This window comes from Pseudidiomarina terrestris (genome assembly GCF_030466375.1).
Taxonomy (GTDB): Bacteria; Pseudomonadota; Gammaproteobacteria; order Enterobacterales; family Alteromonadaceae; genus Pseudidiomarina; species Pseudidiomarina terrestris.
The window spans coordinates 172394-1095139 of sequence record NZ_JAGGJE010000001.1 but is presented as its reverse complement, the minus strand read 5'-3'; the positions used below and the strand labels follow the sequence as shown (position 1 = coordinate 1095139).

Sequence of the window (922746 nt, the reverse complement as noted above, 5' to 3'; positions counted from 1 at the left end):
ATACCGCCCTAGCCGCTCAATAACATAATTGGACCGTTGCGGTACGATACGGGCGGTTTTCAAAATAATAATGATGACCGCAACTGCGAAGCCAAGCGCGAGGACCGTACCGACGTTCAATTCAAACATAATCAATCATCCTATGTGTTGTGTTCTTGCTGAGTCGGCTTATCGCGGGCAACCGTCAACTGAATACCTTCGTTGGCAAGTACCCAGGCCGTTTCACCTGCTTTTAATTCATCTTCAGAAAACGCATCCCACTGCACACCATTTAAGACCACCCGGCCCGCGCCATGATTGAAGTCCCGAATCACTTTAACGCGAGCGCCAATATCGCGTTGAAAATTGGGCTTGGCCTCGTCTTCATCTGTGGTGTACCCCATAAACCAGCGTTTAAACTGACCACGGGCAACAAGTAAAAGCGCTAAACTAACCACCCCGAAAACCGCAAACTGAGTTGCGCTTTCCGCAATTATGTTCCAGTGCAAAAGTAGCCCGGTAACTATGGCTCCGATGCCAAGAAACACTGCAATCACGCTGGTTAGCAGTAATTCGGAGAGGATCAATAAAATCCCTATCACGATCCAGATTAAGGCTATCGACATAGCTATTCCTCTGCTACAGGTTAAGACAACTAGCAGCGACTATAGCACGCGTGCAAAAGCAAGCGACAAGACAATTGTTTCAATTTGCTACGCTTTCGAAGGTGAGGCTTAACGACTCCGCGCCAGTTTCAGCTGGCCTGATTAACGGAATGGTGAGGCGCCAAAGCATCCGCGGCTCTGTGCATGCGCCAAGGTATAAAGTTGTCTGCCAGTCTCCTGTATCGTTTTCTTTCCAAAGCAAAGGCACACTTCCCATGTACATGGATACCCCCTCCACCTGTGACAGACCAGGCTTTACAAGGGGCGGAAGGCTTAACTCAATGACCATGACCTGTTCAACAGGCACAGGTCCCGCTGGCATGGTAAGTGTCGCGGAGCTGTTGGCAAAGCTGTGGGTCGTGGTTTCTAAAGGTACAGTTTCTTGGGGCGTGCAGCCAAGCGCGATCCACGTGCAGCCCACTAGAATAAAGACCTTAATCAAAGTGTGGTTAATTACCTGAAGCATAAAACCTTCTTTTCCATCAAACCGCGGTGTTCGATTTTTCTCCAGACGACCGCAAGGCTTGATATTTTAACGGTTTGTTACTGTATTTTTGTGCCTAAACATCATAAAATGTGCGTGTTTGTCAAAGTATCCGACAAGCGATCATCAATGTCACGTTACTCTGTTACGAAAACGGTTACGACGTTGTTACGAAAACGATTACGACGTCATCGCTTTTGAATCCAGAGCATCAACGCGGAAAACAAAAATGAGTCAAACAAATCCACAGCAAATCGAATACAACCTCAAAGTCGTCAGACAGTTTACTGTTATGACGGTCGTCTGGGGTATCATCGGTATGGCATTAGGCGTTTGGATCGCCGCTCAGCTAATCTGGCCTGAGCTAAATTTCGACACGCCATGGCTTACCTACTCCCGTCTACGTCCACTGCACACCAATGCGGTTATTTTCGCATTTGGTACATCAGCACTGATGGGAACCTCGTTTTATATTGTGCAAAAAACTTGTCGCACTGCTTTGTTTTCAGACAAGCTGGCGGCGTTCGTGTTCTGGTCCTGGCAGACCGTTATTGTACTTGCAGTAATTACTCTGCCCCTCGGTCTTACTTCTTCTAAAGAGTACGGCGAGCTTGAGTGGCCAATTGATATTCTGATCGCATTGTCGTGGATCGCGTACATTATTGTGTTCTTCGGAACCTTAGTTAAACGCAACACGTCTCACATTTATGTCGCTAACTGGTTCTATGGTGGTTTCATCATTACCGTCGCAGTGCTGCACATTGTTAACAGCATGGCGATGCCGGTATCCTTCACCAAATCCTACAGCATTTATGCTGGTGCCGTAGATGCCATGATTCAGTGGTGGTATGGCCACAACGCCGTAGGCTTCCTGCTGACAGCAGGCTTTTTGGGGATGATGTACTACTTCGTACCTAAGCAAGCCGAGCGCCCGGTGTACTCCTACCGTCTGTCGGTCGTACACTTCTGGGCCCTGATTTCACTGTATATCTGGGCAGGTCCGCATCACCTTCATTATACTGCTTTGCCTGACTGGACTCAGTCACTGGGTATGGTGATGTCTGTTATCTTATTTGTGCCATCATGGGGCGGTATGATTAACGGTATCATGACCCTGTCTGGCGCCTGGCATAAACTGAAAACGGATCCAATCCTGCGCTTCCTGATCGTTTCCCTGTCGTTCTACGGCATGTCAACGTTCGAGGGGCCTATGATGTCGATCAAGTCAGTCAATGCGCTCTCCCATTACACGGACTGGACCATCGGTCACGTTCACTCTGGTGCACTGGGTTGGGTTGCAATGATCACCATCGGCTCAATGTACTATCTGATTCCGCGTTTATGGGGCCAGACCCAAATGCACAGCGTACGTTGGATCAACGTCCACTTCTGGTTGCATACCATAGGAACGGTTCTGTACATCGTTGCACTATGGATATCGGGTGTTATGCAGGGCCTGATGTGGCGTGCTGTTAATGCGGAAGACGGTACTCTGACCTATAGTTTTGTTGAGAGTGTCGAAGCTTCTTACCCGTTCTGGTTCATCCGCTTTGTAGGTGGTTTGTTCATCGTCGCCGGTATGTTGCTAATGGCGTGGAATATGTACCGCACCATCAAAGCTGGTAAGCCGACCACTGAAACCATCGATGTTGCTCCGCGTGAAGCAGCAACGCCGTCAGCTTAAGGAGTCCTGGCAATGAGTAAGAAGATTACGCATGATTTCGTTGAAAAGCGCGTCGGTTGGCTAGCTATTTTTGCCATCATCGCGATTTCAATCGGTGGTCTGGTGGAAATTACTCCCTTGCTTTTCCAAAACCAGACGAACGAGCCAGTAGTTGGCCTGGAACCTTATACTCCGCTTGAGCTTGAAGGTCGGGATATTTATATCCGTGAAGGCTGTAATAACTGCCACAGCCAGATGATTCGTCCTTTCCGCGCCGAAACTGAGCGCTACGGACATTATTCATTGGCGGGTGAGCACGTTTGGGAGCGCCCTTTCCTTTGGGGCTCAAAACGTACCGGACCTGATCTCGCTCGGGTTGGTGGCCGTTATAGTGACGAATGGCACTATGTTCATATGATGAATCCACGTGATGTGGTTCCAGAGTCGAACATGCCAGGGTTCCCATGGTTAGCGGAAAATAAACTGGACGGTGAATTAACAGCGAAGAAAATGGAAGTTTTTCAATTCTATGGTGTGCCTTACACTGATGAAGAGATTGCCGGTGCTAAAGCCGCTGTCGCAGGAAAAACCGAAATGGAAGCGTTAATCGCCTACCTACAATCGCTAGGTACGGCTTTGCAACAACAGGCCAACTAATATGGATTACATCACCTGGCGTAGTTTTTACACAGTTTTAGTTTTCGTATTGTTCATTGGCGTTGTGTTCTGGGCTTACAGCAAAGGTCGCAAAAAGAAGTTTGATGAGGCCGCCAAGTCAATCTTCGAAGAAGATGAGCTGAAAGAGACAAAACAAGACAATACTAAACAGGAGTCTAAGGATAATGAGTAGCTTCTGGAGTGCATGGATTATTGTTTTAACCCTGGGGTTCTTGGTCGGTATTATCTGGCTGTTACGCTGGACCATGACCAACTTCACCGGGATTAAAGAAGGCGAACTCATGGATCATGAGTTCGACGGTATCGTTGAAATTAACAACCCGCTGCCGCGTTGGTGGATGATTCTGTTCTGGGTCACGATTGTATGGGGCCTGATTTACCTGGCGCTGTACCCCGGACTGGGTAACTTCCAGGGCTTATTAGGCTGGAAGAGCTCAAACCAGAACGTGCAGTCCCTTGAGGAATCCCGTGAGGCCACTGAAGCTCATCGTGAAGCTGGTTTGATTGTGCAATATGATCGCGAGATGCAGGCTGCGGAAGAGCGCTTCGGCCCAATCTTTGAAGCCTATGCGCAACAACCCATCAAGGAACTTGCAAAAGATCCTGAAGCGACTGAAATTGGCCAGCGTTTGTTCCTGCAAAACTGTGCTCAGTGTCACGGCTCTAATGCAATGGGCGGCAAAGGCTTCCCAAATCTGACCGATGATGCCTGGCTCTATGGTGGCTCACCAGAAGACATCAAAACCAGCTTGCTACAAGGTCGCGTGGGTCAAATGCCTGCTTTCAGTTCGCAGTTCAATGAACAGCAGATTACTGAACTGGCGACCTATGTCCTGAGCTTGAGCGGTCGTAAAGTCGATCCTGAGCTGGCTGCGGCAGGTAAACAGAACTTTGCGGTCTGTTCTGCGTGTCATGGTCAGGATGGTAAGGGTAACCAACAACTGGGCGCCCCTAACCTGACAGATAACATCTGGTTGTATGGTGGTTCTCAACAAGCCATCGAAGAAACTCTGATGAATGGCCGTAATGGCGTAATGCCGGCGTGGAAGGATATCCTCGGTGAGGATAAAATACACGTCATCAGTGCCTACGTGTACGGGCTTTCAAACGACTAAACTGAAAACCCCGCACTAGCGGGGTTTTTTATAGCAGTATTTATTTTGAGGACATTGGAAATGGTGAAACCGTGGTACAAACAAGTGTGGCCCTGGGTGTTGATGTCGATCCCGTTTTCTGTGGTGATCGCCATGGCCATTACACTCACCGTGGCTTCGCGTTACGATAATCCAATGGTCATTGACGATTATTATAAACAGGGCCGTGGTATTAATACCCAGGTGGGCAAGGTCCAGGAAGCGCAGGCGCGCGGCATTACCTTCAGCTTCAGTCATGAAGGTACGAATCTGGTCTTGAGCTATGCATCCGGCCAGCCTGACGAGCTTACCGCTTTGCGGATAAACTTTTATCACACCACCCTGGCCGACAAAGACTTCAGCCTTAGACTGACCGCAGATGCTGAAGGTCGTTTTCGTGGCCAGTTACCTGCGGATGTTGCCACTGAAAGAGGCAAATGGACGGTTACGGTTACGCCTTTTGATGGTAGCTGGCGTCTGAGTCAACAGGTGTTTTTGCCAAGCCCTCGTGAAATTACCCTTGAACCCCTGACGTACGGCGTTTAACCATGGCCACAGAGCTGCCGCCTGCTCCCGACGGGCATTGCTTTCACTGTCTGCAGCCCCTCCCTGACGATGGTGGTTACGATGTGATTGTTGCCGGTCAGTCCCGCGCGGTGTGCTGTTACGGCTGTCAGGCGGTGGCACAAACTATCAACGATCAGAACCTGCTGCACTTCTACCAGTTTCGGGATACCAGCAACCCCCTGCAGATCCCGTTACTACCGGAAGAGCTGCAGCAACTCGAAGCCTACGATCAGGACGAATTGCAGGACCAGTTCACACAAACCAGTGACAGCGGCCTTAAATCCACTACGTTGTCGGTTGAAGGCATGACCTGCGCTGCCTGTGCCTGGTTGATTGAACAACAGTTGCAACGCCAGCCAGGTGTGCAAAAAGCGCAGGTCAATGCTACCACTGAACGGGTGCTGATCAGTTGGTTACCAGAACAGATCAAACTCAGTAGCCTGCTGCAACACATCGCTGGTCTGGGGTACCGTGCTTTACCCTTTCAGGCCGCGACTCAGGAGCAAGATTTTAAACGGCGCCGGCGCTACTTCATCCGGCGTATCGGTATTGCCGGACTGGCCACCATGCAGGTGATGATGATTGCCATCGCCCTCTATTTCGGTATGGTCGACGAACTCGATCAAAGCATGCGCCAATTCTTCTGGTGGATCAGTCTCCTCTTTGCGACCCCGGTGCTGCTCTATAGTGCCCAACCCTTTTACATGTCGGCATTACGAAGTCTGCAGGCACGGCAGCTGAATATGGATGTGCCGGTGAGCCTGGCTCTGCTCAGCGCTTATGGGGCCAGTGCTTATGCGACCTTTACCAATCACGGCGAAGTCTATTTTGAATCCGTCAGCATGTTTACCTTCTTGCTGCTGGTCGGCCGCTACCTTGAGTTACTCGCCAGACAACGTGCGGTCGCCACCGCCGCTAACCTGGTAAAACTGTTACCGGCAACGGCACAACGTGAAGGCCCGAACGGCGAGCTTGAAGCCGTTGCAGTCCATAAGTTACAGCCTGGAGATATTGTCCGGGTGTTACCTGGTCAGACCCTGCCAGCTGATGGCGAGCTCGTCTCCGAGCAAGCGGAAATCAATGAGAGTATGCTAACTGGCGAAAGCGTACCGGTCAGCCGACAGCAAAATGAAACTGTGTATGCCGGCACCCTAAATCAAACTCAGCCCATTCGCATTGCAGTGCAAGCAACTCAGCAAAACACGGTGATGGCAAAGATTGCAGCGATGCAGGATCAGGCGCTGGCTAACAAGCCTAAACTGGCGGTTCAGGCCGAGCGGCTGGCCAGCCAGTTCGTAAAACAGTTGCTCTTTCTTGCCGCTGCTACTTTCCTGGTGTGGAGTTTTATCGACCCAGAAGAAGCGTTTTGGGTGACCTTGGCTGTGCTGGTCGCAACCTGTCCCTGCGCCCTCGCTCTGGCGGCGCCGACGGCCGTTACAGGTGTGATACACCAGCTCAATAAGCAGGGCATCCTGCTGCGCAATACCGATGCGATTGAAGCGCTCCGTGATTGCCGTACGTTAATCGTTGATAAAACCGGCACCCTGACTAGCGGTAAATTTAGCTTTGCCAGCCAGACCTATTTAAGTGAAGGTTATTCAAAAGCTGGCATTAATGCCCTTGCCAGCGCGCTCGAGAAACATTCCGAACACCCGTTAGCGGAGCCCTTCAAAAGCCTGTCAAGCGCTAATGAGAAGGCGCCCGAGCGAGTGTTGCTTGATAACGTTCAGGTCAAAATGGGAGCCGGTATTGAAGCGATCTGGACTGCAGGCACCAGCCAACAGCCCGTACGTATCGGCCATCCTCGCTACATCGCAGAGTGGCATCCAGAAGCTGTTACTCTGGCTCCTGCTAACGTGATTCTGGCCACTGCTGACGAAGTGCTGGCCTGCTTCCAGGTGACCGATACTTTGCGTGACGATGTTCCCGCCACGCTCGCGACGCTACGCACCTGGAATTATGAGATTATTATGCTGACCGGTGACAGTCAGGCCAACGCTGAACGCGTTGCGCAACAACTGCAGATCAGCAACTTTAAGGCGCAGTGTCTACCAGAAGACAAGCTGGCTTTTGTAAAGGCGCAGCAACAACATGGTCCCGTATTTATGGTAGGTGATGGCATCAATGACGGGCCGGTACTTGCCCAGGCCGATGTTTCCATGACCTTCGGCCAGGCTGCGGATCTCGCTCGGCAAGCCGCCGATAGCGTCGCCATGCGCAATGACTTCGCGGCAATAACGACCTTTATCGCCAGCACGCGCAAAAGCCGCCGTATTCTCAAACAAAATATCAGCTGGGCGCTGTTGTACAATATTGGCATCATTCCGATTGCCGTGCTGGGTCTGGTTACGCCTTACATTGCCGCAATCGGAATGTCGTTAAGTTCATTGTTAGTTTTAGCGAACTCCCTTAGACTTTACCGCAGTGACTCTTCAGCAACAGATTCGAGGTAGCTTTGGAAAGTCTTTATATTCTGATACCTATTGCTGTTTTATTCGTGATCATCGCCGTCGCCATATTCTTCTGGGCGGTGCGTAGTGATCAGTTTGAGGATCTGGAACGCCAGGGAATGAACGTATTGCTTGATGACGACGATCCTAAACAGTCGAAGACCACGCCTGAAGAAAAGCAAAAGCGCGATGAATCTTGATGTTTTCGCCGCTTTTCTGATGGGACTCGCCGGTGCCGGCCACTGTCTGATGATGTGTGGTGGCTTAGCCGGCGCCTTGGGTGCCAAGCCTCCCCTTCGCGATTTACTCAGTTATAACTTTGGCCGGCTGACCTCTTATGCCATTGCCGGCGCTTTGGTGGGCTTATTCAGTCAGCTTTTGATTAGCAGCTTCTCACCCATGCTCATTGGTCTAAGGTTCCTTGCCGCTTTCTTTCTGATTGCGCTGGGTTGCTATTTTGGCGGCTGGTGGTTGGGCCTGCGTAAACTTGAAGCTCTGGGTCGTCCGTTATGGCGCAAAATTGCGCCCAAAGCCGCACAGCTCACCCAGTACCATCGCGGCAAGGGGGCATTAGTGAGCCGCTTCAGTGCTGGCATGCTCTGGGGCTGGCTTCCCTGCGGCCTGGTCTACAGTGCGCTCAGCTGGGCAGCACTCAGTGGTTCTGCCAGCTCCGGTGCGCTTTATATGCTCGTCTTTGGCCTCGGTACCCTGCCGGCGATGCTCGCCTTTGGCTGGTTTAGCGGAGCCATTCAAAGTGTTTTAAAAGCCAAAGGATTTCGCCAGGCTATGGGCGTAGTCATGATCCTTTATGGCTGTTGGGTCGCTGTCATTGCGTTGCGTCAAACTTTGCTCATGGGATAATTCGCAAGCCTCTCAATTTAGAGCTAGACTCAAATAATAAGAAAGATGTTTCAACGAGGTAGCCCATGTCTTGCGTTAATAATATCCTGGTCGTTCTGGATTCCGATAAACAGCAACAAAAAGCGTTGAACCGTGCCCTGCACCTCGCTCGTATCAGCCAGGCGTCGGTCACTTTAATGCTCTCGATCTATGACTTTTCCTATGAAATGACCACTATGCTCGCAGCTGATGAACGTAACAGTATGCGCGACAGTCTGATTAACGATCGCAAGGTGTGGATCGAAGACCTGCTCGAAGATTACAACACGCGGGAATTGGATATATCCATAAAGGTGCTCTGGCACAACCGTCCCTACGAAGCCATCATCGAGACCGCCATCACTGGCGAACACGATATTATCGTCAAGGCCACCCACGCTCATGAAGGTCTTGCCCACTTAATATTCACACCAACGGACTGGCACCTGCTGCGCAAAGCGCCCTGCCACGTGCTACTGGTAAAAGAACATGAATGGCCCGAAAACGGCAAGGTCCTGGCCGCAATTCATACCACTGGTGACAATGATCATCATGACAGCCTGAACTATCGCATTACCGAATCAGCGCAGCGCTTCGCCAATTGCTTGCATAGCGAAGTTCACTTAGTCAATGCCTATCCTGGCGCGCCAGTTACCATTGCTGCTGAAATACCGGAGTTTGATACCGGCAACTACCGTGAAGTTATTGCCGAAAACCATCAACAGGCACTGGCGAAACATGCGCAACGCTTCTCCATTCCCGAGAGCCGGCAGCATGTTCGTGAAGGTTTACCAGAGCAAGTGATCCCTGAGCTCGCTGAAGAACTCGATGCCGAGCTTGTGGTGCTGGGTACCATCGGCCGGACAGGTCTTAGTGCGGCTTTATTGGGTAATACCGCGGAGCACGTGATCGAACAAATCAATTGTGACTTGCTGGCGGTAAAACCAGCGGGATTTGAGTCACCAGTTAAGGTATAATCCGGCCGTTTTCAGGCAACCTTAATTTCGAACAAGTGAGTTTCATGAGTTTAGTGACCCATACCCCAGCGCCAAACAGCCCTTTGACTGACGAGCAGGAAAAGAAACAACGCTATGATTTCAACAAGTTAGAAAAGCGCTTACGTCGTCACGTCGGTCGTGCTATCGAAGATTTCAATATGATAGAAGATGGCGATAAGGTCATGGTGTGCCTATCCGGCGGCAAAGACAGTTATACCCTACTGGCTATTCTTCGCTTTTTGCAGAAGATTGCCCCGATTAAGTTTTCCCTTATTGCTGTGAATCTCGACCAAAAACAACCAGGTTTCCCAGAGCATGTACTGCCTGAATACCTGCGCCAGGAAGGTGTGGATTTCAGGATCATTGAGGAAGACACCTATAGCATCGTAAAAGAAAAAATTCCCGCGGGTAAAACCACCTGTTCGCTTTGCTCGCGCTTGCGGCGCGGTATTCTCTATCGGGTAGCAAAAGAGCTTGGCGCGACAAAAATCGCTTTGGGCCATCACCGCGACGATATGCTCGAAACGCTGATGCTGAATATGTTCTACGGTGGCAAAATAAAGTCAATGCCGCCAAAACTGGTAAGCGATAACGGCGAGCATGTTGTTATTCGTCCCTTAGCTTACGTGCGCGAAAAAGATATCGAAAAATACTCTGCGCTGGCCAAATTTCCGATCATTCCCTGTAATTTGTGTGGTTCACAAGAGAATCTGCAGCGTCAGGTGATTAAAGATCTACTGCGCGGTTGGGACAGGAATTATCCAGGGCGACTGGAGAGCATGTTTACAGCAATGCAGAATGTTGTGCCTTCGCATCTGGCAGATGCGGAACTGTTTGGTTTTAAAAGCATTGCGGCCGATGGACAGAGCAATGAGCTTGGCGATACTGCTTTTGATCATAGTGTGCCGACCGCATTTGCGAACTATCAGGATGACAGCGAAGATGATGCGACCGACGCGGCAGGCGCCGATCGCTCAGGAGTTATTCAGGTGCGGAATCTGAGCTAGGCGTAAAGCCTGGCTCTGCAACGGGTTTGTCATCGTCCATCGCATCCATGATGATGGGACGATTGACGCGAATCATCGCATTCAGTTCTTCCACGTAGGCCTCACCTCGTTCCGAGTAACTCAGCAATCCAGGAGTTAAATCCAACGCCCTGATGGTCTGATTTTGCTCACGCTGCTCGGCGCGCAGTTGCCGCATTTCATAGTAAGCAGGATGGGTATTCAGGTTACGCAAGTAGCTACGCACGGAAGCATTTACCGAATCGAATTTCTGCACCTCGTGGGTCGCTTCAGCCCCGCGAGCACCCGGTACCAGGCCACAACCTTCGCGAAAACACCACTGACCGAATAAATTGAGCGCCTGCTGAGCAAAGCGCGACGTGCCCCACGCAGACTCATTGGCGGCCTGCACCAATACTAACGTCTCCGGGATCACATCCACGCGGCGTTTTAACAGAGCAAAACCCTGCTCTGCTTCGGTCTCAGAAGTAAAACTAAACTCGACGCGATAACGTTTCGCGAGATATTCAAGCCAGCTGACTTGCTCATTCGACAGGGAGTCAGGATTGAGTTGCCATTTGGTATACAGCGCATGCAAGCCGGCCCGCTGTTCTTCAATCACAGCGTTCTCAGCCGCGACTAAGGGCCCCAGGAAAGAGAAGAATGCCTGTTTCTTCTCGTCGGTTTGCTGATAACGGGAAAAATCCGGCAATTCTGTTACCGTCGGCGCAGCCACGGCAATAGTATGCGCCGGGACAACCCCATCGTATAAACGGTAAGGATGAGCCAAATGCAACACATTTGGGGCGATGGCCGCTGCCACCGCAGCAATAATACCTAGCATGATAGTCAGCTTACGTAACATCAATTCTCCTCAATAGCCTCAGGGTCCGTTGGTGTAGTTCTTTCTGGTACGCCAATGAGACGATTATAGATGACACCGATCACGTTAAAACTCATGGGGATGGTGAAGATTAAACCTAAAAACAGCGGCAAGGCACTGATAATCACAATGATTGTAAAGATCGCATAGATCGCAACCAGTGGTGCCATCTTTTTATTTAAAATCAGTACAGAAGCGAAAATCGCCCGCGACACCGTCAAATGACGATCTAGAATAAGTGGCGTCACTAAGGTAAAGCTTAGCTGTAAATAGATCGCTATTAGAATGAATAACGCGAAAAAGGTCCCGGTAGCACCAAAAATGAAATAGAGAATAATGCCGGGAACGGCCATCGCTGCCATTAAAATCGCTGCAACCGCAATCATTTGCGGCGCGAATCGCAGGGCTTCACTGATCAAACCGAGCGTAGGCTTTTCATCGCGCGCATTACGCAGCCCCATTAACACCAGAATCGCAGTAAATGGTGCGATGAGCAGACCACTCAAGACCGATTGTCCGAACATATTGAAGAAGTTAACATTCTCTTCATCAACCGGGAAAAGCTGCGCGGAAACCGTCGAAAGCACAAGGTTTACCAGCATTAAAATGACCAGACCCAGTAACATTATTGGTAGCGCTCTCAGCGTGATGTCCCAGCTGCGTTGAATGACATCACCAACCTGTAGCGGGACTTCGCCACGTAATGCAGCAGCAAAGTTATCCTTAGTCGTTGCCAGAGTTTGTGAATCTTTCGGGTTTGAGTCCTGCATCGCTAGCTTTTCCTTTATACTATTGTTTTTTAATGGCTGACGTTCAAAGCAAAGATGATTCTAACATTAATCCTATGCCGGACGGTACTCGTCAAGATCAACAGGAGCCAGATGTGAAACGACCTTATCAAAAACGCCGGCAGTCCCAGCCTCGTCCTGCCAACCCGAAACTGGTGTTGTTCAACAAGCCTTACGGCGTGCTCACCCAGTTCTCAGGTGAAACGGGGGATTTGACCTTAAAGCCTTACATTCCCTTCAACGATATCTACCCGGCGGGTCGCCTTGATAAAGACAGCGAGGGTTTATTGCTGTTAACTAACGACGGCAGTCTGCAGCATAAAATAAGTCACCCGAAACACAAACTGCCGAAAACCTACTGGGTTCAGGTTGAAGGCAGTCCAGATGAAGCAGCGCTGCAGCAATTACGGGACGGGGTTGAACTCAATGATGGTAAAACCCTGCCAGCCGAAGCCTTTGTCATGCCTGAACCGGATAACCTCTGGCAGCGGGAGCCACCGGTCAGAGAACGCAAATCAGTGCCAGACACCTGGATCTGCCTGGTGATTCGTGAAGGTAAAAACCGCCAGGTTCGCCGCATGACCGCTGCGGTTGGCTTTCCGACCTTGCGTCTTATCCGGGCGGCAATTGGGCCCTGGCGTCTGGCAGGAATGCAGCCAGGTCAGTGGCGTGAAGTCCCTCCTGTGTGGTAGAATTCGCGCGCTTAAAAGTCATCACGAAGGTTGTCATGTCCACTACTGAAAACGCGAACGCAAACACAAAAGTTATCGTCGGCATGTCCGGCGGCGTTGACTCGTCCGTATCTGCCTACTTATTGCTCGAGCAGGGCTATAAGGTGGAAGGTTTGTTCATGAAGAACTGGGAAGAAGACGATACCGACGAATACTGTGCAGCGGCGACGGATCTTGCTGATGCCGAGGCGGTTTGCGCTAAACTCGGTATCCCTCTGCACACAGTGAACTTTGCTGCTGAATATTGGGACAATGTGTTCGAATACTTTCTTGACGAATATCGCGCGGGTCGTACGCCGAATCCGGACATCATGTGCAACAAAGAAATCAAGTTCAAAGCTTTTCTTGAATTTGCCGCAGCGGCACTCGAGGCTGACTATATCGCCACCGGACATTACGTGCGCCGGCGTGAGCAGGATGGCAAATTCCAGCTGTTGCGAGGCCTGGATGACAACAAAGATCAAAGTTACTTCCTTTATACCCTGTCGCACGAGCATGTAGCCCAGACCTTATTCCCGGTAGGCGAACTTGAAAAACCGGAAGTGCGCCGGATTGCCGAAGAACAAGACCTGGTAACCGCCGATAAGAAAGATTCGACCGGTATTTGCTTTATTGGCGAGCGCAAATTCAAGGATTTCCTACAAACCTATCTGCCGGCTCGCCCCGGAACCATTGAGAGCGTGGACGGCGATGTCTTAGGTGAACACGAGGGCTTGATGTACCACACCTTGGGTCAGCGTAAAGGATTGCATATTGGTGGCCTGGCCAATGCTGGCGACGAGCCCTGGTATGTGGTCGATAAAGACGTTGAACGCAACGTTCTGATTGTCGCACAGGGAAAAAACCACCCGCGGCTCTATTCCAAAGGGCTGATTGCGGGACAATTGCACTGGGTCGACCGCGAGGGCCCGCAACAGCCGTTGCAATGTACCCTGAAGACACGCTACCGGCAGCAGGATATTCCCTGCACAGTCACTCCGCAAGCCGATGGTACGGTAGCCGTTGCGTTCACTGCTCCGGTTGCCGCAGTCACGCCGGGCCAATCCGCAGTGTTTTATCTGAACGAAGTCTGTCTGGGCGGCGGCATCATCGAGCAGCGTCTGGCTGATCATGAGGTCTTACTGTGAATGAGTGGCAACAACGAGTCATAGCGCTGGCGGCGATTGCGCAGTCGGCGGCCGCAGTGAAAAACCTGGCGCGTCAGGGCAAGCTCGATCCAAGTTTTCAGCGCAATGCGCTGCTGGACAGTGTGCTGGTACAAAACCCTGACGCCTTCGCCGCCATCTACGGTGATGTTAAAAACCTTCGGGTCGGTTTGCGGGTCCTGTTGGATCAGCTCGGCGCTACGCGCAACAAAGACATCGAAACCACCCGCTATATGGTCGGTGTACTGGCGTTAGCCCGACGAATTCAACGTCAGCCGGCAGCCTTTGCTAAACTCGGTGAGCGCATTGAACAGCTACACCGCCAGCACACTCAGTTCCAGTTCGACAAAGAAACCATTTACACTGGCATGGCAAGTGTCTACAGCGACTGTATTTCACCGCTAGGCAGGCCTCTGCAGATACACGGAAAACCCGATTATTTGCAGCAACAGCCGGTTCAGAATCAGATCCGCGCCCTACTCCTGGCTGCTATTCGCAGCGCTGTGCTGTGGCGCCAGGTCGGCGGTAAGCGTCGCCACTTTATTTTTTCGCGGCAGCGCATGATCGCCACCGCTCATGACCTTTTACGTGTATTAAGTTCACAATCGGAGTCCTCAGAATGACCACATTATCCGCTCTTACCGCACTTTCACCTGTCGATGGCCGTTACGGCTCTAAAGCTGAAGCCCTGCGCCCCATGTTCAGTGAATACGGTCTGATCCGCAATCGCGTTATCGTTGAAGTCAGGTGGTTGCAGCAGCTTGCGGCAACAGCGGAAATCAGTGAGGTTCCAGCATTTTCAGATGACGCGAATGCATTTCTCGACAGCCTGATCGAGAATTTCAGTGAGACTGACGCTGAGCGCGTCAAAGCCATCGAAGCGACCACCAATCATGACGTAAAAGCAGTCGAATACTTCCTCAAAGAGCGCGTTGCTGAACAGGCCGAACTGCATGCCGTCAGTGAATTCATTCACTTTGCCTGTACCTCTGAAGACATCAACAACTTGTCGCATGCGTTAATGCTGCGCGAAGCCCTGACTGAAGTGATGCTGCCTTCCATGGAGCAACTTACCGCTGCGATCAAGCAACTTGCCATTGAACACAAAGCTGTTCCTATGATGGCTCGCACCCATGGACAACCGGCCACGCCGAGCACTATGGGTAAAGAGATGGCAAACGTCTATGTGCGCTTGCAACGCCAGCTTGAGCAACTTAACGCCGTGCCTCTAATGGGTAAAATTAACGGTGCCGTAGGTAACTACAATGCCCACCAGGTGGCATATCCGAATGTCGACTGGCACAAGGTTTCCGAGCAGTTTGTGACGGGTCTTGGGCTGACCTGGAATGCCTACACCACGCAGATTGAACCCCATGATTACATCGCCGAGCTGTTTGATGCGGTCGCCCGTTTCAACACCATCGTGATTGATTTCAACCGCGACGTATGGGGTTATATTGCGCTCAACCATTTCAAACAACGCACGGTTGCAGGCGAAGTGGGCTCCTCGACCATGCCGCACAAAGTGAATCCAATTGATTTTGAAAACTCAGAAGGCAATCTGGGCATCGCCAACGCCATGATGCAACATCTGGCAAGTAAACTGCCGATCAGTCGCTGGCAGCGTGACCTGACCGACTCCACCGTATTGCGTAACCTTGGCGTCGGCTTTGCCTATGCTCTAATTGCCTATCAGGCGACTCTCAAAGGTGTAAGCAAACTAGAGGTCAACGCCGATAACCTGCTACGCGAACTGGATCAGAACTGGGAGCTGTTAGCTGAGCCTATTCAAACCGTCATGCGTCGCTATGGCATCGAAAAGCCTTATGAAAAACTGAAAGAACTGACCCGCGGCAAACGCGTCAACCAAGCGGCCATGGCTGATTTTATTGATTCTCTTGAACTGCCAGAAACCGTCAAAGCAGAGCTTAAATTGCTGACCCCTGCTTCGTATATCGGCCGTGCCGTACAATTCGTTGATGAGTTGCACTGATGTCCTTTGAACTGCGGATCGATCGCGACGCCTTTTTGCGTGATTACTGGCAGCAACGGCCACTATTGATGCGCGCCGCGCTGGCAGACTTTGATGATCCTATTGCACCAGAGTTGCTCGCCGGCTTAGCGATGGAAGAAGGCGTTGATGCCAGAGTAATCGCCCAGCAGGACGCTACCTGGGATGTTGAACACGGCCCTTTTACAGACTATGAACGGTTTGGCGAAGAAGGTTGGACGCTGCTGGTGCAAGCGGTCAACGAGTGGTTTCCGGATGTGCAGAACTTGCTCTTGCCATTCCGCTTCCTGCCCGATTGGCGGCTTGATGATGTCATGGTGAGCTTTGCCACTGAGCATGGTAGCGTCGGCGCCCACCTCGATCAGTACGATGTCTTTATTATTCAGGGTGCAGGTCAGCGTCACTGGCGCGTGGGTGAGCGCGATGCCGGTGCGGAAGAGTTTTGCCCGCATCCCGACTTAAAGCAAATTCGCAATACTGATTTTACCGCCTGCATCGATGCTGTGCTGCAACCTGGTGATGTGCTTTATATTCCAGCTGGCTGCCCGCACCATGGCGTGGCGCTGGAGCCCAGCCTGAACTATTCGATTGGTTTTCGTGCCCCGAATACCGCTGAGTGGCTGGCCCAACTCGCTGATCAATTGCTGGCAAGTGAGGAAAAATTCCCCCGTTACCAGGATCCGAAACTGGACCAAAACAAAGCCCCGTATGAAATTGCTGAGCGGGAGATTGAAAACGTCCAGCAACTCTTGCTCGAACAGCTGAAATCAGCCTCTGGGGTACATGCAATCCAGCAAGTGATGTCGCAGTCGAAACGACCACTGCCACAGCCTGAGCGTGAAATTACCCTGGTTGAATTAGCCAGCTATGCCAGCACTGACATGTTGGTTTGCCGCACGCCCGGCGCGCGGCTATTACTGGGCTGTGACGGTAAGTTGTATGCCAATGGCGATTGCGTTGCCGAGCCCGACAGCTTAAGCGCAGGCTTTACAGCGTTACTGGAGCTGGACCAGGAAGTGGCATTAGCAGAGTGCGACGCGATACTCGCCGACTCAGCAGCGCTCAACTGTTTAGCTGAACTGCTGAATCAGGGCGTATTCCATTTAATTCAGGAACTTGAAGACGAGGCAACAGATTAACTGTTGCCCTGCTCTGCTGGCGCCTGCCATAACTCTTCAGTACCGACCACGTCATACAGTGCTTCGGCACGATCAATCAAATATTGGGCATAGCGCTGTTGTTCAGGATCAGCGCTGCTCTTAGGATCACCTAAGATTCCTTGCGCTTTCATTTGCCACTGGAACGAAAAGTAGCGTAAGGCGTCGCGCGCATTGTCTGCGGCTTTATTGCCGGCGACGTCCGTCGGCACATCACCGTTGACCAACCACAATTCTTTTTTGTCCTGTGTGCTAAACTTCCAAATTGCGACATAAGGCGCTAAATAGCGCGAGTCTTTGGTTAAGACCCGATCGCTGATGATGCCGTTTTCAGCCAGGTACTTGTTCGCCGCCTGAAAGTGTTCACGGACCCATGCGGACATCTCTTCCTGGGTCATTTGAGGCTGTTCGGTTGCCATAATCTGTTTACATCCTTCTCGATTTTAGTTCGTCTGAAACTGCTTTGAAGCATAGCTACATACTACCGTGAAAGGCCTTTAGGGCAAAGCAGGAAATCGTGTAAACTTTGCTTGCTAAAGTTTACGTTAACGTAAACGTTTTATTTTTCGCATTCACTAGCGCGGGCAAAATGAAAATGCTAATGTGCGCGCAATTTTGGGATGAACGAGGAAATATCAGTCATGTCTCTATTTGAGCATCAAGAGTTCGACCAGCACGAGCAAGTCGTGTTCTGTCATGACAAGGAAACTGGATTAAAGGCGATTATTGCCATCCACGATACCACTTTAGGTCCATCGTTAGGCGGTACCCGTCTGTGGAACTACGCTTCGTCAGCTGAGGCCCTTACGGACGTATTGCGCCTGTCGCGCGGTATGACCTATAAGAGCGCACTTGCTGGCTTACCGCTTGGTGGTGGTAAAGCCGTCATCATCGGTGATGCAAAAACCATTAAGTCGGCGGAACTGTTTCGTGCCTACGGTCGTTTCATCAACTCACTGAGCGGCCGTTATATTACTGCCGAAGACGTCAATATTCGTACCAGTGATATCGCCATCGTGGCCGAAGAAACCGACTATGTTGCCGGTACTGAAGCCAAAGCCGGTGATCCTTCACCACATACAGCGTTAGGGACTTATCTTGGTCTGAAAGCGGCGGCAAAGCATAAGCTTGGTTCTGAAGATCTCGCCGGTGTGACCATCGCCATCCAGGGCCTTGGTGCCGTGGGCTATGACTTTGCTGCCTACTGTGCAAAAGAAGGCGCTAAACTTTTTGTCACCGACATCAATGAAGAAGCCTGTCAGCGCGCAGCTCAGGAATTAGGTGCGACAGTAGTAGGACTGGATGACATTTACGGTCTGGATGTTGATGTCTACGCCCCCTGTGCATTAGGTGCGACCATCAACGATGACACCCTGCCGCAACTAAAAGCGAAGATTATTGCCGGTAGCGCCAATAATCAGCTGGCGACGCCAGCACACGATAAGAAAGTGATGGAAAAAGGCATTCTTTATGCGCCTGACTATGTTATCAACGCCGGCGGCGTGATCCACGTCTGCAGTGAAGCCGCGAACATGAGCCGCGAAGAAACAGACAAACGCGTTCGTGATATTTACGGCACACTGGACACCATCTTTACCCGTTCTACAGCGGAGCAACGCCCAACAGGCGAGATCGCTGATGAACTGGCGCGTGAAGTTATCGCTAAAGCAAAAGCTGCTAAGCAATAAGCTTCAACGCAGTAGTTTTGCCAAAAGCTGCACCGGGTGCTCAACCTGTTGCAGCTTTTTTGTTTCCATAGAAGCAAAACGGTGGCTCTGGCAGCGACATGAAAACCCCGTCACCAGCGGCTTTTCGCTGACTGCGAGCGCGTCTTTCCAGCTCATTTCAAATAACTTTTCGCTGTTTTCCTGTTGCTCTTTTTCGTGCCCATAGGTACCTGCCATGCCGCAACAGCCAGTGGCAACAACAGCTACCTGCGCGCCGACAGTGCTAAACAGCTGTTGCCAGATTTTACCAGTGGTGGGTAAGGCAGTTTGCTCGGTGCAATGCACGAACAGTTGCGCTGCTATGGCAGACTGCGTCGTCGCTGCCGCCAATCGCTGCTGCTGTTCGGCCAACCATTCCTGTGGCAATGCTACCGTAAAACGAACCTCTTCTGCTGCATATTCATGGTATTCGTCACGCATACAGAGCACGGTCGAAGCATCCATGCCGACCAGCGAAAAGCCCGCATCGGCCAGCTGGTTTAATTGCTGAGTGACCCGGGTTGCGGTGCGCTTAAACTGGCGCAAAAAGCCCTTCACGTGTTGTCCCTTACCGTTACCAATAAAGTTCAGCAATACCGGTTCGTAGCCTAAGCTGGCAATCACCTGCCCCATAGCTTCGACGACATCGGCCTGGTAAAAACTGGTGAAAGGATCCTGAACCACGACCACCTGACGCGCTGCTGCGCCCGGCTCCTGTGCAAGCAGTTCGCTGACACCCGCACGACGCCAATGCTGCTGTGTCCAGCGTTTATTTAAACTCGGTGCAGACAAACGCGGGGTATCGACGTAACCAAGCACGCGATCGAACAGCCATTGGCTGACAGCATTGTGCGTGAGTGCATTACTTAAGCGTGGCAGTTTCGCCATCAGGGGGGCGGTATCTTCGATACTTGCCACCAGATGATCACGTAACGGCCGGCGGTACAGTTGGTAATACCACTGCAAGAATTTAGCCCGGAAAGATGGCACATCAACCTTTACCGGGCACTGGCTGGCACAGGCTTTACATGCCAGACAGGCATCCATCGAGGCTTTCACCTGGTGATTGAAGTCACGCTGATTGCCGCTGTTTTTTCTGTCGCGCAACAGCCATGAGCTGCGTTGGGGTGGCTGACTGACATCAAGGCCTGCATTTGCATTCAGTCGTAACCATTCCCGAATTAAGGTCGCACGCCCTTTTGGCGAATAACGCCGATCACCGCTGACCTTGTAAGACGGACACATAGGTGAGTCCTTGGCATAGTTAAAGCACAAACCATTACCATTACAGTTCATTGCGGCTGCATAATTCTCACGTACCGCCTGCGACAGCTGCCGATCGTAATAGCCACGCTTACGCGCATCCACCGACACCAGCTCTGCTGTTGGGTGTCCGAACGGCGTCGCTAGCTTACCCGGGTTCAGACGGTTGTCGGGATCAAAAGCCGCTTTAATTTTCTGGATTTCCGGATAGAGTTCAGGGCCGAAAAACGTCGGCGCATATTCAGAGCGATAGCCTTTACCATGCTCACCCCACATCAGACCACCAAACTTAGCCGTTAATTGTGCCACCTGATCGCTAATTTTGCGCAGCAAGCGTTCATCAGCAGGGTCTTTCATATCAAGCGCTGGTCGCACGTGGAGTACACCCGCATCAACATGGCCGAACATGCCATAGCTTAATTGGTAGCCATCCAGCAGCTGGCGAAACTCGCTGATAAAATCCGCCAGTGATTCTGGCGGCACCGCAGTGTCTTCGGCAAAGGCGATGGGTTTTCGCTCGCCTTTTACTGCACCCAGGAGGCCAACGGATTTTTTCCGCATGGCGTAAATCATCTGAATACTCTGTGCGTCGCGACAAACCTTATAACCTACCACGCCATGGCGATGATCGCCTGCAGCCAGTTCAGCATCCAGCGATGCCAGAAGATGTTGCAGTTTCGCTTCAATTTCAGCTTCATCAACAGCGGTAAATTCCACCATGTTGATGCCATCCATGGGCTGATCCACCTGCCCTTCAGACAAATGTTCCTGCACGCTATGCCAGATGATGTCATTTCGCGCGAGATCAAGCACAGTGCTGTCGATGGTTTCCACCGAGGTCGCATTCGCCTTGATCATGACCGGCGCATGGCGCAGCGCAGCATCAAAGTTACGGTAGCTGATATTCACCAGCACTTTGTGGCGGGGAATTCGGGTTAAATTAAGCGTTGCTTCGGTAATAAACGCCAGTGTTCCTTCGGATCCGGCCAACAGCCGCGACAGGTCCAGAGTGTTACTTTCCGGATGGTAGCAATGCTTCAGGTCATAGCCGGTAAGGAAGCGATTCAATGCCGGGAACTTAGCTTCAACGGCACTGCGCTTATCAACGCAGCTGGCCAATGCCTGCCGATACAGAGCAGCTTCCATGCCCTCGCCAGCCGCTTTAGCCTGAGCTTCAACAAGCGGTACTGGCCCGGTTTCAATGACTTCGCCGTTTACCAACACCGCTTCTAAACCGAGAATGTGATCACTGGTTTTACCGTAAACCAGAGAGCCCTGCCCCGAGGCATCGGTATTTATCATGCCACCTAGAGTCGCGCGGTTACTGGTCGACAAATCAGGGGAAAAAAACCAGCCTCCGTGACGCACGGCATCGTTAAGTTCGTCTTTGATCATGCCGCTTTGGCAGCGCACCCAACCCTCGTTCAGGTCGCTGTCGAGCAGACCTTTGAAGTAACGACTGAGATCGATAATGACGCCCTGGCTAAGGCTTTGACCGTTGGTACCAGTACCGCCGCCGCGGGGGCTGAATTGCAGGCTCAGAAAGGCATCTTGCTGGCCCACTCGCAAGGCTAACTGCAGATCTGCCGTCGTACGCGGGTAAAGTACGGCTTGTGGGAGTTGCTGGTAAACACTGTTATCAGTGGCCGCAATCAGTCGGCCACCGTAACTTTCATCAATATCACCTGTAAAACCAGCTTGTTCTAACGCACCAAGATAACGTCGATAAACAGGCTCAGGTGCTGCATAGTCATCGCGTACCGATAGCACCTGTGCTGCTGTGTTTGCCAAGTGAAACTCCTCGCCGTAGCCTTAAATGTTAGTGTGCCTGTTTGGCAAGATACAACCAGGTATCCACCACAGTATCTGGATTCAGTGATACGGAGTCGATGCCCTGTTCGACCAGCCACTGGGCAAAATCAGCGTGATCTGAAGGTCCCTGACCACAAATACCAACGTATTTACCTTTCTTCTTCGCCGCCTGAATCGCCATCGCCAGCATCGCCTTCACCGCTTCATTGCGCTCATCGAAAAGGTGTGCAATCACGCCCGAATCACGGTCAAGGCCCAGCGTCAGCTGCGTCAGGTCATTCGAACCGATGGAGAAGCCATCGAAAATATCCAGGAACTGTTCTGCTAACAACGCATTGGAAGGCAGTTCACACATCATAATGACGCGCAATCCATCCTCGCCCTGTACCAGACCTTCTGCGGCAAGCAGCTCAATGACCTTGCGTCCTTCTGCCAATGTTCTGACGAAAGGAATCATGATTTCGACATTGCGTAAGCCCATATCGTTACGGACCCGCTTGATCGCTTCACACTCCATCGCAAAACAATCACGGAACTCTTCCGAAATGTAACGCGAGGCGCCACGGAAACCGAGCATAGGGTTTTCTTCATGAGGCTCGTATTGACGGCCACCTACCAGGTTGGCGTATTCGTTGGATTTAAAATCTGACATACGCACAATCACCCGCTCCGGTGAGAACGCTGCGCCGAGGGTGGCAATACCTTCCACCAGTTTCGCAACGTAATATTCGCGTGGTGACGAGTAGCCGGCCATAAATTCGCTGATCTGAGCTTGCAGTTCCGGCGTTTGCTGATCGAAATTCAACAAGGCTTTGGGGTGCACGCCAATCATGCGATTAATAATAAATTCAAGCCGAGCCAAGCCGACACCAGCGTGTGGCAGGCCAGCGAAATCAAAGGCCCGATCCGGATTCCCCACATTCATCATGATTTTCAGGGGCAAGTCTGGCATATCGCCAATGTCCGAACGGTTCACCTCATAATCAAGTTTGCCGTCATAGATAAAACCGGTATCGCCTTCAGCACAAGACACCGTTACTGCCTGTCCGTCTTTCACCAGGTCGGTGGCATCGCCGCACCCGACAACTGCCGGGATACCCAGCTCGCGGGCGATAATGGCGGCATGGCAGGTGCGGCCACCACGATTGGTGATGATTGCCGCAGCGCGCTTCATGATCGGCTCCCAGTCAGGATCCGTCATGTCCGTGACCAGCACGTCGCCCGGCTGTACCTGGTCCATTTCAGCGATAGAATTCAGCACCCGCGCAACACCGCTACCAATCCGCTGACCGATCGCGCGACCCGTAGCAATCACATCACTTTTCTGAGCCAGGCTAAAACGTTCTACCGCTTGGCTGTTCTTGTTGGACTGCACCGTTTCCGGGCGTGCCTGAACAATATAAAGCTTGCCGTCAATACCATCTTTGGCCCATTCAATATCCATTGGCCGACCATAATGCTCTTCAATAATGACCGCCTGACGCGCTAAATCTTCAGTTTCCTCATCGCTAATGGAAAACTGCCGGGACTGCTCGACCGGAATATCGACGATGTCGGTTTGCTTACCGTGCTCATCGCTCTCTGAGTAGATCATCTGGATCTTTTTACTGCCCAGGTTACGGCGCAATACCGCTGGGCGCTTGGCTTTCAGAGTCGGCTTGTGAACATAAAATTCATCTGGGTTTACCGCGCCCTGCACGACCATTTCGCCCAGTCCGAATGATGAAGTGATGAAGACCACATCATCAAAACCTGATTCAGTGTCGATAGTGAACATCACACCTGAGGCCGCAATATCGCTGCGAACCATGCGCTGGATGCCGGCAGAAAGCGCGACGCCGCGGTGGTCATAGCCCTGATGGACGCGATAGGAAATCGCACGATCATTAAACAGTGAGGCAAAAACGTGCTTGATCGCTTCCATAATCTGATCGATACCGCGCACGTTTAAAAAGGTTTCCTGCTGACCGGCAAAGGATGCATCGGGCATATCTTCGGCGGTCGCGGAGCTGCGCACAGCGAAACTGACTTCTTCATTGCCACCGCTCAGTTCCTGATAAGCGGCACGAATCGCTTTATCCAGCTCAGGCTGAAATGGCGTGTCGATGACCCACTGGCGAATGCGGCTGCCCGCCTCACTCAACGCTTTTACGTCGTTGGTATCCAGATCGTCAAGCAGAGCGTGAATACGATCGTTCACACCCGATTGCTCAAGGAATTCATTAAAGGCTTCTGCGGTGGTCGCATAGCCATTGGGGACGACAACACCGGCGCCGGCCAGGTTACTGATCATTTCACCGAGCGACGCGTTTTTACCACCTACGCGGCCTACATCGTTCATCCCTAATTGATCATACCAAAGTACGTAGTCGGTTACGTTTTGTTGCACGTGTCATTCCTCGTCATTGGAGAGCCTCGCCGTTCAGGCGTCAGATGGCATAACATTTTACACGTTAGCGACGAAAAGGTTAAGATTCATCAAGCATTTCTAGTCAGAGAACCCATTCATGAGAACTATTTTCTATATCTCCGACGGCACCGCATTGACCGCTGAAGCATTTGGCCGGGCGATGTTGTCGATGTTTCCGCTAAAAGTCGAACATAAAACGCTGGCGTTCGTTGATTCGATCACCAAAGCCGAACAAGCGGTCAGCAAAATAAATGCAGCCTACGAGGCGTCCGGGGAACGACCTATTATTTTCCATACCTTCGTCAGTCTGGATCTGAAACGCGTCATTACCTCCTCAAAAGGCAGTAACTATGACTTCCTGGATTATTTTGTGGCGCCATTGAGTGCAGAGCTGGAAATGGAAGCGCGCCCCAAAACCCACCGTACCCACGGCATTCAGGAAAACGGCGTGCGCGATAGTTACGACAGCCGCATCGAAGCAGTGAATTACTCTCTGGCTAATGACGACGGCAGCAACATCTCCGACTATGATCAAGCGGATATTATTCTGCTGGGTGTGTCGCGCACCGGAAAAACCCCTACCAGTCTGTATCTGGCTCTTCATTACGGCATTAAGGCTGCGAACTACCCATTAACTGAAGATGACAATATGGAAAGTCTGCAGTTGCCCAAGCCGCTGCGTCCGCATCGTCACAAGATCTTTGGTTTGACTCTGGAAGCTCAACGCCTGCATGAGATCCGCAGTAAGCGTCGCGAGGGGTCACGCTACGCATCAATGCAGCAGTGCCGGTTTGAATTGCAGGAAGTAGAAAAAATGTACCGCCGCGAAGCAATCCCTTTTCTGGATTCAACGCGCTTTTCAGTAGAAGAGATTGCCGCCAAGATCCTCGCCGAGACGAATCTTGAACGGCATCACTATTGACGGGTCAGCGTTATTCCGCTGTAGCGCGTGCGTCAGTGCTCTCAAAGATCTTGTCAGCTGAAGCAGCGACGAAGCCGGTGTAAAGTTTGTTGGGCGCTACTTCGTAGCGTTTAGCAAACTCATAGAAACAGCTTGGGATAACTTTTTCCATGTCGCTGAAGCGCACTGCAGTCTGATCTGCCATGGTCGATGACTGCTCCAGGTAAACATCTGGCGAGCCTTTAATTTCGCCACCTGAGCTATTCAGACGAAAGCCTGCAGTTTTCAGGGTCTGATTGACCTGCTCTAAGGATTCAAAATCGGGTAACTCATTCACATTAACAGTGAAGTGATTGGCCCGGAAGCCAAAGGCAGCCATCCACGCGGCATACTCACTTTCTTCCAGCAAACGCTCGTAATCGCCGCTGCTGATCTGCCAGTGCTTACCAGAATATAAGAATTCCGGTTTTGCAACTGCGTCAGCATCAATTTGAGCGACCAGCTGCTTCACAATATCCTGCAACTCAGGTGAAAATTCTTCCACCAGCAGTTCACTAATAAAGATCTTAGGCAACTGTGGGTCATCATGCTCAAAGTGCTTTGCCACCAAACGTTTAGCTTCAAACTTATAGTCACCACAGGCTTTATAGCCCATAGCTTCAAAGTGCTTCGCTAAAGTTTCGAGACGCACTGGCGCTAAGTTAAAGGTACGAAACGCAACATGGTCGTTGATAATTTCGCGGCCCTGGCCCAGTACCTGATGTACTTTTGCTGCCGAAGGCGTGAGTTTGATGTAATCGTTCCAAAGGTCATCGAAAAACTGCTCAACCTGTTGTGACATATACTGCTTAAACCTCGAAAATGTCGTTTAGCCGCGGCCTTGACGTGCCTCACGGAGAGAATCTGCCACCAAAAATGCAAGTTCCAGCACCTGGTCGGCATTCAAACGCGGATCGCACTGGGTACGATAGCGTTGCGTCAAATCTTGTTCACTAATCTGATAGGCACCACCGGTGCATTCAGTTACGTCTTCGCCGGTCATCTCAAGATGGACCCCACCTGGGTAGGTTCCCTCGGCCTGATGAACCGCAAAGAACTGGCGTAATTCCTGATGTATGGCGTCAAAGTTCCGGGTTTTCAAGCCGTTTTCAGCTTTGACGGTGTTGCCATGCATAGGATCGCTCGACCACACAACGTTGCGGCCTTCAGCTTTTACGCGTCGCACTAAGGCAGGTAATGCATCGGCCAGGTTTCCAGCACCCATGCGCGTAATGAGCGTCATCCGGCCCGGTTCGTTGTCTGGATTCAGTGCATCAAGCAACTGAATCACATCATCCGGCTTAGTGGTCGGACCTATTTTAACACCAATTGGGTTATGAATGCCACGCATGAACTCCACGTGCGCATGATCCAACTGCCGTGTGCGCTCACCAATCCACACCATGTGGGCTGAGCAGTCGTAAGGCAAACCGGTTAGGGTGTCGGTGCGGGTTAAAGCTTCTTCATACGGCAGCAACAAGGCTTCGTGCGAAGTGAACAACTGTGTTTCGTGAATGGTTGCGTTCGTTTCAGCGGTAATGCCCATGACTTCCATGAACTTCAACGCCGACTGAATCTGCTCCGCCACTTTCAGGTATTGATCCTTCAGCGGATTCGCAGCAACAAAACTCATGTTCCATTTGTGAACCTTATGCAGATCAGCCAAACCACCCTGAGCAAAGGCACGCAATAAGTTCAGGGTCGCCGCGGAGTGATGATAAGCCTGTACCATGCGTTGCGGATCAGGTTGTCGCGCCGCTGCCATAAATTCAGAACCATTGATAATGTCGCCGCGGTAACTTGGCAACTCAGTACCATCGATGCTTTCCAGATCACTCGACCGGGGCTTGGCATACTGGCCGGCCATACGCGCGACCTTAGTTACCGGACACGAGCCGGCAAAGGTCAGCACCACGGCCATCTGCAGGATGACTTTAAAGGTGTCACGAATCTTTGGCGCATTGAAGTCAGCAAAAGACTCGGCACAGTCACCGCCTTGCAAAAGGAAGCCCTGCCCTTGACTGACACGCCCTAATTGCTTACGCAACGCCCTGATCTCTTCAGCAAAGACTAACGGTGGATAGGTTTTGAGTTGATGTTCGACCGTTCTTAGTTGCTCAAGATCCGTGTAATTTGGTTGTTGTTGGATCGCTTTTTCGCGCCAACTCCGCGAACTCCAATTCGTCATGATGATCCTTTCTTACTGCTTAGCGTGTCATGTGTTCCAGTGCGGCGATCCGTTTTGCCAACGGCGGATGGCTCATAAAAAGTTCACTGAATCTGCGTTTACTCTGAATACCAAAGGCATGCATGCTGCCGTCGAGTTGTGATTCCTGTGCATTCTGCAGCCGGTGTAACGCGGCAATCATTTTATGCCGGCCACAAAGTTGCGCTGAGCCAGCGTCCGCGCGATATTCGCGCTGCCGTGAGAACCACATTACGATAATACTTGCCAGAATACCGAATACAACCTCTAACACCATGACAATTGCAAAATAAGCAAGGCCGCCGAGACCTTGGCCACTCTGCGAATTACTGCGCGTAGCGTTATCGATAATTGATGCGATGACGCGGGCAAAGAAAATCACAAAGGTGTTCACCACGCCCTGAATCAAGGTCAGTGTTACCATGTCACCGTTGGCGATATGGCTGATTTCGTGTGCCAGTACCGCCTCCACTTCATCCTGGCTCATTTGTCGTAACAAGCCGGTGCTGACCGCTACCAGCGAGCTCTTTTTACTGGCTCCGGTGGCAAAAGCATTGGGCTCCGGCGAATCATAGACTGCCACCTCAGGCATCGGAATGCCCGCCTGCTGCGCCTGTCGTGCCACGGTTTGCAGCAACCAGCGTTCGGTTTCATTGCGCGGTGTTTCAATGGTTTGCGCCCCGACACTGCGTTTCGCCAACCATTTAGATAACGCCAGAGAAATAAAGGCACCACCAAAACCGAACGCGGCGGCGAAGATAAAGAGACCTGTATAACCAGAAGGATCCATGCCCATGGCCGGCAGGACCAAATTCATGACGACGCCTAAAACGACTAAAATAGCTAAGTTTGTCGCCAAAAAGAGAACGATACGCTGCATGCTGAAAAAACCTCGTTATTTAACAACATTACTACCCGGAATAGGGTGTTAATAGTACCCCATTTCAATCGCTTGGTGACCAACTTTTTGCTAGCATACAGGCACTTTTTAGCGCTTTTTAGGAAAACACATGAACCAACGTAAGATCCTGCTCTGTTCCAGTTCAAAGGTTGCCGACAGCGACTATCTGGAACCAGTCATTCCGCAGCTGCTACGCCACCTGCATGAGCAACTCGACGCTCAGCAAAGTTGTGATGTTTTGTTTGTGCCCTTTGCCGGCGTAGGTATGAGCTACGATGACTACACCGCAAAGGTCGCTGCACAGCTTGAACCCCACGGCCTGCGGGTGCAGGGGTTACATCAGGTCGCCGAGCCAGCGGCAGCCATAAGTTCTGCCACAGCCATTCTTGTCGGCGGCGGCAATACCTTTCATCTGCTCGCCGAGTTACAACAACAACAGCTCGTCACGCCCCTGCAGGACGCAGTAGCAGCCGGCGTGCCTTATATTGGCTGGAGTGCAGGCTCCAACATCGCTGGTCTGTCGATCCGCACTACCAACGACATGCCCATTGTGGAGCCCGCATCGTTTAACGCGTTAGCGCTGGTGCCATTCCAGCTCAACCCTCATTATACGGACTACCAGCCGCCGGGCTTTCATGGTGAAACTCGTGACCAGCGTTTGGCAGAATTCATGGTTGTTGCACCAGAGACACCTATACTAGCGATCCGCGAAGGGACTGCCTTGCAGATCATCGAGGATCAGATGACCCTGCTTGGCAGTGAAGATGGCTTTGTTTTTCAGGGCGGGCATAAAGCTCAGCTGCCCTGTAATACCGACATCAGTTCCTGGCTGGCGGGCAAATAATCGACCGCCGAGGCCGGCCTGTCCGCCTCGGCAGTTTTCTCTAAAAAGGGGATGGAGCCCAGCAATGGTATCTGCAGCCGTCGTTTCAACCAAGCCACATTTTCTGTCTGTAACGCCATAGCTTCCGGCTGCGCCTGATTTGCAACCCACCCCAGCACCTCAATACCCCGATGCTGTAAATCAGCAATCGTCAGTAAAGTATGATTCAGGCAACCCAGCTTTAGTCCTACCACCAACACGACTTTAGCACCAATAGCTTCGACAAAATCCGCCAGCGATTCCTCGTCGTTTAACGGGACCTGCCAGCCACCGGCGCCCTCGACTAACATCAGATCGTGCGCATATGCCGCCCGCAAAGATTTAAAATGCTCGGTTAAGTCCCTTACAGTGAGTCGCTGGTTCACCTGTTCAGCAGCTAAATGTGGTGCCACCGGTGGCGCAAGGCACACAGGGTTAAGCTCGGAGTACTCCACCCCAGTCACATTCATCGCTGCTCTAAGCTGCAGGGCATCGTCATTGCGCAGCCCGTGTTCGGTAAGGGCAGCGCCAGCAGCGACGGGTTTCATCGCCAGCGTACGGTAGCCCCCCTGAGCGAGCCGCAATAGCAATGCGCTGCTGACCAGAGTTTTGCCGACATCGGTATCAGTTCCTGTTACAAAAATGCAAGTCATATTAATATTTACTCAATTTATTTGGCGCTGTGGATCAGCCCGATCTGCCAATGTAACTCAAGCTCACCGGCGGCTGTGCGGTACTGTTCCATCGCCGCTTCCAGTTGCTTGAAGCGTTCTCGCGGATAAAGTCCGCCGGCATTGCGCACGGTATAATTTGCGCCTATCCCTTTCAGCTCACGAAGCATGGCCAGGACCGAAGGGTAGCGCACGACAAAACACTGCTCCGTTAGCGCCAGCCGGCCAGCAAACTGAGCCAGCTCTGTCCGCACCTGTTGCGCGCTGTACCACTGATTGTGATGGGGCTTGCCATCGAGCTGGGCGAAACAGTCCCCCAGCGGCCACATGGAGCCGGCAAGTACGGTCGAAGCCAGAATCTGGCCTTCGGGTTGCACCACCCGCAACCATTCGTTTAATAAGCCCGCAAGGTCATTGCCCCACTGCATCGCCAGATTCGAAAAAATCGTCGTCACCGCGTTGTCACTAAGTGGTAGCTGTTCCATGTCCGCCAGCAACCACTGCCCGGCAGGAAATAAAGTCTTCGCTTGCGCCAGCATGTCCGGCGCAATATCCACACCCATATAACGCTCTGAATAACCTGCCAGAGTTGGGGCATGATGGGCCGGGCCGCAGCCAATATCGAGTAGCAGCCCCGAATGCGGACGCAACCGCTGCAGCAGTTCAGCGGCGACAAGACGCTGCAGGCGATCATGCGCTGTATAGGTTTGCGCCGCGCGACCGAATTGCTTTGCCACCCGCGTTTTATCGTACTGGCTGATCTGCTGGTGAGGATCTGAAACCACGGTGGTAGCCTTCATGCTTGCTCCCGCACCACTGCCAGTGCCTGAATCAGTTCGTTTATTTGCGCATGGGAGTGCGCTGCGGTAAGTGTGATGCGCAAACGCGCGCTGCCTTCAGGAACCGTCGGTGGCCGTATAGCGCTGCACCAGATCCCTGCGGCACGAAGTCGTTCGCTGTACTTAACGGCAGCTTCATCACTGCCAACAAGCAAAGTTTGGATAGCATGATCAGAGGGGCTAACAGGCAATTGCAATGCTGCGCAACCCTCCTGAAACTGGGCGATGGACTCGCGTAGCCGGGAGCGTAATTGTTCCCCTTCGGCACTTTGCATGACATTAATTGCGGCCTGAATGGCACGGGCCTGAGACGCCGGCATCGCCGTGGAGTAGATAAACTCCGGACAAAAGTTAATCAGATAGTCAGCAACATCCTCAGACACAGCGAGCGCTCCACCCGCGACCCCTGTTGCTTTGCCAAACGCCAGACTAACCAAAGGTAATGTGGTCTGCGAATAGACTGCGCAACAGCCAAGGCCAGCTTCACCGGTAACACCGAAGCCGTGCGCGTCATCAATGTAACCGTCGACCTGAGGCGCAGCGATCATCTGCCTGAAACCAGCATGGTCAAGTTCGTCGCCATCCATGCTGTACACGGATTCGACCACCACCAGCTGTGCTGATGATGATTTCAGGTGACGGTCCTGCAGTTGCTTGAAATTCTGATGGGGGAAGCGCCGCGTCGCCGTACCACTTTGCCGGGCGCCACTGATGAGCGAAGCATGGGACAGACGGTCCAGCCAGAGCGCGTCATAATAACCTCCCAGAGTTGCCAGAGCACCGGTATTCGCCGCGAATGCCGAGCTAAATAACAACACCCGATCGCGCTGCAGATCATGACTCAGTTGCGCTGCCAGATCAGCATGTGCCGCACTATAACCCGTCACTAATGGCGACGCTTTACTGCCCGCAAGCTCAGCATTGCGCAATGCGTCCAGCACCTGCGGGTGATGACTAAGGCCGAGGTAATCGTTGCTGGAGAAGCTAAGGTAACGTTGGCCCTGAAACAGGATCTCGGTCGCGTTCAGGGCCGTCATCGTGGTCAGCTGACGGCAACGCTGTTGCGCCCGTCGCTGCGCCAGCGCTGCTTGCAATTGTTGCTTTATCGCGGTTTGCACCGGAAACTCTCGCTAGCTGACTTCGTAGTACAGTGGGGGTTGCTCTTCTTCGGCAACCGCATCGGCAATCACCGCCTCGTGCACATCATCACTGTAACCTTCCATTTGCAGGGGTGATAAACCTAAGCGTTGGAACAGCTGTTGGTCTTTATCAGCTTCAGGATTCGCCGTTGTCAGCAATCGTTCGCCATAAAAGATCGAGTTCGCCCCGGCCATAAAACATAACGCCTGTAATTCATCGCTCATGGTTTCGCGACCCGCCGACAACCGCACAAAGGATCCCGGCATCAAAATACGGGCAATGGCGATGGTACGCACAAATTCAAACGGATCTAAATCGTCCAGGTTCGCAAAGGGCGTGCCCTCAACTTTTACCAGCATGTTCACCGGGACACTTTCCGGGTGTTTTGGCAAATTCGCCAGCTGTTGCAACAGTCCCGCCCGATCCGAGCGCGCTTCGCCCATACCGACAATACCTCCGGCACAAACTTTCATACCAGCGTCACGCACGTTGCTCAGCGTTTCTAAGCGATCGTGATACGTACGAGTGGTAATAATTTCGCCGTAAAACTCTGGCGAGGTATCCAGGTTATGGTTGTAATAGTCCAGACCAGCCTGCTCCAGCATCTTTGCCTGCTCTGCCGACAACATGCCCAGCGTCATACAGGTCTCTAACCCCAGCGCTTTGACCCCCTTCACCATTTCCAGCACATAAGGCATATCGCGAGCTTTCGGATTACGCCAGGCGGCGCCCATGCAGAACCGACTTGCGCCCTGCTCTTTGGCAGCACGTGCCTCGGCCAACACTTTGTCGACGGCGATCAGCCGCTCACGATCAACATCAGTGCGGTAGTGAGCGCTTTGCGGGCAGTACTTGCAGTCTTCCGGACAAGCACCGGTTTTAATGGAAAGTAAGGTGCTGACCTGGACTTTGTTTGGATCAAAGTTTGCCCGGTGAATTTGTTGCGCCTGAAACAGTAGGTCGTTGAAAGGAAGCTCAAATAAAGCTTCAATTTCGCTGCGCTGCCAGTCGTGGCGAACTGCTGCTGTAGAGGTCATAGGAATGCGTCCCTGGTTCTTATAAAAGTTATTTTTGTCTATTCTAAAATCTGCTCGAAGAGCATACCTTTTATCGGTACACTGTCAACATTTACACCCCTCAAAACATAACGACTGGTTACTTTTTATGCAATCTTGCGATTTACTCTTTGACCGTGAACATATCTGGCATCCCTATACCTCGCTACAGGACCCCTTGCCGGTGTTTCCAGTTCAACGCGCACAAGGCTGCGAAATCGAACTCACCGATGGCCGCCGGCTGGTGGACGGCATGTCGTCCTGGTGGGCGGCGATTCACGGTTACAATCACCCTCACCTGAATGCCGCCGCACAGGCACAACTTAATGACATGAGCCATGTGATGTTCGGTGGTCTGACCCATCAGCCTGCCGTCGATCTTTGCCGGCGCCTGGTGCGACACTCTCCTGATGGCCTCGAACGGGTGTTTCTGGCTGACTCTGGCTCGGTTTCGGTGGAAGTCGCCATAAAAATGGCCGTGCAGTACTGGTATGCCAAAGATTTACCGGGTAAAAACCGCCTCGCAACCTTACGTGGTGGTTACCACGGCGATACGTTCGCTGCGATGTCGGTCTGTGACCCCGTCAACGGCATGCATAGTCTGTTTCGTGGCAGTCTGCGCGAGCAACTGTTCGCACCGGTGCCAGAACTTACCCCCGCAGATGAGTGGAATGATGCTGCACTAGCTCCCCTGGAACAGTTGCTAAGGGAGCATCAGCACGAACTGGCAGCGCTTATCCTTGAACCGGTCGTGCAAGGCGCCGGCGGCATGCGCTTTTATCACCCCAATTACCTCAAACACGCAGCCGCTTTATGTGAGCGTTACCAGGTTCTTCTGATTGCTGATGAGATTGCCACGGGATTTGGCCGCACAGGACGCTGGTTTGCCTGTGAGCACGCCGGCATTACGCCAGATATCATGTGTGTCGGCAAAGCATTGACCGGGGGCTACATGACACAGGCGGCGGTACTTTGCACCGACGACGTCGGCAACACCATCAGTCAGGGCCCGGCCGCAGGAACCTTTATGCACGGCCCAACCTTTATGGGGAACCCGCTGGCCTGTGCAGTTGCCAATGCCAGCCTGGAACTGCTCGAAGCCGATCACTGGCGCGGACAGGTGGCCGCCATCGAAGCGCAGCTGGTTGCGGAGCTCAGCCCATTGAAACAACTGCAAAGCGTGGCTGACGTACGTTGTTTTGGAGCAATTGGGGTGGTGGAAATGGTAAGCCCGGTGAACGTTGCCGCAGTGCAGCAGCAGTTTGTCGAGGCCGGCGTGTGGATCCGTCCCTTTGGTAAATTGGTCTATCTGATGCCGCCCTTTGTGATCACCTCAGAGCAGCTGTCAAAACTCACCCATGCCATTGGCGAACTTGCCCGTAACGGGTGATTTTCCCTTGAGTCTTGGGCAAAGCAAGGTAACATAGACGTTCTTTTTTCATTTTACGGTTAATCACCTTGTACACGGAGTTTTAAGACGTATGTCCTTCGCAACAGTTGTCGATGTTTTAGCGGGTAAAGTCGCTGTTGGTGAGCAGGTTACTGTACGTGGTTGGGTTAGGACCCGCCGCGACTCGAAAGCAGGTATCTCGTTCATTAACATTCATGATGGTTCATGCTTTGATCCTATTCAGGCAGTGGTGCCGAATGAACTCGATAATTACGAAAGTGAAGTTTTAAAACTGACCACCGGCGCCAGTGTCGCCATTACCGGAACCGTCGCGGAATCAGCAGGTAAGGGACAGGCGTACGAACTGCAAGCCACTAAGGTTGAGGTATATGGGCTGGTCGAAGACCCTGACACCTATCCGATGTCGCCGAAACCGCACTCGATGGAATACCTGCGTGAGTACGCCCATTTACGCCCCCGCACCAATGTCACTGGTGCCGTCATGCGCGTGCGCAACTGTCTGGCCCAGGCCGTCCACCGGTTTTTCCACGAGCGCGGCTACATGTGGGTCTCCACACCTATCCTGACCGCTTCCGATGCCGAAGGCGCGGGTGAAATGTTCCGTGTCTCGACGCTGGATATGATGAACCTGCCACTTACTGAGCAAGGTGCGGTTGATTACAGCAAGGATTTCTTTGGCAAAGAGTCGTTCTTAACCGTCTCCGGGCAGTTGAACGTCGAAACCTTTGCTTGCGCGCTGTCCAAAGTCTATACCTTTGGTCCGACCTTCCGTGCGGAGAACTCCAACACCAGCCGTCATTTGGCAGAGTTCTGGATGGTTGAGCCTGAGCTTGCCTTTGCCGATCTGAATGATATCGCCGATCTGGCCGAAGATATGCTCAAATACTGCATCAACGCAGTTCTCGAAGAACGCGCCGATGATATGGCATTCTTTCAGCAGCGCATCGATAAAACTGTGCTGGATCGCCTTCAGCACATCGTTTCAAACAAATTTGTGCACATGGATTACAGCGAAGCCGTTGAGATCCTGCAAAACTGCGGCAAGAAATTTGACTACGCCGTTGAATGGGGCACGGATCTGCAATCTGAACATGAACGTTACCTGGCTGAAGAGCATGTCGGCGCCCCTATCGTGCTGAAGAACTATCCGAAAGATATTAAAGCTTTCTATATGCGTCAGAACGACGATGGTAAAACTGTGGCAGCGATGGATATTCTCGCCCCTGGCATTGGCGAAATCATTGGCGGTAGTGCGCGTGAAGAGCGTCTGGACCGGCTTGATGCGCGTATGCAAGAAATGGGGCTGCCCATGGAACACTACAGCTGGTACCGTGACTTACGCCGCTACGGTACCGTGCCACACGCCGGTTTTGGTCTTGGCTTTGAGCGCCTGGTGACCTACGTCACGGGAATGACCAACATTCGTGACGTCATCCCCTTCCCGCGCGCTCCGAAAAACCTCGAGTTTTAAGGCGGCCTTTACTTTATCAACGCTTAGCCATCGCTGAATTTGTCGGCGATGGCTTTGTCTGGCTTGATTGGCGTTGGTACCGCTGGCGTTCCTACATAAAGAAAACCAACGATCGCATCATCGGCTTTTGCCCCCAGCGCTTGTGCTACCTGCTTATCTTCGGCAAACCAACCGGTGCGCCAGATCGCCCCTAAATTCTGCGCAAATGCCGCCTGCTGCATCAATAAAGTGGCGCAAGCAGCACTTGCAAACTGCTCATCGCGCGGCACTTTGTCATGCACCTGATAGTCCAGCAGACAGGCAATCACCATAGGCGCGCGCAGCGGCAACTGGCTGGCCTGCACACAAGCTTCTTCAGGCAAGCCCCGGGCTTCGGCAGCAGCGCGATAGATAGCCCCAAGACGTTGCCGCGCGGCGCCCGTATAGACAATAAACCGATACGGCGTTAGCGCCATATGATCTGGCGCACGCCCCGCGGCGCGCTGCATCAGCTCAAACTGTTGCGGCGCCGGGCCCGGTTCGATCAACCGGGGCATAGAGGAACGTGTAGTGAGTAACTCAATGGCCTGCATAGTACTTCCTCGAATCAGGGGAATTTTAATGCCGCCTAGCTTAGCAAAGGATCACGCTCTGTTACATTGTGTTACTGGTGAATTCATCAAATCTTCAGTATTCTGCACCCTGACCACAAAGTATTTATCAAAAAGGACGCCTAAAAAATGAGCGGAATTGCGAACGTATTCAAGAAACTATTCGGCTTGATCAACGGGATCCGTAAGATCCTTTTGAACGTCATCTTCTTCTTCCTGCTCGGCATTCTCATTGTTGTCATGTTTGCCGGTGACGAACCTATTCTGGTTCCTGAGAATGGCGTCCTCGTGGTGCAATTACGCGGTAATCTGGTGGAGGAGAAAACCTGGGTTGATCCTATGGATTCTTTCTTCAGTGAAGCTTTTGGTAGCGACAGCACCCCGCTTGAAACCCTGTTAAGCGATGTTGTTGAGAGTATCGATAAAGCCAAAGATGACCCGCGTATCAGTGGCATTCATCTTGATCTGGCCAGCTTCACCGGCGGCGGAATGAATAAAATGAAACAAGTTGGCGAAGCCCTGACTCGGTTTCGTGAGTCCGGTAAGCCCATCTACAGTTATGGTGATTACTACTCACAGTCTCAGTACTTCCTGGCCGCCCATGGTGATAACCTCTACCTCAATCCATTAGGTTCAATGATGTTTGAAGGGGTTGGTGGCTACCAGCTGTATTTCAAAGACCTGTTAAATAAACTCAAAGTCAGCACCCACGTCTTCAAAGTAGGTGCTTATAAGTCTGCGGTCGAGCCCTACACTCGTAATGATATGTCTGAACAGGCGCGTGAAGCTTCTGCCGAACTTTATGATGCGCTGTGGACCGATTATCTGAATTCATTAAAACAACTGCGTGAGATTGACCCGCGGCTGTTGTCTGGCAGCATTGAAGACTTCAAAGCCATGTTGGCTGACAGTAACGAAGATATGGCACAGATGACCATCAACGGTGGTCTGGTCGATGAGCTGTTAACGCGCGAAGAATTTCGCAGCCAGATGATCAACCTGACTGGCCTTGACGAAGATGAGAAAAGCTGGCGTAAGATTAGCCATACCCATTATCTGGACGCACAGCTGCCGCCGCTGACTGACACCAAAGCGAAAAATGAAATTGCCATCGTTGTTGCTCGTGGCGTGATTGTCGATGGCTACCAGAAAGCTGGCTCCATTGGCGGCGACAGCACTGCTGCATTGCTGCGTAAAGCACGTCTAAACGACGCCACTAAAGCGGTAGTGTTACGCATCGATAGTCCAGGCGGTAGCGGTTTCGCCTCTGAAGTCATTCGCCAGGAAGTGCTGGAGCTGCAAAAAGCTGGTATCCCGGTTATTGCGTCGATGTCCTCAGTGGCAGCCTCAGGCGGCTACTGGATTGCTGCTCATGCAGACCAAATTTGGGCGGCACCGACCACCGTTACCGGTTCTATCGGCGTCTTCGGCATGTTCTTCACCATCGAAGATTCACTTGCGCATGTCGGTATTTACAGCGATGGCTATAAAACGACCGAAATGCCAGCAATGGACATTACCCGCCCCCTTTCCGAAGGCGCGGCGGACATCGTGCAAAGCTCAATTGATAAGTTCTATCGTGATTTTGTCAGCATGGTCGCAGAAGGTCGTGATATGAGCTATGACGAAGTTCACGAGGTTGCGCAGGGGCGCGTCTGGACTGGCGCAAAAGCTCAGGAATTAGGCTTGGTGGACCGCCTCGGTGATTTAGATGAAGCCATTGCTGCAGCCGCGGAACTTGCCAATATCAGTGACTATAAAACAGTGACCGTGCAACCTGAGCTCAATGCCCGCGAGCGCTTCTTGCGCGATCTGTTTGGCGAAGCGCAAGTTTTCTTGCCTGTCGGCGAGTCTCAACGTACCATCGACCCCATGAAACAACAGTTAATGGGCGTATGGCGCGAGCTGCAGTTGACTTCGAAGTTCAATGACCCTAACGGTGTCTATCTGCTTTGTGAAGTTTGCCCGATACCGTAACTGTTGCCTTAACCGACGACAGTAGGGTTGTTTAGTGCATGACTGAAAATCGTAAACGCATTTATGTCGCTTATACAGGCGGCACCATTGGTATGCAAAAATCGGCGCAGGGCTATGTCCCTGCGCCCGGCTTTTTGACTGAGTGTGTAAGTAAGATGCCCGAATTTTTCCGGGCGGAGATGCCACTGTTCGATGTCCAGGAATACTCCCCTTTAATGGACTCGTCGGACATGTCGCCCGCGGACTGGCAGCGGATCGCGGATGACATTCAGAATCACTATGCCGATTACGATGGTTTCGTTATTTTGCATGGCACTGACACCATGGCCTATACCGCATCTGCCCTGTCTTTTATGTTTGAAAATCTGGGTAAACCGGTGATCATTACAGGCTCTCAGATCCCCCTGGCAGAATTACGTTCAGACGGGCAAACGAACTTATTAAACGCGCTCTATATCGCTGCCAACTACCCGGTTCACGAAGTTGGATTGTTTTTTAATAATCAGCTGTACCGTGGTAACCGCACAACCAAAGCTGACGCCAACGGCTTCAATGCTTTTGACTCACCTAACTTTCGCCCGTTACTTGAAGCAGGGATCCAGATCACCGTCAAAGCCGGCCGGGTCAAAGCTCTGGATCAAACACCGTTAAAGGTACGTCAGGTTACGCCTCAGCATATCGGTGTCATTACCCTCTACCCTGGTATTTCGCCGGTTTTGTTCGATCATCTGTTACAACAACCGGTGCGCGCACTTATTATGCAAAGTTATGGTGTCGGCAATGCTCCGCAAAATGAGCAATTACTGGCAAGTCTGGCCCGCGGCGTTGAGAATGGCGTGACCATTCTCAATTGTACCCAATGCTTTAAAGGTAAAGTAAATATGGGCGGCTACGCCACCGGCAATGCTTTAGCGGAAATCGGCGTCATCAGCGGCTTTGATATGACCATTGAAGCAGCGTTAACCAAGCTGCATTATTTACTTTCTCAGGATCTTTCCCAGGCTGAGCTTGAGCGCTGCCTGCAAACTGATCTTCGGGGCGAACTTTCGCCGTAACTCATACACTCAACGCATAACAATTAAAAGAATCAACTTATGGCTTCCTCTTCACCAGCATTTTCATCGCGTATTGGCTTCATCCTCGCTGCAGCAGGTTCTGCTGTGGGCGTCGGCAATATCTGGGGATTTCCAACCCAGGCCGCAAGCAACGGCGGTGGCGCATTCTTACTTGTCTATCTGTTTATGATCCTGGCGCTGGCTTATCCGATGCTCGTGGCCGAGCTAACCATAGGCAGAATGCGTCAACAAAACCCCGTTGAAGCACTGCGTGCGCTCGGAGAAAAGCGTTTCTGGCGTGGCTTTGGTGCATTTACCGGGGTGGTAGCTCTTATTGTTCTGTCGCTGATTCTGAGCTTCTATGCCATTGTTTCCGGATGGTTACTGGGCTTTATGCTTGCGCCTCTGGCCGAGTTAGCCGGATACTATGCCGCTGCCGACTGGCTCACGGCCTTCAGTGTTGAACGCAACCTGATTATGATGGCACTGTTTCTGCTGCTCACCATCCACGTGGTGCGCTCAGGCGTAACTGAAGGTATCGAGCGTTGGTCAACCCGGCTCATGCCCCTCTTGTTCGTTTTGCTTATCGCCATGGTGATTTATATCCTGACTCTACCAGGCGCCACTGACGGCCTGAAAATGTATCTGACTCCTGATTTCAGCCGGGTATTTGATCCAAACCTCATTATCCGGGCCATGGGGCAGGCGTTTTTCTCACTTTCCATCGGGGCGGCGTGCATGATGACTTACGGCGCCTACCTGTCAAAGCAAGAGAACCTGCCGCGCACCGCAGGCTGGGTTGCAGGTTTAGATACCACAGTCGCCTTCCTGGCTGGACTGCTGATTTTGCCGGCAATGTTTGCAGCGCAGGAACTGGGCGTCATTATCTATGACGATGCTGGTGTTCTGCTGTCTGCAGATACCCTGGTGTTTACGGTTCTACCTGCCATGTTTGATTCTATGGGTAGTGCTGGCTTGTGGGTGGCCTTTGCGTTTTTCGCACTGATGGTGATCGCCGCAATCACTTCCTCTATTTCGATGCTGGAGGCACCGGTCAATGCCTTGCGTGAAGAGACCGGTCAACCACGTTCGCAAATGGCCTGGGTAGTGGGCTTGAGCATCGGTTTGGTGTCAGCGGTGATCATCTATAATTTTGCAAGCCTGTTCGGGCTGGTTATCACCATCACTACGGTCTATATGCAGCCGCTTTTAGGGCTCACTTTCGGGGTGCTGCTGACCTGGATTCTACGCCAGCATTTCCTGTTAAAAGCATTGCAGGAAGGCGCGCCAGAAATCCAGACGTCGCTGTTCTGGAAAATCTGGCCCTGGTACGTAAAGTTTGTTTGCCCCGTACTTATCCTGCTGGTGATCTGGCGCAGTTAAATCGTTAACCACGCCATCATTTCATGCACCGGCGTTTGCAGAAAACGCTGGTGCTGACCACAACGTTCAAGTAGGTCTGCAACACGATGTTGCGGGAATCGGGTCGCCAGATTGCTGGCGAATTTCTCTTCCAGTACTGGCAGTCCTTCCTCGCGGCGCTGGCGATGACCTATCGGGTAATGCACCTCTACCCGTTCAGTAAATGACCCATCTTTAAAGAACACCTGCAATGCATTAGCAATGGAGCGTTTATCCGGATCCAGGTAATCGCGACTATAATCAGGTTCCTCTTCCACTTTCATCTTACTGCGCAAGGTATCAATTTCCGGATGCGCGCGATGGAAACTGTCTTCATAATGATCCGCATCCAGCGCACCAAAAATAAGCGGAACAGCCACCATGTACTGTAAACAATGGTCGCGATCGGCAGGGTTCGCCAGCTGCCCTTCTTTGGCAATTATGCGGATAGCGGATTCATGGGTGGTAATCACAATTTTCTCAATCTCATCCAGTCGATGAGCGACGGATTCGTGTAGCTGCATGGCTGCTTCGCACGCCGTCTGAGCGTGGAACTCTGCGGGAAAAGACAGTTTGAACAGAATGTTTTCCATAACATAACTGCCATAGTCTTGCGGCCGCTTAAAAGGCTTATTAAAGCTGACATCGTAAAAGCCCCACTCTTTCGCAGTGAGTGCGCCCGGAACTCCCATTTCGCCGCTCATCGCTATGCCCGCCAGGCGCACAGCGCGGCTGGTCGCATCTCCGGCAGCCCAGGATTTGCGTGAGCCTGCATTGGGCGCATGGCGGTAGGTACGCAGCGACTGTCCATCGACCCAGGCGTGGGAAAGTGCCGCCAGGATCTGCTCGCGCGAACCGCCGAGTAACCAGGTCGCCACTGCTGTGGAGGCCACTTTAACCAGCACAACGTGGTCAAGACCGACGCGATTAAAACTGTTCTCTAATGCCAAAACCCCCTGAATTTCATGGGCCTTAATCATAGCCTCCAGCACAGTCTCCATGGTGAGCGGCGCGTCGCCGCGAGCGACACGTTGCTGGGAAAGATGGTCACAAAGCGCGAGGATGGCGCCCAGATTATCCGAAGGATGGCCCCACTCCGCAGCAAGCCAGGTATCGTTATAATCCAGCCACCTGACACAACAGCCAATATCCCAGGCGGCTTTAACCGGATCCAAGCGATAGGATGTGCCCGGTACCCGAGCGCCGTATGGCACTGTAGTGCCTTCAACTAAAGGTCCCAGATGTTTGATACATTCAGGGTATCGCAAAGCCAGCAGGCCGCAGCCAAGGCTATCCATAAAGCAATAGCGGGCAGTTTGCCAGGCCAGATCATTGGTGATTTCGGTGTCCAGTACGTAATCGGCTATGACTTGTAACTCGGTATCGTACTCGGGGCGATCATGCGGCGATCCTGTCGCAGTTCCCATGGCTTTACCTCCTCACTTTTGACCCCTTGCTAAACGGTCGGTAGATAAAAAAATGCTCGGGACCAATGGGATCAGTCCCGAGCTTAGGGGAATGGCTCAAGGGATTGAGCCGTGCGCTAACTCGATAAATTTCGAAAGTAAAATTTAGTTTAGCCAACAAAAATTATTTTGCTAAATTTTTTACTCAACTTTTTGAAATTTATCCGGCGACGGGCTCAACCCGGTTAAATAAGCGGAAAAAGTTTGCGGTCGTGGCTGCTGCGACTTCAGCCAGAGTCAGGCCTTTAATATCCGCCACACACTTGGCGACGTCGGCCACGTAAGCCGGCTGGTTTTGCTTTCCGCGATGCGGAACAGGCGCCAACCAGGGGCTATCGGTTTCAATTAAAAGTTTATCCAGTGGTAACCGTTTCACCACATCGCGTAGCTCTGTGGCATTGCGAAAACTGGCGATGCCGGAAATTGAAATATAAAAATCCAGATCGTCGATGGCTTGTTTTGCCATTTCATAGGATTCAGTAAAACAATGGAGCACCCCGCCACAGCGCTCAGCATGACCATCACGTAAGAGTCCAAGCGTATCTTCTCGTGCATCACGGGTATGAATGATTAAGGGCTTTTTGAACTCATTGGCAAGTTCGATGTGGTAAGCGAAGCTCGTCTGTTGCGTTTGTTTGCTCTCGCTATCATAAAAGTAATCCAGTCCGGTTTCCCCTACGGCAACAACCTCGTCCATCGCGACAAACTCGCGCAACTGCTGTTGTTCCAGCGGATGTTTGGCAATGTAAAGCGGATGTACGCCACAGGACATTGCAACTTCGGGGAAGTCTTTAACCAGCTCGCGCATCACCGGGAAATCATCGAGCGTCACGCCGATACATAGCATTTGCTGCACGCCAGCTTGCTTCGCTTGTTCGATAACTTTGGCAATCGAACCGTCGAACTCGTCGAGTTTTAATTTATCGAGATGGCAATGTGAATCGATATACACAGCGACTCCTTAACGTTGTGCGGAATAGAATCTATGAAATCTGTTAGCGGCTACATGGTCGCTGTTGGCGCGTTGGATTCACCCAGGTGACCAAGCAGTGTTTCGATGCGATTACGCAAGTGTGACTTGTCTTCCAGAAACTGCACCCCTACTCCGCGCATTTCAGCGCGCCCGGGGCGCGCAGGTGCCAACCAGACGACTTTGCCTTTCACGAGAGTTTCCTCTTTGTCTCCGGGAAGTTGCACTAGCAGCGCTAATTCATCGCCAATACTATAGGGGTCATCGGTCGCTACAAATAGCGCGCCACCTCTGATAAACGGCATAAATAACCGGCGTAATTGTTCTTCTGATTTTAAGTGAATACGCTTCGCTGCCATGCTTAGTGCAACCTCATCCAGATCTCTTGGAGTAATAGCGGGCCGTTAAGACCGCTTTGTTCTGCTAATTTTCTACGCATACCATAACATGATTTTAACCAATGATTTAAATCTGTCACCTTATAATTTTTTTCAGTTAACCAGCGCTGCAGCCTTAGCTGTTCGCCAGCGAGCTGCAAATGGTCACTGCCCAGGTTCTGCTGGACGCGAACTAACTCGCCAAGCAACTGTTCAGTTGCACTGAGCCACCCCTGGCAGCTTGCTTTATCCACTGCTGGCCATGTCGCATCACCCAGTAGTGCAGCGCTGAGCTGCTGCAACTGATTAACGGGCGCATTATCACTTTGCAGCCAGCCTAATAAGGCCAGCGGGCGTTGATGGTAACGTTTACACAGGTCGTGTTCTTTTGCGCTCAGCACCCTTTTTAACTGTTGGGCAAGCCATTGCTCAACCTGTTGTTCACTAGGCACATTAAACCGGTGTAACTGCATGCGACTGCGCAAGGTCGGTAACAAGCGACTGGTGCGCTCTGGGCTAACCACAAAGTAGGTCGCCTGCGTCGGTTCCTCCAACGTCTTAAGTAATGCATTTGCCGCAGTTACCGACATGCGTTCGGCATCTCGTAACCACACCACCTTAACGCCAGCCTGATTCGGTGTCTGTTGTAATTTACCGGTTAACTCACGAATTTGATCAACACTGATGCCTTTACCATCAATACTACCGACTTCGTAATAATCTGGATGGTTACCCGCCTTATGCAGCAAGCAACTCTTGCAAACGCCGCAAGCTTTGCGCTGAGGCTGTGTGCACAGCAGCAACTTTAGCCACTCCCGGATAAAAGCTTCGGCGCCAAGATCGGGCTGCCAGGGCACGCAGTGCGCATGACTAAGCTTACCACTGCCGTGTTCACTAACTAATTGCAACCAATTTTCGCGTAACCAAGGTAGACTCACTGTGTCATCCTCGCGCACCAAACAATGCTGATTCCAAAGCATTGATCAAAGCCTGATGCACCGCACCCATAGGTTGCTCCGCATTAATCACCTCAATACTTCGTTCCTGGGCCGCAATCTCCAGATAGCGGGCTCGGGTGCGCTCAAAAAAGGCTAATGTTTCTTGTTCAATACGGTCCAGCTCACCGCGAGCACGCGCTCGCTCGAGCCCAATCTCCGGATCGAGATCTAACAACAAGGTTAAATCTGGCGCGAAATCGCCCAGCACAAGCTTTTTCAGCGTCTGCAGCTTAGCGTCCCCTAGTTCACGGCCTCCGCCCTGATAAGCGCGGGACGATAAGTCGTGGCGATCGGCGATAACCCACTTTCCTGCTCGCAACGCAGGTTTAATCACATTCTCTACCAGCTGCACACGGCTGGCATACATCAACAGTAATTCGGTTTCAGCACTTACCTTTTCCTGCCAGTTTTGCTTGACCAAATCGCGTAAGGCTTCGGCCAATGGCGTACCTCCAGGTTCGCGTACCGTCAATGTCGCAATACTTTTGGCCTGCAGGTGACTGACCAGACTTGCGATTGCTGAACTCTTACCGGCCCCTTCCAGGCCTTCGACTACGATAAACTTTCCCTGCATGATTTTAATTCTTTCCTCTCTGATACCGGTTGACTGCCCGATTGTGCTCAGCCAATGTCTCGGAAAAGACATGACCGCCGGAACCATCAGCAACAAAATAGTAATAGTTTGAGGTCGCTGGTTCCGCTGCCGCGTGCAAACTGGCACGGCCCGGCATAGCTATAGGTGTCGGCGGCAGGCCATCAATACGGTAAGTATTGTAGGCAGTCGTGGCGCGCAAGTGAGCACGGGTCAGATTGCCGTCAAAATCCGTGATGCCGTAGATCGTTGTTGGGTCCGACTGCAAACGCATACCCTTTCGCAAGCGGTTCACGAACACCGAACTTACCAGATCGCGTTCGTTACCCAAGCCTGTTTCTTTCTCGATAATAGACGCCATAATAAGTAACTCATAGGAGTCTGTATAGGGTAAATCTTCAGCGCGCTGCTGCCAGGCCTCAGCGAGCCGCAATTGCTGGGTTTGATAAGCTTTACGAAGCAACTCGATCGCCTCTGTGCCCGCATAAAAATGATAGGTATCGGGCGCCAGGAAACCTTCCAGCGAACTCAGCGCCTGACTCCCCGTCACCGCTTCAATAAGCGCCGGAGAGTCTGCCGAAGTAGCGACCAGATCGGTATCGATATAGGTGTGCTGCAGCAGGACCTGCAACCATTGCGCCAACGTCTGCCCTTCAATGAGGGTGACCGTAAATTGATGCTGCTCGCCTGCGCGAAGCTGCTGCCAGAAGTCCTGCAAGGACTGGCCGTTGTGAATTTGATAAACACCGGCCTGTAGCCCCTCAGGTGCACTCCATAAGCGACTTGCCAGATAATTTAGCCGGATATCAGGCTGTTCCAGCCAACCACGCTCGGCCAACTGAGTTAAAATCGATCGTGCGTGAGCGCCTCGTTGCACTTCGAACAGCGCACTATCATCAACTGTTCGCAGAGGTTGCTGAACCAGCGCATAGCTCCAGTAGAGCGCCCCAGCGGCGGCAATCAGCAGAGCTAGAAAACAGATTAATAGGATACGTCGGATGCGTGCCACCAGTTTTTCAGAGCCTCGGGTAAGGTCGGATCAGAAACTCTATGTTCGCCTATTTGCGCAATAGGACGCAAGCCTAAAACACTATTTGTAAGAAGCACCTGCTCTGCAGCCAGAAGTTGCTCCGGCCTAACACCGGTTTGCACTTTTAGAGCGAGCGGCTGCTGCTCCAGCAGCTGACCACGCACGACCCCAGCGATTCCCGCTTGGCCCAGGTCGGGGGTATACCACTGGTTCCCTTCGCGCCAGATGATATTACTGGAGATGGCTTCCACCACCTCGCCGGCAGTGTCGAGGGCAATGAGTTCATCGAGTTGCCGTTGCGCCCGTTCCTGACTCAAGAGCACCTGCTCCAGCCGGTTTAAGGATTTCAGGCCCGCCAGTTGCACCGACCGGCTGAGTTGAAGCTGGGCAAAGTCGACGCGTAAAGGTGCCGCCGAACGCGACATTAAGAGATTGCAGGTCAGATACCAGTTGGCTTCTGACTGCGGCTGGAAACCATACCCGCGATCACCAATACCACGGGTGATAATAATCTTGATCACCAGGTCTTGCCGGGGCTGCGCCTTAATCAGTTGGGCGATGCAGTCCAGCAGCTCATGTTCGGGAGGAAGTAACATCTGCAGGCGTTCACTCGCCTGCTGCAGGCGTTGCCAGTGCAGCGGCCACCAGCGCGGTGAGCCATTTTCTACGGTGAGCGTAGTGAAGTGACCGTCGCCAAATTGGAGACCGCGGTCAAGGGCTTGGTCGGGGTATTGCTGTCCATTGTGCCACATAGAAAAAAGGCGGAATTTTCATTCCGCCCTTTTCAGCAAGCTTTTGGCTTAGTCGTTTGCGTGATTAGTCACGTAATCGATAGCGGCTTGAACAGTTTTGATCTTCTCAGCTTCTTCGTCTGGAATCTCAGTCTCGAATTCTTCTTCGAGTGCCATAACCAACTCAACTGTATCAAGTGAGTCAGCGCCAAGGTCGTTTTCAAAAGAAGCTTCGTGCTTTACTTCTTCTTCTTTAACGCCCAACTGTTCAATGATGATTTTCTTTACGCGTTCTTCAATAGTACTCATTGTTTCAATGTCCCTTCTTAGGTATCGAGTTCGAAATTGCGCTTAGTGTAGTGAAAGCGGCGGCATTAATAAAGGAAAAATTCGCGAATTCCCGAGAGGTCATACCCCTTGCCGATCATTTCCCTTACACCATCGCCAGACCACCATTCACATGAATGGTTTCACCAGTAATATAGGCCGCGCCAGGTGATGCTAAGAACACCACGGCAGCAGCCACTTCTTCAGGATTGCCCAAGCGCGCTGCCGGGATATTTGCAAAAATCGCCTGCTTTTGGTCGTCAGTCAGCGATTTGGTCATATCGGTATCAATAAAACCTGGTGATACACAGTTGACCGTTATACCGCGCGCAGCAATTTCCTGGGCCAGGGCTTTAGTAAAGCCAACTAAACCAGCCTTAGCTGCACAATAGTTGGTCTGACCTGGGTTACCTGTGGTGCCAACCACAGAGGAAATATTGATAATACGGCCATGGCGGCGCTTCATCATCCCACGCATCACTGCTTTACAGATACGGTAAACGGATTTCAAATTGGTGTCGAGCACAGCATCCCAGTCATCGTCTTTCAGACGCATCAGCAGATTGTCTTTAGTAATGCCCGCATTATTGACCAGAATATCCAGCTGGCCGTACTTTTCATCAATGCTCGAAAGTACCTTTGCCACACTGTCGGCGTCCGTCACATTCAGCTGCATCCCTTCACCATCAGCACCTAAATAGTCTGAAATGGCCGCTGCCCCTTTATCACTGGTGGCAGTTCCGACTACTTTTACGCCTTGTGCTACCAGTTGCTCGGCAATCGCTTTACCAATACCGCGACTGGCACCAGTGACCAGCGCAACTTGACCTTGCATTGTCGTCGTCATGATTTAAATCCTTGCTTTGATGGCATCAACGCTATTCACTGCATCACCCTGCAATGATTTGTCGATACGCTTGTTAAGTCCAGTTAAAACCTTGCCTGGCCCAATTTCATAAATTTCGGTGACGCCCTGGTCAGCCAGGTAGCGCACAGTCTCCGTCCAGCGTACTGGAGAATACAACTGACGAATTAAAGCATGGCGAATGGCATCTGCCTCACGCTCAACTTCAACATCAACATTGTTGACCACCGGAATATTCGGCGTTGTCAGGGTGACTTTGCCCAGTGCCACCGCCAGCTGATCCGCTGCCGGACGCATGAGGGCGCAGTGGGAGGGTACGCTGACGGGCAATGGCAGCACGCGCTTGGCGCCACGTTCTTTACAGGCTTCGCCTGCGCGCTCAACGGCTTCAGCGTGGCCAGCGATAACTACTTGTCCAGGTGAGTTGTAGTTCACAGCACTTACCACCTGGTCATCGGCGGCTGCGGCACAAGCCTCTTCCACCAGGCCATCCTCCAGGCCGATCACAGCAGCCATTGCGCCGACGCCACTGGGTACTGCGTTTTGCATAAATTCACCACGTTTGGCTACCAATGCAACAGCCTCTTTAAAATCAAGACAGCCACTGCAAACGAGCGCCGAATATTCGCCCAGACTATGCCCTGCTAACCAGCGCGGTGGCGTCACGCCCGCCTGCTCTAGCGCGCGGTAGAGGGCCACGCTGGCAGTCAGCAGCGCTGGCTGGGTACGTTGGGTCTCATTCAAGCGCTCCGCCGGGCCTTCCTGCACCAGCTGCCAAAGGTCATAACCAAGCACTTCGCTGGCTTCTTTAAAGGTTTCGCCAACAGCTGAGTACTCCGCTGCAACATCGGCCAACATGCCTACGGATTGCGATCCTTGTCCTGGAAAAACATATGCGCGCATGGTCCCTTCCTTTTCGTTTGAATTAATAAGTGACAAGTGCTGAACCCCAGGCGAAACCGCCGCCAAAGGCTTCGAGTAATAAGCGCTGACCGCGCTTTATGCGGCCATCGCGAATCGCGACATCAAGTGCGATAGGCACCGATGCAGCCGAAGTATTGCCTGTGTCTGCCAGGGTAGTAATCACTTGTGACATAGGCATTTTCAATTTTTTCGCGGTCGCCTTAATGATCCGCAAATTCGCTTGATGCGGTACTAACCAGTCTAGCGCATCTGGCGTCAGGTTATTGGCCACCAGCGTTTCGTTCACCAGTTCACTGAGTTTACTCACCGCGACTTTAAACACTTCATTGCCTTTCATGTACATCCAGGCTTCGCTAAGTTCTTCTGCCGGAGCTTCACTACCTCGTGGCGGATGATTCACCCCCAACAGATCAGCAAATTCACCGGCACTATGCAAGTGCGTTGATTCAATCCCAGGCGTGTCGCTGGCTTGCAAAACGGCAGCTCCAGCACCATCGCCAAAGAGGATGATGGTATTACGGTCATCTGGTCGGCACAGCCGTGACAACACGTCGGTGCCTATGATCAAAACATTACGATAGGTACCACTGCGAATGTACTGATCGGCCACGCTCATGGCAAACAGAAAACCGGAACAGGCGGCCGCAACATCGAAAGCTGGAATATTGTGTTCCGTCAGTGCCGCCTGAATTTCACAAGCGACGCTCGGGAAAGCGCGGTCGCCAGAAGTCGTGGCCACCACAATCAAATCAATATCAGAAGTTTCGAGATCAGCAGCTGCTAATGCATTTCGTGCTGCTGCGACCCCCATGGTGACGGCATTTTCACCATTACTGGCGATATGACGTTGGTGAATACCGGTGCGTTCAACGATCCAGTCATGGGTTGTATCGACGCGTTGTTCAAGCATGGCATTCGTCAAACACTGCTCTGGCAAATAATGCCCAGTGCCTGCGATTCTAGAAAACATAAGAACCTTTATTCCTGCTCTAGGAGTACTTTTTCCACCTGATCACGGATACGTGTCGGGAGGTCCTGTTGCGTCTCCGAAACGGCCTGCTCAATCGCACTTAAAAAAGCTTTTGCGTTGGCATCACCGTGACTTTTAATCACGACGCCCCGCAATCCTATCAGACTTGCACCGTTGTAGTGGTCGGGCTTCAACCAATCCCAAGAACGTTGCAAGCGACTATAGAAAAGTTTGACGAACCAACGTGTTACCCAGTGGGCATGGATATTGGCACGAATATTGTTCAGCAGAAGTTCTGCCAGGCCTTCACAGCTTTTCAGGGCTACGTTGCCGACAAAGCCATCACAAACAATTACATCCGCCCGGTCGGCGAACAGATCATCACCTTCAATGAAGCCAATGTAGTTAAGACTCTTGGACTGTTGAAACAGTTGCGCGGTGGACTTCACCACATCGTTGCCTTTGATATCTTCTTCGCCCATGTTGAGCAAGGCAATGCGTGGGTTTTCTTTTTGCAGTACTTCGCGTGCGGCGACTGAGCCCATTATGCCAAACTGGAATAAGGTGTCGCTGTCGCAAACGGGATTAGCTCCCAAATCCAGCAGAAAGGCGCTGCCGCCCGAGGCTTGCGGAATCGCAGACATCAACGCCGGCCGCAATACACCAGGTAATGTTTTTAGAGAGAAATAGGCTTTGGTCATCAACGCGCCGGTGTTACCGGCACTTACACAGGCCGCGGCCTCACCATTGGCGACCAGCTCCAAAGCAACGCGCATGGAGGAATCTGGTTTCGCGCGCAGAGAATACCCTGGCTTGTCCGTCATCGCCACGGTTTGACTTGCATGCTTAAGAGTTACACGGGGGTGTTGGTCGAGCTGGCACGCTGTTAGTAGCGGTTCAAGCTCAGTCTCATCGCCAACGACGATGAAATGGTGTTGGGGATAGGTTGTTAACGCATCAACGAGTGCGTCAATAACAATTGAGGGGCCATTATCGCCCCCCATTGCATCAAGTGCCAGTGTCAGTGCGGCCATAGCCTCACTTCCTGTCGCTGGTTACTTGTTAATTACTTTACGGCCTTTATAAAAACCGTCAGCTGTTACATGGTGACGACGATGCGTTTCACCAGAGGTAGAATCAACCGACAGTGTAGGGCCGCTCAGTGCATCGTGAGAACGACGCATGTCGCGCTTCGAACGAGTTTTCCGATTCTTTTGTACAGCCATTTACGCTATCTCCTAAGTTTATTTACGCTTTAGTGCTTGCAATACTGCGAAAGGATTATCCTCATCGCTGGTGGCGTCTTCAATTTTGCCCCATTGCATTGCATTACTATCTACCCGACATTCGCGCTCGTCATGTTTAACAACAACAGGCATTGCTAATATCAGCTCATCTTCAATAATTCGATGCAATTGGATTTCGCCAAGCTCATCCACTTCAATAGCTTCGTACTCATCTGGCATATCGGCGGCCGTTTGGCGTTTGGTTACTGGTGCATAAACAAAGTCACTTACCAGCTCAACTGCCATGGGGTCTCCACAGCGCTCGCAAGCGACTGTGACTTTGACCTCGGCATGCCCTCTTACGTGCTTAATGTTTTGCGCGTCTACTGCAAAGTCGAGATCGGCATCAACATCAGCACAAGGGACAACCAAAAGCTCTTGTAAACGAGTTAGCGAGGTACCAGGCACAACACCGTGGTAGCTCAACTGTTTACCGGCACTTTTAACCGGATCGACCGAAATGGGTATACGAACCTTCTGCATAGGGCGCGAATATTAAAGGATTCAGGCCCTGAAAACAAGTGGTTTTCAGCTTTTTATCGGCTTCTCTGCCGGCTGCTCTGCAAGTAAGGGATTGACCTGCCAATGCCGCAGCATAGCTAGCAGTCGAATCAGTGGCAAACCAATTAAAGTATTCGGATCATCGCCGCGCAGCGACTCAAATAAACTAATGCCTAACCCTTCGCTTTTAAAGCTTCCCGCGCAGTTAAAAGGCTGTTCCAGCGCGACATAGCCCTTAATCTCAGCAGCGCTAAGGTCCCGGAAGCTAACCTGAAAAGGTTCGACACAAGCGAGTAACTCTTGCTGGCCGCTATGATAAACCGCCAGGCCTGTATAAAAGGTTACCGTTTTCCCGCTGGCGGCACTGAGTTGCTCAATTGCCTTCGCTTCATCACCGGGTTTGCCTAAAATAGCCCCCTCCACTACCGCAACCTGGTCGGAGCCAATCAGCAGGTGATCGGAATAGGTCGTTGCCAGCGCTTGTGCTTTGGCGATTGCCAGCCGCTTGACCAAGTCTTCCGCCTGCTCCCCAGGGAGTGCGGTTTCGTCGACCTGCGGTGCTGCGCAGGTAAACTCCGGTAGGACTTTTTCCAGCAACATGCGGCGATAAGGTGATGTGGACGCGAGTACAATAGCAGTCATGTGAATGCCCTCCTGTTAGCGTTCGGCGTCTAATAAAGATGGAAATTGCTGCCAGTTCGAGAGCACCGCGAGGGGCGAATAGACGGATAACTGTTGTGCCGAGTGCACACCAAAATCGACGCCCACCCGGTCCATACCCGCAGCTTCAGCCATACGCAGATCATGAATGGAGTCGCCAATCATCAATGCTTTACTAAGATCGCAATTGGCCTCTTCGAGCAGCTCGTGCAGCATCTTAGGATCAGGCTTTGAAGCGGACTCATCGGCACAACGCGATAATTGGAAAAACTGTGCGGTGTCGGTTTCCTGCCAGACGCGATTTAAACCTCGCCGCGCTTTTCCCGTTGCCACCGCAAGTTGATAGCCTTGTTGACGGAGATCGGCCAGCATTTCTGGCACACCAGCAAACAACGGCGTCGGCGTCGGATCAAGTTCGACATATTGATCACGGTAACGCGCCAGAAATGTCGCGTGCTGCTGTCCGTCCAGACGCCCGAATAAGCGCTCAATCGCTGGTTCGAGACTTAAGCCGATAATATCGCGCACCTGGGTATCGGTCGGTACCGGCAATGCCAGATGAGTTGCTGTTGCCTGCATGGACGAGACAATGCGACCTATCGAATCCATCAAGGTGCCATCCCAGTCGAAAATCAACAGTTGATACTTCATGCTGGTAAACGCTTCAAGGCCTGACTTAAGGCTTTATCCAATGGCGCGTCTACGGTAATCGTCTTGCCGCTTTGCGGGTGCTTAAAGCTCAGCCGGTGCGCATGCAGGAATAAGCGGTTTAAGCCAATCTCCTGCATGGCCGCATCAAACACCTGATCGCCATACTTAGGATCACAGGCAATCGGATGTCCTGCATGGAGTGCGTGCACCCGAATCTGATGGGTACGGCCGGTAATGGGTGAGGCTTCAACCAAAGTGCAATTGGCAAATTGTTGCTGTACCCGAAAGCGCGTTTCTGAAGGCTTGCCCGCAGCATCGACGCGTACGACCCGTTCGCCCGATTTCAACGTATTTTTCAGCAGCGGCGCCGCAATAAATTTCACATGTGCCTGCCAATGGCCCCGGACCAGAGCCAGGTATTGCTTATCCATGGTCTTCTCGCGCAGTTGCTCGTGCAATGCGCGCAGCGCAGAACGGCGCTTAGAAATCAGAATACAGCCGCTGGTTTCGCGGTCCAGTCGGTGAACCAGTTCCAGATGCTTGGCGTCAGGTCGCAACGCACGCAAACTCTCAATCAGGCCAAACTGCAAGCCGGAGCCACCGTGCACGGCAAGCCCCGCCGGTTTGTTCAGCACCAACAGTAAATCATCCTCGTACAGTATTTGCTGATTAAGCGCCTGTACTTGATCTAGGTTCGCGGACGGTAACGGATTACTCTCGGCCACCCGCACGGGCGGGATGCGCACCAGATCGCCCGCCTGCAATTTATAATCAGGCTTGCAACGCTTTTTATTGATCCGCACTTCTCCTTTACGCACGATGCGGTACACCAGGGATTTGGGTACGCCTTTCAACTGCGCAAGGAGAAAATTGTCGATACGCTGACCGGCATAATCGGCTTCGATTGTGACCCAGCGTACTTGGGATTGTTGATTTTCGCTCATGCCGGCAAGTTTATCATTTTCCATTTTTTCTGACTGCATTTTTGTTGCTTTATTTTATCTTGTACTGACTACCCTGTTCATGGGATACTAAGCATCCGGAAAAAACCGCACCGGACAGTTTGAGAGCGGTACGAGCGAAAAATAGTAATAGTGGCCTGGCGCATCGAAAGCGATTGCAACACAGCCTCCACCTCAGGGTACAACTACGCACACAGCGTTATTGAGATCCTGATGGCACGGAACATGCACAACATGCAGAAGACCGGTCCACTAATTTTGTCAAAGCATCTTGCGACGACACGGTACGAATACAAGCGTATTTCGGCTTGGTAACCAATTGCGTACCTCACGTTGGTGTTAAGTAGCACAACGGGAGGTGTCATCATACGCTGAGATAGCGCGATGGCAGTCTACAATTCAATCTCGAAATAGCGATGGCGAAGACGCCTTCGTACTGTGTTGTGGCACATAAAGAAAGAGTCACAACTATGAAAAGAATGTTGATCAATGCAACACAGCAAGAAGAGCTGCGCGTTGCTTTGGTGGACGGACAACGATTATACGATTTAGATATCGAAAGTCCCGGCCACGAACAAAAAAAAGCAAATATCTACAAGGGTAAAATTACCCGCATCGAACCTAGCCTTGAAGCAGCCTTTGTTGATTACGGCGCTGAACGTCACGGCTTCCTCCCCCTGAAAGAAATTGCCAAAACCTACTTCCCGAAAGGCTATACCTTCTCCGGCCGTCCGAATATCAAGGACGTCATTAAAGAAGGCCAGGAAGTCATTGTCCAGATTGATAAAGAAGAACGTGGCCAGAAAGGCGCAGCACTGACTACTTTTATCTCGCTGGCCGGCAGTTACCTGGTGCTGATGCCAAACAACCCACGTGCCGGCGGTATTTCTCGTCGCATTGAAGGTGATGAACGCACTGAGCTTAAAGAAGCGATGCGCGATCTAAAACTGCCTGATGGTATGGGACTGATTGTCCGTACTGCAGGTGTTGGCAAATCAGCAGAAGAACTCGACTGGGACCTCAATGTCCTGATTCATCACTGGCAGGCCATTGAAAAAGCATCTGAGCAACGCCCTGCTCCGTTCCTGATCCACCAGGAAAGTAATGTTGTCTTCCGCGCTATCCGTGACTATCTGCGTCGCGATATCGGTGAGGTTTTGATCGATAACCCGAAAGTCTTTGAACAGGTTCGTGATCACGTTACTCTGATTCGTCCGGACTTCGTCAATCGTGTAAAAACCTACGAAGGCGATATCCCTTTATTCAATCATTATCAGATTGAGAGCCAAATCGAATCGGCGTTCCAACGTCAGGTCCGCTTACCCTCAGGTGGCTCAATCGTTATTGACCCAACTGAAGCTCTAACCTCAATCGACATCAACTCGGCACGCGCCACCAAAGGCGGCGATATCGAAGAGACCGCATTTCAGACCAACTTAGAAGCCGCAGAAGAAATCGCACGCCAGTTACGCCTGCGTGATGTCGGCGGTCTGGTCGTTATCGACTTTATCGATATGACCCCGATGAAACATCAGCGCGAAGTTGAAAACCGCCTTCGTGACAGCCTCAAACAAGACCGTGCCCGGATTCAGGTCGCACGCATCTCACGTTTTGGTTTGCTGGAGATGTCTCGTCAGCGCCTGCGTCCGTCGCTAGGCGAATCAGCCAATCACGTCTGCCCTCGTTGTGATGGTCATGGCACCATCCGCTCAGCAGAGTCACTGGCGCTTTCGATCTTGCGCTTGATTGAGGAAGAAGCCTTAAAAGATAACACTATTCAGGTTCAGGCTCAGGTCCCGGTGACTGTCGCCACCTATTTGCTGAATGAGAAACGCAAAGCCATTGCCGAAGTTGAAAAACGTCACTCGGTATCGGTTCTGGTGATTCCAAATACCAACCTTGAAACACCGCATTTCGACGTCAAGCGTCTGCGCAATGACGAGATGGACGAGGCCAACAGCTTTACGCTCATCGACAAGCCTGAAGACACCAGCACGGAAGTTGTCCTTAACAAGGATAAGCCAAGCTTCGAAGAGCCAGCCCTCAAGGGCCTGCAGGCACCAGCTGCGCCGGCTCCAACACCTGCCCCGCAAGTGCCAGAAAAAGCAAAAGCTGTGGCAAAAGCTACCGGTACCTCGTTGTTACAACGGCTTGGTAAATGGCTGAGTGGAATCTTCGGTAGTGAAGAAGACGAACAGCAAAAACGCCAGCAAGAAAAACGTGATGACAACCGTAATCGAGGCGGTAATAACCGTCGCGGTGGTCAGGGTCGTAACCAGCGTGGTGGCCAACGTCGTCGTAATACTTCCCGTTCACGTCCGCGCGACGATGAGCAGAAAGGTACTACGGATAAGCCAGAGGCTAGCAAAGACAAAGCTGCAGAGACGAAAGACAGCGGTAAAAACGAGCGTGGTCAACGTCGTGGTGGCAGAAACCGTAATCGTCAGCAAGCGGATGCAACGCAAAAGCCAAAAGCAGACGCGGTTGAGAGTAAAACTGAGTCAAAACCAGCAGCAGAAGCCAAACCTAAGCCGCGTCGTCAACGTCGCAAACTGGATAAGTCCGTTCGCGTAGGCAAAGAAGAACAAAGCACTGCTCCTGAGCAGGTTCCGGATCTGTCGCTGGACGAGTCGAAACAAGACCAGCAAGAAAGCGCCGCAGCAGCGACGCAAGCGGCGACGGAGTCCACCGAGCAAACACAGGATGCAACTGTTGAGCAAAGTGGCGAGAAACGTGAGGGTCGTAATCGTTCACGCCGTAGTCCGCGTCATCAGCGGGCCGCAGGTCAGCGTCGTAAAGCAGAAGGTCCGCAAGAACAAACCTCTGACGAGAGCGCTACCGACTCGGCCACAGCGCAACAACCTGAAGTTGCCGAAACAACGGCGCCGAAAAGCACGACTGAAACCGAAGCCAGTGCCGAGCAAACCAGCGAAAAACCAGCGAAAGGCCGTGGCTCCGATGACGCTAAGCCAAGAAAACGTTCAGCACGCATGACCCAGGCGGCCAAAGAAGTTGCTGCTGAGAAGAAAGCTGCTGAAGCTGCCAAAGCTGACGCTGGTGATGCGCAAGTTGAGTTGAAGCTTGATGAGAGTACTGACGCCGGAACCGATAGCAAGGCAAAAGCTGAGCACAGCCAGGTTGCTGCGAGCGAGGATTCCGCTCAGGCAGAAGCTCAAACGCCAAAACCAGCACCTGCAGCTGAGCCATCGCAAGAACAGCCAGAGGTGCAGGACAAAGCGCCAGGTGACGTTGAGCCAGAAGCTGAACCTAAGCCAGCAACCAAGGCTGCGGTGAAGCCTGAAGCTCAGGAGAACAAGCCAGAGCCGAAGGAAGAAGCTAAAGCAGCGGCAACAGACCAGGCTGAAGAAACGGCGAAGGAAGCGAAAGCGGAATCTAAGCCTGCAACCAAGCCAGCTGCGCAAGCAGCAGAACCTGTTGCCAGCAACAAGCCAGCAAAAGCAATTGGCCGTCGGGTCAGCGCACCTATGGCGAAAGCCAGCGCCCAACCGCGTGACGATAGCTTTGCCCCACTGCAGGTTGCTGATGAAAGTCAGCGTGCCGATTTCAGCAGAGCCAGTACTGTAGCGAGTCTCAGCCAGGCGCGCGCTCGCGCTCACGCTGAAATGGCCAAGTGTGAAAGCTCTGGCGCTTAACGCCGGGCTTTCTTAACTGCCCTATAAAAAAGGCCGAAATCTGAAGATTTCGGCCTTTTTCTTATCTATTACTTAATTATCTACTTCAGGTTTTCTTCAAACAACTCATAGATTCGACGGTACTCGTCCAGCCAGCTCGATGGCTGCCGGAAGCCATGCGGCTCGACCGGGAATATGGCAGTTTCAAAATCCTCTTTCTCGTGCTCGATCAAGCGCTGCACCAAACGCACACTGTCCTGGAAAAAGACATTGTCGTCTACCATCGGTGAGTTGATCAATAACGCATCTTGCAGGCCCTCAGTAAAGTAGATTGGCGAGCTACGGCGATAGGCAATAGGATCGTCATCCGGCAAGTTGAGGATGTTAGAAGTGTAGCCGGTGTTGTAATGTGCCCAGTCTGATACTGGCCGTAAGGCAGCACCCGCTTTGAACAAGCCCGGCTCATTGAATAACGCCATAAAGGTCAGGAAGCCACCGTAGGAGCCACCGTAAGTACCCATGCGGTCGGTGTCAACGTTGGTATTCTCTCCGGCCCACTGCACCACATCCACCAGATCTTCGACTTCAGGCCAGCCCATATTCCGGTAAATCGCTGTGCGCCAATCCCGGCCATATCCTTTCGAGCCACGGTAATCGAGATCCAGAACCACATAGCCCTGACGGTTCAGGAAGGTATGGAACATAAACTCGCGTTGGTAGTTGGACCAGCCCGCGTGTGCATTCTGCAGGTAACCTGCACCATGAATAAATACCACTGCAGGATACTTCTCGGCACGGTTCGGATCATAGTCATCCGGATAGTAGACACGCGTATAAATCGGCTCGTCCACATTGCTCGATGGCACCGGTACGATCTCCGGCACGCTCCAGTCGAAACTATTGAATTGTTCAGTCGCTGTATGAGTTAAGCGTTTAGCCGATGCTGATGACAGTAACGATTGGACATAGAGCTCAGACGGCTGCAAGGCACTGGAGTAGCTAAACACGACTTGATCGCCACCAGGGCTGAGCTCAAAGGACTCCACCATGCCATCGAGATCGGTCAGTTGTTCCGTTTCACCGCTTTCATAATTTACCCGATACAATTCGTAAACCCCCGGATGAGAAGCATTCGCGGTGAAATAAATCGACTGCGTCTGGGCATCAACTGCCGGGCTTTCAGTGACAAATTTGCCTGAGGTCAGCTGTTGCTGGTTGCCACCTAGGCGCTGGGTGTAAAGATGCGCATAACCGTCTTCTTCACTCTGATACCAGATACGATCGTCAGAATTGGGTAAAAAGCCAAATTCATTGTGGGTGTAGTTAATCCAGGCATCATCGTGCAGACGATGCTGGTTCACCAGCTGTTTGCCGGCAAAATCAACCGAGGCTATCCAGCGATCTTTATTGTCCCAGGCTTCCAGCATAACAATGGCGTTTTCACCCGTAGCTGACCAGCGAATCGCGCCGCTCTCCCAGCCCCAGTCCTGCATCAGGGTAATAGGTCGTGGTGCTTGCTCCGATTCATAGTCTTTACCCTGTGCGGCATAATTTTCGGCCTTCACTTCAGCAAGCACGTCTTCGTTCCAGCCCGGCAAGGTGTTGTAGGTAAACGGGGTCTGCTCCCCAGTTTCCAGATCAAGCAGCAGCAACTGGTGGTCTACGGGCTTAGCGTCAGCCACCCTGCGGCGCACCGACTCGGCTTCTACGCGACCGGACTCAGCAACGTAATTTGGCATAATATCGCCGTCGTCACGCCAGCTTTGTGGATCAGTGATGGCAACAATGAGTTTATCTCCTGCAGGCGATAAACTCGCGGCGACAATTTGCTTGTTCTCGCCAAGGTAAAATGACTGCGGAGCTAAAGAAGGATTTTCATTTGTTAACTCGGCGCGGTAATCGGCTCGCTCCTGACGATCGCGGCGCTCTTTTTGTACAAACTCAATGAGTTCAACCTGCTCGCGGGCAACAAAGTCTTTCGGCTCAGCAACGGCTTCGGGTTTATTGCGGGTAGCTAAGCTGGCCACTTGTGCAGTGAGGCCGCTTTGCGGATCAACCACAAAAAAGTCATTGCCCTGACGGTAGCTCAGACGGCCGTCATTGAGAAAGGTTAACTGGGATTGACGCGCTTCATCGCGGGTCAGCTGGCGTACATCACCGCTTTCCAAATCACGCACGAACACGTTGCCTTCAAAACTGTAGGCTAACAGTGAACGGCCATCATTATACACCCCATCGCTGTAGGCGTAGTTGTGTAAACGATCGACAGGTACCTTATGTGCGTTTTCTTTATCTAACGGCAAATGAAACCAGTCACTGATCACGCTATTCTCGCGTTTTTGTTGGTAAAGCACACCGGTGCCGTCGAGCAGCCAGTAGGCTGAACTCGGTGAACGTGCCACCCAGTCCTGATCCGACATGATTTGCTTGATGGTGAGTTCACCGGTTTCCACCGCCGAGCTGGTATTGCCGTCCGCCAGACTTAGGGTCTCCGGGGCGGTGGTAGTGGCACTGCTGCCACTCGTACCCGCGACGTCAGTTGCCGCGCAGGAGGCAGCAATAAATGCAGCGAGTATTGAAACAGTAAATTTTGTTTTCATTCTTATGTTTCCCTTTCCTATGAGATAGAGCCATTAAAGCAAAATGCCCAGCAAGTTACGAGCTGGGCATTTGTCTATTGCGGTGAACTTATAGTTTCCTGCGTTCAGGATTCGGCATCGGGCTGTTTGTCAGGATGCGCCTCGGCAACCCAGGGCAATTCCTGTAAGCGTCCATAAATACTTTGCAGTAATGGGTAAGCATCTAAGTCGATACCAAACCGTTGCGCACTATAGACCTGCGGTACCAGACAGACATCCGCAAGAGAAAATTCGTCGCCGACGCAGTACTCGCCAGAAACTTCGTTGAGACTGTGCTCGAACGCAGTAAAGCTCTCAGTAAACCAATGATCGAGCCACGCTTGTTTTTGCTCGTCGCTTACTTCCAGTTGCTGTTTCAAATACTGCTGCACCCGCAGGTTGATAAGAGGTTGCAATTCACTGCAAAGATCCAGTGCCAGCGCCCGAATGGCACCACGTTGCCGCGGGCTGCCAGGCAGCAGGCTCGGGCGCGGATACTTCTCTTCCAGATATTCGATAATGGCCAGCGACTGATGCAGGATCACCTGACCGTGGACCAGAGTGGGTACCAGACCATTTGGATTGAGCTGTCGGTACGCCTGTTGATGTTGCTGACCACCATCTTTGAGAAGATGCACTGGCAGGTAATTGTAGTCACACTTTTTGAAGTTTAGGGCAATACGTGCCCGATAACTGGCGCTTGAGCGCCAGTAACCGTAGAGTTCCATAGGATCGACCCCATTAATGAGTTAGTCTTCTGGCTGATACTGTAGGACCTTTTGGTCGATACTGCCAAAAATACTTTTGCCATCGGCGTCATTCATTTCAATCTTAATGGTATCACCGAACTGCATAAACCCAGTGCTTGGTTTGCCATCACGAATGGTTTCAATCATGCGTACTTCAGCGATACAGCTGTAACCCACCCCGCCTTCTGCAATAGCACTACCATGGTCGGTGCCTTGCTTGTTCGATACGGTACCTGAACCTATGATAGCGCCGGCACTGAGATGTCGAGTCTTCGCCGCATGCGCGACCAGCTGGGCAAAATCAAAGGTCATATCTTCACCAGCGTTCGGCTTGCCGAACGGCTGACCGTTGTATTCGCTCAATAACGGCAGGTGGACCTTGTTATCTCGCCAGGCATCGCCTAACTCGTCCGGAGTTACAGCGACAGGTGAAAACGCTGACGATGGTTTGGACTGAAAGAACCCAAAACCTTTACCCAACTCATTTGGAATCAAGCCGCGCAGCGATACATCATTGACCAACATCAACAGGCGAATGTACTGCCCTGCTTTACTTGCCTCCACACCCATAGGGACATCGTCGGTAATAATGGCCACTTCACCTTCAAAGTCGATCCCCCAGGCGGTATCCCCCATTTCGATAACATCTTTGGGACCGAGGAAGTCATCAGACCCGCCCTGATACATCAGCGGATCTGTCCAGAAACTTGGCGGCATTTCCGCATTACGGGCACGGCGTACCAGCTCGACGTGGTTCACATAGGCACTGCCGTCGGCCCACTGATAAGCGCGCGGTAACGGTGATTCACAGAGACTTTCATCAAAAGCCACAGCGTCATCAAGCTCACCATTATTTAAGGCGCTGTAGACATTCTCCAGCTCCGGCGCAATGCCATCCCAGTCATCAAGAACTTCCTGTAAGGTTTCAGCAAGGGCTGGAACCGCAACAGCTTTCGTTAGATCGCGACTGACGACCATCAGCTGGCCGTCGCGTGTACCGTTTCGATAGGTTGCAAATTTCATAGATTATTTAGCCTTTTCATCTTTTGCTTGCCAGCTATACACATAGTCTGGGTTTTCCACTTGCGCACACACATCGCCCATTTCCAGGGCATTACGTGTATCGAGCATGACTGCCACTTCATCGGTAAATTTCTTGCGATACTCGCGCCCGGCCTGGAAAGCTTTCGGATGCGGTCCGTGAGTAAAGCCAGCAGGATGGAAAGTCACCATCCCTTTGTCGATGTTATCGCGGCTAAAGAAGTCACCCTCATGGTAAAACAATACTTCATCATAATCGTCGTTGTTATGATAAAACGGCACTTTCAATGCGCCCGGGTCCGATTCAATCGGTCGTGGCACAAAGGTGCAAACGACAAACCCATCAGCGACAAAAGTGGTATGTGCCGACGGCGGCAGATGGTATCGATGACTCATCAATGGCCGTATATCGCGCCAATTGATTCGCACAGGCGCCAAATCACCATGCCAACCCACCGCATCAAGCGGGTTATAGGGATAAGTAATACGCGAGATTTTATCGTGCCGTTTCACTTCGATCTGCCACTGTTCTTCGCTGTATTGAGCTTTAAAGTCAGCATCAATATCCGGCGTATCCAGACACGCAGGGTCGAAAATAGCGTGGTTGCCGACCAGACCTTTCTCTGGCAACTGGTACGCACTGTTGGTCGCCTCGATCATGACAATATGCATAGGCTCGAGGGGTTCAATACGCCAGTTCGTAGACCTTGGAATAGCGAAATAGTCGCCTTTTTCAAGGGTGATATGACCGTAGTCACAATACAGCTCACCACGCCCTTCATGGATAAATAACAGCTCATCACCATCAGCATTACGCACTAAAAAAGGCATCTTCTCATGGCAATGCCAGATGCGAAATTTACACTGTGCGTTGTGCAACAACAATGGCACCTGCCACGGGGAGTCCGTGGCCAGGTTATCCAGTTTATTAAAATCAAAATTACGGGGGCGTAACTCACCTTCCCACTCACTCCAACCGGTTGGAGCATGGCGGTGATGAAAATGCGTTGCCGGCCCAAAAAAGCCACTGCGGCCAACTTCACGTTCATAGATCGCCTGCTCCGGGAAGTCTGCGTGAGCCTGTTTAGAGCTCACGCCAACTTGTTTCGGAAAGCTAATCCATTTACGCATCGTCTAACACTCCACGACGAATTTGGTCTTCTTCGATAGATTCGAACAAGGCTTTAAAGTTACCTTCGCCGAAGCCTTCGTTACCTTTACGCTGGATGATTTCAAAGAACACCGGACCAATAACAGTTTTGGTGAAAATCTGCAGTAAGATACCGTCTTTCATCGGCGCGCCGTCAATGAGGATTTGCAAGTCACGCAAGTCATCAAGATTTTCGTCATGCCCTTCTACACGCTCATTTACTTTTTCGTAATAGGTGTCCGGCGTCGGCATAAAGTCCATGCCGATTTCACGCAGATCACGTACTGTTTTGTAGATATTGTCCGAGGTCAGCGCAATGTGCTGAATCCCCTCGCCTTTGTATTCGCGTAGATACTCTTCGATCTGAGACTTATCATCGTGGGATTCGTTGATCGGGATACGGATTTTGCCGCAAGGTGCGGTCATCGCGCGACTTAGCAAACCCGTCAACTTGCCTTCGATATCAAAGTAACGGATCTCGCGGAAGTTACCGATGCGCTCGTAAAAACCTGCCCAGGTATCCATGTTGCCACGGAACACGTTGTGGGTCAGGTGATCCACTTCATACAGACCAGCAGCGTGGTCTTTCATTTTCGCTTGCCAGTCATCGTAAAAGTCGAAGTCGTCGGCGTACACGCCCATACCATCGTACTTATCAATGAAGTAGAGAACACTTTCGCCGATCCCGTACACCGCTGGGAAATCAGCTTGGCTCTCACCCACATCACGCTGGAAAGGTTTCGCACCGTTGGCTACGGCGTGTTCGAAGGCATGCTGGGCATCCTTCACGCGCCAGGCCATACCGCAGACGCTTGGACCGTGCTCTTTTGCAAAGGCTTCAGCCTGACCGCCAGTTTCAGCATTGACGATAAAGTTAATGTCATTTTGCTTGTACAGCCAGACTTCTTTGCTTTTGTGTTTGGCCACTTCGGTGAAACCCAGTTTCACAAACAAGTCTTTCAGTGCAGCAATACCTTTTGCATCAGGAGCGGCATACTCAACGAACTCGAATCCGTTGGTCTGTAATGGATTATAATTTATGTCAGTCATTCTGTAGTCCTCATTCGTACGTCAGGCTTTTAGTAGTGGCCTATGTTCTACTATGCTCATCAGGCAACTACCAGAGGCGAGGCTGAAACTCCGCGTGCGGCTTCAGCGCGTACTTTTGTAAAGATGTTGATACAGATCAACTTTAGCTGACAATCAGCGACTTCTATGTACGGTTTTCCATACAACAGCCTCAATTTTCGTAAACAAAGCTTTACTATCAGGATTTTGCAACCGGCTTACGCCGCTGTTTGCCAATCCCGTACTCACGAAGTTTGTTCGCCACAGCAGTGTGCGAAAGCCCTAATTTTTTGGCCAGTTGCCGGGTACTGGGGTAACTCGGATACAAGCGTCGCAGGATGGTGCTTTCGAACTTTTTAACCGCTTCATCCAGGCTGCCCTCTTCCAGATCGACTGCAACATTTTCATGCAGCCCGTCGGCCTCAGGCAAATAAACATCGGCAGCTTCCAGCCGATCACCTTCCAGCATGGATAATGAACGAAAGAGTACGTTTTCCAGCTGACGAACGTTGCCCGGCCATTGATAACGTTGCAACAACTCGCGGCAATCACGGGTCAGCAATACCAGACTACGTCCCAAACGTTGGCACGCCTGCAGGCTGAAATGTTCGGCTAAAAGGGGGATGTCAGATTTACGCTCGCGTAGCGGTGGTAACTGCAACGTGAGCACATTCAGACGGTAAAACAAATCTTCGCGGAAGGAGCCTGCCTCGACGCGGTCCTGCAGATCATCGCGGGCTGAACAAATAATACGAACGTCTACGGCGACCTCTTGCTCCTCCCCGATACGGCGGAATTTACCGTCCTGAATAAAGCGCAGCAGCTTTGCCTGCAAGCCATTCGACATCTCGCCAACCGCATCGAGCAACACGGTACCGCCGTTCGCCTGTTCAAAGATCCCTTTTTTCGCTTCGGTATGAGGCCCTAAACTACCTTTGCCGTGGCCAAACAGTTCACTCTCCGCGACATTATCCGGCAGTGCTGCACAATTGACCGCCAAAAAGGGTTGCTCCGCGCGATGACTGGCCTGATGGCAGGCCCGCGCCAGCAACTCTTTGCCGACCCCGGTTTCCCCCTGAACCAAAAGGGGAACATTCAACTCAGCCATGCGCCGCGCTTCTTTGAGCAAACGTTTCATGCTGGCATGTTCGCCGAGCAACTGATGAAACGCATCATGCTGACCGGTGCGCTGCCACTGACTGCTCAGAGGTTGCGGCTTACAGGTCAGCACTGCGCCAGCGAAGCTGGTTTTATCATGCTCATCGGCCACCCAAATCGGCATCAGTTCAGCGAAATACTTTGCCCCATTAATGGTCACCTGACTCAGCTGCGGCTCGGTGGGTTGGCGCTCCAGCCAGCGGCTGATATTAAAGCCGCTGAGCCATTGCGTAATCGAAGTGCCCGGTAAGTGTTCACGCGTATCCGATAGCAGTAAACCGGCAGCATCATTGGCGATATCAATGATGCCTCTGGCATCAATCGAGAGAACAGGATCCGGGAGTTTATTCAGGAGCAGACTAAACTCAAAATGCTCTCGCTCTGAGGGCATAAAAGCTACGGTTTTTACGTCTTTAACGTTAGGAATGCGCCGGATCTCAGGCATCAGGTGCTGGAAATCTTTAAATTCAAGCTCAGGGAAATTCAGGAAGATCTTGCCTTTGGGGTCAACTTCGATACCACGAAGATCAATTTCACGGTCACGTAGAATCTGCAGTACATCTTGGCAAAGACCCAGGCGGTCATCGCAGGTGATTTCGAGACGCATCGGCACAACTTATCGGTTGATTAAAATGTAAACATAAGTATACATAAAAAAGCCTCTACCCGTCACTAGGCTAGAGGCTTTTTGTCGATAGCTTTGCGCCGATCAGCGCAATCTCAATTATTCTTCATCATTCAGCGCTGCGTCAGTACGCGCCGCCATGATAAAATCATTTTTGTGCAGACCGTTGATGGCATGTGTCCACCAGGTCACCGTCACCTTGCCCCACTCGGTTACCAGCGTCGGGTGGTGGAATTCATCTTCAGCAATTTCCCCCACGCGGTTGGTGAATGCTAACGCCTGCTTGAAGTTTTTAAACTTAAACTCGCGTTCCAGCTGCATCACGCCATCGCGTGACACTGGCGTCCAGTTTGGGATTTCCCGCATAAGTTCTGCCAGTTCCTCATCGCTCACCTTGGGTGCGTCAGCATTACAGGCTTCACATTTTTGTTCTTTTAAGTCAGTCATAGTTACTCCGTTTTTACAGTCCGTTAAGCGGCATTTTTGGGTGGAAACTTAGGTTCAAACAAACCAAGCTCCATCGCTTCATGTACCAGAGCCATGATATCCAGGTCCGCGATTTCAAATAGCTTCTCGGTGCTCTCGATGGTGTAGTAGATGGGCTGCATAATATCAATCCGATACGGTGTACGCAGCGCATCAAGAGGCACCAGTGGTTTACGTTCGGGTTTATCACTATGGATCGCATATTCAGTTTCGCCCGGCGACGATAAGATCCCCCCCCCGTATATACGTAAGCCATCTTCGGTGTTCAATAAACCGAACTCCACTGTAAACCAGTATAGCCGAGCCAGATAAACGCGCTCTTTTGGCGTCGCGTTCAAACCTAACTTACCGTATTGATGGGTAAAGTGGGCAAACGCTGGATTCGTTAACAGTGGGCAGTGGCCGAAGATTTCATGAAATATATCAGGCTCTTGCAAGTAATCAAACTCTTCTCGCGTACGAATGAAGGTCGCTACTGGAAACTGCTTGTTCGCCAGCAGGCGAAAAAATTCGTCAAACGGGATCAGAGCCGGTACTTGTGCGACCTGCCACCCCGTCGTCGCTTCCAGTACTTTATTGACCTCATGCAGTTGTGGCAGACGATCATGCGGCAAGTCCAGTAACTCGAGTCCATGCATGTACTCATCACAGGCTTTACCTGGAATGTGTTTTAACTGGCGAGCAACCAAATCGCGCCATACCGCGTTCTCTTCGTCACTCCAGTCGATAATACCGTTTTCGTCTGGCTGGCGTGAAACGTATTGGCTTTGTTTACCCATAAGTCAAAGGTTCCCCTTGTTGCTGTGCTGTTTGCGGTGTTGTTGTTTTAAAAGTTTTGGCAAACGCTTGTTCTAAATCCTGAATAATATCATCAACGGCTTCCAGCCCGACTGCGATACGGATCAGTGTATCGCTGATCCCCGCGCGAGCTCGCGCTTCTGGCGTGTATGGCGAATGCGTCATCGACGCCGGATGTTGAATCAGAGTTTCGGCATCGCCGAGGCTGACCGCTATGGTAATTAATTCTAGTCCATCCAGCAGTTGTTGCGCATCCTCCCTGTCGCCATGCAATTCAAATGCGATGACAGCTCCACTGCCATGCATCTGCGTGCCCATCAACCGTTGCGCGGGATGATCGGGCAGGCCCGGGAAATAAACAGTTCGCACGGACGGATGCTTAACTAAGTAGTCAGCTACTTTGACTGCATTCTTACAATGTCGTTCCATACGCACATCAAGGGTCTTCAGACCACGCAAAATCAACCAGGCATCGTGTGGACTCATGGTTGCGCCCATGTCTTTCAGGGTCGTTGCCTTAATTAACTCAATGTCATCCTCGGTACCACAGATCAGGCCCGCGACCACATCGCCATGTCCATTAAGAAATTTGGTCGCACTATGCACCACAAGATCAGCACCTTGTTGACGCGGCTGCTGCAGCAAAGGTGTCATAAAGGTATTGTCGACAATCACCCGCGCCTGATAGTCATGAGCAATACTGGCGACAGCGGCAATGTCGATAATTTTCAGGTGAGGATTGGCCGGCGTTTCTATAAACACCAGCTTGGTGGTTTCGCGCATGGCGGCACGCACGTTTCCGGCGTCGGTCATATCGACGAAGTCGACTTCGATGCCAAACTTTTTGAACAGATGGGAGAACAACGCAAAGCTGCACCCGTAGATCGCATCGGCCACTACAACGTGGTCACCATGCTCAAGAAACGCGAGCATGGCCGCAGAGATAGCCCCCATGCCTGTTGCGCATGCTGCACCCGCAGGAAAGCCTTCGAGGTGCGCAATCCGCGCTTCCAGTTCATGCGTAGTTGGATTACCAAGACGCGAGTAAATGTAGCCATTTGCTTCACCAGCAAAGCGAGCTGAGCCCTCGGCAGTGGTATGAAATGCGAAAGTGGCAGTCTGATAAAGCGGTGCAACCAATGCACCATGCGGATCCGGCTGTTTACCGCCATGGATCGTCATGGTCGCTGGCTGCCATTGCGATTTATGTTTATCGTTGTTGCGCATTGGCAGTACGTCCTCCTGTTGTCGACATCAAAGAGTGCATCCTGCCTTTGCGCAACGCAACTTGTCTGGGTGACAGAGTTACGGTTCAGGTGTAACGCTAGTTTTCCACCTGAAGGCTTTTCAGTGGTTCAATTACAGTTTTTTCAACTCACGGTCGACCTGATACGCATTCGAAGTGATGTACCGCTCCATTTGCTGTAACCGGTCTTCCAGTTCACGAAACTCTTCATCAATCTCTTTGTAAGCGCGGCGCGGAGGTTCGCCAGCACCATACACTTTGGTTTTCAAACCTATCGGCTGATGATCGCCATTTTTTTCAGGCGCTGACTTCTCGTCGAGAATCATCCAGGCCGCAATATAAAGAATAAGTACAAAGCCGTGGCCAAAAATTACCGCTGTGACCACAATAATACGTACCAGCCAGGCTTCGATATTGAAATAGTTCGCGATTCCGGCACAAACTCCGCCTACTTTCGCGTTCTTTTTATCTCGCAGTAACTGCTTCCGTGGTTTGTAATCATCGGAGTAACTCATTTGCGTTCCCTCCAGGTTGGCGCATCTGCATCAAGAATAGATTCGAGCGTCTTGATACGTTCACGCATGTGTTCAGCTTGACGTGCCAGTTGCTGTAAGTCCTGCAGTTCGGTTTCGGAAAGCCCCTGGCTGAGCTTACGCTTACTGCGGTAGTGCATGATGACCCAGATTGGCGCCACAAAAATCATAAAAAGAATCAGTGGCACAGCAATCATCGGTACAAGTATGTCTGCCATTGTAAAGGTTCCCTATGTCGTTCTGGCCTTGGCGTGCACCCGCAAGCGCGGGTGAAGCCAGAGTTTCAAGTCAATTAGTCAGCTTTTTTGTCTTTTTTAACGCGTGCTTTCAATGCTTCCAGTTCGTCGTTGATTTTGTCTTCGCCCTCAAGCTCAGCAAACTCATCGCGCAAGGTTTTCTTACCCATGTCGTAAGCTTCAACTTGTGACTCCAGATCATCAATCTTAGACTCATAACGTTCAAAACGGAGCATGGCGTCGTCAATTTTTCCGCTATCAATGCGTTTTTTCACTTCCAGGCGGCTGCTCGCAGCACGTTGGCGCATGATAATCGTCTTCTGACGCGCTTTAGCATCGGCGAGTTTTTCCTGTAGCTGTCCAACTTCTTCGTTAAGACGGTTCAGGTGCTCATTAATGCGATCAATATCAACATTCAGGCTGGCAACGGCGTCGTCAGCTTTACGTTTCTCAACCAAAGCTAAGCGTGCTAAATCATCACGATCTTTGCTTAACGCTAACTCGGCCTTCTTTTCCCATTCCGCTACATCATTTTCATAACGGCTCATTTGACGCTCGGTATCTTTCTTTTCCGCAATCAGACGCGCTGATGTTGAGCGGACTTCTACCAAAGTGTCTTCCATTTCTTGAATAATCAGGCGCACCATTTTTTCTGGATCTTCTGCTTTATCCAGTAATGCGTTGATGTTCGAATTTACGATATCTGAAAATCGTGAAAAGATACCCATGTTCGTGTCCTCATAATTGATTCGAAACTGTTACTTTACGGTCACGAATTACAATGCAGGTACTGTGCCAACTTTTAAAATACCAGTTAATTTGCTGATATTCCGGTATTTTCCCGATAATATCAATTTTTTATTTGACCCTGACTAGTTATCAAATACACTAACTATTAGCCAAATTAACCACACATAAGGTTACTGACCGGGGTCATTCCAATGCCTCCTGGGTCCCCCGGATTCGGGTCCCCTGATAAAGGTCAGCAGAAAGAGCACTCTTACTATAAAGTAGTTTTACTACAGTAACAGCAGAACAATAATAAAGAGGCCTGTCATGAGTCCCCCACGTGAAGCGGATAATCTCATCGGCGAAGCAAATAGTTTTCTTGCGGTACTGGAGCAAGTATCGCAGATCGCACCGCTGGCGAAACCAGTACTTATCATAGGTGAACGGGGCACCGGCAAGGAGCTTATCGCCTCCCGCCTGCACTTCCTGTCACAGCGTTGGCAACAAAGCTACGTTAAACTCAATTGCGCAGCACTGAGTGAGAGCCTGCTCGAGAGTGAGTTATTCGGCCATGAAGCGGGTGCCTTTACGGGGGCACAAAAACGCCACGAGGGCCGCTTTGAGCGCGCTGACCAGGGCACCCTGTTCCTCGATGAACTCGCCAATACTTCGGCACTGGTGCAGGAAAAAATCTTGCGAGTCATTGAGTACGGAGAATTTGAACGCGTTGGCGGCAGTAAAACTGTCACCACAGACGTGCGTCTGATTGCCGCCACGAACGAAGATTTGCCGGAACTTGCTGAACAGGGTAAGTTTCGCGCAGATTTATTAGACCGTCTGGCGTTCGATGTCATCACCCTGCCGCCACTGCGCGAGCGCCGCGATGATATTCTTATTCTGGCGGAACACTTCGCGGTGCACATGGCACGAGAACTAGGCCATGGCATTTTTAATGGCTTTACCCAACGCGCCCGGCAAACCTTGTTAGAGTATTCCTGGCCCGGTAATATTCGCGAGTTAAAAAACGTGGTTGAGCGTTCTGTCTATCGGCTCGCCAACGAGACCGTCGCCTTAGACGATATTGTCATCGACCCTTTCGCCAGCCCCTGGCGGCCCAAGCCTGCCGCACACCGGCAAACCGCCACTAACGCACAGCCTGAAGCCGCCACCGGTACCAGTACCAGTACCAGCGACGAGACAGCAACACCAGCACTGGTGGCAACGGCTTCAGCCATTGACTTTAATTGCGGCGCCATTGATTTCAAAGAAGTGACTGCCAATTACGAGACCGAAGTTTTACAACAGGCGCTGCGCCATGCACAATTTAACCAAAAGAAAACAGCAGAACTTCTGGGTCTCACCTATCATCAGTTAAGAGGCTACTTGAAAAAGTATCAATTACTCGACGGATCAACGAATTAAATGAGCATTTGGCGACTGTGGTTACTTACCCCGATCATAACGTTGGCGGCCTGTTCGCCGAATCCGGACGATGTCCCCCCGCTACGTAATGGGATCGTCTATTGTTCTGAGGGTAACCCCGAGAGTTTCAACCCCCAGTTGGGTACGTCGGGCACGACCATTGATGCGACCTCTGCTCAGCTTTATGACCGTCTGCTCGACTACGATGACGCACAACAGAAATTCAGGCCTGCGTTGGCCGAATCCTGGCAAGCACTGGATCAGGGCAAACGTTATCGCTTCATGTTACGCCCGAATGTTAACTTCCACAGTGCGCCCTGGTTCACACCCAGCCGCCACTTTAATGCCGATGATGTGGTGTTTAGTTTTAAGCGGTGGCTGGAGGAAAGCCATCCTTACCACGAAGTGAATGGCGGTAACTATCCGTTTTTCACCGCCAGCGGCTTAAATCGTCTGATTACTGATGTTGTTGCGGTGAATGCCACCACTGTGGATTTCTATTTAAAACGCAGTGACAGTTCTTTTCTGGCGAACTTAGCCACGGATTTTGCCATTATCCTGTCTGCCGAGTACGGCGCTGAGCTGCTCGCCCGGGGCGAACCTGACCTTATCGACAAGCAACCGATAGGCACAGGACCTTTTGTTTTTGAAGAGTTCCGCAAAGATCTTATTATCCGTTACCACCGCCACGACGACTATTGGCGTGACCCTGCCCGCATCGAACAACTGGTGTACTCCATCACTCAGAACGCCAATAAACGCATGCTTAAATTGATCACTGGCGAATGCGATGTCATTCCCTACCCTTTGGTGGAAGAGCTCGCCGAGCTTGATACCGGTGATGAAATTCAGATTTCCAGCACCGTTAATCCCAATATCGCGTTCTGGGCCTTCAATACCGACCACCCCCCCTTTGATAACGTCCTGGTGAGGCGGGCGCTGGCCAGTGCAGTCAATCGAGAGGCCATTATCCAAACCATCTACAATGGTAACGCGCGACTTGCGACGGGGGTCTTGCCCGAAACCTCCTGGGCATACAGCCCAGTCGATCAAACCTATGGTTATGATCCCGAACGCGCCCAGGCGTTACTCGCCGCGGCAGGCTTTGAAGAAGGTTTCGAATTCGATATCTGGGCCATGCCGGTACAACGGGCTTACAATCCAAACGCCCAGAAAATGGCGGAGCTGATCCAGTCTGACCTCGCCCAAATTGGGGTACGGGCCAATATAGTCAGCTACGAGTGGAATGCCTTCCGTCGCCGCCTGGCCCGCGATGAGCATGACAGCGTACTCATCGGTTGGATCGCTGATAATGCCGATCCCGATAATTTTTTTCGTCCGTTACTGAGCTGCGCAGCGCTGAATGTCGGTACCAATCGTGCCAACTGGTGCGAACCCGAATTTGATCAGCTGTTGATGCAAGCAATCAGCGAGCCGGAAACCGACAGCCGTAAAAAACTTTATCAGGAAATTGAAAACTGGATTTACCGTGAGGCGCCGTTAGTGCCGATCGCCAACTCCATGCGCTTTCAGGCGCATCGTAGTGATATTCATGGTGTTGAAGTGCCCGCCTACGGTGGCGTAAACTTCCGTCATGCCTACCGGGCCAGTTCAACAGACACCGGGGAGCAGCCATGATTCGCTACACCTTGCGCCGTCTCACCTTGCTTATCGTTACGCTATGGCTGCTGACGGTGTTCCTGTTCAGCTTGAATTATTTTTTCCCCGGCGATGCGCTTACCAATATGACCGGTATTCGTGCCAGCGATACCCTTGCTTACCAACAGGCCTTCGCTGCCCGTGATTTTGACGCGTCTATCTTCAGCCAGTACCTGAACTTCTTAGGTCACTTTACCCAGGGAGACTGGGGCCAGTCGTTAACCAATCAACGTAACGTATTTGGCGAATTATTGCCGCTGTTAGGCGGTACTTTAGAGCTTGCTCTGTTAGCTATGATTTTCGCCATGGCGCTCGGCGCGCCAATGGGCGTGTATGCTGCCGGACAGCAACGGGGCAGCATGGACCGTCTGATCATGGGAATCAGTCTGAGTGCCTACTCGATTCCGGTATTCTGGCTTGCGCAGTTACTCATTTTGCTATTTGCCGTCAAGCTCGGCTGGACTCCGATCTCAGGCCAGATCAATCCCTTGTTTGATGTCGAGGTGAACAGCGGCTCCATCATTCTTGATATTCTCGTCAGTGACAACCCCTACAAAACCGCTGCGCTACTTGATGCCATTAACCACTTATGGTTACCCGTTATTGTGCTTGCCATCATGCCGGCAACCATGCTGATGCGGACCACCCGCAATAGTATGCTAGAAGTACTGCAGCAGAACTACATCCGAGCTGCGCGAGCCCGTGGCCTCTCCGAATCCCGGATCTTACTCCGCCATGTGTTGCCCAATACCATGCAACCCGTGGTTCGCCAGCTTGGTCTGATGTTCAGCGTACTGATGAGTAATATTATCGTGACCGAGGTTATATTTAACTGGCCCGGTCTGGGCAGCTGGCTGGTGAAAAGTATTTATGAGCGCGACTACCCAGTGATGCAAGGTGGTTTATTCGCTTTTGCGACACTGATACTGTTGGTCAATGTTTGCGTAGAGCTGTTTCATGCTTGGCGCTACCCTCAGGTACGCAAGGAATTGTATGCAGAACGCTAATATCTATTTCCAACAACGAGAGCCATCGCCATTACGGCAGATCTGGTTGCACATGAATGCCAACCCCTTTGCAGTGGTTGCTTTTTATATTCTTGCGCTGTCATTAGCGATGATGCTGCTGTCACCGTTGATCACGCCATTTAATCCGGATGCGCAATTCTCGGATGCCATTCTGCAACCACCGAGCTGGTCCGATCAAGGCGAGATTCGATTCTTATTCGGTACTGACGACCTGGGTCGCGATATGCTCTCTCGCATCATTGCCGGTTCCGTTTACAGTCTTGGCTACCCACTCATTGCCGTGCTGGTTGCGGCCATCGTCGGTGTCACTATTGGCGCCTGGGCCGGTATGTCGCGTGGCGTGCAATCCTCTGCTCTAAACCATATGCTGGATGTGATTTTGTCCATCCCGTCACTGTTGCTAGCGCTGGTGATTATTGCCATCCTCGGGCCATCACTGATCAACGTCATGTTTGCCATTACCCTGGTGTTGATACCGCAGTTCATTCATGTCGTACATAACGCCATCTACGACGAGCGCTATAAAGAGTATGTGACGGCCTCACGTTTAAATGGTGTCAATCGCTGGTACATGCTCACCCGGGTTATTTTTCCCAACATCACCAGCGTGCTGGTCATGCAAACCACCTTCGCCCTATCGACAGCGATTCTTGATATCGCAGCGCTTGGCTTTTTAGGCTTGGGAGTACAAGCACCAGCTCCGGAATGGGGCACCATGTTAGCGCGCAGTCTTGACCAGGTGTATGTTTCACCGTGGATGATGATATTGCCTGGCCTGGCGCTGTTCCTGACCATCCTTTCGATTAATGTGCTCGGTGATAGCATCCGTGCTGCCATCGCTGAACGGGTTCGTAACTCATGAGTATTTTGGATATCCGTAACCTCACCATCGAACTGGAAACAGAAAATGGCCCGGTACGGGTCCTTGACCGTTTTAATCTGCAACTCGCCGAAGGTGAAATTCATACCTTGGTGGGTGAGTCTGGTTCCGGCAAAAGCTTGCTAGCCAAAGCCATTTTAGGTTTCATCAATCCGCGCTGGAAAATTACCGCGGACAGGCTTTGGTGGCGCCATTACGACCTGCTCGCTCTCAATAATGCGCAACGGCGCATCGTCACCGGTCGCGACATGGCGATGATTTTCCAGGACCCCAGTACTTATCTGGATCCCAATGATAAAGTTGGCGCCCAACTTCGCGAAACGATCCCCGTCGGCGACCTCACGGGCATTTATTTAAAACGCCGTGCGGATCGCCAGACTCGTGCAGAACGCCTGCTACACAGGGTCGGAATCAAAGATACTAAAGAGGTCATGGAAAGCTATCCCCATGAACTCTCGGAAGGGCTGGCGCAGAAAATCAGTATCGCCATGGCAATCGCCCATAATCCCAAGCTGCTTATTGCCGATGAGCCAACCACGGCGATGGAGCCCAATACCCGTTCACAGATTTATCGTTTGCTGGCGAAATTAAGCGGCGGTCAGGGTATGTCGATTTTGATGATCACTCAGGATCTCACTGCAGTGGTGCCAGAAAGTCAGCACATCAGTCTAATTTATTGCGGCCAGCTGATGGAGAGCGGCCCCACTGAACAGGTGATGCAGTCTCCTTTGCACCCGTACACCGAAGCTATGCTGAGTATGAGCTTATTCAGTCAGAATAAAGCACCGCAAACGCGTTTGCCGACGCTTTCGGGCGCTATTCCAACCTTGCAGCACATGCCTATCGGTTGTCGTCTGGGTCCGCGCTGTCCCTATGCACGCAGCGCCTGCGTGGTGAAACCTGAACTTGCCCGAAAACAACAACAAGACTATTCCTGTCACTACCCATTGTGGGAGGATCCCGAGCATGACTAAGCTTCTTGAGGTACGGGATATCAGCAAATATTACGTGCACAAAACCGGCTGGACGCCCGGTAAACGGATCTGCGCGCTGGAACCGGTGAACTTTTCTCTTGAGCGTGGTGAAACGCTGGCCATTATGGGAGAAACAGGCTCGGGTAAGTCGACCATCGCCAAGATTATTGCCGGCGCTGAACGGCCGACGACTGGCGAGCTGTTTCTCAATGGGCAGGCGCTGAGTAGCATGACCGATCAACAGCGCTGCCGGTATGTGCGCATGATATTTCAAGACAGCTTGCGTTCCCTGAATCCGCAAATCACCGTTGGCCAGCAGTTGACTGAAGCTTTGATTTTTAACACCGACTGGACTCCGGGACAGCAGAAGCAACACGTTTACGATACGCTTCATAAAGTGGGGTTGTTACCCGATCACTTTGGCTTTTATCCACATATGCTTTCCAGTGGCCAGCAACAGCGTGTTTGTATCGCTCGCGCCATCGTGCTGGAGCCGCAGATCGTTGTTGCCGATGAAGCCTTTGTTGCGCTGGATCCATCGATTAGAGCTCAAATCATTAATCTTATCCTGGATCTCCAGCAAGATATGGGTATTTCCTTCATTTTCGTCTCGCATTCGGCGGAGATCGTGAAACATCTTTCAGACAAGATCTTAATAATGCATCGTGGTAAAATGATTGAGTTTGGAACGACGCAGGCACTGATCAATCACCCTGAGGAGCAATTAACAAAAACACTGTTGCACTCAGAACATAATTACAAGGTGCCGTTACATACAACAATAAAGGAGTAAAGCTTTGGAAACAGGTACGCTTTTATCATTAGCGCTCTATTTCATAGCAATGCTGGGGATTGGACTGTACGCTTATAAAAAATCTACCGACGATATATCTGGCTACATGCTGGGCGGACGTGGATTAGGTCCAGGAGTTACCGCGCTTTCTGCCGGTGCATCAGACATGAGCGGCTGGATGCTCATGGGACTACCAGGCGCGATTTACGTTTCTGGTGTTTCGCAACTGTGGATTGCCGTCGGCTTGGTTGTCGGTGCGTATCTCAACTACATTATTGTTGCTCCACGTCTACGCATGTACACCGAAGTAGCGAATGACTCCATCACAATTCCCGACTACTTCGCTAACCGTTTTAACGATAAAGCACGGTTATTGCGGGTGTTTTCCTCTTTAGTCATTATCATCTTCTTCACCCTCTACACCTCCGCAAGTCTGGTTGCCGGTGGCAAGCTATTCGCCAGTTCTGCTTTTGGCCTTGAGTACAGCCTTGGTCTTTGGGTCACTGCCGGGGTGGTCTGTGCCTATACACTATTTGGTGGCTTCTTAGCGGTGAGTATGACCGACTTCGTGCAAGGTTGTATCATGTTTGTCGCGTTGGTTTTGGTGCCTATCGTTGCGATCTTCGATTTAGGTGGCATGACTTCAGTAACAGATCAAGTGCGTACGATTAACCCTGATTTCCTGGATTTCTTCCGCGACGGTGCAATAGCCGACCCGATGCTGAACCAGTTGTCGTTCCTCGGGATCATTTCCTTACTTGCGTGGGGTCTTGGTTATTTTGGTCAGCCACATATTATTGTGCGCTTTATGGCCATTCGCTCGGTGAAAGATATTCCGGCCGCACGCCGTATTGGTATCACCTGGATGACGGTTTCCATCATTGGTGCCATGGTAACGGGTTTCGTTGGTATCGCTTATGTGGTGGAAACCAAGATGGTGTTAAAAGATGCTGAAACCATCTTTATCATCTTCTCACAATTCCTGTTCCATCCACTTATCGCTGGCTTCTTGTTAGCTGCCATTCTGGCAGCCATTATGAGTACCATTTCATCGCAGTTGCTGGTGACGTCTAGCTCGCTGACCGAGGATTTTTACAAGGCGTTCTTGCGCCGTGGTGCCAGCCAGAAAGAACTGGTTCTGGTGGGTCGCATCTCGGTCTTGATTGTTTCTCTGGTGGCCATCGCCCTGGCCTGGAATCCGGAAAACACCATTTTGAGCCTGGTTGCGAACGCCTGGGCAGGCTTCGGTGCTGCTTTCGGTCCGGTGATTATTCTCAGCCTGTTCTGGAAACGTATGAACCGTCATGGTGCCTTAGCAGGTATGCTGGTGGGTGCTGCGACAGTACTGTTCTGCATCTACGTTCCAGTGATTGATGGTCAGACCTTAAGTAGCTTTGTCTACGAAATCATCCCTGGCTTCATTCTTTGTACTATTGCCGTTATTGTGGCCAGCCTCGCAACTGCTGAGCCTGAGCAAAACATACGCAGTACCTTCGAAGAGATGGAACGCGAGATGGAAAAATACTAATCTGACAGATTGGTATTCGCCAATAAAAAACCGCAGCTCAGGCTGCGGTTTTTTTATTGGTGAAACACAACTATTACCCGCGGCGCTCTGCGTAAAGCTCCAATTCGCTCAGGATGTAATCTTTCATCCGCATGGTGGTCTCATAACCTAAATCGATAGCTTCGTTGCCGCGTTCAAACTCTAACAGGCCAATATGCCCAAGCTTCGGCTGAATCAGGATATCCGGTGGATCACCAGCAATCCGACCTTTGGTAATACGTTCCTGCATAATATCGATAGCGCCTGCCATAACACCAAACATGCCCGGAGCTTTATGTGCGGGCCCACTAAATTTATTGACCACGGTGTCCCAATATTGACCACTGGCAGTTAGGAAGTTTTTGAAAAAGCCCTCATTGCCTTCTGCTTCTTCCTGTTTCACCAGCTCGGAGACCTCGTCCTGCTCACCTGATTCGACCGCTGTGGTGCGTACCTTAGGCATTGCATGGATGTCTGCCTGAGGTTCTGGTGCAGGAGGACTATGTTTACCGCGCGCTTCGATGGCGGCATTGTTTAACTGTGAATTCAAGTGGACGGCAATCACAAAGTCCGCGCCCAAAGCCCGGCAAAGCGAAACCGGGACGGGATTCACCAAACCACCATCGACCAGCCAGCGGCCATTATGTGCGGCCGGGGCAAGCAAACCTGGCATCGAACAAGATGCCCGTGCGGCATGGTAGATGTCACCTTTACGTAACCAGACTTCACGACCTGTGTACAGGTCGGTAGCGACCGCGCCATAGACCACATCGAGGTCTTCAATTTCAACGCTTCCGAAGCGTTCCCGGGCGTGACTAAAGACTTTTTCACCTTGAATAATGCCGCCATGGCTAAAGCCAAAATCAAGCAGATTAAACACCTGCCAACGGCCCATATCACGCACCCATTCCTCAAGCTCGTTCAGTCTTCCAGAAGCAAAACCGGCCCCCACAAGGGAGCCGATTGATGTTCCTGCAACCATGTTCACTTCGATCCCCATATCGTTGAGCGCCTTTATAACGCCAATATGAGACCAGCCACGTGCTGCACCAGAGCCAAGTGCGAGAGCAACTTTCACATAACTCATCGCTTAACTGTCCTTATTCATCAAATCAAATCATCATCCGCCACTTCAGCATCAGGTTTCGCTGCAGCTTTTTTCTCAGCTTTCACAGGTTTTGCTAATAATTGTTCACGGATACGTTTTTCAATATCGGCTGCGATTTTCGGATTCTCAATCAGAAACTTCATCGCGTTGGCCTTACCTTGACCTATCTTATCACCATTATAGCTATACCATGCACCGGCTTTATCGACAATCTTCTGCTTGACGCCCAAGTCAATCAGCTCGCCTTCTTTTGAAATACCAGCCCCGTACATGATCTGGAATTCAGCCTGTTTAAACGGCGGCGCAACTTTATTTTTGACAACTTTGACGCGAGTTTCGTTACCTACGACTTCATCGCCCTCTTTCACAGCACCGGTACGGCGGATATCCAGGCGTACTGACGAATAGAATTTTAAGGCGTTACCACCTGTTGTGGTTTCCGGGTTACCGAACATCACACCAATTTTCATCCGGATCTGGTTAATGAAGATACACAGGCTGTTCGACTTTTTGATATTAGCCGTGAGTTTACGTAATGCCTGAGACATCAAGCGGGCTTGCAGACCCACATGGCTGTCGCCCATTTCGCCTTCGATTTCGGCTTTCGGAGTCAGCGCAGCGACCGAGTCGACAATAACCACATCAACTGCCGCTGAACGCACTAGCATGTCACAGATTTCAAGCGCCTGCTCACCGGTGTCTGGCTGAGAAACCAGGAGTTCATCTACATTTACACCCAGCTTTGCAGCATAAACCGGATCCAGCGCATGCTCAGCATCAACAAAGGCACAGGTTTTGCCCGCTTTTTGCGCTTCTGCAATCACCTGCAGCGTTAACGTGGTTTTACCACTTGATTCAGGACCATAGATTTCAACGACCCGGCCAAACGGTAAGCCACCTATTCCAAGCGCGATATCTAAGCTCAATGACCCTGTTGAGACCGAGTCAATATCCAATGCATGGTTGTCCCCCAGGCGCATAATGGAGCCTTTACCAAATTGACGTTCGATCTGGCTCAATGCTGCGTCGAGTGCTTTCTGTTTGTCGTTGGTCATGATAATGTCCGTTCTATTGAATGCGATAAAATTGAGTATACTGTATTTTTATACAGTATCAAGAGATTTTTTCAAAACACCTTAAGGCCTCGGCAATAGTGCCATTGCGGACCGCCTCGCGGTCACCGTCAAAGGTTATCGCCCAACTGCGTGTTCCCGTTGGCCAGGCTAAACCAAACCAGACCAGCCCCACCGGCTTAGCAACACTGCCACCACCAGGTCCGGCTAATCCGGTGACAGCAATGGCAAGTTCAGTCCCAGCGGCTTGCCGGGCTCCCTGCGCCATGGCTTCTGCCGTTTCCGCCGAGACTGCACCAAACTCGTTCAAAGTCGCCTCAGGTACGCCTAGCAAATCCTGCTTTAGCCGGTTGCTGTAAGTGATAAAACCGCCCTCGAACCAGGCTGAGCTGCCTGGCACTGAAGTTAAAGCATAACCGATTCCACCGCCGGTGCAGGATTCAGCGGTGGTGATTTGCCAGTTTTTTGTTGTTAACCAACGACCGATTTCTTGTGCCAGATCATAATGAGATTGTGTTACCATTTTGCTTCCAGGCTCCCATAAAAACTTACTCTAAACGGATAATAACAGGCATGCCGAAAGCGACAACCGCCAGCGCAGATTTTTCCGCTCATACGCCCATGATGCAACAATACTTACGCATCAAAGGGGAACATGCAGACACCCTTTTATTCTATCGTATGGGCGACTTTTACGAACTCTTCTTTGACGATGCGCGTAAAGCTGCTGAATTACTGGACATTTCACTTACCCAACGTGGCGCCAGTAACGGTAAACCTATTCCTATGGCCGGTGTGCCTTACCATGCCGCGGAAAATTATCTTGCCCGGCTCTTACAGCTCGGTGAATCAGTGGCTATCTGTGAACAAGTCGGCGACCCAGCCACCAGTAAGGGTCCGGTTGAGCGTAAGGTTATCCGGGTACTAACTCCGGGCACAGTCACCGATGAAGCATTATTAAGCGAAGCCACCGAGAATCTGTTGGTGGCGGTGACCTATGATAAAACCTTTGGCGTGGCCTGTCTTGATTTAGCCAGCGGTCGTTTTAGCGTTTTAGAATGTGACAACGAAGCGCAGCTGCAAGCTGAGCTGCAACGCCTGCAGCCTGCTGAATTACTGCATCCTGATACCATGAGCTGGCAAGGGAAATGGTACCAGCGTGGTTCGATCCGCCCACGCCCTGACTGGGAGTTTGCCAGCGACAGTGGCAGTGCACTGCTGTGTCGGCAGTTTCAGGTGCAACATCTCGATGGTTTTGGTATCGCGCAACTCACCAGGGCCGTAGGCGCGGCTGGAGCTATTCTGAATTACGTTAAGTTGACGCAACGCTCGGCCTTGCCCCACATTCAGAGTATTCGCGCAGAACAAGGTGATGATGCCATCCAGATGGACGCTGCAAGTCAACGCAATCTGGAGCTGGTAAGCTCCCTCAGTGGCACTGCCACCTCACTTTTTTCAACTTTAAATACCACCGCTACCGCCATGGGCGGCCGCCTGCTAAGGCGTTGGCTGCAACGTCCGTTACGCGACCATGAGCTGTTGCAACAGCGCTACGATGCTGTTGCTGAGTTGCAAGCGCTCGAACTCGATGAGCTGCGTAAACTCCTGAGAAGCATAGGTGATCTGGAACGGATCCTGTCCCGCATCGGTCTGCGCAGTGCACGTCCGCGCGATTTAACCCGATTACGCAGTGCCTTACAAAGTCTGCCGGAACTTCGACGCCATTTACAGGATGCTCGAGCCCTGCAGCCGTGGAGCCAGAACCTGCAGGACTTTCCCGAGTTGCTCGAGATGCTCGAGCAGGCCTTAGTGGAAGCGCCACCCATGCTGATTCGTGATGGCGGCGTTATCGCCGACGGTTTTGATGAAGAACTTGATGAACAGCGCCAGTTAGCGGCCGGCGCTACCGACTTCCTGCATCAGATCGAAACGCGTGAGCGCCAACGCACTGGAATTGCGACCCTTAAAGTTGGCTACAACAAAGTTCATGGTTACTACCTGGAAGCAAGTCGCGCCAGTTCGGCGCATATCCCAGCAGAGTATCAACGCCGCCAGACCCTGAAAAATGCTGAGCGTTATATTATCCCGGAACTAAAAACCTACGAAGACAAGGTACTACAGGCGCAATCCCGCGCGTTAGTGCGCGAAAAATGGCTATACGAAGCGCTTCTGCACGAGGTCGCCGAGAGCTTAACGCCGCTGCAGCAGACGGCTCAGGCTTTGGCGGAGCTTGATGTATTGCGCAGCTTTGCCGCACAAGCACTGACGCAGAACTACTGTCGACCTCAGTTACAGGACAGCAGCGGCATTGAACTGCAGAACGCCCGTCACCCGGTCATTGAGCAACAACTCGACGAGCCCTTTATTGCTAATGATTTGAGCATGGACAGTCAACAACGGATGTTACTTGTGACCGGCCCGAACATGGGCGGTAAATCGACCTACATGCGACAGGCCGCGCTACTGGTGATTATGGCGCACTGCGGCAGTTTTGTTCCGGCGCAAGCCGCCCGCTTCGGCCCCATCGATCGTATTTTTACCCGTATCGGTGCATCCGACGATCTGGCTTCCGGGCGTTCAACCTTTATGGTGGAGATGACCGAGGCTGCCACCATTTTGCACAATGCGACGGCACATAGTTTAGTGTTAATGGATGAAATTGGCCGCGGCACCTCAACCTACGATGGTCTGGCACTCGCCTGGGCCTGTGCTGAAGCTTTGCTGGAACAGAACCAGTCCCTGACCCTCTTCGCCACCCACTACTTTGAACTTACCGAGAGTATTGGTGAGCGTGAGGGTTGCGTCAATGTGCACGTTGAAGCGAGTGAGCACAACGACAGTATCGTGTTTGAACATCGGGTGAGCGCCGGTGCGGCCAATCGCAGCTTCGGGGTTCAGGTGGCCCAGCTAGCCGGTTTGCCACGGCCAGTTTTGCAACGGGCAAAACAAGTTCTGGTGGAGTTAGAGCAGCAGCCGCAACGGGCGGCACTATCAGTTGACGCTGCTCCGCCAAGCGCACCAGCGTCAAACTTAGAGCAGGCAAGCCAAGACGCTATCGAAGCGCTGCAAGCACTGGATCTGAATGCTATGACGCCACTGCAAGCGCTACAATGGCTTGCGCAATGGCAACAACGCGTCAAAGCTGACGACTAATCCCACGCAGGGATTAGCTGTCAGCCTGAAATAATGAGTCCAGACTCAGTCCTTGCTGGCGCAGCATATCGCGTAACCGCCGCAGTGCTTCAACCTGGATCTGACGAACCCGTTCACGCGTTAAACCGATCTCGCGTCCAACATCTTCCAATGTGGCAGGTTCATAACCCATTAAACCAAAGCGACGCGCCAGCACTTCGCGCTGCTTTACGTTTAAACTGGCCAGCCATTCAACAATGTGTTCTTTCAGGTCATCGTCCTGCATGACACCTTCAGGACCGTGATCGTTTTCGTCGGTCAACAAATCCACCAGCGATTTGTCATTGTCACCGCCTAAGGGCGTATCGACAGATGCGATCCGTTCATTGAGACGTAACATGCGACTGACGTCGGCAACCGACACATCCAAATGCTCGGAAATGTCTTCTGCGGTAGGCTCATGGTCCAGTTTGTGGGCAAGCTCACGTGAGGCACGCAGATAGCTGTTGAGCTCTTTCACCACGTGAATGGGCAGACGAATGGTGCGGGTTTGATTCATGATCGCGCGTTCGATGGTTTGCCGAATCCACCAGGTTGCGTAGGTAGAGAAACGGAAACCGCGTTCGGGATCAAACTTTTCGACGGCGCGAATAAGGCCTAAATTCCCCTCTTCGACCAGGTCAAGTAATGGCAAACCGCGATTCGTGTATCGCCGGGCGATTTTAACGACCAGGCGCAAATTGCTCTCAATCATCCGGCTCCGCGCGGCTTCGTCACCTTTAAGAGCAAGCCTTGAAAAATGGACTTCTTCTTCCGCTGAGAGTAACGGCGAATAACCTATCTCACTAAGATACAGCTGGGTAGCATCCATCTTTTTCTGATACTTCGCTCGGTTAGCGATGATTTCGTCAAAATCGGAATCATCTTTATTGGCACCCGCATCAGCTGGACTTTCCATTTCTGACACAACGTCTTGCTCATCAATGTCATCCGTGTCGTTTTGTCGACTCATTGTGACCCCCGTGGTAAATAGTGCCGTGGATTAACAGACTTACCTCTGAATCGGATTTCAAAATGTAACTTCACCCGATCCGCGTCTGTATTCCCCATTTCGGCAATCTTATCGCCTGCGCTGACCCACTGCTGCTCTTTGATGAGCAATCTATCGTTATGGGCGTACGCAGTTATATAATCATCGTTATGTTTCAGAATAATTAAATTACCATACCCTTTCAACGCATTACCAGAATAAACAACTTTTCCTGCGGCGGCGGCATAAACCGGTGTTCCTTTGGTGCCACCAAAATCTAAGCCCTTGTTGCCCGCTGCTGCGGTCGAGAAGTCACGAATCACCTGGTTTGTCGTTGGCCATTGCCACGCTAACGCATTGCTTTCAGGGAAGCGTTCAACAGGACGCTTCGGCACTTGTGGTTGGACTACAGGCGCTGGTTTCTCGGCAACTTCAGGCTCCACTCTGGTAACTTTTTGTTTACGTTTCTTTTCAACATACTCTTTGTTTTCAACAGAAGCAACATCTTGTCTAGGTTTTGGCGAGGTTGCCGAAGATACCGATTGCACTGACTTTGTTCGCAGTCGTAACTCCTGCCCCGGGAAGATTGTATAGGGCTCATCAAGGTTATTGTAGCTGGCGAGTGTCCGCACATCGAGATTGGCACGAAAGGCTATGGAATAGAGGGTATCCCCCGGGGCGACGTGGTACACATCGCCAACCAGTGAATTAGCCTCAAAGTCGTGAATACTGGGGCCCTGATACACACGGGTCACGGGCGCAGGTGCCTGCCGCTGAGCGCAGGCGGTAAGCGCCAGCGCTAACAAGCAGAGTAAAGTTGTCCTAAAAACGTGTCCATACATAGGCAATTACCGCAAGGATAACCAAGGTCCACCCTATTCGGTCGACATAAGTTCGAAGTTTTACGGCCATTTTCGGGCCGCCTGTTCGTAATAACCATGCTACCAAGTAAAAACGCAGTCCGCGACTGATTAACGACCCTAGCACAAAAGGCACAAAGAAGACCTGCAGCATCCCGCCCGTGACGGTAAATAATTTGTAAGGTAATGGCGAAAACCCAGCAATAAAAATAATCCAGAAGCCATAGTCCTGGAACCAACCCGTCACTGTGGCTAATTTATCCTGATACCCCGCCCATTCTATTAGCGGTAATACGAAGGGTTCAAAGGCAAAATAACCCAGCCAGTAACCCGTGATACCGCCAAGTACTGAAGCAATGGTAGTAATAAATGCAAACCACCAGGCACGCTTAGGCTGGGTCATTGCCATAGGGGCTAACATCACATCAGGCGGGATCGGGAAAATAACCGACTCAGTGAAGCTGATAATGCCTAAAATCGCTGGCGCGCGACGGTGCTGTGACCATTGCAGTACGCGGTCATACAAGCTGCTGAATAACTTCATGCCAGACTCCCCGGAACCAGAGGCACAAATTTCACGTCACCGAGTTGTTTGTGTTCGTAATCGTCACCGAAGCGGCGAATCACCACCAGACGTTGTTTAACCGAGCCGACCGGAATAATCATCACGCCACCGTCGGCCAGTTGTTCCATCAGCGCATGAGGAATATCACTGGCTGCGGCAGTTACGATAATGCCATCAAACGGCGCCTTCGATTGCCAGCCCTGCCAACCGTCGCCATGACGCATACTGATATTGTGCAGGTCCAGTTTTTTCAACCGCCGCTTAGCCTGATACTGCAACTCAGCAATGCGCTCAACGGAATACACACGATCCACCAGTTGCGCCAGAATAGCTGTTTGATAGCCACTGCCGGTACCGATCTCGAGCACTGAATGGCAGTGATGCTGCATTAGCAACTGGGTCATCGAAGCCACCATCAGCGGCTGCGAAATGGTCTGTCCTTTACCGATCGGCAAGGCAGTATTCTCATACGCCTTATGGGCAAGTGATTCCGGCATGAACTGATGTCTGGGCGTGGTGGCAATCACCTCTAGTACCTGCTCATTGGTAATACCCTGACTGCGAAGCTGAGCGACCAGGCGCCTGGCCATTCCCTGAAAATTTTGAATCATGGCTTTAGTGTTCTTATTTTTCGTTTAACCAACTTGCTAACGTATCCTGATGACTGCGAGCGGTCATATCCAGACTAATCGGGGTAATGGACACATAGCCCTCGCGAATTGCGTAGAAATCCGTGTCCTCAGCATCGTCCTGATGCCCGCCAATAGGACCGTACCAGTAGATTTTGCGACCAAAGGGATCAGCCGATTCCACCATGGTATCAGCGCGATGGCGACGCCCCAGGCGAGTGACTTTAATACCTTTTAAGTCTTCATAAGGCATTGCCGGTACGTTAATGTTCAAAATGGTATCCAGGCGCAGTGGATTTTCTGCCATTTTGTTGACCACATCGGCGACGACCCGTGCAGCGACGTCATAGTAATCTTCACTACGTGAGCCCATGGAAACAGCAATCGCCGGGAAGCCCATGTAACGCCCTTCCATTGCCGCGGCAACGGTACCTGAATAGAGCACATCATCACCCATATTAGGCCCATCATTAATGCCCGACACGACTAAGTCGACATCATCCGCCAACGGCGAGTTAGTGCCCAGGTGAACACAGTCTGTGGGGGTGCCGTTGAGCGAGTAAAAGCCGTTACTCAGACGCTGCACGCGCAGTGGATTGTGCAGCGTCAGTGAGTTACTTGCCCCACTGCAATTGCGATCAGGAGCAATCACACGTACCTGTGCAATCTCATTTAATGCTTTATGCAGTGCCACAATCCCCGGTGCGTGCACGCCGTCGTCATTACTCACTAATAACTTCATCATAATGGTAAACCTTTTCGTTCTTGTTTTAGGTTGTCGCGTCAGTGTTCAGCAACTCACGCAAAAGACTCGTGGCAAAGCTGCCGGTCGGTAAGGTAAAACGCAGCTCGGCATTACGCTCATCCAGCTCCTCCATGCTCGCCGCCGCAGGCTTGAGAAGAATAGCACGGCGCGCCAGATCAACGCGTTGTGCTTTGAGGCCAGCCACTAACTCAGCATCTTCCTGCAGTAACGCAAACTCAAAATCTGTTAAATATGAGCTGCGTGGCTCGGGCCAGCTTCCCGCCAACGGAGCGGAGAGGAGAATATCTCCTGTGCGCCAGCGCGTCAGCAATTCCTCGTCCAAAGCGTCAATCTGGAAGAACGAACGACTGCCACTCAGTATCATGAAGTCGCCCTGCTCCGGTGTCATTCGGTCCGCCGCAATGCGCGCACTAACGATGTTATTAAACAGGTAACTGCGTGCCGTTGATAGCAGCATGCCCTGTTGTTGACGGCTCCATTTGCGCACTTGCTTACGGCTGAGCTCACCGGTTAACCAGGCACGGGCTTTAGCGAGGTTTTGTCCGTCATGACCAAAGCGCTGTTCGCCAAAGTAATTGGGAACGCCAAGCTCAACCACTTGCTGCCAACGTTCGCGCAGCTGCGCCATATCGCTGACATCGCGGACCCGCAACACAAAGGTATTGCCCGAATGATAACCTTGTTTGAGCTTTTTCGTTTGCCGCACGGCACGTTCAACACGAAACTCAGGATGCTCCAGTTGTGACCAATCCAGTAACTCCTGCCCCGGCAACTGCACTGAAAACCACTGCCAGGTTTCCGCATGGCGATCCTTGAGTCCAGAATAACTGACCTGGCGCTCAGAAACTCCGGCGAAATCCGCCAACTGGCGCGCAACAAAATTGGTATTGGCACCGTTTTTGTAGACCCAGAGCCACTGATGCTCGCCGGGTTCATCGGCGCCGACCTCCAACTGTTCGATCACTTGAAAGTCTTCATGGGATTGCCGGTACTTCCCGGTCGTCTGGGGTTGGCCATGCCAGTAAGCTAACTCCGTAAGTGCATTACTGGTCATGAGTTGTCTCTTTCATCAGTACCACGGCGTGACAGGCAATGCCCTCTTTGCGGCCGACAAACCCCAGCTTTTCCGTGGTTGTCGCTTTCACATTGATACAGTTCTGCGCCACACTGAACAGCTTCGCAATGCGCTCTTGCATCGCCGGGATATGCTCAGCAAGCCGCGGAGCCTGGGCCACAACGGTGACATCCAGGTTGCCGAGGCGGTAGCCCATCAGGTTCGCTTTTTCGACCACCTGGCTCAGCAATCCAGCACTGTCAGCACCGGCAAAGGCTTCGTCGGTATCTGGAAAATGGTGGCCGATATCACCCAGCGCAAGGGCGCCAAGTACGGCATCCGTTACCGCGTGCAAAACCACGTCGCCGTCTGAGTGAGCCAGTACTCCTTGCTCGTAAGGCACGTGAATGCCACCCAGGATCAGGGGCTTGTCACTGCCAAATTTATGCACGTCATAGCCGTGGCCAATCCGCATAACTACTCCTTTTACTACGAATCATCGAATAACAGCAATCGCGCGATAGCGTCATCGCCCGGTTGCGTGATTTTAATATTACTGCGTCGGCCAGGCACCAGTTGCGGTTGCAGCCCTAACGCTTCCAGAACCGAAGCTTCGTCCGTCAGCTGCGGGTGATCGGTACCCAGCTGTTGCCAGCCGCGCTGGAGATCAGCGGCGCGAAACACTTGTGGAGTCTGTGCCTGCCACAAGTGTTCCCGAGCCACGCTTCCTTCACTGCGGCGAGTCTTGGAACTGCGCTTCAGGGTATCGGCCACCGGCAGTGCCAGCAACGCGCCCACCTCATCGGCGAGAGCGGTGGTCACCACCTGCTCCAGTTCAGCGGCAGTCAGACAGGGTCGTGCTGCGTCATGCACCGCGACCCAGGTAAAACCGTCCGCTACCGCCCTTTCCACTCCCGCGGCAACGGAAGCAGCGCGAGTCGCACCACCCTCAACGGCTACGATGGGGCATGCACTAGCAAAGTGTTGTTGCTGAAAATAAGGATCGTCAGGACTGATAGCGATGTAGATAGCGCGGATCCGTGGATCCTGGCTTATCGCCCGCACCGTCCACTCGAGAACGCTGCGTCCACCGAGTTTTAAGTACTGCTTGGGCAGCTCAGATTGCATCCGCTGGCCGATACCGGCTGCAGGGATCACTGCAGCAACCTGCTCACTCTTCGTCATAGGTCTTTGGCTTCACCGGAATTAAGCGGAAAAATGTTTCATCTTGTTTGATGAGTCCAAGTTCATTACGCGCACGTTCTTCAAGCGCCACCTCACCTTCACGCAAATCCTCAATGTCCGCGATCAGCACTTGATTACGCTGCCGCAGCTTCTGATTGGTTTGCTCTTGTCGTGCTACGTCTTCTTGCAGGTGCCAATACTCAGGCAGGCTGTTTTTACCGAACCAGAGTCGGTATTGCAGCACCACCAGTAGCACGAACAAGAAAAGTTTTAGCAGGCGCATCGTTTCACTCGCATGGTATGATGTCCTAAGTATACCTTTCTTTTGTTATGAACCAAGTAATTCAAGGCTAACATGGAATACTACCTTATCGCATTGATCATGTTTGCGGGGGCATCTTTACAGGGAATTACCGGATTTGGCTCAGGTCTGGTGGCTGTTCCCCTGCTGAGCTTGCTTATTCCCTTACCGCAACTTACCCCTTTACTGTCCATTATCAATGTCTTGATGGCGCTCTATTTATGCTGGCTTTTACGGCATTACTTCAGCCTCAAGCGCTGGCGTTGGCTGCTGCTCGCAGGTGTTGGCGGTACCTTAGTCGGTAATGCTGCACTGGCGTATCTGCCGGTCACTATCTTGCAACAGGGTATGGCTATTTTTGTCATCGCCGCCGGTTTGCTGTTCTGGTTTGGAGTGCAGTTCCAGGCCCGGGCGACCGCGTTGCAACAAAGTTACACCGGGTTGCTCGCTGGCTTTGCCAATGGAGCGCTGACCTTGGGCGGCCCACCCGTGGTCCTGTTTTTAACTGCTACGCGGCTGAATCGCAGCCAGTTCCGTGCAACCTTAGCCCTCTTTTTTCTGGTACTGGGCCTGACCAATGTGATCTCGTTCACCCTGCAGGGGCGCTACACGGTGACCGGTACAGCGCCAGTATTCGCCCTCGTATTTGGAGCCATCAGCGGAGCCTATCTTGGTCACCGCGTCAGTCATTTGTTACCTGAGCAGCTGTTTCGCAAGCTTACGCTGGGGGTTGTCATTGGGGCAGGTGTGATGGTGCTTCTGACTAGCTAGCGGGGCATTTAAGACCAGTCGATGGCCGTCGCCAGCAGCAGCTCACGTAAGGATAAGGTGCGTGGATCTGTACGGCCCTTATGGGACCACTGATGGCCGCTTACTGCCGCTTTAAGCAGGTTTTTTTCCGGTTTTGCCAGGAACAAATGGTCGCCATCTGCTGCCGTGCTTTCGCCAGTAAACAAAAACCAGCCAAATTCATTACAGTGCACTCGGCCCGTGTCGCGATCGATACGATCAATTGAGTCAAGCCGGACTTGCTGCAGACGTGGATCAAGATTCAGAACAGGGACTGTAGTACCAAGCTGTACCTTGCCGGTCGTGAGCCATTTTTCTAACTTCGCGGAACGATTTGCGGTCGCCTTTAATTGGCGTTTCTGTGGCGTTTGCCAACTGGCATTTTGCACGTCCAGTTCACAGGGACATTGACTGCTCAACATGGCCCGTGCGGCATTCTGGATGTAGTAGCTGAGACTCTTAAGACGACGCTGTAAGCCTCTTGCTGATTGTACCTGCAGCCCTGCAAGAAATATAAGTTCGCGTTCGTAAAGTGCAGTGCAAAGTTCAGGAAAAGCAGCCGGGTCATAGCCCGGCTGCCGCTCAACAACTTCGAAGATATCGCGTTGTTCGCTCACCTAAACCTCACTTGGGCTCAGTTCGCTGCGCGAACTTCACCGCGGCCCCGATACGGTGCGTTACCATTGAGCTCTTGCTCAATCCGTAACAGCTGGTTGTATTTAGCAACCCGATCAGAGCGACACAGCGAGCCAGTTTTTATTTGGCCAGCTGCAGTACCCACCGCCAGATCAGCGATGGTGGCATCTTCGGTTTCACCAGAACGGTGTGAAATCACGGCGGTAAAGCCCGCTTCATTGGCCATACGAATAGCGGCCAGAGTCTCACTTAAACTACCGATCTGATTGAACTTGATAAGAATCGAGTTACCGATAGCTTCGTCAATGCCGCGCTTGAGGATCTTGGTATTCGTCACAAACAGGTCGTCACCGACCAGCTGCACTGTGTCACCCAGACGCTCAGTCAGCACTTTCCAGCCGTCCCAGTCGCTCTCGTCCAAACCATCTTCAATAGAGATAATCGGATAGCGCTCACAAAGGCCCGCCAGATATTCGGCAAATTCCGCAGCAGTAAAAGATTTACCTTCACCGCTCAACTGATACTTGCCATCACGGTAAAATTCAGACGCGGCACAGTCCAGCGCCAGAGTAATGTCATCGCCCATGCGATAACCGGCTTTTTCGACCGCTTCAACGATAACCGTCAATGCCTCTTCGTTAGAGCTCAGGTTGGGGGCAAAACCACCCTCGTCACCTACCGCAGTACTTAAGCCGCGCTCTTGCAGGACTTTCTTCAGAGCATGAAAAACTTCAGCGCCCATGCGCAGCCCTTCACGGAAGTTCGCTGCACCCACGGGTTGAATCATGAATTCCTGAATGTCGACGTTATTGTCGGCATGCTCACCACCGTTGAGGATATTCATCATCGGCAGCGGCATGCTGTAATGACCGCTGGTGCCATTTAAATTCGCGATATGTGCGTATAACGGAATACCTGCACTGGCTGCCGCAGCTTTTGCAGCCGCAAGAGAGACCGCCAGAATCGCATTCGCGCCAAGCTTTTCTTTATTTTCCGTACCATCAAGGTCCAGCATACGCTGATCCAATTGCTGCTGGTCAGCAGCATCAAGGCCCTTCAGCTCAGCTGCAATACTGTCATTCACATTGGCAACGGCAGTTAATACCCCCTTGCCAAGATAGCGCGCTTTATCACCATCACGCAGTTCCAGTGCTTCGCGCGAGCCAGTCGAGGCTCCGCTAGGCGCTGCTGCGCGGCCCCAGTGGCCATCGTCAAGATGGACATCGACTTCGATGGTGGGGTTGCCGCGGGAATCCATGATCTCGCGAGCCACAATAGATTGAATTGTTGCCATGCTAATAGTCTCTTCCTCTTTGCAACGTTAGTTAACCGCGTTGCTGCTTCTGATACTTACCTGCAGCTTCAATAAAGCCGCGGAACAAAGGATGCCCATCACGAGGCGTCGAGGTAAATTCCGGATGAAATTGCGCAGCGACGAACCAGGGATGCTCAGGTATCTCGACAATTTCGACCAGGCGATTGTCGTGAGACCAGCCGGAAATCTTCAGGCCGGCAGCTTCCAGACGCTCAACGTAATGTTCGTTCACTTCGTAACGATGACGGTGACGTTCACGAATGACATCTTCACCGTAAAGATCGCGCGCACGACTACCCGCAACCAGATTGCACGGCTGCGCGCCCAGGCGCATCGTACCGCCGAGATCTGAATGTTGGTCACGCAATTCTTTCTGACCTTTTGCATCCATCCACTCGGTGATCAGTCCGACCACGGGATGTTCTGTTTTGTCATCAAATTCGGTACTGTTCGCTGCCGTTAAACCGGCCACATTACGAGCGTATTCAATCAGCGCGATTTGCATGCCCAGACAGATACCAAGGTAGGGGATTTTATGCTCACGGGCATATTGCGCGGCCATGATTTTACCGCGGATACCGCGCTCACCGAAGCCACCCGGAACGATGATGGCATCAACATCGGCAAGTTTTGCAACACCTTTGGTCTCAACATCCTGAGCATCGATATAGCGAATATTAACCGTTAAGCGATTTTTTAACCCCGCATGGGCCAAAGCCTCGTTAACTGATTTATAGGCATCAGGCAGTTCAATGTACTTACCGACAAAGCCTACGGTTACTTCACCGCTTGGATTAGACTCCTGATACAGTACTTGCTCCCACTCGGCCAAGTCTGCTTCCGGACGATCGAGTCGGAAACGATTGACCACAAGTTCGTCAAGTCCCTGCGATTTCAGAATAGCGGGGATTTTATAGATGCTGTCGACATCCTTTAAGCCAATGACTGCACGCTCTTCAACGTTAGTAAACAGCGCAATCTTGGCGCGTTCGTTGGCCGGTAAGGCACGGTCTGAACGACAGACAAGAATGTCCGGTTGAATGCCGATAGAGCGTAACTCTTTCACTGAGTGCTGCGTCGGCTTGGTTTTAACTTCGCCCGCCGCGCCAAGAAACGGCACCAGCGTTAAGTGCATAAACAAAGTGTGATCGCGCGTGACTTCAGTGCCGAGCTGGCGGATCGCTTCAAGAAAAGGTTGCGACTCGATGTCGCCCACGGTACCGCCGATCTCAATGATGGCAATATCGTAACCCTTACCACCTTCAACAATACGGCGCTTAATTTCATTGGTAATGTGTGGAATCACCTGAATGGTGGCACCCAGAAACTCACCACGACGTTCGCGACGAATAATATCTTCGTATACACGGCCGGCAGTAAAGTTGTTCTTCTTGGTCATACGGGTGCGGATAAAGCGCTCGTAATGGCCTAAGTCGAGATCGGTTTCCGCACCATCTTCGGTGACAAAAACTTCACCATGCTGAATCGGGCTCATTGTGCCCGGATCCACATTGATGTACGGATCAAGTTTGAGGATTGTGACCTGTAAGCCACGTGCTTCGAGAATTGCCGCCAGTGAAGCTGCAGCAATACCTTTGCCCAGCGAAGATACTACACCGCCGGTGACGAAAATATAATTAGTTGTCATGCGAAACCTAAGTCGTCAGGTTAAATAAGGGAATTGCTTCAAGACGGGAAAACAGTATACCTTAAGCACTGAATTCCGACAATTTAAAATTCATCGGATTGCAATCGGCGCTTTACCTGTTGCCACTCGTCTTCTAATTCCGCCAGGCTCAGCTGCTCCGCACTACGGCCCTGTTCGGCCAGTCGGCGCTCGATTGCCTGGAAACGTTGTTTAAACTTTAAATTCGTGCGCCGCAGCGCATGCTCTGGATTCACCTGAGCATGCCGCGCCAGATTGACCACCGCGAACAGGACATCACCGATCTCATCTGCCAGTGCTTGCTGATCCAGTTGTGCGGCATTGAGTTCAGCTTCGACTTCAGCGATCTCTTCTTGTATTTTGTCCAGTACCGGCGTCACGCTGGGCCAGTCAAACCCTACATTCGCGGCGCGTTTCTGTAATTTTTGCGCCAGCAGAATACTTGGCAAATTATCGGGTATACCGGCAAAAACGGAAGCGTCAGCGCCTTGGTCCGCGCGCTCTTGTTGCTTAATTTGCTCCCACTGCGCTTTGATCTCCGCATCGCTTTGCGCCTGCGTCTCACCAAAGACGTGTGGATGACGGCGAATCAGCTTATCGGCTGTCTGTTGCGCTACCTCATCAAAGCTGAACTTGCCCTGCTCCTGCGTCAATTGGGTGTAAAACACGACCTGAAAGAGCAAATCGCCAAGCTCATCTTTAATCGCATCATCGTCGCCTTCAGTGATCGCTGCAGCTACTTCGTACGCTTCTTCGATAGTGTAGGGAATTAAACTGCTCAAGCTTTGCTTTAAATCCCAGGGGCAACCCGTTTCTGGATCTCGTAAGCGCCGCATCACTGCAAGTAACGCATCGACACCAGAGTAATTGTCTTGTTGTTCTGACTTAACTGTTTCCACTACGTTCTACCTTATGAATTCCTTTCACCTGCAACAGCCGCGCGATGATCCGTTGCAAGCTGGTTTGATTCTCAATAAACAGGCCCAGCGAAATACGTGCCTGATGGGTCGCATCATCTGACTGCGAGTCCAATTGCGCAACACTGGTTTTTTCATTGGCAAGGATCGCGGTAATATCATGCAGTAAACCATTCCTATCATCAGCGTCTAGCTGCAGGTTGGCGCGATAGCGGCCATGATCCGTGCGGCTCCAGCTAACTTGCAAGCCACGCTCCGGATGCACCTCCAACAAGTGTTTCAGTTGCTCACAGGCGCGATGATGCACGGAAACCCCGCGTCCCTGAGTAACAAAGCCCATGATTGGCTCGCCAGGGAGAGGCTGACAGCACTTGGCAAACTGCACCATCAGATTACCAATCCCCTGCACACTGACATCGCTTTGCTTGCCGGCTTTACGCTGGGATTTTCGTTGCAGCCGCTCCAACCGCTCGCTGGTGGTATCCGCAGCAGGTTTGAGCTGATTGACCACCTGATTCAAACGCACATCACCGGCACCAATCGCGGCGAGCAGGTCATCCAGTTGGTTAAAATTGAAACGATCAAGAACGGTGCTGGCCTGACTTAAAGGGATCTCAAATTTGTTCAGTTCAGCTTCCAGCAACTCGCGTCCCGCTTTCAGGTTTTTATCCCGGTCCAGCTTTTTGAAATAGGTCACGACTTTACTGCGCGCTCGCGAGGTACGTAGGTAACCCAATGCAGGATTAAGCCAGTCACGGCGAGGTTTTACCGCCTTTTGCGTGAGGATCTCAACGCGTTGGCCATTTTTCAGGGTGTAAGTAAAAGGCACGATATGCCCATCTACCTTCGCGCCAACGCAACGGTGACCGACCTGGGAATGGATGTAGTACGCAAAGTCCAGCGGCGTTGCCCCTTGCGGCAAGTCAATGACCTCCCCTTTGGGGGTAAAGACATAGACACGATCTTCAAACACCTGCGAACGGATCTCTGCGACCAGCTCATCATTCTCGGCCATGTCTTCATGCCAGGCCAGTAACTTACGCAGCCACGCGATTTTCTCTTCGAAGCCACCTGTTTTACTGGCGGCCCCCTCTTTGTAAAGCCAGTGCGCAGCCACGCCAAGTTCAGCGTCATCATGCATGGCCTGAGTACGGATCTGGATCTCCACATGCTTTTCTTCCGGTCCAATCACGACCGTATGAATCGACTGGTAACCGTTGGCCTTGGGTGTGGCAATATAATCGTCAAATTCAGACTGAATATGCCGACATTGGCTGTGTACAACACCCAACGCCGCATAACAGTCTTTTAGGGATTGCGTAATGATTCGCACCGCACGGATATCGTAGAGCTGCTCGAAGCTGAGATGCTTCTTCTGCATTTTTCGCCAAATCGAGTAAATATGCTTTGGTCGCCCGTAAACATCCGCCGCTACGCCCTCATGGGCCAACTCCTGCCCCAGATTCGCGACAAAATGTTCAATATACTCTTCACGATCCAAGCGTCGTTCATGCAGCTGACTGGCGATACTCTTGTAGGTCTGCGGATGCAGGTAACGAAACGCCAGATCCTCTAACTCCCACTTCAGCTGGCCAATACCCAGCCGGTTCGCTAACGGCGCGTAGATGTCCTGACACTCCTTGGCCACCAGCACCCGGGTTTCTTCGTCATCGTTTTTGACTTCCCGCAAGCGGCAAATCCGCTCTGCTAGTTTTATCAGTACCGCCCGAACATCGGCCACCATCGACAGTAGCATGCGTCTGACATTATCAATCTGTTCAACGTTTGGCTTGCCGTGCTGGAAATGTTGCAGGTCGCTGATCATCTGCATTTGTTGCACAGCATCCAGCAGTTGCACCAGTTCCGTCAGCTCGGGATGCTGGTGTTGCAGTTGCTCGGCGGTGATGCAATTGGCCTGGTAGGCAGGACTGTACAGTGCGGCCAGTAATGAGTCAGGATCAAGGTTGAGCGCGGCCAGAATTTCCACCATCTCCTGCCCTTTTACCAGCAGTTCAGGATGGTCTTGTAGCCGCTTGAGTAGTAGCTGATGATGGGCCGTCAGTTGTGCTTTGAGTTCGCTTGCAGCGACATGCTGCAACCAATCACCGTGTTGCTCAGGCTTATCAACATGGGTACTGCGCACATGGACCACAGCTATGTCTCCCGTTCAAACCAAGTCAGGCATTCAATGTGATGGGTTTGCGGAAACATGTCAACGATTTGCGCGCGTTTGAGCCGATAACCGGCGGCGAATAAATGCCGGGCATCGCGAGCCAGTGTATCCGCAGCGCAGGAGACGTAGACCACACGTTCGGGCTGGCGTTGCGCAACTTCGCTAATAGCATGCGCAGCACCTGCCCGGGCAGGGTCTAAAAAGACTTTATTAAACTCTATAGTGCCCCAGTCATAATGCTGCCAGGGTTGCTCAAGATCAGCGTGTTGGGCAGCAATAGACAAGTTGGCGCGACTGGCATTTGCAGTTAAACGCTCCACCATCGACGGCACCCCTTCTATCGCGGTGACTCGCGCGCCGCTGCGGGCAATCGGCAGACTGAAGTTACCGCTGCCAGCGTAAAGTTCTAACACATGATCTCCCGGTCCCGGCGCTAACCAGGCTAATGCCTGTTCCACCATCAGCGGGCTAAGCTCACCGTGGGCCTGTAAGAAGTCTCCTGGCTGAAACGACACTTCGGTCTGCCAGCTGGCATACCGGGGCAACTCTTGCCCGGCGAGTAACGGCTGAGGGGCAGTCTCACCACAGTGCAGCCAGACGTCGACACCATGATTCTGAGAGAACTCAAGCAGTTGCCTGTGATCTTTTGCAGATACCGGATTTTTTAAACGCAGTAGCAAGCAACAGCTGTTGGTCGTCATCAACTCCACGTGGCCAAGTTGGGCAATCAGGTCCAGTTGCGGCAAGAATTTGCGTAACGGTTGCAGTAAGCGGGTCAGTGCAGTGTCACTGATCAGGCAGTCACTGATTTCGACGATGGCCTTGCTGTTGGCCTGACGCAGGCCTAATTTGAAGTTCCGGCGTTTGCTGTCCCAGTGACAGGCCAGACGCAGCCGCCGCCGGTAGCGCCAGTCAGCGCCAGTTAAGGGAGCTTGCCAACAGTCAATGTCATGCCCGGCAAATTTAGCAAAGAGCTCACTGACCACTTGCTGCTTGTGCTGCCGTTGTCTGCTGAGTGCCAGGTGCTGTAAATCACAGCCACCGCACTGCTCATAATAAGGACAATCTGGCGTGACCCGAGCCGGCGCGGGCTGCTTCACCTGAATCAGTTTGCCCTGCCATTTGCCCTGCGGCTGAAAGTCGATAAGCTCATCGGTAAGCGCTCCGGCAATAAAGCGGACCCCCTTACTCTCGCGCACAATGCCGCGCCCCTGATGATCAAGGCCACTGACACTGGCATTCCGCTTTATGGGTTGCTCGGCAGGCTTGCTGCGGCCGCGCTGGGGACGATAAAACTGCGCCACCTCAGCTTTTCACACTCAGCGCTCGAGCACCAAGCATAAGCGTTTTCATATCCCGTACGGCCTGATCCAGACCTACCAATACCGCTCGGGCAATAATCGCATGGCCAATGTTTAATTCTTCCAGCTCGGGTAGCGCCGCTACTGAAGCAGTATTGTGATAATTCAGCCCGTGCCCGGCATTCACCCGAAAGCCGGCAGCTTGCGCATATTTTGCTGCGTCATGCAGCAATACCAGACTCCGATGTTGCTCAGCAAGTTGCGTCTGCTCCGCATAATGGCCGGTATGCAATTCAACCAGCTTCGCTCCGGTCTTAAGGGCTGCATCCAATTGTTTTTTATCAGGATCAATAAATAAGGAAGTCTCAATTCCTTCTTCGGCCAAGCGCTCCACAGCGGCTTTAATTTTATCCTGCTGTTTAATCACATCTAAGCCACCTTCGGTGGTCAGCTCCTCACGTTTCTCGGGCACCAGACAGACATAGGTTGGCTTAATCCGACAAGCGATATCCAGCATTTCATCGGTCACGGCCATTTCTAAATTCATGCGCGTCTGCAAGGTTTCTGCCAGCATCTCAACGTCACGATCAGTAATGTGGCGACGGTCTTCACGCAAGTGGATGGTAATACCGTCTGCACCAGCTTGCTCAGCTAGCGCGGCGGCGGTCACCGGATCCGGATAGGCCACGCCGCGGGCATTGCGCACTGTCGCCACGTGGTCAATATTTACGCCAAGTAAAATCGTCTTGCCTGGAGCTGCTAAATGCATCGTCGATTCCTTACTATTTTGTCTGTTGTGAGAGCTGCGAAAGCTGCGTAAAAAGCTGCCGGCTTTTCAGTGGTTGCTCGCCGAGATAAGGACGCAGCGCCTGACGCATGATGATTTTCATTAAGTTTAGCAGGCTTGGATCGCTGAGCTCAAATGTCGCCAGTTGCTGGATCCGGGCACCGATAAGAGCGCCGCTGCGCTCTTGCTCCACCCGCATAAACCCCTGTTCTGCGGCGAATCGATAATACCCCCCGGCAGCAATAGCCATACCCTGCTCATCGTGAAACCAGTCAAAGCCGTGCCCCAGGTGACATAGCAATCGCCATTCAAACTCACGTAAAGCAGGCTCGACCTGAGTCGACGTCGCCAGCTGCCTTAACGCCTGTTGATAGTCCTCAAACAAGCCTTCGACAGGCTCATAATTAGAGGTTAACCGTTGCACCAGTTCGTTCAGGTAAAAGCCGCTATAAAGTCCTGTGCCGCGAAGGGGAAAGCTTTCGGCCGTAGCTTCGGCATGGGTCAGAGTCTGTAACTCATGGCGCCCTCTGGCGCTAATCAATAAAGGCGTGAAGGGCTGAAGAATCGCCCGCCACTGACTTTTCGGACGGCGAGCGCCTTTGGCAACGACCCGAAACCGGCCTTGCTCACGACTAAACACCTCAACAATTAAACTTGAGTCCTGATAGGGCCAGCGATGCAATACAAAAGCTGGTTCCACCGGCGTTAATCCTCGTTGTAACCCAGGCTACGCAAGGCGCGTTCGTCATCGGCCCAGCCAGACTTCACTTTGGCCCAAAGCTCTAAGTGAACTTTGCCACCAATTAATTTTTCGATATCACGACGGGCTTCGCTGCCGACTGTTTTCAGCTTGCTGCCACCCGCGCCAATGACCATGCGCTTCTGCCCTTCACGCTCAACCAGGATGAGCGCATTGATATGGGTGGTACCTGAGGGTGCCGTTTGAAAGCGTTCAATCTCTACTGTGGTGCTGTAGGGCAATTCATCACCGGTGAAGCGCATCAGCTTCTCACGGATGATTTCCGCTGCCATAAAGCGCAGCGAGCGGTCGGTAACGTAATCTTCAGGGTAATGATGAGCGCCCGGTTTCGCATAGTTGTGGACCAGTTGCCGCAAAGCTTCCACCTGGTCGCCAGTTTTTGCGGACAAGGGGATAATTTCGGCAAATTGATGACGACCCGCCAGCTTCTGTAACAAGGGTAACAAGGCCCCTTTGTCTTTAATCTGATCAATCTTATTGACGACCAGAATAATCGGGCGCGACGTTTTCGCCAGCTTTGCCAGCACCAGATCATCATCCTCGGTCCAGCGCTCTGCTTCAACCACAAATAACACCGCTTCAACGCCGCTCATGGAACTGCTGGCGGCACGGTTCATCATCCGGTTAATCGCTTTCTTCTCGTCTTTATGTAACCCCGGTGTGTCTACGTACACGATTTGACGGTCACCCTCAGTTTCGATGCCAAGAATGCGATGCCGCGTGGTTTGCGGTTTACTCGAAGTGATGCTTATTTTTTGCCCAAGGATCCGGTTCAATAAAGTTGATTTGCCAACATTCGGCCGGCCCACGATGGCGACGAACGCAGAGGCAGATGCGGATTCTGGGATTTCATTGCTCATTAGTTACCTTGCTCCTGCGTTTGCAGTAGTTCTAAAGTTTGTGCCGCGGCCTGTTGTTCGGCTTTACGGCGGCTAGTGCCGCTGCCCAGGACCGGCTCAGCAAGCAGTTCCGTGGTGCAACTCACCGTGAATCTTTGATTATGCGCCTGGCCTTGAATAGTGACCACATCATACAGCGGCAATGGCAATTGCTTACCTTGCAGGTACTCCTGCAGCCGGGTTTTTGGATCTTTATGCCCGGCGCCGGGCTTAATGTGATTAAGCTGTTCTTTATACCAGTTTAAGACCACTTTACGACAGGTGGCCAGGTCACTTTCCAGGTACATGGCCCCCAACAAAGCTTCCACAGCATCGGCCAGAATAGACTCACGGCGATGGCCGCCGCTTTTCATTTCACCGGGGCCCAACCACAAATGCCGGCCCAGTTGAAACTTTTGCGCCAGTTTCGCCAGCGAGCGACCACAGACCAGCGTCGCCCGCATCCGGCTCAGATCGCCCTCGTCGATCTGCGGAAAGCGCTCAAATAGCGCTTCACTGATAATGATGCCCAGTACTGAATCGCCCAGAAACTCAAGACGTTCGTTATGTTGAGCATTCGCACTACGGTGCGTCAACGCTTGCTGAAAGCGTTCACGATTCTGAAAAGTATAGCCAAAGGCTTGTTCTAACTCACTCAATGGTGGCTTTGGTAAGCTCACTGTTACTCTACCCCGCCTAAGCGTTGCCAGCGAATACCGCTTGGAATCCACGTCGGTAGCCAGCTTGACGCGGGCCTATCCATCTCAAAACTCATCCAGATAAATTCTGCACGACCGACCAGGTTTTCTTCCGGAACAAAGCCCCAGTAGCGACTGTCCTCGGAATTATCGCGGTTATCGCCCATAACAAAATAGGCACCTTCGGGCACGAGCCATTCATCCCGGGCAGTACCTTGCTGTTGAAAATAATAACGCTCGCGTCCGCCCACCGTTGGGTCGACCAAGGTCGCATGACTGGTCGCGCCAAGCTTCTCTTCGAAACGTTGTAGCGGCGTAGCACCGTTAAAGTAAAACGCATCAGAACGCGTCATATTACGCTCAATAACCTGCAACGGCGGACACTCGTTCTGCACCTCAGTCTCGCAAGAGGGTTCAATATAGAGGGTCTTGTTCCGGTATATAATACGGTCGCCTGGCAAGCCGACCACACGCTTTATGAAGTCAAGGCTAGGCTCTGGCGGATACTTAAATACGGCGATGTCACCACGCTCTGGCTCGGCCAGTTCCAGCAATTCATGGCGCCAAATTGGATCGCGCAGGCTGTAGCTGAATTTCTCCACCAGAATAAAATCCCCTTCCAGTAACGTCGGCATCATCGACGCCGACGGAATTCGGAAGGGTTCGTAGAAGAACGAGCGCAGGATCAGAATGACAAACAAAATCGGGAACACCGACTGGGCAAATTCTGCCACGTTGCCTTGGGGTGCCAGGCGTTGTCTGGCATCTTCATCGAGCGTTTGTTGCAAGCGACGCTCTTCATCACCGATACGCTGTTGCCGTTTAGGCTTTAAGAACCTGGCATCAACCAGCCAGATGAGTCCCGCGAAAATTGTGACGACCGTAAGCAGTACCGAATAAAAGTTTGCCATGCTAAGCCTTGTTGTTATTTCCCTACTTTGAGCACCGCGAGGAATGCCTCTTGCGGTACTTCAACATTCCCCAACTGTTTCATCCGCTTTTTACCTTCTTTCTGCTTCTGTAACAGTTTCTTCTTCCGACTCACGTCACCGCCATAGCATTTGGCAGTCACATTCTTACGTAACTGTTTGACCGTTGAACGGGCAATGACGTGATTACCAATGGTAGCCTGAATGGCGATATCAAACATCTGCCGCGGGATCAGTTCACGCATTTTTTCAACCAGCTCACGTCCACGTCCCTGCGAGTTGTCGCGGTGCGTAATCATCGCCAGTGCATCGACGCGATCGCCATTGATAAGTACATCAACCCGCACCATATCTGCTTCCTGGAACCGCTTGAACTGGTAATCCAGAGAGGCATAACCGCGTGAGGTTGACTTCAGACGGTCGAAAAAGTCCATGACCACTTCTGCCATGGGCAATTCGTAGGTCACCGCAACCTGTTTACCGTGGTAAGCCATTTTTGTTTGCACACCACGTTTATCAACACAAAGCGTGATGACATTGCCCAGGTATTCCTGCGGCACCAGAATATTGGCTTCGACAATAGGTTCGTAAATGGTTTCAATATCATTCACTGCTGGCAAATTGGTCGGATTATCGACGCTGACTTCTGAGCCGTCGGTTTTGACAACTTTATAAACCACGGTCGGCGCCGTGGTGATCAAATCAATATCGTATTCCCGCTCCAGCCGTTCCTGAATGATTTCCATGTGCAACATGCCCAGGAAACCACAACGGAAACCAAAGCCGAGTGCCGAGGAGTTCTCCGGCTCATAAAACAGCGAGGCATCATTTAACGAAAGTTTGCCCAGTGCATCCCGGAAGTTTTCGTAGTCGTCCGACGAGATTGGGAACATGCCCGCATAAACTTGCGGTTTGACCTTTTTGAAACCAGGCAATGGCTTTTCTGCTGGAGTCTTCGCCAGTGTCAGGGTATCGCCGACGGGCGCACCGAGGATATCCTTGATACCGGCAATCACAAAACCTACTTCGCCACAGCGCAAAATACCTGTTTCCGTAGGTTTAGGGGAAAAGAAGCCGACTTTATCAATTTGATGGCTCTGTCCGGTCGACATGACTTTCATCTTGTCGCCTGCACGTAAAGTCCCGTTTTTCACCCGTACCAGTGACACAACGCCCTGATAGTTATCAAACCAGGAATCGATAATCAACGCTTGCACAGGTGCTGTCGGATCGCCCTGAGGGGGTGGGATCTGACGTACCAGACGCTCCAGCACTTCGTTAATACCTACACCAGTCTTTGCCGAGCACTGCACAGCATCAATAGCTTCAATACCAACAATATCTTCAATTTCTTCTGCCACACGCATAGGGTCAGCCTGCGGCAAGTCAATTTTGTTCAGCACCGGGACCACTTCGAGGTCCATTTCGATTGCGGTATAACAATTTGCCAGAGTCTGAGCTTCGACCCCCTGCGCGGCATCAACTACCAGCAACGCACCTTCACAACCAGCTAAGCTGCGCGAGACTTCATAAGAGAAGTCCACGTGTCCAGGGGTATCAATGAAGTTCAGCTGATAGGTTTCGCCGTCTTGGGCGGTATAATGTAAGGTGACACTTTGTGCTTTGATGGTAATGCCACGTTCACGCTCAAGATCCATTGAGTCAAGCACCTGTGATGCCATCTCGCGATCGGTTAACCCGCCGCAGTCCTGAATCAGTCGGTCAGAAAGTGTGGATTTACCATGATCAATATGCGCAATAATCGAAAAATTTCGAATGTTTTCTTGCTTAAACGCCCGTTCTGGCATTCATGCCCCCGCAACTACAAAATGAAATACGTGAATAACCGACGATCATACTGATAATACGGCTCAGAACAAAGGATTTTCGGGGATTTCAGTGCATTTGTTGCACTTGTAGCAACTGACTCACCTTGACATCCCGCATCTGGAACCAGCGTTTTAATCCCCAGAACGAACCGGCAAAGCCAACTAACGACAATAGAATGGCGCTACCCTCGCTCATGCCCAGCAGCAGTTGTGCAATCAGCGCAGTGCCCAGCAGGGCCAGCAAAGGAACGCCGTAGATCAGTAGCGAGGCTCTGGTCAGCATTTGTTCCGGTAACAATAATTCGATTTGTTCACCAGGTTTAAACTGCATACCGGCCGGTTTTGCCACACGAAATTCCGCGCGCCGATCAGAAAATGCTTTGGAGATAATACCTGCCCCACAATTCGACTGCTGTGCGCAGCCCGAACAGCCCGATTTTAACTCGGTCGTAACCAGCAAGCTGTCGGCTTCGATGGCTTGGACGATGGCAATTTCTCTAATCATTGAGGCTATCCATTAAATTAGTTCGCCGTTTGCATGCTTTCCGCAATGCGTTGCAGCGTGCCGACAGGCAGTTTGCCAACCACGGTGATGGCAAAATCCCCTTTATTAAGATTAAACAATGACTCCGGACCCTGTAAGGCCAGTTCCGGCAGTGCTTGTTGTTGGCTGTTGCTGACGTAAACTGAAACTTCTGTCAGGCCATCGGTGTACAGAAAATAATCTGTGGGTAGACGGGTCTCGGCCACCCGCCGGTGACTCGAACGCAACAGCTCGAAACCAGCCGGCATCCACGTGGGTTCCAGCGTAAATTGCGGTGGTTCTTGATTACGTATCTCATGCAGACGTGGTGGCCGTGGCACACCACGTAAATCGCTTAAGCTGATCGGCATGGACTCACGTTCGGTAAAGGTGGTGAGCTGAATTTGTTCCAGCACTTCGCCCTGCGGAGTCGTCATCTGCATCTTCAGCAACATGCCGCTTTTCCGATCGATCCACAAACCATAGTGATAACGATCATTATCACGGCTTAAAATCCGTAGAAAGTAGGTGGCCCGGCCCGTCACTCGCATACCACGATCAACCAGCACCTGATAGTGCGGTTGCAGCTGCTCAAATGGCTGGTAGAAGGCTGCGGGAAGTAAGCCGTAGGTGACATCGCTATGCAGAGTATAGGAACTGTCGCTCGGCTGGGAATAATAGGACGTATCATCGCCAATCCGCACACTGCGAACATCGGCGCCATTTAAACGCACCACCAGTTCAACTTCCAGGCCGTCCTCATAGACACCATGCAACCAGGTCATCGGTTCCAGACGAGCACCGCTACTTTTCACCAGGGTGGCTTCAAAATTGAGTTCGCGCAAGGCCGTCGACATCTGATTAAACCAGTATTCGGCGGAAGACGCTGGAGCTTGAACGGCAGGAGTTTGTGCAACAACCTGTAGAGGGGTTATAGAGCCAAGCATGAGCAGCCCGGCAAGGCTGCCCCGCCAAATCTTATTGGTCATTCCCGGTGGCTGGGTTGTCTGCGTCCGGTTGGCTATCCGCTTGTGCTTTAGAATTTGTTTCAAGATTCTCATTTAACTGCTGCGCCTGCAATGAAAGCTGAAGTTGCTGTTGATGATCCAACATATAGGATTGCAGCAAACGGCTTTGCTGCGCAAGCTCTGCTTGCGTGGGTTCGTTGGATTGCAGCACAGTATTGTAACTGACTGGGTTACGGCCACCAATAGGTGCGGTCGCAAATGCCGGCTGCACAGTTTCTTCCGGTGCTACCGGATTGGCTTGCTGCACGGACAACACGGCAACTAGAGCGACACTCGCCGCAATGGCAACACTACCCGCCGGTGCGAACCAGCGTTGCATGGTTTTCTTGCCAAACCGACCTTGCACAACCTTGGCAGGTTTTGCTTCAGCGCTTACCTGAGCGGCTACAGCGGCGCTGATATCAAGCGGTTGATGCGTTTCCGCATCTCCTTTCATCACTCGACCTATCAGCGCATAACGCCCCCACACTTGCTGTGCTTCGGTGTCGCTTAACAATGTATCCAGCTCTTGCTCCTGTTCGCGCGACGTTTCACTCGCGTTGTCCAGCAGTGCTGATAATTGTTCGTAGCTACGGTTTGTCATAGGGTTTCCTTTAATAATTTAGCGCTCTAATAAGGGTTTTAACTGCGCGTCGATTGCTTCTCGAGCCCGGAAGATGCGCGAACGCACAGTACCAATCGGGCAATCCATCTCGATTGCAATTTCTTCGTACCCTAGCCCCTCAATTTCACGTAATGTAATTGCTCTGCGAAGGTCATCCGGTAATGCATCTATCGTACGCATTACCACATCGCGAATTTCATCCGTCAGCAGTAAACTCTCTGGTGATGCCCCATCACGTAATGCACCCGCTCCCTCGTAATAGTCTGCATCTTCTGCATCGACATCCGAAGCAGGCGGCTTACGCCCCTGGGACACCAAATAATTCTTCGCAGTATTCACGGCAATGCGATACAACCATGTGTAGAACGCACTATCACCGCGAAAGTTCCCTATTGCACGATAAGCTTTGATAAATGCTTCCTGCGCGACATCCGGAACATCTGCTGCCTGTTTAACGTAACGTGAAATCAGGCTCATTACTTTGTGCTGATATTTTTTCACCAGCAGGTCAAATGCTTGCTGGTCCCCCTGCTGCACACGCAGTACCAGGGCTTTATCAGTATCTTGTTCGCTCATCTGAGCCTGTTCTCCTCAACCCATATCTTGTACTGCGAACCAGGCCCAAGCTCTTTAATTTTACATCGTGCAAATTCAGACCTAAGCATTCGTAAAAAGTTCGCAAAAAAATTCTAAACGAGTAAAATCGTTCGCATTCCGTCGGCAAAACAGCGCTTTGCGCTCTACAAGCTCCCTACTTTATGGAACAAGTTATCAATTATCAATGCGACGTTCTTATCATCGGCAGCGGCGCTGCTGGTCTCACCCTGGCGTTACACCTCGCTGATCATGCTCAGGTTTTGGTGCTTTCAAAAGGCCCGCTAACTGAGGGCTCAACCTATTATGCGCAAGGTGGTATCGCTGCCGTCTTTGATGAAGATGATAGCATTGAAAGCCACATCCAGGATACGTTGGTCGCCGGCGCCGGGCTTTGCGACGCCGATGCAGTTGCGTTTACCACCTCAAACGCACGTAAAAGTTTACAGTGGTTAATTGATCTCGGGGTTGGCTTCGACCGCGTTGATGCCGCAGATAGTGAATCCAAATTTCATCTCAATCAAGAGGGTGGCCACAGCCATCGGCGTATTTTACATGCCGCCGACGCTACAGGTAAAGCGGTGCAGACCACCCTGGTTGGCCAGGTGAAGGCGCATCCGAACATCCGCATTCTGGAGCGCTACAATGCTGTTGATCTGATCACCAACCGCCAGACCCATAAACAGCAGCAGGTGTATGGTGCTTACATCTGGAATCGTAAAGCCGAGCAGGTAGAGACGGTTGCCGCTAAATTCGTCGCACTGGCGACCGGTGGCGCCAGTAAAGTCTATCAGTACACCTCGAATCCTGATGTTGCCAGTGGCGACGGCATTGCCATGGCATGGCGTGCCGGCTGCCGCGTTGCCAATATGGAATTTAATCAGTTTCACCCGACCTGTCTGTTCCATCCGAACGCACACTCGTTTTTGCTCACTGAAGCACTACGCGGTGAAGGTGCTGTACTGAAACGACCTGATGGTTCGCGCTTTATGCCGGACTTCCATGAGGCAGCTGAACTGGCACCGCGGGACGTCGTCGCGCGAGCCATCGATTATGAAATGAAACGTCTGGGTGCCGACTGCATGTATCTGGATATCTCCCATCAGTCAGCGAATTTTATCCAGGAGCATTTCCCGACCATCTACGATAAGTGTCTGAGTCTTGGCATCGATATTACCCGCCAGCCCATGCCAGTCGTCCCCGCCGCGCACTATACCTGCGGTGGCGTAATGACCGACCTCGACGCACATACGGATCTCCCGCACCTGTATGCCATCGGTGAAGTCGCATACACCGGCTTACACGGCGCCAACCGCATGGCCAGCAACTCCCTACTTGAGTGCCTGGTGTTTGCCCAGGCGGCCGCCGCAGATATCCTTAAACGCTTGCCCGAGGCACGCTTACATCTTGACCTACCCGGCTGGGATGAGAGTAAAGTCACCGATTCAGACGAAGAAGTCATCATCCAGCATAACTGGCATGAGCTGCGGTTATTTATGTGGGACTATGTTGGTATTGTGCGCACCAATAAACGTCTGGAACGCGCTTTACGCCGCATCGAACTGCTGCAGCAAGAAATCCATGAGTACTACAGCAATTTCCGCGTCAGTAATAATTTGCTGGAACTGCGGAACCTGGTGCAAGTGGCGGAATTGATCGTTCGCTCAGCAATGAGTAGAAAGGAAAGCCGCGGCTTACATTACAACCTGGATTACCGGGAAACGTCGGATTCCGCTTCGCCTTCAGTGCTCACGCCAGGCGAGAAATAGCCGTCGACATCGGGCAAACGCCTGCCCGTCGGTCCAGAACACACAACAGCACCACCAACGTGGTGCAACTTTGCTGTTACCAAAATGAACACGCTCAAAGCGCGCGAAAACCAGCCATGGCGTCAGGAAAATAAAGCTCGGTTGTGCCAGCTGCAAGGGCGTAAAACTGTCCAGCCGCAACAGCTTTTTCTGCTCTGGGTCGACTCCCCAAACCGAGCTTGGCAGACCACACCAGCGCCAGGGCATCTGGCAGCATAACCACACTTCAGACTTTAACCCGGCTTAAAATGTAATCGACCATCCCTTTCAGTTCGGGGTCTTCACAGGCCTGATGGCCCATAAACCAGGCAAACAAATCCGGGTCATCACAGGTTAACAAACGGCGAAACGCTTCCTGCTGCTGCTCATCCAAATCATCATAGGCCTCTTCCACAAAAGGCATAAAGAGCACGTCGAGTTCCAGCATGCCACGCCGGCAGGCCCAGCGTAATCGGTTCTTGTTGCGTAAAGTTTCAGCATTTTGTTGTAACTTTTGCATAGGATTTTATTGCGCCCCTTGTATCTCAAAAATCCGTCCCCACCTATCTGACATAGACGCCAAACAGTGAGGTTGATTGTGTTAACGACAGAGTTTACCAAAGCTCCTCCCGAATACGTAACTGTTTCCGTGGATGATCACGGGATAATTCAAGTTTCGGGACCTGATACAGAAAGCTTTTTACAAGGTCAGTTCACCTGTGATCTGGCTCAGCTATCTGAAAACGATTGGCTTTTTGGTGCGCACTGCGACAACAAAGGCAAAGCCTTAAGTGTATTTCGGATCCTTCGGTATCGCGATGGCGTACTGATTGTGACGTCAAAACCTTCACTTGAAGCATCCTTAAACCAGTTGCAGAAGTATGGCGTCTTTAACAAGGTTGAGATCCGGGACGCAACCGCTGATTTCCAGCTGGTGGGTGTATTTGGCACCGCCGCCCCTGCCCGCCTGGCAGAACTGCTGGACACGCCGCTTCGCACTCCTGACAGCAACAGTGTCAGTCATTGCGAGGACGCCGAGGTGCTGAGCCTTGGCACCCATCCGGATCAATACCTGTGTCTGAATCGTGGCGAATCATTGCCGACCAATTCCGATTTGCGCTATTGGCAAGCGCTGGAAATCGAACGTGGCCGGCCGACCCTGTTTTCAGGTACAATACAAGAGTTCGTACCCCAAATGCTTAACGTTCAGGCACTGAACGGCATTAGTTTTAGTAAGGGGTGTTATATCGGCCAGGAGACGGTGGCCCGAATGAAATATTTGGGCAAGCAAAAGCGTGCACTCTTTCGTCTTAGTGGACACGGTAAGCAAGTTTCAACAGGTGCTACTGTTGAGCAACAGCTTGGTGAAAACTGGCGACGTGCAGGCACGGTAATAAATGCAGTGAACCGTGCTGACCAACATCTTGATGTGTTAGCCGTACTTCCGAGTGATATCGAAAGTACGACACCATTACGTATCAAAGATGATGACGCGAGTCTCCTGGAAATTTACCCACTGCCTTATCAATTGGATGAATCATGACTCAAACCATTAGCCAAGACAAAGTTGTCGGCATTCACTACACCGTGAAAACTGCCGAAGGACAAACGTTAGACCAGTCAAAAGAAGGTCAACCGTTGCAGTTTATCTTTGGTCGCGGCATGTTAATTAAAGGTCTCGAAGACGCGCTTGCAGGTAAATCCGAGGGCGATAAATTCACTGCGGACATCGACCCTGAAAATGCTTACGGCGAGCGTCACGACGGTCTGATCCAGACTGTACCGCGCAACCTGTTTGGCGACAACCCTGTTGAGCCAGGTATGCAATTCCGTGCCAGCACGGATCACGGCGAGCAGTCTGTTATCATCGTAGAAGTTAACGATGATCAGGTCACTGTCGACGGTAACCACCCATTAGCAGGCGCTGCGCTAAACTTTGACGTTGAAGTTGTCGAAGTTCGTGATGCAGATCCAAGCGAACTGGAACATGGTCACGTGCACACTGACGGCGACCACGATCACGCGTAAGCCACCCGGCTTTTGCTGATTGCGAGAAAGCGCATCCGCGGATGCGCTTTTTTTGTATCTGCAGCCTTGCCATTAAATCTTCGCCGGGTGCTTTTCAATACCCGTCCGATTCTATACTCTAACGACTATCTTCAGCCTATTCGTTGCTTACGAGAGTCTTTATGCCCGGTAACTCTAAATCTGATCAGAACTACCCCTATTCCGCCGCAACAGCCCTGGCTCAATCTCTGGGCAACATCGATGAGAAGACCCAGGCCGTAGTGCCACCTGTGCATGTCGCCACGACCTATATCCGTGGCGCCGATAACACTTACCCGACAGGTTTGGTCTACTCGCGCGATAATAATCCGACCTATAAGCCTGTGGAAGCCTTGCTATGCCAACTTGAGCAAGGGCAGGATGCTATAGTCTTCAGTTCAGGCATGGCAGCAGCGACTGCAGTTTTTCAGGGCCTGCGTCCGGGCGACCATGTGCTGGCGCCGAAAGTGATGTATTGGGCTTTACGCAACTGGTTGCTCAATTTCGCCACCGACTGGGGCCTGCAAATTGAGTTCATTGATATGACCGACGTCGCAGCAGTGCAACAGCATCTGCAGCCCCAACGAACCAAACTAGTGTGGTTGGAAACGCCTGGTAATCCACTCTGGTGCATCAGCGACATAGCGGCTATTGCGGAGTGTGCTCATGCCGCCGGCGCTCAAGTCGCGGTCGACTCCACCTGCGCCACGCCGCTGCTGAGCCAGCCCTTGCGCTTAGGTGCAGATATCGTCATGCATTCGGCAACCAAATACCTCAACGGCCACTCAGACGTGATTGCCGGCGCTTTGATTGCAGCCCGTGATGATGCTTTCTGGCAGCGTATTCGCCAGGTGCGCGCGCAAGGCGGTGCCGTGCCAAGCCCGCATGATGCTTCACAGCTACTGCGCGGTATGCGCACCATGCATTTACGGGTACGCGAATCCTGTACCAATGCGCAGTATATTGCCGAACAGCTCGAGCGGCACGACGCCGTCGCCGAAGTCCTTTACCCAGGGCTGCCCTCGTTCGCCGGACACGAGATTGCCAAACAACAAATGCAGGGCGGCTTTGGTGGAATGCTGTCAGTACGTCTCAAAGGTGGTGCAGAAGCCGCCATTCATGTCGCAGCGCACACCAAGCTCTGGAAACGTGCGACGTCATTGGGCGGCGTCGAAAGCCTCATTGAACATCGTGCCAGCGTTGAAGGTCCAGGTACCCCCTGCCCGGACGACTTACTGCGGATGTCGTGCGGTATCGAAGATCGAGAAGAACTGCTGAACGATTTCTTACAGGCTTTAAGCAACTAAAAAAGGCCCTTGATGGGCCTTTTTTTCAATTCAAACTAGCTCAAACCTTAGTCTTTGCGTACACGCATGTGCGGGAATAACAGAACATCCCGGATAGAAGGCGAGTCTGTCAGCAGCATGACCAGGCGGTCAATACCAATGCCCTCGCCCGCCGTCGGCGGTAAGCCGTGCTCCAGGGCGGTGATGTAGTCTTCATCGAAGAACATAGCTTCGTCATCACCTGCTTCTTTTTGCTCAACCTGGTGCTGAAAACGTTCGGCTTGATCTTCGGCATCATTGAGCTCCGAGAAACCGTTCGCCAGTTCACGCCCACCGACGAAGAACTCAAAACGGTCGGTGATGTGCGGGTCGTCGTCGTTGCGACGCGCTAAGGGCGAAACTTCTGCCGGGTATGCAGTGATAAAGGTCGGTTGAATCAACTTGTGTTCGGCAACAGCCTCAAAGATCTCAATCTGAACTTTACCCAGTCCCCAGTTCTTTTTCACTGTGATTCCGAGTTCTTCAGCCAGTGCTGTCGCCGCCTCAAGAGTGGCCAGCTGTTCAGCTTTTGCGCTAGGCAAATGCTCTAAAATCGCCTCGTTCACTGTCATACGGGTAAAGGGTTGGCTGAAATCGTACTCAACGCCTTCACTGGTAAACTGGTGAGAGCCTAAAATCTCTTTGGTCATGCCACGCAGCATGCTTTCGGTCAGGTCCATCAGATCATTAAAGTCTGCATAGGCCCAGTAAAACTCAAGCATGGTGAATTCAGGGTTGTGGCGGGTCGACAGACCTTCGTTGCGGAAGTTGCGGTTAATCTCAAAGACCTTCTCAAAGCCACCCACTACCAGGCGCTTCAAATACAACTCGGGTGCGATACGCAGGTACAGTTCCATATCCAGAGCGTTGTGATGCGTCACGAACGGACGTGCGGCAGCGCCACCAGGAATGGTTTGCATCATCGGCGTTTCCACTTCCAGGAACTGCTGCTCAGTTAAGAAACGGCGGATATAATCCACCACCTTCGAGCGCACAATGAAGGTACGCCGGGATGTGTCATTGGTGATCAGATCCAGATAACGCTGGCGATAACGGATCTCCTGATCGGCCAGGCCATGAAACTTATCAGGTAAAGGACGCAGGGCTTTCGTTAACAGACGGATATCATCCACCTGCACGCTCAGCTCACCCGTTCCGGTGATAAACAAGGTACCGGTGGCACCGACAATATCACCCAGATCCCACTTTTTGAATTCCTGGTTGTAAAACCCTTCTTGCAGATTATCGCGCGCCACGTACAACTGGATTTGACCGGACATATCTTTGATGGTCGCAAAGCTGGCTTTGCCCATAATACGGCGGGTCATCATACGGCCGGCAACTGCCACCCGGATCCCTTTAGTTGCCAGTTCTTCTTTTTCTACATCATCAAATTCAGCATGCAGTTCAGCAGCAAGATGCTCACGACGAAAATCGTTAGGAAACGCCACACCGCGCTCACGCAAAGCTTTTAATTTCGCCTTTCGTTGGGCAATCTGTTCGTTAACATCAACAACTTCATTGCCTTGCGTTTTATCTGTCATGGTCAAAATCCTGTAGTTTCTTAGGTTTGCAGTAATCTTAATGTTCAGTAAAGAACCGGGATTAGAGTCCCGACTTCAAGCTTGCTTCGATAAATGGATCCAGTGCACCATCAAGCACAGCCTGAGTGTTGCGATTTTCAATACCGGTCCGTAAATCTTTAATGCGCGCATCATCCAGCACGTACGAGCGGATCTGGCTGCCCCAGCCGATATCCGACTTACTATCTTCCAGCGCCTGCTTTTCCGCCAGCTGTTTTTGCAGCTCAAACTCATAGAGTTTGGCGCGCAACTGCTTCATGGCCGCATCCCGGTTCTTGTGTTGTGACCGATCGCTCTGGCACTGCACCACAATACCTGTCGGCTCGTGCGTAATACGGATGGCGGAGTCCGTTCGGTTGACGTGCTGACCACCGGCACCTGAGGCACGGTAGGTATCAACCCGCAGATCTGACGGATTGATTTCGATCTCAATCGAGTCGTCAATTTCCGGATAAACGAAAACCGATGCAAACGAGGTGTGCCGGCGGTTACCTGAGTCAAACGGCGACTTTCTTACCAGCCGATGAACGCCGGTTTCCGTGCGTAGCCAACCGTAGGCATAGTCACCCTGCACGCGAACCGTCGCCGATTTGATACCGGCCACATCACCCTCAGAAAGTTCTGTTAGCTCAGCCTTAAAGTCATGACTTTCGGCCCAGCGCAGATACATCCGCAACAACATATTGGCCCAGTCCTGAGCCTCTGTGCCACCGGAGCCGGCCTGAATATCCAGGTAACAGTCCGCGGCATCCTGTTCGCCTGAAAACATTCGGCGAAACTCAAGTTTGCCCAGCTGCTGATCTAACTGTTCAAGTTCTGCAACAGCTTCGTTGTAGGTCTCTTCATCTTCCGCTTCAACGGCAAGATCCACCAGGCCTTCGACATCGTCCAGCCCCTGAGCGAGCTGGTTTAAAGTTTCTACCACTTCGTCCAGCGCCGCGCGCTCTTTCCCCAGCGCTTGCGCACGTTCTTGATTTTCCCACACTGACGGGTCTTCCAGTTCTCGGGTAACCTCTTCTAATCGCTCAACTTTTTGAGCGTAGTCAAAGATACCCCCGAAGCGCTTCACTGCGCTCACGCATCTCTTTTATGGCAACGTAGGTGGCATTGGTTTCAAACATAGTGAGTCTCAGCTCGTCCATTGATGAATGCAAAGGGCGGCATTTTACCGTAAAGGCTGTAAATGCTCCACCAACAGTTGCACATTGGTACGACCGCGGAAGTGATTTAATTGCAATTTATACACCAGATGGGCTTCGCGTATGGCCAAATCTGGCCACACCTGAGTATCTACATTAAAAGCAATAGCATCAATGGTGATACCGTCGGCGGAGCGCAGCACCAACTTCAGATGCTTCTGACCGACAATACGCTGTTGCACCAGTTCAAAAGTTGCGTCAAAACTGGGTTCCGGAAAACCCTGACCCCAGGGTCCCAGATGATTAAGTTGCTCGACAAAAGGCACGCTGAAACAGGAGCCATCAAGTTCACCATCACTCCAGATCTGCCGTTGCAAGTCCTGCTCATCCAGCCATTCAGTGGCAACGCGTTCAGCACAGTCCCGAAACCGCTCCAGGTGCTCTGGTGGTAAGGATAAACCTGCTGCCATCGCATGCCCGCCAAAGCGCGTGATCAAGTCCGGTTCCAGGCTGTGTACCCGCTCCAGCAGGTCACGCATGTGCAGACCCGGCAGCGATCTTGCGGAACCGCGCAACAGTCCATCATCCCCTTTGGCAAAGGTAATGGTCGGCCGGTGGAACTGCTCCTTTACCCGACCCGCGACAATACCAATGACGCCCTGATGCCAGTCTTCCTGATGCAAAACTAGCAACACGGGTAATTCGGTACTATCGAGTTGCAACTGAGTCACATAGTGGGCCGCGCTTTCGCGCATCTCGGTTTCGATTTCACGGCGCTGACCATTGAGCTCGTTCAACTGTGCCGCCAGCGCTTCGGCCTGACTGTAATTCTGACACAGCAAACACTCAATACCGACTCCCATATCATCCAGCCGCCCGGCGGCGTTAATGCGTGGCGCTAAGGCAAAGCCTAAATCGCTCGCCTGCAAGCGACTGGGATCACGCTGGGTTACCGCCAGCAAGGCCTGAATGCCGGGCCGACAATGCCCGCTACGAATCCGTTGCAGCCCTTGTTGCACCAAAATGCGGTTAATGCCATCCAGCTTCACGACATCGGCAACGGTGCCCAGCGCCACCAGATCAAGCCACTCAGCCAGGTTCACCTTTGCGGCGCGATGACCGCGCTCGCGTGCCGCTGCACGCACCGCAAGCAACACGTAAAAGGCAACACCCACACCAGCGATGGCTTTGCCCGGAAAGGGGCAGTCTGGTTGATTAGGATTAACGATGGCATAGGCCGGCGGCAGGGTTGCGCCCGCAAGGTGATGATCCGTTACGATCACATCGAGTCCTGCAGCATTCGCAGCCTCGACGCCCGCATGACAGGATATGCCACTATCGACGGTAATCAGCAGCTGGGCACCCTGTTGCTCGGCTGCACGCACCAGGTTCGGTGACAAGCCGTAGCCGTCGGTAAAGCGATTGGGCACACAATAGCTGACTTTACCGGCGCCCATCGCACTTAACACCGATACCATCAGCGCTGTTGAAGTTGCCCCATCAGCGTCAAAGTCGCCACAAATGCAAATGGCCTGATCGTTGAGTATCGCCTCCAAAATCCGGGCGGCGGCCTTCTCACAGTCCTGCAATTGCTTAAAATGGGGCAAGTGCTGAACGCGTAAGTCCAGTTGCTGCAACTCAGTAACGCCCCTGCGCGCCAGAATTTGCCGGAGTATTGCGGGCATCTCCTGCGGCAAGGCGTCGCTTGCGACATCGGGTCTGCGTTTTATCTCGACAGCTGAATCAACCACAATGCAGCAACATTATTGACCGTTTTGCATCATACTCAGCAGTCGCTCTGCTGGCACCAGGCCGGGTAACATTTCACCCGATGGCAACACAATCGCTGGAGTGCCGCGCACACCAAACTTATTGCCCAGGGCAAAGTGTTCATCAACGGGGTCATCACAACTGGCGGCTGGTAAGCGCTTATCGTTTTTCGCTGCATCCAGTGCTGCCTGTTGATCCTCTGAGCACCAAACGGTCTTTAATTGCTGATAGGCGCTGCCTTGCAAACCGCTTCGTGGCCACGCCAGATAACGCACAGAAATTCCAAGCTTATGGTATTGCTCAAGATTGGTATGTAATTGGCGACAGTAGCCACAGGTGGGATCGGTGAAGACGGTGATCATGTATTTTTCGTTTTCGGCAGGATAAAGAATGGCCTCATCGCTGACTTTGGCAATATCACTGCGGCGCATTTCGCGAATTGAAGCTTCACTTAAGTTCTGCGGTTCACTGCCGGTAATATCATAAAGGCGACCGCCAATAAGGGTCTCGCCATCGGCGGTGACATACACCAGACCTTGATCGGTAATCACTTCATAAACGCCATCAATAACTGAATCATTCACCGATTCAATGACAAAGCCCATGCGCTCAAGATGCTGCCGCTTGAAGCTCGATGAATCGTTTTGTGCGACCCCTTGTGGACTGCACGCCAATAAGCCAATAACACTGGCTACCACTAGCAATTGTTTCATAATTTTCCTAATTGTTTTGCTGCCATTTTCTGCCGTCAGTCTACCGCGAAATAGCTCCAGCTGCAGCACTTTTAAGCACGTGGATGGTGAGCTGCGTGAAGTTGTTGCAGACGTTCACGAGCCACGTGGGTATAGATTTGCGTCGTCGATAAATCACTATGGCCAAGCAGCATCTGTAGCACCCTTAAATCAGCTCCGTGATTGAGTAGGTGGGTGGCGAAGGCATGCCGGAGAGTATGGGGCGACAAATGCGAACGGATATCCGCGCGCTGCGCGTAGAGTTTGATGCGATGCCAGAACGCCTGTCGGGTCAGCGGCCCGCCGCGACGCGTGATAAACACAAACTCGCTGGATTGCGAGCTCAGCGCCGGACGCCCGTCCCGCTGATAGCGTTGCAGCCACTCTAAGGCGGTTTCACCTAAGGGCACCAAGCGTTCCTTATTGCCTTTACCCACCACTCGTACCAGCTCCTGTTGCATGGAAACTTGGGCAAAGGTTAAGTGCACCAGCTCGGTCACCCGCAGGCCCGTTGCATAAAGAACTTCCAACATGGCGCGATCACGCAGCTGCACCGGGTCAGCTAACTCAGGCGCCTCAAGTAGTGCTTCAACTTCAGTTTCAGCAAGACTATGCGGGATCGCCTGCGGCTGTTTCGGCTGCCGTAACCGTGTTGTGGGGTCAGCGCCCCGCAAACGCTCAGTGACCGCATAGTTATAGAACTTTTTCAGCGCGCTTAACGCACGAGCTGTACTGCGCGGCGATAAGCCCTGCTGTCGCCGCCACAGCATGTAACTTTCGATAACTTCGGTTTCCGCACTCAGCAGGTCAGCATGCTCGCCCTCAAAGTCGAGTAAAAACTGATAAAACTTTTTCAAATCGGTGCCATAAGCCGACGCGGTATGTTTGCTTATCCCCTGCTTGAGCCACAGGCGCTCAAGAAAGGTGTTGATTAATTCAGCAGTTGATGTCGACAAAATAGGCAGCCTGTTGTTGTGGGGCAATTTATACTCAGACTTTTATGATAGCGGGGTTTACAGCTACCCTCAATCTGCTATGATGCGGCGTCTTCGTGGAGGGGTTCCCGAGTGGCCAAAGGGATCAGACTGTAAATCTGACGGCTCAGCCTTCGCAGGTTCGAATCCTGCCCCCTCCACCATTTTTTACCAGGCCAGTACCAGTTTTCCTTTCGTCTTATTCTCAGAAATTTGCTGCAATGCCGTATCCAGTTCGGCGATGGCATAAACCTTTTCAATACGTGCCTGACAGGTGCCACTCGTCAACAGTGGCCAGACCTGCTGTTCCAGAGCGCGCATTAAACGACCTTTCACCGTTAACGACTGATTACGCAGGGTGCTGCCCTGAATGCGTTGCCGCTTCATCAGCAAGCGCCCGGCATCAAGCTCGGCCATGCGTCCGCCCATCAGGCCCAGCACGACAATACGTCCGTCGAGATTGAGCACCTGCTGATCCGCGGCTAAGTAGTCGCCCGCCACAGGGTCAATGATCACATCAGCACCGCCCCACGCCTTGACGGCTTCAACAAAGGAGCCCTGCTGGCGATTCCAGCCGCCGCCAGCACCGAGATTCCGACACAGGTCAATTTTCTCGTCACTGCCCGCAGTCACAAAGACCGGGTTACCGGACGCTACGGCGAGCTGCAAAGCGGCCAAGCCGACAGTACTGGCACCCGCGTGCAACAACAGCTTCTCATTCGCTCGCAAAGCGGCAATCTCGTACAGGTTGTACCAGGCTGTAGTGAAGGCTTCACAGATTGCTGCGCCCTGCTCCAGGCTGATATTTTTGGGTAACTTATTCACCTGCTGCTCACTGACCACAACATGGCTGGCGTACCCCCCTGCTGCCAACAAGGCACAGACTTCGTCGCCCACTTTTAAACGGCTCACGGACGGCCCAACGGCGACCACCCGCCCACTTGCCTCCAGACCCAGTATGTCTGAGGCTCCGGCAGGTGGCGGATAATGTCCCGCCAGTTGCATCAAATCCGCACGGTTAACACCACTGTGGGAGATTTCAATGACAACCTCATCAGTGACCGGCGTGGCCAGCTCGAACTCAGTTTGACGGGGGCGTCCTCCCTCAGCAATGAAGCCTGTTGCTACTCTTGGCATAGTGGATCCTTGTGGCAGTTAAATAAGCACCTCAGGCAGTCAGTTTCCCGCTTTGGTAATCGCGAATCGCCTGTTCAATTTCAGCCTGATGATTCATGACGAACGGCCCATATTGAGCAACAGGTTCGCCAATCGGTTGTCCAGCTAGCAGCAGCATGCCAGCCGCATCCTCTGAACGCAACGTCAGTTCGGCATCGGCATCCAGTCGCACCAGTTCACCGCGACTGACATCTTGCCCGTTAACCCTGACCTGTCCCTGATAGACATAACCCAGCCGTGTCCGTTGTCCAGCTCCCGTGTACTGCCAACTCCCAGCCTGTGAAAAGCGAACGTCCAGCATTTGAAAGCTCTGCTCCGGTTGTTGCACCGGACCTTTCAGCGTACCCTCGGCCGTCTTTAGCTCACCAGCGACCACCCGCACAGTGATGGCATCAGCCTCAAACTGAGGGATCTTCGCAGCTGGGTAGTCGGCCCACTCGGCTGCTGACATTTTGTCTTTTGCAGGCAAGTTGATCCACAGCTGAAAGCCCCACATCAACCCATCTTCCTGTTTTGGCATTTCTGCATGAATAATGCCGCGAGCCGCTTTCATCCATTGCGCACCACCGGCGCTTACCATGCCGGTATTACCGACCGAATCTTTATGCTCCATTTGCCCGGCAAGCATATAGGTCAGGGTGACAAAGCCCCGATGTGGGTGCGGCGGAAATCCGGCAATATAATCATTCGGATCATCCGAGCGAAATTCGTCCAGCATCAGAAAAGGATCCTGATAGCCTAATCCGGGTTGATTCACGATGCGGGTCAGTTTTACCCCTGCGCCATCCTGCGCAGGCATGCCACGATGGCGGCTTAAGATCGCATTAGCTGACGCTTTCATAAGACCTCTCCGCGCCCATGTGGCGCATTAAAATCAAGCCGCGGGCCACGCGGAACAATTTGCGTGGGGTTAATCATCGTATGGCTGGCGTAATAATGGGTTTTAATATGGTCCATCACCACGGTCTCAGCAACACCAGGAACCTGATACAGGGCTTTAACGTAATCCCATATCGCCGGATAATCCAGAATGCGTTGCTGATTGGTTTTAAAGTGACTGTAGTAGACTGAGTCAAAGCGCACCAGCGTCGTAAACAACCGCCAATCCGCTTCAGTTACCTGATCACCCACCAGAAAACGCTGCGAGCTAAGCCGCTCTTCAATGTCATCAAGGCTCGCGAAAAGTTCATCATAGGCATCATTATACGCCTTCTGCCGGGTTGCGAAGCCACATTTATACACGCCGTTATTGATGGTGTCGTAGACCTTGTCATTAATACTGTCGATGTTGTTTCGTAAAGCTTGCGGGTAAAAGTCCAGGGTATTGCCCGTGATACTGTCAAAGGCACTATTAAACATGCGGATAATATCCGCCGATTCGTTACTGACAATGGTCTGCTTCTTTTTATCCCATAACACCGGCACTGTGACCCGGCCGCTATAATTATCATCGGCACGTAGGTACAACTGATACAGGTAGTCTTGCTGGTACAAGGGATCAGCGAGAATGTCATCGCCAAACTCCCAGCCATTCTCCAGCATCAGTGGGTGTACGGCAGACATTGAAACATGTTCTTCGAGGCCCTTCAGTTTTCTGAAGATCAGCGTCCGATGTGCCCAGGGACAGGCGTAACACACGTACAGATGATACCGTCCGGATTCTGCAGGAAACTCAGCGTCAGGATCAGCACTTAACCAGTTGCGAAACTGCGACTCGCTGCGTTCAAAGCGGCCGTCGTTTTCCTCGGTGTCGTACCATTTGTCCTGCCATTTTCCATCAACTAATAAGCCCATTGTTCACCTCTTTTATCTGTGAACCCTAAGTATAGCTGGTGACAAATGGAATGATTAGTGCGAAATAATGGGGTTTACGTTCGATTAATTCGAACTTTGAGAGGATTGCGCCAGTTCCAGAGCGACCCTTGCGCTGACTGCATCAGCATCACGCTGCAGGTCGGTATGAAGCTTGGTAAAGGTATGCAATAGTTGGCCATGGTCGGCGGCGTCCAGTTGCTTTTCCAATGCCTGTACAATGCTGTCTGGATTGACATCACTTTGCAGTAACTCAGGTACCAGTTCACGCCCGGCCAGCAGATTAGGCAGGCTGAAAAAAGCGGCTTTAAACATACGGCGCATGATCTGGAAGGTTAACCAGCTGAAGCGGTAGGCGACCACCATCGGCCGTTTAATCAACATCGCTTCCAGGGTCACCGTGCCTGAGGTCAGCACGAGTCCATCGGCAGCAGCCATGGCCTTGCGCGACTGTCCGTCCAGCAATTGCAGGGGTAGCTCAGGTGCTAGTTGTTGTTGCATGGCACGGAACTGCTCAGCACGAGCTGAAGAGATCATTGGGCTTATGAACAGGGTGTCGGGATGGCGTTGTAAATACAGCTGCGCAGCTTGCAAAAATACCGGACCTAAGCGGGCAATTTCACCGCCACGACTACCCGGCAGCAGTGCAATCACATGTTTTTTCTCATTCAGTTTAAGCGCGAGCTCCTGCTGCGCCTGCTGCCGATCCCAGTGCATGGGGATGCTATCAGCAAGTGGGTGACCTACAAAGGTAGCAGCTAAACGGTGTTTGTCGTAAAACTCTTTCTCGAAAGGCAGTAAGCATAGAACGTGATCGACACTGGCTTTAATTCCCTTAATTCGCCCCTGTCGCCAGGCCCAGACACTGGGACTGACGTAATGCATTGTGGCAATACCGTGTGCCTTCAGACGCCTGGCGATAGGTAAGTTAAAATCAGGCGCATCGATGCCGATGAAAACATCCGGAGCTTGTTCCAGAAAAGTAGCCACTAAGCGCTTACGGTGATTGAGCAGGGTCCGCAGCCGGCCAAGCACCTCGACCAGGCCCATCACAGCAAGGTCCTCCATGGGGATAAGGCTTTGCAAGCCTTCAGCTTCCATTAAAGGACCACCGACGCCGATAAAGCGCACGCCCGGATGCTGCTGCTTAAGCTCGCGCAGCAATCCCGCACCAAGCAGATCGCCCGAATGCTCTCCGGCAATCACCGCGATCAGTAAAGGTGTGTTTTTGCCCATAGTTTAACGAATAATACCGCGTGAGCTTTGCTGGACGAAACGGATGAAGTCATCGAGCTCGCTGGCCTGCCAACTTTGCATTTCCTGCACCGCCTCGTCGACCGTCAGACCTTGTCGGTAAAGGGTTTTATAAGCACGCTTTATGGTCATCACTTGTTCTTTAGTGAAGCCCCGGCGCTTCAGGCCTTCGCTATTGATCGTGCGTGGCACGGCGTTGTGCCCCTGGGCCATCACGTAGGGAGGAATATCCTGCACCACCACAGAGTTGACTGCAGTGAAGGCATGCTCACCGATGTGACAGAACTGATGAACGCCGGTAAAACCACCCAGAATCGCCCAGTCCCCCACATGCACATGGCCGGCGAGTGTGGTGTTATTGGCAAGAATCACGTTATCACCGACCATACAGTCGTGCGCCACATGCACATAAGCCATCAACAGGTTATTGCTGCCGATTCGCGTCAGACTCTGATCTTGTATGGTGCCCCGGTGAATCGTGACCGACTCCCGGATAACATTGTTATCGCCAATCTCTAACCGGGTGGGCTCGCCATTGTATTTTTTGTCCTGGCAATCTTCGCCCACAGAAGCGAACTGAAAAATGCGGTTGCCTTTGCCCAGAACCGTTGGTCCTTTCAACACAACATGAGGACCAATCCAACAGTCATCGCCAATCACAACATCGGCCCCGATAATGCTGTAGGGACCGATTTCAACGTTATTGCCAATACTCGCTTTACTATCAATAATCGCTGTAGGATGAATCACTTAAGTTTCTCTTCTCGCGCAAATGATATCGGCACTGCAAGCCAGTTCGCCGTCGACTTCGGCGCGTCCTTTGAACACCCAGATACCGCGTCGTTCTTTCTCAAACGTGACGTGTAAATGCAGTGCATCACCCGGTAAAACCTGACGTTTAAACCGTGCGTTATCAACGCCTGCAAACAAGTATAGGTCATTCGCGCCCGGCTTGCTTTCGGTGATTTTAAAGCCAAGCAAACCTGCTGCCTGAGCTAAAGCTTCCAGAATCAAGACCCCGGGGAAAATAGGATTTCCCGGAAAATGCCCGGTAAACAGGTTTTCATTTACAGTGATATTTTTCACTGCATGAATTTTAGTCTGCGCATCACAACTGACCACCTTATCCACTAATAAGAAAGGATAACGATGCGGCAATAAGCGCATGACTTCTTGAATATTAAAAGCTGAGTCAGAGACAGACAAAATTGGATCTCCAATTATAAAGTTCAATCGGTGAGTTTTTTCTCGATTTTTTTCACGCGCTGGAACAGATCATCAAGCTGGCGGAACCGCGCACCATTACGGCGCCATTCGCGATGCGGCGCAGCCGGAATCCCGGACGCGTAAACACCAGGTTCAGTGATAGCTTTAATCACCATAGAAAACCCGCTAATTTGCACATCGTCGCAGATTTCAATGTGACCGTTGATCGCTGTCGCACCACCAATCAGGCAACGTTTACCGATGCGGCAACTACCCGCCAATACGGTGCAGCCCGCAATTGCGGTATCTTCATCAATAAAGACGTTATGCGCGATCTGGCATTGGTTATCGATGATACAGCCACTGCTGATAATGGTATCGTCCAGAGCGCCGCGATCAATAGTGGTATTGGCACCAATATCGACACGATCATGGATAATAACGCGCCCCAGTTGTGGAATTTTCACCCATTTCCCGGCTTCGTTCGCCCAACCAAAACCATCAGCGCCAATCACTACGCCACTATGCACCAGACAGTTTGCGCCAATTTCACAGTCATGATAGATCACAACTTGCTGCCAGATTTTAGTGTTTGCCTGAATTTTTACGCCAGGACCGATGTAGCAGCCTGCTCCGATTTGCACGTTATCACCAATCTCGGCATGGTCGGAGATGATGGTCAACGGCCCGACCGCAACTTGCGTTCCAAGTTGTGCCGTTGTCGCAATTTGCGCGGAAGGATCAATACCTTCTGAGGCAGCTCTTGGCGTGGTATCAAGCTGTTGTGCAATCTTAGCGAAACCCGCATAAGGATTTTTGGTGACCAAAGCAGATAACCCTGCAGGAAGCTCAACATTGGGCGCGACGATCACTGCGCTGGCTTTTGTTGATTCAAGCTGGGCACGGTACTTTTCATTGGCCAAAAATGCAATTTGCCCCGACTGAGCCGAGGCAAGAGTTGCAACGCCGGTGATGAGCTGTTGCTCATCGCCGACAACGTCGGCATCAATGACGGATGCCAATTGTTGCAGTGTTTGTTGCTGCATTGCTCTTAGTTTCCGGCCGTCATTTTTTGCAGCACAGCATTGGTCAGGTCTAAGGCTTCAGTTGCATAAAGCACTGAACCATCGTTCAAGACCATGTCATACCCTTGCGCTTGAGCAAGTGCTTGTGCTTCGCGAACGATATCGCGCATCAGTTTGTTACGCTCTTCCTGCTGACGGCGCTCGCTGTCTTCACGCAAAGCTTTGTACTTCAGCTGACGGCGAGTTTCCAGCAGTTCAATTTCACGGCTCAGTTGCAGACGCTCGGTCGGTGACATGATTTGTGCGTCACGCTCAGCTTTTTCCTGCAGGCCTTGAAGTTCGGTCGTCATTTTTTCTAATTCGGCGAAATCACTGGCAAATTCTTCTTGCAGACGCGCAGAGATTTGCTGAGTTTGTGGCAGCTGTTGCAAAACATTTTGCATGCTTACTACGCCAATTTTTTGCTGTGCTTCAGCAGCGTTGGCAAAAAATGCCGTTGATAAGATTGCTGCAGCAACTGTCGTTTTCATTAATACTTTCACGTGAATACTCCTGTCATTCAAAATGTAATAGCCCGACTCGTTTATGCTTCTTAGAAAGTCGTGCCAAAGTTGAAACTAAAGCTTTGCGTACGGTCGCCATCATAGGTTTTGATCGGACGCCCCAGAGCAAAGGTCAAAGGTCCCATAGGTGATAGCCATTGTACGGCGATACCTGCAGACGCCCGATATAAACTCGGTGAACTAAAGTCGTACAACCGGAAGTTAGTGTTACCTGTTCGCTGTAACTGGCTGAACTCTTCGTATTGGAATTCAGTATCCCAGACACTACCTACGTCAACGTAGATACTGGTACGAACTGAGTTTTTCGTCTCTTCACCGACCAAAGGCGTTGGTACGATTAATTCAATACCACCAGTGTACATGGCGTTGCCGCCCACTGAGTATTGGCTTACCGCTAAAGTATCAGCACCAGGACCGACTGGCAAATCCGTGGGCACACCATAATAGTTCGGTGGACCTGTGATTGTGTCAGGGTAGCGGTAAACCGCACGCGGACCTACGGTGTTGGCTTCAAAGCCACGTAAGCTGTCATTACCACCGATGCGGAAGTTCTCATAGAATGGGAAAATGTAATCATTGCCCTTATCATCTGAGCCATAACCGTTACCGTAGCCAACGTTCAGGCGCGTTAAGAGCACAAAACTGTGGTCTTTGGTAATAGGTAAGTAATGTTTGAAATCATAGCTGACCCGGAAGTAACGGATATCACTGCCTGGTACTGTGACTTCGGCATTAATTCTGTTTGAGGTCCCGGCCGTCGGATAAGTTCCGCGGTTCAGAGTAACGCGCTGCCAGCCCGCTTCCAGCGAGAACATGTCAAAGGCCACACCCGAATTTGGATCCTGAGTATCCAGGTACGGTTGATAGAAGCGTTTCACCTGTTCATAACCTTCGACGTTGGTCACTTCTTCACGACGTGCCATCGCGCCGAAACTTAGACTCGAAACCTCGTTGATTGGGAAACTCAGATTGCCACCAACACCTAAGCGTTTCGTGTTGTAGCGAATCAGGTTCTCCTGGCGTCCGGCATCAAACTCACTCAAAAACATCTGGCCGGATAAATTCACGCCATCTTTGGTGAAATAACGGTCCATGTAGGACAAGCTAACGGATTTATTAAAACGGTTGGTGTTGACGTTAATTGCCGCCCGGTTACCTGTGCCCAGAAAGTTATCCTGCGACACGCCAACGCCAAGTTGCAGTCCTGAGTAATCGCCATAACCCAGCATGAAGTTAAACGAGCCAGAGGGTTGTTCTTTGACCAGGTACTCGATATCAACAAGGTCCTGCCGGCCGCTTACACGGTTGGTTGAACTTTCGACAGTTTCAAAGAAGCCCAGACGCTCTAAGCGCACTTTACCTTGCTCAACAAGTTCGTCATTCAGCGGAGAACCTTCAAACTGACGCATTTCGCGACGCAGAACTTCATCTTCGGTAACGCTGTTGCCGCGGAACTTGATACGGTTTACGTAAACGCGTTTACCCGGGTTAATTGAGAAGATCAAATCAACTTCTTTGGTCTCTCTGTCGAGCTCTGGAATGGCCCGGACTTCCGGGTAGGCATAGCCATAACGGCCATAAACTTTAGCTACCAGCTCTTCAAGATAAGTCACCTGGGCCGCACTGTAGCGCGTGCCTGGTTCAATTTTGGTCAAGCGTTTAACGACTTCGTCCTGGCCACGGAGATCACCCATCACGCGCGTCTCACGCACATTGAAGATCTCGCCTTCGTCGATATTCAGGGTGATATAAACACCAGAACGATCCGGAGTCATGCTCACCTGTACAGACTCGAGCTGGAAGGTCAGGTAACCACGGTCTTTATAAAACGACTCTAAGGTTTCCAAATCGCCGCTAAGCTGTTGTTTCTGATACTGACGCACACCGAGGAAATTCCACCACGGCAACCGGTCTTTAAGCTCCAGGTTAGCTAAGAGTTCTTCATCGCTAAATACACTGTTACCAACAATGTTAATTTGTTGGATTTCCGCAGACTCACCTTCGTCGAAATCAATTTCCAGGCGCACGCGGTTACGTGGCAGTTTGATGATATTAACGTTGACTTCGGCGCTGTATTTTCCGATCGAATGGTAAAAGTCTTCTAACCCCGTTTCGATGCTGGAAATAGTAGTCAAATCAAGCGGTTCACCTTCGATGATGCCCTGATCCGTCAAACTTTGGACCAGCTGTTCATCTTTGATGTCTTTGTTACCGTCAAACTCAATGGCGCTGATTGTAGGACGCTCAGTGACCTCAAAAATCAGTGTGTCGCCAACCCGACGAACCACAATGTCATTGAAGTGAGTCGACGAATACAACGAGCGAACTGATGTCTGAATATTCTCACTGTCGATACTATCGCCTACGCGAATTGGAATGTAGGTTAAAGCTGCGCCTAAAGCCACACGCTGTAAACCGCGAACCCGAATATCTTCTACGACAAATTCGTCAGCACTGTAGGCTGGTAATGCGGCGCCCGCTACAAGGGCGCTTAAAAATAGCTTTTTCAACGTCATTCTGTGCTACTTATTTGTTTATTGTAAATTTATTCTCACCGAAGCAATCGTAAAACATCATTGCTAATCGCAATTGCCATCAGTGCAAAAATCAGTGCGCCACCAATTCGGTAGCTAATCTCCTGGACTCGCTCTGAGACCTCTTTCTTGCGCACACTTTCAATCGCGAGGAACATTAAGTGCCCGCCATCAAGCATCGGCAATGGTACCAGATTAATGATACCGAGATTAACACTGATTAGCGCGAGAAACCCTAAAAAGTAAACCAATCCGTAGCTCGCAGATACACCGGCTCCTTCTGCGATAGCTACCGGGCCACTTAAGTTCGTGACCGATACTGTTCCGGTTATTAATTTGCCAATCATCTTCACACTGAGAACCATTAATTCCCAGGTGCGTTCAGCGCCTTTCACTAGGCCGTCCACTATACCGTATTGTTGCACAAATCGATATGCTTCCGGGTAAGCTTCACGACGCGGCTCCACTCCTAGATAACCATAAGTTTGCCCATTGACTTCACGTTCGCCGATGGTGACCTGAATCGTCTGTTCCACCTGCTGGCGTTCAACTGTCATCTCCACTTCAGCGCCAGGTACCGCCAGAATTGCGTCTCGTATTTGAGACCAATCACTCATGAGAGTTCCGTCAAAGGCGACAATTTTATCACCTTCCTGCAGTCCTGCCTCTGCAGCGGGTGAATTCTCCTGAACATAGTCTAACTCTGTAAAGACTTCAGGCTGGTAGGGTTGCAAGCCAAGCGCCATAAAAGTCGGCATCTGTTCATTGCCCAGTCGCCATGAGCTGATATCCAGAGTTAAGGTACGCGTACGCTGTTGCTCATCGCGCACGGTGACGGTTGCTTTGTCTTCACCTAAGGCCGACGCAAAGGCCAGATTCACCTGTTGCCAGTCTTCCGTTTCCGAGCCATTCACTGAGATAATTTCAGCAGGTGTTGGCCAGTCAGCCTGGGCGGCGATTGAGTTCGGCGTAACACTGCCCAGCATAGGTTTGACCGATGGCACGCCAATGACAAACATGCCCCAGAGCACAACCACCGCGAGAAGAAAGTTCGCTGCCGGTCCCGCGGCTATAATAGCTGCACGTTGCCCGACGGACTTTGAATTAAAGCTTTTGTCGCGATCTGCTGGTTTAACGTCATCAACGCGCTCGTCGAGCATACGTACATAGCCACCCAAGGGGATACGACTCAGCTGATACACAGTGCCGTCTTTGCCCGTCCGCTGCCAGAACGCTTTACCGAAGCCTACTGAGAATGTCAGTACCTTAACACCGCACTTGCGGGCAACCCAGAAATGACCAAACTCATGAAAGGTCACCAGTACCCCTAGAGTGACAACGAATGCCCCTAGCGACCAAATAATATCTAGCATGCTTCAACCTGTTTAATTCGTTCACGCGCAATGGCACGTGCTTGCTCATCTAAGGACAAGATTGCGGCAATGGAGTTCAACGCAACCGCATTATTACCTTGCTGGATCTGTTCCAGCGCCGCGCGACATACACTGGCAATGCCAGTAAATTTGATCTGTCCAGCTAAGTAGGCTGCAACGGCAACTTCGTTGGCGGCATTGAGTGTGGTTGTTGCCCACTGACCTTGCCAACAGGCTTGCATAGCCAGCTCCAAACACGGATAACGCGCGCTATCGGCGGCCGCAAAATTCAACTGGCCTATACTCAGAAAATCAAGGGGTGCTACACCGCTCTCGATGCGCTCAGGGAAACTCAGGCAGTGCGCGATAGGCGTACGCATGTCCGGCTGGCCCATTTGCGCCAACACCGAGCCATCTTTGTAGCTCACCATAGAATGGATCACGCTTTGCGGATGCAGTACGACATCCAGCTGCGCTTCATTACAGTTGAATAACCAGCGGGCCTCAATGTACTCGAGCCCCTTGTTCATCATGGTTGCTGAATCAACCGAGATCTTTTGTCCCATGTCCCAGTTCGGATGCGCACAGGCTGCGGCCGGCGTTTGTGCAGCCAGCTCTGCCAGGGGCAGCTCACGAAAAGGACCGCCGGAGCCGGTCAGCAGGATCTTATGGATCCCCGCTGCGCTCAGATCGCAATGGCCAAGTTGTTGTTGCACCTCAGCCGGTAAGCACTGGAAAATAGCATTGTGTTCACTGTCAACGGGAAGGATTTGTGCGCCGCTACTCGCCGCCGCATCAATAAAGAGTTGCCCGGACATGACCAGTGCTTCTTTGTTTGCCAGTAATACGCGCTTACCCGCGGTTACTGCTGCAAAGGTAGGTACCAGACCAGCACCGCCAACAATGGCCGCCATCACAGTGTCACTGTTACTCGCTGCAGCAACATCGGCGACCGCTTGCGCGCCACTTAAAACCTGCGTAGCACGACCTTTAAGTACCTCAGCCAGATCCCGTGCGGCCTGTTCATCCACCATGACCGCAACCTCAGGCTGAAATTCCTCGCAAATAGTGCGCATCTGTTCAACATTGCGGTGGGCAGTGACTGCGGTTAACTGAAAGCGGTCCGGTTGTTCGCGTAAAACAGCCAGTGTACTTGTTCCAATCGAGCCCGTGGCACCGAGCAAACACAGCTTGTGCATCATACTAACAACCACAAATAGGCAAGCGTAAAGACAGGTAATGCCGCGGTCAGGCTATCGATACGATCAAGTATACCGCCATGGCCTGGTAGCAAAGAGCCACTATCTTTCACCCCGGCATAACGCTTGAACATACTTTCGGTTAAATCCCCAAACACCGATACCACCACCGTTAGCAGTCCGGTGAAATAAAAGCCGCTGTATTGAGATGCTGGTACCTGTACCCATTGTGCGACCACCATCATGACCACAAACGCTAACGCAATACCGCCGCATAGGCCTTCCATGGTTTTACCGGGACTCACCGCTGGCATCAGCTTATTGCGGCCATAACGCACACCAGCAAAATAAGCGCCGACGTCAGCCGCCCATACCAGTAACAGAATAAATAACAGCACAAAGCCACCGAATAAAGGCTCAGTCTGATAATTCAATGAACGTACGGCAAACATGCCAGCTGCAGCAGGGATCAAGGTAAGGTAGCCAAACACGCCAACAATAGAGCGTGTTCTTGACCATAAACGACGACTGTTTGGGTAGTTCAGAACTAACAAGGTAGCAACCGCCCACCACAGTCCACCCGCGACCATCAGCCAGAAATAAACTGGATGCAGCTGTTGGTTTTGCCAGATCTGTGAAAGCGGCAGCCAGTATTGCAAAGCGGCAAGTGCCACCACCACCGACAGCGTATAGCCAATACGGCTTACCGGGCGCTTAAGCCCCATAATAGGTGACCATTCCCACGCAGCAGCTGCCATCACCAGGGTGATGACCACTGCAAACCACTCAAGTGCAAGACCAAAGACACAGTACAATGCAAGGGGCAGAAGAATGAGAGCTGTTATTAGACGTTGTTTTAACACGCTTACTCCCCAGAAGTTACGTCAGTATCGAGAATCGCTTGCTGCACTTGCTCGCTGGTAAGACCAAAGCGTCGTTCGCGACAGCTAAAATCGGCGATTGCGCGAGCAAAAGCTTGCTCATCAAAGTCAGGCCAAAGTACATCAGCGAAGTAGAACTCAGCGTAGGCGAGTTGCCATAATAAAAAGTTACTCACCCGATGTTCGCCGCCAGTTCGGATCAGCAGATCCGGAGCCGGCTGCTCCGCCAGACAGAGTTCATTAGCGAGCATCTCTTCGGTAATAGCCTCACTGCTTAGCTTACCCGCTTGTACAGCTGCCGCCAACTGCTTTGCAGCCTGAGTAATATCCCAGCGCCCGCCGTAGTTAGCAGCGATATTGAGAGTTAAGGCAGTATTGGCGGCAGTCAGTTGTTCAGCATCATTGATGCGCTGCTGCAATTTCTCCGAGAAGCCTTGCTTATCGCCGATAATGCGTAAGCGGACATTGTGCTTATGGAGCTTTTTTACTTCGCGCTTCAGTACGGTAAAGAACAAGTCCATGAGCACCGACACTTCCTGTGGCGGCCGCTTCCAGTTCTCACTGCTGAAGGCAAACAGAGTCAGTGACTCGATACCCTTTTGTCGGGCAAAGGTGACTGCACGACGCACGGCATCAGCACCTGCTTTATGCCCAAAGGTGCGATGTTTTCCGCGCAGCTGCGCCCATCTGCCATTACCATCCATAATAATAGCGACATGTTTGGGTAGTCTAATTTGTTCGAAGTCAATGTTATCCATTCGCGCTGCCGTAAAAATAAAAACGCCGTGCGAGTGTAACCGAACACGGCGCCTGGAACCAATGAGATGTAAAGCGGTAACTTAGACTTCCATCAAGTCCTTTTCTTTATTCGCTAACAATTCATCGACTTTAGCTACGTAGGTATCAGTCAGCTTCTGGATTTCATCATTGCCACGACGCTCGTCATCTTCAGTGATTTCTTTCTCTTTCAACAGTTCTTTCAGATCACTGTTGGCATCACGGCGAATGTTACGAATGGCGACGCGGCCTTGTTCTGCTTCTGCCCGCACGATTTTCACCAGATCACGGCGACGTTCTTCTGTCAGAGCTGGTAATGGGATACGAATCACAGCTCCTGCTGAAGCAGGATTCAAACCTAGATCCGAGGTCATGATCGCTTTTTCAACTGCAGCGCTGGAGCCCTTATCGAAAACGGTCAAAGCGAGCGTACGCGAATCTTCGATAGTAATATTAGCAAGCTGTTTCAACGGTGTTTCAGTACCGTAATAATTCACCGTTATGCTATCCAGAATACTTGGGTGTGCACGCCCTGTACGGACTTTTGAGATTTGTGAGCGCAACGCTTCCACGGTTTTTTCCATACGTTGCTTGGCATCTTGTTTAATTTCGTTAATCACAGTGCTTTCCCTTTTTTAAATTCTTGATGACAACCGTTCCAGCATTTCGTCGCTGGCAATCAAGGTCCCTTCTTCGGAGCCCATAATCACTGCGCGCAGAGCGCCTGGCTTGTTCATATTGAAAACGCGGATCGGCAATTTATGATCGCGTGCCAGAGTAAATGCTGCAAGGTCCATCACTTTTAACTGTTGTTGCAGTACATCATTATAACTGATTTGCGGATAGAGTTGTGCATTGCTGTCGGTATTTGGATCAGCAGAATAGACGCCATCAACTTTGGTACCTTTTAAAACCAGCTCCGCCTCGATTTCGATACCGCGCAAACAAGCTGCAGAATCAGTTGTAAAAAATGGGTTTCCAGTACCGGCGCAGAAGATCACTACGCGACCAGACTTCAATAAACTTATCGCATCCGCCCAGTTGTAGCTGTCGCAGACGCCATTCAATTCGATCGCAGACATTAACCGCGCATTGACGAACGCCCGATGCAGCGCATCACGCATGGCCAGACCATTCATGACGGTTGCCAGCATACCCATATGGTCGCCAACAACCCGGTTCATGCCCGCTTTGGCTAAGCCTTCACCGCGGAACAAATTGCCACCACCGATGACTAAACCGACCTGCACACCAAGTTCCACTAACTCTTTGATTTCGTGGGCCATCCTGTCAAGGACCTTGGCATCAATGCCGAAGGGTTCATCGCCCATTAATGCTTCGCCACTTAGCTTAAGTAAAATGCGTCGGTAGGCAGGTTTTGTCGTTGCGGTCATATGGTTGCTCCCTGTGCAGCATAAACGATGAAATTGGATTGCATTAAATGCATAGTCTCACTCTACGCGAAAAAAAACCGCATCCCAACAAGTAGGATGCGGTTTCTTTAGCTCTAACTCTGCGTCGTCGATAGCGACATGGGCATTACGCCTTTTTCGCAGCAGCCATTTGAGCTTGTACTTCAGCAGCGAAATCTTCCGATTTCTTCTCGATACCTTCACCAACTTCGAAACGTACGAAGGTCAGTACATCAGCATTTTTCTGCTTCAGCAAATCGCCAACAGTCATGGAAGGGTCTTTCACGAATGCTTGACCAGTCAGGCTGATCTCGCCAGTGAACTTACGCATACGACCTTCAACCATTTTCTCAGCGATTTCCTGTGGCTTGCCGCTTTGCATAGCGATATCCAGCTGGATTTTACGCTCTTGCTCAACAACTTCAGCATCAACGTTTTCTGGCTTCACAAACTGTGGAGCGCTTGCCGCTACGTGCATTGCCAAGTCTTTGGCCAGCTCTTTGTCACCACCAGTGATGGCAACCAATACGCCGATACGACCGCCGTGAACATAAGCTTCGACCAGGTCACCACCTTCAACAGTGATCACGCGGCGAACATTCATGTTCTCACCGATTTTAGCAACCAGTCGCTCACGAACTTCTTCAACAGTACCGTCGCCGATATCGGTCGCTTTCAGCTTCTCAACATCAGTTTCTTTGTTCGCAAACGCTGCTTCGATAACCTTCTCACCAAATGACAGGAAGTTCTCGTCACGGGCAACAAAGTCAGTTTCGCAGTTCAATTCAACCAAAGTACCGACATTACCTTCGGCTTTAGTCAAAATGACACCTTCAGCAGCAACGCGACCAGCTTTCTTAGCTGCTTTCGCTTGACCGCTCTTACGCATGTTCTCGATGGCAGCTTCGATGTCACCGTTGGTTTCTTCCAAAGCTTTTTTGCAATCCATCATGCCAGCGCCTGTGCGCTCGCGCAGTTCTTTTACCAGAGCTGCTGTAATAGCCATGTGTAAATTTCCTCTATTCGGATGGTTTATTCAGTTTCTTCCGCTTCAACGAAGTCGTCAGCTTTACCTTCAACTACAGCACCACGTGCTTCGTTGACAGCAGCTGCAGCAGCGTTCAAGTACAATTGTACTGCGCGGATCGCATCGTCGTTACCAGGGATAACGTAATCTACGCCATCTGGATTGGAGTTGGTATCAACGACTGAGATAACTGGAATCCCAAGGTTGTTCGCTTCTTTGATCGCGATGTGTTCGTGATCAGCATCGATAACGAATAGTACATCTGGCAAGCCTGCCATATCTTTGATGCCGCCCAAGCTCTTTTCAAGCTTTTCCATTTCGCGGGTGTTTACCAAGGCTTCTTTCTTGGTCAACTTCTCAAAGGTACCGTCCTGGCTCATTGTTTCGAGCTCTTTCAGGCGTTTGATCGACTGACGAACAGTTTTCCAGTTGGTCAACATACCACCTAACCAGCGGTGGTTGACGAAGAACTGGTTACAGTTGGTCGCGGCTTCTTTTACCGATTCAGCTGCGGCACGCTTAGTACCAACAAACAAGATTTTACCTTTGTTTGCAGCAACGTGTTGCAGTGAGTTCAACGCGTCGTTGAACATCGGTACGGTTTTTTCCAGATTGATGATATGAATTTTGTTACGAGCGCCGAAAATATAAGGCTTCATTTTCGGGTTCCAAAAGCGGGTTTGGTGGCCAAAGTGCACACCAGCTTTGAGCATATCACGCATTGATACGTTAGCCATTTCTCTTTCCTTATTAGGGGTTATGCCTCCATACATCCCATAGTTCGACCCGTAGCTTTCGCCTTGAGCACCCCGACCTATGTGTCGATGTATGTGTGTGGTTTAAATTAGTTAATTACTAGTGCAATCGAAATTGCGGGCGCTTTATACCATGAAAAGGCCTCGCGGCGCAAGCTTTATTGGCGTTGTAAGAGCTTCCCCGTGCGCCTGGCAAATGCTACTATAGGCGCCATTAAACAAGGTTTCAGCATGATATAGGACGAGGCATGAGTATTACCATCAAAACGCCGGACGAAATTGAAAAAATGCGCGCCGCGGGCAAACTTGCCGCATCAGTATTAGAAATGATTGGGCCGCACATTAAAGCGGGTGTCACTACAGAAGAAATCGATAAGATCTGTCATGACTACATTGTCGCCCACGATGCCTACCCTGCGCCTCTGAACTACCATGGCTTCCCTAAGTCGGTATGTACCTCATTGAACCACGTGGTTTGTCACGGCATCCCGAACGAAAAACCGCTAAAAGATGGCGATATTCTCAACCTGGATGTCACCGTCAAGCTCGACGGTTACCACGGCGATACCTCGAAAATGTTTGTCGTTGGCAAACCCAGTATCCTTGCTGAGCGCTTAATTCGTGTCACTCAGGAATCGCTTTATAAAGCCATTGAGATGGTTCGCCCTGGCCTACCCATTGGCGACTTCGCCGCGGTGATTCAGAAGCACGCCGAGCAACATGGTTACTCTATCGTTCGTGAATACTGTGGGCACGGCATTGGCGCTGTCTTTCATGAAGAACCGCAAATTCTGCATTACGGGAGTCCGGGAACGGGCGAAGTCCTGAAAGAAGGAATGTGTTTTACTATCGAGCCTATGGTGAATGCCGGCAAACGTCACACCAAATTGTTACGTGACGGCTGGACCGTATTGACCAAAGATCGCAGCTTAAGCGCTCAGTGGGAGCACACCCTGCTGGTTACTGCAACTGGCGTTGAAGTCTTAACCTTGCGCAGCGATGAAGATTTCCCGCGGGTGATTGAGCACTCGGAAGCCTCGTAATGACGACTTCTGTGGCGGACATTGAATGGCCGAAGCCAATTACCATAAGCGCTGGTCGCGACTGTTTAGAGCGTTACCAGCGCTGGTCCGCCGAAGCCTTTATTACTGCCGATATCGAGAGCCTGCTGACCGACCGCAGTGCCTTTATTGATAACCTGCTACGGCAACTCTGGCAACAGCTCGGTCTGGATGAAACTGAGTTAGCCTTGATTGCAGTCGGCGGTTATGGCCGCGGTACCTTGCACCCCCACTCCGATATCGACTTATTGTTTTTGCATAGCTCTGCGCTGTGCAATAAAGCCCAGCAGGCGATTACCAGTCTCGTGCAAATGCTTTGGGATCTGCGCCTGGATGTCGGCCACAGTGTACGAACGCTGAACGATTGCCAGCGCGAAGCTGCGGCGGATACCAGTGTCGCTACCAGCCTGCTGGAACAGCGCTTTATCAGTGGTAACGCCGACCTCGAACAGGCCCTTCGGCAACTGATCCATACTGACTTCCCCTGGACCAGTGATCAGTTTTATCACGCCAAGCTCGATGAGCAAAACGAGCGCCACCAGCAATTCCATGGTACCTCGTACAACCTCGAGCCCAATATTAAAAGCAGTCCGGGGGGCTTGCGCGACATCCAGACTATCGGCTGGATCGCTAAACGCCACTTTCATACTCAAAGCGATGAAAGCCTGGTTCAGTACAATTATATCAGTGCCGCTGAACTGCTCGAATTGCGGGAGTGCCAGGAATTTTTATGGCGCATTCGCTTTGCTCTCCATCTGGAAGCCGGGAAGAAAGAAGATCGCCTGCTGTTCGATCATCAACCCGCTGTCGCGGCGCGTATGGGCTATGAAGGCCGCGGCAAGGCAGCCGTCGAAGCCATGATGAAAGATTATTTCAACGCGGTAGTGGATGTCAGCGAACTCAATGATATGTTGCTGCAGTTCTTCGCCCAGACCATTCTTAGTAGTGCCAAAGATCTTACCAGCTTCACCATTGACCGTAATTTTAAAGTCTTGGGTGAAAGTATTGCGGCGCAAAGTGACGATGTTTTTGCCGAACCCGAGCACCTGCTGGAGTTATTCCTGGCAATCGCGGAACACCCTGAAATCCGCTACATCCGGGCCCACACTATCCGGCTGCTGCGCAATGCGCGCCGTGAACTCAACCACCCGTTAAGCGACGTCGCCGCCTGTCGTGAGCTATTTATGCGCTTATTACGACACCCGCGCGGCTGTGGGCTTGCGTTTGAGCTGATGCACCGACACAAAATAATGGCGCACTACCTGCCACAATGGGCACAAATTGTCGGCCAGATGCAGTTTGACTTGTTTCATGCCTACACCGTCGACGAGCACACCTTCCGGCTGGTGCGTAATCTGTACCGCTATACTACCGCCAGTGGTGAAGAAGAATTTCCTCTTTGCGCCAGCATCGTGGCCGCCATGGACAAGCCAGAATTGCTGTATTTAGCCGGGGTCTTCCATGACATTGCCAAAGGCCGTGGCGGTGATCATTCCGAACTGGGTGAGCTCGACGCCCGTAATTTTGGCCTGCAACATGGTCTTGATGAACAGGATACTGACCTGGTCGCGTGGCTGGTGCGCCAGCATTTATACATGTCCGTGACTGCGCAAAAGCGCGATATTCATGACCCTGAAGTGATCGAGGAATTCGCCCGCCAGGTCGATACTCCGCAACGTCTGGATTACTTGTACTGCCTGACAGTGGCCGATATCCGGGCCACCAACAACAGCTTGTGGAATAACTGGAAAGCGACCCTGCTGGAAAACCTCTATCAGGCCACCAGGAATTATTTACTGCAGCAAAAACCTTCCCCGCAGCGGGAAATGCGGCAACGCATTCACGAGCATCAGGCTCATGCCATGGCACTGCTATTAAGCGCCGGCTTCCCCGTGCAGCAGGTGCAGGAACTCTGGTCCCGGTTTACCGCGGATTATTTTCTCCGCCACCAGCCTGAGCAAATTGCCTGGCATTCGCAATACATTATGGCAGTAAGTGACGATGAGCTGTTGCCGCTGATTCTGGTGGGTGATGAAAATCGCCAGGGCACCACTGAGCTGTTCATCTATCACCTCGAACACGAGCACTTATTTGCCGAAGTCGCCGCGGTCCTCGATCACCAGAATCTGAGTATCCATGATGCGCAGATCCTGGCGACTCGCGATGGCTTCGTTATGGATACCTTCGTGGTGCTGCAGGATGACGGCGAGCCACTGACCAATCCGCGTCATATTGAACGGTTAAAGCAGGAGTTACACGATGTGCTGCGCGCCCGCCGCCCTGCGCCCAGCACGCAGCGCCGCTTACCGCGCCGCTTACGCAGTTTCAAAGTGCCGACCAAGGTTGAATTTGTGCCTTCGCGCAACGCCCGCCGGACCGCCTTTGAATTAACCGCTCTGGACCGCCCGGGACTGGTTGCTCAGGTGGCGCGCGTACTGCAACAACTCGACTTAAATATTCTGACTGCTAAAATCTCCACCGTCGGCGAACAAGCAGAAGATTTGTTCATCGTCGCAACCGAGGCCAATACCGCATTGGCGCCGGAGCAATGCGATGCCTTACGGGAACAAATCATGCTCACACTTGATGACAACTAGCCTGTAGTTATTTTGTAAAGGACCCCCTAATGATTGAATTACAACAACGCATCGAAGCAGCATTCGAGCAACGCGCAGAGTTATCACCGAAACAGGTTCCGGCGCAGTTGCGCCAGGATTTGGAGCAGGTCATTGCCCAAATAGACAACGGCAGTTTACGCGTTGCGGAAAAACAGGAAGGCAGCTGGGTCGTCAATGAATGGTTAAAGAAAGCGGTGCTGTTATCGTTCCGCATTAACGATAATCACTTGATGAACGGCGGCGAAACCCGCTTCTTTGACAAGGTCGACAGCAAGTTCATCGGTTATGACGATGCACGTTTCCGTGCTGAGGGCATGCGCGTTGTACCTCCAGCTATGGTTCGCAAAGGTGCGTATATTGGTCGCAATGTTGTGCTCATGCCCTCCTACGTCAATATCGGCGCTTACGTCGGTGAAGGCAGCATGGTCGACACCTGGGCCACCGTTGGCTCCTGTGCTCAAATCGGTCGCAACGTTCATCTGTCTGGTGGCGTAGGTATCGGTGGTGTTTTAGAGCCGTTACAGGCCAATCCAACCATTATTGAAGACAACTGCTTTATCGGCGCGCGTTCGGAAATTGTCGAAGGCGTTATTGTTGAGGAAGGTGCAGTGATCTCTATGGGGGTCTACATCGGTCAGAGCACACGGATTTTTGACCGGGAAACGGGTGAAATCCATTACGGCCGTGTTCCCGCAGGCGCCGTGGTCGTGCCAGGTACGCTGCCAGGCAAAGACGGCAACTACAGCTTGTACGCTGCCATTATTGTCAAAAAGGTTGATGCAAAAACCCGCGCCAAAGTCGGTATTAACGAGTTGTTGCGCTCTGCCGATTAAGGTAGCGACGGAAAGGCTCGCGTCAATTCATCCGGTATAGGCAGTTGCAGCTCAACTGCCTGGCCGCTATGTGGATGCGCAAACGCCAGCGAAGTTGCCGCCAGCAACAGGCGATGGCAATCAAACTGTTCCCGGAAAAACCTGTTATGGCGACCATCACCGTGGTTGGTGTCGCCAATAATGGGATGACGTAAATGGGACATGTGCCGGCGCAACTGATGCTTGCGTCCGGTTTTGGGCTGCAAATGCATCAGCGAATAACGCGAGGTGCTGTGTTTTTTGCTGACACTGAATGGCAGTTCAACCTGCGCCAGACATTGATAATCGGTGACCGCTGGCTGCGGTTCTTTATCTTGATCCGCGTGTTTGTCAGCGATTTTATCGAGCTCTTCCCGCAGTGGATAATCCAGAGAGCCATCGCCCAGATAGCCTCTGACCACCGCATGATAGCCTTTGTGAACCTGACGTTCGGTAAAGGCCTGGGTGAGCAGGCGTGCAGTGTCGGCATCTTTAGCGAACAACAGAATGCCCGAGGTCGGGCGGTCCAGCCGATGCACCGGGTAAACCCGTTGACCAATTTGATCCCGCACCCTTTGCAGGGCAAATTCTGTCGCTTCTTTTGCCAACCAGCTACGGTGCACTAACAAGCCACTTGGCTTATCAATAGCTATCAGAGAGGCATCGTCGTAAACGACGTCAAGCTCAGACATCTTCCGCTAACGGGTCAGTTCCACTAAGGACAGTATCGAATTCGCGCAGAATAACGATCAAACCCTCGTGATTTTCCAACTTATTACGGTAGACATGTGCAGCCATTGGACTGACTGCAATGTTCTGCGGCAATGGGTGCTCACCGTCGATGAGATCCCACATACGCGGCAGCATAATAAATTGTAGCCACTGATGAAAATCGAGTTTATCGATCGCAAAAGGCTCACTACTTTGTAACTCATGTGGCGCCGGGTACTCACTTTGCCACAATCCAAGACCATTGAGTTCAGCTTCAAGGCGCTCAAGTAAACGGGCAGCGCGTTGTCGTTGGTCCATTACTACCTCCACGACTATTAAAACGTTATAATGCCGCACATCTTTCAGCAAAATGACGTGCGATGCAAGTTTAATGAGTCTATCTACCCTAACGCAGTTACTTCAGGAAGGACAAAGCAGCTATCTTTGTTACGACCTCGGCCGGCTGGTGCAGCCGCTCAGCAACACCGACTTTGCCGCGATCGAAAACCAGACGATGCCCTACCCTTACCCGGTGCAGGGACACGCCTGTTTCGCTTTAGTCTTTTGGCCGCAGCTCGCCGCTAGCGCCCAGGATCCGTTTTTGTGGTTTCTCAAGTTTCCTATCGATGAACGTGGCTTGCTTGAACAAGGCCGGGTCCATGAATTTATCACTCAGGTCATTACCTTACTGGGTCAGCAGGTGACCCATGCGTTGACTGAGGAACAAGAACAGCAACTGCAACAAAGCCCTTACTTATTTACCCCAACTGAGGAAAAGCGCGCGGCGCTGCATGCCAAGCTCAGTTTACGCTGGCAACGTCCGCCCTCGGTGCATTTTGAGCTGGCCGAGAGTACCCTTGCAGATCCTCAGCATTGGCAGCAAGTGGGCGTACAGGGATTACATGATGTCAGCGCACGTCTGACACAGCTTGAGACCACACAAGCGGCAATTTGCGGCAATTTTTTGCGGTATCCGGAAGCCCTTCGCCAGGCGCTGGCCGTCGCCCTGGAGCACCAGACGGTGCCCAATGCGATGGCGACCGAACTGGCCAGCCTGCTAGCGCAGCAACCGGCCGGTGCAGAGGGTCGCGCCGATCTACTCCGGAGTCTGGCCAGCCAGGAACCTGACCCGGCCATCATCACTGCGGTCACTCACGTACTCCAGCAGCCTTCGGTGGACGAAGTGGTGATCTGCTGTGCCCGCCTGTGGCCGCTGTTCGATCCCATGAGCGACTGCCCGGTGCCTCTTGCCTCTTTACTGGATGCCTTAGCGCAACAAGAACCGGGCATTTTCGCTGCATTAATTACCGATCTACTCCGCCTACCAGGTTTACGCCCTCACCTGTTAGTCACCTTACAGCGCGACGATCTGCCACAGCAGGTTCGCCAGGCGTGGCAAGCCTTTACGGGAGCCCACTAGTGGTCTTACTTGATGCAATTTTACTGATCGGAATTGGCTTTATCGGACTGCTTTTCTGGCAAGGCCGGCGTCAGGCAGAACTGGCACGGGTGCATGCCAAACGTTACTGCGAACAGCATCAGCTACAGTTTCTTGACATTGCCTGGGAAGGTGGGCGTCTGGCCCGTCATGGTCGTCATATGGGCTGGCTCAGCCGCTATCAGTTTGCCTTCAGTAGCGACCGCGAAAGTCGCTACGAAGGTGAGTTACAGATGCTCAATTTGCGTTTGCTACGCATTGAGACCCCTGTCTACCGGCTACCCGACTGATCTTTAGTGCCGCTTAAGCTGCGTTTTAAAAATTCAGCGTACATGACCCAGTCAGCTAACAACGAGTACCAGGGGTGCTTAAAGGTGGCGGGTCGGTTGTGCTCGAACAGAAAGTGCCCGAGCCAGGCAAAGCCATAACCCACCACTGGAATGGCCAGCAGCCACAACCACTGCTGGGTGATAAACGCATACGCCAATAACGCCAGCACCAAAGTACTGCCAATGTAATGCATAGCCCGGCAGCGCGGATTGGAGTGTTCTTTCAGGTAATAAGGGTAAAACTCTTTAAAAGAGCCGAACTGCTTTGTGGTGTCCTTAGCCATGAGCGGCTTCCTCCTCAGTTTCAGTCTGGCTGGCCTGACTGCGGCAAAAATAAAGCTCGCCGGCAATGTCGCCAATCATTAGGTCGGTGACCTGCTGATAACCGTGCTGCACAAACAGGGATTTGTGATGCGGCTGGGTGATCAGCACAGCGATCCCCTGCGAACTGGGTTCATCTTGCAGTGCCTGCTGCGCGGCTTGTACCAGCACATCCCCCCAGCCCTGATGCTGGTAACGTGGGTTGACGGCGATAAACGCCAGCATGTGGTAATGATCAAGACCCAGCTCTTTGGTCATGGCAGCCTGAATACGTTCTTCCTTGTCGACCAGTTGCTTGGTGCTGACATAACCCGCCGTGAGCAGCATTTTCAGGCGCCAGTGCCAGTAACGCCCCGGACCGAAACTTTTGCCCGGCTCAGTTAAGCAGGCAACCCCCAGTAGGCTGTCACCGATAAATACCCCTATCATTGGCTGCTGCGCTTCCCAAAATGCAGCCAGCTCTTCACGGATAGCCGCCCGCAGACGCTTCTCATAATCGACTTTTTCAGCCTGGAACAGTGCCATCAACAGCGGATCATCGTGGTACGCCTGATACAACAGTGAGGCGGCTAGCTTGAGTTCCTCTGCGACTAAATAGCGGATTTCACTGGTGTTCGTTGTTGTCATTTTTACCCCTGAATCGCTCGTGCGTTGCAGAAATTTGCAACCTTCTATGCATACAAACTAGCCGATTGCCTCATCGTTTGCTACTACTCTTGGGGTACTTTTTCGCAAAAACTCTTCCAGGGATGGTGCCAGTATTTCATGCTGTTGCTGACCAACGAACTCGAGCCCCACCGCGCCATTCTCGTTATCCAGAGTGATAAGCAAGTCGTCAGATTCTTCCGCTAAGCCTAAGAACAGGGTAATGGGCTGCTTTAAACGACGTTTCATCAGTACATGGCCAGCCTGATTCGCCAGCATCCGTTCGGCATCATCATCACCATGCAGGTGCAGTAACCATAACGGGTGGGATTCCCAGTCAACTGCGAGATCGGCACTGAACCAGCGGGAAAAGTAAGCAACAAAATCTGGATGAAAAGGCTCTTCGAGGGCATTCATTAAATCACTGAAATCCAGTGCCCGCTGCTGCCGCACCGGCTGCCAGGTCACGGTGTCCTCTGAGCCTACCGCGGCGGTATAAATGGGCGCCTGCCAGGCATCGTTAGCCTCGGTCACTAAGGGCACTGCAGCGGCCTGATATGCAGCTAAATAACGGTCAATTAAATCATCTAAAGCGGCGGTGATCGTCATCACTATCTCTCACGTAGTTGGTGGGCGCTGATGGAGCTAGCCTGCAAGTGATCTCGCACCTGCACAAACTAGCATCTCGGTTAGAGCAGCGGTACAATAACCGACTGGCTAGGAAAACCCCAGACATCCCTAAGTGTAACAAGGTAATGAGAGGCAATGAAGCAACCCCCTGCAGAACATCCACTGGCACATCTTAATTTAGGCCAGGCGACGCAGTATCCAGAGCACTATGATGCAGGTTTATTGCAAGCTGTCCCACGCCAATTAAATCGCACGCCGATCGGCATTAGCGCGGACGCTGCTTTACCCTTTCATGGCCAGGATTACTGGACCGGCTATGAAATTTCCTGGCTGTTACCCAATGGTTTACCGCAAGTCGCCATTGGCTATTTTATTGTGCCCTGCACCAGCCCGAATCTGGTGGAATCAAAATCATTCAAGCTCTACCTGAACAGCTTTAATGCTTCCCCCTGGCAGAGCCGTGCCGAGGTCGAAGCGCGCATGCATCGTGACCTTAGTGATTGTGCCGGAGCTCCGGTTCAGGTAAAACTAGTTCCGTTAGAGGATGCTCAACACGCCGTAGGCACCTGGCAGGCCGAGTCCATTGATTCGGCTACGGTGGCGATAACCAGTTATGATTATCAGCCAGAGCTGTTGCAACATGGCGGTGACCAGCGCGTCACTGAGCAGCTAAGTACACATTTGCTGAAATCAAACTGTTTGATCACCAACCAGCCGGACTGGGGCTCACTTTACATTCACTACCAGGGACGCGTGATCGATCGCAGCGCACTATTGCGCTATATCGTTTCGTTCCGCAACCACAACGAGTTTCATGAACAGTGCGTGGAGCGCATCTTTATGGACTTAACTCAGCGCCTCGACATCGAAAAGTTAACGGTGTACGCGCGCTATACCCGACGCGGAGGGCTTGATATCAACCCGTTCCGCTCGAATTTTGAAACGGCTCCGACACTGACTCGATTGAGCCGTCAGTAAGTAAAAGAATAAAAAGGACAAAGAATGAGAATTACTATTTCTCCACGTGGCAGCATGAGCTTGCTGTCTCAGTTGGAAATTGACCGTTTACAAGAATCAAGTGATGAAGAACTGTATCGTTTATTTCGTAATTGCTGCCTTGCCGTTCTGAACGCCGGTAGCAACACTGACAGCAGCGAAGAAATTTTCGAAAAATACAAAGACTTCGACGTTAATGTCATTAAATGCGAACGCGGCGTAAAGCTGGAACTCGTCAACCCACCAGCAGAGGCCTTCGTCGATGGCAAGCTCATCGTCGGTATGCAGGAGTTGGTCGAGGCCGTGCTCCGGGATATCCTTTTCACTGGCGAGCGCTACAACGCGCAAACGCTCGATTCAGCAGATACTCATACCCTCACCCACGTGGTGTTCGACATTCTGCGCAACGCGCAGGTGGTACAGCCGAATCTGGAGCCAAACATAGTGGTCTGCTGGGGCGGACATTCGATTAATGAAATCGAGTACAAGTACACCAAAGAAGTTGGCTACCATCTTGGCCTGCGGGCATTAAATATCTGCACTGGATGTGGACCTGGCGCGATGAAAGGGCCCATGAAAGGTGCTGCCATTGGTCACGCCAAACAACGGATCCCAGATGGCCGTTACCTGGGCTTTACCGAGCCAGGCATTATTGCTGCCGAGCCGCCGAATCCAATTGTTAACGAACTGGTGATCTTGCCGGATATCGAAAAACGTCTGGAAGCCTTCGTTCGCTGTGCGCACGGTATCGTGATCTTCCCGGGTGGCGCAGGTACTGCCGAAGAGTTGCTGTACATTCTCGGCATCCTCATGCACCCGGCCAACGAGCGCCAGGTGTTCCCAATAGTACTTACCGGTCCAGCCAGCAGCAAAGGCTATTTCGACGCCATTGATGACTTCATTGTTGCCACATTAGGCGAAGAAGCTCGTAAGCTGTATACCATTATCATCAATGATCCGGTCAAAGTCGCACGCCATATGTGCAAAGCCACCGACGATGTCAAAGAGTATCGCCGTGAAACCGGTGACTCTTATTGCTTTAACTGGACTCTGCACATCGACGAACCTTTTCAGCGGCCGTTCAGCCCGACCCACGAAAATGTTGCCGGGCTAAATTTGCATCGCGAGCAGGAACCGCAGTTGCTCGCCGCAGATCTGCGTCGCGCGTTCTCTGCGATTGTCGCGGGTAACGTTAAAGACGAAGGGATCCGGGCAATTCGCGCGAAAGGTGTGTTCGAAATCCATGGTGAACGTGAAATGATGCGGAAGCTCGACGTATTGTTACAGGCATTCGTCGAACAAGGCCGGATGAAACTCCCCGGTTCAGTGTATTATCCCTGTTACCGGGTCGTTACCGACTAATCCGCAGTTAAGCGAGGCGCTGTTATGTCAAAAATGATGAAAATAATACTGATTGGCTTTGTCATTTATTTGGCGGCAACAGCGCTTATTCTGGCGGTCTATCAGGCTGATCCAGATAATATGAGCTGGCAGGAACGGGAAACCTTTAACCTTAAACAAATTGGTCGTCTGGACCTGGGGATCCCCAAAGAGGATGTCATCCGCCTGCTCGGTTCGCCGGATATCAGCGAAGCCAAGTCGACCGCAACGGGTGAAGAGGTGTTGGTGCTGTTCTACCGTACCCACCATGTCAAATCGGACGGCATCACCACGCGCGACGAATGCACGCCGTTACTCTTTAAAAACGGCTCCCTGATTGCCTGGGGAGCCGATGCTTATCAAGATTATCAAGACTTTTAAGGTCGCAGCAGCTTAAAGCCAACGCATGTGCACGGTGATTTCTTCGCGGTCATGATAAAGCTGCTTGGCCTGTATCTCAAAGCGTCCGCGCCCCTCTTCCATCAACTTTTGCTTAATCTGCTCAAGGTATTCGGCAACCGCCGCATAGCGGCGCTTCATCGGTAACTTGAGGTTGAAGATGGCTTCTTTGCAGTCTTCCGCTAACAACCAGTCGGTCATCAACTCACCTACGCGAGCGGGCTTCTCGACCATATCGCAGACCAGCCAGGTCACATTTTTCTTTTTCGGACGGTATTTAAAACCATCCTCACGAATATGCTTGACCTGCCCAGTTTCCATCAGACTTTCAGCCATAGGACCATTATCGACCGCTTGCACCATCATGCCGCGACGTACCAGCTGATAGGTCCAGCCACCCGGTGCTGCACCGAGGTCAACAGCATTCATTCCTGAGCTGATACGTTCCTCGCGCTCATGGGCGGGAACAAACACCTGAAAGGCCTCATCCAGCTTCAGAGTCGAGCGACTTGGCGCGTCACTTGGACTGCGCAGACGCGGAATCCCCATCAACCAGGGCGACTGATTAAAGCTAAAGGAAAAGCCAATGACCACATGCGTGCTGGAGATAAAAAACGCATGTAAGGTAGGTCGGCGGTCACTTTCCTTGACGGTCATCCAGCCAGCCTTACGCAGGCCTTGCCGCAGCGGCACAGTGAATTTACGACAGAATTTTGACAATTCCTTACCGTCATTGGTATCTGGCGTTTCCACCCGCAACTCGCCCGCCGGTTTGATGGCACTAAAGACCTCTTGTAAGCCCTCATCAAGCAGGGCTAACTGAATCGCTGACACCCGATCGTCGCTGGATAAGTCGTCGACTTCAGCAAGAATAGCAATAAACTGGCGGGTAAAAATCAATTCATTGAGAATCAATTTTTTCGCTAAATGCTCGGCTTCTTCGGCGGCGCAACGGTAAACCACATAGCCCTGTTGTGCTTTGGTCTGGCAATAGCCGTAGCTGCCAAGTAATGCAGTTTTTTCCTGCAACTCAGCCGCACAATCACTTTCAAAGCCCGGCCTGCAATAGGCCAATAATCCACTCATGTTCTCTCCGTTATAAAACCACGCACCGTATCCACGGCTTCCTGCCACAACGTACGGCGCTCAAGGCCACTGCGTTTGGTAGGTTCAAAGCTATGATCGCCATAGCTGAGCCAATGCATCGCGATAGTGTCTGGCAACTGGTAACTCGCCACTTCTTCAGGTTTACCAAAGCCGTCCCGTTCGCCCTGAATAATGAGGTTTTTGGGACATTGATTGACCAGGTCATCGAGCCTGAGCTTGTCCGGCTTCCCTATCGGATGAAACGGAAAGCCAAGCGCGATGGCTGCCTCAGCTTTGGCTTCATCTGCGAGCCGGAATGCCACCCGCGCGCCCATAGATTTACCCATGAGAAACAACGGTTTGTCATCATCAAACTGTTCAATAACCGTGCGCATGCAATGCTCCAGCTGGGGCATTGGATTCGGCGGACGTCGAACCCCGGTGTCCATAAACTTTTGCCAATAGGGGAAATTAAAACGCACCACATCAACATCATTCATGGCCAGCGCCAGCGCGAAATATTGCATGAAGTCACTTTGTAATCCAGCACCGGCACCATGGGCAAAAATCACCCGGACCGCGCCTTCGGGATTGTCGCGATGCACCGCTACGCGTTGCGAATCACTCATAAGCGTCTTCTTCCTCTTCCACGACTTGTAGCAGCCAGTTGCGAAAGGTGGCGATTTTACCGATTTCTGACTGAGAGTCACGACATACTAAGTAAAATGATTTCTCACGGGGCAAGGCTTCCGGGAAGATTTGGATCAAATGCCCGGCATCAATCTCCGGCTTTACCAGAACATTATTCGCCAAAGCAATGCCTTGCCCGTGCACTGCAGCTTTTAAGGCAAGATTTGAGTGACTGAAAATGGGCCCATTATCACCTTTATTTTTATCGATCCCGACCAGCTTAAACCAGTCTTTCCAGGCATTACGGGTTTCGTCGTGCAACAAGGTGTGATCGAGTAAGTCTTTTGGCTCGCGCAATGGTTTTGAGCCATTGAGCAGCAGCGGAGAACAGACCGGCAGCAGAAATTCATTATGCAGCTTGTAGGCTTTCAGCCCGGGCCACTTGCCCGAACCGTAATAAATCGCCACATCGACATCATCGGTTAACGAGCCATCGACTTCATCCACGGCACGGATCCTGACATCAATTTCGGGACAAGCTTCGCGAAAACGACTTAAGCGCGGGACAAACCAAAGAATAGCAAAACTCGGGGGCAAGCTGATGGTCAAAGAGCCCCGCTCCGAGGCACTTTTCAGACGCTCAGTCGCTTGCACCAGATGGTCAAAGATTTCCTTGAGCTCGAGGTAGTAGGTCTGCCCTTCGGGGGTCAGCAGCAACGATCGGTTGCGGCGGATAAACAATTTTACCCCCAAAAAATCCTCTAACGCCTTCACCTGATGGCTCACCGCAGCCTGCGTGACAAAAAGTTCGTCGGCTGCGCGCGTGAAACTCAAATGACGGGCCGCAGCCTCAAAAGCTTTCAGCGCATTTAATGGGGGTAATTTTCGCATGTTTACTCGGTTATAGTCGGACGCCTCCGTCTATTTCTAACACACGTCCGCTGAAAAAGTCATTTTCAATGATGTAACGCGCACTGTGCGCAATTTCGTCTGGCTGTCCCCAGCGGCGTAAAGGTACCATGCTTAACGCCCGCTCAATAGCTTCAGGTTTCATCTGAGCGGTCATCGGAGTTTCGATGAAGCCAGGTGCAATGGCGCCACAGCGGATACCGAATCGTCCGAGTTCACGCGCCCAGGTGACCGTCATTGCCACCACGCCCGCTTTGGTTGCAGCATAGTTGGTCTGGCCCATGTTGCCCGCGCGTGCCACGCTGGAGATATTGATAATGACACCGCCATTGCCCGCTTTCGCCATGTGTGCCGCAGCTTCACGACCGCACAAAAAGCTACCGGTAAGATTCACATCCAACACTGACTGGAACTGCTGCAGCGGCATTTTCTGAGTAATTTCACCGTCTTTGCATTTGATCAGCAAGCCATCGCGCAAAATACCAGCATTGTTAATCAGCACATTGATACCACCGAAGTCGTTTTGAATGGTCGTGAAGACCTCTTCAACTGCGCCTTCGTCGGTCACGTTAGCGACATAGCCTTGCACTTTCTTTGCACCTTTTTCGGCACAAATCTGCTCCGCTTCGTTCAGGGTGTCCTGATTCATGTCGATTAACGCCAGTGACGCACCAGCCTCAGCAAAGTGTTCTGCCATGGCACGGCCTAAGCCTTGCGCTCCGCCGGTAATAACAATTGTACTCGATGCAATATCCATTCGTTGCTCCTACTTCTTAGTTTGCGGCGTAACATACTTGAAAATGCTCGAGAAGTCTTCCCGACCGTGACCAAGTTGCGCCCAGCTGCGATACAAATTCAGGGTTAACGAGCCCATTGGCGTACTGGCACCACTGCGTAATGCTGCCTGTTGTGCCAGCCCCAAATCTTTTGCCATCAGGTCAACCAGGAAGCCACCCTGATAATCATTGCTCGAAGGTACGCCTTCCATCACATCCGGACACGGATTATAAACTTCCAGCGTCCAGTTTCGACCTGAACTCTGCAGCATGATTTCCGATAAGACTTTGGGGTCCAGTCCATGCGCAATACCCAGCTGCAACGCCTCAGAAGTACCCGCCATCAGCACCGATAACAGCATGTTGTTGCAGATTTTAGCCACCTGCCCGGCACCAGCATCGCCAGCACGGAAAACGTTTTTACCCATGTCGTTAAGGACAGTGCGGGCGCGCTCAACGGCACTCTCGGCGCCACCACAGATGAACGTCAGGGTACCTGCTTTAGCGCCACCGACACCGCCGGAGACCGGCGCATCGATAAACTCGATACCGCTTTGTTGAAGTTCTGCGCCAAGTTTGCGTGCGGTTTCCGCACTGATGGTGCTGCAGTCGATGACCAGGGTCGTTTTAGACAGGGTTTTATGCAGTCCTTTATCACCCAGGTACACGCCTTCCACATGGTGGTCAGCAGGCAGCATGGAAATCACAAAATCAGCGCCCTGAGTGACCTCGGAAACCTCTCCGGCTACGCTACAGCCAGCAGCACGTGCCTGCTCCAGCGCTGCTTCAGAAAGATCGAATACGGTAACCTTGTGGCCGCCTTTGACCAGATTGGCGGCCATTGGCCCGCCCATATTACCTAAACCAATAAATCCTACTGTTGCCATAAGATTGTCCTTTTTAATGTCCTAAGTCGGCAAGTGGATGCTCATCTTCAGCCCAGGGTGAGGTAAAGAATTCGTCGACTTCTTCTGCCTCCACATCAGCCACTGAGTCATGCTGCCACTTCGGTTGTTTATCTTTGTCGATCAGCAACGCCCGAATTCCCTCAGCAAAGTCGCCACGGGTGGCACATTTCACTGATAAGGTCAGCTCCAGTCGGAAGCAATCGGCAAGGTTCAAGTCTTTGCCAAGATGCAACTGATTCCAGACAATATGAGCGGTCATCGGACAGCCATTAGCAAGGGTTTTGCTGGCGCGACTCAGCCACTTGTCATCCGTATCAAGACTGGTTATCGCATCGACCACAGGCACCAGTTCATCACCCGCTGTCAGCTCTTTAATAAGGTTATGATTGGGCTCTACCTGGCCGGCAGGACGGTGTTTGCTGTCTGCTTCAGAGCATTTCGCCAACACATCGGACACTTTTTGCTGATTTAAGCTGGGCGTTTCGCCCCACTGGATATCGGCGAGTGCATCGAGGATCTTGTCGCGGCTTGAGCTGGCGATAAAATGATCCGCAAGTTTCAGGAACAAAGCATCGCAGGCGTTAATCTGCGCGCCAGTCAGACCCAGGAACAGACCACAGCCCTCGGGCATCTGATTGAGAAAGTGGGTCGCCCCAACATCGGGATAAAGACCTATAGTGATTTCCGGCATGGCCAGTAGTGAACGTTCCGTCACAATACGATGACTACCACCATTCATCAGGCCCATACCACCGCCCATGACAATCCCATCGCCCCAGATAACCAAAGGCTTGGGGTAACAGTGAATGCAATGATCTAAGCGGTACTCCTGACTGAAGAAGTCAGCAACTTCGTCAACCAGAACGCCGGGTTGGTCACGCATCGCCTTGTACATGGCAACGATATCACCGCCGGCACAAAAGGCTTTCTCGCCGGCGCCTTCCAGCCAGACACAGGCGATCTCCGGATCACCTGCCCACTCGTCAAGTTGCGGCTGTAACTGCTGAATCATGGCCAGACTCAACGCATTCAACGATTTCTCTGAATCAAGACGGGCAATACCAAGGCGTTTTCCACAGGCGGTTTGCCGTTCTTCGAACTGAACCACTGTACTCATGATAGTTCCTTGTTAGTTGCGAACTTAAAGAATGGCGCGGTCAATGTCAGCCAAAATCCGGCGACCAATGATGACCCGCATAATTTCATTTGTGCCTTCCAGGATCTGGTGCACACGAACATCACGCACATGACGCTCTAATGGGTATTCTTTAATGTAGCCGTAACCACCGTGGATCTGTAAAGCCTCATTACACACCTGGAAGCCCACATCTGTGGCAAAGCGTTTTGCCATCGCACAGTAGGTGGTTTTGTCAGCATCATTGCTGTCGACTTTAAAGGCTGCCAGCCGCACCATTTGCCGCGCGGCGACCAGTTCCGTCGCCATATCGGCAAGCTTAAACTGCAGCGCCTGGAAATGGCCCAGCTCTTTGCCAAATTGCGTCCGCTCCAGCATGTAGTTGCGGGCCGTGTCTAATGCCGCCTGCGCGGTACCTACCGAACATACGGCGATGTTAATGCGGCCGCCGTCCAGGCCCATCATGGCGAATTTAAAGCCTTCACCTTCAGCGCCAAGCAGATTTTTCGCCGGAATACGCACGTCTTCGAAGGTTACCAAACGTGTGGGCTGAGCGTTCCAGCCCATCTTCGCTTCTTTTTTGCCGTAGCTCACGCCTTCAGCGTCAGCGGGAACCACAAATGCCGAAATTCCTTTTGGACCGGCTTCACCGGTGCGAGCCATCACTACCAAAACATCGGTACTGCCAGCGCCGGAGATAAACATTTTTGAACCATTGATCACGTACTCATCGCCGTCTTTCTTGGCAGAAGTACGTAAGCTTGCCGCGTCAGAGCCGGCGCCTGGTTCCGTCAAACAATAGGACCCCAGCTTCTCGCCGGTGACCAGCTCAGGTACCCACTCCTCGATAACCTCTGGTGTAGCGAAAGAGCCAATCATCCACGACACCATATTGTGGATCGTCATCATCGCTGTCGTCGTGGTACAGCCCATCGACAACTGCTCAAAGATCAGCGCTGCATCCAGTCGGTTCATACCGAAGCCGCCCGCTTCTTCAGGCGTGTACATGCCCATAAAGCCCATTTCGCCGGCTTTACGGAACACTTCTACCGGAAAGTGGGAGGTTTCGTCCCACTCGGCAGCATAAGGCGCCAGTTCTTTGTCAGCAAAGGCCTTCGCCGTATCGACAAAGGCTTGTTGGTCGTCTGTTAAATTAAAATCCATGGCGCACCTCGTTACTTCAAGTCAATGGTCATGTTCGGACCGTTTACGTCGGCAATGTCACTTTCAAACCAACGGACTGTGATGGTTTTGGTTTCACTATAGAAACGCACCCCTTGCTTACCGTAGGCATGCAGATCGCCAAAGAACGAGCCTTTCCAACCTGTAAACGAGAAGAATGGCAGCGGTACCGGAATTGGGATGTTAATACCGACCTGGCCGACTTCAACTTCATGCTGGTATTTACGCGCGGCGGCACCGCTGGCGGTAAACATCGAGGTACCATTGCCGTATGGGTTCGCATTCACCAGCGCAATGGCTTCTTCGAGCGTATCGGTGCTGGTTGCACACAACACTGGACCAAAGATTTCGTTTTTGTAGATTTCCATGTCCGTGGTCACATCACTGAACATGGTAGGCCCTACCCAGTTGCCGTCCGGGAAGTCTTTCACTTCACAATTACGACCGTCAACTAGCAGGGTTGCGCCTTCTTCCTGGCCTTGCTTAATAAAGTTTTCCACGCGCTGCTTCGCCTGTGGACTAATCAAAGGTCCAAACGCGGCAGCTTTATCGTTCCAGGCTCCCGGACGAACTTTTTTCAGCTCTTCCGCAATTTCAGGGATCCAGTCTTTCGCCGCACCGACAAACACGGCCACGGAAATCGCCATACAACGTTGACCAGCAGCACCTACTGAAGCACCGACCAGATTACTGATCACCTGGCTCTTATTGGCATCAGGCATGATCACACAGTGGTTCTTAGCGCCGGCAAAGGCTTGCACGCGCTTCATGTTCTCAGTACCACGACGGTAGATGTACTGACCGACAGGCACGGAACCAACGAAGGAAATCGCACGAATAGCAGGTTCATCCAGAATAAAGTCGACCTGGTCTTTCGCGCCGTGAATCACTTGCAATACGCCTTTTGGCGCGCCAGCTTGCTCGAACAGTTCAACCAGACGGGTTGGAGTGAGCGGATCCTGTTCAGACGGCTTCAGGATGAAAGTGTTACCGCAGGCAATTGCCAGGGGGAACATCCACAGCGGAATCATTGCCGGGAAGTTAAAGGGTGTAATTCCCGCACACACGCCCAGGGGTTGGGTGTAGCTGTAGGTATCGATACCACGGGCTACGTTCTCCACGGTTTCACCCATCAGCAACGAAGGGATGTTGGCGGCATGCTCAACCACCTCGATACCACGCCAGACATCACCTTTGGCATCATCGAAGGTCTTACCTGTTTCGCTGGCCAGGATCTCTGCGATTTCATCGTGGTGCTCTTTGAGCAACGCCTGGTAGCGCATCATCACCCGCGCGCGCTCGGAAACCGGAGTTTCTTTCCAGGTTAAAAACGCTTCTTTTGCGCTGGCAACGGCTGCGGCCATTTCTTCCTGGGTAGCACATGGCGTCTTCGCGATGACTTCCTGGGTGGCTGGATTGGTCACATCAATCCATTGACTGGTTTTCGATTCGACGAATTCGCCATTAATATAAAGTGGTACTTGCTTAGTCATATGAATTACCTCGTTGTGCTGACTAATGATTTTTATGGCTCGTATTTAAGCATTGAACCGGATTCTTTAACATTAACGATATTGCCCCTATAATGGACAAAATTGTTATTTGAGATTCTTTTATGAGCCAACCATCAAGCTGGCCCCTTCCTGCTGGCAGTTCACGCATCGTATTGCCGCTGGAACTGATCGAGCATCTGGCCCGGCATCCGCTGAGCAAACACTTTTACCCGGTGGCCTACGGCCATTATCTGGCGGCCCGTGGGCACCGCGTTGAGCGTGAGGCACATACCGATCATTTGCTCATATTTTGCCATCGCGGCTGCGGCCATTATCGTGTCCATACCGACCAGGGCGTGCAAAGCGGCAGCCTTCACACTGGCCAGTTACTACTCTTGCCGGCGGGTCTCGCGCATGCCTATCAGGCCGACCAAGACACCCCCTGGAGCATTTACTGGACCCACTTCAGTGGTCTGGAAGCATCACACAGCATGGACATACTTGGTCTGCAACCGGGCCAGTTCGTGCTCAAGTTAGAGAACTGGCAGAGCCTGCTGCCCAGTGTCACTGACTTACTCAACCTGCAGCATCAGCGCTGGCAACGGCAACGGGCTGTACGCGCCGCCACCCTGTTCCAAAATCTTATGGCGCAACTACCGGACCTTGCCAGTCAAGCCCAGCATACTCAGGATTTTGACCTGCTTGCGCTGGAACGGTTCATGCAAGACAATAGTCACCGCAATCTGGACCTGGCAGATATAGCCCAGGTGGCCGGGCTGTCGCGCTTTCACTTTGCGAAAAAATTTAAAGCTGTCACCGGTACCTCACCGATGCGTTACTTTAATGAACTCAAAATTAAATTAGCCTGTCAGCAGCTCGACAGCAGTACCGATTCCGTGCGCACCATTGCACAAAGTCTGGGGTTCGATGACCCCTACTACTTTTCGCGATTGTTTAAGAAAGTTATGGGAATTGCGCCCAGTACGTATCGCGATAGTCACCAACAGCATCTTTAGGAGCTTTACATGTGGATTCTTTGGGCCGTCACTGCACTCTGGGCCGCGAGCTTTTCTCTGATTGGTGAGTTTCTCGCTGGCCAGGTGGATGGCTACATTGCTGTTTTTATCCGCATGGCGTTAGCTTTGCTGTTGTTTCTGCCTTTCTGGCGGCCAGGCCGCTTAGCCCTGCCCAAACAATTGGCATTGGCTGGTATTGGCGCCATACAAATTGGCGTCATGTATCTGCTGCTGTACCACGCCTTTTTGTATTTAAACGTCGCCGAGGTACTGCTGTTTACTATTTTCACGCCTTTGTACGTCACACTCATCGATGAGGTCGTCTTTCAGCGTAAACATCTGCCCTGGTCCTGGTGGAGCGCCGCGGCACTCGCGGTGATTGGTGCAGCAGTGATTCGCTTCAATCCACTGAGCGATGACTTTTTAACAGGCTTTTTCTTAATTCAGGGCGCCAACCTTTGTTTCGCCGCCGGACAGGTCTTCTATAAACGTTTGCCGCTTGGCGATGAGCGCAATCAGATCCACGTGTTCGCGCTGTTTTTTATCGGTGCCACCCTGACCACAGGTCTGGCGATGGCAGCCTTCGCTAACTTTAGCATGCAACCCGCCACGGCCCTGCAGTGGGGCATTTTGCTATGGCTCGGTCTAGCCGCTTCCGGCGTCGGCTATTTAGCCTGGAACCTTGCCAGTAAGCGCGTCAATACTGCCCAGCTGGCGACCATGAATAATATGCTGATCCCCGCCGGGCTATTGGTTAACTTCCTGTTCTGGGGCGATCAGGTTGACTGGTTGCGACTCGCCATTGGCGCTGCCATCCTTGCCAGCGCCGTCTATCTGGCGTCCTTGAAACGCCGCTTAAATTAACTCAACAGCGACCGCGACGGCTTCACCGCCACCGATGCACAGGGACGTCACGCCGCGCTGCTTACCATGACGACGCAAGGCGTGCAGCAAGGTCACCAATAAGCGGGCGCCACTGGCACCAATCGGGTGACCTAAGGCACAAGCGCCACCGTGGACGTTGACCTTGGCGTGGTCCAGTTTCATTTCCTGCATGGCCAACATAGTTACCATGGCGAAAGCTTCATTAATTTCCCACAGGTCGACCTCGTCTTTTTGCCAGCCGACCCGCTCCAGCAGCTTGTTCATCGCGCCAATCGGCGCCACGGTAAACTCGGCCGGCGCCTGCGAATGGGTCGCATGGCCGATAACGCGCGCCAGCGGCGTCAGGCCACGGGCCTTGGCATCACTTTCACGCATCAGCACCAGGGCTGCCGCACCATCGGAAATTGAGCTGGAATTGGCGGCGGTAATGGTGCCATCTTTAGCAAATGCCGGGCGCAGCGAAGGAATTTTCTCTGGCATGGCTTTACCTGGCTGCTCATCAATATTCACTGTGACATCGCCCTTGCGGGTGCTATAGGTCACGTCGATCACTTCATTGGCAAAGGCACCGTCTTCGATCGCGGCCTGCGCGCGGCGTAAAGATTCCAGCGCAAACGCGTCCATGTCTTCACGGCCTAATTTGTATTCATCTGCGGTACCCTGGGCATAACCGCCCATGGCCTTGCCTTCGTACGCATCTTCCAGGCCATCCAGCATCATATGATCATAGATGGCGTCGTGCCCCATGCGGAAACCTGAGCGCGCTTTTTTCAGTAAGTACGGTGCATTGGTCATACTCTCCATACCACCGGCGACCACAACATCGGCAGAACCCACGTGCAGCAGATCATGCGCAAACATGACAGCCTTGAGACCTGAGCCACAAACTTTATTGATGGTGGTTGCACCTGCACTTTTCGGCAGTCCGGCATAAAGGCTAGCCTGACGCGCCGGAGCCTGGCCAATACCCGCCGGCAAAACGTTGCCCATGATCACTTCACTGACATCGTCCGGGCTGAGGCCACTTTCAGCAACCGCTGCTTTGATTGCAGCCGCACCCAGATTGGGGGCATCCACTGCGCTTAAACTACCCTGAAAGCCACCCATAGGGGTGCGCTTTGCGGCAACAATAACTACTGCATCAGACATAAAATCTCCTTAATGAAAATAAACAGGTTAAGAACACCGCCTTGGTCACAAGCCAGGCCAAAACCTCGCGTTTATCTTCTTACCTTTACGTTAACGTCAACTTGATTTAAGCTTAACGCTCTATCAAGCCAGAATGCAAGTAAAATGAACGATATCACGACCTACAGCATCGGCGAACTGGCACGGGAATTTGACATTACCACCCGCAGCATTCGCTTCTATGAAGACCAGGGCCTGCTCGCTCCCACGCGGCAGGGTCAAACACGCCTGTACACCAACAAAGACCGGGTCCGGCTTAAACTCATACTACGCGGTAAGCGCTTAGGGTTCTCCCTGGCCGAGACCAAACGTTTGTTTGATCTCTATGACATGGAAAATAGTAGTGCTCGTCAGTTACTTACGGTTTTGGAGTTGATTGATGACAAGCGTGCATCGCTGCATCAGCAACTGGAAGATATTAAGGTTTTATTGGTCGAGCTCGGCAACCTGGAAGAACGGTGCCGGGACGAACTTAACGATTTGCAGCCATCCGGCGAAGCACAGCAATAAATGACGCAGGAGAAGTTATGATTAGCCAATTTAGCAGTTTAAATTTTGGTTTGGGCGAAACCGCCAACATGATTCGGGAAACGGTAAACGCCTTTGCGCGGGAAGAAATTGCGCCACGCGCAGCAGAAATCGACGAAAAAAATGAGTTCCCAGCGGATTTATGGCAAAAATTTGGCGAACTTGGCCTGCTGGGCATGACTGTGCCTGAAGAATATGGGGGGTCTGGTCTTGGCTACCTCGAACACGTGATCGCCATGGAAGAAATCAGTCGCGCGTCAGCGTCCGTGGGCTTGAGCTACGGCGCTCACTCTAACCTTTGTGTGAATCAGATTGCTCGCAATGGTAACGAAGCGCAAAAACAGAAATACCTGCCGAAGCTCTGCTCTGGCGAACACGTCGGTGCGCTGGCGATGAGCGAACCTAATGCTGGCTCTGATGTAGTCAGCATGAAGCTACGCGCGGACCTGCAGGGCGACCACTACATCCTTAACGGCAACAAAATGTGGATCACCAATGGTCCCGAGGCCGATGTGCTGGTGGTTTATGCGAAAACCAGCCCTGATAAGAACTCGCGCGGCATCACCGCCTTTATTATCGAACAAGATTACCCGGGCTTCCGCACCGCACAGAAACTCGACAAACTGGGCATGCGCGGATCCAATACCTGCGAACTCGTCTTTGAGGACTGCAAAGTTCCGGTAGAAAACGTTCTGGGCGAAGTCGACGGTGGCGTCGAAGTACTGATGAGCGGACTCGATTATGAGCGCGCAGTACTGGCTTCAGGTCCTTTAGGCATTATGCAGGCCTGTCTTGATGTGGTCGTTCCTTATTTACATGACCGCAAGCAATTCGGTCAAAGCATCGGTCAATTCCAGTTGGTACAGGGTAAAGTCGCCGACATGTACACCCGGACCAATGCAGCCCGTGCCTACGTTTATGCCGTCGCGCAAAGCTGTGACCGCGGCGAAACCACGCGTAAAGATGCGGCCGGTGCCATTTTGTATGCTGCGGAACTGGCAACCCAGTTGGCGCTTGATGCCATTCAACTCCTCGGTGGTAACGGCTATATTAATGAGTACCCGACCGGACGCCTGTTACGCGATGCCAAACTGTATGAAATCGGTGCCGGAACTTCGGAAATTCGTCGCATGCTGATCGGTCGCGAACTGTTCAGTGAATCAGCTTAAGCGAAAGGAGCGTAATTGTGACGGTTCTATCCAGCTCAGTGAACACTAAGGACGAAACCTTCCTGGCGAATGTGAAGTCCATGCAAGCGGTCGTCGACGATCTGTTTAAAAATGTCGAAAAAATTAAACAAGGTGGCGGCCCTAAGTATCAGGAACGCCACCTGTCGCGCGGTAAGTTACTGGCGCGGCAACGGATCGAAAAGCTGCTCGACAGCGGCTCGCCTTTCCTTGAGATTGGCCAGTTTGCCGCCTGGGAATGTTACGAAGACGAGGTCCCGGCAGCAGGCGTGGTCGCCGGAATCGGACAGGTTGAAGGCGTGCAATGCATGATCGTCGCCAATGATGCCACGGTAAAAGGCGGTACTTACTACCCATTGACCGTGAAGAAACATCTACGCGCGCAAGAGATTGCCGAACGCTGTCACCTGCCCTGCATCTATCTGGTCGACTCCGGTGGTGCATTCCTGCCGCGGCAGGATGAAGTGTTCCCTGACCGCGATCATTTTGGCCGGATCTTTTTTAATCAGGCCACTATGTCCGCCAAAGGTATTCCGCAAATCGCAGTGGTGATGGGTCTTTGTACCGCAGGTGGTGCTTATGTGCCGGCCATGGCCGACGAAAGCATCATCGTCAAAGAACAAGGCACCATCTTCCTGGCAGGCCCGCCGCTGGTGAAAGCGGCGACCGGTGAAGAAGTCAGTGCCGAGGAACTGGGCGGCGCCGATGTGCATACCCGTATTTCCGGTGTTGCTGATCACTTTGCCATGAACGATGAACATGCCCTTGCTCTGGCTCGTCGGTCTGTCGCGCGGCTCAATTATCAGGCGGCAACGCCAAACACCCCGACACCCGTCAAGCCACCGCGCTATGACAGCAAAGAACTGTACGGCATTGTCGGCACCGACTTACGCAAGCCCTATGATGTGCATGAGGTCATCGCCCGCATCGTGGATGACTCCGACTTTGATGAATTTAAACAAAACTACGGCAACACCCTGGTAACCGGCTTTGCCCGTATCCACGGCTACCCTGTCGGTATTGTTGCTAACAATGGTATTTTGTTCTCCGAGTCGGCGCAAAAAGGCGCGCACTTTATTGAGCTGTGTGCACAACGCAAAATCCCGCTGGTATTTTTACAGAACATTACCGGATTCATGGTCGGTAAAAAGTACGAGGCCGAAGGCATCGCCAAGCACGGCGCCAAGATGGTGACAGCGGTTAGTTGCGCCCAGGTGCCTAAGTTTACCGTCCTCATTGGCGGCAGTTATGGTGCCGGTAATTACGGCATGTGCGGTCGCGCTTATGATCCGACGCTGATGTTCATGTGGCCAAATGCGCGCATTTCAGTGATGGGTGGCGAACAAGCTGCTGGCGTTATGGCTCAGGTCACCAAAGACAACCTGGCCCGTAAAGGTGAAACCATGTCGGCTGAGGAAGAGCAGAAGCTCAAACAGCCGATCATCGAGAAGTATGAGCAACAAGGCCACCCTTACTACGCATCGGCACGACTGTGGGACGATGGCATTATTGACCCGGCCCAGACCCGCACCGTATTAGGCCTGAGCCTTGCTGCTGCCAACAATGCCCCGATTGCCGACACTAAGTTCGGCGTGTTCCGGATGTAACAGGAGTTGCCATGAGTTATCGCTATATTACGCTCAACGTCGCTGATCAGGTTGCGACCTTGACGCTAAATCGTCCTGAGGTACATAACGCCTTTGACGATGTCATGATCGGCGAGCTACTGGACGCCTTTGACACCATCGAGCAGCATCAGGATTGCCGCATGGTTGTGCTTGCCTCAACGGGCCGCAATTTTTCTGCCGGTGCCGATTTGGGCTGGATGCGCTCCATGGCGGACAAAAATTACGATGAAAATATTGCCGATGCCAAACAACTGGCACAGTTAATGGAACGCCTGGATCAACTGAGTAAACCAACGCTTGCTCTGGTGCAAGGCGCAGCCTTTGGCGGCGCTGTTGGCCTGGCCGCATGCTGTGACATTGTGCTGGCGGAAGAACGCACCAGTTTTTGCCTGAGCGAAGTCAAAATTGGCTTGATTCCGGCGGTCATTAGTCCCTACGTGATGCGCGCCATCGGAACTCGTCAGGCCCGCCGCTACATGCTTACAGCAGAGCGTTTTGCGGCACCGGAAGCATTACAAATGGGCTTGGTCCACGAAATCGTCAGCGATTTTGACTCTGCCCTCGAACGCTATCGCGATACACTACTGAGCAACAGCCCGGCGGCGGTCACAGCAGCCAAGCAGCTCATCGCCGATCTCGACCAACAGCCTATCGATGCTCCCCATCAGCGCCTCACTATTGAGCGTATTGCTGAAATACGTGTTTCAAGTGAAGGCCAGGAAGGATTATCCGCGTTTTTAGAAAAGCGCAGCCCTAATTGGAAAAAGGATTCGCAATGATCAACAAGTTGCTAATTGCTAACCGCGGCGAAATTGCCTGTCGCATCATGCGTACGGCGCGTGAACTCGGTGTTGCTACTGTCGCCGTCTACTCGCAAGCCGACCGGCACGCGCAACACGTGCTGATGGCCGATGAAAGTGTCTTTATTGGCCCCGCACCAAGTGCCGAGAGCTATCTGGTCATTGACAAAATTATTGCCGCAGCAAAACAAACCGGGGCCGATGCCATTCACCCGGGCTATGGCTTTTTGTCTGAAAATGAAGGTTTTGCCGATGCCTGTGCGGATGCCGGTATCATCTTTGTCGGACCGCCCACCAGTGCGATTGCCGCGATGGGCTCAAAAAGTGCGGCCAAGTCGATCATGAGTGAAGCTGAAGTGCCACTGGTGCCTGGCTATCATGGCAACGAACAGAGTCTGCAAAAGCTTGCTGAAGAAGCCGATAAAATCGGCTATCCGGTGCTGTTGAAAGCAGCTTACGGTGGTGGTGGTAAAGGCATGCGGGTGGTCGAAAAGGCCAGCGAGTTTAAAGCCGCATTTGACTCAGCCAAACGTGAAGCACAGGCTTCCTTTGGTAACGACAAAATGCTGGTTGAAAAATTCATCACTCAGCCGCGCCATGTCGAAATTCAGGTCTTCTGCGATCAACACGGCAATGCAGTCTATTTAGCTGAGCGTGACTGTTCGGTGCAACGTCGCCATCAGAAAGTCATTGAAGAAGCTCCTGCTCCGGCACTAAGTGAGCGCACCCGCGAAGCCATGGGCGAAGCCGCGATACGCGCCGCTCAGGCCATTGATTACGTTGGCGCCGGTACCGTCGAGTTCCTGCTCGATATCGATAATAGCTTCTACTTCATGGAAATGAACACACGCCTGCAAGTTGAGCACCCCGTCACGGAAATGGTGACCGGCCAGGACTTAGTCGCGTGGCAATTGTTAGTCGCAAGTGGTGATACCCTGCCACTGAGTCAGGATCAGCTACAGCTGTCAGGACATGCCTTTGAGGCGCGGATTTATGCCGAAGATCCCGCCAACGATTTTCTCCCTAGCACCGGAATACTGCACCATTTGCGTACGCCGGAAACTTCCGCAGTGGTGCGCATCGACAGTGGCGTTATCGAAGGCGACGAAGTGAGCGCCTATTACGATCCTATGATCGCCAAGCTGGTGGTCTGGGGTGAAAACCGTACCATTGCCCTGCGCCGCTTAATTCGTGCGCTTGATGATTATCGTATTGCCGGCGTTCGCACTAACATCGATTTCTTGCGCAGTATTGCCCGGCATCCGGATTTTCAACGCGCGGAATTGACCACGCGCTTTATCGAGCATCATCATGATGCCCTCTTTAGCAGCACCGCCGATCGCGCTATCGAAGACTACGCGGTGCTCGCCGCGCTTGCCGAAAACCTGTATGAACAGCAACAGGCATCAGCTTCGGTCTGGCAGCAGCTGCGCGGCTTCCGCGTCAATCAGAACGATCAGTTCGGGCTCGAGTTAAAACATGACGACACGGAACTGGCTGTACAGCTTCGTCAACGCGATGGCGATTGGTACAGCAATTTCGACGACAGTGCCTGGCAAGCAAAACTGGTCGGCGACCGTTTGCAAGTAACCCGCGACGGCCATCAGTTCTTCGTCTATGTTATGCCAACGGCACATGATATTACGGTATTCTCTGCCGAACGAAGTGTACGTTTCGCCCGCCACTTGGTGGCCGATACGCTCATCCAGGAAGCTGGCGAAGGCTCAATGACGGCACCGATGAACGGCACTATTGTTGAGGTGCTGGTGAAACCCGGCGACCGCGTAGAAGCCGATCAACCCTTGCTGATTATGGAAGCTATGAAAATGGAATACACCATTCGTGCGGCCTACGCAGGGGAAGTCGAACAGGTCTTTTTCGCCGCCGGTGATCTGGTGAGCGACGGCGCTGAACTGTTGAGCATTGCCGCAGCTGAGGAGTAACTATGAGTGACAGACAGATAAAACTGGTCGAAGTCGGTCCCCGCGACGGCTTACAGAATGAGCAGGCAATTCCTGTCAGTGCCAAAATTCAACTGGTCAATGATCTCACCGCTGCCGGCGTGAGTTACATCGAGACGGGCTCCTTTGTCAGCCCTAAGTGGGTGCCGCAGATGGCCGATAGCGGTGATGTTTTCGCCGCTATCGAGCGCAAAAAAGGCGTCACCTACGCAGCCTTAACACCGAATCTGAAAGGCTTTGAAGCCGCGCGTGCAGCGGCCGCGGATGAAGTTGCTATTTTTGGCGCTGCATCAGAAAGCTTCAGCCAGAAAAACATCAACTGCTCCATTGCTGAGAGCCTGGCTCGCTTTGAGCCGGTGCTGGAAGCGGCCAAAGCGGCCAACCTGAAGGTGCGTGGCTATGTCAGCTGCGTACTCGGTTGCCCGTATGAAGGCGACATTGCCCCTGAACAGGTCGCCTGGGTGGCGGAAAAGCTTTTCGCTATGGGCTGCTACGAAGTGTCACTTGGCGACACCATTGGCGTCGGTACACCGCTTAAAGCACAACGAATGCTGGCGACGGTGGCTGAGAAAGTACCGATGCAGCACCTCGCCTTACACTTTCATAATACCTACGGACAGGCCCTTGCCAATATCGCCAGTTGCTTACCGCTGGGCGTCCGTACTCTTGATAGCGCAGTCGCCGGGTTAGGCGGTTGTCCCTACGCCAAAGGCGCCAGTGGCAATGTTGCCAGTGAAGATGTCGTCTACATGCTGGAAGGCATGGGCTATGAAACTGGCATTCACCTGCCGCACCTGATCAGCGCCGGACAACGCATCTGCGCGAGCTTAGGTCAGCAGCCGCGCTCACAGGTTGCCCTGGCTGAAATAGCAAAACAATCGAACCACTAATTTAAAGGGAGCCCGAAAATGAATAACAAAATGATGTGGCAACCCTCCGCCGACCGTGTTGCAGACGCACGCATGACGGATTTCCTGCAACATGTGAACAGCAAATTTGGCCTGGCCCTTAGCGACTACCATGAACTGCATAGCTGGTCGGTCGCACAAAGCGCCGACTTCTGGCGCTACCTTTGGGACTACCTGGAGGTTATCGGCGAACCGGGCAGCATGACCGTCAAAGATCCTGAGCAAATGCCAGGCGCCAGCTGGTTTCCGCAAGCACAGCTTAATTTTGCCGAGAACCTGTTGCGTTACAAAGATAGCCGCGATGCCTTGGTTTTCCGGGGCGAAGACGGCAGTCGCCAGGCCATCAGCTATAACGAATTGCACCGCCAGGTTGCAGCCGTTGCCCATCAACTGCGACAACAGGGGGTGGGCAAAGGCGATCGGGTCGCGGCGATGATGCCCAATTGCATCGAAACGATCGTTGCTATGCTGGCCACCACCAGCCTTGGCGCTATCTGGTCATCCTGCTCTCCGGACTTCGGTGTGCAAGGTGTGCTGGACCGCTTTGGTCAGATCGAGCCGAAGGTTTTCCTTTCCGTTGATGGTTATTTTTATAATGGCAAATGCCTTGATATCAGCAGCAAAACCGAAGCTATACGGGCCCAGCTGACCAGTGTCGAGGTGTTCGTGCTGGTGAAGTTTGCTGATGTTGAGCAGGCCAGCCAGCAAGATAACCTGTGGTGGCACGATTGGGTCGACCGCAGCGCGCCCACCGCGCCTCTGCAGTTCACCCCAACCGCGTTCAACGACCCGCTTTATATTATGTTCAGCTCAGGCACCACAGGTGTACCCAAATGCATCGTCCACGGTGCCGGCGGCACCCTGCTGCAGCATTTGAAAGAACAAGCGCTACATACCAATTTAAGTTCTGACGACGTGTTCTTTTATTTTACAACCTGCGGTTGGATGATGTGGAACTGGCTGGTGTCAGGACTCGCGCAAGGCGCAACACTGGTATTATTTGACGGCTCGCCGTTTGCACCTGCGCCTGAAATTCTGTGGGATATCGCTGAACAGGAAAAAATCAGCGTATTTGGTACCAGTGCAAAATACCTCTCAGCCCTTGAAAAAGCAGAGTGCAAGCCTGGCCAAAGTCACGATTTGAGTGCCCTGCGCACTATTTTGACCACAGGTTCGGTACTGGCACCTGAAAGCTTTGATTATGTTTATCGTGATATCAAAGCTGATCTCTGTTTGTCCTCCATATCCGGCGGCACCGACATCGTCTCATGTTTCGCGCTGGGCTGTCCGACGCTGCCAGTCTATCGTGGCGAATTACAGTGCCGGGGGCTCGGGCTGGACGTGCAGGTTTTCAATGATAAGGGGCAACCGGTCCAGGGTGAAAAAGGCGAGCTGGTTTGCCGTAACAGCTTCCCATGCATGCCTATCGGCTTCTGGAACGATGACGACGGTCAACGCTACTTTAATGCCTACTTCGCACGCTTTGATAATATCTGGGCGCATGGAGACTACGCCGAACTCACTGAACACGATGGTGTCATTATTTACGGCCGTTCTGATGCAGTACTGAATCCAGGTGGCGTGCGCATCGGTACTGCAGAAATTTATCGACAGGTAGAGAAAGTGGATGCGGTGCTTGAGAGCATCGCCGTCGGCCAGCAGTGGCAGGACGATGAGCGGGTCGTGTTATTCGTGCGACTGCGCGATGGCGTAACACTTGATGCCGAGCTGGAACAAGAGATCCGTCGCACCATCCGTGCCAATGCCACTCCGCGTCACGTGCCGGCGGTCATTGCGCAAGTGCAAGATATTCCGCGCACCATTAGTGGCAAAATCGTAGAACTTGCTGTGCGTCAGGTCATTCATGGCGAGGAAGTCAAAAATACCGACGCTCTGGCAAATCCTGAAGCCTTAATTGAGTTCGCTAACCGTAGTGAGCTTAACGCATGATTCGTGGACGATGGCTGCTGCTGCGCAAACTGCTGCTGATCGCCGTAACAGGCATCGTCCTCACAATCCTGGCCGCGCAAGTGGTATTGCATTCAGAGAACAAGGCCATTGCTGCCCGCTTAAGCGAAGATACCCGGCAACTGGAAGAACAGTTCCGCCAGGTCTTGCTTACCTATGCGTTTGCCACTGAGTGGACTGCGCGTAGCCTCGCCCGGGAACCAGAGCAGCAGTTGCAGACATTAGCGGATGAAGCGAATGCGCTGTTTCTTTACTATCCATCGTTACAGCGCATTCTGGTGCTCAATCATCGCTTTGAGCCGGTCTTTTCCCGGGCTGCCAAAGGTCAGCCGGTGCTGGGCGCTACCGAATTTAGTGACACGCCAATCGCCAGTAAACTTGCGCAGCAGCCGCTGCGGCCACATGCGCAAAGCGCTCTGGCAGGTTCGCTAGCTGAGGCACCTGAAGATATCGTGTTAGCAGCCGGTTACAGCAATACTGATGAGGCCAACTTTTTAACCTTAGTGGTTGATATTCACCGGCTATTCGATGATCTGGTTCGCAGTGAAATTACCGAGGGCTACCAGGTTGAAATCAGCATGGATAGCCAAGCCATCTATCGTTTTGCCGGGACCGATGAATTACGCGCGGAATGGGCCGTTGAACGCCCGCTCAAATTTGCCTCGAACGAATGGCAACTGCACCTTTGGCCCACGCGCGAGCGCCTTGACGCCATGTATTCAGCCAGTGTGTTGCTGGTGCTGTTTGGTGGCGTTCTGCTCAGCCTTGGCGGACTTTTTCTGGGCTGGCGTTCCCATCTGCTGCAGCAGCGACTGCATGCCCGTCAGCAACTGGTGAAACATGCCACGCAGCAATTAAGACATATGCATGACACCGAGGACCGCCTGCTGTTTTTATCGGATCATGATGCCTTAACCGAATTACCCAATCGTAACGGCCTGCTGCGTTATCTGGAACAGCAGCTGGCTGAGGCGCAACAACAGTCATCGCCACTTGCCGTCATGGTGATCAGTATTGATTCATTTCGCGAATTAAATCACGCTCTTGGACACCTCATCGGCGACGAAATCATCAAGCGAATCGCGTTACGTATTCAAAAAGCACTCCCGGTTGGGGCTTTTATTGCCCGTACCAGCACGGAAAGCTTTGTGGTCGTTACCAGCAGCGCCGATGACAACACCAATCTGGCGCTCGCTGAGTCGATCCGGCACTCTGTTACGCCACAGCTTTTTATCGAACAACATGAGATTTACTGTTCGGCCTCGATCGGTATCGCCTATGCCAGTGACGCCGACTATGAGACCGACAGCATCCTCTACAATGCCGACAGCGCACTCTACAGTGCACGTCAGCAAGGTTATTTTGGTATCGAGTTCTATCACAGTGAACAGCAGCTCGAACTGAAACAACGGCGGCAGCGGCTGCAAGCGCTACGCCTTGCCTTAGAGTCTGAGCAACTGGAACTGTATTACCAGCCGGTGGTGCAACTGCGACAGTCCAGCATTGTTGGCGTTGAAGTCTTATTGCGCTGGCGTACCCCCAACGGTGAGCTGATCGAACCCCGTGCCTTTCTTGAGCTTATGGAACAAACAGGGCTGATTTTTTCAATTACTGACTTTATTTTCAAAACCGCCTGTCAGCAATTGGCACTCTGGCAAAAAGAGCAACAGCGCAGTTTAACGATAAGTATTAATCTATCCTTACGGCAACTGACCATGCCAGAGTTACCTGAACTGGTGACCCACTACCGTAAACGTGCACAGCTAAGCGCTGAAAGCATCCAGCTGGAATTCGATGAGTCGGTTTATCTGCAACTCTGCCGCAGCCACAAAGTGACCGTGGAACAGCTAAAGCAACTCGGAATGCGCGTATGTGTTAACGTTACAGGTGTCAGTAATTCATTACTTGAAGCCATTCGTTACTGCCCTCCCCACGTGTTAAAAATTGCGCCGGAGCTCATTGCAGAGATGCCTAACCAGGCAGTACCGACTGAATTGGTTGAAAGTATTATCCGACTTGCTCACAATCTTCGTTTGCAAGTCATCGCGGTGGCCGTCGAAGAACAGCAGCAGGTAGATTTCCTCTTGCAACGAAATTGCGTGCTCGCCCAAGGTCATTATTTAGCCCCGGCATTGCCGGTAGACAAGTTAACGGCTCTGTTGCAACAGCCCTTTACCGTGCAGCAGCAACGCCCATCAGTGTTATAACAGGAGTCCATTATGCAACGCGAAAGTATGGAATTTGATGTCGTGATTGTCGGCGCGGGTCCAGCAGGCCTGGCCACCGCATGCCGACTGGCACAGTTAGCCCAGGAACAAGACCAGGAACTTATGATCTGTGTCGTTGAGAAAGGTTCAGAGGTCGGTGCCCATATCCTTTCCGGTGCCGTGTTCGAGACTCGCGCTCTGGATGAATTATTCCCTGACTGGAAAACCCTCGGCGCGCCACTAAACACAGCCGTAAAAGACGATCAGATCTTTTACTTTAAGAATGCTGAGTCGGCGACCCGCCTGCCCAACTTCATGGTTCCCAAAACCTTTCACAATAAAGGCAACTATATTACCAGTATCGGTAACTTAAGCCGTTGGCTGGCCGAGCAGGCCGAGGGCATGGGTGTTGAGATTTTCCCTGGCTTCCCGGCGGCCGATGTCATCATTGAAGATGGTAAAGTGGCCGGTGTTATCACCGGGGACATGGGCATCGACGCGCAAGGTGAGAAAAAAGATGGCTATGAGCCAGGTATGGAGCTGCGCGCTAAGTACACCGTCTTTGCCGAAGGCTGTCGCGGGCATTTGGGCAAACGCTTACAAGCCGAGTTTAACCTTGCCGAAGACGCCTCGCCGCAGCATTACGCGATCGGTTTCAAAGAGATCTGGGATGTTCCTGCAGAGCAGCACGATGAAGGCATGGTGGTACACAGTACTGGCTGGCCGCTCAGCAAAGATGCCACCGGCGGTGGCTACCTGTATCACGCCGAAGACGGCCAGGTGTACGTGGGGCTGATTGTGGACTTGAATTACGCCAACCCTTACCTGAATCCGTTTCAGGAGTTCCAGCGCTTTAAAACCCATCCGGAAATCGCCAAAGTACTTAGCAAAGGTAAACGCGTGACCTATGGGGCACGGGCAATCACCAAAGGTGGCTTCTATTCACTACCGAAAATGACCATGCCTGGCGGCGTCTTAGTCGGCTGTAATGCCGGCACGCTGAATTTTGCCAAAATCAAAGGCAACCACACCGCAATGAAATCCGGTATGTTAGCCGCTGAGTCCCTGTTTGAAGCACTGTCTGCCGGGGAATCGCAGACCGAACTGACGCAGTTCACCGAACATTTCAAAGCATCCTGGCTCTATGAGGAACTGTACCGGTCGCGGAACTTTGGCCCTGCGGTACATAAATTCGGGACCTGGTTGGGCGGCGCTTATAACACCCTTGACCAGAACTGGTTCGGCGGTAAATTACCGTTCACCATCAAAGACGAAACGGCAGATTATAAATGCACCGGAAAGGCTGTCAGTTACGAGCCTATTGATTATCCCAAGCCTGATAACAAATTAACGTTTGACCGGTTATCGTCGGTGTATTTATCTAATACCAACCATGCCGAAGATCAGCCCTGTCATTTGAAATTAGAAGACGCTGATATTCCTCTTGACGTGAATCTCCCCGAATACGCTGAACCCGCTCAACGCTATTGTCCGGCAGGCGTTTATGAAGTGGTTGAGGAAGAAGGTAAGGCCGTATTTAAAATAAACGCTCAGAACTGTATTCACTGTAAAACTTGCGATATTAAAGATCCGAGCCAAAATATAACTTGGGTAACGCCAGAAGGGACAGGAGGTCCTAATTACCCAAATATGTAAGCTATTGCAGACGGCAAATTAAGATTGCCGTCTGCTATTATTTTCGATTTAATAAACCTTCTTCAATAAATAACTGGAAAACATCATGAGTGACTTTTTAGATATTCTGACACACGGACGTCGTCTGAAAGCTGCTGTAAAGGAATTATCTATCGCTGAATTAGAATCTGTAGAAAAAAAATTGGCTAAAGTCATTGAGGATCGCCGTGAAGAGGAAGCGGAGCTAAAGCAACAAGAAGCTGAAAAGCAACGTAAAATACAGGAATTACGCAAAGCCATGGACGATGCCGGTATAGGTCTCAATGATCTGGTTGATGGCCCTTTACCAAGCGCAAAGAAAAAACAAAAACGTGCGCCCAAGCCACCGAAATATGCCATTATCGGTGCCAACGGCGAACGGGTCACCTGGACCGGCCAGGGCCGTATGCCAAATGCGCTGAAAGATGCTTTAGCCCAAGGTGATAATTTAGATAAGTACTTAATTAAATAACCGCAATAGCCATTATTGGTATTAAAAAAGCCTCAGCGTTTGCTGGGGCTTTATTCTTATGCGTTCGCTTGTATCCCCGCCACCTGAAAACTTAATAGTTTGAAAAATAGCCTCATCTTTCCTACGCTTTTAAAGCTGGTTCATATTTATTTAACTCTGCGTGGATAACAAGGAGGACTATCTATGAATACCTTTAAGTGGGCAACAATTGCCTCAAGTTTATTACTTACAGCACCTGCATTGAGCCAAAGCCCTTATCTGCAACCTGACGATACCTGGATTCAAATTAGTGGTACCGTGCAATCTGTTTCAGCGGATAGCTTTGTACTCGATTATGGTGATGGCACTGTCACTGTAGAAATGGATGATGGTGACCGCGATGCCGATGCCTACAAACTGTTACCCGATGATAACGTCACTGTCTCAGGTCTCATTGATGACGACTTCTTCGAAACCACAACCATCGAAGCAAGTAGCGTTTATGTCGAATCCATCGGCACTTACTTTTATGCAAGTAGCATCGATGAAGAAGAGCGAGTCTATACCTTCACGGTACCATTAGTTATTTCTGAAACAACTCTGCGCGGCACAGTCGCAGAGGTTGATGCCATGGCCGGCGAATTCCAGCTCAACACTGGCCAGCGCATGGTGACCGTAGAAGTCGACGAGATGGCCTACAATCCTATTGATGACGAAGGTTATCAGCAGGTCGGACTGAACGATGTGGTCAGCGTCACCGGTCACATCGACACTGATCTCTTTGAAGGTAGAGTCTTTGAAGCCGATTACGTAACGACGTTAATTGATAATTAATAGTGGTTCTCTGGTAACTGCTATAAATAGCAAAAAGGCGCCTGCAGGCGCCTTTTTTATTGCAGCGGGGTACGGTACTGCCGTTATTGAATTTCAACCCGTATTTCACCGATACCAACATCAATATTCACACGGGCATCCCCTTGCCCGCGAGCTTTTCCTGACGCGCTGATAAAGTGGCGCTCGTTCGAAGTGCTGTCGCCGCCGGCGATCTTAACTTCACCGATACCTACGTCTGTTTTAACATCCGCGATCGCGCCAACCAAAACCAGATCAACTTCGCCCACACCCAAATCAAGGTTCATATCTGCAGCATCGAGCGTGCCACTTATTTCCCCGACGCCAAGATCCAGTTCGACCGAGGCGATCTGTGGTAAGCGGATGACCCAGTCGATTTTGATATTTTCCTGTTCAGGCACCCGTAAATCGAGCCTCGTGCCTTTTTGTTCGGCGACCAACTCCGCCCGCTCCAGCTCCGCTTCACCAAAAAACTTACCGTCGGTTTCTTCAATAGTGAGTTCCACTTCTAAATCTGAACCGCTACTACGTTCAAACTTTACGGTACCCACACCGAACTCAATACTGAGTTCCGTCGCGTCAGAAACACTGTAAGAAGCTTCAATTTTCTTTTCATGTGCATTCGCTACACTCGCCAGTGGTAAACTTAATGCCGTTACTGAGGCAATTAAAAATAAAGCTGAAAACCAAACCGTTTGTTGACGTGTCATGTTAAATCTCCCACATTTCTTAGTTAATTATTAATCGGTCGTTCAAGTCGTCTATTGAAACTATGAAGATGTATATGCAGATAACGTGCCAAAACTAGGTTTTTGTTATTTATTAGCAACTTACAAACAACAGCGGCCACCGCAAGCAATTCTAAGTTCGCCAATTCCGCAATTTTATGTTGAAATTCGCCAATCAGACCAAGCAAGCAGAGCCATGACCTACTCACTCGAACCCATCGGCGAGATTCGCTCGCCCTACACGGAAAAGTTTGCGGTGCCCCGTCAGCCAGGCCTGGTTACTGCGGCCACCGCGACCATCGTGCTTAACGGTGACTACGCAGTGCCGGAAACCACCCGCGGGCTCGACGGTTTTAGTCATATCTGGGTGTTATTCCTGTTCCACCAGAACCTCGCTCAAGGCTGGCAACCGCTGGTGCGCCCGCCGCGACTTGGTGGCAATCAGAAGATCGGCGTGTTTGCCACGCGCTCGACCTTCCGACCCAATGGCATCGGCATGTCGGTGGTCAAGCTGCTCGGCATTGAACAACAGCATCAGCAGACACTCTTGCATGTTGAAGGCGGTGATTGGGTGCAGGGAACACCGGTTATCGACATCAAACCTTACGTGCCCTACGCCGATGCCTTACCTGAGGCGCAAGCAGGCTTTGCGCAACATGCACCTGCTGCGGCGATGAATGTCCGGTTTTCCAGCGCAGCAAAGTGCAGTATCGAACAGCTTGCCGACAGCTATCCACAGCTCGAGCAACTGATCACCCAGGTGCTACAACAAGATCCGCGACCCGCTTACCACCAGCAAAAAGCAACAGATAAGGTCTACGGTGTCCGTCTGTATGATCTCAATGTGCAGTGGCAGGTCGAAAATAACGAAAATCACGTGATAAACATCAGTAAAGCCTTTTGACTAGGTGCTGCTGCTGATAGAATTTCACTCTATCTATTCATTCGCACAAGGACTATCGGGAATCATGCGTACCAGTCATTATTTATTAGGTACTTTGAAAGAAACGCCCGCTGATGCAGAAGTCATCAGCCATCAACTCATGCTGCGCGCGGGTATGATCCGGAAAGTTGCGGCGGGATTGTATACCTGGACGCCAACCGGATTGCGGGTGTTACGCAAAGTCGAAGCTGTGGTTCGGGAAGAAATGGAAAATGCGGGTGCCTTAGAAGTCCTGATGCCAATGGTGCAGCCGGCAGATTTATGGGAAGAGTCAGGGCGCTGGGAAGACTATGGCCCGGAGCTACTGCGTTTGCATGACCGTAACCAACGTGATTTCGTGCTTGGTCCGACCCATGAAGAAGTTATCTCAGAATTAGTCCGTAAAGAAATTAACAGCTACAAGCAGTTGCCGCTGAACTTGTTCCAAATCCAGACGAAGTTCCGCGATGAGATCCGCCCGCGCTTTGGTGTCATGCGTGCGCGCGAGTTTATTATGAAAGATGCCTACTCTTTCCACCTGGATCAGGCCAGCTTGCAAGAAACCTATGACGCTATGCATAAAGCCTACTGTCGTATTTTTGAACGCCTCGGATTAGACTTCCGTCCGGTGATTGCCGACACCGGTTCTATTGGTGGTAGCTCCTCCCACGAATTCCACGTTCTGGCTGAGTCTGGCGAAGATGACATTGCTTTCTCTGACAGCTCTGATTACGCCGCAAACGTTGAGTTAGCCGAAGCTGTTGCACCGGCGCAAGAACGCCCTGCTGGACAAGCTGAGATGGAAAAAATCGCCACACCTAACGCTAAAACCATCGATGCTTTAACCGAGCAATTCAAACTGCCGGTTACCCAAACTGTAAAAACCCTGATTGTGCATGGCGGTGAAGAAGGCCAGCTGGTGGCTCTGATGATCCGCGGTGACCACAATCTGAACGAAATTAAAGCGGCGAAATTGCCACAAGTTGCAAGTCCTTTAGTTTTCGCAAGCGAAGAAGAAATTCGCGCAGCAATAGGCGCAGGGCCAGGCTCTTTAGGTCCTGTGGATCTGCCACTGGAGCTGGTTATTGATCGCAGCGTTTCGGTCATGGCAGATTTTGCCGCAGGCGCCAACGAAGATGGCTATCATTTCTTCGGTATCAACTGGGAGCGTGACGTCGCATTGCCAGCAGTCGCTGATTTACGGAACGTGGTAGAAGGCGATCCAAGCCCGTGTGGTCAGGGTACCCTGCAAATTAAGCGGGGAATTGAAGTCGGCCATATTTTCCAATTGGGCACCAAGTATTCAGAAGCGATGAAAGTGGGTGTGCTGACCGACACCGGTAAACACGAGATGTTAACCATGGGCTGCTATGGTATTGGCGTTTCCCGTATTGTCGCCTCTGCTATCGAGCAGAACCACGACAAATTTGGCATCACCTGGCCTGACGCCTTAGCGCCTTTCCAGGTCGCTATCGTGCCAATGAATATGCACAAATCCGTGCGCGTACAAGAGACAGCAGAGCAACTCTATGCTGAGCTGAAAACCGCCGGAATCGACGTGTTATTTGATGATCGCAAAGAGCGTCCGGGCGTCATGTTTGCCGACATGGAATTGATCGGAATACCGCATCAAATCGTGATTGGCGAGCGCAATCTTGACGAGCAAGCTGTCGAATACAAAAACCGCCGTAGCGGCGAGAAAACGAAAGTCGCTATTGCCGAAGCTTTGCAGACCCTCCAAAAGGCTTTGCACGACTAATCGCTGTCATATCAACATAAAACATCCGAGCAAAATTGAAGCGCCCCCCAGCGTTGGACATTCCAGCGACTGGGGCTGACCTCTCCCACAAACCTACAACTCTAACTTATTCAATAAAGGTTCCTCTTTACATTCCACTTCTAGTTTAGTTCTAAAACAACTCCTAAAATTTGTCAGAAAATCCCGAGTAATACTCGAGTCCTTAGCATGCATTTTTACAAATATATCCGACTTAGGAATTCGCTTTGTGATTGGTTCTACAAGGATACGTTGTTGAAATGGAGTAGTTTTTATAGCAGAAACCGAATAGCCGTTGACTGATATTTTTGATATATAAGCACTTCTATAGTCAAAGAGCTTTGGGTGACGTCCTTCATATATTTGAATTGAATCACCATTTCTTAGAGTTATAGTGTACATAGTAAAATCTACCTCCGCTCGTGCGGAGTATGAATCACCGTCTTTAATACCAAAGCACAAATTAGCCAAGAATACATTGCAATATGTATATTCCTTTGACGAAGCCGGTTTAATTCCAATAATACTAAATGAGAAAAGAAACAAAATAAAAACTAACCGATTCATAATTTAGCTTCCTCTAAGAGAGTCATTGCTGTCTGTGGTAGTTCACTTTACTTTTTATAATATTCTGAATATTACGACTATCTGGAGTCCCAGATTTGTTTCCCATAATATTATTTTGGTGACCAGGAAGAGGCGTCCCACCTATATATTTGTCATCAAGACCCATTAAATGACCAGCTTCATGCGCCGTGGTTCCATCTGAGATATTATGACCGTCGGTTCTCCATTCGCCTTTATTTGAGCCATCCACAAATGAATTTCCATCTGAATAAACATCTGATGTAGGCCCATCGGTCAATGTAATGTTATTCGTTGGACCAACTGAGCTAGGTTCTGTCACCTCAACTGACACCTGAGTATCTTTACCATCAATCTCATAACTACCTGACCAAGTGTCAGAAATCGCTTTGCTGATTTTAGAAATATTAGCGGCGGTTGCACCATCGCCACTAAATTCTACGGGTATTTCAATCCGAATATCGCCATTTTTGGTAGTGGTAATGATTGCTTCATTTCCAGTTGGGTCTGCCTTATTAACCGGGTCATTCCCGACATAAGCATACCAGTTCATGCCATCTTTGTAGCCGATGGGGTCGGTTTGCATAAACCGGCCCAGCCGTGGATGGTAAACCCGTGCTTTGTAGTAGTACAGCTCGGTGCCGGGAATGAGGATCTGCCCGGTAAAACGAAAGCGTGCGTCGCTGCTGTGCTTCGGGTTGCCGTAGGCATCGTACTGATGCGCTTGCAGCAGGGCACCGGAGCTTGTCATTTCGGCGATGATGCTGCCGCGCTCATCGGCCAGCAGATAACGGCGGGCGTTTACGCCAGCACCTTCATAACGAATGACCGGGTCATCGTTACCAAGGCCATGAATAAAGCGCCGCAACAGCGTGCCTGAGCTGCTGTACTCCGCCACCAGTTCATCACCGTCGTACAGATAATCAATGACTTCGCCGTTGTGTACCGTGCGCGTTAAGCGACCGGTAGCATCGTAGCTAAGGGTGACCGTATCGTCAGGACCGCTCGCTGCAACTGACTGCCCGGATTATAGCTGTAACTGCTGTAGTTGAATCCCTGATGGTCGAAATCAAGCACGCGGCCCATGTCGTCGTAGCTGACCTTCCTTCGACCTATCTCTTCACAAGAGTCTTGCGTTTATTATCTGAATTCAGGATACAACAAAATAATCGTCCTTTGGTCAAGATAATTTACTTGGAGGAACCCAATGAAAATAAACTTCGCACTGTGGTTCAACAACCGATCTTTCTATTTCCTTTAAAAGTAGGCCGATACTTGAAAAATCTTCAAGATCGAGAAAATCATCACCATACCAAAACCAATATTCCAGATTCATTGAAGCTAGCTTTGTCACTAGCCCATAAAGTTCAGTTTCTTGAAATTCGTGGTTCCCATTGAGTTGCTTTTGAGCCTCACAGCACAATGTATCGACATTCTTACCTTTATAAAAAATGTTCCATACTTGGCTTCCCTTAGCGATTTGTTTTTTAGCCTTAGAAAAAACGTCCTGTTCTATCTTGTTAAAAACAACTCCATGCATTTCAGAAGGACATTCGTCACTTTTCACCATGCAGAACTGGGTCACTGGTTTCCTCCTTTGTCTTGTCTATTCGCTCGCAATCTCATTTCTCCACTCTTCAATGCTTCATCAGCCTTGTCTAAATCGGCTCCAGATGTGACTGATATTTCACGAGTTGTGTTTTGATTGTGAACTTTTGGCGAATGCGTATGTGGTGTTGTATCTACTTTTGCGTCAGTATGCGTATTGTGAATTTGCATCCAGTCACCTCCTTTATTTGTAGGCGTTTGAGTATCAACCAAATTAAAGTCCTGGTTTGTTGGCATCGCCGTACCGCTAGGGGAAACAATAAAATCTGCTCCCTGCCTTGCTCCGGTAATTGCCATACTTGCGCCACCTGGTATAACTGGAAGAGCTAACGCCGCACCGTCGGCAATTACACCGAGGGCATCCAGCCCCGCGGCTCCCCAATTACCTGCAGATATATTTTTAGCTAGGGAACTTAGACCCACACTTAGGCTGGCAGCATCCCATAATGACTCGAGATACATACCAGTCGGATCAAGCAAATTGATTGGGTCATTCCCCACATAAGCATACCAGTTCATGCCATCTTTGTAGCCGATGGGGTCGGTTTGCATAAACCGCCCCAGCCGTGGATGGTAAACCCGTGCTTTGTAGTAGTACAGCTCGGTGCCGGGGATGAGGATTTGTCCGGTAAAACGAAAGCGTGCGTCGCTGCTGTGCTTCGGGTTGCCGTAGGCATCGTACTGATGCGCTTGCAGCAGGGCACCGGAGCTTGTCATTTCGGCGATGGTGCTGCCACGCTCATCGGCCAGCAGATAACGGCGGGCGTTGACCCCAGCACCTTCATAACGAATGACCGGGTCATCGTTGCCAAGTCCATGAATAAAGCGGCGTAACAGCGTGCCGTTGCTGTGATACTCCGCCACCAGCTCATCGCCGTCGTACAGATAATCGATGACTTCGCCGTTGTGTACTGTGCGCGTTAAGCGACCCGTAGCATCGTAGCTAAGCGCTACCGTATCGTCAGGGCCGTTCGCTGCCACCAGGCGATTATGGGCATCGTAAACATAACTCCACCCATCAAAACCAGCCAGATTGCCCGCACTGGTGTAGTTCGCGTACTCTGGCAGGCCATCGACCGTAACTTGCGTATACTGGTTGAGGTTATTCACGCTGTAAAATTCAGTGCTAAGCGTCGGCACCTGAATTTGATAATCCGCGTTGCTGACCGTTTTGCTCTGCAACTGACTGGCCGGATTATAGCTGTAACTGCTGTCGTTGAATCCCTGATGGTCGAAATCAAGCACCCGGCCCATGCCGTCGTAGCTGGCATAGAATTCTGAATACTACCGGGTTATTAATATATTAAGATTTGTCAGTCTTCATTCCTTTTAAAGTTGCTAATCAAGTTATATAACAGAACTTCAAATGCATAGGAAATAAGACTTAGAAAAACAACTAATGCAGTTGCTCCAAGTGCACCAAACTCCTTCAACTCTTCCTCGTGAGGCAGGAGGAGTTTAGCCGCTATAATGAAAACTACAAAAGCGATTGCTATCAGAGCGTTTATTCGCCGATTTAACTCCTTCTTTTTAATTTTCACGCAACTTCTCCTCAGTTACCGATTGCGTTCCACCGGCTGCCCCACCGACGACTACGCCAATAACACCTTGTTTAGCTTTATCACTAGCAATTGTCCCCGGGTGTTCTGTCATTCTTTGAGTCCGTCCCGGAGCAACGCTCGGCTCTTTGACTGATGGCATATTCTTGACAGGGGTGAGTTTTGCAACACCAGAACCTACCCCGGTTGAACCAGAAGCCACGGCACCTGCTTCGAGGCTTTCAACAACATCTATATCGGATATGCCCTTTCCTTCAACAACAACTTGAGAAGTGGCGTCAGCGGCGGTGCCGACAACGAATGATTTCATCATATTCCGAGCAATTCCCGCTGGAGATAAAGATAGCGCAGCACTACTCCCACCTATAAAACCAGATTTCAAAGTCGCTCCAATGTCCCCTCCGCTACTATTATATGTTTGGTAGCCACTAATTGCGGCTCCCACTGCAAAAGCTACCGCATGAACAATCCATTTCCCGCTCGGGTCGGTCGCATTCAGCGGGTCATTCCCCACATAAGCATACCAGTTCATGCCATCTTTGTAGCCGATGGGGTCGGTTTGCATAAACCGGCCCAGTCGCGGATGGTAAACCCGTGCTTTGTAGTAGTACAGCTCGGTGCCGGGGATGAGGATTTGCCCGGTAAAACGAAAGCGTGCATCGCTGCTGTGCTTCGGATTGCCGTAGGCATCGTACTGATGCGCTTGCAGCAGGGCACCGGAGCTTGTCATCTCGGCGATGATGCTGCCACGCTCATCGGCCAGCAGATAACGGCGGGCATTCACCCCAGCACCTTCATAACGAATGACCGGGTCATCGTTGCCAAGTCCATGAATAAAGCGGCGTAACAGCGTGCCTGAGCTGCTGTACTCCGCCACCAGCTCGTCGCCGTCGTACAGATAATCGATGCTTTCGCCGTTGTGTACCGTGCGCGATAAGCGACCGGTAGCATCGTAGCTAAGCGCTACCGTATCGTCAGGGCCGTTCGCTGCCACCAGGCGATTATGGGCATCGTAAACATAACTCCACCCATCAAAACCAGCCAGATTGCCCGCACTGGTGTAGTTCGCGTACTCTGGCAGGCCATCGACCGTAACTTGCGTATACTGGTTGAGGTTATTCACGCTGTAAAATTCAGTGCTAAGCGTCGGCACCTGAATTTGATAATCCGCGTTGCTGACCGTTTTGCTCTGCAACTGACTGGCCGGATTATAGCTGTAACTGCGGTCGTTAAATCCCCTGGTAGTCGCAATCAAGCAACCGGATCATGTCGTCGTAGCTGACATAGAATCTTGAATACCCTCTTCGATGCAGCTTATTGCGGCTGAAACAATTCGTCAGAAATTTCTTTTTCAACAATATTAACGGAGGTGTAGGTGACCTTCCAAGTGTCGTGAATTCGCTCATGCTGAAGATAAGGTGACTTGGCAATTTCCCAATACCTTGAAATACTTCCATCTTCATAAGCTATCTCAATTAACTTCGTATTGCGCCCGAGAACTTTGAGTTCCGCGTCCTTAACCGTCAAATGCTTTAAGACCCGTTTTTCCTCTGATGCATCAAAAACTTCTATTTCAGCGTTAGGTTTCGTCTTAATATATTGTTTGTTTTCGTCCGCTCGGTAAATTTCCCAGTTACCGACAGTGCTGTTAGTTTCTATCCTGAAATGACCACCCTTTCCGTAGTAAATTGTTTGCGAGTTACCATAGGTTGAATCCAGAAGTTCTTGTGGTATTTCCGGTATTAACGCTTTGCTTTGGATCTTGTATTCGATAACGCCTTCGAAAGAGTCATTAGCACAAACATCAGCACTCAAATACACCATCAACATTGCCAAAATGGTTGCAGCTTTACTCATTCTCTTTCCTTATTTTTTTCAGTAGTGCCTTCACCGGCTCATCACCGTCGTACAACTACTCGAAATCAAGCAGCCGGTGCTTAGTGACCTAAGAGTGAATCGATTACCGATTTTCTGAAAAGCTCAATCGTCCCGTATAAATCGGATTGACGAAAAGCTCTTTGGTGCTGGGGCACCTTGTTAGCTCATTCATTGGATTCGCTTCCCACGCCTCATCGTATTGCGGATCACTTACCCAGAAGCCGCGATTCAAGGCAACTGCTGCGTTTTTTATTTCCGGCGTGGCAAACTCTTCTTCCATCATGGTTTTATGGGCGAAAAATAGGTTTAAGGCTTCTCTGTCTCCTTCAAACATCCTTCCGTGAAACAAAACATCGTGAGCCCAAACATCGAAAGCTAAACAGGGCGCTTTTTCACCCTTATTATTTGAGGACACCCCTAATTCCCAGTAACGTGACACGCGAGCATCGGTTACCGCAAATAAATCTGCATCATAATCCTTAGGATAGACGATTCCCGATTCATCGATGACACAATAGCAATCGTTTTCATTTGGGTAGAACTTAACAGCGTAGCAAATATAATGCTTACCTTTAGATAAGGCGACATCGCTGTCCGATTTTCCACAATACTTTACTATCATTTGTTACCTCTGCTACGAGCATTCGTGTCATCTTTAATTTTGAGATCCTCTCGCTCACCTGTCGCCCTATCAATATCATAATGAACTTCTGTAGATGTGCCATCACCATGTTTATGATGATGCGTCTTTTTGTCCTTTGTACCCGTTTCAGGGTGATATTTAGGGTCACCAAGCTTGCCTTTCCAATCCATACCCGCGCCTCCTTTGCCTTCTTCTAAGGTAAGCTGCTCTTCTAAATCCTTGGGCTCTGATCTTGAACCACTGCTCCAAGTTTCTGGCACGTCAGAGTCATTTAGATCACTATTTGTAGCAGGTGTGGGAGTTGGAGCGATGATCCCATTATCTCGCAGGAATCTTTTTGCATCTCGATACCCTTGCTTAACTGACCACCAAGGGTTCTTAAGGAGTCGAAATAGTGGACGCCTAATACTCCCGCCCGGATCCGTCGCATTCAGCGGGTCATTCCCCACATAAGCATACCAGTTCATGCCATCTTTGTAGCCGATGGGGTCGGTTTGCATAAACCGGCCCAGACGCGGATGGTAAACCCGTGCTTTGTAGTAGTACAGCTCGGTGCCGGGGATGAGAATTTGTCCGGTAAAACGAAAGCGTGCATCGCTGCTGTGCTTCGGGTTGCCGTAGGCATCGTACTGATGCGCTTGCAGCAGGCCGCCATTGGCGGTCATCTCGGCGATGATGCTGCCGCGCTCATCGGTCAGCAGATAACGGCGGGCATTTACGCCAGCACCTTCGTAACGAATGACCGGGTCATCGTTACCAAGGCCATGAATAAAGCGCCGTAACAGCGTGCCGTTGCTGTGATACTCCGCCACCAGCTCATCACCGTCGTACAGATAATCAATGACTTCGCCATTGTGTACTGTGCGCGTTAAGCGACCGGTGGCATCGTAGCTAAGCGCTACCGTATCGTCAGGACCGTTCGCTGCCACCAGGCGATTATGGGCATCGTAAACATAACTCCACCCATCAAAGCCGGCCAGGTTCCCGGCACTGGTGTAGCTCGCGTACTCCGGCAGGCCATCTTAGTGGATACACGATATTGAGCCCCATCTTTTTAACGATTCTTTTGCAAGCTAAATCCATATGACTATAACGCCACCTATCCCAGTTAAAGCTGTAATGTAAAACGCATACTTACTGTCGTCAGCCTTAACATTTCGTTTTAGAAATCGCCGCCTACATTTCTTAGAGAATAGTCCTAAAAATCCAAACCCTCCTAAGAAAAGGAACGCAGGGGACCACATAAATGGAAGCCAATACTTAGCTACAAATGCACCCAATACGGCTGGCCCCACGGCTAACATCGTGTATCCAATAACCAGAAACTGAATCGTTTCGTATCTAAAGCCGCCCCAAACAAAATCACCGCCTGTTATTCTTATAAAATAATTTAAATACCTGCTTTGGAGACTCATTGCGTTTAATACCTTTAATCTTTAAAAAACCGTTTCACTTTTTCATAAGCGTTAGTCGGACTAAAAGTGGCGGTTCCTTTAAATGAGGGACCCGTACTTATTCCACCCCTAAGCTGTAAACCGATCTGAGGCTCCAATTCGCCTCCCACAAGGTCATCAAACCCGCCCTCAAAACCGTTACTTGCTGAACTAATATCGCCAGTATCATCCAAAAGGTCTTTCGAGGTCGATATGGGCCCAAGTCCTGCGCTAACATCAACAGTAGTGCTGCTTGCTGTTTTAATAACCTCATCAATTGCCGTTGAACTTTCTTCAACAGACAATGGGACACCCAACCCCGCCTCAACCCCTAGTCTTGGGCCTCCATATATCTCTGTTGAAATATCTCCATTGTCAAAGTCTACGGAAATGCTTGCTCCAATTCTTGCTCCGCCAATAACGACTAGTGTAGCCTCAACGCCTACTTTTAATTTTGCTTCACCCGTCGGATCCGTTGCATTCAGCGGGTCATTGCCCACATAAGCATACCAGTTCATGCCATCTTTGTAGCCGATGGGGTCGGTTTGCATAAACCGGCCCAGACGCGGATGGTAAACCCGTGCTTTGTAGTAGTACAGCTCGGTGCCGGGGATGAGGATTTGCCCGGTAAAACGAAAGCGTGCATCGCTGCTGTTCTTTGGGTTGCCGTAGGCATCGTACTGATGCGCTTGCAGCAGGCCGCCATTGCCGGTCATCTCGGCGATGATGCTGCCACGCTCATCGGCCAGCAGATAACGGCGGGCGTTTACGCCAGCACCTTCGTAGCGAATGACCGGGTCATCGTTGCCAAGGCCATGAATAAAGCGTCGCAACAGCGTGCCTGAGCTGCTGTACTCCGCCACCAGCTCATCGCCGTCGTACAGATAATCAATGACTTCGCCATTGTGTACTGTGCGCGTTAAGCGACCCGTGGCATCGTAGCTAAGCGCTATCGTATCGTCAGGACCGTTCGCTGCCACCAGGCGATTATGGGCATCGTAAACATAGCTCCAACCGTCAAAACCAGCAAGATTGCCCGCACTGGTGTAGTTCGCGTACTCTGGCAGGCCATCGACCGTAACTTGCGTATACTGGTTGAGGTTATTCACGCTGTAAAATTCAGTGCTTAGCGTCGGCACCTGAATTTGATAATCCGCGTTGCTGACCGTTTTGCTCTGCAACTGACTGGCCGGATTATAGCTGTAACTGCTGTCGTTGAATCCCTGGTGATCGAAATCAAGCACCCGGCCCATGCCGTCGTAGTTGAACGTGGTGATGGTGCTGCCGAGTACGCGTACCTAATAACTATTCCGGTTTTCTGGGGAGATTACAGTGGGCTGAACGACCTTGCCATATTGAAAAAGCCAACGTAAACACACCGAATAAAAGTAACAACATAGTATTATTTGATGTTCGCTCTATCACTGAAAATCTCTCGCTTAACCATGCTGGAAAGAAAATAGCAAAAGGTATTTCTATCAAGATAAATACAAAGAAAAACATGTAGCTTAAAAGGGTTAATGGAAGTGAGTCCTTGTAGCTTTTCAATTTATTTTGACAATAAAAATAAGCTCGAACTGCGGCAATGCATACCAACATATACCCAGCAATTAAAATTAAATACAGCGTCATTTCATTAAACCTTTAATTTTACCCTCAATAATCGGAGCAGCTTTTTCGGCTCCGCCTATTATCGCCCCTTCCACGACTGCACCGGCTGTTGTTCCACCAACAGTAGGCGCACCCGCTCGACTCAGGGTTTGACCGACAACGGGTTTCATAGTCAAGTTCGCAACTCCTTTGGCAACAACGCCTCCAGCTCCAGCTCCCACACCCCCTGCAACTACAGTAGCAGCATCAATTATTACATCATCAAGACTTATATTCTCAATGCCCTTATCCATCGCTGCTGTTGTCGTGGAGCCTAGTGTTTGACCTGCTGCACTTGCCGTCATGCCGGCAACTGCCATGCCTGCTAAATGAGATGTTTGCGGAGCAATAAATCCAACAGCCCCACCCGCCACAGCTCCGGATAGAGTTCCTACGATTTTATTTTTGATTCCATCACCAGACGATACAAAACCGCCGACTGCACCAGATATAGCACCATACACAGCTCCCAAAACGCCCCATTTACCAGTTGGGTCTGCCTTATTAACCGGATCATTTCCAACATAAGCGTACCAGTTCATGCCATCTTTGTAGCCGATGGGGTCGGTTTGCATAAACCGGCCCAGCCGCGGATGGTAAACCCGTGCTTTGTAGTAGTACAGCTCGGTGCCGGGGATGAGGATTTGTCCGGTAAAACGAAAGCGTGCATCGCTGCTGTGCTTCGGGTTGCCGTAGGCATCGTACTGATGCGCTTGCAGCAGGGCACCGGAGCTTGTCATCTCGGCGATGATGCTGCCGCGCTCATCGGCCAGCAGCACTTAATTTAGAGGTTGCTAAATAATGTACGGGTTTGATCTACTACTGCAGCTGCGTGCTATTTTTTATTGATATCAGCTAGATATTTAACCACCTAAATATTCGGTTTATTATGGCTAGGGTTCCCCATACTACTAATCCAACTATTGGAAGCATCGTTATAAATACTAATAAAACCTTTGAAAGATCAACATCTCGAATCTTTGTTTGAAGCTCGAACCCATAAAAATTTACAACTAAAGTGCCGATAAAATAAATAACCAAACTAGCGATTAAAAGACTACCAAATGCAATAATAGCTCGTCTTTTCTTCGCTTTATGTGAATCTCCACCAGAAACATCTATATTTTTCATACCATCTCTCAGCAGGATTTATTTTGGCACTGTGAATCGCCATTGATTGCCTATATGCTATATCCGCTATCAACTACCAGTGATATACATCTACCGCTGGTAGCCTGAAGAGTTCAACACCAGGCTCTCCTTCTCGTATTGCTTTGGCTTCTCGAGTAGTCGTCACGAAGTTGGCTACTGTTTTTTCATGATAAAGAGGAACGCCTTTAAGAACATCATGAAGTTGATCTGTATAGGCAAATTTGTTCTTTTTGTATGATGCAGGGTTCCTCACCAAATCCTTACTTACCCAGTAATTTTCAACAGTTCCTGATTCTTTCGTCGCGGTATACTTAACCGTGTCATATCCCAAGATACTTCTTTTCTGCTTTGTTTTTACTGTTTGTTCAATTCCAAGTTCCGAAAAGCCTTCAGGCTCAGCTGTATCGGTTACAAAGAATTTAAGCACGCCATTCTTAAAGAATGTATATTCCTCATTGGTGTCAGAAAAATACCAAATTCTATCGACCTGCTCTCCGTTTTTATAGATGTGAAGCCAATCACCATTTGCATTAAAACAGTCCGTTCGATGAGCGCCATTAGACTTTAGGAGCTCAGCTATAGCAAACTCGGCCTTTTCTCTTTGCTCAATATTATCAGTAGGCACTGCTAAGTACGTAATAGTGTAATCAATGCACCCCACAAACACATCAGCATCCAATTCATTCGAAGTTTCAGGAGCTTCTTCCGCTGCGTGGCTGTGTTGAAATATGTATGTCTCCTGAGAGAACACAGAAGATGAGCTTAGCCCGATAACCAGAAAGATTAGCCAATTTTTGTACTGCGCCATATTAATCCTTTTAAATAATCCCATGTGTCTATGCTGTCAGTAATTCAAAGTCGCTAAATACTATAACCTACGAAAGCAAAAATAATGACTCAAAATTAGAAACCTCAGAATTAATCGCCTGCAGCTGCAATGCACAAAGATCAGATAAAAAAAAGCCCGCAACAGCGGGCGTTAAATCTCTTAATTAGTGACAGATAATCAATGGGCTACTTAATTAACTTTCCTGCCCGGCCAGCGGCTCGACGTAGTGTAGGTGCATGTCCCACGGGAAGTGGATCCAGGTTTCCTGCTCGAGATCGGCGACATAATCATCGACTAAGTCCATACCAGCTGGCTTCGCATACACGGTGATGAATTTAGCTTTGGGTAAGCGTTGACGCAAAAATTTCAGGGTATTGCCGGTATCGACCAGGTCATCGATGACCAAGAAGCCTTCGCCGTCTTCGGTGCAACTGACGTCTTTTAACAGGGTCACGCTATCGCGCTGGCTGTCATGATCGTACGAGCTCACACAAACGCTTTCGACCACCCGCAGATTCAATTCCCGCGCGACGATTGCCGCAGGTACCAAGCCACCGCGACTGACTGCGATGACACCCTGCCATTGCTCGGCTGGCAATTGTCGACGCGCGAGCTCTTTAGTCGCGCGATGCAGTTCTTCCCAAGATACGAAAAATTCGCGATTTTCATGCCATCCCATGATGAATTACCCCAACCAGATAAATTTTGCGATGAATAAAGCAGCCAGTATAGCGACGCTCCAGTTAAGATCGTGGTAACGCCCGCCCAGGGCTTTCACCACCACATAACTAATAAAGCCTAACGCGATACCGTCAGCAATTGAATACGTCAAAGGTGTCATTAACAATACCACCGCAACAGGTGCGGCCTCGGTGACATCGTCCCAGTCTACCGAGCGTAACGTAAATAACATTAACACCGATACATAAATAATTGCGCCAGCCGTAGCGTAGGCTGGCACCATGCCCGCCAGCGGGGCAAAAAAGATAGCTAATATGAACAACACGCCGACAATAACGGCGGTCAGTCCTGTTTTACCACCGGAGGCGACACCTGATGCTGACTCAATATAACTCGTAGTCGTTGAGGTACCCAGCATAGAACCTGCAACAGAGGCAGTGCTATCCGCCATCAACGCTTTCTCTAAGCGGGGTAGATTTCCCTTCGCATCAGTCATCCCCGCCCGCTGCGCGACAGCCATCAGGGTGCCCGAGGTATCGAACAAGTCAACGAATAAAAACGCGAAAATAACGCTTAGCATCGCTACATCAAAGGCCCCGGCAATATCAAGTTGCATAAAGGTCGGCGCCAGACTCGGCGGCATTGCGACAATCCCCTGATAGGTAACATCGCCCAACAGCCAACCCAACAGGGTGATAAACAAAATACTGATCAGTGCTGCGCCCTGAACTTTGCGGGCAACTAAGCCGATGATTAAGAAAAATCCTAGGCCAGCCAATAGCACCGGAATTTGATGTAGGTCACCTAAAGTCACCAGAGTGGCATCATGCCCGACAATGATATTGGCGTTTTGCAGACCGATGAGCGCCAGAAAGGCGCCAATGCCCGCGGCTATTGCAAGCCGCAGCGTCACCGGAATTGAATTGATGATCCAGGCGCGGATCTTTAGTGCCGACAACACGAAAAACAGAATACCTGAAAAGAACACGGCCCCTAATGCCGCCTGCCACTCATAGCCCATGCCGAGCACAACACTGTAAGTGAAAAACGCATTCAAGCCCATTCCAGGCGCAAGTGCAACCGGGTAGTTCGCCCATAACCCCATGATCAAACAACCCATTGCTGCTGCCAGACAGGTAGCGACAAAAACCGCGCCATAATCCATGCCCGCCTGACTGAGAATCGATGGGTTGACGAAAATGATGTAGGCCATGGTCAGGAAAGTGGTGATACCGCCGATCACCTCAGCTTTTACCGAACTTCCCTGCGCTTTTATTTGAAAAAGTTTTTCTAACACTGCCTGCATTCGCGTTCCGACTCCCGGTTCATAGCTGCTAAGTTGCAGTTAAAAATCACGCCATTTTACCTGAATTAGCGCGCAATTGCCTAACCTACCTATGCTAGAATATCTGATTAAACGAGATTCATTTCGACCGCTCTGCACGAGCTGTAATTAAGGAGTTAAAGGATGCCGAAAGCGATTTTTATCGATAAAGATGGTGGTCAGTATGAGGCCGACATACCCGTAGGACAAAGCCTTATGGAAGGTGCTGTCGATAATATGATTGACGGTATTCTTGGTGAATGTGGTGGCGTGATGTCATGTGCCACCTGCCACTGTTATGTCGCAAAAGAGTGGGAAGATAAACTTCCGCCGGCCTCCGAGCGTGAAGAAGATATGCTCGATATGGCAATTGAGCCGCAGGACAACAGCCGCTTAAGTTGTCAGATTGAAATGACTGAAGAACTCGACGGCATCACTGTTTACTTGCCACCGTCACAGTTTTAAGTCGCCCAGACTTAGGGCGCGGCAATTTGCATAAAGACTTCATCATGATAACCGGTGGTCACACGGATCACGCCAGCTAAAGCATCATCAACCTGATGATCGCCGGTATCAACTAACAAGGGTCTGCCGTCCAATTGCTGCAGTTTACGCTTACTGGCAACGACCCGAATCGCTTCATTGCCCAAATGAGCTAGTAACTTAGCGCTTAACTGCTGGTTACCACGTCCGAACAAGTGCCCTTGCCCGCCAATGACGGTGACCACGATAACGGCCGGTTGCTGCTCTGTAATAACCCATTGCTCCAATTGCCGTGCCGTGACGTCCTGCGCCAGTAACTCACCATTTTTTACGACATCTACGCCGAGCAAGGTATTAGGCAACTGCAAGTCTTCCATTATGGCCGCCACCGTTGAGCCCGAGCCCATAATGTACAGCACATCGTCTTCCATACTTTCAATGAAATCAGCGGCAATATCCGCAAGCACCAGTTCATCACTTTCCCTGCCGCCCATTTTTACCGCTTGCACATAGCGCAGCTCGGCCGGCACCAATAGTTCGCCAAACCGCTTCGCCCGCACTGTGCCCTGACGAAACGCAGTTTCATCAATGTCCATAACATCGGCGTGAGTCACTGTAGTTAATTCACCACGGACCATTTGCGCCATGACTTTGCCAGCTGCGCGTGGGCTCACCGCATACACACCCGAATGAATTTTAACTCCGGCAGGAATACCCAACACCGGTTGCTCTGCCGGACATATCGCGTGGATATCACGGGCTGTGCCGTCACCGCCGGCAAACACCAGCAGATCAACTTTGGCGTCCTCAATCAGCCGTCGCGCCAGCTCCTTGCTATCCGTTGCGGTAGAGGGATCTGCGCCCTGATAAATAACCTCGCACTGCAGTCCGGCAAGCTGGCAACTCTGTTCACCTAACAGGCCGGCCCCGGTTGAAATCTTAATCTGTGCGGCAACGTCCAGAAGCTGCTCAAGCGCCTGTGCCGCCCGCTGCGGAGCTTTCGCTTCAGCACCGAGTTGCTGCGCTAATGCAGCGGTATCAGCACCGTCACTGCCCTTTAAGGCCACGCTGCCACCCAGACCCGCCAATGGATTAACGACTAAGCCAATATGAAACCTGTTCATGCAACACCTTGATAGTTGAGCAACTGCCGGGCGCTTGGCCAGGGTTGTTGATAGGTTTGGGCCAATGCCCGGGCGAAACGCTCGGCACGAGGCGGCAGCCCGTCAGTCAGATAGGTCACCAGCTGTTGCTGCACGGCAGCGGTGAAAGCCTGGCGATCCACTGCTGCACCGTTTAAGTTATCGACACTCACCTGAAAAGGCACGCCAGCGCACAATGAGAACAGCCATTCCAGCGCCTGAGGCTTACGCTCGACCTGCTCAAACTGAGCTTGTTGAGCGGCGTCACGGCCATCAGGCTCGTACCAGTAACCGTAATCTTCAAGCTGGCGGCGCGCCGCACCAGCAATACACCAGTGGGCAATCTCATGCAGCGCCGAGGCGAAGAAGCCGTGCGCGAAAACAATCTCGTGGTCCGCATCGGGCGTACTTGCGGCGCGATACAAAGGTTCATCGTCACCGGCCACCAGGCGCGTGCGATAATCTGCATAAAAACAGTCGTCAAATAGTTTGATGAGTGTCTGATAATCTGCGTGCGACATGAGTTATTTCTGTGGATCTGGATTCTGTCCGCGCTGTCTTAGCCAGTGATCGACGATCACCAAAGCGGCCATAGCTTCAACAATGGGCACACCACGAATACCAACACAAGGGTCATGCCGCCCGCGAGTGACGACTGTTTGTTGCTGGCCGAAGCGATCAATGGTCTGGCCGGGCTTGGTAATGCTCGAAGTCGGTTTAAAGGCGACTTCTGCAATCACCGTCTGACCACTACTGATGCCCCCCAGCACGCCACCGGCATGATTACTGAGGAAGCCATCAGTGGCACTGATTTCATCGCGGTGTTCGCTACCTAACTGTGCGGCAACAGCAAAGCCATCGCCAATGCTGACGGCTTTCACTGCGTTGATGCTCATCAGTGCTTTGGCTAAATCAGCATCAAAACGATCAAAAACTGGCTCGCCAAGACCTACCGGTACCCCTGTGACTTCCAGACGTACCCGCGCCCCCACCGAGTCGCCCTGCTTAAGCAGATCGCGCAGGTACTCGCCAGCTTTTTCAGCCATCCCAGCATCGGGGCAGAATAACGGATTTTCCCGCACCTGTTGCCAGTCAAAGGAAGCTTGATCCGGTGCCGTCTGATGAGGACCTATTTGCACCACCCCAGCGTTAAAGGCGACGCCAAACTGCTGGGCCAGAAGTTTTTTGGCAATGGCTCCAGCGGCAACCCGCATTGCGGTTTCCCGTGCTGAGGAACGACCGCCACCGCGGTAGTCACGCACGCCGTACTTGTGATGGTACGTGTAATCCGCATGCCCCGGACGAAACAGGTCTTTAATGTCTGAATAGTCTTTACTGCGCTGATCGGTATTTTCGATCAGTAAACCTATCGGCGTGCCAGTGGTGACACCTTCAAACACGCCCGACAGAATCTTCACCTCGTCGGCTTCGCGCCGCGCTGTGGTATAACGATTCTGGCCCGGTTTACGGCGATCGAGTTCGTGTTGTAAATCCGCTTCACTAAGCTGTAAACCCGCCGGGCAGCCATCGACAATAGCACCGATCGCAGGACCATGGCTTTCGCCAAAGGTGGTCACCCGAAATAACTCTCCAAAACTATTGCCCGGCATAGTGGTTCCTAAAATTTGCTCTGGTGTTCAAGCAGTTCATGTCGTGTCAGTAAGAATACGCCATCGCCGCCGCGTTCGAAAGAGAGCCAGGTAAATGGCACATCAGGGTACAGCTCAGCCAGATGCACCATGGAATTGCCCACTTCACAGATAAGAATGCCCTGCTCGGTTAAATGGTCCGGCGCTTCGCGCAGTATGGTGCGCACCAAATCAAGACCATCGTCGCCTGCTGCCAGACCCAACTCGGGTTCGTGGTGGAACTCAGCCGGCAGGTCAGCCATGTCTTCGGCATCAACATAAGGCGGATTCGTCACGATTAAATCGTACCGCTGACCGGCAACTGCGCTGTAGAGATCCGACTGCATCGGGAAAACCCGGTGTTCAAGCTGGTGAAAGGCAATATTTTCTTCGGCCACGGCCAACGCATCCGTTGAGATATCCAGCGCATCGACTTCAGCTTCCGGAAATGCATAAGCACAGGCAATGGCGATACAGGCACTACCGGTACATAAATCGAGAATATGCTGCGGTGCTTCGGCCAACCAGGGTTGAAACTCTTGTTCAATAAGTTCAGCGATGGGTGAGCGCGGTACCAGTACCCGCTCATCAACTTTAAAGGGTAATCCCGCAAACCAGGCTTCACCGGTTAAATAAGCGGCAGGCTTGCGTTCTTTAATACGTTGTTGCAACAAATCAACAAATTGCTTTTGCTCGCCCGAGGTCATTTTCGCGCCGCGAAACTCGTTGACCTGAGTAAGATCCAGATGCAACACATGGGCAAGCAGAACCAAGGTTTCACTGGTCGCGTTATCGGTGCCATGACCGAAAAACACTTCGGCTTGCTGGAGCGAGCTGACGCCCCAGCGCCAGTAGTCTTCTACGGTGCTTAGCTCTTGCAAAGGTTCTTGTAAGGATGATTCCACATCAAACTCCACGATTAATCGGGCTCAGCCACTGCCATCCGGATAAATTTGCCGCGCCACTGGTCAGGTTCCAGAACAAATTCAGCGACACCGGCCGTCGGAAATAAAATAGGTTCCATGGTTTTATCCAGCTCCGCAACTAAATAGCTGACAAACGGCATATGCGACACGATAGCGACATGCTTAATTTTGGATCCCCGATGTTGCAGTTCGGCAAAGAGCCAGTCACAGACTTGCTGCGCCTGCCCATCGGGAGTAATCGCGTCATTCACTTGCTCACTATGCGCAGGGATGTGCCGCTGTAGGATCGAAGCCGTCTGCCGGGCGCGTATATAGGGACTGACGATCAGCCAGTCGAGGGCGTCCGCGCCCTGCTCCGCCAGGTACTGCGCTAACCAGCGTCCACTGATGACAACTTCCTGCTCACCGTAAGCGCTCAAAGGACGAATGGCATCCCCCTGCAACGCTTGCGCGGGCAATGCTTCGCCATGGCGAATAATATAGAGCTTAACTGCTTTGCTCACGCCGCCGACCTCCCGTGACCTTGTCTGCGCGACCGTCATCTTTGGCGCGCTCAGCGCGTTGACGCCGAATCGCTTTCGGATCGGCAATAAGTGGCCGGTAAATCTCGATCCGATCACCGTCACGCGGTTGCTGATCAAGTTTTACTGCTTTACTCCAGATACCTACTTTCTGCTGCTCAAGATCAATTTCAGGGAAGTAGCGGGTAATCTTGGACTGCTCAATGCACTCCGCCACGGTCGTACCTTTAGTGACCCGAATAGGAATAATTTGTTGCCGTTCTGGCGTCGCGTAGGCAACCTCAATTTGAATATGCTCTAAGGTCATCTACTCGCTTCCATAAACTTGCTCTGCGCGCTTTACAAAAGCATCGACCATGCGACTTTGCAACTCATTGAAAATGTTACCAAAGGCGAAGCCCAGTAAGCGGTTCGCAAATTCGAACTCTAACTTGAGAATAATTTTACAGGCATGATCGTTCAATGGCTCAAAATACCAGCCACCGCGTAAATAGCGGAATGGGCCATCCACCAGTTCCATCCCAATCCGTCCGGGCGGCTCCAGATGGTTACGGGTGGTAAATGATTTGCCGACGCCAGCTTTGCTGATATCCAGACGCGCAACCTTGCTTGTGCCCTCTTGCTCAACGACTTGCGCAGAGCGACAGCCTGGCACAAACTCCGGGTAACTTTCGATATCGTTCACTAATGCAAACATCTGCGCATCGCTATACGGTACTAACGCGCTTCGCTCAATGCTTGGCATAATGGGTTCCTTGGCCGTTAAAAATGCTGGCATGATAGCGCACTTTGACACTTGAATCACCCATTCTGAAGATTGCCAGATAAACAAATTTTCTTTTTAAATCGGATGCGTATAATAGCCGCCATGAGTAAAACAAAAGCACACAACAATTCAGGAACCATCGCGCTTAACAAGAAAGCGCGACATGAGTATTTTCTCGAAGATAAGTTCGAGGCTGGTATCGCTTTGCAAGGCTGGGAGGTGAAAAGCATCCGCGCCGGTAAAGTCAATATCGCTGATACTTATGTGATCATCCGTGACGGCGAAGCCTACCTGCTTGGCGCCCAGATCCAGCCCATGTTATCGGCATCCTCCCACGTGGTGTGTGATGCTGAGCGCACGCGCAAACTGTTACTGAAACAGCGTGAGTTAGACAAGCTAATCGGCGCCAGTGAGCGTGAGGGGTATTCGATCGTTGCCACGGCCATGTATTGGAAACGCCACCTGGTAAAGCTGGAAATTTACCTGGCGAAAGGCAAGAAGTCCCATGACAAACGCGACACGATCAAAGAACGCGACTGGCAGCGACAGAAGTCGCGCATCATGAAACACAGCACACGTTAACGACAGCTCAGGAAAAAGCTGTTGACAGCGTCATTCGGCATCGGTTAATTTAACCACTTGCGACTTATACAACTTCTCTTTTTGAGATGTTTTAAAGATTTAATGAGATTAGTGATGATAAAAAATTACGTACAAAAATCAGCACAGTGGTGGTGGCATTTCCCGAGATAGCGGGCGATGCATCTGTGCGTATTTTACACGTAATTTGATGGAAACCCGCGAACTCAGCGGGTTTTTTTATGCCCGCTATCGTAGCAAATCAACGCGAACAACAACGATAACTGATGAAGGGCAAGCACGTGCAATTTGAAGAACAACCCGGCTATTATCATTCCTTACATATGCGGTTGCCTTATACAGGCGACACCCAACGACTGTACCAACGTTTGTGCGGTGACGTTCCCAATACCCTGCTGCTTGACTCTGCGGAGATTCAGTCACGTAAGCATCTGAAAAGCTTGATTATGGTTAAGGCTTCGTTACAGTTCACCTGTAACGGTAGTCAGGTCAGCATTCGCGCGCTTACAGCCAATGGCGCACAACTGCTACCCTACCTGCAACAAAAACTCGATGACGTTGCTGAAATCAACGCCGATGGCGACCAGCTGATCTGCGACTTTCGGACCGCCAGCACCGCTCTGAGTGGACTTGACGAAGCACAGCGATTGCGGCATCGCAGTACTGAGCAGCCGTTGCGTATTGTGCAACAGCAGCTTCGCGCGCTGGCCGGAAGTGCAGATCATGATTTCTCAGTGTTTATCGGTGGCGTGTTTGGCTACGACTACATCGCCAGTATGGAGCAACTTCCTGATGTTCCCGAGGGCGATAACATCTGTCCGGATTACCAGTTCTATCTGGCAGAAAGCCTGCTGGTGGTTGACCATCAGCAGCAAACCACTGAGTTACTGGCGACCTTACTAAGCGGTCCTGACTCTGCCAGTTACTATGGCACCCTGGCCCAGCAACTTGGTGAGATCATCGCCCATTGCCAGTTACCGGTAACCGCAGCTGCTGCTGAGACGCCAGCGCCGCAGCAAGCTGTCCATCCGGAAGTGGTCGCTACCCCCAGTCGTGACGTTTATGCTACCTGGGTCAATGAGCTGCAGGAACATATTGCCGATGGCGATATCTTTCAGGTGGTTCCGTCCCGCCAGTTCGCTTTGGCGTGCCCGGATAGCCTGGCCGCGTACGCCCAACTGAAAGCCGCCAACCCCTCACCTTATATGTTTTACTTACAAACCGAGGCATTTGTGTTGTTCGGTGCATCGCCTGAATCAGCGCTGAAGTATACCGCCGCCAGCAATCAAGTTGAGCTGTATCCGATTGCTGGTACCCGCCCGCGCGGCAAACATGCCGACGGTCGCATTAATCCAGATCTGGACAGCCGGCTTGAACTCGAGCTGCGCTGCGACCAGAAGGAACTTGCTGAGCACCTGATGCTGGTTGATCTTGCCCGTAACGATTTGGCGCGTATCGCCGTTCCCGGAAGCCGCTATGTTGCAGACTTACTGCATGTTGATCGCTATTCACACGTGATGCACTTAGTGTCCCGCGTGGTCGCCCAACTGGCCGACGATCTCGACGCACTGCATGCGTACCGGGCCTGCATGAATATGGGCACCTTGGTTGGAGCTCCAAAAGTTTCTGCGGCGCGCCTGATCCGACAGTACGAACAGCAGCGGCGTGGCAGTTACGGTGGCGCAGTGGGCTATCTGTCCGGGCGCGGCGATATGGACACCTGTATTGTGATTCGCTCAGCGCTGGTGCGTGATGGTCAGGCCTTTGTGCAAGCCGGAGCTGGAGTTGTCGCTGACTCTTCAGCTGCAGCAGAAGTCGCCGAAACAGAAGGCAAGGCGCAAGCCGTCATCGGGGCAATACAAGCCACCTACGCAACGCAGGAGCAGCAAGCATGACACCGGCCCGTATTATCTTAATCGATAACATCGACTCCTTTAGTTACAACCTGGTCGATGAGCTGCGCCAGCTTGGCTATCCGCTGCTGGTGTACCGCAATACCGTTGCCTTAAGCACTCTGAAAGAAACGCTGGAGAACTACGCTGGCCCGCAGGTGATATGCCTCTCGCCCGGACCTGGCCATCCCCAGCGGGCGGGCAATCTCATGCAAGTGATTGACTATGCCAAGGGCCGCTACCCTATGCTCGGCATCTGCCTTGGCTTTCAGGCGCTGCTGGAAGCCAACGGTGCCAAAGTTCGCCGCTGCGGTGAAACCGTGCATGGCAAGAGCAGCGCCATCAGCTGTGCTGAGCACCCGGTTTTTGCAGACTTACCGCGCCAGTTACCCGTCGCTCGCTACCACAGCCTGGCGGGTTATGAGTTACCCGCAGACATCGAGGTATTGGCAGATTATCAAAGCGACCGCGAGCGTATACCTATGGCCGCCTATTTCAATCAGCATCGCGCGATTGGATTCCAGTTTCATCCTGAATCAATTCTCACGGGGCGCGGTACGCAACTACTGGCCCAGACCATTGAATTCCTATTCCGTACGGAGCAGCAGTAATGGACGCTATCAAACAACTTCTATCCGGCAACAGTTTATCCATGGCCGCCAGCGAACGCTTGTTCGATCACCTGGTCAAGGGCGAACTCAACGAAATACAGATCACCGCCCTGCTTATTAGTATGAAAATGCGTGGCGAAGAACCTGCGGAAATGGCGGGTGCGGCTCTGGCATTGCGCCGTGCTGCAAAGCCTTTCAAACGGCCCGATCGGCTGGTAGTCGACAGTTGCGGTACCGGTGGCGATGGCAGTAATACCATCAATATCTCGACCACTGCGGCGTTGATTGCGGCAAGTATGGGACTGACCGTAGCGAAGCACGGTAATCGCAGTGTATCGTCGCGCTCTGGCTCGGCTGATGTGCTGGAAAGCCTCGGTTTGTCGGTGACCCAAGACCCGCAAGTTGCTGCACAGCAGCTTGATGCATTTAATTTTTGCTTCCTGTTTGCCCCTCACTATCACCCTGGCATTCGCTATGCCATGCCGGTACGGCAAACTCTGAAAACCCGTACGCTGTTTAATTTGTTAGGTCCGTTGGTCAATCCTGCGCGTCCTGACGTACAACAATTAGGAGTTTACGATCCAGCATGGTGCCGCCCACTGGCGGAAACGCTAAAATTACTGGGTTGTAAACGCGCTATGGTGGTCCACGGCTCAGGACTGGACGAAATTGCTTTACATGGTCCAACCCAGGTGGTCGAATTGCGCGACGGTGAACTGCACGACTATGAATTGCAGCCCAAAGATTTTGGTGTTCAGCAATCCCCCGTCAGCGCTTTACGCGGCGGCGACGCCGATTTCAATGCGGTCGCCTTACAACGGATACTTGAAGGCAAGGCACCCGATGCGCACGCTAATGCGGTCGCCATCAGCACTGCCGGCTTACTTTATCTCGCCGGCAAGTATGATGACCTGCAGCAGGCAACCAGCGCGGTACTCGAACATCTGGCCAGTGGCCAGGCCATGACACACTTGCAGCAGTTACAGGAGTTTAATCGTGGCTGATACGATTTTACAAAGCATCGTCAACACCCGGCGTCAGCGCCTGGTGGAGCTTGCCCGCGAGTATCCGGTCGATGCCTTGAAGCAGGACTTGAAGCTCAGTCAACGCAGTCTGGCGAAAGCCCTGGCGACACCCGCCAGCAGTTTTATTCTGGAGTGCAAAAAAGCGTCCCCGTCCAAAGGCATGATCCGTGATGACTTTCATCCGGTGCGCATTGCGCAAACCTACAGCCGTTATGCGGCGGCGATTTCAGTACTCACTGAGCCCGATTACTTCCAGGGGGATTTTGCCTATTTAGCTGCGGTCAGCAGCGCCGTTGACTTACCTATTCTGTGCAAAGACTTCATTGTTGATCCGTTGCAGGTCCTGTTAGCCCGTCACTTTGGTGCTGACGCCATTCTGCTTATGCTGTCTATTCTCTCCGATGAAGACTACCGGGAGCTGGCCCAGCTGGCGGCAGATTACAATCTGGATGTGCTCACTGAAGTCAGTACCGAAGAAGAGATGTTACGCGCCAAAGCCCTTGGCGCGAACATCATCGGCATTAATAACCGCAACCTGCACGATCTAAGTATTGATCCTAAACGTAGTCAGGAACTTAGTAAGCTGGCACCTGCTGGTGTATTGCTGGTTGCTGAGTCCGGCTACAGCGAACATCAGCATGTGCGCGAAACTGCGCCTTTCGTCGATGGCTTTCTGGTGGGCAGCGCGCTCACTGCGCAAGCGAACATTGATCAAGCTTGCCGGGAACTGATTTATGGTAAACACAAAGTCTGTGGCCTGAATCAGGTAAGCGATGCGCATGTGGTGCGCGCTGCAGGAGCAGCTTATGGCGGCTTGATTTTTGTGCAACATTCACCCCGCGCTGTGACTGCGGCGCAAGCCCGGCAGTTGGTCACAGCAGAGCCGGATCTAAGCTGGGTTGGCGTGTTTGCCGATCATCCGCTGGCCGAGGTAGTTAAGATTGCCAGCGAACTTAGTCTGGCCGCAGTGCAGTTACACGGTCATGAGGATGCAGACTATATAGCCCAGCTCAAGCAGGCGCTGCCCAGCGGCACAGAAGTATGGCAAGTACACCGCGTTGAAGCACCGCTGCTGCTGCCGCAAACGGACGCAGACGCTATACTACTCGACAATCTGCAGGGCGGCAGCGGCAAAACCTTTGCCTGGGAACTGCTGCAAGACTTAACTCCGGCAGAGCGCGAGCATTGTATTCTTGCTGGTGGCCTCGGCCGCCACAACCTAAGTGAAGCCCAACAGACCGGGCTGCAACGATTTGATTTTAATTCAGCTGTAGAGCGCACCAAAGGTGTTAAAGACGCCGGTAAAATTGTGCAACTCTTTCAACAAATTCGTCAGTATGGGAAACAAGATCATGAGTAATTACCCAGCGTATTTTGGAGAATTTGGTGGCCAGTTTGTGCCAGAAATTCTGTTACCCGCGTTAGACCAACTTGAACAGGCCTTTGTCGATGCTCAGCAGGACCCTGAGTTTCAGAAAGAATTTAAAGATTTGCTCAAGAACTATCTGGGCCGGCCGACGCCCTTATCCTTATGCCGTAACTTGCCGGTCGACAGTCCCAATGGCACAAAAATTTACCTGAAACGGGAAGATCTGCTGCATGGCGGCGCCCACAAAACCAATCAGGTGCTGGGTCAGGCGTTGCTTGCCAAACGTATGGGTAAACACCGTATTATTGCGGAAACCGGCGCCGGTCAACATGGCACAGCGACTGCCTTAGCCTGTGCCCTGCTCGACCTTGAGTGCATTATTTATATGGGCAAAAAAGACGTCGAACGGCAACAGCCGAATGTGTTTCGCATGGAGCTGATGGGAGCCAAAGTGGTTGCCGTTGATACCGGCAGCGGCACACTCAAAGATGCCGTCAACGAGGCCCTGCGCGACTGGACTGCGAGTTATCACGATACCCATTACTTACTCGGCACAGCAGCGGGTCCGCACCCGTTCCCGACCATTGTACGAGAGTTCCACCGCATGATCGGTGCCGAAGCCAAAGCCCAGATCGTGGAGCGCGCCGGGCGTCTTCCTGACGAGGTCATCGCCTGTGTTGGTGGCGGCTCAAATGCCATTGGTATGTTCGCAGAGTTTATTGACGAAGACGGGGTTGAACTGGTCGGGGTCGAGCCCGCCGGTAAAGGTCTTACCACGACCCAGCATGGCGCCACGCTCAGCGCCGGCCACCCGGGAATTTTGCACGGTTGTAAGTCGTTTCTGATGCAAACTGACGAAGGTCAGATTGAAGAAAGCTATTCAGTTTCGGCAGGACTTGATTACCCTGGAGTCGGTCCGCAGCACGCGTATTTGCAGAGTATCGGTCGCGCTCGCTACGAGTCGGTAACCGACGATGAAGCTCTGGAGGCATTCAAAATTCTTGCTGAGAAAGAAGGCATCATCCCGGCACTGGAATCGGCCCATGCGCTGGCCTACGCCCTGAAGCGTGCGGCACAAGCGGATGCTCCTGAAATTTTGTTGATCAATTTATCCGGCCGGGGCGATAAAGATATCGACCATGTGCGTCGTATTTTTCAACAACAGGAGGACGCCAAATGAGCCGCTATCAAGCCATGTTTGAACGACTTGACGCTGCCGATGAAGGCGCCTTTGTGCCCTTCGTAACGCTGGGCGATCCCAATCCTGAACAAAGCCTAGAGGTCATCGACGCTTTAATCGCGGGTGGCGCGGACGCGCTGGAACTTGGTTTTCCCTTCTCTGATCCCGTCGCCGACGGTCCGACGATTCAAAAAGCGGCCATTCGTGCTTTGCAGGCGGGCACTAGGATCACTGACTGCTTTGCGATCCTCAGCAAAGTGCGTGAGCGCCACCCTGAAATACCTATGGGTCTGTTGGTGTACGCCAACCTTGTTGCCAGTGCCGGCTTAGATAAATTCTATCAGCGCTGCGCTGATGCGGGGGTCGATTCAGTGTTGATTGCTGATGTGCCGGAGCGTGAAAGCACACCCTTTATTGAAGCGGCAAAAGCGCATGGTATTGCACCCATCTTTATCGCTCCGCCTGATGCCACCAGCGAACGTCTGCAGAGCATTGCCGCGCGCAGCGAGGGCTACGTGTATCTGTTGAGTCGCGCTGGCGTGACCGGCACTGAGAGTACGATGCAAAAGCCTGCAACCGCCGTCATTCAATCCCTGAAAGACGCCCAGAGTGCGCCCCCGCTACTGGGCTTTGGTATCGCTCGACCGGAGCACGTCGAGGCCGCATTAGCTGCTGGTGCAGCCGGTGCGATTAGCGGCTCAGCGGTGGTCAACATCATTGCGAACCACCATGACGATCGGCAACGTCTCAGCGACGAGCTTACGAGTTTTGTGAAGACGATGAAGAAGGCAACAGGCAATCGCGCAGCGCTTCTTCAGCAGAACCAAACTTAAATTCAAAGCCCGCTTTCTGCAACCGTGCCGGCATTACCCGCTGGCCGGTGAGCAGCATCTGCGACATCTCGCCTAAGAGCAACTTTAACACCCAGGCCGGGACCCGCATGAAGTGGGACTTGCGTAAGACTTTCGCAATAGTCTCGCTGAACTCGGCCTGCGGTAAAGGTTGTGGTGCTGTGGCGTTGTAAACGCCCTGGCAATCGTCGTTTTCGAGCAGAAATATAATCGCCCGCGCGATATCGTGCAGATGAATCCAGGAAAAATACTGTTTGCCGTCGCCAAGTGGCCCGCCGAGGCCAAGTAAATAAGGCGGTAACATCTTCTGCAGGGCACTGTCATCAGAGGCCAGCACCACCCCGGTGCGGATCACGCAAACGCGGGTTTGCTCTGATTGTGCGGCAAGCGCCAAGTCTTCCCACTTCGCACAGAGTTTGTGAGCAAAATCATCCGGCAGATTAACGCTTTTATCTTCCGTCATGATTTTGTCACCCTGGGCACCGTAATAGCCAATGGCAGAACCACTAATCATGACTTTCGGTGGATTGTCACAGGCCTGAATACGTTTTCGTAGCTCATCGGTAACATCCCAGCGGCTGTCCTGCAGGCGTTCTTTCTGCTTCGCGGTCCAGCGTTTATCGGCAATCCCCTCGCCCTGCAAATTAATGATTCCGTGAAAGTCGCCCAACTGATTGATCTCAGCAAGTCCATCATAAGCCTGCACGCCTTCGCCAAACCGCTCCATGGCCTGTTTAGGTTCGCGACTTAAAATGGTGATCTCGTACTTATCGCGCAATCGTCTGATTAGCTCAGAGCCAATCAAACCTGTTCCTCCGGTGATCAATAATTTCATTATTCGACTCCTCGTTGTAGCTGCGCTACCTTTAAGTTTAGTCATTGTTAGTGGTCGACAACAAACTTTTCTGGCAAACTCCTGTTATCGCGTTTTTTTGGATTACATCATGTTGTTTGTGCTCGAATACTTACCTATTGCGCTATTTTTTATATTCTACCTGCTGGGCGATATCTTTCTGGCGACCGGCGTACTGATGCTGGGTACTGTCCTGCAGCTGATGGCGCTGAAATTCATGCGTGAGGTCATCACGCCCCGCCACTGGATCATTCTGTGCGTGGTGTTAATTTTCGGCACCGTCACCCTGTTACTACGTGACGAATGGTTCATAAAGCTCAAAGTTTCTGTCATTTATGTTGCCATTGCGCTACTCCTGCTGATTGGACTCTGGTGGAAAAAACGCAGCCCGCTGCAGCACTTTCTGGGCGAAGAGATCAATCTGCCTGATTTTGCCTGGCGCCGCCTGACCTATGCCTGGGTCATCTTTTCACTCGCTCTGGCCGCAGTGAACCTCTATATCGCCGAATACTGGAGTCTCGATGCCTGGGTCAATTTCAAGGTGTTCGGAACCTTAGGTGCGACTCTGGTCTTTACCATTTTCACTGGCGCTTATATGTTTAAACATCATACGGACCGTGAAAAAGATGCCGAAGAACTTGAGTAAACGGACGCCGCTTGAGAGTGCTCCCGGCCGCACCATTTACCTCCATCACTACGCGGCCGATAATCCGGATAAAGTCGTCATTATGGCGCCTGCAATGGCGGTGCCGCATAGTTATTACGCAGATTTTTGCGCCTGGCTAGCCACTCAGGGTTTCCATGTCATCGGGTTCGATTATTACGGCATCGGTCTTGCGCAGGAGCAATCGCTGCGCCACTTCGACAGCTCTGTCACAGAGTGGGCCACCCTCGACGCCCAAGCGGTATTGGATCAATGCTTACAGGACTTTCCAAAGCTTCCGGTAGTGTGGTTCGCACATAGTATTGGCGGGCAGTTGTTCGGCATGCTGCAACATACAGAGCAAGTGGAGCGTATGGTTACCGTCGCAACCGGCACCGGTTACTGGCGTGATATGCAACCTGGTTTGAAGTACAAATCGTGGTTTTTATGGCGGGCGATCGTGCCCTGGCTGTTGCCTGTTGTAGGGTATTTTCCCGGTGCACGGCTCGGTATCGTCGGGAATGTGCCAAAATCAGCTATGGCACAGTGGCGCCGCTGGTGTCTGAATTCAGACTATTTAGTCGGCGCGGAAGACCTTTATCACAACTACGCTCAGGTCGAAACGCCCATCATCAGTCTGGCCTTCAGCGATGACGAAATGCTGACCTACCGCAATATTGATAGCATGCATAATTTCTATAAAAATGCTCCGCAACGGCGCCTACGCTTTGCACCAGAGGATTTTTATCTGGACAGTATCGGCCATTTTGCAATTTTCCGCCCACGTTACCAAAAACTGTGGGCGGAACTCTTGTTACCGCAACTATCTGCTGAGCGACCAAAGGAACCAGCTAACCCAGGCGTCGAATAAGTTGTGCGGTATTGCGCCGTATCAGCCGCGCGCAGGCTAACCGCCCCATACTGCCGACGATAACAGCACCAGCTATCGGCCCGATCAACCAGAACCGCCAATGGAAAGTAGCTGCCAGTTCGAACACCTGAGTTTGCAGAATATACAAGGATAACTCCATAGCCAGCGTTGCAATCAAGCCGCTAATGGCGCCCAGGACCACAAACTCGTACGTCACACTTCGACTCAACAGCTTCGCTGGTGCCCCTAGCGTACGCAGAATCACCAGTTCTTTCTGGCGTTCTTCCATCGAAGCCTGCACCTGGGCCAGCAATACTAGAACACCTGCCACAATAACCAGGATCAGTACAAATAAGATGGCAATACTGACCTGCTCGATGACCTCACGCAACTGCTCCATGATGGCATCCAGATCAATAAGCGACACCTGCGGGAAAGGCTTAAACAGCTCGTAGAGCTCGCTTTTGCGATCTTCCGGCAAATTAAAGCTCGAAATATAGGTCGCCGGGAAATCCGCTAAGGTGGCAGTATTGAAAATCATATAGAAGTTGGGCTGCAACGAGCCCCAGTTGACCTCGCGGACACTGGTGACAGGCACCGTAAACACCTGCCCGCCAATATTAAAGGTTAACTCATCGCCAACGCCGAGGCGCATGCGCTCGGCCACCTCACTTTCAATCGACACCTGCGGTTGCGGATCATCCCCCCACCACTCGCCAGCCACGACGGTATTGTTAGGCGGCAAGGTATCCCGCCAGGTCAACGACAGTTCCCGCCCGAATCCCTCGCGTTGCTCCGCTGCAGGCGCAGTCTCGCCTTCAGCTTGCTCTTTCGAGACTTCATCCACCACAGCCACATCGTTGACCGCAGTCATGCGGCCGGGGACGATAGGATACATCTCGTTTATTTCAAGATCCCGCTGCTCAAAGCGCGCTTTTAAGGGCGCAACGTTCTCCTGAGCTACGTTGACCAAAAAGAAGTTTGGCGCATCATCTGGCAATTGCTCCTGCCAGTCCGCTAACAGCTCATGCCGCAGCGCGAGCACCAGCAGCAGCAGCATGATGGCGGTGGAGAAACTCAGCATCTGCACGCTGTTTGCCTGCGCACGACGCTGCAAGCCCGCCATAGCCAGGCGCCAGGCACTACCCGCCTGCATCCCTGCCTGCCGACTGGCACGAATAAAGAAGCGACTGACGAACAGCAGCACCACAGCCGCCAGTGCCCCACCGGCAAATAATGCCGTCGACAACAGCCACTGCTGACTGTAAAGCCAGAGCAACAGATAAATGGTACCGCCCGACGCCACCCAATGTAACCAGCGCCATCGATCGGTGCCTGTCATTTCGCGATTAAGTACCCGCAGCGGCGGTATTTCGATAAGCCGTAATAAGGGGTACAACGTGAACATCACCGCACTGACAAGACCCGTGCCGGCCGCTAACAGGTAACCGCGGCCACTGCCCGCTGGCAGGTTGACGTCAAAATAGCGGGCGACCAGATCCACCACTTGCCCCTGAATCAACCAGCCGAGCAGCAAGCCCGTGGCGATGCTGAAACCGGTTAACAGCAACAAATGCAGAATAAAGATCTTTTGGATCTGTCGGCGTTGCCCGCCAAGCGTCTTAAAAATAGCGACAACGTCGTAATTTCGTTGGCAATAACGTTGCGCAGCAACCGCTACCGCCGTAGCGGCCAGCACCACGCCAAGCAGGCTGGCGAGCAACATAAAACGCTCGGCACGGCGCAAGCTACGGGCCAATGGTGAATCCCCGTCCTCGATGCTACGCCAATTGTGAGTGTCGTCATTGAGTTGCGGTTTGAGCCACTCCTCATAGCGCATTAAATCATCATTTTCTCCGGCAAAAAGAACATTGAACCGCACCCTGCTGCCGGGTTGGATCAAGCCTGTCGCCTCGAGTTCGCTGTAGTTGATGAGCACGTTGGGGCTGTCAGTAAACACTGAGAAACCAACATCCGGCTCATAAGTGAGCACCCGTGTCACTTCAAATTCACTGTTACCGATCTCTAAGGTATCGCCAACACTTAAATTCAGCTCCTGAAACAACGCCGCAGCGACCCAGGCTTCGCCACCGGCAGGTAAATCGTCAGCGACCTGATCCGCAGCAAAAGGCTGTTGTGCAGTGCGCAGCTCGCCGCGCAACGGATAACCCTCACTCACGGCTTTGACATCAACCAGAGCAAGCTCATCGTTGGCAAATGCCATGGAATTAAAGACCACCCGGTCGGCAGTCTGTAATCCCTCATCCTGCGCACGAGACAGCCAGTCCTCGGGGATATCCCGGCGTGAGCTCAGCACTCGGTCTGCCGCCAGAAACTCCGCACTGCGTTCGGTCAAGCCGGCTTGCAGTCGCTCGGTAAATAACGCCAACGATAACACTGCCGTCACAGACAACACGATGGCGGCCGCCATGATGGTCAGTTCACCCCGGCGCAACTCCTGCTTTAATAGTCGCCAGGAAATTTTATGCCACATCGCGGGTCACCTCAGTCAGCTTACCAGCTTCCATACGCAGCACCCGTTGGCAGCGCTCCGCCAACTCACTGTCATGCGTAACCATCACCAGCGTTGTGCCCGAATCCTGATTCATCTGAAACAACAGGTCTTCAACTTTATGACCTGTGGTCGCATCCAGGTTACCGGTCGGCTCATCGGCAAATAAGATTTTCGGTGTGCCCACAAACGCCCTGGCAATCGCCACGCGCTGCTGCTCGCCACCGGACAGTTGATTCGGATAATGAGTCAGGCGATCACCCAGTCCCACCTTACTCAGTAGCTCACGCGCCTGAGCCTCGGCCTGTTTATGGCCCGCTAACTCCGCCGGCAACATCACATTCTCTAAAGCGGTCAGGCTTGGTATCAACAGAAAGGACTGAAAAATAAAGCCAACCTTGTCGGCGCGAATTTTTGCCCGTTGCTCCTCATCCAAATCGCCCAAATTTACGTTATCTATGGAAACATCTCCGGCACTCGCGAGGTCTAAACCTGCGAGTAAGCTTAACAACGTCGACTTACCGGAACCTGAAGCACCAACAATGGCGACAGTTTCGCCAGCTTCAATTTTTAGGTCCGTAGGTTTTAAAATGTGTAGAATACCTTCACTGGTTTCTACGTCTTTTCTTAATTGAGCGGTTTGAATAAGCATTTATGAAAAATTTCCTAATAAAATTTGGATTTATCGTCGCATTATTAGTACTTGTACGTCCAGTTTACGGAAATGTCTCACTGGTCGTTTTAGGCGATAGCCTAAGTGCCGGTTACGGCATGTCGCAACAACAGTCGTGGGTCGGCGTGTTGCAGCAACGCTGGCAACAAACGCACCCGTCGATCGAGCTCATCAACGCCAGCATTAGCGGTGACACCACTCAGGGCGCCTTAAACCGTCTCGAGGGGATTATCAAAACCCATCAGCCCGATGCTGTGTTCGTTGAACTCGGTGGTAATGATGGTCTACGTGGCTTCACGCCAACTACGATCAAATCTAATTTGTTACAAATCATCAATCGGTTGCAAGAGGAGAATATTAAAGTTGCGGTGAGTCAGATCATAATTCCGCCGAATTACGGCCGGCGCTACAGTGATATGTTTGCGGATATCTTTCCGGAATTGGCGACATCGACAGATACCCTGTTGATCCCCTTCTTTATGGAGCAAATCGCCACCAAGCCAGAATTGATGCAAAACGATGGCATTCATCCGAATGAAGACGCACAGGACGATATCGCAGACATCATGGAGCCGCATCTGCTCAAGCTTCTTAGCAGGTAGCGTATTCAACAGAGAGAAAGGTAAAGCAGATAAGAAATGGCGTCCCCTAGGGGATTCGAACCCCTGTTACCGCCGTGAAAGGGCGGTGTCCTAGGCCTCTAGACGAAGGGGACCCCGGACTGGTCTTACTCGATTACTTTAAATGGCGTCCCCTAGGGGATTCGAACCCCTGTTACCGCCGTGAAAGGGCGGTGTCCTAGGCCTCTAGACGAAGGGGACCCCGGACTTGCAATCGGCTGGTTGCGTTGAGTAAGTTGGCGTCCCCTAGGGGATTCGAACCCCTGTTACCGCCGTGAAAGGGCGGTGTCCTAGGCCTCTAGACGAAGGGGACGCGTATCTTACTTTGCAACAAAAGTGCTGAAGTGAATTGGTGGAGCTAAGCGGGATCGAACCGCTGACCTCTTGCATGCCATGCAAGCGCTCTCCCAGCTGAGCTATAGCCCCAGTACTTCAGTACCCTGACAGCGGGGCGAATTCTATGGTAATTCGCTGCTAACCGTCAACCTTTTTTTTGGCAAAATGAAGCGTTTGCTCCATTTTTAGGCAGTTCGCGCAAAAGCTCACCAAAACACGCCAAAATTAGCCAATAGGAATCGTCATGCCGGTCAATGCCGGTCACGCTGACTAATCCTCAAAATGATAGATCCGCTCCAGTGAAGCACGGTCACGCACGGTTACGTCCATGTCCCGCACCAGGCCATCTTCCAGGCTGTAAACCCAACCATGAATCGCCAGTTCCTGTCCTCTATCCCAGGCGCTTTGGATAATGGTGGTCTTAGCCAGGTTACGCACCTGCTCAATCACGTTCAACTCGCATAAGCGATTTACCCGTGCTGTCTCATCCAGTGCTTCAAGCTCGTCATGATGCTCACGGTAAATATCTTTAATCGGATACAGCCAGTGATCGACCAAACCGTGGGAACAGCTCTCTGTGGCCGCGCGTACACCGCCACAGCCGTAATGCCCTACTACCAGAATGTGTTGCACCTTTAACGCATCCACGGCGTACTGAACGACCGACAGACAGTTAAAATCAGTCTGAATAACCTGGTTGGCGACGTTACGATGGACAAATAACTCGCCCGGAGCTAAATCGACCACCTGATTCGCAGGTACCCGGCTATCCGAACAGCCAATCCACAAGTAGTCTGGTGTCTGCTGATTGACCAGATTTGCGAAAAATTCAGGGTCGAGATTCAGCTGACGCTCCGCCCAACCCTTATTATTCGCAAGTAACTGTCGAATTTTCGGCATTCAGTTGTTGTCCTTATTGTTGCGCTTGTTCACGCTCACTTATAAAGGTAATCGCGCGAGCAATACGGGCCACAACTTGCTCCTGCTCGATTAACTCAAGCGTCACATCAAGTGAAGGTGAGTTGCCGGAGCCGGTCGCTGCCACTCGCAATGGCATACCGACTTTACCCATGCCAACCCCTAAATCATCAGCGGTCGCTTGAATAGCAGCTTGAATCGATGCGGCATTCCACTCGGTCAGGCTCGCCAGTCGATCTTGCACAGCTTCGAGGGCTTCGCGGGCAACAGGCCGCAAGTGCTTTTTCGCCGCAGCTTCATCAAAGCTCTCATAATCTTCGTAGAAATACCGCGCTGAGGTGGCCATTTCCTTCAATGTTTTCACGCGATCAGCCAACAACGGAATGATTTTCTCTAACGCAGGGCCTTTGGTGACATCAATCGCCTGGTCACTGAAGTGCCATTGCAAGTGCTCAGCCACTTCACCAACTGGCAGGGCTTTCATGTAATGTTGGTTAAGCCAGTTTAACTTCTCGGTGTTAAACGCTGACGCGGCTTTGTTGACGTCATCCAGACGGAAATACTCAATCATCTCATCGACGCTGAAGATTTCCTGATCGCCATGCGACCAACCCAGTCGCACCAGGTAGTTCATCACCGCTTCCGGCAAGTAGCCATCATCGCGGTATTGCATCACGCTGACCGCTCCGTGACGTTTCGACAGTTTCTTACCATCATCGCCAAGAATCATTGAGACATGAGCATATTCAGGCACTGGCGCACCGAGCGCTTGCAGAATATTAATCTGGCGCGGCGTATTATTAATGTGATCTTCCCCACGCACCACGTGGGTGATATTCATTTCCCAATCGTCAATTACGACACAGAAGTTATAGGTGGGGGTGCCATCGCTGCGCGAGATGATCAAATCATCAAGTTCGGTGTTAGCAAATTCGATTGGCCCACGGATATGGTCGTTAAACTTCACCGAACCCGTTTGTGGGTTGCGAAAACGCACCACATAACGATCGCCACTGACATTGGGGTTATCACGACAATGACCGTCGTAACGCGGCTTTTCGCCCTTCTCCATTTGCTCTTCACGCATTTTTTCCAGGCGCTCAGTCGAGCAATAGCATTTATAGGCTTTGTCTTCTTCTAACAGCTTGTCGATAAAGTGCGTGTAGCGATCAAAGCGTTTGGTTTGGTAGTGTGGACCTTCGTCCCAGTTTAATCCTAACCATTCCATGCCTTCCAGGATGGCGTCGATTGCCGGCTGAGTAGAACGTTCGCGATCTGTGTCTTCAATACGCAGTACGAATTTCCCACCGGCTGCTTTGGCAACCAGCCAGGAATAAAGTGCCGTGCGCGCGCCGCCGACATGTAAATATCCAGTTGGACTAGGGGCAAATCGGGTGACTACCGTCATAATAGTTGCATTCTCCGCATCAGTCGGGTTATTTTGCAGCGTAGTTTACCAATAACCGCGCGACCTCGCATCACTGGTTTTGGTGAATCCTTTGTTATTCGTCAATCAATCTTTGCCGAATTGGGCAAAAAGACAGCAGTCAGAACATAAGGGTGATATTTTTTATTGACAGGGCAGCGTAGCTCCCTATAATACCGCCCCGCAACGCAGAGAAAACGGATGGTTAGCTCAGTTGGGAGAGCATCGCCCTTACAAGGCGAGGGTCACTGGTTCGAGCCCAGTACCATCCACCACTCTACGCCTTTGTGAAACGTTGCAAGCACTACCCAGATGGATGGTTAGCTCAGCTGGGAGAGCACCGCCCTTACAAGGCGGGGGTCACTGGTTCGAGCCCAGTACCATCCACCACTTCTCAGGTATTACTTCGCCCACAGCCTGTGGGAAAAGCTCTCAGCGCACCTTCGTGTCAGTCACTTGCAGCAACAAGTTCGAAAAACCGTTTCAAATGACGCGAATACAGCAGTAACCAGAGCGCGATCAGCCACGCAAAAATAATAAACGCTTTCACAAAAGCAAAATGCGGCCAGTTGGCAATCACTAAGCTACCAATCAGCACACCATCGGCAAGCCAGCTGAGCCACAATAATGCAGGCGCAATACGAGCAAACTTCGGCACCCAAGCGGGCATCTCGGCTTTCACCTGGGTCAACATCACCACCACCGCCAGCGCCGGCAGGCCGACACTTAGGGTCAAAACAAACTGTTCGGTATTCGAATAGAAAAACTGCAGCAAGCGGGAACGATCTTCACTAAAGGTGAGCGATATAATCCACGCCAGATAGCCACGCAAAAACAATCCCAACACAAAAATCAGTGCCAAAGGTGTACGTAGCTGACCGTCAGCTGTTAAATAATGTTCATCGCCCCGTTGCAGCTGCATGCTTAACCCAACAGTTTCAAGCGTTCACGCAGCGCACCAACGTCATCTCGAAGCTGCGCCGCTTTCTCGAATTCAAGGTCTTTCGCGGCCTGGTACATTTCTTTTTCGGTACGCTCCAGCACTTTCATCAACGCGACCGGATCGTTCAGATTGACATCGTACTTCGCTTCCGCCTCGGCCACAGCTCGACGCTCATCATAGCTCTTACGCCGTTTTCTCGCGCCGCCTAAATCCATCACGTCAGTCACACCTTTGGTCAGCCCTTTCGGCGTAATACCATGTTCCAGGTTGTACGCCACCTGCTTCTCGCGGCGGCGATCCGTTTCATCAATCGCACGCTGCATCGAGCCGGTAATTTTGTCGCCATAAAGAATGGCTTTACCGTTGACGTTCCGCGCCGCCCGACCAATGGTCTGGATCAAGGCACGATCAGAGCGCAAGAAGCCTTCTTTGTCAGCGTCGAGAATCGCCACCAGACTAACTTCCGGCATGTCCAGACCTTCCCGCAGCAAGTTAATCCCGACCAGCACATCGAATTCACCCAAGCGCAAATCACGAATGATCTCCATACGCTCAACGGTGTCGATATCCGAATGCAGATAGCGAACTTTAATGCCATGCTCGTCCAGATAGTCGCTAAGGTCTTCCGCCATTTTCTTCGTTAGCGTGGTCGCTAATACGCGCTCTTTGCGCTCCACGCGCAGTCGTACTTCCGACATCAGATCATCAACCTGGGTGCCAACCGGACGCACTTCGATAACAGGGTCAATAAGCCCAGTCGGCCTTACCACTTGCTCGATAACCTCACCTGCGGATTTTTCAATCTCGTATTTGCCAGGGGTCGCTGAGACATAAATGGTTTGCGGTGCGATGGCTTCGAATTCGTTAAATTTCAACGGCCTGTTATCCAGTGCCGATGGCAAGCGGAAACCGTAATTCACCAGATTTTCTTTACGCGAGCGGTCGCCTTTGTACATGGCGCCCACTTGCGACACTGACACATGCGACTCATCGATGATCAGCAAGGCATCATCGGGCAGATAATCCAGTAAGGTCGGTGGCGGCTCGCCTGGCGCCCGCCCGGACAGATAGCGGGAATAGTTTTCGATACCCGAGCAATAGCCCAGCTCCAGCATCATTTCAATATCGTACTGAGTACGCTGGGAAATGCGCTGCTCTTCGATCAGCTTGTTAGCGTCCAGCAGTTCCTGCTTGCGGTCTTTAAGCTCTTCTTTGATTTGCTCAATGGCCTGCAAAATGGTTTCCCGCGGCGTCACGTAATGGGTCTTGGGGTAAATGGTCGCGCGGGCAACGTCAGCCTGTGTCACCTGCCCTGTCAGCGGCTCAAAAAAACTGATACGGTCGATTTCATCGTCGAACAGCTCAAGGCGCACGGCCATTTCTTCCGACTCCGCCGGGAAAATATCAATCACTTCGCCACGTACCCGGTAGGTGCCGCGTTCAAAGGCCGCGTCATTACGCTTGTATTGTAACTGCGCCAGGCGGCGCAGCACGTCGCGCTGGTCAATGATGTCACCGCGGCGCAGGTGCAGCATCATTTTCATGTAGGATTCAGGGTCACCCAAACCGTAAATACAGGACACCGACGCCACCAATACCACATCGCGGCGCTCCATCAGGGCTTTAGTCGCTGACAAGCGCATCTGCTCAATATGGTCATTAATCGAGGCGTCTTTCTCGATGAAGGTATCCGTGGTCGGCACATAAGCTTCGGGCTGATAATAATCGTAATACGAAACAAAATACTCTACCGCGTTGTTGGGAAAGAACTCTTTCATTTCCCCGTACAACTGCGCGGCCAATGTTTTATTGTGGGCCAGGATCAGCGTTGGCCGTTGCACCTGCTGAATGACATTGGCCATGGTGAAGGTTTTACCTGAGCCGGTCACCCCAAGTAAGGTTTGATGCGCAAGACCCGCTTCAAGATTATCGACCAGGCTTTCGATGGCCTTGGGCTGATCGCCTGCAGGTTGATATTCAGAGACTAATTCAAACGCACGTGCCATCAGGCAACCTCCTCGTTTCGTTGTTTCCGCAGTCCGGCCTGGAACCAGCGCCAGGCAATACCAGCAGTCAGCACATTGGCGACCACTCCACCGATGAACAGTCCGGGAATATCAGCAATCAGCGAGCCGATGTAACTCAGTGGTACGAACATAACGAATAACCGCACAATACTTAACGCCAGCGCCGACATCGGCTCGTGCATGGCGTTAAAACTGGAGTTCGTCAAAATAATGATGCCTTGCATACCGTAGCCCAAGGGCATGATGTAAAGAAATAACCGAATTAAGCGAGCCACTTCCGGGTCGTCGGTAAAAATTTGTGCGATATAAGGTGCGCCAACCGCCAGCACAACGTAAATCAGTAATTGCACCACAATGACACTGCGTAAGGCTGTGTTATAGGCATCGCGCACCCGCTCAAACTGCATAGCACCCAGATTCTGGCTAATCAGCGGCGGCAGACTCATCGACAGCGCCAGAATGATCACGCTGGCCAAGGATTCCAGCCGTGTTCCCACGCCAAAAGCCGCCACCGCAGGTGCGCCATAGGCTGCGATAATTGCGGTCATCACTGCCATCGCCAGTGGCGTCAGCATGTTCGCACCGGCCGCTGGCAGGCCAATGTTTAAAATCTGTTTGGCGGATTTCACCGGGTGCGCGTGTTCAGGTACCTTGAAACTGATTAAACCTTTGTAGTGCAGGTACCACAGCACTAACACCGTGCCAATAGACCAGCTCAGGACACTGGCCAGCGCCGCGCCCTGCACACCCATGGCGGGTATGGGGCCGAAGCCGAAAATTAAGATGGGGTCAAAAATAGCATTGAGCAAGCCGCCGGAGGCCATAATGATCGAAGGTGTGCGAGTATCCCCCGACGCCCGCAGCACCGCATTGCCGACCATAGGGATCACTAAAAAGGTCGCGCCCGCGAACCACAGGATCATGTACTCGTGGATCAGTGGCAATAACCGTTCTTGCGCTTGTAAGGCAGCGAAGATCGGATCCATAAGCAAGAAACCGAACAAGGATAAGCCAGCAACAAGGAGAGCGGAAACCGCCAGCGCAATCACGCCGTCGAAACGCGCATGAGCTTCATTGCCGGCACCGCGCTTACGTGCCAAAACCGCCGAAGTACCGACGCCTAAACCAATCGCCAGACTTACGACACTAAAGGTGACCGGAAAGGTAAAGCTCACTGCAGCCAGCGGATCTGTGCCAAGCATGCCGACGAAGAAGGTGTCGACCACGTTAAAACTGATCAGGGTCAGCACCCCAATCACCACAGGCCAGGTCATCTGCCAGAGCGTTGCCGGAATTGGATCATTTGTCAGTGATTTTGCCGATACTGCTGAGGCCATTCAGAGTTCCATTTAAACCAGTGGTTGCGCGTTCATTTTCAGTCGCACGGTCAGACGTATACGAAGTCAGCTAGTGTAACGGATTTCCCTGATTGACGCTATGTGGGGCAAAAAAGAATGGCCTGACCTCAGCGCCGATCATGGACATAAAAAGCGAAGGATCATATAGTAATGACCTTCATTTTGATCCACAGGAACGTGCCGTGAACTACCCATTATCCGATCGCATCAACGCAATACAACCTTCTCCAACACTCGCTGTGTCGCAAAAAGCCGCCGAGTTAAAAGCTGCGGGCCATGATGTTATTGGCCTTGGCGTTGGCGAGCCGGACTTCGATACCCCGGAGTTTATTAAAGACGCAGCCAAAGCTGCTATCGATGCAGGTCATACCAAGTACACGGCTGTGGATGGTATCACCGAGCTCAAGCAGGCGGTGATTGACAAGTTCAAGCGTGATAACGAGCTCACCTACAAGTTATCCGAGATCCTGATTTCTGCCGGCGGTAAGCACAGTATCTTTAACCTGTTAAGCGCCTGGCTGAATCCTGGCGATGAAGTGCTGGTTCCAGCTCCTTATTGGGTCTCGTATCCAGACATGGCAAAACTGGTCGGTGCTGAACCCAAGTTCATTCAGGCAGGTATTGAACAGCGCTATAAAATTACCCCGGAACAACTTGCTGCTGCGATTACACCGAAAACACGCCTGCTGTTTCTTAACAGCCCGTCTAACCCGACCGGCACCGCCTACACCAAAGAGGAACTGGCGGCGCTGGCCGAAGTGCTGCGTGAGCATCCGCAAATTCTTATCGCCAGTGACGATATGTACGAGCACATTCTGTGGGCTGACTTCCCGTTTGCCAATATCGCCATGGCAGCGCCAGATTTGCAGGACCGCATTATCCTGCTCTCAGGCGTATCTAAAGCTTATGCCATGACCGGTTGGCGTATCGGCTACGCAGCAGGACCGGCACCTATCATTGCGGCGATGAAGAAAATGCAATCGCAGAGTACTTCGAATCCTGCCAGCATCAGTCAGCATGCAGCACTGGCTGCCCTCACTGGCGATCAAAGCTGTATTACCGAAATGGTCCGCGCGTTTAAGCTGCGCCACGACTATCTGGTAAATGCCCTGAACGCAATTCCGGGCATGCGCTGCATTGAAGGCGACGGTACCTTCTACACCTTCGCCAATATTGAAGTAATGATGGCCGATAAAGGTTTGGCCGATGATGTTGAATGGTGCGAAGCGCTGTTGAAAGAAAATAAAGTGGCATTGGTGCCAGGTTCAGCATTCGGTGCGCCTGGACATTGCCGACTCTCGTTTGCGACGGATTTAGCGACACTCGAAGAGGCTGTTGCACGTATTACGGAATTCGCTAACAAGTAGAAGCCTTGTTCTACTTAGAATTTATTAGTTTAAAGGCCCGCAACCGGTTCGGTTTGCGGGCCTTTTTTGAGCCAAAAATTCACCACATGAATGAAGAAATGCACAACCCTTGTCGATTCAGTGTACAGCTAAAAATAAATAAAAAAATAATTTAGGGGTAGATCCGCAGTTTATCTCAACCTACTGTTTATAAAGAACTTATTTTTATAAACTCAAATTTTAATCAGCTCCGCAATCGCTCGCTACACAGCGTGATTTAAGGCTTCTCACATATCTGCCCACAAGGTTATCCACAGATTTAGTGGATAAGATCTGCTAGCCCATGACTGGCGTGACTTTGCCCTCACTGTGGATAACCGACAGCGATTGCGCATTATGCGTTATGTTATAGTGACCGTCATTTCGGTGGCTTGACAAAAAGTAATTTTTGCAGCCGTGAACAGAAAACGCGCAAACGCGCATTTTTACTATTGACAGGCCGCGCAGGCACCTTTAACATTCGCTCCCGTTGTTAGATGAGTTCGATGAGTTCCCCAGTAGCTCAGTTGGTTAGAGCGGTGGACTGTTAATCCATGTGTCGTTGGTTCGAATCCAACCTGGGGAGCCAACTCTCATCCTCACTAACACTATCCATACCCTTGCGATTCCCCAGTAGCTCAGTTGGTTAGAGCGGTGGACTGTTAATCCATGTGTCGTTGGTTCGAATCCAACCTGGGGAGCCAAAACTAGCTTCTCTGTAAACGCAAATCACTCCGTAATAGATCACGATAATCACTTTGATCCGCCTGCCGCCATAAGCGCCGGCTCAACTCCGCTACCGACTGTTCTGCACCACCAGCAAGCCAGGCCGCAATTTCACTGGCGACATCAGGCCAAAAGCACTGCTTCCGTTCCGTAAGGGCGAACCAGTCCGTTAAGCCTTGCGGTGTCAGTTCATTCATTTGCGTTGCTAAGCCAAGTTCGGCCAAACAGCGGGCATTAGCAAGTTGCTCAAACTGACCGCCCAGCGGCCGCACCAGCAGCTTTTTACCGTACGCGAGAGCTTCACAGCTGGTTTCGAAGCCAGCATTGCTAATGACTCCTCCAGCTTTGACAAATTGTTCGGCGAAGCGCTGCCGTGATGGTGGGTAGTAATCAATGCCCGCAATCTTCTGCCGCTTCGCATCTGGATGAAACACACTAAAGCGGTAGTGTGGGAATTTTGCTAACAGCCGATGCACACTGACCAACGACTCAAACGGTAAGTACACCAAGTAATGGTCTTCCTCTACCTGCCCTGTCAGAGCCCGGTGATGCACGATAGGTGGCAAAATATGATTGCCATCTGCAACCCAGTGCATGCCGACCACATCTGTTGCCGGTGCGAACCAGCGGATCAGCTGTTGATACAACCAGGGCAAACGCAGGCTTTGCGTACGTTTGTAGAACGCATATTGCCGGCCCATGCCTATGCACCGCTTGTTTTGCCGGCGCGCGGCCCAGGCGACCACCGGCTCGTAGTCAGTAACCACCAGATCATACGGACTCAGGTCGAGTTCAGTGACATCGCGCCAGAATTGTTTCCAGTCGTTTTGCGATAGGGTTTTGCGCACGTCAATCTGGCCTTTTTGTACCGCAAAGGACAGCCCTTTGCGCCACTGCCAGTTTGGAAATGCCTCCATGTCGAAGAAATGCTCAGGAGCGCGCCCGGAAACCAGATAGTCAACCTCGACCGAGGGGTGCTGCTGCAATGCTTCTGCAAGCGCCGTACAACGACTTAAATGGCCATTTCCAGTGCCTTGGATACCCAGTAATATCTTCATCAGTAAAGCTCCAGTTAATTCGTGAACAGCAATGCCAGGTAGGCTAAGGTGGTGCCTAAGATGGCACCGGCGCCAATATCTCCCGGATAATGAACACCCAGTAAAACGCGTGAAATCCCAACCATGCTCGCCCAGATGATCCAGATCGGTGTCCAGGCGGGATAGAAACTGCTGGCAATGCCAGCGAATAAAAATGCGGCGGTGGTATGGCCCGAGGGAAAACTAAATTGGTCGTGAGCCTGTATCACCGAAGTGATGGAAAGTGTCTGATAGGGCCGTGGACGCTTTAAGCAGCGTTTGATCGCGATAAATAAGGGAATTTCAATACTGAAACCGATCGCGAGAGCCAGGGAAAATGATCCGCCCGACTCTGGCGCCGTAGCACTTAGCAAGAAGGCGATAAGCGCGTAACAGTAGCCGTCCCCTGAACGCGACACTAAGCGTATCCAGCTCTGCCGCTGAAAGCGCTGCGACCGTGCGCAACACCAGCAGAACCAGAGTTGGTCGTAACGACTCAACGTAGCTAACCAGCGAACCATAACAGGCTCCTTCGTTCCTGTTGTTGCCGCTAATTTACGCCGACAAAATGGCAGATTTGCTACACCACCATGAAGATTCGGTGACAAACTCAAATAACACTACAGTCTATCGGTTGTTTCAAAGCGCTAAACATTCGATAATACGCAAGATTTAATAGCAAACTTGGGCGATTCAAATGGGTGAGTATTTGCTACTTCTGGTAGCGACAGTACTGGTCAATAATTTTGTCTTGGTGAAATTCCTCGGTTTATGCCCTTTCATGGGGGTCTCAAACAAGCTGGAAACCGCCATTGGTATGTCCGCGGCAACCACCTTTGTGCTGACGCTGGCATCGGTGTGCAGCTACCTGGTCAATCATTATTTACTGGCGCCTTTTGACTTGCTTGCTTTGCAGACCCTGAGTTTCATTCTGGTAATTGCCGTAGTGGTGCAATTCACCGAAATGGTCGTGCATAAAACCAGCCCGACGCTGTACCGGTTACTGGGCATTTTCTTACCCTTGATCACCACCAACTGTGCGGTGCTGGGTGTGGCGTTACTAAATATTAATGAACAGCATAACTTTATTGAGTCCATTGTTTATGGATTTGGTGCGGCCATCGGTTTTTCTCTGGTTCTTATTTTGTTCTCTGCCTTACGCGAGCGTCTGGCCGCAGCTGATGTCCCTCTGCCCTTTAAAGGCGCAGCGGTGGGCATGATCACTGCGGGACTGATGTCGTTAGCGTTTATGGGCTTTAGTGGATTGGTGACCTTGTCATGAGCATTGTTACTGCGCTGATCGCAATTGGCGTACTGGCGCTGATCTTTGGTTTGGTGCTCGGCTTTGCCGCGGTGCGGTTCCGGGTGGAAAGCGATCCCATCGTTGACCAGATCGATTCCATATTACCGCAAACCCAGTGTGGCCAGTGCGGCTATCCGGGCTGTCGGCCTTATGCGGAGGCAATTGCCAACGGTGATGACATTAATAAATGTCCTCCAGGCGGTGAAGCCACCATCAAAGCCCTGGCTGACTTGTTAGGTGTTGAGGCTAAACCTCTCGATGCTGCGCACGGTGTCGAAGACGTCAAAAAGGTTGCGGTGATTCGCGAAGACGAATGCATTGGTTGCACCAAGTGCATCCAGGCCTGCCCGGTGGATGCCATACTGGGCTCTGCCAAGCACATGCACACGGTCATTGCCCACGAATGCACAGGCTGTGACCTTTGTGTCGAGCCCTGCCCTGTCGATTGTATCGACATGGTGGCCCTGCCCACCCGTCCGGAAAACTGGCAGTGGGATATGCAACAAATTCCTGTGCAAATTGTGGAGGCGAAGTCCTGATGTCCGCAGCTTCTAAAAAAGCTATCGAAGCAGGTCAAATCTGGTCCTTTCCGGGCGGCATTCATCCGCCGGAGCGCAAAGAGCTATCCAACCAGTCCCCCATTCGCCAGATGCCGCTGGCGGCAAGTTATATGGTGCCGATCAAACAGCACATAGGTGCGCCCGGTGAGATCTGCGTTGCCGTTGGCGACACTGTCTTGCGCGGACAGCCACTGACACAGTCGCAAACCGGTCAAGGCTTACCGGTGCATGCCCCCACCTCTGGCACCGTCACAGCCATTGGTCCCGGTCGTATTGCGCACCCGTCCGGGATGGCAGATGTAGTCATCCGTATTCGCGCCGACGGCAGAGATGATGCCATGCCGGCTCAGGGGCTGACCGACTACACTCAGGTTTCTCCGGCTGAACTGCTCGATACCATTCGCCTGGCAGGCGTGGCTGGCTTAGGTGGCGCAGGCTTCCCGACGGCGCAAAAGCTGGCCCTACAACGCCCTATTGATTACCTGATTATTAATGGCGTGGAATGTGAACCCTACATCAGCGCCGACGACCGACTGATGCGCGAGCATGCCGAAACCATCATTGATGGCTCTGAGATACTGCTGCATCTGGCGGGGTGTGACAAAGGCCTGATTGCCATTGAAGACAACAAGCCCGAAGCCATCGCGGTCATGAAAGAAGCCCTCGCCGACCACCCGCATTTTAGTTTGCGCGTAGTCCCAACCAAATACCCTTCAGGTGGCGAGAAACAACTGATCCAGATGCTCACCGGGCGCCAGGTGCCGAGCCGTGGACTGCCGATTGATATTGGTCTGATCATGCAAAACGTCGGCACAGCTTACGCGGTCAGCCGCGCTGTTCGTCACGGCGAAGCCCTGACGGAACGGGTGGTGACGGTGACTGGCGAGGCTGTTGCTAAGCCGGGCAACTACTGGGTTCGTATCGGCACACCGGTTGCCCATGTATTGCACCAGGCAGGCTTTCAGGCCACTGGCGAAGAACAACGGGTGATCATGGGCGGGCCGATGATGGGCTTTACCCTGCCCGATGTGGACGTGCCGGTGGTCAAAATCACCAACTGCCTGCTGATCCCAAGTGTTACCGAACTGGCTCCAGCGCAACAGGAAATGGCCTGTATCCGTTGTGGTGCCTGCTCCGATGTCTGTCCTGCAGAACTGCTGCCACAGCAATTGCAGTGGCTGGCCAAAGCCAAAGACCATGACGGCCTTGAGCAACAAAACCTGTTCGACTGTATTGAATGCGGTGCCTGCGCCTATGTCTGCCCCAGCGAGATACCCTTGGTGCATTATTACCGCAAGGCCAAGGCCGAAATCCGCAACATCGCCCGTGAAAAAGCCAAAGCTGAGATTGCGCGCGAGCGTTTCGAGGCACGTAATGAGCGGCTTGAGCGGGAAAAAGAAGAACGCTTAGAGCGCCATCGTAAAGCTGCTGAAGCGCGTAAACAAGCTCAGGCCGAGCAAGTCAAAGCCGGCGGCGAGAATCCGCAGGACGCAGTACAGGCGGCAATTGCCCGTGCCAAAGCTCGCAAAGCAGCGCAGCAGAAAGCCGCTGCTGAGAATCAGTCATCGAACGAGGACAACTCATGACCTTCAAACTCGCTGCGTCGCCGCACAGCCATCAACGCCGCACCACGCAACAGGTCATGCGTTGGGTTTACCTGGCCTTGATTCCCGGCGTAATGACGCTAATTTACTTCTTTGGCTGGGGCGTGATCTGGCAGCTGTTACTGGCCATTGCCACGGCCTGGACTGCTGAAGCTCTGTGTATGATGCTGCGCGGCCGTCCGGTTGAATCGGCCTGGCGCGACCATACCGCGTTGGTGACAGCGGTGTTGCTGGCGATCAGTATTCCCGGCTTTGCGCCCTGGTGGATTATCGTCATAGGTACCGCTTTCTCAATTATTATCGTCAAGCATGTTTATGGCGGCGTGGGTCAGAACATTTTCAATCCTGCCATGGCCGGTTACGTAGTGCTGCTGATAAGCTTCCCCGTGCAAATGACCAGCTGGCCGTTACCGGTGCAGCTCAGTCAGGTTGATCTCAGCTTTCTTGATAGCGCGGTACTGATTTTCACCGGCTACACACCAAGCGGCTACGATATTGAACAGCTGCGCATGGGTGCTGACGGCATGACCATGGCCACGCCCCTGGACAGCCTGCGTACCGCACTCAATCATCAGCTCACCATTGACGAAGCACTGCAGCAACCCATCTTTGGTAGCTTTGCCGGCCTCGGCTGGCAGTGGGTCAATGCCGCCTTTTTGCTCGGCGGACTCGTGTTACTAAAAGTACGGGTGATCAGCTGGCACATCCCGGTCGGTATGCTGTTGGGTCTTGCGGTTCCCGCCGCGCTGGCCTGGCTGTTCAGCCCTGACCAAAGTGTGTCGCCGGTGTTGCATCTGTTTAGCGGCGCGACCATGCTCGGCGCCTTCTTTATCGCGACGGATCCCGTCACTGCGGCAACGTCGAAGCGCGGGCGTCTGTATTTTGGCCTGCTAATCGGCTTTTTAGTCTTTGCGATTCGCACCTGGGGCGGCTACCCCGATGCGGTAGCCTTCGCGGTCCTGCTCGCCAATATGACCGTGCCGATCATCGATAAATACACGCAGCCAGTGGTATATGGCCATGGAGGACGCACATGATTGCTCGTAGTATGCAACGCAACGGACTCATTCTGGCCGCTTTCGCTGTAGTGGCGACTCTGCTGGTGATGCTGACGGCACGGCTGACTGCCGAGCCGATCGCCCGCGAGCAGCAACGCGAACTGCTACAGGTCTTGAATCAACTGATCCCGGCGCAGGCGCACGACAACGATTTGTACGCCAGTTGCCGTTTAATCGAGGCGCCGGAGCTGGCCACTGGGCCAACGCCTATGTATCTGGCTACTCAAGACGGCCAACCTGCCGCAGCTGCTATTGAAGTGGTGGCGCAGAATGGCTATTCCGGTGGCATTCGTTTGCTGGTGGCCATGAACTGGGATAACACTGTGGCCGGCGTACGCGTGCTGCAGCATCAGGAAACGCCTGGTTTAGGTGATAAAATTGAACGCCGTAAAAGTGACTGGATCACCAGCTTCGAAGGCATGACAGTGACAGGTCCGGATGACCAGCGCTGGGCCGTACAACGCGACGGCGGTGTCTTTGATCAGTTTACCGGTGCTACTATTACCCCAAGGGCAGTAGTTCAGGCAGTAGCACGTACAGTGACTGCTTTTAAACGCAACAAAGACCAATGGCGCCAACAAACCCTTGAGTGTGGAGGCCAATCGTCATGAATTATAAAGAAATTACCTGGCAAGGACTCTGGGAAAATAACCCGGCACTGGTACAGCTACTCGGCTTGTGCCCGTTGCTGGCCGTAACCGCGACCGTTACCAACGCCTTAGGCTTAGGATTAGCGACTTTACTGGTGCTGATCGGCTCCAACATCACCGTGTCTCTGGTCCGCGAGTGGGTGCCAAAGGAAATCCGTATTCCGGTGTTTGTAATGGTCATTGCCACCTTTGTCACCGTCATCCAGTTACTGATGAACGCCTATGTGTATGGCTTGTACCAGTCACTGGGTATTTTTATTCCACTGATTGTTACCAACTGTGCCATTATCGGTCGCGCGGAAGCCTTTGCCTCGAAGAATCCATGGCGCCGCTCCGCCTATGACGGCTTAATGATGGGGCTTGGTTTTACGCTGGTGCTGGTGGTTCTCGGTGGCATCCGCGAAGTACTCGGCAACGGCACCTTATTTGATGGTGCCGAATTATTATTGGGCGATTGGGCCGCTGCTCTACGTATTGAGCTGTTTGCTGTAGATTACCCCTTACTGCTGGCGATCTTGCCACCGGGCGCATTTATCGCCATGGGCTTTATTATCGCCATCAAAAATGCCATTGACCATTACCGCGAACAGCGCGCCACCAAGCCGGCGAAAGAAGTCACGCGGGTGCGAGTCACGGCTCAATAAGCGTTAAGCAAAACTATGAATAAACAAAAACGTATAGAGATACTAAAACGCCTGCGGGAGAACAATCCAAACCCCACTACGGAGCTTGAATTCGATTCAAGCTTTGAGCTGTTGATTGCGGTCATGCTCTCAGCGCAGGCCACCGATGTCGGTGTCAACAAAGCCACGCGTAAGCTTTTCCCTGCCGCCAACACTCCTGCAGCTATGTTGGAGCTTGGTGTCGATGGCGTTAAAGACTACATTAAAACCATTGGCTTATTTAATGCCAAAGCCGAAAATGTCATCAAAACCTGTAAGATTCTGGTCGACAAACACGACGGCGAAGTGCCCGAAGACCGTGCCGCCTTAGAAGCTCTGCCGGGCGTTGGCCGTAAGACCGCCAACGTGGTGCTCAATACCGCCTTCGGTTGGCCGACCATTGCCGTGGATACCCATATCTTTCGCGTTTCCAACCGTACCAAATTTGCCACGGGTAAAACCGTACGGGCGGTAGAAGATAAGCTGGAAAAAGTGATCCCCGCCGAATTTAAGGTGGATGCGCATCACTGGTTTATTCTGCACGGCCGGTACACCTGTATCGCCCGTAAACCACGATGCGGCAGCTGTATTATTGAAGACTTATGCGAGTATAAAGATAAAACGTCGGACGACTAAGTTCCGACACTGAATTCAGATAAGTAAGGAGTACGCTATGCGAATGCTACACACCATGTTACGTGTCGGCGACCTGGACCGCTCCATCAAGTTTTACACTGAACTGATGGGTATGAAACTGCTGCGCCAGAAAGACAACGAAGAGTACACTTACACCCTGGCGTTCGTCGGTTATGGCGATGAAAAAGACCACACGGTGCTTGAGCTGACCTACAACTGGGACCAAAGCGAATACGATCTCGGCGAAGGTTTTGGCCACATCGCCATTGGTGTCGACGACATTTATGCCTTATGCGAAGACTTAGAAGACAAAGGTGCTGACGTGTACCGCAAGCCTGGTCCAGTCAAAGGTGGTAAAACCGTGATCGCCTTCGTCCGCGATCCGGACGGCTACGCCATTGAGCTAATTGAACGTAAAGAAAGCGACGATTTATGAGCGAGCCCGGACCGAGCTTAATGAAGCAGCGTTTCCGTGGCTACCTGCCCGTGGTCATCGATGTTGAAACCGCAGGGTTTAACGCCAATACGGATGCGCTGCTGGAAATTGCCGCCGTCACCCTGGAGTTCGATGAAGAGGGCTGGCTGCACCCGGCCGAACGTATTCATTACCACGTCGCCCCCTTTGACGGCGCCAACATCGAGCAGGCCGCGATCGACTTTAACGGTATCGACCCCCACTCGCCGCTGCGCGGTGCTGTGCCGGAAGACGAAGCCTTAAAGGAAATGTTTAAACCGATCCGCAAAGCACAAAAAGAAGCGGGCTGTCAGCGCTGCGTGCTGGTCGGTCATAATGCGACCTTCGATTTAGGCTTCCTCATGGCTGCCGCCGAGCGTAGCGCGCTAAAACGTAATCCGTTTCATCCGTTTGTCACCTTCGATACCGCTGCGCTGGCAGCGCTCACGCTGGGTCAGACGGTACTCATTAAAGCTTGTCAGGAAGCCGGTATCGCTTTCGATAGTAAACAAGCACACTCGGCCTTGTACGATACCGAGCGCACCGCAGAGCTGTTCTGCTGGATGGTTAACCGCTACAAAAACGTGGGTGGCTGGCCGCTAAACCCGCAGCCTTCTAAGGACTAAAACAATGACCACATCAGGCAATTCCTGGCAGTACCGAATCCCACATTTTCTCGCTGTCATTATTATTGCCACCATGGTGTGGTCCTACATTAACCCGGCGGATGTTACTGTCTGGTGGGCAGAAATGGTGCCGATCATCGCCATATTTGCAGGATTATTGGCAACTTTCGGCAAGTTTCGCTTCAGTAATACCAGTTATCTGTTAATGAGCGTGCTGCTCATTCTGCATACCATTGGCGCCCATTACACTTTTGCTAATGTTCCTTTTGACTGGATCACCGACTTCTTCGGCTTCGAGCGCAATCACTACGATCGCATCGCCCACTTTAGTGTCGGTTTTTATGCCTACCCGGCAGCTGAGTTACTGGTTCGCAAACAGTGGGCACGACCGGTCACAGCCGTGTTCTTCGGCCTGTTTTTCATTATGGCCGTGGCTGCTGCTTATGAAATTATCGAATGGCAGTTTGCCGTCATCGAAGGCGGCAACGCCGGCATCGAATTCCTCGGTTCTCAGGGTGACGTCTGGGATGCCCAGAAAGACATGCTGGCCGACACCTTAGGTGCGATTTTAGCCTTGGTACTGTTCGGCTTTTCTCGCTGGGTTAAACCGCGCTGAAGTCGATAGGCTGGACGTTTTCGAGTTGTGTCTTACGAGCAGCATGCCAGAGATCATAGGTGTGCTGCATTGCCAGCCAGCTCTCTGGGCTTCGCCCTACCGCTTTTGAAAGTCGCAATGCCATTTCCGGACTCACGCCGCTTTGGCACTTCAAAATACGATTGAGCGTCGAAGGTGCGACGTTTAGTTTACCCGCTAAATACCGACAACTCAGGTTATACGGCACCATATACGTCGCAGAAATAAACTCCCCCGGATGAGCAGGGTTATGCATGACCATTAATGATAATCCTCGTAATTCAGCAAATAAACATTGCCGGCTCGAAACTCGAACGTTAATCGCCAATTGCCGCTAACCTTGATAGACCACCTATGTGAACTTTCGCCTTTCAGACGGTGTAAACGATAACCAGGTAACTGTAGATCAGTGATGAATAAAGCTGTATCCAGAGCAACAAGCTGCATTCGTAATCTGGCGGCATGTTTATATTGAATTCCTGCGGTGCTACCTGTTCGATAGAACTCCGCTAAACCTTTGTGCTTTATTGTGAGGATCATAGTTTAATGTTGCGCGTTGCGCAACACAACAATGCTATATTGATGCAGCTGCGCTGATCTAAGGTAATTAAATCTTAACTAAATCAAGCAACTCTAAATATGGGGTGAACATTTATATAGAAGTAATTTATTCCCAAAGCTAGCCGTGGGATATCGGCGCGGTAAACCCGCGCCTATCGTCTACTTCTGTTTGGCTTCCAGCGCCTGAATTTTCTTCCACAGTTCATCCGCTTCCTGGCTGATATCCGAACTACCGCGGATATCGCCATTGCGTTGCATTTCCATGGCTTTTTGCTGAAGTTGCTGCAGCTGTTTACGCATTTTCTTGGTTGGGTTCGACTTAAATAATCCAAACATCATGATTTCCCCTTAAGAGTTTGGATTAGTTACGCTAAAACCCTCGCAATAGTTCGCTAGCTGCAACACTATTCGCCGATATCTTCAAACCAAAGTTCGGGCTTGTCGTTGATAAATGTTGTCATCAGCTCGATACAGGTTGGGTCCTGCAACACTTCAACTTTGACGCCAGCTGCGCGCAGGCGCTCTTCAGCGCCCATAAAGGTCTGGTTTTCACCCACCACGACGTGCGGGATGCCGTACAACTCAATGGCACCTGAACACATACAGCAAGGTGAGAGCGTGGTATAAATCACGCACTCTTTATAGACAGAAGCGGGCTGCCGTCCAGCATCAGCAAAGGCATCCATTTCGCCATGCAGAATAGGGCTGCCGCTTTGCACACGACGATTATGCCCGCGACCAATAATCTTACCCTGATGCACAAGGACCGAGCCAATCGGCACACCGCCCTCTTCCAGTCCTTTTTTCGCCTCGTCGATGGCGGCTTGCATGAAATTGTCCATTTGCGGTGCTTTCTCCTTTAATTCATTTTGATAAGAATACTGTGCAAAATCATAGCCCAACATAGCGCGACACTTAAAATAGATCGAGCAGTATATTGCCAACGCTGATTTACGTTAATGCGACAGGCTCATGAATTATAGGTATCATCGAACAAAACCAACAAGGAGCTTCACCCATGCCTGTTTACGCACTTAATCTTTTTGATATTGCGAACAAAGACGAATACCTCGCCTATGCACGTCGTTCTGCGAAAGAAGTTGAAACCCACGGCGGCAAAGTGATCTCACTCGGCAAGTTCAGAGAAGCCGCACAAGGCGACATCACCCCGCGCACCGTGCTAATCCTGGTTGAGTGGGAGTCAAAAGAAGCCTTCGAGAGTTACTGCGATGATCCTGCGCTTGCCGACCTGCACCCGCATCGCGAGAACGGCACCAGTAACTACATCTGGCACCTGTTTGATAAGCTGGATGATTTGCGGCCATTGTTGAAAGTTAGCGATGAATGAAAGATAGCGATAAATGACAGCAGCGAGCGAGCATCACGACTCACCTTTATTGTCCTCTTGCTCAATGCTCGCCGTCTCCAGCGGCTCCCCTTCTTCATCCTGAAGCTGATAGTCAAAGGCCGCTTGAAGGCCGGTCTCATCTTCAGGTATACCCGTCTCCTCTTCACTATGGCCAGGATAAAATGGCGATATCAGCGCGATAACAATTCCCACCGCTGCAAAGATAGAGAAACTTTCGGCATAACCAAGCTCACCGACGAGCACGCCGACAAGAGGCGCCCCTGCTGCCTGGCCTAAGGCACACGCCAAAAAGGGCAACACAGGTCCCATCGACACACGTCCCGGCAATAAGCGAATACCCGTCATTAAGTAAAGTCCGGTTAAACTCATATAGGACAAGCCAAAGATAAAGGCCGAAAAAACAGCAAGATAGACTTGACTTGGGCTGGCGGCCAACAAAGTTAAACTGGTGGTTAACATCATCAGCATAAGTGCGTGCGTAATAGCAGGATTATTTCTGTCTGCGAGGTCACTGACAATTGCTCCGCCTAAGCCTGCAATACCTAATGCCAACCATAACCAACCACTTTGGCTGGATGATAATGAGCCCAAATTGGTGGCTAAATCCGGCGCAAACGTCCAGTAAGCTGAAGCAATAAAGCCCATGGCGAAAGCAAACAAGGCTAGCTTTAACAGACGCCACCACTGCCTAACGGTAATTTTGGGGGGCGGCGCTGCATTTGCGGGAGTGAGCCTGGAAATCGAGGGAATCAAATACCAGGCAAGAACAACACCAAGAATGGCTATTAGCGTGAATGATAAATAGGCATAGCGCCATGCACCGACTAAAAATAGGACAGCCGGCACAGAGAGCACGACACCAACGCTAGTCCCCGCATTCATGACTGAGCTGACGCGCCCATGGATAGAACGATCGACCAACGCCTGCATAGCCGAGGTTAACGCTGGCATCATTAATCCGGTACAGATCCCACAGGCGAAGACTCCTATGCCGAGACTAATCGGGCCAGTGGCCTGACTAATGAGAGCCAGACCGAGAACACTAAACGAAGCCGATAAAACGGTGGTGTTACGCGCACCAAAGTATTTGGTGACTAAGGGGGCAACCAAACTGACGATGACGAAACTGATCAAAGGAAGCGCGGCGATAACACCGATGGTATTAGCGCTTATGCCAAGGTCATCGCGTATTTGCGGTATAAACAAACCAAACGCAAAGCGAGCTAAACCAAAGCTTATGGCAATGAGGATAGCGCCGATCAGCGCAAAGCGCATGCCTGAGATTTGTGCCATCCTCCCCTCCTAAGTTGTTCCTCGGAAGTGGCAGTGTTCGTTGAGTTCATAGTGACGCGCTCTCATCACGAAGGGCTTGCACTAGTTATAGTTTGCGACTCACAACACTGCAATGTCTCAATCCAAGTTACCTCCATCACCTCGGGAGCTTACAGGTGACCTAACACCTCGATTTGCTGTTTCGCATGCTCGGTTGCAGAAGCCGGAAACTGTTGAACGATGTACTCGTAGAGCTTTATCGCTTGTGCTGCGCGGCCGCGTTGTTCGTCAGCCAAATAATCAGCAGTCTTGGTCAGCTCGCGAAGTTCATTAGAGAAATCATAGGTCGCGCGCTCGTTGCTGGAGATATCGGCATACCACTGCATGGCGTTTTCATAGCCATCATAGAAGATGCGGGTCCGAAGATTCATGTAGATAGAGGCTAGCGGAACGCTATATTCATTGCCTCGCAAAATGGCATCGATAGCGTTGGTCAAACTTCCAACATTGAAGTTCTTATTATTGGTCAGCAATAGCACCGTAAACTGCTCACCAGGGTTGTGATACAACGAGGATTCAAAATTATAGCTGGAGCCATGATGATAATGGTAAACCAAGGTTTCGCCATCAAAAAGACTATGCCCTAGTGGCGTTTGCTCACCGTTGTAGCCAGCGAATAGCTCATACAGCGAGTCTTTACTGATCAACTGGTACGAGTGCAGGCCCTCCACCCAACGATATAAGTCTTTGGCTGTCAGTTGCACCCAGCCTGACATATAAGGGGTGTAGTCGTCTTCGATGAACCTGTTATTAAATGCTTTGGCGAACTTTTCAGCGTCAGCCGCCAGATCGATGTCAGCGGAATCCATCGCAAGTGGCGCGAGCATGTACTGTTCAACGAATTCGTTAAACGATGTACCTGAGACTTTTTCGACAATGCGTTTACGCAAAAACACGTTGTGGTTGTTATAGCCGTATGCTGTTCCTGGCTCAAAGTCGAGTTGTTCCAATGTCTGCAGAAACTGCCACACGTCATCATCCAGCGGTTCTGTTGGATAATCTGGCGCAGGCAACCCGCTGGTGTATTGGATAAGGTTGCGGATGCTCACACGCTCAGACCATGGCGGCAGTTCAGGGAAGTAATCAGAAACTTTGTCGTCCAGTGACAGCTTGCCTTGCTCTTTGAGCATCATCAGAGCAACACCGTCGAACTCTTTTGCCATGGAGCCAATGTTGAAACGTAAATCCATTTTCAACGTTTGCTTTTGACTGCCGTCGGCAAAACCTATGGCGTTTTCGTAAACGACAGTACCCTTCTCGGCCACCAGTACATTACCGTTAAAAATACCACGCGCATGCGCTTCATTCATGAGTGCATGTATTTTCTCAGCTTTGCTTTGCGCGAGCGCACTGCCGCTTGCAAGAAGACACGCAATCAGCGCGATGAATAGACTTTTCATTATTTTTGTTGCCTGATTTGATAAAAAATTGTGACCACTCTACCAGAAAAGTCTACAGCAACTGGTAAGGCCTGACCCCCAACGTGAGTGACCACACCCTCGGAGGCATTTCGCCCAAACAATTAACGCGAGCGGTTCATTAACTCTGCGAATAACTGCTGCTTAAAATGGGGGGATTACAGGCGCAACTGTCCCCTAGTTTGCCAGCAGGCCATCTTGGGAAGTTTCGTTGCGTATCCTTCCTGAAATTACGGGGTGCTGCTCACGTATTCCATTTAGTCTAGGTTTTCAATATCTATCGCAGCCTCTTTACTAGCGATTAATCTCTATTTTTTCGCCACGGACAAGTTCCGGCAAACTCTTGTGGGTGAAAAAGCTTTTGAGTTTGTGGATTTGTCCGCCTAATAACTTCTCGACCATTAATATTTGAAACCTTCACTCGTTGGGCAAAAGTATTACCAAACTCATCTTCGGTCTTTACTTCGACCTCAAATACTTTATCCGACCACTCTTGCTCTATAACGTCATCTGCATAAAAACCAATAAAACCTTCATTCAGCGCTAAATCAGCTGACTCTTGCCTAGAAATATGAAAAAGCTCGGTGTGATTGTGTTCATCAGAGTCAATTACGCCCCAAGAATAAGGCTTAGAATCAAGTTGTTGTCCGTTCAAAAAGTAAAGCTCTTCATTCCATTTAGGATACTTTCTGATTCTCGTTTCGAGCTCGCCAATCACGAAGTAGTTTTGGTCGGCTAATGGAACTATACTTTTTTTAACTTTGCTAACACTACGCACATCGCAACCATGATTCCAGAGCGCTACTTTGTAAATTAACGCGCTTATATTTCCAAACCCGAACCATATGCCGGTTCCGTCAAGCCAAACCCCTTTTCCTCCAACTATTTGCAATTGCCCTTGTTCCGGTTTTTTTGTTTGCGAAGAGTCTAAATAGATCGCACAATCTCCGTGCGTAAAATCTCCTTCAATCTCAACATCAATCGCCTTTGAATAGTCGATAGCACTTTGTCTTACAATAAGACGTTCCTGATTAACAATGATATGAAACGGCGGAACATGCATGTTTAATCGGTTGATTTTTAAAGTGGAGTTTTCCTCATTCTTAATAGCATCAAATACCACATTGCGAAGCCCGCTCTTAATAACCAAACGCCTACCTTCTTGCTCAACGTCCCAAATGTCAGTGGAGCCAATCCACTCATTGTCTATTATTTCGAATAACTTACTTCCCTTCTGGTCGAAAAAGATCCCCGTCACTAAGTAGCGCCCAGTAAATTTATCTTTCCTGTATGAAAGTACGTCAGCCCCGTCGATATTTATTATTGATTGATGTTCGATGAATCGGCTCGCACCTATCTTAACCTGAAGGTTTTGATAATGATTTACAAAATACTCTGTATCACGAGGAGGAGCAGTACGTTCCTCTCTCTGAATTTGCTCATACTTCCGCTGAACAACTTCTTTTGGTATTCGCCCTTTGGTGACGTTTGTGTGACAAGTTGGACAAAGCAACGCTATGCGATCAGCGCTATGTTCTTTTGCATCCTTGAACTCAGGTAAGATATGTTCATATTGATAAATAGCGTTTCGACATACCACACAGCCGAACTTTGAGCGTTGACGAACTTCCCGCTTTACCTTCGCAGGAATCTGCCGTTTGAGTCCAAATTGATTCTTCTCTGATGCCATAAAGCTACCTAAATCACCTCGGCGCGACGGTTTCCAGTTAAGAGTTGCTGCGTCAAAGCTCTTTTCTCATACTTTAACGCACTGAATTTTAACCTTAACGCTTCCGCCTCCTGGTAAGGCCTAATTTTTCTAAACACCTTCTAAACGCCTATTATACTAGCGCTCACAACAGCGGTTCGAAAAGATAGAGATTCCCATGCTGACATAGCAAGAACTGCTTCTCTTGTTAGCTAGATTCACTCCCTCCACTTATGGCTCTTGAAATCTCAATAATTTTGAGAGGAGATTCTGAACCTGCTTCAGAGTCGATGTAACCAGATGCACTTGATGCAAAAATCGAACGCGTAGTTTCGGTCAGCACTGCATTGCGAGTATCATCATCACTTGCAGCTGCTGAAAACGCTTGAAAAGTTTGCAATGAAAGAGCTCTATGGCGATTTGTAACTGCTTGATGCATGAGAGCTTTGTATATGCGGCCGCACCATAAAGTAGCCGTAAATAAAACAACTAATATGATGATTCGCGCGCCAAATTTCTGCGCAGCTTGCCAGGGACTATCAGTCGGTTCAGATATCCACCATAACAAAACTGCGAATCCAATTGTCGCCAAAGCTAGTACCGCTGTTACAATCAACCAATTCTCGGCACTACTTTTTAATGTTGAAGACTCACCATCAAAATCTTTCGTAAACACAGCTGCCCCAGCGGAAGCGGAAGCTTCTCTTGCTTTTACAACGATCTCGTTAATTTCATTATGTTTGGATTCGATATCGCTTTTGGCAGATTCGACTAGGTCATTGGCTTCTCGAACAGACGAAGTCAAGACCGAGATATTTTGTGCCACATCGCCTTTTTGATAAGCCAGAAATGGAATCCAAGGTGTAGCAATCGTATAAAAGTTGTCAGCCTGATTGTGGATCTCGTGAACTAATTGGTCTCTAATTTGGACTGGTGTGCCCTGATCCAATGAAAAGTTATTGAGATTTTTCAGTACCTCATTAACTTGATTTAACGCCTGATGAATTTGCTTTACAGCTTGATCTGTCAGGTACTCTAAAGGAAGAATATCCAAGTGTTTGATGATGGCAAAGATTCTATCTAAATCCTCTCTGGCGTCTTCAAAGTTAATTGAGCCCCAGTCATTTCTCGTCACTAGCTCGTCAGTTTTAAACTCTAGAGTTCTTTGAATGGTCTCGTTTAATGGAGCTACAGTCTCTTCTTTTGCCATCTTAAAGTCCTCTTAGAGTTTCTAAGGCTAACTAACATTTGTATATTGTGAGTGGAAACTATGCTGCTCGAACAATTTAAATTTTTAGACATTAGTTTGCCGAAAATAGTAAAAAGTTTATTCCCTGACACTCTCTAAATAAAAAAGGATTGGATATGCTTAGCTCGCGCTAAGGCGCACTATTCTAATTTATTTTTTCTGTGTTTTTAACACTAAACGACTTAAACAAACAGGACAATAACAAAATTCAAAATGTTGTTGAGTGAAGCGCGCCGGAGATCGTTGGCGTGACACAATACTAATAACAAGATGGCTGGTCACTAGTTAAAGCAAGTCGAAAGTTGAAGGTTTGCTCTTCGCTCAGCCCCGCCATTACCGCCGGGCCTGCCGTGACTCAATCTCCACGACTTTACTGCCGGAGAAGAGGACTGTGACGTAATGCTCACCGCCGATATCGCCGCGAACGATGTAGGACCAAGCTTCGGCTGAAACTCCACCACGACCGTTTCCGCTATTGACGCCGAGGGATTGCCAATTGCGCCTGTCGGGGTTACCAATTTTGTCCACGACCTCAATTTTGGTCATACCACAACGGATCAGATCGCCACCCTTGATACGAAATGAACAACTTTCTGCGGGGGTTGAATAAAAAGCTAAGATGCTAGCGAGAACAATTAAGGAACGCTGCACGACAAACTCTCCATGTAAGCCTTAAAAACAGAACTTTAACTTTTTAATTACATGGTTGCAATTATACAAAGCTCATAATTCTTAACTGACACCAGAAGTGGTCAGAAGCGTACGTTAACGTCCTTGTTTCAGGCTGACTTCGAGTGCCGTGGGGAAATCAAACCGAAAATACACGCCTCCTCACGGGCTCTTAGCTGAGGTTCGACATCAACTGGCGAACCTCGTCAGCGCGCAGTGGCCTCACCACACGATCCACTTCCTTGCCGTCGCGCAGGAGTATCAGTGTCGGCCAAAGCTTGACCTTGAACGCCCGGCCAAGTCGTTTGCCCTTGCCGTCATAGATTTTAATGTGGCGCAGCTCTGGGTGTTCAGAGACAACTTCTGTTATTGCAGGGGCTGCAGCCTTACAGTGTCCACACCAGGGGGCTCCGAATTCAAGTAAAACGTCGCCGGACAACTCGCTGACTTCTGCAAATGTGAATGTTTCTTCTGCGTAATCAGAATTTGAACTTATGTCGTTGATGCTCATGCTAGTTATGCCCCGCTATGTTTGAACGATTCCTCAATGAGCTAAATCGTAACTTGCTGAGATAGTTTACTGAGAAAGTTTAGCCGTCGATGGTAAAAATAATACTGTGTTCCACTCTAGACCAGGATAAAACATTGATTTTTATTTTATTAATCCAAGCAAGAATAACCCTTCATTTAACGTGGTTTTATGGCTGCTTGCCGAAAACAAATCGCCACCGTCAGAGATCTTGTATATGTTAATAAAATTAATTTAGAAAAAACTAATCCTTTTACGGAACCAACTTCGTATCAATAAAGCTTAGGAAATTAAGCGGATTAGTGGAGCTGGAAGAGCGCATTACTTGCGGTTAAAGAAGTCTCCAGTCCAACTCAGTTGGAAAAGAGAATTTTTATGCAGCAATATTCGTATACCTTCAAGGATGAGGAAGCGTTTAAAAACTTTATTAATGACAACGCTTTGCGCGAACATAGCGGACTATTGCAGATCCTTTCAAGCCGTCGACGGCATGAGGTGAAGCCATTTCTTCGTTTGCTCAAAGAGTATCTGCCAGGTTTCTCACTATTTGGTGCGTCCACCGCCGGTGAGATCATTCAGGGTCAGATCGCCGAACAAACTTTGCTACTGAATTTCCTGGTATTCGAACAAGGAACAACGGCCAGCCTCGTCCGTTTAGAGGACCATTCACCTGCTCAATTATCGGTACTAAAAGATAAGTTAGACGGCGTACGACCAGACGTGATGATTATGTTTGCCAATCCCCTGGCGGACTGTCCGGAGAAGTTTGTCACAGAGCTCAAACAGCGCCTCCCCTCAACCATTATTGCCGGCGGTAATGCCGCGGATAATTTTGAGTTTAACGAGACCTACACCATATTGGGCGAACAGATCTTCACCAGCGGCTCCGTTATGGCTATCTTGTCTGGTGATAACTTGATGGCAAGGCAAGAATCGATAACAGGTTGGAGTGGCGTTGGTCCTCAGTTCACCGTCACCAAAGCTGAAGATAACGTGCTGTATGAACTGGATGATGAGCCTATCTCTCAGATTTACGAAAACTATCTGGGCAAACTTACCTTAGACAACTTACCCATTAGTGTGATGGAGTTTCCTTTCCTGGTTCAGCGACCCAAAATGAGTGTTCTTCGCTCAGCTATTGGCCGGATTGATGATGGTATTGCCTTTGGCGGTAAATTTGAGGTCGGCGACAAAGTTATGCTGTCTTTTGCCGATCCACAGGAGCTGATAAATCAAACACCGGCATATGAAGCCGCAGCCGACGTCGCCACACTGATATTCTCTTGTGCTGCCAGAAAGTCGTATCTTGATAGCGATGTCAGTCTTGAAATGTCTAAGGTGGGCCGCGACCTCAAGGCAAGCGGGGGCTTCTTTTTCGGTGAATATTATACCGCGGACAGTGACTTCCACATGCTCAACCTGAGCACGACCCTGCTGTTTTTATCGGAAGGTCAGGAGTTACCTGAAGCGACAACTGACACCACTCAAAAACGCCTTGAACCCAGCGCTTTAAAATCACTAGCGCACCTGTCCAGAACAACGGCCCGCGAGCTGCAAGACACCATTAACTTTCTCGAGCAACAACAAAAAGCGCTTAATTATAATTCCATCGTCTCTATTACAGATACGCAAGGCAAAATCACCTATGTGAACGAAAAATTCGAGGAGGTCAGTGGCTATAGCCGAGATGAGTTAATTGGCAACACTCATGCGCTGGTACGCCATCCTGACACCCCTGATAAGGTGTTCGCTAACTTATGGCGTTCCATTAACAGTGGCAAGCCCTGGAAAGGCCTGATAAAGAACAGACGCAAGAATGGGCGCTCTTATTATGTGCAAACCGCCATTGTCCCCATTATCGGCGAAAACAACCTGATCCAGGAGTTTCTAAGCATCAGAAATGATGTCTCCAATATCGTCGAAGCGCGGCGCACCATCCAGGAACAAAGCCACGACCCGCTGACCGGGCTACCTAATCGGGTGAAACTACTGATGGACCTGCAAAAACAGGAGACCAGTAAAGTCGGCGTTTTTGACGTACGTAATTTGAAAATTATCAATGAATACTGGGGCATAAGCCATGGCGATAAACTGATCAAAAGCATTGCCACTGCCCTGCATAAAGCCGCCAAAAAGTATGACCTCAATGTTTATCATCTCTCTGGTGCATCGTTCAGTATCAGAATGAACGCTGGATGCGATGAATCGCAATTTAATAAAATCTGCGAGGATCTAAAAAACGAGCTGGAAGAAATTGTCTATCAGGTCGATGACGATATACACGAAGTCTTTTTCTGCGTCGGTATAGGCGAGTCTTATGCCAAATCAATGATCCTGGCAGAGAGTGCCTTGGATGAGGCGAAACACTGCGACTACGGCTCACAGATTGTGGCAAAGACGGAGCAAAACGATGTCAAAGCTTCTTACTTTTGGATTGAAGAGGTCAAATCGGCATTAAAAGAGGACCGCTTGGTTCCATTTTTTCAGGAAATCAGAGCCGTAAATTGTTCTGAACATAGTCGTAAATTTGAAGCTTTGGCACGGGTAAAAATGCCAAACGGTGAATTTCTGGTTCCCGGGTTATTTCTCGACTCATTAAAAAAAACGCCCTACTACGGCGTACTCACACGTACCATGTTCAGTAAATCAATGGCAACGCTGGCCCTTCATAACTGTAAAATATCTATCAATCTGTCGATACGGGATATCCTTAATGAAGCCACCACCGAATTCATATTAAGGGAGCTCCACCGCAGTGGTGGCGAGCGGGTGATTTTTGAAATTACGGAAAGTGAAGCCATTCAGGAATTTGCCGCAGTGAAAGACTTCTTTGGTAGTCTTCGCGCGGCTGGGGCCGCCATTGCGATTGATGATTTTGGCAGTGGCTACTCGAACTTTGCCTATCTGGTGGAACTTAAGCCTGAGTTTATAAAAATCGACGGCTCAATCATCAAAAAGATTGCTGAGGATGACAGCAGCCGCAAGATAACCAAGAGCATTATCGACATGGCGCATAGCCTTGGTATTAAAACCATCGCCGAGTTCGTTAGCGACGCAGAAATCTATCAAATCCTGGAGTGGCTCAACATCGATTTCGTGCAAGGCTATTACATTTCCAAGCCCAAAGAGAGCCTGGAAGAGATCTAGGATAGTTTCTACCAGCCTGATTTAATGATGCCTGAAGTGCTTCAGCGCACTTCAGGCACAATTTCTAAGCTTAATCACCCTTGCGAGGATTGTTTCTGCGGCTGGCATCACGGCCTCTGTTGCCGTTGCCACCCGAACGCTTGTTGCCGCCACTACCCTGCGGTTTACGCGGTGCGCGCGGGGCACGTTGACCCTGCTTTGGCGGCGGCGTTTTGCCGGTCAGTTGAACGTCGGCAAAACCTTCCAGTTTGTGCCGTTCTATCGGCTGGCCGATCAGCTTCTCAATGGCTTTTAAGGTTTTAAATTCTTCATCCATCACCAATGAAATCGCATGACCAACCTGCCCTGCTCGGCCGGTACGGCCAATGCGGTGCACGTAGTCTTCAGGGACTTGCGGTAGATCGTAATTGATCACGTACGGCAGCTTTTCGATATCGAGTCCACGCGCGGCAATATCGGTCGCGACCAGTACGTTAACCTTGCCTGATTTGAAGTCCGCTAATGCTTTGGTGCGCGCGCCCTGACTTTTGTTGCCGTGAATCGCGGCGGCCAGGAAACCATCGGCGTCGAGCTGCTTCACCAAGCGGTTGGCACCATGCTTGGTACGTGAAAACACCAGCACTTGCGGTAGATTAAGATTACGCAGCAATTGCATCAGCATGCGCGGTTTTTCGCTCTTCGCAGCCGCGTACATGATCTGATCGATACGCTCTGCGGTCGAGTTTGGCGGCGCTACTGAGATCTCTACCGGGTTGTTAACCAGGCTCTTCGCCAGTGTACGGATATCATTGGAGAAGGTCGCCGAGAACATCAGCGTCTGGCGCTTGGCCGGCAACAACTTAATAATTTTCTTAATGTCGTGGATGAAGCCCATGTCGAGCATGCGATCAGCTTCATCAAGCACTAACACGTCTAATTTCGGGAAACGCACGGCGTTCTGCTGGTACAGGTCCATCAAACGACCTGGTGTGGCGACGAGGATGTCCACGCCTTTGCGCAGCTTCATCATCTGCGGATTAATTTTCACACCGCCAAAGACGACCGCGTAGTTTAACGAGAGGCCAGCACCGTAGGTTGCAACACTCTCACCCACCTGCGCCGCAAGTTCGCGCGTCGGCGTAAGGATCAATACCCGCGCCGTGTTGGGTTTGGCGCGCTCGCCATCTTTGAGCTTTTCTAAAATCGGTAAGGTAAAGCCTGCGGTTTTACCCGTTCCTGTTTGTGCCGCAGCCATCACGTCATTACCAGCGAGTACCGCTGGAATCGCTTGCGCTTGGATAGGAGTTGGTTCTGTATAACCTTGACGTGTAAGGGCGGTAAGAATTTCAGGGCAAAGTCCGAGTTCAGAAAAAGTCATGTATAAATGTGCATCCCATTAGTGATAAGAATGCACATTCTACCTTAGTGAGGCGCGCGCTGCAGTTTATTTCATTCGTTGGTGTGCTATCGCGCTGCAAGCAGCACTCTGCTCGGCCCTGTGTCCGCTTTCTTTTCTTTCTCATGGCCGGTTGCTGCCAGCAGCGCCACGCTTATCTCTATAATATTATTGGTTTTTTGCTCTTTTCTTGTCTAATGTTAAGTCAGTGATAGGAAATTAGAGCTGTCGTTAGTAGACAAATTTAATTATCGATCTTTATTTGGAGGTGGGTATGAGTAACGAAGAGAATGTACCAACGCAATTTGGTATTTTTTATCCAACGGGTTATATCGTCGTGGCGTTTCCGGAAAAGGACGATGCCTGCAAGGTACAAGAAGATCTAATGACCGGCGGATACGAAGAAGCTGAGTGCAAGCTTTACGAAGCCGATAAAATTGCCTCCATAGCGAAAAGCCATCTTGAAGACGCTGGCCCCCTAGCGAAGTTAGGAGCCAGTGATGATTATGAGAAAAAGCACTTAAAAGCCGCAAAAGACGGTTGTACGTTCTTAGTCATCCACGCACCTAATGATGTTGACGCAGACCGTGTCATGCGAGTCGTTCGTCGGGTATCGTTTGAATTAGCTCACCGCTACCGACACCTGGCAATTCAAGATCTAAAGTGATCACTTTAGATTAAGCAAAATGGTCATTACAAAACTGCGCACGGAAATGTGGGGTTCAGAGGTCTGCTCTTCTCCGAGAGTGACCTTTCCCCTCAAGTAACACCAGCTTTGATTAAGGCTATTATCCACAGACACACTAAAAATCACTGACCCTAATTTAGGGGGACACGTCAGTACCGATACCTTTATTGGCGCTATTTCCGTTAAGAGCCTTAAATGGTAATTAAGTTTCTTGATGTTCCACAAGAGCTGTAATTATTTAGTTTGCTGAAGGTAGATCTTTTTTCAATGCGAGAACCATCAAGAAAATCAAACCAATTGGAGGCATCAAAGCGGAGAATAAAGCAAGAATAGACACTAAAATAGGCGTTTCAGTTTTTCGTTTACCTAAGTAGAATCCTGCAATTGCAAAAATAACCGCTAGAATAATTATTGTTTGCCCAACTAATGTTGCATTTATGTCCATGGGTATTCCTTATCACTCATTAGCGCATTGATGCACTAGAATATTTATTGTTATGAAATTTTTAAATTACCACACCAGTTAGAATGAAGTAACCAATTATATGGTAGAGCCTGATACTAATGAGCACGTTTTCCTGCCGAAAGAATAAAGGCCAGAGTTGTAACTTAGTATTTGGGCTGGGTAGAGCAAACACAAGGTCCGCTAATCGCTCGCTTCGGACCTTCGTCATGCCTGCAGAGTGCCAATTACCGACGTTAACCCTTCATCATTCTTGTAATTATTTACCTTCTGCAGTCGAAGTGCCTTATTGACCATGCTCCACCGCTATCAAGACAGGAGTCGATGAGAAGCTGTTCCTTCGCATAGGGATATAGTCCGCCCAGGATTACAATTATCGTTACCAGTTTGGCTATCCAATTCGAACGTAAGCTTTGCCATCTGAACTGGAAAAATATACTCAAAACTAATAATGCTAGGCCACGCCAACCCCAAATAAGACCGTTTTGATACCAAGCGTTTGCAACATCATTCTGTGGACCGCCTGCAACCCAGAACGAAAACAGGCTTTGGTTTAGGCATAAGAGTCCAGCGATAATAAATATCAAGGTAAAGGTACCTCTAAAAATTCTTTCTCGAAGGTTCAAATGACTTTCCTTAGATTCGGCAAAGGCTAAAATTAGTCGGGTTAATCGCCCGCGACAACCTACCCGAATACCCTACAACTTTGCGATAGCAAGGGGAAACAGAATTGAACAAATTAACTTCCGTTCCTCGCTCTGAGCAGACGTTGTGATACTACTTCTCGAGCTTTTGCATCAATGACAAAAGCTCACTAATGACCAACTCAGGCTCATCCAATTGTACAAAGTGACCGCTTTTTTCAGTTAAAACAGATTTACCTTGAGGAAACGCGGTCGTCCAATTCTGCCAAAGCTCACCCCACATTTTTCTTCCTTGATCAGTGAAGAATAAGTTCGGTGGGTTCTCCATTTTCTTTACCGAAGTAATGACGGTTACTGGCATATCTTTAATTTGTGGGTAATCGGGTAACGGCCGCTTACTCCAAAAGTCCAAATATTGATTGGACATGCCACCTTCCATATCGGCGAGTTTGATTTGAGCAATTTCTTCGTTGCCCTTTTCTAAGTCGATAGCGCGTAAAATATCAACATCATGCTCGGACGAGGGATCTAACATCATCAGCGCTTTTATCTGCTCGGGGTAAGCTGCCGCAAAATCTCGTGCAACACTTCCCCCATAGGAGTGAGCGACTAATATGACAGGTTGTTGAATACCTAGTTCGGTTAGCAGAGCGCTAGCTTGTTCAGCGTAGTCTTGCGAAGTAAAGTGCTGCTTGATTGCAGTAGAGTTACCATTACCGACTCGAGAATAGCGAATGACTTTTGCGTGCTCTGATAGTCTTTCAAAAACAGGTTCCCAGTCAGACATGCCTGCGCTGCCGCCAGCCTCCAAAAGAATAACTTCACTACCACTTCCTGCAATCTCATATTCGAGGTCATATCCCTTAACTTTCACAAAGTCGGGATTAGCAAAAGCAACCACCGGAAATAAGAGACCAAAAAACAGCCAACCAAATTTCATTATTTTTTCCTTAAAAATCTGCTCCCTTAATGAAGGGCAGTTATTGCAGTTAGGCCGACTGTGTTTAGAGCGCAATTCGCTGTCAGCCAACAGCCGGCGTAGCCTCCGACGCGAACAATTCAGAACAACACTCAGTTACTTGAGCATCCAGTAAAATCACCCTTTCCCACGCTCACTTCCACCACCCTCTCAGCCTAGCCGCAACATAAGGCGAAAGAGTTGTTACCAGAAGAACCACAAGCCAGATATTGCCGTCTTTAAATGAATAAGCCTCAAGCAACTCAGGCCACGACTTGCCTTGCCATAGCCCGAATGAAAATTCAAAAACAAGCGTCAGCGCGAGCCAGCTTATCCCAACTATAAAAAGCTGAGCGTTGCTTTTAAGCTGCAGCCAGGGAAGCGACAAATAAGCGACGACAAGGATCAAGCCTGAGAGTATCAATCCGCTTAGTACGAGTGCGGCAGGAGTACCGAATGTGGGGAGAAGTACAGACTCGCGCAGTAATCCGTTGGCAATAGCCAGGACAAGGATCCCCGCCCAAACCAATAAAACTTTTAAAGCGACTCGCATAGTCATCGCTTGCTCCTGAACGCTTAGTATTTTTAAAGTCTGCGTAACCCAAACCGGAAAATAGATGAGCAGCCGATAGAAGAAAACATGCTCTCACTTATCACTATCAGGCCTGCTCGTTTTTTAAAAGGTCTGACACAACCGAAAGTCTGCGTATTGACCTCGGTTTGCCACCCACTAACGTCGCGCGCATAGCTTCCCGCACGGATAAATCCTCGTCAGACCAATGTTGCTCACTTTCGTACACCTCTACGCTGGGCCACTGAGCATAAGCTACGTAAAGGCCATCTTCTTCGCGGTGCAACCTAGAACCCAGACTGCCAAAATTGCGATAAATAATTTCTGTGGTTTCGTCCCAGGCTTTTAAAAATTTGTCTTCAAAGCCCTTCTTAACTTCGAACTCCAAAAGAATACCAATCATTATTACTCCCGCAAATCCTGAACAAAATCATCGACGATCAAAAATCAGTATACCCAAAAATTAACTACTTAGACTTCCGATATGTGCTCTGCCATAAGCTTATGCCCCGCAGCGATAAACGACCATTGCCATCATAACTGTGATTATATACAGTATCGATTTTTATCGAAGGGGAAAACCGATGAGCATTATTGCTGAAGTCTGTTGGCGAAGTGAGGAATTAAACAGCACTGAAAACTTCCGATTAATTCGTCAACAAGCTCATTGGCTCTTGGAAGGCGATGTAACCATCACCGAATCAAGTCGTTCAGCTCAGTGGCTCTATCAAATTACTTGCGACCCTAATTGGCAAACGAAGGAGGTTCGCATTCAACACTCCCGAATGGCACCGTTAACCTTCTCACGAGACAACGAAGGCAAATGGTACCAGAATCGGGTTTATCTACCGGATCTTAATGGGGCCGACGACATCGATCTCGGATTTACTCCAGCCACCAATACACTGCCCATTCGACGCCTGCAGCCTGAGATAAATGAAACCATAATTTGTCATGCAGCCTGGTCTCGGCCAAATGACTGCAGCATCGTTCCAGTCGAGCAATATTACACTCGCCTCGGAGCTAATTTATATGAATACCATAACCCTTCCAGCGGCTTTCGGACTCAACTTGATGTCGACCAGCATGGTCTTGTGAAAACGTATGGTGATATCTGGTTCGCAGACTAAGGAGGGCTAACGAGAATGCCGTTCATGTCATGGCGTTTAAGGGAAACTCAGCATTCCAACAAAAGCACCGCCATCGACTCTGTAACTAGAATAGCAAAGGCCTCTTAGCCCGGCTAAAACTCCCATTCATGTCGCTTCGCGATAAAGAAGTCTAAGAATGCACGAATTTTAGCCTGGATCGGTCTGGACGGGTGGTAGTAAACGTAGACCTCAGCTCCCTCCCACCAATCATCCTGAAGGACTGGGCACAACCGTCCCTGCTTGATTATTTCCTGCATTGCCGCTGTATTAACTGGCAGGTTAATTAAACCGAGTCCGGCTTCTGCTAACTCTAAATGCCCGGCTACGGTTTTAATCTGACAGTTTGGCGTAACATACTGGGGCTGGCCATCGACGCCCCTTGCAATAAGCACATTACTGGGTTGGTTATGCAAATAGCCGATCACCTTATGTCGCTCGAGATCGGCAACGGTTTTAGGCGTGCCCATTTTCTTTAGGTAATCAGGCGAGGCAAATATTCCATAGGTCGACGCCCATAATGCCTTGCGCTTCAAACCTGGATACCGTTGTCCAAGATAATCGCCAACAGCCCAGAATACGTCGTAGTCATCATCAATAATGTCGATGACGGACTCTTTGACATCTAAAGCAATGCCAAGCTCCGGATACTTTGCAGTGAACTCAGCCATCCAGGGTACCAGCGTCTCGTTGACGATATCGTTCGCCTGACAGACGACACGCAATTCACCGGTGACCGAGCTCTCGCTAGTTTCTCGCCAATGAACCAGTTCCTTGTAATGTTCCAGGAAAGCCTCAGATTTCTTTTTAAACTTGGCGCCGAATTCAGTGAGAACCAGTTTGCGGCGGGTTCGTATAAACAGCGCTTGATTGAGTTCGCTTTCCAGCCGCGCGATCTGTTTGCTGATCGCCATCACCGTCTTTGACTCGGCTTCCGCAACTCTGGACATATTGCCGGTCTCTGCAACCTGACAAAACACGCTTAGATCTCTTGGGTGTAACACGTGTAAACCTTTAGTTTAGTTTTTCTATACTATTAATACATTTATTTATGAACCGCAAGTGATTAATCTTTCTGCATCAACAAAGAATGCAAAATGAGGAAATGTCATGCAAATACAAGCGGCTGAATGGTTCATGCTGTTACTCGTCGTAGCGATGCCGGTATACAGTCTTTGGGAGTCCGACAAAGTCAAAGTTGCCATCATCGAGGGCAGGAAAACAAAACTCCGCGCCTATAAGGAAGCTATTATTTTTCTGTGGATACCAACGTCGGTGCTGCTGGCGTTATTATTTAGCGGCCGACTATCGCCATCTGAGCTTGGGTTAGTATGGCAAGGTAACTTATCGAACTGGATCGGTGCTGGCCTGGTTCTCGCCGTTTCTGCTTATTTCTTTTACTCTATCTATGCCCTGCTGAGTCATCCTGAGAAACTGGACGAGTTTCGTGATGCCGCGCAAAATAGCGACTGGATGGTACCTGCCACCAGTAAAGAGCTGCGCTGGTTCACGCTGGGCCTATCGGTCTCCGCTGGAGTCTGCGAAGAGTTGTTGTTCAGAGGCTTCATCATTGGCGTGCTGGGCAACGTATTCGGCGTAATTCTCAGCTTAGTTGTCGGAAGTCTGCTATTTGGTCTTTGCCACTTGTATCAAGGCTGGGGCAACGTCTTGCGTACCGCGATCATAGGCTTAGTTCTTGGCATCATCTATATCCTAACCGAATCGCTCTGGGTGGCCATCGCGCTGCACATACTGATAGACGTCTACGGCGGATTTATCGGCTATGCCTTACATAAAACCAAACCTGTTGCGTCTGAACCTAAAGAGGCTGTGTCGTAAGCCGGCAGCCTCACTGAAGCAGCGCTTAGCTACTGCGATTTAATATAGTCAAGCGCTTGGTCAAGGCTATTGATATCTTGGTCAGGAACCACGCCTGATGGTTCGGTATCACCATTAGGGCGAACGATTAAAGCTTTGGGATACGCCACCTGAATACCTGTATTTTTAAGTGTGAAATGCTCGATTGAGGCATAAGTCGTCGCTAAATCAGCAGTTTCCTGCCCTAAAACCAGGCCAAACTCATAATCCTGAATAATAGCAGCGACAGAAACCGCATTGCTGTATGAGGTTTTATCGATGAGTGCGTATATCGCCACTGGAAGATGAGCGATATTTCTTTCCCGACGGTTGGGTGGAGTTTCAGTAAGTGGAAATGAGACAATTTCCCCATTTTTGTAAGTCCCGTAAAATCTGTCGAGTTGCCCATTAATATCGCTTGGATTCGCGCTGTTTTCCAGGCGCTCAGTATTGGCTTGTCGGGATAATTCAGAAACTTTAATTTTAAAGTCCGAGGCAAACTTGAAGGGGCGTTCTGCAAACCAGGCAATCATCAAATCACTAAAGCTATTTGAGCCGCCCGGATTATTACGTAGGTCTATCAGAATATTGTCCACGCCTTCTCTTACAAAGTGGCTAAAGGCATCGTCTATAAATTTCTCAAAAAACTGAGTGTTCCATGTGTCATCGCCAGAGCCTTCTTCAATGTTGTAAAAGGGGCCGGGTTTTAAGTAACCAACACCATCAATAATTTTATACTCACGGGCTGGACCAGAGGAACCTTCATGAGGTTGTCTGATCCCGTCTGAATGTTGCTCAAAAGCAAGCGTGGGCTGTTTCAGGGAATAGATTTCACCAGTATTTTTTCGACGCAGCCTCAAGCTATATTCAGCTTGCTCGCCATGATGCAACCAGACCAATGGCGCAAAGCTTTGCTCAGTAACACCATCACGCAGATAGTCATTATCAGCAGCAACATAGTGTTGTAGTTCTGCTATCCAGACAGCGGCATCAACACCATTGACCGTCAGAATTTCATCACCCGCCGACACGCTATCCGAGGTGCCGTAATAGTCATCGACATAGACTGCATGGCCACGTATCGAGACCGAAAGAGGTAATAATTTACCGCCACTCGATAAATACTCTCTAAGCGCCTGAATTGGGAAGTCGATTTTAGTATGGGCGATTTGAGCCAACGCTGTGAAACGCATAAAAAGTTTATGTGCTTCGAGCGTGGTGAGCGGCTTATCAAGCTTCTCAAGTTCTGCATCAAAGTAGCTTTGAAATGTGGCCTTGGGTGTATGTGCATAGAGGTCATAGCTCGCGTTCTCCAGCTTTTCGTAGAGCTGGCGAAAGTCCTCTTTTAGTTCATCTGGTGAATGTAGGTTGCTGGCGTCAGCCGAGGCAAACCCAGCTAAAAGTAAAAGTGTGAATAGACAATAGTTAATGGTGTGCATAAGGAGGTTACCGATCATGAGTCAGGCAACGAGTTTACAAAACCACGGCGCGAACATCCTGACAAACCTCTCTTTTTATTCGGACAAAACCCTGACAATGCCGTCACACTCATGGCTTGTCTTTAATTTTTGATTAAGGTTACGACATAGCGCCAGAGCCTGCTCGCTATCATTAGCTGCGGCAGCAAGGCGCGCCAAACCCAGTGTGCTGTCTTCGTGCAATGGTGTGTAATGAAGTGCCTGGCGATACCAGTACTCGGCTTGCGCATAATTGGCTTGCTGAAGATAGAGGCTACCGATAAGCTCAGCGACGTCGCTTATCCAGGGTCTTATTTGAACTTCGTTGTCGGTGTAAGCAACCATCATTGCGTTAAAGGCGCTCTTGTAATGTTCCCTGGCACTCTCTGTATCACCTTGTGCACTGGCTAATTCGCCAAGGTTAAGCAATACAGACCAAGCCTGCGGCGATACTGCTAAAGCTTGTTCGTAAAAGGTGATAGCGAGCTCGAACCGCCCTTGCGCCGATAACACAAAGCCTTTAGCTTTCAACGCAGCGGCATTCTCTGGCTCCAACTCCATTGCCCGTTGCGCGTACGCGCCCGCACGTCTCACTGCCTCTTGTGCTGCGGGCTCAGCTAAAACGCCATCCTCCAGACTTTTGGTAAGAGAAATGAAGGCTTTATCTTCGCCTGACCAGCGCATAACACGTTGCACTATCGCGTTAGCCAAGCCTGCGTAAGCTCTGGCTGAATCGGGCTGTAACGCGAGATGTTGCTGATAGAGCGTCATTGCCATTTCATTATCAGCGAGTCGCATTTGATGGTAGAAATCATCTGCTTGCTGCAACCGGTCAGCGCCCCGCTCGTCCTTTTCAGTTTGAGGCAGGAGCCAAATCAAGAGCACGACTGCAGCAAGGCAGCAAAGAAGAGTGATGACGGTCAGCTTTCGCTTGCCAACCGCGCCAGATGAGGCTAATTCCGGACGAGTATCATGCTGAACAGTTTTTACCGGAGCGACCAGCCGGTATCCTCTCTTTGGTACGGTTTCGATGTACCTGGGAGCCTTGGCTTTATCCCCTAGCGCAGCACGTAACCTTGAGACAGTCCGAGTAATAGTATCGCCACTGGCATAAGTTCCGCTCCAGACACGTTCGATTAACGTGTCTTTTGTCACCACCTGCCCAGCACTCTCCACTAATACAGAAAGCACCAAGCAAGCCTTAGGCTCCAGCCGAATATTATCTGCTTCCGAATGAGATACATGCGCATGCTGACACCGACCACTCGAAAGCTCGATAATCCACTCACCAAGTTGTATTGAGTTAAGTTCTTTTACCATGGCGCTAACGTTGTGTTATGACTGCTAAAGAATACACATTTCATCGTTCCCCAACCATCCTTTTATAATACCCAATAGTGCCTCCGCTCTCGATTTCCGCTCACACCTGTTTACAAATTCAGCTTGATTCTGTAACAGCCTGTGGGTCTAATAAACAAAAAACCGAGAAAAATCATGACCCTTAATAGTATTCGCGTTGGCCTCTTGGCCTCGGCACTCCTTTTAATCGGCTGTAATGAGCCTGGCTATCCGGAGCATTTGCAGGTGCAACGTATTGACCAAAGCGATCTTCAGGCACTGTTAATTGCGCCGAAAGAGAGCGCAGGTGCGATGCCAACGGTGATCGTGCTAGGCGGCTCAGATGGCGGATTAGGTGGCGCGCAAGCGACCGCACAAGCTCTCGCTGAAGAAGGCATTGCGGCGCTGGCCGTCGGCTATTTTGGCCTGCCAAATTTGCAAGAAACGCTTAACAGTATTCCACTTGAGTATTTTGATGCGGCGCTTAACTATATCGATACCTCAACGCAGCTAAGTCGTAATCAGTGTCAGCAAGTGCCGGTTATGGGGAGTTCGCGCGGTGCAGAACTCGCTTTACTGCTCGGCGCGAACTCCAGCGACTATGGCCCGGTGATGGCTATTGCGCCCAGTTCTCACGTATGGGGAGCTGTGGGCGATACTCAAGCATCAGCCTGGACCCTTAACGGCCAGCCACTCACCTTTGTGCCGCGCCACTCCAACCCTGACTATTCCGCGCAACGCTTTATTGGCCGAGGCTATTTTCAACAGGATTTACAACATGCTGATGCCGTGGCGGCTCGCATTGATGTGAATTCGATTCAGGGTGAAGTTTTGTTGTTTGCCGGCGCGGATGACCAGCTCTGGCCTGCCGACGAAATGGCTCAGGCCATACAAGCGCAGCTTGCGACCGTCGGACCGGCAGCGCGGGTGACATCCATCATTTATCCAGCTGCAGGTCATGCCATCGCGCCCGGGCTGCCGAAGAATCTGACCGAAGTCACACTTGGTAACTCGCAGACGATCGTCCTGGGCGGACGCCCAGAGGACAATGCTGCGGCCCAACAGGATATTCTGCGCCGTGCAGTTGCCGCAATTAAGAATCCAATATGTTATGACAGCAAGGCATCCTTTAATGCCCATAAGCTCGACGAGCTAGAGCAGTTTCTGCAAACCTCGGGAACCTCGTCAATGGTCCTTATGCGGGCCGGTGAAGTCGTGTTTGAGTATGGCGACATCCATGAAAAACACACCATTCACTCCATTCGCAAGGCCATGCTGAACTCGCTTTACGGCATTTACGTCGAACGCGGGGTAATCAACCTCGATACTACTTTGGCTGAACTGGGCATTGATGATTCAACACCATTGACCGAGGCCGAGAAGACCGCGACCATACGTCAGTTGCTGCAATCGCGCTCGGGCATCTACTTACCCTCTGCCGCAACCTCAGAAGGAATGCTCGCAGCCATGCCTCCACGCGGTAAGTTCAAGCCCGGTGAGCAATACATCTATAACAATTGGGACTTTAATGTCGCCGGAGCCGTTTTTGAAAAATTGACCGGCGAATCGATCTACACTGCCTTCTACCGGGAAATTGCTAAGCCATTAGGTATGCAAGATTTTAAAGGCAGCTACACAACCATTGATGAAGACACCGACATTAGTCAGCTAGAAGTGGATGGTTTTTATCAATATGAACCTGAGCTATCTAAATTCCCAGCGTACCATTTCCGTATGTCTGCATATGATATGGCACTTTACGGGCAGCTCTACGAAAACTTCGGCGTATGGAATGGCCAGCGCATCTTGTCACGTGAATGGATAGAACAAAGCACCACGTCCTACTCCTTAACCAATCGCTACATGGACTTTGGTTATGGCATGCTTTGGAATGTCATCAACCCCAACGAGCAACGCCCCGAACCTGCGTTTTTTCATACTGGCATCGGCATCCACATGCTCGGTGTTTACCCTAGCTCTGATCTTGTCTTCGTTCATCGCGTGCACACGGAAACCGATTATCAATTTGATCAGCAAAACCTTTATAGCATCATCGGCCAAGTGTTCGGCGCGCTTGAAACGCGCCACAGTAATGAACCAGCAGACACCGATAAGTGACCGGATGGCACTAAATAGTGTCAGGATCACTTTCCTCGACTACATTAAATGCTTCTTGACTCGCTTAGGCGAACAACTCTGAGGAGCAACGCAGATGAGCATTGAACGGGATTACTTTCAATTACGGCCAGAGGTCGAAAAGGCTTATGGTTACACGCATGCCGTCAAAATCGGCGATGAAATTAAGATCTCCGGCGCAGTAAGCATGGATGATCAGGGCGCGCCCACGGCTGTTGATGACATCGAGCAACAAATGAAAAATGTCTATGCTGATCTGAAAAAGGTCTTAGCGCATTATGGCTGCACCTTCGACCATGTCATTGTTGAGAATGTCTTCACCACGGATATGGCCGCCTTTCTGGCGGTGTCCGAGTATCGCAGTCAGCTCTATACCAAGCACTTTCCCACCGGTTCCTGGCTGGAAGTGAAAGGTCTCGCGTTGCCGGAATTTATGGTCGAGATTGAGCTCGAGGCGCGGGTTTGAACACTGTCTGAAAAAGATGACAAAACGCTTCAATAAGATCGCGGGGAGCTGAGAGTCTGTTATACTATTGCGCTAATTTTAAGCGTCATGTGCCTCGCGACGCGCCCTCCGAATAAGTGAACCAGAACTATGTCAGAATCAAACCCTGCAAACTCGCCAGAAACGACACCAGCCGTGCGCCGTTTCAACGAACTCAAGCTCTCCGATGCGCTCTTAAGTAGCTTGCAGGATGCCGGGTTCGAACAAATGACTGACGTACAGGCCTATAGTCTGCCGAAGATCCTCCGCGCTGAAGATGTTGTGGTGCAGGCGGAAACCGGCTCTGGTAAAACCGTGGCCTTTGCGCTGGGTGTGTTGTCGAAGTTGGACACCAGCTCCTTTGCACCGCAAGCACTGGTGCTCTGCCCCACCCGTGAGCTCGCTGAGCAGGTCGCTGAAGCGATTCGCGCGTTGGCAAAGGCCATGGGCAACGTCAAGGTCTTAACCCTCTGTGGTGGTGTTCCTGCGCGCTCACAGGCCGCATCCTTAGAGCACGGTGCACATATTCTGGTGGGCACGCCCGGCCGTATCCTTGATCACCTGCAACAGGAGCGGATTGATTTCGCCAGCCTGCAAAGCCTGGTGCTTGATGAAGCCGACCGCATGCTCGAAATGGGCTTTGAAGACGAATTAAAAGGTATTGTCGCCAAGCTACCAGCTGCCCGACAGACCCTGCTATTCAGCGCGACATACCCGCAGGGGATCCGCCAGTTGACCAAGCAAATGACTCGCGATGCTGACATCATCAAAGTCGCCGCGACGCAAACTCAGACCACCATTCGTCAACGTTTCTATCAGCAACTTGACACGCCTGCGGCCGAAGCGGTGGAGCGCGTATTGCTCGAACTGCAGCCTGGCAACTGTATGGTGTTCTGCACCACCAAAGTCGAAACCCAGAACCTGGCTGACACCCTGGCTGCGCGCGGTCACAGCGCCATTGCCCTGCACGGTGACATGGAGCAAAAAGATCGCGATCAGGCCATGGTGCGCTTCAGTAATGGCAGCGCCCGCATTCTGGTGGCGACCGACGTGGCCTCGCGCGGCTTAGACGTTGCCGAACTTGATCTGGTGATCAGCGTGCATCTGGCCCACGACATCGCCACCCATACCCATCGTATTGGCCGTACCGGCCGTGCTGGTGCCGAAGGTCTGGCGGTGACTGTGGTGGGCATCAAAGACGACTACCGATTGCGTCTGCTGGAGGATACCCTCTCTGCGCCAATTCAGCTGCAGCCTTTACCCGAGCGCAAATCAGATGCGAAGCCGCTGGTGGCTGCTTATGTCACCGTGCAGCTTAACGGTGGCAAGAAAGATAAGCTGCGGCCCGGCGACATTGTTGGTGCCTTGACCCGCGACCAGCAGCTGAGCATGGACGACATTGGCAAAATCAAAGTGCAGGCACAGTGGGCCTATGTCGCGGTGAAAACCAACAAAGCCAAGCACGCACTGGCATTGCTCAACAACGACAAGATTAAAAACAAGCGCTTCCGCGCCCGGACCTTACTTGAAAGCTGACGTTATTGACTATACTTGATCTGGAACACCGGCTTATCGTTCACCGTGGTTGAATCGCCACGAAACAAAGCAGAGGAAAACTATGAGCAAAGAAATTATCAATTACGTTGAGTTTCCCGTTCGCGATATGGAAGGCACCAAACGCTTCTTCAGCCAGGCCTTTGGCTGGGAGTATTACGACCACGGTGATGACTATGCTGCGATTCAAAAAGCAGGCCTGCACGGTGGCTTCTTTCGCTCGGATCTTGTTGCTCACACGGAAAACGGCAGTGCTTTAGTGGTGCTGTTCAGTGAAGATTTAGAGGACAGTCTGGAGCGTGTTAAACAGGCGGGCGGTAAGATCTCGAAATCAGTTTTCGACTTCCCCGGCGGTCGCCGCTTTCAGTTTACTTGTCCCAGCGGTAACGAATACGCGGTCTGGTCTGAGTCTTAATTCCTGATTTTCCTTGCGTGCGTCAGGGCGATTTCCTGCCCTGACGCCTATTCTTTTCTACCTAGCGGCGCCGATCAAAACTCGGCTTAGTGAAAGGCTTACGCGCCGACTTGGGCTGTGGCTTACGCCGGCGATGACCCGCAGGAGCTTCTGAGGACGAATGCTCGATTGATTTCATCAATTCCGCCAGTTCATCTTCAGTAAGATTCCGCCACTGACCAACCTGCAGTCTACCTAACCTGACATTCATAATGCGCACCCGTTCCAGCTTGCGCACGTCGTAACCGAAGTGCTCGCACATGCGGCGAATCTGGCGGTTCATGCCCTCAATCAAGGTCATGCGAAAACTGAACTGGGACTCCTGGCGCACTTTACACTTTTTTGTCATTGTTCCCAGAATCGGCACACCGCTAGCCATGCCTCGAATAAAGTCGGGAGTTATGGGGCGATCAACAGTTACCACGTACTCTTTTTCATGTTTGTTTCCGGCCCGCAGGATCTTATTCACCAGATCGCCATTGCTGGTCAGAAAAATCAGGCCCTGTGAGTCTTTATCGAGCCGCCCGATTGGAAAAATACGGGTTTTATGACCGACAAAATCCACCATATTCTTGGGCTCAGCGGAATCTGTGGTACTGACAATTCCGACAGGCTTGTTCAGCGCAATAAACACGAATTTTTCTTTATCGGTGGCCTGAATCTTCTGTCCGTTGACCGTGACCTCATCGCCAGGTGCGACTTGCTGGCCCAGCTCAGCAGGCTTGCCGTTAATTTTTACCGCGCCCTGATCAATAAAGCGGTCCGCTTCCCGACGCGAGCAAAAACCGCTCTCGCTGATAAATTTATTTAACCGTTTTGATGCCGACTCAGGCATAAACCCTCTGCTTGCGCTGCTTAAAATAAGAATTCGCGGCTATACTCGATCCAAAAGCTCACCTAAGCAAGGAATATAACCAATGGCTAGTGTATCAATTAATTACATTGAACTACCAGCAAGCGACATCGAAGGTACAAAAAAATTCTTTACGGAGGCGTTTGGATGGAGTTTTGTCGATTACGGCCCCGATTACGCCTCGATTCAAGGTGCAGGCTTAGATGGCGGCTTTTATCGCTCAAAACTCACTGCAACTACCGCCCAGGGTAGCGCTTTGGTTGTGCTTTACAGCAGCGCATTAGAGCAAGCCCAACACCAGGTTGAGAAAGCTGGCGGCACCATCGTTAAGCCCATCTTTGAGTTCCCTGGTGGCCGCCGCTTTCATTTCACCTGCCCCAGCAGCAACGAATACGCGATCTGGTCGGAATAATATTACTGCTGGACGCGCCATTCAGGACGCAACAAACTGAGCGTATACCACCCCAGGTAATCACCGTCTTTCTTTATGGTGTCGCGTGCTAAACCTTCGACTTTAAAACCGAAAGCTTCCTGGTAAAACTTCAGGGCGCGAGGATTGGATTCGAACACGTTCAAATCGATACGGTGAAAGTTCAGTTCGGCAAAACCTTTGCGTAAGATTGCGGCAAACATCGCACGGCCATAGCCACCAGAGCGAGCCGCCGGATCCACCGCAGCCACCCCAATATGACCAAAATCATTTTGTCGATCGATACGAGTAAAATGCACCATGCCAACAGCCCGCTCGTCGACGCAGTATTTAAAACACAAACGCACGTCAGGGTCGCCAGCACTTGCGACAAAGAAAGCATCGAAAACTTCGCGTTTCAGCGGATAACTAAAGGCGTTGCCGCACACTTTAAAATGATCTTCAGGGTCTGCCAGCCAGCTGGACACCAGCTCAAAATCGTCTTTTTGGATGGGTACTAACACAGCATTCTCCTACACCTACTTCTACCCACTGCTACCAGCAACAAAAAAGGCCGCACAATGGCGGCCTTCTAACACTGTTAACGCTTGTGGCCTGTTACAGCTTACCTGCGTTTTTCGAAAGGTAGTCAGCTACGCCTTTAGCGTCAGCTTTCATACCTTCGTCGCCTTCTTTCCAGCCAGCTGGGCATACATCGCCGTGTTCCTGGTGGAAGTTCAGAGCGTCTACCAAACGAATCATCTCGTCGATGTTACGGCCCAATGGCAGGTCGTTTACGATTTGGTGACGAACAGTGCCTTCTTCGTCGATCAGGAATGACGCGCGGAAGGCTACACCAGCTTCTGGGTGCTCAACATCATAGGCTTTACAGATGTTGTGCTTCACGTCAGCAACCAACGGGTATTTAACTTCACCAATACCACCATTTTCTTCACTGGTGTTACGCCATGCGTTGTGGGTGAATTGTGAGTCGATAGACACACCAATCACTTCTACGCCACGCTTTTTGAATTCTTCTAAACGGTGATCAAAAGCGATCAGTTCAGAAGGACATACAAAGGTGAAATCCAGAGGATAGAAGAATACGACTGCTTTTTTGCCTTTAATTTGCGAATGCAGGTTAAAGTCGTCAACAATCTCACCTGTTCCCAATACTGCTGATGCAGTGAAATTAGGAGCTTTACGGCCTACTAATACACCCATTTTTTTTCTCCGTAATGTTGTTGTACTGAATGAAACTTAATCTTCCGAAGGCGCAGGATGACGCTCTGCCACTTCGTTAATTAATTCTTGTAGTTCGCCTTTTTGGAACATTTCCAAAATAATATCACAACCACCGACGAGCTCACCCTCTACCCACAACTGTGGAAAGGTCGGCCAGTCGGCATAATTTGGTAATTCTGCACGAATGTCAGGATTCTGTAGGATATCAACATACGCGAATGGCTGACCACAGCTCATCAACGCTTGCGAGGCCTGTGAAGAAAAACCACAGCTCGGTAATTTTGGCGAACCTTTCATGTAAAGCAGAATCGGATTTTCGCTGATTTGCTGCTTAATTTTCTCTACAGTTTCCATGCCTTCGTCCTTACTTCTTTAAGCGAGTTAATGGCGGCAAGTTTATCACATCAAGCACAAAGATTGCAGTACAGCAGGCCAGCAAAGGCGCCATCTACTGACAATTTAAAATTTGCTTACTACACTTGAAATAAACTTTTCTGCCTATATCTAGGTATATTGAGACTTGAAGATTCGTTTTCAATACTAAAATAAGAACGAATCGAATAAATTCACAAAAGCAAGAATGGAGAGTCTATATGGCATTCGAACTACCAGCATTACCTTATGAAAAAAATGCTCTTGAGCCGCACATCTCTGCGGAAACTTTGGAATACCATTACGGCAAGCACCACGCTGCTTACGTAAGCAAGCTGAACGATGCTGTCAAAGGCACTGACATGGAAAATAAGTCACTTGAAGATATCATTAAATCTTCCTCTGGTGGCGTATTCAACAATGCAGCGCAGGTCTGGAATCACACCTTCTACTGGCATTGCTTAAGCCCAAATGGCGGCGGTGAGCCAAGCGGTGAACTTGCCGATGCAATCAACTCTGCATTCGGTTCTTTCGACAAATTTAAAGAAGAGTTCAAAGCGCAAGCAGCAGGTAACTTTGGTTCAGGCTGGACTTGGTTAGTGAAAAAAGCTGACGGCTCAGTCGCTATTGTCAACACAGACGATGCCGATACCCCTATCACCAACAGCGCGGTTACCCCACTGATGACTGTTGATGTGTGGGAACACGCTTACTACATCGATTACCGTAATGCGCGTCCAAACTACTTAGACGCATTCTGGAACATCGTGAACTGGGACTTCGTAGCGAAAAACTACGGTTAATCCCCGCTCCAGAGCGTAAGTTTTTACGAAAAAAGCCCCGCACTGCGGGGCTTTTTATTGCTACAGCAAAAGTGCTCTTACTCAATCAGGTTCGCTGGAATATCACCACGTAAGTTATGCCAGATACGGCCTGAGGCATAACCATAATCGCGGACCAGCAGCGCCGCTTCGTCGCGTTTCTCTTCAGTCGCTACTTTCTTTAAATCTGCGTAGTACTTGCGGGCCAGTTTGCGCGCGTCATCATTGGAGAAATAGAAGTTACCAATGCGCGAGTACAATCCTTTAAAGCCATTAAGTACCAAGACGTAAATTGGATTGCCTGATGCCATTGCCAGATCGTGGTTTAAACGATAGTCGTATTCGCTAAAGGCGTCGGCGGTATCTTCCAGCCCTTCAGCTTCAGCCAGTAGTTCAGCGACCCGTTCCGGTGCATTGCGCACGGCCGCACGAATATAAATCGCGCTAATGTTGGTGCGCGCCGACAGCAACTGATCCACCAGTTCCGGCATGCCCTCTTCGTCAAGCCGCGCCAAAGTCTCCAGAATATTCAGACCAGAGGTTTCCCAGAAATTATTTACCCGGGTCGGCTTACCGTGTTGAATCGTTAACCAGCCATCACGCGCCAGGCGTTGTAACACCTCACGTAAGGTCGTTCGGGTCACGCCAATCAATTCTGAAAGCTCACGTTCGGCAGGGAGAATCGTACCCGGCGCGAAGTGCCCATTCCAAATGGACTTCACTATATATTCTTCTGCAAACCCCGCAGGGCTCTGTGCCTTGATAATCATGAAGTGGCCTATTTGCTGTGAATCAAACCGGTAAGGGCTAGATTAGTATTAATGTTATGACCGTTGATTTTATCAGGCTTTCCAATGGTCGGACAAGTTTTGTCGTCATTGCTTTTCAGAAATCTGTCGACATCATCCGCGGGCTTCGCTATCTTTTCCGCAAAACCTATAACAAGAGATGTCTTCATGATGCGCTTTTTCGCCCAACTTCCCGAGCGCCGCGGCGCCTGGGCCTTGCTCGCTGCCTCGGCATTTGCACTTTTTGCGACAGCCCTTTACATGCAGTACCAGATGGATCTTGCCCCCTGTGTGAAATGTATTTATCAGCGTGTCGCTGTACTGGGCGTGGGCTTAGCCGCCTTAGTTCCAGCCATTGCACCGAAGTTTATGTTAGCACGACTGGTCGGCTATGCCGGCTGGCTGACTGCGGCCATCTGGGGCTTCATCATCGCCAATAATCATGTTGCTGCGCAGCAGGCCAAGAATTCCTTTTTCGCAGTCTGCGATACCTTTCCCCAGTTTCCTGACTGGATGCCGCTGCACGAGTGGCTACCTGGTATGTTCGGCGCCACCGGCTTATGTGGAGATATTAACTGGTCATTCCTGGATATGAGCATGCCGGAATGGCTGCGCATCATCTTTGCCTTCTACGCGGTACTTGGCGGGCTGGTCCTGGTGCTGCGGCTGCTGGGCGCGCGCAAATTCTAGTCGGCCTTAGTTGCGGTCTCTTAGCGGCCAGGTCACAATTCTTAATTCGAGGTCCTCATGGACCTCGTTTTCGTTCTGGACTCGCCCAGCGGCACTCATTCCTGCTGCTATCATCGCTTTGCGAGAATCATCATTGCGCAGCGGATGCCAGCTCGGTAAGCCACGACCCTCAGCCAGGCGCCGGTAGGCACATGAGGTCGGCATAAAATCCAGTTCGTAGACGTTCTGCGGGGTGATCACCACACAATCTGGCACAAACTGCGTGCGTTCTGCGTAGTTACTGCAGCGCGCAGTGTCGGTTTTCAGCAACACACAGGAGACGTCGGTGTAATGCACGGTGTCGTCTTCATCGTCACTGTCGATCAATTTGTGCAGGCAGCATTTACCGCAGCCATCACACAGGGATTCCCACTCCGCGTGGGTCATCTGGGCAAAACTCTTGCGCTGCCAGAACGGAATCTCACTCATCTGCTATGACCTTGCCCTGCCAGTGGCCGCGCGTTGCACCGAACTGCAGGTGCAGATCGAGTTGCTGACCAACGTGTAAGGGACCTACCCCTGCAGGCGTACCTGTCAGCACCACGTCCCCTGGCTCCAGAGTAAAGGTATGACTGATGTGCGCGATCAGCTCAGCGATGGGCATCAGCATCTGCGTCGCTTCACCTTGTTGTTGCAGGTGCTCATCACAGAAGAGCTTGAAGCTGGCTTGCTGCAACTGTGCCGGGTCATCGACCACTAACCACTCCGCCAGTACACAGGCACCGTCAAAGGCTTTAGCACGCTCCCAGGGCTGCCCTTGCTGCTTTAGTTTGTCTTGCAGCTCGCGTAAGGTCAGATCCAGTGCCAAAGTGACCTGGCCGATGGCGGCGCTGGCCTGCTCCGGAGTTGCCCGACGTAAGCGCTGCTGCACCTGAACCGCCAGCTCCAGCTCGTGATGACAGGCGCCGCGATCCGTTGGAATACGTACCTCGGGTAACTTTGCGAGACTGCTGGGCGGCTTGATGAAGAGCAAAGGTTCGGCAGGAATGGGATTATTCAATTCAGCTGCATGGGCCGCAAAATTGCGACCCACACAGACAATTTTCGAAGGCTTCAACATAGCACTGGTTCGGGATCAGCGCGGAAAGCGAATACGGTCAGACAGGTAGCCGACTGCCGCCACAAAGTAATGCGAACGATTCCAGCGCATCAGCGCATCGTAGTTGGCATAGGCCAGATAAACCCGACCTTCTTTGTCGTCCGGAATGACCACAGCGGCTTCAATGTCACCGCGCTGCGGCAGATCGCTGCCATCCATGCGACGCACACCCAATGCCTGCCATTCAGCCAGGCTCTTTTTGTTTTTCAGCTCCGCAATGGAAACATCGAAATCCGCAGGCAGTTGCACTTGCCGACCCCAGGTCACATCGTCACGCCAGCCTGCATTTTTCAGGTAATTTGCCGCCGATGCGAAAACGTCGCCCATGGAGTTCCAGATATCCTTACGGCCGTCACCATCATAGTCGACCGCATAGGCCATAAAGGAGCTTGGCATAAACTGCGTCTGGCCCATGGCACCGGCCCAGGAGCCTTTCATCTGGTCCACGTCAATGTGACCGTCCTGGATGATGGTCAACGCCTGCCAGAGCTGCTTCTTAAAGAATTCTTCACGACGGCCTTCGTAGGCCATGGTGGTCAGCGCTGAAACGACATCAAAACCGCCGGTATAAGAGCCGAAATTGGTCTCGATGCCCCATAACGCCACAATAAAGCGCGGTTGCACGCCATAGGCTTTGCCGACTTCTTCGAGCAGTTCTTTATGTTCGTTGTATTTCTCCAGTGCCTGTTTAGCTTTCCATTCCGGCACAGCTCGTGGCAGATAGGTGTCCAAGGTCAGTTTAAACTCTGGCTGGTTCTTGTCGGCACTGACTGAGCGCTGGTAAAATTTTGCGTTGGCAAAAGCTTTTTCCAGAGTTTCACTGCTGTAGCCCTGCTCCAGCGCTTCGACCTTAATCTTTTCAACGTAGTCTGCAAATCCGGCTTCATCCTGGGCAATGGCATGCTTAGGGGTCAGCATCAAAGCAGTGGCAACCAGTGCCATCGACATCAATTTTTTCATTTTGCCAATTCCTTCTTTAATAAATTCTCTGGCGGTGGCGGGATCTGCAAATAATAGCCGGGATCCTGTAAATGTTCTTTCAGTTCAGCGACCGATAGCCGGGCCAGCTTTCGCTCATCCGTCAGGGCTATCGTCATCACGTGCTTAGGTTCCCCGAAACTTTTCGCTAACGGCTCCGGTAACACAGAGAAATCGGCAGGATGCGCGATATAGAGGTAGGTATCCACCCGTTTCGGGCTTCGATAGACAGCACACAACATAGATTGCTACCACTCACTTCAATAATTGTTCGATCGGTTGCTTCAGCTTAGCCCCTCGCCAACTTGTGAACAAGTCCGGCAGCGGCAACTGGTCTTGCGCATGCGACGGAATCTGCCAGCACCAGTGCAGCACGTCATTAATCTGACGGCGGGAGGCTATCAGTGCCACATTGATACCCAGCTCGTCAGCGGTCTGTTGCGCCAGTTTTTTAATCGCATTGAACATGGTTTTGTAGTTCGGTAGATCGGTCAGGCGCAGCAGCGGAATATCCAAGGGTCCATTGTCACGACCTTTGGCAATAGCGCCCAACAGGGCGTCGCCGGCGTACTTGATGGTCACTGGCGAGAGTTCTTTAAAGTAACGCAATTTGTTCTTGCTGTCGGGCATCTGCCGCGCAAGGTCCAGCAAGGTATGATCTTTGGCGATAAAGCCCAGTGGCAAATCGGAGCTGCGCGCACGCTGATAGCGCCAGGCCACTAACTCACGCAGCACACTCAGCTGCTCGGGGTCGCATTGCCAGGCGTTACCAAAATACAGGAACTGCCACTCATCCGGGATCGTTTGCGCCCGTTTGTGCGCCTGCCAGGCACTTTCCTGCAGGATCAGCTCAAGCTTGCCCTGTGTTTGCGCCAGTTCATATAACTCTGGATACAACTGCTGCAAATAAAATACATCCGCCGCGGCATAATCGAGCTGCTCCGGCGCCAGCGGCCGCTTCATCCAATCGGTGCGTGACTGCGACTTATCGATGGCAACACCAAGCCGTTGCTCAACCAGCGCCGCGTAGCCTAAAGCATCGCCATCACCAAGCATGGCGCTGGCGATCTGGGTGTCAAAAATGGCGTTCGGAAGTTGCCCCATGTGCTGGTGCAGGATTTCATAGTCTTCGCCACCGGCATGAATCACCAGCGTGGTCTGCGGATCAGCCAGTAACTGCCAAAGCGGCAACAGCGCCTGGCCATCATCTTCTGCAGCCAGCGCGACCGGATCAATCAGTGCGGTGCGCTCGCCGGCCTGGATCTGCACCAGTCCGAGCCGCGCAAAGTAAGTGCGAGTGCGCACGAACTCGGTATCGACCGCGATAAACTCCGCACCCTGCGCATGTTCACAGAATTCACCCAACGCAGCTGCGCTGGTTATCAATTGAAAGGCTATGGTCACGAGTCGTTTTTCGCCTTAGCTTCTTCTTCGTCACGAAGTTCACGACGCAGGATTTTACCAACATTGGTTTTCGGCAGTTCGTCACGAAACTCGACAAACTTAGGCACTTTGTAACCGGTCATGTTTTCGCGGGCATAATCAATCATCTCTTTTTCCGTGAGTGATGGATCTTTACGCACCACGAACACCTTCACTGCTTCGCCCGACGAGTCATGCGGCACGCCGACAGCGGCAACTTCCAGCACTTTCGGGTGTTCCGCAATGACATCTTCAATTTCGTTCGGGTAGACATTAAAGCCCGACACCAAAATCATATCTTTCTTACGATCAACAATTTTGAAAAAGCCGTTTTCTTCCATGCGGCCGATATCACCGGTCAGGAACCAGCCATCTTTCATTACTTTGTCGGTTTCTTCAGGTTGGTTCAGATACCCCACCATGACCTGCGGACCGCGCACCTGCAGTTCGCCTTCTTCACCCTGGCCCAGTACTTCACCGGTTTCCGTGTCGACGACACGAACGTCCGTTGAAGGTAAAGGAATACCAATGGTGCCGTTGTAATGCTCGATGTCCGTTGGGTTCACTGTGACTACTGGCGAACATTCTGTTAAGCCATAGCCTTCCAACAGGCGTTGCTTGGTCACCCGCTCCCAGTGTTCAGCCACAGAACGTTGCACCGCCATGCCGCCGCCCAGCGCTATTTTCAGGTGCGAGAAATCAAGTTCCTTGAAGCCTTCAGTATTAAGCAGGCCGTTAAACAAGGTATTCACGCCGGAGATAATCGAGAACTTATGCTTGCTGAGCTCTTTGATAAAGCCCGGCATGTCGCGCGGGTTGGTGATAAGAATATTCTTGCCACCATGCTTCATAAAGGTCAGGCAGTTCGCCGTTAACGCGAAGATATGATAAAGCGGTAAAGCGGTAATAATGGTCTCTTCGCCATCATTCACCAAAGGCGCCACAATGGCAGACACCTGTTCCAGATTCGCGACCATATTGCGATGCGACAGCATTGCACCTTTGGCCAGCCCAGTAGTACCGCCCGTGTATTGCAGGAACGCCAGATCATCGCCGCTCACTTCAGGGCGCTGGTAGGTCGCTTTGGCACCTTTAGCCAGGACGTCACGGAAAGTCACCGTGCCCGCCAGCTTGTAGCTGGGCACCATACGCTTAACGTGCTTCACTACAAAGTTCACGATCCAACGCTTAGGGCTTGGCAGTAGATCGCCAATTCCGGTCAAAATCACATGGTCCAGATCCAGATCACCGATCACTTTTTCCAGTGTATGACCGAAATTATCCAGGATCACGATGCCTTTACATTGTGCGTCGCTAAGCTGGTGCTTCAACTCGCGCGGCGTGTAAAGCGGATTCACATTGACCACGGTCATGCCCGCGCGAAGAATGCCAAATAACGCCACCGGGTATTGCAATAAGTTCGGCATCATTATGGCAATCGCATCACCCTTTTTCAGGCCTTTGCTCTGCAGGTACGCTGCGAACTTTTTCGTTTCTTCATCCAGCTCATGAAACGACATTTCATGATCCATATTCACATAGGCGGTCTTGTCGCCATAGGCTTCGACACTTTGCTCGAAAATGTCGACCAGTGAATTAAAGTGATCAGGGTCGATGGTTTCTGGGACCCCTGCCGGATAGCGTTGTAACCAAGTTTTTTCCACGCGTTGGTGCTCCTGACTCATTATTTTTTGCCAATCTTCGCATATCCGACCAGTTTAAACTAGCCGTGAACTCATGCCAACATCGCAGTAAATTCGCGCCACACCGCATCTGGCTGCTCCATGTGCACGTGGTGCCCACCCGTGGCCTCGACAATTTCCAGCTGTGGCACGGCATCTTGCCATTGTTGCAGCGCCTGTTCGATGCGTTCACGGTGGCCGTGACTACCCAACACCAGCTTTATCGGACACTCGATCGCTGCCAAAATGGAGCGTATTTGCAGTGGCGTCAGCCGTAACACGGATTTTGTCCGCAACTGGCCGTCTGCCCGAAATCGAAAATCATCTTCAGCCAGCTGTTCTAAACCACGCTCCACCAGTAACTGAGCCACCTCGTTATCAAAATCACCGGCCTGCTGACGCGCCAGCACCGCCGCTTCAAAATTCGGGTAATGTGGACGGCGTTTGCCCTGTTGTTGCAGTCGGCTGCGAAATCCCTGACGGATATCATCAAGAATAGCAGTCTCCGGACTACTTAAGAGGCCAAAAGCTTCAATCGCTAACAGATGACGGACCCGCTGAGGCTCAATACCGGCCCATAAATTGCCGACAAAGGCGCCCATCGAATGAGCGACCACCTCAACCTGCTGCCAGTTTTGCTGTTCACACAACTGCACCAGATCGTAGACATAGTCGAGAAAGGGGTAATAATTACCGGCAGGACGGTGCTGCGACAGTCCGTGCCCGGGCCAGTCGATAGCCAGCAACTGATGGCTCTTCGCCAGATCCGAGGTCAGAAATTGCTGCGCCAGCGGCAAAAAACTGTGGCCGTTATCGAGCCAGCCATGCAATGCCAGTATAGGTTTGCCGTTGGCATTCCCCCAACGCAAGCCAGCCACGCTGCCCCAGTTCAGCTGAAAAGACACAGGCTCAGCATGCTGCCGAGCCTGTGTATAGGTGTTGGTCATAGGTTTAGTTGTTCTTGTTATCGTCCTGATTACCGCCATTGGTTCTCACCGGCACTGGATAGTAAACCCGGTACGGCGGTGAATACCAGTGATGACGATACCAGAGTGAGCTGTAATCCACTTCCATCGGGCTCTTATCGATTTCTTTCCAAAGGTATTTGCCGGTCACGTCCAGGGTCGGGAACAGGTAACGAAACTCATCGATCTTCCCTTCCTCTGGCGCTTGCACGATACCGGTGAAGGTAATGCTACGGCCTTTTTTATAAACCATAGGATCGACAAAACCGTCGAGTTTGGCCCGAAAACGACCGTCGCTGTTATCCGAAACTGCCGGGCGGCCATACGAATTCAAGTCATAATTGACCACTTCAACGATGGTACCGGAATCGGTATTGCGTACTTCAGCGATAACGCCACCCCAGCGGGCCGGTTTATTCTGCGCTTGCTCCGGAGACTCCAGGGCTACTGTGTAGGGCGTTAAGTTCGTGCCTTCAGCAACGGCAAGCTCATCCGGAACCGTCGAACATGCACTTAGAGTCAAAGCCCCCAGTGCTGTCAGCCAGTATTTCAACATGTTCGTACTCCTCATTCGATTGGAATGCTCTGCCCCGTTGCGCGATTAACGCCCGGGTAACTTTTTCCACGTCACTTCATTACGCACATATAAAGGTTCGAGTTCTTCTGCCGCCACAGGTTCACTTTGTTTTGCCAGAGTGAGCATATCCTGCGCTAGCGGTAAGGTCACAGCATCCAGCACCTGCACCTGCGTGTCAGGGTCAAGCTGACTGCCGTAGGCTTGCCAGCCGGTACCTGCACCGCTTACAACTGCAGCGCGCGCGCTGATATCCGCCCACCAACTCTGTTCCTTTAGGGGCGCTAAGGGCGCCATTTGTGCTGCACTGACAGGCTGTGCCAGGCCGTTGTCATTGACGTAGCTTGCCACATAGACTTCCTGCATGCGCGCATCGATGGCGCTGATCACAGCCTTGGCATCGTGACAACGTATCGCCTGTTGCGCCAAAGCTGCTAATGTAGAGACGCGATAAACCGGTAAATTGTGACTGAATGCGAGTCCCTGACTGATGGCAACACCGATGCGCACGCCGGTAAAACTGCCCGGACCATAACCACAGACAATGCCGTCCACCTCGGCCAGGGTGATACCAGCTTCACCTAACACCTCTTCGACAAACCCCAGTACCCGCTGGGAATGCTCACGCGGGGTCACAGCGGCGCGCTGAAAACATTGATCGCCGTAGCTTAACGCGACAGAACATTGTTCGGTCGCTGTATCAATTGCAAGTAATACCGCGCTCATTCCGATACATCTCCATTAATTTCTGCTAAAAACTCCAATGCCTGAGGCAAGTCTCGGGTGCGGCGTAAGGGGGGTAAGCTGGCCAAAAACAGTTGCCCGTAAGGTTTGCTCACCAAACGCTGATCGCAAACGATCAGTACGCCGCGGTCACTGCTATCACGGATCAGGCGTCCGGCGCCCTGTTTCAGCGCGATCACCGCAGGCGGTAATTGTACCTGAGTGAAAGGTTCAGCTCCACGTAATCGACAGTCCTCAATGCGTGCCTGCAGCAGCGGATCATCAGGCGAGCCAAACGGCAGCTTATCGATGATCACACAGGTCAACGCCTGCCCGCGCACATCCACCCCTTCCCAGAATGACGAGGTTCCCAGCAGCACGCCGTTACCGGCTTTGATAAAGTCTGCCAGCAATTCGCGCTTGTTGGTACTGCCCTGCACAAACAACGGTCGGTCGGTCAGCGTGGCCAGTCGTTCGGCCACTCGCTGCAACATCCGGTGACTGGTAAAAAGCACAAAAGTGCCGCCCTGTTGATTCACGTCCAGCACCTGCGTGGTGATCTGCACCAGATGATCCAGCATCTCATGCTGATGAGGCTGCGGCAGGTAACGCGGGACACACAAGATGCCTTGCTCAGCGAAGGCAAACGGACTTGGCAGGCACAGTGTCCGCGCTTGCTCCAGGCCCAACAGGCGGGTGAAATGGGTAAAATCGTCGCCAATAGCCAGGGTTGCTGAGGTAAAGACCCAGCTGGCATCAGAGTTGCCGACATAACTGCCGAATTTATCCGCCACCTGCAACGGCGTCTGATGCAGAGTGACTTGCCTTGGTGTGGTTTCAAACCAGAAGCTGAAACCGGTACGCTGGGTATCCTGCAACAGCTCCCAGGTATGCAAAAACTGTACGCAGCGCTCGTAAATGCTGTCCAGGTCCTGGTTACGGCCCAGCGCCCCCTTGGCGACATTAGCAAAAAACTGCAGGTTTTCGCTGAGTTGCATAACGGCGGCCTGCACCTGCGGTTGCTGCTGTGCCTGGCGCCAGTTGCCGCGCTGCGGATCCACCGGAAACGCCAGTCGCCAGTCGCGCAGACTACCGATGAGTTTGTCGGCAGCTTTGTCCAGCTGGCGTAGATCTTTCAGCTCGGTCAGATAAAGCACCTTAGCTTCCTGTGCCAGCTCCTGTAACTGCCGGCTGCCGACCGCCTCACCAAAATACTGACTGGCAATATCCGGTAACTGGTGGGCTTCATCAAAGATCAGTGCATCGGCATGCGGAATCAGCTCGCCAAAGCCAATATCTTTGAGTGCCATATCGGCAAAAAATAAATGGTGATTAACCACTACGATATCCGCTTCCAGCGCATTTTTGCGTGCTTTAACCAGGTAGCAATCATCGTAGTCGGGACAATCACGGCCAAGGCAATTATCGACGGTGCTGGTCACATGCGGCAGTACCTCGGCGTCCTCAGGCAAACTGCTGAGTCCGCCAACATCGCCATCTTCTGTGCGCGCCGCCCAGCGTTTTACCTCAACCACTTGTTTTTGCACCGTCATCGAGAGCTCGCTGGCATGCGCCTGACTTTGCGCCAGACGGTGCAGACACAGGTAGTTACTGCGACCTTTAAGCAGACTGACCTGTTTTTGTGGTGCGATCGCATCCCGCAGAGCAGGTAAATCACGGTGATACAGCTGCTCCTGCAGGGCTTTGGTGCCCGTCGAAATGATTGCAGAGCCTTTGCTTTTCAGAATGGGAACCAGATAGGCGTAGGTTTTCCCCGTCCCCGTTTCCGCTTCCACCACAAGCTGAGACTTATCTTTTAAAACCTGCGCAATAGCGGTCGCCATTTCCGTCTGCGCGGGGCGTGGTGAAAAGCCAGGTAAAGCCGAGGCGAGTGCACTGTCAGGTTGAAAATATTGGGCTACGGATGTCATCGCTCGGCGCGGTCTTTCGTTGGGGGTGATCGGTAGTCGCTAGGTTAGCGTAACTTACTCTGAATGGCTACGCTCATCAGCAAAGCTGAGTCCAAACCAAATGTTATACAACTTGCCATACAAGAAATCTTGGCAAGCTGATTACAAAGGGTTGAATCGATATTTTGAAATCTATACAATTCACCCATTGCAAATTTCAAGGACCACAAATGCGTTACAACAACTGGCATCATCATCATATCCAACGACGACGTTAGCCTCGTATTGTACGCGGAAGGCTGACACATTGGTGGTTGCCTTCACCCATTACGAACCCCGAAAGGCAACCTTTTGGGGTTTTTTTATAGGAGTTATAAAACATGGTTGTCGATACAAATTCAGCACGCTTAACTATCGCAATTCAAAAATCGGGTCGTCTCAGTAAAGAGTCGATGAAACTGCTGGAAGCCTGTGGCGTGAAGTTTAGCCTGCATGAGGCGCGCTTGTTGGCGCACAGCAGCAATCAGCCGATTGATCTGTTGCGCGTGCGGGATGATGACATCCCTGGTCTGGTCATGGACGGCGTTGTTGATCTGGGTCTGGTGGGCGAGAACGTACTTGAAGAAGCCCGGCTGGAGCGCGTCGCGACAAAATTACCTGCTGAAATTAAGCGCTTGCGTCCCCTCGACTTTGGCGGCTGCCGCCTGTCGATTGCGGTACCTAAAGAGGACAACTACAACGGCCTGAAGGATTTAGCCGGCAAGCGCATTGCGACCACCTACCCTTACCTGTTACAGGATTACCTGCAACGCCAAGGCATCAGTGCCAGCACCGCCGTGCTCACCGGTAGTGTTGAGGTTGCACCGCGCGCCGGGCTGGCAGATGCGGTTTGCGATCTGGTCTCCACCGGCGCCACCCTGGAAGCCAACGGCCTGGTCGAAAAAGAAGTGATTTTCACCAGTCAGGCGCAGCTGATCCAGCGCCCTGAGCCACTCAATGCCGCCAAGCAGGCGCTGATCGATCAATTATTGCCGCGCCTTGATGGCGTGCAGATGGCTCGCGAGAGCAAGTACATCATGCTGCACGCACCGCGCGCCGCCTTAGATAAAGTCGCCGCGCTGTTACCCGGCGCTGAAGATCCAACCATACTGCCTCTGAGCCACACCGACGAGCTGGTGGCAGTGCACGTGGTCAGCACCGAAACCTTATTCTGGGAAACCATGGAAGAGCTGAAAGCGGTAGGCTGTAGCTCCATTCTCGTGCTGCCAATTGAAAAAATGATGGGGTAATCGACATGGCCGATGCACGTCTTGATTTAAGCACCCGCCAGTTTTGCTGGTCGCAGCTCTCAAGCGAGGATCAAAAAGACCTGTTGCAGCGTCCGACCCAGCGGGTCTCGACCGAATTAACGGCAACGGTCAATGCGATTCTTGCTGCCGTGCGCACCGAGGGCGATGCGGCAGTGCTGCGTTACACCCGACAATTTGATTGCGAGAGCCTGACAGAGCTGCGCTATCCAGCCGCAGCCATTGCCCGGCAACTGGCCAAGCTGCCGGTTGCCACTAAGGCAGCGATTGATACTGCTTATGGCACTATTCGTAAATTTCACGAAGCGCAACGCCCGCAAGGCATTAAAATTGAAACCGCCCCCGGTATCGAGTGTGAACTGCGTTACGCGCCAATGGCAGCGGTCGGACTCTATGTGCCCGGAGGCACTGCGGTATTGCCCTCCACGGCCTTAATGCTGGGAGTACCAGCGCAGCTGGCAGAATGTCCGCGCGTGGTCTTGGTCAGCCCACCCGATGCTGATGGTGAGTTGGCCCCGGCGCTGCTTTACGCCGCGCAGTGCTGCGGCATTACTGAAATTTATCGCTGTGGTGGCGCGCAGGCGATTGCTGCCCTCGCATATGGCACTGAGTCGATCGGCAAAGTGAATAAGATTTTTGGCCCTGGCAACAGTTTTGTCACCGCCGCAAAGCAGGCGGTCTCACAGGACCCGTCAGGCGCGGCCATTGATATGCCGGCAGGCCCTTCTGAGTTACTGGTGATCGCTGATGACCAGGCAAACCCGGCCTATGTCGCCGCGGATCTGTTATCCCAGGCTGAACACGGCGCGGATTCGCAAGTGGTGCTGCTGAGCGACAGTGCTGCGCTCATTGCTGCCGTTCGCGAGCAGCTGGATACGCAGCTGCAGCAGCTTTCACGTGCCACCACGGCGCGCCAGGCATTGGCCAATAGTGCCTTGATTGAAGTTGCCGATCTGGATGAAGCGGTTGCCATTAGCCAAAGCTACGCGCCTGAGCACTTGTCGGTACAAACCGCCGCGGCTGAAGAACTGGCAGAACGTCTTACCCACGTCGGTTCGCTGTTTATCGGGCCTTATACGCCAGAGTCCGGCGGTGACTATGCCACCGGTACCAACCACGTGTTACCGACGTATGGTTTTGCCAGCACCGCCAGTAGTCTCGGTTTGCTTGATTTCTACCGCCGCTACACCAGTCAAAAAGCTACCCGTGCAGGGCTGGCAGGACTGGCAAGTGCCATTGTTGAACTGGCGCAAACTGAAGGCTTAGATGCCCACGCGCGTGCCGTCACTGTGCGTCTGGAGGAGTCCTCATGAGCGACTTTATTGCCGCGTTACAGCGGCCGCACCTGGCCGCTATTACCCCCTATCAGTCGGCCCGGCGCAGCATGTCCGGCGGCTCCGTCTGGCTAAACGCCAACGAAGCGCCAGCAACACCGGCCTTTCCTGAGCAGGAACAGTGGCATCGCTATCCGAGTTTTCAAAGTGACGCGCTGAATCAGGCTTACGCAAGTTACGCCGGGGTGTCCCGCGAGCAGGTGTTAAGTTGCCGCGGCAGCGATGAAGCCATCGAGCTGCTGATCCGCAGTTTTTGCGAGCCAGTCAGTGACGCGGTCATGATCACCACACCCACCTACGGTATGTATGCTATCAGTGCCGCGACCCACGGTGCCGCTGTGGTCGATTGCCCACTGCAACAAGCTGCCAGTGGCGATCTGCAACTGGATGTTGCCGCCATGTTGGCCCGTCTGAACGATCAATCCGCCGCGCCGGTAAAACTTATTTTTGTCTGCAGCCCGTCTAATCCGCTGGGCAACGAAGTGGATGCCGCGGCGCTGCGTGAATTGCTCGATGGTGTTGGCGAACGTGCCCTGGTGGTGCTGGACCAGGCCTATATCGAGTTTGTCGATCCGGGTTCAAGCCAGCGCGACTGCGCAACCTGGTTGGCCGATTATCCGCAGCTGGTGATCCTGCGTACCCTTTCTAAAGCCTTTGGTCTGGCTGCTCTGCGCTGCGGTTTTGCCATCGGCCAGCCAGCCTTGATTGAGGTGCTGCGTAAAGTCATTGCCCCTTACCCGTTGCCGGCACCAACGATTGCAGGCGCCGAGCAGGCGCTAAGCGCGACCGGCCTCAATGCGATGCAAGCGCAGCTGGCGGACATTAAAGTACAGCGTCAACAGCTGCTTGACGATCTGCGCAGCCGCAGTTGGGCGCAACGTATCTGGCCCACGGTGACCAATTTTGTCTTAATTTCCGTTGCCGACGCGCAGGCTTTGGTCGCACACTGTCAGGCACAGGGCGTGCTCATCCGCAATCAGTCGAGCCAACGCGGACTGGGCGAATGCGTTCGTATCAGTATCGGTAGCAAAGAAGAAATGAATCAATTACTGGAGGTTCTGCCACAATGAGCCAGCAAAAACTACTTTTTATCGACCGTGACGGCACCCTGGTGCAGGAACCCCCGGTCGACAAACAACTCGACAGCATTGCCAAACTCGAATTTGAACCGCAGGTGATCCCTGCGCTACTGGCCTTACAAAACGCTGGCTACCGGTTGGTGATGGTGTCCAATCAGGACGGTCTCGGCAGCGACAGTTTCCCTCAGGCTGATTTTGATGCCCCACACGACCTGATGATGGCAATCTTCTCTTCTCAGGGCGTACGCTTTGATGATGTGCTGATTTGCCCGCACTTTGCCGAAGACAACTGCAGCTGCCGTAAGCCGAATCTGGGACTGGTGAAAGACTATCTGCAGCAAGGCCGGATTAATTTTGCCGAGTCCTATGTGATCGGCGATCGCGAGACCGACCTGCAACTGGCCGAGAATATGGGCATCCGTGGCCTGCGTTACGATCGCGACAGCCTTAACTGGGCGGCCATCCAGCACCAGCTGCTGGACCGTCCGCGCACGGCCAGTGTTCGTCGTGTCACTAAAGAAACTGAGATTTCTATCGCGGTTGATCTGGACGCCCAGGCACCGATTGAAATTGCCACCGGCATTGGCTTTTTTGACCACATGCTGGAACAAATTGCCACTCACGCCGGTATCTCCCTGCGTGCTCAGGTTAAAGGCGATCTGCACATCGATGAGCACCACACCGTAGAAGATACCGCACTGGCATTAGGACAGGCGCTGCGGCAAGCTTTGGGCGATAAACGCGGCATTGCGCGGTTTGGCTTTGCCTTGCCCATGGACGAATGCCGGGCTGAGTGCCTGATTGACCTCTCCGGTCGCCCGTACCTGCAACTGCAAGCTGAATTCAGCCGTGCCGATGTCGGTGGCATGGCAACCGAGATGGTGGGACACTTTTACCGTTCACTCAGCGATGCCATGGCCATTTCGTTGCACCTGAGTACCACTGAAGGTAACTGTCACCACCAGGTCGAGAGTCTCTTTAAAGTGTTTGGTCGCGCCCTGCGCCAGGCGGTGCAGCGCACCAGTGATGGTGCCTTGCCATCAAGCAAAGGGATGCTGGCATGAGTTTAGTGATTGTCGATACATCGTGCGCGAACTTGTCTTCGGTCAAGTTTGCCTTTGAGCGCTTAGGCGTAAATCCAGTGATCAGTGCCGATGCGAGTGTGATTCGCAGCGCTGATCGCGTCATTCTCCCTGGGGTTGGCACGGCCAAAGCAGCGATGCGCAACCTGCATCAGCTTGGCCTTGTCGACACCCTTCGTCAGTTGCAGCAGCCAGTGCTGGGCATCTGTCTGGGAATGCAGTTGTTGACGGAGTCCTCAGCTGAGGGCAACGTCGACTGCCTGGGCGTGATCCCAACCCGTACCAAGGCGATGCAGCAGGGCCTGGAATCTGCGCAGTTTCCGCTGCCACATATGGGCTGGAACACTGTTGTCGCAAGTACTGACAACCCACTGCTTAAGGGGTTGGATAGTTCGGCCTACTGCTACTTTGTGCACAGCTTTGCTGTTGCCACTGATGCTTATACGCTGGCCACGACCCAGTATGGCAACACCAGATTCGCCTCGATGATCGGCCACGGCAATTTCTTTGGCGCGCAATTCCACCCCGAGCGTTCGGGCAAGGTAGGCGCGACCATTTTGAAAAATTTTATGGAGTTAACTGATGCTGATTCCCGCACTTGATTTGATTAACGGCGAAGTGGTTCGCTTGCAGCAGGGTGACTTTAAGCGCCAGACAACTTTTGCCAGTGATCCGTTACCGCTCGCGCAAGCTTACGCTGCAGCGGGCGCCGAGTGGTTGCATGTGGTCGACCTGGACGGTGCGCGCGACCCCGCCAAGCGCCAGATCGCCACCTTACAGCGACTGGCTGAAGCCTTGCCAATGGCGCTACAGGTCGGCGGTGGCATCCGTCAGCAGGCAGATCTTGACGAGCTGTTCCAGTGCGGGGTGCAGCGGGCAGTGATTGGCTCCCTGGCAGTGCAAAACCCACAACTGGTGTCGAGCTGGTTCGATGATTATGGCAGCGACGCTATCGTGTTGTCACTGGATGTCAGTATTGCCGAAGATGGCCAGGCGTTTGTCGCCACTCATGGCTGGCAACAGACCTCTGAGCTGACCCTGCAACAGGTTATTGAACGCTTTTTGCCTGCAGGACTGCGCCACGTGCTCTGCACGGATATCTCTCGTGACGGCATGTTAGGCGGTTACAATACCGAGCTTTATCAGCAGCTGAAAACGCAGTATCCGGAGTTGGTGATTCAGGCCTCCGGTGGCGCTGCCAAATTAGAGGATCTGCGTCAGTTACGGGCGATCAACTGCGACAGCGCCATTCTCGGTAAAGCTTTGCTGACCGGACAGTTCACTCTAGAGGAGGCGTTGGCATGCTGGCAAAACGCATAATCCCCTGCCTGGATGTTCGTGATGGCGAGGTGGTCAAAGGTGTACAGTTTCGCAACCATGAAATCATTGGCGCTATTGAGCCTTTAGCCGCGCGTTATGCGGCTGCCGGTGCTGATGAACTGGTCTTTTACGATATTACCGCGTCTTCGGACGCGCGGGTGGTCGACAAATCCTGGGTCGAGCGGATCGCGCGCCAGATTGATATTCCTTTCACTGTCGCCGGCGGAATTAGCTCCATCGACCAGGCGCGTGAGCTACTGGCGATGGGCGCGGATAAAATCTCCATCAATTCACCGGCGCTGCGCAATCCGGACCTTATCAACACGCTGGTCGACGAATTCGGCCAGCAGTGCATTGTCATCGGTATCGACAGTTTCTATGATGCTGAAACCGATCGCTATCTGGTGTATCAATTTACCGGCGATGAAAGCAAGAGTCAGCAAACCCGCTGGCAAACTGCTGAGTGGCTGCAGGAGGTGGTCTCCCGTGGCGCCGGTGAGGTGGTACTGAATTGTATGAATCAGGACGGTGTGCGTCAGGGGTATGATATTAAACAACTTAAACAGCTGCGCGCGCTCTGCCCGGTGCCCTTGATTGCCTCAGGTGGTGCCGGTTGTATTGAGCATTTCACCGATGTTTTCACCGCTGCCGAGGTCGATGGTGCACTCGCTGCTTCTGTGTTCCATAAGAACACCGTGGTGATTGCAGAATTAAAACAAGCCTTGATAGATGCCGGAATTGCCATCCGGCCGCTGGAACAAACACAATAGGAAAGCTTCATGCGTATTGATGAAAGCAATCAACAGCAGATAGATTTTGATAAACAGCAAGGGCTGGTGCCTGCCATCGTCCAACACGCGCTGACCGGCACAGTACTGATGCAGGGCTATATGAATGCTGAGGCGGTGCAAGCTACTCTGGACGAGCAGCGGGTGACCTTTTTTAGTCGCAGCAAGCAGCGCTTGTGGTGCAAAGGCGAAAGTTCAGGCCATCACCTGCAACTGGTAAGCCTGCACACAGACTGCGATCAGGATAGCTTGCTGGCCCTTGCGCTGCCCCAGGGACCGACCTGTCATCTGGGTACAGAGAGCTGTTTCAGCGCGACTGACTTCAGTGAGCAACCTCTGTTAAATCAGCTGATGCGCATTGTCCAAAGCCGCTCCGCTAACCCTGAGGGCAGCAGCTACACCGAACGGCTATTGGCGGAAGGCAGCAAACGTGCGGCGCAGAAAGTAGGTGAAGAAGGCGTTGAAACAGCACTGGCTGCGGTTGCCGACGATCGCGAAGAGCTACTCAATGAAAGCGCTGACTTGCTCTACCATCTGTTGGTGCTGCTGCGCAGTAAAGACCTTGAGCTTAGTGATGTGCTGACGATTCTGCATCAGCGTCGGCGTTAATCTGTACCTGGTGTGTGTGCGCGTAGCGACGGCTCACTACGCGCAGACGCCAGGTCAGCAGTACTGCCGCACAGCTCAAACCGACAATAAACCCAATCCACATACCGGCAGCGCCTAAAGCTGGCACAATGACATCGGTCAGCGACAGTAAGATGCCCACTGTCAGACCCAGTGGCCAGTACGACAGGAAGGTAATAAACATCACCACTTTGGTGTCTTTGTAGCCACGCAAGGTGCCCATAGCAATGGCCTGGAAAGTATCCGACAGGGTAAAAATAGCCGCCAGCCCCATCAGCGTTGCCGCCAGCTGAATGACCGCCTGATCACTGGTGTATAGACTGGCCAGCCAGGCGCCGCCTAAATACATAATCAAACCATTCACGCCGGCAAAGGTCATCCCGTACAAGGTGGCAAGCTTATGACTTAACATGGCATTGGACGGATTTCCTGCCCCCAGGGCAAACCCCACCCGCAACGTGACCGCCATGGACAAACTCAGCGGCACCATATACACCAGCGAGGATATGTTCAGCGCAATCTGATGCCCGGCCACCACAGTGGCTCCAAGTGGCGCAATTACCAGCGCGGCAGCAGCAAACAGGCTGACCTCGAAAAACATTGACGTGGCGATAGGAAAACCCAGACGAATAATGTACCAGACGTCATCCCAATCGGGCCGGTGCCACTGGCTGAATAATCGCAAGGCTTTGAAGCGCTTGGCACAGAGCACGTACACCAGCAATCCCAGCGCCATCACCCATAAGACGATTGCCGTCGCCACACCACAGCCTGCACCGCCCAGAGCCGGCGCACCAAATTTACCGTAGATCAGGATATAGTTGGCCGGGATATTGACCAGCAAGCCCAATACCCCAATCACCAGCGAGGGCATGGTGTGCGACAAACCCTCGCAAAAATTGCGCAGCACCATGTAAATCACCAGGGCGGGAATAGCCCAAAGCAAATAAAACAGGTAATCCAGGGTGATCACGCGGAAGGCGTCTTCGACATTCATGGCATTCAGGATCAATGGCGCCGACAAAATCACTGCCACACAAAGCAAGCTGCCAATCAGTGCCGCATAGAAGCCCTGCTGAACCATGTTGGCTATTTTTTGTTGTTTCTTGGCGCCGTCGAAGTGCGAAATAATAGGGGCCAATGCCAATGCCAGGCCGAATACCAGCAGTGTTGAGGGTAACCAGATACTGCCGCCCACGGATACCGCGGCAAGATCGACAGCACTGACACGTCCGGCCATGACGGTATCGACTACGCTCATGAGCATTTGAGTCAGCTGCGCGATCAGAATCGGCCCAGTTAACTTGGCGAGTTTTTTGGACTCAGTCCACCAGTGGTCGGCTGCACGGGGCATGACATCTTCTCTTCGTTTAGTTAGGCGTCAGCAAAGAGCTGATAGGCTTGATCCAGGGCAGCGAGCAGACGCTCACAATCGGCGCGCGTAGTATAGGCTGCTAAAGACACTCTGACTACCGCTTCATGCTGCCAATGTTGCAATAAAGGTTGCGCACAATGACTACCGGCACGCACCGCAATGCCCTGCTCTGCCAGAAAACTGGCAAGGTCATAGGCGTGTACTTCAGGGCTGAAAAAACTGAGCACCGGTAATGCGGGCGCCTGGCGCGGCAACAACTGAATCCAGCTACGTTGACCTAATTCATCAACAAGCCACCGGGTCAGCCCATCCAGGTAATCACTAAGCCCTTTTTGGCGTTGCTCTGTCAGCCATTCGGCGGCTTCAGCACAGGCCACAATTGCCGCGGTATTGGGCGTGCCTGCTTCGTATTTATGCACGCCGGTTAACCACTGACTTTGCGCTTCGCTGACCTGCGCCACCATACCACCGCCCAGCAAAGCCGGCTGCAACTGCTGCTGTAAGCGATCCGAGAGGTACAAGACGCCGCAGCCGGTAACGCCATACATTTTGTGCGCAGAGAACGTCAGCGCGTCACACTGCAGCGCCGCCACATCCAAAGTTACTGAGCTCACCGCCTGGGCCGCGTCGATAATACTGACCGCACCCTGTGCCGCAGCCTGTCGACACAGCTCCGCCACCGGGAAGATCTGGCCGGTGACATTACTGGCCATGGTCACAGCCAACAGCTTACAGCGCGGACCGATAAGCTCAGGCCAGGTCGCGGGTAAGCCGCCCGTGAGCGGATCGAGATCGAGCCAGCGCAACTTCAGCTGATGGCGCTCCGCCAGCCGCTGCCAGGGCAAAAAGTTGGCGTGATGCTCGGCCCGGCTGACCACAATCTCATCGCCGGCCTGCCAGTCGATGGTAAGGCCTGTGGCTAACAAATTCAGACTGTGCGTTGCGCCTGCGGTAAATACCAGGTGCTCAGCGTCGGTCCCGATCCAGTGCGCTAAGCGCTCGCGTGACTGCTCCAGCAACTGCGTCGCCTGCTGTGCCAGCGGGTAGCCACCACGATGCACATTGGCATGCTGGCGGCGGTAATACTGCAAATAACGTTGCAGCACAGGTTCAGGAACCTGACAGCTTGCTGCACTATCCAGATAAACCAGCTCCGGCTGCTCCTGCCATAACCCGAAGGCATCGCGTGGCGGTTGATAGCCTGTTGCGCGTGCTTCAGGCACCACTTGGCTCCGTTACCTGCTGCAGGAAGTTCACCAGTAAGGGATTCACCAGTTGCGGGTGCGTCAGTGGTCCCATGTGGCCGCATGCAAGCTGCTCAACTTCAACCTGAGGCAGTACCTGTTGCAGTTGCTCTGCGACACGTCTGGCACTGGCCTGGGTACGCGCACCTGTCAGTAACAACACCGGCACTTCGACCCGCCGATAATCCACCAGTTTATGAGGCTCGCCCATCAGTGCGGCGAAATCCATCGCGACTTTGTCGGCCTGACTGGCCATTTGCTGCTGCAACTTTTCAGGTAAAGCCGCGAAGTAACCCGGTACGTTCCAGTAGTCAACAAAGGCCTGGGTCGCTGCCCATTTATCATCCTGATCCATTTGGTTGGCGATGGCTTCAACTTCCTGACGTGCCGGATCATTGGCATCCAGCACATGAAAAGCGACCGGTTCAAACAGCGCCAGGGCACGCACCGGCAGCAGGTTCTCCAGCGCCAGTTTAAGCGCCACCGCAGCTCCATAAGAGTGCCCTACCAAAATCACCGGCTGACCTTGGGTCAGTTGCTCCACCGCCGCCACTATGCGCGGGACCTCGTCGGTAAAGCGAAACGCTTCGGTCGCGTCGACCTCTGGCGCCGGTGCTTTGCCGTAGCCGAGCAGATCGATACCAATCAGATGGTAATCTGCTTGTAAGCGTTTTATCAGGTCTCGCCACTGGCCGGTATTGCTTTGCGAACTGTGCAGCAATACCACAGCAGGCCCGGCGGCGTCGCCGCTGACATGGATGCCGGCAGGTAATGCGTCGGTCACGCCAGCATACCCATGGCGTAGCCGAGCATGTAGCCGGCTTGTACCAGCAGTACAATAAAGGTACCCAGAACACCCACAGTGCGCGCCCAAGATGGTCCAATGCTCATTCGCAGACCAATGGCGTGGCAAACCCGGGCGACAAACAACAGACCACCTACGGTATGCAGCAGCATGCCGCTGGCACCGCTTAATTCCATCAGTACTAAGAGTAACAGCAGAAAAGGTACGTACTCGGCGAAGTTACCGTGAATGCGCACCGCAACTTCAAGATCTTTGGACTCACCAGTGCCAATCCCGACCCGATCGCGCCAGCGCAGACGGATCACAAGTGCCGCCAGCACAAAATAAAGTAACGCCAGTAACCCGGCGTACAGCATGCTAATAGGTAGTTCGACTGTCATGGGTATTCTCCTTGTTATTATTTATAAAAAAAGCCCACGCAAGGTGGGCTTCTGTCGAACAACGAAAACTTGGCGCAACGCTTTGCTGCGGGCTTAGCCCAACAGTTCACCAAGTTCTTTACTGATCGTTTCAACATTACGGGTTCCATCGACTTTATGGAACACGGTCTGGCCTTGCTCGGCTAGTTTACGATAATACGCGACCAATGGCTCAGTTTGTTCATGATAAATTGCCAGACGCTTACGCACGGTTTCTTCCTTGTCATCGTCACGGATGATGAGGTCTTCGCCGGTCACGTCGTCTTTACCTTCAGTCTTCGGCGGATTGTGCTGCACGTGATAAACCCGGCCCGAGCCCGGATGCACACGGCGACCGCTCATGCGATCGACAATCACATCGTCAGGTACGGCGAATTCAAGTACCACATCCACGTCGATACCGGCTTCTTGCATAGCATCAGCTTGTGGAATGGTCCGTGGAAAACCGTCCAACAGGAAGCCATTCTGGCAGTCGGGTTGCGCAATGCGCTCTTTGACAAGACCAATCATGATATCGTCGGACACCAGCTTGCCGTCATCCATTACCGCTTTCGCTTGTTGCCCTAATTCGGTACCGGCTTTGATTGCAGCTCGTAACATATCTCCGGTTGAGATCTGCGGGATCCCAAACGTCTTCATGATGAACTGCGCCTGGGTACCTTTCCCTGCGCCTGGCGCGCCTAAAAGGATAATGCGCATTTACAACCTCTTCCTAGTTTTTGGTTTGCATTCGATTTAGGTCGAACTTTACCGCCTAGAGACGAGCTTTACAAGTCCGAGCAATGCCGACTTTCGTCGGTACTGCCCGGATTTGTCGTCACCAACCCCATCTTCGTTAAGAGGCGTCGGTCAGCTCCATCATCAGCCGGTTCAGACGGGTCACAAATTGCGCCGGATCTTTCAGGCTGCCCCGTTCAGCCAGGGTCGCCTGATCCAGTAGCAGTTGCGCCCACTCGGCGAATCTGGCTTCATCTTCAACGGCAGTGACCCGTTGCACCAGTGCATGTTCAGGGTTGACCTCGAAAATGTACTTGGTTTCCGGAACCGGTTGCCCGGCAGCTTCCATCAGCTTCGCCATCTGAGTGCTCATGTCGTTATCATCGGTCACGATACAGGCTGGCGAACTGGTCAGGCGGTGGGTGACGCGCACACTCTTCACCTTCTCACCCAAAGCTGTTGCAAACCGCTTCACTTGCTCTTCAAAGGTTTTCTCCAGCTCTTCCTGTTGCTGCTTAGCTTCCTCGTCTTCCAGATCACCAAGATCCAGGTCACCACGGGTGACGCTTTGGAAGGCATGCTCTTTGTACTCGCTCAGATGGCTCATCAGCCACTCATCGATACGCTCAGACAACAACAGCACTTCAATGCCTTTCTTGCGGAAGATCTCCAGCGCAGGATTATCACGTGCGGCTTCATAGCTGTCGGCCACAATGTAATAAATCTTGTCCTGCTGCTCAGACATGCGCCCGATGTAGTCATCCAGACTGAAGGTGGCTTCTGGCTTGTCTTCTTGAGTCGAGGCAAAGCGTAACAGACCAGCGATTTTCTCCTGGTTCGCGTGGTCTTCCGCAGGACCTTCTTTAAGTACGCTACCGAAGGTATTCCAGAAGCCCTGATAGGCTTCAGGATCGTCCTTGGCCAACTTACTCAACATGCCGAGCACTTTCTTGGTGCTGCCGCTACGCATCGCGCGAGTGATCTTGTTGTCCTGTAAAATTTCCCGGGAAACATTCAGTGGCAGATCATTGGAGTCCATCAAACCGCGCACAAAACGCAGATAGGTTGGCATGAGCTGCTGGGCGTCGTCCATGATGAAGACGCGTTTCACGTAAAGCTTGATCCCGTGTTGCTGTTCCCGGTTCCATAGGTCCCAGGGCGCGCGTTTCGGGATGTACAACAAGCTGGTGTACTCCTGCGTACCTTCGACTTTGTTATGGCTCCACAGCAATGGGTCCTCAAAGTCATGGGCAATGGTCTTATAAAATTCCTGATACTCTTCGTCGCTGATCTCGCTCTTCTCGCGGGTCCACAGCGCCTGGCCAGAGTTGACGGCTTGCCATTCAGTGGTCTTACCGTCGTCATCACGCTCTGGCATCTGCACCGGTATACTCAGATGGTCCGAGTACTTGGTAATGATGCCGCGTAAGCGCGACTCGTCGAGGAAATCCTGGGCGTCGTCGCGGACGTGCAAAATGATATCGGTACCACGTTGCGCTTTCTCGATGTCGCGCAGGTCGAACTCGCCCTCGCCTTTTGAGGTCCATTCCACCCCTTCACTGCTGTCAGTGCCGGCGGCGCGGGTGCGCACGGTAACACTGTCGGCAACGATAAAGGCAGAATAGAAGCCAACGCCGAACTGTCCGATTAAACGGCTGTCCTTGGCGTCGTCACCAGAAAGCTTGCTGAAAAATTCTGAGGTGCCTGATTTGGCGATGGTGCCCAGGTTACTCATCACTTCTTCGCGGGTCATGCCGACACCGTTATCACTGATAGTGATGGTGCCTGCGTCTTTATCGACACTGACGCGGACACGCAACTCGGCATCGTCGGCAATCAGTTTACTGTCGCTTAACGCCTTAAAACGCAACTTATCGGCCGCGTCAGACGCATTCGATACCAGTTCGCGTAAAAAGATTTCCTTGTTGGAATAAAGCGAATGAATCATCAAATGAAGCAATTGCTTCACTTCAGTCTGAAACCCATGGGTTTCGGCTTGACGGGTCTCCGCCATAGTGGAATCTCCTGCACTATTGTTGATGAACACTAGAGCAGAGATGGGGACGTAATTACTTAATTCAAGAGTTAAAACAGATCAAAGTCGATACGTTTACGGCCGCTGAAGGCATGACCAAGGGTCGCCTGGTCAACGTATTCAAGCTCGCCACCGACAGGAACGCCGTGGGCGATACGTGAGGTATTGATAGTATGCTGGCGTGCCAACTCCGCAATGTAATGCGCTGTGGCCTCACCTTCAATGGTCGGATTGGTAGCTAAAATGATTTCCGAGATGGGCTCCTGAGCCAGCCGCTCGGCCAGGGTGTCCAGGCCAATGTCTTCCGGCCCGATACCATCGAGCGGCGACAAATGTCCCATCAAGACAAAATAACAGCCCTGATACTGGCCCGTTTGTTCGATGGCCAGAACATCTGCCGGCGTCTCTACAATACACAGCAGGCCAGCTTCGCGCCGATTCTGATTGGCACAAAGCTCACAGATCTCGCTTTCCGTTAAGGTCCGGCAGACACTGCAATGACCGACCCGCTCAATCGCTTCCGCCAACGCCTTAGACAGCTGCAGGCCGGCATCGCGTTGCCGCTCCAGGATCTGGAACGCCATGCGTTGGGCGGACTTTGGGCCCACCCCGGGCAAGGTACGTAAAGCACGCATCAATTCAGTAATCGCCGGACTTAACCGCATCGCTAACAGCCTTTAGAAAGGGAGTTTCATGCCTGGTGGCAAGTTCATGCCGCCCGTGACTTCTGCCATGCGTTCTTTGGTCGTCTGCTCTACCCGACGCACGGCGTCGTTGATAGCCGCGGCGATCAGATCTTCCAGCATTTCCTGATCGTCGTCTTCTAACAAACTTGGGTCAACGTGCACGCGGCGCACGTTATGGTTACCCAGCATGGTGACTTTGACCATACCTGCACCTGCTTCACCGGTCACTTCCAGATTAGCGATTTCTTCCTGGGCTTGTTGCATGCGCTCCTGCATCTGTTGCGCCTGCTTCATCATATTTCCCATTCCACCTTTAAACATAACTTACCTCTACTATTTGTTCGTTAAAGTGGTTTCACTGAGTCGTCTTGCAACTCAGCACCAAATTGTTGCTGTAACCCCTGCACCAGCGGGTCTGCAGCTAAACTTTGTTTTGCCTGAGCTAAGCGCTCAGCATCGATCTGCTGTTGGATTTCAAATGGCGTCGCCTGTTCCGTGGTGGCCAGCACAATATCCTGCAGATCTAAATCCAGGCCCTCTTTTAAGGCGGTACGGATTGCCTCACATGCACCGTCGCTCAGCAAATGCTGCCACGCCTCGCGCACCTGCATAATGTAACCTTCTGCGGTGTGCTCCAGCACACTATTGCGTGCCAGTTGTCGCGCCAGACCTTCCAGCTCGACAGTATCAATGAGTGCCGCCCAACGATCAATCTCGGCGGCACTGCGAACGCCCGCTAGGATTTCAGGATTTTTTTTTTGCTGCAATAGCTCGCGGGTTTCCAGCAGTGCTGCCAAACCATCCGCCGCTTCAGTTGTCTGCTGTGACGTTGTTTGCGGTTGCGGAGTTTGCTCTGGCTCAGGCTCCGGCATAGGTTCCGGTTCAGGCGCTGGTGCTGGCTCTGGCATCGGTGCTGGCTCTGGCATCGGTGCCGGTTCTGGCATCGGTGCCGGTTCTGGCATTGGTGCTGGCTCTGGCATCGGCGCCGGTTCTGGCATTGGTGCCGGTTCTGGCATTGGTGCTGGCTCTGGCATCGGCGCCGGTTCTGGCATTGGTGCCGGTTCTGGCATTGGTGCCGGCTCTGGCTCTGGCGCTGCGCTCAGTCGTGATTCAGGCAAGGGGGTACTGGCTTCGTCCGTTGCAGCCTGGCGCGCTGAGGAATGCGTTTCCACCTGAGTGACTTCGTCCGCTGAGCGTTCCACGATAGAAAGCTTCTGTGGCCTGAATGCCATCAACCTTAATAAAGTCATCTCCACACCGCTGCGAACATCTGCTGCATAGTCCAGATCGCGACGGCCCTGCACCAGAATGTCATAATAAACTTGCAACAACTCAGCCGGCAGATGCTGGGCCAGATGCTGATCTTCAGTGCTCAGCCCAAGGGTCTCGGCAGTTTCGGGCACCGCCTGAAACAACGCCAGCTGATGCACAAAATTCTGTAATTCGGCCAGTAGATTGCTCAAGTCCGGCACCTGCCCGGCAACCCGGGCCAGGGTGGTCAGGACGTCACCGCCCTTGCCTGCCAAGACCTGCTCTAACAGCCGCGCCAGTTCAAAGCTCGGTACTGCACCCAGCATTTGCTGTACACCGGCCATGGTGACCTGCTGTTCGCTTTGCGCAATCGCTTGATCGGTAAGGCTTAAAGCATCACGCATACTGCCCCGGGCAGCGCGCGCAATGGCAGTCAGCGCGGCTTCTTCAAACGGGATAGCTTCTTGTTGCAGGACATAGGCCAGATGACTGGCGATTTCCTGTCGATCCAACGCCTTGAGGTTAAACTGCAGGCAGCGGGATAATACCGTGATCGGCAGTTTCTGCGGATCCGTGGTCGCCAGTAAAAATTTGACGTGTTCGGGGGGCTCTTCCAGAGTTTTCAGCAGCGCATTAAAGCTGTGCCGCGATAACATATGGACTTCATCAATCAGGTAGACTTTATAACGTCCCTGAGTCGGACGGTACTGAACGTTATCCAGCAGCTCTCGCGTGTCTTCAACTTTGGTGCGCGAGGCGGCGTCAATCTCAAGCAGATCAACAAAACGTCCCTCGTCGATGGCAACACAGGCAGCACAGGTGCCGCAGGGTTCAGCAGTCACGCCATTTTCGCAATTCAGACTTTTTGCCAGGATGCGGGCAATCGTGGTTTTGCCCACGCCTCGAGTTCCGGTAAGTAACCAGGCATGATGTAACCGACCTGATTGCAACGCATTCATCACGGGCTTCAGCACGTGTTGCTGACCCACTACTTCTGCGAATTTATGCGGTCGCCATTTACGGGCGAGCACCTGATAACTCATGCTAGCTTCCTTGTTGAAGTACGCTAAGTTGAACGACGCTAATCACTGCCAATGACTGACAAGAGAATGTCCTTACGTTACCTCAAAATTCGCACAGGGTATAGTAAGGAATCGCTGCATCGTTAAGACGCTGAACGCCTGGTAAGTCGTTTAAAGTGATAATGAATGCGCACTCATGCAGTTGCGCGGCGGCTTGTTCAACCAGCGCTACCCCTGCGAGTACTGTGCCGCCCGTGGCCAGCAAATCATCAATAATAAGCACTTTATCCGTGGCGGTTAAAGCATCCGCGTGCAGTTCCAGGGCATCATCGCCGTACTCGAGCTGATACTTTTGTTGCAGGGTTTTGCCGGGAAGTTTGCCGGGCTTACGCAAAGGGACAAAGCCGATACCCAGAGCATAGGCTAAAGCGGTCGCGAAAATGAACCCGCGTGCTTCGATTCCCACTACTTTGGTGATACCTGCCTCGCGATAACGCTCAACCAGGTGATCTATGGTTTGCTGAAATGCCGGCCCATCAGCCAGCAACGGCGTAATGTCGCGGAACACGATACCCGCTTTCGGGTAGTCGTGAATGGCACGAATGTGCTGGGTAATTACCGGTTTCATGAGGCCGCAGATTGCTTTGGAATTTGCATGGTCTGCCACAGATCCGCCAACAACTCGAGCAAACGGTCAGCCGCGATTGGCTTTGCCAGACTCAGATTCGCACCTGCCCGACGACCGCTTTCCTCGATGTGTTTGACATCTTGGGTCGACATCAGGATCAGCGGGGTTTGCTGGTAAGCGCGCATGCCTCGTAAGTTGCGCAGTAACGTTAAACCATCCATCAGCGGCATTTTATGATCAACCAGGATCACATCAAATGACGTTGCTTTCGCCTGGTTCAGGCCGTCCAGTCCATCCGTTGCACAGCTCACCACAAACGGGGTTGCTGCAAGAATCTCAAGAAGGCTCGCTCGCGTGGAAGGGTTGTCCTCCACCAGCAATAGCTTGGTTGACATAGTTTGCCTTTTGGTTTGACGTCTCTCGGGATTTACCGAATCGTTATGCGCTGAAGTGCTTAAACCACTGCAGAATAGCCGGTAATAGGGGCATAGCGACAACTAACACAACTGCAATCCAACCCAATAGCGGGCCTGATGGGTCACGGAAATTTTGATCATTTGCCATTTTGATTACCTCTTTACTTTGGTAGCCACAATTGATTGCGTCGCTACAGCAAGAATTTTGCGGTGCGGATCATACTCGATTATGGCTTGTCTAACAACACGAACCGTTCAGCAAAATCCACCGCCACCGACGCGAAGCCCTGCTGCAACTGCTGCTCAGTGAAATCTGGCAGCTGTGTCGCCAGCGCCTCGCTAAGTTGCATAAGGTTACGAGGTTTTTGTTGCAGTAAGTCGATCGCCAATGCCGTTAATGAGTTCAGTTCCAGGAATTGGACTCTTCCTTCCGGGCTTTGATAAACCAGCACAAAATAAGGGACATCCAGAGCTGCCGTGGGCCTGAAATCGGCGTTAATCTGTGCCACCGGGTAGTCGAAAATACCTACCTGCGCGGTCGGATTAACATGCAACGTCGTGCCTTCATCAATCTCATTAAGGGGCTGAAAGCCATCGTTCAGATGGGCGAATTGGACATCCACTTCCATCCGTTCATAGCGAGCAAGATCAAATAACCACTGCGGGTAATCTGCATCAGCCAGCTTGCCGCTTGCCAAAAACGCGACAAACTCTGTGCCGATATCTGAGAAAAGTGGTGAATCCGAGCGATGCTGCGCAACAAAACTGGCCAGCAGGTTACGCCATTGTTCCTGCGTCAGGAGTTGATGGAGCACAGGAAAACCGGTGGCGACGAACTGCTTAATATTGGCATGGATCAGGCGCCGATAGATCGCCAGTCGCCGCTGCTCTATATCAGCGAACTTCTCATCAGCTGCGTTTGGCGAGCGTAACCATCGGGCAAACTCAAGCTGGGTCTGTTGAAACTGCTTCGACACGTTGCTCCTGCTCATAATTGTGCTGACAGTTTGCGACCTTGGCTGCTTCTTGTAACAGCTCAGGTAACGGGGGAATATTGAAATCGCGCTCCAGTACCGTGGGGAAGAGCCCGTGACACTGATAGGCATAGTCTAACAAACGCCAGACATCCGGCTTCACATCGGCGCCGTGGGTATCGACAAAGAGATCATCGTATTCTTCTGAGTGCCCGGCGATATGCCCGTACACGATGCGTTCACTCGGCATAGACCGAATGAATTCGCGTGGATCATAGCGATGGTTGACACTATTCACAAAAACATTGTTTACATCAAGGAGCAACCGGCAGTCAGCTTCTTCGAGAACCTGACAAATGAACTCCTGTTCAGTGAGTTCACCACCAAAGTTGGCGTAATAGGAAACGTTTTCCAGCACCAACGGTCGCTCAATAATGTCCTGCACCTGCCGCACCCGTTCAGCAACGTAAGACGCCGCCTCAGTGGTGAATGGCATAGGTAACAGGTCATATAAGTGCCCTTCAGCGGAACAATAGCTGAGGTGTTCACTGTAGATCTTGATATCGAAACGATCGAGAAATCGTTTCACTTGTTTGACGAATTCAACGTCAATAGGATCCGGGCTGCCGATAGATAACGACAGACCATGACTGGTCAGTGGCGCCTGCTCACGCACACGATCAAGCGTACGTTGCGCATGCGCGCCACGTGGAAACCAGTTCTCTGGCGCAAGCTCCCAAAAACCAACGGCGGGAGCCTGTTCCAGTACATCAGCGAGAAACTCGCGACGGAGTCCGAGTCCTACTGTCCGCCGCACTTCCCTTCACCACATTTACCTTCGCCACATTTGCCTTCTTTGGCTTTTTCGGCTTTGTCAGACATTTTGGCTTTCATTTCTTCGCCACACTTGCCTTCGCCGCACTTGCCTTCAATTCCTTTCTCGGCGTGCTCGGCAGCGTGTTCAGCCATTTTGGCTTTGTGCTCTTCGCCACACTTGCCTTCGCCACACTTGCCTTCGCCACATTTGGCTTCCTTGGCTTTTTCGTGCATTTTAGCTTTCTTGTCTTCGCCGCATTTGCCTTCACCACACTTGGCTTCACGCTCTTTGCTCTGCTCTTGCTGATAACCGCTGCCCAGGTCAGAGTAGCTAAATGGATTAGCACTGGCTGCCTGAACCGACATACCGCCTGCAAGAAGTGCGCCTACGGTGACTGCTACTGATTTCTTCATGTTGTTCATTGTTCAACCCTCTTTATCTCTGTAGGTGAATTCACTAGTAACTATAGCGCAAATTGCAAAAAAAAACCCCGCTTTGCATGCGGGGTTTTACGTGTAATTTACGAAAACTATGCAATTACAGTGAGATACCGAGATTGCTAGCCTTGCTGCGAATGTAAGATTCCCAGCTACGCGCGTTACGACGTTGATCTGAGTATTCCTGTGCTTCGAGCACATACTTGAGCGCCTGATTAAACTTGTTTTGATAGAAATAAGCTTCTGTCAAAGACATGTAAATCTTACCAGGTTCTTCGTAACCCAAATCAATGGCTTTCAGATACGCATCTGCTGCTTGCTGATACTCTTCTGCTCGCAAGTGAGCAGTACCTTTACGGCGATAGTAATCAGCGCGAGTTGATACGTTATCTTCCAGCTGCGCAGCAAATTCATACATATCTGCTGCCAAAGCGTACTCACGGGCCATTTCGTAGTTACTTGCTGCACTGTAGTAATGACGTGCAGTTTTCTCTACATCTCCGGCTTCAAGATGCTTCACCATCAACCTTGCGGCGTCGTAAGGAATACCATTGTTTCCGTACAACTGAATGACAGCTTTGATTTGGCTTTCTTTGTCCAGGTAACCGGCTAAGTAAGCAATCTCAAGCGTTTGCAGTGCTTTGTCGATCTTTTCCTCGAGCATATACATCATGCCCAACTGGCTCCACCACACCGATTCGGTAGGCAGTTGCTCAAGACCGGTCTCTAGCACATCAATCGCATCAGAGTACATTTTACGTTCGTAATATGAGGCAATCTTCAAAACGTAAGGGTTTTTGTTGGTTTCCTCATAATGCTGGATAGCTAAGTCCGCAGGACGGATAATTTTATCGAATTGCTTAAGCTCGTAAAAAGCGTTAGCAATACGCAAAAATACGTCCGGATCCGGTTCCCCGGTGAACTGTAGCCATCTATCGTAATATTTTAACGCATCACGATAGTTTTCCAGCTGCAAACTAATGTCAGCTGCCAGTTTCAGCGCGGCCGCCTGATCGTTCCAACCCAACACATTGGCTTCCGCCGCTGCGCTGGTTCTCTGCATTGCTGCTTCGATTTGGTTGTTGGCTGCGTACAGGTTACCCAGGAAACGATCCACGTAGGCCTTATCATATTCATCACGAGGAGAGAGCTCTTCGAGCACTGCAATAGCGCCCTGGATGTCCTCTTCTTCGCTGTAAAGCTCGAAAGCTTCCATGATACGGCGACCGAATCGTTCTGAAACCGTGCGGTTACTGCGACTCGCTTTACGCTGTTCGACCACTTCTGGAGAAGGCAAGTTGTAATTGACGTCTTGCGCTGAAGCGGCAGGTGAACCTGCCACTAAAGCACCACACAATACACTCGCACTAATCAGCATAGTGAGTTTTTTGTGCATCATCATTAATTACTCCTGATCCAGGTTGAAGTCGAGCTGGACAGTTTGTCCGGGCTGGCGAACGGGCTTGCCGTCTACCATCTTCGGCTTGTACTTCCAACGCAACAGCGCACGACGGGCTTCCTGATCGAATACACGGCGTGGCTCTGAGTCGATAACTTCAACATCAGTTACACCACCGGCTTCATCAATGGTAAAGCGCAGAAGCACCCAACCTTGAATACCGTCACGAGCAGCAGCTGGCGGATAACGCGGATTGATACGAACGATTGGCGTAGCTTCGCCATCTCGCATCATCGCACCACTAGCGTCAAAGCCGGTGTCGGTGCCACCTACATCAACGTCAAATCCTAAGTCCATGTTCATACCGTCAGAGTCAGAAGCATCTGGCTCATTCGGTGGCGTCTCAGGCGGTTGCGCTGGCGGCGGAGGCGGCGGTGGTGGCGTCCGACGACGCTGATCCACATCCGAATCCGGCGGCTGCGTAACAATCTCAATGACTGACGAAGGCGGCGGCGGTGCATTACGCCCCTCGCCCCCGCTGATCAAGAATGCCATGAACGCGAACAGGAGGAACGTAGCTGCAGCACCTAATAGTATTGATACTATAAAGCGCACCATATTAATCGTCCTCTGCGGCTATGGATATCTTGTCAATACCCGCTTCCTTGATTTGATCCATGACTTCAACGACAACACCATGTTTGGCTTCTTTGTCCGCCTGAATCACTACGATATCAGTTGGCTGTTCTGCCAATAGACGTTCGATGTTTGCACCTACGCGCTCAACATCAACCATACGCTTGTCCATCCACACTTCACCATTCGCACGAATAGCGATGAAGATGTTGGCAGAAGGTTTCTTCTGCGCCTGACTTGCTTCTGGCTTGTTAACGTCGATACCAGCTTCTTTTACGAAAGAGGTGGTTACGATAAAGAAGATCAACATGATGAAAACGATGTCGAGCATCGGCGTCATATCGATCGCAGCATCTTCCTCTTCACGAATACGTTTACGTGCCATAATTCTTCTCTCTTAATGATGTGGCAAACTATCGATCAACTTGTCCCGTGCGCGTTTTACCCGAGACTCTAAGCGAGTCGAGAAAAACATGCCGGACAGAGCGGCAACCATGCCAGCCATAGTAGGTATCGTCGCCATAGAGATACCATCGGCCATCAGGCGTGGATTACCAGTGCCCTGTGTCGCCATGGTCTCGAATACGGCAATCATACCTGTCACCGTACCCAAGAGTCCGATTAACGGACACATAGCGATCGTCGTCTTAACCAACAACATACGTGCGTTAAGTTTATCAGATGCCTCAGAAATCCATGCTTCACGGATCTTATGAGCATACCAAGAAGTAGTATCCTGCCGAGCTTCCCATTTAGCGATGATTTCCTTTTTCATCTTTGGATAAGCTGTTGTCAGGAACCAGAAGCGCTCAATCATGAGAACCCACATGAGAAAGAGCGCTCCCATGACGAAGTACAAGACATCGCCACCGGTACTCAGAAAATCCCTGATAGATTCCCAAAGCTCCATCAGGTAAAGCATAGGATTACTCCTTCTCCGAGTGCGCGGCTACAATGCCCGCCGCTTGCTCGTCCAATGTGTGAACGATCTTCTTAGCACGACCCGCAACAACTGCGTGGATCAGAATTAATGGTAATGCTGCGATCAGACCCATAGCGGTGGTTACCAACGCCATTGAGATGTCGCCTGCCATGATTTTCGGATCACCTGTACCGTACAAGGTAATAGATTGGAAGGTACCGATCATACCGATTACCGTACCCAATAGACCAAGTAGTGGTGCGATTGCCGCGAAAATCTTGATGATGTTAACGCCAGCGTCAATACGTGGAGTTTCACGCATGATAGCTTCGTCAAGTTTCAACTCAAGGTTCTCAACGTCGTCAGTCTTGTTGTCATGGTAGACTTTCAAGATACGACCCAGAGAGTTTTTCTGAGAAGGGTTACCAGTGTTCTTCAATTGAGCACGGATCTTCGCACCTTCTGAACCCAGAGTAATGATTTTCCAGATTGCAATCAGGATACCGATGATCAGCACAACTGTGATCACGTAACCAACTGTACCACCTTGGTGATACTGCTCTTCAAGCGTCGCTTTTTGCGTTGCCAGGTTGAGGATTTGGCCTCGCGCCGGGTCAACAAATACGCCTTCGTAACCTGATTCAGTATTCAGGAACTCTTGCGCAGCTGAAAGGATGTAACCTTCAGGCTGACGACCTAGTGGCTGAATCTCTTCCGCCTGGTCGTTGTATACGAAGTACTCACCGCCTGATAACAGGTTGAAGGTACCGATACGAGTAACATCACGTTGCTCAGAAGTACCGTCAAGCAGAGTTACCTCTGACGGGAAAGTGACAACTTTGCCTGATTCTTTCATCTCAGTTAACCAAGCTAACCAAAGCTCTTCAAGCTCCTGGATAGTAGGTACTTCGCGAGCTTCAGCAATACTTTCCAGTACGTCTTCACGACCTGGGTACTGCGCACTCACGATTGAGGTTGCGATACGACCGATGGTTTCGCTGGCAGCACCACGTGCTACACCAACGATCTCACCCAAAGTACCTAGTTGGTTTTGCAACTCGGTTTCTTTGTTGGCAAGGGCAATTTCGTTTTCAGAGAATTGCGTTTGCAACCGCTGGCCACGAGCTTGCTCATCAGCAAGTTGTTTTTTCGCTTGATTCAAAAGTGCTTGCTTGTCAGCACGCTCAGAGGTGAATTCAGCTTCACGTTGAGCATTGATGCGCTGTGACGCAGCACGGTTCTCTTTGACCAGCTCAAGAAGCTGTTCAAGTGACTTCGCTTCTGAAGCTGTTTGTTCTTGCGCAAATGCAGAGCTTGCGCCGATCGAAAGAGAGAATGCTGTCGCTACCAGCAAGGATTTCACTAGTTTGTTCATTCTGCACGCTCCGCTGCATAAATTGGCAATTTAAGGAGATCTGGGGCGGTTTGTTTACGCGCCATACGGATAGCTTTCGTCAATGCACTCAGGTAGGCGTCGTCTAAGACTTCCCACTCGTTAGTGTCATCGTTGAAAATCCAGCCGTTTTTCAGATCCAGCGATTGCGCCATCAGCGCCGCGCGACCCAGGTGGAAGAAGTCAACTGAGATTTCTTCACCGCCGAATTCCAATTTGCCTTCATAGGCAATCAAACCAGAACCGTAATCCATTTCAGCTTGATAAGCTTCTGTGATTTGACGGAACTGCTCAGAGGTCGTTACGTTCGCATTTGACATGATGTCGCGCAGACGCTCGACACGTGCCAGACGCGAGTCACGATGGATCGGAATATCCAGCTTAACAAACTGCTCCAAAGCGTCGATCATTTTGTACATCAACGGAACAACACCTTGTTTGGTGTCTTCAACGCTGTCGATCTGACGCTGTAGAGAAGCCAGTTGTGCATTCTGATCGTCAACCAAACGTTGTACGTGGTCGTTGTAGACTTTGAGCTGTTCATACTCATCTACAATACCGCGATATTCATACAACAGTTCTTGTGACTGCTCGAACAACGAGTTGATTTTCTCTTGTGAACGAACATCAGCTTCGTGGATTTTCGCTTCTTCGTTTTGCAACGTAGAAATAGATTGTGCAGCAGCTGTAGCGCTACCTGCTATCGCTAAAGCGCCCACTAGGGCCGCTGCGATTTTGCTTTTATTGATTACTTTGGTCATAGTTCCCAACCAATTTGACTTAACTTTTCTGCTGACAACGACATGCCGCCAGCTTCCCAGTTATTTGAGTGACGAATAGAGTTTAATCAACACTTGCAGCTATTGCTTAAATAATTCTAAGCAATAATCTGCTCAATACTCCCACGTTCTGCAGAACCCTGTCAACCACCGATCATAGATTATTACTAGGCTAAAAGCGCATAATAATGCATATACAGAGTGTTAACATGAGGCCTAAATGCGACACAAAGGACACTTAGTTTGATGCGCTTCAACAAATAAAGTTCCCCGTCTCATAAATTGGTGATTAAGCGTGATTTTATTGACAAATTGAGAAACGCGGCTCTATCCAAGAATAATTTATTCCGCTACGCTAAGAGGTCAGAAAAAGTTGATGCTCTGCATCTTAATCACTACCGATAAGCCTCAATCAGGTGCCTTAACCATGCCGCAGGAATTGCAAAATGCCACGCTTCGTTTACGCCAGCAGCTCAAAGTGATGCGCGGCCAAATCGATGCACTTTCAGTATCAGAAGAAGAGTTTAAGGACTGGTTTGATCAACAGTTATTTAAAGTCACCCATAGCCAGCCAGGTGACTATATAACTGAGATAGAAGGAAATATCCGACAACTGGAGCGTACCAGCAACGTTGAAAATCAACGTTGGCTGGCAGAGCGTATTGAACAGCAAATGCTGGCGTTACAGCGTGCGCTAAGGTGTTTCGCGCGAAAACCCTAGGGCCTTACGCACACTCGGGGGCAACTCAGGCAGTGCGCTTTTCGGTAACAGGTAGGTCGCCATCGCAAAAAAGTCTTTAAAAACCCGGTTTTGTTCAGTGGTACGGCGTAAATAATCATGCCCGGAGCTACCGCCGGTACCAATCTTAGTGCCTAGCATGCGCTGCACCATCATGGCATGTTTGTAACGCCAGATGGTCAGCTTCTCATCCATCTCAGCCAGCGATGTAATCACCTGCCAGGCCAGATTAAACGCTGGTTCCTCGCGATACTGAGTAATAAATAGCGCACTGAGCATCGCTTTTTGCGAAAGTTTTACACGACCTTCCTGTTGTAGCTCGCGATACCGTTCGTCGTCGAAAAGCGCTGCGAAGTTGTCGCGATTGGCCTGAATACCCGCCAGCTCAGTCTCCAGCTGCTGTGCGTCGCTGGCCGTTTCCCGGACAATAGTTTCATCGTGATCCAGCGCCTCGTTAACCGCTTGCTGATACATTTCCCAGAACTTAAAGTTCTTAAATTCCAGAAACGGCATACGCGCCAGCCAGGCATCGACGCGATCAAATAATGTGGGCTGCTCTTCAAGGTCTTCCAGATAAGCACGATCTTGATCGTTTAAGCGGTTGTAAAACGACTGCTGGTCAAAGGCAATTCGCGTCGCACGCGTCAAACCTAAGCGGATCTCCAGTTCTTTAAACTGGATGCTCTGAAAGCCAGATGCGGGTACCAGGTAATCGCGAAACTCCAGAAACTCCTGCGGAGTCATGGTTTCGATGACGCCGACCTGATCGTTCATTAAGTCTTGAATGGTGAGCACCCGGCGCAGGCGATGGGCGACCAGATAAAGTCCTTTGTCATCGAGCTCAGGCGCTGAAAATTCCCCGTGGATCGAACGCAACTCATGTAAAACTTGCTTAAACCACAGCTCATAGACCTGATGCACAATGATAAACAGCATTTCGTCATGGGCTTCCGCGCCATAACGCACGCTATGTGGCGCTTGCGCATCGAGTAATTTGTCTAGTTTCAGGTAGTCGCTGTAATAAACCGGCTCAACATTCTTTGGCATAGTGATTCTTCTTTGCTGGCGTTAGTGTCGTTCAGCTTAAAGGAAGGCAGGCAGAGGTACAACTAGATGCTGTTTTAGATTGGGTGGCGGCCTTACCAGCCACACCCCGGCACACACATCCCTGACTACGGCTGCTCCCTTCCGGGCCTGACCGGGTTCACCAGTTCGTGTTGCGGGGGGACCAATAAGGCCACCATAACGCCGCGCATTATCTATCATCCACGCCCTGCTCGCAAGGGAACTCGGCGCAGATGCTTAGTAAATAAACGATTTAGCTGGAATTAATTCTTTTTATGTAGTTTTTGCGCGATGGCTTCACGCGCAGCATCAGAATGAAGCGCCTTGATAAAGACCTGCGCTTCTCGTGAAATACGATCAGCAACGGCTTCGGTCGGCTGTTTCAGCAGATTTTTGGTCGCCCGCAATCCACTCACAGGTTTGCTCGCCAGTGACGCCGCAAGCTCAGCTGTCGCCTCAGCCAGTTGCTCACTGGCCACGACTTTATTGACCAGACCGTAGCTCAGTGCCGTAGTGGCATCGATGCTGTCACCGAGCAGCAGTAACTCCGCTGCACGTAAATGGCCACATAAGAGTGGTAGTAACTGACTGGAGGCTGCTTCTGGCACTAAGCCTAAGTGAATAAAAGGCAGTGCCAGTTTGGCGCCATTGCCCGCCAGCACTAGATCACAGTGCAACAGTATGGTGGTGCCTATGCCAATTGCGGGACCGTCAACGCTCGCCACCACCGGCACACTCAAACGGCTCAGGGTGTACAAGAATTCGAACGGCGGTGAATTTTCGTTGAGCTCATCGGCCTGCAGGAAATCGTGCAAATCATTGCCTGCGGTAAAACAGCCATGACTACCTTGCAATACAATGGCGGCAACTGAGCTGTCGCGTTCTGCGTCTTCCAAAGCAGCGGTCAAGTCACGGTACATTTGTTGAGTAATGGCATTCTTTTTTTGCGGACGATTGAAGGTCACCCAAACAATGCCGTCGCGCTTTTCAGTAACGATGCAATCACTCATGGCCACGTTGCTTCCATGCTTCCTTGGTACGCTCGTGCATCGGCAGAATTAAATCCAGTGCGGTTTGCCCGTCACTCGGTAATTCCTCGTTGTTCGGACGAATAGGAGTAACCCGCTGGCCCCATTTAATAATACCGGCTCCACAGGTCAGGCCACCGCCAAATACAGCCGAGACAATGGTGTCTCCGGGCTTCACAATGCCCTGCTCGACCGCTTCACAGAAAGCGATAGGCAAAGTTGCAGAAGAGGTGTTGCCATACTTCTGAATGTTAATGACGGTCTTTTCCTCAGGCACCTTACACATCTTCGCCAGATAATCGATGAGGCGCTTGTTGGCCTGATGAGGAATTAAAGAATCAATGTCGTCGGTGGTTAAACCGGTTTCAGCAAAGACTTTTTCGACCGCGGTATTCATGCCCTTGACGGCGCGTTTGAATATTTCCTGGCCGACAAAGTTAAAAGGCATAATGCCATCAAAATTAAACCGGTCGAAACTCATGCCGAACTCGAGGGCTAAGACATCACGTGCATCTGCATCGCAGGTCACATGTGAAGCTAGCAAGCCACTTTCGGTTTCGCTCGCCTCAAGCACCATAGCGCCGGCGCCGTCACCAAACAGCACCGCACTTTCGCGCTGGGTCCAGTCCAAAATGCGCGTCAGGCGCTCGGCACCAATAATCAGTACCTTCTTGTGGACGCCCGTGCGGATGGCCTGAGTCGCATAATGCATGCCGTACAGGAAGCTGCTGCAAGCGGCGTTCAAATCAAACGCTGCAGCAAATTTACAGCCGAGATCACGCTGCACTGCTGATGCGACGTTCGGTATGATTTCGTCAGGAGTACAGGTACCGACCAGAATTAAGTCGATGTCATTAGCGTCCACGCCAGCTGCCGCGAGCGCGTTGCGCCCGGCTACAGTTGCCAGTTTTGACGTTCCTACCGCACTCACCCGGCGCTCTTCAATTCCTGTACGAGTACGAATCCACTCGTCCGAGGTCTCTAAGAAGGTCGCCAAATCATCATTGGTCATGATCGCTGGCGGTAAGCATTTTCCCCAACCGGTAATCTCTGCGTATATTTTCACTGTTTAAAACCTATAGTCACTGCACGTTTTTCGTTATCATAGCACGAATGTTACGAAGAGAAATGTCCGGGTTATGGAAAAATCAAGGGAAAACTCACGGGGAAACTCAAACAAAAACGCAAGGGTGAAATCCTTCCACGCCGCCTCTGCGCCAACTTTGTTTCAAACCGCTGCCGGTCGCTGGCAGCTCCACCGCTACCCAGCTCGCAGTAACGAGACACTGCAGGCATGGGACGCTGCCGATGAGTTACTGCATGAGGCTTTCATCGAGCACGAGCGCCAAGGCCAAATGGCTGCGCAGCCACTACTGGTCAACGATGCTTTTGGTGCACTCTTTATGGCGGTCGCGCCACGCACCGTGGTCACCTGCAACGACTCTTACGTCAGCCAACTGGCTCAGCGCGCCAACCTGGAACTCAATCAGCTGGAGTGCGATTTAACCCAACTATCTCCATTAGATGACCTGCCGCCATCCTGCGATCTGGTGCTAATGAAGTTGCCTAAAAGTCAGAGCCTGCTGGAATTCCAACTGGCGCAACTAAGCGGCAGTCTGAAGCCTGGCACAACCGTGCTGGTGGCAGCTAAAAGCAAGCTGTTCACGCCCGCAACCCGGGCGATCTTTAGCCAGTTCTGTGATGACGTGGATATTTCCCTGATCCAACGCAAGTGCCGGATGCTGCGTGCAAAAGTTCGCGCGGTCGCGACGCCGATAACACAATTCTTGAACACCTGGCAGCAGCCTGAGCTTAACCTTGAACTGACCCACCATGCCGGCGTATTCGCCCGCAACCAACTGGATATTGGTGCACGCCTGCTACTTGAACATTTGCCCGCAGCCGGAGCGCAACAGGTCATCGATTTGGGTTGCGGTAACGGTGTTCTGGGCCTCGCCTACGCCCGGCAATCGCCACAAAGTGCGGTGACATGGGTGGATGAGTCCTATCTGGCGATTGCTTCATGCCAGCGCAACATTGCGCTTAACCTGGGCACCGCAGAACGCTACCAGGCATACGTTGACGATTGTTTAAGCCAGCAAAGCAGCAATTCTGCCGACCTGGTGCTTTGTAACCCACCCTTTCATCAGGAACACGCCATTACTGAACATATTGCCCGGCAGATGTTTAAGGATGCCCGGCGGGTTCTGCGTAAAGGCGGTGAAATGCGGCTGGTCGCCAACCGACATCTCCCGTATTATCAATCCCTCAAACGTTTATTTGGTCAGGTAGATTGCGAAGCCAGTAACGCTAAATTCGTGGTCTACCGCTGCCAAGCTTAAGTCAGCCAAAGGTGAATTATGAAAAGCATTGCCTCTGCCCTGGTTATGGGCCTGTTCCTTTTACTGCCAACCTCAGTGGCGCAGGAGATCCAACCGGATAATCCTTTTCCCCGGGTCAAGTTTGTCACCTCACACGGTGAAATCGTCATTGAGCTAAACCGCCATCGCGCGCCGCTGACGGTAAAAAACTTTCTCAAATACGTTGATATCGGTAGTTACAACAACACTATTTTTCATCGTATCGTGCCTGGATTTGTCGTTCAGGGTGGCGGCTACGATGAAGAGCTCGGTGCCAAAACCATTGGTGCACCGATTCCCAACGAATCGGGCAATGGGCTGACCAACAAGTACGGAACCATCGCCATGGCGCGGGAGAACGATCCGCATACCGCAACTCGTCAGTTTTTCTTTAACGTTAAGGATAACCCCTCGCTGGATCCTGATGGTGGCTGGGGCTATGCCGTGTTCGGCGTGATCGCAAGTGGCTATGAGACCCTCGACAAACTCGCCGAAGTGGAGTCGCTTCCCTACCACGCCGAAACAGGCTGGCGTGATTTTCCAGCTGAACCACCGGTCCTGATTAGCGCCGAAGTTCTTCCACAACAATAAGGCGTCCCGATATGCCAGCACTTGAGTCGACGCGACCCTGGTACAAAGACTTTAATGTTTATCTGGAACCCCGGATCTGGGTGATTTTCCTGTTTGGTATGATGAGTGGGTTCCCCTGGGTTCTGATCGGCTCAATGCTGTCCGCCTGGCTCCAGGAAAGCGGCGTATCACGCAGTGAAATCGGGCTGTTTGGCATGGTCTTCGTGGCCTACTCGGTGAATGCCTTATGGTCTCCTTTTGTCGATCGGGTCAAGCTTCCTGTTCTACACCGCTGGCTCGGGCAGCGACGCAGCTGGTTAGCTTTGTGTCTGGTCGTCTTAATGGCAGCAACTCTGGCGCTGAGTAGCTTAAATCTTGCTGAACACGCGTTCTGGGTCGCCTTTGGCGCCTTACTTATCGCCATAGCGTCAGCCACTCAGGATATTGCGATCGATGCTTTTCGGATTGAAACCTTCGGCCAGCATGAGAGTAACCTGCAATCGGCAGGGGCGGCCATGGCCACCGCCGGCTGGTGGACAGGTTACAGTGGTCTGGGCGCCTTACCCTTCTTCTTAGTCGATGGCACCGCCTGGGACTGGCAGGCCGCGTACAAAGTCATGGCGGTGGTATTGGCCGTACAGTTCTTAGCGGTTATCTGCATCCGTGAATCGAAGCGTTACCGGGCCGAGTTAAAGTCGTTTAGCCGTTGGCAGGACTGGTTCCGAACCACGCTTTATGATCCCATCGCAGAGTTTTTTATGCGCGCCGGCTGGAAGCTTGCCGTCGCCATCCTCAGCTTTATTTTTCTGTTCAAGATTGGCGAAGCCTTTCTGGGCCGGATGAGCATCGTCTTCTACAAAGAAGTCGGCTTCACCAATGACGATATCGCCATTTATTCAAAAATGGTCACCTGGTGGGTCACCATCGTCTTTGCCATTATCGGCAGTATGGTGAACGTTCGCTTAGGTACCATGCGCGGCCTGCTGATTGGCGGTATCGCCATGGCCGCAAGTAATCTGATGTTTGCCTGGATTGCGGTGGTCGGCCCCGACACTAATCTGTTGCTTGCCGCAGTTGTCATCGATGGCTTTACGGGAGCCTGGTCGACGGTCGCCTTTGTCGCCTTTATCAGCTTACTCTGCAACCGGGCGTTTACCGCAACCCAATACGCCCTGCTCGCCTCGCTGGGGAATCTCGGCCGAACTCTGCTGTCATCCTACAGTGGCTTCGTCGTCGACTGGCTCAATGGCGACTGGTCGTTGTTCTTTATTCTGACCGCGGTCATGGTGACGCCGGGCTTACTGCTGCTGATTCTGCTGCGTAAAGCGCTGCACCGGATCCAGGCGCCGACCGCAGACAACAGTGCCGAGCAGGTGAGCAATGAGTAACGCACTGCCCTGGCTGGTCATTGGGCAAGGTGCTATCGGCAGCTTGATGGCGATACGGCTGGCAGAGCAAGGCTTGCCAGTACAATTGAAACTACGTCAGGAAGCCCCGGCAAAGACCAGCACCACGCTTACCTGTGGCGACAATTCAGTGCGTTTGCCAACCACCAGATCAGTCACACAGGCCTGCTGGATCTTTGCTGCGGTCAAGGCGTATGACGTCGCACCGCTGCTGCGCGAGCTGCACCAATCGCCAGCGTTTCGTTCATCTACGCTGGTGCTGAGTTACAACGGCATGTTAAACGACGAAGCAACTTTGTTGCGGCCCCATGACTTGCATTGGGTCACCACCCATGGTGCCTACCGCGAGCTTGATCGGGTCGTGCACGCCGGCCATGGGCAAAGTTGGCTGGGGACCCAGCAAGCGGGTCTGGCGCAGCCACAAGAGCTCTGCAAACAGCTCGCTCAGGCTCTGCCGCCATTGACCTGGGACGCCAACATCGCCACCCGGCGCTGGCATAAACTGGCGGTAAATTGTTTGATCAATCCTTTTACGGTGGTGCATCACTGTCGTAACGGCGAGCTTTTACAGCAGGTCAGCGCTGCGCAATGGCAGCAGGTTGCGGAGGAAATTGTCGCCTTAGCCGCCGTGCGGGGCATCGAGCTTGAAGCAGCCAGGCTGATCGACCATGCCCGGCAGGTTGCTAGCGCAACTGCAGCCAACCGCTCGTCCATGTTGCAGGATTACCGGCTGGGACGAACGACGGAAATTAGTTATCTGAACGGTTTTATCGCCTCAGCGAGCGCTGAGGCGGGACTTACGGCACCCGCAAACGCTGCCTTAGCGCAGCAGGTGCTGGAGCTTAGTCGTGATCGGGATCTTCGATAAAGTCGACCACTTCCAGACCAAAGCCTGACAGTGCCGAGTAACGTTTTGGCGAACTCATCAGATGCATCTGATGCACCCCTAAATCTGCCAGTATCTGCGAGCCAATGCCGACATTGCGCGACGCGTTGGAAGCGGCCGCACTGGGTTTACTCTCACCGCGATCCTCTGCCGCAAAACTTTGCACCTGAGCAAGAATATCATCGGTGGTCTGAGCGCGACCAATGACCACCAAAACACCGCCCTTCTCACCAATAAATTCCATCGCATGGGCAAGCGGCCAGCTGCGCTGACTGGCGCGATCCGTCGAAAACAGATCGTTAAAGGTATCCTGCAGGTGCACCCGCACATTGACTGCATCAGCATCGCTGATGTCACCTTTAATCAAAGCATAATGAACCTGCTTATCGATGGTGTCCTGATAGGTAACCAGGTCGAAATCACCGAATCGGGTCGGCAGCCGGCATTCAGCTTTACGCTCCACGGTTTTTTCAGTCAGTGAACGGTACTCGATCAAATCGGCAATGGTGCCCATCTTCAAGTCATGTTCTGCGGCAAATTTTTCTAAATCAGGGCGACGCGCCATCGTACCGTCTTCATTCAGCACTTCGACGATAACAGCCGCGGGCTCGAAACCCGCCAAACGGGCCAGGTCGCAGCCAGCTTCAGTGTGCCCGGCACGGTTAAGCACGCCACCGGATTTCGCTTTAAGCGGGAAGATGTGCCCGGGCATCACCAGATCGCTGGGCTTGGCGTCAGCAGCGACAGCCGCCTGCACGGTGCGAGCTCGGTCGGCCGCTGAGATACCAGTAGTGACACCTTCAGCCGCCTCAATTGAGACGGTAAAGTTGGTCGCATAAGGAGCATTATTCTGATTAACCATCAGCGGCAACTGCAACTGCTGGCAGCGCTCTTCGGTCAGGGTTAAACAAATCAAGCCGCGCCCGAAACGTGCCATAAAGTTAATTGCTGAAGGCGTTACGCACTCGGCAGCAATAATCAGATCGCCTTCATTCTCACGATCTTCATCATCCATCAAAATAACCATTTTACCCTGACGGATATCTTCAATAATCTCGGCAGCACTGTTTAAGGTCGTCACGACTGTACTTCTCCTCTGTCGGCACCGGCGCTCCCATGAAGCGGCCGTGCACAAATTTTTAAATCATCACCCACCTGGGTAAAGCTGTGGTAGCGAAGTTGAGGCGCCTGCGCCAGATCCTGCAGTTGCGGCAATTGCAACACCCCGCGGCTGGTATCCCCGAGCAATTTTGGCGCCACGTAAATAATCCATTCATCAACCAACTCAGCAGCGACCAGCGCACCGGCTAATTCTGCCCCGCATTCGGTCCACACATCATTAATTTCTAATTCAGCCAGTTGACTAAACAAGGCCCGTAAAGGCAGTCGCCCCGTGTTCGCTGGTAACACCAAGGTGCTGACGTGCGCAGGCCATACCTGATCGTCAGACTCGCCGTCGACGACCCGCAACACTGGATCGGGGATTGCGAAAAACTCATGCTCCGCGGGCAACTGCTGCTGTCGATCCAACACTACCCGTAAGGGTTGCCGTTCAGCCTTAGGGTGGCGTGCAGTCATCCGTGCCTGGTCCATCATTACGGTGCGGGCGCTGGTTAAGATCGCCCCAGCCTGAGCCCGATAAGCATGCACATCGAGGCGCGCTTCCGGCCCGGTAATCCATTGACTCTGGCCATTTGCCAGTGCCGTACGGCCATCCAGGCTCATCGCCATTTTCAACCGCAACCACGGCCGTTGTCGTTCCATGCGCGAGACGAAACCACAGTTCAGTTGCCGTGCGGCAGCCTCAAGCACACCACTGGTCACCTCAATACCGGCCTCGCGCAACCGTTGTATGCCCTGTCCTGCTACCAGAGGATTGGGATCCTGCATAGCGATGACCACCCGCGCCAGTCCGGCAGCTATCAATGCGTCAGCGCAAGGTGGCGTGCGGCCATGATGGCTGCAGGGTTCGAGGGTTACGTAGGCGGTCGCACCGCGGGTGAGCTCGCCCGCTTCACGTAAGGCATAGACTTCAGCATGGGGTTCACCGGGACGTTCGTGCCAGCCCTGGCCAACGACTTCGCCAGCACGCACGACCACACAACCCACCAGGGGGTTGGGGGCAACCGAAAAGGCTCCGCGCTGAGCCAGTTCAAGCGCTTGCTGCATGTACTGCGCATCATTCTGCTGCATGCCTGAGCCTCTGCTTAGTCGTTGAGGCGAGCGATTTCTTCACCAAACTCGCGAATGTCGTCAAAAGCACGGTAAACAGAAGCAAAGCGAATGTAGGCGACTTTATCAATGGCTTTCAGATTCTCCATCACCAGCCCACCAATGACCTGACTGGTAATTTCCCGCTCACCCGTTGCCCGCAGCGCCGACTTCACATTTTGAATGGCCTGCTCCATGGCTTCCAGACTCACCGGACGTTTTTCCAGGGCGCGCAGCAAACCATTGCGTAACTTGTCTTCATTAAAGGGCTCGCGCGAGCCGTCGGACTTTATCACACGCGGCATGATCAGTTCTGCGGTTTCAAAAGTGGTAAAGCGCTCTTTGCACTCACTGCATTCGCGCCGACGACGCACCGAAGCGCCATCAGCGACCAGCCGTGAATCAATCACTTTAGTATCTTGTGTACCGCAGAACGGACAATGCATAGCTGTTCCTTAGTCCTGAGAGTGCGTAGTGCTCAAACTTAACCGTAGACCGGGAAGCGTTTGCACAAGGCTTTTACCTGCTCACGCACTTCGCTGATTTTGTCTTCGTTTTCGATATTATCGAGCACATCACAAATCCAGTGACCGACCTGCTCCGCTTCAGCTTGTTTGAAACCGCGGCGGGTGATCGCTGGCGTACCTAATCGCAGACCTGAGGTCACAAATGGTGAGCGCGGGTCATTCGGTACTGAGTTTTTGTTAACGGTGATAAAGGCACGACCAAGAGCTGCATCAGCATCTTTACCGGTGATGTCTTTATCGATAAGGTCAACCAGGAATAAATGGTTCTGGGTGCCACCGGAGACGATCTTGTAGCCGCGCTCCTGCAGCACTTTGACCATGGCATTGGCATTGGTCAGCACTTGTTGCTGATACGCCTTAAATTCCGGCTCCATCGCTTCTTTAAATGCCACTGCTTTGGCCGCGATGACATGACACAGCGGTCCACCCTGACTGCCCGGAAACACGCCACTGTTCAGTTTCTTGTGTAGTGCTTCATCGTCTTTACCAGACAAAATCAAGCCGCTACGCGGACCGGCCAGCGTTTTGTGCGTGGTCGTGGTAACAACATCCGCATAAGGTACCGGGTTGGGATACAAACCGGCAGCGACCAGCCCCGCAACGTGCGCCATATCAACCAGCAAATAAGCACCCACCTCGTCCGCAATCTCGCGGAACTTCGCCCAGTCGATCACGCCTGAATAGGCAGAAAAACCTGCGACGATAAGCTTGGGTTGGTGTTCTTTCGCTAACGCACGTACTTCAGCGTAATCGATTTCGCCGGTGCTCTCGTCCAGGCCGTACTGGACAGCATTGTAAAGTTTACCCGAGAAGTTGACGCCCGACCCGTGGGTCAGATGGCCACCGTGAGCCAGGCTCATACCCAGCACTGTATCGCCGGCTTGCAATAACGCCAGGAAAACAGCTGAGTTTGCCTGGGAACCGGCATGCGGCTGCACGTTTGCGTATTTTGCACCAAACAATTGTTTGGCCCGTTCGATGGCCAGGTCCTCGACCATGTCGACATATTCACAGCCGCCGTAATAACGCTTGTGAGGGTAACCTTCAGCGTATTTATTGGTCAGCTGGGAGCCCTGTGCCTGCAGCACGCGTGGACTGGTATAGTTTTCTGAAGCAATAAGTTCAATATGTTCTTCCTGGCGCTCAACCTCGCCAGTCATTGCTTGCCAGAGTTCAGCATCATAATCGGCAATGTTCATGTCATTTTTTAACATCGGGGCTCCTGACTTCAAACGGGACATCATTTGCGCCGTAGTTTACCAATATACTTGGGTTCACGCCAACTTAAGGGTTAAAATAGCGGCCTTATTCAAGTCGAACGAAGGAATTGTTGCTGCTATGGCACAGTATATCTACTCAATGACACGGGTGAGTAAAGTTGTCCCGCCCAAAAAGACCATCCTAAAAGATATTTCGCTGTCGTTTTTCCCAGGCGCTAAAATTGGCGTGTTAGGTCTAAACGGTGCGGGTAAATCTACCCTGTTGCGCATTATGGCAGGCGTCGATAAGGAATTCGAAGGTGAAGCGCGCCCCTTAGCCGGTATTGAGATTGGTTACCTGCCGCAGGAACCGCAACTCGATGAATCGAAAACCGTTCGCGAGACCGTCGAAGAAGCCGTTGCTGAAGTTAAAAATGCATTAACGGAGCTTGATGAAGTTTATGCTGCCTATGCCGATGAGAATGCTGACTTTGATGCTCTGGCAAAACGTCAGGGCGAGCTGGAAGCTATCATTCAAGCCAAAGACGGTCATAATCTGGACAATATTCTTGAGCGTGCTGCTGACTCACTGCGCCTGCCGCCATGGGACAGCAAAATCAGTGTCCTCTCTGGTGGTGAACGCCGGCGCGTAGCTATCTGCCGCTTGTTGCTCAGCAAGCCGGACATGCTGTTACTCGATGAACCGACCAACCACCTTGATGCTGAGTCCGTAGCCTGGCTGGAAACCTTCTTGCACGAATACGATGGTACTGTCGTTGCCATTACCCACGATCGCTATTTCCTCGACAACGTCGCCGGCTGGATCCTGGAGCTTGACCGGGGCTACGGCATTCCGTGGGAAGGCAACTACTCCTCCTGGCTGGAACAAAAAGAAAAACGTCTGGAGCAGGAAGAGAAAAGCGAAAAAGCCCGTCAGCGCAGCATCAAGCAGGAGCTGGAATGGGTGCGTCAGAATCCGAAAGGCCGGCAGGCGAAGAGTAAAGCCCGGATGTCGCGCTTTGAAGAACTGCAAAGTGGCGATTATCAGAAGCGTAACGAAACCAACGAGCTGTTTATTCCGCCGGGTCCACGCCTGGGTGACAAGGTGCTTGAGGTTGAACACTTGCAGAAAGCTTACGATGGTCGCGTGTTGATTGATGATTTGAGCTTCAGTGTGCCAAAAGGTGCCATTGTCGGCATTATCGGTCCCAACGGTGCGGGTAAATCAACGCTGTTCCGTATGATCACCGGCAAAGAGCAGCCGGACGGCGGTACGGTTGAACTTGGCGAAACTGTGCAGCTCGCCAGTGTCGACCAATTCCGCGACAACATGAATGACAAAAATACCGTCTGGCAGGAAATTTCCGACGGTCAGGACATCCTCCGCATTGGTAACTTTGAAATCAACAGTCGCGCTTATGTCGGTCGTTTCAACTTCCGTGGTAACGACCAGCAGAAGCGCATTGGTGAGTTGTCGGGCGGTGAGCGTAATCGGGTGCACCTGGCAGCGTTGTTAAAAGCTGGCGGCAACCTGTTGCTGCTCGATGAGCCAACCAACGACCTTGATGTAGAAACCCTGCGGGCACTGGAAGAAGCCTTACTCGAATTCCCGGGCTCAGCAATGGTGATTTCGCACGACCGTTGGTTCCTCGACCGCGTCGCGACGCACATCCTGGATTACCGTGACGAAGGCCAGATTAACTTCTATGAAGGTAACTACACGGATTACGAAGCTTATATGAAACAGAGCCTCGGTGAGCAAGCGATGCAACCGCACCGCATGCGTTATAAACCGATTGGCTAACGGTCATCCCTGACCCGAAAAGAACGTTCGCTACTTAGCGAACGTTCTCTTTTCCAGGGTCCCTGGTGCGAACTGATCCACGGCAATCGCCGCAATCCGCAGTTTCTCTACCTGCTTGAGACTCTTCGCCTCGTCGGCACTTAAAATGTCCGCTTTCCGCGCCGCTTTCACCAGCTCGTCGCCGGCCAGATTAGGCGCAATCTCGCCACGTTTCTCAGCTTTCTGCAAGCGTTTGTAGACACTCTCGTGTGCTTTCATAGCGGTAAATGCCAGTTCCATATGACCGGTCATATCTTTAGGATCATCTTTCCAGTAACACAGAAAGGTATGGCGGTCACGGGTGACGCCCGGCTCCATCATGCTGTCGGCAATGCCTTGCAACAGCTCATCCGCAGGAGCGTTGTAATGAATCCCTAACGGGAAAATTGCCACGCGTAAGCCCCAGGCAATCACGCGGTTGGGGAAGTTTGCGAAGAATCCGTCGAAGGCTTCACCGATGGCGTGCAGGTGATGTTGCAATGCATAATTCACGTAAACCAGATCACCACTTTGACGACCGTCGTCTTCGTAACGCTTGAGTACCGCAGAAGCCATGTACAGGTGGCTGAGGACATCTCCCAGCCGCGCTGACAGCATTTCTTTGCGCTTCAGGTCACCGCCCAGTATCAGCATTGCTGCGTCTGCAGTCAGCGCCAGAGCGCGGCTCATGCGTGTCAGCTGTTGATAGTAACGAGCAGTAGGACCACTGATTGGACTGGAATTAAAGCGCGCTCCAGTCAGCCCCATCCAGAAGCTACCAAAGAAGTTACTGGCGGCGAAACCAATGTGTTTCAGCAGCAGCTCATCGAAATCTCTTAAGCCTTGCTCTTCATCAGGGTTGGCGGCCGCGTCCATTTCTTTGAGCACGTAGGGATGGCAACGCGTCGCGCCCTGGCCAAAAATCATCAGGTTACGCGTCAGTATATTCGCGCCTTCAACGGTAATGGATACCGGGGTAGCCATGTAACCATGACCAAGGTAGTTTTTCGGACCCAGCTGAATGCCCTTACCAGCATGCACATCCATGGCCGCTTCAATGACCTCACGGCCCATTTCCGTCATATGGTATTTCGTCATCGCCGTGATCACTGACGGGCTCTTGCCTTCACACAACGCAGCTACGGTGAGTCGCCGCATGGATTCGATGGTGTAATTGGTCCCACCGATACGCCCCATAGCTTCCTGGACCCCTTCAAACTTGCCAATCGGCAAGCCGAACTGCTGTCTTACATAAGCGTAGGCACCGGTCATACGTTGCGCCATGTGTCCGGTCGCCGTGGCCAGCGCCGGTAAAGAAATACCGCGGCCTGCCGACAAGCATTCCATCAGCATGCGCCAGCCCTTACCTGCGTAGTCCTTACCACCAATAATCCAATCCAGTGGGATGAAAACATCTTGCCCTGACGTGGTACCGTTCATAAAGGCCTGATTCAGTGGCAAGTGACGATCACCGGTCGTAACACCCTCATGGTTTGCAGGGATCAGTGCACAGGTGATCCCAATATCTTCTTTGTCACCAATTAAACCTTCAGGATCGTGCAGCTTGAACGCCAGCCCTACGACCGTAGCGACCGGTGCCAGCGTGATGTAGCGTTTGTCCCAGTTCAGCCGGATACCTAAAACTTCTTTACCTTCGTGCTCACCTTTACAGATGATACCGGTATCCGGGATTGCCCCGGCATCCGAGCCAGCTTCCGGGCCGGTGAGCGCAAAACAAGGAATATCCGTGCCATCTGCCAGGCGTGGCAGCCAATACTTTTTCTGCTCGTCCGTACCGTAATGGGTCAGGAGTTCGCCTGGACCCAGTGAGTTGGGCACCATCACCGATACCGCAGCACTGATGGAACGCGTGGCAATGCGGGAGACGATGTGCGAGTTCGCCGCCGGAGAGAAATCCAGGCCGCCAAACTCTTTACCGATGATCATCGCGAAAAATTTCTCTTTGCGAATGTAATCCCATACTTTTTTGGGCATATCGCAATCTTGCTGAACGATCTTGAAGTCATCCAGCATCGCCAGCAAGGTTTCCAGTTCGTTATCAATAAAAGCCTGTTCAGCTTCGGTAAACTTTGGCGGCGCCGCCTGCTGGAATTTGTGCCAGTCCGGCCGCCCACTGAAAAGCTCTGCATCCCACCACACGTCACCTGCGGTCATAGCCTCACGCTCGGTGTCAGACAACGGCGGCAGGACGCGTTTAAAGAAGCCAAACATCGGCCGGCTGATCAGGCTACGGCGGATCTCTTTTACTGCAAAAAGCAGTACTACAGCGACGACTAAAAGAATCAGAATTTCCATAACCTACCCTCGTACTTAGTACTTTGAATGCTACTCAGCGGTGGTGGCGTCAACGCCACCAGCTAAAAATGGAATCAATCGATCAATCACCTGATCGGCGGCCACGGCTTCACCGAAGTCGGCTGCAGCGATTTCCCGCAACGCCGGACCGGAAACCTGAGCAAAAACGGTCGCGCCCAACACAAAGTGTAGACGCCAGAACATATCTACGGGACTTAATTTTGGATTCGCCTGATGCAAGGTATCCAGTAACAGCGCCATCACATCACCAAAGTGTTCCATGGTGTAACGCCGCAGATGTCCCTGAATTTCCGCATAGGCAAAGCCCAGCAAGCTCAGGAACAGAGTCGGACCATGCTTGCGCACCTGCCGCAATTCGCTCAGCGGCGTACGGAAACAATCAAAAACGTCGCGCGTAGTGAAGCTGCCCTTGGCGCCGAGGTCTTCTAGTTGCGTCCGTAACGCAGGCATAAAGACTTCCAGATAGCGCGCCATCACCGCCTGAATCAGCGCTTTCTTGGAACCGAAATGATAATTCACTGAAGCTAAATTGACCGCTGCTTCGGTTGTGATTTGACGTAAGGAGGTTTGCTCGAAGCCCTGCTCTGCGAACAAGGCCTCGGCAGCATTTAGAATTTTTTCTTGGGTTGTGATGCGCTTAGCCATCTTCACCGCCGTTTGGAACATCCATTTTAAACATGCGTTTTAATTTATAGCATGTCAGGCAACGGTGCAAGGATCTGACCAGCTTCTTTGTTAACTCGTCGAGGTATCGAGCTCGGCGAAATTTTTGACTAACTCGTCCACTGCCTGCATCTGTTGCAGGTAGGGTTCAAGTTTACTGAGCGGCAGAGCGCAGGGTCCGTCACATTTTGCCTGATCTGGATCCGGATGAGCTTCAATAAACAGCCCCGCTAACCCCAGCGCCATTCCCGAACGCGCCAGCACTGCTGCTTGCGCCCGGCGGCCATCAGCTGAGTCAGCGCGGCCACCTGGTCGCTGCAATGCATGCGTTGCATCGAACATTACCGGTGCCATCTGGCGCATCTCATCCATACCCAGCATATCCACGACTAAATTGTTGTAACCAAAGGAACTGCCGCGCTCGCACAAAATAACCTTGCGATTCTCAGCTTCGGCAAATTTTTTCAAAATATGCCGCATTTCCTGAGGTGCAAGAAACTGTGGTTTCTTCACATTAATCACTGCACCGGTTTCCGCCATCGCCACGACCAGATCCGTCTGCCGTGCTAAGAACGCCGGAAGTTGCAAAATATCAGCGACTTCGGCGACCGGCTTGGCCTGATAGGGTTCATGCACGTCGGTAATAATCGGTACGTTAAAGGTCTGTTTGATCTCAGCAAAGATCTCCAATCCTTTTTCCATTCCAGGTCCGCGATAGGAGTGGATGGAAGAACGATTGGCTTTATCAAAAGATGCTTTGAAAACAAAAGGAATACCAAGGCGTTGGGTGACTTCAACATAATGTTCAGCCACTTGCATTGCCAGATCTCTTGATTCAAGGACATTCATGCCGCCGAAGAGCACAAACGGCAAGTGGTTTCCCACTTGCACGTCACCGATTTTGATAACTTGCGTATTGATCACAATAATTCCTTAGCCGGTGGCAATGACACGAAGGATTTGCCCACAAATATAGGCCATATAAGTACCTAGTGCATAACCCAGCACCGCTAATAATACCCCTACCGGAGCCAATGATGGGTGAAAAGCAGACGCCACCACAGGAGCTGATGCGGCACCGCCGACATTCGCCTGGCTGCCAACCGCCATGTAAAACACCGGGGCTTTCAATAAGCGTGCCACCAACAACATCAGGCCAGCATGAATCAGCATCCAGATCGCACCAATCAGGAAGTACTTAGGAACTTCAACAATGGCGCTGACATCCATGTGCAAACCTATAGTAGCGACCAGGATATAAACAAAGAGCGAACCAATTTTCGACGCGCCTACCCCTTCAAGTTTGCGTGCTGGAGTGAAGGACAAAGCTACGCCAAGGGTGGTCGCAATCACGATCAGCCAGAAGAATTTTTTATCCAGACTGAAATCAACCAGTGCCGGAACGTTATCAGCAATATAAGGTGCGATGATATCAGCACCTAAGTGACCAATGCCGGCGACACCGAAACCTACGGCCAGAATAAACACGTAATCAGGTAGTTTTGCTTCGCGACGGTGCTCAGCTTCGAAGGTTTCCACGCGCTCTTTGATGGCTTCGATGGCACTGGTATCAGCGCCGATGCGGGTGTCAATGGTTTTACTGTTGGCAGCCATGTAGAGTAAAACCGCCATCCACAGGTTGGCAACGATAATATCAACGGTCACCATCGCCGAGAAAATCTCACCGCCGACTTCGTAAACTTCTTTCATTGCGGCTTGGTTGGCACCACCGCCAATCCAGCTGCCGGCAATGGTCGTCATGCCGCGCCAGACCGCATCAGGACCTGCTCCGCCCAGCATTTCAGGGAATAGGATGGAAACCAGCAGTAAGGCAATCGGGCCACCGATCACGATACCAACGGTACCGGTGAGGAATAATATAATCAGCTTTGGTCCAAGCCGGGCAATGGCTTTCAGGTCCAGGCTTAGGGTTAACAGCACCAAAGTGGCGGGCAGCAGATAGCTCATGACCAGCGGATAGATGCCGGTTTCACTACCATTAACGACACCAAAGGTATTCAGTAGCGAGGGCACGAAATAGCACAATAACAGTGCCGGAACCCATTTATAAAATTTCTGCCAGAACGAGTGACCGCTCTGCTGGGTATAGAAAATTGCCCCCAGGATAACGGCCAGTAGGCCGAAAATCACACCATCATTGGTAATTAAAGGAGTTGCTTCCACGACTACCTCTTATTCTTATTTTTGTGGATGTTAAGACGCACGGGATTAGTGCAAAACCGTTTGCGGCGTGGTCCAGTTTTCTAGTTGTAAGCGCAATAATTGAGCACTGGGATCATCAGGGCATTGTTCGACAAAGTACTGGTAGTCGTCAACCGCCACGTGGTTACAGTCGAGTTCTTCAAGAATGTAGCCGCGATCCCGGATTTCGTAAGGGTCATCGGGTAACACCGCAAGCAGCATATGCACCGTTGTCAGGGCATCAGCAAAACGGCGGTCAGTGATGAACGCATGCTTAAGCTCCGATAAATAGCGAACCACAATGACTTTCTGCTCGGCAGTTTCCAGCATTTCCCAACTGAAGTCCTCTTCATCGTCCTCTTCTTCAACAGCATCTTCAAATCGTTGCTGCACCTGCTGGTCCAGCAACATTTCGCCATTGACAGGGTCAACAAAGTAGCTGCACTGGTCATGATCAAAACGCAGCAGCGGATACCCCGGAAAATCGATGAGCTCGAGCACCAGACCATGATAAGACGCGGCCTCCTGCAGCAGCAGCGCCAGCGTCAAAGGCTCACCAGTACGTAATCTGATAGCCCGATCGAGCAACACACGTTTGCTGCTCAACAGCGGTTCTGGCGCCTTACTAAAGCCCAGTTGTAAATAAAATTGCTTACACAGTTCCCGTAACCGTTCACTGCCCTCTTTATCCGCCAGCTCAGGACTCTCCTTTAAGGCGCTGAGTTGCTGATAAAAAGAACTGACATAGTGATCACTGTCAGTATGGAAGACACGACTCACTTCCCACAGAATTTCTATGGTGGGGAGTAACTCATGGTCGACATGTTCAAGGTACGAAAACTGCATAGAATCCTATTTTTTAACCTATAAGAGCTTGTTTTGAAAAGGCCACGTGAAACAGGAAGCCAATCCAACCCAAAGCGATGATAAAACCACCGTAACGGAAAGTTGGGGTGGTTGCCTTCATGGCCACTAAGCCAAATACGATATAGCCGAACAAGCCTAATGTTTTGTTCGCTAACCAGGCGGTTTGCCATGGCCATTGCTGCCAATGCAGCAACATACCAATGATGGTCAGCAGCAACAGAGTATCGATAACGTGCGGGACAATCTTGACCCACTTCTGCTGCGCGACCCTGGCATCAATACACCGCCAGAAAAAACGCAGCACGAATAATAACACACTTAGCACTACAAAAGTGACGTGCAGATGCTTCAAAGCTTCAAATGGAATCACGGGTTGTCCTCTTCTTGCTGTTGTTGTTGGACCGCTTGCCAGGCTTGCGGATAATTGTGTTTGAGTAGGTCATTCATCTTATCTAAGCGTCGCTGGAGTCGTTGCCGTTGGCGCTCGACCTGCATAATGTCACGATACGAACGCAATGCCGACATGACGCTGGTAAATAATTTTTGTGAGGTCAGTTCAGTCTTGGCTTTGTAGTCATTGATATCATAATTCATGACCACTGCGCGCTCTGGTGCCTGACCGGGCTGGCCAGTGCGCAAAATAATTCGTGTGCTACGGTTATTGCAGTCGTGGCGGATGTAGTTAGCAACCTGTAAACCGGCGTCATCAGTCTCCATGACCACATCCAGTAGCGCGATGGCCAGATCTGGGTGCTGCGCGATTTGCTGCTTGGCCTCGGCCAGTGAGTGAGCACTGATGAACTCCAACCCTGCATCTTCGAAGACCACATCCATAAGCGCCAGCCGTGTCACTGCATGCACTTCTTTTTCATCATCAACGATGAGCAGTTTCCATTTTGTCCTGGAGCTTGGCTTATCTTCTTTCGCAGGTTCCAGCGGTTCGTTGGCGAAAATAAAATCACTCGACATCATCAACTGCCTCCCTTTTCACTTGTGACCTTGCTGGCGTCACACCACTGTCCGAAACTCATCCGTTCCAGATTAGCATAGTCCCTGCCGCTGGCGACAGCTTCATAGCCGGCCGCCTGCAGCAGTTCGCGGCATCCCGCCGCTTGTTGCCAGCCGTGCTCAAGCACCAGCCAGCCGCCAGCTTTTAAATAGCGCCGCGCGGCCGTAATAATATGCTGCAAATCGGCAAAGCCGTTGTCACTGGCGACCAGCGCAGTGGCAGGCTCAAACCGCACATCGCCCTGCTGCAAATGCGGATCATCCGCTGCAATGTAAGGCGGATTGGCGACAATACAGTCAAAATCCGCGGCTGGAGTGGCGGTCAAGGCACTGAACCAGTCACTCTGCAGAATTTCACACTCGAGCTGCAAGCGTTCGGCGTTGGTTTTAGCAAGCTCTACCGCAGCTGCTGACTGATCCACAGCCGTCAGCTGCCAATCCGGATGTTCGGATTTCAGCGCCAGTGCGATCGCGCCAGTACCCGTGCCAAGGTCCAGCACCCGGGCACCTTCTGGTAACCCCAGTTGCAGTATTTTTTCCACCAGCACTTCAGTATCAGGTCGGGGGATCAGGGTACTGTCGTTCACCAGCAACTCAAGGGACCAGAATTCACGACTGCCCAGCAAATGGGCAATCGGAGTACCCGCCGCGCGCGCGCGCGTGAGTTCGAGAAAATGAGCGTGCTCAGCACTGCTCAGCGTGCGCTCAGGCCAGGTGTGCAGATAGGTTCGCGATTGTTGCAGGACGTGCGCAAGCAGCACTTCTGCATCTAAAGCTGGTGACGCGCTGGCATCCAGCTGCGCGCGCGCCCAAACTAACGCCGCCCGCACTGACTGCACCGGATGCGCTGTCGTCATTAGCCCTGCGACTCAGCCAGCGCTGCCAGCTGGTCAGCCTGATGTTCCTGCACAATAGCGTCAAGAATCAGATCCAAGCTACCGTTTAAGACCTCTTCCAGGCGGTATAAGGTCAAATTGATACGGTGGTCGCTGACCCGGCCCTGCGGATAGTTATAAGTGCGAATGCGCTCAGAGCGATCGCCACTACCGACCAGACTCCGGCGGGTGGACTGTTCTTCCTGCCGACGCTTGTCATCGGCGTACTGTTGCAACCGGGCCTGCAGCACTGACATCGCTTTGGCGCGGTTTTTATGTTGTGAACGTTCATCCTGACATTCAACCACAAAGCCTGATGGTAAGTGGGTAATACGGATCGCAGAATCGGTACGGTTAACGTGCTGACCACCGGCACCTGAGGCGCGGAAAGTATCAACGCGTAAATCCGCCGGGTTGATCTCGATGGCTTCGGCTTCCGGCACTTCCGGTAACACCGCAACCGTACAGGCGGAGGTATGCACACGTCCCTGGGATTCGGTTTCCGGAACCCGCTGCACGCGATGGCCGCCAGATTCAAATTTCATACGACCGTAGGCCCCATCACCGGAAATGTGAGCAATCACCTCTTTGTAGCCGCCGTGTTCACCTTCATTAGCGTTAACAATGCTGACTTTCCAGCCATGCTGTTCAGCGTAACGGCTGTACATGCGAAACAAATCACCCGCGAAAATCGCTGCTTCATCACCGCCGGCACCGGCACGAATTTCCAGATAACACGGGCGGTCATCGTTGGGATCGCGGGGCAGCAACAGGATCTGTAGCTCCTGCTCCAGTTGCTCTTGCCGGGCTTTGGCCGTTTCAAGTTCGGCCTGCCCCATCTCGCGCATCTCTGCGTCATCTTCGGCCAGCATCTCTTCCGCTGCCTGCCCGTCTTCCTGGGCTTGTTGATAATCGCGAAAACATTTTACCAATTCTTCTAACTGTGAGTATTCCCGCGATAAGCCGCGAAACCGATCTTGATCGGCAATTACGCCCGCATCACTCAGTAAGTGCTGAACTTCTTCATAGCGTTCCAGCAAAGCTTCAAGTTTGCGGGTAATGGAAGGATTCATCATTGCGCAGAAACCTTAGTCGTTATCGTCATTATAGATTTGTTGAAATAAGGCCAAAGTCTGGTAGTCACCTTTTGCCCCGGCCTCACGCATCATCCGCGTGGGTGCGTGTAAAAACTGATTGGTCAGACGCTGGGTCAACTCTGCTAACACCTCGTCCGCTGGCTTCCCGGCGGCCAACTGATTCGACGCCCGCTGCATTTGCTCTTGCGCCAGACGCTCGGTCTGTTGACGAAAGTCGCGCAATACATCGACATGATCCAGCGTCCGCAACCAGCTCATAAAATTTTGTGTCTGCTCGGCGATCATTGTCTGCGCCTGGCTTGCCGCCTCTTCCCGGTTGCGCAGATTTTCCTGAATAATGCCCTGTAAATCGTCAACACTGTACAGATACGCATCATTCAGATCATTCACTTGTGCTTCAATATCACGCGGCACAGCTAAATCAATCAACAGCATCGGGCGGCGCCGCCGTTGTTTGAGGGCACTTTCGATCAAGCCCTTACCGATAATCGGCAAGGTGCTGGCCGTGGAACTGATGACGATATCCGCCTGCGGCAACAGCTCCGGCAGTTCACCCAGGGTATGGGCGTGACCACCAAATTTAGTGGCAACGGTTTCGGCGCGCATCAGCGTTCGGTTCGCGACAGAGAGGCGTTTCACTCCTATCTCAGTCAGATGTTGCGCCACCAGCTCGGCGGTGTCACCGGCACCGACCAGCAGCACCGAGGCCTGTTGCAGCTCGGCAAAAATATGCCGCGCCAGATTGACCGCAGCAAAAGCTACGGAAACGGCATTTTCACCCACGGCCGTCTCACTGCGCACCCGCTTGGCAATATGAAAAGTCTGTTGAAACAAACGCTCCAGAATCCCGCCCACACTGGCTTGGTTCTTGGCGAACTGGTACGCCTGTTTGACCTGACCGAGGATCTGCGGCTCGCCTAAGATCAACGAGTCCAGTCCACTGGCCACCCGCATTAAGTGCTCAATAGCTTCCGCGTCGGTATGACAATAACTGTGTTCCTGCAACTGGGTTGCGGACACCCCGTGATAACCTGCTAACCAGCCCAGCAGTAAATCTACCGAAGGACCATCAACACTGTCGGCATGACAGTAGATCTCGGTGCGATTACAGGTCGAAACAATGACGGCTTCGCGCACGCCAGTCTGCGCACGCAAAGCGGGTAGCGCCTGATGCAGCTGCTCGGGAGAGAAGGCCACTTGCTCGCGCAAATCGACCGAAGCGGTTTTATGGTTAACACCGAGTGCAAAAATAGTCATAATGAAAAGTAAGCGAGCCTCTGGCACTGCAAAACGCCGCTAATTGTACGTTAAAGGCCCGATGATGAAAAGCACACCAACAGTGGGAAACCTTCATGAAAGTACGTCTACTGCTAATCGTTGCCCTACTGCTGAGTGGCTGCGCGGCAGCACCTCCGGAAATTCCGCTGAGTGCAATCGATCGAAATGCCGCTGAACGCCATCAGCAGGCTATCGCCAGCCTGACAGACTGGAGCATCAGCGGACAGCTCGCGCTGTTTAATCGTGTTGAAGATGACCGTGACGCGGTTTACCTTGAGTGGCAGCACACCCCTGGCGAAATGCGTCTGCGCTTTTATCATCCATTGAAAGGCACCCTGGCGCGCCTTGAGGAAGATCTCACCGGTGCCACCTTCTTCGATGAAGAAGGGCAGCCCTATTACGGTGTTACTGCCGAGCAACTGATTGCCCGCATCTTCAATTTTCAGCTGCCCCTGCAGCTGCTCAGCGAGGTCATCACCGGCCGGCGTCCTGATGGCGCAGTGCAGCTGAGCTATCAACTGCATGATCTTGACGGTAAGCCCTACGCCACACTGAATCGGTATCTGGTGACAACGACCAGCGAGAAGTGGCAGGTTGAACTAAGCAACTACCAGGCTGAGCAATCCTATCTTATGCCTCATCAACTGGAACTTGTCAGCCCTGAGTGGCGCATTAAATTAAAGGTCAGTCAGTGGAAACTTTAGTCTTACCCGCACCGGCAAAACTCAATCTGTTTTTGCATATCACCGGCCGTCGCAGCGATGGCTACCATGAGTTACAGACAGTATTCCAGTTCCTCGACCGGCACGACAGTTTGAGCTTTACCCGCTTAGCGACCGCCAAGCTCGACTTTCAATGCTCTGACCCAGAGCTCGAGAATGATGACAACCTGGTGGTGCGGGCAGCCCGCGCCTTGCAGGACTGGGCGGTAGCCAATAACCAGCCCGCACAAGGCGCCCGCATTATTCTTGATAAGCGGCTTCCCTACGGCGGCGGACTCGGCGGCGGTTCATCGGATGCGGCCACCACATTGCTGGCCTTACGCCAACTCTGGCAACTGTCGCTGAGCACTGAGCAACTGGCTCAGCTGGGGCTGCAACTCGGCGCCGATGTCCCGGTGTTTATCCACGGCCATGCGGCGTTCGCTGAAGGCGTAGGTGAACGCCTGACGCCGGTGGCTCCAGCCAGCCCCTGGTATTTGGTGGTGGACCCTAAAGTACATATTCGCACCGCTACTATTTTTCGGCATCCCGAGCTGCGCCGCGACTGCGCTCCGATCAATAGCTGGGATTGGAGTACCCAACACACCGAAAATGTATTCGAGCCTTTGGTACGTCGTTTGCACCCCGAAGTTGCCAACGCCCTCGACTGGTTGGTAGAATACGCGCCAACTCGGCTTACGGGTACCGGAGCATGCCTTTTCGGATCATTTGAAAGCCAAGAGATGGCCCGCGCTGCCCTGGCAAGGATGCCTGCACAATGGACAGGATTTGTCGCGCGAGGCCTGAATGAATCCCCGGTCTGCCAGCAACTGCGGCAGGCTTCAACTGACAACCTGACCAACCATGATTGAGGTTTAGTGTGCCTGACATGAAGCTATTCGCTGGCAACGCCACGCCAGAACTCGCCCAGAAAATTGCTGACCGACTCTTTATCAAACTCGGTGATGCCGAAGTTGGCCGTTTTAGTGACGGTGAGATCAGCGTAATGATCAACGAAAATGTCCGCGGTTCTGACGTTTTTATCCTCCAGTCCACCTGTGCTCCAACCAACGACAACCTGATGGAACTGATTGTCATGGTCGACGCCTTGCGTCGTGCATCGGCAGGTCGTATCACCGCGGTGATGCCCTACTTTGGCTACGCCCGTCAGGATCGTCGCGTACGTTCGGCCCGGGTACCTATCACCTCCAAAGTTATCGCCGACTTTCTCTCCAGCGTGGGTGTGGACCGGGTATTAACCGTTGACCTTCATGCAGAGCAAATCCAGGGCTTCTTTGATGTTCCTGTTGATAACGTCTTTGCCAGTCCGGTATTACTCGAACACCTGCGTCAGCAAGATTTTGATAATCCTGTTGTGGTTTCCCCTGATATCGGTGGTGTAGTAAGAGCACGAGCCATTGCCAAACTGCTGAACGATATCGATCTCGCAATCATCGATAAACGTCGCCCCCGTGCCAACGAGTCACAAGTCATGCACATTATTGGTGACGTGCAAGGCCGCGACTGCATAATCGTAGACGACATGATCGATACCGGCGGTACCTTGTGTAAAGCTGCAGATGCGCTCAAAGAACATGGTGCACGCCGCGTCTTTGCTTATGCCACGCATCCGGTATTCTCAGGCAATGCGGTAGGTAATATCCGCGACTCGAATATTGATCAGGTGGTTGTGACTGACAGTATTCCTCTGAGTGCAGAAATGAAAGCACTGGACAAAGTTCATCAACTGACCCTCAGCGGCATGCTTTCCGAAGCCCTGCGCCGTGTCAGCAATGAAGAGTCTATCTCGGCAATGTTCGAGTATTGATTGAATTCCGGGGGCGCGAGTGGTACTATTCCGCGCCCTCGAAATTGACCTAAAGAATTTCAGGAAAGTGTCGGATATTTGGTCGCGAATAACCGACTTATTTTTATTTAACGGAGACACTCCATTATGTCGACTATAGATTTTACTATTCAAGCAGAGCTGCGTAAGGATACAGGGAAAGGTGCGAGCCGCCGCCTGCGTCGCGCAGACAAAGTGCCTGCAATCTTGTACGGTGCGAACAAAGAAGCCGTTTCGTTAACGCTGGATCACAACAAAGTGAACAACATGGCGGACTACGAAGCCTTCTATTCGCACATTTTGACGCTGGTCATCGACGGCAAGAAACACCAGGCCATCTTGAAAGACGTACAACGTCACCCTTACAAGCCAAAACTTACTCACCTTGACTTCCAACGCGTAGAGAAAGGTCAGAAGCTACATACTCACGTTCCATTGCATTTCTTGAACGAAGAAACTGCTAAAGGCGTGAAAGATGAAGGTGGCGTTGTTGTTCACCATGTGAATGACGTTGAGATCAACTGCTTGCCAAAAGACTTACCAGAATATCTGGAAGTTGACGTGGCCGGTCTTGAAATGGGTCAAACCTTGCACTTAACCGACCTGCAACTGCCAAACGGCGTTGAACTGGTTGAGTTAACCAAAGGTGAAGATCACGACCAGGCGGTTGTATCTATCATTGCTCCACGCATTGAGAAAGAACCAGAACCAGAAGCTGAAGAAATTTCTGCGGAAGTTCCAACGGCTAAAGAAAGCGAAGAAGAAGACAAGAAAGACGAAGAATAAGCTCGTCATGTCTGCAATTCGTTTAATCGTGGGCCTGGGTAATCCAGGCCCCGAATATTTGCAAACCCGCCATAACGCTGGCTTTTGGTTGGTCGATGAGTTCGCTCGCCGACACGGACAAAGCTTGCAACCTGAAACGAAGTTTTTCGGCCACACCGCACGCATTCAAAAAGGTAGTTGGGACGTACGTTTACTCCAACCCATGACCTTTATGAACAAAAGCGGCAAAGCAGTGGCGGCATTAGCAAACTTTTTTAAGATCCAGCCTGATGAAATACTCGTCGCGTACGACGAGCTCGACTTACCTCCCGGTGTGGCAAAGTTCAAAACCGGCGGCGGTAGTGGTGGTCATAATGGTATTAAAGACATCACTGCAGCATTGGGTAGCCCTGATTTTCATCGCTTACGTATTGGTATCGGTCATCCCGGTCATAAAAGTAAAGTCACCGGGTATGTGTTAGGCAAGGCGCCAGCAACTGACCAGCATCTGATGGACGATACCATTACGCAAGCCTGCGCCAGCATCGAGTTAGTGATCGCTGGTGATATGCGCGCTGCCCAGCAGCAATTACATAGTTTCAAAGCACAGAGCGAGAATTAAGATGGGATTCAAATGCGGTATTGTCGGCTTACCTAATGTGGGTAAATCGACCTTGTTCAACGCCTTAACTAAAGCCGGAATCGAGGCAGCCAACTTCCCTTTCTGTACTATCGAGCCAAACACTGGTGTGGTCGCAGTTCCCGACCCACGGCTGGATCAACTCGCTGCTATCGTCAATCCACAGCGGGTACTGCCAACAACGATGGAATTCGTTGATATCGCAGGCCTGGTCAAAGGCGCCTCCAAAGGCGAAGGTCTGGGTAACCAGTTCCTCGCCAACATTCGTGAAACCGATGCGATCGGGCATGTGGTGCGTTGCTTTGAGAACGACAATATTGTTCACGTCGCCGGCAAAGTGGATCCACAATCGGATATAGAAGTGATCAACACCGAACTGGCCCTGGCCGATCTGGATAGCGTTGAAAAGGCTATTCATCGCCAGTCGAAGAAAGCTAAAGGCGGCGATAAGCAAGCCGCTGCGGAAATTCAGGTGTTGGAGAAACTGCTGCCAGCTCTGGAAAACGGCGAAATGGCTCGCTCGGTAAGCCTGACCAAAGACGAGCGCGCTACCATTCGCTCCTACAACCTGCTGACTCTGAAGCCGACCATGTACATCGCCAACGTCAACGATGACGGTTTCGAGAATAACCCATATCTGGATAAGGTTCGTGAGATCGCTTCCAAAGAAGACGCTATCGTGGTGCCGGTATGTGCTGAAATCGAATCAGAGATCGCTGAACTTGACGATGAAGAGAAAGTTGAGTTTATGAACGACCTGGGGATTGAAGAGCCAGGCCTCAATCGCGTCATTCGTGGTGGCTATGAACTGCTCAATTTACAGACCTATTTTACCGCGGGTCCGAAAGAAGTTCGTGCCTGGACCATCCCTATCGGTGCAACGGCGCCACAGGCGGCCGGTAAGATTCACACTGACTTTGAGAAAGGTTTTATCCGCGCGGTGGTCGTCGGTTTTGACGATTACGTCACTCACAAAGGTGAGCAAGGCGCGAAAGAAGCTGGTAAACGTCGTGAAGAAGGCAAAGAGTACATTGTTAAAGATGGCGATGTGATTCTGTTCCGCTTTAACGTATAAACCTGTAGTGAACACAAATACATAGGCAAAGGCCGCTCAGATGAGCGGCCTTTTTTATAGGTCTTAACACAACGCTAAGCAGCTAGCGTGCAACAATCTCACCATGCAACTCAGCTAGCCGTGCCAGCAATTTATTCTGAGTTGCTGTTGGCACACCTTCCGCTTCCATGGCAGCAATCAAGTCTTCAACGACAGCATTAAACTCAGCGCGAGTAATTGCCATGCCGCGGTGGACTTCCACCATATCGGCACCGGTATAGGTGCAGGGACCGCCCGTCAGTTCGCAAAGATGTAAACTCAACATGCGATGAAAGCGGTCAATGTCGACATTCTCGAAATGATGAATCACGCGTTCATCCTCTGCGATCTCGAGTACAAAGGTCGTCATCAAATCGCTAATTCCCTGCTGGGCGCCAAGTTCCTGATACAAAGTGTCAGATTTGGCCTGTGCCAGCGACGGCGCAATACTCACAGCGCAGAGAACTAGCAGCGCAACTAAATGTTTCATGATGGTACCTTAAAAACTAATCTGTAAAGAAGCGTAAGCGCCGGTTTGATCGGGAAGCCCTGCGATCGATTTCAGATCAACATAAGCGACTACCAAGGCCACGGATTTGTTCGGAAACCAGCCGACAAAGATATCGCGCCAGTCGTACTCCTTGGCAAAGCCGAGATTATCGGGCTTTTGTCGATACTCAGCCCCGATTAACCAATGTCGATTTACAAACATGCCCAGACTGGCTTCCGCCATGGCTTCGTAGTCGTCATTTTTATCGCCGCCAAAACCTAACAAGCCGAGTTGATTGGCTTTGGTGGCGCGAAGCGTAAGATTGGCCACCCAGGTCCGTTCAAAAGGTCCGGCTAACCATGCTTTTGCAGCACTTAGATAAATATCAGTGCCGCTATCGTCGGCGGCTCCAACCGCCTGGGGCAATGCAAAAGTGGTGTTACGTTTGTGCTGCAGGCCCAAGCTGATTTGCGGCAAATCTCCGTACACCAGGTCTCCGCTTAGTCGCACCTTGAGGCCATAGATTTGCTGCTGAAGATCACCACCGATGGTATTGAGACCCAGGCGTTGCTGAGCATAACTCATTTCAATGCGGTTACCATAAGTGACGTTGAGACTCTGCACGCCGAGCTGAAAGTCGTCAACGTCGGCAAAATTGCCGTTGACTGTAAAGCCCCACTCGCCTTTTTCAGCGTAGCTGGCCGTCGTCGCCCATGGCACGATACCGCCGCCACCGGCTCCTTCAATAGAAGTGACTGCTCCCGTAGCTAAGAGTTTGCCGTCGCCGGCATAGGCCTGCGAGCCAGTCAGTAAAGCCGCCATGAACAACCAGCTGCGCCAGGTTCTAGGATAAAGTTTGATCATGTTGTGCTTGGTCATCTTGCCCTTGCTGTATGAATTGCCCTGACTCATTCATTAACCATTGTTCAAATTCCGCCGCCGCCAGAGGACGGCTAAAATAATACCCCTGTAACGTGTCGCAGCCCATATCTTGCAGCACCCGCCAGGCAGATTCTTCTTCGACCCCTTCGGCGACGGTCGACAATTGTAACTGATGCGCCAGACGCAGGGTTGAGTGTACGATGATGCGATCTTTGTTGTCTGCTTGCAGAACGCGGATAAAGCTCTGATCCAGTTTTAGTTCATCTACCGGCAGGTGCTTCAACTGTGCCAGCGATGCATAGCCCGTACCGTAGTCATCCAAAGCAATTTTTATACCCAGAGCCCGTAATTCAGTCAGCCGCTTCTGAGCTTGCTCCAGATCCGCCATAACGGCGCTTTCTGTGACCTCCAGCGTGAGGTTCTGCGCCGACAGTCGGCGTTGCGCTAGCTGCTGTTGAATAAAATCTACTAAGCTCGCATCCTGTAAGTCAATCGCCGATAAATTCACGGCCACTTGTAGTTGATGTCCCTGCTCGAGCCAATACTGTTGTTGATTGAGTGCGGTTTCGCAGACCCAGCGAGTGACACGCAAAATGTCACCGGACTGTTCAGCCAGCGGGATAAATTCATCGGGGCGAATCACACCCAGCTGCGGGTGGTGCCAACGGACCAGGGCTTCAGCACCTAACACTTCGCCACTGTTACAGCTCAGCTTCGGCTGATAATGCAACTCCAGTTTACCCCCGGCAATGGCCTCCGGCAGTGCCTGCAGCACTTGCAACCGGCGCATGTAATTCTCGTCACTGCCTTGCTGATATTCAGCCAGTAACTGCTTATCCTGCTGGGCCAGGCGCGCAGCGAGTTGGGCCCGTCTTAACAAGGCGTCTACTTCATTTCCTTGCTCGGGATAACGCACCAGCCCGGCACGAAATTCCAGCCGATAAGAGGTATCCGCCACCTGCCATTTTTGCTGCACCAGCTTTAACAGTCGCTGTCTCAACTCATCCGGCTGCAGCTGTTCATTACAAGCCAGGACAAATTCGTCGCCGGCCAGACGCGCCAAAAAACAGTCTTTGGCAAATTCCTGCTGCAGACGACGTGCAACCAACTTTAAAATCTCATCGCCAAAACGCTGTCCAAGTCGATCGTTTAACTCCCGAAAGCGCTGGATATTCAGGGTGAGTGCGTAACCACTGCGGCCCTGTGCAAGTAACTGCTGCAGATACCGATGCAGTGACTTACGATTAGGTAAGCCAGTAAGCAGATCATGCTCAAGCTGATAAACAATCTTTTGTTCACGCTCGGCGATGGCGCCACGCATGGTATTGAAGGTTTCGCCAAGCTTGCCAAATTCATCGTTACGGTCCAGCTCGACAGGCTCACCGTAGTCCCCCTGGCGCAGCGCTTCAGCGGCTGCCGTCAGGCGCTGAAGCGGCTTATTAAACTGCCGCGCTGTGGCCATGGCCAGCAACAGCGCCACCAGTAACGACGCCAGACCAAAGCCAAAGTACTGGGTGCGCAATGCGCGGTATTCCTGGGTAGCTTCCATGCGCGAGGTACTGACCAGCAAATTTACCGAGTTGACCGTAGATAGATGCCCGGCCATTTCTGTTTGCGCCAGCCATTCTTTTACGGCGTCGGGCTGGACATCTGCGAGCAGCGCCTGTTGCTGCGAAAGTGGTAAACTGGAGGCAAAAATCTGCTGCCGTTCGCCGTCAAAAAAGGTGATATCGGCATTGGTCAATTGCTTCAGAGATTGGGCCAGCGCATCGTCGACCAGAAATCCTAAGGTTGCGTAGGCTATAATATCAGGCGCCCGCACGGGCACAGTGACCAGTTGAAACAATTCATCATCGACCTGCCGGATACCGCGGAGATCGGCACCTGAGCGCACCTGAGCCAGGTCATGGGTCGCAGCTAACTCGGTACCGTCCGGGCGATAAAGAGCCATCAACTGGGTACCGATACGCTCACCATGGTTGACCATGGCTGAGATCAGTGTGGCCTCATCACCACTGGCCACCGCTTCACGAAAACCAAAATCACCGGCCAGCACTTGCGCAGCTTGTAAGAGCTGCTCGCCGCGAATACTGAGAAGCTCGCCCAGCACGCGTTCGCTCACGGCCAGTTCACGCTCAACCGTACGCTCAGCCTGGTTTTGCGTTGCAACGGTGACAGCGATCAGCGTGGCGATTAGCACGCCGCCAGCGATACCAACGAAAAGTAGTAACAGGCGCGTGCGAAAACTAGTTAACATTGTCTTTCAATCGGTTAAAACGTTGCTGTAAAGACGATACTGGCGGTGGTGTTTGCTGCTGTCTCAGTACCGGTAATTGCACCACCAGCTGCTGCTGTTCAGCAGCGACCGTCACTTCCTGCGCAGCGGTGGGTTCAGCGCCGAGCCCAGGGTACCAGAGCACAATATCACTGGCGCCCGCTGCAACTTCGAGAACTGCTCTACCGTCCTCATCGGTGGTGACGGACTGCGGATAGGGACTGACATAAATGTAAGCCCGCATATGGTCATGAATGTTGCAGCCAAGTACCACCACTCCCGCCGCTGGGAAGGTCATCTGCGGCGCCTCCCTGTTACTGTACAAAGGCAGTTCAAAAGGCTTAGCGGGCGAGAACGAATAGACCTGATGACGAATGTTGTCGCTGTTGGGAAACTTGACTGTAGCACCGGGCTGAATGGTCAGAATAAAAGGTGCAAACAAACGCTCGACCTGATCCATAACGGCAATTGTAGATGAGGATTGCGGCACAGAGTGCTGGCTCGAGACGACCACTTTAGGTAAAGGGGCACCGTCACTGTCTGTCACCCGCACCTGAAGTTCACGTGCCTCACCGGTGATAGAAATCATGCCTGCAAGAACAAAAATCAGCCCCAGCATTTGAAAGTTACGCATCTTCACCCCATGCTTATAGGTAGTATCGGTCATTAAGTCTGTGAATCACTGGGATTATCCCGTCACACCAGATCAATGAGGAAGCAACTATGTCGAGTCAATTTCGTACTGAAAAAGATAGCATGGGAGAGATAGACGTACCAGCAGATGCTTTATGGCGAGCGCAAACCGAACGCGCCAGACAAAACTTTGGTCTGAGCACGCTGCGCTTCCCGCTGCGGTTTATTCATAGTCTGGCACAAATCAAAGCGGCGGCAGCGCGAGCTAACGGTGCACTTGATTTACTTGAGCCGGACCAGGTTACCGCTATTGTGGCGGCCGCCGACCGGGTTCTGGCAGAAACCAACACCGACCATTTCCCGCTGGATATTTTCCAGACCGGCTCAGGCACCAGCACCAATATGAATATGAACGAAGTCCTGGCAGAATCCGTGCAGCGCGCCAATGGCCCTAACGTTCATCCTAACGACCACGTCAACTGTAGCCAAAGTAGTAATGACGTGATTCCCACCTGCATTCAGGTCAGCTGCGTGCTGGCATTAACCGAGCATTGGCTGCCGGCCATTGTCCAGTTACAGCGTACCATTGAAAGCAAAGCCCAGGAGCTGGAAGAGGTGGTCAAGACTGGCCGCACCCATTTGATGGACGCGATGCCCATTACCATGGCCCAGGAGCTGCGGGCCTGGGGAACTCAGCTACATCATTGTCAGGCCAACGTTAATGAAGTGATTGAACGCTTACGTGCCCTGCCTCAGGGGGGCACAGCCGTAGGCTCAGGCATTAATGCTCCACAGCAGTTTCGCCGACTGTTCTGTGAACAGCTCAGTGAGCGTACCGACCACAAGTTCCGGCCCGCCGATAACCCCTTTGCCGGAATTGCCGGACAGGAGCTCAGCTTGCAGCTGGCCGGTGCACTGAATAGCTGCGGCGCCGTACTCATGAAGATCAGTAATGACTTGCGTTGGATGAATAGCGGTCCGCTGGCAGGGCTGGGCGAAATCGAGCTGCGCGCATTGCAACCCGGCAGTAGTATCATGCCCGGTAAAGTCAATCCGGTGATTCCGGAAGCCGTCGCCATGGTAGCGGCCCATATTGCCGGTAGCTACCAGACCGTGGCGGTTGCGGCGCAGCAAGGTAATTTCCAGCTAAACGTGATGCTGCCGGTCATTGCCTATCACTTACTGGAATCGATTGAAATCAGCGGCAATGCCATGAGCGCGCTGGCCGAGCAAGCCATAAAGGATTTCACTGTCAAGCACGAGCGGCTCGAACAAGCCCTGGCGCGTAACCCTATTCTGGTTACGGCTCTGAACTCAGTGATTGGCTACAATCAGGCAGCTGCCATCGCCAAACAGGCTTATAAAGAGCAGCGTCCGATCATTGATGTGGCGGATGAAATGACAGATTTATCACGGGACGAGCTGGAGCAACTGCTCGATCCTAAACAACTTACCCACGGGGGAATCCCCGGAACTTCCGAGTAAAAGGAGCAATTATGAGTGCCAAGCATGTGGTCATTACTGGCGCCAATCGCGGTATTGGTCTTGCCCTCGCCCGCCAATTTCATGAACGTGGTGACGAGGTTACCGCAGTCTGTCGGCAGCCTTCGCCAGAGCTAGAGCGGCTCGGTGTGGCTATCATCGACGGCATTGATGTCACCGATACCGACGCCCGGAACTTGTTGGCCGAACGCCTGGAAAATGAAACCATCGATATGCTGGTGAACAACGCCGGTATTTTAGAGGGCGATGATTTCGATAGCTTTGCCGAAGACAGTATTCTGCGCCAGGTGGAAGTGAACGCGGTCGCACCGCTAGCGCTCACGCGGGCGTTAAGTTCGCAGTTAAAGCAAGGCAGCAAAGTGATCATGATCACCTCGCGAATGGGCTCCATGGCAGATAATGGCTCAGGTGGCCAATACGGTTACCGCATGAGTAAAGCGGCGTTAAATGCGGCCGGTGTGTCGCTGGCCAATGATTTTAAAGATGCAGGTATCGCCGTTGCTATGTTGCATCCAGGCTATGTGCAGACGGATATGGTCGGTAACCGTGGCGATATTTCCGCTACCGAAGCTGCAACCCGTCTGGTGCAACGAATGGACGAGGTCGAGCTCAGCAACACGGGATCATTTCGCCACAGTAATGGCGAAACTTTGCCCTGGTAAGCCCCTAACGACGATTAAATAACCAAACTATCGGTTTTTTAATCAATCGCACCGTTAAACGCGTATTTTTGCGAAAAAGAGGTTGACGCTAGAGCCCCTGATTTGCATAATACGCGCCGCACTCACCGAGCGCAGTTTTAAAAATATTTGGTATGGCTACGTAGCTCAGCTGGTTAGAGCACAGCACTCATAATGCTGGGGTCGCAAGTTCGAATCTCGCCGTAGCCACCAACCAAATAAAATTGCATGGGCGGACGTGGTGGAATTGGTAGACACGCTGGATTTAGGTTCCAGTGCCTCACGGCGTGAGAGTTCAAGTCTCTCCGTCCGCACCAACCCTCTTCGGTCGAGCGCAAAGTTTTTAAGCCTAAGTTGGGGTATAGCCAAGCGGTAAGGCAGCGGGTTTTGATCCCGCCATTCCCAGGTTCAAATCCTGGTACCCCAGCCACTTAAAAGCTGTTTTCTGAGAGTTGGGGTATAGCCAAGCGGTAAGGCAGCGGGTTTTGATCCCGCCATTCCCAGGTTCAAATCCTGGTACCCCAGCCACTCTCACCTGCTTGTTGCGGTGGTGGCGGAATTGGTAGACGCGCTAGCTTCAGGTGCTAGTGTCCGAAAGGACGTGGGGGTTCAAGTCCCCCCCTCCGCACCATCTTTAAGCAGATGGTGTTCGCAACAAAGCTAAGAAACCGCCAGCTGGCGGTTTTTTTATGTCCGTTATTTCTTCCAGCCCATAGCTGCTTTTATAATCTGCTGTTTCAGCGGCTTGACTTGTGCCACGGCACCAAGCCCTACAGCAATGGCAGCACGTGGCAACAGATGCTCACTACGAAAGCCCCAATGAATGGCGTCCATGGCGCGCATCATCTGTTGATTCACACGCATCTGCTGCCGTTCATAGGCACGCAGTGCCTGACTCAGCGGCTGCTCAGCAAGCTTTGTCAGGAGCACCTGCACGTCGACAAAGCCCAGATTCACGCCCTGCCCTGCTAATGGATGAATGCTGTGTGCTGCGTCGCCGATCAGTGCCACGCCACGTTCATCATGGTAGCGTAATGCCCGTTGGCGACGGAGTGGGAAGCTGGCTTGCTTATGCAGCTTAAATGCACCTATGTGGGGGATAAAGGTTTCTCGTAAGGCCTGTTCAACCTGCTCCGTTGTTACCGCACGCCAGCTTGCCTCGGCCCGATAATCAATTAAACACGCCAGTTGCTCACCCAGAGGTAGTAACGCATAAGGCCCCTGCTCGCGGAACACTTCCCAGGTCGCTGGGGCAAGCGCCTTTTCGGTTTCGACAATGGCCAGTAAACAGCGCATATCGTAGTCCCAGCCGCGCATCCCAATAGCGGCCGCACGCGCCACCGCAGAGTTGCCGCCGTCAGCGCCAAGCAGCAGGTCGTAGGGAAGCGTGTCACCGTCTTGCAACACCAGCTTGCGCGCGGCTAAATCAAACGACCGGACCTGTGTATCGGCGCGTAAATCCACCTGACTCTGTTCACTGAGCCACGACCACATCGCCCGTAACAGGGCATTATTTTCCACCATCACGCCCAGCTGCGGCTGATTCACTTCGGCAGCATGAAAGTCCACGCACTGGCCGTCGCGACTGGTAACACTCAGCCCCTCATAAGCCAAATATTTGGTCTCATCGACCCGGGCCCAGATCCCCAGTTGCTTAAGCCATTCAACATTATTCTGGTGCACCGATGAAATGCGCAGGTCCCAGCCAGGCTCTGCGTCTCCTGCAAGTGGTGAGCGCCCACGTTCAAGTAAGGTGACCGGATAACCTGCTTGCCGTGCGGCCACGGCCGCAGCAGCCCCCACCAGTCCACCTCCAACAATCATCACCTGCATGCTCTTTACCTCAATCGGTTCACTTACCGGCTATCATAAAAAATACTGGCCGTAGAATACAGTAGAGAATACCCCGGAGAGTGCCGCAAAGCATGTTAAACTATCGCCCCTAAAGTCATTTCCCTTTAAGGCTGTGATGGACACTCCACAACGTACCGTCGTAATAGCTTCCCTGCTGGTGCTTGGCGCAGAGCTATGCTTTGCCGGTGTCAGCGCGTTGGTTAAATACCTGAGCACTGCCGTGCCATCAGAGCAACTGGTGTTCTTTCGTAGCCTGATGGCATTGGTCGTACTGCTGCCCTGGATCTGGCGTAAAGGCCCGGCAGCGTTTAAGACCCAAGCCTGGGGTCTGCACCTGAGTCGTGGCGTCGCGGGTCTTGCAGCGATGTATCTGTTTTTTTACGCCATCGCCAATATCCCGCTGGCGCAAGCAACCCTGGTGCTCTTGCTGTCGCCTTTTCTGATCCCGGTGATTGGTCGCGTGTGGCTGGCAGAACAGGTGTTACCGCAAACCTGGCTGGCTATTGCCATCGGCTTTGTCGGCGTTTTCATTTTCCTTAATCCGGTCGCTGCTGAGCTCTCGCCGATCGTGGGTATCGCCTTTATTGCCGCCTGTCTGGCTGCCTTTACCAAAACCCTGATCCGGCAGATGTCGGCCACTGAATCCTCGAGCAAGATTGTGTTCTACTTTTCCGCCCTGTCAACCCTGCTTTCCGGTATTCCGCTGCTGTGGCTGGGCGCGCCGATCGCGATGGAACACTGGCTCGGCATTATCGCCATGGGCGCCCTGGCGGTTGCTGGTCAACTGGGCATGACCAAAGCCTTCTCGTTAGCACCTGCCGCAAAAGTGGGCGTGTTTACCTATAGTTCCGTTATTTTTGCCGCGCTCATGGGCTATTGGTTCTGGCAGGAACCTATCACCTGGCACATGTTAACCGGCGCTGTGATTATCACTGTGGCAGGCTATCTGGCAATTCGCACCCGCCGGAAAGCAGAAACCGGCGGCAAAGTTGGCAGTTAACCTCAGAACAGGCTAAAATAACGTCCCTTTTAAGTTCCACCAACGCAAGTGAGCAAAACGAGTTATGAGCAAGAAGTTATACATCAAAACTTGGGGCTGCCAAATGAACGAGTACGATTCAGCGAAAATGGCTGATCTGCTGAAGGCAACCCATGGCTATGAAGTCGCAGAAGAGCCAGAAGATGCTGATTTGATCCTGCTCAATACCTGCTCGATTCGTGAAAAGGCTCAGGAAAAAGTCTTTCACCAACTTGGCCGTTGGAAAAACCTCAAAGATAAAAATCCAGACCTGGTGATTGGCGTCGGTGGTTGCGTGGCCTCGCAAGAGGGCGATCATATTCGCGCCCGTGCGCCTTATGTCGATATTGTGTTCGGTCCACAGACCCTGCACCGCTTGCCAGCAATGGTGAAGCAGGTGCAAACGGAACACACCCCGATGGTGGATATTTCGTTCCCGGAAATCGAAAAGTTCGACAGTTTGCCAGAGCCTAAGGCTGAAGGTCCGACTGCCTTCGTTTCCATCATGGAAGGCTGCAGCAAATACTGTACTTTCTGCGTGGTGCCGTACACCCGTGGTGAAGAAGTCAGTCGCCCGGTTGATGACGTGCTTTATGAAATTGCCCAACTGGCTGATCAGGGCGTGCGCGAAGTGAACTTGCTGGGACAGAATGTTAATGCCTATCGCGGTGAAAGCTTTGATGGTTCCGTCTGTCGCTTCTCTGAGCTGTTGCATATGGTCGCGGCGATTGATGGTATCGACCGGATCCGTTACACCACTTCGCATCCGGTCGAGTTTACCGATGATATTATCGAAGCCTATGCGACCATTCCGGAGCTGGTCAACCATCTGCATTTGCCGGTGCAAAGTGGCTCTGACCGTGTCCTGACCTTAATGAAGCGTGGCCACACCGCGATTGAGTACAAATCGCAAATCCGCAAGTTGAAAAAGATTCGGCCTGCTATTGCCATGTCGTCAGACTTTATTATCGGCTTTCCCGGTGAAACCGATGCCGACTTTGAAGCGACCATGGACCTGATTCAGGCCATCGACTTTGATTTAAGTTTTAGCTTCATTTATAGCGCCCGGCCCGGTACTCCGGCGGCAGATTTGCCTGACGATGTAAGTGAACAGACCAAAAAGCAACGTCTGCAACTGCTGCAGCAACGCCTGAACCAACAAGCGCACGAGCATGCCCGGCGCATGGTAGGCACTGATCAGCGCATCCTGGTCACGGGTCCATCGAAAAAGGATCCAATGGAGTTAAGCGGGCGTACCGAAAACAATCGCGTCGTCAACTTTGTCGGCAATCCGAACATGGTGGGCAGGTTCGTTGACGTTAAGGTCACCGATGCCTTTGCCAACTCGTTGCGCGGTGACGTTATTCGTGTGGAAGAAGAAATGGGATTACGTGTGGACACGGCACCGCAGACTATTCTTGCAAAGCAAGCGCGTACCCAACCCGATGCGTTGGGCGTGGCTAGCTTTACTCCGCCCCAACAGTCCTAACAGAAGAGGTCCTTTTGAGTTCAAAAGTTACCACCCTGGATATCGAGCTAGAGCCGGCCGACAGCCGGCGATTAGCAGAACTTTGTGGCCCGTTCGACGAGAATCTGAAGCATGTCGAACGTCGCCTGGGCATAGAAATTACCTATCGCAATCAGGAATTTCGCCTGATAGGCCCGCAACATACGGTCCACGCAGCGGCGAAACTCTTGCGTGATCTCTACCTTGAAACCGCGACCGTGAAGGGTAAAGCCGGCGAAATCGAACCGCAGCAAGTCCACCTCGCCATCCAACAAGCCAATGTGCTGGAACAAGGCGAAGGCGATCCCGCCGCTGAGAAGATGACCCATATCAAGACCAAACGCGGCATGATCAAGCCCCGCAATCATAATCAAGCGGAGTATGTGCGGGCTATTTTAAGCCATGATGTGAATTTCGGTATCGGCCCTGCCGGCACCGGTAAAACCTATCTGGCTGTAGCCTGTGCCGTCGATGCCCTGGAACGTCAGGAAGTGCGTCGCATACTGCTGACCCGCCCGGCGGTTGAAGCAGGTGAGAAGCTAGGCTTTTTACCCGGTGACCTGGCGCAAAAGGTCGATCCGTATTTACGTCCCCTCTACGATGCCTTATTTGAAATGCTTGGCTTTGAAAAAGTCGAGAAGCTGATCGAGCGCAATGTTATCGAAGTTGCACCACTGGCTTACATGCGTGGCCGTACTCTGAATGATGCCTTTATCATCCTTGATGAGAGCCAGAATACGACCTGCGAACAGATGAAGATGTTTCTTACCCGGATTGGTTTTAACTCACGGGCAGTGATCACCGGAGATATTACTCAGGTCGATTTACCGCGTGGTCAGAAGTCAGGTCTAAGGCACGTGATCGAAGTATTACGTAACGTTGAAGACCTTAGCTTTACGTTCTTTCAGGCTGGTGATGTAGTGCGTCACCCCGTGGTACAGCGTATTGTGCAGGCCTATGAAAACTTTGACGAGCGCCAATGACCCTAACCGTTGATTTACAAGTCGCCAGCAACGCCGCCGACCTGCCCACCGCTGAGCAAATCGAGCGATGGGTGGCAGCGGCGCTCGCCGGGCACCAGTGGCAAGACGGTGATGCCGAGCTTACGGTGCGGGTGGTCGATGAAACAGAGGGACGAGAGCTCAATCGTGACTATCGCGAACGCGATTATGCTACCAATGTGCTATCGTTTCCTTTTACGGCCCCGATTCCCATGCCAGTGACTTTGCTGGGCGACCTGGTGGTCTGCGCCCCTGTGGTCGCGCGCGAAGCTGCCGAGCAGGACAAGACCTTGGTCGCACACTGGGCGCATATGATTGTACACGGAACCTTGCATTTGCTAGGTTATGACCATATTGAAGATGCCGAGGCGGAACACATGGAGCGCCTTGAAACAACGATTCTAATCGGCTTAGGGTTTGTCGACCCTTATGAGGCTGATGCAGGTAACTAAACGGAGCACTGCCCGCTAATGAGCGATGACCATCCCCACTCTACCAACGGTTCTGCGAGTAAATCGTGGGCAACCAAACTGTTGCAACTTTTTACCGGAGAGCCGAACAGCCGCGAAGAGTTAGTCGATATGATTCAGGACGCCGAAGAACGCGACCTGATTGATAACGACACCAAGGAAATGATTGAAGGCGTACTTGATGTTGCTGAACTGAAAGTTCGCGACATTATGGTGCCTCGCTCGCAAATGGTAACCATCGACATCAATCAGACCGTCGATGCGTTCTTACCTATCGTTATTGATTCACAACACAGCCGCTACCCGGTGGTGAGTGAAAACAAAGACCACGTGGAAGGTATCCTGCTCGCCAAAGACCTGCTGGCCTATGGTTTTGGCATGACTGACGACGAGTTCTCACTGGCGAAAGTCATTCGTCCGGCAGTCATTGTCCCGGAAGGCAAACGCGTCGATGTTCTGCTGAAAGAGTTTCGTTCACAACGCTATCATATGGCAATTGTGGTCGATGAGTATGGCGGTGTTTCAGGGCTGGTCACCATCGAAGATATTCTTGAGGAAATCGTTGGCGAAATCGAGGACGAAACCGATTACAACGAAGACTCGAAAGCCGATATCCGCCGCATTAATAAATCACGGTTCTCGGTAAAAGCTTTAACCACCATCGAAGATTTCAATGATTACTTCAGCACTCAGTTTGGTGATGAAGAATACGATACCATCGGTGGTATGGTCGCGCATGGCTTTGGCCATCTGCCCAAGCCCGGTGAAGAAATCACCATAGGCGGTATCGCCTTTAAAGTTACCGGTGCCGATAAGCGCCGCATCTCACAGCTGCAGATCAGCTTCCCGGAGCACGTCACCGAAACCGACCCGGATAGCTAAAATGGCATTTGCACAGTCCCGCTGGTATCCCGCCCTGACGCGACTCGGCTGTATCCTGCTAGGTCTGCTGCTGGTCTTCAGCTACGCACCTTTTGCTCAAGCCTGGCTCACCTTGCCGGTGCTTATTCTGTTGGTCCTGTTGTTGCGTGATAAGACGCCTCGCGAGGCCTGGCAGCTTGGCTATTTCTTTGGTTTGGGCTGGTTTACCGCTGGCCTGAGCTGGATTTACGTCAGTATCGATACCTTTGGCGGCCTACACCCGCTGGCCACTGTCGCCATTCTGTTACTTCTGTACCTGTATCTTAGTTTGTTTCCTGCGCTGGCTTTTTGGGCCTGGCGCTGGCTGAGTACGCGCTTTCATGCCCAGGCGTACTGGACCTTACCGCTTACCTGGCTTGCCGCCGAGACCTTGCGCGGCTGGCTGTTCACTGGCTTTCCCTGGTTAGAGCTTGGCTATACGCAAACCGATACCTGGCTAGCCAATTACGCACCATGGTTTGGTGGCAGCGCCATCACTGTAGTGCTTTTTACGGTGGCACTGCTCAGCGTCCATTGGCTGCGCCAGCGTACCTGGCATGCGCCGGCGTTGATTGCTGCGTTGCTGCTGATACCACTGGTATTACCGCAACTGACCGCGGTATCTCGTACCTCCGACAACGTCAGTATCGCACTGGTGCAAGGCAACATTAATCAATCGATTAAATGGGATCCCGATCAGCACTGGCCTAATCTGAGCCGCTATCTGGATCTAAGTCGTCCACTTTATGCCGACCACGATGTCATTATCTGGCCAGAATCGGCCGTCACCATGCCGGAGCCTTATACCGATGATATTCTGGAGGTCATTCACGATGAAATGGCCACCACGCAAACGGCCTTTATTACTGGCATCATCGATATTCGCAAGGACAACTATTACAACTCAGTGATTGCGCTGGGTCAGGACGGCGCCCAGGGCGTGGCTGAAAGTTATCAGCATGGTCACAGCAACCGCTACCAGAAACACCAGTTACTGCCCATTGGTGAATTTGTCCCCTTTGGTGATTTGTTGCGGCCGCTGGCCCCGTTATTCAATCTCCCCATGTCTTCTTTTAGCCGGGGTGACGCTGTACAAGAGCCATTGCGCGCACACGGCTGGGAATTCAGCACAGCCATTTGTTACGAAATCGCTTTTCCCGGCCATGTTCGCGCCAACATGACCGGCAGTACCGACTTTCTGCTAACCGTCAGCAATGACACCTGGTTTGGTCGCTCCCACGGACCCGCGCAACACATGGAAATTGCGCGCATGCGTGCCATCGAACTGGGTCGTCCGCTGATCCGGGCCACCAATAGTGGCATTACCGCAATGGTCGATGAGCACGGCGACTGGCTGGCCCGCGCACCACAATTCGAAAGCACAACCTTGTCGGCGGAAGTGCCACTGGTCAGCGGAATAACTCCCTACTATCTATGGGGAGCTTACGGCACCTGGTTGCTGGCAGTATTGATCGCTATTCTTGGGGTATTGCCCGTAGTCAATCGACGACAAAAAAAGTAAACTATCTACAGTTTTAGTGTCCATTAACCACAAATTGGAACAAACCATGGAAAACATCATCGCAGCAATCTTATTTGCGGTTCTTACCGCAGCCGGAACTCTCGGCGTTTCCAGCATCGGCATGTTCATTTTTCATCGCAACGCAGATGACCGTGATGCTGAACAGCGCGCTCGTTTTGAATATGGCTTTTTTGGCCTGGCCGGACTCGTGGTCATGCTTTTAATGTGGTACGCACTGTAAGCAACGTTTCATTTTCACGCCGTCGAATAAATGGATTCTCAGATGTCAAAAGTTATGCAGGATAACTACGATCCAGCGCAAATCGAAGCCGCCGTCCAGCAACGCTGGGAACGCGATAAAGTTTTCGAAGTCAGCGAACAGCAAGATAAAGAAAAATTTTACTGTTTGTCGATGTTCCCGTACCCCAGTGGCAAGCTGCATATGGGCCACGTGCGCAATTATACCCTTGGCGATGTCGTCGCTCGCCACCAGCGCATGCAAGGCAAAAATGTCCTGCAACCGATGGGCTGGGATGCGTTTGGTCTGCCCGCTGAGAATGCCGCGATTCAAAATGAAACGGCCCCGGCGAAGTGGACCTATCAAAATATTGACTACATGCGTAATCAGCTTAAATCATTAGGTTTTGGTTACGATTGGTCGCGTGAAGTAGCCACCTGTCAGCCTGAGTATTATCGTTGGGAACAATGGTTTTTCACCAAACTTTATGAAAAGGGTCTGGTGTATAAGAAAAACGCCACGGTGAACTGGGACCCTGTCGATCAGACCGTACTTGCCAACGAGCAGGTCATTGATGGTCGCGGCTGGCGCTCAGGTGCGAAGGTCGAGCAAAAAGAGATCCCGCAGTGGTTTATCAAGATCACTGCCTATGCCGATGAGTTATTGCAGGACCTCGACCAGCTTGAAGGCTGGCCCGAGCAGGTTAAAACCATGCAACGCAACTGGATCGGTCGCTCAGAAGGTGTCGAAATCGATTTCAGCGTGCAGGATCACGACCAGCCCCTGACAGTCTATACCACCCGCCCGGACACCCTGTATGGCGTGACCTACATGGCTGTAGCGGCACAACATCCGCTGGCTCAGGAAGCAGCGGCCAATCATCCGGAGCTGGCGGCGTTCATTGATTCCATCAAAAACGCCAAAATGGCCGAAGCAGAGCTGGCTACCATTGATAAAAAAGGCATGCCCACCGGGTTCTATGCCAAGCACCCGTTAACCGGTGAAGCTATTCCGATCTGGGTGGCCAATTTTGTCCTGATGGATTATGGCTCTGGTGCGGTGATGGCCGTCCCTGCACATGATCAGCGTGACTGGGAGTTTGCCACGGCTTACAGTTTGCCGATTAAACCGGTCATTGACCCGGCCGCAGGTGAACACGACATTAATACCGCAGCCATCACCGAGAAAGGTACCGTGATTGACTCAGGTCCTTACAGCGGAATGAGCAGCGAAGCGGCTTTCGACGCTATCGCCGCAGCGCTTGCTGAGCAAGGCATTGGCCGTCGTCAGGTCAATTACCGTTTGCGCGACTGGGGTGTTTCCCGGCAGCGTTACTGGGGTGCACCGATCCCAATGCTGAAGCTTGCCGACGGCAGTTCCGCACCCGTTCCTGCCGACCAGCTGCCGGTGATTCTGCCTGAAGACGTGGTCATGAACGGCACTCAATCGCCGATTAAAGCTGACCCTGAGTGGCGCAAGACCACCTATAATGGCGCTCCGGCCGAGCACGAGACCGATACCTTTGATACCTTTATGGAGTCGTCCTGGTACTACGCTCGTTATTGCAGCGCCAATTTTCATGACGGCATGCTCGACCCTGAACAAGCCAATTACTGGCTGCCTGTCGATCAGTATATCGGTGGTATTGAGCACGCCATTTTGCATTTGCTGTATGCGCGCTTTTTCCACAAACTTTTGCGTGATACGGGTCTGGTCAACTCCGATGAACCCTTTAAACGTCTGCTAACTCAGGGAATGGTGCTCGCCGACAGCTATTTCCGCGAAGATGCCAGCGGTAAGATCACCTGGTTCTCTCCGGTTGATGTCGATATCGTTGAACGTGACAGCAAAGGTCGTATTGTCAAAGCTGTGCTGCGCACTGACGGTGAGGAAGTCACCTACGGTGGCATGACTAAAATGTCGAAATCGAAAAACAACGGCATTGACCCGCAAATGATGATCGACAAATACGGTGCTGACACCGTGCGCTTGTTCATGATGTTCGCGGCGCCCCCGGAAGCCACGCTGGAATGGTCAGACTCCGGCGTTGAGGGTGCTCAGCGCTTTTTACGCCGTGTCTGGCGTCTGGTTGGCGACTATGTTGCAGTGGCAGACCAGGAGCATAGCTCTGATTTCAGTGAGCTTAGCAATGCTCAGGAAGACCTGCGCCGTGAAGTTCACCGTACCATCGAGAAAGTTTCTGATGATATGGGCCGTCGGCAAAACTTTAATACCGCTATTGCCGCGATCATGGAACTGTTAAACCGGCTCCAAAAAGCTGAGCTGAATTCTGCTGTAGACCGCGGCATTATGCGTGAGGCACTGGATGCAGTAGTGCTTATGCTGGCACCTGTTACTCCACACCTCAGCGAAGTGCTGTGGCAACAATTAGGGCATCAGGACGATATTACCTTCGCTGCCTGGCCGGCAGTTGATAGCTCAGCTCTGGTTGCCTCGAGCATCCTGGTGGTAGTGCAAGTGAACGGTAAAGTTCGCAGTAAAATCAACGTGGACGCCGAGACCGACAAGGACAGCGTGATTGCCGCGGCTGTGGCCGATGAAAATGTACAGCGCTTCCTTGCCGACAAAACCATTCGTAAGCAAATCTATGTACCCGGGAAACTGGTCAACATTGTTGCCAACTAACGCGAACTTATAATGATTAGGACATAACATGCGTACACTGCTGCTCGGATCCTTGATGTTTTTACTTGTGGGCTGTGGTTTTCAGTTACAGGGAAGCTACAAGCTACCGGATGATCTGCAGCAGTTACGTATCGAAGCGCCGCAGTTTAGTGAGTTCGCAGACGAAGCGCGCCAGCGTTTTCAGCTCGCTGGCGCAGAGCTGGTCGATGATGCCGCGGCGGTTACAGTACAGATCCTCGATGACAGTCTTACCCGCCGTACCCTGAGCTTGTCTGCCAGTGGCCAGGTCGCCGAATACGAATTGATTTACACCGTCAATTACCTGCTTAGCCGCCCTGAGCAAGCAGACAAAGCACTGCAAATTGAGGTGTTCCGGGATTATCAGGACGATCCGAACTTTGCTTTAGCGAAAACCCGCGAACGCGAGGTGCTGGTGGCCGAAATGCGCGAGCAAGCGGCACAGCAAATGGTGCGTCAGGTCATCGCACAAGTGAGCGAGTAAGCCCATGCAACTGGGGCAACTGCAAGGTCACCTGCAACAGCACGGGCTACCGCCGCTGTTATGCGTGTTTGGCGATACCCCGCTACTGCTGGATGACGCACTGCAACTCATCCGCCAGCAAGCCCGCCAGCAAGGCATTGATGAGCGCCAGCGCTTTATTCAGGACAGTCAGTTCGACTGGCAACAATTGCAAACTGACAGCGTCAATCTGGGCCTGTTTTCCAGTCAGCGTCTGCTTGAGCTCGACATGCCGGAGGCCAAGCCCGGCCGCGAAGGTGCTGAAGCCCTCAAACGCTACTGCGCGGAATTACCCGATGACCAGATCCTGGTGATTACCGGTCCCAAACTCAAGCAAGACCAGCTCAAAGCTAAATGGTTTAAGTTACTGCAAGCCGCCGGCCCCGTAGTCCAGGCCAACAGTCCTGAGCGCCGTGAACTACCGCAGTTTATTCAGCAGCGCGCGCAACGCCACCAGCTCAGTCTCAATGGTGACGCCACACAGCTGTTGGCGGACTGGTTTGAGGGGAACTTACTGGCGCTTGATCAGGAACTGCAAAAACTAGCGTTAATGGATGCTCCGCAACCCTTAACCACCACCTTCATCATGGAAGCCGCACAGGATCAAAGTCGGTTCACGGTATTTGCCCTACAGGACGCAATTTTACAGGGCGATTTAACGAACGCCCTGCGCCGCTTGCAACGCTTGCTGGAAGAAGAAACTGAAGTCGCGATCCTGAATTGGATGCTGCAACGTGAAGTACATAAAGTGCAGCAATTACAACAACGCCAGCTCAGTACCAACGAACTCATGTCGCTTGGTATCTGGCGTAATCAGGAAGGTGCCTACCGTGCCTTCGCGCAACGTATCGAACCGTCCCACCTGGCCCGCCTGCAACAACTTCTGGTCCGGCTGGAATTCGCTTTTAAACGCGACTCAGGAGAAGATCTGGCGACCTTGTACTGCCATATCCTGATGCTGCTGTGCCAACCCCAACGCACCCCTGAGTTTTTGACCTCATGCTACGAGTAATTTTTGGCGGCACTTTCGATCCGATCCACAACGGTCATGTGCAGACCTCATTAGCCGCGTTTCGTCTGCTTAAGGCGGATCTTATGCAGGTCATGCCTAGCGCACAGCCGCCACATCGTGACTACCCCGGCGCGACTCCAGAGCAACGCCTGGCCATGGTAAGGCTAGCTTACGCAGCACATGCTGATATCGTCGCAGAGAACTGGGAACTGGAACGCGAACGGCCCTCCTATAGCCTGCTCACCTTGCAGGAAATGCGCGCAACCTGGCCACAGGATCAGCTCATTTTTCTGCTTGGCAATGACGCCTTCGCCAAGCTGGACAGCTGGCATGGCTGGCAACAGCTGCTGGACGTCGCTCACCTTGCTGTCATGCAACGGCCGCATGAAACCTCAAGCTGGTCAGAGGGTGTCCGGCAGCTTGCTGCCAGCCACCAGGTCGATAACGTGCAGGAGCTGCATGACCGCCCCGCCGGCTGCATGATTTGCTTACCCACCCCGGAGATCGAAGTCTCGGCAACCTTATTGCGCGACCGAATTGCCACCAGTGGTGCCTGGGAGCAATTTGTGCCTGAAGCTGTGGCGGCCTACATCAAACAACAACAGCTGTATCAAACCGATTAAGGCAACTGCTTTTCCGAATCAGTCGTGGTAAACTATGCGCCGTTAAAACCGTCTGTTTAGGAGAGTTTCACTTTTGCAAGCTGAACAATTACGTGACTTCGTTATCGATAAACTCGAAGATCTGAAAGGCCGTGACATCAAAGTCCTTGATGTCCATGAACAAACTGATATTGCCGATTATATGGTGGTTTGTTCCGGGAATTCAAAAACCCACGTGAAAAGCCTGGCCAACCATGTTGCCACAGAAAGTAAGCATCATGGTGTTCCGCCCATTGGTGTAGAAGGCGCAGAAAGCTCCGAATGGGTGCTGGTCGACCTTGGCGATATCGTGGTTCACATCATGCAGGAATCGATTCGCGATTTTTATGAGCTTGAGAAGCTCTGGGGTCCGCGTTAATGCGTATCCAGCTGATTGCAGTTGGCCAGAAAATGCCAAGTTGGGTCAGCACCGGGTTCGAAACCTACGCCAAACGTCTACCGGCCGATTGCCAGTTACAGCTCATTGAGATCCCTGCCGGTAAACGCGGCAAGAATGCCGATGTCGCACGCCTGACCAAGCAGGAAGGCGACGCTATGCTGGCCGCCATTGGCAAAGGTAACCGGGTCGTCACACTCGAAGTCGAAGGGCGAGCCTGGGATACCCCTAAGCTTGCCTCTCGCCTTGCCGACTGGCAAATGGATGGCCGCGATGTCAGCTTATTGATTGGCGGCCCTGAAGGTCTCGCCCCCGCCTGCAGCGCGGTTGCTGACGAGCGCTGGAGTTTGTCAGCGTTAACCTTGCCACATCCGCTGGTGCGGGTTATTGTAGCCGAGGCTCTCTACCGAGCCTGGAGTATCAACGCCAACCACCCGTACCACCGTGACTAAGCATGAGAAGACGCCGTTCCACAATTCGTGATCATCACGCCGAGTCCGCTCTGTTCGGACGACGGGTCGTCGTCGCTCTGGTGATTGTGGTTGCAGTCTTTGGCGTCCTGCTTGGGAATATGTACCAGTTACAGGTCACGGAATTCCAAAGTTTCCAAACCCGCTCAAATGATAATCGTATTAAAGTTGTACCCTTAGCGCCGAACCGCGGCATCATCTACGATGCGAAAGGTCGCATATTGGCGGAGAATCGCCCGGTATTAAGCCTCGAAGTCATTCCTGAACGTGTCCAGGACCTCGAAGCAACGGTCGCCCGACTTGCCGCTCTACTCGACATCAGTGTTGACGAGCTGGAGCGTTTTGAGCGCAATCGCAAACGTGAACGTCGCTTCGAACAGGTGATTTTACTCGATCAGTTAAATGAGCATCAGGCCGCGATTTTCGCTGCCCGTCAGCACGAGTTTCCTGGCGTTAGCATCGAGGCCCGCCTGGTACGTCATTATCCCTACGGCGAGAGCCTGACCCATGCGTTAGGCTATGTTGCGAAAATTAATCAACGTGATGCTCAGCGGCTCAAGGAACAAGGGCTGGCAGCAAACTACGCGGCCACCCGCACCATTGGCAAACTGGGTATCGAAGGCTATTACGAGGAGCAGTTGCACGGTGCGGTCGGCTATCAGCAGGTCGAGGTCGACATCCATGGCCGCTCAATCCGCACGCTGGCGATTGAGCCTCCTATTCCAGGTCAGGATCTGGTACTCGAAATAGATATCGCTTTACAGCAAAAAGCGCAACAGATCCTCGGCACTACCCGCGGTTCAATTGTGGTGATGGACCCCAGGGATGGCGCCGTGCGCGCCATGGTCAGTCAACCCAGCTATGACCCCAACTGGTTTGCGCAAGGCATTTCGGTGGCGCAGTACCGTGGTCTTTTGGATTCGATCCATTCCCCCTTACTGAATCGTGCCACCCAGGGCGGCTACCCCCCTGCTTCGACCATCAAGCCACAGTTGGCTATCGTTGGACTGGAAGAGCAAACGATTACCACCGATACCCAGATCTGGGACCCGGGCTGGTTCCAGATCAAAGGTGTGAATCATCGTTATCGCGACTGGTTGTCCTGGGGCCACGGCTGGGTCAATGTCGACACCGCCATCGTCGAAAGCTGCGATACCTTTTTCTACGATCTGGCACTAAAACTTGGCATCGATACCATTTCCGAGCACATGGTTGGTTACGGCTTTGGTGAACGTACCGGCATTGATATTGGCGAAGAGTCCGCCGCGGTGATGCCGAGTCGGGGATGGAAACGAGCTCGTTTTAATCAGCCCTGGTACGCCGGTGAAACTGTCTCCATTGGTATCGGTCAAAGCTATTGGACGGTAACCCCTATGCAGCTGGCCGTGGCCACCGCGGTTGTAGTGAATAAGGGAACACGGCCAGTGCCGCGCCTGCTGCGCAGTATTCGGGATGCTGGTATCGAATTACCCGCAGTGCATGAACAACGCGAGCCGGTGCAACTTAACAATCCGGCACACTGGAACGTCGCTCTGTCGGCCATGGAAGATGTCGTCAGTGGCACCAAAGGCACAGCCAGAACCGCATTCCGCGGGGCACCTTATAGCTCTGGCGGGAAAACCGGTACCGCTCAGGTACGGAGCATTGCTCAGGATGAAGAATACGATGCCGAAGCCATCGCTGAGAAATATCGCGATAACGCAATGTATGTCGGCTACGCCCCTGCTGACGAGCCAGAAATGGTGATTGTCATTACCGCAGAGAACGTGATGGGTGGTGGGGGTTCCGTAGCTGCGCCCATGGCGCGTGAGCTGATGGATTTCTATTTTAAAGACGATACGGCGGTAGTTGATAATGCACCCTGACCAACAGCGTACCTCGATACTGCAAAGGCTGCACATGGATGCGCCACTGCTGATCGCGTTATTAATTACCGCGGTGGTGAGTATTGTGACCGTCTACTCGGCCAGTGGTGAAGATCTGGGAATGACACAGCGCCAGGCGATTCGTGTCGGTGCGGCATTCTTCGCCATGTTTGTCATCGCGCAAATCCCTCTCGATTCGGTGCAACGCTGGTCGCTGCCCTTATTTTCCGTTGGCATTGTACTTTTGCTGGCGGTGTTGCTGGTCGGAGAATCGAGTAAAGGTGCGCAACGCTGGCTTGATCTTGGCGTGATCACAATTCAGCCATCGGAGCTAATGAAACTTGCAGTGCCCATGGCCGTGGCCTGGTTTATCTCCGAGCAAGGCCTGCCGCCGACACTGCGTCGTCTCGCCGCGGCCTTTATTTTACTTTTGATACCCGTGCTGATGATAGCTAAGCAACCGGACTTGGGTACCTCACTACTGATTGCCTGTTCCGGGATCTTTGTGCTGTTTCTGGCCGGTATGTCGTGGAAGCTCATTACATTTTTTGCCGTTGCTATCGGTTCCTTTACGCCGATTTTGTGGATTTTCCTGATGCGCGACTACCAACGTCAGCGCGTGCTGACCTTTCTCGACCCTGAGCGCGACCCGCTTGGGGCGGGCTACCAAATCATCCAGTCGAAAATTGCTATTGGCTCCGGCGGCATTGAGGGCAAAGGCTGGCTGCAGGGCACGCAATCGCAATTGGAGTTTTTGCCTGAGCGCCATACGGATTTTATTTTTTCTGTATTCAGTGAAGAGTTTGGTTTAGTCGGTGTGATTGGCCTGTTTTTGTTGTATGGCTTTATCATTTTCCGCGGCATGATCATCGCCATGCGAGCACAGCGGGTCTACCAAAAACTTCTTGCCGGGAGTCTTACTCTGACCTTTTTTATCTATGTCATGGTCAATGTGGGTATGGTCTCTGGCTTATTGCCGGTGGTCGGGGTACCGCTGCCACTCATCTCGTATGGGGGCACATCAATGGTGACATTACTCGCCGGCTTTGGTTTACTGATGGCTATTGCTACTAATCGTCGCCTGATTCATGCCTGAATCGCGCTAAGCTCACAGGCGAGCGGCTGATCATTCATAAAGGAGATTCTGATGCGTAAGTTGCTGACCCAGGGCATTACCCTGCTTGCCTTGCTTGGTGGTGTTTCAACCTATGCCGCAACGCCAGACCCTGCGACAGACCTTAATGCCGCGCAACAAGCCTTTATCAATGAGTTGGTGAGCGAACATAATTTTGACCGCGACGAAGTTGCTGGGTTGTTAGCGCAGGCCGAACTGAATCAGGCCGTACTCGATGCCATTCAACGGCCCTGGGAAGCCAAGCCCTGGCACCAGTACTACCCAATCTTTCTCACGGAAAAACGCCTGGCCGCCGGACTTAAGTTCTGGCAGAAACATGCCGACAGTCTGGGCAAAGCCGAACAGCAGTTCGGCGTACCGGCGGAGGTCATTGTCGCCATCATCGGCGTGGAGACCTTTTACGGCGGGTACTTAGGCAACTATAAAGTACTTGATGCTTTGTATACCCTGGGCTTTCACTATCCGCCCCGCCAGAGCTTCTTCCGTTCTGAGTTAAAAGAATTTTTACTTCTCGCTCGTGACGAACAGTTAGCAGCGACCGAACTCAAAGGTTCCTATGCCGGAGCCATGGGCTACGGTCAGTTTATCTCGTCCTCTTATCGCCATTACGCGGTGGATTTTGATGGTGACGGTGTCCGGGATCTACTCAATAACCCCGTCGATGCCATTGGCAGTGTCGCCAACTACTTTGTCCGCAACGGCTGGCGACCGAACGCACCAGTGGCGATCGAACTCCCTGCCACGCCAGCCAACGCCGAGCTTGCCAGTGACGGATTAAAATTAACCGCTACGGTCGGCCAACTGACAGCAGCGGGACTCGAGTTACCGCCGGAACATGCAGAGCTTGCCGCTGACCTTGACGCCAAGGTGTTTCGTTTTGAGCAGCCTGATGGCGCCGACTACTGGCTCGGTTTGCATAACTTTTACGTGATCACCCGTTACAATCGCAGCCCTCTGTATGCGATGGTAGTGCACCAGTTCAGCCAGCAGCTTGCTGCGGCACGTAAGGAGTAGTTTCAGACATGCAACGCGTCTTTGCCATCGTTGTAACCTTGTTGGTACTGACAGGTTGTAGCTCTTCAGCTCCACCCAGTCGCTACAGTCAAACCCATGACAGCATTCCCTCGCGTTTGCCCACTGCTGACGAACTCATTGAACCGGTCCCTCGCACCGAACCCCCAAGCCGTCAGGGCAACCGTACTTACTCGCTGTTCGGCCGCACCTACGATATTTTACCGAATGCACAGGGCTACAGTGAAGAAGGCATGGCGTCCTGGTATGGTGAAAAGTTTCATGGGCACCTGACCTCCAACGGCGAGACCTATGATATGTATGCCATGAGCGCTGCCCATAAGACGCTGCCGCTGCCTACCTATGTACGGGTCACCAATCTTGCTAATGACCGCTCCGTCGTGGTGCGGGTCAATGACCGCGGTCCTTTCCATGGCGAGCGGGTGATCGATCTTTCTTATGTTGCCGCCTATAAGCTCGGGATGCTCGCCACCGGCACCGCACGCGTGCGTATCGACGCGCTGCATCCGCAAGCGGGAAATCAGCAGTTAGCGGTAACCACGCCCCTGGAGAGCGCTGTCGGTGCCCAGTATTATGTTCAGGTCGTGGCAGGTACGAATCAGCAACGTCTGCAGCAAGAAGCTGAAAAGTTGGGACAAATCTATCAGGTACCTGCAACTACTCAGGCCAAAAATGGTCTACACGCTGTAATGCTGGGCCCTTTCGCAGCCATGCAAACCGATCGTCTGCTCAACCGGCTTCGGGAGGATGGCTACCGGGACGTTTTCCGCGTTCCCGTGAGTCCCTGATACGACCGTTTTTTCGAAAACAGTTGCTCAACTGTGCTAGTATTTGCGCGCTAAACTCTTAATGATGACAACGTAGAGACAACCAACCATGAATTCTGTATTTAAACAGTTGATTCGCACTGTTGCACTGCTCGCAGGTGCAACTGCCTTCGCCGCTCAGGCAGCTATTATTCCGCCGCCCCCGCAAGTGAATGCCAAAGGTTACATCCTGATGGACTACACCACCGGCTATGTGATTGCAGAGGGCAATGCCGACGACCAGCTGGCTCCGGCGAGCCTGACCAAAATGATGACCAGCTACATCATTGGTCGCGAGATTCAGGACGGCCGCATTCATCCCACTGACCTGGTGACAGTGAGCGAGAATGCCTGGGCAAAGAACTTCCCGGAATCTTCGAAAATGTTTATTGAAGTCGGCAAACAGATCAGTGTTGCTGATTTAAATCGCGGTATTATTATTTCCTCAGGCAACGATGCCTGCGTGGCCATGGCTGAGCACATCGCTGGCAGTGAGTCAGCCTTTGCCGACTTAATGAACAACTATGCCTATGAACTAGGGATGACCAATACCCACTTTGCCAACAGTCATGGTTTACCTGATCCGGAGCAGTACACCTCACCACGGGATATGGCGCTCTTAGGTGCAGCATTGATCCGCGATGTGCCGCAAGAGTATGCCATTTATTCAGAAAAAGAATTTACCTTCAATTCCATTAAACAATACAACCGCAACTCACTGCTGTGGGATGCAAGTATGAATGTTGATGGTATTAAAACCGGTCATACCCAGGAAGCAGGTTACAGCCTGGTCACATCAGCTGTGGAAGACAACACCCGCTTAGTGGCAGTGGTCATGGGAACCAGCAGCGAACAGGCGCGTAAAATTGAAAGCAAAAAGTTGCTTAACTACGGCTTCCGTTACTACGAAACTGTGCAGGCCTACACTGCTGGCGACCGCTTTGTCGACCAACGCGTCTGGGGTGGTGAACAAGACACCGTGCAATTGGGTATCGCCAATGATGCGGTCATTACCTTACCGCGTGGCCAACGGGAAAACCTGAAAGCCAGCATCGAGCTTAACGCTGAACTCGAAGCACCTGTTGCTAAAGGTGTGGAAGTGGGTACGGTGAGCATTCAGCTGGCCGATGAAACCATTGCCAGCTATCCCCTGGTTACCCTTAACGATGTCGCAGAAGGCGGTCTCTTTAAGCAACTAACCGATTGGGTTGTACGTAAATTTAACGAAGAGTAACACCTTGTATGAGCGGTTTAGTCTATCTTAATGGCGAATGGCTTGCTCCTGAAGAAGCAAAAGTCTCGGTCTTTGACCGGGGCTTTTTGTTTGCGGACGGCATATATGAAGTGATCCCTGTCTACCAGGGCCGACCCTTTCTAGTTGAGCATCACCTGGCGCGTTTGCACCGCTCACTCGCAGCCATCAATATTCCTGATCAGCCAGAGGGTTTCTGGCAGGATCTCACCAATCAGCTGATTACCCGCAATCAGGTGACCGATGGCCTCATTTATTTCCAGGTCACCCGTGGTGCCGAGACGAAGCGCTCGCACCTGCCACAAACCGTGCTGACACCGACAGTATTCGCCAATGTGTCGCCCTTGCAACTGCACTGGGATACACCGGCGCCTGCCAATGTCGTTCTGTGTGAAGATATCCGTTGGTTAAGGTGCGACATTAAGAGTATCAGCCTGCTTGGCAATATCATGCTGAAACAGTTCGCCGAACAACGCGGTGCCATCGAACCTTTACTCCATCGAGACGGCAGTATTACCGAAGGAGCATCGAGTAATTATTTCGCCGTCAAAGACGGTGTGCTTTACACTGCCCCTGCGGATCACTTGATTTTGCCCGGCATCACCCGCATGTGGGTATTGCAATTGGCCGCTCAGCTGAACCTGCCCGTGCGCGAAGAAGCCTTTACTATTCGTGAGCTGGCGCAACTCGATGAGCTGTTCCTGACCAGCTCAAGTCGTGAGATACAGCCGATTGCAAAAATTGATGATATAATTATCGGCAATGGCCGCTGTGGTCCCCTCACACAAAAACTTGTTGAGGCATTTCACGAAAGTAAGCGCGCGCATTTAGCTTAGGAGTAACCCATGCAAAAAACCCGTTTCGATGAGCTGGTCGAGTTTCCATGTCACTTTACCTTTAAAGTCATGGGCCTGGCAAAACCGGAGCTTCCTGATGCGGTCGTTGCCGTCGCACAAGAGCATGCACCAGGTGATTACAATCCAGCAGTAAAGCCCAGCAGCAAAGGCAATTATCATTCCGTATCCATTCAAATACGGGTCGAAAGCCAGAGCCATGTTGAAACCCTTTACCAGGCCTTAGCGGCGCTGGAAGATGTTCGCTATGTCCTCTGATTTGATTGTTCGGCAATTAGGTCGGCAAGACTACGAGCCCATCTGGCATGCGATGCAGAGCTTTACGGACGCTCGCGACGCCGACACCACTGATGAGCTATGGGTGTTGGAGCACGAGCCTGTGTTTACCCAGGGACAAGCCGGCAAGGCCGAGCATATACTCGCCCCTGGCGATATTCCTGTGGTGAAGGTAGACCGCGGCGGGCAAGTGACTTACCATGGCCCCGGGCAACTGGTCGTATACTTTTTGCTCGACTTGCGACGGTTGAAAATTGGCGTCCGACAATTGGTGACCCATATCGAAGCTACCATCGTAAAACTGATGGCCGAAGCTGATATTGAGGCTGCAGCTCGTCCTGATGCGCCCGGTGTCTATGTCGGTGACGCTAAATTATGCTCATTAGGTCTAAGAATTCGTAAGGGCTGTTCATTTCATGGACTGGCTCTAAATGTTAATATGGATCTCAGTCCATTTTTACGCATTAATCCTTGCGGTTATGCGGGAATGCAAATGGTGCAGAGCAAAGAATTAGGTGGCCCGGCAACCGTTGCCGCAGCAGCTGCACGGGTAAGTGCCATCTTCGCCGAACAGCTCGGCTACCAAAACATTCATGAACACACAGGATTAGACAACGCTTATGTCCAAGCCAGTTAGAGTTGAACCCGGGGTAAAATTACGCGACGCCGAAAAGATGGCGCTTATTCCGGTTAAAGTTGTCCCAACTGAGCGGGATCAAATGCTCCGTAAGCCAGAGTGGCTGAAAGTTAAGCTACCTGCGTCAACTCAGCGCATTGATGAAATTAAGCAGGCCATGCGTAAGCACGGCTTGCACTCAGTCTGTGAAGAAGCTTCCTGCCCGAACCTGCCGGAGTGCTTCAATCATGGTACTGCGACCTTTATGATCCTGGGTGCCATCTGTACCCGCCGTTGTCCTTTCTGTGACGTTGCCCATGGCCGCCCGTTGCCACCGGATCCGCAAGAAGCTGTTAAGCTCGGCGAGACCATTCGTGATATGAAGGTGAAGTACGTGGTGGTGACCTCCGTCGACCGTGACGACTTGCGTGATGGCGGTGCCCAGCATTTTGCTGACTGTATCCGTGAGATCCGCGCGCACAGCCCCGGTATTCAGGTCGAAGTTCTGGTACCAGATTTCCGCGGACGCATGGACGTTGCTCTCGAGATTTTAAGTGGCGAAGCACCTGACGTGTTCAACCATAATCTGGAAACTGTGCCACGTATGTACAAAGCTGCCCGTCCAGGCGCCAACTATCAGTGGTCGCTGGATTTGCTGCAACGCTACAAAGAATCACGTGCTGATATCCGCACCAAGTCGGGTCTTATGGTCGGTCTTGGCGAAACTAACGACGAAATTCTCGAGGTCATGCGTGATTTACGTGCCCATGACGTGGATATGCTGACCATTGGTCAGTATTTGCAGCCTAGCCGCCATCACCTTCCGGTGACGCGCTACGTGACTCCTGACGAGTTCGAAATGTTCCGTGAGGAAGGCGTTAAAATGGGCTTCACCCACATCGCCAGTGGTCCTCTGGTACGTTCGTCGTATCACGCTGATTTACAGGCGGCAGGTAAAGAAGTCAAATAGCACGCTATTAACAGGGGATCTGACGATGAGTACGCTGATTTGGTGTTTATTAATTGCCGGTTTACTTCCCATCGCTGCCAAAGCACCGGTGGTTTACTTTCAAAACCGTGACAATGGCTACGATAACCGCCATCCGCGTGCTCAGCAGCAGCGCTTAACCGGCCCCGGCGCTCGTGCCGTAGCCGGGCATTATAACGCCTATGAAGCCTTTCCCCTGTTCGCTGCCGCAGTCTTGCTGGTCATCGCTACCGGTCATGTCGGCGTCGTCAATCAATGGCTTGCGGTCGCTTTCGTTGGCTTGCGGATTATTTACCACGTTCTCTATCTTGCCAACTGGGACAAGTCGCGAAGTTTAATCTGGTTTCTGGCGTTACTCTGTCCGGTGATCATGATTGCCCAGACCGCCATCTCATTGTCCATTTGAGCGACGTAGCAGCTCAAGGTAGACCTCGGGCCAAACATTGACGTCATGGTATTCCATGGCGGTCATGTGAGCCACAGGCTTCCAGCTGTAAACCTTTTCCACAGCATTGCAGGTCGCGCTCGGGAATAGCCCCACCGCAACCGACGCAGCGGACCCCAACTGCCATTTACCATCGCTCCCGCGCTGCGCCAGGTCGCGCCAGTCCGCAACAGCGTCGCGCCAGGGCAAGCGCTGCCATAACTTCTGCAATTCGTGACTCGATAGTTGCTGCGTCACCGTGGTGACCACATTGACTGACGGATGCAGATAACGTCCCTGGCAATAATTTTCCGCCAACGCGGCCGACATCGGATACTCGTCAGCAAACCCCAACCAGTGCCCTACTTCGTGCGCCAGGACATCGACAGATGCGTCTACGGGCAACACCATCTGCCAGTGGCTAGCGCTACCAATTGCCGGTGTGCCGCTGGCGATAAACACCAGCTGGCGTTGATTCCACTCACGTGGCAACAAGGCTAAATCACACTGTTGATGGCCGCGTTGGCCACCACTACGGCAATCCAGTTGGTCATAATCCTGATACCAACGGATGTGAAAGCACTGCACAAATTCAGCGAGAGGATGTGCCGGCCATTGCGATAGGGTCTTTATGGGCTCCTGCGAGCGCCCTAGCGGCAACCACACCTGAATCGCTTCGGGCTGTTCAGGAGAGCGGCAAGTTGCTGGAACTGCGGGGCTAAGGTCGGTGGTGACACCCAGCAGCTGTTCTGGCAAAGGCTGCCAGGAGTCGGCAGTTGCCGCATGGCAAAGCAGTAACAGACCGGCCGCGCTGCAGCTGGCAAGAACGGATTTAATTGGCGCGGGCAGCATTCGCTTGTTGCTGACTCCAGTCCATTTCAATCGCTGCATAGCGGTGTTCCAGAAACATATAAACATTGGTGGTCAGCGCCAGTCGGAAATAAACGGCCGCAGTATCCCACTCACCTTCTAATTGCTTGAGCTTGCCCAGATAGAAGTAGGACTCGCACATACGCTCAGCAAGGGTTTCATCCGCAGCTAAACCCTGAGTTGCGTAGGAAGAAAGAAACTCATCTTCGCTCATAACGCCAATGTACAAATCGACCAGTCCCCAGGCCCAGGCATCGGTGCTGTGTTCCAGACGCGCTTTTGCAAGTTGCTGCTGAGCCCGCTGTGGATCACCTTCCTCCACGGCAGCCAGAAACCGCCAGATGGCGCGATAAGGGTCGCTTGGATCTGCCTCAAAGTAATGCTGTAAATCGTCATTGGCAAGGTCAAAACGATGATCGTAGTAGCCAGCCACACCGCGATTCAGGTAGGCATAAGGATGCTCGGGTTCAAGTTCAAGCACGGCTTCAAAGGCCTCGTAAGCGTACTCAAACTGGCCCAGTTGGGTGTAATGAATACCAAGATAGTTGTAGGCGTCAGCCAGGCGCGGTTGGTAATCCAGCGCCCGATTGAAGTCGATCCGCGCCAGAGTGATTAAGCCCAGCGCATCATACAGGCTACCGCGGCGGTAGAGGAGCTGGCCCATACTCTCCGCATCCAGCTGCTCCGCCTCCTTAGCCATAATATCAGTCAGCTTCGCCAACTCCAGCTGAAAGCGGCCATCAGGCGCCTGCGGCGCAACTACGACGAGGTTTCCGAGACTTTTATCTTGCGCTGTTGGAGTGCTGGTGCAACCGGCGATGCCTAAGCAACAGATCACCATCAGCCAGCCGATGCGATGAAAATTCATGATAACTCCTGACTACCCTGCTTGCGATCCATCATACCGCACCTTCGTAGAAAAAAGAAAAGGGGCCGAAGCCCCTTTTTGTAAACAAATGAGAAGTTGATTTTACTCAGCTTCGTCCTGGCCTTTGTCCTGGCTTACTTCAGCTGCCGGTTGCGCTGCTTCTGCAGGCTTATCAGCGGCTTCTTTCATGCTCAGACGGACACGACCCTGGCGGTCGATTTCCAGAACTTTCACCGGCACAACGTCACCAACATTCAGGTATTCGTTGACATCATTCACACGCTCTTCAGCGATTTGTGAGATGTGTACCAGACCATCTTTGCCTGGCAAAATCGTCACGAATGCACCGAAATCAACGATACGTGCGACTTTACCCTGGTAGATACGGCCAACTTCAACATCTTCAGTCAGTTCTTTAATACGGTCGATTGCGGCTTGCGCTGACTCTTGGTCAGTAGCGGCAATACGGACAGTACCGTCATCGTTAATTTCGATGTTGGTATTGGTGCTTTCCGTCAACTCACGAATCACCGCACCACCTTTACCGATCACGTCGCGGATCTTGTCCGGGTTGATCTTCATGGTGTGGTAACGCGGAGCATAGTCAGACAGCTCCTGGCGCGCGCCAGAAATCGCATCGTCCATCACATTCAGAATGTGAAGGCGAGCAGCTTTCGCTTGCTCAAGTGCTTTTTCCATGATTTCACGAGTGATACCGTCGATCTTGATATCCATCTGCAATGCGGTCACGCCGTCTTTGCTACCCGCAACTTTAAAGTCCATGTCACCCAGATGATCTTCGTCACCGAGGATGTCAGAAAGGACAACGAACTTGTCGCCTTCTTTGACCAGACCCATAGCGATACCAGCAACCGAAGCTTTAATCGGAACACCAGCGTCCATCAGTGCCAATGACGTACCACAAACAGATGCCATTGAGCTTGAACCGTTTGATTCAGTGATTTCAGAAACCACACGAATGGTGTACGGGAATTCTTCCTGGCTTGGCATGACGGCTTGCACACCGCGCTTCGCCAAACGACCATGGCCGATTTCACGACGCTTAGGCGAACCCACGAAACCGGTTTCGCCAACACAGTATGGAGGGAAGTTGTAATGCAACATGAAGCGGTTGTTGCTTGAGCCGATCAGGTCATCAATCATCTGCGCATCACGTTCTGTGCCCAAGGTCGCTGCAACCAGTGCCTGCGTCTCACCACGTGTGAATACTGCAGAACCGTGGACGCGTGGGAGCATCCCCGTAGCGATATCAAGGGCACGTACCATGTCCGGTTCACGACCATCGATACGCTTCTCGCCAGCAATGATACGGTGACGTACAACGTCACTTTCAAGACCGTGAAATAGGTTACCGATTTGCTTCGCGTCTAAGCTCTCGTCTTCGGCAGTCAGCTTTTCAATCACTTCGTCACGCAGCTTTTTAACTTGCTCATAACGCTCAGTTTTCTCAGTGATACGGTAGGCTTCACCAATACCGTCTTCTGCCAGCGCTTTGATTTTATTAAGCAGTTCTTCGTTGGTCGCCGGAGCTTCCCATTCCCACTTCGGCTTACCAGCTTCAGCAGTGAACTCGTTAATATTTTCGATCACAGTCTGCATTTGCTCGTGACCATAAACAACAGCGCCTAACATGGCATCTTCTGACAGTAATTGTGCTTCAGACTCAACCATTAATACGGCATTGTCGGTACCTGCAACGACCAGATCAAGTTTAGACTCGGTCAATTCGTCCAGGGTAGGATTCAATACGTATTCATCGTTGATAACACCAACGCGTGCCGCGCCGATTGGGCCTGCAAAAGGTACACCAGCAATGCAAAGTGCTGCCGACGCACCAATCAGAGCCACGATATCAGGGCTCACTTGAGGGTTTACAGAAACAACGGTAGCAATGATTTGCACTTCGTTTTTGAAACCTTCAGGGAATAGTGGACGAATTGGACGGTCAATCAAACGCGAGGTGAGGGTTTCACCTTCTGACGGACGACCTTCACGCTTGAAGAAACCACCTGGGATTTTACCTGCAGCGTAAGTACGTTCTTGATAATTAACTGTTAGCGGGAAGAAATCTTGCCCTTCGTTGGCTTCTTTTTTGGCAACAACAGTAACCAGTACTGAGGTGTCATCCATGCTGGCAAGTACTGCGCCAGTCGCTTGGCGCGCCATGGCGCCGGTTTCTAATGTTACGGTATGACGACCGTATTTAAATTGTTTTGTAATCGGATTCACGTTTTTTTCCTTTACCTTCTTCTCTTAAATTCACATGCGTTGTTCGAAATATCGCCTTCTCATTCCGAGTAACAGTCTTTGTGTCAACTTTAGCTTAGCTGACAAATGGCGAGGGACAACTCACCAACAACGCTTTCCTCAAATTCTTTTCAGTAAGTAAAAAGGGGCCTGACGGCCCCTTTTTTTGAACAGTGCTTAGCGACGTAAACCGAGTCGCTCAATCAGAGATGCATAACGCTGATTGTTTTTACGCTTAAGGTAGTCCAACAACTTACGACGTTGGCTAACCATACGTAACAGACCACGACGTGAGTGGTGATCCTTCGCGTGTTCTTTAAAGTGGCCTTGCAGTTCGTTAATGTTAGCAGTCAGCAAAGCGACTTGAACTTCTGGTGAACCAGTGTCGTTTTCGCCCTGACCAAATTCTTTAACGATTTCAGCTTTTTTTGCCGCAGTTAGTGACATATCTTACTCCTAGTTTAAAAAAAATATCAGCGCCAATCACTAATTCAGCACTGATGGAATCGCCAAGCATTATACGGACTCACCTAAGCTTTAGCAATGCTTAGCACCCGCTTTGGCATAATTTTATCTTCATTCCAGAAGCCAAGTCCTAACAAGACTTCATCGCCTTCGCGTCGGACGCGCACAACATCGTCGTTCATCTGACTTTGGCCAGGCATAGGTGCGGCCGGATTACCGGCGACAAAACGCAAAGCATCCGAACTTTTGATGATCACCTCAGGCATTTGTTGGATGACTGAGTCACAAGGCAACAATAAAGTATCTAAAGCCTTATAATCGTCCTCTTCCGGCACACATTGTGCGGCACGTTCTTCCAGCTCTGCCAGCGTCACCATCGGCCCGTCTACGCCTTCTATCCAGGTGCGACGTAAAGCACTGACATGCGCCCCACAGCCAAAATATTGCCCCATATCGTCAATTAAAGTGCGTATATAGGTGCCTTTACTACAGGTAACTTCCAGACTTAGCTGGTCACCTTCGAAGGAAATTAAACGAATACTGCGAATGGTTATTTCGCGCGACTTGCGCGGCACTTCAATTCCCTGGCGCGCGTAATAGTAAAGTGGACGCCCTTCGTATTTGAGCGCCGAGAACATCGACGGGGATTGTTGCTGCGGACCGACAAAATCAATCACAGCCTGTTGCACGGTTGCCTCGTCCAGTTCCACCGGTCGTTGCTCAACCACTTCACCCTCAGCATCACTGGTGGTGGTGCGCACGCCGAGTTGCGCCGTTACCTCGTAGGTCTTATCTGCTTCTAGCGCGAAGTGTGAGAGTTTAGTGGCCTCACCGAAGCATAGCGGTAACACGCCAGTGGCTAAGGGATCCAGAGCCCCTGTATGGCCGCCTTTGCGGGCATTAAAAAAACGCCGCACCTGTTGCAGTGCGGCGTTTGAGGTAAGTTCCAGAGGCTTATCTAAGACTATCACGCCACTAATGTCGCGGCCTGACTTACGTCGTCCCATTAATCGTCTCCGTTCTCATCCTTCGGAGTATGGCGTTGTTCATCGCGACGAACCGCCTCATCCACCAATTTCGACATCCGGATACCTTCGTTCAATGACGGGTCATGCACAAACCGTAGTTCAGGCATGATCCGGGCTTTCACCCGTTTGCCCAACAAAGACCGGACGAAACCAGCGGCGTTATTGAGTACCTTCAAAGCTTGCTTTACCTGTTCCTCGTCATCCTGCATAAAGGTAACGAATACTTTGGCGTAGGCAAGATCACGCGATACTTCTACGTCCGATACAGTCACCATCGACACTCGAGGATCTTTAATTTCGCGTTGCAGTATCAGCGCAATTTCACGCTGATACTGCTGCCCCACCCGCTCTGTACGACTATAATCTTTCGCCATAAGAGTTAAAGGCTCCGCTCGATCTGGACAGTTTCGAAGACCTCAATCTGGTCGCCAACTTTTACGTCGTTGTAGTTCTTCACGCCGATACCACATTCCATACCGCTGCGAACTTCCTGCACGTCGTCTTTAAAGCGACGTAAGGATTCCAGTTCACCTTCGTAAATCACCACGTTGTCACGCAGCACACGAATTGGGGCAGAACGTTTAACGATACCTTCAGTAACCATACAACCGGCAATCGCGCCAATTTTCGGTGACTTGAACACGTCACGAACTTCAGCAAGACCAATGATTTGCTGCTTGAACTCTGGCGCTAACATACCGCCCATCGCTAACTTGATTTCATCAATCAGGTCATAAATGACGCTGTAGTAACGCAGATCCACTGCTTCTTGCTCAATCACTCGCTTGGCAGAAGCGTCTGCACGCACGTTGAAACCAACGATGATGGCATTCGATGCGCCGGCCAGCGAGGCATCGGTCTCGGTAATACCGCCAACACCACTACCGATAATGTTCACTTTAACTTCATCGGTTGACAGTTTCTGTAACGAATCCGCAATAGCTTCAAGTGAACCTTGTACATCAGACTTGAGTACGATGTTCAGTTCTTTCACGTCGCCTTCCTGCATGTTTGCAAACATGTTTTCCAGCTTCGCTTTCTGTTGTTTCGCTAATTTGATTTCGCGGTACTTACCTTGACGATAGTTCGCAACTTCACGTGCTTTACGCTCGTCTTTAACAACGGTCGCTTCGTCACCGGCTTGTGGTACGCCAGAGAGACCTAAAATCTCTACCGGAATAGATGGGCCGGCTTCTTTGACATCACGGCCAAGCTCGTCACGCATCGCTCGGATACGGCCATACTCAAGACCACAGAGAACGATATCGCCTTGGCGTAAAGTGCCTTCCTGAACCAGGATAGAGGCTACCGGTCCACGACCTTTATCCAGTCGTGACTCAATCACGATGCCGTGCGCCATACCGTCAGTAACGGCTTGCAAATCAAGTACCTCTGATTGCAACAAGATGGCTTCAAGCAGTGCATCAACGCCTTCACCTGAGTGTGCTGACACCGGCACAAACTGTACGTCACCGCCCCAGTCTTCAGGGATAACGTCACGTTGTGCTAATTCGTTCTTCACCCGATCCGGATCGGCTTCTGGTTTATCCATTTTATTAATGGCAACCACCAGTGGTACCCCTGCGGCTTTGGCATGCTGAATCGCTTCTACGGTCTGTGGCATAACACCATCGTCCGCGGCTACGACCAGGATAACGATATCCGTTGCACCGGCACCACGTGCCCGCATCGAAGTAAAGGCTGCGTGACCAGGAGTATCAAGGAAAGTGATCATGCCGTGATCGGTTTCTACGTGATACGCACCGATATGCTGGGTGATACCACCCGCTTCGCCGGCGGCAACCTTCGCTTTACGGATATGGTCAAGTAATGAGGTTTTACCATGGTCAACATGGCCCATTACGGTCACCACAGGCGCGCGTGGTGACTTCTGCTGATCGTCTTCATTACGATCGGCAAGAACTTCCTGCTCAAGCGCATTATCACTAACCAACACCACTTTATGGCCCATTTCTTCAACCACAAGTGACGCAGTTTCCTGATCAAGCACCTGATTAATGGTGACCATTTCGCCCATCTTCATCATCGCTTTGATGACTTCGCTGGCTTTAATTGCCATACGGCTGGCCAGTTCACCAACGGTAATGGTTTCACCGAGCTTCACTTCACGCTCTACCGGTGAGGCCGGCTTAGTGAATGCCTGGTGCAAGCTGGAACGTTTGGAACCCTTACGACGTTTTTCGCGACGCGGGGTTTCATCGCGCTCATCGTCACCACGACGACGCTTCTGCTTCTTGCGGTTACGACGCTCTTCATCAACGTCCTGCTCGTCTTCCGCTTCTTTGGCGTACTCGGAGGTGGTGAAGTGAACATCTTCCTGTTCAGCCTGCTTACGCTTAGCTTCTTCTTCCTGCCAGCGTGCAGAGTTTTCTTCTGCTAATTTGCGAGCTTCTTCGGCCTGACGTGCAGCTTCAGCTTCGGCTTTCTTACGAGCCTCTTCTTCTTGCGTTTTCCGCAAGCGTTCCGCTTCTGCCTTAGCTTCATCGGCTTTTTTACGCTCTTCAGGCGTCATCGCAGCACGCTTTTCTGCTTCTGCTTTCGCCTTGGCTTTTTCTTTCTCTTTACGAGCTGCTTCTTGCTTAGCCTTGTCCTCGGCCGCTTTCTTTTCCGCTTTTGCTTTTGCTTCAGCAGCTGCTTTTGCTTCTTCTTCCTGACGTTTGGCTTCCGCTGCAGCGCGTTCTTGCTCAGCTTTTTCCTGCTCAGCTTTCTGCTCATCTTCCAGCGTCGAACGTTTCACGTAGGTACGCTTCTTGCGCACTTCCACCTGCACTGACTTGCTCTTACCCGGGCCACCGCCAATGCTAAGCGTGCTTTTTTCTTTACGCTTCAACGTCATTTTACTTGGCTCTTGCGGACCTTTACCGCCATGAGCTTTATTCAAATGCGCCAACAGCGCTTGCTTTTCGTCTTCTGTGACTGAGTCGCCCGGCTTCTTCTTCATGCCCGCTTCAGCAAACTGTGTCACTAAACGATCAACTGTCGTACCTACATCTTTAGCTAGTTTATCCAGCGTTACTTCATCCATAGTCTGTCGTACCCCCGTTGATCTTATTCTTCGTCACCGAACCAGCAAATATTACGCGCCTGCATAATTAGCTCACCAGCCCGTTGTTCGGTTAACTCTTCAATTTCCGCGAGATCGTCAATGCCCTGCTCAGCCAGGTTTTCAAGAGTAACAATACCCTTACTAGCAAGCACATAGGCCAAGTGACGGTCCAAACCTTCAAGATTTAGCAAGGTTTCATCCGGCTCAACGCTCTCAAGCGACTCTTCATCTGCCAATGCTTTCGTAGTTAAAACGCCACGCGCACGGCTACGTAATTCTTCGACGATATCTTCGTCCATACCTTCAATGGTCAGCAGCTCGTCCATCGGCACATAAGCGACTTCTTCCAGCGATGAGAAACCTTCATCGACTAACACCGCCGCAAAATCTTCGTCAATAGCGAGGTGTTTAGTAAACAAGTCAAGCAAGCGCTGTGCTTCAGCTTCGTTTTTCTCGGTAAACTCATCCACTGACATCACATTCAATTGCCAACCGGTCAACTGACTGGCAAGGCGCACGTTCTGTCCGGCTTTACCGATGGCCTGAGCAAGATTACCTTCCTCTACCGCGATATCCATGGTGTGCGCATCTTCGTCAACAACGATAGATGCCACTTCAGCTGGCGCCATAGCGTTAATCACGAACTGTGCCGGGTTATCATCCCACAACACGATATCTACGCGCTCACCACCAAGTTCACCCGATACGGCTTGCACCCGGGCGCCACGCATACCTACGCAAGCTCCAACAGGGTCAATGCGGCGGTCATTGCTTTTAACCGCAATTTTCGCCCGTGAACCCGGATCGCGTGCTGCACCGCGGATTTCAATCATTTCTTCGCCGATTTCCGGCACTTCGATACGGAACAGCTCAATCAGAAAGTCTGGGTTGGTGCGACTGACAAATAACTGCGCACCTCGCGCTTCCGGGCGAACTTCATAAAGCAAACCGCGGACGCGGTCACCAACACGCACAGATTCGCGTGGTAGCATTTCTTCACGATAAATCATTGCTTCAGCGTTATTGCCCAAATCCAGCAGGACGTGCTCACGATTGGCACGTTTCACAATACCGCTGACCAACTCACCGACCTGGTCCTGATATTCATCCACCACTTTTGCACGCTCAGCTTCACGCACTTTCTGCACGATAACTTGCTTGGCGGTTTGCGTGGTGATGCGATCAAATTCAATCGAGTCAATTTGTTCTTCAACAAAATCGCCGGCTTGCACAGACTCATCTTCGTATTGTGCCGCAGCCAGACTGATCTCGCGGTACGGGTGCTCAAGCGGCTGCTCTGCATCATCGACCACTAACCAGCGGCGGTAGGTGTCAAAATCACCTGTGGTGCGGTCAATACTGACCCGTACATCGATGTCACCGTCGTATTTCTTTTTCGTTGCATGCGCTAACGCAGACTCCAGAGCCTCAAAGATTTTGTCTTTCGAAACGTCTTTTTCGTTCGAAACAGCTTCTGCAACTAATAAAATTTCTTTTGCCATTATCTTGCCTCGCCTGCGCAATCCTTAGTTTAACTGAGGAACTAAATGAGCTTTTTTCACTGCTGAGTAATTCACCGTCATTGGTTCACCCTCAACTTCGAATTCAACTGAGTTGCCATCAACTGCTTTGATGACACCTTTAAATTTACGTCTGTTTTGCTGCGCCATGGTCAATTCCACTGCCGCAGTTTCGCCTAGATAGTTCTGCATTTGCGCAGCACTGAAGAACGGACGTTCCATTCCCGGCGAGGACACTTCCAGGTAGTACTCGCTATTAATCGGGTCTTCCACATCCAGTAACGCACTCACCTGATGACTTACATCGGCGCAGTCGTCAACACCAATACCATCTTCATGGTCAATGTACACCCGCAAGGTCGAATGTTTGCCTGCGCGAACAAATTCTACGCCCCACAATTCAAAACCTAATGCCGCTACTGCTGGCTCAATCATGGTGACTAAGCGTTCTTCAATACGTGCCAAATTCTTGAACTCCTGAAACAAAAAAAGGGCGTAAACGCCCAGTGTTATGACTGCTAATTCGCTCGACATCTGATGTCGTACCGCATTGCAGCAGAGGTCACATAGTAAAAAGCCCCGGACAGAAGCGGGGCTTTTCGAACACTGGACCCTTTGTTAAATGGTTGCGGGGGCAGGATTTGAACCTACGACCTTCGGGTTATGAGCCCGACGAGCTACCAGACTGCTCCACCCCGCGTCCGAAAACGTGTCCATATTATAAAGATTCCCGAAGGAAACGCAACCAAAACAGGTTGCCAATTTGGTGCGGATGGCGGGACTTGAACCCGCACGCCCGAAAGCACTACCCCCTCAAGATAGCGTGTCTACCAATTCCACCACATCCGCATAAATCGTTAGTTATTCTGACTCTGGTACGTCGTTACCAGAAGTTGGGACTTCCTGGTTCACAGGAGCTGGCGCTTCGATGTTCTCGAATTCGCTCTCAACATCACCTGAACCTGACGACAAGTTGCCTAAAATCAGACTTAAAACAAAAAACACAATTGCAATCACAGCAGTCGTACGGGTCAGGAAGTTACCTGAACCACCGGAGCCAAACACTGTGTTTGATGAGCCGGCACCGAACGACGCGCCCATATCTGCACCTTTACCTTGCTGAATCATGATAATTCCGACCAGCACAATGGCAACGATAAGATACGCAATCATTAAAAATTCGTACATAGTTAGCTTCTCCGGGCTTGAGCCGCACGACAAATTGCAAGGAACGCTTCAGGTTCTAAACTTGCGCCGCCGATCAAGCCGCCATCAATGTCTGTTTCTGCGAATAATGCGGGAGCGCTATCCGCTTTGACACTGCCACCGTACAGCAATGGCACTGTTGCTGCAGCCGCATCATAACGCTGCTGCAACCAATTTCGTATAAATGCGTGTACTTCTTGTGCTTGCTGTGGACTTGCCGTTTTACCGGTGCCTATTGCCCAAACGGGTTCATAAGCTATCACCACATGCGCGAGTTGTGCCGCGCTGACATTAGCTAACGCCTTAGCTAACTGTCCTTCAATTCTTGCAAAGGTCTCGCCATTATCACGCTCATGTTCGTGTTCGCCGAGGCATAACACGACCTTAAGCTTTTGCTCTTGAAACGCTAACACTGCGTCTACTTTGGCTTGCACCCGATCGTCTGAGTCGCCGTACAACTGACGGCGTTCAGAGTGCCCGATCAGTACATATTCAGCGCCAGTTTCGGTAAGCAACTGCAGGCTGTGTTCACCCGTATGGGCACCGGCGTGATGCTCATTTACATCTTGCGCGCCTAAATGCACATCGTCGTAGAACACTTCGCTTTGCCAGGCCGGTAACAACACTGCCGGTGGACACACCACCACTGAGACATCGTTCAAAAGCGCACCTGACTCACGCAGAGCCTCTGCCAGCTGGCTGGTAAGGTGGCGATTGCCATTCATTTTCCAGTTCGCGATGACCAAGGGTTGCCGTTGCATAAATGCCTCTATTAAGTGCGTTTTAATTGCTACCTTAAGAGCGGCGAGATATTACATAACCTGCCGCCAACTTACAAGTACTGAATACTACAAAACAGCGAGACTGCTCATTAATTCGCCGCCGCCTCAACTTCACCTGCGATTTGCTGGGCCAGGGTTTTTACGGACTGCGCATCGCGGCCTTCAACCATGACCCGAATCAGCGGTTCGGTGCCGGATTTACGCAGCAGAACGCGGCCTTCATTGCCAAGCCGTTTTTCAACGTCTGCAACGGCAGACTGCACCGCCGAATCTGCTAACGGATCCGAGCCGGCCTGGAAGCGCACATTAATCAGAGCCTGCGGATATTTTTCAAAACCTTTTAGCAGATCACTTAAGCTGCATTGTTCCCGCTGCATTGCTGTCAGCACCTGTAGCCCCGCGATAATCCCATCGCCGGTACTGTGGAACTGACGATTGATAAGGTGGCCTGAGTTCTCGCCACCGATCTTCCAGTCCCGTTTAACCAGCTCTTCCATGACATAGCGATCGCCAACTTTAGCTCGCACAAAGGGGATTTTGCGATCGGCGAAGAATTTCTCCAGCGCAAAATTCGACATCAGCGTACCCACGATTCCGCCCTGCAACAGACCATCTTGCTGGGCTGCGCGGGCGAGGATATAAATCACATCGTCACCGTCGACAACCCGTCCTTCGCTGGTCACCATCATCAAGCGGTCACCGTCGCCGTCCAGTGCAAAGCCAAGGTCAGCCTTATGTTCACGAACACTCGCCTGCAGGCTTTTCAACTCAGTCGCACCACAGTCAGCATTAATATTGATCCCGTTTGGTGCCGTACCAATTTCGTGTACCGTAGCGCCCAGCTCGCGTAAAACGTCTGGCGCGATATGGTAGGTCGCACCATGGGCGCAATCCACGACAATGGTCAGTCCGCTTAAGGACAACTCAGAGGGGAATACACTCTTACAAAACTCAATGTAACGCCCCGGTGCATCGTCGATGCGGCTGGCCCGCCCCATTTGCTCTGACGGAACACATACCAGCGGCTCATCCAGTAGTCGCTCGATTTCGCTCTCAACGGCATCAGGCAGCTTGCTTCCCGAATCCGAGAAAAACTTAATACCGTTATCGTAATAGGGATTGTGCGAGGCACTGATTACTATCCCTGCCGCGGCACGAAAGTTACGCGTTAAATAAGCCACAGCAGGCGTCGGCATTGGCCCCAAAAACTCGACGCTAACGCCGGCGGAGAGTAAGCCGGCTTCTAAAGCTGACTCCAGCATATAGCCGGACAAGCGGGTATCTTTGCCGACCAGCACTCTTTGGTTGCCCGACTTCGCAAAAACCGTGCCGGCTGCCCAGCCTAGCTTTACCGCAAAATCTGGGGTTATTGGAAAATCGCCGACCCGACCACGGACACCATCGGTGCCAAAATACTTACGTTCACTCAACTGAAATCTCCAGCCAAGGTTGCTGCAACGACTTTCATTGCATCAACCGTTTCCCTGACATCATGCACGCGAATAATTCGCGCCCCTTTCATTGCTGCAATCGTCGCAGCGGCAAGACTCGCTGGTAAGCGATCTTCCACCTCTCGTCCGGTCACATGTCCCAGCATCGACTTGCGGGAGACACCTACCAACAGTGGTAGCTGCAGTTCGTGCAAGGCCTGCATGCGTTGCAGCAATTGATAATTATGCCTTACGCTCTTGCCAAAACCAAAGCCCGGATCAAGATAAATCCGTTCACGCGCGATTCCCGCTTCGTCGCAGGCGCGAATACGTTGCTGTAAAAACGCTTTCACCTCAATCACAACGTCTTCATAACGCGGTTGATGCTGCATGGTCCGCGGCTCGCCTTGCATGTGCATCAAACACACGTCGACATCATGCTGGGCTAACAAGGCCAGTGCGCCTTCATCCCGCAGCGCTCGAATATCATTCACCAGCGCAATGCCCTGATTCAGCCCTTCGGCCATCACTGCTGTTTTACAGGTGTCCAGCGACAGTGCCACGTCAAACTCCTGACGCAGGCGGGCAATCACAGGCATCACCCGATCGATTTCTTCCTGAACACTGACAGCGTCGGCCCCCGGACGCGTCGACTCACCGCCAATGTCCAGATAGTCCGCGCCATCGGCAATCATTTGTTCGGCCTGTTGCAAGGCACGATCAACACTGTTGAAACGGCCACCGTCAGAAAAAGAATCAGGGGTGACGTTGAGAATTCCCATCACTTTGGGAAGAGCTGTTGCAGCTGCCATACTTCGATCCTCAAAAAAAAGCCCCGTCTCCGGGGCTTTTCATACTTTAATTTGCGGGGGCGTCGCCCGGTTTATCCGTCAACGGCTGCTCATCTGAGCTCGCTGCCGCTCCTCCGCTTGAGTCATCGTTACGATCCGGCTTGTTCCAGTCACGTGGCTGACGCACGTCCCGACGATTCATCAAATCATCAATCTGGTCCGCGTCGATGGTTTCATACTGCATCAACGCATCTTTCATTGAATGCAGAATATCGACATTCTCTTCGAGAATACGTTTCGCCCGATCATAGTTACGATCAATAAAGAGTTTTACTTCCTGATCAATCGCCCGCGCGGTTTCATCAGACATGTGCTTATGCTGGGTCACCGAGCGTCCGAGGAATACTTCATTCTCGTCGTCAGCGTACAGCAAAGGCCCCATTTTTTCTGATAAGCCCCATTGCGTGACCATTTTCTTCGCAATTTGCGTCGCCCGTTCAATGTCATTCGAGGCACCGGTGGTCACTTTCTCATCGCCATAGATGATTTGTTCTGCCAGACGGCCACCGAATAAACTCGAAATCATGCTTTCCAGGTGCTGCTTGGAATGGCTGACGCGATCTTGTTCAGGCAGGTACATAGTTACACCCAGCGCCCGCCCACGTGGAATAATCGAGACCTTGTAAACTGGGTCATGCTCTGGCACCAGCCGGCCAACGATAGCGTGTCCCGCTTCGTGGTACGCAGTCTGTGCTTTTTCATCATCGGTCATGACCATTGAGCGACGCTCTGCGCCCATCATGATCTTGTCCTTGGCTTTATCAAACTCTTCCATCGCGACGACGCGTTTGTCAGAGCGGGCGGCAAATAACGCTGCCTCGTTGACCAGGTTCGCCAAATCAGCACCTGAGAATCCAGGAGTACCGCGCGCGATTAGAGATGCATCAACATCATCACCTAAAGGCACTTTGCGCATGTGTACTTTCAGAATTTGTTCACGGCCACGGACGTCAGGTAAACCGACCATCACCTGGCGGTCAAAGCGACCTGGACGCAGTAGCGCAGGGTCAAGTACGTCAGGACGGTTGGTTGCAGCGATGACAATAATACCTTCGTTGCCTTCGAAACCATCCATCTCAACCAACATCTGGTTCAGAGTCTGCTCACGCTCATCGTGTCCACCACCGAGGCCTGCGCCACGCTGACGACCCACAGCATCAATCTCGTCAATAAAGATAATGCACGGCGCTGACTTTTTCGCTTGTTCGAACATGTCACGCACTCGAGAGGCACCGACACCGACGAACATTTCAACGAAATCAGAACCTGAAATAGAGAAGAACGGGACTTTTGCTTCGCCGGAAATCGCTTTAGCAAGCAATGTCTTACCCGTACCAGGAGGTCCTACCATAAGCACGCCCGTAGGGATTTTACCACCTAAGCGCTGGAACTTGGTTGGATCGCGCAAGTACTCAACCAGTTCAGAAACCTCTTCTTTGGCTTCGTCACAACCAGCAACATCACTGAACGTCGTTTTAATTTGCTCTTCACTCATCAGCCGCGCTTTACTCTTACCAAAACTCATGGCACCACGGCCACCGCCGCCGCCCTGCATCTGACGCATGAAGAATATCCACACACCAATCAACAGCAGCATCGGGAACCACGAGATGAAGATCGAAGTCAGAATACTTGGTTCTTCAGGAGGCTTACCGACAACTTCAACGTTGTTCTTAAGCAGATCGTTCATCAGCTCAGGGTCGTTGAGTGGAATTACTGTGGTAAAGGTTTCACCTGTCCGCGATTGCGCCGTGATCACGCGACCGTCGATATCAGCTTTACGGATACCGCCGTTGTTTACCTGCGAAACAAACTGGCTGTAGGGAACCTGGGCACTTGTGCCGTTACCGGGACTAAAACTATTGAACACCGTCATTAATACGACGGCGATCACCAGCCAAAGAATTAGATTTTTTGCCATATCGCTCAAAGCTGACTACCTCATTTATTTGCGTTGCTTAGCTCGCTGCCAACAGCGTACTACAATTTGTATCCCGTAGCTACCAGATACACCTCTCGGGAGCGAGCCCGAGACGAGTCTGGCTTACGTGTGCGAACCGTTGTGAACGCGCCGCGCACGGCTTTCAGAAACTCTTCAAAACCTTGTCCATGAAATACTTTGACGACAAAACTGCCATTCGGTTTCAATACCTGGTGACACATATCTAAGGCCAGTTCGACCAGGTACATTGACCGTGGCAGGTCAACGTTATCGTTACCGCTCATATTCGGCGCCATATCCGACAACACTACGTCTACGTTCTTGCCCCCGATTCGGGTCAGCAGAGCCTCCAAAACACTTTCTTCGCGAAAGTCACCTTCGAGAAAATCGACGCCAGCGATCGGATCCATAGGCAGAATGTCACAGGCAATGACCTGACAGTTGCCTTCCAGCTTCTCGACCACATACTGCGACCAGCCGCCAGGCGCTGCACCAAGATCCACCACCGTCATACCTTGTTTTAAGATATGATCCTTTTGCTGAATTTCATCAATTTTAAATACCGCCCGGGAGCGTAGGCCCTGCTTTTGGGCCTTCTGTACATAATGGTCGCTAAAGTGTTCCTGCAACCACCGTGAACTGCTTGCTGATCGTTTTTTACCCATAGCCTCAATACCAAACTGGCTTCTACTACCCAGATGGCGGTAGAATAGCGAAAATTCAAGAGATAGTAGGATATTATTACATGGCTGCAGGGTTAACTTTAAGCAATAAACAGAAACAACACCTAAAAAGCTTGGCACACAAGCTCAAACCGGTGGTGTTATTAGGCGGAAATGGCCTTACCGAAGGCGTAATGGCGGAAATCGACCTTGCGCTTAATCATCATGAACTGATTAAGGTTCGGGTCCCTGAAGACGACCGTGAACTACGTGAGCAGATTTATACCACCATCGTCGCGCATACGCAGGCGTATCGGGTACAAGTCGTAGGTAAGGTGCTGACCCTTTATAAACCGGGTCCGGAAGGGAAAATTCAATTACCGCGCAGTTAACTGCGCGGTTTCTTCATGTTGCGTTGGGCGCTGGCAAGCGCCTTGGCGACTTGTTTAATCGCAAAACTAGCTGTGACATGGTCCGCTCTGCGGGCCAGATAAGTTTCCACCAGTAACGCCTGGTTATCCTCAGTTTTCTCCAGATTAAAAAGTCTGAACAATGGTTCGATCGCTTCCACTGCTTTGATTACCTGTGCCCGTTCTGAAGCCCTTTGATACTCAGATTGCACTGCTTCGGCCAGATGCAGTTGCGAAGGCGTAGGATAATTCAGCTGTTTGTCGGGAGAGAAAAACCAATCTAATGATATACCTGCGTTAATCAGTCCTACCACCAACTGATCGCTGGTGACTGTGCCGCGTTTGCGCCAGTTCGCATATGTTGAGTTGGGTATGCCGATTTTACGCATGATTTTTGCCAGGGGTAAATCACCGTAATACAGCTTCAACCGCGCAATACACTCGTCCATACTGAGTATTTCTACTTTGCTTTTCTGCGCCCTATGTGTAGTATTTATTTTAGTGTCATTTGACATCATTTTTCCTTAATATTTGTCTTTTGACCCACTTTTTAGTTCTTTTGAACGCACTGTGAACTCCACTTAAGTTCACAATGAGCTACATTCAACCACAGCAGAGCGACGATGGATAGTAATAAAATTAAAAAGGAATTAGCCCAGCGAGGATATGATTTTTCAATGCTTGCTAAAGCTCTTGGGAAAAGCCCTTCGCTGATTTCAAAGGTGGCTTCGCGCAAGGCCCGGTCACAATCTGTGGCTGCGGCACTCGCTAAAGCGCTGGACCGACCGATAGAAGAAGTGTTCCCAGATGTCGAGAGTTATCACGGCGCTGTGGTGACCAGCAAAGAAGACCGCGAACAAAAAGAGCGCGAACTGGTCGCGCTCTTAAATGACAAAAATTAGTCAAGCCAAGGGAAAGACGAGTTAACTATACTCGACTTTCACCACTTCGTATTCGACTTCACCGTTTGGCGTATTGACGCGTGCCACATCATCGATTTGTTTGCCGATGAGCGCACGGGAAATTGGCGAGTTCACTGAAATCAGATTTTGTTTGATATCAGCTTCATCGTCACCCACGATACGGTAGGTCACTTCTTTTTCAGTAACTGTATTGTACAGGGTGACTGTCGCGCCAAAAATCACTTTGCCCTGATTCGGGACCTTGGTGACATCAATGATCTGTGCATTGGATAGCTTGGCTTCAATTTCCTGAATACGACCTTCACAAAAGCCCTGTTGTTCACGGGCGGCGTGATATTCCGCATTCTCTTTCAAATCGCCGTGCTCACGGGCATCAGAGATCGCCTGAATAATCCGCGGTCGGTCTTCAGTCTTTAAACGTTTCAATTCCTCCCGCAGCATCTCGGCGCCGCGGGTCGTCATTGGAATCTGACTCATGCTGTTTCAACCCTTTTATGTAATGACTGCAGTGAGTTTACCCGTGCCCGGTCATCTGCAGTATTTGCTTTAACTGTCGCAAATGCTGCATTCAAAGTGGTGGTATAAATCACTTTATTCAAGAGCGCTTCGCGGCGAATATAGACCGAGTCTTCAATTGCCTGGCGCCCTTCAACGGTATTGATAATGTAACTGTACTCGCCGTTTTTAATTGCATCAACAATATTTGGACGGCCTTCCTGCAATTTATTCACCACCGAGCAGGAGATGCCCTCGCCGCTAAGCAGTTTCGCAGTACCGCGCGTTGCTTCCAGAGAAAAACCAAGTGCAATCAAACCGCGGGCAAGGTCAAACAACCGCGCTTTGTCACCATCCCGGACCGATAACAAGGCCTTGCCGGCTTTTGCCAGCGCTTCGCCTGCGCCCAGGTTAGCTTTTGCATAGGCCTCTTCGAAGCTTTCACCTACGCCCATAACTTCGCCTGTGGAGCGCATTTCCGGGCCACGAATGGGGTCAACGCCCTGGAACTTAGCAAACGGAATCACGACTTCTTTCACCGAGTAATAGGGCGGAATAACTTCCTTGTCGTACCCTTGTTGCTTCAGGGTCTGACCCACCATCACCCGCGCCGCAATTTTTGCTAACGGAACACCGGTGGCTTTCGAAACAAAGGGTACGGTACGGGCTGCACGCGGATTCACCTCAATCAGGTAGATCTCGTCTTCTTTCACCGCGAACTGAGCATTCATTAACCCCTGTACGTTAAGTTCAAATGCCAGCTTGCGCATCTGCTCACGCAGCTCGTCCTGAATTTTGTCGCTTAACGAGTACGGTGGTAACGAACAGGCCGAGTCACCTGAGTGGACCCCCGCTTGTTCAATGTGTTGCATAATGCCGCCGATAAACACGTCCTGACCATCACAGATGGCATCGACATCCACTTCAATTGCGTTATCGAGGAAACGATCCAGCAACACCGGGGCCGAATTGGATACCTTCACCGCATCCGTCAGATAGCGGTGCAAGTCAGTCTCATCGTAAACGATTTCCATCGCCCGGCCACCAAGCACGTAGCTTGGCCGTACCACCAGCGGATAGCCAATGCGCTCTGCTTCGCGCAGAGCTTCATCGACCTTGGTCACGGTCGCGTTCTCAGGTTGCTTGAGACCTAAGCGGCGTACCGCGCTCTGGAAACGCTCGCGGTCTTCGGCGCGGTCGATGGCATCTGGCGAGGTGCCGATCACGGGCACACCATTGGCTTCCAGCTCACGCGCAAGTTTCAATGGCGTCTGGCCACCGTATTGCACAATCACGCCTTTAGGTTGCTCGACGCGAACAATTTCCAGCACGTCTTCCAGAGTAATAGGCTCAAAGTACAACCGATCAGAAGTGTCGTAATCCGTTGAAACCGTCTCCGGGTTACAGTTCACCATGATGGTTTCATAGCCGTCTTCACGCAACGCTAAGGCAGCGTGTACACAGCAGTAATCAAACTCAATGCCCTGCCCGATACGGTTGGGTCCACCACCGATCACCATGATTTTGTCACGGTCGGTCGGCGCCGCTTCGCACTCTTCGTCATAGGTCGAGTACATGTAGGCGGTATCCGAGGCAAACTCGGCGGCACAGGTATCCACACGTTTATAGACAGGCACGACGCCTAACTCATGGCGGCGACGGCGAATTTCTGTCTCAGCAACGTCAAGAATCTGTGCGATACGGGCATCAGCAAAACCTTTGCGTTTAAGTACCCGCAGCACACGCTCATCAAGACCTGTCATACCCAGTTTTTGAATCTCTGCTTCCAGCAGCACGATCTCTTCAATCTGGATCAGATACCATTCGTCGATGCGGGTCAGCTCGAACACTTCGCGCACGGTCATACCGATGCGGAATGCATCAGCAATGTAGAAAATTCGTTCCGCGCCCGGCTCTTTAAGCTCCCGGATAACTTTGCCACGTGCTTCTGCATCATTAGGGTCGACCATAGGGTCAAAGCCGGTTGCACCGATCTCCAGACCACGCAGTGCCTTTTGCAAGGACTCCTGCTGATTACGGCCAATGGCCATCACCTCACCGACAGATTTCATCTGGGTGGTTAAGCGGTCATTACAGCCAGCAAACTTCTCGAAATTAAAGCGTGGAATTTTGGTAACGACATAGTCTAATGCTGGCTCAAAAGATGCAGGGGTGACGCCGCCGGTGATCTCGTTTTCGAGTTCATCCAGGGTATAGCCTACGGCTAATTTTGCAGCCACTTTGGCAATTGGGAATCCGGTTGCCTTTGAGGCTAGAGCAGAAGAGCGAGACACCCGTGGGTTCATCTCAATGACGACCATGCGACCCGTATCAGGATCAATACCAAACTGCACGTTTGAACCGCCGGTTTCGACACCAATCTCACGCAATACGGCCATCGCCGCGTTCCGCATGATTTGATACTCTTTGTCGGTCAGTGTTTGCGCCGGTGCCACAGTAATCGAGTCACCGGTATGGATACCCATCGCGTCAAAGTTTTCAATGGCACAGACAATAATGCAGTTATCTGCTTTATCGCGCACCACTTCCATTTCAAACTCTTTCCAGCCGATTAACGACTCATCAATAAGCAATTCTTTGGTGGGCGACAAATCCAGGCCGCGCCGGCAGATCTCTTCGAATTCTTCACGGTTATAGGCAATACCGCCACCGCTGCCGCCCATAGTGAATGACGGGCGAATAATACAGGGAAAGCCTAAGCGACCGAGAATATCGAAAGCTTCGTCGAGGTTATGAGCAACCTCAGCGTTTGGCGTTTCCAGTCCAATCGCTTTCATCGCTTTATCAAAGCGATCACGGTCTTCAGCTTTATCAATGGCATCCGCATTGGCGCCGATCATTTCCACCTTGTACTTTTCCAGTACACCGTGTTTATCCAGTTCCAGCGCACAGTTGAGTGCCGTCTGGCCACCCATGGTGGGTAGCACCGCATCCGGGCGTTCAACTTCAATGATCTTCGCCACGACTTCCCAGTGAATCGGCTCGATGTAAGTCACATCGGCCATGTCCGGATCAGTCATGATGGTGGCAGGGTTGGAGTTCACCAAGATAACCTTGTAACCCTCTTCACGCAGGGCTTTACAAGCTTGGGCTCCGGAATAGTCAAACTCACAGGCCTGGCCAATAACAATGGGGCCAGCGCCAAGAATGAGGATGCTTTTTATGTCGGTACGTTTTGGCATAAGTCGGTTCGTCCTCCGTTCAGGCAGCGCTTACTGCGCGCGCTGGCTCATCAGGTCAATAAAGTGATCAAACAAAGGTGCAGCATCGTGCGGTCCGGGGCTGGCTTCAGGATGTCCCTGGAAGCTGAACGCCGGTGCATCAGTGCGATGAATCCCCTGTAAAGTTCCGTCAAAAAGGGACTTATGCGTCACTTTAAGATTCTCCGGGAAGTTTGTCTCTGAGACCGCAAAGCCATGGTTCTGACTGGTAATCATCACCCGGTTGTTCGCTAGGTCCTGAACCGGATGGTTGGCACCGTGGTGGCCAAACTTCATTTTCTCGGTTTTCGCACCACTGGCCAGCGCCAGCAACTGATGCCCAAGACAAATACCAAACAACGGCATTTTTGCTTCAATCAGTTCACGAATTGCCTTGATGGCGTAATCGCAAGGCTCAGGGTCACCCGGTCCGTTGGATAAAAACACACCGTCAGGTTTCATTGCCAGTACGTCGCTCGCTGGCATTTCTGCTGGGACCAGTGTCACCTTGCAGCCGCGATCAGCTAGCATCCGCAGGATATTGCGCTTACAACCATAATCATAGGCGACCACATGAAACTTGTGATCTTCGAGCTCACTAAAGCCCTTGCCTAATTGCCAGCTTTTGCTGGTCCACTCATGCGGCGCGCGGATCGTCACTTCCTTCGCCAAATCCATGCCCTGCAAGCCCGGGAAGCCTCGTGCGAGCTCCAAGGCGTGGTCAACGTCTAACTCACCATCAACATTACCGGCCATAATACAGCCGTTCTGAGCGCCTTTTTCGCGCAACAGTCGGGTCAGTTTACGGGTATCAATGTCGGCAATCCCCACCACATTTCGCTGCCGCAAGTAGTCACCTAAAGATTGTTCCAGGCGAAAATTACTGGCTTTGAGGGATAAATCACGGATGACCAGGCCTTTGGCCCAAACACGGTTGGATTCTTCGTCTTCGTGGGTGGTGCCGTAATTGCCAATATGGGGATAAGTAAGAGTTACGATTTGTTCAGCATAGGAGGGATCGGTGAGAATTTCTTGGTAGCCGGTCATTGCGGTATTAAAAACAACTTCGCCGACCGCCGTGCCACCAGCACCGATTGCAGTGCCGTGAAAAACAGTTCCATCCGCAAGCACCAAAATGGCTTTGCTCGCTGAATGGCTCGCTAGAATACTCAAGGTTAACCTCCGTACATAAAAAAACGGGTGAATCATAAAATGACTTCCCCGTTGATTACCTTGCACCAGCTAAAAAGTGCGCGTTTTCAGCTCACCAACTTTACGTTGGCAAATTGAGTCTATTTTAAAGAAAAGCCGCCCTTAAGTCTAGTTAAATTTCGTGCAACAGCCGTTGTAGTAACGCCTTGGTGTCGAGCATATCGCGCATTTTATAACGGCCCGCAGGTTGCCCCGCCAGCCATTGCGCTGCCTGCACCGCGCCACGGGCAAACACCTGGCGATCGCGGATCCTGTGGGTCAGCTCAATACGCTCTCCGGTCTGGGCAAGATAAACGCTATGTTCGCCGACAATATCTGCCGCACGCAGCACGGCAAAACCGATACTTCCCGCCTGACGGGGGCCATCGCCACGAATTCCTGCGGTGCTTTGCGCCAGAGTGGTGCCGCGTCCGGTTGCTGCCGCTTCGCCTAACACCAGGGCGGTACCAGAGGGCGCGTCACGCTTCGCCGCGTGGTGCGCTTCAAGAATTTCGATATCTGCGTCAGCAAATCCGGCACTAGCCAAAGTAACGAGTTGTTCCATCAGCGCGATACCAACACTGGTATTGGCCGCGTAAAGCACGGGCAGCGACTGCGACGCCTGTGCCAGCGTATCCTGATCGGCGTCCGCCAACCCCGTCGTACAAACGACTATTGGCGCCCCCAAGTGCTGCGCCAGAGCAAGATTATGCGATAACGCCTGTGGTAGGCTAAAATCAATCATCACATCGACGCTACCGGGCTCTAATTCACGGCCCGAACTGTAGTGCCTGCCGGCAAGTCGCGGATCGTCCGGCGCCTGGCCCAGCTGGCTGGACTGTTCACTGACAATGGCAGCAGCGCACTCATGCCCCTGCGCTATCAACTCTTGCAGGACTGCCTGTCCCATGCGCCCACTGGCGCCAATTACCGCTACCTTCATGATTGCTCCTGTGGCCTCCCGACAAGCTCTTCACCAGCGCCATTATCTTCGCGTCCAAGCACGACTGCAACTGCCATATCACCAGTGACATTGGTCGCTGTGCGAGCCATATCAATAATGCGATCGATAGCAGCGATAAAGGCAATGCCCTCCAGCGGTAAGCCTACCACATTCAGGGTGACTGTCAGCATCACCAGGGCGGTGCCAGGCACACCCGCGGTGCCGATTGAGGCCAGGGTTGCGGTACCCGTGATCAGTAAGTAATCCATCCACTCCAGCGGCACGCCGTAAAGTTGCGCAATAAAAATTGCGGCAATCGCCGGATAAATACCGCCACAGCCGTCCATATTAATGGTGGCACCTAATGGCAACACGAAGCTGGCATAGGACTTTTTCACCCGCAGGCGTTCGGTAATGGCCTGATGGGCTGCGGGAATCGTACCAAAGCTGCTACAGGTGGTGTAAGCGACTAGCTGAGCTGAAAACACCGACTTGAAGAAAAACCAGGGTGACATCCCGGCAAGCCGCACCATGGAGCCGTAAACAAAGACAATATGAATAAAGCAGGCGAGATAAATCGCACCGACAAAAGCCGCCAGCGGTGCCAGACTACTCAAGCCATAACTGCCGACCACCCAGGCCATCAGACCGAGTACGCCAAAGGGCGTCAATTCAAGCACCATCTTGGTAATACGGTACATCACCTGAGCACCGGATTTTAACACGTTACCCAGTGCCTGAGCCGGCTGCCCTACCTGGCGGATAGCAATACCCACGAGGGCTGCAAACACCACGATCTGCAAAATTTTACCTTCGCTGAGCGCAGCAAAGGGATTGCTCGGGATCATGTTCAGAAACACCGCGATAGGCCCAGGAACGTCTTTCTCCTGATAATCTGGCGAAGCCACCAGATTTTGTGTCGGTGACACATCCAGTAAACTACCGACGGCAAGGCCGATGACACTGGCAAGGACAGCCGTCAGCAAGAACAGACCTACGGTTTTTGCACCTATTTTTCCCAGCCCTTCGTCTTCGCCAAACTGCAAAATAGCATTCACGATGGCACAGAAAATCAGTGGCGCCACCAGCATTTTTAAGGCTTGAATAAACAGATCACCTAAGGGCTTCAGGGCTACAGCAAAGTCCGGCACCAAAAGTCCCGCGGCCACACCAAGCACAAAAGCACCCAGCACCCGTTGCCAGAACGGAATTGCAAACCAGGTTTTGAGCATAGATCCTCACATCGCTCGTCAAAAAGAATCTATTGTACGGGGGATGTCTGGAATGGGATTAGAACGATTGGTTATTCGTTATTCGTTAATGGTGCGGCCGCGTGGTGCGGCCGCTGGGTACTAAAAGTTCGGGTCTAAGATTTAAGGTTTACGACAGCTTGGCTGCGGCGCCTGACGGTAGGTGCTCATGGCATCAACGGCAAGCGCTTCAAGCTTTTCAATGCGCGTTTGCGGTGACGGGTGAGTCGATAGGAATTCAGGCGGGTTCGGGCCGGCCTGTTGGGCCATGTTCCGCCACAACTCAGCGGCTTCTCGAGGGTCGTAACCGGCAGCAGCCATATAACCTAAACCGAGCTCATCAGATTCACTTTCATGAATCCGCGAATACGGCAGGATGTAACCCAGTTGCACACCTACGCCGAGGGCGCCCATGACCAGCGCAGCTGTATCGCTGTCCATTTCCTGTCCGACCAGAATGCCGCCTAACTGCAGGCCAAGACCTGCAGCAAACTGATTCGACATACGCTCATTACTGTGTTGCGCGATAACGTGGCCTATTTCATGGCCTATCACAGCGGCCAGTTGTGCGGCATTTTCAGCCACCTCTATCAGGCCAGTGTAAACACCTATTTTGCCGCCTGGCAGCGCAAAGGCATTCACCGCTTCGCTTTCAAACACAGTGACTTCCCACTGCTGCTGCGCCCACTGCTCTGGAAGCACAGCAATGAGATCGTCAGAGATACACTGCACATAACTATTCAGGGCAGGATCCCTGGAGATTTTTTCTTCCTGCTTCAGAGCATTATAACTTTGCGCACCTAACTGAGCGATTTCATCGCTACTGAACAACTGCAACTGAGATCGTCCCGTGGGGGATTGCGTGCAAGCCACCAGGCCGGTTAAGCCCAGGGCCAGAAGTCCATATTTTAGTGTGCGCATCGCCTACCTCCGATTGAGTTCCAAAGAAGAATTAACCGCGAAGATCGTCGAAGAAACGTTTCACACCATCAAAAAAGCCTTTTTCTTTCGGCCGATAGTGCGCTGCCTCATCGCCTGTACCCATGGATTCGTCCAACTGACGCAACAGATCCCGTTGTTCGTCCGACAGATTCACTGGTGTTTCGATAACAACCTTACAAATTAGGTCGCCAACGGCACCGGTTCGCACCGAGCGGACGCCTTTTCCACGCAGCCGGAACAGCTTACCTGTTTGCGTCTCCGCTGGGATTTTCAACTTAACCTTACCTTCCAGCGTCGGTACCTGAATATCACCGCCTAAAGCTGCATGGGTAAAGCTTAAAGGTACTTCACAATAGAGATTATTGCCATCGCGTTTAAAAATTGGGTGTTCACGCACATGCACCTGCACGTACAGATCGCCAGCAGGGGCGCCCATTTCACCCGCTTCCCCTTCGCCGTTCAGGCGAATACGGTCGCCGGTATCAACGCCAGCAGGGATTTTCACATTCAGTGTTTTAGTACGCTCAACCCGACCTTCACCGTGACAGGTCCGGCAAGGATCCTTAATGACTTTACCGCGGCCCCGACAATGTGGGCAGGGTTGTTGTACGGCAAAGAAGCCCTGCCGCATTTGAATATGACCACTGCCGTGACAGTGTGAACAGGTTTCAGCGCTGGAGCCTTCACGAGCGCCCGAGCCATCACAGTCCTCACATTCGGCCAGCTTAGGAATTTTTAAATCGACTTCTTTACCGCGAACAGCTTCCTCTAAGGAAAGTTCGAGGTTATAGCGCAGATCTGAGCCTCGCGCTGCCTGCGCACGACCGCGACGGCCACCGCCGCCACCAAAAATATCACCGAACACATCACCAAAAATATCGGCAAAATCCGCAGCGCCGGCTCCGCCGCCACCGCCAAAGCCGCCCTGGCCTTGCTCAAATGCGGCATGACCATACTGGTCATAGGCTGCTCGCTTTTGCGGATCCATCAGCACTTCATACGCTGTTTTGACTTCCTTGAACTTCAGTTCAAGGTCTTTATCACCCTTGGTACGATCCGGGTGATACTTCATCGCCATGCGCTTGTAGGCTTTCTTGATGTCGCGTTCGCTGGCATCTCTGCTTACGCCCAGCACTTCATACAAATCTGGTTTCGCCATAATATTGCGTCTTCCACTTTCCTATTTAGCTTTGTCCTGACACAAACACACGGAGGCCACCTGCTGGCAACCCCCGTGCGTTGTTATCACAGACACCCGGTGGGCGTATGATTACTTTTTCTCGTCGTCTTTGACTTCTTCAAACTCAGCATCGACGACATCATCGTCTTGCTTCGCTTGCTGACCACCGGCTTCAGCTCCAGCGTCCTGCTGCTGCGCTTTTTGCTGTGCTGCTTCCATGAGCTTGCCAGAGGCTTCCACCAGCGCTTGCTGCTTGGCTTCGATCTGTTCTTTCTCATTGCTTTTCACAGCTGCTTCGAGGTCAGTAATAGCCGCTTCAATCTTCTCTTTTTCAGCGCTATCCAAATCATCGCCAACTTCATCAAGTTGCTTACGAGTGGCATGCACAAGAGCGTCAGCCTGGTTGCGAACCTGAACCATTTCCTCAAACTTGCGATCTTCTTCGGCATGGGCTTCAGCGTCGCGTACCATTTTCTCGACTTCATCATCGCTCAGACCAGACGAAGCTTTGATGGTGATTTTCTGCTCTTTGCCAGTGTCTTTATCTTTCGCAGACACGTGCAGGATACCATCTGCATCGAGGTCAAAGGTGACTTCAATCTGAGGCACGCCACGTGGCGCCGGACGAATTCCTTCCAGGTTAAACTGACCCAGCGACTTGTTGTCAGCCCCACGCTTACGCTCACCCTGCAACACATGCACGGTAACGGCAGACTGGTTGTCGTCAGCGGTCGAGAAGGTCTGCGATTGCTTCGTCGGAATCGTGGTGTTCTTCTCAATCAACTTGGTCATCACGCCGCCCATGGTTTCAATACCCAGCGACAGTGGTGTTACGTCCAGTAGCAAGACGTCTTTAACGTCACCCTGCAAAACACCAGCCTGAACTGCAGCACCTACAGCAACGGCTTCGTCAGGGTTCACGTCACGACGTGGCTCTTTACCGAAGAAATCAGTGACTGCCTGCAGCACCTTCGGCATCCGTGTCTGGCCACCCACGACGATGATGTCCTGGATATCGCTGACAGACAGATCCGCATCAGCAAGAGCTTGCTTGACCGGCTCCATTGAGCGGGTAATCAAGTCTTCTACCAGAGATTCCAGTTTCGCGCGGGTCACTTTGATTGCCAGGTGCTTAGGACCGGTGTTATCGGCCGTAATGTACGGCAGATTAACTTCCGTCTGCTGTGCAGAAGACAACTCAATCTTGGCTTTTTCAGCAGCTTCTTTCAGACGCTGCATCGCCAGCGGATCTTTACGCAAGTCGATACCCTGATCTTTATTGAACTGCTCAACCAGATAGTTAATCAAACGGTTATCAAAGTCTTCACCACCTAAGTGAGTATCACCGTTGGTCGCTAGCACCTCAAAGGTATGCTCGCCTTCAACTTCATCAATTTCGATAATTGAGATATCAAAGGTACCGCCACCTAAGTCATAAACAGCAATGGTGTTGTCGCCTTTTTTCTTGTCCAGGCCATACGCCAGCGCGGCTGCGGTAGGTTCGTTAATGATACGCTTCACTTCAAGACCCGCAATACGGCCGGCGTCTTTAGTTGCCTGACGTTGCGCATCGTTAAAGTAAGCAGGTACAGTGATTACCGCTTCAGTGACTTTCTCACCGAGGTAATCTTCCGCAGTTTTCTTCATTTTCTTCAGAATTTCTGCCGAGATTTGCGGTGGCGCCTTTTTCTCGTCGTTAATTTCGACCCAGGCATCGCCATTCTCAGCTTCAATAATTTTGTACGGCATGATGCCGATATCACGCTGAACTTCTTCGTCTTTAAAGCGACGACCGATCAAGCGCTTAATCGCAAACAAGGTTTTATTCGGGTTGGTCACTGCCTGGCGTTTTGCCGGCTGACCCACCAGGGTTTCACCGTCGTCAGTAAAGGCTACGACCGAAGGGGTCGTGCGATCGCCCTCTGCGTTTTCAATCACGCGCGGCTTGTCGCCGTCGAGTACTGCTACGCAAGAGTTTGTAGTACCTAAATCGATTCCAATAATTCTGCCCATGTTTGTCTCCAACTCCAACTTTCAAAACTAATTCGTTATTCCAGATATGGGGCGGTCATGATTCATTTTCAATAGCCGCCGACTGGAAATCCCTTTGCAATGACTGATAAATGGGGCTGAGATTGAAGATTACAAGCGAATTAGACAATTTATTTCAGCCGCTCGCTTGAGCTCTTTGGATAAGACGACAATCCAGCCGTAATCATCAGTAAAATCTTTAACTCACGCCTATTTTGTCGGGGCTGGCCTCGCGCCTGGCCCCGCCACGCGATATCAGTTTTTTACCACCATCACCATCGCTGGTCTTAACAGTCGCCCACTGAGCGTATAGCCCTTTTGCATGACCGCCAAAATGGTGTTGTTTTCTTTGCCTTCAGCAGCCTGCATCGACATTGCCTGATGCAGATCAGGGTTGAAGGTCTCCCCTTCTTCACCCACTGCTTCCACACCAAATTTCTGTAACGTGGTCAGTAAGCTCTTGTGGGTCAGTTCAATACCTTCCAGGAAGTTCGCGTTAATCGTATCTTCGTTAGCCGCTATCGCCAGCGCGCGTTCAAGATTATCAACGGTGGTCAACAGTTCGTTGGCAAACTTCTCTAGTGCAAATTTATGTGCTTTTTCAACATCCATGGCGGCGCGACGGCGCACGTTCTCCATTTCGGCAACAGCGCGAACTGCGCGATCCTTTGACTCTTCAGCACGCTGTTCAGCCTGCGCTAAAGCCAGTTCCAGCTCGGCAATCTGTTCATTTAGCGCAGCAACATCGTCACCCTGCGCCTCACCGGCTTTCTGTTCCGGCTGAGTATCCCCATCCTGTTGGGTCTCAACATCAGCATTTTCAACATCCTGCTGCGTGTCATGTTCGGCGTCTTGCGCTACTTCGTGCTCTTGATTTTCCTTGGCAGAATCGTGTTTTGTCATGTTTCGTTACTCTTCCAATGTGATATAACTAAGCTTGTGCACAGTTATGGGGGCACAGTTTTTCGATTCAAGGCTAATGCATACAAAATTGGAGAAACTTACTATGGCGTCTTCCTCGCAACATGCCTTTCAACGTGTTGCCTTGTTGGGCAAAGTGAATCATGAAGCAACGCGTACCACGCTACTGACTCTGGAGCGGGAATTAACCAATGCCGGAGTAGAGGTCATCATTGAAGAACGCACAGCTAAACAGCTGGGCGAAGATATCAGCAGCCCCACCTTTAGCCTTGACAACCTTGGTGATGAGGCCGATTTAGCCGTGGTCGTCGGTGGTGACGGCAATATGCTCGGCGCGGCCCGGGTACTCTGTGAAAACGATGTTGCAGTGATTGGCGTCAATCGCGGCAATTTAGGCTTCCTGACGGATCTTGATCCCGACCATGTGATGGAGCAATTGCTCGACGTACTGGACGGGAATTTCATTTCTGAACAACGTTTTTTGCTGCAAGCTGAGGTCGTCCGTGACGGCGAGCGTCGCGATGTCGGGCGGGCCATTAATGAAGTAGTGCTGCACTCAGACAAAGTCGCACATATGATTGAGTTTGAAGTCTATGTTGACCATGATTTTGTTTACAGCCAGCGCTCTGACGGCCTCATCATCAGCACTCCGACCGGCTCTACCGCCTACTCACTTTCCGGCGGCGGTCCTATCCTGACCCCAAACCTGAACGCTATATCACTGGTCTCCATGTTCCCCCATACTTTAAGTAGCCGCCCTATCGTGGTGGATGCGGACTGTACCCTGCATCTGCGCCCCGCGCCCGACAACGGTACCCTGCAAATCAGCTGCGATGGGCACCGGCGCATGGAAGTCCTCCCGAAAGATGAGGTCCTGATCCATAAATACCCGCATACATTGCGTTTGATTCACCCTAAAGATCATAGTTATTTCAGGGTGTTAAGAAACAAATTAGGATGGGGTAGCCGACTCTTCTGAAAACCTCCTTGCATTACTGTATGAATACTGTATAAATACTGTATGTAAACACAGTGGTTGATAAGAGAGGTTCCTCATGTTGATGCATCTGCAAGTCCGCAACTTCGCCGTGGTTCGTCAATTAACTGTTGATTTTCAAGCAGGCATGACTGCGATCACCGGCGAAACTGGAGCGGGAAAATCCATTGCACTGGATGCCCTTGGCCTGTGTCTTGGCGACCGCGCCGAAACCGATTCCATCCGTGCCGAGGCTGAAAAAGCTGAGGTTATTGCGAGCTTTCAGGTTCCGCATAAATCTCCGGCTGCAGTCTGGCTTAGTGAAAACGAGCTGATGGATGAAGAAGAGCCCGATCATTGCGTATTACGCCGTCTCATTACTCGCGAAGTACGCTCGAAAGCCTGGATCAACGGTTATCCGGTCAATGTTGCGCAACTCAAGCAGTTGGCACCCTTGCTGGTCAATATTCATGGTCAACATGAACATCAACTGCTGACCCGGCCTGAACATCAACTCGAACTCCTCGACGCCTATGCCCGGCATAGCCATTTGTTAAGTGAGGTCGAATCTGCTTATCAACAATGGTATCAACTTCGCAAACAGCAAAAAGAAGCTCTGCAGAAGCAGGAAGAGCGTCAGTCTCGCGCACAGTTAGTCCGTTATCAGGTCGAAGAACTCGACCAGTTTGCGCTTGCCGAAGGTGAATACACTGAACTTGAGCTACAGCACAAGCGCTTAAGTAACAGCTCCGCCTTGCAAGAAGACAGTCAATTCGCATTAAATGCTCTGTATGAAGGCGAACACAACAACGCTTACAGCCTGGTTCAGACCGCCCTATTACGACTGGAAGAACAGTTGAGCATAGACCCGCAACTCGAACCCGCGGTTAAACTGCTCGGCGAGGCCAGTGTACAAATCGAAGAAGCCGCCCGCGAATTGCGGTTGTATAGCGACGGAATCGAAGTTGATAGTGACCTCCTGGTACAGGTGGAACGCCGCGTCACTCAGGCAGTACAGCTGGCACGCAAACACCAGCTCGATCCAGAACAGCTACCCAAGCTTCATCAGCAGCTCAGCGAGGAATTAGCAGAGCTCGAAGCGGCGGAAGCAAAACTCGCTGATTCCGATGAACAGGTGCAGGCCGCCGCTCAACACTACCGTAAAGTTGCTGCAAAACTGTCCAAGCAACGGCAACGTGCGGCACAAGAACTTGGTGAACAGATCTCAACATCCATGCGCGCGCTGAATATGCCTCATGGTCGATTTGTGATCGCCGTAGATCATCAGGAACAAGCTCCGGCAACACGCCTTGGCACTGACTCTGTGGTCTTTCAGGTTACCACCAACCCAGGCCAGCCCTTACAAGCGCTGGCGAAAGTTGCCTCTGGCGGTGAGCTGTCCCGTATAAGTCTCGCCATCCAGGTGATTACGGCAGCACAGTTAACCACTCCCACGCTGATGTTTGATGAGGTTGATGTAGGAGTCAGTGGCGCGACGGCTGCCACTGTCGGTAAGTTGTTACGACAGTTGGGGCAAAATAATCAAGTCATCTGTGTGACCCATTTGCCGCAAGTAGCCGCTAAGGCGCATCAACAGTTGCGGGTCGACAAGACCACCGACGGCGAAAGTACAGAAACCCAGATGACCGCACTCGACCATGATCATCGTGTGATCGAGCTCGCCCGTTTACTTGGCGGTGACACAATCACGGCCACCACAAAAGCCAATGCCGCGGAATTACTCGCTACTGGCTCTTAGTTTTAGGGAACATTCGCACAAGATTGCGGTCAATCTTGTGCGCAAGGCTAGTTATTCATGATAGCTTTGTTTATCATCCTTATTAATGAGCTCCTCAAACAAGAAGTAAAACGTATTTTATGAAAAAACTTATGCTAATCGGCATGGTGATCGCGTTAAGTGGTTGCTCCGTATTTGAGAAACTGGTGTATCGGATTGATGTACCACAAGGAAATTATCTTGAGCAGCGCGACGTTAACCAGCTCCGCGTTGGCATGACTAAAGAACAGGTTGCTTACGTGCTGGGTGTGCCGGTTGCAGAAAACGTTTTCGCCAATGACACCTGGTACTACGTTTTTAATATGGAAGCAGGCAAAGGCAGTGATTATCGCCGTAGCGTGACACTGACCTTCGAAGACGGCAAACTCGCCACCTACGAAGGTGATTTTGACCGGCCAGAGAATTTCGACACGCCGCTGGATCAATAAACAGGCCGTTGCCAGCGCACCTCCGCAGCTAGATAAAAATTCGGGGAGTGTATGAAGCCGAGCAACAGCCTCGACCATTTTACCGATATTATTCAAAGCCCAACAGATCATCGCGACTATGCGATGGTCGTGTTGCCTAATGGTTTGCGCTGCGCCTTGGTGCACGATGCCCAGTCGGAACAAAGCACCGCAGCTTTAGCCGTCGCAGCCGGTCACTTTCACGACCCGATAAACCGGCAGGGACTTGCGCATTTTCTCGAGCATATGCTATTTCTGGGAACCGATGGTTATCCTGAACCAACGGCTTACCACGATTTTATCCATCAACATGGCGGCCATCATAACGCCTGGACCGGCACTGAGTTCAGCAGTTATTACTTCACCTGCGACGCGCAGGCATTTAGCTCTGCACTAGACCGCTTTTCCCGTTTCTTTTACCAACCCAAGTTTAATCGTGAATGGGTCGCCAAGGAAATTCAATCCATTGAGGCTGAGTTTAAGCTCAAACAAAAGGATGAATTGCGCCGGCTTTATCAGGTCCATAAAACCACCGCCAATCCGGCGCATCCGTTTCATAAGTTTTCTGTTGGCAATCTCGCAACACTTACAGATGCCGGCGATACCACATCCCTGGAATGCGAACTAAAAGCCTTTTTTGAGCGCTGGTATCGCGCCAATCGGATGACATTAGTACTGGCCGGCCCGCAGTCGCTGACCGAGCTGGAGTCTCTGGCAACGGACTACTTTCAGCCAGTGCCCGGTGGTGGCGAAGAAATTACAGCGCAGACCGAGCCGCTTTACCTGCCTGAACAACTTGGTATTCAACTCAATGTACGGCCATTGAAAGACGCCCGCCGTCTCATTCTTGCCTTCGCATTACCCGGCATCGATGACGATTACCCCCACAAGTCGACCAGCTTTATCGCTCATTTGTTGGGGTATGAAGGCCCCGGTAGCCTATTTGCCGAACTACACCGGCGCCACCTGATTAACAGCTTGTCTGCGGGCGGTGGTATCAGCGGTAGTAATTTCAAAGACTTTAACATCAACATGCAATTGACAGACGAGGGGCTCGAAGCCACTGACGTCATTATTGAACAGGTTTTTGCCACCCTGCGCCTAATTGAACAACAGGGACTCGAAGAGTGGCGATATAACGAACGCCAAACCGTGATCGCCAATGCATTTCGTTTTCAGGAGCCGGCGCGTACTTCCGATCTGGCGCCGCAGCTGGCAATTAACATGCACCATTATCGCCCGCATGACCTCATTTTTGGCGACTACCGGATGACCGGCCTGAATCATTCCAGGATTCGCCAGTTGCTCGCTGCGATGACGCCCGACAACATGCGCGCCACGCTGATTCATAAACAGGTTGAGGTGAGCGCTCACGAACCTATTTATGGTACCGATTACCAACTCAGCCCGCTTACCGAGGCGCAACTTCAGCGTTGGTCAGCACCATGTAAACCCTGGGGAGCATTACCGCCCGAAAACCCTTATTTACAACCCCTTGAAGCGCCGCTGGAACTGCGTGAGCCGATTGCATCAACACCGCAACAGCATCAGGTTGCAAGGGGGCTGACCCTTTGGCATCTGCAGGACCCAGATTTTCGTGCGCCAAAAGCGCACATTTATTGCCAGTTTATATTGCCCGAAGCAACCCGCTCCGCTCGCCACTATGCCTGCGCACGACTTTGGTGTGAGCTGATGATCGACCGTCTGAATGAAGATTGCTACGATGCTGAGATTGCCGGACTGCATTTTAATATCTACCCGCAACACTACGGTATTACCCTGCATGTGAGTGGTTACTCTGTTGGCATCGCTGAATTGACGGAGCGGATTCTGGCACGTTTTCAGATGCCCCAATTTGCTGAAACCCGCTGGCATGATATGCACCAGAAGCTAAAAGCGAATTGGCAGTCTGCACTCTCCAACAAGCCTCTTAATCTGCTCTTTGCACGACTTAATGTGCTGTTACAGCCACATATGTACGCACTTAGTGATCTGGCGGCAGCGCTGGCTGAAGTTGATTACGAGCAATTCAAAACCTGGCAGGCCCAACTTTTTGCGCAAACAGAGATAAAAATGCTGGCCCATGGCGACCTCGATCTTGAGCGTCTTGCACCGGTTCTAGACGGCGCTCAGCATTACTTCAAGCTTAGCGAAGGCCTGCAGGCGCAGGTTCCGCCAACCCATACGATGGCGAGTATAAAAACGTCCGGTAAACTCGCTGAACGCGGTAAGCTCACGACCCGCCACAGTGATCACGCTGCCTTGTTGGTGATTCAGGGCCAGTCCATGGACGTTACCGAGCAGGCGACCCTGCTGCTACTCAATCAGTTGATTCAGCCTCATTTATTTAACGAGCTGCGCACCCATCAGCAATTAGGCTACGTAGTTGGCAGTACCTTCATGCCCATCGAGCAACGACCACATCTGTTGTTATACGTGCAAAGTAGTGACTATTCGGCGCCGACCTTAGTTGACCGACTCACAGAGTTTGTAACACTTTTTACCGAACAGCTGGAGCAGCTCGGCAATGCCGATTTAGATAAAATCCGCGGGTTCCTGGTCCAGAAACTGCGTGAGCCAGACACCAATTTGCGCCTCCGCAGTCAGCGCCTCTGGACCTGCGTTTCGCAGTACAATGTGGCGTTCGATCGTCTCGATCAGATTGCGCAATTGCTTGAAAGTAAGCCGACTTCGTTTTTCCTGGAGAAAATGCGGCAACAATTATCCGCAAAACAGAGCCATGGCTTTATTACAGCGACTCCTAAAGAGCTTTGACAGCGGCGCGTTTATTGTTTAACTTGACGGATATATAACAAAAATAAGAGTTGTGCCCGAACGCAACCCAACAACAGGATGACACGTGCGTTTCAATACACAATTGATAAAGTGGTGGTTGACAGGGCTTTTGTTCTTGTCGCTTATCGCTCCGGTAGCTGCGCAAGTAAGTGCAGACGACTGGCGTGTTGAGCTGATCACGCTTCGTGTTGCAAACAAACCTGTTAATGCTAACGAGCTCGATGAACGTAACCGCGCTCAGCTCTACAGCGCCGAAAACCTGTACCTGCCCAGACTCGACCAGCCCCTGACCATCGAGTTTGGCGCGCCTTATGCGCCAGCCGCGCAAAAACTTTACTATCGTTACAAACTCGATGGATTCGATAAAGAGTGGATTTACACCGATGCCGATTACCGGCGGGCAACCTATACCAACCTCGGATTTGGCGCTTATACTTTTATGGTGCAGGCCTCCCCTAACGGTGAAACCTGGCTCGGCGAGCGAACCCTGGATGTTGCAGTTGCAAGTCCCGTCTGGCTCTCACCCTGGGCAATTGCTATTTACGTTGCCCTATTGCTGGGGCTGCTGCTTGCCTTTGGAACCATTCTCGGCGCAAGGCGACAAGCCATTCACTTACTACGCGACAGTGAAGAGCGTCTTAAGCTGAGTCTCTGGGGCAGTGGCGACCAGCTTTGGGATTGGCAGATCGCAGCCAACAAGCTGCACCGCCATAACACCTGGAGACAACTCAAGTGCTTCCCGCAAGATGGCATTCGCGAGGTATTTGAGACCGCCGCATCGAACATCCACGAATCTGATCTACGCAAAGTTCAACGCGCCCTGCGAGACTACCTCGATGGCCGTACCGATCATTATGAGCAAACCTATAGAGTGGCTACCGATAAAGGCTGGATGTGGGTTCTCGACCGCGGCAAGATCGTCGCCTATGACGACCAGCAGCAGCCTGCGCGTATGACCGGTACTTTAAAAGATATCACTCCGCTGGTGACCGCTGAAGAGCGACTAAAAATGCTTGCAGCATCGATTACCAACATCTCCGATGGGGTGTGCATATACGATCATCAGTTCCAGGTCGTCGAAACCAATCAGTCCTTCAGTAAGATTACCGGTTATCGCCGCGACGATATGCTCGGCCATACCCTGAAGCTTAGCCTGTACAGCCCTGATTATCTCAATCAAATCAAGCAAATGGTGCAACAACATGGCACCTGGCACGGTGAAATTGAGGACTTACGCAAAGATGGCACCGTTTATCAGATGGAGCTCACTTTCGACGCTATCTTCGATGACAGTAATGAAATCTCCTATTACGTGGCAACCTTCTCGGATATTACCGATCGCAAGAATGCAGAACGTGAACTACGCCGATTGTCCAACACCGACACCCTGACGGGTCTGCCTAACCGTTCTTATTTTCAGGTGAGTCATTCGAATCTGGTACGCAAACGTATCATGCATGCCCTGTTGCTTTTCGATCTGGATGATTTCAAAAAGATTAATGACTCTCTCGGCCATGAGATTGGCGACCACTTGCTGATGCACGTGGCCGAGCGTGTCGCTGAGGTCGGCCGCCCGCAGGATACGTTCTACCGGTTAGGTGGCGACGAGTTTAATTTAATTCTTGAAGATACTGCTGATGTGCGGATTATCACCTCAACAGCGAAGCGCATCCTTGAATGTCTGGCACAGCCTTTCCATATCAGCGGCCATGACATCGTGGTGAGCAGCTCGATAGGTATTGTGGTTTATCCCAACGATGGCCAGTCGTCACAGGAATTACTGCAAAACGCCGATACCGCCATGTATCACGCGAAAAATCGCGGCGGTAATACCTACCAGTTCTTTAACGAGTCCATGAATAAGAACGCAGTGCGCCGGCTGCAAGTCGAGAATCAGCTACGCCAAGCCCTGCGCAATAATTACTTGCAGGTTCATTACCAGCCGAAAGTGTCACTGCGCACCAACAAATTTGTCGGTCTGGAAGCGCTGGTCCGTCTCGAAATACCGGATAGCGGCGTGATAAGTCCTGCTGAGTTTATTCCGCTCGCCGAAGAAACAGGCCTTATCATCGAAGTTGGTGATCGCGTGTTACGCCAAACCTGTCGCGATATGCGTGAATGGGTTGAGGCCGGCGCCGTGCAGGGCCGGGTGGCAGTAAACCTGTCAGCGAAACAGTTCTTACAGCCTGATCTCGCCAAACATATTATGGGTATCCTGAAAGAAGAAGGCTTAGCTCCTGAGCACCTTGAGTTGGAGATCACCGAGGGCGTGGTGATGGATGATCCGGAACATGCCATAGAAATCATGACCGAACTCAACAATTGCGGCATTCATCTGGCACTGGACGACTTTGGCACAGGGTACTCTTCGCTGGCCTATCTGAAACGTTTCCCTATCCAGACGCTTAAGATTGATAAGGCCTTTATTGACGACATCAATGGTGCAGAACGAGACCGCAACATGGTCGCCTCTATCGTCGCTATGGCGCACAATCTGGGCCTCGATGTCGTCGCAGAGGGCGTCGTGAACCATGAGCAGGCGTCGACACTGAGTACACTGGACTGTGAGTTCGCGCAGGGCTTTTTATTCGCCCAGCCACTACGACGTGAACACTTCCTTGCTCACATCGCAACGACTCTCGCTGGGGCAACCAAAGATTAACGCGGCTGCCAGAATACGTGGTCACGCCCTAAAGCGCGCATTAAGGTAAGACGTTTCTGAGAGATAAACAGTGGCAGTACGATAGGGCCTAACAGTAATCCAGCAACAGCCCAGCGTTTCGCTGCCATAGCATTTTTCAAAGCTTGAACATAAAGTATCAGCGCAGACAACAAACAACACAGCGCGAGTAGCACAATAACCTCCTAAGTTAACCCCTGACGGTGCCCTCATACGAGCACCGCCAACGGCTACAACAACTTAATCTTGATAGAACGTGCGGCCTTCTTCCGCCATTTCAACTAACAATGGCGCCGGCTCGTAACGTTCGCCATGTTGCTTTGCATAAGCGCGCAACTGACCAACGACTTCCGCACAACCGAGACTATCCATGTAGCGGAACGGTCCACCGCGGAATGGTGGAAAACCAATACCGTAAATAGCCCCTATATCGCCGTCACGCGGACTTCTGATGATCTCTTCAGCCAGGCAGTAGACCGCCTCGTTAAGCATCAGGAAGACCGTACGCTGAGCCATTTCTGTTGCTGTCAGCTTGCTATCAGGCTGCACGCCTAACAGAGAGTAAACACTGGTATCAACATCCTTACCCGATGCTTTATCGCCGTAAGCATAAAATCCTTTCTTATTCTTCTTACCCTTGCGATCATCATCCAGCAGCTTCGAGAAGGCATCCGGAGCACGGAATCTGTCGCCAAGCTCATCAGCCATAATCGGCGCGACCTTTGCAGCAACGTCAATCCCCACTTCATCCATCAATTTCATTGGCCCCACCGGGAAGCCGAACTTCACCAGGGCTTTGTCAACGTCATCAATAGGCTCGCCACCTAACACCAGACGAGCAGCCTCGTTCATGTACGGCGCTAGGATACGGTTGACATAGAAACCTGCACCATCTTTCACAACAATCGGCGTTTTGCCCTGTTTCTTCGCCAGCTTAACCGTTGTCGCGATGGTTTCTGCCGAAGTTTTCTCGTGGGTAATAATTTCCGCCAGAGGCATTTTATCAACCGGCGAAAAGTAATGTAAACCAATTACATTCTGCGGACGTTTTGCTTTTGCCGCAATTTGCGTAATGGGCAGACTTGAGGTGTTGGTGGCAAAAATCACATGCTCCGGCGCAACAGACTCAATATCCGCGACCATCTTCTGCTTCAGTTCGAGATCTTCGAACACCGCCTCAATCACCAGATCGACCCGCTCGAAACCACTGTAGTCAAGTGAGCCGCTAAGCCTCAACATGGACTTTTCCAGCTCAGCGCGACGCATATGCTTGCGCTTTACTTTCTTGTTTAACAAGTCGTAGCTGTATTTCAGCGCGTGCGCAATGCCCTGCTCCTCAATGTCCTTAATACGTGCCGGCAGTTCAGCTTTTATCGCTGTTACGTAAGCAATACCGCCGCCCATCAGTCCACCGCCCAGCACACCAATACGGTCGAGTTTGCCGGGTTTGGTATCGCCGGCACCGGTTTCTTTCTTCATTGCCGTTGTGGCAAAGAAAATGCCACGCAGTTGCTTCGACTCGGGCGTCATTGCCAGTTCGCCAAACTGGCGTGCTTCGTACTCCAGGCCTTCGCTAAAGCCGTGTTCTGCACCATAAGCAATGGTATCGATAATTTTATCCAATGCCGGGTAATTCCCCTTACCTTTGGACTGTGCTTGTTCGCGAGCCTTTTTGAAGATCAGCTTACGCCCGGGCGGAGTGCGTTCAAGCGCCTTGTTAAACAGGCTGAGTTTAACTTTCTGCACTTTAGCCTTGCTGTTCAGGGCCTTTTCTACTGCGGCCTCCAGCAAAATACTCGCAGGCACGATTTCGTCAACAATACCCTGCTTCTTCGCTTGTTTTGCTCGCAACTCTTTCCCCTGCAAAATCAGTGGTAACGCTTTTTGCAAACCAATGAGTCGCGGCAGGCGTTGCGTACCGCCGGAGCCGGGTAATAAACCCAGCTTAACTTCCGGCAGCCCCAGCTTAGTTTTATCGCTGTCGGTGCAGATTCGATAATGACATGCCATAGCTAACTCCAGACCACCGCCAAGACAAGCACCATCAATGGCTGCGACGACTGGAACCTTAAGTTGCTCAATGCGATCAAACATTGCCTGCCCCTGCCGCGCCAGACTTTCTGCATCGGCGGCAGTGTCGCAGTCATCAATCATGCTGATATCAGCGCCGGCCACAAAGGAGCCGGGCTTATCACTGATCACCACCACACCTTTGAGAGTGGAGAGCTGCTCGAGTTTTTCCAGTACGTCACTGACCTCATCAGCAAAACTCGCTTTGAGGGTATTCATTGACTCACCGGGCACGTCAATATGAATGACCGCGACGCCGTCGTCACGGGTTTCCAGGCTAAATGCACGTTGCGTATCACTCATTAGTTACTCTCCAAAATCATTGCTGCACCTAAACCACCAGCGGCACATGCCGTGGTCAGAGCGGTTCCGCCACCTCGGCGCTTAAGCTCATTTAAGGTTTGCGTAATCATCCGTGCACCGGTCGCTGCGAACGGGTGACCGTAAGCGATCGAGCCGCCAAGCACATTAAACTTATCCATATCGATCTCGCCGATGGCTTCACTGCGGCCAAGTTTTTCTTCGGCAAACTTCTTACTGCCGAACATTTTGACATTCGCCAGCGTCTGGGCTGCAAAGGCCTCATGCATATCGATTAAGTCAAGATCAGACAGCTTCATGCCAGCACGGTCCAGCGCGATGGGGGTCGAATAAGAAGGTCCCATCAGCATGTCTTTCTCTACTCCGATCGCACTAAAGGCATAGCTCTTAATATAACCCAGCACTTCATAGCCAAGCGCTTTGGCCTTGCTCTCTGTCATCAGCAGTACCGCAGCGGCGCCATCGGTTAACGGTGTGCTGTTGGCGGCCGTAACAGAACCATGTTTGCGATCAAATACAGGTTTGAGTTTGACATAACCGTCCAGCTTGCTGTCACTACGAATGGTATTGTCGCGCTTCAGAAAATCCTTATAGGGTTCAGCATAGGCGGTCATGACTTCATCTTTCAGCTTGTCCGCTTCCCAGGCTTCATGGGCCAGTGAGTGCGAGCGATGTGCTAATGCATCCTGGTCGGCGCGGCTGATATCGTGGCTTTTCGCCATCTGTTCAGCAGTCTCCCCCATGGTGAGACCGGTGCTGTACTCGGCAATCGCCGGCGGCACCGGAGCCAAATCTTTAAAGCGCAAGCGCTTCAGAATCGCGAGGCGCTGGCCCAAGGTCCGCGCCTTGTTCAAATCCACCAGAGCAATCGCAAGCTTGCGGGTAACGCCAATCGGTAACACCGACGAAGAGTCAGCTCCGCCAGCGATACCCACACTGATATTACCGGCCAACATACTCTCGACAATATTCACTGTAGATTGAAAGCTGGTTGCGCAGGCGCGGGAGACGCTATAAGCATCAGTGCTGACAGGTAAACTGGTACCCAGAACGATTTCCCGGGCAATGTTAGGAGCAGACGGCATTTGCACCACCTGGCCGAAAACCAGCTGTTCTACTTCTTTGCCTTCCAGCCCATAACGATTGAGCATTTCCTGGACAACCATTTTGCCAAGATCAAGCGCTGGAATGCCGTGAAAGTAACTCGCTTGCTTGGCAAACGGTGTGCGCAAGCCAGCAACCACAGCAATGCGGTCACCTGTTGCGGTTGTCAATTGCTGACGTGACGTCATGTTCAACTACCTCTGTTCGGTGAATTGGGTCATCTCTAATCTGGTCTGACCTCATAGTTTATTACAAATTTTAGCGGGTTCATCCCAAGAATTAAACTCTTGTTTTCGGTACAGTGCATATTAGAGTATAGACACACGCTACCACTTTAGAGGTCAACATGGCTGCTGAACAGTTTCAAAGCCTGCGCAATTACCTGGATAGCCAAGTATTAGGCCAACCAGAGTTTACTGAAAGTTTGCTCATTGCGGTGCTTGCCGACGGCCATTTACTGGTTGAAGGTCCACCAGGATTAGCCAAAACGCGAGCTGTAAATGCTTTGGCAAAAGGTATTGAAGGGGATTTCCACCGGATTCAGTTCACCCCTGATTTGCTCCCCGCGGATTTAACCGGTACCGACATCTACCGCCCAGAGACCGGTGAGTTCGTTTTTCAAAAGGGTCCCCTGTTTCACAATGTGATTCTTGCTGATGAGATTAACCGCGCCCCGGCCAAAGTACAGTCGGCGTTGCTGGAAGCTATGGCCGAACGCCAGATCAGTGTTGGCCAAACCACCTATCCGCTAACCGAGCTGTTTATGGTGTTAGCCACTCAGAACCCACTTGAGCAGGAAGGAACTTATCCGTTACCCGAAGCGCAGTTGGATCGTTTCTTAATGCAGCTTAATCTCGACTACCCTGCGGCAGATACCGAGCTTGATATTCTGCGCCTGAACCGCGGTGAAGAGCTCCACGGTGAAGTGGCCATGCCAACCCCGCTGCAACAAAACGATATTTTTAAAGCGCGTAAAGAAGTCCTCGAAATTTTTATGGATGAGACCGTTGAGAACTATCTTGTGCAACTGGTCATCGCCTCACGGCAGCCTGAGCATTACAATGACGATCTGGTGCGCTGGCTCAGTTACGGTGCGAGTCCGCGGGCGACCATTGCTCTGGATCGCTGCGCCCGCGCAAAAGCATGGCTGGCCGGACGTGATTTTGTCACTCCTGATGATATTCAGGCGGTGTTCCCGTTGGTGATGCGACATCGTATTATTCTGAGCTATCAGGCTGAGGCTGATGGCATTACCGCAGACAAGGTCCTGCAGGTTATTCTACAAGAGGTTGCCACACCCTAAGCATATGACGTTGTATCAAACTCCTGAATTTAATCCCAAAACTCACTAGAGGCCGGTGATTCTAAACATGACGCAAACGCAGGAATGGCTCCAGCAGTGGCATAGTAACGGTGTGCAAGTCGGCACTGCGGAACTGATGTACTACCGCAGCAAAATCGGTGCCTTTGCCCGCCATCGCCGGCTGCATCCACCCAAGGCACAAACCGGGGCATTACTCAGTAAGACCCGTGGCCGCGGCATGGAGTTTGATGAAGTGCGCCATTATCAGGCGGGTGACGACGTCCGGGCAATCGACTGGCGGGTCACCGCACGCACCGGCACACCGCATACCAAGCTGTTCCGCGAAGAGCGGGAACGGCCAGTGATGTTTATCGTCGACTTCACCCATAGCATGCATTTGGGCAGCGCGCTGCTACTGAAAAGCGTCCAGGCCTGCCATATTACCGCAGCCATGGCCTGGCTGGCCTCCCAGCGCGGTGATCGCGTTGGTGCCCTCATTGGTCATCCGGCACGGCATCAGGAAGTTCGGCCGCAAGGCAGACAGCATGGGGTATTGCGCATCCTGCATGCGTTGGTCGAGTTGCAGAACGAGAGTCTGGCTGCCTGGCAACAAGGTCAGCAGACTTCGGAACCCGTCCTTGATGGCTTATTGCAGCGTGCGCAGCAAGTCGCAAAACCTGGGACTATCATTCATGTGATAAGTGACTTTTCCCAATTTACCGAACACACCATCTCTTTGCTGCAGTCCTTGCAGCGCCACTGCTCAGTGCAAGCGGTGCAATGCCTGGACCCAGTTGAAACCGCCCTGCCTGCGCAGCTGGAACAGCAGGACGTAGCCCTGACCGATGGCCGAAAATCCTGGCATTTTGCTGCTGGCGACAACGCTGCGCGGCAACACTACCGGGATAACGCCATGCAGCAACAACAGCAGTTGCTCAAAAATTTGCAACAGCTCAGCCTTGAGCTGCATCAGTTCAGTGCCGCCGATGCGATTGAGAACCAGTGGCCGGAGGTCATGCGATGACAGCACCTGAACAACTCCACGATATTATCCTGCCGCCCGCCGCCAGCTGGTGGCCGCTTGCGCCCGGCTGGTACGTGCTGGCGGTGGTATCAATCATTACTGTGGGCCTGCTCACCTGGTTGGCGGTACGTAGTTATCGACGCCGGCGGGTACGCCGCGCAGCACTCACTCAACTGAGCCCGCTGCTGCCCTTGAACAGCACCACTTTGCTGCTTAAACGCGCGTGTTTGGGTTACTATCCCAGCCCCGCTATCGCAGGACTTACCGGCTCGGCATGGCGTGACTTCCTTCTGCAGCAACTTAGTTCTTCCCAGGCAGCGCGCTTTGTCGACCTACTGGTAGAGGTGGAACATGCGGCCTATCAACCGACTGACGACGAGGCCCCGCGCCTACGTAACGAGTATTATCAATTTGCCCGCTTCTGGATGATGCACGCACTACCGCCATCCTCGACGCAGCTCACTGTTGAGGAGGCCAAATGATCGAATTCGGATGGCCATGGTTAGCGCTGGCCTGGATACTTGGCCCGCTATTGTGGTGGCTACGTCGCCCCCAACAACGGCAATTTTCAACCCTGCGTGTGCCACATTTGGCACAGGCCAGCAGCCAACCGGATCCGGCCGCGCGACAGTGGTGGTCAGCGCTGCTCGCTATTTTAATCTGGACGCTGTTGGTTGCCGCTGCCAGCCGTCCACAGTGGTTAGGCGAACCCGTACAGATCCGCAGCGAGGCCCGGGAGATGGTGTTGGCAGTGGATCTCTCCGGCAGTATGGAAATCGCAGACATGCGCATTGATAACCAGGAAGTGAATCGCCTGACCATGGTTAAACACGTCGTCAGCGACTTCATCACCCGCCGCAAAGGCGACAAGCTCGGCTTGATTTTATTTGCCGACACTGCTTATGTGCAGTCGCCCATTACCTATGATCTGCGCACCGTTGAACAACTGTTGAGTGAAGCTCAGTTGCGCTTGATCGGCGAGCGAACTGCTATTGGCGATGCCGTGGCGCTGGCGGTGAAACGTTTTCGCGATAACGAGCAGTCGAACAAGATATTGATCCTGCTGACCGATGGCCAGAATACCGCCGGTAATGTATCCCCCGGACAGGCACGGCAACTCGCTGCTTATTACGGCGTTAAAATTTACGCCATTGGCGTTGGCGCCGAAGAAGTCCTGGTCGACAGCTTTTTCGGGCAACGCAAAGTTAATCCGAGTCGGGATCTGGACGAAGATATGCTGCGCGGGCTTGCTGAGGCCACGGGTGGCGAGTACTTCAGGGCGCGCAGTACAGAGGAACTGGAGGCCATCTACGAAACCCTCGACCGCTATGAGCCGGTCACCGGGGATGAACAACTTCGACGGCCACAAACCGAACTCTTTTACTGGCCTGTCGGCGCAGCATTGCTATTGCTGTTGGTCCTGTGTCTGGCCAAATTAGCCGGTCGCCGCAGCAGGGGGGCGTTCTGATGCCGCTTGAGCAGATACTGGAACAGTTCCACTTTTTACGCCCTTGGTGGCTCACGGCTTTGCTACCCGTAGCTATCATTACCTGGTTGCTTTGGCGTCGCGCCCACCGAGCCAATGGCTGGCAGAGCGTGATTGCTCCGCACCTGGCCCAGGTCTTGGTCGTTAGCCAGCAACAAACACAACGCAGCGCGCTCCGTTGGAGCTTGCCGCTAGCCTTAGTCGCCCTGGTGCTGGCCGGAGCGGGTCCCAGTTGGGAACGGATTCCACAGCCAGTCTACCAACTCAATGCGGGGCAGGTAGTGGTGCTGGATATGTCGTTATCCATGCGCGCAACGGATGTGCCCCCTAACCGGTTGACGCAAATGCAATACAAGGCCATGCAACTCACCGATGAGCACCTCGATGGTGAAACCGGCCTGATCGCGTACGCCGGCGATGCCTACGTCATTAGTCCGCTGACCGCCGATGCGAGTAGTCTTGGTAATCTCATTCGCGCGTTACGGCCCGAAATCATGCCGGAACTTGGCAGCTATCCGCTGAGTGCCCTGCAGCTGGCAGACCGGTTACTTCGTGAAGCAGGCTATGCTGAGGGCGATATCTACTGGTTCACTGACGGTATTGATACTCGCGATCAACAGGAACTTACCAGTTTTGTTCGTAACCATCCGCACCGTTTGGCTGTGCTAGCCGTGGGCACCGAGCAAGGCGCGCCGATTGAACTTGAGGATGGCAAGCTGTTACGTGATCAAGGTGGCGATGTGGTGATTCCGAAAATGACACCAGCACGCCTCGAACGGTTAGCACAACTGAGTAACGGTCGTTTCGCCGAGTTGCGTCAGGATCAGCAGGACATTATTTATTTGAGTGGTTTACCGCCGCTGTCCCGCGATGGTAAAGACCGTGATGACCAGCAGGGCGATACCTGGTACGACCTGGGTCCCTGGCTGGTGTTGTTCGCATTGCTGGCAATGCTGCCGTTGGCGCGCCGGGGTGTACTCTTTACTGCCTTATTTAGCGTTATTTGTGCCAGCCAATTGGTGCTGGTGCCGCCGGCGGCAGCGCAAAGCTCCAGCGAAGGTCTGAGCTGGGACGAACAACTCTGGCAGACGCCCTACCAACACGCCGATGAAGCGCTGCGTAATGAAAACTATGAGCGCGCGGCAAGAATCGCTGAAGACCCCTGGCAGCGTGGTGCCGCGAACTACCGCAACGGTAATTACGAACAGGCGGTGGTGGACTTTTCCCAAGTCGATAATCCCGCAGGTTTCTATAACCAAGGCAACAGTCTGATGCAGCTCGAACGGTTTGATGAAGCGGCGAATGCCTATCGGGAGGCACTTGAGCGTGACCCCGATTTTGCCAAAGCGCGGGACAATCTCGCCTTAGCGGAACAAGCTGCAGAAGAACAACAACGCCAGCAACAACAGCAGCAAGGCGAAGGTCAGGGGCAACAACAGCAGCCCCAGCAACAAGAAAGCGCTGATGGCGAACAAAATGATGCGTCACCATCGGGGTCTGAACAAGCGCCGCAACAGCAGGAGCCAGAGCAGGCCTCAGAGGGCGAACCGCAACCGCCGGCAGAGCCGCAGGCCGGAGATGCTGACCCTGAAGCGGAAGCTCAGGAGGGCGAACCTTTACCCGGCCAGGAAGGTGAGGCAGACCCGTTAAGCGAAGAACAGCGACAACAAATGGAACAGTGGTTAAACCGTATCGAAGACGACCCTGCTTATTTGTTGCAACGAAAAATGCTTGAAGAAGCCCGAAAGCGCCGTACCCAACAACGTCAGCCGCAAGGAGTTCAAAAACAGTGGTAGTTTATCGAAGCAAAATTTTCTCTGTGCTCACGGTAATGCTGCTTGCAGCTCTGCTGTCAGGTCAGCCCGGTATAGCGCAGCCCGCTGCAGCTCCTGAGGTAGCTATCAGTGTCGACAAGAATCCTATCGCTGCAAATGATACCTTCATTCTTACCCTCACTGTCGACCAGCTGGTCAATGACAGCGAATGGCGCCCGCAAGATGCATTACCAAACCTGCAGGTACTGGGCAGTTCCAGCAGCCGCAGCACGCAAATCATTAATGGTGAAACGTCCGAACAGACCACCTTTAATACCATCATACGTGCACCCAGTGACGCCGGTAATTACACTATTGGCCCCATTGAACTGCTCGGCACACGCAGTAATTCCATTGAGCTCGAAGTACTCTCTGCCGCACAAAGCGATCAGCTACTGGATCAGCGCAAGGCTTTTATGCGCGTTGAGCTGGCCCGGACAGAACTTTATGTGCAGGAACAGGTGCAGCTAACAGCCAAGCTTTATCTCGCCGCAAACTTACACAGCGGTAACATCATCCCGCCAAAACTCGAGGACGCAGATATCCGCCAGGTAGGCCGGGATAACGAGTCCACAGAAATCATCAACGGCCGCAAATTTCAGGTATTTTCACGTAACTTTGTGGTCATTCCGCAACGCTCCGGCGAGCAGGTCATTCGGGGACCGCTGTTTCAGGGGCAAATTAACGTCAACAGTAACCGTACGCTGTTTCCCTCCTTCTCTTCGACCGAGTCGATCACGACCGCCGCTGAGGACCTGGCGATTACGGTCAAACCTATACCGGCCAGCTGGCCGCCGCAGAGTAACTGGTTACCGGCTGAGATCGTAACCCTTTCTCTGAGTGTCGGCAGTGAAGGTAGTAAACAGGATGACACCGCCCAGCAGCAGTTTACCCAAGGCGAGCCCATTAATCTGACCTATCGTCTGACCGCTGTTGGGCCGTTGCCTGACCAGCTGCCGCGCTTAGATGAACTGGTCGCTTCGCTGGCCATTGACGGCGCCAGTATTTACCCCGAGGCGCCTGAGTCTGCGGTGAATCAACGTAACGGCCGGATGGTTTCGCAGCAGACAGTGCGCGTTGCTATTATTCCTCATCAGGGCGGAGAGCTGGTCATTCCCGCTCTGCCAATTCTTTGGTTCAATACGCAACTGCGTGAGCAAGACCGCGCCACGGCGCCGGCACAGCGTTTTAGCATCGTTGCTGCCAGCAATGCATCACAACTTGCGGCACCGGCAGAGCCTCCAGCCACGTCCGCGCAAACCACAAAAGAACCAGCCCGGGTACCGACGTCCGAAGTTGCGGGAACAGAACGGCTGAAGCGCTGGCAGATCCTTACCGTGGTCTTTGCGGCACTTTGGTTAATTACCTTAATTTGGATGTTGTGGTTGCGCCGCGCTAAGCCGTCAGCGGTAACCACCGAGGCCAATCCTGAAGGTGCCGGGCAGCAGCAAGAATTACGGGCCATCAAGCATGCCTGTATGCGCGATGATGCGGCAGCGGCTGAACTACTGTTGAAGCGCTGGGTACGCGCACGCACTGGCGCAGATAACGCCCAACTCACGCAGCTGACGAACACACTGGACCATGCACCCTTACGCAGCCAGCTTGAGCATTTACAGCGCTGTCGCTTTGCTCCTGGTCAACATGAGTGGCATGAAGGAAAAGCTTTGTGGCGAGCCTTACAGGCCGCATTAAAAGCGGCTGATAAAAAGGATAGCAGCGGTAAACCTGTTAACGACCTGCCCGACCTCTATCCCAATTAAAAAAACGCACACGCTGAAGTGACCCTCAGCAGTGTGCGTTTTCTACTTTCTGCATAAACAGCCGTCAGTTAGCTGACGGCGTCTAGCAAAGATAATTACTCTTCTTCATTGCCTGAGTTGAGTAGAATTTCAATCTCAGCATCACTTCGTAGCGCTTCAATAACAGCTTGATACATCTGTTGCATGTAGTTGTTCTTTAACTGTTCCTGAAGCTGCGTCGTACGCGCTGGATCAACCGAGCCCTCGCTCACACTACTCAATACCACCACCACGACGTTACCGCTGGCGGTAGTGGCTGTATCGACATTGACAGAACCTTCTGCCGGAGCCGCCATGGAAAATAATGACTGCACAACTGCGCGCGGTAACCCTGTGGTTTGCCGTGATACCTCAGTTACTGGAGTAAATTCCACCGAGTTCACAGGTTCACCGGTACGTACCTGGGTCAGCACTTCGTCTGCAGCTTGCAGGGCAAGCTCTTGCGCTTCTTCACGGCGCACGTTTTCAGCGACCTGCTCGCGTACTTCGGACAATGGCTGCGTGCTGGCAGGTTTATGATCGATAACGCGCACCACCACAGATTCGGTGTCACTGATTTCAATCAGATCGCTGTTCAGCTGCTCGGCAATCAGGTCAGCACTGAAAACTTCAGCCAAGACTGCTGGAGAGCGCATCACTGCCGGGGCATTTTCACGGCTGAACCAATCCGTCCGCTGAACCTCGATACCGAGGTCTTCAGTTACCGGAGCAAAAGTATCCGGAATCTCGAAGGTCAGCTCGGTGACATCCTGCTGCAATTCATAGTAACGCTGCTTCACGCGCTCTTCACGCAAGTGAGCGACAATCTCGTCACGAACTTCAGCCAGAGGCGTTACTGAGCCCGGCTTTTTATCGGTAAGCTTGATGATGTGGTAACCAAAGCTGGTCTCCACGACGCCAGTGATATCGCCCACACTCTCAAGAGCAAAAGCAGCTTCTTCGAAGTCAGCGTCCATGGTGCCCGGCTCAATCCAGTCCAGATCACCACCTTGCTCACCTGAGAAGATATCGTCTGAGTGCTCTTCAGCTAAGGCGGCGAAATCCGCACCCTGCTGCAGCTCTTCCAATAATGCCTGAGCTTCAGCAGCAGCTGCTGCCTCATCGTCGCCGGCTTCGATTAAAATGTGCGAGAAACGATACTGCGGCGCTTCAGAGTAACGACGCTCATTACCTTCGTAGAAAGCTTGCACTTCCTCTTCAGTCACTTCGATCTCTTCGGCAATGGTTCCGGCATCCACCAGCACGTAGGCAACTTTGACTTGTTCAGGGATCGCGAAGCGTTCGATATTCTCGTTGTACCAGCTCTCTATCGCAGTATCGGTCACCTCGACCTGGTCCAGATAATCAGCAGTCGTGAGCTCAGCATAACGGCCGCTACGCAACTGTCCAAGGACACGTTGGGTCGAATCCACCTCACTGGGTAGTACGAATTCGCTGTCGACCAGCCCCTGCACAAACTGCTGGGTCACTAAGTCACGACGAATTAAGGCAGCAAAACCATCAGGCGTGTAGCCAAGGCTGCGCAAGGTAGTTTGATAGAGGTCATTGTCGAACTGGCCGGCGACTTTAAAGCTGGAGATATCACGAATCGCCGCTTTCACTTGCGCCGGTGACGCGCGCAAGCCCTGAGCCTTAGCCGCCTGCTCTAATAATTTTTGATTGACCAGGTCGTTCACCACTCGAGCACGCAAGTTTTGCGTGTAGCCAGGGTCTCGAGCCAGCTGGTCGTAAAAATCGCCAAGCTGCTGCTTTTGACGACTGCGCTCATTTTCCACTGCACGTTCAAACTCTACCTGGGTGATTTCTTCGCCATTCACCAATGCCACCGCCGGCTCAGGTTGGTTAGCAATGTAGCCACCAATCCCTGCCAATGCGAACGTCAGTGCGATGAGAACAAGGAAAATCTTGACCCAAAGGCTCTGTGACCCTTCACGAATCCTGTCCAACATAATTCTATTAACCTCAAAAAGTGTTCGATTTTTTTACCGCGCATTATTCTATCCCATAACGCGGAAAAAAAATAACCCGAAGACATGCTTCGGGTTACTTTCGCTATTCGCTGGCGGAACGGACGGGATTCGAACCCGCGACCCCCGGCGTGACAGGCCGGTATTCTAACCAGCTGAACTACCGCTCCGCAGTGATTAGTTTACTGAGTCTTTCAGTGCTTTACCGGCTTTGAAAGAAGGCACTTTCGCCGCAGCGATTTGGATAGTCTGGCCAGTTTGTGGGTTACGACCCGTGCGAGCTGAGCGCTCACGTACACTGAACGTACCAAAACCTACTAGTGCAACTTGCTCACCCTTTTTCAAAGCATCAGTTACCGCTTCAATGAAAGAGTCCAGAGCACGTCCAGCAGCAGCTTTTGAAATTTCTGCTCCCTCTGCAATTTTGTCAACTAACTGAGACTTGTTCACAGTATCATCCCCTTAGATTGTTATTATCAGATTTTTGCATGGTTCCATTTGCATTTTGAATGGGCCAGCGAAGGTTATAACAAGCCTGAACACTTCGTTCAAGCAGTTCAACAGGTCCCCGACTACATTTACGTATCCCTGTCGTTCAAGTGGTATGTCAGAGCTATCGTTAGGTTTTGTCTGACCAATCACTTTGACTCTAGGCTACCACAAGAATTTCTATTGAGAACCCTTTTTCACAAATTTTTTGACGAAAGAATGCGGCCTGCAGCGATGTTGCTGGCTCAGAGGCCGCATTTTTCCGTTTTAATGGCTCTTTTTCGTCTCGGGTTGGCGTTCCAGCGCGACCTGAAGCACTTCGTCGATCCACTGCACCGGTTGTATGATCAGATCGCCCTTCACGTTGTCACTAATCTCCTGCAGGTCACGTTCGTTATCTTTCGGGATCAGCACATGCTTAATACCGCCACGGTGTGCCGCGAGTAACTTCTCTTTCAGACCACCAATCGGCAGTACTTCGCCACGCAGGGTAATTTCACCGGTCATCGCAACTTCCGCCCGCACGGGGATTTTCGTTAGCGATGACACCAGTGCTACGGCCATAGCCGTACCCGCACTCGGGCCGTCTTTAGGCGTAGCGCCTTCAGGTACATGCACATGAATATCCCGCTTCTCGTGGAAATCATCGGCAAGACCTAACATATCCGCACGGCTGCGGACCACGGTCAAGGCCGTCTGAATCGATTCCTGCATGACATCACCAAGGGAGCCCGTGGAAGTGATTTTCCCTTTACCGGCGACGTTGGTCGCTTCGATGGTGAGCAAGTCGCCACCGACTTCGGTCCAGGCCAGGCCGGTCACCTGACCAATCTGGTTTTTCTCTTCCGCTTTACCATAATCGTATTTTTGCACGCCCAGATAATCTTTCAGATTGTCGGCGTTGATTTCGACTTTCTTAATGCGTTTATCCAGCACGATCTTCTTCACCGCTTTGCGGCAAAGACGTGAAATTTCGCGCTCGAGGTTACGCACACCAGCCTCACGGGTGTAGTAACGGATGATGCCGATGATGGCGTCATCTTTGATAGTTAACTCTTTTTCTTTCAAGCCATTACGATCCAGCTGCTTGTTCAGCAGGTGACGCTTGGCGATGTTGAGCTTCTCGTCCTCGGTATAGCCAGATAGACGAATCACTTCCATACGATCCAACAATGGCGCAGGAATATTCATACTGTTCGAGGTCGCCACAAACATCACATCAGAAAGGTCATAATCAACTTCCAGGTAATGATCATTGAAGTTGATGTTTTGCTCCGGGTCTAATACCTCGAGCAACGCTGATGCAGGGTCGCCCCGCATATCTGCTGCCATTTTGTCGATTTCATCAAGCAGGAACAACGGGTTACGCACGCCGACCTTGGCCATTTTCTGAATCAGCTTACCCGGCATTGAGCCAATGTAGGTGCGTCGGTGGCCGCGGATCTCGGCTTCATCGCGAATACCGCCCAACGCCATACGAATGTATTTACGACCCGTGGCCTTGGCGATGGACTGCCCCAGCGAGGTCTTACCCACACCTGGTGGTCCCACCAGACACAGAATCGCGCCACGAACCTTGCTGGTACGTTGCTGTACTGCTAAATACTCGAGGATTCGTTCTTTGACCTTCTCCAGACCGTAATGGTCGGCATCCAGTATTTTCTCGGCATTGGCTAAATCTTTCTTGATTCGCGAACGCTTTTTCCATGGCACGGAAACCATCCAGTCGATGTAGCCACGCACAACCGTCGCTTCAGCTGACATTGGTGACATCATTTTTAGCTTCTGCAGTTCGGCGCGGGTTTTGACTTCCGCTTCCTCAGGCATTTTCGCTTCCTGGATCTTATTTTCCAGCGCTTCAAACTCGTCCGGGCCGTCTTCCATTTCCCCAAGTTCTTTTTGAATGGCCTTCATCTGCTCATTCAAATAGTACTCGCGCTGGCTTTTCTCCATTTGCTTTTTAACCCGCGTACGGATGCGCTTCTCAACCTGTAGCAGGTCGATCTCGCCTTCCATTAACGCCATCAAAAACTCAAGCCGTTCCCGTACCTCAGTAATTTCCAGTACTTTTTGCTTATCATTCAGCTTTAACGGCATGTGCGCCGCCATAGTATCGGCCAGCCGATCTGCTTCCTCGATACCCGACAATGAGGTCAGCACTTCCGGTGGAATCTTCTTGTTTAGCTTCACATAGCCTTCAAACTGATTCACCGCTGAGCGAATCATCACTTCTTCCTCTTTCTCCGGCATCGCTTCCGAATCAAGGTAGTGCACTTTCGCCCGGAAAAAGTCTTCATTCGCTTCAAAGGAATCAATCTCAGCCCGTTGCGAGCCTTCAACCAGAACTTTTACGGTGCCATCAGGTAGTTTCAGCAGCTGCAGGATATTAGCCACTGTACCTATGCTATGGATGTCTTTTTCTTCGGGTTCGTCGATGGAAGCATCTTTCTGAGCTGACAGGAAAATTTGTTTGTTATTCTCCATGGCCGCTTCCAGACAGCGAATCGACTTATCGCGACCCACAAATAATGGAATGACCATATGCGGGTACACCACTACATCACGCAGTGGTAAAACAGGAATACTCAGGTGTTCGACCCGTTCTTCGCTCATATATGTCTCCAGGTTCAATGACGTCATGTCAGATTTAGTTATCTTACCCTCTAATATGAGGTCATACAGATAAAGTTCAATGTTTTGCACAAAAAAAGGGCCTTAATGGCCCTTTTTGCATAAAGATCAATCTAAATGGAGGGATTATTCACCTGAGGCTTGTCGATCCTGCTCCTGATTTTGATAGATCATAATCGGATTAGATTCACCGGTAATCACTGACTCATCAATCACCACTTTGGCAACATCATCCGTAGACGGCAATTCGTACATGGTGTCCAGTAGCACACCTTCTACGATAGAGCGCAGACCCCGGGCACCGGTTTTCCGGTTCATGGCTTTACGGGCAATTGCCCGCAGCGCATCATCACGAAATTCCAGCTCGACGCCTTCCATTTCGAACAGTGCAGCATACTGTTTCGTCAGCGCGTTTTTCGGCTCTTGTAAGATTTGCACCAGCGCATCTTCATCAAGCTCTTCCAGCGTTGCTAGTACTGGCAAACGACCGATAAATTCGGGGATCAGACCATATTTGACAAGATCTTCCGGCTCTACCTGCTTGATCAGGTTCGCCATCAAGGCTGTGGTTTTATCTTTCACCTGAGCGCCAAAGCCGATGCCGCTGCCAACACTGACCCGCTGCTCGATAACCTTATCCAGGCCGGCAAACGCGCCGCCACAGATAAACAGGATTTTCGAGGTATCCACCTGCACAAATTCCTGCTGCGGATGTTTGCGACCGCCCTGTGGTGGAACCGCTGCCACCGTACCTTCAATCAGCTTCAACAGCGCCTGCTGCACACCTTCACCCGATACATCACGGGTGATCGACGGGTTATCTGACTTACGTGAAATCTTGTCGATTTCATCAATGTAGACAATACCGCGTTGTGCTTTCTCAGCATCGTAATCACACTTCTGCAGCAGCTTCTGAATGATGTTTTCAACATCTTCGCCGACATAACCTGCCTCGGTCAGGGTGGTTGCGTCCGCCATGGTGAATGGAACATCCAGGAAGCGTGCCAGGGTTTCTGCCAAATACGTTTTACCAGAACCGGTCGGACCAATCAGCAAAATGTTACTTTTACCAAGTTCAACGTCGTCCTTGCTGGCTTTGCCCGAGCTTTGCAGACGCTTGTAGTGGTTATAAACCGCCACTGCCAGAACGCGCTTTGCAAATTCCTGACCTATGACATACGCATTCAGGTGGTCACGAATTTCTTTTGGTGTCGGCAAGCGATCGGAGCTTTCTTGCGGCGCAATATTCTGGATCTCTTCTTCCAGAATGTCATTACACAGCTCGACACATTCATCACAAATAAAAACTGAGGGCCCAGCAATTAACTTGCGAACCTCGTGCTGACTTTTCCCGCAAAAGGTACAAAACAATGGCTGATCGCCATTACCTTCGGTTTTATCAGTCATGCTACTCTCCAGCTCGTTGGGTGAGTACCTTATCGACAACGCCGTAATCTACGGCTTCTTCTGCTGACATAAAGTAATCACGATCAGTATCTTTAGCGATCTGTTCGATGTCACGACCAGTATTTTCCGCCAACATGCGGTTCATCCGGTCTTTGATATCTAAAATCTGTCGGGCATGGATTTCAAAGTCAGAAGCCTGACCCTGGAAACCACCGAGCGGCTGATGGATCATCACCCGCGAGTTTGGCAAGCAATAACGCTTCCCTTTTGCACCACCGGCTAACAGGAACGCGCCCATGCTGGCTGCCTGTCCCATACATACCGTACTCACATCAGGCTTGATAAAGCGCATGGTATCGTAAATCGCCATGCCGGCAGTCACTGCGCCGCCGGGTGAGTTAATGTAAAGGAAAATATCTTTTTCCGGGCTTTCAGACTCAAGAAACAGTAGCTGCGCTACGATCAGATTCGCCATGTGGTCTTCTACCTGCCCACACAAGAAAATCACCCGCTCTTTTAACAAGCGAGAATAAATATCGTAAGAACGCTCACCTTTCGCGGTTTGTTCAACCACCATAGGGACTAACTGCGCGAGAGGATCGTGCGCGTGATCCGACATAGAAACTACTCCTGAAAATAAAAATGGCTCGTATAAGACTATACGAGCCATTAAACCAAGTTGCGAGTGACTCCGTCAACGTCTAGCGCGCGGAATCCACAAACTTACTTCTCTTTCGGGTTCATCAGCTCGTCAAAGCTGGTCTTCTTCGCCGAAACTTTCGCTTTGTCGAGAATGAAGTCAACTGCCTGCTCTTCCAGTGCTACATTGCGCACTTGTTGCAACAGTTCGTCGTTACCTTTGTAGTAAGCAACAACTTCTTCAGGGTCTTCGTAAGCAGAAGCATTATTGGCAATGATCTCGTCAACTTTTGCATCGTCAACTTTGATGTCATTGGTGCGAATTACTTCGCCAAGCAATAAGCCAACTTTAACGCGCTCTTTCGCCTGCTCTTCGAACAAGTTCGCTGGTAACTCAGGCATTTGCGCCTGATTGTCACCAAAACGCTGCATCGCCTGACGACGTAAGCCATCAATTTCCTGCTTAACCATAGCGCTTGGCAGATCAACGTCGTTGTTCTCGACCAGACCTTTCAATACTTGCTCTTTGACTTTGCTTTGCACAGTATTTTTCAGCTCACGTTCCATATTTTTGCGAACTTCAGCTTTAAGTGCATCAACACCGCCGTCGGTGACACCGAACATAGCAACGAATTCGTCGTTGAGCTCTGGTAATTCCTGTTCTTCGACTTTCTTGGCAACGATATCAAATTCAGCTTTCTTACCTTTCAGGTTTTCTGCGTGGTAATCGTCCGGGAAAGTGACTTCAATAGTCTTCTCTTCGCCAGCTTTCATACCGATGATGTCGTCTTCAAAACCTGGAATCATGCGACCCTGGCCAAGTTCCAATGCGAAGTCTTGTGCTTTACCGCCATCGAATTCTTCACCGTCGATACGACCCGTGAAATCGATAGTGATACGATCACCTTTCTTCGACTTACGCTTAACTTCTTTCCAGCTTGCATGTTGCTTACGCAGGGTTTCCAGCATGCCGTCAACATCTTCATCAGTGACGGTAACGTCTGGCTTCTCAACTTCGATTTTGTCTAAGCCCTGAACTTCAACTTGCGGGTAGACTTCAAAAGTTGCAACGAACTCAAGATCTTTACCTGCTTCATTTACTTTTGGTTCAATCGAAGGAGGACCTGCAGGGTTAATCTGTTCCTGCATGATCGCTTCAAAATATTTGCTCTGCATTAATTCTTGAGCAGCGCGGGCACGAGCTTCTTTACCGAATAATTTTTGTAAAACATTCGGTGGTACCTTGCCTTTACGGAAACCGTTAATACGGCGGTTACGGTACTCGTTTTTCAACAGCTCTTTGACTTTCTCGTCAATGGTTGCCGCTGGCACAGTAATGGTGGCGCGGCGTTCTAATCCTTGGGTTGTCTCTACAGAAACCTGCATTGCTCTCTTACCTCGGCTTCACTATTGGCCTTGAGCCCACCACTAATGGGGCCCTTGAAAATGACGCAGCATTATAGCGAAGGCATACCCTCGAGTCGAGTAGTGTCGCTTATCTTTTTGGTCGATTCTATTCGTAGGAACGCCGCACGAAGCAATTCCGGCCATTATTTTTGGCCTGATAAACAGCTTTATCGACGCGTCGTATCGCTTCTTCTGGAGTGGTATCGATACCTGGAATAAAGCTGATAATGCCAATGCTGACAGTTATCTCAGAAGCTTTAGTACAGGAACGGACCGAGCCCAACAACGCAGCTGCGCGTTGTTCAGCTTCTTCGGCATTCATGCTCGGGCTCAGGATCAGAAATTCGTCGCCACCATAGCGCGCCACGACTTCACCACTGCGCTTAAAAGCGCGTGATAGCTCAGTCGCCACGCATTGCAAGGCAACGTCGCCTGCCAGATGTCCCTGCCGGTCATTGAGTTCTTTAAAGTGGTCTATGTCGACCATCAACACACTCAGCTGCTCTTGTTTGCGTTGCATCCGTCGCAACTCAGTCGCTAACGCCAAATCAAGACCACGGCGGTTGATCAGGCCGGTCAAACTGTCTTCATTTGCCAACTGGGCCAGACGTTCATTGGCTGAACGCAGCTCTGCCTGCAATTCATGCAGTTTTGCTTCAGTGCGATGGCGGGCAATCGTATTGGTGATCATATCGGCAACCAGCTGCATCTGCCGCACATCCTGTTCGTTCCAGTCACAAGCGCGCTGCACTAGATCGCAGCCGACAAAACCAATGAGTCGACCTTCCAGGTACATTCCGACCGCCATCATCGACTGAATACTCTCGCGCAGCAGCTCATCCTTAAAGCCTCCGGCGACGTCAGGTAGATTTTGTGAGCTCGGTACGACCACCTGCCCGTCGGCACGCATACTGGCAAAAAACCAGGGCATGGCCTCTAAGGGGACGTTTTGCAACTCTTCTTTATGGGCAGTGATGCCGCGATTCACCCATTCATGGGTATTGCTCATTTGTTTATAACTGTCGTCAAACAAGAACACATAACAACGATCTTTACGATCGTTGCAACCCAGTGCTGCCAGCGCTTTCTCGATATGCACTTCAGCTTCTTCCGGGGCGGCATTAATGAGGTTAGTGCTTAACTCAGAAATCAGATAAGCAAACGACTCCGACGTCTCGCGGGAGCTGTAAGAAGGTGTGGCGTCAGGATTCTGAGTCATAGCGATTTAGTTTCATTATTGTTAGCTAGATGACTGATAACTGTAATATGCGCTATGTTTTCGGAACTTTCAAGCTGCCATTGGCAGATTGGGGGGGAATGTAAACAGATGGTCGGCGAGACTGGATTCGAACCAGCGACCCCTTGTACCCAAAACAAGTGCGCTACCAAGCTGCGCTACTCGCCGAACGTATAATCGTGGGGAACTTTAAGAAGATGGGGTGGCTGATGGGATTCGAACCCACGACCACCGGAATCACAATCCGGGGCTCTACCAACTGAGCTACAGCCACCACTACTTTTATGTCATGCCAGGGCTAAATGGCGCACCCGGCAGGATTCGAACCTGCGACCGACGGCTTAGAAGGCCGTTGCTCTATCCAACTGAGCTACGGGCGCATGGTCTAGCTAAAAATGGTCGGCGAGACTGGATTCGAACCAGCGACCCCTTGTACCCAAAACAAGTGCGCTACCAAGCTGCGCTACTCGCCGACATTTTTCAAAACCCGTGCAGGACGCGGCCTGACAACGGGGGCGAATATTACCTGCTGCTCATGGCAGCGTCAAACATTTTTTTGGGCAATTCGGCTGACTGCTGTTTTTTACAACAATCCGCCGGTAAATTCATCGGTAGCCGATGGCTACCTGACAAACTAAACTACACTAAACCGCGGAAACATGTAAAAATATGCGCCCTATTTGGCCTTCATTTTTGTTAGTTTTTGAGGAACAGCATGACCGCGCAATTTATTGACGGAAAAAAAGTCGCTCAACAGGTTCGGGACCAAGTCAGAGAACGTGTTCAACAACGCCTGCAACAAGGTTTACGCGCACCCGGATTAGCCGTCATTTTGGTCGGTGAAGACCCAGCTTCTGAAGTCTACGTAGGGAGTAAGCGGCGCGCGTGTGAAGAAGTCGGCTTTACCTCAAAGTCTTATGACTTACCGGCAAGCACCAGTCAGAGCGAGCTGCTGGCGCTGATTGACCAGTTGAATGCTGATACCAGCGTTGATGGGATTTTAGTCCAGTTACCCTTACCTCAAGGCCTCGATGCGCAAGCTTTGTTAGAGCGTATTCATCCTTTTAAAGACGTCGACGGTTTCCATCCGTTCAATATGGGTCGGCTGGCCCAGCGGAACCCCGCGCTGCGCCCCTGCACCCCGCGTGGCGTGATGACGTTATTCGAATCTATCGACCTTGACCTGCACGGGCTTAATGCTGTGGTGGTCGGCGCATCCAATATCGTTGGCCGGCCAATGAGTCTGGAACTCTTATTAGGTGGAGCCACCACCACTGTTTGTCACCGTTTCACAAAAGATCTGCAAGAGCATATTGGCCGCGCTGATGTGTTGGTCGTCGCCGTCGGTAAAGAGAACTTCATTCCCGGTGAGTGGGTGAAGCCTGGCGCAGTGGTCATCGATGTCGGAATCAATCGCGGTGCCGACGGTAAATTAGTCGGAGACGTTGAATTTAAGGCCGCTGCCGAACGTGCCAGTTATATTACGCCAGTGCCCGGAGGGGTTGGCCCGATGACGGTTGCGACCCTGATGCAGAACACCCTGCAAGCCTGCGACACCTGGCACGCGCCGGAGTAGACCCAGCTTAATTCAGCCCTTCCCGATAACCACTAAGCAAGGGCGCCGCAAGGCGCTGTTGCATGGCCCATAAGGGCCGCCCGGTGAGTTCTTCGCGTAGCCGGCAATGCCGCTGCGCCGGCGAGGTCCACCAGCGGCGTAACTGCATCAGCACTTGCGCCGCTAACGGCACTTCCAGCGGCAAACACCACCAGACCTCGATATCCAATTGCCGTTGTTGCTCCCACACAACTGCATCTGTGTCCTGTATTCGGGCGCTGGCATAATCAACAGGCAGCTCGTTGACCCAGTCGTCAATCATCAAATCAAAGCGCCTTTCGCTGTGCTCTCTGAGTACTGCCTCAGTAGGACCATGAATCTGCAGACGCCCGGTCAGCTGGTAATGTAACCATTGTCTGGCCGTCGCTGCTAATTGCGCCCGGCGCAGCTGGTTACGGCTGGGTCCCTGCTCCGGCCCGGCTCCTTCCGGCAGCAGCGGTTGCAGACTCGCCATCGCAGCAACAAGCGTGCGCTCCATTGCGTTGATGGAACCATGGTTGATGGTTCCCGCGCGCAAACTATAGCTCACAGCCACCCGAAAGGTCGCGTTGGCAAACACCAACCATAACACTTGTACCACCAGTAACACGGTCAAAATCAGGACCGGTAGTGCCACCAGCGTCTCCACCGCAGCCTGGCCCTGCCTGCCCCGGGCAGACCATTGCCGTTGCTTCACTGACAGCCGCCCTGGGCTTTGCAGGTTTGCCAGCTTTGTTCTAAGTGCTGCATTCGCTCAATGATGGTCACTACATCGTATCCGGCCACCGTCGCTTGCGCCGCACTCAATGTGGTTACAACCACTTCGCTGGCGCGCAGATCGGCAATAGTAGCGGATTGCAGCGTTGCGGTTTGACCGGCAAGCCGTTCCGCCTCGATCAAGCCGACATTTTTAATACTAAAACCGCCCATATCAAGATCCGACGCCATGGCACTGTATTCTGGCGCATCAGGATCCGGTATGCGGTGCAAGTAACGTTCCCGCAGCGCTAACAAAAGCGGCTGCCAGACGTGTAGCTGTAACTGATCATCAACTGTACTACTGGCACCTGCAATACGCCGCGCCAGCCACCGGGCTTCAGTGCTATCAGGAGCCTGAGTTTGCAATCGCAGCAGGTTGGCTTGCGTGCTCAGTTGCCAGGGCTGCCCCCAGGGTTGCCATACCTCGGCGATATAACCTTTACTGACCAACTCACTCAGGCTGTCCGGCACCCGACGTTGCTCAAGCCAGAAGCGCTCCAGCGCTGTCATCAGATTCCGTGCTTCGAGTTCCCACCCTTGCCGCTGCTGCACCTGATGCTGCCGCACCAGCCATTGTTGGCTCATGACCAGTACCCCGGCAAGCAAACTCAGGGCGATCACCAGCTCGAATAAAATATAACCACGACGTTGTTTCATAAGGGGCCTTGTTGCATCTGCAGTAACCAGCGCTGTTGGTCGCTTGCCAGCGCCTGTTGCTTTTCATGTAATAACCGTAACGCCTGCTGCTGTTCCAGTTGTTGCACAGTCGTACTGGATTCCCAGAGATTCAACATTGATAGTGTCAGAAGGGCAAACCCCGCCAGACAGGACACCGCTATGACCCACTCGAGCAGCAGATAGCCTTTCATTTTTTTTGGCGAGGGTTTGCCAGACATCATGCGTACTCCTGTTTAACCCTGAAAGCGCAGAGTAAGAGTGCCGGCGCTGTAGGTGCTATCAATGCTATAGTCGGTAAAATCACGCGCCAGCCGGGCGCCTTCGCCATCTTGAGCGATACCCGACAGGGTGACGACATAGCGGCTGCTGTCACTTAAATCCGCTTCCACATTAATCGCCCCGCCCCAGGGGTTAATCCCTGCGCCATCGCCCCAAGCTTCAGGTACCGCGGCAATCTGCGACATTGAAGTCATGGTAATGCCGGTAAAGTCGCCATTGCGGGGACGCCATAGCTGCGCGCCAGCCTGCACGGTAATGATCTGATTTTTCGCTTCGCTGACTCGCGAGTTGCCAACCGCCCAGTCACGCACCGCCAGGGTAGCGATCGTCGCTAAAGCGATGATGCCAAGCACTGTCAGAACTTCAATAAAAGTAAAACCCTGCTGATTTTTCATAATAAACACTCCATGTTTTGTAGTTTGCTTTCATGTCTTAACGTACGTGTTGCTGGGTGACTGCCATCAGCATGGCGCCCATACCTCCAACAGTTAACAGCAACAACCAGAGAATCAGTGCGTAGCAACTGACTTGAATGACCACTCGCAAACGTTGCAAAGCCGCCACCGCGTCTGCGGCGGCGTAGTTTGCGACACGTTGCAAGGTGCCATGCTCGGTGGCATTTCGACTGCCGTTACTCAGTCGGAATAACATTCTTGGTGACAGGAGGCCGCAGTCGAGGATAGCGACCAGGCGCCGTTCCCCCCGCGCCAGACGCTGTCGAAGTTCAGGCAAGGCATAGGCCAGCGAGCCTGAACCAAACTCCTGCATGGCCTGTAACGCCCGGTCAAGCCGCGTTCCGGCTCGCAATAACACAGTTAACGACTGCAACAGCAACACCCCGTCAAAATAGCGCCGGATGACAAAGGCGCCGCGCCCAGCCAACCAGCGCCAGCAGGAGAAACGGAAATCAATCGCCGGATAGGGTCCCCAACAGACAAAAATGGTCAGCAGTAACAATGCGGCAAGTAGTCCTAACCAGGAGCCCGAGCTCACCATAAGTAGTTGTTGACTCAGAAACGGCCAGTGCATTTCCGCAACCCCCGCGGCAAGCTTGGGCATCACTTTCTGACCCACGCCAAAGCAGGCAAACATCGTGATCAGTACCATCAGTAATGGATAAATGAGAGGTCGCCAAAACCCTTGTATTGCCGCCGCGCGTTGTTGTTCGAACAGCCGCTGTGCGGCAATGAGCTGGTCCAGAAGACCGCTGCGTTCACCGATACTGACCAGCATACAAAGATCATTAGCGAACCAGTCGCGCATAGCATTCGCCATAGGAACGCCCTGATAGACTGCGCCCTGCATTGCTCCAACAGCTTCACTTTCGCGCTTCAGCCCCTGTTGCTCGGCATGCTGACGCAGCTCCTGGCAGGCCTGGGCGGCCGACAAGCCGTCCCCCACCGCCAGCGCAATATCCTCTAGCAGTGCCAGCTGACTGCCTCGGCCCAGCGGGCGTTTTAAGCGCTGCATGGCGCCTCCCGTTGCAGTTGTGCGGCGAGCGTTGGCCACCCTTTGGCAATAAGTTGCAGCCGATAGGCTTCCAGATCATCATTGCGTAAAGCGCACCTTAACTCGGCGGTGGGCTTCAGGTACTCAGCGACATAACGCCGCTTCCCTACGCCGGTACCCTGACATTGCTCACAATCCTGATGGTTCGGCTGCCCCTGACAGGCGCTGCAGTCCTGTTTCACCAAGCGCTGTGCAAGAATGCCGCAAAGAACTCCGGGCTGCGCCAGCACGCCATTACTGATGCCCAGATCATTTAGCCGCTGCAACACACCGAAACAGTCGTGGGCATGCAGGGTTGCTGTGACGAGGTGCCCGGTCAGTGCTGCGGTATAGGCCGCCTGCGCAGTTTTGCTATCACGGATTTCACTGATTGAAATCACATCAGGGTCTTCCCGCAAGGCCACCTTCACCATATTGGCAAAGTTAAGTTCAGGATGATCCGCAGCCACAGGTTTTTGCTCAATGTGCGGCTGAATAATCTCAATAGGATCCTCCAGCGAAATGATCTTATGATCAGGTGGAATCAACAGGTTCAATGCCGCCAAACTGGTGGTTTTACCCTGCCCGGTGGGGCCGGCAATGATGAACAATCCGGTGGGCTGCTCCAATGCCAAGCGCAACTGAGCGGTGAGCGCAGAACTTACGCCGAGTTGCTCAAAGCGTTGTATGCTCTGCCGCTCAAGCTGCACGCGCATGGTCACCGCAAAGCCATTACGGGTGGGGGATTTTTGAACCCTTAACCGCAATCGCTGCGGTTCCCCCTGATGAATCACCACCACGTTGATACTGGCGCTGGAGAGTCGCTGCTCATCGAACAGCTCGCGAAAGTCATCGGAACGGGTATTGAGCGCCGCCGCAATGGCTGCGGCAAGGGTTTCCCGCGGCCGCTCAATATGGCCCACCATGCGCCCGTGGACGCGGAAGGCGAGTGAGGCGCACTGTGGATCGAACACCAGATGAATATCAGAAGCGCCCAGCAACAGCGCCTGACTGATCAGATCTTCCAGCGCAAGTTGTGCGCGGGTACGGTCAAACTTTATCTCACCCTGTTGCTGCTGCTGGTGTTGCTGCGCTGCCTCGGCATCGTGTAAAAAACTTCGTACATCACGCGCCTCGCCAAGCAAGCTGGTGCGAAACTGCTGGCGGGCTTGTAACTCCACCCTCAGGTTTAACAGATCCAATGACGCCTTCTGCCAGGCATCGGGGGTCGCAATCAGGCAGCCATCACGGGTCACCACGACCGCCGTATCCGCTTCATTTTCGCGCTCAGTAATGGTCAGGCATTCGCTGAGGAAGTGCTGATCCGCTTCGGCTTCCTGCCATTCTGCCGGAGTAATGTAACGCATCTTACCACTCCCCCTGCAGGTAAAAGGTCCGCTCATGCCCGTCTTGTTTCAGCGTCAGACGGTTCGCCTGCAGTCGCACATCCAGTGCATAAGCATTGCTACGTTCTGGCTGCACACTAAAACGTTGCTGCGCGTGCTCAAGCCAGATGCTGATCTGCTCACCGCTGCGCACCACGCTAAGTAATTCCAACGCCGCCAGCGGGTGTTCAGGGACAGCTTCAGCAAGTTGCGCGGAGGTGTCAGGTTGGTCTAACGCCGAAATCTGATGACGCAACTGTGCCACTTGCAGCTCGTGCTGTAACTTGCGCACTCTGGCGGCAGCGCGTAACTCGGCGAGTTCCTCATTGCGCAGTTCACTGACCTGTCGCAACTGTTCCTGTAACGGCTCAGGCGTTAGTTGCGGTGCGGCCTGAACACCAACTTCACTAAACAACATAAAGCACAAACTGAAAGCAATCATGAGGTACGCTCTCCTTGCGTGATGGGAATGGGTTCGTAGGCGCGAACCGTCAGCTCCATGTGTAGTTTTTTACCGTTTTGCAATTTCAGGCTGGTGACACGCAGGTTGGCCTGTTGCAACAGTGCTGCCAGGCGGCTGAGCTCAGTAAAATCCGTATTGGCCAGCCGCAGTTGCCACTGCTGCCAACGGTAGCTGCTGTCCTGACCGCCGGCGCCGGATTGCAGATTCAATTCAGGGAAATATAACGCGCCCTGACTAAGCCACTCAGGGGTCCCGGATGGGTCGGTGTCACCAAGCGGTTCGGTTACGCGAGTATGGGTTAGCACCACCTGCTGGCCCTGCTCCTGGACTATCCAACCCGCAGGTAACTGCGGAGTCAGTTCCTCGCTACGACCATAACTCGGTACCACCACAGCCTGTAGCCGGGTGCCTTGCAGTTGTGCTGAGCGCCATTGCCAGCCCGCCAGATGACGAAAGCCAGCAAAGAGTTGCGGCAGCTCCTGCAGGATCTCGATGGTAACGCCAGCTGGCGGGACCGCCTGCCGGTTCAATTGCTCCGGTGGCAACGACGTTTGCGGTTGCGGCCAGAATAACCAGCCGCCCGCGGCGGCAGCGCTCAGTAGGATAAGACTTGCTGCCAGCGCCCGTTGGCGTTGTTGCCAGGGGGGCCGCTGGGCAAGACTCTTGAGTCTGGCACTGCGAAGGAGCTGCAATTCCCGAAGCTCCTTTTGTTGCAGCAATAGCCGCCATTGACAAAGCTGTGTCCGGCACAAAACGATCAGGTCTTCCGGAGTCTGCTTGGCAATCACTGCGGTCGGCTGACCTTTACCATCACAGCTCAATTGCTGCAGAACAAGCTGCAGTTGATGTAACCCTTCCGCATCGTGGCGACAGGCCAGGCAATGACGTAACCGTTCTCCCTGCCAGGCGATACAGATAATCTGACCCTGCCAAGGCGCCAGATAAATAGCTTGGTGCAAGCTGGCGAAGGTGCGCCGCACCACCAAAGCAATGTCGTACTGCGGCGCTGTCAGTGCGCTATTCCCGCACACCAGCCAATAGCAGCGGCCTTGCCTGCCAACCGCGTAATGGCAGAAGCCACGCTCGCGTGCACGCCGTAAATAAGTATCTATCTCGCGCGTCGAGCGGCTTTGTTGACGCCAGCCATTGATTAACCAGAAGTCACTCATGAGCCCGCCTCACGTGCGATGATGGTTGGCGTCAATAACACCAGCGTTTCACTTTGCTGCTGCTGTTGTTGCTGTTTACCGCCGAGTAAAAAGCTGAGCCAGCTTTGTTGTTCGGTACGTTGCTGCCGCTCATTGCGCAACCCGGACAGCAGTAATGTCTGGCCATCGCCAACCACCGCTTGCATGAAAAACTGTTTCCGATTGGTATGAGGTGTTTGAATCAGCTGCTCGCCCGAGCGCACTTCATCAATACGAAGCAAGTCCGAGAGTTCCGTGGAGAGCTGTAAAATTACCTCGCCATCACGGATGCTGGGTAACACATAAAGCTCAAATCCAGTGCTGACCAGCCCCGGCTGCAACGTGGTAGTGACGCCGACGTTAACTGTGCTGGTGGTCCCAGCGGAGGCCAGGTAAGTGGCATTGTCCTGCAGAGCGATCTTGGCGATTTGGTTATTCAGACTGAGCAGCCGCGGTTGATTACTAATTTGCACTAATCCTTGCTCCTGCAGGGCTTCAATAAATAGCTCGGAGCCGGCCGTGCGCCCTGTTTTGCGCTGCCAGAACAGCTGCCCACCCAACTCTTCGCCCAGCCCACCAAAGGCACTACTGCCAAGCCCCAGCACCGCGTTTCCCCCAGCAGTTCGCGCCAGCGCCTGCCAATCCACCGCAAGTTGCTCCTCGTCACGGAAACTGACCTCGATGATTTGCACCTCAATGGCAACCTGCCGGGTCAGCCGTTCATTTTGTTGTCTGAGGTAGTGCTCGATCTGAGCCACATGATGGGGTTTGTCTTTCACCAGCACTGACGTTGAACTCTGGTTCATACTCAATACCCCTTGCTCGGATAACAAAAGCCGCAGAGCTCGCTCAAGATCACCCCAGACACTCAATTCGGTGTTACTGAAGTTACTGTATTGTTCGCTGCCGGCGGCACCTGCTGCAGCCAACGCCCCGGTTGCTGATTGTGCAGAGCTTTGCTGCTGATTCTTTTGGGTCATCTCACGATTTCCCATAAAAAACTTGGTGGCACCAGCGATGAAAGCGACATCAAATTCTGCTGTGCGCCAACGACTCCAGTGAACCCGATGATCATTATGGGTAAAGTGCCAACCGGTATGATCGGCAAGACGCTGCAGCAGCTCGCCAAGAGAGCCGGAAAACTGCAAGTGCAAGGGGTGGTCCCGCAGTTCAGGCTGACTGAATCCTAAGCTGACAGTTTCGCTGGCAAAGGCATCTGCTAACAGTTCATGAAAACCTACGCCTGAAGCATTCACCACAACTGGCTTGCTGAACCAGACGGGGACGTGTTCGTCATGAATCCCAGCCGCTGGCACATAAAGTTCCGGTGAATGCGTAATGGTGGCGTTTTGCTGGCCGCTGTTATTGCCCGGGTCCAGCTTTGCAAGTTCTGCCAGCGCGCGGTTTTTTTGCTGACTTAAACCATCTCGCTCCGGTGGCGTCGCACAACTTGATACCAGCAAGGCGATGCCCACCCCCCAGCAGCACATCCGCCAGCTCATGGCTTACTCCCCGCAGCAGGGCTCACCACCGCAGTGTGATTGGCATAGAGGGTCAGTTGTAACTGATAAGGCTGTAAAACTCGCTCCAGTGCAGCTTCCCAACTCGCTGCTGTCAGGGTGAAGTCTGTCGACCAGCGGTAATGCGGGGAGGCGCGCCAGTCCAGCTGACGAATGGCAAAGTGTTGTTTGAGCAGTGTTTCAATCTGCGGCTGCAACAATCCCGCAGTCAGAGCCAGTTCCACGGCTGGACTGGTGGCCGCTGGCGCTGCACGCTCTGTCTGTGAAAAGTTAAAGGGCTGGCAGTTTTCTTGTGCCTGGACTGGCGTCGTCAACAAGCAGCATAATGCTAAACTGCTTGCGACGAAACGCCATTGGACAGGTGTCCAAGTAGATTGCAAAAGCATACGACCTCCGTGTCATTCATGCATCGCCATCCTTGACGATGTCTAGCAACTTTAGTCACTAGCCGGGGGTCGTACAAGCGTTTAAAAGCCTAACTTCAAGGCAATTATTTCTTACGTTTCTGCGTTGTGCTTTTGGCCTTGGTGGTGGTTTTAGCTTTGGCTTTGGCTTTGGCTTTGGCTTTGGCTTTGGCCTTCGGCTCGGTTTCAACCCATTCGCCATCGCGATAATGTGCCTGCCACCCCGTAGGTTTACCGTTCTCTTCGGTGATCACGTACTGCTCTTTCTGTTTCCTGCTGTAACGCACAATCGCTTCGTTCCCGGCGCTATCCTCGGTCGGCGCTTCTGCCAGATAGTAAAACTTTTTGGGAATGCGATCTTTAAAGCGTTTCAGCTCAGCAACTTTAACAGCCCGGGTCTCGCGCGACTTCGGAAAGGTATTCGCAGACAGAAAGATACCGGAGGCACCATCACGCAACACAAAATGCGCGTTGGAATCTTCACAAGGCAACTCAGGGAAAGGTACCGGATCTTCCTTCGGTGGCGCAGGTTGACCACTCTTCAGTAATTTGCGGGTATTCTTGCAGTCATCGTTAGTGCAATCAAAGTACTTACCAAAACGACCGGTTTTTAGCTGCATGTCACTGCCACAGCGGTCACATTCCAGTACTGGCCCGTCATACCCTTTAATCCGGAACTCACCAAACTCGACCAACTGGCCAGGACAAGCTGGATTGTTACCACAGACATGCAACTTACGCTCTTTATCAATCAGGTAACTGTCCATCGCCGTGCCACACTCAGGGCATCGTTTCTTGGCTCGCAACGCCTCAGTTTCAGCTTCATCGTCATCACTGACTTTCACCGCTTCTTCACCAGGCAATAAGTTAATGGTCTGGGTACAGCGCTCTTTGGGCGGTAACTCGTAGCCCGAGCACCCCAAAAATACACCTGTAGAGGCAGTACGAATCCCCATTTTACGACCACACTTGGGACAATCGATGTCGGTGAGGATCATCTCGTTGCCACGCATCCCGCCTTCTTCCGGGGGCATTTCCGCCTGTTCAAGTTTCTTCGAAAACTCCGCGTAAAACGCGTCCAGAGTATCTTTCCAGTCACGTTTGCCCTCAGCGATATCGTCCAGGGCCTGTTCCATTTCTGCGGTAAAGTTGTAATTCAACAAACGCGAGAAATTTTCCACCAGCCGGTCATTCACGATCTCGCCCATTTTTTCCGCATAAAAGCGACGACTTTCAACCCGTACATAGCCACGGTCCTGAATCGTCGAAATAATTGAGGCATAGGTCGAAGGTCGGCCAATGCCGCGCTTCTCAAGTTCTTTGACTAAGGATGCTTCGCTAAACCGTGCTGGCGGTTTAGTGAAGTGCTGCTGCGGATCTAAATCCTGCAGGTTCAGCGATTCGCCCTTTTTGACATCAGGCAAGGTGGCGTCTTCGGCACTTTTTGAACCCGCTGGCGGCTGTACTTTGGTCCAACCGGCAAAGCGCATCACCCGGCCGCGGGCTTTCAGCTCGTAATCGCCCGCGCCGACAGTGATGGTCGTGGCATCGTAACGCGCCGGAGTCATTTGACAGGCCACAAACTGACGCCAGATCAGCTCATACAAGCGCTGGGCATCGCGCTCCATGTCTTTCAGCGATTCAGACTTCACCTTAACGCTGGATGGCCGAATCGCTTCGTGCGCTTCCTGAGCGTTTTTCTTGGCACCATATAAATTAGGTTTTTCAGGCAGGTAGTCCTTACCATACTGCTTACCGATAAAGTCGCGACAAGATGCCACGGCTTCACCACTCAGGTTGGTCGAGTCGGTTCGCATGTAGGTGATGTGCCCCGCTTCGTATAAGCGCTGAGCCAACATCATGGTTTTCTTCACACCATAGCCCAGTCGCGTGCTGGCGGCCTGCTGTAGTGTAGATGTGATAAATGGTGCTGAGGGTCGGCTGCTGGTCGGTTTGTCTTCCCGCTCCAGTACCTTGAAATCAGCTTGCTTGAGCGCTTGAACAGCTTTTCCCGCTTGCTCTTTGTCACTCGCTTTGAACGTTTTGCCGAGGTACTTCGCCAGTTGCACTCGCAGATCCTGTTGCTGATCTGTAGTTAAATCTGCGTAGATGTCCCAGTACTCTTCCGGCACAAAAGCTTTTATTTCACGTTCACGTTCCACCACCAGGCGCACAGCCACCGACTGCACCCGACCGGCTGATAAGCCGCGGGCAATTTTCTTCCACAACAGCGGTGACACCATGAAACCCACCACCCGATCCAGAAAACGGCGAGTCTGCTGGGCATTCACCCGATCAATGTTGAGATGCGCAGGCTGTGAGAAGGCGTCCTGAATTGCGTTTTTAGTGATCTCGTTAAAGACCACCCGGCGGAAGCGCTCATTGTCGCCGCCAATGAGTTCGCGCAGGTGCCAGGCAATCGCTTCCCCTTCGCGGTCCAAATCCGTCGCGAGATAGATTGCGTCTGCCTTACTCGCCAGTTTTTGCAGTTCACTAACAACTTTCTCTTTACCTGGCAGAACTTCGTAATGGGCGTCCCAGCCGTGTTCAGGATCGACCCCCATGCGCGCCACCAGTTTCTTAAATTCGCGCTGTTGGCGATACGCCTCTTTCGCTTCCGGCGACATCTTGCGCACTTCTGCCGGAGATTTTTTGGCGACCTCTGCGGTCGACCGTGTTGGTAAGTCACGCACGTGACCGACGCTCGACTTCACTACGAAATCGTTACCTAAATATTTATTGATGGTCTTCGCCTTGGCTGGCGACTCGACAATAACTAGCGATTTTGCCATGCGTCTCTTTGCAACCTAGTAAGATGGGATTCTTTTTTAGATATATCGTTTCTGCACAGACGAAACAACCGTGCCGTGCAAAATTCATAAAAATTCGTTATTTGCTTATAGCCATGCAAGTCAGACTCGGATCACTCCAAACCGCGCGGCGGCGCGCAATATCAAGGCTTACACAAGCCCTTACTTGTGCGTATAATAGCGGTTGTTAACTTGCTTGCAACTGCAATGGAGGATTTTCGTGAGCACTCGGCACTTTGAAGTGAACTTCGATGGTTTAGTTGGACCTACCCACAACTACGCAGGATTGTCCTTCGGTAATGTGGCATCGCTATCGAATGCGAAAGCCAGCTCGAGTCCCCGCTCCGCAGCAAAGCAAGGTCTCGCCAAGATGGAAGCGTTGCATGATATGGGTATGGTTCAGGGCGTGTTTGCGCCACACGAACGCCCTAATATCGATGTTTTACGCCGTCTGGGCTTTACCGGGAATGACGGTGACGTGCTCTATAAAGCCGCCACTCAGGCTCCGGAAATCTATCAGGCAGTCTGTTCAGCCTCGAGCATGTGGACCGCCAATGCGGCCACTGTCTCACCAGGCGCAGATACCGCCGACGGCAAAGTGCATTTTACCCCGGCCAACTTAACCAATAAGTTTCATCGCTCCCTTGAGCCGATGACCAGCGGTCGCATCCTGCAATCCATGTTTGCCAATCCACGTTACTTTGAACATCATCTGCACCTGCCTGACAATGAGCACTTTGGTGATGAAGGCGCAGCGAACCACACACGCCTGTGCAGCAACTATGGCAATGCTGGGGTTGAGATCTTCACTTTTGGTCGTTACGCGTTCGACTCAAGTCAGCCCGCACCGACTAAATTTCCAGCCCGGCAGACCTATGAGGCGTCACGTGCCATCGCACGCCTGCACGGCCTGAACGACGAAAATACTGTGTACCTGCAGCAAAACCCGGATGTTATTGACCAGGGCGTATTTCATAACGACGTCATCGCTGTTGGCAACCGCAACGTGCTCTTCTACCACGAACAAGCTTTCCTGGACACCGAAGCTAAACTGGCGGAGATTCAGCAGAAGTTTGGTGATGAGAAGGTTCACTTTATCTGTGTCAAAACCAGTGAAGTGTCCGTTGCTGACGCGGTGCAAACCTACTTGTTTAACACCCAGTTATTGTCCATGCCGGACGGCAGCATGGCCATCATCGCGCCGACAGAGTGTCAGGAAAACCCGCGGGTTTCGGCTTATCTGGACGAGCTGGTACAGCGCAATACCCCGATCCAAAAGGTACACTACTTTGATGTAAAACAAAGTATGCGTAACGGCGGCGGCCCTGCGTGCCTGCGCTTGCGCGTGGCTCTGAATGATGATGAGCTGGCAGCGGTAAACCCGGCGGTCATTATGAGCGATGGCTTATTCGTACGCCTGAACGACTGGGTCGATAAACATTATCGCGAAGAGCTTAGCGTCAATGACCTCCGCGATCCTCAGTTGTTAACGGAATCACGCTCGGCGCTTGATGAGTTAACTCAAATCCTCAAGCTTGGCTCGGTCTACCCGTTCCAAATCGACTAACAACAAAAAAGCCCGCGTTACCGCGGGCTTTTTTATTGCGTTTCCGATTAGAGCGCGTTAGGTGCCTACGACCTAATCGTCTTCATCCTCGTTGTGCATCTCCAGATTCGCGTCTTCCGTATCGCCCTGAGCATTACGGGCAACATCATTACGCGCTGCATCCAGACGATCCAGATAGCCCTGGTTAATATCACCGGTGATGTACTCGCCGTTAAAGACTGAGCTTTCAAACTGCGTGATCGACGGATTCTCCTCCTGGACCGCAGCGAGCAGATCGGTCAGGTCCTGATAGATAAGACCATCAGCTTTGATCAACGCGTTGATTTCTGAGGCTTCACGACCATGACCAATGAGTTCGTTGGCGCTTGGCATATCGATGCCATAAACATTCGGGAACCGGATTTCAGGTGCAGCTGAGGCAAAATAAACCTTATTCGCGCCGGCTTCACGTGCCATTTCGATGATTTGTTCGGACGTCGTGCCGCGCACAATAGAGTCGTCGACTAAGAGCACATTTTTACCACGGAATTCAGCCCCAATGGCATTCAGCTTGCGGCGGACCGCTTTACGGCGAAGGGTTTGCCCCGGCATAATGAAGGTGCGACCGATGTAGCGATTTTTTACAAAACCTTGCCGATACGGCAGGCCGAGTACGTTCGCCATTTCCAGTGCAATATCACAGCTGGTTTCTGGAATTGGAATCACCACGTCAATATCCAGATCAGCGTAATCACGTTTGATCTTCTCACCTAACTTACGGCCCATATTTACACGTGATGCGTAAACTGAAATCTTATCGATAAAGGAGTCTGGCCGCGCAAAATAGACGTATTCGAAAATACATGGCACGTGTTGCGGGTTGTCCGCGCACTGACGCGAGTAAAGCTCACCATCTTCGGTGATATAAATAGCTTCGCCTGGCTCCACATCGCGCACGTACTTGAAGCCTGTACCATCAATAGCCACGCTCTCAGAGGCAACAATATACTCGTTACCATTGGCGGTTTCACGCTGACCTAACACCAGCGGGCGGATGCCCCATGGGTCACGGAAGGCCACCACGCCGTGGCCAATAATCATTGCCACAACCGCGTAAGCACCGCGGATCTGACGGTGTACCCGGCTGACGGTTGCAAACACATCGTCCGGCGTCAGTTGCAGACTTTGCTGCTGATAAAGTTCATGCGCAAAAATGTTCAATAGGATCTCGGAATCCGAGGTGGTATTGATGTGCCGACGCGCCTTGGCAAACAACTGCTCCTGCAATTGTTCTGCATTGGTCAGGTTGCCATTATGCGCCATTGCAATACCAAACGGCGAGTTCACATAAAACGGTTGAGCTTCTGCTGAACTCGAGCTACCAGCGGTGGGGTAACGCACATGCCCAATACCCACGCGACCGGCTAAGCGATGCATGTGACGCGTATGAAAAACATCCCGCACCAATCCATTCGCCTTGCGCAAACGCAGTGTATTGTTATGAACGGTCATGATCCCTGCCGCATCCTGTCCGCGATGTTGTAACATCGTCAAACTGTCATACAAGGCCTGGTTGACCGGATCTTTACCCACTATACCCACAATGCCACACATGCTACGACAACCTCATTTGCTTAGTTGGGGAGAAAACTCGAAGTTTGCTCAAAATATTCAAAAAACCATTGGATGAAAATACCGAAATGCGGTATCAGCACGGACTGTTGCCACCATTCGGCGCCGGCCAGACCGGTAAAACTATCCATAAAGAACAGTAACGCGCTGACAATCAGCACCCCGCGCAGGGCTCCGAAGACACCACCAAGAATGCGATCCGTGCCGGTCAACCCGGTCTTATGGACCAGTTGGCCCAGCACGTAGTTCACGACGGCACCGACAATTAGGGTACTGACAAAGAGCGCTAACGCAGCGACGGCGTTACGCACCATAGGATCATCAAGACGGGTAAACCAACTGGCGAGATCTTCATAGTACCAGCTGGCAATAAAGAATGCGGCGACCCAAACGGCTAGCGACATGGCTTCTTTCACGAAGCCGCGCACCAGACTCACCAGTGTCGACAGCGAAATCACAATTAGAATGGCATAATCAATCCAGACCATAAGGGCTATCCCAAGGCTGTTGAAGACGCGCGCAGTTTATCAGAAACCAGCGAAAAAAACGCCACTTTTTATTCAGCTTTACGGTTCGAATCGCACCACCCGCCCCTCCAGGCCGGTAAGCTGCTTAAGCTCGGGGAGTTGTTGTTCAAGTTCGCTTTGCGAGAGTGCGGGACCGACCAGCAATCGGGTTAAGGTTTTGCCTTGCACCTGCACGGGCTCACGGTAAGCAGCAAAGCCTTGCTGTTGCAGCTGCTGGATGAGCTGGTCAACAGATTCGGCGTTACCAAAGGCGCCAAGCTGGATGACCCAGCCCGGTTCTTGTAATGACTCTGAGCTTGGGGTCGGTTGCGCCTGAGCGGCATTGGCTTCGCGCTCTGCAACGGCTGTCTCATCCAGTGCAGGCGCGGCATCAGCCGTTTCCGTCACAGTCTCAGTACTTGCCGGGGAAACCTCAATTGCTGTGCCCTCGAGTTCGGCCGCCGGCAAGGTCACTTGCTGTTCGATCACGTCCGTCTCCGGCTGCAGTGGCATCGCTTCAAAATCTTGCTGTTGCCGAACCTGTTTGCCATCCAGCAGCTCGGGCAAAATAATCACCGCCAGAGCGACCAATATAATAGTGCCAACAATCCGGTTCTGTAATTGCGATGCCATGCTTACTCCGCTTCGGGGATTTTAGCCACAGTGTAGAACGACCCGCACACCAATACTAGGGGTTGCGAGTCAGATTCGCGCGCAGCCTGACATGCGGCCTGAAAAGCAGCAGTCACCGCCGGGAATTCGTGCACCGATGCCCCAGGCAGTGCGGCCGCTAACTCCGCCGCCGCAGCACCACGCGGACCTTCCAGGTCAGCGACAAACCAACGCTCTACCACCGGCGTAAGTTCCGCGAGGGTACCGGGAATATCTTTATCTTTCAGCATACCCACCACAGCGAAAACCGGACGCTGCGGGAATCGTTGCTGCAGATAGTTCGCCAGAAATGCCGCCGCATGTGGATTATGCGCAACATCCAACAGATAATCAGGCTCCCCGGCGACAAACTGTAAGCGCCCCGCTTCACTGGCGCGCAGCAAACCTTGCCGTAGCGCCTGCTCGGACACGGGCAACGGTAACAGCTCCAGGGCCATCAGAGCAGTCGCGGCATTAGGCAGAGGTAAACTGGGTAGGGGTAAGTCGTGCAACTGGCTGTGGCGGCCACTGAAGCGCCAGCTTTGCCCATCTGCTGCCAGTTGGTAATCAAAATCAGTTCCTACCCGGACGGGATGAATGTCACGCGCCGCCAACGCGCTGAACACTTCTGCGGGGAAATCGGGCTCACCAATGACCGCAGCCTTACCGGGACGAAAAATACCTGCCTTTTCCCGCGCAATACCTGTGCGGTCATCACCGAGAAAACCGATGTGGTCAATACCTACGGACGTAACAATGCCAACGTCCGGGTCAATACAGTTTACCGCATCCAGCCGACCGCCCAGGCCCACTTCCAGAATCCAGACATCCAGCGCTTGTTGTTGCATAAGCCAGAATGCCGCCAGTGTGCCAAACTCGAAATAGGTCAGGGAGGTATCCTGCCGAGCTTGTTCAACGGCCTGAAAGGCGCGGACATGCTCGCCCGCGTCGAGCTGGACACCATTGACGCGCACGCGCTCTTCGTAGACGCGCAGGTGTGGAGAGATATAGACCCCGGTGCGATAACCGGCCGCTCGCAGCATGGTTTCCAGGTAGCGCACCGTTGACCCTTTACCATTCGTTCCGGCAACGGTGATCACCTGTGCTGGAGCTGGGTCAATGGCGAGCCGCTGTCTGACCCGTTCTACGCGTTCAAGACCGAGCTCGATTTCGCTTGGATGCAAGGCCTCTAAATAACGCAGCCAGGCGTCTAGCCCGGCTGTCGATGAAGGTGCGGATACAGTAGCGTTCATAGGTTGGATTAGTATTCGTCGGCCACCGGCGCATGATGTTGGAACTTAGCCAACAAGGATGCAATACGATTGCGCATCTGGCGACGGTCAACAATCATATCGACAGCGCCATGGTCGAGTAAAAACTCCGCCCGCTGAAAACCTTCGGGCAGTGTCTCACGCACGGTTTGTTGAATGACCCGTGGTCCGGCGAAACCAATCAATGCTTTCGGCTCGGCAATATTCACGTCACCAAGCATGGCAAGACTGGCCGATACGCCGCCCATAGTGGGATCGGTCAGTACTGAGATAAAAGGTAAGCCCTCTTCGCTCATTCGTGCCAGCGCTGCTGACGTTTTCGCCATCTGCATGAGGGACATTAAGGCTTCCTGCATGCGGGCTCCGCCCGACGCAGAAAAACAAATCAGTGGAATACGTTCACGCAAACAAACCTCGGCCGCTTTGACAAAGCGCGCGCCTACCACAGAGGCCATTGAACCGCCCATGAATTCAAATTCAAAAGCAACGGCAACAACAGGCATGCCCTTGAGCTTACCTTTTTGCGCGACCAAAGCGTCTTTTTCACCGGTCGCTTTTTGTGCTGCAGCGATACGATCTTTGTATTTCTTTGAGTCACGGAACTTCAGGATATCTTTTGGCTCAAGTTCGGCACCAATTTCACTACCGCTGCCATTATCCAGAAAACTGTCCAGGCGGCGACGCGCTGACATACGCATGTGGTGATCACACTTAGTGCACACATGCAGGTTGCGTTCCAGATCTGCGCTATAAATGATGGCATCGCAACTACTGCATTTCGCCCATACTCCCTCGGGAATATTGCGACGTTTACCGCTTTTGGGCTTTGCAAGAATTCGCTCAATCCAGCTCATATCGTTTCATTCATCTCAATTGGTTGTTGGGGCAAATTGCCTGAACTCCCTGTATTAAAGCACACTACGACCTTATCTTGCAGTAAAAAGTGGTCTTATTAGTCAGCTTCCGGGAGCGTTTTCGGGCAGCCATAGAGGCCCGGCAGGACACTTTGGAAGTGCATACTGGGCCGGATAATCGACCTGCACTAAATACAAGCCTGCAGCTTTTGCCGTCGCTGCGGCGAGCGTGCGATCGCGCTGCATAAGTAACTCTCCCGGCCAGGACACGGGTTGTTCGCCGCGCCCTACTTCCAGCAACGTACCGACAATATTGCGCACCATATGGTGTAAAAAAGCATTGGCGGCGATATCGATGACCACAAAATCACCGTGGCGACTGACGTCAATGTGGGTGACACAGCGATTGGGTGAGTTGGACTGACATTGCGCTGCGCGAAAAGCACTAAAATCATTCTCGCCGAGTAGCGCCTGTGCCGCATCGTGCATGCGCTGGACATCAAGATCAAAGTGGTAATGGCTCACCCCACGACCCAGGATCGCCGGACGCAACCGGGTATTGCAGATAATGTAACGGTAACGCCGGCCGGTGGCGCTGAAGCGCGCGCTAAAATCATTATCAACTTGATGCACCCAGCGCACCGCCACATCTGCTGGCAGATTACTGTTCACACCCATGGTCCAGGCCGCAGGCGTGCGTGCTTCGTTACTGTCAAAATGCACCACCTGTCCGGTGGCATGCACGCCAGCATCTGTACGTCCGGCACAGACGACTTCGACCGGCTGGTTAGCAACTTTGCTAAGCGCCCGTTCAAGCACCTCCTGAACGCAGGTCACTTCCCGTTGTCGTTGCCAGCCAAAATAGTTACTGCCGTCGTATTCAATACCAAGCGCAAAGCGCGTACTACTCATCGCCCGCCCTGTTCACTTAATTTTTTTAATAATGCAGTCGCTTCTTGCTCTGCTTCCTCATCGCCGCAGCCCTGAATGCCTTCAAGCAGGTCGCGGGCATCGTCCACTTCACCCATATCGATATAGACTTGCGCCAAATCCAGGCGGGCAGCGGGTGATTTACTTTCATCCAGCATGGCTTCTGTGGACAGATCGTAATCGTGATCGCCGTCATGGTCTCCGGCCAGAGCATCATTGATCTTGTCCTTATCGTAAGGGTCAACCTGCTCTTCGCTGGCCTCGGTATCGGCCTCTTCCATCAGCGCGTCAATCGACAAGTAATCATCATCAGCATCCGCCGTGTCGGTTTTCTTGTTCTTTGTGACTGGCGTTTCGGTGTCACTGTCAGCCGCTGGTTTCTGCTCCGGCGCCGCTGAGGTGGTCATGTCATCATCTAAGCGCAGTCCGCCAAAGGAGTCTGCTGTATCAGTGTCAGTTTGCTCAACGACGCGGTATTCACTTACATCTTCAGGTTCAAGTGGAACTGCGGTTTCATCGTCCTCTGGTGAACTCGGTTCAAACGCGAGTAACTCATCCACTTGTTTCGAAATAGGATCCACATCCTCGTCATCTGCTGAGGTATCGGGAGCCGGCTCGTCATCGGCATGTTCGCGCAGATAAGCATCCAGATCGACATCCGAAACTTCGACATCTTCGACATCGTCATCGTCAGATGTGACGGGTTCGAGCGCTTCCTCTTGCCATTCCGAGCTGGTTTTATCGGTACGCTCGGATACTTCATCACTCACTTTTCCGCTAACATCCTCAGCAGGTTCGTCTGTTGCTTCTGTTACTTCGGTTGCTTCGCTGGCCGGGCGGGTTGTCGTCTCTGCTGCAGCTGCTAACTCAGTTTCCTCGATAGTATCTGGCGTGGCAGCCCGATCGTCTGTGGTTGCAGATTCAGCTACTGGCTCTGGTGTGCCTGACACTGCAGGCGGCACTGCAGAATCCTTTTCTGGCGCTGGCTCAGTGCCGATCTCCCGTTCCAGACGACGCACATAAGCGAAATACCACAAGCCACCCAACAGCAGGATCAGTAGCAACGCCAGGCCGCCCAGATGCAGCGGTTTTAATAACCAGTCCATCCAGCTCTGCTGCTGCTTGCTGGAGCGCGTTGCCACTGGCTGCGGTTCAGACTGAGTCGCGACCGGACGTTCCGCTGTGGAGGTATCCACTGCAGTTTGGTCGGCTTCAGCTGCGCTCTCAGTAACTTCAGTCACCTGTTCAGTGTAGCCAGGTACTTCAGCGTCAGTCGGCTGCGCTGCTGTCATTTCCGCTTCTTCTGCGGCCATGCCAGGGTTCACCTCACTGGGTTGCTGCGCTACGCCTTCAGCAGTCAGCTCCTGAGTCCCCTCTGCATTGAGCTCTTGCGCAATACTTTCCATTTCTGCTGAGGCACGCTGTTCGTCAGCGGCGCGTTGGCGCAACACGCGTAATTCGCGGGTGACAGCTTCCAGCCGTTGCTGCAGATCAGTGTTCTCACTTTGCAGATTCTCAATTAAATCTATGGACTCTGACAACTGGCCGCGCAGGGCCTGCATTTCAGAAACTGAGATTGCGATTTGACCTTCAACCTCGGCGCCGGTGACGGGTGTCTCATCGGCGGCAGCGGTGCGGGTTGGTGCTGTGGAAGCGGCCTGCTCTGCGGCGGCCTCAGACGTCGAATCGGTTGTGGCTGTGTCTGCGGTTTTATCAGCTGGCAATGATGCCTTAGGTGTGGTTTCACCGGCCGTCTGCTCGCCGAGCGCCGGGATGTCCAGGTAAAAACCGGTGTACATGAAGTCCGGCCGATTATCGCGGAAGGCGCGCGGATTCGCTGCGACAATGGCATCCATCATTTCGAACAGACTGACGCCGCGTTGTCGACCATAGTAGGTCGCTATGCTCCACATGGTGTCGGTAGGGACAATCGGACCGAACTGATCAGGTTGCCAACGTGATGCACGCGAGCCCTGCTGTGCCATAGCAGTCGCGGAAACCGCAACAAGAACTGCCAAAACTGCAGCCATAATAATCCGTGTCATCACGTGTCCATCCTTTCTAGCTGTCATTATCGAATCCGAAAAAGGTCAAAAACCTATTCAAATATAGTCGTTTATCAAATGTTCAGCAATTTGAATACTATTGGTCGCTGCGCCTTTGCGGACGTTATCGGCTACCACCCACAAATTCAGCCCTTGCGGATGAGAAATATCGTTGCGCACGCGGCCGACAAACACTTCGTCATGCCCGGTGGCGTGGCTCACCTGGGTCGGATAGTCCGCATTGTCGTCAAACAGCACAACGCCGGACGCCTGGCGCAATAATTCTTTCGCCTGCAATGCATCAATAGGTTGTTGTGTCTCAATGTGTACCGCCTCAGCGTGACCGAAAAAAACCGGTACGCGAACGGCAGTGGCGTTCACCCGAATATCGGGGTCGGCAAAGATTTTTTGTGTTTCCCACACCATTTTCATCTCTTCTTTGGTGTAGTCATTGTCCATAAATACGTCAATTTGCGGTATGCAGTTAAACGCCATCTGCCGCGCGAAATAATCGCTTTCCAACGGCCGGCCGTTCATCAGTTGCGCTGTTTGCTGCGCCAGGGCATCCATCGCTTCCTTGCCCGCACCCGAAACGGACTGATAGGTCGCCACATTAATCCGTTCAATACCAACAGCGTCATAAATCGGCTTTAATGCCACCAGCATCTGGATGGTCGAGCAATTCGGATTGGCAATAATGTTGCGATTGCGAAAGTCCGCCAGCGCGTGGGCATTTACCTCAGGCACAACCAATGGAACGTCTTCTTCGTAGCGAAATTCCGAGGTGTTATCAATGACAATGCAGCCAGCTTCTGCAGCGCGTGGCGCAAATTCACGGGAGATACTCCCGCCAGCTGAGAAGAAACCCAATTCGACCTGGGTCCAGTCAAAGCTATCCGCGTCCAGCACTTCGACGTCTTCGCCACGAAATTTAATGGTCGAACCGGCAGAACGGCTGCTGGCTAATGGGAAGAGCTGCGCCACCGGAAATTTGCGGGATTCCAGTAATTCGATCATGTGCTGACCGACTAATCCAGTCGCGCCAAGTACCGCAACATTAAATGCTCGTGACATGCTTACTCCTCTTGTGTTGCCGTCTGAAATGTTAGTTGGGCGAGTCGTTGTTGCCAGGCGACAGAGTCTGCCCAATCACCTGTGCTTAAGTGTAGCTGATTAAGTTCGCTGCGTACCGCATACTGCGCCCGCAGGGCATCAAACTCAGCTGGAGTACAAGGCACTGCCCGTAACGCTGCATCGTCCTTACGGATATCGTAACAGCGCAAAATCCAGTGTGCCAGCTGCTGCCAGTCTGGCGCCTTGTCAGCCCGCAAGCCCTGGATCTGGCCTTGCGGATAACGGCCCAGCAACGTTGCCAATGACGGCAATTGTAAGCTCAGCTGCTGATCCGTCAACCACTTATTCAGCAGTTGCCAACTGCCGCCGAGTTTACCCGCCAGGCTATGCCCGGCGATATGAGGCGTGGCCAATTGCAGATAGGGTAACAACGCCGCTGAGATCTGTGGCTCATGTTCCCAGACATCAAGTACCACGTCTAAGTCAGACTGCTGTTGCAGCCGGTTTAACAAAGCTTGTTCCGCAATCACTGGTCCACGGCTGGCATTGATAAGCCAGGTGCCCGGCGCCAGCTGAGCCAAGGCCTCAGCGTCAAACATATGCCAGGTCGGGTGAGGTCCTTCACGCTGCAGTGGCACATGACAACTGATCATTTGCGAGTTCAGCACGCGTTGCCAGTCGTCGTGTACAGCCAGGGTACTTGAGCCCTGCTCGAGGAGGGGCGGATCGTAGTAATGCACGCTTAGCCCTAAGCCGGCAAGTCGTTGTCCCGCCGCCCGTCCGGTATTGCCAGCTCCGACAATGGCCACCTCACCCTCGGGCAAGCCACCGCGTTGCAGCGCCAGCGCTGCCGCTGCACTGGCCACATAATCGCCAACCGCATTGGCGTTCACCCCGGGAGTGCTGTGAAAACTTAGTCCTGCGGCCTGCACCGCCGCCTGGTCGACGTGATCCGTGCCGATAGTGGCGCTACCCAGCCAGCGTAGCTTGGGCGCTTGCGCCAGCAGTTGTGCATCGACTTTGGTCACCGAGCGAATAAACATCGCCTCCGCTCGTGCCAGTTGTTCGGCACTGGGTAAACGGCCACCAAACCGCTCCAGTTGCAGCGCCAGGCCACTTTGGCGGGCGACCACAGCAACCAGTGAGTCTAATTCCGGTAAATTGGCATCGGCGAGTAGGTACATGGCATCCAACGGCTAAAGTCCAAAGCCTAAGCATACAAAAAGGCGCGCCGTAGCGCACCTTTTTCAACGGAAATCGAGCTTAATTTACAAAGTAAGCCGAAGCCTAAACCTTTGCTTTACTTGTATTTACGCATCACCAGAGTGGCATTGGTGCCACCAAAACCGAAGCTGTTCGACATCACTGTGGTCAGCTCTACCGGCTTCATTTCGGTGATAATGTTCATGCCCTCGGCGCCTGGGTCGAGGTTATCAACATTAATCGATGGCGCGACAAAACCATACTCTAACATTAACAATGAATAGATGGCTTCGTGAACACCAGCAGCACCTAAGGAGTGACCTGTCATTGCTTTGGTCGCACTGATCATAGGTGTCTGCTCAGGGAAAACTTCCCGGATGGCTTCCAGCTCTTTGGTATCACCCACCGGCGTACTGGTGCCATGAGTGTTGAGGTAGTCGACAGGGGTATCCACAGTTTCCATCGCCATTTGCATGCAGCGGATCGCGCCTTCACCCGATGGAGCGACCATGTCGTAGCCATCTGAAGTCGCGCCGTAACCAACGATTTCGCCGTAGATTTTGGCGCCGCGAGCCAGCGCTGTTTCAAGCTCTTCAATCACCACGATACCGCCACCGCCGGCGGGTACGAAACCATCGCGGTCAGTGTCGTAAGTACGTGACGCTTTGCTCGGCGTATCGTTGTACTTGGTGCTCAATGCGCCCATGGCATCAAATTCCATGCCCAGCGTCCAGTGCAGCTCTTCACCACCACCGGCAAAGACACGGTCTTGTTTACCCAGCTGAATCAGTTCCAGCGCATGACCGATACAATGTGCAGAGGTCGCGCAAGCAGAGCTGATGGAGTAGTTCACGCCTTTGATTTTAAAAGGTGTAGCAAGGCACGCAGAAGTGGTAGAGGCCATGCAGCGTGGGACCATGTAAGGGCCAACGCGCTTAACGCCTTTCTCACGCAAGGTATCCGCTGCAGCGACCTGATGCTCGCCAGAAGCGCCACCAGAACCCACTACCAGACCCGTACGCGGATTTGAAACCTGCGACTCGTCCAGACCTGCATCCTCAACTGCTTGCGCCATAGCCATGTAGGCATAGGCTGCAGAGTCCCCCATAAAGCGTAACGCTTTACGGTCAATGTGGTCCGCTGGATTTGCACGGACGGGTCCCCAGACCTGACAACGCAAGCCCATATCGGCAAATTCTTGAGAATATTCAATACCTGAACGTCCGGCTTTCAGAGATTCAAGTACTTCTTTTTGGTTCACGCCGATACTCGACACGATGCCGATACCGGTTATCACTGCTCTTCTCATTCTAGTTTCCTGTCTTGCTGAGCGCAGGTGTATGTTAGCTTAGTTCTGCAAAAAAGTGGTCTGCTTTCCGCAATATTAAGTAAAAATTGTTACACTATTGCGTATTCTTCATCGTCGAAGTTCGAGATTACTCTGTGACCAACCCTACTCACGCTCAAGTTACGTTTAATGAATTTGGTTTACCCGTTGCCACGGTATTCGATGACATCTACTTTAACAATGAAAACGGTCTCGCCGAAAGTAATTACGTCTTTATTCAGCATAATGATCTACTGACCCGCTGGCAACTTGAACGCGAACGGCCTTTTGTGATTGCTGAAAGTGGTTTTGGCACCGGCCTCAATCTGCTGGTCTGCTGGGAGCAGTTCCTGCAGCATGCCCCCGCCGACGCAACCTTACATTTTATCTCCTTCGAAAAGCATCCTTTAACGCCGGCCGATCTGGCACGGGCGCTGGCCGCGTTTCCGCAGTTGAGCGAACCGGCGGCAGAGCTTATCGAGCTCTACCCTCCGGCAGAACCCGGCTGCCATCGTCGCCATCTGGCCAATGGCAGGATTATTCTGGATCTGTGGATCGGTGATATTCACCAGCAGCTCCCGGCCTGGCTTCCTCACGCTGCGGACAGCGTTGACGCATGGTTTCTGGATGGCTTCGCGCCGGATAAAAATCCAGATATGTGGCAGCCAGAACTTTATGCGGCAATGGCCACCAGTTGTGTTGCCGGAGCCACCTTTGCCACCTTTACCGCAGCGGGCAGTGTTCGTCGGGGCTTGCAGCAGGCTGGGTTTGAAGTCGCTAAAGTCAAAGGCTTCGGCCGTAAACGCGAGATGCTGTGCGGTCAGCTGCCCAAGGTTGCTGCGCGCCCGCAACCGCCGCAGACCGAAGCCGTAACTATTATCGGCGGCGGTATCGCCGCGGCCTGTCTCGCGCACGAGCTTAGCCAGGCAGGTGTCAGCACAGAAATCTTCAGCACTGCCGTTGCGGATGCCGCCTCCGGTAATCCACAAGGCGCGGTGTACCCCTTGCTGCATGCCGAGCGCAGTCCTCTGGCCGATTACTTCTGCATGGCCTTCGGCTATGCCACGGGCTTCTATCAGCAACAGACACCCGCGCTCTGGCACCCGGTTGGGGTGGTGCAGTTGGCCTACACGGACGCACGCCAGCAACGTTATAATAAAATTAGTCAGGATTCAGCGTCCGGAGGCCCGGGCTACGATACCGCCCTGGTTCGGGCACAAACCAGCGCAGAGACTCAGCAACTTTGGCAAGCCCTACCTCCCTGCCCCAGTTTGTACTACCCCAGCGGCGGCTGGTTGTCGCCCAGACAGGTGGTGAGCCAGCTACTGGCCAATCATCTCGTACACCAAGGCGCCGTGCTGCAATGCATCAGCAGAAGTAGCGCTGCTGATGGCCAATGGCAACTGGAATTCGCCGACGGTCAGGTGGAGCACCGCTCGCGGGTGGTGCTGGCCTGCGGCGCCAATCTGAAACACTTGCTTGAACCCTTTGCTGTTAAGCTGCAGAACGTGCGGGGCCAGGTCACTCAGGTGAAAGCCAACGCGGTTTCAGCGGAGTGCCCTCTGGTGGTGTGTTACAAAGGCTATTTTACCCCTGCTGTTGCCGGCCTGCATTGTGTCGGGGCGACTTACGCGCGCGATAGCGAAGACCTCAGTACCCGCACAGCGGATGAACAGGAAAACCTTAGCAATCTGCAGGATAATCTGGCGCCCTTGCACTGGCCACAAGAGCTTGAGCCGGTTGCCAACCGGGCAGCCATTCGTAACACCACCAGAGATCATTTACCGCTGGTAGGTGAGCTTGAAGAGGGGCTTTGGGTGCTCGGCGGACTGGGATCGCGTGGCTTTACCGCCGCGCCGTTGGCGGCAAATGCGCTCACCGCCGCATTATTGCAGCGGCCGTTGCCTTTGCCAGCACAGCTGTGGCAGCGTCTGCAGCCACAGCGTTTGCGTAATGAGTAAGCAGACGCTAACTCGCAGCCGTCTCTAACTTCGTCACCATATTAGCAATATGCTGTTGATCTGCGGGGCTTAACTCGTGTTTGGTTTCGTCCAATGCTGCCTTAAGGCTTGGCAGTACTGCGGCAGGTTCAGCCCGGTCATGCAGTTCCAGCTGCGCCACCACCAGATCAAAATGGCCTCGCAGATAACCACTGGCAAAAAGCTCGTCGTCATCACCATCGTGTACTGCCTGGTCAAAAACCTGCTCTAACTGCTCAATAAACTGATCAAACTTCTCGTTCTGCACGTTCTACCTCACTAAAGCGCGTCTGTATGCGTCATCTTCACCGACGTCATGTTCATCAACATGCTCATCAAGAAATGGCGCGGCAGAATACCACAAAACCGAGGCTTTCTGGTACACTAGTGCAACGATTTATGCCACGCCAAGCTACGAGATAAAGGTTAGCGACATGACCGACAAAATAGGCCTGTTTTACGGTTCCACCACCTGCTTTACAGAAATCGCAGCAGAAAAAATTCAAGCCCAGTTCCCGCCAGGACAGGTTGAGTTATTTAATATCAAAGATGTCCCGCTTAAAGAAGCCGAGCAGTTCGACAACCTTATTTTCGGTCTTTCGACCTGGGATTTTGGCGAAATTCAGGAAGACTGGGAAAGCCGTTGGGACGAAATCAGCGAGCTGAACTTAGCGGGGAAAGTTGTCGCTCTCTTCGGTATGGGCGACCAGGTCGGCTACACCGACTGGTTTCAGGATGCCTTAGGCATGTTGCACGACGAGCTCGCCGCCAGTGGTGCAAACCGCATTGGCTTCTGGCCTAATCAGGGCTATGACTTTGCCGCCTCGAAAGCGTTGACGCCGGACGGTGAGTTTTTTGTCGGCCTGGCCCTTGATGAGGACACCCAGTATGACTTGAGCGAAGAGCGCATTCAGCAGTGGGTGGCGCAACTGCATCAAGAATACGCGGAAGTTAGCTAGTCACTTTCACCCGTCAAACCGAGACGCTGGCGCCATACGGCACAGCGCTCTTGCGCATGTTGCCCGGTATGTCGTAGCGCAGCGGAATGTCCCCACACCGGACCGGGCCAGGCTGGGTCGCCAGGCTCGCGCAACAGCAAGTGGACATGCAACTGCGACACCACGTTCCCCAACGCCCCGACGTTGAGCTTGGCCTGTGGCCGCCACTGCTTCAACTTCTGACTTACGTGCTGAATCTCGAGCGCCAGCTGTTGCTGCTGCGCGGCAGGTAAATCCAGGAACTCCACCACGTCCGCAACCTTTGGCACCAGCACCAACCAGTCGTAGCGACTGTCATCGAATAACAGCACTTCCGATAACTGCATCGCCCCTAGTCGCAAACAATCGTGCGCTAGCCGCTGATCCAGCACGAACGGGTTACTTTCACTGCCAGGTTTGTTATAACGCATGGATGACCCATTTAAGTTTCTGTAATAAGGATACCCTCATGAAAAAGCTCATGTTGGCACTTGTGTTCTCAGTTATCAGCTGGTGTAGCTTCACCGCTCATGCTGAAGCCTTGCCACCGATCAGCGACTATACGGCCGAAATGGAAGCGCACACTGGCTTCTTTACCTTCTATCATCAGCAGGACACCGGCCATTATTATCTGAAGATTCCCCGCAATGAACAACAGTTCATTTTTCAAACCAGCTTACCCTGGGGGCTGGGGTCTAACGATATTGGCCTGGACCGCGGTCAACTGGGCTCGACCCGCCTGGCCAGTTTCACCGTGCAGGGGAATAAAGCCCTTCTCGTTCACCATAATACCTATTTCCGCGCCAGTTCAAGCAACGCCGCGGAACGTGCCAGCATCGATGAAGCCTTTGCCGACTCGGTGATTGCGGGCTTTACCGTAGTGGCAGCGGATGAGCAGGCCGTCATCATTGATTACACGCCTTTTTTACTTAGTGATACCCATGGCGTGGTCGAGCGACTGGCGCAAACGCAACAAGGCAGCTACAAAGTCGCCGCCGATCGCAGCGTCATTTACCCGGCCCGCAGTAAAGCTTTTCAGGACAATACCGAGCTCGAAGCGAAAGTCACCTTCAGCGGCCAGGGCAAAGGCGCTTACGTGCGTCAGGTTGCTCCTGATGCCGACCATCTGACCTTGCACCTGCATCATTCGTTTATCCGCTTGCCAGATGACAGTTACGCCACCCGCGAATTTCATCCGCAAAGCGGCTTCTGGGCAGAGGAACACCGGGACTACGCAGCGCCGCTGGGCGAGTCAATGGCGGTCAAGTACATCCCCCGCCACCGCTTAGCGAAAGGCGAAACCATTACCTATTACCTTGACCCAGGTGTACCTGAGCCGGTCCGTAGTGCATTGCTTGAAGGCGCACGCTGGTGGCAGGACGCCTTTGCCGCTGCCGGTCATCCGAATGGCTATGAGGTCAAAGAGTTACCTGCTGGCGCAGACCCGATGGACATCCGCTATAACGTGATTCAGTGGGTCCACCGAGCTACGCGCGGCTGGTCTTATGGCTCGTCGGTCATCGACCCACGCACTGGTGAAATCTTAAAGGGGCACGTCACCCTCGGTTCGCTGCGAGTGCGTCAGGATATGCTGATTGCCCAGAGCTTACTGGCGCCCTATGCAGAGAACCTCAGCGAGGAACAACAGCAAGCGCTGGTTGCTGACATTGAAGCAATGGCGCTGGCACGGATCCGTCAGTTATCTGCCCATGAAGTCGGTCACACCCTAGGCATCGCGCATAATTTTGCTGCCAGTGCCGATGACCGCGCCTCAGTCATGGATTATCCGCACCCACTGATCAGTATTGCCACGGACACCGGCAACCTCACTCTGGCCAACGCTTATGCAGAAGGAATTGGTCTCTGGGATAAACAAGTTATTCGTTACGGCTATGGCGAAGGTGGTCGACAGCTGGCCCGCATCATTGCCGAGAACAAGGAGCTGGGCCTGAGCTTTATTTCAGACCCCGACGCGCGGCCAGTTGGTGGTGCTCACCCTGATGCCCACTTATGGGACAATGGTAGCGACGCGGTTGCTGAACTTGAACGGGTACTGGCGGTGCGTCAGACCGCGCTGCAACAATTCGGCTTAGCGAATCTCAAAAGTGGAATGCCGGTCAGCGATCTACGCGCTATTCTTGTGCCCGCCTACCTGTTGCATCGCTACCAGACAGAAGCAGCGGTGAAAATGATAGCTGGCGAACACTATCGTTACGCGGTTAAAGGCGATGCCGAAGTCATTCGCCGTCCCGTCAATGCAGCCCAGCAACAACGAGCTCTTAAAGTTCTGGCGCAAACCTTTAGTGCCGAGCAACTGGCACTACCGGCCAGCGTCCGCGAGGTGTTGCTGCCGTTTGCCTACGGTAGTGGTAGCACACGTGAGAATTTCGCCGGCAACACCGGCCTTATTCCGGACCCAGAAACCATGGCCGCCAGCGCTGCGCGCTTTAGCTTACAGCTACTGCTGCACCCTGAGCGCCTTGAGCGTCTGGCCCAGCAGCATCAGCATAATCCGGAGCTGCCAGACGTGGCCGCAGTATTCGCTACCATTACCCGCACGGCCATTACACCGGCCCGCAGTGGCGTTGCCACAACACTTGCTGAGCGCGTTGCTTTTGAAGCCTTAACGGCGGTAGCAGAGCTGTATCAACGACCGCTGAGTCCGGTGCTGAAAGGCCGGGTGTTACACTTTATTGAGAGTGAGCAGCGGGCCTGGCAAGCAGCTTCGGATAGCGCCGCCCGCAGCTTAGCTCTGACCGCCATCAAGCAACTGATGGACGATGGCACATGGCCCCTCAAAGGCGCACCAGCACTGCCACCCGGTTCACCGATTTAATGGCCTTCGGGTTGCTTTGACACAAACAAAAACAGCGCCAGATGGCGCTGTTTTTGTTTAGCTGCTTTCACTACCAGTTAATCGAGGTCAGCAAAGAATGAATCCGGCAACCAGCGCGGGCGATCAGGGTCGTTAGCAATGGTTTTACCGATTTCATAATTAATATTGGTAAATACCACACCGGCCTGATAATTGATGGGTAAGCTGGTTTCATCGCTTGGGCGGTGATAATGCTCAGCAAAAAACTGGCCCCATATTTCGCCGCCGTTCTCTTCTTCTCCTTTGGCGGTAAAGCCCGTCATCAGGAAGACCGCAGGCACACCTTTTTTAACAAAAGGATAGTGATCTGAACGGGTAAAGATGGCTTGCTCAGGCATAGGATCTTCGCTCAGCTCAATACCATATTGGCCCGCAGCTTCAGCAACCGACTCACCTAAAGTTGAATGGGTTGAGCCAAAGGCGATGACGTCGGCAAAGTCATACAACAAGACCGGCATATCCAGATTCACATTGGCAACGATCTGTTGCAATGGCACCGTAGGGAAGTGGGCAAAGTAGTCCGCTCCTAACAAGCCGCGTTCCTCAGCAGTCACTGATAAGAATAAAATCGAACGCTTGGGTGCTTGTTCCGCCTCGACAAACATACGCGCAGTTTCCAGTAACACGCTTACGCCACTGGCGTTGTCCATCGCACCGTTGTTGATGTGATCATCCTGGCTAAGGTCCTGCGTCATGCCGATGTGATCGGAGTGCGCGGTGTACAGCACGAACTCATCTTTCAGGTCAGGATCACTACCTGGCAGGATCCCGGCCACGTTAGGGCTGCTGATTTCTTCATGTTCAGACGCCCGGCTCATCGTCACTGCAACAGCAAGTTCGAAAGGCTTGGGTTGCTCTTCTTTTTCCAGTTGCGCGAAGATTTCATCAAGGCTAATTGCGGCATTGGCGAACAAAGGCTCCGCGGCCTGGTAATCAAGGTAAGCACTACCGACGATATTTTTGTAAGCCAGGTTTGGTTCACCATCGGGACTCAACCAGGTCACACTGGGTGCGCGCTGATACATTGCACTGACCTTAAACGGCCGAACTTCTTCCCGCGCCGGTGTATGCAAGGAGATAACTCCAACCGCACCACGCTCCGCGGCAAAGCGAGTTTTGCTGCTATTCAGGTGCGCACCTTCTTCGCTCGGTAAATCAGCTGGGCGGCCACTTAACATGACCACAATTTTGCCATCAACATCGACATTGGCGTAATCATTAAGGCCAAACTCTTCTGAGACCAGACCGTAACCGACAAAGACGACAGGTGCTGTTACTTCACTTTTTTCGGCGTACGCACTGGGTCCCATCAGGAACTCTTTGCCGAATTCTAATTCAACTTGTTCCGCGCCCGTATCAACAATGAAGTTGGCACTTCCCTCTTTCAGACTGCTACGGCGGAACTTAATCCGTTGGTAATAGGTACCATCGTCACCCGCAGGTTGAAGGCCCAGAGCTTTAAATTCCGAGACAATATACTGCGCGGCGATTTCATGTCCCCGACTTCCCGTGTCGCGTCCTTCCAGCGCATCACTGGCCAAAAATTCCAGGTGCGCCTGCAGGGTTTTAGCATCAGCGCTGACGGCTGCATGCGCGGGTGCAGCTGCTTGCTCGGTGCAGGCCAGCAGGCCCGTCGACAAGAGCGCTACACCCACTAACGTACGAATTCGCATAAATCTTCCTATTTCAACAGTCTAAAAAAATGATTCTAACCAAGCTCAACAGCAGAAACGAGTGAATGTTGCAAAGCTTTGTAATGGATTGTTTCAAAACCCTTGAACTTGTCTGAATATGTTATATTATAACATTACATACGTTAGGGTAAAAACAACCTCCCAGGAGCACTTAATGTTGAAGTACAGCCCACTCGCTTTGCTACTTGCGCAAATGTTTAACAGTCCGGCAGCTGCCGACGAACAAGCCCAGGAGCATCAACACGAAGATACTGAAGTCATCGTCATCAGCGCCTCGCCGCTGGCGCGCACCGAGCTTAACTCAGCTCAGCCGATTTCAGTAATAAGTGGCGATGAGTTACGTGAAAAGCAAGCACACACACTGGGTGAAACCCTGGCGAAAGAGCCTGGCATCACCGGTACACACTTTGCCCGGGTCGCTTCAAGTCCGATCATCCGTGGCTTAGATGGTCCGCGCGTTAAGATTACACAAAACGGTTTAGATACTGCGGATGTGTCCCGCGGCAGCCCTGATCATGCAGTCACTACAGAAACCTCAGTAGCACAGCAAATTGAAATTTTGCGTGGCCCAGCCACCCTGCTGTATGGCAGTGGCGCCATTGGTGGCGTGGTGAATGTGGTCGATGAGCGCATCGCCCAGGATTTCGTGGGCGACACCCGCGGCTTTTTTGGCGGGAACCTTGCCAGCGTTGATAACCTGAGCGACGCCAGCGCCGGCTTAACCACTGATATTGGCCAGACCGTCTGGCACATTGACGGCTTTAACCGCAGCAGTAATAACTATGAAGTACCCACCTTCACCAATGATGAAGGTGAGCGCGTGTCGGTCATTGAAAACTCCTTTGTAGATGCGGCCGGTGGCACCTTAGGCGGCAGCTATATCTTTGATAACGGTTACGCCGGACTGTCGTACTCACGGCTTGAACAGACTTATGGTATCCCGGGTCATCATCATGGCCACGAAGATGAACCTGAAGACGAACACGCAGACGAGCACGGTGATGAGCATGGCGCTGAAGAAGAAGTGCTGCCTTATGCTGATTTGGTGCAGGACCGGGTGCAGCTACACGCCGGTATTCTGAATCCGGTTGAGGGCATCGAAAAACTTGAACTTCGTTACGGCTACACGGATTATCAGCATCAGGAAATTGAAGGTTCAACGCCATCGACGACCTTCACCAATGAGCAGCACGAATTACGGCTTACCGCCAACCACCACCTGACCGGTGACTGGTATGGCGCCATTGGTTACCATGGCTTTAGCCAGAGCCAGCAGGCCTTTGGTGAAGAAGCGTACACGCCGCCGAGTGAAACAGACCGTCACGGCCTGTTTTGGCTGGCAGAAACGCAAACCGACGGGCTCAACTGGCAAACCGGAATTCGCTACGAGCACGTGGCGATTGATGCGCCAACACTAGCGTTTGGCACCACCAGTTACGAGTTTGAACCCGTTTCCGCTTCATTTGGTGTCAGTTATCAGTGGCATCCGCAGGTACGTTTAAACGCTAATTTCAGTCACGCACAGCGCGCGCCGTCTGCCAACGAGCTATTCGCCAATGGTGCCCACCTCGCGACTCAGACCTATGAATTGGGCCTGGGCTACGAATTACACCAGGAAGGCGAGCACGCTTATGCGATTGAAGCCGGCACAGAACGGCCGCTGCTGGAAAAGTCCAATAGTCTGGACTTAGGTGCGCATATTGAATCCGATGGCAGTCACCTGCATATCAACCTGTTTGCCAACCGCATAGATAACTATATCTATGAGGCTTTTACCGGCCTGAATAGCGCTGATCTCTTTATCGAAGATGACCATGGCCACGAAGACGAGCATGAGCACGAAGAAGAAATTGGTCATGAGCCTGAAGGCGAGCACGATCATGAAGAAGGCTTGTCTGTCATTCAATACGTGCAGCGCGATGTGCTGCTGTTTGGTTACGAGATCAGTGCCCGCTGGCAGTTGACTGATCAGTGGCGTCTGAATGCGTTTAGTGATTATACCCGTGCCTACACGACCGACGGCCAGGAGAACCTGCCGCGGTTACCGGCACAGCGCATCGGCACTGACCTGACCTACAATCAGGGCAGCTGGGAAACCCAGGTCGGCTATATTTGGCATAGTCAGCAAACACGTACTGCAGCCTATGAATCAGCAACACCAAGTTATGGCTTGTTAAATGCCCAGTTCAACTGGTTCCCACAGGCCTTTGCCACTACGAACCTGAGCATTTATCTGAAAGGTGAAAATCTGACAGACAAACTTGGTTATGTGCACACGTCGTTCCTGAAAGACGACGCACCTGTGGCGGGTCGTAGTTTCAGTATTGGCATCCGCGGCGAATTCTAGCGCATTGGTTGTGCGATCTGTCGCAGTGAAAGGGAGCTTGCAGCCTGCTTTGTTACACTAGTAGCGTATTACGTTTAACGACTACAAGGAAAGCAGGCATGCGAGCCCTCGCGCTAAGTTTTGTATTAAGCCTATTACTGGTTACCGAAGTTACTGCACAAAGTACCGCCAGTAATGAAAATTTCGGCCGTGCCCAGCTCTCCATCGAGCGGATCTTCTCAGCTCCGGATCTCACCACGGTCGCGCCCGCGAACCTTAAATTTTCGCCGGACGGCGCCCATATCGCCTACTTACGCGCCAGCCCTGACCAGCCGCAGGTGAATGACCTTTGGGTGTACGATGTACGCCAGCAGCAACATCGTTTGCTGGTCGCTTCCTCAGCACTGGTGGCCGACCCCACTCAAATGTCTGCGGCTGAGCGTGCGCGCCGCGAGCGTATGCGTATTCGCAAGAGCGGTATCGTTGACTATCAGTGGTCACCAAGTGGTGAGCAACTGCTGATTCCAATTGCCGGTCAGCTCTATCTGGTCACACCTGCGGCGGCCACTGCAGAACAGTCCGCCGAACTTCAGGTACAACAACTTACCCGTGAGACGATGAACGCGACCGATGCGCGTTTTTCACCACAAGGCAACTTTGTCAGTTTTGTCCACGCCGGTGCGCTTTACAGTATTGAACTTGCTGGCAGTGAGCTGCGGCAGATCAGTGGCTCCGGTAGCGCGACCCTAAGCTACGGTGTCGCTGAATTCGTTGCGCAAGAGGAAATGAAACGCATGACAGGCTACTGGTGGAGCCCTGATGAAGCCAGCATTGCCTTCACCCGGGTTGATACCAGTGGCGTCGACATTGATGCCCGCACAGATGTTTACGCTGATCGCACGGAGCTGGTGCAACAACGTTATCCTTTCACCGGCAGCGCCAACGCAGAAGTTGATTTGGGGTTATACGATCGCAGCAGCGATGATGTCCGCTGGCTGGGGCTGCCTGAGCGTCACCGCGAAGGTTATCTGGCGCGGGTGAACTGGCTCCCTGATAGTTCACAAGTCAGCTACCAGTGGCAGACGCGAAATCAGCAACAGCTGACGTTATACCTGCAACCGCGCAGCGCGAAAGATGCAACCGCTGTGCTCACCGAAACCAGTACCAGCTGGATCAACCTGCATCATGATTTGGTATTTCTTGACGATTCCCGCCATTTCATCTGGGCCTCGGAGCGTAGCGGCTTTAAACACCTTTATCTCTATCGCACTGATGGTAGTCTGATTCGTCAGTTAACCAGCGGCGACTGGCAAGTCGACAGCATTAGTGCCGTCGATGACACCACTGGCTTTATTTATTTTACCGGGCGCAAATCAAGCCCACTGGAGCGCCACCTTTACCGCGCCAGTATGACCACAGCGTCGCCGGGGCAGCCGGTACAACTCAGCCAACGCAAAGGCATGCATACCGTCACTTTTGCCGGGGACCAACGTAGCTACATTGACAGTTTTTCCAGCAGCACCCAGCCACCGCAGGTGAGCCTGCACGGCCCGACCGGAGAGCGGGTGGCCTGGTTACACCAGAATATTATTGATGAGAAGCACCCGCTTTCCAGCTATCTGGCCAATTGGTCCTATCCGGAATTTGGACAGCTGCGGAGTAGTGATAATCAAACCCTTTATTATCAACTGACTAAGCCAACCCATATGGTGGATAATCAGACCTACCCGGTCATTGTTATGGTCTACGGCGGTCCCCGCGCGCAGCGCGTCACCAATAGCTGGGGGGATTACTTCAGCCAATACCTGGCGCAACGCGGCTTCGTTGTCTTCAAGCTGGATAACCGTGGTAGTGGCAACCGTGGCAAAGCTTTTGAGCAGGTGATCTACCGCAATCTGGCCCAGGCCGAAGTTCAGGATCAGGTCATTGGCGCTGAGTTTCTGCAATCACTTCCGTACGTTGATGATGATCGTATCGGCGTGTTCGGCCACAGCTACGGTGGTTACATGGCTCTGCATCTTATCCTGCGTCACCCGCAGCATTTTCAGGCTGCCGTGGCAGGCGCGCCGGTGACCGACTGGCGACTTTACGATACCCATTACACCGAGCGTTACATGGGCACGCCACAGGACAATCCTGAAGGCTATCGGGCCGCTGACGTACTGACTTATGCCGAGCAACTGAAACAGCCCTTGCTGATTTACCATGGCATGGCCGATGACAATGTCTTGTACACGCACACCGCAAAGCTGAGCTATGCGTTGCAGCAAGCCATGCTGCCTTTTGAACTCATGGCCTATCCGGGCAAACAACATGGCCTGCGTGGGCGGGAAACCTCGATTCATCGCTATCGACTGATCGCAGACTTTTTTGCGCGCCAATTACAATAAGATATACTAAGCGCATCAATTTGATTCAAGGAGTGATTTTATGATGCGCTTTCTCTCTCGGCGACTCGTCATGCCGAACGACCTTAACTTTGCCGGCTCGCTTTTCGGTGGCCGTATTCTCGAATGGATCGACGAAGAAGCCTACATTTTTGCTGCTTGCCAGTTAGACGCAAAAAGCCTGGTGACCAAACATATTGGTGCCATCAGCTTTGAAACATCTGCGTATCAGGGCGATGTGGTTGAGTTCGGTCTGGGCGTGAAACATGTCGGCCGCAGTTCGTTAGCGCTGACCTGCGTGGTACGTAATAAACAAACCAAACAAAACATTTGTGTTGCCGATGATATTGTCTTTGTGCATATCGATCCGGAAACCCGCCTGCCCCAACCACATGGCAAAACCAAAGCTGAACTTGAGTCGATAAAAATAGAAACGCCGGAATAATCCGGCGTTCTTTGTTGTTTGCCTGTGCTTCCAGCCTTACTTGTGCAGGTAGGCACCAGCAAAGCAGGTCACCGGGGTCCCTGTCGGCTTACCATGTTGCCAGTCGCCCCCCTCAATACCGCTTCCCGCAATATCAACATGCACGTACGGGATCGGATGATCACTATCATTACCGTGGCCATCAAGGCCGGCCGCAATGGTCAGAAATGCCATAGGGAATTGATGCCCACGACGGGTGGTCGCCGAGGGGCCGTTGTTACTGGACAAGACATCATCAGATTTAGTGCGTGGCGCCACAAAAGCGAAGTCTTCCCGGCGTGACCAGCTGATTTCAGTCGGATCGCCATACACCTCACCAGCTTCCCACAGCTTATCTGGCAAGCCCTGAGCCCGGGCCGGACCGTTGGGCACTAAAGCACTGTAAGGGCCTTTCGCTAAAGCTGCATGGCCGGTTAAGGTTGCCACACTGAATAACTGCGGCCGCGGATAGTTTCCGGCCTGCACCCGTAGGTGCGACAGCAAATCAGCCAGCACCAGTCGGCCCTCGGCATCGGTATTGCCGATGCGCACCCGCACACCACTATGGGCCTTGATAATTTCGTCGGCAACAAAAGCTTCGGCGCCGATACTGTTGCGCACCACACCTAACTCAGCGACAACGCTGACAGTGTCCGGACGCATTTCAGCAACGGTTTTGACAAAACCGGCAACGCCCGCCGCGCCACCTTTATCCCGGCTCATGCCGGCCATGTGACCACCAATCTTGAGGTCAGCGCCGCCAGTGTCATAAACAATCCCCTTGCCGGCAAACATCAGCGTCTGTTCCGCCGCAGGAGCGTTGTATTCCAGCCGGATCACACATGGCCAGTGGCGTTCAACATTCAGCGACGCACGTCCTACGGCCATCAGCAGTGGATACTCGTGCTGCAACTGTTGAATATCATCAATCACAGTGACTTTTACCGGCGTATGGGCAAATGCCTGCTGGCAGTATTCCGCAAAGCGCGGCGGTGCCATCCGCTCAGGCTCGGTACCGCATAAGTCGCGGGCAACCCGCTTACCGGCTTCGACAGCAGCCAGCCAGTCGCTGTCCAGCGTGCCTAACACGCCCACTCCAGTGATGGTTTCAATGCTTTCTTCGCCCAGCGCTTCACGCGCTTCCAACGGCTCATAGAGTGCCTGGCAAAAACCCCAGTAGGCAACCGCTTCGGCCTGACCATAGCGAGCATCGTCCTGGGTCCCAAACACCACCAGCAGCGGCTTAGTAACGCCAGCTTGCTGAGCAATACGAGCGCCGGCACCGGCGGCATCAGAGAACGCCCGGACATCGTCAAAATCACGCGTCAGCGGACCCGTTGGCGCCGTGATCAAACGGCCACCAAAAACGTCAGCAGCAACGAGTAACGGCTGCTTGCCAACCCGTTGGTCATAGTCTTTTGCACGTTCAACAAAATCAGCAAATTCCGCCGGTACTGCCTGCGCGAAATCCCCCACTAAGATCACTGCGTCGTATTCGGCATGCGCAGTGCTGTAACTTTCAACTACTTCAACTGTTGGAAATGCCATAGCTATCCTCGTTGTTGTTAATTTAGATACGCCGCCAGCGTGTGCCCTGCGGGGTATCTTCAAGTTCAATTCCTAGTGCTAGCAACTCATCGCGCGCAGCATCTGCCGCTGCCCAATCTTTGTTCGCCCGCGCGCTGTTGCGGCGTTCGATCAGCGTTTCAATCGCGGCACTGTCTGGCTCCGAGCCCGTTGCGCCACTTTGTAAGAACTGTTCTGGCTGCTGTTGCAACAAACCGAGTATGCCACCCAGATGTTTCAGTATTGCAGCAAATTGTGCCGCCTGCTCAGGCGTTTCCGCGCGGTTGACTTCCCGGGCCAGATCAAACAGTACCGGCAGCGCTTCCGGCACGTTGAAATCATCATCCATCGCCTGCTCAAAACGCTCCGTATAAGTGGATGCCAGCCCGGCATCGAAAGCAGTTTCAGGAGCATCCCGCAGTGCCGTATACAGCCGTTCCAGACCCGCCCGTGCCTGATCCAGATTATCGGTCGAATAGTTCAGCTGCGAACGATAATGACTCGACACCAGGAAATAGCGGACGGTTTCTGCATCGTATTCCGCCAGCACGTCACGAATGGTAAAAAAGTTACCCAGCGACTTTGACATCTTCACGGCATCGACCTGGACCATACCGCTGTGCATCCAGAAGTTCACATAGTCAGTATTGTTGGCACAGCAGCTTTGCGCCACCTCATTTTCATGATGGGGGAAGATCAGGTCAGAACCGCCACCGTGAATATCAAAATGTTCACCGAGATGGCGCTTATTCATTGCCGAGCATTCAATGTGCCACCCCGGACGCCCTTCCCCCCACGGCGACGACCAGCTGGGTTCGCCCGCTTTGGCCCGCTTCCACAGGACAAAGTCCAGCGGGTCGGTCTTATTCTGTGCCACATCAACCCGTGAACCGGCCTGCAACTGCTCAAGATTTTGCTTGCTCAAGCGGCCATACTTGTCAAAACTGCTGACATCAAACAACACGTCGCCATCGTCAGCGACGTAGGCATGGCCGCGTGCGATCAAGGTTTCGATCATGGTGATAATATCGCCCATATGGCCAGTGACCGTAGGTTCAATGTCCGGGCGTAACAGGTTCAGCGCATCAAAATCATCGTGCATCGCTTGGGTGAAGCGCTCAGTCACGGCAGCGATGGCTTCGTTATTTTCGTTCGCGCGACGAATGATTTTATCGTCGACATCGGTGATATTGCGAACATAAGTCACCTTGTAACCTTTAGCTCGCAGGTAACGCACGACAACGTCAAAAGCGACATAGGTGCGCGCATGACCGATATGACAGTAGTCGTAAATCGTCACCCCACAGACATAGAGCTTCACCTCGCCAGGGGTGATCGGTTGAAAAGCTTCTTTACTACGGCGCAGGGTATCAAAAATGGTCAACATGCAATTTACGACTCCAAACTAAGGTTCTTAAGCTGGTTATGATAACGCATGGTGTAGCCTTCTCACAAACAGTGCTAAACTGTTGCCAGATTTATTTCATATCTAATCTATCAGTCTGAAAATGGAGTGACCTCATGCAAGTTACATTGCACACGAATCATGGTGCGATTACGTTGGAATTGTACCCGGAACAAGCCCCGAAAACCGTTGAGAACTTTTTACGCTATGTACGCGAAGGCTTTTACAGTGAAACACTGTTTCACCGCGTCATCAAAGGTTTCATGATTCAGGGTGGCGGCTTCAATAAAGAAATGGTGCAAAAAAACCCTCATGAAGCGATCGATAACGAAGCTGACAACGGTCTGAAAAATAAAAAAGGCACCGTTGCCATGGCCCGTACTCAAGATCCACATTCGGCGACCAGCCAGTTCTTTATTAACCTGGCCGACAACGAGTTCCTGAACTTTAAAAATGAAAGCATGGGTGGCTGGGGCTACTGCGTTTTCGGTGAAGTTGTCGACGGTATGGACGTAGTCGAAGAAATTGGTCAGGTCTACACCACTCAGGCCGGTTTCCATCAAGACGTGCCAAAAGACGACGTCGTCATCGAGAAAGCCACGGTTGACGGTGAGTAACACCACGCATGGCAACCTGGTTCATCTCTGATTTGCATCTGAGCCCGGCCCGGCCAGATATCGCGCATTTGTTTTTTGATTTTTTGCGCGATTCAGCGCGGGCCGCGGATCAGCTGTTTATCCTGGGCGATCTTTTCGATGCCTGGATCGGCGATGATGACACCAGTAGTTTTGCGGCGCAGGTCCAACAGGAATTGCGCCGTTTTACTGACCACGGCATCCCCACTTATTTCATTGCCGGTAACCGCGATTTTCTTATTGGCAGACGTTTTGCCAACGCCACCGGAATTGAATTGCTTGATGACCCGACCGTCATCGATTTATACGGCACGCCGACGCTGCTTCTGCATGGCGACCTACTCTGCACCGACGACCACAGCTATCAGCGCTTTCGCCGCTGGATACGTAAACCCTGGCTGACACGTTCACTGTTGCGCCTGCCACTGTCATTGCGTATGCGGATTGCCAATAAATTACGTGCGTCGAGTAAAACGCAGGGGCCCTTGAGTGAAGCCGAACTTGCCATCATGGATGCCAACCCGGATGCGGTGATTCATGATTTTATGAAGTTTGATGTAGAGCAAATGATTCATGGTCATACCCACCGCCCTGCGGTGCACCAGCATGACCTACCCGATGGCCGCCAGGCAACCCGCATTGTCCTTGGCGACTGGTACACTCAGGGCAGTATGCTCAAAGTTACGGCTCAGGGTTACCAACTTATACAACAGCCTTTGCCTGAGGCCGACCACTGTGAAATTTAAAGTCTTCATCAGCTGACTGAATCAGCTGCGCTTCCTGCTCGCCAAAAAACGCCACTCTGCTGGCAATATCTGCTGTCGCAATCTGCTCTGCCAGGGTCAGGTAATCCTGATAGTGCCGTGCTTCTGAACGCAGCAATGACACGTAAAACTCGCCTATAGGCCCAGGCAGCCGTGGTGCAAGTCTGGCGAAGCGTTCGCAGGAACGCGCCTCGATATAAGCACCACAAATTAACTTATCGACCAGCGTAGCGGGCTCATGGGTTCGCACATGCCGCAGCAGCTCCCGCGCATAACGGCTCGAGCTGACGTTTTGGTACTGAATACCATGACTTTCGGCGATCTCCAGCACCTGATAGAAATGGTGCAGCTCCTCTTTAATAAGCAGTACCATTTTATCAATCAACGCTTGGCTATAAGGGCTGTCCGCACGCGCAGTCATGGCTTTTTTCAGGCCTTTTTGATGCTTCAACTCGCGCCAGTCGCCGCGCATCCGGTAGGTAAAATCTTCATAAGGTTGCAGCCACTGTAACAACGCATCACCACTTTCCTGGTCTACCGCGTAGCGGCGAATGAGCAGCATCGCACTTTGCGCAGCTTTTAACTCGCACACCATATGATCGCATAACAGGATGGATAAGTTCTCTGGCTTTTCGGCTTCCGCCAGCCACTCGGCAGGAGTTTCACACCTTAAAAAATCACGTACGGGCGATAAGAGCTGTTCGATAGCTGCTGAGTTCATGGGGAAGACCAAATCACAAAGTTAATCATCAAAAGACTGGCGCGCTAGTGTACTAAGAAATTGCCGGAATTGTCACTGAAAAAGCCTTGACTCTGCTGAAAATCCGACCAATATAGATAGTAAGTCGACCCAAAATCGGCGTAAAAAAATAATAATAAATTTTACAAAACAACGAGAAGTAGAGGTTCACCATGATTTTGAATCACATTTGGGGACTGTACGCACACCCTCGCGAAGAGTGGAAAAGTATTGACGCACGTCATGAGAGTATGACCTTTGCCTTAAGTCATATCCTTATTGTTGCATTAATACCCTGTGCTGCGGCCTACTACGCATCTGCAGTACTTGGCTGGAGTATTGGCGCCCGTGAAGAGACTTACCTGACACAAAGTAGTGCGATTACCATGGCAGTTGCTATGTACGTGGGCATCATTGTGGCTGCATTTGCACTGGCATATTTAATTCACTGGATGGCTAAAACTTTCGGTGCTGCGCCAACCTTCACCCAATCCATGGAGCTTGCCGCTTATACAGCAACGCCTGCCATCATGTCGGGAGTTGCCGCACTTTATCCTGAGTTGTGGTTTGTTACTATGGCTTTCTTAGCCGGCGTCGCTTACTCCGTGTATTTGCTTTACTCAGGCGTCCCTATCCTTATGCATATTCCCGAAGAGCGCGGCTTTATTTATGCCAGCTCAGTGGTTACCGCGGGCCTTATTATGCTTGTCGTCCTGATGGTGACCTCGGCAATGGTCTGGACCAATGGCTTCATGCCACAGTTCATGTAATAAAAATAAGCTCTGCTTATTCTTTTTAAAAAGCTGGCCTCTGTCAGCTTTTTTTATGCGCCCTGCAAATCAAAATGTCGGCTAACCTGGCCCTCTTATCGCAAGTTTGTAGGGTTTTGCGGGGGCTTGTGCGTACAATAGTAAAATCATTGCCAATTTTCTGATAGTCTGTGCCAGATTAAACCATTCAACGACAGGTAAATGTATGCGGGATAATAACAAAAAGCTCAGCTTAACAACGCGTATCGTCATCGGTATGTTTTCGGGCGTCGCCGTCGGCTTCTTCTTGAAACTCTTTTTTCCAGACAGTCTTTTCGTCGAAGGCTACCTGACCAAAGGTTTGTTCCACGTCGTTGGGCAAATATTTATCAGTTCACTGCAAATGCTGGTAGTGCCATTAGTGTTTGTATCACTCGTGGTCGGTACCTGCTCCATCAGCGACCCAAGTAAACTCGGTCGACTCGGCGGTAAAGCGGTAAGTCTGTACATGGTAACTACCGCCATTGCGATTTCATTCGCAATTTTCGCTGCGGTCCTCATTCAACCAGGTGCGGGCGTTGAATTACAATCCGATGCCACCTTTGAGCCAAGTCAGGCGCCTTCTCTGGCTCAGGTGATTATCGACCTGTTCCCGAAGAATCCGTTCTCGGCTATGGCCAGCGGTAATATGCTGCAAATCATCGTTTTTGCGCTGCTGTTTGGTATTGCGATGGCATTGGTCGGAAAACCTGGTGACCGCTTACGTGGCTTCTTTGAGGACTTCAACGAAGTCATCATGAAACTTGTCATTATTCTGATGAATCTGGCCCCTTATGGTGTCTTTGCGCTGATGGCGAAACTCTTTAGCGAGACTCAGTTTGAGACCATCTTCAGTCTCGGCAAGTATTTCCTGCTGGTGTTCTTCGTGCTGATTTTACACGGGGTCGTCACCTACTCGCTGATCCTCAAAGGACTGACAGGTTTAAGCCCGTGGATCTTCCTGAAAAAAATGCGCGAAGTGCAGATTTTCGGCTTCAGTACCTCAAGCAGTAACGCAACCATTCCAGTCACCCTGGAAACCGTGACTAAACGGCTTGGTGTCAATAACAGTATCGGTTCTTTCACGGTGCCACTGGGTGCGACCATCAACATGGACGGCACTGCAATTATGCAGGGTGTCGCCACTGTTTTTATTGCGCAAGTCTACCTTGTCGACCTCAGTATTGCCGATTACGCAATGGTAGTACTGACCGCAACACTTGCCAGTATCGGCACCGCAGGCGTACCTGGCGTTGGCCTGATTATGCTGGCCATGGTCCTTGGACAAGTTGGCTTACCGGTGGAAGGTATTGCCCTCATTATTGGTGTCGATCGCTTACTTGATATGACGCGTACCTCAGTGAATGTCACCGGTGATGCGATGGTGAGCCTAGTGGTTGCGAAAAGCGAGGGTGAGCTGGATGAGAAAATATTTAATGACAGTGAAGCCGACCTGAAAGAACGCGACGTTGCAGATCAGCTGTAAATCGAACCCAGGGGGCGTGTTAAAACGCCCCCATTTCCCGCCAGACAAAACGCATTAATTCTCGGGTATCGACGGTCATAGTTTCAGTATTGCCGCGTATGGCTTGCTGCATGAGCTGCTCGAGTAATGGCCCTAAAACGCTGTCTACCCATTCCTGGCTGGTTTGCTGGCTATGCACCGGGGGTAGCTCCAAGCGTTTAAGTTTAACGCTTAGCACGGGCTTACCCTGATCAAACAGATTCACTACGACATCTTCCAGAGTCACGGCATCGACACTCCAGAAAACTTCCTCACTGGCACGTTGCACCGGTAACTGAGCCTGTACCTTGTCGATAAGGTCGTGAAGATTTGACTGCCCCTCACCGTAATAGGCAATCGTCAGTTGCGCGTTGCTGATTTGTGCGCGTTCCAGGCGCAAGTGTTGCTGTTGCTGAGTCAGCCAGTCGCCGTTTAACCGGACTTGCTCCGCCCATAGCAACTGGTTCAGGCCAGCGTCGAGTTGCGGCACCCGCGTTTTCACACCAACATCGGTGGCCAGTAACTCGGCGGTCAGGGTGTTCAATTCAAAAGCACTGTAACTAAAGTCTGCATCGTAATTTTTATCGACACGTTCCGTAAGTTGCTGCGCAACGCGTTCAGACAAGGTTTGCTCGGGTACGGCTTCAGCGCAGCCCGACATAGCGAGGGCCAGAACCCCTCCGAGCCAAAGAAATTTGTTCATGTTAGAGTCCTTGTTTCTGACGCTTTTGATGGAGTTCGCGGTTTTCGTGCTTTTGTTCCGCATTTTTACGCAACATCACGTACACCGAGCCGGCTCCGCCATGGTGCCGTTGCGCACTATGGTAGGCCATTACGGGTTCAAGCTGCTGCAGCCATTTTGCCACGTAACTTTTAAGTAACGCCGGATGAGGTTTGGAATGACGCCCCATACCATGGACCACAATCGCCGACCGCACTCCGCGCCGGTGACAAAGCTGAATGAACTCAAACAGCGCTTCACGAGCACGGCGCAAAGAATGGTGGTGCAGGTCCAGGGTCGCCTCGATCGTGTACTGCCCTTGCTTTAAACGCTTAAATACGCCGTGTTGCACGCCATCACGACGGAACTCCACCATCGCCTCAGGCTCAACGAAGTCGACGAACTCCATCGACAAGTAATTGATATCATCTTCCAGATTCTTCTCAGCCGCTTTCCTGCGGGCAGCCTGCGCCGCCGTTGGCTTGGCTTTCTGAGGTTCAATGACATCACTGGCCAGGGGTTTTACCCCGGCCATTTCTTGTAAAAACTCATCAAAATCGTCACTCATAACTACTCCAGTTTACGACTTTGTTAAAAACTCCCGAATACTGGTTAGTACGGCAGTAACGTTCTTTCCGATCCGTTCACCAAGCGGGCGTTTCTCGTAATAGCGGATGTGGTAAATACCATGGTCCTTGCAGCGTGCCAGCAACCAGCTGTCGGTGGTACAAATTTCATCAACCAGATCCATTTCTAAGGCTTTTTCTGCGGTCCAGTACTCCCCCGTTGCGACCTGATCAAGGTCAACTTTGGGCCGGTACTGAACGATATGGTTCTTAAACTGAGCGTGGATTTGCTCCAAATCTTCTTTAAACTTACGTCGCCCAGCATCCGTGTTCTCACCAAATACCGTTAAGGTGCGTTTATAATCGCCAGCGGTCACGGTTTCAAAATCAACATCGTGTTTTTTCAGCCAGCGATGAAAGTTTGGTAATTGTGCAACCACACCGATAGAACCAATGATAGCAAAAGGTGCAGCAATAACTTTATCCGCCACCGCCGCCATCATGTAACCACCACTGGCTGCTACTTTATCGACACCAATAACAAGCTCAAGTTCAGCATCACGCAGGCGTTGCAGTTGCGCTGCACCAAGACCGTAGCCGTGGACTACGCCGCCAGGGCTCTCTAGCCGCACAAACACGGTGTCACCAGCCTTGGCTGCACCTACCACGGCGTTAACCTCGCGCTGCAGATTGTCGACCTCATGCGCGTCTAAGCTTCCCTTGAAGTCAATCACGAACACGCGTTGCTCGGCAGCTTGTTCGTTTTTCTCTGCTTTGCGTGCTTGCTTTTGCGCCTGCTTACGCTGTTTCTTGCCTAAGGTTTCCAAGCTGATGGTCTGAGCGCTGTCACGCAGATCTCGCGACAGATTCCTGACCTGTAACTCTCCGTCTTGTCGTCGCTGCCGCTGGGCCGCATTACTTATGATGGCAACAATCAACATCACCACCATCAGAATAATGGCAGCTTTCACCACGAAGTCCGCTATTTCTAGTATAAACTCCATAATATCCTCGTCTGGGAACTCACTTTGGTTTGCCGTATAAAAAAGGGCCGACAAGCGGCCCTTTTGCAACTCATGAGACTAATTATACAGGTTATTGCTTGATCACTGCAGTGTTGGTCACCGGAATTGCGGTTGCATCGGTGCTAAACCAGCCAGCTGCCTGCAGCTGCATTTCCATGGTGGCTGCAGCTGAAGCGGATGGATCCACAATTGAACCATGGTCACCAGCAATGAAGCGCACCGCACCGGACACCGTTGACCCGTCCGTACTTGCAGTGGTTTGCGTGATCGCAGGCAACTGTAATGCACTAATCAGCGGCTCAGTTCCTGCCAGAGGTTTACCCTGAACAGCGTTAGGGATGACCTGGTCAGGCAATACATCAGCACCATTACCGACGACTTCCATCAGGTGAATCGGGCTGTCGTTCGCGACGACCTGAGCTGCATAATTAATAGGGTCTGCAGAATCAACCACCGCTTGAGCGGCGAAGGCAAACTGCTCGAATACACTATTAACTTCAGCTTGTTCCGCTGCTGACAGACTTGCCCAGAACTGCTGATACACTTGAATTAATAAGCCCTGGAACTGCGGCGAAGTCGGTGCAACACCTGCTTGTTGCGCGGCGCTGTTCACAGCTGCAGCAAAGTCTTCATTTGCTGCATAGAGCAACTGGCTCTTCACAACAGGACCAAATGACGGCGACGCTAACAAGAAGTTCGCAATGCTGGCACCCGGCGCCATTAAGGAGGTCGCGTTGACTTTAAATAAGCCTGAAGCTGGCGCCAGAGCGCCTGACATAGGCTCATTCGCCAGAGCTGTAAAGCCTGTACCTGCAATCGCACCCAATGAGTGACCAATGAAGAACACGTCCTGACCATTCAGTGGAGCGCCCATCGCAGCGTTAAGACTTAAACGCAGGCCCAACAAGTCGGAAATTGACTGACGCAGGTTGTCCCGGGCCGTCAACAGACTGCCAAGGTTCATGTACGCAGTCGCACTACCTGTGGTCGCGTTGATTGGACCGTAGCCACGATCACCGTGTAATGGGTGGTCAATCGCCACAGAAGCAAAGCCCATCACCGACAACGTTCCGGCGATACCAAAGGCATTTGTTTTCTCACCGGTAATACCATGCTGGAAAATCACCACTGGCCAGCCGTTTGCCGGCTCAGAGATTGGCGCAAGACCCTGTGCAGCACGTACCATATTCGCAGTATCAACATCAGGAACAGTAACAATCGCAGGAACATCAACGGCAGCAGTTGTTGCTGGTACCGGGTTGAACTTGGTCAGATGACGTTCTTCATCGATGCCTGGGAAATCGTAACAATTGTAGGGTGGTAACAGACGCGTTGGATCTTCAAATGCAAGAGGATCAATCGCCCCGGCGGGTAACGCACCCGCTTGTACCGCACCTAAAATCGACGCCGGACTATCACACATTGCGCGCCAGCGACCGTTTAACGGGGCCTGCGGGTTTTCCGCCGTCGGCACAGCTGAGTAATAAGGCAAGGTGACCTGGCCCTGATACAACTGCGCAGATGCTGCGGCTAAGTACGCCGGGTCTTGTGGGTTCGCTTCCAGGCGCCCTGAAGCCACCAGTACGTCACCCACAGTCATGCCGGTCGGCTGTGCCATCAATGCTGGCCCGCCGCCTTGTGAGAACTGCTGTGCCATCAACCCTTTAATTGCACCGAAGACATCTGTAATCGACTGGGTGGTGAAACTTGAAGTCAAAATAATTTCACTACGGTCAACACCTGCTGCAACAAGCGCATCTTCATGGCTGTTGATCAGACGTTGCAAGCCTACTGCCGAAGCATCCCCGGAAACTGGATTGGTATCAGCATCACGTTTCATCAGACCATAGGTTTGCGATGGTTTCACATCGCGTCCCATAGTGTCCTGAATATTGGTGGTGAGCACTGCCACGTAGCCGGTTTTAGCCTTTAACGGACGCAATGGGATAACCGCGACGCCAGCCGGGCCGGTAGCGCGCACGATGAAGTCAACACCATGCGTCAGTTCACCGGCCACGGCACAAGTTGCCGCCGGGCTTGCTGCTGCACAATCAGGGCTGACTGCACTGCCGCCCATGATGGTTTCGAATAAACGTACACTACCCGCTGCTTCCAGGGTGGCAGCGTCAACTTCGATGGTGTTGCCATTTTCGTCCAGTGGCAACGAGAAACTGAAGGTCAGCGTCGAGTGTGTGCCCCAGCCATCAAGGCCGTTCAGAGCGACTTGCGGGTTGCTGTTGTCTGATGGGTCAGCCACCGGGATGTTCAAGGTGCCATCGACACTACCACTCAACAAAATATTTGAAGGTACTGGAATTGCACCATTACTCGGGTCGAATACTGCGCGAGTCGCGTTGACTTGGAATTCTGTTGTTGCTGAAGGTGGTGCTTCTTCGCCACTACCGCAACCAGCTAAGGTAAAGGCACTAGCAATGGCCGTTACAAGCAAGAGTTTTTTCATGAGGCTTCCCCAATCCTTGTTCGTGTTGTTATGTTTTGAGCACCTGTAGATGCTTTTGTTTATCTCGCCTATCATCGCCTTTTATAACTGGTAGGACAAGACGCACACTTAACAAAATTTTATACACCGCTGACGCCTAAGATAAAAGTATTTTTCAAGAATTTCTCGCCAGTAGCTGAGAATCCCGACAAAAAACAGTAAACTGAGACACAACATTCACAGCAAGTGTAAGCCGAAATGACAGACATACATAAAGACAAAGTAGCAAATTATAACCTGGAAGGAAAAGTAATCTTAGTCACCGGTGCCGGAGATGGTATTGGCAAGGAAGCGGCTATGACCTTCGCCGATGCCGGTGCCACGGTTATTTTACTCGGTCGCACGGTCAGCAAGCTGGAGCTTGTCTATGACGCTATACTGGCCGCAGGGGGCCCGCAGCCGGCGATTGTCCCACTTGATATGAAAGGCGCGACTAAGACTCATTACCAGGGGCTGTGCGCGACTATCGAAGAGCAATTTGGTCGTCTTGACGGGTTATTACAAAATGCCAGTTTGCTAGGTGTCCTGTCCCCCTTCGAGCACATCGACCATGGCAGCTGGAACGATGTTTTGCAGGTCAATGTCACCGCGCAGTTTATGATGACCCAAGCTCTGATGCCGGTACTGAAAAAAGCACCTCATGCCTCGATTGTCTTCACCTCCTCCGGTGTGGGTCGTAAAGGTCGTGCGTTCTGGGGGCCTTACGCAGTGAGTAAGTTTGCTACAGAAGGTTTAGCACAGGTCATGGCGGATGAATACGAAGGCAGCAACGTTCGCGTTAATGTTATCAACCCCGGCGCAACGCGCACCAGCATGCGCTCACGCGCCTACCCTGGCGAAGACCCGATGAAGCTAAAAACACCAGCAGATCTTATGCCAACCTACTTATATTTGATGAGCGACGCCAGTCTCGACGTCAACGGTCAATCTTTAGACGCTCAATAGCATTCATCGCCTCGGCTTCGGTCGGGGCTTTTTCTAGTTGACATATAGGGTACGGGGGTATACTTTAACCCTTAATCAATTGACCGTTTTCGAGGCACCCTAAATGAAAACAACAGCCACACCGCATCCTGACGCATTAAAAACTAATCTGGCCCAGCGCCTCAAGCGCATTGAGGGGCAGGTCCGTGGACTGCAAAAGCTTATTGAGAACGATACCTACTGTGATGACGTTCTAATGCAACTGGCATCCGTGCAATCGGCGTTGAATGGCGTCGCCAAAAAACTCCTGAGTCAGCATATGCAGACTTGTGTCAAAGCACGCTTAAATGCCGGTGATGACTCGGTACTCACCGAGCTTGATACCACCATTGAACGACTGCTAAAACGCTGAAGCCCCATCCATCAACGAAGCTACCGACAGGTGACGCGATGAAACAACAGACTATGCAATTACAGCTCAGTGGCATGAGTTGCGCCGGTTGCGCGAAAAGCATCGAGCGTGCGCTCAGTGAGGTCAATGGGGTTGATGAGGTCCACGTCAACTTTGCCACCGAAATCGCTGCTGTAAAGGGCACCGAACTCGATGGGCAGAAACTCACTGCCGCCGTAAAAGCGGCTGGCTACGATGCGCAAGCGATAGACCATAGCCAACCGGCAACGAGTGACCCGCAAGCACAGGCACAGCAGCGACAACTAGTTAAGTTTATTATCGCTGCCCTCCTGTCTCTGCCACTTTTATACACCATGTTCGGGCATTTCAGCTGGACTGAAGGGGTACCGGTACCCGACCTGCTGATGTCCCCCTGGCTACAGCTCATGCTGGCCACGCCGGTGCAATTTGTCATCGGCTGGCAGTTCTATCGCGGCAGTTACCATGCCTTGCGCGGTGGCGCGGCGAATATGGACGTTCTGGTCGCATTAGGAACCTCCGCGGCATACTTTTACAGCATCTATCTGGCCTGGTTCGACGACACTTTCCAACGTCATGACGGCCTCTACTTTGAAACCAGTGCCGTACTGATTACTCTGATTGTGTTAGGGAAGTGGTTTGAAGCCCGGGCCAAAGGCCGCTCTTCAAATGCAATTCGCCAGCTGCTCGAGTTACAACCAGCCAAAGCCCTGCTAGAGCAAGATGCTGATAGCACCAAACAGGTTGCTGTTGCTGATCTTCAGGTCGGTGACATTGTGCAGGTTCAGCCAGGACAGAATGTGCCCATTGATGGTGAAGTTATCAGTGGGTCAAGTGCCATTGATGAGTCTATGTTGACGGGTGAGAGTATGCCTGTCAGTAAATCGGCCGGCGACAAAGTGATTGGCGGTACCTTGAACACCACCGGTTTTATCCGGGTGCAGGTCAAACAAACTGGCGCCGATACTGCATTGGCTAAAATTGTTAAAGTGGTTGAGCAGGCGCAAACTTCGAAAGCGCCAATTCAACGCTTAGCGGATAAAGTCGCTGGTATATTTGTTCCTGTCGTCCTCGTCATTGCCTTGCTGACCTGCCTGATCTGGTTCTTCTTGCTAGCCCCGGGTGACTGGCGACAGGCGTTCGAGTCCACCGTTGCGGTGCTGGTTATTGCCTGTCCTTGTGCGTTAGGCCTGGCCACCCCTACTTCCATTATGGCGGGTTCAGGACGCGCCGCCCAGGCAGGCGTACTGTTCAAACAAAGCGCTGTACTGGAAATGACGCATACCATCGACACCATTGTGTTCGATAAAACCGGCACCCTGACCGAAGGTAAGCCTAAGCTGACGGATTTTGAGCTGCTGAGTGAGACCTTATCCAAGTCAGCTATCGCTGGCTTGTTACTGGCTGTCGAGAAGCAATCCGCCCATCCTTTGGCGCAGGCTATTGTTCGCGGCACTGAAAGTCTCACTGAATCTGCTACAACGCCCAAGGTGAAAGAATTTTCTGCATTACATGGTAAAGGCGTCAGCGCCACTATTATCGGGCTGGACGGTGATGTGGAGCACACGCAGCAGGTTCTGATCGGTACGCTGCGGCTACTAAAAGAGCACGATACTGTCATCAGCCCCGCTGCGGAACAGCGCTTTCAGGAGCTGCAACAGCAAGGTAAAACGGTGATGGCCGTTGCCGTCAACCAGCAACTGGTCGCCTATGTCGCGGTTGCAGATACCTTGCGCGAGACAAGTAAAAACGCATTACAGCTGCTGCGCCAGCGCGGCCTCAAATTAATCATGCTGACCGGTGATAACCGACAGACGGCACAAGCGATCGCTGAGCAACTGGGCATTGACGAGGTCATAGCTGAAGTCTTACCTGAAGACAAAGCCAGGCAAATTAAGCAACTACAAGCTGAAGGCAGGCGCGTGGCCATGGTCGGAGATGGTGTTAACGATGCTCCTGCGCTGGCGGTAGCGGATGTTGGCGTGGCGATGGGCTCGGGCACTGACGTGGCTATTGAAACAGCAGATATTGCGTTGTTACGCGCTGATCTGCAGACCCTGGTCCATGCCATTGAGATGAGTGAACTCACACTGCGTAATATTCGACAAAATTTATTCTGGGCCTTCGCTTATAACACGTTAGGTATTCCCATTGCTGCAGCAGGTCTGCTTGCACCTTGGCTGGCAGGCGGCGCCATGGCGCTAAGTTCGGTGTCAGTCGTACTCAATGCGCTGCGGTTGCAAAGGGTAAAACTATCGAGTGTGCAATGACAAACGATGACAAGCATTGTGGCTCTGCCATGCTTAGTTTATCTTAGGAGGGTCAATTCGCAATTTTGGGTGCTTTATGCTCGCAAGTATTATGATCGCCAGTACACTCGCCGCAACGATGTTAACCAGTGCCACGGCAATAGAGCTAGAAAGACTTCCGACCCGCCCGGACGTGCACTGGATAGGAGTCAGCACGCCTAGTCCTGATGTGGTCTGGATCAGCGGTAGTAAGGCCACCATCGCGCGCAGCGTTGATGCCGGGCAAACCTGGAATTACAGCACCCCCTCCAACTCAACCCTGGAGTTTCGCGATATTGAAGGCCTAGATGATCAACATGCCTTTGCCTTGAGCATTGGCAAGAATGGCAATTCGCGCATTTATTACACCAACAATGGTGGCGACAGCTGGCAGCTGCGTTACCGCGCCGGTGGCAACCAATTTCTAAATTGCTTTGCCATAGCTCCAGAAACGAATGAAGTTTGGGGCTTTGGCGATAGTATCGATGGCAAGTGGGATCTGTTGCGCTCTACTGATGGCCGAAACTGGCTGTCGTCAAGCAATGCCGTAGGTAGCCCGCCACTTAGTGCTGAAGGCGGCCTTGCTGCCAGTGGCGGTTGTGTGCGTTATGGCAAAAATGCCTGGGCGATTGGCACCGCGAATGCTGCAACCGCACGCTTACTTGTTAAACGCAGTTTTGGTATCCGCTTTAAAGCTATAGAAACACCTCTACCTGCGGGTCCCGGTGCCGGAATCGCCAGCGTCTGGCCATTCGCTGAAGATCACGTGCTCATGGTGGGAGGTGACCTGAAGCATGCAGAGCGCCGTCCGCGCATCGTCGAGTACAAAGACGATAGTTTTACACCCTTGGCCGAGCCGCCCCTTAGCGGCGCACTTTATAGCCTCACAGTAACGCGAGATAAACAGCTGATTGTCAGCAATCCGTCGGGCGCAGCCCTGTTGCCCTCGGTCGACAGCAACAACTGGCTGCCTCTCAGCGATGCCAACATCTGGAATTCAGCCTGTAATGTTGATGCCTGTTACTTCGTCGGGAAAGAAGGCTACACGGGCAAGCTTAGCTTGCCAGTAACGCCATCCCCCCAGACACGTGACTAACATTACAAAAGCCGAACCGGGTCAGAACTTGTGCCGCCACTGCACTGCGATTGCCTGAGCGGCATAAGCAGATGATAGGCCGGTTTTTGAAGTCTTCCCGGTGGTCATAAAGAAACTGTACGAGACGGGTCAGCGGCACGTTCATGACTTGCGCTGGTAATTGCAGTGGGGTGACCTGATGTTCTTGTTGCTCACGCACGTCAAGTACCAGTGTTTCCGGCCGGCGCAACCATTCCTGCTGCTGTTCGGGCGCAATATTGACCAACTGGCAGGGCTACCCTTCCCCTTTTAATTCGCGCAATTGAGAGGCAATGGCGAAGTCATCATCCCACTTCCGACAGACCAAAGTATGCTCACCTAACACGCTTTCCAGCACCTGCGGTGCCGCTTGCTCGCCGACAAAGGCAAAGTCCACTCGCGCGCCAGCGGTGGGTTCAATCGGTGAGCTCAATAGATACACCGGCTGCCGGCTACCGACCCGGTACAAGCGCCGATTGCCGACCAGTAAACAACCGTCCGTGGGCACATCGCAATCGACCGGCGTGGAGCAATCGGCCTGAGCAGCTAATGGCCAGCCGACGTTATCGCGTTCAGCATCGCAGCCACTGGCACACAGCAACTGTGCCAGCATGGCTGCAGTACTGTCATCGCCTTGTGGCTCTGTGGTCACTACAGCTTTTACACGATAGTGCTGACACGCTACTAATTTCTCTATCCGGTCAGCAAGTTGCGGGATGGGGTCGATAACGGCCATTTCACGTGCAGAGCGGTCGATCACCAGATAGCAGCATTGAGCATCGAAGCGCAGCTGCACGACACCGTCCAGCTCACTGTCGAAGTCTTCATTGGTATCACTCAGTAGTAAACAGGAATGCCGCAGTGCTTGCGCAGCTTCTTCAATCCGCGCACAAGCCGCGTCAACGGTCGCCTGCTCCGTGGCCGGACCAAAGGACAACCGAATCGCCGACTGCGAACGCCAGTCATCAAGGCCCATGGCGTCCAGTACGTAGCTGCGGGTGACTTTTGAACTGCAGGCCGAGCCGGAGCTTACGCGAATATTGGCGGCGTCAAAGACGTCCATAATATCGCGCGAAGGTACGCCTCTTACGGAAAAGTTCAGGGTTGTTGGCACTGAGTATTCAAACGCATGATTCAGTTCCAGGGTCGGAAATGCAGTGCGCAAAGCTGCCAGCAATTGCTCACGATACGCCCCCAGGGTCGCTACCGGCTTAAAGACTTGCTGCTCACGGTCAAGCAACAACTCAAACAAAGTGTGCATGGCCGCTATACCCGGCAGGTTTTCAGTGCCTGAACGGAAGCCCTGCTCCTGGCCACCACCGATGATGAGTGGCGTAAAGGCAGCATGTTCGCGTACATATAAAAAGCCAATCCCTTTCGGTCCGTAAAGCTTGTGACCGCTGAATGGCGCATAGTCGATGCTGGTTTGCGCCAGCTGTAACTGCCCTTTACCAAGCATCTGTACACAGTCGACCATCCAGGGAACGCCTGGTGCATGTTGGCGAATGACCTTTTCAAGCGTCGCTAAATCTTGACGAACGCCGGTCTCATTATTTACCGCCATGGTTGAAATCATCAAGGCGTGTGGCAAGTGCTGAGCGATAAAATCAAGATCCAGTAAGCCATTTCGATCGACTGGAATCGCTTTTAACTCAGCCTTTGTCCCTAGTAACTCGTTCCAGTGAGCAAGAGCCTGAGGAACGGCTTTGTGCTCCGTCGCACCGTAGAGAAGGTACTTTCCGGCGGTAACCTGGCCCTGCTTCCGCACTGCGGTCAGCGCAGACAGCACAGCGGTCTGAATGCCTTCTGTTGCGCCACTGGTAAAAACCAGCTGCCCGCGTTCGGCGCCAATCACCTCACAACCTAAGCGACGCGCATTATCCAGGATGTAACGTGCCTGCAAACCGGTAATATGGCTGCTGCTAGGGTTACCAAACACCTGTTCCATGGTATGCGATACGGCACGCGAAATTTGCGGCAACACGGGCGTAGTTGCATTGCAATCAAGATAAATTTCATCATCTTTCGGACGTATGTGTACTGGCGTGACCATAATCACCACTTTAGTGTTGGATTTTTAGTAATTGTGCACTTAGTTGATTCGGTTTTTTTGCCACTCTTGTTCTTTTGCCATGCGCGCTTTTTTATCATCACAAGGCTCATCACAATCGCAAGCTTTGTCCATGCCAAGGCTGGCAATACCGCCGCAACTACCTGAGATGGTTTTGCGTTGTACAATAAACCCAACCGACATGGCCAACACCACAACTAAAAAGATGCCGAAAACTAATAAAAATAACCCCATGCGACCTCCTGAGTTACTGCAAAAAAGGTTTGAACGCTGTACTAGTGTACTCTTTAAACTCGCCGTTTTCACGTGCGATCAACATCACCGCCAGTTGCTGGGCTTCAGCAAAAGCCAAAGCTGCTTCTGGTCCCATCACCGTCAGCGCAGTCGCGTAGGCGTCGGCATCCATACAGCTGTCGGTCACCACCGTCACCGAGACGAGATTATGCTGTACCGGACGGCCCGTACGTGGATCGATAATATGGGAGTACCGAATCCCATTCTGTTCAAAGTAATTACGATAGTCGCCAGATGTTGCCACGGCATTATTACCAGGCTCAATGATACGTTGGGCAGCTCGCTGGGTGCTTTCCGGCCGTTCGATGGCGATTCGCCACGGTTGATTGCCAGGCTTGCTACCTTTCATGATCATCTCACCACCGATCTCAACCAGGTAGTTCTGGATCTCCATCTGCTCGAGTAAGCGCGCGACCCGGTCCACGGCATAACCTTTGGCAATAGTTGACAGGTCAACGTAGAGGCCGGGAACATGTTTTTGCAATTGATGATTTTCAACCGTTAAGTGTTGATAACCCGTCTGCGCCAGCGCAGTGGCAAGCTCTTCATCAGAAGGCACCCGCTCAGGCCGTTGTTCAGGACCAAAGCTCCATAAGTTAACAATTGGACCTACAGTCACGTCCAGCAGACCGTCAGTTTGCTCCGCGATCTCTAACGAGCGGCGCACCACCTGTTCCAGTGAACGTGAGATCACCACCGGCTCAGTCGTTTGCTTTTTATTAAACAGGGATAGCTCTGACTGCGGATCATAGGTCGACATTTGACTGTTGATCTGCTCGAGCAGGCCATCGACCCGTTCTTTCACTTTCTCCGCATCATGCCGGGGATTCGCCGAGACATAGCGAATATGGTAGGTCGTACCCATAGTATCGCCAGACACCGCGACCTGCTGCGGCGCATGGCTACAAGAAACGAAAAAGGCTAGCCCTACCAGGGCTAGCCAAATTAGACGTAATGATGATTGATTCACCTTACTTATCCACCTTTTTATCCGCCGAAGTCATCCAGCATGATATTTTCGTCTTCCACGCCCAGATCCTTGAGCAAGTTAATCACTGCGGCATTCATTACCGGTGGACCACACATGTAGAATTCACAATCTTCAGGCGCTTCGTGATCTTTCAGATAACGCTCGTAAAGAACATTATGAATAAAACCAGTATCGCCATCCCAATCATCTTCCGGCTGCGGATCAGAAAGTGCCACATGCCATTCAAAGTTGTCATTCTCACGTTGCAACATATCGAAGTCTTCAACGTAGAACATTTCTTTCTTCGAACGTGCACCGTACCAGAAGCTGATCTTACGATCGGTGTTAATACGACGGAGCTGGTCAAAGATATGCGAACGCATTGGCGCCATACCAGCACCACCACCAACAAAGACCATTTCCGCCTCGGTTTCTTTGGCGAAGAACTCACCAAACGGACCAGAAATAGTGACTTTGTCACCCGGACGTAAGCTAAAGATATAAGATGACATTTTACCTGCTGGCAGGCTCAGGTCGTTCGGCGGCGGTGTTGCACAACGCACGTTCAACATGATGATGCCTTTCTCATCCGGGTAGTTCGCCATCGAGTAAGCACGCACAACTTCTTCATCAACCTTGGATTCGATATCAAAGAAACCAAACCGTTCCCAATCGCCACGGAATTTCTCTTCGATGTCGAAATCTTTATAGCGAATGTGATGCGGTGGAGCTTCGATCTGGATGTAGCCCCCTGCGCGGAAAGGTACGTCCTCTCCTTCTGGCAACTGCACCACAAACTCTTTAATGAAGGTCGCCACGTTATCGTTCGACTTCACTTTACAGTCCCACTTACGAATACCGAAGACTTCCTCAGGAAGTTCGATCTTCATGTTTTGCTTAATGTTCACCTGACAAGACAGACGTACGCCTTCACGCGCTTCTTTCTTGTTGATGTGGTCACGCTCGGTCGGCAGAATATCACCACCGCCCTCAGTAACTTTCACGGTGCACTGGCCACATGAACCACCACCACCACAGGCAGACGATACGAAGATACCCGCATTCGCCAAAGCGCCTAATAACTTGGTGCCTGGCTGCGTGGTAATTTTCTTGTCTTCATCTTCGTTAATCAAAATCTCGACATCACCCTGGGGTACTAACTTTGATTTAGCGAACATAATGATCGCAACCAAAATCAATACGATTAGGGTAAACATGCCTACGCCGAGCGCTATTAATGTCAATTCTTGCCCTTGCATCGACTCGTACCTCTTAATTATCCGTTGCTAGTGTTACTGGTGCTGTTACAGGGATACGCCAGAGAATGACATAAAGCCCAATCCGATCAGACCCACTGAAATAAAGGTAATACCCAGGCCACGTAAGCCATCAGGAACGTCAGAGTATTTCAGTTTCTCGCGCACAGCTGCCAAAGCAACAATCGCCAGCGCCCAACCTACACCACTACCAATACCGTAAACGACACTTTCGCCGAAGTTATAGTCACGCTCAACCATGAAAGAAACACCACCGAAGATGGCGCAGTTTACGGTGATCAACGGCAAGAAAATACCTAGTGCGTTGTAGAGAACAGGCACGTATTTATCCAACGCCATTTCCAGGATCTGAACCAAAGCTGCAATTACCCCGATGAACGCCAGGAAGCGCAGGAAACTAAGGTCCGCATCTGGAAATCCAGCCCAGCTCAAAGCGCCTGGGGCCAGAATGTTGTGATAAATAATATTGTTTACCGGTACCGAGATACCTAACACCACGATGACGGCAACGCCCAGACCAAAAGCAGTGCTTACTTTTTTCGATACTGCCAGGAACGTACACATCCCCAGGAAAAACATCAGGGCAAGGTTTTCGATGAATACCGATTTTATAAATAAACTTACATAAGCTTCCATGATCGGCTCCTTAATCCTTTGGCTCTACTTGTTCTGGACGGAAAGTACGCAGTATCCAGATGAACGCGCCAATAACAAAGAACGCGCTTGGCGGGAACAACAGGAATCCGACCGGTTGATACCAGCCACCCTCTGAAGCCAGAGCGAAGATTTGCGTACCGAACAGGCTACCTGAACCAAATAGCTCACGGATAAAGCCGACAAACAGCAATACCACCGAGTAACCCAGACCGTTACCGATACCATCGAGGAACGAAAGGCCTGGCGAGCTCTTCATCGCGAAAGCTTCCGCGCGTCCCATAACGATACAGTTGGTAATAATCAAACCAACGAAGACCGAGAGCTCTTTAGCGATGCTGTAGGCATAGGCACGAAGTATCTGGTCAACAACGATAACCAGACTCGCGATAATCGTCATTTGCACGATAATGCGCACGCTTGATGGAATATGATTCCGAATCATTGAGATAAACAAGTTCGAGAATGCTGTAACCATGGTCAGTGCGATACACATGACCACGGTATTTTCCATCTTCGACGTAACTGCCAATGCCGAACAAATACCAAGGATCTGCAGGGCAATAGGGTTGTTCGCAAAAATCGGTCCAAACAGGACTTCTTTCATTTCTTTTGCACTACTAGCCATTGTTCAGCTCCCCCTTGCGAATTTTGTCTAAAAGTGGGCCATAAGCCTTGTCGCTAAACCAGTAATCAACCAGATATTCAACACCATTACTGGTCAGTGTGGCACCTGATAATGCATCGATATCATGGTTTTCCTGGGCTGGGTTCTTCATCACGTCGAACTGCACTTCTTCATAATTGTCGCCGTAGATTTGTTTACCTTCCCACTGGGCCACCCATTTAGGGTTTTGAATTTCACCACCTAAACCTGGTGTCTCACTATGCTCGTAAAAGTTCACACTACGAACAGTCGACAAGTCCGGTTGCAAAGCGATCAGACCATACATGGTACCCCACAGTCCGTAACCACGGATGTAAAGCACTAAGGTCTGCAGTTCACCTTGCTCATTATTGATGAAATAAACCTTGGTTACGTCTTCACGCGCGCCGATACCTGCGATGTCCTCGCTCTTATCGAGTTTGGTGCTCCATTCAGGCTTATTCGCAGCCGCGATGGGATCGTAGTTCACCGGCCCCAGGTCGTTGGCTTGTTCAACCACTTCCAGGGTGTTCAAGTTAATCAACTTGGTCTCAACCCGCTGGTTAAAGAGTTCAACGACGCTGGTATCCGGCTGCAGCAAGCCAGCGGCGTCAAGTACGTTACGCTGCATATCTAACGCTGCATTCTTCTGTTGAATAGGCTTTAAGCCCACAGCTGCACCAGACACGACAACGGCGCAAACCAAACAGAGGATGACGACAACGAGTAATGTTTTACTTAACGATTCGTTTTTCTTATCAGCCACGAGCTAACCTCCGTTTAATGTTCGCCTGTACAACAAAGTGGTCAAACAGCGGAGCAAATACGTTCGCGAACAGAATCGCCAACATGATGCCCTCTGGATAAGCAGGGTTCACCACACGGATGAGTACAGTCATGGCGCCAATCAAAAAGCCATAGAAAAATTTCGCGCGGTTGGTAAAAGATGCCGAGACCGGATCTGTCGCCATAAACATCATACCAAAGGCAAAACCACCAACAACTAAGTGCCAGTGCCAAGGCATCTGGAACATAGCATTGGTTTCACTACCAATCACATTGAACAGCAGCGACAGCGCCACCATACCCACAAACACGCCTGAGACAATCCGCCAGGACGCAATGCGGAAATAAATCAGTGCCAGACCACCAATCAGGATCATCAGCGTTGATACTTCACCTACGGAGCCTTGAATGTTGCCGAGGAAAGCATCCCACCACATGTCCATGTTATCGAAGTAGTTTTCACCTACCGCAGCCCGACCAAGTGGGGTTGCGCCGGAAAAACCATCGACCGCGGTCCAGACTTTGTCGCCCGAAATCTGTGCCGGGAACGCAAAATAAAGGAACGCCCGACCGGTCAATGCCGGGTTAAGGAAGTTACGACCCGTGCCGCCAAAGATTTCCTTACCGATGACCACACCAAAGGTGATACCCAGAGCCACCTGCCATAACGGAATGGTTGCTGGCAAGATCAGCGCAAACAGCACTGAGGTCACGAAGAACCCTTCGTTAACTTCGTGCTTACGCACTGTTGCAAAGAGCACTTCCCAGAAACCACCAACGATAAAGGTCGTGGCGTAAATAGGAACAAAGAAGCAGGCGCCATACCACATTTTGGTACCCCAGCCTGCATCAGCGAAATCACCGCCAAGAAGATGGAACAGGCCAACCTGCCAGGCATCGGAAAGCTCATAGCCAGTGGCTAACGCCATCGCTGCCTGGTTACCCACGTTGTACATGCCCCAGAACATCGCCGGGAAAGTCATCATCCACACCAAAATCATGATGCGTTTCAGATCAACATTGTCTTTTACGTGGGTCGAATTTTTAGTGACCTTACCAGGCGTATAGAGAATAGTTGCCACGGCTTCATACAGGGCATACCACTTCTCATATTTGCCGCCTTTTTCAAAGTCCGGCTCAATCCGCTCAAGATAATTTTTTAAGCCCATGATTAGACCTCTTCTTTCTGAATCGTGGTCAACACGTTACGCAGCACCGGGCCGTACTCATATTTACCTGGGCAAACATAGGTACATAGCGCCAAGTCTTCTTCGTCTAGCTCCAGACAGCCCAATTGCTGAGCTTCGTCGGTATCACCTGACAGCAAGTCGCGTAACAGAATCGTTGGAAGAATATCCAACGGCATGATGCGCTCATAGTTGCCGATAGGCACCATTGCGCGGTCTGAACCATGAGTTGAAGTGGTCATGGTGAACAATTTTTTCGGCAGCAAATGACCGGCAAAAGCACGCGTCACTGAGTGTTGATCGACACCAGGTTTAATCCAACCAAGGAATTCTTTCTCATCACCCTCAGGCAGCACGCTCACTTGCATGTGGAAGCGGCCTAACCACTGATGGGCATCATCGACCTTATGGCCGTTGAGAATTGAACCAGAAACAATGCGTTGCTTACCATCAGCAAGCTCGCCCTTGGTGAGCTCCTTCAGGTTTGCCCCCATTTGGGTACGCAGTAAGCGTGGATTTTTCACGCTAGGGCCACCCACGGCAACAACGCGCCCGGTGTAAATTTCACCGGTGGTGAACAATTTACCGTAAGCAATCGCGTCCTGATAAGTAATGTGCCAAACCTGTCGTTTGACGCTGACCGGTTCCAGGAAATGAATGTGCGTTCCGACCAAGCCTGCTGGGTGCGGACCTTTAAAGCTTTCGACCTGAACCTCAGCATCGCCGGTTTCTACTTTCGCATCGGCAGCCTTGGTCACATAAACCTTGCCTTTAGTCAGATTGCTCAGCACTTTCAAACCATCAACAAAGGCTTGCTGCTCTTCCGCAATAATGACGGCGGGATCACCAGCTAACGGATTTGAGTCCATTGCATTGACAAAAATAGCCACGGGTTCAGCATCAAGCTCTGGCGAGCGGCTGAATGGGCGGGTGCGTAAGGCAACCCATTGACCTGAGTTGTTTAATTGTTCGACAACTTTTTCCCGGTCAAGGTTAGCCAGCTCTTTGCTTTCGTATTTCGCAAAGGTTTCTTGCTCGTCACCATCGATTTCGATGACAACAGCTTGCAAGACACGCTTGGCGCCACGCAGTACGTCTTTAACAACGCCAGCTGCTGGTGCAGTGAATTTAACCCCTGGGTTTTTTTTGTCTTCGAAAAGTACCTGGCCTTTTTTTACGCGATCCTCAACCTTGACATGCATGGTTGGGCGCATACCCACATACTCTTCACCCAGAACGGCAACGGTGGTGATGGACTCACCATCTTCGATAGTTTGCTGGGGAGCCCCGGCGATCGGGATATCCAGCCCTTTCTTGATCGTAATCATACGCGTTTGCACTACTCGTTAGGGAAGATGAATCTTTCTTCAGTAACGCTGCTCAAGCAGCCCCCTGAAACCTGATAAATCATATAGTTAGCGCAATAAGCTAGGGCGAGCCGAGAACTCACTGCACTGAACGAATTTTATACATAGTCACCTAGGGCGGGCATTTTAGCACTTTTGTGCCGTGCGTTACCACCTTACACGGCACATTTTTGAGGTACTAAAACCAGTTTATGAAGTGATACGTAACTGAGCCTGAATCAAGACCAGTCCACTTGCGGATCGACATCGGCATCATAGTCAACGCCCGCCATACCAAATCCAAATAGTTTCAGAAAGTCAGAGTGATACTCTTCGTAATCTGCCAACTCATGGAAGTTATCCTGGTTCACTTTATCCCAGAGCTCTTTCACTTTAGCCTGAGTTTCTTCATTGGTTTCCTTGCCATCCATACGCATGCGCCCGGCTCCATCGAGGATCGGCTCATCGCCGTATAGCCCCTCGCTGAATAAGCCATAAATCTGCTCAATACAGCCTTCGTGGGTACCTTCGTCTTTCATGACACGATAAATAAGCGAGATATAGAGTGGCATAACCGGAATTGCCGAGCTGGCCTGGGTCACCAACGCCTTTAAGGATGAAACATAGGCTTCCACATTGAGCTCGCGGTGCTCGCCGCGAATCGCTGTCGCCGCGCGGTCCAGGTCTTCTTTCGCTTTACCGATGGTGGCATGACCATAGATAGGCCAGGTCAATTCTTTACCAATGTAGGTGTAAGCTGTGGTTTTCGCATTGTCGGCTAGAACATCGGCGTCTGCCAAGAATTTCAGCCAACGTTCCCAGTCTTCGCCACCCATCACTTTAACGGTGTTTTCAATTTCTTCTTCAGTGGCCGGCTCAAGGGTGATTTCCTTCACTTCGTCCTTGTCCGTGTCGTAGGTCTTGGTCGTATAGGCTTTACCCACGGGCTTCAATGTTGAACTGTAAACTTCACCAGTATCGGGGTCTTTACGCTTAGGCGACGCCAGGCTGTAGATCACCAGATCAACTTTGCCCATATTGGCTTTAATTTTTTCGATGGCTTGCGCTTTCACTTCGTCGGAGAAGGCATCGCCATTAATGGTGTCTGCGTACAAACCCTCTTCATGCGCAGCATCATGAAAGGCTGCTGTGTTGTACCAGCCAGCAGTGGCAGTTTTACGTTCGGTCGGTTCTTTCTCGAAGCATACGCCCAGGGTCTTCGCGCCAGCGCCGAAAGCGGCGGTAATGCGCGAGGCAAGGCCGTAACCCGTTGATGAGCCAATCACCAGCACGCGCTTTGGCGCGCCTGCAATCTCGCCTTTGCGCTTCACGTAGTCGATCTGTTCCTGCACATGCTTAGCACAGCCCACCGGGTGCGCATTTGTACAGATAAATCCACGAATCTTTGGCTTAATAACCATAATATTGTCCTGTTCCTTGTCTCGCTTTAGGTCTCACTGTACCTGTAGTTTAACCGACAGCTGGCGTAAAACACATCTGATTAGTTTAGTCTTTCTACAAAGAGGTCATGAGCTTGCACCAACTTTACTACCGCCGCGACAGGCCGGTGAACCCGGGACCTGGCGAAGGTTTTCCCACTCAGCGGAGGTATAGGTGTGCAATGCCAGTGCATGCACGGGCCCGGCCAACGCCGCACTTAAGAGTTTATTAATCGTGCGATGGCGCTGCAGTAGACGTTGTCCGCTGAAGGCGTCGCTGACGATGACCACCTTAAAATGGGAATCGTCCGTTGGGGTGCCGTGCAAATGACTCTCATTGGTCACTTGCAGATAGGTGACAGGTAGGCCTTCGTTGAGCTGTCGCTCGATGAAGCTAGCTGTATCCGGCGTTAACGTAGATTGCTCTGGCATAAGTTAATTTTCCTCGCTCGAACTATCAAGGGCACTGAAACAAATCCGCTTGTCGCGCCCCAGCCGCGCCAACGCGTCTAGCAATGAAGGCATGGGCTTTTCGCGCGCTGTCGCAACGCGATAAGACTGTGAGCTGACGGTGCCCCACTCCTGCCACAACAATACACCGTACTCGCTATACAAGGCGGCGAGCTCAGCGAGTCCTCGCTGACGGCGCTGCGGCAATGCCGAGGGTTCCTGCACCAACCGCCAGCGATTCAAGTCTTCTTCTGTTGCCAGCAGCGCATCGTTGATCTTGTTGCGACAAAAGCTTAACTGGAGGGTGCCTTCGCTGACCTTCCAATCGGCATTGGGAAGGTGCATCAGGTTCACCTGTTGCACTCGCTGCAGCGCACTGTCATCAGAAACTGTAGCTGGTGAACAGCCGACCAGCAAACCGAGCGCTGCGAAAAGCGGGAGAAAAAGACCGTTGAGCTTTGCCATACAAAGACTTTCTTTTGTAAACGAACCGAGGGGCTATCATAACGCAGATGAAAAGACAGGAGAACATCCTTGTTCAGTCGAAATGGTGTTATTCCTTAACTCCATTTCTTAATCCTTAAACGAACTTTATACAAGTCGTTTACAAAAATCAACTCCTGTAATCAACACTATTTAAACTTTTCAATCTTCTTTTTCTCGTTTCTGCTTAACTGCTTGCTCTTCCGTGGTTTCTTCCACGGTCACTAGTGCAATAATCTGCCAGCCTGGTTTGGGCTCAAAGGTGTGATCCGTTGTAAAGACATGAAACGATTTACGCTCATCCATAGCAAACATCGGGATAGCACGGTTGCCGTAGCGCTTCTGATAATCTGTGAAGTTGAAGTTTTCAGTAAGATTAGTGGTTTTCATTTGCGCGCCCTGAAAAGTCAGGCTGGCCAGCTTCGAGAAGGTGACCCCTTTACCGAAAAGTTTTAAGCGTTCCCGATAACTTTCCGATAACTGATTGCGTGCCGGCGCTTCGTGCTCATTGGTGGGCAAGCCGTAAATTTTGCTGCGACTGAACCAATCCATAAAGTGCAGGGCGACAACCGGGTTCAACTGTTTGTAGGGCGATAAAATCAATACCCTTCCTATCCCCGTCAAATCCATGTTGTTTTCCGCATGATCGGAGGTCGGATTGCCAAAGTACACGGGCAGATTTTCCATCCGCGCCTGTTTGATATTTTCCCAGTTGGTGTCGGCCAGCAATACAGGTAATTCCTGCTCTTTAAGGGCCTTGGCGATACGCCGGGCCGTGATATTGGCACCAAAAATCAGAAAGCCGTGTGCGGGTGGTTCCCGTAATTTCAGTGCGTGGGCAAGCGGCTTGGCCGTCAGACTTTGCAATACCACTGTGCTCAGGATGACTAAAAAGACCAGCGGCACCAGAAGTTCCGCTTCCGCCCAGCCATCTTGTTGCAGTTTCAACGCAAATAGCGCCGAAACTGCAGCGGCCACAATCCCTCGAGGTGCAATCCACGACAACAGTATCTTTTCTTTAAAGTTCAGTTTGGTGCCGATGGCCGATAACCAGACGCTTAACGGACGCACGACAAAAATGATGACCGCAAGCAATACCACCGCAGGCATCCCCAGCTCACTGAAGGCTGCCATGTCAAGACGCGCAGCAAGAATGATAAACAGGCCGGAAATCAACAATACGCTTAAGGTTTCTTTAAACTCAAGAATATCGTCAAGGTTGAGATTACGGGTATTGGCCATCACCATGCCCATTACCGTGACTGTCAGTAGCCCGGACTCGTGCTGCAGAGCATTTGACGCGGCAAAAACACCCAGCACGATCGCCAAGGTAGCGACATTTTTCAGATAATGTGGGAACCATTCTTTGCGTAAGGCCGTGCCAAGCAGTTTACCGGCAGCGAAGCCTAAGGCAAAGCCAACGCCGATGGTAATGGTAAAGGCTTGCACAGCCTGCATCATGCCCGCGCCCTGGCTGGCAATAATGAATTCGTATACCAACACCGCTAACAGCGCGCCAATGGGATCAATGATAATCCCCTCCCAGCGCAGGATATTGGCAACGTTTGACTTAGGCCTGACCGAGCGCAGCATCGGCATGATCACGGTGGGTCCTGTCACCACCACTAAAGCCCCAAATAAAGCCGCAAGTTCCCAACCAAAATCAATCAACAGATAAGCCACGACGGAGGCTACAATCCAGGTGACCAGCACGCCGATGCTGACCAGGTGGGTCACCATGCGGCCGTGGCCACGAATTTCATTGAGCTTAAGGGTCAGGCTGCCCTCGAAGAGGATGATTGCGACCGATAGGGACACCACCGGAAACAACAGGTCGCCAAACAGGGTATTGGGGTGCAACCAGCCGAGGCCGGGACCCACCAACATACCGACGAGCAACAGAGGCAATATCGCTGGAATTTTGAGGCGCCACGCCGACCATTGGCATAAAATCGACAGCACACCTATGAGTGCAAGAGCTGACATACTTGACATAATTTAAGGTACTCCTTGTCTTTCCAGTAACTGTCATTACCTCTAATGAGATACTTCATCTTGCTAGTTGATAATCATTCGCATTTAAGTACAATACTAGAATATCCATTTCGCACTATTACGAGGTTAGCCCCTTATGAGATTACCGCAAATGCAAAAACTCTTATCGCTGAGTGCCTTAGCACTCGCATTCTCGGCATCTATCGCCAACGCAGCAACAGTAAACGTCTATTCTGCGCGAAAAGAAGCCCTGATCAAACCCGTACTGGAACAGTTTAGCGAAAAAACCGGCATTGAGGTGCGCTTACTGACCGGAAATGGCAATGCTTTGCTCGCGCGGCTTGAGAATGAGGGGGAAAATACTCCCGCTGACTTATTCCTGACCGTTGACGCCGGAAATCTCCATCGCGCTGCTGAAGCAGACATATTTCAGCCAATTACAGATAAAAGTATCCTCAGCAAAGTGCCTTCGCACCTGCACGGTACTGATAACCTGTGGATTGGTCTGAGCTTACGCGCCCGACCTATTTTTTACGCCAAAGACCGGGTCGACCCAAGTGAGCTTTCAGGTTATCAGGATCTTGCAGCAGACAAATGGGATAACAATGTTTGTATTCGCTCATCTGATAACATTTATAACCAGTCACTGACGGCTGCTCTGATCGAGCACTGGGGCGTTGAAGAAACCGAGAGCTGGGCCCGTGGCCTGGTCGATAACTTTGCCAAGCCTCCGGTCGGTGGTGACCGCGACCAGATCAAGGCCGTCGCCGCTGGGGTCTGCGACCTTGCTGTTGCCAACACCTATTATCTGGGGCTGATGGAAGCATCCAGCGATGCCGAAGAGCGCGAAGCCGCTAGTAAAGTTGCGATATTCTGGCCTAACCAAACTAGTTTTGGCACCCACGTAAATGTCTCGGGGATCGGTCTGACCAAGCATGCGAAGAATAAAGCAGCGGCGCAGCAGCTGATGGATTATCTGCTTTCACCTGAAGCCCAACAGTGGTACGCCGCAACCAATAACGAGTACCCCGCAGTTGAGGGGGTCGAGTGGAGTGAGCGGCTACAGAACTGGGGCCAGTTTAAAATGGACGACCTGGAAATGGCCGTGCTTGGCGAAAATAACGCAGTTGCTGTCAAACTAATGAACCGCGCAGGCTGGCGTTAATGCTGTCAAAGTGGCGACAAATCTCCCTGGTAGCCTCAGCACTTATGCTGGGGCTTCCTTTATTTGTCATTGTCGCCGCCCTGCTTGCCCTGCCTTTGGGGGGCGATTTCACCACTCTCTCCCATTTGTGGGATACCGTTATCCCGGAATATGTGCGGCACTCACTGCTGCTCATGCTGGGTGTCGCCGTTGGCGTGATAACCCTGGGCGTCGGCACCGCCTGGTTAACCACCAGCTGTCGCTTCCCGGGACAACGCATCCTTAGTTGGGCATTGCTGCTCCCGCTGGCAATGCCTGCCTATATCACGGCGTATACCTACACCGGTATGCTTGACTATAGTGGCCTGGTGCAGACGTCCTTGCGCGATGCTTTTGGCTGGGGCTACGGTGATTATTGGTTCCCGCAAATTCGCAGTCTTGGCGGCGCAATTGTCGTGCTGAGTCTGGTGTTGTTTCCTTATGTTTACCTGATTACTCGCGCGACCTTCCTGCAACAGTCGGCGACCACCCTGGAAGCCGGTCGCAGTCTAGGCCTATCCCCCTGGCAATGCTTCTGGCGTATCGCTCTACCGCTGGCCCGGCCCGCCATTGTCACCGGTGCCACGCTGGCGTTGATGGAGACCCTTGCTGATTACGGCACGGTGCAGTATTTCGGCGTCACCACCTTCACCACCGGAATCTTCCGTACCTGGTACGGACTGGGCGATTTAACCGGTGCGCTACAATTGGCGGGCCTCTTACTGGCAGCCGTCATCGCATTAATTTTGATTGAGCGCTGGTCGCGCAAACAAGCGCGTTATGACCAGCGCAACCCGCGACCTGCCGCACCTTTTCAGTTGCGTGGCAGCAAAGCCTGGCTGGCAAGTGCCGCGTGCTGGCTGCCATTACTGCTTGGCTTTATCCTACCCGCGCTGCAGTTGACCAGCTGGTCGATCGAGCGCTGGCAGGTGTGGACCGATGCGGATTTCTGGCAGCTGGCCTGGAATAGTTTTGCCTTGGCGTTTACCGCGGCCCTGCTGGTGGTGACGGTTGCACTTTGGCTTGCTTACGGGCGTCGGCAACTGCCCACGAAACTGGTGCGCACCAGCGTCGCCTTTGCCGGCCTGGGCTATGCCATTCCGGGATTGGTGATTGCAGTTGGCTTGCTGGTCTTGCTCAGCGGCGCAGATCAAATGATTATTGCTGCCAGTGAGAGCCTGTTTGGCTGGGATCCCGGACTGTTACTTTCAGGAACTCTATTCGCATTACTGTTCGCCTATACCGTCCGCTTTTTAAGTGTTGCCCTGCAGACGGTGCAAGCGGGACTCGCCGAGATCCGCCCCAGTATGGATGAGGCGGCGCGCATCCACGGCTACCGACCGTTTCAGGTGCTCCGCGCCATTCACCTGCCGTTGCTGCGGCCAAGTGTACTGACTGCCATCATTCTGGTCGGTGTCGATGTCCTGAAAGAACTTCCGGCAACACTGGTTTTACGCCCCTTTGACTTTAATACCCTTGCGGTGCGGGCTTATGAGATGGCCGGTGACGAGCGTCTGGCGGATGCCGGACCACCGGCGCTAATGATGGTCATGGTGGGCTTAATTCCGGTTATTCTGCTTTCGCGAGCTATGTTAAAATCGCAGCAACATGCATTGAAGGAGCAAGATTTTGTCCCTGTTACAGCTTGATCATTTACAAGTGAATATTGGTCAGCAGGCTATTGTCCGTAGCGTGACGGTGAGCCTGGAAGCAGGGGAAATCGGCTGTCTTCTCGGTCCCAGCGGCTGTGGTAAAACCACCCTACTCCGTGCCATTGCTGGCTTTCAGCCGGTGGCCACTGGCAGTATCAGTCTTGCTGGCAAAACGGTTTCAGCTCCCGCCTTCACCCAAGCCCCGGAAAAACGTGGCATTGGCATGGTATTTCAGGATTTTGCGCTATTTCCTCATCTCACCGTTGCCGACAACATTGGCTTCGGTATGCGCCATGCCAGTCATGCTGAAAAGCTTTTGCGGGTTGATGAACTGCTTGAGCGAATCAGCTTACCGGGTTATCAAAACCGCTACCCGCACGAGCTTTCCGGCGGTCAGCAACAACGTATCGCGCTGGCCAGAGCACTGGCACCGCGGCCACGCCTGCTGTTACTTGATGAGCCCTTTTCCAGTCTCGATGCCGAGCTGCGCGAGCGACTTGCCATAGAAGTAAGGGAGCTGCTGAAAAAAGAACAAATTACCGCCTTACTGGTGACCCATGATCAGCAGGAGGCTTTTGCTATGGCCGATAAAGCCGGTGTTATGTACCAGGGGGAGTTGTTGCAGTGGGAGACGCCCTATCAGCTTTATCATCAGCCACGGCATCAGATGGTGGCTGACTTTATTGGTCACGGTGTGTTATTGCAAGGCACGGTCAACGCCAGCGGCGCGATGGCATCGCCGCTGGGAATGCTGGAACATCCAAGTCTGAACAACGTGGAAGGTGGAACTCCGGTCAATTTCCTGGTCCGTCCTGATGACCTGGTCCCGGATCCTAAGTCGCGGCTACGCGGCAGAATCAAAGCGCGTGGCTTTCGCGGTGCGCACAACCTGTACAGTGTCGAGCTGGTCAGTGGTGTCGAAGTACTCACTTTGAGTCCCTCCCACGAACAGCTGGAGGTCGGCTCTGAGATTGGCTTACGCCCCGACTTTGACCACCTAGTGGTATTTGCTGCGGATCACTGCGAACTCCCCGGCTTCCATAGCCAGGCCCCGGCATTTAAACCGGTGTTACCAAAAGCGCAAACGGCGTAGTAAAAGGAATTCGACCACCGCAATCACCGCCAGCGAGCCACAAAAAATCCAGAAGGCCTGATCGCTTTCTACGCCCGGCATACCACCGATATTGATGCCAAAGACCCCGGTCAGGAAGCTGATCGGTAAAAACACCCCAGCGATAACTGACAGCCAATAGGTATTACGATTCATTTTCTCGGCAACTTCCTGCTGCAGGTGTTCTCGCAACATCCAGACCTGCTCCAGTAACATTTCCAGCGACTCTAATTCCCGCTGCGTGCTATCGCGCTCGTTTACCAGCCACTGCACATTGTCTGTCTCCAGCCATTTCACCGCATCTACCGCCAGCCGCTCAATGGCTGTCAGCTGTGGGCGTACAAAGCGGACCAGCCGTAACATGCGCCGGTGTAACTGGGTGAGATGTCGTTGCCGCTCGCTGGTGCCACCAGTCGTATCGTCTTCCAGCTGCTCCATTTCAGCTTCAATCACGTCCAGCAGCTCTTCCAGCCTGTTGTTGATTTCTTCTATCAGCATCACCAGAAAGTCGTGCAGCGACTCTGGTCCTTGTTGCTGTTTTAACCGCTCGCGTAGCACTCCGACCGAGCGCAAAGGCCGTTTGCGGAAGCTGTAAATATTCCCTTTGTAATACAAGATCCGCAGACTCAGCATATCCTCAGGCCGCTCACCTTCGGTCAGATTGACCCCTTTTAAAATCAGTAAGAAACCATGGGCGTTGCGCTCGAACCGTGGCCGGGTATCCTCTTCCAGCACCGCATCAATTAAGGGTTCCGGGATGCCTGAGTTTTGCAACCACTCCTGGATACCGGGCTGATCACGTTGAATGTGAAACCAGCTATTTTGTCGATCATGGAAGTCGCTCTCAATCGCCTGGGCGGGATGAGTGCTGAAGTCCCAGCTATCGATCATAAATTCGGGACGTTGCTCTGTCATACGTGCTCCTTGAAATCACATTCCCAACGACTAATGTTTAACGTTACAATAGCAGCCACAAGGCAATTCGACATCAACTATAATCAAAAGGACAGTACATGTTAATCGCTGTTGTCGCAGTACTTTTTGGTCTTGCTTTACTGGTCTGGAGCGCGGATCGCTTCGTTGATGGTGCAGCCGCAACCGCTGACCATTTAGGTATGCCGCCGCTACTTATCGGCATGGTTATTATCGGTTTTGGCACCTCGGCACCGGAGATGGTGGTCTCCGCGTTGGCGTCAATGCAGGGTAATCCAGGACTCGCTCTGGGTAACGCCTACGGTTCCAACATCACCAACATCGCGCTGGTGCTGGGTATTACTGCTGTGTTAGCGCCTATCGCCGTGAGCAGTCAGGTATTAAAGCGCGAAATGCCCATCCTTATTGCGGTTACCTTACTCGCCGCCTGGCCCCTTTACGATTTGACCATCACCGCTATTGAAGCCTGGATGTTACTGGCGATTTTCGCAGCCTACATGGGTTGGAGCATTTATCAGGGCATGCGCGGCAAAGACGACGCCCTCGCGGCAGAGTTCGATCAGGAGCTCAAAGCCCACAAGATGCCCATAGGCAGATCTGTAGTGTGGCTGGTTGTCGGTTTAATTCTATTGGTCATCAGCTCAAGAATACTGGTCTGGGGCGCGGTTGATATTGCCACAGCACTTGGCGTCAGTGACCTGGTGATAGGCTTGACGGTGGTTGCTATCGGAACATCCTTGCCAGAATTAGCATCGGCCATCGCAGCGGTGCGTAAAAACGAGCATGATCTTGCCTTTGGCAACGTGATCGGCTCAAACATGTTCAACACATTGGCAGTAGTGGGTATCGCCGGGGCCATTCACCCTATTCAGCTCGAAGCTCTGGTCCTTAGCCGTGATTGGCTAACTATGACGGCGCTGACGTTCTTACTGGCAATCTTTAGTTTCCGCATTAATCGCCCCACCCGACTGAACCGAATTCAGGGTGTAATACTATTACTTTGCTATAGTACCTATACTATCTATCTTCTGAAAACGGGGTTCTAAAATGATGCAAGAACGAGCGATCAGTTCAGCACAGCGGCTGGGTTACGCCGGGCTTATACCTTTTCTCGTCTTTACCATGGGCGGGTTACTGGATGTTTACGCTGATCATTCGTTAAGACTCTTCGTCATTTACAGTGCACTCATTCTGAGTTTTCTCGGTGGTGTGCACTGGGGGCTGGCGATGGCACGGGATGATAGTCCCACCCGCGAATTGCGCTGGAGTATGTTACCGACCATCGTCGGTCTGGCACTTCTCTTTGCCGGAGTATGGATCACCCCACTGACCATGCTTATTGTGCTGGCCTTTGCCCACCTGTTCTGGCTCAACTTCGAAAAACGCCATGTTCGCAAACACCTTTGGTACATTGAGCTGCGCTCGCGGCTGACCTTTACGGTCGTAGCGTTGCATGTGATTTTGATCATTATTTCACTGTAACTTACCAGACAGCACAACACAGAAGCAAAACACGGTTGCGAATCGTTCGCATTTGTATTATTATTTGGATCAGGTTTGAAGCGAGGTCCTTATGTACGTTTGTCTCTGTAAAGGTGTAACAGATAAAACTATCCAGCGTGCCGTCCACGATGAAGGCATCAGCAGCATGCGCGAACTTCGCCAGCAATACGGCGTTGCCTCGCAGTGTGGTTGCTGTAAAAGCTGTGCCAAAGACGTTTTGACTGAAGCTGTTAAAGAGCGAAATACTCGTTTTCTTGAAGATGCCTTATTGCAAACAACGGTATGCTACACTTAAGCTAGATATCATTATCATCTAGCTAGGAGTGTGTAATGCAAGGCGAACCTAAAGTTCTGCAAGAACTTAATCGAATTCTTACCCGCAAGCTCACAGCCATCAACCAGTACTTTCTACATGCGCGCATGTACAAGAACTGGGGTTTTGATGCGTTAAACAGCACCATTTACAAAGCGTCCATTGAAGAAATGAAGCACGCCGATGTCATCATCGAGCGGCTGCTCTTTCTTGGTGGTCTTCCCAATCTTCAGGATCTTAGCAAGCTCTTTATCGGCGAAGAGCCGCGCGAGATGCTTGAGTTAGATCACAAAATGCAGGCCGCTGACGTTGAAGCGTTGCGTGAAGCCATCACCCTTTGTGAAAAGCATCAGGACTACGTTACCCGCGATCAGCTGAGTGACATCCTGGACCAGCAAGAAGAGCATCTTGACTGGTTAGAGACGCAACTGGAACTGATTACCCATCTGGGTCTGAGCACCTACCTACAAACCAAACTTCATAAGGAGTCGTAACATGGCTTTAGATTCCTCCGCAGTTGTTACGCAACTCAATCGCCTGCTGGCCTTTGAACTCACGTCCATCGATCAGTACACGGCGCATTCGCGGCGCTATGAAGATATGGGCTTGAATAAGCTCTACGAGCGCATCAATCAGGAGATTGATGACGAGCGCCTGCATGCTGATCTGTTGATCCGTCGCATGCTGTTTCTCGGCGGCCGACCCGACATGGATAAACGCGAACCACATACCATCGCAGATGATGTGCCCACCATGCTCAGCAACGATCTTGAACTGGAGCGCAACAATGCCAAAACCTTGCGTGAAGTCATTGATTTCTGTGAGCAGGAAGGTGACTTTGTCACCCGCACCATGCTGGTTGGCATTTTACAGGACACAGAGGAAGATCATGCTTACTGGTTGCGTCAGCAACTCGAGTTGATTGATCGCCTTGGACTTGAGCTTTACCTGCAGGCACAAATGTGACGAAAGCGACTACCACAGACGTCGTATCGAACATCGTAACGACAATTAGAGAAGCATTTCACTGGCTCAATAGCGAGCTGTTCAGTGTTGGCGAAACCGCGGTCACTTATGGCGCGGTTTTGCGCTTTGTGCTCATTCTGGTGGCCGCCTGGATCGTCTCGGTACTGTTGCAAAAAGCCCTGCACCGCTATGCCAACTTCCGCAACAGTCTTGCACCTTCCTCGGTCTACGCGCTTAAGCGAATCACCCACTACGTCGTGTTGCTGGTGGGTTTTTTGCTGGCGGTTTCATCCATTGGTATTGATTTAACGAAGTTTGCTATCTTCGCCAGTGCCTTAGGTATAGGTGTTGGTTTTGGTCTGCAGAATCTGATCAGCAACTTTGTCTCGGGGATTATCCTTCTATTTGATAAGACCCTGAAAGTTGGTGATTTTGTTGAGCTGGAGTCAGGTGTCACCGGTGAAGTCCAGGAAATTAATATCCGTAGCACCATTATTACCACCAATGACAATATCGATATTATTGTTCCGAATTCGGAGTTTGTCAGTGGCCGGGTCACCAACTGGACCATGCGCGACACCTACCGGCGTATTAAAGTCTCTTTTGGGGTCGCCTATGGCACTGATAAAGAATTGGTCAAAAAAGCGGTGCTTGAAGCTGCTGAGCGCGTGCCGCATACCTTAACGGACACGCATCATCGTCCGCCACAGGTATGGCTGGTCGAATTTGGCGAAAGTGCCCTCAATTTCGAACTGGTGGTCTGGCTCAGACCAGAGGCGGTCAATCGCCCTGGTGCCGTGCAGGCAGCCTTTATGTGGGAAATTCACACGTCGCTGATGGAACACAAAATCGAGATCCCTTTCCCGCAACGCGACTTGCACGTCAAGACCTGGAACGGCGAGAAAGCACAAGTGCACTTTATGCAAGATCGCTCATCGACAGCATCGACGGAGAACGAGGAGCCCGCTCCGGAGCCTCCTTCCAAAAACGACGCTGCCGAGGAGCTCTAGTCACTTAAGCGTTGACGAAGCTCATCCACGCAACCAGGGTCATCAATGGTCGATGGAATAGCCACCTGGCTATCCCCATCGGCCAGTTGCCGTAACAGGCGCCGTAAGATTTTACCTGAACGTGTTTTTGGCAAGCGCGGCACCACATGGACCTGACGTAAACACGCCACCGCCCCAATTTCATCACGAACCCGCTGCACCAGTCGCTGACTCAACACCTCTGGCGCGATGGTCACACCATCTTTAACAATCACCAAGCCCAAGGGTACCTGACCTTTGAGCTCGTCGGCCACGCCAATGACAGCGCATTCTGCAACGGCCGGATCCATCGCCAGAATCTCTTCCATTTCACCGGTCGAAAAGCGATGACCAGCGACATTAATTACATCATCCGTTCGCCCCATGATGAACACATAACCGTCATCATCTTTGTAACCCCCGTCACCACTGCTGTAAAAACCTGAGAACTCACGCAGGTAGCCGGCCTGAAAGCGTGTTTCATCCCCCCAGATGGTGGTCAGGCAGCCAGGTGGCAATGGCAGCTTAACCGCCACCGCACCCTGCTGATTCGCTTCAAGCTCTGTACCGTCGGGCGCCAGAATACGAATATCGTAACCCGGCACAGGTAAGGTTGCCGAACCTGGCTTTGTGGGGTACTCGGCAATACCCACCGGATTAGCGCACATCGGCCAGCCTGACTCTGTCTGCCACCAGTGGTCATACACTGGCTTGCCGGTAACCTCCTGCGTCCATTCCAGGGTTGGCGGATCCAGCCGTTCACCGGCCATATAAATACGCTCCAGCTTATCCAGCGAGTGCTGCTGCAACAGCGTTGCTTGTGGATCTTCTTTTTTGACCGCACGAAAAGCGGTGGGGGCCGAAAACAAAACCTGCACACCGTACTCTTCACATATCCGCCAGAATGCTCCGGCATCTGGCGTACGAACCGGCTTGCCTTCGTAAAGAACGGTGGTCGCTCCACTGAGTAAGGGTCCGTAAACAATATACGAGTGCCCGACCACCCAGCCCACATCCGAGGCGACAAACATAACTTGCCCGGGTTCGACGCCATACACAGTCCTCATCGAGTAGCGCAGTGCCACAGCGTAGCCGCCCGTGTCACGCACCACTCCCTTAGGTTTGCCCGTAGTTCCTGAGGTATATAGCACATACAGAGGATCTGTCGCCTGCATCACCGCACACTCCGCGGGAGTTACCCCTGCCAGCGCCTGCTGCCAGTCGATATCGCGTGGCTCCTGCAGCCGCGCCTCACAGATTTCGCGCTGCCAGACAATCACATGCTGCGGGGGCGCTGCGGCTAACTCCAAAGCTTCGTCAACATAGGGCTTGTAAGGAATGACCTTGTCCACTTCCACCCCACAAGAAGCGGTGATGACAACTTTAGGCGTGGCATCATCAATGCGCACGGCGAGTTCATGCGGCGCAAAACCACCAAAGACCACCGAGTGCACAGCACCCAGACGCGCGCAGGCCAACATGGCGATGGCCGCTTGCGGGATCATTGGCATATAAATGACCACCCGGTCACCTTTTTTAACGTGTTGTTTCTTTAACAGTCCGGCAAATTGCGCCACTTCGTCACGCAGCTGGCGATAGGTATAGGTTGATTTCGTCGCAGTGACCGGAGAATCATAAATTAACGCGAGCTGGTCGCCTCGACCATTACCCACGTGGAAATCCAGTGCACAAAAAGCAATATTCAGCTCCCCGTCAACAAACCAGTCCGCCGTGCCATTTTCATTAGGCCGCAGTCCTTGCTTTGGTTCGGCAAACCAATGCAGCTGCTTCGCTTGCTGCAGCCAGAATTTCTCGGGTTGCTGCAGGGATAATTCGTATTCATGCGGATAATTGTTCATAACGGCGGTCCTTGACGTGCTGCGATAAAGATAACTTTAGCTCAGCCCCAGTTTTTTCCTATTCGACTTCGGTCGTACAAAATGACAGCACCGCTGGTCATTTCTTCGGCTTAATCGCTCAAACGAACCGCATTCCGCTGTTTTTGTCGTTGAAATTAAAGCCCTAATGCCCTATTATTGCGGCCGTTTTGGAGAGGTGTCCGAGTGGCTGAAGGAGCACGCCTGGAAAGTGTGTATACGGCAACGTATCGAGGGTTCGAATCCCTCTCTCTCCGCCAGATACAAAAGAACCGCCCTTGTGGCGGTTTTTTTGTGTCTGATGGAGTGAGCGGATTTGATGAGAAGCCTCAGGGTTCGACAAAACGGCAGGAGCCGTTTTGCACAGCGCAGCGCGCTGCCCGCAGGGCGAGGGCCATGGATGGCCCGAGTGAATCCCTCTCTCTCCGCCAGATACAAAAGAACCGCCCTTGTGGCGGTTCTTTTGTATCTGCTGCCTGCTTTTTCTTTGTTGTAAAGCAATCTAGCCAGCCAGAACTTGCGTACTCTTTAACATCGGGGCTATTTGCGGTTAAGATGGCTTTGATGTTTTTTTCACCAAGGAGTTGTAGTCATGTTAGGTAAAATCTTAGGTTGTTCTTTGGTTCTCAGCGGTCTCATGCTGGCAGCGCCCGCGCACGCCAACGAAGCGGCTGAAAAACTCGCGAAGCAAAATGCGTGTACAGCGTGTCATGGCATCGACAATAAAATTGTCGGTCCGGCCTATAAAGATGTTGCAGCAAAATACGCAGATGACCCTGAAGGTCTCGCAAAAGTAAAAGATAGCATTAAAAACGGTGGTAAAGGCAAATGGGGACAGATCCCAATGCCCGCGCAGCCACAGTTAAGCGATGAGCAGGTCACTCTGTTGGCAGAATGGATTCTTGGTTTAAAGTAAGTCAGCTAAACTAAGCCGTAAGTCATCGAATGGATAGTGACATCTGTCGAATAAATTAACACCTTAAGCGTCGCCTCGTTATAGTGAAGCAACTTAGCTCACTTGGAGGCGACCATGAAATCCTCATTATTTTCCTTTGCACTAGCAACAAGTCTTACCCTGATGACCGGTGCCGCCGCAGCAGCGGATCGCATTACCGGCCATCATTTTGCTACCCGCTCTGAAGCGATGGCACCCAATGCTATGGCAGCGACCAGCCAGCCACTGGCTACCCAGGTAGCGCTGGATATTATGCAGCAAGGTGGTAACGCCATTGACGCCGCGATTGCCGCGAATGCCGTTCTGGGCCTGGTTGAACCCACCGGCAATGGCATTGGTGGCGATCTCTTCGCCATTGTCTGGGATGCAGAAAGCCAACAACTTTACGGTCTGAATGCTTCTGGCCGCTCACCTCAAAGCCTGTCTCTGGAGTACTTTACCGAGAACGGTTTCGATAAGATTCCGGCGCGCGGAGTATTGCCAATTTCAGTCCCCGGCACTGTCGACGGCTGGTTTGAGCTACACGATAAGTTTGGCCAGTTGCCTATGGAAAAAGTGCTGGCACCTGCCATTGAATACGCACGGCAGGGATTTCCAGTCACTGAAGTTATCGCCTACTACTTCGAACGCAATGCGGCAGTGATTGGCGATCAGCCAGGCTTCGCTGAAGTTTTCCTGAAAGATGGACAGCCGCCGCAAAAAGGTGAACGTTTCAAAAACCCTGACCTTGCCAATACCCTTGAAAAAATTGCCGAACAGGGACGCGACGTGTTTTACCAAGGTGATATTGCCAAAACCATCAGTGATTTTGTCGCCGAACATGGTGGTTTTCTCAGTTACGATGACTTAGCGCAACATGAGTCAAGCTGGGTCGAGCCGGTCTCTACCAATTACCGTGGTTATGACCTTTGGGAGTTACCGCCGAATACACAGGGCATTGCCGCACAACAAATTCTGAATATGTTGGAGAACTACGATCTCGCAGCAATGGGATTCGACAGCCCGGAATATATCCATCATTTCGTTGAAGCTAAGAAATTAGCCTTCGCCGATCGTGCTAAATACTATGCTGACCCAGAGTTCAGTGACGTGCCGGTCGAAGGATTGCTGGATAAGGAGTACGCCAAACAACGTGCGCAACTCATCCACCCCAACCGTCCTGCCGCCGCAGTGGAGCCGGGTAACCCGCCAACAGAAGGCGATACCATCTACCTGACCACAGCTGATCAGCAAGGCAACATGGTGTCGCTGATCCAAAGTAATTACCGTGGTATGGGCTCGGGCGTGACTCCTACAGGACTCGGCTTTGTCCTGCAAAACCGTGGCGAGTTGTTTGCTCTGGAGGACGGTCATGCCAATGTATTTGAACCGGGCAAGCGCCCCTTCCACACCATTATTCCTGCCTTTGTGACGAAAGATGATAAACCCATCATGAGTTATGGCGTCATGGGCGGTGCTACGCAACCACAGATGCATGCACAGATCCTGATCAACATCATCGACTTCGGTATGAACCTGCAAGAAGCCGGTGACGCGCCGCGCATCTTACACACTGGCTCAAGCCAGCCGACCGGTGAAGAGATGACCGATGGTGGGGTGATCAGCCTGGAAAATGGTTTTTCTGCTCATACGCGCCGTGAACTGATTAAAATGGGTCATACCCTGCAAGAAGCCGTGGGTCCTTTTGGAGGTTATCAGGCGATCTGGAAAAACCACGAAGAAGATGTCTATTATGGAGCTTCTGAAAGTCGCAAAGACGGCCACGCTGCTGGTTTCTAACCAGCAGCCACGTCAGGACAGTTATTGTGCGTTGGATCATTCTACTCGTTATCGGTGTTACCGCGTTAGTTGCGCTCAGCTCGTGCAGCTCACCGGGGATCTATGCAGATCGCAACCACTACATCGAGACTAAGGATACCAATGCCATTGATTTCTTTATGATGCGTTGGTTCGGTGCGGACGACTGGGCCGATCAACAGGCAGAAATCGCCGCAAATCCCGACTTGGTGCCGATGACTGAGATTTCCTTCGCCCGCATTCTGACGCCCTCAGCACAGCCCCAACTCACCTGGTTGGGGCACGCAAGTTTCCTGCTGCAATACAAAAATCTCAATGTTTTAACGGATCCTATTCTCAGCGAACGTGCCTCGCCAGTGAGCTTTGCTGGTCCTGAACGTTTAACCCCTGCACCTTTAACTGCTGCTGAGCTCCCCCCTATTGATTACGTCGTCATCAGTCACAATCATTATGACCATCTCGACGAAGAAACCATTTTGGCCCTGGGCGATGACGTGGTTTACCTGGTGCCCCTGGGCCTGACCGAATGGTTCGTTGCGCATGGTATCGAGGCCTCACGGGTGCGGGAGTTCGACTGGTGGCAGCAGGCCAGCATAGGTCCATTGGAAATTACTTCCACGCCAAGCCAACACTGGTCGGCGCGTAGCCTTTGGGATAAAAACGACACGCTCTGGACCACCTGGCATATTGCAATTGCCGACTGGCAGGTCTGGTTTGCCGGAGACACCGGTTATAACGCCCATCAATTCAAAGAAATCGGCGAACGCTTTCCTGCTATTGACCTGGGACTCATTCCAATCGGAGCCTATCAACCGCGTTGGTTTATGAAGCCACAGCATGTCAATCCAGCAGAGGCATTACAAATGCATCTTGATATTGGCGCCCGGCATTCCTATGCCATGCATTGGGGCACCTATCAATTAGCTGCGGAAGGCCTTGCTGAGACCCATCAGGATTTTACCGATGCACTGGCGTCAGCTGAGCTTGAGAATCCTGGATTTACGCGCATAAAAATTGGTGAAACCCTGGTGATGGATAAAAAACCAGCAAATTAATGTAAAGCTCGCTTGACTTATAGAATGCTTTAGACAACTATATGTCAAACACACTTTACTTATAGGTCACTTATGTCTCGTCAATCAACACTTAAACATCTCACCACTCGACTCGCAGTCTGGACTGCTGCCTGGGTACTATCAACCGCTGTTGTGAGCTTCGGCTCCACCCTGCTCTGGCCTGAACAGGAACTTCTTAAAGTAGGGGTTCTGCTGCTTAATTTAGCGTTGGGTGTGGGCATGATCGAATCCAACCGCCGCTATATTCTTGCGCTGGATGAGTTACAGCAAAAGATTCACCTGCAAGCTGCGGCAATCAGTCTAGGTGCAGCAGTCATCGGAGGCATCGCCTACTCCCTTGCTGATATCACCAATGTCATTCCTGTTGACGCGGAAATTTCGTTTCTCATTATGCTGATAGGTATCACCTATCTGATCAGCTTACTGGTTGGCATGCGGAGCTACCGATGAAAAATCGTCTAAAGGTTTTACGCGCTGAGCGGAACTGGACTCAGGCCGACCTTGCCACCGCAGTGGACGTTTCCAGGCAAACGATTAACGCTATCGAGAAAGGTAAGTTCGACCCGAGCCTACCACTGGCGTTTAAATTCTCACGTTTGTTCGAACTTCCCATCGAAGCCATCTTTTTCGATGACGACGATAGTTAAATCAGGCTGCCATTCAGTCCGAGCCTAGGTTAAGCTAAGGTTTATTAGCTATTTTTTACCTGATGAGGGCTGTATGGATTTGGTCTTGACCGCACTGATAGCAAGTTTCCTCACTGGCGCACTGACTTCGGTCGGTGCGCTACCGGTTTTACTGGGTCGCAAACCGTCAGAGCGTTTCAACGATACCCTGCTGGGATTTGCTGCAGGGGTAATGTTGGCAGCTTCATTCTTCTCGCTGATTGTTCCCTCCATCGAAATTTCGACCCTTATGTATGGCGAAGGCCCAACCCCCGCTTTAATTGCCGTGTGTGGGATCTTGCTCGGTGCGGCGGCCATTGCTGCCTTGGACCGTTTATTACCGCACGAGCACTTCATTACCGGCCCTGAAGGTCTTGCCACCGATAAGATCGCCGGCGTCTGGCTATTTGTGTTTGCCATCGCTATTCATAACTTTCCCGAAGGACTCGCTGTCGGCGTGGCCTACGGCAGTGGCGATGTTGACGCGGCCTTCTCCCTGGCATTGGGCATTGGCTTGCAGAATATTCCTGAAGGGCTGGCGGTAGCAGTAGGACTGGTCGCAGTAGGTTACAGTCACCTGAAAAGTTTCGTGGTGGCCTCATTAACCGGTCTAATTGAGCCTATCGGTGGTGTCATTGGCGGTCTTTTTGTGAATATTTCGCAAGTTTTGCTGCCATGGGGGCTAGTTTTCGCTGCAGGTGCTATGCTGTTTGTTATCAGTCACGAAATCATTCCGGAAACGCATCGCCGCGGTCATCATCAACGTGCGACAGCTGGCCTGATGGTGGGTTTAGTGATCATGTTATTCCTTGACGTATGGTTAGCAGCATGAAAACAGTCGCATTTATTGGTTTTGGTGATATCGCCGAGCGTACCAGCATCGCCTTAAGCTTTGCCGGCTATACGCAACTGCGGGGGTTATGCCGACATCCTGAAGTAAAACGGAACCCCGCGCATGTCGAACTGATTGCAGGTGATGCCGCGAATGGCAGCGACCTGGCAAAATTAATCACGAGCGACACAGAGGTCGTCGTCATGACCCTCACCCCCGACCGTTCCAGTGACGACAGCTACTTCGACGGTTACGTCGTACCGGCGCGGTTGCTACAAAATCATCTGCAAAGTAATGGCCTGACGCCACGTATCATCTATATTTCCAGCACCGGCGTCTATGGCGAGCGCAATGGCGAGTGGATCGATGAGGAGACACCGGCGAGACCTAACGACCATCAAGGTGAAATGTTACTTCAAGCAGAACAAACCGTACAAAGTGCCAGTGAGAACGTAAGTATTTTGCGCTGCTCGGGAATTTACGGACCGAACCGTTCGCGGCTGGCTGAGTTGCTCATTTCTGGTAAAGCCGTCATTACCCCGGCATGGACCAATCGTATCCACGCGGACGATGTCGCCGGCTTTATTGCTTATTTAATCCAACACCCTGAGCAACAGCGGCCGCTGTTTCTGGTCAGTGATGATGAGCCCTTGCAGCAAGAGGATGCGTACGGACGACTCGCCAAGCGTTTAGGCGTAGATCTACGCGCCCTGTCGCGGGAGGATGAAATCGGACGCCGGGGAAGTAAGCGGATTAATAACCGCTCACTCCATGCGAGCGGTTACCAGTTACTGTTCCCAACTTACGCGCCCAAATAACTCAGGGAAGTTAACTGTTCTTGAAGTTCAGCATGCGCTGCAATGGTTTCATGGCTTTCTCAGCCAGCGCGGGGTCGACCTGTATTTCATGTGCCTTGCCGCCGTGCTCTAACGCCTCAGCAATCGCCACAAGGCCGTTCATGGCCATCCAGGGGCAATGGGCACAACTGCGACAAGTAGCACCGCTACCAGCTGTAGGCGCTTCGATAAAGTGCTTCTCAGGAGACAGTTGCTGCATTTTGTAAAATATGCCGCGGTCTGTGGCCACAATGAAAGTTTCATTGGGCATCTCCTGACTGGCTTTGATTAACTGAGAAGTCGAGCCTACCGCATCGGCCAATTCCACCACCGGCGCTGGCGACTCAGGATGCACCAGAATAGCGGCCTCAGGATAAACCTTCTTCAGATCTTCAAGGGCTTTGGTTTTAAACTCATCATGCACCACACAAGCACCTTGCCACATGATCATATCTGCGCCGGTCTGCTTCTGGATATAAGCGCCAAGATGCTTATCCGGGCCCCACAAGATGGTTTCCCCTTCCGCGTCTAAATGATCGACAATATCCAACGCAATGCTTGAGGTGACGACCCAGTCGGCACGCGCCTTAACTGCCGCTGAGGTATTGGCGTAGACGACCACGGTACGCTCAGGATGCGCGTCACAGAACGCTGAGAACTCTTCAATGGGGCAGCCAATGTCAAGGGAGCAGGTCGCTTCCAACGTTGGCATCAGAACGGTTTTGTTGGGTGTCAGTATCTTGGCGGTTTCGCCCATGAACTTCACGCCCGCCACGATCAGGGTGTCGGCAGTATGGTTGGCGCCAAATCGTGCCATTTCCAGCGAGTCAGAGACACAACCACCCGTTTCTTCAGCTAAGGCCTGAATCTCAGGATCCGTATAATAGTGTGCCACAAGCACAGCGTTCTTCTCTTGCAAGAGCTGCTTAATGCGCGCTTTATAAGCCGCTTGTTCCTGCTCGGTAAGCGGTTTCGGCTTGGCCGGGAACGCATAGTCAAGTTTGTCGATAACGCGGGCTTGGATTTCTTCAGTGATACTCATGCTACTACTTCACTACATGGGAAACGTTTGCATAGTATAAAGGAAAATTCAGTGCGGGTAAAAAATCGTGGTGGGTCGTGCAGGATTCGAACCTGCGACCAATTGATTAAAAGTCAACTGCTCTACCAACTGAGCTAACGACCCACGAAAGGATACTGATGTGCGACGAGAGAGTGGTGGGTCGTGCAGGATTCGAACCTGCGACCAATTGATTAAAAGTCAACTGCTCTACCAACTGAGCTAACGACCCAATCTCGTCTGTTGCTACTTATCAGCGGCAACGGCGGCATAGTTTACTTAAAATGCCGCACGTTGCAACTGCAAATTTCAGATAACCGGTGCGTTTGCTCAATTTGCGAACATTTACCGTGATTACTTACAAGGTTATTACAAATTCTCTAAGCGTTTTGCTGCTAAATCCGCCGGCGTACTGCCCGGGTAATCGGCAATGACCTTTTTAAAGTAGCTTTCAGCGAGTGCTTTTTCGCCCTGCTGCTGAGCAACAATACCCAACTTCAATAAGCTGTCAGCACGTTTGTTGCTGTCAGGGAAGCGCTCCGCCACAGTACTGAACTCTTGCTTAGCACCGCTATAGTCACCTTCGGCGTAAAGCAGTTGTCCTAACCAGTAGTGCGCATTAGGTACATAGGTTGAGTTCGGGAACTGCTCTATAAAACTGCGAAACTCGGGAATCGCTGCGTCGTAACGACGATCCTCCATCACCAGGCGGATCGCTTTGTCATAGGCATCGTTCTCGCTCAGATTACTCGAATAGGACGGTGAACCGTCTGCTCCTGAGCTTGCACTGGACGACGATGTGCCTACACTCGCAGAAGGCGCTGGTGTTGCAGTTAAGCGGCGATCGATCTCCTGATAAATCTCACGCTGCCGTTGCAAAATTTGTTCAAGCTGATAGGCATGCTCTTCAGTTCTGCCGCGCAGCTCTGCGACTTCATCTTGTAATGTCGACATTTGATCGAGCAGCGCCATTTGTGCAGCATTACGAGCATCCATCACTCGCTCGAGCTGCGCTAAGCGCTCCTCAACACTGCCACTACCTAACTTCGATACCGGAGCCTGCGCAAACAGGACTCCGGGAACAAGAAAGGCCACTACTAGAATTAGTTTTTGCATTGGCTTAACCTTAGTAAACTAGGACAGCACGGCGGTTTTTAGCGTAAGCAGCTTGAGTAGAAGCTTTGATCAGAGGCTTCTCTTCGCCGTAAGAAACTGTTTCCAGCTGGCTTGAGCTTACACCCAGATTTTGCAAGTACTGTGCAACGGCTTTCGCACGACGCTCACCCAAAGCAATGTTGTACTCAGGTGTACCGCGCTCATCCGCATGACCTTCGATGGTCACAGAAACATTTGGGTTCTGAACCAGAAATTCAGCATGATCAGCCAGCAGCTGACCGTACTCAGAACTTACCCGCGAATCATCAAATGCGAAGTAAATAATATTTTCGCGCTGCAGGGTTTCCATTTTCTCAGCACGAACTTCGGCTGGAGTTTTGGTCCGCTCTGCTGCATCAACTTCAACGCCAGAACCGCTTTGCTGACCCTGCTGTTGCTGATTGGTTTGCTGGCTTGCCGCATCATCTGCGCCCTGGCTAGAGCTACATGCTGCCAACGTCAGCATAGGTACAGCGATAAGAAGGCTTTTTAGTAACTGATTTGCGTTCATGTCCGCGATCCTTAGTTCAAATGTAATTTTAATTGTTAAGAGTAACTTTCACGTTTTGTATTAACGCAAAAACGGTGACCACGCGGGCGATTTCACCTCGCCTTCGCGCGCTGGAAGTCTTGCTTTAAAACGACCATCGACCGAAACCAACGCTAATACTTGCTGGTTATTATGTGTGGTGCTGTAAATCACCATGCTGCCATTCGGCGCTAAACTCGGTGACTCATCTAACGATGTCTGGGTGAGCACTTGCAACGCACCATTCGGATAATCCTGCTTAGCAATATGATAGTTGCCTTGCGTACGATTTACCATGACCACCTGCTGACCGTTTGGGGTCCAGGTACCGCCAAGGTTCTGCTCACCTTCGAATGTCAGGCGTCGCACCTGACCTGAATCTAAATTTACGCTATATAATTGCGGTCTGCCACCCCTTTCTGACGTGAAGATCAAGGATTTCCCATCTGGTGACCAGTTTGGTTCCGTATCAATCGCATGGTGTCGTGTTACCCGTTGCAACTCTTTACTGAAAATGTTCATCACATAGAGTTCAGGATTGCCATCTTTGGATAACACCATGGCCAGACTATTCCCATCGGGAGACCAGACCGGACTACTGTTTATGCCGGAGAAAGAGGTGATTTTTTCCCGCCGCGTAGTGTAGATATCCTGGGTGAAAATTTCCGGACGCTTATTTTCGAAGCTCACATAAGCAAGCTTGTTGCCATCGGGTGACCATGACGGTGACATCAATGGCTCGGGGCTGCGCAACAACACCTTCTCGTCATAACCGTCGTAGTCGGCGACGACCAGCTGATAAGGTTTTTCGTCGTTATAATTCACCGTGACGTAGGCGATTCGGGTCATAAAAGCACCGCGTTCACCGGTCATGGTTTCGTAAAAGACATCCGAGATTCGGTGCGCATATTGACGAAACTGTTCGCCATTAATAACGCTGCGTCGGGCATCCAGAATGTGATCTTGCGCGGTGACCAGCTCACCGTCGCGCAACATACGCGTACCACTGGTGATTTGTCCTCTGAGGATATCAATAATCTGGAAAGAGACCGTGTAGCGATCGACCGCATAAGGTTCAATGGTGCCCACCAGCACAGCTTCTACACCCAGACTCGCCCAGCTGGGATAATCAATCTCGCCCTCGCTGCTGGGAAACTGTGGCATGGCGTTGCGCGGGATCGGATTGAATTTACCACTGCGCATCAAGTCTGCGGCAATAACCTCGGTCAGCCCCTCCGGTGCGGGGCCGTCACCTAACCAACGAAAAGGTACAACCGCTATCGGTCGGGCACTGTTGACGCCATCGGTGATAACAATTTCCAACGAGGCATTAGCAGGCCGTTGCAGAACGGTCATTAACGCAACAGCGGTGATCAAGAGTAAAACAATTTTTTTCATCATAGTGTTATCACAATTACTTCACTGGTTAATTGAATTCGGGCTGTACCGTCAAAGAGATAGTTTCCATCTCTTTAAAGATCTCAGGGTCGTCCGATACTGGCAAGGTCCCTGCTTTAAATACCGCATTCTGGGTCGCCTGGCAAACCGCAGTGTCACCACTCAACGTGTCGACCGAGATAACGAAACCGCTGGACGCGACGCGGATCCGAACTTTACATTCTTTACCGCGCATCGACGGGTCCGTGATCAAATTACGTTGAATCGTGTTCTTAATGAGCGTGTTATATTTGCTAACTTCGCTTTGGATCTGTCGCGTCCGTGCCGCGGCACGGCGTTCACGTTCTGCTGCCAACTCTTCCTGCAGCTGACGTTCCCGCTCAGCGCGCTCGCGAGCTTCCTGTTCCTTACGTTTGCGCTCTTCTTCCAGCCGTCGGGCTTCTTCTTCACGCTTCTTTCGTTCCGCCTCAGCTTTACGGGCCGCCTCTTCTTCACGCTTACGCCGCTCAGCAGCGGCCTCAGCAGCTTGTTCCGCTTCCTGCTTTTTCTGCTGCGCTGCAGCTTGCTCACGGGCCAGGCGTTCACGCTCGGCACGTTGCTGTTCGGCCAGTTCGCGCTGGCGTTGCTGCTCGGCCTCGCGTTGCTTTTTGGCCGCTTCCGCGCGGCGCTCCAGCTCGGCAATCTCTTCCTCGCGCTTGGCTTCCTGTGCCTTAATCTCAGCAATCTGCTCGTTAATCTTTGCCTTGTCGACCGTCGCTGCACTGACGATCTCTTCTTCCGGCACGGCTTCGTCCTCTAAAGGCGCGGTCAGATGCGCTTCCATCGCTTCCGGAACGCTTGGCGAAAACTTAAAACCGGCGAACAAAATCACCACAATTCCCAGATGCAATGCAATTGAGAGCAGTAGCGGCACCGTTAGTTCAGTCGGCCATGTAAATTTCCCGATCTTCACATGTGCCTCTCTAATTATCCGTGTCTTCGGTCATCAGACCAACAGAATCAACACCGAGCTGTTGCAACAGCACCATCAGCCGCACAACCTGGTTGTAGGATACGCCGCCATCGCCGTTGACCATGATTCTGGTCTCAGGATCCAGTTGCAATTGTGCCTGTATACGCGCCGCCAGAGTCTCAATATCCAAAGGATCATTGGGATCGTTATAATCCGCCAGCGAGCTCACATAATACTGGCCATCACGATCGACTGAGACAATAATCGGCGGCTTGCTTTCCGCATCCAGCGGCTGCGCGTTAGCATTGGGCAAATCAACCTTAACCCCCTGCGTAATCAAAGGCGCAGTCACCATAAAAATAATCAGCAGCACCAGCATCACGTCAATGTAGGGTACCACATTGATCTCGGAAACGGGCTTACGCCGTTTGCGATTCGCCGTCATCATCATCATGACGCGGCACCTGCGGCCTTCGGTTGGGCACTACCCTGGCGCTGCAAAATGGCCAACAGCTCATCCATAAAGTTCAGGTACTGGTTATCAACCTTCTCGACCCGATGGGCAAAGCGGTTGTAGGCAATGACGGCAGGAATTGCGGCAAACAGACCCATAGCGGTAGCAATCAGTGCTTCAGCGATACCCGGCGCGACCATGGCCAAGGTCGCCTGCTGCACTGCACCCAGACCAATAAAGGCATTCATGATGCCCCAGACGGTACCGAACAGGCCCACATAAGGACTGATGGAACCAATGGTCGCTAATAAACTTAAATTACTTTCTAACCTGTCCACTTCACGGGAGTGCACCACTCGCATAGCGCGGTAGGAGGCTTCAAGAACCTGCGGCTGACTCAATGAGGGGTTGCTGCGTAAGCGCGCAAACTCTTTAAAACCAGCGTAAAACAGCTTCTCCATACCACTGGCGTTTTGCGCGCGGGCGCCGATTTCCTGATACAAGCGCGCCAAATCCACGCCCGACCAAAACCGATCTTCGAAGGCTGTCGCCTGCTGACTGGCGGTCTGGATCACCTTGCGACGCTGGAAAATCATCATCCAGCCGGCCACGGAAAACGCAAGCAGCAATAACATCACCAACTGCACGACAAAACTAGCTTCCAAAATTAACGCAGTAATTGACATCTCAGCTTGCACGCTTAAGTACCTCTATGATTTCTGTTGGCATAGGTACGGCGCGAACCGCAGTACCTGCTTCCCCTAAATGAACGCAAGCCGCTTTAATTCTGGCTTGGCATAAAACCGTGCCGCTTTGATCCAGCACCTGTTGTGTAAATTCTACGGACGCCCGCTTCAACCGTTCGACCACAACGGTGACGTCCAGTTCCTGATTGAACTTCGCTGGTCGCAGTAACTCCATCTCGACCTTACGGACAACAAAGCCAAGCTTGAGCTCAAGCCAGGTATCTTGTTCAATCCCCAGTGAGCGTAACCACTCGGTGCGGGCCCGCTCAAGAAATTTGAGATAATTTGCATAATATACGATACCGCCAGCATCCGTGTCCTCGTAATAGACGCGGATCGGCCAGGAAAACCTATTCATCTCACTCATCATGACTACTTTTTCTGTTTTGGGTTCATGCTGCAAGTTAAACCAGCTAAATTTAATGTAAAAAATCAATCCGGTTAAAAAATAGCCAGACTTTTATTTATTTGTAAAATTTGACCATAAATTCATTACATGCTGATTTAAATGGACTTTAATGGTCTTACCAATTCAATGGTGGTTTATTTTTGTTCACTGGTTACATACTGCTATTAGAAAAACTTATCTGAACTACAATTTTTCTCGGTTGAACAGAGGTCGGTCCTCCGTATAATGCGCTGCATACCAGATACGAAGAGACCGGTTGTCGCTTCTTCCTGTTATTGTTCCCTGGATTTAACTTCCTTGTTGTTCTGTAGTTTTAGCCCGCTTCCCAGCGGGCTTTTTTTTTGCCTGTCAGTCAGCATTGCCCGGCGCCAGTCCGAAATGGGCATACGCATGCGGTGTTGCGATACGTCCGCGCGGTGTGCGCTGCAAGAACCCTTGCTGAATAAGGTAAGGTTCCAGCACGTCTTCTATGGTGTCTTTCTCTTCGCCAATGGCTGCCGCCAGATTATCCAACCCGACCGGACCACCCAGAAACTTCTCGATGATGGCTAATAATAGCTTGCGGTCCATGTAATCAAAACCCGCTTCATCAACATCCACCATTTTCAGTGCCGCCGAGGCCACAGGCAGGTCAATACGGCCATCGTTTCTGACCTCAGCAAAGTCACGTACCCGGCGTAACAAACGATTAGCAATACGCGGTGTGCCGCGCGAACGACGGGCAATTTCGCGCGCGCCGTCATCGTTCAGGTCCAGATTAAGATAGTTTGCGGAACGCCGGATAATAGTCGTCAACTCAGTTACATCGTAAAACTCAAGGCGTTGCACAATGCCAAAGCGGTCCCGTAACGGTGATGTTAATGCGCCGGCCCGCGTAGTGGCGCCGATCAAGGTAAACGGCGGCAGGTCCAGCTTGATCGAACGTGCCGCAGGCCCCTCGCCAATCATGATATCCAGCTGATAATCTTCCATGGCCGGATAGAGGATCTCTTCCACGACCGGACTCAAGCGATGAATTTCATCGATAAAGAGGACATCGTGCGCCTCGAGATTGGTCAGCAACGCCGCCAAATCACCTGCTTTTTCCAGTACCGGGCCAGAGGTTTGGCGAATATTAACGTCAAGTTCATTAGCAACGATATTCGCCAACGTGGTTTTGCCCAGTCCGGGCGGGCCAAAAATCAGTAAATGATCAAGCGCTTCCTGGCGTTGCCGCGCCGCCTGGATAAAGATTTCCATTTGTTCAACGACATGCTTCTGACCGGTGTAGTCGGCCAGCTTTTTCGGCCGTATCGCCCGGTCAACGACTTCGTCATCGTGTTGTTGTTGTGGCTGATTTATCCGATCCGGTTCAATCATTTTTACGGCAACTTAGTTCAAGGTTAATCCTGCGCGACGCGGTTTCAGCGTGGCAATGTTCATCGTCGCGCCCAACACTACCGGCCGCGACTGCATATTGGTTCTACATGGTTTTCAAAGCAGCCCGAATGAGCTCTTCGCTCGAAGCCTCGCCATGGGTCTTTAATGCCGCAGCAACAGCTTTCTCCGCTTGCGCCGGCTTGTACCCCAGCGCCATCAACGCGCCCGTCGCATCCTCGCGCGGTGAACTTGCAGTCACTGTCGATTGCATATCACCAAAATCGATAGGGGCAGCGTCTGTGGCTGGAGTCGCGCTGGTCCAGTTCTGTAGGCGGTCACGCATTTCCACCACCAATCGCTCTGCTGTTTTACGTCCGACGCCCGGCAGTTTAACCAAGCTCGACACATCATCATGACTGACAGCGGTCACAAACTGTTGCAGGGTCATACCGGACATAATCGTCAGGGCCAGCTTCGGTCCTACCCCTTGTGCTTTTATGAGCTGGCGAAATAAGCCGCGCTCAGCAAAGGTATTAAAGCCATATAAGAGTTGTGCGTCTTCACGCACCACAAAGTGGGTCACCACGGTCACCTGCTCGCCAATGTCAGGCAACTCATACAGGCAGGTCATCGGCATTTGCACTTCATACCCGACGCCCTGCACGTCGATTAAAATTTCTGGCGGCTGCTTACTGATCAGCAGTCCTGTGAGTCGTCCGATCAACGCCCTCTCCTTGTTTGTCTGGTTGCCCGGTTACTCGCCATAGTGGCGGCATATTTGCGGCTATGCGCATGACACAGCGCCACAGCTAAGGCGTCGGCAGCGTCGGCCTGCGGACGATGACTTAATTTCAGCATCGCCATGACCATATGCTGCACCTGAGTTTTATCTGCTGCGCCCGTACCTACCACCGCCTGCTTAATTAGCCGTGCGGCGTACTCTGCGACCGGGAGACTGGCCTGCGCCGCCGCAACAATTGCAGCGCCGCGTGCTTGCCCCAGCTTCAATGCAGAGTCGGGATTACGCGCCATAAAAACCTGTTCAATAGCGAACTCGTCCGGTTGAAACTGCGCGATCAGCTCGCTGACACCATCATGAATGACCTTGAGCTTTTCGGCAAGCGTGAAAGGATTGCGCGCCGTGCCTGCGGCATTGATGCAGCCACTGGCGACATAGGTTAATTGATTGCCCTGCTGGCGAATGATGCCATACCCGGTGAGCCGCGAACCTGGGTCAATACCCAGTATGATGGCCATTAACTGAGGCGCTCCAAAATAGCATCGTCGATGTCTGCGTTATGGTACACCTCCTGCACATCATCGAGCTCTTCAAGCGCGTCAATGAGTTTGAGAAAGGTTTCAGCGTCCGCTTCGGTCAGTGGCGAACGCGTATCCGGTAAGAGTCCGACTTCCGCGTGCAATGGCTCAAAACCTGCAGCTTTCAAGCTGTCTTTCACTTTGCCAAAGGTCTCAGGTGTGGTGAATACGTCAAAACTGCCATCCTCGTTGGTGACAATATCCTCTGCGCCAGCCTCAAGGGCAGCTTCCATCAAGGCGTCTTCATCTACCTCTGCGGCAAAACTAAGTACCCCACGTTTGTGAAAGAGGTACGCAACGGACCCGTCAGTACCTAAATTGCCACCGTGCTTACTGAATGCATAACGCACCTCAGACACCGTGCGATTCCGGTTATCGGTCATGGTTTCCAGTAGGATTGCCGCACCCCCCGGGCCGTAGCCTTCGTAGGTAAGTTCATCGAGATTGTCGCCATCGAGGTCACCACTACCACGCTTCACTGCAGTATCAATGGTGTCTTTTTTCATGTTGTTGGCGAGCGCTTTGTCTATGGCTGCGCGTAATCTTGGGTTCGTATCGGCATCACCGCCACCCTCCCTGGCGGCGACCACGATTTCACGAATAAGACGGGTAAAGATTTTGCCGCGCTTAGCGTCCTGCGCGGCTTTGCGATGTTTAATGTTGGCCCATTTCGAATGACCTGCCATCGTGCATCCCTCTTTAGTCGTTAGATTCCTCTGCTACCCTAACCGCAACGCCCAGCTCCTGCAAGGCGGCAGGGTTAGCCAGCCCCGGCGCATCGGTCAGTACACAAGCAGCGGTAGTAGTTTTCGGGAAGGCAATGACTTCACGAATAGAGCTCGCCCCCACCATTAACATCACCAGGCGATCCAAACCAAATGCCAGACCTGCATGCGGAGGTGTACCGTACTTCAGGGCTTCCAGCAAGAAGCCGAATTTCTCCTGCGCTTCTTCTTTGTCGATGCCCAGAATTTCAAATACAGCTTGCTGCATTGCATTGTCGTGGATACGCACCGAACCGCCACCCACTTCAACACCGTTGAGCACCATATCGTAGGCATTGGATAAGGTCGTCGCCGGATTCGCTTTCAGTTCTTCAGGCGTCACGCCAACGGGTGCCGTAAATGGATGGTGAATCGCATGCAGGCTGCCGTCGTGCTCTTCAAACATTGGGAAGTCAACGACCCACAGCGGACGCCACTCATCACTAACGAATCCGTGCTCTTCACCGACTTTCAAGCGCAACGCGCCAAGGGCTTCAGCCACCACAGTGGCATTATCAGCACCGAAGAAAATAATATCGCCATCCGCAGCCTGAGTTCGCTCGAGGATCCCCTGCAAGGCGTCATCGGGGATAAACTTGAGTACCGGCGACTGCACGCCCTCGCGACCCGCGGCAAGGTCGTTGACCTTCATCCAGGCCAGTCCTTTAGCGCCGTAGATGCCAACAAAGTTAGTATACTCGTCGATGTTTTTACGCGAAATATCGCCGGCTTTACCCGGCACTTTAAGCGCTGCAACGCGACCTTTCGGGTCATTTGCCGGTGCGGCAAACACTTTAAATTCGACCTCTTTAAGCAAGTCGGCAACGTCCACTAGTTCTAACGGATTACGCAAATCCGGTTTGTCGCTGCCAAAGCGCTGCATGGCTTCATGCCAGCTCATACGGGGGAAATTCCCGAGGTCAATTTCGAGCAGTTCATTGAACAACTGACGCACCATCTGCTCGGTGATATCCATCACCTGATCGGCGCTCATAAACGAGGTCTCGATATCAATCTGGGTAAATTCCGGCTGCCGGTCCGCCCGCAAATCTTCGTCGCGGAAGCATTTGACGATTTGGTAATAACGATCAAAGCCTGACATCATCAGCAGTTGCTTAAACAGCTGTGGCGACTGCGGCAAAGCAAAGAACTTGCCTTTATAGGTCCGACTCGGCACTAAGTAATCCCGGGCGCCCTCTGGAGTGGCACGCGTCAGCATCGGCGTTTCAATATCCAGAAAACCGGCCGCGTCCATAAAGCGACGCACGGCACTGGTCACCCGCGCCCGAAACTGTAGATTGTGGTTCATGTTCGGACGGCGCAGATCCAGGTAGCGAAAACGCAGACGAGCTTCTTCGCTGACATGTTGGTTGAAATCGATCGGTAGTGGTTCCGAGCGGCTGAGAATTTCCAGCTCATCGGCCATCACTTCCACAGCGCCGGTAGCCATGGTGGTATTCACCTGACTGTCAGGTCGCGCGCGCACGGTGCCTTTAAGGCGGATACAAAATTCCTGACGCAATTTGTTCGCGGTCTCAAACAAGGCTGCTTGATCAGGGTCGAACACCACTTGCACCAGACCTGTGCGGTCACGCATATCGATAAAAATCAGACCGCCTAAGTCGCGACGTTTGTTGACCCAACCACACAGATTGACCTGCTGATCGACCAGACTTGTTTCAAGCTGTCCACAATAATGGCTACGCATGGGTTTTTCCCTACCACAAATTAAAATTTACAAAGCGCAACATTATAACGGACTGGCAGCGATTGTCAGTAGTACAGACCGGATCGGGCAAAGAAAAAAATGAAGTTTGCCTACCCGTTACGCTAAACTATGTGCATTAGCTTAAGCCAGTGAACAGAAGGATAGCCCGTGCACGAAAGCAAGAAAGATGCGATTTTTGCTGAACCCCTCACTCAGGTGAGCGATTTTGTATTTGATCAGCGCGTGGTTGAGGTCTTTCCCGATATGATTAATCGGTCGGTTCCCGGCTACCAGAGTATCCTGCATGGGATTGGCCAGCTGACTCAGCGCTTCGCGCAACCAGACAGCACCATCTACGATTTAGGCTGTTCACTGGGCGCGGCCACTTTAGCGATGCGACAAAACCTGTCCGGGCACGCCGGCGTGAAGATTATTGCCGCTGATAACTCAGCAGCGATGGTGGAACGTTGCCGCCTGCATCTGCAAGGTTACCGTAGCGATACGCCGGCCGAAGTCGTCTGTACTGACGTGCGCGAACTTGCCATCGACAACGCCTCAGTGGTCACCATGAATTTTACCCTGCAATTTATCCCCCAAGACGAACGCCAGCAGCTGTTACAACGCATCTACACGGGGTTGAAGCCGGGCGGCGTGTTACTACTCTCGGAGAAGTTTAAAAGCGACAATGAGCAACTTAACGAGGTGCTGGTCGATTTGCACCATGAGTTCAAACGCGCAAACGGGTACAGTGAGCTTGAGATAAGTCAAAAGCGTGCAGCCATTGAAAACGTGATGCGGGTCGACTCCCTGGCGACGCATCAGCAACGCTTACAGGATGCCGGCTTTAAAGCGGTGCAGGTATGGTTTCAGTGCTATAACTTTGCCGCCCTGCTGGCAGCGAAATAACAGGCAGTTCGCCTTTTCATGTACCGAATGATAAATGGATAGCTATGGACGTATTCAAAGATGACCTGATTGCCCTGGCGCAATCGCCACTACGGCATTGGCTCACTCACTTACCGGCGCAGCTGGATCACTGGCAGCGCGAGCAACAACACGGGGAGCTGCGCAAATGGCTGCGCTGCGTCGAGCAACTCCCAACGCTGCCCGCAGAGCAGGTGCAGTTGACCGATACCGTGACCGTTCGTGCCGAGCAGGTCAGTGATGGCCAGCAGCAGCGCATCCGCGGCTTATTGCAGCAACTCACGCCCTGGCGCAAGGGCCCCTTCGATTTGCACGGCGTCAGCATCGACACCGAGTGGCGCTCAGATTATAAATGGCAGCGGGTCGCGCCGCATATCGGTGACCTGACCGGCCAGCAAGTGCTCGATGTGGGGTGCGGCAGCGGCTACCATTTATGGCGTATGCTTGAAAGTGGTGCTGCACAGGTTTGGGGGGTTGACCCCGGACAGTTATTTCTGGCGCAATTTCTCGCCGTTCGGCATTTTATGCCAGCAGAGCTGCAGGCCCGCGCGCACTGGTTTCCTGTCGGCGTGGAAGATCTGCCCGAACTGGCGGCTTTTGATACCGTTTTTAGTATGGGGGTACTTTATCACCGGCGTTCACCGATTGATTTTCTTACCCAGCTGCACGCACAACTACGTAAAGGTGGACAGCTGGTGCTGGAAACCTTAGTGGTTGAAGGCGACGTCACTACCGTACTTGTGCCTGGCCAAACCTATGCAAAAATGCGCAATGTCTGGTTTATCCCCAGTACTCAGGCCTTAGTACACTGGCTGGAGCGCTGCGGTTTTAGCAATGTGCGCGTGGTCGATGAGTCTATGACCGACGTCAGCGAACAGCGGGCTACCGAATGGATGACCGGACAATCTCTGGCTGATTTCCTTGACCCCGATGATCCCAGCAGAACCATCGAAGGCTACCCCGCGCCACGGCGCGCGGTGGTCATTGCTAACGTTTGAGGAAGTGCCGCTTATGTCTACGCCACCGAATTACCGTCCCAAAACCACGCTCGAACAATGGCGTATTCTGCAAGCGGTGGTCGACTACGGTGGTTATGCCCGGGCGGCTGAAGCTATCAACAAAAGCCAGAGTTCAATGAATCATGCTGTGGCGAAATTGCAGGAAAGCCTGGGCGTTAAACTGTTGCAGGTAGTAGGCCGCAAAGCAGAGTTAACCAACATTGGTGAGGTCATGTTGCGCCGCTCACGGCAATTAACCGTGCTGGTCACCGAGCTCGAACAGCTGGCACAGAACCTGAAACAGGGCTGGGAGCCGGAGATTAAGCTCGCCGTTGAAATGGTCTTTGATCGCAACACGTTATTACCGGTGCTGCGCGAGTTTCAGCTCCACAGCCGTGGTAGTCGTTTAGTCATTGAAGACACTGTTCTGACCGGCTCCGTTGAAGCCATCATTGACCAGTCTGCAGACATTGTCATCAGCCATCAGCTGCCCCGCGGCATCGTCGGCGAGCCATTAAGCAACTATCGGATGCAGTTGGTGGTGGCCAGTGACCATCCGTTGGCACAATTTCCCCAACCCATCAGTCCGGATCAACTCAGTCAGTACCTGCAGGTCGTGATTCGCGATACCGCGCGTAAGCCCGTTGAAGCCGAAGGCTGGCTAAAGGCCGAGCAGCGCTGGACTGTGAACAATTTTAATGAAGCTTTACCGCTGGTAGAGGCCGGCATCGGCTTTTGTTGGCTACCGCCCTTTGTTACCAGAAATGCCGAAAACCTGGTTGAGTTGAGCCTTTCCGGCAGCTCCCGACGCGAGGGTGGCATGTATCTGGTCCTGCCTAAAAACGAAAAAACCGGGCCATGTGCCCGGTTACTTTACGATATGTTGGTGAGCGAACTCACCAACACGCTAGCCTAATTTAGAATTTAGGTTTATCTATAGGCTCATTAGCATTGATCGCTACGTGCTCAGGATCAGGTTGACCCGCAAGCTCTTCCCATTTACGCGTTTTCAGCGAGACGAAGAAGACCACCACACCAACACCGATACCAAATAAGGTGATCTGCATGTACATGTCAGGCATGGTTGAGGTGTTTTCCGGATCCAGGTTACCAGCAATCAGACCCGCCAGCAGGCTACCGATGGAATAGGTCAGGACGAAAATACCCATCATCTGGCCAGCCATCCGCCGTGGCGCTAATTTACTTACCGCACTCAGTGCAACCGGGCTCAGGCACAGCTCACCAACCGTATGCAGGAAGTACACCGCAACCAGCCAGTTAGGTGATACTTTCATGCCTGATGCAGCTGCCTGTGACGCCAGGAACATCAGGATGAAGCCACTGGCCATGATGATCAGACCCAATGCGCTCTTAAAGCCATAAGATGGGTTAATCATACGTTTGGTCAGGTTGACCCATAACGCAGCAAAGAATGGCGACAACACAATCAGGAAGCCCGAGTTCAGCATCTGGAACCATGGCGTGGGGATTTCAAACGAACCCACCATACGGTCGGTCAGGTCGCGCGCAAACAGGTTCAATGACGACCCCGCCTGCTCGAACCCGGCCCAGAAGCAGATCGAAGCGATACACACCAGGAACAGAGCGCCCAGACGCTTGGCTTCATTTTTGGTAAGGTTGCCGAAAATGAAGATACTCAGGTAATAAACAAAGAACACGATGGTGGCAGCTAAGGCGACGTATTGTGCAATGGCAACCGGATCGATGGTCATTGCGCCGGTCGTGGTACCGATAAAGACAGCCCCCAGACCAATGAGGAACAAGACGATCACGGACCAACTAATACGCTGACCACGAGGCGATAGTGGCTTAGGTGCATCAGAACCAATGGCTCCCAGCTTCGGTAAAGTCGCACGGTACTGCACCAAACCGAAGAACATACCTACCGCAGCGGCACCGAAGGCCCAATGCCAGCCTACATTTTCCATCAGATAACCGGTGACCAGGTAACCGATCAGTGAACCAATGTTGATACCCATGTAATACAGGGTGTAGCCCGCATCGCGACGGTCATCACCTTCGTCATAAAGCTGGCCGACCAACGCACTGATATTCGGCTTCAGCATACCAGTACCCAGCACCACCAGGATCAAACCAAGGAAGAACGAGGTATTAGAGGGGATGGCCAGAACAATGTGACCACACATGATCACGATACCGCCGTACCAGGTCGCACGCTGGCCACCGATCAGACGGTCAGCAATCCAGCCGCCGGGCAGGCCCATGAAATAAACTGCACCTGTGTAGAGACCATAGATAGCTGTTGCTACCGCTACAGTCATGCCTAATCCGCCTTCCTGAAGGGCAGCGGTCATAAAAAGTACTAAAAGCGCACGCATGCCGTAATAGCTCATGCGTTCCCACATTTCGGTAAAGAACAAGGTTTGCAAACCGGCCGGCTGGCCGAAAAAACCATTGTCCTGTGGTTGAATATTCTTAGGTTCCATACCTATTTGCCTTCACTAGTTGTTGTTATAAGCGTTCAAAACCGTATTACCCTACCGATTTCGCACGCAAAAGGAAATAGAAAACGATCAATTGCAGAATTAACAGGAGGGGCTGCCCTTAGCGTAAGGGCAGCCCTTGCTTGGAGTTAGAGTTGGGACTTGAGCCAGGCCTGCATCGCTTTGCCCAGTTCGGGGTGACGCAGGGCATGTTCTACGAATGCCTGCGCATAGCCAAGTTTGTTGCCACAATCGTTGCTGCGCCCTTTCATGTAATAGGCATGCACCGGTTGCCGCGCCAGCAGCATGTCCATTGCATCCGTCAGCTGGACTTCATTGCCAGCGCCAACGGGGGTGCGTTCGAGCAGCTCCCACAGCGCCGCGGGGAAGACATACCGGCCGACCACGGCAAGGTCTGACGGAGCTTTATCGACGGCGGGTTTCTCCACCAGCTGTTTGATAGGCGCCTGTTCACCTGGCGCAAGTTCGGCGCCGCTGATATCGGCAATACCGTACTGATTCACTTTGTCACGCGGTACTTTCTCCACCATGACCTGTGCCGCACCGCTATCATCGAAGTTGCGAATCATCTCGGCGAGGTTATCGCGCTTCATATCGCAGCTTGCGCTATCCACCAGTACGTCGGGCAGTACTACTGCAAACGGCTGATCATCAATCAAGGGGCGCGCGCATAACACCGCATGGCCCAGCCCTTTAGCAACGCCCTGCCGAACGTGCATAATGGTTACGCCTGGCGGGGTAATGGCCTGAACTTCAGCCAGCAACTGCCGCTTAACCCGCTGTTCTAGTGTGGTTTCCAGCTCAAAGCTGGTATCAAAATGGTTCTCAATCGAGTTCTTACTCGAATGGGTCACCAGAATAATGTCGGTAAGCCCCGCCGCCGCGCACTCTTCCACGATAAACTGGATCAGAGGTCGATCGACCAGCGGCAGCATTTCTTTTGGGATCGCCTTAGTGGCGGGTAACATCCGTGTACCAAGACCGGCAACGGGGATGACTACTTTTTTTACCATGTCATCAAGTCCTTGTTAGTCGTCAAACTGGTCATAAAAATCATCGCCTAGATCTTCCAGGCCTTCCTCTTCAGTCAACTCCGCTGGCGGGTTGCCGTCGTAGACCTGATCACGCCAGTTCTGAAAGTAAGCTTCGCGAACAAAGCTGTAGGGATCCAGAGAGTTTTGCATCAACGCTTGCTGTTCCTGCAACTGCAGGCGTTTTTCCAATAATTTAATGGACAGCCGGGCGATGCTCAGTGGGGAATTCAAATCGTCCAGCGGGAAATAGAGCCCATCAACCACATCACCGCCACGATCGACAGGGACCGTCGGCCCTAATGCGGGCAACATCAGGTAAGGACCGTCACTTACCCCCCATACCGCCAGCGTTTGGCCGAAAGCTTCTTCACGCACCGTCAGCCCCATCGGCGTGGCCACGTCAAATACCCCAAGCACGCCCACGGTACTGTTAATCAGAAAACGCCAGAACGATACCCCGGCATCCTTAAATTTACCTTGCAGCGTATTATTCAGCAGGTGCGAAGGTTCGCCCAGATTTTCGGCCGCATTAAGTAAGCCCGTACGCACCGGCTGCGGGATCTTGCCATAGGTGCGCGCCACCGGCCACACCACATAATCATCAAGGCTCTGGTTAAAGTCCCAGGCTTCCCGGTTGAATTCTTCAAAGGGGTCGCGAGGGTTGCTGTAGTTATCATCAGGGGCTGTCGCGCAACCGCTCAGCCCAAGTAAAACAATGAGTATAGGTAGAAAATAGGCTTTCAAGAGTCGCTCCTTCTAATCTTGCCGCGATGACGGTTCAAGGATCTGGTCAATGGTCAGGGTCACACTGGCATCTGGCTCCGCTGCGATGGTTTGCGCTGCAGTGCCCAGATCGCCGGCACTTATTTCGATTCGATCATCCGTTGAAATACGTGCCTCGACTTGCCACTGGCTGAGCTGGCTCATTTTATAGTCAGGCAGCATCGCGTTAGCATCAGACAGGCGAACCTCAACCGGGAATTCAGTCACAGCCTGTCGCACCACTGCCGCGGGCATAGGGGCGCCATCCGGCGCTTTCACGAACACGAATAAGGTCGCTTGCTCAGGCACTTGTTCGCGTAACTCGTCGGCGAGCGCGACAGTAACCACTAACTCCTGTTGCGTTCCGGCCAACCGTTGCTCGGCATCCGCTAAAGCGGTTTGCACCGCCGCATAGCGTGAGTCGTCCTCTGGCATCACCTGTAACAGGATTGACCAGGCCTGCACGGCCTGCTGCCAGTCCCCCAGCTGATAGGCGACGGCACCGGTGAGCGACAATGCGTCGGTATTTTGTGGGTCGACTCGCAGCAGTTTGGACAACAGCTGTGCGGCCTGTTGCAAGCGCTCGGCGCCGCCTACGTTAATCAGTAGCTGTGCATAACCCAATAACACCGCCGGACGCTCGTTATCCATCTGATAAGCGCGCTCATAGGCCGCCAGGGCCTCCTCATAACGTTGCAACGCTGCCGCGGCTCGCGCATACAACATCCACGCCAAAGCGTCACCACCGTCCTCTTGCAGACGTTGCCGCAGCCCTAACGCAAACAGCCGCAGTTCCTCGGCTGTAGGTGCTGCCTGCTGATTGGAAATAACTTTCTCAGCCAGTTGCGGCAGTGCCTGTCTGGCCTGCTCAGCGTAGCTTTGCTGTTGCCAGCTGCCAAACAAAACGTAACCGATAATCCCCAGGCCGACAATAATAAACGCCGGCAGCCAGATGCCGCTGCCAATCGCTCGCTCCTGCAACTGTTCCAGCTCGGTATTTTCACTGATAAAGCGCTTATCAAGCTCATGTTCCGCAGCGCTGAGCGCCTTATCTGTTAATAAGCCTTCGGCGTGTTCCTGCGCCAGCTCCCGTCGCCGTTGCTCATACAATTCGCGGTTGACGTCCAGACGCGTGTGGCGCTGGGCCTGTTGCCGCGCACCGAACACCACCACCAGAACGAGCGCCAGCAGCGCCAGTACCACCATGCTGGTTATAATCATCCAGCTCATGAATCTTTATCCTCTTGTTGTGCGCTGCGCAGGTGCTCAAGGCGCGCACGATCTTCGTCACTTAGCTCAACTTCAGTTTTGCGCTGGCTACGTACCCGAACCAAAACCACCAATGCACCAATGGCCAATACCGCAAAGGGTCCCCACCAAAGAATGCTGGTGGCAACCGTCATCGGCGGTTGATAGTGCACAAAGTCACCGTAACGCGCGACCATATAATCAATCACTTCCTGTTTGCTCGCACCACGTTGCACCATTAAATAGGTGCGATCGCGTAAGTCCCGGGCCAGTTCGGCATCAGAGTCGGCAATGCTTTGGTTCTGACATTTAGGGCAGCGCAGTTCAGTAATGAGTTCCTTAAAAAGTGCGTCCTTGGCGGGCTCTTCAAAGGTGTAAACCTCCGTCTCCTGAGCCTGGGCGGACGTAGCAACTGCCGCTGCCAATACCACCAACAGCGCCGCGACCAAAGTTGCCTTACAGAAACTACGCATTAGCCTTCCCCTTTTCCAGTTAGCGCCCGATAACGTTGTCCCAGCTCACCTTGCCATACGCGTTCATTGACATCACCAACGTGGCGGTATCGAATGCTGCCATCGGCATCAATCAGAAAGGTTTCCGGCGCACCGTACACACCAAATTCAAGTGCAACGGCGCCATTTGCGTCAAACAGATTCAACCGATAGGGGTCACCTAAGGTATTCAGCCAGTTGATCGCCTTATCTCGAGAATCGTCTTTATAATTCAGACCGATAATGGTGACCCCTTCTGCGGCCAACTGATTCAGGTACTCATGCTCAGCGCGACAGGTCGGGCACCAGGTGGCCCAGACATTTAGCAGCATCGGCTCACCCTTGAGCACTTCTTCGGTATAAATCTGGGTGGGATCATAAATATCCGGCACGCTAAACTGCGGCACGGGCTTACCGACCAACGCTGAACTCAGCTCTGTTGGATCGGAGAACAGACCGCGCATCAAAAAGCCCACCAGCACTAAAAATGCCAGCAGTGGCAACAACAATACGACCCACCGCCATTGCTTACTCATCGCTCACCTCCGGCCTTGCGAAAGGCCCGGTAACGTTTGTCGGTTATCGCTAACAAGCCGCCCAGCGCCATCAACAAGGCGCCTAGCCAGATCCAGCGGATAAAAGGCTTAACGTAGATTCGTACCGCCCACGCATCACTATTGTCCAGAGGCTCACCTAGCGCGACATAGAGGTCACGGGTAAAGCCTGCATCAAGACCTACTTCCGTCATACTCATCTTTTGTACGGTGTAAAAACGCTTTTCGGTCACCAGGTCAGCGATCTTACGCTCACCGGAGTAGACCGAGAACTCAGCATGATCCGTGAGATAATTCGGCCCGCGGCGTTGGCTCAGTTCCTCAAACTGGAACCGGTAACCTTGCACCATGACGCTGTCCCCGGGCGCCAGGCGAACATCACGCTCGATCTCATATTGGGAGACTGCACCGATGCCAATCAACGCCACCGCGAAGCCTAAATGCCCCAGAACCATGCCCCAGTGACTGCGCCCGAGTTTGGTCAGCCCTGCCAGCCCCTGATTGCGCTGTTTGATGCGTAGCTTGAGTTCAGTCACCAGCGTCAGCGTGATCCAGAATGCCATCACCAGTCCCAGCACCGCCATCGCCTGCACCTGCTCGGCCAGCACCGCTGGCAGCAAATATCCCAATCCAAGTGCCAGCGCTAATGCCAATGCCAGACTGTTGCGCAGCGGCTGTAAGTCCTGCCGGCGCCAGCGGAATAACGGCCCTAAGCCCATCAGCGCCACAAAGGGCACGATCAGCCAGGTAAACATCTGGTTGAAGAAAGGCACGCCAATGGAAATGGAGCCAAGCCCCAGTTCTTTATGCACCAGCGGCAGTAAAGTGCCCAGCAGCACCACCAGGGTGGCCGCCATCAGCAAGATATTATTGCCCAGCAACATGACTTCACGTGACACCGCTTCGTACTTGGTGTGGCTGTTGACCACGCCACCGCGTAGCGCGAACAACAGCAATGAGCCACCAATGACGACGCCTAATAAGCCCAGTATAAACAAACCACGGGCCGGGTCAGTCGCAAACGCATGCACGGAAACAATCACCCCTGAGCGGACCAGAAAGGTTCCCAGCAAACTCAGACTAAAGGCTGAGATAGCCAATAGCACCGTCCATGATTTAAAGGCGCCGCGTTTTTCTGTTACGGCTAAGGAGTGGATCAGTGCCGTACCCACCAGCCAAGGCATAAAGCTGGCATTTTCAACCGGATCCCAGAACCACCAACCGCCCCAACCGAGCTCGTAGTAGGCCCACCAGCTGCCCAGCGCAATACCCAGGGTCAAAAACGCCCAGGCAGCAGTAGCCCATGGCCGTGACCAGCGCGCCCAGGCGGCATCCAATTTACCGGTCAGCAATGCGGCAATGGCAAAGGCGAAAGCCACGGAAAAGCCAACATAACCCATGTAGAGCAATGGCGGGTGAATGATCATCCCCGGGTCTTGCAGTAACGGGTTCAAGTCACGGCCGTCGACCGGGATCCACGGCAGCACACGGTCGAACGGGTTCGACACGCTGAGCATAAATAAATAGAAGCCGACGCTGATCAGACCCAGAATTGCCAGAACCCGGGCCATCATGGTCACCGGCATACGCCGCGAGAACATCGCCACCGCCGCAATCCAGCCGGCCTGCATCAGCATCCACAACAGAAACGAACCTTCGTGAGAGCCCCAGACCGCGGTGATACGATAGGCCAGAGGCAATTGTGTGTTGGAGTTCGCCGCCACATAAGCAACGCTGAAGTCATTCACAACAAAAGCCCAGGTCAGCGCTGCGTAGGCGATCGCGGTGAACAAAAATTGACCATAGGCCAAAGGCCGCGCCAACAACATCGCGCCGCTATGGCCTTTGTAGGCTCCCCACATCGGATAAACTGCCAGTACCAGCGAGAATGCCAGCGCCAGCGCCAGGGCAAATTGTCCTACTTCAGCGATCATGGGGTGGATCCTTCGAACGCATCAGGCTGGTTCGGGTTGACGTGTTTGATACCTTTCATCTGTTCAGCAAGCTCTGGTGGCATGTATTCTTCATCATGTTTGGCTAACACCTCGGTCGCTTTCATCACCCGCGGCTCGACCATAACACCCTGCGCAACAATACCTTGTCCCTCCCGGAACAAGTCCGGCAGAATACCGGTGTATAAAATTTTGACTTCAGGACCTATGTCCGTAACCCGAAACTCCACCTCAAGGGTTTCCGGATCACGCTTGACCGAATCTTCAACCACCATACCGCCAATCCGCAGGCGTTGACCCACTTCAGGTTTAAGAGCATTTTTGCCTTTGCCCTCAACCACTTCAGTGGGGGTGTAGAACAGATCAATGTTCTGCGATAGCGCATACAGAATAATACTAAAGGCCACAGCCACGCCGGCAATTAAGCCAAGCGTCCAGGTTAACCGCTTTTTTCGTCGGGGATTCATCGCCACTAGGATACCTCTCTCTTCCGTTGCGCCAGACGCTCTTGTCGCCGTTGCTCTTTGACAAATTCACGCTGCAATTTACGCCGTGCAGTTAAACCACTAATGACCAATACGGCGATTGCAGCAAAACTGATCCCAAAGGCCAGCCAAACATAAAAGCCGTAGCCGCCCATTGCAATAAAGGCCTGCAAGTTATCGAACACCATTAGGCTTGCTCCGTCTTACTAAGTTCCGTTGCCCGGTCCTGATTCAACACGTGCTTGACCCAGGGGCGGCGCAGCTCCTGCCGCAGAATTTCATTGCGCATACGCTGCACAATCAAAGCGCCCGCGAGCAGGCCAAAACCCAAAATAGAAACTAATAAAGGAATGAGCATACTGGTTGCCATAGGTGGCCGCTCAAACACGGTCAATGTCGCACCCTGATGCAGAGTATTCCACCACTCCACAGAATAACGGATGATGGGAATGTTGATGACCCCCACCATGGCCAGAATCCCGGCAGCTTTGGCGCCATTCCGCTGATCACTGAAGGCATGATAGAGCGCCAGTACGCCAACGTAGAGAAAGAATAAAATCAGCTGCGAAGTGAGTCGTGCATCCCACTCCCACCAGGTGCCCCACATGGGTTTGCCCCAGATAGCGCCAGTCACCAGCGAGATGAAGGTGAACGTCAGTCCTACTGGTGCAATCGCTGCCAATCCCCAGTCCGCCATTTTCAGCTGCCACACACGTCCGACAAAGGCTGCTATGGCCAGAGCAATATAAAGACTCATGGAAAACATTGCAGTTGGCACATGCACAAAGATGATGCGGTAACTATCGCCTTGCTGATAGTCCGCCGGCGCAAACACTAATCCCCACACAATTCCTAGCCCCAGGGTCAGTGCTGCTGTGATGCTCAGCCAGGGTTGCCAGCGGCCAAGCAAATGATAGACAACTTCCGGTTTTGCGTAAGGATGTAACCAGCGCCACATGTTAATTCACACTCACTCGTATCGCCGCGGCCACTGCAAAAGGCGCCAACAGCAAGGTTAATAGACTTAAGCCTGCTAATAGTAACACTTGCGGCCAGGCAGCTGTACCCATTAGCGCCGCCTCTACCGCACCCGTTGCGAAAATCAGTAACGGAATGAATAACGGCAGCAGCAGCAAGCTCAGGAGCGCGCCCCCGCGGCCAAGGCTCACGGTTAGCGCTGCGCCAATTGCCGTCACCGCGCTAAGGATTGGTGTGCCGACCACCAAGGTCGCCATCAGCGTCAGCCATCCTTCAGCAGGTAGCTTCAGTAATAAGGCACAAAGAGGCGCGAGGATCACCAGCGGCAAGCCGCTCAGCAGCCAATGCACCACGATTTTTGCTCCTGCCAGCAGCGGTAATGGTTGGGGTAGCAGCGTTAACTGCTCCAGCGTGCCATCGAGAAAGTCATCGCGAAACAAACGCTCTGAACCCAGCAGCGCTGATAACAAAGCGGCGACCCAAATCACACCGGCGGCGATACGCCCCAATATATCCGGACCGGGCCCCACAGCCAGCGGGAATAAGCTCACCACCATAAGAATAAATAACAGTGGATTCAGCACATCACTGCGGCGGCGCATGACCACCATCAGGTCACGGCGCATCACCGCAGTAAAAGCTGCCCAGCTGGAGGTATCGTTCATGCGTCACCGCCATTAATGCGCAAGCGTTGCAGCCGTGTCGGGGTCCAGGTTAACGGCTGGTGCGAGGTCATGATGATGGCACCTCCTGCCGCCGTATGTTCGGCAAAGCGCTGCTGCAGCAGTTCAATACCATCGGTGTCGAGCGCCGTAAAAGGCTCGTCCAGAATCCATAAAGGCACGTTGGAATACCATAGCCGGGTCAATGCAATGCGTCGCTGCTGGCCTGCCGATAACTGCCCTGCCGGCACGTCTTCAAGCCCTAATAAGCCAACCGTGGCAAGTAGCTGCCAGGCGTCATCTATGGCGCATCCGCACAGCTTGGCTTGCAGAGTGAGATTTTCAATTGCGGTGAGTTCGGCCTTGATGCCGGCCTTGTGCCCCATAAACAACAACTGGTTGCGCCAGTCATGGTCGTCAGCAGCATCGGGAAAGAATTCAATTTGTCCTGACTGCAACTGAACCAGACCGACTAAGGCGCGTAGCAATGTGGATTTGCCGGCGCCATTGACGCCTTCGATGTGCAGCACATCACCACGCTGCACGGTGAACGAAAGATCCGAGAATAGCGCACGGCCGGCGCGTTGGGAGGACAGTTGTTTAGCTGTTAAGAGGGTCGACATGATGAATAAGTACGACTACCGAGGCAACGTTAAATTGCCCCGATAGTAGCATAACTTAACCGCTGAAGGATCAGTTTATGCGCATTTCCGTGTTTTGTGTCACGTTGGCGCTAATCGACTGCACTGTGAAACTTGACGGCTCAAAGGTTGTGTTTGGCTGAGTACTGCCAAATGAAATCGTCAGGCTGGTGCCAGCGCGAATACCTTCGCAGGAATAGCCGGTGGTATTGGTGTTGCCAATGGTCGATAACGAACAGGTCACATTCGGTTCGGAGGAGTTCACGACCACATCGCGGAAGTCATTTGATTTACAGGCTTCCCAACTCGCACTATTCCCTTTGACTTTATAAAACAGGCAGTTAATTTCGCCGGTAATCGAGTAGAGCTCGACATTGTCATCCGTCTGCGCGATCACGGTCGCAGCAAGCGCGCTGGTGTAGTTGATACCGCTGTCGTCGGTGTGTATAGCGCCATTACCTAAGATACTGGCATTGCCCGCGGCGACGTCAATATCGACTGTGGTCGTGCCGCCGCTGACCGTCTGCAGGCGCCCGCGGCTGTAGGTGCCGTAATAGTTGTTCTCGGGGTCGACAATGGTCTCGATAGGCTCACTGGTGACGGTCGCGACGCCGGGATCCGATGACTGCCATTCCCCCAACAAGGTCAGGTTCACTTCATAAAAAGGAACTTTGGCTAACCAGTCGGATTCACCGTTCTGAATGGCGGTTTGAATTGCGGTCTGGTGAGCAGATGTCATCTGATCGAGGTAAATGGCGCGGCCAATCATCTGATAAGCGCCGGGCACTACCTCAATATCGCGATCAGCCGGCTGCGCCGGCAACGACTGTCCTAATACCAGCGCTTTAATCACTGCACGGACATAATTCGTGTAGTTGGAACTGGTCGCAGAGTTGACCAGATACTGCGAACTCATGACGCTTACTGCCTTGATATTCCAATCCGGGTAAGTGACATAATAACCATCTACACGACGCATGCGGCAGGACTCTTCATAGACATCGTCAAGTCCGGCCTGAACCAATACGCCGCCGGAATTGGTAAAGTGCCGATGATCGCCACTCGGTAAACGAAGGAAACCATTTTCCTGCCGGTAAACGTTGCCCGCCTGGTACATTTCATTGCTGTCGTGATGATCGCGACAACACAAGCTGCACAGTTCGGGCTGGTTGGTATCTGCTGGTACCCCCACCATTTTGGTGGTCGGCTGCACACCATTTGGATCAAGAACTAAGTAGTCGCCCTCAAGAATCAGGCGCGCCGGTGTTTTGCCGGTATCGCCCACGCCTGCAAACCGACAGGCACAGCTGACTGTGACAAAATCTTCAATGCGCTGGGTTTGCGTCGCCTCATCATAGGTCACCGTATTAAAAGTCACTTGCAAGCGATCACCTCGACGCTCAACCTGCGGCGTCGGCTTGGTGGTTTCTTTGACCTGATACTCTTGCGCACTGTCATCTTCAGTCAGCCGCACAGCTATAACTTCCGGTGCTGCACCTGGGTTATAGGTGACACTTGGCCGCTGTTGTGGACTCGGCTGCGTCACTGCCAGACCGCCATCACGCCCTTCCACACTGGTAAACCATGCGTCCAGAGTAAGCGACTCATTACCACCTGCACGCTCGGTCCAGCCGACCGTGACTAAGACTTCTTTTGCGTCCGGCTCTGCGGGTAGCGGGGTAGGAGCACTTGGATGACTTGCAGTCACCCATGTTCCGGAAACCAGATACTGATCGGTCGCCGTCCAGGCCAGGTTATAGGTCTTGCCTGCACGCTGTTCGGTGTCAGTACCCGCCGCCAGCGAGCTGAAGCGAGTAAAGCGCAGTTCTTCTATTTTCTCCTGCGCCATTTCCATGGCTGCGGTACGCTCGGTCGCGCGGGTCGATGACTGAATAAACATCCGTTGCAGACTAACCAAGCCCGCCACACCTATTGCGATAATGACTAACGCAACCAGCACTTCAACAAAAGTGAAGCCTCGTGCTTTATGTTTTAAAATCATGCCAACTACCTCCTACTCGGTACACGCGCCGAAACTCTTCATTCGTCTCCATGCTTTGGAGTACTTCTGAACTGTAACGGATGGTCAGGTTACCATTGGACAGTTTAGGGTCTTGGCTTGCCAGAATGGAGCCCTCAACAAAGGCTCCACCATTAAGAGTAATCTCGTACTGCGGTGGTGATGCCTGGCCCGGGGTGACGAACTGAAACACCATGCCATACAGGGTGACGCTCCCATTCATTTTAAAGTCGCCATCGTGCACAATAATCAGTGCTGGTGCGTCGGGTCTGCCAATATCGCCATTGGGTGTGTCACAGTCACCATTGATCCAGATGAGGCCGGTGGTATTTGGGCTTAGCGAATTGCAGTTATCAAATTCGTGATTGGCCATCGCCCGCAAGTCTTCCCAGTTTTCCTCCGGCACGCCAAATAAATAATCCAACAGGTCATCGGGAAATGCCGGATCAGCGTCGAGGATATCGATACCGTGATCACCACGCTCACTCAATGTCTGTGACTCACACACACCGTTGTCAAACTCCCACTGCCCACAGGTGGTACCGTTACCGTTGATATCCACATCATCCTTACTCCAAATCGATAAAGGCACGCCATCGCCGCCGCCATTCGGGTTGGCTGCTATCTGGAAACTACCCGACACGTTCACGCCACCGCGAATCGCTAGAGGAACAGTGGGACCACTACGAATCAAAGACATGGCGATCAACTCGATCGCTGCCCGCTGAGTAGCTGAGCCATCGGCAGAATTAGCCACGACCTGCACCTGGACCACATCTACATTACCGCGAGGTGTATTCGGATAGTTTACGTTGGTGATGGTGGCGGTATAGTTTGCGCCGCCAATACTGCTGTTAATAGTACGGTCAAGGTTATTACGATCTTTATCGATTTCCATGATGGTTTGCTCAAGCGCTGCGTCAGCGACAGTGCGAGCTTCCATCAACGCCATGTGGTTGCGCATAATGCGCTGTTCCTGCGCTTTAAACTTAGCAGTATACAAAGTCACCAGAATAATAATGGCCAACAGCAACACCGTCAGTGTTACCGTAGCGAACCCTTGCGGGTGATGTGGCAGTTGCTTAAAACGCATTTCGAATCACCACTTCTGTTGCTAAAACACGATTAATATCATTATCTTCTGGCATCGCAACCTGCAATACCACAGTGACCTGTTGCTCATTGACCAAGCTGAACATCTGCTCGGTCAAGGTAAAATCGAGATCCGTGACCTCAATCATTTCGTTGGTGGTCAGGTTCTGCCAGCCTGTCGCTGTGCAGCCCGCTGAGCTTTGCCGACGCTGTATTCGCCCTGCAACGACGCGATAGCCGAAAGCTTCCGAAGCACCGTCATGAACCCCATCGCCATCCGCATCGTAACTGAATAAAATGCAACTATTGAGCTCTTCACCGGCGAAATTGCCAATCACAATAGTATCGTTAAAGGCAACGCTGGCATTCGTCGGGTCATAGATGAGGGCCGCCGCATCCCCGCGATAGCCGGTGCGGCGCAGGTCCCCAACCATTAAGTCCATAATGGCAGTGGCCTCTTCCTGCAGCTGACTTAACTTTAAACTGCGGGCGTTCACGCCCAGGGTATTTGCGAATACCGCTGTCAACGCCGCCATCAGTAATAATCCCAGGGAAATGGTGATCATCAACTCAACGATGGATAAGCCCTTCTGCTGCCGCTTTAACATGCTGGATAATCCCCAATCTCACCGGACTGCTTACAATAACGGATACGGCCAAGTACGCTGACCACCACCCGCACCTCGGCTTCCACTGTCGCATCGTCCATCAACTGATAGCGGGCAGTACCTGCGTGCCCCTCGGCAAGACCGCGCATACCGTCAAAACGAGTATAGTCGCCCGCGGCAAAAACTGCATTAGCATCAACATTAGTGTAGTCGCTACTATTGATTTGCCTTAACACCCCATTGATGCTGCAATCTTCGGTCAGGCAATCACAGTCGTTGGTGGTCGCAACCGCTGCGCACCACTGTGTTGCGCTCTCGTCCCAGACCACAAAGCGATCCTCTGTGGTTCGCAATGCGTCCGAGCGGGCGTACTGTAATAACGCATAGGTATCCTGAGCAGCGCCTTGCAGGCGCATCGATTTGGCCAGACCTAACATCATAGGTACGCCGGCCCCGAGAATAATCGAAAGGATCAACAAGGTGACCAACAATTCAAGCAAGGTAAAACCACGGCGTGGGATTACTGAAAACTTCATAAGCTGTCTGCGCATTGCGTATTTGCCAAAAATAGCGTATCTATTAAGGTTAATAGTAACTAGAGTGTAGTTTAAAAAATCATCTTTGACGACAAGGCAAACAAATGCAAGCGAAATCTAACCAGCGCGGTATGACTCTGATCGAAGTAATGATCGTTATCGTCATTATCGGCATCATCGCGGCGGTTGCCTACCCGAACTATGTAAATTACGTTCGTGAAGCTCGTCGTGCGGATGCCATGGCACAGTTGCTGACATTGCAGATGGCAGAAGAAGAGTATCGATTGAAGAATACTACCTACGCCGATGTCGCTACTTTAGGTACCGGCGTAAGCAGTGATTATTATACGTTTTCGGCAACTAATATTGGTGCTGAGACCTATACGCTGACGGCGACCGCGACGGGCAGCCAGACCGATGATACCGGCTGCACGACCATTTCCATTAATCAAAACGACCAGAAAACACCCGCCGCCTGCTGGCAGCGCTAAGCACATCAAAGTTAAAGTTCAACCACCCGTAATTCCGGTGGAATAGAAAAGGTGATGTTCTCTTCGCGACCACTGCGTTCACTGACCGTGTCGCCGCCCCATTGTTGCAACTGCCCAATGACGTTTTTCACCAACACTTCCGGCGCTGAAGCGCCCGCCGTTACCCCAACCCGCTCAACACCTTCGAGCCAGGCAGGATCAATACAGCTGGCATCATCAATTAAAAATGCCCGCGTGCCCATTTTTTCTGATAGTTCACGTAAGCGATTGGAGTTCGAGCTATTGCGGGCACCTACCACCAGCAGCAGATCGACTTCCGCGGCAAGCTCGCGCACGGCGTCCTGACGATTCTGAGTGGCGTAACATATATCATCCTTGCGTGGCCCCTGAACCTCAGGGAACTTTTCCCGCAAGGCATCAATGACATCCGCAGTGTCGTCGACGGACAACGTGGTCTGGCTCATGTAATGCAGCTGCTGTGGATTTTTCACTTCCAGTTTAGCGACGTCGGCCACGGACTCGACCAGATAAATGCCACCCTCTGCATTGGCATATTGCCCCATGGTGCCTTCCACTTCCGGGTGCCCAGCGTGGCCAATCAACACACATTCATGACCTTTGCGACTGGCCCGGGTGACTTCCATATGCACTTTGGTCACTAATGGACAGGTGGCATCAAAAACTTTCAGTCCGCGATTTTTGGCTTCCTGACGCACCGCCTGAGACACGCCATGAGCAGAGAAAATCACAATACTGTCGTCCGGTACTTCTTCGAGCTCATCGACAAATACAGCGCCAGCGTCACGCAGCGAGTCCACCACGTACTTATTGTGAACCACTTCGTGGCGCACATAAATCGGCGGCTCAAAAATTTCCAGCGCGCGCTCAACAATAGTGATCGCACGGTCAACGCCCGCGCAGAAACCACGCGGATTGGCTAGCAAAATCTGCATAAATACTCCAAAAGCCCGCACAACCGCTCATAGATAAACATTGGCGATTACGGATTAACTTCAATAATTTCAACGGCGAAACGTACCCGCTGTCCAGCCAGAGGATGGTTAAAATCTATGGTCACAAACTGTTCGTTAATGGAACGAACGATGCCCGGCAATTCAGTGCCATCGGGTTGCGGAAAGGTAAAGATTTGACCTTCCTCAGGCCGCTCCGCAAACTTTTGCGTCTCTACCTGATAGTAGTTGTCTTTATTGGGCATGCCAAATGCATCTTCCGGCGCCAGTTCAAACTCGCGCGCATCACCAGCTTTTAAACCGACCAGACAACTTTCAAAATTTTCCGTCAGCGAGCCATCGCCCATTCGGAACTTGGCCGGCTTATTGGACATTTTGGTGCTATCGGCGACGGACTCATCCGCGAGCTTAATGGTAAAGTGCAACACCACTTCACGGCCATGTTCGATAGGAAGACGACTGATCATCCCTGCTGCTCCTGACGTTGTTCAAAGAATGCTTCGAGTAACATCAGCACCGCACCAATGGTAATGGCCATATCGGCCACATTAAATGCCGGCCAGTGCCAGTTGTCGATGTAGACATCAATAAAGTCGATCACATAGCCGTAGACCAGGCGATCGATGACATTACCCACGGCACCGGCCAAAATTAGTGAAAAAGCGAGGTTCTGACGCCACAAATTGGCGGGATTCCGCCGTAACCAAATCAGTAAGATAGCACTCACTGCAATGGCTAACAGGGTAAACAACCAGCGTTGCCAGCCGCCCTGATCGCTAAGGAAACTAAAGGCTGCGCCAAAGTTCTGAACATAGGTGAAGTTCAGGTACGGCATAATGGCCACGCTTTCGTAGAGATCGAAAACGCGGATCACCCACTGCTTGGTCACCTGATCAATGATAATTAACGCCAGCGATAACCACAAAAACTGCAGTCCGCTGATACGCTTTTTAAAATCGGCTTTTTGCTTAGGCAAAATGGCGCTCCTCACCAGCTCCGTCGACATTGGTTACACAGCGCTGACATAGCCCCGGATGCTCGGCAATAGTGCCGACCTCTGGACGATGGTGCCAGCAGCGTTCACATTTTTCATAGCTGGTTTTCGTAACTTTTACCGACAGACCAGCAACCTCTGTTGCCGTGGCATCTTCCGGTGCTGTATCTACCGCCTCCACGACGGCTGCTGAAGTCAACAGCACAAAGCGTAACTCTTCATCCAGACGCTGCAATTGCGCGGCAAGCTCAGGCTTAGCATACAGGGTCAGTGTGGCCTGCAACGAGCCACCGATGACATCGTCGCGACGGGCTTGTTCGAGCGCGCGATTGACTGCATCGCGAACTTCCAGTAACTGTTGCCAGAAGGCATTGTCCACGGCACTGACTTTGATCTCCGCGGCATCACGATACCAGGCTTCGGTAAACACATACTCACTGCGCTTCTCGCCGGCACCATTGTGCGCTGGCAATGCCGTCCAGATCTCCTGGGCAGTAAAGCTGCAGATCGGCGCTAACCAGCGCACCAGCAGTTCAGCAATATGGTACAAGGCGGTCTGACACGAGCGCTGCGCCACACTGTTACGCTTCGCGGTGTACTGACGGTCTTTGATCACATCCAGATAGAAACTACCCAGCTCAATCGAGCAGAAGTGCATGAGTTTTTGCACCACTATGTGGAACTGGTAGTCGTCATAATCACGTAGCAGCTCTTCCTGCAGTTCAACCGCACGCGCAACAATCCAGCGATCCATCGCCACCATGTCTGCCTCTGGCACCGCATGCTGGGTCGGATCAAAATCATTCAGGTTGGCTAATAAGAAGCGCGCGGTGTTGCGGATCCGACGGTAGCTATCTGCTGAGCGTTTCAGAATTTCATCAGAGACGGTCATTTCGCCCGAGTAATCCGTCGCCGCAACCCATAGCCGCAGAATATCGCCACCAAGCTTGTTCATAACTTCCTGTGGCGCCACCACGTTGCCGATCGACTTCGACATTTTCCGGCCCTGACCATCCACGGTAAAACCGTGCGTCAATACCTGTTTGTAAGGGGCTTCCTGGTACATCGCCACGCCGGTAAGTAGCGAGGACTGGAACCAGCCACGATGCTGATCAGAACCTTCCAGATACAAATCCGCCGGCCACTGCAGGCCAGGTGTCTGGTTCAACACAGCTTCATGGGTAACGCCTGAATCAAACCAGACATCAAGGGTATCGGTGACCTTGCGATAGTCTTTAGCCTCATCGCCAAGTAACTCTTCAGGCTCTAAATCAAACCAGGCCTGCACGCCGTCTTTCTCAACGCGCTGGGCCACCTGCTCCAGTAATTCCAGGGTACGTGGGTGCAGCTCATCGTTATCACGACGGACAAAGACGGCAATCGGGTTGCCCCAGGTACGCTGGCGGGAAATACACCAGTCCGGGCGACCTTCCACCATACTTTCGATCCGGCTCTGACCCCACGCGGGTACCCAGCGCACACGCTTGATCTGATCCAGTGCTTTAGTGCGCAAGCCCTGCTTGTCCATGCTGATAAACCATTGTGGTGTAGCACGGAAAATAATAGGCGTCTTGTGGCGCCAGCAATGCGGGTAGGAGTGATTGTAGGCTTCGTGATGCACTAAACGGCCAGCGGCCAACAGCGCATCCACAATGTTCGGATTCGCTTTCATCACGTGCTGTCCGGCAAACAACGGGGTGTCGTCTTTGTAGACGCCGTTATCCGCAACCGGGTTGTACACTTCAATACCGTACCGTTGGCCGACCAAAAAGTCGTCCACACCGTGGCCAGGGGCCGTGTGCACACAACCGGTACCGGATTCTGTGGTCACGTGTTCACCAAGGATTAGCGGCACCTGAATGTCACTGTACAGCGGGTGATGAACCTTCATGTTTTCCAGGGTTTCGCCTTTGGCAAAACCAAGCTTGTGATAGTCATCAATGCCCCAGCGCGCCATCGCCGCCGTGACCAGGTCATCGGCCATGACAAAACGTTGCGCCGGACGCTCTTCCGAGGCTTCCACCTGCACCAGTGCATAATCCAATGACGGATGCAGAGAGATCGCGCGGTTTGCCGGAATAGTCCAGGGCGTCGTGGTCCAGATCACCACACTCACTTCGCCTTCACCGGCGTGACCCTCAGGATGGTTAAAAACATCAACCAGTTGCTGTTGATTGACCGCAGTGAAACTGACATCAATCGCTGGCGAGTGTTTATCCTGATATTCAACTTCTGCTTCAGCCAGCGCGGAACCGCAGTCCGTACACCAATGCACCGGCTTAAAGCCCTGTTGCATATGGCCGTTGGCAATAATTTTACCCAGCGCCCGGATGCTGTCCGCTTCCTGCTTTGGATTCATGGTTAGATAAGGATTGTCCCAGTCACCAAACACACCCAGCCGCTTAAAATCTTCCCGTTGCTGTTCCACCTGGCCCATGGCATAGGTGCGGCACTTTTCACGAAATTCGGCAATCGACAGTTTCTTGCCCGGCTTGCCGTGTTTTTTCTCCACTTGCAGCTCGATAGGCAAACCGTGACAGTCCCAGCCCGGCACATAAGGCGCATCGAAACCACCCAGGGTTTTCGCTTTTACGATGACGTCTTTCAGAATTTTGTTGACCGCATGGCCGATGTGGATCTGACCGTTGGCGTAAGGAGGGCCATCGTGCAGAATAAAGACCGGCTGACCCGCTTTCGCACTTCGAATTTTGCCGTAAAGATCATCGGCATACCACTGTTGCAGCATTTGCGGCTCGCGTTGCGCGAGGTTACCACGCATAGGAAACTCAGTTTCCGGCAAGTTCAGCGTGTGTTTGTAGTCGGTCATTTCGTCGGTTCCTTTTGCTGGGCCCTGTTGGCCCGATACATCATTCTCTGGTTAGGATTTCGTCTGTGCAGTAACCTGGCCTCTGGCGTTTTCTGCGTCGCAGGCGATTTGCGCCTTCAGCTCAGCAAAATCACTGAACTTTTGCTCCGCCCGAATAAAGCGCGTCGGTGTTACTTTTAACTGCTGGCCGTACAAGTCACCAGCGAAGTCGAACAGGTGTACTTCGAGTTGCACCTGCTCACCATTTAATGTCGGTCTGCGCCCAATGTTAGCAACACCTGGGTGCTCTATGCCATCCTTTGTTGCAACAGTCACGGCAAAAACTCCCTGCAGCGGAGAGCGCAGCCGTTTTAACTGAATATTCGCAGTCGGAAAACCAATGGTGCGGCCTTTTTTCTCGCCATGCACCACCCGCCCGTGAAACGCATAAGGGCGACCCAGCATGGCCGCCGCATCGGCAAAATCGCCTTCACTGAGCGCCTGCCGAATCGCCGTACTGCTCACGCGGCGCTGCTGCTGCCGATAACTGTGGGTATCGACCACTTCAAAACCAAGTTCCGCACCTGCTTTTTGCAAAAGTGCAAAGTCGCCCTCGCGGCCCCGGCCAAAACGAAAATCATCGCCGACCACCAGAAACTCAACGCCCAGTTGTGCGACCAGCACCTGCTCGATAAATTCCTTTGCCGGCAGGCTGGCAAACTTCCGGTTAAACTCAATCACGATATGTTGGTCCAACACCTGTGCACGTAAAGCCAGATGTTTTTCCCGAAAGTTAGTCAGCCGCGCGGGTGCCTGTTCGGGCTGAAACAGCTCTTGTGGCTGCGGTTCAAACGTCATCACTGCAGCCGCTACGCCTCGTGCCAGTGCTTGTTGTTTTACCTGCGCCAGCACCGCCTGATGGCCTAAATGCACGCCATCAAAGTTACCGATGGTCAGCACGCAACCGCGTTGCTCGCGAGAAATGTTGTGGATGCCACGAATTAATTGCATAAGACTCGAGGTTTGTATCAGGTACGGCGACCAAATGTGTTCAAGAAAGCCGCGATTATAGCAGGCTCGGCACGCCGCCACCAGAGAGGCGACCTGCATTTGCTAGCAAGCCGGAGCGATTAGCGAATCTTCACGCGCAACACCAACAAACTGACCAGGTAGAGCAAGGCCCCCGAACCGATCAACATGGCTAACTGCCAGACCCGGGTCATAAACTCTGCACTCAGCCACCAGTCACGACCCGGCAACAGGTACAGCAGTAGCGCAATCATCACCGCCACCGCCAGCGCCACCCTGCCCAGATAGGTAAAGGTGCCCGGATAACGCTGCAGTACCCCGTCCCGCCACAGGTTGTAGCCAAGTAGGCCAGCATTGACCGCGGCCGATAAGGACGTCGCAATCGCCAGCCCTACGTAACCATAAGGAATAGCGAAGATGACGTTGAAGACCATATTCAGGACCATGGCAATGATGCCGTACTTCACCGGCCGTCTGGTGTCCTGCCGCGAATAAAAACCAGTGGCCAGTACTTTCACCAACATAAAGCTAAGTAAGCCTGAACCGTAAGCATACAGACTATAGGACGCGAACCTTGCGTCTTCAGGTGAAAACTCGCCGCGCATGAACAGCACCATTAGCATGGGCTCAGCCAGCACAATCAGACCCGCCATGGCCGGCAAGCCGAGTAACACAACTTTACGAATTCCCCAGTCCAGCGTACGGCTGAATTCATCCGCCGACTTATCCGAGTGCCGCGATGACAGGGCCGGTAAAATGACAGTAGCGATGGCAATGCCAAAGAGCCCCAGTGGGAACTCGAGCAGACGGTCAGAATAATACAGCCAGCTGATTGAGCCGGACATTAAAAAGGATGCGATAAAGGTATCCAGCAGCAGGTTGATCTGACTCACCGAAACCCCAAACAACGCGGGAATCATTAACTTGCGGATGCGGGTTACGCCGGGATCCCGCCATCCCCAACGCGGCCTGACCAGCAGTCCGGCGCGTTTCAAAAAGGGGATCTGAAACAGAAACTGTACGGCACCACCGGTAAAGACACCCCAGGCCAGTGCATACTCCGGATTCTCTAACTGCGGCCCCAGCCACAGCGCAAACGCAATAATCGAAATATTTAAAAATACCGGCGTAAAGGCCGCCACGGCGAACTTGCCCAGAGTATTGAGGATGGAACCGGCCAATGCGGTAAAGGTGATAAACCACAGGTAGGGGAAGGTTATGCGCAGCAGATCCGAGGCCAGCACGAATTTATGCCCCTGCGGGCCGTCATAATACCAGTCCAGAAACCAGCCGGTACCAAACAGCGCGGCCACCACGGGTGAAGCTATTACCCCGACTAAGGTCACCAGGGTCACCAGCGTTCCTAAAGTGCCCGAGACCCGCGCGATCAGTAACCGCTGCTCGTCAATACTTTTGCCCTGCCGATACTCGCTCAAGACCGGTACGAAGGCCTGCGCAAATGCGCCTTCTGCGAACAAACGGCGTAAAAAATTCGGAATTTTATTTGCGAAGAAGAAAACGTCCGCGGCCGCCCCTGCCCCCATCAAATTGGCGATCACAATATCCCGCACCAACCCCATCACCCGCGAGATGAAGGTCATAGCGCTGACAATAATCCCCGATTTCATCAGTGACTTGGACAAAATAACCCCGTTTTTGTTGTTTTTTCGCGCACTTTTTTACCAGAATTCGGTATAATTGCTAGCGATTGTTTGGGTGATAATAAATGATTTTGGCACGATCGAATATAGCCAAATGCGTAAGTAACGGGTTAGGACTGCTCTGGCTGTGTTTACTGGCCACTGGCAGGTACAGGTCAATTCTAACGCGATTCAGGCTTGACTTTGATTCCAAAAACAGGCATATTCCCCGCCCTATTAAACCAATGCACACAGATAACGAATTTTAGGAGTTCACCTTGGCTAACATTAAGTCTGCTAAAAAGCGTGCGGTACAAGCGGAAAAGAACCGTCGCCACAACGCGAGCCGTCGCTCAATGATGCGTACCCAGTTGAAGAAAGTAATTGTTGCGATTGAAGCAGGCGATAAAGCCGCTGCCCAGCAGGCATTTACTGGCCTTCAACCGATTCTTGACCGTTACGCAACGAAAGGCCTTATCGGCAAGAATAAAGCTGCTCGTCATAAGAGCCGCTTAAACGCGAAAATCAACGCGTTGTAAGATTCCTTCCCGGAATCGAACACCCTATTTTGAAAAAACCGGCCTCGTTGCCGGTTTTTTTACGTCCCTACTTTTTACGTCTCCGTAGCTCAGCTGGATAGAGCAGCCCCCTCCTAAGGGGCAGGTCGCAGGTTCGACTCCTGCCGGGGACGCCATTACCAAAACTTGCTAACTTTCCTACACTCTGTTAAAAAAACTGCATAACAATTAAACAAAGCAGTTTATGAGTGACTTACAGCAGCTCTACCAACAAGCAGGAAAGGCATTCCAAACAGGTCATTTTAGTGACGCGGAGCACCACTGCCGCAAGCTTTTACGCTATAACGGCAAGCACTCTGACGTCCTGCATTTACTGGCACTTAGCCTGCAAAATCAGCATCAGGTAAAAGCCGCGGCCACACACCTCAACAATGCCCTTAAGTATCAGCCGCTGCATCATCCTTCGCGTAAAACCCTGATTAGCCTCTATACCGAAAACGGCCAGTTTGACCTTGCCCAGAAACACTGTCAGATTCTCCTTGGCCAACAATCGCAAAACCCGGACGCCTACTTCTTGGTCGCCAAGCTTTACCGTTCCATGGGGCTGACTGAGCGCGCGCTAAAGGCGTTATTAACCGCACGGCAGGCGCTGCCTGAGCCATCACCGCTGATCGACTACCTGTTGGCCTGTGTCTACTATGACATGGATGAGCACCAGCAGACCGAAGCGATTTTGCAAAACCTGGTCCGCCAGCTACCTGAGTACATTGATGCCCACATTGCTTTGAATAAACTGTATTGGGAGCATGGCCCTGACGATAAGTTTCTGACCTCGCTGCAGGATGCACTTGCCCGGCATCCCGATTCCAGACCCTTGCATCATAGTTTGTGTGCTCACTTGCTGATGGCCGGACGCCCTGAAGACTGTGAGCAGGCCTGCGAACAAACGTTAAGCAAATTTCCTGACGGTGCGGAATTTTTTCATCTGCGTGGTTCGGCCTTATGCCGTTTGCAGCGTAGTGACGAAGCTTTGCGCTGCTATCAGCGCGCAGTCGAACTACAGCCCGACGTACTGCGCCATCGCATTGATTATGGCACCTCATTGCTACGTAGTGGTGACTTTAAGGCAGCGCTAGCTCAGTACCTTGCCGTTGAGAAAATGCACCCTGACAGCCAGGAAATGCTGGCGTATAAGGCTCTTTGCTTGCATGCTCTGGGCGATCCTGAGGCGGAGCAACTGAACAACTACAGCGATTTCGTCCAAATCATTGCGCTTGAGCCACCGGCCCATTATCCGAGCCGCGAAGCCTTCATGGCTGAACTTGCTGATACCTTACAGGGCTTGCATAAAACCCAACAACAGCCGCTGGATCAAAGCGTGCGTAATGGCACCCAGACCGTGGGTAACTTACTGGCCCAGCAGGCACCAGTTATTGGCGAATTCAAAACCATGCTGGAGCACGCAGCCAAAACCTATCTGGCCAAGCTACCTGACGATGCCCGGCACCCGCTGTTACGGCGCAAAACTAACGGTGTGCGCTTCACCGGGGCCTGGTCCGTGCGACTTAGCGAAAATGGCTTTCACTCCAATCATGTTCACCCCGAAGGCTGGGTCTCTTGCTGCACCTATATTCAACTACCCGCGCAGGTTCGCGCCGATGACGACAGCCGCGCGGGTTGGATCAAATTTGGTGACTCCGGGCTGGAACTGCCCGGTACGGAGATTCCTCAGCATGCGGTCTGTCCGCAGGTGGGCTATTGCGTGTTCTTTCCCAGCTACTTCTTCCACGGCACTGTGCCGTTTCAGGGGGAAGGTGTGCGCATGACCGCGCCCTGCGATATTTCCCCGGCCTGGTAACCGTCTAAGGCTGCTTCGGCAGCTCTGGCAGAAAGTCGGCGTAGTTGCGCCAGCGTCCTGACGAGCTTTGATAAAGCGGCTGCCGTACCTGCCACACACTGGCCGTACGAACGCTATTGTTGCGCCGGTGAAAGTCCAGACAACTCTCCTGCCAGTCTAAGCCAAGCTCGGCAAGCACCGGCTCCAGCTGCTGTTGTGGGGCTGCGACCAATTGATCATAATTGACCACCTGTAAATCATCGCCGAGTACCTGCTGCCAGTGTCGTAACAGATCGTTCTCAAGCTCTATATAGCGCAGGATATCCTCGAACCGGTTGGCATACGCCATCGAAGAACCCAATCGGGTAAAGTACACCGATAAGGCATTATCCAGGGGGTGGCGACGGGTGACGATAAATTTTGCCTGCGGCAAAGCACGCTTAATTAAACCAAGCAACCAGATACTGTCAGGACGCTTATCGGTAAAATAGCTAACATCGCCTAATCGTTCCCTCACAAAGGCAAGGTAGTCACGTCCCAGCGAGACAAAGTCCTGATCACGTTGCTGCGCGAGGTAGTCCCTCAGGCCGCCATCGCCCTGCGCCTGAATCCGCTGCCACAAGCGCGGGAAAAATTCTAACTCGCCACCGCTACTTATCGCACTATGACCGCCCAGCATTTGCTCAAGCAAAGTTGAGCCCGAGCGGAACATACCGCAAACAAAGACCGGCTGCTGGGCCGCGTCTGCATCGACGGTAGCGCGCGGTAACGGCTGGTTGAATTCAACCTGCAAACTCTGCAGCAACGCTCGCTGCCGGGTCTCATCCCAGGCGGGCATGGTGGTCGCGTTCCATTGATTCGCTTGTTGATAATACTGCCACGCCTCAGCGTAAGCGCCACAATCGTTGCACAACTTGCCCAGCGCATAAGCCGCATCAATACGCTCGTTTAACGGCACCCGCTGGGTGGTCACCAACTGTTGCAACTTAGCAATGAGGGGATCAGCGCTGGTCTCTGCCCTATGCACGTCCGCAAGACGCACGTAGGCCATGGCAAAATTTGGGGCATAATGAATGACCCTGGAAAAATAGTGTGCCGCCTGTTTTTTGTCACCGTTTTGTTCATAGCAATTGGCGAGATTATAAAGTGCCGGCACGTAGCCAGGCGCGATGCGCAGGGCTTCCTGAAAGGCTGCGATGGCATTGTCGTTCTGCAGTAAGCCTTCGTTGTAGATCACACCAATATTGGTGTACACCTCTTCCGGCTGGCTAATCCCCAGCTCCAATGCCCGCTGGTAGTGAGCAATAGCTTGCGGATACAGACCCGCAGCGCGGCAATAATAACCGCAATTAAACTGCGCACCCGCATGGCGCTGGTGGTGCGCGATATAATCAAGGTAAAGCGTTGCCGCCCGCGCCTGATCGCCCTGCTGTACCGCTAATGCGGCAGCTTCGTCCAACAACTCCAGCCGCTGCGGAGACGCAGCAAGCCGCTGACAGAGCGCATCAAACTGGCGGGCAACTGCGGGGTTCACCGAATCAAGCCTCGCCGTCTAACGCGCTTTGCAGCGCCTGTAGCTGTTTTGCATAGGCTTTACTATGACCGATGCCATGCTGGTAGATACGCGTCGTCAGCGGCTCGCCACGAGCTGTGGTGACACTTGGTACCTGCTTGACGAAGTCATCCTGCGCAGAGGCGGCTTGCAAACCACAGAAATCGAGAATTTTTTGCTCTGTCGTTTCGGTGTCTTCAACAAAGGCCTCGTAGGTCACTGTAAGCAGCTCGTCACCCAGACTCTGCTGCCAGGCGGACATAATCGCCTGATAATGGCGATAATAACGGCCAAGCTCTTCCTGATCGTAGGCGAACGCATAACGGTCGGCGAACAAGGTGCGATAAATCGACCAGCAGGTGTCGAGTGCATCACGCTCTACATGAATGATTTTGGCGTTCGGTAAGGCTTTTTTTAACATGCCACAGTAAAGGAAGTTAAACGGCAGTTTATCCACGACGTAACTGTTTCCGTCGGCAACGTCCTGCAGCTGTTTCAGATAGGCTTTGCCGAGTTCGCCGTAGTTGATCGCGGCGATGGCCTGCGCCCGTGTTGCGCCCGGATGCGCCGCCAGATAGGCACTGATCGCCTCACCCAATAACTGTGGAAAATCTGGAAACTCACCGGCGGAGGTCACTTGCGGATGCGCATGCAAGTAGCGCTCAATTAAAGTTGCGCCACTGCCTGGCATACTCACGACAAAAATAGGGGTCAATTCGGCGTTTTTGTTGGCGCGTCCCTGGCTCTTCCAGGTGCTGGCAACATCCGCCATTTGCGTCAGCGCATCAAGCTCTGCCGCTTCATTGTAGGGGGTAATCTTCTTCTGTAAGGCATTCCCCGAGGTTACAGCGGCAAATGCTTGTTCGTGCAGCCCCAAGTCGTCGGCTTCTTTGCCTAACGCAAACCAGATCGGTGTGTCCGCGACTTCATCCTTACGTGCACGATCTGCCAGTTGCTCCACGTGATTTTTTGTTTTGGTTTGTTTACGGAGCAGTGCGCGGACGTAAAACGCTATACTCGGCGCATCTTTTTGCTCACAGACAGCATTCGCCAGCTTCTCTGCAGCTTTGTGTTTACCAACGAACCACTGATTCAAAGCCTCATCGAAGGCTAACACAGAGTCTTCTTCGTGCGCTTTGCGAAGGGGTGTAAGCAGTTCAAGGGCCTGCTCAGGTCGATTAAGTTGGGTGTAGAAACGGGCAAGCTGTTGCTGGTAGTTTTTGTTGTCCGTGGCTAACTTCTTCGCGTGTTCTAATGCTTTAGCCAGCTGTTTACGCTCGCGCAGGCTGGTTAATAAATGCAGTTTATCGATGTGCAAGGCAGGCTGATCGGGCATCAGCTCAATGGCGCGATTCAAATGGGCCAGGGAGCTTCTGAGTGCGCCTGTTTTATGATGCAGCTGTGCCGCTAAATGCACTACCGCTGCTGAATCCGGTGCACGTTGCACCTGCGCATCAATATAATCCCGGGCTGCTTGCTGTTGCCCACCTTTCAACAACGCATTCAGGTACTGACCAAGCTGTTGTACTGAAGGAACCTCTGACTGATCATTCATACTTTCATTCCCTATGCATGACAGGTGTCATTTTTCGATCTGACAAATAAAAACGGCGACAAAAATGTCGCCGTTTTATTTAACGCTAATTTACTCGCTATTAGAAGCGGAAAGTCACGTTTGCGTGGATGTAACGACCCAATGTGTCGTAGAAACCAGCAATTGTGTTTGCGTTAGTTGCGATTGCACCGCCAACCAGTGGTGGCTCTTTGTCAAGGATGTTGTTCACACCGAATAACAATGACGTGTTCTCGTTCAGATCGAACGTGGTTACGATATCAAGGTAGCTTTGCGCTTTGATACCGCCGTCAGCGATCAACAGTTGGTCGACATCTTCGTCATAGCCGATATCGCCGAAGTAACGCCATTTCGCCTGAGCAGTCCAGAACGAGTCAGACGAGTAGGTTACTGTTAACGAGTGACGCCAATCTGGCTGCGGGAAACATACTGAGTTAACTAAGCCAGCACAATCCTGACCAGTGCTATCAGCGTATTTCTCAAGGTAGTATGAACCGTTCATACGTGCAGTGACTGTACCGCCCATCACGTCTTCCATGATGTAGTTAGCGTTCAAGTCAACACCACGGTAGGTTTCTTCACCAACGTTTACGTTAGTTGCGATGACGAAGCCATTGCTACCACGCCACAAGCTGCCTGATGGTGCACGGACAACGTTGTCACAGTACTGAGCTTGACCTGTCAGAGCACACTGATCAAGAGTGTTTTGTGCACCAACAGTACCGATAACGTCAGCGATATCGATCGCCCAGTAGTCAACGGTGAAGTTCAGGTTGTCAGTTGGGTTAGCAACGATACCAACGGTGTAGGTATCAGCAACTTCTGGCTCAAGGTTGACGTTACCGCCGAACAAGCCGTTGTACTGAGACGCTGGGTTAGCATCAACGTTACCGTACTGAGAAGCGCTCACGCCAGTGTTCGCACACTGTGCCTGAGTGAACTCAGGGTTGGCGCCGGCACATGGGTCAGTACCCTGCCATAGACCAACTGAAGTTGCAGAGAACAATTCAGCAACGTTTGGAGCACGTACCGCGCGGTTGTAGCTTGCACGCAGTTTCCAATCAGAAGTGATGTTGTAGTCTAAAGCAACTTTATAAGTTGTCTCTTTACCTGAACTGCTGTAATCAGAGAAACGCAGACCTAAATCAACAGTCATGCTCTCAATACCAGCGCGACCTTCAGCGATAGGAACACTCAACTCACTGAAGATTTCTTTAACGGTGTAACCACCAGCTAAGCTGTTAGTAGGACCGCCCTGGCCAGCCAATGCACCTTCTTGATAGATGGTGTCAGCAGTACGTTCGAAGTCGATTTCACGTGACTCGACACCGATTACTGCAGCAGTAGGCAGATCAGATGTTGGGAACGTCGCGTCCAGCTCACCAGTTAAGTAACCGTTCACGATACGCTGTGAAGTGGTACCAGTCATGATGGCAACACCACCAAGTGTGTCAGCCGCTGCACCAGTTACGCCACCTGGAGTGAATACGTTATACGGAGTACAGCCTTCACCACAAGCGTCATAGCCTTCAGCGCCTAACGCCTGACCTACATATGGAATGTAGAAGTCATTAACGTAAGCAGTGCTTGATGAAGTTGAGCCATACTGGAATGACAGGTCATAAGACCAGTTAGCACTCAGGTAACCTTCAGCACCAGCAACGATACGGAACGCGTTGTGCTCAAGGTTGTTCATACGAGGACCGCCCTCAACGTTACGCTTACCGATGTAGGCACCGACTTGCTCAACGTCTGGACCAAACTGGTCATAGAATTGTGAACGTTGCGTGTCGCTAAACAGCGGGCTGTCCACATCTAAAACTGCCTGGAATGCGTAGAACGTACCAGATTCAGCGATTTGCGCTGCAGTACGGTCATGCATGTAGCTGATTTCCATGTATGGACGGAAAGCGTCGCTCACATCATAGTCTACGAAAGCACCCATAGTGTAACGAGTGTCAGGACGCATGAAGTGGTTGACTGGCGCGTAGTTATAAACGTTGCTGCCGTCATATGGAGAGAAGCTACCGTCTTGATTCAGTGACCACCAAACTTCCTGGTCAAGATCATATTCACCATCAACGATTGGTGCGAAGAAGGTATTAGGTAATGGCGCAGTTGAAGAACCACCACAAGCAGTACCCGCTGCGTTCAGTGCACATGACGAGTAGTCACGCGTTTCCTGACGCATTTCGTTGATTTGACGCCATGTTGCATAGGCTGTCGCTTGACCTTTACCGCCAGCGAAGCTGCCACCCATGGTCAGGTCGATGTTGTACGTTTTACCTTCGATACCTGAACCACCGTTCGGGTAATCAAAGTTACGCTCATCCATCAAACCCTGGATGTATTCGTTGTTGTTGTTGTGCTGGTAACCTGAAGCGCCGACGTTGATTTCAACGCCTTCAAAGTCATCTTTCATGACAAAGTTAACAACACCAGCTACCGCATCGGCGCCGTAAGTTGCAGAACCACCACCAGTCAGAACTTCTACACGCTCAACCAAAGCAGCTGGTACTTGGTTAACGTCAGGTGCTTGTGAATAAACACCACCTGGCTGTAGGCGACGGCCGTTCATCAGAACCAAGGTACGGTTAACACCGATACCACGAAGGTCAAGTGTAGCAACACCAGACGCGCCGTTAGCGATGAATGAAGTTTGCGCAGCTTCTACCTGAGGCAGGCTGTTCATCAAATCTTCGATACGGGTAAAACCAGAAGCTTTAATTTCTTCTGAAGAGGTGATTTGTACTGGGCTTGATGATTCATAGTCAGTACGTTTGATACGCGAACCTGTTACCGTGATTCGCTCTTGAGCTTCTTCTGCTTGCTCGTCGTCAGCCTGCGCTTGAGCTGCAGCAGTTCCTGACATGGCAAGAGAAGCGCCACCGAACATTAATGCTAAGCGGATAGACTTAGCCATTTTGCTATTCTTATACATTATTTCTTCTCCCTGGATCACTTAGGATTAGTGATTTTCAAACAAACTAAACCGCTTTAAAACCGCTGGTCTAGCAAGTACTTGAATCGACAGTAAGCATGATTTTCAGGCCTAATTACGATCAAGTCTCCTTGATACTAATTAAAAAGTAGTGAGAGCGCAAGCACCTAAAGTGTACGAATTTAAGCCAGGAGCGGCATTACACTAAGATTAACCTTTAGGCTAACTTCTCCCTACATTTGCTTTTTTCTTCACCTATAAACTCCGTTTGATACCTTTTTTGCCGCATCGCTCACCTGAGCCGCTAGCTTGCCGCCTGCTTTAGCAAAGCGAAATAAAACAACAATCCATCTCTAGGGAGTATCACCATGATGCAAAAATCCTTTGTTGCGCGGTCAGTGCAGGCAGCCTTAACACTTGCCGTGCTGGCAACGACGCCAGCGATAGCGCAAGATATCAGTAATGATGAGCAGGGTGAACCGGCACCAGAACGTATTCAGGTTACCGGCTCAAGAATTCCCCAATCCACTAACGTGGTCAGCTCCAGTCCGGTATCTCAGGTTACCGCCGAAGAGTTTGAATTTTCCGGTGCTGTCCGTACCGAGGACCTGGTCAACGATCTGCCGCAGGTGTTTCCTGGTCAGGCTTCCACAGATACCAACGGCGCCACTGGCACCGCCACTGTATCTTTGCGCGGGTTAGGTTCTTATCGCACACTAGCTTTGATTAATGGCCGGCGCATGGTCATGGGGTCGCCCGCACAGTCGGGTATCGCTGCCGACTTGAACCAGATCCCCGCAGCACTCATCAAAAACGTCGAGCTTCTTACTGGCGGCGCCTCAGCAACCTATGGTTCCGATGCCGTGGCGGGTGTCGTCAACTTCATCATGGACGATGAATTCGAGGGGGTAAAATTCAGCTATCAGAATAGCTTTTACCAGCATAACAACAATAATAACGGTCCTGCGGCACAAGCCAACAAAGCATCGGGCTTTGCGTTACCTGATAGCAGTGTTACTGACGGCCATATGAATGACTACTCCTTGATCATGGGCGCTAACTCAGCCGATGGTAAAGGTAACGTCACCGTCTACGCCACCTATCGGGATATTCAGGGTATTACTCAGGACCAGCGTGAGAACAGTGCCTGCGCCTTAGCCGGTTCACCGGATAATTGGCGTTGCTCAGGCTCGGCCACCATTCCCGATGGGCTTTGGCTCGCGGGTAACAATGCCTGGGTTCATGATGGCGCCGACTTCATCAATTACGATGGCCGCGTCTACAACTATGCCCCATTAAACTACTTCCAGCGGCCTGATACCCGTACCACTCTGGGTGGCTTTGCCAAGTACTACGTCAATGAACATGCGGAGTTCTTTGCTGAAGTCGGTTACATGAAAGATCACAGCCTGGCGCAAATTGCCCAGTCTGGCTCGTTCTTCCTCGATGTAAACTTCAACTGTAGCAACCCACTGTTATCGGAAGCACACTATCAGGCTATGTGTGCCGACCGTGGCTACGGTCCCGATGACAGCTTCAGCGCTACCTTTGCGAAACGCAACGTCGAAGGCGGGCCCCGCTATGCTGACTTACAGCATATCTCCCATCGACTGGTGGCCGGTGTACGCGGCGAAATCACGCGCGACTGGACCTACGATCTGTCCTTCAATGCTGGGGATGTAGCCTACAGCGAAATGTATCAAAACGATTTGAGTAACACGGCCATCAAGCGCGCTTTAGACATCGTTGCCGATCCAGCAACCGGTGAAGCGGTATGCCGTTCGGCCCTTGAAGGTCTGGACCCCAGCTGCGTGCCATGGAATGTATTCCAGCCAAATGGCATTACCGATGAGCAACTGGCTTACCTGACCCTACCTTTATATGCTAACGGTGAAACTCAGCTTCGTGAGTTTAACGTTTATACGGTAGGCGATTTGAGCATGAGCGAGCTGAAATCCCCCTGGGCTTATATGGGGCCGTCGATTCTATTCGGCTACACCCATCGTAGTGAAGCTTTACGCTATCAACCCGACTCAGCATTTCAGAGCGGTGACGGTGCTGGTCAGGGTGGCCCGTCCGTGCCGGTAAATGGTGACCTGAGTGTTGACGAAATCTACACCGAGATCCAGATCCCATTAGTCACTGAAGCCAGTTTTGCGGATACCATGATGCTCGATCTGGGCTATCGCTACTCCGACTACTCGACAGGCATCGATACTGATACCTATAAAGTCGCGCTGGGCTGGGACGTCACCGACACCTTTAAAATTCGTAGCAGTTTCCAAAGCGCTGTGCGCCACGCCAATATCCGTGAGCTGTTCCAGCCGCAGGGACTGAACCTGTTCGATATGGCAGAAGACCCTTGTGCCGGTGCCAACCCAACCGCCAGTCTGGAAGCTTGTGCGAATACCGGTGTCACTGCCGAACAGTACGGTTCGATTTTTGACAATCCAGCCGGTCAGTATAACTACATGCAAGGCGGTAACCCGAACCTGGATGCCGAAAAGTCTGAGACCAAGGCTATTGGTTTTGTCTGGCGCCCGCACCTGGCAAACGATTTTGATATCTCGGTGGACTACTTTGATATCGATGTCGAAGACGCGGTTGGCATTGTGGACCCGATCTTTTCACTCAACCAGTGTCTGGAAACGGGTGATGCCACCTACTGTGACCTGATCAATCGCAACGAAAACGGTTCCATCTGGCAAGGTGCTGAAGGCTATATTACCGCCACTAACGTGAACATCGGTTACTTGCGCCGCACTGGTGTCGACATTAACTCAAACTACCTTGTCCGACTGAGTGATATGGGTCGTCTGAAGTTTAACCTGGTGGGTACTTACTTCATGAACTTCGATGAACTGCCGCAACCTGGCAGCGACCTCATCCAGTGTGCGGGCCTTTGGGGCGGCAGCTGTGGCGGTCCGAATCCTGAGTGGCAGCATAACTTGCGTTCAACCTGGGTCACCCCATGGGATATGACACTGTCGATGAATTGGCGTTACCTGGGTGGTGTTGATCACATCAACAGTGATTTTAACCTCGGCGCTGAAAACTACATTGACCTCACCGCACAGTTTAGTGTGTTAAGCGGTGGCCAAATCAATGTCGGGGTCAACAACGTGTTTGATAACGATGCGCCATTAGTGCCGAATCAATTAGGCGATAACGGTAATACCTTTCCATCTTTCTATGATGCTTTAGGTCGTTACTTCTTTGCCGGCTTTGAATACAAATTCTAAAGCTGTGCAGTTCACCAAAAGAAAAGCCCCGCCAGCTGGCGGGGCTTTGTTCTATTTTGGGCGCACCAACCTTGCTAGTCTTTTGGCAATAAATAGCTCTCGAAAAACAGCACCGTCGCCTGTTCATAAATATCGCGGTTCTCTTTTTTCCGATAACCATGACCTTCGTTGAGGGCATTCATGTACCAGACGGTTTTGTTATTGGCCTTAAGGGCAGCAACAATCTGGTCGGCTTCAGAAACAGGAACACGGGGGTCATTTTCGCCCTGCACAACAAACATAGGGACGTCGATTTTATCGACATGATTATTCGGACTAATGGCTGTCAGATGCGCCCGCATTTCTGGGTCCCGCTCGTCGCCATATTCCGCGCGGCGCAGGTCGCGCCGGTAATCCTCGGTATTGGTCAAGAAGGTGACAAAGTTGGAAATACCGACGATATCGACGGCAGCTTGCAAGCGATCGCTGTAATGCACCGCGCTGGCAAGCACCATATAACCTCCGTAGCTGCCACCTATGACTGCCACCCTGCTCGCGTCAAGATCCGGCTGGGCCTCGACCCAGTCCAGCAGTGCGCCGATATCCTTGACTGAGTCTTCACGGTTAAAGCCATTGTCCAGACTCACGTACTCGCTGCCATACCCTGCCGAACCACGGACATTCGGTGCGATCACTGCCGCGCCAAGCTGCTGGATCCACATTTGAATGGTGCCACTGAAATAAGGCCGGTACTGGGATTCCGGTCCGCCATGAATAGAGATAATCACCGGGTGCGGGCCTTGCTGTTGGGGTTTGTACACAAAAGCTGGCACTTGCAGGCCATCAAAACTGTTGAATTTAACCAGCTCCGGCTCGACAAAGTTCTCTGTATTCAAACCGCCAACTTCACTGTAAGTCCAGCGAGTTAACTGATCCTCATTATTCAGCACATACACATCAGTGGGAGATTTGGGAGTGTTAATACTTAGCGCCAGGCGGCTGCCGTCCGGACTGTAGGTCAGGCCCCCTACTACGCCAACCGGAAGCCCCTCGACGCGCTGCATGGCAAAGGTTTCCGGGTTCAGCCGATAGAGCTGACTGATGCCCTCCTCATTAATCGTAAACGCAGCCCGCTCACCATCATCGCTCAAGGCAAAGTTATCGACATTCCAGGCAATGTCATCGGTAATAACCGCAACTTCGCCCGTTGTCGTATTACGAAACGCTAGCTGAGTAAAGTCCGAAAACTGATCCGTAGTAAAGAAAAAGCCCTCACCATCTTTGCGGTAGGCGAGCGGGAAATTGGCATTGCTGCCCATCTCATTCCCTTCGAGCAAACTTAATTCACCTTCTTGCACGTCAAGCTCATGGATACGCACATCGGTAATGCTACGGTATTGCACCACCAACAGTTTGCTTCCGTCATGATTCCAGTCGACTGGGCCCCACCAACTGCCATCAGGCGCAGCAACGACCAGCTCAGCTTGTTCCGGTTGCTCAGGGTCCATGACCCAGATGTCGTTGGAGCGCCCATCACGCCGGGTACTCTGGTAAGCAAACTTACTGCCATCATGGCTCCAGACCACTGCCCCATTACGGGACTCACCATCACTGAGCATGTGGTAGTCGCCGGACGCCGGATCCAGCTTGAACAGCTGACTAAACTCATTACCACCGGCATCCATGCTGAAAATCATGGCGTTACTGCCCGGCTGACGGGCAATACCTCCGACCGGTTCAGCAAAAAAGGTTAACTGCTGCCGATAACCCCCTGCTTCGCTCACTTTGTGGATCTGTGCTACATCGCCAAACCTTGTGCTGATATAAATCGCATCACCATCAGCGTTAAAACTGCGAAAAGCGGCCGAACGAATATTCTGATAGCGGGTCAATTGTTCGCCAATACGGACTGGAATTGTTGGAATACTCTCCAGTACCAGATTGCCATTGTTAAGGGTTCGGGTTGCAGATGGCTCAGTGCTGTCCTCCGTCTGTGCCAGTAAATTAGCGGAATAACTTAAGGTCAAACCGAGCAGAGCAACACTGAACATACGAAAGTTCGCCATCGAAGGTCTCCTGATGCAAAGGTAATAAGATGATTAACCATAGAACTTTTTTCTGAAAAAGAACAATCCACTTCGTGCCGGGCAAATATTATCTCATTGTTTTTGCTCCGTTTTAATGGAATTTAAGAACTTTTCAGAAAGCTTAAATACCTTTCTTTTGCTGACCCTGCCATAGTCTTCACCAATTCAACCACTCACATAACATAACGACAACGAGGTGATGTATGGCGAGCACGATCAACTATATTCCGGTGAAATCTATCGGCCGAATCCGCTTTATCGCGATTGAAGATATCGTTTGGATCAAGGGCGCAGCGAACTATGTTGAAATTCATCTCCAGGACAGCATGGTGCTGCATCGTGAGACCCTGACCTCACTTGCTGAAAAACTTGGGGACGAGCAATTTGTGCGCGTTCATCGTTCGGCAATTGTGAATATTGATCATTTACATGAAATTTCCAGTGAACTTGGCCGCTACTCGCTGGTCGAATTGAAGAACGGGCAAGAAATTCGCATTGGTAATGCTTATCGGCGCGACTTGTTCCAGAGTTTGGGGTTAGAGCAGGCGAGTTAATGCCAAGTCTTGCTCCATTCGTCACAAATGAAGTCACACAGCGCATTGAAGTAGTAGGATGAATACAGGTTCTACAGACAGTTATCACGTTTCTCCCTGGATCACGATAACTTTGTAAGTTAGCCTGCCTTCCGTTTTGACTGCTCTCTGTGGGGATCCCTAGGGTGACCACATTGAGCAGTTTTTTATTTTGCCTTAGCTAATAACTCCTGCAATGACGCCTCGCTACTCCCGGCATATTGATACGCCTGAGCCAGAAACAGCTCGCCGCAGGCTACGGCATCGCTGTAGGCATGATGCGCTTCATACATGGGTAAACGAAACCGCTGCCGACACGCAGCCAAGGTTAAACTGCCTCTGGCGATATGATGTTGTTGCTGCCGTAACCGCGCGGCTTCGAAGGTTAAGGTGTCGAATTTTGCTAACGGCTGTAGTTTAACCTGATGCTGCTTGGCCAACCGTTGCAAAAATTGCCAGTCAAACTGCACGTGGTGGCAGACCAGAACCGCCCCGTTTAACACTGTCGCTAATTGCTCCAGCGCTTGCTGAGGCGGCGTGGCATCAAGAAAGTCCCGACGCACCAGACCGTGCACCACGGGCGACTGCTTCAAATCAGGTTGCGCCTGAGTGACAAAGTACTGCGCCTGCTGGTAATCCAACACTGGCGGCTCGATGACCACCCAGCCCATCGCCAGCACTTGGTCGGACTTTGGCTCAAGCCCACTGGTCTCCAGATCGAGCGCCACATAACGCTGCTGGCGCCAGCTCTTACGCAACCGTCGCTGCCGCTGCCAATAGTTCTGTAAGGCTGCTTTCCACTTGCCCAGCAACGCTTTCATTTGCATTACCCAATGCGGCCAAATTTCAGGCCGACCCCTTGCTGGCAATCCTTCACGATGCGAAACGCTGATTTCAGCTGCCGCCGTTTTAGTGTACTCAACTCATCAGGGTCCAGCGCATTCTTCGGTTGCGCGGTGCCCCACACCGCCAGCTGATGCTGCAAGCGCAACTGCGTCAGAAATTGCCAGGCCTCGGCAAGCGCTTGGTTGTCTTTGCGATTAAGCAGTTTGCAGGATTCCAATAATTGCAACCGGGTCAGCGTGCGCGGCTCGGTTAACCCTTCGTGCAAGCTATAGAGACGCACAATGTCATTGATAAGCGCAATCCCGTAGCGTTTGATATCCACCCAGTCACTGTCTTTACCTGACTCGGTGCCGCGGAACCTGTTAAATAAGCCTAATGGCACCTGTACGTTACTCTGTAAGCGGGCCAGATTGCCCAGGAAAAAGTCCGAGCGTCCCAGCTTCGCGACATCCTCGCGGTAGGCTTGATAAAGACGTTTATTGCCGCGCACATTGCGGCTGTCGAAAAATATCTGGCAATACATCAGCGCTTTCGGCGTCGGACTCTCTGTCCAGCTCTGGAAACGTTCAAGCCAGCCAGCGCGAGTGCGCCGGCACTCGGGATTAGAGGCCATAATATTACCCGGGCATTTTGGCACACCACAGTCGGCCAGGCCCTCACAAACAAATTCTCCCAGCCCTGCAAACCAGTCTAACTGTGCTTGGTTTAAATCATTGGCCAGCAGTAAGCCATTGTCCTGATCAGAGCTTAAGGTCTGATCTTCCCGTCCTTGCGAGCCGAACGCCAGCCACACATACGAGGCCGGCGCAACACCGTGCTCCTGCTCGTAGAAATCAATCAATTTGCGCGTCATGGTATCGGTAAGACTGGCCAGCAAGCGTCCGACCGCAGCAGCATCGTTGACCCGCGCCGCAAAGCTGTGCATGTAATCCGGAATGTGAGCCGCCTCGGCAACCAATGCCTCGCGGTCGCCAACCTTATTCAAAGCACTGATGAGCATCACCGGTTCGCTCTTCTGCTCGCGCATCATGTCCGTATTGGTCAACATGCCGATAGGTTTGCCGTCCTCTTCAACCACCGGGAGGTGATGAATATTCTCCTGAGTCATCAATGCCAGCGCATCCACCAGACTCTGTTTTGCGCCGATCGTCGCAGGCGCCTGCGTCATCACCGCATTGATATGAATGTCATAATTCAGCCCCTGGGCCACCACGCGATTGCGTAAATCGCGATCCGTCAGAATACCCACCAGGCGTCCGTCATCGACCACCATAATCGACGACACCTTCTCCGCGCGCATCGCCTGCGCCGCCTCCTGAATCGTCGCCGTACTACACAAACACACCGCCGCCCGCTGCACCACCTCCCCAGCAAGGGCAGCCCTCTGTGGATAACTCGCCGAAGAAAGGGCTGCCCTTTCTGGATAAGTTTTGGGGTGGGGTTGGGGCTGGCTGAAGCTGGATTCGGTTAAGAACCGTTGTTCGTGTGCGCGAATGAAGTAATGTTCGAAGGCGCGGGAGGTCTGGCGCAAGTGATCAAAATCGGCGGCGGCGACGATGTAAATGATACCGTCCTCGACGACCTCCAGTTGATTGACGATCGCACGGCCAGTCAACAATGAGGGGTAACCAAATAAGTCATGGGACTCGAGTCGCTCAATAAGCTGGCCATCGGGAGCAAGCAAATCAAAACCGCCTGAACGAACGATGTATAACGCGGGACTGTAGTTGGCGAACAGTTCATCCACGTTATGTTCGTTGATATAGGCGGCTTTGATTTGCCCGGCTATCCACTGACGTTGGTCAGCATTGAGCTGATCAAACGGCGGACAGTCCAGTAAAAAACGATTTAATTCCGCGAAATCCGGCTGCATATAAACTCCTTTGCGGAGGTGATAAAAAAGCCCGGCCGAAGCCGGGCTAAACACTTAGTGGCTGGTTGCCACACCCGCACCTTTCGGATACCGGATAGATTCAACCAAATCCTGTGTTGCTTGCGGGGCATCACCCGTTAACTTGTGCACGATATAAGATACCGCAAAGTTAATGAGCATACCTAAAGTTCCGATACCTTCAGGCGAGATACCAAACAGCCAGTTCTCAGCGTTGTTCGCCGCCGGGTTTACAAACTTGAAGTAAATAATATACGCCAGGGTGAACAGCACACCCACCACCATACCAGCAATAGCACCGGTACTGTTCATGCGCTTGTAGAAGATACCCAGGATGATCGCAGGGAAGAAGCTCGCCGCGGCTAAGCCGAAGGCAAAGGCCACCACCTGCGCCACGAAGCCGGGCGGATTAATACCAAACCAGGTCGACAATGCAATCGCCAGCCCGGCCGCAATCCGCGCCCACATCAACTCTTGCCGGTCAGTAATATTCGGTGCCAGAGTTCGCTTCAGTAGATCGTGCGAAACCGAGGTTGAAATCACCAGCAGCAAACCTGCTGAGGTGGATAACGCAGCGGCAACACCACCGGCTGCCACCAGGGCCACCACCCATGCTGGAAGATCAGCGATTTCCGGGTTAGCAAGAACCATGATGTCACGGTCGACGGTCATTTCGTTGCGCTCATCGCCCGAGTAGAACATACGACCATCGTCATTCTTATCTTCCCAGGTAATGAGTCCGGTTTGCTCCCAGGTTTTAATCCAGGAAGGCGCCTGCTCATACTTCACACCCGTCAGGTCAGGACCATTGACGGTATTGATCAGGTTGACCTTAGCAAAGGCGGCAATCGATGGTGCCGTCAGATAGACCACGGAAATGAATACCAGTGCCCAACCGGCCGAGCGACGCGCGTCACGTACCTTAGGCACGGTAAAAAAGCGTACGATAACGTGCGGCAGACCGGCAGTACCGACCATCAGTGCAGCGGTAATCGCAAACACATCGATCTTCGATTTCACCCCGGAGGTATACGCCGCCAGCCCCAACTCTTCGGACAGACCATCGAGTCGCTGCAACAGGTATTGACCTTCACCCGCCACGCCTTCGGCGATAGTGGCGCCAAAGCCAGTTTGCGGCAGGAAGTGTCCGGTCATGTAGATGGAGATGAAGATCGCAGGGACCAGATACGCGAAGGCCAGCACGCAGTATTGGGCAACCTGAGTGTAAGTAATCCCTTTCATGCCGCCAAGAACGGTGTAGAAAAATACAATCACGGCGCCGATGAAGACACCCGTCGCAATCTCAACTTCCAGAAAGCGTGAAAACACCACACCCACACCACGCATCTGACCGGCAATATAGGTAAAGCTGATCAGGATGGCACAGATAACCGCAATGGTACGCGCGGTTTGCGAGTAATAACGGTCGCCAATAAAATCAGGCACCGTGAACTTACCGAACTTACGCAAATAAGGCGCAAGACACAGGGCAAGCAACACGTAGCCACCGGTCCAGCCCATCAAATACACGCTACCGTCATAACCGGCGAAAGAGATAATCCCCGCCATGGAAATAAAGGATGCTGCTGACATCCAGTCGGCCGCAGTTGCCATCCCGTTCATGACAGGATGAACACCACCACTGGCAACATAAAAATCATTTGTCGAGCCCGCTCGCGACCACACCGCAATAGCGATATAAAGTGCGAAGGTGAGGCCGACGATAATAAACGTGAGCGTTTGAATATCCATGAATCGGCCCCTTTAGTCTTCGTGAACTTCGTATTTGTTATCGAGCGCCGCCATTCGTTTGATGTAAATAAAAATCAAAATGACGAAAGTAATAATTGACCCTTGCTGCGCGAACCAGAAGCCCAGCTTAAAGCCAAAAAAAGTGATCTGGTTCAGCCAGTCCACCAAAATAATTCCAAAACCATAAGACACGAGGAACCAGACTGCTAATAGCTTCAGTACCAGTCCAATGTTCTCGCGCCAGTAGGCTTTAGCGAGTTCTTCGCTCTTAAAAGCCATAACGCCTCCAGGTTGTTCTGTTGTTATTGTGATTTGTTCATCTAGCAATCTAGTCGGATTCCGCACAAACACAAATACGACATTGGTCGAATGCAGTTAATTTCAGCAACGCGCAGGCATAAAAAAACACCGCCGAAGCGGTGTTTTTAAAGAACTAACGGGAGACTTACTCGCCGATATACTTATCGAAAAACGCGAGCATTTTTTGCCAGCGTTCGACATTGTTCTCTGGCTTGTAAAAACCATGCCCTTCGGCCTCTTTGTACATCCACTCGTACGGATGGTCGCGCTCTTTGAGCGCATCGCGCAAGGCAAATGCGTGAGCTTCAGGTACGCGCACATCAGCACCACCCTGGATGATAAATACTGGTGCCTTTAACTTGTCCACGTTATAGACAGGTGACTGGGCTTCACGGCCTTCTTCCGCTGACGGTAACACCTGGTCCAGGTAGTTGCGACCCGCACGCGCTTGCTGAATATCCCCTTGCTCGTACATCAGGTTCAAATCGTAAACGCCAACAAAACCAACGATGCACTGATAAAGGTCAGGCTCGCGCACACCACTTTGTACCGCTGCGTAGCCACCATACGAGGCGCCATACACACAAACACGGTCTTGGTCTGCAATACCTTCTTTAATCAAATGCTGCACACCATCGGTCATATCGTTAATCATGGTGGTACCCCAGTTTTTATAGCCAAGTTCCAGGAACTCACGACCATAACCACCTGAGCCACGGAAGTTGGGCTGAAATACCGCATAGCCGTGCTCGGCAAAGACCTTGGCATCACTGTCCATACGCGACATGGTATCGCGAATGCCGTGCGGGCCACCGTGAGGTAATAAAATCAGCGGCAAGTCCTTGGCGTCGCTGCCATTAGGTAAGGTCAGCAAGCCGTAGATATCCAGACCATCGCGGCTTTTGTAGACGATGGTTTTGGTTTTCGGAATCGGGTGCCCTTCCAGCCATGGTTTCGCCGCAGCGATCGAGGCTAGTTTGCCTTTGTCGCGGTCAAACATGTAAAACTTAGTAGGCGAATTCACCGACTCCACCCGTACCGTCAAAATACGATTGTCGCGAGTTGATGAATTAATGGATACTGACTGCCCCGGGAAGGTTGCAATCAAGCTCTGCACCAGATTCGAGTAATCCTTATCTTTCACATCAGAAAAGAAAAAGGTATCGATGCCCTGCTGTTCAAAGGCAGCACCAATCACTTCGTTGGCACGACCATTTTTTACACTCATGATCGGCATCAGGTCGGTCGCTGGATGCTCGGCAAGGATAGTTTCTTCTTTACTGCTGATATCCAACACGCTCAGCGCGCGGGTATCGGATTCACTATCACTTAACCCCACGACCTGGTCGGTGCCAGGCAACATCAGCAGAGGTACAAAACCGCCCTCTTCTTCATAATAACTGGTCACTTCATACCAGTCCTGATTAGCACCGTCACGGCCCAAAATCACGGTTTTATTACCGTCTTCTGGATCGATGCCCAATACCATGCGCGATACACCCTGATCGTCGAGAACCACCTGCACGTTAGTGCTGCGGTAAGCTTTGAGCGGGATCCGACCTTCCGAACGTTTACGCCCAGAGGTTATTTTCATGGTGTACAAATCAAGGTAAGGCTCGGCCGAGGTGAACGAACGCTGATAAATCATAATGGCATCAGGTTGTTCTGGTAGATAATCCACCACCTGGGCAAACACGTATTCACCGCTTTCTGAGCGAGGTCCAGTCAGAATCACTTGCTTGGAACCGTCAGCGTCCATCGCAAACAGTTCACCGGTTGGCACCGGTTGATCCAGAGAGCCCACTTCGCGCACCATGGTCATGACCAAACGCTCGTTGTTGGCCCATTGAAAGGAGCCGACTGACTCATTTCCCTGCCCCTGAGTGACAGAAAGAATTTTGCTGTCATCGATATCGATGACCGTCAACTGCACAGAACCATCAGTAATGCGTGAGGTCGCTGCCAGGTAATCACCTTTAGGCGAAATTTTTACATCAAGGTACTGCGCATGCTTTGCGTAATTTTCCAACAGCTCCGTGTCTACTGTAGAGCTGAAGCTCAATGCCGGGATGACTAACGCCGCCAGCCCCACCAATATTGAATACTTCATAAAGCCCTCGTTCTCTGTAGTTATAAATTATTGTAGTTATTCAATAAAAAAGCCCCACCAAGGTGGGGCTTTGGTCATTCAAATTTACATATCGAATCTAATTTCTTAGAAGCTGTATGAAAGGTTGAAGAACGCACGACGGCCTAAGTAGTCAAGCTGTGATGCGAACAACGGCACATTACCAAATGTGTACGATGCTGTAGGGCTAACTTTAGGCGGCTGCTTGTCGAACAAGTTACCGATACCGAAGGTTACGTCCATATTGTCATTGAACGTAGTTGTCGCTGACAATGAGTGCAGGACGTAGGTCGGAGTTTCGGCTACGAATCGAACCTGGTTTTCACGATAAGTCGTGTCGTCAAAACCGTAGTACGAGTAGTCTTCAGTTTTGTCGTAGTACGACATATTCCAGTTGAAGCTCCAGTCATCACGGTTCAACGTGGTGTTCAAGCTACCAACATGGCGTGGGTTACCCACTAAGCCGATGTTATTCTGTGGTTCATCCGTTGGGAACTGCTGGAATGAACGTTGGATCTGATTCGTATGATCCAATTTCACGCGCAGGTCACCAAAGTCAAACGAGTCTTGGTAAGTGACCACGATGTCAACACCGCGAACCACTTGTTCAGCTGTGTTCAAGTAACCACCACGAACCTGGATGATGCTCCAGTCGCCGTCATCAGAACCGTCGTTACGTTGGAACTGATCACAGAATGGTTCGTTTGCGAAGTCTTCTGAGTTGTAACACTGGCTCAGCACTGCGCCACCAGAAACGTTCGAGATCTGGTTGTTGATGACCACGTCATAGTAATCGATTGACGCCGCGAAAACGCCTTCTGGGCTGGTGTAAACCAAGCCGATACCTTCAGAGATTGAAGTCTCAGCTTTCAGCTGACCTGCACCACCACCAGAGATAGACAGAATTGAACCTGAGCTACCTAAAGTATCGGTGTAAGTTTCTGGAACGCCGTCTGCCGCACAGTTTTGACGTACGCGTTCGTTGGTTGATTCAACCCAGTTCAAACATGGATCAGAATTTTGACTAATGAAGCCTGTTTGATTCTCTAAGTACAGCTCATAAAGTGCCGGAGCACGGAACGAAGACCCACGTGATGCACGAACACGGAAGCCCGCACCGATAGTCCAGTTAGCGCTTACTTTAAACGTAGTATCGCTACCGTAGGCACTTACGTCAGTCCAACGACCAGAAGCGGTCAAATCAAGGCTTTCAACGCCTGGAAGGTCACGCAATAGTGGCATTTGGAATTCAGCATAAACTGCACGAGTAATTGCGCTACCTTGAGTGATACCAGCGCCGCTCAAGCCCCAAGAGTTACCTGCAAGAGTGTTTTCTCCAGGAGTGTCTTTAAGCTCATCACGCTGCCAGTAAACACCAGCCGCAACACCCACAGGACCCGCAGGCATGTTGAACAAGTCGCCAGTGATGTAAGCATCAAAGGTATCTTGCTTATAGGTTGTGTTACCTACGTCCTGACCAAACAAGAAGTCACGTGCTTCCTGGTTTTGGTTACCAAACATATTTTGTGGATCGAACCAGTCGTATTCGTAACAAGCACGACCCGATGTCTCAGTGACACGGCCTTCACAAGGAATACCCAACAGGTTTTCCTGAGCCATGATCATAGAGTCAAATAAGATGATGTCTTGCTTGTATTCGCCGCTGTTGTGCGAACGCTGGTAAGACGCATCCCAGTTCCAGAAACCGATTGAACCTTCTAAGCCAACCACTGCACGTGAGTAATCGACAGTAGTGTCGTTACCGTAGTGGTCAGTGTAATGTACTGGAAGTACGAAACTGCTACCTTCAAAACCTGGTACTGCGCTAATTGCCGAATAACCAATTTCCCGGGTCCAGAATTGACGTACGCTTTCAGATTTAGTGTTACGGCTGCTGTGTAACAACTCACCATACATAGAGGTGGTGTCAGTCAGGTCGTAATCACCCTGAAGGTAAACAGAGGCTACTGTCGTTTCAGGAATAACTGTTGCGTTCATACGTGCTGGGTGACGACCGCCATCCAACAAGCCGTCACCTTCTTTGTTATAGCCAGCCCAGTACCAACCGTCTGGCACAGCAGTTACGTAAGGGTTAGAGCCTTCACTACCAATCTCTGGGTAGTAAGGGTTGATTGTAGTCGGGTCCTGAGCGTCGAAACCATCGTAGTTATACTGGAAACGGCCGCCAGAAGTACCGGGCGGAAGACGGGTACCGGTTGCATGGAACAAACCAAAGCCACTTTCAGAACAGTGGTATTCACCGGTGCGTGGATCGATTGGATCGGCACGCTCACCTGTTTCATAATCGAACAGGTAACGCTCTGAACAGTCAAAGTAATCGCGGTCACCACGCTTAACACCCGTGTTCACGTTGTAGTCAGCAACTACACGCCATGAACCACGGTCAAACGCTTTACCGTAAGTACCGTTTACACGATAAGTTTCACCGCCACCTTCGAAAGGAGCAAGGCCAGAAACGTTAACTTCACCGCCTTCGCCTTTTTTAGTGATGATGTTGATAACACCAGCAACAGCGTCAGAGCCGTAAAGTGAAGAAGCACCGTCTTTCAGGATTTCAACACGCTCGATGATGCTGATAGGTAATGCGTTCATGTCAAATGCAGAAACCGCACCACGTGTACCTGCAGGACCGGCACGACGGCCGTTCAACAGGACGAGGGTACGACTTGCACCTAAACCACGCATAGAGATTGACTCTGCACCACTACCACCGTTGGTAACGAAACCAACAGAGTAGGCTGCGATCAACTGGTCAGAACCAGCCGCCACAGTTGAGGTACGAAGTAATTCACCAAGAGTGCTTAAGCCCTGGTCTTCAGCGATATCAGTAGTGATAATCTCGATTGGAGTAGCGCTATCAAGACCGTCGGTACGGATACGTGAACCCGTAACCTGAATTTTCTCAACAACTGTTTCTTTTTCATCCGCACCTTGATCTTCTTCAGACTGTTGGTCTTGCGCAAAAGCTGGAGCGCCAGCCAATAACGCAGTACCAAAACCTGCCATCATGATAGAACGGATTGAACTCGACAAATATGACTGCTTAGCCATGTGAGTCTCCCTGATAATTTTTATTGTAAGTTAGGTTTCAATGGAACTTTTTATAAAATTCAATTGGTACAACCGTAGATTATGGTTCCACAGAAGATGCTGCTAGGCTGCAGCTTGCCTTCCGAGTCTCAGTCAACCACAGTTCCAGGCCTTTTACAATAGTTTTAAGGCGAGTTGTAAACACTTTGAATGTAATAATTCGGTGTAATAATTTGTGAGTATTTTTCAATCGAGCTCTATTCTATTTTGTTATGTAGCTAAGCCAATGTTTTTCTTTCCATTTTTGACTTTATACCCTTCTAAATATACCATATGTTATGTGTGAGCTGCGATTTCACAATTTTTGTCTATACAGCCTGCCAAGAGCAGCTTTCCGGTGGATGCCGCCAACGCCTATGTTTCGAGATGTTAATCAGTCAAATCGCCGGATAGTGCCGAGCGAAGGCACGTTCGGGACACGCGCTATGACGTTGTATAACTTATAACCAGCCCGTAAGGCTCGTCCCTAGACCAAGGTCGTGCTTGACCGCTTCCCCCTGCCAAGCTACTGTTTTTGCTTTCGCCAAGAGTCCAGACCCACGACCATGACCCTACTCCTGATTGTTGCAGCGCTCGCCTACGTTGCCGCCTTGTTTGCAGTTGCACACTTTGGCGATAAAACCGGCTCCTGGGCCAATCGTCTCAGCTATAAGCCGACGGTCTATAGTATGTCGCTGGCGATCTATTGTACCTCGTGGACCTATTATGGTGCGGTTGGCAACGCGGCGAACTTTGGCTGGGCCTACCTGCCTATTTTGCTCGGCCCTATGCTGCTCTTTTTATTCGGTCTGCCGCTGGTCGAAAAGCTGGTGTCGGTAAGTAAGCAGCAGAACATTACCTCCATCGCCGACTTTATCGCTAGTCGTTACGGCAAGCGCCAGCGCCTGGCCTTATTTGTCACGCTTATCGCCGCTTTGGCAACCATTCCATACATCGCGCTGCAGCTCAAAGCCGTAGGGCTCACCTTTGTGGTGCTGACCGAAAACACCACCGCCCTTACCGAGTTTTCAATCAACGAGCTCGCAGCAGCGGCACTGATGGCGGTGTTCGCCATGCTATTTGGCACGCGGCACATCGAAGTTACTGAATATCGCAATGGTATGATTCTGGCCATTGCCTTTGAATCAGCGGTCAAGCTCATTGCACTACTGGCCGCAGCATGGTTTGCCTGGTCAGTGTTTAGCGATGCCTCACCACTGAGCATGCTTGAAAGCATCCGCCTTGACGAGCGCAGCGATTGGTCCTGGCAGGCCTTCACCCGCTTTGATTTCATTGTGCAGACCCTGATGGCCGCCGGAGTTATTCTTTGCCTCCCCCGGCAATTTCACGTCACCGTCGTGGATAATGTAAATATTGATCATTTACGCACCGCGCGTTGGGGTTTCCCGCTGTATCTATTCCTCATCGCGGCCGCCATCGTGCCTATCGCCGTCGCCGGTCAATACTTCTTCGGCAACAGCGTGGACGTCTCAACCTATGCGCTGCAACTGCCGCTCCTGCATGATCAGACCTGGCTGGCCGTAGTGATTTTTATCGGTGGTTTCTCGGCCGCCACGGCAATGGTGATTATCGCGTCCGTGACCCTAAGTACCATGATCACTAACGATGTGATCATGCCACTGATTCTGCAGCGCGGTCATCGCTTCCCGTTCGGCATGCCCGCCGGACAGCAGCAAACAGAAGTACGCTCGTTTCAGGGGAGGTTGCTGTTAATTCGCCGCATCGCCATTGCCACCATCTTATTGTTTTCCTACTTGTGTTATTACCTGTGGGCAGCCAATACCAGCCTGGTCAGCATCGGTTTACTGGCCTTTTCCGTGGTGCTGCAGCTACTACCTGCCATTATTGGCGGTATGTATTGGCGCCGCGGTCACGCCCGCGGCGTCTATATTGGCCTGGCCCTCGGCCTGTTGGCCTGGCTGTTCGCGGTCGCCTTCCCCATGTATCTGCCGCATACCACCAGCGACAGCAGTATCATTACCCAGGGCACCGTCATCAGCCTCAGCCTCAATGTCGCTGCCTATATCATTTTCTCACTCGTGGCCCAGCCACGCCTGGTCGATCGCATTCAGGCTACGGCTTTTGTCACGCCGCGGAAGGTAGTACAGGAACATTCCATTAGTCGTCATCATCAGGCCACTAACGGCGACATGGTGCTGCTCCTCAAGACCTTCGTCGGCAATGAACGCACCGCGCAGTTGCTGGCATTTTACAGTGACGCCCAGCAGATCGTGATTAACGACACCAACAAGGACGATGTCGCCAGCCGGGAATTTATCGATTACGTGGAGCGCGCCTTATCCGGCGTGCTGGGAGCCGCTACCGCACGTTCTCTGGTCGAAGCCGCGTTACGTGATCGCCGCTTGCACTTAGAAGAAGTTGTACACTTTTTCGATGACACCACCCAGGCACTGCAGACCCAGCAATCGATACTGTTCAGCTCGCTGGAAAATCTAGCGCAGGGCATCAGTGTAGTGGATGCCGAACTGCGTCTGGTCGCCTGGAACAAGCGCTATCTGGATTTGTTTGACTACCCCGACGGCATGGTTAAACCCGGCCAGCCCATCGCTGCCCTCATCCGCTATAACGCGGAGCGCGGCGAATGCGGCCCCGGAGAAACCGATGAACTGGTCGCTAAACGTCTGAACTACATGCAAATGGGCTCTCCCCATCGTTTTATCCGTCGCCGTGGCGACGGGCGCGTCATTGAAATGGTCGGAAACCCCCTACCCAACGGCGGTTTCGTGACCAGTTTCACCGATATCACCGAACACGTGGAAACAGCGCAGGCGCTGGAAGAAGCCAACATCGACCTGGAACAGCGTATTCACGTGCGCCAGCGCAAAATCCGGGAAATCAACAACGAACTCACCGAAGAAATTGACCGCCGCCGTAAAGTTGAAGTCGAGCTGAAAAAAGCCAAGCAAGAAGCCGAAGAAGCCAATGCCTCAAAAACCCGGTTTTTGGCACTGGCCAGTCACGACATTCTGCAGCCGTTGAATGCCGCACGTCTGTATTTGTCGGCCATGGATGAGACCTCCTTATCCACTCAGAACTTGCAGCTGACAGGCAAGCTCGACACCGCCCTGGCGTCCACCGAGCACTTGCTCAGTACCCTGTTGCAAATTGCCAAAATGGACCAGGGGGCGCTGCAACCAAACTTTCGCCACGTGCAGCTCAGCAGCATCGTGCAGCCACTGATCCATGAATACAGCGTACTGGCCCAGCAGCGCGGTATCGAACTCAAAACAAGCTGGCAGGATGCAGTCATCTATACAGATCCTACTTACCTGCGGCGCATCATCCAGAACTTTCTGTCCAATGCCATCAAGTACAACCGCGAGCAGGGCAAAGTGTTGTTGGGTATTCGCCGACGCGGTAGCAATTTGCGAATTTCAGTTTGGGACACGGGCCCCGGCATTACCCAGCAGCAGCGGCACCGCATTTTTGATGCTTTCTACCGCGGTCAGAACACCCGGGTCGAAGGCGTCGGCCTCGGTCTTAGTGTCGCCAAGCGTATGAGTGAGCAGTTGCACTGCGAGCTCAAGCTGAAGAGTACCGAAGGTAAAGGCAGCTGTTTTTCAGTTACTGTGCCACTTGGCTCGGCGGCAGAGGTCGTCAGCCAACCCTATGAACGGGAGCAGGCCCAACCCACGAATGCCCTGACCCTGGTTTGTGTTGATGATGATCAGGAAAACCTCAGTGCGCTACGCGCCCTGCTTGAAAAATGGGGCTGTACAGTAGAAACCTTTACCAGCAGCGCCACTGCACTGGAGTATGCCCGCACCCATGAGCGACCGGATGGTATCTTGCTGGATTACCAGTTAGGCGATGACGAACACGACGGTTTGAGTCTTGCAGGGGCGTTACGTGAACGGTGGGGAGAGCGCCTTCATGGAGCCCTGGTGACCGCTATGCGGGACGATAATTTAAGGAAAGAAGCGCGGGCCTGCCAGTTACACTTTTTGGCGAAACCGGTCAAACCCGCGGCTTTAAAGGCATTACTGAACCACTTGCAGGTTAACGCTCAGCGGTCGGACTAGCGATACAACGCCCACCCTGCATGGTCAGTTGTGGACGCGGAATCACTTCACAGGTACCGACCACATCGTGCCGTTGCTGATAGTTGATCTGCAACTGCCGATGTTCGGCGATCAACTTCTGTAACACCGCTTCGTCGACGGTAGTCGTTGAATAGGCAATGTAGTACTGGGGCCCACCACAAGGCCGGTGGCCAACTTCCGCCAACCGACACTGCTCGAGGTTATCAGCGTACGCCATACCAATCATCGAGCGGATCTGCTGGTCCAGCCCCGCCATTTGCGCCTGAGGATCCTCCGCAGCCGCTGTTGGCTGGGACTGTAACGGTTCCTCACTGGGTCCGTTACAGCCGGCCAACAATGCTAACGTTGCTCCTGCGATAAGGTACTTCATAGCTGCTCCTTGTCTGTTTTAAGACTGCGTCCGACGACGCAGCCAAATCAGTGGTAGTGCCAGCAGGCCTAACCAGGCGCCAAAGCTGCCTGATGACTCGTCGCCATCAGTGCCAGACTCCTGAGGAAAGACACTAATGGTCACTTCATCGGTGTCTTCCAGGGAACCATCGCTGACAGTTAACCGGAACGTCAAATCCTGTTCAGTGCTCACTGAAGGGGCGGTAAAGGTCGCTGTGACCTCGTCAGTGCTGGATAGGGTCACGGCTGGTCCTGCGGTTTGTTCCCAGCTGTAAGCCAGAGTATCGCCGTCCGGATCACCACTACTTTCACCGCTTAACGTCACTTGCTGCCCACTAGGTACGCGCGACAGCGCACTATTCGCATTAGCGTTAGGTGCAGTGTTCGCTCCCTTAAAGGTCACAGTGACAGTAGCGGTATCCTGTTGCTGACCGTCGGAAACCGTTACCTCAAACTCTGCAGTTGCACTCTGCTCCAGCGCTGGCACCACGATACTGGCGATGGCCTGATCGCTGTCGGCAATTTCAACATCAGGTCCTGCCAACTGTTGCCAGCTGAAGCTCAGGGTGTCGCCGTCAGGGTCGCTACTGCCGCTGGCATCAAGTTCGACGATAGCGTCGGCTTCTTTGGCCCCGTCAACCGGTGCCACCACGGCTTCCGGTGGATTATTGACCACCGTTACCTGCACCGTACCTGTTGTGGTTGACTGTCCCGCCGCATCAACACCGCGGTAGGTAAAGCTGTCCGTACCGACAAAGTTTGCGTTGGGCAGGTAACGCAGGTTGTTGTTACTTAACACTTCTACGGAACCATTGCTGGCAGTGCCAACGACTTCCACAGTAACATCGCCATCGGCAGCAATCTGCTGTGGCAGCGCAGCACTGTAGCTTGCTGAACCTGAGCTCACTGTTGCCATGGTCAGCAAGTCGCGACCTGGTGCAGCAAATTCGCTGCTCAAGTCAACAGTGACTGACTCATCACGCGTTGTCTGCACGGCACGATTTGGCGCATCGGCGATAGTGTCCACCACCAGGTCGAAGCTCAACTCAACAGCGGCGCGTTCGCCACGCTCAAGGCTGGGTTGCAATGCCGTGCCGGCATTCGGATAAGTTCCCAAACCGTCGTGATAACGTTGAATCCCAAGAATACCCAGAGCATCGGCAGGCGTCTGCGCGCCGATAGTCAGGCTTGCCGGTGCGCCCGTTGGTAAATCGATGTAATTGAAGTAAACGTTCGCGGTACCCAGCTCGTACCAGACCGAGAAGGTGTAACGATCACCTGAGTCATCGTTCCACTCACGCACACTTGCAAATTCAATCACCAGATAGTCGGTGGTGCCATCACTCAGCACTGCGTAGTTAATTTGACCACCGCCCACATTGGATCCCATCTCCAGATCGGTCCAGAACGGCGCCCAGAAACCTGCCGAGCGACTGTCATCGGGAATGGGATTATTGCTTGCCGTGCCACTCATCGCCCCAGACTGTTCGCCGGCGGCAATAATACCGTTGGTCGAAAGCGTCAGACTGTTATAGAGCACGTTATCCAGGTAAACGCCACCAGCATCGCCAATCGGCAGGGTGAAGATGTCGTCATCACAGCCATCTGCGCAGAGGAAATTCGCAGGCGCAGAACCGGTTAAGTCTTCAATTGTCTGACCGGCAAAAAACTCACTGCTCGCCACAGTAATGGTGTTGATGCTTTCTTCGTCGGTTTGCGAGCCGGTCCAGCTGATGCTGCGCCCGTCTGCTGCCAGCCCTTTTGAGGTCGCCGAGGAACGCGTTTCGGTGAAGCTCAGTGAGCCATCCACCACGGTCGCACCTTCCGGGATCTGCACATCAATACTGACCGGATCACTGGTGCTGCCCAGTGCTCCACGGGCATCAATGGTAAACGGCGTGCCCACTTCGACAGTACCGGCCGAATGCGCCACAGTAACAATGGCTTCGTTATCGGAAGACGAAGCATACACCGCCACCGGCAGACGCAGGTTCGGGTGGCTGCTTGAGCTGCCAGTCACCAGCACCTCGGCAAAGGCCCAGCCGTCCGGCAACCAGCGGGTATCAAGGTCGAACTGGATTTCCTTACTCTCGCCCGCGGCCAGGTTGAAAATAGGCTCATCAATTACCGCAGTCATTTCCGGGTTTGCACTGGCAAACTCAACCGAAAAACTGACCGCTGCAGTGCCGGTGTTGGTGAAAGTGCGGGTGAACGAGCAGCTCAGTGAGCAGGCATTATTCGCCAGCGAAGGCTTGTCTACTACCACAAAGCTGTCTGCGGCAGTACTTACGTTAAGCCGGCCAGCACCGCGATCGAACGGGGTGGTTGCACTGACAAAGTCATCGTCGCGCAGCCCGCTGTCCGTTGAGGTCATCAATAATGACTTCAGCTCATCAGCATCCAGATTGGGGCGCTGATCTAACAATAAAGCTGCCGCGCCGGCAACGTGAGGCGATGCCATGGAAGTGCCTGATAAACTACCGATACTGTCATCAGGTACCGGTGCCAGAATATTGCTACCCGGCGCAGTAATATCGGGCTTGAGGAAGCTTGAGTCGCCATTTGGTCCGCGTGAGCTAAACAAGGACATGCTATCTTCAGCATCTTCATTAATGCGCGCTTCTGGCGCGTTAATGGTCGCCGTCGCTGCAGATGTCCATTCGGCGCGAATCGCGTCACCGGCCTGTTGGGTGATCATCACCGAAGGCAAGGTGGTCGCATTCATCGACATAGTTAGCAAACCGGCTTCGTTGTTGTACACGATCATGGCGACCGCGCCAGCATTTTGCACGTTCGTTGCTTTGCTTTCAAAAGTACAGGTGCCACGTTGCACCAGCACAATCTGGTTATTAAAACTGCCCGCAGGAAATGCCGAGCAGGCAAGGTTATCACCGGCATTACTGGCCAGCGCCAGCGCCGCAGAAATATCCTGAGAGATAGTGAAGTTACCGTCACCAATGACCGCATTCACTTCAGGCAATCCAGCCGCTGCAACCGTAGGACTGAGGTCCCGGCCATGCTGGCTACTGGCGACGGTCAAGCCGTCTTCGATACAGGCCGGACAGCCAATGGTGCGATCACCCGGGCCATCGTTTCCTGCTGCTGTGACCGTCAACACCCCAGCTGCACGCGCCGCCGCAAATGCGGCCTGGTACGGACTATCGGCCGGATCGCCGCCAGGACCACCGCCCCAGGAGTTATTAATCACATCCGCGCCATCAGCAACGGCATCTTCCAGAGCAGGCAGCAGCATAGACGAACTGCCGCTGCCGCGGCCATCGGGGTCACTGAAAAGCGCTTTATACACCATCAGGTGCGCACCCGGTGCAACACCGGTAATATTCAGACTCACTCCATTGATGGTATAAGTACCGGGATTGCCCGCTGCAGTGCCTGCTACGTGGCTACCATGGCCATTGTAATCCGCCGGCGTTTCGGTTTCGTCGGGATGCACATCACCCGTTGGCTCATACCAGCGCGCGACAATAATTTTGTCATTACAGAAGGTAGGTGTGGTGGTGCAATAATCGGCTTTGCTGGGGCGACTGACACTCGGGTGACCGTTGTCTTCGAACAGCGGATGGTCGTGATCAATACCGCCATCGATGATAGCGATTTTGACATTACGCCCGGCCTGACTCTGGCCGCCAAGTTGACTCCACACGCCTGGTGCCTGAATCAGATCCATTGACGTGGGCGTTGAAGCATAATATTTGGTGTCGGGATAAACGCGTTTCACCCCCGGCACTTGTTGTAACTGAGCAAGGAGGGCCTGCTGGTCATGTTGCTTACCTGGCAACTCCACCACCATACCGTTGAAGGTCAGAGTTAAGTGATGCTTCACATTCAATTGACCAACGCGCGCTTGCAGGCCACGCAGAACCTCGTTCTGCTGACTCAGCAAATGTTGCTGATAGGTCTTGACCGGTTGCGAGCCTAACTGCAGACGTTCACTGCCGTTCGCCTTAGCTGAGGTCGGCGCAAATCCTGCGATACCTCCCTTGTACACTGCGGCGGCCGGGTCTTTGAGCTCAACAATAAAGCGGGTGACATCATATTTTTTCACCACGCCCTGCGCCAGCGCGGACTTTTTCTCCACACCGTGCTGCTGAACCAGTTGCGGCGACTGCATCGTTTTCATACGCAATTCCTGCGCCGATGCCGCCGTCACTGTCAACGAGGACAGTACCGCCAGCGCGACCAGTGCAGGCCGCATCGCTTGAGAAGCATCTTTCATAATAACTACCTTCCTGTTTATCGTTTTTATAGTTAAACGATACCACGACATGCAAGGATCAGGTACAGAAAGTGTGTAAAGAATGTTACAAAACTTAACAAAGTTTAACTGACGGGAGCTTCCAGTTGCAGCCGCTCGGCTAACAGTACCGCCTGGGTGCGGCTGTAGACGCCGAGCTTACGGAAAATTGCGGTGATATGCGCTTTCACTGTAGCTTCGGTGATGTTGAGCTGGTAGGCGATTTGTTTATTCAGCAAGCCCTCATGCAATAGGTAAAGTACGCGGTATTGCTGTGGAGTGAGGGCAGCAACCTTACGCGCCAATTGCTGGTCTTCGGCACTGATGCCATCCAAACGTCCGCGCATCGCCGCGGGCACCCAGGTATCGCCTTGTAAAATGGTATCGATGGCCTGCGCGATTTGGGCTGACGGTAGCGACTTAGGGATAAACCCTAAGGCTCCAAAGCCCATACACTTGGCGACCACACTGGTATCGTCCGAGCCGGAAATAATGGCGACGGGCAGCAACGGATAGTCTTCGCGGATGCGGATAAGTCCATACAAATCGCCGCTACCCGGCATATGCAGATCAAGCAACAACAGATCGAGATCATCGTCCTCGCCTAACGCCGCCAACGTTGCCTCAAGATCACCCGCCTCACGCAACTCAAGGTCGTCATAGTGATTCGCGAGCGCGCCTTGCAGCGCCTCGCGAAACAGTGGATGATCATCAGCAATTAAAAACTTCGCCATTTCAGATGGATACCATTAGTGGTGCGCGGTTGTCTGTTAGTCGCGGTTCAAGCGATTGTCTATCAGCGAATCTACCACAGTTGGATCGGCAAGCGTAGACGTATCGCCGAGGTTGTTAAACTCATTGGCAGCGATCTTACGCAAAATGCGCCGCATGATCTTTCCTGAGCGGGTCTTCGGCAGATCCGGCGCCCAGTGAATGAAGTCAGGCGTAGCAATCGGGCTGAGCTCTTTCCGTACCCACTCGCGCACTTCTTTGGTTAAATCTTCGCTGATTTCCGTGCCCGACATGGCGATCAGATAGACATAGATGCCCTGCCCCTTAAGGTCGTGGGGATACCCCACCACGGCAGCTTCTGAAACCGCCGGATGCTCGACCAATACACTTTCAATTTCGGCGGTGCCGAGGCGGTGACCGGAAACGTTCAACACATCGTCAACGCGACCGGTGATCCAGTAGTAACCATCCTCGTCACGACGCGCACCATCGCCGGAAAAATAAAGGTTCTTATAGGCCGAGAAATAGGTTTGTTCAAAGCGCTCGTGATCGCCCCAGAGGGTGCGTGACTGTCCCGGCCAGGAATCCTTAATGACCAGATTGCCATCCACTGCCCCTTCCATTTCTTTACCATCTGCATCCACCAAGGCCGGCTGCACGCCAAAGAACGGCCGTGTCGCCGAGCCTGGCTTCAGGTCTGTTGCGCCCGGCAGTGGCGTGATCATAATGCCGCCGGTTTCCGTCTGCCACCAGGTATCCACGATCGGACAGCGACTGTCGCCCATAACCTTGTGATACCACTCCCAGGCTTCCGGGTTAATCGGCTCGCCCACCGAGCCCAGCGTGCGCAGTGAGGTGCGTTCACTGGTCTCCGCCGCCGCCGTGCCTTTCGCCATCAGCGCTCGGATCGCCGTCGGGGCCGTATAGAGAATATTAACAGCGTGCTTATCAATGACTTCGCCGATGCGGCCAATGCCCGGATAAGTCGGTAAACCTTCAAAGACCAAAGTGGTGGCGCCATTGGCCAAAGGGCCATAAACGATGTAAGTATGGCCGGTGATCCAGCCGACATCGGCGGCACACCAGTAGACATCGTCTTCATGGTAATCAAACACATATTCGTGGGTCATCGAGGCCCACACCATGTAGCCACCGGTAGTGTGCAGCACACCCTTTGGCTTGCCCGTCGAGCCCGAGGTATAAAGGATAAACAGCGGATCTTCAGCATTCATGACTTCCGGCTGGCACTCCGTTGGCACGTCCTTGATCAGTTGCTCCCACCAGCAGTCACGGCTGTCATCAAAACCGACCTCGCCGTGGGTGACCCTGGCCACTACCACGTGCTCAACCGTTGGGCAGCGGTCGTCTTTGAGGGCTTCGTCGACATTGGCTTTCAACGGCGTCGTTTTGCCGCCACGGCGGCCTTCATCGGCCGTGATCACCACTTTGACACCGCAGTCATTGACGCGATCAGCGATGGCATTGGGCGAGAACCCACCGAAAATAACCGTATGCACAGCACCGATGCGGGCACAGGCCAACATTGCGTACGCCGCTTCCGGCACCATCGGCATATAAATAGCGACCCGATCGCCTTTCTCGACACCAAGTTTTTTAAGGCCGTTGGCAAAGCGTGAAACTTCATCATGCAGCTGCTTGTAGCTGATTTCCTCGCTCACTGAAGGGTCATCCCCTTCCCAGATAATGGCCGTCTTGTCGCCGCGTTCAGTCAGATGGCGGTCGACGCAGTTGTAGCAAGCATTCAAAGTACCGTCTTCGAACCATTTAATACTGATGTCGCCCGGCGCAAAACTGGTGTTCTTCACCTTGCGATAGGGGCTGAACCAGCTCAGTCGCTGGCCGTGCTCACGCCAAAAGCTCTCAGGGTCATCAATACTCTGCTGATACATTTCCTGGTAGCGTTCATTGTCAATATGGGCGCGGTTCTTCGCCTCAGCCGGCACCTTATAAATACTATCCTGCATAAAACCTCCTAATCATCGTACGCTTGACAGTCGTTGTTCGTACGCTGGTGTAGTTTGTACTTTGTAGTGTGTATACCTTCAGTTATTCAGGCGCGAGCGACCATTAGACCATAGTCTAGATTGATTAATTGCTGCAACCGTTCGATGCTTTTCCACGCAGATAACATCGAATCTACAGGAGCACAGCAATGCTGCAGAAAACACTAACGAAATCGCTGATTGCCAGTGCCGTCGTGGGCGTTCTCGCCATGGTACCAGCCCACGCAGCTGAACCCGAATGGGACTTCGGCGGCTACATCAAACTTGATGCCTTCGTCTCCGATTATCAGGACGGACAGGCGCCAACGACCGGTTTCATCGGTCGTCAGTTCTATATTCCCAGTACCACGCCTGTAGGCGGCAATGGCGATGACATGGTCACCGATGTGCATGCCCGCCAGTCGCGCTTCTTCTTCAATGTCAGTCAGGATCTGGACAACGGTGAAACCATTAAGGCGCGCATTGAGCTCGACTTTATGACCGTACCCGTTGGCGATGAACGCATCACCAACTCCTATGCTCCGCGCTTGCGCCAGGCCTATTTCACCTACAGCAACTGGTTGGTCGGTCAAGCTTGGTCGAACTTTCAAAATTTAGCAATCCTGCCTGAGTCCGTCGACTTTATCGGTGCCACAGACGGCATTATTTTCATGCGCCAGCCACAGGTTCGCTACACCCAGGGCGGCTTCAGTGTCTCGCTGGAAAATCCGGAAACCACAGTAACACCCTACGGCGGTGGGGGTCGTATAACCTCAAGCGATGGGGTGCTACCTGATTTCACTGCCAAGTATGTCGGTACCTCCGGCGATTTCAGCTACAGTATCGCCGGTCTGGTCCGTCAGCTTACCCATGATGTTGGTGGCGACGGCAATGATGAAACGGTGTCAGGCTATGGTGTTTCGGTAGGCGCCAAATGGCAGCTTGGCCAACATGATCTTCGCGCTTCTGTGCAGACCGGTTCAGGCCTGGGCCGTTACCTTGGACTCAACCTGTTCAATGGTGCCGTTATCGACGCCAGTGGTGACCTAGAAAGCATTGATTCCAGTGGTGTCACGCTTGCCTATCGCCATGTCTGGAACGACACCACACGAACAAATCTGGTGTTCAGTCGGGGTTGGGCCGACCATGCTGTGAATTTGACCGGCAATGCCGTGACCGAGTACACCCAGCGCATTGGCGCGAACCTGATGTATTCGCCCGTGAAAAATGCCACCTTCGGTGCAGAGTTGTCACGCGCGACCCGGGAAACTGAGGCCGGAACTGACGGCGATATGTCGCGCTTGCAGTTCATGGCCATGTACAGTTTCTGAGTCAGTTAGCCGCTAAAGGTTTTCCAGCGGGATGGGGCGGCCGAAGTAGTAGCCTTGCATGTAGTTACAGCCCAGATCCGTGACAAATTCGGCTTGTTGCGGAGTTTCAATGCCCTCAGCCAGGACTGCAAAGTCCAGGCTCTGGGCAATTTTTATAACACTATCGATAAGCACCCGATCACTCTTGTGATGGCGGATACCGGCAATAAAGCTACGGTCGATTTTGACCGTATCAATAGGGAGTCGTTTCAGGTAGCTCAGACTTGAGAAGCCGGTGCCAAAATCATCCAGCGCAATGGTTAACCCATGCTTACGCAGCTCATCCAGGCGCTGGATCGCGTATTGCGTGCCTTCCAGTAGAATCGACTCGGTCAGTTCCAGTTCCAGCCAGTTCGCCCGGCAGCCGGTTTCAGCGAGTGTGTGCAGCACAAAATCGACAAAATTGGCGCGATTAAAATGTAAAGCAGAGACGTTAACCGACATCCGTAACGAGCGCTCCCGCTGCTGCAGCCGCACCGCATCTTCGCAGGCGCGACGGAAAACCCATTCACTTAGCGGCACAATCTGGCCAGTCATTTCCGCGAGCGGAATAAACTCACTGGGCGGAATATAGCTGCCGTCTTCCTGCTGCCAGCGCAACAGCGCCTCCACCTGCACCGCGCGCTGATCGTTACAGCGCACAATCGGTTGGTAATGCAGTTGCAGCTCATTGTTTTCGATGGCTTCCTGTAAGTTACTGCGCATAGACGTCGTCGATAACAAGCGCTGCGCCATGCTCTTGTCGTATTCCTGAACATGGTTGTAGCCATAACGCTTGGCCTGGTGCATGGCCATATCCGCACGCTGTATGAGTTCCAATGGCGTGCGCACGTCGCCGGTCTGATGCGCCACACCAACACTGGCGGTCAGGTAAATTTTATGTTCTTCGATCCGGTAGGGTTGCGCCACTGTCGTCATGATTTCCTGCGCCAGGCTACTCACCCGGTCCGGGAAATTCACCGCACCATGCAGCACCATAATAAACTCGTCACTGGCAAAGCGCGCTAATTCGCTACGCCGCGGTTGCTGCTCCTGCAGGCGCTCGGCCAATTGCATCAGGATAGCATCGCCAATGTGTAAGCCCAGACTGTCATTGATCAAAGTAAAGCCGTCCAGATCGATAAATAATACCGTCACATCCTGGCTTTCATGAAAATGCTTGCCGATATACTCTTCGATGCTGCTGCGGTTCATTAATCCCGTTAACCCATCATGGCGGGCCTGGTAAAACAACTGCTTACCCTGCACCTCAAGGGTGACGTTGCGCTCCACCGCCAAGACCACTAACAACACCAGACCTATGCCGCCAACCACGATCAGCATCTGCAGATTCGACGTTTCCTGCAGGTTATCCAGTTGGTACAAATAGGCCATCACCGGAACATCCTGGGTGTGGTATAAATTGACGTTGCTGGTATCCAGCAAAATCGCGGTATCTTCCAGATAGTTGCGGGTGACCGGGCTCACCCAGAAACCGGAACGATCCATCCACATACCCGGCAGCACTTCATCGTAGGTTTCGATATCCGTATCCAGGGTATTCATCATGGCCGAGTCCAGCATCGCGCGCGCATCCAGCACCGCCAAAAGGCGATAAACCCCTGAGTCTTCGACGCCTTCTTCCTCAACAAAATCAACGGGCACACGAACGATGATTTTTGCGCTTAAATCTTCGGTGGCAAACAGCGGCAGCAAAATATCAGTCGTCTGGTCTTCCTCCGCCAGTGCGTTAAGTACCACAGGATCCGACATCACTTCCTCAAGATAACTGGACCGCGACGGTTTCAATCGCTCAAACACGACTTGTTCGTCAGGCGAGACCAGTAATAAAGCTTCAAGGAAATCGATGTGCTGCAAATAAGCATTCAGATCCACTTCCATCAGACGCGAGTGGACATTATAGGGATAGAGCTGCCAGCGTTCAGCCAGTCGCTCAAACAACTTGACCGTGGTCTCGCCTATCGCTGCGCGGCTATCCCGCAGTTGCTTGATAGAACGGTCACCCTCGGCTTTCAAATCTGACATTTCCGTGTGAAACATGCCCACGCCGAACACCAGAACCAGGAAAATCGCTAACGAAGCAAAGTTTGAGGATGAACTGGATAGCCGCGGTAACGGCCGCCGCCCGCGATAATGGGTGCTATACACCGCCACCCCGGCAAGGATGCCAGTCACACATATCACTAAGCTACCGGTCGGGTGCTTCGCCAATAAGGGAGACTTTAAAAACAGGTGCAGCATGAGAAAGGCTACCGAGAAAGCAGCTAAACCTAACGCATACGCCGCATTTAACTTAATAAACTCTTGCTGCCACTGCTTGCGCTGTTCGGTACCTGAAAACACCGGCACCAAACTGATCGCCATAGGTAAAAAGGCAAGATAAACGAGGGTAGGAATTTGCGCATCAAAACGATCGAAGAGACTACCGATCAAGCCATCGACCACAGCTAAAATTGCAACACAGGCAAGCGCGGACGACAGCCATCTATAGCTTTTCCGCTCACGCCGGTAACAGCGCAATAGCACACTGCCACCAAAGGCAATCATCATCACTTGGAAGGATGAGCTGATGGAGTGATAAAGTAATTGTTGTGTCGGTTCGAGCAGGCGATACCCGAAAATTAGTAACCCAGCAAAAAATAGTGCTGTTGCCGTTACTAACTGTAAAACTGCTCTAGCCTGCAAATCCGTATTTATTATTTTCATCGGCCAGCTGTCTATACGTTTACGCGCACGTCACATCATATAAACACACTTTTTTAAACTTGGGTAGGGCTTTTAATTGACCCGAAACGTCAACCAAATCAGCTTCAAGCGACTAAGATTTCGCTCAAGATGCCACTCACGCCCATTGCGGTCGGTCACCACAGCGTGGGTGAGTCCAGGGTTTCTATGGAATTCGTTACGTACGGTATGCAATATTTTCGCGGTGGATTCCGTCGCATGCTGAGAGTAGTTCATGATAGCTTCGCTACCTCGGTACAGAGCCACTTTCCTTAGTTTACGAGTCTTACTCACTGATCGCATCCTTTCATTTGTTGTACGCTATCGCAGCGAAAAAACAGGGCGAAAGCTTACAATGTAAAGTCGTAGTTTACTAGAACATTTTGTAAAAACAATGCTAACAAAATAAGACTGAAGTTACGCTTTTTTACCATCTTTCTGCTTTGCCGCCTATATGAGCTTCGGCAGATAGGGGCTGCGATTACTGTTCAGATAAGAACCTGTATAAATACAAAAAAAAGGCTCGAAACCTCACATGAAAATCATTTATACTTCACAATACTAAAACATTCGAAACATTCGGAATAATAAGAATAAACAAGGGATATCAATATCATGCTTATCTTGAGTCGGAAGGCAGGGGAATCATTAAAAATCGGCGACAATGTCACAATCACCATCGCCGAAGTCCGCGGTTCACAGGTCAGAATACAAATCGATGCACCACGTGACGTCGCAGTGCATCGCGAAGAAGTGTATTACCGGATTCAGCAGGAGCTGGCTGCACAGAACAACACTTCGAACTGATCCAGCGCTTCATTAAGCACGGATTCTTCAATGGTCAAGGCTGGCAAAAAACGGATGACATTGCCGTAGTAGCCGCAGGCCAGAAGAATAAGACCGTGCTCGGGCGCCAGTTTTATGATGCGCTGAGTGAGTCCGGTATCCGGCTGCTCCGGATCGCCTTCGTGAACCAGTTCAATAGCTACCATTGCCCCCGTCTGCCGCACTTCTAAGATACTTTCCGGATACTCTTTTTGTAACGCGCCCAAGCGCTGGTTAAATAGGGCGCCGATATGAGTTGCGCGCTGACAAAGGTCTTCTTGCGCAATCACCTCAAGCACCGCCAACGCCGCCGCGCAAGCGACGGGTGAACCGCCATAAGTCCCGCCCAATCCGCCAGGCAAAGGCGCATCCATGAGTTCAGCTTTGCCAACCACCGCTGCCAGCGGCAAGCCGCCAGCAATGCCCTTGGCCATGGTGATCAAGTCCGGCTCTACATCACTGTGTTCACAGCAGAACAACTTACCGGTGCGAGCAAAACCTGTTTGGATTTCGTCGGCGATCAGTACAATACCTGTGTCGTCACAAAGTTTCCGGAGGGCCTGCATAAAGCTCGCAGGAGCCGGATAAAAGCCGCCCTCGCCCTGCACCGGCTCAATGATGATCGCCGCCACATCACTCGGCGCGATGGCAGCCTTAAAAATATGCTGCAGCCCTTTTAATGCATCTTCCTCACTGACGCCATGAGCCGCTACCGGAAACGGTGCGTGGTAGATGTCAGCAGGGAAAGGTCCAAACAGATGCTTGTAAGGTGCGACTTTACCGGTCAGACCCATGGTCATATTGGTGCGCCCGTGAAAACCGCCGGTAAAGGCAATGACACCACGCCGGCCCGTTGCAGCGCGGGCGATTTTTACACAGTTCTCGACGGCTTCCGCACCTGTGGTGACAAACATAGCTTTCTTCACCGAAGGCCCGGGCGCTAAGCGCGTCAGCTTCTCCGCCAGTTCAACGGCTACTTCATAGGGATTGATCATCACACAGCTATGCGAGAACTGTTCCAACTGCTGCTGCGCCGCCTTAACCACTTGAGGATGCGAATGACCGGTATTGCAGACCGCGATACCGGTGCCAAGATCGATATATCTGTTGCCTTCCACATCCCAGACTTCAGCGTTTTTCGCCTTCGTCACATACACGGGATACACATTGCCCTGACCACGGGCAAAAGCAGCGAGTTTGCGTTGTTGTAATTCCTGATTCGTCATTGTCCACCTACACTTAAATACTTAATTGAAAGATAATCATCCAGCCCATACTGCGAGCCTTCCCGGCCATAGCCACTTTGCTTAACTCCACCGAAAGGCGCGGCAGCATTGGAGATCGCCGCATCATTCATGCCGACCATGCCAAACTTAAGCGCTTTCGCCACCCGCCACAGCCGCCCGTGATCACGACTGTAGACATAGCTGGCCAGGCCAAACTCCGTATCATTTGCCAGCGCAATCGCCTGTCGCTCATCACTAAAGCGCAACACCGGCGCCACCGGCCCAAAAATCTCCTCCCGCGCAATCGCCATCTGCGCCGTCACCCCCGTCAACACCACCCCCCCAAACCACGAAGAAAGGGCAGCCCTCCCCTTTTGTTCAGAGGGAGGGCTGCCCTTTCTTACAATGGTGGCGCCGGCGGCGACTGCGTTGTCGACGAGGGTGGCGACTTTGGCAGCGGCCTGGGGGTGAATGAGCGGTCCAAGTTCGAGTTGCTCGACCTGCTCCGCAAGGCGCTCAGCAAACTCGTCGTAGATGCTGTCGTGTACCAGAATACGATTAGCGCAGACGCAGGTTTGCCCAGCGTTGCGGAATTTCGCCAGCAGCACGCCTGCAATGGCGGCCTCAATATCAGCATCCTCAAACACTAGAAAAGGCGCGTTGCCGCCCAGCTCCAGTGATAACCGCTTCACCGTGCCACTGCACTGCGCAGCGAGCATCCGGCCAACTTTGGTTGAGCCGGTGAAAGTAAACTTTGCGACAGCGGGGTGTTGCGTCAGTACCTCACCAATCCCCTTCGCGTCGGTACCAACGATTAACGCAAAGGCGGCGGCAGGAACTCCCGCGCGAATCGCCAGTTGCTGCAATGCCAGAGCCGATAACGGCGTTTCCGCAGCCGGCTTTGCGACGATTGCACAGCCAGCAGCCAGCGCCGCAGCAGCCTTTCTCGCCAGCATCGCATTAGGAAAATTCCAGGGCGTAATCGCAGCCACAACTCCCACCGGCTCTTTCACCACCACGATGTCCTTCGCCGGATTAGGCCCCGGAATCGTGGAGCCATACACACGCACCGCCTCTTCTGCGAACCATTCAATATACGACGCACCATAGCCAATCTCGCCCTCTGCCTCGGCCATTGGCTTGCCCTGCTCCAAATGCAAAAGCTCCGCCAACACCTGCTTGTTCTGCATCAGTAGATCCGCCCACCGCCGCAAAATTCCCGCCCGCTCCCGCGCCGACCGTGCAGCCCACTTCTGCTGGCCATCCAGCGCCTGCGTTACAGCAATTTTGGCGTGCTCCGCTGACTGCTCACGTAACCAGGCGAAGCTGGACTGGTCCGCGGGATTTACCACCGCAAAATAGCTGGTGGCCTGCGCTCCGGCTGGCGGCTGCTCAGTGCGCACGGTCGCTGGTAACAAGTTATCGGCAATGACCTGCGCGACGCGGGCGGCTGCAGGTGTTGGCGGGTTAGATGTCATCGTTGATCCCTCAGTTGTGATTGGCTCGAAACATGTGAAGCTATTGCAGCACGGAAAATTACCCTTTTAAATTTCAACCTATCAATTTATAGTTTGAAAAGGATCAAACAAAGTAGAGGCTCAAAATGTCGAGTAGTTGGATGCGCCGCGATCTCACCGATTACGACCTCAAGTTGCTCAAGGTCTTTCGCACCGTGGTCGAGTGTGGCGGCTTCAGTGCCGCCGAAACCGAGCTGGGTATTGGCCGTTCAACCATCAGCATTCATATGAATAGTCTGGAAACGCGGCTGGGCTTGCGTCTGTGTCAGCGTGGCCGGCAGGGCTTTTCGCTGACACGCGAGGGCCAGGCGGTGTTTAACGCGATCCTCACACTTACCGACGCCCACGATGAATTTCAGCACCAGCTCGCTCAGATCAACCAGGACCTCAGCGGTGAATTGATCCTGTTGGCAGCTGACCAGCTCGACGCGCCGCGCCAGCGCAACATCGCAAAGGCTATCGGCAAGATCACCGCCGAGGCACCACAGCTGCATATTCATTTTGACCTGTTACCACTGCAGCAAATTGAGCTAGCCTTGTTAAAAAATCAGGCGCATGTAGCACTGATGCCGGGCTACCGACGCATCGATGGCCTGTCTTACACGCCGGCGTTCAGCACCCCTATTTACCTCTGCTGTGGCGCCGAACATCCATTGTTTGCGAGACCCGATACAGAGCTTGATGACCCATTACTAGCAGGCTTTGATGCCATTCACCCCGGCATCAACATCAACCCCGAAGGCCGCAAATTGCTGCAGCGCCTGAACACCACCGCCCGCGCCTACCAGTTCGACAGCCGTCTGAGCCTTATCTTATCGGGTGCTTATCTGGGCTTTTTACCGGACGCCATCGCAGCGCCGTACCTGGCCTCCGGAGAATTGCGTTACATCAGACCGGACACCTATCAGTATGCCTTTGAGCAATTCTATGTCCGCCGCAACCAGCCTCGGGAACCAGAAAAAGTCGAACTGGCTCTGACTGCATTGCTTGCAGCATCCGCCAACGAGTCCGGTAAAAAGGGAGGTATGTGATGTTGCTGCTGGCAAGTGTTTTTGCCTTACAACTCAACTTTGACCGCGCTGAAATTCCGACCGTCGAGACCCGGGTTGCACGTACTGAAGCGGGCCAATTTTACCCGCTTGAAAAGGGTTTCCAAGGTGACAAACCTTTTGGATTCGCACTGCAACCCGGCGCCGAGCTGTCGTTTGTTTTGCGCGAATTCAACGCAAACTGCTTGCACAATGGACGCATCCATCTCTCAACGGAGCAACAGCAGCAGCTGCTAGACGCTTCGGCGACGATACAATTGTCCGCGACCTATGCATTGACTGAACAAACCTGTGCGTACGAATCCTTTGATTGGCAGGGCGAAGTGCAGGTGCAGGCGACGCCATTGCAGGACGACCTGCCCGTCACGCCGGCAGTCAAGCCGCTGCGTGACGCCCCCTGGCAGCCGCAGCCCCAACAGCAGCAGCCGACAGTTTACGGCTGGGCGCAAACCGATGCTGACGGTAAGTTAATTGCCCATTACAGCAGTCAGCCGCACATCGCGGTGCCTGCTTACTCCCTGAGCAAGACCTTTATTGCCGCCGCCGCGGCGCTATTGATTGAGCGCCATAGTGTTACTGAGATCCTTGCGTTGAGTATCGCTTCGCTCATACCAGAGTGCGAACAAGCCAGTTGGCAACGCACCACCTTGCGCGATGCGCTGAACATGCGCACCGGACACTATCACCAGACAACAGCTAGCGCTGATGAAAGCGCCGAGGCCATGATCAACGACTTCTTTTTAGTCACCTCTCATGCAGAGAAGATTCGCCACGCCTGCAGTTATCCGGCCCAGCAAAGTGCAAGTCCGGCGCCTTTTGTTTATCAGAGCTCGGCCACCTATTTACTGGCCACAGCACTGCAAACGGGACTGCAGCAGAATCGTTTTGGCGAGCTTGAGGGTTTGCATGGCGACTGGCGTCTTGATCAATTACTTTACGACAATCTTTGGGACCCGCTGCAACTCAGCCCACTTGCCTACAGCATTGATAGCACTAAAGATGCGCGCGCTCAGATTTGGGGTGGCTACGGACTCAGCCTGCTGCCCCGCGATCTGGTAGCTCTGGCACGATTTGTCCAGCATGACCCGATGGAACTCGGTTTTGCCGAAATCCTGGCGCGCCCCGATCTGGCAACACCAGTGCCCGGCAACGAGAGCTTGCGTTACCGCGCCAGCATCTGGTTCTGGCAGGATCCGGTCAGTAAGCAATGGTATCCATTTTTAAGCGGCTACGGCGGCATCATGGTGGTATTCCTGGACAGTCGGCACCTTTATTACCTGGTGAGCGACCAACATGACCACCGCTTCGCCGACGTCATCCGTGACTTCCAGCGCTGGCAAACCGAACTGGCCCCATAGAAGCCAGCCAACTGGCGCTTTAGAAAGGGCAGCCCTCCATAGTAATTTGACCGCAACAATGTAAGGGCTGCCCTCCCTATTTTTTTGTCTTGAAAATGTAAGGGCTGCCCTTTCTTATAAAAATAAAAGGAACACACATGCCAAAGTCAGTTGCTGCGAACGGGCATCTTGCCCGGATTATGTTGGCGTTTCTCGCTACGGCGGGATTATTTTATGTGAATATTATGCCGGCACTGGTGTCGGGATTGATCTCGGGGCTGGGATTTTCGAATCAGGATGCCGGATTCGTCGGTAGTCTGAATATCTATGGTGCTGCGGTCGGTGCTTTTTTTGCAATCTTCATCATCCGCCGTATCGAGTGGAAGCCCGTTTGTATTGGCCTGCTAGTCGCGCTGATCGCCGTCGACTTTTGCTCGATGCTGCTGACCACAGAGTTTGCCATGATGGCATTGCGCGCTTTTCACGGCTTTATCGGCGGGATGCTGGTTGGCGTCAGCTTCGCCGTCATCGCCCGCACCGAGCACGTTCATAAAACCTTTGGCATGCTGCTGCTGGTGCAGTTCGGTCTCGGTGGTCTGGGCGTAATGGCGCTGCCGCCGCTGGTTCCGGTATTCGGCAGCTGGATTCTTTTCATGGCGCTCATCGCTTTCAGCGCCACCGCGTTGGTCATGCTGTTTTTCCTGCCCGATTACCCGGTTCAAATTCGTGACCCGGAAGCCATTGTCGCGCCGGTACAAAAACGCCCGCTGGCGGCATCAGTACTTGCGGTATTTTTATTTCAGGCCGCCAACATGGCGCTCTACGCCTATATTATCGATCTGGGCGAAAAAGCCGGGCTTACCCTCGCCACCATATCGCCTGCGCTTGGCGTTTCTGCCTGGATGGGCATTCTCGGGTCGCTTGCGGTCATCGTCCTGTCCACCAGATTTGGCCGGACCCTGCCCATCATGCTGGGTATTTTCGTCACCGCCGCCGGCACCTTTGCCTTGCATTACAGCTTCAGCCCGCTGGTTTTCTGGCTAGCCAATATCGCGGTCGGCATCACTTGGGCCTTCTCCATCGCCTATCTGCTTGGCGTGTGTAGTGAGTTTGATAAAGCCGGGCAAATGGCTGCCCTGGGTGGCTTTGCCTCAAAAATGGGGCTGGCGTCAGGCCCCATGTTTGCCGCCTTTGTGGTCACCGAAAGCAACTATGAGCAACTCATCAATATCGCCGTCGTGCTGTTAGTGATCGCTGCCCTGGCGACGATTTACCCATCGCGCCTGCTTGACCGACAAGGTCGGCAAGCGCTGCAAGCAGCTGTAGACAAAGAGGCCTAAAGCGACCTAAACTGCGGTGATGATGCAACCGCTATTTGTTTTAGACAGCACCAGCACTGCCAACCTGCAGCAGCAGCTGATTCAGAAATTGATTCACGCTATTCATAGCGGGCATTTTGCGTGTGGCAGCAAAATGCCCTCTTCACGTAAGCTCGCAGAGCAACTTGGCATCGCTCGTAACACCGTGGTCAACGCCTACGAGCAGTTGATCGATGAAGGCTACCTGGTCAGTAAAGAACGTAGCGGAATTTACGTGCGCGACGACATCTACGAACAGCACGCGGCCGAGCCCGAGCAAGCCACAGCGACCAGCGATAGCCCGCAGCTCGAGCAAAAATGGCAAAGTCGCATGAACAAACTGCGACTTGATAAACTGGCGCCACCGTACCCACATAACTGGCAGCAGTATCCTTACCCTTTTATTGACGGCCAGTTTGATCCGAGCCTGTTTCCTGTCCAGCAATGGCGCGAATGCTCAAAACTCAGCCTGAACGTCAGCGAAATTCGCACCTGGGCCTCCGACAGCGGCCATGATGACGATCCCCTGCTGGCGGAAGAGATCCGCACCAAGGTCCTGCCGCGCCGTGGCATCTATGCCAATCCCGACGAGATCCTGGTCACATTAGGGTCCCAGCATGGCCTGTATTTGCTTTCGCGGCTGTTGCTCAATAACCAGACCCTGGTGACCACCGAAGAGCCCGGCTACCCCGGCATCCGCCAGCTTGCGCATCAGTCGTACAGTCCTTTGCACTGTGCCGAGGTCGATGAAAATGGCATCTGTCTCGACCAGATCCCGGCCCATACCGATGTGCTTTATGTTACCCCCAGCCACCAGATGCCGACGGCTGTGACCATGCCCCTGGAGCATCGCGAAGCCATTATCGCCAAAGCCAATCAGGATGACTTCATCGTGGTCGAAGATGACTACGCCAGTGAAAGCAATTTTATGTCGCAGCCACACCCCGCCATAAAAAGCCTCGATAGCGAAGGCCGGGTGATTTATGTTTCCAGCTTTTCCAAAGTGCTCGCGCCAGGGCTGCGGTTAGGCTTTATGGTCGGTCCGGCACCGCTGATTCGCCAGGCGCGCCAGCTGCGTACCCTGATTTCCAGACATCCGCCGGCGAACAACCAGCGCGTGATGGGACTCTTCCTGTCACTTGGCTATTACGACCAAGCCCTGCGCAAGCTCAATCAGGAAATGGCCAGTCGCTGGCAGGAGATGCGCGAGGCGCTGAATCATTATTTATCTACCCGCATCGTGACCTCCCGCACCGTAGGCGGCAGCACCTGCTGGATTGAAGGCCCCAGCCAGCTAAATAGTCAGCAATTCGCTGTTGAGGCGGCCAAACACGGCATTCTGATTGAGCCGGTGGAGCGTTTTTATGCTGGTAGCGAGCATCCTCATCACTATTTTCGCCTGGGGGTCAGCAGTATTCCGACCGAGAAGATCCGTGAAGGGGTCGAGTTGCTCGCTCAGATCATGCGCGAATGGGAACAGCAGGACAGCAAGAACCAACCTGAAATCAGCTGGGGCAAACTGTTAAAAGGCAAAGCACTGCGCGATTTCGCCAGCCGGGTTGAGTTTATTGGCCAGACCGTTTTTGGTGACCCCTATCGCATCAGGCTTTACCACGATGGCAGCATGGCAGGCTGGGAAGGCTATCAGGACGAGCGACAGGACAAAGGTCAGTGGTGGCTGGAAGGCGATCGCTGGTTCCGGCAATGGCGCGACTGGTCCTATGGCGAAACCCTCGGCTTCGATATTTACCTTTATAAAAATCGGATCAACTGGGTGCGCGACGGTAAGCTGGTGGATTCCGCTTTTTACCGGCTGCATGACCCGACAGAAAAGACACCTTCCCCTGCCAGCGATGATCTGGCCCATAAAGTCACCTGAAACTGGCTCTACTCGAAAACCAGTTGCGCTCTTAGGCTGATAGCACTTCAGTCAACGGAGCTATGAATGTCAGCTTTTACCTTAGCCGGGCTTCAACTTAGCCTAAGTGCCAGTGAGGATAACTTTGCGCTCATCGAGCAGCATGTGCTCGCGACGAAACGCCGTTACCCCAATGTGCAACTTATCCTGCTGCCCGAACTGGCGAACTTTGGCCCAGCGCCACGCCATGCGGCAGCCTTTCCCAATGCCACCGACGAAGCCTACCAGAACCTTGCCCGCGAGGCCGGTGTCTGGTTATGCAATGGTTCGATGTTCGAACGTGACGGTGACCAGATTTATAACACCGCTTCGGTCTACGACCCGGCGGGTAACGTGGTCTGCCGCTACCGCAAGATGTTTCCCTTTTTACCTTATGAAGAGGGTATTTCGGCCGGTACCGAACCGCGTACCTTTACCATTCCTGGGGTCGGTGAGTTTGGCCTCTCTATCTGTTACGACATGTGGTTTCCGGAAACCATCCGCGCGCTGGCCTGGCAAGGTGCCGAAGTGATCCTGCATCCGACTCTGACCAACACTATTGACCGTGATACGGAACTTGCCATCGCACGCTCCAGCGCCGCCACTAACCAGTGCTACATGATTGACATCAATTCGGCAGCCCCCCTTGGCAACGGCAAATCCATCGTCGCCGGACCCGGCGGCGAAGTCATCCACCAGGCCGCTGACAATCTGGAAGCGATTGTTGTCGACCTGGATCTAGATTACCTGCGCCGGGTGCGCGAACAAGGGTGGCATAGCCTGGGGCAGCCGTTAAAAAGCTTCCGTGACCACCCGCTCAGCTTTCCACAATATCAGGGCCAACGCTCGTCTGCTCTGGACCAGATGGGTCCACTGGCGAAGCCAAAAGCCAATACAAAAACATAATAAAACTGCATAATAACCACAGGGGAATCCTGATGAAACATACAGACAACTTTAAAATTGCACCACTGGCGATAGCCATCAGTTCCGCGCTCTGGCTCAGTGCTCCGGTACTTGCCCAAGAGACGGCGAGCGACGAAGATAAAGCCCAGAAAGAGCCGGAACGCATTGTCGTTACGGCTACGCGGCGTCCGCAAACGGTCAACGAAATTCCTTACAACATCTCGGTGTTGTCCGGTGAGGATCTGGAAGAACGCCTTATCATCAACTCAGTTGATGTGATGCGGGAAACGCCGGGGATCACCGTGGTCGATCGCGGCTACCGCAACTCCGGCGTGATCAACAACATCGTCATCCGCGGCATGAACGTTGACTCAGCAGGTAACGGTGACTTTGCCCTGAATGCGGTGCCAACTGTGAGTACTTACGTTAACGACACGCCGCTGTTCGCCAACTTCATCCTGAAAGACATCAACGCAGTAGAAATATTGCGTGGTCCACAAGGTACGTTGTACGGTTCTGGCTCCCTGGCAGGTACCGTGCGCTATACCCTGAACAAGCCTGATCTGTATCAGGGCTACGCGCGGGTTGATGCACGTTTGAGCCAGACACAGGGTTCAGACGGTTTTAATCAGAACTACGATGTATTGGTCAATCAGCCGCTCACTGACACCCTGGCAGTGCGCGGTTTCTTTGGCCGCATCGACAACGATGGCATCGTTGATTACGTCAATGTTTATCAACTGAATGACTCGGGCGCCCCGGTTGCTGAAGGCGGTGACATCGCCAGTGGCGACCCGCAATTTACAAGTATTGAAGATGCCGACACTGTGGATATCGATTACGGTCGCGTCAGCTTGCTCTGGCAGCCCTCCACCACCTTCTCGGCACTGCTCAGCCATCACTATCAGAGCGATGATATCGGTGGCCGTCGACAAGTCACGACCGGCACCAACTGGGTGGGTGGCACAGAACAGTCCTACGGTGAGTACGAGAATGGTGCGGTACACCGCGAACCTTCCGAGCGCGATGTCAGCCTGACCTCGTTAGAGCTGGAGTGGGACCTGGGCTTTGCTTCGCTGTCGTCCACTACCTCTGACTATGACCACGACGGTAGCTCGATCAGCGACAACACCGGCTTCTACGCACAAAACAACTGGTTTGCCTGGTTCTATGGTGGCAGCCCGCGTCCACTTGCTATCGCCGAACGCTTCTATGAAGAATCCGGCTTTACCCAGGAGCTGCGTTTAGTATCTCAGGGCGAGAATACCTTTGATTGGATCCTTGGTGCGTTCTACATGGACAAAGACACAGCGTCAGGTCAGGACAGCTTCATGCCTGGCTTTAGCGAGTGGGCCGAGGCCAGTGGCTTTGACGACACACTCGCCAGTTGGGGCGGCGTCCTTGGCGATCAGGATTTCCGCTACCGCGATCAGCGCAACATCCGCGACCTTTCCGTGTACGGGGAACTGACCTGGAATGTTACCGACCGCTTTAGCACCACCCTTGGCCTACGTCATTTTACCAATGACATCAGCAATGAGACCACCATCGAGCTGCCAATTTACCCGGGCCCGGCCAACGTTGACTCAGAATTTGATGACGACGGCACCCTGTTTAAATTTAACGCGTCGTACGATATTTCTGACGATATGATGTGGTACGCCACCATCTCTGAAGGTTATCGCCGCGGCGGTACCAGCGCCGTGCCTATCTCGGGTGGCTTTGCTGAGAACCCTGAGTACCTGCGTTACAGCCCGGACAGCGTGGTCAACCTGGAAACCGGTATTAAAGGTACAGTGAACCGTCACAATTACTCGGTGACCGTATTCCGCATGAACTGGGACGACCCACAACTGAACGTGGCCACACCGAACTGGGGCTTCTATGCCGCCGTCAACGGTGAGAAAGCGCGATCAGAAGGTCTGGAACTCGAACTCAAAGGTTTCCTGACCGACAGCATCAAGTACAATGTCGGCTATGCTTACGTCAACGCTGAACTTGGCCGCGACCTGGTAGTACCTTCCGGCACGGCAAGTTCGCCTTCCAGCTACGTCTACGCAAAAGCCGGTGAACAGCTGCCGTCGATGGCGGAGCATACCTTTAGCGGTGGCCTGAACCATTCGATGGACCTGGCTTCCGGCATGTACCTGGTGACCAACTTCAGTACCTACTTCCAGTCCGACTCACGCAATGCGCTGGGCAATAATCCGAAGTTTGACATTGACCTGCCACGCTTCTTTATCACCAATGCCAGCACCACCTTGCACGCCGATGAGTGGAAGGTTAGTCTGTTCGTTAAGAATATCTTCAACGAAAAAGGGGTCACTGGCGTGTTATCTGAAGCCTACATGGGTACCGACCCGGCTGAAAACTTCTACGGCAACAGCTCGAAGCAGTACATCAGCCAGCCACGCACGGTCGGCGTACGATTCAGCTATGAATTCGGCTGGTAAGTCGAAGGCTGACGCCGCGCTTCGGGCCACCGAACGCGGCGATTATACCCAGGCCTTAAACCTGTATGCCGAGGCGGTCCGCATGACGCCCCGGCATCCGGTTCTGCTCTACAACTACGCCAGCCTCGCCCGCATCACCGGCGACCTGGACCTGGCCTTAACCCTGCTCAATCAAGTCATCGACCTCAACCCCGACGACACCGCCGCCTGGCACATGCGCAGCAACCTCCGCCGCTGGACCCCAGAGCACAACCACATCGCCGCCCTCACCAAGAAAGGGCAGCCCTTACATTCTGACGACACCTCCGCAAGCAAGGGCAGCCCTAAACCGCTCAGCCCCAAGCAGCAGGTCGAGCTAAACTACGCACTGGCGAAAGAACACGAAGACTGCGGCAACTACGCCGAAGCCAGGCAGCACCTGCTCTGCGCGGCCGCGCTGCGCCGCCAGCACCTCAACTACAACATCCAGGACGACCTCGATACAATCGCCGCCCTCAGCAAGAAAGGGCAGCCCTTAGATTTTAAAGAGGCTTCCAAAAGGAAGGGCTGCCCTTCCTCGAAGTGTGTTTTTGTTTTGGGGTTGCCGCGGGTGGGGTCGACGCTGCTGGAGCGCATGCTCAGTTGCGATAAGCGGGTGGTCGCCGCAGGCGAGCTGCCATTTTTCCCGCAACTGCTGGGCCGTGCGCTACAAAGCGCCTTTATCAAGCAGAACGGCCCGCACGCCAGGCCGAAGAGCAAAACCGAACTGGTCAGTTACGTCGACAACGTCGACTGGCAGAAGTTAGGCGCAGACTACCTGGCGCAGTTGCCCGAAGGCGAGTTTGTTATCGACAAACTGCCCCTTAACTTCCTGAATATCGGTTTAATTCAGCGCGCGCTGCCCCATGCGAAAGTGATCTACATGCACCGCGACCAGCAAGATCATGAACTCGCCCTGATGAAGCACTTGTTCAACCAAGCTTACCCATGGTCCTATTCGCTCGCCGAAATTCGCCAGTATTATGAAGCCGTAACCGCACTCTGCGAACATGCCTGCGCACAGTCGCCCAAGACGATTCACAAAGTCAGCTATGAAGACTTAGTTGGCACACCAGAACAGACATTAAAAGAAGTGTCAGATTACTGTGGACTTAACTGGCAGCAAAAGGATCTACGCCAGGCTCTGCAGTTTGCATCGCACAACCAAAAGGCCAGTACCACCGGCAGCGCCAGTCAGGTGCGGAGTCAGCTGCACCAGCGCTCGGTCGGGCTCGCAAAGAAGTACGGCTGGCCCGCCACAGACCTCAGCGCCACGCAGCTTAGTCCGCCATTCGCGACCAGATAAGATCGTTAATGCCCTCTTCGCTTGGCGCGTAACCTGTCGGAGCGCGTAGCAAAATAGCGCGTAGCTCGTCGATGCGGAAATTAATACAGGCATCATTTAATTCTTCCAGCAAAACCTCGACTGCGGGCCAGTCCAGCGCCAGCTCTTGCGCGCGACAGATGCGCGGGTGATCGCAGGCGACCACATCGTCACCAATCAACAGCTCCTCATAGAGCTTCTCGCCGGGCCGGAGTCCAGAATAAACAATCTCGATATCGCCGTCAGGATGCGCTTCAGAACGCACCTCAAGCCCGCTCAAGTGAATCATTTTTAGCGCCATATCGACGATTTTCACCGGCTCGCCCATGTCGAGCACAAACACCGCACCCGTGTCTCCCATAGTGCCGGCCTGGATCACCAGCTGCGCGGCCTCGGGAATGGTCATAAAATAGCGGGTAATGTCAGGATGAGTCACCGTCACCGGTCCACCCTGTTCAATTTGCTTCTTAAACAGCGGCACCACGGAACCTGACGAGCCCAGCACGTTACCAAAGCGCACCATCGCAAATCGTGTCGCTGAACTATTACGTTGCGCCAGTCCTTGCAGGACCAGCTCAGACAGACGTTTGGTGGTTCCCATCACATTGGTCGGCCGCACTGCCTTGTCGGTCGAAATAAGCACGAATAGCTCAACATTTGCGGCAATCGCTGCCTCAGCCGTGTGCCAGGTGCCGAAAACATTGTTACGCACACCTTCGACCATGTTGAACTCAACCAAAGGCACATGCTTATACGCCGCCGCGTGGTACACCGTTTGCACGTGAAAAGATTTCATCACCGCAGCAATGCGATTGCGCCGCTGCACGGTGCCAATAATAGGATAAATCGTGATGCCGTCGAGCTTATGGCGACTGATGATCTCCCGCAGTTCCCGCTCAATGCTGTACAAACCGAACTCGGAAATCTCATACAACACCAGCGCTTTCGGCTTCTGCATGACAATCTGCCGGCACAGCTCCGAACCAATTGAGCCGCCCGCACCTGTGACCAGCACGACTTTGCCACGAATGTGCTGCTGCATCAGCGCCGGGTCCGGATCCACGGGATCGCGGCCCAGCAAGTCCTCGATACGAACATCCTGCAACTGGTCAATGGCCATCTCACCATTCACCATATCGGCCATACCCGGCACGGTCTGCACGCGAACATTAAGGGTTTCGAGTGATTCAAGAATCGTTTTACGCACGGCCCGCGACGCACTTGGCAACGCCAGTAAGATACGCTCGATACCCAGTCCCTCAACTGCATCGGGGACCTGCGCAGGATCGATAACGGGAATACCCAGCAACACCGTTTTTTGCAACGTCTTGTCATCGTCCACCAGCACCACCGGCGAAAACTCTTCTCCATTATTAAGCGCCTGGGCGAGCTGACGCCCCGCTGAACCCGCACCGTAAATCATCACCGGGATTTTCTTACGACTGACCATACGATGGTAAATCGCACGCATGGCAAAACGGCTACCGCCGATCAGCAGCAAGGTGGTCAAGCCATAGTTGACGATGCCCGTTGCTGGTAGGTTCACATTAAAGGCGAACAGCAAGCCATACAGCAGTAAAGTTGAAAAGATTGCGCCGGTCAGCACCACCCCAAAGGCACGCACTGAGACATAGCGCACCACCGCTCGGTACAGCCCTAGCTTTACGAATACCGCTATAGATCCAACCAAGAGCCACGTCACCACACCCAGCCAGCTCACTGCCGAACTAATGCTAAACACATCACGGCTTAGCAAAAGCGCCAGAGTCAAAGAGGCCAGGATCGCAAAAATATCGATGATCACGCTAATTGCGCGCTTCGCGGGACGCGGGAGTTGCAGCAATGAGGTAAGTAGCTTCACGGGTATTTACATCCGAGTAAATGGGTGGATTTCTATCTTCCTAATAAGCGCAAGAGTATAGCCAGTGAAGGCCTCACCGACAACCTTTACGATAGTTTTACTTTGCAGATATTCATAACCTGTGTTAGCTTTTTGTTTTTGTCATGTACGAATGATAAATGTTTTTTTGGACCAATTTTACTATGGAATGGTGAGGCTTAATGTTCGTTGCTCTCTCAATTTGCTCAGCCTTAGCGCTTGTTATTGCTAGCTTTAGTGGTAACCCGATGGTCTGGTTGCTTACTATCGGAGCGATTGTATGTAGCGCGGTTATTGGTTTTGGTCACAAAAACTTTATAAATGCCTCACTCGTGAGCGGCCCATTTTTCATTTTGTCGGGCTTTGCTTCACTGCATGTTTCCCTGCTCGGCATGAGTGACGTCACGCTCTACGAGAACCTGCCGGTATTGGTCAGTGCCTTCTCCCTCATTTTAGTGGCGACACTTAGCGTTTGTATTAGCATGGTCGAGCGGGCATCACAGCAACATGAAACTATGCCTGCCAGCGAGTTTAAACGTTAATGACAGCCCAGCCGCAGGTGAAGCATCACGGTGCTTTCGCGGGTGTGACCGGATCCTGCCACGAACTTTTTCTGGGCCCCGCGGACTCGGTTCTCATCGATTGCGGCTTATTTCAGGGTGCTGAAACCTCCGGTACAGGCGCAACTTCAGCTTCCTCTGAAATCGACTTTTCGCTTGCCTCGGTACGTGGGTTAGTCATCACTCACACTCATATTGACCACGTCGGCCGCATCCCTTATTTGCTGATGGCTGGGTTTAACGGCCCCATCTTTTGTACCTCGGCAACGGCTCATCTATTACCCCTGGTTATCGAAGATGCCCTGAAAATCGGCTTAACCCGTGACCGCGACCTCATTGCCGGCGTGCTGTCGCGGCTGCGGCGCATGCTGATCCCTTTTGACTACGACGAGTGGCAGCCCCTTGCCTGTGATAACTCGGGTCGTGCTGTGCGCGTAAGGTTTCGCCAGGCCGGACATATCTTAGGTTCAGCCTATGTTGAGTTTGAATGGGGCGATGCTGGTGGGGCTTTGCGTGCTCCTGGGGGTGTTCGGGGTGTTGGGGCTGTTGGGGCGCACCAGCCGCTCAAGGTGGCGTCGCTGTATCCGCTTGCCGAGGGCTATCGAGTGGTATTTTCAGGTGATCTTGGCTGTCGCAATACGCCATTACTTCCGGATCCGCAACCGCTGGAGCGTGCCGACCTGCTATTTTTAGAAAGCACTTATGGCGACCGTTTGCACGAATCACGCCAGGACCGCTCGGTGCGCCTCAAAACCGTGATTGAGCGCTGCGTTAGTGATGGTGGGGCGGTGCTCATCCCGGCATTCAGCATTGGCCGCACGCAGGAGTTGCTCTATGAAATCGAAGATCTCATTGCCAGCAATGCCGGCTTCTGGCCGACCATCACCGTCATTCTCGACTCGCCAATGGCGGCAGAGTTTACTGCACTTTACCAGCAGCTCGCTCATTTGTGGGACCAAGAGGCACTGCAGCGACGCGCCGCAGGCCGCAATCCACTTGATTTTTCACGCCTGCACACGGTCGCAAGCCACGCCGATCACGAACACATCGTCAATTTTTTGCGCACCTCGGGCGAACCCTGCATCGTCATTGCCGCCAGCGGAATGTGTGCCGGCGGCCGCATGGTCAATTATCTGAAAGCACTCTTACCAGACCCGCGCACCGACGTCCTTTTCGTCGGTTATCAAGCCAGCGGCACCCCGGGACGTGCCATTCAGGAATACGGCCCCGACGGCGGTTACGTTGAACTTGATGGCGAGCGCATCACCATCCGCGCCGGCATACACACCCTCGGCGGCTACTCCGCCCACGCCGACCAGGCCGAACTCATCGACTTCGTTCTCGCCGCCTCACCCCCCGTCGGCGAAGTTCGCCTTATCCACGGCGACAGCAGCGCCCGCCGCGCCCTCGCCACCAAACTCCAAGAAAGGGCAGCCCTTACATTTCATAGCCCAACTTAGAAGGAAGGGCTGCCCTTACATTTCATAGCCCCACTTACAAGGAAGGGCTGCCCTCCCTTATCATTTATCAGTTTTTATTGTTGGTAATTGGTAACCCAGTTTGGTACTCATTCTTTCCCGGAAGGCATCACTTCCATAAGCAGACTGCTTTATTTGCGCACGCCTGATCTCACCTCTAAGAGCATCAAAAACGGCGCTCGTGACATCGGTCTGGTTGACCAGGTTTCGATAGACTTTCTGGCACTCTTGTAAATTCCGGCCCATTCGAAGGAAAGAGAAGTGCGGAACGATGAATGAAGACTGCAGTCCCTCAGCATTGTGACGATAAGATCCCCAGTGCCATTGCCTTGGATGTGCGACCAGCCCAGCCTTTACCGGATTGAGTTCAATATAGCGGTAGATAGTTAGCGCGTAGTCGTCATCATCTACTAAGGCTGAAAAATAGCGCTTTTCGTAAAGGGTCCCAGTGCGCTTATACTTGTTGTTGTAAAACCTAGTGTAAGCGCCACTTATGCACATCATCATCCGGCCTGTGGTTTTGCGTTCTGCCGGCGTCACCAGTAGGTGAATGTGATTCGGCATAAACATCCAGGCGTGCACAGCAATACCATATTTATCGGAGTACTTAATCAGCAATCCCGCAAACCGCTGGTAGTCTTCGGTCTCACGAAAAATGAGCTGGCGATTGTTCCCACGCTGAGTGATATGCAGTGCGACCCCAGGTACATCATTCCTTCTATCGTTAGGCATAACAACCTCCTTGTTGTTTGGAGGTTAATTATAGCAGCAAGGGCAGCCCTCGCTGCTTGAGCAGAAACCAAAAAGGAAGGGCAGCCCTCCCTTTTCAAAAGCTCTTTAAAACGGAAGGGCTGCCCTTTCTGGAGTTTAAAGCGAGTCGTTCGGAGCGATGATTTGAAGGCGCTCGTGGGCGCCATCGATATCCACGACTACGCGTTGCAACTGCCACTCCCCTGTATCTCTAATCGCATAAGCAAAAACTGTACCTTCCCCCTTGGGCCCAGAGATACTGTACTGTAGCTCCGCGTTGCCGCCAGGCCCACTGATGTTTACGTTACCGAGTACTAGAAAGCCGGGTTCAATTGGCTCACCAAGCAGAACTTGAACCGCCGCATGCTTAGAAACAGCGGCGAGCGACAAGTCATAGGCTTCGCCTTTCACCAGCGACATCACGAAATAGACGAACAAAACAAAAACCGCCATGAGGGCCGCAGCGATCCCCAATCCAATAATCAGCCACTTAATATCTCTTTTCACGGGCCACCTTTTACTCATAGCTAAATATTACTTGACTCATCTATGAGTCCTCTATGACTCATACCTGAGTCATTCCTGGGTCGCACCTGAATCACCTTTAAATTCATGCGTGACTCATCCATGAGTCATTCGCGACTCAGTCATGACTTAAATGTAACTCCTGCATGCGCCCGCTTAACTCATCACTAACTCATTCCTGACTCACCTATGCCTCACCCATGACTCATCTATGCCTCACACTTAAATCACTACAGTGTGAACACATTCTGACAGTATATCCCGATCAGGAACGCAGTAGCACTTATATAAAAAAGGGCTGCCCTTGCTCCTGATGACATCCTTAAATCGTTAGGGCTGCCCTTCCTTTTCCAGGCGCGGCAAAATGAAAGGGCTGCCCTTTCTTGGTTTTGCGGTGCATCCAACACGGCGCATCAAACGTACTATACTCTGAAGCATAACTACAATAAGGAGCACATATGAGTACGCCAGAACAACTGGGGCGGCAGCTGCAGCAGATAGCCCTGGGCAACCGGGAGGCATTCCAACAGCTGTATCTCGCCACATCCGACAAACTGTTTTCCGTCAGCCTGCACATCCTGCGCCGCGAAGACTGGGCAGAAGAAGCCCTGCAGGACGCCTTCATCAAAGTCTGGCACAGCGCCAGCGACTACTCAGTCCAGCGCGGCAGCGTCATGAACTGGCTAATCAGCATGGTGCGCTATCGCTCCATCGATATGCTCCGCAGTAAGGGTAACCAAACCCTCGGCAGCGACGCATTACCTGATCTCCCCAGCAGCGAAGATGACCACCTGGACATAAAGTTGAGCAATAGTGAAAACGCCGAACAACTCGAACGCTGCCTCGACGAACTGCAGCCCAGCACACGGCAAAGCATTCAGCTCGCCTTTATCTACGGCCTCAGCCATCACGAAGTTAGTGCTTACTTAAGCGAGGCACTAGGAACAGTTAAAAGCTGGATCCGCCGCGGTCTGGACAGCCTGAAGGGGTGCTTACAACGATGAACTATCAATCGACCGAACGCCAACACCAACTCGCCGCCCGTTATGTACTGGGCAGCATGCGCGGCCAGGCACGCGCTAAATTCCAGCGCCTGCTCATGGAGTATCCAAAACTCAGAGACGAAGTCACCTTCTGGGAGCAACATCTGAATGAGCTCGCGGCCCAACTGCCGGACAAGTCCGCTCCGAAAAGCGCCTGGGAGGCCATCGAACGCCGCCTTGGCTGGCGCAGACAGCAAGTCACATCAAACAGAGGGTGGCGCTGGTTGACCGCAACACTGGCGGCAATTCTGGTCGTGGTCACGTTAAGTCAGACCTTGCTCGCCCCCATGCCAGGCGTGCCCCAGGCTGAGCGTATCGCTGTTATCCAAAATAGCGATGCCCGCACCTTGTGGCTGCTCGAACAACGTGAACAAGTGCTCGACGTCGCCGCCGTAGGCGCTATCGACCCGCTCGCCAACGAGGATTACGAGCTCTGGATGCTTCCTGAAGGAGGGGCAGCCCCGATTAGTTTAGGCCTGTTACCGCAACAAGGAACACGAACGCTGAACGTACCGGCAAATGTCGATCTGCAAAACATCGCAGCCCTGGCCGTCAGTCGTGAACCACTCGGCGGTTCACCGCTCGCAGTGCCCAGTGGCCCTGTGCTTTTCACAACTGACTTTGTTGTAGTTTCAAAGACTTAAAATAATACTGACTGTTTTTTCATCTTTTTTTGCATCTAAGACATCCTCGCAATCGTAGTTAGTTAAGCAAGACAACCTAACAACAACGATTGCGAGGAACTACTATGAACAACATAAACAGAAACACTAGCCGCGGCGCGACCGCGAAAAAAAGCTGCGTGGCACTGGCTGTCACCACTCTCTTACTCGGCGGTGCAGCGCAAGCATCGAGTCACCGCGAAGCGCCGAACATCACCCGCTTCCCCACTGTCGATTCGACCGATTTTTATCTTTTCAATAGCTACGAGACCGGTCGCGAAGGCTACATCACTGCGATTGCCAACTACGTGCCATTGCAAGATGCCTATGGTGGTCCGAACTATTTCGCAATGGATCCGGCCGCAGTCTATGCCATCCATATCGATGCTGACGGCGATGCCGTCGAAGACTACACCTTCGAATTTCGCTTCCAGCAAGAGCAACCGAACGGCGGCGTAAAACTGACCGTCGGCCCTGAGGGCTACACCCGCGAAGTCAGCGTGCCACTCAAGCACATCGGCGGCGTCAGCGCCGGCGATAACAGCGCACTGAACTTCCGTGAAACCTATCAGGTTGAACTGGTCAGCGGTCCGCAAGATTCAGGTAGTCGCAGTGCCGTCAACGGTGCCAGCGGTGAAATGGAGTTCGTCAAACCTTACGCCTATGTCGGCGACAAGACCTTTGGCAACCCCAGTGCCTATCAGGACTACGCGGATCAGTACGTGTACGACATCAATATTCCGAACTGTTCCAGCCCAGGCCGCGTGTTTGTCGGTCAACGTAAAGACCCCTTCACCGTAAACCTTGGCGAAACCTTTGACCTGGTCAACTACGTACCAGTCGAAGGCGATAGCGCGCCGGGCGCAGGCGACGGCGGCGGCTTCCCAGGTGGTATCACCCAGGACACCGCTAACGATGATCTGGCCGATAAAAACGTCAACACCATCGCCTTAGAACTGCCCACCGATTGTGTCACTGCATCAGGTAACGGTGTCATTGGTGCCTGGACCACAGCGAGCTTGCCACAAGCGCGTATTCTTAACCCAGAAGCCGACTTAGCCAAGCCTGAAGTCAACGGTGGTGCGTTAGTGCAGGTTTCACGTTTAGGTTCGCCGCTGGTGAACGAATTGGTGATTGGCCTTGATGCCAAGGATACCTTCAGCGGGGCCGCGCCAAGCGCAGACGGTCAGTTTGCTGACTTTGTCACTCATCCTACCTTGCCAGTGATTCTGGATCTGCTGTTCCGTGATGCCGTGAACGCGACATTAAACACCAACTTTGAAACCATCGCGCCGACCAACTATCCGCGTGAAGACCTGGTTGCAGCTTTCTTAACCGGCTTTCCAGGGGTCAACCAGCAGGCCACAGTAACGCCTTCTGAAATGTTACGCCTGAACACCGCCATCCCGGCGACACCGGCGATGTTGCAGTCTCCGTACGGCGTTGCCGGCGATGATTTAGCAGGCTTCCCGAATGGTCGTCGCCCGGGTGATGATGTGGTTGATATCGCCCTGCGTGTGGTCATGGGTGCCCTGTGTCACGACATCCCCGTGAACGGTACGCCAACGAATCTGGGCTACTGCGCACCGGAAGATGCCAACGTCGGCTTTGCACCCTTTACCGATGGCGCGCCGATTGACGCTAGCTTTGTCGACAGCAGCTTCCCGTATCTGATCACGCCAATTTCTGGTTCAGCAGAATAAGGAGAGATCGTCATGAATTTACGTACAACTTTGACCACCTTGCTGGTCGTAACCGCTGCACTGGCTCTTGCCGGCTGCAACAACGAAGTCAAACGCGCGGAGACGCCGCCACCTCCTCCTACGGGCGGGGGTGACGACAGCACCTCATTTCGCATCTTAGTACGCGATGCTTACGCGCAAGAATCGACCGCGGCACCGATCACGGTGAACGACAAGGATATCGACTTTGATGTCCTCGATACCGCGGAGTTTGATGACCTTATCGCTTCGGGGACGATCAATGGACGCGACTAACCCGCAGCGCACTGACGGCACCCGCCGCAGTGGGGCGCTGCGCTCGCTGGCACTGGCTTTGCTGGTGCTGGGGAGTTTAGCATCCGCTGCGGCGAGTGCCGCGCCAACGGTTTCCAGGGATAGCTTTACCACGGACGGTGAAGCTAATTTGCTGGCCGAGGCTGATGCCCTGCAGTACGGACATCGTTTCGCCGATGCCCTGGAACTGCTGGCGATACTTCTCGAGCGTGACCCTGCACATGTACAAGCACGACTGATGCAGGCGCGTATTCATTTAGCACAAGGCAGTTTAATGGCTGCCCAACAAAGCTGCCAGGAGCTCCTGGGGCAGACGGATATGACCATCACCGCGACCTGCTTACTAGAAGTTGCCGGCCGTCTTAAGCCCGAGCGTTTGCCGGACACCTATCAGCAACTGCAGCGCCTTTATCTGCAACAACCGGCGACTGTCGCAGTACGGCACTGGCAACAGCAGATCCTTGCCGAACAAGCCTTCGAACTGGGCCAGTACCAAGCCGCGATTGACTGGTTCGGGACGCGCAATTTTGCCGCGCAACCGGTGGTAAATCAGAAACTCATTATCGACGCCTGGCTCTTATTACAACAACCCCGGCAGGTTTTGTCGCATTACTCAGCCTGCCCGCGGGTGGGACAGTTGCCCGAAGATAGCGTGATTGTGCGCCTGGCGCATGCTGAGCGCCTGGCGGCTGCGGAGGCTGCTGTTGTTGCGGACTCGGCTGCTGGCTCGGCTGCCGCGGACCAAGAGCAGCAAGTGCGTCGCTGCTGGCGTCAGCTGGCCTCGGAGCGCATGCAAGTCCGCATTGCCCGTGATGATGCGCTGCACACCTCCGATATTGCCTATTACTTTCTTTATGTCGACGTCAACGCCACGCAAGCGTTGCACTACGCCGAACTTAACTTTGCAGTCGCGGAAGAGCCCGCTGACCAGCGTCTACTCGATGCTGCCCGGACGCTCACCGAAACTCGCGCACAAAACTAAGGAACTGTTATGCGTCACTCTACCTTTATCGATTCAGTTTTGCTGGTATTGAAGTCACTGCGCAATAAGGCTCTCGTTGTGATACCTCTGGTTGCCATGCCACTTGCTGCGCAGGCCCATGATTTCAGTACCAGCTTCTTAAACTTAGAGCCCGCTGCCAACGCCTCAAAGCTACAGTGGCAATGGCGCTTTACCGAACACGACCTGGAGGTCCTGCTCGGCACCTCGGAGCCCACCGCAGCGTTGCCAGCTTTACCGCAATGGCTGACCCTTGGCAGCTCTTGCAAACTCGAGCCTGTTGCAGAGTTTGAGCAAGGCGTATTCGCCGGCGAGCGCACCATCACCTTCCGCGGCACCGCCCCCTGCGCCTACAGCCCGGACCTGCAAGTCACCGCGCACCTCATCCACCACCGCCTCCCCGACCACAAAATCCTCCGCTAACCCCAAGCAAGGGCAGCCCTTACATTTTAGGAGTGTCTACGGAAGCAAGGGCAGCCCTTGCTTCCGAAGGCACCTCGAGACAGGAAGGGCTGCCCTCCCTTGAGGTTTGTTATAGTGCTGGAACTTTTCCCCGGTAGATGTATCTTAATTACAACTAAACCAAAACAACCAGGTGGAAGCTATGAAATGTCCAGTATGTGCTGACGAGAACTTAATGATGACCGAGCGACAAGGTGTCGAGATTGACTATTGTCCGAAATGTCGGGGCGTTTGGCTCGATCGCGGCGAGCTCGACAAAATCATCGAGCGTACCCAACCTGAAGCACCGCAAGCGCGGCCAGCTCCTGAACCCCGCGAACCACGGCATGTACAACAGCCTCATTATCAAAATCCAAACGACAGCTATGGCTATAAAAAGCGCAAAAAGAAAAGCCTTCTGGGTGAGCTCTTCGACTTTTAACTTTGCCCTGATTCTGCGGAAAGGAGTCATTTTTGAAGCGATCCGGCGCCAGACCAGGCGCCGGCGGCGCACAACCATGCAAGGCGACCGGCGTGAGCCCGCACTTTGACCTAGGAGGCAAACGTTTATAACCTCGTCGCCCGCTATAAAAAATCTAGCCTGCGAGCAACTGATGCCCCACCATACCAACAACGAAACCGATAACCGCACCCAACGGCGGCGTCCAGTGTCGACGCATCGTCGATTCGGGTGCGATGTCCTGAAAGATAAGGTACAAAATGCCCCCGGACGCAGCCGCCATAATAACCGCGGTGGTCTGTAAAAAATCACCCAGCCAATAATAGCCGGCGAGCGCCGCTATAGGCCCGACGAAGGACACCAGGAAAAAGCCAACAAGACGGCGCCTGGCGGATACCTTAGAATCCTCCAGTTCACGGAACGCATTAAATCCCTCCGGAAAATTCTGCAAGCCAATAAATAGCGCCAGCAACATCCCAAAGCTCGGATTCACAGCAAACATTGCCCCAAGACTTAATGCTTCAGGGACGAAGTCGAGCAACATCGCCAGCAACTGAGAAGCGCGACTCATCTTCTTCGCCAACCACTCGTCGATGATACAAAACGTCACGCCTCCACCGATAAACGCCGCGGCCACTGACCAAACAGAAAGATATTTATTCGCCTCGGGCAAAAGCGCATACATGACCGCAGCCAGCAAGATACCGCCACCAGCAGCTACCACGCCATGCACAAAACGCTGCTTAAATAACGTCCCGGCGCGGCCCTCCCATTTCGCCAGCACCGCGCCAACAAAAGCCGCAAGCCCAGCGAGCCACGTGACGAACAACATTTTTAATACCATCCAAACCTCCAGTATTAGAAGAAAGGGCAGCCCTAGCTTTTCAAAGCGCCGTTAAATCATAAGGGCAGCCCTTCCTCCCAGTGGCACCTTCAAATGGTAAGGGCTGCCCTTTCTGTTGGCGGTCTCGCCGAAATGCCGTACGATAAGCAAAAGACTTACATCATAATAGGTTAATGTCGCATGAAATGCTTCCGAGGGGTGCGCACGGCCATGAAGACTGCAGCGGTAGTTTTCGGTATCTGCTGTGCCGTGCTGGTTGCGACCTTGCCGGCGCAAGCTGTTTTAGCCGCAACGGTTAAAATGAGTAAGTCTAAAATCTGCCACGACTGGCGCAGCCCCTACTACGAGCGCATAAAAAGATTCACTAGCTACCCATCACTTGACGCTTGTCTTGCTGATGGCGGCCGCTTGCCCAAGACTAACCGCGGCAATAAACCAGACGAAGCGAACCGTGGATACTCCCGTAGCGCATACATCCATTGGACTGACGCCGACCGGGACTGTTTGAACACGCGGCATGAGCTATTAACCGAGCTATCAACCATTAAAGTGAGCACTACTCCAGATGGTTGCCGTGTGCTGCGTGGCCGTTGGAATGACCCGTATTCGGGAGAAATTATCTTCGATTCGAAAGACATCGATATCGACCACCTCGTGCCTCTGGCCTGGGCCTGGCACCATGGCGCTGCCAATTGGCCTGCCCAACGACGCAAAGAGTTCGCCAATGACCCTGTCAACCTGTTCGCAGTAAAACTCGAACTTAACCGCAGCAAAGGCGCTCACAGCCCGCTGGAATGGCTGCCGCCCAACCAGAAGTTCCATTGCCAGTACGTAACCCGCTATTTACGGGTGATGCTGATCTACGACTTCACCAGCAATTCACGCGACGAGATCCGCCAACTGCGCGATAAGATTTGCGACTAGCCCCTCGTGCTCGCCTCCTTTAGCTCGCCCAAAGCAGCAAAGTTATCCACAGAGGGCAGCCCTTCCTCCTGATAGCACCCTGATCCACAAAGGGCTGCCCTTTCTTATATCTTTGCGGGCATAGTTGAATTCGTGCGCACAGCCGCTAACTTTATAAGGAAGCCCGAAAAAAAGGAGTGAGCATGGCCAAGCAAGCGAAAATTTATCGTATGGTGATGGACAAGCACATCTGTCCGTTTGGCATGAAATCAAAAGATTTACTCGAGCGCGAAGGTTATGAGGTGGAGGATCATCACCTGACCACGCGCGAAGAAACCGAAGCGTTTATGAACAAGCATGACGTCGATACCACACCGCAAACCTTTATCGACGGCGAGCGTATTGGCGGCTACGAAGAACTCCGCGACTATTTCGGCAAAACCAAACCTGAAGACAAGTTTGCCGCCGCATATCGGCCGGTCATTGCCATCTTTGGTCTGGCTCTATTGATGGCACTCGCGGTGAACTGGAGCATGGGCACTGCGCTTTGGTCCATCCCAACCGCCGAGCGCTTTGTGGCCTTTAGCATGGCCTTGCTGGCGCTGCAAAAGTTGCAGGACGTTGAAGCTTTTACAAATCAGTTTCTCGGTTACGACCTGCTCTCCCAGCGCTGGGTGCGCTACGCCTACATCTATCCGTTTGCGGAGGCTTACGCCGGTATCGGCATGCTGGCCGGCATCTGGGGCTGGCTGGTCGGCCCGGTGGCTATCGTTATCGGTGTTGCCGGCAGTATTTCGGTCATCAAAGCCGTCTACATTGATAAACGCGAACTCAAATGTGCCTGCGTCGGCGGTAACAGTGATGTTCCACTCGGCTTTATCTCACTAACCGAGAACGTCATGATGTTCATCGCCGGCCTGTGGATGATCATCCATGCCTCGGTTTAGTTCGCTCTAACCCAACTTACCCACAAAGGGCAGCCCTTTCTGCTGGCATCAAAACAAGTTATCCACAGAGGGCTGCCCTTTCTTGGCGGGGGGCAACCGAAGCTACAACCCAAACGGATAAGTATCCGGCATACGACTGGCATCGCCCTGCAGGTCGAGCGCATGCAAAGCCTGGGTCTCAGCAAAAAAGATAAAGTGATCGTACCGTTCAGGGATCAGTGTCGGCACATAGTTGCCGTAACGCTCATGCTTGGGGTGATAGACCACACCCACAGCACGATGCGGAATCGCCCGCTGCAAGTCGGCAACATCAGGCAAATCTGCTGAGGCAATATAGAACTGATCTCCCGCCTCATAGCACAAGTCTTCCCAGCTGCCGCTACGCGCTTCCGGCAGCTTCATCTCCTGCGCGCGTGAGCCCCAGGAACTGCCTGCCATGACACTGCCGCGATAGCCACCAAACCCTACCAGCGCCACCTCATCACGGCCGTACTCATTACGCCCCAGCTCGCCGAGATTAAACAATCCGGCAGATTTCATATCGGTAAAGGAGGCATCGCCAATATGAGTGTTGTGCGCCCAGACAATGCCCTTAGCGTCGGCACCATGAAACTCCATCAGCCGGTTCAGGGTGTCCATCATGTGGCGATCCCGCAGATTCCAGGTCGAGTCACCCGAGTCGCCAGACCCACCCGACGCCATCACCCGGTAATAGCGCTCGGCATTATTGCTCACCAGCGCATTTTGCTCGGTGCTAAAGGCATGTTCACGGTCGGAGTTGTAAGTCGGTACTTTGCGCCGGATCTCCTGCAGCATCCTGGTCACCTCGGCGCTACAGCCCTCCGGCACCAGCCGGGTCGACAGCGCATAGCTTTGTCCGTCCTGATCGCGGTAAGGCTCAAAGCAACGCACGGCCTCCTGCGCTGTTGCTAATGCCGCAGGGTCTTCGCGCGCCAGATAGTCCATGATGGCGTCCAGCGACTCCCACAGACTGTACACATCCAGCCCATAAAAACCTTTGCGCTGGTCCTGCGCCTGCTGCTGATTAAACTCGCGCAACCACTGTGCCCATTCGTGCACCTCCCAGTTGGCCCACATCCAGGAAGGCCAGCGAGAAAACTCTTTCAGCGCATCGCTGGTTTCGGCAATGGCATCATCGTAGCCTTTGACATGCCGGTTCAGCTCATAGCAGGCCGGCCAGTCGCCCTCAACGGCAACAAAATCAAAGTCATACTCCTCAAGCAGAACTTTTGAAATCGAAGCACGCCATTTATAGTATTCATGGGTGCCGTGGGATGCCTCGCCGAGCATCACCAGTCTCTTGTCTTTGACGGACTCCAGCAATGGCCGCAGATGCGCAATGCTGGCAAAGTCGCGTTTATGTGTCGCTAAACTATCAATCACACTGTCGCTCATAGCATACCCTCCTTCAGCTCGAGGACGAACTCGAGGACGAACTCGAAGACTAACTCGAGGATTCCGCCTGCCCGGTCATCGGCACAAAACGCACCGGCATCAGCAACTGCTCGGTAAACTCATCCTCGCTGACCCGCTCAATCAGCTGCAATTGCTGCTGCAAACGCCCGACAGGCGCCAGCAGTTTGCCGCCGATTTTCAGCTGTTGTTTTAGAGTTTCGGGGATCTTGGGCGGCGCGGCGGTCAGCTCAATCGCATCAAACGGCGCCTCCTCCGGCCAGCCGTCATAGCCGTCGCCAAAGCGCGCGCTGATGTTATCGCTATCGATTTTGGCGAGATTCTTCTGCGCCAGATCGGCCAGCCATTTAATGATTTCAATGGAATACACTTCATCGGCAAGCTGACCAAGAACCGCGGCGTTGTAGCCACAGCCGGTACCAATCTCCAGCACCCTATCATCTTCGCTCAGCCCCAGCTCCTGCGCCATGTAGGCAACAATGTAGGGCTGACTGATGGTCTGCTCTTTACCAATAGGCAGGGGGCTATCGGCATAGGTGTGATGCTGCAAATCCTCCGGCACGAACAAGGATCGGTCGACGGCCCGCATGGCGTCTAAAACCCGCTCATCGTGAATATCCCTGCCCTTCAAATGACGCTCAATCATCCGCTCTTTGCTATCCATAACCTGTACTCCTTCGTTGCTTACCAACAACTATAGTAAGGGATAGCGGCGAGGGCCAAATGCGCGCGGCACTCCCAGTGCCAGCTACGGGCTACCCCGCGCTCACACCGATCTCCATCGCGATACGCTGATCATCCTCCCCAACGTCGACTGCCTCAGGCGCCAGCAGGCGCACGCGCTCTGCAGCAACACCGGCCGCGTCTTGCGGACTCACCAAAGCCTGATACACCGCCTGCGCGCGGGCGTTGCCAATGACTTTCAGCTCGGCCTCTGTGACATTTTGGGCATCGATGATCTGCTCCGCCAGATAGTTCCGATACGCCAACGCGTCGAACTGAGTTTCGCCGCCGGGCGTTTCTGGCTCCGCGGTAAAGTAATCGATGAGCTCAGCCAGCGGCGTGTCCGGATAGTACGACTGGAACATCGCCTCGACCAGATCCTGGTTCGCCTCTGCGGTCAAGCTCGGCTCTGCCGCAGCACGCTCAGCCTCAGCCAGCCTGCGCTGCAGCTCTTCAACAGCTTTTTCTTTTTGCAACAGCGGCGCATCGAAGTCACGACTGTAGGGACCGGCCAGCTCCAGTACCAACTGCGGTCGCTGATTGAGCGCCTCACGCAACTTATTCACGCGTTGCTGCTGCGGCGGCAGCAGATCCATACGTCCGGCGGCAAACTCGACCCGGCCAAGATCATCACTCTCAAAGCCAACCAGACTGGCAAGGAAACTAAAGGGCGCAGTCACCACCGAGGTGATAGCATTGCCGATCGCCTGGCGGATGATTTTGCTGAAATCAAACTGCGGATTGCCCACATCGCCCGTCACAGGCAAGGTGAGGTCAATTACGCCGTTGCTGTCCTGCAACAGCGCAATGGCCAGATTCAACGGCAGATCCATGGCATCGCTCGAAGCCATCTTCTCGCCCAGTTTGAGATCATGCAGCACCAGATTGTTCTCACCTTCAAGCTGGCTGTCGTCGATGCTGTAGTCCAGATCGAGGTCCATGGTGCCACCAGCGATCTTACGCCCGGCAAAATTGACCGTATAAGGGGAATATTCAGGCACCTGAAGATTACGAAAACGCAGCTGCAAATTGGTCTCACGCATAGGATCCCATGCATTGACCGCGCCATCGACAGTCACCAGACCGTACTCGGCAACCTCGCCTTCAAGGTTTACCCGCGCCGGCTCCGCTGAAGTCGAACTCAAGGTCGTGAGCTCGCCGTTGAGCGCATGAATACGGGTTGAAAACGGCAATGGCAGCGAGTTATCGGCAAATTGCAGGCCACCGTCGTTGAGCTTGATGCCCTCGATAATAATAGCAAAGGGCGCCGCGCTCTCACCATCAGCCGACGCATCGGCCGTAGCATCGGACGACGCATCGGCCGCAGCATCAGAGCTATCACTTGCCTGCGCGTCGCCGTTCACCAGCTGCCCAAAATTGGTCGTTTGGTCAGCGTAAATCACGACTTTACCGGATAGCCCGTCCACGGTAATGGATTCGGTTTTCAGCTGCTGATCTTTGAGGCTTACCGAGAACTGCGGGGTTTGCACACTTTGCCAGCCAATCAGCGCTTCGCCGTTGGCGCCATTTTTGATATCCAGATCATCAATGCCAGCCGAGCCCTGCAAGGCAAAAGGTTGCTGCGCATCGGTCTGCAGTTGACCATCAACGGTCAGGGTGCCGCTTTCCAGCTGCACATTCATCACCTGTCGCAGATACGGCTCAGCCTGCTTCAGTGCCAGGTCACGAATACTCGCGCTGGAGTCAAATGCCAAAGTAGGCAGCAGTTGCAGGGTGCCGTCCAGCGCCAGTTGACCACCCGCCTGGAGCTGACCGTTAAAGCTCACCGGGAAACTCTGCCCTTCCTCCAGACTAAAATCGCTCAGCGACAGGCCGATTTGCTCCAGGGTGAGCGCAGCTTGTGCCGAGGAACTCGCATCTGCCGTAGCCTCACGCAGATGATCGGTAAAACGCACGCTGCCGTTGTTGATCTGCAGCGAGCTGATTTGCAGGGCCGGCAGCGCCGCTGGCTCTTCGGTTGCCGGGGCTTGCTTAGAGGCTGAGGTAGACGAGACTTGCGCAGCCAGACGCGACCAGCGGGTCTCGCCGGAAACAAAACGCTCTTCCTGAATCATGGGGCCGTCGAGCTGGATAGTTGTAAAGGTCCAGGCCCGATGAGTTATGCTCGACCAGGACATATCAACGAACAGTTGGTCCCAGCCCAGCAGCTGCTCGCTGTCGGTATCATGCAGCGCAACACCGCTCAGACGCACCGTCAGGGTGTAGGGATTGGCTTGCACAGAGGCAATGCTAAGTTCGCGGTCGTAGTCTTCGGTTACGGTTTTTTCAGCAAAGTACTGAATCATCCACGGCGCGCCAAAAAAGCCCAGCAAGGTGTAAAGCACGACCAGCAGTACCAGCCAGAACCTTATCCGCCGGGGCGAGGCCCATTTTGTCCGCAGATAACAACCAAAACGGTGCAGTGAACCGCCCTCCATACGTCAGTCTCCTTTAAAATGAGTCTAACGCATAGTGTAGATGGAATTAGCGGCAGCGCCACTCAACTATCGCGCGGCAGCTCGCGGACGATGTACTGCAGCAATGCAGCAAAGAGGATGCCGCTACAGAGGTAACTGATGAATTCAGGTGAGGTCTCAAGCAGCGCGGCGGCAGCATCACCAAACACGTTGGTCTGAATGAAATAGCTTAGGCCGTAGACCATGCCAGCGAGGGCGATGCCGACGTAGAGAGTTTTTTCTGCGGGACTGGCTGGAGTGCGCTGTGGGACAAGCTTCGGAATATTCATATAAACACCTGGTTTCATTGTCCATCGCTGGCGGTCAACGAGCATTCAGCAAACGATACAAAATGCCCAGTAAGTAGTTAATACAACCAAAGTGCGCTTGAATGCCTTAAGGGGCAATAAGCCAAAACGCATAGTGGGATGTTTACAGATTCGCTGGTAATTAAAATCACTTCCAGAAGCTTCAATAATCAAGGTACTTAAGTACGCATTCGGCTCGTTGGAAATTTCCTGAAAACGCGGGTAGTCATTGAGTGGAACAAAAAGCGGTGAGCGTTGGTTGGCCTCTAAATTAAAGTAGGCCATGTAATTCTGCTCTTCGAACATATACTCGAATGAACCATGCCGATCACCGGTGAGCTCTCCGCCCAAATAGGACCATGAAGCTGGTGCCCTGCTGCACTCCTTAAACACACGTACCAAAGGAACTGCATGCGACTTCTCGGTCTGATTCATGGTCGCGGGGCTCGGAATCAAGCCAATCCACAGCAGGCTCGCTCCACCCTACCTGAATCGCAATCCACTTCCCGCGCAGACGTATGTATGCATACCCTTTTCAAATTCGGCGAAAATAACGCATCAAATTTGATGCATTATTTTTTAGATGCATCAAATCTGAGGCAAGAAGGTGAGTTGCACCATATTTGATGCACATACCGCTGTGCTAGGTAATTGCGTTTACATTATGTTGCACTGTTGCTAAATTACCGTTTCCTCAATAAGGACTTTAGGAAAATTAATGCATACGCCAAAGGAAGTACGACAAGCTATCATCGCTATATGGCTGACCATTTTTATTTCAGCTGTTATCGAGTTAGCGAACTACTGGACCGGCAATATCTCAGTCAATGATTTCGTTACTTTGGCTCTATTTTTCTGCATTCTCGGCCTATTCCCGTACAAAATTGCGAAAGGGAGTAACCGCGCACGATGGGTTTACTGCACACTCGCCGTTCTTTCGGTCACCTTAAGTTTAGGAGGCGTTTTTGAAAGCACGACGACGATCGATTGGATTGGAACAGTTGTTATTATCCCGCTTGATATTTTCACGGTCATAAAACTATTCCAGGCGGACGCTTCAAACTGGTTTGAAAGCCGCAGCAAGGCTCAGCCTAGTCACAGCGTGTAGTTAGAATACGAGAACAGGACATGGAAAACTTCGACGAATACAAACGCCTTACCGAACTAAAGAACTGGCGGGCTATCAGTGCGTTGAACCGCGTTGTTCACGACACCTTCGGTACACGTAAAGAGTTGAGTGCGCTCCCGGGCCACCTTGAACCCAATGAGGTGGTCTTTGCGTTCACGTCCGGCTTGATGCACCAAACAGTGACCTCAAACGTAACAGATTTTGGAGCCAATACCTGGCTCGCGGTGCTGACGAATGAACGATTTCTATTTCTTGATGCGGCATTACTTTCAAGAGCAATCGATTCGCAAAGTGTCCGCCATGATCGTGTTTCAGCAGTTTCTTCATCGCAAGGGTGGATGTTTGGGAAGATCATCATTGACCTCGGAGCACGCCTAATCACCATCGATAACTGCACGAAAGATAGCGTAAAGGCGATGGCTGATCTTGCCAATAAATGGCTGCGTCATCAGGAACAAAATGTATCGGCACCAAGTGTGCCGGACAAACCCAGTGACCCTATCGAACTGCTGGAACGCCTGGGGAACCTGAAAAAACTAGGTGTGCTCTCCGATGAGGAGTTCCAACGGGCAAAAGAAAAAATTCTGACGAAATTATAGATTAGATGCAGTCCGCCTCACGAAAATCATTTCTTCAACAGCGTCCCACGCACCAAATATTGCAGCACCGCAATCGCCAGAATCACCCCGGCAATTAAGTTCAGTATATAACGCACGAACTCGAACATGGGTTGCATAGTGTCGGCAGTTATCACACCAGCGGAATCTCTCGCGGGCGTCAGTAAAAGCTCAAAGATAAATCCTACGCCCCATAACGCCAGAGCCAGTAAGATCCCAGCAACCAAAGCTTGCGCGGGTGGCTTTTTAATTGTTCGATTGATGAAGTTTGTGCTTTTCCTTTTCATGTTTCCTCAACAACAAAGCGGCCTCCGCTGAAACAGATACCACCTGATTCTCAGATTTGTTTAACCATGCCATTCAAACTGCTACGCAGCAACTCCTCCAACCGCCAACTAACCCACTCACCCCCAATTTGAAGTTACAGCCGCCCCTTGATCTGTAGCGAGTCGCCCAAAGGTAATACGCAGTACGCAAATTCACCGAACGAGAGAAACGAGGTTCTAGATGCGAGTAGCAGTGGTAGGAGCCAATGGGAAAATAGGTCAACAGCTGGTCGAGCTGCTAAAAGATGATGCTGAGCATGACCCTGTGGCGCTGGTGCGCAAAGAAGAGCAGCAACAGCAGTGGCAGGAGCAAGGTGTGGAAGCGCGTCTGGCTGATTTAGAGGAGTCGGTGGCGCAGCTGGCCGATGCTTTAGCAGGCGTTGACGCCGTGGCGTTTACGGCAGGTTCAGGTGGTGGCAGCGGCGACGATAAGACCTTACTGGTCGATCTTGACGGTGCAGTGAAAACCATGGAAGCCGCGCAAGCCAATGGCATCAAGCGCTTTGTGATGGTCAGCGCTTGGCAGGCCAACAACCGCGAGAACTGGGCAGACGAGCTTAAGCCCTACTACGCCGCCAAGCATTACGCCGATCGCGAGCTGATGCGCAGTGACTTAGAGTGGACCATCGTCCGACCGGGCGCGCTCACCGATGACAAAGGCAGCGGACGCGTCGATATTGGCGAGCATCTGCCCGCCGGCAAGATCCCGCGCGAAGACGTGGCGCACGTATTGCTGGGCTGTCTGACGACCGACGGTATGGTGGGCAAAGCGTTTGATGTGATGTCTGCTGACTAACTAGGTGTTAAGTCGATGGCCCGCAGTGATGCTGCGGGCTACGATATTCTGTTTGTTCAAACCATTCCTAAAAATTGGTCGGCAGACTGGAATCCTTCACGTTTCTGACAAACTTTAAACAGCCGGAAAAGCTTTTTAGCTGTAGCGTTACCATTGCGGCTGACCATTCGGCGCAATCCTGACTCTTCCACTTCGAGCTCTTTAGCTACATCGCTAAAGGCCTGAGTTCCATTTAAGTAGTCGCGCAGCAAAGCATTACCTACGGCAATATCGTCTTCGAGATAGGATTCTAACGCTTCTAGCAGTAACGCCTTGCGGTACTCTGGATCCTTGCAAAGCTCCATAACTGTTTCTTTGAATTCACGTGTTAAAGCCATACATTTACCTCTCAATTCAACTTTCGCCGACTTTACGCGCTTTGTAATCAGCCAAATAATCTTTGGCAGCACCGATAACCTTTTGCTGCTCAGCTTTATCACTACCAGCAAACAAAATGATAAGTTCGTCGCCTTCGGTAATGTAATAAATCCGATATCCAGGACCAAAATTGATCCGACGCTCACATAAGCCGCGACCATTAGCGATCGACTTATGATCACCGAAATTACCCGCTTCCATCTGCGTTACGGCTTTCGTAATCTTTGCCCTTGCCCGATTATCTTTTAAGGAAATTAACCAGTCTTTAAATGGGCTTCTGCCGGCCTCGTCCGTGTATTCTTGAGCTTTACGCTCAACAGCTGGTGCAGCTCTCATGCTAAGTCCTTTTAGGCGTAACGGAAATATAATACCATTTATGTTATTATTCAACTTCCTCACGAAAATAAACTTCAAAGTGAAAAACGCTAACCGCAAAAAAGCGAGACTCTCCGAAGGCAGGTATCGCTTTCTAAAGCATACACATGTCGGTGGCAGATGGTTTTACCCGCAGTGATGCTGCGGGCACTCAAAGAGCTTAGCGTCAGCGAAGCTCCGAGCGTTGACGCGGCAGCAGAGCTACTTCATACCCCATCAAGCGGAAGTATTTTTGCAGGCTGTCGAGTCGGGGATTACCGGCATTGTTTTCAATATCACTGACCACCTGCCGGCTAAGACCAAGTAATTTGCATACTTCTTGCTGGCTCATTTGCAGACCCTCAGTGCGAATCAGCTTGCCAACTTCACCCATGGTGATTTCACCCTGCAGCATACGCTGTGTCAGCTCAGCTTTTAATGCAAAACGATCGATTTCAGGTTTGCTCATACCAGCCCCCAGCGCTTAAGTTTATCTTTCGTTTCCACCAATCGATTTGCCCCCCGCGTTATATCCATCGGGTTAACTTCATAATTTGCGGAAAAGCTGCGCGAGTGTTTTTCGCCGAAATAACGTACGGCATAGTCCCGTATGACTTCAGATTTCACAGGGCCAGTCGCCCCTTTTTCGGGCGAGTCGATGTGAAGCCTGTAAGCATCGTGCCAAACGTTATCATTGAATATCTGAAGTATAACCTTCATTGTCATTACTCATCCGAACCAAATGTCTACTAAACTAGACCGAAAACCACGTATCGCCAACTATTTGACTATTATATTAGACAGTAAGTGCAGTTTTATCGGATAATTGTCTTTTATAGTAGACATTTCGATTGAGTTCGGTGGGCTGCCTGACCACCGCCGGCATGGTGGGCAAAGCGTTTGATGTGATGTCTGCTGATTAACTTTTAGCTTAGTCCGGAGCAGGAGGTCCTACTGCTCCGGACGGAGAGCTATTTAGACTCACCTTCAAGCCTTTTTTCTTCACCTGCCGGCCATCCAATACGATTGTTCCAACTCAGTTCGGGGATGACTTCGCGAGCCTCGCTCTCGGAGGTCAACCGCACGCCGTTAGGGGTCCACTCAACAAAATAGATCTGATTTGCATCGCCGGTGAAGCGAATCTTTTCTTCCATCGTTTGAACGATGTTCGTTATTAGTACGCCACCCGGGTTAAAAAATGCCCAACCTGCTGGCGCATAATTTTCTGCGCGATATATTAGTTTCCCGGGCTCAGCGACCTCACGAAACACGGTACCATTACCAATGACTGTCATCGGCTTCTCGTTCGAAGCTGCTATATAGTTTATTGCACCAGCTCTGAATATCCAGGGGCGATAATGGTAGATAACTACCTTATTTGTCTCAGCTTTTGTTTCAAACGTACCTATTTCTGGAGCTGACGAACAACCTGTTAAACCAACTAAAAAAACTGTTATGAGAAGTAATTTGTTCACTTTTAACGTCCTTATTCCGGTAAAGGCCAGTAATTAGAATTATTAAGCAATTGTCGCTTCTAGTTCGACATCCAAACATGTCTGGGAACTAGGTGAGGATACAGAGATCCTGTTGGCTTACCCGCAAACCCCGGATTTTGCCAGATCAAGTTCGGCAATAATTTTTTTCGCCACTTCTGGCTCGCCGACTTCTAGGTTGGCGCCGCCAACAAAAACGCCAAACTTAATGTACTGGCGAATAAAGTAGTTCTTGCCGCTTTCGGTTTCTAGCACAAGATCATTTGGCGAAAATTCTGACTCGGTGGATAACGTATGCTCGCGATCTCCTTCAACTTCTAGGTAAAAAAACGTCTTCGGACCTGTCTCACCAACACATTTATCATTCACCCACACCGACTTCTTCAGAGTACCGCCAAAATTTGTATCACGGTAAATATATAACCCTGCGTTGTTGCCCGTCGGCGCATCGAAAGCTTTCGCTGCGGCTGAGTTCTCCGCACTCTCTAAAGGTACGGACGCACACCCAGAAAGAGTAAGAGCCACAATCCCCAACGCACTAAGAAACTTAACGTTCATGAACTATCCTTATTTTTAATTGTTATATTTAGGTTTTTTGTGTGATGATTTTATTAGATTTTATCGATTGAAACCAGAAGTTTGTGAGAAGGCAAACGACTAGATCCTCCCCACAAAAGAAGATTGCTTTAAGTTTCAGTAAGTAAGCAAGCACTCACCGTGCAGCCCTTGTTAAGTAACGGTTGCGACCTCCCAAAAAATCAACAGAGCCGAGGTCTGACCGGTTTGTTTTTGATTGTACTCTGCCCAACTCGGTGGAAGAATGAGCATGCAAGTCACCTCAAGTAGAGGGCGCTTGGTTGTACAACGTTGAGTTGATAAAAGGCAAAATCATCGAAAGGTGATGACGCAAAGTTACCTGTCTAAAGGCTGCTATGCAAAAGCCCATGATCGAGGAACCACCACACAATGTTTAAGCGAGATATCTACGTTTTTATAGCTGTGGCTTTTCGGAAGACATTCTACTAGTTGAATACTTCCTCTCAAGGTTGTTCTTTATGCGTATTACTGCGCTCACAGTTGTTTTTGTGGAGAACACATATGAAAAAGCTAATCTTAACCTCTCTTATCGCTACTGGTGTAATGTCTGCAGCGCACGCAGCAACGGAAACGTCCACGTTTCAAGTGACCGCTGAAGTTGCCGCAAGCTGTCAAATTACCACCAACTCATTAGCCTTTGGTTCATTTGACCCATCTGTAGGAACAACTGGTTCTGCGAGTCTCGACGTTGCTTGTACGTCAGGCTCATCAGGTACGGTCACTCTGGGATCAGGAAATATGTGGGCGATGTCAGATGGCACCAACTCGCTGAACTATGCTTTGTATACCGATGCAAGTCATACCTCGGTATGGGACAACATGACCGCATCGCAAACAGTGACGGGCGCGGGTCTTGCGACTCCGAGCACCTTCACCGTTTACGGTAAAATTGACGCACAACCGGCAGCAAAGGTCTCTGCTGGCTACGCTGATACTGTTACGGTCACAGTAACTTACTAAAAGCAACTTACTAAAAGAAAATGAGCCTTTTAAATCTGACAAAAGGCCGTGAAAAGCAGGCTAGCAACTCTAGCCTGCCTTTTTATCAACGGTTCAAAATTTCTATTTTCATCACCCTGCTTACCCTGGTCGGCTGCTCTGCAGTTCAGGCAAACACCTTGGGCGTCTCACCCGTGCGTGTGGAGCTGTCAGCAGCAGCACCGCTGGCATCCATTACGGTGACCAACTCAAGTGATCAGGCCAAAACGATTCAGCTGAGTCTTTTCGAATGGCGTCAGCAGGGCCAGGAAACCAGCTTAACCGCAACCAAAGAACTCATTGCGGCACCGCCCATTGCCGAAATCCCACCCCACCAGACACAAATTGTGCGGGTTGGCCTGCGGGCGCAGCCTGATGCGCAGACAGAAAAGTCGTACCGGCTGATGATCAGGGAACTACCGCCACAAGACAATGTTGGCATCGCGATTACCTTACGCATTTCTATTCCGGTGTTTGTAGCCCCCGAACAAGCTGCCGCACATCAGTTGCAGTGGCGGCTTGAAACGCGTGATAACGCGACCTTTCTGGTCGCCCAAAATACTGGCACCGCGCACGCGAAAATTAACGAACTGGAAGTAGAGCAACCCGTGCTTGCCCAGTCCGCGCCGAGCGGCAATATCTATGTATTGCCCGGCAGCTACTATGAATGGCAGCTGCAAGACAGTGTCAGTCAGTACCCAGAAATTGTCGTTCAAGCAAGGATTCATGACGATAGAGTTTCGACCACGCTATCGACGCAGTAAATGATGTTGTCCCTCGCCCGTACCTTAGCCTTGCTGCTGACGCTTGCCGTTGCTGCCCTTTTCGGCGCTGCGCCGCAAGCGCAGGAATCTAACGCAGTGGAAGAGCTCTGGGTCGATGTTACGCTGAATCGGCAACAGGGCTTTGGCACTGTATTGGCGCTGGTCCGCGACGGCGACGTATTGCTTGCGGCAGGCGATCTGAAGCGCTGGCGGGTGGAGTTGCCCGAGCAAGCGGCTCTGCAGCACTACGGCGAAAGTTATTACTCACTTAAGCAACTGAATACCGAGTATAACCTCAATCGTTCGCTCATGCGCTTAAGTTTGGAGCTCCCTCCGGAGCTCTTCAGCGAAAGTAAGCTGCAAGGCTACCAGCGACCGCCCATCGAATTATCGCCCTCGGCACCGGGTGCCTACTTCAATTACGATGTCACAGCAACCCATGACACCTTCATGACCAGCGCCGCCGGGTTTCTTGAGCTAGGGCTGTTCAACGCGTGGGGAAGTTTGAACCAGACCTCAGTGCATAGGTACAACAGCGATGCCGCGGATACTGAATCATTGCGACTGAACACCGTATGGCGTAGCGATTTCCCCGAGCGGATGAACTCCTTGTACATCGGCGATTTCCTTACCCGCTCGGCCGGCTGGAGCCGGGATGTGCGTCTGGCTGGCATCAAATGGGAAACGAATTTTGCCACCCAGCCGGAAATGATCAAAGTCCCGACGCTTGCCTTTACGGGCCTGGCAACCGAGCCTTCCACGGTCGATCTTTATATCAATGACGCGCTGCGCTTTCGTCAGCGGGTGCCCACCGGCCCCTTTGCCATCGACGAGCTGCCGTCAATTACCGGGTACGGCGATGTCCAACTGGTGGTTACCGATCTGCTGGGCCGGCAACGTGCGATCTCGCAGAGCTACTTTACCGACCGCCGTGCTCTGCGGGCGGGTCTTCACGACTATTCCTACGCCCTGGGTACCGTTCGCCAGGACTATGGTCTGAGCAGCGGCAACTACAGCAGCTGGCTGGCCGATATCCATCACCGCTACGGTGTCAGCAACGACTTCACTGCTGAGGTGACGGCGCGACTGAGCGATGACTACCAACAACTCGGCGTCAGTGGCATTCAGGCCTTGCCATGGCAGAATTCTATGACCTTTGCCCTGGTCGGCAATCATCATAGCCAGGGCAAAGGGCAACTGCTGCAACTGGGACTGCAACATCAACGCCGTCAGTTTAACTTTGGCGTGGACGCGCAAAAAACTTTTGCAGACTTTCGCATCAGTCCGCGGATTCAGCAGCAGCCGCTGCCGTACCCCAAGTTGCAGCTGAGGTCTTACCTAAGCGTGTCGGGTACGCCTTTGGGCAACTTACGCCTAGCCTACACCCGTCAGCAGCGCGACGATGAAAACCTGGCCTTTATCAACGCCGGACTCACCAAGCACCTGCCGGGGCTGGGCCACTTATCCCTGCACGGACTCAAATTTTTCAAAGGTGAGCAAGATTTTCAGCTGTCGCTAGCGCTCAACATTCCCTTCGGCAAAGGCGCAAACTTCAGCACCGGCGCAACCCATTACACCGAGCGCGATACTGCGTTTATGCAGGTGCAACGGCAAACTCCGGCGGGGCACGGCGTCGGCTACCGATTGCGCCAGGGCTTTTTCGATCAGCCGCGCAGCCAGGCTGACTTAAATTTCAATAGCTCGGTGGGCAGCTTTGCCGCCAACTATTCGCGCACTGACAATTTACAGGCGTATCGCGCCACAGCCAGGGGCTCACTGAGTTACGTCGGCGGCTACCTGTCGTTAGGTCAGCCGGTGCGTGACAGCTTTGGCCTGGTGCATGTGCCGGGCACCGAAAACGTGCGGGTTTACGCCGAAAACCAGCATATTGCCACCACGGATGAGGAAGGTTTCGCTTTTATTCCACGTTTGCGCGCCTACCAGCGCAACCGCATACGCCTTGATGCGACAGACTTTCCCCTCAGTACCACAGTGGCTACCCTACAGCGCGAAATCGCGCCGTATCACCGCAGCGGGGTCGTGATCACCTTCCCCATCGCCAGCTCTGCCAGCGTTATGCTGAACCTTGTCAACGCGGAAGGTGCTTTTATTCCCGTCGGCGCCAAAGCCTACCTTGCCGGGCAGGATGACCCCGTAGCGGTGGGGTATGAAGGCTTACTCTATCTGACCGATAGCCAAGGCAAGCAGCAGGTTGAAGTGCATTACCAGCAAAATGGCGAAATGCAGCAATGCCTGCTTGAATTTGAAGTACCGCAAGATGGCACCAGCCTGCACGATTTAGGAAAGCGCACATGCGACGCATCGGTGTAAAGCAATTGATCTACGCCACGGCTCTGGCACTGTGGCTAGGTAACTCCAGCGCTTTAGCGAGCTGCCTGGTGTCGGCGCAAGGCGTCAGTTTTGGCAGCTACGATAGTTTGGCCAGCGCGCCCACCGAGAGCACCGGCGTCGTTGAGGTCAGTTGTGACACCCAAACCAGTTACAGCATCTTACTGAGCGCAGGATCTGGCACTTATAGCGAGCGCAAAATGTTCAACGCTGAACATGCACTTAGCTACAACCTGTATACCGCCCCCACGTATTCGTTTATCTGGGGGGACGGTTCTGGTGCCACCGCCACGGTCAGTGGCACGACCTCGACCACCCAATTGCATGACATCTATGGACGTGTGCCAGCGGGGCAGGAGGCCGCCGTGGGTGTTTACAGCGACACTATTATGGTGACTATTGAGTTTTGAGGTGTCTAAGCCTTCTGATCTACCGACCTTGCGCAAATGTCGGTATGATAGCCAGCTCACGCACCAGTAAGCATGGAACTACGAATGAGTGACGAAAAGAGCACGGACAACATCGTTTGGCATAACCATCACGTCAGCCGCGAGCGTCGCGCTGAACAGAAAGCTCAGAAGCCGGTGGTGCTTTGGTTTACCGGGCTTTCCGGGTCGGGCAAGTCGACCATTGCCAATGCCGTCGACGAATTACTGAATCGCAACAGCAACCATACCTATTTACTCGACGGTGACAATATCCGTATGGGTTTGAATAAAGGTCTGGGCTTTAACGAAGCCGATCGGGTTGAGAACATCCGTCGCATCGGCGAGGTTTGTAAGCTGTTTACCGATGCCGGACTCATCGTTTTGAGTGCTTTTGTGTCACCTTTCACCGAAGATCGCGCCAAAGTCCGGGCCCTGATGCTCGAAAATGAATTCGTAGAAGTCTTCGTCGATACCCCTCTCGAGATTTGTGAGCAGCGCGACCCGAAAGGCTTGTATCAAAAAGCGCGCAAAGGTGAGATCCCGCACTTCACCGGCATCAGCTCGCCCTATGAAAAACCTGAAGCAGCTGAGATTCATCTGAAAACCGCCGAACTTTCGGTTGAAGAAGCCGCTCAGCAGGTGCTCGATTACCTGCGCACGCACAACTACATTTCTTAAGTGCAAGCGGCAGGATATGCCGCTTAGCGAAGTCGCTAAAAGGATAAAGCATGCTCACCACAAGCAGCCTAAAAGAACTCGAAGCCATCGCCCGCAAAGCCGGCGAGGCAATTATGAAGATTTACGATGCGCCCGATTTTGAAGAGCGCATTGCGGTGCAGGCCAAAGGCGACGACAGCCCACTGACCCAGGCCGACCTGGCCGCGCACGAAATTATCAAAGCCGAACTCACGAAACTGTCCGACAGCGAGCTTGCCGCCCTACCGCAGTTATCCGAAGAATCCGCCGACGTGCCCTGGTCCGAGCGCCAGCAATGGCAAACCTACTGGCTAATCGACCCGCTGGATGGCACCAAAGAATTCATCAAGCGCAACGGCGAGTTCACCGTCAACATCGCACTTATCCACAAAGGGCAGCCCTTAGCTGGAGTGGTCTATGCACCCGCCACCGACACCATGTACAGCGCCGCTGCTGGCCTTGGGGCTTACAAAAATGACGAGACGATTGCCGCCCGCGAAGATAGCGATGCGCCGACGTTGAAAGTGGTCGGCTCGCGCTCACATGCGTCACCGGACACGCAGTCGTATCTGGATGCATTGGATAAACCCTACGAAATGGTGCCCATGGGCAGCTCGCTGAAATTGTGCCTGGTGGCCGAAAGTAAAGCGCATTTGTATCCGCGCCTCGGTCCAACCTCCGAATGGGATACCGCTGCAGCGCACGCAGTGGCACTCGCCGCCGGCGCCGAAGTACTCACCCTCGAAGGCGAAGCACTAATGTACAACCAAAAAGAATCGCTGCTAAACCCCTACTTCATCGTGCAATAAAAAAGCAAATAAAAAGGGCAGCCCTTTTTTATCCACATATCCACAGAGGGCAGCCCTTCCTTCGCGGAGGGGTGCTAAATGCGAAGGGCTGCCCTTCCTTGGGGGTGGCTTGCTGCGGGGGGCGGCAGGCGGTACAATCGCAGGCCACTAAAGTTGTTGTAGGGAAGCACCAGAAATGAGCGAAAAACTGACCCACCTGAAGCAGTTGGAAGCGGAGTCGATTCATATCTTCCGCGAGGTGGCTGCTGAATTCCAGAACCCGGTCATGCTGTACTCTGTCGGTAAAGACAGTTCAGTACTGCTGCACCTTGCGCGCAAAGCCTTTGCGCCAGGCAAAATTCCATTTCCGCTGATGCATGTCGACACCACCTGGAAATTCAAAGAAATGATTGAATTTCGCGACCAGATGGCGAAAAAGCACGGCCTCGAGCTCATCACCCACAGCAACGAAGAAGGCATAAAACAACAAGTTGGCCCGTTCACCCACGGCAGCGCAGTGCACACCGATATCATGAAAACTCAGGCGCTCAAGCAAGCCCTCGACAAGTACCAGTTCGACGCGGCCTTTGGTGGCGCCAGACGCGATGAAGAAAAATCGCGGGCCAAAGAGCGCGTGTACAGCTTCCGCGATAAAAAGCACCGCTGGGATCCAAAGAATCAACGCCCGGAACTGTGGAACATCTTTAATGGCCGCGTCCACAAAGGCGAAAGCATCCGCGTATTCCCGTTAAGCAACTGGACCGAACTCGATATCTGGCAATACATCTACCTTGAGAACATCGAGATCCCCGATCTCTATTTCGCCAAGGAACGCCCGGTCGTAGAAAAAGACGGCACGCTGATCATGGTCGACGACGACCGCATGCCACTGGAAGAAAACGAGAAGCCAGAAATGAAAATGGTGCGCTTCCGTACTTTAGGCTGCTACCCGCTAACAGGTGCAGTGGAATCAAGTGCCGCAACGCTGCCGGAAATCATTCAGGAAATGCTGCTGACCACCACCTCAGAGCGTCAGGGCCGGGTGATCGACCACGATAGCGCCGGGTCAATGGAGAAGAAGAAAATGGAAGGATACTTTTAACCATGAGCCACGCATCTCCTTTAATCGAACAAGACATCCTGAAGTATCTCGAGCAGCACGAGAACAAAGAATTACTGCGTTTTATCACCTGCGGTAGCGTCGACGACGGTAAAAGTACCCTCATCGGCCGTCTGCTGCACGACAGCAAAATGATCTTCGAAGATCAGCTGGCCGCCATCACCAAAGACAGCAAAACCATGGGCACCACCGGCGATAAAGTCGACCTGGCACTGCTCGTCGACGGTCTGCAGTCGGAGCGTGAGCAAGGCATCACCATTGACGTGGCCTATCGCTACTTCAGTACTGACAAGCGCAAGTTCATCATCGCCGACACCCCGGGCCACGAGCAGTACACCCGCAACATGGCGACCGGTGCCAGCACCAGCGATCTGGCCGTGATCCTGATTGACGCCCGCCACGGCGTGCAAACCCAGACCAAGCGTCATAGCTTCATTGTCAGCCTGCTGGGCATCAAGCACGTGATTGTCGCGGTCAACAAAATGGACCTGGTCGACTACAAACAAGAGCGCTACAAAGAGATCCAGGACGAATACCTGAAACTCGCCGGCCAGCTGGATATTCCCGACATCCACTTCGTGCCGATCAGTGCGCTGGATGGCGATAACGTGGTCAACCGCAGCGAAAATACGCCATGGTTCCGTGGCCGCACCCTGATGGAGTACCTTGAAACGCTGGAAATCAACCGCGATCAGGAAAACAACGACTTCCGCTTCCCGGTGCAGTACGTCAGCCGCCCGAACCTGAACTTCCGTGGCTACGCCGGCACCATTGCCTCAGGCAAGGTCAAAGTAGGCGATACCATCCGTGCCCTGCCCTCAGGCAAAGTCAGCACCGTGAAAAGCATCGTCACCTTTGAAGGTGAGCTCGAAGACGCCGCCGCGCCACAAGCCGTGACGCTGACGCTGAACGATGAAATCGATATCAGCCGCGGCGATATGATTGTCGAAAAAGACGCGCTGCCGCACACCTCAAACCGGCTGCGCGCCAAAGTGGTGTGGATGCACGACGACGCACTGGTCCCCCATCGTGATTACTACATCAAAATGGGCACCAAGTTCACCAGCGGCAGCTGCGAGAAGATCCATCATCGCATTGACGTGAACACCCTCGAAGAAAAAGATGCCGAGACCCTTGGCATCAATGAAATCGGTACCCTGGATTTCAGTCTGCAAGAGCCGGTGGTGTTTGATAAGTACAAGAAGAACAGCAAAACCGGTGCCTTTATCATTGTCGATCGCATGACCAACGTCACCATTGGTGCTGGTATGGTCGAGCAGCCTTTGGTCGAAAAAGAAGAAGAGCGCCAGGATGTCAGCGAGCTCGAAAAAGACCTCAACATCTTCGTGCGCAAGCACTTTCCGCACTGGGGCGCGAAAGACGTCACCAAAAGCTAACAAGGCGCAGCGCTTATGAGCCAAATCTATGTTGGCCTCGTTATCCTCGCGTTATTCGCAGGACTGGTTGCCACGCGCAACCGTCCTGCGACATTATTCGTCGTAGCAGCGCTTGCACTTTACTTGCCGGGCCTTATCAGTGCCCAGCAGTTACTCAACCACTACGTGAATCTTAGCCTCATTACCCTGATGCTCTTGCTGATGGGCTCCATGGCCCTTGAGTGCACCAAAGCGCTGCAGTGGGTCAGCCGCAGCTTATTCCACAAAAGCCAGTTCATCACCTTGCTGCGCATGATGGGGCTGGTGAGTGTCACCTCGGCTTTTTTGAACAATACCGCGGTGGTGGCCACGCTGATGCAAAGCGTGCGTAAAAACCGTGAGCACCCGGCGCAGCGCCTGCTGATCCCACTGAGTTACTTTGCCATTTTAGGCGGCGTGCTGACCCTCATTGGTACCTCGACCAACCTGGTGGTGAACAGCTTTCTGGTAGAAACCGGGCATCCGGGCATTGGCTTTTTTGATTTTCTGCCGGTGGGCTTAGGGGTGTTGCTGGTCGCGGGTGCGACAACAATTGTCGCATCTTATCTGCTGCCGAAGGGAAAGGTGGCCAGTGACATCAGTCAGGACTACTTTCTGGATGCCAAAATCACCGCCGACTCACCGCTCGCCGGTAAAACCGTGCAACAGGCGGGCTTAAGGGCGCTCGATGGATTGTTTTTGGCAGAGATCGTACGTCAAGGCCAGCTCATTAGCCCGGTCAAACCAGAAACCGTGCTGCAAGCCGACGACCGGCTGGTGTTCTGCGGCGATGTGAAACAGGCGCAGCAGGTCTCGTCTCTGCCCGGCGTCACCATGTACGCCCACGAGGTGTTTAACGACACCAACGGCCTGCTGCACGATAATCTGACCGAGGTCATTGTCAGTCCGACCTCGACACTGGTGGGACGCACGCTCAAGCAGGCGAATTTCCGGGCTTTGTTCGATGCTGCGGTGGTGGCGATTGGTCGCGGTGGTGAGCGGCTCTCAGGCAAGTTAGGTCGAATCGAGATCCAGCCCGGCGATCGGCTGGTACTGGCCACCAGCGAGGATTTTTACCGTCACCGTAACCTTGAGCGGAATTTCTTTTTGCTGGAAGGTAAGCGTTTAAGTCCGATGCTAAGCGGTCGGCAGGAGATCATCGCCCTGGCAGGATTTGCAGGAGTGGTGATTGGCGCGGCCAGCGGTTTGCTGACGCTCTTTAATGGATTGGTGATGTATCTGGCGCTGATGCTGGGCACCCAGGTGATTAGCGCGGCGGATATTCGCCGGCGGCTGCCGCTGGATATCTGGCTGGTGATTGGCTCGGCGCTGTGTATTGCCGATGTTTTTATGTCGTCGGGTCTGGCGGCGACAGTGACCTCCGGCATGTTTAGCTTATTTGGCGGGACTGGTGCCGATAGCCCGGTCAATCCTTATCCGGCGCTCATTGGCGTGTTTGTGCTGACCTGGCTGATTACCGAGATTGTCACCAATAACGCCGCAGCGGCGATTGTGTTCCCGATTGCCATAGGTATTGCCGAGAGTCTGGGCGTCAACATCATGCCCTTTGTGATGGCGGTGGCCTTTGGTGCCTCAGCAAGCTTTATCAGCCCCTTCGGCTATCAGACCAACCTGATGGTGATGAACGCCGGCAACTACAAGTTTGGCGACTTTACCCGAATTGGCGTGCTGGTGGTCATTGCTTATAGCGTGACAGCGCTTTGGCTGATCCCGCAGGCGTTTCCCTGGTAGCCCGTCGTTCTACTGGTGGGAAAGCGCAATCCGCAATCAATCCCGGGGCAGCTCACGCACGATGTATTGCAAGAGCGCAAGAAAGAGGATACCGCTGGATAGATAGCTTATGAAGGCTGGTCCAACCGAAAGTACTTGCGCCAAAAGGCTGGCATTTATCGTTGTGGATGCGATGTCACTGACAGCTAAGGACATGTCGATGAAGTAGCGGACCGCATAGAGAATCGCGGCGATAATAATACCGGCATAGAGCATTTTCTCCGCAGGCCTGAGTGGCGTGCGTCTTAGCGCAGAATCCTGAGAGTTCATTGGCTTATCCTATCTGACTATCACTGTCGATGATTCAAAGAAGTACCTCGTTGTATGAAATTACTTCAATTTTTACCGGATAACATGTCAGTGAAAAGTAAGCTTAGCAATTAGCCAAAGATCATAGTTTAAATGGCATAGGCCATTAACTGCTGCATGACGTTCAAATGATTGTTTTTATGGTTCAATAAACCAATCAATACCGATATGCACGATTAAAATAAAAGAGCTAAGGTTGATTAGTTTTCATGGCCGATTCATCTTTTGCGTTCCAGACGAACATGACGCCGCGCCGCCTCCGTAATCGGCCAGCCCAGGCGCGTAACATGATCAAAAGTAAAGCAATGTTCCGTCGGATTATTTCGGCACGCACCAATGACTTCATGAGAGCACTTAAAATGTGGCTTACGGAGCCGAATTTCGCCCTCGCATACTGGGCACGTAGCGCTCGCTGTAATCACTTCTAAGGTGGGATCTTCATTACCATTGGGCTTCATGACAATGACTGACTGTGGTGCCGATATACTTGCTAAAACGTCATGCGCCACCGTAACTCGAGTGGTCATGAAGCGATCGTAGGATCGCAATAAACGCACTACTATGTAGCCAACAAAAAGGCTCGCAACAAAGCCAAGCATGGTGTTGAGCGAAGGTGCTGAAATGGATGCCAGCAATAATAAAACCGCAACCACCAAGTAACCAAGCGCAAACGCCAAAATGATTGTGATCGCAAGTACCATTGGCCAAGTGCGCAACCGCATCCCCGAAATAAACCCAAACACACCCCACAGCCGATGCTTCTCATCAAAAGTATAACGAATTGCACCAGCGGGGATCTCCCTAGCTGCGCGAATCCCCTCTTGCGCGGCGTCAGCTGCACTGAAGTGAACAACATTTATGCGTTGTGATTTATCCATCCTAATTGCTGGAATGAAGTCAAAGTCATTGTCTATCGCGTATTGGCGCAGCGCATCTGAAAAACGCTCTAGCTTCTCCTCAAACTTCGAAAAGGCTTTCCCATGCGCACTATTACTCTCGACTTTTCCTGTTTGATCGACCAAATCGGTTAACGTAAAAACCAGGGTTTCCGCCTCGGAATCCAGGACCTGGCGACTCATCTCTTTCAGCATCTCATGAAACGCTTCCGGGCGTTTCTTATTCTTGTCGAGCTCATCTACCCAGTCCTTGGCACAACGTGCCGCTGTCGTAAGCACTTGTTTTTCCATAACGATTCTCGGTGATTCTCTATGTTTCGCTAACTTTTGTTCAGTTTCCTTGGTTATCTGAATCACGTCAATACGACGTTTATTACACGAGGAACCAGTCATGAATAAACCATTCATTCCATTTGGGATACAAAAATCGACAGGCAAACTTGTCGACATCTCGGCTGTTCATTCCGGCCTTGATTGCAACTGTAGTTGCCCCGGCTGCGATGGCGACCTGGTCGCAAAAAAAGGCGCAACGAACCGTTGGCATTTTTCACATCATCAATTAGCGGCAGATGACTCTTGTTCATTTGCTTTTGAAGCTGGACTTCGATGCATCATCTCGCAGGAACTAAACAGATTAAGGGATATGTTCGTCCCCTGTACTGCAATGTTCAAAAACCGGAACCTAACTGTTGATGCTATCGAAATAGGACTCGAAGATGATTTCCCCATCGATTTTATAGTTTATGCACAAGACGCAACTATTGCGGTGTGCTTAACCCATCAACACCATTCATTTGATAATGACCTGCTCAATGGATTGCCTAGGAACGTAGCGATACTTGAGATCAGACTGCATGAGTATTATTCCGAACTCAAAGGTGGCGATCCAACCACGCTGAAAGACGTCGTGCTGAAATCCCTTTCTGATTGCATTACCGGTAAGTATTGGCGCCGGTCTCCCGAAAAATGCGACTTCCCGTTTCGTCCACAATACGCTTTTGGCTGCGTTAACTGCGGGAGCAGCTGGCAGGGTCATGAATACAACAATCTCTGTGATGAATGCTGTTCACCGTTAATGGTTTTGTGGGAGGCAGTGTCATGATGCTGCTCGCGCTCAACAAAGACACGGGACAGAAGGTTTCTATCAGCCAGGCCGAGAAAGACTGTCACTACAATTGCATTCTCTGCAAGAGCAAAGTGATTCCGGTAAAGGGTGAGGTTAAAGCACGCCATTTCCGGCATGCTACGGGCAAGCAGGCCGGGTATAAGTCTGGTGAAACCCCACTCCACCTTTATGCGAAGAATTTCTTGTTGAAACACCGAATGCTTTACCTACCCGACGGGCGCGTTCAGCTCTTCGACTCCGTACATGTTGAGCGCACCTATCACGGCGAACTTCGCATTGATGCTATTGGCTATTGCGGGCTCCGTACTTACCTCATCGAGTTTGCTGTGACCCACACCGTGGATCGCGAAAAGCTGAAAATTTTAAAATCTCACAATGTGGACGTTGTCGAGGTTGACCTGAGTTCCTGGCGCAAGCCCTGCCCCACACAAGCCTCGCCAGCCGCATTTAATAATATTGTTTTTGAAATGGCACCACGCCGTTGGTTGCAGCGCCGCCGGGCATTCCCGCGACTGTACCGATGGTTTGAGCTTATTTTGGAGAGGTTTATGTTAAGCCGAAAACCGCGGGGACAACAACCGCATGAGCCTGTTCAGTTGCCGCTGCGGTTTTATCATTCGAAGCCAAGGCTGGGTTAGCCTGTCTAATGCGCTCCATTCTAATAACGTCAGCACTGGGTGCCCTGCTTGTGAGAACCGACTTGAAACTATTTATCTACAACTTTCTGTAATAACCTAGTCAAGAACTTTTCCAAGCCAACCTTTGGGTCATCTTCGTCAGAAACTAACGGGGTCACACCTCTATTCGCCAATAGTCGTTCTTGCACTAAATTAGGCCGAGCCAAAAATATGTATGATTTAGGCCTAGAACCCTGTTCCCCGATTTCCTCCCATTGCCTTTGCAAGCGATAAAGCAAATATCTGATATTAATATCCGACAAACTATAACCAATAAACAAGATCGCTTTATCCAAAATATCGCTACGGAGTTTCACATCTAGGGGGGACTCAAAGCTTAATCGCTCAAAGTAGCTAGATTCTGTTAAAACTAGGCTTCGAGGCGACTCAACGTCACCATGGTATTTAATGATTTGAGTATCTTCCTCACTTGCATTTGGCATTTCCGACACACAGGTAATCTTACAATATGGTCGTTTCCAATAGTCGAATGCTTGCTCAAGCCAGCAATCATAATTAGTTGTATAAATCGCTTTAAAGCCAAGCTTCACGATGCATTCGTGAATTCCAGATACCCCAACGTCAACATGATCAGGATGCCAATCACGTTTCATCCAGTCAACTAAATCATCTAAGCCCGCATTTTCTTCGAAATAATATTCTGCGAGCGTATAACTATCACCTGAAGCCTTGAAGATATCATTATCAAAACCTAATCGACTCGCAAGCTCGTCAATCACCTGTGAAAAAGAAGGGACACCCAGATTTACCGAAACACCAGCACCGACGAATAAGATGGTTTTACGGCCCTTAATCGACGCAGCCAGCTCGTCTAAATTGTCAATAGACATTATTGATTCTCCAAGAACGCGATGAATTTCTTAACTGCTATATTCCGCATCGATATTTCATTCTTGGCGACACCCATCTCTGAAAATGTCCTGGTTTCTTCCTCAGGAATAAAAACACAATCCCATTGAAAACTTCTATCACCGCGAGGGGTAGCCGATACCGTTCCTCTAACTTCTCCTTTAAAAAGATGGAAACAGCGACCGTCGACATATCCGATGACCGTTTCAGCGCTCAACTTATTTCTATCAGTCTGCCCAAACAGCTCACAAAACTTATCAGCCTCTAGCGAATCCCACAAAATCTGCGTTAAACCACCAGGGTACCCATTTAGATACTCCAATTTGAGGCCGGTATGCTCAACAAACAAAGGGCGACCGATTAACTTAAAGGCTTTCACAGCCTTATCTTTTACAAGCTTCTCGATGTCTGTCGTCTGTAGCTCTTCTAACTTATTTTTTACTGGTATCACCTCGATCGCAGAATCATGAAAAAACTGCCCCATCTCTTGGATTTTATATTCATTTCGAGAAACAAATCTAAGCGCTTTAGTCATTTCACACCGCAATTTAATTGCTTACATTGGATACTACTCATTAATCTGTTCGATTATTCGCTATTCCAAAAGGGATATGCACCGAAGGCAAGCTTGGTGCAGACGATTCAAGATGGATCAGCTGATCGTCAAAGAATATGTGTGGTTTTAATACGCTTAAAACCTTAGATTTCTCGACTCCACCAAGAAAAAACGCCTCATTCACTGTAATGCCCCACTCTCGCATCGTATTGATTACTCGTTTATGGGAGGGGGCATTTCTTGCCGTCACGATTGAAACTTTTAATCGTGCTCGATAACTTGAGTCTGTCTCTTCGAGTTCTGCCTCAATCTTTTGAATATCGGAAATTCTATCCAAAAATTTCTTCAAAGGGCCTGGATTGTGGGTAATATCGGACATCGTTGTCTCATGGTCGTGGAACCTGTCTAATTTATTCGTTTCTTTATAGATTGCTTCGGCTTCATCATCTACAAGTACACCATCGAAATCAAATGCAATGCGCAGTTCATCATCTTCTTCAATATCTTTAATATCACCGGATAGTATTTGTCCGGCGGGATATCCCGCAATAGTAGCTTCCCTTACATCCTGTTCATTTGCAGATAGGAAAAGCTCGATATCGAAAGTTTGGATGTAAATGTGAGGTGAGTTCCCCTGGAGGAATACAGCACGAGTAATCCCGAGTCCGTAGTGTTCTATCGAGTTCATCACTCTTAAACCTGTATCAGGATCGTTACGCGACAACAAAACCACTTCAACTAACGGATCCTCTGAGCGCAAGCTGTTAAATTTTAGAAGTCTTCTAACAAAAGGAAATGCTACACCTTTACCCAATACCTTATCTTGGTTCTCTCGCTGGTGTTCTCTATATTTATCCTCCCCTTGAGTTCTAAAAATATGATCTGACTCATCGAGGTTAAATAAAGCACTCGAAGAGATACCGACCACTAACCTTTTCGTTAAGTCATACGGCATTGTAACCTCTCAATGATCAAGCCTGCTTTTAGCATGCAGCTTAGGCCGAAAAGCTGCATAAAGTTGAACCTTTAATGGAACCTTGCCAGCGAATTGCGACTATGGCAATCATACAAAACTCATAGTGGAGAGATATTTAGATCCGATCTAGTAAGTAGCACTCAAAAGTTTTGAGATCTAATATTGCGGAAGAAATAGTCTGACGCTAATACAGAAAAAAGCGGCACCTGCGTCAGCAGATACCGCTTCCTTTGCGCAGACATACAGGATGCCGGCGCACTCCCCCGCAGTAGAACCGCGGGCTAAAGATCTAAAAATCACCGCACGCGGTCGCCCCTGCCACGGCCACCGACGGTCATAAAAATGTACTTGAAGTATGAGCCAATCGTGAACGACGACAGCATGCGGGCGTCGGTCTCGGCCAACAATTCTGGGGTGGACATATCGATGTCGTTGACTTGCGCGAGCCCGGTGATGCCGGGGCGAGCGTCGAGGACACCTCGAGCGCGGCGTTCAGCGATGAGCTCTTCTTGGCTAAACAAACAAGGTCGCGGTCCGACGAGGCTCATCTCGCCTTTTAATACATTCCAAAGTTGTGGCAGCTCGTCGAGTTTGGTGCGACGCAGGAAGTGTCCGAAGCGCGTGATCGACGCGGAGCTTGCTAAGTGACTCGCTACGGATACAGTGTCGACACGCATAGTACGAAACTTTACCAGTACAAACGGACGAGCATTGCGCCCAACGCGCTCTTGTCGGAACAACGGAGAACCAGTGTCAAACAGCCCAATAATAAATAGGATGATCAATATTGGCAGGCCTACCACTAATCCAACTAAGGAAAAAATAAAATCTAACAGCCGAATCACTCGGACACTCCTTTAATACATTGCTTGAGAACATCTTCCATGCGCGCTTTAGGCGCCCAACCCAACACTTCTTTGGTATGTGTGATATCAACCTGTAAAGAGCCCAGAAGTCTGTCAGCGACAGCACGTTTACCGACAAGCGACGCTCCAAAAGAGAGTAAGCCTGGAGGGCAAGGTGCCAATCGCGGAGACTTACCATGTGCGCGCGTCATCGCAGCGAGTAGTTCCGGCGTCGAGACATCATGATCATCACTTACCATAAATGTTTGGTTGCCAGCATCAGGATGGGAGATACAGGTGATGATCAAGTCGACAAGATTATCTAGCGCAACGAGACTCCGCTTATTGCTTAACGAAGCAAGGGGCAGCGGTAAGTTGCGGTTCGCTAAGCCAAGCATCGAAGCAAAGTTCGCTTTTACGCCCGGCCCATAAACCAGCGGAGGTCGAATAATAGTAACTTCCATACCGGTACGAGCTGCGATGGCCTGAAGTCCTTTTTCTGCTCGAGCCTTGGACACACCGTAATCATCCAACGGAGCCAAGGGCGAGTCGTAACGAAAAGGCTCGCCAGGCGCAGTAGATTCGCCAAGAGCCTTCACCGAACTCAGATAAATGAAACGTGACACACCGGCTGCAGCCGCTTGCTCAGCTAAACGCAGAGTGGCAGAGGTATTGGCTTTCAAATAGGCATCTAATGGGCTCGCTAGCGTCTCATCCATGACATGAGCGCGGGCGGCGCAATGCACAAAGACGTCAACTGAACTTAAGTCTTCGGTTACATCAAAATCTGCACCCAAATCTAAGCTAACAAAGGATGAGTCAACAGGGCATTGAGAGCGACCAAGGCAAACCAATGGAAAGCCCTGAGAACTAAGCTCGTGAGCCAGCGAGGCGCCAACAAATCCAGAAGCACCCGTGATACCAACGGTCTTACCAGAAACAGTGCTCATGTCACTTTTGCTCCTGAACGAAATTCACTATGTCCGCCGCCATGTCACGCATGATCGCAGTCCGTGCAAACTTAGAAACAAAGTCAGAACGAGGGACTTCCTCAAGCCTCAAATCGCCAAAACTGGCGACAGCACTTTCTGCATTACCAGGCTCAAAAACACCGCTATTTTCTACATTTTCCCGCAAAAATTCAGCTGCATAGCCGCCTACACCAGCCCAAACAGGCTTGCCAAGCGCGGCGTATTCGAAGATTTTCGAGGGTAAGACCTTTTTAAAAGCTTCGTAATCATTCAAATGCAAAAATAAAACATCTGCCGATTGATAAGCCTCGATTAAGTCTTTGCGGCCAACTGGCGGCAATAACTCAACATTATCAAGCCCTTCGCACGCAACTTCCAATTCCGCAAGCCTGCCACCGGCGCCAATAATTTTAAACTCGGCGCTATCATGCATTCGCTTAGCAAGTGTTGGTATGATCCGATGTAACCCCTGCCCTTCACCAATATTGCCCGCATAGAGCACCTTGACTCGCCCTGAAGACTCGAGTCTCCGAGAAACTGAAGGGGCAACCTCTAAGAATTCATTGTCGATACCATTGGTAAACCATTGATAGTCTACTCGCGGGTACCGTGTCTTGAAATAGTCCGCAAAGCCAGGGGAAACAAGGTTAATGCGCGTCGCTGAATTAAAAGTGTAGCGTTCAATTTGGTTGAGGACCGGTAGTGCTGCCCAGGTGATTTTTTTGGGCAAGACATCGTTTAGAGTATCGACGAATATATCGCGGATATCTAAATACAACGGGATCCTTTTTTGGCGAGCTATTCGTGCTCCTAAAAATGCCGTGAACAACCGCGAAGACGTCGCCACAACAGCATCATAGTCTCCAGGGGCGGTAAGCTTCCGTGCGGCATTATAAAAAGCACGAAATGCCTTACTTTGATCAGCCATGCCACTGGCATGCTCAGGCAGCGCTACGCGGTGAATTTTTACCTGCTCGCTCTCCTCAAATGCCGGAGCTTCAGCAGAGAAACTTGCGTACCGGTTCGGTAACGTGGTTACCACTTCAATTTCGATATCATAGGCACGAAGTGCATCAACCAATGCCGTGCAGCGAAACGAGCCCGCACATAAGTCGGGCGCATAATAGAAAGATAAAACTAATAACTTCAAAGGTTTGATCCGAAATTAAGATTGCAGGAAAGTTTGCGGGAAGAAAATGGCACAACCAATCGATGACTCGGTATCGACTTACCAAATTCGGGATGCCAGGTAGATGACTCAATTATCAACGATGAATCAGTGACAAATTCAAGTTGTTGCCCTGAGGGCAAGGTGAGCAATGCCACCTGTGAGGACTTCGCTTCCACGGCAATGTCAGGGTGCAAATGGAAATACGCCTCGGCTGAACGCACCTCTTGCGAGAGTTCATCAACAACCTGAAATTCCGTTTGCCCTAAACTGCAGGTCCGTTTATGAGTTAAGCCTTTTTGGAATCGGGAAAAGCCGTCATGACAAGCAGTCACTGAACAAGTATCGCCTCGACTCTCCGGTACGACATCTAAGATATTCGCTCGACGCGCAACACGGAAGCCACCCCAAACTTCAGAGGAATTCTGCTCATTCACTACCACCGTATTGTGTGCCTGTGTCGAACGCTGACGAGCGCGCTCATCCCCACTACCGTATACGGATGTTCCGGAGTTCACGAACAGGCGTTGTGCGCCCACTGACAGTTCAAAACTTAGAGTGTCCGAATGTGCATGCCCCGGAAGATAACTCGGCCCGACTTCAGCATGATCAAACAACACAACCACATGACCGGACGAGAGGCGCGAATAACCACTGGCCGACAACCTATGAGCACCTTTAACCAATCTGCTAGTGTCTTCGATATCCAGTCGCGACGCATATTCAAAAATCGCATACGGAGGCGGCGCAATACCAAAAGCTCCATCATTGAAAAAGCTGATTTGGCCATCGGGGTGACACATGCTTTTCAACCATGCCAACCCGTTAACTATGACGTTCCGCCACTGATCCTGACGTTGCTCAAGTTGTTTATTGCCAGTCACCAAAAGTAACTGATACAAATCAAGCATGTCCCACAACAAAATGCAGTGATACATAGGGCTTAGCTCGAAATGCCCGCCATCTGACAAAAACTGCTCTGGCACTTCCCGATCTAATAATTCCAAGCCTTTCGTTAAGTAGCCATCTGCTCGGGATCCTTCAAGAAAACAGCCGACAAACGCCAGTGCTTTTGCATTGGCGAACAAGTGGTTACCGAGAATGTGGAACTCAAGCTGTTGTAACAAAGCTTCGGATTGGTCGCGAATACTTTTTAGGACGCGTTGATCAAATTCTTGGTGGCGTTGACACCATTTCACCCAATTCACCAGACGTAATGAAATGGGGTATGGCTCCCAACCATTGCCAGACATTGGGGGATTTTGCTCAAGCCATTGCTTAATAAACTGCTTTTGCAGGACTACGCGGGAATCTGAATCTAGTGAGTTCAGATCATCAAAATAATGCAGGTTATAAAGCCACAACTTATCAAAGTTCGGCGAATTCCAATCATTTGCGACAGAAATTGTCGCAGCTTCGTTCAAGAACTGAACCCGACCATTTCCCCAGAGACTTTGCGTCACAAATGGAAAGGAATCAAATGACCACTTTTTAATGTCAACAGGCTCATTTGAATTGTTTAGCAGTTGTTTTAATGGAAATAATCTATACCGTAGCCGATACCAGATCTGCTCAAAACGAAGTGGCTTCAGGGTATGATAATAGAGTTTCAGGCGATTAAGCATCGAGAGGATCAGCGATTTTGCTTCAGAAATTCAGCAATGTGGGCGCAAGCATGACCATCGCCATATGGGTTGTGGGCGCGTGACATAGAAGCGTACTCTTCTGGTTCTACTAGCAGTGATGTTACCGATGACACTATCGCATCAACAGAGGTGCCGACTAAACGCACGGTGCCGGCGTCTACTGCTTCGGGGCGCTCAGTAGTGTCACGCATAACTAAAACGGGCTTGCCGAGGCCTGGGGCTTCTTCCTGCACACCACCGCTGTCTGTTAACACGAGGTGGCAATTTTGCATCAGCCATACAAAGGGCTCATAGCCCAGCGGTTTAATAAGGTGAACGTTATCGAGGCCGTCCAACAGCGAGCGTACCGGCTTCTGAACATTAGGGTTCAAATGAACCGGATAAACGAAATGTACATCAGGGTGCTCAACGGCTAATGAGCGCAGTGCCGAGCAAATATTCTCAAAGCCCTGACCAAAGTTCTCGCGGCGATGCCCAGTAATAAGCACATAACGCGAATCCTGCAGATCGACGGTTAATCCTGCATCGGAAAGCTGCGATAAAATAGCTGCGCGCAAGGTATCCGAAGCAGAAATCTTTTGCGTCACCCACTGCAGCGCATCAATCACGGTGTTGCCGGTGACCAGAATCGCATCATCGCTTACTTGCTCTGCCAGTAAATCACGGCGATTGCGCTCGGTAGGTGCAAAGTGCCAGCGCGCTAGGCGTCCGGTCAATTGGCGGTTTGCCTCTTCTGGCCATGGCGAATGCAAATCATGGGTACGTAGCCCCGCTTCCACATGACCCACTGGGATGCGAGCATAAAAAGCGGCCAATGATGCTGCAAAAGTGGTTGCGGTGTCACCATGAACCAATACCAAATCAGGCTTCGATTCAGCAAACACAGTCCGCATCCCCAACAAGACCGATGAGGTTACGTCGTACAAATCTTGCCCTGCTTTCATGATATCTAAATCATAGTCAGGGGTGATTTCAAATAGCGCCAACACCTGATCGAGCATCTCGCGATGTTGTGCGGTCACAGTCACGCAAACATCAAAGAACGGGTCGGCTTGTAAGGCTTTTACCAGGGGCGCCATTTTAATAGCTTCTGGGCGAGTGCCAAAGGCGAGTAATACTTTCATCAAGAAACCTTTTTACTTTGCTACAACAGTCACGCCACAAAAGTCGAGCACTTTGCCACGCACCTTCAAGCCTTTAAATTCATTATGTGATACCAGATACACTACGATATCGGCGCTATCGGCTACGTCATGATAATCGTTAAGTACGATACTTTTATGACGCTTCAGGTTTGGCTCAACAGCAAGTGCATCGATATCTTCAAGTACGAGAGACTGGAAAACTGATAACGCTGGTGATTCACGCAAATCGTCGATATCGGGTTTGAAGGCAAGCCCCATACAGGCCACCGATGGCGCACGGCCATGTTCATCATGAAAGGCTTTTACCGTATCGATAATTCGCTCGACCACCCATGCGGTCTTATAATCATTGATCTCACGGGCAGCACGGATAAGACGCGCGTCTTTACCGCCTTCATGCACGATGAACCAAGGATCGACTGCGATGCAATGGCCACCAACACCAGTGCCTGGCTGCAGAATATTCACTCGAGGATGACGATTGGCAAGGCGGATAAGCTCCCATACATCAATCTTAAATTTGTCGCAAAGAATCGATAGTTCGTTGGCAAATGCTATATTCACGTCACGGAAGCTATTCTCGGTGAGCTTTGCCATTTCTGCGGTACGGGCATCAGTTACCAACACATCGCCGGTGACGAATGAGCGATAAAAATCCGCCACTTTCTCGCCAGCTTCAGAGGTGATGCCGCCCACGATGCGATCGTTCTCGGTAAGCTCACGCATGATATGACCAGGCAGTACGCGTTCTGGGCAATGGGCAATAAACAAAGAAGAGGTATCAACGCCCTCTTCTGCTAATACATCAGCAACCCGCTCGGTAGTCCCAACTGGTGAGGTCGACTCCAGAATCACGATATTCCCTGACTTCAGCACAGGCGCAATAGCTCGTGATGCAGCTTCAACATAATCAATGTTTGGTACATGCCCGTCATGAAAGGGGGTGGGAACCGCAATGATAAACACGTCAGCAGCTTTGGGTTTAAGAGCCGCGACAAGATTTTTCTCTTTTACAGCTTTAGCAACGTAGGCGTCGAGCTCTGGCTCTACGATGTGGATCTCGCCGTTATTAACGGTACTGACAACCTCTTCCGAAACGTCAATGCCGAGCACTTGATAGCCTTGATTGGCGAGAAGTGCTGCTGTGGGCAGGCCTATGTAGCCGAGGCCCACAATACAAATATCCTTTGTCATACTACTTCCCTTTACTTCTGCGAGCGAAGTTGCTCTGTGGCCTCGATAGTAACGCGAGCGACTTCAAACAGCTCCTCAGGCGAAATCGGACTCGGATTGCCATTCCTGATTGCATCTAAAAAGGCCTGAACGCAGGCTTTTTGCCCTTTATCCTGACGCCAAAGGTTCATTTTCTTAAACCCTGGCCAACCGTAGCCTCGGAGCTTGCGAAAGTTATCCAGCTGCAATACACGACCAGCAGCAAATACCTCAATACGTTCTTTCGGGAAGCTATTTGCTCCATTCGCGAAGTAATGAATGGTTGCTAGTGAACCGTCCTCAAAACCTAACGTAATTGATGCTTTGTCTTCCGTTACTTCTCCGTTGTCCGTATCACCCATTTTTCGAGCCTGTACGGAGATTATCGGCGAATCAACCAAAAAGCGTGCAAGATCAATGAAGTGGCACGCTTCGCCAATAATTCGGCCACCACCAGTTTCAATGTCCTGAGTCCAATGGTCTGAAGGAATAGCACCAGCATTCATCGTCAAAATTAGAGTCTTAGGCTCTCTCAAAGGCATCACAAGAGACTTCATTTTTTGAACCTGGCGAGCAAAACGACGATTAAAACCGACCATCAAAAGTGGCGAATTCTCTGTCATTTGAAGCGACTTTTGAACCAGTTCAAGCTCTTCAAAGTTTATCGCCAGCGGCTTTTCTACAAAGACATGTTTTCCGGCTGCAACAGCTTTTGATACGAAGTGTGCGTGGGTATTGTGGCGGGTTACGATCGCCACAGTATTTATTAGGTCACTTAAAATCAAGCCTTCAGTATCAGTTGTAGTTTCCCTAAATCCAGCCTTAGCTCCATGAATGACCCCATTCACTCCACCAGACGTTGCGATTGACTGAAGTTGCCCATTTGCCGCTTTAAAAGCAGGGATGAGGACTCGAGATGCATAATTACCCGCGCCAACAAACCCTATTGTTGGCTCTTTTGGGTCGTAGGTGCTTTCTTTATTAAGCGTAACAGTTTTAACCGTCCTTTCTTCAGACGGTCTATTGTACTCGAGCAGTATACCAAGCGCCGTTTTATCAGCGCCTAGAGCATCATAAGCCTCTTTTGCATTCTCAAATGCATATCTATGAGTTATAAGCGGTTCAACATTCAGCTTTCCGCTAGCCATCATATCCAAAACGGCTTCAAGATTGCGCTGTTCTGTCCAGCGAACAAAACCTATCGGATAATCTTGGCCGTCCTCCTCATAGGACGGGTCATAACGTCCCGGTCCATAAGAGCATGAAACTTGAAAGGTAAGCTCTTTCTCATAAAAGTCAGAACGGTTTAGCTCAAGTCCTGTGACTCCGACTAAAACTATCCTTCCACGTTTCCGGCACATCTCGGCTGCGTCAGCAACAGGTTTACTACTCTGTGTTGAAGCCGTAATTAAAACAGCATCGACCCCACGTCCTTTGGTAAAGCTTTTTGCAACAGCTATAGGGTCTTCTCCAGCAGCGGGGTTCACTACCTTAGCACCTAATTCCTCTGCAAGCTTAATACGGCGTTTATCGAGGTCGATTCCAATTACACGGCAGCCATTTGCAAGCAACATTTGCACGGTTAATAGCCCGATCAGCCCCAATCCAATTACGACAACTGTTTCACCAATTGATGGATTAACAAGCCGTATACCTTGCAAACCAATAGCTCCTAAAACAGTAAAAGAAGCTTGATCGTCAGAAACTTTATCAGGAACCTTTGCACACAGGTTTTGGGAAACGACAACCACTTCGGAGTGGCTTCCGTTACTTACTACCCGGTCGCCAACCTCAAAGGCATTTACACCCGTCCCAACTGTCGCCACTACGCCAACATTACAGTAACCGAGCGGTATTGGTTGCTCTAACTTACTTTTCACGGACTCTGCTGTAGCAATAATTCCGTCGGTTTTTGCTTTTTCTAAAACCATTCGGACTTTATCAGGCTGCTGCCGTACTTTCGCTATCCATCCACCTTTTCCAAAGTCTAGCAGCATCCTTTCTGTCCCAGCGGACACAACCGTTTTACATGTTTCTACAAGGATACGGTTGGCTCCTACGTGGGGTCTTGGAACTTCTTCGATTCGTATAGAACCATCCTTTAAACTCTGCAACAACTGCCTCATTGGTTCCCCTCAAAACGGATGGTCATGTCTTTTTTCTTTTCTACAGATGGGTAATTAATAAGCACCGCGCGAAACTTCCCTTTAAAAACAAATAAGCTGCCGGCCGCCACCCCAATCGGACGATAAAGGTCGACGACTTCTTTTATATGTTCCAGCGTTCCAGCCCCGCCGAGAACGGTCAATGGAATATCCAGTTCCTTTCTCGTTAGCTCGATAAGCTTTAAATCGTAGCCTTGCATGACACCATCACAATCTATCGAGTTTACTACGATCTCTCCGGCTCCTCGCTCTTCAATTCTTCTCAATATGTCCTTAAAGCTGCCTTTCACTTTCTTTTTGCCATTTCTGATATAGACGTCATAGCTGCCCCACAAGGTCTTTTTCACATCAAGAACAACCACAACGCTCTGTTTCCCGATAGCAGCCACCATGTCTTCAATCAAGCTGCCAGACTCGAATGCGCTGGCACTAATTGCGACTTTTTCGACGCCCAAATTACTAATTCTGACGGCTTGCTCTACGGTTGAAACGCCACCGCCGTAGCACAGCGGCATTCGACATTCAGACGCTAGATTTCTAATCATTTCGTAGTCAGGTTCACGTCTATCACGAGTAGCATCAATATCAAGGACGATAAGCTCATCCACAAGTTTTTCATTGAAGATCTTCACAGCGTTTATTGGGTCGCCCACATATTTTGGGTCCGAGAATTTTTTTGTTTTGACTAGTCCTTTGTTATGAACGAGCAGGCAGGGGATAATTCGTGAACGTAACATAATTAAATCGCCGCAAAGTTTTGTAGAAGGCGGGTTCCATTATTTAAGCTTTTCTCTGGATGAAACTGAAACGCATAAATATTTTTTCGATGCAGAGCACAAGCAAACTCGACTCCGTACACAGAGCTGGCTAAAGTATCGTCTGCATTCGTTGCCTCAAAATAAAATGAGTGTAAAAAATAGAACCCTATTTCGTAATCCACGCCTGCAAATATCGCTTGATCTTTTTTCGGAGATACCTGGTTCCAACCCATGTGAGGGATTTTTGGCTTACGTTGGATCGATTCGGGGTCAAATATCCTAACCTTACCCGGAATCCAGCCCAAACCAGAGCATGTCCCCTCTTCACTGGAGTCGCCCATTATTTGCATACCTACGCACACACCCAACACTGGCTTTTTTAGATCTAAAACTTGAATCTCTAGCTCTTCCCTTAAACCTGATTCGTTCAAAAGTTTCATCGCATAATCAAAGGCACCCACCCCCGGGAGAATAAATTTATCGACGCCTTCAAAATGCGCTTTTTCGCTCACGACTCGGTGCGGGATATTGCTACGCTTGAAAATGTTAGCAAAAGCGCTAATGTTGCCTAAGCCGTAGTTGATGATTCCTATCACCGCTTCCCACCTTTCTCCAAACCCAAAGCCCTCATTGCCTTCGCGCCAAGCTCATAGAATGATTCTTGATTCTTGTAATCTTTATAGGTTTTGTTAGGCGCGTTGAAATAGGATCTCAGCTCAGCAGCACTTATACCCAATTTACTTGCAACATACTCAAACTCGTGCTCAATTTCTGCTGGATCGTAGGCAGGTTTCTTGAGCTTCTCAAGCGCCTCGTCTCGCGTCATTTGTCCTGTCAGGATTAAGCTGGAATACTGCACTTTTCGCGTGTCATAACCAAACTTTTCTGGTAACCAATAGCTCTCATAAAACTTAGTAAAGCGAGACTCAAAATGTTTCTGCGCATAGCGCTGGTAACCAAAGTTATCTACTAGAAATTGGGTAGCTTGCTCTTTGTCATAGGGCAAGTAGTCAAGAGGTCTTAAAACTTTGATTCCCTTAACATAAGGCAGGAAAATCTTATGCCACAGGATATTGGTTACAGGATAATTCTTAAGTTTACGCTGCCCAAATTTACGATGTATGTCTTTTAGCTGTCTAGAATCTGACTGATAGTACATCCACTCAAGTGGGTTTCTGACACATTCCGTCGAGTAATTCCCGCCGGTAAGTATGTATTTTACCCCGTACTTCGCTGCAAACTTATACATGGTAGCGAAAAAAGCGTGGTCTTGAGGTGTGTCAATGTGAGAAACACCTGACTTAATAAAGGAAAGTTGAAGATCTTTCATTTCTTCCCAGTCGATAACTTCCGTATAAAGATCTAGATCTAAGCCATCGACGATTTTTTCAATATTATTTACGGCTGTCTGCGAATTCCAACCTGCATCCACATGAAAAACTAGTGGTCGTAAACCAAGCTTCTGCTTTGCTAGATAGACCAAATAAGAACTGTCTATTCCACCACTCATTCCAATTATGCAGTCAAATTCTTTACCTACACCTTCTTTTTTAATTTTTTCTGCGACTTCGTTTATCTGTTGCAACCCCTTTTCGTCCGGATGCCATTTGGGAGCGATATCTTCGAAAAATGTATTACAGTGATCGCAAATACCTTTATCGTCGAAAATGATTTTGCTATCTGACGTGTCCATCACGCAGTTTACACAGACTCTTTTCTCGTTCATTTTAAGCCTTTTTTCATACTATTTAGTCTTTAAAGGAGACATATTATTTCGTTTATTTAATCGAAAGATGTGAGTAAATTCTACAGATGAAAAGCCAATATCCTAAGCTGATGACTTCCGTATTCACTTACTCTTAGGACATTTCGTCGCCGAGTGCTCGAATCGCTATATCGCTATATTGAAACATGCAACTCTTCGCCTTAGCTTCGGAAAGGCATACTTGATATGCTTCATGGTCTATGAGCATGCGTTGTATCTTATCGGACAGCTCTTCGACAGTTCCGGTTGTTAGAGTCAAAAATTTTTCTGGATCGACTAATTTATCGAAACCATCCCAATATCGAAGGATAGCTGGAATACCAAGTCCAAGAGACTCTTCCCATAATGTTGAGTGTGTGCCGGGAAAGACCATCAAATCAGACGAAGCAATTATTGATGATACTTGCTCCGGACTTTGCCAACCCAAATAGACTATTTTGACTAAAGATGAATCGACAATTTCGGAAAATGCTTCAGCGTTTGAAGCCGGCGGCTCGCCAAATAAAACAATAGCGATTTGATCCAATAAATTTTCACCTAGTTGGTTACAGGCCTGTACCAATAAGTCAAGTCTTTTACGATCATCAAACTTACCTCCAGTGCCGATTATAAAACGATCTTGAGGTATACCATTTCTGACTCTAGTCTCTTTCCTAATACTTCGTAAATAATCAGGTGAGAATCTAGAGTCGTCATATCCAAGCGGTAAGTATTCAACTTTGCCTCTCGGTATTTTATAAACATCTATTAAAAACTCACATCTAGGAGGTGTCACTCCATAAAATTTTTTTACCTCGTGTTGGATGCGTGAAATATAATATCTGTAAATAATCCTATGAAGTACTTTCTCTGACAAAAATCCTTTCGCGCTGTTAATAAAGTCCGTATGACAATCTGAAAAAACTTTAACCTGAGGATTACTTCTGACATAGCGTGCAACAGTGCCCGTATTCCAAAACTGCGCGTCATGTAAAAATATAATATCTGGATTAAAATTATCTAACTCATCTTCCAAACCATTATATAATCTCAGTTTCCTGACGAACTTCTTCGGTAACCAGCGAACATAATTGAGTCTAGTAACCGGAATTGAATCTTCATTCAGAAATGTTTTAGCGACTGTATATCCCAGTTGTCTGTTTGCTAAATAAGTTTCGGTTGAAGCGATAATCTTTACTTCGTGTCCTTTTGTCTTATGAATTCGAGGCAGTATGTTTTCTTGATATGCATACCCCTCTACATAGATGGCTGCAAGACACAAGTGCGCAATTTTCATGGCCTAGAGCTCCACTTCGTTACGAAGCTGCTTCACGTTTTCTATAAACTTGATTGGGTCTGTTATAGAATGAGACACCTCCTCTAATTGTTGATCGTCTAAATCCCACCACTGAGATTGCAACAACTCCTCAATTATATCCTTAGAAAAACGGTATTTTATCACCTTTGCGGGGTTGCCGGCGACTACTGCATATGGAGGCACGTCCTTTGTGACCACAGACCCCATTCCAACTACTGCGCCAATACCGACAGATATCCCCTGCTTGATAAGCACATTGCTTCCCAGCCAAACATCGGTCCCGATTATTGACCTTAAGGGTTCATTACGAGGGAATAAGCTAAATTTTTTCCGAATACTATCTCGTCCTTGGTAAAATGCAGGAGAAGTGGAAACCCATGACAATGGGTGCATTCCGCCCCCGCATTTGACGTTGTTTGCTATAGATACAAAACTACCGATGTCAGCATTAAAAATCTCACAATCGTAGCCTATGAACGAGTGTTTACCCATTCTAACGTTTACTACATTGCTTCTTGCTTCCACTTTACTTGATTTATGAATATTTGAATCAGTAACGGCCGCGATCTGAATTTTAGTTAAGAACTTCGAGAGTAAATATCTTAGTGTCATGAATATGTCCCCGACAGCTCAGCAAAAAGAATACCTGAACTAGCGAACGCAAGAGCTGTTCCAATGTATTGCATATACTTGTATCCCGAACGAGCGTTTACCTTTATTGAACCTACCAATAGATACCCAATTAATATATATAGGTAAAGCAACGCTCTAGTAATTAGTTCAATTGAACCAAGCATTACTAACAAAAGATTAAGTAAAAGCACTAAGCTAAAAGTAGAGTAGTTATAATAAGGCTTGTACTTATGAAGATGCATCGTTAATATAACATAGATAAATATTACACATCGAAACGCAAGGCCGATGCCTATTCCGGTATGGGCTGATCGGACCTCTACGGTTGACTTTTCAAGGTAGTGGAAATATTCAGAAGTTATTAAGAACTGAGACATTTCCATTAAAGGAGACGTCAATGAATTTATAAGATCGGGATTAGAAGCCACGAACAACGCAAAAAATAGAAAAATAACATGGCTGAGTACCGAAACTCTAAAACCTTTTTTCTTAAAAGCAATGAAAGCAGTTATGAATACCAGCATATAAACTGAGGAAAAGTGAAAAAAGCTGCCAGCCAATATGATGAGTACGGCCTTTAAATATTTTTCTCGTAACATGAAGCTAAAAGCGATGACAAAAAAAGATATTGCCATTGCCTGTCGGATTCCGTTAACTGACCATATGTGAAACCAAAGCATCAGCACTACAATGGTAGCTACCGCTCCAAGACGCTTGTTTTCAAAAATCTTCGTATAACCAATCAATAACAAAGTCAATGTCACTGAAGACAACGTTGCAACAACGACCGTGCCGTTTGGAAAGAGAAGCGCAAGTGATTTGACTACGTAATAGAAACCAACTTCCTTATTTAGCAGGTATTGATCGAGGTAACCACTTTCAACATACTGTTTAACGCTTTCCAAATAATAAGACCTGTCCGTTGATTCGGTGACAGGCAAAATAAGAAATATTACAAAAAATACAATAGCGGCACTTACATACAAATGGCTGTGTTGTGGCAGAAAGCTAGTTTTTAAAATATCATTTTTTTTAAAGCTTAGAGCTAAAATTAAGCCGTAGCCAACGAGCATGATTACCGCATAATACATAACTTCAATCATAAGAACGTGTCAATTGGTATAAGTAACTTCGAGAACGAAGCAGAATCTTTTTAACGGTTGCATTTAAAGTATTAACTTCTAAACTAGGTTGGCGATCCTGTTGTATCTCACTTTCAATATTGCTATCGAAATCTACAAGAGGCGGAAATAGACCTGTTAGGCGATAATTTTTAGGCAACCAATAGTCAATAGGGTAATCTATCTTTTCCATTTCCAAAATTCTTTGTTCCGCCGCCGTTCTATTTATCAGGTACGCATAACCGCCGCTAGGCCTCTCAGAAAAGGGGCCCATATTTCTATCACGAAGAACACAAGATTTCCTTGAAAATAAGCGCGGCTTGCCATCCTCTGTACGCTCATACGTAAGATGGTGTCCAAGCAAGATTACAGTTGGTTCGGTGGTGTGAACATGCTCCAAAATTTGCGTGAAAGTTTGGTTAAACTCCGAAGGGGTCATTTCTCTCAGCTGTATGTCGTCCTCAAGAACCAATGCCCAATTCAACGGCGAAGTGATCAGAGAGTGATAGCACTTCAAATGGGACAAGGCGCACGCTATCTCTCGAGTACCAATCTGTCTTCCAATTATTTCTTTTGAATTTGAGCGTTTAACCAGCTCCTCAACTCGATCATTTTTTACACGCCCATCTACCGCTGGTATAACCTCGTAATCGACCCCGATGTTTTCGATGAGTTTCACGGAACGATGACGCCTTTCGCCATGATCAGCTAAGTTAATAAGGAAGGCTTTACAGTTCACGAAATGGACTACTCGCTAGTAGACTATTTTGCGATTTTTCAATTTCTTTCATTTTGGTACGCGGATCAAACGGACGCGCTTCTAAGACTTCATCAAGACGATGGTACATTCTCTCATCTACCCCTATGCTTGAGAAGTAATCTATGAACTTGTAGTGTCCACCCTTTATCCTATCGAAACTGGAAGCCAACCAAATACTTGGTTTTAAGAAGGAATCAGCAAATATTAACCCATGTAAAGAAGACGAAATTACAACTTCAACCGAACAAATCTCTTGTACGAATAATTCGAGATCATCTGTTTCGATATCTATTAGTTTATACGACCCCAAAAAACTTAGGTCATTAGATCTAAAAAATTCTTTATCCGCATAATGCAGCACGACCCCAAACCTATAGCTCGTTGCTGAAGCCTCACTCGAACTCGGTATCAATCTAGAAGCCAAAATTCCTGGATCACCGATACCACGGCAGCTCTTCTTTTGCTCTTGTGAGAGCTTGTCGAAAGTTTGCAGTCCCCTAACGGCATGCACTGTAGCGTGCTTTGGAATTATAGTATCTTTAAACAAACATCCACTTCCCCAAATAATAGATCTTGAAGTAGCATTCTCAATCACTGAACCGCACGCCAGTATGTGGTTGAACGGATAAACTTTAGGATGAATCCAAGTCACTGACTTCCCCGACATAGCCTCAATTAATCGAACGTTATAAATATCTCCTAAGTTTAACCTACCGTTAAACCAATACATCTTTTCCGAATTGAAACGTAGCATCGAACCTATACTTCTCAATATCAGGTCCAAATAACTTTTATAACGTTTTAAGCTCATGACTAGCTCTTATTAGTAAATGAATTTGTAGACAAATAATCGAAAGTGAAGTAGCGAGAGCGACACCTAAAACACCATGATATCTTGCAAATATTAGAGAAATAATCAAATTTACCAAAAACCATGAAATAGAAATCCGAGAATATTGTCGCTCAAATCCGCACATATTTAAAACCAAGCCAGGAACACCTAAAAATGACTTAATTACATATCCGAAACCTATAATCACCAACACTTTGTGCGACGACTCATAACCCTCACCATATAAAATATAAATTAACTCTTCTCCAAATGATAAAATAATCAAATAGAGCACAAAACTTAACAAAAACTGGAAACGTGTTATGTTTTTAAGATAAGTACGCATTTGATTGCGTCCTTTCACTCGAAAGATTTCAGATACCCGTGACGCGGTAAACGTTTGGGCCGAGCTTATGATCATCATAAACATCGATAGAAAACTGAGAGCTACCACGTATTGGCCAAGCTCCGAGGCATTAGTGAATAGACTTAATACAAAGACATCTGTATTAGAAAACAGAATAAGCATACCCTCGACTAAGATGAATGGTGCTCCAGCCTTGATTAGCTTCTCGCGGCGATGGATCTTATTTTTGCGTTCACCTTTAAACTCTATAAAACATTTTTTATAAACAACTTTTACAAGCTTGGCTTGGTTAAATCCAAAATAAAGTAGAGGAGTTAAAAGAAAAGTTAAAATATAAAACGTTACAAATGATTCCAGCGATAATTTAACGAATGCAGCGTAGGCTATTACGATTAATTTCATTATGTTTGGGAACACCATGAGTATAGCGATAGCCCTAGTGTTCAGTGTTGCCCTCGCATGTGCTATCAACATTTGGTTCAATGCCATAAAAAATACAACAATAGAGATCAGTGAGAGGGCTTCCGTAAAACCATCCGACGGCTCTCTAATAAATTCAAAGTATAAGTAGTTGAGAGTCGATATAATTAAACATATGATTAGTATAGTGAAGGTTATATTTTTAATTAGGTAGAATTTCTTAAAAATGTTACGTTGATTAAACTCTCGCAAGTAAAATACGTTTAATCCAAAGGTTCCTAGGACCGCTGATACCGCAGCAAATGAGTTGACAAGGCCCACGTTTCCAAGCGCTTGGTCACCTAAGGTTCTACCAATATATACAGATGCAAACATTCCTAGAAGTGCACTTAAAACTTTGATTAAAAGCGCTATTAGGGCATTCTTAGCCATCGCTATAATCTTAAGCTTGTTTCGGTACTGCCAAAAATAGCCTTTAAGTCATAAATGATCCCATTCTCAACCATAAGTCTTTTAATTGATTTGAAGCCCATACTAATAAATTGCGTGTGAGCCACAGCGATAATAACCCCTTCGTAACGTTTTTCTAATCCATTTTCGAAAACAACGTTACTACCGTAAATATCATTCAGCTCTTGCTTGGAAGCGACTGGATCGTATATTTTAACATTTAGCCCATAATCGATTAACTCTTGAAAAACATCGAAAACTTTCGAGTTTCTTAAATCCGGGCAGTTCTCTTTGAATGTGGCACCGAGTATTAATATTTCGCTTTTTTCAGTTAACAAACCAGATTTGAATAGGGCCTTTATAAATTGAGAAGATATGTGCTTAGGCATCTCGTTATTGATTTTCCGACTTACTCTTATCAACTCTGGTGGGAAACCGACTACAGATGCTTTATGAAACAAATAGTAAGGGTCAACCCCGATACAGTGTCCGCCAACAAGCCCAGGCTTAAAATTCAGGAAGTTCCATTTTGTACTAGCAGCTTTCAGCACTTCATGAGTATCAATCCCCATTCTGGAGAAAATCATCGCTAGTTCGTTTACTAAGGCAATATTTACATCCCGTTGTGTATTTTCAATTACCTTTGATGCTTCTGCTATCCGTATTGTTGGAGCTAGATATGTCCCGGCTTTGATAATCGATTTATAAAGGCCGTCGATAAATTGGCTTGACTCCATACACGAGCCAGATGTAACTTTTACAATATTACTTATTCGATTTGTCTTATCGCCGGGGTTTACTCGTTCAGGACTATAACCCACCGCAAAGTCGCGGTGTAATCTTAATCCAGAGTAACCCTCGAGGAGAGGAACGCAGTCTTCTTCTGTCGCCCCTGGATATACTGTAGATTCATATATTACGGTATCTCCTTTCTTAAGAATTTTTCCTAACTTAGTACTTGCGTCCAACAAAGGCGAAAGATCCGGTTCGTTCGTTTTGCTTATCGGAGTTGGAACGGTAACGATATATACGTTTGCCTGTTTAATAGCTGTTAGTTCGCATGTAAACGATATATTCTCTCTTACTAGGTCACTACTCTCTTGAACCTCACCAGTAGAGTCATATCCCTTTTTAAGTTCTTCTACTCTCTTGGTATTGATATCAAAGCCAATAGTTGGATATTTCTTGCTAAACTCAATAGCTAAGGGCAAGCCCACGTAGCCGAGACCGATCACGGCAATTTTCACTTTATTCAGATCCATGAGGTTACTTACCTAGGGTTGGAGGTTAAAAAATAGAATTGTGGGTTAACAGCGGCTTGTTAAAAGTATTAGGCTGGCGCTGTTTAAAAGTATTAGGCCGGCGCTGTCTTTGCTTTAGGGTATTTAATAATTTAAAATCGGAGCGGTGGAACCTTTACCCTTTATTTAGCCAAGATACGATAAAACATGAACTAATCGTCTGCTTTTCCTCTACACACATCATAAGCACAGGCCACCTCGTACTGCGTATATCCTGTTGAACGCCAACGATTAGTATTCGAAAAACTCTCTTCACCCGCATACTCAGGAACCTGCTCCGGCCTGACACCACCCTGCTCAAGCAACCTACGTGTGATCTCTTTATAATAATGCTTAGGGCGCTTGCAGAAATCTTCGTAGGGAATAACAAGCTTCTGGTGCTCAGGCAATCCCGAGATGCCACGTTCAACCGATGCGTTAATAGCCGCGATTTGGCCTGCGACGGACTCCAGCGGCGCTAAATCTTTCAGCTGTGGGTACTCTTTGATCTTAAACGAGTACCAGGTGTTAATGTCGCCGAACTGGCGCTTACGCGCTTCCAGTGCCGACTGAATATTAAATACCGGGTCACGGCGGATCCAGATAAACAGCGCTTTATCAAACTGCTCGGCAAGCTCCGGAATATTTTGATTCATGATCATGCCTTTCATGGCAAAAGGCTTCTCGAAGATATTGGCCAAAGCATTCAGTTCGTCGCGTAAGCCTTTAAGATTGCCCTTCTCGCGCAACTCATCGCCAGGCAGGTAATCCAGCTCCTGAAACGGCAAGAACCGGCGCCAGAAGTACCAGAACTCATTAGGTGCAAGCGCCCCTTTAGTTTTGCCATTTTCCGAGGTGAAATCCACATCAGAATTAAAATCCCGAATCTCGTTACGAAAATTAAAGCGCGGATCTGTGAGCAGTTGCTGGATTTTCGCACCCACTAAAGGCGCGCCATAAAAGCGCGACAACAAATTGGTCGGATAAGCAGCAAGACCGGTATCCGCAAGCCACTGGGTAAATAGCGTGGTGCCCGAGCGCAGCGGTCCCATGACAAAGATTTTCGAGAAGTTTTCAGCGGCGTTTTCGAGGTAGGTTTCGTTGGCACCGGCGAGATTAGCATTTAACTCGCTCAGTAAAGCTTCCAAATCTGATACTTTCGAGAATTGTTCTACGCGTTTCTCTTCTTGTGTCATCACACTCTCTCGGTTCACTCGGTTCACTTTATTCAAATGGGGCGCGGTTCATGCTAACTGATATCGTTGCAGCAGGCGTTTTACTTCATCTGGAGAGCAGTTCATCAGCACATCAATGATGGACAGATTGGGAGTAAATTCCGCTTCACCTTGCGAGTACTCAATCGGTAACGAGTCAATAAATTTCAGCTCGATGCCCTGCTCCGCAAAGTCCTTCGCATCATAGAGCTTTCGGCCGCCAGGGGCATTGATGTAGCAATCGGCGTCAAACTTATGAGAGAGCGCAATCAGCCGATCACGAGGTCCTGCCTCACGGTCATAATCCAGCTCGCTGGTTTTTTTAAACTCTTTTTCGACACCAAGGTAAGCAAAGATACTCTCAAAGCCTTTCTGACAGACTGCGGCGATGCTTCTATCTCCCGAGTCGATACCAAACTCCAGGGTTTCCTGCACCAGCGGGAAGACGTCATCGAAATAAGGAGCTTTTGCATAACAATGGCTGATGGTTTTCAGTGCTTTGTCCACATCATCTGAAAATTCCAGCTCGCAAAACAGCTTATTCTGCGAGGCTCCGGGTACTGGCACCGTAAATCGGGTCACGCCGTTTGCCGATAACACGTTGTTGCGATTTACAAAGCCGCGCTTGATGTAATTTACATCGTCGTAAATCAGAAAGAGGTCTGCGGCATACATCAGCTGAAAGTAGCCAATGTACGGAAACAGGTAAGGCTGCATGACGGCTAGCTTCATGCTTTTACTCACTCTGATTTATAGCTGTAGCCGTAATGATAGCCATACCCATAGCCATAAGCACCACTGGCGCGGCGCTCAACGCCGTTAAGAATTACACCGCGCACGGTTACGCCGTTTTGGTCAAAGCGTTTGACTGTGGCTGCTACTTCTTTGGCTGGGGTTTCACCGAAACGTGCGACAAGCAATGTCGTACCTGCGTAACGGCCGACAATCGCAGCGTCTGTTACTGCCAGAATCGGTGGGGTATCAATCAGCACGTAATCGTAATACTCGTTGGCTTTATCCAGCAGCTTTTCCATGCGCGGATGCATCAACAGTTCCGAGGGGTTCGGTGCTGCGGTACCGCGCGAGACAAAATGCAGGTCAGCAATTTCGGTCTTATGAATAATCGTCGAAAGATTATTCTTATCGACCTCGCCGCCGTTCTGATCTTTTTGCACGCTGGCGAGAAAATCCGACAAACCGTACTTGTTTTCGACACCAAACTGCAAGTGCAGGTAGCCGCGACGGATATCTCCGTCAATCACCAGCACTTTCTGACCGGCTTGTGCCAGCACTGCCGCTAAATTCGCGGTGACAAAGCTTTTCCCCACACCAGGCGCGGGGCCTGAAATCATAATGGTCTTGTTCTGCGCTTCTAGCATGGCAAAGTGCAAACTGGTACGCAGACCGCGTAAGGCTTCAATGGCTAAATCTGCTGGGTCTTCCAGTGCCAAAAAGGGCAACTCTTTCTTCGCTGCTGCTTTCGCGCGCAATTTACCCAGCCTAAAGTTCATATCTTTTTGGACCGGTGACAGTGGCACCGATGCATACACATTTACGCCAATCTCTTCCAGCTGCTCCGCCGACTCAACCCCGCGATTCAGCGCTGCCATCAGAAATACATAGCCGACGCTCACCATGCCGCCGAGCATGGTGGCTAGTACCACAATTAAGCTTTTCTTCGGCGCTACAGGCGTTGGATTGGTCACGGCTTCATCAAGAATACGCACATTACCGACGGTGCCAGCTTTCAGTACATTCAGCTCCTGCATACGATTAAGTAACTGCACGTAGATTTCCTGCGACACTTCCACGTCCCGCGCTAAGCGCAGCACTTCCTGCTGAGTCTCCGGCAGATCGCCGACCTGCTCGTTAATCTGTTGCTGTTCTTGTTGTAACTGCGCTTTTTGTTCAAGCAGTGACTGATAGGTCGGGTGCTCGCGGGTGTACAAACGCGACAATTCTTTTTCTTTTAGCTCCAGCTCGTTCAGGCGCTTTTCGATTTCGACCACGCGCTCAAGCAGGCTGGCGGTTTCAATGGAGAGATCAACGGACTGGCTTTGCAGGCGGTAGCGGTTCAGTTTCTCTTCCGCTGCGGTCAGGTTCGCCCGTACCGTCGGCATTTCCTGCTCGATAAATTGCAGGCTGTTCTCAGCTTCTGCGGCGTTGCGGCGAATGTTCTGTAGCATGTACTCGTTGGCCACCGCGCCCAGTACATCTTCAGCATAGTCCTGATCCGTGTGCTGAAAACTTGCGCTTAAAATGCCGGTTTGTTTGCCGCGCTCGCTTACCGACAAGCCTTGCTGAATATCTTTTATCGTGCGCAGACGGTTACGCTTCATTAATTCGAAGCTGCTGGTATCCGTCAGCACCGCATCATTGACCATAAGCTCAAAGCCATCGAGTACCGCCAGCTGCCCAACTTTACCGGCAATCAGTAGGTCGCCATCTTCATCAAGTACTTCATAACTTACGCCGTTATCAGCGAACTCCAGCTGCAGGGGCTGCCCTTCGTAACCGCGCGGCACCACAAACTGGGTGATGCTGACTTCGTCCTGTCCTGGTGAACGACGGGCCAGCCAATCGCCAATAATCGGCATGTAATCCGGGGTCACGCGATCGGTCAGCTTCAGCTGATCAACCACGGCACCCACCACCATTCGCGATTTCATGATTTCGATTTCCGTGGCGGCCTGGCTCTCGCTGGTGAACATCTCACCGAACTCACCGCCTAAAGCTGGCAGGCCGCTGGATTTCTCTTCTACCTGCAACAAGGCGTCGGCCTGATACACCGGTGTGCTCAGCACTGCGTAAAGTACGCCGAACACCATAAACACGAAGGTCACGCCGATGATCAGCCAGCGCCGGTCAATCAACAGACCAAACAGGCGCCCGAGATCGATCTCGTCGTCATCGCGCCGTTCGGCGGCTAAATCGGGTTTGGTCGTGTTCACAGTTTTGTTTTCCATTCGTTACAGCTCTTCTCGATGAGTTCAAATACGTGTTGATAGACATCGTCGCTACGACGATAAGGATCGGGAATTTCTTTACCTTTGCCATTTCCGCCCTGGGCGTCGAGCCAATGCCCCAGCAGCATGGTTTTGGCATGGGCTTCAGGATAACGCTTGGCGATGTGACTGCGCTGCTCGTTTTCCATCACCAGGATGAGGTCGTAGTTACTGATGAGCTCGCGGGTCAGTTGTTGGGCTTCGTGGATGTCAAACTGGTGGCCGTTTTTAGCGGCGATGTCGCGCGCTTTGGCGTCCATGTCCCAGCCTTTGCCTTTGCGTTCGCCTTCTTTTTCGCTACTTTTTTCAACCATGGCGGTGATGCCGGCGCTGTCGATCTGTTTATCGGGCAGCGCCTGTTGCAACATAAATTTCGCGGTGGGGCTGCGGCAGATATTGCCAAGGCACACCACCAGTATTTTATTGAACATACTTACTTCTTATTCAACTGATTCGTTAGTTACCGACGTCGTCGCTGAAGCGGCCGAGGCTATACAAACCTGTTACCGATGGCAGCAACTGGTTGATCACGCGGTTCCAGCGGCTGATGGGCGCAGCGGTCACGTACACGATGTCGCGCTGTTGCAGCTCGAACTGCTCGGCCATGACCAGGGCCACGGTATTGGCTGCGTTGAGCTGATACACCTTGGCGATTTTGCCTGAGTCTGGCTCTGGCTGACGAATCACGAAAATACCTGCGGCATCGGCGCTGATTTCCTGCCAGCCGCCCGCATCTGCTAAAGCTTCAGCCAGGGTCGTACCTGACTGGCCCATAATGTACGACTGCGGCTTGCGCACTTCGCCTAATACAAACACCTTGTTGTCGTCGTTACGGGCAACATGCACCACATCATTGGTTTGCAGCAGAATGTTCTGGTCGGTATTACCCGACTGATACAGCTCGCGCAAATTAAAGTCTAATTTGCGATCGCCGCGGGTTAAGGTAACCCGGTTCCAGTTGGCGGCTTCACTTAAGCCACCGGCTGCGTTGACCGCTTCAATCAAAGTCATCGGTACGTTGGTCACAGGCACTGTGCCTGGCTCGTTGACTGCGCCTGTTACGTATACGCGCTGGCTGCGAAAGGCTGCGACCGTCACGTCGACCTGTGGGCTTTCGATGTATTTGGCCAGACGGCGGGTGATCATGTCACGGATTTCAGTGACTTTCATGCCAGCGACTTCAACTTCGCCAATGTAGGGGTAGAAAATAGTACCGTCGTTGTGCACCCAGTTACCGGCTTCTTCGGCGCTACGCATCGAGCCTGCCGGGATCGTCAGTTCCGGGTGGTTCCATACGGTAATGTTCAGAATATCGCCACGGCCTACGGTGTAATCGTAGTTGTTGCGCGCTTGCTCTAGGGCACTGTTAAATGCCGGCTTGCTGGGCTTGGTTTGCATCTCGGCCAGTAACATCGGCGAGATCTGGTAGGTATCTACTAGCTTGCTAAGCTCAGCTTCACTAAATTCTTGCTCATAGGCATTGCGCGTGTCGTCGCTGAACAGGCCACCACTACTACTGTCAGGTATATGGCCGCCCGGAGCCAGCGAGCAACCGCTAAGCAGCAAGGCGATAAAGGATACTGCGGTCAGTTTCGTTTTCATGGTTGTGTTCCTGTTTAGTTCTGCGCAGGTCTGAAGCCACGTGCTTCGGTGGTCTGATAGAGGTTAATGCTTCTGTTCAACATTTGTCCACCGTCGCGGGTGATGGGGTTCCAGGCGACGTTACCGCGGGACATTGTATGACGTACAAAGAACAGATCGAATGGGATGCTGATGTAAAAGCCTTTGGTGAAGCCGCCTTCGCCGAAATCTTCCCGCGAGACATTGGTAAATGCGGCATAGGCTCCGGCGCTGACGCCCGAGTCAAATTGATGCGAAATGTCAAACTGCACGCCTTCGTCGCCGGCGAGGAAGCGCCCGGCTTTCACTTTAATCAAGCTGTTTGGTAGCACTTCTGGCTGCCAGTACATGCTGGCGTGGCCGGTCAACACGTCGTAATCTTCGAAACTGAAGTTGTTCTCCGGGTCGCGCTGCTGTACGTAGTTGAGGTCGAGGCCGAAGGCTACTCTCGAGTTGAGCGGCCGGTACAGTACTTCGGCGCCGATACCACCGAACATGCGCTCAAGGTAGCCACCGTACAGCGCGTAATAGGTGTTGCTGCTGGCCTGGCCGGTGTACACCAGCTGCGCGTTTTGCAGCCATAGTGTTTGGTTGTCGGCGTATTCGCGGATACGGGTGCGCACGCGCGGCAGCGGGTTGTCCTGACTATCGACCAGAAAGTTGAATTCATCGTAGTTGTTGAAGATGTTCAGACCGATTTCGCCGCTGAGTTTCAGGTTCGGGCTGAAGTCATAGTAACCATCGGCCATGACTGCCAGCTGGTAGATGTAGAAGTCTTCCGCCCCACCAAACGCCTGGCTGAGTTTCGGAGTAAACGAATACCCGCTGTTCGTAACTTGCTGTTCGTTATTTGTTAGGTCGCTGGGCCGGACGTGGCCGATGCTGATGGCGTCGTGCTCGTCGCGGAAGAAGCGCTCACCGCGGGCGGCGGTTTTATAATACGGCGCATTGACGTTGTACTGTACGATGCCAAGACCGTCTGTCAATTCGGCGATTTCATAGCGCTTCACATCTTCCGGCATTTCGTTGCTGAGAATGCGGGCGGCTTTGCTGACCGCTTCTTCGCGGTCACGGTAACGGATTTGCTCGGTGTACAGAGTTACCCGCTCTTGCTCGTCATCGGTGGCAATTGCTTTCACGCGATAGCCCGTTTCATTCAGCAAATCCTGGCTCAGCCGCTGAATATCCAGCTCGCTGAAATTACTGGTGGTGCTGTACTTCGCGTCCCGCATTTCCGGCTCGAGCTTGATCTGATACGCGGTCGCCAGGTTGTAACGCAGGCTAAAACCAAAGGTCATGGTATTGCCACGCTGATAGCCCAGCTTCAGGTTGACGAAGTTATTCAGGGCGTATTCAGCACCGACGTTCCAGGCGCTGTCGACCACGATTTCACGCGGGTTTTCCGGATCAATCGGGTTCGGTAGCCGTTCGCTCTGGTAGTCGTTCGGATCGTACTCAGCTTTTAGTCTTAAACCTTCGACTGGCGTGCGCCATTCCAGCCCGCCAAATACTGCTGCCGGGCCTTTAAACATTTTATCCCACTCGACATCGCCGCCGCCCTGAGTGAAACCGCCGGGCCGCTCGCAGAATTCGTCAGTGATTTCGCAGAAAGGGTTAAAGGCATTGTCGCGCCGCCCTAAGTAGCCAAAACCAAGGCCAACGTGGAAATCAAAAACGCCGAGCTTCTCGGTTTCGTAGGCTTTACTGGCAACGAAGTACTCACCGGCGAATAATCCGGTGCCGCCGAGATCCTGAAAGCCTAAGGCCACTTCCGGTAGCCATTTGGATTCTTCGTATAAACGGAATTTAAGATCGAAACCTTTATCTTTCAGGGTTTGATCACCGCTGAACTCCGGATCATCGGAGTAAAACGAGTAGCGGAAATCGGTGTAACGCGCGGTGGCTTGCATCCAGTCGAACACCTGCAGGGTGATCGAGGTACGCCGGTAATCGTCGGTATCGCTGTAGCCAATGGTGATGTGACCTTCGCTGTTCATGCGCGCGGTTGGCGTTTGTAACAGGCCAACGCCGCCGAAATCACTGGTGGTGTAGGGGTCTGGATTATACTCTTGCGCTTGCGCAGCGCCGACGCCTAGCGCTGAAATCAGGGCTGCTGCAACGTAATATTTCATTGCGAGAAATCCCAGTGCTGCAGGAACATCGCGAGTTGTGCGTTGATATCCCGGAAACCTTGCGGTAAATCACTTTCGGCGATGCTGGTCAGCACGATGCCCGGCTGGCCATCGTTTAGTTTTTCCCGCGGCTCGAGCTCGCGGATAGTGCCATTCGGCTGAATCAGCCAGCGCTCGGTTTTTGTCAGATTGCTAACGCCAACTTGCGTACTGCTGGCCGCTGCCAGCACTACTTCATACGCGTCTTCTGCATCGCGGGCGTTCAGCACCGGATTGTGCTCTAAGGTCGAACGCATCTTTGCCGGGTCGAGGCCATGTATATAGCTTGCCCGCATTGGCCATTGCTGGAACTGTTCGGCGAGCTGTCGCGCCGCCTGTTCTAATTCGCTGTCGCCGTCGTGCTGATAGATTTCTGCCAGCATACGCAGGCGTTTCAACATGCCGGTATGGCGCCCGGCAAAGCGCTCATCCAGTTCGTCGCTGTGAATGCGCAGGCCCGGCCAGTAACTGTCCGGGTAAAAATGCTGCTGCATGGCTTCCACGAAATGGCGTAATCTTGGTTGCGCCTCTGGCGTGACCGACACCTGAAAACGGGTAACTTCTGCCTCGCCCCGCGGCGCAATGGGTCGTGCGAGATTGACCATCTCCAGTTCGACATAGCCATGCTGCGGACTCAGCCATTGTTTGCTGCTGATCACGTACATGTTATCGGTACTTAAACGGTAGCTATTGCTGAAATCGTGGGTCTGCACTGGCTTGCCTGCGACATATTCTGTCGCTGTACCCTGCTCCGTAATATCCCGGCCGTCGCGCTGAAACTCCGATTGCACCTGCAAGGTGACGATTTCATGCTGCGGGTCATGCGGAGTATAACGGGCGGTGGGACGCTGAATCTGGATGCTGCGCTGCCAACTGGAGCTGCAGTTTTGTTGTTGCTGCTGCTGTTGCTGCTCGGCTTGCTGGGGCTGCTTTAAGTAGCACGCCAGGGGATCATTATGGAGCTGATCCGTGTGCACACGATTTTCCCGTTCCAGCGCACTGGAGCGGATGATTCGACCTTGCCATAGTGTCAGAGCTTCGTCGCCCGCCGAGAACCAGTATTGCCCGTGATTGCCTGTGGCTGCGAGCACCAAAATAGTGCGCGGCGCGCCTTCAAACTGCACATAGGTAACCGGATAGGGGAATTGCTGCAGCGTCGCCAGGTCTGGCGCAGCTGGGGTATTCTCAAATAAAAACTGCAGCGATTGGGTCGCTGCAGTATTTTCAGTAGATTCTTGCGAACTAAGTAACGAACAGCCAGACAGCCCCCCAGATAAACCGAGTAAGGCTGCGGCTATAACGACACCACGCATCCGTGTGACGTCCAACCTAATCTTTGCTTAGTTGTTTGTAACAGTTACAGTTGAAGGTGAACCGTCATCATCACTAGCCACGACTACAATCACCATGCCAACAGCTGCTGCTGCAGCTACGGCTGCTGCCATAGTCATTTCTACGCCACCTAAGCTAACAATTTGGCTGGAAGCATCAGCTTCCTGCATAACTGGCTTCGGAGCTGGCTTTGGTTCTGGCTTCGGCTCTGGATTAGCAACAGCTGATGCGCTGAACGCCAATGCAGCTGCCGCTGCGATAGTTGTAAATACTTTCATTGTGAGCTCCTTTTCTTCTCGAATATGCTTAAATAGTAGCCCGTAGTTCTACTACGGGTCAAACTCTAATTCATGGAAATGTACACTAAACACCCAAAAACTCAGGCAAAAGACACGCTACCGCCCTTAGGGTTACCGCTCCTAAATGCGCTCCCGATGTCCGGGATTCTTAATTCTCCTTGCGCTAGTATCCCACTTCCTGGTGGATTGCAGCAACCTTTTATTAACGTTCGATGCTCGTTAGGTCAAATTCTGCGCGAACCTGCTTGTGCAGGAAGTCTAACAGAACGACGCAGCGAGATGGTCCGTCAAGCTTAACAATTTCAGCGATTAGCCCAGCGAACGGGCCTTCGAGGATGTGCACCTTATCACCAACCTGCGGCACAGCATGTCGTTGTAATTCTTTGACTTCCGCAGATTCGCCATCAATAGATAACAACTCATTAACAAGATCGCCTGATATTCGCGCAGGTGACTCGCCGAACTGTAGCAGCTTCGTCACTCCAAAGGTACTGCGAATCTTATGAAAGTTTTGTGAGTAATTGTTGAACTTTACGAAAATATAACCTGGGAACAGAGGTTCGCGTACCGACACCCGTTTTCCGCGCCGGATCCGCTCGAGCGTGATCATGGGTAAAGCAGCCTCAATCCCTTGATTTTCAAGGTTCGCATTAGCGCGCAGCTCTTGCCTGGGCTTCGTCTGCACCACGTACCACGTTTCCAGCTTATTCTCGGACAGATAATCTGACATTCGCTTCCCTGAATCAGCCATCATTCTATGCCCCCGATTATACACCCATTCCCCCACCGCGTTAACCCCAGCTCCAGAAAGGGCAGCCCTTCCAATTTTCCCACCCCCTTCCAAGGAAGGGCAGCCCTTCCTTTTTCTACCCCCCTTCGAAGAAAGGGCAGCCCTTCCTTTTTATCCCCCCTTCGGAGGAAGGGCTGCCCTTGCTACTTTTTACGCTTTATAAGTTGTTTGATTCTTGATTTACAACTTTTAGCATGTATATTTAAGTCATTACAGTGCAAGGATTGTATTTATGAAGACCATCGACGACGTTGCGAACATGCTCGCAACAGAACGCAAGAAAAGGAATCTGACGCAAACCGATATGCGCATGCTGATTGGTATGTCACAGCAGCAGTATCAGCGGGTGGAAGCTGGCCAGGATATGCGGCTGTCCACGTTATTGCGTATACTTGCGGGATTAGGATTAGAACTAGAGTTCGCTGATCCTATGCAACCTAGTCCGGAAAACACTGATACATCAGCGGAAGAGCCTGAGGATTTTTGGTCGCATCATCAGCAACACCTCAAGGACGATTGACCATGCAAATTTCCCACAAGCACACTGAAAGTGTCGCGGGGCTAAAACTGACACTTGGTTCGCAAGAGCTTGCTGTGCTCACACACTATAGCGGCGGGAAAAATATACTCGTCTTTTCGCCAAATTATCTGACGCTTCCCGTCGACCAGCGACACACCTTTACCCTGACTCAACTCGCCGCTCCAGCAATGTTGCAGCAGCCATTGGTGAGCCACCAAAAGTTGACGCCGCTATTGTCAAACCTTCTTCCTGAAGGAGCATTACGCGAATGGATGGCAACTTCATTAAAAGTGCATACCGATAACGAGTTCCCACTCTTTGCGCACATGAGTCATAACCTGCCTGGCGCACTAAGAGCGACCCCAATCTCGGCAGGAGAATTGCCCGACTGGGCGCTTGATCACCGCCGCCAGATTGAGTCGATACAAATTGACGTTAAACATACGAGCACAAAGTTCTCACTTGCCGGGGTGCAAATGAAGTTCTCCTCTACCAAGCAGGACGGCAGGTTCAATCTTAAAGTCGATGCCGATGGAGAAAGCTGGATAATAAAAACGCCATCCACCATCCACAAAAACGTACCCGAAAACGAGTACACGGCGATGCGTCTGGCACAAGCCGCCGGAGTCGTCATTCCAGATATCCAACTGGTTGAACTTGATCGGTTGGATCACCTGCCAGATATTCAGCTGCCGAATGAAACCTATGCTTATGCGATCAAGCGTTTTGATCGGGACGACATTGGCCGGATACACACTGAAGATTTTGCTCAGGTCTTCCAGGTCTATCCCAGCGACAAATACAAAAAGTTTAATTACGAGCAAATTGGCAGTGCGCTTTTCCGACACAGCGCTACCGGCTTAGCCGACGTTCAGCAAATGGCGCGGCGATTGCTGGTCAACATTTTGCTTGGGAACGGCGATGCTCACCTTAAGAACTGGTCGCTAATCTATCTCAATAAACTCCGTCCGCAGCTTTCACCGGCTTACGATATTGTCTTTACTCTGCCTTATGTTGCCGGAGATGATTCCGCCGCACTTAAAATGGCGAAGCAGAATAATTTCTATTCGCTTGACTACGCCGCCTTCGAAACTTGGTCCAAGCGCATGCAAGTACCGTGGCCCGCTATTAAAGTTCATCTGCAGGATACGCTTGAGCGCGCCCGTGCGCAGTGGCCACAACTGCTGAGCGAATTACCAATGCTCGCCACTCATAAGCAGGCACTCATCACTCACTGGCACCGCCTCCACCCCGACTTCCACCTCTAAGAAAGGGCAGCCCTCCCAATTTTCCCACCCCCTTCCAAGGAAGGGCAGCCCTTCCTTTTTCTACCCTTGGTTTTTAGGAAGGGCTGCCCTCTTTACAGTTATGTTTGTTATGTGTTGATATTAAGATAAGTATAAACATGGTGGAGTACGTTGTGGGAAAGAGCTATCAGGAGCATTTTGAACAGCGCGGTTCGGCCTATGACAAAGCGATGTTGCGCTTTCCGAAGGCGCGCCAGCAGGAGTTTGAGCAAGTCATTGCGGCGGCGCAAATCACTGCAGGCATGACGGTCGTCGATGTGCCCGCTGGTGGCGCCTACTTGCGTGAGTTCTTGCCCGCTAATGTCAATTACCAGGCGCACGAGCCCTGCGCCAGCTTCACCAACCACGGCATTGCGCCACCACCAGCAGGGGCTGCCCCTACTGGATCAGGTACCCCTAAACAAGAAAGGGCTGCCCTTGCTGAAAACGATGCGCTGCCGCAGGGAGGGCTGCCCTTGCTTCCTTTGCCGTGGCGGGATGGGGAGGTGGATGCGGCGGTGAGTCTGGCAGGGGTGCATCATCTGGATGACAAGGTGCCGCTGTTTAGGGAGCTCAAGCGGGTGCTGAAGTCCGGCGGGCGGCTGGCGTTATCTGATGTTGCCAAGGGCTCGAAGGTTGCGAAATTTTTGGATGGTTATGTTGGCGATAACAACAGTACCGGTCATGAAGGGCTTTTCCTTGACCGCGACACGCTAACCGAGCTGGAGCAGGCGGGCTTTGCCATTGAGCAGCGTCACCAGAATGACTTCCACTGGATATTCCCGGATCGATATAGCATGGCGGCATTTTGCCATGAGCTGTTCGATTTACAAAAATCCACCATTGCAGACACCCAACGCGCAATCGAAAACGAGCTTGGCGTCACCGAGTACCCAGACGGGCGCGTCGGCATGCACTGGTCCTTGATGACCATTGCCGCGGTGGCCCGCCATGAGTAATCCCAGCAACCCAAAAAATCCATGGCTCGAAGCCGGTCCGTTCCGCTACGTGCCGGGCTACATCAATGGCCGGCGCCAGCCCTGTATGATCGTAGCCGTGAAACCGACACCGCAGCTTATAAAAGCCCTCAGCTCCGAGAACGCTGAGCTGAGCAACAGACTCGACAGCTTTTTCAACTGGTGGAACGAGCGGCTCTACGCAACAGCAACCGCAAAAACAACCAAGCCCAGCGCCGACTGGTCCAGTCTTGCCAACCATTTGGCGGCGGGTACCACGCAAGTGCTTCGTTATTTAGGGCTGCCCTTGCTGGATGAGGTGCAGGTGGCGACGCCGCGGGCGGCTGACGAGGCATCGCAGCAATGGACCTCCATCACTCTGCCGCTGCCCCACTGCGAACCGGGTCTCGTCCTCGACGCCTGGCAACTGCTGCTGCAGGTGCTCAGCCAGACACTCCAAACAAAAAAGCTGCCTGAGCCGCTATTCCGCAAACAGCTGGATAAATTATCCGAGGAAAAGCAGCACAGTATCAGTCCGCTGCTGCTTAAGGCCGCGTACGATCTTGACCTGCCTGTCACACCATTAAAAGGCATCATGACGCAATTTGGCCATGGCCGCCAAAGCACCTGGCTGGAGCACACTTTCACCGAGAATTCCGCAAATTTATCCGTGCGCATCGCCCGCAATAAACATGACACCGCCATTCGCTTGCGCCAGATGTGCCTGCCGGTCGCCCATCATCATGAAGTCGCGAATGTGAATGAGGCATTGCAGGCCGCGCAGGCGCTCGGTTACCCGGTGGTGGTGAAGCCGGTGGCCCTCGATGGCGGGGTCGGTGTGGCCGCGAACCTCGCCAATCAGCAAGAGGTTCACGCGGCATATGCCATCGCCCAGAAGCAATCGCCGCGGGTGCTTATCGAAAAGCATGTCGCTGGCCGCGATTATCGGCTCACGGTACTCGATGGCGAAATGATTTGGGCGGTCGAGCGCATTCCCGCTGGCGTGGTTGGCGATGGCCAGCACAGCATTGAGCAGCTGATTGCCAAAGAAAATCTTACCGACCAACGCCGCCCTGGCCTGCAGCAAACCCTGAAGCCGCTGGCGATCAATAGCGAGGCACGCCAGCTGCTGCAATCCTCCAACCTACAACCGCAAAGCGTGCCCGCCAAGGGTCAGTTCGTTGCGCTAAGACGCACCGCCAATGTCGCCAATGGCGGACGCCCAAAAGTGGTGACCGAGCAGGTGCATCCGGACAACGCCGCGCTCGCCATAAGAGCAACTCAGGCACTGCGGCTTGATTTGACCGGCGTCGATCTGATCATTCCCGATATTTCCCGCTCCTGGCGCGAGCCGGGTAATCATGGTGTGGTCTGCGAAATTAACGCACAGCCGGATCTGGGCTCAACCACGGCGGCGCATCTCTATCCCATGGTGCTCAAAAAGCGGGTGACAGGCAGTGGTCGCATTCCGATCATCGCGCTGCTGGGTGCGCCCAGCGACGAGCTGACCACACAAGTTGTGGCGGCATTGCAGGCAAAAGGACTCCAATCTATAGGCTGGAGCGGTCATCACCGCGCGGGCATTAACGACGTCACCCTCAGCACCAATGGCAAGACCTTTGCGCACAGCATGATGCTGCTCACTGATCAGAGCGTCGATGCACTGGTGCTGAATGTTTACGATGACGAGCTGCTAAAACGTGGACTGCCCGCCGACAAGATCGCCTGGTTGGTGCTCGCTGGCAGTACGCTCAGCGCAACACAACCTAACCCACGCCTATTCCAGCACCTTACCGGCATGCTCGTGCCGGCCTGCCAACAGGTGGCAATTATCGAAGAAGCAAGGCTAAACATCGAGGGTCTTAACAACGCCGCCGGCGACACAAACTTCCAAACGCTCACCACCGCGCAGCTGCTGCAAGCATTAGAGCGATAAAACGCGAGTAAAACTACCGCCGGCCCTTCGCCAGCAGCCGCTTGAGTGCCGACTTCAGCTGGCGGACCAACAATACGCGAATCAACAATTCTCGCGCCATTGGTTTCCACGCCAACTGGGTAACAGCCCGCTCGCCAAACTTAGCAAAGAACGCCTGCGCTGCGGCCTTGTTGCCATGTCTGAAATGATAACGATGAATCATCAGCCAGCTCACCATCTGCTGGTAATTCCGCTGTTTCTGATTCACCAGGGACCATACCCCGCCGCCATGCGTCCGATACGCCGCCGGCTCGATGTCATGGTGAAAATGACTTTTACCGAAGCCGCCGAGCAGACTGAGGTTCAAATTATCCCCATTCAGAACAATGAGTCGTTCCGGGGGATCTTCCGTCATAACATTGCGGTACATGAGCGATAACGTTAGCAAAAAGGCATCCCCACATTGCAGGCTTGTGGCACTGAAGTCGCGCTTAAAGCGTTCTGCCAGCTTGCCCTGCTGCACCACTTTATCGTCTTCATCGATGATGATCGCATCATGCCCGGACACCACATAATCCGGATGATCTTCTAAGAATTTCACCTGCTTCGCCAACTTATCCGGGTCACGCCAAAAGTCATCGCCTTCGCACAGCGCAATATAGCGGCCTTTTGCTACAGCAGTCATAAACGGCCCCGGCTTTCTGCCCTGACTGTACTGATTCTCGCTTTGCAGTATCGGTTTGATGATGCTGGGATAACGCTGTTGGTAGGACTTTATGACCTCAGCAGTGGCATCCGTTGACGCATCATCATGAACAATGATTTCAAATGGAAAATCCGTCTGCTGGATAAGAAAACCTATTAAAGCATCTTCGATATAGGGCTGATGATTAAAGGTTGCACAAAAGATACTCACCACCGGCGTTGCGATATCGCCCTGCCAAGCGGATAAAATAGAAGCCTCTGTGGGTAAATCCGCAGCGTCCAGCTGCTTAACGAAAGGTCCTGTCACTTTTCTCTCCTGCTGAAGCGAAAATAGCGCCGCGTGACGATATTCATAGAGTAATTTAAGCCTTCTGCTTTTAGCAGCCTGGTAAACACTAAAAACATAACCAGATAACAGAGGCCTGCAACGGGGATAAAAGTCAGCGGATTAGGTTGCTGAACCAGCACCTCGACCACAACTTTTATCACCACCAACGCAAGCGCTGCGGCTAGCACTGGCTTAAACGCATCGAGTAACTGTTCCCGCACGGAATACTGAATCAAGCGTCCGCTGACATAAATTCCCGGTGCTAAAGCGATGAACGAACCGATAACCTGGCTGATAACGATACCTTTAACACCAAAAGGAATTGCCGCAAACAGTAGCGCTAAATTGATCGATTTTTTGATTAAGCCTACTTTTAGTACCAGATCTGAGCGCCCTTTCACATTCATTATATTTAAACTGATGGAATGCAACGGATAGAGCACAGCAACAATAACAAGCCATTCAATATACTCAATGGCGGCGTGCCATTCAGCGGAAAATAGCAATTTAAAAACGGGGTCGGCGAAACCTCCGACAGCGATCATCAGGGGCGCGCAAATGAACATCATCATTTGAATCACCTGTCGGTATTTCGACCGCAGTGCATCCTGCTGATCCTGCAAGGTTGCCAGCGCAGGATAGGTTGCTTGCTGTACAGCGCCCGTCAGCTGCGTCGCAATAATATGGGTTATCCTTCTGGCGAAGTAATATAGACCTGTAATTTCAGCACTAAATAATTTACCTATCACCAGAAAATAGGAGTTTTGATACAGCGTTGCCAACACCCCTTCTAGCAGCAGGTTTTTACCAAAGCGGAAGAGTTCCCGGAACGCGCTGTAGCTAAAGACCAGTCGTGGGCGCCAGCTACTTCGGATCCATAAGATAGCGACAGCGACCAATGCCGAAGACAGGATCTGGGCAACCAGACTCCAGACGCCGGCTCCCATGTACGCAAGTGAAATAGCCAGAGCTCCGGACAGCAAAACCCCTACGGTGTTTGCCAGCGCCTGGACTTTGAAATTCATGCGGCGGCTGAGTATAGCGACCTGCACAGTGCGCCCCGAATTAATGAAGACCACAAGTCCCAGCACGCGGATTAATTCAATAAGTTCTGGCTGTTGGTAGAAGTTTGCAAAAAATGGGGCTGCGAAAAACAAGAAAAGATAGACAAAACCGCTGGTCGCTAAATTGGCCCAAAATGCGGTGCTTAGCTCGACCTCGTTGACTGACTTACTGCGAATGAGTGCCTGGCCCATGCCAGAGGTCACCAAAATATTTGCCAGCTCAATCAGCACCGACATCATGGCGATCAAACCAAAGGCGTCCGGCGCCAGGAAGCGCGCCAGCAATAGCGTAAACAGCACCGATGCGCCACGACTGGCAAACAGGTTGATAAAATTCCAGATGACACCTATGCCAATTTTTTGATTCATGTTTTGCATGAAAAGTCTGTTGTCCTCAGGTCTTATTTTCCCAGGGGAAGGCAGTATAGTCAGACTCAATACCGAGAAAGTCTATAAACTTTTGATAGGCATCTGGCTCTGTCAGGTTGAGGACCAGTAAATCCTCCGGACGATCTTTAAAGTACTCGATGATTTCCTGATTGTAAGCCTTATAGTGATTGATCAGGGTTTCGCGATGATAAGGGTCGTCATCGCTGGTGCCGTGAAGCTTGACCACATTATAAGGTGCGCCTTTAAAAATATAGGTGGCGTTCTTCAAATCATCGGCCGTCGGAACGGCGCCATCTTTGCCCCACAACTTGCCGTGAAAGCGGGTAATAGAGTTATACCACTGTTCCGGACTGTCACGCACGGTAAGAATAAACTTACTCCCCGGAAACGCTTTATCCATGACTTTGTAGGTTTCTGGCCAACTGAAGGGGACATCCTGAAAGACCTGAGCGTACCTGCAATAACGAACAAACTTATCAAAACGCCCGGCAAAATAATGCTTATGATGCAGCCGCTCAGCCTCGCGCTGGTGCCCGACAATGTAGCCCAACTGCTGGAACGCTTTCTTTAACGATGTGGTGCCCGTCTTATTCCTGCCAATGCAAAATATCTTTTGCTTACCACGAACTTTCGGCGCATTTCTGAGATTTCGCAGCCGTATTCTTTGACGATACGGCACAATTTTTTTGATACTCATGATTTCATTTAACCGTAAGACGCTTGGGTTTATTCAAGGATGTGCTCAAATTGCCGAAAATGCTCTGGCAATTTGCTTACGAGCTGCGGGCATTCTTTACTCCGTTTTCGAATGCCGCAATAACATGCTCAACATCAGCTTCGCTCATGCTGTAGTAGACGGGTAAACACAACACCTGGCGCGCAATTTTCTGGGCGTTGAAACAGCTTGCCTCGTTATTCAGAAATTCCAAGCCGTCCAGCGATGGGTAAAAATAGCGGCGCGCCATTACTCCTTCAGCCTTCAGCGACTCAAACAACTGTGATGCATCGTCCAGCTGCTCAGCCACCACCGGGAAATAGGCAAAATTATTTGTCAGTTGTGGGGCGCGCTGTTGCAGGGTTACGGTGCCTGCAAAAGCTTCGTTATAACGCTGCCAGACCTTGCCACGCTGGGCCAGATTAGTATCCATCTCATCTAACACGCAAAGTCCCATGGCTGCCTGAAACTCGTTCATTTTTGCATTGATGCCCAAGGCAGTGATGCTGTCCGGGCCGGTGATGCCAAAATTAATAAGTGCCTTGGCTTGTTCTAAATCTTCTTTGCGTTTAAAGATGATTGCACCACCTTCGATGGTGTGAAAAACCTTGGTTGCATGAAAACTTAAGGTCGCGGCGTCGCCCCATTTTAACAGGCTCTCACCTTTATAATTAACGCCAAATGCGTGCGCCGCATCGTAGACCACTTTCAGGTCATGCTGCTCAGCGATCTGGTCAATGGCTTCGACATCACAGGCATTGCCGTACACATGCACAGGCACGATGCCTGTGGTTCGCGGGCTTATTTTCGCCGCAATGGCTTCAGGATCCAGGCACCAGGTCTGTGCGTCGATATCCGCGAAGACCGGCCGAATCCCGTCCCAACCCAGAGAGCTCGGTGTGGCGACAAAGGTAAAAGGTGTGGTGATGGCTTCTGCGGGCTCGCCCGACGCCGTTTCATGCAAACCTAAGACGCGGTAGGCAATCTGCAGCGCCAAGGTGCCATTGGCAACCAGTAATAGATTCTCGACCCCGAGGTAGCCCTCCAGCCGGCGCGTCAGTTCCTGCGCCAGCGGGCCGTTGTTGGTCAACCATTCACGCTCATAGATACCGTCGATATAGGCATCCAGTTTTTTCCGATCGGGTAAAAAGGGCTTGGTCACCGGTATCATAATAGGTTTCATCTCAGTCCGTTTGTTTCTTCAGGCTCAGTAAATAATTCCCGTAGCCATTTTTTGCCAGCTCAAGGCCGGCTTTTTCCACCCGCTCCCAGCTCAGCCAGCCCTGCAGATAACCGATCTCTTCCAGACAGGCAATTTTATAGCCCTGACGGCGTTCGATGGTTTCCACGAATTGCGCGGCTTCGAGCATGCTTTCGTGCGTACCGGTATCCAGCCAGGCAAAGCCGCGTCCCAGCAGCTCAACGTTCAAATCGCCACGTTCTAAATAGGCCTGGTTGATGGAGGTTATCTCCAGCTCGCCGCGGTCGGAAGGCGCTACGTTTTTGGCAATTTCAACCACATCATTGTCGTAAAAATAAAGCCCTGTTACAGCATAGTTTGATTTCGGCTTGCTGGGCTTTTCTTCGATAGATATCGCACGGTGCTGCGCATTAAACTCGACCACGCCAAAGCGCTCAGGATCTTTGACCTGGTAGCCAAACACGGTCGCACCGCTGGTTTGCTGCGCGGCATGTTTAAGTTTAGGACTAAAGCCTTGCCCATAAAAAATATTATCGCCTAATACCAGACAGACACTGTCGTCACCGATAAAATCTTCACCGATGATAAAGGCCTGTGCCAGGCCGTCCGGGCTGGGTTGTTCGGCGTACGAAAGCTCGATACCAAACTGCGAACCATCGCCGAGCAGCTTTTTAAAGTTGGGGAGATCTTCGGGCGTCGAGATCACCAGAATTTCGTGAATCCCCGCCAGCATAAGTACCGACAATGGATAATAAATCATCGGCTTATCATAAATTGGTAGTAGCTGCTTCGAGACGCCTTTGGTAATCGGATACAGTCGCGTTCCCGACCCACCAGCTAGCACAATCCCTTTCATTTCGTTACCCCTAATCGTTCGCCTTGATAGCTGCCATCACGCACATGCTGGCACCACTCTTGATTTGCCAGAAACCATTGTACTGTTTTCCGCAAACCACTCTCAAAGGTTTCTTCCGGCACCCAGCCCAACTCACGCTCAATTTTATCAGCGTCGATGGCATAACGCAGGTCGTGGCCAGGACGATCCGTAACATAGGTGATCAAATCCTGGTAGCGGTTGACCCCTTGTGGTTTCTCAGGACGCAGCTCTTCCAGCAGCGCACAGATGGACTTTACCACCTCAATATTTTGCTTCTCGTTGTGGCCACCAATGTTGTAGGTTTCCCCCACCTGACCTTCGGTCACCACTTGCCACAACGCGCGTGCGTGGTCTTCCACGTACAGCCAGTCGCGGATCTGATGCCCCTTGCCATAAACGGGCAATTTTTTGCCGTCCAGGGCATTTAAAATCATCAACGGAATTAACTTCTCCGGAAAGTGATACGGGCCGTAATTATTGGAGCAGTTGGTGACCAGCGTCGGCAAGCCATAGGTCCGGTGCCAGGCCCGTACCAGGTGATCGGAGCTCGCTTTACTCGCCGAATAGGGTGAGCTGGGTGCGTAGGCAGTGGTTTCAGTGAAAAAACCATGCTCGTCATCAAGATCACCAAAGACCTCATCAGTGGAAATATGATGGAACCGAAAGGCCGCTTTACGCTCACCTTGCAGCTGACCCCAGTAGCTTCTGGCTGCTTCGAGCAAGGTATAGGTACCGAGAATATTGGTCTCGATAAAAGCTGCCGGGCCGTCAATGGAGCGATCCACATGACTTTCTGCCGCTAAGTGCATCACCGCATCTGGCTGATGCTTATCAAACACTGCGGTTAACGCGCTGCGGTCACAAATATCGACATGCTCGAACGCATAACGGCTCGAGCTCTCGACCTCTGCGAGGCTTTCAAGATTACCCGCATAGGTCAGTTTGTCGACGTTAATGACACTCGCTGCGGTCGTTTGAATGATGTGGCGAATCACGGCCGAACCAATAAATCCGGCACCACCAGTTATCAATAATTTCATTTATTTACCATCTTATCTCAAAGCTTGCTATCACGTTGCCGAATTCGTCTTTGCGACCCGACTCAAACGTGTCTTGCCAGGCTTGTAAGCCGAGCTCTAACAGCCCCCGCCCGAGGGGAAAGAAAACCACCGCTTCAAATTGCTGGATGCGGGCGATATCCGGACGATACTCAGGCAACAGCTCAAAGCGCGGCGCACGACCAAAGTTATTGTGGTCGCGGCGGATGCGCGTGTCCTGCACGCGAAAATCCCAGCCCAGCCCATCGTTACGGAACGAGGCGTAGCCCACGGTGGTCAGGCTGCGCAGGTCGCTGCGATCATGCTCAGCATAAAAGCGTGACAGCTGTGAAGTTTCAGCAAAGCTCCAGTCGAGCCCTACCATATGACCGTTGCCACGCACATCGTCATCCGCCAGCGGACCAGTGACGGAATGCTCGCTGATACTACCGTAAAAGTTAAACTGCAACGGCAACGACAAGCGCGCATCGAACACCAGACTATCAGCGTTGTCGTCAGCAGAGCTTGGCCCCGCACCTGCAGCGCTTACAGCTCCACCGAGCGAGGAATGGGTATAGTGCAGCCCCAGCTCCAGACGTTCATGGGCACGCCAGCCGAGGCGTGCGCCGAAGGCTTGTTCGCGCTCCCAGATCTTTAACGATGGGTCGAGCAGAAACTTCTCTTCGCTCACGCCGTAAAATGCGGTAAAGCTCAGCTCAGAAAACGCTGACGCCGCCGAAGGTGCGTAAACTGTACGCAGACTGCGCAGCGGCAAGGTGCTGACCGTATGTAAGCCATCCTGAGCCGAGCCAGGCGACCACCAGGTATGCAACTGGTCAACACTGACCATCCAGTCGCCAGCCATGGCAGCCGCGTAACTGCCCTGCCAGGAAACGTTATCGGTCGTGACCCGTGGATTCAGACTCAGTGAGCTGTCCCGATAGGTGGTGCGAATGCGGCCGGCGACGGACTGTCCGATGCGCTCGTGCGTCACTGAGGCTGAGGCTTTACCTTCCATCGGGCGCTGATAACTTGGCTGCGCTCCGGTGTCGGTCACACCGGCGACGCGCAAGCCTGTATACGAGCCGCGCTTGTGGTAACTCAACAGCGCCATGAGTTTGTAATAGGCAACCTGCTGCAGGTCGTTCAGTTGTTCAGGATCCAGCGCTTCAAGGTCAGCCAACAGCGGCCGCCACAGCACCGGGAAGGTCGTTACCGGAGCGCGCAACAGTCCGGCATCCGCAAGCACCTGCAGCGAATGGCGCACATGCAGTTCTTCGGCATCCAACCAGGGCGTCGCCGAGACACTGACCGGCCCGGTCAGCGCGAAGATCGCAACCATTAACGCCGCACCACGCCGCCACATTTTGCCGCCGCGCACTTATTTAAACTCCCGTTCATGGAACCACAGGTTAAACGCCCACTTCTCGCCTTTGGTCACCGGCATGCCGGCGTGCAGGCTTTTCGGATGCACATCGGTTGAGCCGCGCACCACATTCTCAAAGAACAACAGGCGCCCGGGTTTGGGCTGCACGTTCAAATCAAGTTTCGGGAAGTAGGTCGAACCGCCGCCTTCCGGGGCGTTGATGTAGCCCAGCACCGTAATCAGGCGCTGGCCTCCGCGGGCGGTGCAACGTTTGCCGCGCTCGGTATTCATGTTGTAGGCATCAAAGTGCGCCCGGTATTCTTCGGTTTCACCGTAATGGATGACCTGAAAGCTCTCCGCATTTTCCAGCGGCAAACCGACTTCATTGGCAATTCGCGTACCTAAATAGGTGACAATCATGTCATGGGTGTGGCCAATCCAGGCCAGCTGATTGGTCCGTGCTTTACTCAACACGCCCTCGGTGTCAGAGCTGACTTTGGCCCGGGCCATCTGCTTTACCGCTGCATTTACCAGGTGCTTACCTTCCGACTCAGTAAAAAAGTCATCCATGATATACACCGTCGGGTCTTTGCATAAAATGTGCGTGGTTGGGTTATCCATTTACATCCTCTTGATAATGCTGTCTGTGCTGTCGTCCACTCGTGCGTTCCACTCATGGCGATCCCGGGTGTTCAATCGTAATTAAACTGCTTTTTCGAAAGCTTCCACCACATCGAGCTAAATAGAACGCCCGTGGTGACATAATACGCAATCACCTTCAGCTTTTCGGCAACCGTAAAGTCAGAAGGAAATTTAAAAATCCAGTGCAGCAGCACTGAAGACCTATATTTACGAAAAAAACGGTGAAGTTTACCGTCGAGTGACGTCCAGCCTCTGTCTTTATTATTGGAAATGACACTCAGTACTGAATCTGCAACGCAGACTTTGTCATAGAAGCGTCTTTGCAACGCGCCAGGGCGTTGATCATGGGACAGGCTTTTCTCATGCACTTCGTAAAGGTAAAAATACCCGTTCATGTAATGCACTTGCTTCACATAGCCCAGCGAGGTGGTGAATAACAACAAATCTTCCGCATTACAGACGCCTGGCGGTAAATCGATGCTGGCAAAAGCACTGCTCAGGGTCGCTCGGCTGTATATTTTTCCAGGAGTCCCTAACAGGTTTTTATTGCATTGGCTGAAGAAGTCACTGGCTGGCATAGAATTCAGCGGAGCTTTATGCTTTTTAGGCAAAATATTTTTTCGCGATCTGACGCTATTTTCGACGGAAAGAATATCACTGACCAAAATATCAATAGTATTCTCAGAGAGCAGCTCGGTTACCACCTGGCTGCAGTTTTCGGGAATCACCGCATCGCCGCAGTCCACGAAAATAATATAGTCTCCGGAAGCCTTACTAAAGCCGTACTTTCGTGCGTAATAAGGGCCTTCATTTTGCTTCTTTAAGTACTGCGTCTGGATACCTTTGTTTTCGAGCAACTTATAAACGTCTGCCTCGTTGGTAGCCGGACCATCGTCATCGACAATGATGATCTCTATCGGCCGCTCAGTGACGACAGCACCAATGGAGTCTAGCGTTACAGCTAGTTTCTCGACATCGTTAAAGATCGGCACAATAAAAGAAGCGAAAATGTCCTTATTCATCACCTGACTCGCAGCGAAGTTCATTACCCTGCCGATCGGCAGTAAGGCTTGGAAAGTGAGCTGAAATAAAGCTCAATGCATTATCTTTCTGACGTGCGCGAATCAATTCAACCTCTTCCCAATCAACATTTTTATCCAATTCAGCGTAAATAGTATCATAATCTGTGAGGCTTCCATCACGAATTAACCTCTCGCTCAGGCAAAATAGTGTTAACAAGGATTCAAACCTATCTAAACCTCGCATGGTATTGCCGATAGCAATGAATTTCTTATTGAAAATAATCGCAAAAACGCAGCCGTGAAACGAGTCCGTGATGACATACTCGGCATTCTCAAAATCAGCTAACCAGTCTTCTACCGCCGGCAGGGGCTTGCCGTCCTTATCAAAATAAGACGTCTGCGCATGCATCAGCTCACGCGAAGGCAACTTTGCACGTTGTGCGAGCTCACTTACTAACCTGGTTCTTTCTTGCGTCGCATCCAGAAGATAAGTTGCGATGTAAGGTTCAGACCTGCTGGCTTTGCTTTTTTTCGAGTAGCCACGGTAAAAACTCTGGTCAAAATACAAGGTAGGATCGAGCAACACCTTGGCAGCGGGATAGTTTAACTTTTCTCTACAAATTGCGACGCCAGAGAGCTCGCGGACGGAGACCCCATCGAACCTTGCAAGCAACCCCGAGAAACAGCGCAAACGTTCGTTTGGCACGTCAAAATCATCTACTCCAAAAGAGGCTGCGTAACTTATTCGCTTTACCCCTTCAATATCCGTCGCAAACTCTAAAAAGAAATCTTTCAGCGCTGGCGAGAAACGGGGACGCCAGACCTGGTCGCTACCGACCACAATAGCGCTAAAGCCATTCTCAATGATGTACTCCCGTAACCCCTCAGAACTGTTGATCTGAGGTGACAGCGCAATCATCTCATCCCTGAATTGCAGCAGATTTTTATTCAGTTCATTGAGACTACGTTGGATCCCCGGGAACTTGGCTTTGCCCGTGCAATAGGCCCAGTAATGTCGCACAGTTATTTTTAGCTTGAGGGGCAAGGAAGGACTACTGCGTCTATCTATGGTTTCAACCTGGTAACCAAGAGACTCCAACAGCCGCTGCAGCGCAAAAGCCTGCAGTAGACCACCGTAATTATGCCCAAGTGGCTGTGTCAATATCGCTACTTTCATCTTGTTCTCAGGCTTTTCATGAATGGACGATGAAGCGCTCATGCGCGTGATCCGGACTCAAGAATGTAGGGTTAAAATATCATCAACGTGTTTTCGGGGCGAGTTCGCGATCATGCATTCATCGTGTGCATAGCCCATCGCGATTAACATGATGACGGCCTCACTATCATCCAAAATGTTTAGCTTTCTTATTTCGATATCCTGCTTCAGGGATGCAGCCCAGTTAAGCGGACAGGTACTGACACCATGCGCATGCGCGGAGAGTAATATCGCCATCGCAAACATCCCACCATCGGTGTAGGCCTGTACCCGCTCGGCCGGCAAACTAAAAGATTTCAACGACGAGGTGACGATCGCCACCTGCGGCACATCATCACCAAACCCTGCATTGCCGTTTTGCAGTTGCAATACTTTGGTCTTTAAGTCACCCGAGACCACATGCAATTTCCAGTGTTGACGGTTACATACAGAGGGCGTTTTGATAGCAACTGTGGTGATTGCGGCCAGCAGCTCCTCCGGTACCGATTTGTGTTTATCAAAGTCACGAACACTGGCCCGGGACTCAAAGAACGTTTTAAACTCATCGGTATTGAAGCTCCGCGCCTGGTGCTTTTGTATCCCCACGCTTAGCGCTTGTACACCTTTTAAGTCTTCGCGGGGTAGCGCAGCAAAAAGACTAAGAAACCAGGGGGCAAGTTGCAGTTGGCGTTGCTCGTGAAATTCTTTGTAAGCAACAAACGCCCCCACGCCCCAAAAGTATACAGAATCCTTATCATAGGTTTGCTGGTAGGTTTGCAGGTTGCGCAGCAATCTGGTTAACACAATCTTGCCAAAATTAGGCTTAACTTGCGAAAAGCTAAGCCCTTTTTCGATTCGGTGTTTATCTTGAAGTATCCACGAAGCCAATTCGTTCTGACCTGTTTTGCGTGCAACTTCAGTCGCGTAATGCTTGCGATACCTTTTATAATCGTAATAGTAAATCCGTACCAGCAACAACGCATTGCGTATTGGGGCTGCCCGCAACCAGAGCGGCCTTAACCACTGCTTTAAAGTAGCTTTGGTACGGGAGAGTGAGGTAATCACTTACATTCTCTTGATAATGCTGTCGGTGCTATCATCGAAAGCTTCCTCTCGCTCGCCGTCCAGTACGGCCAGCACTTCTTTGGCAACCTTCTTGCCATGTTCTACGCCGGGCTGGTCAAAGGAATTAATGTCCCAAATCACGCCCTGAGCAAAGACTTTATGTTCGTAGGCCGCCAGTAAGGCGCCAAAACTTTGCGGGGTCAGCTCATCGACATACAGCAGATTCGACGGGTGCTTACCCGGGTAATGATCACCGTTGCCAAACCACATCAGCCGGCGATGCGCCAGACAGTTAGCGACCGACAGCCGTTGCTGACTGATCAGGCCTTCTTGCACCGCGGCAGAAAATCCTGGCGCCTGTCGATGCAACACTGCGACAAAATCTGCGGCAAAGTCATCGTAGCCCTGATGTAAATGCTGAAAAAATGCATGCTGGCCATTCGGGCCAAAACCACCCCAGATGATAGGTCCGGTGGGGTAATCAATAGGCTCGCCAGCGCGATTTTGTTGCTTACCGTTGGATTCCATATCCAGTTGTTGCAGATAGCTTGGCAGGTAACGTAAGCGCCCGTCATAGGGCAGCACAGCGACATTATTCAGACCGCGCTCTTCGCGGTTGTAAACGCCATGCAAAGCCATCAGCAGGGGAATATTTTCCAGCAGCGGCGCCGAGCCAAAGTGCTCGTCCATAAAGCGCGCGCCGTCGAGCATTTTGGCAAACTGATTGGCACCGATGGTCAGTGCAATCGGCAAGCCAATGGCCGACCATAACGAATAGCGGCCGCCGACGGAATCGGCAAAACTTAGTTGCTGGCTGGCCGGAATACCGAATTCGGTCATCGCCTGATTGTTGCTCGAAACACCAATCACGTGCTTTTCAAGCCATGCAGATTCCTCCAGCGCTGGTGCTATCCAGCGTTTGACCGTTTCCACATTCGCCAGCGTATCGATGGTGCCAAAGCTTTTTGAGGCGATAATAAATAAGGTGGTTTCAGGGTCGACGATGGGCAGCACGGCGTACAACTGGCCACCGTCCATCGAGCTGACAAAATGCACGTCGAGTTGGTGTTCAACGTTATCGTCGGCAAATTCCCGTAAGGCAAAACTGCCCATCATGGGGCCGAGATCCGAGCCGCCAACGCCGATATTCACCACATCAGTAATAGGTTTGCCGGTCGCACCCAGCCATTTGCCGCTACGCAGCAAACGTACCACTTCGGAGAAGCGATTGCGCCCACCCCCTGCAGCTACCACCGAGTGCCGGCTGCGGTTGAGCACGTGCGTAACCTTACGCCCTTCGCTGGGGTTGTCGTACTCACCGCATAGCAGCAGTTTACGTTGCTCGTCGAAGTTCGACGGCAAACGCTTCGCGGCATAGGCTTGCAACTCATCAGCGCTCAGGCCCTGAAAGGTATTATCTAAATTTAGGTGCTCCGTCGTTACCTGCATTCGTCATCCATTTCTGTCGTCGTCGATTACAAACCGCTCAGTGCGGCCAGCGCAACACCAACCTGATACATGATCTGCGTGGCGGTGGTCCAGACTTCGATGTTGTTCATGTACTGGGTGTCCAGCGGCACCACAATAGTGTCGCCAGGCTCGATCTCATTGTATGAGCCTGAGGTGAACCAGGAGCGACGTTCAGGCACTGTGACCAGACCATTAGCTTTAACGATGTAGATGCGCTCTTCATCCGCTTTCTGACGCATGCCGCCAGCGCGGTCAATGTAGTCTTCCAGCGACACGCCCGCTTGGAACTGATAGGAGCTAGCCAGCTGCACTTCGCCGATAATCGACACTGTGTTCTGCACCGTCGGTACATACAACCGGTCGCCGTCTTTCAGCTGCAAAGCAGAGCCGCCCTCAGCAATGACGTCGCCAAGGTCGATAACCAGACGGCCAACGGCATCAATATTGGTCAGATCGCGCAACAACTGGTTCATCTCGGAGTACGCAACTTGCGCCCCCGTGTCGGTGATCACGTTCGAGGCAATCTCGCGGCGTAACTGCTGCGCCAGCTCTTCCAGCCGCTTACGCTCGGCTTCACGCAAATCAGCACGGGTGAAAATCGCACCGTCAACAAAGGCGTATTCGGTCAGGCCACCGGCGCGGTCCAATAAATCAGTCAGGTTTTCACCGCGGCGAATGGTGTAGGTGCCAGGGAAGCGGACTTCGCCTTCCAGACGCACCTGCAAAGTATTCTGCCATTGCGGAATCGATAATACCTGGATGCGATCACGGCCTCTTAGCGGAACTTCGACTTCATCGCTCAGCACCTTCGCCAGATTAAACGGCCGGTATTCAGCCGAGGCTTCACCGTCGGCAATCACGGTACGGGTAATTTCCGCGCGGGCCAGATAAGCCGACTCCTTCAGGCCACCAGCTGCAACAATCGCTTGTTCCGCATCAGCATCAGCGACCAGCGGGTATATGCCCGGATAGCGCACTTCCCCGTCGACATAAACTAACGGCAAGGTGCCCGTTGAGCTGTACTGGTTACGCAGCTGATACAGAATCGGCTGGAGCAGATTATGACGGGAAAATTTGGCGTAGTAATCGGCGTCGCGCTTTTTCGTTTCATCGGCAATGGCAAACAGCGAGCTCAGTTGATCATCAAGTTCTTCTGAGCCTTCCGGGGTGGTGCGCTCCAACAATGAATCAAAGGCAAGATCATCGGTGATCAATTTCTGCAGGTACTGTTTGCGATAAACGTCGAGTACCCGCTCACGCTCTTCACGGGCACGGTCGCTTTCTGATTTGAGCCAGGCGCTCAGCTGGTTTTCTTCCGCCTGCGCTGATTCATAGCGGCTAAATACCACCACCTGATCGCGTGGCTGCAAGGCTAGATTTGCGGCGTTATCCCCTTGAATAGCTGCGGCAACGTCAAACTGCAAAATACTGATTGAGCGGCGATCAAGACTGCGGCGAACCACAATTCCATAATTGAGATCGGTGACTGGTAACAATGCACCTTCTACAGAAGGCAGCAGATCCTTCACGCGTAAATCATCACGCCATTCGTACACGCCGGGACGCACGGCAGCGCCCACCAGCATGACGCTGTCGACCGTATCTTCGGCAACCGATAAAACTTTAACTTCGTCTCCCGCCTGCAATGGACGGGTGACATCTGAACGTGTTAAATCAATGGTTTGAACACGGCGCGAACCATCGCTGATACGCTGTAACTGCACTGACTTACGGTAAGCCGTTGGTAACAAGCCACCAGCAAAACTCAGCGCATCGGCCAGGGTTTCGCCAGGTAGCATTTCATAAATCGCTGGACGCAGGACTTCACCCGCGATGCTGACCATGTCGCCGCGCGTCGGGATAAAGACCACATCACCTGCCTGCAAACGCACATCATTGGAAGCGTCCCCTTCAGTCAGCAATTTATACAGATCGAAGGTCACAATGGTTTTGCCATTACGCTTTAACTGCACGTTTCGCAGCGAAGCAATGTCACTCACCCCACCAGAGACAAACAACGCCTGGCTCATGGTGGTCAAAGAACTCACGGTATAAGCGCCGGGCTTATAGGCTTCGCCCACGACAAAAATCTGCATACTGCGCAGCTCGCCCATGGAAACCGCCGCTTCCATACCGATCATGCGCTCCCGCACAGTGCTACGAATTAAGTCTTTTGCTTCATCGTAACGGAGCCCGGCGACCGCAATCGGACCGAGGTCTTCAATAACAATCTGACCTTCGTTATCCACTGCCGCGTCAATGCTACGATTCTCTTTGCCGTACAGCTGGATACGCAGGGTATCGCCAACGCCAAGCAGGTAGTTGGAAGGAACCGGCGCGTTTGCCATCGGCGCAAAGGTGCTGGGCTCACCTTCAAACAGGTTATAGCCGAAAGGTTGCAGCTCTTTGTCGTCTTCCGCCAGCCGCTCAGCCAGCTCACCTGGACTCAGTTCATTTAATGGCCGGGTATCCTCTGCTTCGCGTTGCTCCATGCCCACAGAGCGTTCGCCGACACTGCTGGTGCTGGTTTGCTTGCTGCCACTGCCCTGCGTCATCGATTCGATGTCGCTCAGATTGACGCCGAACTGCCGCGCAATGGCTTCTTGCTGAGCGCGAGGGAGTTTTTGAATTTGCTGGATTTGCTCTGCTGTGAGACTGGATAAGTCTTGAGCCTGTGCGTCAGGAGTTGTCACAACTCCTGCTGCGAAAAGTAGACACGCCAGCCCGGCTGCCGCTAGCGTTTGTTGCAACCATGCTTTCACGCCATCTTCCCCTATTAGTGTTTTATTATGATTATTCTACGTCGCGTCGTTGGCGAACCCAAGAAACAATTCGCCAAATGTTTTTCAGCATCAGCAGGTAGAGTACAAAAATTGCTAAGAAAATGCTAAGTACAATTACCTCTGCCACATTGAACCACTCAAGAATCAAGCCCAATGCTAACAAGAATGCTGCGATACTGCTGATAAGACCCAGCGTTTGGCGCTGATTGAAGCCAGCGCGCATGAAGATGTGATGCAGGTGTTCACGGTCAGGTTTAAACGGCGACTGCCCTTTCTTCACCCGCCGCGCCATGATGGCGAACATGTCCATCAAGGGAACGGCGATTAACCAGAGTACCGCCACTGGCCGCACTGGAACAATATCGGGCGCGATTTCAAACCAGCTTTCCAGAATGCGTTCCGGATGGGTCAACATCACCAACATCCATACTGCGGTAAAGCCCACAAGCATAGACCCTGAGTCCCCCATAAAAATCTTCCGCACTGGGCGGAAGTGAACCCCGACATTGCGAATCAGGTAAGGGATCAGCGCACCAAATAGAATCGTCGCCACCAGCAATGGTAATTGCTGATCATGCATCAGCGCCAGCAAGCCGACTCCGGCAAAGGCCACCATAGCCAGCGCGCCGAGCAAACCATCAATGCCATCAATCATATTGTAGGCATTCATTGCCGCGACGATACAAAGCAAAGTAAAGGGCATGGATAACACGCCCAGCTCAACCACGCCGGTGCCAAACAGGTTGCCTAACTGAGTGATTTGCACGTCGGCGCCAAACACCACCACCGCAGCAGCTAGCATTTGCGCTATAAAACGGACCCCGGCATCGATGTCGTAGCGATCATCAAGCGCACCAATCAGCACCATAAAGCTTGCGGAAACGAGGAATAAGCGGATATCAACCTCAAGAGGCAGTATCGCCACCATCATGATGACCATGGTGCCATAGACAGCAAGGCCCCCTACTAAGGGAACTGAGCCTACGTGCTGCTTTCGATCACATGGGCGGTCGACAAGCGCTGTGCGCCACGCCATAGGAATAAGAAGGTTACATAACACGCTCGACAGTGCGGTTGCGGATATGAGTACCATCCAAATATTCATGAATTAAATTGTCCCTGCTTAATCACTGTTAAAGATATCCCGGGTATAGACTTTTTGTTGGACGTCACTGAGCTCATCAGTGGTGCGATTACTTATTATTATATCCGATATCTGTTTAAATTCTTGTAAGTTTTTTACGACACGGCAGTTATAAAACACATTTTCCGTGAGTGCCGGCTCGAAAACGACCAGTTCAATGCCTTTTTCCTGCAATCGTCGCATGATGCCCTGCACTGCCGATGACCTGAAATTATCCGAGCCAGATTTCATCACCAGCCGGTAGACGCCCACACGTTTTGGTTCTCGTGCGGCAATGGCATTGGCAATAAAATCCTTACGCGTACGATTGGCATCGACAATGGCGCCAATCATGACCTGCGGCACATTATCATAATTGGCCAACAGCTGCCGCGTGTCCTTAGGTAAGCAGTAGCCGCCGTAACCAAAGCTTGGGTTGTTGTAATGATTGCCGATCCGCGGATCTAAACAAACGCCGTCGATGATCTGGCGACTATCGAGATCATGGTGCGCAGCATAGGTATCCAGCTCGTTAAAGAACGCCACACGCATCGCCAGATAAGTGTTGGCAAACAATTTAATGGCTTCTGCTTCTGTCGGTTCAGTATATTGCACCGGCACGTCAGCTTTCAGTGCGCCCTCTTGTAAAAGTTTTGCAAAGACCTCTGCGCGGCTCGATTGTTCACCAACGATGATACGTGACGGATAAAGATTATCGTGCAGTGCCCGCCCTTCACGCAGGAATTCCGGTGCGAAAAACAAGCGGTCCGTGCCCAGTTCTGCACGCATTTTCGCGACATAACCGACAGGAATGGTCGAGCGCACCACGATCTGACAGTGGTCATTGTGCTCCAGCACCTGGCGCAGTACCTGATCCACCGAACTGGTGTTGAAGTAATTGGTGTCCGGATCGTAATCCGTGGGCGTGGCAATCAGCACCCAGTCCGCTTTGGCAAAGGCTGCCGCGGCATCCGTCGTCGCGCTCAATTGCAGTGATTCCCGCTGCAGATACGCTTCGATATCTGCATCTTTGATGGGGCTTTCCCTGGCCTCAAGCATGGCGACTTTTTCCGCCACTATATCTACTGCGGTAACTTTGTTGTGCTGAGCCAGCAATACTGCATTCGAAAGACCGACATAGCCGGTGCCAACAACGACAATTTCCATTATTTACCTTTCTGTTCGATAGTCCATCCGAGAGGAATGACAGGCTTCGGTAGTGTAGCGATTCACATTTATAAAGTCATTACCCTAGCCGGCGAACATTGCAGTTTCATGTAAGCCTAGCTAGAATGCCTGCAATCCCTTACATGATACGATGTTACATGAACTCAACAGATTCAAAACAGGTTTCCGTTGGCGGGCTACAGGTGACGGCATTCACCTCTATGCAGGATGCAGTTAAGCACATCATCCGCCCCGACGGAACTGTAGTCCCTGGCTTTGGTATTGCCATTAATCCAGAAAAAGTGATGTTAGCGCGGGCCGATCAAGAGCTGCGTGCCCTGATCAATAATGCAACCCTACGCTTTGCTGACGGCACTGGCGTGGTGCGTACCATGGCCAAAAAAGGTGTTGCCAACACGCGTATCCCTGGTTGTGAACTGTGGGAAGCGCTGATGCGACAGGCGGCAGCGCAACAACTGCCAGTCGTCATAATTGGCGCGAAGCCCGAAGTCAATGCTGCCTGCGCGGACAAATTACGGCGCATCGGCACCCCTGTGGTTGCCGCTATCGACGGCTACTATCAGGATGAAAGAGAGCTGCACGAAGCACTTCTAGCGCACCAGCCCAAGCTGGTCACGGTGGCCATGGGTTCACCACGGCAAGAACAACTGATTGAACGTTTACGCAAGGTTTACCCGGATGCCTTTTATTTAGGTGTCGGCGGCACCTATGATGTGTTTACCGGATATGGCAAACGCGCACCCAAGTTGTTTTGTGATTTGCATTTAGAATGGTTTTACCGACTGTGTTCGCAACCGAGTCGAATCGGCCGACAGCTGGCTTTATTGAGTTACTTGCGCCTTCACCTCACACAAAAACTATAGCGAACAACAACAATGACAAAAAAAGTCCTGGTCGTATTCGGCACCCGTCCTGAAGCGATCAAAATGGCGCCGCTGGTGCAACAATTACTGCAGATCGACAGCAATGACTGGGACGTTCGGCTGTGCGTCACCGCCCAGCATCGGGGCATGTTAGACCAGGTGCTTGAGCTCTTTAAGCTTACTCCAGATTATGACCTTAATCTGATGCGCCCCAACCAGTCCTTACATGAGTTAGCCGCACGCGTGCTGACCGAGATAGAACCGGTGCTGACGGATTTTGAGCCGGATCTGATTTGTGTGCATGGCGATACCCTGACCACGCTGACCACCGGCCTGGCCGCTTACTTCAAGAAAATTCCTGTCGCTCATATTGAAGCAGGTTTACGCACCGGCAATATCTATTCGCCCTGGCCGGAGGAAGCCAATCGCCGGTTGGTGGCAGGTATTACCCGCTGGCACTTTGCGCCAACCAGCCGCGCCCGCGATAACCTGCTGCGTGAAAATATTCCCGCCGAGCACATCTATGTTACTGGCAATACTGTGATTGACGCTCTTTTGCACGTAAGTGAGCAATTACAAATCGACCAAGCGAAACAGCACCACTATCAACAGCTGTTTCGCCAAATCCCGAAGCAGCACCCGATGTTGCTGGTCACGGGCCATCGCCGCGAGAGCTTTGGTGAGGGGTTTGGACGCATTTGTAAGGCGCTGTCACAACTGGCTGAGCAACGTCCAGACTTACAAATTGTTTACCCTGTGCATTTAAATCCGAACGTTCAGGAACCGGTCAAGCGCCTGCTAAGCAACTACGCCAATGTACACTTACTGGCACCGCAAGATTACGAGCCCTTTGTTTATCTGATGAACCGGGCGAGCATTATTCTGACCGATAGCGGCGGCATTCAGGAGGAAGCCCCGTCACTGGGCAAGCCGGTACTGGTCATGCGCGACACCACCGAACGCCCGGAAGCGGTCGACGCCGGCACGGTAAAGCTGGTCGGTACTGACACCCGGATTATCGTGGATTCCGTCAACCAACTGCTTGATGATAAGAACCTCTATAGTGAAATGAGCCGTGCACATAACCCTTATGGTGACGGTAAAGCATGTCAGCGCATCATTGACGTACTAAAGAAGGAGCTATAACTCATGCGTGAAGTCGCTACTGTTTCTGTCATTGGTTTAGGCTATATCGGCCTGCCCACGTCCGCGATTTTTGCCAAACAGGGCATGCAAGTTATCGGCGTCGACGTTAACCAGCAAGCTGTTGATACGATTAACAATGGTGATATTCATATCGTTGAACCAGGGTTACGTGATGTGGTGGCCAGTGCGGTAAAAAGCGGCTTGTTGCGGGCGACGACCCAACCGGAACCCGCCGATGCTTTTGTCATGGCGGTACCTACGCCATTTACTGACGACAAAACCGCTGATCTGTCCTATATCGAGGCGGCGGCCAAAAGCCTGGCCCCTGCATTACGCGCAGGTAACCTGATCATTTTAGAGTCCACCTCGCCGGTCGGCACCACCGAACAGCTGGAGCGGTGGTTGCAGGATGCGCGTCCGGATTTAACTTTCCCTGCCACCCATGGTGATGCAGCAGACATTCAACTGGCGTACTGCCCCGAACGCGTGCTGCCCGGCAAGGTCATGGAAGAGCTGGTCAACAATGACCGGGTGATTGGCGGGCTTTCCCCTAAGGCCAGCAAACAAGCGGCTGAGCTCTATAAAGTCTTCTTAAAAGGTGATTGCTTACTTACCAACGCCCGTACGGCGGAAATGGCAAAGTTAACTGAGAACAGCTTCCGCGATGTCAACATCGCCTTTGCCAACGAGCTGTCACTGGTCTGCGATGAACTCGGGATCAACGTCTGGGACTTGATTCGGTTGGCCAACCACCATCCGCGGGTGAATATTCTGCAGCCCGGCCCCGGCGTCGGCGGCCACTGTATTGCGGTTGATCCCTGGTTTATTGTCAGTTCAGCGCCTGAGCAAGCCCGTCTGATCCGCACCGCACGCGAAGTCAACGACCACAAACCCAACTGGGTGATTAACAAGGTTAAAGCAAAAGTTGCCAGCTTAGATAAGCCGCCAGCAGAACTGACCATTGCCTGTTTGGGCTTGGCTTTTAAAGCCAATATCGACGACTTACGTGAAAGTCCGGCGCTGTCAATTGCGCAGCAGCTCGCCAATAGTCATCCCGGCCGTACCCTGGTGGTCGAACCCAATATTAAGCGTCTGCCCGAACACTTTGCCAGTGCTGAGCTAAGCGAACTTACCAGTGCTCTGGAACAGGCGGACGTCATTGTCTTGCTGGTTGATCATGAGCCTTTTAAAGCCATTACCCGGGCCCAGCTTGACGGTAAAGTCTGGGTCGATACCAAAGGGCTCATCGACGGATGATTCATATCATCGCCACCGCAGTGAAGTCCGGTAAGGGCGGTATCAGTACTGCGTTGATTGGCTTTTGTGAGTCCGATATTCTTAATACCACGGGCGTCAATATCATTGAGTCGCACAATGAACAGCGCTCTCGTGCGGCCAGCTTCCGTGAAGCCGTGCGCCGCATTCGCACCGAAGTTAAGCCTGGTGACGTGGTCTGGTTGCATTGCGCCCGCTGGGTCTCCATGGTTCGCAAATATGCATTAGCGCGGGTAGCGAAACGTCAGGGTGCGAAGGTATTTATTCAGTTCCACTCAGCGGTCACTGCAGACTACACGAACACCTTTTATGGCCGTTTTTTGTTGCGCCGACTGTATGCTATTGCAGATGGTGTATGTGTATTAACGAAGTGGTGGCAGCGTCTCCTGACTGACCGTTTAGGTTTTTCCGCTGAGCGTATTCATGTAGTTCCCAACCCCATCGATCAACGCTTCGCCACATTGGCGCAAAACAATCATTACCGCGCGCCCGCGGCAAACGCGGTTCGCTTAATCAGCATGACAAGATTGGTTGAAGGTAAGAATGTCGGTGCTGTTATTGAGGCCATGGCTCATCTACCTTCGCATTTTTTGCTCACCATCGCTGGCGATGGTCCGTTGCGGCAAACACTGGAAAAAAGGACCAACGAGCTAAAGCTTGAGGAGCGGGTCTGCTTTCAGGGCTGGGTTGACTACGATGAGAAGCTTAGCTTACTCCAGCAACATGACATTTTTGTTCTGCCTTCGCAATTTGATTCATTCGGTATGGGCTTTATCGAGGCCATGTCGGCAGGCCTTCCGGTGGTCGCATTACAAACTGGCCCAACAACTGATGTTGTTCCCCATGGCCGCGTTGGCCAACTGGTCGCTAACTGTGACCCACAGCACTTAGCTGAGGCCATTCTCGCCACCCTTGCTGAGCACCAGCGGTTTTCTCTGGAGGCTCGCGATTATGTCGCTGCGACTTACTCGGCCGACACTATTCTGCCAGGTCTATTGCAGTTCTTCAGACGGTCCCGCTGAAGTTAGCAGTGCTTGAAACCGCCGTTCTACAAAAGGTATCGCAGCGGTACTAATGTGTACAGAATCACCAAAGTAAGACCATTGTTCACCACTGAAGATACAACTTTCCTGGCAAAAAATATCCTCTGGATGAATGACTTTTACATTAGCTAAGCTACTGAACTGAGTGAAAAAGTCGCGCCCCTGCTCAAGCCGCCCGGGATGCGCAAATTTTAGCATCTCGAGTTGCTCCTGATAGCGCTCTGGAGTAATTAACATGCGACTTCGAATGCCACCCGTACCTTCAATAATTGGATGCATCCCTACGACTATCACCTGTTCGGACATTTGCTGAAAGTGTTCGACGGTGTTGCTGAGTAACGACTGCCAGCGATCGAACAGATTGGTCGCATTCGGTGAGTAGTTCTTCACGTCAGCATCATAGCCTTGCCAGGCTTGCGAAATCACCACATGCTCATAATGCGTGTCTAAAGAGTAGAGCTTGTCGCGCAGATCATCACAAGAAATAGATGCGATTTGATCCGCATAATCCGCGCCTTTCAGCAGCACGCACATGCCGCGCGTGACAAGTTCTATTTGTGATTTTTCATAGCCCAGCGCCAGCGCCATCGGCTCCACATACTGCTGCATGACGGAGTCGCCAACAAAGAGTATTTTGCCCTGCGGCGGCGTATCAACCTGCCAGCCTTCGCTAAATTGCTGGTGGAAAGGCATCCTATGGGCGCCATCTATGGTTGCTGCGTAAGGATTCAGCCATTCAAACCGCTGTGGAAAACCATCGGTTTTCGCCACACCAAAGCCTAACATCGCAAACACCGGCAGCGTCATCACCAGTCCCGTCACCGTCACCCGCTTCTTCATGACACTGCCACGACTGGTCATTCGGCGTATCGGCGTTTCAATGTACTGATAAGTCAACCAGGCCAGCGTTCCTGTGACCAGCGTGACCAGCGCAAACAACGTCCAGGGTGCCAGCTCAATCGTCGACAGATGCAAAAATGAAATCATCGGTTGGTGATAAAGATACAGTGGGTATGAAATCAGCCCTACCACTACCATGAGTTTATGGGATAGGAACTTGTTCAACAGCGAGTCGCTGGGGAACGCTATCAACAACGCAGTGCCGATACAGGGCAGCAGTGCGTTGACACCAGGGAATACCGAATGTTTATCCAGCGTGATAATTGGGACAATAATAAACACCAGGCCCAATGCTCCCAGTAGACTGCGAACACCGTTAGCAATGACCTGAGGATCATAGCGTTGCAGCAGCATTGCCGTTAGCGCACCGATCAGTAATTCAAACGCCCGATAATGGGGCAGGAAGTAGCTGGCTGGTGTTTGTTGTTGTGCAGCAAGTTCAGAGGCAATCAGTGACGCAAGCAGCAGCACGACTGTGGTCGCCATCAGCCAACGCGGTTTAAATCTGTACACCAGCAGCAGCACCACCGGCCAGACGACATAAAACTGCTCTTCCACCCCTAACGACCAAAGGTGAATCAGCGGTTGATTCGCAACCCCTGAGGCAAAGTAATCATCGCCGGCAGCAAAAAATAAATTTGCTGCACCTAACGCACTAAAAAAGGTTTGTTTGCCTAAATGGTTAAACCCGTAGTTATGGTAAAAAACAAATCCCAGGCACAAGACGACGAAGAGGGTTATTGCTAACGCGGGCAATAACCGGGAAATACGGCGCTTATAAAAGTTCGCAAATGAGAAGCGTTGTTGCTGCATTTCCTGGGTAAGCAGTGTGGTGATCAGATAACCGCTAATGACGAAAAACACATCGACGCCGATAAAGCCACCAGCAAAAGTTGTTATCTCTGCATGAAAAGCGATGACCACGAGCACCGCAATAGCTCTCAATCCATCGATATCACCGCGATACTTCACGTCGCCTCCGGTTCTTCGCGCTGCACAAAAATAAGCCCATTAAATACGCCCCAAAGAATGCCAAGCATTCCCGACGCCCAGATATGACCACTCATTAAACTTAAAAGAATCAAAACCAAATTCACCAAAACGATAACCGGTGGATAAAATGCGCTACTGCGTATCGAACGAAATGCCAGAAAGTTCATGAGGAAAATAGCGCACACAACAATACTTACCCCCACCACACCGAACCAGATAAATATATCTATCGGATCGATCTCGGCGGCATAGAAGATGGTTTCGAAATGGGTGATGCCGGACGCTCCGATACCCCAGATGTAATCGCCGATTGACGCATAGCTTTCAAAATGATCGAGCAATAGCTCAGCTTTCTCATCACGCCCGGAAACAATTAGTGTGAGCCAGCCTTTTTCATTAATTATCCAAACGAACCTATCCCACAGGCCAATACGGGTCAAAAGTGATTCGATAAACAAAATGACCGCAGTGGTGATCACTACGAAAGGCCCGAGTAAGGCGATTTTTAGTTTCGTGAGTTTAAATAAGTTAGCGCGCTCATTCAGCAATGGAACGAGGAACACCAGCATCAGTGAGGCCAACATTGCGGTTTTTGTTGCGATGGCAGCGCCAAAGTAGAGTGTCGACAGCGCGACCAGCACATAACGGCGCTTCGATTGGGTCATCCACACATAATGTAAAACGAAACCGTATAATAAAACAAAGCAGGCACTTAGCTCATTCCCAGCAACATAAAATCCGTTCACGCCGATCCCCGGTTGTCCGGCTGTACCTCCGTAGGAGGGCCAGCCAAACCCGAGCTTGCCAAGCACCAGGTTAAAAATAACGGCGCCAAAATTGCTGAATAGAATAGTAGGTAGCCAGTTGCGCAGCAGTTCGGGATAGATACGCTGCAAAATATAAGCGTACGAAAAAATCACGATGGGTGTAACGAGCTTTAATGCGTAACTAAAGTCATCGAAGTAATACTTGGTTTGGCCAAAACTTAAAAACGACTGCGTGGGTCCGATCATCAGAATCAGAATCAGCGTCAGGAAAATGAGTAGCAGTTTAGGTGAGTAACTGCCTATGTTGACGAACACCAGCGCCAATATAAGCAGCTTGAATAGCATCGAAAGACCTGTCACCCCGACGCCATAGTATACGCTTATGCCCGTTAGGGTATCGACCCAAAGCAGGCATGCCATGGCCAACAGTATCAGGTGATTCAGGTTGAACGACACGAGACGCTCATGTCGTTCCATCGAGCGTATGAACGCAAACATTTGGCTAGTCTTTCTTTAGTCGATGCTTTAAACCCAACGCAGATGCAATGATGACGCCTAACAAGCCGCCGAAGATCAAGCCAATAATGCCAATCAAGGTGCGCTTCGGATGGCTGCTGCTCTCGGGTAAAATGGCCGGTGCGAGGGTCTCGAAGGCGTACTCAGATTTAACCTCAACCAACATGTCGTTTTTAATCTGTTCCTCGAGCAGCGTCGCAAAGACATCTCGCATAAAGATAAAATCCGTTTTCTCAACAGCATTTTCTAAGTATTGGATACTTTCACTTGCTTCTTTGGCACTGCGCAAGCGATAAAACGCATTCAGTTCATCAATGAGCCAGGTTGCCCACTGCTGAGCAACGTGGGGCGATACATGATCAATGTTAAGTTTCAGCATGTTTTTATTGAACAGAATAGTGACTTGCATCGCCTCTAAAAACAGACCGTAGAGTTGCCACTCCGTCGGCTCGCGTACCACCCAGCTGCCGGTGCTTGCATCATAGAGCTCCGGGTCATAAATGGTGGTGTTGGTTGATTCATCCCAGCCGGTTGCAGCGTAGAGCTCCGGCTTAATCTCATATTTATCGATAAATCCCTGCAAGAACGAGCGAGACCTAATGAGCTCTTCCACTTGCTCGAGGCGCAACTTAGCCGAGTCACCGCCGCCAAGACCCGCTAAACCTACCAGACCGCCGAGGGAATCGCCAAGACCCGACAATGACGGACCACTTTGTGAATTCGGCACAATAGTGATCACTTCCGAGCGGTAAATATTTGGCATCGTTAAAGAGTAGAGATAGGCGCCTGCACCAACGACAAGCGCAATAACAATGATTAGAATCTTCCGACTCCATAATAAAGCGATAAACGAACTTAAATGGATCACATCATCTGGCTTGTTGGTCGTTGTCATTTCTGTCACTTGTCGTTGTGTTAATTATCAGGGATGTTAGCGCGTGATTAGTATAGCCTGAACCTGTGCCTCACTTCACTATTCTATTAGGATAAGAACCAGCAAAGAGGACCAGCAAAGAGTTCAATCATATTGCGGTTCATAGTAAACTACCGCGAACTTTAATGAAACCTGGAACATCCTTACTCCATTGCAAGGGACGGTATGAGTCAAAGTACTGCAGTTGACGAGAAAAAGAACTCGGTCATCCTTACCAGCAACCTATTTTCTCCTCATATCGGGGGGGTTGAGAATTCGCTGCTGTATTTGGCCAAAGCCTATCAGGAAATGGGTTATGAGCCGCGCATACTGACGTCCAATATACCTCGCGCCGGGCAAGCTCCGTTAGCTTTGTCGGAGTCCGTAAACGGCACCGCAGTGGAACGCTACGAGGCGCAAGGTAAAGGTATGGCTCCTACTGTGCTTCGTTCGTTTAACAACGCCCTGAAGCTCTACCGCCGCCATAGTGAGACAAATAATGCCAGGTTGTTTGTCTGCCGTTATCACTACAATCAGTTGATCGCCTCACTTGCTGGCGCAAAACCCACGGTTTACTTAGTTCCGGGTGTTATCAAATTTCAAAATGCGCCAAAATATCAGCAGTCTGCTGGCCTTCGCTACCGGCTTCGCTGGTACTATCATCACTTCATGCAACTCGCTGCACTCAAGCGCGCAACCCACGTCGCGGTGTTTAGTAAAAATATGGCTGCGCAGCTGCGCCAAATCGGTTTTAAAGGAACGATCCATCTCACCAAGCCTGGGGTCGACCTTGAACGCTTCAAACCATTACCTAGTGAGGAGAAGCGAGAAAGGCGCATCGATTTAGGCCTTACTGCGAATCCGAACGCTCATGTGTTCTTATGTGTTGGACGATGTGTTGGCGTGAAAGGTTTCCATTTAGCGATCGACGCGCTGGCAACAGGTCCTGAAAACGGTGAACTATGGATTGTTGGCGATGGCGCCGACATGGCTGAACTGAAAGAGCAGAGCAGGAAATTGCAGCTTGAGCACCGCATCAAGTTTATTGGCGCGACGCAAACAACAGAAACCTATTACAGTCTGGCCGACACCTTTGTTCATTCGTCTTTATACGAACCATTGGGTCAGACAGTACTGGAAGCACTCGCCAGCGGCCTGCCCATTATCGCTTTTGAAGCAGATGATGCGACGGGCGTAAATACTGCAAGTCGAGATTTGATGAACGATTCGCACTGCGTTTTTGTAGCAGAGCCAGCACCGGTAAGTTTAGCGAATGCCATGCGTGACATGGCGGCGCTTGATCAGGTCAGTTATGAAAGCCGCTCCGCATTAAACCGAAAGCACGCGGAAGCTACTTTTTCATGGCAAAAGCTGGCCCAGGATTTACTGGCAATTGCGAATGTAAAAGACCTGCCTTAAGAACTACGGCCTCCAGAACCTTTCTGCGCAACATCAGTAAAAAAACTCACGCCCATAGGTCTTGCTGCTTTCTTGATGTTTGAATAAGCAAAAAAAACGCTCCCGAAGGAGCGTTTTATCTTAACGATTTTCAATGTTAATAGTAGTCGAAACTAGCTATTAATCGATGAGGTCGTTACCACGGTAGAAGTCGCGGTCTGTACGTACTGAATCGTTCTGTACCCAACCACGGTCTGAACCGTTGACGTTGTACGCAGAGTAGATCGATACGTTAGTCGGATAGTCCGCTACGTTAATCGTCAGCGACAGGAAGCGGGTACTGTTTAACAGACCCAGGTTGAACAGTCCTTCACGGATGTCACCAGCGATTGCTGTTACGCCTGGGTTTGCCAGCGCGTCCAGTTCGAAGGTGTGTGTAGTACCATCTTCTTCCATAGCTTCGACCCAGATGATGCGATTAACATCATTGTTCTCTGGAGCATCACCGTCTTCACCAACTGCATCGTCAAATGCCGGATCACGTGAGTCATTAGTCACGTAGATGATCTGGCTGATTGGCGTGATTTCGCCAGAGGTAGACTGAGCGCTGTAAGGCATGTAAGGAATGTGCGTTACAGAACCGTTAACAGTCCACATACCAGCGTCTACTGGACCCAGTGAAGTTTCACCTTCATACGGGCTAGACATCAACACGCCGTCTTCTGGGAAATCTACATCGTCTGTAGTACCTGAGTCAGAGTATTGACCAGTCGTGTGTTCCCAGTTAACAACCGCAGATAGTGAGAACTCACCGTCTTGCTTAGGATTGTTAAATGAGTTAGCGACTGCTGCTAAGTCATAAACCACTTCAACCAGTTGATCAGCATTGTCACAGCGGAAGTTCATTTCGCTTGAATTATGACTCACATACGAACAGGTGTTCGTGGTAGCCGCACCGAAGTAGGTTTCAGCACCAGCTGGGTTTGCGCTGTCAATCCAACCGAACATGTTGTCACCAGACAAGGTGAACAGAATCTTCTCACCAGCATCCTGATCGACTTGAACAACGAAGTCCCAAGCACCGGCGTTATCGTCAGCTGGGGTACCATCATCAGGGTTCGACGTGGTTACGACCAGGAATTCGCCGTCGTCTTCATTGTAGTTGTTACCATGAGACATACCAGCTGTACGGAATGTACGGCGGTAATCCCAAACGTCCAACTCGCCACTGTATTCTTTTTCAACAACTAATTCGAACTGTGGACCCATTTTGAACAACTGAGTGTTGTCAGTCATAGGAGCAGTTACAGTATCGAACGGCCAAGGGTTAGTGGTTGTTGGCCATGGCTGGCTGTCGATGCGCGAGAAAGTATCAAACATGACACCGTCTTGAGCTACAACAACAGGTGCGCTGAAGTTCAAGCGACCGAAGTTCAAATCAATACCGTAAGTGGTGTCGTTCGACGCTGTTACCTGATCACCGTAAACGTTAGTTACACGGTAAATAAGAACAGTGTTGCCGTCGTTGTCAGATGTTTGCGCAACGTAGTCCACGGTGATGCCTTTGTTCACATCTTCCGAGTCGCCATCATCGTTGTAACCGCCAGCAGGTGCTGGGTAGGTATTACCATCGTTGTCGAAGTCGCCCTCATCTAGCTGCTCAGCATAACCAACGGTCAGTTGGTTAGGAGCGCCGCCGATGTAAGCACCATCTTCGAAACGCAAGTAAATGTAATCACCTTCTTTGTATTCGTCATTGAGGGTGATAACGACATCTTTCGACAAGATTTCTTCCATGCTAGACATGAATTCATCTGTCGCGTAAGTAGTATCTGTGAGAGAGACGTCTGCAGCCATCGCTCCCGTGCTAGCGCCGGCAATTGCCAAAGCTACTAGCGAACGTTTAAACATGTTTGTCATGATGTTCTCCAATTTCATGAAATAAGAGCTTCCAGCTAATAATCAAGCCTTCACTCCTGTAGTTATCAAATTGACCTCGTAGAACTCAGTCGCTTCGATTTGTATTGAACTTCAATCTTTAAAGAGGTTGCAGGTTAAGCAACGCGGTGATTAAACACGTCACATAACACACTCTTAAAAAACTAAGGTTCAAAATACTCGGTTGACTCCATAGCAGAGTCCCTTAAATGCTTTGCTGTTGAGGTGATTCGTTATGGTTATTTTGTACATCCATATATACTCAACATTTTTGCAAAGTTGCTAGCAAGATTAGTCGTTAACTGAGATGGTTGTCAAGCCATCGGCAATGGTTTTTCGTATTTCTTCCCACTGCTCCGTACGCTCTACGATTCTTGCTGTAATGAAAATCACCAGCTCGGTTTTTTCTTTGGACTCTTTTTCCGATTTAAATAAATTACCAAGGATCGGAATATCGCCCATCAACGGAACTTTACTGTCACCGCTTGAGGTATTTTCTGAGATCAAACCGCCTAATAAGATGGTCTGCCCGCTCTGTGCCACCACTTCAGTCTGGATGGCGCGCTCGAAAATACTAGGGTTCCCCGCAACGGATGGACCCGTGGGTGAAGTGTTCGATATGGTTTGATTAATTTGCAGTACCACCAGGCCCTGCGCGTTGATGGTCGGCGTGACCGTCAACTGCACACCCGTTTGCCGGTATTCCACCGACTGCGTCTGGCTTTCCAGATTTGGCGTGAAGGTTGTTGAGCCGACCGTTGGGATGTTGTTACCGACGTTAATTGAAGCAGCCACGCCGTCTCGCACCACCAGTGTTGGATTGGATAACACATTCACCAGGTTTGAGCTTTGTTGCAGGTTGGCGATGAAGCGATCAAAGCCATCAACCCAGCTTAAACGGAAACCGCCAATGTCCTGTGCACCAAGTGTACCTAGGGTGCCACCGCTAAAATTGCCGTTGCGGAACGCAAACTCAAAGCCTTGAGCAAATTCATCGGTCAAGGTCACTTCGGCAATGGTTGCGTCCAGCACAATCTGCTTCGGCATGATATCCAGCCGTCGAATAACGGGGAGTAACGCCTTATAATCGCCGCCGGTCGTGTAGAAAATGATTGAGTTAGAGCGCTCATCCACCGTCATCCGCATGTTTTCGTTGCCGGCTGACATGCCCTGAGCTCCCTGCCCGGTCGCCCCGCCGCGCGGATTCGTTTGTTGCGCTGACTGCGTATCCCGGGAGGTATTGCCACCCATGGCGTTACTGCTACCTAACAGGTTGCCGATTGAGGTTCCTAAATCCGATGCCCGCGCGTACCGCGGGTGATAGATGTAATAGCCTTTCTCCGGACCTTTACTGGGTTGGTCGATCTGCTGCGTCCAGTAGCGTGCACGATCCAGCACTTCCTCGTTCGAGGCAAACATGGCCACCGCACCTAACTGACTTACCGGTACGGTTAATACCGCAACGCCGAGTCCAGCTTGCCGGCCAATACTGATACCTTCGGCTTCCATCAACTCTTTTAGCTGATCGATATAATCCATCGGCGAGAGATAGGTCAGTTCGACCATAGCCACATGACGGCCGCGGTTGGCGGGCACATCCAGTAAGTGAACTAAATCAAGAAAACGAATAATTTCGGCGCGCGAGCCTTCGGCGAAAAATGCGTTTTGCACCTGATCAGCCGATATTTGCACACTGGACAGGTTTTTTAAGGTCCGTTCCAATGATGCCTTCATACCAAACTTAAGTGGCACCACCTGCATAATCTTTTGTGCGGTATCAGGCACGTCCTGGTAGCGGCGGCCAAAACCTATCACGACATCGGTGCGAGCTTCGCTGCGCGGATAGATGAAATAGGTGCCATCTCGTAATGAAACATCGAGGCCATTATCGAGCAGTAATTGACGCGACAAAGAAAACAGCTCACGCGAGCTGACACTATTGGATAAATTAAGTGTAACCTTTTGTTTTAAATCGTCTTGTGTCGCAATTACATAGTTGGTTTTTAACGCGGTACCGAACACAGTCTCGATAAAGTTGCGGATCGGCAACTCGTTTGCGCTCAGGGAATGGGTATCGGTGGTGCTAAACTCTTTGGCCGGATCGCTGTCATTGCGTTTCAAATAGTTGTCATAATCCATTGAACGCAGGCGCTCGAAGCCCTTGGTTTCAAGACGAGCTTCCTCACTTGCCTCATTGTCCGCATAGTTGGTGTCATCCGCTTCAAGGCGCTTTGGATTGACCTGTAAAGGCTCAGGCGTCTGCGCACAGCCAACGACGCTGCAGGCAGTGAGCACTGCGAAAAAGTAGTTAAGGTGCGTTCGGCTCATAATTTCCTCGTTTATCCTACGGCGTTAATAGTCGAACACCGGAATCGTTACAGCTTCGTCTTCACCACCTGTAAAGGTGACGCTATTGACGCTAATTTTGCTAACCGTGTAGCCGTTCAGTTTGAAACCTTCGCTGATTTCAATGATCTCGATTTGGCGGTTTTCTATCTGCTGGGTATCAATTAACGCGACCCGTGCGCCATTTGGGGCTGCGTTACCTGTTGCGGTATAAACGCCTCTGACCCGTACGCGCATGTCACCTAAATTTACGCCGCCATCAAGCAATGCTACTTTTGCTTCATTGGCTTGAGTTACCTGCTCTTCTTGTTGTCGTTTTTCTGCTTCTGCACTGCGCCGTTGCAACCAGCTTTTCACCGCAGCGCTCGGCTGGACTGATTCAAACTCAATAGCAACTCCGGCCATGGGATCAAATTCTCGGGCACTCGCCTCATTTGCAACATAAACCCGCTGGCTGAAATCAATAACACAGATGATCACCAGTACCGCTGCGATCAGTTTTACGCTTGTTGGGAGCTGCTGCCAAGCTTTCATGACGCCCCTCCCTGTTCACGCACTGCCACTTGCAAGATCATCGTAAGCTCATGCACAGCGCCGCGACGACGTTGCGAGGGTCTTAGCTCAATGCTTTGCTGACGCACAAATGGCATCTGTTCCATTAAAGAAAGTTGCGCCCTGGCGACATTTTCAAGCGAACCGACGATATTAACTTTGGCATTTAAGGTTGCAATACCAGCGCCTTGACTCTGTAGCCCAGTCATCCAGTTAAACTCATCGATGGTCACATTGTTGCCGCGCAGCAGGGTTTCCAGCTGACTCTGCATTTGAATCTGCAAGAGGGTGGTTTCAGTGGCGACAGGTAGACTGGTAACAATAGCATCGCGCTGCTCAATGGCCATTTGGTGCGCGGAGATCACTTGCTCGGCATGCTCGAGGAGCTGTTCACTGCGCTGCACCTGCCCCTGGGTCAGGGCAAGTTCAGTATTCAGGTTGTTTTGCCAGGTTAGAATGGGTTTGACGACGAACTGTAACGCTGCCAAAAACGCAGCGACGATGAGGAGTTGCCGTTGTGAGCTGGTCATTGGCCGCCTCCTTGCTGCAGCAGGGATAAGTCTATGCGAAACCGCTGTTGCCCGCTGCCACCACGCACCGGAGTCGCAAATTCAGCTTTTTCGACTTGTGGCAGGGCATGTAAGGTCTTCAATAATTCCAGGGCGCTTTCGGTCTGACCGCCGACACTGAGTTGTTTGCCATCGCCTTGCATAAACGACAGGCTGACCTGATGCTGTTCGATGACCGCGAAGACTTCCCAGAAACCGTTAATAGTGTCAGCATTCACGTACACCTGACTGAGCTGTGCGATGCTTTCACTAACGCTTGCCAATTCATTTTGCCGGGTGAGCAGCTCACTGACTTCGGGAGTGATGGCTTCGAGTTTATGATTCAGCCAACTGCGCTCCAGCATTAAATAACCACTACTTAGGGCTAAATATATCCCGCCAATAGCAGCGATAACAGCGAGAGTCGGTTGCCAGGCAAAGGTTGTATTGCTCGCGGATTTTTGCCAGCCCTGGCGCCAATAATGACTGCCAAGTTTGCTGACGCCACGCGTGATAAGTGGCCCAAGCTGTGCATCATTAATTGCTGTGACCGAGTTACTGCTTGGACTCCCCAGCGCCAGCTGCGCACGCTGAGCGTCACGCATCATGCTCGAGCGCACAGCGGTTTGCCACTGCTGCTCTTGGTTGAAGAGAAAGTAGCAATGCTCACCGCTCTCTATCTGGTAGAAGCCTTCAGTTAAGGCGGCGCTAAGCACCAGCGATTCCGGTAACACAACAAAAGCTCTACTCAGCAGCGCCTGCCCCTCGTCACTTAGGGTCAGCGTCAGGACGCGACGCTGGCCGTCTTGCCAGGGACCGATAAAATGCTGTTGACTGGAGTTTGCTGCTTTTTGCTTGAGGACTTTTCTTAAACCGCTGAACGAGCGGATAGTGAAGGACTGCCAACTTTCCTGATAAAAACTGCGCGCCAGCACCAGACAAGCTACCCGACGTTTGGGGGGCGCCGAGGGCTTAGTGTTCTGACCCTGAAACCACTGGCCTTGTTGATTGACACGCCACACCAATGCCGCCGTACTGCCGTATAGCTTATGCCGGAGCGTTAGTTTGGTGTTCGTAGAAGTTGCAGCTGCCATGTCGTTATTGTTGTACTTATTTGTTGTACTTATTATTGAACATGCTGAAAATGTTTGGCATGCAAACGCAGAGGAATCGGGTGTCGCGAACGGTAGTCAATGCGCCGGTATAACTGCAACCCTTCAGGCTCTGCGGTGATGCGCATACGTTGCTGCCTACCTGGGAAAATATCACTATTCAAAGCATCGCGTAACTCGATGAACTCTTGTAGCATTCCAACAGCATTCTCGTTACTTTTTCTTAATGCTTGGATAGTATCAGCTTGCCCTTGGGTTAGCAATATAGCCAGAACCTCGTCTGGCGACCATGCAGGATTCAGCACATCGGCGAACAAAGTCGTATACGGCTCTATCAGTTCTACGTCTTGCATGTCCCAATGCTCAAGATGAGCCAGATCGGAAAATGATTGGAAAAATAGTTGCCCCGGCTCCTGAATCCAGTTTCGTAATTCAGTAATCATAAGGTCTACTCGAGTTGAGTTGACACCAAGATTTAATAACAACTGTCTTAATTTGACCGTTTCGAAATTAACATTCAGCAAACTGCCTTCATTTTGCATTTGCACTGTTACTCTCGAGCCCAGCGGCCGATAAGCTACCCGCTCGGGAAGTCTAAGCGTTTGCGGGTAATTATAAAAATTGATGCCAGCCAGCGGGTGATCTGGCTGATTGCGGGCAATTAACCAGTCATTACTTAACAGCAAAGCATCGACATAGTTCGCGCTCGACTCCAAAGCGAGCTGCAATTCGGCTTGATCTTGCATCGCCTGCGCACGTTCGATTGACGACCGCGTCTGTTGACTCATGACCAATAGCAATACCGAGATGATGGCAACCATCAGCAGTACCTGGAATAGCGCCATCCCTTGCTGCTTATGCATCACGGGTATACCTCGACAATGCGGACTCGACTGCATCTGGTACTTCTATGAACCAGCGAAAGCCGTTCAGGTTGACCTCAATGCCTTGCGGATGCAAAACCCGTTGCATGCCATCGTACTCACTGAACCATTCAAGGCTGTATTGCTCCGGCCCTTCAGCGGAAACCGTTTGGTTACGCTGTGTTAGTGACTGGAAACCAAAATAGCGAAACTCGATCTGTTCGAGATTGTCGTAAAGTATACGCCGGAAGTTAAAGGGGAGTTCCTGGCTGGCATTCCGTAAGTAGACAGCTGTCAGCACGGCTTCCTCGTAAACTAAACGAAAGCCGCCATCGCCATTGGGTTCTCTGAATAATCGGTAGACCGACGAGGCGTTAGGATTCTGTACGCTAATATGCGAAACAGCGGTAAAACCTTCATCACGACCCAGAAAGTAGAAACCTAAGCGCTCGTTATCATCGTAAACCGCCTTCGAGTAGGTATTGCGGGTCACTTTTTGTACCAAGGTTGCCAAATGGTGGCGTTCACCAGAGTCCTGAGCGATACCTTTATTGCGCTGCCAGTTCTGGCTGAAATAATCGAACGCGAGCGCGCCACTGATCATCAGCAGTGACAGCAACACCATGGCGATGAGTGTTTCAACTAAGGTGAAGCCGCTTGACGAAGGTTTTCGTCCCATACCAACTCCTCATAGTTAAAGGTTCGTTTAGTACTGCCATAGAGCATAGTTAAAGTAACTGCGTAAAGCCGGTAGCGCGGCGCATACTGACTGTAACCACCTGTCGCATCTTCGAAAAAAGGAGCTGGGCGCAGGTAGTCAACCAGCTCGGCTTGCCAGCTAATCTCAACAGCCTGGCTATAAAGATCGCGACCGACTGTTTCACCTTGGTGCTGCAAGCTGTACTTGATATTGCTACGCACGGTATCGAGCTGGGTCAGAATATGGGTGACCTCTGCCGCCTTCACCGAATTCTGCATATTGTTCTGAAATGCCATCACGCCGGTGACCACCGTTGCGAATAAAATAGTCATCGCCACCAGGATTTCGATCAAGGTAAAGCCGCTAGTCGCGCGTCGCATTGCTCACCTCCTCGCCAAGCTCGATCAGAGTCATGTTCAGTTCCCGCCCGAGCTCACGCTCGCCTTCCTGCCAACGCAGGTTAGCTGGTGTCCAGAACCCATTCCGGTTCAGCGCCAACCGCTGCCCTGGAAAACTCAGATAGTCGAACTCCACCACCTCGCCCCCGCTCTGTTGCAAGTTATCCACAAAGGGCAGCCCTTTCTTATCCACAGAGGGCTGCCCTTTCTGGATAAGTAGTTGGTTGGTGTGGGTGGTGAGGGTGTAGGCTTGGTTTTGGCTGTAGGCCTGAAATTGATAGTGGTCGAGCAGGCGCAGCAGTGCTTCGCGTTCGGCGGTGGCTTTGCTGCGGTCGTACTGGCTTAGGGCGACGGGGCCGATGAGGCTGGCGGCAATGCCAATAATCACCAGCACCACCAATAACTCGATAAGGGTGAAGCCGCGATAAAGCTTATCGGCAGCAGCGCGCATCATATAGGCATGTCTGTGACGGCGGAAATACTCAGCATCATAATGACCACTATGGTGCCGACCACAGCTCCCATGAACAAGATAAGGGCAGGTTCGAGCAAGCTGGTAAAACGCGTCACCCAGCTATAGAAAGTACGACGTGAGCGATCTGCGATCTCGCCAAATACCCGCGCCAGCTCGCCACTTTCTTCGCCAATGCTCAACAGTGCGGCGAAGTACGGTGGGTACAAGCGTGACTCACTCAAACATTCAGCCAGGCTTTCGCCGCGGTTAACACGCTCAGCGGCACGACGCACTTCCGCTCGCAAGGATTCGGTACGTAAGGTTTTGGCCGCGAGCTTCATGCTGCGGTCGATGGCTACGCCGGCGCTTAACATGACATGCAAGGCTGCATTAAAGCGGATCCGTTCAACCAATAAGTTGGCACCGGACACCACCGGCAAGCGCTCGCGACACCAGGTACCTAAGGCTTGCACCCAGGGCTGGTCACGGTAATGCCACAGAGCAAAGCCACCACCAATCAAGCCTAACGCCAGCCACAACTGGTAGTTGAGGAAGAACTCACTAACGGCCAACAAGGCAATGGTATACCCAGGTAAATTTTCCTGGTCCTGAAACAAGGTGGTTAAATTCGGGACGACGAAATTAAAAATGAAAACGATGGCAGCAATACATACCGTCAGAATAACTGCGGGGTAGACCAGCGCTTGTTTGATTTTCTCGCGCAGCTCCATTTGGTAATGCAGCTCGTCAGCAAGGCGCTGGAAAGTTGCCGCTAGCTCGCCGGTTTCTTCGGCAATCTGCACCAGCCCCACATAAAGCGAGCTAAAAACCGGAAATGCCGCCAGGCTGTCTGAGAGCTTGTGGCCCTGCTTCAGTTGTTGCAGCACGTTTTGCAACATATCGCGTAATGCCGGTTTTTCGACATTGTGCAAGAGGATCTCTAAGCCTTTATCAACGCGCAGGCCAGAGGTAAGCAGTAAACTGATTTCGGCAGTAAAGAACTCAACATCGCTGATGTTAAGACCGCGCTCGCCAAAGACGTTAGCATTGAGTCCTGTCGAGGCTTCCTTGATGTCGGCGACCAGCAGTTGCTGGCTTTCCAGGCGGGCTTTGGCCGTGGTCATATCGACCGCGTCAATGCGGCCTTTCTGCTCAACGCCACTGGTGTTATAGGCGACGTAAGTGAACAGAGCCATTAGCCTGCAACCCTCACCACTTCAGCTAACGTGGTTTCGCCACGAAGGGCTTTTAGAACGCCATCTTCGAGCAGGTTACGGTAACCACGTTCACGGTTCAGCCGGCGGGCTTTGGTCAGAAATTCGGCGTCACCAAGTAACGCGGTAAGTTGCTCATCACAGCGCATGTACTCGATGAGTGCGACCCGGCCTTTGTAACCGGTATTGGCACATTGGTCGCAGCCAACTGCTTTGTGTAAGGCTGGCGTCACCGCAAAGCGTTCCTGCAACCAGTCCATTTTCATGTTGCGGAAGTTCGCTTCAGCGTCAGGATCAGGCTGTTTACAGTGCGGACACAGCTTACGTGCCAAACGTTGCCCAACAATGACTTTAATCGCTGCCGATAACAGGAATTCTTCTACGCCTAAGTCTAACAACCGTGTATAAGCACTGGCGGCATCATTGGTGTGCAAGGTACTAAATACCAGATGCCCTGTTAATGCTGATTGCAGCGCAATACCTGCTGTTTCGGCATCACGGATCTCACCGACCATAATGATGTCGGGGTCTTGTCGTACGACCGAGCGCAGCGCGTTAGCGAAGGTAAAACCGATGTCACTTTGCACGTGGACCTGATTGATGCCGTCGAGTTGATACTCCACGGGATCTTCGATGGTAATAATTTTGACGTCAGGCTCATTGCGGCGCGATAAAAACGAGTACAAGCTGGTGGTTTTACCCGAGCCCGTTGGACCGGTCAGCAGAATAACCCCAGAGGTCGCCTGAATGTCGCGCAGCAATTCAGCTTCAACATCTGGCTCAATACCCAGGGTCTTCACATCATAGGCGAGGTTATCTTGTAGCAAGAAGCGCATCACCACGCTCTCGCCCTCACCCACTGGCAATGCCGAAACCCGCACGTCCACGTTGAGACCATCGATACGCAATTCTATTTTGCCATCCTGGGGCCGCCGCTTTTCGGCAATATCCATGCTCGACAGTAATTTCAGTCGGGTGACTACGGGCAGCACCATGTGCATGGGAATAAAATCGGCTTCGTGCAAGACGCCATCAATACGATAGCGAACCCGCCCTTTGCCCTTCCAGGGCTCGATGTGCATGTCTGACGCACGGCGCCGCAGTGCTTTGGCGATAAGATTATTAAGTAGGTTGACCGTGGGCGCCTCAGACGCGAGTTCACGCAGACGGTCTTCTTCGAGCATGGTCAGACCGGCATCTTCGCTCGGTCCCTCACTTTCCTGCTGCCAGCGATTCTTAAGCTGGTTGTAAACATCATCACCCACCACCACCAACTGCAGGTCCAGCGCACCAAGATTGGCAACAAACTCAAGCAAGGCTGGCTGACTGGGATTGGTACATACGACTTTAAGAAGCGGTTGGTCGGGACTGTAGGCGATGGGGACACATTGCTGGGCGACCGCTTTACTGGCGAGTTCTGCTGGCAGTTGTTCATGCAGCTGAGTCCAGTGCTCGTCGTCGTCGAGCAAGGCTTGTTGCTTGTTTTCGTCAAGTAGCTGAAGTTCATAAACCTCAGCGTAATAGGCAGGTAAGTATTCTGAGCTCAACGCGCCCATGCGCACCAATATCTGCTCCAGCTGTCCGCCATTGCGGCTCTGGAATTGCAACGCTTTGGTCAGATCATCCTGATTGACCCGAAAGCGTTCGGTAAACAGCTGGGACACGTTGGCTACACTCATTGTAAATAGATGTCTGCGTTATTTTCTTCACCGCCTTCGCGGCCATCAGCTCCATACGACAATAAAGTAAAAGGAGCACCATCGTCACCCGGCATACGGTAAACATAGTCGTTGCCCCAAGGATCAGGCGGCACGTCCTTGGGGAAGTATGGGCCCTGCCAATTCGGCTCATCGCCCTTTAACAGATCATCCAGACTTTCAGGATAACGACCCATGTCCAGTCGGTAGGTACTTAACGAGGTTTCCAGCATCTTCATCTGGGTTTCTGCTGTTTTAATTTTTGATGAATCAACTTTGCCGAACATTTGCGGTGCCACCAGACTGGCCAACAACCCCAAAATCACAATAACGATTAACAGCTCGATTAAAGTAAAACCACGCTGCCTAGCTACTTGCGCACAAGCTTTCATCTGCTACTCCATTATTCTTTATAATAAGGACTGCGAAGGTCCGTTGCATGGAACAATTGCACCCTGCGACCGAGCATCTGGCCACCATCACGCGTCAGCGGAGTCCAGCCAATAAAACCACGATTCGGGCTATGTTCAGTTTGTAGGATGTCAATCGGGAAGCTTATGTAAAAGCCTTTGGTAAAGCTTCCTTCACCATACTCGCGAGAAGAAACATTGGTCTTCGCCGCGTAAGCACCAACTATGACACCACTTTTAAACTTATGCTCAACATTTAACTGCAGACCGTTGTCTTGTGCAAGGAATTTACCGTATGCAGCTTTAATTAATGTGTTTGGCATAAAGCGCGGCTCGTAATAGCCAGTGATGTGACCGGTAAAGGTATCGTAGTCGAGGAAGCCCGTATGACTTTCGTAGTCACGCTGTTTCACCCAGTTCAAGTCGACGCCAACGGCCCAGTTACTATCGAGCTCGCGATACAGCAGTTCGGTTCCGACACCCCCAAACATGCGCTCGAGGTACCCGCCGTACACGCTGGTATAAACGTTTGGTGCCAACTGGTTCACGTGGCTGACTTGCAAATTGTCCAACCAGATATCGCTAAAGGTCACATATTCACGTACATAAGTGCGTACGCGTGGTAGCGGTGACCGGTAAGAATCGACTAAGAAATTGAAGTCATCAAAATTGGTCATCAGGTTACCGCTGACGGTACCAGTGACGAAGGTACCCGGGCCAATGTTCATCGATGCATTTAAGTCCAGGCCAAGCTGGTACATGTAAAAGTTTTCAGGGTTACCAAAACTCTGATCTAAAAACGGTCGGATACTGAAGCGTGGCCAGCCGCGTTTATACTGTGCTTCGTAGAAGCCTTCTTCTTCGACTTGCTCTAAATCGACGTTTTTGCGAGTGAAGGCTTGCTCAAGTTCGGTGCTTAAATCCAGATTCTGAATGGCCGTGCGCGCAACCTCCAGGTCAATTTTGGTGGCATTAAGCTGAATTTGATCATGCTGTTCGACCACTTCTACAAACTTATAGTCTTTCGGCAGACGCTGCTCTGCGACTCGGGCAACCTGGCGAATACCTTCCTGCGAATCACGGTAATAGAGCTGCTGTCCATACACCCTTAAGGTGTCAACATCTTCACTGTTTTCTGAGCGATCATGCTGCATTTCACGCACTGCCAGACCACCAAAGGTATAGAAATCTCTGGCCATACGCGATAAACGACGCTTGTCATCCTGGCTCTCCGCCCGGCTGAGCGCTGTTGTCGTATTTGGGGTTGGCACCCGGCGATTAGCAGTCTTTACCTGGCCCAGACTATTTAAATCAATCTGGCCTGAGAAGCCAAACATCAATGTATTACCGCGTTCGTAACTAAGCTTTAAGGTCCAATGATCGTTGACCTTATAATCAGCACCAACATTCCATGCCGAGTCCACTTGCAGTTGATTCAGGTAACGTTCACGGCTGTAATCGTTGCCGTCGTACTCAGCTTTTAACACCAATGGGTCAAATGGCGTCTGGTATTGAAAGCCGCCAAAAACTGCTGCATCCCCGCGAAACCATTTATCCGTTTCAAAGCGGCCACCGCGACCACTGTAGCCACCTGTCCGCTCGCAGAACTTATCTGAAACTTCACAAAACGGGTTACTGATATTGTCGCGCCGCCCCATGTAGCCCCAACCTATGCCCAGGGTGACATCAAGTGGTCCAAATTGTTTGCTGGCGACAACATATTCGCTCGCAAAAATTCCGGTTCCGGCGAGATCTCGCCAACCTACCGCAACTTGCGGAAGCCAGTAGCTCTCTTCCAGGAGCCGGGCTTTTACATCAAAACCTTTATCTTTACCGGTTTGGTCGCCGCTAAATTCAGGATTGCCACTGTAGGTTATTGGACGAATATCATTATAGCGGATGGTGGTTTCGAGCCAGGGGAAAAGCTGGATACTTAGCGCCAGTCGGCGATATTCCTCATTGTCGTAATAGAGCCCAGATAGGGTTCCGTAATCAGCGAAGCGGGCGGTTGGCATCTGCATCAGGCCGACACCACCGAAATCTGATTGACTGGCGTATTGATCGGCGTTTGCGTCTGAGCTTGGCAACATTGCGCACAGGCTAACGCTGACGGCAATAGCAACAGTGCTCCACGAATATTTCGGCGTCGATACATCATTCATGATTGCGGGTTCCAATAGCTTAATAGGGCGCTAAGCTGCGCGTTAACGAGCTGCCAGTCATCATCCAAAGCGCTCAGGTCAAGGCCAACAAAAATAATCCCATGCACTGGAGGCATCGCTTTGGCATCGTTGAAATAGGCGACCGTGGTCGTTCGGCTCAGGCCGGTTAGCGACACCAATGTCACCTCTGCAAGGCCATTATGATCAGCCAAAATACCGGCTTTATCTAATACCTCACGCACGGTCTCGTGCTGAGCAAAGGGTAACTTTTGTATGCCTTTAGGGCTGACCACAGTCACCTGCCAGGCGCCAAGATCTTGCGGCGGCAATAGTCGCATATCACCTTGTGGCAGCAACGGATTTGCTTGTAAATTGGCGACGGCATCGGTAAAGCTGCTGAACAAACTCTTGCGTTCGACATTCACGCCGCTCTGAACTTCAAGACTGTCATCAATCTTGGTCACGCCAACCCACTCCGCACCCAACAATGGCCAGTTCGGAATTTGTTCCATATAGGCCTGCGCAGCTCGTGCCAGCGATTCATCACCTTCAACCCTGGCCGATAAGGAAACCTCGCGTAACTTTTCCAGCACATAGCGCCGGCGCTCAGCAATTTTCTCGGTTTGCGCGACAGAAATTAAGCGGCTGCTCGGCCAATAAGCACTTGGTCGAAGTTCTGCCGCTTGATACAGATTCAACAAGCGCGGTTGCTCTTCAAAACCAACAACACTGTCACCGATCACCACCTGTGTCACCGGCTTAGCTTCAGACTGTGCATAGACAGTTCCGACGCCAATAGTATTTGCAGCAAACACCGTAAAGCTGGCGAGCAAAGCGGTTGTCAAAAAACCGCGGAAACTTGGCTTGCTCATTTTAAGTCTCCATCGAAAGGCTTCATCTCACGCCAGGTCACATAGCCAATCGCAGGCGAAACCCATTGGTGCGCATAAACTACGCGTCCATTGACGGCGTAGAACTCATTTCTAAATTCAACTTCATCTGCTTTCCCGGCCTCATGAATCACTGTCACCTCAAGCTCTGTGCCATCGGGATGGGTGTAATCGCGTTTTTCACCAAGGCTAAAAGAACTGTTAAGAGTATCGAGGTGAATGTCATTCTCGCCATAGTTACCGGTGATGACTTCACGCTGCCAGACTGTGGCGCATGCGTCACTGGTTTTGCGGGAAAGCTGTTGTACATGGCAATTCAACGGGTCAGCTTGCCAGTTTCTGGTAAAAAGCGTCATGCCCGGAATTCCTGAACTGGTTAAAACTCGTCCGAACCGCGTTGCAATAGCTTCATTGCCACCAGTTTTATAAACCCGCTGTTCACCACTGACGCGATCGAGTACCGCTACAACTTGCGGAAAATTATCCGTTCGGACATAAGCTGCGGCATAAGGGTAATCCGCGACTTCCTCAACGCTGAGTTCGACACCTTTATGGCCGAAAAAAGCTGTTTCTGCAGTGTCCATCATGTTTTTTACGCGGGCACTACAACCACTTAGTACAATTAAGCAAAGTACTGATGAAAGGAGCAATTGAATATTGGTTCGCATATGAGGTTCACTTACTGGTTGGTCGCTTTTATTATTCTTCAGCACCTAAAAAAATACCGCAGTGCGCACCTGCGGTATTTTCAGTTCATCAACCTGGGATTACATTCCCGTGGTTGTTGTAGTCGTTGTAGTCGTCGTTACCACTGGAGCCGTTGTTGTGGTCACCGGTGGCTCAGGCTCTGGTTCTGGCTCAGGTTCTGGCTCAGGCTCTGGCTCTGGCTCTGGTTCCGGCTCAGGCTCCGGCGGCGGAGTGACGTCTGAGTCGTCATTGTCAAGTGTCGCAGCGATTGTTAACGCTACGATACCAGCAGCGGCTACAGAACCTTTAGTGATGAAACCACCACCGTCGCTGTCGCCGTTTGCGCTGGTTGCACCTGTCTGAGCGAATGCAGCTGGCGCTAATACCAAGCTGATTGCTGCAGCTAATGCAGTACGTTTAATCATAATAAATACACCTCTATGTGCTTGATTGGCCAATCTTTGGAAATGTTCCAAGATTACTTTAAAGACTAGCACCTTGTTCTAATTCTGTGAAGTCTCTTTATGTAAATGTACGTCCATTTGTGGGTAAGGAATGCCGATATCGTTTTTATCAAGGGCAATCTTGATTTCACGCATCAGGTCCCAGTACACCGGCCAATAATCACCGACGTTAACCCACGGACGCACAATAAAGTCGACTGACGAGTTGTTCAGTGCGTGCACCTGAATATTCCAGGCGGGATCTTCTAGCAAGCGGTCATCCGCTTTCAGCACAGACTCCAGAACTTCTTTGGTCTTATGTAAATCCGCGTCGTACGAGACGCCAATTAACAAGTCAACGCGGCGCGTGTCTTCGCGGCTGTAGTTGGTAATTGGCTGACTGGTGATCTGCGCGTTAGGTACAAAGACTACCTTATTATCAGGGGTCTTAAGGACCGTTTGGAAAATATTTACTTCCTGAACTGTACCTGCAACACCACCTGCTTCAACATACTCCCCGGCCCGGAAGGGGCGGAAGGTAATGATCAGTACCCCGGATGCCATGTTCGACAGTGAGCCTTGCAGTGATAAACCTATCGCCAGACCCGCTGCACCTAAGATCGCGATAAACGAAGTGGTTTGCACCCCAACCTGGGATAGAGCCATCAGTACGGCAGCAATAAAAATAACGCTTTTGACAATGGCGCTAAGGAAACTAATCACGGCACCATCGACACCTTTACGTTCCATGCCCCGGCCAATCAGTTTGGCGACACTGTTCGCAATCATCTTACCGATGATCAAGATGAGTATTGCGACAACAAACTTAATCGTGTAGCTCACGATAAGCTCCTGGTTGTCGGTTACCCAGGTCAGAAATTTCTCCATTACTACTCTCCTTTATTACTTCTTAATTGGTCGAACTATCAAAACTTGGCTCAAAACTGCAATTTAAAGGGATAGGCACCCGTCGCATCGGCTCTGCCGAGAAACACTAACACATCTGCAATGGCACGGGGGGTTTGCACTCCAGGCTGCAATTTGCCGTTAATAACAACCTGAGGTCGTTGGTAACTGCCTGCCAAACGCGTCTCAAAACTTAACCCGACACTGTTATTACCTTTCATAGTAGCAACAATTTCGTTATTTGCTGTGCAGCTCAAGGCCGTGGCAAACGTACCGAGGTCCGTCCATTGGCGATTAATACGAACCGCCGTGCCCCGAGTATCCAGTTGCCCTAGCAATTGATTACACCAAAGGCCACTGCTTAGATCAGCAAGCTGGAAATTCTCTAGCTCGAGTGACCAGCGCCCGTCGACAGTCACTGGAACAGGTAGCTGGTACGCAACCACCGCCTGCTGCAGATTACCGCCGAACTCGCCCGAAATTTGCACATCACCACCCCAGCCCAACTCAGCTCTGGCGTCCCCTGCCACCACATTGGTCGCTGGGATTTGCAAATCAAGCACTGCCTTGCCGCTTAGTAGTGCGGTTGGCGCCAACTTCCAACTGACCTCATTAAAGACCAGGTTTTGCTGCGGTGAAACTTTATAGCTGAGGTTGGTCTGTCCTTGCCACAAACTACCTTCTACAGCACTTAGCTCAACACCACTGTTCGCCGGCACGAACCACAGCAACAAACGTGCTGGAGCGAAAACGATCAAGCCGACCAGATAAACCGGAATTAACCAGAGTAACCAACGCCAACTCATGCCAGGCCGACCTTCAACCGCCGCACGTGTACGTGGCCTGGTGTGTTGCCGCGAGTGATATCGAGTTGTTCAATACTCAGCCCCGATTCAGCCTGAAGCGCATCAAGAAGTGCCAACACCCGTTCGAAGGGGACATCATTGAGTACCACAACTAAGCTATCGCCTTCCGGATTCATCCGTCCGACGTCAAGTTGCTGGGCTCGCGCAAACTCGGTGACCAGCCGCGGAATATCGCCAAGTTCATTCGCACGCCGCGCAGTAGTTCCCGTTTGAGGTTGTCCTGACTGTTGCTTGAGCGCCAGGTAGCGACCTGTGTTCTCACGCACCCAGGACAGAGTTTCCAGCTGTGCGTCACGCTGCAACTGACGCTGCTCGATACCACTTTGCAGCGGTTGCCAAAGGGCAAAATAGACGACACTGATAGCCAGTACGATGCCAGCCAAACTTACCAATAACCGCTCACGGTTATTGAGCTGTTGCCAACGTAGTTGAAGTTGTTCATGCAACATCGCTTAACTCTCCTCACGCACTTCGAAATTGCCGGTGACCACACCGTCTTGATTGGTCACTTGCCCCTGTTTCACTGACAAACCTGACTGCCCGGCAACCTCCTGAAAGCGTTGCAAAGTATCAAAATCATCGGCATTCACCTGCAAGGTCAACGCTTGATTACTGTACCGCAGTAATTCTACCTGTAACTCAGGTGTTGCCCGAAATGCCGAATCAAGCTGTGCCAACAGGTTCAGTCCTGACTGAGACGCTGCGCTGGACGTTGTCGCACTGCTACCCACCTCAGCTAAGTGCTGGCGTAACTGGCTACGCACATTGACAATGCGTGACTCGTTTGGAAACGCCGTCTGGTAGGTTTCGTTAATGGCCGTGTTTAGCGCTTCATTTTCCTGACCGAGCTGAACATAGGTCACCAGCTGTTGAGCAAAAAGTGCGACCAGCGCGATAGCCGCGGCAATGCCTGCAGCACGCCATGGTAGCTTAAATTGCTGCTTACTACGTTTGCGCGCTACCCTAAACTCGCCGTGACGCAAATTAATACTGCCAGTGGCATGACCCAGTGATGCCACTTGCAACGGGAGTTCAAACTGCTCGCTGATGTTCTCGCCAGCAATCGGAAACACGGGCGGATAGTCCACACTGTAGGCCTGCCATTGCCCCTGCCGAACCAGGATAGATTGACCCAGCTCTAACTGACAGCCTTGCTCCATTACGGGCAACATGAAGTAATCTGGGTAAATCGCTTCGCATTCGATTCCGGCGGCGTCGAGGGCGCTCACCCAGTCTTGCATCCGTTGCCGCTGTACTACAGTGACCGGTATCGGCTGTTCCACGCCGGCAGGTTTGGCATGCGCCGGCCAGGCAAAATGTAAACTCTCAATCTCGCTGGCAAGTTCATCTTCAAGTGCGTTAGGGATCAGTTGCGGTAGCAGACGTTGTGAACCTGATGGCAAGCGGACCTCGGTCAAGCTGACCTCCTGACCTGGTACGAACAGCGTCACTTCGCAGCGCTGCGCCTGCTCGCGTAGCTGTGAGAGCGCTTGCGCATCTGCCAGTTCACCACTGGCGATGACTTCCCGCTGACCAGGATGCCAGATCAGCCATTGCACCGGCTGCGCCAAATGAATATACAGTTGTTCCATTAAGGTTCTCCTAACCCACGCATGAGCACCACGGTCTCGTCGGTACCTATGTAGAGTTTACTTTGCCCGCGTAGCACCATATCGCCTACGCTAACATGGGTATCTAATTCAAAATAACTACTTTTTACCACCAGATCGTCGAACATGCCGCCGATGGTTTCAGCCGTAACGCCGCTCGCTTGCGGAACGCCACCAAAGTCCGGCCGAATGGTCTGCTGTGCCGCTTGCTGTAAAATCGAGTTGCTTTGCGTATCTTCAACACGGTCATAGCCGTCGTCCGGACGTTCCGCTAGTGCTGCATTCCCCGCATCTGTCGTCAGCCCGCCAAGGCTCACCGCATGCAAGAGCTCGCCGTGTTCCTCGGCGACCGTATTAAAGTTCAAGCGCAGCTTATTGCTGTTCGGAATCACACAAACAAACGGCTTCAGCGCTTGAAAGATCGGCTGAGTGACGCCACGAATAAGCCGTAGCTCGCTTTCATGCACTAAATAGTCGTTAGCGGCCTGGTACGGCACTGCGAGACTCTCATAATCCGCGCGCTCTGCACCATAGCCGCTACTGAGTCGGTCATCTTTATCCAGCCAATCGGCCAGACTCTCGACAATAGTATCGGCAGTATACGCGTCCATGTCGGGTACTGCCGCCAGTAGCAACATACGAAACTGTACCTTGCGTCGCGCCAGCTGCTCGTTGCTAAGACCATCACCCTTGAGTGCGTTTAAATTAAAGCAGCTGTGCAGATCTTTAATGCCGACCCTGACCAAGCCGCCACCTTCGATCGGGTACACCCGTTCGTCCTGCGTCTGCTGATACCAGACTTGCTCCTGATGCACCACACCATCGCTTTCATCAAGTTGCAGCTGTAATAAGTTGCGGGCGATTTCTTCGGCGCTCAGCATGTACCAATAGGCCTGCTCGGTTTGCTGGTAGTTCGTGGTGCGCACAACGTTCATTTGCAACTTCTCACTGAGCTGCACCGCCAACACCGTTACCAGCGCCACCACCAGTAGCACCATAATCAGCGCCACGCCCTGCTGACGTTGCGGTGACGAGCGATTCAGATCAAATTTCCGGTTCACTGAAATCGCCTCCGTTGAGCACAAACACCCGAACAATGGTGCCCCAACGCTCGGTTTCGAGAGTCACTTCCAAACCATCAGGAATCGCCATCGACTCGCTATCTTCAATTTCGGCGGCCATGCTGGCGCGATCCTGACCGTCTTCGCCTTTAATAATCGGCTCCACCTGGAAACTGGTGACTCCTTTTAAAATCACCCGTTCTACGGGTTCCTGGCTGGCACTCATATCGACATAAATGTAGTGCTGCCGGACCAGGTTTTTCTGATCATCGATCTGGTAACGCACCGGTTGTAATTCGCTACGCGGCAGTAAGTTGCCGGGATTAAACCAACCGGCACGGACATAATAGTCGCCCTCTGGGGTGCGCCGTGACACCGCCTGGCGCAGGTCCTGCTCCAATAAAAACATGGCCTGTTGTAATTCTGCCAGCTGTTCGCGTGCTTCGGCGCTTTGCTCGTTGGTTCGCATCATGGTGTTCACCACCGCGGCACTGGCTAAACCGATGATGGCAAACACCACCATCGCCACTAAAACTTCGACCAGCGTAAAGCCTCTCATGGCTGCACCTCGAGGTACCGGCCAAGGACATAGCTGGAGTCAGTACTCTCTACGCTGGGTCTGACGGTCACTTCGACGTAAAGCACATCGCCGGTGACAGTTTCGGTAAAGGTCGCGCGCCAATGCCACTGTCGATCGCCCACGGTTTCTGCGCCCTGGGTCAGTTTTTGCGGCTCTTCGCGGAGCGATAATCGTGCCAGTGCATTGCTCGCTGCGTAACGCGCCAGTGTCCGTTCTTGCATGTAAGCTAAGTCATTCAGGTGACTCGTCGCTGCGGCAACTCCGGCCAGCGCAGCCATAGCAAAAATGGCCAAGGCGGCCATGACTTCAATGAGCGTGAATCCGGACGACTTAGGCTTCATTCATCCACCGGCTCTAAGCTAACCTGGTAACCATCTTCACTGGCCAGACGCCAGCTGCGACTGGTAAACACATCCATCGAACCAAGCGTCAGGGTAAATACCGAAATGTCGCCGCTGCCGAGGATCCATAACTGCGGCATCACCGCCTCTTCGTCTTCGTTGTTACGCTCCTCTTTCGGAGCGAAAAAGGATTCCACGGCATCTTCATCCTGCCCGAGCAGTTCTTCGGTTTCGCTATCGATTTCCCAAACCATGCCCTCGGGCCAGTTTTGCGCCCGTAGGCCCCGTTGTTCGATGGGTTGCCATTGCTGCTCGCGCCACTGCAGAAATCGGTAGCCATCCTGAGTCAGATGTAACCCGAGTATGGCATGCCGAACGAGTGCATATTCCTGTGCATAACGAATGCGTTGATGCAGGTCTTCAGCGGTCTCGCTGATTTGGTCGTCCTGTTGGTCGGGAATGACAAAGGACACCGTCATCGCCAACACTCCGATGATGGCAATGGTCACCATGATTTCGACAAGGGTGAACCCTGCCTTAGTTCTGTTCAAGGTTCCAGTTGCCGATGTCATCTTCGGTGCCTGGCTGACGGTCTTCACCGGCTGAGAAAATATCGATATCACTGTACTCACCTGGGCTCAGCAACAAATAATCTGAACCGTACGGGTCTTGCGGCAACCGCTGAATGTAACCACCACGGCGGTAGTTACGCGGTGTAGGTTCCGTGGTAGGTTCATTCAGCAATGCTTCGAGCCCTTGCTCGGTGGTAGGGAACATACCGTTATCGAGTTTGTACTGCGATAAAGCGTTCTCCAGCGCCACAATATCTGACTTCACTTTTTGTCGATTGGCTTGCTCTGCTGAACCCAACACGTTCGGCAAAATCATCGTTGCCAAAAGGCCCAAAATGACAATGACCACCATCACTTCGATCAGTGAAAAACCTTTCGTTTTTTGCATACTTCCTCCAGATTACAGGCCGACCGCCTGATTCAATTGCAAGATCGGCTGAATAATAGCCATCACGATGACTAGGACCACCGCAGCCATCACAATGATCAAGGCCGGTTCAAATATTTTTAATGCCACATTCATAGTGTTTTCAAAATCGCGATCCTGGTTGTCCGCCGCGCGACCCAACATCTGTTCCAACTGACCGGACTTTTCACCCGCCGCAATCATGTGCAACATCATCGGCGGGAACAATTTGGTTTGCGCTAGCGCTGCCCGCAGTGACGAGCCTTCACGCACACGATCGGCAGCGTCATTGACAGCAATCTGCATGGCGCGGTTACTCAGCACGCGACCGGTGATCTGTAAGCCTTCCAATAGTGGCACGGCAGATGCAGTCAAAATACTCAGAGTACGCGCAAATCGTGCCGTGTTCACACCCTTTATGACACCACCAATGAGCGGCAGTTTCAGTTGCCAGGCATGAAACTTATCGCGGCGCTTATCATTGCGGAGCATCTGTCCAAGGATCACCAGTGCCAGCAGACCCGCCACCAGAATAAAGGGACCGAAGAACTGCAAAAACTCGCTCACCGCCAACAAGGCTCGCGTGATAAAAGGTAAGTCCTGGCCAATATTGCTAAATTGCTCGACAATTTGCGGTACCACGGACACCAGCAGGAAAATAATGACACTAATCGCCACGAAGGTCAGCACGAACGGGTACACCAGAGCCTGAGTCAGCTGGCCTTTCAGTTGGTGGCGCTGCTCGGTGTAATCGGCAAGGCGATTGAGCACTTCATCAAGGTGGCCCGAGCGTTCGCCCGCGGCCACCATTGCGGTAAAAAGCTTATCGAAGATGTGCGGATAGTCGGCCATAGCTACCGCCAGTGAATAACCTTCCACGACCCGTGAGCGCACTGCCATGACGAGCTTCTGCAGGCGTGGTTTATCGGTTTGTTCCGCGACCGCCAGCAAGGCCTGCTCAATCGGCATGGCTGCTGCAACTAAGGTCGCCAACTGGCGTGTGATTAGAGCCAGATCAGAGGAGCTGATTTTCCGTATCTTCCGCCGCGCCCACCAACCACTGAGGCCAGTTTCGCCCGCACTTGTTGCCGTTGAACTTTGTTCGGCGACTTCAACGTTAACCGGCAATAAGCCCTGGTCACGCAATAACTGACGCACCTGGCGCTCAGTATCCGCTTCAAGTACGCCGGTCTTTTTACGTCCGTTGGCGTCCAACGCATGATAGGAAAACGCGCCCATAGTTATTCCTCGCGCGTCACACGCAACACTTCTTCGCGTGTGGTGATGCCTTGCATGACTTTATCCAGACCGTCCTGACGGATGCTCGGTGTGGTTTTACGGACATATTTTTCAATGGCCTGTTCGCCATGACCGTTGTGCACGAGCTCACGAATATATTCATCCACCACCAGGAGTTCGTGAATACCGGTTCGTCCGCGGTAGCCAGTATGGTTACATTTATCACAACCCACAGCGCGGCATTCCTGACTTTCTGCAGTGATTTGAATTTTGCAGTCTTCACACAAGGTGCGCACCAAGCGTTGCGATAACACCGCGAGCAGCGATGAGCTCAACAAGAACGGTTCAACCCCCATATCTTCAAGACGAGTTATGGCACCTGCTGCGGTATTGGTGTGCAAGGTTGAGAGCACCAGGTGACCGGTTAAGGAAGCCTGTACACCAATTTGCGCTGTCTCCACGTCACGGATCTCACCGACCATCACCACATCGGGATCTTGCCGCAGTATTGCCCGCAAACCGCGGGCAAAGGTCATGTCCACGCGCGGGTTGACCTGCATTTGGCCGATCCCGTCAATGGCATACTCGATGGGGTCTTCGACGGTCAGAATATTGCGGTCTTTGGAGTTGATCTCCATCAACCCGGCATACAGTGTGGTTGATTTACCTGACCCCGTTGGACCAGTGACCAAAATAATGCCGTGGGGTTTGGTAATCAGCTGGGCAAAAATATTGCGGTTGGCCTCGGTCATTCCCAGCTGTTGCAGGTTTAGACGGGCGTTATTCTTATCTAACAGGCGCAGCACCACCCGCTCACCGTGATTTGACGGCATGGTTGAAACCCGCACATCGACCGCTCGGCCAGCGATAAGCAAGCTAATGCGGCCATCTTGCGGCACGCGTTTTTCCGCGATATCGAGCTGTGCCATCACCTTGATCCGCGAGACCAGCAACGAGCTGAGCTTACGGTTAGGACGAATCACTTCCCGCAAGACGCCGTCAATACGGAAGCGGATGAGCAGATCCTTTTCAAAAGTCTCGATATGAATGTCCGACGCCCCTTCTTTAATCGCTTCTGACAACATGGCGTTGATCAGTTTGATAATGGGCGCATCGTCTTCACTTTCGAGTAAGTCTTCTGTTTGCGGCAGCTCATCGGCTAATGAAAATAAATTGGTCTCATTACCAATATCTTCCATCAGCTGCTTCGCTTCGGAGGAATCGCGCTGATAGGCCTGGGTCAGAATCGCCTCAAACTCATCGGCTTGGTGCTCAATCACGGTAAATGGCATGCCTAAGGCACGCCGGACCTCAATCAGTACACTTCGTTCGACATCGTTACGGCAGTGCACAGTGCAATGCGCATCTGCTTCGCCCTCAGCCTGCACGTCTGCGACCACTACGCCATAGCGCTTGGCAAAGCCAAACGGCAGGCGCCGGGGCGCAATTCGCGCTGCGACTTCGGCAACATTAGTCATTGCCGTTGCCTCCGTTATGCTTATCGAGATACTCCTTTAACTCCGGTGGAATAGCCAATTCTGACTCTTCAAACTCAGACAGTACCGGCGTATCCGTATTTGGCATTAAGGTGATGCCCTTATCCTGACGCTTCAGTTGCTGGGCGCGCATGTAGTTATATTTGCGGCTACTCAGACCTTGCGCGGTCGAAGTATCGCGAACGATGGTCGGGCGCAGGAATATCATCAAGTTACGTTTCTGACGAGTAGTTGAAGTACTGCGAAACAGTGCGCCGACCAGGGGTATGTCACCCAACAATGGGATCTTCGACTCACTTTCTTGCACGTCTTCATCGATCAGGCCACCAAGCACAATGGTTTCGCCATCGTCAGCCATCACTGTGGTTTTCAGTGAGCGTTTGTTGATAGTGATATCTACTGCGGTAGCGCCACTCAGGCTGGAAACTTCCTGCTCGATAATCAGCTGCACCGCGTTGCCTTCATTAATCTGCGGCGTCACTTTAAGCTTGATACCAATATCTTCACGTTCGACCGTCTGGAACGGATTGGTATTGTTATCGCCAGCTGTAGCACCGGTAATGGTCGGTACCGACTGACCCACTAAGAAAGAAGCTTCTTCGTTATCTACGGTCATAATACTCGGCGTAGCAAGGATATTTGAGTTGGTGGTGGTCGATACGGCTTGCAAGATCGCACCCCAATCGTTTTTCACCACCCCAATCATCATACCGTTCACGTTGCCCAACAGCTCCGCGAGCAAGCTCACGTCGCCGGGTTCATCAGGCTCGGTGGTCGTGACCAGATTACCGTCAACGATGGTCTGGGTGGTACGCCCTTCCCGCTCACGCGCCTGATAAGCCGCCGCGGCGAGTGGACCAATAGGTACCTGACGACCATTCGAGTACTGCACCATACCGCCGTCTTCGGAAATCCACTGCAGGCCAAGGTCAATCCCGTCGCCTTCCAGAATCTCAACGATAATGGCCTCTACGTGTACCTGAGCGCGACGGATATCCAGTTGACGGATCACGTTTTCCAGATTAGCCAATAAATCAGGCTGGGCAGTAATCACTAATGAATTACTGTCTTCGTGTGCAGATATATTGATTTGCGAATTATTCGGTCCACCACCACCTGTGCGCGTCATCCGCGCTTGCTGATTCGGTGCCCCCGCACTGCTCATTTCTGCCTGAATGCTCTCGCTGACGCCCTGTAGCACCTCTACCAGCTCTTTGGCTTTGGCATACTTTAAGTAATACACCCGGGTATTGCCTTCGCTTTTCAGGTCCTGGTCGAGACGATTAATCAGCTCCACGACGCGTTGGCGGGCGCGCGGCTCACCACTGACAATCACGGAATTGGTGCGTTCATCGGCAACCACTTTCGGGATCAGTAAGGGGGGCGTACCTTCATTCGCTTTTTCATAGAGCGCCGAGGCGATGCGCACGATTTCCGCGGCAGACGCGTATTCAAGCTTCACCACGTCAACGTCCTGGTTACCCGCACGGTCAACGCGCTCAATAATTTCAGTCAGACGCTGCACGGTTTCGCTGCGCCCTGTAATCATAATCACGTTTGAGGGGTCGTAGCTGACCACATTACCGCCGCCGCTGCTGTCCGCTAGCAACCGCAATAGTGGTGCGAGTTCACGTACACTGACATTGTTCACCGGCACAACGCGAGTCACCAAGGTATCACCACCCAATGCATTATCATCCACTACGGGGATCGCACCGTTACGCGCATCTTTGTCACGCATGACTTTGACCACGCCGGATTCCATAGTGACCGTAGCAAAGCCATAGACTTCCAGTACGTTCAGGAAGAACTGCCAGTACTGTTCTTCCGTCATTACATCGTAGCTGCGCACATCAATGGTTCCGCGCACGTCGGGATCGATAATCATGGTCTTTTCCAGGTTTCGACCGACGACCTGAATGAACTCGGTAATATCTGTATTTTTGAAGCTGGCAGCGTATTCAACAGGCTGCTCGTTAGTACTTCCACGTTGGGCTTGTTGCGCAAAAGCACTGGCACTGACGCCAAGAGCGCAGGCTAAACTCATGCTGGTGAGCCAAATCGATGCGGTGGTGAAAATGCGCATAGTTGGTCCTATTCTAGTTAGCGTTCGGTTGCTCGTCGGGAACAGTAAGTTCCAGATCGAGATAATTATTATCGCGCAACACCGTCACAATGACTTGGCGCGCTTGTCGAAGTTCATCGATTGCCACTTGGGCACTTGCTACATTGGTTAAATCCTGGCCATTGATTGCCACCGCGATATCACCGGGTTGAAATCCAGCGGCCGTAAATAGTTCCGGATTATTTCCTGGTGATAACCGGTAGCCTTGCAAACCCTCACCGGACATTGCGGGGATAATGCGAATCACGTCCATTAACGCCGTGGCGCCGCCGGAGCGCACACGCTGCATGGCTTGGCGCTGGGAGGGGTCATAACGACTGCCTCTGTCCGCCCAATCGGTTTGCTGTTCAGGTTCTCGTTGTGCTGATTGCTGGCTATCCAGCGTCAATGATAATCCCTCACTCAGTTCGCCAATACCTTCCAGTTCGAGCGTTTCCAATACACCGCTATTATTGAGAATTACGCGATCCGCGTAAATCTCTTCGATGGTGACTTGGGTGCCTGCTATTTTATCGCCCACCACGTACACTTCCTGATTGCGATCCTTTTCAATAATGGCCGCCGAACGTGCCGGCACGGAGCTCGCCGTTACCCCGAGCAAACGTACATTAAGGTTGGTTTTAGGTGCCCGACTGGAGTCTTGCTTGACGGTGGTGGTGCCAAAAAGATTAAGATCGGCGAGGCTGGCAACGCGACCTTGGTTTCCCTGAGACTGTTGCGTAAGCTGTACCACCAAGGGTCCGCTGGCAGGTGCTTTCGCAGGCGCAATCAGTTGCCAGGTAAGCTGCGCCAACAGCCAGACTGCATAGACCGCAAACAATGCAGTCAGCATCCAGAGTAAACCACGAAGAATTCGCGGTTCGCTAACCAGTGTGAATAGACGCTTTAATTGTGGATTCTGAATCTGCATGCTTGGTTTCGTTATAATTTTGTGACAACACAGAGTTGAAATTCATTCTAACCCCTTAGGTGCGAACTGAACAGATCAAATTAGGTGAATATGGTATTATGCGTACAAAATATTACATAGTGATGAAGTGACATGAACTACCCCACTGACCAACTTTACCGATATACCTTTTCTGAGCAAGACGTGCGCGGCGAGCTTGTACAACTAAGTACCAGTTATCAGCGCATGCTGCAAGGGCACAACTACCCTGCGCCAGTGCAGCGACTGCTCGGTGAGCTTATGGCGACCACGGCGCTGCTCAGCGCAACCTTGAAGTTTGAGGGCCATATTAACCTGCAAGTTCAGGGCGATGGCCCGATTAATTTTCTTGCCGTAAATGGCTCCCATGAACAGGACTTGCGGGGCCTGGCCCGCTTGCGTGCTGATATTGCTGATGACGAAAATGATTTTCGTACCTTATTAGGTAAAGCGGTGATGGTCATCACCATCACGCCTGACCAAGGCGAGCGTTATCAGGGCGTGGTTGATGCCAATGCTGATAGCCTGGCGCAGGTGGTTGAAAATTATTTTGCACAATCTGAACAATTGCACACGCGGATCTGGCTTAACGCTGATGGCGAATATGCCGCGGGAATGATGCTACAGGTGCTGCCCGCAGCAGGGCATGACCTTAGTGCGTTTAACCATCTGGAAACGCTGACTTCAACTATGACCGCGAATGAGCTGTACACACTGCATGGCGAAGAGATCTTGCACCGCTTGTATCATCAGGAAAAGGTCGAAGTTTATGGTGCCCAGCGGGTCAACTTCCACTGCGGTTGCTCACGTGATCGCACCCTTGCAGCTTTAGCTACGGTTCCTGCTGAAGAAATCACTGAAGTCTTGCGTGAGGAAGGCGAAATTGTCATGACCTGTGACTATTGCCTGACTGAGTACCGTTTCACTGAAGCGGATCTGTAAACCCGCACTATCTCCTATACCGGGCCCGCAGTTTGACTGTGGGCTTTGCTCGTCAATTAGCGTTAACGCTTCATTTTAAGCAGCTGTCTGCGCTCTTTTTTGTCGGGCTTATGATCGGGGTGCGGATTGTTCATCGCATTCATTTTGCGTAGCTCGGCTTCGCGTTCACGACGCTCGATGGATTCCGGTGTTTCCTGATAAAGCTTTTGCGCCTCAGGTGCTCCGCGGCGTTGATCACTGAGCTCAAGCACTTCTACTTCCATGACGCTGCTGCCCTGGCTCAGTTTTATCAACTGCCCGGTAACAATGGTTTTCGCTGGCTTGGCCCGCTGGCCGTCGACCTGGACCTTGCCTGACTGAACCATCTGCCTCGACAACGAACGCGTTTTATAAAAGCGTGCCGCCCACAGCCATTTATCAAGACGTACGTTTTCCATAGGGGATCCTGATTATCCTTTTTAAGCTACTCATGCTCGCTACTAAAAAGATAGTCGAGTCGACACCTCACATCAATTTCAGCGCATAGGTATGCGCCAGACCCGAAGTAAAACTTCGGGCAGCAGTTCCGGTAGCAACCAAATTATTTTTTCTTGATGAACTTCATCAAGCGCTTGCGTTTACGCAGCTGAGTGGTGGTGAGCTTATTCTTGCGACCGGCGAACGGATTCTCCGATTCGCGGAACTCAACTTTAATCGGCGTTCCCATGATCCCCAGCGACTTACGGAAATAGTTGGTCAGGTAACGTTGATAGGAACCTGGTAAATCTGTGACCTGATTGCCATGAATAATCACCCGGGGCGGATTGTAGCCACCCGCGTGAGCATATTTAAGCTTCACCCGGCGACCGCGCACCAAGGGGGGCTGATGCTCGTCAACCGCAGTTTCCAGGATACGGGTCAGTTTCGAAGTGCCAACCCGCTGTGTGGCACTGGCATAAGCTTCGAGCACCGATTCAAAGAGATTGCCAACACCGCTGCCATGCAAGGCAGAGATGAAGTGCACGCGGGCAAAATCGACAAAACCAAGACGGCGGTCGAGCTCACGCTTAATCTCTTCGCGATGATCATTTGTCAGACCATCCCACTTATTCACCGCGATAACAATGGAGCGTCCGGCATTCAGGGCAAAACCAATCAGGTTCAAATCCTGATCGGAAATCGTCTCCCGCGCATCGACCACGCAGATGACCACGTTGGCGTCGTCAATTGCCTGCAGGGTCTTAATGACCGAGAATTTTTCTACGGTTTCGTCGATTTTGCCGCGCCGGCGCACGCCAGCGGTATCGATCAAAATGTACTCGCGCCCATCACGTTCCATGGGGATGTAAATCGAGTCACGGGTGGTGCCTGGCATGTCAAACACCACCACCCGCTCTTCACCAAGAATACGGTTAGTGAGTGTTGACTTACCCACGTTCGGACGGCCGACAATAGCCAGCTTCAACGGCAGGCTGTCGTAGTCGATCTGGTCGTGGGTTAAATCCTCGCTCGCCTCGACGGCTTCGCCATCGACAGTAGCTTCAGCGGTTGCGCTGTTGGCCACCAAAAGCTCCGGGTAGTCATCCGTCAGCGGAGTAAAGCAGCGTGTCAGCAGCTGTTCAACGCCGCGTCCATGCGCAGCAGCGATACCATAAATCTCGCCTAAGCCCAGCTCGTAAAAATCCGCCTGCGCCGCTTCAGCGTCAATACCATCGATTTTATTCGCCACCACATACGCTTTCTTACCGATATTGCGCAGATGTTTGGCAATGCCCATGTCGGCGCTGGTGATGCCATCGCGGGCATCGACCATGAACAACACTACATCGGCTTCGTCGATAGCGCGCAGAGACTGCGACGCCATCTCGGCATCAATACCTTCCTCATCGCCATGAACACCGGCGGTGTCAATAACGATAAATTGATAACCATCGTAATTCGCGCGACCGTATTTACGATCGCGCGTCAGACCTGGGAAGTCTGCTACCAGTGCGTCCCTTGTTCGGGTAAGCCGGTTAAACAGGGTAGATTTGCCCACATTCGGGCGGCCGACCAAGGCCACAACAGGTAACATTCTTAGTTAGTCCTTACCGCGAGTAATGTGCCGTCGCGTGTTTGCAGATAAAGCTTGTCTTCGGCAACCACAGGTGCCACGTAGATGGGGTCACCCACATCTAAACGGCCTGCCATTTCACCGGTTTTTGCATCGATAAAGTGTAAGTAGCCAAAGTCGTCACCGACCACGATCTGGCCGTTGAAATAGACCGGAGCAGTCAGCTCGCGACCTTCTAAATCGTCATTGACCCAGTTTTCAATACCGCCGTCGGTATTAATGGCGTAGACGCGATCATCAACGTCGGTCACGTACAGGATCGAGCCTTGTAATGCCAGATTCTGGAAAGACGAATACTCGCGCTGCCAAATGACCCGGCCGTTGCGGATCTCTACGGCAGCCAGCTGGCCATTATAGGCGACGTTGTAAATGGTATTGCCACGCACTAAAGGTGTGCTGTCGACATCCACCAGTCGTTGTAATTCGGTGGCGCCTTTTGGCACCGCAAGACGCGTTTCCCAGGCCTGTTGACCATTGCTGGTGACCACGACGCTAAGTTTACCCGTGGCCGTACCAAAAATGGCACCACCTGACGCTAGCGTAGGTGATGCAGTGCCGCGCAAGGTGAGTGCCGGTACATCCGTTGGCAGACTCCACAGTGGCTCACCGTCATCCATCGAGAACGCAAAGATTTCGCCGTTGCCGGCGGCAACCACCGCGTGGGTCGCATCCAAAGCTGGATTCGAAAGAATTTCTGCGTTGATTTTTTGATGCCATAGCACCTGACCATCAGTAGCGTTGAGGGCAATCAAGTCACCGTTTTCCGTGCCCAACACGACCTTGTCGTTGTATTCGCTTAAACCGCCGCTAATCCGCAGCGACTCGGCCCGACCTAGCCAACCTTCGCCAGACTGGGCAAATTCAGCCTGCAAATCACGCTGCCAGACACGGTCGCCCGACTCGCGATCAAAAGCTGTGACCCGACCTGCGCGATCTGCTGCAATCACCAGGTTGTCAGAAACCACCGGGTTCAAGCGGGAGAAAAAGTCGTCAATACCGCCGCCGGCAGACTCATCCCAGACCACCTCAGGAGTTACGGTCTCATTAAAAGGTTGCAGTTCTTTGTAGGTGAGCTCGTCACCACCAAAGATTGAACAGCCGCTCAGGCTAAGTGCCACAGCTGCCAGGAGCGTGCCCTGCAGGTACTTAATTGGTTTCATGATGCCGCCGGAATGCTGTTGAGTTTCGTTTCAACAAGTACTGTTGAACCGTCGTCTTCTGCTGCCGCAATGGCGTCCTGATAAGCTTGACGCGCACCGCTGGTGTCGCCCTGCTCAAGCAAGATATCACCACGTAGCTCAGCTGCTTTGCTGGCAAAACCTGCTGCTGTGCTCACTTCTGTTAAAGCGTTAAGCGCCGCATCGTAATTCTGTTGCGCTAACAGCAAGCGCGCCTGACGCAAATCAGCAACGAACTTCAGTGCACCGCTCTGGTGATCACGCGCCGTTTGCAGAGCAGTAATCGCCGTCTCTAAATCACCTTTGTTAACCGCATCTTGTGCGAGTTCAAAAGCTGCTAAAGTCGCGTAAGTGCTGCCTTTTTCGTTTTCAACGAACTGTTTCGCCGCAGTGAGTGCTGCCTCGCCGTCCGTTTCCAGCTGGACCACGATCTGCTGATACTGTTCTGACTGAGCTTCTTGCGCTGCTACTGTTTGCGCATCGTAATAACGCCACCCGTAAAATAGTGCAAAACCTATCACCAGACCGGCAACGATACCCTTGCCATGCTCATTCCAGAAGGTTTTTAACTGCTCAATTTGTTGTTCTTCTGTTTCCATTTCGACCTCTGTATTAAAAACTAATGTTCGTTATCGCTCATGCCTTTACTGGGCTACGATGCTTGCTACGTCCGCAATAGTGGTTGCGATACGGTCGGCTTGTTCGCGGTCACGTAAATGCTTCACTTCATAATCATCGCCACGCACAATCACGGCGTAATCCGCACCGGATTTGTCCGCTTTGGCGAGCTTTTTCTTCATATTCTGACTGCCGCTATGCAACTGTACTTTCAATCCCTGCGCTTGGCTACGGAGATTTTCGGCAACAGCCGGCGCGATTAGTTCCGCGTCGTCATTCAGGGCAATCACGTAGACGTCAACGCTTTGATGGGCCGGGATCTTATCCTGCGACTCGAGCAATAGCACTAAACGCTCAATGCCCATCGCAAAACCCACGGCAGGCGTCGGCTTACCGCCCAGCTGTTCCACTAACCCATCGTAACGTCCGCCTGCGCAAACCGTGCCCTGGGCACCCAGTTCAGTGGTCACCCACTCAAATACCGTACGGTTGTAATAATCAAGGCCGCGCACCAGACGTTCGTTTAAGCGGTACTTAATTCCGGCCGCATCAAGGCGTTTGCATAAGCCCTCAAAGTGCTCCCGTGAGGCATCGTCCCAGTACTCAGATAATTTTGGCGCCTGTTCCAGCACCGCCTGCGTTTCTGGTGACTTACTATCCAGCACGCGCAACACGTTGGTGTCCAGACGACGCTTAGAGTCCTCGTCCAGGTTAGCTTCGTGGGCACGTAAAAATTCACGTAGAGCTTCGCGATAATTTGCGCGCGCTTCGTTCGACGCCAGTGAGTTCAGTTGCAATTCCACCTGTTCGCTAATGCCAAAGGCTTGCCATAAACGAGCGGAGAAGAGAATGACTTCAGCGTCGATATCAGGGCCGTCCATGCCAAAGGCTTCCAGACCAAACTGGTTGAACTGACGGTAGCGACCTTTCTGTGGGCGTTCATGGCGGAACATCGGGCCCATGTACCACAACCGTTGGGTCTGATTGAACAGCAAGCCGTGTTCATTGCCGGCCCGCACACAGCTGGCAGTGCCTTCCGGGCGCAAGGTCAGGCTGTCACCGTTGCGATCGTCAAAGGTGTACATTTCTTTTTCGACGATATCAGTGACTTCACCAATGGAGCGCTTGAACAGATCGGTGCTTTCCAGCACCGGCATCCGAATTTCCTGGTAGGTGTAGGCTGCTGCGACGTCGCGCAGCACGCGCTCGACATACTGCCAGGCCGGGCTTTGGCTGGGCAGGATGTCGTTCATTCCACGAATTGCTTGAATAGTTTTGGCCACGAGCTAACTTACCGTTTCGTTTAAATTCAAAAATGGCGGGTAGTATACCGCAGCTTTACGCTTGCTTCACAGGAATCTGTTCGGCTTCCAGCTGTTTCACACGGGCACGGATGTGGCGTTCGAGCTGATCAACTAAATCTTTGTTGTCGAGGCGCTCTTTCTGCCGCTCACCGCCGATGTAAAACCCGCTTTTGTTCTTCGCTCCAGCCAGGCCGATTTCAGCAATCAGGGCTTCTCCCGGACCGTTGACGACACAACCAATAATAGAAACATCCATTGCTGTGGTCACGTCTTCCAGGCGCTGCTCGAGGGCATTAACGGTATTGATCACGTCAAATTCCTGGCGTGAACAGCTTGGGCAGGCGATAAAGTTAATACCGCGACTGCGAATACGCAGAGATTTTAAGATATCGAAGCCAACTTTGACTTCTTCAACGGGATCCGCAGCCAGTGAGATACGCAAGGTATCGCCGATGCCTTCTGCTAACAGCATGCCTAAGCCAATGGAGGATTTCACCGAACCGCTACGCAGACCACCCGCTTCGGTGATACCAAGGTGGAGCGGCTGCTCAATTTGTTTTGCCAGCAGGCGATAGGAATCCACCGCCAGAAACACGTCAGATGCTTTTACACTGACTTTGAAGTCCTGGAAGTTGAGACGGTCCAGAATATCGACATGGCGCATCGCCGACTCGACCAGCGCTGCTGGCGTTGGCTCGCCATACTTTTCCTGTAAATCTTTCTCTAATGAACCGCCGTTAACGCCGATACGAATCGGGATGTTGCGGTCACGTGCGGCATCAACTACCGCGCGAATACGTTGCTCGTTGCCAATGTTGCCGGGATTGATACGCAGGCAATCGACACCGTACTCAGCTACCTTCAGCGCGATGCGATAATCGAAGTGAATGTCTGCCACCAACGGCACCGGGCTTTGTTGCTTAATAAATTTAAAAGCTTCTGCGGCGTCCATGGTCGGCACCGACACCCGCACGATATCGGCACCTGCAGCGGCAATCGCCTGCACCTGCCGGACGGTCGCTTCCACGTCAGTAGTTTCGGTATTCGTCATCGACTGTACAGCGATAGGGGCACCATCGCCAATGGGTACATTGCCGACATAAATGCGTCGTGAGGGACGACGTTTTATAGGATTCTCATGCATCATTTTGGGTACTTCGTTTCGGTCAGTCGAGCGTCAGTGTCACGCTGCGATCACGTACATAATTGTCTAAGTTCACAGCGTCACCGCGATAAGTGATGTTCACTGCTTCAGGTCTGCACAAGATGATAGCAAAAGGCGGCTCGCCCGTCAGCGGCATGCGATAACCTGCAGCTTTCACACCAATGGCAATGTCTTCGCCGGTGGCGTCGGTAACTTTTACCCAGCACGCTTCGTTGAAGGTAAATACCAGCTGTTCTGCCGCCGGAGCGGGCTCAGCAGCAGCCGACTGGGCCTGCGGTTCGGCTGCGCTTGCGATGGACGGTTGCTCATTCAGCTCTGCTGCCGTGTCGCTTGCGTTCTCTGTGGTATCTGTGGTGTCTGTGGTGTCTGTGGTGTCGTCAGCCAACTCAGACAAACTTTCGTTGTCATTGAGCGACAGGCCGGCAGGACTGGTATCATCCGTTTCCGGCTGCGTCAGAGTGGGTGGCGCGTTGGGGGTTTGCGCGGATTCCACCGACACCGTCGATGTGTCGCCTGCGGCCACGTCTTCTTCAGTTAAACGCTGCTGCGACGAACCATTTCGCTGTCGCACGACTTGCGGGATGGCGCCTGTATCCTCGCGCAGTTGCTGGGCTTCCTGCTCTGTTGGCGCATCATCACTGCCGGTAATGGTGCTGAAGCTGAAATTGCTCTCCTGCCACCACCAGATAAGTACCATCGCAATCACAACAATGATGATGCCGTAGCTCATCATCATCAGACGATTGTCATTACGCTCTTTGACCTTACGTCGTGAAAAGCTTTGCATCTGCACCGTGTTCGGCGCAACGTGCTCATGGCCATGGGCGCGATAGGCAGCGAAAACCTCGTTTTCGTCAAGCTCCAGCGCTTTGGCGATTGAACGCAGGTAGCCACGGACAAAGGTTGCCGAAGCGAGCTTGTCAAATTCATCGGATTCAATAAACTGCACCACAACCAGACGTAGGCGCAAATTATCTGCGACCTGCTGTTGCGTCAGTCCCTTCGCCTCGCGGGCTTGCTTAATTAAATGCCCGGGCGAAATCGAGTCCGGCTGTTCCGGCTCGTGCTGGTTTTTCTCAAAAAGATCATTATCCGTGGTCATGGGCTACTTCGTTATGAATTAGGTTCTGAAGTCCGCGCTTGATAGTCACGCGCCTGGCGCGACTCGGGAAAGCGCGATAATAGTAGTTCGATAAAACTTAATTGCCGGACTTTATTATTCTGTTGCTTAGCCAGCTCGATCTCGAGCCATAAATACTGCGCTGATAATTGCGGCAAATCGGCACGTCTGGCGAGTACCTGCGCCAGCTGTTCAAACCGTCCCTGTTCTAACAATACCGTAGCGTAACTTTCAAGAATAGTGCTATTTCGGCCACTGTGATTCAAGGCGCGCTGAAAGTACTCATCTGACTTTTGAATATCACCGGCTTTGGCAGCACATCGGGCCGCATTCTCGTAGGTCGATGCTACTTTGACATAATCAGGAATTGCCAGGGCCTGACGAAAATATTGATCGGCTTCGGCAAAACGCCCCATGGTACAGAGCAAGGCACCAAGGTTGTTGTACGTATCACCGTTATCAGGTTGCAGGCGAATGGCATTGCGGTAGTAACGTTCGGCGTTCTCGTACTCTTTTACCTGCTGGTAATAATACGCCAGAGCGGTATGAACGGATGGGTTTTCCGGAGTGTAGTCACGAGCACGCTCGAGATTGGCGCGGGCCTGCTGATAGTTGCCAGACTGCAGGTATTGTAACCCCAATGCCAGGCGCGTATCGGCGGCTTCCTGAGCGTTAAACTGCTGTGCTGGCTGATCTTTACCATCAACCGTGCGCTGGCTCACGCATCCCACCGCCAGAAAAGCTAAACTGGCCACTAGCAAACTTCGCTGGAGTCGTCGCATTACAGGTCCTCTTAGGTTGTTCGCAATGCTACCCTGAACCGTCCCGCATGCCTACGCCAGCGCTGCATATTTACGAAACCTTGACGTCGATTCCGTTACCACCACGCTGGGCTTGCTGCTTCTTCAGGATTCGTTTCGTGCGGTCAATGACGTCGCCGACCAACTGGCCACACGCAGCATCGATATCATCGCCACGAGTTTTCCGCACTGTGACGATATAGCCTTTTTCTATCAGAACCTTAGCAAAGCGGTCAATGCGAGAATTACTGGAACGACCGTGGTCGTTACCCGGGAATGGGTTAAATGGAATCAAGTTGATTTTGCAGGGCGTGTCTTTTAGCAATTGCGCCAGCTCTGCGGCTTGATCCATCGAATCATTCACGTGATCGAGCATAACATACTCAATAGTGATGTTCTTATTTGCTTTTGAGCCATCAATGTAATGGCGGCTGGCTTCCAGAAACTCCTGAATATTGTACTTCTGGTTGATAGGTACAATCTCATTACGCAGTTCATCATTCGGCGCGTGTAAGCTAATCGCCAAAGCGATATCAATTTCTTCTTTTAGCTTATACAGCGCAGGGACGACGCCAGATGTACTCAGCGTGACACGGCGCTTGGATAAGCCAAAGGCGTTGTCATCGAGCATCAGCTCCATTGCCGGAACCACATTCTTCAAATTCAGCAGAGGTTCTCCCATGCCCATCATGACGACGTTGGTCACGGCTTTGATGCCAGTTTCACCGTAGGCGCCCAGCAACTTGTTCACCCGCCAGACCTGACCGATGATTTCTGCAACTCTTAAATTACGATTAAAGCCTTGTTGGCCGGTACTGCAGAAAGTGCATTCCAGCGCACAGCCGACCTGCGAGCTGACACATAAAGTCGCGCGGTCAGCTTCCGGGATCCAGACGGATTCAACATCCTGACCATCAAACAGCGTCATTGCGAACTTGATGGTACCGTCGCTCGACTGTTGCTGCATGCGCACTTCTGGTGCCCGAATCTCAGCGATTTGCTTAAGCTTTTCCCGCAACCCCTTGTTCAGGTTGGTCATGTCATCGAAGTTGTCGACACAGTAGTGATACAACCATTTCATCACCTGATCGGCACGAAAAGGTTTCTCACCAAGCTCCTTGAAAAACTCGCGCATAGCCTGGCGATTCAAGTCAAGGAGGTTCACTTTTTTGTCAACTGCGTTCATATAGACCTATAACCTAAAAGCGTTATTCGTAATTAAAGCGTTCGCTTCGCTGTCGTAACAGCGAAGCGCCCGAAACATAGCTGTTACACTATGCAAGTTTGTCTTAGCGAGTACGCGCGCAGATTTCTTCATCAGAGAAGAAGTATGCGATTTCGCGTGCTGCAGACTCTACCGCGTCAGAACCGTGAACCGCGTTCTCGTCGATAGTTTCAGCATAGTCAGCGCGTAGCGTTCCTGCCAGTGCTTCCGTTGGGTTCGTTGCACCCATGATTTCACGGTGACGCAGAACGGCATTTTCGCCTTCCAGTACGCTGACCATGATAGGACCAGAAGTCATGAACTCAACCAGCGCGCCAAAGAAAGGACGCTCTTTGTGTTCAGCGTAGAAGCCTTCAGCTTGTTCTTTGCTCAAGTGCATCATTTTCGCAGCAACGATACGCAGACCAGTGGTCTCGAAACGGTTGTAGATACCGCCGATAACGTTTTTGCCAACTGCGTCTGGTTTGATAATAGATAAAGTACGTTCTAAAGCCATGATTTTCTCCACTATGCTTTAAGTTTGGATGCTTAGAATTGAAGTCGCGCGGATTATACATGTTTGCAGAACTGACTGCCACCGCTGTTACTGCGGTGGCATTGCCGATTTTAGTTGAGGAGTCTTACTTCAAACATTGGACTCTCGCTATAGGGCGAGGTGATAATTATTTCATGGTTTCCTGCGGTGATCTTGTACCCGTCAATTAATCTTTCATAGCTCGCTGGGCCGCCGGCCGTTTGTAATGCGGTTAGAATCTCCACCTCAGAGCCTTTAAAACGGTAGTTTAACGTTGGAGCTGGAGTGCGGGTGCCAAATTTCGGCTGCACCCAGCCCTGTTGATAATCACCATCGTCAAAGCCTTTATAAAGCGTTCGCGTGGCTGCTAAGCTCGACTGGATTATCAGGGAAAAGGTGTCGAGTTCTGGGTGTGTGAACTCACAGCTGTCGAGACCGCTATCCCCCGCTATGCAAGATGAGTTAGAGACATCTGGGGCAAGATGCCAGTTGAGTTGAATCTCATCATTGGCTTCTGCCCCAATAGTTTTTATCAGGTCAAAAACATAGAGCTCAACGGTTTCACTTTCTGGCGCAAACACCAGTCGCCTATGCACGTATTGAGTTTCGGCGAGTTCACCAAATGTGTAGCATCCACTTGCAATGCAAGCAGCCTCGATGACTTCGGCTTCATTCTCAACTCTGATAAGCCCATTGATAATTGGCACATTATGAGACAATTTACTGTCGAAGAATACGCGCTCTCGGCCTTGGTACAGGTAGGGGCCACCAGCGTCGACGAAAATCTCATGTCCATTTAAAGCATAGGTCACATGACCGGCATCGTGGTGACCGTGGGAAATTTTTGGCAAACCGAAATCTACCAGAGCATACTGCTCAATGCTAACCCCCGTTGAGCTGTTTGGCCTTAAAATAACCACGCCCTCAGTTTCTTCTATGTAAGCTCGCTCAAGTGATTCTGTGTTTACCGTACCCGAAGCTCGATCAAAGTACTCGGAGTCGAGGTTGCCGTTGGCTATTATCGTATTCAGTCTTCTGAGAAATGATTTTACTCCGAAGTTTGTATCACCCATCGCCGGAGCCCCGCCATTGCGGTAGAGCAGATGCGCTGCCGCATCCACCATCCTGTTCAAGCGCTCGAGATTTGTGTCTGTATTTGAATTTTGGATCCTCTGCAAGAACTGACTGGCGCTTATGAATAGTTCCATCGCGACAAAGTGATAACCTGTCGACTGCTCACGCGAGAAACCAGTTTCTGGAACCACCATCGAGGTGAAGAGGGTTTCAATCCGTTCTCGTGCGGCTGCAGCGTAATCAGTTTCCGCAAACACGTCTGGCATTATCAGAACCAGATTTAACAGCGAAACAGAGTGGAACATACTGTGGTTGTGAGAATAATAGGCGTCTAAATCAAGTAGGTACCTAAGCTCTGCAGCATGATCTTCCAGATTTGCCTGAACCCACGCTGACTCTTCAGTGGTTAGCTCATTCTTTAAAAATTGTTGGTAAAAATAACTGATAACATCGACTCTTACAGCTACCGAATGATCGTTCCAACTCATGTAGTTAACTGGGTTGTGTCTTGGAGACTTGGCAAGATAATCTAGGATCAACCTTTTGATCTCATCGCGGTACTGCTGCTCTCCGGTCTGCGCATAATAATATTCGTAAGCATGGAGCCAAGCGAGAGAGTGGTAATAGAGTAACCAGGTATTGTTATTAAAAGGGTCTTCTGACCAGTCAGGGTTAAGAGGGATTGTCCACCCCGGGAAACTAGTCCAGTTCAGCAGAAATTCTCGCTCATTAACTACATCATCGGCCCTACCTTCCCGATACCAAATTGAGCGGATGGTATTATAGAGCTCATTTGGCTCAGGTGTGTTTGAGTAAACATAGTCGAGGGTCAGTTCTTCGCCGTTAAGGACGAATACGAGCTTTTCTGAGCTTGGGATTAGATAGTTAGGGGTTGCATTGTTGTCACTTGGTGTATAGGTCCAGTTGACTATTCGTTCATTGGTGTTTCCGGAAAGAGTAGCTAGCTCTTCACGCTCTCCACTCGTTCGCTGGACCAGCACCTTGACCATCGATTCTTGTAACGGCAACAAAAGTTCAAGTGTGACTGCGTAGCCTGACCCTTCCACCAGATGTTCCTTGGCTAACCTCGCTGACTTAAACCCGTTGTGAAGTTGAATCGTGACCCGAGTGGGGGCCGATGTCGCATTAGCAGTAACGACACGGTATGAAAACTCCTCATCGACCTCTTGCTCTGGAGCTGTATAAGTGAGCGTTCGTGATGTCACCTGGATTGAGCCTGATTTTGGCCCCTCGACCACCTCTAAACGGACGAAGTCATCCACCTGATCATTGCTCAACACATCAAGTTCTAAAGTTTCGACCCAGCTCTCCTCAAACATATCAGCTGCCGTTACTAAGCTCGGTGGGGTTTCAGGGCGCTGTTCTTCACTTCCACCACAACCTGACAGGTAAGCCAAAATAAATACAATGCAAAAAATACGTTTCATCATCTCATTCGTCATGTTGAGTTTTTATTAAATATATCATTTTACCTCATCGAGAAACATAAAATTAGCGCCACTACTGTATTGGTGTTGCCATTTATGATATAGATATCTAAACGTCTATTAGGAGTAACGTATGACTCAACAAATTACATTAGCTGGCGGTTGTTTTTGGTGCATCGAAGGGGCTTTTAAGCAAGTCCGAGGTGTTTTAAAGGCTGAGTCTGGCTACGCTGGCGGGCACAAAGAGAACCCTACCTACGAGCAGGTGTGCGCTGGCGAGACGGGTCATGCTGAAGTCGTGCAAATCACCTTTGAGCCTACGGCGCTCTCGACTCGTGAAATTTTGGAGATTTTCTTTGCCCTTCATGACCCTACCCAGTTAAATCGCCAAGGTAATGATGTTGGCACCCAATACCGTTCGGCTATTTTTTATCAGAGCGAAGAGCAGCGTGTTGCGGCGGAAGATATTATTGCGGAAATGCGTGACGAGGGAACCTGGAACGATGAGATCGTGACGGAAATCGAGCCGCTGGAAAAGTTTTGGCCCGCCGAGGACTATCACGATAATTACGTTGAGCGTAATCCGCAAAATGCCTATTGTCAGGCTGTGGTCAGCCCCAAGCTTGCGAAGTTCAAACGTACTTTTGCCGAAAAGCTCGAGTAAAGCTGTTCGCCATCCACCCTCGAAGTGGATGGCATCTCTCACATAATCTAGAAAGGGCTGCCCTTGGTAATTGGGCCGCCCTTTTTTAGAAGGGCTGCCCTTTCTGATTGGGCCTGCCCTTTTTTGGGAGGGCTGCCCTTTCTTTTCTAGTGGTTTTCTTTGACCATGTTGACGGTGTATTTGGGGATTTCGACGACCAGGTCTTCGCCATTGAGGCGAGCCTGGCAGCTGAGGCGTGAGTCGGGGTCGAGGCCCCAGGCTTTGTCCAGCATGTCATCTTCATCATCGTTAATTTCAGCGAGTGAGTCATAACCTTCGCGCACGTACACGTGGCAGGTCGTGCAAGCACAGACTTTCTCACAGGCATGTTCAATGCCAATACCGTTGCGCAACGCAACGTCGAGGACAGTTTCGCCGTCACTTGCTTCTACTGCGGTTCCCTCAGGGCATAGCTCATCATGGGGTAAGAATACGATTTTTGGCATTACTATTACCTCGGACTAAAGTTCGTTGACATTACTGCCAGACAGCGCTTTGCGAATTCCGGCATCCATGCGGCGTGCGGCGAAATCTTCGCTGGCTTGGTCGACAGCTTCAATGGCTTTCTCGATAGCATCGGCGCTGGTGCCGGCTCGGGCTGTGCGTAACGCTGACATCGCATTGTCGAGACGTTCCCGCTCTTGTTCATCAAGCAGCTCGCCATCAGCAGCTAATGCGCTGCTGAGCGCTTCCAGGACCCGATCGGCTTCGACCTGCTGTTCACGTAACATACGGGCCGCCATATCTTCCTGGGCATTGCTCATTGATGACTGAATCATACTGGAAATATCTTCATCCTTCAGGCCATAAGACGGTTTGACTTGAATCGAAGCGCTTACGCCACTGGATTTCTCCATAGCTGTAACACTCAGCAAGCCGTCCGCATCCACCTGAAAGGTGACCCGTATGTGGGCTGCACCAGCGGCCATCGGCGGGATATCACTGAGCACGAAGCGGGCTAAAGAACGACAGTCATCAACCAGCTCGCGCTCGCCCTGTACGACATGAATCATCATCGCCGTCTGGCCGTCTTTAAAGGTGGTAAATTCTTGCGCTTTAGCGACTGGAATGGTGGTGTTGCGGTCAACAACTTTTTCGACCAGCCCACCCATGGTTTCCAATCCTAACGATAACGGAATGACATCGAGCAACAGCATGTCGGAGTCTGGCTTATTGCCTGCCAGAATGTCCGCCTGCACTGCAGCGCCGATAGCCACGACCTGATCGGGATCAATAGATGTCAGTGGTGCGCGACCGAAAAATTCTCCGACAGCCTCGCGCACACGTGGTACCCGGGTGGAACCGCCGACCATGACGATTTCAAGCACTTCGTCCGCCTTCACGCCGGCGTCTTTCAGTGCCCGTCGGCAGTTCAGCAGAGTGCGTCGCACCAAGGGTTCAATTAACGCGTCGAGCTGTTCCCGGGTCAGTGTCGTACGTAACTGCGAACCAGCGGTGATGCCTTCAATGCTGCTGCCAGGAGTGACGGTGACCGCGGTGCTGTCGGCATCGGTCAGAGCTTCTTTTGCCGCTTTCGCGGCGTTGATTAGGTCGCGCTCGAAACGGGCCGGCACATCACCGGGTAAGTCCCATTCGGCTTTTAAGTGATTGACGATAAGCTGGTCGAAGTCATCGCCGCCAAGGGCGCTGTCTCCGCCGGTGGCCAGAACTTCAAATACCCCGCCCTGCAAGCGCAACAGCGAAATATCAAAGGTACCGCCGCCTAAGTCATAAACCGCGATCAAACCTTCCTGGCCCGAATCCAAACCGTAGGCTACCGCCGCTGCGGTGGGCTCGTTCAATAAGCGCAACACGTTGAGTCCAGCCAGCTGCGCAGCGTCTTTCGTGCTCTGCCGTTGGGCATCATCAAAATAGGCTGGAACCGTAATGACCACGCCGGTGAGCTCGCCACCAAGCGCTGCCTGCGCACGGGCAGACAAGGTGCGTAAGATATCTGCAGACACTTCGACGGCATTTTTTTCGCCGGCAGCCGTGTGAAAGACTGGCACGCCGTTGTCTGTTTCGCTCATGCGATAGGGTAAGTTGGAAAAGTTGCGCTGCACATCGGCCACGGTGCGGCCAATAAAACGCTTTACTGAAACGATGGTGTTTTCTGTTTCGATGGAGGCATCGGCATGCTTTGCTAATGCTTCATGTCCGGTGAGAACTTCGTCGGCACCGTAGTAGACAACTGACGGCAAGATTGCGCGCCCTTGTTCATCTGTTAATACTTGAGATTCACTGCTACGGACCGTCGCTACCAATGAGTTGGTCGTCCCGAGGTCAATGCCTGCAGCCAGGCGGTGTTGGTGCGGTGCGGTGCTTTGTCCAGGTTCTGCGATTTGCAGTAATGCCATTGAAAACCTCGTTAATCGTTATTCGTACGCGTCGCTGTTGCTTATTCGTCTTCCAACGCTTCTAGTTCGCGGCCCAGCTTTTGCATAAACTTAAGCTTACGAATGGTATCGGCAGCCTCTTCATTGGCGTTCGCTTCGATCTGCTGCTCTAAGGTGTTTTGCAACAGTTTCGTTTCTCGCTCGAGGTCCGCGAAAGCTTCGTCAATCGCTGCAAAATCACCGACGTTCAGCTCTTCAACCCGCTCGCGCCATGCCATTTGCGCCATCAGAAATTCAGGATCCTGCAAGGTTTTTTGTTCATGCTGCATATCCACACCACGCAGCGAAACAATGTATTCGGCACGCAGCAAGGGATCGCGCAGCGTGTGATACGCATCATTCAACTGCGATGTGCGCTGCACGGCCAGCAGTTTGTCGCGCTCACTGGCGTTGGCGAAACGGTCGGGATGCATGGCCTGTTGCAGCTTGCGGTAGCGCAGCTGCAAATCGGCCAGATCAAGAGCATAAACCGGGGTGATATCGAACAATTCGAAATGGTTCATGCTCAAACGTTAAAGCTCTCGCCACAACCGCACTCGCCTTTCGCGTTCGGGTTGTTGAACTCAAAGCCCTCGTTCAGACCTTCTTTGACGAAATCAAGTTCAGTACCGTCAAGGTACACGAGACTCTTGCCGTCAATGATGATCTTCACACCTCTTTCTTCAAAAACGGTATCGGTTTCGTCAACTTCGTCAACGAACTCCATTACATAGGCAAGGCCTGAGCACCCGGTGGTTTTTACGCCCAAACGGATGCCCTCACCTTTACCGCGCTGTTCCAAAAACGAGCGGGCACGTTGTGCCGCTGCTTCGGTCATGGTAATTGCCATTGCTTACCCTTTAGCTCTTTTAGCCTTAACCTGCGTGTTTCTTTTTGTAGTCTTCAAGCGCTGCTTTGATGGCGTCTTCCGCCAGAATCGAACAATGAATTTTCACTGGTGGCAACGCAAGCTCTTCAGCAATCTGAGTATTCTTCAGTTGCGAAGCTTCTTCTACAGACTTGCCTTTCACCCATTCTGTTACCAGAGAGCTTGAGGCAATCGCAGAACCACAGCCGTAGGTTTTGAATTTGGCATCTTCAATAATGCCGGCGTCGCTAATTTTTAACTGCAACTTCATTACATCACCACACGCTGGAGCACCTACCATACCGGTAGCAATCGAGTGGTCATCCTTGTCGAATGCGCCCACGTTACGCGGGTTTTCATAATGGTCGATTACTTTTTGACTATATGCCATAACTGATTACCTCTCTTAGTGTGCCGCCCATTCGACGCTGTCTAAATCAACGCCATCTTTGAACATTTCCCATAGGGGCGACATGTCGCGCAAGCGACCAATTGATTTCTGAATCTGGCTAATTGCATGGTCCACTTCTTCTTCGGTCGTGAAACGACCAAAACTGAAGCGGATAGAGCTGTGTGCTAATTCGTCATTGCGGCCTAGCGCACGAAGTACATAAGACGGCTCAAGACTCGCTGAAGTACAGGCTGAACCTGATGATACTGCAAGATCTTTAAGTGCCATAATCAGGCTCTCACCTTCAACAAAGTTAAAGCTGATATTGAAGATGTGCGGAACGCCCTGTTCCATATTGCCGTTGATGTAAACTTCTTCGATGTCTTTCACGCCGTTCCATAACCGGTCGCGCAGCGCACGGAAACGTTCGCGTTCTGCGGCCATTTCTTGTTTGGCGATGCGTGCAGCTTCACCCATACCCACGATTTGGTGGGTCGGCAAAGTACCAGAACGCATGCCGCGCTCATGACCGCCACCGTGCATCTGTGCATTCAAACGAACCCGCGGACGACGGCGAACATAAAGGGCGCCAATACCTTTCGGGCCATACATTTTGTGGCCAGAGAAGCTCATCAAGTCGACCGGCAAGTTTTGCAAATCAATCTCAATTTTACCTGCACTTTGCGCCGCGTCGACATGGAAAATCGTCTTATTCTCGCGACACAGGTTACCGATTGCTTCGATGTCCTGAATGACGCCAATTTCATTGTTAACGTGCATGATGCTCACCACTACGGTGTCTTCACGCAGGGCTTGCTTGAATACGTCTAAATCAAGCAGACCATCTTCTTTTACATCAAGATAGGTCACTTCGAAACCTTCGCGCTCAAGCTGACGACAGGTATCGAGTACCGCCTTATGCTCGGTTTTCGCGGTGATGATGTGCTTACCTTTCTTCTGATAAAACTCAGCAGCGCCTTTGATACCGAGGTTATCTGACTCGGTTGCGCCTGAGGTAAACACAATCTCACGTGGATCGGCATTGACTAACTCAGCGATCTGGTTACGAGCGATGTCGATAGCTTCTTCCGCTTGCCAGCCAAACCGGTGCGAACGGGATGCAGGGTTACCAAACTGACCATCTGGGGTCAGAAATTGCATCATTTTCTCGGCTACTCGCGGGTCAACCGGAGTGGTAGCTGCGTAATCAAAATAAATCGGTAGTTTCATTCAGTGCTACTCCTTAAGTTGTCAGACTGCTTATAACTGACAATTCAGTGCAATTTGTTGTTCGCGTTTCTTCTGCTCGGCGATAGAGGCATTTTGACGCTGTGCAACTTCATGAACGTCTTGCTGTTTCACCAGTTCCGCTAAGCTAATGTTCGCGAGAAAGTCTTCAATTCGATCACTTAGGTTTGACCAAAGCGAGTGGGTTAAGCAACGGCTGCCACCCTGACATCCGCCCTGTCCGCCACATCGTGTTGCATCAATACTTTCATCGACCGCTTGAATCACTGCGCTAATTGAAATTTCCTGCGGGCTAAAGCCCAGACGGTAACCACCGCCAGGTCCGCGCACACTGCTTACCAGACCATGCTTACGTAAGCGTGCGAATAATTGTTCAAGATAGCTCAGTGAAATTCCCTGCCGCTCCGAAATATCGGCCAGCGGCACGGGGCCTTGTTCTGTATGCAGCGCTACGTCTAACATTGCGGTTACGGCGTAACGTCCTTTCGAGGTTAAGCGCATAGCTAGTTTTCCTCCACGTTTATACCGTAATTTTCGCATTCCCGAGTATTTTAGTCAAGTATTACCAAGGCGGTATAACCTGAGCTGCCTGCTCAGCTTTTTTGCTGCTTATCAATTGAGGCAAGCATGCCGCGCAGAATATTCAGCTCGTTGGTCTCGGGGCGTGCCCGATTGAACAAACGGCGTAACTTAGCCATGACCTGTCCCGGGTGGTTCTTGATGATAAAACCGGTCTCTGTCAGGGTCTGCTCAAGATGTCCGTAAAAGCGCTCAAGGTCTTCTGTGAGTGGGTACTCACTCTCCGCGCCCGGTGGATGTTGATTTGCTTCAAGCCACTGTATGCGGACTTCGTACGCCAGGGTTTGTACCGCCATCGCCAAATTCAGCGAGCTGTAATCCGGGTTTGAGGGGATGTGAACATGGTGCGTACACTGCTGCAATTCGTCGTTAGTCAGGCCGCTACTCTCGCGGCCAAATACTAGTGCCACCTTATAGTTTGCGCTTTCCGCCAGCACTTGACGCGCTGCCTCGCGGGGGCCCAGCAATGGCCAGTCGAGGGTGCGATTACGCGCGCTGGTACCAATCACCAGCCCGCAATCGGCAATGGCGCTGCTTAGATCGTCAACGATGGTCGCGTTATGCAATACGTCGGTAGCTCCGGCCGCAAGTGCTGAGGCGTGACTATCTGGTTTCTGCACAGGATCCACCAGCGTCAACTGACTCAGCCCCATGGTTTTCATAGCTCGCGCCACCGACCCTATGTTGCCGGTGTGCGAGGTGTTGACCAGTACAATTCGGATGTTATCCAGCATAACCGTTTACTTCATGCTTGTTGGAAGATGAGGACGAGCTTTGGTCAGCAGGTGCTGTACCACTTTCGGGTTGCCAGCAACCAGGTGCCCACTTTGCATAAAACCGTGACCGCCAGCAAAGTCGGTTACCAACCCGCCAGCTTCACGCACAATCAGGCCACCCGCGGCGATATCCCACGGCTCTAGGCTAAATTCCCAGAAGCCGTCAAAGCGACCGGCGGCAACGTAAGCCAGGTCGAGCGCTGCTGCGCCAGCACGGCGCATGTCTGAGGTGTGCTCGAATAAAGCACCAAATACCGCCTGATAATGCGTTTGCAGGTCTTTGCGTTTGAACGGGAAACCGGTCGCCAGTAAAGCGCCATTAAGATCACGCTGGCTCTTCACCCGCAGGCGTTTGCCGTTCAGTTGCGCGCCGGAACCTTTGGTCGCTGTGAAGAGCTCTTCACGCAACGGGTCATAGACGACCGCAGCTTGCACTGAGCCTTTATGCAGGTAAGCGATAGATATTGCGAAATGAGGAATGCCGCGCAGGTAATTGGTGGTGCCATCAAGCGGGTCAATGATCCACTGATGTTCGGGTGTGCTGCCCTCGATCACGCCACTTTCTTCCGCCAGAAAGCTGTGATCCGGGAAGGTCTTTTTAATCGTGTTAATGATCGCCTGTTCGGCTGCCTGATCGATTTCGCTGACGAAATCATTTTGGCTTTTCGCCTGAACATTGAAGTCGGCTTCGACGCCGAAATTCTTAGTTAAGATTTTACCCGCCGCACGCGCAGCGCGCACCGCGATGTTTAACATGGGATGCATACCAATATACCTGTGCTGTAAAAGAACGATTTTGTGGCCGCGGATTATAGTGGTTTCTGTACTCATCCGCAAGAAATCCATGCCTGCTTCTGCACGAATCTCCGGTGATATATCGCACAAGCCTCTTGTCTTTTTTATCGGCAGGTGTTATTAAAGTGTTGCGCTATGCCTAAAATAACAACTATAAGCCAGGAGGATCCAATGGATCATTCACAAGAGCTAAACGGTGTTGAAGCAAAACAAACCAAGTCACGTCGCAGTAAACGTAAGTGGCGGGAAATCGAAGCGCTAAAAGAAAAATACCGACTTCGCGACGAACTCAAAGACATGGACCACGGTCTCGATCTGGAGCTCGACGAACTCGAGTTCTGATGATACCACCCCGGTTCGTGCTTTGAAGTATTGAACGACGCTACCAGTGAATCGGTTGCTCCAGCAGCTCGTTGGTGCGACGGAAGTGTCCGCACGTGAGGAAGCCGCGGTGCGCTGATAATGGCGACGGATGAACTGCTGTCAGTACATGATGGCGTTGCCGGTCAATCAGCGCCCCTTTCTTCTGCGCGTGTGCTCCCCAAAGCAGAAACACAATGCCTTCACAGTGCGCATTGACCTGCTCTATTACCTTGTCGGTAAAACGTTCCCAGCCCCTCTTTGCGTGCGAGCCTGCCTGCCCCTGCTCTACGGTCAGAACTGTGTTTAACAGCAACACTCCTTGTTCTGCCCAATGCGTTAGATCCCCGTGTTCTGGGATTTCATAAGCGGGATAATCATGTTGCAAGGCTTTAAAAATATTCTTCAGCGACGGTGGTGCTGCCACTCCCTTGGGCACTGAAAAACAAAGTCCATGGGCCTGCCCTGGGCCATGGTAGGGATCCTGACCCAGAATCACCACCTTCAGCTGCGCCAGCGGGGTGAGCTTGAACGCGTTGAAAACTTGCTCCGGCGGCGGGTAAATCACCTTGCCCTGGTCACGCTCCATTTGCACACGCTGCATGACTTCCTGAAAATAGGGCTGCTGTTTCTCTTCAGCAAGTAAATCGCTCCAACTTCTGTCGCTCATGCTCTGCCTTTTCTTCATTTGGGTTTGGGTTTCACCTTGAGGCGATTGTGCCTGATGGCTTATTTTGCGGTATGATTATGCGGTCTATAGAGTAACAATGCGAGGCTTTGCATGTCAGCAAAAAATGACGTTCCGCCAATGAGTGTCTTTGTCATCACCCTCAACGAGGAAGCGCACTTAGATGAAGTGCTTGAGAGCGTGCGCGGGGTTGAAGAAATTGTCGTGATTGACTCAGGCTCGACGGATCGTACACTCGAGATTGCCGCAAAGCATGGAGCACGGGTTGTCCACAACGACTGGCCTGGCTATCCGAAACAAAAAGAGTTTGGTATTGCCCAGTGTACGCACAACTGGATCCTGAATCTGGATGGCGACGAAGTGATGCCTGCCGGTGGCTTACAGATGATTCGTGAGCGTATCGCAGAGGGTGATATTAACGGGATCTGGATCCATCATGACGATATTTTTATGGGCGAGAGTTTGCGCAAGGCGCGTCACCACAAGTATCGCCGGGTGTATCGTAAAGACAAATGCCACATGAATACCGATGTCCTGGTGCATGAGCATATCGAAGTTGAGCCGCCCCTTGCCTACCTGCCGATTTATCTCAAGCACTATGGTTACGATACCGCGCATGGCTACATGGATAAGCTCAATACCTACTCATTGCTAAAAGCCAAACAACGTGAACAACAAGGACGGCCTTGCAGCCTGCCTCGTTTACTGCTGATCTTCCCGCTCATGTTCCTAAAGTTTTATTTAGGCCGGCAAATGATCTGGTCCGGTTGGCGCGGCTTTATCAAAGCCAACATCGATGCTTTCCACTTTTTCCTGACCGAAGCCAAACTCTACGAGATCGCCTACCGCAGCAAACAAGCCAAAAAAAAATAGGAGGGGCAGCCCTCCTATTTTTCACGTCCTAAAATTGTAAGGGCTGCCCTTCCTTTTTTTGCGTCCTTAAAAAGTAAGGGCTGCCCTTTCTTTGTTAGTGGGTTTCGAACCAGTGGAGGATGTAGGCGACTTTGCCGATCAGGTTCGAGGGGCGGCTGTAGATGCCGTGCGGGGCGTCAGGGACGCGTACCATTGCGGTTTCAACACCTGCCAGTTTCAAGGCCTGATAGTACTGTTCCGACTCGGAGATTGGTGTGCGATAGTCAGCTTCGCCGGTCAGTAACATGGTAGGCGTGGTCACATTCCCCACGTAGCTAATCGGTGAGTACTTCATGTAGTGCTCCAGGTTCTCCCATGGTAGGCCCGGGAACCAGTACTTGGTGAAGTAATTGTACATATCCGCGGTTAGCACAAAGCTGTACCAGTTAATCACAGGCTTGGCGACCACCGCCGCAGCAAAACGATCCGTATGACCGACGATCCAGGCAGTTAGCACACCGCCACCACTACCACCGGTGACGTACAGACGCTCTTCGTCAATGAAGCCTTTGGCAATCACGGCATCAACACCATCCATCAGATCATCATAATCCTGGCTTGGGTAGTTATGATGGATCTCCTGGGCAAAGGCTTCACCGTAGCTGGTGCTGCCACGCGGGTTGGTATACAAGACCACGTTACCAGCTGCTGCCATAAGCTGGACTTCAGCGGAAAAGCTCTCAGCATAGGCAGTATGGGGGCCACCATGGATTTCCAGAATTAACGGATACTTCTCTTCTGGATCGAAATCGGGTGGATACACAACCCAGCCCTGGATTTTGTAGTCACCATGTTTGGAGTCATACCAGATCTCTTCTACCCGGCCGAGCTCCTTATGCGCAAACAAATCTTCATTGAGATGGGTAAGCTGACGCGTCACTTTATTATCTTTCAGCATCAGGTCAGCTGGGCGCTGCGGATGCGCCAGCGTGAACACCAGCTGGCCATTACCCTGCACATCAAAGGCGCCGCCGCTATAGGGGCGTCCATAGCTCAAGCCACCCATGTCATCGGTGAGCTGGCTACGCTTGCCATTCAGGTTCTGATACACCACATGACCTTCACCATGACGATCATAGGAGAAGTAGACCCCGCGGCTGTCACCGGCCCATTTCACCTCATCGACACTGTAATCCAGGTCGCTGGTGAGCAAACGAGGCTCGTCGCCACCTAAGTCCATGACATAAAGCTGAGTCAGCTGGTGGCTCATCATTTCATCGTCATAACCTAACCAGGCCAGCTTTTTGCCATCCGGGCTGACACTGGGCGAACGATCCGGACCGACCCGGTCGGTCAACTGCTTGATGCTGCCGTCTTCCAGAGCGACGCGATACAGCTCTGAGTTCGCCGGTTGGTCAAAAGCATCCTCACGTAAATTCGCCGAGAAGATGATAGATGCGCCATCCTTCGACCACGCCAATTGTCCGCCATGGTTGTACTCGTCCGTGGTCAGTTGTCGTGGCGTACCACCACTTGCTGGCATCACATAAATTTGGGTGTAACCGTCTTTCGCGTAGCCACCGCCATCAAAACGATAGTTGTCTTTATCAATGTACTTTGGCGGTGCTGCCCACTCCGCGCCTTTAGGCGCTTTGGGCAGGCTTACCGGAGGCTTTTCCGGAGCGGGCGTAAACATGGTAAACGCCAGCCATTTCCCGTCAGGTGACCAGCTTAAGTTGCCAGGTGACCCTGTCAGCCGAGTCACCGGCGCTTGATCGCGGGTGTCTGTCCAGTACAAGTGGATCTGGTTGCTGCCACTACGATTCGACACAAAAGCCAGTTTGCTGCCATCCGGCGACCAGGTTTGCGAATGATCATTCGCGTCACCACCAATTAAGGGACGCATCTCACCTTTATGGTCAACGCGCCACAACGTACCGTATTTACGGTCGGACATAATATCCATGTAGTTGCGCACAAAGACGGTGTAATCACCCTTTGGATGAATCGTGGGTGAGCTGGCGTACTCCAGCTGAAATACGTCTTCAGCGGTAAAATGACTGCTGTTTTCGGCAGCGTTCGCGATGGCGGGAAACGCCAAAGTCGCAAGCGTTAACGCGAGCACTTTTTTCATTATGAACTCCTTTTACGGAAGGATACTTAAGGGCGAGATACGGCAACCATCACCCTGATGATGTTGTCATCTCACTTTAGTCTAAATTTTTTATTTTTACGTCTACTACAAGTACGAAGAATTAGGCACTTACGCAAGTGAAGTGGGATGAAAGGCACAAAAAAACCCGCCGAAGCGGGTTTTTGGTATCAGCAACAAGACTTAGAAGCTGTAGCTAAAGCTTACTGATGCGAAGTCACGATCACTGGCTGGCTCATAATCGCCACCCGTGTTGATGTTGTAACCCACGCCAATTTTGTACGACGACAGGTAGCTTGCATCGACACTTAAGCCAATGGTCTTACGACCTTCAATAAAGTTACTGTTCGGCGAGTAACCTTTTACATCGTGTCCAAAGGCCAGCGTCGGCGTTAAGTTCCAACCGGCTACAACGTTGTTGTACTCCGCAACAAAGCGGGTGCGATAGCCCCATGAAGATGCAGTAACAAAGCCTTCACAGTTAATATCAGCAGCTGGCGACGGGTTGCCCAACATCTGTTGGTCAGCCTGAGTCAGACACTTACCGTAAACTGGGTTACGACCGTAACGCTGTTCATCAAGGCTTGGCAGCGAATGAACTTTGTTCATCGCAACTTCACCGATAAAGGTCAGACGGCTTGCGCCCAAAACGTTATCAAGGAAACGAATACCAGTCAGCTGGAACTGACTTACATCCAGCTCATCGTAACCAGGCTGAAGTTCACCTAAGTTAGTAATCGCACCTGTCTCATCACGACGAATGCGGTTTGAGAATGTGCTCGGCACCCCAGCCCGCAAACCGGCAGTTAAGATTTCAGTGGTGTTGATTTGTACCGCCAGATCTGGACGGAAACTGTATTCACCACCGACCGACCATAGACCAAAGTTCGTACTGAAGCTGGCACCCATGATTTCTTGATCTTCAGGGTACTGCAACACATAGTTTGGACCTGCAATGGGCAAACCATCAGGGTGGCTTAGTCCAGGGCTTGGCTGCTCAACCCAGTTATAGGCTGAAATAATTGGCGTCTGGTTGTGAATGTTCATGTAGTACACACCAAACTCAACATCGAGGTCCATGTTGTAATGGCGCAGGGCAAAACCATACTGGCCACCATCATCAGGCTCGATATTAGGTGAGCGGTCGAGGTAAGTACCAAATTCCACAGACTCACGGTCGCTCAAGCTGCTCGACGGCTGACCGGGTACCAAAGTAGGGTTCAGCGTGACCTTATTACAGCCCGGCCCGCCAAGAATATCGACGGTCGAGAAGAAAGTACCACAACCATCAAGCTTGGTGTTGTCCCACTCGTACTGATAGAACATGTCTAAGCTGGTTGCGTCAGTTAAACCTAAATTCAGGTTTACCATGCCTACTGGCAGCAAAGCTTCTTTGATTTCAACACCAGGACGACGTACAGCGTTTACATCGATAGGGTTGATGGAGTTCACACCGTTAAAAATAAAGGTACTTTCACCCCAACTTAATACCTGCCGCCCCACCCGCAGGTTAGCTGGCATATCACCCAAATCAAAATAGGCGTAGACAAAAGCATCAAGTAACTCAAAGCCTGAACCTGTCGAATAGTCATCCAGACCATCGTTGTTCAGGGTTACGTCGGGAAAGTAATTGGTGGCTGTGTGACCATGGGGAACTTCATTGTTTTTGATGACATCGTCATACCAATACTTGAAACGAACAAAGGCACCGTAGTCGCCGCTGTCAATACTGAGGTCATGCACACCTTTGACAACCGAGGAAACAAGATCGCCCTGATCGTAGTTCAGGTTACCGTCATCAGCAACACCTGACTGGCCCATGCCACCATCCATATTGCCGGGATGGATCAGGCGCATATCACGGTCTTCCATACGCCATGCAGCGCCGTATGAAATAATCGAATCGAACTTCACGCGGAAGTCACCCACTTCAAATTCTGCAGCGTGGGCCCCTGCACTTCCTGCGAATGCCAGCGCTATGGCTGTAGCGAGAGGTAATTTTTTTAGCATAGTTGTTCTTCTTTTCATGTTAGCCACCTAATCCCATTAGGATGTTATTAGCCCAATCATGTCCGATGAGTTGCAAATATGCAAGTGGTGTATTGAGAAAAATCGAACCTAGCGCGGCCGATGTGAATGATACCCAACTTGCGACGCATTGCGTAATACATTGGCCTCTTCCAGGCTTATGGAGCCGTCGTCATTTAGCTGGTTTATAAGCTTCATCGTGCAGTTTGCAGCTGTGTTACAGCGGGCGAACTCATCGCTTAAAGTACAACCATTGGCGAATGCATAATTTGTCACCCCTGAGTCGTTCCAATCAAATACAACTGTTGAGCGGGTGTCAGAAGCAGGACAGCTATCGGCATCATCAGCAATACCGTCCGCGTCAGCATCATCACCGCCGTAAGATACCCGCGTCGCGTAACCTTGAACCATGCCCATGTCGCCGGCACCGGTAATGTTATCGATGGTGTTGTCGTAATAAAGGAAGGTGTAATTGTAATTCCCCTCAGCTAACACGGGGTAACCCGATGTATCTGTAAATAAGGAACTAACGCCGGCGGTTATCTCTGCTAACCCACCAAGGTTACGATTAAAAATACTTTGCCCCAGGGTGATCTCACGGCGAATGAATTGCTCCTCGGAAGCTGAGATAATAGCCCATAAAGCGCTACCTGCAGGCTCATCGCTGCCTTGCGCGTCACTACTAAAGAGGAACCACGAAAGCGCATCAACGTCAGCAGCAACTGGCAGATCATCGACATCGACGGTGCGGTCATAAAGTACATCACCGTCCGGACCTGTTATTTCCATGCGTAGTGCCTGCGCCGCATTTAAGTAGTCTGCACCTAAACTAAAGAATCCAGCCGGCACAGCCTGCTCCGGATCTTGTACCACTGTCGCAGTAAAGGTTAGTGGCTGGCTCAAAGGCCCTTGGTGATCCACTAAAGCAGGTAGGCTTGAGAACAGCAGCTCACCCTTAATTTGAATCGTTTCCTCAGCGGCAAGCGCCATAGGAGCGGCTGTAACTGAACCCATCAAAACGCTGCCAAGCAGAGCCCGGCGGATAGTTGTGCGCATACTGTTCCCCTTGCTTATTTTTTGTTTTTGGAACGAGCTTCAATGGCCCGCATGTCATCAACTTAATTCAAAATGGCTCACTGCACAATATTCGAGCGGGTGTTAAGCAATAAAAAAGCAATCTCCCCCAGGAAGACTGCCCTTTTAAGACTTTTCCAGTCATTTTACTGAAAAGTTTCGCCTATTCGGCTTTCTTAATTATAAGAAGTGTTTAACGCATTACGCAGCATACGACCTTCGGTATAATCAATCACACCATCGTCTTGCAGACCATACACAACCTGTTTTTCACAGTAGCTAGGTCCGCTATACACTGGCTGGAACCAGCCCCAAGGTGATGATGGTTCTTCAGCTGCTTCAGCTTCACACTTCGCATAACGATCCATGATCGAGCAACCGTTCTCATCAACCCGGTTTGTCACCCCGGAATCCACCTCACCGAACAGCACGTTTTCATTAAGGATCGACGCCGGGCAGCTATCTACCAAATCCGGAACCCCGTCACCATCTGAGTCGAGATCGCCGTAACTTATAGCGAGTGCAATACCGCTCGCAAAACCACCAGTGCTCGCTACTTCCCGCTCTAGCATTGGCTCGTCATTGTCAAAATTATATTGAAACGGCTGGAATGTCTCGCCAGTTGCAAGTACCGGATAGTTGGTTGTATCTGCAAAAAGTGAACCCATTCCCGGAAAGATTAGCATGGGGACTGGCCCATTTTCACCTTGTGGCTCCTCTGGCCCACTGCTAAATGGGGTGTTACCTAAAGCGATCTCATGGCGTTGAAATCCCGCCTCTGAACTCAGCATAGCTCCCCAAAAAGCCCCCTCCATCATTTGTTCTAATTCCTCACCAGAATTAAAGGTAAATGCAGCAATATTCTCGCCGAATTCTTCACCGGAAGCGCCTTCAATATTCAAGCTCTGCTCAAAAATAAGATTATTATCCGGACCAAATATTTGCATGGCTATCTCGAAGGTCGAGGACCAATAAAATTTAGCATTTGGCTCATCGAACATCAGTTGAGCGGTAGCTGGGTTCTCACCCACACTCGCAACAAAACGCAGCGGGAAAAATTCCTGGTATGGCTGCAGTTCTGCGATATTGCTTTCAAAAATATCCCCTTCAATCACCACGGTCTGTTGCCCGGGTGCTTGTGCGTGTAGCGGCTGACTGAAAAGAGAAGTAACGGCTATAACACCGCTGACGAGAAGGAATGAGCAAATTGAGCGCATAGTATCACCTTGTAAAGTCTTATTATTTGCGAATAGAAAGATACGATTGCTAAAAGTAGACCTTGTGCATTTTTTATACAACCGTATCATTGCCGTGATCTAATGTTTTATTTATGTTAAATCAAAACATAGAGGAGTCATGAGACAGGCGCAAAGCATTACGCAACATGCGGCCTTCGCTGTAATCAATTATGCCCTCGTCCTGGAGCTGATAAACCACTTGCGATTCACAGTAGCTTGGACCGCTATAAACCGGCTGGAACCAGCCCCATGGTGATGATGGCTGCTGTGTTTCGTCAGGTTCACATGCTGCGTAACGATCCATAATGGTGCAGCCGCTGGCATCGGTATAATTCGTCACACCTGAATCTACCCAATCAAACATTACGGTTTCACTTTCCAGTGAAGCAGCACATTGGTCGAGGTAATCAGGAACACCGTCATTATCGGTATCGACGAACACTACACTAATGGTATCGACATTACCTTCAGCAGACATGGAGATACCTCTGCCTTCGTCACCGTTCATAACATAGAACGAGAACAACGCATCTACAGCTCCTTCGGCGATCGCTGGATAGTTCGACGTATCAGTAAGCAGAGTCTGGCTGGTTTCGCTCAGGTTGATCGTGGTATCCATATTGCGGCCATTGATGTCCATGCCTTGCATGGCGTAAGTAGCTTCTTCAGCAACCTGAGGATCAAACAAGAACTGTGCCGTACGTGAGTCAATGGAGGGCATAGTAGTTGAAGAGTAGGTGGTGACAACAGGTGTTGAGATTGGCACGCCTTGATCGTCATAAAACATGACTTCCATTTGCAACACGGCGTCCTCATAAAACTTCATGGTGGCCGTTGCAGAGCTTTCTGTCGCGGTACGATCTTGCTCAATTGTCACCACAAACCTAGAACCGGGCGCTAACTGGGCAGGTCCCTGGAAGCTATTCTCTAGTTGGGTAAGTTCACCTTCAATAGTAACGGTATCGGTTAGAGTTTGTGCCTGGCCCAAGCCGGTGAATAGAGCAAGCCCGCAGCCTGCGATCATAGAATAGAGTGAAACTTTCATAACAATTCCTTGGTAGAGTTAGTGCGAAAAGCATGACCTCTGCTCTACTTCCTACGCTGAAATGTGTAACCCTGCTCGGCATGGACACTAAACCCAAGCCAAACAACATAAAGTTAGTGTAGTCGATATGTGAGCATCATGTTAAACAAGAGTCTCAAGTATAGAATCCTCAGGGCTTGCCAGAAACAAAAAATCCCGCATAAAAATGCGGGATTTCAGTAGCTAAAAATGTCGGAAAGTTGCCATGCCCATAGTCGATCGGGCCCTCCGAGGAGGGGCTTCTAGCAAACATCTCAGACGTTACATAAATTATCGACGCGGACCTTCCGAGCTATACGACAGGCTTAACGCGTTACGCAGCATACGGCCTTCGGTATAATCGATCACGCCTTCATCCTGTAGCTGGTAAACAACCTGCTTCTCGCAGTAGGTTGGACCGCTGTAAACTGGCTGGAACCAGCCCCACGGTGATGTTGGCTCTTCAGCTTCTGCAACTGCACAGGCTGCGTAGTGATCCATGATTGCACAACCACTTGCGTCAACATAGTTGGTCACCCCAGAGTCCAACCAACCATCGAACATCACAGTTTCGTCCATCAGCGAGGCTGGGCAAGAATCAGCACTATCGGCAAATCCGTCACCATCCGCATCAAGCTCAAGATAGGAGATCTGACTAATGGCTCCGTACACGTCAAAATGTGGGTTCCATTCAGGACCTACGGCCATATGTATATAGCTGACTCGCGCGTCTGTAGCTCCGACCGCGAACTGTGGGAATCCAGAAGCGATATCCGAGTACAGGCTACCGGCTGGGCCGCTAATATCTATCCAGTGCCCTATTTCTCTCTCTAGTGTATTAATCTCAAAACTTAATACATCAGAGCTACCACTGTAAAACCATACTCTTGGACTCATGTTTGGTGATAATGAAGTATCGTCGGCATCATATTCGACACTGGGTCCTGGAATCAGCACACCACTGGCATCAAAAAATTCGATATTGAATCCCGTGACAGCGTTATCGTATTGCTTCTCTGTAGGACTTGTGAATGTCGGCGTCAAGGTTGTATCGAATTCGATGTAAAGTTTGTAGGTTGTCGCACCTGGGAAGTAAAAGAAGACCTCAGAATCTAAAACCTCTGCACCTTCAATAACGACCGTTTGTCTGTCTTGAGCTTGAACCCCAAACGACAATGCAAGCAGCGCAGCGGCGATTAGTATTTTTATTATTTTCATTTTTGTGTTCTCCAAAATGTGAAATGGGTAAAGCATATAGGGTTACATTTTCTACCCATGATCCCGTATGTGATTAAATTCGGGATAACGACAAATCTATCCTATCTTTAACATTTAGCAATACTCGATGTAACAAACTAGGATGTTAAATATTTACGCACAAGGAACGCCGGGAACTTGCCTGTTATATTTAAAAAAAAAGCCCGCAGTGTTATGCGGGCTTAATATCATTGCTTCTGCACTCCGTGATTAAGAGGGTCCCTGTGAGCTATGCGAAAGATTCAACGCATTACGCAACATCCGACCTTCTGTGTAGTCGATGATGCCGTCATCCTGCAGCCCATAGACGACTTGTTGTTCACAGTAGGTTGGGCCACTGTAGACTGGCTGGAACCAGCCCCAGGGTGATGTTGGTTGCGTTGCTTCTTCAGCTTCACAAGCGGCATAACGATCCATAATAGTGCAGCCACTTTCGTCGGTGTAATTGGTTACGCCGGAATCCAACCAGCCGCCAAATATTACAGTTTCCTCGACCAATGACGCCGAACATAGATCCAGGTCGTCAATCACACCGTCGCGATCAGTGTCAAATGCTGCTAACGTACCAACAACTGAGGTTACCGTGCCGGCTCCTGCGAATCTGCTGAAGGGTTCGGTGGCATCCCGCTCATAGACTTCTCGTGCAAATTCAATAGTTGCGCTATATGAGCCGGTAAGCACACCGGGAAAGAGTCCACTCAACTCAATGAAGGGTTGTTCGATTTGCTCGATATGGATCATACCGCGAGCGGTGACGGGAAAAGCAAAAACCGTATCAAAAATAGCTTCAATTTGGAGGCTATCACCGGCTACCCCTTTACTGTACACCACCTCATTTACGGTACCGCTGTAGTTTGCATTTAAGGGCGCACCCACACCACTGTTGGGGCTACTTAGGCTAAAGTTCATAGTCCCCACGGCGTTTTCATAATGCTGGGTTTCGGGATCCTGATAGACAAGTATTGCTGTTGAGTCAATTTGGACTGAGATATAAAACTGTGTGAAACCTTGGCTGGCATTTGGATCCAAGGTACCCGAAAATTCGTAGGTCTGAATTTGAGCCTGCGCAAAGGGAATCGTAACTAATGAAACAATAAACGCAACGGCGAGCGTAAATCTATGGGTGGAGAACATGAGAACCTCTTCTAGGTTAGAGTCATCACAGAAGCAGAATCGCCTCAAAGTTAGGCTTTGAAACTGCCGAAGCCCGCGCTGAACGCTTTCGAGTAAAGTCTACAATTTGAAGTTACGCAAGAAACTAAATGCCATAGCCAAATGTAAAAAAAAGCCCGCAACAGGTGCGGGCTTCTTACCAATCAGAGACCTAAAGAACAATTACAACTGCTTCTCTAACTCCGGCAATACCTCAAACAAGTCTGCCACTAAACCATAATCAGCGACCTGGAAGATCGGTGCTTCTTCGTCTTTGTTAATCGCGACGATGACCTTCGAGTCTTTCATACCTGCCAGATGTTGAATTGCGCCACTGATACCTACCGCGATGTAGAGTTCAGGAGCAACAATCTTACCGGTTTGACCAACCTGCATGTCGTTTGGAACGAAACCTGCGTCAACTGCCGCACGGGAGGCACCTACCGCAGCGCCAAGTTTGTCAGCGACTTTCTCCAGCAAGTGGAAATTCTCGCCATTTTGCATGCCGCGACCACCAGAAATCACCACGCGCGCCGAGGTTAAATCAGGACGCTCAGATTCCGCCAGCTGTTCGCCAACAAACTCTGACTTATCATTTTCAATCACGGTATCTACGGTTTCCGTAGCAGCACTACCGCCTTCTGCAGCGACAGCATCAAAGGCTGTGGCTCGCACGGTAATGACTTTAATGGCATCTTCTGACTGCACCGTAGCGATCGCGTTACCCGCGTAGATTGGACGCTTGAAGGTATCCGCACTTTCCACTGCAATGATGTCTGATACTTGTGCAACATCCAGCAAGGCCGCCACACGCGGCATAAAGTTCTTACCCGTGGTGGTCGCAGGAGCCACGATATGGCTGTAATCTTTGCCCAGCTCAGCGACTAACGCGCCCAGATTCTCGGCCAGGAAGTGGCCGTAGACTGCGTTATCAGCAACGCGAACTTTGCTTACACCTGCTACTTTAGCGACTTCATCAGCGACGGACTGACACTCGTGCCCCGCCACTAATACTTCAACCTCGCCGCCCATTTGCTGAGCAGCTGCCAGAGTTTTCAGTGTCGCCGTGCTTAATTCATTATTGTCGTGTTCGGCAATGACTAAAATGCTCATAAAACTTTTGCCTCGTTCTTCAATTTGTCCACCAGTTCAGCAACGTCGGCAACTTTAACACCGGCACTGCGTTCTGCTGGAGACTCAACCTTAAGAAGTTTCACCGTACGGCTGATACTCACGCCCAGCTCATCCGCTGAAGTAACATCAAGCGGCTTACGTTTGGCCTTCATGATATTCGGCAGCGACGCGTAGCGTGGCTCATTCAAGCGCAAGTCAGTAGTGACAATCGCAGGTAAGCTGAGTTTTACCGTTTGCAAACCGCCATCAACTTCACGGGTCACATTTACGCTGCCGTCGGCCATATCGACTTTCGATGCGAAAGTCCCTTGTGGCATTCCGGTCAAGGCGCCGAGCATCTGTCCAGTCTGGTTATTGTCAGAGTCGATAGCCTGTTTACCTAAAATCACCAGATTCGGCTGTTCTTTCTCAACCACGCCTTTTAATAGCTTAGCGACAGCCAAAGAATCAGGCATATCTTCAGTTTCAACCTGAATCGCGCGGTCCGCGCCCAGTGCTAAAGCAGTGCGCAATTGCTCCTGCACAGCTTTCGGGCCAATCGAGACCACCACCACTTCTTCGGCGATGCCTTGTTCCTTCAGTCGTACTGCTTCCTCAACTGCGATTTCACAGAACGGGTTCAGGGCCATTTTCACGTTGGCCAGATCAACGTCAGATTGGTCAGCTTTGACCCGCACTTTAACGTTGTAATCAATGACGCGTTTGACCGCCACTAATATTTTCATGTTGTCGTTCCTGTTACGTTATTTGGATTCACGTTATATCTTAGACTGCCCAAGATTAACATTTTTCGCGGCAAAAATGATACTATTCGGCTATCTTTTGCCTTGCGTGAGCGCAATTTTAGAGCTGCTATGGTGTACGGAAAATTAAACGAAAGTGATCTCTCAGCGCTGCAGTGGGAAGCTCAACAGCATCCTCAGCGGCTGAAATTTCTAATCGAACAAGCCGCCAAACTGCCGCCATTTCCACCAGAGAAGCGCGTACCAGAACATGAAGTGCACGGCTGCGAGGCTAAAGTCTGGCTGCTCTGTGAATGGCAAAACGAGCGTTTACTGCTGCAGTTGGACTCCGCCTCACGCGTTGTGAAAGGCCTGCTGGCGCTAATCTTCTTGGCCCTGCACCAGGCGACCCCAGCGCAAGTCGCAGCCTTCGAACTCGATGCCCTGCTGCACCAACTTGGCCTGCAGGATCTTGTCAGTACATCGCGGCGCAATGGCCTGCGCGCCGTGGTCAGTGCTATCCAGAATTAAAAGCAAGCAACTTGCCTGCCGGCACCGGCGGATGCCTACGCAATGACCTCGTAGCCTGACCAGTCAGGAACTAAAGGTTGCTCGACACCATCTTTTACCAGTTTGATGTGCCAGCCATCCAGCAAGTCCAGATTAAGACAATTATCCACATCGTAAAGATCATCTTTGTGCTGCTCGACACTGTCCGTCAATAACCGCTGATACCCCACCCGCTTGGCCTCGTCAGCAGATTTTGCCACCACCAGCGTAAAGTCATGAAATTCCGCCAGCCGATTTGGATAATAGCCGCCAAAATTAACAAACCACAGCATCTCGGCTTGGTCCACCGGCGCCTGACTCAGCTCAATGCGGTAACCGTCGACATGATGCACCTGCACATAACTGTCCAGATGCAACCCTTGCAACGTGCCGTACCAATTCTTACGTAGCGCCGGATAGCAGTCCGCAACCGACTCGCCAGCCACAAAGCGCACATCGTGCACCTCTATGTTCGCGCCCGGCGCCGAACCACCAATATAAAACATATAGAGTTTCATTTGCGCTCCAGTTTTTCTAACAACAACGCCACCGCCTGCATCGCAAAAGTACAAGTCACCGGCATCGCCGCACCGAAGCCCGTACTGCAATCCATCCGCATCGAACCAGCGCCTGGCTTAGCATGACTCCAGCTACCATCACCTACCGGATAACGTAACTGCTCCGTAGAGTACACCGCCTTAACACCAAAGTTACGGCTTGGATTGCGCGAAAAATTGTAATCGCGCCGCAGCATCGAGCGCACTTTCGCCAACAATGGGTCCTGCGTCGCCTTCGCCAGATCCGCCGAGGTAACCTGCCCCGGATCAACCTGCCCACCAGCACCACCACACGTCACCAGCGGCAGCTTGCGACGCTTACACCAGGCAATCAATGCCGCTTTAACCGGAACACTATCAATAGCATCGAGCACCGCAGTCACCGGCTGACCCAGATAATCATCCAGATTTTCCGCCGCCAGAAAATCATCAATCACCCGCACCTGACACTCAGGATGAATATCACGCACGCGCTGCGCCAGCACCTCAGTTTTCAACTGCCCGACAGTACTTGTCAGCGCCGGCAACTGCCGGTTGATATTGGTCAGGCAGACATCATCCAGGTCAATCAGCGTAATCCCGCCCACTCCTGAGCGCGCCAGCGCCTCCACCGCCCACGAGCCAACTCCACCAAGACCAATCACGGCCACATGATGTCGCTGAAAACGAGCAAATTCTTGCGCGCCATAAACGCGCTCCACACCTGAAAATCTTTCGTCTGCCATTCGGTTTCTATCGTTAGAGAAATTAATACAATTATCGCAAAGTTTTATGCGAAACGCGACGGCGGGTGTGGGGGACGGACTCCAGTGTCACGGGTGTCGGCCGCAGGGATGCGGCCGCCAAGCCCCCAAGGATGGGTTCACGGCGTCCCGTGGCATTGGAGCTCGTTCCCCGCACAAAGCCGAGCAAGGCCGCGGAGGCGTGAGTGAGGGTGGGGCCCCGGAAGCACGGGTGTCGACCGCAGGGATGCGGCCGCCAAGCCCCCAAGGATGGGTTCACGGCGTCCCGTGGCATTGGAGCTCGTTCCCCGCACAAAGCCGAGCAAGGCCGCGGAGGCGTGAGTGAGGGTGGGGCCCCGGAAGCACGGGTGTCGACCGCAGGGATGCGGCCGCCAAGCCCCCAGGGATGGGTTCACGGCGTCCCGTGACATTGGAGCCCGTTCCCCGCACGAAGCCCGAGCAGGGCCGCAGAGGCGGGTGTGGGGGATGAACTCCAATGGCACGGGTGTCGGCCGCAGGGATGCGGCCGTCAAGCCCCCAAGGATGGGTTCACGGCGTCCCGTGACATTGGAGTTTGTTCCCCGCACAAAGCCGCACCAAGCCGCAGCAGCGACGCGAAGGCGTGAGTGAGGATGGGGCCCCGGAAGCACGGGTGTCGGCCGCAGGGATGCGGCCGTCAAGCCCCCAGGGACGGGTTCACGGCGTCCCGTGACATTGGAGTTCGTTCCCCGCACCAAGCCGCAGCTTAAACGCTAAACGGGTAGCTGATGGGATCGTGGTGTTGGTAGTTGTTGACTTTGAAATCGTCCAGCGTGACCCAGGTTTCCAAATCTTGCAGCGACTTGATATCAGGATTAATTTCTAACTGAGGGGCCGGGAAGGGCTCGCGCTGCAGTTGTACATCGCGCATCAGCGCCAGCTGATCTTCGTAAATGTGAGCATTTACTATCTTGTGATAGGCCTGCCCTGCTTTGTGTCCCGTGATTTGCGCCATCAACGCCAGGAAAGTAAACACCTGAACCTGATTGAAGTTCAAGCCCAGCGGCACATCGCAGGAACGCTGGTAACTGGTCAGATAAAGCGTGTCGCCAAGCAACGAAAAGTTATGGGTGTGCATGCAAGGTCGCAAACAGCCCATGTGAAACTCGCCAGGATTATAAAAGCTGATAATTTCACCACGATCATCCACCCCGCGGCTCAGGTTATCGACCACCTTACGTAGCTGATCCACATGACCACCATCCGGCTTCGACCAGCGTCGCCCCTGTACCCCGTAGACGCGCCCCATATCGTCTTCGCCCTTGCGGTGCGAATTCTGCAACCAGGCTTCATTGAGGTTGGCGTTGGCATCCCAGGTTTTGCACCCTAAGGCACGAAAATCAGCCGCGCTATCGTAACCGCGGATGTAGCCTAAAAACTCCGCAATCGCCGCCTTCCAGTAGCTTTTACGGGTAGTGATTAACGGAAACTGATTGCCCGCAACATCGTATTCAAGATCAGCATTGATCACCGTTAAGCACCGCTTGCCCGTGCGCTCGTTGGTCACCCAGACACCGTCATCGACAATGCGCCGGCAGAGTGCGAGATATTGATTCATGCCTGACCCCCTTTAGCGGCACCCCGGTGCGAGCAGTACGCCCAAATCATTAAACCAAGACCGCCGATCACCATCGGCAGCGATAACCACTGGCCCATCGACCAGCCGACGCTGAGCAAGCCCAGGTGAGCGTCCGGTTGCCGATAAAATTCAACCACGAAGCGCGCTGTTCCGTAACCCGCCAGGAACAACCCACCAACCGCCCCAGTTGGCCGCGGCTTGCGACTGAACAACGCCAGCACAACAAACAACAACACCCCTTCTAACGCCGCCTGATAAAGTTGCGAAGGGTGGCGCGGCTCAGGCCCTGCGGCCGGGAAAATCATCGCCCATGGCACATCTGTCACGCGGCCCCACAGCTCGCCGTTAATGAAGTTACCAATGCGGCCAAAGGCAAGCCCCATCGGCACTAGGGGAGCGACAAAATCGCCCACCTGCAAAAAGCTGATGCGCGTCGCTCGCGAGAAAATCGCCAGCACTGTCAGCACACCTAGTAAGCCGCCATGGAAGGACATACCACCACTGGCCATATCGAATAAATACAGCGGATTTTTAATAAAATAATTAAACTGATAAAACAGCACATAACCGATACGGCCGCCTAAAATGACGCCCATAAAGGACCAGAACAGTAGATCGCTAAAGCGTTTTTCCGTCCAGCCTACCGCTGCATAATGCGGCATCTGACACTGCCGCTTGCCCCAGAAATAGGCAAATGCGAGACCCAGGAGGTACATCAAGCCGTACCAACGTAATGCCAGAGGGCCAATACTAAATATGACCGGGTCGATGCTCGGATGCACCATAAACTCAGCTTGCATGTTTTATCCTATGAACAGTTCGAGCGCCACCAATATCAGGAAGGCTGCAAATCCTCGTTGTAAATGTTTCACCGGTATACGCTGCGTCAAGGCAGCACCGAATGGTGCGCACAGCACCGAAGCAATTGAAATTGCCAGCCATGCCGGACCGTGGACATAGCCCAGCAGCCCATTATTGGACTCCATTTGCTGCCCCAGCACAATAAACGCCAGCACCGCGCTGATGCCAATACTTAAGCTGCCCACCGAGGATACCGCAATGGCCTGCCGGATGGGGACCCTTAACCGTTGCAACAGGGGCACTGTCAGCGAACCGCCACCGATCCCCACCAGCGCCGACAAACTTCCCACCATCGCGCTGATGAACGCCATCAGGCGCTTCGAAACCCCGGTAATGGGCTCACCGGTGCGTTGGGGCACCAGCATACGAATGGATAGTATCAGCAGCACCGCAGAAAAAATACGCTGCAGCCATTCGGGTTTGAGCTGAGTCGCCAGCCAAGCCCCAAAAATAGCGCCAACCATAAGCCCGGGAATCAGACGCCGCACCCAGAACCAACTGATTTGGCCGTGACGGTAATGCGAGCGCGCAGAGCTCAAAGTGGTCATCACAATTGTCGCAAGGCTGGTGGCGACCGCCATCTGCACCACTAATTCAGGCGGCACACCGAGCACGGGCAGCAGGTAAATCAACAGAGGAACAATAACCAGGCCACCACCAATACCCAACATACCGGCCAATAAGCCAGCAATCACGCCTCCGGCTAAACACCATAACCAGCCTGTGATGAGCACTGTGACTCCTTAGTTACCTGTAAGAATGGTTCCGGCGTTTAGCCGCCGGCACGAACAAAGCCACCTAAGCCCGCCTCTTCCAGCGTCATAGTGACAATTTTCCTGACTTCATGCGGTGACCGTGCGGCTAATGCTTTTGCCAGCATTTCATCAAGATCCGCAGCCTTGATGTGCCGAATAATCCAGCGAATACGATCGATATTGTAGCTGTTCATGCTCAAGGTACGATAGCCCATCGCCAACAGTAATAGCGCCCCGCCGGGCTCTCCCGCTAACTCGCCACAGACCGAGACCGGCTTATCAAGTTCGTTTGCGCGCTGAATGATTTGCTGTAACGCGTGTAACACCGCCGGATGAAACGCATCATACAAACCTGCTACCCGTTGATTGTTACGATCGACAGCCAGCATATACTGAGTCAGATCGTTACTCCCCACCGAGAAGAAATCAACTTTATCGACGATGGTATGCATATGATAAACCATCGCCGGGACTTCAATCATGACGCCCAGTTTTGGAGGAATCAACTGCGTACGATCGTGGCCGTTAAATTCTTCAGACACCTCATGATAAGCCTGCTTTACCATTCGTGCAGCTTCATCAACTTCATCAGCACTGGTGATCATCGGCAGCAGAATATGCAGATTGTTACGACCCACCGCGGCCCTTAACATCGCTCGTATCTGCACCAGGAAAATCTCGGGGTGATCCAGCGTCATGCGAATGCCGCGCCATCCCAGGAAAGGATTTTCCTCACTCATTGGCAAATAAGGTAGCGGTTTATCACCACCGACATCGAGTGTGCGCATCACCACAGTGCCCGCTTTAAATTGCTCGAGGATTTGCGTGTACAATTCCACCTGCTCATCTTCGGTCGGCAAGCGCTCGCGCATCATAAACGGAATCTCTGTGCGATACAGTCCGACGCTACTGATATCCAGTTCACTAAGCCAGTCACGCTCGGTATTCAGGCCCACGTTCAACTGCAAGGTTAGTCGCACGCCGTCCTCAGTTTCTACCGGCTGACCGCGCGCTTGTTCAACTTTTTCACGCAGCTCCAGTTCTTCTTCCGCCAACTGCCGGTATTCGTTTTCAACCTGCAGCGGTGGGTTCAGAAAGACATCACCATTATAACCATCGACGATCATGGTCTCGCCGTCGAGCTCATTCAGCTCAATATCATCGGCCCCCAGCACTGCAGGAATGCCCATGCTACGCGCCATAATCGCTGCGTGGGAATTGCCCGAACCACGAACCGAAACGATGCCAAGAATCTCGGTATTGGGTAACTCTGCCAGCATGGTCGCGGTTACTTCATGGGCAACAAGGATGCATTCCGGAGGTGGCTCCAGGTGCTGCCGGGACTTTTCTTTTAAATGGGAAAGTATCCGCTGGCCAAGATCCCGCACATCACTGGCGCGTTCCCGGATGTACTCATCGTCCAGGTTTTCAAATTGGTTTACAAGATTCTCAACCACTAGCTTCAGCGCGGTTTGCGCGCGCCAACCGTCATTGATGGTTTGCTCGACTTCCTGGCCGAGATTGGTCGAATCCAGCATGGCATGATAAACGTCAAAGATCGCCAACGTCTCATCGGCGATTTGGCCTTTCATGCTCGCACTTAAATCCAACAGCTCCTGCCGGGTGTGGGCAACAGCGGAACGAAAACGGCGGATTTCATGCTCAGGTTTATCAGATTTTTTCGGGGTGACTTCGCTTAAACGTGCTCGCGGCTTGACCACATAAGCTTGGCCGATGGCCACTCCGGGCGCTGCGGCGATGCCTTTTATGGTTTCCAGCCAGGGCGACTGCTTAGTGGTGCGCAAATAGCCTTTCACTTCGGCGTGGGCAATCACTACCGCCAGCTGGGCTGCCAGGGTCACTACAAAGGCTTCTTCGTCGCGGGTGAAAGCGCGGTCATGTTCCTGCTGCACCGCTAATACACCCAGCACCCGGCGGCGATGGATGACCGGAGCCACCAACATGGCGCTGTAGCGCTCCTCGTCGACCTCTTCTAATTTGAGAAACTTCGGGTGCTCGCTGGCATTGGCAATATTGAGCGGCTCTTCACGTTGCGCGGCAAGTGAGATGACCCCCTCACCAAAAGGCACATGAATCGGCTGATCGGAGGATATCCTGAGGCCGTCAGTCGCAGCCAGGGCAAATTGTTTTTGCTCGTGGTCCGCCAGATACACCGTACACGAGTCGGTTTGCAACGCTTCTTTGACTTGCCGCACCATAGTCTGCAGCGCCAGCTCAAAGTCTGGCGCCTGGTTCACGGCTTCCACAATGCGTTGCAACACTCGCAGCATAGTTAGCGTTTCCGTCTTGGTCCGCGCTGCCGTTTGCCACCAGGCCGCCCCTGGGCGGGATGGCTTGGCATGACAATGGGCGCAAACTCTTTCATCACGCGTCGGTAAACATCTTTCTTAAACGACACGACTTGCCGTACCGGGTACCAATAACTGACCCAACGCCAGTCATCAAACTCCGGATGTGACGAACAAAGCACATTTACGTCTTGCTCTTTGCACGTTAAGCGCAGTAAGAACCATTTCTGTTTTTGACCAATGCAAGTGGGACGTTGCTCGCGGCGCACGAGGCGCTTTGGTAAGCGGTAACGAAACCAGTGACGACTGGTATAGACAATTTCCACCTGATCGGGTTTTAATCCGACTTCTTCCCACAGTTCCCGGTACATGGTCTGTTCTGGTGTCTCACCATCATCAATCCCACCTTGCGGAAACTGCCAGCTGTGTTGCCCATATCGACGCGCCCAAAACACTTGTCCCTGATCATTACAGATAATGATTCCAACATTTGCGCGGAATCCTTCTGCGTCTATCACGCGGGCATCCTCTTAAATTCGACTTCTGTGGTCGATTTTTCCATAATCGGCACCTGAAAGAAAGTATTGTACACGATTAAGGAACATCATGAGTGACCTACGCACCCTATTTGATGCGGCCAGTGCCCTTGCCGGGCAGAGCTTTGCCGAACTTGCCGCGGCTCAGGGAATGCAAGTCCCGGCTGATCTGCGGCGCCACAAAGGCTGGGTCGGACAACTATTAGAAGCGGCGCTAGGCGCAAGCGCGGGTTCACAGGCTTTGCAGGACTTTCCCGAGCTAGGAGTAGAACTAAAAACCATTCCCCTCGATGCGCGCGGACGCCCGCTGGAGACTACCTTTGTCTGCACCACCCCACTAACGAACGTTGCTGGAGTGAACTGGGAAGCCAGTAACGTACGTAACAAGCTACAATGTGTGTTGTGGATCCCAATTGATGGGCGGCGCTCCGTTGCGCTTGCCGAGCGCACGGTCGGCACAGCATTTTTGTGGCAGCCCAGCGACAAGCAGGAAACGCAATTAAAAAGAGACTGGCAGGAACATATGGATCGGATCGCCATGGGCGAGGTCGAGCAAATCACTGCCCATCAGGGAGAAGTTTTACAATTGCGGCCCAAAGCTGCAAATAGTAGAGTTTTAACAGAAGCCATAGGTCCTTCGGGGCAGCTGATTCAAACGTTACCGCGCGGCTTTTATCTGAAAACCCAGTTCACCTGGCAGATAATTCGCGACACCTTTGGCCTTGACGATAGCTAAGGCAAACGAAAGCATAGGAGTCCAATGACACTTAAAGAGCTCGCTATTCAACCCAGTGCCCGTCGTGACGCCCTGACCTTTTGTGTGTTTGGCGTGTTAGTTTTTGCGGTCACCATGTTTCTATTTTTATCTGGTTTTGAACTTCCACAAGCCGCCTGGGCGATCATGTACATTGCCAGCGCTTCGCTGTTTTTGCTGGGGATCGCCAAGTTGGTGGAGCCTCCGGTAAGTTTGATGATTTCGCCAGCGCAAATTCGCTACGAACATCGCCGCGGCAGCTGGCAGTTTGACTGGGACAACCTGATCCGTTTCGACATCCCACGCACTCATCGGGGCAATGAACTTGAAGAGCTCCCCTACATCGGCTTTCGTCTGAAAGATATCGAGCCGGTACTCGATACCATTTCTCCGCGACTCGCCGTGTATCTGGTGAGCGAACAAAGGCATCTGCTGGTCGCGGCGTTGCGCAGAGAGTTGCCGCCGGGGAGCGACTATACCCCCTTTTACGATATTCCAACCAGTTATAAAACCAGTAGCGGTAAAGTCTACCGTGGCGTCCAAGCGCTATTTGCAGTGCGTTGTGAGCAACTGCGCAAGCTACTGGGTTACGACCTGTATGTTCCGGGGAGTGCCCTTGATCGGCCGCTGGATGAATTTTGTCCTTGGTTACAAGAGGTTCAGAGCCACCGGCACCAGGTCGACCAGCGCTAGCGCTTGCTGTTTAGCCGCTACAACTATATTCTGGAGGGTCTAAACTTCTCTATGATTGGAGCATACTTGCCCATGCAAACACTTGGCTGGCGCGAATGGGGTGCACTACCGGACCTTGGCATTGACGCGATTAAGATGAAAGTGGACACAGGTGCCAGAACATCCTGTTTACACGCCTTCAAGCTTGAGCCGTTCCAACAAAACGGAGAAGACTGGTTACGTATCTGGATCCATCCGGAGCAGGAGTCCATGCGCGAGCATGTCTGTGAGGCGAAAATCCACGACCAGCGCGAAGTCACCGACTCTGGTGGTCACACCGAATTACGCTACGTCATTAAGAGCACGCTGGTAGTGGGTCAATTTGAGCAAGCTGTCGAACTGACTCTCACCAATCGTGATAGCATGAAATTCCGCATGTTGCTTGGTCGCCAGGCCATGCGAACTCATTTTTTAGTCGATCCTGACGCGTCTTATCTGTTAGGCACACAGCAACCCGAGCCAAAAGGAGTCAGCTCATGAAAATAGCGATCTTATCGCGGAACGCAAAACTTTACTCCACGCGTCGTCTGATTGAAGCAGCTGAAGCCCGTGGCCACACGGTCGACGTACTTGACCCTTTGCGGTGTTACATGGATATCAACGCCCGTGAACCCTTGATTCATATGAAGGGAAAAATTCTACCGACCTATGATGCTGTGATTCCCCGTATTGGTGCTTCAGTCACCTTCTTCGGTACCGCGGTATTACGCCAGTTTGAGATGATCGGCACTTACCCGCTGAATGAATCTGTGGCCATTTCACGTAGCCGCGACAAATTGCGCTCCCTGCAGCTGCTGAGTCGAAAAGGCATCGGCTTACCGATCACTGGCTTTGCAAGTCAGCCTCACGACATTCCCGATCTGATTGAAATGGTTGGCGGCGCACCTTTGGTCATCAAGTTGCTGGAAGGTACGCAAGGCATCGGTGTGGTTCTCGCCGAAACCCGGCAGGCTGCTGAAAGCGTGATTGAAGCCTTTATGGGGCTTAAATCGCACATCATGGTGCAGGAGTTTATTAAAGAAGCCGGCGGTGCCGATATCCGCTGTCTGGTGATCGGTGACAAAGTCATCGCCGCCATGAAGCGTCAGGCCAAAGCAGGCGAATTCCGTTCCAACCTGCACCGCGGAGGCTCTGCGCGCTTGGTGAAATTGACCCCGGCAGAACGAGCTACGGCGGTCAAAGCTGCGAAGACCATGGGACTGAATGTCGCTGGTGTCGACATTTTACGTTCCAATCATGGCCCTTTGATTATGGAGGTGAACTCATCTCCGGGTCTTGAGGGTATTGAAACAGCTACAGAAAAAGACGTGGCCAGTCAAATTATTAGCTTCATTGAAAACAACGCCAAAGCCCATCGCACACGAACCAAAGGGAAAGGTTAAAGGTGAAAAGACCTGCTTCATTTAAGCTGGCGGGACAGAAAATAGTTCCCGGCTCGCGGCATAGTATTAAAATTCCCGCCGCTCGCTTATATAACGACACGCCAATGGACCTTCATGCCGAAGTATTTCATGGGGTGAAGCCCGGACCGGTGCTTTTAGTCTGCGCTGCTATTCATGGTGATGAGCTCAATGGCATCGAAATTTGCCGGCGTTTAATCAGCCAGACGGATCCGCTTGAGCTGACCGGTACCTTGATTGTGGTGCCCGTGGTCAACGTATTTGGCTTTATTCAACAGTCTCGCTATTTACCGGATCGGCGTGATTTGAACCGCTGCTTCCCAGGCTCCGAGCGCGGCGCGCTAGGCAGTCGTTTAGCCTTTTTGTTCAATGAAACCCTGGTGCAAAGCGCAACCCATATCATCGACTTGCATACCGGCGCAATTCACCGTAGTAACCTGCCACAGATCCGTGTCGATACCGACAATGGTGAAGCGCTAAAAATGGCGCATGCCTTTAACTCTCCGGTGATTCTGCACTCAAAAGAGCGGGACGGCTCCTTGCGCTCATTGGCAACAGAACTCGGCATCCCTTTGATTCTGTATGAAGCCGGAGAAGCATTGCGCTTTGACTACCCCGCCATTAAGTCAGGCGTGATTGGCGTACAAAACGTCATGAAGAGTCTGAAAATGCTTAAAGGCCGGCGCACGCGTAAGAAAGTCACCCCGGTCGTAGCGCATCGCAGCGCCTGGATCCGCAATGAGCACGACGGCTTAGTGGTACCCCAGGTGCAGCTGGGGCAGACCATTCAAAAAAGTCAGGTCATTGCAGAAACCGTGAGTCCTCACGGCGATGACTTGCATCCTCTGCGCAGTCCCTTTAACGGTATTATCATCGGTATCAGTAATATTCCGGTGGCCAATGAGGGTGAAGCCTTGTTTAACGTGGCGCAATTTGATGAAGATGTGTTCAGCGATGCATCCTCCAGTGTTGGTGTTTTCAGCGAAGCCTATGACGGAAAACCGGTATAAATGAAGCCTATAAAATCTCTAAGTCCCCCTTCCCAGTTGCTTATCCGACAGGCGGATCAGATCCGTTGCGAGGCCTTACTGGTGGTCAATCCGCCAGACCATGAGTGGCGTACAGAATTCCCCGTAGCCGGCGGCTGGCACTTGCACGCCGGTTGGTTCCACCCCTGGCAGGAGCTCGGCGAGGCACACCAATTTGGCACAGCGCCACCGCAACAGCAGTTTGATGCCGCACTGGTGTGGCTACCGAAAGAGAAAAAGCTGACCGATTATATGCTGCAGCAACTTGCTGCCTTGTTACCTAAGGATGCTCCCATCTGGCTGGTCGGCGATAATCGTAGTGGTATTAAAAGTATTGCCAAACAGATCGAGGGCGCCTTCAGTCCCGCGCAAAAAGTCGCAAATGGTAATCACTCGACCTTACTTGTAACCACTCTGGTGGCGCCGCTTGAGCAGTGTGAACTTGATCAGTTTCAGCATGTTTTCAGCGTTCCAGCCAATGCTGGCAACGCTGCTGAAGAGATGACTGCGCCGCTTCAGGTCGCCAGCCTACCTGGTGTTTTTGCCCATCCTGGCATTGATGCAGGCAGCACCATGTTGCTACAGCATTTACCAAGGTTTAAACCGGGCTCGGTACTTGATTTTGCTTGTGGCAACGGCGTGCTTGGTGCGTCACTACAACGCCAGCAACCGGGCTTGCAACTGACTTACCTTGACGTTAGCGCTATGGCCCTGGCGGCCTGTGCAAAAACCCTGGAACTTAATGGCCTCAACGGTGAGCTTATCGCAGCGGATCACCTCCGCGCGGACTTGCCAAAATACAATTATATTGTCAGTCATCCGCCCTTTCATACCGGGCAGGCAACGGACTACAGTATCGGCCAGCAGTTTTTACGTAATGCACGGGAACATCTGGCTGTGAATGGCGAGCTCTGGCTGGTAGCGAATCGCTTTCTGCCCTGGCCCGAGCTTATTGAAGCAAGCTTCGGCCATTGTGAACGTATCGCGCAAGACACAAAATTTGCCGTTTACAGAGCCGTTCATAAGGTTCAACGCGCAGTGAAAAAAGGACGGCGTAGATGATCCGCACTGGCTCCATTCGTCAAGGGATCACTTGGCTAGTGGTCAGTCTTAGCGTGCTGCTTTGTGCGTTTACCGCTCTTGTTCTTAGCTTGATGCACGTCAAACAATTAAACGAAAACGCCGAGCTGCGCACCCAGGACATCGCGAAAGTCGTGGCCGAAGCCACCAGTCGTTATTTACTGTTTGACGATGTCGAGGGGCTCAATAACTACTTGCGTTATCTGCAGGCAACGTCGTTTTTACAACACTTGCACGTGTACGAAAGAAACTCCGTCGCTGACAACCAGCGATTGCGTTATTTCGCCAGTTACAACCGCGAAGGTTTATCCCCCATTCCGGTCCGCACCGAAGTAGTTGAGAGCTTCAAAGGTGTCCGCAGCAGATCAACCTACATTGAAGCCGTGCAGCCGGTCACCATCGACGGCGAAATACTTGGCTTTGTCTATTTACGCGGCAGCCGTGCGGGCATCATTTCAAGCACCTGGAAAACCTTCGCCACCGCCAGTGTCATGGTGGTAGTGGCGGGCCTCTTTGCTTTGCTGGTGTCGATGCGCGTGCGCAGTCGCTTGACGCGTCAGCTAGATCATTCGGTGGGGATCATTCAGCGCATCAGCCGGCATCGGGATTATTCGATCCAGCTACCGGAGTCCAATTTACTTGAGCTGCAGCAACTGAGTATTGCCGTGAATACCATGCTCAGTCGGGTGCGGCAACATCTTGAGCGGCAACAGCAGGCCGAACGCCAGGCCAATGAGCTGAATACCGAGCTCGAGCGGCAGGTGCAGCAACGTACAACGGCCCTGCGTGAATCAAATGAAGAGCTCATGGCGACTCTGGAAAAACTTCATCAGTTCCAGCGCCAGCTCATTGAGAGCGAGAAAATGTCGTCGCTTGGGGATCTGATTGCAGGTGTTGCCCATGAAATCAACACCCCCGTAGGGCTGGTACTCACTTCAACATCCATCTTGCAGGACAAACTCGATTTGATGCAGGAGAAGTTCGCGAATAACACCATCACCCGCAACGACTTTGAACGTTTCATGCAAGCCAGCGATGATAACCTGGGATTAATCCAACGCAATATTGAGCGCACCGCAGACCTTATTAATCAGTTCCGCCAGCTGGCCATGGATCAGTTTGCTGAGGAGGCGCGCGATATTCCGGCTTATGAGTTCTGCCAGTCAACCATAGCGGCGGTACAAAACCGTATGCCTGAACTGGCCGAGGTCGATGTGGTTATCGATTGCCCGCAAGACCTTCATATTCATTGTCGGTCCGGGCCTTTGCTGCATGTGCTGACCCAGTTAGTGCAAAACTCGGCAATTCACGGCTTCGAAGAACGGCTACGCGGCAAGATCACCCTGCAGATCCAGCGCCTGGACGCCAGTCATGTCGAGCTTCGCTACCACGACGATGGCGCTGGCATCCCGGAACAGCTGGGTCGGCGGGTTTTCGATCCCTTTATTACCAGTCGTCGTCGCCAGGGATCAACTGGACTAGGATTGCACCTGGTCTACAATTTGGTTACTCAGGCACTTGATGGCACCATTGATGTCGAATCAAAAGCGGGACGTTACACCGAGTTTCGTATAAATATTACCGCTTAACGTAAAAACAGCTTTAAAGGCTTGCAGGAAATATACGCACTTATTAGAATCTCGTGCTACACTTTCCAGCACACCAGATTTCAACATATGTTAACGATGAACGGATCAACCAATATGAGCGCTAGATTACTAATCGTAGAAGATGAAGTCGTCACCCGTAACACCCTAACCCGGTTGTTTCAGCAGGAAGGCTACGATGTCTACGATGCTGCCGACGGCATGCAAATGCAACGTATTATGGCGCGTCAGCAAGTCGACCTGGTGATCATGGATGTCAACCTGCCGGGAAAAAGCGGCATTGAACTTGCGGAGAACTTTCGCGAGAACGAAAATGTAGGCCTGATTTTCTTAACCGGCCGGGATGCCGAAGAAGATCGTTTACTGGCACTGGAACTCGGTGCTGACGACTACATTATCAAGCCGTATAATCCGAAAGAGCTGCTGATGCGTGTGCGCAACCTTTACCGCCGCATTGAAGCCATCAAAAATCAGCAAAAGACCATCGGCCACGACAGTATCGTGTACGAATTCAACAACTGGCGCTTAGAAAGCGACAGCCGTTGCTTGTTCTCTCCTGATGGCAAAATGTTCCGTTTGCCAAAAAGTGAATACCGGGCAATGGAGCTTTTTCTGACCAACCCGGGCAAAATTCTTGACCGTGAAACGCTGGTTAAGAAAATGCTGGATCGTGACTTACGCCCCAATGACCGTACCGTTGATGTCGCTATCCGCCGCATCCGTCGTCATTTTGAGGCTGACAGTCAGTCGCCAAATCTCATTACCACAATTCATGGCGAAGGCTATCGCTTTGTCGGTGACGTCAATGTACGCCACCTTGAACAACCTTCACTGAATTCGCCGAGCGCTTAACCACGCCTCGATTTGATGTTGGTGCATGGGCAGCTCTGCTGTCCATTGCGCTAACTCTTCCTCGGCTTGCTGCCACTCCCACTGTTCACGTTCAAAACGCTCCATAATATTGGCCAGCTGGCGCAATCCTACCGACCGGCACGCGCCTTTAATGCGGTGCGCCTGATTGCGAAATTCCTTCTCATCGCGCTTTTGCAGCAACCATTGCATGTGATTCAGATAGCCGCCTATGTTATCCGCAAAGGTCGAATACATATCCTGCACGCCATCGTCACCCATAAGCTCTGCATACTGTTCAAGTAGCTTTTTATCTAGCATAACCTGTGTTCCTTGTGCCAAATCGATAGCCCCAATCGAAAATCTTTCCTTCTGTACTGAACCCGATATGGCAAACTACCGTAATCAGGTTAAATCTAGTATACTATCGCCCCATTTTTGGGAAGTTTGTGTACATTCGTACTCACTGCAATGTTTGGAGCCGTATTCGCATGCCAATAGCTACACCGACAATGATGCCAGATATCGCCAATCAAACCAAAGCGCAAACTGAAGGCGCGCTTGATTGGGTCGGCATGAGTAACATCGAGATGCCATTGGTCGTTGGCGCAGCCAACGAACCAGAGCGTCCAGTTAGCGCGCTGGTCGATGCTTTTGTAAATCTTAAAGATCCAAAAGCCAAAGGCATTCACATGTCGCGACTCTATTTGTTGCTGGAGGATTTATCCAACAATAACGTATTGTCACACCAATCTCTCAGTAAATTACTGCATGACTTTATTGATAGTCATGAAGGCCTGTCTGATCAAGCTTACGTTAAGTTTAGCTTCGATTATCACTTACGTCGAAAAGCATTGATCAGTAAGAAGCCAGGTTGGAAAGCTTACCCGGTCACTGTGATTGGACGTTATGACCATGGCAAGCTGTATTTGCAACTCGCCGTTGACGTTCCCTACTCATCGACCTGCCCCTGCTCTGCAGCTTTGGCGCGGCAATTGATTCAGGATGCCTTTGCCGATCAGTTTGGTACTGATGCAGATGTCGACGCAGAAGTGGTGCACCGCTGGTTAGGCTCGACTCAGGGTATCGTCGCCACCCCACACAGCCAGCGCTCGGTCGCTGAAGTGAAAGTGGTGATGGGCGAACAGATCTCCGAGCTTCCTATTATCGCGCTTATCGATTCGATTGAAGACGCGCTGCAGACGCCTGTCCAGGCCGCAGTGAAACGTGAAGATGAGCAAGAGTTTGCACGGTTGAATGGTCAGAATCTAATGTTCTGTGAAGACGCTGCACGGCGCTTACAGCATGCACTAAACCAGCAAACGGCGTTCTCCGATTTCTGGGTACGTGTTAATCATTACGAATCTCTACACGCTCACGATGCAGTCAGCATTACCACGAAAGGTGTTCCTGGCGGCTTCCAGGCCTAATTTATCGACCTCTAAATCCGGCTGCTGTATACTTAGCGGCCGGATTTTTTTGTTTTAGAACTTATACCCGAGTATCGCATGGATTCTATTGATATCGTCGGCATTGGCAATGCGCTGGTCGACCAAGAGTTTGAAGTCACAGACCAGTTTTTACAGCAGCATAAAATCGAAAAAGGCATGATGACCTTAATCGAGGACATTGAACAAGAGCGTTTGATTGCCGAGCTCGCCAAACGCGGCGAACTTAAGAAGCAATCAGGTGGTGGTTCAGCTGCGAACTCTCTGGTGGGCTTCAGCCAGTTTGGCGGCAAAGCTTTCTATTGCTGTAAAGTCGCTGACGACCAGGCAGGACAATTTTACTGTGACGACATGGAAGAGATCGGTATTACCACCAATACCGGCAGTAAAAAGCATGAAGGTAAGACCGGACGCTGTCTGGTCATGGTGACGCCTGATGCCGAACGGACCATGCGCACCTATCTCGGTATTACTGCGGATCTCAGTATCGCAGAGCTGGATGAAGACGCCATTGCGCGCGCCGAGTATCTCTACATTGAAGGCTATCTGGTGACCTCACCTGTGGCCCGTGAAGCCATCGCCCGTGCGAAGGAAGTGGCGCGCGCGAACGGCACCAAGATCGCCATGACCTGCTCGGATCCAGCCATGGTTAAATACTTCCGCGAGGGTATTGATGAGATCATGGCGGGCGGTGTAGACGTGTTGTTCTGTAATCAGGAAGAAGCACGGATCCTAACCGGCACCGACGACGTACAAGCGGCACTGCAACACTTGCAGCGCCATGCCAAGCTGGTTGCGATCACCTTAGGCAAGGATGGCGCCTTGGTCGGTGACGGTACGCGCCAGGTTGCAGTTCCAGGTATCCCGGTAAAAGCCGTCGATACCAACGGTGCTGGTGATATGTTCGCCGGCGCGATGATGTTCGGGCTGACCCGCAAGTACTCTCTGGCCGCCTGTGGCCTACTTGCCAGCCACGCTGCCGCAGCAGTAGTTGCCAGCTTTGGCCCGCGCTTGAGCCTGGATCAGCAGCAGCAGTTGCTCATCAAGCTTCAGCATGAGCCGGAATTTAATTAAACGACTTAAACGTTGTTCTTAAGCGAGGTTTTAGCTATGACAGATTATAAAGTTGCAGATATCAGCTTAGCCGATTGGGGCCGTAAAGAGATCTCTATCGCCGAATCAGAAATGCCGGCGCTGATGACCATTCGCCGCAAATACGCAGATGAGAAGCCGTTGCAAGGCGCACGCATCATCGGCTGTATTCACATGACCATTCAGACCGCGGTTTTAATTGAAACCCTGATAGAACTTGGCGCTGAAGTTCGCTGGTCGTCGTGCAACATCTTCTCCACTCAGGATCACGCAGCAGCAGCAATGGCCGCAGCCGGTGTTCCAGTGTTTGCCTGGAAAGGCGAGACTGAAGAAGAATACGAATGGTGTCTGGAGCAAACCTGTCATAAAGACGGTGAGCTGTGGGATGCCAACATGATTCTTGATGATGGTGGTGACTTGACCTTGTTAATTCACGACAAGTACCCGCAAATGCTGGATAAAGTACATGGTATCACTGAAGAGACCACCACCGGTGTACATCGTCTGCTGGAAATGTTGAAGCACGGTACCTTGAAAGTGCCTGCGATTAATGTCAATGACTCAGTCACCAAATCCAAGAACGACAATAAATACGGTTGCCGTCACTCGTTAAACGATGCGATCAAGCGCGCCACAGATCATCTGTTGTCAGGCAAGAAGGCTTTGGTTATCGGCTACGGTGACGTAGGTAAAGGCTCGGCAGCCAGTTTGCGTCAGGAAGGCATGATCGTGCGTATTGCGGAAATTGACCCGATCTGTGCGATGCAGGCCTGCATGGACGGCTACGAAGTGGTATCCCCCTACCTTAACGGCGTGAATACGGGCGAAGCTGGCGGTATCAATAAAGACCTCCTGCAAACCATCGACCTTATCGTCACAACCACAGGTAATGTTAACGTCTGTGATCAGCACATGCTGACTGCACTTAAATCGACCGCTGTGGTCTGTAACATTGGTCACTTCGATAACGAAATCGATACTGCGTTTATGCGTAAAAACTGGCGCTGGGACGAGGTCAAGCCACAAGTACACATGATTCATCGCAGCGACGATGAGAACGATTACTTGTTGTTGCTATCCGAAGGCCGCCTGGTCAACCTCGGTAACGCAACGGGTCACCCAAGCCGTATCATGGATGGTTCTTTCGCGAATCAGGTACTGGCACAGCTGCACTTATTCGCTGAGAAGTTTGCAGACTTGTCTGAAGCAGAAAAAGCTGACAAGCTACGGGTAGAAGTGCTGCCAAAACAACTTGATGAAGAAGTTGCTCGTTATATGGTTCAGGGCTTTGGTGGTGTCATGACTAAATTGACCCAGGAGCAGGCTGATTACATCCATGTTGATGTCGCAGGCCCCTACAAAACCGACGAATACCGCTACTAATGGTGTCACCTATGACGCAAGCAAAACCGGTAGTGACCTACCGCGAACTAACGGCCGCCGATCACGCGGCCGTTATTGAATTAGGCAACCGGGTACATGGTGAAAACTATTTAACCGAAGAAAGCCTGGCCGACTACGTCGAGCGTGGCGAAAAAGACGGCGTTAACCTCAACTGGCTGGCGTTTGTCGGCGACCAGCTGGCGGGCATTCGGCTGACCTTTGCCCCTGGAAAATGGGACATCGACAGCTGGTGTACGCCTGCAGCATGGCCGGTGCCGAAAGAGCAGATGTGCTATTTCAAGTGCGCCGCGGTTGCAGAAATCAGTCGTGGCCTGGGTATTGGTCGCGGGTTACTCAATCGCTCCATTGCTGCTGCACAAACTCTGGGCTGTAAAGCTGGTCTTGCGCATATTTGGATGCAAAGTCCAAATAATAGTGCATACTCTTATTTTACTCGCTGCGGCGGAGAGATGATTCAAGAACATCCTGGCCGCTGGTATGAACTCTCGATTCATGGCGGCTACCATTGCCCCGTGTGTGACGGTGTTTGTCATTGCACTGCCGGAGAAATGGTGCTGCGCTTCGATCGCTAATAGAACGAGCCTACCTATGTACGACCCGCTTGTTGATAACTGTCCCGGCCCAGCGCAACCTCACGCTCGCAGTTATTGGCAGGCGACAACGAAGACACAACTCCCCCAACCTTCAGCAATTTTGCCAGAACGCACGGACTGCATTGTCATCGGCGCCGGTTACACCGGACTCAATGCCGCGCTGGAGCTTGCTAAACGCTTCGGCCAAAAGGTGGTGCTCATCGACGCAAACCGGATCGGTTGGGGTTGCTCCACCCGCAATGCCGGCTTCGCGATGCCTGGGACCGGCAGATTGGGCTACGGAGACTGGCAAAAGCGTCTGGGCGATTCCGGTGCACGTGCTATACAAGCTGAATATCAGCGCGGCTTCGACCGCCTGGAGCAGCACCTTGAACTGTGCCCTCAGCAGTTACAGGTACAGCGTGGCGGTTACCTCAAAGTGGCGCATCAGCCCAGCGCTGTAGAGGGCCTTCGCAATAGCTATCAGACCTTAAAAGAGTTTGACCCCAACACGCGCTGGCTCGATTCCGACGCCATACAAGCGCGCATCCGCAGCCCGCAGGCCCATGCAGCCATTCACTTTCCACAAAGTTTTGGTATTAACCCGGTGCTACTCACGGCAAGTATTGCGCGTCAGGCCAGCGAGGCAGGGGTTACTCTGGTTGAGGACGCACCGGTTCAGCACTGGGATAAAGTGGGTGGCCTGCACCGCTTGCATACGGCCAAGGGGCGCGTGTGTGCACCGAACATCATTATCGCCACCAACGGCTATACTCCTAATCACCTACACCCGAGCATTCACGGCCGTACGCTGCCGGTGCTCTCCAGTGTCATCGTCACGCGCCCGTTGCATGCCGAGGAACGCCAGGCCATTGGGCTGAGCAGCAGCGAGTTGGTGATGGATACCCGCACGTTGAAGTATTATTATCGGTTGCTACCGGACGGGCGCCTGCTCTTTGGTGGTCGCGGTGCCATCCGCGGTAAAGATGCGGGTCATCCACGCTATGCCCGCCACCTGTTGCAGGCCCTACGTGGCAGCTTCCCGGCCTTACGTGAACTCACCAGCGAGCCAGCCGACTATTACTGGAGTGGCTGGGTGAGCGTTGCATTGGATGATTATCCACGCGTTTATAGTCCCGAGAAAGGGGTCTACACCAGTATGGGATATTGCGGTGCTGGTGTGACCTTTACTCAAATTGCCGGGCAACGGCTGGCGGAACTGGTGATGGGAGAAGAGTTACCACCCCTTCCGTTTTATCAGTCACCGCTACCCGAGTTTCCTTTTCCCCATTTTCGTCGTGTCGGTCAATGGGCTTTTTACCAGCTCGCTCGCTGGCGAAGCCTGTAACCCTGACCTTAAAGTCCGAACACCACTTTTTCACTGCTAAGCATACGGCTAATCAGACGCAGCAACAACATTGAAACCAGTACCGTCGCTACTGCACTTACTGCCATAGCGCCCCACTGCAGTGACTCACCTTTAATAATATCCAACAAAGCCTGATGTTGCCCGGTCAAAGGTAAGTAATACAGAATTTGATTTTTCACGCGCGCAAACTCAACGCCAAATACCACCAGCATAGGCGCCATTAACAGCAGCGAGATGTAGGTCTGCGCTTCTTTGAAGCTTTTCGCCCGGAACGACACGAACAGTTGCAATGCAGTCGCCAGCAGCGCCAGCGGCACCAACAGCATCATGATTAAAAGAATCATGGGCCAGGCCAACACAATACTGATGCCGATTTCATGCAGTGGTAAAAACTTAAAAATGAACGGAATCAGCACCGCGCTTAAAATCCCCCCGAACATGGCAAATGCCGATGCCGCAAGCGCTTTGCCCCAGACCAGCTGCTCAGTGGTCAGCGGCTGTGATAGCAACAGCTCCAGTGAATTGCGCTCACGTTCGCCGGCACTGATATCGATGGCGACGTTCATGCCTGAGAAAAATACCGAAAGTAAAATAAAGATCAGCACACTACCGAGCAAGATGGCGGCCTTTGAGCCTTTGGTTGCGGTATCGTGTTTGACCAGATCGACGCCCTGCGTAATACGTGGATCAATGCCACGCATTTGCAAACGAATATAACTCAGTTGCCGGGTGTAATTTTCAACCGCGCTTTCCACCCGACGAATATCTGTACGTTGCTTCTGTGACGAAAAATCCGCGGTCAGCGTGACTTTCGCAGGCTGCGCCGTGGCAATATTGTCTTCCCACTCTGGCGCAATCGCCAATGTAATCGGCTGCTGCCCTGCTGGCCAGTCTTCATCCCGCGTCACGATTCCCTGCCGCTCCAGATGGGCCACAAATGCTGGTGCATAGTCAGCGCCTTCAATATCGATTTTCACATTACTGGTATCGGTAAGCTGGCTAATCAATACGTAAAACGCCACCGCCATCAGCAAGGGACCGAAAAATGCGTAAGACATAGCCGCCATAACCGAGCGTTTATCGCGCAAAGCATCCTTTAATTCTTTACGCATAACAATGTTTACTGGTGATCTCATGCTGCAATACCCTCATCGGTACCAATAATTTTTACGAAAGCTTCTTCCAGTGCTTCTTCCCCTGTCTGCTCACAGAGTTCGGTCGGTGTACCTTGCGCAGCGACCTTGCCAGCAGCGACCACCACCACCTGATCACAAAGAGCAGCCACTTCTTGCATGACGTGGCTGGAAAATAAAATACTGGTACCTTGATCGCGTAACTCGCGCAGCAGGTCACGTAAAATACGGGTGCTCATGACGTCGAGTCCGCGACTTGGTTCATCAAGAATCAAATGCTTAGGCCGGTGCACAATGGCCTGGGCCAAAGCAACTTTCATCCGCTGGCCCTGCGAGAATCCTGTCGCGCGACGGTCGGCAATTGCATCCATGTCCAGCCGTGAGATGACGTTCTGCACCGCAGTTGCGCCGGCGTCACCTTCAAGACCATGGAGCGTTGCGAAATAGGCAATTTGCTCGCGGGCAGTCAGGCGCTCGTAGAGGCCAAACTTGTCCGGGAAAATGCCGATCTTCTTACGCACCGCAAGCGGCTCCAGATTGGCATCGATGCCGTCAATCAGGGCCTCGCCTGTATCTGCTTTGAGCAGACCGTAAATCGTCCGCAGACAGGTGGTTTTGCCGGCACCGTTAGGGCCAAGTAGTCCGGTGATCTGTCCTTCAGGCGCGCTAAACGTCAGGCCATCAAGAGCCGTCACCTTACCGAAGGATTTTTTTAGTGATTTGACTTCGATCATGATGACTCTCTTATAATCCTTTGCCGTTACTATTCAAAATAAAAGGTTGCGGGCGTTGTTCTGCCAGGCACTTAGGATCGAGCTTTTGCAAGTCCAGGTCTTTAATAAACTCGCTTGCCAGGCGGTTTGCACAGGTATGGCCGACAATGGTGTGTGCCCCCTGGGGCGCCACCAGATGGCGACTGTTACTCAGGGTTTCCGCGGCCAGCTCGCCCCAGGCCGGCGGTGTTACCGGATCCAGCTCGCCCGACAGCAACAAGGTTGGAATAGCACTTTCCACCGGCGTAAACCACTCGTCTGGACGTGCTTGTTTCGGCCACACCGAACACATATCGATAAAGGCATCGGCAGTGCGGCTGCCAATAAAGGTATTGTCACCATCCGCAGTCAGCAGCTCAGGTGTCGCCCGCGGCAAGTCTTCACTGCACAGCACACTTAGCGTAAGTCCCATATAAAGTTCAGACTGTGCCATGGTACTTCCTAATAAGCCGGTTAACGGGGTGTAATCGCCCTCAGCAGTGCGTTGAATCACATAAGGTAGCATTTGCCGCGTCGTGGGATGATAAAGCCCCACACGCATCACCGAGCTCAGCCGGCCGGCAGTCACAAGAATATCAACCGGCTCGTTACTCAGCGGGTCTCTGACGGTCAGGGGAACGGGGTCAACTTCAAGTTGTTGCATCAGGGTACGGTAAGTGAGGTCAAGATTAGGAAACGTCTCGCTACAGACCTGCGACGCTTTGCAACGGGCAAGCAATTGTTCAAAAGAGTCTGCGCCATGACGGCCAAAGGGACCCACCACCACTTGCACGGGCGCTACTGCGTCAAGTACGGCAGCCCGCACCGATTGCGGCGCTTCGCGCATGTAAACCAGCCCGGCGCGTGATCCATAAGAACCACCGTAGAGCGTTACCTGTGGATAGCCTAAAGCTTCCCGCACGGCTTCAAAATCGCGAATGGCATTCACGGTATGGTATTGAGTTAAGTCAACATCGGTAAACTTAGCCAGGCAGCTTTCTGCCATCTCCGCTAAGTCGATAGCATCGTCCGCCTTGACCAACTCTTCGACATGGCTCATGGCACAACTAAGCGGATTGGAGCCGCCAGTCCCACGTTGGTCGATGAGCAGAATATCCCGCTGCTGCCGGACGTTCTGGAAAATACGCGCAATCATGCTGCCGAGTTCTGTCGCTGCTTGGCCTGGGCCGCCGGCTAAAATCAATAGGGGGTCGTCTTGTTTACTCTCGCGCACAGCGGGCAACACCGCGAAATTGATGCCAATGGTTCGGCCGTCAGGTGCATCGTAATTTTCGGGAACCTGCAAGGTACCGCAGCGCAGTTGCTCAGAAATGTCTTTCAGGTAACAGGACTCGAGCTCCACCTGAGCTGACGGCACGGGTGCAGCGGCATCCTGCGCATGAGTTGCAAAGCTCGCAACTGCGGCAGCCAACAAAAGAGGTGCAATGGAGATTTTCATGCATTGTTATCCATTTGTAACGAATGCAGACAGTCTAAACGTTCGGGCAAGCTTCGGAAAGGGTTAAAACTGTAAAGAAATGTGGCATTCGCCCGGCCAACAACGCTTAAGGCTGGAAACGACCAGCGAGTATTTCACCAATCGGCGTCTCTAACAGGTTACGCTCTCGCATCCATTCGAAATCGCCCACCTGTCTGATGTCATCAATATGGACACTGCGGGCAATAAAGCTACCGATATCATGGGCATCATTTTTAACAGCAAACTGAATCAGCGTGGCGTCATTACAGCGGATATTGGAATAAACATCACGCAAGCGGATGCGCATGTCGCGAAGCTTACGCTGCAAACGTACCGTATGATTGTCGCGCACATAGGCGCAGAAGACTAACGCAACTTCTTCGGACTCTAAGTAGGATTGTGCTGATGCCGGCAAACTGAGTGGCATCAAGACCATCGCAGCGCTAGTTGCAGCTAGCCATGATGTAATCGATTTGAACATCGAATAACCTCAAGTGTTCTCACTGGAGCTCATCCTACCCTGCTCATTCAAGCCTTACAACGGAATATATTGTTAACAGGCAGGTCTACTTTTACAAATTATTTACGCGTTCGAACACCTGAGTACTGAAAGAATGAGGATTGTTTTTATCGGCGGGGTGCTCGACTTGCTCTTTTAGCTCCCACTCTCCGAGTGCATGAAAATCCGGAAACCAGGTATCGCCTTCGACCTTAACATCAATCTGCGTCAGGTAGAGACGCGCTGCATGGGGCAGAAATTCCTGATAGACGTGACCGCCACCGATGACCATCAACTCTTCAGTATCTCCAGCCGCTGTTACGGCCTGGCCGGTATCACTTACCCAGACCACGCCCTGCTCGTCAGTATAAGGCTGCTGATACTTGCGGCTGAGCACGATATTGGTACGACCGGGCAGCGGCCGACCAATGGATTCGTAGGTTTTGCGTCCCATCACTACCGGCTTACCCATAGTGATGCGCTTGAAATGTTGCAGTTCGGCGGGTAAATGCCACGGCATATCACCGTTTTTTCCGATAACCCGGTCGTGGGCCATGGCCGCAATCAATGCAATTCGCATAAAAACCTCGTTGCTCGTGCACCAGGGTGCTCATACCCGTCCGCTGGCTACGAGCAACGCCTGAATCAATTGTTATTATTTCTGATAAATCACTTCGACGTCGTAATCGTCATCGTCGAAATCATCATCGTCATCATCGTCGTCTTCATCATAAGCTTCCAGTTGCTCCTGATGGTAGTTGTCCCATTTGAACTCTGTGGTTGCCTGAGTCTGCTCTTCTACATCTTCGGCGGAAGGCTTAGGCAACTGCTCAAGGTAGGTCATGACCTCTTTGCAAAGCTGTTCGGTACCCTGCTTACTCAATGCAGAGATCTGGTAAACCGGGCCTTCCCAGTCCAACGCTGCAGTAAGCTCAGCAATGCGCTCAGCAACTTCTTCGTCGCTGATAAGGTCAACTTTATTGACCACCAGCCAGCGCGGTTTTTCCGCTAACTTAGGGCTGTACTTTTCCAGCTCATTAACGATAGTGACCGCTTGTGTCGCCGGATCGGTTCCATCATAAGGTGCTAAATCGACCAGGTGCAAGAGTAGGCCACAACGCTCCAGATGTTTCAGGAACTGAATCCCGAGGCCCGCGCCTTCTGCGGCACCTTCAATCAAGCCAGGAATGTCAGCAATGACAAAGCTCGCGTGGGGTACCGGCCGCACCACACCCAGATTGGGAACCAGTGTGGTAAACGGATAATCGGCAACTTTCGGCTTCGCTGCTGACACCGAACGGATGAAGGTCGATTTGCCGGCATTCGGCATGCCCAGCAGGCCGACATCGGCAAGCAGCATCAGCTCTAATTTGAGACTGCGAATTTCGCCGGGAGTACCCATGGTTTTCTGCCGTGGAGCACGGTTGGTACTGCTCTTAAAACGGGCATTACCCAGACCATGGAAGCCGCCTTTGGCGACCATACGGCGCAAACCGTGGCGAGTTAAATCGCCCAGCACTTCGCCGGTTTCTTCGTCGGTGGCACGAGTACCCACAGGCACTTTCAACACGATGTCTTCACCGCGTTTACCGGTACAGTTTTTACCCATGCCATTTTGACCGCGTTGCGCACGGTGGATGCGCTCAAAGCGATAATCAATGAGAGTGTTCAGGTTTTCGTCGGCTTCCAGATAAACATCGCCGCCATCGCCACCGTCACCACCGTCGGGGCCACCTTTGGGGATATATTTCTCGCGTCGAAAACTTACTACGCCGTTACCGCCGTCGCCAGCTTCAACCCGAATTTCGGCTTCATCTACAAACTTCATACTTTTCTACCTGCCACTATAAAAAAACCCCGCCACACAGGACGGGGTTTCTATGTTTTTCGTTAACTCGCCTGAATTAGTCAGTAACGATGCTAACGTATTTGCGGTTCTTAGGACCTTTCTCCGCAAAAGAAACTTTACCGTCGCTCAGAGCGAACAAAGTGTGGTCACGACCAATACCGACGTTATCACCAGCGTGGAAACGAGTACCACGTTGACGAACGATGATGCTACCAGCTAATACTGACTCACCACCGAAGCGCTTTACACCCAGACGTTTACTTTCTGAGTCACGACCGTTTTTGGTTGAACCACCAGCTTTTTTGTGTGCCATGTGTCGTTACTCCTTAATTAACCGTTAATACCAGTGATCTTCACTTCAGTGAACCACTGACGATGACCTTGATGTTTCATGTGGTGCTTACGACGGCGGAACTTGATAATGTTCACTTTGTCTGCACGACCATGGTTGACGACTTCCGCTTTTACGGATCCACCAGAAACAAAAGGCGCGCCGATTTTCACGTCATCGCCGTTCGACATCATTAACACTTCGTCGAACTCAACCACTTCACCGGTGGCTGCTTCCAGCTTTTCCAGGCGGACGATTTGGCCTTCAGTCACACGGTGCTGCTTACCGCCACTTTGGAATACTGCGTACATAGTTTTCTCCGATTCGCCCTTAAGGGCACGTTAGATTTAAATCAGGGCGCGAATTATAGGCGAACTTAACGCCCGAGTAAAGAGTGTTCTTCGTTATTCGTAGGTCGCGCCAACTGTACCTACGCCCATACCTGCTTTTGGCTTTAAGCGAGCCTGTCCACGGCAATATCTGCCAGTGCGTGCAAGACCTCGCGATGCTCTGACGCAGGTAATACTGCCAGTTGTTGTTGCGCTAACTTAGCTTCAGCCAGCGCCCGGTCCCGCGTGTAATCAAGCGCACCGGTGCGGCGCATTGCCGTTAATATGGTTTGCAGATGCTGACGTCCATCACCCTGCTCGATAGCTGAGCGAATCAGCTGTGCTTCTTCCTCATTGCCATGCCACATTGCGTACAGCAACGGTAAGGTAGGCTTACCTTCGGCCAGATCATCACCGGCCTGTTTCCCCATGACTTCGCTATCTGCAGTGTAGTCCAACAGATCATCGACCAGCTGAAACGCAGTACCCAGATGACGCCCGTAAGCCGCTAAAGCATCTTCGCTGGCCTGGGACTGATCCGCCAGCACCGCACCAAGTTGCGTCGCGGCTTCAAACAACTTTCCGGTTTTACCGTAAATGACGTCAAAATAACTGGCTTCGGTGGTCTCCGGATCGTTGCAGTTCATCAACTGTAAGACTTCGCCTTCGGAAATGATATTCGTAGCATCCGCCAGAATCTTCATGACCTTCATCGAGTCGAGTGTCACCATCAGCTGAAACGCGCGGGTATACAGGAAATCGCCTACCAGTACGCTAGCTTCGTTGCCAAACACAGCGTTAGCAGTTTCCTGGCCACGGCGTAATTCAGAGGCATCGACCACGTCATCGTGCAACAGGGTCGCGGTATGAATAAACTCAATGATGGTCGCCAGGGTCAGATGACCCCGTCCTTCATAGCCGACAGCGCGAGCTGCGGTCACGGCAAGCAAGGGTCGCAGACGTTTACCTCCACTGTTGACGATATACAGGCCAAGCTGATTAATCAGGGCTACATCTGATTGTAGTTCAGCCCCGATCAGTTGGTTGACACCGTTCATGTCGGCGGCCATTAACGTATTAATTTCAGATAACTTCATTCGGCAACGCTAGCTATGGTTTAAGGTTAAGATTTTACAAAGAAATGCTAGTACAAGTCCAGCAACAACTCCGCCTGTATGTGCGGCAAACGCTAGTCCACTGAGTTCCGGCAGATAAATCAGGTCAAATACGACTTTGCCCACTAAGCCGATCAAAATAAGCGCACCCAGCCAGCGTTTCTGCAGTACATCTGTCAATGCACAATAGGCAAAAATGCCATATAAGGTTCCTGAAAATCCCGCATAGAAGCGTACGTCAGGATCAAAGTAGACCTGCGCCAGGCTACTACTTAGCATAATCACAGGGACGCCCAGCCAGCGACGCCAGCCGCTTTGGTGATCGATGAACAGTGCCCAGCAGACCAGCAGGCCTAACAGGTTCAAACCTAAATGTGGCCAATTATGGTGCACCAGCTGACCACTGAAAAGCTGCCATAAATGCTGCCCTTCGATGACCCCGTGACGGTTGAGCTTAAGCATGTCTTGCCAGGCATTGGGAAGCATCATGATGAGGGTCAGCAACACCATAACACTAACTGTAGGTAGCAGCGCCTCACGTGAAGTAGGAATCGTTAAACCGAACAACTGCATCGCTGGATTCACCTATAAAAAAGCGCCGGGAGCTGCTAGCAGCTGACCCGGCGCTTGTGTCGTATGACAACGCTAGGGAAGCAGGGCTGCCCTTACTTGACGAAATCCAAACCGGTTTGAATGTCGTTCTTCAAGCCGTCGAGCATTGACGCTTTCGCTTTTTTCTCGAAATCGCTCAGTTCGCCATACGGCAGGATTTCTTCAACACCCTTTGGACCTAAACGGACAGGATGAGCGAAGAACAAGGCATCGCTACCATCGGTTTCCACATAAGTGCACTCAACAACACTGTCGTCGCCCTGCAGGGCTTTGACCAGTGACAAGCAGAAACGCGCTGCCGCCTGACCCATAGAAAGGGTGGCTGAGCCGCCGCCGGCTTTCGCTTCAACAACTTCAGTACCGGCATTCTGGATGCGGTGCGTCAGTTGCTCAATTTGCTCGTCGCTGAAATCAAGACCGGTTTGCGACAACAGTGGCAGAATCGTGGTACCGCTGTGGCCACCAATGACCGGAACCTGAACTTCCGCAGGGTTCTTGCCGTGGATCTCAGCAACAAAGGTCTCTGCACGAATCACATCCAAGGTAGTGACACCAAACAGCTTGTTTTTGTTGTAGACGCCTTTTTTCTCTAGCACACGCTTGGCGATGGCAACAGTGGTGTTTACCGGGTTAGTGATAAGGCCAATCGCTGCATCCGGGCAATTATCTGCAATCGCTTCAATCAGATTGGAAACAATACCGGCATTGATATTGAACAGATCCGAGCGGTCCATACCAGGCTTACGTGGCACGCCGGCTGGGATCAATACGATGTCTGCGCCAACCAGTGCTGGTGCCAGATCATCTTTGCCATAGCCTTTAACATTGACTGCGGTCGGGATGTGGCTGAGATCAACAGCAACGCCTGGTACTACGGGCGCAACGTCATACAGCGCCAGCTCAGATCCAGCAGGTAATTGGGTTTTTAAAAGTAATGATAGTGCTTGGCCGATACCGCCAGCTGCACCTAAAACTGCAACTTTCATCTCAGACTCCATCCAGTTGTTAGGGAAATTTTTGATGCCAAAAGCCTACTCCAAAAGCGTCCAAATTACAACCGAAAGGCGCCTGGCTAGGCGTTTGTGAGCTTTTGCGATAGACTGACGTTTCAACGGGTTGGCAAGCGCTTATCCCGGTCAACGAAACGAACTCAAGAGGCCATTTTGCACCATGACCCAAGCCAAACCAGAAGCGATGATTGATACCTTTAAAGGGCTATTGAAAGAAGAGCGGTATGGCTCGCAAAGCGAGATTGTAGATGCCATGAAAGAGTTAGGCTTCGACAATATTAGTCAATCTAAGGTCTCACGGTTGCTAAGCAAATATGGCGCGGTGCGCACCCGTAATGCCCGGCAGGAAATGGTCTACTGTCTGCCTGCGGAATTAGGCATCCCTTCCACGCGGGCTCCATTATCGCAATTAGTATTGGATATTCAGCATAATGATGTGATGGTGATTATTCGTACCTCACCAGGCGCCGCGCAACTTATTGCGCGCTTACTCGATTCTGTCGGCAAGAAAGAAGGTGTACTTGGTACGATTGCCGGGGACGATACGATTTTTATTGCGCCGGTCAAAGTGTCTGACATCGACTTTACGCTACAGAAGGTGACCGAGCTGTTTGAGAACGTCGCTTAGCCGTTGTGTCCGCTGGTGATCGTTATGGCGCAAACAGAACTCATGGCTACTGCGTCAGGAAATCGACGGATGGCGCAAAGAATGCGGCATTACTGACAGCTTCAGTGTAGTCCAGCAAGGGATCGTAATCGCCGTTCTCATCCGCTATATAGCGTTGCTTTAACCACTGCAGTATGTCACGCGACTGGCCGGAAAAGTACATGGCGAGTAAGCCCTGCTCGCGCATATCGCCCCATGGCATATTCTGACGCAACATACTTAAAGGTTGTTCACGTTCATTCTGAAGTTTGGCCTTTTGGGTATGCGAGACCATCTGCAACACGGCTTCACTGATACGTTCTCCGGTAAGCTTCTTGCGGCCGATCACAAACTCCTGCATCTCTTGCGTAAGCTGTTCCCAGCGCCGCAAATCGTGCCGGAATTTCTGCACATACAAGTAGCTGCCGCCGGCGAATACCGGATCATCATCGGCATGAATCAGTGCCAACTGACGACGGCGAATGCCGCGTGGGTTTTCCGGCGCATCAATAAAGCCAGTCAGATCACGTCCATCCATAAATCGAAACGTCGGTAACTGTTCAGTGAGCTCGACGTCGTGACCAAGCCACTCGAGCAGCGCGCGGGCACTGTGATAATTGACATCGAAACGATCCGAGCGCACGGTCAGTAACAGGTCGACGGGCTCACGTGGCGCCTGTCGATCACCATCACGCAGGTCGGGAAATTGCCCCAGTTGTGAGGGCCGCTGCTGAGGATAAAGAATGTCCCAGTAATCACTGCCGATAGCGACGTAACCACTGAGTAAAGCTTCTGAAAAGCGCTCGTCAAGCTCATTGAGCAGAGCAGGAATTCGGGCTAACTTACGCCGTACACTCACAACATCATCGGTCATTACGTTCAATGATAATGTTAAGCCATGCAAATTCGGCTCTGCGAAGATGCCTTTTTGCGCTTGTGCCATGGGTGTCCTCACCAATTTGTAATCGTTATTGTTAGCGGTACTTGCTCGAAAAACCATGCAGCTTGGTCGCAACCAACTTGCGCTGCTTAACAACTGGCATACAATGCTTGTCAGTCTAGCAAAGATTATCTAAAAAAATGAGAATTTAAGCGGAGTTATTATGGGACTACCACAGCGATTTACAACTACTTTGATGGCCGCCTCGCTGGCCATGCTATTGGGCGGCTGCGCCACAACTTCAGGTGCAGATGCCTCAGCAACAGCTGCTGAAACCAGCACGGTGGCCAGTGAAGACCAGCGTTTTACCACTATGGCAGAACGCGTTTGGGAAGGCATGCAAAATCCTGTCGGCAGTGAAAACCTTGATGCTGCGCTACCGAGCATGACGCCAGAGGCACTTGCGGCCCGCGCTGAGCAACAACGGCAGTGGCTCAACGAGCTACAAAGTATCGATACCGACGCATTATCTCGTCAGGCCTATATCAATTGGCGCATGCTCACTTACCGTCTGCAAAATAATGTCGACAGTTATGACTTTAACGAACATTACATGCCGTTAAACGCAGAAGGCGGATTTCACAGTTCTTTATCTTTCATGGTGCGCAATACCGCCCTTCGCAGCTATGAAGACTACCAGAATTATGTCGCTAAGCTGGCCACGGTTCCACGTTATATGAATGAGCAGACCGCCTGGCTTGAGCGCGGCCTTAAAGAAGGCTACACCCAGCCGCGTGCGGCGATGGTCGGCTTTGAAGACAGTATCGCTGCCTTCATTGTGCAGGACCCGCGCGATAGCGTGTTCTACCAACCCTTGTTGCAGCAGCCGGCGTTTATCGATGATGCCCAATGGGAAGCTTTACAGGTGGCCGCAGCACAAGTCATTGACGATGCAGTGATTCCGGCTTACCAGAACTATTTTGACTTTATGGTGATGGACTATCTGCCGAACTGCCGTGAGTCCGTCGGTGCCAGTGCTTTGCCCAACGGCGATGCTTATTATCAGAATAGAATTGAGCACTTCACCACGCTGAGCCTGACCCCAGCCGAGATCCACGCCAAAGGTCTGGCCGAAGTTGCGCGTATTCGCAATGAAATGGCGGTGGTGATTGAGCAATCTGGCTTTGACGGAAACTTTGATGAGTTTGTCGAATTCTTACGCACGGATCCGCAATTTTACCCGACCTCAGCTGAAGAGTTGCTAAAAGAAGCTTCTTATATCGCCAAACGCATGGATGGTGAGCTGCCGAAGTTCTTTAAACTGCTGCCACGGCAACCTTATGGTATTGCACCTGTGCCAGCTGAAATTGCGCCTAAGTACACCACTGGCCGCTATGCCGGAACCTCACGTGACGACCGCGCCAGCTTCTATTGGGTCAATACTTACGCCCTTGACCGCCGTCCGCTGTATCAACTTGAAGCTTTGACCTTGCACGAAGCGGTACCTGGTCATCACCTGCAGGGCGCCTTGGCACGGGAAATGGAAGACGTGCCCAGCTACCGCCAACAGACCTACATCTCAGCTTTTGGTGAAGGTTGGGGACTTTATTCAGAATGGCTCGGCCTGGAAGCGGGTTTTTATCAGGACCCTTACAGTAACTTCGGCCGCTTGAGCTATGAAATGTGGCGTGCTGCACGTTTAGTGGTCGACACCGGCATGCATTCGATGGGCTGGAGTCGCGAAAAAGCGATGGACTTTATGGCTGCCAATACCGCGCTGAGCCTGCATAATGTGCGCACCGAGATCGACCGCTACATCACCTGGCCTGGGCAAGCGTTATCCTACAAGCTCGGTGAAATTTTGATCCGCTCGCTGCGCGCCGAAGCTGAAGCCGCTCTTGGCGGTAAATTCGACATCCGCGAATTCCATTACCAGGTTCTGAAAAACGGTAGTATCCCGCTTGATGTCCTTGAGCAGGAAATCCGCAACTGGATCGACTCGCAAGCCTAACAGCAAGAAAGGGCAGCCCTAACATTTTAAAGACACAAAAATAGAAAGGGCTGCCCTTAACTTTTGCGGGCAAAAAAAAAAGGAGGGGCTGCCCCTCCTTTTTTGTGAGCATATGGATTAAATCTTGAAGAACTTAATCGTCAGTGGGTAGTTTTGCACGATGCCGTCGTTGGCCCGGATAGCTCCCATAATTGCGAAAATGATGTGGCAGATGCCGAGAGCGATAAGTAAGAAAATACCGATCACGACAAAACTTAAGATGACACTGATGATACCCCAGATAAACGCTGAGATAATCCAGTTGAAAACAACTTTGCCGTGCGCATCAATATAAGGGTTTGTATCCTTCTTACTCAGCCACATGACCAGCGGTACAATAAGGCCCGCAAACGGAATTAAATAACCGGCAAATTGCGAAAGATGCAACAGCATTGCGTAGGTTCGATCTTCCTGGCTTGGTCCGGTAATAACAGTTGTTTCTTGCACAGGCTCCATTATTCGGTTCCTTTTTTTATTTGAGTTGTGATGTATTAAGAATTACTGCGTCGCCACAAATAGTCAACATAAACTCTAATACGTTATCGCTGCTTATGCTAGTCTGAACCGAGATTATCCAGAGATTTCAATTTATGCTCGTCGCTCCGCAAATCATCACAAATCGGGCCGCTAAGGTTGTCCACAGCGCGTTTGATCGCATCGGTAGCAAGCTATTGCCCTATCGGTATTTAAGGCCGTTTAGTTATTGGGATAATTATTACGGGTTAAATCCGGACATTACCCAGGAATATTTCCAGTTGCTCGATTACGCCACCATTCAGCGCTTTGAAAATAAGGGTTACATCGCCAGGCGAGTGGCAGAGCTTGGCATAAAGAATGTTTTTCCAAAAAGCTACTTTTCCGTCGCCGATGTTTTTGCAGAGCAGCCTGGCCCGGATGCTATCTGGTTCGTAAAACCCACCCATCTGACCGGTGGTAAGGGCATCACCTGCCATACGACAGATTCACTGAAAGATTTAGAACTACCAAAACACTACTTTATCCAACAGCAAGTGACAGATATAGAATTATATGAAGGCCGCAAATACACCGCCCGTGCTTATGTTTTTATACACAACAAGAAACTCTATGTCTTTGATGATGGTTTTGTGATGATTCATGGCCTGCCCTACGATGAAAAGAGTACTGATTTTGCGACGCAAGTTGACCATCGCGGCTACCATATCGCAGGCAGTCCAATAAAAATGAAAAAAATTTCTGAGTTACCGAATGCCGATAAAAAACTTGAAAGCATTCAGAATAAACTCCATCGGTTGAAGCCTGTGCTTGAAGAAATGATCGGCAAAAGCTCCGACGTACATTACGGGCTATTGGGAATAGATCTGCTCTTCACACGAACTCATGATGCACTCTTTATTGAATTAAATTCGAAGTCTAATTTCATTCATACTGAACTCATAAACGACTCCCTTAATAGTCCATTTTTTAGTTCATTTTTGACCACGCTTTATACCCGCGAAGTCGACGCACGACTCACCCAGATATAGCTTCACTTTTTGTAAAAAAATAGAAAGGGCTGCCCTCCCTGAATTTGCGTGTACGAGATCGGCAGGGCTGCCCTTTCTTAGATTGCGGGTACAAAAAAGGAGGGCTGCCCCTCCTTTTTATTTGCGGTCGCGAAGAGAGGGCTGCCCTCTCTTGGGTTAGGCGACTTGGATGCTGGGGATGATGTTGGCTTTGGCGGCGGTTTCGGCGTCGCGGAAGGCGTCCATCTGGTCGAAGTTAAGGTACTTGTAGACTTCGCCGGCCATTGCGTTGATGTCCGAGGCGTATTCCATGTACTCGGCTGGCGTTGGCAGCTTGCCTAAAATCGCACCCACTGCAGCAAGTTCAGCTGAGGTCAGGTAGACGTTAGCACCATCACCAAGGCGGTTCGGGAAGTTACGGGTTGAAGTCGACAACACGGTCGCGCCCGCTTCTACGCGTGCCTGGTTGCCCATGCACAGTGAACAGCCTGGCATCTCAGTGCGCACACCGTTGTTGGCGTAGATGTTGTAGTAACCTTCTTCGCGCAACTGTGCTTCGTCCATTTTGGTTGGCGGCGCAATCCACAGCCGCGTGTTCAGCGCTTCGGTGTTCTTCTCCAGCAACTTACCTGCTGCACGGAAGTGACCAATATTCGTCATACATGAACCGATGAACACTTCGTCAACTTTGTCGCCTGCGACTTCACTCAGGAACTTCGCATCGTCAGGATCATTCGGGCAACAGACGATAGGCTCTTTAATTTCTGCCAAATCGATTTCAATCACTTCCGCGTATTCAGCGTCGGCATCAGCACGCATCAGTGACGGATTTGCCAGCCAGTCTTCCATCTTCTGGGCACGGCGCTCAAGAGTACGCACATCGCCGTAGCCTTCGTTGATCATCCAACGCAGCATGGTGATGTTAGAACGCAGGTACTCCGCGACTGACTCTTCTGACAAGTTGATGGTACAACCTGCGGCAGAACGTTCAGCAGATGCATCAGACAATTCGAACGCTTGCTCAACGGTCAGGTGGTCAAGGCCTTCGATTTCCAGAATACGACCAGAGAATGCATTTTTCTTGCCACGCTTCTCAACGGTCAACAAGCCTTCTTTAATCGCAAACGCAGGAATCGCATGCACCAGGTCACGTAAAGTAATACCCGGCTGCATTTCACCTTTGAAACGCACCAATACCGACTCCGGCATATCCAGTGGCATCACGCCTGTTGCTGCTGCGAACGCGACCAGACCAGAACCTGCCGGGAATGAAATACCTAGCGGGAAACGGGTATGCGAGTCACCACCAGTTCCGACAGTGTCAGGCAGCAGCATACGGTTCAACCAGCTGTGGATGATACCGTCGCCAGGGCGCAATGACACACCGCCACGGTTCATAATGAAGTCAGGCAAGGTATGTTGCGTGTCGATATCCACCGGCTTCGGATAGGCAGCTGTGTGACAGAATGACTGCATGGTTAAGTCGGCAGTGAAGCCCAAACAGGCCAAGTCTTTCAGTTCATCACGGGTCATTGGACCGGTGGTGTCCTGCGAACCTACGGTGGTCATTTTCGGCTCGCAATAGGTACCCGGACGGACGCCGTCCATACCACAAGCTTTACCTACCATTTTCTGCGCCAGGGTATAGCCCTTGCCGCTATCAGCAGGTTGCTCGGGTTTGAGGAACAAGTCCGAAGGACCCATACCCAAAGATTCACGAGCTTTCTCGGTCAGACCGCGACCGATGATCAGGTTGATTCGGCCACCGGCGCGAACTTCGTCAAGAATCACACGCGAAGCATAGTCGTACTCAGCGATAACGTCGCCCGCTTCGTTCTCGATTTTACCCGCGTAAGGATGAATGGTGATCACATCACCCATGTTCATCTTTTCGACGTCTGCTTCAAACACCAACGCGCCAGCGTCTTTCATGGTGTTGAAGAAAATTGGCGCTACTTTGCCACCAATACAGATACCGCCGGCACGCTTGTTTGGTGTACCCGGCATGTCTTCACCAATAAACCACAACACTGAGTTGGTCGCTGATTTACGTGACGAGCCCGTACCGACCACGTCGCCTACGAAAGCGACTGGATGGCCTTTTTCTTTCAATTCTTCGATTTGCTTGGCAGCGTCGGTGACACCTTCGCGCGGCATTTTGTACATGGCTTTCGCGTGCAGCGGAATGTCTGGACGTGACCAGGCATCAGGTGCCGGTGACAAGTCGTCGGTATTGGTTTCACCCGTCACTTTAAAGACAGTGGCTTTGATTTGCTCAGGCATTTCGTTGCGGCTGGTAAACCATTCCGCATTCGCCCATGACTCGACCACTTCTTTCGCCAGCGCATTGCCAGCTTTCATTTTCTCTTCAACGTCATGGAAGGCATCGAACATCAGCAAGGTATGCTTTAGTTCGTAAGCGGCGAGTTCACCAAGATCAGCGTCATCTAACAAATCAACCAAAGTCACGATGTTGTAGCCACCGTGCATGTTGCCAAGTAACTTCACAGCGTCCTGCTTGGTGATAACCGGACTGGAGACTTCGCCCTTAACCAGTGCAGATAAAAAGCCAGCTTTTACATAAGCGGCTTCGTCGACGCCCGGAGGCACACGCTCAGACAGGAGTTCAACCAGGAATTGTTCTTCGCCAGCAGGCGGGTTTTTCAGGAGTTCTACGAGATCAGCGACTTGTTCTGCGGTTAACGGCTTTGGTGGAATGCCTTCGGCAGCGCGCTCTTCAACATGCTTACGATAGTCTTGCAGCACAGATTACCTCTACTTTGCTATGCGGATGAAACTTGCGGGTGAAAAAGTGGCGCAATTATAGGGGTTTTAGCTGCTAATTAAAATTCATAGGAGCACATAAAAGGTAATCTTTAGCATAAGTTTCATGAATAGCTAAGCCCTTGGCGAGGACCTTTCCAAAATGTCAGCTGGCGGGTTTACAAATGCTTACACTTAGTTGCTGGAAATGCGTTCGTTGACATAAACCTTTCACACTCTTGGTCTATCTTAAAAGGTAGGTCAACTGGGGGGGGCCTAATTATGAAAACTGCAATGATGAAATCCGTACACGCTTTATCAGCACTAGCCATGTTTACCTTGGTCAATGGTATGGTCAGTACTTCCGCCATCGCGTCGGTTGAGGTACAAAACGCCAATAAAATCATAGCTCAACAGGTTTACCGCTACACTTACGCACCTGAGAATTACGCCGGCAGTATCGATCATGAGCTGGGCATCATGCAACAGACGTTGATGGCAGATGTCCGCAAAGACAGTATGCTAAGCGCGCGCGCCGGGCTTGAAACCAGCGCCAATGAGCTGCGCGATATGACCAGGCTAGCTGAGCTTAGCCTAAACACTAGCGCTGAACGAGCGCCAGATCATCTCTTCGGCCGGCCCGGCTATACGCTCCGCCGATCGTACCAGATGTACCTCTAAGTTCACGTTATTGATGAATCCGGGGATGTCGATGCGTTGTAACGCTTTGCGTTGCAAAGCATCCCCGACTAAATCACCGGGGATAATGCCCCAGCCCATGCCGGCCAGCAATAATTCTCGCTGCGTGATCGAGTCATTGACCCGAATCCGCTGCTTGCCCGGCATTCGGATAATGCTGTCGAGATCTATCCCGACGTCCTGATTCTGTGGGATCAGCATGGGTAGCTCAAGCAAGTCATGCCGCTGAAGCTCCTTTAAGTTTCGCCCTGCCAATAATGCTGGGGCACATACCACCAATAGCTCGAACGGCCGCACCCGTATCGTCTCAAAATCGCCGTACTGGCGGAAAATCGGTAACCACGGTGAGAGCGCCAGCTCAGCTTCGCCGCTGCTAATTTTACGCAGCACCCGTAGTTGTGAATCACCACTAAGCAGCAGCTCGGTCGCCGGATACTGTTGTTGCACCTCATGCATGGCGGGAAACAACGCCGAGGGCGCGCAGGTGTAATCATAAGCAATGCGCAGCTGGGGCTCAGCACCGGTCTGTAATTGTTCCGCCAATGATTGTAGCCGTTGCTGCTGGCGAATCACCTCACGGGCCTGGCGTAAAAACTGACGGCCACGAGCAGTGAGAATAAGCCGATAACCGCTGCGGTCAAATAACTCAAAGCCGACGTCCGCTTCCAGGTTTTTAAGCGCCATACTCACCGCCGCCTGAGTGCGGTGCATTCGTTCCGCAACACCTTGCACGGAACCGGTGTCGCCAAGGTGCAGAAGCATTTCCAACTGGTTTAGTTTCATCGGTTTCCTCGTAATGTTGTCGATGTCCTCCTGAGCGCATATCCAGCTCGAAGCACCACCATATAATAATATATTCTTATGTTCTTTTTAATTTTAATTCAGTATTACTTTAGGTGTTAAAGGTCTACACTCTTCATCATTAAGATTCCATTCGTGTTTCCATTGATGTCTTGTCAGGGATGCAACTGACAACAATCGGTAACTAGCGACGAGGTAACGATGTTCAAGTGGCAAGGTTTGATGCTCGCACTCTGTTTGAGTGCCCTGACAGGTTGCGATACAGCACCAGCACAGCAACAAGCTGAAGCGGTGGTGCAACCGGTTAAACTCCATGAGGTCCGCAGTTTAACGGAGCATAGGTTTCGCGAGTTCCCTGCAGTGCTGGAAGCAGCGCAGGTGGCACAACTAGCGTTTCGGGTCGGCGGTGAGATCGATGCTTTCCCTATCAAAGCTGGAACTACCGTACAACAAGGTGAGCTCATCGCCCGTCTCGATCCAACCGACTATCAGTTGGTATTGGATCAGGCCCAGGCTCGCTTTGAACTCGCTCAGGCACAATTCCAACGCACCGAAAGCCTGGTCGAGCAAGGCGTGATATCGCGCCAGCAGTTCGACGAAACCAAAGCCAATCTGGAAGTAGCGCGGGCAAACCTCGAAACGGCGAAGGCCAATGTACGTTACACCGAATTACGTGCGCCCTTTACCGGTACCATCGCCCATGTTTTTGTTGAAGCCTTCGAAACCGTGCAGCCACAACGTCCCATTGCCACCTTACAGATGGACGATGCCATCGACGTCAGTATCACTGTGCCGGAACAGTTATTCGCCCGTGTCCAGCGTCAATTGGATTATCAGCCCGAAGTCATCTTTGCCGCCGCTCCAGAGCAGAGCTACCGTGCGCAACTAAAAGAATGGGATACCACGGCCGATCCTGCGACCAACACCTACAAAGTCGTCTTCACTATGCCAACTCCAGCGGAGTTTAACGTGCTCCCAGGCATGTCCGCGACCGTGCGGGTCGACTCCTACGCCGTTGCAAGCCAGCCGACCAAGGGCGTGCTGATCCCCACTGCCGCAGTTTTCTCTGACACGACAGCGCCCGTAGAGGCGCCACACCGGGTTTGGGTTTTCACCCCCCTGACGAACACAGGTGAAGAACAAAGCGCAACAGGCACCGTGAGTCAGCGCGAAATTCAGGTCGGTCGGGTAACTGGCTCCAGCATCGAAGTCACCGCGGGCTTGAGTGCGGGCGAACAGATTGTAGTAGCCGGCGTCCATGCCCTTGAAGAAGGCCAGCAAGTGCGGCGCTGGATTAAGGAGCGAGGCCTGTAATGGATATCGCTCGTTACAGTATTCGGCGCAGCACCACCAGTTGGTTACTCCTTGTATTACTTTTAGTCGGCGGTGTGTTAGCACTTACCAACATCGGCCGTCTGGAAGACCCGGAATTCACCCTGAAAAAAGCCATGGTGATCACCGCCTACCCGGGCGCGTCGGCGCAACAGGTCGAAGAAGAAGTGACTTACCGGCTGGAAAACGCTATTCAGGAGCTGGGCAACATTGATCACATCAACTCCATCTCAAAACCGGGGCTGAGTCAGATCACCGTAGACATGAAGACCACTTTGCGTGCAGATGATATGCCCCAGATCTGGGATGAGTTACGCCGCAAAGTGAACGATGTCACGCGTCGTCTTCCGCCCGGTGCCGAGCAACCTATCGTACGCGATGACTTTGCCGACGTTTACGGCATTATGCTGGCGGTGACTGGGGCTGGCTACAGTTATGAGGACATCAAAGACTACACCGACTTTTTAAGGCGCGAGCTGGTACTGGTGGAAGGTGTCGGCAAAGTTCTGATCGACGGTGACCAGCAAGAGCAGGTCATCGTTGAGATCTCCCGAAGTAAACTCGCGAACGTTGGCATCCCGCCCGCGCAAGTGCTGAATCTGTTACAAACCCAGAATGTCGTCGCCGATGCAGGTCGGGTACTTAGCGGCGATGAGCGTATCCGTCTGCATACCACCGGAGAATTTGCCAAGGTCGAAGATCTGGCCGATCTGATGATTAGCAATCCCGGTGCCAACGAGCGCATTCTTTTGCGCGATGTGGCCACGGTCAGCCGGGACTACCAGGAGATTCCCGACCACTTGGTCCGCTTCAATGGCCAGCCATCGCTCTGGTTAGGGATTTCCTTTGGCCATGACGTCAACGTCGTCGACGTCGGCCGCCGCGTAGAGCAACGGCTGGCGGAACTCAATTACGCACAACCCGTGGGTATCGATGTTGCCTACATTTATAATCAACCCGCGGAAGTCGACAAGTCAGTCCAAAGTTTCCTCCTCAACCTGGCCGAAGCCGTTGCCATCGTGGTAGTAGCTTTGTTGCTGACCATGGGCTTACGCAGCGGCGTGTTGATTGGCAGCGTATTGCTGGTCACTGTGCTCGGTAGCTTTATCTTTATGTACCTGCTGGACATCCAGCTGCAACGCGTTTCCTTAGGCGCCCTCATCATCGCCCTCGGCATGTTGGTCGATAACGCGATTGTCATTGCCGAAGGTATGCTGGTCGGCGTGCGACGTGGTTTGTCGCGCCTGCAGGCCGCAAGTGTCATCGTACAGCAAAATATCTGGCCTTTACTGGGTGCCACTGCGGTCGCAGTCATTGCCTTTGCACCCATAGGCTTGTCGGAAGATGCCAGCGGTGAATACGCGAATTCATTATTCTGGGTGCTGTTTATTTCATTATTCCTGAGCTGGTTTACCGCCATAACCCTGACCCCTTTCCTTGGCAATCTGCTCTATCGCCGGGATGCCCGTGCCATGAGTGCCAAAGATCAGCCAGAAGACGATGACCATGTCTATCAGCACTGGGTTTTTCGCGGCTACCGTAAACTTCTGCGCCTTTTCCTGCAATGGCGCAAGACCACCATGCTGGTCATGCTGGCCTTACTGGTCGCGGCGGTTGCTGGCTTTACCACGGTCAAACAGTCGTTCTTTCCACCATCGAACACGCCCATGCTGTTTGTCGATGTCTGGTACCCGCAGGGGACCGATATTCGGGCCACCGCGGAGCAGGTGGCTGAGCTCGAAGCCTATCTGCAAGAAACCTATCCAGACCTTGATTATGTTGCCAGTACCATAGGCCGCGGTGCGCCACGTTTCACCCTCACCTACATGGTGGAAAAGTCCTACGAAAGCTATGGCCAACTCATCCTGCGCGCGCAGGACAATGACAAGCTCGCCACAGTGCATGAAGGGCTCACGGCCTATCTGAACCAGCACCAGCCAGACGTGCAGTTTAAGATGAAACCGGTAGAGATGGGGCCGTCGCAAAACGCCAAAATTGAGGCGCGCTTCAGTGGCCCTGACCCGCTCGTGTTGCACAGGCTTGCAGCTCAGGCCGAAGCTATTATGGCGCAAGACCCGGGCGTGCGTAATTTACGCAACGACTGGCGCCAGCGTACCAAAGTACTGCAGCCGGTATTCAATGAGCCCGCAGCGCGCCGACTGGGCGTGACCAAGGCCGACGTGAATAACGTGCTGAAACGCAATTTCAACGGTCAGACCGTAGGCCTGTTTCGTGACGGTACCCAACTGATGCCTATTGTGGTCCGCGCGCCGCTGGAAGAGCGCCGTGAAGTTTCCGACTGGCATGAACTGCAGATCTACTCACCAGCGCTGCAGCAGCATATCCCTATGGCTCAGGTGGTCAGCGCTATGCAACTGGTGGCCGAGGACAATCTCATCCTTCGGCGCGACCGTAAGCGCACCCTCACGGTGATGGCCGATCACGACGTATTCGGCGACGAAACAGCTGCCATGGTACTTGAGCGTATACGCCCAGACATCGAAGCCTTGCCATTACCTGTCGGTTACCGGCTGGAATGGGGCGGTGAACATGAAGCATCGCAAAAAGCCACTGGCGCAGTGTTTCAGGCCTTGCCGCTGGCCTTTGTGGTGATGTTTATTATTACCGTTCTGTTGTTCAACTCCATCCGTCAGGCCGGGGTATTGTGGACCACGGTGCCCCTGAGCGTCATTGGTGTCACCCTGGGTCTGGCACTGTCAGGTCAGCCCTTTGGTTTTATGGCATTGCTGGGCTTTCTCAGTTTATCGGGAATGTTAATCAAAAACGGCGTGGTACTACTGGAGCAGATCCGGGTGGAACTGGCTGCCGGCAAACAGGCATTGGTCGCTCTGGAAGATGCTGCAGTGACCCGGGTACGACCGGTGGTCATGGCAGCGGTCACCACTATTTTAGGCATGGTGCCGCTGTTATTCGATGACTTCTTTGTCAGCATGGCCGTGGTCATTATGTTCGGCCTCGGCTTTGCGACGTTACTTACCTTAATTGTTGTGCCGGTGATGTACGCGCTGGTCATGCGCGTACCCCACCAGCAAAACGCTTAGCTTAATTTCCGGCGGTGCCATAACAGATAGACCGCCGGCAACAACAACAATGACAGCAGCGGCGCCAGAATCATACCGCCAATCATGGGTGCTGCGATACGCTGCATGACTTCACTACCGGTGCCATGGGTCAGCATAATCGGCAACAAACCAGCAATGATAGTGATCACTGTCATCGCCTTCGGCCGCACCCGCAGTACCGCACCTTCCTCTATCGCACTATAGAGTGTTGCACGGCTACGTTGTTTACGGTCCTTCCAGGCATTGTTGAGGTAGAGCAACATCACCACCCCAAACTCCGCCGCGACCCCGGCCAGTGCAATCATACCCACCATAACTGCAATCGACAGGTTATAGTCCAGCCACCAAATGAACCACAGGCTACCGGTCAGCGCTAATGGCAGTGTGGCCATGATCAGTGCCGCTTGTTTGAACGAGCGGAAGGTCAGATACAGCAAGATCAAAATCACCGCTAAGGTCACCGGTACCACTTGCTTTAACTTCGCTTCGACGCGTTGCATCGATTCGTACTGTCCTGACCACGACAACGAATAGCGCGGTGGTAGCTCATAATCAGCAAGTAACGGCTCAGCTGCGGCAATCACATCACCCACGGCGACATTAGGATCCACATCGATAAACACCCACCCCGTCGGCCGGGCGTTCTCACTACGGATCATCGCTGGCCCAACAGTCACCTCAACATCAGCCACCTGCTCCAAGGTCACCCAGGTACCACTGGCACTCGCAATCGGAAGCTGTTTGATAGTCTCCACATGATCCCGAAGGGCACGTGGGTAGCGCAATGTGATCGGGTAGCGTTCCGTACCTTCCACGGTCTCGGCAATTTCCGCACCGCCGATGGCAAACCTGATAGCACGCTGAATCGCCGCTTGATTGATACCATAACGAGCTGCTTCGTCCAGCCGCGGCCGGATCTCCAGATAACGTCCTGACGCAGGCCGCTCGGCAAAGACTGAAGCGACGCCCGGCACACCGTTTAAGCGCTGCTCCAGTTCACTGCCGATCTGCTGAATCTCAGCCAGCTCAGGACCCGCAATTTTCAGTCCCAGTGGGGTTTTCAATCCCGTCGAGAGCATATCAATGCGAGTTTTTATCGGTTGCACCCAGGCATTGGTGATGCCAGGTACCCGTACTGTAGCGTCCAGCTGCTCGATGATTTTCTGCAAGGTCATGCCCTCACGCCACTCACTTTCAGGTTTCAGCTGAATGGTGGTCTCGAGCATGGTCAGTGGCGCTGGATCCGTCGCCGTATCGGCACGTCCGGTTTTGCCAAATACGCTCTCTACTTCCGGAACCTGTTTGATCAACCGGTCGGTGCGCTGTAGCAACTCACCGACTGCGCCGGGACTAATCCCAGGTAAGGTCGTAGGCATGTAGAGCAAATCACCTTCCTGCATGGTCGGCATAAACTCACTGCCCATTTTGCTCAGCGGATAGTAACCACTTACTGCCACTATAACTGCCACAACCACGGTCAACTTCGGCCACGCCAACACGCCATGTAATACCGGCCGGTAAATCCATATCAGACAGCGGGTTAACGGGTTACGTTGCTCGCTGATGATTTTGCCACGGACAAAGTAGCCCATCAGTACCGGTACCAGCGTAATCGCCAGTAATGCTGCTGCCGCCATAGCGAAGGTTTTGGTGTACGCCAGCGGCGCGAACAGCCGTCCTTCCTGAGCTTCCAGTGAGAACACCGGTACGAAACTCAGAGTGATAATCAGCAATGACAGGAACAGCGCGGGACCGACTTCGACGGTAGCGTTGCGGATCAACTGCCAATGCGTAGCGCCCTTTGGCTCCTCGCCATGTTCCTCGCGGTAGTGCTCAAGATGTTTGTGGGCGTTTTCGACCATGACGATGGCGGCATCCACCAACGCGCCAATGGCAATGGCAATACCGCCAAGACTCATGATGTTGGCGTTAATGCCAAGCGAACGCATGACAATAAAGCTCATCAATACCGCCAGTGGCAAGGTGATAATTGCCACCATCGCCGAGCGAATGTGTAACAGGAATAAGATGGTGACGAGGGCAACGAACCCCATCTCTTCCAGCAATTTGGTGGTCAGGTTATCGACCGCACGATGAATAAGCTCCGAGCGATCATAGGTGGGCACGATTTCGACCCCGGCAGGCAAGCCTTGCTGCAGACTCTTTAATTTATCGCGCACACGTTCGATGGTGGCCAGAGCATTCTCGCCATGGCGCATGACCACGATGCCCCCTACCACTTCGCCTTCACCGTTTAACTCGGCAATACCGCGGCGGCTTTCCGGGCCGCGACGTATCGTTGCCACGTCAGCCAAGGTGATATTGGTACCAGCAGCGCTTTGCACCGGCAATGGTAAGGTACGTAAGTCATCCAGCGACTGAATATAACCCGTACCGCGCACCATGTACTCAGCTTCGGCCATTTCGACAATGCCACCACCGACTTCCTGGTTAGCAGCAACGATAGTCGCCTGCACTTGTTCTAAAGTAAGGCCGTAAGTCTGCAAACGGCGAGGTTCAACCACCACCTGGTAGGCTTGCACCATACCACCGACGGTCGCCACTTCTGACACCCCTGCAACACTTTGCAGTTCCTGCTTCAGGAACCAGTCCTGCAGGCTGGTCAGTTCGCCCAAATGATGCTGCCCGGTGCGATCCACCAAGGCATACTGAAACACCCAGCCGACCCCACTGGCGTCAGGGCCAAGTCGCGGCGTTACGCCTTCCGGTAAACGCTCACTGGCTTGATTCAGGTACTCAAGCACCCGGCTGCGCGCCCAGTAAATATCGGTACCTTCTTCAAACAGGATATACAGATAGGAATCACCGAAAAACGAGTAGCCACGCACCTGAGTTGCACCCGGTACAGCCAGCATTAAGTTCGCCAACGGCCAGGTCACCTGCTCTTCCACCAATTGCGGCGCTTGTCCGGCATAAGGTGTCTTCACAATAACCTGTACATCAGATAAATCCGGGATGGCATCCAGCGGTGTGCTGGTCATCGCGCGCCAGCCGAACCAGGCAGCGAGCAGCGCAGCAATGAGTACGAGAATGCGATTACGCAAACTCCAATCAATAATACTAGTGAGCATGGCCGCCTCCACTGCTACCTTGCAGGCGACTACCTTTGAGGCTGGCTTCAGAATCAAGCAGGAACTGGCCTGAGGTGACCACGCGCTCGCCGGCACTTAAACCATGCATAATCTCGGCTTCATCATTCACAATTAAACCTACGTGCACATCACGCTGCTCAAAGGTCTGGTCGTCCGTCTGGACGATCACCCGGTTGTTGGTTCCGGTCATAATTAACGCGCTGACAGGCACCGCCAACACATCGCGCTTAGGCCCGCCATAAAGCTCCACTTGCGCCTGCATACCCACGTGCATACGGCCTGCATCGACATCCTGCGGTAGCTTTATACGCACCCGCTGCGTTTTCGCAACTGGGTCCAGTTCCGGATAAATATAATCGATTTCTGTTTCGTAGGCATTGAGGCCAGCGGCTGGCAAGGTCACATCCACCGGCGCCTGTGGCCGCATCCAGTCGGCGTAACGCTCAGGCACGTCAGCAATTAACCAGACATTGTTGGCACCGGTCACTGTCATCAGTTCAACGCCAGGCTCGACATACATGCCCTCAGCAACATTCAGTGCTGTCACTACCCCAGCATGCTTAGCAAACACAGGGACGCGGTAAAGGATCTCACCCGTTTGCTCCAGTGTCTTCACCTGCTCAGCGGTCAGCCCAAGCAGCTCCAGACGCAAGCGACCATCGCGGATCAGGCGCTGCTTTTGCTGCGCAGATAAGCCATTAATGGTATCCAGAGTTTGCAGAAAGTCTTGTTGCGCGATGACCAGTTCTTTGCTGTAAATACTGTAAAGTGGGTCGCCAACCTGCACTTGCGTGCCCTCACTACGAACGAAGAGTTCTTCCAGCCAGCCGGATGCCCGCGTGTGGCTATGCCAACGCGCATTGTCATTCCACTCGACGGTAGCCAGGGTCGGCAGATAGCGCCAAAGGGTTGTTTCTGCAACCGTCGCGGTGGTGATGCCCAGGTTTTGCTGCATCTGCCCGCTCACCTGCACCACAATCTCATCCACCTGAACCTGTGGCTCAAGATCCATGCCGCAAATCGGACAGGTACCTGGTTCATCGCGCACAATGTGGCTGTGCATCGGGCACACGTATTCGATCGCATCTTCATCGTTCAGCTGTTGCTCAGCGGGGGTTGGCGCGGTTAAATCCTGCTGTTGTTGATGCTCAGAATGATCGCTATGATCTTGTGCCGCAACGGCAGAAACCATAAGAATCACGGCAATGACAGCCACTAGAAAACGTTGTAAAAACATAACTTACTCCTGCAATAAAAACTGAAAAAGGTTTAATCAGCTGTTTGCAGGCATTGGGGGACGATCGTGACGATCCTGACGGGTTAATAAATGACGTGAAGGGAGTAGCCACTGTCCTTGCTCACTGGCAGGTGCGGCTGAAGTAAAACTTGGCAGCAGCGCTAAGGCGCTGGCGCCACAATGGTGCTGGCAATCGCCACAGCTACCATCGCAATCCATTTGCGCGGCAAAAGACGCAGCTTGCGCCTTTACCGATTCATCACAGCAGGCATGATCCGCCGCCATGTCAGCATGATGGCTGACCACAGTCTCACTCGCGACATCCGCGAACGACGCGGACGCAGCAGCAACTGGCGCCGCGAGCGGCACCAGAAGTAATGAGACAATAATCAACCAAAGAAATGCTTTCATGGCGACAGTCTAACCTATTCCTTACCAGATAGTCACGCGTTCTTCTGGCGGCAAGTACAGATCATCACCTGGCTTGACGTCAAAAGCTTCGTAAAATGCTGGTACATTCACAACTGTTCCGTTCACACGGTAATACGCTGGTGAATGCGGGTCGCTCAACACCTGGTTGCGCGTGTATTCATCACGTTGCTTGGTCTGCCAGACTTGCGCCCAGCCCAGAAATACGCGTTGCTCACCCGTGAAACCATCAAGTACTGGCGAAGGTTCGCCATTCAGTGAGTCGACATAGGCACGGTAACCAATGGTTAAACCGGCTAAGTCACCGATGTTTTCGCCAAGAGTTAACTCACCATTAACGAAGACATTCTCAAGTGGCTCATAAGTACCGTATTGTGCCGCTAATTGCGCACCGCGCTCATCAAAAGCTGCACGGTCAGCATCGGTCCACCAGCTTTGCAGGTTGCCGTCGCCATCGTATTTTGAACCCTGGTCATCGAAACCATGACCGATCTCGTGACCGATAACGGCACCAATACCACCATAGTTCACTGCATCTTCAGCATTCATATCGAAGAATGGCGGCTGCAAGATGCCCGCCGGGAACACGATCTCGTTACGTACCGGGCTGTAGTAGGCATTTACCGTCTGCGGCGTCATACCCCAGTCTTCAGCTTTTACCGGCTCACCGATTTTGCTGATGTTTTCCTGATAGTCAAATTCAGCAGAGCGCTTGTAGTTACCTACCAGATCATCTTCCGCTACGACCAACGCTGAATAATCGCGCCATTCGCTTGGATAACCGATATAAGGAGTGAACTTGCTCAATTTTTCCAAGGCTTTTTGCTTAGTTTCTTCGCTCATCCACTCGAGTTCTTTAATGGATTCGCCATAAGCTTTGATCAAGTTATCGACCAGAGTCTCCATCCGATCTTTCGCTTCGGGTGGGAAATACTCGGCAACGTACAACTGACCAAGAACTTCACCTAAGGCGCTATCAGCGGCATCAACACCACGCTTCCAGCGAGGCTCCTGCTCCGGCGTACCACGCAGAACTTTACCGTAGAACGCGAACTGGCGGTCGTTGATCTCTTCACTTAATGCATTGGCAAAATTGCTGACCAGACGCAAGCTCATGTAGTGCTGCCAGGTATCCAGCGGTACATTTTCGAACATGCCACCGAAGTCTTCGAAGTACGAAGGTTGACGAACTACAGCTTCCTGCACCGTTGCAATACCAGCGGCCTCGGTGTAAGCGCCTAGGTTAAATGCACCCAGCAACTCCTGCACTTCTTCCATGGTCTTTTTGTTGTAGGTCTTATCAGCATTACGGCTCTCGACCCGGCTCCATTGTACTTCGGCCAATTTGGTTTCAAGCTCAAGCACTTTCTCGGCTGCCGTTGTCGCAGTTTCTGCGTCATAGCCAACCAGAGTCAGCATGTCGGCGATGTAAGACTGATAGGCCTCCCGAATTTCGACAAACTTCTCTTCGTCTTTCAGATAGTAATCACGGTCCGGTAAACCCAAACCGGCTTGCGACATGTACATGGTATTCACATCAGGATTTTTCGCATCAGCGTAGACATAAAAACCAAAGGGTGAACTCACACCCAGACGTGCGAGTTGTGCAAACTGGGCAGCCACCTGATCATGGTTCTGCAACTTGCTGATCGCTTCTAAGTCACCAGCGATGGGCTGATAGCTCAGGTTATTCAGACGCTCGACGTCCATAAAGCTATTGAAGAAGTCACCGATTTTGTCAGCGTTGGAGCCTGGCTCTGGTGAACTGGCCGCAGCGGTTTCAATGATCTTACGCAGGCGTTCCTGGTTTTCGTCACGCAGTTCGTTGAATGAGCCCACCCGTGACCGGTCCGCAGGAATTTCGGTTCTCTCAACCCAGCCGCCATTGACATAGGTAAACAGGTCGTCTTGTGGGCGAACTTCAGTGTTGAAGTCGTTCATGTCCAAACCTGAGCTTAACTGCTGCTGTACTTGCTCAGCAGCTTGCTCGTTCGCAGTTTCGGTTTGGTTTTGCGGCGAACATGCTGCAACACCAAGGGCCAGGGCCACACTTAGGGCCAAAGTACTCACTTTACGCATAACTTCCTCATAAAATTCAGGAGCGTTTTTGGCCATTCGATAGCAGTTAAGGGTGAAATACTTCCAGCCCAATCTAATCACTGATCTCGAATGGCCAGTAACGGCTTCGTTGTTAATGTCCTATCACGTCGTCGGTGAATAGGTAGTCTTTCAATTGTTCATCAAACTTCTTGTCACGGCGACGAATCCATTCCAGGGTCATGGCCGCATGTTCTTTCTCTTCATCACGATTGTGAATCAGTATTTTCTTGAGCTCATCATCTTTGCAGACGTCAATGCGTTGGTTGTACCAATCCACAGCTTCCAGCTCTTCCATGAGGGAAATCAGGGCACGGTGCATGTCACGGGTTTCGTCCGAAAGTAACTCGTAGGGTTCATGATAACCTTCATTCGCCATAACTCGCTCCTTTTCTTTTGTTAAAAAGTCTTTCTGCGAAGCACCTCTTTACCTTACGGGATGCGCCGCAGCTATACAACTGGAATGCTATGGTATGTATCTTGAAATGATCAGTTTTGGTCGCAAAAAAAACACCGCGGTGGCTGAGCCATCGCGGTGTTTTGTTCGAAGTGTCGTGATGTACGAGAATTAGACCCGTACCAGAACTACGGCCTACTTCTTCTTCTTCGCTTTTTTGTTTGGCAGGTCGGTGATTGAGCCTTCAAACACTTCCGCCGCCAGTCCTACAGATTCGTGCAGGGTTGGGTGAGCATGGACAGTAAGCGCGATGTCTTCTGCGTCACAACCCATTTCGATAGCGAGACAGATTTCGCCCATCAATTCACCACCGTTGCTACCTACCACAGCGCCACCGATGATGCGGTTGTTCTTGTCGAACATCAACTTGGTCATGCCGTCTGTTGCGCCTTGTGCGATGGCTCGACCAGAAGCTGACCACGGGAATACCGCTGTATCGTACTCAATACCTTGCTCTTTAGCTTCTTTCTCAGTCAGACCCGCCCACGCAACTTCTGGATCCGTGTAAGCAATCGATGGAATCACTTTCGGATCGAAGTAGTGTTTCTTGCCAGAAATAACTTCCGCAGCAACGTGACCTTCGTGGACAGCTTTGTGCGCCAGCATCGGTTGGCCAATCAAATCGCCAATCGCAAAAATATTCTTCACGTTGGTACGCATTTGCTTGTCGACTTCGATGAAACCGCGGTCAGTGACCTTCACACCAGCTTTATCGGCAGCAATCTTCTTGCCGTTTGGCGCACGGCCCACAGCAACCAGAACTGCATCATATTTAACTGGCTTGTCAGGGGCGTTATCGCCTTCAAAGGTGACGTGAATACCGTCTTTTTTGGCTTCCACTTTAGCAGCTTTGGTGTTCAACATGATGTTGTCGAACTTGCTCTTCATTGACTTAGTGAAAGGCTTGATGATGTCTTTGTCTGCTGGCGGGATCAGCTGTTCGGTCATTTCGACCACGTCGATTTTCGAACCTAAAGCACTGTACACACAGCCCATTTCCAGACCGATAATACCACCGCCAAGAACCAGCATGCGATCAGGAATGAAGCGCAGCTCAAGTGCCGCTGTCGAGTCCCAGACACGCTCGTCGTCATGAGGTACGAAAGGCAGTTTGATCGATTGTGAACCGGTCGCAATAATGGCATGCTCGAAGTTAACAACAGTTTCATTACCATCGTCATCTTTTACTTTCAGCTGCTTATCGCTGGCGAACTCGCCGTTACCCGTAACGACCTTCACTTTACGCATTTTGGACATTTGCCCAAGACCGCCAGTCAACTGACCGACAACTTTCTCTTTGTGCTTACGGATTTTGTCGAGGTCGATTTTAGGCTCGCCAAACTCAACGCCCTCAGCGTCCATGTGCTTCGCATCTTCAATATGCTTAGCAAGGTGCAGCAAGGCTTTGGATGGGATACAACCCACGTTCAGACAGACCCCACCAAGGGTGCTGTAACGCTCAACAAGTACAGTATCTAAACCTAAATCAGCAGCACGGAATGCAGCTGAGTAACCACCGGGGCCTGCACCGAGTACGACCACTTGGGCATTAATTTCTTTGCTCATGACGACCTCTTACTTTCGTAGAATTTCGTTGAATTCGGTTAACTTTCGCGCGGGGCGCATTATAGCAGCCCCGCCACGATTTGTTTAATTTATAGAATCATCTTACGGATATCTGACAACACGTTGCACAGATACACACTAAAGCGCGCCGCAACCGCACCGTCAATGACACGATGGTCGTAAGACAAGCTGGTTGGCAACATTAACCGCGGCTCAAATTCATCGCCGTTCCATTTGGGTTTCATTTCACTTTTCGAAACCCCAAGGATAGCGACATCCGGTGCATTTACAATCGGGGTAAACGCTGTACCACCAATACCGCCCAGGCTGGAAATTGAGAAACAACCGCCCTGCATGTCCTGCGCTTTCAGCTTACCGTCACGAGCCCGCGTGCTGACATCAATGAGTTCTTCAGAAAGCTCATAAATGCCTTTCTTATCAACGTCACGAATGACCGGCACTACCAAGCCACCAGGGGTATCCACCGCAATCCCGATATTGATGTATTTCTTCATGATCAGGTGCTCGCCATCTTCATGCAGCGACGAGTTGAATTGCGGGTACTCCTGCAGCGCTTTGGCAACGGCTTTCATGATGAACACCAACGGGGTGATCTTCACGCCGTCTTTTTTCTTCTCCTGCAGCTTGTTTTCCTGCTTACGGAAGTTTTCAAGCTCGGTGATATCCGCTTCATCAAATTGCGTGACGTGCGGGATGGTGACCCAGTTGCGATGCAGATTCGGACCAGAAATCTTCTGAATGCGAGACATCGGTACTTTTTCGACTTCGCCAAACTTGCTGAAGTCGACTTTTGGTGGTGCAATCACCTGCAAGCCACCCGCACCTTGTGAGGTGCTGCCTGATGAGGTCGCTTTCGGACGTGACAGCTCATACTTCACGTATTCTTGCACGTCTTCTTTGAGGATGCGGTCTTTGCGGCCAGAGCCTTTGACCTGGTTCAGATCGACACCAAACTCGCGGGCTAAACGACGCACCGCTGGTGAAGCATAGGCTAAACCTTCTGCTTTACCTTTCTTGTCGAGCGGATGATCAGGCACTGGCGGCGCTTTACGCTCCCCCGCCCCAGGGGCAGACCCGGAGCGGTCTGCCCCTTCTGCATCTTCGTCAGAAGATGCACCGGCGCCAGCCGGCTTAGAGCCTGAAGACTCAGATTCAGCCGGCTTAGACTCAGAAGCCTTCTTATCTTCAGACTTCTTACCACCAGACTCATCTGCAACTTCCAAAGTAATCACCAGCGAGCCTTCTTTCACTTTGTCGCCGGTACTCACTTCCACGGATTTCACCGTACCCGCTTGCGGGCTAGGTACGTCCATGGTGGCCTTGTCGGTTTCCAGCGTGATCAAGCCATCTTCTTTTTCGATGGTGTCACCGACGCTGACCAGCACCTCAATCACATCCACTTCACCGTCGTCACCAATATCCGGCACCTTGACGTCAATAACCTTGGTCTCACCGCCCTCCAGGTCAGACCCGGAAGGGGCTGACCCTTCTGCATCTTCATCAGAAGATGCACCGGCGTCAGCCGGCGAAGATCCAGAATCATCGGATGAATCATCAGAGTCCGGGTCAGACCCGGAGCGGTCTGCCCCTTCTGCACCTTCATCAGAAGATGCACCGGCGTCAGCCGACGAAGATCCAGAATCATCGGACGAATCATCAGATGAATCATCCGATTCACCCGCAGCCTCGATCATCGCAATCAAATCGCCTTCACTGATCTTGTCGCCGACACTGACCTTGATGTCACTCACGGTACCAGCGAAAGGCGCAGGTATGTCCATCGACGCTTTGTCACTTTCTACGGTGATCAAACCGTCTTCAGCGTTAACGCTATCGCCTTTGCTGACAATAATTTCAATAACTTCGACTTCTTCGCCGCCCACATCGGGGACGAGCACTTCTTTTGCATCTGCCATGTTTGTCTCCGCTCCCGTCGCTTACGCGTACAGTGGGTTGATTTTGCTAGTGTCGATATCGAAATCCTTAATGGCTTTGGCCACTACTTTGCTATCGATATCCCCGGCTTTGGCGAGTTCTGCTAAGGCTGCCACTACAATATACTCGGCACTTACTTCAAAGTGGCGACGCAAGTTCTCGCGGCTGTCTGAACGACCAAAGCCATCAGTACCCAACACGCGGTAAGGCGTCGGTATCCAGGCACGGATCTGGTCAGCATAAAGCTTCTGATAATCCGTGGCAGCAATGGTTGGCCCCTTGGCCTTGCTGAGTACTTTGGTCACATAAGCTTCTTCAGCTTTCTTGCCTGGATTCAGCATGTTGTGACGATCCACATCCATACCGTCACGAGCCAGTTCGTTGAACGAGGTCGCGCTGTACACTTTTGACGATACGTTGTACTGCTCCAACAAGATAAGTGCGGCTTTGCGCGCTTGCTGCAAAATGGTGCCCGAGCCCAGCAACTGTACCTGACCTTTAGAGCCTTTAGCTTTATGCTCTTCCAGTTCGTAGATACCTTTGATGATGCCTTCTTCGGTACCCTCAGGCATTTCCGGTTGCTGGTAGTTTTCATTCATGACCGTCAGGTAGTAGAAGACGTTTTCCTGCTCACCGTACATGCGCCGCAAGCCATCTTGCACGATGACCGCAACTTCATAACCGAAGGTCGGGTCATAGGTTACACAGTTAGGCACGGTATTGAACAACAGGTGACTGCTGCCGTCCTGATGCTGCAAACCTTCGCCGTTCAGCGTGGTACGACCGGCGGTACCGCCAATCAGGAAGCCACGGGCCTGACTGTCGCCTGCGGCCCAGACCAAATCACCCACACGTTGGAATCCGAACATCGAGTAATAGATGTAGAACGGAATCATAGGTTCGTTGTTGGTCGAGTAGCTCGTCGCTGCCGCTACCCATGACGCCATCGCACCCAGTTCGTTGATACCTTCCTGGAGCACCTGGCCTTCTTTATCTTCACGATAATAGGCAACCTGATCCGCATCCTGCGGCTCATATTTCTGGCCCTGACTGGAGTAAATACCCACTTGACGGAACAAGCCTTCCATACCAAAAGTACGGGCTTCGTCTGGGATAATCGGCACAATGCGCTTGCCGATTTTCTTGTCTTTCAACAGTGAGTTCAGGACCCGCACAAATGCCATGGTAGTTGAGATCTCACGATCACCTGAGCCTTTTAAGACCGACTCAAAGGCTTTCAGAGCCGGCATTTCCAGCTCGACGTCGGTGTTCGGGCGACGCACTGGCATGTAGCCGCCAAGCGATTCACGACGCTCGCGCATGTACTTCATTTCCGGGCTGTCGTCCGGGAATTTGTACAGTGGGATATCTTCCAACTCGCTGTCTTTAATTGGAATGTTAAAGCGGTCACGGAAGTGCTTGATCGCATCCATGTCCATTTTCTTGACCTGGTGGGCGATGTTTTTACCTTCGCCGGCCGAGCCCATGCCGTATCCTTTCACGGTTTTAGCAAGAATAACCTGTGGCCGGCCCTTGGTGTTAACCGCTTTGTGGTACGCCGCGTAAACCTTAACCGGGTCATGACCACCACGGTTCAGACGCCAGATGTCTTCATCGGACAAGTTGGCGACCATTTCTTTGGTTTCTTCGGTTTTGCCAAAGAAGTGTTCACGCGTGTAGGCGCCACCTTTAGCTTTATAGTTCTGGTACTCGCCATCCACGCTCTCTTGCATGATTTGCGCCAGCTTGCCTTCGGTATCCCGATACAGCAGCGGATCCCAGTAGCGACCCCAGATCACTTTGATCACTTCCCAACCAGCGCCGCGGAAGGTGCCTTCCAGCTCCTGGATGATTTTGCCGTTACCACGAACAGGACCGTCAAGGCGCTGCAAGTTACAGTTGACGATAAAGGTCAGGTTATCCAGACCTTCGCGAGTCGCCAGGCCAATCGCACCTAAGCTTTCTGGTTCATCGACTTCGCCATCCCCTAAGAAGCAGTAAACGCGTTGGTTAGAGCAATCTTTAATACCACGGTCGGTCAGGTATTTCAGGTAACGCGCCTGATAAATCGCCTGAATCGGGCCTAAACCCATAGATACGGTTGGGAACTGCCAGAACTCAGGCATCAGTTTTGGATGCGGGTAAGAACTCACACCTTCGCCATCAACTTCCTGACGGAAATTGTTGAGCTGGTCTTCGCTGATACGACCTTCCAGGAACGCACGGCCGTAGATGCCGGGTGAGGCATGGCCCTGAATAAACAGGAAGTCACCGCCGTCTTTATCAGTCGGCGCGCGGAAAAAGTGGTTGAAGCCCACATCGTAGATCATCGCTGATGAGGCAAAGCTCGAAATATGACCGCCAAGCTCCAAGTCTTTTTTCGAGGCACGTAAGACCATGGCCAAGGCGTTCCAGCGAACCGCCGAACGGATACGGGCTTCCATGCTCTGGTCACCAGGCATGGTCGGTTCCTGACTTGCCGGAATGGTATTCAAGTAAGCGGTGGTGGCCGCATACGGCAGATAGGCACCGCTGCGACGCGCTTTCTCAATCAATGATTCCATCAGGAAATGACCGCGCTCCGGGCCATCTTCTTCTAACACGACTTCGAGGGCGTCAAGCCACTCGCGTGTTTCCTGTGGATCAAGGTCGTCTTTCAAATGGTCAGTCATACTCTATCCTTACCCAGTTTACGTTCGGCGCAGTGACCGCTGAATCCGTGACTGTTCACGGTTGGAGGTCAATAACGCGTGTTCAATATAGGCTAGCAGCTGATGGCAAGCTTCGCGCGCTTGCTCGGGCTCGCCAGCTGAAATGGCAGTCACAATGTGCTGCCGGTGTTCGTGCAGTTGTTGCATGACGCCAGCTTTGTGTGACAGGTCGTGCAGGTTTTGCTGAATGTTTTTCTCTAACAGTGGCTGCATACTCCGCACCAGGTGCAGGAGGATCACATTATGCGATGCTTCGCAGATGCGCAGGTTGAATTCGTTGAGTGCATGCGCTTGTGCGGCGAGTTCCGCGTCATCGTCCTGCTGAATCGCGGCAAAGCTCTCGGCAATACGGGCAATGTCCGTTGGGGTGCCACGCATCGCGGCATAATAAGAAGAAATACCCTCGAGCGCGTGGCGAAACTCCAGCAGGTCGAACTGCGATTCAGGGTGCTGTGTTAGCAGTTCCAGGAGTGGCTCCGCCACGCGCTTCTGCATGTTATCGCAAATATAAGTGCCGCCGCCTTGACGTCGCTCAAGTAAACCGCGAGCTTCTAATTTTTGAATGGCTTCGCGCAAACTCGGCCGCGACACCGAAAACTGATGGGCAAGATCACGCTCTGACGGCAAACGCGCGCCAGCTTCTAGCGTGCCATCAACAATCATGCCTTCAATGCGCTGCATGATGACGTCGGACAGTTTGGTCGGTTGTATGCGGTCAAATGCCATTCATTAAGAACCTTAGCAGATTGATTCTGGCCCCACGTCTCTGGGCGGCGATGTGCCTCGATAACAGTGGTGCATTGGTCTTACCAAACGTATTTTAGACTAGTTCAGGCATGAACCCAAACATTAATTCATCAGAACCAGCCCGCAATCGTCATTACTGCCAACAAGACGATGAAAAACAGAAGGTTACGCTTTAGCAGTGCAACAGTGGTCAGAGCAGTTGAGGTCACATCATCCTCATGCCCCGGTTCCAGCTGTTCGGCTGCCGCTGCAACCTTACTCAATGCAGCAAAGTTGTTTTGCGGAGTATTGCCCACTGAACTCAGCCATACCGGCAGCGCCTTGCCGAAGTTCCCCACCATTAAAAAGCCAAAGGTCATGATGCGGGTCGGTAGCCAGTTGATGATCAGCTGCAATTGTGTCCAGGCTTTGCTGTGCGGGTGTTTCATATCGCGCAATGTGGCATAAGCGAGCACCCCGAAGATACCAAACAACACGTAATAAAGCAGCGGTGCAAAGTAATAGCGTAAATGGATCCATGCCAGTAAATCGTGAACCGGAGCAGCGTCGTGAACGCCCGCTGCGCGGCGTATCTGCCGTAGTTGCTCGGCGGTGGCACCGGTATCGCCCAGATTGGCAGCTTCGAGGTAGGCTTTATAGGCTTTGCGCGCCTGCCCACATTGCATGCAGGCCAGCAAAGCAAGTACGCCAACGACAAAAGACAACAGGAAGGAGTCGACCAGCAACACCACAAAAGTAATGATCAAGGCCGGCAGTATGGCCCATACCACCTCGCCCAGCAGGTGTTGCCGCCATTCTGAAATTTTTTCCTGCGAGTCACCGCCGAGCTGGGTTTTCTTAGCCTGCCATTGCTGCCAGCGCAGCACAATGCGGCGCCAATGCAGATTGCGACTCAAGGTCACGGAGCGCTCTAACGAGTACGCCAATAAAATCGCCAATAATTGCATTTAATCATCCTCGCTATGCAGCTGCTGGTTCACAAGCTGCTTAAAATGCTGCCAATCAAAAGCTGGGCCCGGATCGGTCTTACGTACCGGCGCAATGTGCTGATGGCCAACAATCCGCTGCGCTGTCAACGCGGGGTAATGCTCTACCAGAGCTGCGGCGACCCGCGCAAGTTGTTGATACTGTTCTTTAGTGTAGGGCTCGGTGTCCGTTCCCTCAAGCTCAATCCCAATCGCGAAGTCATTACAGCCTCTGCGCCCACAATAGTGCGAGATACCCGCGTGCCATGCGCGCAGATGAAATGGGACATATTGCACGATGCGTCCGTCGCGGTGGATTACCATGTGGGCTGAGACTCTCAGCCCTTTAAGAATAGCAAAGGTCGGGTGCGCCTCGGGATCCAGTGTGCCCATAAAAAGCTGGTCAATATAGGGCTGCCCAAATTCACCGGCAGGCAAACTTATGCCATGCACCACCAGCACACTGATATCGGTCGGGTCACTGCGCTGATCATGATGCGGTGACAGCTTTTGCTCGGCATCCCGGTACTTACCGTTATTAATGCTAGCGTTCGGGTCAGATTCAGTTTTGTCTGTGCTCATGTGCGGCTTCTGCTTTCCACTTGTTGTCGACGTTATCCGTGAGCCTGCCATTGTCACCCCCGCGGCGACCCATTACAATAAGCGCTTTCCTGAACGACCACAACATCATCACCAGAGTCACCAACAGAGAGACCGTTCATCATGGATACTCGTGTACAGCCTGAACTTCTTGCCGCCGACCGCCAACACATGGTCACGCGCGCCCTTACCGAAGACTTAAACGGTCCCCTAGATGAACTGAAAAAAGGTGAACTGACAAAAGGTGAACTGACAAATGAGCAAAGTGGCGCGCTGGACATTACCGCGCAACTGATTCCGGCCAGCCAGCAAGCGCATGGCCGCATCATTACCCGCGAAGATGCAGTGATCTGCGGCACGGCATGGGTCGATGAAGTTTTCCGCCAGCTGGGTGATGACGTCAGGATCGAGTGGCAGGTTGCCGATGGCGACCGCGTCAGCGCTAACACTCTGCTGTGTGAATTGCGTGGCCCTGCCCGCAGCATACTCACTGGCGAGCGGACCGCGCTTAATTTTTTACAGACCCTGTCAGGGGTAGCGACTACGACCGCCAGCTACGTTGAACTCTTAGCGGGTTCATCGACCAAGTTACTTGATACCCGCAAAACCATTCCGGGCCTTCGCACCGCGTTAAAATACGCAGTGGTCTGTGGCGGTGGCAGTAATCATCGCGTCGGTCTCTATGACGCCTATTTGATCAAAGAAAATCACATCATGGCCTGTGGGTCGATTGACGCAGCGATTAAGGAAGCCCGCCGTTTAAACCCCGATAAAATCGTTGAGATCGAGGTCGAAAACCTGGAAGAGTATCAGACTGCGATGGCTGCCGGAGCGGATATTATCATGTTAGACAACTTCAGTTATGAGGATATTCGTAGCGCTGTTAAGCTGAAGTCAAAAAATGTTCGTATTGAAGTGTCTGGAAATATCGTCCGAGATCAGCTAGAGACCTTAGTAAGTACCGGAATTGATTACATTTCTTCGGGCGCGCTTACCAAGCACATAAAAGCGGTCGATCTTTCTCTGCGCATTTCAGATGTCTAACTATTGACGAAACCCTTACATCTGCTATGTTTACTAAGCAGTGCGCAATCCGCAGGTTTAGTCTGTGGAATGCCAGGCAATTGCTTTAAAAGGCAAAACCGTTGTGAGGCGGTGACGCAAAACCTCCGGTCCCTACCGGTGCCTTTTCTGACCTTTTAACGTAAAGGTACTGGCGGATAGCGGGGCTGCAGGCTAAAGTCTGGTGGATGGAGTGGCTATTTCGGCTTTCACGGTCGCAAAGCGCAACCACAGTCTTTCGGCTGATGCAGAGTTTGTTGTTGTTGGTGTGTAATACCAACAAGGGAATGCCACACCGTACAACAATTATAATTGAATACTATCGTACCTTTCGGGAGATTTGACATGAAAGCGCAAGTACAAAAAGGTTTTACCTTAATCGAATTGATGATTGTAGTAGCAATCATCGGTATTTTGGCGGCCGTCGCCATTCCACTTTATTCTGACTATACGCAGCGTGCGAAGGCGAGCACTGGCCTGGCTGCTCTTAACTCTTATAAAACTGCGGTAGCGCTATGTTACCAGAAAACTGGAGCATTAGCTGGTTGCTCCAGCTCAAACGCGACCGCTCAAATTCCAGCAGCAATTACTGCTGCAGGCGTAGTAAATGGTTTGAAAGCAGCATCCGCAACTGACGGCGTAATTACGGCGACATTGGAAGCTCAAGCCCAAGGCGGAGGCGATATCGGTGTTACGTTAGCACCAACTATTGGCAACAGCTCAAATCTCAACTGGGAGATCGGTTGTTCTGATACAGGTGCGGATACTCGCGTAGATGGTTGTACTCAGACTGAGGCCGCTGCGTTGGCGCTTGCAGGAACGAATGCAAGCTAACGTCTTTTGTGTAAGTTCCTTGGGTCCCAAGCTTTATGGCTTGGGACCTCTATTCTTGAAAAAGAAGATGTAAATCAATGCTCCATCATTCTTTAGCCGCACTTCTGCTGCGCGATCGACGTATTCCCGAAGCGCAACTAAAAAGCTGTAGTGAGTATGCATGGGAAACCAAATTACCCTTCACCAGTGTTTTATTAGAGCGTAAACTGATTCAGCCGGACGAACTGGCGGCTTTCTGCTACCAAGAATCTAATTGCCCATGGCTCGACCTGGACGCTTTTAATTCAGAACTTATTCCCCCACAATTTATCAATGAGCGTTTAATCCGCAAGAACCATGCCGTGCCTTTGTATCAGCGCGGCAATGTGCTTTATATCGCGGTGTCCGACCCCACCCGAATTGAAACCCTGGACGAGTTTCAGTTTCGCACCCGCCTGCAATCCGAAGCAGTGCTGGTGCAGGAAGACAAGTTACAAAAGCTTATTGATAAGTTGTTGGAAAACGAAAGCTCCATGCTGGGTGTTACCGAGCAAGATGAGCGAGAATTGCGCGAGATTGATGCCGAAGGTGAAATTCGTGAAGAACATGGCGCAGTCTCCGTCGACGGCAAAAACGATGCGCCTATTGTTATTTATATTAACAAAATGCTGCTCGATGCCATCAAGCGCGGTGCCTCGGATTTACACTTTGAACCTTATGAAGGTGAATACCGAATTCGTTTTCGTATCGATGGTGTCCTGCACGAAATCGCCAGACCTCCGGTTGCGCTTTCTGCGCGAATAGCAGCACGTCTGAAAGTCATGTCCCAGCTGGATATCGCCGAGCGCCGTTTGCCGCAGGATGGCCGTATCAAACTGCGCCTGTCAAAAAACAAGGCCATTGATTTTCGAGTGAGTTCTTTACCGACGATGTACGGTGAAAAACTTGTACTGCGGATTCTGGACTCAGCATCGGCGATGATGGGTATTGAGTCCTTGGGCTATGCTCCGGATCAGAAAAAGCTCTATGAAGAGGCCCTCGCCAAACCGCAGGGGATGATACTGGTCACAGGCCCGACCGGCTCTGGAAAAACCGTTTCCCTTTACACAGGCCTGAATATCCTCAATACCCCCGAAGTGAATATTTCCACTGCGGAAGACCCTGTTGAGATTAACCTTTATGGTATCAACCAGGTTCAGATTAATGTCAAAGCCGGTCTGACCTTTGCCGATGCCCTGCGTTCTTTCCTGCGCCAGGATCCCGATGTGGTCATGGTGGGTGAGATTCGCGATCTGGAAACTGCTGAAATTGCTATTAAGGCCGCGCAAACGGGTCACTTAGTGATGTCGACTCTGCACACCAACTCTGCGGCCGAAACCCTGACCCGCTTAATGAACATGGGCGTGCCCTCCTACAATATTGCCGGCTCTGTCTCGCTCATTATCGCCCAGCGTCTAGCCAGACGGCTTTGTGGTGAATGCAAGGAGCCGGAAGAAATTCCCCACGAAGAGCTGCTGCGTCAAGGCTTTACCGAAGAACAAATTCCTAATCTGACGATTCACAAGCCCGTGGGCTGTGACCGTTGTACCAACGGCTACAAAGGTCGTACAGGGATTTATGAAGTCATGCCAGTGACGGAAGCCATACAAGAGCTTATTATGTCCAGTGCGGGTTCCATACAAATCGCCCGACAAGCACGAAAAGAAGGCTATAATTCATTACGGCAGTCCGCATTAGAAAGAGTCGCTGACGGCACCATCAGCCTGGCGGAGGCAAATCGCGTCAGCAGCAACTAAGGGTTGGCTATGGCAACTGTAGCAAAAAAAAGTAAAAAAATAGACGACTTCAGTGAATTCCAGTGGCAGGGACTCAACCGGCGGGGCCAGAAAGTAAAAGGCCTGATGCGGGGCGATAATGAAAAAGAGATCCGTTCCCGATTACGTGATCAGGGCATCAATCCGCGTTCAGTCAAAAAGAAAGCCAAGCCACTCTTTGGCCATAAAAAAATTAAAGGTGGGGATATCGCGCTTTTCACGCGTCAGATAGCCACCATGCTGGAAGCCGGCGTGCCTTTGCTGCAAGGGCTGGAGATGGTGGCCAAGGGTACGGATCATGTCAAAGTCCGTAATCTGATGCTGACTCTGGCCGATGACGTTGGCTCCGGCTCCCCTCTGGCAGCCTCGTTGCGCAAACATCCAGAAGTTTTTGATCCGCTTTATTGTGACTTAGTGGAGTCCGGTGAAGAGTCGGGCTCTCTGGAAGCCATTTACGATCGAATTGCCACCTACCGGGAGAAATCCGAAGCCTTAAAAGCCAAAATCAAAAAGGCCTTGGTCTACCCTTCTGCGGTTATCGTGGTGGCTATTGCAGTCACTATGATTTTGCTGGTTTACGTGGTGCCTCAATTCGAAAGTGTTTTTAAAGATTTTGGTGCAGAACTACCTGCCATGACCCAGTTTGTGGTGAATTTATCTGAAATTATGCAGGCCTACGCTGTCTATGTCATCGCTGGCTTTATAGCCGCTGGCTGGTTGTTTGCCCGGGCCATGGTTAAAAGTGAAAAATTCCGCGACAAAGTCCAGGCGATCTCCTTAAAAATCCCCGTCGTGGGCATGATCCTCGATAAAGCCGCGGTCGCGCGCTTTGCCCGTACCCTCTCCACGACCTTTGCAGCCGGTGTGCCCCTTATCAGTGCACTGGAGTCCGCAGCTGGCGCGTCAGGTAACTCTGTTTACCGCGACGCCATTTACCGCATTCAAAGCGACGTGACCTCAGGCATGCAAATGAACACCGCCATGGTCAATGCTGACATTTTCCCGACCATGGCCACGCAAATGGTCTATATCGGCGAAGAATCCGGCTCTCTGGATGACATGCTATCCAAGGTCGCGGATGTGTACGAACGCGAGGTCGACGACCTGGTCGATAACCTTACAGCGCTGCTGGAACCCATGATCATGGTGGTCATCGGCGTCCTGGTCGGTGGCCTGATTATTGCCATGTACCTGCCCATCTTTAACCTCGGCGCGGTGGTCGGTTAATGCTAGAACAACTTAATGATGTCTACCCGTCGTACAGCCATCTGACGCTGCTGTTAGGACTGGTGTTGGGGCTGGTGGTCGGCAGCTTTCTCAACGTGGTCATTGGCCGCTTACCGGTGATGATGCAACGTCAATGGCAGCGCGATTGTGCTCTGGTATTGGAAACAGCGACGCCAGAAACAACGCCCAACCCAGCAGCTGAGCCCTCCACTTTTAATATTTCAACGCCCGGCTCACACTGTCCCAAGTGCAAGCACCCGATTAAATGGTACGACAATATTCCGGTGTTGAGCTGGTTGCTGCTGAAAGGCAAATGTCGCAACTGTAAGGCCCGCATTTCACTGCGTTACCCGGCAATAGAGATTCTGACCGGTGTGGTGTTTGCCAGTATCGCATGGTTTTATGGGGCTGGCTGGCCTGCCCTTTACTACATGATTTTCGCAGGTTTGCTGATAGCGATGTTTTTCATCGACTACGATCACATGCTGCTACCGGACCAGCTGACCTACTTTACCTTATGGCTAGGTCTTTTTGTGGCTTGGGCCGGTGGCCCGGTAAGCCTGCCCGACGCCGTCATGGGCGCCATTGCCGGCTATTTATTCCTTTGGTCCGTGTACTGGGCCTTTAAGCTACTTACCGGTAAAGAAGGTATGGGCTATGGCGACTTTAAACTGCTGGCAGCTTTTGGCGCCTGGGCAGGCTTTCAGCTGCTGCCCGTTATTGTGCTGGCAGCGGCCTTTAGTGGCGCGGTTATCGGTATCACCCTTCAGCTCATCCAGCGCGATAAACGCGGGCAACCGATTCCCTTTGGTCCTTTCCTTATTCTCGGCGGCGTAATTGCCTTAATCTGGGGTGAGCCCTTGCTCCATTGGTATTGGGGGCTGGTGCGTATCTGATGTGGGTGCTCGGCTTAACAGGAGGGATCGGCTCAGGCAAGACCACTGTCTCGGACCTGTTTTCCGCTCACGGCATCACTGTTGTTGACGCCGATGTCATTGCCCGTCATATCCTTGATCAGGGCACACCGGCACTTGCCGCTGTAACCGAGCGTTATGGCAAGCAGGCGTTAACTGATAACGGTTCGCTTAACCGGGGCTGGTTGCGAGAAAAAATCTTTGCCGAACCCGAAGAAAAGGACTGGCTGAATCAACTCACCCATCCTCTCATCCGCAGCCAGCTGCTGGAAGAGCTGGAAGCCGCAGCCTCACCTTACGTGATTCTTTCTGCACCTTTACTGGTTGAAAACAACCTGACCCGTTTGTGTGACCGGGTGCTGGTGGTCGATGTCAGCGAAGAAACCCAACGCCAACGAACCTTGGCGCGCGATAAGGTCAGCAACGATCAGATCGAGCAAATTCTTGCCGCTCAAGCTTCCCGCAACGAGCGCTTAGCGGCAGCAGATGATGTCATTAACAACGAAGGCACGCTCAGCGAACTGGCGCCGCAGGTCAAAGCGTTGCATCAGGATTATCTGGGACGAGCGCACCTGAAACGCGCCCGTGAGAAGGCGCTGCAAACCGACCAGGGACAGGAGGACTGAGATGAGTTACCAGTCAGACTTGTTTCAAAGCGTTGCAACGGCCGAAGAAGCGGTTATCATAGAGCCAATGACTGAAAAAACTGAATATGCAGCAATCAATTACGAATATCCGCTCCATGAGCGGGTACGTACTTACCTGCGCCTGGAACATCTTAAGCAGTTACTCAAACCTGAGCAAACTGTCGACGCAACCAACTACTCGCGCTACTTCGACGCGTTGTTCGCCATACTGGAGCTCTGTGAGCGCAGCGATGTGCGCACGGATGTGCAAAAAGACCTGGACCGCCGCAAGGCACAATTACTGGTCTGGGCGCAGCATCCCGACGTCAACCAGCAGCAGGTGCAAGAGCTCAACACGCGGGTACAAGAGGCCAGTAAAGCGATTCATTCGTTGACTCGTATTGGTAGCCACCTGAAGCAGGATCGCTTGCTGAGCGTCACCCGGCAACGCTTCGGTATGCCTGGCGGTACCTGTAATTTTGACGTACCACAACTGCATTTCTGGTTGCATCAGGCACAGCAAAAACGCGACGACGATTGTCAGCGCTGGTGGCACGAGTTTGAGGTGTTATTTAACGGGCTTGAACTTGAGCTGGAGCTGCTGCGTGGCCAGGCCCATTTTCAGTGGGTGGTCGCCGAAGGCGGGCTGTTACAGGAAAGTACCGAGCCCTTGAGCCTGTTACGCCTGAGAGTTCCTGCTAAGGTGCCGGCCTATCCGGTGATCAGCGGCCATAAGCAACGTTTCAGTGTCCGCTTCCTCAGCTGTGCCCCACAACAAGGTAAAGCATCGTTTGAAAATAACGTTGAATTCGAACTGGCGCTCTGCCCCTAATACCCTAATGAAAGCTACTCTGATGATGGCACATCAATTAAATCGGAATCTCTTTCGTCTTCATCAACTTTCCTCCCGCTAAAAATTTCTTTTCGCCTTCTGTTTTCATGAACTTTGAAATTTAGATATTTTGACTCGTCAAAACTCGCGATGGAAACTACGCGTTGGTATGAAATCGTAATTTTGTGGCTCTCAAGCACCGCGACCGCTTTTTTCCGGTCAACTTCCGAAAGAGCCCTGTACTCATCCGGAGTGCGTGACAGTTCAATTAATACGTCTTCATAAACCGTCGTTAACTCGAGACACATATCCTTATCATCACGATATCCAGAACAGAGTGGAATGATTGATAGTTCCTGGTCTTCCTGGTGGTCTAGGGGTGTTTTTACCTCGTTTGGGTAACATACGTAACAGCGTCTGGTATCAAGGGTTAATAGCAGCGGGCTTGGGGAAAGGAACGTATCGATTACATGAGTTATGTATCCGTTGTCAGTACACTTTTTGTATACAATTAAGTCTAAAAGATAATCGCTACGTTTCTTTAGTAACGGCCGTTTAGGTTTTCCGCGGCGATCGTTAGTTAGTGCTGGATCTGTTTCAGATGCTTGCTGATTAATCGTTAATGAATGACTCGTGGATCCGTAGGTAGCATCATTTTTACTATCTGAATAAAGAATATAAAACGATCTGAAAATGACACGGTTTAACAGCCGTGCAAACATATCTGCGCCAATTATACCCAGTAGTAAAATTGAGTATAAATTAAACTGCGACTGCGTCATTTCTGGGAATGCTCGAGCTAGAAATTCGAAAGCCAACGAACTTTGACTGGTAAAAGGCCAGGTTAGTGCGAACAGAGCCGCTGATAAGCCGAAAACAACTAACCCTATTCCTAGACACTTATAAAGCAGATGGTGCCCTTGATATTTCGATAAACGATATTTTGAAAAGATAAAGCGGGAACTAAAAAGATAGCCCGAGAGCGCCATGCCTAATAGGGCTAGAACAGTCACAGAAATCATTTTCGTCTTCCTTAACGACAGACCTCTTCCGGCAAAGAATTATTGACAGTCAGCCTTCAATCTACGGGCTTGACGAGTTACTTCGTCATTGCTGAGAAGCGATTCGACGTCCAATGAAACTTTCGATGCATTCACGTTTACCTTGAGCGCGTTGGCGTAGGTCTTTGCAGCAGACACGTCACTCGACAACAGAGCGAATAGCCGTTCCAATAGTGAGGCCAAACGAGACCCTTCCGTGTAACGCTTTCCTTGATGCGTTGCCTCAATCATATCTTTGACACTGGACATAATGATGCTCCTTCATGAGATTATCTATTAACCTACCTCAATAACCAGAAAAATTCCAGAATGTACCTGAAAATAGGAAATGTCTTCAATCAGTGAGTAACTCAATAATGGCTTCATTGGCTTCTGGGAATTGATAAGCTCCCAGCGCGTACACCGGCACCCAGAGCCACTCCTGACCGTCACACTGACTCACCTCGCCAGTAAAGGTGGTAATCCGCCAGACGTCCAACACGACGCGTTTATCGTTATAAGCATGATTGATCACCGTCAGCGGCGACGCTGACTCTACGCTAATATTGCACTCTTCCCGCAACTCACGCACTAAGGCGTCATAAACCGTTTCCCCGACCTCAACTTTACCGCCGGGGAACTCCCATTTATCGCCTTGATGTAAATCTTTATGTCGTTTACTGATAAACACGTCACCATCGGTGTTTTCTATCACACCAACGGCGACGTGAATGGGATCAGAGTTTGCCATGACAATGCTTGTACTTTTTACCTGAGCCACATGGACAAGGTTCGTTACGTCCCACCCGCGGTCCGGCCTGGGCCGGTGCTGGCGGTGCCGCTTGTGGTGCTGGCTGGCTATCTGCTGGTGCAGTAGCGCTGGCACTTTCGTGTTTGAACTCCTGCTGCTGACGCGCGGCGGCTTCGCGACGCTTCTGCTCAACCGCTTCCACATCTTCTTCGGCGCGCACACGAACCTTGCTGAGTATCGTCACAACATCAAGTTTCAGTGCTTCCAGCATATCTGTGAACAGCTCGAACGCTTCGCGTTTGTATTCCTGCTTAGGATTTTTCTGCGCGTAACTACGCAGGTTGATGCCCTGACGTAAATGGTCCATCGCCGCTAGATGCTCTTTCCAGTGCGAGTCGAGGCTCTGTAACATAATAGCTTTTTCAAACTGACGCAGAACCTCTTTACCGACCTGCTCTTCTTTCGCAGCATAGGCTTTTTCAAGTTCTTCAGCGATCTTCTCACGCAGTTTTTCTTCATGCAGATTATCGTCTTCGTCTAACCACTGCTGAATCGGCAGCGGTAAATCGAAGTCTGAGCGCAGCCGTTCTTCCAGGCCTTGCACATTCCACATTTCTTCAAGTGATTGCGGCGGAATGTACTCATTGACCACCTGCTCAATCACGTCCGCGCGAATCACCTGCACGGTTTCTGAAATATCGCCTTCATCCAGCAGTTCGTTACGCTGTTCATAAACGACTTTACGCTGGTCGTTGGCGACATCATCAAACTCAAGCAATGCCTTACGAATATCGAAGTTGCGACCTTCAACTTTACGTTGTGCATTTTCAATCGCTCGCGTCACCCATGGGTGCTCAATTGCCTCGCCACGTTTCATGCCCAGGCGCTTCATCAGACCAGCCATGCGATCCGAAGCGAAGATACGCATCAGACTATCTTCCAGTGACAAGTAGAAACGTGATGAACCCGGGTCACCCTGACGACCGGAGCGGCCACGCAACTGGTTATCGATACGCCGTGATTCGTGACGTTCGGTACCAATGATATGCAAACCACCAGCAGCTACCACGGCGTCATGGCGCTTCTGCCATTCGGCTTTCACTTTATCGATCTGTTCCTGACTGGGGTCTTCGAGTTGTTCGATCTCCACCTGCAGGTTACCACCAAGCACGATATCCGTACCCCGGCCGGCCATATTGGTCGCGATGGTAATCGCGCCTGGCATACCTGCCTGAGCGACAATTTCCGCTTCTTTGGCGTGGAACTTGGCGTTCAGTACTTCATGAGGAATCTTTTTCTTTCTTAAGAAGTTCGATAACAGCTCAGAGCTTTCAATCGAAATGGTACCCACCAATGCTGGCTGCATTTTTTCGCGGCACTCTTCGATGTCGGCAACAATGGCTTCAAACTTCTCTTCGGCAGTGATAAAAATCAAGTCGGGACGGTCATCGCGAACCATCGGCCGGTTGGTTGGGATCACCACGGTTTCCAGGCCGTAAATCGACTGGAACTCAAACGCTTCAGTGTCAGCGGTACCTGTCATACCCGCGAGCTTGTTGTACAGCCGGAAATAGTTCTGGAAGGTGATCGATGCCATGGTCTGGTTTTCGTTCTGGATCTTCACGCCTTCTTTGGCTTCCATGGCCTGGTGCAAGCCTTCCGACCAACGCCGGCCTTCCATAGTACGACCCGTGTGCTCATCGACAATGACAATCTGGTCATCTTTAACGATGTAATCGACATCTTTCTGGAACAGGTGATGGGCACGCAATGCAGCATTAACGTGGTGCAGCAAGGTGATATTGGTTGCCGAGTACAGTGACTCGTCCTCGTCCAGCATGCCACGCTCTTTCAGGATGGCTTCGACGTTTTCCTGACCATTCTCGGTCAAATGCAGCTGTTTCGCTTTTTCATCAATAGTGAAATCGCCTTCGCCGCGCTTCTCTTCCGTGTCTTCTTCGTCAGCACGGGTCAGCAGCGGCACAATTTCATTCATTTTGATGTACAGCTCAGAGCTGTCTTCGGCAGCACCAGAGATAATCAAAGGCGTGCGTGCTTCATCAATCAGGATCGAGTCGACCTCATCGACAATGGCGTAGTTAAGTTTGCGCTGCACCCGCTCTTTTGGCGAAAACGCCATGTTATCGCGCAGGTAGTCAAAGCCAAATTCGTTGTTGGTACCGTAGGTAATGTCGGCCAGATAGGCTTGCTGCTTTTCCTGATGCGGCATGCCCGGTACGTTAAAGGCCACGGTCATGTCGAGGTATTCAAATAAGGGACGGTTGGTTTCGGCATCACGACGCGCAAGGTAGTCATTCACGGTCACGATGTGAACGCCATCGCCAGATAAGGCATTCAGGTAGGCGGAAAGTGTCGCAGTAAGGGTTTTACCCTCACCGGTACGCATTTCAGCAATGCGGTTGTCGTTGAGGATCATACCGCCGACCAGCTGCACATCGAAGTGCCGCATATTGAACACCCGTTTACTTGCTTCACGAACCGTCGCAAAAGCTTCAATCAGCAGGTCATCAAGGGTTTCACCGTTGCCCAGGCGTTGTTTGAATTCAGCGGTTTTTTGTTTGAGTTCGCTATCGCTGAGTGCTTCAAATTCTGGCTCTAAGGCATTAATCGCAGCAACCTGTTTTTGCAATCCTTTGAGGATGCGGTCATTGCGGCTTCCAAATACTTTGCGGAAAAGACTACCAAACATGTGATTATTTAATCCTGTATTTAAATGACAATGATGCTCTAGCGAGCATCACGATAAACATACTTGCTGGGATCAATCTGGCGTTCGTTGCGCAACACCTCATAGTGTACATGAGGCCCCGTAGAGCGCCCTGTACTGCCCAGTTTCGCGATTTGTTGGCCACGGGTTACTACGTCGCCCTCTTTTACTAAGAGTTCGGCACAATGGCCGTAGCGCGTTTTTAATCCGCCACCGTGGTCAATCTCAACCAGTTTTCCGTAACCGTACCGCTCACCCGACCAGGTCACGACACCTGCACCTGTAGCAAAAACACCGGCATCTTCCGCCAAATTCGCGAAATCAATACCGCTGTGCATGGTTGGCGTACCGTTAAACGGGTCTTTGCGTACGCCATAATGTGAACTGAGCCAACCGTCGTCAACTGGACGTCCGGCCACGTAGCTCTCTGCAGAGATATGATGGCTCATTAACACAGATTCAAGTAGCGCCAGCTGTTTTTGTTTATCTTCCAACTGCGCCAGCACCGATTCCAGATCACTGATGACATCGCCCGAGGCCAGTTTCGGCGCATCGAGAATGGAGGTCTCAGGACCGCCCATTGCCAGCACCTCCTGCTCGCGGCTTTCGAGTTCACTGGCATCAATTTCAGCGGCATCCGCCAAGCGGCCACCCAGATGCTCTAAACGACGCAGTTTGGCGCGCATTTCACCCAGCGAAATCGTTAACGCGGTCAATTTCTTCTCCGCGTCGGCTTTGATTTCCTGAATAGCTTCTGATTGCGCCGCCAGCTGGATCTGCTCGGCGGTTATTTTACTACGGACGGCATCTGCGCTGACGCCGCCGGACGCGCTCCAGGGCTCGCTAAAAGCCAGCCCGGCAAGCACGACAACGCCAAGCAACGACGCTAAGCGACGGCGACTCAAACGCAAACCAAATTTAACTTTGGAGCCTCTATAGAAGACTGATAGACTCATGCAACCTCTCGTTGCTAAAACATTAACTGGGCTATTATCGGGTTATGCCACGCCGCCGACCGAAAAAACTGGATCAACTGCTAGGTAGCCAGCGATTACAACAGTTTGCTGACTTTACCGAGCAACATCAACGCTGGCAACAGCTATTACGCGACTGTTTCGAGAAACACTCGCTGCAGCAACTCTTACCCCAGTGTGAAGTCATTGCGGTAGGCGCTTCTGCCCTGATCCTACAGGTTTCCTCGGCACCGATCGCGCAGCGCCTAAAAACCGACCAAGCGGGCATTATAACGTATTTTCAAACTCATGCTACGCCTGCGGTGACATCCCTTGAGATCCGCATTCGACCAGGCCGTCATGTGAAGTCTACAGAAACACCGCCAGCACCAGTAAAAGTTGAAGTAAAAGAGTCAGATACCGTGCGCAAGCTACGTGAGCAGGCGGAGTTATGTGAGGAGCCGCTGCGTTCGCAGCTATTGGCGTTAGCCGATAAATACAGTAGCCCGTAGGTTTGCTACGGGCTGCCGTTAGCTTAAGCGGTGACCGGGTTGCCGAAGGTGATTGGAGCTTCGACGGTTTCGTCTTCGAAGGTAACGAATTCCCAGGCTTCCTGGTGTTGCAGAACTTCCCGCAACAACTGATTATTCAGCGCGTGGCCTGATTTAAACGCCCGCAAATGACCCAGAATCGCGTGGCCACCCATGTACAGGTCACCCACAGCGTCAAGGATCTTATGCTTGACGAACTCATCGTCGTAACGCAGACCATCACTATTAAGTATGCGGAATTCGTCCAACACCACAGCGTTGTCAAAACTACCGCCCAGCGCCAGGTTGTTCTCACGTAAGAACTCGATGTCCTTCATGAAGCCAAACGTACGCGCCCGGCTGATGTCTTTCATAAAGCTGGACGTACTGAAGTCCATACTGACAACCTGATTGGTATCAGCAATCGCCGGATGGTCGAAGTCGATGGCAAAATCGATGCGGAAGCCATTGTGGGGTAGTAGTTCCGCCCATTTGTCACCTTCTTCAACCCGAACCGGTTGCTTGATCCGGATAAACTTTTTCGCTGCGCCCTGTGTTTCGATGCCCGCGCTTTGCAGCAGGTAAATGAAAGGATGCGAGCTACCGTCCATGATTGGAATTTCATGGCTGTCGACTTCAATAATGAGATTGTCGATCCCCATCGCAGCAACTGCCGCGAGCAAATGTTCAACCGTAGAGACACGTACGTTGTCATCGTTAATTAAACAGGTACACATGCGGGTATCACGCACCAACTCGGCATCGGCACGAATATCCACTGCGGGTTTTAAATCGACACGACGAAACACCAGACCGGTATTCGCCGGTGCCGGACGCAGGGTCAATTGAACCTTGTTGCCTTTGTGCAAACCCACACCTGTGGTTGCAATAGACTGTTTAATTGTGCGTTGTTTCATCGTTCGCTCTCATTCTCACTATGTCGTCTGACCAGTAAAAGGCGCAATAGTTTACCCATAAATTGCGTTTTTCGCAATTTTCTAAACCGCTTTACCTAATCTTTACGCTGTTTTAGTCTACTTGACGACGTAAAAACGCTGGGATATCAAGATAATCCATATCTTTGTTGCCCTGCGCCTGTGGTTTCGCTGTTGGCTTTTCAACCTGAACTTCGTAATCTTCCTGTTCCAGCTCTTCCGTATCTTCGTCAAGCACTCGTGCGGTCGCTGCACCGCTGCCCTGGTAGCCGGCAGAACGTCCATAAGCTGCATCACGCGGCTTGTCACGACCAGGGTTATTCACCAGTGAAATATCTGGCTTGCGCTCAGCACCGATGCCGGTGGCGACGACGGTAACGCGCATCTCTTCCGACATTTCCGGATCGATGACCGTACCCACAATCACTGTGGCATTTTCTGAAGCGAAGGCTTTTACCGTGTTACCCACGATTTCAAACTCTTCAATGCTCATGTCCATGCCGGCCGTAATGTTGACCAGCACACCACGCGCACCTGACAAGTCGATGTCTTCCAACAGCGGACTGTTAATCGCCATTTCAGCAGCTTCTTGTGCACGTTCTTCGCCGCGCGCAATGCCGGTACCCATCATGGCAGTACCCATCTCACGCATAACAGCTCTTACGTCAGCAAAGTCGACATTGATCAAACCGGTACGGGTAATCAAGTCGGCAATACCTTGTACCGCACCCAACAAGACGTTGTTCGCTTCACTGAAGGCAGACAACAAGCTGGTGCCTTTGCCTAATACTTTCAGCAGCTTCTCGTTCGGGATAGTGATCAAGGAATCGACGTTACGCGCCAACTGCGCGATGCCTTCGTCGGCAATCGCCATCCGCTTGCGACCTTCGAACGGAAAGGGTTTGGTGACCACAGCTACGGTCAGAATCCCCAGCTCGCGCGCGACTTCTGCAACCACTGGCGCAGCACCTGTACCTGTGCCACCACCCATGCCTGCAGCAATAAAGATCATGTCCGCACCCTGCAGGTTTTTCTTGATCTCTTCACGCGACTCTTCAGCCGCCTGCCGGCCAACTTCAGGGTTGGCGCCGGCACCCAGTCCTTTGGTAATGTCATCACCCAGTTGAATGGTCACGTGGGCACCGTGGTTACGCAAAGACTGCGCATCAGTGTTAGCAGCAATAAACTGCACACCTTCGATGGATTCTGTGATCATGTGTTTGACGGCATTACCACCACCGCCACCTACACCTATCACTTTTATGACGGCATCGCTGTCAAAGTTGTCGACTACTTCGAATACTTCAGACATGTTGTTTCTCCTTTTACCTGCTTAGTGTACTACCCCAAAAATAATTTCCAAAGTGTTGTTTTTATTAAAATTCACCTTTAAACCAACCGTGTACGCGTTTCCACAAACCGATCACGTTGTTATGACGCGCTTCGTCCTGGCGCGCTTGCAGATCTTCCTGGCCGTAACGGAGTAAACCGACGGCCGTGGCGTAGGTTGGGTCCTGCACATAATCACTTAAGCCTTGCATTCCCAACGGTTCGCCTAAGCGCACGGGCATCTGAAATATCTCTTCGGCAAATTCAATGGCGCCTTCCATGCGACCACAGCCACCGGTTAACACGATGCCTGCAGCAATTTGCTCATCCAACCCGCTTTGTTTTATCTCGTCCCGGATCAATTCAAACAGTTCCTGGTAGCGCGGTTCAACCACCTCGGCCAAAATATGTCGTTGCATCACCCGCGATGGCCGACCACCGACCGACGGCACTTCGATGTTGTCGTCTTTACTGACCAGCTGACAGAGCGCACAGGCGTATTTGGTCTTAATTTCTTCAGCGTGATTCAGTGGCGTGCGAAAAATCTTCGCAATATCACTGGTCACCTGATTACCGGCTGCTGGAATCACGGCGGTATGACGCAGCACACCACCGGTGTAGATGCAGATGTCGATGGTGCCTGCGCCCATATCAACCAGGGCTACACCTAAATCTTTTTCATCGTCAGTCAGCACCGAGTAACTCGACGCCAGGGCCGAGAAAATCAAACGGTCGACGCGAAAGCCACAACGTTCAACAGCTTTTTCAATGTTCTTCGCCATGTCGTTGGCACAGGTGACGATATGAACCTTTGACTCCATGCGCACCCCGGACATGCCAATCGGGCTCTTGATGCTCTCCTGTGAGTCAATCACGAACTCCTGCGGCAACACGTGCAAAATGCGGCGTTCCTGAGCAATAGGTACCGATTTGGCAGCATGAATAACGCTATCAACGTCGTCCTGGGTGACCTCTGCCTCGTTAATAGGAACCATGCCACTCTCGTTCTGGCAGGAGATATGGCGGCCGGAAATATTCAGGTAAACCGAAGCGATGCGACTGTCCGCCATTAGTTCCGCTTCTTCAACGGCACGTTGGATCGACTGCACCACCAGGTTCAGGTCATTCACACCGCCTTTATCCATGCCCCGGGCCGGCGCCGCGCCGACACCGATCACACTGATTTCACCATCAGGCATGACTTCGCCAATCAACGTCACAATTTTACTTGTGCCGATATCTAAGCCAACGACCATGTTCCGTTCTGTTGCTTTTGACATGCCTATTAACTCTCTCGTTGTTGTTCTTCTGGGTCGCGCCAGCGTACAGCGACACCCGTGTCATAACGTAAATCCACCGAATCCAGTGGCGCATCCTGATGCTTGCGCAGTTGCGGCTGCAAATCGATAAACCGCTGTACCCGCTCCAGCAAGGCCTCGCGGCCAAGTCGTAAACTGGTGCCATCATTAAGCAGCAGCTCCAACGCAAATCGCTTACTCAAGTCCAGCTGGCTGACCTGAAAGCCGTTTAAACCCAGCAGTTCACTGGTATTGCGATAGTGCTTTACCACCTCAGCGACCGCATGTTCCGGGCCGGAAAGATAGGGCAGAGCTTTCCTCAGCACCGACTTATCTGCGTAAAACACTGTCCCTTCCTGATTGACCAGCGCATCATCACGCTGATTTGCATTCCAATGCGCAAGTGGTTGCTGTTCAACCACAAATACTTTCAAAATATCCGGCCATTCTTTGCGTACGGAAGCTCTTGCCACCCAGGGCATCGCTTCAACGCGCGTGCGAATCTGATCCACATCTGCTGAGAAGAAACTCCCCAGCGGCTCACCCAATAAGGTGTCGCGCACATCGGCTGGAGTCAGATAGGCCAATTCGCCTTGCACCACCAGTCGTTTTAACGGCACTTCCTGAGCATCCATGGCGGTGTAGTACAACCAGCCGATACCGGTAAAGGTGCTGGCAACCACCACCAAAAAGAACGCAAGACCTGACCAGAAGTGCCAGTTAACATTACGTTCCGCCGCGGCCATTTTCAGCCCTCTCCGTGGCGTAAAATCGCCACCACCAGTTGCTCGAAACTCATGCCGGCGGCCTTCGCTGCCATCGGCACCAGACTCTTCTCTGTCATCCCCGGCACCATATTGGCTTCCAGTAACCGGAAATGGCCATATTTGTCACACATCACATCAACGCGGCCCCAGCCAGCGCCATCAAGACTGCGAAACGCCGCTTCAGCCAGTTGCCGCAAAGCGAGCTCTTCGACCTCACTTAAGTCCGCCGGGCAGTGATATTGGGTATCGTTGGCCTGATACTTCGCATCGTAATCGTAAAATTCGTGGCTGGTTTCTAACCTGATGGCCGGCAAAGCTTTATTGTTCAGCAATGCCACCGTGAACTCCGGCCCACTCAGCCAGCTTTCGACCAGCACTTCATCATCAAACTTCCAGGCTAAAGCCACCGCAGCTTCAAGTTGTGCAGCAGTGGCTGCAGAACTCATGCCAATGCTGGAACCTTCCTGGGCCGGCTTGACCATCACCTTGCCACCCAATTCGTCCAGTAACCTGGCATAGTCCAGCGTCTCGCCCTGACTCACAACCACACTTGGCGCGACAGGTAAACCCGACGCTTGCCAGATCTGTTTGGTTTTGACCTTGTCCATTGCCAGCGCACACGCCAGCACACCACTGCCGGTGTAAGGGATGCCTAAATAATGCAATGCCCCCTGAATAGTGCCATCTTCGCCACCCCGGCCGTGCAACACGTTGAAGGCCCGGGTGAAGCCTTGCTCTTTCAGTTCCGCCAGTGGGTTATGGGCTGGATCAAAGGCATGCGCGTCAACCCCCGCGTTACGCAAGGCCTGAACCACAGCCTGTCCCGAGCGCAGCGAGACTTCCCGCTCGGCCGAGTCGCCACCCAGCAGCACCGCAACTTTGCCAAACTCGCTCATGCCTGCTCCTCCGTGTAAGCTGCACCCGCCCGGCGCAAGGCATCGGGCTGTAATTCGGTGGCCGCTAAGTCTTTTGCGATGGCCCCAATATTGCCAGCGCCTTGCGCCAACAACATATCCTTGGGTTGCAAAATGTCAGCCAGAACTTTCATAAGTTCGCCCCGGTCACCGACATAAATCGGCTCAACTTTTCCGCGCAGTCGCAGCGATTTCGCCAGCGAACGACTATCTGCGCCCTGCACCGCTGCCTCGCCGGCACTATAGACATCGAGCAGCAACAGCACATCGACCTCTGCCAACACCGAAACAAACTCATCGTATAAATCCCGGGTGCGTGAGTACCGATGCGGCTGAAATGCCATGACCAGGCGATGTTCAGGCCAACCGGCCCGGGCCGCGGCTATGGTCGCGGCAACTTCTGTCGGATGATGACCATAATCATCGATCAGCATGACCTCGCCCTGTTGGCTATCCCGCTCACTTGGATATTGGCCGAGTAACTGGAAGCGGCGACCGATACCACTGAAATCTTTCAATGCCTGTTGAATGGCCGCGTCGTCGATACCTTCATCGGTGGCGACTGCGATCGCGGCCAGCGCGTTGAGTACATTGTGCCGGCCAGGCAAGTTGACCGTCACGTCCAGCGGCGCTTTCGCTTTACGATGAACCTTAAAGTGACTCTGTCCGCTCTGCTGCTGGTAATCGGACCCACGCACATCAGCATCGTCGCTAAAGCCATAGGTCGTCATTTGCCGGCCAATCCGCGGCATTAACTCGCGAATCACCGGATCATCGACACAAATCACAGCCAGGCCGTAAAACGGCAGGTTGTGCAGGAAGTCGATATAGGTATCCAGCAAACGGTTGAAGTCACCACCGTAAGTGTCCATATGATCGGCTTCGACATTAGTGACCACTGCGACCATAGGTTGTAAGTGCAGAAACGACGCATCCGACTCATCGGCTTCGGCAATCAAATATTTACTCGAACCCAAGCGGGCATTACTACCAGCACTGTTGAGCAAGCCACCAATAACAAAGGTTGGATCCAGTTCCGCCTCGGCAAAAATACTGGCCAGCAACGAGGTTGTGGTCGTTTTGCCATGGGTGCCAGCCACCGCAATCCCATGCCGGAAGCGCATCAGCTCCGCCAGCATCTCAGCGCGGCGAACCTGTGGAATAAACGCGGCCTGAGCGGCTTGTAACTCGCTGTTGTCCGGCTGTATTGCCGAGCTCACCACGATGACATCAGCGCCGGCAACATTGCTCTCGTCATGACCCATGTAAATCGTAGCGCCTAACTCAGCCAGACGTTTGGTGTTAGCGTTTTCAGCCAGGTCTGAACCGGTAATGGTGTAGCCCTGATTCAACAATACTTCGGCGATACCGCCCATTCCGGCACCACCGATTCCGACAAAGTGGATTCGGCGGACACGGCGCATTTCCGGTACGCTGACAGCGGTGAATGGGGTTGACGTCATAGCCATTGCTCACACCTCTCAACCACGACTTCGGTGGCATCGGGACGCGCCGCCGCCTGGGCCCGCGTCCGCATTTGTTCTAATTGTTCAGGATGCGCAAGCCAGTCTTCCAGAATGTCGACCAACGGCTGAATTTTCTCCAGCTGGGCTTGCGGCAACAATGCGCCGGCTCCGGCGCTTACCAATTCTTTCGCATTTGCGGTTTGATGGTCATCGACCGCGTGCGGCAAAGGCACAAAGAGTGCCGGTGTCGCGACCACTGCCAGTTCACTCACGGTCAGTGCGCCAGCCCGGCAGATCACGACATCAGCCTGCGCATAGGCGCTGTGCATGGCGTCGATAAATTCCACCACTTCAACAGCGGCGATGCCCTGCTGCTGATACGCCTGCTCCACCTCGGCCACGCGGCCCTGACCGCACTGATGTACGACCTGCAGTCGCTGCCGTGCACTCAGTTGGCCCACTGCTTGCGGCACCGCCAGATTGAGCGCCTGAGCACCAAGACTGCCACCGACCACCAGCAAGCGTAGTTTGTCATCGGTTGATTTTTGCGGTTGTGCACCCATCCAGTCGGCGCGCAACGGGTTACCCGTAACTTCCGCGCCAGGCAGCTGCTGCTGTGCAGCGGCAAAGCCGACCATCACGTGCTGGGCGAAGCGCGCCAGCATTTTGTTCGTTAATCCGGCCACCGCGTTTTGTTCATGCACCAATAACGGAATCCCTGCCGCTTTTGCGGCGAGTCCGGCAGGCCCGCACACATAGCCGCCGAAACTCAGCACCACCTGCGTGCGATGCTGACGATAAAGTTTACGGCACTGACCGATGGCTTTCAGCATCCGCAGGGGCATCATCAATTTGCGTAACACGCCATGACCGCGCAGCCCTTGCATGGAGATCTGCTCCAACTGGAAACCAGCGGCAGGCACGACGCGTGCCTCTAAGCGTTGCTCCGTAGTGCCAAGCCAGACCACGGTGTGGCCGCGCTCGCGCAATTTTTCGGCAACGGCCAGGGCAGGAAATACGTGGCCACCGGTACCAGCAGCAGCAATCATAATCTGGCTCATGCTGAAGCCCTCCGTCGCCGTAGCCCGGTCCGTGGAGTGACCTTCACACTTGCCACCCGTATTTCGTAGTCAATGCGTAATAACACTCCCAGTGCGACACAGCTGACCAACAGGCTGGTGCCGCCATAAGAAATCAGTGGCAGGGTCAGACCTTTGGTGGGCAGCATACCGGCCGCAGCACCTATGTTGACCAGTGCCTGAAAGGCAAACCAGATGCCGATGCCATAGGCGACAAAGGCGCTGAAGCGCGCGTCCATCTGCAGCCCCCGGCGGCCAATCAAAAGTGCCCGCACAACAATGGCAAAGACCGCCAGCAACACCGCTACGATGCCCAGAAAACCAAGCTCTTCCCCAACTACGGCCATGATAAAATCCGTATGTGCTTCAGGTAAGTACTGTAATTTCTGAATGCTGTTCCCCAGGCCTTGGCCCAGCCAGTCACCCCGGCCAAATGCCATCAGCGACTGGGTCAGCTGATAGCCGCTGCCAAACGGGTCCTGCCAGGGATCAAGGAAAGAGGTCACGCGCTGCATACGGTACGGCTCTTTAATGATTAACAGGGTCACCACCACAGCGAGGGTGATAATGATGCCGAAGAACTGCCACAACCGCGCGCCAGCCAAAAACAGCATACCCACAGCAATACTGACCATCACCGCCATTGAACCGAAATCCGGCTGCATCAGCAGCAACACCGCAAAACAGGCCAGCACGCATAGCGGTTTAAAGAATTCTTTCAGGTTTTCCTGCACCAGATTGATACGCCGCGCCAGGTAGCTACTCAGGTAAATGACGAAAAAGAATTTAGCCAGTTCCGCCACCTGCAACGTAATAGGTCCGAATTTGAGCCAGCGCTGTGCACCATTGACTTCATGGCCGATGAGCAGTACCACAATCAGTAACGCCAGGCCCAGTAACAGCAATCCGCTGCTACCTTTGAACCACCAGTCGGACGGTACCTGCACCACGGTCGCCAGCAACGCCAACCCAAGGGTCAGGTACATGCAGTGACGAATGACAAAATGAAACGGATTATTGGTTAAACGCTCGGCGACCGGAAAAGACGCTGAACTGACCATTACCAGACCAAACGCCAGCAGGCCCAGGGCCAGCCATAACAGCACGCGGTCATAAAGAATGCTCTGCTCTGGCAACCACCAGTCGCGAATCCGCGTCCACGGCGACTGCCCGGCAGCAACTTCCTGAATGCTGAGTTCAAGTTGCTGCTCTTTACTCTCTTTCAGCTGCTTGGCGCGAAGTGCTGCGGTATCAGTCATGCGGCACCTCCTGCGCTTGGTTCTCTTGCAGTTGCTCCAGCACCGCGGTTTTAAACTGCTCACCGCGGTCCTGATAATTTTTAAACATGTCCAGGCTGGCGCAGGCTGGTGCCAGTAACACCGCACTGTTGCGGGTAGCCAGTTTGTCCGCCACCCGCACCGCTTCCGTTAAATCCTGTACCTGGGTCACCTGATCGTGATGCTGAGCAATACGATCCGCATCACGGCCAAGCACGATGAGCTCATCAACCAATTGCAGCGCGCTTCTGAACGTCACGAAGTCAGCGCCTTTACCATCGCCGCCGGCGATCAGGATAAGCTTGCCGGTGACCAGCGGACGCAAGCCCTCAATGGCCGCTTCCGCGGCGCCAATATTGGTTGCTTTTGAGTCGTTTATCCAGCGCACACCGTCGCTATCGGCCACCAGTTCACAGCGGTGGGGCAGCCCTTTGAATGCCCGTAATGCCGGTAGCACTTTGGTTAACTCAATTCCCATGCTCAGCACTAACGCCAGAGCAGCCTGCACGTTCAGCAGATTATGCACGCCGGCAAGCTGCAACTCCGATGCGGCGATTAACGGCTCATCCGCGACGCAGATAAACAGCTCATCATCACCCTGGCACAGGCCAAACAAGCCCGGCACTTCGTTATCAGGGGCGTCACGACCGAAGCTAAACTGCTGCGCGAGGGGGATGGTCTGCGGCGCGGTGACACGCTGATCACGATTCCAGATGCCGAGCTCGGCATTGCTATAGATACGATGTTTAGAGGCAGTATAAGCATGCCGGTCAGCATAGCGATCTAAATGGTCATCGCTGATGTTGAGCAGCGCCGCGGCGTGCAGCTTAAGGTCGTGCATGCTATCCAGCTGAAAGCTCGACAGCTCAAGTACGTAAACCTCCACGTCCGGGGCCAGTACGTCCAGCATCGGCACGCCGATATTGCCACCCACCGCTACATTCTTACCGGCGGCGCGCAACAGTTCACCGGTCAATTGAGTAACCGTGGACTTGCCGTTCGAGCCAGTGATCGCCAGCACCGGTGCCTGCGCATAGTGCGCGAAGATATCCGCATCCCCAACCAGGCAAATGCCGGCGTCCTGGGCCATTTGCAATGCCGGCAGGCGCAAATCCAATCCCGGACTGACCACCAGCAGGTCGCAGGCGGCGAGTTCGCCAATATCAAGTTCACCGGTAAATAGTTCCAGCGAGCCATCTAATTGCTGTAACTCGCCCGCCAGAGGCGGCTGCGCACGCGTATCAAACACTAACGGTCGAATCCCCTGCTGCAACAGAAAGCGCACACACGAAAGTCCCGACTGGCCGAGTCCGACCACGCCGATGACATCGTATTTGTGCAGTGCTGCAAGGTAACTCAAGACCGCTCCTTAACGTAGCTTCAAGGTCGCCAGACCTATCAGGACAAAGACCAGTGACAAAATCCAGAACCGCACGATAACCCGTGGCTCTGGCCAACCTTTCAATTCGTAGTGGTGATGAATGGGTGCCATTCTGAACACGCGCTTGCCGCGCAGTTTGAACGAGCCCACCTGGAGCATCACGGATACAGTTTCCATCACAAACACACCGCCCATGATGAATAAAATCAATTCCTGCCGGACCATGACCGCAATGATTCCCAGCGCCGCACCAAGGGTCAGCGAGCCGACATCGCCCATAAAGACCTGCGCCGGATAGGTGTTGAACCAAAGGAAGCCCAGCCCGGCGCCGCAGATGGCGGTACAAACCACTAGCAGCTCGCCGGATAATGGCAAGTGCGGGATGTTCAGGTACGCGGCAAAATTGATGTTGCCTGAAACATAGGCAAAAATGCCCAAGGCGCCAGCCACCATGATGACGGGCACAATGGCCAGGCCATCCAGGCCATCGGTCAGATTCACAGCGTTACTGGTGCCGACCACCACAAAATAGGCAAGCAGGATGTAGAGCATGCCAAGCTGTGGCATCAAATCTTTGAAGAAGGGCACCAGCAACTGAGTTTCAGCGCCAACGGTGGCGTTGGCATAAAGCACAACAGCTGCTGCGGTGGCAATCACCGATTGCCAGAAGTATTTCCATTTGGCCGGCAAGCCCCGTGAATTCTTTTGTACCACTTTGCGATAATCGTCGATAAAGCCGACCAGCCCGAAGCCAATCACCACCCCCAACACCACTTGCACGTAGCGATTGGAAAGGTCAGCCCAAAGCACGGTGGAAAGTACGATGGCGGCAATAATCAGCAGGCCGCCCATGGTCGGGGTACCGGCTTTACTCAAATGCGACTGTGGCCCGTCATCACGAACCGCCTGGCCGATCTGCAAGCGCTGCAGATAGCGAATCAACCGTGGTCCCATCCACAGCGCGATCAGCAGCGCCGTCAGCACACTTAAAATAGCGCGCATGGTCAGGTAGGAGACGACGTTAAAGCCGCTTGCAAACTGGGTTAAATAGTCAGCTAGCCAAACTAGCATGCGTGTTTTCCTTCTTGGCCTAAGCTTGGGTGTAATTCGCTTGCGCGTGCTTGCAGGGCTGCGATAACACGTTCCATATGGGCACTACGTGAGCCTTTCACCAAAATGGTAATAGGCGTTGAAGCCTGTTGCGCAGCTGCAATAATGGCATTCACCAAAGCGTCCTGATCGGAAAAATGTCTGCCACCACGGCCATTGAACACTTCACTGGCGCTCTGGCTCAGCACTCCCAAGGTATAAAGATTGTCGATATTAGCTTGAATCGCGTAGGCGCCGATCTCTTCATGATAATGGCGGGCGTCCTCACCAAGCTCTCCCATATCGCCGAGCACCATCATGCGCCAGCCCGGGTAAACTGCAAGCATGTCCAGCGCGGCTTTCACCGAGCCAACATTAGCGTTGTAACTGTCATCAATGAGTTTGATATGGTCACTTAAAGGCACCACCTGCATGCGTCCGGGAACTGGCTTTAAAGCCGCCAGGGCAGCCTGTGCATCAGCGAGCGGACAACCTACCTCAACGGCAGCAGCTATGGCTACCAGTGCATTGTCAACGTTGTGTAAACCTGGCAGGTTAAGCGTGATTCGTGCTGATTCCGCGGTGCCGCTCAATGCTTTGTCCAGATCCACAGTAAAGCTGGCACAGCCCTGCTCGTCGATCGCAACATCGGTTGCGCGAATCGCAGCGCCGGCGTCCTGACCAAAGGTCAAATGGCGGCAATGGGTAATCTGTTTTTGCCAGGATGGCGCAAACTCTGAGCGAATCGGGGTCAGCGCTAAGCCATCGGCATTCAAGCCTTTAAAAATTTCGGACTTGGCGCGAAATACACCATGCACGCTACCAAACCCTTCCACATGCGCCGGTGCGACATTATTGATAATGGCGACATCCGGTTGTGTTAAGCGGGTGGTATAAGCAATTTCACCCAAATGATTTGCCCCCAGCTCGATAATCGCCAGGTCATGGCTTGGCTCTAAGCGCAATAAGGTTAAGGGCACGCCGATGTCATTATTAAAGTTGCCCGCTGTGGCCAGCACATTGCCCTGGGTTTGCAAAATCGCCGCCAGCATCTCTTTGACGGTGGTCTTGCCACTGCTGCCAGTGATAGCAATAGTTTTTGGTTGCACACTGGCTTTTACCGCGGCGCCGAGCTGACCCAGTGCATGACGGGTATCAGCGACCACAATTTGCGGTACCTGCTGCGCGTCTGGCAGGTCCACATGACGTTCGACCATGAGTGCTTTCGCACCTTTACTCACGGCATCGGCCGCAAACTCATGGGCATCAAAATTAGGCCCCTGCAGGGCAATGAATAAGCAGCCCTCGGGCAGCTCACGTGTATCGGTACTGACCGACTCAATACTGCAGTTATCGCCAAATAACTGACCGTCGACGGCGCGACTAATCCACTGCATATCTGTTTTGATCATGACTGCCCCCCGCTCACCTGTTGTCTCACTAACAACTCAGCAACCAGCGCGCGCTCATCATAGGCAATGCGCTGCTGGCCAATTACCTGATAATCTTCATGGCCTTTACCGGCCAGCACCACAACGTCTTTCGGCTGGGCTTTGGCGATAGTTTCAGTAACGGCGCGCTCGCGTCCGGCAATAACCTCAACCTTGTCCTGCTGAGGGATCCCGGTCAAAATATCGCGCACAATCTGCTCCGGCTCTTCCGTACGGGGATTGTCGTCGGTCACTACCACGCGATCGGCGAATTGAGCGGCGACGGCGCCCATTTGCGGGCGTTTGCCACGGTCGCGGTCACCACCGCAGCCGAATAAGCACCACAGCTCGCCGTGACAATGCCGGCGCAGGGCAGTTAACACCTGCTGCAAGGCATCCGGCGTATGCGCGTAGTCAACAATAACCAGCGCCTGGCCCGGTTGCGTAAAGGCTTCCATGCGTCCGGGCACGGGATGCAATCCACGCACCGCCTGACAAATTGCGGCCCAGTCGAAATCCAGCCGGGCAACGGCAACCATCGCCGCCAGCAAATTGTAAATATTGAACTCGCCCAACAGCGGAGAAGCGACAGGGTACTCAAGGCGCCCGCTCTCGGCGGGGACGTTGAGCGTGAAATCTGTACCGGCATCACCAAAATGCACTGCACTCGCATACACGCCGTGTTCATGCTGCTGCGGATGTAAACTAAAACGCCACGCATCGGGACGGTCCGGCAGCCAGGCGCTTAATGCCGCATCATCACTGTTCAATACAGCGTTTGCGGAGCTAAGCTCGGTAAACAGACGCCGTTTGGCACCGGCGTAATTGCTCATCGTGCCGTGGTAATCCAGGTGATCGCGGCTGATATTGGTCGCCACTGCGACAGCAAAGGGAATAGCTTCCACGCGCCGTTGCACCAGGGCATGCGAGGAAACTTCCATTGCCACCACGGTCGCACCCTCGGCACGCAGGGCGGCCAGGCGTTGCTGCACCGCAATCGGATCCGGGGTGGTGTGGGTTTCCGGAAGTAAAGCGCCAGGGAAACCGCTGCCTGTGGTACCAATCACACCAGCTTTCACACCCAGTCCATCCAGCAACTGGGCAATCAAATAGGTTACGGAGGTTTTGCCATTGGTGCCGGTAACCCCAATCACCTGCAGATGTTTGCCGGGTTCGCCGTAGAATCGTGCCGCAATGCGCGACAACTGCTCTTTCAACTGGGGAACCTCAACCACTACCGTGTTGCCATGCTGCTCGACATCGACGCCATCGGCTTCACAAAGCACCACGCTTGCGCCCGCAGCGATGGCCGCATCAATGTAATCGCGGCCGTCGACCTGATAGCCCGGCACCGCTACAAAAGCATCGCCTGGTGCCACTTGCCGACTGTCCAGTTTCAGGCCACCAATGGCGACCTCCGGCAGGGGCAAAGGGTAGACAGGTAAAAGCTGTGGCAACTGCATCATTGTCCACCTCCAAAGCCTGCGACCCGCAGTTGCGTGTCTTCCAGATGGTCAGGGGCAACATTCATTGCCCGCAGTGCGTCACCGACGATTTCCGCGAAAATAGGTGCGGAAACGGTACTGCCATAATAATCATCACCACTTGGTTCATTGATCGTTACCACTACCGCGATGCGGGGGTCGCTCACCGGCGCCACGCCAGCGAACAAGGTCACGTATTCATCACCATAGCCACCGGCAATTGCTTTTCGTGCCGTGCCGGTTTTGCCCGCCACCCGATAACCTGGCACCCGCGCGTTCTTAGCACTGCCATCGGCGACCACCTGCTCTAACATCAGCAGTACCGCCTCAGCATTCTCACGCGATACCACTTGGCGGCCGGGCGGCAATTCACCCTCTGCGCGACGCTGAATGGTTAACGGACGGTGCACACCGCCACTGGCGATGACCGAATAGGCCTGCGCCAACTGCAGTGTCGTTGCCGTCAGGCCATAACCAAAGGATAGCGTTGCCACCTCAAAATCTGACCAGCGTGTGCGATGTTGCAGCACGCCATAACTTTCTCCAATCATGCCAATACCTGTGTCATTGCCGAGGCCGACCGCAGCATAGGTTGCCAGCAGCTGCTCGACACCTGTGAGTAAGGCAATCTTGGACGAGCCCATATTGCTGGAGTTCTGTAAAACTTCGGTAATGCTCTGCTCGCCGCGGTTGATGGGATCGCTGACCCGGCGACCGCCGAGGCGCATCCAGCCAGGATTGGTATCGATAATGGTATCTTTCTCAATTGCGCCAGCTTCCAGTCCGGCTAAAACCACCAATGGTTTCATCGTTGAGCCAGGCTCGTAGGCATCGGTAATGACCCGGTTACGCATGCGATGCGGTTGCAAATCGGTGCGATTATTCGGGTTAAAGGACGGGCTGTTGACCATCGCCAACACTTCGCCAGTGTCAACATCGACAATCACTGCTGAACCCGAGGTTGCCTGATGATAGCGCACGGCTTTTTTCAACTCGGCATAGGCCAGTGATTGCAAACGTTGATCAATACTTAGCGTTAATTGTTTTGGTTGTTTGGCGGCGGTAGTACTTATTTCTTCAACAACCCGTCCTTGTGCATCCTTGCGATACAGCCGTTCACCCGGCGTCCCTGTTAGAACCTCGTTATAAGCGGCTTCCAGCCCCTCAATGCCCATGCCATCGATATCGGTAAAACCCACCAGATGCGCGGTGATTTCACCGACCGGATAGAACCGGCGTGATTCAGTTTTTAAATAGATGCCAGGAATTCCCAACTGGCGCACGTAATCTGCGACCGCTGGCGTAACCTTACGCTCCAGATACACAAACCGGCGCTTCGGATCGGCGACCCGGGCCATTAAGGTGTCCACATCAGTACGGAAAACCTCAGCCAGCGCCAGCCAACGCTCGCGATTCGCTAAGCCCTGGCCCTCGTGTACGCGCTGCGGATCTGCCCATACGGTTTGCACGGGCACACTTACCGCGAGTTCGCGCCCGTGACGATCGACGATGGTACCGCGCTGTACCAGGGTTGGATCCATCCGTAGTGAGCGGCGGTCACCTTCGTAAATCAGTTGCTCAGGCTCAATCACCTGGATGAAAGCGGCGCGCCCAACCAGACTTGCAAACACTGCAAATACGACAAACAGAGCAAAGTAAAAACGTCCCTGCCCTAAATGCGGCTGTATGCCCTTTTTCTGATTGCGCTTCCGAGGTGTTACTGCCATGGCACCAGCACCTCCTGTTTTCCTTCCGGACGAACCATGCCTAGCCGCTGACTGGCAATCCGCTCTACCCGACTGTGCTCGGTCAACGCCGTTTGCTCGATTTGCAAGTGGCGCCACTCGATGTCAATTTGATCACGCTGCGACAACAGATCATCGCGTTCTATGGTCAACAAACGATTCGCGTGCGCGATATAGATGACTGCCAGTGCGCTGGCCAGGATGCAGGCAAATAACAAAATCACCAGCTTCTGCTGGCGTAAGTCATTAAACAACACAGATAACAAAGTCGGCACGCGGCTATTGGTCATAAGGTAACCTCTCTGCCACACGCAACACAGAACTGCGCGCACGAGGGTTGTCGCGCGTTTCTGCAGCACTGGGCTTGTTCGCTTTGCCAATCAGTTTCACGGTTTCACCGCGATCGATTTGATCATCACGCAGTGGTAACCCCGCCGGAATGGCTTTGCCTTTGCTTTGTGCCCGAAGGAAGCGTTTCACCAACCGGTCTTCCAGACTATGAAAACTAATTACCGCCAGTCGGCCCTGGGGTTTCAGACCAGTAATCGCGGCTTTCAGCGCCTGTTCAATTTCATCCAGCTCGCCGTTGATGTGGATACGAATACCCTGAAAACTGCGGGTGGCGGGATGCTTATGCTTATCTTTGAAGGGCACGGCCTTATCTATTAAGTCAGCCAGCTGCTTAGTGGTGGTCAGTGGTTGCTCGTCACGATGTTGCACGATGGCCTGCGCAATACGCCAGGCAAACCGCTCTTCGCCATACTCGCGCAACACGAAGGCAATTTCATCGGCAGTTGCCGTCATTAAAAATTCCGCTGCTGTCATGCCGCTGCTGGTGTCCATACGCATGTCCAGGGGACCTTCACGCATGAAACTAAAGCCGCGCTCAGCATCATCAAGTTGTGGGGATGAGACGCCAAGATCAAATAAGATACCGTCAAGCTTGCCACGCAGTTGCTGCGTTTCCAGCACGTCATCAAGACGTGAGAAGGGAGTGTGGATGATGGTAAAGCGTGGGTCGTCACGCAGAGCTTCAGCGGCTTCAATCGCGGTGGGGTCGCGGTCGAGCGCTATCAGTCGGCCCTGGTCATTGAGTTGTGACAATATGGCGCGTGAATGCCCCCCTCTTCCAAAGGTGGCATCGAGATAAGTTCCGTCCGGTCTGATGGCAAGAGCCTCGATTGACTCCTGTAACAGCACCGAGACATGTTGCGGCGCTTTTGTCATTATAATGAGAAGTCTTGTAGTCGATCACTGAGTGCCAAATCGTCCTGTTGTTCTGCTGCCATATCAGCAGCAACCTGTTCTTGCCATGCCGCGTCTGACCAGAGTTCGAACTTATTGAGCTGACCGATAATCATGATCTTTTTATCCAGATCTGCGTGTTGACGCAGGGTTGGAGCAATCAGGATACGGCCATTTTTGTCCATCTGGCAGTCTTCGGCGTGACCCAACAGTAAACGTTGAAGACGACGCTCTGCGGGGTTCATACTGGATAAGGTGGTAAGTTTTTGTTCGATGATTTGCCATTCCGGCAAAGGATATAACAACAAGCAAGGCTGCTTGATATCTATGGTACAGACCATCTGGCCTTCACAGTCAAGCATAAGGCTCTTCCGATACTTTGCTGGTATCGCAAGACGGCCTTTGTCATCTAGACTTAATGCTGCTGCACCACGAAACATAAAATTGATCCACTATTACCCACAAATCCCCACAATGTGACAGTCTAGGTGCCGATCTTTCCCACTGTCAAGAAAAAAAGGGGACTTTGCGACATGCGACAGGGCTTGACGCACTGATAAATGTGCTAGAAGATGCTATTGCGAATCATTATTACAATAATAAGCCGAAACATTGCGTAAACTTATCAGTGACTTAATGAGAAAACCGACGCACTACACGCCAGCGCAGGCGAAGTGGCGTATGGTGCGCGATTTTTTTGGCTTATTTTTTATCGCCGCCGCCCTGCTCTTCGCTGTTTATTCTATTGTCGAGACTGAACGTGTGCAGCAGCGCGAGATCGAAAAACGTCGTGCTCTGGAGCATCTGAGTTCGATGCGTTCAAGTATCGAACATCGCATTCAGGCTAATGTGCTGGTCTTGCGCGCGCTGAAACCCGAAATTCTCTGGCAAGACACCCCCGATCGCAGTCGTCTGCAAAAGATTCTGGATGAGTTTTTAACGACTGAGCTCGATATCAGTCACCTGGCCCTGGCTCCCGATCTACGTATCAGCTTTATCTACCCGCGTGCCGGTAACGAACAGCTGCTCGGCACCGATTACCGTAACGTGCGTGAGCAATACCATGAAATCCTGCGCGCCATTGGCGGTCAGGACATTATCCTGAGCAGCCCGGTGAATTTGCTGCAAGGGGGCACGGCGTTCATTGCCCGACTTCCTATTTTCCAGGCCGACGGCAGCTTCTGGGGGATTGCCTCACTGGTCATTGATCATGAGCACCTGTTCCATGAGGTCGGCTTCTACGATCACCCTGAATACCAGTTTGTTGTCTATCGCCAATCACTCAACAATGGAGCTGACATTATCAACGGCGACGCCGCAGTGCTCGAGCTTGACCCCATAAAGACGGATGTTCAGGTGCCTGGCGACCAATGGCAGCTGGCGGTGTCACCACGCCGCGGCAGTTGGCTTGATACCGAGCAGGGTTACTATGTGCACTGGTTAACAGGTTTAGCCGTCACCGCACTTATTGTTGCCGCTTTCGCGGTGCTGATCCTGACTCAGCGGCGCTTGCGCTTTGCGCTGCATACCATCAGTTTTCAGGCCCGCTTCGATCCACTGACCGGCCTTGCCAACCGCAATTATTTCCAACAACAGCTCGAGCAGCGCATTGCCGATGCGCAGAGCCACAATAAAGGCTTTGCGCTATTAATGCTGGACCTTGACCATCTGCGCGACATTAATGACGCGCTGGGCCAGGATATCGGTGATGGCTTGCTCCAGCATGTTGCCGAGCAACTCGGTCGCAGTATACGTCCACAAGACATGGTCGCACGCGTTGGCGGTGACGAATTTATGCTGGCGCTGGCCGATGTCGACACGGCAGCTCACGCTGAGCAACGCGGCAAAGCGATAATCAATGATTTGCTGAATACTGCCGACATTCAGCAAAACCACATCAATGTTACCGCCAGCCTGGGGATTGCCCTCTACCCCGATGACGCTACGCACGCCCAGCAACTAGTGAAATGTGCTGAACTGGCGATGTACGCAGCGAAAGCCATGGGCTCGCTCTCGGTAGCGTGCTACGACCGGACCTTGCGTCAGAATACTGAACAGCATATCGCGCTCCATCATCAGATGATTCAGGCTCTGGAGAACAACCAGTTTCATGTCGAATACCAGCCGGTGATTGATACAGTCAGTGGCTTATTAACCCGCTGCGAAGCGTTGATCCGCTGGGATCACCCTGAGCATGGCAATATCCCACCCGGTGATTTCATCCCCATCGCCGAGAAGACAGGTGCCATCGTCTGGCTGGGTGACTTTGTTTTGCGGCAGGTGATGACCGACTGGCAGACCATGCGCGCTGCCGGGCTGGACCTAACCGTCGCCGTCAACCGGTCGCCTCGTGAGTTCCATGACAAAGATGTCGCCAGTGAGTGGTTGGAAGCCCTGCAGGAAGCCAATATGCCCCCCAACCGGCTGATGCTGGAAATTACCGAATCCATGCTGATGCGCAATCAGGAGCGTCAGTTGATGAGTTTACGCCGTCTGCGCAGCGCCGGTGTGCACCTGGCCATCGATGACTTTGGTACCGGCTATTCGAGTCTCAACTACTTACGCTTTTACCCCATTGATGTGATTAAAATTGATCGGGAGTTTATGAAGGGGGTGCCGGCGAATCGGCAACAAACGGCTTTAGTTGACGTACTCATCCGAATTGCGCATACATTGGACTTGATGGTTGTCGCTGAAGGTGTCGAAACTCGCGCTCAAGTCGAGTTTTTGCAAAGCAAAAACTGTCACTTCCAGCAGGGCTTCTATTATGGCCAAAGCTTGCGCCTGGACACCTTCATCGACTACACCAAACGTTTTAATCAGCGAGTTAGCCGATAAGCCGGGTTCTGTCGTGGACAATCATTCGTCTAGCCGCTAAATCACTCTAGCGTTCAAGCAGTCTACCCGGGTTCAACGCGGGCCGCGCCAATGAACCCCTATTTGACCTTGCTCCGGGTGGAGTTTACCGTGCCACGAACTGTTGCCAGCCGCGCGGTGCGCTCTTACCGCACCCTTTCACCCTTACCTGATCCTGCTTGCGCAGGCCATCGGCGGTTTACTCTCTGTTGCACTGGTCGTCGGCTCGCGCCGCCCAGACGTTATCTGGCACCCTGCCCTGTGGAGCCCGGACTTTCCTCCCCTTACGCAGGCGAACCTGAATAAGCAGCGATTGTCTGGCTAACTCTGCGGCGCATTCTACGTGTTATCTGCGTCTAACGCTAGCTGGTACAGATGGTTTTTGCGTACGCCGTGGATTTCAGCTGCGCAGCCCGCCGCTTTTTTCAGTGGCAGGTGCTCACGTAGAAGTTGCACCGTCCGCAATGCTGCCAGATCGTCCGCCGCGGACTCCTCCTGCACTGGCGCTCCTGCTAACATCAACACGAACTCGCCACGCTGCTGATTACTATCCGCCGCAACCTGATCCAGCACCTCAGCGATGCTGCCACTGAGATAAGTTTCAAATTGCTTGGTCAGTTCCCGGGCCAGCACCATTGTGCGCTCAGCTCCCATCACGTCGTGCAGATCGTTGAGGGTGTGCAAGATTCGATGGGGCGACTCATAAAAGACCATGGTACGTGGCTCGTCGAGCAAAGCGCTGAGTGTCTTTCGACGCTGCTGCGGTTTGGCTGGCAGAAAGCCCTCGAAAGTAAAGCGATCCGTAGGCAGCCCCGCTCCTGATAGCGCTGTGGTAATCGCACAGGGCCCCGGTAATGCCACCACTTTAATACCAGCGGCACGGCATTGTTGCACCAGCACATAGCCAGGGTCACTGATGAGCGGCGTACCCGCATCACTGATCAGAGCAATTGAGTCGCCATTGGTCAGGCGCTCAATCACTTTGCCCGCTCGCTCACGCTCATTGTGCTCATGTAGCGCAAAGACGTCATTCTGAATAGCGAACTGCTGCAAGAGCTGTCGGCTATGACGGGTATCTTCTGCTGCAATCGCTGCAACATCACTGAGAACTTGCTGCGCCCGGGTCGAGAAATCGCCAAGATTACCGATGGGTGTGGGTACAATATAGAGTATGCCTGATGTGGTCTGCGGCATGTTAACCCCTTGTAAGATTCACTTCGTTGCGTTGTGTCGCTGCACGGCTAGGTTTATAGTATGCCCATGAGCCACCGTTAGAGTCGAACCCAGCGTGAGTGTGAAATTGGTGAATCTTGCTATTGTGCCAAAGAAGTTGGTCTTGTGCATCGTTGTTTGCAGTCTGGCGGCTTGTGCAACACCGTCACGACCAACAGACGAAACGGCACAATCTGAACCCCGAGAGCCGAGTTTGGGTGAGCAGACAGCTGCGGCTACTGCCCAAAGCCTGGACGAGATCCTCACGGCGCTGCAACAGCAACCTAATCAACAAGCGCAGTGGCGGTACCTGCTCGCGCAGACCGAGCGTCTGCAGAATGAGCAGCAGTGGCAAGCCAGCGCGGTCCTGCTTAGTGAACTCGAACGTGTCGCTGAGCAGTTGTCGGCTTCCCAACAACAGCAATTGCAACTGGCGCGATTACAGTGGCTGGCCAGTCAGGGGCAGCCGCGCGACGCAAACGACCAGTTAACGCAATTGCTGAACGCTACCGAGCAGACGGCGACCAGCCAACAAGCCCGGATTTTACGTTTCGCCCGGGATCTCGCAGCGCAGCTGCAACACTCGCAGCAAGCAGCGCAATATCAACTTGAGTTGCTGGCCCTTGGTCAGGCCGATACCTCTGCCCAGCAAAGCTGGCAGTATTTAAGTGCGGCCACAGCACCGACACAGTTAACCACCAGAGGCGAGGTCGCACGCTCCTGGCTGGCGCTGCTGATGGCTGCACATCAACAAGCGGACGCAATTGACAGCAGCGCTATCCAGGGCTGGCAGCTGCGCCATCCAGAACATCCGGCGGCGCCAGTCGCGGAGCGTCTGCGTAAACAATTACAGCAAGCCGCTGAGAAACATCACGCGCTGGTATTACTGCCACTAAGCGGTCCTTTTGCAGAGCAAGGGCAAGCCGTACTTGATGGCATGATTATGGCGCTGGAAGATCAACCGGCTTTCTCTATCACCGTCCGCGATAGCAACAACTTCGATTACGCCACTCTGACCGAGGAGTTGCAGAAAGAGCAGGCCGATACCCTTATTGGTCCGCTATTGAAAGATGCGATCAGTGCCATTGATGATGCCCCCCTTGCTGCCATGGGCGTACGCTGGGTGGCATTAAACAACGTCACTGAACTGAAGGCGGTACAACCTGACCTTTGGTACGCCTTAGCCCCAGAGATGGAAATCCGCCAGGTTGCCGAAACTCTGGTTGAGCGTGGCGTGAAACATCCATTAATACTGGCGGCGGACAGTAACCGGGGCAAAGAGGCGGTGCAGGTATTTGAAGACTATTTTCTCGCTCAACAGCCCAATGCCACCGTCGAGAGCGGTCTCTACCGTACCACTGATGACATGAAAGCTATTGTTCAGCAAAAATTGGGGGTCACCGCCAGCGAAGCGCGTATCTGGCAAGTCAAAATTACCGCGGGTAAGATCCTGGTGGACGCTGAAGCTCGCAGTCGCGCTGATATTGACGCGATCTTTTTACCCGGAACCATAGAGCAGACGCGATTATTAAAGCCATTTATTGACGTTAATATCGCACCCTTTATGGAGCCTATCCCGGTTTTTGCCACCTCCGCCAGTCATATTCGCGGCGATCAGCTTAGTGAAAATGACCTCGACAACGTGCGCTTCACCGAGATCCCCTGGTTACTACCGAACCATCCGCACTATCCGAGATTAGGACAATTACTGCAGCTGCGCCGGCACTGGAACTATAACCTGGCTAGACTGGCGGCATTTGGCCACGATGCCATGATGCTGACGCAACGCATGGACGTCATGGCAGCATTGCCAGGCTATCAGGTGTCCGGCCTGACCGGCGAGCTAACGCGTCAACCTGCAGGTATCGACCGGGCGCTTGCCTGGGCACGCTATGACGGCCATCAGATTAAACCAGCCACGGCGACTGACTGACACATGCTGGCAAAGGAACAGGGCAACGCCGGCGAGGAGCTGGCGGTAACACACCTCTGTCAGCAGGGACTGGAGCTCGTGGAACGTAATTTTCGCTGCGACATAGGTGAAATTGATATTGTCATGCGGGATGGCGAGCACTGGGTCTTCGTCGAGGTCAAGTCTCGCGCCAATGAAGATTTTGCCAGGGTGGTTGAACAAATTACCCCCGCCCAGTGTCAACGTGTTCGACGCAGTGCGCAATTTTATTTACTATCGAAAAAACTTGATGAACATCAGACGTTCATGCGCTTTGATGTCGTTGCTATTTGTCAGCAGCCGGAGCAACTCCACTGGTTGCAAGATGCTTTTTAACGAGGACTTATGCAAGAGCCAGTAAAAGCCATATTCACAGAGTGCATTCAGACCCAAATCGCTGCAGCGGATCAACTGCAAGACCCGTTGATGCGGGCGGCTGAATTACTGGTCGACTCCCTGCTTCGGGGACAAAAGATCTACTGCTGCGGTGAGAGTATGGCGCACGCCAGCGCCCGGCACTTTTCTCATATCATGCTCACTGGCCTGCAGTTCGAGCGACCGCCCTTCCCAGTCAATGCATTGCATGCTGATTTTGGTGACAATGAACATCAAAGTATCTTTGCGCAACAAATCTTAGCCGTCGGTCAACCCAGTGATTTATTACTGGTGTTAAGCGCAGGCAGTAACGCTCCGCGCGTCAGTCGCGCCATGGAAGCCGCATTGAGTCGCGATATGTTGATTATTGCCCTGACCAACGACGCCGATTTAGACGTCGCCGGACTCCTCGGTCCCGATGATGTAGAAATCCGTATTCCGTCGCGTAATGCGGCCCGGGTGAGCGAACACCTGCTGCAATTGGTGAATATGTTATGCAGTCTGGCTGAACAACAGATATTTCCACAGGAGGATGACTCGTGAAACAGCGTTTAGGTTTACCGGCGCTCGCCCTGATTGCGATGGTTGGGCTATCGGGCTGTGCAGCAGCTCTGGTTGGCGCTACCGCAATTGGTATTTCATCAGCGACAGATTCGCGCACCGTCGGCACCCAGGTGGATGATCAGGCCATTGAAATTAAGGTTATCGCCAAACTAAAAAGCGAAGAAAGGCTTTCAGACACCCGCATTCAGGTCGTATCGTTCAATCGCGCCGTATTGTTACTTGGCCAGGTCCCTCATTCCGGTCTGGCGGAATTAGCTGCAGGATTGGCCCGCGACGTTGAAGGTGTACAACGCGTGCATAATGAATTGCGTACCGGTCCGGTGATCAGTTTTAAAACCATCAGTAATGACAGCTGGCTGACGAGTAAAATTAAAGCCAAATTTGTCACCGATGAAACCGTTGAAGCCAATAAAATCAAGGTTGTCACCGAGAACGGTGAAGTGTTCTTAATGGGGTTGGTTAGCCGTGAAATGGCGCGTGCGGCGATCGATATCGCGCGCAACACCAACGGTGTTGAGCGCGTCATTGATGCTTTCGAAATTAGCTAAAAACCGAGAAGACGTTTTATTTTACGACTTTAAGGCTGGGCCGCTTCTTGCCACCCGGGGTGGGCGGTTCAGGAGGTGGCTCAGGCGACGTATTTTCGAGCTGTGGTTCTTCCTCGAAAATGGTGCCGGCACCGTTTTCACGTGCATAAAGTGCGTTGATCGCAATCATCGGCACCTGCACATGCTCAGGTTTACCTGAAAAGCGGGCATTGAACTCGATACGATCATTGAGCAGTTGCAGGTTGCCCACGGCGCCGGGGGCAATATTCAGAACGATTTGTCCATCCTGCACAAACTGACGCGGCACCTGGCACCCGGGCTGGTCAGCATCCACCACCAAATGCGGTGTCAACTGATTATCTACCAACCATTCGTACACCGCCCGTAACATATACGGGCGCCGTGCCGTCATTGCCGTCAACTCACTCACCGTCCCAGATCTCGCTCGATGTCGGTAAGTGATTCCTGGAATGAATCGCGCTCAAATACACGCAGCATATAAGCTTTCACTGCCTTCGCTGCAGCGCCCTCTAACTGGATGCCATAACTTGGCAAACGCCAAAGCAACGGCGCCAGGTAGCAGTCCACCAAGGTGAACTCTTCACTCATGAAGTAAGGGGTATCGGCAAAAATCGGCGCCAGGGCAAGAATGCCTTCACGCAATTCCTGACGTGCTGCTTCGATGCCCTTGCCGCCTTTGACAATCGCATCAGCGAGCGCGTACCAGTCACGCTCGATACGATACATCATCAAGCGGCTGGTGCCGCGAGCAACCGGATACACCGGCATCAATGGCGGATGCGGGAAACGTTCATCGAGGTATTCCATGATGATATGCGCGTTGTAGAGAACCAGCTCACGATCGACCAAAGTTGGCAACGCATCCGGATACGGATTCAACTGCAACAGGTCTTCTGGAATTTGATCGTTCTCGACGTAGGTGATTTCCACACCTACGCCCTTTTCTGCTAATACGATTCGAGCTTGATGACTACGTAAGTCATTACGTCCCGAATACAACGTCATCACTGACCGTTTATTTGCCGCAACCGACATGTCTTTCTCCATCATTACTTCACGTCTTTAAAGAATTCGCGCTTGAGTAGCCACGCGAAAATTGTAAAGACTAATAAGAACCCGAAGACATACCAACCCATACGACGCTGCTGTAGCAACATCGGTTCGCCGGTATATACCAGGAAGTTGGTTAAATCGAGCATAGCTTGGTCGTACTCTGACGGGGTTAACATACCGCTGCCGTCGGTTTTAATACCCACGTAGCGTTCTGTCATTTCGCCATCGACCATGTGTTCTTCGGTAGTCTTACGAGGCACACCTTGTAACTCTTGCAGTACATGAGGCATCCCAACGTTAGGGAACACCGCATTGTTCACACCAAACGGACGAGACTCGTCGACGTAGAATGTACGCAAATAGGTGTAAATCCAGTCGGCACCACGCACCCGTGAAACCAGGGTCAAATCCGGTGCGGCAGTACCAAACCAGTTACCCGCGGCTTCTGTTGGCATAGCATTGGTGATCAGATCACCCACCTTCTCGCCGGTAAACTGCAGGTTGGCCATTCCGATATCGTCAGGAATCCCTAAGTCTTCGAAGGTACGCCCGTAGCGTTGATACTGCATTGAGTGACAACCCAGGCAATAGTTCATGAACAATTGCGCACCACGCTGTAGCGAGGCTTTGTCATGCAAATCAATTTTTGCTTCATCAAGTGGCACCGTTGGGTCAGCTGCAAAGCTTGCAACTGACCATAAAGATGCGGCTACCAGAAGAGTGGTTTTAAGAAACTGTTTCATCACTTAGTAATCCTCTCTGGAACTGGCTTCGTGTTCTCGTTTTTACTGTAGAAGAACAGTAATACGAAAAACGCGAAGTACAAGAAGGTGAAGATCCGCGCGAACAAGGTGTATACCTCGGTCGCAGGTTTCAGACCCAGGTAGCCAAGTGCGACAAAGCTGACCACAAAGACCGCCAGGTTGACCTTGTGGAAGCCGCTACGGTAGCGAATTGAGCGCACCTTGCCGCGGTCCAGCCATGGCAGGACGAATAGCGCTGCAATGGAGCCAAACATCAGAATGACACCCAGAAGCTTGTCCGGAACAGCCCGCAAAATCGCATAGAACGGCGTAAAGTACCAAACTGGTGCAATATGATCTGGCGTTTTCAGCGGGTTTGCCGCTTCAAAGTTTGGTGGCTCAAGGAACAAGCCGCCCATCGCCGGCGCAAAGAAGATCACGTAACAGAACAGGAATAAGAAAATTCCGATACCTACCAGATCCTTCACCACGTAATAAGGGAAGAACGGGAAAGCATCGACAATGTCGTATTTCTTAGTGAAACGCTCGTGGAACTTGAACTTCGGCTTCTCTTCCTCAGGAATCGAGCCCTTCGGCTTCTTAATGTTGATCCCTTCAGGGTTATTCGAGCCAACTTCGTGTAAAGCGACAATGTGTAAGAAGACCAAGATCACCAGTACCAATGGCAGCGCGATTACATGCAGTGCAAAGAAGCGGTTCAACGTCGCTCCTGAGATAACGTAATCACCACGGATCCAAAGGGTTAAATCATCGCCGATGACCGGGATGGCGCCAAACAGCGAGATGATAACCTGAGCGCCCCAATAGGACATTTGTCCCCATGGCAACAGGTAGCCCATGAAGGCTTCTGCCATTAACACCAGGAAGATCAACATACCGAACACCCACAGCAATTCGCGGGGTTTCTGATAGGACCCGTACATCATGCCGCGAAGCATGTGCAGATAGACCACCACGAAGAAAGCAGATGCTCCCGTCGAGTGCATATAGCGCAGCAACCAACCGTAGTCGATGTCGCGCATGATGTATTCGACCGATGCAAAGGCACCTTCAGCAGAAGGCACGTAGTTCATTGTCAACCAGATACCGGTCAGGATCTGATTCACCAATACCAACATCGCCAGCACCCCAAACAGGTACCAGAAATTAAAGTTTTTTGGTGCTGGGTACTGAGCCAGGTGGATGTTCCACGTTTTGGTCATCGGAATGCGTTCGTCAATCCATGCAACTAGTCTTTTCATCACGCTTGCTCCCCGTCTTGACCCACTAAAATCGTGTTGTCGTCAATGTAGTAATGCGGTGGCACTACCAAATTGTAAGGTGCAGGTACGCCCGCAAAGACGCGACCAGCGATGTCAAACTTCGAACCGTGACATGGACAGAAGAAGCCTGCTTTGACGCCCTCGACTTGTTCGCCGAAGTCCTCTGGCAGGTACTGAGGGGAACAGCCCAGGTGCGTACAAATACCGACCGCCACGAAAAACTCTTCTTTTCGTGAGCGATAGAGATTTGCTGCGTATTCTGGCTGTTGAGGCTCTTCTGAATTAGGATCGCGTAGTTGGTCTGCTAAGCCTTCAAGGCTTGCCAACATCTCCGGAGTACGACGTACCACCCAAACAGGCTGGCCTCGCCATTCCACACGAATCATTTGACCCGGTTCAGCTTTTCCGATGTTCACTTCCACAGGGGCACCCGCGTTTTTAGCTCTCGCACTCGGGTTCCACGATGCAATGAAAGGAACAGCAACACCCACCGCGCCTGCTGCACCAACCACAGAGGTTGCGACAGTCAGAAAACGACGGCGGCCTTTATCTACAGGCGCATTGCTCATCCACTTACTCTCCAGTTTGGACGCTTCACGGGACATTGCCATGAAGTCAGTAATTAGCTGCTGCGTTAGGTCCACCTCTACCAACCGGCACAGGCGAACGGCAAAAAAATGCTTTCAGATGATAAAGAAATACCCTGATTTTTACAAGGACAAACGCAAAAAACCCGGCACAAAGGCCGGGTTTTGTATTTGCTGAAACGTACAGCTTCGTAAGCGGAAATTAACGCTTCGAGAACTGTGGACGTTTACGTGCTTTGTGCAAGCCGACTTTCTTACGTTCAACTTGACGCGCGTCACGAGTTACATAACCCGCACGACGTAGGTCGCCACGTAGAGCTTCGTCATATTGCATCAGTGCACGAGTGATACCGTGACGCACTGCGCCAGCCTGACCACTAGAGCCACCACCAGCAACGGTGATGTATAAGTCGAATTTCTCAACCATGTCGACCAGCTCAAGCGGTTGACGAACAACCATTTGTGCGGTTTCACGGCCAAAGTATTCTTCTAAGGTGCGGTTGTTGATGCTGATGTTGCCGCTGCCCGGACGCAAGAAAACGCGTGCAGTTGAGCTTTTGCGACGACCAGTACCGTAGTATTGATTCTCTGCCATTGTCTTAGTGCTCCGTCTTAAATTTCAAGTTGTTTAGGCTGTTGAGCAACATGGTTGTGCTCAGTGCCTGCATATACTTTCAGTTTACGGAACATGGCACGACCAAGTGGACCACGAGGTAACATACCCTTCACCGCTTTCTGAATGACCATTTCCGGTGCCTTGGCGATCAACTTCTCGAAGCTGATTTCCTTGATACCACCTGGATACCCAGAGTGTGAATAATAGATTTTGTTCTGTGCCTTACGGCCAGTAACCGCCACTTTCTCAGCGTTGACGATGATGATGTAATCACCAGTATCGACGTGAGGAGTGTACTCAGGCTTATGCTTACCGCGTAAACGGCGGGCGACTTCAGTCGCCAAACGACCTAAAGTTTTACCTTCGGCGTCAATAACATACCAGTCACGTTGTACAGTTTCTGGCTTTGCAACAAATGTACTCATTGAAACATACTCTTTATTAAAGGTTCACGACAGTAGTTCCGGGCTTCCCCGCGAACCACAACAACCGTTGTGGTTTCACCACACACTGGTTAGTTGTACCTGTAACGTGGGCTGCGCGGATTATAGGGAAAACCGCTGCAAAGATCAACGGCTATATCGCTTAAGGTTTGTGCGCCTGCGCCAGATACTCGTGGCTTTGCATTTCCTGTAGGCGCGAGATACAGCGGCGGTATTCAAACTCCAGCTTGCCACCGGCGTAGATATCCTCCAGCGGCACCGCGGCCGACAGAATGAGCTTCACCCGGCGTTCGTAAAATTCGTCTACCAATGCCAGGAATCGGCGTGCGGCGTCATCCTTGTTTGCGCCCAGCTGGGGCACATTACTAATCAACACGGCGTGGTAGAGCTGGGCCAGCTCAATATAATCATTTTGCGAGCGCGGGCCGCCACAAATCGCTTCGAATTCGAACAGTACGACATCGTCGCACTCAAGCCGGACAGCAATATCGCGGCCGTTAATGCGAATACTGCCATCCGTGTTTCGGCTGCAATGATCCGGCGCCAGCTCGGTAAAATAACGTTGCAGGTTTTCATCAGCTTCCGCATCGAGCGGCGAGTGATAAATTTCGGCTTTGCTGAGTGTGCGCAGACGATAGTCAATGCCGTTATCGACGTTGATGACGTCGCAATGCTTTTTGATAAGCTCAATCGCCGGCAGAAAGCGTTGTCGCTGCAAGCCGTTGCGATACAAGTCGTCGGGTACGATATTGGAGGTGGCCACCAACACCACACCGCGACTGAACAGTTCCTGCATCAAGGTTCCCAGAATCATCGCATCGGTAATATCCTGTACAAAAAACTCGTCGAAACAAATGACCTGCGCTTCGTCTGCAAGCTTATCCGCGATGATCGGCAAAGGGTCACTCTTGCCCTTGAGTTCTTTAAGCTCCTTATGAACCCGATGCATAAACCGGTGAAAGTGAACGCGCAATTTCTGTTCAAAAGGCAAGGTATCGTAAAACGTATCGACCAGGTAGGTTTTACCGCGGCCAACGCCCCCCCAGAAGTACAGCCCCTGCGGCGCCTGAGGTGTTGCTCCAAACAGCTGTTTGAGCTTATTGACCAAGCCGCCACGTTGTTGGGCACGATACTTCATCAGATCATCGTAAAGCCTTTGCAGTGCTTCAACCGCGCGCCGTTGCGCCGCGTCAGGACTGAACCCGCCGCTGGCTAGATCCTCTTCGTATTTACTTAACGGGGTAATGTTTTGCGTTGTCACTACCACTTCGACCCTATTCTGCATTATGCTATGGGGAACTAGTTTATCATGCGAATCGTGTTTTTAAGGAGTTTTTATGGATGCAATCATTGGCATTCTGTTAGTACTGGCAGGAGCAGTTTTGGGTTTCTTTGTAGCGCGCTACTGGCTGAAAGAACACTCTGACGAGGCGCGATTAAACCAGGAAGTACAACAGAGTCGCGAACAGCTCGCCTCCTATCAGCAAGAGGTGGCCGAACATTTTGCCACGGCGAGTGCGCTGGTCGAGCAGCTGGAAGAAACCCAGGATAAGCTCAAGGCGTACCTGCAACACAGTTCTGAGCTATTGCAGCAAGAGCAGACGCAACCGAGCTTGCCGTTCTTTGCTGAGGACACCATGCGCCAGCTGCGTATGGCCAGCCAGCTGCAAAAAGACAGTAGTCAGGCGCAGAAAGAAACCGCTGAGCAAATGCCTCGCGATTATTCGGATAAAAAAAGTGGACTTTTTTCATCTTCGAAACAAAAAACATCTTGAAACATCTCTGAGCTGAACTTATTTCCATAGGGTCGGTCTTTATTTGCACGCGACATCGTGTTGTTTAAAGGAGTCTGTACCCTATGAGAATGAAATTCTTTGCCCTACTCACCCTAATTACCTTAACCAGCGTACCGGCGTTCAGCCCGGCGCAGGCCAATATTCCTTTCTTCAGCGATAAAGACGAAACGCCTACGTTGGCGCCGATGCTCGAAGAAGTTACCCCCGCCGTAGTGAACATCTCAGTGAAAGGCAGCCGCGAAGTACGCCAGCGCGTGCCAGATATGTTTCGCTTTTTCTTTGGTCCGAATAGCCCACAGGAACAAGTTCAGGAACGGCCTTTCCGCGGCCTGGGTTCAGGCGTCATTATCGATGCTGAACAAGGTTATGTGGTCACCAATAATCATGTCATCGATGGTGCGTCAGAAATCCTGGTCACCTTGAAAGACGGCACTCAATTTGATGCCGAAGTCATAGGTACAGATGCAAACTCTGACATCGCGCTGCTGAAAATTCAGGATGGTGAAGGCTTGACTGAAATTGAAGTGGGCCGTTCAGCGGATCTTCGTGTCGGCGACTTCGTGGTCGCCATTGGCAACCCATTTGGCCTGGGTCAGACCGTCACCTCTGGGATCGTCAGTGCGCTGGGCCGCAGTGGCCTGGGTATCGAAGAAATCGAAAACTTCATTCAGACCGACGCGGCCATTAACAGCGGCAACTCGGGTGGCGCCTTAGTGACCCTCAACGGCGAACTCATTGGCATCAATACAGCCATTCTTGGGCCGAACGGTGGCAACATCGGTATCGGTTTTGCCATTCCCTCTGACATGATGCAGGCGCTCGTACAGCAGTTAATCGAGTTCGGTGAAGTGCGTCGCGGCGTGCTGGGTGTTCGCGGTAACGATTTGACCGCCGATATCGCCGAAGCGTTAAACCTGCAAGCCAAACAAGGCGCATTTATTGCCGAGGTTTTACCGGACAGCGCTGCTGATGAAGCAGGCCTGAAATCAGGAGACGTCATCATCGCCGTCAACGGTGAGCAAGTGAAAAGCTTCTCTGACCTGAGCGCCCGCGTGAAAACCATGGGCGTTGGCAAACCAGTGCAGTTAACCGTATTGAGAGATGGCGACGAGCGTCAGTTCTCCGTCACGCTTAGCGCCGAAGAAACTGCCGTGGAAGCTGCCAATCTGCACCCTGCCCTGGAAGGCGCGACTTTAGCGGCTAACGACGGTGGTGGCGTGCTGATTACCGAATTGGTGGAAGGCTCAATCGCCGCCCGCTATGGACTCCGTAAAGACGACATTATTATGGCCGTTAACCGTCAGCCCGTCAGTTCGGTCAGCGAGTTGCGCACTGCGCTCGATACCGCACGTGGTGTGATCGCATTGAACATTCAACGCGGTAATTCATCACTCTACCTTGTATTACGAGGTGGTTAACCCCATCTCTGTTATGCACTAAATGATTCACACAGCGCAACTTTTGAAGGCAGCTCAACAAAGCTGCCTTCTTTTTTTCAGAAGTGATATGCTTTAACTGGCTTTTTCATTTACATAACGGTTTCACTTGGCTCAACAGGTAATGGAAGACAAATGACGCGATCACCCCAGTCTACAAATTGGATAAGCTACATTTTACGCTCTGTGGTACTGGGCCTGTTGGTTGCGGCATTAGTCATCTGGTTGCAACCTCTAGTTGCCGATTGGCAATTGTCACGGCAGCAATCCAGCCAACCTATGAGCTTCGCTAAAGCCGTTAACCGTGCCGCTCCAGCGGTGGTCAACATCTACAGCCTTAGTGAGGTTCGCGGTTCCTATTACAGCCGTCGCCCCAGCACAGTTCTGCGGCTTGGTTCCGGTGTGATTATGGATAACGTCGGCCATATCATTACTGCCGCCCACGTCGTGGCCAATGTCAGTTCCATTGAAATTGCTTTACAAGATGGCCGCCGCACCAGTGCTCAGGTGATTGGCGTTGACCCCATTACCGATCTGGCAGTGCTGCGGATTGAACTTGATAACCTACCGGTCATCCCGCAGGACCAGAACCTGCGCTCCAGTGTCGGCGACGTAGTGCTGGCGATCGGTAACCCGCTCAACTTAGGGCAGACCATTACACAGGGTATTATCAGTGCCACCGGTGGCCGCATGGGTGTGATTAACACCCACGCAGATTTGATGCAGATGGATGCCGTGATCAACGAAGGAGCGTCAGGTGGCGCCCTCGTTAACAGTGAAGGATACCTGGTAGGAATCAATAACGCCCAATTTCGCGGCCCGGCTGGCCAGGGTGTTGAGGGGATTTACTTTGCTGTGCCCTACTCGCTGACGCGCACTATTATGAAAACGCTCATCGAAGAAGGTGAAGTGGTGCGCGGCTACTTAGGTATCAATACCAGCGACACACCGGCCGCTCAGGTATATCAGCAGCCCGGTATTTTCGTCACCGCTGTCGATCCGAACAGTCCCGCGGCTGAGGCAGGCCTGCGCGCCGAGGATTATATCGTGGAGATTGCCGGCCAGCAGATTTCGTCGGCGACCGAAGGGCTGGCTTTGATTTCCAATACAGCCCCCGGCACCGAACTCGAAATTCGCTACTTACGCGGTAATGATGAAATCACTACCACGGTCATCATCAGAAAGCTGCGCTATTAATCGTGACGTTCGATCTGCGCGCCCAGCGCCGATAGCTTCTTCTCGATAGCTTCATAGCCGCGGTCGATATGATAGATACGCTGCACCGTAGTCTCACCACTCGCCACCAAGCCAGCAATCACTAACGACGCTGAAGCCCGCAAGTCGGTACACATGACTTGTGCTCCGGCGAGACGATCGGTGCCTTTGCAGATGGCGGTGTTGCCTTCCAGCTCAATTTGCGCGCCCATGCGCTGCAGTTCAGGGACGTGCATAAAGCGATTTTCAAAAATCGTTTCACGCACCCAGCCGGTGCCATCAGCGATGGCATTCAGAGCACAAAACTGCGCCTGCATATCCGTTGGGAATGCCGGATGTGGCGCGGTAATTACATTCACCGGACGCGGTCGCGCCGGCGCCTGCAAGCGAATCCAGTCTTCACCTTTGGTGATGGTTGCACCCGCTTCTGTTAACTTCTTCAGTACCGCATCCAGCATCGTTGGATCGGTATTTACGCAAGTCACATCACCACCTGTCACCAGTGCCGCGACGAGAAAGGTACCGGTTTCAATACGATCGGGCTGTACTGAGTAATCGCCGCCATGGAGCTTATCGACGCCATGGATTTCGATGGTATCAGTACCAGCGCCGCGCACGTCTGCACCAAGCGTATTAAGGAAGTTAGCGAGGTCAACGACTTCTGGCTCCCGCGCAGCATTCTCAATAGTGGTCACGCCCTCGGCCAGAGTAGCGGCCATCATCAGGTTCTCAGTACCTGTGACACTCACCGTGTCGAGCAAAATCGCGGCGCCTTGCAGCCGGCCATCAACACGGGCATTAATGTAGCCATTTTCGACCACGATCTCTGCGCCCATCTGGCGTAGACCTTCGATGTGCAGATTCACTGGTCGCGCACCGATGGCACAACCGCCAGGTAAGGACACCTGTGCCTCGCCCTGACGCGCCAGCAAGGGTCCTAAAACCAGAATCGAGGCGCGCATGGTCTTCACCAGCTCGTAACTGGCGATATGGTGAGCAATGGTTTGCGGATGAATGCGATAGCTGTTGGCATCCAGAGCTTCGCTGCTGATGCCTAAGTCTGCGAGCAACTTCAGCGAGGTGCGCACATCCTGCAGAGCAGGAACATTGTGCAGATTCACATCGTCGGTCGCCAGCAAGCTTGCCATCAAAATGGGTAGCGCAGCATTTTTCGCACCAGATATCCGTACTTCACCGTGCAGCGCTTGGCCACCCTTTATTATAAATTTTTGCATTGCGGGCTACTCGCTTTAACTCAGCATTGCGAGCTTTTTCTCGCGTTGCCATTCAGTTGGGGTATAGGTTTTGATCGAAACAGCATGCAATTCACCACTGGCAATAAGCTCTTTTAGCGGTGCATACACCAACTGCTGCTTTTTCACGCGGCTTAAGTCAGCAAACTGCTCACTCACCGCCGTAATTGAAGCGTGGCTGCCGTCAACTTTCACAATGAGTTCGTCTAACTCGAGCGCTGCCTGTATAAGTTCTTTAATCGTATCAATTGTCATTAGACTAAGTTCTTGTTGGGTTGCGTTCTAATTTACTCACATTTAAACATGCTTGAGTAATGAAGAGCCACCGCTAACTTCAACGATGGCATCAAACTGTTGACTCGGATTAGTGATCGCAAGTTCACATTTTCGTTGCATTAAATACTTTTTTAACTGCAACAGCATCGCCACACCGGCCGAATCAACATGCTCAACGGACTCGAGGTCAACAGTTAAGCGCTCTTGTCCGTCGGCGTACCAATCTTTTCGCTGGCCCCATGCACGCGCAACTGTTGCGCGAGTCAGTTCACCTTTAAAGGTCAGGGTCTCATCCTCTTGCTGCCAACTCAATTGCGCTGTCATAATCTTAACTATTACCCTGGTCGTAAGGCTGGATAGGCTCCTGGCCTTTCTCACGTAACAATTCGATGGTGCCATCGATGCCACGATCACGTATCACTGAGGAAATCTCTGCGGCTTTGCTGTTCAGCAGGCTCACGCCTTCAACCACGAGATCGTAGGCCTTCCAGACTTTTTCATCGTCGTCGTAGCGCAGTTTAAAGTCGAGGCGAACCGGTGGCCGCCCGTCTTTTTCAATAAGACGAGTTTTCACCTCAACCATGCGGTCGTCAGGGGCAATATCGCGAGCCCGCTCGAACTGAAATTCGTGTTTTTCTTCATCGTACTGGGTAAAGGCGCGACCGTAAGTTGCAATCAGGTACTCACGAAAAACAGAATAAAACTCCTGCCGTTGTTGTTCCGTCGTATCCTTAAGATTCCGACCGAGCACACGCTTTGCAGCGTAAGTCGCATCGACATACGGCATCAACTCTTCGCGGATGATCACCCGCAGGTAATCAAGATCTTCATTAATTTTAGCGCGTTCTTCACTGATGCGCTTGGCGGTCTTATTGGCGACCCGTTCCAGCAAAACATAAGGGCTTTCGGCGTCCTGCTTGGTGTTGGCCACGGCAGTTCCAGTGACCACTAACAGCGCTGCCATCAAGAATGCATACCAGATTTTCATTTTTGCTCCTTAATCGTTGCCTTGGCTGAACAGGAACTGACCGATCAGATCCTCAAGCACCAGTGCAGATTTTGTATCTTGGATATAGTCGCCGTCTTCTAACATTTCCACGGTGTCATCGATGAAACCTGGGCTTAATCCCACATATTGCTCACCTAGTAAGCCCGACGTTAAGATTGAGACCGATGAAGTATTAGAAAATTCATCATATTGTTTGTTGATGGTCATTTCGACCAGCGGCTCGTAGTAGTCGCCGTCCAGCGTAATGCGGCTGACACGACCGACCACCACGCCACCAACTTTCACTGGTGAACGCTCTTTTAAACCACCAATGTTGTCGAATTTTGCGTACAACTTATAGGTTTCATTACTGCTTCCGACGTTGGTATCAGCTGCGCGAAGGCCCAGAAATATGAGTGCGAGCACACCAAAAATAACGAAAAATCCGACAGCTAACTGTGTATTTCTTGATTCCATAATCTGTTACCCAAACATCAGTGCGGTGAGAACAAAATCTAACCCCAACACAGCGAGTGAAGCTGTCACCACAGTCGATGTCGTTGCCCGACTAATACCGACCGAGGTTGGAGTACAATGAAAGCCTTTATGCAGTGCGATCCAGGTCACCACAAAGGCAAAAACTAAACTTTTAATAATACCGTTGAGGATATCTTGTCCCCATTCGACATTCGACTGCATCACTGACCAGAACGCGCCCTCGTCGACGCCAAGCCAGCGCACGCCGACTAAATAGCCACCGTAGATACCAACCGCGGAGAAGATAATCGCCAATATTGGCATACTGTAAAAACCGGCCCAGAAGCGCGGCGAGATGACGCGTCTTAGCGGGTCGACGGCCATCATCTCAAGACTTGAGAGCTGTTCCGTCGCTTTCATCAAACCAATTTCTGCCGTCAGTGCAGAGCCGGCGCGCCCGGCAAATAATAATGCTGTGACAACAGGTCCAAGCTCACGCAACAGTGAGAGTGCGACCATAGGCCCCAGGCTTTGCTCGGCGCCGAAGTCGACTAAAATCGTATAGCCCTGCAGACCAATGACCATGCCAATAAACAGGCCACTGACGATGATAATGACGAGCGATAACACGCCTACGGAGTACATTTGCTGCATCAGCAAAGGCCAGGACTTGCGAATTTGTGGTTTGCCTACCAGGGCTCGCAGTAACATCACCATAGCTTGGCCGGCACCGGCAATATTATCTAAAACTGCCTTCCCCAGCGCTGCAACTCGATCAAGCATTGTCTCGCTCCTTGCGCTGCTCGGCATCAGAGTCAGCATCCGCTTCTTCGCCCAAGATATCTTTGGCAAAACTTTCCGCTTTATAATGGAACGGTACAGGACCGTCCGCGTCGCCCGACAAGAATTGTTGCACTAAGTCATCATCAGAGGCTTTGAGCTCCTCTGGTGTGCCTTCCGCCACGACTTTTTTGTCGGCAATAATGAACACTTTATCGGCGATGGTTAAGACTTCAGCAACATCATGGGTGACCACGACACTGGTCAGCCCCAGTGAGTTGTTTAATGACTTAATCAACTTAACGATGACCCCCATTGAAATCGGGTCCTGCCCCGCAAAAGGCTCATCGTACATGATAAGTTCCGGATCCAGTGCTATCGCCCGTGCCAAAGCTGCGCGCCGCGCCATACCACCGGAAAGCTCACCTGGCATCAGATCGCGAGCACCACGCAGTCCCACCGCTTCCAGCTTCATCAGCACGATAGTCTCAATAATTTCGTCCGGTAAGTCGCTGTGCTCACGAATCGGGAACGCTATGTTGTCAAACACCGTCATATCGGTGAATAAAGCGCCACTTTGGAAGAGCATGCTCATGCGCTTACGCTGCTCGTACAAAGCGCTGCGTGATAGTTGCGGAATATCATGCCCGGCAAACTTAATGCTGCCACTTTGTGGCTTCAGTTGCCCACCGATCAGCCGTAACAGGGTGGTTTTACCGATACCACTTGGTCCCATCACCGCAGTGATTTTGCCGCGCGGGATCCGCATTTCCAGACCTTTATAGACCTGATGCGCACCGTAGCCATGGGCAAAATCCAGATTTTCAATAACGACGAGGTCGTCGGCGTCAGCGCTTGTCATAACTGGCTCTTCCCTTTTTTCAAGACCGCCTAGTTTACCTGAAATTGGGACTTTTCCCTAGCGTGCGGTGGTAAATTTTGTGACAAATCATGTGTCAAAGCGCTATTACGTCTGCATTTACAGAATCGATCGGTTATGATTGCAACATTCCTCATTTTTTCGGCAATGAAAGGTTTGCTATGACTGCTGCCAAAACCGACTCTTTTATCTCTTTAGCCGCCAGCGTGCTGGATATTGAAGCGCAATCGGTCAGTGACCTGAAGCGTTTTCTTGACGCAAATTTCACTCAGGCATGTGAGTACTTACTCGCCTGCAAGGGCAGAGTAATCGTGATTGGTATGGGCAAGTCTGGTCACATCGGCGGCAAGATTGCCGCGACCTTTGCCTCCACCGGTACGCCGGCGTTCTTTGTTCATCCGGGCGAAGCCAGTCACGGCGACTTAGGGATGATCACTGCAGCGGATGTGGTGCTGGCCCTGTCGAACTCAGGTGAAACCGCTGAAGTGTTGAGTATAGCGCCGCTAATTAAACGTCGCGGAGCACACTTGATCAGTATGACCGGAAACCCGCACTCGACGCTTGCCGAGTTGGCCGATGTCCACGTCTGTATTGCTGTTAAACAAGAGGCCTGCCCGCTAGGTCTGGCGCCGACCTCGTCAACCACCGCGACCCTGGCGATGGGTGATGCACTAGCGGTAGCCTTATTGCATGCCCGTGGCTTCACCGCTGATGACTTCGCCATGTCACACCCAGGCGGCAGTCTCGGCCGACGCCTGCTGCTGCATATTCACGATGTCATGCACAGCGCAGAACGTATGCCGTTGGTCGCAGAGTCCGCATCCTTAAGTGATGCGTTACTGGAGATGTCCCGCAAAGGTCTGGGGATGACTGGAGTGACTGACACCCAAGGCAAATTGATTGGGGTCTTTACGGACGGCGACCTGCGTCGCATCCTTGACCAAAAAGTCGATGTCCATCAGGCTCGTATTGCTGACGTCATGACAGCAAAGCCAATAACGATCCGCGCGGATGTGCTTGCCGCAGAAGGCCTGAAACTCATGGAAGACCGCAAGATTAACGGTTTATTCGCGGTTGATTCTAACGGCCAGCCGCTCGGGGCTCTGAACATGCACGACTTACTGAAAGCGGGAGTTATGTGATGAATTTGACCACCATCAGCACCTGGTATGGAGATATCAGTGAATCTCTGTTTAACCGTCTCAGCGCGATTCAACTGGTCGTCTGTGACATCGATGGTGTATTTTCTGACGGCCGGATTTATCTGGGGAACAACGGTGAAGAGCTGAAAGCTTTTCACACCCGCGACGGCCTCGGCGTAAAAGCACTGCTCAACAGTGGTATCCGCGTTGCTGTGGTGACGGGCCGGCAATCAAAAATTGTGGATCAGCGGATGCAGGCGCTCGGCGTTACAGATATCTATCAAGGTACCACCGAAAAGCTCAAGGTCTATTCTGAATTGGCCGAGCGTTACCAGCTCGAAGATCAGCACATTGCCAGCATTGGCGATGATATCCCCGATGTGGTGATGCTGCAGCGTGCCGGGGTCGGGGTTGCGCCGCAGGATGCTCACCCCTGGGTGCAGCAGCAGGCGGATTATGTCACCAGCATGCGCGGCGGGTTTGGCGCCGTCCGTGAGTTGAGCGATCTCATCCTGCTCAGTCAGGGACGCTTGCAGTTGCACGGTGGGGTCAGTGTATGAACCGTCAGCTGAGCTGGATTCTGGCCATTTTGTTTTTCTTGGGCGCCTTGTTGATTTGGCGGCCATTCTCCAGCGACGAGATTATTGCAACTGACCCTCAGTTTCGGGAAATTCCACCGGACTTTATTGCTGAAGGGCTGGCCACTCGAGTGTACAATAGCAGTGGACAGCTTGAGCATCGGATTAATGCAACCAAAATGACGCATTACAGTCCAATTGGATTGACGGAGCTAGATAACCCAGTGTATCAGGTTCGCCCCGATGGCCAGCAGGAAACCTGGCAAGTGGTGGCTGAACAGGGCTCTTTTTATGATGATAAAACCCTGGTGCTGGAACGGAACATCGTGGTGACGCACCTCGCCGCAGACGATTATCTGGAACGAGTTGAGACGAGTTATTTAACTATCGACACCTTGGCTGAGACCATGATCACCGACCAGCCTGTGACGATTTTTGGTAAAAATTTTATAGTGCGCGGCAACGGCATGATTGCTGACCTCCGCGCCGAGACCTTGGAATTGAATGAGCATGTACAAACTACCTACAGTCGCAATCGCTAAACAGTTTTTCAGTGCCGCCCTGGTGCTGCTCGCTGCGGCCCTTTTCAGCCCGACGGTTGCAGCTCAGGGAAAAGCGGACTTTGAACAAGACATCAAGGTTGACTCCGAACGCGAATGGTTCGACATTCAAAACAAAATTGCCGTATTCGAAGACAATGCAGTGATCACCCAGGGAACCTTGCGTATTACCGCCGACCATCTTGAGGTTTCACAACAGGGTGAAAACGGCGTGCGTACCTTTACCGCCGAAGGCGCACCCGCGACCTACCAGCAGGAGCTGGAGGACGGTAACTTGATTCGTGCTGAGGCGGAAATCATTCGCTACGACGAGAACGCTGAGACGCTGACTTTGCTTGGTAATGTCAAAGTCACCCAGGCGAACAGCGAGATTCAAGGTAACGAGATCGTTTACGACTTCGCAAATCAGCAGCTCCGCGCTCGCCGTGGCGACGACGAAAGTGACCGAGTCACTACCATTTTCAAGCCTAAAAATAAGAACGATAATGAGCCAATTAATCGCTGAGCACCTCGCTAAATCCTACAAGAAACGTGAGGTCGTTAAAGACGTCAGCCTGACCGTTGAATCGGGTAAGGTCATTGGACTACTTGGCCCCAACGGCGCCGGCAAAACCACGACCTTTTATATGATTGTCGGACTCGTGGGTCATGACAAAGGACGTATCCTGCTCGATGATCAGGATATCTCCCTGCTGCCGATGCATGAGCGGGCGCGCAAAGGTATTGGCTACCTGCCACAGGAGTCGTCGATCTTTCGTAAGCTGACCGTGCGCGACAATATCATGGCGATTCTGGAAACCCGCAAAGAGCTGGATGCTAATGCGCGCGAAGAAAAAGTCGATGCGTTACTGGAAGAGTTCCATGTTGGCCACATTGCGAACAGTCTTGGCATGAGCCTCTCTGGAGGCGAACGCCGCCGGGTTGAAATTGCCCGGGCCTTAGCGGCCGAACCCGCTTTTATTTTGCTCGATGAGCCTTTTGCCGGTGTTGATCCTATTTCAGTTATCGACATTAAAAAGATTATTGAGCATTTGCGTAAACGCGGCATCGGCGTGCTGATCACTGACCATAACGTCCGTGAAACCTTATCCGTATGTGAGCATGCGTATATAGTTAGCCATGGGGAGTTGATTGCCGAAGGTGACGCCCATACTATTTTAAGTAACCAACAGGTAAAAGACGTTTACCTAGGCGATCAATTTACGCTGTAGACGATCAACCGCAACTTTCGGTGGTTACCCTATGAAGCAAGGCTTGCAACTTAAATTTAGCCAGCAACTGTCGATGACTCCTCAGTTGCAGCAGGCTATCCGCTTGCTTCAGCTTTCCAGCTTCGAATTGCAGCAAGAAGTTCAGCAGGCCCTCGAAGAAAACCCTTTGCTGGAGCAGGATGAGATCGAGGAGCCGCTGCGCGACCACGATGAAGAAGCCCTCAGCGATGACAATCACGAGTGGGACCAGAATTATACCGCGGAATTGATGGGCGCAGTCGGCCAAAACGATGCGGACTATGACGCCATGGTGTTTGGCTGTGGTAAGGAAACCCTGCATGACCACCTGCGCTGGCAGTTACAACTCTCTCACTTCTCTCCCGTAGATGAACAGATCGGCCTGGCTATTATCGACGCCATCAACGCAGCAGGATATCTGACCCAATCCGTCGACGAGCTGACCCAAGGGCTCAACTCCCAGTTGCAAGAACCTGTTGAAGACGACGAAGTCGCCGTGGTGCTCAAACGCATTCAGCAATTTGATCCGGTTGGCGTTGGCGCCCGTGATGTCAGTGAATGCCTGTTGCTGCAACTGCAACAATTTCCAGAACAGATGCCGTATTTAAGCCAGGCACGCAAAGCTGTTGCTAACTACGTGGAATTGCTAGGACAGCGGGATTACCGATCGCTGTGCAAATATCTGAAATTGAACGAAACTCAGTTAACTGAGGTGCTTGCTATTGTTCAGCAGCTGCAACCCCATCCCGGCGACCGCTTTGAGCAAAACGATGATGCGTACGTGATACCCGATGTGGTCGTGCACAAAAAAAATAGTCGCTGGATAGTTGAGCTAAATCCGCAAAGTTTGCCTAAACTAAAAGTAAATAGCAGTTACGCAGCACTAATACAGGATGCCAAACAAAGCGACGATATGAGCTACATTCGCCAGCACTTACAGGAAGCAAAATGGTTTATTCGCAGTATCGAAAGCCGCAATGAAACCCTGTTAAAAGTCGCGACTTCGATTGTGCAACGCCAACAGGCCTTTTTTGAGCTTGGTGAAGAGGCGATGAAACCTATGGTGCTCGCGGACATCGCCGCTGCCATCGAAATGCATGAATCCACCGTATCCAGAGTAACTTCCCAAAAGTATATGCATACGCCTCGCGGTGTGTTTGAATTGAAGTACTTTTTCTCGAGCCAACTCAGCACTGATGGTGGTGAGGACTGTTCTTCAACCGCTATCCGGGCGTTGCTGAAAAAGCTAGTCGCCGCCGAAAACCCGAAGAAGCCGCTAAGCGACAGTAAACTGACTGAGCTGATGTCGGACCAAGGGATTCAGGTTGCTAGAAGGACGATTGCCAAATATCGGGAGGCGCTCCAAATACCGCCCTCGAACCAGCGCAAGCGTCTTATTTAAATCTTGGACAATAGAAGGAAGATGTTATGCAAATTAATCTGACTGGTCATCATATTGAGATTACTGACGCGTTGAGAGATTACGTCAATACCAAGTTTGCGAAGCTAGAGCGTCATTTTGACCACATTAGTAATGTCCATGTGATTTTAAATGTTGAAAAGTTAACCCAAAAAGCGGAAGCTACGCTGCATGTCAGTGGTGGCGAAATTTACGCCGATTCAGAACATGAAGATATGTACGCGGCGATCGATGGCTTAATTAATAAGCTCGACCGTCAAGTGATTAAACACAAAGAAAAGATGAAACGTCACTAAATCATGGATTTATCCTCACTGTTAAGCCCGGACTGCACCCGTTGTGCAGTCGCGGGCACAAGTAAAAAGAAAGTTCTCGAACTCATCGGTCAGCTGGCCGCGCCGCGTTTATCCGGAACCACAAGTTTTGATGTTTTCGAGAGCTTGCTCAATCGCGAACGCCTTGGTAGCACCGGTATCGGGCTAGGCGTCGCCATTCCCCATGGGCGTTTAGGCACGGCCAACAAACCCGTCGCGGTATTGATGACCCTTGCTGATGGAATCGATTTCGACGCCATTGACAACCAGCCCGTTGATATCGTTTTTGCATTGCTGGTTCCTGAAGAAGAGCATGAGCAACATTTACAGACTCTTGCGGCTGTGGCGCAGCGTCTGAACGACAAGTCCTGCACCCGCGCACTGCGTGAGGCGAGCAGCGATAAGGAATTGTTCGATTTATTTACCGACAACGGTAGTGGCTAAGTTATGCAGCTGATTATCGTTACCGGCCGTTCGGGATCAGGGAAGACCATTGCGTTAAGGGTTTTAGAAGATCTCGGCTACTACTGTGTCGATAACTTACCTATTATGCTATTGCCCACCCTGGTGCATGCTATCCAGGAGCAATATGCGAACGTCGCGGTCAGTGTCGACGTCAGAAACTTACCCGGCTCACATGACGACCTGAGTGATGCTCTCGATTTTCTTCCTGACAACATCAAGCCAGAAATTCTGTACCTCGACTCCAATGACCAGGTGTTACTGCGTCGATTCGGTGAAACACGCCGGTTGCACCCCCTGTCGCGCAATGAAATGCCCTTAAGTGAGGCGCTTCAGACCGAATCAAAGTTACTCGAACCGCTCGCTGAGCGTGCCACCTGGCGTATCGAAAGCAGCGACCTCAGTGTTCATCAGCTGAGTGAGCAGGTCAGCGAGCGCGTACTCGGTCGCGCAGCATCACGACTCATTGTGGTCTTCCAGTCCTTTGGTTTTAAATATGGTTTACCGCCGGATCTGGACTATGCATTTGACACCCGTATTCTGCCTAATCCGCATTGGGAGCCAGAATTAAAACCGCTGACGGGCAACGACCCAGCGGTACAGCATTTCTTTGCCCAACAGCCTCTGGTGACCAAGTTTGTGCATCAGGTGGAAACCTTTCTAGCTACCTGGTTACCTTATTTCCAGCGGAGTAACCGCAGCTACCTGACCATTGGTATTGGCTGCACTGGCGGTCAGCACCGTTCCGTGTATATCGCTGAACAGCTGGCAGAACGCTTTGCCGACCATGAATTCAAAGTTCAGGTTCGCCATCGTGAAGGATTCCGCCGCCAATGACCACTGAAGCCCGTAAATCTGTCATCATCAAAAACAAGTTAGGCCTGCACGCCCGTGCTGCCACCAAACTAGCCAAACTCACACAACAGTTCGACGCGAAAGTCGCCATTGTGCAAGACGGTAAAGAGGTCGATGCCTCCAGCGTTTTGTGCCTGCTACTGCTTGCCAGCGGTCAAGGCAAAGAGATCGAGGTCATCGCCCGTGGCAGTGAAGCTCAGACTGCCGTTGACGCGGTCGCCAGTCTCATCGAAGCCCGTTTTGAAGAAGACAGCTAGCGAAGAAGGCATGACGAAATTCCTTTAATGCGATAAACTCCTCATATTCATAGGAGTTTTCATCATGCTTCCAGAAGTCGCTGAAAAAGAATTTGCCGAACAACGGCTACAAGACGTGACCGAAGCACTTGCGCGTGGCATGTACGTGCAAGCCCGTCGGCAATTGCATAACCTGCCGGCCTGGGATGTCGCGCTCCTGCTCGAATCCTCACCGCCAAAAGCCCGTGCCATCATCTGGCAGCTGGTCGATGCCGACGAGCACGGTGATATCCTCGAAGAACTCTCTGAAGAAGTTCAAAAATCCGTTATTCGCCAGATGGCGCCGGAAAAACTGGCCGCCGCTACCGAAGGCATGGATACGGATGACCTGGCCTATGTACTTCGTGGCCTGCCCGAGCAGGTTTATCAGGAAGTTCTGAAGTCGATGGACGAACAAGACCGGCATCGCGCAGAAAAAGCGCTCTCTTACGAGGACGAAACTGCCGGTTCAATGATGAACACGGATACCATCACGCTGCGCCCTGACGTCACTATCGACGTCGTTTTACGCTACCTGAGATTAAAGGGTGAGTTGCCCGAGGCAACGGACAAGCTGTATGTCGTCAGTCGCGATGACCAGTTCATTGGAGAGATCTCCATTTCCCGTCTGGTCACGGTCGACCCAGCCAAGCTGGTGAGTGACGTGATGGAATCTGACGTGCAGGGGATTGCGGTCGATATGGATGAAACCGAGGTCGCCAAGCTGTTTGAGCGCCAGGACTGGATATCCGCCCCCGTCGTTGATACCGAAAACCACCTGCTCGGCCGTATTACCATCGATGACGTGGTCGATATTATCCGTGAAGATGCACAGCACTCGATGCTGAGTATGGCGGGTCTTGATGATGATGAGGATACCTTCGCACCGGTCCTGAAAAGTACTCGCCGGCGCTCGGTCTGGTTAGGTGTCAACTTAATTACTGCGCTGCTGGCGGCAGCAGTCAGTTCAATGTTTGAAGATATTCTTGCGCAAATGGCCATACTGGCGATTTTAAACACCATAGTTCCAAGTATGGGCGGTATTGCCGGGTCGCAGACTCTGACCCTGGTGATACGCGGTATGGCCCTTGGCCATGTCGGCGCCAGTAACCAACGCTGGTTGATCGGTAAAGAACTCGCAATTGGTGCGTTAAACGGTGTGATCTGGGCGCTCTTGATTGCAGCAGTGGTTGCCATCTGGAAGCAGGATCTGGTCATAGGTGGCATTATCGCCTTCGCGATGATGGCGAACCTGCTGGCCGCAGGCCTGGCGGGGGTCACGGTACCGCTGATATTGAAAAAATACAATATCGACCCAGCCCTGGCCGGCGGGGTCATACTGACCACCGTGACCGATGTTGTGGGTATTTTTGCCTTCCTTGGCACTGCAACTCTGTTACTTAGTTAACGAAAGTTTAGTTGAAGACAGTGCGGGCGCTTAGTTACCCGCGACGCGCATGCTTTCTAACAGCACCGACCCGGTCCGTACGCCGTGACGCCGGTCGGTGTCATTGCCAATGGCCACAATGTTACGCAGCATATCGCGCAGATTACCCGCGATGGTGATTTCTTCGACCGGATACTGAATTTCGCCGTTTTCAACCCAGAAACCTGCCGCGCCGCGCGAGTAATCGCCGTTCACCAGGTTTACGCCCTGCCCCATCAACTCCGTCACCAACAGCCCTGTGCCCATGGTTTTGCAAAGCTCTGCCAGGCTCTGATCCTGCTGGGTCAGCTGCCAGGTGTGAATGCCACCTGCGTGCCCGGTAGGCGTCATTTTCATTTTGCGGGCTGCGTAGCTGGTTAATAAGTAGCTCTGCAGTACCCCATTTTCAACGATCACGCGGTCTTGGGTCGCCACGCCCTCATGATCAAATGGCGAACTCGCCAGTGCACCTTGCAGGTGAGGCTTTTCCTCGATGGTCAGCCATTCCGGCAACACAGGTTTACCCAGCTGATCGAGCAAAAAACTGGACTTACGGTAAAGATTACCGCCGCTAATCGCACCGACAAAGTGACCGAATAAACTATTGGCAATATCCGCACGGAAAATCACCGGCACTTTGGCCGTATCAATCTTGCGGGCTTCCAGACGCGCCACAGTTTCATGGACGGCATCTTCGGCGACCTGCTCCGGAGACTGCAGATCAGAAGTTTTACGTGCCACAGTGTAAGCATAGTCGCGTTGCATGGCGTCACCATGCTTGGCGATCAGCGCACAGCTAATCGCGTGCCGTGATTGCAGGTACCCATCCAGAAAGCCATGACTGTTACCGTACACCCGATAGCCAATGTGGCTGCTGTAACTGGCACCGTCAGAGTTAACGATACGCTTATCCAGAGCGAGCGCGTGCCGCTCGCATTGCAATGCTTGCTCAAGCGCATAATCCGCCGACTGATCGCCCGGATGACACAGATCAAGATCCGGAGCGTCATAAGCCATCAGTTCCTGCGGGGCCAGACCCGCATCTGGATCGGGTGAGGTAAAGCGGGCAATATCGAAAGCTTTTTCAACACTGGCGCGAATCGCCTGCGGCGACAAATCAGTGGTCGAGGCAGAACCTTTTTGCTGGCCCTGATACAAGGTAATACCCAAGGCTCCGTCCTGGTTGAACTCCACGGTCTCAACTTCGCCCAAACGGGTCTCTACGCTAATTCCGCGGCTGCGCGTTAGCGCGCACTCCATCGCAGTGGAACCCAGGCTTTTGCCATAATCCAGGGCTTCGGCGACCGCTTGTTTCACATCAACAAGCTCGGCCTGTAATTCATTTAGATCTGGTTTCAAAGTAAACTCCATTGGTTGCTTGCTCACTAGCCTGTTAAAATGCTGCCATTGCACAGAGGAAAAACCATGCACGATAGCAAAGACTACGACCAAGACGACGATTTCGTCAGTAAATCACAACTCAAACGTGAAGCAGAAGCGCAGCAAGAACTCGGTCGGCAGCTTGTCGACCTGTCCGCCGGCAAGCTCGATAAAATGCCACTCGACGCGGAATTACTTGATGCAATTCAGCTGGCTCAGCGCATTCGTAATAAACGCGAAGGCTTCCGTCGACAACTGCAACACATTGGTAAAATGATGCGCCATCGCGATACGGCGCCGATTGAGCAGGCGCTTGACGAACTCGAACATGCGCATCACGAGCAAAATGCATTATTTCATCAGCTGGAAAAGTACCGTGATGAGATACTTGCTGATGGGGATAGCGCGATTCAGGAATTCCTGACCGACTACCCTCTTGCTGACCGGCAAAAGCTACGCCAGCTTTACCGGCAAGCGCAAAAACAACAGCAACAGGGCAAACCGCCAGCGGCGGCGCGCGAGCTGTTTAAGTATTTGCGCGAGGTGGCCACCGCTTAATCGGTGCCACCTACGGTAAGGGCGTCCAGCTTCAGTGTGGGCTGCCCTACCCCTACGGGTAAGCTTTGCCCATCCTTGCCACAAACGCCCACGCCGGTATCCAGTGTCAGGTCGTTACCGACCATGGAGACCTGGCGCATGGCATCAGGGCCATTACCAATTAAAGTCGCCCCTTTCAGCGGCGCGGTAATTTTACCGTCTTCAATCAAGTACGCTTCCGAAGCTGAAAACACGAATTTGCCGGAAGTAATATCCACTTGTCCGCCGGCAAACTGCGGTGCATAAATGCCACGTTTGACGCTGGCAATAATATCCGCAGGATTTGCTTCGCCGCCAAGCATGTAAGTGTTGGTCATGCGTGGCATAGGCAAATGAGCATAGGACTCTCGGCGACCATTACCGGTTGCTGCAACACCCATTAGCCGGGCATTCATTTTGTCCTGCATGTAGCCCACCAGACGGCCTTTTTCGATGAGAACGTTGTAGCCACCAGGAGTGCCTTCATCGTCAATACTTAACGAGCCGCGGCGATTGGCCAGGGTACCGTCATCAACAATGGTGCAAAGTTCGGACGCAACGCTTTCACCGATTTTGCCAGAGTAAGCTGAAGCCCCCTTGCGGTTGAAGTCGCCCTCTAAGCCGTGGCCGACCGCTTCATGCAATAGCACCCCGGGCCAACCTGCACCAAGCACCACTGGCATGGTGCCAGCTGGAGCCGGACGCGCGTCAAGATTGACGATGGCCTGACGTACAGCCTCTTTGGCATAACTCTGCCAGCGCGGCAAGGTTTCCTGGTCCTCGGCATTGAAAAAGTACTGATAATCCACTCGGGCACCGCCGCCTGCACTGCCGCGCTCGCGCCGGCCATCTTGCTCTGCCAGTACGGTACAATTGACGCGTACCAAAGGGCGTACGTCAGTGGCTAAGGTGCCGTCGGTTGCGATTACTAAAACCTCATCATAGCTACCGCTGACACTGGCGATGACCTCAACCACGCGCTTATCCAGAGCGCGCGCGTAAGCGTCAATTTCGCGCAGCAGGTCGATCTTGGCTGCTTCGTTTAAGCTTGCCAATGGATTGCTCGGCTGATAACGCGCTGTGGCCGTGACGGCCGCAGGAACCTGCACAGTTTTGGCTTGCCCGGCAGTGGCAATTCCCCGTGCCGCGCTGGCAGCTTGCGTGAGTGCGGCAGCGGTGATTTCATCCGCATAAGCAAAGCCGGTTTTCTCTTCGTGTAAGGCGCGCACGCCTAGCCCGCTTTCAATATGAAAGCTGCCCGACTTAACGATGCCGTCTTCCAGCACCCAGGACTCGTTAGTGCTGTGCTGTAAATAGATATCTGCGTAGTCAATCGAGCCTGTGTAGAGACTCCCTAAGCGTTGCTGCAGCGCAGCAACGTCGAGATCGTTCGCTGTCAGTAAATGTTCAATGACCTGATTGTGATGACTCATGGATTACCTTCTTACTACTGGCAAAGTGTTTTGCCACAGGAATATTTTTACGAATGTCGCCGAGCTGACTCAGGTCAACGCTGGCGCTGCTTAGGCACGGGCTTTGTTGTCCGTCACAAGCGCTTAAAACTTTGCCCCAGCCATCAATCACCAGAGCGTGTCCATAGGTTTCGCGACCGTTGGCATGAGTGCCGACCTGAGCGCCTGCGACCAATGCGCACTGTTGTTCGATGGCTCGGGCTCGGGTTAACACTTCCCAATGCGCCGCGCCGGTCACTTTTGTGAAAGCTGATGGTAAGGCAATCACCTCGGCACCAGCCGCGCGCAACGCACGAAACAATTCCGGAAAGCGCACATCATAACATACCGCTAAACCCAACACGCCGAATTCAGTGGCGACGGTCACGATCTCCTGGCCCGGATGAGTCCAGGCGGATTCGCGATACTCTTTGGTTGAATCGGCAACATCGACATCAAATAAATGGATTTTGTTGTAACGCGCCAGGCAGCCACCGTCCGGGCCATAGAGCAACGAAGCGGCGCTAAACTTGTCATCGCTCTGACCATCGATAATAGGGACGGTTCCCGCCAACAAATAAATGCTGTGTTGCCGGGCCAGTTTTGCCAGCCGTTCTTGCAACTCCCCGCTACCAAAAACTTCCGCCCGCTCCCGCTGACGTTTGTCACCAGCGCCAAAGCACAAGCAAGCCTCCGGCAGAACTACGAGTTGCGGACGCGCGGGGGGGAGTTGCGTCAGCACCTGCTCAATGATTTTGAGGTTGTCCTGAGGATCCGGCTGACTGGTCATTTGTACTGCTGTCAGCTGCACTATTTTGGTTGCTGTCATTGCCTTCCTCCTGCGGTAGTTCATCTACGGGAATGGTGACTTCGCGACTGTCACGGGATACTTCTTTCACCACCGGTTCGTCAATGGTGCCGGTAATTTTATATTCAAGTCGGCTAATCACCTGCGCATCCTGCAGCATCTGATCGATTAATAAGGCGGCTAAGCCAGACGGTGGATTCACCATCCAGGCCAAAATAACGGGTAAACTTGAGGTGACCTTAGGCACATAAAATAACTGATAGTCGATGGCTTCTGTTACCAAATTACTGGTGCCACTGATCTCCATATCGCCGGCAGAGCCATCCATTTTAGCATTACGGGTGGTGACGACGCCGTCGTCAATGGTGAAGCTTCCGGCAAATTCCGTAAAAAACAGCCCATTGGCAAAGATATCACGAAAATCGAAACGTAATTTTCGCACAATACTATCCAGACTTAACAAGGAAAACAGCCGTGCGCCGCCATCGCTGACATCATTTAAATAGCCTTTGCCCAGTCGCCAGTCCATCTCGCCGTCTAAACTCTGCACATCAAACTCATCCGGACTGCCCTGCCAACTGAGTTGGAAGTCAAAGTCAGCGGGACTGTCCTGTATGATTGAAGTGATCTCGTAATCATCCAGAAAAGCGCCCAGATCGGAGCTCGAAAAACTTCCTTGCAGACGGGTTTGCGCGGCGCGCTGATCGGTGGCTACCAGCCAATCGAGACCCGCTTGCAACTGATGCTGGCCCTGCTTGATAGAGATATTCTCAAAGCTGAGTTCAGCTGCGCTGGGACTGAGTTCAAATGCTACTTCACCGAGCTGGTACGCACCATAACGGCAACGTTTACAATCAAACTCAATCTTCGGCCATAAGCTGTAGTCCTGCGCCTCCTGCACTTCCGTGACCACTTGTTCATCGGCGGCTGGAGGAACGACATCAAGTTCAAGGTAGTCGGCTTCAATCTGCAGTTGCGCAGCTTGATCTTCAGACTCTGGCCAATATCCACCGGCTAGCGCTGCTTGCTCTGCGCGCCAGCGGAAGCGCCAGGTATCCACCACCGAAGTTTCGTTCGGATCCTGCTGCCGCCAGGCGACGATCGCATTATCAGTCAGTTCATGACCCGCGAGCGTCAGCCGATCTGCACGAAGTTCTATCAAATCAGGAACAGGTGCAGCGATGGCCGAATCAGATTCATCAGCAACTGCACCGCTGTCACCGGCCATGCTGATCTCCAGCCATTGTCCGATACCCACAACTTTGCGCAGCCATAAACTGGCATCCATCTCGGTCAGGCCGATCTCAAGCGGAAAGCGCGGATTTAAGCCAAGCAAGTCTGGATTCGGCGTCTCGTTTACGCGATCACCTATGCGGGCGTAGCCCTGCTGCAATTCACTCGCATCCCCGTTGTACTGCAACTCAATCAGGCTGGCGTCGCCTAAGCTACTATTGATTAACAGACTCTCCGGTCCGCCGGAAACCTGCAATTGCCATGGCAGCGATTCGCCCACGGTGGTGTGAAGTGGCTGCGGTAGATCCAGAGCCAGCTCACGCAAGTCCGATTGTTGCGTCCAGTGGAATGAGTAGCCACCCGTGTTCGGTAACGAGAGTGCCAGTTGCCCCTGCCATATCAGCTCACCTGCGGCAATCGCTGCGGTAGCCGGGTTACGCTCATTCAGCGCCGCCATTGACCAGTTTCCTGAGGTCTTCAAGCGCACGTGATAGTCATCCGCACGCGCTTGCGCATTCAGATCTGCGGTAACAGGCAACTGTTGCCACAGAAACTGCAGTTGCTCGGCCTCAATCACGTCGTTACGAAACGCGATATCGCCACTGACTCCGGTAAATTGCTGCTGCAGACTGCGGACAAAAAGTTGGTTGTCAGCGAGCGTTGCAACCCCCTCCGCAACGACGGACTTAGAGTCATCAAGTGGAATGGTTAACTGCAATTCACCTGTTATGGGTCCGCTCAACTGAAGTTCGCTAAACGTTTCGCCAAGGCTCGACGCCATCGGACTTGCCGCAAAAACGGGTTGCAAGCCTGCGCCATCACCCCCGATATCACCACTTATCTCAAGGCTGGGGGGCCGTGCAAGAACGTCTGGAATTAACGTGTCTACCCGAGCCAGACGCATTTCCCCGAGCTTGCCGTCCGTCGTCACAATGTGCATGCGCTGGTTGGTGAAATTCACCCGCGCTTTGGCATCGGTAACCGCAGGCCAGTTGGGTTGGAAGCGATAGACCAGATCGCGAATGTTCGCCTGAGCCTGAAACCGACCGCTCGGCTGCTGGTAAGGGAAGTCTGTCAGCGTGCCGCGCCAGACCATCGCTAAATCTTCGGCGCTGCCTTCGATAAGTGCGGTCTGCAGATAATCGTGGAGTTTGGCACCCATCACCGTCGGTAGGTAATCCCGTAACGTCGCTGCCGGAATCAAGTTCTCGCCGGTGTCGTGCACCCTGGCTTCAATCTCAAGCTGCTCACGTTGCCGGATTTGGGCGCGCACGGCCAGTGGTAGCCCGACCAGATCGGCGTGACTGCCCTCTGCGACGGACAAGTCCCATTGACCTTGCTGCCAGCGAAAATCCCCCCCCAGATGCAAATCCTGTAACTGCCAGGGTCTCGTGTCACTTAGCGCGTCACTATGCAGCGCCACATCAGCACCAGTCAGCAGCCAGCGGGCATCGGAGCCGCGGCCAATGGCTTCCAGAGCGACTTGATTCAGGCCCGGAGCGCCCTGGGTCTGTTTCCAGCTCACCTGATGCGCGCGCAAATGCCAGTGCAGAGGCTGTTGCAGCTGCTGTTCCAGACTCAAGTTAAGCCGTCCTTGTAACTCACTTTTCTGGACCGCATCGGCAAAGCGCTGGCCCTTGCTGCCAGCTAAACTGGTCAATTGCACAAGCGGGGCCACGGGCACGTCTTCGGCACTCAAGGCAAACCTGTCAGGAGTCTGCAGCCAACTCACCGTAGGTAGGGTCCAGGTGGTTTTGTCTTGCACGAAAGTGATAGGATTATTATTCACCAGCCAACCGTTATCCTGTGGCCGCAGACGCAGTAGGCCTTTCGGGATAACCAACTGATGTTTGCGCTCGGCGACCTGCCAGTGCAACTCGTTGCGACCCAGCTGCAAGATCCCGTTAGAGAAATCACTGGCAGCGAAATTCAGCCACATGGTGAAGTTGAACTCAGCTTGCAGCACTTTTGAATCTACCACTTGCTGCTGCAGCCAGGCGGCAATATCCAGGTTTGAAGCTTGTACATAGATCTGGCCGTTCAAGTCGGCGGGGTCGTTCCCCTCCACCTCGATCATCACATCCAGGGCGTTACTCGCTAGCGCATCGATACGAAAGCTACCGATGCCCTGGTGCGAGCGTCCCTGATTGGTCCAGCTCAGGCGATCAACGACAATGGCACGACGCACACCAACGAGGTTTACCAGCTCGAGGGTACTATTCTCTATGGTGACCTGATCCAACTGATTAAGAAAAAATCGCGGTAACTGATCACCGAGTCCGGTATTACTGGTCAGCGAGGAGTCACGCAAATCGTAAGTGACATGGAGATCGGCGAGGGTCACCTGCTCAAACTGCACCGACCAGGAGCGCAAACTGTGCCAGAAATTAAACATCACGCGGGCTTCGTTAAGCTTAAGGCTGGTCTGCTGGCCAGCAACCTCACTGACCGCAATATCACGCAGGATCAGTTGTGGCCCGGCGCTATTCCAGTCGGCGCCCAGCTCATCGATGGTTACCTGCACCTCGTAATTGCGGCTAAGAAAGTCTTCAACGTTGGTGGTCACATCAGGCAACTGTGGCAGCAGGTAACGCAGTATGCTTAGCACCACAGCAAATAACACCAGGGCTGTCGCCAGAGTGTAGAGTAAGGTCCGATAAGCTACTTTAACCGAAATCCGCCACATGCCGATTACATCATGACGACGTCGAACTGCTCTTGATGATAGAGTGGTTCGACTGAGACTTTAACTTGCTTGCCGATAAACACTTCGAGTTCAGCAAGTGCGTGAGATTCTTCATTCAGCAAGGCCTCCGTGACCGCTGCCGACGCATACACCACGAAGTGATCTGCAGCATAGGCGCGGTTGACCCTTACAATTTCGCGCATCACTTCATAACAGACGGTTTCAACAGTTTTCATGCTTCCGCGGCCGCTACATACCGGGCACTCCGAACAGAGTACATGTTCCAGGCTTTCGCGTGTGCGCTTCCGGGTCATTTCTACCAGCCCCAACGAGGTGAAACCATTAATCGAGGTTTTCGCGCGGTCTTTGCCCAGCGCCTGCTCAAGACTGTGCAGCACACGGCGTTTGTGGTCAGCGTTTTGCATATCGATAAAATCGATAATGATAATTCCGCCGAGGTTACGCAAACGCAACTGCCTGGCGATAGCCTGGGTCGCTTCCGTGTTGGTATTAAAAATCGTTTCTTCAAGGTTACGATGACCGACGAACCCACCGGTATTAATATCAATTGTAGTCATGGCTTCGGTCTGATCAATAATGATCGAACCGCCTGACTTTAATTCTACTTTGCGATCCAGAGCTCGCTGCACCTCGTTTTCGACATCGAACATGTCAAAAATCGGCCGCTCGCCCGCATAGTATTCAAGCGCCTCCGCGAGCTCAGGAATGAACTGATTGACGAACTCCTGCAAGAGCTCAAAGGTGACTTTGGAGTCCACCCGTATACGTTCAATTTCGTCGCCAACAAAATCACGTAAGATGCGACAGGAAAGATTGAGATCTTCGTACACCAGGCCAATTTTCCGCATTCCTTTACGGCGTTTTTGCAGGGTGTCCCACAGGCGCCGTAAAAATGCTGCATCGTGCTTAAGCTCTTCATCGCTGGCACCTTCTGCTGCGGTGCGCACGATAAACCCGCTTTCTTCGTCACAATAAGGTTGAGCCGCTTTTTTCAGCCGCTCGCGCTCACTATCGTCTTCGATCCGTTGCGAAATACCGACATGTGGAGATTGGGGCATCAGCACCATGTAGCGCGAAGGGATGGTGATATCCGTGGTTAAGCGGGCACCTTTGGTACCCAGTGGATCTTTCACAACCTGCACCAGAATGTGCTGCCCTGGACGCACCAGGGTAGCGATATCCGGTGCTAATTCTGGCCGCGGTGCCACGCCCTCTGCCGCCGAAAGTGGTGAGACAATGTCAGAAGCATGCAAAAATGCAGCCTTATCCAGACCAATATCGACGAAAGCCGCTTGCATTCCGGGTAAGACGCGGGCGACTTTACCGACATAGATATTCCCCACCAGACCACGTTTGGCCTGACGCTCGATATGGATTTCCTGCAAAATACCGTTTTCAATTAACGCCACCCGGGTTTCCGTCGGGGTAACGTTCATCAGAATTTCAGCGCTCATCGTAGCTACGCTCCGCTGCTTGGATTAGTTGCTCAGTCTCATATAACGGTAGACCCACAACCGCCAGGTAGCTACCCTCAATGTGCGTCACAAATTTGCCCGCTCGCCCCTGAATACCATAGCCACCCGCTTTATCCTGGGGTTCACCGGTTTGCCAGTAGGCACTTATATCGTCGTCCGTCAGAATTTTAAAATGGACGGTGGTGGAGACTAACACCCGGTCAGTTGCACCATTATGGTGCAAAGCCACTCCGGTTAGGGCCTGATGCGCGCGTCCGGATAGCTTTGCCATCATCCGTTTAAAATCCTGTTCGTCTGTTGGCTTCTCGAGTACCTCATTGTCGCAAACAACCACGGTATCTGCACCTATCACCGCGGCATCTGAGCCGCTAAGCTGCGCGCCTGCCTCAGCTTTTTCTGCCGCCAAACGCAGCACATAATCCCTGGCGTGCTCGCCACTTTGCTGCTGTTCAGGGACCTGCGGCCGGACCACCTGAAAGGGGCGATCCAATAACTGCAATAATTCATTGCGACGTGGTGAACCTGAGGCAAGCACGAGCTGCATGACGAATTCCTTTTAGTACTTCTAAAAATCTAACGGATCAGATAACGACGGCGGTAACGGCGCATGATTAGAAAGACCCATGGCCATATTATCGCCGACGACACCACCGGATAAAAGTAAGGCCAGTTAAATGCCGCATCGTTCAATAAATGTTCGAATTCGTAGACCAATGCCCGTTTAATCAGGATAAGGACGCCAACAATCAGCAACTGCTGAGTAAGTGAGTAGTTACGTATGCGCTGAAAATGACGTAATGCTGGGTAAGCCATCAATACAAATGCTGTGGCGTAGATCCCGAAAGTGGTCCCCATCAGGATATCCGTTAGCAGACCGACAATAAGCACGGTACCAAAACCGACCCGGTGCGGAATCGCTATCAACCAGTAAATCAACACCAGGCTGACCCAGTCAGGCCGCCATGGTTCAAGAAATGAGGGGATCGGCATCACCATCAGCACCAGGGCGACGACATAGCTCAGTAATAGTGGGACTAACCCAGACTTAATCCACATCCGTCACCTCGTTATCAAATACCGGAGTTTCGGTCGCGTTCGCCGGCCACAGGAGTAACAGGGTGCGAATGCGATCAAGCTGCGCGAAAGGAGTCGCCGTCACCTTCGCGTACTGCAAGCGCTCATCGCGGTCGATCTCAGTGATCTGGGCCACTGGATAGCCCTCGGGGAATACTCCTCCAAGCCCTGATGACATCAGTACATCGCCTTCCTGCAATTCGGTGCTATGGGGAATAAAGCTGATGTCCAGGCGATTCAGATCACCCACGCCTTTGGCAATCACGCGGATATCATTACGCTCAGCGCGCAGGGATAATGCGTGGCTTTGATCAGAAATCAGCAGCACCCGCGCGGTGGTGCGCCCGACACTGTTGACTTGCCCTACAATACCGCGATTATCGAGCACCGGTTGGCCCTCGTACACACCATTGGCGTAGCCTTTATTGATGACCACCTGATGAGAGAACGGGTCGGTGGCGACAGCGACCACCTCAGCGACCATGCGCCGGCTCGCCGCGCGCACTTCCGAGCCTAATAACTGGCGCAGCCGGGCGTTCTCATTCTCCAGAAAATTCAATCGCTGCACTGCCATTTGCAATTCCAGTAATTCATCGCGTAAGCGTTGATTATCTTCGCGCAGGGCTGAACGGGTAGTGGCAAGGTAAACCAGGCGATCGAGGACTTCTTCAGGCAAAACAGCCAAATATTGAACGGGGGCGGTTGCGGTACTCAAAAACGAACGCACCGGCTGCATGGTTTGCAACCGGTGGTCGAGGAACATCAAACTGCCAGCAACAATAAGCGCTAACAGTAAACGTGTTCGTAATGAAGGGCCGTGTTCGAACAGCGACTTCATTTGGTGTTACTCATAGCTAAACAGGTCACCACCATGAATATCGATCATTTCCAGGGCTTTACCGCCACCACGTGCAACACAGGTTAACGGATCGTCAGCAATAATGACTGGGATGCCTGTTTCTTCCATCAACAAGCGATCGAGATCACGCAATAATGCGCCACCACCGGTCAACACCATGCCGCGCTCGGAGATATCTGAGGCCAGTTCTGGTGGCGATTGTTCCAGAGCAACCATCACGGCACTGACAATACCCATCAAAGGTTCCTGCAGCGCTTCGAGGATCTCGTTGCTGTTCAATGTAAAGGAGCGTGGCACGCCTTCTGCCAGATTACGGCCGCGGACTTCGATTTCGCGGACTTCATCGCCAGGAAAGGCCGAACCAATTTCGTGTTTGATACGTTCAGCAGTGGCTTCGCCAATTAACGAGCCAAAGTTACGCCGGATATAGTTGACGATAGCTTCGTCAAATTTATCACCACCGATGCGTACCGATGATGAATACACCACACCATTGAGGGAGATAATAGCGACTTCCGTGGTACCACCACCAATGTCTACAACCATCGAACCGGTGGCTTCTGAGACCGGCAGACCAGCACCGATAGCCGCTGCCATCGGCTCATCAATCAAATAGACTTCCCGGGCGCCCGCGCCTAAAGCTGATTCACGAATCGCACGGCGTTCCACCTGGGTCGAGCCACAAGGAACACAGACCAGGACCCGTGGGCTGGGCCGAAAATAATGGCTGTCATGGACCTTCTTGATAAAGTGCTGAAGCATCTTTTCCGTGACATAAAAGTCGGCGATAACACCATCTTTCATGGGACGGATTGCTTTAATGTTACCCGGTGTACGTCCCAGCATTTGTTTTGCCGCCTGACCTACCGCAGCAACACTCTTGGGACCACCCGAGCGCTCTTGCCGGATGGCCACAACCGAAGGCTCATTGAGAACAATGCCTTCGTCTTTAACGTAAATAAGTGTGTTTGCTGTTCCCAAATCGATGGACAGATCGTTGGAAAAAATTCCGCGCAATTTCTTAAACATCAGGGGTATTCCCTTTACTGGTCTTTAATTTTATCTGGTTGGTGGGGGGAGCCGCGCTAACTTTAGCAACTGAAGATCTTTCGAGCAAGCTTGCTCCCCTTAGTTTGGGTGTATTATTGCATATTTTTTGCATGGTTTTACTACAGATTCCCGCGCCATTATTCTTTCCCTTAAAATCAACTACAGGCCCCGGTCCGAATGTAACCATGACTTTGCACACAGACATAGCGGGTATCCACGCCTGCAATACTAAATTCGACGCTACTTTGCCCGCAAGGTTCCGCGGTCGAGCTATGCTGACTGGAAACCGGGCAGCCCCAGCTGTTAAATAAAATTCTCGCTGCTGCAGCTGGCAGAGTTGAGGATACGGTAACGCTGACACCAGCCGGCACTGATATGATGCGCTCAGAGTTAATACTGGCGCCGCACTCAACGGGCGTGATGGCTGTGTTGCTCAGGGTCAGACCGTAACAGCGGTTGCTGACATCCTGCATGGCACGCTCCTGACTCAGCCGCAGCAAGCTCACCAACTCAGTTCGCAAGAGGTTCTCATCGACGTTATCGTCACTCAAAAATACCGGTGCCGCGGTGACTGCCATGATGCCGAGAATAATAATAACGACTATTAATTCGATTACCGAGAAGCCTTGCCATTTCTTTACACTTGCCAGTTTGTTCATGACCATGCCCAGGTTGCGATGCACAATTTAGAAAAAGAGTATAGTATTGACTTAACAAGTTAAAGATTGTTGATAAACTGACGATAAAATAATCTCTGCGCAACCACTATCGAGCTTGCTTATGCGACAACCAAATCACGCTAAATTCGGTCAATTCTCCCGAATGACGACCGGCTTTACCCTGATCGAGCTGATTATCGGTGTGGTTGTACTCGCCTTTGCTTTCTCGCTGATTGCTACTCTTATTTATCCGCAAGCTATTCGCAGTGCTGAACCCGTGCTACAAGTGCGCGCGGCGAACCTGGCGCAGGCTTTTATCGATGAAATTCAGGCCAAGGCTTTTGACGAAAACAGCTCACAAAGCGGCGGGGACTTGCGTTGCGGTGAAACCGGCGCGCCCCCATGTAGCACGACCTTAGGCCCTGATGGCGAAACCCGGGATCGCTTTGATGATGTTGACGACTATCATCAGTTACAACTTACGCAGCCCAATTTGGCCGATGTGCTAGGCGCCAGCCTCGCCGATGATTATCGCGGCTTCAGCTATGCCATCAGCGTCTGTTATAGCGATGTGCAAGGCACCTGCAGCAGCGCTGTGACCACCTTTAAACGGGTGACCGTGTCGCTCGCAACATCTCAGTCACAGGACTTTGTCTTCTCCTATGTGAAGGGGAACTATTAATGCGCCAGCAAGGTTCTCGTTCAGCGTCCGGTTTTACCCTGATTGAAATTATTATCGTCATTTTACTGTTGGCGACGCTGGCGATTTACTCGTTTGGGTTTTTGGGCCTTGGCACGGACATGGTCGTGCAGGTCAATCAGCGTAACCAGCTGGTCGCTGAGCAGCGCTTTGCCATTGAGCGCATGAATCGCGAGCTGCGCTCGTCGGTGCCACGCAGCGCCCGGGCCAATGCCGCTTGCCTCGAGTATATGCCGATGCTCGGCAGCAACGTCTACCTGACCCTGCCCCGTCCGGGTCCCGGGGGCAGCCAGCCGATGGTGGTGGTCACGCCTTACCTGCCGTCAGCCCAGATGGTCAGCAATTACGTGTTGGTGTACGCCACCGGCGCCAACTTTATTTACGGAAACAATCAGCAACGTCGTAAAGTAGTTTCAGCTGTCGCCAATGATGCCCCGCAGGTAGGTCTGAGCACCCTGACCCTGACCGGCACCCCAGCAACCTTCTTTACCGACAGTCCGGCACGAACCTTCTTTATCGGTGCCAGCCCCGTTAGTTGGTGCGTCAATACCGCCAACCAAACCTTGGTGCGTTTTGCTGATTACGGTTTACTCCCGGCTCAACCTGACTTGGCAGCACTTAGCATCACGGCCTCCAGTCAGCAGGTAATGGCGGTGGATGTGGTGAATGATCTGAGTCTGGGGCAGCAACCATTTCATGTCTCGGCACCTACGCTGCAACGAAACAACCTGGTAAAACTTTTTCTTGCGTTCCGCTCGTCGGAGGCGTCAGCAAGCGCGGTCGAAATCACGCACGAGGTACATATACCGAATGTTCCCTAACTTAAGCCGTTTAGCTTTACCACAGTCTACCCGCTGCCAGCGGCAACAGGGTGCCGCGCTGGCGATTGCATTATTTGTGCTGCTGGTGATGAGTCTGGTGGGCCTGACCTTAGTGCGCTCACTCAATGATACCGCCGATGCCGTCGCCAGTGATGTGCTCGGGGGCCGAGCTCAGCTGGCCGCCAGCAGCGGTGTGCAGGCGATCATGGTCGAGCTGTATCCGCTCAACATGGGCTTTGACCCCTCGGTGTGTCCAGCGCGGGTGGCCAGCGAGCCTCCGGTCGTGCGCAGCTATAGCTTCACCGCACCGGGTCTGAGCCAGTGCACCGCGCAAGTACGCTGCAACCAACTAGACTTAACAAGTCCCTACAGCGGCACACACATTAGAATCATTGCTGAAGGAAGCTGTGACGGTGGCGCAATGATGTATTCCAAACGTATCTTAGTCGAGGTCGCTGATGCCATTAAGTAAGTCTATACCTTTGCTTACCACGAGCTTGACCAGTAGCCTCGTCGCTTTGTTGCTCGCTACAGCAAGTTTGCCAGCACAAGCACAAAGCACGCCTGACGCCACCCAATGTGATCAGTACAGCGAGCTTTTTGATTATGGCATTATCGGTGAGTCGGGGTTTGATTATGGTAATAACTCGGAGATTAACGGTAATCCAATCGACGGTTCTGGCAATACCCCGACGCCAGAGGGCCAGGTCGATACCGTAGACTTAAACTATCCGCCACTGAACCCAAGCACCTTTCCGAGCGGCCAGACAGGCGGTCCTGATTTAACCAACGCTACGGGTATTCAGGCAGGCAGTTACGGCACCATTTCAACGAATAAACAAGGCAAAGCGACACCCTTTGTTTCCTTTACCGGTGGCGGAACTTACTATATTGAAGAGCTCATTTTTGACGGTAAGGACTCGACCGCGGAGCTGGCACCTGGCGACTACTTTATCGAGCGCTTAAACCTTGATAATAACTCGTATATTAATATCGTTCCGCAAGGCCAGGTGCGCTTGTATGTGCGCGACTATTTGATCGGTGATAACAACATCTTCGTCAATAGTAATGGTCCAGTGGGTGACATGCTGGTTTACCTGTACGAGAACGCCTACGTGGATTTGGGAAATTTCAACGAAGGTGGCGGCAGTAATACAGTCGTCAACTTCAATGGACTTATTTACAGTCCCTACGCGTCGACCTCCGTTACCCTGGGCAACAACAACAATTATCAGGGTGCTATTCTGACGCCGGGCACAGTTAGCGTAGGCGCGAACACCAGCTTCAGCTACAGTCCAGAGGTTCAGGACCAGCTACTAGAGGCGATCGGCTGCGAACCTACCTCAAGTATCCACCATCTTCGTATTCGCCACCCACAGTCGATTGTCAGCTGCTACAGTGCCGTGGTTGAAGTACTGGCCTGCGCTGATGCCAGCTGCTCGCAGCTCTATGCCGGCAATGTGGCTGTGGATCTTAATGCTGGCACGAGCGGCCCTACCTGGCAGGGTGGCAATGTCACCAGTAGCTCCGGTGCCAGCGCAACACTAAACTTCAGCAACGGCAGTGGTGTGGCCGGTTTGCAGTGGGTCAGCGGGGGAACCGCGACGCTCTCGGCACCGGCCAGCTCCCCGGCACCGACGAATGCAACCCAATGCGTGACCAGTAACGGCACTGTGGCAACCAATTGCGAACTGACATTCTCCACTGCGGGTCTTATTATTACAGACGCCGATGGCCAAAGCGTGATTCCGGGACACTATGCCGGCATAGATTTTCCAAGCGTACTCCGGGCCGTTGAAACCAATACCACAACGGGCGCGTGCGAGGCACGTGTGAGTGGCCCGCAGACCGTTGAGCTCGCCGTGGAGTGTACCAATCCCGTCGCCTGTCAGCCTGGGCAAACCTACACGGTGAACGGCAACACTGTGCCATTAAACGACGCCGGCAGTGCGCTGAGCTACACCAGCGTGAACCTGAACTTTGACAGTCAGGGCGCGGCCAATTTAACGAATAATTATTCTGATGTCGGGCTACTGAGCATGCACGCGCGACTGGAACTGGATGAAGCGCCCGCCGCCGGACAAGCCAGTGTTTCTGATCCGACCACGACTCTGACGGGCTCGAGCTTAAACGGCTACGTGATTAAGCCCCACACCCTCGAAGTGGTTGCGCTGGATGAGAATGACCAACTGTGGACAGCCACAACCGCAAGCGGGCCAGGCTTCGTGGCAGCGGGCGAGCCATTCAAGATGGTCGTGTTAAGCCGCAATGCTGGCGGCGCTATTACGCCTAACTTCGGTAATGAAGTCAGCCCGGTTGCGGTGACTGCGAGCTTTGACTCCATGGCCTACCCGCTTCCCGCCGATGCCAGCTCCGACGGCAGTAAACTGGCCATCAATCAGCCGTTCTCACCCAGCACCGCCCTCGCCGGCGCTTACCAGACTGAAGGTGCGACCTGGCTGGAGGCCGGCACAGTCAACTTACGCGCCGCCTTTTCCGGCAACGATTACTTAGGTGGCGGCGACGCCTTAGAACGCCCTGCCAGTCCGGTGGGACGCTTCTATCCGCATCATTTTGCCCTGATTAACAGCAGTCTTACCAATAGTTGCACTACCTTCTCTTATATGGGCGACACCGGGGTCAACCTCGACGCTTTGGTCGAGGCCCAGGCCCTGGCTGGTCAGCGACTACGCAACTATGGCGGTAATTATGCCAATACTGCAGTGCTGGAATCTGTGGCCCGTAACAGCCCAGCCGATCAATCGACGGATAATTTTGTCACGCGCTGGCAGGCGTCCCTGCCAACGGCCTGGACCACTGGGCAACTGCTGATAGCGGTAACTAACGCGACCCTGTCACGACGTGCCGATGCGCAACCCGATGGTCCTTTTGAGCAAGTTGAAGTCGGATTACAAGTTGCGAGTGAAATGGACAACAGGGACTTCCCGAGTGGTGACGCAACCCTCGCCACACTTGCCGGCGATGCGGTACCACTGAGTGGCAGTCTGCTATTGCGCTACGGACGACTCGTGCTCGATAACAGCTACGGCCCTGAGTCTGAAAATCTACCGGTGGCCTTGCGCGCGGAATACTGGAACGGCGCGTTGTTTACCACTCATGGTCTGGACCAATGTTCTGAGTACGCGCCAACGGAGCTGAGTGTGGTGGACTATATCGACCCTATCACCACATCAGCTGATGGCGCCCCTGGCTCCTTGGTAGATGGCCGGGTCGGCACCAGCCCACTGTTCTGGCTCGCTCCGACGGGCACCCCGGCGCAGGGTGAGTTTATCTTTGAGTTCGATGCCCCGTCCTACCTCGAATATCCCTGGCAGGACGCCGATGGCAACAGCTTTTCAGATCCGCGCGCCTTTGCCGGCTTTGGTTTATACCGCGGCAATACCCGTAAAGCGACCGAGAAAGATCTGACCCAATAAAAAAGGCGCTCCCAGAGCGCCTTTTTTGCCGATAGCTTTTTAGCTTTAATACGGTAATTAGCAGCCAGCTACATTCACAACTACAGTTGCTGGGGTATCTTCATCAGCAGCTTCCGTGTAGAGAACGTGACAGCTGTCCGCACCGGTGAAGTCTGGAGTCTGTCCGGTAGGCGCAAACGCAACTTCTGATGCAGAATTCGTCGCCGGAGAGGTGCCACTGTCATAACGAGACCAGTCACTACCAAGACCTGCCGCGCGATCAATACCGTTCACTGCCGCCGCCGGGTAACCGTATACAGTATCGACAACACCGCCTTCTGTGGTCACTGTTGAAGTTGCTGCATCTTCTGTGCCGTTTACCAGGCTACGTGCATACACCAGCTGCATGGCGCCCTGAATAGATGCTTGTGCACCTTTAACCGTAGACTCACGTGCGTCCGACGAAAAATTAATGAACTGTGGCGCTGCAGTAACCGCTAAGATACCGAGCACAACAATCACGATGATTAACTCAATTAACGTAAAACCTTGTTGACGTTTCATAACTACTTCTCCATGGAATCAAAAAAATTAACAACCCGAAACGGTCGCAACAGGCAATGGTTTCCCTGTATCGTCGGCATTATCTTCGTACGTAATATAACAGTTTGTGGCCTCAATTTCAGTCGCCGTGGAACCTGCTGCAGCAAGACTTGCCAGTGTACCCACGTAAACACCGTTCGTCCCGCCTGCATAATCTCCCGCGGTTTTCTCGGCAAAGGTCCAGTCGCTACCAGCGCCGGCCGCTGTGGCAATCGCAGCCGCTTTCGGATAACCATTGGCGATGGCAATAACCACAGTCGACGAGTTGGTCGGTACCGTGTTTTCACCCGCTAGTTTGCCATCGATGGCAGCCTTGGCGTAGCTCAGCTCAACCGCAGATTTCATGCTCGCCTGCAGCCCTTTTAATGTACTTTCACGAGCATCACTCGAGAAATTGATAAATTGCGGAGCTGCAGTCACCGCTAGGATACCAAGCACCACGATAACAATGATCAGCTCGATCAGCGTAAAACCCTTTTGTGTATTCATTTCGCTCTCCAGTTACGACTATAATGCCTTCCATCATGCGTTTTGCAAGCGGCGATTTAATTATTACTAAAAATGCTCACACCACCGGTGCGAGGGTTATAAACAAAAGCATTGCCCACGCTTAAGTAATCATTTCCAGCAGGGGCTGAGCCCAGATTTTTAATGGTGTTCGCTAGGAAGTACACACATATATCGTTAGTGCCATTATTTTCCCGTGCGACGTAATAGCGATTTTCGCCCAACAGGGCATAATTCGCCGTTGCCGTCGGTGCGCCTTGCAGGATCGCCTGCATAATGGTGCGGCAGTCCTCACTGCTCATGTTCTGATCATGAGCATCCGGATTAGTGTTTCCGCTGACCGGATAACCGGTGCTTCCGTCAACGTTTACGGGGACGCCGTCCATCACGATCACAGCTCCGGCACCCACATTATTACCTTTTGGACGGCCGCGCAGCTCCCATTCGGCGCGAACCAGACTTACCGCACTGGCGAAGCCTCCTGCTACACCTTCTAACGCCGCATCTTCAGCGTCGGCACTGACGCTGGTAAAGCGTGGCAAGGCCGATGCAGCTAAGAGACCGAGAATGACAATGACGATTATCAACTCGATCAAGGTAAAGCCGCGCTCTTGAGTCGCTTGCTCGGGGTTCATAATAATGTCCTCTTCACCATTTTGTTGTTCATAAATACGTTGATTAACGACCTTTGTAAGCATCCATCATGTCCCACATCGGTGTGAATATACCCAGCGCCATAATCGCCACCATCACTGCTACCAGCACCAGCAGAATAGGCTCGATGCGGGCAGTCAGGCTTTTTAAATCGTAATCGACTTCGCGTTCATAGTAATCCGCCACTTCATTGAGTAATTCATCAACCCGCCCGGTTTCTTCGCCGACGCTTATCATCTGCATGACAAGTGGTGTAAACAAATTCGTACCTTGCGCTGCGCGGGTCAGACCTTCGCCTTTTTCAATGGTACGGCGCATGTCCTCAATGCGGTCATGCATCCAATAGTTATCTACCGCGTCAGCAACTAAATGTAGCGACTGAGTCAGCGGCACTCCGGCCCGCAACATCACCGAAAAACTACGGGAAAAGCGCGACAGCAAACTACGCAAAACAATATCGCCAAAGATCGGCATACGCGTTTTCCAGCGATCCCATTTAACTCGACCTGTTTCACTGGTTTTAAAACGATTCAAGGCAAAAATAGCCGCCACAATTGCTAACAGCATCAACGGCCACCAGTTGACGAAGAAATTCGATACACCAATGAGAATTTGTGTGGGTAACGGCAGTTCCGCGTTAAATTGCTCAAACATGCGGGCAAAAGTGGGAATCACCCAGATATTCAAAATAAACATTGCGACAACCAATGCAGAAACGATAAACATTGGGTAGCGCAATGCCGACTTGACCTGCTTACGCGTATCCTGCTCCCGGCCCAGGTAATCCGAAAGCTGTTGAAATGCCTCTTCCAGCTGCCCCGTATTTTCCCCTACATGCACCACTGCGACCAGCAGGCGTGGAAAGACTTTGGGATGTGCCCCCATAGCAACAGAGAGCTCGCGTCCACGTTCCAGCTGTTCGACCACATCACTCAGCACTTCCCGCATACGCCGTTTCGGACTATTGACGGCCAGCCCATCAATGGCGCGCAACAAGGGAATACCCGCCTTCGTCAGCGAGTACATTTGGCGGGTGAAGACAATCAGATCATCGAGATCGATTTTTTCATCAAATAGCCGCAAGCCTGACCCGCGCGAAACTTCATTGCTGCGAGGCGCTATGGTAAGTGGCGTCACACCGCGGCGGATCAGAGTATCCGCGGCGACCCGCTCGGACGCAGCTTCCAACGCTCCGGTGACCAGCTCTCCTGAAGCATCGCGACCGCGGTAGCTAAACTCAGCCATGAGCTGTCTCCTCGGCCTCATCCACGATGCTACGTAATTCTTCCTCTTCTACAGTTTCGGCCAGGAACAGAACCTCATCAATGCTGGTAATCCCCTCACGGGCATAGTCCAGTGCGGCCAGCGCCAGCGGCCGGAAATTCTCGGCAGCTCTGGCAGCGCCAGCAAACTCACGCATATTTGAGTCACGCAGCGCATTGATCATGGCTTCGTTTAATTCCAGTAATTCAAATACCCCAATGCGGCCCTTGTAGCCGGTATGGTTACAGTTGCGGCAACCTTTGCCTTTGACGAAGCCACTACCATCAGAGGGGACATCCGGTGCCATACGCCGGATCAAGGTCAGATCGGCAGGCTCAGCGGTGGTTTCGGTCTTACAGCTATCACATACTTTGCGAATTAAGCGTTGTGCCAGCACCCCACGTACTGCGGCGCCAACCAGATACGGCGCAGCGCCCATGTCGATTAAGCGCAACGCGCTGGTAATGGAGTCGTTGGTGTGCAGTGTGGTCAGCACCAGGTGACCGGTGATCGCGCCACGAAGGCCAATTTCAACGGTTTCACCATCGCGCATCTCACCGACCATAATGATATCCGGATCCTGGCGTAAGGTGGTACGCAGCACCCGGGAAAAGCTTAGGCCGATTTTGCTGTTCACCTGCACTTGCGAAATGCGCGGCAAACGGTATTCAACCGGGTCTTCAACGGTAATAATTTTCTTTTCGGCTTGGTTTAGTTCATTTAACACACCATACAAGGTGGTGGTTTTACCTGAGCCGGTAGGGCCAGTGACGAGCAGCATGCCGTAAGGCTTGTGGATGAGATTGCGGACGCGCTCGAGTAGGTTCTCTGGTAATCCGGTCTGTTCAAGATCCAGAATACCCGCAGACTGATCCAGTAAGCGCATGACGCAGGACTCGCCGTATTGCACGGGCATCGTTGACATCCGCACATCAATTGCGTGATCCCGCACTCTGATATGGAACCGGCCGTCCTGCGGCATCCGCTTCTCGGAGATATCCAGCCCTGCCATCAGTTTGAGACGCAGCACTAGAGCACTAGCGATAGTGGTCTCGTTCAGCACGTTCTCCTGCAACATACCATCCACGCGCATCCGGATGCGTAACGAGCGGTCATCCGGCTCAATGTGGATATCCGAAGCCCGCACCTGTACAGCGTCAGCAAAAATGGACTGCAACAATTTGGCGACCGTTGCGTCATCACCCTCATCTTCAAGGGACAATGCTGCGAGGTCGACCACTTCATCCTGTTCGTACTCGGTCTGCAGCTGGCTCGCAAATTGGGCGATGTCTTTGGTGCGCCGGTAAAGATTATCAAAGGCTTCCAATAGTTCATGATCAGGTGCGACGGCGAGCTTAATCGAGCGCGGTTGCAAAAACTGACTGATGGCATCCACCGCGGCTAAATCTGCGGGGTCACTCATTGCGACTAAGGCTTCACTATCATTTGCCTCAACCACCAACGCCCGATGCCGGCGTGCCTGAATCTCAGGCAGTAAATTCACGACATCATCGGCGATTTTGCGTTCGCTCAATTCGACAAAAGGAATATTCAACTGGCGCGCAAGGAACTCAAGCAGCTCCTGTTCGCCAATGAAGCCCATATCAACCAGAGTTACCCCAAGCTTACGCCCGTTGGTGCGCTGATCATCAAGCGCCTGTTTCAGTTGCGACTCAGTGATAATGTTCTCTTGCACCAGCAGGTCGCCAAGGCGCATTTTTAAACGAGGTCGCATACTTATTGGCCTCCTAAAACGTATTGTCGCTGCAAGGCATAACGTCTCGCATCCTGACTCAGGTCAGCGTCTTCGAGCGCATGCTGATAGCTGTTTAAGGCAGCTTTGGGTTGCTCGGCATCCTCGTAGGCCACGGCTGCAGCCAGCCACCAACGACCTTCCTGAGTGCGCTCAGCCAGGCGCTGGTAATCAGCAGCGGCCTCACCGTAGCGCTCAAGCTCACTTGCGGCGGTCGCACGCATTTGTAGTAAATCCGAGGTCTCAGGCGTATTTGCGGGAATTTCGCTAAGCACCGAAAGCAGCTTCCCATAGCTGCCACTTTCCAACATGATGCGCGCATAAAGTATTTGCCAGCGCGTTTGCAGTGGCTGTCGCTGTAAGCCTTCTTCAAGCACCGCAACCGCCGACGCGACGCGTCCGCGACCATACCAGTACGCGGCTAATTCACTTCGCGCATCAACGTGCTCAGGAGCCAGCGCAATCACTTGCTCAAGTAAACTTCCTGCGCGCTGGCGCTCGCCGTTTTGTAAAGCTTCTCTGGCCTGGTTGAGTTTTACTTCCGCTAACTCTTCAGCACTTAATTCAACCCGGGTAACCTTCATGGTGCCACTGCTGGCGTCAACGGCTTCGCCCCCCGCGTCGCCCGACTGCGGTTCAGTAGTCACTCCCTGGCCCGCCGCGGCCTGTTGCTCCGGGCCAGGCGTTTGCCGTGGTCGAGTTAGCTGCTCTGGCTGCGCCTGTTGCGGGTCAGACTCGGTTACAACGCTTGCCCCGGTTTGCGTAGCAACCGGCGCTGGCATCAATTGCCGCTGAGGTTGCACCGCTTCCGGCGCCGGCGTACTCTGTTGCTCCGCGGCCGCTGTCTCTGGCGCCGCCGCTAGCGATGTTGGCTCCTGCTCAGCCCCTTTGATCGGTGCTGGCGTCGACTGTACACGCAAATCTGGTTCCGAGCCGGACATGCTGTCATAAATTGCCATGAAAGCGACTACGCTAATCGCCACGACTACAAATATGCCCAGCAACCACGCCCACGGAAAGCCACCAGGAGCTGCCGCAGCAGGGGTAAGATTGCCTTTGCGCTCTTGCTGTTTACGCTGATCTAAATCGCGCAACATGCGGTTAATTACACTCATGATAGATACTCCGTCAGCCAGCCCTGCTGCCACGACCACAGCAGTGCTACAGCTACGCCTCCGACTCCCGCCAGGCTCCACCAGAGCCATGTCCGCGAGGGTAAGGCAACATCCTCAGTATCGGCGACCGCAAAGCGCACGTGCCGAGGCGTGACCTGATAACAGCCCTCACCATAACAGAGCATAAGCACTTTGTGGCAGAGCACATTCGCCAGTCGGGGTATTCCGCGACTGGACTGATGTAACATTTTCACCACCCGGCTGGAAAAAACCGGAGCGCCCTGATAACCGGCGATATGCAAGCGATGCGATATGTAGCGGGCAAGTTCGCTTGGGCTCATCGCCTGCAATGAGTAGCTAAAGCTGATGCGTTGGCGTAGCTGGCGATGCTCCCGGGTAGCTAGCCGCTCATCAAGTTCCGGCTGGCCGAACAGGACAATATGTAAAAGCTTGCGTGTCTCTGTTTCCAGATTCGAAATTAATCGCAAAGCTTCCAGACTTTCTGCCGGCAGGGCTTGTGCTTCATCAACAACAATTACAGCAATCTGCCCGGCCCGGCTGATCTCCACCAGTCGTTCCTGGATCGCTTGCGTTAGTAACTGCTCACTTTGCTCAGCAGGCCGCTCAACCTGTAGCTCGCGAGCAATATGCGCGCGCATTTCGCTCGGTGTCAGGTACGGATTAGGAATATAGGCGGTCACGTAATGGTCAGGCAGCTCATTGAGGAGCTTGCGGCACAATAGGGTTTTTCCAGTGCCCACTTCACCGACGACTTTAATAAAACCTTCACCCGCCTCAAGGGCGGTGAGCAAAACCTCAAACGCAGAACGGTGACCCTCGAGATCGCAGTAAAAACTGGTGTTCGGGGTCAGCGTAAAGGGCAGTTCTGTCAATCCGTAATGCGTTTGATACATGATGTTTATCGGTTACTCGTTGTACCAGCGTTTCAGCAAGTCGCTGGAGCGCTCAAGTTCTTGTTTCCAGGTGTCTACACCTACAACCACTGGTCGAATAAGGATAACTAACTCTTTTTTCTGTTCCGTACGCCGCTTGTTTTTGAACAAGTTACCGACCACCGGAATATCACCGAGGACCGGGGCTTTGGATTCATTGTCCGTATAACTGGTCTGCATCAGGCCACCCAACACCACAATTTCTCCATTACGCGCACGGACAATGGTATCGCTTTCGCGAATATTGCTTTGTGCTAAAGGCAGGATAAACGACTCCTGATTGAGGGTAATGGTCTTATTTTGCTCGGTGGTCTCAACCACTGAAGGGTGCACATGCAAAATCACTTCGCCGTTATCACTTATTTGCGGAGTGATATCCAGTGAAATCCCCGAGAAGAATGGTGTTAACTCAATATTCGGTGTCGATGTCGTGGCAGTGCCGGTCACCGTTGTAGTTGAAACATCGGTGACGAAATACTCATCTTCACCAATTTTAATCACAGCTTTCTGGTTATTACTGGCACTTACCCGGGGATTTGACAGAACTTGCACATTGCCCTGATCCTGCAGTAAGTTCAGAACGCCGCTGAAATCACCAACATCCAGTGACATACCAAAGACACCATTGGTGCCACTCACACTACCACCGCTGAAACCAATACTGCCGTTGGCGTTCCCAAGGCTGAACAAGTCGCTCCAGTTGATGCCTTGCTGATAATTATCGTTCAGTGCGACTTCAACAATGCGAGCCTCTAAAATCACCTGGCGCTGCAAGCGTTCTTGCGCAGTGGCAAGAAACTCGCGTGCGGCCCGCAGCTCACCCGGCAACGCAGTCACGGTCACCAGGCCTGCTTGCGGTGATACCACCACCCGCCGGCCATCGCCCTCGCCCACGATACCCTGAACAATTTCTTTAAGATCGCCCCAGAGGTCAGTTTCAGATTGAGTAGAAATCGATGAACCATTGGTTTGCATGCCGTTATTCATGCCATTCAGACCACGATTCGCTAAGTTGCCCTGGCCGGCAAGTCCACCCTGATTACCAAGTAAGGCATTGTTGTAGGTACCACCGCCATAAAGACCATTTTGATCATCGTTGTCTTTAACCCCGCCCGAACTCACCCGGGTCTGCGACAGACCCATACGTTGCAAAGCCAGGTAATCAAGAGCAATAGTTTCAGTGCGCAAGCCTGCCGGGAAAACCCGAATCATCCGTCTTTCATGCTTAATGTCGTAACCATAGATATCAGAGATGACGTCCAGGGTTTCCATCAAGGTCACCTCTTTCAAGCTGACGGTAATGGTACCGCTCACCTCAGGATGAACCACAATATTATAGGGCGAGTCGGCGGCGAGCCCGCCAAAGAACTCGGCTGCCGCAATACCATTGGCGTTTACCGAAAACCGTGGCTCCGCGAGCAGCTGCTCACTGGCATTACGAGTCTCAAACGCCGATGGTCGGAGAGTTTCGCGAACCGAATCAGGCAGTGGTGGTCGTGCAGACTCTTGCAATTGGGCAGCCGGGTTTAAGGCCTGTTGTGCCTCTACCGGTTTGCGCTCAGGTTGATGCGCACACGCTGATACAACCATGGTTGCTGCAATAAGAGTGGCAATCCGCATTAGTTCTGTCCCCCTGAACCCGACGCAGACTCGGTCGTTAACGGATTCTGCGTGTAAAGTGATAATTTAAATTCGCTGCCATTTGCGGCATCGCGCACGATCACGTGGTTCATTGTGATTTTTGTTATGGTGTACGGTGGTAAGTGTTCGCCTTCCACTATCCGCTGCCCATTGATATAGGCCGTGAAACCTGAGGGCCGCTGTTGGATAGCGTTAAGACGTAAATCAGTAAGCTGGGCCTGTTGCTGTGCAGCTGCGCGGTTTTGCGGCGGCTGGGTCGGATCATTCAGCTCTTGCGCTGCGGCCGCTGATACGACAAAACAGCTGGTCAGGAGCCAGGCGTTAACTCGCAACATAATCACGCTCCAGGCTAAGAGTGTATATTTCTAATAACAGTGTCGCATCCGGGTGTTCTTTGACTTCATAGTCCATGCGCTGCCAGTAGAACGACCAGGGCAATTGTTCCAGCTTTAAGAAATAGCGGTAGATTTCATTGTAGTCACCGCGCAAAATCAGCTGCAATCGATGTTTGTAGATGGCTCCGGCGGTCGCCTCGCCATCACCGTAGACACGCTCAGCTGGCAATGCCTGAGCCGACTGTACTTCGAGCGCGCCGGCGCTGCCCAACAACGCCTTTAACAGTTGTCGATTATCTGCCGCACTCACATAATTGGTTTCAGCCCGGAGCCTGCTATTCAGCTGTGCTAAACGCTGCTCCAGCTCACTTAATTTAGTTCGTAGCGGCGCTTGCGGATCCCCTGCCAGACGAATTTCTACGGCCTGCAGTTGTTGCTGCAACAACTCCACCCGTGATTGCTGCTGCTTCAGTTTGGTTTGCTCGGTTTTATAGGTTTGCCAGGTCGGCAGTAGCGCTACCCATAAGCCCAGATAAGCGATAAATATCAGGGTCAGCACAAACCAGAACTTGCGCCGGCTAAGGGGCAGCTCATTGAATTTTAGTTGTAACTGCTGCCATCTCGCTTTCATTGCATGCTCCCCGAAACGGCCTGAACGTCGCGACTATGCTGCAAGTGACCGACAGTAAAACGCAAGCCTCGCTCACCTTCATCACGAAGCTCAAATACACCGAAAGGCCGATCCTTAAGGGTTGGATATTGGCTGAAATCCGCCAGCCAGGCCGGTAATTGCTGAGGTTCCAACGTTACCCCCTGCAGCGTCAACGCCTGATCTTGCAGCAAAATCCGATGCAACCAGATGGCGTGTTCATCGGCAGCGGCAAGATCGACCAGGAGTTGCGAGAAACTCACGCTGTTTCTCCCCGTAAGCTGCTGCATTTGCACCAGCAGGCGTTGCCGCAACGTAAGCCGGTGTTGCACGCTCTCCAGTTCTTCATTAAGGGAGCTGTCGTTCAGTGCTTGTTCAAGAGCCGCCTGGCGCTGGCGCAGCTGAACTTCAATTTGGTTGGCTTGCGTAACACTGGCAACGAAGGCTGCTTGCTGTTGCCCGGCAATAAACTTGAGCACCAGCCAGGCCACCACGAACACCGCAATCAAGGACACTGCCGTGACGACAAAACGTTGTAACGTTAACCATTCACGGTTGGGCCGTAACTCAGGTACATAGAGGTTAGCGAATGTTTTCATTTACGCTCTCCCCTCTAACTTGCACGACATCAAAGCGCCGCCCAGAGCCGCAAAGTCACTGTAGTCCCCAGCGCCCAACTCGCTTGCCCATGCTGGATACTCGGCCCAGTTGGCGGTCAGTCCCAAATCTTCATGTAATTTAGCCAACACTTCTTCATTTTTACTCATCGCCATTGCCAGCACCACGTCAGTAATCGGCCGCTGCCGCAGTTGCCGCTCGAAGTAGTCCGCCGAGCGCTGGATTTCGACGCTTAAGGGTTGCAAGCCACCCATACGAACTTCTTCAATGCTAAGCTCACTGATATTTTCCAAGGCCCGAACAGAACGGTTGACCTGCAGAACTCCCTCACGATAAACCTGCAATAATGCAGCCTGCTGCGGTTGCTGATAAACCAACACCGCCGGCTCTGAAACCGATGTAAACATTTCCCTTATCGCCTGTTCTTCAGCAAAAATCCCGATAACATTATCTGAGACGTCGTGGATCGCTGGCAAAATCTGCTCCAGCTGAGATTTATTGGCGGCGATGGCGTGAATTTTGTCGTGCCCGGGCAGCTGCACAGGAAGTTCATAATAATCCGCGATGCAATTTTCCGGCTCAACATCAATAAGATCACGCAGGTTGTAGCGCAGGCTTGTGGCAATTTCGTCTTCAGGAAGGTTCGGTCGATCGAGTGCGACACTCTGGTAAAAACCACTGCCCAGCACCAGCGATAGCCTGGGCTGGCCACGGCAATAACGCGCGTACTCATGAGCCAACTGCTGAATAGCGGTCGCGAAATCATTATCTTTGGCGTCACGCTCATCAGAAACGACGAGGCTTGGCGGACCGTCAGCCTGAGGCTCTACGACCACGAGATGCACCTTACCCTTGCGAATAGCAAAGGTAAGGATGAGCTGGTTCGACTTGCGCGCACGAAGGAAATTAAACAAATCTCAGTCCCTGTTCATTTTATAATTTTTATTAAAGCCTGGACTCGACTTCTTAACGTAAGTTTGACACTTTCCGCCTGAAAAACAAGCACTGTTATATGTAAAAGGCACTTGTTTTATTTTTGTTTTACTTCTCCACTTGCCAGTTCAGGGTTTCGTTCGCCCAATAAGGAACCATCGGCCCTACAGCGGTATCGATAGTGGCGGCAACCTGCCAGGGCTCGCGCCGCAGCGTGACGGTCTCAGTTGCACGTGGATAGCCGTAGAAATCAGCGCCAAAGTGGCTGGCAAAATCAGCTAACTTATCCAACGCGTCCATGCGCTCAAAAAATTCAGCGTAGAGCTCCAGCGCAGCTGGCGCAGAATAACATCCGGCACATCCACAGGCGGCCTCTTTCTTCGACTGTGCATGGGGTGCAGAGTCAGTCCCCAGAAAGAACTTAGGGCTACCTGAAACCGCAGCTTTCTGCAGCGCCAGCTGATGTTCCCGCCGCTTGAGAATTGGCAAACAATAGTTATGTGGCCGTACGCCGCCCACCAGCAGATCGTTACGGTTCATCAACAGGTGCTGTGGCGTAATGGTGGCCGCGACATTGGCGCCCATACTTTCGACAAAAGCCACGGCATCACTGGTGGTGATGTGTTCAAGTATAAGTTTAAGCTGTGGATGGCGCTCCATTAACGGTCGCAGTTTGGTGTCGATGAACACTTTTTCGCGGTCGAATATGTCAATATCTGCTGTCGTCACTTCACCATGCACCAGCAAGGGAACCTTTAGCTCTGCCATTGCCGCAAAAACATGGTCTAAAGCTTCGATATCAGTGACGCCCGCTGCCGAATTGGTGGTCGCGCCCGACGGATAAAGCTTAAAGCCAATAATATTTTCATCGGCGGCGGCTTCCTCAACCTGCACACGCGAGGTTTGTTGGGTCAGATAAAGCGCCATTAACGGTTGAAAATCGGCCCCTGCTGGAACCTCTGCCATAATCCGTTCCCGGTAGGCCATGGCCTGCTGTGCGTCAGTAACTGGCGGTACCAGATTTGGCATGATCACCGCCCGCCCGAATACGGAAGCACTGGCGGGAACCGTGGTCGCCAACAGTTCATTGTCACGCAGGTGTAAATGCCAGTCATCTGGACGAGGAAGAGAAAGCTGTTGCATGAAAACCTCTTAACTTCAGAAAAGTGGATCTTAATATGGGTAGTATAACTGCTCTAGTCTTTAGTTACAGTCACACATTGGTTGCGACCCTTGGCTTTTGCTTTGTAGAGCGCTTCATCCGCCCGTGCCATCCAATGATCGAGTTTTTCGTCGTCTTTTCGAACCTCGGCAATACCGGCGCTGATGGTAACCGAGATCTCCTCTCCTTCAACCTTAAAGGACTTCTCGGCGATCGCTTTCCGAATACGCTCCAACGCCGTCGTCGCAGCATCAACCTCGGTATGCGTAAATAGTATCGCAAATTCCTCACCGCCAAGTCGACCGAATAAGTCCATGTCGCGCAGTTGCTTCTCCGCACGATGACAGAATTCGCGTAGCACCTGATCACCTGCAGCATGACCGTAGTTGTCATTGACGCTTTTAAAATGATCCAGATCGATAACAGCAACGGTCATGGGCACCTGGTAACGCTTAAACTCATCAAATCGTTTACTCATGGCCTCCCAGAACACGCGCCGGTTGGCTACCCCGGTCAACTCGTCAGTGGTGGCTAATTTGCGTAGCTCTTCCACCGCCTGTCTGCGTTCTTCATCCATCCGCCGCATATGCATCAGCGTTCCTAAGGTATCCAACATGGGTCGCAACAGACCCAGATACTCTTGTCTGTAATGCCCATCAGTATTGGCCAGCACCATCAGTCCAACCACGTCGCGCTTAAAGTAAAGTGGCATGACCAGAGCGTTATTCAGGTCCGGTAGCACCAGCGGCTTTAACGTCAGGTCCTGCTCGGACAGCGGCTCATGATAAAACTCGGGTTCGCCGCGCACTAACACAGAGCGCAGTACATCGCCCCCCACCTCGACCTCCAGCGACTGCTGAATCAGTTGCTGCATCGACTCTGATTTGTGCTCTATGCTACCGAGCCTCAAGCCGTGGGCCAGCACTAGATTTCGCTGTTGCGAGTGAGCAGGTAACTCACCGATAAAACCGACCTTACTGTCGGTCATGGTCATCAGTTTAGGCAGTGCGAAATCACAAACCTCGCTAAAGTTTTTTGCCAGCATAAACTCATTTTGCACGTGTGATACGAGCTCCAGAACCTCAGCCTGCTGCTCAAGGACTTTTTCACTGGCAATCAACTGAGTAATATCGTGATGAATGCCCATCATTTTCAGTGGACGCCCCTGGGCGTCACGAGCGATAATTTTTCCAACACTGTGAAGCCACAAATAGTGACCTGCCCGATGGCGCACACGAAACCGTGCATCGAAGCGATGCGTCACGCCTTTTGCATGCGCGCTCATCTGTTCTTGCATTTTCTCTATATCATCTGGGTGCACCAGTGTTCGCCAGTCCAGTTGCCGCTCTTGTTCAGCTGTATAGCCAGCAAGGGCCCACCACGAGTGGCTCAGCGTCAGTTTATCCGTTGGGATCGTCCACGACCAGTTAAAGAACTCGCCGGCAGCCAGCGCCAGCTCAAAATTCTGATTGGCTTCAAGCAGCGCTAATTCGAGCTCTTTACCCTTGCTGTCATCAAGTAAGTAGCCACGCACCCGTAGTACATTACCCTCTGTATCTTTATCCACCCGCGCATAATGATGAATCCAGCGAATCGTCGTGCTGTCATCTTGCTCGCCGACCACCCGATAATCCATTTCCAGAATGTCTTCGTCTCCATCGAGAACAGCGTGCATACGGCTTAACAGTTCCTCACGTTCATCAGGGTGGACGATGGACTCGTAGTTGACATCCTCACGCAGAAGGTAATCGTTGCCGTAGCCCAGCACTCGCTCGGCATTTTCGGCCACATAACTCAGATGGACGTCGGGTTCGACTCGCCATACCACAGCGCAGACCGGTCCGTGCGCGAGCACTTGCTGTTCAGCATGATAGTTTTCCAGTTCGTAGCGAGCAGTAATCGTTTCCGATACCCACTCCGCTAATACTTCCAGATAACGAATTTTTGAGGGAGGAAATTTATAAGGGGTTTGGGAAATAACGCACAAACTGCCCAAATGGTAATCGTTATATAAGGTAATCGGAGCGCCAGCATAAGACCGCACACCGCCTTCGGCCGTCACGTAGGGATTCTCACTAAAGCGCTCATCATCGATGGCATTTTCAACGATAACGGTCTCGCCCGCCGCAACCACGTGGGTGCAGAACGAAACCTCGCGCGGGGTTTCCGGCTCATCAAATCCCACTTTAGCTTTGAACCATTGACGCTCTTCGTCGACCAGCGTGATCAAAGCCGCATCAGCGCCGAGAACTTCTTTCACCAAAGCTGTGATCCGGTCAAAAATTGGATCTGCTTCAGTATCCAGAATGTCAAGTTGGTGCAGGAGTTGTAGACGAGCCTGCTCATTCGTAGGCAGCGGCACTGACCCCATATAACCTCCTGATCTTTGACTACCATTTTAAGCATAGCAGACGACGCGCAAAACACTGAATCAGATGAGTTAATCGAGTGATGACTTAACGCAGCCCGAGTTTCTCCTTCCAATGCTTGCGGCAGCAAGAGATGTACCGGTCATTGCCACCAATTGCAATTTGCTCACCCACTTTAACCGCATCGCCATTTTCATCGATGCGCAGATTCATGGTCGCTTTGCGTCCACAGGAGCAAATGGTTTTCATCTCACTGACTTTATCCGCTACCGCGAGCAGCACTGCACTGCCCGGAAAGGCCTGTCCAAAAGCATCGGTACGGATGCCGTAACACATGACCGGAATATCAATGCGATCCACAACATCGGTCAGCTGCCATACCTGGGTTTCAGTCAGGAACTGCGCCTCATCAATGAGCACGCAATCCACCGGATCTTGCCCGTTGCGTGCTTCTATGAGCGCAGCGAGATCAGTACTGCTGGTGAAGGCTAATGCTTGCCGGTCAATTCCTAAGCGCGATGCGATTTTGCCTTTGCCCGCGCGTTCATCGATCGCCGGCGTCAGCAACAGCACACGCTGGTCGCGTTCTTCATAGTTGTGGGCAACTTGTAACAGCGAGGTACTCTTACCTGCGTTCATCGCCGAATAGGTGTAGTAAAGTGAAGCCATAGGTATGTCGTCTGGTTGGTTAATTGCGCACTGTACTTCAGATTTATACTGAGTTTAAGCGCTGATTGCAAAGCTCTATTTTGCTATACTAACGCAAACTTACAGTAGGAGTCCTTATGTCAAAGCGTTATTCTGAAGCCTTTCTTAAAGCGATGCCAAAGGCAGATCTCCATTTACATCTTGATGGCAGTTTGCGACCCGATGGCTTGATAGAAATGGCGAAGCGCAGTGGCGTTGAGCTGCCCTCCTATACCGTCGAAGGTCTTTACGAAAAAGTTTTCAAAGAGAGTTATAACAACCTTGGCGAATACTTAAATGGTTTTCAATACACCTGTGCTGTCCTGCGCGATATGGAAAATCTTGAGCAAGCCGCCTACGAGCTGGCAATGGATAATCTGGCCGAAGGCGTTATCTATATCGAAGTACGTTTCGCGCCACAATTGATGATGGATCCCAGTCGCGGTATCGACTTTGACAGAGTCATGCACACCACCAATGCTGGGCTCAAACGCGCCAAAGAGGAATACAACGGCCAGGAAGAAGTCCGCAACGGCAGCAAGCCCCCGTTCGATTACGGCATTATCAACTGCGCCATGCGCATGTTCGGCAAAAAAGGGTTTTCGCCTTATTACACCCAGTTATTTCAGACCCTGCGTGACCACCAACCAAAGCATGTGATCAAAATCGCCGCCATGGAAATGATACGCGCCAGTATTCGTTTACGCGACGAAGAAGGTTTGCCTATTGTCGGCCTGGATATTGCTGGTCAGGAAATGGGATACCCTGCGCATGAGTTCAAAGAGGTCTATGAGTATGCCCATCAAAACTTTTTGCTGAAAACCGTCCATGCCGGTGAAGCTTATGGTGCGGAAAGTATCTTCGAGGCATTGACCCAGTGCTATGCAGATCGCCTGGGCCACGGCTACTCTTTGTTTTCGCCGGAAATGATTCAGGACCCGACGATTACTGACAAAGAGAGCTACGCCAACAAATTAGCCTCTTTCATTGCTGATCGGCGGATCGCGGTAGAGGTCTGTATCACCAGTAACCTGCAGACCAACCCGGCCATTGGCGATGTCACTCAGCATAACTTTAAGCACATGTATGCGCATCGCCTGGCAACCGTCATCTGCACCGATAACAGACTGGTGTCCCGCACTACAGTCACCCGCGAATACGAACTTGCTCTGCAAACCGCAGAGGTGCCACTGAAACGGCTAAAAGATATGGTCGCGTATGGCTTCAAAAAGAACTTTTTCCCGGCCAACTATCTGGCGAAAAGGGAGTATGCGAAGCACGCGCTGCAGTATTTTGATAAAGTCGCCGCAGAGCATAACGTCAGCTAACATCCGCAGCCGGCAAGTCCCCATAGGAACCTCCTGAACGAAAGTTTTTTTAGCTCGTAAAGTAGTTCCTATGGAAGTCTTCTATCGGCAGCGGCTTATCGAATAAATAGCCCTGCAGCACCATGTCTGCATCATGGCGGGCAAGATAATCCACCTGTTCCTGGGTTTCCACACCTTCAGCAACGATGCGCAAGCGTAAGTTACTGGCAATGGCGACAATCGAATCGACAATAGCTTGTTGCTCCTGGTTGCCTACTGCCTGCACGAAGCTTTTATCGATTTTGAGCTCTTGCAATGGCAGACGTTGCAAATAGGAGAGTGATGAGTAACCTGTGCCAAAATCATCAATAGAGAATTGCACACCGCTTTGCTGCAGCGCCTCCATTTTACTAATGATGTCGCCAAGGTCTTCGACAAACAGGTTCTCGGTGACCTCTAAAATCAACCGACTCGGATCTGCACCACTTTGCTGTAACTCATGTTCAATGAAGTAAACAAAGTCGTACTTCCGGAACTGCCGTGGACTGATGTTAATGGCCAACGTTAGCGGTGCCGGCAATCGTTTAAGTTCGGCGAGCGCAGCGCGAACAATCCACTTGCCCAAGTCGACGATGAGGTCAGTTTGCTCTGCAACCGCTATGAAATCTGCCGGCGATACCATGCCGCGTGAGGGGTGATTCCAGCGCAACAACACTTCCGCACCCACTAGTTCACCGTTTTCTCTGACCTGGGGTTGTAAATAAAGCTCAAGGCCACTGTCGTTCAGAGCCAGTCGCAGTTCACGTTCAATCTCGTAACGCTTCTCAAGTTCAGTACTGTAAGACACGTCATAGACTGCAGTTTGGTTACCGCCAGCATCCTTCGCCGTGTGCACGGCTGTTTCTGCATGTCGGATGATGGCGTCTGCGGATTCGGCGCACTCCTGATAAATCACAATGCCCGCACTGGCAGTCACGGATACCTGTTCACTCTGGATCAAAATTGGCTGACCAATTTCGGCCAGTACTAATTTTACCAGCATCTGGGTATCCGCAAGCACAGACTCCTGTGAGGCCTGTTTGGCAGAGAGTAATACCGCAAATAAATCGCCGCCCAGATTGGCCACAAAAGCACCGTCTTCGTCCGCGACCAAACCTCGAATCCGGCTGGCCGTGGTTTTCAAAATAGCATCGCCAAACTGGAAACCGCGCACGTCGTTGATACGTTGCAAGCCGTCCAGGTCAAATAAAACCACTGAACCCTGACCACCGCGAGGAAGTTCCTCCAGCTGCTGCGCTAAATGCTCAATACAGCTGGTGCGATTGGGTAATTCTGTAAGTGCGTCGTAATAAGCCAGATATTCCACCTTCGCTTCAGCTTCGACGCGCTCAGTAATATTTGTTTTACTCGCTAAATAATGTGTAATTCGTCCGTGCTCGTCACGCAGCGGCGAAACCGTTGCCCATTCCCGAAACTCCTGGCCTTGCTTGGTGCGGTTATACAGCTCGCCCTGCCAGATCTCTCCTTCGACCAAGTTGCTCCAAAGCTGCTGATAGTCCTCTTCCGGGGTACGTCCGGAGGACAGAATGCGGGGGTTTTCACCGATAATTTCTGCCGCACTGTAGCCTGTGGTACGTTCAAAGGCCGGGTTCACGTACTCAATCTTCCCATCCAGGTCGGTAATCATAATGCTTTCATTGGCTTGTTCTACCGCAGCCGAAAGTTTGCGCAACTGAGTTTCACGCTTCCTGCGCTCGCGTATGGCCAGTTTAAATCGCTGGGCCAGCACACCAAATTCATTGGGGAGTCGGGTCGGCAAGGGCGCGGTCGAGGCATCACCATCACCGAATTGTGAGACTGCGAAGGCCAGTTGCTCGGCTGGTCTGACAACAAGTCGTTGCAAGCCCCACCATAACGCAACGCCGACCACCAGTAACAGCAACATGAGTAAACTAAGGGGTACCCAAGGCAGTCTTTCCAGTAAATACCAATCTGAGGAATGACGGTATTCTGCCACCAACAAGTTACGCTGAGTCCGTTGGGAAACCCTGATGCTTTCAAAAATCGGCGCAATAGCAATAAAGTGATCGTGTTCGGGATGGAACTCAATAAAGGTTTTGCCGCTATAGGCGACTTGCGACAACGTTAACTGATCAAGGTCACCTAATAGATGTTGCAGCTGGCCACTGACTTGGTGTGGTTCATAGCCAGCAACAATGCTACCACTGACATCAACGATTGCCGCATTCGCCAACCGCGGGTGGACGTGCATCTCACTTAGCAGCTCTGGAATTGAAGTCTCACGGTCGGCGGTGTACATGCGGTTAAACGAGCCCTGTGCCATGGTCAGGTTACTGAGTAACTCCAGTCGGGCTGAGCTCAACGCAGTTTTTTGCTGTGCGTTAATAAGGAAGTACATCAACCCGAGGACGATGGCAAAGATCGCCACCACGACCGGTATGGTTAACTGCACAGAGAGCTTATTCCACCAATGCAAACGCCTCATTCCATAGCTCCGCATTCGGTCAGTGGCACCACGGCATCATGCATACCGCTGGCAACCAGGTAGTTCGCCGTGGCGGGCATATCCTTTTGCAACACACGCTCAAGCGCACTCTGTTGCTCGGAACGCGTCACAAAATGCACCCCTTGCAGGGCCTTTTCCAGCTCTTCTGTAGAGCTACCGGTTAACTCAATAAGCCCCTGCCAGAACTCCTGCTCACGCTCCTGTAACTGCGCCAACGCCTGCGGCCAGAGACTTTGCTTTAACCGCTGCACCAACGGTTTGGCCCTGGACCAGGCCGCCTTATGTAAAATCAAGATATCCACCACTGAGACATCCGGATGCGAAGAGTCAAAAATGACTTTCGCTCCACTTTCACGCAGTTTCTCGATAAAAGGTTGATAAGTGATAATAGCGTCCACTTTTCGCTCGCTGAATGCGTCAAGGTGTTGGGTCGGCAACAGAATTCGCGTCGTGACATCGGTCATGTTCAGGTCATGCAGGGTTAACCAGCGCGACAGCATGTAACGGGCGATAGTACTATCTTCAAGACCTACCGTGATGGGTTCTTTGGCCTGCGGCTGCCAATCATTCTGCACCATCACCGCATCGGCACCCATGGAACGGTCGAGCACCATGGCAATGCAATAGTCACCATCGGTGAAGGTATTGACGCTGAGGGCGTTATCCAGAGTTACAAAGGCACCACTTACGGCCTCGTTGCCCAGCATACGCATTACGCTTACATCTGAAGCCAGCATCACGGTTTTCAGACCTGGCGGGATAAGCTCGGGGTCAACTGCAGCGAGCGTATAGATCGGCATGGCGCCCAGCCAAGCATTACCTACAATTACCACGTCATCTTTAGGTGGACTGCAGCCAAGTAAGGTAAAACTGACAAGACAGCTGAGTATAAATCGCATCACAAAAGCGTTAACCCTGATAAATTGAACGCATGATGGTGATAGTTTAGGTAATAACGTCTGATTTTTCGAGCTTTATCGTGCGATTAACACGCTAGAACGCGCGTCATTGGTGAGCGATTAATCGAGTCGTTTTTTAAAGCGTAAGGTCGCCAGTACCATAAATACTGCGAAAAAAGCCAGAAGTGGCCAAATTTCCATGTGTAATTCGCCGATCTCTGTACCGCGCACCAGAATCCCCCGCGACAATCGCACAAAGTGCGTCAGTGGTATCACTTCGCCGATCCACTGTGCTGCCCGCGGCATCCCCTCAAAAGGGAACATGAATCCTGACAACAATATCGATGGCAAAAACGTAAATACGGTCAACTGCATGGCTTCAAACTGAGTTTTGGCAAATGTGGAAACGGTCAAGCCCAGCGCCAGCGAAGCGAGAATAAACAACATCGACGCCAGATAAATGTCTATAACGCGACCACGCACTGGAACATCAAACAGCCACTGACTCACCAGCACAATTAAGGTCACCTGAATCAGACCGATCAGTACGTAGGGCAAAATTTTGCCTAACATCAGCTCAACCCGTTTCACCGGGGTAGTAATTAACATTTCCAGGTTACCGCGCTCACGTTCGCGCACGATGGCGATAGCGGTGAACAGCACCATGGTCATGTGCAAGATAACGCCGATTAATGCCGGGACGATGTTCACCGGCGACCTGCGCTCTGGGTTGTAATAGGTCCGCGGTTCGAACAAAGGCGAACGCAGCTGCTGGCCCGGCAGCGGCATTTCGCTTAAGCCCCGGGCGATTCGTTCCACCGTCGGATCTGAACCATTGATCAGTAACTGGCCCACCGGACGCTCAGCATCGATGACGCGCCGCTCAAAATCGGGTGGGATAAAAATCCCGACATCAATCTGGCCGGTATCCAGCAACTCTTTAAGCTCTTCTGGTCCGCTTGCAGCTCTGGAGATACTGATCACCTGGCTGGCATCTGCAGACGCAACCAGTTGCCTGGAGAGGGTGGTATTGGCGTGGTCAGCTACAGCCGCGTTGACATTGCGCACATCCAGATCGATAGCATAGCCAAACAGTAGGATTTGTAATAGCGGTACACCGACGATCATGCCAAAGGTAAGACGGTCTCGTTTCAGTTGCCGTACTTCCTTTCCGGCAATCGCCAGCAGTCTACGCAGCATGGCCAGGCTCTCCATCCTTACGGTTGGGCCGAGTTGCCACCACGAAAACATCTTCCAGATTGGCGGTGACAGCTGTGACCTCTGCCTCGACCTCGGCCTCGTTCAGGGCCTCACGTATGAGTTTTGCTGGCTCTGCAAGGTTCTTGTCGGTAAGTGCATGCAAGCGCGCACCGAGCTGCGCGACGCTCTGGACTCCGTCAATGCCTTCCAGGCAATCTCTGGCGGCCCGCGGTGACGAGGTTTCGATTTCGACAACACCGGCGTCGATCTCACTGATAAGATCCCGGGGCCTGCCTTCAGCAACAAGTCGCCCTTTATTAAGAATAGCTAACCGGTGACACCGCTCCGCTTCATCCATGTAATGGGACGATACCAGTACCGTGGTGCCATCTTCAGCGAGCCCAAATAAGATATCCCAAAAGTCCCGCCGGCTTTGTGGGTCGACCGCTGAGGTCGGTTCGTCAAGAATAAGTAGCCGCGGCCGATGTAGCGTTGCGCCGGCCAGCGCCAGCCGCTGTTTCTGGCCTCCGCTTAAGGTCGCCGCAAACTGATGACGTTGCTCATTCAGCCAATAACGCTCCAGCGCACCATCGATGGTTTTGCTCAGCTCCTTGCCGGGCACTCCGTACACTGTTGCTAAAAACTTCAGGTTCTCGGCAACGGTCAGATCTTCGTAAAGTGAAAATTTCTGCGTCATGTAGCCGATTTCGCGCTTCACTTGCTCGGCCTGACCCGGGACCTGATAGCCCAGGACCTCAACCTCGCCGGAGCTGGGGGTGAGCAAGCCACAAAGCATTCTAATCGCCGTTGACTTGCCCGATCCGTTCGGTCCCAAAAAACCGTAGATAGCCGCTTCCGGAATCTCCAGATCGACACTGTCGACAGCGGTTAAGTCGCCAAAGTGTTTCGTGAGTCCTTTAGCGGTAATGGCCACTGACTCACTCATTGCTCGTCTCCGCGCTGCCTGGCAGCACCACCATGCGCACCGGGATGCCACTTGGCAGCTCACTGGCGTCGTTCAGATCAATTTCCACCAAGTAGCTAAGACGCTCGGCGTCATGTTCGGTGAGCGCAAAATAAGGCGTGTAAGAGGCTTCACCGGCAACAAAGCGAACTTCACCTTCGCGCTCACCGTGCCCATCAACGTTCACCCTGACCTTATCCCCTGCCTGCAGCTGATGATGCAGCGCTGCCGGGACGTAAACCCTGGCATAGGGAGCTTGATCAGTGGCCTGCAAAATGACCAACGCAGCACCTGCCGGCGGCCGTTCGCCCAGCTCAAATGGCAACGCCTCGACGCGCGCGGCACGGGGTGCCGTTTGCACGAGACGTTTGACGGTGAGTTGCTGCCGGGTGACGGCGGCCTCCGCCTCACGCACCGCTGCGCGTGCCTGCTCTAACTGCTCAACGGTCGTACCAGCCAATAAAGCGGCCAATGCTGCCCGCGCGGCAGCGACCTGACCTGCAGCCTGCTCCCGCGCATTGCGGGCGCGCTCGAGTTGTTCACGGCTGGCAAGGTTTTGTTGTTCAAGTGGCGCAATACGCTGCACGTCTTGCCGAGCCGTCTGCAGTTCCGCCTCCGCCGCGGTAAGATGGCCTCGAGCTTCGTCGATCGCTTCTTGCCGCGGTCCGCGCACCAGTTCGTCTAAGCGTCGCCGAACACGGTCGGCAGCGGCCGTGAGTCGCGCCAGCTCCGCATTTACCCGCTCATTATCCTGCTCAATCAGTGTCTCGCCGACGGTGACCTGCTGTCCCTCGCGCACATGAATCGCCGTTACCGGTTCACCCAGTTCCGCGCTGAGCTGGATACGGTCACGTTCGAGTGTGCCCACCACCATAAATTGTGTAGGGTCGCTGCAGCCGCTAAGAAATAAGAGTGTCAGCATGAAAAGCCGGCGAATATGAATCATGACCTGTCTCCTGAGGGAAACTTCGTTGGCGGTGTTGGCGAATCGAATAGCCTGAAGTCGCACTGTTGCTGCCGTTGGATGTTCCTATTTAATAAGCATTTTATGGCTCAAGTCAACCGACCTAAAGGCGCAAGGATTGCCGCAGAGCCTGTCCAGTCAATAAAAAGCCCCTGCGAAGAGGGGCTCTGAAGATAAGCTTTGATTACCGATGACGCATCGACTTTAGAACGGGATGTCGTCGTCAAATTCCTGATCTGGCACAAAAGGTTCAGGTTCAGGCCGCTGCGCCGGGCGCTGTTGTGGTTGCTGCGGTGCCGGCTGGCGTTGTTGCTGTCCACCTTGCTGGTACTGGCCGCTTTGTCCACTTGTCTGGCCTTGGCCCTGGCTTTGACCCTGGCTTTGATAGCCGCCACCTTGTCCGCCACCCGGACGACCGTCAAGCATTTGCATTTCGTTAATGACGATCTCGGTAGTATAGCGCTCGACGCCATCCTGGCCTTGCCACTTACGAGTTTGCAGGCGGCCTTCGACGTAGACCTTGGAGCCTTTCTTTAAATATTCACCAGCAATTTCTGCCAGACGGCGATAGGCTACACATTTGTGCCACTCGGTTTGCTCGCGCGGCTCACCGGTTTGCTTGTCTTTCCAGCTTTCGCTGGTGGCAATCGACAGGTTGGCAATCGCTGTGTTGTTCTGCGTGTACCGGATCTCTGGGTCGGCACCTAAGTTGCCGATAAGTATAACTTTATTAATGCCACGACTGGCCATGCCCTGCTCCTATCTTATCTATTGGTACGACGCCACGAGCGTCGTTATCGCTTGTTCATTGTAATCAGTTTTGTGAACTTTTAAATAGGCGGTTTGCTCACTGCTGACGATTCGCACTTCCTCGACACCTTCGGCATCGGCGAGTTGGTCGGCAAGCTGCTGCAGTTCCTCATTTTCAAGTTCGCGTAATTTGAAACTCACATTCTGCCATTGTGGCGGGGCTTGCATACCAAAGCTAATCACAAACCAACATACTAGCAGCAGTACACTGAACCAAACAACGCCGCTGAGGCCGTAACTCTGTAACAATGCGCCACCGGCTAACCCACCGACGAAAGCACCGCCGAACTGAGCTGTCGCGTAAACACCACTGGCGCTGCCTTTGCGGCCCGCGGGCGCGAAGCGCGTCAGACTCGAGGGCAAGGTCGCCTCAAGAAAGTTAAAACCCGTGAAAAAGAGGATGATTGCGATACTGAATATCAGCCAACTACCCTGCGCCCATCCGATAATTCCTATGGCGGTAATAAGTAAAATAATCGCAACACGGAAGAACCGTGGTTGTTGGCGACGTTTCTCAGCCCAGATCAGCATCGGGATCATGAAAGCAAAGGAGACAAACAGCGTCGGCAGATACAGCCAGGCATGGTGCTCACTCGCCAGGCCACCGGCGACAAGCTGCGTCGGCACGACCACGAAAAAAGCGGTTAACAGGCAATGCAAAATAAATACACCAGCGTTCAGTCGCGCCAGTTGCGGATGTTTGGCAATCTGTCCCAGCTCTGCCAGATTCGGGAGCAAATCCCCCCGCGCTGCGCGCAGCTCGACCTTAGGCACCGCAAAAGCGAACACCAGCAAACCGAACACAGCACTGCAGCCGGTAAACAGGAATAATCCGGATAAGCCGATATGTTGCCCCAGCAAAGGCCCCAGCACCAGTGCCAGGGCAAAGGAGAGGCCAATGCACATACCGATCATCGCCATCACTTTCGGTCGCTGTGAATCACGGGTGATATCCGCGGCAAGCGCCAGAATGGCGGCGGCGATAGCGCCCATGCCCTGTAACGCACGCCCAAGCACGACGCCAGTTAGAGTTTCTGCGTAGGCTGCCACCAGACTGCCAACAATAAACACCAACAAACCACCGATAATCACCGGCCGGCGGCCGATGCGGTCCGATAACATTCCCATCGGGATCTGTAGCAATGCCTGGGTAAGCCCATACGCACCGATCGCGAGTCCGATCAGCAACGGCGTATAGTCTGGATAATTTTTTCCATAAATCGCCATTACCGGCATGATCAGAAACAGCCCCAGCATGCGTAACCCAAATACAGCAGCTAAAGCACCCGAGGCACGGCGTTCTACGGCGGTAAGGCGTTGATCGTTCGAAGACTTAGGCATCTATCTCTCGGCGTTGCTAGAAAAATTCGCTGGTGATTGTACCAGAAGGTGGTCACTGTGCGATAATGCTCGATTCAATTTCGCCAACGGAGTTACAGGTTAACTATGGACTTTATAGAAGTACGCGGCGCCCGCACCCATAACTTAAAAAATCTGCAGCTGACGATGCCCCGCGATAAACTTATCGTGATCACCGGCCTGTCTGGCTCGGGAAAATCCTCGTTGGCGTTCGACACGCTTTACGCTGAAGGTCAACGTCGCTACGTCGAATCGCTATCAGCTTATGCACGTCAGTTTTTATCTCTTATGGAAAAGCCCGACGTCGACAGCATCGAAGGCCTGTCACCGGCCATTTCCATCGAACAAAAATCAACTTCCCACAACCCACGTTCGACGGTGGGTACCATCACCGAGATCTATGATTATCTGCGGTTGATGTTCGCCCGCGTCGGCGAACCACGCTGCCCTGTGCACCACGAGCCGTTAGCAGCACAGACGATCTCGCAGATGGTCGATCAGGTACTGGAGCTACCTGAGGGCGAAAAGTTAATGATCCTGGCTCCCATCATTCAAGATCGCAAAGGCGAGCACACTAAAGTTCTTGATAATCTCGCAGCGCAGGGCTTCATCCGCGCGCGCATTGACGGCGAACTCTGCGACCTGAGTGATCCGCCCTCACTGGAATTGCAAAAGAAACATACCATTGAAGTAGTGGTCGACCGCATTAAGGTCCGCGAAGGTCTGGAACTGCGTCTCGCTGAATCTTTTGAAACAGCTCTGGAACTCAGTGGCGGTACTGCTATCGTCGCGCCACTGGACGCTGATTCAAAGCTCGAGTCGATGATTTTCTCAGCCAATTTCGCCTGTCCGCAATGTGGTTACAGCATGCAGGAACTCGAGCCACGGCTATTTTCCTTCAACAATCCTGCAGGCGCCTGTAGTTCGTGCGATGGCCTCGGCATTGAACAGTTCTTTGACCCACAGCGCGTCATTAACAATGATGAACTGAGCCTGACCGGTGGCGCCATTCGGGGCTGGGACAAACGTAACTTTTACTACTACCAGATGCTGCAATCGCTCGCTCGGCATTATGGTTTTGATTTAAATAAGCCGTTTAATCAGCTCAGCGAAAAGCACCGCGAAGTGATTCTCTTTGGCAGCGGCCGCGAGGAAATTGAGTTTACCTATCTGAATGACCGTGGCGATCGGGTGATTCGTAAGCATAGCTTCGAAGGTATCATCCCCAACATGCAACGCCGTTATCGGGAAACGGACTCCACCGCGGTGCGCGAAGAATTGTCTAAATACTTAGCCGCTCAGCCCTGTAAGAGCTGTGGTGGTGCGCGGTTGCGCCAGGAAGCAAGAAACGTGTTCGTTAACGACACCACCTTGCCGGAAGTTGTGGACCAGTCCATTGGTGCGGCACTGGAGTTCTTCCAGAACCTCGAGCTCGATGGCCAGCGCGCTCAGATCGCAGAAAAAATTCTTAAAGAGATCAACGACCGTCTTGGCTTTTTGGTCAATGTCGGCCTGAACTACCTGAGCCTGTCCCGCAGTGCCGAAACCTTGTCCGGTGGTGAAGCCCAGCGTATTCGTCTCGCCAGCCAGATTGGTGCCGGGCTGGTCGGCGTCATGTACGTGCTGGACGAGCCATCCATAGGCCTGCATCAGCGTGACAACGAACGTCTGTTAAATACCCTTACCCGGCTGCGCGATTTGGGCAACACTGTGATCGTCGTTGAGCATGATGAAGATGCGATCCGGGCTGCGGACCATGTCATCGATATCGGTCCCGGAGCGGGCGTCCATGGCGGCGAGATCGTTGCTCAGGGTACCTTTGAAGACATTCTTAAGAGTGAGCGCTCGCTCACTGCGGACTACCTGTCAGGGCGCAAGAAGATTGACATTCCGGCGCAACGTCATCAGCCGGGAGACAAGTGGTTAACCTTGTCCGGCGCAACTGGCAATAATCTCAAAAACGTGACGCTGAAACTGCCCGTTGGAGTGATGTCCTGCATTACCGGGGTTTCCGGTTCCGGTAAATCGACACTGGTGAACGATACCCTGTTCCGCATTGCCCACCGCGATCTGAATAAGGCCACTGCCATTGAGCCGGCGCCCTACGCTGACATCGATGGCATGCAGTACCTGGATAAAGTGGTCGATATCGATCAAAGCCCGATTGGCCGTACGCCGCGTTCAAATCCGGCAACCTACACCGGTATTTTTACGCCGATTCGTGAACTGTTCTCGGGGACTGAGGAAGCTCGTTCACGCGGTTACAAGCCGGGCCGTTTCAGTTTTAATGTCCGTGGCGGACGTTGTGAAGCCTGTCAGGGTGACGGCGTCATCAAAGTCGAAATGCATTTTTTACCCGATGTCTATGTCCCCTGCGACGTTTGTAAGGGTAAACGCTACAACCGTGAAACCCTGGAAATTAAATACAAAGGTAAAAGCATTCACGAAGTGCTCGATATGACCATCGAGGATGCCCATGAATTCTTTGCGCCAGTGCCTGCTATCGCGCGTAAATTGCAAACTCTGATGGATGTCGGGCTCAGCTACGTGCGACTCGGACAATCCGCAACCACCCTTTCCGGGGGTGAAGCACAGCGGGTCAAGTTGTCTCGCGAGCTGTCTAAACGGGATACCGGAAAAACCCTGTATATCCTGGATGAACCGACCACGGGTCTGCATTTTCACGATATCCAGCAGTTGCTGAACGTACTGCATCGCCTGCGTGACCACGGCAATACTGTGGTTATCATTGAGCATAATCTGGACGTCATAAAAACTGCGGACTGGATTGTTGATTTAGGTCCCGAAGGTGGCGCTGGCGGTGGTGAGATCCTCACCGAAGGTGCGCCGGAGACGATCATCAATTGCGAACGGTCACATACTGCACGCTTCCTGGGTCCTATGTTAAAGTCTGACCATGACGCATGATGTGATTAGTGGTGGGCAATCCATAAACGCCCCGGACAATCTGAAGCCCTTGCTGCAAGAGATCTTGCAGCAAGCCCTGCGGGTTGGTGAAGGTAAAGTCGCCGACTACATTCCAGCGCTCGCCGAGGTAAAGCCAGACTACTGCGCGCTGACGGTCGCGACCCTGGATGGAAAAGTCACTTCCGTGGGTGACAGCGAGGTTGCTTTTTCGATCCAGTCTATTTCAAAAATTTTTGGTTTAATGCTGGCCATGGAGCGTATGGGCGAAAGTCTCTGGGACCGCGTCCAGATGGAACCTTCCGGACAGCCTTTCAATTCCATTGTGCAGCTTGAGTGGGAGCGCGGCATTCCCCGTAACCCCATGATCAACGCCGGCGCGATTTTAGTAAGTGATGTGTTGGTCAGTCATTACTCGACCAGTAAAGCGGCGGTTCTGAGTATGGTACGTGGTCTCTGCAATAACGATACCCTGTCTGCCGACAGCCGCGTGCACGAGTCCGAACGTGAACACGGTTCGCGCAACGCCGCACTCGCTTATCTGATGAAAAGCTTTGGCAATATTGACGCAGATGTCGAAGAGGTACTGGATCACTATTTCTGGCAATGCGCATTAACCATGAACACCGAAGACCTGGCCCGCAGCCTGGCGTTTTTAGCCAACCGTGGTAAGTGCCCTCGTAGCGGTCGCCAAATCACCTCTCACCGAGACGCGCAACGGATCAATGCCTTACTCAGTACCAGTGGCATGTATGACCAGTCCGGACAGTTCGCCTTCACTGTGGGGTTGCCCGCAAAGAGCGGTGTTGGCGGCGG

875 protein-coding genes, 25 tRNA genes, 2 other RNA genes, 4 pseudogenes, 2 riboswitches and 1 other annotated feature (2 of these 909 only partly in view) are annotated in these 922746 nt (G+C 52.0%); of the genes and pseudogenes, 309 read left to right on the top strand and 597 right to left on the bottom strand.

All coding sequences use genetic code 11. The annotated features are described in order from the left end of the window. The 3 genes from J6J28_RS05325 to J6J28_RS05315 form a co-directional block, all read right to left on the bottom strand. Positions 1-129: the 5' end (the start) of an SPFH domain-containing protein gene (locus tag J6J28_RS05325; RefSeq protein ID WP_301720291.1), read on the bottom strand. 807 nt of this gene lie to the left of the window's left edge; the window shows 129 of its 936 coding nt (coding positions 1-129); the start codon lies at positions 127-129; its stop codon lies beyond the left edge, outside the window. Positions 130-140: 11 nt separating this feature from the next. Then, positions 141-605: an NfeD family protein gene (locus tag J6J28_RS05320; protein ID WP_301720290.1), complete on the bottom strand. Its 465-nt coding sequence runs from the start codon at positions 603-605 to the stop codon at positions 141-143. A 79-nt stretch (positions 606-684) separates the two neighbouring features. Further along, on the bottom strand, positions 685-1110 hold the full coding sequence (locus J6J28_RS05315; protein ID WP_301720288.1) for a hypothetical protein: 426 nt from the start codon (positions 1108-1110) through the stop codon (positions 685-687). Between the two features lie 247 nt (positions 1111-1357). Between J6J28_RS05315 and ccoN the strand changes: the two genes are divergently transcribed. The 10 genes from ccoN to ttcA all read left to right on the top strand — a co-directional run bounded on the left by ccoN (position 1358) and on the right by ttcA (position 10503). Beyond that, positions 1358-2812, top strand: a complete 1455-nt coding sequence (ccoN, locus tag J6J28_RS05310; protein WP_301720286.1) for a cytochrome-c oxidase, cbb3-type subunit I — start codon at positions 1358-1360, stop codon at positions 2810-2812. 12 nt (positions 2813-2824) lie between these two features. Continuing rightward, positions 2825-3448, top strand: a complete 624-nt coding sequence (gene ccoO, locus J6J28_RS05305) for a cytochrome-c oxidase, cbb3-type subunit II (RefSeq protein ID WP_301720284.1) — start codon at positions 2825-2827, stop codon at positions 3446-3448. A gap of 1 nt (position 3449) precedes the next feature. Continuing rightward, positions 3450-3641, top strand: coding sequence for a cbb3-type cytochrome oxidase subunit 3 (locus J6J28_RS05300; RefSeq protein WP_301720283.1), 192 nt, complete (start codon positions 3450-3452; stop codon positions 3639-3641). After that, complete coding sequence (gene ccoP / locus J6J28_RS05295; RefSeq protein ID WP_301720282.1) at positions 3634-4584, top strand: cytochrome-c oxidase, cbb3-type subunit III; 951 nt, start codon at positions 3634-3636, stop codon at positions 4582-4584. The genes J6J28_RS05300 and ccoP overlap by 8 nt, the downstream gene beginning before the upstream one ends. 60 nt (positions 4585-4644) lie before the next feature. Continuing rightward, on the top strand, positions 4645-5148 hold the full coding sequence (locus tag J6J28_RS05290; protein ID WP_301720281.1) for a FixH family protein: 504 nt from the start codon (positions 4645-4647) through the stop codon (positions 5146-5148). A gap of 2 nt (positions 5149-5150) precedes the next feature. Continuing rightward, entirely contained in the window at positions 5151-7622 is a 2472-nt protein-coding gene (locus J6J28_RS05285) for a heavy metal translocating P-type ATPase (protein ID WP_301720279.1), read from the top strand. Between the two features lie 2 nt (positions 7623-7624). Then, positions 7625-7819 carry a cbb3-type cytochrome oxidase assembly protein CcoS gene (gene ccoS / locus J6J28_RS05280; RefSeq protein ID WP_301720278.1) on the top strand — a complete coding sequence of 65 codons (195 nt, stop codon included), beginning with the start codon at positions 7625-7627 and terminating at the stop codon, positions 7817-7819. Beyond that, positions 7809-8480 carry a sulfite exporter TauE/SafE family protein gene (locus J6J28_RS05275; protein ID WP_301720277.1) on the top strand — a complete coding sequence of 224 codons (672 nt, stop codon included), beginning with the start codon at positions 7809-7811 and terminating at the stop codon, positions 8478-8480. The genes ccoS and J6J28_RS05275 overlap by 11 nt, the downstream gene beginning before the upstream one ends. Positions 8481-8545: 65 nt before the next feature. Beyond that, the gene (gene uspE, locus J6J28_RS05270; protein WP_301720275.1) at positions 8546-9475 is read left to right on the top strand and encodes a universal stress protein UspE; all 930 of its coding nucleotides are present in this window, start codon (positions 8546-8548) and stop codon (positions 9473-9475) included. A 44-nt stretch (positions 9476-9519) separates the two neighbouring features. Beyond that, positions 9520-10503: a tRNA 2-thiocytidine(32) synthetase TtcA gene (gene ttcA, locus J6J28_RS05265; protein WP_301720274.1), complete on the top strand. Its 984-nt coding sequence runs from the start codon at positions 9520-9522 to the stop codon at positions 10501-10503. On the opposite strand, the gene J6J28_RS05260 is transcribed toward ttcA, so the two are convergent. Together J6J28_RS05260 and J6J28_RS05255 are read right to left on the bottom strand one after the other, a co-directional pair. After that, positions 10478-11365, bottom strand: a complete 888-nt coding sequence (locus J6J28_RS05260; protein WP_301720273.1) for a glucosaminidase domain-containing protein — start codon at positions 11363-11365, stop codon at positions 10478-10480. The genes ttcA and J6J28_RS05260 overlap by 26 nt on opposite strands. Next, positions 11365-12153, bottom strand: coding sequence for a DUF2189 domain-containing protein (locus tag J6J28_RS05255; protein WP_301720272.1), 789 nt, complete (start codon positions 12151-12153; stop codon positions 11365-11367). Before J6J28_RS05255 ends, J6J28_RS05260 begins: the two co-directional genes overlap by 1 nt. A gap of 113 nt (positions 12154-12266) precedes the next feature. Between J6J28_RS05255 and J6J28_RS05250 the strand changes: the two genes are divergently transcribed. The 5 genes from J6J28_RS05250 to J6J28_RS05230 are packed head-to-tail and all read left to right on the top strand — an operon-like array spanning position 12267 to position 17197. Next, the gene (locus J6J28_RS05250; RefSeq protein WP_301720271.1) at positions 12267-12863 is read left to right on the top strand and encodes a pseudouridine synthase; all 597 of its coding nucleotides are present in this window, start codon (positions 12267-12269) and stop codon (positions 12861-12863) included. Positions 12864-12883: 20 nt separating this feature from the next. Beyond that, on the top strand, positions 12884-14029 hold the full coding sequence (mnmA, locus tag J6J28_RS05245; RefSeq protein ID WP_301720804.1) for a tRNA 2-thiouridine(34) synthase MnmA: 1146 nt from the start codon (positions 12884-12886) through the stop codon (positions 14027-14029). Then, entirely contained in the window at positions 14026-14670 is a 645-nt protein-coding gene (gene hflD, locus J6J28_RS05240) for a high frequency lysogenization protein HflD (RefSeq protein ID WP_301720270.1), read from the top strand. The genes mnmA and hflD overlap by 4 nt, the downstream gene beginning before the upstream one ends. Further along, entirely contained in the window at positions 14667-16040 is a 1374-nt protein-coding gene (purB, locus tag J6J28_RS05235) for an adenylosuccinate lyase (protein ID WP_301720269.1), read from the top strand. Before hflD ends, purB begins: the two co-directional genes overlap by 4 nt. Further along, positions 16040-17197: a cupin domain-containing protein gene (locus tag J6J28_RS05230; RefSeq protein WP_301720268.1), complete on the top strand. Its 1158-nt coding sequence runs from the start codon at positions 16040-16042 to the stop codon at positions 17195-17197. Before purB ends, J6J28_RS05230 begins: the two co-directional genes overlap by 1 nt. Here J6J28_RS05230 and J6J28_RS05225 read toward each other — a convergent pair. After that, positions 17194-17634: a DUF4826 family protein gene (locus tag J6J28_RS05225; protein WP_301720267.1), complete on the bottom strand. Its 441-nt coding sequence runs from the start codon at positions 17632-17634 to the stop codon at positions 17194-17196. The genes J6J28_RS05230 and J6J28_RS05225 overlap by 4 nt on opposite strands. A 222-nt stretch (positions 17635-17856) precedes the next feature. Here J6J28_RS05225 and J6J28_RS05220 point away from each other — a divergent pair, with 222 nt between their 5' ends. Then, positions 17857-18903 carry a Glu/Leu/Phe/Val dehydrogenase dimerization domain-containing protein gene (locus tag J6J28_RS05220; protein ID WP_301720266.1) on the top strand — a complete coding sequence of 349 codons (1047 nt, stop codon included), beginning with the start codon at positions 17857-17859 and terminating at the stop codon, positions 18901-18903. 3 nt (positions 18904-18906) lie between these two features. Here J6J28_RS05220 and ydiJ read toward each other — a convergent pair whose 3' ends face one another. Further along, the gene (gene ydiJ, locus J6J28_RS05215; protein ID WP_418055173.1) at positions 18907-21954 is read right to left on the bottom strand and encodes a D-2-hydroxyglutarate dehydrogenase YdiJ; all 3048 of its coding nucleotides are present in this window, start codon (positions 21952-21954) and stop codon (positions 18907-18909) included. 49 nt (positions 21955-22003) lie between these two features. Beyond that, positions 22004-24385, bottom strand: a complete 2382-nt coding sequence (ppsA, locus tag J6J28_RS05210; protein WP_301720264.1) for a phosphoenolpyruvate synthase — start codon at positions 24383-24385, stop codon at positions 22004-22006. A 118-nt stretch (positions 24386-24503) separates the two neighbouring features. Here ppsA and ppsR point away from each other — a divergent pair, with 118 nt between their 5' ends. Then, positions 24504-25328, top strand: a complete 825-nt coding sequence (gene ppsR / locus J6J28_RS05205; protein ID WP_301720263.1) for a posphoenolpyruvate synthetase regulatory kinase/phosphorylase PpsR — start codon at positions 24504-24506, stop codon at positions 25326-25328. Between the two features lie 10 nt (positions 25329-25338). Here the strand turns inward: ppsR and J6J28_RS05200 are convergent, their stop codons facing one another. Genes J6J28_RS05200 through htpX form a run of 3 tightly spaced genes read right to left on the bottom strand, consistent with a single transcriptional unit; the run spans position 25339 to position 28432 of the window. After that, positions 25339-26148, bottom strand: coding sequence for a DUF1338 domain-containing protein (locus J6J28_RS05200; RefSeq protein WP_301720262.1), 810 nt, complete (start codon positions 26146-26148; stop codon positions 25339-25341). 27 nt (positions 26149-26175) lie between these two features. Then, positions 26176-27534, bottom strand: a complete 1359-nt coding sequence (locus J6J28_RS05195) for a class II 3-deoxy-7-phosphoheptulonate synthase (protein WP_301720261.1) — start codon at positions 27532-27534, stop codon at positions 26176-26178. Positions 27535-27553: 19 nt separating this feature from the next. Next, positions 27554-28432 (bottom strand): protease HtpX, encoded by an 879-nt coding sequence (gene htpX, locus J6J28_RS05190; protein WP_301720260.1) that lies wholly within the window; start codon positions 28430-28432, stop codon positions 27554-27556. A gap of 130 nt (positions 28433-28562) precedes the next feature. On the opposite strand from htpX, the gene pepE reads away from it, so the two are divergent. Beyond that, the gene (gene pepE / locus J6J28_RS05185) at positions 28563-29297 is read left to right on the top strand and encodes a dipeptidase PepE (RefSeq protein ID WP_301720259.1); all 735 of its coding nucleotides are present in this window, start codon (positions 28563-28565) and stop codon (positions 29295-29297) included. Here the strand turns inward: pepE and bioD are convergent. Genes bioD through bioB form a run of 4 tightly spaced genes read right to left on the bottom strand, consistent with a single transcriptional unit; the run spans position 29249 to position 33002 of the window. Next, a complete protein-coding gene (bioD, locus tag J6J28_RS05180) occupies positions 29249-29968 on the bottom strand; it encodes a dethiobiotin synthase (RefSeq protein ID WP_301720257.1) in 720 nt (239 codons plus the stop codon). The genes pepE and bioD overlap by 49 nt on opposite strands. A gap of 17 nt (positions 29969-29985) precedes the next feature. Continuing rightward, positions 29986-30786: a methyltransferase domain-containing protein gene (locus tag J6J28_RS05175; protein ID WP_301720256.1), complete on the bottom strand. Its 801-nt coding sequence runs from the start codon at positions 30784-30786 to the stop codon at positions 29986-29988. Further along, positions 30783-31943: an aminotransferase class I/II-fold pyridoxal phosphate-dependent enzyme gene (locus tag J6J28_RS05170; protein WP_301720255.1), complete on the bottom strand. Its 1161-nt coding sequence runs from the start codon at positions 31941-31943 to the stop codon at positions 30783-30785. Before J6J28_RS05170 ends, J6J28_RS05175 begins: the two co-directional genes overlap by 4 nt. Before the next feature lie 12 nt (positions 31944-31955). Continuing rightward, a complete protein-coding gene (gene bioB, locus J6J28_RS05165; protein ID WP_418055164.1) occupies positions 31956-33002 on the bottom strand; it encodes a biotin synthase BioB in 1047 nt (348 codons plus the stop codon). Between the two features lie 127 nt (positions 33003-33129). On the opposite strand from bioB, the gene bioA reads away from it, so the two are divergent. Both bioA and asnS read left to right on the top strand, forming a co-directional pair. Next, on the top strand, positions 33130-34410 hold the full coding sequence (gene bioA, locus J6J28_RS05160) for an adenosylmethionine--8-amino-7-oxononanoate transaminase (RefSeq protein WP_301720254.1): 1281 nt from the start codon (positions 33130-33132) through the stop codon (positions 34408-34410). Positions 34411-34501: 91 nt separating this feature from the next. Next, a complete protein-coding gene (gene asnS, locus J6J28_RS05155) occupies positions 34502-35902 on the top strand; it encodes an asparagine--tRNA ligase (protein ID WP_301720253.1) in 1401 nt (466 codons plus the stop codon). 23 nt (positions 35903-35925) lie between these two features. Here the strand turns inward: asnS and J6J28_RS05150 are convergent, their stop codons facing one another. Further along, positions 35926-36474, bottom strand: coding sequence for a nitroreductase family protein (locus tag J6J28_RS05150; protein ID WP_301720252.1), 549 nt, complete (start codon positions 36472-36474; stop codon positions 35926-35928). Positions 36475-36621: 147 nt separating this feature from the next. Here J6J28_RS05150 and sppA point away from each other — a divergent pair, with 147 nt between their 5' ends. Genes sppA through J6J28_RS05135 form a run of 3 tightly spaced genes read left to right on the top strand, consistent with a single transcriptional unit; the run spans position 36622 to position 40907 of the window. Further along, positions 36622-38469 (top strand): signal peptide peptidase SppA, encoded by a 1848-nt coding sequence (sppA, locus tag J6J28_RS05145; protein WP_301720250.1) that lies wholly within the window; start codon positions 36622-36624, stop codon positions 38467-38469. 38 nt (positions 38470-38507) lie between these two features. Next, positions 38508-39524 (top strand): asparaginase, encoded by a 1017-nt coding sequence (ansA, locus tag J6J28_RS05140; RefSeq protein WP_301720248.1) that lies wholly within the window; start codon positions 38508-38510, stop codon positions 39522-39524. A gap of 39 nt (positions 39525-39563) precedes the next feature. Beyond that, positions 39564-40907, top strand: coding sequence for a sodium-dependent transporter (locus J6J28_RS05135; protein ID WP_301720247.1), 1344 nt, complete (start codon positions 39564-39566; stop codon positions 40905-40907). Here the strand turns inward: J6J28_RS05135 and J6J28_RS05130 are convergent. The 17 genes from J6J28_RS05130 to rluC all read right to left on the bottom strand — a co-directional run bounded on the left by J6J28_RS05130 (position 40904) and on the right by rluC (position 54217). Next, positions 40904-42352: a bifunctional 2-methylcitrate dehydratase/aconitate hydratase gene (locus tag J6J28_RS05130; RefSeq protein WP_301720246.1), complete on the bottom strand. Its 1449-nt coding sequence runs from the start codon at positions 42350-42352 to the stop codon at positions 40904-40906. The two genes, J6J28_RS05135 and J6J28_RS05130, sit on opposite strands and share 4 nt — an antisense overlap. A gap of 199 nt (positions 42353-42551) precedes the next feature. Next, positions 42552-43343: a TatD family hydrolase gene (locus tag J6J28_RS05125; protein WP_301720245.1), complete on the bottom strand. Its 792-nt coding sequence runs from the start codon at positions 43341-43343 to the stop codon at positions 42552-42554. Between the two features lie 50 nt (positions 43344-43393). After that, positions 43394-43720, bottom strand: coding sequence for a PilZ domain-containing protein (locus J6J28_RS05120; protein WP_301720244.1), 327 nt, complete (start codon positions 43718-43720; stop codon positions 43394-43396). A gap of 2 nt (positions 43721-43722) precedes the next feature. Further along, complete coding sequence (locus J6J28_RS05115; protein WP_301720243.1) at positions 43723-44676, bottom strand: hypothetical protein; 954 nt, start codon at positions 44674-44676, stop codon at positions 43723-43725. A 4-nt stretch (positions 44677-44680) separates the two neighbouring features. Further along, positions 44681-45310 (bottom strand): dTMP kinase, encoded by a 630-nt coding sequence (gene tmk, locus J6J28_RS05110; RefSeq protein ID WP_301720242.1) that lies wholly within the window; start codon positions 45308-45310, stop codon positions 44681-44683. A gap of 4 nt (positions 45311-45314) precedes the next feature. Then, on the bottom strand, positions 45315-46337 hold the full coding sequence (gene mltG / locus J6J28_RS05105) for an endolytic transglycosylase MltG (RefSeq protein ID WP_301720241.1): 1023 nt from the start codon (positions 46335-46337) through the stop codon (positions 45315-45317). Next, a complete protein-coding gene (pabC, locus tag J6J28_RS05100) occupies positions 46310-47110 on the bottom strand; it encodes an aminodeoxychorismate lyase (RefSeq protein ID WP_301720240.1) in 801 nt (266 codons plus the stop codon). The genes mltG and pabC overlap by 28 nt, the downstream gene beginning before the upstream one ends. Positions 47111-47158: 48 nt before the next feature. Then, positions 47159-47398 carry an acyl carrier protein gene (acpP, locus tag J6J28_RS05095; RefSeq protein WP_301720239.1) on the bottom strand — a complete coding sequence of 80 codons (240 nt, stop codon included), beginning with the start codon at positions 47396-47398 and terminating at the stop codon, positions 47159-47161. Positions 47399-47522: 124 nt separating this feature from the next. After that, a complete protein-coding gene (gene fabG / locus J6J28_RS05090) occupies positions 47523-48263 on the bottom strand; it encodes a 3-oxoacyl-ACP reductase FabG (protein ID WP_301720238.1) in 741 nt (246 codons plus the stop codon). 3 nt (positions 48264-48266) lie between these two features. Beyond that, positions 48267-49184 carry an ACP S-malonyltransferase gene (fabD, locus tag J6J28_RS05085; protein WP_301720237.1) on the bottom strand — a complete coding sequence of 306 codons (918 nt, stop codon included), beginning with the start codon at positions 49182-49184 and terminating at the stop codon, positions 48267-48269. 22 nt (positions 49185-49206) lie between these two features. Further along, the gene (locus J6J28_RS05080) at positions 49207-50175 is read right to left on the bottom strand and encodes a beta-ketoacyl-ACP synthase III (protein WP_301720236.1); all 969 of its coding nucleotides are present in this window, start codon (positions 50173-50175) and stop codon (positions 49207-49209) included. Between the two features lie 8 nt (positions 50176-50183). Further along, on the bottom strand, positions 50184-51209 hold the full coding sequence (plsX, locus tag J6J28_RS05075; protein WP_301720235.1) for a phosphate acyltransferase PlsX: 1026 nt from the start codon (positions 51207-51209) through the stop codon (positions 50184-50186). A 21-nt stretch (positions 51210-51230) separates the two neighbouring features. Continuing rightward, a complete protein-coding gene (gene rpmF / locus J6J28_RS05070; protein ID WP_128351594.1) occupies positions 51231-51401 on the bottom strand; it encodes a 50S ribosomal protein L32 in 171 nt (56 codons plus the stop codon). 18 nt (positions 51402-51419) lie between these two features. Next, a complete protein-coding gene (gene yceD / locus J6J28_RS05065; RefSeq protein WP_301720234.1) occupies positions 51420-51944 on the bottom strand; it encodes a 23S rRNA accumulation protein YceD in 525 nt (174 codons plus the stop codon). A gap of 45 nt (positions 51945-51989) precedes the next feature. Beyond that, the gene (locus tag J6J28_RS05060) at positions 51990-52604 is read right to left on the bottom strand and encodes a Maf family protein (RefSeq protein ID WP_301720233.1); all 615 of its coding nucleotides are present in this window, start codon (positions 52602-52604) and stop codon (positions 51990-51992) included. Positions 52605-52619: 15 nt separating this feature from the next. After that, positions 52620-53273, bottom strand: a complete 654-nt coding sequence (locus J6J28_RS05055; RefSeq protein ID WP_301720232.1) for an HAD-IIIA family hydrolase — start codon at positions 53271-53273, stop codon at positions 52620-52622. After that, on the bottom strand, positions 53270-54217 hold the full coding sequence (gene rluC, locus J6J28_RS05050; protein ID WP_301720802.1) for a 23S rRNA pseudouridine(955/2504/2580) synthase RluC: 948 nt from the start codon (positions 54215-54217) through the stop codon (positions 53270-53272). The genes J6J28_RS05055 and rluC overlap by 4 nt, the downstream gene beginning before the upstream one ends. 488 nt (positions 54218-54705) lie before the next feature. Here rluC and rne point away from each other — a divergent pair, with 488 nt between their 5' ends. Continuing rightward, positions 54706-57888, top strand: a complete 3183-nt coding sequence (rne, locus tag J6J28_RS05045; RefSeq protein WP_301720231.1) for a ribonuclease E — start codon at positions 54706-54708, stop codon at positions 57886-57888. 80 nt (positions 57889-57968) lie between these two features. Here rne and J6J28_RS05040 read toward each other — a convergent pair whose 3' ends face one another. From J6J28_RS05040 to pspA, 12 genes are all read right to left on the bottom strand, one after another. Beyond that, positions 57969-60467, bottom strand: coding sequence for a S9 family peptidase (locus J6J28_RS05040; protein ID WP_301720230.1), 2499 nt, complete (start codon positions 60465-60467; stop codon positions 57969-57971). Positions 60468-60571: 104 nt separating this feature from the next. Continuing rightward, complete coding sequence (maiA, locus tag J6J28_RS05035) at positions 60572-61213, bottom strand: maleylacetoacetate isomerase (RefSeq protein WP_301720229.1); 642 nt, start codon at positions 61211-61213, stop codon at positions 60572-60574. A 21-nt stretch (positions 61214-61234) separates the two neighbouring features. Then, the gene (locus J6J28_RS05030; RefSeq protein ID WP_301720228.1) at positions 61235-62257 is read right to left on the bottom strand and encodes a fumarylacetoacetate hydrolase family protein; all 1023 of its coding nucleotides are present in this window, start codon (positions 62255-62257) and stop codon (positions 61235-61237) included. Positions 62258-62260: 3 nt separating this feature from the next. Further along, positions 62261-63406 (bottom strand): homogentisate 1,2-dioxygenase, encoded by a 1146-nt coding sequence (locus J6J28_RS05025; RefSeq protein ID WP_301720227.1) that lies wholly within the window; start codon positions 63404-63406, stop codon positions 62261-62263. Then, positions 63399-64475 (bottom strand): 4-hydroxyphenylpyruvate dioxygenase, encoded by a 1077-nt coding sequence (gene hppD / locus J6J28_RS05020; RefSeq protein WP_301720226.1) that lies wholly within the window; start codon positions 64473-64475, stop codon positions 63399-63401. Before hppD ends, J6J28_RS05025 begins: the two co-directional genes overlap by 8 nt. Before the next feature lie 217 nt (positions 64476-64692). Continuing rightward, entirely contained in the window at positions 64693-66258 is a 1566-nt protein-coding gene (tyrR, locus tag J6J28_RS05015; protein WP_301720225.1) for a transcriptional regulator TyrR, read from the bottom strand. A 117-nt stretch (positions 66259-66375) separates the two neighbouring features. Next, positions 66376-66723, bottom strand: coding sequence for a 4a-hydroxytetrahydrobiopterin dehydratase (locus J6J28_RS05010; RefSeq protein WP_301720224.1), 348 nt, complete (start codon positions 66721-66723; stop codon positions 66376-66378). A gap of 23 nt (positions 66724-66746) precedes the next feature. Next, a complete protein-coding gene (gene phhA, locus J6J28_RS05005; RefSeq protein ID WP_301720223.1) occupies positions 66747-67541 on the bottom strand; it encodes a phenylalanine 4-monooxygenase in 795 nt (264 codons plus the stop codon). Beyond that, complete coding sequence (locus tag J6J28_RS05000) at positions 67534-68787, bottom strand: trans-sulfuration enzyme family protein (RefSeq protein ID WP_301720222.1); 1254 nt, start codon at positions 68785-68787, stop codon at positions 67534-67536. Before J6J28_RS05000 ends, phhA begins: the two co-directional genes overlap by 8 nt. A 132-nt stretch (positions 68788-68919) precedes the next feature. Then, on the bottom strand, positions 68920-69321 hold the full coding sequence (gene pspC / locus J6J28_RS04995) for an envelope stress response membrane protein PspC (RefSeq protein WP_301720221.1): 402 nt from the start codon (positions 69319-69321) through the stop codon (positions 68920-68922). Further along, a complete protein-coding gene (gene pspB, locus J6J28_RS04990) occupies positions 69318-69557 on the bottom strand; it encodes an envelope stress response membrane protein PspB (RefSeq protein WP_301720220.1) in 240 nt (79 codons plus the stop codon). The genes pspC and pspB overlap by 4 nt, the downstream gene beginning before the upstream one ends. A 74-nt stretch (positions 69558-69631) precedes the next feature. Then, entirely contained in the window at positions 69632-70303 is a 672-nt protein-coding gene (gene pspA / locus J6J28_RS04985; RefSeq protein WP_301720218.1) for a phage shock protein PspA, read from the bottom strand. 328 nt (positions 70304-70631) lie between these two features. On the opposite strand from pspA, the gene pspF reads away from it, so the two are divergent. From pspF to putP, 7 genes are read left to right on the top strand one after another with little or no spacing between them, the layout of a single operon-like run. Then, positions 70632-71726, top strand: a complete 1095-nt coding sequence (gene pspF / locus J6J28_RS04980; protein ID WP_301720217.1) for a phage shock protein operon transcriptional activator — start codon at positions 70632-70634, stop codon at positions 71724-71726. Further along, entirely contained in the window at positions 71727-73364 is a 1638-nt protein-coding gene (locus J6J28_RS04975) for an ABC transporter substrate-binding protein (protein ID WP_301720215.1), read from the top strand. Next, a complete protein-coding gene (locus J6J28_RS04970) occupies positions 73361-74392 on the top strand; it encodes an ABC transporter permease (RefSeq protein WP_301720214.1) in 1032 nt (343 codons plus the stop codon). The genes J6J28_RS04975 and J6J28_RS04970 overlap by 4 nt, the downstream gene beginning before the upstream one ends. Continuing rightward, positions 74379-75275, top strand: a complete 897-nt coding sequence (locus J6J28_RS04965; protein ID WP_301720213.1) for an ABC transporter permease subunit — start codon at positions 74379-74381, stop codon at positions 75273-75275. Before J6J28_RS04970 ends, J6J28_RS04965 begins: the two co-directional genes overlap by 14 nt. Beyond that, on the top strand, positions 75272-76267 hold the full coding sequence (locus J6J28_RS04960) for an oligopeptide/dipeptide ABC transporter ATP-binding protein (RefSeq protein ID WP_301720212.1): 996 nt from the start codon (positions 75272-75274) through the stop codon (positions 76265-76267). Before J6J28_RS04965 ends, J6J28_RS04960 begins: the two co-directional genes overlap by 4 nt. Then, positions 76260-77060: an ATP-binding cassette domain-containing protein gene (locus tag J6J28_RS04955; protein WP_301720211.1), complete on the top strand. Its 801-nt coding sequence runs from the start codon at positions 76260-76262 to the stop codon at positions 77058-77060. Before J6J28_RS04960 ends, J6J28_RS04955 begins: the two co-directional genes overlap by 8 nt. 4 nt (positions 77061-77064) lie before the next feature. Continuing rightward, a complete protein-coding gene (gene putP, locus J6J28_RS04950) occupies positions 77065-78588 on the top strand; it encodes a sodium/proline symporter PutP (RefSeq protein ID WP_301720210.1) in 1524 nt (507 codons plus the stop codon). A 73-nt stretch (positions 78589-78661) separates the two neighbouring features. Here the strand turns inward: putP and J6J28_RS04945 are convergent, their stop codons facing one another. From J6J28_RS04945 to J6J28_RS04935, 3 genes are read right to left on the bottom strand one after another with little or no spacing between them, the layout of a single operon-like run. Beyond that, the gene (locus J6J28_RS04945; RefSeq protein ID WP_301720209.1) at positions 78662-79693 is read right to left on the bottom strand and encodes a patatin-like phospholipase family protein; all 1032 of its coding nucleotides are present in this window, start codon (positions 79691-79693) and stop codon (positions 78662-78664) included. 20 nt (positions 79694-79713) lie between these two features. Continuing rightward, positions 79714-80769: a recombinase RecA gene (gene recA, locus J6J28_RS04940; RefSeq protein ID WP_301720208.1), complete on the bottom strand. Its 1056-nt coding sequence runs from the start codon at positions 80767-80769 to the stop codon at positions 79714-79716. Between the two features lie 58 nt (positions 80770-80827). Then, positions 80828-81310 (bottom strand): CinA family protein, encoded by a 483-nt coding sequence (locus J6J28_RS04935; protein ID WP_301720207.1) that lies wholly within the window; start codon positions 81308-81310, stop codon positions 80828-80830. A gap of 50 nt (positions 81311-81360) precedes the next feature. Here J6J28_RS04935 and mutS point away from each other — a divergent pair, with 50 nt between their 5' ends. Then, positions 81361-83940: a DNA mismatch repair protein MutS gene (mutS, locus tag J6J28_RS04930; protein ID WP_301720206.1), complete on the top strand. Its 2580-nt coding sequence runs from the start codon at positions 81361-81363 to the stop codon at positions 83938-83940. Positions 83941-83953: 13 nt separating this feature from the next. Here the strand turns inward: mutS and rpoS are convergent, their stop codons facing one another. Genes rpoS through ftsB form a run of 9 tightly spaced genes read right to left on the bottom strand, consistent with a single transcriptional unit; the run spans position 83954 to position 90291 of the window. Continuing rightward, entirely contained in the window at positions 83954-84931 is a 978-nt protein-coding gene (rpoS, locus tag J6J28_RS04925; RefSeq protein WP_301720204.1) for an RNA polymerase sigma factor RpoS, read from the bottom strand. After that, a complete protein-coding gene (locus tag J6J28_RS04920) occupies positions 84928-85791 on the bottom strand; it encodes a peptidoglycan DD-metalloendopeptidase family protein (RefSeq protein ID WP_301720203.1) in 864 nt (287 codons plus the stop codon). Before J6J28_RS04920 ends, rpoS begins: the two co-directional genes overlap by 4 nt. After that, positions 85772-86353 (bottom strand): YqaA family protein, encoded by a 582-nt coding sequence (locus J6J28_RS04915; protein ID WP_301720202.1) that lies wholly within the window; start codon positions 86351-86353, stop codon positions 85772-85774. The genes J6J28_RS04920 and J6J28_RS04915 overlap by 20 nt, the downstream gene beginning before the upstream one ends. Then, positions 86350-86985, bottom strand: a complete 636-nt coding sequence (locus J6J28_RS04910; RefSeq protein WP_301720201.1) for a protein-L-isoaspartate(D-aspartate) O-methyltransferase — start codon at positions 86983-86985, stop codon at positions 86350-86352. The genes J6J28_RS04915 and J6J28_RS04910 overlap by 4 nt, the downstream gene beginning before the upstream one ends. A 13-nt stretch (positions 86986-86998) precedes the next feature. Beyond that, positions 86999-87748 (bottom strand): 5'/3'-nucleotidase SurE, encoded by a 750-nt coding sequence (surE, locus tag J6J28_RS04905; RefSeq protein WP_301720200.1) that lies wholly within the window; start codon positions 87746-87748, stop codon positions 86999-87001. A 25-nt stretch (positions 87749-87773) separates the two neighbouring features. Further along, positions 87774-88823, bottom strand: a complete 1050-nt coding sequence (gene truD / locus J6J28_RS04900; RefSeq protein ID WP_301720199.1) for a tRNA pseudouridine(13) synthase TruD — start codon at positions 88821-88823, stop codon at positions 87774-87776. Beyond that, positions 88813-89298: a 2-C-methyl-D-erythritol 2,4-cyclodiphosphate synthase gene (gene ispF / locus J6J28_RS04895; RefSeq protein WP_301720198.1), complete on the bottom strand. Its 486-nt coding sequence runs from the start codon at positions 89296-89298 to the stop codon at positions 88813-88815. Before ispF ends, truD begins: the two co-directional genes overlap by 11 nt. A 14-nt stretch (positions 89299-89312) precedes the next feature. Continuing rightward, positions 89313-90008, bottom strand: coding sequence for a 2-C-methyl-D-erythritol 4-phosphate cytidylyltransferase (gene ispD / locus J6J28_RS04890; protein ID WP_301720197.1), 696 nt, complete (start codon positions 90006-90008; stop codon positions 89313-89315). Then, positions 89995-90291, bottom strand: coding sequence for a cell division protein FtsB (gene ftsB / locus J6J28_RS04885; RefSeq protein WP_301720196.1), 297 nt, complete (start codon positions 90289-90291; stop codon positions 89995-89997). Before ftsB ends, ispD begins: the two co-directional genes overlap by 14 nt. A 72-nt stretch (positions 90292-90363) precedes the next feature. On the opposite strand from ftsB, the gene J6J28_RS04880 reads away from it, so the two are divergent. After that, positions 90364-91080, top strand: a complete 717-nt coding sequence (locus J6J28_RS04880; protein ID WP_301720195.1) for a sulfite exporter TauE/SafE family protein — start codon at positions 90364-90366, stop codon at positions 91078-91080. 8 nt (positions 91081-91088) lie between these two features. Here J6J28_RS04880 and J6J28_RS04875 read toward each other — a convergent pair whose 3' ends face one another. From J6J28_RS04875 to rpoE, 16 genes are all read right to left on the bottom strand, one after another. Beyond that, a complete protein-coding gene (locus tag J6J28_RS04875; RefSeq protein ID WP_301720194.1) occupies positions 91089-91715 on the bottom strand; it encodes a hypothetical protein in 627 nt (208 codons plus the stop codon). Between the two features lie 17 nt (positions 91716-91732). Next, positions 91733-93028, bottom strand: coding sequence for a phosphopyruvate hydratase (gene eno / locus J6J28_RS04870; RefSeq protein ID WP_301720193.1), 1296 nt, complete (start codon positions 93026-93028; stop codon positions 91733-91735). Positions 93029-93059: 31 nt separating this feature from the next. Continuing rightward, complete coding sequence (locus tag J6J28_RS04865; protein WP_301720192.1) at positions 93060-94697, bottom strand: CTP synthase; 1638 nt, start codon at positions 94695-94697, stop codon at positions 93060-93062. Between the two features lie 83 nt (positions 94698-94780). Further along, entirely contained in the window at positions 94781-95614 is an 834-nt protein-coding gene (gene mazG / locus J6J28_RS04860; protein ID WP_301720191.1) for a nucleoside triphosphate pyrophosphohydrolase, read from the bottom strand. Further along, entirely contained in the window at positions 95601-97784 is a 2184-nt protein-coding gene (relA, locus tag J6J28_RS04855) for a GTP diphosphokinase (protein ID WP_301720190.1), read from the bottom strand. Before relA ends, mazG begins: the two co-directional genes overlap by 14 nt. Positions 97785-97786: 2 nt before the next feature. Then, on the bottom strand, positions 97787-99109 hold the full coding sequence (gene rlmD / locus J6J28_RS04850; RefSeq protein ID WP_301720189.1) for a 23S rRNA (uracil(1939)-C(5))-methyltransferase RlmD: 1323 nt from the start codon (positions 99107-99109) through the stop codon (positions 97787-97789). Position 99110: 1 nt separating this feature from the next. Then, positions 99111-99875, bottom strand: a complete 765-nt coding sequence (pdxJ, locus tag J6J28_RS04845; protein ID WP_301720187.1) for a pyridoxine 5'-phosphate synthase — start codon at positions 99873-99875, stop codon at positions 99111-99113. A gap of 13 nt (positions 99876-99888) precedes the next feature. Next, positions 99889-100593 (bottom strand): DNA repair protein RecO, encoded by a 705-nt coding sequence (gene recO / locus J6J28_RS04840; RefSeq protein ID WP_301720186.1) that lies wholly within the window; start codon positions 100591-100593, stop codon positions 99889-99891. Between the two features lie 5 nt (positions 100594-100598). Continuing rightward, on the bottom strand, positions 100599-101513 hold the full coding sequence (era, locus tag J6J28_RS04835) for a GTPase Era (protein WP_301720185.1): 915 nt from the start codon (positions 101511-101513) through the stop codon (positions 100599-100601). Then, positions 101513-102211: a ribonuclease III gene (gene rnc, locus J6J28_RS04830; protein ID WP_418055163.1), complete on the bottom strand. Its 699-nt coding sequence runs from the start codon at positions 102209-102211 to the stop codon at positions 101513-101515. The genes era and rnc overlap by 1 nt, the downstream gene beginning before the upstream one ends. 2 nt (positions 102212-102213) lie before the next feature. Next, complete coding sequence (lepB, locus tag J6J28_RS04825; RefSeq protein WP_301720184.1) at positions 102214-103140, bottom strand: signal peptidase I; 927 nt, start codon at positions 103138-103140, stop codon at positions 102214-102216. A gap of 14 nt (positions 103141-103154) precedes the next feature. Next, a complete protein-coding gene (lepA, locus tag J6J28_RS04820) occupies positions 103155-104966 on the bottom strand; it encodes a translation elongation factor 4 (RefSeq protein WP_301720183.1) in 1812 nt (603 codons plus the stop codon). 88 nt (positions 104967-105054) lie between these two features. Then, entirely contained in the window at positions 105055-105492 is a 438-nt protein-coding gene (locus J6J28_RS04815; RefSeq protein ID WP_301720182.1) for a SoxR reducing system RseC family protein, read from the bottom strand. Between the two features lie 17 nt (positions 105493-105509). Beyond that, positions 105510-106457: a MucB/RseB C-terminal domain-containing protein gene (locus tag J6J28_RS04810; RefSeq protein ID WP_301720800.1), complete on the bottom strand. Its 948-nt coding sequence runs from the start codon at positions 106455-106457 to the stop codon at positions 105510-105512. 31 nt (positions 106458-106488) lie between these two features. Further along, a complete protein-coding gene (locus tag J6J28_RS04805; protein ID WP_301720181.1) occupies positions 106489-107121 on the bottom strand; it encodes a sigma-E factor negative regulatory protein in 633 nt (210 codons plus the stop codon). Positions 107122-107139: 18 nt separating this feature from the next. Then, a complete protein-coding gene (gene rpoE / locus J6J28_RS04800) occupies positions 107140-107718 on the bottom strand; it encodes an RNA polymerase sigma factor RpoE (RefSeq protein WP_301720180.1) in 579 nt (192 codons plus the stop codon). Between the two features lie 182 nt (positions 107719-107900). On the opposite strand from rpoE, the gene nadB reads away from it, so the two are divergent. After that, positions 107901-109505: an L-aspartate oxidase gene (gene nadB, locus J6J28_RS04795; RefSeq protein WP_301720179.1), complete on the top strand. Its 1605-nt coding sequence runs from the start codon at positions 107901-107903 to the stop codon at positions 109503-109505. Here the strand turns inward: nadB and J6J28_RS04790 are convergent. Continuing rightward, positions 109479-109751 (bottom strand): hypothetical protein, encoded by a 273-nt coding sequence (locus J6J28_RS04790; RefSeq protein WP_301720178.1) that lies wholly within the window; start codon positions 109749-109751, stop codon positions 109479-109481. The two genes, nadB and J6J28_RS04790, sit on opposite strands and share 27 nt — an antisense overlap. 19 nt (positions 109752-109770) lie before the next feature. Beyond that, entirely contained in the window at positions 109771-110043 is a 273-nt protein-coding gene (locus J6J28_RS04785) for an FAD assembly factor SdhE (RefSeq protein WP_301720177.1), read from the bottom strand. 78 nt (positions 110044-110121) lie between these two features. Between J6J28_RS04785 and ygfZ the strand changes: the two genes are divergently transcribed. The 3 genes from ygfZ to J6J28_RS04770 all read left to right on the top strand — a co-directional run bounded on the left by ygfZ (position 110122) and on the right by J6J28_RS04770 (position 112876). Continuing rightward, a complete protein-coding gene (gene ygfZ, locus J6J28_RS04780; protein ID WP_301720176.1) occupies positions 110122-111066 on the top strand; it encodes a tRNA-modifying protein YgfZ in 945 nt (314 codons plus the stop codon). Beyond that, on the top strand, positions 111063-111551 hold the full coding sequence (locus J6J28_RS04775) for an FKBP-type peptidyl-prolyl cis-trans isomerase (protein WP_301720175.1): 489 nt from the start codon (positions 111063-111065) through the stop codon (positions 111549-111551). The genes ygfZ and J6J28_RS04775 overlap by 4 nt, the downstream gene beginning before the upstream one ends. Positions 111552-111712: 161 nt before the next feature. Then, entirely contained in the window at positions 111713-112876 is a 1164-nt protein-coding gene (locus tag J6J28_RS04770) for a trans-sulfuration enzyme family protein (RefSeq protein ID WP_301720174.1), read from the top strand. A 47-nt stretch (positions 112877-112923) separates the two neighbouring features. Here the strand turns inward: J6J28_RS04770 and lysS are convergent, their stop codons facing one another. The 5 genes from lysS to xerD all read right to left on the bottom strand — a co-directional run bounded on the left by lysS (position 112924) and on the right by xerD (position 119082). Next, positions 112924-114438 (bottom strand): lysine--tRNA ligase, encoded by a 1515-nt coding sequence (gene lysS, locus J6J28_RS04765; RefSeq protein WP_301720173.1) that lies wholly within the window; start codon positions 114436-114438, stop codon positions 112924-112926. Between the two features lie 61 nt (positions 114439-114499). Beyond that, positions 114500-115598, bottom strand: a protein-coding gene (prfB, locus tag J6J28_RS04760; RefSeq protein ID WP_301720172.1) for a peptide chain release factor 2 whose coding sequence is annotated in 2 segments (ribosomal slippage) — positions 114500-115522 and positions 115524-115598 — 1098 coding nt in all. Because the reading frame shifts where the segments join, the coding sequence is not laid out codon by codon here. A 44-nt stretch (positions 115599-115642) separates the two neighbouring features. Further along, entirely contained in the window at positions 115643-117301 is a 1659-nt protein-coding gene (recJ, locus tag J6J28_RS04755; RefSeq protein WP_301720799.1) for a single-stranded-DNA-specific exonuclease RecJ, read from the bottom strand. A 78-nt stretch (positions 117302-117379) separates the two neighbouring features. Further along, complete coding sequence (gene dsbC / locus J6J28_RS04750; RefSeq protein ID WP_301720171.1) at positions 117380-118099, bottom strand: bifunctional protein-disulfide isomerase/oxidoreductase DsbC; 720 nt, start codon at positions 118097-118099, stop codon at positions 117380-117382. Between the two features lie 71 nt (positions 118100-118170). Further along, positions 118171-119082, bottom strand: coding sequence for a site-specific tyrosine recombinase XerD (xerD, locus tag J6J28_RS04745; RefSeq protein ID WP_418055172.1), 912 nt, complete (start codon positions 119080-119082; stop codon positions 118171-118173). An 88-nt stretch (positions 119083-119170) separates the two neighbouring features. On the opposite strand from xerD, the gene J6J28_RS04740 reads away from it, so the two are divergent. Beyond that, positions 119171-119255, top strand: a tRNA-Tyr gene (locus tag J6J28_RS04740). A 4-nt stretch (positions 119256-119259) separates the two neighbouring features. On the opposite strand, the gene J6J28_RS04735 is transcribed toward J6J28_RS04740, so the two are convergent. From J6J28_RS04735 to rpsB, 17 genes are all read right to left on the bottom strand, one after another. Further along, positions 119260-120228, bottom strand: a complete 969-nt coding sequence (locus tag J6J28_RS04735; RefSeq protein WP_301720168.1) for an NAD(P)H-quinone oxidoreductase — start codon at positions 120226-120228, stop codon at positions 119260-119262. A 31-nt stretch (positions 120229-120259) separates the two neighbouring features. Then, positions 120260-121108, bottom strand: coding sequence for a pirin family protein (locus J6J28_RS04730; RefSeq protein ID WP_301720166.1), 849 nt, complete (start codon positions 121106-121108; stop codon positions 120260-120262). After that, complete coding sequence (locus J6J28_RS04725) at positions 121105-122061, bottom strand: glutathione S-transferase family protein (protein WP_301720165.1); 957 nt, start codon at positions 122059-122061, stop codon at positions 121105-121107. Before J6J28_RS04725 ends, J6J28_RS04730 begins: the two co-directional genes overlap by 4 nt. An 84-nt stretch (positions 122062-122145) precedes the next feature. After that, positions 122146-123315: a lipid-A-disaccharide synthase gene (gene lpxB / locus J6J28_RS04720; RefSeq protein WP_301720164.1), complete on the bottom strand. Its 1170-nt coding sequence runs from the start codon at positions 123313-123315 to the stop codon at positions 122146-122148. Between the two features lie 3 nt (positions 123316-123318). After that, positions 123319-124083 carry an acyl-ACP--UDP-N-acetylglucosamine O-acyltransferase gene (gene lpxA, locus J6J28_RS04715; RefSeq protein ID WP_301720163.1) on the bottom strand — a complete coding sequence of 255 codons (765 nt, stop codon included), beginning with the start codon at positions 124081-124083 and terminating at the stop codon, positions 123319-123321. Then, positions 124084-124539 (bottom strand): 3-hydroxyacyl-ACP dehydratase FabZ, encoded by a 456-nt coding sequence (fabZ, locus tag J6J28_RS04710; protein ID WP_301720162.1) that lies wholly within the window; start codon positions 124537-124539, stop codon positions 124084-124086. Between the two features lie 23 nt (positions 124540-124562). Then, positions 124563-125585 (bottom strand): UDP-3-O-(3-hydroxymyristoyl)glucosamine N-acyltransferase, encoded by a 1023-nt coding sequence (gene lpxD, locus J6J28_RS04705; protein ID WP_301720161.1) that lies wholly within the window; start codon positions 125583-125585, stop codon positions 124563-124565. 5 nt (positions 125586-125590) lie between these two features. Beyond that, complete coding sequence (locus tag J6J28_RS04700) at positions 125591-126106, bottom strand: OmpH/Skp family outer membrane protein (RefSeq protein ID WP_301720160.1); 516 nt, start codon at positions 126104-126106, stop codon at positions 125591-125593. Between the two features lie 50 nt (positions 126107-126156). Then, the gene (gene bamA / locus J6J28_RS04695) at positions 126157-128643 is read right to left on the bottom strand and encodes an outer membrane protein assembly factor BamA (protein ID WP_301720159.1); all 2487 of its coding nucleotides are present in this window, start codon (positions 128641-128643) and stop codon (positions 126157-126159) included. 35 nt (positions 128644-128678) lie between these two features. Further along, entirely contained in the window at positions 128679-130034 is a 1356-nt protein-coding gene (gene rseP / locus J6J28_RS04690) for a sigma E protease regulator RseP (RefSeq protein ID WP_301720158.1), read from the bottom strand. Beyond that, positions 130028-131233, bottom strand: a complete 1206-nt coding sequence (gene ispC, locus J6J28_RS04685; RefSeq protein ID WP_301720798.1) for a 1-deoxy-D-xylulose-5-phosphate reductoisomerase — start codon at positions 131231-131233, stop codon at positions 130028-130030. Before ispC ends, rseP begins: the two co-directional genes overlap by 7 nt. Then, positions 131233-132096: a phosphatidate cytidylyltransferase gene (locus tag J6J28_RS04680; protein ID WP_301720157.1), complete on the bottom strand. Its 864-nt coding sequence runs from the start codon at positions 132094-132096 to the stop codon at positions 131233-131235. Before J6J28_RS04680 ends, ispC begins: the two co-directional genes overlap by 1 nt. A gap of 2 nt (positions 132097-132098) precedes the next feature. Further along, a complete protein-coding gene (uppS, locus tag J6J28_RS04675; protein ID WP_301720156.1) occupies positions 132099-132872 on the bottom strand; it encodes a polyprenyl diphosphate synthase in 774 nt (257 codons plus the stop codon). Between the two features lie 81 nt (positions 132873-132953). Continuing rightward, entirely contained in the window at positions 132954-133511 is a 558-nt protein-coding gene (frr, locus tag J6J28_RS04670) for a ribosome recycling factor (RefSeq protein ID WP_301720155.1), read from the bottom strand. A 15-nt stretch (positions 133512-133526) separates the two neighbouring features. Beyond that, the gene (gene pyrH, locus J6J28_RS04665) at positions 133527-134285 is read right to left on the bottom strand and encodes a UMP kinase (protein WP_301720154.1); all 759 of its coding nucleotides are present in this window, start codon (positions 134283-134285) and stop codon (positions 133527-133529) included. Between the two features lie 145 nt (positions 134286-134430). After that, entirely contained in the window at positions 134431-135309 is an 879-nt protein-coding gene (gene tsf / locus J6J28_RS04660; RefSeq protein ID WP_301720153.1) for a translation elongation factor Ts, read from the bottom strand. Positions 135310-135335: 26 nt separating this feature from the next. Continuing rightward, on the bottom strand, positions 135336-136067 hold the full coding sequence (rpsB, locus tag J6J28_RS04655) for a 30S ribosomal protein S2 (RefSeq protein ID WP_301720152.1): 732 nt from the start codon (positions 136065-136067) through the stop codon (positions 135336-135338). 266 nt (positions 136068-136333) lie between these two features. On the opposite strand from rpsB, the gene map reads away from it, so the two are divergent. From map to dapD, 3 genes are read left to right on the top strand one after another with little or no spacing between them, the layout of a single operon-like run. Further along, positions 136334-137128, top strand: coding sequence for a type I methionyl aminopeptidase (gene map / locus J6J28_RS04650; protein WP_301720151.1), 795 nt, complete (start codon positions 136334-136336; stop codon positions 137126-137128). Beyond that, positions 137128-139743, top strand: coding sequence for a [protein-PII] uridylyltransferase (glnD, locus tag J6J28_RS04645; RefSeq protein ID WP_301720150.1), 2616 nt, complete (start codon positions 137128-137130; stop codon positions 139741-139743). Before map ends, glnD begins: the two co-directional genes overlap by 1 nt. A gap of 29 nt (positions 139744-139772) precedes the next feature. Beyond that, the gene (gene dapD, locus J6J28_RS04640) at positions 139773-140597 is read left to right on the top strand and encodes a 2,3,4,5-tetrahydropyridine-2,6-dicarboxylate N-succinyltransferase (RefSeq protein ID WP_301720149.1); all 825 of its coding nucleotides are present in this window, start codon (positions 139773-139775) and stop codon (positions 140595-140597) included. Here dapD and truC read toward each other — a convergent pair. Both truC and J6J28_RS04630 read right to left on the bottom strand, forming a co-directional pair. Then, positions 140594-141307, bottom strand: coding sequence for a tRNA pseudouridine(65) synthase TruC (truC, locus tag J6J28_RS04635; RefSeq protein WP_301720148.1), 714 nt, complete (start codon positions 141305-141307; stop codon positions 140594-140596). The genes dapD and truC overlap by 4 nt on opposite strands. Then, positions 141300-141644 (bottom strand): YqcC family protein, encoded by a 345-nt coding sequence (locus J6J28_RS04630; protein ID WP_301720147.1) that lies wholly within the window; start codon positions 141642-141644, stop codon positions 141300-141302. Before J6J28_RS04630 ends, truC begins: the two co-directional genes overlap by 8 nt. A 73-nt stretch (positions 141645-141717) precedes the next feature. Between J6J28_RS04630 and J6J28_RS04625 the strand changes: the two genes are divergently transcribed. Beyond that, positions 141718-142746, top strand: coding sequence for a DUF3549 family protein (locus J6J28_RS04625; protein WP_301720146.1), 1029 nt, complete (start codon positions 141718-141720; stop codon positions 142744-142746). Continuing rightward, positions 142746-143054, top strand: coding sequence for a DUF3301 domain-containing protein (locus J6J28_RS04620; RefSeq protein WP_301720145.1), 309 nt, complete (start codon positions 142746-142748; stop codon positions 143052-143054). The genes J6J28_RS04625 and J6J28_RS04620 overlap by 1 nt, the downstream gene beginning before the upstream one ends. On the opposite strand, the gene J6J28_RS04615 is transcribed toward J6J28_RS04620, so the two are convergent. From J6J28_RS04615 to J6J28_RS04605, 3 genes are read right to left on the bottom strand one after another with little or no spacing between them, the layout of a single operon-like run. Further along, positions 143036-143377: an Mpo1-like protein gene (locus tag J6J28_RS04615; protein WP_301720144.1), complete on the bottom strand. Its 342-nt coding sequence runs from the start codon at positions 143375-143377 to the stop codon at positions 143036-143038. The two genes, J6J28_RS04620 and J6J28_RS04615, sit on opposite strands and share 19 nt — an antisense overlap. After that, positions 143370-144041 carry a GNAT family N-acetyltransferase gene (locus J6J28_RS04610; RefSeq protein ID WP_301720143.1) on the bottom strand — a complete coding sequence of 224 codons (672 nt, stop codon included), beginning with the start codon at positions 144039-144041 and terminating at the stop codon, positions 143370-143372. The genes J6J28_RS04615 and J6J28_RS04610 overlap by 8 nt, the downstream gene beginning before the upstream one ends. A 57-nt stretch (positions 144042-144098) precedes the next feature. After that, positions 144099-144668, bottom strand: a complete 570-nt coding sequence (locus tag J6J28_RS04605; RefSeq protein WP_301720142.1) for a SecY-interacting protein Syd — start codon at positions 144666-144668, stop codon at positions 144099-144101. Positions 144669-144824: 156 nt separating this feature from the next. Between J6J28_RS04605 and queF the strand changes: the two genes are divergently transcribed. The 3 genes from queF to J6J28_RS04590 are packed head-to-tail and all read left to right on the top strand — an operon-like array spanning position 144825 to position 147446. Further along, positions 144825-145667: an NADPH-dependent 7-cyano-7-deazaguanine reductase QueF gene (gene queF / locus J6J28_RS04600; RefSeq protein WP_301720141.1), complete on the top strand. Its 843-nt coding sequence runs from the start codon at positions 144825-144827 to the stop codon at positions 145665-145667. Between the two features lie 24 nt (positions 145668-145691). Next, positions 145692-147047 (top strand): nucleotide 5'-monophosphate nucleosidase PpnN, encoded by a 1356-nt coding sequence (ppnN, locus tag J6J28_RS04595; protein ID WP_301720140.1) that lies wholly within the window; start codon positions 145692-145694, stop codon positions 147045-147047. Positions 147048-147071: 24 nt separating this feature from the next. Continuing rightward, positions 147072-147446 (top strand): DUF3192 domain-containing protein, encoded by a 375-nt coding sequence (locus J6J28_RS04590; protein WP_301720139.1) that lies wholly within the window; start codon positions 147072-147074, stop codon positions 147444-147446. 12 nt (positions 147447-147458) lie between these two features. Here J6J28_RS04590 and rlmM read toward each other — a convergent pair whose 3' ends face one another. Genes rlmM through J6J28_RS04550 form a run of 8 tightly spaced genes read right to left on the bottom strand, consistent with a single transcriptional unit; the run spans position 147459 to position 155583 of the window. Further along, complete coding sequence (gene rlmM, locus J6J28_RS04585; protein WP_301720138.1) at positions 147459-148550, bottom strand: 23S rRNA (cytidine(2498)-2'-O)-methyltransferase RlmM; 1092 nt, start codon at positions 148548-148550, stop codon at positions 147459-147461. After that, complete coding sequence (locus J6J28_RS04580; protein WP_301720137.1) at positions 148547-149179, bottom strand: alpha/beta family hydrolase; 633 nt, start codon at positions 149177-149179, stop codon at positions 148547-148549. The genes rlmM and J6J28_RS04580 overlap by 4 nt, the downstream gene beginning before the upstream one ends. Then, on the bottom strand, positions 149172-150071 hold the full coding sequence (locus J6J28_RS04575; RefSeq protein ID WP_301720136.1) for a transcriptional regulator GcvA: 900 nt from the start codon (positions 150069-150071) through the stop codon (positions 149172-149174). The genes J6J28_RS04580 and J6J28_RS04575 overlap by 8 nt, the downstream gene beginning before the upstream one ends. A gap of 10 nt (positions 150072-150081) precedes the next feature. Continuing rightward, on the bottom strand, positions 150082-150846 hold the full coding sequence (locus J6J28_RS04570; RefSeq protein ID WP_301720135.1) for an SDR family oxidoreductase: 765 nt from the start codon (positions 150844-150846) through the stop codon (positions 150082-150084). Positions 150847-150855: 9 nt separating this feature from the next. Further along, entirely contained in the window at positions 150856-151752 is an 897-nt protein-coding gene (gene mmsB / locus J6J28_RS04565; RefSeq protein ID WP_301720134.1) for a 3-hydroxyisobutyrate dehydrogenase, read from the bottom strand. Between the two features lie 13 nt (positions 151753-151765). Further along, positions 151766-152890 carry an enoyl-CoA hydratase/isomerase family protein gene (locus J6J28_RS04560; protein ID WP_301720133.1) on the bottom strand — a complete coding sequence of 375 codons (1125 nt, stop codon included), beginning with the start codon at positions 152888-152890 and terminating at the stop codon, positions 151766-151768. A gap of 24 nt (positions 152891-152914) precedes the next feature. Continuing rightward, a complete protein-coding gene (locus J6J28_RS04555; protein WP_301720132.1) occupies positions 152915-154072 on the bottom strand; it encodes an acyl-CoA dehydrogenase family protein in 1158 nt (385 codons plus the stop codon). Positions 154073-154083: 11 nt separating this feature from the next. After that, a complete protein-coding gene (locus J6J28_RS04550) occupies positions 154084-155583 on the bottom strand; it encodes a CoA-acylating methylmalonate-semialdehyde dehydrogenase (RefSeq protein ID WP_301720131.1) in 1500 nt (499 codons plus the stop codon). A 122-nt stretch (positions 155584-155705) separates the two neighbouring features. On the opposite strand from J6J28_RS04550, the gene J6J28_RS04545 reads away from it, so the two are divergent. Both J6J28_RS04545 and J6J28_RS04540 read left to right on the top strand, forming a co-directional pair. Then, the gene (locus tag J6J28_RS04545) at positions 155706-156599 is read left to right on the top strand and encodes a helix-turn-helix transcriptional regulator (protein ID WP_301720130.1); all 894 of its coding nucleotides are present in this window, start codon (positions 155706-155708) and stop codon (positions 156597-156599) included. Between the two features lie 9 nt (positions 156600-156608). Next, positions 156609-157463, top strand: a complete 855-nt coding sequence (locus J6J28_RS04540; RefSeq protein ID WP_301720129.1) for an EamA family transporter — start codon at positions 156609-156611, stop codon at positions 157461-157463. On the opposite strand, the gene J6J28_RS04535 is transcribed toward J6J28_RS04540, so the two are convergent. Then, entirely contained in the window at positions 157455-158633 is a 1179-nt protein-coding gene (locus J6J28_RS04535; RefSeq protein WP_301720128.1) for an acetyl-CoA C-acyltransferase, read from the bottom strand. The genes J6J28_RS04540 and J6J28_RS04535 overlap by 9 nt on opposite strands. 144 nt (positions 158634-158777) lie before the next feature. Between J6J28_RS04535 and J6J28_RS04530 the strand changes: the two genes are divergently transcribed. The 11 genes from J6J28_RS04530 to J6J28_RS04480 all read left to right on the top strand — a co-directional run bounded on the left by J6J28_RS04530 (position 158778) and on the right by J6J28_RS04480 (position 172818). Continuing rightward, positions 158778-159182, top strand: coding sequence for a MerR family transcriptional regulator (locus tag J6J28_RS04530; protein WP_301720127.1), 405 nt, complete (start codon positions 158778-158780; stop codon positions 159180-159182). A 17-nt stretch (positions 159183-159199) separates the two neighbouring features. After that, positions 159200-160369, top strand: coding sequence for an isovaleryl-CoA dehydrogenase (locus J6J28_RS04525; protein WP_301720126.1), 1170 nt, complete (start codon positions 159200-159202; stop codon positions 160367-160369). A 17-nt stretch (positions 160370-160386) separates the two neighbouring features. Further along, positions 160387-161994 carry a carboxyl transferase domain-containing protein gene (locus J6J28_RS04520; protein WP_301720125.1) on the top strand — a complete coding sequence of 536 codons (1608 nt, stop codon included), beginning with the start codon at positions 160387-160389 and terminating at the stop codon, positions 161992-161994. Between the two features lie 11 nt (positions 161995-162005). Next, positions 162006-162794, top strand: a complete 789-nt coding sequence (locus J6J28_RS04515) for an enoyl-CoA hydratase/isomerase family protein (protein ID WP_301720124.1) — start codon at positions 162006-162008, stop codon at positions 162792-162794. Then, on the top strand, positions 162791-164758 hold the full coding sequence (locus J6J28_RS04510) for an acetyl/propionyl/methylcrotonyl-CoA carboxylase subunit alpha (protein ID WP_301720123.1): 1968 nt from the start codon (positions 162791-162793) through the stop codon (positions 164756-164758). The genes J6J28_RS04515 and J6J28_RS04510 overlap by 4 nt, the downstream gene beginning before the upstream one ends. Positions 164759-164760: 2 nt before the next feature. Beyond that, positions 164761-165666 carry a hydroxymethylglutaryl-CoA lyase gene (locus tag J6J28_RS04505; protein WP_301720122.1) on the top strand — a complete coding sequence of 302 codons (906 nt, stop codon included), beginning with the start codon at positions 164761-164763 and terminating at the stop codon, positions 165664-165666. 18 nt (positions 165667-165684) lie between these two features. Beyond that, positions 165685-167634, top strand: coding sequence for an acetoacetate--CoA ligase (locus J6J28_RS04500; protein WP_301720121.1), 1950 nt, complete (start codon positions 165685-165687; stop codon positions 167632-167634). Continuing rightward, entirely contained in the window at positions 167631-169859 is a 2229-nt protein-coding gene (locus J6J28_RS04495) for a putative bifunctional diguanylate cyclase/phosphodiesterase (RefSeq protein WP_301720120.1), read from the top strand. Before J6J28_RS04500 ends, J6J28_RS04495 begins: the two co-directional genes overlap by 4 nt. A gap of 12 nt (positions 169860-169871) precedes the next feature. Next, positions 169872-171515: an electron transfer flavoprotein-ubiquinone oxidoreductase gene (locus tag J6J28_RS04490; protein WP_301720119.1), complete on the top strand. Its 1644-nt coding sequence runs from the start codon at positions 169872-169874 to the stop codon at positions 171513-171515. Between the two features lie 85 nt (positions 171516-171600). Then, positions 171601-172005, top strand: a complete 405-nt coding sequence (locus tag J6J28_RS04485; RefSeq protein WP_301720118.1) for an H-NS family histone-like protein — start codon at positions 171601-171603, stop codon at positions 172003-172005. A 183-nt stretch (positions 172006-172188) separates the two neighbouring features. Continuing rightward, entirely contained in the window at positions 172189-172818 is a 630-nt protein-coding gene (locus J6J28_RS04480; protein WP_301720117.1) for a hypothetical protein, read from the top strand. Between the two features lie 83 nt (positions 172819-172901). On the opposite strand, the gene J6J28_RS04475 is transcribed toward J6J28_RS04480, so the two are convergent. Beyond that, positions 172902-173546, bottom strand: coding sequence for a hypothetical protein (locus J6J28_RS04475; RefSeq protein ID WP_301720116.1), 645 nt, complete (start codon positions 173544-173546; stop codon positions 172902-172904). A gap of 214 nt (positions 173547-173760) precedes the next feature. Between J6J28_RS04475 and tsaA the strand changes: the two genes are divergently transcribed. Further along, the gene (gene tsaA, locus J6J28_RS04470) at positions 173761-174468 is read left to right on the top strand and encodes a tRNA (N6-threonylcarbamoyladenosine(37)-N6)-methyltransferase TrmO (RefSeq protein ID WP_301720115.1); all 708 of its coding nucleotides are present in this window, start codon (positions 173761-173763) and stop codon (positions 174466-174468) included. A gap of 64 nt (positions 174469-174532) precedes the next feature. Beyond that, positions 174533-176245, top strand: coding sequence for a proline--tRNA ligase (locus J6J28_RS04465; RefSeq protein WP_301720114.1), 1713 nt, complete (start codon positions 174533-174535; stop codon positions 176243-176245). A gap of 607 nt (positions 176246-176852) precedes the next feature. Here the strand turns inward: J6J28_RS04465 and J6J28_RS04460 are convergent. The 14 genes and pseudogenes from J6J28_RS04460 to J6J28_RS04395 all read right to left on the bottom strand — a co-directional run. Continuing rightward, positions 176853-177848, bottom strand: a pseudogene (locus tag J6J28_RS04460) (RHS repeat-associated core domain-containing protein); the annotation flags it as partial. Positions 177849-178028: 180 nt separating this feature from the next. Further along, complete coding sequence (locus J6J28_RS04455; RefSeq protein WP_301720112.1) at positions 178029-178433, bottom strand: hypothetical protein; 405 nt, start codon at positions 178431-178433, stop codon at positions 178029-178031. Then, on the bottom strand, positions 178430-179710 hold the full coding sequence (locus J6J28_RS04450; RefSeq protein ID WP_301720111.1) for an RHS repeat-associated core domain-containing protein: 1281 nt from the start codon (positions 179708-179710) through the stop codon (positions 178430-178432). Before J6J28_RS04450 ends, J6J28_RS04455 begins: the two co-directional genes overlap by 4 nt. 59 nt (positions 179711-179769) lie before the next feature. After that, positions 179770-179997: a hypothetical protein gene (locus J6J28_RS04445; RefSeq protein ID WP_301720110.1), complete on the bottom strand. Its 228-nt coding sequence runs from the start codon at positions 179995-179997 to the stop codon at positions 179770-179772. Continuing rightward, positions 179987-181270: an RHS repeat-associated core domain-containing protein gene (locus J6J28_RS04440; RefSeq protein ID WP_301720109.1), complete on the bottom strand. Its 1284-nt coding sequence runs from the start codon at positions 181268-181270 to the stop codon at positions 179987-179989. The genes J6J28_RS04445 and J6J28_RS04440 overlap by 11 nt, the downstream gene beginning before the upstream one ends. A 59-nt stretch (positions 181271-181329) precedes the next feature. Further along, positions 181330-181872, bottom strand: coding sequence for a hypothetical protein (locus J6J28_RS04435; RefSeq protein WP_301720108.1), 543 nt, complete (start codon positions 181870-181872; stop codon positions 181330-181332). Between the two features lie 103 nt (positions 181873-181975). Then, the gene (locus tag J6J28_RS04430; protein ID WP_301720107.1) at positions 181976-182515 is read right to left on the bottom strand and encodes a hypothetical protein; all 540 of its coding nucleotides are present in this window, start codon (positions 182513-182515) and stop codon (positions 181976-181978) included. After that, positions 182512-183552 (bottom strand): RHS repeat-associated core domain-containing protein, encoded by a 1041-nt coding sequence (locus J6J28_RS04425; RefSeq protein WP_470383461.1) that lies wholly within the window; start codon positions 183550-183552, stop codon positions 182512-182514. The genes J6J28_RS04430 and J6J28_RS04425 overlap by 4 nt, the downstream gene beginning before the upstream one ends. 413 nt (positions 183553-183965) lie before the next feature. Beyond that, on the bottom strand, positions 183966-185246 hold the full coding sequence (locus J6J28_RS04420) for an RHS repeat domain-containing protein (protein ID WP_470383460.1): 1281 nt from the start codon (positions 185244-185246) through the stop codon (positions 183966-183968). A gap of 351 nt (positions 185247-185597) precedes the next feature. Beyond that, entirely contained in the window at positions 185598-186398 is an 801-nt protein-coding gene (locus tag J6J28_RS04415; RefSeq protein ID WP_301720104.1) for an RHS repeat-associated core domain-containing protein, read from the bottom strand. Positions 186399-186474: 76 nt separating this feature from the next. Continuing rightward, on the bottom strand, positions 186475-186750 hold the full coding sequence (locus J6J28_RS04410) for a hypothetical protein (protein ID WP_301720103.1): 276 nt from the start codon (positions 186748-186750) through the stop codon (positions 186475-186477). Positions 186751-186823: 73 nt separating this feature from the next. Further along, positions 186824-187603, bottom strand: coding sequence for a hypothetical protein (locus tag J6J28_RS04405; protein WP_301720102.1), 780 nt, complete (start codon positions 187601-187603; stop codon positions 186824-186826). A 190-nt stretch (positions 187604-187793) separates the two neighbouring features. Continuing rightward, positions 187794-188279, bottom strand: coding sequence for a xanthine phosphoribosyltransferase (gene gpt / locus J6J28_RS04400; RefSeq protein WP_301720101.1), 486 nt, complete (start codon positions 188277-188279; stop codon positions 187794-187796). 6 nt (positions 188280-188285) lie between these two features. Beyond that, complete coding sequence (locus tag J6J28_RS04395) at positions 188286-189578, bottom strand: NCS2 family permease (protein WP_301720796.1); 1293 nt, start codon at positions 189576-189578, stop codon at positions 188286-188288. 171 nt (positions 189579-189749) lie between these two features. On the opposite strand from J6J28_RS04395, the gene J6J28_RS04390 reads away from it, so the two are divergent. After that, a complete protein-coding gene (locus J6J28_RS04390; protein WP_301720100.1) occupies positions 189750-190070 on the top strand; it encodes a 2Fe-2S iron-sulfur cluster-binding protein in 321 nt (106 codons plus the stop codon). Between the two features lie 11 nt (positions 190071-190081). On the opposite strand, the gene J6J28_RS04385 is transcribed toward J6J28_RS04390, so the two are convergent. From J6J28_RS04385 to J6J28_RS04355, 7 genes are read right to left on the bottom strand one after another with little or no spacing between them, the layout of a single operon-like run. Then, complete coding sequence (locus J6J28_RS04385) at positions 190082-191212, bottom strand: ATP-NAD kinase family protein (protein WP_301720098.1); 1131 nt, start codon at positions 191210-191212, stop codon at positions 190082-190084. Further along, the gene (locus J6J28_RS04380) at positions 191209-191751 is read right to left on the bottom strand and encodes an elongation factor P hydroxylase (RefSeq protein ID WP_301720097.1); all 543 of its coding nucleotides are present in this window, start codon (positions 191749-191751) and stop codon (positions 191209-191211) included. The genes J6J28_RS04385 and J6J28_RS04380 overlap by 4 nt, the downstream gene beginning before the upstream one ends. A 3-nt stretch (positions 191752-191754) precedes the next feature. Further along, positions 191755-192840, bottom strand: a complete 1086-nt coding sequence (gene aroC, locus J6J28_RS04375) for a chorismate synthase (protein WP_301720096.1) — start codon at positions 192838-192840, stop codon at positions 191755-191757. Between the two features lie 8 nt (positions 192841-192848). After that, on the bottom strand, positions 192849-193763 hold the full coding sequence (prmB, locus tag J6J28_RS04370; RefSeq protein ID WP_301720095.1) for a 50S ribosomal protein L3 N(5)-glutamine methyltransferase: 915 nt from the start codon (positions 193761-193763) through the stop codon (positions 192849-192851). A gap of 14 nt (positions 193764-193777) precedes the next feature. Then, positions 193778-194287, bottom strand: coding sequence for a phosphohistidine phosphatase SixA (gene sixA, locus J6J28_RS04365; protein WP_301720094.1), 510 nt, complete (start codon positions 194285-194287; stop codon positions 193778-193780). Next, positions 194271-194612 (bottom strand): RnfH family protein, encoded by a 342-nt coding sequence (locus tag J6J28_RS04360; RefSeq protein WP_301720093.1) that lies wholly within the window; start codon positions 194610-194612, stop codon positions 194271-194273. The genes sixA and J6J28_RS04360 overlap by 17 nt, the downstream gene beginning before the upstream one ends. After that, positions 194613-195050, bottom strand: coding sequence for a type II toxin-antitoxin system RatA family toxin (locus tag J6J28_RS04355; RefSeq protein WP_301720795.1), 438 nt, complete (start codon positions 195048-195050; stop codon positions 194613-194615). A 123-nt stretch (positions 195051-195173) separates the two neighbouring features. Here J6J28_RS04355 and smpB point away from each other — a divergent pair, with 123 nt between their 5' ends. The 7 genes from smpB to trpA all read left to right on the top strand — a co-directional run bounded on the left by smpB (position 195174) and on the right by trpA (position 202581). Beyond that, positions 195174-195653, top strand: coding sequence for an SsrA-binding protein SmpB (smpB, locus tag J6J28_RS04350; protein WP_301720092.1), 480 nt, complete (start codon positions 195174-195176; stop codon positions 195651-195653). A gap of 144 nt (positions 195654-195797) precedes the next feature. Continuing rightward, positions 195798-195894, top strand: a sequence feature (Trp leader region). Between the two features lie 43 nt (positions 195895-195937). Then, the gene (locus tag J6J28_RS04345; protein ID WP_301720091.1) at positions 195938-197566 is read left to right on the top strand and encodes an anthranilate synthase component 1; all 1629 of its coding nucleotides are present in this window, start codon (positions 195938-195940) and stop codon (positions 197564-197566) included. Then, positions 197563-198174, top strand: a complete 612-nt coding sequence (locus J6J28_RS04340; RefSeq protein WP_301720090.1) for an aminodeoxychorismate/anthranilate synthase component II — start codon at positions 197563-197565, stop codon at positions 198172-198174. Before J6J28_RS04345 ends, J6J28_RS04340 begins: the two co-directional genes overlap by 4 nt. Then, complete coding sequence (gene trpD, locus J6J28_RS04335; RefSeq protein ID WP_301720088.1) at positions 198174-199178, top strand: anthranilate phosphoribosyltransferase; 1005 nt, start codon at positions 198174-198176, stop codon at positions 199176-199178. The genes J6J28_RS04340 and trpD overlap by 1 nt, the downstream gene beginning before the upstream one ends. Further along, positions 199171-200559 (top strand): bifunctional indole-3-glycerol-phosphate synthase TrpC/phosphoribosylanthranilate isomerase TrpF, encoded by a 1389-nt coding sequence (gene trpCF / locus J6J28_RS04330; protein ID WP_301720087.1) that lies wholly within the window; start codon positions 199171-199173, stop codon positions 200557-200559. Before trpD ends, trpCF begins: the two co-directional genes overlap by 8 nt. Then, entirely contained in the window at positions 200552-201748 is a 1197-nt protein-coding gene (trpB, locus tag J6J28_RS04325) for a tryptophan synthase subunit beta (protein WP_301720086.1), read from the top strand. The genes trpCF and trpB overlap by 8 nt, the downstream gene beginning before the upstream one ends. Next, positions 201745-202581 carry a tryptophan synthase subunit alpha gene (gene trpA / locus J6J28_RS04320; RefSeq protein ID WP_301720085.1) on the top strand — a complete coding sequence of 279 codons (837 nt, stop codon included), beginning with the start codon at positions 201745-201747 and terminating at the stop codon, positions 202579-202581. Before trpB ends, trpA begins: the two co-directional genes overlap by 4 nt. On the opposite strand, the gene J6J28_RS04315 is transcribed toward trpA, so the two are convergent. Continuing rightward, positions 202508-203434: a TIGR01777 family oxidoreductase gene (locus J6J28_RS04315; protein ID WP_301720084.1), complete on the bottom strand. Its 927-nt coding sequence runs from the start codon at positions 203432-203434 to the stop codon at positions 202508-202510. The two genes, trpA and J6J28_RS04315, sit on opposite strands and share 74 nt — an antisense overlap. A gap of 109 nt (positions 203435-203543) precedes the next feature. Here J6J28_RS04315 and J6J28_RS04310 point away from each other — a divergent pair, with 109 nt between their 5' ends. Both J6J28_RS04310 and J6J28_RS04305 read left to right on the top strand, forming a co-directional pair. After that, a complete protein-coding gene (locus tag J6J28_RS04310; RefSeq protein ID WP_301720083.1) occupies positions 203544-204098 on the top strand; it encodes an inner membrane-spanning protein YciB in 555 nt (184 codons plus the stop codon). Continuing rightward, a complete protein-coding gene (locus J6J28_RS04305; protein WP_301720082.1) occupies positions 204079-204966 on the top strand; it encodes an alpha/beta hydrolase family protein in 888 nt (295 codons plus the stop codon). The genes J6J28_RS04310 and J6J28_RS04305 overlap by 20 nt, the downstream gene beginning before the upstream one ends. Here J6J28_RS04305 and J6J28_RS04300 read toward each other — a convergent pair. Both J6J28_RS04300 and J6J28_RS04295 read right to left on the bottom strand, forming a co-directional pair. Continuing rightward, positions 204947-207460 carry an ABC transporter permease gene (locus J6J28_RS04300; RefSeq protein ID WP_301720081.1) on the bottom strand — a complete coding sequence of 838 codons (2514 nt, stop codon included), beginning with the start codon at positions 207458-207460 and terminating at the stop codon, positions 204947-204949. The genes J6J28_RS04305 and J6J28_RS04300 overlap by 20 nt on opposite strands. Next, complete coding sequence (locus J6J28_RS04295; protein ID WP_301720080.1) at positions 207450-208130, bottom strand: ABC transporter ATP-binding protein; 681 nt, start codon at positions 208128-208130, stop codon at positions 207450-207452. Before J6J28_RS04295 ends, J6J28_RS04300 begins: the two co-directional genes overlap by 11 nt. 2 nt (positions 208131-208132) lie before the next feature. On the opposite strand from J6J28_RS04295, the gene J6J28_RS04290 reads away from it, so the two are divergent. Next, the gene (locus tag J6J28_RS04290; protein ID WP_301720079.1) at positions 208133-208753 is read left to right on the top strand and encodes an arylesterase; all 621 of its coding nucleotides are present in this window, start codon (positions 208133-208135) and stop codon (positions 208751-208753) included. Between the two features lie 37 nt (positions 208754-208790). Here the strand turns inward: J6J28_RS04290 and J6J28_RS04285 are convergent. The 6 genes from J6J28_RS04285 to gltX all read right to left on the bottom strand — a co-directional run bounded on the left by J6J28_RS04285 (position 208791) and on the right by gltX (position 211433). Next, a tRNA-Glu gene (locus J6J28_RS04285) sits at positions 208791-208866 on the bottom strand. 30 nt (positions 208867-208896) lie between these two features. After that, positions 208897-208972: transfer RNA gene (locus tag J6J28_RS04280), tRNA-Glu, on the bottom strand. Positions 208973-209008: 36 nt separating this feature from the next. Then, a tRNA-Glu gene (locus J6J28_RS04275) sits at positions 209009-209084 on the bottom strand. A 37-nt stretch (positions 209085-209121) separates the two neighbouring features. Next, positions 209122-209197: transfer RNA gene (locus J6J28_RS04270), tRNA-Ala, on the bottom strand. Between the two features lie 180 nt (positions 209198-209377). After that, positions 209378-210007 (bottom strand): carbonate dehydratase, encoded by a 630-nt coding sequence (gene can / locus J6J28_RS04265; protein ID WP_301720078.1) that lies wholly within the window; start codon positions 210005-210007, stop codon positions 209378-209380. 13 nt (positions 210008-210020) lie between these two features. After that, complete coding sequence (gene gltX / locus J6J28_RS04260) at positions 210021-211433, bottom strand: glutamate--tRNA ligase (RefSeq protein WP_301720077.1); 1413 nt, start codon at positions 211431-211433, stop codon at positions 210021-210023. 217 nt (positions 211434-211650) lie between these two features. Between gltX and J6J28_RS04255 the strand changes: the two genes are divergently transcribed. Further along, a tRNA-Val gene (locus J6J28_RS04255) sits at positions 211651-211726 on the top strand. 39 nt (positions 211727-211765) lie between these two features. Beyond that, positions 211766-211841 (top strand) — tRNA-Val (locus J6J28_RS04250). A 58-nt stretch (positions 211842-211899) separates the two neighbouring features. Here the strand turns inward: J6J28_RS04250 and J6J28_RS04245 are convergent. Genes J6J28_RS04245 through J6J28_RS04235 form a run of 3 tightly spaced genes read right to left on the bottom strand, consistent with a single transcriptional unit; the run spans position 211900 to position 215758 of the window. Then, the gene (locus J6J28_RS04245) at positions 211900-212373 is read right to left on the bottom strand and encodes a DUF2919 family protein (RefSeq protein ID WP_301720076.1); all 474 of its coding nucleotides are present in this window, start codon (positions 212371-212373) and stop codon (positions 211900-211902) included. A 2-nt stretch (positions 212374-212375) separates the two neighbouring features. Next, positions 212376-214400: an excinuclease ABC subunit UvrB gene (uvrB, locus tag J6J28_RS04240; protein ID WP_301720075.1), complete on the bottom strand. Its 2025-nt coding sequence runs from the start codon at positions 214398-214400 to the stop codon at positions 212376-212378. After that, complete coding sequence (locus tag J6J28_RS04235) at positions 214400-215758, bottom strand: MATE family efflux transporter (RefSeq protein WP_301720074.1); 1359 nt, start codon at positions 215756-215758, stop codon at positions 214400-214402. Before J6J28_RS04235 ends, uvrB begins: the two co-directional genes overlap by 1 nt. Positions 215759-215961: 203 nt before the next feature. Between J6J28_RS04235 and J6J28_RS04230 the strand changes: the two genes are divergently transcribed. The 3 genes from J6J28_RS04230 to J6J28_RS04220 all read left to right on the top strand — a co-directional run bounded on the left by J6J28_RS04230 (position 215962) and on the right by J6J28_RS04220 (position 217868). After that, a complete protein-coding gene (locus J6J28_RS04230; protein WP_301720073.1) occupies positions 215962-217146 on the top strand; it encodes a pyridoxal phosphate-dependent aminotransferase in 1185 nt (394 codons plus the stop codon). Positions 217147-217676: 530 nt separating this feature from the next. Further along, positions 217677-217753: transfer RNA gene (locus J6J28_RS04225), tRNA-Asn, on the top strand. Between the two features lie 38 nt (positions 217754-217791). Beyond that, positions 217792-217868, top strand: a tRNA-Asn gene (locus J6J28_RS04220). A 3-nt stretch (positions 217869-217871) separates the two neighbouring features. On the opposite strand, the gene J6J28_RS04215 is transcribed toward J6J28_RS04220, so the two are convergent. Beyond that, entirely contained in the window at positions 217872-218948 is a 1077-nt protein-coding gene (locus J6J28_RS04215; protein ID WP_301720072.1) for a glycosyltransferase family protein, read from the bottom strand. A 14-nt stretch (positions 218949-218962) separates the two neighbouring features. Next, positions 218963-219487 (bottom strand): phosphatase PAP2 family protein, encoded by a 525-nt coding sequence (locus tag J6J28_RS04210; RefSeq protein WP_301720071.1) that lies wholly within the window; start codon positions 219485-219487, stop codon positions 218963-218965. 176 nt (positions 219488-219663) lie between these two features. On the opposite strand from J6J28_RS04210, the gene rsxA reads away from it, so the two are divergent. From rsxA to J6J28_RS04160, 10 genes are read left to right on the top strand one after another with little or no spacing between them, the layout of a single operon-like run. Continuing rightward, positions 219664-220248, top strand: coding sequence for an electron transport complex subunit RsxA (gene rsxA, locus J6J28_RS04205; protein WP_126761478.1), 585 nt, complete (start codon positions 219664-219666; stop codon positions 220246-220248). Next, on the top strand, positions 220245-220808 hold the full coding sequence (gene rsxB / locus J6J28_RS04200) for an electron transport complex subunit RsxB (protein WP_301720070.1): 564 nt from the start codon (positions 220245-220247) through the stop codon (positions 220806-220808). The genes rsxA and rsxB overlap by 4 nt, the downstream gene beginning before the upstream one ends. After that, the gene (gene rsxC, locus J6J28_RS04195; RefSeq protein WP_301720069.1) at positions 220808-222415 is read left to right on the top strand and encodes an electron transport complex subunit RsxC; all 1608 of its coding nucleotides are present in this window, start codon (positions 220808-220810) and stop codon (positions 222413-222415) included. Before rsxB ends, rsxC begins: the two co-directional genes overlap by 1 nt. Beyond that, entirely contained in the window at positions 222412-223470 is a 1059-nt protein-coding gene (gene rsxD, locus J6J28_RS04190; RefSeq protein WP_301720068.1) for an electron transport complex subunit RsxD, read from the top strand. Before rsxC ends, rsxD begins: the two co-directional genes overlap by 4 nt. Continuing rightward, on the top strand, positions 223467-224102 hold the full coding sequence (rsxG, locus tag J6J28_RS04185) for an electron transport complex subunit RsxG (RefSeq protein WP_301720067.1): 636 nt from the start codon (positions 223467-223469) through the stop codon (positions 224100-224102). Before rsxD ends, rsxG begins: the two co-directional genes overlap by 4 nt. Further along, complete coding sequence (locus J6J28_RS04180) at positions 224099-224785, top strand: electron transport complex subunit E (RefSeq protein ID WP_301720066.1); 687 nt, start codon at positions 224099-224101, stop codon at positions 224783-224785. Before rsxG ends, J6J28_RS04180 begins: the two co-directional genes overlap by 4 nt. Before the next feature lie 15 nt (positions 224786-224800). Beyond that, complete coding sequence (nth, locus tag J6J28_RS04175; RefSeq protein WP_301720065.1) at positions 224801-225439, top strand: endonuclease III; 639 nt, start codon at positions 224801-224803, stop codon at positions 225437-225439. A gap of 37 nt (positions 225440-225476) precedes the next feature. Beyond that, entirely contained in the window at positions 225477-225875 is a 399-nt protein-coding gene (gene gloA, locus J6J28_RS04170; protein WP_301720064.1) for a lactoylglutathione lyase, read from the top strand. Then, positions 225872-226519: a ribonuclease T gene (rnt, locus tag J6J28_RS04165; RefSeq protein ID WP_301720063.1), complete on the top strand. Its 648-nt coding sequence runs from the start codon at positions 225872-225874 to the stop codon at positions 226517-226519. The genes gloA and rnt overlap by 4 nt, the downstream gene beginning before the upstream one ends. A 4-nt stretch (positions 226520-226523) precedes the next feature. Beyond that, positions 226524-227135, top strand: coding sequence for a DUF2238 domain-containing protein (locus J6J28_RS04160; RefSeq protein ID WP_301720062.1), 612 nt, complete (start codon positions 226524-226526; stop codon positions 227133-227135). Here the strand turns inward: J6J28_RS04160 and J6J28_RS04155 are convergent. The 4 genes from J6J28_RS04155 to J6J28_RS04140 form a co-directional block, all read right to left on the bottom strand. Then, the gene (locus J6J28_RS04155; RefSeq protein WP_301720061.1) at positions 227122-227415 is read right to left on the bottom strand and encodes a HigA family addiction module antitoxin; all 294 of its coding nucleotides are present in this window, start codon (positions 227413-227415) and stop codon (positions 227122-227124) included. The two genes, J6J28_RS04160 and J6J28_RS04155, sit on opposite strands and share 14 nt — an antisense overlap. Continuing rightward, entirely contained in the window at positions 227415-227693 is a 279-nt protein-coding gene (locus tag J6J28_RS04150; RefSeq protein WP_301720060.1) for a type II toxin-antitoxin system RelE/ParE family toxin, read from the bottom strand. The genes J6J28_RS04155 and J6J28_RS04150 overlap by 1 nt, the downstream gene beginning before the upstream one ends. A 180-nt stretch (positions 227694-227873) precedes the next feature. Beyond that, positions 227874-228053 (bottom strand): DUF6435 family protein, encoded by a 180-nt coding sequence (locus tag J6J28_RS04145; RefSeq protein ID WP_301720059.1) that lies wholly within the window; start codon positions 228051-228053, stop codon positions 227874-227876. Between the two features lie 65 nt (positions 228054-228118). Next, a complete protein-coding gene (locus J6J28_RS04140; RefSeq protein WP_301720058.1) occupies positions 228119-228556 on the bottom strand; it encodes a nucleoside deaminase in 438 nt (145 codons plus the stop codon). 176 nt (positions 228557-228732) lie between these two features. Between J6J28_RS04140 and J6J28_RS04135 the strand changes: the two genes are divergently transcribed. Then, on the top strand, positions 228733-229062 hold the full coding sequence (locus J6J28_RS04135; RefSeq protein WP_301720057.1) for a DUF1330 domain-containing protein: 330 nt from the start codon (positions 228733-228735) through the stop codon (positions 229060-229062). A 33-nt stretch (positions 229063-229095) separates the two neighbouring features. Here the strand turns inward: J6J28_RS04135 and J6J28_RS04130 are convergent, their stop codons facing one another. The 6 genes from J6J28_RS04130 to J6J28_RS04105 form a co-directional block, all read right to left on the bottom strand. Beyond that, the gene (locus tag J6J28_RS04130) at positions 229096-230376 is read right to left on the bottom strand and encodes an MFS transporter (RefSeq protein ID WP_301720056.1); all 1281 of its coding nucleotides are present in this window, start codon (positions 230374-230376) and stop codon (positions 229096-229098) included. Between the two features lie 149 nt (positions 230377-230525). Further along, entirely contained in the window at positions 230526-231815 is a 1290-nt protein-coding gene (locus J6J28_RS04125; RefSeq protein ID WP_301720054.1) for a serine hydrolase domain-containing protein, read from the bottom strand. A gap of 319 nt (positions 231816-232134) precedes the next feature. Then, positions 232135-233523, bottom strand: coding sequence for an HNH endonuclease (locus J6J28_RS04120; RefSeq protein WP_301720053.1), 1389 nt, complete (start codon positions 233521-233523; stop codon positions 232135-232137). A 226-nt stretch (positions 233524-233749) separates the two neighbouring features. Beyond that, positions 233750-234751, bottom strand: coding sequence for a hypothetical protein (locus J6J28_RS04115; RefSeq protein WP_301720052.1), 1002 nt, complete (start codon positions 234749-234751; stop codon positions 233750-233752). 372 nt (positions 234752-235123) lie between these two features. Further along, a complete protein-coding gene (locus J6J28_RS04110; RefSeq protein ID WP_301720051.1) occupies positions 235124-235441 on the bottom strand; it encodes a hypothetical protein in 318 nt (105 codons plus the stop codon). 190 nt (positions 235442-235631) lie between these two features. Beyond that, positions 235632-235970 carry a thioredoxin family protein gene (locus J6J28_RS04105; RefSeq protein WP_301720049.1) on the bottom strand — a complete coding sequence of 113 codons (339 nt, stop codon included), beginning with the start codon at positions 235968-235970 and terminating at the stop codon, positions 235632-235634. A 393-nt stretch (positions 235971-236363) separates the two neighbouring features. On the opposite strand from J6J28_RS04105, the gene J6J28_RS04100 reads away from it, so the two are divergent. Then, the gene (locus J6J28_RS04100) at positions 236364-239135 is read left to right on the top strand and encodes a sensor domain-containing phosphodiesterase (protein ID WP_301720048.1); all 2772 of its coding nucleotides are present in this window, start codon (positions 236364-236366) and stop codon (positions 239133-239135) included. A gap of 70 nt (positions 239136-239205) precedes the next feature. Here the strand turns inward: J6J28_RS04100 and J6J28_RS04095 are convergent, their stop codons facing one another. Continuing rightward, complete coding sequence (locus tag J6J28_RS04095) at positions 239206-240492, bottom strand: DEAD/DEAH box helicase (protein ID WP_301720047.1); 1287 nt, start codon at positions 240490-240492, stop codon at positions 239206-239208. A 292-nt stretch (positions 240493-240784) separates the two neighbouring features. Here J6J28_RS04095 and J6J28_RS04090 point away from each other — a divergent pair, with 292 nt between their 5' ends. Next, positions 240785-241177 carry a hypothetical protein gene (locus J6J28_RS04090; RefSeq protein WP_301720046.1) on the top strand — a complete coding sequence of 131 codons (393 nt, stop codon included), beginning with the start codon at positions 240785-240787 and terminating at the stop codon, positions 241175-241177. A gap of 259 nt (positions 241178-241436) precedes the next feature. On the opposite strand, the gene J6J28_RS04085 is transcribed toward J6J28_RS04090, so the two are convergent. The 4 genes from J6J28_RS04085 to J6J28_RS04070 all read right to left on the bottom strand — a co-directional run bounded on the left by J6J28_RS04085 (position 241437) and on the right by J6J28_RS04070 (position 244237). After that, complete coding sequence (locus J6J28_RS04085; protein WP_301720045.1) at positions 241437-241643, bottom strand: hypothetical protein; 207 nt, start codon at positions 241641-241643, stop codon at positions 241437-241439. 795 nt (positions 241644-242438) lie between these two features. Beyond that, positions 242439-243245, bottom strand: coding sequence for an alpha/beta fold hydrolase (locus J6J28_RS04080; RefSeq protein ID WP_301720044.1), 807 nt, complete (start codon positions 243243-243245; stop codon positions 242439-242441). A gap of 172 nt (positions 243246-243417) precedes the next feature. Next, entirely contained in the window at positions 243418-243822 is a 405-nt protein-coding gene (locus tag J6J28_RS04075) for a hypothetical protein (RefSeq protein ID WP_301720043.1), read from the bottom strand. Between the two features lie 100 nt (positions 243823-243922). Next, a complete protein-coding gene (locus J6J28_RS04070) occupies positions 243923-244237 on the bottom strand; it encodes an antibiotic biosynthesis monooxygenase family protein (RefSeq protein ID WP_301720042.1) in 315 nt (104 codons plus the stop codon). Between the two features lie 181 nt (positions 244238-244418). On the opposite strand from J6J28_RS04070, the gene J6J28_RS04065 reads away from it, so the two are divergent. Further along, positions 244419-244964 carry a putative glycolipid-binding domain-containing protein gene (locus J6J28_RS04065; RefSeq protein WP_301720041.1) on the top strand — a complete coding sequence of 182 codons (546 nt, stop codon included), beginning with the start codon at positions 244419-244421 and terminating at the stop codon, positions 244962-244964. 113 nt (positions 244965-245077) lie between these two features. Here the strand turns inward: J6J28_RS04065 and J6J28_RS04060 are convergent, their stop codons facing one another. Continuing rightward, positions 245078-245962, bottom strand: a complete 885-nt coding sequence (locus tag J6J28_RS04060; RefSeq protein WP_301720040.1) for a LysR family transcriptional regulator — start codon at positions 245960-245962, stop codon at positions 245078-245080. 130 nt (positions 245963-246092) lie between these two features. Between J6J28_RS04060 and J6J28_RS04055 the strand changes: the two genes are divergently transcribed. Next, positions 246093-246821: a CPBP family intramembrane glutamic endopeptidase gene (locus J6J28_RS04055; protein ID WP_301720039.1), complete on the top strand. Its 729-nt coding sequence runs from the start codon at positions 246093-246095 to the stop codon at positions 246819-246821. A 29-nt stretch (positions 246822-246850) separates the two neighbouring features. On the opposite strand, the gene J6J28_RS04050 is transcribed toward J6J28_RS04055, so the two are convergent. Beyond that, entirely contained in the window at positions 246851-248278 is a 1428-nt protein-coding gene (locus J6J28_RS04050) for a S41 family peptidase (protein WP_301720038.1), read from the bottom strand. A 75-nt stretch (positions 248279-248353) separates the two neighbouring features. After that, on the bottom strand, positions 248354-249616 hold the full coding sequence (locus J6J28_RS04045; protein WP_301720037.1) for a winged helix-turn-helix domain-containing protein: 1263 nt from the start codon (positions 249614-249616) through the stop codon (positions 248354-248356). A gap of 174 nt (positions 249617-249790) precedes the next feature. Between J6J28_RS04045 and J6J28_RS04040 the strand changes: the two genes are divergently transcribed. The 4 genes from J6J28_RS04040 to J6J28_RS04025 all read left to right on the top strand — a co-directional run bounded on the left by J6J28_RS04040 (position 249791) and on the right by J6J28_RS04025 (position 254223). Continuing rightward, on the top strand, positions 249791-251752 hold the full coding sequence (locus tag J6J28_RS04040) for a serine hydrolase (RefSeq protein WP_301720036.1): 1962 nt from the start codon (positions 249791-249793) through the stop codon (positions 251750-251752). Positions 251753-251846: 94 nt separating this feature from the next. After that, complete coding sequence (locus J6J28_RS04035; RefSeq protein WP_301720035.1) at positions 251847-252236, top strand: RidA family protein; 390 nt, start codon at positions 251847-251849, stop codon at positions 252234-252236. A 129-nt stretch (positions 252237-252365) separates the two neighbouring features. Next, positions 252366-253790, top strand: coding sequence for an ATP-dependent RNA helicase DbpA (gene dbpA / locus J6J28_RS04030; RefSeq protein WP_301720034.1), 1425 nt, complete (start codon positions 252366-252368; stop codon positions 253788-253790). An 82-nt stretch (positions 253791-253872) separates the two neighbouring features. After that, the gene (locus J6J28_RS04025; protein WP_301720033.1) at positions 253873-254223 is read left to right on the top strand and encodes a VOC family protein; all 351 of its coding nucleotides are present in this window, start codon (positions 253873-253875) and stop codon (positions 254221-254223) included. Between the two features lie 61 nt (positions 254224-254284). On the opposite strand, the gene rluF is transcribed toward J6J28_RS04025, so the two are convergent. Continuing rightward, positions 254285-255097, bottom strand: a complete 813-nt coding sequence (rluF, locus tag J6J28_RS04020; protein ID WP_301720032.1) for a 23S rRNA pseudouridine(2604) synthase RluF — start codon at positions 255095-255097, stop codon at positions 254285-254287. Positions 255098-255179: 82 nt separating this feature from the next. Here rluF and J6J28_RS04015 point away from each other — a divergent pair, with 82 nt between their 5' ends. Next, positions 255180-255527 (top strand): VOC family protein, encoded by a 348-nt coding sequence (locus J6J28_RS04015; RefSeq protein ID WP_301720029.1) that lies wholly within the window; start codon positions 255180-255182, stop codon positions 255525-255527. A 2-nt stretch (positions 255528-255529) separates the two neighbouring features. Here J6J28_RS04015 and J6J28_RS04010 read toward each other — a convergent pair whose 3' ends face one another. The 3 genes from J6J28_RS04010 to J6J28_RS04000 form a co-directional block, all read right to left on the bottom strand. Next, positions 255530-256048 carry a GNAT family N-acetyltransferase gene (locus tag J6J28_RS04010; protein ID WP_301720028.1) on the bottom strand — a complete coding sequence of 173 codons (519 nt, stop codon included), beginning with the start codon at positions 256046-256048 and terminating at the stop codon, positions 255530-255532. Between the two features lie 94 nt (positions 256049-256142). Then, entirely contained in the window at positions 256143-256748 is a 606-nt protein-coding gene (locus J6J28_RS04005; protein WP_301720027.1) for a peroxiredoxin, read from the bottom strand. Positions 256749-256784: 36 nt separating this feature from the next. Further along, positions 256785-257123, bottom strand: coding sequence for a Grx4 family monothiol glutaredoxin (locus J6J28_RS04000; RefSeq protein ID WP_301720026.1), 339 nt, complete (start codon positions 257121-257123; stop codon positions 256785-256787). Positions 257124-257362: 239 nt separating this feature from the next. Here J6J28_RS04000 and J6J28_RS03995 point away from each other — a divergent pair, with 239 nt between their 5' ends. After that, positions 257363-257944 (top strand): superoxide dismutase, encoded by a 582-nt coding sequence (locus J6J28_RS03995; protein ID WP_301720025.1) that lies wholly within the window; start codon positions 257363-257365, stop codon positions 257942-257944. Positions 257945-258021: 77 nt separating this feature from the next. On the opposite strand, the gene fadR is transcribed toward J6J28_RS03995, so the two are convergent. Then, the gene (gene fadR, locus J6J28_RS03990) at positions 258022-258732 is read right to left on the bottom strand and encodes a fatty acid metabolism transcriptional regulator FadR (RefSeq protein WP_301720024.1); all 711 of its coding nucleotides are present in this window, start codon (positions 258730-258732) and stop codon (positions 258022-258024) included. 186 nt (positions 258733-258918) lie between these two features. On the opposite strand from fadR, the gene dsbB reads away from it, so the two are divergent. After that, a complete protein-coding gene (dsbB, locus tag J6J28_RS03985; protein WP_301720023.1) occupies positions 258919-259440 on the top strand; it encodes a disulfide bond formation protein DsbB in 522 nt (173 codons plus the stop codon). Positions 259441-259446: 6 nt separating this feature from the next. Here the strand turns inward: dsbB and J6J28_RS03980 are convergent, their stop codons facing one another. The 10 genes from J6J28_RS03980 to J6J28_RS03935 form a co-directional block, all read right to left on the bottom strand. Further along, positions 259447-259899: a YcgN family cysteine cluster protein gene (locus J6J28_RS03980; protein WP_301720794.1), complete on the bottom strand. Its 453-nt coding sequence runs from the start codon at positions 259897-259899 to the stop codon at positions 259447-259449. Position 259900: 1 nt separating this feature from the next. Continuing rightward, positions 259901-260539: a fumarylacetoacetate hydrolase family protein gene (locus J6J28_RS03975; protein WP_301720022.1), complete on the bottom strand. Its 639-nt coding sequence runs from the start codon at positions 260537-260539 to the stop codon at positions 259901-259903. A gap of 15 nt (positions 260540-260554) precedes the next feature. Then, positions 260555-261496, bottom strand: coding sequence for a lytic murein transglycosylase (locus tag J6J28_RS03970; protein WP_418055171.1), 942 nt, complete (start codon positions 261494-261496; stop codon positions 260555-260557). Positions 261497-261534: 38 nt separating this feature from the next. After that, positions 261535-261798, bottom strand: a complete 264-nt coding sequence (locus J6J28_RS03965; RefSeq protein ID WP_301720020.1) for a YcgL domain-containing protein — start codon at positions 261796-261798, stop codon at positions 261535-261537. Positions 261799-261811: 13 nt separating this feature from the next. Further along, positions 261812-262960 carry a ribonuclease D gene (rnd, locus tag J6J28_RS03960; RefSeq protein ID WP_301720019.1) on the bottom strand — a complete coding sequence of 383 codons (1149 nt, stop codon included), beginning with the start codon at positions 262958-262960 and terminating at the stop codon, positions 261812-261814. Then, positions 262957-264642 carry a long-chain-fatty-acid--CoA ligase FadD gene (fadD, locus tag J6J28_RS03955; RefSeq protein WP_301720018.1) on the bottom strand — a complete coding sequence of 562 codons (1686 nt, stop codon included), beginning with the start codon at positions 264640-264642 and terminating at the stop codon, positions 262957-262959. The genes rnd and fadD overlap by 4 nt, the downstream gene beginning before the upstream one ends. Before the next feature lie 71 nt (positions 264643-264713). Then, the gene (locus J6J28_RS03950) at positions 264714-265607 is read right to left on the bottom strand and encodes an alpha/beta fold hydrolase (RefSeq protein ID WP_301720017.1); all 894 of its coding nucleotides are present in this window, start codon (positions 265605-265607) and stop codon (positions 264714-264716) included. A gap of 4 nt (positions 265608-265611) precedes the next feature. Next, positions 265612-266181: a Slp family lipoprotein gene (locus J6J28_RS03945; protein ID WP_301720016.1), complete on the bottom strand. Its 570-nt coding sequence runs from the start codon at positions 266179-266181 to the stop codon at positions 265612-265614. Positions 266182-266226: 45 nt separating this feature from the next. Further along, complete coding sequence (tsaB, locus tag J6J28_RS03940; RefSeq protein ID WP_301720015.1) at positions 266227-266925, bottom strand: tRNA (adenosine(37)-N6)-threonylcarbamoyltransferase complex dimerization subunit type 1 TsaB; 699 nt, start codon at positions 266923-266925, stop codon at positions 266227-266229. Then, a complete protein-coding gene (locus J6J28_RS03935) occupies positions 266922-268853 on the bottom strand; it encodes a DNA repair helicase YoaA (protein WP_301720014.1) in 1932 nt (643 codons plus the stop codon). The genes tsaB and J6J28_RS03935 overlap by 4 nt, the downstream gene beginning before the upstream one ends. 359 nt (positions 268854-269212) lie before the next feature. On the opposite strand from J6J28_RS03935, the gene hisG reads away from it, so the two are divergent. Genes hisG through hisIE form a run of 8 tightly spaced genes read left to right on the top strand, consistent with a single transcriptional unit; the run spans position 269213 to position 276351 of the window. Further along, positions 269213-270121 carry an ATP phosphoribosyltransferase gene (gene hisG, locus J6J28_RS03930; RefSeq protein ID WP_301720013.1) on the top strand — a complete coding sequence of 303 codons (909 nt, stop codon included), beginning with the start codon at positions 269213-269215 and terminating at the stop codon, positions 270119-270121. A 5-nt stretch (positions 270122-270126) separates the two neighbouring features. Beyond that, a complete protein-coding gene (gene hisD, locus J6J28_RS03925; RefSeq protein WP_301720012.1) occupies positions 270127-271452 on the top strand; it encodes a histidinol dehydrogenase in 1326 nt (441 codons plus the stop codon). Then, the gene (gene hisC / locus J6J28_RS03920; RefSeq protein ID WP_301720011.1) at positions 271449-272543 is read left to right on the top strand and encodes a histidinol-phosphate transaminase; all 1095 of its coding nucleotides are present in this window, start codon (positions 271449-271451) and stop codon (positions 272541-272543) included. The genes hisD and hisC overlap by 4 nt, the downstream gene beginning before the upstream one ends. Beyond that, positions 272540-273616, top strand: a complete 1077-nt coding sequence (hisB, locus tag J6J28_RS03915) for a bifunctional histidinol-phosphatase/imidazoleglycerol-phosphate dehydratase HisB (protein WP_301720010.1) — start codon at positions 272540-272542, stop codon at positions 273614-273616. Before hisC ends, hisB begins: the two co-directional genes overlap by 4 nt. Then, positions 273613-274236: an imidazole glycerol phosphate synthase subunit HisH gene (hisH, locus tag J6J28_RS03910; protein ID WP_301720009.1), complete on the top strand. Its 624-nt coding sequence runs from the start codon at positions 273613-273615 to the stop codon at positions 274234-274236. Before hisB ends, hisH (J6J28_RS03910) begins: the two co-directional genes overlap by 4 nt. Beyond that, positions 274217-274954: a 1-(5-phosphoribosyl)-5-[(5-phosphoribosylamino)methylideneamino]imidazole-4-carboxamide isomerase gene (hisA, locus tag J6J28_RS03905; RefSeq protein ID WP_301720008.1), complete on the top strand. Its 738-nt coding sequence runs from the start codon at positions 274217-274219 to the stop codon at positions 274952-274954. Before hisH (J6J28_RS03910) ends, hisA begins: the two co-directional genes overlap by 20 nt. Next, entirely contained in the window at positions 274936-275724 is a 789-nt protein-coding gene (gene hisF / locus J6J28_RS03900) for an imidazole glycerol phosphate synthase subunit HisF (RefSeq protein WP_301720007.1), read from the top strand. The genes hisA and hisF overlap by 19 nt, the downstream gene beginning before the upstream one ends. 9 nt (positions 275725-275733) lie before the next feature. Continuing rightward, positions 275734-276351: a bifunctional phosphoribosyl-AMP cyclohydrolase/phosphoribosyl-ATP diphosphatase HisIE gene (hisIE, locus tag J6J28_RS03895; protein ID WP_301720006.1), complete on the top strand. Its 618-nt coding sequence runs from the start codon at positions 275734-275736 to the stop codon at positions 276349-276351. On the opposite strand, the gene J6J28_RS03890 is transcribed toward hisIE, so the two are convergent. From J6J28_RS03890 to J6J28_RS03790, 21 genes are all read right to left on the bottom strand, one after another. After that, entirely contained in the window at positions 276311-277723 is a 1413-nt protein-coding gene (locus tag J6J28_RS03890; RefSeq protein WP_301720005.1) for an MATE family efflux transporter, read from the bottom strand. The two genes, hisIE and J6J28_RS03890, sit on opposite strands and share 41 nt — an antisense overlap. 20 nt (positions 277724-277743) lie before the next feature. Continuing rightward, a complete protein-coding gene (locus tag J6J28_RS03885) occupies positions 277744-278967 on the bottom strand; it encodes an aminotransferase class V-fold PLP-dependent enzyme (protein WP_301720004.1) in 1224 nt (407 codons plus the stop codon). Continuing rightward, the gene (locus tag J6J28_RS03880) at positions 278960-279772 is read right to left on the bottom strand and encodes an alpha/beta fold hydrolase (RefSeq protein ID WP_301720003.1); all 813 of its coding nucleotides are present in this window, start codon (positions 279770-279772) and stop codon (positions 278960-278962) included. Before J6J28_RS03880 ends, J6J28_RS03885 begins: the two co-directional genes overlap by 8 nt. Further along, on the bottom strand, positions 279769-280173 hold the full coding sequence (locus J6J28_RS03875) for an MAPEG family protein (RefSeq protein ID WP_301720002.1): 405 nt from the start codon (positions 280171-280173) through the stop codon (positions 279769-279771). The genes J6J28_RS03880 and J6J28_RS03875 overlap by 4 nt, the downstream gene beginning before the upstream one ends. A 93-nt stretch (positions 280174-280266) precedes the next feature. Further along, complete coding sequence (adk, locus tag J6J28_RS03870; RefSeq protein WP_301720001.1) at positions 280267-280911, bottom strand: adenylate kinase; 645 nt, start codon at positions 280909-280911, stop codon at positions 280267-280269. 136 nt (positions 280912-281047) lie between these two features. Further along, complete coding sequence (htpG, locus tag J6J28_RS03865) at positions 281048-282943, bottom strand: molecular chaperone HtpG (RefSeq protein WP_301720000.1); 1896 nt, start codon at positions 282941-282943, stop codon at positions 281048-281050. Between the two features lie 71 nt (positions 282944-283014). Then, complete coding sequence (gene recR / locus J6J28_RS03860) at positions 283015-283629, bottom strand: recombination mediator RecR (RefSeq protein WP_301719999.1); 615 nt, start codon at positions 283627-283629, stop codon at positions 283015-283017. Positions 283630-283641: 12 nt separating this feature from the next. Continuing rightward, entirely contained in the window at positions 283642-283971 is a 330-nt protein-coding gene (locus J6J28_RS03855; RefSeq protein ID WP_126761366.1) for a YbaB/EbfC family nucleoid-associated protein, read from the bottom strand. Between the two features lie 23 nt (positions 283972-283994). Then, complete coding sequence (gene dnaX, locus J6J28_RS03850) at positions 283995-285944, bottom strand: DNA polymerase III subunit gamma/tau (protein ID WP_301719998.1); 1950 nt, start codon at positions 285942-285944, stop codon at positions 283995-283997. Positions 285945-286026: 82 nt separating this feature from the next. Continuing rightward, positions 286027-286551 carry an adenine phosphoribosyltransferase gene (locus J6J28_RS03845; RefSeq protein WP_301719997.1) on the bottom strand — a complete coding sequence of 175 codons (525 nt, stop codon included), beginning with the start codon at positions 286549-286551 and terminating at the stop codon, positions 286027-286029. Continuing rightward, positions 286548-286946: a response regulator gene (locus tag J6J28_RS03840; RefSeq protein ID WP_301719996.1), complete on the bottom strand. Its 399-nt coding sequence runs from the start codon at positions 286944-286946 to the stop codon at positions 286548-286550. Before J6J28_RS03840 ends, J6J28_RS03845 begins: the two co-directional genes overlap by 4 nt. 43 nt (positions 286947-286989) lie before the next feature. After that, positions 286990-287115 carry a hypothetical protein gene (locus J6J28_RS03835; RefSeq protein WP_301719995.1) on the bottom strand — a complete coding sequence of 42 codons (126 nt, stop codon included), beginning with the start codon at positions 287113-287115 and terminating at the stop codon, positions 286990-286992. 79 nt (positions 287116-287194) lie between these two features. Continuing rightward, the gene (locus J6J28_RS03830) at positions 287195-287944 is read right to left on the bottom strand and encodes an HvfC family RiPP maturation protein (RefSeq protein WP_301719994.1); all 750 of its coding nucleotides are present in this window, start codon (positions 287942-287944) and stop codon (positions 287195-287197) included. Next, positions 287913-288758 (bottom strand): HvfB family MNIO-type RiPP peptide maturase, encoded by an 846-nt coding sequence (locus J6J28_RS03825; RefSeq protein ID WP_301719993.1) that lies wholly within the window; start codon positions 288756-288758, stop codon positions 287913-287915. Before J6J28_RS03825 ends, J6J28_RS03830 begins: the two co-directional genes overlap by 32 nt. Then, positions 288743-289171: an HvfA family oxazolone/thioamide-modified RiPP metallophore gene (locus tag J6J28_RS03820; protein WP_301719992.1), complete on the bottom strand. Its 429-nt coding sequence runs from the start codon at positions 289169-289171 to the stop codon at positions 288743-288745. The genes J6J28_RS03825 and J6J28_RS03820 overlap by 16 nt, the downstream gene beginning before the upstream one ends. Before the next feature lie 124 nt (positions 289172-289295). Next, complete coding sequence (locus J6J28_RS03815; protein WP_301719991.1) at positions 289296-290597, bottom strand: tetratricopeptide repeat protein; 1302 nt, start codon at positions 290595-290597, stop codon at positions 289296-289298. A gap of 3 nt (positions 290598-290600) precedes the next feature. After that, on the bottom strand, positions 290601-291212 hold the full coding sequence (locus J6J28_RS03810; RefSeq protein ID WP_301719990.1) for an energy transducer TonB: 612 nt from the start codon (positions 291210-291212) through the stop codon (positions 290601-290603). 1 nt (position 291213) lies between these two features. After that, positions 291214-291615 (bottom strand): ExbD/TolR family protein, encoded by a 402-nt coding sequence (locus J6J28_RS03805; RefSeq protein ID WP_034732452.1) that lies wholly within the window; start codon positions 291613-291615, stop codon positions 291214-291216. 12 nt (positions 291616-291627) lie between these two features. Then, positions 291628-292152: a MotA/TolQ/ExbB proton channel family protein gene (locus tag J6J28_RS03800; RefSeq protein WP_301719989.1), complete on the bottom strand. Its 525-nt coding sequence runs from the start codon at positions 292150-292152 to the stop codon at positions 291628-291630. A gap of 4 nt (positions 292153-292156) precedes the next feature. Beyond that, positions 292157-293527, bottom strand: coding sequence for a MotA/TolQ/ExbB proton channel family protein (locus J6J28_RS03795; RefSeq protein ID WP_301719988.1), 1371 nt, complete (start codon positions 293525-293527; stop codon positions 292157-292159). Continuing rightward, complete coding sequence (locus tag J6J28_RS03790; protein ID WP_301719987.1) at positions 293524-294306, bottom strand: DUF3450 domain-containing protein; 783 nt, start codon at positions 294304-294306, stop codon at positions 293524-293526. The genes J6J28_RS03795 and J6J28_RS03790 overlap by 4 nt, the downstream gene beginning before the upstream one ends. Before the next feature lie 394 nt (positions 294307-294700). Here J6J28_RS03790 and priC point away from each other — a divergent pair, with 394 nt between their 5' ends. Continuing rightward, positions 294701-295045 (top strand): primosomal replication protein PriC, encoded by a 345-nt coding sequence (priC, locus tag J6J28_RS03785; RefSeq protein ID WP_301719986.1) that lies wholly within the window; start codon positions 294701-294703, stop codon positions 295043-295045. On the opposite strand, the gene J6J28_RS03780 is transcribed toward priC, so the two are convergent. From J6J28_RS03780 to J6J28_RS03765, 4 genes are all read right to left on the bottom strand, one after another. Beyond that, a complete protein-coding gene (locus J6J28_RS03780) occupies positions 295019-296110 on the bottom strand; it encodes a tryptophan 2,3-dioxygenase family protein (protein WP_301719985.1) in 1092 nt (363 codons plus the stop codon). The two genes, priC and J6J28_RS03780, sit on opposite strands and share 27 nt — an antisense overlap. Before the next feature lie 90 nt (positions 296111-296200). Then, an RNA gene (gene ffs, locus J6J28_RS03775) (signal recognition particle sRNA small type) lies at positions 296201-296297 on the bottom strand. 94 nt (positions 296298-296391) lie between these two features. Beyond that, on the bottom strand, positions 296392-297138 hold the full coding sequence (locus J6J28_RS03770) for an enoyl-CoA hydratase (RefSeq protein WP_301719984.1): 747 nt from the start codon (positions 297136-297138) through the stop codon (positions 296392-296394). Continuing rightward, positions 297131-298222, bottom strand: coding sequence for a ketoacyl-ACP synthase III (locus J6J28_RS03765; RefSeq protein WP_301719983.1), 1092 nt, complete (start codon positions 298220-298222; stop codon positions 297131-297133). Before J6J28_RS03765 ends, J6J28_RS03770 begins: the two co-directional genes overlap by 8 nt. 124 nt (positions 298223-298346) lie before the next feature. On the opposite strand from J6J28_RS03765, the gene J6J28_RS03760 reads away from it, so the two are divergent. From J6J28_RS03760 to J6J28_RS03745, 4 genes are read left to right on the top strand one after another with little or no spacing between them, the layout of a single operon-like run. Then, the gene (locus J6J28_RS03760) at positions 298347-299498 is read left to right on the top strand and encodes a methyltransferase (protein ID WP_301719982.1); all 1152 of its coding nucleotides are present in this window, start codon (positions 298347-298349) and stop codon (positions 299496-299498) included. Positions 299499-299516: 18 nt separating this feature from the next. Continuing rightward, positions 299517-300107: a peptidylprolyl isomerase gene (locus tag J6J28_RS03755; RefSeq protein ID WP_301719981.1), complete on the top strand. Its 591-nt coding sequence runs from the start codon at positions 299517-299519 to the stop codon at positions 300105-300107. 11 nt (positions 300108-300118) lie between these two features. After that, complete coding sequence (locus tag J6J28_RS03750; RefSeq protein WP_301719980.1) at positions 300119-301474, top strand: AmpG family muropeptide MFS transporter; 1356 nt, start codon at positions 300119-300121, stop codon at positions 301472-301474. Next, entirely contained in the window at positions 301467-302360 is an 894-nt protein-coding gene (locus tag J6J28_RS03745; RefSeq protein ID WP_301719979.1) for a ketopantoate reductase family protein, read from the top strand. The genes J6J28_RS03750 and J6J28_RS03745 overlap by 8 nt, the downstream gene beginning before the upstream one ends. Here J6J28_RS03745 and ribBA read toward each other — a convergent pair. From ribBA to glyA, 4 genes are read right to left on the bottom strand one after another with little or no spacing between them, the layout of a single operon-like run. Next, entirely contained in the window at positions 302335-303459 is a 1125-nt protein-coding gene (gene ribBA / locus J6J28_RS03740; protein ID WP_301719978.1) for a bifunctional 3,4-dihydroxy-2-butanone-4-phosphate synthase/GTP cyclohydrolase II, read from the bottom strand. The two genes, J6J28_RS03745 and ribBA, sit on opposite strands and share 26 nt — an antisense overlap. Continuing rightward, positions 303456-304571 carry a bifunctional diaminohydroxyphosphoribosylaminopyrimidine deaminase/5-amino-6-(5-phosphoribosylamino)uracil reductase RibD gene (ribD, locus tag J6J28_RS03735; RefSeq protein ID WP_301719977.1) on the bottom strand — a complete coding sequence of 372 codons (1116 nt, stop codon included), beginning with the start codon at positions 304569-304571 and terminating at the stop codon, positions 303456-303458. The genes ribBA and ribD overlap by 4 nt, the downstream gene beginning before the upstream one ends. A 14-nt stretch (positions 304572-304585) precedes the next feature. Continuing rightward, complete coding sequence (gene nrdR, locus J6J28_RS03730) at positions 304586-305035, bottom strand: transcriptional regulator NrdR (RefSeq protein WP_301719976.1); 450 nt, start codon at positions 305033-305035, stop codon at positions 304586-304588. Between the two features lie 38 nt (positions 305036-305073). After that, a complete protein-coding gene (gene glyA, locus J6J28_RS03725) occupies positions 305074-306330 on the bottom strand; it encodes a serine hydroxymethyltransferase (RefSeq protein ID WP_301719975.1) in 1257 nt (418 codons plus the stop codon). 124 nt (positions 306331-306454) lie between these two features. On the opposite strand from glyA, the gene ettA reads away from it, so the two are divergent. Then, positions 306455-308119, top strand: coding sequence for an energy-dependent translational throttle protein EttA (gene ettA, locus J6J28_RS03720; protein ID WP_301719974.1), 1665 nt, complete (start codon positions 306455-306457; stop codon positions 308117-308119). Between the two features lie 30 nt (positions 308120-308149). On the opposite strand, the gene J6J28_RS03715 is transcribed toward ettA, so the two are convergent. The 10 genes from J6J28_RS03715 to hemA form a co-directional block, all read right to left on the bottom strand. Then, on the bottom strand, positions 308150-310453 hold the full coding sequence (locus J6J28_RS03715) for an acyl-CoA dehydrogenase (protein WP_301719973.1): 2304 nt from the start codon (positions 310451-310453) through the stop codon (positions 308150-308152). Positions 310454-310483: 30 nt separating this feature from the next. Continuing rightward, the gene (gene psrA / locus J6J28_RS03710) at positions 310484-311119 is read right to left on the bottom strand and encodes a TetR family transcriptional repressor PsrA (RefSeq protein WP_301719972.1); all 636 of its coding nucleotides are present in this window, start codon (positions 311117-311119) and stop codon (positions 310484-310486) included. Positions 311120-311209: 90 nt separating this feature from the next. Further along, positions 311210-312058, bottom strand: a complete 849-nt coding sequence (kdsA, locus tag J6J28_RS03705) for a 3-deoxy-8-phosphooctulonate synthase (protein WP_301720793.1) — start codon at positions 312056-312058, stop codon at positions 311210-311212. A gap of 12 nt (positions 312059-312070) precedes the next feature. After that, on the bottom strand, positions 312071-313321 hold the full coding sequence (locus tag J6J28_RS03700) for a DUF819 family protein (RefSeq protein ID WP_301719971.1): 1251 nt from the start codon (positions 313319-313321) through the stop codon (positions 312071-312073). 45 nt (positions 313322-313366) lie between these two features. Beyond that, on the bottom strand, positions 313367-314185 hold the full coding sequence (locus J6J28_RS03695) for a tetratricopeptide repeat protein (protein WP_301719970.1): 819 nt from the start codon (positions 314183-314185) through the stop codon (positions 313367-313369). A gap of 13 nt (positions 314186-314198) precedes the next feature. Continuing rightward, a complete protein-coding gene (locus tag J6J28_RS03690; RefSeq protein ID WP_301719969.1) occupies positions 314199-314576 on the bottom strand; it encodes a SirB2 family protein in 378 nt (125 codons plus the stop codon). Then, on the bottom strand, positions 314573-315178 hold the full coding sequence (locus tag J6J28_RS03685; RefSeq protein WP_418055161.1) for a response regulator: 606 nt from the start codon (positions 315176-315178) through the stop codon (positions 314573-314575). The genes J6J28_RS03690 and J6J28_RS03685 overlap by 4 nt, the downstream gene beginning before the upstream one ends. Beyond that, positions 315178-316071 (bottom strand): peptide chain release factor N(5)-glutamine methyltransferase, encoded by an 894-nt coding sequence (gene prmC, locus J6J28_RS03680; RefSeq protein ID WP_301719968.1) that lies wholly within the window; start codon positions 316069-316071, stop codon positions 315178-315180. The genes J6J28_RS03685 and prmC overlap by 1 nt, the downstream gene beginning before the upstream one ends. Then, complete coding sequence (gene prfA / locus J6J28_RS03675; protein WP_301720792.1) at positions 316071-317162, bottom strand: peptide chain release factor 1; 1092 nt, start codon at positions 317160-317162, stop codon at positions 316071-316073. Before prfA ends, prmC begins: the two co-directional genes overlap by 1 nt. A gap of 15 nt (positions 317163-317177) precedes the next feature. Next, positions 317178-318443, bottom strand: coding sequence for a glutamyl-tRNA reductase (gene hemA / locus J6J28_RS03670; RefSeq protein ID WP_301719967.1), 1266 nt, complete (start codon positions 318441-318443; stop codon positions 317178-317180). A 95-nt stretch (positions 318444-318538) separates the two neighbouring features. Here hemA and lolB point away from each other — a divergent pair, with 95 nt between their 5' ends. The 6 genes from lolB (at position 318539) to ychF (ending at position 323491) form a co-directional block, all read left to right on the top strand. After that, positions 318539-319168 (top strand): lipoprotein insertase outer membrane protein LolB, encoded by a 630-nt coding sequence (gene lolB / locus J6J28_RS03665; protein WP_301719966.1) that lies wholly within the window; start codon positions 318539-318541, stop codon positions 319166-319168. After that, positions 319156-320037, top strand: a complete 882-nt coding sequence (gene ispE, locus J6J28_RS03660; protein WP_301719965.1) for a 4-(cytidine 5'-diphospho)-2-C-methyl-D-erythritol kinase — start codon at positions 319156-319158, stop codon at positions 320035-320037. The genes lolB and ispE overlap by 13 nt, the downstream gene beginning before the upstream one ends. An 8-nt stretch (positions 320038-320045) precedes the next feature. Next, the gene (locus J6J28_RS03655; RefSeq protein ID WP_301719964.1) at positions 320046-320993 is read left to right on the top strand and encodes a ribose-phosphate pyrophosphokinase; all 948 of its coding nucleotides are present in this window, start codon (positions 320046-320048) and stop codon (positions 320991-320993) included. A gap of 126 nt (positions 320994-321119) precedes the next feature. After that, positions 321120-321797, top strand: a complete 678-nt coding sequence (locus J6J28_RS03650; RefSeq protein ID WP_301719963.1) for a 50S ribosomal protein L25/general stress protein Ctc — start codon at positions 321120-321122, stop codon at positions 321795-321797. A gap of 7 nt (positions 321798-321804) precedes the next feature. Beyond that, on the top strand, positions 321805-322398 hold the full coding sequence (gene pth, locus J6J28_RS03645) for an aminoacyl-tRNA hydrolase (protein WP_301719962.1): 594 nt from the start codon (positions 321805-321807) through the stop codon (positions 322396-322398). A gap of 1 nt (position 322399) precedes the next feature. Next, positions 322400-323491 (top strand): redox-regulated ATPase YchF, encoded by a 1092-nt coding sequence (gene ychF, locus J6J28_RS03640; RefSeq protein WP_301719961.1) that lies wholly within the window; start codon positions 322400-322402, stop codon positions 323489-323491. Positions 323492-323573: 82 nt separating this feature from the next. On the opposite strand, the gene J6J28_RS03635 is transcribed toward ychF, so the two are convergent. From J6J28_RS03635 to J6J28_RS03620, 4 genes are read right to left on the bottom strand one after another with little or no spacing between them, the layout of a single operon-like run. Then, positions 323574-323999, bottom strand: a complete 426-nt coding sequence (locus J6J28_RS03635) for a group I truncated hemoglobin (RefSeq protein WP_301719960.1) — start codon at positions 323997-323999, stop codon at positions 323574-323576. 9 nt (positions 324000-324008) lie between these two features. After that, positions 324009-324878 (bottom strand): DUF3034 family protein, encoded by an 870-nt coding sequence (locus J6J28_RS03630; RefSeq protein WP_301719959.1) that lies wholly within the window; start codon positions 324876-324878, stop codon positions 324009-324011. Beyond that, positions 324844-327138 (bottom strand): putative bifunctional diguanylate cyclase/phosphodiesterase, encoded by a 2295-nt coding sequence (locus J6J28_RS03625; protein WP_301719958.1) that lies wholly within the window; start codon positions 327136-327138, stop codon positions 324844-324846. Before J6J28_RS03625 ends, J6J28_RS03630 begins: the two co-directional genes overlap by 35 nt. Beyond that, positions 327128-327790, bottom strand: a complete 663-nt coding sequence (locus J6J28_RS03620; RefSeq protein WP_301719957.1) for a methylamine utilization protein — start codon at positions 327788-327790, stop codon at positions 327128-327130. The genes J6J28_RS03625 and J6J28_RS03620 overlap by 11 nt, the downstream gene beginning before the upstream one ends. A gap of 89 nt (positions 327791-327879) precedes the next feature. Here J6J28_RS03620 and J6J28_RS03615 point away from each other — a divergent pair, with 89 nt between their 5' ends. From J6J28_RS03615 to J6J28_RS03585, 7 genes are all read left to right on the top strand, one after another. After that, positions 327880-329274 carry a class II fumarate hydratase gene (locus J6J28_RS03615; RefSeq protein ID WP_301719956.1) on the top strand — a complete coding sequence of 465 codons (1395 nt, stop codon included), beginning with the start codon at positions 327880-327882 and terminating at the stop codon, positions 329272-329274. A gap of 11 nt (positions 329275-329285) precedes the next feature. Next, positions 329286-329954, top strand: coding sequence for an SDR family oxidoreductase (locus tag J6J28_RS03610; RefSeq protein ID WP_301719955.1), 669 nt, complete (start codon positions 329286-329288; stop codon positions 329952-329954). A gap of 154 nt (positions 329955-330108) precedes the next feature. Further along, positions 330109-330185, top strand: a tRNA-Met gene (locus J6J28_RS03605). 19 nt (positions 330186-330204) lie between these two features. After that, positions 330205-330289 (top strand) — tRNA-Leu (locus J6J28_RS03600). Between the two features lie 38 nt (positions 330290-330327). After that, positions 330328-330402 (top strand) — tRNA-Gln (locus tag J6J28_RS03595). Between the two features lie 23 nt (positions 330403-330425). Beyond that, a tRNA-Gln gene (locus J6J28_RS03590) sits at positions 330426-330500 on the top strand. Positions 330501-330516: 16 nt separating this feature from the next. Beyond that, positions 330517-330603 (top strand) — tRNA-Leu (locus tag J6J28_RS03585). A 65-nt stretch (positions 330604-330668) separates the two neighbouring features. On the opposite strand, the gene J6J28_RS03580 is transcribed toward J6J28_RS03585, so the two are convergent. Beyond that, positions 330669-331805, bottom strand: a complete 1137-nt coding sequence (locus tag J6J28_RS03580; protein ID WP_301719954.1) for an FAD-dependent monooxygenase — start codon at positions 331803-331805, stop codon at positions 330669-330671. 136 nt (positions 331806-331941) lie between these two features. Here J6J28_RS03580 and J6J28_RS03575 point away from each other — a divergent pair, with 136 nt between their 5' ends. The 23 genes from J6J28_RS03575 (at position 331942) to J6J28_RS03465 (ending at position 353398) form a co-directional block, all read left to right on the top strand. Further along, on the top strand, positions 331942-332826 hold the full coding sequence (locus tag J6J28_RS03575; protein ID WP_301719953.1) for a DMT family transporter: 885 nt from the start codon (positions 331942-331944) through the stop codon (positions 332824-332826). 64 nt (positions 332827-332890) lie between these two features. Beyond that, positions 332891-334333: a tRNA (N6-isopentenyl adenosine(37)-C2)-methylthiotransferase MiaB gene (miaB, locus tag J6J28_RS03570; protein ID WP_301719952.1), complete on the top strand. Its 1443-nt coding sequence runs from the start codon at positions 332891-332893 to the stop codon at positions 334331-334333. Positions 334334-334347: 14 nt separating this feature from the next. Continuing rightward, positions 334348-335334 (top strand): PhoH family protein, encoded by a 987-nt coding sequence (locus tag J6J28_RS03565; RefSeq protein WP_301719951.1) that lies wholly within the window; start codon positions 334348-334350, stop codon positions 335332-335334. Next, a complete protein-coding gene (gene ybeY, locus J6J28_RS03560) occupies positions 335331-335804 on the top strand; it encodes an rRNA maturation RNase YbeY (RefSeq protein WP_301719950.1) in 474 nt (157 codons plus the stop codon). Before J6J28_RS03565 ends, ybeY begins: the two co-directional genes overlap by 4 nt. Positions 335805-335822: 18 nt before the next feature. Further along, the gene (gene corC, locus J6J28_RS03555; protein WP_301719949.1) at positions 335823-336704 is read left to right on the top strand and encodes a CNNM family magnesium/cobalt transport protein CorC; all 882 of its coding nucleotides are present in this window, start codon (positions 335823-335825) and stop codon (positions 336702-336704) included. A gap of 1 nt (position 336705) precedes the next feature. Then, positions 336706-338244 carry an apolipoprotein N-acyltransferase gene (gene lnt, locus J6J28_RS03550; protein WP_301719948.1) on the top strand — a complete coding sequence of 513 codons (1539 nt, stop codon included), beginning with the start codon at positions 336706-336708 and terminating at the stop codon, positions 338242-338244. A 46-nt stretch (positions 338245-338290) separates the two neighbouring features. Next, on the top strand, positions 338291-338485 hold the full coding sequence (locus J6J28_RS03545; RefSeq protein ID WP_301719947.1) for a hypothetical protein: 195 nt from the start codon (positions 338291-338293) through the stop codon (positions 338483-338485). Positions 338486-338539: 54 nt separating this feature from the next. Further along, positions 338540-341128: a leucine--tRNA ligase gene (leuS, locus tag J6J28_RS03540; protein ID WP_301720791.1), complete on the top strand. Its 2589-nt coding sequence runs from the start codon at positions 338540-338542 to the stop codon at positions 341126-341128. Positions 341129-341156: 28 nt separating this feature from the next. Further along, complete coding sequence (locus J6J28_RS03535; RefSeq protein WP_301719946.1) at positions 341157-341630, top strand: LPS-assembly lipoprotein LptE; 474 nt, start codon at positions 341157-341159, stop codon at positions 341628-341630. A 4-nt stretch (positions 341631-341634) separates the two neighbouring features. Further along, positions 341635-342660 (top strand): DNA polymerase III subunit delta, encoded by a 1026-nt coding sequence (gene holA / locus J6J28_RS03530; RefSeq protein ID WP_301719945.1) that lies wholly within the window; start codon positions 341635-341637, stop codon positions 342658-342660. Beyond that, positions 342648-343283: a nicotinate-nucleotide adenylyltransferase gene (gene nadD, locus J6J28_RS03525; RefSeq protein ID WP_301719944.1), complete on the top strand. Its 636-nt coding sequence runs from the start codon at positions 342648-342650 to the stop codon at positions 343281-343283. Before holA ends, nadD begins: the two co-directional genes overlap by 13 nt. Before the next feature lie 73 nt (positions 343284-343356). After that, positions 343357-343680: a ribosome silencing factor gene (gene rsfS, locus J6J28_RS03520; RefSeq protein WP_301719943.1), complete on the top strand. Its 324-nt coding sequence runs from the start codon at positions 343357-343359 to the stop codon at positions 343678-343680. Then, positions 343680-344150 carry a 23S rRNA (pseudouridine(1915)-N(3))-methyltransferase RlmH gene (rlmH, locus tag J6J28_RS03515; RefSeq protein WP_301719942.1) on the top strand — a complete coding sequence of 157 codons (471 nt, stop codon included), beginning with the start codon at positions 343680-343682 and terminating at the stop codon, positions 344148-344150. Before rsfS ends, rlmH begins: the two co-directional genes overlap by 1 nt. Before the next feature lie 2 nt (positions 344151-344152). Then, positions 344153-346033: a penicillin-binding protein 2 gene (gene mrdA / locus J6J28_RS03510; RefSeq protein ID WP_301719941.1), complete on the top strand. Its 1881-nt coding sequence runs from the start codon at positions 344153-344155 to the stop codon at positions 346031-346033. Then, positions 346023-347129 carry a rod shape-determining protein RodA gene (rodA, locus tag J6J28_RS03505; RefSeq protein WP_301719940.1) on the top strand — a complete coding sequence of 369 codons (1107 nt, stop codon included), beginning with the start codon at positions 346023-346025 and terminating at the stop codon, positions 347127-347129. The genes mrdA and rodA overlap by 11 nt, the downstream gene beginning before the upstream one ends. A 51-nt stretch (positions 347130-347180) precedes the next feature. Then, entirely contained in the window at positions 347181-348182 is a 1002-nt protein-coding gene (gene mltB, locus J6J28_RS03500; protein WP_301719939.1) for a lytic murein transglycosylase B, read from the top strand. Between the two features lie 8 nt (positions 348183-348190). After that, complete coding sequence (locus J6J28_RS03495; RefSeq protein ID WP_301719938.1) at positions 348191-348988, top strand: septal ring lytic transglycosylase RlpA family protein; 798 nt, start codon at positions 348191-348193, stop codon at positions 348986-348988. 88 nt (positions 348989-349076) lie between these two features. Further along, on the top strand, positions 349077-350240 hold the full coding sequence (locus J6J28_RS03490; RefSeq protein ID WP_301719937.1) for a D-alanyl-D-alanine carboxypeptidase family protein: 1164 nt from the start codon (positions 349077-349079) through the stop codon (positions 350238-350240). An 8-nt stretch (positions 350241-350248) separates the two neighbouring features. After that, a complete protein-coding gene (gene dat / locus J6J28_RS03485; protein WP_301719936.1) occupies positions 350249-351094 on the top strand; it encodes a D-amino-acid transaminase in 846 nt (281 codons plus the stop codon). A 9-nt stretch (positions 351095-351103) separates the two neighbouring features. Then, on the top strand, positions 351104-351370 hold the full coding sequence (gene ybeD, locus J6J28_RS03480) for a DUF493 family protein YbeD (protein WP_301719935.1): 267 nt from the start codon (positions 351104-351106) through the stop codon (positions 351368-351370). Beyond that, the gene (lipB, locus tag J6J28_RS03475) at positions 351360-352025 is read left to right on the top strand and encodes a lipoyl(octanoyl) transferase LipB (RefSeq protein ID WP_301719934.1); all 666 of its coding nucleotides are present in this window, start codon (positions 351360-351362) and stop codon (positions 352023-352025) included. Before ybeD ends, lipB begins: the two co-directional genes overlap by 11 nt. Then, positions 352009-352974: a lipoyl synthase gene (gene lipA / locus J6J28_RS03470; RefSeq protein ID WP_301719933.1), complete on the top strand. Its 966-nt coding sequence runs from the start codon at positions 352009-352011 to the stop codon at positions 352972-352974. The genes lipB and lipA overlap by 17 nt, the downstream gene beginning before the upstream one ends. Before the next feature lie 25 nt (positions 352975-352999). Continuing rightward, entirely contained in the window at positions 353000-353398 is a 399-nt protein-coding gene (locus tag J6J28_RS03465) for an MAPEG family protein (protein WP_301719932.1), read from the top strand. Here the strand turns inward: J6J28_RS03465 and J6J28_RS03460 are convergent. From J6J28_RS03460 to rlmE, 17 genes are all read right to left on the bottom strand, one after another. Next, positions 353384-354307 (bottom strand): hypothetical protein, encoded by a 924-nt coding sequence (locus J6J28_RS03460; protein WP_301719931.1) that lies wholly within the window; start codon positions 354305-354307, stop codon positions 353384-353386. The genes J6J28_RS03465 and J6J28_RS03460 overlap by 15 nt on opposite strands. Further along, positions 354249-355154: a lipoprotein NlpI gene (gene nlpI, locus J6J28_RS03455; protein WP_301719930.1), complete on the bottom strand. Its 906-nt coding sequence runs from the start codon at positions 355152-355154 to the stop codon at positions 354249-354251. The genes J6J28_RS03460 and nlpI overlap by 59 nt, the downstream gene beginning before the upstream one ends. 102 nt (positions 355155-355256) lie before the next feature. After that, on the bottom strand, positions 355257-357404 hold the full coding sequence (gene pnp, locus J6J28_RS03450; protein ID WP_301719929.1) for a polyribonucleotide nucleotidyltransferase: 2148 nt from the start codon (positions 357402-357404) through the stop codon (positions 355257-355259). Positions 357405-357599: 195 nt separating this feature from the next. After that, a complete protein-coding gene (rpsO, locus tag J6J28_RS03445) occupies positions 357600-357869 on the bottom strand; it encodes a 30S ribosomal protein S15 (RefSeq protein ID WP_301719928.1) in 270 nt (89 codons plus the stop codon). Positions 357870-357952: 83 nt separating this feature from the next. Then, complete coding sequence (gene truB / locus J6J28_RS03440) at positions 357953-358894, bottom strand: tRNA pseudouridine(55) synthase TruB (protein ID WP_301719927.1); 942 nt, start codon at positions 358892-358894, stop codon at positions 357953-357955. Further along, positions 358894-359289 (bottom strand): 30S ribosome-binding factor RbfA, encoded by a 396-nt coding sequence (gene rbfA, locus J6J28_RS03435; protein ID WP_301719926.1) that lies wholly within the window; start codon positions 359287-359289, stop codon positions 358894-358896. Before rbfA ends, truB begins: the two co-directional genes overlap by 1 nt. A gap of 5 nt (positions 359290-359294) precedes the next feature. Then, the gene (infB, locus tag J6J28_RS03430) at positions 359295-361961 is read right to left on the bottom strand and encodes a translation initiation factor IF-2 (protein WP_301719925.1); all 2667 of its coding nucleotides are present in this window, start codon (positions 361959-361961) and stop codon (positions 359295-359297) included. Positions 361962-361984: 23 nt separating this feature from the next. Next, positions 361985-363484 (bottom strand): transcription termination factor NusA, encoded by a 1500-nt coding sequence (gene nusA, locus J6J28_RS03425; RefSeq protein ID WP_301719924.1) that lies wholly within the window; start codon positions 363482-363484, stop codon positions 361985-361987. A 24-nt stretch (positions 363485-363508) separates the two neighbouring features. Beyond that, a complete protein-coding gene (gene rimP / locus J6J28_RS03420; protein WP_301719923.1) occupies positions 363509-363967 on the bottom strand; it encodes a ribosome maturation factor RimP in 459 nt (152 codons plus the stop codon). Positions 363968-364125: 158 nt separating this feature from the next. Then, a tRNA-Met gene (locus tag J6J28_RS03415) sits at positions 364126-364202 on the bottom strand. A gap of 64 nt (positions 364203-364266) precedes the next feature. Continuing rightward, positions 364267-364351: transfer RNA gene (locus tag J6J28_RS03410), tRNA-Leu, on the bottom strand. 12 nt (positions 364352-364363) lie between these two features. After that, entirely contained in the window at positions 364364-364690 is a 327-nt protein-coding gene (gene secG, locus J6J28_RS03405; RefSeq protein WP_301719922.1) for a preprotein translocase subunit SecG, read from the bottom strand. A 2-nt stretch (positions 364691-364692) separates the two neighbouring features. Beyond that, entirely contained in the window at positions 364693-365469 is a 777-nt protein-coding gene (tpiA, locus tag J6J28_RS03400) for a triose-phosphate isomerase (protein ID WP_301719921.1), read from the bottom strand. A 110-nt stretch (positions 365470-365579) separates the two neighbouring features. Continuing rightward, complete coding sequence (glmM, locus tag J6J28_RS03395; RefSeq protein ID WP_301719920.1) at positions 365580-366920, bottom strand: phosphoglucosamine mutase; 1341 nt, start codon at positions 366918-366920, stop codon at positions 365580-365582. Further along, on the bottom strand, positions 366917-367732 hold the full coding sequence (gene folP / locus J6J28_RS03390; protein ID WP_301719919.1) for a dihydropteroate synthase: 816 nt from the start codon (positions 367730-367732) through the stop codon (positions 366917-366919). Before folP ends, glmM begins: the two co-directional genes overlap by 4 nt. A gap of 46 nt (positions 367733-367778) precedes the next feature. Then, on the bottom strand, positions 367779-369701 hold the full coding sequence (gene ftsH / locus J6J28_RS03385; protein WP_301719918.1) for an ATP-dependent zinc metalloprotease FtsH: 1923 nt from the start codon (positions 369699-369701) through the stop codon (positions 367779-367781). A gap of 50 nt (positions 369702-369751) precedes the next feature. Continuing rightward, positions 369752-370378, bottom strand: coding sequence for a 23S rRNA (uridine(2552)-2'-O)-methyltransferase RlmE (gene rlmE, locus J6J28_RS03380; RefSeq protein WP_301719917.1), 627 nt, complete (start codon positions 370376-370378; stop codon positions 369752-369754). Positions 370379-370458: 80 nt separating this feature from the next. On the opposite strand from rlmE, the gene yhbY reads away from it, so the two are divergent. Beyond that, positions 370459-370767, top strand: coding sequence for a ribosome assembly RNA-binding protein YhbY (gene yhbY / locus J6J28_RS03375; protein ID WP_301719916.1), 309 nt, complete (start codon positions 370459-370461; stop codon positions 370765-370767). Here yhbY and J6J28_RS03370 read toward each other — a convergent pair. Further along, positions 370764-371234 (bottom strand): helix-turn-helix domain-containing protein, encoded by a 471-nt coding sequence (locus J6J28_RS03370; RefSeq protein WP_301719915.1) that lies wholly within the window; start codon positions 371232-371234, stop codon positions 370764-370766. The two genes, yhbY and J6J28_RS03370, sit on opposite strands and share 4 nt — an antisense overlap. Before the next feature lie 174 nt (positions 371235-371408). Between J6J28_RS03370 and J6J28_RS03365 the strand changes: the two genes are divergently transcribed. After that, positions 371409-371687 carry a helix-turn-helix domain-containing protein gene (locus tag J6J28_RS03365; RefSeq protein ID WP_301719914.1) on the top strand — a complete coding sequence of 93 codons (279 nt, stop codon included), beginning with the start codon at positions 371409-371411 and terminating at the stop codon, positions 371685-371687. A 21-nt stretch (positions 371688-371708) separates the two neighbouring features. Here J6J28_RS03365 and greA read toward each other — a convergent pair whose 3' ends face one another. The 9 genes from greA to grpE form a co-directional block, all read right to left on the bottom strand. Next, on the bottom strand, positions 371709-372185 hold the full coding sequence (gene greA, locus J6J28_RS03360) for a transcription elongation factor GreA (RefSeq protein ID WP_301719913.1): 477 nt from the start codon (positions 372183-372185) through the stop codon (positions 371709-371711). Then, positions 372182-375406 (bottom strand): carbamoyl-phosphate synthase large subunit, encoded by a 3225-nt coding sequence (gene carB / locus J6J28_RS03355; protein ID WP_301719912.1) that lies wholly within the window; start codon positions 375404-375406, stop codon positions 372182-372184. Before carB ends, greA begins: the two co-directional genes overlap by 4 nt. Positions 375407-375436: 30 nt before the next feature. After that, the gene (gene carA / locus J6J28_RS03350) at positions 375437-376597 is read right to left on the bottom strand and encodes a glutamine-hydrolyzing carbamoyl-phosphate synthase small subunit (RefSeq protein ID WP_301719911.1); all 1161 of its coding nucleotides are present in this window, start codon (positions 376595-376597) and stop codon (positions 375437-375439) included. A gap of 151 nt (positions 376598-376748) precedes the next feature. Next, positions 376749-377558, bottom strand: coding sequence for a 4-hydroxy-tetrahydrodipicolinate reductase (gene dapB / locus J6J28_RS03345; RefSeq protein WP_301719910.1), 810 nt, complete (start codon positions 377556-377558; stop codon positions 376749-376751). Continuing rightward, positions 377555-378790 (bottom strand): dicarboxylate/amino acid:cation symporter, encoded by a 1236-nt coding sequence (locus J6J28_RS03340; RefSeq protein WP_301719909.1) that lies wholly within the window; start codon positions 378788-378790, stop codon positions 377555-377557. The genes dapB and J6J28_RS03340 overlap by 4 nt, the downstream gene beginning before the upstream one ends. Positions 378791-378931: 141 nt before the next feature. Continuing rightward, on the bottom strand, positions 378932-379729 hold the full coding sequence (locus J6J28_RS03335; RefSeq protein WP_301719908.1) for a M48 family metallopeptidase: 798 nt from the start codon (positions 379727-379729) through the stop codon (positions 378932-378934). A 31-nt stretch (positions 379730-379760) separates the two neighbouring features. Then, positions 379761-380909: a molecular chaperone DnaJ gene (dnaJ, locus tag J6J28_RS03330; RefSeq protein WP_301719907.1), complete on the bottom strand. Its 1149-nt coding sequence runs from the start codon at positions 380907-380909 to the stop codon at positions 379761-379763. A gap of 111 nt (positions 380910-381020) precedes the next feature. Continuing rightward, positions 381021-382943, bottom strand: coding sequence for a molecular chaperone DnaK (gene dnaK, locus J6J28_RS03325; RefSeq protein ID WP_301719906.1), 1923 nt, complete (start codon positions 382941-382943; stop codon positions 381021-381023). Between the two features lie 273 nt (positions 382944-383216). Continuing rightward, complete coding sequence (grpE, locus tag J6J28_RS03320; protein ID WP_301719905.1) at positions 383217-383864, bottom strand: nucleotide exchange factor GrpE; 648 nt, start codon at positions 383862-383864, stop codon at positions 383217-383219. Positions 383865-383967: 103 nt separating this feature from the next. Here grpE and nadK point away from each other — a divergent pair, with 103 nt between their 5' ends. From nadK to J6J28_RS03295, 5 genes are all read left to right on the top strand, one after another. Next, positions 383968-384861: an NAD(+) kinase gene (gene nadK, locus J6J28_RS03315; RefSeq protein ID WP_301719904.1), complete on the top strand. Its 894-nt coding sequence runs from the start codon at positions 383968-383970 to the stop codon at positions 384859-384861. Positions 384862-384937: 76 nt separating this feature from the next. Beyond that, entirely contained in the window at positions 384938-386617 is a 1680-nt protein-coding gene (gene recN, locus J6J28_RS03310) for a DNA repair protein RecN (RefSeq protein WP_301719903.1), read from the top strand. Between the two features lie 119 nt (positions 386618-386736). Beyond that, positions 386737-387084 (top strand): outer membrane protein assembly factor BamE, encoded by a 348-nt coding sequence (bamE, locus tag J6J28_RS03305; RefSeq protein ID WP_301719902.1) that lies wholly within the window; start codon positions 386737-386739, stop codon positions 387082-387084. A 51-nt stretch (positions 387085-387135) separates the two neighbouring features. Next, positions 387136-389877, top strand: coding sequence for an insulinase family protein (locus J6J28_RS03300; protein ID WP_301719901.1), 2742 nt, complete (start codon positions 387136-387138; stop codon positions 389875-389877). Between the two features lie 85 nt (positions 389878-389962). Beyond that, the gene (locus tag J6J28_RS03295) at positions 389963-392560 is read left to right on the top strand and encodes an EAL domain-containing protein (RefSeq protein WP_301719900.1); all 2598 of its coding nucleotides are present in this window, start codon (positions 389963-389965) and stop codon (positions 392558-392560) included. On the opposite strand, the gene J6J28_RS03290 is transcribed toward J6J28_RS03295, so the two are convergent. From J6J28_RS03290 to fadI, 3 genes are all read right to left on the bottom strand, one after another. Beyond that, positions 392557-392688 carry a hypothetical protein gene (locus J6J28_RS03290; RefSeq protein WP_301719899.1) on the bottom strand — a complete coding sequence of 44 codons (132 nt, stop codon included), beginning with the start codon at positions 392686-392688 and terminating at the stop codon, positions 392557-392559. The genes J6J28_RS03295 and J6J28_RS03290 overlap by 4 nt on opposite strands. A 130-nt stretch (positions 392689-392818) precedes the next feature. After that, positions 392819-394951: a fatty acid oxidation complex subunit alpha FadJ gene (gene fadJ / locus J6J28_RS03285; RefSeq protein ID WP_301719898.1), complete on the bottom strand. Its 2133-nt coding sequence runs from the start codon at positions 394949-394951 to the stop codon at positions 392819-392821. Next, entirely contained in the window at positions 394951-396261 is a 1311-nt protein-coding gene (fadI, locus tag J6J28_RS03280; protein ID WP_301719897.1) for an acetyl-CoA C-acyltransferase FadI, read from the bottom strand. Before fadI ends, fadJ begins: the two co-directional genes overlap by 1 nt. A gap of 158 nt (positions 396262-396419) precedes the next feature. On the opposite strand from fadI, the gene J6J28_RS03275 reads away from it, so the two are divergent. The 6 genes from J6J28_RS03275 (at position 396420) to J6J28_RS03250 (ending at position 403463) form a co-directional block, all read left to right on the top strand. Continuing rightward, on the top strand, positions 396420-397376 hold the full coding sequence (locus J6J28_RS03275) for an AAA family ATPase (RefSeq protein ID WP_301719896.1): 957 nt from the start codon (positions 396420-396422) through the stop codon (positions 397374-397376). Positions 397377-397443: 67 nt separating this feature from the next. Then, positions 397444-398400 carry a DUF58 domain-containing protein gene (locus J6J28_RS03270; protein WP_301719895.1) on the top strand — a complete coding sequence of 319 codons (957 nt, stop codon included), beginning with the start codon at positions 397444-397446 and terminating at the stop codon, positions 398398-398400. Next, on the top strand, positions 398397-398882 hold the full coding sequence (locus J6J28_RS03265) for a DUF4381 domain-containing protein (RefSeq protein ID WP_301719894.1): 486 nt from the start codon (positions 398397-398399) through the stop codon (positions 398880-398882). Before J6J28_RS03270 ends, J6J28_RS03265 begins: the two co-directional genes overlap by 4 nt. Then, positions 398879-399868, top strand: coding sequence for a vWA domain-containing protein (locus tag J6J28_RS03260; RefSeq protein ID WP_301719893.1), 990 nt, complete (start codon positions 398879-398881; stop codon positions 399866-399868). Before J6J28_RS03265 ends, J6J28_RS03260 begins: the two co-directional genes overlap by 4 nt. Beyond that, positions 399868-401682, top strand: a complete 1815-nt coding sequence (locus J6J28_RS03255; protein WP_301719892.1) for a VWA domain-containing protein — start codon at positions 399868-399870, stop codon at positions 401680-401682. The genes J6J28_RS03260 and J6J28_RS03255 overlap by 1 nt, the downstream gene beginning before the upstream one ends. After that, a complete protein-coding gene (locus J6J28_RS03250; protein WP_301719891.1) occupies positions 401676-403463 on the top strand; it encodes a BatD family protein in 1788 nt (595 codons plus the stop codon). The genes J6J28_RS03255 and J6J28_RS03250 overlap by 7 nt, the downstream gene beginning before the upstream one ends. Positions 403464-403558: 95 nt before the next feature. Here J6J28_RS03250 and ppiD read toward each other — a convergent pair whose 3' ends face one another. From ppiD to J6J28_RS03190, 12 genes are all read right to left on the bottom strand, one after another. Further along, positions 403559-405451, bottom strand: a complete 1893-nt coding sequence (gene ppiD, locus J6J28_RS03245; RefSeq protein WP_301719890.1) for a peptidylprolyl isomerase — start codon at positions 405449-405451, stop codon at positions 403559-403561. 111 nt (positions 405452-405562) lie between these two features. Then, positions 405563-405639, bottom strand: a tRNA-Asp gene (locus J6J28_RS03240). Between the two features lie 7 nt (positions 405640-405646). Continuing rightward, entirely contained in the window at positions 405647-405919 is a 273-nt protein-coding gene (gene hupB / locus J6J28_RS03235) for a nucleoid-associated protein HU-beta (RefSeq protein ID WP_034773817.1), read from the bottom strand. A 306-nt stretch (positions 405920-406225) separates the two neighbouring features. Beyond that, the gene (gene lon / locus J6J28_RS03230) at positions 406226-408571 is read right to left on the bottom strand and encodes an endopeptidase La (protein WP_301719889.1); all 2346 of its coding nucleotides are present in this window, start codon (positions 408569-408571) and stop codon (positions 406226-406228) included. A 144-nt stretch (positions 408572-408715) separates the two neighbouring features. Continuing rightward, a complete protein-coding gene (clpX, locus tag J6J28_RS03225) occupies positions 408716-409996 on the bottom strand; it encodes an ATP-dependent protease ATP-binding subunit ClpX (protein ID WP_301719888.1) in 1281 nt (426 codons plus the stop codon). Position 409997: 1 nt separating this feature from the next. Next, the gene (gene clpP, locus J6J28_RS03220; protein ID WP_301719887.1) at positions 409998-410615 is read right to left on the bottom strand and encodes an ATP-dependent Clp endopeptidase proteolytic subunit ClpP; all 618 of its coding nucleotides are present in this window, start codon (positions 410613-410615) and stop codon (positions 409998-410000) included. A 104-nt stretch (positions 410616-410719) separates the two neighbouring features. Then, entirely contained in the window at positions 410720-412021 is a 1302-nt protein-coding gene (gene tig / locus J6J28_RS03215; RefSeq protein WP_301719886.1) for a trigger factor, read from the bottom strand. A gap of 127 nt (positions 412022-412148) precedes the next feature. Then, a complete protein-coding gene (locus tag J6J28_RS03210; RefSeq protein WP_301719885.1) occupies positions 412149-413261 on the bottom strand; it encodes a sensor domain-containing diguanylate cyclase in 1113 nt (370 codons plus the stop codon). Positions 413262-413370: 109 nt separating this feature from the next. Further along, positions 413371-413447: transfer RNA gene (locus tag J6J28_RS03205), tRNA-Pro, on the bottom strand. Positions 413448-413477: 30 nt separating this feature from the next. Further along, positions 413478-413553: transfer RNA gene (locus J6J28_RS03200), tRNA-His, on the bottom strand. A gap of 29 nt (positions 413554-413582) precedes the next feature. Then, positions 413583-413659: transfer RNA gene (locus J6J28_RS03195), tRNA-Arg, on the bottom strand. Positions 413660-413675: 16 nt separating this feature from the next. Next, positions 413676-413752: transfer RNA gene (locus J6J28_RS03190), tRNA-Pro, on the bottom strand. Between the two features lie 242 nt (positions 413753-413994). Here J6J28_RS03190 and folD point away from each other — a divergent pair. Beyond that, a complete protein-coding gene (gene folD, locus J6J28_RS03185) occupies positions 413995-414855 on the top strand; it encodes a bifunctional methylenetetrahydrofolate dehydrogenase/methenyltetrahydrofolate cyclohydrolase FolD (RefSeq protein WP_301719884.1) in 861 nt (286 codons plus the stop codon). A gap of 7 nt (positions 414856-414862) precedes the next feature. Here folD and J6J28_RS03180 read toward each other — a convergent pair whose 3' ends face one another. From J6J28_RS03180 to topA, 11 genes are all read right to left on the bottom strand, one after another. Next, positions 414863-415570, bottom strand: coding sequence for a hypothetical protein (locus tag J6J28_RS03180; RefSeq protein ID WP_301719883.1), 708 nt, complete (start codon positions 415568-415570; stop codon positions 414863-414865). Next, positions 415567-416289 carry a hypothetical protein gene (locus J6J28_RS03175; protein ID WP_301719881.1) on the bottom strand — a complete coding sequence of 241 codons (723 nt, stop codon included), beginning with the start codon at positions 416287-416289 and terminating at the stop codon, positions 415567-415569. Before J6J28_RS03175 ends, J6J28_RS03180 begins: the two co-directional genes overlap by 4 nt. After that, entirely contained in the window at positions 416286-416531 is a 246-nt protein-coding gene (locus tag J6J28_RS03170) for a hypothetical protein (protein WP_301719880.1), read from the bottom strand. Before J6J28_RS03170 ends, J6J28_RS03175 begins: the two co-directional genes overlap by 4 nt. Positions 416532-416543: 12 nt before the next feature. Further along, positions 416544-416984: a type II secretion system protein gene (locus J6J28_RS03165; protein WP_301719878.1), complete on the bottom strand. Its 441-nt coding sequence runs from the start codon at positions 416982-416984 to the stop codon at positions 416544-416546. 37 nt (positions 416985-417021) lie between these two features. Beyond that, positions 417022-418059: a type II secretion system F family protein gene (locus J6J28_RS03160; RefSeq protein WP_301719877.1), complete on the bottom strand. Its 1038-nt coding sequence runs from the start codon at positions 418057-418059 to the stop codon at positions 417022-417024. Further along, positions 418047-419444, bottom strand: coding sequence for a GspE/PulE family protein (locus tag J6J28_RS03155; RefSeq protein WP_301719875.1), 1398 nt, complete (start codon positions 419442-419444; stop codon positions 418047-418049). Before J6J28_RS03155 ends, J6J28_RS03160 begins: the two co-directional genes overlap by 13 nt. Position 419445: 1 nt before the next feature. Then, positions 419446-419904, bottom strand: coding sequence for a hypothetical protein (locus J6J28_RS03150; RefSeq protein ID WP_301719874.1), 459 nt, complete (start codon positions 419902-419904; stop codon positions 419446-419448). Beyond that, positions 419901-421094 carry a hypothetical protein gene (locus tag J6J28_RS03145; protein WP_301719873.1) on the bottom strand — a complete coding sequence of 398 codons (1194 nt, stop codon included), beginning with the start codon at positions 421092-421094 and terminating at the stop codon, positions 419901-419903. The genes J6J28_RS03150 and J6J28_RS03145 overlap by 4 nt, the downstream gene beginning before the upstream one ends. Next, complete coding sequence (locus J6J28_RS03140) at positions 421091-422614, bottom strand: hypothetical protein (protein ID WP_301719872.1); 1524 nt, start codon at positions 422612-422614, stop codon at positions 421091-421093. Before J6J28_RS03140 ends, J6J28_RS03145 begins: the two co-directional genes overlap by 4 nt. Continuing rightward, positions 422611-422946, bottom strand: a complete 336-nt coding sequence (locus tag J6J28_RS03135) for a hypothetical protein (RefSeq protein ID WP_301719871.1) — start codon at positions 422944-422946, stop codon at positions 422611-422613. The genes J6J28_RS03140 and J6J28_RS03135 overlap by 4 nt, the downstream gene beginning before the upstream one ends. A gap of 176 nt (positions 422947-423122) precedes the next feature. After that, positions 423123-425828, bottom strand: coding sequence for a type I DNA topoisomerase (gene topA / locus J6J28_RS03130; RefSeq protein ID WP_301719870.1), 2706 nt, complete (start codon positions 425826-425828; stop codon positions 423123-423125). Positions 425829-426066: 238 nt separating this feature from the next. Between topA and astB the strand changes: the two genes are divergently transcribed. Continuing rightward, positions 426067-427413 carry an N-succinylarginine dihydrolase gene (gene astB / locus J6J28_RS03125; protein ID WP_301719869.1) on the top strand — a complete coding sequence of 449 codons (1347 nt, stop codon included), beginning with the start codon at positions 426067-426069 and terminating at the stop codon, positions 427411-427413. A gap of 72 nt (positions 427414-427485) precedes the next feature. On the opposite strand, the gene purF is transcribed toward astB, so the two are convergent. From purF to fabB, 10 genes are all read right to left on the bottom strand, one after another. After that, a complete protein-coding gene (gene purF, locus J6J28_RS03120) occupies positions 427486-429006 on the bottom strand; it encodes an amidophosphoribosyltransferase (protein WP_301719868.1) in 1521 nt (506 codons plus the stop codon). Positions 429007-429026: 20 nt separating this feature from the next. Then, positions 429027-429512 (bottom strand): CvpA family protein, encoded by a 486-nt coding sequence (locus tag J6J28_RS03115; protein WP_301719867.1) that lies wholly within the window; start codon positions 429510-429512, stop codon positions 429027-429029. 78 nt (positions 429513-429590) lie between these two features. Beyond that, the gene (locus J6J28_RS03110) at positions 429591-430163 is read right to left on the bottom strand and encodes an SPOR domain-containing protein (protein WP_301719866.1); all 573 of its coding nucleotides are present in this window, start codon (positions 430161-430163) and stop codon (positions 429591-429593) included. A 2-nt stretch (positions 430164-430165) separates the two neighbouring features. Next, positions 430166-431434 carry a bifunctional tetrahydrofolate synthase/dihydrofolate synthase gene (gene folC / locus J6J28_RS03105; RefSeq protein ID WP_301719865.1) on the bottom strand — a complete coding sequence of 423 codons (1269 nt, stop codon included), beginning with the start codon at positions 431432-431434 and terminating at the stop codon, positions 430166-430168. Between the two features lie 8 nt (positions 431435-431442). Next, the gene (gene accD / locus J6J28_RS03100; RefSeq protein ID WP_301719864.1) at positions 431443-432306 is read right to left on the bottom strand and encodes an acetyl-CoA carboxylase, carboxyltransferase subunit beta; all 864 of its coding nucleotides are present in this window, start codon (positions 432304-432306) and stop codon (positions 431443-431445) included. 102 nt (positions 432307-432408) lie between these two features. Next, on the bottom strand, positions 432409-433218 hold the full coding sequence (gene truA / locus J6J28_RS03095; RefSeq protein WP_301719863.1) for a tRNA pseudouridine(38-40) synthase TruA: 810 nt from the start codon (positions 433216-433218) through the stop codon (positions 432409-432411). After that, positions 433215-435308, bottom strand: coding sequence for a FimV/HubP family polar landmark protein (locus J6J28_RS03090; protein WP_301719862.1), 2094 nt, complete (start codon positions 435306-435308; stop codon positions 433215-433217). Before J6J28_RS03090 ends, truA begins: the two co-directional genes overlap by 4 nt. 30 nt (positions 435309-435338) lie before the next feature. Continuing rightward, on the bottom strand, positions 435339-436355 hold the full coding sequence (locus J6J28_RS03085) for an aspartate-semialdehyde dehydrogenase (RefSeq protein WP_301719861.1): 1017 nt from the start codon (positions 436353-436355) through the stop codon (positions 435339-435341). Between the two features lie 2 nt (positions 436356-436357). Continuing rightward, positions 436358-437539, bottom strand: coding sequence for a 4-phosphoerythronate dehydrogenase (locus J6J28_RS03080; protein ID WP_301719860.1), 1182 nt, complete (start codon positions 437537-437539; stop codon positions 436358-436360). Between the two features lie 116 nt (positions 437540-437655). Next, positions 437656-438867, bottom strand: coding sequence for a beta-ketoacyl-ACP synthase I (gene fabB, locus J6J28_RS03075; RefSeq protein WP_301719859.1), 1212 nt, complete (start codon positions 438865-438867; stop codon positions 437656-437658). 134 nt (positions 438868-439001) lie between these two features. On the opposite strand from fabB, the gene mnmC reads away from it, so the two are divergent. Then, positions 439002-440846, top strand: coding sequence for a bifunctional tRNA (5-methylaminomethyl-2-thiouridine)(34)-methyltransferase MnmC2/FAD-dependent 5-carboxymethylaminomethyl-2-thiouridine(34) oxidoreductase MnmC1 (gene mnmC, locus J6J28_RS03070; protein ID WP_301719858.1), 1845 nt, complete (start codon positions 439002-439004; stop codon positions 440844-440846). Between the two features lie 7 nt (positions 440847-440853). Here the strand turns inward: mnmC and J6J28_RS03065 are convergent, their stop codons facing one another. After that, positions 440854-441132, bottom strand: coding sequence for a YfcL family protein (locus J6J28_RS03065; RefSeq protein ID WP_301719857.1), 279 nt, complete (start codon positions 441130-441132; stop codon positions 440854-440856). 166 nt (positions 441133-441298) lie between these two features. On the opposite strand from J6J28_RS03065, the gene fldB reads away from it, so the two are divergent. Next, a complete protein-coding gene (fldB, locus tag J6J28_RS03060) occupies positions 441299-441823 on the top strand; it encodes a flavodoxin FldB (RefSeq protein ID WP_301719856.1) in 525 nt (174 codons plus the stop codon). Here fldB and J6J28_RS03055 read toward each other — a convergent pair. Further along, positions 441820-442272, bottom strand: coding sequence for an HIT domain-containing protein (locus tag J6J28_RS03055; protein WP_301719855.1), 453 nt, complete (start codon positions 442270-442272; stop codon positions 441820-441822). The two genes, fldB and J6J28_RS03055, sit on opposite strands and share 4 nt — an antisense overlap. A gap of 38 nt (positions 442273-442310) precedes the next feature. Here J6J28_RS03055 and J6J28_RS03050 point away from each other — a divergent pair, with 38 nt between their 5' ends. Then, positions 442311-444677: a zinc-dependent metalloprotease gene (locus J6J28_RS03050; protein ID WP_301719854.1), complete on the top strand. Its 2367-nt coding sequence runs from the start codon at positions 442311-442313 to the stop codon at positions 444675-444677. A gap of 77 nt (positions 444678-444754) precedes the next feature. Here the strand turns inward: J6J28_RS03050 and J6J28_RS03045 are convergent, their stop codons facing one another. Further along, positions 444755-446389 carry a M28 family metallopeptidase gene (locus J6J28_RS03045; RefSeq protein ID WP_301719853.1) on the bottom strand — a complete coding sequence of 545 codons (1635 nt, stop codon included), beginning with the start codon at positions 446387-446389 and terminating at the stop codon, positions 444755-444757. A gap of 175 nt (positions 446390-446564) precedes the next feature. Between J6J28_RS03045 and J6J28_RS03040 the strand changes: the two genes are divergently transcribed. From J6J28_RS03040 to J6J28_RS03030, 3 genes are all read left to right on the top strand, one after another. Further along, positions 446565-448757 (top strand): TonB-dependent receptor, encoded by a 2193-nt coding sequence (locus tag J6J28_RS03040; RefSeq protein WP_301719852.1) that lies wholly within the window; start codon positions 446565-446567, stop codon positions 448755-448757. Positions 448758-448855: 98 nt separating this feature from the next. Continuing rightward, complete coding sequence (locus tag J6J28_RS03035; protein WP_301719851.1) at positions 448856-451126, top strand: alpha/beta fold hydrolase; 2271 nt, start codon at positions 448856-448858, stop codon at positions 451124-451126. 43 nt (positions 451127-451169) lie between these two features. Beyond that, positions 451170-451568 (top strand): acyl-CoA thioesterase, encoded by a 399-nt coding sequence (locus tag J6J28_RS03030; protein ID WP_301720790.1) that lies wholly within the window; start codon positions 451170-451172, stop codon positions 451566-451568. Between the two features lie 36 nt (positions 451569-451604). Here J6J28_RS03030 and J6J28_RS03025 read toward each other — a convergent pair whose 3' ends face one another. Further along, entirely contained in the window at positions 451605-453134 is a 1530-nt protein-coding gene (locus J6J28_RS03025) for a M17 family metallopeptidase (protein WP_301719849.1), read from the bottom strand. Between the two features lie 22 nt (positions 453135-453156). After that, entirely contained in the window at positions 453157-454539 is a 1383-nt protein-coding gene (gene cysS / locus J6J28_RS03020) for a cysteine--tRNA ligase (RefSeq protein WP_301719848.1), read from the bottom strand. A gap of 134 nt (positions 454540-454673) precedes the next feature. Here cysS and J6J28_RS03015 point away from each other — a divergent pair, with 134 nt between their 5' ends. Beyond that, on the top strand, positions 454674-455174 hold the full coding sequence (locus J6J28_RS03015) for a peptidylprolyl isomerase (protein WP_301719847.1): 501 nt from the start codon (positions 454674-454676) through the stop codon (positions 455172-455174). Positions 455175-455182: 8 nt separating this feature from the next. Beyond that, positions 455183-455938 carry a UDP-2,3-diacylglucosamine diphosphatase gene (gene lpxH / locus J6J28_RS03010; RefSeq protein WP_301719846.1) on the top strand — a complete coding sequence of 252 codons (756 nt, stop codon included), beginning with the start codon at positions 455183-455185 and terminating at the stop codon, positions 455936-455938. On the opposite strand, the gene miaE is transcribed toward lpxH, so the two are convergent. After that, the gene (miaE, locus tag J6J28_RS03005; protein WP_301719845.1) at positions 455895-456677 is read right to left on the bottom strand and encodes a tRNA isopentenyl-2-thiomethyl-A-37 hydroxylase MiaE; all 783 of its coding nucleotides are present in this window, start codon (positions 456675-456677) and stop codon (positions 455895-455897) included. The two genes, lpxH and miaE, sit on opposite strands and share 44 nt — an antisense overlap. Before the next feature lie 191 nt (positions 456678-456868). On the opposite strand from miaE, the gene J6J28_RS03000 reads away from it, so the two are divergent. Both J6J28_RS03000 and J6J28_RS02995 read left to right on the top strand, forming a co-directional pair. Beyond that, positions 456869-457465, top strand: a complete 597-nt coding sequence (locus J6J28_RS03000) for a Yip1 family protein (RefSeq protein ID WP_301719844.1) — start codon at positions 456869-456871, stop codon at positions 457463-457465. A 205-nt stretch (positions 457466-457670) separates the two neighbouring features. Then, the gene (locus J6J28_RS02995; RefSeq protein ID WP_301719842.1) at positions 457671-458969 is read left to right on the top strand and encodes a dicarboxylate/amino acid:cation symporter; all 1299 of its coding nucleotides are present in this window, start codon (positions 457671-457673) and stop codon (positions 458967-458969) included. 19 nt (positions 458970-458988) lie between these two features. On the opposite strand, the gene J6J28_RS02990 is transcribed toward J6J28_RS02995, so the two are convergent. The 4 genes from J6J28_RS02990 to J6J28_RS02975 all read right to left on the bottom strand — a co-directional run bounded on the left by J6J28_RS02990 (position 458989) and on the right by J6J28_RS02975 (position 463760). Continuing rightward, complete coding sequence (locus tag J6J28_RS02990; RefSeq protein WP_301719841.1) at positions 458989-459690, bottom strand: hypothetical protein; 702 nt, start codon at positions 459688-459690, stop codon at positions 458989-458991. Between the two features lies 1 nt (position 459691). Continuing rightward, positions 459692-460276, bottom strand: coding sequence for a DNA endonuclease SmrA (gene smrA / locus J6J28_RS02985; RefSeq protein WP_301719839.1), 585 nt, complete (start codon positions 460274-460276; stop codon positions 459692-459694). 12 nt (positions 460277-460288) lie between these two features. Then, complete coding sequence (gene sohB, locus J6J28_RS02980) at positions 460289-461278, bottom strand: protease SohB (protein ID WP_301719838.1); 990 nt, start codon at positions 461276-461278, stop codon at positions 460289-460291. A 91-nt stretch (positions 461279-461369) separates the two neighbouring features. Then, entirely contained in the window at positions 461370-463760 is a 2391-nt protein-coding gene (locus tag J6J28_RS02975) for a VolA/Pla-1 family phospholipase (protein WP_301719837.1), read from the bottom strand. A gap of 237 nt (positions 463761-463997) precedes the next feature. Here J6J28_RS02975 and J6J28_RS02970 point away from each other — a divergent pair, with 237 nt between their 5' ends. The 4 genes from J6J28_RS02970 (at position 463998) to J6J28_RS02955 (ending at position 468537) form a co-directional block, all read left to right on the top strand. Continuing rightward, complete coding sequence (locus J6J28_RS02970; RefSeq protein ID WP_301719836.1) at positions 463998-464744, top strand: YciK family oxidoreductase; 747 nt, start codon at positions 463998-464000, stop codon at positions 464742-464744. A 103-nt stretch (positions 464745-464847) separates the two neighbouring features. Next, on the top strand, positions 464848-465135 hold the full coding sequence (locus J6J28_RS02965; RefSeq protein WP_301719835.1) for a metal-sensitive transcriptional regulator: 288 nt from the start codon (positions 464848-464850) through the stop codon (positions 465133-465135). Between the two features lie 38 nt (positions 465136-465173). Beyond that, complete coding sequence (locus J6J28_RS02960; protein ID WP_301719834.1) at positions 465174-467423, top strand: heavy metal translocating P-type ATPase; 2250 nt, start codon at positions 465174-465176, stop codon at positions 467421-467423. Positions 467424-467499: 76 nt separating this feature from the next. After that, the gene (locus tag J6J28_RS02955; RefSeq protein ID WP_301719833.1) at positions 467500-468537 is read left to right on the top strand and encodes a WD40/YVTN/BNR-like repeat-containing protein; all 1038 of its coding nucleotides are present in this window, start codon (positions 467500-467502) and stop codon (positions 468535-468537) included. On the opposite strand, the gene J6J28_RS02950 is transcribed toward J6J28_RS02955, so the two are convergent. From J6J28_RS02950 to J6J28_RS02885, 14 genes are all read right to left on the bottom strand, one after another. Then, on the bottom strand, positions 468497-468802 hold the full coding sequence (locus J6J28_RS02950; protein WP_301719832.1) for a rhodanese-like domain-containing protein: 306 nt from the start codon (positions 468800-468802) through the stop codon (positions 468497-468499). The two genes, J6J28_RS02955 and J6J28_RS02950, sit on opposite strands and share 41 nt — an antisense overlap. Before the next feature lie 9 nt (positions 468803-468811). Then, positions 468812-470608 (bottom strand): aminotransferase class V-fold PLP-dependent enzyme, encoded by a 1797-nt coding sequence (locus tag J6J28_RS02945; protein WP_301719831.1) that lies wholly within the window; start codon positions 470606-470608, stop codon positions 468812-468814. A 39-nt stretch (positions 470609-470647) separates the two neighbouring features. Beyond that, a complete protein-coding gene (gene nqrM, locus J6J28_RS02940) occupies positions 470648-470860 on the bottom strand; it encodes a (Na+)-NQR maturation NqrM (protein WP_301719830.1) in 213 nt (70 codons plus the stop codon). Positions 470861-470873: 13 nt separating this feature from the next. Further along, positions 470874-471890, bottom strand: coding sequence for an FAD:protein FMN transferase (locus tag J6J28_RS02935; protein ID WP_301719829.1), 1017 nt, complete (start codon positions 471888-471890; stop codon positions 470874-470876). 17 nt (positions 471891-471907) lie between these two features. Next, complete coding sequence (nqrF, locus tag J6J28_RS02930) at positions 471908-473134, bottom strand: NADH:ubiquinone reductase (Na(+)-transporting) subunit F (protein ID WP_301720789.1); 1227 nt, start codon at positions 473132-473134, stop codon at positions 471908-471910. Positions 473135-473194: 60 nt separating this feature from the next. After that, a complete protein-coding gene (nqrE, locus tag J6J28_RS02925) occupies positions 473195-473803 on the bottom strand; it encodes an NADH:ubiquinone reductase (Na(+)-transporting) subunit E (protein WP_301719828.1) in 609 nt (202 codons plus the stop codon). 10 nt (positions 473804-473813) lie between these two features. Next, positions 473814-474449 carry an NADH:ubiquinone reductase (Na(+)-transporting) subunit D gene (locus J6J28_RS02920; RefSeq protein ID WP_301719827.1) on the bottom strand — a complete coding sequence of 212 codons (636 nt, stop codon included), beginning with the start codon at positions 474447-474449 and terminating at the stop codon, positions 473814-473816. Continuing rightward, on the bottom strand, positions 474442-475233 hold the full coding sequence (locus J6J28_RS02915) for a Na(+)-translocating NADH-quinone reductase subunit C (protein WP_301719826.1): 792 nt from the start codon (positions 475231-475233) through the stop codon (positions 474442-474444). Before J6J28_RS02915 ends, J6J28_RS02920 begins: the two co-directional genes overlap by 8 nt. Further along, positions 475226-476422 carry an NADH:ubiquinone reductase (Na(+)-transporting) subunit B gene (locus J6J28_RS02910; RefSeq protein ID WP_301719825.1) on the bottom strand — a complete coding sequence of 399 codons (1197 nt, stop codon included), beginning with the start codon at positions 476420-476422 and terminating at the stop codon, positions 475226-475228. The genes J6J28_RS02915 and J6J28_RS02910 overlap by 8 nt, the downstream gene beginning before the upstream one ends. Positions 476423-476424: 2 nt before the next feature. Beyond that, on the bottom strand, positions 476425-477768 hold the full coding sequence (locus J6J28_RS02905; RefSeq protein WP_301719824.1) for a Na(+)-translocating NADH-quinone reductase subunit A: 1344 nt from the start codon (positions 477766-477768) through the stop codon (positions 476425-476427). Positions 477769-478025: 257 nt separating this feature from the next. Further along, a complete protein-coding gene (gene fabV / locus J6J28_RS02900) occupies positions 478026-479207 on the bottom strand; it encodes an enoyl-ACP reductase FabV (protein WP_301719822.1) in 1182 nt (393 codons plus the stop codon). Between the two features lie 105 nt (positions 479208-479312). Continuing rightward, positions 479313-479657 carry a BolA/IbaG family iron-sulfur metabolism protein gene (locus J6J28_RS02895; RefSeq protein ID WP_301719821.1) on the bottom strand — a complete coding sequence of 115 codons (345 nt, stop codon included), beginning with the start codon at positions 479655-479657 and terminating at the stop codon, positions 479313-479315. 3 nt (positions 479658-479660) lie between these two features. Next, positions 479661-480140 (bottom strand): hypothetical protein, encoded by a 480-nt coding sequence (locus tag J6J28_RS02890; RefSeq protein WP_301719820.1) that lies wholly within the window; start codon positions 480138-480140, stop codon positions 479661-479663. A 180-nt stretch (positions 480141-480320) separates the two neighbouring features. Beyond that, on the bottom strand, positions 480321-482153 hold the full coding sequence (locus tag J6J28_RS02885) for a cation:proton antiporter (RefSeq protein WP_301719819.1): 1833 nt from the start codon (positions 482151-482153) through the stop codon (positions 480321-480323). A 136-nt stretch (positions 482154-482289) separates the two neighbouring features. Between J6J28_RS02885 and J6J28_RS02880 the strand changes: the two genes are divergently transcribed. Genes J6J28_RS02880 through J6J28_RS02870 form a run of 3 tightly spaced genes read left to right on the top strand, consistent with a single transcriptional unit; the run spans position 482290 to position 486081 of the window. After that, positions 482290-483318, top strand: coding sequence for a Fe(3+) ABC transporter substrate-binding protein (locus J6J28_RS02880; RefSeq protein WP_301719818.1), 1029 nt, complete (start codon positions 482290-482292; stop codon positions 483316-483318). Continuing rightward, complete coding sequence (locus J6J28_RS02875) at positions 483318-484985, top strand: ABC transporter permease (protein WP_301719817.1); 1668 nt, start codon at positions 483318-483320, stop codon at positions 484983-484985. The genes J6J28_RS02880 and J6J28_RS02875 overlap by 1 nt, the downstream gene beginning before the upstream one ends. Next, positions 484972-486081: an ABC transporter ATP-binding protein gene (locus J6J28_RS02870; protein WP_301720788.1), complete on the top strand. Its 1110-nt coding sequence runs from the start codon at positions 484972-484974 to the stop codon at positions 486079-486081. Before J6J28_RS02875 ends, J6J28_RS02870 begins: the two co-directional genes overlap by 14 nt. On the opposite strand, the gene J6J28_RS02865 is transcribed toward J6J28_RS02870, so the two are convergent. Continuing rightward, entirely contained in the window at positions 486058-487014 is a 957-nt protein-coding gene (locus J6J28_RS02865) for a CorA family divalent cation transporter (RefSeq protein ID WP_301719815.1), read from the bottom strand. The two genes, J6J28_RS02870 and J6J28_RS02865, sit on opposite strands and share 24 nt — an antisense overlap. 98 nt (positions 487015-487112) lie before the next feature. Between J6J28_RS02865 and J6J28_RS02860 the strand changes: the two genes are divergently transcribed. The 6 genes from J6J28_RS02860 (at position 487113) to J6J28_RS02835 (ending at position 490824) form a co-directional block, all read left to right on the top strand. Next, positions 487113-488078 carry a calcium/sodium antiporter gene (locus J6J28_RS02860; protein WP_301719814.1) on the top strand — a complete coding sequence of 322 codons (966 nt, stop codon included), beginning with the start codon at positions 487113-487115 and terminating at the stop codon, positions 488076-488078. Position 488079: 1 nt separating this feature from the next. Next, positions 488080-488514, top strand: a complete 435-nt coding sequence (locus J6J28_RS02855; RefSeq protein ID WP_301719813.1) for a DUF3429 domain-containing protein — start codon at positions 488080-488082, stop codon at positions 488512-488514. 91 nt (positions 488515-488605) lie between these two features. After that, complete coding sequence (locus J6J28_RS02850) at positions 488606-488830, top strand: bacterioferritin-associated ferredoxin (RefSeq protein ID WP_301719812.1); 225 nt, start codon at positions 488606-488608, stop codon at positions 488828-488830. 35 nt (positions 488831-488865) lie between these two features. Further along, positions 488866-489342: a bacterioferritin gene (bfr, locus tag J6J28_RS02845; RefSeq protein WP_301719811.1), complete on the top strand. Its 477-nt coding sequence runs from the start codon at positions 488866-488868 to the stop codon at positions 489340-489342. A 1-nt stretch (position 489343) separates the two neighbouring features. Further along, positions 489344-489814 (top strand): bacterioferritin, encoded by a 471-nt coding sequence (bfr, locus tag J6J28_RS02840; RefSeq protein ID WP_301719810.1) that lies wholly within the window; start codon positions 489344-489346, stop codon positions 489812-489814. Next, entirely contained in the window at positions 489811-490824 is a 1014-nt protein-coding gene (locus J6J28_RS02835; RefSeq protein WP_301719809.1) for a mechanosensitive ion channel family protein, read from the top strand. Before bfr (J6J28_RS02840) ends, J6J28_RS02835 begins: the two co-directional genes overlap by 4 nt. Here the strand turns inward: J6J28_RS02835 and J6J28_RS02830 are convergent. Further along, entirely contained in the window at positions 490821-492701 is a 1881-nt protein-coding gene (locus J6J28_RS02830; RefSeq protein WP_301719807.1) for an acetate--CoA ligase, read from the bottom strand. The two genes, J6J28_RS02835 and J6J28_RS02830, sit on opposite strands and share 4 nt — an antisense overlap. 190 nt (positions 492702-492891) lie before the next feature. On the opposite strand from J6J28_RS02830, the gene J6J28_RS02825 reads away from it, so the two are divergent. The 8 genes from J6J28_RS02825 (at position 492892) to J6J28_RS02790 (ending at position 498862) form a co-directional block, all read left to right on the top strand. Continuing rightward, positions 492892-492979, top strand: a tRNA-Ser gene (locus J6J28_RS02825). A 332-nt stretch (positions 492980-493311) separates the two neighbouring features. Then, the gene (locus J6J28_RS02820; protein WP_301719806.1) at positions 493312-493635 is read left to right on the top strand and encodes a c-type cytochrome; all 324 of its coding nucleotides are present in this window, start codon (positions 493312-493314) and stop codon (positions 493633-493635) included. 102 nt (positions 493636-493737) lie between these two features. Beyond that, positions 493738-495453 carry a gamma-glutamyltransferase gene (ggt, locus tag J6J28_RS02815; protein WP_418055160.1) on the top strand — a complete coding sequence of 572 codons (1716 nt, stop codon included), beginning with the start codon at positions 493738-493740 and terminating at the stop codon, positions 495451-495453. Positions 495454-495479: 26 nt separating this feature from the next. Then, the gene (locus J6J28_RS02810) at positions 495480-496526 is read left to right on the top strand and encodes an MBL fold metallo-hydrolase (RefSeq protein ID WP_301719805.1); all 1047 of its coding nucleotides are present in this window, start codon (positions 495480-495482) and stop codon (positions 496524-496526) included. Positions 496527-496598: 72 nt separating this feature from the next. Continuing rightward, positions 496599-496997, top strand: coding sequence for a hypothetical protein (locus tag J6J28_RS02805; RefSeq protein ID WP_301719804.1), 399 nt, complete (start codon positions 496599-496601; stop codon positions 496995-496997). Then, positions 496994-497194, top strand: coding sequence for a helix-turn-helix transcriptional regulator (locus J6J28_RS02800; RefSeq protein ID WP_301719803.1), 201 nt, complete (start codon positions 496994-496996; stop codon positions 497192-497194). Before J6J28_RS02805 ends, J6J28_RS02800 begins: the two co-directional genes overlap by 4 nt. 73 nt (positions 497195-497267) lie before the next feature. Further along, the gene (locus J6J28_RS02795) at positions 497268-498044 is read left to right on the top strand and encodes a ZIP family metal transporter (RefSeq protein ID WP_301719802.1); all 777 of its coding nucleotides are present in this window, start codon (positions 497268-497270) and stop codon (positions 498042-498044) included. Further along, positions 498041-498862: an NAD(P)H-binding protein gene (locus tag J6J28_RS02790; RefSeq protein ID WP_301719801.1), complete on the top strand. Its 822-nt coding sequence runs from the start codon at positions 498041-498043 to the stop codon at positions 498860-498862. The genes J6J28_RS02795 and J6J28_RS02790 overlap by 4 nt, the downstream gene beginning before the upstream one ends. Positions 498863-498872: 10 nt before the next feature. On the opposite strand, the gene nadA is transcribed toward J6J28_RS02790, so the two are convergent. The 15 genes from nadA to aspS all read right to left on the bottom strand — a co-directional run bounded on the left by nadA (position 498873) and on the right by aspS (position 510731). Then, positions 498873-499922, bottom strand: a complete 1050-nt coding sequence (nadA, locus tag J6J28_RS02785) for a quinolinate synthase NadA (protein WP_301719800.1) — start codon at positions 499920-499922, stop codon at positions 498873-498875. A 68-nt stretch (positions 499923-499990) separates the two neighbouring features. Next, positions 499991-500066 (bottom strand) — tRNA-Lys (locus J6J28_RS02780). 30 nt (positions 500067-500096) lie between these two features. Further along, positions 500097-500172: transfer RNA gene (locus J6J28_RS02775), tRNA-Lys, on the bottom strand. Between the two features lie 137 nt (positions 500173-500309). Beyond that, positions 500310-501056, bottom strand: a complete 747-nt coding sequence (gene ybgF, locus J6J28_RS02770) for a tol-pal system protein YbgF (RefSeq protein WP_301719799.1) — start codon at positions 501054-501056, stop codon at positions 500310-500312. A gap of 10 nt (positions 501057-501066) precedes the next feature. After that, positions 501067-501606, bottom strand: coding sequence for a peptidoglycan-associated lipoprotein Pal (gene pal / locus J6J28_RS02765; protein WP_301719798.1), 540 nt, complete (start codon positions 501604-501606; stop codon positions 501067-501069). A 60-nt stretch (positions 501607-501666) separates the two neighbouring features. Beyond that, positions 501667-502980, bottom strand: a complete 1314-nt coding sequence (gene tolB, locus J6J28_RS02760) for a Tol-Pal system beta propeller repeat protein TolB (protein WP_301720786.1) — start codon at positions 502978-502980, stop codon at positions 501667-501669. A 70-nt stretch (positions 502981-503050) separates the two neighbouring features. Continuing rightward, positions 503051-503974: a cell envelope integrity protein TolA gene (gene tolA, locus J6J28_RS02755; protein ID WP_301719797.1), complete on the bottom strand. Its 924-nt coding sequence runs from the start codon at positions 503972-503974 to the stop codon at positions 503051-503053. 10 nt (positions 503975-503984) lie between these two features. Beyond that, positions 503985-504422: a protein TolR gene (gene tolR / locus J6J28_RS02750; protein ID WP_301720785.1), complete on the bottom strand. Its 438-nt coding sequence runs from the start codon at positions 504420-504422 to the stop codon at positions 503985-503987. 2 nt (positions 504423-504424) lie between these two features. Beyond that, the gene (gene tolQ / locus J6J28_RS02745) at positions 504425-505126 is read right to left on the bottom strand and encodes a protein TolQ (protein ID WP_301719796.1); all 702 of its coding nucleotides are present in this window, start codon (positions 505124-505126) and stop codon (positions 504425-504427) included. Next, positions 505116-505541: a tol-pal system-associated acyl-CoA thioesterase gene (gene ybgC / locus J6J28_RS02740; protein WP_301720784.1), complete on the bottom strand. Its 426-nt coding sequence runs from the start codon at positions 505539-505541 to the stop codon at positions 505116-505118. The genes tolQ and ybgC overlap by 11 nt, the downstream gene beginning before the upstream one ends. A 390-nt stretch (positions 505542-505931) precedes the next feature. Then, the gene (ruvB, locus tag J6J28_RS02735; RefSeq protein ID WP_301719795.1) at positions 505932-506942 is read right to left on the bottom strand and encodes a Holliday junction branch migration DNA helicase RuvB; all 1011 of its coding nucleotides are present in this window, start codon (positions 506940-506942) and stop codon (positions 505932-505934) included. Between the two features lie 103 nt (positions 506943-507045). Beyond that, positions 507046-507666, bottom strand: coding sequence for a Holliday junction branch migration protein RuvA (gene ruvA / locus J6J28_RS02730; RefSeq protein WP_301719794.1), 621 nt, complete (start codon positions 507664-507666; stop codon positions 507046-507048). Then, entirely contained in the window at positions 507663-508199 is a 537-nt protein-coding gene (ruvC, locus tag J6J28_RS02725) for a crossover junction endodeoxyribonuclease RuvC (RefSeq protein WP_301719793.1), read from the bottom strand. Before ruvC ends, ruvA begins: the two co-directional genes overlap by 4 nt. Continuing rightward, a complete protein-coding gene (locus J6J28_RS02720) occupies positions 508199-508945 on the bottom strand; it encodes a YebC/PmpR family DNA-binding transcriptional regulator (RefSeq protein WP_301719792.1) in 747 nt (248 codons plus the stop codon). The genes ruvC and J6J28_RS02720 overlap by 1 nt, the downstream gene beginning before the upstream one ends. A 13-nt stretch (positions 508946-508958) precedes the next feature. After that, positions 508959-510731, bottom strand: coding sequence for an aspartate--tRNA ligase (gene aspS / locus J6J28_RS02715; RefSeq protein WP_301719791.1), 1773 nt, complete (start codon positions 510729-510731; stop codon positions 508959-508961). A 168-nt stretch (positions 510732-510899) separates the two neighbouring features. Here aspS and cmoA point away from each other — a divergent pair, with 168 nt between their 5' ends. From cmoA to J6J28_RS02700, 3 genes are read left to right on the top strand one after another with little or no spacing between them, the layout of a single operon-like run. Further along, on the top strand, positions 510900-511637 hold the full coding sequence (gene cmoA, locus J6J28_RS02710; RefSeq protein WP_301719790.1) for a carboxy-S-adenosyl-L-methionine synthase CmoA: 738 nt from the start codon (positions 510900-510902) through the stop codon (positions 511635-511637). Between the two features lie 44 nt (positions 511638-511681). Further along, on the top strand, positions 511682-512653 hold the full coding sequence (cmoB, locus tag J6J28_RS02705) for a tRNA 5-methoxyuridine(34)/uridine 5-oxyacetic acid(34) synthase CmoB (RefSeq protein WP_301719789.1): 972 nt from the start codon (positions 511682-511684) through the stop codon (positions 512651-512653). Positions 512654-512666: 13 nt separating this feature from the next. Beyond that, positions 512667-513569 (top strand): LysR family transcriptional regulator, encoded by a 903-nt coding sequence (locus tag J6J28_RS02700; RefSeq protein WP_301719788.1) that lies wholly within the window; start codon positions 512667-512669, stop codon positions 513567-513569. A 1-nt stretch (position 513570) separates the two neighbouring features. On the opposite strand, the gene J6J28_RS02695 is transcribed toward J6J28_RS02700, so the two are convergent. From J6J28_RS02695 to J6J28_RS02620, 16 genes are all read right to left on the bottom strand, one after another. Further along, positions 513571-515121 carry a peptide MFS transporter gene (locus tag J6J28_RS02695; RefSeq protein ID WP_301719787.1) on the bottom strand — a complete coding sequence of 517 codons (1551 nt, stop codon included), beginning with the start codon at positions 515119-515121 and terminating at the stop codon, positions 513571-513573. Positions 515122-515267: 146 nt separating this feature from the next. After that, positions 515268-516152, bottom strand: a complete 885-nt coding sequence (gene galU / locus J6J28_RS02690; RefSeq protein WP_301719786.1) for a UTP--glucose-1-phosphate uridylyltransferase GalU — start codon at positions 516150-516152, stop codon at positions 515268-515270. A gap of 15 nt (positions 516153-516167) precedes the next feature. Beyond that, a complete protein-coding gene (locus J6J28_RS02685) occupies positions 516168-516917 on the bottom strand; it encodes an MlaA family lipoprotein (RefSeq protein WP_301719784.1) in 750 nt (249 codons plus the stop codon). Positions 516918-516929: 12 nt separating this feature from the next. Beyond that, positions 516930-518165 (bottom strand): c-type cytochrome biogenesis protein CcmI, encoded by a 1236-nt coding sequence (gene ccmI, locus J6J28_RS02680; protein WP_301719783.1) that lies wholly within the window; start codon positions 518163-518165, stop codon positions 516930-516932. Beyond that, complete coding sequence (locus J6J28_RS02675) at positions 518162-518656, bottom strand: cytochrome c-type biogenesis protein (protein WP_301719782.1); 495 nt, start codon at positions 518654-518656, stop codon at positions 518162-518164. The genes ccmI and J6J28_RS02675 overlap by 4 nt, the downstream gene beginning before the upstream one ends. Then, positions 518656-519210, bottom strand: coding sequence for a DsbE family thiol:disulfide interchange protein (locus tag J6J28_RS02670; protein ID WP_301719781.1), 555 nt, complete (start codon positions 519208-519210; stop codon positions 518656-518658). Before J6J28_RS02670 ends, J6J28_RS02675 begins: the two co-directional genes overlap by 1 nt. Beyond that, positions 519207-521162, bottom strand: coding sequence for a heme lyase CcmF/NrfE family subunit (locus J6J28_RS02665; RefSeq protein WP_301719780.1), 1956 nt, complete (start codon positions 521160-521162; stop codon positions 519207-519209). Before J6J28_RS02665 ends, J6J28_RS02670 begins: the two co-directional genes overlap by 4 nt. Next, the gene (gene ccmE / locus J6J28_RS02660) at positions 521159-521647 is read right to left on the bottom strand and encodes a cytochrome c maturation protein CcmE (protein WP_301719779.1); all 489 of its coding nucleotides are present in this window, start codon (positions 521645-521647) and stop codon (positions 521159-521161) included. Before ccmE ends, J6J28_RS02665 begins: the two co-directional genes overlap by 4 nt. 5 nt (positions 521648-521652) lie before the next feature. Continuing rightward, positions 521653-521853: a heme exporter protein CcmD gene (ccmD, locus tag J6J28_RS02655; protein ID WP_301719778.1), complete on the bottom strand. Its 201-nt coding sequence runs from the start codon at positions 521851-521853 to the stop codon at positions 521653-521655. After that, on the bottom strand, positions 521853-522623 hold the full coding sequence (locus J6J28_RS02650; protein ID WP_301719777.1) for a heme ABC transporter permease: 771 nt from the start codon (positions 522621-522623) through the stop codon (positions 521853-521855). Before J6J28_RS02650 ends, ccmD begins: the two co-directional genes overlap by 1 nt. Before the next feature lies 1 nt (position 522624). Next, the gene (ccmB, locus tag J6J28_RS02645; RefSeq protein ID WP_301719776.1) at positions 522625-523308 is read right to left on the bottom strand and encodes a heme exporter protein CcmB; all 684 of its coding nucleotides are present in this window, start codon (positions 523306-523308) and stop codon (positions 522625-522627) included. Next, positions 523305-523928, bottom strand: coding sequence for a cytochrome c biogenesis heme-transporting ATPase CcmA (gene ccmA / locus J6J28_RS02640; protein ID WP_301719775.1), 624 nt, complete (start codon positions 523926-523928; stop codon positions 523305-523307). Before ccmA ends, ccmB begins: the two co-directional genes overlap by 4 nt. Positions 523929-523998: 70 nt before the next feature. Next, the gene (locus J6J28_RS02635; RefSeq protein ID WP_301719774.1) at positions 523999-525948 is read right to left on the bottom strand and encodes a prepilin-type N-terminal cleavage/methylation domain-containing protein; all 1950 of its coding nucleotides are present in this window, start codon (positions 525946-525948) and stop codon (positions 523999-524001) included. After that, the gene (locus tag J6J28_RS02630) at positions 525932-527059 is read right to left on the bottom strand and encodes a pilus assembly PilX N-terminal domain-containing protein (RefSeq protein WP_301719773.1); all 1128 of its coding nucleotides are present in this window, start codon (positions 527057-527059) and stop codon (positions 525932-525934) included. Before J6J28_RS02630 ends, J6J28_RS02635 begins: the two co-directional genes overlap by 17 nt. Then, positions 527049-527666, bottom strand: coding sequence for a PilW family protein (locus J6J28_RS02625; protein WP_301719772.1), 618 nt, complete (start codon positions 527664-527666; stop codon positions 527049-527051). The genes J6J28_RS02630 and J6J28_RS02625 overlap by 11 nt, the downstream gene beginning before the upstream one ends. Then, positions 527660-528202, bottom strand: a complete 543-nt coding sequence (locus tag J6J28_RS02620; RefSeq protein ID WP_301719771.1) for a GspH/FimT family pseudopilin — start codon at positions 528200-528202, stop codon at positions 527660-527662. The genes J6J28_RS02625 and J6J28_RS02620 overlap by 7 nt, the downstream gene beginning before the upstream one ends. 104 nt (positions 528203-528306) lie before the next feature. On the opposite strand from J6J28_RS02620, the gene J6J28_RS02615 reads away from it, so the two are divergent. Next, positions 528307-528693, top strand: coding sequence for a type IV pilin protein (locus J6J28_RS02615; RefSeq protein ID WP_301719770.1), 387 nt, complete (start codon positions 528307-528309; stop codon positions 528691-528693). Between the two features lie 11 nt (positions 528694-528704). On the opposite strand, the gene ispH is transcribed toward J6J28_RS02615, so the two are convergent. The 6 genes from ispH to murJ all read right to left on the bottom strand — a co-directional run bounded on the left by ispH (position 528705) and on the right by murJ (position 536136). Continuing rightward, the gene (ispH, locus tag J6J28_RS02610) at positions 528705-529646 is read right to left on the bottom strand and encodes a 4-hydroxy-3-methylbut-2-enyl diphosphate reductase (protein WP_301719769.1); all 942 of its coding nucleotides are present in this window, start codon (positions 529644-529646) and stop codon (positions 528705-528707) included. 47 nt (positions 529647-529693) lie between these two features. Then, positions 529694-530128 (bottom strand): FKBP-type peptidyl-prolyl cis-trans isomerase, encoded by a 435-nt coding sequence (gene fkpB / locus J6J28_RS02605; RefSeq protein WP_418055170.1) that lies wholly within the window; start codon positions 530126-530128, stop codon positions 529694-529696. Then, positions 530128-530640, bottom strand: coding sequence for a signal peptidase II (lspA, locus tag J6J28_RS02600; protein WP_301719767.1), 513 nt, complete (start codon positions 530638-530640; stop codon positions 530128-530130). The genes fkpB and lspA overlap by 1 nt, the downstream gene beginning before the upstream one ends. Continuing rightward, on the bottom strand, positions 530633-533485 hold the full coding sequence (gene ileS, locus J6J28_RS02595) for an isoleucine--tRNA ligase (RefSeq protein ID WP_301719766.1): 2853 nt from the start codon (positions 533483-533485) through the stop codon (positions 530633-530635). The genes lspA and ileS overlap by 8 nt, the downstream gene beginning before the upstream one ends. Before the next feature lie 51 nt (positions 533486-533536). Beyond that, positions 533537-534475, bottom strand: a complete 939-nt coding sequence (ribF, locus tag J6J28_RS02590) for a bifunctional riboflavin kinase/FAD synthetase (RefSeq protein ID WP_301719765.1) — start codon at positions 534473-534475, stop codon at positions 533537-533539. Positions 534476-534594: 119 nt separating this feature from the next. Then, positions 534595-536136 (bottom strand): murein biosynthesis integral membrane protein MurJ, encoded by a 1542-nt coding sequence (gene murJ / locus J6J28_RS02585; protein WP_301719763.1) that lies wholly within the window; start codon positions 536134-536136, stop codon positions 534595-534597. Positions 536137-536411: 275 nt separating this feature from the next. On the opposite strand from murJ, the gene rpsT reads away from it, so the two are divergent. The 3 genes from rpsT to J6J28_RS02570 all read left to right on the top strand — a co-directional run bounded on the left by rpsT (position 536412) and on the right by J6J28_RS02570 (position 538509). After that, a complete protein-coding gene (gene rpsT, locus J6J28_RS02580) occupies positions 536412-536672 on the top strand; it encodes a 30S ribosomal protein S20 (RefSeq protein ID WP_301719762.1) in 261 nt (86 codons plus the stop codon). 78 nt (positions 536673-536750) lie between these two features. Then, a tRNA-Arg gene (locus J6J28_RS02575) sits at positions 536751-536827 on the top strand. A gap of 68 nt (positions 536828-536895) precedes the next feature. Next, a complete protein-coding gene (locus tag J6J28_RS02570; protein WP_301719761.1) occupies positions 536896-538509 on the top strand; it encodes a tetratricopeptide repeat protein in 1614 nt (537 codons plus the stop codon). A 4-nt stretch (positions 538510-538513) separates the two neighbouring features. On the opposite strand, the gene J6J28_RS02565 is transcribed toward J6J28_RS02570, so the two are convergent. The 3 genes from J6J28_RS02565 to J6J28_RS02555 all read right to left on the bottom strand — a co-directional run bounded on the left by J6J28_RS02565 (position 538514) and on the right by J6J28_RS02555 (position 544536). Beyond that, positions 538514-540022, bottom strand: a complete 1509-nt coding sequence (locus tag J6J28_RS02565; protein ID WP_301719760.1) for a tetratricopeptide repeat-containing sulfotransferase family protein — start codon at positions 540020-540022, stop codon at positions 538514-538516. Between the two features lie 4 nt (positions 540023-540026). Further along, a complete protein-coding gene (locus J6J28_RS02560) occupies positions 540027-541595 on the bottom strand; it encodes a tetratricopeptide repeat-containing sulfotransferase family protein (RefSeq protein ID WP_301719759.1) in 1569 nt (522 codons plus the stop codon). Between the two features lie 100 nt (positions 541596-541695). Next, positions 541696-544536 carry a TonB-dependent receptor domain-containing protein gene (locus J6J28_RS02555; RefSeq protein WP_301719758.1) on the bottom strand — a complete coding sequence of 947 codons (2841 nt, stop codon included), beginning with the start codon at positions 544534-544536 and terminating at the stop codon, positions 541696-541698. Between the two features lie 386 nt (positions 544537-544922). Here J6J28_RS02555 and J6J28_RS02550 point away from each other — a divergent pair, with 386 nt between their 5' ends. Further along, positions 544923-547796, top strand: coding sequence for a TonB-dependent receptor plug domain-containing protein (locus J6J28_RS02550; RefSeq protein ID WP_301719757.1), 2874 nt, complete (start codon positions 544923-544925; stop codon positions 547794-547796). A gap of 74 nt (positions 547797-547870) precedes the next feature. Here J6J28_RS02550 and J6J28_RS02545 read toward each other — a convergent pair whose 3' ends face one another. Next, positions 547871-549841, bottom strand: a complete 1971-nt coding sequence (locus J6J28_RS02545) for a S9 family peptidase (protein ID WP_301719756.1) — start codon at positions 549839-549841, stop codon at positions 547871-547873. A 224-nt stretch (positions 549842-550065) separates the two neighbouring features. On the opposite strand from J6J28_RS02545, the gene J6J28_RS02540 reads away from it, so the two are divergent. Next, positions 550066-550416, top strand: coding sequence for a LytR/AlgR family response regulator transcription factor (locus J6J28_RS02540; RefSeq protein ID WP_301719755.1), 351 nt, complete (start codon positions 550066-550068; stop codon positions 550414-550416). 185 nt (positions 550417-550601) lie between these two features. Here the strand turns inward: J6J28_RS02540 and J6J28_RS02535 are convergent, their stop codons facing one another. The 6 genes from J6J28_RS02535 to J6J28_RS02510 form a co-directional block, all read right to left on the bottom strand. After that, complete coding sequence (locus J6J28_RS02535; RefSeq protein ID WP_301719754.1) at positions 550602-551255, bottom strand: 3'-5' exonuclease; 654 nt, start codon at positions 551253-551255, stop codon at positions 550602-550604. Between the two features lie 5 nt (positions 551256-551260). After that, positions 551261-553153 carry a DUF294 nucleotidyltransferase-like domain-containing protein gene (locus J6J28_RS02530; RefSeq protein WP_301719753.1) on the bottom strand — a complete coding sequence of 631 codons (1893 nt, stop codon included), beginning with the start codon at positions 553151-553153 and terminating at the stop codon, positions 551261-551263. Between the two features lie 54 nt (positions 553154-553207). Further along, the gene (locus J6J28_RS02525) at positions 553208-554923 is read right to left on the bottom strand and encodes a sodium:solute symporter family protein (protein ID WP_301719752.1); all 1716 of its coding nucleotides are present in this window, start codon (positions 554921-554923) and stop codon (positions 553208-553210) included. A gap of 12 nt (positions 554924-554935) precedes the next feature. Then, positions 554936-555202: a DUF4212 domain-containing protein gene (locus J6J28_RS02520; RefSeq protein WP_301719750.1), complete on the bottom strand. Its 267-nt coding sequence runs from the start codon at positions 555200-555202 to the stop codon at positions 554936-554938. 166 nt (positions 555203-555368) lie between these two features. Continuing rightward, positions 555369-557333 carry a S9 family peptidase gene (locus tag J6J28_RS02515; protein ID WP_301719749.1) on the bottom strand — a complete coding sequence of 655 codons (1965 nt, stop codon included), beginning with the start codon at positions 557331-557333 and terminating at the stop codon, positions 555369-555371. Between the two features lie 105 nt (positions 557334-557438). Then, complete coding sequence (locus J6J28_RS02510; protein ID WP_301719748.1) at positions 557439-560423, bottom strand: TonB-dependent receptor domain-containing protein; 2985 nt, start codon at positions 560421-560423, stop codon at positions 557439-557441. Between the two features lie 584 nt (positions 560424-561007). Here J6J28_RS02510 and J6J28_RS02505 point away from each other — a divergent pair. Continuing rightward, entirely contained in the window at positions 561008-564505 is a 3498-nt protein-coding gene (locus tag J6J28_RS02505; protein WP_301719747.1) for a hybrid sensor histidine kinase/response regulator, read from the top strand. On the opposite strand, the gene J6J28_RS02500 is transcribed toward J6J28_RS02505, so the two are convergent. From J6J28_RS02500 to acs, 4 genes are all read right to left on the bottom strand, one after another. Next, entirely contained in the window at positions 564483-564896 is a 414-nt protein-coding gene (locus J6J28_RS02500) for a hypothetical protein (RefSeq protein WP_301719745.1), read from the bottom strand. The genes J6J28_RS02505 and J6J28_RS02500 overlap by 23 nt on opposite strands. A gap of 18 nt (positions 564897-564914) precedes the next feature. Next, positions 564915-569153, bottom strand: coding sequence for a S8 family serine peptidase (locus J6J28_RS02495; protein WP_301719744.1), 4239 nt, complete (start codon positions 569151-569153; stop codon positions 564915-564917). Between the two features lie 104 nt (positions 569154-569257). Beyond that, a complete protein-coding gene (locus J6J28_RS02490; protein ID WP_301719743.1) occupies positions 569258-569905 on the bottom strand; it encodes a response regulator transcription factor in 648 nt (215 codons plus the stop codon). Positions 569906-569941: 36 nt separating this feature from the next. After that, positions 569942-571888 carry an acetate--CoA ligase gene (acs, locus tag J6J28_RS02485; RefSeq protein WP_301719742.1) on the bottom strand — a complete coding sequence of 649 codons (1947 nt, stop codon included), beginning with the start codon at positions 571886-571888 and terminating at the stop codon, positions 569942-569944. 188 nt (positions 571889-572076) lie between these two features. Between acs and J6J28_RS02480 the strand changes: the two genes are divergently transcribed. Next, a complete protein-coding gene (locus tag J6J28_RS02480) occupies positions 572077-573237 on the top strand; it encodes a DcaP family trimeric outer membrane transporter (RefSeq protein ID WP_301719741.1) in 1161 nt (386 codons plus the stop codon). A gap of 12 nt (positions 573238-573249) precedes the next feature. Here the strand turns inward: J6J28_RS02480 and J6J28_RS02475 are convergent, their stop codons facing one another. Beyond that, the gene (locus J6J28_RS02475) at positions 573250-575982 is read right to left on the bottom strand and encodes a putative bifunctional diguanylate cyclase/phosphodiesterase (protein ID WP_301719740.1); all 2733 of its coding nucleotides are present in this window, start codon (positions 575980-575982) and stop codon (positions 573250-573252) included. A 72-nt stretch (positions 575983-576054) separates the two neighbouring features. Then, positions 576055-576294, bottom strand: coding sequence for a hypothetical protein (locus J6J28_RS02470; protein ID WP_301719739.1), 240 nt, complete (start codon positions 576292-576294; stop codon positions 576055-576057). Positions 576295-576615: 321 nt separating this feature from the next. On the opposite strand from J6J28_RS02470, the gene csrA reads away from it, so the two are divergent. Continuing rightward, a complete protein-coding gene (gene csrA / locus J6J28_RS02465) occupies positions 576616-576807 on the top strand; it encodes a carbon storage regulator CsrA (protein WP_301719737.1) in 192 nt (63 codons plus the stop codon). Here csrA and gabT read toward each other — a convergent pair. Then, positions 576768-578051, bottom strand: a complete 1284-nt coding sequence (gabT, locus tag J6J28_RS02460) for a 4-aminobutyrate--2-oxoglutarate transaminase (protein ID WP_301719736.1) — start codon at positions 578049-578051, stop codon at positions 576768-576770. The two genes, csrA and gabT, sit on opposite strands and share 40 nt — an antisense overlap. Further along, positions 578048-579529 (bottom strand): NAD-dependent succinate-semialdehyde dehydrogenase, encoded by a 1482-nt coding sequence (locus tag J6J28_RS02455; protein WP_301719735.1) that lies wholly within the window; start codon positions 579527-579529, stop codon positions 578048-578050. Before J6J28_RS02455 ends, gabT begins: the two co-directional genes overlap by 4 nt. A 125-nt stretch (positions 579530-579654) precedes the next feature. Here J6J28_RS02455 and J6J28_RS02450 point away from each other — a divergent pair, with 125 nt between their 5' ends. The 7 genes from J6J28_RS02450 to J6J28_RS02420 all read left to right on the top strand — a co-directional run bounded on the left by J6J28_RS02450 (position 579655) and on the right by J6J28_RS02420 (position 589892). After that, on the top strand, positions 579655-580599 hold the full coding sequence (locus tag J6J28_RS02450) for a LysR family transcriptional regulator (RefSeq protein WP_301719734.1): 945 nt from the start codon (positions 579655-579657) through the stop codon (positions 580597-580599). Then, entirely contained in the window at positions 580599-581975 is a 1377-nt protein-coding gene (locus J6J28_RS02445; protein WP_301719733.1) for a serine hydrolase, read from the top strand. The genes J6J28_RS02450 and J6J28_RS02445 overlap by 1 nt, the downstream gene beginning before the upstream one ends. A 137-nt stretch (positions 581976-582112) precedes the next feature. After that, complete coding sequence (locus tag J6J28_RS02440; RefSeq protein WP_301719732.1) at positions 582113-583294, top strand: MFS transporter; 1182 nt, start codon at positions 582113-582115, stop codon at positions 583292-583294. Positions 583295-583313: 19 nt separating this feature from the next. After that, on the top strand, positions 583314-585191 hold the full coding sequence (gene pdxR / locus J6J28_RS02435) for a MocR-like pyridoxine biosynthesis transcription factor PdxR (RefSeq protein ID WP_301719731.1): 1878 nt from the start codon (positions 583314-583316) through the stop codon (positions 585189-585191). Positions 585192-585257: 66 nt separating this feature from the next. Further along, positions 585258-586115, top strand: coding sequence for a carbon-nitrogen hydrolase family protein (locus J6J28_RS02430; RefSeq protein ID WP_301719730.1), 858 nt, complete (start codon positions 585258-585260; stop codon positions 586113-586115). 32 nt (positions 586116-586147) lie between these two features. Then, entirely contained in the window at positions 586148-588568 is a 2421-nt protein-coding gene (locus J6J28_RS02425; protein WP_301719729.1) for a TonB-dependent receptor, read from the top strand. Then, on the top strand, positions 588552-589892 hold the full coding sequence (locus tag J6J28_RS02420; protein WP_301719728.1) for a tetratricopeptide repeat-containing sulfotransferase family protein: 1341 nt from the start codon (positions 588552-588554) through the stop codon (positions 589890-589892). Before J6J28_RS02425 ends, J6J28_RS02420 begins: the two co-directional genes overlap by 17 nt. On the opposite strand, the gene J6J28_RS02415 is transcribed toward J6J28_RS02420, so the two are convergent. Continuing rightward, the gene (locus J6J28_RS02415; RefSeq protein ID WP_301719727.1) at positions 589867-591771 is read right to left on the bottom strand and encodes a polysaccharide biosynthesis protein; all 1905 of its coding nucleotides are present in this window, start codon (positions 591769-591771) and stop codon (positions 589867-589869) included. The two genes, J6J28_RS02420 and J6J28_RS02415, sit on opposite strands and share 26 nt — an antisense overlap. A gap of 200 nt (positions 591772-591971) precedes the next feature. On the opposite strand from J6J28_RS02415, the gene J6J28_RS02410 reads away from it, so the two are divergent. Together J6J28_RS02410 and J6J28_RS02405 are read left to right on the top strand one after the other, a co-directional pair. Further along, positions 591972-592331, top strand: coding sequence for a hypothetical protein (locus J6J28_RS02410; protein WP_301719726.1), 360 nt, complete (start codon positions 591972-591974; stop codon positions 592329-592331). Further along, the gene (locus J6J28_RS02405; protein ID WP_301719725.1) at positions 592331-593809 is read left to right on the top strand and encodes an MBL fold metallo-hydrolase RNA specificity domain-containing protein; all 1479 of its coding nucleotides are present in this window, start codon (positions 592331-592333) and stop codon (positions 593807-593809) included. The genes J6J28_RS02410 and J6J28_RS02405 overlap by 1 nt, the downstream gene beginning before the upstream one ends. 60 nt (positions 593810-593869) lie before the next feature. Here J6J28_RS02405 and J6J28_RS02400 read toward each other — a convergent pair whose 3' ends face one another. Then, positions 593870-594559, bottom strand: a complete 690-nt coding sequence (locus J6J28_RS02400; protein ID WP_301719724.1) for a transposase — start codon at positions 594557-594559, stop codon at positions 593870-593872. Between the two features lie 135 nt (positions 594560-594694). After that, a complete protein-coding gene (locus tag J6J28_RS02395; protein ID WP_301719723.1) occupies positions 594695-595084 on the bottom strand; it encodes a cytochrome c oxidase assembly factor Coa1 family protein in 390 nt (129 codons plus the stop codon). A gap of 476 nt (positions 595085-595560) precedes the next feature. Between J6J28_RS02395 and J6J28_RS02390 the strand changes: the two genes are divergently transcribed. From J6J28_RS02390 to J6J28_RS02360, 7 genes are all read left to right on the top strand, one after another. Continuing rightward, on the top strand, positions 595561-596106 hold the full coding sequence (locus tag J6J28_RS02390) for a sigma-70 family RNA polymerase sigma factor (RefSeq protein ID WP_301719722.1): 546 nt from the start codon (positions 595561-595563) through the stop codon (positions 596104-596106). Then, positions 596103-596789, top strand: a complete 687-nt coding sequence (locus tag J6J28_RS02385; protein ID WP_301719721.1) for an anti-sigma factor — start codon at positions 596103-596105, stop codon at positions 596787-596789. Before J6J28_RS02390 ends, J6J28_RS02385 begins: the two co-directional genes overlap by 4 nt. Before the next feature lie 104 nt (positions 596790-596893). Then, a complete protein-coding gene (locus J6J28_RS02380; protein WP_301719720.1) occupies positions 596894-598510 on the top strand; it encodes a DUF4331 domain-containing protein in 1617 nt (538 codons plus the stop codon). A 12-nt stretch (positions 598511-598522) separates the two neighbouring features. Further along, positions 598523-598804 carry a hypothetical protein gene (locus J6J28_RS02375; RefSeq protein ID WP_301719719.1) on the top strand — a complete coding sequence of 94 codons (282 nt, stop codon included), beginning with the start codon at positions 598523-598525 and terminating at the stop codon, positions 598802-598804. Further along, positions 598791-599804: a tetratricopeptide repeat protein gene (locus tag J6J28_RS02370; RefSeq protein ID WP_301719718.1), complete on the top strand. Its 1014-nt coding sequence runs from the start codon at positions 598791-598793 to the stop codon at positions 599802-599804. The genes J6J28_RS02375 and J6J28_RS02370 overlap by 14 nt, the downstream gene beginning before the upstream one ends. Positions 599805-599813: 9 nt before the next feature. Further along, on the top strand, positions 599814-600245 hold the full coding sequence (locus J6J28_RS02365; protein ID WP_301719717.1) for a hypothetical protein: 432 nt from the start codon (positions 599814-599816) through the stop codon (positions 600243-600245). 181 nt (positions 600246-600426) lie between these two features. Continuing rightward, positions 600427-600705, top strand: a complete 279-nt coding sequence (locus J6J28_RS02360; RefSeq protein ID WP_301719716.1) for a TFIIB-type zinc ribbon-containing protein — start codon at positions 600427-600429, stop codon at positions 600703-600705. Between the two features lie 154 nt (positions 600706-600859). Here J6J28_RS02360 and J6J28_RS02355 read toward each other — a convergent pair whose 3' ends face one another. Then, positions 600860-601567, bottom strand: a complete 708-nt coding sequence (locus J6J28_RS02355; protein ID WP_301719715.1) for a ZIP family metal transporter — start codon at positions 601565-601567, stop codon at positions 600860-600862. A gap of 180 nt (positions 601568-601747) precedes the next feature. Here J6J28_RS02355 and J6J28_RS02350 point away from each other — a divergent pair, with 180 nt between their 5' ends. Next, entirely contained in the window at positions 601748-602491 is a 744-nt protein-coding gene (locus J6J28_RS02350) for an HNH endonuclease family protein (protein ID WP_301719714.1), read from the top strand. Positions 602492-602673: 182 nt separating this feature from the next. Continuing rightward, positions 602674-603417, top strand: coding sequence for a glutaredoxin (locus J6J28_RS02345; RefSeq protein WP_301719713.1), 744 nt, complete (start codon positions 602674-602676; stop codon positions 603415-603417). 102 nt (positions 603418-603519) lie between these two features. Here J6J28_RS02345 and J6J28_RS02340 read toward each other — a convergent pair whose 3' ends face one another. The 5 genes from J6J28_RS02340 to J6J28_RS02320 all read right to left on the bottom strand — a co-directional run bounded on the left by J6J28_RS02340 (position 603520) and on the right by J6J28_RS02320 (position 608773). Continuing rightward, positions 603520-604833, bottom strand: a complete 1314-nt coding sequence (locus tag J6J28_RS02340; RefSeq protein WP_301719712.1) for an erythromycin esterase family protein — start codon at positions 604831-604833, stop codon at positions 603520-603522. 49 nt (positions 604834-604882) lie between these two features. Continuing rightward, positions 604883-605515, bottom strand: a complete 633-nt coding sequence (locus J6J28_RS02335; protein WP_301719711.1) for a protein-L-isoaspartate(D-aspartate) O-methyltransferase — start codon at positions 605513-605515, stop codon at positions 604883-604885. A 91-nt stretch (positions 605516-605606) separates the two neighbouring features. Further along, a complete protein-coding gene (locus tag J6J28_RS02330; protein WP_301719710.1) occupies positions 605607-608012 on the bottom strand; it encodes a DUF748 domain-containing protein in 2406 nt (801 codons plus the stop codon). Between the two features lie 62 nt (positions 608013-608074). Next, a complete protein-coding gene (locus J6J28_RS02325; RefSeq protein WP_301719709.1) occupies positions 608075-608320 on the bottom strand; it encodes a hypothetical protein in 246 nt (81 codons plus the stop codon). A gap of 45 nt (positions 608321-608365) precedes the next feature. After that, a complete protein-coding gene (locus J6J28_RS02320) occupies positions 608366-608773 on the bottom strand; it encodes a hypothetical protein (protein WP_301719708.1) in 408 nt (135 codons plus the stop codon). 283 nt (positions 608774-609056) lie between these two features. Between J6J28_RS02320 and J6J28_RS02315 the strand changes: the two genes are divergently transcribed. Next, complete coding sequence (locus J6J28_RS02315; protein ID WP_301719707.1) at positions 609057-609446, top strand: hypothetical protein; 390 nt, start codon at positions 609057-609059, stop codon at positions 609444-609446. A gap of 20 nt (positions 609447-609466) precedes the next feature. Continuing rightward, positions 609467-610066: a PH domain-containing protein gene (locus tag J6J28_RS02310; RefSeq protein WP_301719706.1), complete on the top strand. Its 600-nt coding sequence runs from the start codon at positions 609467-609469 to the stop codon at positions 610064-610066. Between the two features lie 26 nt (positions 610067-610092). Here the strand turns inward: J6J28_RS02310 and J6J28_RS02305 are convergent, their stop codons facing one another. Beyond that, positions 610093-610371 (bottom strand): hypothetical protein, encoded by a 279-nt coding sequence (locus tag J6J28_RS02305; protein ID WP_301719705.1) that lies wholly within the window; start codon positions 610369-610371, stop codon positions 610093-610095. Between the two features lie 220 nt (positions 610372-610591). Here J6J28_RS02305 and J6J28_RS02300 point away from each other — a divergent pair, with 220 nt between their 5' ends. Beyond that, a complete protein-coding gene (locus tag J6J28_RS02300) occupies positions 610592-611206 on the top strand; it encodes an SDR family oxidoreductase (RefSeq protein ID WP_301719704.1) in 615 nt (204 codons plus the stop codon). A gap of 56 nt (positions 611207-611262) precedes the next feature. Here the strand turns inward: J6J28_RS02300 and J6J28_RS02295 are convergent, their stop codons facing one another. The 6 genes from J6J28_RS02295 to J6J28_RS02270 all read right to left on the bottom strand — a co-directional run bounded on the left by J6J28_RS02295 (position 611263) and on the right by J6J28_RS02270 (position 614028). Further along, a complete protein-coding gene (locus tag J6J28_RS02295) occupies positions 611263-611583 on the bottom strand; it encodes a hypothetical protein (protein ID WP_301719703.1) in 321 nt (106 codons plus the stop codon). 16 nt (positions 611584-611599) lie between these two features. Beyond that, on the bottom strand, positions 611600-612013 hold the full coding sequence (locus J6J28_RS02290) for a type II toxin-antitoxin system RelE/ParE family toxin (protein ID WP_301719702.1): 414 nt from the start codon (positions 612011-612013) through the stop codon (positions 611600-611602). Between the two features lie 151 nt (positions 612014-612164). Next, a complete protein-coding gene (locus J6J28_RS02285) occupies positions 612165-612446 on the bottom strand; it encodes a helix-turn-helix domain-containing protein (RefSeq protein ID WP_301719701.1) in 282 nt (93 codons plus the stop codon). Further along, on the bottom strand, positions 612443-612703 hold the full coding sequence (locus J6J28_RS02280) for a hypothetical protein (RefSeq protein WP_301719700.1): 261 nt from the start codon (positions 612701-612703) through the stop codon (positions 612443-612445). Before J6J28_RS02280 ends, J6J28_RS02285 begins: the two co-directional genes overlap by 4 nt. A 245-nt stretch (positions 612704-612948) precedes the next feature. After that, positions 612949-613452 carry a hypothetical protein gene (locus J6J28_RS02275; protein ID WP_301719699.1) on the bottom strand — a complete coding sequence of 168 codons (504 nt, stop codon included), beginning with the start codon at positions 613450-613452 and terminating at the stop codon, positions 612949-612951. A 117-nt stretch (positions 613453-613569) separates the two neighbouring features. Further along, on the bottom strand, positions 613570-614028 hold the full coding sequence (locus J6J28_RS02270) for a DUF2846 domain-containing protein (protein WP_301719698.1): 459 nt from the start codon (positions 614026-614028) through the stop codon (positions 613570-613572). A 313-nt stretch (positions 614029-614341) separates the two neighbouring features. Continuing rightward, positions 614342-614434, top strand: a riboswitch (cyclic di-GMP riboswitch). Between the two features lie 134 nt (positions 614435-614568). Between J6J28_RS02270 and J6J28_RS02265 the strand changes: the two genes are divergently transcribed. From J6J28_RS02265 to J6J28_RS02225, 9 genes are all read left to right on the top strand, one after another. Then, positions 614569-615027 (top strand): Csu type fimbrial protein, encoded by a 459-nt coding sequence (locus J6J28_RS02265; RefSeq protein WP_301719697.1) that lies wholly within the window; start codon positions 614569-614571, stop codon positions 615025-615027. Between the two features lie 20 nt (positions 615028-615047). Then, positions 615048-615809: a fimbrial biogenesis chaperone gene (locus J6J28_RS02260; protein WP_301719696.1), complete on the top strand. Its 762-nt coding sequence runs from the start codon at positions 615048-615050 to the stop codon at positions 615807-615809. Then, the gene (locus J6J28_RS02255) at positions 615810-618140 is read left to right on the top strand and encodes a fimbria/pilus outer membrane usher protein (RefSeq protein WP_301719695.1); all 2331 of its coding nucleotides are present in this window, start codon (positions 615810-615812) and stop codon (positions 618138-618140) included. Beyond that, a complete protein-coding gene (locus tag J6J28_RS02250) occupies positions 618122-618568 on the top strand; it encodes a Csu type fimbrial protein (protein WP_301719694.1) in 447 nt (148 codons plus the stop codon). The genes J6J28_RS02255 and J6J28_RS02250 overlap by 19 nt, the downstream gene beginning before the upstream one ends. A gap of 84 nt (positions 618569-618652) precedes the next feature. Beyond that, complete coding sequence (gene cysC, locus J6J28_RS02245; RefSeq protein WP_301719693.1) at positions 618653-619264, top strand: adenylyl-sulfate kinase; 612 nt, start codon at positions 618653-618655, stop codon at positions 619262-619264. A 50-nt stretch (positions 619265-619314) separates the two neighbouring features. Then, positions 619315-620091 (top strand): 3'(2'),5'-bisphosphate nucleotidase CysQ, encoded by a 777-nt coding sequence (gene cysQ / locus J6J28_RS02240; protein ID WP_301719692.1) that lies wholly within the window; start codon positions 619315-619317, stop codon positions 620089-620091. A 175-nt stretch (positions 620092-620266) separates the two neighbouring features. Next, a complete protein-coding gene (cysD, locus tag J6J28_RS02235; protein WP_301719691.1) occupies positions 620267-621172 on the top strand; it encodes a sulfate adenylyltransferase subunit CysD in 906 nt (301 codons plus the stop codon). A 2-nt stretch (positions 621173-621174) separates the two neighbouring features. Next, positions 621175-622587: a sulfate adenylyltransferase subunit CysN gene (cysN, locus tag J6J28_RS02230; RefSeq protein WP_301719690.1), complete on the top strand. Its 1413-nt coding sequence runs from the start codon at positions 621175-621177 to the stop codon at positions 622585-622587. Positions 622588-622602: 15 nt separating this feature from the next. After that, entirely contained in the window at positions 622603-624357 is a 1755-nt protein-coding gene (locus J6J28_RS02225; RefSeq protein ID WP_301719689.1) for an SLC13 family permease, read from the top strand. A gap of 36 nt (positions 624358-624393) precedes the next feature. On the opposite strand, the gene J6J28_RS02220 is transcribed toward J6J28_RS02225, so the two are convergent. Beyond that, positions 624394-624666, bottom strand: coding sequence for a hypothetical protein (locus J6J28_RS02220; RefSeq protein ID WP_301719688.1), 273 nt, complete (start codon positions 624664-624666; stop codon positions 624394-624396). A 257-nt stretch (positions 624667-624923) separates the two neighbouring features. Then, positions 624924-625892 carry a hypothetical protein gene (locus J6J28_RS02215; protein ID WP_301719687.1) on the bottom strand — a complete coding sequence of 323 codons (969 nt, stop codon included), beginning with the start codon at positions 625890-625892 and terminating at the stop codon, positions 624924-624926. 100 nt (positions 625893-625992) lie between these two features. On the opposite strand from J6J28_RS02215, the gene J6J28_RS02210 reads away from it, so the two are divergent. After that, complete coding sequence (locus tag J6J28_RS02210; protein ID WP_301719686.1) at positions 625993-626703, top strand: competence protein CoiA family protein; 711 nt, start codon at positions 625993-625995, stop codon at positions 626701-626703. After that, positions 626700-627365, top strand: a complete 666-nt coding sequence (locus tag J6J28_RS02205) for a competence protein CoiA family protein (protein WP_301719685.1) — start codon at positions 626700-626702, stop codon at positions 627363-627365. The genes J6J28_RS02210 and J6J28_RS02205 overlap by 4 nt, the downstream gene beginning before the upstream one ends. Positions 627366-627433: 68 nt before the next feature. Here J6J28_RS02205 and J6J28_RS02200 read toward each other — a convergent pair whose 3' ends face one another. The 29 genes from J6J28_RS02200 to rfaH form a co-directional block, all read right to left on the bottom strand. Continuing rightward, entirely contained in the window at positions 627434-628255 is an 822-nt protein-coding gene (locus J6J28_RS02200) for an SIR2 family protein (RefSeq protein WP_301719684.1), read from the bottom strand. Next, the gene (locus J6J28_RS02195; RefSeq protein WP_301719683.1) at positions 628255-628809 is read right to left on the bottom strand and encodes a non-canonical purine NTP pyrophosphatase; all 555 of its coding nucleotides are present in this window, start codon (positions 628807-628809) and stop codon (positions 628255-628257) included. The genes J6J28_RS02200 and J6J28_RS02195 overlap by 1 nt, the downstream gene beginning before the upstream one ends. Positions 628810-628849: 40 nt before the next feature. Continuing rightward, a complete protein-coding gene (locus J6J28_RS02190) occupies positions 628850-629785 on the bottom strand; it encodes a 5'-nucleotidase (protein ID WP_301719682.1) in 936 nt (311 codons plus the stop codon). Positions 629786-630102: 317 nt separating this feature from the next. After that, positions 630103-630651, bottom strand: coding sequence for a sugar transferase (locus J6J28_RS02185; protein WP_301719681.1), 549 nt, complete (start codon positions 630649-630651; stop codon positions 630103-630105). Next, positions 630648-631601 carry a UDP-glucose 4-epimerase family protein gene (locus J6J28_RS02180; protein WP_301719680.1) on the bottom strand — a complete coding sequence of 318 codons (954 nt, stop codon included), beginning with the start codon at positions 631599-631601 and terminating at the stop codon, positions 630648-630650. The genes J6J28_RS02185 and J6J28_RS02180 overlap by 4 nt, the downstream gene beginning before the upstream one ends. Position 631602: 1 nt before the next feature. Further along, positions 631603-632772: a glycosyltransferase family 4 protein gene (locus J6J28_RS02175; protein ID WP_301719679.1), complete on the bottom strand. Its 1170-nt coding sequence runs from the start codon at positions 632770-632772 to the stop codon at positions 631603-631605. After that, positions 632769-634415: a heparinase II/III family protein gene (locus tag J6J28_RS02170; protein ID WP_301719678.1), complete on the bottom strand. Its 1647-nt coding sequence runs from the start codon at positions 634413-634415 to the stop codon at positions 632769-632771. Before J6J28_RS02170 ends, J6J28_RS02175 begins: the two co-directional genes overlap by 4 nt. Before the next feature lie 8 nt (positions 634416-634423). Then, positions 634424-635560: a non-hydrolyzing UDP-N-acetylglucosamine 2-epimerase gene (gene wecB, locus J6J28_RS02165; RefSeq protein ID WP_301719677.1), complete on the bottom strand. Its 1137-nt coding sequence runs from the start codon at positions 635558-635560 to the stop codon at positions 634424-634426. Positions 635561-635572: 12 nt separating this feature from the next. Beyond that, positions 635573-636775, bottom strand: a complete 1203-nt coding sequence (wecC, locus tag J6J28_RS02160) for a UDP-N-acetyl-D-mannosamine dehydrogenase (RefSeq protein WP_301719676.1) — start codon at positions 636773-636775, stop codon at positions 635573-635575. Between the two features lie 11 nt (positions 636776-636786). After that, positions 636787-638919, bottom strand: coding sequence for a bi-domain-containing oxidoreductase (locus J6J28_RS02155; RefSeq protein WP_301719675.1), 2133 nt, complete (start codon positions 638917-638919; stop codon positions 636787-636789). After that, on the bottom strand, positions 638916-639695 hold the full coding sequence (locus tag J6J28_RS02150) for an AglZ/HisF2 family acetamidino modification protein (RefSeq protein ID WP_301719674.1): 780 nt from the start codon (positions 639693-639695) through the stop codon (positions 638916-638918). The genes J6J28_RS02155 and J6J28_RS02150 overlap by 4 nt, the downstream gene beginning before the upstream one ends. Before the next feature lie 2 nt (positions 639696-639697). Beyond that, positions 639698-640312 (bottom strand): imidazole glycerol phosphate synthase subunit HisH, encoded by a 615-nt coding sequence (gene hisH, locus J6J28_RS02145; protein WP_301719672.1) that lies wholly within the window; start codon positions 640310-640312, stop codon positions 639698-639700. After that, complete coding sequence (locus J6J28_RS02140; RefSeq protein WP_301719671.1) at positions 640309-641442, bottom strand: N-acetyl sugar amidotransferase; 1134 nt, start codon at positions 641440-641442, stop codon at positions 640309-640311. Before J6J28_RS02140 ends, hisH (J6J28_RS02145) begins: the two co-directional genes overlap by 4 nt. A gap of 133 nt (positions 641443-641575) precedes the next feature. Further along, entirely contained in the window at positions 641576-642757 is a 1182-nt protein-coding gene (locus J6J28_RS02135) for a glycosyltransferase family 4 protein (protein ID WP_301719670.1), read from the bottom strand. Positions 642758-642760: 3 nt separating this feature from the next. Continuing rightward, positions 642761-643390 (bottom strand): CatB-related O-acetyltransferase, encoded by a 630-nt coding sequence (locus J6J28_RS02130; protein WP_301719669.1) that lies wholly within the window; start codon positions 643388-643390, stop codon positions 642761-642763. After that, positions 643387-644514, bottom strand: a complete 1128-nt coding sequence (locus tag J6J28_RS02125; protein ID WP_301719668.1) for an EpsG family protein — start codon at positions 644512-644514, stop codon at positions 643387-643389. Before J6J28_RS02125 ends, J6J28_RS02130 begins: the two co-directional genes overlap by 4 nt. Beyond that, on the bottom strand, positions 644507-645271 hold the full coding sequence (locus J6J28_RS02120) for a glycosyltransferase family 25 protein (protein ID WP_301719667.1): 765 nt from the start codon (positions 645269-645271) through the stop codon (positions 644507-644509). Before J6J28_RS02120 ends, J6J28_RS02125 begins: the two co-directional genes overlap by 8 nt. After that, positions 645261-646103, bottom strand: coding sequence for a polysaccharide pyruvyl transferase family protein (locus J6J28_RS02115; protein WP_301719665.1), 843 nt, complete (start codon positions 646101-646103; stop codon positions 645261-645263). Before J6J28_RS02115 ends, J6J28_RS02120 begins: the two co-directional genes overlap by 11 nt. Beyond that, positions 646084-647343, bottom strand: coding sequence for an oligosaccharide flippase family protein (locus J6J28_RS02110; protein WP_301719664.1), 1260 nt, complete (start codon positions 647341-647343; stop codon positions 646084-646086). The genes J6J28_RS02115 and J6J28_RS02110 overlap by 20 nt, the downstream gene beginning before the upstream one ends. Before the next feature lie 2 nt (positions 647344-647345). After that, positions 647346-648623, bottom strand: a complete 1278-nt coding sequence (locus J6J28_RS02105; RefSeq protein ID WP_301719663.1) for a nucleotide sugar dehydrogenase — start codon at positions 648621-648623, stop codon at positions 647346-647348. A gap of 191 nt (positions 648624-648814) precedes the next feature. Next, positions 648815-649855, bottom strand: coding sequence for a sulfotransferase (locus tag J6J28_RS02100; RefSeq protein WP_301719662.1), 1041 nt, complete (start codon positions 649853-649855; stop codon positions 648815-648817). 30 nt (positions 649856-649885) lie between these two features. Then, positions 649886-650587 (bottom strand): WbqC family protein, encoded by a 702-nt coding sequence (locus J6J28_RS02095; protein ID WP_301719661.1) that lies wholly within the window; start codon positions 650585-650587, stop codon positions 649886-649888. 8 nt (positions 650588-650595) lie between these two features. Further along, on the bottom strand, positions 650596-652821 hold the full coding sequence (locus tag J6J28_RS02090; protein WP_301719660.1) for a polysaccharide biosynthesis tyrosine autokinase: 2226 nt from the start codon (positions 652819-652821) through the stop codon (positions 650596-650598). After that, positions 652803-653291: a low molecular weight protein-tyrosine-phosphatase gene (locus tag J6J28_RS02085; protein ID WP_301719659.1), complete on the bottom strand. Its 489-nt coding sequence runs from the start codon at positions 653289-653291 to the stop codon at positions 652803-652805. The genes J6J28_RS02090 and J6J28_RS02085 overlap by 19 nt, the downstream gene beginning before the upstream one ends. Before the next feature lie 25 nt (positions 653292-653316). Then, positions 653317-654462 carry a polysaccharide export protein gene (locus J6J28_RS02080; protein WP_301719658.1) on the bottom strand — a complete coding sequence of 382 codons (1146 nt, stop codon included), beginning with the start codon at positions 654460-654462 and terminating at the stop codon, positions 653317-653319. 14 nt (positions 654463-654476) lie between these two features. Beyond that, on the bottom strand, positions 654477-656612 hold the full coding sequence (locus J6J28_RS02075) for a YjbH domain-containing protein (RefSeq protein ID WP_301719657.1): 2136 nt from the start codon (positions 656610-656612) through the stop codon (positions 654477-654479). Continuing rightward, entirely contained in the window at positions 656609-657964 is a 1356-nt protein-coding gene (locus tag J6J28_RS02070; RefSeq protein ID WP_301719656.1) for a YjbF family lipoprotein, read from the bottom strand. Before J6J28_RS02070 ends, J6J28_RS02075 begins: the two co-directional genes overlap by 4 nt. A gap of 27 nt (positions 657965-657991) precedes the next feature. Next, positions 657992-658261, bottom strand: coding sequence for a hypothetical protein (locus J6J28_RS02065; RefSeq protein ID WP_301719655.1), 270 nt, complete (start codon positions 658259-658261; stop codon positions 657992-657994). A 223-nt stretch (positions 658262-658484) separates the two neighbouring features. Then, entirely contained in the window at positions 658485-659012 is a 528-nt protein-coding gene (rfaH, locus tag J6J28_RS02060; RefSeq protein ID WP_301719654.1) for a transcription/translation regulatory transformer protein RfaH, read from the bottom strand. Between the two features lie 292 nt (positions 659013-659304). Between rfaH and J6J28_RS02055 the strand changes: the two genes are divergently transcribed. The 4 genes from J6J28_RS02055 to J6J28_RS02040 all read left to right on the top strand — a co-directional run bounded on the left by J6J28_RS02055 (position 659305) and on the right by J6J28_RS02040 (position 663770). After that, positions 659305-659592: a helix-turn-helix domain-containing protein gene (locus J6J28_RS02055; protein WP_301719653.1), complete on the top strand. Its 288-nt coding sequence runs from the start codon at positions 659305-659307 to the stop codon at positions 659590-659592. Between the two features lie 2 nt (positions 659593-659594). Continuing rightward, the gene (locus tag J6J28_RS02050) at positions 659595-660860 is read left to right on the top strand and encodes a type II toxin-antitoxin system HipA family toxin (RefSeq protein WP_301719652.1); all 1266 of its coding nucleotides are present in this window, start codon (positions 659595-659597) and stop codon (positions 660858-660860) included. Positions 660861-661012: 152 nt separating this feature from the next. Continuing rightward, positions 661013-661837 (top strand): class I SAM-dependent methyltransferase, encoded by an 825-nt coding sequence (locus J6J28_RS02045; protein ID WP_301719651.1) that lies wholly within the window; start codon positions 661013-661015, stop codon positions 661835-661837. After that, complete coding sequence (locus J6J28_RS02040; RefSeq protein WP_301719650.1) at positions 661830-663770, top strand: ATP-binding protein; 1941 nt, start codon at positions 661830-661832, stop codon at positions 663768-663770. Before J6J28_RS02045 ends, J6J28_RS02040 begins: the two co-directional genes overlap by 8 nt. A gap of 13 nt (positions 663771-663783) precedes the next feature. Here J6J28_RS02040 and J6J28_RS02035 read toward each other — a convergent pair whose 3' ends face one another. The 15 genes from J6J28_RS02035 to J6J28_RS01965 form a co-directional block, all read right to left on the bottom strand. After that, positions 663784-664761: a glycosyltransferase family 2 protein gene (locus tag J6J28_RS02035; protein WP_301719649.1), complete on the bottom strand. Its 978-nt coding sequence runs from the start codon at positions 664759-664761 to the stop codon at positions 663784-663786. Then, the gene (locus J6J28_RS02030; protein ID WP_301719648.1) at positions 664758-666224 is read right to left on the bottom strand and encodes a lipopolysaccharide biosynthesis protein; all 1467 of its coding nucleotides are present in this window, start codon (positions 666222-666224) and stop codon (positions 664758-664760) included. Before J6J28_RS02030 ends, J6J28_RS02035 begins: the two co-directional genes overlap by 4 nt. Before the next feature lie 16 nt (positions 666225-666240). Continuing rightward, positions 666241-666933, bottom strand: a complete 693-nt coding sequence (locus J6J28_RS02025; protein WP_301719647.1) for a sulfotransferase — start codon at positions 666931-666933, stop codon at positions 666241-666243. A gap of 76 nt (positions 666934-667009) precedes the next feature. Next, positions 667010-668134: a DegT/DnrJ/EryC1/StrS family aminotransferase gene (locus tag J6J28_RS02020; protein ID WP_301719646.1), complete on the bottom strand. Its 1125-nt coding sequence runs from the start codon at positions 668132-668134 to the stop codon at positions 667010-667012. Between the two features lies 1 nt (position 668135). Next, on the bottom strand, positions 668136-669008 hold the full coding sequence (gene rfbA / locus J6J28_RS02015) for a glucose-1-phosphate thymidylyltransferase RfbA (RefSeq protein ID WP_301719645.1): 873 nt from the start codon (positions 669006-669008) through the stop codon (positions 668136-668138). Continuing rightward, positions 669005-670069: a dTDP-glucose 4,6-dehydratase gene (gene rfbB, locus J6J28_RS02010; RefSeq protein ID WP_301719643.1), complete on the bottom strand. Its 1065-nt coding sequence runs from the start codon at positions 670067-670069 to the stop codon at positions 669005-669007. The genes rfbA and rfbB overlap by 4 nt, the downstream gene beginning before the upstream one ends. 4 nt (positions 670070-670073) lie before the next feature. Continuing rightward, positions 670074-671447 (bottom strand): hypothetical protein, encoded by a 1374-nt coding sequence (locus J6J28_RS02005; RefSeq protein ID WP_301719641.1) that lies wholly within the window; start codon positions 671445-671447, stop codon positions 670074-670076. Continuing rightward, positions 671448-672053, bottom strand: coding sequence for a 2OG-Fe(II) oxygenase (locus J6J28_RS02000; protein ID WP_301719639.1), 606 nt, complete (start codon positions 672051-672053; stop codon positions 671448-671450). A gap of 71 nt (positions 672054-672124) precedes the next feature. Continuing rightward, positions 672125-673096, bottom strand: a complete 972-nt coding sequence (locus tag J6J28_RS01995) for a glycosyltransferase family 2 protein (protein ID WP_301719638.1) — start codon at positions 673094-673096, stop codon at positions 672125-672127. Continuing rightward, positions 673089-674315, bottom strand: a complete 1227-nt coding sequence (locus J6J28_RS01990; protein WP_301719636.1) for a polysaccharide pyruvyl transferase family protein — start codon at positions 674313-674315, stop codon at positions 673089-673091. Before J6J28_RS01990 ends, J6J28_RS01995 begins: the two co-directional genes overlap by 8 nt. 15 nt (positions 674316-674330) lie before the next feature. Next, positions 674331-675356, bottom strand: coding sequence for a nitroreductase family protein (locus J6J28_RS01985; RefSeq protein ID WP_301719634.1), 1026 nt, complete (start codon positions 675354-675356; stop codon positions 674331-674333). Further along, positions 675357-676805, bottom strand: a complete 1449-nt coding sequence (pgi, locus tag J6J28_RS01980; protein WP_301719631.1) for a glucose-6-phosphate isomerase — start codon at positions 676803-676805, stop codon at positions 675357-675359. 26 nt (positions 676806-676831) lie between these two features. Next, positions 676832-679588, bottom strand: a complete 2757-nt coding sequence (locus J6J28_RS01975; RefSeq protein WP_301719629.1) for an SLBB domain-containing protein — start codon at positions 679586-679588, stop codon at positions 676832-676834. 31 nt (positions 679589-679619) lie between these two features. Continuing rightward, on the bottom strand, positions 679620-680714 hold the full coding sequence (wecA, locus tag J6J28_RS01970) for a UDP-N-acetylglucosamine--undecaprenyl-phosphate N-acetylglucosaminephosphotransferase (RefSeq protein WP_301719628.1): 1095 nt from the start codon (positions 680712-680714) through the stop codon (positions 679620-679622). 18 nt (positions 680715-680732) lie between these two features. Next, positions 680733-681899 carry a nucleotide sugar dehydrogenase gene (locus J6J28_RS01965; RefSeq protein WP_301719627.1) on the bottom strand — a complete coding sequence of 389 codons (1167 nt, stop codon included), beginning with the start codon at positions 681897-681899 and terminating at the stop codon, positions 680733-680735. Positions 681900-682057: 158 nt separating this feature from the next. On the opposite strand from J6J28_RS01965, the gene J6J28_RS01960 reads away from it, so the two are divergent. The 4 genes from J6J28_RS01960 to J6J28_RS01945 are packed head-to-tail and all read left to right on the top strand — an operon-like array spanning position 682058 to position 686226. After that, positions 682058-682783: a WecB/TagA/CpsF family glycosyltransferase gene (locus tag J6J28_RS01960; RefSeq protein ID WP_301719625.1), complete on the top strand. Its 726-nt coding sequence runs from the start codon at positions 682058-682060 to the stop codon at positions 682781-682783. A gap of 12 nt (positions 682784-682795) precedes the next feature. After that, positions 682796-683929: a non-hydrolyzing UDP-N-acetylglucosamine 2-epimerase gene (gene wecB / locus J6J28_RS01955; protein ID WP_301719624.1), complete on the top strand. Its 1134-nt coding sequence runs from the start codon at positions 682796-682798 to the stop codon at positions 683927-683929. Positions 683930-683932: 3 nt separating this feature from the next. Then, positions 683933-685186, top strand: coding sequence for a UDP-N-acetyl-D-mannosamine dehydrogenase (wecC, locus tag J6J28_RS01950; RefSeq protein WP_301719623.1), 1254 nt, complete (start codon positions 683933-683935; stop codon positions 685184-685186). Further along, the gene (locus J6J28_RS01945) at positions 685183-686226 is read left to right on the top strand and encodes a glycosyltransferase family 4 protein (protein ID WP_301719621.1); all 1044 of its coding nucleotides are present in this window, start codon (positions 685183-685185) and stop codon (positions 686224-686226) included. Before wecC (J6J28_RS01950) ends, J6J28_RS01945 begins: the two co-directional genes overlap by 4 nt. On the opposite strand, the gene J6J28_RS01940 is transcribed toward J6J28_RS01945, so the two are convergent. Genes J6J28_RS01940 through J6J28_RS01930 form a run of 3 tightly spaced genes read right to left on the bottom strand, consistent with a single transcriptional unit; the run spans position 686197 to position 690318 of the window. Then, entirely contained in the window at positions 686197-688119 is a 1923-nt protein-coding gene (locus tag J6J28_RS01940) for an acyltransferase family protein (RefSeq protein WP_301719618.1), read from the bottom strand. The two genes, J6J28_RS01945 and J6J28_RS01940, sit on opposite strands and share 30 nt — an antisense overlap. After that, positions 688116-689405 (bottom strand): O-antigen ligase family protein, encoded by a 1290-nt coding sequence (locus J6J28_RS01935; protein WP_301719616.1) that lies wholly within the window; start codon positions 689403-689405, stop codon positions 688116-688118. Before J6J28_RS01935 ends, J6J28_RS01940 begins: the two co-directional genes overlap by 4 nt. Before the next feature lie 4 nt (positions 689406-689409). Then, the gene (locus tag J6J28_RS01930; RefSeq protein ID WP_301719614.1) at positions 689410-690318 is read right to left on the bottom strand and encodes a Wzz/FepE/Etk N-terminal domain-containing protein; all 909 of its coding nucleotides are present in this window, start codon (positions 690316-690318) and stop codon (positions 689410-689412) included. 204 nt (positions 690319-690522) lie between these two features. Between J6J28_RS01930 and J6J28_RS01925 the strand changes: the two genes are divergently transcribed. Next, complete coding sequence (locus J6J28_RS01925; RefSeq protein ID WP_301719613.1) at positions 690523-691755, top strand: glycosyltransferase family 4 protein; 1233 nt, start codon at positions 690523-690525, stop codon at positions 691753-691755. A gap of 159 nt (positions 691756-691914) precedes the next feature. On the opposite strand, the gene J6J28_RS01920 is transcribed toward J6J28_RS01925, so the two are convergent. From J6J28_RS01920 to gspC, 29 genes are all read right to left on the bottom strand, one after another. After that, positions 691915-693654, bottom strand: coding sequence for a hypothetical protein (locus J6J28_RS01920; RefSeq protein ID WP_301719612.1), 1740 nt, complete (start codon positions 693652-693654; stop codon positions 691915-691917). A 309-nt stretch (positions 693655-693963) separates the two neighbouring features. Next, positions 693964-696000, bottom strand: coding sequence for a type II secretion system protein D (locus J6J28_RS01915; RefSeq protein ID WP_301719611.1), 2037 nt, complete (start codon positions 695998-696000; stop codon positions 693964-693966). Positions 696001-696024: 24 nt separating this feature from the next. Further along, a complete protein-coding gene (locus J6J28_RS01910; RefSeq protein WP_301719609.1) occupies positions 696025-696552 on the bottom strand; it encodes a hypothetical protein in 528 nt (175 codons plus the stop codon). Then, positions 696549-697100, bottom strand: a complete 552-nt coding sequence (locus J6J28_RS01905) for a hypothetical protein (protein ID WP_301719607.1) — start codon at positions 697098-697100, stop codon at positions 696549-696551. Before J6J28_RS01905 ends, J6J28_RS01910 begins: the two co-directional genes overlap by 4 nt. Beyond that, complete coding sequence (locus tag J6J28_RS01900) at positions 697097-698212, bottom strand: hypothetical protein (RefSeq protein WP_301719605.1); 1116 nt, start codon at positions 698210-698212, stop codon at positions 697097-697099. Before J6J28_RS01900 ends, J6J28_RS01905 begins: the two co-directional genes overlap by 4 nt. Positions 698213-698244: 32 nt before the next feature. Then, positions 698245-699093: a hypothetical protein gene (locus J6J28_RS01895; RefSeq protein ID WP_301719604.1), complete on the bottom strand. Its 849-nt coding sequence runs from the start codon at positions 699091-699093 to the stop codon at positions 698245-698247. Then, the gene (locus J6J28_RS01890; RefSeq protein WP_301719602.1) at positions 699086-699772 is read right to left on the bottom strand and encodes a PulJ/GspJ family protein; all 687 of its coding nucleotides are present in this window, start codon (positions 699770-699772) and stop codon (positions 699086-699088) included. Before J6J28_RS01890 ends, J6J28_RS01895 begins: the two co-directional genes overlap by 8 nt. Continuing rightward, positions 699736-700173, bottom strand: coding sequence for a type II secretion system protein (locus J6J28_RS01885; RefSeq protein WP_301719600.1), 438 nt, complete (start codon positions 700171-700173; stop codon positions 699736-699738). Before J6J28_RS01885 ends, J6J28_RS01890 begins: the two co-directional genes overlap by 37 nt. Next, entirely contained in the window at positions 700157-700645 is a 489-nt protein-coding gene (locus J6J28_RS01880) for a type II secretion system protein (protein ID WP_301719598.1), read from the bottom strand. Before J6J28_RS01880 ends, J6J28_RS01885 begins: the two co-directional genes overlap by 17 nt. Beyond that, entirely contained in the window at positions 700642-701841 is a 1200-nt protein-coding gene (locus J6J28_RS01875) for a type II secretion system F family protein (protein WP_301719596.1), read from the bottom strand. Before J6J28_RS01875 ends, J6J28_RS01880 begins: the two co-directional genes overlap by 4 nt. After that, entirely contained in the window at positions 701841-703538 is a 1698-nt protein-coding gene (locus tag J6J28_RS01870) for a GspE/PulE family protein (RefSeq protein ID WP_301719594.1), read from the bottom strand. The genes J6J28_RS01875 and J6J28_RS01870 overlap by 1 nt, the downstream gene beginning before the upstream one ends. Continuing rightward, complete coding sequence (gene gspG / locus J6J28_RS01865; protein WP_301719593.1) at positions 703535-703948, bottom strand: type II secretion system major pseudopilin GspG; 414 nt, start codon at positions 703946-703948, stop codon at positions 703535-703537. Before gspG (J6J28_RS01865) ends, J6J28_RS01870 begins: the two co-directional genes overlap by 4 nt. Positions 703949-703959: 11 nt before the next feature. Next, the gene (locus J6J28_RS01860; RefSeq protein ID WP_301719592.1) at positions 703960-706128 is read right to left on the bottom strand and encodes a YjbH domain-containing protein; all 2169 of its coding nucleotides are present in this window, start codon (positions 706126-706128) and stop codon (positions 703960-703962) included. After that, the gene (locus tag J6J28_RS01855) at positions 706125-707000 is read right to left on the bottom strand and encodes a capsule biosynthesis GfcC D2 domain-containing protein (RefSeq protein ID WP_301719591.1); all 876 of its coding nucleotides are present in this window, start codon (positions 706998-707000) and stop codon (positions 706125-706127) included. Before J6J28_RS01855 ends, J6J28_RS01860 begins: the two co-directional genes overlap by 4 nt. Continuing rightward, positions 706997-707605, bottom strand: coding sequence for a YjbF family lipoprotein (locus J6J28_RS01850; protein WP_301719590.1), 609 nt, complete (start codon positions 707603-707605; stop codon positions 706997-706999). Before J6J28_RS01850 ends, J6J28_RS01855 begins: the two co-directional genes overlap by 4 nt. A gap of 180 nt (positions 707606-707785) precedes the next feature. After that, positions 707786-708130: a hypothetical protein gene (locus J6J28_RS01845; RefSeq protein ID WP_301719589.1), complete on the bottom strand. Its 345-nt coding sequence runs from the start codon at positions 708128-708130 to the stop codon at positions 707786-707788. Between the two features lie 78 nt (positions 708131-708208). Then, the gene (locus J6J28_RS01840; protein WP_301719588.1) at positions 708209-709036 is read right to left on the bottom strand and encodes a mechanosensitive ion channel domain-containing protein; all 828 of its coding nucleotides are present in this window, start codon (positions 709034-709036) and stop codon (positions 708209-708211) included. 50 nt (positions 709037-709086) lie between these two features. Then, positions 709087-709860 carry a type II secretion system protein N gene (locus tag J6J28_RS01835; RefSeq protein WP_301719587.1) on the bottom strand — a complete coding sequence of 258 codons (774 nt, stop codon included), beginning with the start codon at positions 709858-709860 and terminating at the stop codon, positions 709087-709089. Next, positions 709857-710369 (bottom strand): type II secretion system protein GspM, encoded by a 513-nt coding sequence (locus J6J28_RS01830; protein ID WP_301719586.1) that lies wholly within the window; start codon positions 710367-710369, stop codon positions 709857-709859. Before J6J28_RS01830 ends, J6J28_RS01835 begins: the two co-directional genes overlap by 4 nt. Positions 710370-710372: 3 nt before the next feature. Continuing rightward, positions 710373-711512: a type II secretion system protein GspL gene (gene gspL / locus J6J28_RS01825; protein WP_301719585.1), complete on the bottom strand. Its 1140-nt coding sequence runs from the start codon at positions 711510-711512 to the stop codon at positions 710373-710375. Beyond that, positions 711512-712591 carry a type II secretion system minor pseudopilin GspK gene (gspK, locus tag J6J28_RS01820; protein WP_301719584.1) on the bottom strand — a complete coding sequence of 360 codons (1080 nt, stop codon included), beginning with the start codon at positions 712589-712591 and terminating at the stop codon, positions 711512-711514. The genes gspL and gspK overlap by 1 nt, the downstream gene beginning before the upstream one ends. Beyond that, the gene (gene gspJ, locus J6J28_RS01815; RefSeq protein WP_301719583.1) at positions 712575-713150 is read right to left on the bottom strand and encodes a type II secretion system minor pseudopilin GspJ; all 576 of its coding nucleotides are present in this window, start codon (positions 713148-713150) and stop codon (positions 712575-712577) included. The genes gspK and gspJ overlap by 17 nt, the downstream gene beginning before the upstream one ends. Next, positions 713147-713512 carry a type II secretion system minor pseudopilin GspI gene (gene gspI / locus J6J28_RS01810; protein ID WP_301719582.1) on the bottom strand — a complete coding sequence of 122 codons (366 nt, stop codon included), beginning with the start codon at positions 713510-713512 and terminating at the stop codon, positions 713147-713149. The genes gspJ and gspI overlap by 4 nt, the downstream gene beginning before the upstream one ends. Continuing rightward, positions 713509-714084, bottom strand: a complete 576-nt coding sequence (locus tag J6J28_RS01805; protein WP_301719581.1) for a pilus assembly FimT family protein — start codon at positions 714082-714084, stop codon at positions 713509-713511. Before J6J28_RS01805 ends, gspI begins: the two co-directional genes overlap by 4 nt. Further along, the gene (gene gspG / locus J6J28_RS01800; protein ID WP_301719580.1) at positions 714050-714472 is read right to left on the bottom strand and encodes a type II secretion system major pseudopilin GspG; all 423 of its coding nucleotides are present in this window, start codon (positions 714470-714472) and stop codon (positions 714050-714052) included. The genes J6J28_RS01805 and gspG (J6J28_RS01800) overlap by 35 nt, the downstream gene beginning before the upstream one ends. Before the next feature lie 12 nt (positions 714473-714484). Further along, complete coding sequence (gene gspF, locus J6J28_RS01795; protein ID WP_301719579.1) at positions 714485-715729, bottom strand: type II secretion system inner membrane protein GspF; 1245 nt, start codon at positions 715727-715729, stop codon at positions 714485-714487. A 2-nt stretch (positions 715730-715731) separates the two neighbouring features. Then, positions 715732-717207: a type II secretion system ATPase GspE gene (gene gspE / locus J6J28_RS01790; RefSeq protein ID WP_301719578.1), complete on the bottom strand. Its 1476-nt coding sequence runs from the start codon at positions 717205-717207 to the stop codon at positions 715732-715734. Then, positions 717200-719311: a type II secretion system secretin GspD gene (gene gspD, locus J6J28_RS01785; protein WP_301719577.1), complete on the bottom strand. Its 2112-nt coding sequence runs from the start codon at positions 719309-719311 to the stop codon at positions 717200-717202. The genes gspE and gspD overlap by 8 nt, the downstream gene beginning before the upstream one ends. 13 nt (positions 719312-719324) lie before the next feature. Then, a complete protein-coding gene (gene gspC / locus J6J28_RS01780; RefSeq protein ID WP_301719576.1) occupies positions 719325-720260 on the bottom strand; it encodes a type II secretion system protein GspC in 936 nt (311 codons plus the stop codon). A gap of 132 nt (positions 720261-720392) precedes the next feature. Here gspC and hslO point away from each other — a divergent pair, with 132 nt between their 5' ends. Next, positions 720393-721220 (top strand): Hsp33 family molecular chaperone HslO, encoded by an 828-nt coding sequence (hslO, locus tag J6J28_RS01775; RefSeq protein ID WP_301719575.1) that lies wholly within the window; start codon positions 720393-720395, stop codon positions 721218-721220. A gap of 62 nt (positions 721221-721282) precedes the next feature. Here hslO and hslR read toward each other — a convergent pair whose 3' ends face one another. The 11 genes from hslR to J6J28_RS01720 form a co-directional block, all read right to left on the bottom strand. Continuing rightward, entirely contained in the window at positions 721283-721657 is a 375-nt protein-coding gene (gene hslR, locus J6J28_RS01770; protein WP_301719574.1) for a ribosome-associated heat shock protein Hsp15, read from the bottom strand. Positions 721658-721800: 143 nt separating this feature from the next. Then, on the bottom strand, positions 721801-723273 hold the full coding sequence (gene der / locus J6J28_RS01765) for a ribosome biogenesis GTPase Der (protein ID WP_301719573.1): 1473 nt from the start codon (positions 723271-723273) through the stop codon (positions 721801-721803). A gap of 2 nt (positions 723274-723275) precedes the next feature. Continuing rightward, complete coding sequence (bamB, locus tag J6J28_RS01760) at positions 723276-724472, bottom strand: outer membrane protein assembly factor BamB (RefSeq protein WP_301719572.1); 1197 nt, start codon at positions 724470-724472, stop codon at positions 723276-723278. Further along, positions 724469-725089, bottom strand: coding sequence for a YfgM family protein (locus tag J6J28_RS01755; RefSeq protein ID WP_301719571.1), 621 nt, complete (start codon positions 725087-725089; stop codon positions 724469-724471). The genes bamB and J6J28_RS01755 overlap by 4 nt, the downstream gene beginning before the upstream one ends. Before the next feature lie 45 nt (positions 725090-725134). Beyond that, on the bottom strand, positions 725135-726391 hold the full coding sequence (hisS, locus tag J6J28_RS01750) for a histidine--tRNA ligase (RefSeq protein ID WP_301719570.1): 1257 nt from the start codon (positions 726389-726391) through the stop codon (positions 725135-725137). 55 nt (positions 726392-726446) lie between these two features. Then, on the bottom strand, positions 726447-727559 hold the full coding sequence (ispG, locus tag J6J28_RS01745; RefSeq protein WP_301719569.1) for a flavodoxin-dependent (E)-4-hydroxy-3-methylbut-2-enyl-diphosphate synthase: 1113 nt from the start codon (positions 727557-727559) through the stop codon (positions 726447-726449). Between the two features lie 19 nt (positions 727560-727578). Beyond that, entirely contained in the window at positions 727579-728679 is a 1101-nt protein-coding gene (locus tag J6J28_RS01740) for a RodZ domain-containing protein (protein ID WP_301719568.1), read from the bottom strand. An 11-nt stretch (positions 728680-728690) separates the two neighbouring features. Beyond that, the gene (pilW, locus tag J6J28_RS01735; RefSeq protein WP_301719567.1) at positions 728691-729479 is read right to left on the bottom strand and encodes a type IV pilus biogenesis/stability protein PilW; all 789 of its coding nucleotides are present in this window, start codon (positions 729477-729479) and stop codon (positions 728691-728693) included. A 70-nt stretch (positions 729480-729549) separates the two neighbouring features. Next, complete coding sequence (gene rlmN, locus J6J28_RS01730; protein WP_301719566.1) at positions 729550-730683, bottom strand: dual-specificity RNA methyltransferase RlmN; 1134 nt, start codon at positions 730681-730683, stop codon at positions 729550-729552. A 103-nt stretch (positions 730684-730786) separates the two neighbouring features. Continuing rightward, positions 730787-731218: a nucleoside-diphosphate kinase gene (gene ndk / locus J6J28_RS01725; RefSeq protein ID WP_301719565.1), complete on the bottom strand. Its 432-nt coding sequence runs from the start codon at positions 731216-731218 to the stop codon at positions 730787-730789. Between the two features lie 110 nt (positions 731219-731328). Then, positions 731329-733761 (bottom strand): heparinase II/III domain-containing protein, encoded by a 2433-nt coding sequence (locus tag J6J28_RS01720; RefSeq protein WP_301719564.1) that lies wholly within the window; start codon positions 733759-733761, stop codon positions 731329-731331. A gap of 130 nt (positions 733762-733891) precedes the next feature. Between J6J28_RS01720 and msrA the strand changes: the two genes are divergently transcribed. Then, on the top strand, positions 733892-734422 hold the full coding sequence (gene msrA, locus J6J28_RS01715) for a peptide-methionine (S)-S-oxide reductase MsrA (RefSeq protein ID WP_301719563.1): 531 nt from the start codon (positions 733892-733894) through the stop codon (positions 734420-734422). A gap of 146 nt (positions 734423-734568) precedes the next feature. Here msrA and fdx read toward each other — a convergent pair whose 3' ends face one another. From fdx to suhB, 9 genes are all read right to left on the bottom strand, one after another. Then, entirely contained in the window at positions 734569-734907 is a 339-nt protein-coding gene (gene fdx / locus J6J28_RS01710) for an ISC system 2Fe-2S type ferredoxin (RefSeq protein WP_301719562.1), read from the bottom strand. A gap of 15 nt (positions 734908-734922) precedes the next feature. After that, complete coding sequence (gene hscA, locus J6J28_RS01705) at positions 734923-736818, bottom strand: Fe-S protein assembly chaperone HscA (RefSeq protein ID WP_301719561.1); 1896 nt, start codon at positions 736816-736818, stop codon at positions 734923-734925. Positions 736819-736859: 41 nt separating this feature from the next. Further along, positions 736860-737360 carry a co-chaperone HscB gene (gene hscB, locus J6J28_RS01700; protein WP_301719560.1) on the bottom strand — a complete coding sequence of 167 codons (501 nt, stop codon included), beginning with the start codon at positions 737358-737360 and terminating at the stop codon, positions 736860-736862. Between the two features lie 2 nt (positions 737361-737362). Next, positions 737363-737686, bottom strand: coding sequence for an iron-sulfur cluster assembly protein IscA (iscA, locus tag J6J28_RS01695; RefSeq protein ID WP_301719559.1), 324 nt, complete (start codon positions 737684-737686; stop codon positions 737363-737365). A gap of 25 nt (positions 737687-737711) precedes the next feature. Further along, positions 737712-738095, bottom strand: a complete 384-nt coding sequence (iscU, locus tag J6J28_RS01690) for a Fe-S cluster assembly scaffold IscU (RefSeq protein ID WP_301719558.1) — start codon at positions 738093-738095, stop codon at positions 737712-737714. A 15-nt stretch (positions 738096-738110) separates the two neighbouring features. Continuing rightward, complete coding sequence (locus J6J28_RS01685) at positions 738111-739325, bottom strand: IscS subfamily cysteine desulfurase (protein WP_301719557.1); 1215 nt, start codon at positions 739323-739325, stop codon at positions 738111-738113. A gap of 30 nt (positions 739326-739355) precedes the next feature. Next, entirely contained in the window at positions 739356-739844 is a 489-nt protein-coding gene (gene iscR / locus J6J28_RS01680) for a Fe-S cluster assembly transcriptional regulator IscR (RefSeq protein WP_301719556.1), read from the bottom strand. 92 nt (positions 739845-739936) lie between these two features. Further along, the gene (trmJ, locus tag J6J28_RS01675; protein ID WP_301719555.1) at positions 739937-740656 is read right to left on the bottom strand and encodes a tRNA (cytosine(32)/uridine(32)-2'-O)-methyltransferase TrmJ; all 720 of its coding nucleotides are present in this window, start codon (positions 740654-740656) and stop codon (positions 739937-739939) included. Between the two features lie 6 nt (positions 740657-740662). Further along, positions 740663-741463 carry an inositol-1-monophosphatase gene (gene suhB, locus J6J28_RS01670; RefSeq protein WP_301719554.1) on the bottom strand — a complete coding sequence of 267 codons (801 nt, stop codon included), beginning with the start codon at positions 741461-741463 and terminating at the stop codon, positions 740663-740665. A 201-nt stretch (positions 741464-741664) separates the two neighbouring features. On the opposite strand from suhB, the gene J6J28_RS01665 reads away from it, so the two are divergent. Beyond that, positions 741665-741835, top strand: coding sequence for a DUF3545 family protein (locus J6J28_RS01665; RefSeq protein ID WP_301719553.1), 171 nt, complete (start codon positions 741665-741667; stop codon positions 741833-741835). A 40-nt stretch (positions 741836-741875) separates the two neighbouring features. Here the strand turns inward: J6J28_RS01665 and ung are convergent, their stop codons facing one another. Next, positions 741876-742523, bottom strand: coding sequence for a uracil-DNA glycosylase (gene ung, locus J6J28_RS01660; protein WP_301719552.1), 648 nt, complete (start codon positions 742521-742523; stop codon positions 741876-741878). Positions 742524-742634: 111 nt separating this feature from the next. On the opposite strand from ung, the gene J6J28_RS01655 reads away from it, so the two are divergent. Further along, positions 742635-743414: a glycosyltransferase family 2 protein gene (locus J6J28_RS01655; protein ID WP_301719551.1), complete on the top strand. Its 780-nt coding sequence runs from the start codon at positions 742635-742637 to the stop codon at positions 743412-743414. Positions 743415-743508: 94 nt separating this feature from the next. On the opposite strand, the gene J6J28_RS01650 is transcribed toward J6J28_RS01655, so the two are convergent. The 9 genes from J6J28_RS01650 to J6J28_RS01610 all read right to left on the bottom strand — a co-directional run bounded on the left by J6J28_RS01650 (position 743509) and on the right by J6J28_RS01610 (position 755216). Next, complete coding sequence (locus J6J28_RS01650) at positions 743509-745527, bottom strand: S9 family peptidase (RefSeq protein ID WP_301719550.1); 2019 nt, start codon at positions 745525-745527, stop codon at positions 743509-743511. 201 nt (positions 745528-745728) lie between these two features. After that, positions 745729-747573 carry a DUF1302 domain-containing protein gene (locus tag J6J28_RS01645; RefSeq protein ID WP_301719549.1) on the bottom strand — a complete coding sequence of 615 codons (1845 nt, stop codon included), beginning with the start codon at positions 747571-747573 and terminating at the stop codon, positions 745729-745731. Between the two features lie 90 nt (positions 747574-747663). After that, positions 747664-748629: a hypothetical protein gene (locus tag J6J28_RS01640; RefSeq protein WP_301719548.1), complete on the bottom strand. Its 966-nt coding sequence runs from the start codon at positions 748627-748629 to the stop codon at positions 747664-747666. Positions 748630-748823: 194 nt separating this feature from the next. After that, positions 748824-749864, bottom strand: coding sequence for a thrombospondin type 3 repeat-containing protein (locus J6J28_RS01635; RefSeq protein WP_301719547.1), 1041 nt, complete (start codon positions 749862-749864; stop codon positions 748824-748826). 121 nt (positions 749865-749985) lie between these two features. Continuing rightward, positions 749986-750930, bottom strand: a complete 945-nt coding sequence (locus J6J28_RS01630) for a hypothetical protein (protein ID WP_301719546.1) — start codon at positions 750928-750930, stop codon at positions 749986-749988. 309 nt (positions 750931-751239) lie between these two features. Then, on the bottom strand, positions 751240-752166 hold the full coding sequence (locus tag J6J28_RS01625) for a hypothetical protein (RefSeq protein ID WP_301719545.1): 927 nt from the start codon (positions 752164-752166) through the stop codon (positions 751240-751242). A gap of 249 nt (positions 752167-752415) precedes the next feature. After that, complete coding sequence (locus J6J28_RS01620; protein WP_301719544.1) at positions 752416-753339, bottom strand: hypothetical protein; 924 nt, start codon at positions 753337-753339, stop codon at positions 752416-752418. 201 nt (positions 753340-753540) lie between these two features. Beyond that, entirely contained in the window at positions 753541-754470 is a 930-nt protein-coding gene (locus tag J6J28_RS01615; RefSeq protein WP_301719543.1) for an electron transfer flavoprotein subunit alpha/FixB family protein, read from the bottom strand. Continuing rightward, positions 754467-755216 carry an electron transfer flavoprotein subunit beta/FixA family protein gene (locus tag J6J28_RS01610; protein ID WP_301719542.1) on the bottom strand — a complete coding sequence of 250 codons (750 nt, stop codon included), beginning with the start codon at positions 755214-755216 and terminating at the stop codon, positions 754467-754469. The genes J6J28_RS01615 and J6J28_RS01610 overlap by 4 nt, the downstream gene beginning before the upstream one ends. Positions 755217-755345: 129 nt before the next feature. Here J6J28_RS01610 and J6J28_RS01605 point away from each other — a divergent pair, with 129 nt between their 5' ends. Then, on the top strand, positions 755346-755744 hold the full coding sequence (locus J6J28_RS01605) for a SufE family protein (protein ID WP_301719540.1): 399 nt from the start codon (positions 755346-755348) through the stop codon (positions 755742-755744). A gap of 35 nt (positions 755745-755779) precedes the next feature. Here the strand turns inward: J6J28_RS01605 and J6J28_RS01600 are convergent, their stop codons facing one another. The 7 genes from J6J28_RS01600 to rppH form a co-directional block, all read right to left on the bottom strand. Beyond that, positions 755780-756280 carry a DUF1543 domain-containing protein gene (locus tag J6J28_RS01600; RefSeq protein WP_301719539.1) on the bottom strand — a complete coding sequence of 167 codons (501 nt, stop codon included), beginning with the start codon at positions 756278-756280 and terminating at the stop codon, positions 755780-755782. After that, complete coding sequence (gene tcdA, locus J6J28_RS01595; RefSeq protein ID WP_301719538.1) at positions 756277-757044, bottom strand: tRNA cyclic N6-threonylcarbamoyladenosine(37) synthase TcdA; 768 nt, start codon at positions 757042-757044, stop codon at positions 756277-756279. The genes J6J28_RS01600 and tcdA overlap by 4 nt, the downstream gene beginning before the upstream one ends. 742 nt (positions 757045-757786) lie before the next feature. Continuing rightward, the gene (locus tag J6J28_RS01590; protein WP_301719537.1) at positions 757787-758638 is read right to left on the bottom strand and encodes a thymidylate synthase; all 852 of its coding nucleotides are present in this window, start codon (positions 758636-758638) and stop codon (positions 757787-757789) included. Beyond that, positions 758635-759459 carry a prolipoprotein diacylglyceryl transferase gene (gene lgt, locus J6J28_RS01585; RefSeq protein WP_301719536.1) on the bottom strand — a complete coding sequence of 275 codons (825 nt, stop codon included), beginning with the start codon at positions 759457-759459 and terminating at the stop codon, positions 758635-758637. Before lgt ends, J6J28_RS01590 begins: the two co-directional genes overlap by 4 nt. Before the next feature lie 3 nt (positions 759460-759462). Next, positions 759463-760254: a sulfite exporter TauE/SafE family protein gene (locus J6J28_RS01580; protein ID WP_301719535.1), complete on the bottom strand. Its 792-nt coding sequence runs from the start codon at positions 760252-760254 to the stop codon at positions 759463-759465. 38 nt (positions 760255-760292) lie between these two features. Then, positions 760293-762566 (bottom strand): phosphoenolpyruvate--protein phosphotransferase, encoded by a 2274-nt coding sequence (gene ptsP / locus J6J28_RS01575; RefSeq protein WP_301719534.1) that lies wholly within the window; start codon positions 762564-762566, stop codon positions 760293-760295. 2 nt (positions 762567-762568) lie between these two features. After that, positions 762569-763102 carry an RNA pyrophosphohydrolase gene (gene rppH, locus J6J28_RS01570; RefSeq protein ID WP_301719533.1) on the bottom strand — a complete coding sequence of 178 codons (534 nt, stop codon included), beginning with the start codon at positions 763100-763102 and terminating at the stop codon, positions 762569-762571. A gap of 88 nt (positions 763103-763190) precedes the next feature. Here rppH and mutH point away from each other — a divergent pair, with 88 nt between their 5' ends. The 8 genes from mutH (at position 763191) to J6J28_RS01530 (ending at position 770573) form a co-directional block, all read left to right on the top strand. Beyond that, on the top strand, positions 763191-763856 hold the full coding sequence (gene mutH / locus J6J28_RS01565; protein WP_301719532.1) for a DNA mismatch repair endonuclease MutH: 666 nt from the start codon (positions 763191-763193) through the stop codon (positions 763854-763856). Positions 763857-763880: 24 nt separating this feature from the next. Further along, positions 763881-764567 carry a DUF2982 domain-containing protein gene (locus J6J28_RS01560; protein WP_301719531.1) on the top strand — a complete coding sequence of 229 codons (687 nt, stop codon included), beginning with the start codon at positions 763881-763883 and terminating at the stop codon, positions 764565-764567. Between the two features lie 72 nt (positions 764568-764639). Continuing rightward, entirely contained in the window at positions 764640-765086 is a 447-nt protein-coding gene (locus J6J28_RS01555; protein WP_301719530.1) for an ATP-dependent zinc protease family protein, read from the top strand. Continuing rightward, on the top strand, positions 765083-765988 hold the full coding sequence (gene rimK / locus J6J28_RS01550) for a 30S ribosomal protein S6--L-glutamate ligase (protein WP_301719529.1): 906 nt from the start codon (positions 765083-765085) through the stop codon (positions 765986-765988). The genes J6J28_RS01555 and rimK overlap by 4 nt, the downstream gene beginning before the upstream one ends. 2 nt (positions 765989-765990) lie before the next feature. Next, on the top strand, positions 765991-767016 hold the full coding sequence (locus tag J6J28_RS01545; protein WP_301719528.1) for a succinylglutamate desuccinylase/aspartoacylase family protein: 1026 nt from the start codon (positions 765991-765993) through the stop codon (positions 767014-767016). Further along, the gene (locus J6J28_RS01540; RefSeq protein ID WP_301719527.1) at positions 767017-768096 is read left to right on the top strand and encodes a class I SAM-dependent methyltransferase; all 1080 of its coding nucleotides are present in this window, start codon (positions 767017-767019) and stop codon (positions 768094-768096) included. It abuts the gene before it with no gap. Continuing rightward, the gene (locus tag J6J28_RS01535) at positions 768093-769703 is read left to right on the top strand and encodes a sensor histidine kinase (protein WP_301719526.1); all 1611 of its coding nucleotides are present in this window, start codon (positions 768093-768095) and stop codon (positions 769701-769703) included. The genes J6J28_RS01540 and J6J28_RS01535 overlap by 4 nt, the downstream gene beginning before the upstream one ends. A gap of 114 nt (positions 769704-769817) precedes the next feature. Continuing rightward, positions 769818-770573: a response regulator gene (locus J6J28_RS01530; RefSeq protein WP_301719525.1), complete on the top strand. Its 756-nt coding sequence runs from the start codon at positions 769818-769820 to the stop codon at positions 770571-770573. Here J6J28_RS01530 and J6J28_RS01525 read toward each other — a convergent pair. Then, complete coding sequence (locus J6J28_RS01525; protein WP_301719524.1) at positions 770550-770891, bottom strand: Hpt domain-containing protein; 342 nt, start codon at positions 770889-770891, stop codon at positions 770550-770552. The genes J6J28_RS01530 and J6J28_RS01525 overlap by 24 nt on opposite strands. Before the next feature lie 170 nt (positions 770892-771061). On the opposite strand from J6J28_RS01525, the gene folE2 reads away from it, so the two are divergent. From folE2 to J6J28_RS01500, 5 genes are all read left to right on the top strand, one after another. Next, positions 771062-772000, top strand: a complete 939-nt coding sequence (gene folE2 / locus J6J28_RS01520) for a GTP cyclohydrolase FolE2 (RefSeq protein WP_301719523.1) — start codon at positions 771062-771064, stop codon at positions 771998-772000. Between the two features lie 78 nt (positions 772001-772078). Then, complete coding sequence (locus J6J28_RS01515) at positions 772079-773092, top strand: adenosine kinase (RefSeq protein ID WP_301719522.1); 1014 nt, start codon at positions 772079-772081, stop codon at positions 773090-773092. Between the two features lie 36 nt (positions 773093-773128). After that, positions 773129-774493, top strand: coding sequence for an adenosylhomocysteinase (gene ahcY / locus J6J28_RS01510; protein ID WP_301719521.1), 1365 nt, complete (start codon positions 773129-773131; stop codon positions 774491-774493). Between the two features lie 11 nt (positions 774494-774504). Then, positions 774505-775086 (top strand): GNAT family N-acetyltransferase, encoded by a 582-nt coding sequence (locus J6J28_RS01505; RefSeq protein ID WP_301719520.1) that lies wholly within the window; start codon positions 774505-774507, stop codon positions 775084-775086. A 16-nt stretch (positions 775087-775102) separates the two neighbouring features. Next, positions 775103-776434, top strand: coding sequence for an NAD(P)/FAD-dependent oxidoreductase (locus J6J28_RS01500; protein WP_301719519.1), 1332 nt, complete (start codon positions 775103-775105; stop codon positions 776432-776434). An 8-nt stretch (positions 776435-776442) separates the two neighbouring features. On the opposite strand, the gene J6J28_RS01495 is transcribed toward J6J28_RS01500, so the two are convergent. The 11 genes from J6J28_RS01495 to mdh all read right to left on the bottom strand — a co-directional run bounded on the left by J6J28_RS01495 (position 776443) and on the right by mdh (position 785541). Further along, entirely contained in the window at positions 776443-777591 is a 1149-nt protein-coding gene (locus tag J6J28_RS01495; RefSeq protein WP_301719518.1) for an ABC transporter permease, read from the bottom strand. Then, complete coding sequence (locus tag J6J28_RS01490; protein WP_301719517.1) at positions 777588-778322, bottom strand: ABC transporter ATP-binding protein; 735 nt, start codon at positions 778320-778322, stop codon at positions 777588-777590. Before J6J28_RS01490 ends, J6J28_RS01495 begins: the two co-directional genes overlap by 4 nt. A gap of 10 nt (positions 778323-778332) precedes the next feature. Further along, positions 778333-779799 (bottom strand): alpha/beta hydrolase, encoded by a 1467-nt coding sequence (locus tag J6J28_RS01485; RefSeq protein WP_301719516.1) that lies wholly within the window; start codon positions 779797-779799, stop codon positions 778333-778335. Positions 779800-779905: 106 nt separating this feature from the next. Continuing rightward, positions 779906-780301: a DUF3718 domain-containing protein gene (locus tag J6J28_RS01480; protein WP_301719515.1), complete on the bottom strand. Its 396-nt coding sequence runs from the start codon at positions 780299-780301 to the stop codon at positions 779906-779908. A 91-nt stretch (positions 780302-780392) separates the two neighbouring features. Next, entirely contained in the window at positions 780393-780899 is a 507-nt protein-coding gene (folA, locus tag J6J28_RS01475; protein ID WP_301719514.1) for a type 3 dihydrofolate reductase, read from the bottom strand. 75 nt (positions 780900-780974) lie between these two features. Then, positions 780975-782147, bottom strand: coding sequence for an Obg family GTPase CgtA (cgtA, locus tag J6J28_RS01470; protein ID WP_301719513.1), 1173 nt, complete (start codon positions 782145-782147; stop codon positions 780975-780977). 76 nt (positions 782148-782223) lie between these two features. Next, positions 782224-782481 (bottom strand): 50S ribosomal protein L27, encoded by a 258-nt coding sequence (gene rpmA / locus J6J28_RS01465; RefSeq protein WP_126763782.1) that lies wholly within the window; start codon positions 782479-782481, stop codon positions 782224-782226. A gap of 17 nt (positions 782482-782498) precedes the next feature. Continuing rightward, positions 782499-782810, bottom strand: coding sequence for a 50S ribosomal protein L21 (gene rplU, locus J6J28_RS01460; protein WP_126763781.1), 312 nt, complete (start codon positions 782808-782810; stop codon positions 782499-782501). Positions 782811-782953: 143 nt separating this feature from the next. Continuing rightward, positions 782954-783925 (bottom strand): octaprenyl diphosphate synthase, encoded by a 972-nt coding sequence (gene ispB, locus J6J28_RS01455; protein ID WP_301719512.1) that lies wholly within the window; start codon positions 783923-783925, stop codon positions 782954-782956. Between the two features lie 9 nt (positions 783926-783934). Next, positions 783935-784516: a rhombosortase gene (gene rrtA, locus J6J28_RS01450; protein WP_301719511.1), complete on the bottom strand. Its 582-nt coding sequence runs from the start codon at positions 784514-784516 to the stop codon at positions 783935-783937. Positions 784517-784608: 92 nt separating this feature from the next. Then, positions 784609-785541 carry a malate dehydrogenase gene (gene mdh, locus J6J28_RS01445; RefSeq protein WP_301719510.1) on the bottom strand — a complete coding sequence of 311 codons (933 nt, stop codon included), beginning with the start codon at positions 785539-785541 and terminating at the stop codon, positions 784609-784611. A gap of 184 nt (positions 785542-785725) precedes the next feature. On the opposite strand from mdh, the gene argR reads away from it, so the two are divergent. Continuing rightward, positions 785726-786193 (top strand): transcriptional regulator ArgR, encoded by a 468-nt coding sequence (gene argR, locus J6J28_RS01440; protein WP_301719509.1) that lies wholly within the window; start codon positions 785726-785728, stop codon positions 786191-786193. Positions 786194-786239: 46 nt separating this feature from the next. Here argR and J6J28_RS01435 read toward each other — a convergent pair whose 3' ends face one another. Beyond that, positions 786240-787154, bottom strand: a complete 915-nt coding sequence (locus J6J28_RS01435; protein ID WP_301719508.1) for a Dyp-type peroxidase — start codon at positions 787152-787154, stop codon at positions 786240-786242. A 160-nt stretch (positions 787155-787314) separates the two neighbouring features. Between J6J28_RS01435 and J6J28_RS01430 the strand changes: the two genes are divergently transcribed. Beyond that, on the top strand, positions 787315-789102 hold the full coding sequence (locus tag J6J28_RS01430; protein ID WP_301719507.1) for a DUF885 domain-containing protein: 1788 nt from the start codon (positions 787315-787317) through the stop codon (positions 789100-789102). Between the two features lie 117 nt (positions 789103-789219). Here J6J28_RS01430 and J6J28_RS01425 read toward each other — a convergent pair whose 3' ends face one another. Next, the gene (locus tag J6J28_RS01425) at positions 789220-789597 is read right to left on the bottom strand and encodes a DUF4870 domain-containing protein (RefSeq protein ID WP_301719506.1); all 378 of its coding nucleotides are present in this window, start codon (positions 789595-789597) and stop codon (positions 789220-789222) included. A gap of 134 nt (positions 789598-789731) precedes the next feature. Here J6J28_RS01425 and J6J28_RS01420 point away from each other — a divergent pair, with 134 nt between their 5' ends. Then, positions 789732-790646, top strand: coding sequence for an ATP-grasp domain-containing protein (locus J6J28_RS01420; RefSeq protein ID WP_301719505.1), 915 nt, complete (start codon positions 789732-789734; stop codon positions 790644-790646). A 156-nt stretch (positions 790647-790802) separates the two neighbouring features. On the opposite strand, the gene acnB is transcribed toward J6J28_RS01420, so the two are convergent. Next, a complete protein-coding gene (gene acnB / locus J6J28_RS01415; protein WP_301719504.1) occupies positions 790803-793391 on the bottom strand; it encodes a bifunctional aconitate hydratase 2/2-methylisocitrate dehydratase in 2589 nt (862 codons plus the stop codon). Between the two features lie 279 nt (positions 793392-793670). On the opposite strand from acnB, the gene J6J28_RS01410 reads away from it, so the two are divergent. Next, entirely contained in the window at positions 793671-794069 is a 399-nt protein-coding gene (locus J6J28_RS01410; RefSeq protein WP_301719503.1) for a hypothetical protein, read from the top strand. Here the strand turns inward: J6J28_RS01410 and J6J28_RS01405 are convergent. Further along, positions 793983-794870, bottom strand: a complete 888-nt coding sequence (locus tag J6J28_RS01405) for a LysR family transcriptional regulator (protein ID WP_301719502.1) — start codon at positions 794868-794870, stop codon at positions 793983-793985. The two genes, J6J28_RS01410 and J6J28_RS01405, sit on opposite strands and share 87 nt — an antisense overlap. 219 nt (positions 794871-795089) lie before the next feature. Between J6J28_RS01405 and J6J28_RS01400 the strand changes: the two genes are divergently transcribed. Beyond that, complete coding sequence (locus J6J28_RS01400) at positions 795090-796202, top strand: efflux RND transporter periplasmic adaptor subunit (protein WP_301719501.1); 1113 nt, start codon at positions 795090-795092, stop codon at positions 796200-796202. Further along, on the top strand, positions 796202-799282 hold the full coding sequence (locus tag J6J28_RS01395; RefSeq protein ID WP_301719499.1) for an efflux RND transporter permease subunit: 3081 nt from the start codon (positions 796202-796204) through the stop codon (positions 799280-799282). Before J6J28_RS01400 ends, J6J28_RS01395 begins: the two co-directional genes overlap by 1 nt. Here the strand turns inward: J6J28_RS01395 and J6J28_RS01390 are convergent. The 11 genes from J6J28_RS01390 to ampD all read right to left on the bottom strand — a co-directional run bounded on the left by J6J28_RS01390 (position 799279) and on the right by ampD (position 815163). Then, the gene (locus tag J6J28_RS01390) at positions 799279-802395 is read right to left on the bottom strand and encodes an efflux RND transporter permease subunit (protein WP_301719498.1); all 3117 of its coding nucleotides are present in this window, start codon (positions 802393-802395) and stop codon (positions 799279-799281) included. The two genes, J6J28_RS01395 and J6J28_RS01390, sit on opposite strands and share 4 nt — an antisense overlap. Beyond that, entirely contained in the window at positions 802385-803653 is a 1269-nt protein-coding gene (locus J6J28_RS01385) for an efflux RND transporter periplasmic adaptor subunit (protein ID WP_301719497.1), read from the bottom strand. Before J6J28_RS01385 ends, J6J28_RS01390 begins: the two co-directional genes overlap by 11 nt. Before the next feature lie 36 nt (positions 803654-803689). After that, positions 803690-804064: a hypothetical protein gene (locus J6J28_RS01380; protein WP_301719496.1), complete on the bottom strand. Its 375-nt coding sequence runs from the start codon at positions 804062-804064 to the stop codon at positions 803690-803692. A 21-nt stretch (positions 804065-804085) separates the two neighbouring features. Next, on the bottom strand, positions 804086-806161 hold the full coding sequence (locus J6J28_RS01375) for a M13 family metallopeptidase (RefSeq protein WP_301719495.1): 2076 nt from the start codon (positions 806159-806161) through the stop codon (positions 804086-804088). Between the two features lie 112 nt (positions 806162-806273). Further along, the gene (locus J6J28_RS01370; RefSeq protein WP_126763758.1) at positions 806274-806558 is read right to left on the bottom strand and encodes an encapsulin-associated ferritin-like protein; all 285 of its coding nucleotides are present in this window, start codon (positions 806556-806558) and stop codon (positions 806274-806276) included. 213 nt (positions 806559-806771) lie between these two features. After that, positions 806772-808202, bottom strand: a complete 1431-nt coding sequence (gene lpdA / locus J6J28_RS01365; RefSeq protein WP_301719492.1) for a dihydrolipoyl dehydrogenase — start codon at positions 808200-808202, stop codon at positions 806772-806774. 89 nt (positions 808203-808291) lie between these two features. Further along, entirely contained in the window at positions 808292-810139 is a 1848-nt protein-coding gene (gene aceF / locus J6J28_RS01360; RefSeq protein WP_301719491.1) for a dihydrolipoyllysine-residue acetyltransferase, read from the bottom strand. A gap of 21 nt (positions 810140-810160) precedes the next feature. After that, on the bottom strand, positions 810161-812830 hold the full coding sequence (aceE, locus tag J6J28_RS01355; RefSeq protein WP_301719490.1) for a pyruvate dehydrogenase (acetyl-transferring), homodimeric type: 2670 nt from the start codon (positions 812828-812830) through the stop codon (positions 810161-810163). Between the two features lie 18 nt (positions 812831-812848). Next, complete coding sequence (pdhR, locus tag J6J28_RS01350) at positions 812849-813595, bottom strand: pyruvate dehydrogenase complex transcriptional repressor PdhR (protein WP_301719489.1); 747 nt, start codon at positions 813593-813595, stop codon at positions 812849-812851. Positions 813596-813726: 131 nt separating this feature from the next. Further along, complete coding sequence (ampE, locus tag J6J28_RS01345; protein ID WP_301719488.1) at positions 813727-814563, bottom strand: regulatory signaling modulator protein AmpE; 837 nt, start codon at positions 814561-814563, stop codon at positions 813727-813729. Next, positions 814564-815163: a 1,6-anhydro-N-acetylmuramyl-L-alanine amidase AmpD gene (gene ampD / locus J6J28_RS01340; protein ID WP_301719486.1), complete on the bottom strand. Its 600-nt coding sequence runs from the start codon at positions 815161-815163 to the stop codon at positions 814564-814566. 141 nt (positions 815164-815304) lie between these two features. On the opposite strand from ampD, the gene nadC reads away from it, so the two are divergent. From nadC to zapD, 7 genes are all read left to right on the top strand, one after another. Continuing rightward, positions 815305-816225: a carboxylating nicotinate-nucleotide diphosphorylase gene (nadC, locus tag J6J28_RS01335; protein WP_301719484.1), complete on the top strand. Its 921-nt coding sequence runs from the start codon at positions 815305-815307 to the stop codon at positions 816223-816225. Positions 816226-816306: 81 nt separating this feature from the next. Next, positions 816307-816418: riboswitch (cyclic di-GMP riboswitch) on the top strand. 170 nt (positions 816419-816588) lie between these two features. Next, positions 816589-817077, top strand: a complete 489-nt coding sequence (locus J6J28_RS01330; protein WP_301719483.1) for a pilin — start codon at positions 816589-816591, stop codon at positions 817075-817077. A 77-nt stretch (positions 817078-817154) separates the two neighbouring features. Next, positions 817155-818852, top strand: a complete 1698-nt coding sequence (gene pilB / locus J6J28_RS01325) for a type IV-A pilus assembly ATPase PilB (protein WP_301719481.1) — start codon at positions 817155-817157, stop codon at positions 818850-818852. Positions 818853-818861: 9 nt separating this feature from the next. Continuing rightward, positions 818862-820097, top strand: a complete 1236-nt coding sequence (locus J6J28_RS01320) for a type II secretion system F family protein (RefSeq protein ID WP_301719479.1) — start codon at positions 818862-818864, stop codon at positions 820095-820097. After that, on the top strand, positions 820097-820993 hold the full coding sequence (locus J6J28_RS01315) for a prepilin peptidase (RefSeq protein ID WP_301719478.1): 897 nt from the start codon (positions 820097-820099) through the stop codon (positions 820991-820993). The genes J6J28_RS01320 and J6J28_RS01315 overlap by 1 nt, the downstream gene beginning before the upstream one ends. Next, the gene (gene coaE / locus J6J28_RS01310) at positions 820990-821637 is read left to right on the top strand and encodes a dephospho-CoA kinase (protein WP_301720783.1); all 648 of its coding nucleotides are present in this window, start codon (positions 820990-820992) and stop codon (positions 821635-821637) included. The genes J6J28_RS01315 and coaE overlap by 4 nt, the downstream gene beginning before the upstream one ends. 1 nt (position 821638) lies before the next feature. Further along, entirely contained in the window at positions 821639-822469 is an 831-nt protein-coding gene (zapD, locus tag J6J28_RS01305; protein ID WP_301719477.1) for a cell division protein ZapD, read from the top strand. A 14-nt stretch (positions 822470-822483) separates the two neighbouring features. On the opposite strand, the gene J6J28_RS01300 is transcribed toward zapD, so the two are convergent. The 4 genes from J6J28_RS01300 to J6J28_RS01285 form a co-directional block, all read right to left on the bottom strand. Continuing rightward, positions 822484-823491: a hypothetical protein gene (locus J6J28_RS01300; RefSeq protein WP_301719476.1), complete on the bottom strand. Its 1008-nt coding sequence runs from the start codon at positions 823489-823491 to the stop codon at positions 822484-822486. Between the two features lie 373 nt (positions 823492-823864). Beyond that, a complete protein-coding gene (mutT, locus tag J6J28_RS01295) occupies positions 823865-824260 on the bottom strand; it encodes an 8-oxo-dGTP diphosphatase MutT (RefSeq protein WP_301719475.1) in 396 nt (131 codons plus the stop codon). Further along, complete coding sequence (secA, locus tag J6J28_RS01290; RefSeq protein ID WP_301719474.1) at positions 824247-826970, bottom strand: preprotein translocase subunit SecA; 2724 nt, start codon at positions 826968-826970, stop codon at positions 824247-824249. The genes mutT and secA overlap by 14 nt, the downstream gene beginning before the upstream one ends. Before the next feature lie 38 nt (positions 826971-827008). Beyond that, entirely contained in the window at positions 827009-827944 is a 936-nt protein-coding gene (locus tag J6J28_RS01285) for a M23 family metallopeptidase (protein WP_301719472.1), read from the bottom strand. Positions 827945-827988: 44 nt separating this feature from the next. Here J6J28_RS01285 and J6J28_RS01280 point away from each other — a divergent pair, with 44 nt between their 5' ends. Further along, the gene (locus J6J28_RS01280; RefSeq protein ID WP_301719470.1) at positions 827989-828453 is read left to right on the top strand and encodes a hypothetical protein; all 465 of its coding nucleotides are present in this window, start codon (positions 827989-827991) and stop codon (positions 828451-828453) included. A gap of 23 nt (positions 828454-828476) precedes the next feature. Here J6J28_RS01280 and lpxC read toward each other — a convergent pair whose 3' ends face one another. The 16 genes from lpxC to mraZ form a co-directional block, all read right to left on the bottom strand. Continuing rightward, complete coding sequence (gene lpxC / locus J6J28_RS01275; RefSeq protein WP_301719469.1) at positions 828477-829388, bottom strand: UDP-3-O-acyl-N-acetylglucosamine deacetylase; 912 nt, start codon at positions 829386-829388, stop codon at positions 828477-828479. A 112-nt stretch (positions 829389-829500) separates the two neighbouring features. Then, positions 829501-830718 carry a cell division protein FtsZ gene (gene ftsZ, locus J6J28_RS01270; protein WP_301719467.1) on the bottom strand — a complete coding sequence of 406 codons (1218 nt, stop codon included), beginning with the start codon at positions 830716-830718 and terminating at the stop codon, positions 829501-829503. 64 nt (positions 830719-830782) lie between these two features. Beyond that, complete coding sequence (gene ftsA / locus J6J28_RS01265; protein WP_301719466.1) at positions 830783-832015, bottom strand: cell division protein FtsA; 1233 nt, start codon at positions 832013-832015, stop codon at positions 830783-830785. A 5-nt stretch (positions 832016-832020) separates the two neighbouring features. Then, the gene (locus J6J28_RS01260) at positions 832021-832779 is read right to left on the bottom strand and encodes a cell division protein FtsQ/DivIB (RefSeq protein ID WP_301719464.1); all 759 of its coding nucleotides are present in this window, start codon (positions 832777-832779) and stop codon (positions 832021-832023) included. 2 nt (positions 832780-832781) lie between these two features. Further along, entirely contained in the window at positions 832782-833696 is a 915-nt protein-coding gene (locus tag J6J28_RS01255) for a D-alanine--D-alanine ligase (RefSeq protein WP_301719463.1), read from the bottom strand. After that, a complete protein-coding gene (gene murC / locus J6J28_RS01250) occupies positions 833693-835183 on the bottom strand; it encodes a UDP-N-acetylmuramate--L-alanine ligase (protein WP_301719462.1) in 1491 nt (496 codons plus the stop codon). Before murC ends, J6J28_RS01255 begins: the two co-directional genes overlap by 4 nt. After that, positions 835174-836241, bottom strand: coding sequence for an undecaprenyldiphospho-muramoylpentapeptide beta-N-acetylglucosaminyltransferase (murG, locus tag J6J28_RS01245; protein WP_301719461.1), 1068 nt, complete (start codon positions 836239-836241; stop codon positions 835174-835176). Before murG ends, murC begins: the two co-directional genes overlap by 10 nt. After that, entirely contained in the window at positions 836238-837485 is a 1248-nt protein-coding gene (gene ftsW, locus J6J28_RS01240; RefSeq protein ID WP_323125226.1) for a cell division protein FtsW, read from the bottom strand. Before ftsW ends, murG begins: the two co-directional genes overlap by 4 nt. 25 nt (positions 837486-837510) lie before the next feature. Next, positions 837511-838896 carry a UDP-N-acetylmuramoyl-L-alanine--D-glutamate ligase gene (murD, locus tag J6J28_RS01235; RefSeq protein WP_301719457.1) on the bottom strand — a complete coding sequence of 462 codons (1386 nt, stop codon included), beginning with the start codon at positions 838894-838896 and terminating at the stop codon, positions 837511-837513. Between the two features lie 9 nt (positions 838897-838905). Further along, entirely contained in the window at positions 838906-839988 is a 1083-nt protein-coding gene (mraY, locus tag J6J28_RS01230; RefSeq protein ID WP_301719456.1) for a phospho-N-acetylmuramoyl-pentapeptide-transferase, read from the bottom strand. After that, a complete protein-coding gene (locus J6J28_RS01225) occupies positions 839982-841418 on the bottom strand; it encodes a UDP-N-acetylmuramoyl-tripeptide--D-alanyl-D-alanine ligase (protein WP_301719454.1) in 1437 nt (478 codons plus the stop codon). Before J6J28_RS01225 ends, mraY begins: the two co-directional genes overlap by 7 nt. After that, on the bottom strand, positions 841415-842902 hold the full coding sequence (gene murE, locus J6J28_RS01220) for a UDP-N-acetylmuramoyl-L-alanyl-D-glutamate--2,6-diaminopimelate ligase (protein ID WP_301719453.1): 1488 nt from the start codon (positions 842900-842902) through the stop codon (positions 841415-841417). The genes J6J28_RS01225 and murE overlap by 4 nt, the downstream gene beginning before the upstream one ends. After that, on the bottom strand, positions 842899-844647 hold the full coding sequence (locus J6J28_RS01215; RefSeq protein WP_301719451.1) for a peptidoglycan D,D-transpeptidase FtsI family protein: 1749 nt from the start codon (positions 844645-844647) through the stop codon (positions 842899-842901). Before J6J28_RS01215 ends, murE begins: the two co-directional genes overlap by 4 nt. Further along, a complete protein-coding gene (gene ftsL / locus J6J28_RS01210; protein WP_301719450.1) occupies positions 844638-844955 on the bottom strand; it encodes a cell division protein FtsL in 318 nt (105 codons plus the stop codon). Before ftsL ends, J6J28_RS01215 begins: the two co-directional genes overlap by 10 nt. Further along, on the bottom strand, positions 844945-845895 hold the full coding sequence (rsmH, locus tag J6J28_RS01205) for a 16S rRNA (cytosine(1402)-N(4))-methyltransferase RsmH (RefSeq protein ID WP_301720782.1): 951 nt from the start codon (positions 845893-845895) through the stop codon (positions 844945-844947). The genes ftsL and rsmH overlap by 11 nt, the downstream gene beginning before the upstream one ends. Then, complete coding sequence (mraZ, locus tag J6J28_RS01200; protein ID WP_126763691.1) at positions 845892-846350, bottom strand: division/cell wall cluster transcriptional repressor MraZ; 459 nt, start codon at positions 846348-846350, stop codon at positions 845892-845894. The genes rsmH and mraZ overlap by 4 nt, the downstream gene beginning before the upstream one ends. A gap of 196 nt (positions 846351-846546) precedes the next feature. On the opposite strand from mraZ, the pseudogene J6J28_RS12740 reads away from it, so the two are divergent. After that, positions 846547-847128 (top strand): annotated as a pseudogene (locus J6J28_RS12740) (CHASE domain-containing protein); the annotation flags it as partial. Between the two features lie 231 nt (positions 847129-847359). On the opposite strand, the gene J6J28_RS01190 reads toward J6J28_RS12740, so the two are convergent. Then, the gene (locus tag J6J28_RS01190; RefSeq protein ID WP_301719448.1) at positions 847360-847539 is read right to left on the bottom strand and encodes a hypothetical protein; all 180 of its coding nucleotides are present in this window, start codon (positions 847537-847539) and stop codon (positions 847360-847362) included. On the opposite strand from J6J28_RS01190, the pseudogene J6J28_RS12735 reads away from it, so the two are divergent. Continuing rightward, a pseudogene (locus J6J28_RS12735) lies at positions 847468-847866 on the top strand (GGDEF domain-containing protein); the annotation flags it as partial. The gene J6J28_RS01190 and the pseudogene J6J28_RS12735 sit on opposite strands and share 72 nt — an antisense overlap. 3 nt (positions 847867-847869) lie before the next feature. Here the strand turns inward: J6J28_RS12735 and J6J28_RS01180 are convergent. Then, positions 847870-848022, bottom strand: a complete 153-nt coding sequence (locus J6J28_RS01180; protein ID WP_301719446.1) for a hypothetical protein — start codon at positions 848020-848022, stop codon at positions 847870-847872. On the opposite strand from J6J28_RS01180, the pseudogene J6J28_RS12730 reads away from it, so the two are divergent. Next, positions 847990-848625, top strand: a pseudogene (locus J6J28_RS12730) (EAL domain-containing protein); the annotation flags it as partial. The gene J6J28_RS01180 and the pseudogene J6J28_RS12730 sit on opposite strands and share 33 nt — an antisense overlap. A gap of 104 nt (positions 848626-848729) precedes the next feature. On the opposite strand, the gene rnpB reads toward J6J28_RS12730, so the two are convergent. Then, positions 848730-849095, bottom strand: an RNA gene (gene rnpB, locus J6J28_RS01175) — RNase P RNA component class A. A gap of 10 nt (positions 849096-849105) precedes the next feature. Next, a complete protein-coding gene (gene rsmI / locus J6J28_RS01170) occupies positions 849106-849960 on the bottom strand; it encodes a 16S rRNA (cytidine(1402)-2'-O)-methyltransferase (protein ID WP_301719445.1) in 855 nt (284 codons plus the stop codon). Between the two features lie 94 nt (positions 849961-850054). On the opposite strand from rsmI, the gene J6J28_RS01165 reads away from it, so the two are divergent. From J6J28_RS01165 to dolP, 4 genes are read left to right on the top strand one after another with little or no spacing between them, the layout of a single operon-like run. Continuing rightward, positions 850055-851911 (top strand): penicillin-binding protein activator, encoded by a 1857-nt coding sequence (locus J6J28_RS01165; protein WP_301719444.1) that lies wholly within the window; start codon positions 850055-850057, stop codon positions 851909-851911. A 3-nt stretch (positions 851912-851914) separates the two neighbouring features. After that, positions 851915-852265 carry a YraN family protein gene (locus tag J6J28_RS01160; protein ID WP_301719443.1) on the top strand — a complete coding sequence of 117 codons (351 nt, stop codon included), beginning with the start codon at positions 851915-851917 and terminating at the stop codon, positions 852263-852265. Between the two features lie 9 nt (positions 852266-852274). Continuing rightward, entirely contained in the window at positions 852275-852847 is a 573-nt protein-coding gene (locus J6J28_RS01155) for an SIS domain-containing protein (protein ID WP_301719441.1), read from the top strand. Continuing rightward, the gene (gene dolP, locus J6J28_RS01150; RefSeq protein WP_301719439.1) at positions 852844-853416 is read left to right on the top strand and encodes a division/outer membrane stress-associated lipid-binding lipoprotein; all 573 of its coding nucleotides are present in this window, start codon (positions 852844-852846) and stop codon (positions 853414-853416) included. Before J6J28_RS01155 ends, dolP begins: the two co-directional genes overlap by 4 nt. Before the next feature lie 16 nt (positions 853417-853432). On the opposite strand, the gene J6J28_RS01145 is transcribed toward dolP, so the two are convergent. The 8 genes from J6J28_RS01145 to zapE all read right to left on the bottom strand — a co-directional run bounded on the left by J6J28_RS01145 (position 853433) and on the right by zapE (position 859447). Then, the gene (locus J6J28_RS01145) at positions 853433-853828 is read right to left on the bottom strand and encodes a ClpXP protease specificity-enhancing factor (RefSeq protein WP_335342626.1); all 396 of its coding nucleotides are present in this window, start codon (positions 853826-853828) and stop codon (positions 853433-853435) included. A gap of 14 nt (positions 853829-853842) precedes the next feature. Further along, positions 853843-854472, bottom strand: a complete 630-nt coding sequence (gene sspA / locus J6J28_RS01140; RefSeq protein ID WP_301719438.1) for a stringent starvation protein SspA — start codon at positions 854470-854472, stop codon at positions 853843-853845. 14 nt (positions 854473-854486) lie between these two features. After that, the gene (locus J6J28_RS01135; protein ID WP_301719437.1) at positions 854487-855233 is read right to left on the bottom strand and encodes a cytochrome c1; all 747 of its coding nucleotides are present in this window, start codon (positions 855231-855233) and stop codon (positions 854487-854489) included. Next, on the bottom strand, positions 855233-856495 hold the full coding sequence (locus J6J28_RS01130; RefSeq protein WP_418055159.1) for a cytochrome b: 1263 nt from the start codon (positions 856493-856495) through the stop codon (positions 855233-855235). The genes J6J28_RS01135 and J6J28_RS01130 overlap by 1 nt, the downstream gene beginning before the upstream one ends. Further along, a complete protein-coding gene (petA, locus tag J6J28_RS01125; RefSeq protein ID WP_301720780.1) occupies positions 856495-857085 on the bottom strand; it encodes a ubiquinol-cytochrome c reductase iron-sulfur subunit in 591 nt (196 codons plus the stop codon). Before petA ends, J6J28_RS01130 begins: the two co-directional genes overlap by 1 nt. Positions 857086-857305: 220 nt before the next feature. After that, positions 857306-857698 (bottom strand): 30S ribosomal protein S9, encoded by a 393-nt coding sequence (gene rpsI / locus J6J28_RS01120; RefSeq protein WP_301719435.1) that lies wholly within the window; start codon positions 857696-857698, stop codon positions 857306-857308. A 17-nt stretch (positions 857699-857715) separates the two neighbouring features. Next, complete coding sequence (gene rplM / locus J6J28_RS01115; RefSeq protein ID WP_126763672.1) at positions 857716-858144, bottom strand: 50S ribosomal protein L13; 429 nt, start codon at positions 858142-858144, stop codon at positions 857716-857718. Between the two features lie 160 nt (positions 858145-858304). Beyond that, positions 858305-859447, bottom strand: a complete 1143-nt coding sequence (zapE, locus tag J6J28_RS01110; protein WP_301719433.1) for a cell division protein ZapE — start codon at positions 859445-859447, stop codon at positions 858305-858307. 52 nt (positions 859448-859499) lie between these two features. On the opposite strand from zapE, the gene J6J28_RS01105 reads away from it, so the two are divergent. From J6J28_RS01105 to J6J28_RS01095, 3 genes are all read left to right on the top strand, one after another. Then, positions 859500-859937, top strand: coding sequence for a Z-ring associated ZapG family protein (locus J6J28_RS01105; protein ID WP_301719432.1), 438 nt, complete (start codon positions 859500-859502; stop codon positions 859935-859937). An 83-nt stretch (positions 859938-860020) separates the two neighbouring features. Continuing rightward, positions 860021-861376 carry a DegQ family serine endoprotease gene (locus tag J6J28_RS01100; protein ID WP_301719431.1) on the top strand — a complete coding sequence of 452 codons (1356 nt, stop codon included), beginning with the start codon at positions 860021-860023 and terminating at the stop codon, positions 861374-861376. A 153-nt stretch (positions 861377-861529) separates the two neighbouring features. Beyond that, positions 861530-862591: a trypsin-like peptidase domain-containing protein gene (locus J6J28_RS01095; RefSeq protein WP_301719430.1), complete on the top strand. Its 1062-nt coding sequence runs from the start codon at positions 861530-861532 to the stop codon at positions 862589-862591. Here J6J28_RS01095 and murA read toward each other — a convergent pair. The 7 genes from murA to J6J28_RS01060 are packed head-to-tail and all read right to left on the bottom strand — an operon-like array spanning position 862588 to position 867245. Further along, a complete protein-coding gene (gene murA, locus J6J28_RS01090; RefSeq protein ID WP_301719429.1) occupies positions 862588-863844 on the bottom strand; it encodes a UDP-N-acetylglucosamine 1-carboxyvinyltransferase in 1257 nt (418 codons plus the stop codon). The genes J6J28_RS01095 and murA overlap by 4 nt on opposite strands. Before the next feature lie 15 nt (positions 863845-863859). Then, positions 863860-864117 (bottom strand): BolA family protein, encoded by a 258-nt coding sequence (locus J6J28_RS01085; protein WP_301719427.1) that lies wholly within the window; start codon positions 864115-864117, stop codon positions 863860-863862. Between the two features lie 42 nt (positions 864118-864159). After that, positions 864160-864462: an STAS domain-containing protein gene (locus tag J6J28_RS01080; RefSeq protein WP_301719426.1), complete on the bottom strand. Its 303-nt coding sequence runs from the start codon at positions 864460-864462 to the stop codon at positions 864160-864162. A 4-nt stretch (positions 864463-864466) separates the two neighbouring features. After that, positions 864467-865126, bottom strand: coding sequence for an MlaC/ttg2D family ABC transporter substrate-binding protein (locus J6J28_RS01075; RefSeq protein ID WP_301719425.1), 660 nt, complete (start codon positions 865124-865126; stop codon positions 864467-864469). A 9-nt stretch (positions 865127-865135) separates the two neighbouring features. Beyond that, complete coding sequence (mlaD, locus tag J6J28_RS01070; RefSeq protein WP_301719424.1) at positions 865136-865603, bottom strand: outer membrane lipid asymmetry maintenance protein MlaD; 468 nt, start codon at positions 865601-865603, stop codon at positions 865136-865138. Positions 865604-865609: 6 nt separating this feature from the next. Then, positions 865610-866386: a lipid asymmetry maintenance ABC transporter permease subunit MlaE gene (gene mlaE / locus J6J28_RS01065; protein WP_301719423.1), complete on the bottom strand. Its 777-nt coding sequence runs from the start codon at positions 866384-866386 to the stop codon at positions 865610-865612. Further along, positions 866379-867245 carry an ATP-binding cassette domain-containing protein gene (locus tag J6J28_RS01060; protein WP_301719422.1) on the bottom strand — a complete coding sequence of 289 codons (867 nt, stop codon included), beginning with the start codon at positions 867243-867245 and terminating at the stop codon, positions 866379-866381. Before J6J28_RS01060 ends, mlaE begins: the two co-directional genes overlap by 8 nt. Before the next feature lie 179 nt (positions 867246-867424). Between J6J28_RS01060 and J6J28_RS01055 the strand changes: the two genes are divergently transcribed. The 11 genes from J6J28_RS01055 to mgtE all read left to right on the top strand — a co-directional run bounded on the left by J6J28_RS01055 (position 867425) and on the right by mgtE (position 875506). Beyond that, positions 867425-868405 (top strand): KpsF/GutQ family sugar-phosphate isomerase, encoded by a 981-nt coding sequence (locus tag J6J28_RS01055; protein ID WP_301719420.1) that lies wholly within the window; start codon positions 867425-867427, stop codon positions 868403-868405. Next, positions 868405-868965, top strand: coding sequence for a 3-deoxy-manno-octulosonate-8-phosphatase KdsC (kdsC, locus tag J6J28_RS01050; protein WP_301719419.1), 561 nt, complete (start codon positions 868405-868407; stop codon positions 868963-868965). The genes J6J28_RS01055 and kdsC overlap by 1 nt, the downstream gene beginning before the upstream one ends. Then, a complete protein-coding gene (gene lptC, locus J6J28_RS01045) occupies positions 868962-869525 on the top strand; it encodes an LPS export ABC transporter periplasmic protein LptC (RefSeq protein WP_301719418.1) in 564 nt (187 codons plus the stop codon). Before kdsC ends, lptC begins: the two co-directional genes overlap by 4 nt. Continuing rightward, positions 869494-870048, top strand: coding sequence for a lipopolysaccharide transport periplasmic protein LptA (lptA, locus tag J6J28_RS01040; RefSeq protein ID WP_301719417.1), 555 nt, complete (start codon positions 869494-869496; stop codon positions 870046-870048). Before lptC ends, lptA begins: the two co-directional genes overlap by 32 nt. After that, the gene (gene lptB, locus J6J28_RS01035) at positions 870029-870754 is read left to right on the top strand and encodes an LPS export ABC transporter ATP-binding protein (protein WP_301719415.1); all 726 of its coding nucleotides are present in this window, start codon (positions 870029-870031) and stop codon (positions 870752-870754) included. The genes lptA and lptB overlap by 20 nt, the downstream gene beginning before the upstream one ends. Positions 870755-870785: 31 nt before the next feature. Further along, a complete protein-coding gene (locus tag J6J28_RS01030; protein WP_301719414.1) occupies positions 870786-872174 on the top strand; it encodes an RNA polymerase factor sigma-54 in 1389 nt (462 codons plus the stop codon). Positions 872175-872200: 26 nt separating this feature from the next. Further along, positions 872201-872488 carry a ribosome hibernation promoting factor gene (gene hpf, locus J6J28_RS01025; RefSeq protein ID WP_301719413.1) on the top strand — a complete coding sequence of 96 codons (288 nt, stop codon included), beginning with the start codon at positions 872201-872203 and terminating at the stop codon, positions 872486-872488. Positions 872489-872491: 3 nt separating this feature from the next. Further along, the gene (gene ptsN / locus J6J28_RS01020; RefSeq protein WP_301719412.1) at positions 872492-872950 is read left to right on the top strand and encodes a PTS IIA-like nitrogen regulatory protein PtsN; all 459 of its coding nucleotides are present in this window, start codon (positions 872492-872494) and stop codon (positions 872948-872950) included. A gap of 3 nt (positions 872951-872953) precedes the next feature. After that, positions 872954-873805 (top strand): RNase adapter RapZ, encoded by an 852-nt coding sequence (gene rapZ / locus J6J28_RS01015; protein ID WP_301719411.1) that lies wholly within the window; start codon positions 872954-872956, stop codon positions 873803-873805. Continuing rightward, positions 873802-874080, top strand: a complete 279-nt coding sequence (locus tag J6J28_RS01010) for an HPr family phosphocarrier protein (RefSeq protein WP_301719410.1) — start codon at positions 873802-873804, stop codon at positions 874078-874080. The genes rapZ and J6J28_RS01010 overlap by 4 nt, the downstream gene beginning before the upstream one ends. 64 nt (positions 874081-874144) lie before the next feature. Further along, positions 874145-875506, top strand: a complete 1362-nt coding sequence (mgtE, locus tag J6J28_RS01005) for a magnesium transporter (protein ID WP_301719409.1) — start codon at positions 874145-874147, stop codon at positions 875504-875506. Between the two features lie 30 nt (positions 875507-875536). Here mgtE and pmbA read toward each other — a convergent pair whose 3' ends face one another. Next, positions 875537-876895, bottom strand: a complete 1359-nt coding sequence (pmbA, locus tag J6J28_RS01000) for a metalloprotease PmbA (RefSeq protein WP_301719408.1) — start codon at positions 876893-876895, stop codon at positions 875537-875539. Between the two features lie 54 nt (positions 876896-876949). Here pmbA and yjgA point away from each other — a divergent pair, with 54 nt between their 5' ends. Continuing rightward, the gene (gene yjgA, locus J6J28_RS00995) at positions 876950-877462 is read left to right on the top strand and encodes a ribosome biogenesis factor YjgA (protein ID WP_301719407.1); all 513 of its coding nucleotides are present in this window, start codon (positions 876950-876952) and stop codon (positions 877460-877462) included. Here the strand turns inward: yjgA and tldD are convergent. The 9 genes from tldD to J6J28_RS00950 form a co-directional block, all read right to left on the bottom strand. Then, entirely contained in the window at positions 877459-878913 is a 1455-nt protein-coding gene (gene tldD / locus J6J28_RS00990; protein ID WP_301719406.1) for a metalloprotease TldD, read from the bottom strand. The two genes, yjgA and tldD, sit on opposite strands and share 4 nt — an antisense overlap. Then, positions 878888-879760: a carbon-nitrogen hydrolase family protein gene (locus tag J6J28_RS00985; RefSeq protein ID WP_301719405.1), complete on the bottom strand. Its 873-nt coding sequence runs from the start codon at positions 879758-879760 to the stop codon at positions 878888-878890. The genes tldD and J6J28_RS00985 overlap by 26 nt, the downstream gene beginning before the upstream one ends. Then, entirely contained in the window at positions 879678-883658 is a 3981-nt protein-coding gene (locus J6J28_RS00980) for a YhdP family protein (RefSeq protein WP_301719404.1), read from the bottom strand. The genes J6J28_RS00985 and J6J28_RS00980 overlap by 83 nt, the downstream gene beginning before the upstream one ends. 5 nt (positions 883659-883663) lie before the next feature. Then, positions 883664-885133 carry a ribonuclease G gene (gene rng, locus J6J28_RS00975; protein ID WP_301719403.1) on the bottom strand — a complete coding sequence of 490 codons (1470 nt, stop codon included), beginning with the start codon at positions 885131-885133 and terminating at the stop codon, positions 883664-883666. Then, a complete protein-coding gene (locus J6J28_RS00970; protein ID WP_301719402.1) occupies positions 885123-885698 on the bottom strand; it encodes a Maf family protein in 576 nt (191 codons plus the stop codon). The genes rng and J6J28_RS00970 overlap by 11 nt, the downstream gene beginning before the upstream one ends. A gap of 29 nt (positions 885699-885727) precedes the next feature. Further along, positions 885728-886210, bottom strand: coding sequence for a rod shape-determining protein MreD (gene mreD, locus J6J28_RS00965; protein WP_301719401.1), 483 nt, complete (start codon positions 886208-886210; stop codon positions 885728-885730). Then, positions 886200-887066: a rod shape-determining protein MreC gene (mreC, locus tag J6J28_RS00960; protein ID WP_301719399.1), complete on the bottom strand. Its 867-nt coding sequence runs from the start codon at positions 887064-887066 to the stop codon at positions 886200-886202. Before mreC ends, mreD begins: the two co-directional genes overlap by 11 nt. A gap of 6 nt (positions 887067-887072) precedes the next feature. Next, on the bottom strand, positions 887073-888116 hold the full coding sequence (locus J6J28_RS00955) for a rod shape-determining protein (RefSeq protein WP_126763616.1): 1044 nt from the start codon (positions 888114-888116) through the stop codon (positions 887073-887075). Positions 888117-888292: 176 nt separating this feature from the next. Further along, positions 888293-888796 carry a prepilin-type N-terminal cleavage/methylation domain-containing protein gene (locus J6J28_RS00950; RefSeq protein WP_301719396.1) on the bottom strand — a complete coding sequence of 168 codons (504 nt, stop codon included), beginning with the start codon at positions 888794-888796 and terminating at the stop codon, positions 888293-888295. Positions 888797-888917: 121 nt separating this feature from the next. Here J6J28_RS00950 and J6J28_RS00945 point away from each other — a divergent pair, with 121 nt between their 5' ends. From J6J28_RS00945 to J6J28_RS00930, 4 genes are read left to right on the top strand one after another with little or no spacing between them, the layout of a single operon-like run. Beyond that, positions 888918-889478 (top strand): type IV pilus modification PilV family protein, encoded by a 561-nt coding sequence (locus J6J28_RS00945; protein ID WP_301719394.1) that lies wholly within the window; start codon positions 888918-888920, stop codon positions 889476-889478. Further along, positions 889478-890317, top strand: a complete 840-nt coding sequence (locus J6J28_RS00940; protein WP_301719391.1) for a prepilin-type N-terminal cleavage/methylation domain-containing protein — start codon at positions 889478-889480, stop codon at positions 890315-890317. The genes J6J28_RS00945 and J6J28_RS00940 overlap by 1 nt, the downstream gene beginning before the upstream one ends. Beyond that, positions 890307-890789, top strand: coding sequence for a pilus assembly PilX family protein (locus J6J28_RS00935; RefSeq protein WP_301719390.1), 483 nt, complete (start codon positions 890307-890309; stop codon positions 890787-890789). The genes J6J28_RS00940 and J6J28_RS00935 overlap by 11 nt, the downstream gene beginning before the upstream one ends. Continuing rightward, positions 890776-893754, top strand: coding sequence for a DUF6701 domain-containing protein (locus J6J28_RS00930; RefSeq protein WP_301719388.1), 2979 nt, complete (start codon positions 890776-890778; stop codon positions 893752-893754). The genes J6J28_RS00935 and J6J28_RS00930 overlap by 14 nt, the downstream gene beginning before the upstream one ends. A gap of 57 nt (positions 893755-893811) precedes the next feature. Here the strand turns inward: J6J28_RS00930 and J6J28_RS00925 are convergent, their stop codons facing one another. From J6J28_RS00925 to J6J28_RS00855, 15 genes are all read right to left on the bottom strand, one after another. Then, positions 893812-894297 carry a type II secretion system protein gene (locus J6J28_RS00925; RefSeq protein WP_301719386.1) on the bottom strand — a complete coding sequence of 162 codons (486 nt, stop codon included), beginning with the start codon at positions 894295-894297 and terminating at the stop codon, positions 893812-893814. A 27-nt stretch (positions 894298-894324) separates the two neighbouring features. Further along, positions 894325-894825, bottom strand: coding sequence for a type II secretion system protein (locus tag J6J28_RS00920; protein ID WP_301719385.1), 501 nt, complete (start codon positions 894823-894825; stop codon positions 894325-894327). A 56-nt stretch (positions 894826-894881) separates the two neighbouring features. Then, positions 894882-895541: a prepilin-type N-terminal cleavage/methylation domain-containing protein gene (locus J6J28_RS00915; protein WP_418055158.1), complete on the bottom strand. Its 660-nt coding sequence runs from the start codon at positions 895539-895541 to the stop codon at positions 894882-894884. Further along, a complete protein-coding gene (locus tag J6J28_RS00910) occupies positions 895522-896742 on the bottom strand; it encodes a type II secretion system F family protein (protein ID WP_301719384.1) in 1221 nt (406 codons plus the stop codon). Before J6J28_RS00910 ends, J6J28_RS00915 begins: the two co-directional genes overlap by 20 nt. Continuing rightward, a complete protein-coding gene (locus tag J6J28_RS00905) occupies positions 896735-898495 on the bottom strand; it encodes a GspE/PulE family protein (protein WP_301719383.1) in 1761 nt (586 codons plus the stop codon). The genes J6J28_RS00910 and J6J28_RS00905 overlap by 8 nt, the downstream gene beginning before the upstream one ends. A 2-nt stretch (positions 898496-898497) precedes the next feature. Then, positions 898498-899628, bottom strand: coding sequence for a tetratricopeptide repeat protein (locus tag J6J28_RS00900; protein ID WP_301719381.1), 1131 nt, complete (start codon positions 899626-899628; stop codon positions 898498-898500). Next, the gene (locus tag J6J28_RS00895; RefSeq protein ID WP_301719378.1) at positions 899625-900542 is read right to left on the bottom strand and encodes an ExeA family protein; all 918 of its coding nucleotides are present in this window, start codon (positions 900540-900542) and stop codon (positions 899625-899627) included. The genes J6J28_RS00900 and J6J28_RS00895 overlap by 4 nt, the downstream gene beginning before the upstream one ends. Before the next feature lie 12 nt (positions 900543-900554). Then, positions 900555-902201 (bottom strand): pilus (MSHA type) biogenesis protein MshL, encoded by a 1647-nt coding sequence (mshL, locus tag J6J28_RS00890; RefSeq protein ID WP_301719376.1) that lies wholly within the window; start codon positions 902199-902201, stop codon positions 900555-900557. After that, a complete protein-coding gene (locus tag J6J28_RS00885) occupies positions 902201-902557 on the bottom strand; it encodes a hypothetical protein (protein WP_301719374.1) in 357 nt (118 codons plus the stop codon). Before J6J28_RS00885 ends, mshL begins: the two co-directional genes overlap by 1 nt. Further along, positions 902544-903188, bottom strand: coding sequence for a hypothetical protein (locus J6J28_RS00880; protein WP_301719372.1), 645 nt, complete (start codon positions 903186-903188; stop codon positions 902544-902546). Before J6J28_RS00880 ends, J6J28_RS00885 begins: the two co-directional genes overlap by 14 nt. Then, positions 903185-903805, bottom strand: a complete 621-nt coding sequence (locus J6J28_RS00875) for a hypothetical protein (RefSeq protein ID WP_301719371.1) — start codon at positions 903803-903805, stop codon at positions 903185-903187. The genes J6J28_RS00880 and J6J28_RS00875 overlap by 4 nt, the downstream gene beginning before the upstream one ends. Further along, entirely contained in the window at positions 903806-904738 is a 933-nt protein-coding gene (locus tag J6J28_RS00870) for a hypothetical protein (protein ID WP_301719370.1), read from the bottom strand. It abuts the gene before it with no gap. A gap of 127 nt (positions 904739-904865) precedes the next feature. Next, entirely contained in the window at positions 904866-905900 is a 1035-nt protein-coding gene (gene pyrC / locus J6J28_RS00865) for a dihydroorotase (RefSeq protein WP_301719369.1), read from the bottom strand. A 53-nt stretch (positions 905901-905953) separates the two neighbouring features. Then, entirely contained in the window at positions 905954-908290 is a 2337-nt protein-coding gene (locus J6J28_RS00860) for a sensor domain-containing diguanylate cyclase (protein ID WP_301719368.1), read from the bottom strand. Positions 908291-908375: 85 nt separating this feature from the next. Next, a complete protein-coding gene (locus tag J6J28_RS00855) occupies positions 908376-908957 on the bottom strand; it encodes a thymidine kinase (RefSeq protein WP_301719367.1) in 582 nt (193 codons plus the stop codon). A 116-nt stretch (positions 908958-909073) separates the two neighbouring features. Between J6J28_RS00855 and J6J28_RS00850 the strand changes: the two genes are divergently transcribed. After that, positions 909074-910303, top strand: a complete 1230-nt coding sequence (locus J6J28_RS00850; RefSeq protein WP_301719366.1) for an adenosine deaminase family protein — start codon at positions 909074-909076, stop codon at positions 910301-910303. A 49-nt stretch (positions 910304-910352) separates the two neighbouring features. Here J6J28_RS00850 and J6J28_RS00845 read toward each other — a convergent pair whose 3' ends face one another. The 7 genes from J6J28_RS00845 to J6J28_RS00815 all read right to left on the bottom strand — a co-directional run bounded on the left by J6J28_RS00845 (position 910353) and on the right by J6J28_RS00815 (position 918987). Beyond that, entirely contained in the window at positions 910353-912788 is a 2436-nt protein-coding gene (locus J6J28_RS00845; protein ID WP_301719365.1) for a putative bifunctional diguanylate cyclase/phosphodiesterase, read from the bottom strand. Next, on the bottom strand, positions 912785-913708 hold the full coding sequence (locus J6J28_RS00840) for an ABC transporter substrate-binding protein (protein ID WP_470383459.1): 924 nt from the start codon (positions 913706-913708) through the stop codon (positions 912785-912787). The genes J6J28_RS00845 and J6J28_RS00840 overlap by 4 nt, the downstream gene beginning before the upstream one ends. A 120-nt stretch (positions 913709-913828) precedes the next feature. Further along, on the bottom strand, positions 913829-914908 hold the full coding sequence (locus tag J6J28_RS00835; RefSeq protein WP_301719363.1) for an ABC transporter permease: 1080 nt from the start codon (positions 914906-914908) through the stop codon (positions 913829-913831). Beyond that, on the bottom strand, positions 914898-915854 hold the full coding sequence (locus J6J28_RS00830) for an ABC transporter ATP-binding protein (RefSeq protein WP_301719362.1): 957 nt from the start codon (positions 915852-915854) through the stop codon (positions 914898-914900). The genes J6J28_RS00835 and J6J28_RS00830 overlap by 11 nt, the downstream gene beginning before the upstream one ends. Beyond that, positions 915847-916818 carry an HlyD family secretion protein gene (locus tag J6J28_RS00825; RefSeq protein ID WP_301719361.1) on the bottom strand — a complete coding sequence of 324 codons (972 nt, stop codon included), beginning with the start codon at positions 916816-916818 and terminating at the stop codon, positions 915847-915849. The genes J6J28_RS00830 and J6J28_RS00825 overlap by 8 nt, the downstream gene beginning before the upstream one ends. A gap of 222 nt (positions 916819-917040) precedes the next feature. Continuing rightward, positions 917041-917586: a single-stranded DNA-binding protein gene (gene ssb, locus J6J28_RS00820; protein WP_301719360.1), complete on the bottom strand. Its 546-nt coding sequence runs from the start codon at positions 917584-917586 to the stop codon at positions 917041-917043. Between the two features lie 18 nt (positions 917587-917604). After that, complete coding sequence (locus J6J28_RS00815; RefSeq protein ID WP_301719359.1) at positions 917605-918987, bottom strand: MFS transporter; 1383 nt, start codon at positions 918985-918987, stop codon at positions 917605-917607. Between the two features lie 105 nt (positions 918988-919092). Between J6J28_RS00815 and uvrA the strand changes: the two genes are divergently transcribed. Then, on the top strand, positions 919093-921933 hold the full coding sequence (gene uvrA / locus J6J28_RS00810; protein ID WP_301719357.1) for an excinuclease ABC subunit UvrA: 2841 nt from the start codon (positions 919093-919095) through the stop codon (positions 921931-921933). Continuing rightward, positions 921923-922746 carry the 5' portion of a glutaminase A gene (gene glsA, locus J6J28_RS00805; protein WP_301719356.1) on the top strand. Its footprint extends 133 nt past the window's final position, so only the first 824 of its 957 coding nucleotides appear in the window; its start codon is at positions 921923-921925; the stop codon falls past the right edge of the window. The genes uvrA and glsA overlap by 11 nt, the downstream gene beginning before the upstream one ends.

Coding starts and splice junctions, on each gene's coding strand:
- J6J28_RS01875 (WP_301719596.1), bottom strand. CDS start 701,841: ATGGCTCTGTTCACTTACGTCGCCTATAACACCAGTGGCGTTGAGCAG.
- J6J28_RS02455 (WP_301719735.1), bottom strand. CDS start 579,529: ATGACATCTAACCCGCCAACACCTGCAGCCGCCCGCGTCGCGCAGGTC.
- J6J28_RS03110 (WP_301719866.1), bottom strand. CDS start 430,163: ATGGCATCGCAATTACAGAACCGGATTGTTGGCACTATTATATTGGTC.
- adk (WP_301720001.1), bottom strand. CDS start 280,911: ATGCGCATTATCCTTTTAGGCGCGCCAGGCGCAGGGAAAGGTACCCAG.
- dnaK (WP_301719906.1), bottom strand. CDS start 382,943: ATGGGCAGAATTATTGGAATCGATTTAGGTACTACAAACTCTTGCGTA.
- J6J28_RS05260 (WP_301720273.1), bottom strand. CDS start 11,365: ATGTTACGTAAGCTGACTATCATGCTAGGTATTATTGCTGCGGTGGCA.
- J6J28_RS01590 (WP_301719537.1), bottom strand. CDS start 758,638: ATGAATCAATATCTCGCACTCTGCCGGCGCATTGTCGATGACGGTGTC.
- J6J28_RS00900 (WP_301719381.1), bottom strand. CDS start 899,628: ATGAGTGTAATTAACCGCATGTTGCGCGATTTAGATCAGCGTAAACAG.
- J6J28_RS04920 (WP_301720203.1), bottom strand. CDS start 85,791: ATGTATGGACACGTTTTTAGGACAACTTTACTCTGCTTGTTAGCGCTG.
- hslO (WP_301719575.1), top strand. CDS start 720,393: ATGAACTACCCCACTGACCAACTTTACCGATATACCTTTTCTGAGCAA.
- J6J28_RS02385 (WP_301719721.1), top strand. CDS start 596,103: ATGAACTATCAATCGACCGAACGCCAACACCAACTCGCCGCCCGTTAT.
- J6J28_RS01085 (WP_301719427.1), bottom strand. CDS start 864,117: ATGACAATTGATACGATTAAAGAACTTATACAGGCAGCGCTCGAGTTA.
- J6J28_RS03685 (WP_418055161.1), bottom strand. CDS start 315,178: ATGATGTCGAGTGATTTTATTTTCGCCAACGAACCGCTGGAACCTGCG.
- J6J28_RS04465 (WP_301720114.1), top strand. CDS start 174,533: ATGCGTACCAGTCATTATTTATTAGGTACTTTGAAAGAAACGCCCGCT.
- pabC (WP_301720240.1), bottom strand. CDS start 47,110: ATGTGGCACAATGGACAGCAATACCCCGACCAAGCCCTTGACCGCGGT.
- J6J28_RS02390 (WP_301719722.1), top strand. CDS start 595,561: ATGAGTACGCCAGAACAACTGGGGCGGCAGCTGCAGCAGATAGCCCTG.
- J6J28_RS01485 (WP_301719516.1), bottom strand. CDS start 779,799: ATGAAAATCTCCATTGCACCTCTTTTGTTGGCTGCCGCAGTTGCGAGC.
- J6J28_RS03800 (WP_301719989.1), bottom strand. CDS start 292,152: ATGCTTTACCTGATGGAGCTTTGGGAATCTATCAGGGATTTTCTGAGT.
- J6J28_RS01640 (WP_301719548.1), bottom strand. CDS start 748,629: ATGCGCACAACTATCCGCCGGGCTCTGCTTGGCAGCGTTTTGATGGGT.
- J6J28_RS04380 (WP_301720097.1), bottom strand. CDS start 191,751: ATGTCGCACGCAGATTATCAGACACTCATCAAACTATTTGACGACTGT.
- J6J28_RS05200 (WP_301720262.1), bottom strand. CDS start 26,148: ATGTCACAACAGGTTGAGCAGTTTTTCGATGACCTTTGGAACGATTAC.
- priC (WP_301719986.1), top strand. CDS start 294,701: ATGCTCTGCATCTTAATCACTACCGATAAGCCTCAATCAGGTGCCTTA.
- kdsC (WP_301719419.1), top strand. CDS start 868,405: ATGAATTTGACCACCATCAGCACCTGGTATGGAGATATCAGTGAATCT.
- rodA (WP_301719940.1), top strand. CDS start 346,023: ATGCACCCTGACCAACAGCGTACCTCGATACTGCAAAGGCTGCACATG.
- J6J28_RS04580 (WP_301720137.1), bottom strand. CDS start 149,179: ATGAGTGATTCGCAACGCGTAGCGGTGCATCGCGACAATCCCGAAGGC.
- holA (WP_301719945.1), top strand. CDS start 341,635: ATGCAACTGGGGCAACTGCAAGGTCACCTGCAACAGCACGGGCTACCG.
- lnt (WP_301719948.1), top strand. CDS start 336,706: ATGGCATTTGCACAGTCCCGCTGGTATCCCGCCCTGACGCGACTCGGC.
- J6J28_RS01155 (WP_301719441.1), top strand. CDS start 852,275: ATGCAAGAGCCAGTAAAAGCCATATTCACAGAGTGCATTCAGACCCAA.
- recR (WP_301719999.1), bottom strand. CDS start 283,629: ATGCGGTTAAGTCCGGCGATTACTGAATTGATGCGTGCTTTACGTACC.
- rplU (WP_126763781.1), bottom strand. CDS start 782,810: ATGTACGCAGTATTCCAAAGTGGCGGTAAGCAGCACCGTGTGACTGAA.
- map (WP_301720151.1), top strand. CDS start 136,334: ATGAGTATTACCATCAAAACGCCGGACGAAATTGAAAAAATGCGCGCC.
- lptB (WP_301719415.1), top strand. CDS start 870,029: ATGAGCCAATTAATCGCTGAGCACCTCGCTAAATCCTACAAGAAACGT.
- J6J28_RS04525 (WP_301720126.1), top strand. CDS start 159,200: ATGATTAGCCAATTTAGCAGTTTAAATTTTGGTTTGGGCGAAACCGCC.
- lpxH (WP_301719846.1), top strand. CDS start 455,183: ATGGCAACCTGGTTCATCTCTGATTTGCATCTGAGCCCGGCCCGGCCA.
- fadI (WP_301719897.1), bottom strand. CDS start 396,261: ATGACGTCACGTCAGCAATTGACAACCGCAACAGGTGACCGCATTGCT.
- ftsL (WP_301719450.1), bottom strand. CDS start 844,955: ATGACCAATAGCCGCGTGCCGACTTTGTTATCTGTGTTGTTTAATGAC.
- mdh (WP_301719510.1), bottom strand. CDS start 785,541: ATGAAAGTTGCAGTTTTAGGTGCAGCTGGCGGTATCGGCCAAGCACTA.
- ruvC (WP_301719793.1), bottom strand. CDS start 508,199: ATGGCCATCATACTGGGTATTGACCCAGGTTCGCGGCTCACCGGGTAT.
- lon (WP_301719889.1), bottom strand. CDS start 408,571: ATGAGCGAAGAACGGGTCGAACACCTGAGTATTCCTGTTTTACCACTG.
- J6J28_RS01330 (WP_301719483.1), top strand. CDS start 816,589: ATGAAAGCGCAAGTACAAAAAGGTTTTACCTTAATCGAATTGATGATT.
- J6J28_RS04725 (WP_301720165.1), bottom strand. CDS start 122,061: ATGGGCTTATTAGTTGATGGAAAATGGCAGGACAAATGGTACGACACC.
- J6J28_RS02360 (WP_301719716.1), top strand. CDS start 600,427: ATGAAATGTCCAGTATGTGCTGACGAGAACTTAATGATGACCGAGCGA.
- J6J28_RS04305 (WP_301720082.1), top strand. CDS start 204,079: ATGCCGAAGAACTTGAGTAAACGGACGCCGCTTGAGAGTGCTCCCGGC.
- J6J28_RS02790 (WP_301719801.1), top strand. CDS start 498,041: ATGAAAACAGTCGCATTTATTGGTTTTGGTGATATCGCCGAGCGTACC.
- trpA (WP_301720085.1), top strand. CDS start 201,745: ATGAGCCGCTATCAAGCCATGTTTGAACGACTTGACGCTGCCGATGAA.
- J6J28_RS04245 (WP_301720076.1), bottom strand. CDS start 212,373: ATGCAGCTGCAACGGGGCGATGAACATTATTTAACAGCTGACGGTCAG.
- J6J28_RS03580 (WP_301719954.1), bottom strand. CDS start 331,805: ATGCAGGTGATGATTGTTGGAGGTGGACTGGTGGGGGCTGCTGCGGCC.
- J6J28_RS03845 (WP_301719997.1), bottom strand. CDS start 286,551: ATGAAACCGGTAATTACCCAGCACATTCGTGCCATTCACGACTACCCG.
- J6J28_RS02080 (WP_301719658.1), bottom strand. CDS start 654,462: ATGAAAACGAAACTGACCGCAGTATCCTTTATCGCCTTGCTGCTTAGC.
- rrtA (WP_301719511.1), bottom strand. CDS start 784,516: ATGCAGTTGTTCGGTTTAACGATTCCTACTTCACGTGAGGCGCTGCTA.
- J6J28_RS02405 (WP_301719725.1), top strand. CDS start 592,331: ATGACAGCCCAGCCGCAGGTGAAGCATCACGGTGCTTTCGCGGGTGTG.
- tolR (WP_301720785.1), bottom strand. CDS start 504,422: ATGATGACGGCGAATCGCAAACGGCGTAAGCCCGTTTCCGAGATCAAT.
- hisH (WP_301720009.1), top strand. CDS start 273,613: ATGAGTTTAGTGATTGTCGATACATCGTGCGCGAACTTGTCTTCGGTC.
- J6J28_RS03575 (WP_301719953.1), top strand. CDS start 331,942: ATGGACACTCCACAACGTACCGTCGTAATAGCTTCCCTGCTGGTGCTT.
- J6J28_RS01500 (WP_301719519.1), top strand. CDS start 775,103: ATGTACGACCCGCTTGTTGATAACTGTCCCGGCCCAGCGCAACCTCAC.
- J6J28_RS02310 (WP_301719706.1), top strand. CDS start 609,467: ATGGAAAACTTCGACGAATACAAACGCCTTACCGAACTAAAGAACTGG.
- wecB (WP_301719624.1), top strand. CDS start 682,796: ATGACAAAAAAAGTCCTGGTCGTATTCGGCACCCGTCCTGAAGCGATC.
- J6J28_RS03610 (WP_301719955.1), top strand. CDS start 329,286: ATGAGTGCCAAGCATGTGGTCATTACTGGCGCCAATCGCGGTATTGGT.
- J6J28_RS02370 (WP_301719718.1), top strand. CDS start 598,791: ATGGACGCGACTAACCCGCAGCGCACTGACGGCACCCGCCGCAGTGGG.
- J6J28_RS02325 (WP_301719709.1), bottom strand. CDS start 608,320: ATGAATATTCCGAAGCTTGTCCCACAGCGCACTCCAGCCAGTCCCGCA.
- gspL (WP_301719585.1), bottom strand. CDS start 711,512: ATGGAACAACTGTATATTCATTTGGCGCAGCCGGTGCAATGGCTGATC.
- J6J28_RS04590 (WP_301720139.1), top strand. CDS start 147,072: ATGTCAAAAATGATGAAAATAATACTGATTGGCTTTGTCATTTATTTG.
- ispC (WP_301720798.1), bottom strand. CDS start 131,233: ATGCACAAGCTGTGTTTGCTCGGTGCCACGGGCTCGATTGGAACAAGT.
- J6J28_RS01255 (WP_301719463.1), bottom strand. CDS start 833,696: ATGAGCGAGTTTGGCAAAGTTGCGGTGCTGCTGGGTGGCGACTCGGCC.
- nth (WP_301720065.1), top strand. CDS start 224,801: ATGAATAAACAAAAACGTATAGAGATACTAAAACGCCTGCGGGAGAAC.
- J6J28_RS02695 (WP_301719787.1), bottom strand. CDS start 515,121: ATGGAACCTAAGAATATTCAACCACAGGACAATGGTTTTTTCGGCCAG.
- fabG (WP_301720238.1), bottom strand. CDS start 48,263: ATGACGACGACAATGCAAGGTCAAGTTGCGCTGGTCACTGGTGCCAGT.
- J6J28_RS01840 (WP_301719588.1), bottom strand. CDS start 709,036: ATGGAGAAATTTCTGACCTGGGTAACCGACAACCAGGAGCTTATCGTG.
- gpt (WP_301720101.1), bottom strand. CDS start 188,279: ATGGGATGGCATGAAAATCGCGAATTTTTCGTATCTTGGGAAGAACTG.
- J6J28_RS04055 (WP_301720039.1), top strand. CDS start 246,093: ATGCAAATACAAGCGGCTGAATGGTTCATGCTGTTACTCGTCGTAGCG.
- J6J28_RS01995 (WP_301719638.1), bottom strand. CDS start 673,096: ATGAATAAGGACATTTTCGCTTCTTTTATTGTGCCGATCTTTAACGAT.
- J6J28_RS04805 (WP_301720181.1), bottom strand. CDS start 107,121: ATGACAAACCGTAGCTACGAACAATTATCAGCACTGCTGGACAACGCG.
- ettA (WP_301719974.1), top strand. CDS start 306,455: ATGGCACAGTATATCTACTCAATGACACGGGTGAGTAAAGTTGTCCCG.
- J6J28_RS01990 (WP_301719636.1), bottom strand. CDS start 674,315: ATGAGCGCTTCATCGTCCATTCATGAAAAGCCTGAGAACAAGATGAAA.
- J6J28_RS00860 (WP_301719368.1), bottom strand. CDS start 908,290: ATGGGGTCAGTGCCGCTGCCTACGAATGAGCAGGCTCGTCTACAACTC.
- J6J28_RS05285 (WP_301720279.1), top strand. CDS start 5,151: ATGGCCACAGAGCTGCCGCCTGCTCCCGACGGGCATTGCTTTCACTGT.
- J6J28_RS02125 (WP_301719668.1), bottom strand. CDS start 644,514: ATGATTGAAGTTATGTATTATGCGGTAATCATGCTCGTTGGCTACGGC.
- rseP (WP_301720158.1), bottom strand. CDS start 130,034: ATGCTAGATATTATTTGGTCGCTAGGGGCATTCGTTGTCACTCTAGGG.
- dat (WP_301719936.1), top strand. CDS start 350,249: ATGAGCGGTTTAGTCTATCTTAATGGCGAATGGCTTGCTCCTGAAGAA.
- sspA (WP_301719438.1), bottom strand. CDS start 854,472: ATGTCGGTTGCGGCAAATAAACGGTCAGTGATGACGTTGTATTCGGGA.
- rpoS (WP_301720204.1), bottom strand. CDS start 84,931: ATGAGTCGACAAAACGACACGGATGACATTGATGAGCAAGACGTTGTG.
- rng (WP_301719403.1), bottom strand. CDS start 885,133: ATGAGCGCTGAAATTCTGATGAACGTTACCCCGACGGAAACCCGGGTG.
- J6J28_RS03750 (WP_301719980.1), top strand. CDS start 300,119: ATGCCAGCACTTGAGTCGACGCGACCCTGGTACAAAGACTTTAATGTT.
- ybgC (WP_301720784.1), bottom strand. CDS start 505,541: ATGAGTGAGATGAATAGGTTTTCCTGGCCGATCCGCGTCTATTACGAG.
- J6J28_RS04910 (WP_301720201.1), bottom strand. CDS start 86,985: ATGATTCAAAATTTTCAGGGAATGGCCAGGCGCCTGGTCGCTCAGCTT.
- murE (WP_301719453.1), bottom strand. CDS start 842,902: ATGATGCAGTTGCCACAGCTTTTACCTGTCTACCCTTTGCCCCTGCCG.
- J6J28_RS01645 (WP_301719549.1), bottom strand. CDS start 747,573: ATGAAAAGAAGAACAACTATGCTAAAAAAATTACCTCTCGCTACAGCC.
- J6J28_RS05220 (WP_301720266.1), top strand. CDS start 17,857: ATGTCTCTATTTGAGCATCAAGAGTTCGACCAGCACGAGCAAGTCGTG.
- J6J28_RS04045 (WP_301720037.1), bottom strand. CDS start 249,616: ATGGTAAAAGAACTTAACTCAATACAACTTGGTGAGTGGATTATCGAG.
- ispH (WP_301719769.1), bottom strand. CDS start 529,646: ATGCAGATTTTGCTAGCCAATCCGCGTGGTTTCTGCGCGGGCGTTGAC.
- J6J28_RS02960 (WP_301719834.1), top strand. CDS start 465,174: ATGAAACAACAGACTATGCAATTACAGCTCAGTGGCATGAGTTGCGCC.
- J6J28_RS05290 (WP_301720281.1), top strand. CDS start 4,645: ATGGTGAAACCGTGGTACAAACAAGTGTGGCCCTGGGTGTTGATGTCG.
- rpmF (WP_128351594.1), bottom strand. CDS start 51,401: ATGGCTGTACAAAAGAATCGGAAAACTCGTTCGAAGCGCGACATGCGT.
- ccoO (WP_301720284.1), top strand. CDS start 2,825: ATGAGTAAGAAGATTACGCATGATTTCGTTGAAAAGCGCGTCGGTTGG.
- secA (WP_301719474.1), bottom strand. CDS start 826,970: ATGTTTGGTAGTCTTTTCCGCAAAGTATTTGGAAGCCGCAATGACCGC.
- smrA (WP_301719839.1), bottom strand. CDS start 460,276: ATGAGTGACGATTTTGATGAGTTTTTACAAGAAATGGCCGGGGTAAAA.
- J6J28_RS01215 (WP_301719451.1), bottom strand. CDS start 844,647: ATGGCAGTAACACCTCGGAAGCGCAATCAGAAAAAGGGCATACAGCCG.
- ndk (WP_301719565.1), bottom strand. CDS start 731,218: ATGGCTTTAGAACGTACTTTATCTATTATCAAACCAGACGCAGTTGGC.
- J6J28_RS04880 (WP_301720195.1), top strand. CDS start 90,364: ATGGAATACTACCTTATCGCATTGATCATGTTTGCGGGGGCATCTTTA.
- J6J28_RS01910 (WP_301719609.1), bottom strand. CDS start 696,552: ATGAAAGCTTGGCAGCAGCTCCCAACAAGCGTAAAACTGATCGCAGCG.
- J6J28_RS01560 (WP_301719531.1), top strand. CDS start 763,881: ATGACACTTAAAGAGCTCGCTATTCAACCCAGTGCCCGTCGTGACGCC.
- J6J28_RS01535 (WP_301719526.1), top strand. CDS start 768,093: ATGATCCGCACTGGCTCCATTCGTCAAGGGATCACTTGGCTAGTGGTC.
- J6J28_RS02215 (WP_301719687.1), bottom strand. CDS start 625,892: ATGGAAAAACAAGTGCTTACGACAGCGGCACGTTGTGCCAAGGACTGG.
- J6J28_RS02830 (WP_301719807.1), bottom strand. CDS start 492,701: ATGAACAATTATCCGCATGAATACGAATTATCCCTGCAGCAACCCGAG.
- rluC (WP_301720802.1), bottom strand. CDS start 54,217: ATGAGCGAAAATCAACAATCCCAAGTACGCTGGGTCACAATCGAAGCC.
- J6J28_RS01515 (WP_301719522.1), top strand. CDS start 772,079: ATGGATTCTATTGATATCGTCGGCATTGGCAATGCGCTGGTCGACCAA.
- hisA (WP_301720008.1), top strand. CDS start 274,217: ATGCTGATTCCCGCACTTGATTTGATTAACGGCGAAGTGGTTCGCTTG.
- aspS (WP_301719791.1), bottom strand. CDS start 510,731: ATGCGTAGCCATTATTGTGGACAGCTTGAAACAAGTCTGGTCGATCAG.
- J6J28_RS05030 (WP_301720228.1), bottom strand. CDS start 62,257: ATGAAATTTGCAACCTATCGAAACGGTACACGCGACGGCCAGCTGATG.
- J6J28_RS02495 (WP_301719744.1), bottom strand. CDS start 569,153: ATGAAAGATGCTTCTCAAGCGATGCGGCCTGCACTGGTCGCGCTGGCG.
- J6J28_RS01635 (WP_301719547.1), bottom strand. CDS start 749,864: ATGCGCTCAATTTGCTCATTCCTTCTCGTCAGCGGTGTTATAGCCGTT.
- rsxG (WP_301720067.1), top strand. CDS start 223,467: ATGATTGCTCGTAGTATGCAACGCAACGGACTCATTCTGGCCGCTTTC.
- folD (WP_301719884.1), top strand. CDS start 413,995: ATGACCGCGCAATTTATTGACGGAAAAAAAGTCGCTCAACAGGTTCGG.
- recJ (WP_301720799.1), bottom strand. CDS start 117,301: ATGCCCGCAATACTCCGGCAAATTCTGGCGCGCAGGGGCGTTACTGAG.
- lpxC (WP_301719469.1), bottom strand. CDS start 829,388: ATGAAACAACGCACAATTAAACAGTCTATTGCAACCACAGGTGTGGGT.
- smpB (WP_301720092.1), top strand. CDS start 195,174: ATGAGTAAAACAAAAGCACACAACAATTCAGGAACCATCGCGCTTAAC.
- J6J28_RS03160 (WP_301719877.1), bottom strand. CDS start 418,059: ATGCAGCGCTTAAAACGCCCGCTGGGCCGAGGCAGTCAGCTGGCACTG.
- J6J28_RS04130 (WP_301720056.1), bottom strand. CDS start 230,376: ATGGCACAAATCTCAGGCATGCGCTTTGCGCTGATCGGCGCTATCCTC.
- J6J28_RS04290 (WP_301720079.1), top strand. CDS start 208,133: ATGAAAAATTTCCTAATAAAATTTGGATTTATCGTCGCATTATTAGTA.
- J6J28_RS01755 (WP_301719571.1), bottom strand. CDS start 725,089: ATGGAAACAGAAGAACAACAAATTGAGCAGTTAAAAACCTTCTGGAAT.
- J6J28_RS03335 (WP_301719908.1), bottom strand. CDS start 379,729: ATGCGCACACTAAAATATGGACTTCTGGCCCTGGGCTTAACCGGCCTG.
- rsxB (WP_301720070.1), top strand. CDS start 220,245: ATGAGCATTGTTACTGCGCTGATCGCAATTGGCGTACTGGCGCTGATC.
- rlmE (WP_301719917.1), bottom strand. CDS start 370,378: ATGGGTAAAAAACGATCAGCAAGCAGTTCACGGTGGTTGCAGGAACAC.
- J6J28_RS03780 (WP_301719985.1), bottom strand. CDS start 296,110: ATGCCAAAGAATGTTGAGCCGGTTTATTACAGCGACTACCTGAAACTA.
- J6J28_RS02130 (WP_301719669.1), bottom strand. CDS start 643,390: ATGACACTAAGATATTTACTCTCGAAGTTCTTAACTAAAATTCAGATC.
- lgt (WP_301719536.1), bottom strand. CDS start 759,459: ATGCAAGCTGAGTTTATGGTGCATCCGAGCATCGACCCGGTCATATTT.
- J6J28_RS02380 (WP_301719720.1), top strand. CDS start 596,894: ATGAACAACATAAACAGAAACACTAGCCGCGGCGCGACCGCGAAAAAA.
- J6J28_RS02615 (WP_301719770.1), top strand. CDS start 528,307: ATGCAAGCGAAATCTAACCAGCGCGGTATGACTCTGATCGAAGTAATG.
- J6J28_RS02560 (WP_301719759.1), bottom strand. CDS start 541,595: ATGAATGATCAGTCAGAGGTTCCTTCAGTACAACAGCTTGGTCAGTAC.
- J6J28_RS02270 (WP_301719698.1), bottom strand. CDS start 614,028: ATGAACGTTAAGTTTCTTAGTGCGTTGGGGATTGTGGCTCTTACTCTT.
- J6J28_RS02190 (WP_301719682.1), bottom strand. CDS start 629,785: ATGCCGTATGACTTAACGAAAAGGTTAGTGGTCGGTATCTCTTCGAGT.
- truC (WP_301720148.1), bottom strand. CDS start 141,307: ATGTCTGAGCTTGACGTCGTTTACGACGATGCCTCTCTGATAGCTATT.
- J6J28_RS00835 (WP_301719363.1), bottom strand. CDS start 914,908: ATGCTGCGTAGACTGCTGGCGATTGCCGGAAAGGAAGTACGGCAACTG.
- J6J28_RS02030 (WP_301719648.1), bottom strand. CDS start 666,224: ATGCAAAACATGAATCAAAAAATTGGCATAGGTGTCATCTGGAATTTT.
- J6J28_RS02570 (WP_301719761.1), top strand. CDS start 536,896: ATGAGTGACTTACAGCAGCTCTACCAACAAGCAGGAAAGGCATTCCAA.
- hpf (WP_301719413.1), top strand. CDS start 872,201: ATGCAAATTAATCTGACTGGTCATCATATTGAGATTACTGACGCGTTG.
- J6J28_RS04490 (WP_301720119.1), top strand. CDS start 169,872: ATGCAACGCGAAAGTATGGAATTTGATGTCGTGATTGTCGGCGCGGGT.
- J6J28_RS01320 (WP_301719479.1), top strand. CDS start 818,862: ATGGCAACTGTAGCAAAAAAAAGTAAAAAAATAGACGACTTCAGTGAA.
- J6J28_RS03490 (WP_301719937.1), top strand. CDS start 349,077: ATGAATTCTGTATTTAAACAGTTGATTCGCACTGTTGCACTGCTCGCA.
- J6J28_RS04040 (WP_301720036.1), top strand. CDS start 249,791: ATGACCCTTAATAGTATTCGCGTTGGCCTCTTGGCCTCGGCACTCCTT.
- rfbA (WP_301719645.1), bottom strand. CDS start 669,008: ATGAAAGGGATTGTGCTAGCTGGTGGGTCGGGAACGCGACTGTATCCG.
- J6J28_RS02350 (WP_301719714.1), top strand. CDS start 601,748: ATGAAATGCTTCCGAGGGGTGCGCACGGCCATGAAGACTGCAGCGGTA.
- dbpA (WP_301720034.1), top strand. CDS start 252,366: ATGTCAGAATCAAACCCTGCAAACTCGCCAGAAACGACACCAGCCGTG.
- J6J28_RS02490 (WP_301719743.1), bottom strand. CDS start 569,905: ATGGCGAAGTTTTTAATTGCTGATGATCATCCACTGTTTCGCGAGGCG.
- truD (WP_301720199.1), bottom strand. CDS start 88,823: ATGACCAGTAATGCACTTACGGAGTTAGCTTACTGGCATGGCCAACCC.
- J6J28_RS00935 (WP_301719390.1), top strand. CDS start 890,307: ATGTTCCCTAACTTAAGCCGTTTAGCTTTACCACAGTCTACCCGCTGC.
- mutS (WP_301720206.1), top strand. CDS start 81,361: ATGCCGAAAGCGACAACCGCCAGCGCAGATTTTTCCGCTCATACGCCC.
- J6J28_RS05120 (WP_301720244.1), bottom strand. CDS start 43,720: ATGGCAGCGAAGCGTATTCACTTAAAATCAGAAGAACAATTACGCCGG.
- nadA (WP_301719800.1), bottom strand. CDS start 499,922: ATGAGTATCACTGAAGAAATCCAAGCCCGCGTTATCGACAAACTTGAC.
- J6J28_RS04615 (WP_301720144.1), bottom strand. CDS start 143,377: ATGGCTAAGGACACCACAAAGCAGTTCGGCTCTTTTAAAGAGTTTTAC.
- hisF (WP_301720007.1), top strand. CDS start 274,936: ATGCTGGCAAAACGCATAATCCCCTGCCTGGATGTTCGTGATGGCGAG.
- J6J28_RS04865 (WP_301720192.1), bottom strand. CDS start 94,697: ATGACAACTAATTATATTTTCGTCACCGGCGGTGTAGTATCTTCGCTG.
- J6J28_RS02920 (WP_301719827.1), bottom strand. CDS start 474,449: ATGGCTAGTAGTGCAAAAGAAATGAAAGAAGTCCTGTTTGGACCGATT.
- corC (WP_301719949.1), top strand. CDS start 335,823: ATGAGCGATGACCATCCCCACTCTACCAACGGTTCTGCGAGTAAATCG.
- J6J28_RS02315 (WP_301719707.1), top strand. CDS start 609,057: ATGCATACGCCAAAGGAAGTACGACAAGCTATCATCGCTATATGGCTG.
- J6J28_RS01650 (WP_301719550.1), bottom strand. CDS start 745,527: ATGAAAAAAGTGCTCGCGTTAACGCTTGCGACTTTGGCGTTTCCCGCC.
- J6J28_RS04115 (WP_301720052.1), bottom strand. CDS start 234,751: ATGGCAAAAGAAGAGACTGTAGCTCCATTAAACGAGACCATTCAAAGA.
- J6J28_RS03170 (WP_301719880.1), bottom strand. CDS start 416,531: ATGATGTCTGGCAAACCCTCGCCAAAAAAAATGAAAGGCTATCTGCTG.
- J6J28_RS04015 (WP_301720029.1), top strand. CDS start 255,180: ATGGCTAGTGTATCAATTAATTACATTGAACTACCAGCAAGCGACATC.
- J6J28_RS02620 (WP_301719771.1), bottom strand. CDS start 528,202: ATGAAGTTTTCAGTAATCCCACGCCGTGGTTTTACCTTGCTTGAATTG.
- J6J28_RS04160 (WP_301720062.1), top strand. CDS start 226,524: ATGACCACATCAGGCAATTCCTGGCAGTACCGAATCCCACATTTTCTC.
- J6J28_RS01225 (WP_301719454.1), bottom strand. CDS start 841,418: ATGATCAAAACAGATATGCAGTGGATTAGTCGCGCCGTCGACGGTCAG.
- ahcY (WP_301719521.1), top strand. CDS start 773,129: ATGACAGATTATAAAGTTGCAGATATCAGCTTAGCCGATTGGGGCCGT.
- uvrB (WP_301720075.1), bottom strand. CDS start 214,400: ATGGCACGTGCGTTTGAATTAGTCTCTGAATATCAACCTGCAGGCGAT.
- J6J28_RS04570 (WP_301720135.1), bottom strand. CDS start 150,846: ATGGATATTGCATCGAGTACAATTGTTATTACCGGCGGAGCGCAAGGC.
- J6J28_RS03695 (WP_301719970.1), bottom strand. CDS start 314,185: ATGCAGTTTTCGTACCTTGAACATGTCGACCATGAGTTACTCCCCACC.
- J6J28_RS04090 (WP_301720046.1), top strand. CDS start 240,785: ATGAGTAACGAAGAGAATGTACCAACGCAATTTGGTATTTTTTATCCA.
- cmoB (WP_301719789.1), top strand. CDS start 511,682: ATGGACGTATTCAAAGATGACCTGATTGCCCTGGCGCAATCGCCACTA.
- gspC (WP_301719576.1), bottom strand. CDS start 720,260: ATGCAGATTCAGAATCCACAATTAAAGCGTCTATTCACACTGGTTAGC.
- pspA (WP_301720218.1), bottom strand. CDS start 70,303: ATGGGTATCTTTTCACGATTTTCAGATATCGTAAATTCGAACATCAAC.
- pspC (WP_301720221.1), bottom strand. CDS start 69,321: ATGAGTTACTCCGATGATTACAAACCACGGAAGCAGTTACTGCGAGAT.
- J6J28_RS03025 (WP_301719849.1), bottom strand. CDS start 453,134: ATGGCATTTCCAACAGTTGAAGTAGTTGAAAGTTACAGCACTGCGCAT.
- topA (WP_301719870.1), bottom strand. CDS start 425,828: ATGGCAAAATCGCTAGTTATTGTCGAGTCGCCAGCCAAGGCGAAGACC.
- J6J28_RS01160 (WP_301719443.1), top strand. CDS start 851,915: ATGCTGGCAAAGGAACAGGGCAACGCCGGCGAGGAGCTGGCGGTAACA.
- J6J28_RS04450 (WP_301720111.1), bottom strand. CDS start 179,710: ATGGGCCGGGTGCTTGATTTCGACCATCAGGGATTCAACGACAGCAGT.
- lepA (WP_301720183.1), bottom strand. CDS start 104,966: ATGCCAGAACGGGCGTTTAAGCAAGAAAACATTCGAAATTTTTCGATT.
- cysC (WP_301719693.1), top strand. CDS start 618,653: ATGAGTGACGAAAAGAGCACGGACAACATCGTTTGGCATAACCATCAC.
- J6J28_RS02095 (WP_301719661.1), bottom strand. CDS start 650,587: ATGAAGCTAGCCGTCATGCAGCCTTACCTGTTTCCGTACATTGGCTAC.
- J6J28_RS04410 (WP_301720103.1), bottom strand. CDS start 186,750: ATGAAAAATATAGATGTTTCTGGTGGAGATTCACATAAAGCGAAGAAA.
- J6J28_RS03635 (WP_301719960.1), bottom strand. CDS start 323,999: ATGAAACATTTAGTTGCGCTGCTAGTTCTCTGCGCTGTGAGTATTGCG.
- J6J28_RS01180 (WP_301719446.1), bottom strand. CDS start 848,022: ATGAAACTGGTTGTTCTCCAGAGCCTGAATCATCTGATGATGGAGCGC.
- era (WP_301720185.1), bottom strand. CDS start 101,513: ATGAGCAATGAAATCCCAGAATCCGCATCTGCCTCTGCGTTCGTCGCC.
- J6J28_RS02800 (WP_301719803.1), top strand. CDS start 496,994: ATGAAAAATCGTCTAAAGGTTTTACGCGCTGAGCGGAACTGGACTCAG.
- J6J28_RS03175 (WP_301719881.1), bottom strand. CDS start 416,289: ATGAAACAACGTCGTGGTTATATTTTATTCGAGCTGGTGATCGCCCTG.
- J6J28_RS01100 (WP_301719431.1), top strand. CDS start 860,021: ATGAGAATGAAATTCTTTGCCCTACTCACCCTAATTACCTTAACCAGC.
- J6J28_RS01525 (WP_301719524.1), bottom strand. CDS start 770,891: ATGCTAGATAAAAAGCTACTTGAACAGTATGCAGAGCTTATGGGTGAC.
- iscR (WP_301719556.1), bottom strand. CDS start 739,844: ATGCGCTTAACCTCGAAAGGACGTTACGCCGTAACCGCAATGTTAGAC.
- J6J28_RS00815 (WP_301719359.1), bottom strand. CDS start 918,987: ATGCCTAAGTCTTCGAACGATCAACGCCTTACCGCCGTAGAACGCCGT.
- J6J28_RS01530 (WP_301719525.1), top strand. CDS start 769,818: ATGAGCGCTAGATTACTAATCGTAGAAGATGAAGTCGTCACCCGTAAC.
- fabD (WP_301720237.1), bottom strand. CDS start 49,184: ATGCGCGCATATGTTTTTCCAGGACAAGGATCGCAATCCGTAGGCATG.
- fabV (WP_301719822.1), bottom strand. CDS start 479,207: ATGGTTATTAAGCCAAAGATTCGTGGATTTATCTGTACAAATGCGCAC.
- J6J28_RS02880 (WP_301719818.1), top strand. CDS start 482,290: ATGAGATTACCGCAAATGCAAAAACTCTTATCGCTGAGTGCCTTAGCA.
- gabT (WP_301719736.1), bottom strand. CDS start 578,051: ATGACGAATCAGGAATTACAACAACGCAAACTCGCTGCTTTTGCCCGT.
- ruvB (WP_301719795.1), bottom strand. CDS start 506,942: ATGATTGAACCGGATCGGATAAATCAGCCACAACAACAACACGATGAC.
- J6J28_RS04605 (WP_301720142.1), bottom strand. CDS start 144,668: ATGACGATCACCGCCGCTTTAGATGATTTAATTGACCGTTATTTAGCT.
- lpxD (WP_301720161.1), bottom strand. CDS start 125,585: ATGCAGCAACAAACACTGCAACAATTGGCATCCGTCATTGATGCCGAC.
- J6J28_RS02670 (WP_301719781.1), bottom strand. CDS start 519,210: ATGAGTAAGCAATGGCGGTGGGTCGTATTGTTGTTGCCACTGCTGGCA.
- J6J28_RS01260 (WP_301719464.1), bottom strand. CDS start 832,779: ATGGCCGCGGCGGAACGTAATGTTAACTGGCACTTCTGGTCAGGTCTT.
- acpP (WP_301720239.1), bottom strand. CDS start 47,398: ATGAGTACTATTGAAGAACGCGTAAAGAAAATCATCATTGAACAGTTG.
- pspB (WP_301720220.1), bottom strand. CDS start 69,557: ATGGCAGACATACTTGTACCGATGATTGCTGTGCCACTGATTCTTTTT.
- tmk (WP_301720242.1), bottom strand. CDS start 45,310: ATGCAGGGAAAGTTTATCGTAGTCGAAGGCCTGGAAGGGGCCGGTAAG.
- J6J28_RS01280 (WP_301719470.1), top strand. CDS start 827,989: ATGCCACGCCGCCGACCGAAAAAACTGGATCAACTGCTAGGTAGCCAG.
- J6J28_RS04630 (WP_301720147.1), bottom strand. CDS start 141,644: ATGGACCAACGACAACGCGCTGCCCGTTTACTTGAGCGCCTTGAAGCT.
- J6J28_RS04315 (WP_301720084.1), bottom strand. CDS start 203,434: ATGAAATTATTGATCACCGGAGGAACAGGTTTGATTGGCTCTGAGCTA.
- J6J28_RS01685 (WP_301719557.1), bottom strand. CDS start 739,325: ATGAAACTACCGATTTATTTTGATTACGCAGCTACCACTCCGGTTGAC.
- J6J28_RS05130 (WP_301720246.1), bottom strand. CDS start 42,352: ATGGGAACTGCGACAGGATCGCCGCATGATCGCCCCGAGTACGATACC.
- J6J28_RS03275 (WP_301719896.1), top strand. CDS start 396,420: ATGGCTGCTGAACAGTTTCAAAGCCTGCGCAATTACCTGGATAGCCAA.
- bamA (WP_301720159.1), bottom strand. CDS start 128,643: ATGACGTTGAAAAAGCTATTTTTAAGCGCCCTTGTAGCGGGCGCCGCA.
- dapB (WP_301719910.1), bottom strand. CDS start 377,558: ATGAAGGTAGCGGTAATTGGCGCCAGTGGGCGCATGGGACAGGCAGTC.
- J6J28_RS04770 (WP_301720174.1), top strand. CDS start 111,713: ATGCCCGGTAACTCTAAATCTGATCAGAACTACCCCTATTCCGCCGCA.
- J6J28_RS02320 (WP_301719708.1), bottom strand. CDS start 608,773: ATGAATCAGACCGAGAAGTCGCATGCAGTTCCTTTGGTACGTGTGTTT.
- J6J28_RS05230 (WP_301720268.1), top strand. CDS start 16,040: ATGTCCTTTGAACTGCGGATCGATCGCGACGCCTTTTTGCGTGATTAC.
- murA (WP_301719429.1), bottom strand. CDS start 863,844: ATGCAAAAATTTATAATAAAGGGTGGCCAAGCGCTGCACGGTGAAGTA.
- J6J28_RS01540 (WP_301719527.1), top strand. CDS start 767,017: ATGAAGCCTATAAAATCTCTAAGTCCCCCTTCCCAGTTGCTTATCCGA.
- J6J28_RS03935 (WP_301720014.1), bottom strand. CDS start 268,853: ATGACATCCGTAGCCCAATATTTTCAACCTGACAGTGCACTCGCCTCG.
- J6J28_RS04785 (WP_301720177.1), bottom strand. CDS start 110,043: ATGCAAAAGTTACAACAAAATGCTGAAACTTTACGCAACAAGAACCGA.
- yjgA (WP_301719407.1), top strand. CDS start 876,950: ATGCACGATAGCAAAGACTACGACCAAGACGACGATTTCGTCAGTAAA.
- nadK (WP_301719904.1), top strand. CDS start 383,968: ATGGCGTCTTCCTCGCAACATGCCTTTCAACGTGTTGCCTTGTTGGGC.
- mraZ (WP_126763691.1), bottom strand. CDS start 846,350: ATGTTTCGTGGTGCAGCAGCATTAAGTCTAGATGACAAAGGCCGTCTT.
- J6J28_RS01610 (WP_301719542.1), bottom strand. CDS start 755,216: ATGAAAATATTAGTGGCGGTCAAACGCGTCATTGATTACAACGTTAAA.
- J6J28_RS02110 (WP_301719664.1), bottom strand. CDS start 647,343: ATGGCTAAGAATGCCCTAATAGCGCTTTTAATCAAAGTTTTAAGTGCA.
- J6J28_RS02115 (WP_301719665.1), bottom strand. CDS start 646,103: ATGAGCTTAAAACGTTATAAAAGTTATTTGGACCTGATATTGAGAAGT.
- J6J28_RS01495 (WP_301719518.1), bottom strand. CDS start 777,591: ATGAGATCACCAGTAAACATTGTTATGCGTAAAGAATTAAAGGATGCT.
- J6J28_RS02720 (WP_301719792.1), bottom strand. CDS start 508,945: ATGGCAGGTCATTCGAAATGGGCCAACATTAAACATCGCAAAGCCGCG.
- pth (WP_301719962.1), top strand. CDS start 321,805: ATGTCTGCAATTCGTTTAATCGTGGGCCTGGGTAATCCAGGCCCCGAA.
- J6J28_RS01960 (WP_301719625.1), top strand. CDS start 682,058: ATGAACTCAACAGATTCAAAACAGGTTTCCGTTGGCGGGCTACAGGTG.
- tolB (WP_301720786.1), bottom strand. CDS start 502,980: ATGACCGTTCTGCAACGGCCTGCTAATGCCTCGTTGGAAATTGTTATC.
- folE2 (WP_301719523.1), top strand. CDS start 771,062: ATGCCAATAGCTACACCGACAATGATGCCAGATATCGCCAATCAAACC.
- J6J28_RS01060 (WP_301719422.1), bottom strand. CDS start 867,245: ATGACAAGCGCTGACGCCGACGACCTCGTCGTTATTGAAAATCTGGAT.
- J6J28_RS04300 (WP_301720081.1), bottom strand. CDS start 207,460: ATGTGGCATAAAATTTCCTGGCGACTATTAAAGCAGGAGTTGCGCCGG.
- J6J28_RS04100 (WP_301720048.1), top strand. CDS start 236,364: ATGCAGCAATATTCGTATACCTTCAAGGATGAGGAAGCGTTTAAAAAC.
- J6J28_RS02205 (WP_301719685.1), top strand. CDS start 626,700: ATGATGCTGCTCGCGCTCAACAAAGACACGGGACAGAAGGTTTCTATC.
- ftsB (WP_301720196.1), bottom strand. CDS start 90,291: ATGCGCCTGCTAAAACTTTTCTTGTTCGTGCTACTGGTGGTGCTGCAA.
- J6J28_RS03035 (WP_301719851.1), top strand. CDS start 448,856: ATGCGAGCCCTCGCGCTAAGTTTTGTATTAAGCCTATTACTGGTTACC.
- miaB (WP_301719952.1), top strand. CDS start 332,891: ATGAGCAAGAAGTTATACATCAAAACTTGGGGCTGCCAAATGAACGAG.
- mltB (WP_301719939.1), top strand. CDS start 347,181: ATGCGTAAGTTGCTGACCCAGGGCATTACCCTGCTTGCCTTGCTTGGT.
- J6J28_RS03535 (WP_301719946.1), top strand. CDS start 341,157: ATGCGTACACTGCTGCTCGGATCCTTGATGTTTTTACTTGTGGGCTGT.
- J6J28_RS03620 (WP_301719957.1), bottom strand. CDS start 327,790: ATGCGTAACTTTCAAATGCTGGGGCTGATTTTTGTTCTTGCAGGCATG.
- uspE (WP_301720275.1), top strand. CDS start 8,546: ATGTCTTGCGTTAATAATATCCTGGTCGTTCTGGATTCCGATAAACAG.
- J6J28_RS02955 (WP_301719833.1), top strand. CDS start 467,500: ATGCTCGCAAGTATTATGATCGCCAGTACACTCGCCGCAACGATGTTA.
- J6J28_RS03770 (WP_301719984.1), bottom strand. CDS start 297,138: ATGAGTGATTGCATCGTTACTGAAAAGCGCGACGGCATTGTTTGGGTG.
- J6J28_RS04500 (WP_301720121.1), top strand. CDS start 165,685: ATGAATAACAAAATGATGTGGCAACCCTCCGCCGACCGTGTTGCAGAC.
- J6J28_RS01055 (WP_301719420.1), top strand. CDS start 867,425: ATGACTGCTGCCAAAACCGACTCTTTTATCTCTTTAGCCGCCAGCGTG.
- J6J28_RS02650 (WP_301719777.1), bottom strand. CDS start 522,623: ATGTGGCGCTGGTTACATCCTTACGCAAAACCGGAAGTTGTCTATCAT.
- J6J28_RS02410 (WP_301719726.1), top strand. CDS start 591,972: ATGTTCGTTGCTCTCTCAATTTGCTCAGCCTTAGCGCTTGTTATTGCT.
- pyrH (WP_301720154.1), bottom strand. CDS start 134,285: ATGACCGCAACGACAAAACCTGCCTACCGACGCATTTTACTTAAGCTA.
- J6J28_RS01915 (WP_301719611.1), bottom strand. CDS start 696,000: ATGAGCCGAACGCACCTTAACTACTTTTTCGCAGTGCTCACTGCCTGC.
- J6J28_RS04735 (WP_301720168.1), bottom strand. CDS start 120,228: ATGCCAAGAGTAGCAACAGGCTTCATTGCTGAGGGAGGACGCCCCCGT.
- J6J28_RS03945 (WP_301720016.1), bottom strand. CDS start 266,181: ATGTTGAAATACTGGCTGACAGCACTGGGGGCTTTGACTCTAAGTGCA.
- J6J28_RS04035 (WP_301720035.1), top strand. CDS start 251,847: ATGAGCATTGAACGGGATTACTTTCAATTACGGCCAGAGGTCGAAAAG.
- asnS (WP_301720253.1), top strand. CDS start 34,502: ATGTCCTTCGCAACAGTTGTCGATGTTTTAGCGGGTAAAGTCGCTGTT.
- J6J28_RS04355 (WP_301720795.1), bottom strand. CDS start 195,050: ATGCCAAGCATTGAGCGAAGCGCGTTAGTACCGTATAGCGATGCGCAG.
- nadB (WP_301720179.1), top strand. CDS start 107,901: ATGGAACAAGTTATCAATTATCAATGCGACGTTCTTATCATCGGCAGC.
- J6J28_RS02330 (WP_301719710.1), bottom strand. CDS start 608,012: ATGGAGGGCGGTTCACTGCACCGTTTTGGTTGTTATCTGCGGACAAAA.
- J6J28_RS04815 (WP_301720182.1), bottom strand. CDS start 105,492: ATGATTAGAGAAATTGCCATCGTCCAAGCCATCGAAGCCGACAGCTTG.
- wecB (WP_301719677.1), bottom strand. CDS start 635,560: ATGAAAGTATTACTCGCCTTTGGCACTCGCCCAGAAGCTATTAAAATG.
- J6J28_RS03995 (WP_301720025.1), top strand. CDS start 257,363: ATGGCATTCGAACTACCAGCATTACCTTATGAAAAAAATGCTCTTGAG.
- J6J28_RS05040 (WP_301720230.1), bottom strand. CDS start 60,467: ATGAAAACAAAATTTACTGTTTCAATACTCGCTGCATTTATTGCTGCC.
- ybgF (WP_301719799.1), bottom strand. CDS start 501,056: ATGCAAAAACTAATTCTAGTAGTGGCCTTTCTTGTTCCCGGAGTCCTG.
- mutT (WP_301719475.1), bottom strand. CDS start 824,260: ATGGCAAACTCTGATCCCATTCACGTCGCCGTTGGTGTGATAGAAAAC.
- J6J28_RS01805 (WP_301719581.1), bottom strand. CDS start 714,084: ATGACATCGGCAACTGGAACCTTGAACAGAACTAAGGCAGGGTTCACC.
- J6J28_RS02200 (WP_301719684.1), bottom strand. CDS start 628,255: ATGTCTATTGACAATTTAGACGAGCTGGCTGCGTCGATTAAGGGCCGT.
- bfr (WP_301719810.1), top strand. CDS start 489,344: ATGGCTTTAGATTCCTCCGCAGTTGTTACGCAACTCAATCGCCTGCTG.
- uvrA (WP_301719357.1), top strand. CDS start 919,093: ATGGACTTTATAGAAGTACGCGGCGCCCGCACCCATAACTTAAAAAAT.
- J6J28_RS03810 (WP_301719990.1), bottom strand. CDS start 291,212: ATGGTGCGCTTTATAGTATCAATACTATTAGGTGCTGCAGCTACGTTC.
- J6J28_RS03875 (WP_301720002.1), bottom strand. CDS start 280,173: ATGACAGTCGAACTACCTATTAGCATGCTGTACGCCGGGTTACTGGCG.
- J6J28_RS04435 (WP_301720108.1), bottom strand. CDS start 181,872: ATGAGTAAAGCTGCAACCATTTTGGCAATGTTGATGGTGTATTTGAGT.
- rsxC (WP_301720069.1), top strand. CDS start 220,808: ATGTCCGCAGCTTCTAAAAAAGCTATCGAAGCAGGTCAAATCTGGTCC.
- ispF (WP_301720198.1), bottom strand. CDS start 89,298: ATGCGGATTGGCCACGGCTATGACGTGCATAAATTTGGCAGTGACAAG.
- hppD (WP_301720226.1), bottom strand. CDS start 64,475: ATGACTGACATAAATTATAATCCATTACAGACCAACGGATTCGAGTTC.
- ccmI (WP_301719783.1), bottom strand. CDS start 518,165: ATGAGCTGGATGATTATAACCAGCATGGTGGTACTGGCGCTGCTGGCG.
- ccmE (WP_301719779.1), bottom strand. CDS start 521,647: ATGAATCCCCGACGAAAAAAGCGGTTAACCTGGACGCTTGGCTTAATT.
- tsaB (WP_301720015.1), bottom strand. CDS start 266,925: ATGAGCGCGGTATTACTTGCAATTGATACAGCGACCGAACAATGTTCT.
- J6J28_RS04150 (WP_301720060.1), bottom strand. CDS start 227,693: ATGATCCTCACAATAAAGCACAAAGGTTTAGCGGAGTTCTATCGAACA.
- J6J28_RS01385 (WP_301719497.1), bottom strand. CDS start 803,653: ATGTTTTTACAACGTTTTCTAGTGGCTGTCATTGCCGTGATTCTTATG.
- nadC (WP_301719484.1), top strand. CDS start 815,305: ATGGATACTCGTGTACAGCCTGAACTTCTTGCCGCCGACCGCCAACAC.
- accD (WP_301719864.1), bottom strand. CDS start 432,306: ATGAGCTGGATTGAGCGAATTCTTGCAAAGCCCAAAAGCGGTAAACGT.
- J6J28_RS02500 (WP_301719745.1), bottom strand. CDS start 564,896: ATGAAGTACCTTATCGCAGGAGCAACGTTAGCATTGTTGGCCGGCTGT.
- J6J28_RS00880 (WP_301719372.1), bottom strand. CDS start 903,188: ATGAAAGCGAGATGGCAGCAGTTACAACTAAAATTCAATGAGCTGCCC.
- J6J28_RS02280 (WP_301719700.1), bottom strand. CDS start 612,703: ATGACAATGAAGGTTATACTTCAGATATTCAATGATAACGTTTGGCAC.
- J6J28_RS02000 (WP_301719639.1), bottom strand. CDS start 672,053: ATGGATAACCCAACCACGCACATTTTATGCAAAGACCCGACGGTGTAT.
- J6J28_RS01315 (WP_301719478.1), top strand. CDS start 820,097: ATGCTAGAACAACTTAATGATGTCTACCCGTCGTACAGCCATCTGACG.
- J6J28_RS01600 (WP_301719539.1), bottom strand. CDS start 756,280: ATGAAACTCTATATGTTTTATATTGGTGGTTCGGCGCCGGGCGCGAAC.
- folC (WP_301719865.1), bottom strand. CDS start 431,434: ATGAACGCTACTGTATCCGCACCTTCATCGACAGCCGGGCTAGACGCC.
- J6J28_RS01850 (WP_301719590.1), bottom strand. CDS start 707,605: ATGATGGACACTGCAGAAACAGCTTTTTTCGGCCATAAAGGTGTCGAA.
- bioA (WP_301720254.1), top strand. CDS start 33,130: ATGCAATCTTGCGATTTACTCTTTGACCGTGAACATATCTGGCATCCC.
- J6J28_RS03260 (WP_301719893.1), top strand. CDS start 398,879: ATGATCGAATTCGGATGGCCATGGTTAGCGCTGGCCTGGATACTTGGC.
- J6J28_RS02135 (WP_301719670.1), bottom strand. CDS start 642,757: ATGAAAATTGCGCACTTGTGTCTTGCAGCCATCTATGTAGAGGGGTAT.
- J6J28_RS02665 (WP_301719780.1), bottom strand. CDS start 521,162: ATGATCGCTGAAGTAGGACAATTTGCCCTGGCGCTGGCGCTGGCATTC.
- J6J28_RS03795 (WP_301719988.1), bottom strand. CDS start 293,527: ATGAACAAACTAGTGAAATCCTTGCTGGTAGCGACAGCATTCTCTCTT.
- J6J28_RS01835 (WP_301719587.1), bottom strand. CDS start 709,860: ATGAGTTGGCGTTGGTTACTCTGGTTAATTCCGGTTTATCTGGTCGGC.
- J6J28_RS04530 (WP_301720127.1), top strand. CDS start 158,778: ATGAACGATATCACGACCTACAGCATCGGCGAACTGGCACGGGAATTT.
- J6J28_RS02225 (WP_301719689.1), top strand. CDS start 622,603: ATGAGCCAAATCTATGTTGGCCTCGTTATCCTCGCGTTATTCGCAGGA.
- J6J28_RS02250 (WP_301719694.1), top strand. CDS start 618,122: ATGCGACGCATCGGTGTAAAGCAATTGATCTACGCCACGGCTCTGGCA.
- J6J28_RS02975 (WP_301719837.1), bottom strand. CDS start 463,760: ATGAAAAAACTCTTGCTTGTAACGGCCATTGCTAGTGCCTTTACCTTA.
- J6J28_RS03155 (WP_301719875.1), bottom strand. CDS start 419,444: ATGCGTTACATTACTCCGGCAGAATGGCAGGAAGCCGAAGCGGATCAG.
- folP (WP_301719919.1), bottom strand. CDS start 367,732: ATGGCAGCTGCAACAGCTCTTCCCAAAGTGATGGGAATTCTCAACGTC.
- J6J28_RS01375 (WP_301719495.1), bottom strand. CDS start 806,161: ATGCGTAAAGTGAGTACTTTGGCCCTAAGTGTGGCCCTGGCCCTTGGT.
- J6J28_RS02265 (WP_301719697.1), top strand. CDS start 614,569: ATGAAAAAGCTAATCTTAACCTCTCTTATCGCTACTGGTGTAATGTCT.
- gspE (WP_301719578.1), bottom strand. CDS start 717,207: ATGACTAATGTTGCCGAAGTCGCAGCGCGAATTGCGCCCCGGCGCCTG.
- galU (WP_301719786.1), bottom strand. CDS start 516,152: ATGGTAAAAAAAGTAGTCATCCCCGTTGCCGGTCTTGGTACACGGATG.
- J6J28_RS02140 (WP_301719671.1), bottom strand. CDS start 641,442: ATGAACGAGAAAAGAGTCTGTGTAAACTGCGTGATGGACACGTCAGAT.
- J6J28_RS02700 (WP_301719788.1), top strand. CDS start 512,667: ATGTCTACGCCACCGAATTACCGTCCCAAAACCACGCTCGAACAATGG.
- gspJ (WP_301719583.1), bottom strand. CDS start 713,150: ATGAGAGGCTTTACGCTGGTCGAAGTTTTAGTGGCGATGGTGGTGTTT.
- J6J28_RS00905 (WP_301719383.1), bottom strand. CDS start 898,495: ATGCGACCTCGTTTAAAAATGCGCCTTGGCGACCTGCTGGTGCAAGAG.
- J6J28_RS04505 (WP_301720122.1), top strand. CDS start 164,761: ATGAGTGACAGACAGATAAAACTGGTCGAAGTCGGTCCCCGCGACGGC.
- J6J28_RS04790 (WP_301720178.1), bottom strand. CDS start 109,751: ATGCCCTGGCGCTGGTGTGGTCTGCCAAGCTCGGTTTGGGGAGTCGAC.
- J6J28_RS04625 (WP_301720146.1), top strand. CDS start 141,718: ATGAGTCTATCTACCCTAACGCAGTTACTTCAGGAAGGACAAAGCAGC.
- J6J28_RS02530 (WP_301719753.1), bottom strand. CDS start 553,153: ATGCAGCCGGATTTCGCGGAATTAAATCGTTTTTTACTGGACTGTCCG.
- cysD (WP_301719691.1), top strand. CDS start 620,267: ATGAGCGAAAAACTGACCCACCTGAAGCAGTTGGAAGCGGAGTCGATT.
- J6J28_RS02210 (WP_301719686.1), top strand. CDS start 625,993: ATGAATAAACCATTCATTCCATTTGGGATACAAAAATCGACAGGCAAA.
- J6J28_RS01905 (WP_301719607.1), bottom strand. CDS start 697,100: ATGACCAGCTCACAACGGCAACTCCTCATCGTCGCTGCGTTTTTGGCA.
- glnD (WP_301720150.1), top strand. CDS start 137,128: ATGACGACTTCTGTGGCGGACATTGAATGGCCGAAGCCAATTACCATA.
- J6J28_RS03465 (WP_301719932.1), top strand. CDS start 353,000: ATGAGTACGCTGATTTGGTGTTTATTAATTGCCGGTTTACTTCCCATC.
- J6J28_RS03140 (WP_301719872.1), bottom strand. CDS start 422,614: ATGAGCTGGCGGATGTGCTGCTGGGGGGTGGGCATCGCCTTGCTGGTA.
- ybeY (WP_301719950.1), top strand. CDS start 335,331: ATGACCCTAACCGTTGATTTACAAGTCGCCAGCAACGCCGCCGACCTG.
- trpB (WP_301720086.1), top strand. CDS start 200,552: ATGAGTAATTACCCAGCGTATTTTGGAGAATTTGGTGGCCAGTTTGTG.
- prmC (WP_301719968.1), bottom strand. CDS start 316,071: ATGACGACAGCGCATCCGGTGCAGTCAGTGCGGGCGGCGTTAGTTTGG.
- rfbB (WP_301719643.1), bottom strand. CDS start 670,069: ATGAAATTATTGATAACTGGTGGTGCCGGATTTATTGGTTCGGCCGTG.
- J6J28_RS05025 (WP_301720227.1), bottom strand. CDS start 63,406: ATGCGTAAATGGATTAGCTTTCCGAAACAAGTTGGCGTGAGCTCTAAA.
- J6J28_RS02795 (WP_301719802.1), top strand. CDS start 497,268: ATGGATTTGGTCTTGACCGCACTGATAGCAAGTTTCCTCACTGGCGCA.
- J6J28_RS03745 (WP_301719979.1), top strand. CDS start 301,467: ATGAGTAACGCACTGCCCTGGCTGGTCATTGGGCAAGGTGCTATCGGC.
- J6J28_RS04575 (WP_301720136.1), bottom strand. CDS start 150,071: ATGCGAAAATTACCCCCATTAAATGCGCTGAAAGCTTTTGAGGCTGCG.
- J6J28_RS04065 (WP_301720041.1), top strand. CDS start 244,419: ATGAGCATTATTGCTGAAGTCTGTTGGCGAAGTGAGGAATTAAACAGC.
- J6J28_RS00955 (WP_126763616.1), bottom strand. CDS start 888,116: ATGTTTAAGAAATTGCGCGGAATTTTTTCCAACGATCTGTCCATCGAT.
- rlmM (WP_301720138.1), bottom strand. CDS start 148,550: ATGAGTGGATTATTGGCCTATTGCAGGCCGGGCTTTGAAAGTGATTGT.
- fadR (WP_301720024.1), bottom strand. CDS start 258,732: ATGATTATCAAGGCACAGAGCCCTGCGGGGTTTGCAGAAGAATATATA.
- gspG (WP_301719593.1), bottom strand. CDS start 703,948: ATGAAAGCTTGTGCGCAAGTAGCTAGGCAGCGTGGTTTTACTTTAATC.
- mlaE (WP_301719423.1), bottom strand. CDS start 866,386: ATGCTTGATCGAGTTGCAGCGCTGGGGAAGGCAGTTTTAGATAATATT.
- recN (WP_301719903.1), top strand. CDS start 384,938: ATGTTGATGCATCTGCAAGTCCGCAACTTCGCCGTGGTTCGTCAATTA.
- J6J28_RS02050 (WP_301719652.1), top strand. CDS start 659,595: ATGCAAATTTCCCACAAGCACACTGAAAGTGTCGCGGGGCTAAAACTG.
- J6J28_RS02990 (WP_301719841.1), bottom strand. CDS start 459,690: ATGAACAAATTTCTTTGGCTCGGAGGGGTTCTGGCCCTCGCTATGTCG.
- cgtA (WP_301719513.1), bottom strand. CDS start 782,147: ATGAAGTTTGTAGATGAAGCCGAAATTCGGGTTGAAGCTGGCGACGGC.
- J6J28_RS00840 (WP_470383459.1), bottom strand. CDS start 913,708: ATGCGATTTATACTCAGCTGTCTTGTCAGTTTTACCTTACTTGGCTGC.
- J6J28_RS03030 (WP_301720790.1), top strand. CDS start 451,170: ATGCGCTTTCTCTCTCGGCGACTCGTCATGCCGAACGACCTTAACTTT.
- yhbY (WP_301719916.1), top strand. CDS start 370,459: ATGGCTGCAGGGTTAACTTTAAGCAATAAACAGAAACAACACCTAAAA.
- J6J28_RS01740 (WP_301719568.1), bottom strand. CDS start 728,679: ATGACCACGGATAATGATCTTTTTGAGAAAAACCAGCACGAGCCGGAA.
- rpmA (WP_126763782.1), bottom strand. CDS start 782,481: ATGGCACACAAAAAAGCTGGTGGTTCAACCAAAAACGGTCGTGACTCA.
- gspD (WP_301719577.1), bottom strand. CDS start 719,311: ATGCGCATTTTCACCACCGCATCGATTTGGCTCACCAGCATGAGTTTA.
- ychF (WP_301719961.1), top strand. CDS start 322,400: ATGGGATTCAAATGCGGTATTGTCGGCTTACCTAATGTGGGTAAATCG.
- bamE (WP_301719902.1), top strand. CDS start 386,737: ATGAAAAAACTTATGCTAATCGGCATGGTGATCGCGTTAAGTGGTTGC.
- purF (WP_301719868.1), bottom strand. CDS start 429,006: ATGTGTGGCATTGTGGGTATAGTGGGTAAAGATCCGGTCAACCAGGCC.
- nlpI (WP_301719930.1), bottom strand. CDS start 355,154: ATGAATTTTCATCGCATCGGCTGGCTGATGGTGATCTGTTGCTTAGGC.
- J6J28_RS05055 (WP_301720232.1), bottom strand. CDS start 53,273: ATGAAGTATCAACTGTTGATTTTCGACTGGGATGGCACCTTGATGGAT.
- J6J28_RS00940 (WP_301719391.1), top strand. CDS start 889,478: ATGCGCCAGCAAGGTTCTCGTTCAGCGTCCGGTTTTACCCTGATTGAA.
- J6J28_RS02510 (WP_301719748.1), bottom strand. CDS start 560,423: ATGGCTAAGCAGTCATATTTGTCGAGTTCAATCCGTTCTATCATGATG.
- ansA (WP_301720248.1), top strand. CDS start 38,508: ATGACTGAAAATCGTAAACGCATTTATGTCGCTTATACAGGCGGCACC.
- fabB (WP_301719859.1), bottom strand. CDS start 438,867: ATGAGAAGAGCAGTGATAACCGGTATCGGCATCGTGTCGAGTATCGGC.
- dsbB (WP_301720023.1), top strand. CDS start 258,919: ATGATGCGCTTTTTCGCCCAACTTCCCGAGCGCCGCGGCGCCTGGGCC.
- wecC (WP_301719623.1), top strand. CDS start 683,933: ATGCGTGAAGTCGCTACTGTTTCTGTCATTGGTTTAGGCTATATCGGC.
- J6J28_RS05080 (WP_301720236.1), bottom strand. CDS start 50,175: ATGTTTTCTAGAATCGCAGGCACTGGGCATTATTTGCCAGAGCAGTGT.
- J6J28_RS05275 (WP_301720277.1), top strand. CDS start 7,809: ATGAATCTTGATGTTTTCGCCGCTTTTCTGATGGGACTCGCCGGTGCC.
- J6J28_RS05175 (WP_301720256.1), bottom strand. CDS start 30,786: ATGAAGGCTACCACCGTGGTTTCAGATCCTCACCAGCAGATCAGCCAG.
- J6J28_RS03545 (WP_301719947.1), top strand. CDS start 338,291: ATGGAAAACATCATCGCAGCAATCTTATTTGCGGTTCTTACCGCAGCC.
- J6J28_RS03805 (WP_034732452.1), bottom strand. CDS start 291,615: ATGGCACGTAAACGTATTCGTGAAGAGGAAGATGCTGCGATCGATATG.
- nusA (WP_301719924.1), bottom strand. CDS start 363,484: ATGGCAAAAGAAATTTTATTAGTTGCAGAAGCTGTTTCGAACGAAAAA.
- plsX (WP_301720235.1), bottom strand. CDS start 51,209: ATGGCCGCACTGACACTGGCACTTGATGCAATGGGGGGCGATAATGGC.
- J6J28_RS01615 (WP_301719543.1), bottom strand. CDS start 754,470: ATGAGCATTTTAGTCATTGCCGAACACGACAATAATGAATTAAGCACG.
- J6J28_RS01505 (WP_301719520.1), top strand. CDS start 774,505: ATGACGCAAGCAAAACCGGTAGTGACCTACCGCGAACTAACGGCCGCC.
- J6J28_RS03085 (WP_301719861.1), bottom strand. CDS start 436,355: ATGTCACGAGCATTTAATGTTGCGGTACTTGGCGCGACTGGATTAGTC.
- bamB (WP_301719572.1), bottom strand. CDS start 724,472: ATGAAACCAATTAAGTACCTGCAGGGCACGCTCCTGGCAGCTGTGGCA.
- gspF (WP_301719579.1), bottom strand. CDS start 715,729: ATGGGCGCGTTTTCCTATCATGCGTTGGACGCCAACGGACGTAAAAAG.
- J6J28_RS01285 (WP_301719472.1), bottom strand. CDS start 827,944: ATGAGTCTATCAGTCTTCTATAGAGGCTCCAAAGTTAAATTTGGTTTG.
- J6J28_RS04080 (WP_301720044.1), bottom strand. CDS start 243,245: ATGAAATTTGGTTGGCTGTTTTTTGGTCTCTTATTTCCGGTGGTTGCT.
- gloA (WP_301720064.1), top strand. CDS start 225,477: ATGCGAATGCTACACACCATGTTACGTGTCGGCGACCTGGACCGCTCC.
- J6J28_RS01655 (WP_301719551.1), top strand. CDS start 742,635: ATGTCAGCAAAAAATGACGTTCCGCCAATGAGTGTCTTTGTCATCACC.
- lolB (WP_301719966.1), top strand. CDS start 318,539: ATGAAAGTACGTCTACTGCTAATCGTTGCCCTACTGCTGAGTGGCTGC.
- rfaH (WP_301719654.1), bottom strand. CDS start 659,012: ATGTCAGATTATCTGTCCGAGAATAAGCTGGAAACGTGGTACGTGGTG.
- mgtE (WP_301719409.1), top strand. CDS start 874,145: ATGCTTCCAGAAGTCGCTGAAAAAGAATTTGCCGAACAACGGCTACAA.
- ssb (WP_301719360.1), bottom strand. CDS start 917,586: ATGGCCAGTCGTGGCATTAATAAAGTTATACTTATCGGCAACTTAGGT.
- ung (WP_301719552.1), bottom strand. CDS start 742,523: ATGAGCGACAGAAGTTGGAGCGATTTACTTGCTGAAGAGAAACAGCAG.
- hisC (WP_301720011.1), top strand. CDS start 271,449: ATGAGCGACTTTATTGCCGCGTTACAGCGGCCGCACCTGGCCGCTATT.
- J6J28_RS03835 (WP_301719995.1), bottom strand. CDS start 287,115: ATGGCAAATGATCAAAATTTCCGTGACCCATCAGGCCCGCTATTGGGT.
- ftsZ (WP_301719467.1), bottom strand. CDS start 830,718: ATGTCTGAAGTATTCGAAGTAGTCGACAACTTTGACAGCGATGCCGTC.
- J6J28_RS03370 (WP_301719915.1), bottom strand. CDS start 371,234: ATGGACGAGTGTATTGCGCGGTTGAAGCTGTATTACGGTGATTTACCC.
- dapD (WP_301720149.1), top strand. CDS start 139,773: ATGATTGAATTACAACAACGCATCGAAGCAGCATTCGAGCAACGCGCA.
- J6J28_RS00895 (WP_301719378.1), bottom strand. CDS start 900,542: ATGTATCAAACGCATTACGGATTGACAGAACTGCCCTTTACGCTGACC.
- J6J28_RS02520 (WP_301719750.1), bottom strand. CDS start 555,202: ATGGCTTTTAAGAGCGAAGAACTCGCTAAAGCCTACTGGCGCGAGAAC.
- J6J28_RS00845 (WP_301719365.1), bottom strand. CDS start 912,788: ATGAGGCGTTTGCATTGGTGGAATAAGCTCTCTGTGCAGTTAACCATA.
- J6J28_RS02195 (WP_301719683.1), bottom strand. CDS start 628,809: ATGACTAAAGCGCTTAGATTTGTTTCTCGAAATGAATATAAAATCCAA.
- J6J28_RS04535 (WP_301720128.1), bottom strand. CDS start 158,633: ATGTCTGATGCAGTAGTTATTGTTGCCGCAAAGCGCACCCCTATGGGT.
- gspI (WP_301719582.1), bottom strand. CDS start 713,512: ATGAAGCCTAAGTCGTCCGGATTCACGCTCATTGAAGTCATGGCCGCC.
- J6J28_RS02450 (WP_301719734.1), top strand. CDS start 579,655: ATGTCGAGTAGTTGGATGCGCCGCGATCTCACCGATTACGACCTCAAG.
- hscA (WP_301719561.1), bottom strand. CDS start 736,818: ATGGCATTACTGCAAATCGCAGAACCTGGACAAAGCACCGCACCGCAC.
- htpX (WP_301720260.1), bottom strand. CDS start 28,432: ATGCAGCGTATCGTTCTCTTTTTGGCGACAAACTTAGCTATTTTAGTC.
- ribF (WP_301719765.1), bottom strand. CDS start 534,475: ATGCAATTAATTCGTGGCATCCACAACATTTCTCGCGAGCAACGCGGT.
- sohB (WP_301719838.1), bottom strand. CDS start 461,278: ATGGAGTTTATACTAGAAATAGCGGACTTCGTGGTGAAAGCTGCCATT.
- J6J28_RS02425 (WP_301719729.1), top strand. CDS start 586,148: ATGAAACATACAGACAACTTTAAAATTGCACCACTGGCGATAGCCATC.
- J6J28_RS03290 (WP_301719899.1), bottom strand. CDS start 392,688: ATGGCAGCGAAACGCTGGGCTGTTGCTGGATTACTGTTAGGCCCTATC.
- J6J28_RS01860 (WP_301719592.1), bottom strand. CDS start 706,128: ATGAATGATGTATCGACGCCGAAATATTCGTGGAGCACTGTTGCTATT.
- J6J28_RS04025 (WP_301720033.1), top strand. CDS start 253,873: ATGAGCAAAGAAATTATCAATTACGTTGAGTTTCCCGTTCGCGATATG.
- J6J28_RS03000 (WP_301719844.1), top strand. CDS start 456,869: ATGATTTTGAATCACATTTGGGGACTGTACGCACACCCTCGCGAAGAG.
- grpE (WP_301719905.1), bottom strand. CDS start 383,864: ATGACAAAACACGATTCTGCCAAGGAAAATCAAGAGCACGAAGTAGCG.
- J6J28_RS02545 (WP_301719756.1), bottom strand. CDS start 549,841: ATGGCGAACTTTCGTATGTTCAGTGTTGCTCTGCTCGGTTTGACCTTA.
- J6J28_RS03820 (WP_301719992.1), bottom strand. CDS start 289,171: ATGAAGAAATCAGTAGCAGTCACCGTAGGCGCACTTCTTGCAGGCGGT.
- J6J28_RS01370 (WP_126763758.1), bottom strand. CDS start 806,558: ATGGCGAATGAAGGTTATCATGAACCCTACGAGTTACTTTCGGACGAA.
- clpP (WP_301719887.1), bottom strand. CDS start 410,615: ATGTCGGATCACGCGCACGATCCTCTCGCGCAGTTAGTCCCTATGGTG.
- J6J28_RS03790 (WP_301719987.1), bottom strand. CDS start 294,306: ATGACCAAAGTAATCAATAAAAGCAAAATCGCAGCGGCCCTAGTGGGC.
- hisIE (WP_301720006.1), top strand. CDS start 275,734: ATGCGTATTGATGAAAGCAATCAACAGCAGATAGATTTTGATAAACAG.
- pgi (WP_301719631.1), bottom strand. CDS start 676,805: ATGCAGGTAACGACGGAGCACCTAAATTTAGATAATACCTTTCAGGGC.
- J6J28_RS02285 (WP_301719701.1), bottom strand. CDS start 612,446: ATGAGCAAACCTGAAATCGATCGTTTTGCATTAAAAGCTGAGCTGACA.
- J6J28_RS04075 (WP_301720043.1), bottom strand. CDS start 243,822: ATGACTATGCGAGTCGCTTTAAAAGTTTTATTGGTTTGGGCGGGGATC.
- J6J28_RS03145 (WP_301719873.1), bottom strand. CDS start 421,094: ATGAGTGACTTCTGGTTAATCAATGGCTGGCGTCAACAAAGCCGCTCG.
- wecC (WP_301719676.1), bottom strand. CDS start 636,775: ATGACAAAGGATATTTGTATTGTGGGCCTCGGCTACATAGGCCTGCCC.
- J6J28_RS01920 (WP_301719612.1), bottom strand. CDS start 693,654: ATGACAAACATGTTTAAACGTTCGCTAGTAGCTTTGGCAATTGCCGGC.
- J6J28_RS01555 (WP_301719530.1), top strand. CDS start 764,640: ATGCAAACACTTGGCTGGCGCGAATGGGGTGCACTACCGGACCTTGGC.
- J6J28_RS00885 (WP_301719374.1), bottom strand. CDS start 902,557: ATGTTGCGAGTTAACGCCTGGCTCCTGACCAGCTGTTTTGTCGTATCA.
- ccmA (WP_301719775.1), bottom strand. CDS start 523,928: ATGTCGACCCTCTTAACAGCTAAACAACTGTCCTCCCAACGCGCCGGC.
- pal (WP_301719798.1), bottom strand. CDS start 501,606: ATGAACGCAAATCAGTTACTAAAAAGCCTTCTTATCGCTGTACCTATG.
- J6J28_RS02850 (WP_301719812.1), top strand. CDS start 488,606: ATGTACGTTTGTCTCTGTAAAGGTGTAACAGATAAAACTATCCAGCGT.
- J6J28_RS05300 (WP_301720283.1), top strand. CDS start 3,450: ATGGATTACATCACCTGGCGTAGTTTTTACACAGTTTTAGTTTTCGTA.
- J6J28_RS04510 (WP_301720123.1), top strand. CDS start 162,791: ATGATCAACAAGTTGCTAATTGCTAACCGCGGCGAAATTGCCTGTCGC.
- J6J28_RS01925 (WP_301719613.1), top strand. CDS start 690,523: ATGAGTCAAAGTACTGCAGTTGACGAGAAAAAGAACTCGGTCATCCTT.
- sppA (WP_301720250.1), top strand. CDS start 36,622: ATGAGCGGAATTGCGAACGTATTCAAGAAACTATTCGGCTTGATCAAC.
- J6J28_RS04550 (WP_301720131.1), bottom strand. CDS start 155,583: ATGACTAAGCAAGTACCACTTTATATTAATGGCGAATTCGTCGAATCG.
- J6J28_RS01010 (WP_301719410.1), top strand. CDS start 873,802: ATGACCACTGAAGCCCGTAAATCTGTCATCATCAAAAACAAGTTAGGC.
- J6J28_RS04050 (WP_301720038.1), bottom strand. CDS start 248,278: ATGCACACCATTAACTATTGTCTATTCACACTTTTACTTTTAGCTGGG.
- J6J28_RS04340 (WP_301720090.1), top strand. CDS start 197,563: ATGACACCGGCCCGTATTATCTTAATCGATAACATCGACTCCTTTAGT.
- carB (WP_301719912.1), bottom strand. CDS start 375,406: ATGCCAAAACGTACCGACATAAAAAGCATCCTCATTCTTGGCGCTGGC.
- J6J28_RS01885 (WP_301719600.1), bottom strand. CDS start 700,173: ATGCGACGCGCGACTAGCGGCTTTACCTTGATCGAAATCCTGGTGGCG.
- J6J28_RS02255 (WP_301719695.1), top strand. CDS start 615,810: ATGATGTTGTCCCTCGCCCGTACCTTAGCCTTGCTGCTGACGCTTGCC.
- ttcA (WP_301720274.1), top strand. CDS start 9,520: ATGAGTTTAGTGACCCATACCCCAGCGCCAAACAGCCCTTTGACTGAC.
- fadJ (WP_301719898.1), bottom strand. CDS start 394,951: ATGAGTGATACGCAACGTGCATTTAGCCTGGAAACCCGTGACGACGGC.
- J6J28_RS01105 (WP_301719432.1), top strand. CDS start 859,500: ATGGATGCAATCATTGGCATTCTGTTAGTACTGGCAGGAGCAGTTTTG.
- J6J28_RS00950 (WP_301719396.1), bottom strand. CDS start 888,796: ATGAACAAACTGGCAAGTGTAAAGAAATGGCAAGGCTTCTCGGTAATC.
- J6J28_RS01630 (WP_301719546.1), bottom strand. CDS start 750,930: ATGAAAGTTTCACTCTATTCTATGATCGCAGGCTGCGGGCTTGCTCTA.
- cysQ (WP_301719692.1), top strand. CDS start 619,315: ATGCTCACCACAAGCAGCCTAAAAGAACTCGAAGCCATCGCCCGCAAA.
- J6J28_RS01935 (WP_301719616.1), bottom strand. CDS start 689,405: ATGTTTGCGTTCATACGCTCGATGGAACGACATGAGCGTCTCGTGTCG.
- J6J28_RS02070 (WP_301719656.1), bottom strand. CDS start 657,964: ATGCGTGGTGTCGTTATAGCCGCAGCCTTACTCGGTTTATCTGGGGGG.
- surE (WP_301720200.1), bottom strand. CDS start 87,748: ATGATGAAGTTATTAGTGAGTAATGACGACGGCGTGCACGCACCGGGG.
- J6J28_RS04345 (WP_301720091.1), top strand. CDS start 195,938: ATGAAGGGCAAGCACGTGCAATTTGAAGAACAACCCGGCTATTATCAT.
- J6J28_RS01435 (WP_301719508.1), bottom strand. CDS start 787,154: ATGGCACAAGCGCAAAAAGGCATCTTCGCAGAGCCGAATTTGCATGGC.
- J6J28_RS03150 (WP_301719874.1), bottom strand. CDS start 419,904: ATGATTGCTTTCAGTTTGTGCTTTATGTTGTTTAGTGAAGTTGGTGTT.
- tsf (WP_301720153.1), bottom strand. CDS start 135,309: ATGGCTATTACAGCAGCTCTGGTAAAAGAACTGCGCGAGCGCACAGGC.
- hisD (WP_301720012.1), top strand. CDS start 270,127: ATGGCCGATGCACGTCTTGATTTAAGCACCCGCCAGTTTTGCTGGTCG.
- queF (WP_301720141.1), top strand. CDS start 144,825: ATGAAGCAACCCCCTGCAGAACATCCACTGGCACATCTTAATTTAGGC.
- pmbA (WP_301719408.1), bottom strand. CDS start 876,895: ATGGAGTTTACTTTGAAACCAGATCTAAATGAATTACAGGCCGAGCTT.
- J6J28_RS03340 (WP_301719909.1), bottom strand. CDS start 378,790: ATGCTCAAAACCTGGTTTGCAATTCCGTTCTGGCAACGGGTGCTGGGT.
- ptsP (WP_301719534.1), bottom strand. CDS start 762,566: ATGCTGCGAGTGTTGCAACGCATTGTGGAAGCCGTGAACCAGGCGCCA.
- J6J28_RS04975 (WP_301720215.1), top strand. CDS start 71,727: ATGAGCATTTGGCGACTGTGGTTACTTACCCCGATCATAACGTTGGCG.
- J6J28_RS01390 (WP_301719498.1), bottom strand. CDS start 802,395: ATGCTCACTAGTATTATTGATTGGAGTTTGCGTAATCGCATTCTCGTA.
- csrA (WP_301719737.1), top strand. CDS start 576,616: ATGCTTATCTTGAGTCGGAAGGCAGGGGAATCATTAAAAATCGGCGAC.
- rpsO (WP_301719928.1), bottom strand. CDS start 357,869: ATGTCACTAACTGCGGCAAAAAAAGCTGAAATCGTTAAAGAATTTGGT.
- J6J28_RS03755 (WP_301719981.1), top strand. CDS start 299,517: ATGAAAAGCATTGCCTCTGCCCTGGTTATGGGCCTGTTCCTTTTACTG.
- J6J28_RS02860 (WP_301719814.1), top strand. CDS start 487,113: ATGTTAATCGCTGTTGTCGCAGTACTTTTTGGTCTTGCTTTACTGGTC.
- J6J28_RS04310 (WP_301720083.1), top strand. CDS start 203,544: ATGTTGTTTGTGCTCGAATACTTACCTATTGCGCTATTTTTTATATTC.
- mraY (WP_301719456.1), bottom strand. CDS start 839,988: ATGCTAGTTTGGCTAGCTGACTATTTAACCCAGTTTGCAAGCGGCTTT.
- mreC (WP_301719399.1), bottom strand. CDS start 887,066: ATGAAGTCGCTGTTCGAACACGGCCCTTCATTACGAACACGTTTACTG.
- leuS (WP_301720791.1), top strand. CDS start 338,540: ATGCAGGATAACTACGATCCAGCGCAAATCGAAGCCGCCGTCCAGCAA.
- ccoN (WP_301720286.1), top strand. CDS start 1,358: ATGAGTCAAACAAATCCACAGCAAATCGAATACAACCTCAAAGTCGTC.
- J6J28_RS03210 (WP_301719885.1), bottom strand. CDS start 413,261: ATGACTCAGAATCCTGACGCCACACCTTCTTACAGCTCCCGCGAGACG.
- nadD (WP_301719944.1), top strand. CDS start 342,648: ATGCTACGAGTAATTTTTGGCGGCACTTTCGATCCGATCCACAACGGT.
- J6J28_RS03300 (WP_301719901.1), top strand. CDS start 387,136: ATGAAGCCGAGCAACAGCCTCGACCATTTTACCGATATTATTCAAAGC.
- J6J28_RS03165 (WP_301719878.1), bottom strand. CDS start 416,984: ATGAAAAATCAGCAGGGTTTTACTTTTATTGAAGTTCTGACAGTGCTT.
- J6J28_RS02995 (WP_301719842.1), top strand. CDS start 457,671: ATGCGGGATAATAACAAAAAGCTCAGCTTAACAACGCGTATCGTCATC.
- J6J28_RS02150 (WP_301719674.1), bottom strand. CDS start 639,695: ATGTTACGTTCACGAATTATCCCCTGCCTGCTCGTTCATAACAAAGGA.
- J6J28_RS02355 (WP_301719715.1), bottom strand. CDS start 601,567: ATGGTATTAAAAATGTTGTTCGTCACGTGGCTCGCTGGGCTTGCGGCT.
- folA (WP_301719514.1), bottom strand. CDS start 780,899: ATGCGAATTGCATTGATTGCGGCCATGGCCCACGACCGGGTTATCGGA.
- J6J28_RS03050 (WP_301719854.1), top strand. CDS start 442,311: ATGAAAAAGCTCATGTTGGCACTTGTGTTCTCAGTTATCAGCTGGTGT.
- lpdA (WP_301719492.1), bottom strand. CDS start 808,202: ATGAGCAAAGAAATTAATGCCCAAGTGGTCGTACTCGGTGCAGGCCCC.
- J6J28_RS01945 (WP_301719621.1), top strand. CDS start 685,183: ATGATTCATATCATCGCCACCGCAGTGAAGTCCGGTAAGGGCGGTATC.
- J6J28_RS03055 (WP_301719855.1), bottom strand. CDS start 442,272: ATGCGTTATAACAAACCTGGCAGTGAAAGTAACCCGTTCGTGCTGGAT.
- J6J28_RS03970 (WP_418055171.1), bottom strand. CDS start 261,496: ATGCTGACCCCTAAGCATGCCATTGCCCAGGATGAAGCCGGATTTGCA.
- J6J28_RS04485 (WP_301720118.1), top strand. CDS start 171,601: ATGAGTGACTTTTTAGATATTCTGACACACGGACGTCGTCTGAAAGCT.
- J6J28_RS03840 (WP_301719996.1), bottom strand. CDS start 286,946: ATGTCAACCAAGCTATTGCTGGTGGAGGACAACCCTTCCACGCGAGCG.
- J6J28_RS02875 (WP_301719817.1), top strand. CDS start 483,318: ATGCTGTCAAAGTGGCGACAAATCTCCCTGGTAGCCTCAGCACTTATG.
- J6J28_RS05150 (WP_301720252.1), bottom strand. CDS start 36,474: ATGCAGGCCATTGAGTTACTCACTACACGTTCCTCTATGCCCCGGTTG.
- J6J28_RS04140 (WP_301720058.1), bottom strand. CDS start 228,556: ATGGACAATTTCATGCAAGCCGCCATCGACGAGGCGAAAAAAGGACTG.
- J6J28_RS00875 (WP_301719371.1), bottom strand. CDS start 903,805: ATGAAAACATTCGCTAACCTCTATGTACCTGAGTTACGGCCCAACCGT.
- mshL (WP_301719376.1), bottom strand. CDS start 902,201: ATGCGGATTGCCACTCTTATTGCAGCAACCATGGTTGTATCAGCGTGT.
- J6J28_RS03045 (WP_301719853.1), bottom strand. CDS start 446,389: ATGCGAATTCGTACGTTAGTGGGTGTAGCGCTCTTGTCGACGGGCCTG.
- hscB (WP_301719560.1), bottom strand. CDS start 737,360: ATGAACCATTTCGAATTGTTCGATATCACCCCGGTTTATGCTCTTGAT.
- J6J28_RS01845 (WP_301719589.1), bottom strand. CDS start 708,130: ATGATTAAACGTACTGCATTAGCTGCAGCAATCAGCTTGGTATTAGCG.
- rsxD (WP_301720068.1), top strand. CDS start 222,412: ATGACCTTCAAACTCGCTGCGTCGCCGCACAGCCATCAACGCCGCACC.
- J6J28_RS04475 (WP_301720116.1), bottom strand. CDS start 173,546: ATGACACGTCAACAAACGGTTTGGTTTTCAGCTTTATTTTTAATTGCC.
- J6J28_RS03650 (WP_301719963.1), top strand. CDS start 321,120: ATGTCGACTATAGATTTTACTATTCAAGCAGAGCTGCGTAAGGATACA.
- iscA (WP_301719559.1), bottom strand. CDS start 737,686: ATGGCAATTACCATGACCGAAGCAGCGGCACAACGTGCCCGCTCGTTT.
- rne (WP_301720231.1), top strand. CDS start 54,706: ATGAAAAGAATGTTGATCAATGCAACACAGCAAGAAGAGCTGCGCGTT.
- J6J28_RS02180 (WP_301719680.1), bottom strand. CDS start 631,601: ATGAGCACTGTTTCTGGTAAGACCGTTGGTATCACGGGTGCTTCTGGA.
- J6J28_RS02020 (WP_301719646.1), bottom strand. CDS start 668,134: ATGAAACCTATTATGATACCGGTGACCAAGCCCTTTTTACCCGATCGG.
- ampE (WP_301719488.1), bottom strand. CDS start 814,563: ATGCAATTATTGGCGATTTTATTGGCGTACTCGTTAGAGCGCTCCGTG.
- phhA (WP_301720223.1), bottom strand. CDS start 67,541: ATGGGTAAACAAAGCCAATACGTTTCACGCCAGCCAGACGAAAACGGT.
- rsxA (WP_126761478.1), top strand. CDS start 219,664: ATGGGTGAGTATTTGCTACTTCTGGTAGCGACAGTACTGGTCAATAAT.
- aceF (WP_301719491.1), bottom strand. CDS start 810,139: ATGGCAGATGCAAAAGAAGTGCTCGTCCCCGATGTGGGCGGCGAAGAA.
- J6J28_RS03460 (WP_301719931.1), bottom strand. CDS start 354,307: ATGCAGCGATTGAAATGGACTGGAGTCAGCAACAAGCGAATGCTGCCC.
- J6J28_RS04560 (WP_301720133.1), bottom strand. CDS start 152,890: ATGAGTACAGTGGTTCAGTTCGAAGAACGGCAAACCGCCTGTGGAAAA.
- J6J28_RS04610 (WP_301720143.1), bottom strand. CDS start 144,041: ATGACAACAACGAACACCAGTGAAATCCGCTATTTAGTCGCAGAGGAA.
- J6J28_RS04545 (WP_301720130.1), top strand. CDS start 155,706: ATGAGCCAACCATCAAGCTGGCCCCTTCCTGCTGGCAGTTCACGCATC.
- J6J28_RS02300 (WP_301719704.1), top strand. CDS start 610,592: ATGCGAGTAGCAGTGGTAGGAGCCAATGGGAAAATAGGTCAACAGCTG.
- psrA (WP_301719972.1), bottom strand. CDS start 311,119: ATGGCTAAGCGCATCACAACCCAAGAAAAAATTCTAAATGCTGCCGAG.
- nqrM (WP_301719830.1), bottom strand. CDS start 470,860: ATGGGGTTATTTTTATTAGTTTTCGGCATCTTTTTAGTTGTGGTGTTG.
- truB (WP_301719927.1), bottom strand. CDS start 358,894: ATGGGACGACGTAAGTCAGGCCGCGACATTAGTGGCGTGATAGTCTTA.
- rpoE (WP_301720180.1), bottom strand. CDS start 107,718: ATGAGCGAACAAGATACTGATAAAGCCCTGGTACTGCGTGTGCAGCAG.
- aceE (WP_301719490.1), bottom strand. CDS start 812,830: ATGACTGACCATTTGAAAGACGACCTTGATCCACAGGAAACACGCGAG.
- lepB (WP_301720184.1), bottom strand. CDS start 103,140: ATGGCAAACTTTTATTCGGTACTGCTTACGGTCGTCACAATTTTCGCG.
- J6J28_RS03615 (WP_301719956.1), top strand. CDS start 327,880: ATGTCGAGTCAATTTCGTACTGAAAAAGATAGCATGGGAGAGATAGAC.
- fdx (WP_301719562.1), bottom strand. CDS start 734,907: ATGCCAAAAATCGTATTCTTACCCCATGATGAGCTATGCCCTGAGGGA.
- dnaJ (WP_301719907.1), bottom strand. CDS start 380,909: ATGGCGAAACCAGATTTGTATGAAGTGCTGGGCGTAAGCAGAGATGCC.
- tsaA (WP_301720115.1), top strand. CDS start 173,761: ATGACCTACTCACTCGAACCCATCGGCGAGATTCGCTCGCCCTACACG.
- J6J28_RS01830 (WP_301719586.1), bottom strand. CDS start 710,369: ATGTTGCATGAACAACTTCAACTACGTTGGCAACAGCTCAATAACCGT.
- J6J28_RS02550 (WP_301719757.1), top strand. CDS start 544,923: ATGATGCAAAAATCCTTTGTTGCGCGGTCAGTGCAGGCAGCCTTAACA.
- J6J28_RS02055 (WP_301719653.1), top strand. CDS start 659,305: ATGAAGACCATCGACGACGTTGCGAACATGCTCGCAACAGAACGCAAG.
- J6J28_RS02440 (WP_301719732.1), top strand. CDS start 582,113: ATGCCAAAGTCAGTTGCTGCGAACGGGCATCTTGCCCGGATTATGTTG.
- mlaD (WP_301719424.1), bottom strand. CDS start 865,603: ATGGAATCAAGAAATACACAGTTAGCTGTCGGATTTTTCGTTATTTTT.
- ccoP (WP_301720282.1), top strand. CDS start 3,634: ATGAGTAGCTTCTGGAGTGCATGGATTATTGTTTTAACCCTGGGGTTC.
- J6J28_RS04555 (WP_301720132.1), bottom strand. CDS start 154,072: ATGGATTTTAATTTAACAGACGACCAACAAGCCTTTGTCGATACGGCG.
- J6J28_RS04390 (WP_301720100.1), top strand. CDS start 189,750: ATGCCGAAAGCGATTTTTATCGATAAAGATGGTGGTCAGTATGAGGCC.
- trmJ (WP_301719555.1), bottom strand. CDS start 740,656: ATGCTGGATAACATCCGAATTGTACTGGTCAACACCTCGCACACCGGC.
- J6J28_RS04540 (WP_301720129.1), top strand. CDS start 156,609: ATGTGGATTCTTTGGGCCGTCACTGCACTCTGGGCCGCGAGCTTTTCT.
- lipB (WP_301719934.1), top strand. CDS start 351,360: ATGTCCTCTGATTTGATTGTTCGGCAATTAGGTCGGCAAGACTACGAG.
- pspF (WP_301720217.1), top strand. CDS start 70,632: ATGAGTCCCCCACGTGAAGCGGATAATCTCATCGGCGAAGCAAATAGT.
- J6J28_RS04775 (WP_301720175.1), top strand. CDS start 111,063: ATGACTCAAACCATTAGCCAAGACAAAGTTGTCGGCATTCACTACACC.
- J6J28_RS00830 (WP_301719362.1), bottom strand. CDS start 915,854: ATGAGTGAGTCAGTGGCCATTACCGCTAAAGGACTCACGAAACACTTT.
- J6J28_RS03265 (WP_301719894.1), top strand. CDS start 398,397: ATGACAGCACCTGAACAACTCCACGATATTATCCTGCCGCCCGCCGCC.
- J6J28_RS01605 (WP_301719540.1), top strand. CDS start 755,346: ATGGTGTACGGAAAATTAAACGAAAGTGATCTCTCAGCGCTGCAGTGG.
- J6J28_RS03495 (WP_301719938.1), top strand. CDS start 348,191: ATGCAACGCGTCTTTGCCATCGTTGTAACCTTGTTGGTACTGACAGGT.
- wecA (WP_301719628.1), bottom strand. CDS start 680,714: ATGAATATTTGGATGGTACTCATATCCGCAACCGCACTGTCGAGCGTG.
- zapD (WP_301719477.1), top strand. CDS start 821,639: ATGAGTTACCAGTCAGACTTGTTTCAAAGCGTTGCAACGGCCGAAGAA.
- J6J28_RS04180 (WP_301720066.1), top strand. CDS start 224,099: ATGAATTATAAAGAAATTACCTGGCAAGGACTCTGGGAAAATAACCCG.
- J6J28_RS03015 (WP_301719847.1), top strand. CDS start 454,674: ATGCAAGTTACATTGCACACGAATCATGGTGCGATTACGTTGGAATTG.
- J6J28_RS01895 (WP_301719604.1), bottom strand. CDS start 699,093: ATGCATAAGCAGCAAGGGATGGCGCTATTCCAGGTACTGCTGATGGTT.
- dsbC (WP_301720171.1), bottom strand. CDS start 118,099: ATGAAACAATTGCTAGTGGTAGCCAGTGTTATTGGCTTATTGGCGTGC.
- J6J28_RS01380 (WP_301719496.1), bottom strand. CDS start 804,064: ATGAAAGCATTTCTTTGGTTGATTATTGTCTCATTACTTCTGGTGCCG.
- ccmD (WP_301719778.1), bottom strand. CDS start 521,853: ATGGTGTTCGATAACTTGCAGGCCTTTATTGCAATGGGCGGCTACGGC.
- J6J28_RS00980 (WP_301719404.1), bottom strand. CDS start 883,658: ATGTGGCGGATTTCGGTTAAAGTAGCTTATCGGACCTTACTCTACACT.
- J6J28_RS00970 (WP_301719402.1), bottom strand. CDS start 885,698: ATGCAGCTCGTGCTTGCCTCAGGTTCACCACGTCGCAATGAATTATTG.
- mreD (WP_301719401.1), bottom strand. CDS start 886,210: ATGTGGATTAAGTCTGGGTTAGTCCCACTATTACTGAGCTATGTCGTC.
- prfA (WP_301720792.1), bottom strand. CDS start 317,162: ATGAATCCTTCCATTACCCGCAAACTTGAAGCTTTGCTGGAACGCTAT.
- J6J28_RS01400 (WP_301719501.1), top strand. CDS start 795,090: ATGTTCAAGTGGCAAGGTTTGATGCTCGCACTCTGTTTGAGTGCCCTG.
- J6J28_RS04515 (WP_301720124.1), top strand. CDS start 162,006: ATGAGTTATCGCTATATTACGCTCAACGTCGCTGATCAGGTTGCGACC.
- zapE (WP_301719433.1), bottom strand. CDS start 859,447: ATGCAGAATAGGGTCGAAGTGGTAGTGACAACGCAAAACATTACCCCG.
- pdhR (WP_301719489.1), bottom strand. CDS start 813,595: ATGGCATTTGACCGCATACAACCGACCAAACTGTCCGACGTCATCATG.
- pdxR (WP_301719731.1), top strand. CDS start 583,314: ATGATGCAACCGCTATTTGTTTTAGACAGCACCAGCACTGCCAACCTG.
- J6J28_RS04385 (WP_301720098.1), bottom strand. CDS start 191,212: ATGAACAGGTTTCATATTGGCTTAGTCGTTAATCCATTGGCGGGTCTG.
- J6J28_RS04120 (WP_301720053.1), bottom strand. CDS start 233,523: ATGGCATCAGAGAAGAATCAATTTGGACTCAAACGGCAGATTCCTGCG.
- J6J28_RS00915 (WP_418055158.1), bottom strand. CDS start 895,541: ATGCTTACAAAGGTCGTTAATCAACGTATTTATGAACAACAAAATGGT.
- ribD (WP_301719977.1), bottom strand. CDS start 304,571: ATGCAGCAGAATGATGCGCAGTACATGCAGCAAGCGCTTGAACTGGCT.
- J6J28_RS02340 (WP_301719712.1), bottom strand. CDS start 604,833: ATGAGCGACAGTGTGATTGATAGTTTAGCGACACATAAACGCGACTTT.
- pdxJ (WP_301720187.1), bottom strand. CDS start 99,875: ATGCATTTAGCAGCTCCAGGCAAGACGATTTTACTTGGCGTAAATATT.
- J6J28_RS01405 (WP_301719502.1), bottom strand. CDS start 794,870: ATGAAACTAAACCAGTTGGAAATGCTTCTGCACCTTGGCGACACCGGT.
- J6J28_RS02365 (WP_301719717.1), top strand. CDS start 599,814: ATGCGTCACTCTACCTTTATCGATTCAGTTTTGCTGGTATTGAAGTCA.
- mutH (WP_301719532.1), top strand. CDS start 763,191: ATGAGTGACCTACGCACCCTATTTGATGCGGCCAGTGCCCTTGCCGGG.
- J6J28_RS05225 (WP_301720267.1), bottom strand. CDS start 17,634: ATGGCAACCGAACAGCCTCAAATGACCCAGGAAGAGATGTCCGCATGG.
- J6J28_RS04215 (WP_301720072.1), bottom strand. CDS start 218,948: ATGAAGATATTACTGGGTATCCAAGGCACTGGAAATGGCCATTTAAGT.
- J6J28_RS02295 (WP_301719703.1), bottom strand. CDS start 611,583: ATGGCTTTAACACGTGAATTCAAAGAAACAGTTATGGAGCTTTGCAAG.
- J6J28_RS05135 (WP_301720247.1), top strand. CDS start 39,564: ATGGCTTCCTCTTCACCAGCATTTTCATCGCGTATTGGCTTCATCCTC.
- tldD (WP_301719406.1), bottom strand. CDS start 878,913: ATGAGTCATCACAATCAGGTCATTGAACATTTACTGACAGCGAACGAT.
- J6J28_RS02855 (WP_301719813.1), top strand. CDS start 488,080: ATGATGCAAGAACGAGCGATCAGTTCAGCACAGCGGCTGGGTTACGCC.
- J6J28_RS02905 (WP_301719824.1), bottom strand. CDS start 477,768: ATGATTACGATCAAGAAAGGGCTGGATATCCCGATCGCCGGGGCTCCC.
- J6J28_RS02515 (WP_301719749.1), bottom strand. CDS start 557,333: ATGAAGTATTCAATATTGGTGGGGCTGGCGGCGTTAGTCATCCCGGCA.
- ptsN (WP_301719412.1), top strand. CDS start 872,492: ATGGATTTATCCTCACTGTTAAGCCCGGACTGCACCCGTTGTGCAGTC.
- J6J28_RS02505 (WP_301719747.1), top strand. CDS start 561,008: ATGACCCTACTCCTGATTGTTGCAGCGCTCGCCTACGTTGCCGCCTTG.
- rbfA (WP_301719926.1), bottom strand. CDS start 359,289: ATGGCGAAAGATTATAGTCGTACAGAGCGGGTGGGGCAGCAGTATCAG.
- glyA (WP_301719975.1), bottom strand. CDS start 306,330: ATGTTAAAAAATGACATGAACATTGCCGATTATGATGCTGAACTCTGG.
- J6J28_RS04095 (WP_301720047.1), bottom strand. CDS start 240,492: ATGACTTTTTCTGAACTCGGACTTTGCCCTGAAATTCTTACCGCCCTT.
- J6J28_RS02480 (WP_301719741.1), top strand. CDS start 572,077: ATGCTGCAGAAAACACTAACGAAATCGCTGATTGCCAGTGCCGTCGTG.
- J6J28_RS02540 (WP_301719755.1), top strand. CDS start 550,066: ATGGCGAGCACGATCAACTATATTCCGGTGAAATCTATCGGCCGAATC.
- J6J28_RS01855 (WP_301719591.1), bottom strand. CDS start 707,000: ATGAGCAAGCCAAGTTTCCGCGGTTTTTTGACAACCGCTTTGCTCGCC.
- tyrR (WP_301720225.1), bottom strand. CDS start 66,258: ATGCGTCTCGAAATCACCTGCGATGACCGCCTGGGTCTTTGCCAAGAT.
- J6J28_RS02965 (WP_301719835.1), top strand. CDS start 464,848: ATGAAAACAACAGCCACACCGCATCCTGACGCATTAAAAACTAATCTG.
- J6J28_RS02970 (WP_301719836.1), top strand. CDS start 463,998: ATGACAGACATACATAAAGACAAAGTAGCAAATTATAACCTGGAAGGA.
- tig (WP_301719886.1), bottom strand. CDS start 412,021: ATGCAGGTTTCTGTAGAGACAACCCAAGGATTAGAACGCCGCGCCACC.
- J6J28_RS04155 (WP_301720061.1), bottom strand. CDS start 227,415: ATGGTCATGCATAACCCTGCTCATCCGGGGGAGTTTATTTCTGCGACG.
- uppS (WP_301720156.1), bottom strand. CDS start 132,872: ATGGATAACATTGACTTCGAACAAATTAGACTACCCAAACATGTCGCT.
- J6J28_RS04295 (WP_301720080.1), bottom strand. CDS start 208,130: ATGCTTATTCAAACCGCTCAATTAAGAAAAGACGTAGAAACCAGTGAA.
- pilB (WP_301719481.1), top strand. CDS start 817,155: ATGCTCCATCATTCTTTAGCCGCACTTCTGCTGCGCGATCGACGTATT.
- hisG (WP_301720013.1), top strand. CDS start 269,213: ATGGTTGTCGATACAAATTCAGCACGCTTAACTATCGCAATTCAAAAA.
- htpG (WP_301720000.1), bottom strand. CDS start 282,943: ATGGCGGAGACCCGTCAAGCCGAAACCCATGGGTTTCAGACTGAAGTG.
- J6J28_RS03950 (WP_301720017.1), bottom strand. CDS start 265,607: ATGACCAACACCTATACACAGGCTCGGCAGCATGCTGAGCCTGTGTCT.
- J6J28_RS00945 (WP_301719394.1), top strand. CDS start 888,918: ATGCGACAACCAAATCACGCTAAATTCGGTCAATTCTCCCGAATGACG.
- greA (WP_301719913.1), bottom strand. CDS start 372,185: ATGAGTCAGATTCCAATGACGACCCGCGGCGCCGAGATGCTGCGGGAG.
- J6J28_RS01620 (WP_301719544.1), bottom strand. CDS start 753,339: ATGTTCTCCACCCATAGATTTACGCTCGCCGTTGCGTTTATTGTTTCA.
- J6J28_RS02945 (WP_301719831.1), bottom strand. CDS start 470,608: ATGGTCACGCCAGTACACATACGTCCGAAAGATGATGAAATTTATCTT.
- J6J28_RS02675 (WP_301719782.1), bottom strand. CDS start 518,656: ATGCGTAGTTTCTGTAAGGCAACTTTGGTCGCGGCGCTGTTGGTGGTA.
- murC (WP_301719462.1), bottom strand. CDS start 835,183: ATGGCTATGACGTCAACCCCATTCACCGCTGTCAGCGTACCGGAAATG.
- J6J28_RS02430 (WP_301719730.1), top strand. CDS start 585,258: ATGTCAGCTTTTACCTTAGCCGGGCTTCAACTTAGCCTAAGTGCCAGT.
- infB (WP_301719925.1), bottom strand. CDS start 361,961: ATGGATGAAGTAACGCTGGATAAACTAGCTAAAGATGTAGGTACGACA.
- clpX (WP_301719888.1), bottom strand. CDS start 409,996: ATGACTGATAAAACCGAAGGTAATGGCGATCAGCCATTGTTTTGTACC.
- gltX (WP_301720077.1), bottom strand. CDS start 211,433: ATGACGGTAGTCACCCGATTTGCCCCTAGTCCAACTGGATATTTACAT.
- J6J28_RS01080 (WP_301719426.1), bottom strand. CDS start 864,462: ATGACAGCGCAATTGAGTTGGCAGCAAGAGGATGAGACCCTGACCTTT.
- lysS (WP_301720173.1), bottom strand. CDS start 114,438: ATGACAGATAAAACGCAAGGCAATGAAGTTGTTGATGTTAACGAACAG.
- der (WP_301719573.1), bottom strand. CDS start 723,273: ATGTTACCTGTTGTGGCCTTGGTCGGCCGCCCGAATGTGGGCAAATCT.
- J6J28_RS01395 (WP_301719499.1), top strand. CDS start 796,202: ATGGATATCGCTCGTTACAGTATTCGGCGCAGCACCACCAGTTGGTTA.
- J6J28_RS02305 (WP_301719705.1), bottom strand. CDS start 610,371: ATGAAAAGGAAAAGCACAAACTTCATCAATCGAACAATTAAAAAGCCA.
- J6J28_RS04210 (WP_301720071.1), bottom strand. CDS start 219,487: ATGGTTCGCTGGTTAGCTACGTTGAGTCGTTACGACCAACTCTGGTTC.
- J6J28_RS03965 (WP_301720020.1), bottom strand. CDS start 261,798: ATGTTGTGTGCTGTCTATCGAAGCCCGAAACGGGTGGATACCTACCTC.
- J6J28_RS02105 (WP_301719663.1), bottom strand. CDS start 648,623: ATGGATCTGAATAAAGTGAAAATTGCCGTGATCGGTCTCGGCTACGTG.
- hisB (WP_301720010.1), top strand. CDS start 272,540: ATGAGCCAGCAAAAACTACTTTTTATCGACCGTGACGGCACCCTGGTG.
- J6J28_RS00855 (WP_301719367.1), bottom strand. CDS start 908,957: ATGGCTTCACTTTACTACACCTATTCGGCGATGAACGCAGGTAAGAGT.
- ispB (WP_301719512.1), bottom strand. CDS start 783,925: ATGAAGTTATCTGAAATTAATACGTTAATGGCCGCCGACATGAACGGT.
- murG (WP_301719461.1), bottom strand. CDS start 836,241: ATGAGCCAGATTATGATTGCTGCTGCTGGTACCGGTGGCCACGTATTT.
- cysN (WP_301719690.1), top strand. CDS start 621,175: ATGAGCCACGCATCTCCTTTAATCGAACAAGACATCCTGAAGTATCTC.
- ileS (WP_301719766.1), bottom strand. CDS start 533,485: ATGACCGACTACAAACACACGCTGAACTTGCCGGAAACTGAGTTTCCT.
- trpD (WP_301720088.1), top strand. CDS start 198,174: ATGGACGCTATCAAACAACTTCTATCCGGCAACAGTTTATCCATGGCC.
- J6J28_RS00910 (WP_301719384.1), bottom strand. CDS start 896,742: ATGGCTGAGTTTAGCTACCGCGGTCGCGATGCTTCAGGAGAGCTGGTC.
- rimK (WP_301719529.1), top strand. CDS start 765,083: ATGAAAATAGCGATCTTATCGCGGAACGCAAAACTTTACTCCACGCGT.
- ppnN (WP_301720140.1), top strand. CDS start 145,692: ATGAGAATTACTATTTCTCCACGTGGCAGCATGAGCTTGCTGTCTCAG.
- J6J28_RS04970 (WP_301720214.1), top strand. CDS start 73,361: ATGATTCGCTACACCTTGCGCCGTCTCACCTTGCTTATCGTTACGCTA.
- pepE (WP_301720259.1), top strand. CDS start 28,563: ATGAACCAACGTAAGATCCTGCTCTGTTCCAGTTCAAAGGTTGCCGAC.
- J6J28_RS05195 (WP_301720261.1), bottom strand. CDS start 27,534: ATGACGAATTGGAGTTCGCGGAGTTGGCGCGAAAAAGCGATCCAACAA.
- ccmB (WP_301719776.1), bottom strand. CDS start 523,308: ATGAACGATACCTCCAGCTGGGCAGCTTTTACTGCGGTGATGCGCCGT.
- ppsR (WP_301720263.1), top strand. CDS start 24,504: ATGAGAACTATTTTCTATATCTCCGACGGCACCGCATTGACCGCTGAA.
- J6J28_RS01430 (WP_301719507.1), top strand. CDS start 787,315: ATGGGACTACCACAGCGATTTACAACTACTTTGATGGCCGCCTCGCTG.
- J6J28_RS05255 (WP_301720272.1), bottom strand. CDS start 12,153: ATGCAGGACTCAAACCCGAAAGATTCACAAACTCTGGCAACGACTAAG.
- rluF (WP_301720032.1), bottom strand. CDS start 255,097: ATGCCTGAGTCGGCATCAAAACGGTTAAATAAATTTATCAGCGAGAGC.
- J6J28_RS02090 (WP_301719660.1), bottom strand. CDS start 652,821: ATGGAAAACAAAACTGTGAACACGACCAAACCCGATTTAGCCGCCGAA.
- J6J28_RS04005 (WP_301720027.1), bottom strand. CDS start 256,748: ATGGGTGTATTAGTAGGCCGTAAAGCTCCTAATTTCACTGCATCAGCA.
- J6J28_RS04070 (WP_301720042.1), bottom strand. CDS start 244,237: ATGATTGGTATTCTTTTGGAGTTCGAAGTTAAGAAGGGCTTTGAAGAC.
- dnaX (WP_301719998.1), bottom strand. CDS start 285,944: ATGAGTTATCAGGTGCTCGCCCGTAAATGGCGACCGCATAAATTCGCA.
- yceD (WP_301720234.1), bottom strand. CDS start 51,944: ATGCAGAAGGTTCGTATACCCATTTCGGTCGATCCGGTTAAAAGTGCC.
- J6J28_RS02075 (WP_301719657.1), bottom strand. CDS start 656,612: ATGAAATATTACGTTGCAGCAGCCCTGATTTCAGCGCTAGGCGTCGGC.
- J6J28_RS03855 (WP_126761366.1), bottom strand. CDS start 283,971: ATGTTTAAAGGTGGAATGGGAAATATGATGAAGCAGGCGCAACAGATG.
- J6J28_RS03255 (WP_301719892.1), top strand. CDS start 399,868: ATGCCGCTTGAGCAGATACTGGAACAGTTCCACTTTTTACGCCCTTGG.
- cysS (WP_301719848.1), bottom strand. CDS start 454,539: ATGTTGACCATTTTTGATACCCTGCGCCGTAGTAAAGAAGCTTTTCAA.
- iscU (WP_301719558.1), bottom strand. CDS start 738,095: ATGGCATATAGTCAAAAAGTAATCGACCATTATGAAAACCCGCGTAAC.
- J6J28_RS03090 (WP_301719862.1), bottom strand. CDS start 435,308: ATGACAGCTAGAAAGGATGGACACGTGATGACACGGATTATTATGGCT.
- J6J28_RS02630 (WP_301719773.1), bottom strand. CDS start 527,059: ATGCGTTTTAAGCAACTGCCACATCACCCGCAAGGGTTCGCTACGGTA.
- J6J28_RS00985 (WP_301719405.1), bottom strand. CDS start 879,760: ATGACAGCAACCAAAATAGTGCAGCTGACAGCAGTACAAATGACCAGT.
- J6J28_RS02260 (WP_301719696.1), top strand. CDS start 615,048: ATGAGCCTTTTAAATCTGACAAAAGGCCGTGAAAAGCAGGCTAGCAAC.
- ppiD (WP_301719890.1), bottom strand. CDS start 405,451: ATGTTGGACAGGATTCGTGAAGGGTCACAGAGCCTTTGGGTCAAGATT.
- J6J28_RS04955 (WP_301720211.1), top strand. CDS start 76,260: ATGACTAAGCTTCTTGAGGTACGGGATATCAGCAAATATTACGTGCAC.
- J6J28_RS02885 (WP_301719819.1), bottom strand. CDS start 482,153: ATGTCAAGTATGTCAGCTCTTGCACTCATAGGTGTGCTGTCGATTTTA.
- ispG (WP_301719569.1), bottom strand. CDS start 727,559: ATGATGCATGAGAATCCTATAAAACGTCGTCCCTCACGACGCATTTAT.
- J6J28_RS04730 (WP_301720166.1), bottom strand. CDS start 121,108: ATGAAAGCGTCAGCTAATGCGATCTTAAGCCGCCATCGTGGCATGCCT.
- J6J28_RS02420 (WP_301719728.1), top strand. CDS start 588,552: ATGAATTCGGCTGGTAAGTCGAAGGCTGACGCCGCGCTTCGGGCCACC.
- J6J28_RS00850 (WP_301719366.1), top strand. CDS start 909,074: ATGTCAAAGCGTTATTCTGAAGCCTTTCTTAAAGCGATGCCAAAGGCA.
- rsmI (WP_301719445.1), bottom strand. CDS start 849,960: ATGCCGCAGACCACATCAGGCATACTCTATATTGTACCCACACCCATC.
- J6J28_RS01145 (WP_335342626.1), bottom strand. CDS start 853,828: ATGACGGCACGGCGCCCGTATATGTTACGGGCGGTGTACGAATGGTTG.
- J6J28_RS01425 (WP_301719506.1), bottom strand. CDS start 789,597: ATGGAGCCTGTGCAAGAAACAACTGTTATTACCGGACCAAGCCAGGAA.
- J6J28_RS00925 (WP_301719386.1), bottom strand. CDS start 894,297: ATGAAACGTCAACAAGGTTTTACGTTAATTGAGTTAATCATCGTGATT.
- J6J28_RS02345 (WP_301719713.1), top strand. CDS start 602,674: ATGGCCAAGCAAGCGAAAATTTATCGTATGGTGATGGACAAGCACATC.
- J6J28_RS05315 (WP_301720288.1), bottom strand. CDS start 1,110: ATGCTTCAGGTAATTAACCACACTTTGATTAAGGTCTTTATTCTAGTG.
- hemA (WP_301719967.1), bottom strand. CDS start 318,443: ATGACTATTTTTGCACTCGGTGTTAACCATAAAACCGCTTCGGTCGAT.
- J6J28_RS02170 (WP_301719678.1), bottom strand. CDS start 634,415: ATGCTTAATCGCCTGAAACTCTATTATCATACCCTGAAGCCACTTCGT.
- J6J28_RS02805 (WP_301719804.1), top strand. CDS start 496,599: ATGTCTCGTCAATCAACACTTAAACATCTCACCACTCGACTCGCAGTC.
- rplM (WP_126763672.1), bottom strand. CDS start 858,144: ATGAGTACATTTGTTGCAAAGCCAGAAACTGTACAACGTGACTGGTAT.
- J6J28_RS01870 (WP_301719594.1), bottom strand. CDS start 703,538: ATGAGTGTAGCCAACGTGTCCCAGCTGTTTACCGAACGCTTTCGGGTC.
- J6J28_RS02155 (WP_301719675.1), bottom strand. CDS start 638,919: ATGAGGCAGTTGTTGCAGAGTTTAAAGGATGGTTCTATACGAATCGAA.
- J6J28_RS04810 (WP_301720800.1), bottom strand. CDS start 106,457: ATGCTTGGCTCTATAACCCCTCTACAGGTTGTTGCACAAACTCCTGCC.
- J6J28_RS02475 (WP_301719740.1), bottom strand. CDS start 575,982: ATGAAAATAATAAATACGGATTTGCAGGCTAGAGCAGTTTTACAGTTA.
- can (WP_301720078.1), bottom strand. CDS start 210,007: ATGCCGAAAATTCGACAGTTACTTGCGAATAATAAGGGTTGGGCGGAG.
- J6J28_RS02625 (WP_301719772.1), bottom strand. CDS start 527,666: ATGTTAAAGCGGCAGCAGAAGGGCTTATCCATCGTTGAGTTGATGATC.
- J6J28_RS03365 (WP_301719914.1), top strand. CDS start 371,409: ATGGATAGTAATAAAATTAAAAAGGAATTAGCCCAGCGAGGATATGAT.
- J6J28_RS01720 (WP_301719564.1), bottom strand. CDS start 733,761: ATGATGAAACGTATTTTTTGCATTGTATTTATTTTGGCTTACCTGTCA.
- J6J28_RS02555 (WP_301719758.1), bottom strand. CDS start 544,536: ATGGCTAAGTCTATCCGCTTAGCATTAATGTTCGGTGGCGCTTCTCTT.
- J6J28_RS04000 (WP_301720026.1), bottom strand. CDS start 257,123: ATGGAAACTGTAGAGAAAATTAAGCAGCAAATCAGCGAAAATCCGATT.
- J6J28_RS01030 (WP_301719414.1), top strand. CDS start 870,786: ATGAAGCAAGGCTTGCAACTTAAATTTAGCCAGCAACTGTCGATGACT.
- suhB (WP_301719554.1), bottom strand. CDS start 741,463: ATGCATCCCATGTTAAACATCGCGGTGCGCGCTGCGCGTGCGGCGGGT.
- J6J28_RS03715 (WP_301719973.1), bottom strand. CDS start 310,453: ATGGAAATTCTGATTCTTTTAGTCGTCGCTGTAGTACTGCTTTTTGCA.
- J6J28_RS03630 (WP_301719959.1), bottom strand. CDS start 324,878: ATGACCAAGCACAACATGATCAAACTTTATCCTAGAACCTGGCGCAGC.
- mrdA (WP_301719941.1), top strand. CDS start 344,153: ATGAGAAGACGCCGTTCCACAATTCGTGATCATCACGCCGAGTCCGCT.
- bioD (WP_301720257.1), bottom strand. CDS start 29,968: ATGACTTGCATTTTTGTAACAGGAACTGATACCGATGTCGGCAAAACT.
- J6J28_RS01965 (WP_301719627.1), bottom strand. CDS start 681,899: ATGGAAATTGTCGTTGTTGGCACCGGCTATGTCGGTCTTTCGAATGCA.
- J6J28_RS02085 (WP_301719659.1), bottom strand. CDS start 653,291: ATGTTCAATAAAATACTGGTGGTGTGCCTTGGCAATATCTGCCGCAGC.
- truA (WP_301719863.1), bottom strand. CDS start 433,218: ATGAGTAGTACGCGCTTTGCGCTTGGTATTGAATACGACGGCAGTAAC.
- argR (WP_301719509.1), top strand. CDS start 785,726: ATGACCCAAGCCAAACCAGAAGCGATGATTGATACCTTTAAAGGGCTA.
- J6J28_RS01900 (WP_301719605.1), bottom strand. CDS start 698,212: ATGGCAGCTGCAACTTCTACGAACACCAAACTAACGCTCCGGCATAAG.
- J6J28_RS01410 (WP_301719503.1), top strand. CDS start 793,671: ATGAAAACTGCAATGATGAAATCCGTACACGCTTTATCAGCACTAGCC.
- J6J28_RS01300 (WP_301719476.1), bottom strand. CDS start 823,491: ATGATTTCTGTGACTGTTCTAGCCCTATTAGGCATGGCGCTCTCGGGC.
- J6J28_RS04960 (WP_301720212.1), top strand. CDS start 75,272: ATGAGTATTTTGGATATCCGTAACCTCACCATCGAACTGGAAACAGAA.
- aroC (WP_301720096.1), bottom strand. CDS start 192,840: ATGCCGGGCAATAGTTTTGGAGAGTTATTTCGGGTGACCACCTTTGGC.
- nrdR (WP_301719976.1), bottom strand. CDS start 305,035: ATGCATTGTCCGTTCTGCGGTACACAAGATACTAAAGTGATTGATTCA.
- rnt (WP_301720063.1), top strand. CDS start 225,872: ATGAGCGAGCCCGGACCGAGCTTAATGAAGCAGCGTTTCCGTGGCTAC.
- ftsA (WP_301719466.1), bottom strand. CDS start 832,015: ATGTCAAAAGCAACAGAACGGAACATGGTCGTTGGCTTAGATATCGGC.
- recA (WP_301720208.1), bottom strand. CDS start 80,769: ATGACCAACGACAAACAGAAAGCACTCGACGCAGCATTGAGCCAGATC.
- J6J28_RS01665 (WP_301719553.1), top strand. CDS start 741,665: ATGGATCATTCACAAGAGCTAAACGGTGTTGAAGCAAAACAAACCAAG.
- eno (WP_301720193.1), bottom strand. CDS start 93,028: ATGGCAACAATTCAATCTATTGTGGCTCGCGAGATCATGGATTCCCGC.
- fldB (WP_301719856.1), top strand. CDS start 441,299: ATGACCGACAAAATAGGCCTGTTTTACGGTTCCACCACCTGCTTTACA.
- J6J28_RS02445 (WP_301719733.1), top strand. CDS start 580,599: ATGTTGCTGCTGGCAAGTGTTTTTGCCTTACAACTCAACTTTGACCGC.
- J6J28_RS01075 (WP_301719425.1), bottom strand. CDS start 865,126: ATGAAAATCTGGTATGCATTCTTGATGGCAGCGCTGTTAGTGGTCACT.
- J6J28_RS02220 (WP_301719688.1), bottom strand. CDS start 624,666: ATGAACTCTCAGGATTCTGCGCTAAGACGCACGCCACTCAGGCCTGCG.
- J6J28_RS02890 (WP_301719820.1), bottom strand. CDS start 480,140: ATGGCAAAGCTCAACGGTCTTTTTCTCCCGCTTTTCGCAGCGCTCGGT.
- J6J28_RS02865 (WP_301719815.1), bottom strand. CDS start 487,014: ATGACAGAGCAACGTCCCGAATTTATGATCGATAGCTGGGACTTCAGC.
- J6J28_RS03975 (WP_301720022.1), bottom strand. CDS start 260,539: ATGTTGAAGCCTTCGAAAATTGTCTGTGTGGGTCGCAATTTTGCGGCC.
- J6J28_RS04915 (WP_301720202.1), bottom strand. CDS start 86,353: ATGAAGTTATTCAGCAGCTTGTATGACCGCGTACTGCAATGGTCACAG.
- acs (WP_301719742.1), bottom strand. CDS start 571,888: ATGCAGGATAGTATTTATAAGGTGCCGGCTGAGGCGAAGAACCGCGCC.
- lptA (WP_301719417.1), top strand. CDS start 869,494: ATGTACAAACTACCTACAGTCGCAATCGCTAAACAGTTTTTCAGTGCC.
- J6J28_RS02335 (WP_301719711.1), bottom strand. CDS start 605,515: ATGGATAGCAAAGAGCGGATGATTGAGCGTCATTTGAAGGGCAGGGAT.
- J6J28_RS02065 (WP_301719655.1), bottom strand. CDS start 658,261: ATGAAAGTATTTACAACTATCGCAGCGGCAGCTGCATTGGCGTTCAGC.
- lptC (WP_301719418.1), top strand. CDS start 868,962: ATGAACCGTCAGCTGAGCTGGATTCTGGCCATTTTGTTTTTCTTGGGC.
- J6J28_RS01930 (WP_301719614.1), bottom strand. CDS start 690,318: ATGACAACGACCAACAAGCCAGATGATGTGATCCATTTAAGTTCGTTT.
- mmsB (WP_301720134.1), bottom strand. CDS start 151,752: ATGGCAACAGTAGGATTTATTGGTTTAGGTAATATGGGCGGGCCAATG.
- J6J28_RS02040 (WP_301719650.1), top strand. CDS start 661,830: ATGAGTAATCCCAGCAACCCAAAAAATCCATGGCTCGAAGCCGGTCCG.
- J6J28_RS01480 (WP_301719515.1), bottom strand. CDS start 780,301: ATGTTCAAATCGATTACATCATGGCTAGCTGCAACTAGCGCTGCGATG.
- pyrC (WP_301719369.1), bottom strand. CDS start 905,900: ATGCAACAGCTTTCTCTTCCTCGTCCAGATGACTGGCATTTACACCTG.
- J6J28_RS01095 (WP_301719430.1), top strand. CDS start 861,530: ATGACGCGATCACCCCAGTCTACAAATTGGATAAGCTACATTTTACGC.
- J6J28_RS04145 (WP_301720059.1), bottom strand. CDS start 228,053: ATGATGTTTGGATTATTTAAGTCGAACCCAACCAAGAAAATGCGTAAA.
- J6J28_RS04235 (WP_301720074.1), bottom strand. CDS start 215,758: ATGGCCTCAGCAGTATCGGCAAAATCACTGACAAATGATCCAATTCCG.
- J6J28_RS02535 (WP_301719754.1), bottom strand. CDS start 551,255: ATGAAAGCGTTGCTGGGCAAGTGGAAAGCAGCCTTACAGAACTATTGG.
- J6J28_RS00825 (WP_301719361.1), bottom strand. CDS start 916,818: ATGATTCATATTCGCCGGCTTTTCATGCTGACACTCTTATTTCTTAGC.
- rapZ (WP_301719411.1), top strand. CDS start 872,954: ATGCAGCTGATTATCGTTACCGGCCGTTCGGGATCAGGGAAGACCATT.
- lpxB (WP_301720164.1), bottom strand. CDS start 123,315: ATGGGCAAAAACACACCTTTACTGATCGCGGTGATTGCCGGAGAGCAT.
- J6J28_RS03625 (WP_301719958.1), bottom strand. CDS start 327,138: ATGTTAACTAGTTTTCGCACGCGCCTGTTACTACTTTTCGTTGGTATC.
- J6J28_RS01880 (WP_301719598.1), bottom strand. CDS start 700,645: ATGATGCGCGCTGCTGCCGATAAGCTTTATCGCGGCTTCACCCTTATC.
- bfr (WP_301719811.1), top strand. CDS start 488,866: ATGCAAGGCGAACCTAAAGTTCTGCAAGAACTTAATCGAATTCTTACC.
- J6J28_RS01135 (WP_301719437.1), bottom strand. CDS start 855,233: ATGAAACAGTTTCTTAAAACCACTCTTCTGGTAGCCGCATCTTTATGG.
- lipA (WP_301719933.1), top strand. CDS start 352,009: ATGTCCAAGCCAGTTAGAGTTGAACCCGGGGTAAAATTACGCGACGCC.
- J6J28_RS02910 (WP_301719825.1), bottom strand. CDS start 476,422: ATGGGCTTAAAAAATTATCTTGAGCGGATTGAGCCGGACTTTGAAAAA.
- J6J28_RS02375 (WP_301719719.1), top strand. CDS start 598,523: ATGAATTTACGTACAACTTTGACCACCTTGCTGGTCGTAACCGCTGCA.
- J6J28_RS04945 (WP_301720209.1), bottom strand. CDS start 79,693: ATGAGTTATGTGAAAGTTGCTCTCGCACTTGGCTCTGGTGCAGCACGT.
- rpsB (WP_301720152.1), bottom strand. CDS start 136,067: ATGGCTAACGTATCAATGCGTGATATGCTCAAAGCTGGTGTGCACTTT.
- J6J28_RS05060 (WP_301720233.1), bottom strand. CDS start 52,604: ATGACTGCTATTGTACTCGCGTCCACATCACCTTATCGCCGCATGTTG.
- rlmN (WP_301719566.1), bottom strand. CDS start 730,683: ATGAACGCAGTTGACAAAAAAGTGAACCTCCTTGACTTGAATCGCCAG.
- gspG (WP_301719580.1), bottom strand. CDS start 714,472: ATGCAAAAAACGAAAGGTTTTTCACTGATCGAAGTGATGGTGGTCATT.
- J6J28_RS01625 (WP_301719545.1), bottom strand. CDS start 752,166: ATGAAAATAATAAAAATACTAATCGCCGCTGCGCTGCTTGCATTGTCG.
- J6J28_RS04495 (WP_301720120.1), top strand. CDS start 167,631: ATGATTCGTGGACGATGGCTGCTGCTGCGCAAACTGCTGCTGATCGCC.
- purB (WP_301720269.1), top strand. CDS start 14,667: ATGACCACATTATCCGCTCTTACCGCACTTTCACCTGTCGATGGCCGT.
- bioB (WP_418055164.1), bottom strand. CDS start 33,002: ATGACCTCTACAGCAGCAGTTCGCCACGACTGGCAGCGCAGCGAAATT.
- J6J28_RS00920 (WP_301719385.1), bottom strand. CDS start 894,825: ATGAATACACAAAAGGGTTTTACGCTGATCGAGCTGATCATTGTTATC.
- J6J28_RS01420 (WP_301719505.1), top strand. CDS start 789,732: ATGCTCGTCGCTCCGCAAATCATCACAAATCGGGCCGCTAAGGTTGTC.
- maiA (WP_301720229.1), bottom strand. CDS start 61,213: ATGGAACTCTACGGTTACTGGCGCTCAAGCGCCAGTTATCGGGCACGT.
- J6J28_RS03270 (WP_301719895.1), top strand. CDS start 397,444: ATGACGCAAACGCAGGAATGGCTCCAGCAGTGGCATAGTAACGGTGTG.
- hslR (WP_301719574.1), bottom strand. CDS start 721,657: ATGGAAAACGTACGTCTTGATAAATGGCTGTGGGCGGCACGCTTTTAT.
- J6J28_RS05010 (WP_301720224.1), bottom strand. CDS start 66,723: ATGACTGACTTAAAAGAACAAAAATGTGAAGCCTGTAATGCTGACGCA.
- J6J28_RS03080 (WP_301719860.1), bottom strand. CDS start 437,539: ATGTACCTACTCGCCGATGCCAATTTACCGGAATTAGACTCACTGGTT.
- J6J28_RS03040 (WP_301719852.1), top strand. CDS start 446,565: ATGTTGAAGTACAGCCCACTCGCTTTGCTACTTGCGCAAATGTTTAAC.
- tpiA (WP_301719921.1), bottom strand. CDS start 365,469: ATGCAACGGCAACCCTTGGTCATCGCGAACTGGAAAATGAATGGCAAT.
- J6J28_RS04085 (WP_301720045.1), bottom strand. CDS start 241,643: ATGGACATAAATGCAACATTAGTTGGGCAAACAATAATTATTCTAGCG.
- nqrE (WP_301719828.1), bottom strand. CDS start 473,803: ATGGAAGCTTATGTAAGTTTATTTATAAAATCGGTATTCATCGAAAAC.
- J6J28_RS00930 (WP_301719388.1), top strand. CDS start 890,776: ATGCCATTAAGTAAGTCTATACCTTTGCTTACCACGAGCTTGACCAGT.
- ampD (WP_301719486.1), bottom strand. CDS start 815,163: ATGAGCACAGACAAAACTGAATCTGACCCGAACGCTAGCATTAATAAC.
- J6J28_RS03115 (WP_301719867.1), bottom strand. CDS start 429,512: ATGGTCTGGATTGATTATGCCATTCTAATTGTGATTTCGCTGTCGACA.
- petA (WP_301720780.1), bottom strand. CDS start 857,085: ATGAGCAATGCGCCTGTAGATAAAGGCCGCCGTCGTTTTCTGACTGTC.
- J6J28_RS02525 (WP_301719752.1), bottom strand. CDS start 554,923: ATGGATATTCAAACGCTCACGTTTATTATCGTCGGCCTCACCTTCGCA.
- J6J28_RS01890 (WP_301719602.1), bottom strand. CDS start 699,772: ATGGGACGAAAACCTTCGTCAAGCGGCTTCACCTTAGTTGAAACACTC.
- J6J28_RS05000 (WP_301720222.1), bottom strand. CDS start 68,787: ATGCGCAACAACGATAAACATAAATCGCAATGGCAGCCAGCGACCATG.
- secG (WP_301719922.1), bottom strand. CDS start 364,690: ATGTACGAATTTTTAATGATTGCGTATCTTATCGTTGCCATTGTGCTG.
- J6J28_RS04105 (WP_301720049.1), bottom strand. CDS start 235,970: ATGAGCATCAACGACATAAGTTCAAATTCTGATTACGCAGAAGAAACA.
- ybeD (WP_301719935.1), top strand. CDS start 351,104: ATGCAAAAAACCCGTTTCGATGAGCTGGTCGAGTTTCCATGTCACTTT.
- J6J28_RS04360 (WP_301720093.1), bottom strand. CDS start 194,612: ATGACCTTAGAGCATATTCAAATTGAGGTTGCCTACGCGACGCCAGAA.
- J6J28_RS03815 (WP_301719991.1), bottom strand. CDS start 290,597: ATGATGATGCACAAAAAACTCACTATGCTGATTAGTGCGAGTGTATTG.
- J6J28_RS04135 (WP_301720057.1), top strand. CDS start 228,733: ATGCCTGTTTACGCACTTAATCTTTTTGATATTGCGAACAAAGACGAA.
- rlmH (WP_301719942.1), top strand. CDS start 343,680: ATGCGTATCCAGCTGATTGCAGTTGGCCAGAAAATGCCAAGTTGGGTC.
- J6J28_RS02895 (WP_301719821.1), bottom strand. CDS start 479,657: ATGCCAGAGCAATCTACGTTAACGCCGGATACAGCTAGCTTCATCGAG.
- J6J28_RS04125 (WP_301720054.1), bottom strand. CDS start 231,815: ATGAAAAGTCTATTCATCGCGCTGATTGCGTGTCTTCTTGCAAGCGGC.
- J6J28_RS02400 (WP_301719724.1), bottom strand. CDS start 594,559: ATGCCTAACGATAGAAGGAATGATGTACCTGGGGTCGCACTGCATATC.
- J6J28_RS01490 (WP_301719517.1), bottom strand. CDS start 778,322: ATGATCGAAGTCAAATCACTAAAAAAATCCTTCGGTAAGGTGACGGCT.
- J6J28_RS04935 (WP_301720207.1), bottom strand. CDS start 81,310: ATGGTAACACAATCTCATTATGATCTGGCACAAGAAATCGGTCGTTGG.
- miaE (WP_301719845.1), bottom strand. CDS start 456,677: ATGAACTCAGCAGCTATCGAACAGCTCTTATCGCCCGTACGTGATTTT.
- J6J28_RS04430 (WP_301720107.1), bottom strand. CDS start 182,515: ATGATAGTAAAGTATTGTGGAAAATCGGACAGCGATGTCGCCTTATCT.
- J6J28_RS03890 (WP_301720005.1), bottom strand. CDS start 277,723: ATGCCCCGTGCAGCCGACCACTGGTGGACTGAGTCCAAAAAACTCGCC.
- msrA (WP_301719563.1), top strand. CDS start 733,892: ATGACTCAACAAATTACATTAGCTGGCGGTTGTTTTTGGTGCATCGAA.
- rpsI (WP_301719435.1), bottom strand. CDS start 857,698: ATGGCAGAGAATCAATACTACGGTACTGGTCGTCGCAAAAGCTCAACT.
- ispD (WP_301720197.1), bottom strand. CDS start 90,008: ATGACGAAGAGTGAGCAGGTTGCTGCAGTGATCCCTGCAGCCGGTATC.
- pilW (WP_301719567.1), bottom strand. CDS start 729,479: ATGCGACGACTCCAGCGAAGTTTGCTAGTGGCCAGTTTAGCTTTTCTG.
- J6J28_RS04480 (WP_301720117.1), top strand. CDS start 172,189: ATGAATACCTTTAAGTGGGCAACAATTGCCTCAAGTTTATTACTTACA.
- J6J28_RS02820 (WP_301719806.1), top strand. CDS start 493,312: ATGTTAGGTAAAATCTTAGGTTGTTCTTTGGTTCTCAGCGGTCTCATG.
- J6J28_RS04405 (WP_301720102.1), bottom strand. CDS start 187,603: ATGGGATTATTTAAAAGGATTAATATGGCGCAGTACAAAAATTGGCTA.
- J6J28_RS05320 (WP_301720290.1), bottom strand. CDS start 605: ATGTCGATAGCCTTAATCTGGATCGTGATAGGGATTTTATTGATCCTC.
- J6J28_RS02635 (WP_301719774.1), bottom strand. CDS start 525,948: ATGATTTTAAAACATAAAGCACGAGGCTTCACTTTTGTTGAAGTGCTG.
- J6J28_RS01130 (WP_418055159.1), bottom strand. CDS start 856,495: ATGAAAAGACTAGTTGCATGGATTGACGAACGCATTCCGATGACCAAA.
- J6J28_RS02025 (WP_301719647.1), bottom strand. CDS start 666,933: ATGAGTATCAAAAAAATTGTGCCGTATCGTCAAAGAATACGGCTGCGA.
- J6J28_RS04965 (WP_301720213.1), top strand. CDS start 74,379: ATGCAGAACGCTAATATCTATTTCCAACAACGAGAGCCATCGCCATTA.
- tcdA (WP_301719538.1), bottom strand. CDS start 757,044: ATGGCAGACGAAAGATTTTCAGGTGTGGAGCGCGTTTATGGCGCGCAA.